Source organism: Enterobacter sp. E20, from assembly GCF_000801755.2.
In the GTDB taxonomy this organism is placed as follows: Bacteria; Pseudomonadota; Gammaproteobacteria; order Enterobacterales; family Enterobacteriaceae; genus Enterobacter; species Enterobacter asburiae_B.
In genome coordinates, this window is the sequence record NZ_CP012999.1 from 3,022,957 (window position 1) to 3,945,702 (window position 922,746).

General features: G+C 56.0%; 803 protein-coding genes, 22 tRNA genes, 3 rRNA genes, 2 other RNA genes, 15 pseudogenes, 1 riboswitch and 2 other annotated features (1 of these 848 only partly in view). Of the genes and pseudogenes, 321 read left to right on the forward strand and 524 right to left on the reverse strand.

The window, feature by feature from the left end:
- Positions 1-46 precede the first annotated feature (46 nt).
- Entirely contained in the window at positions 47-847 is an 801-nt protein-coding gene (locus tag NI40_RS14165; protein ID WP_039263784.1) for a mannosyl-3-phosphoglycerate phosphatase-related protein, read from the forward strand.
- Here NI40_RS14165 and dgcQ read toward each other — a convergent pair.
- The 3 genes from dgcQ to NI40_RS14180 form a co-directional block, all read right to left on the reverse strand.
- Entirely contained in the window at positions 844-2,532 is a 1,689-nt protein-coding gene (dgcQ, locus tag NI40_RS14170) for a cellulose biosynthesis regulator diguanylate cyclase DgcQ (RefSeq protein ID WP_039263785.1), read from the reverse strand. The two genes, NI40_RS14165 and dgcQ, sit on opposite strands and share 4 nt — an antisense overlap.
- Positions 2,533-2,605: 73 nt before the next feature.
- Positions 2,606-2,788 carry a YodC family protein gene (locus NI40_RS14175; RefSeq protein ID WP_023312315.1) on the reverse strand — a complete coding sequence of 61 codons (183 nt, stop codon included), beginning with the start codon at positions 2,786-2,788 and terminating at the stop codon, positions 2,606-2,608.
- A gap of 78 nt (positions 2,789-2,866) precedes the next feature.
- Positions 2,867-3,778: a DUF808 domain-containing protein gene (locus tag NI40_RS14180; RefSeq protein WP_032658668.1), complete on the reverse strand. Its 912-nt coding sequence runs from the start codon at positions 3,776-3,778 to the stop codon at positions 2,867-2,869.
- 178 nt (positions 3,779-3,956) lie between these two features.
- On the opposite strand from NI40_RS14180, the gene yedA reads away from it, so the two are divergent.
- The gene (gene yedA / locus NI40_RS14185) at positions 3,957-4,871 is read left to right on the forward strand and encodes a drug/metabolite exporter YedA (protein ID WP_039263786.1); all 915 of its coding nucleotides are present in this window, start codon (positions 3,957-3,959) and stop codon (positions 4,869-4,871) included.
- Here yedA and NI40_RS14190 read toward each other — a convergent pair.
- The 3 genes from NI40_RS14190 to NI40_RS14200 form a co-directional block, all read right to left on the reverse strand.
- Positions 4,843-5,334 carry a very short patch repair endonuclease gene (locus NI40_RS14190; protein WP_039263787.1) on the reverse strand — a complete coding sequence of 164 codons (492 nt, stop codon included), beginning with the start codon at positions 5,332-5,334 and terminating at the stop codon, positions 4,843-4,845. The two genes, yedA and NI40_RS14190, sit on opposite strands and share 29 nt — an antisense overlap.
- Positions 5,315-6,730 carry a DNA cytosine methyltransferase gene (locus NI40_RS14195; protein WP_039263788.1) on the reverse strand — a complete coding sequence of 472 codons (1,416 nt, stop codon included), beginning with the start codon at positions 6,728-6,730 and terminating at the stop codon, positions 5,315-5,317. Before NI40_RS14195 ends, NI40_RS14190 begins: the two co-directional genes overlap by 20 nt.
- Positions 6,731-6,791: 61 nt before the next feature.
- Positions 6,792-7,493: a phosphohydrolase gene (locus tag NI40_RS14200; protein ID WP_039263789.1), complete on the reverse strand. Its 702-nt coding sequence runs from the start codon at positions 7,491-7,493 to the stop codon at positions 6,792-6,794.
- A gap of 284 nt (positions 7,494-7,777) precedes the next feature.
- On the opposite strand from NI40_RS14200, the gene NI40_RS14205 reads away from it, so the two are divergent.
- Entirely contained in the window at positions 7,778-8,851 is a 1,074-nt protein-coding gene (locus NI40_RS14205) for a porin (protein WP_039263790.1), read from the forward strand.
- Between the two features lie 56 nt (positions 8,852-8,907).
- Here NI40_RS14205 and NI40_RS14210 read toward each other — a convergent pair whose 3' ends face one another.
- Entirely contained in the window at positions 8,908-9,771 is an 864-nt protein-coding gene (locus NI40_RS14210; RefSeq protein WP_033145912.1) for an N-acetylmuramic acid 6-phosphate etherase, read from the reverse strand.
- 164 nt (positions 9,772-9,935) lie between these two features.
- Here NI40_RS14210 and NI40_RS14215 point away from each other — a divergent pair, with 164 nt between their 5' ends.
- Complete coding sequence (locus NI40_RS14215) at positions 9,936-11,552, forward strand: sensor histidine kinase (RefSeq protein WP_039263791.1); 1,617 nt, start codon at positions 9,936-9,938, stop codon at positions 11,550-11,552.
- Positions 11,549-12,268 (forward strand): two-component system response regulator DcuR, encoded by a 720-nt coding sequence (gene dcuR / locus NI40_RS14220; protein WP_033145914.1) that lies wholly within the window; start codon positions 11,549-11,551, stop codon positions 12,266-12,268. Before NI40_RS14215 ends, dcuR begins: the two co-directional genes overlap by 4 nt.
- On the opposite strand, the gene NI40_RS14225 is transcribed toward dcuR, so the two are convergent.
- Positions 12,249-13,211 (reverse strand): FAD:protein FMN transferase, encoded by a 963-nt coding sequence (locus tag NI40_RS14225; RefSeq protein ID WP_039263792.1) that lies wholly within the window; start codon positions 13,209-13,211, stop codon positions 12,249-12,251. The two genes, dcuR and NI40_RS14225, sit on opposite strands and share 20 nt — an antisense overlap.
- A 94-nt stretch (positions 13,212-13,305) precedes the next feature.
- Positions 13,306-16,086 (reverse strand): flavocytochrome c, encoded by a 2,781-nt coding sequence (locus tag NI40_RS14230; protein ID WP_039263793.1) that lies wholly within the window; start codon positions 16,084-16,086, stop codon positions 13,306-13,308.
- Positions 16,087-16,690: 604 nt separating this feature from the next.
- On the opposite strand from NI40_RS14230, the gene NI40_RS14235 reads away from it, so the two are divergent.
- From NI40_RS14235 to NI40_RS14250, 4 genes are all read left to right on the forward strand, one after another.
- On the forward strand, positions 16,691-18,199 hold the full coding sequence (locus NI40_RS14235) for an anion permease (protein ID WP_192828553.1): 1,509 nt from the start codon (positions 16,691-16,693) through the stop codon (positions 18,197-18,199).
- A gap of 55 nt (positions 18,200-18,254) precedes the next feature.
- Positions 18,255-19,904, forward strand: coding sequence for a class I fumarate hydratase FumA (fumA, locus tag NI40_RS14240; RefSeq protein ID WP_039263795.1), 1,650 nt, complete (start codon positions 18,255-18,257; stop codon positions 19,902-19,904).
- A gap of 282 nt (positions 19,905-20,186) precedes the next feature.
- Positions 20,187-21,500, forward strand: coding sequence for an MFS transporter (locus tag NI40_RS14245; RefSeq protein WP_029741700.1), 1,314 nt, complete (start codon positions 20,187-20,189; stop codon positions 21,498-21,500).
- Positions 21,497-22,285 carry a substrate-binding domain-containing protein gene (locus NI40_RS14250; protein ID WP_039263796.1) on the forward strand — a complete coding sequence of 263 codons (789 nt, stop codon included), beginning with the start codon at positions 21,497-21,499 and terminating at the stop codon, positions 22,283-22,285. Before NI40_RS14245 ends, NI40_RS14250 begins: the two co-directional genes overlap by 4 nt.
- Here NI40_RS14250 and NI40_RS14255 read toward each other — a convergent pair.
- The 3 genes from NI40_RS14255 to NI40_RS23060 form a co-directional block, all read right to left on the reverse strand.
- Positions 22,260-23,159, reverse strand: coding sequence for a LysR family transcriptional regulator (locus tag NI40_RS14255; RefSeq protein WP_045142985.1), 900 nt, complete (start codon positions 23,157-23,159; stop codon positions 22,260-22,262). The genes NI40_RS14250 and NI40_RS14255 overlap by 26 nt on opposite strands.
- A gap of 92 nt (positions 23,160-23,251) precedes the next feature.
- Positions 23,252-24,781: a cryptochrome/photolyase family protein gene (locus NI40_RS14260; RefSeq protein WP_127353289.1), complete on the reverse strand. Its 1,530-nt coding sequence runs from the start codon at positions 24,779-24,781 to the stop codon at positions 23,252-23,254.
- Positions 24,778-24,924 carry a DUF2256 domain-containing protein gene (locus NI40_RS23060; RefSeq protein ID WP_071789391.1) on the reverse strand — a complete coding sequence of 49 codons (147 nt, stop codon included), beginning with the start codon at positions 24,922-24,924 and terminating at the stop codon, positions 24,778-24,780. Before NI40_RS23060 ends, NI40_RS14260 begins: the two co-directional genes overlap by 4 nt.
- A gap of 215 nt (positions 24,925-25,139) precedes the next feature.
- On the opposite strand from NI40_RS23060, the gene mtfA reads away from it, so the two are divergent.
- A complete protein-coding gene (gene mtfA / locus NI40_RS14265; protein WP_039263800.1) occupies positions 25,140-25,937 on the forward strand; it encodes a DgsA anti-repressor MtfA in 798 nt (265 codons plus the stop codon).
- Here the strand turns inward: mtfA and NI40_RS14270 are convergent.
- Positions 25,934-27,145: an MFS transporter gene (locus NI40_RS14270; protein ID WP_039263801.1), complete on the reverse strand. Its 1,212-nt coding sequence runs from the start codon at positions 27,143-27,145 to the stop codon at positions 25,934-25,936. The two genes, mtfA and NI40_RS14270, sit on opposite strands and share 4 nt — an antisense overlap.
- Positions 27,146-27,283: 138 nt before the next feature.
- On the opposite strand from NI40_RS14270, the gene NI40_RS14275 reads away from it, so the two are divergent.
- The 6 genes from NI40_RS14275 to NI40_RS14300 all read left to right on the forward strand — a co-directional run bounded on the left by NI40_RS14275 (position 27,284) and on the right by NI40_RS14300 (position 35,490).
- Positions 27,284-29,026 (forward strand): IucA/IucC family protein, encoded by a 1,743-nt coding sequence (locus NI40_RS14275; protein ID WP_039263802.1) that lies wholly within the window; start codon positions 27,284-27,286, stop codon positions 29,024-29,026.
- The gene (locus NI40_RS14280) at positions 29,026-29,973 is read left to right on the forward strand and encodes a GNAT family N-acetyltransferase (protein WP_039263803.1); all 948 of its coding nucleotides are present in this window, start codon (positions 29,026-29,028) and stop codon (positions 29,971-29,973) included. Before NI40_RS14275 ends, NI40_RS14280 begins: the two co-directional genes overlap by 1 nt.
- The gene (gene iucC, locus NI40_RS14285) at positions 29,970-31,712 is read left to right on the forward strand and encodes an IucA/IucC family protein (protein ID WP_039263804.1); all 1,743 of its coding nucleotides are present in this window, start codon (positions 29,970-29,972) and stop codon (positions 31,710-31,712) included. Before NI40_RS14280 ends, iucC begins: the two co-directional genes overlap by 4 nt.
- Positions 31,709-33,034 (forward strand): lysine N(6)-hydroxylase/L-ornithine N(5)-oxygenase family protein, encoded by a 1,326-nt coding sequence (locus tag NI40_RS14290; RefSeq protein WP_039263805.1) that lies wholly within the window; start codon positions 31,709-31,711, stop codon positions 33,032-33,034. Before iucC ends, NI40_RS14290 begins: the two co-directional genes overlap by 4 nt.
- 26 nt (positions 33,035-33,060) lie before the next feature.
- Positions 33,061-35,250, forward strand: a complete 2,190-nt coding sequence (locus tag NI40_RS14295; protein ID WP_045142987.1) for a TonB-dependent siderophore receptor — start codon at positions 33,061-33,063, stop codon at positions 35,248-35,250.
- A gap of 164 nt (positions 35,251-35,414) precedes the next feature.
- Positions 35,415-35,490: transfer RNA gene (locus NI40_RS14300), tRNA-Asn, on the forward strand.
- 189 nt (positions 35,491-35,679) lie between these two features.
- Here NI40_RS14300 and NI40_RS14305 read toward each other — a convergent pair.
- A complete protein-coding gene (locus tag NI40_RS14305; protein WP_045142988.1) occupies positions 35,680-36,069 on the reverse strand; it encodes a RidA family protein in 390 nt (129 codons plus the stop codon).
- Positions 36,070-36,210: 141 nt separating this feature from the next.
- Here NI40_RS14305 and NI40_RS14310 point away from each other — a divergent pair, with 141 nt between their 5' ends.
- Positions 36,211-37,131 carry a LysR family transcriptional regulator gene (locus NI40_RS14310; protein WP_039263806.1) on the forward strand — a complete coding sequence of 307 codons (921 nt, stop codon included), beginning with the start codon at positions 36,211-36,213 and terminating at the stop codon, positions 37,129-37,131.
- Positions 37,132-37,206: 75 nt separating this feature from the next.
- Here the strand turns inward: NI40_RS14310 and NI40_RS14315 are convergent, their stop codons facing one another.
- From NI40_RS14315 to NI40_RS14325, 3 genes are all read right to left on the reverse strand, one after another.
- Positions 37,207-37,509: an XRE family transcriptional regulator gene (locus tag NI40_RS14315; RefSeq protein ID WP_029741460.1), complete on the reverse strand. Its 303-nt coding sequence runs from the start codon at positions 37,507-37,509 to the stop codon at positions 37,207-37,209.
- Positions 37,510-37,513: 4 nt separating this feature from the next.
- Positions 37,514-37,867 (reverse strand): type II toxin-antitoxin system RelE/ParE family toxin, encoded by a 354-nt coding sequence (locus NI40_RS14320; RefSeq protein ID WP_039263808.1) that lies wholly within the window; start codon positions 37,865-37,867, stop codon positions 37,514-37,516.
- Positions 37,868-38,044: 177 nt separating this feature from the next.
- On the reverse strand, positions 38,045-38,938 hold the full coding sequence (locus NI40_RS14325) for a LysR substrate-binding domain-containing protein (RefSeq protein WP_039263809.1): 894 nt from the start codon (positions 38,936-38,938) through the stop codon (positions 38,045-38,047).
- Between the two features lie 173 nt (positions 38,939-39,111).
- Between NI40_RS14325 and NI40_RS14330 the strand changes: the two genes are divergently transcribed.
- Positions 39,112-39,717 (forward strand): glutathione S-transferase family protein, encoded by a 606-nt coding sequence (locus tag NI40_RS14330; RefSeq protein WP_039263842.1) that lies wholly within the window; start codon positions 39,112-39,114, stop codon positions 39,715-39,717.
- A 43-nt stretch (positions 39,718-39,760) separates the two neighbouring features.
- Here the strand turns inward: NI40_RS14330 and cbl are convergent, their stop codons facing one another.
- Complete coding sequence (gene cbl, locus NI40_RS14335) at positions 39,761-40,711, reverse strand: HTH-type transcriptional regulator Cbl (RefSeq protein WP_010432106.1); 951 nt, start codon at positions 40,709-40,711, stop codon at positions 39,761-39,763.
- Positions 40,712-40,807: 96 nt separating this feature from the next.
- Positions 40,808-41,725 (reverse strand): nitrogen assimilation transcriptional regulator NAC, encoded by a 918-nt coding sequence (gene nac / locus NI40_RS14340; RefSeq protein WP_033145933.1) that lies wholly within the window; start codon positions 41,723-41,725, stop codon positions 40,808-40,810.
- A gap of 319 nt (positions 41,726-42,044) precedes the next feature.
- Here nac and NI40_RS14345 point away from each other — a divergent pair.
- A tRNA-Asn gene (locus tag NI40_RS14345) sits at positions 42,045-42,120 on the forward strand.
- Positions 42,121-42,265: 145 nt separating this feature from the next.
- On the opposite strand, the gene ldtA is transcribed toward NI40_RS14345, so the two are convergent.
- The 3 genes from ldtA to NI40_RS14360 all read right to left on the reverse strand — a co-directional run bounded on the left by ldtA (position 42,266) and on the right by NI40_RS14360 (position 46,397).
- Positions 42,266-43,162, reverse strand: coding sequence for a L,D-transpeptidase (gene ldtA, locus NI40_RS14350; RefSeq protein ID WP_039263810.1), 897 nt, complete (start codon positions 43,160-43,162; stop codon positions 42,266-42,268).
- Positions 43,163-43,224: 62 nt separating this feature from the next.
- Complete coding sequence (locus NI40_RS14355) at positions 43,225-45,918, reverse strand: cation-transporting P-type ATPase (RefSeq protein ID WP_039263811.1); 2,694 nt, start codon at positions 45,916-45,918, stop codon at positions 43,225-43,227.
- Positions 45,919-45,965: 47 nt separating this feature from the next.
- Entirely contained in the window at positions 45,966-46,397 is a 432-nt protein-coding gene (locus NI40_RS14360) for a universal stress protein (protein WP_023312348.1), read from the reverse strand.
- A 396-nt stretch (positions 46,398-46,793) separates the two neighbouring features.
- On the opposite strand from NI40_RS14360, the gene NI40_RS14365 reads away from it, so the two are divergent.
- Genes NI40_RS14365 through NI40_RS14375 form a run of 3 tightly spaced genes read left to right on the forward strand, consistent with a single transcriptional unit; the run spans position 46,794 to position 51,903 of the window.
- Positions 46,794-47,879 (forward strand): efflux RND transporter periplasmic adaptor subunit, encoded by a 1,086-nt coding sequence (locus tag NI40_RS14365; protein WP_039263813.1) that lies wholly within the window; start codon positions 46,794-46,796, stop codon positions 47,877-47,879.
- Complete coding sequence (locus tag NI40_RS14370) at positions 47,879-50,941, forward strand: efflux RND transporter permease subunit (protein WP_039263814.1); 3,063 nt, start codon at positions 47,879-47,881, stop codon at positions 50,939-50,941. The genes NI40_RS14365 and NI40_RS14370 overlap by 1 nt, the downstream gene beginning before the upstream one ends.
- Positions 50,938-51,903, forward strand: a complete 966-nt coding sequence (locus NI40_RS14375; RefSeq protein ID WP_039263815.1) for an acyltransferase — start codon at positions 50,938-50,940, stop codon at positions 51,901-51,903. The genes NI40_RS14370 and NI40_RS14375 overlap by 4 nt, the downstream gene beginning before the upstream one ends.
- On the opposite strand, the gene pagP is transcribed toward NI40_RS14375, so the two are convergent.
- The gene (gene pagP, locus NI40_RS14380) at positions 51,900-52,475 is read right to left on the reverse strand and encodes a lipid IV(A) palmitoyltransferase PagP (RefSeq protein ID WP_033145939.1); all 576 of its coding nucleotides are present in this window, start codon (positions 52,473-52,475) and stop codon (positions 51,900-51,902) included. The two genes, NI40_RS14375 and pagP, sit on opposite strands and share 4 nt — an antisense overlap.
- A 255-nt stretch (positions 52,476-52,730) precedes the next feature.
- Here pagP and shiA point away from each other — a divergent pair, with 255 nt between their 5' ends.
- From shiA to NI40_RS14395, 3 genes are all read left to right on the forward strand, one after another.
- Positions 52,731-54,047 carry a shikimate transporter gene (gene shiA / locus NI40_RS14385; RefSeq protein WP_039263816.1) on the forward strand — a complete coding sequence of 439 codons (1,317 nt, stop codon included), beginning with the start codon at positions 52,731-52,733 and terminating at the stop codon, positions 54,045-54,047.
- A 73-nt stretch (positions 54,048-54,120) separates the two neighbouring features.
- On the forward strand, positions 54,121-55,575 hold the full coding sequence (locus tag NI40_RS14390; RefSeq protein ID WP_039263817.1) for an AMP nucleosidase: 1,455 nt from the start codon (positions 54,121-54,123) through the stop codon (positions 55,573-55,575).
- Between the two features lie 18 nt (positions 55,576-55,593).
- Positions 55,594-57,366: an aminopeptidase P family protein gene (locus NI40_RS14395; protein ID WP_039263818.1), complete on the forward strand. Its 1,773-nt coding sequence runs from the start codon at positions 55,594-55,596 to the stop codon at positions 57,364-57,366.
- A gap of 144 nt (positions 57,367-57,510) precedes the next feature.
- On the opposite strand, the gene NI40_RS14400 is transcribed toward NI40_RS14395, so the two are convergent.
- Positions 57,511-57,586: transfer RNA gene (locus NI40_RS14400), tRNA-Asn, on the reverse strand.
- A gap of 103 nt (positions 57,587-57,689) precedes the next feature.
- On the reverse strand, positions 57,690-59,144 hold the full coding sequence (gene emmdR / locus NI40_RS14405) for a multidrug efflux MATE transporter EmmdR (RefSeq protein ID WP_123244567.1): 1,455 nt from the start codon (positions 59,142-59,144) through the stop codon (positions 57,690-57,692).
- 161 nt (positions 59,145-59,305) lie between these two features.
- Here emmdR and NI40_RS14410 point away from each other — a divergent pair.
- Both NI40_RS14410 and NI40_RS14415 read left to right on the forward strand, forming a co-directional pair.
- A tRNA-Asn gene (locus NI40_RS14410) sits at positions 59,306-59,381 on the forward strand.
- A gap of 53 nt (positions 59,382-59,434) precedes the next feature.
- Positions 59,435-59,770 (forward strand): gamma-glutamylcyclotransferase family protein, encoded by a 336-nt coding sequence (locus NI40_RS14415; RefSeq protein ID WP_045142990.1) that lies wholly within the window; start codon positions 59,435-59,437, stop codon positions 59,768-59,770.
- Between the two features lie 47 nt (positions 59,771-59,817).
- On the opposite strand, the gene NI40_RS14420 is transcribed toward NI40_RS14415, so the two are convergent.
- The 4 genes from NI40_RS14420 to dacD form a co-directional block, all read right to left on the reverse strand.
- Positions 59,818-60,153 (reverse strand): DUF496 family protein, encoded by a 336-nt coding sequence (locus NI40_RS14420; protein ID WP_008499467.1) that lies wholly within the window; start codon positions 60,151-60,153, stop codon positions 59,818-59,820.
- Positions 60,154-60,311: 158 nt separating this feature from the next.
- A complete protein-coding gene (locus NI40_RS14425; RefSeq protein ID WP_039263821.1) occupies positions 60,312-61,370 on the reverse strand; it encodes an FUSC family protein in 1,059 nt (352 codons plus the stop codon).
- A 92-nt stretch (positions 61,371-61,462) separates the two neighbouring features.
- Complete coding sequence (gene sbmC / locus NI40_RS14430) at positions 61,463-61,936, reverse strand: DNA gyrase inhibitor SbmC (RefSeq protein WP_033145946.1); 474 nt, start codon at positions 61,934-61,936, stop codon at positions 61,463-61,465.
- Between the two features lie 119 nt (positions 61,937-62,055).
- Positions 62,056-63,222, reverse strand: a complete 1,167-nt coding sequence (gene dacD / locus NI40_RS14435; RefSeq protein ID WP_032658759.1) for a serine-type D-Ala-D-Ala carboxypeptidase DacD — start codon at positions 63,220-63,222, stop codon at positions 62,056-62,058.
- Positions 63,223-63,420: 198 nt separating this feature from the next.
- On the opposite strand from dacD, the gene sbcB reads away from it, so the two are divergent.
- Positions 63,421-64,857 (forward strand): exodeoxyribonuclease I, encoded by a 1,437-nt coding sequence (sbcB, locus tag NI40_RS14440; RefSeq protein ID WP_414453175.1) that lies wholly within the window; start codon positions 63,421-63,423, stop codon positions 64,855-64,857.
- A 118-nt stretch (positions 64,858-64,975) separates the two neighbouring features.
- On the opposite strand, the gene NI40_RS14445 is transcribed toward sbcB, so the two are convergent.
- From NI40_RS14445 to NI40_RS14455, 4 genes are all read right to left on the reverse strand, one after another.
- On the reverse strand, positions 64,976-66,334 hold the full coding sequence (locus NI40_RS14445) for an APC family permease (RefSeq protein WP_023336236.1): 1,359 nt from the start codon (positions 66,332-66,334) through the stop codon (positions 64,976-64,978).
- The gene (yoeI, locus tag NI40_RS23960) at positions 66,324-66,386 is read right to left on the reverse strand and encodes a membrane protein YoeI (protein WP_099458931.1); all 63 of its coding nucleotides are present in this window, start codon (positions 66,384-66,386) and stop codon (positions 66,324-66,326) included. Before yoeI ends, NI40_RS14445 begins: the two co-directional genes overlap by 11 nt.
- 219 nt (positions 66,387-66,605) lie before the next feature.
- Complete coding sequence (locus NI40_RS14450; RefSeq protein ID WP_039263823.1) at positions 66,606-67,535, reverse strand: LysR substrate-binding domain-containing protein; 930 nt, start codon at positions 67,533-67,535, stop codon at positions 66,606-66,608.
- Positions 67,536-67,576: 41 nt separating this feature from the next.
- Positions 67,577-68,401, reverse strand: a complete 825-nt coding sequence (locus tag NI40_RS14455) for an SDR family oxidoreductase (RefSeq protein ID WP_039263825.1) — start codon at positions 68,399-68,401, stop codon at positions 67,577-67,579.
- 175 nt (positions 68,402-68,576) lie between these two features.
- On the opposite strand from NI40_RS14455, the gene hisL reads away from it, so the two are divergent.
- The 9 genes from hisL to hisIE all read left to right on the forward strand — a co-directional run bounded on the left by hisL (position 68,577) and on the right by hisIE (position 75,793).
- The gene (gene hisL, locus NI40_RS23965; RefSeq protein ID WP_001364200.1) at positions 68,577-68,627 is read left to right on the forward strand and encodes a his operon leader peptide; all 51 of its coding nucleotides are present in this window, start codon (positions 68,577-68,579) and stop codon (positions 68,625-68,627) included.
- Positions 68,603-68,726: a sequence feature (His leader region), on the forward strand. (Overlaps the previous gene by 25 nt.)
- A gap of 45 nt (positions 68,727-68,771) precedes the next feature.
- Positions 68,772-69,671 (forward strand): ATP phosphoribosyltransferase, encoded by a 900-nt coding sequence (hisG, locus tag NI40_RS14460; RefSeq protein ID WP_028018500.1) that lies wholly within the window; start codon positions 68,772-68,774, stop codon positions 69,669-69,671.
- Between the two features lie 5 nt (positions 69,672-69,676).
- Entirely contained in the window at positions 69,677-70,981 is a 1,305-nt protein-coding gene (hisD, locus tag NI40_RS14465; RefSeq protein WP_039263844.1) for a histidinol dehydrogenase, read from the forward strand.
- The gene (gene hisC / locus NI40_RS14470; RefSeq protein ID WP_039263826.1) at positions 70,978-72,039 is read left to right on the forward strand and encodes a histidinol-phosphate transaminase; all 1,062 of its coding nucleotides are present in this window, start codon (positions 70,978-70,980) and stop codon (positions 72,037-72,039) included. The genes hisD and hisC overlap by 4 nt, the downstream gene beginning before the upstream one ends.
- A complete protein-coding gene (gene hisB / locus NI40_RS14475) occupies positions 72,036-73,103 on the forward strand; it encodes a bifunctional histidinol-phosphatase/imidazoleglycerol-phosphate dehydratase HisB (protein WP_032636078.1) in 1,068 nt (355 codons plus the stop codon). Before hisC ends, hisB begins: the two co-directional genes overlap by 4 nt.
- The gene (gene hisH, locus NI40_RS14480) at positions 73,103-73,693 is read left to right on the forward strand and encodes an imidazole glycerol phosphate synthase subunit HisH (protein ID WP_032636077.1); all 591 of its coding nucleotides are present in this window, start codon (positions 73,103-73,105) and stop codon (positions 73,691-73,693) included. Before hisB ends, hisH begins: the two co-directional genes overlap by 1 nt.
- Entirely contained in the window at positions 73,693-74,430 is a 738-nt protein-coding gene (gene hisA / locus NI40_RS14485; RefSeq protein WP_039263827.1) for a 1-(5-phosphoribosyl)-5-[(5-phosphoribosylamino)methylideneamino]imidazole-4-carboxamide isomerase, read from the forward strand. Before hisH ends, hisA begins: the two co-directional genes overlap by 1 nt.
- Positions 74,412-75,188, forward strand: a complete 777-nt coding sequence (hisF, locus tag NI40_RS14490) for an imidazole glycerol phosphate synthase subunit HisF (RefSeq protein WP_039263828.1) — start codon at positions 74,412-74,414, stop codon at positions 75,186-75,188. The genes hisA and hisF overlap by 19 nt, the downstream gene beginning before the upstream one ends.
- The gene (gene hisIE, locus NI40_RS14495; protein WP_039263829.1) at positions 75,182-75,793 is read left to right on the forward strand and encodes a bifunctional phosphoribosyl-AMP cyclohydrolase/phosphoribosyl-ATP diphosphatase HisIE; all 612 of its coding nucleotides are present in this window, start codon (positions 75,182-75,184) and stop codon (positions 75,791-75,793) included. Before hisF ends, hisIE begins: the two co-directional genes overlap by 7 nt.
- Before the next feature lie 40 nt (positions 75,794-75,833).
- Here hisIE and wzzB read toward each other — a convergent pair whose 3' ends face one another.
- Complete coding sequence (wzzB, locus tag NI40_RS14500; protein ID WP_039263846.1) at positions 75,834-76,814, reverse strand: LPS O-antigen chain length determinant protein WzzB; 981 nt, start codon at positions 76,812-76,814, stop codon at positions 75,834-75,836.
- A gap of 192 nt (positions 76,815-77,006) precedes the next feature.
- Here wzzB and NI40_RS14505 point away from each other — a divergent pair, with 192 nt between their 5' ends.
- On the forward strand, positions 77,007-78,011 hold the full coding sequence (locus tag NI40_RS14505) for an NAD-dependent epimerase (RefSeq protein WP_039263830.1): 1,005 nt from the start codon (positions 77,007-77,009) through the stop codon (positions 78,009-78,011).
- Between the two features lie 52 nt (positions 78,012-78,063).
- Here the strand turns inward: NI40_RS14505 and ugd are convergent, their stop codons facing one another.
- The 36 genes from ugd to NI40_RS14685 all read right to left on the reverse strand — a co-directional run bounded on the left by ugd (position 78,064) and on the right by NI40_RS14685 (position 118,372).
- The gene (ugd, locus tag NI40_RS14510; RefSeq protein ID WP_039263831.1) at positions 78,064-79,230 is read right to left on the reverse strand and encodes a UDP-glucose 6-dehydrogenase; all 1,167 of its coding nucleotides are present in this window, start codon (positions 79,228-79,230) and stop codon (positions 78,064-78,066) included.
- A 226-nt stretch (positions 79,231-79,456) separates the two neighbouring features.
- Positions 79,457-80,863: an NADP-dependent phosphogluconate dehydrogenase gene (gndA, locus tag NI40_RS14515; RefSeq protein ID WP_028013772.1), complete on the reverse strand. Its 1,407-nt coding sequence runs from the start codon at positions 80,861-80,863 to the stop codon at positions 79,457-79,459.
- Positions 80,864-81,030: 167 nt separating this feature from the next.
- Positions 81,031-82,401: a colanic acid biosynthesis phosphomannomutase CpsG gene (gene cpsG / locus NI40_RS14520; protein ID WP_055703382.1), complete on the reverse strand. Its 1,371-nt coding sequence runs from the start codon at positions 82,399-82,401 to the stop codon at positions 81,031-81,033.
- 18 nt (positions 82,402-82,419) lie between these two features.
- Positions 82,420-83,847: a mannose-1-phosphate guanyltransferase gene (gene cpsB, locus NI40_RS14525; RefSeq protein WP_039262644.1), complete on the reverse strand. Its 1,428-nt coding sequence runs from the start codon at positions 83,845-83,847 to the stop codon at positions 82,420-82,422.
- An 8-nt stretch (positions 83,848-83,855) separates the two neighbouring features.
- A complete protein-coding gene (locus NI40_RS14530; protein WP_039262630.1) occupies positions 83,856-84,965 on the reverse strand; it encodes a glycosyltransferase in 1,110 nt (369 codons plus the stop codon).
- A complete protein-coding gene (locus NI40_RS14535) occupies positions 84,966-86,021 on the reverse strand; it encodes a glycosyltransferase family 4 protein (protein ID WP_039262632.1) in 1,056 nt (351 codons plus the stop codon).
- The gene (locus NI40_RS14540) at positions 86,018-87,292 is read right to left on the reverse strand and encodes a hypothetical protein (protein ID WP_039262634.1); all 1,275 of its coding nucleotides are present in this window, start codon (positions 87,290-87,292) and stop codon (positions 86,018-86,020) included. Before NI40_RS14540 ends, NI40_RS14535 begins: the two co-directional genes overlap by 4 nt.
- Before the next feature lie 17 nt (positions 87,293-87,309).
- Positions 87,310-88,203 (reverse strand): glycosyltransferase family 2 protein, encoded by an 894-nt coding sequence (locus NI40_RS14545; protein ID WP_039262635.1) that lies wholly within the window; start codon positions 88,201-88,203, stop codon positions 87,310-87,312.
- Positions 88,204-88,221: 18 nt separating this feature from the next.
- Positions 88,222-89,679, reverse strand: coding sequence for an oligosaccharide flippase family protein (locus NI40_RS14550; RefSeq protein WP_039262636.1), 1,458 nt, complete (start codon positions 89,677-89,679; stop codon positions 88,222-88,224).
- A 2-nt stretch (positions 89,680-89,681) separates the two neighbouring features.
- The gene (locus tag NI40_RS14555) at positions 89,682-90,506 is read right to left on the reverse strand and encodes an NAD-dependent epimerase/dehydratase family protein (RefSeq protein ID WP_039262637.1); all 825 of its coding nucleotides are present in this window, start codon (positions 90,504-90,506) and stop codon (positions 89,682-89,684) included.
- Entirely contained in the window at positions 90,499-91,059 is a 561-nt protein-coding gene (rfbC, locus tag NI40_RS14560; RefSeq protein ID WP_039262638.1) for a dTDP-4-dehydrorhamnose 3,5-epimerase, read from the reverse strand. The genes NI40_RS14555 and rfbC overlap by 8 nt, the downstream gene beginning before the upstream one ends.
- Positions 91,060-91,085: 26 nt before the next feature.
- Complete coding sequence (rfbA, locus tag NI40_RS14565) at positions 91,086-91,961, reverse strand: glucose-1-phosphate thymidylyltransferase RfbA (RefSeq protein ID WP_039262639.1); 876 nt, start codon at positions 91,959-91,961, stop codon at positions 91,086-91,088.
- A 32-nt stretch (positions 91,962-91,993) separates the two neighbouring features.
- Positions 91,994-93,076 carry a dTDP-glucose 4,6-dehydratase gene (gene rfbB / locus NI40_RS14570; RefSeq protein WP_039262640.1) on the reverse strand — a complete coding sequence of 361 codons (1,083 nt, stop codon included), beginning with the start codon at positions 93,074-93,076 and terminating at the stop codon, positions 91,994-91,996.
- A 32-nt stretch (positions 93,077-93,108) separates the two neighbouring features.
- On the reverse strand, positions 93,109-93,693 hold the full coding sequence (locus NI40_RS14575; RefSeq protein ID WP_039262641.1) for an acyltransferase: 585 nt from the start codon (positions 93,691-93,693) through the stop codon (positions 93,109-93,111).
- Positions 93,693-94,286, reverse strand: a complete 594-nt coding sequence (locus NI40_RS14580) for a CatB-related O-acetyltransferase (protein WP_039262645.1) — start codon at positions 94,284-94,286, stop codon at positions 93,693-93,695. Before NI40_RS14580 ends, NI40_RS14575 begins: the two co-directional genes overlap by 1 nt.
- 319 nt (positions 94,287-94,605) lie before the next feature.
- Positions 94,606-95,499: a GalU regulator GalF gene (gene galF / locus NI40_RS14585; protein ID WP_039262642.1), complete on the reverse strand. Its 894-nt coding sequence runs from the start codon at positions 95,497-95,499 to the stop codon at positions 94,606-94,608.
- 176 nt (positions 95,500-95,675) lie between these two features.
- Positions 95,676-97,067, reverse strand: a complete 1,392-nt coding sequence (gene wcaM, locus NI40_RS14590; protein ID WP_033145970.1) for a colanic acid biosynthesis protein WcaM — start codon at positions 97,065-97,067, stop codon at positions 95,676-95,678.
- 12 nt (positions 97,068-97,079) lie between these two features.
- Positions 97,080-98,300, reverse strand: a complete 1,221-nt coding sequence (wcaL, locus tag NI40_RS14595) for a colanic acid biosynthesis glycosyltransferase WcaL (RefSeq protein ID WP_033145971.1) — start codon at positions 98,298-98,300, stop codon at positions 97,080-97,082.
- Positions 98,297-99,577 carry a colanic acid biosynthesis pyruvyl transferase WcaK gene (gene wcaK, locus NI40_RS14600; RefSeq protein ID WP_033145972.1) on the reverse strand — a complete coding sequence of 427 codons (1,281 nt, stop codon included), beginning with the start codon at positions 99,575-99,577 and terminating at the stop codon, positions 98,297-98,299. The genes wcaL and wcaK overlap by 4 nt, the downstream gene beginning before the upstream one ends.
- A gap of 17 nt (positions 99,578-99,594) precedes the next feature.
- Positions 99,595-101,073 (reverse strand): colanic acid undecaprenyl disphosphate flippase WzxC, encoded by a 1,479-nt coding sequence (gene wzxC / locus NI40_RS14605; protein ID WP_039262643.1) that lies wholly within the window; start codon positions 101,071-101,073, stop codon positions 99,595-99,597.
- Between the two features lies 1 nt (position 101,074).
- Positions 101,075-102,469 carry an undecaprenyl-phosphate glucose phosphotransferase gene (wcaJ, locus tag NI40_RS14610; RefSeq protein WP_033145973.1) on the reverse strand — a complete coding sequence of 465 codons (1,395 nt, stop codon included), beginning with the start codon at positions 102,467-102,469 and terminating at the stop codon, positions 101,075-101,077.
- Positions 102,470-102,515: 46 nt separating this feature from the next.
- Positions 102,516-103,886, reverse strand: coding sequence for a colanic acid biosynthesis phosphomannomutase CpsG (gene cpsG / locus NI40_RS14615; protein WP_023312395.1), 1,371 nt, complete (start codon positions 103,884-103,886; stop codon positions 102,516-102,518).
- Positions 103,887-103,997: 111 nt separating this feature from the next.
- Positions 103,998-105,434: a mannose-1-phosphate guanyltransferase gene (gene cpsB / locus NI40_RS14620; protein ID WP_039263099.1), complete on the reverse strand. Its 1,437-nt coding sequence runs from the start codon at positions 105,432-105,434 to the stop codon at positions 103,998-104,000.
- 3 nt (positions 105,435-105,437) lie between these two features.
- Positions 105,438-106,661: a colanic acid biosynthesis fucosyltransferase WcaI gene (gene wcaI, locus NI40_RS14625; protein WP_039263101.1), complete on the reverse strand. Its 1,224-nt coding sequence runs from the start codon at positions 106,659-106,661 to the stop codon at positions 105,438-105,440.
- The gene (locus NI40_RS14630; RefSeq protein ID WP_039263102.1) at positions 106,658-107,137 is read right to left on the reverse strand and encodes a GDP-mannose mannosyl hydrolase; all 480 of its coding nucleotides are present in this window, start codon (positions 107,135-107,137) and stop codon (positions 106,658-106,660) included. Before NI40_RS14630 ends, wcaI begins: the two co-directional genes overlap by 4 nt.
- A gap of 2 nt (positions 107,138-107,139) precedes the next feature.
- Positions 107,140-108,105 carry a GDP-L-fucose synthase gene (gene fcl, locus NI40_RS14635; RefSeq protein WP_013097874.1) on the reverse strand — a complete coding sequence of 322 codons (966 nt, stop codon included), beginning with the start codon at positions 108,103-108,105 and terminating at the stop codon, positions 107,140-107,142.
- Between the two features lie 2 nt (positions 108,106-108,107).
- Positions 108,108-109,229, reverse strand: coding sequence for a GDP-mannose 4,6-dehydratase (gene gmd / locus NI40_RS14640; protein WP_014884502.1), 1,122 nt, complete (start codon positions 109,227-109,229; stop codon positions 108,108-108,110).
- A 155-nt stretch (positions 109,230-109,384) separates the two neighbouring features.
- Positions 109,385-109,945: a colanic acid biosynthesis acetyltransferase WcaF gene (gene wcaF / locus NI40_RS14645; RefSeq protein ID WP_033145979.1), complete on the reverse strand. Its 561-nt coding sequence runs from the start codon at positions 109,943-109,945 to the stop codon at positions 109,385-109,387.
- A gap of 15 nt (positions 109,946-109,960) precedes the next feature.
- The gene (gene wcaE, locus NI40_RS14650) at positions 109,961-110,707 is read right to left on the reverse strand and encodes a colanic acid biosynthesis glycosyltransferase WcaE (protein WP_039263104.1); all 747 of its coding nucleotides are present in this window, start codon (positions 110,705-110,707) and stop codon (positions 109,961-109,963) included.
- Between the two features lie 16 nt (positions 110,708-110,723).
- Positions 110,724-111,944, reverse strand: a complete 1,221-nt coding sequence (gene wcaD, locus NI40_RS14655) for a colanic acid polymerase WcaD (RefSeq protein ID WP_039263105.1) — start codon at positions 111,942-111,944, stop codon at positions 110,724-110,726.
- The gene (wcaC, locus tag NI40_RS14660; RefSeq protein ID WP_039263106.1) at positions 111,919-113,136 is read right to left on the reverse strand and encodes a colanic acid biosynthesis glycosyltransferase WcaC; all 1,218 of its coding nucleotides are present in this window, start codon (positions 113,134-113,136) and stop codon (positions 111,919-111,921) included. Before wcaC ends, wcaD begins: the two co-directional genes overlap by 26 nt.
- Complete coding sequence (gene wcaB / locus NI40_RS14665) at positions 113,133-113,624, reverse strand: colanic acid biosynthesis acetyltransferase WcaB (RefSeq protein ID WP_032642828.1); 492 nt, start codon at positions 113,622-113,624, stop codon at positions 113,133-113,135. The genes wcaC and wcaB overlap by 4 nt, the downstream gene beginning before the upstream one ends.
- Positions 113,624-114,466: a colanic acid biosynthesis glycosyltransferase WcaA gene (gene wcaA / locus NI40_RS14670; protein ID WP_023312403.1), complete on the reverse strand. Its 843-nt coding sequence runs from the start codon at positions 114,464-114,466 to the stop codon at positions 113,624-113,626. The genes wcaB and wcaA overlap by 1 nt, the downstream gene beginning before the upstream one ends.
- 151 nt (positions 114,467-114,617) lie before the next feature.
- The gene (gene wzc, locus NI40_RS14675; RefSeq protein ID WP_039263107.1) at positions 114,618-116,780 is read right to left on the reverse strand and encodes a tyrosine-protein kinase Wzc; all 2,163 of its coding nucleotides are present in this window, start codon (positions 116,778-116,780) and stop codon (positions 114,618-114,620) included.
- A 2-nt stretch (positions 116,781-116,782) separates the two neighbouring features.
- Positions 116,783-117,226, reverse strand: coding sequence for a low molecular weight protein-tyrosine-phosphatase Wzb (wzb, locus tag NI40_RS14680; protein ID WP_023312405.1), 444 nt, complete (start codon positions 117,224-117,226; stop codon positions 116,783-116,785).
- Between the two features lie 6 nt (positions 117,227-117,232).
- A complete protein-coding gene (locus tag NI40_RS14685; protein ID WP_014170829.1) occupies positions 117,233-118,372 on the reverse strand; it encodes a polysaccharide export protein in 1,140 nt (379 codons plus the stop codon).
- A 692-nt stretch (positions 118,373-119,064) separates the two neighbouring features.
- On the opposite strand from NI40_RS14685, the gene NI40_RS14690 reads away from it, so the two are divergent.
- Complete coding sequence (locus NI40_RS14690) at positions 119,065-120,648, forward strand: TerC family protein (protein ID WP_039263108.1); 1,584 nt, start codon at positions 119,065-119,067, stop codon at positions 120,646-120,648.
- Positions 120,649-120,737: 89 nt separating this feature from the next.
- Here the strand turns inward: NI40_RS14690 and asmA are convergent, their stop codons facing one another.
- The 3 genes from asmA to udk all read right to left on the reverse strand — a co-directional run bounded on the left by asmA (position 120,738) and on the right by udk (position 123,925).
- Positions 120,738-122,588, reverse strand: a complete 1,851-nt coding sequence (asmA, locus tag NI40_RS14695) for an outer membrane assembly protein AsmA (protein ID WP_039263110.1) — start codon at positions 122,586-122,588, stop codon at positions 120,738-120,740.
- Between the two features lie 22 nt (positions 122,589-122,610).
- Positions 122,611-123,192, reverse strand: coding sequence for a dCTP deaminase (gene dcd / locus NI40_RS14700; protein ID WP_023312408.1), 582 nt, complete (start codon positions 123,190-123,192; stop codon positions 122,611-122,613).
- 91 nt (positions 123,193-123,283) lie between these two features.
- The gene (gene udk, locus NI40_RS14705; protein ID WP_033145985.1) at positions 123,284-123,925 is read right to left on the reverse strand and encodes a uridine kinase; all 642 of its coding nucleotides are present in this window, start codon (positions 123,923-123,925) and stop codon (positions 123,284-123,286) included.
- A gap of 343 nt (positions 123,926-124,268) precedes the next feature.
- Here udk and NI40_RS14710 point away from each other — a divergent pair, with 343 nt between their 5' ends.
- On the forward strand, positions 124,269-127,598 hold the full coding sequence (locus NI40_RS14710; protein WP_039263258.1) for a diguanylate cyclase: 3,330 nt from the start codon (positions 124,269-124,271) through the stop codon (positions 127,596-127,598).
- Here the strand turns inward: NI40_RS14710 and alkA are convergent.
- Positions 127,563-128,435 carry a DNA-3-methyladenine glycosylase 2 gene (gene alkA / locus NI40_RS14715; RefSeq protein WP_039263112.1) on the reverse strand — a complete coding sequence of 291 codons (873 nt, stop codon included), beginning with the start codon at positions 128,433-128,435 and terminating at the stop codon, positions 127,563-127,565. The two genes, NI40_RS14710 and alkA, sit on opposite strands and share 36 nt — an antisense overlap.
- Positions 128,436-128,565: 130 nt before the next feature.
- On the opposite strand from alkA, the gene yegD reads away from it, so the two are divergent.
- The 7 genes from yegD (at position 128,566) to baeR (ending at position 141,056) form a co-directional block, all read left to right on the forward strand.
- Positions 128,566-129,918 (forward strand): molecular chaperone, encoded by a 1,353-nt coding sequence (yegD, locus tag NI40_RS14720; RefSeq protein WP_039263113.1) that lies wholly within the window; start codon positions 128,566-128,568, stop codon positions 129,916-129,918.
- 200 nt (positions 129,919-130,118) lie between these two features.
- Positions 130,119-131,321, forward strand: a complete 1,203-nt coding sequence (locus tag NI40_RS14725; RefSeq protein WP_039263114.1) for an MdtA/MuxA family multidrug efflux RND transporter periplasmic adaptor subunit — start codon at positions 130,119-130,121, stop codon at positions 131,319-131,321.
- Positions 131,321-134,443: an MdtB/MuxB family multidrug efflux RND transporter permease subunit gene (locus tag NI40_RS14730; RefSeq protein WP_039263115.1), complete on the forward strand. Its 3,123-nt coding sequence runs from the start codon at positions 131,321-131,323 to the stop codon at positions 134,441-134,443. The genes NI40_RS14725 and NI40_RS14730 overlap by 1 nt, the downstream gene beginning before the upstream one ends.
- Positions 134,444-137,521, forward strand: coding sequence for a multidrug efflux RND transporter permease subunit MdtC (mdtC, locus tag NI40_RS14735; RefSeq protein ID WP_039263116.1), 3,078 nt, complete (start codon positions 134,444-134,446; stop codon positions 137,519-137,521).
- On the forward strand, positions 137,522-138,937 hold the full coding sequence (locus NI40_RS14740; RefSeq protein WP_039263117.1) for an MFS transporter: 1,416 nt from the start codon (positions 137,522-137,524) through the stop codon (positions 138,935-138,937).
- Complete coding sequence (gene baeS, locus NI40_RS14745) at positions 138,934-140,337, forward strand: two-component system sensor histidine kinase BaeS (protein WP_023312417.1); 1,404 nt, start codon at positions 138,934-138,936, stop codon at positions 140,335-140,337. Before NI40_RS14740 ends, baeS begins: the two co-directional genes overlap by 4 nt.
- Positions 140,334-141,056 (forward strand): two-component system response regulator BaeR, encoded by a 723-nt coding sequence (baeR, locus tag NI40_RS14750; RefSeq protein WP_032642850.1) that lies wholly within the window; start codon positions 140,334-140,336, stop codon positions 141,054-141,056. Before baeS ends, baeR begins: the two co-directional genes overlap by 4 nt.
- A gap of 95 nt (positions 141,057-141,151) precedes the next feature.
- On the opposite strand, the gene NI40_RS14755 is transcribed toward baeR, so the two are convergent.
- The gene (locus NI40_RS14755) at positions 141,152-144,277 is read right to left on the reverse strand and encodes a tetratricopeptide repeat protein (RefSeq protein WP_139152911.1); all 3,126 of its coding nucleotides are present in this window, start codon (positions 144,275-144,277) and stop codon (positions 141,152-141,154) included.
- Positions 144,278-144,910: 633 nt separating this feature from the next.
- On the opposite strand from NI40_RS14755, the gene trhP reads away from it, so the two are divergent.
- Positions 144,911-146,272, forward strand: a complete 1,362-nt coding sequence (trhP, locus tag NI40_RS14760; protein ID WP_023312421.1) for a prephenate-dependent tRNA uridine(34) hydroxylase TrhP — start codon at positions 144,911-144,913, stop codon at positions 146,270-146,272.
- 161 nt (positions 146,273-146,433) lie between these two features.
- Here trhP and NI40_RS14765 read toward each other — a convergent pair whose 3' ends face one another.
- The gene (locus NI40_RS14765; RefSeq protein ID WP_039263119.1) at positions 146,434-146,934 is read right to left on the reverse strand and encodes a DUF523 domain-containing protein; all 501 of its coding nucleotides are present in this window, start codon (positions 146,932-146,934) and stop codon (positions 146,434-146,436) included.
- A 141-nt stretch (positions 146,935-147,075) separates the two neighbouring features.
- On the opposite strand from NI40_RS14765, the gene yegS reads away from it, so the two are divergent.
- On the forward strand, positions 147,076-147,975 hold the full coding sequence (yegS, locus tag NI40_RS14770) for a lipid kinase YegS (protein ID WP_039263120.1): 900 nt from the start codon (positions 147,076-147,078) through the stop codon (positions 147,973-147,975).
- Positions 147,976-148,043: 68 nt separating this feature from the next.
- Here yegS and fbaB read toward each other — a convergent pair whose 3' ends face one another.
- Entirely contained in the window at positions 148,044-149,096 is a 1,053-nt protein-coding gene (gene fbaB / locus NI40_RS14775; protein ID WP_023312424.1) for a class I fructose-bisphosphate aldolase, read from the reverse strand.
- Positions 149,097-149,346: 250 nt separating this feature from the next.
- On the opposite strand from fbaB, the gene NI40_RS14780 reads away from it, so the two are divergent.
- The 3 genes from NI40_RS14780 to NI40_RS14790 are packed head-to-tail and all read left to right on the forward strand — an operon-like array spanning position 149,347 to position 152,575.
- Entirely contained in the window at positions 149,347-150,624 is a 1,278-nt protein-coding gene (locus NI40_RS14780) for a nucleoside permease (protein WP_039263121.1), read from the forward strand.
- Entirely contained in the window at positions 150,621-151,625 is a 1,005-nt protein-coding gene (locus tag NI40_RS14785) for an ADP-ribosylglycohydrolase family protein (protein WP_039263122.1), read from the forward strand. Before NI40_RS14780 ends, NI40_RS14785 begins: the two co-directional genes overlap by 4 nt.
- Positions 151,622-152,575, forward strand: a complete 954-nt coding sequence (locus NI40_RS14790) for a PfkB family carbohydrate kinase (protein ID WP_039263123.1) — start codon at positions 151,622-151,624, stop codon at positions 152,573-152,575. The genes NI40_RS14785 and NI40_RS14790 overlap by 4 nt, the downstream gene beginning before the upstream one ends.
- On the opposite strand, the gene NI40_RS14795 is transcribed toward NI40_RS14790, so the two are convergent.
- The 3 genes from NI40_RS14795 to thiM are packed head-to-tail and all read right to left on the reverse strand — an operon-like array spanning position 152,549 to position 154,905.
- Entirely contained in the window at positions 152,549-153,295 is a 747-nt protein-coding gene (locus NI40_RS14795) for a GntR family transcriptional regulator (protein ID WP_039263124.1), read from the reverse strand. The two genes, NI40_RS14790 and NI40_RS14795, sit on opposite strands and share 27 nt — an antisense overlap.
- 42 nt (positions 153,296-153,337) lie before the next feature.
- Positions 153,338-154,138, reverse strand: coding sequence for a bifunctional hydroxymethylpyrimidine kinase/phosphomethylpyrimidine kinase (thiD, locus tag NI40_RS14800; protein ID WP_039263125.1), 801 nt, complete (start codon positions 154,136-154,138; stop codon positions 153,338-153,340).
- Positions 154,135-154,905, reverse strand: a complete 771-nt coding sequence (gene thiM, locus NI40_RS14805) for a hydroxyethylthiazole kinase (protein ID WP_039263126.1) — start codon at positions 154,903-154,905, stop codon at positions 154,135-154,137. Before thiM ends, thiD begins: the two co-directional genes overlap by 4 nt.
- 35 nt (positions 154,906-154,940) lie before the next feature.
- Positions 154,941-155,037: riboswitch (TPP riboswitch) on the reverse strand.
- 391 nt (positions 155,038-155,428) lie between these two features.
- On the opposite strand from thiM, the gene NI40_RS14810 reads away from it, so the two are divergent.
- Positions 155,429-156,100 (forward strand): EAL domain-containing protein, encoded by a 672-nt coding sequence (locus tag NI40_RS14810; RefSeq protein WP_039263127.1) that lies wholly within the window; start codon positions 155,429-155,431, stop codon positions 156,098-156,100.
- 23 nt (positions 156,101-156,123) lie between these two features.
- Here the strand turns inward: NI40_RS14810 and NI40_RS14815 are convergent, their stop codons facing one another.
- The 8 genes from NI40_RS14815 to NI40_RS14855 all read right to left on the reverse strand — a co-directional run bounded on the left by NI40_RS14815 (position 156,124) and on the right by NI40_RS14855 (position 163,511).
- Positions 156,124-156,330, reverse strand: coding sequence for a hypothetical protein (locus tag NI40_RS14815; protein WP_039263128.1), 207 nt, complete (start codon positions 156,328-156,330; stop codon positions 156,124-156,126).
- A 65-nt stretch (positions 156,331-156,395) separates the two neighbouring features.
- Positions 156,396-157,436 carry a major capsid protein gene (locus tag NI40_RS14820; RefSeq protein ID WP_039263129.1) on the reverse strand — a complete coding sequence of 347 codons (1,041 nt, stop codon included), beginning with the start codon at positions 157,434-157,436 and terminating at the stop codon, positions 156,396-156,398.
- 22 nt (positions 157,437-157,458) lie between these two features.
- The gene (locus NI40_RS14825; protein ID WP_039263130.1) at positions 157,459-157,809 is read right to left on the reverse strand and encodes a hypothetical protein; all 351 of its coding nucleotides are present in this window, start codon (positions 157,807-157,809) and stop codon (positions 157,459-157,461) included.
- Between the two features lie 797 nt (positions 157,810-158,606).
- Positions 158,607-160,805, reverse strand: coding sequence for a tape measure protein (locus NI40_RS14835; protein ID WP_082454913.1), 2,199 nt, complete (start codon positions 160,803-160,805; stop codon positions 158,607-158,609).
- The gene (locus NI40_RS14840; protein WP_139152912.1) at positions 160,802-161,278 is read right to left on the reverse strand and encodes a hypothetical protein; all 477 of its coding nucleotides are present in this window, start codon (positions 161,276-161,278) and stop codon (positions 160,802-160,804) included. Before NI40_RS14840 ends, NI40_RS14835 begins: the two co-directional genes overlap by 4 nt.
- A 22-nt stretch (positions 161,279-161,300) precedes the next feature.
- Positions 161,301-161,822: a hypothetical protein gene (locus NI40_RS14845; RefSeq protein WP_039263132.1), complete on the reverse strand. Its 522-nt coding sequence runs from the start codon at positions 161,820-161,822 to the stop codon at positions 161,301-161,303.
- 14 nt (positions 161,823-161,836) lie between these two features.
- A complete protein-coding gene (locus NI40_RS23070) occupies positions 161,837-162,823 on the reverse strand; it encodes a DUF6945 domain-containing protein (RefSeq protein ID WP_071884852.1) in 987 nt (328 codons plus the stop codon).
- A gap of 241 nt (positions 162,824-163,064) precedes the next feature.
- The gene (locus NI40_RS14855; protein WP_039263133.1) at positions 163,065-163,511 is read right to left on the reverse strand and encodes a hypothetical protein; all 447 of its coding nucleotides are present in this window, start codon (positions 163,509-163,511) and stop codon (positions 163,065-163,067) included.
- 1,974 nt (positions 163,512-165,485) lie between these two features.
- On the opposite strand from NI40_RS14855, the gene NI40_RS14860 reads away from it, so the two are divergent.
- Positions 165,486-166,046 (forward strand): tyrosine-type recombinase/integrase, encoded by a 561-nt coding sequence (locus NI40_RS14860; protein WP_039263134.1) that lies wholly within the window; start codon positions 165,486-165,488, stop codon positions 166,044-166,046.
- 91 nt (positions 166,047-166,137) lie between these two features.
- Here the strand turns inward: NI40_RS14860 and NI40_RS23075 are convergent, their stop codons facing one another.
- The 3 genes from NI40_RS23075 to NI40_RS14870 form a co-directional block, all read right to left on the reverse strand.
- A complete protein-coding gene (locus NI40_RS23075) occupies positions 166,138-166,347 on the reverse strand; it encodes a hypothetical protein (protein WP_020882778.1) in 210 nt (69 codons plus the stop codon).
- 314 nt (positions 166,348-166,661) lie between these two features.
- Complete coding sequence (locus NI40_RS14865) at positions 166,662-167,195, reverse strand: hypothetical protein (protein ID WP_039263135.1); 534 nt, start codon at positions 167,193-167,195, stop codon at positions 166,662-166,664.
- Positions 167,196-167,296: 101 nt separating this feature from the next.
- Positions 167,297-168,652 (reverse strand): tyrosine-type recombinase/integrase, encoded by a 1,356-nt coding sequence (locus NI40_RS14870; RefSeq protein WP_039263136.1) that lies wholly within the window; start codon positions 168,650-168,652, stop codon positions 167,297-167,299.
- A gap of 795 nt (positions 168,653-169,447) precedes the next feature.
- Here NI40_RS14870 and NI40_RS24335 point away from each other — a divergent pair.
- From NI40_RS24335 to NI40_RS14895, 4 genes are all read left to right on the forward strand, one after another.
- The gene (locus NI40_RS24335; protein WP_236918785.1) at positions 169,448-170,323 is read left to right on the forward strand and encodes a YadA C-terminal domain-containing protein; all 876 of its coding nucleotides are present in this window, start codon (positions 169,448-169,450) and stop codon (positions 170,321-170,323) included.
- A gap of 210 nt (positions 170,324-170,533) precedes the next feature.
- Entirely contained in the window at positions 170,534-170,968 is a 435-nt protein-coding gene (locus NI40_RS14885; protein ID WP_045143152.1) for a hypothetical protein, read from the forward strand.
- 313 nt (positions 170,969-171,281) lie between these two features.
- Positions 171,282-172,658 (forward strand): diaminobutyrate--2-oxoglutarate transaminase, encoded by a 1,377-nt coding sequence (locus NI40_RS14890; protein WP_014884533.1) that lies wholly within the window; start codon positions 171,282-171,284, stop codon positions 172,656-172,658.
- A gap of 18 nt (positions 172,659-172,676) precedes the next feature.
- Positions 172,677-174,143: a pyridoxal phosphate-dependent decarboxylase family protein gene (locus tag NI40_RS14895; RefSeq protein WP_039263137.1), complete on the forward strand. Its 1,467-nt coding sequence runs from the start codon at positions 172,677-172,679 to the stop codon at positions 174,141-174,143.
- 36 nt (positions 174,144-174,179) lie between these two features.
- Here NI40_RS14895 and NI40_RS14900 read toward each other — a convergent pair whose 3' ends face one another.
- From NI40_RS14900 to NI40_RS14915, 4 genes are all read right to left on the reverse strand, one after another.
- Positions 174,180-174,695: a protein disulfide oxidoreductase gene (locus NI40_RS14900; RefSeq protein ID WP_039263138.1), complete on the reverse strand. Its 516-nt coding sequence runs from the start codon at positions 174,693-174,695 to the stop codon at positions 174,180-174,182.
- A 76-nt stretch (positions 174,696-174,771) separates the two neighbouring features.
- The gene (locus NI40_RS14905; RefSeq protein WP_039263139.1) at positions 174,772-176,952 is read right to left on the reverse strand and encodes a polysaccharide biosynthesis tyrosine autokinase; all 2,181 of its coding nucleotides are present in this window, start codon (positions 176,950-176,952) and stop codon (positions 174,772-174,774) included.
- Positions 176,952-177,401: an arsenate reductase/protein-tyrosine-phosphatase family protein gene (locus NI40_RS14910; protein ID WP_039263140.1), complete on the reverse strand. Its 450-nt coding sequence runs from the start codon at positions 177,399-177,401 to the stop codon at positions 176,952-176,954. The genes NI40_RS14905 and NI40_RS14910 overlap by 1 nt, the downstream gene beginning before the upstream one ends.
- The gene (locus NI40_RS14915; protein ID WP_039263141.1) at positions 177,401-178,540 is read right to left on the reverse strand and encodes a polysaccharide export protein; all 1,140 of its coding nucleotides are present in this window, start codon (positions 178,538-178,540) and stop codon (positions 177,401-177,403) included. The genes NI40_RS14910 and NI40_RS14915 overlap by 1 nt, the downstream gene beginning before the upstream one ends.
- Before the next feature lie 479 nt (positions 178,541-179,019).
- On the opposite strand from NI40_RS14915, the gene NI40_RS14920 reads away from it, so the two are divergent.
- Both NI40_RS14920 and NI40_RS14925 read left to right on the forward strand, forming a co-directional pair.
- A complete protein-coding gene (locus NI40_RS14920) occupies positions 179,020-179,352 on the forward strand; it encodes an RcnB family protein (protein WP_039263142.1) in 333 nt (110 codons plus the stop codon).
- A complete protein-coding gene (locus tag NI40_RS14925) occupies positions 179,303-179,782 on the forward strand; it encodes a GNAT family N-acetyltransferase (protein ID WP_033146561.1) in 480 nt (159 codons plus the stop codon). The genes NI40_RS14920 and NI40_RS14925 overlap by 50 nt, the downstream gene beginning before the upstream one ends.
- Before the next feature lie 93 nt (positions 179,783-179,875).
- On the opposite strand, the gene apbC is transcribed toward NI40_RS14925, so the two are convergent.
- The gene (apbC, locus tag NI40_RS14930) at positions 179,876-180,985 is read right to left on the reverse strand and encodes an iron-sulfur cluster carrier protein ApbC (RefSeq protein WP_029740176.1); all 1,110 of its coding nucleotides are present in this window, start codon (positions 180,983-180,985) and stop codon (positions 179,876-179,878) included.
- A gap of 137 nt (positions 180,986-181,122) precedes the next feature.
- Here apbC and metG point away from each other — a divergent pair, with 137 nt between their 5' ends.
- The gene (gene metG / locus NI40_RS14935) at positions 181,123-183,156 is read left to right on the forward strand and encodes a methionine--tRNA ligase (RefSeq protein ID WP_039263143.1); all 2,034 of its coding nucleotides are present in this window, start codon (positions 181,123-181,125) and stop codon (positions 183,154-183,156) included.
- 108 nt (positions 183,157-183,264) lie between these two features.
- On the opposite strand, the gene NI40_RS14940 is transcribed toward metG, so the two are convergent.
- From NI40_RS14940 to NI40_RS14950, 3 genes are read right to left on the reverse strand one after another with little or no spacing between them, the layout of a single operon-like run.
- Positions 183,265-183,735: a DUF1456 family protein gene (locus tag NI40_RS14940; protein WP_023312442.1), complete on the reverse strand. Its 471-nt coding sequence runs from the start codon at positions 183,733-183,735 to the stop codon at positions 183,265-183,267.
- A gap of 46 nt (positions 183,736-183,781) precedes the next feature.
- Positions 183,782-184,501 carry a two-component system response regulator BtsR gene (btsR, locus tag NI40_RS14945; RefSeq protein WP_023312443.1) on the reverse strand — a complete coding sequence of 240 codons (720 nt, stop codon included), beginning with the start codon at positions 184,499-184,501 and terminating at the stop codon, positions 183,782-183,784.
- Positions 184,495-186,180 (reverse strand): sensor histidine kinase, encoded by a 1,686-nt coding sequence (locus NI40_RS14950; protein ID WP_023312444.1) that lies wholly within the window; start codon positions 186,178-186,180, stop codon positions 184,495-184,497. Before NI40_RS14950 ends, btsR begins: the two co-directional genes overlap by 7 nt.
- A 217-nt stretch (positions 186,181-186,397) precedes the next feature.
- Here NI40_RS14950 and mlrA point away from each other — a divergent pair, with 217 nt between their 5' ends.
- Both mlrA and NI40_RS23675 read left to right on the forward strand, forming a co-directional pair.
- Positions 186,398-187,138: an HTH-type transcriptional regulator MlrA gene (gene mlrA / locus NI40_RS14955; RefSeq protein ID WP_029740179.1), complete on the forward strand. Its 741-nt coding sequence runs from the start codon at positions 186,398-186,400 to the stop codon at positions 187,136-187,138.
- Between the two features lie 69 nt (positions 187,139-187,207).
- Positions 187,208-187,321, forward strand: a complete 114-nt coding sequence (locus NI40_RS23675) for a protein YohO (protein ID WP_008500895.1) — start codon at positions 187,208-187,210, stop codon at positions 187,319-187,321.
- On the opposite strand, the gene NI40_RS14960 is transcribed toward NI40_RS23675, so the two are convergent.
- The 5 genes from NI40_RS14960 to bglX form a co-directional block, all read right to left on the reverse strand.
- Positions 187,296-188,033 (reverse strand): ABC transporter permease, encoded by a 738-nt coding sequence (locus NI40_RS14960; RefSeq protein WP_039263144.1) that lies wholly within the window; start codon positions 188,031-188,033, stop codon positions 187,296-187,298. The genes NI40_RS23675 and NI40_RS14960 overlap by 26 nt on opposite strands.
- Complete coding sequence (locus NI40_RS14965) at positions 188,017-188,967, reverse strand: ABC transporter ATP-binding protein (RefSeq protein WP_039263145.1); 951 nt, start codon at positions 188,965-188,967, stop codon at positions 188,017-188,019. Before NI40_RS14965 ends, NI40_RS14960 begins: the two co-directional genes overlap by 17 nt.
- Positions 188,960-190,117 (reverse strand): ABC transporter permease, encoded by a 1,158-nt coding sequence (locus NI40_RS14970; protein ID WP_039263146.1) that lies wholly within the window; start codon positions 190,115-190,117, stop codon positions 188,960-188,962. Before NI40_RS14970 ends, NI40_RS14965 begins: the two co-directional genes overlap by 8 nt.
- A 12-nt stretch (positions 190,118-190,129) precedes the next feature.
- The gene (gene osmF / locus NI40_RS14975) at positions 190,130-191,047 is read right to left on the reverse strand and encodes a glycine betaine ABC transporter substrate-binding protein OsmF (RefSeq protein ID WP_039263147.1); all 918 of its coding nucleotides are present in this window, start codon (positions 191,045-191,047) and stop codon (positions 190,130-190,132) included.
- A gap of 145 nt (positions 191,048-191,192) precedes the next feature.
- A complete protein-coding gene (gene bglX, locus NI40_RS14980; protein WP_039263148.1) occupies positions 191,193-193,490 on the reverse strand; it encodes a beta-glucosidase BglX in 2,298 nt (765 codons plus the stop codon).
- 189 nt (positions 193,491-193,679) lie between these two features.
- Between bglX and dld the strand changes: the two genes are divergently transcribed.
- Together dld and NI40_RS14990 are read left to right on the forward strand one after the other, a co-directional pair.
- A complete protein-coding gene (dld, locus tag NI40_RS14985) occupies positions 193,680-195,428 on the forward strand; it encodes a D-lactate dehydrogenase (protein ID WP_039263149.1) in 1,749 nt (582 codons plus the stop codon).
- 112 nt (positions 195,429-195,540) lie between these two features.
- A complete protein-coding gene (locus tag NI40_RS14990) occupies positions 195,541-196,095 on the forward strand; it encodes a GNAT family N-acetyltransferase (RefSeq protein WP_033146016.1) in 555 nt (184 codons plus the stop codon).
- A 94-nt stretch (positions 196,096-196,189) separates the two neighbouring features.
- Here NI40_RS14990 and pbpG read toward each other — a convergent pair whose 3' ends face one another.
- Together pbpG and NI40_RS15000 are read right to left on the reverse strand one after the other, a co-directional pair.
- Complete coding sequence (gene pbpG, locus NI40_RS14995; protein WP_039263150.1) at positions 196,190-197,113, reverse strand: D-alanyl-D-alanine endopeptidase; 924 nt, start codon at positions 197,111-197,113, stop codon at positions 196,190-196,192.
- Between the two features lie 167 nt (positions 197,114-197,280).
- Complete coding sequence (locus NI40_RS15000) at positions 197,281-197,868, reverse strand: Yip1 family protein (protein ID WP_039263152.1); 588 nt, start codon at positions 197,866-197,868, stop codon at positions 197,281-197,283.
- Between the two features lie 157 nt (positions 197,869-198,025).
- Here NI40_RS15000 and NI40_RS15005 point away from each other — a divergent pair, with 157 nt between their 5' ends.
- Positions 198,026-198,598, forward strand: a complete 573-nt coding sequence (locus NI40_RS15005; RefSeq protein ID WP_039263154.1) for a DedA family protein — start codon at positions 198,026-198,028, stop codon at positions 198,596-198,598.
- Between the two features lie 94 nt (positions 198,599-198,692).
- Here NI40_RS15005 and NI40_RS15010 read toward each other — a convergent pair whose 3' ends face one another.
- A complete protein-coding gene (locus NI40_RS15010; RefSeq protein WP_080338171.1) occupies positions 198,693-199,457 on the reverse strand; it encodes an SDR family oxidoreductase in 765 nt (254 codons plus the stop codon).
- Positions 199,458-199,507: 50 nt separating this feature from the next.
- On the reverse strand, positions 199,508-200,926 hold the full coding sequence (gene mdtQ / locus NI40_RS15015) for a multidrug resistance outer membrane protein MdtQ (RefSeq protein WP_052206754.1): 1,419 nt from the start codon (positions 200,924-200,926) through the stop codon (positions 199,508-199,510).
- A gap of 203 nt (positions 200,927-201,129) precedes the next feature.
- On the opposite strand from mdtQ, the gene yohP reads away from it, so the two are divergent.
- On the forward strand, positions 201,130-201,213 hold the full coding sequence (gene yohP, locus NI40_RS24510) for a small membrane protein YohP (RefSeq protein ID WP_015572324.1): 84 nt from the start codon (positions 201,130-201,132) through the stop codon (positions 201,211-201,213).
- Between the two features lie 39 nt (positions 201,214-201,252).
- On the opposite strand, the gene NI40_RS15020 is transcribed toward yohP, so the two are convergent.
- From NI40_RS15020 to NI40_RS15045, 6 genes and pseudogenes are all read right to left on the reverse strand, one after another.
- Complete coding sequence (locus tag NI40_RS15020) at positions 201,253-202,647, reverse strand: glycoside hydrolase family 1 protein (RefSeq protein WP_039263156.1); 1,395 nt, start codon at positions 202,645-202,647, stop codon at positions 201,253-201,255.
- A gap of 12 nt (positions 202,648-202,659) precedes the next feature.
- A pseudogene (gene bglF, locus NI40_RS15025) lies at positions 202,660-204,626 on the reverse strand (PTS beta-glucoside transporter subunit IIABC).
- 24 nt (positions 204,627-204,650) lie between these two features.
- Entirely contained in the window at positions 204,651-205,484 is an 834-nt protein-coding gene (licT, locus tag NI40_RS15030) for a BglG family transcription antiterminator LicT (protein ID WP_023616723.1), read from the reverse strand.
- Between the two features lie 155 nt (positions 205,485-205,639).
- Entirely contained in the window at positions 205,640-206,986 is a 1,347-nt protein-coding gene (locus NI40_RS15035; RefSeq protein ID WP_039263158.1) for a carbohydrate porin, read from the reverse strand.
- 302 nt (positions 206,987-207,288) lie between these two features.
- Positions 207,289-208,221 (reverse strand): tRNA dihydrouridine(16) synthase DusC, encoded by a 933-nt coding sequence (gene dusC, locus NI40_RS15040; RefSeq protein WP_032658946.1) that lies wholly within the window; start codon positions 208,219-208,221, stop codon positions 207,289-207,291.
- Positions 208,222-208,262: 41 nt separating this feature from the next.
- Positions 208,263-209,056 (reverse strand): annotated as a pseudogene (locus NI40_RS15045) (AraC family transcriptional regulator).
- Positions 209,057-209,115: 59 nt separating this feature from the next.
- Between NI40_RS15045 and NI40_RS15050 the strand changes: the two are divergent.
- The 6 genes from NI40_RS15050 (at position 209,116) to NI40_RS15075 (ending at position 214,468) form a co-directional block, all read left to right on the forward strand.
- A complete protein-coding gene (locus NI40_RS15050; RefSeq protein ID WP_039263159.1) occupies positions 209,116-209,826 on the forward strand; it encodes a type 1 glutamine amidotransferase in 711 nt (236 codons plus the stop codon).
- 184 nt (positions 209,827-210,010) lie between these two features.
- Positions 210,011-210,406: a CidA/LrgA family protein gene (locus tag NI40_RS15055; RefSeq protein WP_023312463.1), complete on the forward strand. Its 396-nt coding sequence runs from the start codon at positions 210,011-210,013 to the stop codon at positions 210,404-210,406.
- On the forward strand, positions 210,403-211,098 hold the full coding sequence (locus tag NI40_RS15060) for a CidB/LrgB family autolysis modulator (protein WP_029740398.1): 696 nt from the start codon (positions 210,403-210,405) through the stop codon (positions 211,096-211,098). The genes NI40_RS15055 and NI40_RS15060 overlap by 4 nt, the downstream gene beginning before the upstream one ends.
- 129 nt (positions 211,099-211,227) lie before the next feature.
- The gene (cdd, locus tag NI40_RS15065) at positions 211,228-212,112 is read left to right on the forward strand and encodes a cytidine deaminase (RefSeq protein ID WP_023312465.1); all 885 of its coding nucleotides are present in this window, start codon (positions 211,228-211,230) and stop codon (positions 212,110-212,112) included.
- Positions 212,113-212,238: 126 nt separating this feature from the next.
- Positions 212,239-212,955 (forward strand): outer membrane permeability protein SanA, encoded by a 717-nt coding sequence (gene sanA, locus NI40_RS15070; RefSeq protein ID WP_008500918.1) that lies wholly within the window; start codon positions 212,239-212,241, stop codon positions 212,953-212,955.
- Between the two features lie 124 nt (positions 212,956-213,079).
- A complete protein-coding gene (locus NI40_RS15075; RefSeq protein WP_039263160.1) occupies positions 213,080-214,468 on the forward strand; it encodes a glutamine synthetase family protein in 1,389 nt (462 codons plus the stop codon).
- Between the two features lie 49 nt (positions 214,469-214,517).
- On the opposite strand, the gene mglC is transcribed toward NI40_RS15075, so the two are convergent.
- From mglC to NI40_RS15110, 7 genes are all read right to left on the reverse strand, one after another.
- The gene (mglC, locus tag NI40_RS15080; protein ID WP_008500921.1) at positions 214,518-215,528 is read right to left on the reverse strand and encodes a galactose/methyl galactoside ABC transporter permease MglC; all 1,011 of its coding nucleotides are present in this window, start codon (positions 215,526-215,528) and stop codon (positions 214,518-214,520) included.
- Positions 215,529-215,543: 15 nt separating this feature from the next.
- Positions 215,544-217,064: a galactose/methyl galactoside ABC transporter ATP-binding protein MglA gene (gene mglA / locus NI40_RS15085; protein WP_023312467.1), complete on the reverse strand. Its 1,521-nt coding sequence runs from the start codon at positions 217,062-217,064 to the stop codon at positions 215,544-215,546.
- A 79-nt stretch (positions 217,065-217,143) separates the two neighbouring features.
- Positions 217,144-218,142, reverse strand: coding sequence for a galactose/glucose ABC transporter substrate-binding protein MglB (mglB, locus tag NI40_RS15090; protein WP_023312468.1), 999 nt, complete (start codon positions 218,140-218,142; stop codon positions 217,144-217,146).
- A gap of 295 nt (positions 218,143-218,437) precedes the next feature.
- A complete protein-coding gene (gene galS, locus NI40_RS15095; protein WP_029740403.1) occupies positions 218,438-219,460 on the reverse strand; it encodes an HTH-type transcriptional regulator GalS in 1,023 nt (340 codons plus the stop codon).
- Between the two features lie 155 nt (positions 219,461-219,615).
- Positions 219,616-220,773, reverse strand: a complete 1,158-nt coding sequence (yeiB, locus tag NI40_RS15100; RefSeq protein WP_039263161.1) for a DUF418 domain-containing protein YeiB — start codon at positions 220,771-220,773, stop codon at positions 219,616-219,618.
- 19 nt (positions 220,774-220,792) lie between these two features.
- The gene (gene folE, locus NI40_RS15105) at positions 220,793-221,461 is read right to left on the reverse strand and encodes a GTP cyclohydrolase I FolE (RefSeq protein WP_023312471.1); all 669 of its coding nucleotides are present in this window, start codon (positions 221,459-221,461) and stop codon (positions 220,793-220,795) included.
- A gap of 102 nt (positions 221,462-221,563) precedes the next feature.
- Positions 221,564-222,712, reverse strand: a complete 1,149-nt coding sequence (locus NI40_RS15110) for a YbfB/YjiJ family MFS transporter (RefSeq protein ID WP_039263162.1) — start codon at positions 222,710-222,712, stop codon at positions 221,564-221,566.
- Between the two features lie 138 nt (positions 222,713-222,850).
- On the opposite strand from NI40_RS15110, the gene fghA reads away from it, so the two are divergent.
- The gene (fghA, locus tag NI40_RS15115; RefSeq protein ID WP_039263163.1) at positions 222,851-223,678 is read left to right on the forward strand and encodes an S-formylglutathione hydrolase; all 828 of its coding nucleotides are present in this window, start codon (positions 222,851-222,853) and stop codon (positions 223,676-223,678) included.
- Positions 223,679-223,777: 99 nt separating this feature from the next.
- Here fghA and cirA read toward each other — a convergent pair whose 3' ends face one another.
- The 3 genes from cirA to yieE form a co-directional block, all read right to left on the reverse strand.
- Positions 223,778-225,748: a catecholate siderophore receptor CirA gene (gene cirA / locus NI40_RS15120; RefSeq protein ID WP_039263164.1), complete on the reverse strand. Its 1,971-nt coding sequence runs from the start codon at positions 225,746-225,748 to the stop codon at positions 223,778-223,780.
- 224 nt (positions 225,749-225,972) lie between these two features.
- Positions 225,973-227,442 carry an amino acid permease gene (locus NI40_RS15125; protein WP_023336352.1) on the reverse strand — a complete coding sequence of 490 codons (1,470 nt, stop codon included), beginning with the start codon at positions 227,440-227,442 and terminating at the stop codon, positions 225,973-225,975.
- A 180-nt stretch (positions 227,443-227,622) separates the two neighbouring features.
- A complete protein-coding gene (gene yieE / locus NI40_RS15130) occupies positions 227,623-228,489 on the reverse strand; it encodes a DNA-binding transcriptional regulator YeiE (RefSeq protein ID WP_023312476.1) in 867 nt (288 codons plus the stop codon).
- A gap of 97 nt (positions 228,490-228,586) precedes the next feature.
- On the opposite strand from yieE, the gene NI40_RS15135 reads away from it, so the two are divergent.
- On the forward strand, positions 228,587-229,633 hold the full coding sequence (locus NI40_RS15135; RefSeq protein WP_033146035.1) for a YeiH family protein: 1,047 nt from the start codon (positions 228,587-228,589) through the stop codon (positions 229,631-229,633).
- Between the two features lie 64 nt (positions 229,634-229,697).
- On the forward strand, positions 229,698-230,555 hold the full coding sequence (gene nfo, locus NI40_RS15140) for a deoxyribonuclease IV (protein WP_039263165.1): 858 nt from the start codon (positions 229,698-229,700) through the stop codon (positions 230,553-230,555).
- Between the two features lie 47 nt (positions 230,556-230,602).
- On the opposite strand, the gene fruA is transcribed toward nfo, so the two are convergent.
- Genes fruA through fruB form a run of 3 tightly spaced genes read right to left on the reverse strand, consistent with a single transcriptional unit; the run spans position 230,603 to position 234,373 of the window.
- Positions 230,603-232,288 (reverse strand): PTS fructose transporter subunit IIBC, encoded by a 1,686-nt coding sequence (fruA, locus tag NI40_RS15145; protein ID WP_039263166.1) that lies wholly within the window; start codon positions 232,286-232,288, stop codon positions 230,603-230,605.
- 16 nt (positions 232,289-232,304) lie between these two features.
- Positions 232,305-233,243, reverse strand: coding sequence for a 1-phosphofructokinase (gene fruK / locus NI40_RS15150; RefSeq protein WP_014170919.1), 939 nt, complete (start codon positions 233,241-233,243; stop codon positions 232,305-232,307).
- Positions 233,243-234,373 (reverse strand): fused PTS fructose transporter subunit IIA/HPr protein, encoded by a 1,131-nt coding sequence (gene fruB, locus NI40_RS15155; RefSeq protein WP_039263167.1) that lies wholly within the window; start codon positions 234,371-234,373, stop codon positions 233,243-233,245. Before fruB ends, fruK begins: the two co-directional genes overlap by 1 nt.
- A 361-nt stretch (positions 234,374-234,734) precedes the next feature.
- Here fruB and setB point away from each other — a divergent pair, with 361 nt between their 5' ends.
- Positions 234,735-235,916, forward strand: a complete 1,182-nt coding sequence (gene setB / locus NI40_RS15160) for a sugar efflux transporter SetB (protein WP_039263168.1) — start codon at positions 234,735-234,737, stop codon at positions 235,914-235,916.
- On the opposite strand, the gene NI40_RS15165 is transcribed toward setB, so the two are convergent.
- Positions 235,913-236,167, reverse strand: a complete 255-nt coding sequence (locus tag NI40_RS15165) for a YkgJ family cysteine cluster protein (RefSeq protein WP_023312483.1) — start codon at positions 236,165-236,167, stop codon at positions 235,913-235,915. The genes setB and NI40_RS15165 overlap by 4 nt on opposite strands.
- A 164-nt stretch (positions 236,168-236,331) precedes the next feature.
- Between NI40_RS15165 and yeiP the strand changes: the two genes are divergently transcribed.
- Positions 236,332-236,904 carry an elongation factor P-like protein YeiP gene (gene yeiP / locus NI40_RS15170; RefSeq protein ID WP_008500940.1) on the forward strand — a complete coding sequence of 191 codons (573 nt, stop codon included), beginning with the start codon at positions 236,332-236,334 and terminating at the stop codon, positions 236,902-236,904.
- Between the two features lie 116 nt (positions 236,905-237,020).
- Here the strand turns inward: yeiP and uxuA are convergent, their stop codons facing one another.
- Complete coding sequence (uxuA, locus tag NI40_RS15175; RefSeq protein ID WP_039263170.1) at positions 237,021-238,211, reverse strand: mannonate dehydratase; 1,191 nt, start codon at positions 238,209-238,211, stop codon at positions 237,021-237,023.
- 205 nt (positions 238,212-238,416) lie between these two features.
- On the opposite strand from uxuA, the gene NI40_RS15180 reads away from it, so the two are divergent.
- The 9 genes from NI40_RS15180 (at position 238,417) to yejF (ending at position 250,010) form a co-directional block, all read left to right on the forward strand.
- Positions 238,417-239,883: a mannitol dehydrogenase family protein gene (locus NI40_RS15180; protein ID WP_039263171.1), complete on the forward strand. Its 1,467-nt coding sequence runs from the start codon at positions 238,417-238,419 to the stop codon at positions 239,881-239,883.
- Positions 239,884-240,007: 124 nt separating this feature from the next.
- Complete coding sequence (locus NI40_RS15185; RefSeq protein WP_039263172.1) at positions 240,008-240,994, forward strand: CobW family GTP-binding protein; 987 nt, start codon at positions 240,008-240,010, stop codon at positions 240,992-240,994.
- 33 nt (positions 240,995-241,027) lie between these two features.
- A complete protein-coding gene (locus NI40_RS15190; RefSeq protein ID WP_176686751.1) occupies positions 241,028-241,741 on the forward strand; it encodes a phosphatase PAP2 family protein in 714 nt (237 codons plus the stop codon).
- 415 nt (positions 241,742-242,156) lie between these two features.
- Positions 242,157-242,726: a bifunctional murein DD-endopeptidase/murein LD-carboxypeptidase gene (mepS, locus tag NI40_RS15195; RefSeq protein ID WP_008500946.1), complete on the forward strand. Its 570-nt coding sequence runs from the start codon at positions 242,157-242,159 to the stop codon at positions 242,724-242,726.
- 127 nt (positions 242,727-242,853) lie between these two features.
- A complete protein-coding gene (locus tag NI40_RS15200; RefSeq protein ID WP_039263175.1) occupies positions 242,854-244,410 on the forward strand; it encodes a cyclic di-GMP phosphodiesterase in 1,557 nt (518 codons plus the stop codon).
- 74 nt (positions 244,411-244,484) lie between these two features.
- On the forward strand, positions 244,485-246,290 hold the full coding sequence (locus NI40_RS15205; RefSeq protein WP_039263176.1) for an extracellular solute-binding protein: 1,806 nt from the start codon (positions 244,485-244,487) through the stop codon (positions 246,288-246,290).
- Between the two features lie 9 nt (positions 246,291-246,299).
- Entirely contained in the window at positions 246,300-247,394 is a 1,095-nt protein-coding gene (locus tag NI40_RS15210; RefSeq protein WP_024908182.1) for a microcin C ABC transporter permease YejB, read from the forward strand.
- Positions 247,394-248,419 (forward strand): ABC transporter permease, encoded by a 1,026-nt coding sequence (locus tag NI40_RS15215; RefSeq protein ID WP_039263177.1) that lies wholly within the window; start codon positions 247,394-247,396, stop codon positions 248,417-248,419. Before NI40_RS15210 ends, NI40_RS15215 begins: the two co-directional genes overlap by 1 nt.
- Position 248,420: 1 nt before the next feature.
- Positions 248,421-250,010, forward strand: coding sequence for a microcin C ABC transporter ATP-binding protein YejF (gene yejF, locus NI40_RS15220; protein WP_039263178.1), 1,590 nt, complete (start codon positions 248,421-248,423; stop codon positions 250,008-250,010).
- A 3-nt stretch (positions 250,011-250,013) separates the two neighbouring features.
- Here yejF and NI40_RS15225 read toward each other — a convergent pair whose 3' ends face one another.
- From NI40_RS15225 to rsuA, 3 genes are all read right to left on the reverse strand, one after another.
- On the reverse strand, positions 250,014-250,358 hold the full coding sequence (locus tag NI40_RS15225; RefSeq protein ID WP_028013883.1) for a YejG family protein: 345 nt from the start codon (positions 250,356-250,358) through the stop codon (positions 250,014-250,016).
- Positions 250,359-250,637: 279 nt separating this feature from the next.
- Positions 250,638-251,834: a Bcr/CflA family multidrug efflux MFS transporter gene (locus NI40_RS15230; RefSeq protein ID WP_008500953.1), complete on the reverse strand. Its 1,197-nt coding sequence runs from the start codon at positions 251,832-251,834 to the stop codon at positions 250,638-250,640.
- A 15-nt stretch (positions 251,835-251,849) separates the two neighbouring features.
- The gene (rsuA, locus tag NI40_RS15235) at positions 251,850-252,557 is read right to left on the reverse strand and encodes a 16S rRNA pseudouridine(516) synthase RsuA (RefSeq protein WP_039263179.1); all 708 of its coding nucleotides are present in this window, start codon (positions 252,555-252,557) and stop codon (positions 251,850-251,852) included.
- Positions 252,558-252,709: 152 nt separating this feature from the next.
- Between rsuA and NI40_RS15240 the strand changes: the two genes are divergently transcribed.
- Together NI40_RS15240 and rplY are read left to right on the forward strand one after the other, a co-directional pair.
- Positions 252,710-254,470 (forward strand): DEAD/DEAH box helicase, encoded by a 1,761-nt coding sequence (locus tag NI40_RS15240; protein ID WP_039263180.1) that lies wholly within the window; start codon positions 252,710-252,712, stop codon positions 254,468-254,470.
- 125 nt (positions 254,471-254,595) lie between these two features.
- The gene (gene rplY / locus NI40_RS15245; RefSeq protein ID WP_023312497.1) at positions 254,596-254,880 is read left to right on the forward strand and encodes a 50S ribosomal protein L25; all 285 of its coding nucleotides are present in this window, start codon (positions 254,596-254,598) and stop codon (positions 254,878-254,880) included.
- A gap of 52 nt (positions 254,881-254,932) precedes the next feature.
- On the opposite strand, the gene yejK is transcribed toward rplY, so the two are convergent.
- Positions 254,933-255,940 (reverse strand): nucleoid-associated protein YejK, encoded by a 1,008-nt coding sequence (gene yejK / locus NI40_RS15250; RefSeq protein ID WP_008500957.1) that lies wholly within the window; start codon positions 255,938-255,940, stop codon positions 254,933-254,935.
- A 134-nt stretch (positions 255,941-256,074) separates the two neighbouring features.
- Here yejK and NI40_RS15255 point away from each other — a divergent pair, with 134 nt between their 5' ends.
- The 3 genes from NI40_RS15255 (at position 256,075) to NI40_RS15265 (ending at position 258,231) form a co-directional block, all read left to right on the forward strand.
- The gene (locus tag NI40_RS15255; RefSeq protein WP_008500958.1) at positions 256,075-256,302 is read left to right on the forward strand and encodes a YejL family protein; all 228 of its coding nucleotides are present in this window, start codon (positions 256,075-256,077) and stop codon (positions 256,300-256,302) included.
- A 19-nt stretch (positions 256,303-256,321) separates the two neighbouring features.
- A complete protein-coding gene (gene yejM / locus NI40_RS15260; protein ID WP_039263181.1) occupies positions 256,322-258,082 on the forward strand; it encodes an LPS biosynthesis-modulating metalloenzyme YejM in 1,761 nt (586 codons plus the stop codon).
- 72 nt (positions 258,083-258,154) lie between these two features.
- Positions 258,155-258,231, forward strand: a tRNA-Pro gene (locus NI40_RS15265).
- Between the two features lie 272 nt (positions 258,232-258,503).
- Here NI40_RS15265 and NI40_RS23975 read toward each other — a convergent pair.
- Genes NI40_RS23975 through NI40_RS15285 form a run of 3 tightly spaced genes read right to left on the reverse strand, consistent with a single transcriptional unit; the run spans position 258,504 to position 262,229 of the window.
- Positions 258,504-259,178, reverse strand: a complete 675-nt coding sequence (locus NI40_RS23975) for a hypothetical protein (RefSeq protein ID WP_139152913.1) — start codon at positions 259,176-259,178, stop codon at positions 258,504-258,506.
- A gap of 57 nt (positions 259,179-259,235) precedes the next feature.
- Positions 259,236-261,491, reverse strand: coding sequence for an autotransporter outer membrane beta-barrel domain-containing protein (locus NI40_RS15280; protein ID WP_082454915.1), 2,256 nt, complete (start codon positions 261,489-261,491; stop codon positions 259,236-259,238).
- Between the two features lie 60 nt (positions 261,492-261,551).
- The gene (locus NI40_RS15285; RefSeq protein ID WP_039263187.1) at positions 261,552-262,229 is read right to left on the reverse strand and encodes an EAL domain-containing protein; all 678 of its coding nucleotides are present in this window, start codon (positions 262,227-262,229) and stop codon (positions 261,552-261,554) included.
- 249 nt (positions 262,230-262,478) lie between these two features.
- On the opposite strand from NI40_RS15285, the gene NI40_RS15290 reads away from it, so the two are divergent.
- Positions 262,479-263,198 carry a winged helix-turn-helix domain-containing protein gene (locus tag NI40_RS15290; protein WP_052206758.1) on the forward strand — a complete coding sequence of 240 codons (720 nt, stop codon included), beginning with the start codon at positions 262,479-262,481 and terminating at the stop codon, positions 263,196-263,198.
- Positions 263,198-263,680, forward strand: coding sequence for a hypothetical protein (locus tag NI40_RS15295; protein WP_039263188.1), 483 nt, complete (start codon positions 263,198-263,200; stop codon positions 263,678-263,680). Before NI40_RS15290 ends, NI40_RS15295 begins: the two co-directional genes overlap by 1 nt.
- A gap of 148 nt (positions 263,681-263,828) precedes the next feature.
- Here NI40_RS15295 and NI40_RS23110 read toward each other — a convergent pair whose 3' ends face one another.
- The 6 genes and pseudogenes from NI40_RS23110 to NI40_RS24345 form a co-directional block, all read right to left on the reverse strand.
- A complete protein-coding gene (locus tag NI40_RS23110) occupies positions 263,829-265,094 on the reverse strand; it encodes a tail fiber domain-containing protein (RefSeq protein ID WP_039263189.1) in 1,266 nt (421 codons plus the stop codon).
- Between the two features lie 47 nt (positions 265,095-265,141).
- Positions 265,142-266,095 carry a DUF6453 family protein gene (locus NI40_RS15305; RefSeq protein WP_039263190.1) on the reverse strand — a complete coding sequence of 318 codons (954 nt, stop codon included), beginning with the start codon at positions 266,093-266,095 and terminating at the stop codon, positions 265,142-265,144.
- 2 nt (positions 266,096-266,097) lie between these two features.
- Positions 266,098-266,895, reverse strand: a pseudogene (locus NI40_RS24515) (phage tail tip fiber protein); the annotation flags it as partial.
- A pseudogene (locus tag NI40_RS15315) lies at positions 266,891-267,076 on the reverse strand (lysozyme); the annotation flags it as partial. The pseudogenes NI40_RS15315 and NI40_RS24515, both read right to left, overlap by 5 nt.
- A complete protein-coding gene (locus NI40_RS15320) occupies positions 267,076-267,378 on the reverse strand; it encodes a hypothetical protein (RefSeq protein WP_048338962.1) in 303 nt (100 codons plus the stop codon). The gene NI40_RS15320 and the pseudogene NI40_RS15315, both read right to left, overlap by 1 nt.
- Positions 267,379-267,881: 503 nt before the next feature.
- Positions 267,882-268,166 (reverse strand): annotated as a pseudogene (locus NI40_RS24345) (DUF968 domain-containing protein); the annotation flags it as partial.
- Positions 268,167-268,205: 39 nt separating this feature from the next.
- Here NI40_RS24345 and NI40_RS23120 point away from each other — a divergent pair.
- From NI40_RS23120 to NI40_RS15335, 3 genes and pseudogenes are all read left to right on the forward strand, one after another.
- A pseudogene (locus NI40_RS23120) lies at positions 268,206-268,325 on the forward strand (3'-5' exoribonuclease); the annotation flags it as partial.
- 44 nt (positions 268,326-268,369) lie between these two features.
- Positions 268,370-268,579 (forward strand): hypothetical protein, encoded by a 210-nt coding sequence (locus NI40_RS15330; RefSeq protein ID WP_001515618.1) that lies wholly within the window; start codon positions 268,370-268,372, stop codon positions 268,577-268,579.
- Between the two features lie 2 nt (positions 268,580-268,581).
- Complete coding sequence (locus tag NI40_RS15335; RefSeq protein WP_039263192.1) at positions 268,582-269,763, forward strand: phage integrase Arm DNA-binding domain-containing protein; 1,182 nt, start codon at positions 268,582-268,584, stop codon at positions 269,761-269,763.
- A 371-nt stretch (positions 269,764-270,134) separates the two neighbouring features.
- On the opposite strand, the gene NI40_RS15340 is transcribed toward NI40_RS15335, so the two are convergent.
- The 4 genes from NI40_RS15340 to NI40_RS15355 form a co-directional block, all read right to left on the reverse strand.
- Positions 270,135-270,662 carry an ImmA/IrrE family metallo-endopeptidase gene (locus tag NI40_RS15340; protein ID WP_039263193.1) on the reverse strand — a complete coding sequence of 176 codons (528 nt, stop codon included), beginning with the start codon at positions 270,660-270,662 and terminating at the stop codon, positions 270,135-270,137.
- Positions 270,663-270,676: 14 nt separating this feature from the next.
- The gene (locus NI40_RS15345) at positions 270,677-271,036 is read right to left on the reverse strand and encodes a helix-turn-helix domain-containing protein (RefSeq protein WP_039263194.1); all 360 of its coding nucleotides are present in this window, start codon (positions 271,034-271,036) and stop codon (positions 270,677-270,679) included.
- A 395-nt stretch (positions 271,037-271,431) separates the two neighbouring features.
- Entirely contained in the window at positions 271,432-272,619 is a 1,188-nt protein-coding gene (locus NI40_RS15350) for an MFS transporter (RefSeq protein ID WP_039263195.1), read from the reverse strand.
- 137 nt (positions 272,620-272,756) lie between these two features.
- Positions 272,757-273,017 carry a DUF2534 family protein gene (locus tag NI40_RS15355; RefSeq protein WP_008500962.1) on the reverse strand — a complete coding sequence of 87 codons (261 nt, stop codon included), beginning with the start codon at positions 273,015-273,017 and terminating at the stop codon, positions 272,757-272,759.
- 209 nt (positions 273,018-273,226) lie between these two features.
- On the opposite strand from NI40_RS15355, the gene eco reads away from it, so the two are divergent.
- On the forward strand, positions 273,227-273,730 hold the full coding sequence (gene eco, locus NI40_RS15360; RefSeq protein WP_039263196.1) for a serine protease inhibitor ecotin: 504 nt from the start codon (positions 273,227-273,229) through the stop codon (positions 273,728-273,730).
- A 134-nt stretch (positions 273,731-273,864) separates the two neighbouring features.
- Here eco and mqo read toward each other — a convergent pair whose 3' ends face one another.
- Positions 273,865-275,514, reverse strand: a complete 1,650-nt coding sequence (gene mqo, locus NI40_RS15365; RefSeq protein ID WP_032646585.1) for a malate dehydrogenase (quinone) — start codon at positions 275,512-275,514, stop codon at positions 273,865-273,867.
- A 187-nt stretch (positions 275,515-275,701) separates the two neighbouring features.
- Between mqo and NI40_RS15370 the strand changes: the two genes are divergently transcribed.
- Positions 275,702-276,991 (forward strand): SulP family inorganic anion transporter, encoded by a 1,290-nt coding sequence (locus NI40_RS15370; RefSeq protein ID WP_039263197.1) that lies wholly within the window; start codon positions 275,702-275,704, stop codon positions 276,989-276,991.
- On the opposite strand, the gene mgtE is transcribed toward NI40_RS15370, so the two are convergent.
- From mgtE to NI40_RS15400, 6 genes are all read right to left on the reverse strand, one after another.
- Positions 276,954-278,390 (reverse strand): magnesium transporter, encoded by a 1,437-nt coding sequence (mgtE, locus tag NI40_RS15375; RefSeq protein WP_021241530.1) that lies wholly within the window; start codon positions 278,388-278,390, stop codon positions 276,954-276,956. The genes NI40_RS15370 and mgtE overlap by 38 nt on opposite strands.
- Before the next feature lie 148 nt (positions 278,391-278,538).
- Positions 278,539-280,182 carry a multidrug ABC transporter permease/ATP-binding protein gene (locus NI40_RS15380; protein WP_039263271.1) on the reverse strand — a complete coding sequence of 548 codons (1,644 nt, stop codon included), beginning with the start codon at positions 280,180-280,182 and terminating at the stop codon, positions 278,539-278,541.
- Between the two features lie 69 nt (positions 280,183-280,251).
- The gene (alkB, locus tag NI40_RS15385) at positions 280,252-280,908 is read right to left on the reverse strand and encodes a DNA oxidative demethylase AlkB (protein WP_039263198.1); all 657 of its coding nucleotides are present in this window, start codon (positions 280,906-280,908) and stop codon (positions 280,252-280,254) included.
- Positions 280,908-281,966, reverse strand: coding sequence for a bifunctional DNA-binding transcriptional regulator/O6-methylguanine-DNA methyltransferase Ada (ada, locus tag NI40_RS15390; protein ID WP_039263199.1), 1,059 nt, complete (start codon positions 281,964-281,966; stop codon positions 280,908-280,910). The genes alkB and ada overlap by 1 nt, the downstream gene beginning before the upstream one ends.
- 72 nt (positions 281,967-282,038) lie before the next feature.
- A complete protein-coding gene (gene apbE, locus NI40_RS15395) occupies positions 282,039-283,094 on the reverse strand; it encodes an FAD:protein FMN transferase ApbE (RefSeq protein ID WP_033146056.1) in 1,056 nt (351 codons plus the stop codon).
- A gap of 114 nt (positions 283,095-283,208) precedes the next feature.
- A complete protein-coding gene (locus NI40_RS15400) occupies positions 283,209-284,321 on the reverse strand; it encodes a porin OmpC (protein WP_039263200.1) in 1,113 nt (370 codons plus the stop codon).
- Positions 284,322-285,064: 743 nt separating this feature from the next.
- On the opposite strand from NI40_RS15400, the gene rcsD reads away from it, so the two are divergent.
- Together rcsD and rcsB are read left to right on the forward strand one after the other, a co-directional pair.
- On the forward strand, positions 285,065-287,737 hold the full coding sequence (rcsD, locus tag NI40_RS15405; protein ID WP_039263201.1) for a phosphotransferase RcsD: 2,673 nt from the start codon (positions 285,065-285,067) through the stop codon (positions 287,735-287,737).
- Positions 287,738-287,753: 16 nt separating this feature from the next.
- On the forward strand, positions 287,754-288,404 hold the full coding sequence (gene rcsB, locus NI40_RS15410; RefSeq protein WP_003859405.1) for a response regulator transcription factor RcsB: 651 nt from the start codon (positions 287,754-287,756) through the stop codon (positions 288,402-288,404).
- Between the two features lie 90 nt (positions 288,405-288,494).
- Here the strand turns inward: rcsB and rcsC are convergent, their stop codons facing one another.
- Both rcsC and gyrA read right to left on the reverse strand, forming a co-directional pair.
- Complete coding sequence (gene rcsC, locus NI40_RS15415; protein ID WP_039263203.1) at positions 288,495-291,341, reverse strand: two-component system sensor histidine kinase RcsC; 2,847 nt, start codon at positions 291,339-291,341, stop codon at positions 288,495-288,497.
- A gap of 135 nt (positions 291,342-291,476) precedes the next feature.
- Positions 291,477-294,113 carry a DNA topoisomerase (ATP-hydrolyzing) subunit A gene (gene gyrA / locus NI40_RS15420; RefSeq protein ID WP_039263204.1) on the reverse strand — a complete coding sequence of 879 codons (2,637 nt, stop codon included), beginning with the start codon at positions 294,111-294,113 and terminating at the stop codon, positions 291,477-291,479.
- 146 nt (positions 294,114-294,259) lie between these two features.
- On the opposite strand from gyrA, the gene ubiG reads away from it, so the two are divergent.
- The 4 genes from ubiG to yfaE all read left to right on the forward strand — a co-directional run bounded on the left by ubiG (position 294,260) and on the right by yfaE (position 299,055).
- Positions 294,260-294,988 (forward strand): bifunctional 2-polyprenyl-6-hydroxyphenol methylase/3-demethylubiquinol 3-O-methyltransferase UbiG, encoded by a 729-nt coding sequence (gene ubiG, locus NI40_RS15425; protein WP_039263205.1) that lies wholly within the window; start codon positions 294,260-294,262, stop codon positions 294,986-294,988.
- 347 nt (positions 294,989-295,335) lie between these two features.
- A complete protein-coding gene (gene nrdA, locus NI40_RS15430) occupies positions 295,336-297,621 on the forward strand; it encodes a class 1a ribonucleoside-diphosphate reductase subunit alpha (protein ID WP_023312513.1) in 2,286 nt (761 codons plus the stop codon).
- 49 nt (positions 297,622-297,670) lie between these two features.
- Complete coding sequence (gene nrdB, locus NI40_RS15435) at positions 297,671-298,801, forward strand: class Ia ribonucleoside-diphosphate reductase subunit beta (protein WP_023312514.1); 1,131 nt, start codon at positions 297,671-297,673, stop codon at positions 298,799-298,801.
- Positions 298,801-299,055 (forward strand): class I ribonucleotide reductase maintenance protein YfaE, encoded by a 255-nt coding sequence (yfaE, locus tag NI40_RS15440; protein ID WP_023294104.1) that lies wholly within the window; start codon positions 298,801-298,803, stop codon positions 299,053-299,055. Before nrdB ends, yfaE begins: the two co-directional genes overlap by 1 nt.
- A gap of 105 nt (positions 299,056-299,160) precedes the next feature.
- On the opposite strand, the gene glpQ is transcribed toward yfaE, so the two are convergent.
- The gene (glpQ, locus tag NI40_RS15445; RefSeq protein WP_039263206.1) at positions 299,161-300,219 is read right to left on the reverse strand and encodes a glycerophosphodiester phosphodiesterase; all 1,059 of its coding nucleotides are present in this window, start codon (positions 300,217-300,219) and stop codon (positions 299,161-299,163) included.
- Between the two features lie 11 nt (positions 300,220-300,230).
- A complete protein-coding gene (glpT, locus tag NI40_RS15450; RefSeq protein WP_024908206.1) occupies positions 300,231-301,583 on the reverse strand; it encodes a glycerol-3-phosphate transporter in 1,353 nt (450 codons plus the stop codon).
- A 252-nt stretch (positions 301,584-301,835) separates the two neighbouring features.
- Between glpT and glpA the strand changes: the two genes are divergently transcribed.
- From glpA to glpC, 3 genes are read left to right on the forward strand one after another with little or no spacing between them, the layout of a single operon-like run.
- Positions 301,836-303,464 (forward strand): anaerobic glycerol-3-phosphate dehydrogenase subunit A, encoded by a 1,629-nt coding sequence (gene glpA, locus NI40_RS15455; RefSeq protein ID WP_039263207.1) that lies wholly within the window; start codon positions 301,836-301,838, stop codon positions 303,462-303,464.
- Positions 303,454-304,671, forward strand: a complete 1,218-nt coding sequence (gene glpB / locus NI40_RS15460; RefSeq protein WP_039263208.1) for a glycerol-3-phosphate dehydrogenase subunit GlpB — start codon at positions 303,454-303,456, stop codon at positions 304,669-304,671. The genes glpA and glpB overlap by 11 nt, the downstream gene beginning before the upstream one ends.
- On the forward strand, positions 304,668-305,858 hold the full coding sequence (gene glpC, locus NI40_RS15465) for an anaerobic glycerol-3-phosphate dehydrogenase subunit GlpC (protein ID WP_039263209.1): 1,191 nt from the start codon (positions 304,668-304,670) through the stop codon (positions 305,856-305,858). Before glpB ends, glpC begins: the two co-directional genes overlap by 4 nt.
- 33 nt (positions 305,859-305,891) lie before the next feature.
- On the opposite strand, the gene NI40_RS15470 is transcribed toward glpC, so the two are convergent.
- From NI40_RS15470 to NI40_RS15515, 10 genes are all read right to left on the reverse strand, one after another.
- Positions 305,892-307,091: a nicotinamide mononucleotide deamidase-related protein YfaY gene (locus NI40_RS15470; protein WP_039263211.1), complete on the reverse strand. Its 1,200-nt coding sequence runs from the start codon at positions 307,089-307,091 to the stop codon at positions 305,892-305,894.
- A gap of 93 nt (positions 307,092-307,184) precedes the next feature.
- A complete protein-coding gene (locus tag NI40_RS15475; RefSeq protein ID WP_039263212.1) occupies positions 307,185-307,724 on the reverse strand; it encodes a YfaZ family outer membrane protein in 540 nt (179 codons plus the stop codon).
- A gap of 124 nt (positions 307,725-307,848) precedes the next feature.
- Positions 307,849-309,210 (reverse strand): o-succinylbenzoate--CoA ligase, encoded by a 1,362-nt coding sequence (gene menE, locus NI40_RS15480; RefSeq protein WP_039263213.1) that lies wholly within the window; start codon positions 309,208-309,210, stop codon positions 307,849-307,851.
- On the reverse strand, positions 309,207-310,172 hold the full coding sequence (gene menC, locus NI40_RS15485) for an o-succinylbenzoate synthase (RefSeq protein ID WP_039263214.1): 966 nt from the start codon (positions 310,170-310,172) through the stop codon (positions 309,207-309,209). Before menC ends, menE begins: the two co-directional genes overlap by 4 nt.
- Entirely contained in the window at positions 310,172-311,029 is an 858-nt protein-coding gene (gene menB / locus NI40_RS15490; protein WP_023312524.1) for a 1,4-dihydroxy-2-naphthoyl-CoA synthase, read from the reverse strand. The genes menC and menB overlap by 1 nt, the downstream gene beginning before the upstream one ends.
- Complete coding sequence (gene menH / locus NI40_RS15495) at positions 311,026-311,802, reverse strand: 2-succinyl-6-hydroxy-2,4-cyclohexadiene-1-carboxylate synthase (RefSeq protein WP_039263215.1); 777 nt, start codon at positions 311,800-311,802, stop codon at positions 311,026-311,028. Before menH ends, menB begins: the two co-directional genes overlap by 4 nt.
- Positions 311,799-313,469, reverse strand: a complete 1,671-nt coding sequence (menD, locus tag NI40_RS15500; protein WP_039263216.1) for a 2-succinyl-5-enolpyruvyl-6-hydroxy-3-cyclohexene-1-carboxylic-acid synthase — start codon at positions 313,467-313,469, stop codon at positions 311,799-311,801. The genes menH and menD overlap by 4 nt, the downstream gene beginning before the upstream one ends.
- Before the next feature lie 88 nt (positions 313,470-313,557).
- Positions 313,558-314,853, reverse strand: a complete 1,296-nt coding sequence (gene menF / locus NI40_RS15505; protein ID WP_039263217.1) for an isochorismate synthase MenF — start codon at positions 314,851-314,853, stop codon at positions 313,558-313,560.
- A gap of 86 nt (positions 314,854-314,939) precedes the next feature.
- Positions 314,940-315,245 (reverse strand): stress response protein ElaB, encoded by a 306-nt coding sequence (gene elaB, locus NI40_RS15510; protein WP_008500219.1) that lies wholly within the window; start codon positions 315,243-315,245, stop codon positions 314,940-314,942.
- A gap of 53 nt (positions 315,246-315,298) precedes the next feature.
- Positions 315,299-315,760, reverse strand: a complete 462-nt coding sequence (locus tag NI40_RS15515; RefSeq protein WP_033146075.1) for a GNAT family N-acetyltransferase — start codon at positions 315,758-315,760, stop codon at positions 315,299-315,301.
- 71 nt (positions 315,761-315,831) lie between these two features.
- Between NI40_RS15515 and rbn the strand changes: the two genes are divergently transcribed.
- Both rbn and NI40_RS15525 read left to right on the forward strand, forming a co-directional pair.
- On the forward strand, positions 315,832-316,749 hold the full coding sequence (gene rbn / locus NI40_RS15520) for a ribonuclease BN (RefSeq protein ID WP_039263219.1): 918 nt from the start codon (positions 315,832-315,834) through the stop codon (positions 316,747-316,749).
- A gap of 64 nt (positions 316,750-316,813) precedes the next feature.
- The gene (locus NI40_RS15525; RefSeq protein ID WP_033146077.1) at positions 316,814-317,818 is read left to right on the forward strand and encodes a chemotaxis protein; all 1,005 of its coding nucleotides are present in this window, start codon (positions 316,814-316,816) and stop codon (positions 317,816-317,818) included.
- Positions 317,819-318,016: 198 nt separating this feature from the next.
- On the opposite strand, the gene nuoN is transcribed toward NI40_RS15525, so the two are convergent.
- The 14 genes from nuoN to lrhA all read right to left on the reverse strand — a co-directional run bounded on the left by nuoN (position 318,017) and on the right by lrhA (position 334,527).
- Positions 318,017-319,474: an NADH-quinone oxidoreductase subunit NuoN gene (nuoN, locus tag NI40_RS15530; protein WP_023312531.1), complete on the reverse strand. Its 1,458-nt coding sequence runs from the start codon at positions 319,472-319,474 to the stop codon at positions 318,017-318,019.
- A 6-nt stretch (positions 319,475-319,480) separates the two neighbouring features.
- Entirely contained in the window at positions 319,481-321,010 is a 1,530-nt protein-coding gene (gene nuoM / locus NI40_RS15535) for an NADH-quinone oxidoreductase subunit M (RefSeq protein WP_023312532.1), read from the reverse strand.
- A gap of 76 nt (positions 321,011-321,086) precedes the next feature.
- Positions 321,087-322,928, reverse strand: coding sequence for an NADH-quinone oxidoreductase subunit L (gene nuoL, locus NI40_RS15540; RefSeq protein ID WP_039263220.1), 1,842 nt, complete (start codon positions 322,926-322,928; stop codon positions 321,087-321,089).
- Positions 322,925-323,227 carry an NADH-quinone oxidoreductase subunit NuoK gene (gene nuoK / locus NI40_RS15545; RefSeq protein ID WP_003861496.1) on the reverse strand — a complete coding sequence of 101 codons (303 nt, stop codon included), beginning with the start codon at positions 323,225-323,227 and terminating at the stop codon, positions 322,925-322,927. Before nuoK ends, nuoL begins: the two co-directional genes overlap by 4 nt.
- A complete protein-coding gene (nuoJ, locus tag NI40_RS15550; protein WP_023312534.1) occupies positions 323,224-323,778 on the reverse strand; it encodes an NADH-quinone oxidoreductase subunit J in 555 nt (184 codons plus the stop codon). Before nuoJ ends, nuoK begins: the two co-directional genes overlap by 4 nt.
- Positions 323,779-323,788: 10 nt before the next feature.
- Positions 323,789-324,331: an NADH-quinone oxidoreductase subunit NuoI gene (gene nuoI / locus NI40_RS15555; protein ID WP_003861491.1), complete on the reverse strand. Its 543-nt coding sequence runs from the start codon at positions 324,329-324,331 to the stop codon at positions 323,789-323,791.
- 13 nt (positions 324,332-324,344) lie between these two features.
- Positions 324,345-325,322: an NADH-quinone oxidoreductase subunit NuoH gene (gene nuoH / locus NI40_RS15560; protein ID WP_008500211.1), complete on the reverse strand. Its 978-nt coding sequence runs from the start codon at positions 325,320-325,322 to the stop codon at positions 324,345-324,347.
- Entirely contained in the window at positions 325,319-328,042 is a 2,724-nt protein-coding gene (gene nuoG, locus NI40_RS15565) for an NADH-quinone oxidoreductase subunit NuoG (protein ID WP_039263221.1), read from the reverse strand. The genes nuoH and nuoG overlap by 4 nt, the downstream gene beginning before the upstream one ends.
- A 55-nt stretch (positions 328,043-328,097) precedes the next feature.
- Positions 328,098-329,435 carry an NADH-quinone oxidoreductase subunit NuoF gene (gene nuoF, locus NI40_RS15570; RefSeq protein ID WP_039263222.1) on the reverse strand — a complete coding sequence of 446 codons (1,338 nt, stop codon included), beginning with the start codon at positions 329,433-329,435 and terminating at the stop codon, positions 328,098-328,100.
- Entirely contained in the window at positions 329,432-329,932 is a 501-nt protein-coding gene (gene nuoE / locus NI40_RS15575) for an NADH-quinone oxidoreductase subunit NuoE (RefSeq protein WP_006176513.1), read from the reverse strand. The genes nuoF and nuoE overlap by 4 nt, the downstream gene beginning before the upstream one ends.
- A gap of 2 nt (positions 329,933-329,934) precedes the next feature.
- Entirely contained in the window at positions 329,935-331,737 is a 1,803-nt protein-coding gene (gene nuoC, locus NI40_RS15580) for an NADH-quinone oxidoreductase subunit C/D (protein ID WP_023312537.1), read from the reverse strand.
- An 89-nt stretch (positions 331,738-331,826) separates the two neighbouring features.
- A complete protein-coding gene (gene nuoB, locus NI40_RS15585; RefSeq protein ID WP_003861482.1) occupies positions 331,827-332,501 on the reverse strand; it encodes an NADH-quinone oxidoreductase subunit NuoB in 675 nt (224 codons plus the stop codon).
- A gap of 15 nt (positions 332,502-332,516) precedes the next feature.
- Positions 332,517-332,957 (reverse strand): NADH-quinone oxidoreductase subunit NuoA, encoded by a 441-nt coding sequence (gene nuoA / locus NI40_RS15590; RefSeq protein WP_014171000.1) that lies wholly within the window; start codon positions 332,955-332,957, stop codon positions 332,517-332,519.
- A gap of 631 nt (positions 332,958-333,588) precedes the next feature.
- Complete coding sequence (gene lrhA, locus NI40_RS15595) at positions 333,589-334,527, reverse strand: transcriptional regulator LrhA (RefSeq protein ID WP_029741933.1); 939 nt, start codon at positions 334,525-334,527, stop codon at positions 333,589-333,591.
- A gap of 937 nt (positions 334,528-335,464) precedes the next feature.
- Here lrhA and alaA point away from each other — a divergent pair.
- Positions 335,465-336,679, forward strand: coding sequence for an alanine transaminase AlaA (gene alaA, locus NI40_RS15600; protein ID WP_008500204.1), 1,215 nt, complete (start codon positions 335,465-335,467; stop codon positions 336,677-336,679).
- Positions 336,680-336,773: 94 nt separating this feature from the next.
- On the forward strand, positions 336,774-337,373 hold the full coding sequence (gene yfbR, locus NI40_RS15605) for a 5'-deoxynucleotidase (protein ID WP_023312539.1): 600 nt from the start codon (positions 336,774-336,776) through the stop codon (positions 337,371-337,373).
- An 81-nt stretch (positions 337,374-337,454) separates the two neighbouring features.
- Here yfbR and NI40_RS15610 read toward each other — a convergent pair whose 3' ends face one another.
- The 4 genes from NI40_RS15610 to yfbV form a co-directional block, all read right to left on the reverse strand.
- Positions 337,455-339,287 (reverse strand): SLC13 family permease, encoded by a 1,833-nt coding sequence (locus tag NI40_RS15610; RefSeq protein ID WP_039263223.1) that lies wholly within the window; start codon positions 339,285-339,287, stop codon positions 337,455-337,457.
- A 75-nt stretch (positions 339,288-339,362) separates the two neighbouring features.
- Entirely contained in the window at positions 339,363-340,022 is a 660-nt protein-coding gene (locus NI40_RS15615) for a sugar phosphatase (RefSeq protein ID WP_039263224.1), read from the reverse strand.
- Positions 340,023-340,033: 11 nt separating this feature from the next.
- Positions 340,034-340,528 carry a YfbU family protein gene (locus NI40_RS15620; protein WP_008502874.1) on the reverse strand — a complete coding sequence of 165 codons (495 nt, stop codon included), beginning with the start codon at positions 340,526-340,528 and terminating at the stop codon, positions 340,034-340,036.
- 92 nt (positions 340,529-340,620) lie between these two features.
- The gene (yfbV, locus tag NI40_RS15625; RefSeq protein ID WP_023312543.1) at positions 340,621-341,076 is read right to left on the reverse strand and encodes a terminus macrodomain insulation protein YfbV; all 456 of its coding nucleotides are present in this window, start codon (positions 341,074-341,076) and stop codon (positions 340,621-340,623) included.
- 337 nt (positions 341,077-341,413) lie between these two features.
- On the opposite strand from yfbV, the gene ackA reads away from it, so the two are divergent.
- Both ackA and pta read left to right on the forward strand, forming a co-directional pair.
- Positions 341,414-342,616: an acetate kinase gene (gene ackA / locus NI40_RS15630; RefSeq protein ID WP_033146081.1), complete on the forward strand. Its 1,203-nt coding sequence runs from the start codon at positions 341,414-341,416 to the stop codon at positions 342,614-342,616.
- Positions 342,617-342,692: 76 nt separating this feature from the next.
- A complete protein-coding gene (gene pta / locus NI40_RS15635; protein ID WP_039263225.1) occupies positions 342,693-344,834 on the forward strand; it encodes a phosphate acetyltransferase in 2,142 nt (713 codons plus the stop codon).
- Positions 344,835-344,908: 74 nt separating this feature from the next.
- Here pta and NI40_RS15640 read toward each other — a convergent pair whose 3' ends face one another.
- From NI40_RS15640 to NI40_RS15660, 5 genes are all read right to left on the reverse strand, one after another.
- A complete protein-coding gene (locus NI40_RS15640; RefSeq protein ID WP_023312546.1) occupies positions 344,909-345,862 on the reverse strand; it encodes a transketolase family protein in 954 nt (317 codons plus the stop codon).
- Positions 345,855-346,685: a transketolase gene (locus NI40_RS15645; RefSeq protein ID WP_033146083.1), complete on the reverse strand. Its 831-nt coding sequence runs from the start codon at positions 346,683-346,685 to the stop codon at positions 345,855-345,857. Before NI40_RS15645 ends, NI40_RS15640 begins: the two co-directional genes overlap by 8 nt.
- The gene (locus tag NI40_RS15650) at positions 346,682-348,073 is read right to left on the reverse strand and encodes a PTS ascorbate transporter subunit IIC (protein ID WP_039263226.1); all 1,392 of its coding nucleotides are present in this window, start codon (positions 348,071-348,073) and stop codon (positions 346,682-346,684) included. The genes NI40_RS15645 and NI40_RS15650 overlap by 4 nt, the downstream gene beginning before the upstream one ends.
- Positions 348,074-348,094: 21 nt before the next feature.
- The gene (locus NI40_RS15655) at positions 348,095-348,367 is read right to left on the reverse strand and encodes a PTS sugar transporter subunit IIB (RefSeq protein ID WP_003861447.1); all 273 of its coding nucleotides are present in this window, start codon (positions 348,365-348,367) and stop codon (positions 348,095-348,097) included.
- Positions 348,368-348,447: 80 nt separating this feature from the next.
- A complete protein-coding gene (locus NI40_RS15660; protein WP_039263227.1) occupies positions 348,448-348,891 on the reverse strand; it encodes a PTS sugar transporter subunit IIA in 444 nt (147 codons plus the stop codon).
- A 234-nt stretch (positions 348,892-349,125) separates the two neighbouring features.
- Between NI40_RS15660 and NI40_RS15665 the strand changes: the two genes are divergently transcribed.
- Positions 349,126-350,145 carry a LacI family DNA-binding transcriptional regulator gene (locus NI40_RS15665; protein WP_029741925.1) on the forward strand — a complete coding sequence of 340 codons (1,020 nt, stop codon included), beginning with the start codon at positions 349,126-349,128 and terminating at the stop codon, positions 350,143-350,145.
- Positions 350,146-350,148: 3 nt separating this feature from the next.
- Here NI40_RS15665 and yfcD read toward each other — a convergent pair whose 3' ends face one another.
- From yfcD to yfcF, 3 genes are read right to left on the reverse strand one after another with little or no spacing between them, the layout of a single operon-like run.
- On the reverse strand, positions 350,149-350,703 hold the full coding sequence (gene yfcD / locus NI40_RS15670) for an NUDIX hydrolase YfcD (protein WP_023312551.1): 555 nt from the start codon (positions 350,701-350,703) through the stop codon (positions 350,149-350,151).
- 55 nt (positions 350,704-350,758) lie between these two features.
- Positions 350,759-351,310: a phosphodiesterase gene (gene yfcE, locus NI40_RS15675; protein ID WP_039263228.1), complete on the reverse strand. Its 552-nt coding sequence runs from the start codon at positions 351,308-351,310 to the stop codon at positions 350,759-350,761.
- Positions 351,311-351,366: 56 nt separating this feature from the next.
- Positions 351,367-352,011: a glutathione transferase gene (gene yfcF, locus NI40_RS15680; RefSeq protein ID WP_032643441.1), complete on the reverse strand. Its 645-nt coding sequence runs from the start codon at positions 352,009-352,011 to the stop codon at positions 351,367-351,369.
- Between the two features lie 140 nt (positions 352,012-352,151).
- Here yfcF and yfcG point away from each other — a divergent pair, with 140 nt between their 5' ends.
- The 4 genes from yfcG to NI40_RS15700 all read left to right on the forward strand — a co-directional run bounded on the left by yfcG (position 352,152) and on the right by NI40_RS15700 (position 354,695).
- The gene (gene yfcG / locus NI40_RS15685) at positions 352,152-352,781 is read left to right on the forward strand and encodes a GSH-dependent disulfide bond oxidoreductase (RefSeq protein ID WP_039263230.1); all 630 of its coding nucleotides are present in this window, start codon (positions 352,152-352,154) and stop codon (positions 352,779-352,781) included.
- Positions 352,782-352,856: 75 nt separating this feature from the next.
- Positions 352,857-353,225 (forward strand): dihydroneopterin triphosphate 2'-epimerase, encoded by a 369-nt coding sequence (gene folX, locus NI40_RS15690; protein WP_023312555.1) that lies wholly within the window; start codon positions 352,857-352,859, stop codon positions 353,223-353,225.
- A gap of 13 nt (positions 353,226-353,238) precedes the next feature.
- Positions 353,239-354,132 (forward strand): TIGR01777 family oxidoreductase, encoded by an 894-nt coding sequence (locus NI40_RS15695; RefSeq protein ID WP_033146089.1) that lies wholly within the window; start codon positions 353,239-353,241, stop codon positions 354,130-354,132.
- A gap of 44 nt (positions 354,133-354,176) precedes the next feature.
- Positions 354,177-354,695, forward strand: a complete 519-nt coding sequence (locus tag NI40_RS15700) for a GNAT family N-acetyltransferase (protein ID WP_039263231.1) — start codon at positions 354,177-354,179, stop codon at positions 354,693-354,695.
- A gap of 161 nt (positions 354,696-354,856) precedes the next feature.
- Here the strand turns inward: NI40_RS15700 and hisP are convergent, their stop codons facing one another.
- From hisP to pdxB, 15 genes are all read right to left on the reverse strand, one after another.
- Complete coding sequence (gene hisP, locus NI40_RS15705; RefSeq protein WP_023312558.1) at positions 354,857-355,630, reverse strand: histidine ABC transporter ATP-binding protein HisP; 774 nt, start codon at positions 355,628-355,630, stop codon at positions 354,857-354,859.
- 8 nt (positions 355,631-355,638) lie between these two features.
- Entirely contained in the window at positions 355,639-356,355 is a 717-nt protein-coding gene (locus NI40_RS15710) for an ABC transporter permease (protein ID WP_008502590.1), read from the reverse strand.
- Entirely contained in the window at positions 356,352-357,038 is a 687-nt protein-coding gene (locus NI40_RS15715; protein ID WP_023336422.1) for a histidine ABC transporter permease HisQ, read from the reverse strand. The genes NI40_RS15710 and NI40_RS15715 overlap by 4 nt, the downstream gene beginning before the upstream one ends.
- A gap of 88 nt (positions 357,039-357,126) precedes the next feature.
- The gene (gene hisJ, locus NI40_RS15720; RefSeq protein WP_039263232.1) at positions 357,127-357,909 is read right to left on the reverse strand and encodes a histidine ABC transporter substrate-binding protein HisJ; all 783 of its coding nucleotides are present in this window, start codon (positions 357,907-357,909) and stop codon (positions 357,127-357,129) included.
- 226 nt (positions 357,910-358,135) lie between these two features.
- The gene (argT, locus tag NI40_RS15725; RefSeq protein ID WP_023312560.1) at positions 358,136-358,918 is read right to left on the reverse strand and encodes a lysine/arginine/ornithine ABC transporter substrate-binding protein ArgT; all 783 of its coding nucleotides are present in this window, start codon (positions 358,916-358,918) and stop codon (positions 358,136-358,138) included.
- A gap of 291 nt (positions 358,919-359,209) precedes the next feature.
- Complete coding sequence (locus tag NI40_RS15730) at positions 359,210-359,779, reverse strand: UbiX family flavin prenyltransferase (RefSeq protein ID WP_029740194.1); 570 nt, start codon at positions 359,777-359,779, stop codon at positions 359,210-359,212.
- Between the two features lie 89 nt (positions 359,780-359,868).
- On the reverse strand, positions 359,869-361,386 hold the full coding sequence (gene purF / locus NI40_RS15735) for an amidophosphoribosyltransferase (RefSeq protein WP_024908947.1): 1,518 nt from the start codon (positions 361,384-361,386) through the stop codon (positions 359,869-359,871).
- 33 nt (positions 361,387-361,419) lie between these two features.
- Positions 361,420-361,908, reverse strand: coding sequence for a colicin V production protein (gene cvpA / locus NI40_RS15740; protein ID WP_000262116.1), 489 nt, complete (start codon positions 361,906-361,908; stop codon positions 361,420-361,422).
- A 228-nt stretch (positions 361,909-362,136) separates the two neighbouring features.
- Positions 362,137-362,823, reverse strand: a complete 687-nt coding sequence (dedD, locus tag NI40_RS15745) for a cell division protein DedD (protein WP_039263233.1) — start codon at positions 362,821-362,823, stop codon at positions 362,137-362,139.
- Entirely contained in the window at positions 362,813-364,081 is a 1,269-nt protein-coding gene (gene folC, locus NI40_RS15750) for a bifunctional tetrahydrofolate synthase/dihydrofolate synthase (protein WP_039263234.1), read from the reverse strand. Before folC ends, dedD begins: the two co-directional genes overlap by 11 nt.
- A 70-nt stretch (positions 364,082-364,151) precedes the next feature.
- Positions 364,152-365,057 (reverse strand): acetyl-CoA carboxylase, carboxyltransferase subunit beta, encoded by a 906-nt coding sequence (gene accD, locus NI40_RS15755; protein WP_003861408.1) that lies wholly within the window; start codon positions 365,055-365,057, stop codon positions 364,152-364,154.
- A gap of 154 nt (positions 365,058-365,211) precedes the next feature.
- The gene (locus tag NI40_RS15760) at positions 365,212-365,871 is read right to left on the reverse strand and encodes a DedA family protein (protein WP_039263236.1); all 660 of its coding nucleotides are present in this window, start codon (positions 365,869-365,871) and stop codon (positions 365,212-365,214) included.
- Positions 365,872-365,899: 28 nt separating this feature from the next.
- Positions 365,900-366,712, reverse strand: a complete 813-nt coding sequence (gene truA, locus NI40_RS15765; RefSeq protein WP_023312566.1) for a tRNA pseudouridine(38-40) synthase TruA — start codon at positions 366,710-366,712, stop codon at positions 365,900-365,902.
- Positions 366,712-367,725, reverse strand: coding sequence for an aspartate-semialdehyde dehydrogenase (locus NI40_RS15770; RefSeq protein ID WP_039263237.1), 1,014 nt, complete (start codon positions 367,723-367,725; stop codon positions 366,712-366,714). The genes truA and NI40_RS15770 overlap by 1 nt, the downstream gene beginning before the upstream one ends.
- A 67-nt stretch (positions 367,726-367,792) precedes the next feature.
- Positions 367,793-368,929 (reverse strand): 4-phosphoerythronate dehydrogenase PdxB, encoded by a 1,137-nt coding sequence (gene pdxB, locus NI40_RS15775; protein WP_039263238.1) that lies wholly within the window; start codon positions 368,927-368,929, stop codon positions 367,793-367,795.
- Between the two features lie 113 nt (positions 368,930-369,042).
- Between pdxB and flk the strand changes: the two genes are divergently transcribed.
- Positions 369,043-370,047 (forward strand): flagella biosynthesis regulator Flk, encoded by a 1,005-nt coding sequence (gene flk, locus NI40_RS15780; RefSeq protein ID WP_029740201.1) that lies wholly within the window; start codon positions 369,043-369,045, stop codon positions 370,045-370,047.
- 90 nt (positions 370,048-370,137) lie between these two features.
- On the opposite strand, the gene NI40_RS15785 is transcribed toward flk, so the two are convergent.
- Both NI40_RS15785 and fabB read right to left on the reverse strand, forming a co-directional pair.
- A complete protein-coding gene (locus tag NI40_RS15785; protein WP_039263239.1) occupies positions 370,138-371,316 on the reverse strand; it encodes an MFS transporter in 1,179 nt (392 codons plus the stop codon).
- Positions 371,317-371,523: 207 nt separating this feature from the next.
- Positions 371,524-372,741 carry a beta-ketoacyl-ACP synthase I gene (gene fabB, locus NI40_RS15790; RefSeq protein ID WP_023336433.1) on the reverse strand — a complete coding sequence of 406 codons (1,218 nt, stop codon included), beginning with the start codon at positions 372,739-372,741 and terminating at the stop codon, positions 371,524-371,526.
- A gap of 158 nt (positions 372,742-372,899) precedes the next feature.
- On the opposite strand from fabB, the gene mnmC reads away from it, so the two are divergent.
- Positions 372,900-374,897, forward strand: a complete 1,998-nt coding sequence (gene mnmC / locus NI40_RS15795; protein WP_039263240.1) for a bifunctional tRNA (5-methylaminomethyl-2-thiouridine)(34)-methyltransferase MnmD/FAD-dependent 5-carboxymethylaminomethyl-2-thiouridine(34) oxidoreductase MnmC — start codon at positions 372,900-372,902, stop codon at positions 374,895-374,897.
- Between the two features lie 97 nt (positions 374,898-374,994).
- Here the strand turns inward: mnmC and NI40_RS15800 are convergent, their stop codons facing one another.
- From NI40_RS15800 to prmB, 6 genes are read right to left on the reverse strand one after another with little or no spacing between them, the layout of a single operon-like run.
- Positions 374,995-375,270, reverse strand: a complete 276-nt coding sequence (locus NI40_RS15800) for a YfcL family protein (RefSeq protein ID WP_033146100.1) — start codon at positions 375,268-375,270, stop codon at positions 374,995-374,997.
- 13 nt (positions 375,271-375,283) lie between these two features.
- A complete protein-coding gene (locus tag NI40_RS15805; RefSeq protein WP_039263241.1) occupies positions 375,284-375,829 on the reverse strand; it encodes an elongation factor P hydroxylase in 546 nt (181 codons plus the stop codon).
- A complete protein-coding gene (locus NI40_RS15810) occupies positions 375,829-376,638 on the reverse strand; it encodes a sulfite exporter TauE/SafE family protein (protein ID WP_038417370.1) in 810 nt (269 codons plus the stop codon). The genes NI40_RS15805 and NI40_RS15810 overlap by 1 nt, the downstream gene beginning before the upstream one ends.
- Positions 376,638-377,462: a penicillin-insensitive murein endopeptidase gene (gene mepA, locus NI40_RS15815; protein WP_039263242.1), complete on the reverse strand. Its 825-nt coding sequence runs from the start codon at positions 377,460-377,462 to the stop codon at positions 376,638-376,640. The genes NI40_RS15810 and mepA overlap by 1 nt, the downstream gene beginning before the upstream one ends.
- 2 nt (positions 377,463-377,464) lie before the next feature.
- Positions 377,465-378,550, reverse strand: a complete 1,086-nt coding sequence (gene aroC, locus NI40_RS15820) for a chorismate synthase (protein WP_039263243.1) — start codon at positions 378,548-378,550, stop codon at positions 377,465-377,467.
- 60 nt (positions 378,551-378,610) lie between these two features.
- Positions 378,611-379,543 (reverse strand): 50S ribosomal protein L3 N(5)-glutamine methyltransferase, encoded by a 933-nt coding sequence (gene prmB, locus NI40_RS15825; RefSeq protein ID WP_039263244.1) that lies wholly within the window; start codon positions 379,541-379,543, stop codon positions 378,611-378,613.
- A 145-nt stretch (positions 379,544-379,688) separates the two neighbouring features.
- Here prmB and smrB point away from each other — a divergent pair, with 145 nt between their 5' ends.
- On the forward strand, positions 379,689-380,240 hold the full coding sequence (gene smrB, locus NI40_RS15830) for an endonuclease SmrB (protein WP_033146105.1): 552 nt from the start codon (positions 379,689-379,691) through the stop codon (positions 380,238-380,240).
- Positions 380,241-380,286: 46 nt separating this feature from the next.
- Here smrB and sixA read toward each other — a convergent pair whose 3' ends face one another.
- From sixA to NI40_RS15850, 4 genes are all read right to left on the reverse strand, one after another.
- Entirely contained in the window at positions 380,287-380,772 is a 486-nt protein-coding gene (gene sixA, locus NI40_RS15835) for a phosphohistidine phosphatase SixA (protein ID WP_039263245.1), read from the reverse strand.
- Between the two features lie 209 nt (positions 380,773-380,981).
- Positions 380,982-383,129 (reverse strand): fatty acid oxidation complex subunit alpha FadJ, encoded by a 2,148-nt coding sequence (fadJ, locus tag NI40_RS15840; protein ID WP_039263247.1) that lies wholly within the window; start codon positions 383,127-383,129, stop codon positions 380,982-380,984.
- Positions 383,129-384,439 (reverse strand): acetyl-CoA C-acyltransferase FadI, encoded by a 1,311-nt coding sequence (fadI, locus tag NI40_RS15845; RefSeq protein WP_033146108.1) that lies wholly within the window; start codon positions 384,437-384,439, stop codon positions 383,129-383,131. The genes fadJ and fadI overlap by 1 nt, the downstream gene beginning before the upstream one ends.
- A gap of 238 nt (positions 384,440-384,677) precedes the next feature.
- Positions 384,678-384,962 carry a YfcZ/YiiS family protein gene (locus tag NI40_RS15850; RefSeq protein WP_024907659.1) on the reverse strand — a complete coding sequence of 95 codons (285 nt, stop codon included), beginning with the start codon at positions 384,960-384,962 and terminating at the stop codon, positions 384,678-384,680.
- Positions 384,963-385,334: 372 nt separating this feature from the next.
- Here NI40_RS15850 and fadL point away from each other — a divergent pair, with 372 nt between their 5' ends.
- A complete protein-coding gene (gene fadL / locus NI40_RS15855) occupies positions 385,335-386,657 on the forward strand; it encodes a long-chain fatty acid transporter FadL (protein ID WP_039263248.1) in 1,323 nt (440 codons plus the stop codon).
- Between the two features lie 44 nt (positions 386,658-386,701).
- On the opposite strand, the gene mlaA is transcribed toward fadL, so the two are convergent.
- On the reverse strand, positions 386,702-387,454 hold the full coding sequence (gene mlaA, locus NI40_RS15860; RefSeq protein ID WP_023312585.1) for a phospholipid-binding lipoprotein MlaA: 753 nt from the start codon (positions 387,452-387,454) through the stop codon (positions 386,702-386,704).
- 315 nt (positions 387,455-387,769) lie between these two features.
- On the opposite strand from mlaA, the gene NI40_RS15865 reads away from it, so the two are divergent.
- The 3 genes from NI40_RS15865 (at position 387,770) to NI40_RS15875 (ending at position 390,176) form a co-directional block, all read left to right on the forward strand.
- Positions 387,770-388,699 (forward strand): formate/nitrite transporter family protein, encoded by a 930-nt coding sequence (locus NI40_RS15865; RefSeq protein WP_039263249.1) that lies wholly within the window; start codon positions 387,770-387,772, stop codon positions 388,697-388,699.
- A gap of 75 nt (positions 388,700-388,774) precedes the next feature.
- A tRNA-Arg gene (locus tag NI40_RS15870) sits at positions 388,775-388,849 on the forward strand.
- Between the two features lie 160 nt (positions 388,850-389,009).
- The gene (locus NI40_RS15875; RefSeq protein WP_039263250.1) at positions 389,010-390,176 is read left to right on the forward strand and encodes a tyrosine-type recombinase/integrase; all 1,167 of its coding nucleotides are present in this window, start codon (positions 389,010-389,012) and stop codon (positions 390,174-390,176) included.
- On the opposite strand, the gene NI40_RS15880 is transcribed toward NI40_RS15875, so the two are convergent.
- The 13 genes and pseudogenes from NI40_RS15880 to NI40_RS24150 form a co-directional block, all read right to left on the reverse strand.
- On the reverse strand, positions 390,161-391,000 hold the full coding sequence (locus NI40_RS15880) for a DUF4435 domain-containing protein (protein WP_039263251.1): 840 nt from the start codon (positions 390,998-391,000) through the stop codon (positions 390,161-390,163). The genes NI40_RS15875 and NI40_RS15880 overlap by 16 nt on opposite strands.
- Entirely contained in the window at positions 390,993-392,390 is a 1,398-nt protein-coding gene (locus tag NI40_RS15885; protein ID WP_039263252.1) for an ATP-binding protein, read from the reverse strand. The genes NI40_RS15880 and NI40_RS15885 overlap by 8 nt, the downstream gene beginning before the upstream one ends.
- Positions 392,391-392,944: 554 nt before the next feature.
- Entirely contained in the window at positions 392,945-393,217 is a 273-nt protein-coding gene (locus NI40_RS23135) for an ogr/Delta-like zinc finger family protein (protein ID WP_039263253.1), read from the reverse strand.
- A 277-nt stretch (positions 393,218-393,494) separates the two neighbouring features.
- Complete coding sequence (locus NI40_RS15890; RefSeq protein ID WP_039263254.1) at positions 393,495-396,182, reverse strand: DUF927 domain-containing protein; 2,688 nt, start codon at positions 396,180-396,182, stop codon at positions 393,495-393,497.
- On the reverse strand, positions 396,179-396,589 hold the full coding sequence (locus NI40_RS15895) for a hypothetical protein (RefSeq protein ID WP_039263255.1): 411 nt from the start codon (positions 396,587-396,589) through the stop codon (positions 396,179-396,181). Before NI40_RS15895 ends, NI40_RS15890 begins: the two co-directional genes overlap by 4 nt.
- On the reverse strand, positions 396,579-396,818 hold the full coding sequence (locus tag NI40_RS15900) for a hypothetical protein (protein WP_052206762.1): 240 nt from the start codon (positions 396,816-396,818) through the stop codon (positions 396,579-396,581). The genes NI40_RS15895 and NI40_RS15900 overlap by 11 nt, the downstream gene beginning before the upstream one ends.
- Complete coding sequence (locus NI40_RS15905; protein WP_082454935.1) at positions 396,815-397,387, reverse strand: host cell division inhibitor Icd-like protein; 573 nt, start codon at positions 397,385-397,387, stop codon at positions 396,815-396,817. The genes NI40_RS15900 and NI40_RS15905 overlap by 4 nt, the downstream gene beginning before the upstream one ends.
- Before the next feature lie 108 nt (positions 397,388-397,495).
- On the reverse strand, positions 397,496-398,500 hold the full coding sequence (locus NI40_RS15910; protein WP_039263257.1) for a P2 family phage major capsid protein: 1,005 nt from the start codon (positions 398,498-398,500) through the stop codon (positions 397,496-397,498).
- Between the two features lie 14 nt (positions 398,501-398,514).
- Positions 398,515-399,378, reverse strand: coding sequence for a hypothetical protein (locus NI40_RS15915; RefSeq protein ID WP_039263274.1), 864 nt, complete (start codon positions 399,376-399,378; stop codon positions 398,515-398,517).
- Positions 399,379-399,389: 11 nt separating this feature from the next.
- Entirely contained in the window at positions 399,390-399,620 is a 231-nt protein-coding gene (locus NI40_RS23140; RefSeq protein ID WP_071884875.1) for a helix-turn-helix transcriptional regulator, read from the reverse strand.
- Between the two features lie 602 nt (positions 399,621-400,222).
- Positions 400,223-400,501: pseudogene (locus NI40_RS24400) on the reverse strand (VasL domain-containing protein); the annotation flags it as partial.
- Positions 400,500-400,829 (reverse strand): annotated as a pseudogene (gene tssB, locus NI40_RS24405) (type VI secretion system contractile sheath small subunit); the annotation flags it as partial. The pseudogenes NI40_RS24400 and tssB, both read right to left, overlap by 2 nt.
- 632 nt (positions 400,830-401,461) lie before the next feature.
- Positions 401,462-401,602 carry a hypothetical protein gene (locus tag NI40_RS24150; protein WP_162531704.1) on the reverse strand — a complete coding sequence of 47 codons (141 nt, stop codon included), beginning with the start codon at positions 401,600-401,602 and terminating at the stop codon, positions 401,462-401,464.
- Positions 401,603-401,614: 12 nt separating this feature from the next.
- On the opposite strand from NI40_RS24150, the gene lpxP reads away from it, so the two are divergent.
- Complete coding sequence (gene lpxP, locus NI40_RS15925; RefSeq protein WP_024907634.1) at positions 401,615-402,535, forward strand: kdo(2)-lipid IV(A) palmitoleoyltransferase; 921 nt, start codon at positions 401,615-401,617, stop codon at positions 402,533-402,535.
- A gap of 357 nt (positions 402,536-402,892) precedes the next feature.
- The gene (gene ypdK / locus NI40_RS23990) at positions 402,893-402,964 is read left to right on the forward strand and encodes a membrane protein YpdK (RefSeq protein ID WP_099458937.1); all 72 of its coding nucleotides are present in this window, start codon (positions 402,893-402,895) and stop codon (positions 402,962-402,964) included.
- Between the two features lie 52 nt (positions 402,965-403,016).
- Here ypdK and alaC read toward each other — a convergent pair whose 3' ends face one another.
- Together alaC and NI40_RS23995 are read right to left on the reverse strand one after the other, a co-directional pair.
- Positions 403,017-404,255, reverse strand: a complete 1,239-nt coding sequence (gene alaC, locus NI40_RS15930) for an alanine transaminase (protein ID WP_023308710.1) — start codon at positions 404,253-404,255, stop codon at positions 403,017-403,019.
- Between the two features lie 18 nt (positions 404,256-404,273).
- Positions 404,274-404,522 carry a hypothetical protein gene (locus NI40_RS23995; protein ID WP_127353318.1) on the reverse strand — a complete coding sequence of 83 codons (249 nt, stop codon included), beginning with the start codon at positions 404,520-404,522 and terminating at the stop codon, positions 404,274-404,276.
- A 119-nt stretch (positions 404,523-404,641) separates the two neighbouring features.
- Between NI40_RS23995 and NI40_RS15935 the strand changes: the two genes are divergently transcribed.
- A complete protein-coding gene (locus NI40_RS15935; RefSeq protein WP_039263687.1) occupies positions 404,642-406,348 on the forward strand; it encodes a sensor histidine kinase in 1,707 nt (568 codons plus the stop codon).
- 3 nt (positions 406,349-406,351) lie between these two features.
- Positions 406,352-407,083, forward strand: coding sequence for a LytR/AlgR family response regulator transcription factor (locus NI40_RS15940; protein WP_033146137.1), 732 nt, complete (start codon positions 406,352-406,354; stop codon positions 407,081-407,083).
- A gap of 35 nt (positions 407,084-407,118) precedes the next feature.
- Here NI40_RS15940 and glk read toward each other — a convergent pair whose 3' ends face one another.
- Positions 407,119-408,084, reverse strand: a complete 966-nt coding sequence (gene glk / locus NI40_RS15945) for a glucokinase (protein WP_039263688.1) — start codon at positions 408,082-408,084, stop codon at positions 407,119-407,121.
- A 205-nt stretch (positions 408,085-408,289) separates the two neighbouring features.
- Between glk and NI40_RS15950 the strand changes: the two genes are divergently transcribed.
- Positions 408,290-409,525, forward strand: a complete 1,236-nt coding sequence (locus NI40_RS15950) for an ion channel protein (RefSeq protein WP_039263689.1) — start codon at positions 408,290-408,292, stop codon at positions 409,523-409,525.
- Here the strand turns inward: NI40_RS15950 and ipdC are convergent, their stop codons facing one another.
- The gene (gene ipdC / locus NI40_RS15955) at positions 409,526-411,184 is read right to left on the reverse strand and encodes an indolepyruvate decarboxylase (protein ID WP_039263690.1); all 1,659 of its coding nucleotides are present in this window, start codon (positions 411,182-411,184) and stop codon (positions 409,526-409,528) included. It abuts the gene before it with no gap.
- A gap of 184 nt (positions 411,185-411,368) precedes the next feature.
- Here ipdC and mgrA point away from each other — a divergent pair, with 184 nt between their 5' ends.
- Entirely contained in the window at positions 411,369-412,367 is a 999-nt protein-coding gene (gene mgrA, locus NI40_RS15960; protein ID WP_039263691.1) for an L-glyceraldehyde 3-phosphate reductase, read from the forward strand.
- Positions 412,368-412,494: 127 nt separating this feature from the next.
- On the forward strand, positions 412,495-412,848 hold the full coding sequence (locus NI40_RS15965; RefSeq protein ID WP_023308717.1) for a DUF2502 domain-containing protein: 354 nt from the start codon (positions 412,495-412,497) through the stop codon (positions 412,846-412,848).
- A 32-nt stretch (positions 412,849-412,880) separates the two neighbouring features.
- Here the strand turns inward: NI40_RS15965 and NI40_RS15970 are convergent, their stop codons facing one another.
- Positions 412,881-414,119 carry an Nramp family divalent metal transporter gene (locus tag NI40_RS15970; protein WP_033146141.1) on the reverse strand — a complete coding sequence of 413 codons (1,239 nt, stop codon included), beginning with the start codon at positions 414,117-414,119 and terminating at the stop codon, positions 412,881-412,883.
- A 348-nt stretch (positions 414,120-414,467) separates the two neighbouring features.
- Between NI40_RS15970 and NI40_RS15975 the strand changes: the two genes are divergently transcribed.
- Positions 414,468-415,655 carry a NupC/NupG family nucleoside CNT transporter gene (locus NI40_RS15975; RefSeq protein WP_008501591.1) on the forward strand — a complete coding sequence of 396 codons (1,188 nt, stop codon included), beginning with the start codon at positions 414,468-414,470 and terminating at the stop codon, positions 415,653-415,655.
- A gap of 44 nt (positions 415,656-415,699) precedes the next feature.
- Here the strand turns inward: NI40_RS15975 and NI40_RS15980 are convergent, their stop codons facing one another.
- The 3 genes from NI40_RS15980 to NI40_RS15990 all read right to left on the reverse strand — a co-directional run bounded on the left by NI40_RS15980 (position 415,700) and on the right by NI40_RS15990 (position 418,298).
- Positions 415,700-417,892 carry a sensor domain-containing phosphodiesterase gene (locus NI40_RS15980; protein ID WP_039263692.1) on the reverse strand — a complete coding sequence of 731 codons (2,193 nt, stop codon included), beginning with the start codon at positions 417,890-417,892 and terminating at the stop codon, positions 415,700-415,702.
- A gap of 213 nt (positions 417,893-418,105) precedes the next feature.
- A tRNA-Ala gene (locus tag NI40_RS15985) sits at positions 418,106-418,181 on the reverse strand.
- A gap of 41 nt (positions 418,182-418,222) precedes the next feature.
- A tRNA-Ala gene (locus NI40_RS15990) sits at positions 418,223-418,298 on the reverse strand.
- A gap of 217 nt (positions 418,299-418,515) precedes the next feature.
- Here NI40_RS15990 and NI40_RS15995 point away from each other — a divergent pair.
- Together NI40_RS15995 and NI40_RS16000 are read left to right on the forward strand one after the other, a co-directional pair.
- On the forward strand, positions 418,516-418,878 hold the full coding sequence (locus NI40_RS15995) for a YfeC-like transcriptional regulator (RefSeq protein WP_039263693.1): 363 nt from the start codon (positions 418,516-418,518) through the stop codon (positions 418,876-418,878).
- 1 nt (position 418,879) lies between these two features.
- Positions 418,880-419,263, forward strand: coding sequence for a YfeC-like transcriptional regulator (locus NI40_RS16000; RefSeq protein ID WP_033146144.1), 384 nt, complete (start codon positions 418,880-418,882; stop codon positions 419,261-419,263).
- 52 nt (positions 419,264-419,315) lie between these two features.
- Here the strand turns inward: NI40_RS16000 and gltX are convergent, their stop codons facing one another.
- Positions 419,316-420,731, reverse strand: coding sequence for a glutamate--tRNA ligase (gene gltX, locus NI40_RS16005; RefSeq protein WP_029742100.1), 1,416 nt, complete (start codon positions 420,729-420,731; stop codon positions 419,316-419,318).
- Positions 420,732-420,989: 258 nt separating this feature from the next.
- Between gltX and NI40_RS16010 the strand changes: the two genes are divergently transcribed.
- The 5 genes from NI40_RS16010 to NI40_RS16030 all read left to right on the forward strand — a co-directional run bounded on the left by NI40_RS16010 (position 420,990) and on the right by NI40_RS16030 (position 421,894).
- A tRNA-Val gene (locus NI40_RS16010) sits at positions 420,990-421,065 on the forward strand.
- A gap of 41 nt (positions 421,066-421,106) precedes the next feature.
- Positions 421,107-421,182: transfer RNA gene (locus NI40_RS16015), tRNA-Val, on the forward strand.
- Positions 421,183-421,211: 29 nt separating this feature from the next.
- Positions 421,212-421,287 (forward strand) — tRNA-Val (locus NI40_RS16020).
- A 4-nt stretch (positions 421,288-421,291) separates the two neighbouring features.
- Positions 421,292-421,367 (forward strand) — tRNA-Lys (locus tag NI40_RS16025).
- 188 nt (positions 421,368-421,555) lie between these two features.
- Positions 421,556-421,894, forward strand: coding sequence for a FlxA-like family protein (locus tag NI40_RS16030; protein ID WP_039263694.1), 339 nt, complete (start codon positions 421,556-421,558; stop codon positions 421,892-421,894).
- Here the strand turns inward: NI40_RS16030 and NI40_RS16035 are convergent.
- Positions 421,891-422,826, reverse strand: coding sequence for a LysR family transcriptional regulator (locus NI40_RS16035; RefSeq protein ID WP_033146568.1), 936 nt, complete (start codon positions 422,824-422,826; stop codon positions 421,891-421,893). The two genes, NI40_RS16030 and NI40_RS16035, sit on opposite strands and share 4 nt — an antisense overlap.
- Before the next feature lie 89 nt (positions 422,827-422,915).
- Here NI40_RS16035 and NI40_RS16040 point away from each other — a divergent pair, with 89 nt between their 5' ends.
- Positions 422,916-423,911: a bile acid:sodium symporter family protein gene (locus NI40_RS16040; RefSeq protein ID WP_039263695.1), complete on the forward strand. Its 996-nt coding sequence runs from the start codon at positions 422,916-422,918 to the stop codon at positions 423,909-423,911.
- Here the strand turns inward: NI40_RS16040 and NI40_RS16045 are convergent.
- The 3 genes from NI40_RS16045 to zipA all read right to left on the reverse strand — a co-directional run bounded on the left by NI40_RS16045 (position 423,908) and on the right by zipA (position 427,193).
- Entirely contained in the window at positions 423,908-424,123 is a 216-nt protein-coding gene (locus NI40_RS16045; protein ID WP_003861328.1) for a DUF3820 family protein, read from the reverse strand. The two genes, NI40_RS16040 and NI40_RS16045, sit on opposite strands and share 4 nt — an antisense overlap.
- A 1-nt stretch (position 424,124) precedes the next feature.
- Positions 424,125-426,140 carry an NAD-dependent DNA ligase LigA gene (ligA, locus tag NI40_RS16050; RefSeq protein WP_039263696.1) on the reverse strand — a complete coding sequence of 672 codons (2,016 nt, stop codon included), beginning with the start codon at positions 426,138-426,140 and terminating at the stop codon, positions 424,125-424,127.
- Positions 426,141-426,209: 69 nt separating this feature from the next.
- Positions 426,210-427,193, reverse strand: a complete 984-nt coding sequence (gene zipA / locus NI40_RS16055; protein ID WP_039263697.1) for a cell division protein ZipA — start codon at positions 427,191-427,193, stop codon at positions 426,210-426,212.
- A gap of 230 nt (positions 427,194-427,423) precedes the next feature.
- On the opposite strand from zipA, the gene cysZ reads away from it, so the two are divergent.
- From cysZ to crr, 5 genes are all read left to right on the forward strand, one after another.
- Entirely contained in the window at positions 427,424-428,185 is a 762-nt protein-coding gene (gene cysZ, locus NI40_RS16060; RefSeq protein ID WP_039263698.1) for a sulfate transporter CysZ, read from the forward strand.
- Positions 428,186-428,348: 163 nt separating this feature from the next.
- Positions 428,349-429,320, forward strand: a complete 972-nt coding sequence (cysK, locus tag NI40_RS16065; protein ID WP_014884739.1) for a cysteine synthase A — start codon at positions 428,349-428,351, stop codon at positions 429,318-429,320.
- 317 nt (positions 429,321-429,637) lie between these two features.
- Complete coding sequence (ptsH, locus tag NI40_RS16070) at positions 429,638-429,895, forward strand: phosphocarrier protein Hpr (protein WP_000487600.1); 258 nt, start codon at positions 429,638-429,640, stop codon at positions 429,893-429,895.
- A gap of 44 nt (positions 429,896-429,939) precedes the next feature.
- Complete coding sequence (gene ptsI, locus NI40_RS16075; protein ID WP_023332954.1) at positions 429,940-431,667, forward strand: phosphoenolpyruvate-protein phosphotransferase PtsI; 1,728 nt, start codon at positions 429,940-429,942, stop codon at positions 431,665-431,667.
- A 40-nt stretch (positions 431,668-431,707) separates the two neighbouring features.
- The gene (gene crr / locus NI40_RS16080) at positions 431,708-432,217 is read left to right on the forward strand and encodes a PTS glucose transporter subunit IIA (protein ID WP_003861316.1); all 510 of its coding nucleotides are present in this window, start codon (positions 431,708-431,710) and stop codon (positions 432,215-432,217) included.
- 44 nt (positions 432,218-432,261) lie between these two features.
- Here the strand turns inward: crr and pdxK are convergent, their stop codons facing one another.
- The 10 genes from pdxK to NI40_RS16130 all read right to left on the reverse strand — a co-directional run bounded on the left by pdxK (position 432,262) and on the right by NI40_RS16130 (position 440,599).
- Entirely contained in the window at positions 432,262-433,098 is an 837-nt protein-coding gene (gene pdxK / locus NI40_RS16085) for a pyridoxine/pyridoxal/pyridoxamine kinase (protein ID WP_039263699.1), read from the reverse strand.
- Between the two features lie 5 nt (positions 433,099-433,103).
- Positions 433,104-434,015 (reverse strand): cysteine synthase CysM, encoded by a 912-nt coding sequence (gene cysM / locus NI40_RS16090; RefSeq protein WP_039263700.1) that lies wholly within the window; start codon positions 434,013-434,015, stop codon positions 433,104-433,106.
- 113 nt (positions 434,016-434,128) lie between these two features.
- Positions 434,129-435,223 (reverse strand): sulfate/thiosulfate ABC transporter ATP-binding protein CysA, encoded by a 1,095-nt coding sequence (cysA, locus tag NI40_RS16095; protein WP_008501607.1) that lies wholly within the window; start codon positions 435,221-435,223, stop codon positions 434,129-434,131.
- On the reverse strand, positions 435,213-436,088 hold the full coding sequence (gene cysW / locus NI40_RS16100) for a sulfate/thiosulfate ABC transporter permease CysW (RefSeq protein ID WP_023308733.1): 876 nt from the start codon (positions 436,086-436,088) through the stop codon (positions 435,213-435,215). Before cysW ends, cysA begins: the two co-directional genes overlap by 11 nt.
- Positions 436,088-436,921 (reverse strand): sulfate/thiosulfate ABC transporter permease CysT, encoded by an 834-nt coding sequence (gene cysT / locus NI40_RS16105; RefSeq protein ID WP_004123378.1) that lies wholly within the window; start codon positions 436,919-436,921, stop codon positions 436,088-436,090. The genes cysW and cysT overlap by 1 nt, the downstream gene beginning before the upstream one ends.
- The gene (locus NI40_RS16110) at positions 436,921-437,934 is read right to left on the reverse strand and encodes a sulfate ABC transporter substrate-binding protein (protein WP_023308734.1); all 1,014 of its coding nucleotides are present in this window, start codon (positions 437,932-437,934) and stop codon (positions 436,921-436,923) included. Before NI40_RS16110 ends, cysT begins: the two co-directional genes overlap by 1 nt.
- A 172-nt stretch (positions 437,935-438,106) precedes the next feature.
- Positions 438,107-439,006, reverse strand: a complete 900-nt coding sequence (locus NI40_RS16115; RefSeq protein ID WP_039263701.1) for a Dyp-type peroxidase — start codon at positions 439,004-439,006, stop codon at positions 438,107-438,109.
- A 92-nt stretch (positions 439,007-439,098) separates the two neighbouring features.
- Complete coding sequence (locus NI40_RS16120; protein ID WP_039263702.1) at positions 439,099-439,674, reverse strand: RpoE-regulated lipoprotein; 576 nt, start codon at positions 439,672-439,674, stop codon at positions 439,099-439,101.
- Positions 439,675-439,737: 63 nt separating this feature from the next.
- Complete coding sequence (locus NI40_RS16125; RefSeq protein WP_039263703.1) at positions 439,738-440,187, reverse strand: DUF2919 domain-containing protein; 450 nt, start codon at positions 440,185-440,187, stop codon at positions 439,738-439,740.
- Positions 440,174-440,599 carry a GNAT family acetyltransferase gene (locus NI40_RS16130; protein WP_023308738.1) on the reverse strand — a complete coding sequence of 142 codons (426 nt, stop codon included), beginning with the start codon at positions 440,597-440,599 and terminating at the stop codon, positions 440,174-440,176. Before NI40_RS16130 ends, NI40_RS16125 begins: the two co-directional genes overlap by 14 nt.
- Before the next feature lie 212 nt (positions 440,600-440,811).
- On the opposite strand from NI40_RS16130, the gene amiA reads away from it, so the two are divergent.
- Both amiA and hemF read left to right on the forward strand, forming a co-directional pair.
- Positions 440,812-441,687: an N-acetylmuramoyl-L-alanine amidase AmiA gene (gene amiA, locus NI40_RS16135; protein ID WP_023308739.1), complete on the forward strand. Its 876-nt coding sequence runs from the start codon at positions 440,812-440,814 to the stop codon at positions 441,685-441,687.
- On the forward strand, positions 441,687-442,586 hold the full coding sequence (hemF, locus tag NI40_RS16140) for an oxygen-dependent coproporphyrinogen oxidase (protein WP_039263704.1): 900 nt from the start codon (positions 441,687-441,689) through the stop codon (positions 442,584-442,586). Before amiA ends, hemF begins: the two co-directional genes overlap by 1 nt.
- Before the next feature lie 47 nt (positions 442,587-442,633).
- Here the strand turns inward: hemF and maeB are convergent, their stop codons facing one another.
- Complete coding sequence (maeB, locus tag NI40_RS16145) at positions 442,634-444,913, reverse strand: NADP-dependent oxaloacetate-decarboxylating malate dehydrogenase (RefSeq protein ID WP_023308741.1); 2,280 nt, start codon at positions 444,911-444,913, stop codon at positions 442,634-442,636.
- A gap of 289 nt (positions 444,914-445,202) precedes the next feature.
- Between maeB and tal the strand changes: the two genes are divergently transcribed.
- Together tal and tkt (NI40_RS16155) are read left to right on the forward strand one after the other, a co-directional pair.
- Complete coding sequence (gene tal / locus NI40_RS16150; protein ID WP_033146157.1) at positions 445,203-446,153, forward strand: transaldolase; 951 nt, start codon at positions 445,203-445,205, stop codon at positions 446,151-446,153.
- A gap of 19 nt (positions 446,154-446,172) precedes the next feature.
- Positions 446,173-448,161: a transketolase gene (gene tkt / locus NI40_RS16155; protein WP_039263705.1), complete on the forward strand. Its 1,989-nt coding sequence runs from the start codon at positions 446,173-446,175 to the stop codon at positions 448,159-448,161.
- 4 nt (positions 448,162-448,165) lie between these two features.
- Here tkt (NI40_RS16155) and NI40_RS16160 read toward each other — a convergent pair whose 3' ends face one another.
- The 3 genes from NI40_RS16160 to aegA form a co-directional block, all read right to left on the reverse strand.
- Positions 448,166-449,209 (reverse strand): DUF1176 domain-containing protein, encoded by a 1,044-nt coding sequence (locus tag NI40_RS16160; RefSeq protein ID WP_039263706.1) that lies wholly within the window; start codon positions 449,207-449,209, stop codon positions 448,166-448,168.
- A 101-nt stretch (positions 449,210-449,310) separates the two neighbouring features.
- Positions 449,311-449,904 (reverse strand): GDP-mannose pyrophosphatase NudK, encoded by a 594-nt coding sequence (gene nudK / locus NI40_RS16165; protein WP_033146160.1) that lies wholly within the window; start codon positions 449,902-449,904, stop codon positions 449,311-449,313.
- 66 nt (positions 449,905-449,970) lie between these two features.
- Positions 449,971-451,947 (reverse strand): formate-dependent uric acid utilization protein AegA, encoded by a 1,977-nt coding sequence (gene aegA, locus NI40_RS16170; protein ID WP_039263707.1) that lies wholly within the window; start codon positions 451,945-451,947, stop codon positions 449,971-449,973.
- 152 nt (positions 451,948-452,099) lie between these two features.
- Here aegA and narQ point away from each other — a divergent pair, with 152 nt between their 5' ends.
- Positions 452,100-453,794, forward strand: a complete 1,695-nt coding sequence (gene narQ, locus NI40_RS16175; protein WP_039263708.1) for a nitrate/nitrite two-component system sensor histidine kinase NarQ — start codon at positions 452,100-452,102, stop codon at positions 453,792-453,794.
- A 142-nt stretch (positions 453,795-453,936) separates the two neighbouring features.
- The gene (acrD, locus tag NI40_RS16180) at positions 453,937-457,050 is read left to right on the forward strand and encodes a multidrug efflux RND transporter permease AcrD (protein ID WP_033146163.1); all 3,114 of its coding nucleotides are present in this window, start codon (positions 453,937-453,939) and stop codon (positions 457,048-457,050) included.
- Between the two features lie 109 nt (positions 457,051-457,159).
- Here the strand turns inward: acrD and ypfM are convergent, their stop codons facing one another.
- A complete protein-coding gene (gene ypfM, locus NI40_RS24005; RefSeq protein WP_015572204.1) occupies positions 457,160-457,219 on the reverse strand; it encodes a protein YpfM in 60 nt (19 codons plus the stop codon).
- Positions 457,220-457,606: 387 nt separating this feature from the next.
- On the opposite strand from ypfM, the gene NI40_RS16185 reads away from it, so the two are divergent.
- Genes NI40_RS16185 through NI40_RS16195 form a run of 3 tightly spaced genes read left to right on the forward strand, consistent with a single transcriptional unit; the run spans position 457,607 to position 459,317 of the window.
- On the forward strand, positions 457,607-457,957 hold the full coding sequence (locus tag NI40_RS16185) for an ArsC family reductase (RefSeq protein ID WP_033146164.1): 351 nt from the start codon (positions 457,607-457,609) through the stop codon (positions 457,955-457,957).
- Positions 457,958-457,967: 10 nt separating this feature from the next.
- Positions 457,968-459,095: a succinyl-diaminopimelate desuccinylase gene (gene dapE, locus NI40_RS16190; RefSeq protein WP_039263709.1), complete on the forward strand. Its 1,128-nt coding sequence runs from the start codon at positions 457,968-457,970 to the stop codon at positions 459,093-459,095.
- A 24-nt stretch (positions 459,096-459,119) separates the two neighbouring features.
- Complete coding sequence (locus NI40_RS16195) at positions 459,120-459,317, forward strand: YpfN family protein (RefSeq protein WP_014171111.1); 198 nt, start codon at positions 459,120-459,122, stop codon at positions 459,315-459,317.
- A 38-nt stretch (positions 459,318-459,355) separates the two neighbouring features.
- On the opposite strand, the gene ypfH is transcribed toward NI40_RS16195, so the two are convergent.
- The 6 genes from ypfH to dapA all read right to left on the reverse strand — a co-directional run bounded on the left by ypfH (position 459,356) and on the right by dapA (position 465,813).
- Complete coding sequence (gene ypfH, locus NI40_RS16200; protein WP_039263710.1) at positions 459,356-460,051, reverse strand: esterase; 696 nt, start codon at positions 460,049-460,051, stop codon at positions 459,356-459,358.
- Between the two features lie 73 nt (positions 460,052-460,124).
- A complete protein-coding gene (locus NI40_RS16205) occupies positions 460,125-462,071 on the reverse strand; it encodes a tRNA(Met) cytidine acetyltransferase TmcA (protein WP_039263711.1) in 1,947 nt (648 codons plus the stop codon).
- Positions 462,071-462,940 (reverse strand): KPN_02809 family neutral zinc metallopeptidase, encoded by an 870-nt coding sequence (gene ypfJ, locus NI40_RS16210; RefSeq protein WP_039263712.1) that lies wholly within the window; start codon positions 462,938-462,940, stop codon positions 462,071-462,073. Before ypfJ ends, NI40_RS16205 begins: the two co-directional genes overlap by 1 nt.
- 120 nt (positions 462,941-463,060) lie before the next feature.
- Positions 463,061-463,774, reverse strand: coding sequence for a phosphoribosylaminoimidazolesuccinocarboxamide synthase (purC, locus tag NI40_RS16215; RefSeq protein WP_023332985.1), 714 nt, complete (start codon positions 463,772-463,774; stop codon positions 463,061-463,063).
- A 109-nt stretch (positions 463,775-463,883) separates the two neighbouring features.
- The gene (gene bamC, locus NI40_RS16220) at positions 463,884-464,918 is read right to left on the reverse strand and encodes an outer membrane protein assembly factor BamC (RefSeq protein WP_033146169.1); all 1,035 of its coding nucleotides are present in this window, start codon (positions 464,916-464,918) and stop codon (positions 463,884-463,886) included.
- A gap of 16 nt (positions 464,919-464,934) precedes the next feature.
- Positions 464,935-465,813 (reverse strand): 4-hydroxy-tetrahydrodipicolinate synthase, encoded by an 879-nt coding sequence (gene dapA, locus NI40_RS16225; protein WP_033146170.1) that lies wholly within the window; start codon positions 465,811-465,813, stop codon positions 464,935-464,937.
- Between the two features lie 145 nt (positions 465,814-465,958).
- Between dapA and NI40_RS16230 the strand changes: the two genes are divergently transcribed.
- Positions 465,959-466,528 (forward strand): glycine cleavage system transcriptional repressor, encoded by a 570-nt coding sequence (locus NI40_RS16230; RefSeq protein ID WP_039263713.1) that lies wholly within the window; start codon positions 465,959-465,961, stop codon positions 466,526-466,528.
- Positions 466,528-466,998: a thioredoxin-dependent thiol peroxidase gene (bcp, locus tag NI40_RS16235; RefSeq protein WP_032659360.1), complete on the forward strand. Its 471-nt coding sequence runs from the start codon at positions 466,528-466,530 to the stop codon at positions 466,996-466,998. Before NI40_RS16230 ends, bcp begins: the two co-directional genes overlap by 1 nt.
- A 96-nt stretch (positions 466,999-467,094) precedes the next feature.
- On the opposite strand, the gene NI40_RS16240 is transcribed toward bcp, so the two are convergent.
- Positions 467,095-468,159, reverse strand: coding sequence for an AI-2E family transporter (locus NI40_RS16240; RefSeq protein WP_033146172.1), 1,065 nt, complete (start codon positions 468,157-468,159; stop codon positions 467,095-467,097).
- A 221-nt stretch (positions 468,160-468,380) separates the two neighbouring features.
- Here NI40_RS16240 and bepA point away from each other — a divergent pair, with 221 nt between their 5' ends.
- Together bepA and arsC are read left to right on the forward strand one after the other, a co-directional pair.
- Entirely contained in the window at positions 468,381-469,844 is a 1,464-nt protein-coding gene (bepA, locus tag NI40_RS16245; RefSeq protein ID WP_039263714.1) for a beta-barrel assembly-enhancing protease, read from the forward strand.
- 18 nt (positions 469,845-469,862) lie between these two features.
- Entirely contained in the window at positions 469,863-470,219 is a 357-nt protein-coding gene (gene arsC, locus NI40_RS16250) for an arsenate reductase (glutaredoxin) (RefSeq protein WP_023308762.1), read from the forward strand.
- Here the strand turns inward: arsC and NI40_RS16255 are convergent.
- Complete coding sequence (locus tag NI40_RS16255; RefSeq protein ID WP_039263715.1) at positions 470,216-471,040, reverse strand: helix-turn-helix domain-containing protein; 825 nt, start codon at positions 471,038-471,040, stop codon at positions 470,216-470,218. The two genes, arsC and NI40_RS16255, sit on opposite strands and share 4 nt — an antisense overlap.
- A gap of 146 nt (positions 471,041-471,186) precedes the next feature.
- Here NI40_RS16255 and celB point away from each other — a divergent pair, with 146 nt between their 5' ends.
- Genes celB through NI40_RS16270 form a run of 3 tightly spaced genes read left to right on the forward strand, consistent with a single transcriptional unit; the run spans position 471,187 to position 474,887 of the window.
- Positions 471,187-472,506, forward strand: coding sequence for a PTS cellobiose transporter subunit IIC (celB, locus tag NI40_RS16260; protein ID WP_024907562.1), 1,320 nt, complete (start codon positions 471,187-471,189; stop codon positions 472,504-472,506).
- Positions 472,507-472,509: 3 nt separating this feature from the next.
- Positions 472,510-473,466: a N(4)-(beta-N-acetylglucosaminyl)-L-asparaginase gene (locus NI40_RS16265; protein ID WP_039263716.1), complete on the forward strand. Its 957-nt coding sequence runs from the start codon at positions 472,510-472,512 to the stop codon at positions 473,464-473,466.
- Positions 473,466-474,887 (forward strand): leucyl aminopeptidase family protein, encoded by a 1,422-nt coding sequence (locus NI40_RS16270; protein ID WP_039263717.1) that lies wholly within the window; start codon positions 473,466-473,468, stop codon positions 474,885-474,887. The genes NI40_RS16265 and NI40_RS16270 overlap by 1 nt, the downstream gene beginning before the upstream one ends.
- An 89-nt stretch (positions 474,888-474,976) precedes the next feature.
- Here the strand turns inward: NI40_RS16270 and NI40_RS16275 are convergent, their stop codons facing one another.
- The 4 genes from NI40_RS16275 to NI40_RS16290 all read right to left on the reverse strand — a co-directional run bounded on the left by NI40_RS16275 (position 474,977) and on the right by NI40_RS16290 (position 479,433).
- Positions 474,977-475,678 (reverse strand): DnaA inactivator Hda, encoded by a 702-nt coding sequence (locus tag NI40_RS16275; RefSeq protein WP_211438414.1) that lies wholly within the window; start codon positions 475,676-475,678, stop codon positions 474,977-474,979.
- Between the two features lie 96 nt (positions 475,679-475,774).
- Complete coding sequence (uraA, locus tag NI40_RS16280; RefSeq protein ID WP_029739962.1) at positions 475,775-477,064, reverse strand: uracil permease; 1,290 nt, start codon at positions 477,062-477,064, stop codon at positions 475,775-475,777.
- Positions 477,065-477,147: 83 nt separating this feature from the next.
- The gene (gene upp / locus NI40_RS16285) at positions 477,148-477,774 is read right to left on the reverse strand and encodes a uracil phosphoribosyltransferase (RefSeq protein WP_023308769.1); all 627 of its coding nucleotides are present in this window, start codon (positions 477,772-477,774) and stop codon (positions 477,148-477,150) included.
- A 228-nt stretch (positions 477,775-478,002) separates the two neighbouring features.
- Positions 478,003-479,433, reverse strand: coding sequence for a 6-phospho-beta-glucosidase (locus NI40_RS16290; protein ID WP_039263718.1), 1,431 nt, complete (start codon positions 479,431-479,433; stop codon positions 478,003-478,005).
- Between the two features lie 266 nt (positions 479,434-479,699).
- Between NI40_RS16290 and purM the strand changes: the two genes are divergently transcribed.
- The 4 genes from purM to ppx all read left to right on the forward strand — a co-directional run bounded on the left by purM (position 479,700) and on the right by ppx (position 485,185).
- Positions 479,700-480,737, forward strand: coding sequence for a phosphoribosylformylglycinamidine cyclo-ligase (gene purM, locus NI40_RS16295; protein ID WP_032643593.1), 1,038 nt, complete (start codon positions 479,700-479,702; stop codon positions 480,735-480,737).
- Positions 480,734-481,375 carry a phosphoribosylglycinamide formyltransferase gene (gene purN / locus NI40_RS16300; protein WP_023308771.1) on the forward strand — a complete coding sequence of 214 codons (642 nt, stop codon included), beginning with the start codon at positions 480,734-480,736 and terminating at the stop codon, positions 481,373-481,375. Before purM ends, purN begins: the two co-directional genes overlap by 4 nt.
- A 207-nt stretch (positions 481,376-481,582) precedes the next feature.
- Entirely contained in the window at positions 481,583-483,643 is a 2,061-nt protein-coding gene (ppk1, locus tag NI40_RS16305; protein ID WP_023332999.1) for a polyphosphate kinase 1, read from the forward strand.
- A gap of 3 nt (positions 483,644-483,646) precedes the next feature.
- A complete protein-coding gene (gene ppx, locus NI40_RS16310) occupies positions 483,647-485,185 on the forward strand; it encodes an exopolyphosphatase (RefSeq protein ID WP_023308773.1) in 1,539 nt (512 codons plus the stop codon).
- Between the two features lie 4 nt (positions 485,186-485,189).
- On the opposite strand, the gene NI40_RS16315 is transcribed toward ppx, so the two are convergent.
- The gene (locus NI40_RS16315; protein WP_039263720.1) at positions 485,190-487,430 is read right to left on the reverse strand and encodes an EAL domain-containing protein; all 2,241 of its coding nucleotides are present in this window, start codon (positions 487,428-487,430) and stop codon (positions 485,190-485,192) included.
- A gap of 352 nt (positions 487,431-487,782) precedes the next feature.
- On the opposite strand from NI40_RS16315, the gene NI40_RS16320 reads away from it, so the two are divergent.
- Positions 487,783-487,971, forward strand: coding sequence for a YfgG family protein (locus tag NI40_RS16320; RefSeq protein WP_052206777.1), 189 nt, complete (start codon positions 487,783-487,785; stop codon positions 487,969-487,971).
- On the opposite strand, the gene NI40_RS16325 is transcribed toward NI40_RS16320, so the two are convergent.
- A complete protein-coding gene (locus NI40_RS16325) occupies positions 487,968-488,858 on the reverse strand; it encodes a LysR family transcriptional regulator (protein ID WP_039263721.1) in 891 nt (296 codons plus the stop codon). The two genes, NI40_RS16320 and NI40_RS16325, sit on opposite strands and share 4 nt — an antisense overlap.
- 97 nt (positions 488,859-488,955) lie before the next feature.
- On the opposite strand from NI40_RS16325, the gene NI40_RS16330 reads away from it, so the two are divergent.
- From NI40_RS16330 to NI40_RS16340, 3 genes are read left to right on the forward strand one after another with little or no spacing between them, the layout of a single operon-like run.
- Positions 488,956-490,185, forward strand: coding sequence for an MFS transporter (locus tag NI40_RS16330; protein ID WP_039263722.1), 1,230 nt, complete (start codon positions 488,956-488,958; stop codon positions 490,183-490,185).
- Between the two features lie 50 nt (positions 490,186-490,235).
- Positions 490,236-490,703 carry a DUF6130 family protein gene (locus NI40_RS16335; RefSeq protein WP_039263723.1) on the forward strand — a complete coding sequence of 156 codons (468 nt, stop codon included), beginning with the start codon at positions 490,236-490,238 and terminating at the stop codon, positions 490,701-490,703.
- An 11-nt stretch (positions 490,704-490,714) separates the two neighbouring features.
- A complete protein-coding gene (locus NI40_RS16340) occupies positions 490,715-491,458 on the forward strand; it encodes an alpha/beta fold hydrolase (protein WP_039263724.1) in 744 nt (247 codons plus the stop codon).
- A gap of 10 nt (positions 491,459-491,468) precedes the next feature.
- Here the strand turns inward: NI40_RS16340 and NI40_RS16345 are convergent, their stop codons facing one another.
- Complete coding sequence (locus NI40_RS16345) at positions 491,469-491,912, reverse strand: winged helix-turn-helix transcriptional regulator (protein WP_023308780.1); 444 nt, start codon at positions 491,910-491,912, stop codon at positions 491,469-491,471.
- A gap of 115 nt (positions 491,913-492,027) precedes the next feature.
- Between NI40_RS16345 and NI40_RS16350 the strand changes: the two genes are divergently transcribed.
- The gene (locus tag NI40_RS16350; protein ID WP_039263725.1) at positions 492,028-493,242 is read left to right on the forward strand and encodes an MFS transporter; all 1,215 of its coding nucleotides are present in this window, start codon (positions 492,028-492,030) and stop codon (positions 493,240-493,242) included.
- On the opposite strand, the gene iolB is transcribed toward NI40_RS16350, so the two are convergent.
- From iolB to NI40_RS16400, 10 genes are all read right to left on the reverse strand, one after another.
- Positions 493,208-494,032, reverse strand: coding sequence for a 5-deoxy-glucuronate isomerase (gene iolB, locus NI40_RS16355; protein ID WP_039263726.1), 825 nt, complete (start codon positions 494,030-494,032; stop codon positions 493,208-493,210). The genes NI40_RS16350 and iolB overlap by 35 nt on opposite strands.
- A 9-nt stretch (positions 494,033-494,041) precedes the next feature.
- The gene (gene iolE / locus NI40_RS16360; protein ID WP_039263727.1) at positions 494,042-494,932 is read right to left on the reverse strand and encodes a myo-inosose-2 dehydratase; all 891 of its coding nucleotides are present in this window, start codon (positions 494,930-494,932) and stop codon (positions 494,042-494,044) included.
- A gap of 11 nt (positions 494,933-494,943) precedes the next feature.
- A complete protein-coding gene (locus NI40_RS16365; RefSeq protein WP_039263728.1) occupies positions 494,944-496,848 on the reverse strand; it encodes a bifunctional 5-dehydro-2-deoxygluconokinase/5-dehydro-2-deoxyphosphogluconate aldolase in 1,905 nt (634 codons plus the stop codon).
- Positions 496,849-496,860: 12 nt separating this feature from the next.
- A complete protein-coding gene (locus NI40_RS16370) occupies positions 496,861-497,994 on the reverse strand; it encodes a Gfo/Idh/MocA family protein (protein ID WP_039263729.1) in 1,134 nt (377 codons plus the stop codon).
- 8 nt (positions 497,995-498,002) lie between these two features.
- The gene (locus tag NI40_RS16375; protein ID WP_028014045.1) at positions 498,003-499,031 is read right to left on the reverse strand and encodes an ABC transporter permease; all 1,029 of its coding nucleotides are present in this window, start codon (positions 499,029-499,031) and stop codon (positions 498,003-498,005) included.
- 11 nt (positions 499,032-499,042) lie between these two features.
- Entirely contained in the window at positions 499,043-500,590 is a 1,548-nt protein-coding gene (locus NI40_RS16380) for a sugar ABC transporter ATP-binding protein (RefSeq protein ID WP_039263730.1), read from the reverse strand.
- Positions 500,591-500,638: 48 nt separating this feature from the next.
- Entirely contained in the window at positions 500,639-501,568 is a 930-nt protein-coding gene (locus NI40_RS16385; protein ID WP_033146190.1) for a substrate-binding domain-containing protein, read from the reverse strand.
- A 31-nt stretch (positions 501,569-501,599) separates the two neighbouring features.
- Positions 501,600-502,586, reverse strand: a complete 987-nt coding sequence (gene iolG, locus NI40_RS16390) for an inositol 2-dehydrogenase (protein WP_038417345.1) — start codon at positions 502,584-502,586, stop codon at positions 501,600-501,602.
- Between the two features lie 301 nt (positions 502,587-502,887).
- Positions 502,888-504,813 (reverse strand): 3D-(3,5/4)-trihydroxycyclohexane-1,2-dione acylhydrolase (decyclizing), encoded by a 1,926-nt coding sequence (gene iolD / locus NI40_RS16395; RefSeq protein WP_039263731.1) that lies wholly within the window; start codon positions 504,811-504,813, stop codon positions 502,888-502,890.
- A gap of 11 nt (positions 504,814-504,824) precedes the next feature.
- Positions 504,825-506,330 carry a CoA-acylating methylmalonate-semialdehyde dehydrogenase gene (locus tag NI40_RS16400; protein ID WP_033146193.1) on the reverse strand — a complete coding sequence of 502 codons (1,506 nt, stop codon included), beginning with the start codon at positions 506,328-506,330 and terminating at the stop codon, positions 504,825-504,827.
- 292 nt (positions 506,331-506,622) lie between these two features.
- Here NI40_RS16400 and NI40_RS16405 point away from each other — a divergent pair, with 292 nt between their 5' ends.
- Entirely contained in the window at positions 506,623-507,453 is an 831-nt protein-coding gene (locus NI40_RS16405) for a MurR/RpiR family transcriptional regulator (protein ID WP_008502123.1), read from the forward strand.
- Between the two features lie 58 nt (positions 507,454-507,511).
- On the opposite strand, the gene guaA is transcribed toward NI40_RS16405, so the two are convergent.
- Entirely contained in the window at positions 507,512-509,089 is a 1,578-nt protein-coding gene (gene guaA / locus NI40_RS16410; RefSeq protein WP_006811514.1) for a glutamine-hydrolyzing GMP synthase, read from the reverse strand.
- Between the two features lie 192 nt (positions 509,090-509,281).
- A complete protein-coding gene (gene guaB, locus NI40_RS16415) occupies positions 509,282-510,748 on the reverse strand; it encodes an IMP dehydrogenase (RefSeq protein ID WP_023333022.1) in 1,467 nt (488 codons plus the stop codon).
- 158 nt (positions 510,749-510,906) lie between these two features.
- Between guaB and xseA the strand changes: the two genes are divergently transcribed.
- From xseA to NI40_RS16430, 3 genes are read left to right on the forward strand one after another with little or no spacing between them, the layout of a single operon-like run.
- Positions 510,907-512,280, forward strand: a complete 1,374-nt coding sequence (gene xseA, locus NI40_RS16420; protein ID WP_039263732.1) for an exodeoxyribonuclease VII large subunit — start codon at positions 510,907-510,909, stop codon at positions 512,278-512,280.
- Between the two features lie 58 nt (positions 512,281-512,338).
- Positions 512,339-513,358: a M4 family metallopeptidase gene (locus NI40_RS16425; protein ID WP_039263733.1), complete on the forward strand. Its 1,020-nt coding sequence runs from the start codon at positions 512,339-512,341 to the stop codon at positions 513,356-513,358.
- Complete coding sequence (locus tag NI40_RS16430) at positions 513,359-513,709, forward strand: protealysin inhibitor emfourin (protein ID WP_039263734.1); 351 nt, start codon at positions 513,359-513,361, stop codon at positions 513,707-513,709.
- Here NI40_RS16430 and NI40_RS16435 read toward each other — a convergent pair.
- The 12 genes from NI40_RS16435 to NI40_RS16490 form a co-directional block, all read right to left on the reverse strand.
- Positions 513,706-513,927 carry a zinc ribbon domain-containing protein gene (locus NI40_RS16435; RefSeq protein ID WP_023308796.1) on the reverse strand — a complete coding sequence of 74 codons (222 nt, stop codon included), beginning with the start codon at positions 513,925-513,927 and terminating at the stop codon, positions 513,706-513,708. The genes NI40_RS16430 and NI40_RS16435 overlap by 4 nt on opposite strands.
- A 58-nt stretch (positions 513,928-513,985) precedes the next feature.
- Positions 513,986-515,527: a peptide MFS transporter gene (locus tag NI40_RS16440; RefSeq protein ID WP_023308797.1), complete on the reverse strand. Its 1,542-nt coding sequence runs from the start codon at positions 515,525-515,527 to the stop codon at positions 513,986-513,988.
- A gap of 300 nt (positions 515,528-515,827) precedes the next feature.
- Entirely contained in the window at positions 515,828-517,300 is a 1,473-nt protein-coding gene (gene der / locus NI40_RS16445; protein ID WP_023308811.1) for a ribosome biogenesis GTPase Der, read from the reverse strand.
- A 112-nt stretch (positions 517,301-517,412) separates the two neighbouring features.
- Positions 517,413-518,591 (reverse strand): outer membrane protein assembly factor BamB, encoded by a 1,179-nt coding sequence (bamB, locus tag NI40_RS16450; protein ID WP_039263735.1) that lies wholly within the window; start codon positions 518,589-518,591, stop codon positions 517,413-517,415.
- Positions 518,592-518,601: 10 nt separating this feature from the next.
- Positions 518,602-519,222: a YfgM family protein gene (locus tag NI40_RS16455; RefSeq protein WP_039263736.1), complete on the reverse strand. Its 621-nt coding sequence runs from the start codon at positions 519,220-519,222 to the stop codon at positions 518,602-518,604.
- Positions 519,223-519,235: 13 nt separating this feature from the next.
- A complete protein-coding gene (hisS, locus tag NI40_RS16460; RefSeq protein WP_032622984.1) occupies positions 519,236-520,510 on the reverse strand; it encodes a histidine--tRNA ligase in 1,275 nt (424 codons plus the stop codon).
- 80 nt (positions 520,511-520,590) lie between these two features.
- Positions 520,591-521,709 carry a flavodoxin-dependent (E)-4-hydroxy-3-methylbut-2-enyl-diphosphate synthase gene (ispG, locus tag NI40_RS16465; protein ID WP_023308814.1) on the reverse strand — a complete coding sequence of 373 codons (1,119 nt, stop codon included), beginning with the start codon at positions 521,707-521,709 and terminating at the stop codon, positions 520,591-520,593.
- Positions 521,710-521,735: 26 nt separating this feature from the next.
- Positions 521,736-522,749 carry a cytoskeleton protein RodZ gene (rodZ, locus tag NI40_RS16470; protein ID WP_039263737.1) on the reverse strand — a complete coding sequence of 338 codons (1,014 nt, stop codon included), beginning with the start codon at positions 522,747-522,749 and terminating at the stop codon, positions 521,736-521,738.
- Positions 522,750-523,042: 293 nt separating this feature from the next.
- Complete coding sequence (locus tag NI40_RS16475; protein ID WP_014171168.1) at positions 523,043-524,209, reverse strand: bifunctional tRNA (adenosine(37)-C2)-methyltransferase TrmG/ribosomal RNA large subunit methyltransferase RlmN; 1,167 nt, start codon at positions 524,207-524,209, stop codon at positions 523,043-523,045.
- Between the two features lie 169 nt (positions 524,210-524,378).
- Complete coding sequence (gene ndk / locus NI40_RS16480; RefSeq protein ID WP_003860625.1) at positions 524,379-524,810, reverse strand: nucleoside-diphosphate kinase; 432 nt, start codon at positions 524,808-524,810, stop codon at positions 524,379-524,381.
- Positions 524,811-524,966: 156 nt separating this feature from the next.
- Positions 524,967-527,291: a peptidoglycan glycosyltransferase PbpC gene (gene pbpC / locus NI40_RS16485; RefSeq protein ID WP_039263738.1), complete on the reverse strand. Its 2,325-nt coding sequence runs from the start codon at positions 527,289-527,291 to the stop codon at positions 524,967-524,969.
- Between the two features lies 1 nt (position 527,292).
- Positions 527,293-532,245 carry an alpha-2-macroglobulin family protein gene (locus NI40_RS16490; RefSeq protein ID WP_039263739.1) on the reverse strand — a complete coding sequence of 1,651 codons (4,953 nt, stop codon included), beginning with the start codon at positions 532,243-532,245 and terminating at the stop codon, positions 527,293-527,295.
- A 286-nt stretch (positions 532,246-532,531) separates the two neighbouring features.
- On the opposite strand from NI40_RS16490, the gene NI40_RS16495 reads away from it, so the two are divergent.
- The 4 genes from NI40_RS16495 to NI40_RS16510 all read left to right on the forward strand — a co-directional run bounded on the left by NI40_RS16495 (position 532,532) and on the right by NI40_RS16510 (position 537,165).
- Positions 532,532-534,076, forward strand: a complete 1,545-nt coding sequence (locus NI40_RS16495) for a PTS transporter subunit EIIC (RefSeq protein WP_033146216.1) — start codon at positions 532,532-532,534, stop codon at positions 534,074-534,076.
- A 12-nt stretch (positions 534,077-534,088) separates the two neighbouring features.
- A complete protein-coding gene (locus tag NI40_RS16500) occupies positions 534,089-535,456 on the forward strand; it encodes a 6-phospho-alpha-glucosidase (RefSeq protein WP_039263740.1) in 1,368 nt (455 codons plus the stop codon).
- Between the two features lie 90 nt (positions 535,457-535,546).
- A complete protein-coding gene (sseA, locus tag NI40_RS16505; RefSeq protein WP_039263741.1) occupies positions 535,547-536,395 on the forward strand; it encodes a 3-mercaptopyruvate sulfurtransferase in 849 nt (282 codons plus the stop codon).
- Complete coding sequence (locus NI40_RS16510) at positions 536,395-537,165, forward strand: MurR/RpiR family transcriptional regulator (RefSeq protein ID WP_039263742.1); 771 nt, start codon at positions 536,395-536,397, stop codon at positions 537,163-537,165. Before sseA ends, NI40_RS16510 begins: the two co-directional genes overlap by 1 nt.
- A 17-nt stretch (positions 537,166-537,182) precedes the next feature.
- On the opposite strand, the gene sseB is transcribed toward NI40_RS16510, so the two are convergent.
- The 11 genes from sseB to trmJ all read right to left on the reverse strand — a co-directional run bounded on the left by sseB (position 537,183) and on the right by trmJ (position 546,050).
- On the reverse strand, positions 537,183-537,959 hold the full coding sequence (gene sseB / locus NI40_RS16515; protein WP_023333036.1) for an enhanced serine sensitivity protein SseB: 777 nt from the start codon (positions 537,957-537,959) through the stop codon (positions 537,183-537,185).
- A 110-nt stretch (positions 537,960-538,069) separates the two neighbouring features.
- A complete protein-coding gene (gene pepB / locus NI40_RS16520; protein ID WP_039263743.1) occupies positions 538,070-539,356 on the reverse strand; it encodes an aminopeptidase PepB in 1,287 nt (428 codons plus the stop codon).
- 60 nt (positions 539,357-539,416) lie between these two features.
- Complete coding sequence (gene iscX / locus NI40_RS16525; RefSeq protein ID WP_003860650.1) at positions 539,417-539,617, reverse strand: Fe-S cluster assembly protein IscX; 201 nt, start codon at positions 539,615-539,617, stop codon at positions 539,417-539,419.
- 1 nt (position 539,618) lies between these two features.
- Positions 539,619-539,954, reverse strand: coding sequence for an ISC system 2Fe-2S type ferredoxin (gene fdx / locus NI40_RS16530; RefSeq protein ID WP_003860652.1), 336 nt, complete (start codon positions 539,952-539,954; stop codon positions 539,619-539,621).
- 1 nt (position 539,955) lies between these two features.
- Positions 539,956-541,806, reverse strand: coding sequence for a Fe-S protein assembly chaperone HscA (gene hscA, locus NI40_RS16535; RefSeq protein ID WP_039263744.1), 1,851 nt, complete (start codon positions 541,804-541,806; stop codon positions 539,956-539,958).
- Between the two features lie 14 nt (positions 541,807-541,820).
- Positions 541,821-542,336, reverse strand: a complete 516-nt coding sequence (hscB, locus tag NI40_RS16540; RefSeq protein ID WP_039263745.1) for a co-chaperone HscB — start codon at positions 542,334-542,336, stop codon at positions 541,821-541,823.
- Positions 542,337-542,537: 201 nt separating this feature from the next.
- Entirely contained in the window at positions 542,538-542,861 is a 324-nt protein-coding gene (gene iscA, locus NI40_RS16545; protein ID WP_003860659.1) for an iron-sulfur cluster assembly protein IscA, read from the reverse strand.
- A 13-nt stretch (positions 542,862-542,874) separates the two neighbouring features.
- The gene (iscU, locus tag NI40_RS16550; RefSeq protein WP_003860661.1) at positions 542,875-543,261 is read right to left on the reverse strand and encodes a Fe-S cluster assembly scaffold IscU; all 387 of its coding nucleotides are present in this window, start codon (positions 543,259-543,261) and stop codon (positions 542,875-542,877) included.
- A gap of 24 nt (positions 543,262-543,285) precedes the next feature.
- On the reverse strand, positions 543,286-544,500 hold the full coding sequence (gene iscS / locus NI40_RS16555; RefSeq protein WP_008502157.1) for a cysteine desulfurase: 1,215 nt from the start codon (positions 544,498-544,500) through the stop codon (positions 543,286-543,288).
- A gap of 117 nt (positions 544,501-544,617) precedes the next feature.
- The gene (iscR, locus tag NI40_RS16560) at positions 544,618-545,109 is read right to left on the reverse strand and encodes a Fe-S cluster assembly transcriptional regulator IscR (RefSeq protein WP_023308826.1); all 492 of its coding nucleotides are present in this window, start codon (positions 545,107-545,109) and stop codon (positions 544,618-544,620) included.
- A 215-nt stretch (positions 545,110-545,324) separates the two neighbouring features.
- Positions 545,325-546,050: a tRNA (cytosine(32)/uridine(32)-2'-O)-methyltransferase TrmJ gene (gene trmJ / locus NI40_RS16565; protein WP_033146224.1), complete on the reverse strand. Its 726-nt coding sequence runs from the start codon at positions 546,048-546,050 to the stop codon at positions 545,325-545,327.
- 131 nt (positions 546,051-546,181) lie between these two features.
- Between trmJ and suhB the strand changes: the two genes are divergently transcribed.
- Positions 546,182-546,985, forward strand: coding sequence for an inositol-1-monophosphatase (gene suhB / locus NI40_RS16570; protein WP_023308828.1), 804 nt, complete (start codon positions 546,182-546,184; stop codon positions 546,983-546,985).
- Between the two features lie 40 nt (positions 546,986-547,025).
- Here the strand turns inward: suhB and NI40_RS16575 are convergent, their stop codons facing one another.
- Positions 547,026-548,006 (reverse strand): nickel/cobalt transporter, encoded by a 981-nt coding sequence (locus tag NI40_RS16575; protein WP_039263746.1) that lies wholly within the window; start codon positions 548,004-548,006, stop codon positions 547,026-547,028.
- Positions 547,997-548,635: a DUF1007 family protein gene (locus tag NI40_RS16580; RefSeq protein ID WP_039263749.1), complete on the reverse strand. Its 639-nt coding sequence runs from the start codon at positions 548,633-548,635 to the stop codon at positions 547,997-547,999. The genes NI40_RS16575 and NI40_RS16580 overlap by 10 nt, the downstream gene beginning before the upstream one ends.
- Before the next feature lie 125 nt (positions 548,636-548,760).
- On the opposite strand from NI40_RS16580, the gene csiE reads away from it, so the two are divergent.
- Complete coding sequence (gene csiE / locus NI40_RS16585; RefSeq protein ID WP_033146227.1) at positions 548,761-550,038, forward strand: stationary phase inducible protein CsiE; 1,278 nt, start codon at positions 548,761-548,763, stop codon at positions 550,036-550,038.
- Here csiE and NI40_RS16590 read toward each other — a convergent pair.
- Complete coding sequence (locus tag NI40_RS16590; protein ID WP_039263750.1) at positions 550,033-551,178, reverse strand: 3-phenylpropionate MFS transporter; 1,146 nt, start codon at positions 551,176-551,178, stop codon at positions 550,033-550,035. The two genes, csiE and NI40_RS16590, sit on opposite strands and share 6 nt — an antisense overlap.
- A 173-nt stretch (positions 551,179-551,351) precedes the next feature.
- Between NI40_RS16590 and NI40_RS16595 the strand changes: the two genes are divergently transcribed.
- Entirely contained in the window at positions 551,352-551,774 is a 423-nt protein-coding gene (locus tag NI40_RS16595; RefSeq protein WP_039263751.1) for a DoxX family protein, read from the forward strand.
- A 54-nt stretch (positions 551,775-551,828) separates the two neighbouring features.
- Here NI40_RS16595 and glyA read toward each other — a convergent pair whose 3' ends face one another.
- Entirely contained in the window at positions 551,829-553,082 is a 1,254-nt protein-coding gene (gene glyA, locus NI40_RS16600) for a serine hydroxymethyltransferase (protein ID WP_008502165.1), read from the reverse strand.
- A gap of 304 nt (positions 553,083-553,386) precedes the next feature.
- Between glyA and hmpA the strand changes: the two genes are divergently transcribed.
- Positions 553,387-554,577 (forward strand): NO-inducible flavohemoprotein, encoded by a 1,191-nt coding sequence (gene hmpA / locus NI40_RS16605; protein ID WP_039263752.1) that lies wholly within the window; start codon positions 553,387-553,389, stop codon positions 554,575-554,577.
- Between the two features lie 79 nt (positions 554,578-554,656).
- Here the strand turns inward: hmpA and glnB are convergent, their stop codons facing one another.
- The 5 genes from glnB to purL all read right to left on the reverse strand — a co-directional run bounded on the left by glnB (position 554,657) and on the right by purL (position 562,970).
- Positions 554,657-554,995: a nitrogen regulatory protein P-II gene (gene glnB, locus NI40_RS16610; protein WP_003860685.1), complete on the reverse strand. Its 339-nt coding sequence runs from the start codon at positions 554,993-554,995 to the stop codon at positions 554,657-554,659.
- A gap of 65 nt (positions 554,996-555,060) precedes the next feature.
- Entirely contained in the window at positions 555,061-556,398 is a 1,338-nt protein-coding gene (gene glrR, locus NI40_RS16615; RefSeq protein ID WP_023308835.1) for a two-component system response regulator GlrR, read from the reverse strand.
- Positions 556,385-557,122, reverse strand: coding sequence for a two-component system QseEF-associated lipoprotein QseG (qseG, locus tag NI40_RS16620; protein ID WP_039263753.1), 738 nt, complete (start codon positions 557,120-557,122; stop codon positions 556,385-556,387). Before qseG ends, glrR begins: the two co-directional genes overlap by 14 nt.
- A 1-nt stretch (position 557,123) precedes the next feature.
- Positions 557,124-558,551: a two component system sensor histidine kinase QseE/GlrK gene (qseE, locus tag NI40_RS16625; protein WP_033146231.1), complete on the reverse strand. Its 1,428-nt coding sequence runs from the start codon at positions 558,549-558,551 to the stop codon at positions 557,124-557,126.
- Positions 558,552-559,082: 531 nt separating this feature from the next.
- Positions 559,083-562,970, reverse strand: coding sequence for a phosphoribosylformylglycinamidine synthase (purL, locus tag NI40_RS16630; protein ID WP_039263754.1), 3,888 nt, complete (start codon positions 562,968-562,970; stop codon positions 559,083-559,085).
- Between the two features lie 267 nt (positions 562,971-563,237).
- Between purL and mltF the strand changes: the two genes are divergently transcribed.
- Complete coding sequence (mltF, locus tag NI40_RS16635) at positions 563,238-564,788, forward strand: membrane-bound lytic murein transglycosylase MltF (protein ID WP_039263755.1); 1,551 nt, start codon at positions 563,238-563,240, stop codon at positions 564,786-564,788.
- Here the strand turns inward: mltF and tadA are convergent.
- Genes tadA through murQ form a run of 4 tightly spaced genes read right to left on the reverse strand, consistent with a single transcriptional unit; the run spans position 564,676 to position 568,145 of the window.
- A complete protein-coding gene (tadA, locus tag NI40_RS23170) occupies positions 564,676-565,215 on the reverse strand; it encodes a tRNA adenosine(34) deaminase TadA (protein ID WP_039263756.1) in 540 nt (179 codons plus the stop codon). The genes mltF and tadA overlap by 113 nt on opposite strands.
- 24 nt (positions 565,216-565,239) lie before the next feature.
- Positions 565,240-565,875, reverse strand: a complete 636-nt coding sequence (yfhb, locus tag NI40_RS16645) for a phosphatidylglycerophosphatase C (protein WP_039263757.1) — start codon at positions 565,873-565,875, stop codon at positions 565,240-565,242.
- Positions 565,876-565,878: 3 nt separating this feature from the next.
- On the reverse strand, positions 565,879-567,240 hold the full coding sequence (locus tag NI40_RS16650) for a PTS transporter subunit EIIC (RefSeq protein WP_039263758.1): 1,362 nt from the start codon (positions 567,238-567,240) through the stop codon (positions 565,879-565,881).
- Between the two features lie 11 nt (positions 567,241-567,251).
- Positions 567,252-568,145, reverse strand: coding sequence for an N-acetylmuramic acid 6-phosphate etherase (gene murQ / locus NI40_RS16655; protein WP_039263759.1), 894 nt, complete (start codon positions 568,143-568,145; stop codon positions 567,252-567,254).
- Between the two features lie 117 nt (positions 568,146-568,262).
- Here murQ and NI40_RS16660 point away from each other — a divergent pair, with 117 nt between their 5' ends.
- Both NI40_RS16660 and NI40_RS16665 read left to right on the forward strand, forming a co-directional pair.
- Positions 568,263-569,111 (forward strand): MurR/RpiR family transcriptional regulator, encoded by an 849-nt coding sequence (locus NI40_RS16660; protein WP_023333056.1) that lies wholly within the window; start codon positions 568,263-568,265, stop codon positions 569,109-569,111.
- A 46-nt stretch (positions 569,112-569,157) separates the two neighbouring features.
- On the forward strand, positions 569,158-569,418 hold the full coding sequence (locus NI40_RS16665; protein WP_008502177.1) for a YfhL family 4Fe-4S dicluster ferredoxin: 261 nt from the start codon (positions 569,158-569,160) through the stop codon (positions 569,416-569,418).
- Here NI40_RS16665 and acpS read toward each other — a convergent pair.
- The 12 genes from acpS to rseD all read right to left on the reverse strand — a co-directional run bounded on the left by acpS (position 569,415) and on the right by rseD (position 578,873).
- Complete coding sequence (gene acpS / locus NI40_RS16670) at positions 569,415-569,795, reverse strand: holo-ACP synthase (protein ID WP_023294331.1); 381 nt, start codon at positions 569,793-569,795, stop codon at positions 569,415-569,417. The genes NI40_RS16665 and acpS overlap by 4 nt on opposite strands.
- Positions 569,795-570,526 (reverse strand): pyridoxine 5'-phosphate synthase, encoded by a 732-nt coding sequence (gene pdxJ / locus NI40_RS16675; RefSeq protein ID WP_039263760.1) that lies wholly within the window; start codon positions 570,524-570,526, stop codon positions 569,795-569,797. The genes acpS and pdxJ overlap by 1 nt, the downstream gene beginning before the upstream one ends.
- A gap of 75 nt (positions 570,527-570,601) precedes the next feature.
- Complete coding sequence (gene recO, locus NI40_RS16680) at positions 570,602-571,309, reverse strand: DNA repair protein RecO (RefSeq protein WP_039263761.1); 708 nt, start codon at positions 571,307-571,309, stop codon at positions 570,602-570,604.
- A gap of 17 nt (positions 571,310-571,326) precedes the next feature.
- The gene (gene era, locus NI40_RS16685) at positions 571,327-572,232 is read right to left on the reverse strand and encodes a GTPase Era (RefSeq protein ID WP_006176722.1); all 906 of its coding nucleotides are present in this window, start codon (positions 572,230-572,232) and stop codon (positions 571,327-571,329) included.
- On the reverse strand, positions 572,229-572,909 hold the full coding sequence (gene rnc / locus NI40_RS16690; RefSeq protein ID WP_003860711.1) for a ribonuclease III: 681 nt from the start codon (positions 572,907-572,909) through the stop codon (positions 572,229-572,231). The genes era and rnc overlap by 4 nt, the downstream gene beginning before the upstream one ends.
- A gap of 222 nt (positions 572,910-573,131) precedes the next feature.
- Positions 573,132-574,106: a signal peptidase I gene (gene lepB / locus NI40_RS16695; RefSeq protein WP_023308848.1), complete on the reverse strand. Its 975-nt coding sequence runs from the start codon at positions 574,104-574,106 to the stop codon at positions 573,132-573,134.
- Between the two features lie 15 nt (positions 574,107-574,121).
- Complete coding sequence (gene lepA / locus NI40_RS16700) at positions 574,122-575,921, reverse strand: translation elongation factor 4 (RefSeq protein WP_032659499.1); 1,800 nt, start codon at positions 575,919-575,921, stop codon at positions 574,122-574,124.
- Positions 575,922-576,106: 185 nt separating this feature from the next.
- A complete protein-coding gene (rseC, locus tag NI40_RS16705; protein ID WP_023308850.1) occupies positions 576,107-576,583 on the reverse strand; it encodes a SoxR-reducing system protein RseC in 477 nt (158 codons plus the stop codon).
- Positions 576,580-577,533, reverse strand: a complete 954-nt coding sequence (rseB, locus tag NI40_RS16710; protein WP_033146239.1) for a sigma-E factor regulatory protein RseB — start codon at positions 577,531-577,533, stop codon at positions 576,580-576,582. Before rseB ends, rseC begins: the two co-directional genes overlap by 4 nt.
- Complete coding sequence (gene rseA / locus NI40_RS16715) at positions 577,533-578,183, reverse strand: anti-sigma-E factor RseA (protein WP_008502186.1); 651 nt, start codon at positions 578,181-578,183, stop codon at positions 577,533-577,535. The genes rseB and rseA overlap by 1 nt, the downstream gene beginning before the upstream one ends.
- A gap of 31 nt (positions 578,184-578,214) precedes the next feature.
- Positions 578,215-578,790: an RNA polymerase sigma factor RpoE gene (rpoE, locus tag NI40_RS16720; RefSeq protein WP_006176728.1), complete on the reverse strand. Its 576-nt coding sequence runs from the start codon at positions 578,788-578,790 to the stop codon at positions 578,215-578,217.
- A complete protein-coding gene (gene rseD, locus NI40_RS24520) occupies positions 578,787-578,873 on the reverse strand; it encodes a rpoE leader peptide RseD (protein WP_223862639.1) in 87 nt (28 codons plus the stop codon). The genes rpoE and rseD overlap by 4 nt, the downstream gene beginning before the upstream one ends.
- A 340-nt stretch (positions 578,874-579,213) precedes the next feature.
- Here rseD and nadB point away from each other — a divergent pair, with 340 nt between their 5' ends.
- The gene (nadB, locus tag NI40_RS16725) at positions 579,214-580,833 is read left to right on the forward strand and encodes an L-aspartate oxidase (RefSeq protein WP_039263762.1); all 1,620 of its coding nucleotides are present in this window, start codon (positions 579,214-579,216) and stop codon (positions 580,831-580,833) included.
- On the opposite strand, the gene trmN is transcribed toward nadB, so the two are convergent.
- Positions 580,818-581,555 carry a tRNA(1)(Val) (adenine(37)-N(6))-methyltransferase TrmN gene (gene trmN, locus NI40_RS16730; protein ID WP_023308853.1) on the reverse strand — a complete coding sequence of 246 codons (738 nt, stop codon included), beginning with the start codon at positions 581,553-581,555 and terminating at the stop codon, positions 580,818-580,820. The two genes, nadB and trmN, sit on opposite strands and share 16 nt — an antisense overlap.
- Before the next feature lie 132 nt (positions 581,556-581,687).
- Here trmN and srmB point away from each other — a divergent pair, with 132 nt between their 5' ends.
- Positions 581,688-583,016 carry an ATP-dependent RNA helicase SrmB gene (srmB, locus tag NI40_RS16735; RefSeq protein WP_023308854.1) on the forward strand — a complete coding sequence of 443 codons (1,329 nt, stop codon included), beginning with the start codon at positions 581,688-581,690 and terminating at the stop codon, positions 583,014-583,016.
- Positions 583,017-583,065: 49 nt separating this feature from the next.
- Here the strand turns inward: srmB and grcA are convergent, their stop codons facing one another.
- Entirely contained in the window at positions 583,066-583,449 is a 384-nt protein-coding gene (gene grcA, locus NI40_RS16740) for an autonomous glycyl radical cofactor GrcA (protein WP_029741127.1), read from the reverse strand.
- 314 nt (positions 583,450-583,763) lie between these two features.
- On the opposite strand from grcA, the gene ung reads away from it, so the two are divergent.
- Positions 583,764-584,453 (forward strand): uracil-DNA glycosylase, encoded by a 690-nt coding sequence (gene ung / locus NI40_RS16745; RefSeq protein ID WP_023308856.1) that lies wholly within the window; start codon positions 583,764-583,766, stop codon positions 584,451-584,453.
- A 48-nt stretch (positions 584,454-584,501) separates the two neighbouring features.
- Here the strand turns inward: ung and NI40_RS16750 are convergent, their stop codons facing one another.
- Positions 584,502-585,632, reverse strand: a complete 1,131-nt coding sequence (locus tag NI40_RS16750; RefSeq protein ID WP_029741125.1) for a tRNA/rRNA methyltransferase — start codon at positions 585,630-585,632, stop codon at positions 584,502-584,504.
- Between the two features lie 204 nt (positions 585,633-585,836).
- Between NI40_RS16750 and trxC the strand changes: the two genes are divergently transcribed.
- The 5 genes from trxC to NI40_RS16775 all read left to right on the forward strand — a co-directional run bounded on the left by trxC (position 585,837) and on the right by NI40_RS16775 (position 591,557).
- Complete coding sequence (gene trxC / locus NI40_RS16755; protein ID WP_023308858.1) at positions 585,837-586,256, forward strand: thioredoxin TrxC; 420 nt, start codon at positions 585,837-585,839, stop codon at positions 586,254-586,256.
- A gap of 69 nt (positions 586,257-586,325) precedes the next feature.
- Positions 586,326-587,024 carry a tRNA-uridine aminocarboxypropyltransferase gene (locus tag NI40_RS16760; RefSeq protein ID WP_039263763.1) on the forward strand — a complete coding sequence of 233 codons (699 nt, stop codon included), beginning with the start codon at positions 586,326-586,328 and terminating at the stop codon, positions 587,022-587,024.
- Positions 587,025-587,059: 35 nt separating this feature from the next.
- Entirely contained in the window at positions 587,060-589,723 is a 2,664-nt protein-coding gene (locus tag NI40_RS16765) for a bifunctional acetate--CoA ligase family protein/GNAT family N-acetyltransferase (RefSeq protein WP_039263764.1), read from the forward strand.
- Between the two features lie 110 nt (positions 589,724-589,833).
- Positions 589,834-591,189 (forward strand): CDP-diacylglycerol--serine O-phosphatidyltransferase, encoded by a 1,356-nt coding sequence (gene pssA / locus NI40_RS16770; RefSeq protein WP_023333068.1) that lies wholly within the window; start codon positions 589,834-589,836, stop codon positions 591,187-591,189.
- Between the two features lie 44 nt (positions 591,190-591,233).
- Positions 591,234-591,557 (forward strand): YfiM family lipoprotein, encoded by a 324-nt coding sequence (locus NI40_RS16775; protein ID WP_033146245.1) that lies wholly within the window; start codon positions 591,234-591,236, stop codon positions 591,555-591,557.
- On the opposite strand, the gene NI40_RS16780 is transcribed toward NI40_RS16775, so the two are convergent.
- From NI40_RS16780 to rluD, 8 genes are all read right to left on the reverse strand, one after another.
- The gene (locus NI40_RS16780) at positions 591,554-592,849 is read right to left on the reverse strand and encodes an MFS transporter (protein ID WP_029741120.1); all 1,296 of its coding nucleotides are present in this window, start codon (positions 592,847-592,849) and stop codon (positions 591,554-591,556) included. The two genes, NI40_RS16775 and NI40_RS16780, sit on opposite strands and share 4 nt — an antisense overlap.
- Positions 592,850-593,058: 209 nt before the next feature.
- Positions 593,059-593,174 (reverse strand): 5S ribosomal RNA (rrf, locus tag NI40_RS16785).
- 71 nt (positions 593,175-593,245) lie between these two features.
- Positions 593,246-596,150 (reverse strand): 23S ribosomal RNA (locus NI40_RS16790).
- A gap of 182 nt (positions 596,151-596,332) precedes the next feature.
- Positions 596,333-596,408, reverse strand: a tRNA-Glu gene (locus tag NI40_RS16795).
- Positions 596,409-596,492: 84 nt separating this feature from the next.
- Positions 596,493-598,034 (reverse strand): 16S ribosomal RNA (locus NI40_RS16800).
- The 16S, 23S and 5S rRNA genes sit together here with 1 tRNA gene alongside, the layout of an rRNA operon.
- Positions 598,035-598,462: 428 nt before the next feature.
- The gene (clpB, locus tag NI40_RS16810; protein ID WP_023308864.1) at positions 598,463-601,036 is read right to left on the reverse strand and encodes an ATP-dependent chaperone ClpB; all 2,574 of its coding nucleotides are present in this window, start codon (positions 601,034-601,036) and stop codon (positions 598,463-598,465) included.
- A gap of 129 nt (positions 601,037-601,165) precedes the next feature.
- Entirely contained in the window at positions 601,166-601,897 is a 732-nt protein-coding gene (gene yfiH / locus NI40_RS16815) for a purine nucleoside phosphorylase YfiH (RefSeq protein WP_039263469.1), read from the reverse strand.
- A complete protein-coding gene (rluD, locus tag NI40_RS16820; RefSeq protein WP_023308866.1) occupies positions 601,894-602,874 on the reverse strand; it encodes a 23S rRNA pseudouridine(1911/1915/1917) synthase RluD in 981 nt (326 codons plus the stop codon). The genes yfiH and rluD overlap by 4 nt, the downstream gene beginning before the upstream one ends.
- Before the next feature lie 131 nt (positions 602,875-603,005).
- On the opposite strand from rluD, the gene bamD reads away from it, so the two are divergent.
- The 4 genes from bamD (at position 603,006) to pheA (ending at position 605,780) form a co-directional block, all read left to right on the forward strand.
- Positions 603,006-603,743 carry an outer membrane protein assembly factor BamD gene (bamD, locus tag NI40_RS16825; RefSeq protein WP_023308867.1) on the forward strand — a complete coding sequence of 246 codons (738 nt, stop codon included), beginning with the start codon at positions 603,006-603,008 and terminating at the stop codon, positions 603,741-603,743.
- A gap of 268 nt (positions 603,744-604,011) precedes the next feature.
- The gene (gene raiA, locus NI40_RS16830; protein WP_003863162.1) at positions 604,012-604,353 is read left to right on the forward strand and encodes a ribosome-associated translation inhibitor RaiA; all 342 of its coding nucleotides are present in this window, start codon (positions 604,012-604,014) and stop codon (positions 604,351-604,353) included.
- A 110-nt stretch (positions 604,354-604,463) separates the two neighbouring features.
- Positions 604,464-604,589: a sequence feature (Phe leader region), on the forward strand.
- Complete coding sequence (pheL, locus tag NI40_RS24015) at positions 604,465-604,512, forward strand: pheA operon leader peptide PheL (RefSeq protein WP_100249759.1); 48 nt, start codon at positions 604,465-604,467, stop codon at positions 604,510-604,512. Its footprint overlaps the feature before it by 48 nt.
- Positions 604,590-604,619: 30 nt before the next feature.
- Positions 604,620-605,780: a bifunctional chorismate mutase/prephenate dehydratase gene (gene pheA, locus NI40_RS16835; protein ID WP_039263467.1), complete on the forward strand. Its 1,161-nt coding sequence runs from the start codon at positions 604,620-604,622 to the stop codon at positions 605,778-605,780.
- On the opposite strand, the gene NI40_RS16840 is transcribed toward pheA, so the two are convergent.
- From NI40_RS16840 to aroF, 3 genes are read right to left on the reverse strand one after another with little or no spacing between them, the layout of a single operon-like run.
- Positions 605,777-606,649, reverse strand: a complete 873-nt coding sequence (locus tag NI40_RS16840) for an SMP-30/gluconolactonase/LRE family protein (protein WP_039263466.1) — start codon at positions 606,647-606,649, stop codon at positions 605,777-605,779. The genes pheA and NI40_RS16840 overlap by 4 nt on opposite strands.
- 59 nt (positions 606,650-606,708) lie before the next feature.
- Entirely contained in the window at positions 606,709-607,830 is a 1,122-nt protein-coding gene (gene tyrA / locus NI40_RS16845) for a bifunctional chorismate mutase/prephenate dehydrogenase (protein ID WP_033146250.1), read from the reverse strand.
- Between the two features lie 10 nt (positions 607,831-607,840).
- Positions 607,841-608,911, reverse strand: coding sequence for a 3-deoxy-7-phosphoheptulonate synthase AroF (gene aroF, locus NI40_RS16850; RefSeq protein WP_039263464.1), 1,071 nt, complete (start codon positions 608,909-608,911; stop codon positions 607,841-607,843).
- 214 nt (positions 608,912-609,125) lie between these two features.
- Between aroF and NI40_RS16855 the strand changes: the two genes are divergently transcribed.
- From NI40_RS16855 to NI40_RS16870, 4 genes are all read left to right on the forward strand, one after another.
- Positions 609,126-609,500, forward strand: coding sequence for a DUF2799 domain-containing protein (locus NI40_RS16855; protein WP_039263463.1), 375 nt, complete (start codon positions 609,126-609,128; stop codon positions 609,498-609,500).
- A 152-nt stretch (positions 609,501-609,652) separates the two neighbouring features.
- Entirely contained in the window at positions 609,653-610,189 is a 537-nt protein-coding gene (locus tag NI40_RS16860; protein ID WP_033146572.1) for a YfiR family protein, read from the forward strand.
- Entirely contained in the window at positions 610,182-611,402 is a 1,221-nt protein-coding gene (gene dgcN, locus NI40_RS16865) for a diguanylate cyclase DgcN (protein ID WP_029741024.1), read from the forward strand. The genes NI40_RS16860 and dgcN overlap by 8 nt, the downstream gene beginning before the upstream one ends.
- Before the next feature lie 12 nt (positions 611,403-611,414).
- Complete coding sequence (locus NI40_RS16870) at positions 611,415-611,900, forward strand: OmpA family protein (protein ID WP_029741023.1); 486 nt, start codon at positions 611,415-611,417, stop codon at positions 611,898-611,900.
- Between the two features lie 2 nt (positions 611,901-611,902).
- Here the strand turns inward: NI40_RS16870 and NI40_RS16875 are convergent, their stop codons facing one another.
- The 7 genes from NI40_RS16875 to ffh form a co-directional block, all read right to left on the reverse strand.
- Positions 611,903-613,273, reverse strand: a complete 1,371-nt coding sequence (locus NI40_RS16875) for a PepSY-associated TM helix domain-containing protein (RefSeq protein WP_039263461.1) — start codon at positions 613,271-613,273, stop codon at positions 611,903-611,905.
- Between the two features lie 38 nt (positions 613,274-613,311).
- Positions 613,312-613,716: a DUF2946 domain-containing protein gene (locus NI40_RS16880; protein WP_039263460.1), complete on the reverse strand. Its 405-nt coding sequence runs from the start codon at positions 613,714-613,716 to the stop codon at positions 613,312-613,314.
- 132 nt (positions 613,717-613,848) lie between these two features.
- The gene (rplS, locus tag NI40_RS16885; RefSeq protein ID WP_002914145.1) at positions 613,849-614,196 is read right to left on the reverse strand and encodes a 50S ribosomal protein L19; all 348 of its coding nucleotides are present in this window, start codon (positions 614,194-614,196) and stop codon (positions 613,849-613,851) included.
- 43 nt (positions 614,197-614,239) lie between these two features.
- Positions 614,240-615,007, reverse strand: coding sequence for a tRNA (guanosine(37)-N1)-methyltransferase TrmD (gene trmD / locus NI40_RS16890; RefSeq protein ID WP_014832949.1), 768 nt, complete (start codon positions 615,005-615,007; stop codon positions 614,240-614,242).
- A gap of 31 nt (positions 615,008-615,038) precedes the next feature.
- Complete coding sequence (gene rimM / locus NI40_RS16895) at positions 615,039-615,578, reverse strand: ribosome maturation factor RimM (RefSeq protein WP_029741020.1); 540 nt, start codon at positions 615,576-615,578, stop codon at positions 615,039-615,041.
- Between the two features lie 15 nt (positions 615,579-615,593).
- Entirely contained in the window at positions 615,594-615,842 is a 249-nt protein-coding gene (gene rpsP / locus NI40_RS16900; protein ID WP_003863133.1) for a 30S ribosomal protein S16, read from the reverse strand.
- Positions 615,843-615,958: 116 nt separating this feature from the next.
- On the reverse strand, positions 615,959-617,320 hold the full coding sequence (gene ffh / locus NI40_RS16905) for a signal recognition particle protein (RefSeq protein ID WP_014884878.1): 1,362 nt from the start codon (positions 617,318-617,320) through the stop codon (positions 615,959-615,961).
- A gap of 166 nt (positions 617,321-617,486) precedes the next feature.
- Here ffh and NI40_RS16910 point away from each other — a divergent pair, with 166 nt between their 5' ends.
- On the forward strand, positions 617,487-618,278 hold the full coding sequence (locus NI40_RS16910) for a cytochrome C assembly family protein (RefSeq protein ID WP_014884879.1): 792 nt from the start codon (positions 617,487-617,489) through the stop codon (positions 618,276-618,278).
- A gap of 19 nt (positions 618,279-618,297) precedes the next feature.
- Positions 618,298-619,584 carry an HlyC/CorC family transporter gene (locus NI40_RS16915; RefSeq protein WP_039263458.1) on the forward strand — a complete coding sequence of 429 codons (1,287 nt, stop codon included), beginning with the start codon at positions 618,298-618,300 and terminating at the stop codon, positions 619,582-619,584.
- A gap of 51 nt (positions 619,585-619,635) precedes the next feature.
- Here NI40_RS16915 and grpE read toward each other — a convergent pair whose 3' ends face one another.
- The gene (gene grpE, locus NI40_RS16920) at positions 619,636-620,229 is read right to left on the reverse strand and encodes a nucleotide exchange factor GrpE (protein WP_023333122.1); all 594 of its coding nucleotides are present in this window, start codon (positions 620,227-620,229) and stop codon (positions 619,636-619,638) included.
- Positions 620,230-620,351: 122 nt separating this feature from the next.
- Here grpE and nadK point away from each other — a divergent pair, with 122 nt between their 5' ends.
- The 3 genes from nadK (at position 620,352) to bamE (ending at position 623,454) form a co-directional block, all read left to right on the forward strand.
- Positions 620,352-621,230 (forward strand): NAD(+) kinase, encoded by an 879-nt coding sequence (gene nadK, locus NI40_RS16925; RefSeq protein ID WP_008502500.1) that lies wholly within the window; start codon positions 620,352-620,354, stop codon positions 621,228-621,230.
- 85 nt (positions 621,231-621,315) lie between these two features.
- The gene (recN, locus tag NI40_RS16930) at positions 621,316-622,977 is read left to right on the forward strand and encodes a DNA repair protein RecN (protein WP_039263457.1); all 1,662 of its coding nucleotides are present in this window, start codon (positions 621,316-621,318) and stop codon (positions 622,975-622,977) included.
- Positions 622,978-623,115: 138 nt separating this feature from the next.
- Positions 623,116-623,454: an outer membrane protein assembly factor BamE gene (gene bamE, locus NI40_RS16935; protein WP_008502502.1), complete on the forward strand. Its 339-nt coding sequence runs from the start codon at positions 623,116-623,118 to the stop codon at positions 623,452-623,454.
- Between the two features lie 103 nt (positions 623,455-623,557).
- Here bamE and NI40_RS16940 read toward each other — a convergent pair whose 3' ends face one another.
- Positions 623,558-623,845: an RnfH family protein gene (locus NI40_RS16940; RefSeq protein ID WP_039263456.1), complete on the reverse strand. Its 288-nt coding sequence runs from the start codon at positions 623,843-623,845 to the stop codon at positions 623,558-623,560.
- The gene (locus tag NI40_RS16945; protein ID WP_024908332.1) at positions 623,835-624,272 is read right to left on the reverse strand and encodes a type II toxin-antitoxin system RatA family toxin; all 438 of its coding nucleotides are present in this window, start codon (positions 624,270-624,272) and stop codon (positions 623,835-623,837) included. Before NI40_RS16945 ends, NI40_RS16940 begins: the two co-directional genes overlap by 11 nt.
- Positions 624,273-624,428: 156 nt before the next feature.
- Here NI40_RS16945 and smpB point away from each other — a divergent pair, with 156 nt between their 5' ends.
- From smpB to NI40_RS16955, 3 genes are all read left to right on the forward strand, one after another.
- A complete protein-coding gene (gene smpB / locus NI40_RS16950) occupies positions 624,429-624,911 on the forward strand; it encodes an SsrA-binding protein SmpB (protein WP_008502505.1) in 483 nt (160 codons plus the stop codon).
- 89 nt (positions 624,912-625,000) lie between these two features.
- Positions 625,001-625,364: a transfer-messenger RNA gene (gene ssrA, locus NI40_RS23195) on the forward strand.
- An 87-nt stretch (positions 625,365-625,451) separates the two neighbouring features.
- Entirely contained in the window at positions 625,452-625,694 is a 243-nt protein-coding gene (locus NI40_RS16955) for a hypothetical protein (protein WP_039263488.1), read from the forward strand.
- Between the two features lie 226 nt (positions 625,695-625,920).
- On the opposite strand, the gene NI40_RS16960 is transcribed toward NI40_RS16955, so the two are convergent.
- From NI40_RS16960 to NI40_RS16965, 3 genes and pseudogenes are all read right to left on the reverse strand, one after another.
- The gene (locus NI40_RS16960; RefSeq protein WP_039263455.1) at positions 625,921-627,243 is read right to left on the reverse strand and encodes a hypothetical protein; all 1,323 of its coding nucleotides are present in this window, start codon (positions 627,241-627,243) and stop codon (positions 625,921-625,923) included.
- 12 nt (positions 627,244-627,255) lie between these two features.
- On the reverse strand, positions 627,256-628,113 hold the full coding sequence (locus tag NI40_RS23200) for a DNA-processing protein DprA (protein ID WP_071884855.1): 858 nt from the start codon (positions 628,111-628,113) through the stop codon (positions 627,256-627,258).
- A gap of 601 nt (positions 628,114-628,714) precedes the next feature.
- Positions 628,715-630,229, reverse strand: a pseudogene (locus NI40_RS16965) (hypothetical protein); the annotation flags it as partial.
- Here NI40_RS16965 and NI40_RS16970 point away from each other — a divergent pair.
- Positions 630,227-630,382: pseudogene (locus NI40_RS16970) on the forward strand (phage tail protein); the annotation flags it as partial. The pseudogenes NI40_RS16965 and NI40_RS16970 overlap by 3 nt on opposite strands.
- Positions 630,375-630,821: a phage virion morphogenesis protein gene (locus NI40_RS16975; RefSeq protein ID WP_039263453.1), complete on the forward strand. Its 447-nt coding sequence runs from the start codon at positions 630,375-630,377 to the stop codon at positions 630,819-630,821. The pseudogene NI40_RS16970 and the gene NI40_RS16975, both read left to right, overlap by 8 nt.
- 44 nt (positions 630,822-630,865) lie before the next feature.
- On the opposite strand, the gene NI40_RS16980 is transcribed toward NI40_RS16975, so the two are convergent.
- Entirely contained in the window at positions 630,866-631,699 is an 834-nt protein-coding gene (locus tag NI40_RS16980) for a DUF4435 domain-containing protein (protein ID WP_039263452.1), read from the reverse strand.
- On the reverse strand, positions 631,692-632,951 hold the full coding sequence (locus NI40_RS16985; protein WP_039263451.1) for an AAA family ATPase: 1,260 nt from the start codon (positions 632,949-632,951) through the stop codon (positions 631,692-631,694). The genes NI40_RS16980 and NI40_RS16985 overlap by 8 nt, the downstream gene beginning before the upstream one ends.
- A gap of 99 nt (positions 632,952-633,050) precedes the next feature.
- Here NI40_RS16985 and NI40_RS16990 point away from each other — a divergent pair, with 99 nt between their 5' ends.
- The 6 genes from NI40_RS16990 to NI40_RS17015 are packed head-to-tail and all read left to right on the forward strand — an operon-like array spanning position 633,051 to position 637,285.
- Positions 633,051-633,629: a phage baseplate assembly protein V gene (locus NI40_RS16990; RefSeq protein WP_014884896.1), complete on the forward strand. Its 579-nt coding sequence runs from the start codon at positions 633,051-633,053 to the stop codon at positions 633,627-633,629.
- A complete protein-coding gene (locus NI40_RS16995) occupies positions 633,626-633,985 on the forward strand; it encodes a GPW/gp25 family protein (RefSeq protein WP_029741006.1) in 360 nt (119 codons plus the stop codon). Before NI40_RS16990 ends, NI40_RS16995 begins: the two co-directional genes overlap by 4 nt.
- Positions 633,972-634,880, forward strand: coding sequence for a baseplate assembly protein (locus NI40_RS17000; protein ID WP_039263450.1), 909 nt, complete (start codon positions 633,972-633,974; stop codon positions 634,878-634,880). Before NI40_RS16995 ends, NI40_RS17000 begins: the two co-directional genes overlap by 14 nt.
- Positions 634,873-635,478 carry a phage tail protein I gene (locus tag NI40_RS17005; RefSeq protein WP_039263449.1) on the forward strand — a complete coding sequence of 202 codons (606 nt, stop codon included), beginning with the start codon at positions 634,873-634,875 and terminating at the stop codon, positions 635,476-635,478. The genes NI40_RS17000 and NI40_RS17005 overlap by 8 nt, the downstream gene beginning before the upstream one ends.
- On the forward strand, positions 635,475-636,686 hold the full coding sequence (locus NI40_RS17010; protein ID WP_039263448.1) for a phage tail protein: 1,212 nt from the start codon (positions 635,475-635,477) through the stop codon (positions 636,684-636,686). The genes NI40_RS17005 and NI40_RS17010 overlap by 4 nt, the downstream gene beginning before the upstream one ends.
- Positions 636,686-637,285: a tail fiber assembly protein gene (locus NI40_RS17015; protein ID WP_039263447.1), complete on the forward strand. Its 600-nt coding sequence runs from the start codon at positions 636,686-636,688 to the stop codon at positions 637,283-637,285. The genes NI40_RS17010 and NI40_RS17015 overlap by 1 nt, the downstream gene beginning before the upstream one ends.
- 56 nt (positions 637,286-637,341) lie before the next feature.
- Here the strand turns inward: NI40_RS17015 and NI40_RS17020 are convergent, their stop codons facing one another.
- On the reverse strand, positions 637,342-638,334 hold the full coding sequence (locus NI40_RS17020) for an acyltransferase family protein (RefSeq protein ID WP_045143146.1): 993 nt from the start codon (positions 638,332-638,334) through the stop codon (positions 637,342-637,344).
- Between the two features lie 291 nt (positions 638,335-638,625).
- On the opposite strand from NI40_RS17020, the pseudogene NI40_RS23210 reads away from it, so the two are divergent.
- Positions 638,626-638,979: pseudogene (locus NI40_RS23210) on the forward strand (phage tail protein); the annotation flags it as partial.
- Here the strand turns inward: NI40_RS23210 and NI40_RS17025 are convergent.
- Positions 638,977-640,332, reverse strand: a pseudogene (locus NI40_RS17025) (terminase large subunit domain-containing protein); the annotation flags it as partial. The pseudogenes NI40_RS23210 and NI40_RS17025 sit on opposite strands and share 3 nt — an antisense overlap.
- 172 nt (positions 640,333-640,504) lie before the next feature.
- Here NI40_RS17025 and NI40_RS17030 point away from each other — a divergent pair.
- From NI40_RS17030 to NI40_RS17055, 6 genes and pseudogenes are all read left to right on the forward strand, one after another.
- Positions 640,505-641,302, forward strand: a complete 798-nt coding sequence (locus NI40_RS17030; protein ID WP_039263446.1) for a GPO family capsid scaffolding protein — start codon at positions 640,505-640,507, stop codon at positions 641,300-641,302.
- A gap of 61 nt (positions 641,303-641,363) precedes the next feature.
- Positions 641,364-641,768, forward strand: a pseudogene (locus tag NI40_RS17035) (P2 family phage major capsid protein); the annotation flags it as partial.
- Positions 641,761-642,480: pseudogene (locus NI40_RS17040) on the forward strand (phage integrase); the annotation flags it as partial. The pseudogenes NI40_RS17035 and NI40_RS17040, both read left to right, overlap by 8 nt.
- A gap of 1 nt (position 642,481) precedes the next feature.
- Complete coding sequence (locus tag NI40_RS17045) at positions 642,482-643,669, forward strand: hypothetical protein (RefSeq protein ID WP_039263445.1); 1,188 nt, start codon at positions 642,482-642,484, stop codon at positions 643,667-643,669.
- A 563-nt stretch (positions 643,670-644,232) separates the two neighbouring features.
- Positions 644,233-644,589: a hypothetical protein gene (locus tag NI40_RS17050; RefSeq protein ID WP_029740047.1), complete on the forward strand. Its 357-nt coding sequence runs from the start codon at positions 644,233-644,235 to the stop codon at positions 644,587-644,589.
- A 173-nt stretch (positions 644,590-644,762) separates the two neighbouring features.
- Complete coding sequence (locus NI40_RS17055) at positions 644,763-645,320, forward strand: YceI family protein (protein WP_039263443.1); 558 nt, start codon at positions 644,763-644,765, stop codon at positions 645,318-645,320.
- On the opposite strand, the gene NI40_RS17060 is transcribed toward NI40_RS17055, so the two are convergent.
- Genes NI40_RS17060 through NI40_RS17070 form a run of 3 tightly spaced genes read right to left on the reverse strand, consistent with a single transcriptional unit; the run spans position 645,312 to position 647,165 of the window.
- Positions 645,312-646,103: an anti-sigma factor family protein gene (locus NI40_RS17060; protein ID WP_039263442.1), complete on the reverse strand. Its 792-nt coding sequence runs from the start codon at positions 646,101-646,103 to the stop codon at positions 645,312-645,314. The two genes, NI40_RS17055 and NI40_RS17060, sit on opposite strands and share 9 nt — an antisense overlap.
- Positions 646,100-646,630 (reverse strand): RNA polymerase sigma factor, encoded by a 531-nt coding sequence (locus NI40_RS17065; protein WP_080338169.1) that lies wholly within the window; start codon positions 646,628-646,630, stop codon positions 646,100-646,102. Before NI40_RS17065 ends, NI40_RS17060 begins: the two co-directional genes overlap by 4 nt.
- Before the next feature lie 7 nt (positions 646,631-646,637).
- On the reverse strand, positions 646,638-647,165 hold the full coding sequence (locus NI40_RS17070; protein WP_033146334.1) for a tetratricopeptide repeat protein: 528 nt from the start codon (positions 647,163-647,165) through the stop codon (positions 646,638-646,640).
- Positions 647,166-647,926: 761 nt separating this feature from the next.
- Here NI40_RS17070 and NI40_RS17075 point away from each other — a divergent pair.
- From NI40_RS17075 to nudI, 7 genes and pseudogenes are all read left to right on the forward strand, one after another.
- Positions 647,927-657,982, forward strand: a complete 10,056-nt coding sequence (locus NI40_RS17075) for a BapA/Bap/LapF family large adhesin (protein ID WP_039263439.1) — start codon at positions 647,927-647,929, stop codon at positions 657,980-657,982.
- Between the two features lie 81 nt (positions 657,983-658,063).
- Entirely contained in the window at positions 658,064-659,467 is a 1,404-nt protein-coding gene (locus NI40_RS17080; protein ID WP_039263438.1) for a TolC family outer membrane protein, read from the forward strand.
- Positions 659,464-661,662 carry a type I secretion system permease/ATPase gene (locus tag NI40_RS17085; protein ID WP_039263437.1) on the forward strand — a complete coding sequence of 733 codons (2,199 nt, stop codon included), beginning with the start codon at positions 659,464-659,466 and terminating at the stop codon, positions 661,660-661,662. The genes NI40_RS17080 and NI40_RS17085 overlap by 4 nt, the downstream gene beginning before the upstream one ends.
- A 10-nt stretch (positions 661,663-661,672) precedes the next feature.
- Positions 661,673-662,842 carry an HlyD family efflux transporter periplasmic adaptor subunit gene (locus NI40_RS17090; protein ID WP_086374946.1) on the forward strand — a complete coding sequence of 390 codons (1,170 nt, stop codon included), beginning with the start codon at positions 661,673-661,675 and terminating at the stop codon, positions 662,840-662,842.
- Positions 662,843-663,093: 251 nt separating this feature from the next.
- Positions 663,094-663,393, forward strand: a pseudogene (locus NI40_RS23215) (type II toxin-antitoxin system RelE/ParE family toxin).
- A gap of 10 nt (positions 663,394-663,403) precedes the next feature.
- Entirely contained in the window at positions 663,404-663,751 is a 348-nt protein-coding gene (locus tag NI40_RS17095; protein ID WP_033146339.1) for a HigA family addiction module antitoxin, read from the forward strand.
- 44 nt (positions 663,752-663,795) lie between these two features.
- Positions 663,796-664,221: a nucleoside triphosphatase NudI gene (gene nudI, locus NI40_RS17100; protein WP_039263436.1), complete on the forward strand. Its 426-nt coding sequence runs from the start codon at positions 663,796-663,798 to the stop codon at positions 664,219-664,221.
- Here nudI and NI40_RS17105 read toward each other — a convergent pair.
- The gene (locus tag NI40_RS17105) at positions 664,193-664,924 is read right to left on the reverse strand and encodes a helix-turn-helix domain-containing protein (protein WP_039263435.1); all 732 of its coding nucleotides are present in this window, start codon (positions 664,922-664,924) and stop codon (positions 664,193-664,195) included. The genes nudI and NI40_RS17105 overlap by 29 nt on opposite strands.
- Positions 664,925-665,021: 97 nt before the next feature.
- Between NI40_RS17105 and NI40_RS17110 the strand changes: the two genes are divergently transcribed.
- The gene (locus tag NI40_RS17110) at positions 665,022-665,441 is read left to right on the forward strand and encodes a nuclear transport factor 2 family protein (RefSeq protein WP_039263434.1); all 420 of its coding nucleotides are present in this window, start codon (positions 665,022-665,024) and stop codon (positions 665,439-665,441) included.
- Positions 665,442-665,443: 2 nt separating this feature from the next.
- On the opposite strand, the gene NI40_RS17115 is transcribed toward NI40_RS17110, so the two are convergent.
- From NI40_RS17115 to NI40_RS17125, 3 genes are all read right to left on the reverse strand, one after another.
- Positions 665,444-665,962 (reverse strand): DUF6622 family protein, encoded by a 519-nt coding sequence (locus tag NI40_RS17115; RefSeq protein ID WP_039263433.1) that lies wholly within the window; start codon positions 665,960-665,962, stop codon positions 665,444-665,446.
- A gap of 84 nt (positions 665,963-666,046) precedes the next feature.
- The gene (locus NI40_RS17120) at positions 666,047-667,228 is read right to left on the reverse strand and encodes an aminotransferase-like domain-containing protein (protein WP_039263432.1); all 1,182 of its coding nucleotides are present in this window, start codon (positions 667,226-667,228) and stop codon (positions 666,047-666,049) included.
- A 20-nt stretch (positions 667,229-667,248) separates the two neighbouring features.
- Positions 667,249-668,136 carry a LysR family transcriptional regulator gene (locus NI40_RS17125; RefSeq protein WP_039263431.1) on the reverse strand — a complete coding sequence of 296 codons (888 nt, stop codon included), beginning with the start codon at positions 668,134-668,136 and terminating at the stop codon, positions 667,249-667,251.
- Between the two features lie 97 nt (positions 668,137-668,233).
- On the opposite strand from NI40_RS17125, the gene NI40_RS17130 reads away from it, so the two are divergent.
- A complete protein-coding gene (locus NI40_RS17130; RefSeq protein ID WP_039263430.1) occupies positions 668,234-668,836 on the forward strand; it encodes a short chain dehydrogenase in 603 nt (200 codons plus the stop codon).
- Here NI40_RS17130 and NI40_RS17135 read toward each other — a convergent pair.
- The 7 genes from NI40_RS17135 to NI40_RS17165 all read right to left on the reverse strand — a co-directional run bounded on the left by NI40_RS17135 (position 668,830) and on the right by NI40_RS17165 (position 677,258).
- A complete protein-coding gene (locus NI40_RS17135) occupies positions 668,830-669,564 on the reverse strand; it encodes a class I SAM-dependent methyltransferase (protein WP_039263428.1) in 735 nt (244 codons plus the stop codon). The genes NI40_RS17130 and NI40_RS17135 overlap by 7 nt on opposite strands.
- Before the next feature lie 98 nt (positions 669,565-669,662).
- On the reverse strand, positions 669,663-671,042 hold the full coding sequence (locus NI40_RS17140) for an amidohydrolase family protein (protein ID WP_039263426.1): 1,380 nt from the start codon (positions 671,040-671,042) through the stop codon (positions 669,663-669,665).
- Position 671,043: 1 nt separating this feature from the next.
- A complete protein-coding gene (locus tag NI40_RS17145; protein ID WP_033146348.1) occupies positions 671,044-672,000 on the reverse strand; it encodes a carbamate kinase family protein in 957 nt (318 codons plus the stop codon).
- A complete protein-coding gene (locus tag NI40_RS17150; RefSeq protein ID WP_039263425.1) occupies positions 671,997-673,577 on the reverse strand; it encodes a hypothetical protein in 1,581 nt (526 codons plus the stop codon). Before NI40_RS17150 ends, NI40_RS17145 begins: the two co-directional genes overlap by 4 nt.
- 11 nt (positions 673,578-673,588) lie before the next feature.
- Positions 673,589-675,004 carry a DUF1116 domain-containing protein gene (locus tag NI40_RS17155; protein ID WP_039263423.1) on the reverse strand — a complete coding sequence of 472 codons (1,416 nt, stop codon included), beginning with the start codon at positions 675,002-675,004 and terminating at the stop codon, positions 673,589-673,591.
- Positions 675,004-676,545: an acyl-CoA synthetase FdrA gene (gene fdrA, locus NI40_RS17160; protein WP_039263422.1), complete on the reverse strand. Its 1,542-nt coding sequence runs from the start codon at positions 676,543-676,545 to the stop codon at positions 675,004-675,006. The genes NI40_RS17155 and fdrA overlap by 1 nt, the downstream gene beginning before the upstream one ends.
- A 107-nt stretch (positions 676,546-676,652) precedes the next feature.
- On the reverse strand, positions 676,653-677,258 hold the full coding sequence (locus NI40_RS17165; RefSeq protein WP_039263421.1) for an ankyrin repeat domain-containing protein: 606 nt from the start codon (positions 677,256-677,258) through the stop codon (positions 676,653-676,655).
- A gap of 320 nt (positions 677,259-677,578) precedes the next feature.
- Here NI40_RS17165 and NI40_RS17170 point away from each other — a divergent pair, with 320 nt between their 5' ends.
- Entirely contained in the window at positions 677,579-678,508 is a 930-nt protein-coding gene (locus NI40_RS17170) for a LysR substrate-binding domain-containing protein (protein WP_033146353.1), read from the forward strand.
- Here the strand turns inward: NI40_RS17170 and NI40_RS23220 are convergent.
- Positions 678,505-678,663 (reverse strand): YqaE/Pmp3 family membrane protein, encoded by a 159-nt coding sequence (locus NI40_RS23220; protein WP_039263420.1) that lies wholly within the window; start codon positions 678,661-678,663, stop codon positions 678,505-678,507. The two genes, NI40_RS17170 and NI40_RS23220, sit on opposite strands and share 4 nt — an antisense overlap.
- A gap of 179 nt (positions 678,664-678,842) precedes the next feature.
- Between NI40_RS23220 and NI40_RS17175 the strand changes: the two genes are divergently transcribed.
- The 3 genes from NI40_RS17175 to NI40_RS17185 all read left to right on the forward strand — a co-directional run bounded on the left by NI40_RS17175 (position 678,843) and on the right by NI40_RS17185 (position 679,932).
- Entirely contained in the window at positions 678,843-679,142 is a 300-nt protein-coding gene (locus tag NI40_RS17175) for an ArsR/SmtB family transcription factor (protein ID WP_029742056.1), read from the forward strand.
- A gap of 9 nt (positions 679,143-679,151) precedes the next feature.
- Positions 679,152-679,673: a rhodanese family protein gene (locus NI40_RS17180; protein ID WP_039263418.1), complete on the forward strand. Its 522-nt coding sequence runs from the start codon at positions 679,152-679,154 to the stop codon at positions 679,671-679,673.
- A 79-nt stretch (positions 679,674-679,752) separates the two neighbouring features.
- Positions 679,753-679,932 carry a hypothetical protein gene (locus tag NI40_RS17185; protein WP_023308920.1) on the forward strand — a complete coding sequence of 60 codons (180 nt, stop codon included), beginning with the start codon at positions 679,753-679,755 and terminating at the stop codon, positions 679,930-679,932.
- 38 nt (positions 679,933-679,970) lie between these two features.
- On the opposite strand, the gene stpA is transcribed toward NI40_RS17185, so the two are convergent.
- Positions 679,971-680,375, reverse strand: a complete 405-nt coding sequence (gene stpA, locus NI40_RS17190) for a DNA-binding protein StpA (protein ID WP_033146355.1) — start codon at positions 680,373-680,375, stop codon at positions 679,971-679,973.
- A 496-nt stretch (positions 680,376-680,871) separates the two neighbouring features.
- Here stpA and alaE point away from each other — a divergent pair, with 496 nt between their 5' ends.
- Positions 680,872-681,321, forward strand: coding sequence for an L-alanine exporter AlaE (gene alaE / locus NI40_RS17195; RefSeq protein WP_008502567.1), 450 nt, complete (start codon positions 680,872-680,874; stop codon positions 681,319-681,321).
- Positions 681,322-681,353: 32 nt separating this feature from the next.
- On the opposite strand, the gene NI40_RS17200 is transcribed toward alaE, so the two are convergent.
- Entirely contained in the window at positions 681,354-681,698 is a 345-nt protein-coding gene (locus NI40_RS17200; protein ID WP_023308923.1) for a DUF2002 family protein, read from the reverse strand.
- 160 nt (positions 681,699-681,858) lie between these two features.
- Between NI40_RS17200 and NI40_RS17205 the strand changes: the two genes are divergently transcribed.
- The 13 genes from NI40_RS17205 to leuA all read left to right on the forward strand — a co-directional run bounded on the left by NI40_RS17205 (position 681,859) and on the right by leuA (position 696,615).
- On the forward strand, positions 681,859-682,185 hold the full coding sequence (locus NI40_RS17205; RefSeq protein ID WP_023308924.1) for a DUF883 domain-containing protein: 327 nt from the start codon (positions 681,859-681,861) through the stop codon (positions 682,183-682,185).
- A gap of 243 nt (positions 682,186-682,428) precedes the next feature.
- Complete coding sequence (gene nrdH / locus NI40_RS17210; RefSeq protein WP_039263417.1) at positions 682,429-682,668, forward strand: glutaredoxin-like protein NrdH; 240 nt, start codon at positions 682,429-682,431, stop codon at positions 682,666-682,668.
- Positions 682,665-683,075: a class Ib ribonucleoside-diphosphate reductase assembly flavoprotein NrdI gene (nrdI, locus tag NI40_RS17215; RefSeq protein ID WP_021241965.1), complete on the forward strand. Its 411-nt coding sequence runs from the start codon at positions 682,665-682,667 to the stop codon at positions 683,073-683,075. Before nrdH ends, nrdI begins: the two co-directional genes overlap by 4 nt.
- Positions 683,048-685,192 (forward strand): class 1b ribonucleoside-diphosphate reductase subunit alpha, encoded by a 2,145-nt coding sequence (gene nrdE, locus NI40_RS17220; RefSeq protein ID WP_039263416.1) that lies wholly within the window; start codon positions 683,048-683,050, stop codon positions 685,190-685,192. Before nrdI ends, nrdE begins: the two co-directional genes overlap by 28 nt.
- Positions 685,193-685,201: 9 nt before the next feature.
- Positions 685,202-686,161 (forward strand): class 1b ribonucleoside-diphosphate reductase subunit beta, encoded by a 960-nt coding sequence (nrdF, locus tag NI40_RS17225; RefSeq protein ID WP_023333169.1) that lies wholly within the window; start codon positions 685,202-685,204, stop codon positions 686,159-686,161.
- 331 nt (positions 686,162-686,492) lie between these two features.
- The gene (gene proV / locus NI40_RS17230) at positions 686,493-687,704 is read left to right on the forward strand and encodes a glycine betaine/L-proline ABC transporter ATP-binding protein ProV (protein WP_039263415.1); all 1,212 of its coding nucleotides are present in this window, start codon (positions 686,493-686,495) and stop codon (positions 687,702-687,704) included.
- Entirely contained in the window at positions 687,688-688,752 is a 1,065-nt protein-coding gene (gene proW / locus NI40_RS17235) for a glycine betaine/L-proline ABC transporter permease ProW (protein WP_039263413.1), read from the forward strand. The genes proV and proW overlap by 17 nt, the downstream gene beginning before the upstream one ends.
- Positions 688,753-688,761: 9 nt before the next feature.
- Positions 688,762-689,757 (forward strand): glycine betaine/L-proline ABC transporter substrate-binding protein ProX, encoded by a 996-nt coding sequence (gene proX, locus NI40_RS17240; protein WP_039263412.1) that lies wholly within the window; start codon positions 688,762-688,764, stop codon positions 689,755-689,757.
- Between the two features lie 214 nt (positions 689,758-689,971).
- The gene (locus NI40_RS17245) at positions 689,972-691,156 is read left to right on the forward strand and encodes an MFS transporter (RefSeq protein ID WP_039263411.1); all 1,185 of its coding nucleotides are present in this window, start codon (positions 689,972-689,974) and stop codon (positions 691,154-691,156) included.
- 313 nt (positions 691,157-691,469) lie between these two features.
- On the forward strand, positions 691,470-692,000 hold the full coding sequence (gene mprA, locus NI40_RS17250; protein WP_023333174.1) for a transcriptional repressor MprA: 531 nt from the start codon (positions 691,470-691,472) through the stop codon (positions 691,998-692,000).
- A 126-nt stretch (positions 692,001-692,126) separates the two neighbouring features.
- Positions 692,127-693,299: a multidrug efflux MFS transporter periplasmic adaptor subunit EmrA gene (gene emrA / locus NI40_RS17255; RefSeq protein ID WP_039263409.1), complete on the forward strand. Its 1,173-nt coding sequence runs from the start codon at positions 692,127-692,129 to the stop codon at positions 693,297-693,299.
- 16 nt (positions 693,300-693,315) lie between these two features.
- Complete coding sequence (gene emrB, locus NI40_RS17260) at positions 693,316-694,863, forward strand: multidrug efflux MFS transporter permease subunit EmrB (RefSeq protein ID WP_023308935.1); 1,548 nt, start codon at positions 693,316-693,318, stop codon at positions 694,861-694,863.
- 96 nt (positions 694,864-694,959) lie between these two features.
- Positions 694,960-696,615 (forward strand): 2-isopropylmalate synthase, encoded by a 1,656-nt coding sequence (gene leuA / locus NI40_RS17265; RefSeq protein ID WP_039263408.1) that lies wholly within the window; start codon positions 694,960-694,962, stop codon positions 696,613-696,615.
- Here the strand turns inward: leuA and NI40_RS17270 are convergent.
- The 19 genes from NI40_RS17270 to mltB form a co-directional block, all read right to left on the reverse strand.
- Positions 696,602-697,366 carry an AraC family transcriptional regulator gene (locus NI40_RS17270; RefSeq protein WP_039263407.1) on the reverse strand — a complete coding sequence of 255 codons (765 nt, stop codon included), beginning with the start codon at positions 697,364-697,366 and terminating at the stop codon, positions 696,602-696,604. The two genes, leuA and NI40_RS17270, sit on opposite strands and share 14 nt — an antisense overlap.
- 55 nt (positions 697,367-697,421) lie before the next feature.
- Entirely contained in the window at positions 697,422-697,937 is a 516-nt protein-coding gene (luxS, locus tag NI40_RS17275) for an S-ribosylhomocysteine lyase (RefSeq protein WP_014884972.1), read from the reverse strand.
- 153 nt (positions 697,938-698,090) lie between these two features.
- The gene (gene gshA, locus NI40_RS17280; RefSeq protein WP_039263405.1) at positions 698,091-699,635 is read right to left on the reverse strand and encodes a glutamate--cysteine ligase; all 1,545 of its coding nucleotides are present in this window, start codon (positions 699,633-699,635) and stop codon (positions 698,091-698,093) included.
- A gap of 83 nt (positions 699,636-699,718) precedes the next feature.
- On the reverse strand, positions 699,719-700,147 hold the full coding sequence (locus tag NI40_RS17285; protein ID WP_008499541.1) for a YqaA family protein: 429 nt from the start codon (positions 700,145-700,147) through the stop codon (positions 699,719-699,721).
- Complete coding sequence (yqaB, locus tag NI40_RS17290) at positions 700,144-700,710, reverse strand: fructose-1-phosphate/6-phosphogluconate phosphatase (RefSeq protein WP_032648006.1); 567 nt, start codon at positions 700,708-700,710, stop codon at positions 700,144-700,146. Before yqaB ends, NI40_RS17285 begins: the two co-directional genes overlap by 4 nt.
- Positions 700,711-700,827: 117 nt before the next feature.
- Positions 700,828-700,904, reverse strand: a tRNA-Arg gene (locus NI40_RS17295).
- A gap of 28 nt (positions 700,905-700,932) precedes the next feature.
- A tRNA-Arg gene (locus tag NI40_RS17300) sits at positions 700,933-701,009 on the reverse strand.
- Between the two features lie 29 nt (positions 701,010-701,038).
- Positions 701,039-701,115, reverse strand: a tRNA-Arg gene (locus NI40_RS17305).
- 64 nt (positions 701,116-701,179) lie between these two features.
- Positions 701,180-701,256 (reverse strand) — tRNA-Arg (locus NI40_RS17310).
- A 4-nt stretch (positions 701,257-701,260) separates the two neighbouring features.
- Positions 701,261-701,353: transfer RNA gene (locus NI40_RS17315), tRNA-Ser, on the reverse strand.
- Positions 701,354-701,695: 342 nt separating this feature from the next.
- Positions 701,696-701,881 (reverse strand): carbon storage regulator CsrA, encoded by a 186-nt coding sequence (gene csrA / locus NI40_RS17320; RefSeq protein WP_000906486.1) that lies wholly within the window; start codon positions 701,879-701,881, stop codon positions 701,696-701,698.
- A gap of 241 nt (positions 701,882-702,122) precedes the next feature.
- Positions 702,123-704,750 carry an alanine--tRNA ligase gene (alaS, locus tag NI40_RS17325; protein ID WP_039263403.1) on the reverse strand — a complete coding sequence of 876 codons (2,628 nt, stop codon included), beginning with the start codon at positions 704,748-704,750 and terminating at the stop codon, positions 702,123-702,125.
- Positions 704,751-704,881: 131 nt separating this feature from the next.
- Positions 704,882-705,382 carry a recombination regulator RecX gene (recX, locus tag NI40_RS17330; RefSeq protein WP_033146366.1) on the reverse strand — a complete coding sequence of 167 codons (501 nt, stop codon included), beginning with the start codon at positions 705,380-705,382 and terminating at the stop codon, positions 704,882-704,884.
- A gap of 68 nt (positions 705,383-705,450) precedes the next feature.
- Positions 705,451-706,509, reverse strand: coding sequence for a recombinase RecA (recA, locus tag NI40_RS17335; protein WP_023308943.1), 1,059 nt, complete (start codon positions 706,507-706,509; stop codon positions 705,451-705,453).
- 89 nt (positions 706,510-706,598) lie between these two features.
- The gene (gene pncC, locus NI40_RS17340; protein ID WP_023308944.1) at positions 706,599-707,096 is read right to left on the reverse strand and encodes a nicotinamide-nucleotide amidase; all 498 of its coding nucleotides are present in this window, start codon (positions 707,094-707,096) and stop codon (positions 706,599-706,601) included.
- 129 nt (positions 707,097-707,225) lie between these two features.
- Positions 707,226-708,104: a metal ABC transporter substrate-binding protein gene (locus tag NI40_RS17345; RefSeq protein WP_039263401.1), complete on the reverse strand. Its 879-nt coding sequence runs from the start codon at positions 708,102-708,104 to the stop codon at positions 707,226-707,228.
- Between the two features lie 14 nt (positions 708,105-708,118).
- Positions 708,119-708,979: a metal ABC transporter permease gene (locus NI40_RS17350; RefSeq protein ID WP_039263400.1), complete on the reverse strand. Its 861-nt coding sequence runs from the start codon at positions 708,977-708,979 to the stop codon at positions 708,119-708,121.
- On the reverse strand, positions 708,976-709,629 hold the full coding sequence (locus NI40_RS17355) for a metal ABC transporter ATP-binding protein (protein WP_039263399.1): 654 nt from the start codon (positions 709,627-709,629) through the stop codon (positions 708,976-708,978). The genes NI40_RS17350 and NI40_RS17355 overlap by 4 nt, the downstream gene beginning before the upstream one ends.
- Before the next feature lie 269 nt (positions 709,630-709,898).
- Positions 709,899-710,999: a lytic murein transglycosylase B gene (mltB, locus tag NI40_RS17360; RefSeq protein WP_172620295.1), complete on the reverse strand. Its 1,101-nt coding sequence runs from the start codon at positions 710,997-710,999 to the stop codon at positions 709,899-709,901.
- A 252-nt stretch (positions 711,000-711,251) separates the two neighbouring features.
- Here mltB and srlA point away from each other — a divergent pair, with 252 nt between their 5' ends.
- From srlA to gutQ, 7 genes are all read left to right on the forward strand, one after another.
- Positions 711,252-711,815, forward strand: a complete 564-nt coding sequence (gene srlA / locus NI40_RS17365) for a PTS glucitol/sorbitol transporter subunit IIC (protein ID WP_023333189.1) — start codon at positions 711,252-711,254, stop codon at positions 711,813-711,815.
- Positions 711,812-712,771, forward strand: coding sequence for a PTS glucitol/sorbitol transporter subunit IIB (gene srlE, locus NI40_RS17370; RefSeq protein WP_023308950.1), 960 nt, complete (start codon positions 711,812-711,814; stop codon positions 712,769-712,771). The genes srlA and srlE overlap by 4 nt, the downstream gene beginning before the upstream one ends.
- Positions 712,772-712,783: 12 nt before the next feature.
- Complete coding sequence (srlB, locus tag NI40_RS17375; protein ID WP_023308951.1) at positions 712,784-713,146, forward strand: PTS glucitol/sorbitol transporter subunit IIA; 363 nt, start codon at positions 712,784-712,786, stop codon at positions 713,144-713,146.
- Positions 713,147-713,160: 14 nt separating this feature from the next.
- Positions 713,161-713,940: a sorbitol-6-phosphate dehydrogenase gene (srlD, locus tag NI40_RS17380; protein WP_023294411.1), complete on the forward strand. Its 780-nt coding sequence runs from the start codon at positions 713,161-713,163 to the stop codon at positions 713,938-713,940.
- A gap of 67 nt (positions 713,941-714,007) precedes the next feature.
- Complete coding sequence (gene gutM, locus NI40_RS17385) at positions 714,008-714,367, forward strand: transcriptional regulator GutM (protein WP_039263396.1); 360 nt, start codon at positions 714,008-714,010, stop codon at positions 714,365-714,367.
- A gap of 63 nt (positions 714,368-714,430) precedes the next feature.
- A complete protein-coding gene (gene srlR, locus NI40_RS17390; protein ID WP_021241949.1) occupies positions 714,431-715,204 on the forward strand; it encodes a glucitol operon DNA-binding transcriptional repressor SrlR in 774 nt (257 codons plus the stop codon).
- Positions 715,197-716,162 (forward strand): arabinose-5-phosphate isomerase GutQ, encoded by a 966-nt coding sequence (gene gutQ, locus NI40_RS17395; RefSeq protein WP_033146372.1) that lies wholly within the window; start codon positions 715,197-715,199, stop codon positions 716,160-716,162. Before srlR ends, gutQ begins: the two co-directional genes overlap by 8 nt.
- Here the strand turns inward: gutQ and norR are convergent.
- Entirely contained in the window at positions 716,159-717,673 is a 1,515-nt protein-coding gene (gene norR / locus NI40_RS17400; protein WP_039263395.1) for a nitric oxide reductase transcriptional regulator NorR, read from the reverse strand. The genes gutQ and norR overlap by 4 nt on opposite strands.
- Positions 717,674-717,859: 186 nt before the next feature.
- Here norR and norV point away from each other — a divergent pair, with 186 nt between their 5' ends.
- Complete coding sequence (norV, locus tag NI40_RS17405; protein WP_039263479.1) at positions 717,860-719,305, forward strand: anaerobic nitric oxide reductase flavorubredoxin; 1,446 nt, start codon at positions 717,860-717,862, stop codon at positions 719,303-719,305.
- Positions 719,302-720,435: an NADH:flavorubredoxin reductase NorW gene (norW, locus tag NI40_RS17410; protein ID WP_039263394.1), complete on the forward strand. Its 1,134-nt coding sequence runs from the start codon at positions 719,302-719,304 to the stop codon at positions 720,433-720,435. Before norV ends, norW begins: the two co-directional genes overlap by 4 nt.
- Positions 720,436-720,885: 450 nt before the next feature.
- On the opposite strand, the gene NI40_RS17415 is transcribed toward norW, so the two are convergent.
- The 4 genes from NI40_RS17415 to NI40_RS17430 all read right to left on the reverse strand — a co-directional run bounded on the left by NI40_RS17415 (position 720,886) and on the right by NI40_RS17430 (position 725,825).
- Positions 720,886-721,908, reverse strand: a complete 1,023-nt coding sequence (locus NI40_RS17415) for a HoxN/HupN/NixA family nickel/cobalt transporter (protein ID WP_039263393.1) — start codon at positions 721,906-721,908, stop codon at positions 720,886-720,888.
- A 1-nt stretch (position 721,909) separates the two neighbouring features.
- Complete coding sequence (gene hypF / locus NI40_RS17420) at positions 721,910-724,126, reverse strand: carbamoyltransferase HypF (protein WP_039263392.1); 2,217 nt, start codon at positions 724,124-724,126, stop codon at positions 721,910-721,912.
- A 5-nt stretch (positions 724,127-724,131) separates the two neighbouring features.
- Positions 724,132-724,677 (reverse strand): electron transport protein HydN, encoded by a 546-nt coding sequence (gene hydN, locus NI40_RS17425; protein ID WP_039263391.1) that lies wholly within the window; start codon positions 724,675-724,677, stop codon positions 724,132-724,134.
- 134 nt (positions 724,678-724,811) lie between these two features.
- Positions 724,812-725,825 carry a LacI family DNA-binding transcriptional regulator gene (locus NI40_RS17430; protein WP_039263389.1) on the reverse strand — a complete coding sequence of 338 codons (1,014 nt, stop codon included), beginning with the start codon at positions 725,823-725,825 and terminating at the stop codon, positions 724,812-724,814.
- A gap of 214 nt (positions 725,826-726,039) precedes the next feature.
- Here NI40_RS17430 and ascF point away from each other — a divergent pair, with 214 nt between their 5' ends.
- Complete coding sequence (gene ascF / locus NI40_RS17435; RefSeq protein WP_032660344.1) at positions 726,040-727,491, forward strand: PTS cellobiose/arbutin/salicin transporter subunit IIBC; 1,452 nt, start codon at positions 726,040-726,042, stop codon at positions 727,489-727,491.
- A gap of 18 nt (positions 727,492-727,509) precedes the next feature.
- On the forward strand, positions 727,510-728,934 hold the full coding sequence (locus tag NI40_RS17440) for a 6-phospho-beta-glucosidase (protein ID WP_039263388.1): 1,425 nt from the start codon (positions 727,510-727,512) through the stop codon (positions 728,932-728,934).
- 88 nt (positions 728,935-729,022) lie between these two features.
- Here NI40_RS17440 and hycI read toward each other — a convergent pair whose 3' ends face one another.
- From hycI to hycA, 9 genes are all read right to left on the reverse strand, one after another.
- Entirely contained in the window at positions 729,023-729,478 is a 456-nt protein-coding gene (gene hycI, locus NI40_RS17445; RefSeq protein WP_039263387.1) for a hydrogenase maturation peptidase HycI, read from the reverse strand.
- A complete protein-coding gene (locus NI40_RS17450) occupies positions 729,471-729,881 on the reverse strand; it encodes a formate hydrogenlyase maturation HycH family protein (protein ID WP_039263385.1) in 411 nt (136 codons plus the stop codon). Before NI40_RS17450 ends, hycI begins: the two co-directional genes overlap by 8 nt.
- Positions 729,878-730,645: an NADH-quinone oxidoreductase subunit B family protein gene (locus tag NI40_RS17455; RefSeq protein ID WP_033146382.1), complete on the reverse strand. Its 768-nt coding sequence runs from the start codon at positions 730,643-730,645 to the stop codon at positions 729,878-729,880. The genes NI40_RS17450 and NI40_RS17455 overlap by 4 nt, the downstream gene beginning before the upstream one ends.
- The gene (locus NI40_RS17460; RefSeq protein ID WP_039263384.1) at positions 730,645-731,187 is read right to left on the reverse strand and encodes a formate hydrogenlyase complex iron-sulfur subunit; all 543 of its coding nucleotides are present in this window, start codon (positions 731,185-731,187) and stop codon (positions 730,645-730,647) included. Before NI40_RS17460 ends, NI40_RS17455 begins: the two co-directional genes overlap by 1 nt.
- Positions 731,188-731,196: 9 nt before the next feature.
- On the reverse strand, positions 731,197-732,906 hold the full coding sequence (locus NI40_RS17465) for a hydrogenase large subunit (RefSeq protein WP_039263383.1): 1,710 nt from the start codon (positions 732,904-732,906) through the stop codon (positions 731,197-731,199).
- Between the two features lie 15 nt (positions 732,907-732,921).
- The gene (locus tag NI40_RS17470; RefSeq protein ID WP_039263381.1) at positions 732,922-733,845 is read right to left on the reverse strand and encodes a respiratory chain complex I subunit 1 family protein; all 924 of its coding nucleotides are present in this window, start codon (positions 733,843-733,845) and stop codon (positions 732,922-732,924) included.
- A 1-nt stretch (position 733,846) separates the two neighbouring features.
- Complete coding sequence (gene hycC / locus NI40_RS17475) at positions 733,847-735,661, reverse strand: formate hydrogenlyase subunit 3 (protein ID WP_039263380.1); 1,815 nt, start codon at positions 735,659-735,661, stop codon at positions 733,847-733,849.
- Positions 735,658-736,266 carry a 4Fe-4S dicluster domain-containing protein gene (locus NI40_RS17480; protein WP_023308971.1) on the reverse strand — a complete coding sequence of 203 codons (609 nt, stop codon included), beginning with the start codon at positions 736,264-736,266 and terminating at the stop codon, positions 735,658-735,660. The genes hycC and NI40_RS17480 overlap by 4 nt, the downstream gene beginning before the upstream one ends.
- A 70-nt stretch (positions 736,267-736,336) precedes the next feature.
- On the reverse strand, positions 736,337-736,801 hold the full coding sequence (gene hycA, locus NI40_RS17485; RefSeq protein ID WP_029739532.1) for a formate hydrogenlyase regulator HycA: 465 nt from the start codon (positions 736,799-736,801) through the stop codon (positions 736,337-736,339).
- A 211-nt stretch (positions 736,802-737,012) separates the two neighbouring features.
- Here hycA and hypA point away from each other — a divergent pair, with 211 nt between their 5' ends.
- The 10 genes from hypA to NI40_RS17535 all read left to right on the forward strand — a co-directional run bounded on the left by hypA (position 737,013) and on the right by NI40_RS17535 (position 746,945).
- A complete protein-coding gene (gene hypA / locus NI40_RS17490) occupies positions 737,013-737,363 on the forward strand; it encodes a hydrogenase maturation nickel metallochaperone HypA (protein ID WP_039263379.1) in 351 nt (116 codons plus the stop codon).
- Positions 737,364-737,366: 3 nt separating this feature from the next.
- A complete protein-coding gene (gene hypB / locus NI40_RS17495) occupies positions 737,367-738,230 on the forward strand; it encodes a hydrogenase nickel incorporation protein HypB (protein ID WP_039263378.1) in 864 nt (287 codons plus the stop codon).
- Positions 738,221-738,493: a HypC/HybG/HupF family hydrogenase formation chaperone gene (locus NI40_RS17500; protein ID WP_023308975.1), complete on the forward strand. Its 273-nt coding sequence runs from the start codon at positions 738,221-738,223 to the stop codon at positions 738,491-738,493. The genes hypB and NI40_RS17500 overlap by 10 nt, the downstream gene beginning before the upstream one ends.
- Before the next feature lie 2 nt (positions 738,494-738,495).
- A complete protein-coding gene (gene hypD / locus NI40_RS17505; protein ID WP_039263377.1) occupies positions 738,496-739,617 on the forward strand; it encodes a hydrogenase formation protein HypD in 1,122 nt (373 codons plus the stop codon).
- On the forward strand, positions 739,614-740,624 hold the full coding sequence (gene hypE / locus NI40_RS17510) for a hydrogenase expression/formation protein HypE (protein ID WP_039263375.1): 1,011 nt from the start codon (positions 739,614-739,616) through the stop codon (positions 740,622-740,624). The genes hypD and hypE overlap by 4 nt, the downstream gene beginning before the upstream one ends.
- Before the next feature lie 61 nt (positions 740,625-740,685).
- Positions 740,686-742,758, forward strand: a complete 2,073-nt coding sequence (gene flhA, locus NI40_RS17515) for a formate hydrogenlyase transcriptional activator FlhA (RefSeq protein ID WP_029739538.1) — start codon at positions 740,686-740,688, stop codon at positions 742,756-742,758.
- Positions 742,759-742,911: 153 nt separating this feature from the next.
- Positions 742,912-743,910, forward strand: a complete 999-nt coding sequence (locus NI40_RS17520; RefSeq protein ID WP_039263373.1) for an ABC transporter substrate-binding protein — start codon at positions 742,912-742,914, stop codon at positions 743,908-743,910.
- Positions 743,910-744,947: a FecCD family ABC transporter permease gene (locus tag NI40_RS17525; protein WP_033146393.1), complete on the forward strand. Its 1,038-nt coding sequence runs from the start codon at positions 743,910-743,912 to the stop codon at positions 744,945-744,947. Before NI40_RS17520 ends, NI40_RS17525 begins: the two co-directional genes overlap by 1 nt.
- Positions 744,947-745,708: an ABC transporter ATP-binding protein gene (locus NI40_RS17530; RefSeq protein ID WP_039263371.1), complete on the forward strand. Its 762-nt coding sequence runs from the start codon at positions 744,947-744,949 to the stop codon at positions 745,706-745,708. Before NI40_RS17525 ends, NI40_RS17530 begins: the two co-directional genes overlap by 1 nt.
- Before the next feature lie 16 nt (positions 745,709-745,724).
- Entirely contained in the window at positions 745,725-746,945 is a 1,221-nt protein-coding gene (locus NI40_RS17535) for an MDR family MFS transporter (protein WP_039263369.1), read from the forward strand.
- A 5-nt stretch (positions 746,946-746,950) separates the two neighbouring features.
- Here the strand turns inward: NI40_RS17535 and NI40_RS17540 are convergent, their stop codons facing one another.
- A complete protein-coding gene (locus tag NI40_RS17540) occupies positions 746,951-747,295 on the reverse strand; it encodes a nitrous oxide-stimulated promoter family protein (protein ID WP_029739543.1) in 345 nt (114 codons plus the stop codon).
- 174 nt (positions 747,296-747,469) lie between these two features.
- On the opposite strand from NI40_RS17540, the gene NI40_RS17545 reads away from it, so the two are divergent.
- The gene (locus NI40_RS17545) at positions 747,470-747,700 is read left to right on the forward strand and encodes a SymE family type I addiction module toxin (RefSeq protein ID WP_039263368.1); all 231 of its coding nucleotides are present in this window, start codon (positions 747,470-747,472) and stop codon (positions 747,698-747,700) included.
- A 113-nt stretch (positions 747,701-747,813) separates the two neighbouring features.
- The gene (gene mutS, locus NI40_RS17550; RefSeq protein ID WP_039263367.1) at positions 747,814-750,375 is read left to right on the forward strand and encodes a DNA mismatch repair protein MutS; all 2,562 of its coding nucleotides are present in this window, start codon (positions 747,814-747,816) and stop codon (positions 750,373-750,375) included.
- A gap of 93 nt (positions 750,376-750,468) precedes the next feature.
- Here the strand turns inward: mutS and NI40_RS17555 are convergent, their stop codons facing one another.
- The 3 genes from NI40_RS17555 to NI40_RS17565 are packed head-to-tail and all read right to left on the reverse strand — an operon-like array spanning position 750,469 to position 752,720.
- Positions 750,469-750,690: a non-oxidative hydroxyarylic acid decarboxylases subunit D gene (locus tag NI40_RS17555; RefSeq protein ID WP_033146398.1), complete on the reverse strand. Its 222-nt coding sequence runs from the start codon at positions 750,688-750,690 to the stop codon at positions 750,469-750,471.
- 10 nt (positions 750,691-750,700) lie between these two features.
- Positions 750,701-752,128, reverse strand: a complete 1,428-nt coding sequence (locus NI40_RS17560) for a non-oxidative hydroxyarylic acid decarboxylases subunit C (protein ID WP_039263365.1) — start codon at positions 752,126-752,128, stop codon at positions 750,701-750,703.
- On the reverse strand, positions 752,118-752,720 hold the full coding sequence (locus NI40_RS17565; RefSeq protein ID WP_039263363.1) for a non-oxidative hydroxyarylic acid decarboxylases subunit B: 603 nt from the start codon (positions 752,718-752,720) through the stop codon (positions 752,118-752,120). Before NI40_RS17565 ends, NI40_RS17560 begins: the two co-directional genes overlap by 11 nt.
- A 172-nt stretch (positions 752,721-752,892) precedes the next feature.
- Here NI40_RS17565 and NI40_RS17570 point away from each other — a divergent pair, with 172 nt between their 5' ends.
- Positions 752,893-753,300 (forward strand): MarR family winged helix-turn-helix transcriptional regulator, encoded by a 408-nt coding sequence (locus NI40_RS17570; RefSeq protein WP_039263362.1) that lies wholly within the window; start codon positions 752,893-752,895, stop codon positions 753,298-753,300.
- Here NI40_RS17570 and NI40_RS17575 read toward each other — a convergent pair.
- Positions 753,297-754,184 (reverse strand): LysR family transcriptional regulator, encoded by an 888-nt coding sequence (locus tag NI40_RS17575; protein WP_039263361.1) that lies wholly within the window; start codon positions 754,182-754,184, stop codon positions 753,297-753,299. The genes NI40_RS17570 and NI40_RS17575 overlap by 4 nt on opposite strands.
- 108 nt (positions 754,185-754,292) lie before the next feature.
- On the opposite strand from NI40_RS17575, the gene NI40_RS17580 reads away from it, so the two are divergent.
- Positions 754,293-755,495: an MFS transporter gene (locus NI40_RS17580; RefSeq protein WP_039263359.1), complete on the forward strand. Its 1,203-nt coding sequence runs from the start codon at positions 754,293-754,295 to the stop codon at positions 755,493-755,495.
- A complete protein-coding gene (locus NI40_RS17585) occupies positions 755,492-755,869 on the forward strand; it encodes a DUF4440 domain-containing protein (RefSeq protein ID WP_039263358.1) in 378 nt (125 codons plus the stop codon). The genes NI40_RS17580 and NI40_RS17585 overlap by 4 nt, the downstream gene beginning before the upstream one ends.
- A 52-nt stretch (positions 755,870-755,921) precedes the next feature.
- Here NI40_RS17585 and rpoS read toward each other — a convergent pair whose 3' ends face one another.
- From rpoS to cysG, 13 genes are all read right to left on the reverse strand, one after another.
- On the reverse strand, positions 755,922-756,914 hold the full coding sequence (rpoS, locus tag NI40_RS17590) for an RNA polymerase sigma factor RpoS (RefSeq protein WP_008499600.1): 993 nt from the start codon (positions 756,912-756,914) through the stop codon (positions 755,922-755,924).
- A 59-nt stretch (positions 756,915-756,973) separates the two neighbouring features.
- Complete coding sequence (gene nlpD / locus NI40_RS17595) at positions 756,974-758,098, reverse strand: murein hydrolase activator NlpD (RefSeq protein ID WP_033146405.1); 1,125 nt, start codon at positions 758,096-758,098, stop codon at positions 756,974-756,976.
- 116 nt (positions 758,099-758,214) lie between these two features.
- Entirely contained in the window at positions 758,215-758,841 is a 627-nt protein-coding gene (locus NI40_RS17600) for a protein-L-isoaspartate(D-aspartate) O-methyltransferase (protein WP_023333224.1), read from the reverse strand.
- On the reverse strand, positions 758,835-759,596 hold the full coding sequence (surE, locus tag NI40_RS17605; RefSeq protein WP_029741539.1) for a 5'/3'-nucleotidase SurE: 762 nt from the start codon (positions 759,594-759,596) through the stop codon (positions 758,835-758,837). Before surE ends, NI40_RS17600 begins: the two co-directional genes overlap by 7 nt.
- Entirely contained in the window at positions 759,577-760,626 is a 1,050-nt protein-coding gene (gene truD / locus NI40_RS17610; protein WP_033146407.1) for a tRNA pseudouridine(13) synthase TruD, read from the reverse strand. The genes surE and truD overlap by 20 nt, the downstream gene beginning before the upstream one ends.
- Positions 760,623-761,102 carry a 2-C-methyl-D-erythritol 2,4-cyclodiphosphate synthase gene (ispF, locus tag NI40_RS17615; RefSeq protein WP_008499607.1) on the reverse strand — a complete coding sequence of 160 codons (480 nt, stop codon included), beginning with the start codon at positions 761,100-761,102 and terminating at the stop codon, positions 760,623-760,625. The genes truD and ispF overlap by 4 nt, the downstream gene beginning before the upstream one ends.
- Positions 761,102-761,812, reverse strand: coding sequence for a 2-C-methyl-D-erythritol 4-phosphate cytidylyltransferase (gene ispD, locus NI40_RS17620; protein ID WP_039263357.1), 711 nt, complete (start codon positions 761,810-761,812; stop codon positions 761,102-761,104). The genes ispF and ispD overlap by 1 nt, the downstream gene beginning before the upstream one ends.
- Positions 761,813-761,831: 19 nt before the next feature.
- On the reverse strand, positions 761,832-762,143 hold the full coding sequence (gene ftsB / locus NI40_RS17625) for a cell division protein FtsB (protein WP_008499609.1): 312 nt from the start codon (positions 762,141-762,143) through the stop codon (positions 761,832-761,834).
- A 166-nt stretch (positions 762,144-762,309) separates the two neighbouring features.
- Positions 762,310-762,636 carry a DUF3561 family protein gene (locus NI40_RS17630; RefSeq protein WP_008499610.1) on the reverse strand — a complete coding sequence of 109 codons (327 nt, stop codon included), beginning with the start codon at positions 762,634-762,636 and terminating at the stop codon, positions 762,310-762,312.
- Positions 762,637-762,694: 58 nt separating this feature from the next.
- Entirely contained in the window at positions 762,695-763,300 is a 606-nt protein-coding gene (cysC, locus tag NI40_RS17635) for an adenylyl-sulfate kinase (RefSeq protein WP_010434543.1), read from the reverse strand.
- Complete coding sequence (gene cysN, locus NI40_RS17640) at positions 763,300-764,724, reverse strand: sulfate adenylyltransferase subunit CysN (RefSeq protein ID WP_023308996.1); 1,425 nt, start codon at positions 764,722-764,724, stop codon at positions 763,300-763,302. The genes cysC and cysN overlap by 1 nt, the downstream gene beginning before the upstream one ends.
- Before the next feature lie 9 nt (positions 764,725-764,733).
- Complete coding sequence (gene cysD, locus NI40_RS17645; RefSeq protein WP_010434549.1) at positions 764,734-765,642, reverse strand: sulfate adenylyltransferase subunit CysD; 909 nt, start codon at positions 765,640-765,642, stop codon at positions 764,734-764,736.
- Positions 765,643-765,651: 9 nt separating this feature from the next.
- Positions 765,652-767,010: a siroheme synthase CysG gene (cysG, locus tag NI40_RS17650; protein WP_039263355.1), complete on the reverse strand. Its 1,359-nt coding sequence runs from the start codon at positions 767,008-767,010 to the stop codon at positions 765,652-765,654.
- 237 nt (positions 767,011-767,247) lie between these two features.
- Between cysG and NI40_RS17655 the strand changes: the two genes are divergently transcribed.
- Positions 767,248-768,291 (forward strand): aminopeptidase, encoded by a 1,044-nt coding sequence (locus NI40_RS17655; protein ID WP_039263354.1) that lies wholly within the window; start codon positions 767,248-767,250, stop codon positions 768,289-768,291.
- Positions 768,292-768,362: 71 nt separating this feature from the next.
- Here NI40_RS17655 and cysH read toward each other — a convergent pair whose 3' ends face one another.
- Genes cysH through cysJ form a run of 3 tightly spaced genes read right to left on the reverse strand, consistent with a single transcriptional unit; the run spans position 768,363 to position 772,630 of the window.
- Positions 768,363-769,097 (reverse strand): phosphoadenosine phosphosulfate reductase, encoded by a 735-nt coding sequence (gene cysH / locus NI40_RS17660; RefSeq protein ID WP_039263353.1) that lies wholly within the window; start codon positions 769,095-769,097, stop codon positions 768,363-768,365.
- Positions 769,098-769,112: 15 nt separating this feature from the next.
- Complete coding sequence (cysI, locus tag NI40_RS17665; protein WP_039263352.1) at positions 769,113-770,825, reverse strand: assimilatory sulfite reductase (NADPH) hemoprotein subunit; 1,713 nt, start codon at positions 770,823-770,825, stop codon at positions 769,113-769,115.
- Complete coding sequence (gene cysJ, locus NI40_RS17670) at positions 770,825-772,630, reverse strand: NADPH-dependent assimilatory sulfite reductase flavoprotein subunit (RefSeq protein WP_045143034.1); 1,806 nt, start codon at positions 772,628-772,630, stop codon at positions 770,825-770,827. Before cysJ ends, cysI begins: the two co-directional genes overlap by 1 nt.
- Before the next feature lie 306 nt (positions 772,631-772,936).
- On the opposite strand from cysJ, the gene queD reads away from it, so the two are divergent.
- Entirely contained in the window at positions 772,937-773,299 is a 363-nt protein-coding gene (gene queD, locus NI40_RS17675) for a 6-carboxytetrahydropterin synthase QueD (protein ID WP_023309002.1), read from the forward strand.
- A gap of 28 nt (positions 773,300-773,327) precedes the next feature.
- Here the strand turns inward: queD and queE are convergent, their stop codons facing one another.
- From queE to NI40_RS17690, 3 genes are read right to left on the reverse strand one after another with little or no spacing between them, the layout of a single operon-like run.
- Positions 773,328-773,999, reverse strand: a complete 672-nt coding sequence (gene queE, locus NI40_RS17680; protein WP_023333236.1) for a 7-carboxy-7-deazaguanine synthase QueE — start codon at positions 773,997-773,999, stop codon at positions 773,328-773,330.
- A gap of 54 nt (positions 774,000-774,053) precedes the next feature.
- Positions 774,054-774,761: an N-acetylmannosamine-6-phosphate 2-epimerase gene (locus NI40_RS17685; RefSeq protein ID WP_039263351.1), complete on the reverse strand. Its 708-nt coding sequence runs from the start codon at positions 774,759-774,761 to the stop codon at positions 774,054-774,056.
- Entirely contained in the window at positions 774,761-776,320 is a 1,560-nt protein-coding gene (locus tag NI40_RS17690) for a PTS transporter subunit EIIC (protein WP_039263350.1), read from the reverse strand. Before NI40_RS17690 ends, NI40_RS17685 begins: the two co-directional genes overlap by 1 nt.
- A gap of 165 nt (positions 776,321-776,485) precedes the next feature.
- Between NI40_RS17690 and NI40_RS17695 the strand changes: the two genes are divergently transcribed.
- Together NI40_RS17695 and NI40_RS17700 are read left to right on the forward strand one after the other, a co-directional pair.
- Entirely contained in the window at positions 776,486-777,310 is an 825-nt protein-coding gene (locus NI40_RS17695) for a MurR/RpiR family transcriptional regulator (protein ID WP_039263349.1), read from the forward strand.
- Positions 777,311-777,668: 358 nt separating this feature from the next.
- The gene (locus NI40_RS17700) at positions 777,669-778,778 is read left to right on the forward strand and encodes an SDR family oxidoreductase (RefSeq protein ID WP_039263347.1); all 1,110 of its coding nucleotides are present in this window, start codon (positions 777,669-777,671) and stop codon (positions 778,776-778,778) included.
- A gap of 53 nt (positions 778,779-778,831) precedes the next feature.
- Here NI40_RS17700 and eno read toward each other — a convergent pair whose 3' ends face one another.
- The 5 genes from eno to rlmD all read right to left on the reverse strand — a co-directional run bounded on the left by eno (position 778,832) and on the right by rlmD (position 786,514).
- Positions 778,832-780,130, reverse strand: coding sequence for a phosphopyruvate hydratase (gene eno / locus NI40_RS17705; RefSeq protein ID WP_023309012.1), 1,299 nt, complete (start codon positions 780,128-780,130; stop codon positions 778,832-778,834).
- A gap of 82 nt (positions 780,131-780,212) precedes the next feature.
- The gene (pyrG, locus tag NI40_RS17710) at positions 780,213-781,850 is read right to left on the reverse strand and encodes a glutamine hydrolyzing CTP synthase (protein ID WP_023309013.1); all 1,638 of its coding nucleotides are present in this window, start codon (positions 781,848-781,850) and stop codon (positions 780,213-780,215) included.
- Positions 781,851-782,073: 223 nt separating this feature from the next.
- On the reverse strand, positions 782,074-782,865 hold the full coding sequence (gene mazG / locus NI40_RS17715) for a nucleoside triphosphate pyrophosphohydrolase (RefSeq protein ID WP_039263346.1): 792 nt from the start codon (positions 782,863-782,865) through the stop codon (positions 782,074-782,076).
- A 67-nt stretch (positions 782,866-782,932) separates the two neighbouring features.
- Positions 782,933-785,164, reverse strand: a complete 2,232-nt coding sequence (gene relA, locus NI40_RS17720; RefSeq protein WP_023309015.1) for a GTP diphosphokinase — start codon at positions 785,162-785,164, stop codon at positions 782,933-782,935.
- A 51-nt stretch (positions 785,165-785,215) separates the two neighbouring features.
- Positions 785,216-786,514, reverse strand: coding sequence for a 23S rRNA (uracil(1939)-C(5))-methyltransferase RlmD (rlmD, locus tag NI40_RS17725; protein ID WP_039263345.1), 1,299 nt, complete (start codon positions 786,512-786,514; stop codon positions 785,216-785,218).
- Between the two features lie 57 nt (positions 786,515-786,571).
- On the opposite strand from rlmD, the gene barA reads away from it, so the two are divergent.
- The gene (barA, locus tag NI40_RS17730) at positions 786,572-789,331 is read left to right on the forward strand and encodes a two-component sensor histidine kinase BarA (RefSeq protein WP_033146423.1); all 2,760 of its coding nucleotides are present in this window, start codon (positions 786,572-786,574) and stop codon (positions 789,329-789,331) included.
- Between the two features lie 95 nt (positions 789,332-789,426).
- Here the strand turns inward: barA and NI40_RS17735 are convergent, their stop codons facing one another.
- The 8 genes from NI40_RS17735 to syd all read right to left on the reverse strand — a co-directional run bounded on the left by NI40_RS17735 (position 789,427) and on the right by syd (position 797,740).
- Positions 789,427-790,566 (reverse strand): glycerate kinase, encoded by a 1,140-nt coding sequence (locus tag NI40_RS17735; RefSeq protein ID WP_039263344.1) that lies wholly within the window; start codon positions 790,564-790,566, stop codon positions 789,427-789,429.
- Positions 790,567-790,643: 77 nt separating this feature from the next.
- Positions 790,644-791,981, reverse strand: coding sequence for a glucarate dehydratase (gene gudD / locus NI40_RS17740; protein ID WP_039263343.1), 1,338 nt, complete (start codon positions 791,979-791,981; stop codon positions 790,644-790,646).
- 15 nt (positions 791,982-791,996) lie between these two features.
- Positions 791,997-793,337 carry an enolase C-terminal domain-like protein gene (locus NI40_RS17745; RefSeq protein ID WP_039263475.1) on the reverse strand — a complete coding sequence of 447 codons (1,341 nt, stop codon included), beginning with the start codon at positions 793,335-793,337 and terminating at the stop codon, positions 791,997-791,999.
- Entirely contained in the window at positions 793,337-794,692 is a 1,356-nt protein-coding gene (gudP, locus tag NI40_RS17750; RefSeq protein ID WP_023309021.1) for a galactarate/glucarate/glycerate transporter GudP, read from the reverse strand. Before gudP ends, NI40_RS17745 begins: the two co-directional genes overlap by 1 nt.
- A gap of 295 nt (positions 794,693-794,987) precedes the next feature.
- The gene (locus NI40_RS17755; RefSeq protein WP_029741558.1) at positions 794,988-795,437 is read right to left on the reverse strand and encodes a flavodoxin; all 450 of its coding nucleotides are present in this window, start codon (positions 795,435-795,437) and stop codon (positions 794,988-794,990) included.
- Positions 795,438-795,461: 24 nt separating this feature from the next.
- On the reverse strand, positions 795,462-796,238 hold the full coding sequence (gene truC / locus NI40_RS17760; RefSeq protein ID WP_023309023.1) for a tRNA pseudouridine(65) synthase TruC: 777 nt from the start codon (positions 796,236-796,238) through the stop codon (positions 795,462-795,464).
- Positions 796,235-796,564, reverse strand: coding sequence for a YqcC family protein (locus tag NI40_RS17765; RefSeq protein WP_023309024.1), 330 nt, complete (start codon positions 796,562-796,564; stop codon positions 796,235-796,237). The genes truC and NI40_RS17765 overlap by 4 nt, the downstream gene beginning before the upstream one ends.
- Before the next feature lie 630 nt (positions 796,565-797,194).
- Complete coding sequence (gene syd, locus NI40_RS17775; protein WP_039263342.1) at positions 797,195-797,740, reverse strand: SecY-interacting protein; 546 nt, start codon at positions 797,738-797,740, stop codon at positions 797,195-797,197.
- A 69-nt stretch (positions 797,741-797,809) separates the two neighbouring features.
- Between syd and queF the strand changes: the two genes are divergently transcribed.
- The 5 genes from queF (at position 797,810) to xni (ending at position 804,244) form a co-directional block, all read left to right on the forward strand.
- Positions 797,810-798,652 (forward strand): NADPH-dependent 7-cyano-7-deazaguanine reductase QueF, encoded by an 843-nt coding sequence (gene queF / locus NI40_RS17780; protein WP_039263341.1) that lies wholly within the window; start codon positions 797,810-797,812, stop codon positions 798,650-798,652.
- Positions 798,653-798,768: 116 nt separating this feature from the next.
- The gene (gene ppnN, locus NI40_RS17785; RefSeq protein ID WP_039263339.1) at positions 798,769-800,133 is read left to right on the forward strand and encodes a nucleotide 5'-monophosphate nucleosidase PpnN; all 1,365 of its coding nucleotides are present in this window, start codon (positions 798,769-798,771) and stop codon (positions 800,131-800,133) included.
- A gap of 514 nt (positions 800,134-800,647) precedes the next feature.
- Positions 800,648-801,943 (forward strand): HAAAP family serine/threonine permease, encoded by a 1,296-nt coding sequence (locus tag NI40_RS17790; protein WP_024909280.1) that lies wholly within the window; start codon positions 800,648-800,650, stop codon positions 801,941-801,943.
- Positions 801,944-802,008: 65 nt separating this feature from the next.
- Positions 802,009-803,376, forward strand: a complete 1,368-nt coding sequence (locus tag NI40_RS17795; RefSeq protein WP_033146431.1) for an L-serine ammonia-lyase — start codon at positions 802,009-802,011, stop codon at positions 803,374-803,376.
- A 112-nt stretch (positions 803,377-803,488) separates the two neighbouring features.
- Positions 803,489-804,244, forward strand: a complete 756-nt coding sequence (gene xni / locus NI40_RS17800; RefSeq protein WP_021241892.1) for a flap endonuclease Xni — start codon at positions 803,489-803,491, stop codon at positions 804,242-804,244.
- 54 nt (positions 804,245-804,298) lie between these two features.
- On the opposite strand, the gene rlmM is transcribed toward xni, so the two are convergent.
- From rlmM to NI40_RS17820, 4 genes are all read right to left on the reverse strand, one after another.
- A complete protein-coding gene (gene rlmM / locus NI40_RS17805) occupies positions 804,299-805,399 on the reverse strand; it encodes a 23S rRNA (cytidine(2498)-2'-O)-methyltransferase RlmM (protein WP_023309030.1) in 1,101 nt (366 codons plus the stop codon).
- On the reverse strand, positions 805,392-805,787 hold the full coding sequence (locus NI40_RS17810) for a DUF423 domain-containing protein (protein ID WP_023309031.1): 396 nt from the start codon (positions 805,785-805,787) through the stop codon (positions 805,392-805,394). Before NI40_RS17810 ends, rlmM begins: the two co-directional genes overlap by 8 nt.
- Positions 805,788-805,826: 39 nt before the next feature.
- Complete coding sequence (gcvA, locus tag NI40_RS17815) at positions 805,827-806,744, reverse strand: glycine cleavage system transcriptional regulator GcvA (protein WP_023309032.1); 918 nt, start codon at positions 806,742-806,744, stop codon at positions 805,827-805,829.
- A gap of 349 nt (positions 806,745-807,093) precedes the next feature.
- A complete protein-coding gene (locus NI40_RS17820; RefSeq protein WP_008499648.1) occupies positions 807,094-807,321 on the reverse strand; it encodes a YgdI/YgdR family lipoprotein in 228 nt (75 codons plus the stop codon).
- A 192-nt stretch (positions 807,322-807,513) separates the two neighbouring features.
- On the opposite strand from NI40_RS17820, the gene csdA reads away from it, so the two are divergent.
- Together csdA and csdE are read left to right on the forward strand one after the other, a co-directional pair.
- Positions 807,514-808,719, forward strand: coding sequence for a cysteine desulfurase CsdA (csdA, locus tag NI40_RS17825; protein ID WP_039263338.1), 1,206 nt, complete (start codon positions 807,514-807,516; stop codon positions 808,717-808,719).
- Positions 808,719-809,165 (forward strand): cysteine desulfurase sulfur acceptor subunit CsdE, encoded by a 447-nt coding sequence (gene csdE, locus NI40_RS17830; protein WP_039263337.1) that lies wholly within the window; start codon positions 808,719-808,721, stop codon positions 809,163-809,165. Before csdA ends, csdE begins: the two co-directional genes overlap by 1 nt.
- Here csdE and tcdA read toward each other — a convergent pair.
- Both tcdA and mltA read right to left on the reverse strand, forming a co-directional pair.
- Positions 809,156-809,962, reverse strand: a complete 807-nt coding sequence (gene tcdA / locus NI40_RS17835) for a tRNA cyclic N6-threonylcarbamoyladenosine(37) synthase TcdA (RefSeq protein ID WP_006811804.1) — start codon at positions 809,960-809,962, stop codon at positions 809,156-809,158. The genes csdE and tcdA overlap by 10 nt on opposite strands.
- Positions 809,963-810,037: 75 nt before the next feature.
- A complete protein-coding gene (gene mltA, locus NI40_RS17840; protein ID WP_033146436.1) occupies positions 810,038-811,135 on the reverse strand; it encodes a murein transglycosylase A in 1,098 nt (365 codons plus the stop codon).
- Between the two features lie 208 nt (positions 811,136-811,343).
- Here mltA and NI40_RS17845 point away from each other — a divergent pair.
- The 3 genes from NI40_RS17845 (at position 811,344) to NI40_RS17855 (ending at position 811,662) form a co-directional block, all read left to right on the forward strand.
- Positions 811,344-811,420 (forward strand) — tRNA-Met (locus NI40_RS17845).
- A gap of 44 nt (positions 811,421-811,464) precedes the next feature.
- Positions 811,465-811,541, forward strand: a tRNA-Met gene (locus NI40_RS17850).
- Positions 811,542-811,585: 44 nt separating this feature from the next.
- Positions 811,586-811,662, forward strand: a tRNA-Met gene (locus tag NI40_RS17855).
- 88 nt (positions 811,663-811,750) lie between these two features.
- Here the strand turns inward: NI40_RS17855 and amiC are convergent.
- On the reverse strand, positions 811,751-813,004 hold the full coding sequence (gene amiC, locus NI40_RS17860; RefSeq protein ID WP_029740496.1) for an N-acetylmuramoyl-L-alanine amidase AmiC: 1,254 nt from the start codon (positions 813,002-813,004) through the stop codon (positions 811,751-811,753).
- A gap of 227 nt (positions 813,005-813,231) precedes the next feature.
- Between amiC and argA the strand changes: the two genes are divergently transcribed.
- The gene (argA, locus tag NI40_RS17865; RefSeq protein ID WP_039263334.1) at positions 813,232-814,563 is read left to right on the forward strand and encodes an amino-acid N-acetyltransferase; all 1,332 of its coding nucleotides are present in this window, start codon (positions 813,232-813,234) and stop codon (positions 814,561-814,563) included.
- A gap of 54 nt (positions 814,564-814,617) precedes the next feature.
- On the opposite strand, the gene recD is transcribed toward argA, so the two are convergent.
- The 12 genes from recD to rppH all read right to left on the reverse strand — a co-directional run bounded on the left by recD (position 814,618) and on the right by rppH (position 832,934).
- Positions 814,618-816,438 carry an exodeoxyribonuclease V subunit alpha gene (gene recD, locus NI40_RS17870; RefSeq protein ID WP_039263333.1) on the reverse strand — a complete coding sequence of 607 codons (1,821 nt, stop codon included), beginning with the start codon at positions 816,436-816,438 and terminating at the stop codon, positions 814,618-814,620.
- The gene (gene recB / locus NI40_RS17875) at positions 816,435-819,977 is read right to left on the reverse strand and encodes an exodeoxyribonuclease V subunit beta (protein WP_039263332.1); all 3,543 of its coding nucleotides are present in this window, start codon (positions 819,975-819,977) and stop codon (positions 816,435-816,437) included. The genes recD and recB overlap by 4 nt, the downstream gene beginning before the upstream one ends.
- Positions 819,974-822,841: a pitrilysin gene (gene ptrA / locus NI40_RS17880; protein ID WP_039263331.1), complete on the reverse strand. Its 2,868-nt coding sequence runs from the start codon at positions 822,839-822,841 to the stop codon at positions 819,974-819,976. The genes recB and ptrA overlap by 4 nt, the downstream gene beginning before the upstream one ends.
- Before the next feature lie 140 nt (positions 822,842-822,981).
- On the reverse strand, positions 822,982-826,356 hold the full coding sequence (recC, locus tag NI40_RS17885; protein ID WP_039263329.1) for an exodeoxyribonuclease V subunit gamma: 3,375 nt from the start codon (positions 826,354-826,356) through the stop codon (positions 822,982-822,984).
- A 12-nt stretch (positions 826,357-826,368) separates the two neighbouring features.
- A complete protein-coding gene (locus tag NI40_RS17890; RefSeq protein WP_023309042.1) occupies positions 826,369-826,692 on the reverse strand; it encodes a prepilin-type N-terminal cleavage/methylation domain-containing protein in 324 nt (107 codons plus the stop codon).
- Positions 826,677-827,078 carry a DUF2509 family protein gene (locus NI40_RS17895; RefSeq protein WP_039263328.1) on the reverse strand — a complete coding sequence of 134 codons (402 nt, stop codon included), beginning with the start codon at positions 827,076-827,078 and terminating at the stop codon, positions 826,677-826,679. The genes NI40_RS17890 and NI40_RS17895 overlap by 16 nt, the downstream gene beginning before the upstream one ends.
- Complete coding sequence (locus tag NI40_RS17900) at positions 827,075-827,635, reverse strand: prepilin peptidase-dependent protein (protein ID WP_039263327.1); 561 nt, start codon at positions 827,633-827,635, stop codon at positions 827,075-827,077. The genes NI40_RS17895 and NI40_RS17900 overlap by 4 nt, the downstream gene beginning before the upstream one ends.
- Positions 827,626-828,090: a prepilin peptidase-dependent protein gene (locus tag NI40_RS17905; protein ID WP_039263474.1), complete on the reverse strand. Its 465-nt coding sequence runs from the start codon at positions 828,088-828,090 to the stop codon at positions 827,626-827,628. Before NI40_RS17905 ends, NI40_RS17900 begins: the two co-directional genes overlap by 10 nt.
- Before the next feature lie 184 nt (positions 828,091-828,274).
- Positions 828,275-829,069 carry a thymidylate synthase gene (thyA, locus tag NI40_RS17910; RefSeq protein WP_039263326.1) on the reverse strand — a complete coding sequence of 265 codons (795 nt, stop codon included), beginning with the start codon at positions 829,067-829,069 and terminating at the stop codon, positions 828,275-828,277.
- Positions 829,070-829,075: 6 nt separating this feature from the next.
- Positions 829,076-829,951, reverse strand: a complete 876-nt coding sequence (lgt, locus tag NI40_RS17915; RefSeq protein WP_023309046.1) for a prolipoprotein diacylglyceryl transferase — start codon at positions 829,949-829,951, stop codon at positions 829,076-829,078.
- A 193-nt stretch (positions 829,952-830,144) separates the two neighbouring features.
- Positions 830,145-832,391 (reverse strand): phosphoenolpyruvate--protein phosphotransferase, encoded by a 2,247-nt coding sequence (ptsP, locus tag NI40_RS17920; protein ID WP_023309047.1) that lies wholly within the window; start codon positions 832,389-832,391, stop codon positions 830,145-830,147.
- A gap of 12 nt (positions 832,392-832,403) precedes the next feature.
- Positions 832,404-832,934, reverse strand: coding sequence for an RNA pyrophosphohydrolase (rppH, locus tag NI40_RS17925; protein WP_013098553.1), 531 nt, complete (start codon positions 832,932-832,934; stop codon positions 832,404-832,406).
- 683 nt (positions 832,935-833,617) lie between these two features.
- Between rppH and mutH the strand changes: the two genes are divergently transcribed.
- From mutH to NI40_RS17940, 3 genes are all read left to right on the forward strand, one after another.
- Positions 833,618-834,310, forward strand: a complete 693-nt coding sequence (gene mutH, locus NI40_RS17930; RefSeq protein WP_039263325.1) for a DNA mismatch repair endonuclease MutH — start codon at positions 833,618-833,620, stop codon at positions 834,308-834,310.
- 128 nt (positions 834,311-834,438) lie between these two features.
- On the forward strand, positions 834,439-834,657 hold the full coding sequence (locus NI40_RS17935) for a YgdI/YgdR family lipoprotein (protein WP_008499668.1): 219 nt from the start codon (positions 834,439-834,441) through the stop codon (positions 834,655-834,657).
- 131 nt (positions 834,658-834,788) lie between these two features.
- Entirely contained in the window at positions 834,789-835,829 is a 1,041-nt protein-coding gene (locus tag NI40_RS17940; RefSeq protein ID WP_023309049.1) for an NADP(H)-dependent aldo-keto reductase, read from the forward strand.
- Positions 835,830-835,922: 93 nt separating this feature from the next.
- On the opposite strand, the gene lplT is transcribed toward NI40_RS17940, so the two are convergent.
- Both lplT and aas read right to left on the reverse strand, forming a co-directional pair.
- Positions 835,923-837,116 (reverse strand): lysophospholipid transporter LplT, encoded by a 1,194-nt coding sequence (lplT, locus tag NI40_RS17945; RefSeq protein ID WP_047060028.1) that lies wholly within the window; start codon positions 837,114-837,116, stop codon positions 835,923-835,925.
- On the reverse strand, positions 837,109-839,268 hold the full coding sequence (aas, locus tag NI40_RS17950; RefSeq protein ID WP_039263322.1) for a bifunctional acyl-ACP--phospholipid O-acyltransferase/long-chain-fatty-acid--ACP ligase: 2,160 nt from the start codon (positions 839,266-839,268) through the stop codon (positions 837,109-837,111). The genes lplT and aas overlap by 8 nt, the downstream gene beginning before the upstream one ends.
- A 624-nt stretch (positions 839,269-839,892) precedes the next feature.
- Between aas and galR the strand changes: the two genes are divergently transcribed.
- Positions 839,893-840,909 (forward strand): HTH-type transcriptional regulator GalR, encoded by a 1,017-nt coding sequence (gene galR / locus NI40_RS17955; RefSeq protein WP_023309052.1) that lies wholly within the window; start codon positions 839,893-839,895, stop codon positions 840,907-840,909.
- On the opposite strand, the gene NI40_RS17960 is transcribed toward galR, so the two are convergent.
- Positions 840,870-841,346 (reverse strand): GNAT family N-acetyltransferase, encoded by a 477-nt coding sequence (locus NI40_RS17960; protein WP_039263473.1) that lies wholly within the window; start codon positions 841,344-841,346, stop codon positions 840,870-840,872. The two genes, galR and NI40_RS17960, sit on opposite strands and share 40 nt — an antisense overlap.
- Positions 841,347-841,575: 229 nt before the next feature.
- On the opposite strand from NI40_RS17960, the gene NI40_RS17965 reads away from it, so the two are divergent.
- Entirely contained in the window at positions 841,576-842,613 is a 1,038-nt protein-coding gene (locus NI40_RS17965) for a LacI family DNA-binding transcriptional regulator (protein ID WP_033146449.1), read from the forward strand.
- Here NI40_RS17965 and lysA read toward each other — a convergent pair.
- Complete coding sequence (gene lysA / locus NI40_RS17970; protein WP_039263321.1) at positions 842,583-843,845, reverse strand: diaminopimelate decarboxylase; 1,263 nt, start codon at positions 843,843-843,845, stop codon at positions 842,583-842,585. The genes NI40_RS17965 and lysA overlap by 31 nt on opposite strands.
- A 121-nt stretch (positions 843,846-843,966) precedes the next feature.
- Between lysA and NI40_RS17975 the strand changes: the two genes are divergently transcribed.
- On the forward strand, positions 843,967-844,893 hold the full coding sequence (locus tag NI40_RS17975) for a LysR family transcriptional regulator (RefSeq protein WP_033146451.1): 927 nt from the start codon (positions 843,967-843,969) through the stop codon (positions 844,891-844,893).
- Here NI40_RS17975 and NI40_RS17980 read toward each other — a convergent pair.
- The 7 genes from NI40_RS17980 to NI40_RS18010 all read right to left on the reverse strand — a co-directional run bounded on the left by NI40_RS17980 (position 844,888) and on the right by NI40_RS18010 (position 852,776).
- The gene (locus NI40_RS17980) at positions 844,888-845,580 is read right to left on the reverse strand and encodes an aspartate/glutamate racemase (protein ID WP_039263320.1); all 693 of its coding nucleotides are present in this window, start codon (positions 845,578-845,580) and stop codon (positions 844,888-844,890) included. The two genes, NI40_RS17975 and NI40_RS17980, sit on opposite strands and share 6 nt — an antisense overlap.
- A gap of 88 nt (positions 845,581-845,668) precedes the next feature.
- Entirely contained in the window at positions 845,669-846,793 is a 1,125-nt protein-coding gene (gene wzz(fepE) / locus NI40_RS17985; protein WP_039263319.1) for an LPS O-antigen length regulator Wzz(fepE), read from the reverse strand.
- 218 nt (positions 846,794-847,011) lie between these two features.
- Positions 847,012-848,427, reverse strand: a complete 1,416-nt coding sequence (gene araE / locus NI40_RS17990; RefSeq protein WP_039263318.1) for an arabinose-proton symporter AraE — start codon at positions 848,425-848,427, stop codon at positions 847,012-847,014.
- Positions 848,428-848,740: 313 nt separating this feature from the next.
- Complete coding sequence (gene kduD, locus NI40_RS17995; protein WP_039263317.1) at positions 848,741-849,502, reverse strand: 2-dehydro-3-deoxy-D-gluconate 5-dehydrogenase KduD; 762 nt, start codon at positions 849,500-849,502, stop codon at positions 848,741-848,743.
- Between the two features lie 63 nt (positions 849,503-849,565).
- On the reverse strand, positions 849,566-850,402 hold the full coding sequence (gene kduI / locus NI40_RS18000; RefSeq protein WP_039263316.1) for a 5-dehydro-4-deoxy-D-glucuronate isomerase: 837 nt from the start codon (positions 850,400-850,402) through the stop codon (positions 849,566-849,568).
- Between the two features lie 235 nt (positions 850,403-850,637).
- The gene (locus NI40_RS18005; protein ID WP_039263314.1) at positions 850,638-851,816 is read right to left on the reverse strand and encodes an acetyl-CoA C-acetyltransferase; all 1,179 of its coding nucleotides are present in this window, start codon (positions 851,814-851,816) and stop codon (positions 850,638-850,640) included.
- Between the two features lie 93 nt (positions 851,817-851,909).
- Positions 851,910-852,776, reverse strand: coding sequence for a LysR family transcriptional regulator (locus NI40_RS18010; RefSeq protein WP_039263313.1), 867 nt, complete (start codon positions 852,774-852,776; stop codon positions 851,910-851,912).
- 105 nt (positions 852,777-852,881) lie between these two features.
- Here NI40_RS18010 and NI40_RS18015 point away from each other — a divergent pair, with 105 nt between their 5' ends.
- Positions 852,882-853,343 (forward strand): multidrug/biocide efflux PACE transporter, encoded by a 462-nt coding sequence (locus NI40_RS18015; RefSeq protein WP_039263312.1) that lies wholly within the window; start codon positions 852,882-852,884, stop codon positions 853,341-853,343.
- Between the two features lie 119 nt (positions 853,344-853,462).
- A complete protein-coding gene (locus NI40_RS18020; protein WP_039263311.1) occupies positions 853,463-854,692 on the forward strand; it encodes an amino acid permease in 1,230 nt (409 codons plus the stop codon).
- A gap of 37 nt (positions 854,693-854,729) precedes the next feature.
- Here NI40_RS18020 and NI40_RS18025 read toward each other — a convergent pair whose 3' ends face one another.
- Positions 854,730-855,200, reverse strand: coding sequence for an Lrp/AsnC family transcriptional regulator (locus NI40_RS18025; protein ID WP_023309067.1), 471 nt, complete (start codon positions 855,198-855,200; stop codon positions 854,730-854,732).
- A gap of 115 nt (positions 855,201-855,315) precedes the next feature.
- Here NI40_RS18025 and NI40_RS18030 point away from each other — a divergent pair, with 115 nt between their 5' ends.
- A complete protein-coding gene (locus tag NI40_RS18030; protein WP_039263308.1) occupies positions 855,316-855,927 on the forward strand; it encodes a LysE family translocator in 612 nt (203 codons plus the stop codon).
- 27 nt (positions 855,928-855,954) lie between these two features.
- Here NI40_RS18030 and NI40_RS18035 read toward each other — a convergent pair whose 3' ends face one another.
- Together NI40_RS18035 and yjdI are read right to left on the reverse strand one after the other, a co-directional pair.
- Entirely contained in the window at positions 855,955-856,227 is a 273-nt protein-coding gene (locus NI40_RS18035) for a GNAT family N-acetyltransferase (protein ID WP_008499687.1), read from the reverse strand.
- Positions 856,228-856,237: 10 nt separating this feature from the next.
- Positions 856,238-856,468 (reverse strand): 4Fe-4S mono-cluster protein YjdI, encoded by a 231-nt coding sequence (gene yjdI, locus NI40_RS18040; RefSeq protein WP_008499689.1) that lies wholly within the window; start codon positions 856,466-856,468, stop codon positions 856,238-856,240.
- A 176-nt stretch (positions 856,469-856,644) separates the two neighbouring features.
- Here yjdI and NI40_RS18045 point away from each other — a divergent pair, with 176 nt between their 5' ends.
- The 5 genes from NI40_RS18045 to NI40_RS18065 all read left to right on the forward strand — a co-directional run bounded on the left by NI40_RS18045 (position 856,645) and on the right by NI40_RS18065 (position 863,134).
- The gene (locus NI40_RS18045) at positions 856,645-858,285 is read left to right on the forward strand and encodes an ATP-binding protein (RefSeq protein ID WP_039263307.1); all 1,641 of its coding nucleotides are present in this window, start codon (positions 856,645-856,647) and stop codon (positions 858,283-858,285) included.
- Positions 858,269-858,964, forward strand: coding sequence for a response regulator (locus NI40_RS18050; protein WP_127353301.1), 696 nt, complete (start codon positions 858,269-858,271; stop codon positions 858,962-858,964). The genes NI40_RS18045 and NI40_RS18050 overlap by 17 nt, the downstream gene beginning before the upstream one ends.
- Positions 858,965-859,132: 168 nt before the next feature.
- Positions 859,133-860,221 (forward strand): ABC transporter substrate-binding protein, encoded by a 1,089-nt coding sequence (locus NI40_RS18055; protein WP_039263305.1) that lies wholly within the window; start codon positions 859,133-859,135, stop codon positions 860,219-860,221.
- A gap of 80 nt (positions 860,222-860,301) precedes the next feature.
- Complete coding sequence (locus tag NI40_RS18060; protein ID WP_023309073.1) at positions 860,302-862,071, forward strand: ABC transporter permease; 1,770 nt, start codon at positions 860,302-860,304, stop codon at positions 862,069-862,071.
- A complete protein-coding gene (locus NI40_RS18065) occupies positions 862,064-863,134 on the forward strand; it encodes an ABC transporter ATP-binding protein (protein ID WP_039263304.1) in 1,071 nt (356 codons plus the stop codon). The genes NI40_RS18060 and NI40_RS18065 overlap by 8 nt, the downstream gene beginning before the upstream one ends.
- A gap of 426 nt (positions 863,135-863,560) precedes the next feature.
- On the opposite strand, the gene NI40_RS18070 is transcribed toward NI40_RS18065, so the two are convergent.
- A complete protein-coding gene (locus tag NI40_RS18070) occupies positions 863,561-863,809 on the reverse strand; it encodes a hypothetical protein (RefSeq protein ID WP_045143038.1) in 249 nt (82 codons plus the stop codon).
- A gap of 2 nt (positions 863,810-863,811) precedes the next feature.
- Entirely contained in the window at positions 863,812-864,435 is a 624-nt protein-coding gene (locus NI40_RS24360) for a VENN motif pre-toxin domain-containing protein (protein ID WP_039263303.1), read from the reverse strand.
- Here NI40_RS24360 and NI40_RS24155 point away from each other — a divergent pair.
- Complete coding sequence (locus tag NI40_RS24155; RefSeq protein WP_039263302.1) at positions 864,424-864,624, forward strand: hypothetical protein; 201 nt, start codon at positions 864,424-864,426, stop codon at positions 864,622-864,624. The genes NI40_RS24360 and NI40_RS24155 overlap by 12 nt on opposite strands.
- Before the next feature lie 32 nt (positions 864,625-864,656).
- Here NI40_RS24155 and NI40_RS18085 read toward each other — a convergent pair whose 3' ends face one another.
- The 6 genes from NI40_RS18085 to actS form a co-directional block, all read right to left on the reverse strand.
- Entirely contained in the window at positions 864,657-864,980 is a 324-nt protein-coding gene (locus NI40_RS18085; protein WP_257721148.1) for a contact-dependent growth inhibition system immunity protein, read from the reverse strand.
- A gap of 250 nt (positions 864,981-865,230) precedes the next feature.
- On the reverse strand, positions 865,231-865,482 hold the full coding sequence (locus NI40_RS18090) for a MafI family immunity protein (RefSeq protein WP_039263471.1): 252 nt from the start codon (positions 865,480-865,482) through the stop codon (positions 865,231-865,233).
- 10 nt (positions 865,483-865,492) lie between these two features.
- Positions 865,493-878,764, reverse strand: a complete 13,272-nt coding sequence (locus NI40_RS18095) for a hemagglutinin repeat-containing protein (RefSeq protein WP_082454920.1) — start codon at positions 878,762-878,764, stop codon at positions 865,493-865,495.
- A gap of 14 nt (positions 878,765-878,778) precedes the next feature.
- Complete coding sequence (locus tag NI40_RS18100) at positions 878,779-880,443, reverse strand: ShlB/FhaC/HecB family hemolysin secretion/activation protein (RefSeq protein ID WP_055703385.1); 1,665 nt, start codon at positions 880,441-880,443, stop codon at positions 878,779-878,781.
- A gap of 424 nt (positions 880,444-880,867) precedes the next feature.
- Positions 880,868-880,941, reverse strand: a tRNA-Gly gene (locus tag NI40_RS18105).
- Between the two features lie 80 nt (positions 880,942-881,021).
- Positions 881,022-881,765 carry an amidase activator ActS gene (gene actS, locus NI40_RS18110; protein ID WP_039262983.1) on the reverse strand — a complete coding sequence of 248 codons (744 nt, stop codon included), beginning with the start codon at positions 881,763-881,765 and terminating at the stop codon, positions 881,022-881,024.
- 163 nt (positions 881,766-881,928) lie between these two features.
- On the opposite strand from actS, the gene idi reads away from it, so the two are divergent.
- Positions 881,929-882,471 (forward strand): isopentenyl-diphosphate Delta-isomerase, encoded by a 543-nt coding sequence (gene idi, locus NI40_RS18115; RefSeq protein ID WP_033146588.1) that lies wholly within the window; start codon positions 881,929-881,931, stop codon positions 882,469-882,471.
- 38 nt (positions 882,472-882,509) lie between these two features.
- On the opposite strand, the gene lysS is transcribed toward idi, so the two are convergent.
- The 5 genes from lysS to xerD all read right to left on the reverse strand — a co-directional run bounded on the left by lysS (position 882,510) and on the right by xerD (position 888,603).
- Complete coding sequence (lysS, locus tag NI40_RS18120; protein ID WP_023309094.1) at positions 882,510-884,027, reverse strand: lysine--tRNA ligase; 1,518 nt, start codon at positions 884,025-884,027, stop codon at positions 882,510-882,512.
- Positions 884,028-884,036: 9 nt separating this feature from the next.
- Positions 884,037-885,135 (reverse strand): peptide chain release factor 2 gene (prfB, locus tag NI40_RS18125; protein ID WP_096151315.1). Its coding sequence is split into 2 segments (ribosomal slippage): positions 884,037-885,059 and positions 885,061-885,135, totalling 1,098 coding nucleotides; the frame shifts between segments, so codons are not numbered across the junction.
- 90 nt (positions 885,136-885,225) lie between these two features.
- Entirely contained in the window at positions 885,226-886,959 is a 1,734-nt protein-coding gene (recJ, locus tag NI40_RS18130) for a single-stranded-DNA-specific exonuclease RecJ (protein ID WP_039262981.1), read from the reverse strand.
- 5 nt (positions 886,960-886,964) lie between these two features.
- On the reverse strand, positions 886,965-887,678 hold the full coding sequence (gene dsbC / locus NI40_RS18135; RefSeq protein WP_023309097.1) for a bifunctional protein-disulfide isomerase/oxidoreductase DsbC: 714 nt from the start codon (positions 887,676-887,678) through the stop codon (positions 886,965-886,967).
- Between the two features lie 28 nt (positions 887,679-887,706).
- Entirely contained in the window at positions 887,707-888,603 is an 897-nt protein-coding gene (gene xerD, locus NI40_RS18140; RefSeq protein WP_039262980.1) for a site-specific tyrosine recombinase XerD, read from the reverse strand.
- A gap of 101 nt (positions 888,604-888,704) precedes the next feature.
- Between xerD and fldB the strand changes: the two genes are divergently transcribed.
- Positions 888,705-889,226 (forward strand): flavodoxin FldB, encoded by a 522-nt coding sequence (gene fldB / locus NI40_RS18145; RefSeq protein WP_039262979.1) that lies wholly within the window; start codon positions 888,705-888,707, stop codon positions 889,224-889,226.
- A 6-nt stretch (positions 889,227-889,232) separates the two neighbouring features.
- Here fldB and NI40_RS18150 read toward each other — a convergent pair whose 3' ends face one another.
- Both NI40_RS18150 and sdhE read right to left on the reverse strand, forming a co-directional pair.
- Positions 889,233-889,643, reverse strand: a complete 411-nt coding sequence (locus NI40_RS18150) for a protein YgfX (RefSeq protein WP_021242050.1) — start codon at positions 889,641-889,643, stop codon at positions 889,233-889,235.
- Positions 889,624-889,890, reverse strand: coding sequence for an FAD assembly factor SdhE (sdhE, locus tag NI40_RS18155; RefSeq protein ID WP_010435322.1), 267 nt, complete (start codon positions 889,888-889,890; stop codon positions 889,624-889,626). The genes NI40_RS18150 and sdhE overlap by 20 nt, the downstream gene beginning before the upstream one ends.
- Before the next feature lie 294 nt (positions 889,891-890,184).
- On the opposite strand from sdhE, the gene ygfZ reads away from it, so the two are divergent.
- The gene (gene ygfZ, locus NI40_RS18160; RefSeq protein ID WP_039262978.1) at positions 890,185-891,165 is read left to right on the forward strand and encodes a tRNA-modifying protein YgfZ; all 981 of its coding nucleotides are present in this window, start codon (positions 890,185-890,187) and stop codon (positions 891,163-891,165) included.
- A 64-nt stretch (positions 891,166-891,229) separates the two neighbouring features.
- Here the strand turns inward: ygfZ and trhA are convergent, their stop codons facing one another.
- Both trhA and yqfB read right to left on the reverse strand, forming a co-directional pair.
- Entirely contained in the window at positions 891,230-891,889 is a 660-nt protein-coding gene (gene trhA, locus NI40_RS18165) for a PAQR family membrane homeostasis protein TrhA (protein WP_033146591.1), read from the reverse strand.
- Between the two features lie 165 nt (positions 891,890-892,054).
- Entirely contained in the window at positions 892,055-892,366 is a 312-nt protein-coding gene (gene yqfB / locus NI40_RS18170; RefSeq protein WP_033146592.1) for a N(4)-acetylcytidine aminohydrolase, read from the reverse strand.
- Between the two features lie 51 nt (positions 892,367-892,417).
- On the opposite strand from yqfB, the gene NI40_RS18175 reads away from it, so the two are divergent.
- A complete protein-coding gene (locus NI40_RS18175) occupies positions 892,418-893,149 on the forward strand; it encodes a MurR/RpiR family transcriptional regulator (protein WP_032660101.1) in 732 nt (243 codons plus the stop codon).
- A gap of 116 nt (positions 893,150-893,265) precedes the next feature.
- Positions 893,266-894,699: a 6-phospho-beta-glucosidase BglA gene (bglA, locus tag NI40_RS18180; RefSeq protein WP_033146593.1), complete on the forward strand. Its 1,434-nt coding sequence runs from the start codon at positions 893,266-893,268 to the stop codon at positions 894,697-894,699.
- A gap of 72 nt (positions 894,700-894,771) precedes the next feature.
- On the opposite strand, the gene NI40_RS18185 is transcribed toward bglA, so the two are convergent.
- From NI40_RS18185 to NI40_RS18220, 8 genes are all read right to left on the reverse strand, one after another.
- Positions 894,772-895,515, reverse strand: a complete 744-nt coding sequence (locus NI40_RS18185) for an SDR family oxidoreductase (RefSeq protein WP_032660097.1) — start codon at positions 895,513-895,515, stop codon at positions 894,772-894,774.
- A 69-nt stretch (positions 895,516-895,584) separates the two neighbouring features.
- The gene (gcvP, locus tag NI40_RS18190) at positions 895,585-898,458 is read right to left on the reverse strand and encodes an aminomethyl-transferring glycine dehydrogenase (RefSeq protein ID WP_039262977.1); all 2,874 of its coding nucleotides are present in this window, start codon (positions 898,456-898,458) and stop codon (positions 895,585-895,587) included.
- A 124-nt stretch (positions 898,459-898,582) separates the two neighbouring features.
- The gene (gcvH, locus tag NI40_RS18195; RefSeq protein ID WP_008499718.1) at positions 898,583-898,972 is read right to left on the reverse strand and encodes a glycine cleavage system protein GcvH; all 390 of its coding nucleotides are present in this window, start codon (positions 898,970-898,972) and stop codon (positions 898,583-898,585) included.
- 23 nt (positions 898,973-898,995) lie between these two features.
- Positions 898,996-900,090, reverse strand: coding sequence for a glycine cleavage system aminomethyltransferase GcvT (gcvT, locus tag NI40_RS18200; RefSeq protein ID WP_039262976.1), 1,095 nt, complete (start codon positions 900,088-900,090; stop codon positions 898,996-898,998).
- Positions 900,091-900,487: 397 nt separating this feature from the next.
- A complete protein-coding gene (gene ubiI / locus NI40_RS18205) occupies positions 900,488-901,690 on the reverse strand; it encodes an FAD-dependent 2-octaprenylphenol hydroxylase (protein WP_039262975.1) in 1,203 nt (400 codons plus the stop codon).
- A 12-nt stretch (positions 901,691-901,702) separates the two neighbouring features.
- Positions 901,703-902,881 carry a 2-octaprenyl-6-methoxyphenyl hydroxylase gene (gene ubiH / locus NI40_RS18210; RefSeq protein WP_039262974.1) on the reverse strand — a complete coding sequence of 393 codons (1,179 nt, stop codon included), beginning with the start codon at positions 902,879-902,881 and terminating at the stop codon, positions 901,703-901,705.
- Positions 902,878-904,191 carry a Xaa-Pro aminopeptidase gene (gene pepP / locus NI40_RS18215; RefSeq protein ID WP_127353279.1) on the reverse strand — a complete coding sequence of 438 codons (1,314 nt, stop codon included), beginning with the start codon at positions 904,189-904,191 and terminating at the stop codon, positions 902,878-902,880. The genes ubiH and pepP overlap by 4 nt, the downstream gene beginning before the upstream one ends.
- Before the next feature lie 31 nt (positions 904,192-904,222).
- Complete coding sequence (locus NI40_RS18220; RefSeq protein WP_023333316.1) at positions 904,223-904,801, reverse strand: YecA/YgfB family protein; 579 nt, start codon at positions 904,799-904,801, stop codon at positions 904,223-904,225.
- A gap of 168 nt (positions 904,802-904,969) precedes the next feature.
- Between NI40_RS18220 and zapA the strand changes: the two genes are divergently transcribed.
- The 3 genes from zapA (at position 904,970) to NI40_RS18230 (ending at position 906,145) form a co-directional block, all read left to right on the forward strand.
- Positions 904,970-905,299, forward strand: a complete 330-nt coding sequence (zapA, locus tag NI40_RS18225) for a cell division protein ZapA (protein ID WP_006811891.1) — start codon at positions 904,970-904,972, stop codon at positions 905,297-905,299.
- A gap of 41 nt (positions 905,300-905,340) precedes the next feature.
- Positions 905,341-905,524: non-coding RNA, 6S RNA (gene ssrS / locus NI40_RS23260), on the forward strand.
- 24 nt (positions 905,525-905,548) lie between these two features.
- Positions 905,549-906,145, forward strand: coding sequence for a 5-formyltetrahydrofolate cyclo-ligase (locus NI40_RS18230; RefSeq protein ID WP_032660084.1), 597 nt, complete (start codon positions 905,549-905,551; stop codon positions 906,143-906,145).
- 109 nt (positions 906,146-906,254) lie between these two features.
- Here the strand turns inward: NI40_RS18230 and serA are convergent, their stop codons facing one another.
- Together serA and rpiA are read right to left on the reverse strand one after the other, a co-directional pair.
- Positions 906,255-907,487: a phosphoglycerate dehydrogenase gene (gene serA, locus NI40_RS18235; protein ID WP_023333318.1), complete on the reverse strand. Its 1,233-nt coding sequence runs from the start codon at positions 907,485-907,487 to the stop codon at positions 906,255-906,257.
- A gap of 266 nt (positions 907,488-907,753) precedes the next feature.
- A complete protein-coding gene (gene rpiA / locus NI40_RS18240; RefSeq protein ID WP_014885151.1) occupies positions 907,754-908,413 on the reverse strand; it encodes a ribose-5-phosphate isomerase RpiA in 660 nt (219 codons plus the stop codon).
- 127 nt (positions 908,414-908,540) lie between these two features.
- Between rpiA and argP the strand changes: the two genes are divergently transcribed.
- Positions 908,541-909,434 (forward strand): DNA-binding transcriptional regulator ArgP, encoded by an 894-nt coding sequence (gene argP, locus NI40_RS18245; protein WP_008499727.1) that lies wholly within the window; start codon positions 908,541-908,543, stop codon positions 909,432-909,434.
- 48 nt (positions 909,435-909,482) lie between these two features.
- On the opposite strand, the gene NI40_RS18250 is transcribed toward argP, so the two are convergent.
- The 7 genes from NI40_RS18250 to tkt (NI40_RS18280) form a co-directional block, all read right to left on the reverse strand.
- Complete coding sequence (locus NI40_RS18250) at positions 909,483-910,223, reverse strand: oxidative stress defense protein (protein ID WP_039262972.1); 741 nt, start codon at positions 910,221-910,223, stop codon at positions 909,483-909,485.
- A gap of 91 nt (positions 910,224-910,314) precedes the next feature.
- Positions 910,315-910,950 (reverse strand): arginine exporter ArgO, encoded by a 636-nt coding sequence (gene argO / locus NI40_RS18255; RefSeq protein ID WP_039262971.1) that lies wholly within the window; start codon positions 910,948-910,950, stop codon positions 910,315-910,317.
- A gap of 143 nt (positions 910,951-911,093) precedes the next feature.
- Complete coding sequence (gene mscS, locus NI40_RS18260; protein ID WP_033146600.1) at positions 911,094-911,948, reverse strand: small-conductance mechanosensitive channel MscS; 855 nt, start codon at positions 911,946-911,948, stop codon at positions 911,094-911,096.
- A 186-nt stretch (positions 911,949-912,134) separates the two neighbouring features.
- The gene (fbaA, locus tag NI40_RS18265; RefSeq protein ID WP_029739216.1) at positions 912,135-913,214 is read right to left on the reverse strand and encodes a class II fructose-bisphosphate aldolase; all 1,080 of its coding nucleotides are present in this window, start codon (positions 913,212-913,214) and stop codon (positions 912,135-912,137) included.
- Between the two features lie 92 nt (positions 913,215-913,306).
- Positions 913,307-914,470, reverse strand: coding sequence for a phosphoglycerate kinase (pgk, locus tag NI40_RS18270; RefSeq protein WP_023333323.1), 1,164 nt, complete (start codon positions 914,468-914,470; stop codon positions 913,307-913,309).
- Positions 914,471-914,519: 49 nt separating this feature from the next.
- On the reverse strand, positions 914,520-915,539 hold the full coding sequence (epd, locus tag NI40_RS18275; RefSeq protein ID WP_039262970.1) for an erythrose-4-phosphate dehydrogenase: 1,020 nt from the start codon (positions 915,537-915,539) through the stop codon (positions 914,520-914,522).
- A 340-nt stretch (positions 915,540-915,879) separates the two neighbouring features.
- A complete protein-coding gene (gene tkt, locus NI40_RS18280; RefSeq protein ID WP_023309118.1) occupies positions 915,880-917,871 on the reverse strand; it encodes a transketolase in 1,992 nt (663 codons plus the stop codon).
- 272 nt (positions 917,872-918,143) lie between these two features.
- Between tkt (NI40_RS18280) and NI40_RS18285 the strand changes: the two genes are divergently transcribed.
- The gene (locus NI40_RS18285; RefSeq protein ID WP_021242066.1) at positions 918,144-918,902 is read left to right on the forward strand and encodes a M48 family metallopeptidase; all 759 of its coding nucleotides are present in this window, start codon (positions 918,144-918,146) and stop codon (positions 918,900-918,902) included.
- Between the two features lie 209 nt (positions 918,903-919,111).
- Positions 919,112-920,380 carry an OprD family outer membrane porin gene (locus NI40_RS18290; RefSeq protein WP_039262969.1) on the forward strand — a complete coding sequence of 423 codons (1,269 nt, stop codon included), beginning with the start codon at positions 919,112-919,114 and terminating at the stop codon, positions 920,378-920,380.
- Positions 920,381-920,433: 53 nt separating this feature from the next.
- On the opposite strand, the gene speB is transcribed toward NI40_RS18290, so the two are convergent.
- Positions 920,434-921,354 (reverse strand): agmatinase, encoded by a 921-nt coding sequence (gene speB, locus NI40_RS18295; RefSeq protein ID WP_014071686.1) that lies wholly within the window; start codon positions 921,352-921,354, stop codon positions 920,434-920,436.
- A 208-nt stretch (positions 921,355-921,562) separates the two neighbouring features.
- Positions 921,563-922,746: the 3' portion of a biosynthetic arginine decarboxylase gene (speA, locus tag NI40_RS18300; protein WP_023309121.1), read on the reverse strand. The gene runs 793 nt beyond the window's last position; the window shows 1,184 of its 1,977 coding nt (coding positions 794-1,977); the start codon falls outside the window, past its right edge; its stop codon occupies positions 921,563-921,565.

Consider the following 922,746-nt stretch of genomic DNA (forward strand, 5'->3'; position numbering starts at 1 on the left):
TTAGGAATTTTCTTAGAGCGAGACGCATCTGTTACCAGGAGTCGCTATGCCTTCACTGCGGGATACATTGCTGATTTTCTCTGACCTGGATGGTTCACTGCTGGATATTCACACCTATGAGTGGCAACCCGCCATGCCCTGGCTGGACAGGCTGCTGGATAATCAGGTTCCGGTCATTCTTTGCAGCAGCAAGACCGCGGCAGAGATGCTCGATCTCCAGCTGGATCTGGGGCTGGAAGGCTTGCCTTTTATTGCCGAGAACGGCGCGGTGATTCAGCCTGACGTGCGCTGGGATAAGGTTCAGCGCCAGATAAGGGGGCTGACGCACCGGGATATTCGCCCGCGAATCGAACAAATTCGCCTGCAGACGGGCTATAAATTCACCACCTTTGACGACGTGGATGAGCACGTTATCAGCGAGTGGACCGGACTGACGCGCTACCGTTCGGCGCTTGCCCGCAAGCATGAAGCGTCCGTCACGCTCATCTGGCGCGATACCGACGAGAAACTGGTCCAGTTTGAAGAGGAGCTGGCGAATGTCGGCCTGAAATGCCTGCAGGGCGCGCGCTTCTGGCATGTTCTGGACGCTCGCTGCGGCAAAGACGTTGCGGTGAACTGGCTGATTGAGCAATACCGCGAGCTGGAAGAGATTGAACCCACCACGCTGGGGCTCGGCGACGGTCCCAATGATGCGCCCCTGCTCGACAGTGTTGACTTCGCGGTGGTGATTAAGGGCATTAACCGCCAGGGCATCACGCTACGGGACGATAACCCTGCCCGGGTTTATCACACCCGGCAGCCCGGCCCGGCGGGCTGGCAGGAGGGGCTGGATCACTTCCTCTCCTAATCCCGCCAGACGACCCGGTTACGCCCGCTCTGTTTGGCCTGATACAGCCGGACGTCCGCCACGGACTGCAGCTGTTCAAACTCGTAGTTACCCGCTTCATCCGCGCTGCTGACCCCCAGCGACGCGCTGACGCGCAGGGTCGTGCTCTTCTTCACCAGGATCTCCTTACTGTTGATCCGGCAACGTATACGGTCCGCGACGCTTCTCGCCTCCTCCAGACCAATCCCCGGCAGGACGACGCAAAACTCTTCCCCGCCTACACGCCCTGCCACATCATTCTTGCGTAACGCGCTGGCAATCAGTCCTGCCGTGTGGGAGAGCACCTTATCCCCGGCCTGATGGCCGAAGCGGTCGTTGATATTTTTAAAATGGTCGAGATCGATCTGTATCACCGAGAACGGCAGCGACTGCTGGCGACAGGTTTCCGCCAGCAATTTTGCGCGGTCGAACAGCGCGCCGCGATTATTCAGGCGGGTAAGCGGGTCATGCCAGGCCTGCCACTGGAGCGAGTGCTGAAGCGTATACATGTTACTCACCATGCGGCGGATCACCAGCCACGAGATCAACAGCATGGCGGTAAAGAGCGCCCACATCAGCGCCAGCACGATACTGATGCTGCCGAAGTCGTCCTGTACCCCTTCGTGCAGGGTGTGGATCCGCAGAACAACGCCGTCGAAGTGATCGAGCCGCTCCCAGCTGACAAAACGGCTTCCGAGGCGGATCCCGCCGCCGGTGGCGTGCTCAATCGCCTGCGCAATCTGCGCCGTTTCGCGTTCGTCAAAATGATTAACCGCATTTCCCGTATGGGCAGAAGTGGCAATCATATTGAGCCGGGTATCGTACAGCTGATACTCCCCTTCCGTTCGGTCTTCGGTCGCATCGGCCAGCAGGCGCTGCATGGTGCCCAACGTAAAATCCATCGCCACGACGCCATACCAGTAATGATCGAAATAGATGGGAACGCTGGCGGTGATCATACGTTCATCATTGGTCCAGGAGGAGGGGGTGGAGATGAACCAGCGCACCGCGCGAGCGCGATTGTTCCGCTCTGACTGCTGGGTAAACCAGGACTGCGTGACAAGATGGTAATAGCGGGAGGTAATGTCGCCCGCCTGGTCCGGCGTATCGGTGGAAATGAAAAACCCGGCGCGGGAGACGTAGATCACGCGCGCTTCCGTTTGTGCTCTGGACGACGCCAGCCTGAGCAGATACCCCACTTCGAGCGTGGCAGAAATCTCGTGGCTGAGGCGTTCGGCGTCACGATTCAGAAATGTGGTTTTCTCGACGAAGGCATCCGAGACACCGTTAATGGGAAGGGTGCGTTTTTTATCAACGGCAAGCTGCCAGGTGGGGAGCATGCGGACTGAGCTAAAGCGTGACACCGCATTCTGGAGGACATCAAATGCCAGCGGCGTCTGGATCGCATCATGCATGCCCTGACGGAACAACAGCATCCTGTCGACGCTGTTCTGCAGCTGCCTGTCCAGCGAACTGGCGACCGTATCCAGATGATTACGCTGGCTGGAGATGTACGCTTCTTCCAGTACCACCACTTCACGCCAGGTCAGTAGAGTCGAAAATACCAGAACAACCAGGAAACAGAGATTAACAATCAACCCCGGATTGCTACGCTTATGCAGCCATTGCAAAAAAGATTGTCTTACAACAAAGGTATCGCGCTGCACACACACTCCCTGATCGCTGCCTTACACCCGGTACTGGAGATAAAAACGCCCGGCAAAGCCGGGCGTTATGTGATTAAGCCTTATCCCGCTGGTGCTGCCCGTCTCCCGGCTGAAGCTCATCTTCACGAAATGCTTCCCGCTTGATGCCATAGCCATCGTGCCACCGACATTCCACCATTCCGCTGGAATACCCGGTGACAATCATACGTGGACCGCCCTTCTTAGGCTTAACTTCATCACTGACCAAAAAGACCATACCTGCCTCCTGTATCAGGGTGAAACTGTTTCAATTTAGACGAGGAATGGTCTTTTTGCACCCCATAACGGGTAACAATTAGTGCGACGTGCCGCGAATTTTTTCAACCAGCTTCACCGCCGCGACCACGATAGCGCCAATGATGAAGCCCAGCACCAGATTCAGCAGCGTGGGCAGAATCGCCGCGACAACGGCCCCCTGCGCCGAGGAAAAATGTTCGATCGCATGGTGCAGCGGCGCGATACCGTGCACCACGATCCCGCCGCCCACGAGGAACATCGCCAGCGTGCCCACCACCGACAAACTCTTCATCAGCCACGGAGCCAGCACCAGCAGGCTTTTGCCGATGCCTCTTGCCACCGCGCTCGATTTCTCCTCCAGCCAGTAGCCGATATCATCCAGCTTGACGATCAGTCCCACCAGGCCGTAGACGCCGACGGTGACCAGAATGGCGATGCCGGAGAGGATCAGAACCTGATTCAGGAGCGGCGCGTCAGACACGATGCCCAGCGTAATGGCGACAATCTCTGCGGACAGGATAAAGTCGGTCCGAATAGCGCCTTTGACCTTATCGCGCTCGAAGGTTTTCGGATCCTGAGCGGCCAGCGCTTCAAGACGCTGCTGGCGCATCTCCGGCGTATCGCTCTGCTTGCGCGCGCTAAAGGAGTGCAGGACCTTCTCTACGCCCTCGAAGCAGAGAAACGCCCCGCCAATCATCAGCAGCGGCGTGATGGCCCAGGGAATAAACGCGCTGATCAGCAGCGCCAGCGGGACCAGAATCACCTTATTCAGGAAGGAGCCTTTTGCCACGCCCCACACCACCGGCAGTTCACGGTTAGCCCTTACCCCACTCACCTGTTGGGCGTTAAGCGATAAATCATCTCCCAGCACGCCTGCGGTTTTTTTCGCCGCCAGTTTCCCCATCACTGAAATGTCATCCAGTAAGGTCGCAATATCATCCAGCAATGTTAATAAGCTACTTCCTGCCAAAATCTTAATCCTTCATTTTTTGGTAATTAGGTGAATAGTATGGAGCAAAAGCGCAAACCCGGAAACACCCACCTCACGTCAACAAAAAATTCACATCAGCTACACAATTAAAGGGCTCGCCAGCGAGATAGTTTTCGCGTTTACTATCAGCGACCTTTTTATTTCGTCGTGAGGGATTATGCGTTTCCGGCAATTGCTACCGCTCATTGGGGCACTCTTTTCGCTGTATATCATCTGGGGCTCAACCTACTTTGTCATTCGCATCGGCGTGGAAAGCTGGCCGCCACTGATGATGGCGGGCGTCCGCTTTCTCTCGGCTGGCGTGCTGCTGCTGGCCTTCCTGCTGCTGCGCGGGCATAAGCTTCCCCCGCTGCGCCCGATGCTGAATGCCGCCCTGATCGGCCTGCTGCTGCTGGCGGTGGGGAATGGGTTTGTAACGATTGCCGAGCACCAGAACGTACCGTCCGGGATCGCCGCCGTGGTCGTTGCCACCGTACCGCTGTTTACACTCTGCTTTAGCCGTCTTTTCGGTATCCGCACCCGCAAGCTGGAATGGCTGGGGATTGGTATTGGCCTTGCCGGCATCATTCTGCTGAACAGCGGCGGTAACCTGAGCGGGAATCCGTGGGGCGCAATCATCATTCTGATTGGCTCGATGAGCTGGGCGTTTGGTTCCGTCTACGGTTCGCGTATCGAACTGCCGACCGGCATGATGGCGGGCGCGATTGAGATGCTCGCCGCCGGGATTGTACTGCTGCTCGCCTCCACGCTGACGGGAGAAAAGCTGACGACCCTGCCGCCGCTGTCGGGCTTTCTGGCGGTAGGCTACCTGGCGCTGTTTGGTTCCATCATCGCCATTAACGCCTATATGTTCCTGATCCGCAATGTCTCCCCGGCTGTCGCCACCAGCTATGCCTACGTCAACCCGGTCGTGGCCGTGCTGCTCGGGACGGGATTGGGGGGAGAAACGCTCTCTTCCGTTGAATGGCTGGCATTAGGAGTGATTGTTTTTGCCGTCGTGCTGGTCACCCTGGGCAAATATTTACTGCCCGCAAAACCGGTGGTCACGCCTTGCGAGGTGGAGAAACCGTAAGCAAGTGAATACCCTGCGTGTCGATCTGCGCGGTCTGGCCGCCGCCGCAGATCCACTCCTCCAGCCGCTCGGTCAGATCGGTATCGTTCAGTTTTAATCTGCCTCTCAGCGCACACTCCCAGACGATCAGCACCCGCCAGCCCTGCGCAATCAGCGCGGTGAGATCCCGTCTGTCGCGCTCGACGTTCTTGCCAATTTTATCCAGCCAGAAATCGGTGCGCGTCGCGGGGACTTTGAACAGGTAGCAGTCGTGGTGATGCCAGAAACAGCCGTGGGTAAAGATGATGCACTGCCAGGCGTCGATGACGAAATCCGGGCGACCCGCAAGCGCGGGATCCTGCACGCGGAAATCAAACCCCGCCTGCGTCAGCAGCCCGGCCAGGCGCTTTTCGATGGCGGTGTTACGCGTGCCGATGGCACGCATATTTTTGCTGCGCGTGGCCTTATCGTGAACATCCGTCATTGACGGCCTCACCCTGACGGAGTGCCACCGCCTGTCTGATGCGCGAGGCCAGCAGTTTTGCCACGGCCGCGAACGCGGGAACCACCACCGAATTACCAAACTGGCGGTACGCCTGGGTATCCGAAACCGGAATGCGGAAGCGGTAGCCCTGCGGGGTCTCAAATCCCATCAACCGGGCGCATTCCCGCGGCGTTAAGCGTCGCGGACGGTGACGCTGGTTGTGCGGATCGTCGAAATCTTTTTCACCGAGCGCCTTGTCCCAGCCTCTGTCGATCAGGATCTCTGCCCCATCCTTATAGTAGCGAGCGGACAACGTACGGGTCACGCTGTGCGGATCGTTGGGGTTTACCATCCCAAAACCGAAGCCGTTGCCCTTCGCCTGATGCTTCTTGGCATAGCGGTAGAGGTATTTCCACAGCACCGGGGTAAGGATAAATTTCGCGTCAACGACAGGTTCCAGCAGATCGGCAACGGTAGGACGACGCTCGGGATACAAAGACGGAATATCACGAAGGGTGAAATCCCCCTTGAGATTGAGATCGCGGCGGAAACCCACCAGCACGATACGTTCGCGATGCTGGGGCAGAAAATGTTTCCCATCAATGATTTTGGGATCGTCCGCGCCCATGTCCTGCGAGTCGGCCACGTCATAACCCAGCTCATCCAGGGTCTGCATAATAATGCGGAAGGTTTTTCCGCCGTCGTGGCTCTTTAGATTTTTGACGTTTTCCAGCACAAAGATGGCCGGGCGACGGGCGTCAATAATGCGCGCCACATCAAAAAACAGCGTTCCCTGGGTATCGCAGGCAAAGCCGTGGGCGCGTCCAAGGGCATTCTTTTTGGAGACACCGGCCAGCGAGAAGGGCTGACACGGGAAGCCGGCCAGCAGCACGTCATGCGCCGGGATCGTCTGGCGAATGTGCTCGGCGGCGTGTTCATCGCTCACGCCGCTTTTATGGCTCAGGGTGACATCGCGGATATCCGCGTTGAACTGGTGCTCGTGCGGATCGCAGTACCAGTTGGCCTTGTAGGTCCGGACGGCATGTTTGTTCCACTCGCTGGTAAACACACATTGTCCGCCGATAGCTTCAAAACCGTGCCGGATGCCGCCGATACCGGCGAACAGATCGATAAAGCGGAAGGCATAGTTCGGATGCGCGGCAGGAGGACGCGGAAGCAGGTTTTGCAGATAACGAAACTCGCCTTCACTCAGGCGACGCCCTGCGCGTTCGCTGGTCAGCAGACGCTTAAGGATCGCCGGGCTCCAGTGGCTCTCGCCGTGCGCCACCAGCAGATTGGCCAGCGTTTTAGCATCATAGATATCCAACAGCTGGCGCAGCAACGCCTGCACCGTTGCCGTTGATTTCTCAGCCTGCTCGGGCGCGGGCTCTGTCACTGATCGATTTTCCTGCATTCTTTTAACCGGAGAGTAAAGACTGGAAACAGATTACCACAGTTCAGTTGCGCAAACTGCGACGGAAGCGGCTCAACACCTGGCTATCCAGCCCGATGCAGTCGCCGTGTAATTCGGCACTGAGTTTCGCCATAAACTGGATCAGGAAATCGGCATTGTGACGTGCCAGCTCGCGGCCCATTTCCGTTTGCATTGTATCAGGCAATCGCAGCAGCTTGGTCTGAAAATGGTCGAGGGCAAACGCACGGTCATCAAGAATACGCGCATCGGCAAAGGGATCGTCTGCATCAAAAAGCGGCACGCCCAGCGCGCCCGAGACGGCAAAGACGCGCGCCAGGCCGATAGCGCCTAACGCTTCCAGCCGGTCTGCGTCCTGCACAATTTTGGCTTCCATGCTCTGTGGCGCAATCCCGGCGCTGAAGCTGTGCGCCTCAATCGCGTGCGCAACGGCGGCAATATGCTCAGGCGGAAAGTCCGGGAAGTCGCGGTGCAAAATATCCCCCGACTTGCGTGCTGCCAGCTGTGACGACCGGCTGCGTTCGGGATGGTTTTTCGGCAGGCTGACAATATCGTGGAAATAGCATGCGGTCAGGATCACCAGCGGTTCCACCGCCTGGTGATCCATGATTTTTTGCGCCGTCATCCAGACCCGACGAAAATGCGAAATATCATGTGCGGTATCGTCGGTGCTGTGGTTTTCCTCAAGCCAGCGCTCAAATCGCTGCTGCCACCGGGCAAGTTCCATCGTCATATCCTGATGTTTAAAAGAGAATCAATTATAACATAGCCGAATTAAATCAATTTAAAAATAGAACCACGAAATACTTAATAATAATTACACCATATAAATTCAATGAATTAATTCACCAGAAAAATAAAGAGATTAATAGAAATATTTAGCAATATTTCATAGGATTTAATTACATTTATTTTTGAAACTAAATAACACTTCCTGGAATAGTATCAAGCCTGTAATTGCGGAGGGTGATTACATATATTCATATAAATTATGTTTGAAGGGAATATATAATGAAAAGAAAAGTTCTGGCAATTGTGGTACCCGCGTTATTAATGGCAGGCGCAGCCAATGCGGCTGAAATGTACAACAAAAACGGCAACAAAGTTGATTTCTACGGCAAGATGGTAGGTGAACGCATCTGGTCGGACACTGACACAAGCAACAGTGAAAATGAAGATACTTCATATGCCCGTTTTGGTGTGAAAGGCGAAACACAGATCAATAACGAACTGACCGGTTACGGCCAGTTTGAATATAACATCGACGCCAGCACACCTGAAGGTGAGCAGGACGAAAGTACACGTCTGGCCTTCGCGGGTCTGAAATTCGCAGACTACGGCTCATTCGATTATGGCCGCAATTACGGCGTGGCTTATGACGGCGCGGCGTATACCGATATGCTGGTTGAATGGGGCGGAGACTCATGGGCTGCCACTGATAACTTTATGACACAGCGTACCAACGGCGTTGCGACTTACCGTAACACCGATTTCTTCGGCATGGTTGAAGGTCTTAACTTTGCTGTACAGTACCAGGGTAAAAACGATAACCGCAATGAATTCAAAGCGAATGGTGATGGTTACAGCATGTCTGTGAATTATAACATTGATGGCTTTGGTTTCGTTGGCGTGTATGGTAAATCCGACCGTACCGATGAGCAGACTGCTGACGGTTATGGCGATACAGCGGAAGTTTGGTCTCTGTCTGCAAAATATGATGCAAACAACGTTTATGCTGCGGTGATGTACGGTGAAACCCGTAATATGACTAAAGTTGGATACAATGCCTTCGCCAATAAAACCCAAAACGTGGAAGCCGTTGTTCAGTATCAATTCGACTTTGGTCTGCGTCCATCCCTGGGCTACGTATACTCACAGGGTAAAGACCTGTATGCCCGCAATGGTTATAAAGGCGTTGACGCTGACCGCGTAAATTATATTGAAGTGGGTACCTGGTACTACTTCAATAAAAATATGAACGTTTATACAGCCTATAAATTTAACCTGCTGGACGAAGAAGACGGTGCCATCACTGGCAACGCAACTGACGATCAGTTTGCTATGGGTATTGTTTACCAGTTCTAATCCCCAAAATAAAAAAGGCCGCAATTGCGGCCTTTTTTATTTCTTCACTATCTCTATTACGGCGCTTCCTGCAGCGCCACGCGGATAAACCCGTTATTCTGCGCCAGCAGCTCATGGGCTTTCCATGCATCCAGCCCTGTCAGCACCATCAACACCGCCGTTTTACAGTTATGGTTACAGCTCTCCAGCGCGGCTTTTGCCTCGGCCCGTGTGCATCCCCCTGCTTCCATCACAATGGCGATTTGCCGTTCAGCCCATTTGGTCGTGCTTGCCTCAAGATCCACGCGCAGGTTGCTGTAAACCCGTCCGGTTCGGACGGCCAGCCCGGTGGCAATCATCGAGAGGATCATTTTTTGCGCGATCCCCGCTTTGGTGTTGATATAGCCTGCGACGACGTCGGCCCCCAGCTCCGGAGCGATAACCATGCTCGCCAGCTGCGCGGCTTCGCTTTGCGCATCACCGGTAACAATAGCGACCGGTGAACCCAGCGACCACGCATGGCGCATTGCCCCCCAGACCCACGGCGTTTTTCCGCTGACGGTCACGGCCAGCATCATATCGTGTTCACCAAACTTGATGGCCTGCAGATCGGCAACGCCGCGCTCGTAGCTCCCTTCCCCTTCTTGTGCCGTAACGGCCATCACAGGGGTTTTGCCCGGCGCATATTCATCGGCAATCTGTTGCGCTACGCGCCCTGACGGCCCCGCGCCAACGACAATCAGGCGACCGCCGTGGCTGAGCGTCGCGGCGGCGTTGTCCACCACGCGGGCAATAATATTTAAACAGGGGGTAATCGCAGCAGAAATGAGTGCATCATCCTGGTGAATGACTTTCAGCATGTCCAGCGTGGACAATCTATCAATATTCATCGTGCTGGCGTGCCGTCTTTCCTTGACCGAACCGGTAAGCATAACGCTCATAAACAGCCTCCTTATTATGAGTACCCACACACTATAAAGTGTTTTATATAGATGACCTGCGAGGAGGGTCACGAAAAGAGGACCAAATCCACGCCTTTACATGGCTTTAAGAAAAGCGCGTCATCGGCGATAATTACCCCTTTCTTAATCATCGCGGAGTGTTGATGAGCGATTTGCAGCCTTTCCTTCCGACGCGCAAGCGCCCCATGAAGCTGAACACCCTGGTCACGCTGATGGTGTGCGCGATTATTGCCTCTGTGCTGCTGGTGGTCTTTGCGCTCTACTCCGTACAAATCACCCGGGCGACCCGCGATGATGTAAAAGATACGGCTCTGGGTATTGCCAGAACGCTGGCCAACAGCCCGGAGATCCAGCGCGGCCTGATGCAGGCACCGCAGGAGAATATTATTCAGCCCATCGCCCAGGCGGTGACGAAACGAAACGATCTGCTGTTCACCGTGGTCACCGATATGCGCGGGATCCGCTACTCTCACCCGAACGAGGCGCTGCTGGGGCTGCATTTTATCGGTGACGATTTAACTCCCGCGCTTGAAGGCAAAGAGAACGTATCGGTAAACCGGGGTGCGCTCGCCGAAGCGCTTCGCGTCTTCACCCCAGTCTACGACGGCCAGCACGAGCAGATCGGCGTGGTGGCGGTAGGTATCTCCCTGAAAAAGGTTGAAGAGCAGATCGCTCGCGGGCGGCTAAACGCCGTCTGGACCATTTTATTCAGTATTTTTATGAGCTCCATGGCGATTTGGGGTCTGGTGCGGGTACTGAAACGCATCCTGTTCGGGCTCGAACCTTACGAAATTTCCGCCTTGTTCGAACAGCGTCAGGCGATGCTGCAGTCGCTTCGCGAGGGGGTGCTGGCCGTCGATATTCACGGGCGCGTGACGATGATCAACCAGACCGCCAGAGAAATATTGCTTCTCCCTTCCGGCAAGCAGACCGAAAACGCCAGCGCCCCCCTGCTGGCCAGCCTGCGCGAAGTCTCAAAGACGGGCGTCGCGCGCCAGGATCAGGAGATCAGCTGTAACGGGCGTCTATTGCTGTGCAACATGGTGCCCGTTAAAAGTCAGGATCGGGTGATCGGCGCCATCACCACCTTCCGTGATAAAACGGAAATCAGCCAGCTGATGCAGCGTATTGATGGCATGGTTAACTACGTCGACGCCCTGCGCAGCCACACGCACGAGTTTATGAATAAACTGCACGTGATCCTGGGCCTGCTGCACATGAAGCGCTACGACAAGCTGGAAGAGTACATCATTCAGACGGCACATAATTACCAGACGGATATCGGCACGATACAGAGCAAGGTAAAATCCCCGGTGATTGCCGGGTTCCTGCTGGGTAAAATCAATCGGGCGAAAGAAGCGGGCGTAACCCTGACGCTGGCGGATGAATGCCAGATACCGGATACCGCGAGCGAAGAGCAGGTCGCGGTGCTGATCACCGTGCTGGGTAACCTCATTGAAAACGCGCTCGACGCGATGGAAGGACAGCAGGAAGGTGAGATCGGCCTGCTGCTGCATTATCAGAATGGCTGGCTCAGCTGCGAAGTCAGCGACGATGGCCCCGGCATTGAACCCGCTCAGCTGGAGGCTATTTTTACAAAGGGCTTCTCAACAAAAGGTGAAAACCGCGGCGTTGGGCTGTTCCTTGCTCGCCAGCAAATCCAGAACCTCGGCGGCGATATCACCGTCGAGTCTGAGCCAGGCGTATTTACCCAATTTTTTGTTCACATCCCCTGGGATAGCGAGAGGAATATCGCGTGATAAATGTATTAATTGTCGATGATGACGCCATGGTAGCCGACCTCAACCGTCTGTATGTCAACCGTGTTGATGGTTTTAGCTGCTGCGGCGTCGCCTCCACGCTAAACCAGGCCGAGGCCATCATTAATAACCCCGGGCAGCCTGTCGACCTGGTGCTGCTGGATGTCTATATGCAGCAGGATAACGGGCTGGATCTGCTGCCCGTTATTCGCGCATCCGGTCGCCCAATCGATGTGATTATGATCTCGTCGGCTGCCGACGCCGCCACGATCCAGACCTCCATCCACTACGGCGTGGTGGATTATCTGATCAAGCCGTTCCAGTTCCCACGCTTTGAAGAGGCGCTGAACGGCTGGAAGGCAAAGCATAGCCTGATGGGTTCGCACCAGTATTATGAGCAGGCCGACGTCGACCGGCTGATCCACGGCGGGGCGCCGGAACTGGCGGACAGTAAAAAGCTGCCGAAGGGGTTAACGCCGCAAACGCTGCGCACGATTTGCCAGTGGATTGACGCTCACCCGGAGACGGAATTTTCTACCGATGACCTGGCAAGCGCGGTCAATATCTCCCGCGTGTCCTGCCGCAAGTACCTGATTTGGCTCGCACAAATCAATATTCTGTTCACCAGCATTCACTACGGTGCCACCGGACGTCCGGTGTATCGCTACCGTCTCCAGCCGGAGCAGACCGGCCTGCTCAAGCAATACTGTCAGTAACGCGGTAGTCGTTATCCAGCAGGGTAAAGCGGAAGTGGTGTGCTGAAGAGAACACCACTTCTTTTGTTTTGGTCACAAAGATAGCTTCAATATCGGGGCGCGCGCGCAGGGCGGCGCAGCCTTTTTCGACGCCCATGCCGTACATCAGCGTGGTCCAGATATCGCCGTCGATGGAGTCCTTCGAAACAATCGTTACGCTGTCCAGCTCGTTGTCCAGCGGATACCCGGTGCGCGGATCGAGAATATGGTGATAGCGCCTGCCGTTTTGCTCAAAGTAGCGCTCGTACGTTCCCGACGTCACGACGGAGAGGTTCTCTACGGTCATCGTGCCGATCAGCGCATCACCGGCGAACGGTTTTTTCAGCCCCACGCTCCAGCCCCCTTCCGGCGAGCCTAACGTCTGAATGTTTCCGCCGAGGTTGATCAGCCCCAGCTCAGCGCCCTCTTTATGCAGGTAATCACGCACCCTGTCGGCGATATAGCCTTTGGCAATGGCCCCCAGATCGATCTCCATCCCCGCTCTGGTCAGAAACACGCTGCTGCTGGCCTCATCAAGAAGAACATCCTCAGGACGGGTTATCGCCAGCAGCGACGCGATTTCATCGGCAGGCGGAACGCTGTCCCCCTGAAAGCCAATTTTCCAGCGCTTCACCAGCGGACCTATCGCCAGGTTAAAGGCGCTGTCCCTGAACAGGCTTGCCGCTTTGGCACAGCGGATCAGCTCAAACACCGGCCGGCTGACGGTAACCGGATGCTGGCCAGCCGCATGGTTGATGTCCATCACCTGCGAGTGCGCGCGGTTAACGGTGAGCAGATCTTCGTACTGTTTGATCAGGCGAAACACGCGGGACGCGAGGGCTTCGTCGTGGGAGAAGAGTTTCAGGAGAATGGGTGAGCCCATCAGGACGGCGGAGTAGCTGTAAACGCGATGGCTATCAGGCATGGCTGTATTCCTCAGATGTAGCCCCGGCAGGCACCGCGCCGCCGGGGAAAATGCCGGATAGCGCTGGGCGTATCCGGCCTACAACACAGGGGTCTTACTGCTTTTTCGAACGCATAGCCGCCTGATGTCCTGCAAGCGTACCAAAAATAATGATATCTGCCACTGCGTTACCGCCGATACGGTTACCGCCGTGGATCCCGCCTACCACTTCACCGGCCGCAAACGCCCCTGGCAGCACGTTGTGGTTGCTGTCCAGCACGCAGGTTTCGGTGTTGATGGTCACGCCGCCCATGGTGTGGTGCACGCCCGGTGCAATCTGAATGGCGTAGAACGGCCCTTCGTTGATAGGCGCACGCAGCGCGGTGGTACGGCCAAAATCATCATCGTGCTGTTTTTCAACGAAGCCGTTGTAACGTTCCAGCGTCGCGAGAAAAGCGTGGTGATCCATACCCAGCGCCTCAGCCAGGGCTTTTGGCGAGCTGGCGCTGGTCACGAAACCTTTCGCGATGTACTCATCAGCGGCTTTGTTTTTGGCACGTACGTGCTCGTCAAATACGATGTATGCGTATTTCTCCGGCAGCGCGATGATTGACGCCGAGACTTTATCGCGGGTCGACATTTCGTTGTAGAAGCGCTCCCCTTTCTGATTGACCAGAATCGCCCCGCCGCCGCGAATGGATTCGGAAATCAGGTACGAGGTTTTCTGCTCTACGGTTGGGTGAATCTGAATTTCGCCCATATCCACGGTACCCGCCCCGATGCGCTCCAGCAGCGCGATGCCGCCGCCGGTTGCCCCTTTGTGGTTGGTGGTGACGAACCCTTCCAGATCAGGACGGTATTTCACCACCATCTGGCTGTTGGCGCTGAAGCCGCCGGTGGCGACAATCACGCTTTTGGTTGCCACGGTGACGGTTTCGTTCTCTTCGGTAGTCAGGCGTACGCCGGTCACTTCACCGTTCTCGAAGATGATGTCGCTGACGGAGGTATCCAGCATCACCTCGATGTTGCGTTTGTTGACGTTACGCACCAGGCCGCTGATGAGATAGCCGCCCACCGCTGAACCGTCTTTTGGACGGTGAGTACGGTCGATGCTCATCCCGCCGGTGGTGGTGATGTCGTTCAGCATGATGCCGCGCGTGGCCAGCCACTCAATTGCCTGCGGCGCGTTCTCGACGAAGCGGCGCAGCAGTTCCGGGTTGTTCTTGTTGCCGCCGCCTTTCAGGCTTTCCTGATAGAACAGCTCTTTGCTGTCCTGAATGCCCTTCACGCGCTGGAAGCGAGTTTCGGCGGCGTTCATACCGGCAGAGGCTTTAATGGTGTTCCCGCCGATGGTCGGCATTTTCTCGACAATCAGCACGCTCGCGCCTTCGTCGTGAGCCTGAATCGCCGCCGCCAGACCGGCGCCGCCGCTGCCGACAACGACCACGTCCACGCTGCGGGTTTCGTTCGGATCAACGCCCTCTTCCGCGGCCAGCGCTTTGCTGGATTTCAGCATCGCTTTAGAGACCGCTTTCTTCACCGCTTCACTCTGGCTGGTTGCGCCGGTGATGGCATCCACGTGCGGGGTATTGGCGTCCAGAATGCGGGTACGGATCTCTTCAAAGCTGGTTACAAACTCAACGTCTTCGCTCGGGCCGGAGGCCAGTTCGATGTCCGCAATGCGGTCGGTTTCCAGACTGACGTTAATCACCAGTTCGTTAGCGTCATCCTGCACCTTCTCAGCAAAGGTACCCGGTTTGAATTTGGATTCGCCCATGCTCATGTCGCGGATCATCGCTTCCACCAGCGAGAAGCGCCACAGCGGTTCAGGAATGCTGAGCTCTTCGCGTTTGGTGCTGTCCATAAACAGCTCCAGGCTTTCGCCGGCCGCGATGCGGTCGGTCCAGTCCGGATAAGCGATGGTGGCGCGGCCAACGGCAATCAGGTCGTAACCGTGGTCCAGCGCTTCATTCACATCGGAAGCATTCACCACGCCGCCCACGCCCATGACCGGAACCTGCGCCAGCGTTTCAGAACGCATGGCGCAGTATTTTTCGATAAGCGGAGTTGGGTCCTGGGTGTCGACAATGGAAGGACGCAGGGTTGCGCCGACGGAGAAGTGCAGATAGTCCACGCCGCGCGCCGCCAGTTTTTCCAGCAGGTACATGGTGTCGTCAAAGCGGATGCCCGGGACTTCCATCTCTTCAGGGGAGAAGCGGTAGCCAATAATAAACGCGTCGTCCGCGTACTGGCGCACCATTTTGTGGGTAATGTCCAGCACCGCCAGCGGGAACTTCGCGCGGTTATCGCGGCTGCCGCCCCACTCGTCGTCGCGCTGGTTTGAATTCGAGGAGTAGAACTGCTGAATCAGATAGGTGTTCGCCCCGTGGATTTCCACGCCGTCGAAACCGGCCTGGATGGCGCGGCGCACCGCCTCACCAAACTTGCCAATCATGCCTTCCACTTCTTCTGCGGTCAGGGCGACAGGCGTTGCGGCACCTTCACGCGGCGCGGCTACGGCGCTCGGGCCAACCGGGGTACGGCCACCAATCAGTTTTGGATCGACCATGCGGCCGCCGTGGTAGATCTGCAGCAGCGCCTTAGATCCTTTGGATTTGATGGCCTCCGCGATTTTCGCCAGCCCGGCAATTTTCTCGTCATTATCAATACCGATGGCACCCGGGAAGGCGAGACCGAGATCGTCGACGAAGCAACACTCCACAATGATGGTGCCAATGCTGCCGGAACGGGCCCGATAGTACTCCACCAGCTCGCTGGTGACTGTGCCGTCAAAATAGCCGGTACAGGTTGTCATAGGGGCCATTAACAAACGGTTTTTCAGTTCAGTGCCATTCGGTAATGTGAAGGGGCTAAGAATGCGTTCGTTAGTGCTCATAATAGAAACTCCAAACTTTTAAAAATTAAGAATTCGTTATCGGATTGATTTTTTATTTCGTCGTTATTTGCCGATGTCATGATATTAATATAATGATTTTTTTAGTTTCTAAAGTTATTACGTTAGTTAAAAAACTATTTAATCCCTGCGATAACACAAATAACACATTGGTGTTAGCGATTGTAATTCAGTCATTCACAATAATTTAAAAACCGTTAAAATATGAATGGTAAAACCAATTCACCTTAAGACACACAAAATCAATAAAAACAACATATTACAATCACACCAAAATCTATCTTGTTAAAAAAATGATAAAAAACACGCAAAAAACAGGCAATAACCACATACGCCAGAGTGGTTGTTAATAAAAGCATAAAAATAACGCTGCAATTCTATTTTTTTGATCGCGATCAATAGTTATGGCATTCAAAAGCGCAATATAAAAACATCATCATTTTTTAATTTAACGCACACTAAAACGCGTTAAATCGCTATTACTGAAAATACAGGAAAGCACCTTTAATAACTAAAAAAAGCAAAGAAACTTAAGAAAGTGCTTTTTCAGTGCGACCGAATTTTTGACAACTTAAGACGTGAAACTATGAATACAAAAACTGCTGTAACGCCCCCTGTGGCGAACCAGGCATCAAATGGAAACGCAAAACGATTGCTGATGATGACGCTACCCGTCATCGTCGCCGTACTGCTGCTGTTTGTTCCCGTTCCTGAAGGCTTGCCGCCTTACGCATGGCACTACTTCGCCATCTTTGTCGGCGTGATCGTCGGTCTGATCTTCGAACCGCTGCCGGGTGCGGTGATCGGCCTGACCGGCGTGGTTGCCATCGCCCTGTGCAGCCAGTGGGTGCTGTTCAGCCCCGATCAGCTGGCTGACCCGAAATTCAAGCTGGCGGGCGCCTCCTTTAAGTGGGCGGTGAGCGGGTTTGGTAACTCTACCGTCTGGCTGATTTTCGGTGCCTTTATGTTCGCCGCTGGCTATGACAAAACCCGCTTCGGCCGCCGTCTGGCGCTGATTCTGGTGAAGTACCTCGGCCGTCGCAGCCTGACGCTCGGTTACGCCATCACGTTTGCGGACCTGCTGCTGGCACCGTTCACCCCGTCCAACACCGCGCGCAGCGGCGGGACCATCTACCCGATTATCGCTAACCTGCCGCCGCTGTACGGTTCAAAACCTAATGACCCAAGCGCGCGTAAAATTGGTTCATACCTGATGTGGGTGGCGATCACCGCAACCTGTATCACCAGCTCAATGTTCCTCTCCGCCCTCGCGCCAAACCTGCTGGCCCTGGCGCTGGTGAAAAGTACGGTTGGGATTGATATCTCCTGGGGCACCTGGTTCCTCGCCTTCCTGCCGCTGGGTATCCTGCTGATTCTGACCATGCCGCTGCTGGCCTACTGGTTCTACCCACCTGAAGTCAAAGTGAATAACGAAGTGCCGCTGTGGGCGACCCGCGAGCTGGAAAAACTCGGCAAACTGTCCCGCAATGAAATTCTGCTGCTGGTGTTCGTATGCTGCGCGCTGCTGATGTGGATCTTCGCTGCCGCATGGATTGAGCCTGCCATGGCGGCCCTGCTCATCGTCGGTCTGATGCTGTGGACCGGCGTGCTGGAGTGGAACGATATCACCGGTAACAAGGCCGCATGGAACACCTTCGTCTGGTTCGCCACCCTGGTGGCACTGGCGGATGGCCTCTCCTCTACCGGCTTTATCAGCTGGTTAGGTAAAGAAGGCGGTCTGTTAATGAGCGGTATCTCTCCGGGCGTGGCGACCGTCGTCCTGCTGCTGGCGTTCTACCTGCTGCACTACCTGTTTGCCAGCACCACCGCGCACACCACGGCGCTGCTGCCAGCGATGCTGACCATCGCCTCCACCATCCCGGGCATGAATATGGAAGTGTTCGTTCTGCTGATGGTAACTTCGCTGGGCGTCATGGGGATCATCACCCCGTACGGTACTGGCCCAAGCCCGATTTACTACGGTAGCGGCTACCTGCCAACCAAAGACTACTGGCGCCTCGGCACCATCTTCGGTGCCATCTTCCTGGCGGCCCTGCTGCTGATTGGTTATCCGTGGATGTCCATGATGTTCTGATTCCTGACCGCCGGACTTCTCCTCCGGCGGTTTTATTTTTGTGGAGCAATACGCTATGTCAAATAAACCGTTTTTCTACCAGAACCCCTTCCCTCTTTCCCATGACGACACCGAATACTACCTGCTGACCAAAGAGCACGTCTCCGTTGCCGAATTCGACGGTCAGGAAGTGCTGAAAGTGGAGCCGGAAGCCCTGACCCTGCTGGCGCAGCAGGCCTTCCACGATGCCGCGTTTATGCTGCGTCCTTCCCACCAGAAGCAGGTTGCCGCCATTCTCAACGACCCGGAAGCCAGCCAGAACGACAAATACGTTGCCCTGCAGTTCCTGCGTAACTCTGAAATTGCCGCAAAAGGCGTGCTGCCAACCTGTCAGGATACCGGCACCGCGATCATCATGGGTAAAAAAGGCCAGCGCGTCTGGACCGGCGGCGGTGACGAAGCGGCGCTGAGCCAGGGCGTGTATAACACCTACATTGAAGATAACCTGCGCTACTCGCAGAATGCGGCGCTGGACATGTATAAAGAGGTAAATACCGGCACCAACCTGCCCGCGCAGATCGATCTCTACAGCGTGGACGGGGACGAATACAAATTCCTGTGCATGGCAAAAGGCGGCGGTTCTGCCAACAAAACCTACCTCTATCAGGAAACCAAAGCGCTGATCACCCCGGCGAAGCTGAAAAACTACCTGGTTGAGAAGATGCGCACCCTGGGCACTGCGGCCTGCCCGCCTTACCATATCGCGTTTGTGATAGGCGGTACGTCAGCGGAAGCCACGCTGAAAACCGTGAAGCTCGCTTCCACGCGCTACTACGACGCGCTGCCGACGGAAGGTAACGAACACGGCCAGGCGTTCCGCGACGTTCAGCTCGAACAGGAACTGCTCCAGGAAGCGCAGAACCTCGGCCTCGGCGCGCAGTTCGGCGGTAAATACTTCGCCCACGATATCCGCGTGATCCGCCTGCCGCGCCACGGCGCCTCCTGCCCAATCGGCATGGGTGTCTCCTGCTCCGCAGACCGCAACATTAAAGCGAAGATCAACCGCGACGGGATCTGGATTGAGAAGCTGGAACACAACCCCGGTCAGTATATTCCTGAATCACTGCGTCAGCAGGGTGAAGGCGACGTGGTGAGCATCAATCTGAACAAGCCGATGAATGAGATCCTGGCGCAGCTTTCCGCGCACCCGGTCTCTACCCGCCTGTCGCTGAACGGGACCATCATCGTGGCGCGCGATATTGCCCACGCGAAGCTGAAAGAGCTGCTCGACAACGGTGAAGAGCTGCCGCAGTACGTTAAAGACCATCCGATCTACTACGCAGGCCCGGCCAAAACGCCGGAAGGCTACGCCTCTGGCTCACTCGGCCCGACCACGGCGGGCCGTATGGACTCGTATGTGGACTTACTGCAATCCCACGGCGCGAGCATGATCATGCTGGCGAAAGGCAACCGCAGCCAGCAGGTGACCGACGCCTGCCATAAGCACGGCGGCTTCTACCTGGGCAGCATTGGCGGCCCGGCAGCGGTGCTGGCGCAAAACAGCATTAAGAGCCTGGAATGCGTCGCGTATCCGGAACTGGGAATGGAAGCCATCTGGAAAATTGAAGTCGAGAACTTCCCGGCGTTTATCCTGGTGGATGACAAAGGCAACGATTTCTTCCAGCAGATCCAGAACAAACAGTGCGCGGGTTGTTCACAGCGCTAAGTTGAGACAGGCCGGGTGGCGCAACGCTGCCCGGCAGTCGCAGACAGACATGCGCCTGCGTCATGTCACAAAACCGTGATATCAGCCACTTAGCAAAAAGTGGTGAATAAAAAATCAATCAATTGTTAAGTTATTGTTGTCATTAATTGTATTGATCCCGCGAAGGCTATTCATGCAAAACGTGCATCAGCCGATGCGGCATTTGCGCTTATCTATTTCCTCATCCTGATCCAGTTTTCAAAAACAGACGCGTAAAACGTCAACAATAAACTGGAGATAACCATGTTTTCCTCAACCTCACCTGCAACCGTACGCTCGAAAGCGGGCGCCATACTCCGCGTGACGTCCGGCAATTTTCTTGAGCAGTTCGATTTCTTTCTGTTCGGCTTCTATGCCACCTACATCGCCCACACGTTCTTCCCGGCGAGCAGTGAATTTGCGTCGCTGATGATGACCTTCGCCGTCTTCGGCGCGGGCTTTTTGATGCGTCCAATAGGCGCCATCGTGCTTGGCGCATATATCGACAAGGTAGGTCGCAGAAAGGGGCTGATCGTCACGCTTTCCATCATGGCGGCGGGGACGTTCCTGATTGTGCTTATCCCCTCTTATCAAAGCATCGGTCTGTGGGCGCCGCTGCTGGTGCTGACGGGCCGTCTGCTGCAGGGCTTCTCCGCCGGTGCGGAGCTTGGAGGCGTCTCGGTTTATCTGGCTGAAATCGCCACGCCGGGCCGCAAAGGGTTTTACACCAGCTGGCAGTCCGGCAGCCAGCAGGTCGCCATTATGGTCGCTGCGGCGATGGGCTTTGCCCTGAATGCCCTGATGGAGGAGAGCGCCATTCGCGAATGGGGCTGGCGCATCCCGTTCCTGTTCGGCTGCTTAATCGTGCCGTTTATCTTTTTCCTGCGCCGCAAGCTGGAGGAGACGGAAGAGTTCAGCGCGCGCCGCCAGCATCTGGAGATGCGTCAGGTCTTTAAAACGCTGCTAGGCAACTGGCAGGTGGTGGTCGCAGGCATGCTGATGGTGGCGATGACCACCACCGCGTTCTACCTGATCACCGTCTACGCCCCCACCTTTGGCAAAAAGGTGCTGATGCTCAGCGCCTCGGACAGCCTGCTGGTCACGCTCCTGGTGGCGATTTCTAACTTCATCTGGCTGCCGGTGGGCGGCGCGCTGTCGGATCGCTTCGGGCGCAAGCCGGTGCTGATTGCCATGGCCCTGCTGGCGCTGGCGACCAGCTACCCCGCCCTGACGCTGCTGGCGAGCGCGCCCAGCTTCTCCATGATGCTGAGCGTGCTGCTGTGGCTCTCCTTCCTTTACGGCCTGTACAACGGCGCGATGATCCCGGCCCTGACGGAGATTATGCCTGCTGAAGTGCGCGTGGCGGGGTTCTCTCTGGCTTACAGCCTGGCAACAGCGGTCTTTGGCGGCTTTACCCCGGTCATGTCCACCGCGCTGATTGAATACACCGGTGACAAAGCCTCGCCTGGCTACTGGATGAGTTTCGCTGCCGTGTGCGCCCTGCTGGCCACGCTCTACCTCTACCGCCGCCGCGCGGTATCGCTGCAAAACACCGTCAAGTCACAGGGGGCAGTATGAAACGCACCTATCGCTTTACCGCCAGCGCGCTGGTGCTGACGCTCCTGAGCGTTAATGCCTGTGCCCAGGACGTGAAGGTCATGATTTCAGGCGGCTTCAAGGCCGCCCTGGAAAAGCTGGCCCCGGACTATGAACGCCGGAGCGGGGATAAAATCGTGATTATCCCCGGCCCCTCAATGGGCGCTACGCCGCAGGCGATCCCAAACCGACTGGCGCGCGGCGAGAAAGCCGACGTGGTGATTATGGTGGGCGATGCGCTGGAGAAGCTCGAAAAAGTCGGCCAGACCCAGCCGGGTTCGCGAACCGAACTTGCGGACTCCCCCGTTGGCATGGTGGTGAAAAAAGGGGCGGATGTCCCTGATATCAGCAGCGAGTCGGCTTTGCGTAAAACGCTGCTGCAGGCCAGCTCCATCGCCTACTCTGACAGCGCCAGCGGCAGGTACGTCAGCCAGACGTTGTTCAAAAAAATGGGGATCGAAAAAGAAGTGGCGGGTAAAGCGACAATGGTCGAGCGTATCCCGGTCGCCTCAGAAGTGGCGAAAGGAAAATACGCCGTCGGTTTCCAGCAGGTCAGCGAGCTGCTGCCGGTTCAGGGCGTCACCTTTATCGGGAAAATCCCGGATAATCTGCAGTACATCACGCGCTTCGCGGGTGCGGTCACCCGTCACGCAGAACATCCCGCGGAGGGGAAAGCGCTGCTGACCTATCTCGCCTCACCGCCCTCCAGGGCCGTCATCCAGAAGACCGGGATGATCCCCGTTACGTCCGGCGATACTGCTCGGTGATCTGCTTTTCCAGTTCAGCCGCAATGTAGGACTGGATGCGCCCCCGGCGACGGATAAGCCCCACGGTGCGTTTCACTTCCGGCGCCACCAGCGGCAGATGCGTCAGCAGCGTGTGCTCTGACGTCGGCATCGACATGGCGGGAACGGCAGCAATGCCGATCCCCGCCTCTACCATACCGAGCATCGTGGTAACGTGGCGCGTTTCGCAGACGCTGGGGCGTTCGGGAACGATATCCCCCAGCATCCGATCGAGCAGGTTACGGTTACCTGACGTTTTATCGAGGGAGATATAATCCTGCTGGTAAAAGGCCTGCCACGTCAGGTGACTCTTCTGCGCCAGGGGGTGATCCTTCCGGCACGCCGCAACATAGACATCCTCCACCAGCGGGAAAAATTCGATGTCAGACGGCAGGTTTCCTGCGAAGCAGATACCAAAATCAGCCTGGCTTCGGGCCACGGCGTCAATCACATTCCCCGCGCTGCTGTCGATGAGCTTAATGCGAACCCGCGGATAGCGAGACTGAAAACGACGGATCACATCGGGCATAAAGTAACAGGCCGCGGACGGCACCGTGGCAACCGTGATCAGCCCCGTCCGCTCTTCGCTGACCTTATCGACATCCGCCAGCATTGACTCAACGTTGTCGAGCAGCTGCGCGGAGCGTTCAGCAAAGTTTTGCCCGTATAACGTTAAGGACACGCGGCGGGTGGTACGGTCAAACAGCCGGTTTCCCAGCGCGGCTTCCAGCTTTTCAATCCTGCGGCTCAGCGCCGACTGGGATAAGCAGATAGATTCAGCAGCGACACGGAAGTTACCGTATTCCACTAACGCTCTGAAAGCATAAAGATCGTTAAGGTCAAAATTCACGGGCATAGCGTCTGGATGTCCTGTCAGGGAATACGCAACAAAGTCAAAAATAATAGCGTCTTATTGACCCACCGCAACCGGCGCGGTGGTGAAATACATCAGAGCTCGTTGAGATGCAGGCGAATATACCCGGCGCGATCGGCAATGGCCTGCCGCTCCTCTTCCTTCATGTCCGCAAGCTGTTTAAAGACAATGCCCAGGCGGGGATTGTTACCCAGACGCGCCTGGTTGCGCGCAAAGAAATCCCAGTAAAGGGCATTGAAGGGGCACGCCAGCTCTCCGGTACGCTGGGTGTGCTGATACCGGCACCCCTGACAGTAATTACTCATCTTGTGAATGTACGACGCGCTCGAGACGTAGGGCTTACTGGCCAGCAATCCGCCATCGCCAAACTGGCTCATTCCGAGGGTATTGGGCAGCTCCACCCATTCAAAGGCATCAATATAGACCCCCAGATACCATTCATGAACCGCCTGCGGCGACAGGCCGCTGAGCAGGCTAAAGTTCCCGATGACCATCAGGCGCTGGATATGGTGGGCGTAAGCCTCGGTGAGCGACTGCCCAATCGCATGCGCCAGGCAGCGCATCTGCGTCCTGCCGGTCCAGAACCAGTCCGGCAGCGGGGCGTGCTGGTCTAAGGCATTCAGCTCCCGATAGCCCGGCATCTGCGACCAGTAGATCCCACGCACGTACTCCCGCCAGCCGAGAATTTGTCGGATAAACCCTTCAACGGCTGGCAGCGGCGCATGGCCCGAACGCCATGCCTGCTGGGCGGCAGCCACCACTTCCCGCGGATTAAGCATTTTGGTGTTCAGCGCGAACGAAATTAACGAGTGGAACAGAAAAGGCTCCTCAGCGTGCATCGCGTCCTGCCAGGCGCCGAACTGCGGGAGCACGTGAGCGATAAATTCATCCAGCCTGGCTTTGGCTTCCGAACGGTTGAGCGGCCAGCTAAAATTCCCGGCCTGCGGTTCACCGAAGGTGTTTACGCCGCAGCGCTGGATCTCCGCCCATAAGGCTGAATAATCGTGGCGCGGACGCGAGTCGTCCGGCGCGGGCGGCTCGCCGGACCAGCGCTTGCGATTTTCAGCATCATAATTCCATTTTCCCCCTTCCGGCTCGCCTTCTGAGGTTAACAGTACGCCGTGCTGACGACGCATTTCCCGGTAAAAGTACTCCATTCGCCAGCTTTTGCGCGTCGCAAAGAACGCGCTCACCTGTTCACGGGTGGTGAAGAAATGCTCGCTGCTGACGCAGGCCGTTTCGACGGACGCCGCTTTCGCCCACGCCTGCAGCTGCGTATCCAGGCGCCATTCGTCGGGCTCCTGCCATATCACCCTGTCGGCGCCGTAATGCGCGACAAGCGCGTTAAGATTGTCTTCCAGCGCGCCGCGGTTTGAGTTGTCAGAGAGCCGGACATACCTCACCCGATGCCCCTTCTCCTTTAACGCAGAGGCAAACGCGCGCATGGCCGCAAAAATGGCGATCACTTTCTGAGCGTGGTGAAGCACGTACGCGGTTTCGGCCCGCAGCTCCAGCATCACGTAAATGACATTCGGATTGCAGGCATCAAACCAGCTATGGTGCGGATTAAGCTGATCGCCCAGGATCAGGCGCAGTTCGGTCAACGGTGGCTCCTGCGACAGCGCTCGGAACAGTATTTGACCTCATCCCAGCATTTTGCCCACTTCTTGCGCCACGTCATGGGCCGCTGGCAGTGCGCGCACGCCCGGCTGGGCAGGTTCTGCTTGTTACCTTTGAAATCGCTCATCTTTTCAATACCGTACTGATTTCTTCACCAGACCGGTGGATGCAGGCTACGACAGACTTCACAAAATGAAGGTGATGCCCGTAAACCGCTACCCACCGCTACGTACGAATGATAGTTTATTCAGGCTGGAATTGTCGCAGTGAGCGATTTTCTGGCATCTTAACCGAACCTGACTTTCCCATTTTTGTTCAAGTGACGAGTTTGCGAGCAAAGCGATGATAAAGTGGCCCTGGAAAACGAATGAAGCTGGCCGGGATATGGCGCTGCCATGGAATGACGCGCTGACGATCCCTGTTCTGGCTAATCTTAAGCCGGATGAACAAGCGAAACTGGTTCAGCTGGCGGATCGTTTTTTACAGCAAAAACGCCTGGTTCCACTGCAGGGTTTCGAACTCGATCCCCTGAAAAACGCGCGCATCGCCCTGCTTTTCTGTCTGCCGGTGCTGGAATTGGGTATCGAGTGGCTGGACGGCTTCCACGAAGTGCTGATCTATCCGGCTCCCTTTATCGTCGATGACGAGTGGGAAGATGACATCGGGCTGGTGCACAACCAGCGCGTGGTGCAGTCCGGACAAAGCTGGCAGCAGGGGCCGATTATCCTGAACTGGCTCGACATTCAGGACTCGTTCGATGCGTCCGGTTTTAATCTGGTTATCCATGAAGTGGCGCATAAGCTGGATACCCGCAACGGCGATCGCGCCAGCGGAGTACCGCTGATCCCACTTCGCGAAGTGGCGGGCTGGGAGCACGATCTGCACGCGGCGATGGATAACATTCAGGATGAAATAGACCTGGTGGGCGAAAGCGCGGCCAGCATTGACGCCTATGCGGCAACCGACCCGGCCGAGTGCTTTGCGGTGCTCTCGGAGTATTTCTTCAGCGCGCCCGAGCTTTTCGCGCCCCGCTTCCCGGCGCTGTGGCAGCGTTTCTGTCAGTTTTATCAGCAGGATCCGCTCCAGCGTCTGCGGCAAAATGAGGAGTCTGGCGGCCATTCCTCCCGCCAGATCCATTAAGGCTTTTCGGAAGGGGTCCGCTCGGTTGACCGTACCCCTATGCTCAACGCTAAAAACAGCACTGCCATTCCCCATGCGGCCACCGTCAAAGACTGCTCGCCGTAAAAGCGCGTCACCACAGGCACCAGCAGCGCGCTGACGCCGTAGCCTAACGTGTGGCTGGTGGCGATAACGCCCGCGCCTTTCCCGGTGGTCAGCCTGTCGTTCAGCAGCAGCTGGTAGCCCGGCGTGGCCATCGCCGCCCCGAGTGAAGTGATAACAATCCCCACGTAGAACAGCGTTAAACCGGCGACAGTCATCAGCCCAAGCCCTGCGACCATTAACACCGCCGCGATGCAGAGCAACGTCACCGGGGTGAAATGCTGCGGGCGGACCACCAGAAACTGCGCCGCGAGCGTGGCCAGCGCGGCCAGGCTCAGCAGAAGCGCAACATGATGGCTGATCTCCCGGGCGTTGCCCTCCAGCAGAGGGCTAAGATGCGGTGACAGGCCAAGCTGCATCAGGCTGACCAGCGCCGCCAGCAGCAGCGCCAGAAGCAGGAACGGCAGCATGGAGGCCTGCAGGCGGGTCGCCTGGTGCGCTACCGGCGGCAGCGGCGGGTCTGCGGCTTCGCGAAGCACCAGCAGCAGCGCGATTAACGGCGCGATCGCCATCAGCCAGAGCGGCGCCACCGGGCTGACGCTGAGCATCAGCGCCGCCAGCGGCGGGCCGAGCAAACGTCCGCAGCTGAGGCCGGAGCTTATCGTCGCCAGCGCCGCCATTCTTTTCTCCAGCCCCGCACGCTGAATAGCCCACGTCTGGGCCGCAGGCACCAGCCCCGAGACCGTCAGTCCGTAAAGCAGACGTGAAAGAATCAGTCCCGCCAGTCCCCAGACGGTATCCAGCCTTCCGGCCGCCATCGCCCAGACCACCAGCGCCATGACGGCGAAACTGGCCAGATAGCCGCTCAGCGAGGCCACCATCACGGCCTTACATCCCCGCCGCTCGCTCTGGCGTCCCCACCAGGGCGAGGCCGGTAAAAAGAGCATGGATCCAAACATCAACAGCCCGGCCCAGACCGAAAGCGACAGCCCGGTCAGGGTCACCAGCTGCGGGAGCATCACCAGCAGGCCGTTTTGCCCGATACCTAATAAACCCGCACATAACGCCACGGGCCAGTTGGCTTTTGAGGTGACCTTTTCGGTCAATGTTTCTGAGTCAGCGCGCATGAGAATGTGAACATAGTGTCAATAAATGTGTGGAAATCATGAAGTTTATGAAAACAAATATTGCAAAAATGGTTGCGGCTGTAAACAGAATGAATATCATAACGAGAATTATTATCAATCATGGAATGAGGTACATCTATGCGTGCTCTGCCCCGCTCTGCCGGTACAGACGTTGCAGCCCAGTGTTTTTTGAACGCCCTGTTGCGCGAAACGAAGGACTGGCGCTATCTCCCCGCTACCGCTGCGGATGCGTTACCGAACATTCATATCCCGCTGTCCCAAACCCAGGCGCTTCGGGTTCCGGTACGCTATTTCTCTCCCACCCAGCATCATCAGTACCGTTTCCCGGCCACGCTTCTTCAGAGCAACAGTGATGACGGTGACGCCGTCACATTTGATCAACTGGTTGATTTAATTCTTGAAAAACCGTCAGTAAAAGGCTCGCTGGATGCCGATACGCTGGCGCGTTTTAAGCAGCGCGTTCTCGAAAGCCATGCCCACACCTGGCAGGCGATCGATCTGCGCCACGGCTGGGTAAACCTGCGCGATAAGCCGCTGACGTTTGCTGAAGCGGAACAGGCGCTGCTGGTCGGCCACGCGTTTCACCCGGCGCCGAAGTCGCACGAGCCGTTCAACGAAACAGAGGCGCGTCGCTATCTTCCTGATTTCGCCTCCCGCTTCCCGCTGCGCTGGTTTGCCGTTGAGAGCGCGCTCGTCGCCGGCGACAGCCTGAACGTCTCCCTGCGTGAGCGTCTGCTGCGCTTCGCGGCCCAGAGCGCGCCTGAACTGCTCGGCCACTTCACCGACACCCGCTGGCTGCTGCCGATGCATCCGTGGCAGGCCGACTATCTGCTGGAGCAGGACTGGTGCCAGCGTCTGGCGGAAAACGGTGCATTGCAGGACCTGGGCGAAGCGGGCGCGCAGTGGCTACCCACCAGCTCCTCCCGCTCGCTGTACAGCGAAACCAACAGCGACATGATTAAGTTCTCCCTCAGCGTGCGCCTGACCAACTCCGTGCGCACGCTGTCGGTCAAAGAAGTTAAGCGCGGAATGCGCCTGGCGCGCCTGGCGAAAACGGAACGCTGGCAAGAATTACAGGCCCGCTACCCGACCATGCGCGTGATGCAGGAGGACGGCTGGGCGGGGCTGCGTGACGAAAGCGGCGTTATTCAGGAAGAGAGCCTGATGGCCCTGCGCGTCAACCTGCTGTTCGATACGCCAGACACCCAGACCAACGTGCTGGTGAGCCTGACCCAGGCCGCGCCGGACGGCGGCGACAGCCTGCTGGCCTCCGCGGTGCGCCGTCTGAGCCAGCGTCTGGATTTACCCCTCGCCAGGGCCGCCCGCTGCTGGCTGGACGCCTACTGCGACCGCGTGTTGCTCCCGCTGTTCAGCGCCGAGGCGGACTACGGTCTGGTCCTGCTGGCGCACCAGCAAAATATCCTCGTTGAGATGCAGCAGGATTTCCCCGTCGGGCTGATCTACCGCGACTGCCAGGGCAGCGCCTGGACCGAAGGAGCCGACGCGTGGCTGAAAGAGGCGGGCGAAACGGAGGTGGAAAACCGCTTCGGTGAGAGCCAGCTGCTGCGCTACTTCCCTTATTACCTGCTGCTGAACTCTACCCTTGCCGTCACCGCCGCCCTCGCCGCCGCCGGTTTCGACAGCGAGGAGAACCTGATGTCCCGCGTGCGCGACGCGCTGACGGAACTGCGCCGCACGGCGAAGCAGACCCGCTGCCTCGACTACGTCCTCGACAGCCCGACATGGAACTGCAAAGGCAACTTCTTCTGCTACCTGCACGATCGCAATGAAAACACCATCGTCGATCCGGCGGTGATCTATTTCGACTTTAGCAACCCGTTTTACAAGGAGAAGGCGTAATGTCCATCGCGAATATCGTCCATTCCGGCTACGGCTTTCGCTGCACCGCAACGGATCGCGCGCTGCCGCTGACGTTGGGTCTCGACGGCAGCGCGGTGCTGGAGCGTCTGAATGGGATCCCGGACGGCTGGCTGGTCGAAGCACTCGATCAGCTGTTTGTTGCCGCACCCGCGCTGACCGGCATTACCCTGCCATGGGCAACCTGGCAGGATGAACCCCAGGCGCAGGCGCTGTTTAGCCTGGCCCACGGGGACTATCTGGCACGCGAAACCTTCTGGCAGCTGCCGCTGTGGCTGAAAGGCGAACGGCCGCAGGCCAGCGGCGGGATGCAGTTTGATGAGAGCCGTCAGCTGTACTTCCCGCTGCGTCCTCACCGCCCGCAGGGCGAAGTGTACCGTCGTTACGATCCGCAAATTAAGCGCACCCTGAGCTTCCGCGTGGCCGACGTGGCGCTGGACGGCGAGCGCTTTACGCGCTGGATGAACAACCCGCGCGTGAACGCCTTCTGGGAGATGGCGGGCCCGCAGGCCGAGCAGGAAAGCTACCTGCGCCGTCAGCTTGACTCGACGTACTGCTACCCGGTTATCGGCTGCTTCGACGACCAGCCGTTCGGCTATTTTGAGCTCTACTGGGCGCCAGAAGACCGCATTGGCCGCCACTACCGCTGGCAGCCGTTTGACCGCGGCCTGCACATGCTGGTGGGCGAAGAGAACTGGCGCGGCGCGCAGTACATCCGCAGCTGGCTGCGCGGCCTGAGCCACTATCTGTATCTCGATGAACCGCGCACCGCGCGCATCGTGGCTGAGCCGCGCTTCGACAACCAGCGCCTGTTCCGCCATCTGGCCTCCGCCGGTTTCGACACGGTGAAAGAGTTCGACTTCCCGCACAAGCGCTCGCGCCTCATCATGAGCCAGCGCCACCGCTTCTTCAGCGAGGTGGAACTGTGAACGCGCTCTGGCAGAAAGTGAACCGCGAGATGGTGGCGAAGATCCTCGCCGAGCTGGAGTACGAACGCACCCTGCGCGCTGAGCCGGTTTCGTCGAACGGCTGGCGCATCGCCATGGGCAACGAGTCCTGGCAGTTTCGCGCCACGCGCGGGATCTGGGGCTGGCTGCATATCGACCCGGACAGCCTGATCGCCGCCAGCGGCGATGCCGTGGAAGCGGAACGCGCGCTGCTGCAGCTGGCGAGAGTGCTGGAGATGAGCGACGCGCAAACGGCAGAGCATATGGAAGATCTCTACGCCACGCTGCGCGGCGACATGCAGCTGCTGCAGGCGCGTGAAGCGCTGGACGCGGACGCGCTGATCCACCTCGACCCGGACGAATTACAGTGTCTGATGAGCGGTCACCCGAAGTTTATTTTCAACAAAGGTCGCCGCGGCTGGGGCCTGGACGCGCTGCGTCAGTACGCGCCTGAGTATCGCGGACGTTTTCGCCTGCACTGGGTCGCCGTTCAGCGCGAGCATCTGGTCTGGAGCAGCGACGCCGATTGTGATATCAGCGCCCTTCTGGCCAGCGCCATGGACAACGCCGAGCGCGCCCGCTTCAACGACCGCTGGAACGCGCTCGGTCTCAACGACGGCTGGCTGCCGGTGCCGCTGCACCCGTGGCAGTGGCAGCAGAAGATCGCCATTCATTTCCTGGCGCAGCTGGCGCGCGGTGAGATGGTTGAGCTGGGCGAATTTGGCGACGAGTATCTGGCGCAGCAGTCCCTGCGCACGCTCACTAACGCCAGCCGTCGCGCGCCGTATGACATCAAGCTTCCGCTGACCATCTACAACACCTCCTGCTATCGCGGCATCCCGGGCAAGTACATTGCCGCCGGGCCGCTGGCTTCGCGCTGGCTGCAGCAGCAGTTCGCTACCGACGCCACGCTGATCCGCTCCGGTGCTCAGGTGCTTGGCGAACCCGCCGCCGGTTATCTGTCGCATCAGGGCTATGCCGCATTGCCGAAAGCGCCCTACCGCTATCAGGAGATGCTGGGGGTGATCTGGCGCGAGAACCCGTCCAGTTATTTAGAAGACGGTGAACAGGCGGTGCTGATGGCAGCGCTGATGGAAACCGATAACGCCGGGCGCCCGCTGATCGACGCGTGGATTAAACGCTCGGGGCTAAGCGCCGACGCGTGGCTTGAAAAGCTGTTCGAGGCAACGGTGATCCCGTTCTATCACCTGATCTGCCGCTACGGCGTGGCGCTGATCGCCCACGGCCAGAACGTGACGCTGGTGATTAAGGACTACGTCCCGCAGCGCATCCTGCTGAAAGATTTCCAGGGCGATATGCGCCTGGTGGATGAGGATTTCCCGCAGGCCCAGAGCCTGCCGGAGCAGGTGAAGGCCGTCACGGCGCGCCTGAGCGCGGATTACATTATTCACGACCTGCAAACCGGTAATTTTGTGACGGTGCTGCGCTTTATCTCGCGCCTCACGCTGCAATGCGGCGTGAGCGAAACGCGTTTCTACCAGCTTCTGGCCGGAGTTTTACGGGAGTATATGGCGGCGCACCCGGATCTGGCAGAGCGCTTCGCCAAATTCGATCTCTTCAAGCCGCAGATTATTCGCGTGATCCTCAACCCGGTCAAACTGACCTTCTCCGAACACGACGGCGGCAGCCGCATGCTGCCTAACTACGTCACCGACCTTGATAACCCTCTTTTTCTCGCCTCCCGGGAGTCAGCGCAATGAAAACCTTTGATTTCATCGGCATTGGTATTGGCCCGTTTAACCTCAGCATCGCCGCTCTGGCCGAAGGGCTGGACGGCTTTAGCTCGCTGTTCCTTGAGCGTAAACCGCACTTCTCCTGGCACCCGGGAATGATGGTGCCGGACTGCCACATGCAGACCAGCTTCCTGAAGGATCTGGTCAGCGCCGTGGAGCCAACCAACCGCCACAGCTTCCTGAACTACCTGGTGCAGCGCAAAAAGTTCTACCGCTTCCTGACTACCGAGCAGCGCACCGTCTCCCGCGAAGAGTTTGCGGACTACCTGTGCTGGGCGGCGGAAAACCTCACCAATCTCGCCTTCAGCCAGCAGGTACAGCAGGTGAGCTTTGATGAGAAAAGCGGCCTGTTTGAGGTAATGACCCAGCGCGACCGCTTCCTGGCGCGCCACGTCTGCGTGGGGATTGGCAAACAGATCAACCTGCCTGACTGCGTCACCGCGCAGGACGATACCTGCTTCCACGCCAGCGAGATGATGCTGCGCACGCCGGATCTCGCGGGCAAGCGCGTCACCGTCGTCGGCGGCGGCCAGAGCGGCGCCGACCTGTTTTTGAATATCTTCCGCGGCGAATGGGGCCAGCCGCTGAGCCTGAACTGGGTATCGCGCCGCAATAACTATAATGCGCTGGATGAAGCCGCCTTTGCCAACGAGTATTTCACGCCGGAGTACGTGGACAGCTTCTCCACGCTGGGTGAAGAGGCCCGTCGGCAGATGCTGCACGAGCAGAAGATGACGTCCGATGGGATCACCACCGAGTCCCTGCTGGCGATTTACCGCGCCATGTACCACCGCTTCGAAGTGCTGCGTGAAAAACCCTGGGCGCATCTCCTGCCGTCCCGCTCGGTGACGTCCCTGACGCGCCAGGAAAACGGCCATCGCCTGAGCATTCAGCATCACCTCGACGGCGGCCGCGAGCAGCTGGAGAGTGACGTGGTGATTTTCGCCACCGGCTACCGCGCCGTGCAGCCCGCGTTCCTCGCGCCGCTGTCTCACCGCCTGCATCTGGATACGGACGAAGCCTTCTGCATTAACAACGATTTCACCCTCGAATGGGACGGCCCGCAGAGCAACCGCCTGTTCGCCGTGAATGCCGGGATGCACCGTCTCGGCATTGCCGAACCCCAGCTCAGCCTGATGGCCTGGCGCGCGGCGCGAATTTTGAATCGCGCGCACGCCGACGAGCCGTTTGAGCTGGCTACCACACCCGGCGTTATCCACTGGCGCAGCACCACCAGCCCGGAGAACAGCCCGGTTTTTAAATCGTTAGCAAAAACCACCGAGTACTGACACACACAATCAGGATCAACATAACAATGAAACGTTCTCATCTTTGGGTTTTAAATCCTTGCTTGCTTGCAATGCTTTCTACCTCTGCGTGGGCGGAAGAACAAAAGGAAGAAAATATCGTGGTCTCCGCCAGCCGCGCGCACCGCAGCGTGGCGGAGATGGCGCAGACCACCTGGGTCATCGAGCGAGCTGAAATTGAGCAGCAGGTTCAGGGCGGGAAAGAGATTAAAGAAGTGCTGGCGCAGCTGATCCCAGGTATGGACGTCAGCAGCCAGGGCCGTACCAACTACGGCATGAACCTGCGCGGCCGCTCAATGATGGTGATGGTGGACGGCGTTCGCCTGAACTCGTCCCGCAGCGACAGCCGCCAGCTGGACTCTATCGATCCGTTCAACATTGACCGTATCGAAGTGATCTCCGGCGCCACCTCGCTCTACGGCGGCGGCAGCACCGGCGGCCTGGTGAACATCGTCACCAAAAAAGGCCAGCCGGATACCGAAGTGGAGTTCCAGACCGGGGCAAAGAGCGGGTTTAACAGCCACAACGATCGCGATGAGAACGTGTCGGCAGCCGTAAGCGGCGGCAACGACAACGCCTCCGGTCGTCTGTCGGTGTCGTATCAGCGCTACGGCGGCTGGTATGACGGCAAAGGCAACGAGGTGATTATCGATAACACCCAGACCGGCCTCCAGTATTCCGACCGTATTGATGTGATGGGCACAGGCACCATCAACATTGACGATCGTCAGCAGCTGCAGCTGACGACCCAGTACTACAAGAGCGAGTCCGACGGCAAGCATGGGCTGTATCTCGGGAAGAACTTCTCGGCGGTAACGGGCGATGCGACCGCGTACAACAAAGATAATCTCGATTCTGACCGCGTACCGGGCACCGAGCGCCATCTGATCAACCTGCAATACTCCAATACCGACTTCTGGGGCCAGGATCTGGTCGCGCAGATTTACTATCGCGACGAGAGCCTGACCTATTATCCGTTCCCGACCCTGACCAAAGGCGTGGTGAGCAGCATCGGCGCGTCCCAGCAGAAAACCGATTTTTACGGCGGCAAGCTGACGCTGAACAGCAAGCCGGTGGACGATTTAACGCTGACCTGGGGTGTGGATGCCGACCACGAAACCTTCGATGCCAACCAGCAGTTCTTCAATCTGAGCAAGGCCGCGGCGAGCGGCGGCATGGAGCTGGATAACGCCTACAACGTGGGCCGTTACCCGGGCTACAGCATCACCAACCTCGCCCCGTTCCTGCAGGCCAGCTACGACATTGACGCCATCACCCTGAGCGGCGGCGTGCGTTATCAGTACACCGAGAACAAGGTGGACGACTTTGTCGGTTATACCCAGCAGCAGGCCATCGCCACCGGGAAGGCCACCTCCGCCGACGCGGTGCCGGGCGGAAAAACCGATTACAACAACTTCCTGTTTAACGCCGGGATCCTCGGTCGCCTGACCGAACAGCAGCAGCTGTGGTTTAACTTCTCCCAGGGCTTCGAAATTCCGGACCTGGCGAAGTACTACGGCTCCGGCACCTATCAGCTCAGCAACGGTCACTATCGCCTGCTGAACAGCGTCAACGTGAACGACTCGACGCTGGACGGTATCAAGGTCAACGCTTATGAGCTGGGCTGGCGTTACACCGGCGATAACCTGCGCACGCAGGTCGCGGCGTATTACTCGCTCTCGGATAAAACCATCACCATCAACAAGACGGATATGACCATCAACCTGGAAGACGACAAGCGTCGTATCTACGGGGTGGAAGGTCAGGTGGACTATTTCTTCACCGACAGCGACTGGAGCACCGGTGCGAACTTTAACGCCATCAAGTCTGAAACGCGCGAAAACGGCAAATGGGAGAAGCTGACGGTTGACAGCGCCAGCCCGTCGAAAGCCAGCGCATGGGTCAACTGGGCGCCGGGCGACTGGACCCTGCGCGTGCAGAGCACGCAGACCTTTGACGTGTCAGACTCCGACGGCAAGAAGATCGATGGCTATAACACGGTCGACTTCCTGGGCAGCTACGCCCTGCCGGTGGGTAAGGTCAGCTTCAGCGTGGAAAACCTGCTGGACAAAGACTACACCACCGCCTGGGGCCAGCGCGCGCCGGGGCTGTATAGCCCAACCTACGGCGCACCGGGGCTGTATACCTATAAAGGCCGCGGACGTACGTTTGGTCTGAACTACTCCGTACTGTTCTGATCCTGCGCGCCGCCTGCGGGCGGCGCATTTTGCTGTGTAATTTCAACGCGAATTTGCTATAAAATCAGCGAGTTGCTGAAATTGTCGGCAAACAAACGAAAAGTGCGTTTTCACCCTTTGACAAGGCGTACCGAGGCCGCTACTATGCGCCTCGTTCACACGATTCCTCTGTAGTTCAGTCGGTAGAACGGCGGACTGTTAATCCGTATGTCACTGGTTCGAGTCCAGTCAGAGGAGCCAAATTTAAAAAGCCTGCTTTTAAAGCAGGCTTTTTGCTTTTCTGCGTCTCGACAATTTTCTGGTGGTGCTGCGCTTACCCGACCTACGGAACTGTATGCCCGGTCAGCGCAGCGCCACTGGCGCAGTAAACCGCTGCTTTCATCATTTTTCCTCTGTCTTATTTTCGACTAGCGGAAAGACCCGTAACGCTCAGGGCAGCCTGGCAATCACCTTAATCTCAAACTGGAATCCGTACAGCCACGTCACGCCGATCCCGGTCAACGTCGGGTAAGGCGCTTTCCCCCAATATTCTGGCAGGATACTCCAGATAGCGTCGAGGTTTGACTCGGGATCGACGACAAAGAGGGTAACGTCAACCACGTCACCGAACGTGCAGCCCGCAGCAGCGAGAACAGCATTAAGGTTTTCGAATGCCAGCCGGATCTGCGCGTTGAGATCCTCTTCAGGCGAACCATCCTCCCGGCTACCTACCTGTCCCGAAACAAACAGGAAGCCGTTAGATTTGATGGCGGGTGAATAGCGATTGCGCTCGTAGAGCGCCTGCCGACCGAAGGGAAAAACGGCTTCGCGTGTTGTCATATTTGTGCCTCTGTAAGGGGGCGAAACCCGCCCGGTGAACATAAAGACACTTTACAGGTGCCAACTCGGGCGGATAAACAAGCGACTTTGTCCATCATTGTTTGTAATATCCAAACAATCGGTGAAAAGAGAGAACAACGGATGGATCGTTTCGATGCGATGCGCGCCTTTGCTCGCGTGGTGGAGGCAGGCAGTTTCACCAAGGCTGCCCAAACGCTTCATATGAGCAAAACCACGGTGACGCAGCTTATTCAACAGCTGGAAGCGCGCCTGCGCGTCAAGCTGCTCCACCGCACCACCCGCAGGCTCGGTGTGACTCCTGATGGCGCGGTCTACTACGAGCGCGTCATCCGCCTGCTGGCGGACATGGAAGATGCTGAAAACAGCCTGTCCAGTGCGACGATGACGCCCCGGGGGCGACTACGGGTGGACGTGCCCACTCCTCTCGCCCGCCTGGTGCTGGTGCCCGCGCTACCGGCTTTTCACGCGCGCTACCCTGATATCCAGTTCGACATGGGCGTGAGTGACCGGGTGGTGGATCTGATCGGCGACAACGTGGATTGCGTCGTGCGCGGCGGTGAAATCAACGACCAGTCCCTGATCGCACGCCATGTCGGCGATTTGCAAATCGGTGTTTACGTCGCACCGAGCTATGTGGAACGCCTCGGCGCACCTGCGCATCCGCGAGAGCTGGAAAACACAGACCATCGCATAGTGGGATTCTTGTCCTCACGCACCGGCAAGGTTGATCCTCTGGTACTGCACGGTGAGAGCGAACATATTGAAATCACGGGAAGCTACGTGCTTGCAGTGGATGATGGCAATGCCTACCTCGAAGCCGGGCTCGCGGGATTAGGCGTGATTGCGCTACCCGTTTATATGGCGGCAGCACATCAGGCTTGTGGCTCCTTGATTCCGCTATTTGAAGACTGGCGTATTAACCCAATGCCCCTGTACCTGGCCTTTCCGCCGAACCGCCACGTTAACGCCAAACTGCGCGTTTTTATTGATTGGATCGCTGAAGTGATGCAGCAGCATGTCCCCACTTCTACAAATAAGTAACTGCATCTATTCGCTCATCACCGCCGAGTGACGGTCATGCTGGCGGTTTTGAAGCTGGCTTTTTGCTTTTCTGCCCTACAGCACAAACTCATAGTGCGAGCCATCCGGCAGCTCCACATCAAGCCGCAGCTTTCCGCCCGCAGCCTCAACGTAGCGCTTGAGAGAAGAGAGTTTCAAATCGCGCCCGGGCTTTTCCATTACCGCAACGGTAGGTTGCCTGATACCCAACGCCTGCGCCATTTCTACCTGCGTTTTTTGTACTTTCTCGCGTAACTCAGCAAGATGAATGTTGAGCAAAATATCCGTTGCTATCGCCTGAGCGCTGGCGACAACCTCCGGCTTTTCATCCGCTATAAGCTGCTCAAGGGTTCTTCCCATCGCGCTATTCCCTCTCTTTTAATCTATTCAGCCAGTGAGTGAATTCCCGGTCAGCAACGAGAAGCATCTCATCGTAGAATCGCCTTTCATTGCCGACCTTATTGCCCGCACAAAGCACGATACCCGTGCGGTTTGGATCAAAGGCGAAAAACGCCCGCAAGGGATCGCCCTTACTCTGAATACGTAGCTCTTTCATGTTGCTGTGACGAGAGCCTTTAAGCGTATCAGCGTAGGGTCTCGATAAACCCGGCCCCTTCTCTCGCAAAACCAGCAGTGCTGCAAGTACGCTGGCGCGTTCGGTATCGTCAAGCGAAGTGAACCAGCGATCAAACCTGTCCGTCGTGTTAATTGCCCACACAAAACCTCCCATTCAATATAGATCAAAAGCTATATACGTGCAAAGCTATAGCGATGATTATGCTGAGATGGAAAAGCAGAATCTTGTGGGGTTACGGGAATACTGAATGCGTGCCGGAGTAATTCTATGTCTCCCTTGTTGGATATTCATTTTGTTACGAGCAGAATCGGAAAAAGTTCAGCAGCCCAGCAACTGCCGCCAGGCCGCCACTTCCTCATCCAGCCACGCGGCAAAAAGAGCCACCTCGGGCTTCGTCTCCGTTGACTGCGCTTTCACCAGCCAGTAAGGCCAGGGATACGGCGCGGTAATTGAGGTTAGCTGGACCAGTTCCCCCCGGGTGATGGCATCCTGAACCAGAGAGCGACGCTCCAGCGCGATGCCTTTCCCGAGCCGAACGGCTTCGATAATTAAATTCGAGTCGTTAATGCATAAACCGCCAGGCACGATCTCTTTCTCCAGCCCCGCATTTACGCACCACGTTTTCCACGACTCCATGGAAAAAATAATATGACTTTTTGCAATCTCAGCCGGCGTAGCGGGCAGCACACCGTCGTTATAGCCGGGTGCGGCCACCACAATGAGTTCATCGGAAAAAAGGTAATGGCTTTCGCTCCCTTCCCAGTTTCCCTTCCCCATCCGTATCGCGATGTCTGTTCCTTCCTGCTGCAGGCTGGTGACCGTCAGGCTGGCCTGGATCCGAAGAGTGATAAGCGGATATTTCGCCCGAAAGCGTTCCAGACGCGGCAACAGCCAGTGGCATCCAAAAGACGGCACCATCGCCAGCGTCAGCTCCTGCTTTCTCGGCTTCACCTGTACAAGCCGGGTGGCATCTGCGATATGGTTCAACGCCTCGCGTACCTGTAAGGCATAGAGCCGCCCTTCTTCGTTAATCTGCACCCCGCGTCCCTGACGGATAAAGAGCTTTACGCCCACCATCTCCTCCAGCACTTTGATCTGCTGGCTGATTGCGGAATGGGTAACGTGGAGTTCTTTCGCCGCCAGCGTCACGCTGCCAAGACGGGCGACGGCTTCAAAGCTTCGCAAACTGGCAATGGGTGGAAAATCCGACATGAAAGCTCTCCCTTATCCGCGCTGGATGTATAACGGCAACTTGCCCACATGTCAGTAATACTAACCTTTACGGTAAGATACTGAAGATATTCGCCAGGAAGTTTGTATTGTACTGTCTGTTCATCCTCTTCAATGACGCGTTATTTCACAGAGACAGGAAAACGGCAACGATGATTAAGCTTATTGGCATGATGGATTCACCTTATGTACGGCGCGTGGCGATTTCCCTTGAACTTTATGGCGTTGAGTTTGAAAGTCAGCCGCTGTCGGTATTCAGCACCTTCGACGCGTTCTCCCGAATCAACCCCGCGGTAAAAGCGCCGACGCTGATTCTGGATAACGGAATACGTTTGATGGACTCGTCATTGATATTGAATTATTTCGAGACTCAGGCCGCACCCGGGCGGAGGCTTCTGCCCGTCGCGCCGGATGCGCTGGCAAACGATCTTCAGACGCTGGGCTTTATCCTCGCCGCCGCGGAGAAAGCCGTGCAAAATGTGTATGAGCACAACCAGCGCCCGGTGGAAAAGCAGCACGCTTTATGGGTCGAGCGCATTACCACCCAGCTGCTGGCGGCCTGCAGGGAATGGAATGCCTTGCTGAAGACGCGTCCGGCCTCCGCCGTTCCCGATCAGGTTGCCGTCACGAGCACGGTTGTCTGGACGTTTATTCAGTCGATGATCCCGCACATCGTTAACGCAGCGGATTTTAGGGGGATTCAGGCGGTTGCCGAATCATTTGAATCACAGGCGGTCTTTAAAAAATATCCGTTCAGCTAAGCGATGAGCCCGGTCAGCGCAGCGCTACCGGGCAAATCAGCACCTAAATCTGATAATCAATCGCCACTTCTTCCGGCTCCATCACCTGACGTTTAATCTCATCTACCGACAGCCCGGCGTTGCAGAGCTCGATAAAGCGCCACACATAGTTGCGCTGCAGTTGCCCGCGCTTCAGGCCAAGCCATACGGTATTGGCGTCGAACAGATGACGCGTATCAAGACGCACCAGGTTCCCGTCCTCGCGTTCTCCGCTGGACTGTTCCGCCACCAGGCCAATGCCCAGACCCAGCTCGACGTAGGTTTTGATCACGTCAGAATCCTGCGCGCTCAGCACCACGTCCGGCGTTAGCCCTTTGCGGTTGAAGGCTTCATCAATGCGCGAACGTCCGGTGATCCCCTGGCGGTAGGTGATCAGCGGCCATTTCGCAATGTCTTCCAGCGTCAGAGGGGAAACCTGATTCAGCGGATGATCGACCGGGAGTAACAGGCTGTGGTACCAGCGGAACCAGGGAAAGGCCACCAGCAGCGGGTCGTTGCTCAGGCGTTCGCTGGCAATGCCGATATCCGCCCCACCGTTTTGCAGCAGCACTTCAATTTCCTGCGGCGTGCCCTGGATGAGCTCCAGACGGACGTCGGGGAAAAGTTCGCGGAACGCTTTAATCACCGGCGGCAGGCTGTAGCGCGCCTGGGTGTGGGTGGTGGCAATGGTGAGTACGCCCGAGGCGTCATTGGTAAAGAGATCCGCCAGACGACGCACGTTGCTGGCCTCGTTGAGGATCCGCTCAGCGATGGTGAGCAAAGCCTTACCCGGCTCCGTCATGCCGAGCAGCCGCTTGCCGCGACGGATAAAGATCTCTATGCCCAGCTCCTCTTCCAGCTCGCGGATGTGGCGGCTGACGCCGGACTGAGAGGTATAAAGCATATTGGCGACCTCGGTCAGGTTGTAGTCCCGCCTGGCCGCCTCACGGATAATTTTAAGTTGCTGGAAATTCACGGTTCACTCCGGCGCATCTGACATAGCTCTATTGTTAGAGTCAGCCGCGCTGCAGAACAAATAATAAAAACCAGCATCTTATGCTTTTATGGAATATCAGCTCACGAGCTGGAGTTCACGGTTCTCAAGCGACGGCTTGCTGACCAGCGACATCAAAATCTCTTTTACCGCCTGCGCCTGCGGCGTCAGCGAACCGCGTGCAGACATGTTCAGCGACAGCGGCAGGCTCATCGAAGGCGTGGTGATGCGCGCCATCCAGCCGTTTGCCGCGCTGCACAGCGAGCGGGCTGCGGATTCCGGCAGAACCGTCACCCCCATTCCGCTGGCAATGGCCGCGGTGAGCGTGGAGATTGAGTCAATTTCACCGATGATTTTGGCCGTCAGGCGGCGCAGGGAGAACGCTTCGTCCACGCGCACGCGCACGGCGCTGTAGTCGCGCGGCAGATAAAGGTTCATCTCTGCCACGGCGGTAAGGTCTACGCTCTGGCCCGGACAGTCACGGGTGCCCACGAGGTAGAGATCTTCTTTCAGCAGCGGCTGGCTGGTGATGCCGGCGACCGGGGAGCGATCGTAAAGGACCGCCATATCCAGCTGGCCGTTGAGCAGTTTGTCATTCAGCACGGAGCCGCTGTTTTCGTGCAGGTACACCAGCACTTCTGGCAGCTCGGCGCGGACGGCCTGCAGCAGCGGCATGGTAATAGAGGACGCGGCCGTTCCCGGCGCCAGGCCGATAGACACGTGCCCGCTCAGGGTCTGTCCCACGTTATTCACCGCCAGCTGCGCCTGTTCACACTGGCGGAGGATGGTGCGCGCATGGGTATACAGGATTTTGCCTGCTTCCGTTGGCGTGACGCCGCGTTTGGTGCGGATCAACAGCTGCTGATCCATCTCGCCTTCCAGAGTAGCCACCTGCTGGCTCAGCGCAGGCTGCGCGATATGCAGCACTTCTGCCGCTTGAGTCAGGCTGCCGATATCGACGATTTTTACGAAGTATTTCAGTCGTCTTAAGTTCATTTTGCCCCCTGTTCGAAATGCTGTGCCGGAACCGGCTGTCGTTGTTGAACAGGATTTGCAATATGAATGCCACTTTTACCAGGCGGTCTAAATTGTTCGCTAAGCGCCTGAAAATAAGGAAACCTAATCATGGAGGGGGGTTTTATTACCGAAACAGCAGTTTATGATCTGCCCCATTAGGGGTATGCCCGCACCATGACGGTGCATTCCGCTGCCAAAAACATCACTTTGCCGATTTTGTCAGCAAACGATCAAAAGGCGTTGATCCACCCTTTGACAAGGCGAACGCAGGTCGATAATATTCGCCCGTTCACACGATTCCTCTGTAGTTCAGTCGGTAGAACGGCGGACTGTTAATCCGTATGTCACTGGTTCGAGTCCAGTCAGAGGAGCCAAATTTGAAAAGCCTGCTTTTAAAGCAGGCTTTTTGCTTTTCTGCGCAAGGTAAATGCAAAACGGCAACCGGGTTGCCGTTTTTAGTGTTTGCACCCTCTCCCGTGGGAGAGGGCTGGGGTGAGGGCACCAGCCCGCGCTATCCCTTCACATGCCAATCTTAACCGGCATTCCCGACCGCCGTTCCAGTTCAGCGCCCGCGCCCTCGTTTATCAGCTGCGTCCGCTGCGCGGCTGAAATAGGCAGAGGCACTTTCCGGGTTGACTCAAATTCCGCGCGGTTACGTGATAATGGCTCGTGAACCTCCACCCAGCGGCTGCCGTCCGGCTCCGTGGTCATTTTTACGGGCCGATCGATAAGCTGCACGCGGGTTCCCACGGGAACGTTATCGAAAAGATACTTGATGTCGTTATTACGCAGACGAATACAGCCCTGACTTACCCGCAGCCCGATGCCGAAATTCGAGTTTGTGCCGTGAATGGCATACAGCCTGCCGATATAAATCGCATACAGCCCCATCGGGTTATCCGGCCCGGCGGGCACGAATGCCGGCAGCGTTTTCCCTTCTGCCGCATAGGCGCGACGCGTATTCGGCGTTGGAGACCAGGTTGGCCCCTCCTGCTTACGCTCAACGGCCGTCACCCAGTTACGCGGGGTTTCGCGCCCGGCCTGACCGATGCCGATGGGCAGCACTTCAACGGTGTTACCGCCTGGCGGGTAATAGTAAAGGCGCATTTCTGCCGCATTCACGATAATGCCCTCGCGGACGGTGTCAGGCAAAATCAGCTGCTGAGGGATCACCAGCCGGGTGCCGGATTTGGGCAAAAAAGGATCCACGCCCGGGTTTGCTTCCAGCATATTGCTTAGCCCCTGCCCGTATCGTGCGGCAAAGGCTTCCAGAGGCAGCGTGTTGCCTTCTGGAACGGTGATGATAATCGGGTTTCCCACCAGACGACTGCCTTCCGGCGGAAGCGTATAGGTTACGGCAAACGCACCGGGAACGGCGGCGCACAGCGTAAGGACGAACCAGGTAAGTCGAATCATAGTTTCCTGTGCTCAAAAAAAGAGAAAGCCCGGGCTCGGGCAGGCTTTCTCAGTTTACGCTATTACGCCTCGGTTTTGCGCCACCTGCGCGTCAGCACTTTCTCCGCCTCGACAATAAGGAACATCACAAAACCAATCAGGAAGGTGATGACCCAGTAGCGGAACGGCAGCGCTTCGGTGCCAAAGAGCATCTGCATGAACGGTGCGTAAATGATAAGAAGCTGTAGCGCCAGCAGTACGCCGCTCACGATCCAAATACCTTTGTTCGCCAGCAGGCCTTTGCTCAGCGAGAAGCCGTCATTAACGCGGCAGTTGAGCATGTAGAACCACTGCGCAGTGACCAGGGTTTGCAGCAGCACGGTGCGGATAAATTCTGCCGAGTAGCCGCGCGGCTGTAGCCAGGCTTCCAGCACGAAGGCGCTGATGGCAATCATCAGACCGACAAACACCACGCGCCAGATGGCATAGCCGTCCATCACATGGAGATTCGCCTTGCGCGGTGGCCGGTTCATGATGTCCTTCTCACCCGCCTCAAACGCCAGGCCAAACGATAGCGTTGCCGACGTCGCCATGTTCATCCACAGGATCAGGACCGGCGTCAGCGGGATCAGGTTCCCCGCCAGCAGCGCGATGATGATCAGCAGAGCCTGCGCGATGTTGCTGGGGATAACGAACAGAATGGTCTTTTTCAGGTTGTCGTAAACCCGACGCCCCTCGTGCACCGCGCTGGCAATAGTGGCAAAGTTGTCATCCGTTAGCACCATGTCGGCGGCTTCCTTGGTCACTTCCGTCCCCTTAATCCCCATGGCGATACCCACATCCGCCCGCTTGAGCGCTGGGGCATCATTTACGCCATCCCCGGTCATGCCCACGACTTCCTGTTTACTTTGCAGGGCCTGCACAAGGCGGAATTTATCCTCCGGGCTGGTTCGGGCGAAAATATCGTACTGCTGCGCGGCGTCGCTCAGCTGACGATCGTCCATCGCCTCCAGCTCACGTCCGGTGATAGCGCTTGCGGCGTTACCAATCCCCAACATTTGCCCAATGCTCATTGCCGTTTGCGGGTGGTCGCCGGTGATCATTTTCACGCGGATCCCGGCCTGCAGACAGTCAGCAATGGCGGTAATCGCCTCCGGACGCGGCGGATCCATCATTCCAGCAATACCCAGCAGGATCACGCCGTCATGCAGGTCCGGATGATCCAGCTCGCGTTGTCCCTCGTGGGCAGGTTTCCAGGCCGCAGCCACCATGCGCAGCCCTTCACGGGCATACTCTTCAATCTTCCCTTCCCAATAAGGCTGATCGAACGGCTGCAGTCCGTCATTCGTCTGCTGGTACTGGCAGAGGCGGAACAGGACGTCCGGCGCGCCGGTGATTAAAATCACCTCTTCATCGCCCAGCCGGTACAGGGTGGACATGTATTTATACTGTGAATCAAACGGGATTTTACTGCGCATTTCGGTGTCGACCGGTGGGAGCGGGATTTTCGCCGCCAGCACCTTCAGCGCGCCCTCGGTTGGGCCCCCGGTGATTTTCCACAGCCCCTGCTCGTCTTTGATCAGCTGGCTGTCATTACAGAGATCAATGGTGCGCAGGTAGCGTTCCAGCAGGGAACCCTGCGTCACGCTGACGGGCGTCGGGTCATCTACGGGGTGAATACTCCCCACCGGTTCGTAGCTGTCGCCCTCTACGCGATAGGTCGTGTCAGCGGTAATCACCGCTTTGACCGTCATTTCATTCATCGTCAGGGTGCCGGTTTTATCCGAGCAGATGACCGTCATCGCCCCCAGCGTTTCCACCGTAGGCAGCTTGCGAATGATGGCCTTGCGACGCGCCATGGCCTGTACGCCGAGCGAAAGGATGATGGAAATGATGGCCGGCAGGCCTTCCGGCACGGCGGCAACGGCGAGGCTAATAAGCGACAGCACCAGTTCAGAAACCGGCATATCCCGGAACAGGAGGCTAAAGACAAACAGCGCCACCATCATCACCAGGATAGTGATGAAGATGGTCTTACCGAGCTTATCCATCTGCACCATCAGCGGCGTGCGGTGTTTTTCAATGTCGGACATCATCTGATTGATGTGGCCCAGCTCGGTCTCGCCCCCGGTTGCCACCACCACGCCTTTACCGCCGCCGGAGCTAACGGTAGTGCCTGAGTAGAGCAGATTATACCGGTCACCTAAAGGCAGTTCCCCGCTTAACGCATCGCTGTTTTTCTCAACAACGGTGGATTCGCCGGTCAGGATGGCCTCCTCCACGCGAAGGTTATGCGCTTCAATCACGCGCAGGTCCGCAGGGATACGATCCCCGGCGCGGATCACCACGATATCTCCCGGGACCAGCGCCGTGGTGGGGATCGTTTCGTGATTCCCCTGTCGTACCACCACGGCTTCGCTGGAGAGCATATTGCGAATGCTCTGCAGCGATTTTTCAGCATTGCTCTCCTGGATATGGCCAATCAGCGCGTTAATGATGGCAACCCCAAGGATCACAAACATGTCTACCCAGTGGCCCATAAAGAGCTTAAGCAACGCGGCCACCAGCAGAACGTAAATCAATACGTCGTTAAAATGCGCCAGGAAGCGCAGCCAGGCGGGTTTGCCCTTTTTTTGCGGTAACGCATTCTCACCGTGCTGCTGAAGCCGGGCTGATGCCTCTGTGCCGCTAAGGCCTTCCAGGGTGGAGTGGATATTCGACAGGGTTTCGTCAACGGTTTGTTGATAATACGGACGTTCAGGTTTTCCTGTTTTCATCGTTCCTTCCTCAGGTTCTATTCAGAAATCACCTTGCTTCTCTGTAATTAACGAATAACGAAAACAGGAACATGTGCGTAACGAACAATACTTGCCGCCTCCGATCCTAACAAATGGGTTTGAATATTTGGATTTCGCGAGCCGACAATAATCGCGCCGACGGTAAGTTCATCCGCCAGCTTAATAACCTCATCACGAACATTCCCGCTACGGACGTGGAGATGAACACGCTCTTCTGGCAGATTTACTTTTTTGACCAGGTCAGACAGCTTTTCTTTTGAATTATTAATCATATATTCATCCATCTTGCGCGCATCTGAAATAAAACCACGCGTCAGTTCGGCTGAAAATTTGGGCATGACGTGCAGCAAATGAATGTCACCCGATGCGCTTTGCGCCAGAAACTGTGCATGCTGCAACGCTTTATCCGCAAGGCTTGTCTCGTAGACATCCACCGGAACGAGAATGTTTTTATACATATCGAGCATCCTTTTTATAACCAACACGAGAGTGAATGAAGAAAAAAAACGCATTAAATGCAGGGGGTTGCCCTTAATGCCAGTTACGGTAAAAAAAGATGATTAACATTAAACGTAGCACAGGAATATCAGGTTTAGCGCTTCCCCACTGATAATGGTTATTTAACATTTATCTTTTCGCCGACTATGCTCATAGTCAGCTACCGCTTCCGGCTCATGGAGGAATGTATGTATGGTTTAAGCCTGATCCGTCTGGGTATGTTTATTGCGCTTGCCATTATCGCCAGCACGGCGATTGGTTTATTTACCTATATGGTCGTCACTGTTCTGGCAGAATAGTGTCACCCCTGTCCAGGTTATGGAATAAATAAAACAGTTATTTATTAGGGGAATACAGTGAACCGCTACCTCTCTCTTTTACCGTTCGTTTTGTTAACGCTCACGGCGTGCGACCCGAAACCGAAGCAAGACTCTCCCCTTCCCAGGATGGTAAAAGTGGCGGAGGTGACGGTTCCCGGTCACGCCCAGCAGCGCGTTTTCCCCGCCCGCATTGAATCGGGCGATGCCACAGACCTTTCCTTCAAGCGCGCAGGTCAAATTGAAGCGCTCGATGTGCGTCAGGGCGCAGCCATCAAGCAGGGGCAACAGCTTGCCAGGCTGAACGCCCGTGAAGCCCAGCAGCGGGTTAACGACAGACAAACGGCGGCGACGCTGGCCCAGAGGCAGTTCGATCGCTTCCAGACGCTGGCGGGCCGGCAGGCGATTTCGAAAGCGGAAATGGACGTGCAGCGTGCGAACCGCGATTCGGCGAATGCGGCGCTGCAGATTGCCCGGGAAGAGCTGAATCAGATGACGCTCGTCGCCCCCTTCAGCGGGACGGTGGCCAGCGTACATGTCCGAAACCATCAGGTGGTGTCCCCCGGTCAGCCCATTGCCACGTTAACCCGCACCGACCTGCTTGACGTGGTGTTCAGCATCCCTGAAAACCTGTTTAAGACCTTTGATATCCGCAACGCGCAGTATCGGCCCGTGGTGAGAATTAACGCCATTCCGGATCGGGAATTTACCGCCGTCTACAAAGAGCATTCGGGCAGCAGCGACAGCAATACCCTGACCTGGCAGGTGATACTCACCATGCCGCGGCCAGATGATTTTCCCGCCGTCGGTGGCGTAAGCGGTACGGTGACCATCAATTTAACCAATCTCCCGGCGGGCGCGAGCGCTCAGGCGCTGGTCGTACCGGTTGAGGCAGTCTTTAACCCGGACAACAGCCCGCGCAATGAGCCGCACGTATGGGTCGTAACGGGCGAAGGCGACGCGCTCCATCTTGAAGACCGCAAGGTCAGCGTGGGACAAGTGAGTACTGAAGGCGTGGTGATCACCAGCGGGCTTAAGGCGGGCGAACGCGTGGTGGCCGCGGGCGTTGGGGAGCTCCATGCTAACCAGCCGGTGCGTATCTGGACGCGTGAACGGGGCCTGTAATGGATATCTCTCGTCAATTTATTAATAACCCTGTTCGCGTCTGGCTAACGATCCTGCTGCTGGGCATCGGGGGGATTTTTGCCCTGTTGAATATCGGCAGGCTGGAAGATCCCGCTTTTACCATCAAAACCGCAGTGGTGGTCACCCACTACCCCGGCGCATCCGCTCAGCAGGTTGAAGAAGAGGTGACGCTTCCGCTGGAGAATGCCCTTCAACAGCTGCCTTATCTGGATAACGTCAGCTCTATCTCGTCAAACGGTCTGTCGCAAATCACCGTTAACATCGCGTCACGCTATCACTCGAACGAGCTGCCGCAGATTTGGGATGAACTGCGCCGCCGCGTGGGCGATGCCTCGCGTCAGTTCCCGCCCGGCGTCGTCACGCCCTTTGTAAATGACGATTTCGGCGACGTGTTCGGCTTCTTCTTCGCCATTTCCGGGAATGAATTCAGCAACCCTGAACTGGTGAGATACGCGGAGCAGCTTCGCCGCGAGTTAATTCTGGTCCCCGGGGTTGCGAAGGTCGCCATCGGTGGGGCGATTAGCCAGCAGGTCAACATTGATATCTCCCTGAGCAAAATGGCCGCGCGCGGCATTACGCTGAACCAGCTTTCCGCCCTGCTCAGCAGACTTAACGTTGTTTCCAGCGCAGGAGAAATCACCTCCGGCACCGAATCCATTCGCCTGCACCCGACCGGCGAGTTCGGGAATCTTGATGAACTGGCGGATCTCATCATCACGCCTTCCGGCACCGGGGCGGCGACGCGTCTGCGGGATATCGCCACGCTGTCGCGCGGGCTGAACGAATCGCCAGCCAGTATCTACCATGCCAACGGCAAAAAAGCCGTCACCATGGGCGTCTCGTTTATTCCCGGGGTGAACGTGATCGACGTGGGCCACGCGCTGGAGGCGAAGCTAAACCAGATGTCGGCGGAAAAACCGGCAGGCATACGGATAGACCTGTTTTACGATCAGGCCGCTGAAGTGGGCCATTCCGTTAACGGTTTTATTATTAACTTCCTGATGGCGCTGGCGATTGTCATCGGCGTGCTGCTGATCTTTATGGGCGTACGCAGCGGGATCATCATTGCGGTTTCTCTCGCCCTTAACGTGCTGGGCACGCTGCTGATTATGTATCTGTGTGGCATTGAGCTACAGCGCATCTCGCTTGGGGCGCTGATTATCGCCCTCAGCATGCTGGTGGATAACGCCATCGTGATTGTCGAAGGGGTATTGATTGCCCGACAGCAGGGCTCCCCGCTGCTAACCGCCATAAACTACATCATCCGCCGCTCCGCCCTGCCGCTGCTGGGGGCGACGGTGATTGCCATCCTGGCGTTTGCCCCTATCGGGCTGTCGCAGGATTCCACCGGGGAATATTGTAAATCTCTGTTCCAGGTGCTGCTGATTTCCCTGATGCTGAGCTGGTTTTCGGCGCTCACCCTCACCCCGGTGCTGATTAAGTGGTGGTTGTTTAAAAACGACAGCGCGCCGGACAACGCTGACGAGTCAGATCCTTATGACAAACGTCTCTACCGCGCCTACCAGCGCCTGCTTAACACGCTGCTGAGCCATAAGGCACCGACGCTCATTGTGATGGCTGCGCTGCTGGCAGCGTCTGTCTGGGGCTTCGGCGCCGTACGGCAAAACTTTTTCCCGTCGTCTAATACGCCCATTTTCTTTGTCGACCTGTGGTTACCCTACGGTACCGATATCAAGTGGACTGAGAAAATGACCGGCGATATCGAAAAAACCATTAACGGCCAGCCTGGCGTGGAGACCACCGTCTCAACCATTGGTCAGGGAAGTATGCGCTTTATTCTGACCTACAGCGGACAGCGCCAGTACAGCAACTATGCGCAGATCATGGTGCGCATGGACGACCAGCGCAACATCTCCGCCCTGACGCGCCACGTGGACGAGTACATCGCGCGAAACTATCCGCAGGTCAACGCCAGCACCAAACGCGTGATGTTTGGCCCCTCCGGCGATAGCGCCATTGAGGTGCGCATTAAAGGCCCCGACCCTGACCGGCTGCGCCTGATTGCCAGCCAGGTAGACGATATCCTCACGCGCGACCCGGCCACGGGCAGCGTCAGGAACGACTGGCAAAACCGCAGCAAGGTGATCCGCCCACAGTACGTTGCCGCCCTTGGCCGCGAGCTTGGCGTAGATAAGCAGGACGTTGATAACGCGCTGGAGATGAACTTCTCCGGCAGCCGGGCGGGGCTGTACCGGGAAGGCAGTGACCTGCTTCCGGTCGTGGTGCGCCCGCCTGAGAGCGAACGGCTGGACGCCAGTCACCTGAACAACGTGCTGGTCTGGAGCCAGACGCGGCAGCAGTATATCCCGCTGAGTAACGTCGTCAGCCGCTTCTCGCTGGAGTGGGAAGATCCGCTGATCCTTCGACGCGACCGCTCGCGGGTGCTGACGGTTCAGACGGACCCGGACCCGCTGAGCCAGCAAACCTCCGGGGATATTCTCGCCCGGGTGAAGCCGCAAGTAGATGCCCTTCCCCTGCCACACGGCTACAGCATCGAGTGGGGGGGCGACGCGGAAAACTCCAGCGAAGCGCAGCAGGGGCTATTCACTACGCTACCTCTCGGGTATCTGGTGATGTTTGTCATTACGGTGCTGATGTTCAGCTCGGTAAAAAATGCGGTCGCTATCTGGCTGACCGTACCGCTGGCGCTGATTGGCGTGACGCCGGGATTTTTACTTACCGGCATTCCCTTTGGCTTTATGGCGCTGATTGGTCTGCTGAGCCTGAGCGGAATGCTCATCCGCAACGGCATCGTGCTGGTGGAAGAGATCGAACAGCAGAAAACGCAACAGGATCAGCACAGCGCGATCGTGTACGCCGCGACCTCGCGTCTGCGCCCCATCCTGCTCACCGCGTTCACGACCGTACTTGGCCTGGCTCCGCTGCTGCTGGACGTTTTCTTCCAGAGCATGGCCGTTGTGATTATGTTTGGACTGGGGTTTGCTACAATCCTGACGCTGCTGGTACTCCCCGTGATCTATGCGTGTTTCCATCGTAAGGACGAAGCCAAACAACAATGAATGCGACAGGGCTGAACATTATCAAGACGCTGGGCTGTATGACGGCGGTGACCTTCTTTACCATCTACAACACCTGGGATCATTATGATTATGACTATCACTGGATCCTGGGGTTTTTAACCTTTATTTCGACCATCGCCACACCGCTGTTTTTTGTCGTTGCGGGCTATCTCGACGGACAATCACGGCACGGCACCCGCTGGCAGCTCGGTAAAATTAAAAGTCTGGTGATTGTTTTTCTGTTCTGGATAACGATCTACTACCTGTGGGAGCCCTATCAGCGCGGGTATTTAATCCAGCCCTGGTTCGTGTTTGCGTTTGTGGTGATTTACACCTTCCACCCGGTGGTGGAGTGGCTCAGCCAGCGGCGAAGGCTGTTCTGCGGCGCGATCGCTGCCCTGCTGCTCTTTTCCTACGGATACGATCTGCTGTCAGCGCTCTATCCTGGAACGCACGTCCTTTCTCTTTCACCGCAGTATCGGCTGTGGACATGGCTGCTGTTTTATCTGACGGGGCAACTCTTTTGCGACCCGAAAATTGCCGAGTGGATTAGCCGCAAAAATGTCGTCAGGGCGGCGGTTGTCGCCATCCCGTTTATCTACCTCTTCACCTGGTTTTACGAGCGCCACTTCTTCTTCGCGCTGTTCAAGGCGGACAGAAACGCCTTTATTCTCACCGGCTCGCAGATTTACATTTTGATCATCGCGCTGGTGATTGCGGCGAACGGCGTGCGCTTTCGCCGCAATGCTGAATTTAAGGAGTCCATTCTGGCCGCCATCAGCAAAACGATGACCGGCGTGTATATTGTGCACTACTCGGTGTTTCATCTGCTGACGGCGCTGATACCGGTGAGCTCTCTCGGTATGAAGCTGGCGTTGATTGTGCTCACCTTCGTCACCTCAGTTCTGTTCTCCATGCTGGTATTGTCTAACGCCGTGGCAAAAAAGGTGATCACCCTTTAGAAGCCTAAGCGCAGCCAGGCAAAGAGCACGTTGCCGTTGTTATAGGTTCCGGGAATATAGGTGAACTGGACGGTAACGCGCTTATACCCGGCGGAAAACAGCGGGAAGATAAACGGTAGCGGGACATAGTTTGCAAAATCATCTCGCGCCGTGATGCCCGCCGCGGCACCGAGCCCAAGACGGAAATCTTTGGCATCATCCAGATACCAGCCCTTCTCCCAGCCATAGCCCATCGCGGGCTGCCATTCGTTGTGCGAATCCTTGAACATCATTGCGAACAGCGCGCTCCAGTTGCCCTCTTCGTTATAGCGGGAAACGCCCAGCCCGCCGCCCCACGGCATTTCATTGTAATTGTCGGTTTTTTCTTTGTCGTACATAAAGCGAGCGTGCCAGCTCAGAAACGGCAGGTACAGGTCGTAACGTTGGGGCTCTTCCCAGGTTTGCGAAATATCATCCGTCAGCGCATTCCACCAGCCGCTGATACGCTGTTCACCATAGACGTTGGGCTCCGCATGAAGCGGTGCGACAAATAAAAACAGGACCATCCAGAATGCCGAAAAGGTGCGTTGCATCGTTATTCCCTCAGCTTAACTTACGCAGCGGTCACTATTACTGTAAACCATTCAGCCTTTAACGGAGCCAGAAGACACAATTATCTCGCTGCAGGCGGGGATGAAATTTATTTATTCAGCACCATCCGGAAAGATAAAAACGTTTTCTCAGGCGTTCTGTCGCGGTAGTCTCATAGGTTCCGTTTATATGACGGCCGCTATGTGAGTGACCTTTTCTTATACCAATAATTAAAAATCAGTACGGACAGGACAACTATGGACTCCACCCTCATCTCCGATCGTCCCAACGAGGAGACACCTTCGCTCAATCGTGCCCGCCGCGCAGCTTTAGGCAGCTTCGCGGGTGCCGTCGTCGACTGGTATGATTTTCTGCTTTACGGCATCACTGCCGCCCTGGTGTTTAACCGCGAGTTTTTTCCCCAGGTCAGCCCTGCGATGGGCACGCTTGCCGCGTTTGCCACTTTCGGCGTCGGCTTTCTGTTTCGCCCGCTGGGCGGTGTGATCTTCGGCCACTTCGGCGACCGCCTGGGCCGCAAGCGCATGCTGATGCTCACCGTCTGGATGATGGGGATCGCCACCGCGCTGATTGGTATTCTCCCTTCGTTTTCCACCATTGGCTGGTGGGCACCGGTACTGCTGGTCACCCTGCGCGCCATCCAGGGCTTCGCCGTAGGCGGCGAATGGGGCGGTGCGGCGCTGCTGTCCGTAGAGAGCGCGCCGAAAAATAAGAAAGCGTTTTACAGCAGCGGCGTACAGGTCGGGTACGGCGTGGGCCTTCTGCTTTCCACCGGGCTGGTATCGCTAATCAGCCAGCTCACCACCGACGAGCAGTTCCTGAGCTGGGGCTGGCGCATTCCGTTCATCTTCAGCATCGTGCTGGTCATCGCCGCGCTGTGGATCCGCAACGGGATGGAGGAGTCGGCTGAGTTTGAAAAACAACAGCTGGAAAAACCGCTCGCCAAAAAGCGTCTGCCTGTGATGGAAGCGCTGATTCAGCACCCTGGCGCTTTTCTGAAAATTATCGCCCTGCGCCTGTGCGAACTGCTGACGATGTATATCGTCACCGCGTTTGCGCTGAACTACTCGACGCAAAACCTTGGTCTGCCGCGCGAGCTGTTCCTGAATATTGGCCTGCTGGTCGGCGGGATCAGCTGTCTGACTATCCCCTGCTTCGCCTGGCTGGCGGACAGGTTTGGCCGCCGTCGCGTTTACATCACCGGGGCGCTGATTGGCACCCTCAGCGCCTGGCCGTTCTTTATGGCGCTCGAGGCGCAGTCGATCTTCTGGATTGTCTTCTTCGCCATCATGCTCGCCAACATCGCTCACGATATGGTGGTCTGCGTGCAGCAGCCGATGTTCACCGAACTGTTTGGCGCAAGCTACCGCTACAGCGGCGCGGGCGTGGGCTATCAGGTCGCAAGCGTGGTCGGTGGCGGATTTACGCCGTTTATTGCCGCCGCGCTGGTGACCTTCTCCGGCGGCAACTGGCACAGCGTGGCGATTTATCTGCTGGCCGGCTGCCTGCTGTCGGCGGCGACGGCGCTGCTGATGAAAGAGACGAGCCACGGCTGATCTCCCTTTTGTTTCACAGGCGTGTGACATACTATCGGGTAGAGTCGCACACCTGTGGAACAAGGAGACAGAGATGAATAATAAGGGCTCCAGCCTGACCCCGGCTCAGGCGCTGGAAAAACTCGACGCGCTGTACGAACAGTCCGTCAACGCGCTGCGCGGCGCCATCAGCGAATATATCGAAACAGGGAAACTTCCCGACCAAAAGGCCAGAACCGAGGGCCTTTTTGTTTATCCATCGCTCTCTGTGACCTGGGACGGCAGCGCCAGCAGTAATCCCAAAACCCGCGCCTACGCGCGCTTTACCCACTCCGGCTGCTACAGCACCACCGTCACCCGCCCCGCGCTGTTCCGACCGTATCTTGAAGAACAACTCACGCTGTTGAACCAGGATTACGGCGCGCACATTGCCGTTGAGCCCTCGCAGCATGAGATCCCGTATCCGTACGTGATTGACGGTTCGGCGTTAACCCTTGACCGCTCCATGAGCGCGGGGCTGACCCGCCACTTCCCGACGACGGAACTTTCCCAGATTGGCGATGAGACGGCCGACGGGATTTATCACCCGGCAGAATTTTCTCCCCTGTCGCATTTTGATGCCCGCCGGGTCGATTTCTCTCTGGCGCGCCTGCGCCACTACACCGGTACGCCAGTCGAACATTTCCAGCCGTTCGTGCTATTTACCAACTACACCCGCTACGTTGATGAGTTTGTCCGCTGGGGCTGCAGCCAGATCCTCGACCCGGAGAGCCCGTATATCGCGCTGTCCTGCGCGGGCGGGATCTGGATCACCGCTGAAACCGAAGCGCCCGAGCAGGCCATTTCCGACCTGGCGTGGAAAAAGCACCAGATGCCCGCCTGGCACCTGATCACCGCCGACGGCCAGGGCATCACGCTGATTAACATCGGCGTTGGCCCGTCAAATGCCAAGACCATCTGCGACCATCTGGCGGTACTGCGCCCGGACGTGTGGCTGATGATTGGCCACTGCGGCGGCCTGCGCGAAAGCCAGCTGATTGGCGACTACGTGCTGGCCCACGCCTATCTGCGCGATGACCACGTGCTTGATGCGGTGCTGCCGCCGGATATCCCAATCCCGAGCATCGCCGAAGTACAGCGCGCGCTGTATGACGCCACCAAAGAGGTCAGCGGCATGCCGGGCGAAGAGGTTAAACAGCGCCTGCGCACCGGTACGGTCGTCACAACGGATGACCGCAACTGGGAGCTGCGCTACTCCGCCTCCGCGCTGCGGTTCAACCTGAGCCGCGCGGTGGCGATCGATATGGAGAGCGCCACCATTGCCGCGCAGGGGTATCGCTTCCGCGTTCCTTACGGCACGCTGCTGTGCGTCTCCGACAAGCCGCTGCACGGTGAAATTAAGCTGCCGGGCCAGGCCAACCGTTTCTACGAAGGGGCTATCTCTGAGCATCTGCAGATTGGTATTCGTGCGATTGATTTACTTCGCGCGGAGGGCGACAAGCTGCATTCGCGCAAGCTGCGCACCTTCAACGAGCCGCCATTCCGCTAATCACGATAAGGAAAAACAATGTCCAGCACATCACCGCTCTCTGCCCTGCGCCACTGGCTTGAGGCCAGCCATCTCGACGGGATGATCGTCCCGCGGGCGGATGCCTGGCAGAGCGAATACTGCGCGCCTTACGACGAAAAGCTGGCCTGGCTGACGGGCTTTGACGGTTCGGCCGGCGTGGCGCTGGTGCTGAAAAACAAAGCGCTGCTGTTCGTCGACGGGCGCTATCAGGTTCAGGCGCGCGTTCAGGTCAATATGGATGAGGTTGAGATCCACCACCTGCACAACGAGCCGCTGGCAGAATGGCTGGCAGAAAACGTTGAGGCAGGAACGCGCATCGGTTTTGACGCGCTGCTGATGACCAACGCGGAGTTTGAGCAACTGTCAGCCACGCCGTGCGAGCTGGTGCCGCTGAAGGTCTCGCCGTTTGACACGCTATGGACCGATCGCCCAGCCGCACCGGCGGGGCTTATCCGTGAGATGCCGGTTGAACACAGCGGCGAACGCAGCGCGGACAAACGTCAGCGCGTCGCCGCCGTGCTGGCCGCAAACAATGCCGATTATCTCGCCGTCACCCTGCCGGATAACATCGCCTGGCTGTTAAACGTCCGTGGTGCGGATATCCCTTACAGTCCGGTACCGCTCTCCTTTGCCCTTCTTGGTCGTGACGGTCACGTTGAGTGGTTTGTTAATGACAATAAGCTCAGCGCCCTGCCTGACGGTGTGCGCAATGCGTTCACCATTGCGCCGCAGGATACCTTTATTGAACGCTGTCAGCAGATTGCCGTAGGCAAACGGGTGATGATTGATGCCGATTCCGCGCCGGTGGCCCTGCGCTTCGCCATTGAGCCACGGGGAGAAATTGTCTGGCGGACCGATCCCATCACCCTGATGAAAGCGACTAAAAACCCGGTCGAGCTGGCAGGCTATCGCGAGTGCCATCACCGGGACGGGGCCGCGTGGGTCAACTTCCTCGCCTGGCTGAGCCGCGAAGTGCCGCGGCGCGAGGCGGCAGGACAACCGCTCACCGAGCTGGACGCGCAGGCGCAGCAGCTTGCGTTCCGTCAACAGCAGCCCGGGTTCATCGAGCAGAGTTTTGAAACCATCTCCGCCTCTTCGAGCAATGCGGCGATGTGCCACTATCATTCGAGCGAGGCCAGCAATAAGCCCATCGGCCATGACCATTTTTACCTGAACGATTCCGGCGGCCAGTATGTTAACGGCACCACCGACGCCACGCGCACGCTGGCGTGGGGTAACGTCGATCCGCAGCAACGCCTGCATTACACTGCCGTGCTGAGAGGCTTCCTGTCGCTCATTACCCTGCAGTTCCCTTCCGGGACTCAGGGGCATCAGCTGGATGCGTTTGCGCGTCGCCCGCTGTGGGAGATGGGGCTGGATTACGATCACGGCACGGGACACGGCGTGGGGCACCAGCTGCTGATCCACGAGAACCCGCATCGCATCGCCAAAAAGGTTAACCCGTGGCCGCTGGTGGCGGGCAATATCATGACTATCGAGCCAGGCTACTATCTGGGCGATAGCCACGGTATTCGTATTGAAAACCAGGTGGAGATTGTGGAGAGCCATCCGGGTTTCTGCAAATTTGCCTCGCTGACGCTGATCCCGATCGACTTAAGTCAGGTTGAGCTGCATCTGCTGAGCGAGCAGGAAAAGCAGTGGCTGGATGCGTATCACCGGCAGGTTCGCGAGGTGCTTTCACCTCTGGTGAATAGCGATGCGCGTGAGTGGCTGGTTGAGGCGACGGCGCCGATTGGTTTGGGTCGATAGTGCATTGTGCGGGCTGGTGCCCTCACCCCAGCCCTCTCCAGCGGGAGAGGGTGCACACACTAAAAACGGCAACAAGGTTGCCGTTTTGCATTTACCTTGCGCAGAAAAGCAAAAAGCCTGCTTTAAAAGCAGGCTTTTTAAATTTGGCTCCTCTGACTGGACTCGAACCAGTGACATACGGATTAACAGTCCGCCGTTCTACCGACTGAACTACAGAGGAATCGTGTGAACGGGGCGCATATTATCGATGCTCCCCCATGATGTCAAAGGCAGAATGCACATTTCCGATCGTTTGCCGAATTATTCTCCACTTCGCGCAATTGTCAGGCATTTTTTCGCGGATATTTCCACAGCCAGCGTCCGCTGACCATCCGCCAGTAGAACAGCGCACCCCGCACGGCCCAGTCGAGGAACATCCCCAGCCAGACGCCGACCACACCCCATCCAAGCATCACCCCGAGCGTATACCCCGCGACAACGCGACATCCCCACATGCCGAGCATCGATACCCACATCGCAAAGCGGGCATCGCGCGCCCCTTTCAGCCCGGCGGGTAATACCCATGAGGCCGCCCAGATGGGCATAAAGGCCGCGTTGAGCCAGATGAGGATCTTTACGACCTCTTTAACGTCGTCTTCGTGGGTATAGAACGAGGCCATCAGCCCGGCAAACGGCGCGGTTCCCCAGGCGATCAGCGTCAGCCCAATGGTTGACAGCCAGAACACGTGCCGCAGCTGCCGCTCCGCCTGGCCTATCTGCCCTTTCCCGAGCCGTTTACCCGTAATAATGGTGGATGCTGAACCCAGCGCGTTACCCGGCAGGTTAATCAGCGAGGCAATAGAGAAGGCGATAAAGTTACCGGCGATAACGTCGGTCCCCATCCCGGCGACAAACATCTGCGTGAGCAGCTTCCCGCCGTTGAACAATACCGATTCAATGCTCGCGGGAATGCCGATGCCCATCACTTCCCAGATAATGGCGAAATTAAAGGGGCGGAAATAGCTTTTTAGCGTCAGACGCAGCGAGGGGGTGATCCCCGCCATCAGCACCCCGATGATGGCTGCCGCACCGATATAGCGTGAAATGGTTAACCCCAGTCCGGCACCGACGAACCCCAGCCCCTCCCACGAGAACACGCCGTAGATCAGCACGCTGCTGATAATGATATTCAGGATATTCATCCCGCCGTTGATCAGCAGCGGAATTTTGGTGTTGCCCGCCCCGCGCAGCGCACCGCTGCCAATCAGCGCAATGGCCGCCGCCGGATAGCTTAAGACGGTCATTTCCAGGTAGGTCAGCGCCAGGTCTTTAACCTCGTTAGTGGCCTCCCCGGCGACAAAATCGATAATCTCTTTACCGAAATAGTGGATCACCGCCGCCAGAACGATCGAAAAAATGGTCATGATCATCAGCGACTGGCGGGCCGCCTCGCGTGCACGTTTGGGATCAAGCTTGCCGAGGCTAAAGGCCACCACCACCGTCGTCCCGAGATCTATGGCGGCAAAGAACGAGATTACCACCATGTTAAAGCTGTCCGCCAGCCCAACCCCAGCCATCGCCTCTTTTCCCAGCCAGCTCACCAGGAAGGTGCTCAAAACCCCCATCAGCAGAACGCAGGTATTTTCCAGGAAGATAGGCACGGCAAGGGGGGTGATTTCACGCCAGAACAGGACACGATAGCTTTTACGTTTTGCATACCATGGCGTGCGCGTTATCGCCTGGCGTAAGGAGGCAGTGACGTTCAAAATGGACCTTAGCGAGAAAAGTTGAAACTCCATTTCAAATGATGGGGGACAAATGCTAATCCTGCAAAGTATTTTCCAGAAAAAGATGTGTGGATTTACAACAAACTGACGACAGAATCAGCAATCAGTCGATTTTCCCTAAGATCAGGTTTGACAAAAGTTTTTTCGCCGCTAAGATAAGCCTCCACAACGATTCCTCTGTAGTTCAGTCGGTAGAACGGCGGACTGTTAATCCGTATGTCACTGGTTCGAGTCCAGTCAGAGGAGCCAAATTTAAAAAGCCTGCTTTTAAAGCAGGCTTTTTGCTTTGCGGATGAGGGAAAATGAACGCTCTGTTTGTCTACGGCACGCTGCGCCCGGGCCACGCTAATGCGCATATTCTTGAAGACATCGGCGGCGAATGGCTGGCCGGTTCCGTATCCGGCACGTTTTACGAACGCGGCTGGGGCGCCGCGGCGGACTTCCCGGGAATTGTGCTCCACCCTGACGGCCCCCGCGTCGAAGGCTATCTGTTTATCTCGGATAACCTTGCCGCACACTGGCAAATGCTGGACGAATTTGAAGACGGCTACGATCGGGTTGAGGTCACGGTGACCACCCTTGAAGGCAAGCAGGTTCAGGCCTGGATTTATCAGCTACAGCCGCGTTCTGAATCATAAAAAAAGGCTCTCTGTCACCAGAGAGCCTTTTTCATTATTCGCTGCGATTACTCGCTTTTTGCTTCGCCGTTTTTGATTTCGCCCATCACTTTCAGCTTTTTAGAGATGTCACGACGCTCTTTGGACAGCTCAGCGTTTTTGATGATGTAGTCATCAACGCGGTCTTCATAGTCGCTTTTCATGCTGGCAATGATGCCCTGAATAGCTTCAACGCTCATACCTGGCTTGATGTAGTCGCTCAGGTTGTCGAGGAGCAGAACACGTTTCTGGTTGTCACGGATCTTCTTCTCAACGTCCTGGATTTCACGCTGCAGCTTGTTTTTGCGGCGGAACAGGCGGACGAATTCCAGAACATCCTGGAACGAAGGCTTGGTAGTTTCCATTTTTACACCCCTGATAATGTGAGATTCGGATTCGTTAAGGCAACCGTTGTAACAATAACCTTACTGACAGCGGCTGCGAATGACAATGAGTATATCGTTTAAAGCTATCATAACCCCAATTGCTGCTGAATCGAAGCAGCAGCCGTCACATACGCCTTTTATTTGCGCAGCGCCCGGCAAATAAGGTGCGATAACAGCTCAAGCTGACGCGCCAGTTCCATGCTCAGCCAGACGTAGCCATGAATAGGCGTTTCCGCAACGTTATCGCTCTGGCGTTCATTGATTAACTGCTTCAGCTCCGCAACGATCTCATTCAGCCGCTCGCTGTTGGCCAGTATCGGCTGCGGGTTCCCTTCATAGAGCGCATGGGCAATGGTCAACAGCGTTTGCTGCGTCATCTGCTGGGTCTCTTTGAGAGTCTGCGCGTTAAGCATCAACAGATGGCTGGGACGCGAGGCCCAGTGGGCGTTGATTTGCAGTTCAAGCATGCAGACCAGATTGCGGCTTACCGTTTGGATGGCTTCGAAAATCGATTTCTGAATACGGGTTTCTTTGCTGGCGGGCGCGATCAGGCCGCGCATTTTGACCACGTCGTTGAGGATCGTTTGCAGATGCTTTTCCAGCCGGGGACGCTCGACCAGATTCGGGGAAAAACCGGCCTGATAGACGCGGTTAAAGGCGGTGACGTAGTTCGCCATCTGAATACGCCAGTGCAGAAAAGCGCGCTGCGGCCAGATGCCGGTGAAGAGCATGGCCAGCAGTGATCCCAGGATGACATCCCCGCTTCGCCACAGCGCGGTGGTCATATCCCCGGCGGGCGCACCGACAACCACCGCGAGAGTAATCCCAATCAGCAAGGCCTGATACGGTCTTTTGCCCAACGCCAGCCAGCCGCACAGGAACATGGCGGCCCCGCACCATGCCAGCATCACGGGAAATGAGATGAGTTCCAGCTTCAGGGCAATAAGCCCAAGGGCCGAACCTAAAACCGTCCCGCCAATTCGCTCAAAGGCGCGCGGAACAACGTTCCCCCAAAACGAGATGGGCCCCATCACCACCACCAGGGTGATCAGCGGCCACGTCCCTTCCGGAACATCAAGCAAACGGACCAGTACAAACGTCAATACGAACGCCAGCGCGATGCGACACCCGTGCACCACGCGGTAATGTTTGTACAACCGAATTTCAAAAGGGGTTAATGATTTGTCGGGACGCACACCCGCTCTCCAGCTACACGGCAAATCACAATTGTACTGTGTTTTCAGCCGGGCGGATCGCTCCCGGCTGAAAAACCCTTCATTTAGCAGGCCTAAGCCGTTTTATGCTCTACCGCGATATACATTTCGATATCCCAGTAGCCGTCTGCATTGCCGTCATTGAGATAGCGTTCGAAGCAGGGTTTAAGTGCCATCTGGTACTTATTGTCCTGCAGCAGAGAGTTGAAGAACTGATACCACGGCGTGGCGAAGTCGTAGTTTTCCACGCGCGCCGTCGCCACGGCATAATCCCCGGCCGCGATTTCCGTCATCATGACGCCTTCGCTGTTTTCCGGGATAACGAAATCGTCCGGCACCGTAACGGCCGTATCGCAGCGCAGTTTTTCTGCCGGGACCTCATCGGGGTTATCGTAGTAGACCGCAACCCACTCCAGCGGCTCAATGTGGCGCCCGTCCACCCACATCACCAGCTGTTCAAAGCCCTGTTTTACCGTTTGTTCCCACGGTCCGACCAAATGAAAACCGGCAATCTTACGTTTCTGTTGCTGCTTGATGCTGTAGTCCATGCTGCCTCCATTTATTACTGTATATTTATACACTATAAAGCTGGATTACTATTATCGGCAAACGAGGAGTGTTTATTATGTGAGCAGACTCGCAACCCTGCCAGTCTGCCCATCAGCGGTTAAAGCGTGTGGTGGAGATAATCGCTCATGCGAGAGAACAGTCCGCCCTTATCAACGGCTTCCAGCGTCACCAGCGGCCAGTGCGCCACCACCTTGTCACGGTCATAGAGCTGGATCTCCCCGACCCGCTGATGCGCAGCAATCGGCGCTTCCAGCTCTTTTTTATCCAGCACGTATTTGGCTTTGATGTTCGGCACTTCCGCTTTCGGCAAGGCCAGCCAGAAGTCCTGGTCGGTGCCCAGTTTCACCTGCTCCTTATCGCCGTACCAGATACGCTCTGTCCCCACTTTTTTACCGCTATGCAGGATTTGCACCGTATCGAAGTTCTGCTGCCCCCAGTGCAGCAGTTTCCGGGCCTGGTCCTCACGGCCTTTCGGGCTGTCCGCCCCCATCACCACCGCGATTAAACGGCGCTGCCCGTCAACGGCGGACGCAATCAGGTTAAAGCCCGCTCCCGAGGTATGCCCCGTTTTAAGCCCGTCCACGTTCATGGTTTTATCCCACAGCAGGCCGTTACGGTTTTGCTGGGTGATCCCGTTCCAGGTCAGGCTCTTTTCGCTGTACATATGGTAAAACTCAGGCTCGCCGTGAATGATGGCCCGGGAGAGTACGGCCAGGTCATAGGCCGAGCTGTGCTGGCCCGGCGCGTCCAGCCCGTGGACGGTTTCAAAGTGCGTATCGCGCAGGTTCAGCTTCTGCACGTAGTCGTTCATCATCTTCACAAACTGCGGCTGACCGCCCGCCACGTGATCTGCCAGCGCCACGCAGGCGTCGTTGCCAGAATCGACAATCAGACCGCGGCTTAAATCACGCACGGAGACGCGATCGCCCTCTTTCAGGAACATCAGCGATGAGCCGTCAAAAACCGGGTTGCCTTTTGCCCACGCGTCACGCCCGACGGTGACAATGTCGTCCGGCGTAATGCGATGGCTATCAATGGCCCGATCAACCACATACCCCGTCATCAGCTTGGTCAGGCTCGCCGGATTACGTTGTTGATGTTCGTTGCCCGCCGTTAAGATCTGACCAGTCGTGTAGTCCATCAGCACCCAGGAGCCAGCCTGAATGGCCGGAGGCTGCGGCGAAAAATCCAGTGGTTCGGCCGCAAAAGCAGATGAGACACTCGAAGCGAGTAAAGAAACAGCAATAAACAGACGGCGTTTCAACGGTATATCCTCAGGTCATTAAAAATCGATGACCTTTTTACGGGAGTTCTGATGTCGTTACCTGGCTTAATTGCAAAAAAATGTGACAGAGCACAGATTTTTCTCTGAAGCTGGCGCGCAAATTTGCTCGACAGCGGTGCTTTTTATTCGGTCTGAACCGCACGATCGTTTACCATAGTGACGTCATTTTTTAACAGGATGGTATTACTGGTGTCTGACTCTGCCGCTCGCCCGACTTTTTTATTCCATGACTACGAAACCTTTGGCACGCACCCGGCGCTGGACCGACCGGCGCAGTTTGCCGCCATCCGTACCGACGACGAATTCAACATTATTGGCGAGCCTGAGGTCTTTTACTGCAAACCGGCTGATGACTACCTGCCGCAGCCCGGGGCGGTCATGGTCACCGGGATCACGCCTCAGGAAGCGCGCGAGAAAGGCGTTAACGAGGCAGAATTCGCCCGACGCATCCACGATCTGTTTACCGTCCCCAATACCTGCGTGGTCGGTTACAACAACATCCGCTTCGATGACGAAGTAACGCGCAACATCTTCTATCGCAACTTCTACGATCCCTATGCCTGGAGCTGGCAGAACCGCAATTCACGCTGGGATTTGCTCGACATCATGCGCGCCTGTTATGCCCTGCGTCCTGAGGGCATTAACTGGCCGGAAAACGAGGAAGGGCTGACCAGCTTCCGGCTGGAACACCTGACGCGCGCCAACGGCATCGAGCACAGCAATGCCCACGACGCGATGGCGGACGTCTATGCCACCATTGCCATGGCGAAGCTGGTGAAAAACGCGCAGCCCCGGCTGTTTGAGTATCTGCTGAGCCACCGCAGCAAGCAGAAGCTCATGACCCTTATCGACGTACCGCAGATGAAACCCCTGGTGCATATTTCCGGCATGTTTGGTGCCTGGCGCGGTAATACCAGCTGGGTCGCCCCGCTGGCCTGGCATCCGGACAACCGTAATGCGGTCATCATGGTGGATTTAGCTGGCGATATTTCGCCGCTGCTTGAGCTCGACAGCGATACCCTGCGCGAACGGCTTTACACCCCGAAAAATGAACTCGGCGATCTGCCCGCGGTGCCGGTCAAACTGGTGCATATCAATAAATGTCCGGTACTCGCGCAGGCGAATACGCTGCGCCCGGAAGATGCGGACAGACTGGGCATTAACCGTCAGCGCTGCCTCGATAACCTGAAAGTGCTGCGCGATAACCCGCAGGTGCGCGAGAAAGTAGTTGCTATCTTTGCCGAGGCGGAGCCGTTCGTGCCGTCTGAAAACGTGGATGCCCAGCTCTACAACGGCTTCTTCAGCGATGCCGACCGCGCGGCGATGAATATCGTTCAGCAAACCGAGCCGCGTAACTTACCGGCGCTGGATATTACTTTCGCCGATAAACGCATCGAAAAGCTGATGTTTAACTACCGCGCACGTAATTTCCCCGGCACGCTGGACGAGGCAGAGCAGGATCGCTGGCTGCAGCATCGTCGCAATGTCTTTACCCCTGAGTTCCTTAATAGCTATGCCCAGGAGCTGGAAATGCTTTATGGCCAGTATGAAGGGAATGCTGAGAAACAGGCGCTGTTGAAATCCCTGTTCCAGTACGCTCAAGAGATTGTCTGAGCGAGGGGTATAAAAAAAGCCGGAGGCGATGTCTCCGGCTTTTTTTTGCCCGCTGGCACAGGCCAACGGGTGTGTCGTTTTGTAGGCCGGGCAAGCGCTAGCGCCACCCGGCGAGTCATTACGCGACGTCTTCGTACTGAGGAACCGGGTTACGGAAGCTCTTCGTGACGCAGGCCAGGTAAACCAAACCGATAGCACCCCAGATCAGACCCAGAACCATAGAGCTCTCTTCCAGGTTAATCCACAGCGCGCCCACGGTCAGGGCACCACATACTGGAAGCACCAGATAGTTGAAGTGGTCTTTCAGCGTTTTGTTGCGCTTCTCACGGATCCAGAACTGTGAGATCACGGAGAGGTTAACGAAGGTAAACGCCACCAGCGCACCGAAGTTAATCAGCGCGGTCGCCGTCACCAGGTCGAATTTAATCGCCAGCAGGGCAATAGCGCCAACCAGCAGCACGTTCCACGCCGGAGTACGCCATTTCGGATGAACGTAGCCGAAGAAACGGGTCGGGAATACGCCGTCACGGCCCATCACGTACATCAGACGAGAAACGCCTGCGTGTGCCGCCATGCCGGACGCCAGTACGGTCACGCTGGAGAAGATCAGCACGCCCCACTGGAAGGTCTTACCCGCTACATACAGCATGATTTCAGGCTGTGACGCATCTGGATCTTTAAAGCGAGAGATGTCCGGGAAGTACAGCTGCAGGAAGTAGGAAGCTCCGATAAAGATCAGGCCGCCAATCAGCGCTGTCAGGAAAATCGCTTTCGGGATCACGCGCTCAGCATCTTTGGTCTCTTCGGACAGAGAAGAGATACCGTCAAAGCCCAGGAACGAGAAGCACAGAATCGTCGCACCGGTAATCATCGGCACAACGTGCGCACCTTCAGACCAGAATGGACGCGTGCTGGTCAGCGTACCTGCACCTTCACCGTGAGAAACACCGTAGATGATCAGGCCAACGATAACCGCCACAATACCCATCTGCAGTATAACAATCAGGGTGTTGAAGTTCGCCACGGTCTTGATGCTGCGCAGGTTAGAGATGGTCATAAAGGCCACCAGCGCGACAACGAAGATCCACGATGGAACAGAAGGCACCAGCGCTTCGAAGTAAATTTTTGCCAGCAGAATATTGATCATCGGCATGAACAGATAGTCCAGCAGAGATGACCAGCCCACCATGAAGCCAACCGCCGGGCTGATGGATTTTTGGGCATAGGTATAGGCAGAGCCTGCAGACGGGAAACGGCGAACCAGTTTACCGTAGCTCAGCGCAGTAAAGAGAATGGCGACCAGCGCAAAGGCGTACGCCGTTGCCACATGACCGTCTGTGAGGCCTGATACGATACCGAATGTATCGAACAGCGTCATCGGTTGCATATAGGCAAGGCCCATCATAACAACCGGAATCAACGTAAGCGTTTTACGTAATTCCACGCGAGAGGTGTTTGGAGTTGCGTTATGCGACATAGTTATTCTCCTTTACGGTGATAACCGCCACGTAAGCGAAAAATTGCCCCATTTCTTTCTTCCTCAGCGACAACAACTGTCGGATTTTAGTAAATATCTATCCGGTACGAAGCCCGGCCTCTTGGTTTTTAGTTTCGTTTCGTACATGCAAAAAAAAATAACCGACGCCTTTTATATCGTCGATTATTCATTTGGTTGCAGCGGCCGCATTTTGCCCCACATCGGATACAAAAGGCAATACTTTGCAAAGCATGGGACAATTTTCTTTTTACTAACTGGCTGATTTCTGGACGTCGGGCTGAGAGTAAACGGCGGCGATAGCACTATTTGCTAAAATCTCGTCTCGCCACCAGGCGCTGGCCAGCCCGGCAGTTTGTTCATTCCAGCCTACCCACACCGATTCATTACTGCTTTGAGCAAGTACCTGTTTTTCAACAAGCGCGCCGCTGTCAATAAACCGCTGCGCCAGATAGCGCGGTAAATAGCCGCAGCCCAGGCCGCTTATTTGCAGTTCCAGCTTGGTTTTAAAGTCGAAAACGGTAATGGCCTCCTGCTCATCAAGCAGCTGCGAGGAGACCGAGCATTCCGGACGAGAGCTGTCCCCGACCACGATGGCGCGATAGCCTTTAATCACGCGACGGTTAAGCGGCTCGGGTTCCTGAGCCAGGGGATGATGAGGCGCTATGGCAAATACCTGCTCGAGCACGCCCAGCCGGGCAAAACCAAAATCACTCAGCTGGGGAGGCTCATGGAGTGCACCGACAAAGATATCCGCCCTGCCCTGCGTTAAGGCATCCCAGGAGCCACCCAGCACGCCGTTGATAAAGATAAGCCGGGTCACGCTGTGGTGTTGATAGAAGGCTTCAATCAGCGGCGTCAGGAGAGAAAACGGAAAAGTATCATCTACGCCAATAACCAGCTCGTTTTCCCAACCCTGATGAAGTTTTACGGCCTGTTTTTCGAGTTCACGAACGGTATGGAGGACTTCACGGCCTTTGTCCAGCAGCATCTGTCCGGTACGGGTGAAACGTGCGCGGTGCCCGGTGCGATCGAGGATCTGGATATTGAGATCGCTTTCCAGTTTTTGAACGGTATAGCTCAACGCAGATGGGGTTTTGTAGAGCTTTGCTGACGCAGCGGCAAAGCTCCCCTCTTTTTCAAGGGCATCCAGAATAATAAGAACATCCAGCAGCGGTTTCATGCTCGCCCCCTTCTGGTGCGCGATCGTCTCCGCTGCGGGTCTTATTCCATGGGCATCACCAGCGGATCGGGATACTGATACTCAAACCCCAGCTCATGACAAATGCGATTGCCATCAACAACTTTGCCTTTGCTGTCATCCTTTGCCTCACCAAAAACCGGCGGAGCCAGGCCCAGCTGACGTGCCATCAGCGGGTAAAACGTGCTGCGTGCCGGATGAGAAGGTGCACATATATTATAGATGTGTCCACCTTTCGGAGCCTGTAAGAGTAGCTCAATCGCAGCAACAACATCGTCAAGATGCACAAGATTGACGACATGCTGGCCGTCTGGCGCAGACTTACCGGCAAAAAAGCGTCCCGGATGGCGGCCTGGACCCACCAGCCCCGCCAGACGGACAATATCGACCTGCGTGCCGGGAAGATTATGCAGCCAGTCTTCCAGCTCTTTCAGAACCTGACCGCTCGCCGTCACGGGACGGCGCTCGGAACTCTCTTTCACCACGCCCTCAACTTCGCCATACACCGACGTCGAGCTGGTAAAAATGATGCGCGGAACATGGTGCGCCAGCGCGCTGTCGACGATCTCCTGCATCGCCTGCAGATAAAACGACTCGCCCGGGCCACTGCGCCGCGCGGGGAGCGTGATCACCAGCGCATCGACGTTCATCAGCGTGTCCAGATCGTCAGCATCACACACCAGCTCCGGTTCAAGGCGCAGCTCAACTCCATCAATACCGCACATGCGCGCTGCCTCTACCCCATCCGCCGTGGTTTTGCTCCCGGTCACCTGCCAGCCTTTCGCGGCTAATGACATCGCCAGCGGCATTCCCAGCCATCCTAAACCGACAATCGCGACCTTTTTCATGCGAATTCTCCTGACTCTCACTCGTCTTTTATAAGGCTACGCCAGCCCGGCAGAACACACAATTCATAGCATCAATATGAAATGAATTAATGATCAAAAAAAGCCCTTGCAATATGTCGTACAACTGGTTTAGGTTAAAAGACATCAAATGAATAAGCATTCATCGAGAATTTATATGACACGCGTTCAATTTAAACACCACCATCATCACCATCATCCTGACTAGTCTTTCAGGCGATGTGTGCTGGAAGACGTTTGGATCTTCCAGTGGTGCATGAACGCATGAAAAAGCCCCCGGAAGATCTTCTTCCGGGGGCTTTTTTTTGGACCAAATTCAGGCAGGTTAAAACAGGTTAACGAGGAATAAAGAATGTTAGATAACTCACGCTTACGCATAGCTATTCAAAAATCAGGCCGTTTGAGCGATGACTCACGCGAACTGCTGGCCCGCTGCGGGATTAAAATTAACCTGCACACCCAGCGCCTGATTGCTCTGGCTGAAAACATGCCCATCGACATTCTGCGCGTGCGTGATGACGATATTCCCGGCCTGGTCATGGATGGCGTCGTTGACCTCGGCATTATCGGGGAAAACGTGCTGGAAGAAGAGCTGCTGACCCGCCGCGCGCAGGGTGAAGATCCGCGTTACTTCACCCTCCGTCGTCTGGACTTCGGCGGCTGCCGCCTGTCCCTAGCTACGCCGGTTGACGAAGCGTGGGACGGCCCGGCCGCGCTGAACGGCAAACGTATCGCCACCTCTTACCCTCACCTGTTAAAGCGTTATCTCGACCAGAAAGGCGTGCAGTTTAAATCCTGTCTGCTGAACGGCTCCGTTGAAGTGGCGCCGCGTGCGGGTCTGGCGGACGCCATCTGTGACCTCGTCTCTACCGGCGCGACGCTGGAAGCCAACGGTCTGCGCGAAGTAGAAGTGATCTACCGCTCTAAAGCGTGCCTGATTCAGCGCGACGGCGACATGGCCGACGCCAAGCAGCAGCTGATCGACAAGCTGCTGACCCGCATTCAGGGCGTGATTCAGGCGCGTGAGTCCAAATACATCATGATGCACGCCCCAACCGAGCGTCTGGATGAAGTGATTGCCCTGCTGCCGGGCGCTGAGCGTCCAACCATCCTGCCGCTGGCGGGCGATCAGCAGCGCGTGGCGATGCACATGGTGAGCAGCGAAACCCTGTTCTGGGAAACCATGGAAAAACTGAAGGCGCTGGGCGCAAGCTCCATCCTGGTGCTGCCTATTGAGAAGATGATGGAGTAATGGCCATGAGCTTTAACACAATCATCGACTGGAATACCTGTAGCGACGCAGAGCAGCGCGAGCTGCTGATGCGCCCGGCGATTTCCGCCTCTGAGAGCATCTCACGCACCGTGGCGGAGATCCTGGATAACGTCAAAGCCCGTGGCGATGACGCGCTGCGTGAATACAGCGCGAAGTTTGACAAGACGGAAGTCGGCGCATTACGGGTTACCGAGCAGGAAATCATTGATGCCAGCAATCGTCTGGGTGACGACATCAAGCAGGCGATGGCCGTCGCGGTGAAAAACATTGATACCTTTCACACCGCGCAAAAGCTGCAGACCGTGGATGTCGAAACCCTGCCCGGCGTGCGTTGCCAGCAGGTCACGCGCCCGGTTGCATCCGTTGGCCTCTATATCCCCGGCGGCTCTGCCCCGCTTTTCTCCACCGTACTGATGCTGGCGACACCCGCGCGCATTGCCGGGTGTCAGAAAGTGGTGCTGTGCTCACCGCCACCGATTGCCGACGAGATCCTCTATGCGGCGAAGCTCTGCGGCGTGCAGGCGGTCTATAAAGTGGGCGGCGCGCAGGCGATTTCGGCCCTGGCGTTCGGCACGGAATCCATTCCTAAGGTCGACAAAATTTTTGGCCCGGGCAATGCATACGTGACCGAAGCCAAGCGTCAGGTCAGCCAGCGTCTGGACGGCGCGGCCATCGATATGCCTGCCGGTCCATCTGAGGTGCTGGTGATTGCCGACAGCGGCGCAACGCCGGACTTCGTCGCCTCCGACCTGCTTTCTCAGGCGGAACACGGCCCGGACTCGCAGGTCATCCTGCTGACGCCGGATGCCGATATGGCGAAACGCGTGGGCGAAGCCGTTGAGCGCCAGCTTGCCGACCTGCCCCGCGCCGACACGGCACGCCAGGCGCTAGCGGCCAGCCGCCTGATTGTGGCGCGCGACCTGGACCAGTGTATTGCCATCTCCAACCAGTACGGCCCGGAGCACCTGATCATTCAGACCCGCAACGCGCGCGATCTGGTTGACAGCATTACCAGCGCGGGCTCGGTGTTCCTCGGCGACTGGTCACCGGAGTCCGCGGGCGATTACGCCTCCGGCACCAACCACGTGCTGCCCACGTATGGCTACACCTCAACCTGTTCGAGCCTGGGCCTGGCGGATTTCCAGAAACGCATGACCGTGCAGGAGCTCTCCCGCGAAGGGTTTGCGTCACTGGCGTCTACTATTGAAACCCTGGCTGCCGCCGAGCGGCTGACCGCCCACAAAAATGCCGTTACGCTGCGCGTTGCAGCCCTGAAGGAGCAAGCATGAACATTGAAGAGTTAGCCCGCGAAAATGTCCGTCGCCTGACGCCTTACCAGTCGGCGCGTCGTCTGGGCGGTAAAGGGGATGTCTGGCTGAACGCCAACGAATTCCCGACGGCGGTGCAGTTTGAACTGTCGCAGCAAACGCTGAACCGCTATCCGGAATGTCAGCCGAAAGCGGTGATTGAAAACTACGCGCAGTACGCGGGCGTGAAGCCGGAGCAGGTGCTGGTCAGCCGCGGCGCGGATGAGGGCATTGAACTGCTGATCCGCGCCTTCTGCGAGCCGGGCAAAGATGCGGTGATGTACTGCCAGCCTACCTACGGCATGTACAGCGTCAGCGCGGAAACCTTCGGCGTAGCGTGTCGCAACGTGCAGGCGCTGGAGAACTGGCAGCTGGATCTTCAGGGGATCGCCGACAATCTCGATGGTGTAAAAGTGGTATTTGTCTGTAGCCCGAACAACCCGACCGGACAGATTATCAACCCGCAGGATATCCGCACTTTGCTGGAAATGACGCGCGGTAAAGCGCTGGTGGTTGCCGACGAAGCCTACATCGAGTTCTGCCCACAGGCGACGCTGGCAGGCTGGCTGGAAGAGTATCCGCACCTGGTGGTGCTGCGTACGCTGTCGAAAGCCTATGCCCTTGCGGGTCTGCGCTGCGGATTCACCCTGGCAAATAAAGAGGTCATCGACCTGCTGCTGAAAGTGATCGCCCCGTACCCGCTCTCAACGCCGGTTGCCGATATTGCGGCACAGGCGCTGACGCCACAGGGGATCAACGCGATGCGCGAGCGCGTGGCGCAAATCCTGGAGGAACGTCAATATCTGGTGACCGCCCTGAAGGATATCCCTTGCGTCGAGCAGGTATTCGACTCGGAAACTAACTACATCCTGGTGCGCTTCACCGCATCGAGTGCCGTATTTAAATCTTTATGGGATCAGGGCATTATCTTACGAGACCAGAATAAACAACCTTCTCTGAGCGGCTGCCTGCGCATTACCGTAGGCACCCGTGCAGAGAGCCAGCGCGTGATTGACGCCCTGAAAGCGGAGAAAGTATGACCCAGAAGATCCTTTTCATCGATCGTGACGGCACCCTTATTTCGGAGCCACCAGCCGATTTTCAGGTCGACCGATTCGACAAGCTGGCTTTTGAACCGGACGTGATCCCGGTGCTGCTTAAGCTGCAAAAAGCAGGCTTTAAGCTGGTGATGATCACCAACCAGGATGGTCTGGGTACCGACAGCTTCCCGCAGGCGGACTTTGACGGCCCGCATAATCTGATGATGCAGGTGCTAACCTCTCAGGGCGTGGTATTTGATGAAGTGCTGATTTGCCCGCACATGCCGGCCGACGAGTGCGACTGCCGTAAGCCAAAGGTGAAGCTGGTAGAGCGCTACCTGGCTGAAGATGCGCTGGATAAAACCAACAGCTATGTCATCGGCGATCGCATCACCGATATTACTCTGGCGGAAAATATGGGCATCGCGGGGCTGCGCTACGACCGCAACAACCTGAACTGGGCGAAGATTGGCGAGCAGCTCACAAAACGCGACCGCTATTCCCACGTAGAGCGCAACACCAAAGAGACGCAGATTGATGTGAAGGTCTGGCTGGACCGTGAAGGCGGCAGCAAGATCCACACCGGCGTCGGTTTCTTCGATCACATGCTGGACCAGATTGCCACCCACGGCGGTTTCCGCATGGAAATTACGGTAAAAGGCGATCTCTACATAGACGATCACCACACCGTGGAAGATACCGGCCTGGCGCTGGGTGAAGCCCTGAAGCTGGCGCTCGGCGACAAGCGCGGCATTAACCGTTTCGGCTTTGTCCTGCCGATGGACGAGTGTCTGGCGCGCTGCGCGATGGACATCTCCGGCCGTCCGCACCTGGAATACAAAGCTGATTTCACCTACCAGCGCGTGGGCGATCTGAGCACCGAAATGGTGGAGCACTTCTTCCGCTCCTTGTCCTACACCATGGGCCTGACGCTGCACCTGAAGACCAAGGGCAAGAACGACCACCACCGCGTGGAGAGTCTCTTTAAAGCCTTTGGCCGTACCCTGCGCCAGGCAATTCGCGTGGAAGGTGACGCCCTACCTTCATCGAAAGGAGTGCTGTAATGAACGTGGTCATTCTGGATACCGGATGCGCCAACCTGAACTCCGTGAAATCGGCCATTGCGCGCCACGGCTATGAGCCGGTGGTAAGCCGTGACCCGGACGTGGTGCTGCGCGCCGACAAACTCTTTTTACCGGGCGTGGGCACCGCGCAGGCGGCGATGGATCAGATTCGCGAACGCGAGCTGGTCGACCTGATCAAAGCCTGTACCCAGCCGGTGCTGGGCATTTGTCTGGGCATGCAGATCCTGGGCCGCCGCAGCGAAGAGAGCAACGGCGTTGACCTGCTGGGCATTATTGATGAAGACGTGCCGAAAATGACCGATCGCGGCCTGCCTCTGCCGCATATGGGCTGGAACCGCGTCTACGCCAAAGCGGGCGACCGGCTGTTTCGCGGCATCGAAGACGGCGCGTATTTTTACTTCGTGCACAGCTACGCCATGCCGGTGAACGTGAATACGATCGCCCAGTGCACCTACGGCGAGGCGTTTACGGCGGCCGTACAGAAAGATAATTTCTTCGGCGTGCAGTTTCACCCGGAGCGCTCTGGCGCCGCTGGCGCGCAGCTGCTGAAAAACTTCCTGGAGATGTGATGATTATTCCCGCGTTAGATTTAATTGACGGTACGGTTGTCCGTCTGCATCAGGGCGATTACGGCCAGCAGCGCGACTACGGAAACGACCCGCTGCCGCGTCTGCAGGATTATGCCGCCCAGGGTGCGCAGGTACTGCACCTGGTGGATTTGACGGGCGCGAAAGATCCGGCGAAACGCCAGATCCCGCTGCTAAAACAACTTGTTGCGGGCGTTGATGTGCCCGTCCAGGTCGGCGGCGGCGTGCGTACGGAAGATGACGTCGCGGCGCTGCTGGACGCTGGCGTGGCCCGCGTGGTGGTGGGCTCAACCGCCGTGAAAGATCCTGAGACCGTGAAAGGCTGGTTCCGCCGCTTTGGCGCCGATGCTCTGGTGCTGGCGCTGGACGTGCGTATTGACGAACAGGGTAATAAGCAGGTTGCCGTGAGCGGCTGGCAGGAAAACTCCGGCGTGACGCTGGAAGAATTGGTCGATATCTATCTCCCCGTTGGCCTGAAGCACGTGTTGTGTACGGACATCTCCCGCGACGGAACGCTGGCGGGCTCTAACGTCTCGCTGTATGAAGAGGTCTGCGCACGCTATCCGCATGTGGCGTTCCAGTCTTCGGGCGGTATCGGTGATATCAGCGACGTGGCCGCGCTGCGCGGTACCGGTGTGAAGGGCGTGATTGTGGGCCGGGCCCTGCTGGAAGGTAAATTTACTGTGACGGAGGCGATTCAATGCTGGCAAAACGGATAATCCCCTGCCTGGACGTACGCGATGGTCAGGTCGTGAAAGGCGTGCAGTTCCGCAACCACGAGATCATTGGCGACATCGTTCCGCTGGCAAAACGCTATGCCGATGAAGGCGCCGACGAGCTGGTCTTTTACGACATCACCGCCTCCAGCGATGGCCGCGTGGTCGATAAAAGCTGGGTGGCACGCGTGGCGGAAGTGATCGACATTCCGTTTTGCGTGGCGGGCGGTATTAAATCCGCTGACGACGCCGCCAAAATTCTCTCGTTTGGCGCCGACAAGATTTCGATTAACTCCCCTGCCCTGGCCGACCCGGAGCTGATCACCCGCCTCGCCGATCGTTTTGGGGTGCAGTGTATTGTGGTTGGGATCGACACCTGGTATGACGCCGCAACGGGTAAGTACCACGTGAACCAGTACACCGGAGATGAAAGCCGCACGCGCGTGACGCAGTGGGAAACGCTCGACTGGGTGCAGGAAGTGCAGAAGCGTGGCGCGGGCGAAATTGTCCTCAACATGATGAACCAGGACGGCGTGCGTAACGGGTATGACCTCGAGCAGCTGAAAAAAGTCCGTGCGGTCTGCCACGTTCCGCTGATCGCCTCCGGCGGCGCGGGCACCATGGAACACTTTCTCGAAGCCTTCCGCGATACGAACGTGGACGGCGCGCTGGCCGCGTCCGTGTTCCACAAACAGATTATTAATATTGGTGAGTTAAAAACGTACCTGGCCGACCAGGGCGTGGAGATCAGGGTATGTTAACAGAGCAACAACAGGCGCAGCTGGACTGGGAAAAAACGGACGGGTTACTGCCGGTGGTTGTCCAGCATGCCGTCTCAGGCGAAGTGTTGATGCTAGGGTATATGAACCAGGACGCGCTGGCGAAAACAATCGACAGCGGCAAAGTGACCTTCTACTCGCGTACGAAACAGCGCCTGTGGACCAAAGGCGAGACCTCGGGTCATTTCCTGAATGCAGTGAGCATAACGCCTGACTGCGATAACGACACCCTGCTGGTGCTGGCAAACCCAATCGGCCCAACCTGCCATAAGGGCACCAGCAGCTGCTTTGGCGAGGCGAGCCACCAGTGGTTGTTCCTGTATCAACTGGAACAGCTGCTGGCAGAGCGTAAAACGGCGGATCCCGAGAGTTCCTATACCGCGAAACTGTACGCCAGCGGAACCAAGCGTATCGCACAGAAGGTAGGAGAAGAAGGCGTTGAGACGGCGCTGGCCGCAACCGTGCATGACCGCGAGGAACTGACGAATGAAGCGTCTGATTTGATGTATCACCTGCTGGTGCTACTGCAGGATCAGGAGCTGGATTTGACGGCGGTGATTGAGAATCTTCGCAAACGTCACAAATAAAAAAACCGGGGAATATCCCCGGTTTTTTTTAATCTGCAAATCAGACTTTTGGTTTGTAGTTGCGCAATGCGTTGCGGCCAAGCACAAAACCGGAACCAAGCAACCCGCCCAGCAGTACGGCAAGAATAAGAGTAATTGCTTTTTTCGGGCTGTCACGACGCACAGGGAGTTCCGGCTTCATGACATAACGGTAAACGTGGATCGTGTCTGGGTTAACGCTCAGATTCTGGATGTCCAGCAGATTTCGCCTGGTCTGGTAATAAGCTCTGGGAAAGACCAACGGGAGAGAAGCTTCGTTGTCAATCATTGATCTCAGCCCCTCACTTCCCAGCAAGAACATCGTTTCCTGAGTCACCTCCTGGGTTTGCTGGAGGCGCGGCGAGGTAATTTTCGCTGCTTCAGCGTTCTTGAGTGCCTCAGCAATCTGTTTGATACGCAGATCTTTCTGTTCCTGAGCGACCTTCTCCTGGTTTTGCAGGGAATCATTCAGGGTCTTTATCTGCGCTTTGATGTTGTCATTAAGGTCAGCGGCCAGTTCTTTAGCCGTTTGCTCATCTACCTGCTGGATGAACTGTGCCAATTGCTTTTGCGCAGCTTCTGCAGATGTACTGGTATACGATACTATTAATGGGAGCGGCTGCTCTTTAACCGTGGGCTCGATCGTCAGTTTTTCAGGCACTGCCTGGTTATCAAGCGCCTGCGACAACGCCGAGAATGAGGAGCTAAAACGACCGATAGCGCGCGTTTGGTTGTCAAGCATTGTAGGTGCTGCGGTACCATAAAGGATGTTCAATGCATTAGAATAACTGGCAATCTGGGCCGCATCTGGTTGCGTAATAATCGCACTTGAGGTCCATTTTTCCTTTGCGACAGAGAGATATCCAATTGCCAGGGCGATACAAACAACAACAAAGGTGGCTATCACCCACTTCCCACGCCACAGCTGCAGCATTAAATCAAGTAAATCAATTTGCTCCGGGTCATTGCCTCGGCTGACCTGGCTATTGTTATTTTGCGTCATACAATCCCTAACTGATAAAAAAAGGGCAAACATAATTTTGTTTGTATAGTTTATCCATTACTGGCGATTTTTCTATAAGAATCCGATGAGTAATATCGGAAAGATGGGTTATGTAACTTACACCCTTCGCGCTATCATAGACGCCATGTGATGCGTTACGGCATCTATAGAATAGGGTTTATGAGGGAAGCTATGAAATTTTTAGTCACGGGCGCTGCAGGTTTTATCGGTGCGAATGTCAGTAAACGCCTCCTTGAGGCGGGTCATCAGGTTGTTGGTATCGATAACCTCAATGAATACTACGATGTCAACCTGAAGCTGGCACGCCTGGAACTGTTAAAATCTGAGCGTTTCACCTTTCACAAGCTGGAATTAGCCGACCGGGAAGGTATGGCCACGCTTTTCGCGGCTGAGAAGTTTGATCGTGTTATTCATCTTGCCGCCCAGGCGGGTGTACGCTACTCCCTGGAAAACCCGCACGCGTATGCTGATGCCAACCTTATCGGCCATCTCAACGTGCTGGAAGGCTGCCGCCATAATAACGTGCAGCATCTGCTTTATGCCTCGTCCAGCTCCGTATACGGCCTCAACCGCAAGATGCCCTTCTCCACTGACGATTCCGTGGATCACCCGGTCTCACTCTATGCCGCGACCAAAAAAGCCAATGAGCTGATGTCGCACACCTATTCGCATCTGTACAACTTGCCGACCACCGGCCTGCGCTTCTTCACCGTGTACGGTCCGTGGGGACGCCCGGACATGGCGTTGTTTAAGTTTACTAAGGCGATCATTGAGGGCAAAAGCATCGATGTCTATAACTACGGTAAAATGAAGCGCGACTTCACGTACATTGATGACATCGCTGAAGCAATTATTCGTCTGCAGGATGTTATTCCTCAGTCAGATACAAACTGGAGCGTTGAGACCGGCTCCCCGGCAACCAGCTCAGCGCCTTACCGGGTCTACAACATCGGTAACAGCTCGCCAGTCGAACTGATGGATTACATTACCGCGCTGGAAGACGCGCTGGGTAAAAAAGCAGAGAAAAACATGCTGCCTCTCCAGCCAGGCGATGTTCTGGAAACCAGTGCCGATACCCAGGCGCTTTATGAGGTGATCGGATTTAAACCGCAAACCTCGGTTAAAGATGGGGTGAAGAACTTCGTCGGCTGGTACCGCGATTTCTACAAGGTTTGAAAATAAAAAACCCGGCAATTCAGCCGGGTTTTTTACAAAATAACGCAGAGAATCAGTCGCTACCAAACAGATCGCGGGTATAAACCTTATCCGCCACGTCAGCCAGCTCTTCCGCCATGCGGTTTGAAATGATGACATCGGCTTCTTTCTTAAAGGCATCCAGATCGCGGATCACCCGGGAATTGAAGAACTGATCGTCCGGCATGGCAGGCTCATAGATTACAACCTCAACCCCTTTCGCCTTAATGCGCTTCATGATCCCCTGAATGGAAGAGGCGCGGAAATTATCGGAGCCACTCTTCATGATCAGACGGTATACGCCGACCACTTTCGGTTGACGCGCAAGGATGGAATCGGAGATGAAATCTTTACGTGTACGGTTAGCGTCAACAATCGCCGAAATGAGGTTGTTCGGCACAGCCTGATAATTTGCCAGCAATTGTTTAGTATCTTTTGGCAGGCAATAGCCGCCGTAGCCAAATGACGGGTTGTTGTAGTGGTTGCCAATACGCGGGTCGAGACACACACCTTCAATAATCTGGCGGGTATTCAGGCCAAGACTCTCTGCATAGCTGTCCAGCTCATTGAAATAAGCTACCCGCATTGCCAGGTAGGTATTCGCGAAGAGCTTAATCGCCTCAGCTTCGGTGGAGTCGGTGAACAGCACCTGAATATCTTTCTTCACTGCGCCTTCCTGAAGCAGCGCAGCAAAGCGTTCAGCGCGCTCTGAACGTTCGCCAATGACGATACGCGAAGGATGCAGGTTATCGTAAAGCGCTCTCCCCTCACGCAGGAATTCAGGCGAGAAGAAGATATTATCAATACCGAACTTTTCTTTAATAGATTTGGTAAACCCAACAGGAATGGTCGATTTAATGACCATCACCGCATCAGGGTTGATCGCGATAACGTCTTTGATCACCGCTTCTACCGTTGAGGTATTGAAATAGTTGGTTTTAGGATCGTAGTCAGTAGGCGTCGCAATGATGACGTAATCCGCATTGCGGTATGCATCTTCTTTATCTGTCGTGGCGCGGAAATTCAGCGATTTATTGCTGAGATAGTCCTGGATTTCTTTATCCACAATCGGCGATTTTTTCTGATTGAGCATATCCACTTTGGCCTGCACGATATCCAGCGCAACCACTTCATGATTCTGGGCAATCAGAATGCCGTTAGAAAGACCGACATACCCTGTTCCGGAGATTGTTATTTTCATTCGCTAATGACTTCTGTGAGTTAACTGTACTGATGGCCGCCAGACCATCGCGATAAACATAACTGTTGGGCTTTGTACCTCCTGGCAAACTGAACTGTCAAGGCAAACCAGGAGTAATCACTACGAGCGGGGCGAGATTCAGACTACTTCGAATAACAGGCGACACTTTTTGCATAAAAAAACCCGGAGACATGCTCCGGGTTTTGATTACAGCGAGTAAGTTAACTTATTCCATCCATTCGGTATGGAACACGCCTTCTTTATCGGTACGTTTGTAAGTATGCGCACCGAAGTAGTCACGCTGTGCCTGAATCAGGTTAGCTGGCAGCACAGCAGCACGGTAGCTGTCATAGTAGGCTACTGCAGCAGAGAAGGTCGGAACCGGGATACCGTTCTGGACAGCGTAGGCAACCACGTCACGCAGCGCCTGCTGATATTCATCCGCAATTTTCTTGAAGTACGGTGCCAGCAGCAGGTTGGCGATACCGGCGTTTTCAGCATAGGCATCGGTGATTTTCTGCAGGAACTGCGCACGAATGATGCAACCCGCGCGGAAGATCTTCGCGATTTCACCGTAGTTCAGATCCCAGTTGTTCTCGTCTGACGCTGCACGCAGCTGAGAGAAGCCCTGCGCGTAAGAAACGATTTTACCCAGGTACAGTGCACGGCGCACTTTTTCAACGAATTCGGCTTTATCACCCGCTGGTTTAGCCTGCGGACCAGACAGCACTTTAGATGCCGCGACGCGCTGCTCCTTCAGGGAAGAGATGTAACGCGCGAAGACGGATTCGGTGATCAGAGACAGCGGTTCGCCCAAATCCAGAGAGCTCTGGCTGGTCCATTTACCGGTACCTTTGTTCGCAGCTTCATCCAGAATCACATCAACCAGGTATTTACCCTCTTCATCTTTCTTCGTGAAGATATCTTTGGTGATGTCGATCAGATAACTGTTCAGCTCGCCTTTGTTCCACTCGGTGAAAGTTTCCGCGAGTTCTTCATTGGAAAGGTTCAGACCGCCTTTCAGCAGGGAATAAGCCTCAGCAATCAGCTGCATGTCGCCGTATTCGATGCCGTTGTGCACCATTTTGACATAGTGACCAGCACCGTCCGGACCGATGTAGGTCACACACGGCTCGCCATCTTCGGCAACGGCAGCGATTTTAGTCAGAATAGGAGCAACCAGTTCGTATGCTTCTTTCTGGCCACCAGGCATGATGGATGGGCCCTTCAGTGCGCCCTCTTCACCACCAGATACACCGGTACCGATGAAGTTAAAGCCTTCAGCAGACAGCTCACGGTTACGACGAATGGTGTCCTGGAAGAAGGTGTTACCGCCATCAATGATGATGTCACCTTTTTCAAGGTAAGGCTTCAGGGAGTCGATAGCTGCATCGGTACCTGCGCCTGCTTTCACCATTAACAGGATACGACGAGGCGTTTCCAGAGACTCAACGAACTCTTTCACCGTATAGAAAGGAACCAGTTTCTTGCCTGGGTTCTCGGCAATCACTTCTTCGGTCTTATCACGGGAGCGGTTGAAAACGGAGACGGTATAACCACGGCTTTCGATGTTGAGCGCCAGGTTGCGCCCCATCACTGCCATACCGACAACGCCGATCTGTTGCTTGGACATTACATACTCCTGTCAGGTGTGGTCACCACGGCTTATGCGCGGCTTGAAATGTGGTTGAGATGTTAACTCAGTATTAGGTGACATGAATAGCTTTTGCTGATCTATGTCACACTGATTGCACAATCCAGGTACAGTCAAGCCGCCAGAAATACGCCGGCGGCAGACCCTCACTTCCTGAGCAAAGCCAGAATTTCTTGCGTTTTCTCTTCCATCAGCGCCGTGTCAGCACGGGACTCCACGTTCAGGCGCACCACCGGCTCGGTGTTGGACGAGCGCAGGTTGAAGCGCCACTGCGGGAACGCCATGCTGATGCCGTCCGTACGGTCAATTTCCAGCGCGTGGATCGCAAAGTGCTGCTCCACGCGGGCAATGGCCTCGGCCGGCTGCGCCAGCTTGCTGTTGATCTCCCCGCTCGCCGGGAACGCCGCCATGCGGTCGCGCACCAGCTCGCCCAGCGTCTGCCCCTTCAGGCACAGCAGCTCGGTCACCAGCAGCCACGGGATCATCCCGCTGTCGCAGTAGGCAAAATCACGGAAGTAGTGGTGGGCGCTCATCTCGCCGCCGTAGATGGCGTCTTCTTCGCGCATACGCTCTTTGATGAAGGCGTGGCCGGTTTTGGACATCACCGGCGTGCCGCCCGCCGCGGAGACCACGTCGACGGTGTTCCAGGAAAGGCGCGGGTCATGGATGATTTTCGCGCCCGGGTTTTTCTCAAGGAACGCTTCCGCCAGCAGGCCGACAATGTAGTAGCCCTCAATGAACTGCCCTTTCTCGTCGAACAGGAAGCAGCGGTCGAAGTCACCGTCAAAGGCGATGCCCATGTCCGCGCCGTGCTCAATCACCGCGTTGCGGGTGTCGTCGCGGCACTCCGGCAGCAGCGGGTTAGGAATACCGTTCGGGAAGTTGCCGTCCGGGGTGTTGTGTACCTTGACGAAGGTCACCGGCACGTTCAGCGCCTTAAAGCGGGCTTCCAGCGCGTCTACCACCGGGCCGGCCGCGCCGTTACCGGAGTTGATGACCAGCTTCAGCGGCTTGAGGTTCGCTACGTTGATGTAGCCCAGCAGGTGGTCGATGTACTCTTTCTGCAGGTTGATTTTTTTGTAGCTGCCGCGCTTCGCGTCGTTTACCGGCGGGAAGTCGTTGGCTTCCGCCAGGCGCTGCACGTCACGCAGGCCGGTGTCGCCGCTGATAGGACGGGCGCCCTTGCGCACCAGCTTCATCCCGTTGTAGTCCATCGGGTTGTGGCTGGCCGTCACTTCGATACCGCCGTCCACGCCCAGGTGGAAGGTGGCAAAGTAAATCTCCTCGGTCCCGGAAAGGCCGATATCCAGCACGTCCACGCCCGCGTCCTGCAGCCCTTTCGCCAGGGCCAGCTTGAGGGATTCACTGGTCAGACGCACGTCGCCGCCCAGCACGATGGTCTGCGGTTTTAAATATTCGCCGTACGCGCGGCCAATGCGCCACGCGATGTCTTCATTCAGCTCTTCGCCCAGCTTGCCGCGAATATCGTAGGCTTTAAAACAGGTTAATTTTTCCATGATAATTTTACCGTAATCTCAAACACGACCATACCTGTCAGCAAAACGTACAATATCATCCTCTCCAAGATAAGAGCCTGAGCGAACCTCAATCAATTCCAAAGGGATCTTTCCAGGGTTCTCCAGACAGTGCGTTGCTCCAACAGGAATATAAATAGACTCATTTTCACCGAGGAGTTTGGTTTGCTCGTTAATTGTAACTTGTGCAGTTCCTGCGACGACTATCCAATGCTCAGCACGATGGTGATGCATCTGAAGAGAGATACCTTCGCCCGGCTTTACGGTCAATCGCTTAACTTGATAGCGGCTTCCCGTATCAATCGAGTCATATTTACCCCAGGGACGATAAACTTCGCGGTGAGTATGATGTTCATGACGGCCGTCTGCTTTTATCGATTCGACAATTTTCTTCACATCCTGAACGGCGTTACGATCGGCAATCAATACAGCATCCTTGGTCTGCACAACGACCAAATCTTTCACCCCAACAGTAGTCAATAGCCCGGATTCAGAATACAGGAAACTATTTTCGGTATTATAGGACAAGACGTCACCTGTAACGACGTTACCCTCTGGAGTCTTATGGCTAATATCCCAAAGCGAAGACCATGAGCCGACATCACTCCAGCCAGCATCCATTGGCACAACAACAGCATCTGAAGTCTGTTCCATCACAGCATAATCAATCGACTCATCAGGACAAGCTCTGAAAGCTTCCTCGTCAACGCGAATAAAGTTAAGGTCAGGATCAATAGAGCTCATGGCCTTTTCGCACGCCTTAAGAATATCCGGACGATATTTTTTCAGTTCCTCAAGATAGCGATCGGCGCGGAACAGAAACATCCCGCTATTCCAGTAGTATTCACCGCAGGCAACATAGGCTTCCGCCGTTTCAAGATTAGGTTTCTCAACAAATTGCGCGACCTCAAATGCATCTGCATGCTCAACATCAACGCATGGCACACCTCGACAAATGTAACCATAGCCAGTCTCTGGTTTATGCGGGACGATGCCAAAGGTCACAAGCTTTCCATTTTCAGCATAAGGTAGCGCCTTACGAACTGAATTACGGAAAGCTTCTTCATCCTGTATGACGTGATCGGCGGCCAGAACCAGCATGAGCGCATTGCCCTCGTGCTGGGTACGAACTGCAGCAAGTGCAGCCAACGCTATCGCCGGAGCAGTATTACGACCAACCGGTTCGAGGATGATATTCTCAGTGAGTTTATTCATCTGGCGCAGTTGCTCGGCAACGATAAAGCGGTGCTGTTCGTTACAAATGACGACGGGACTTTCGCATTCAATGCCCTGTAATCGGTTAATTGTCGCTTGTAACATTGTCAGTTCACCTTCCAGACAGAGAAATTGTTTTGGATAGAGAACACGAGAAAGCGGCCATAAACGACTACCGGAGCCCCCGGCCATAACAACAGGAAATAATGACATGATTGAACTCACTTTAATGATGAATATAAATTAATTATATTCTTAACCATCAACTCTTTAGTAAACATAGTATCAAATCTGGCTTTCGCGCCTTTACTATATGTCTCACTGCTTTGAATAACAGAAACAATTCCTTTAGCAAGTGCTTTAGCATCATTCGGCTCAACAACGATGCCAGTCTCGTTATGCTGATTAACCCAGGCCACACCACTTCGTGGAATATTTGTCGACACAAGCGGTCTGGAGAAACTCATAGCTTCTAACTGAACCACACCAAAAGCTTCAGATTCATGAATAGATGGCAGACAAAAAACGTCACATGCTTTATAATAAGAAGCCAAATCCGAATAATTGATACTACCAAGAAGAATTACTTTATCTGACAATCCATCATTAGCAATTTTTTGCATTAATGAATCAATCAATGGGCCAGTACCGCCAATAAGAACAATGTAATCTTCAGGAAGTTCTTTCGCAGCATCAATCAGGTATTCCATACCCTTATAATAAACAAGACGCCCCAAAGAAAAAATTATCTTTTTATTTTGATAACGTTGCTTGATACTTTTTTCAAGCTCCTCATTCAATGGCATAACACGGGTATCAACCCCAATTGGGATACAAACAATTTTATCCTGATAAGGCTGTAAAGTTGGAGAAGACTGCCCATACACAGGGCTAGTAACGATAATTCTGGTACACTTATCTAAAATCCATTTTTGTAGCGGAGCAAAAAGCATCAATAATTTTTTTTGCTTAACAATATCGCTGTGCCAATGGAGAACTATCTTACCTTTGGGCGGGAATAAAAAGAGTGCCAAAACAGCCAGTGGATTTGGAAGATGGACATGGATAACATCATAATTATTTCTTATTGCTCTCCATCGGGATATTAAGGAAAATGATAGCGGTGTCGAAAAAAGCTGTGCAAACAATTTCTGACGGTAAACTTTATAACGGAGTTTGTCGTCATTCTTTCTTTCTCCAATTGGATCAACACAGAGTACATCAACAGGTTGGTCATTACTTTTTGCGATACCTTCACTTATATCGAATGCTACCTGTTCGATTCCACCATGTACTGGAGGGTAAAATTTGCTAAACTGTAAAACCTTCATTCAAATATTCCTTTGAGAGATCACATCCATAAGTTTCGATGCAACATCACGTACGTCAAATTTTTCTAACCTATGATATCCATTGCGAATCAATACAGGACTGAGCTCATCATAATTTTCAATCAATTCACGTAACTTAGAACTAAAATCTAATGAGTCCTCTGGATTAAAATAATATGCCGCATCGCCACAAACTTCAGGGATACTTGCGCGGTCAGAAGCCATTACAGGACAACCGCGTTGCATTGCTTCCAGAGGAGGAAGTCCGAAACCTTCATATAATGACGGATAGACAAAAATAGAAGCATCTCTGTATTTTAACTCTAAATCGTCATCTGATAGATATCCACAGAATACAATGTTCTCATGCTGTGAAAACGTCACTTTTGAGAAAGCTGTCCCTAACCCTCCCACCACGATGAGTTTATAATCTTCGATTTTTGAATTCAGAAAAGCATTAATAACAAACTCGATATTTTTTCTCGGCTCTAAGGTACCAACCAATAAAATCTCTTTATGCTTAACCGCTTCGCTTGCAATATGATTCTTGAGGTTAATAGATGTATCTACGGAGTTTGGCAATACAGTGATCTTATCTGGATCAACCGCCAGATATTTCTCTATCTCTGATTTTGAAAAGTCACTAACCGTAAAGATACCTCTCGCAATTTTCGACTGAATGGCATAGTTAACCTTGTATACAGCACGGTATAAGAAACGAAACCACTTTGGATATGCGTACAATGACATATCATGGATAGTAAAGTAACAGTTCTTGTAAAACGCTGGTGATAACCCAGTGAAGCAGAGCAGTAACGGGCTACCGACGCTTCTTAGATAACGAGGTAATTCGATTTGTTCCCAGAAGTGACCGTTACGATTTCCTATTTGAAGGATATTAAATTCCTTCCTCCATTTCTCATCAATGAGGTCCGTTTTCGGTGTCAAAAAACAGATATCGGGAACGTGTTTAACGAGTTCCCGACATAGTACCAATGCATATTGCTGTACACCAGTTTTACGTTGAGTCAAAAATCTCGCATTAATATAGATCATTTATTACTCGGCATTCTATAGATGTAACACTGAAACATAAAGAAGGAATAAAAAAGAATAAATCTAAAAGGTAATGTAAAAAGCATCGAAGCAACAATATACATTAGAATGATAAAGTGATTCTTATTTGCTTTAAGTCTGGCTGACAACAAACATATACCCAGGACAAATATGAGCAAGCCCGGCAGGCCGAAACTTAAAATAATAAAACTTAAGACATCTTTTGGTGCAAAACTTTCATAGGCACTGGGATCCGACGAGGATAAATAAGATCTCATCTCATTACAGTTTACGTCCAAACCAGAAAGAGCCTGACAATAGTCATGTATAAAAGGTGATAGCGTACTCTTGAAACCATATACTCCACTGCCAAGTGGATAATCACTAAGATGCCATATGCTGACAATAGGGAAACCCAGACGAGTTACATACGTCATCGTTGCAGAATTTGACAAATTAGCTGCAATGAGTGCAAAAAGGTCATAATAGATGAATGCAAGACTGACAAAAAGAACAATAAAAGATAACGGGATGAGTTGGTATGTATAATTATAAAAGCCCTTCACCTTGAAAAAATAGACTAGCCCAAGGAGTACTGGAATTATCAGGAATGAAAATTTAGCACCTGAAATATAGGTGGTAATGGCAAACATACACGCAAGGATTAGTCTGTACTTTTGATTAGACAACATCACCATCAAGAACATTAGGCCATAAAAATAGCCATTTAAACTTGGCTCTGCAAAAGTGCCTGCAAATCGAAAGTTTTCATCATATAACCAAGCCCCACCTAATACTTTAACATGAAAACCAAACTTCGCCATGATGTAAAGTATCAGCGCCACGCCAAGAAATAAACTTGATATTTTGACACTAAAACGATATATATTAAAGTTACTTTCAAGTTCTTTGGCATAACTAAATATAACAAACCATAAGAGCATATTTAGTAAAAGTGCGAAGGTTTTATCATATTCAGCACCATGATAGAATGCACCAAGCACAGCACCTAAGAGAAGGATAAAGGCAGAAAAGAGTATCTTTGCAAGGTTAAGACTGCGAATCCTGAAAAGTAGGAGCAATACGATTACAAGGATGATCTTCAGGCCAAAATCAGCAATACTTGAAAGGCCTTTCATCAAACCAATCTGAGAAAAGTCAACACCACTAAAAAGCGAATTAATTAATAACAGCCCAACAAGTGATTTGACAATAAAAGTTGTAGATAAATTATAGTTATTGACAAGTGTGCTACTGGAAATTTCGCTCACCTTAACCTCTTAGTCATTTATTTTTTTAACATTAGTCCGTCGATAATCCCCCTGACAAAAGCCTTATAAACTTTATATGGCGTTTTGCGACAAAGTGGATAGACCAACCGGGTAACAATGGTAAAGAAAACGCTAACAATATAATAAGGAGCTTCAATATTTTTTCTGGCGAAAAATATACGGTTCCTTGTCAAATAATATGCACCAAATAGACTTAACCCCCCCCCAGTAGAAGTACTAACCTTATGAAACACTAGAGGTTCATTAATAATTCTAACTCGGCTGCCAGCTATGTTTGCACGATAGAGAAAATCAGTATCATCGTAATAAGCAAAGTAACGAGCATCCATCATACCTATAGTGGCAAACATCGAAGCATGTACAAGTAAAAAACATGTTGGTGCATAATCGCACTCTTCTGGAATATTAGCGTAAATTTCATCGTAGTCGGCTCCCTCAAAAAGATGAGGGGCAATAGCTTTTTTCTTATTAAAAAAAGCGCCTGCGTACCAGACTTTTTTTTCTGGATAACTGAATATTACAGGTGAAACAAGTTTGTATTGTCCCTCCTCAGCAACACTCATCATTTTGCTGAGGGTATCTTCCTGTTCAAAAAGTAGGTCGTTATTAGTGAGTAATATATACTCACACCCATCCTTTAAAGCTTCTTCAATGCCTTGGTTGTTGGCCTGCGCAACCCCAACATTGTTTCCGTCATTATTAATATAGGTATACTCTATGTCTTTCCTCAAGAGAATTTCTTGCGTTAAGTTAAAAGAATCCTGATTTGTACTGTTATCCACAATATAAAGATGCTTGTTCTGATATTTTTGTTTTTCAACACTCGAATAAAAGTCAGGCAGCACACCTGGAGAATTGAACAAAACAGTAACGAGTCCAACTTTTTTCACACTTTCACCTAAGCAATATTAGTATTGATTTAACAGATTCTTGATGCTTTTTACTTGTTTTATTATGAAGACAGTAAATACAACTATAAAAGCTACCTGGATGCCATAAATAACACAATGGATAGTTACCGACTGAGTCATCACCAGACTGACCAGGCAGATGGCTATCATCACAGGTATTACCAGAAACGAGACAAATATCAGCTTTGACTTATACTCAGCTTCAGCCCGATACTTGCATGCGTAAACCGCCATGATTAATACGCCTGAAATAAACGTCGAATAGGCAATTCCAATCGCGCCATAGATACGAACAAAGAAAATCGACAACGCAAAGTTCAATAGTCCTTCGAGCACCGGCAGCCAGGCGATTGATAATTGTTTGCCGTAGGCGACTAACATAAGCCCGTAGGGCGCTGCAATCATTCGGATAAGATAAGCCGCAAGCAGCAAAGAAAACATTACGTGCAGGTTCGTCGCTTGCTGATAGCCCAACCAGACGCCAAGGATATGCACAGAAGCAAACCAGGCAATAAAGACACCGATAAAGACAATCATCGAGAAAATGAAGATAAGTTTGTTAACCAAAAGTTCAACATGCTGGTTACTCCCGTGATTGTGCATCCTTATCATAGGTTGAATTATAGGATTAATCATGGCTCCCAAAATTCCCACCCCAGCATTAACAAGCGTCATTAATACGGCAAAACCAGCTAGTTCCTGAAATGAGTATTTACCGACGGTAAAGGTGCCTATACCGGAAATTAAGAACTGGGCTATATTCCATACTAAGAGCCCACTGAAAAAGACAACTATTGTTTGAAATAAATTCTTATCCAACGATAACTTTGTTCTTTGCGATGTATTTTTTAATTTATATAAAATATAAAATGCAATTTGATTAAAACTGTTTATTGCAAAATAAACCCATGCAATAACATCGAGACCATGGTGAACAAGCAACAGAATCGACGTACCCAGAATCACTTTAAAAAATATATTTATGCCAGCGGTAATATCATTGCGTTCTATACCAGTAAAATAACCAACAAAGGGTGAGAATACGTTATTAATGACAAATGAACTGCCAATTAATATAAGAATTAGTTTAGCATTAGCGTTGGTTTCTGAAACTTCAGGGAAAAATGAGAAAAAGAATTTTGCTAAAATAAATATTCCGCCCAAACATACCATGTTGAGCAGTAACGCAAAAAGCAATGACTGATGCATTGCCTTTTGAAGTTTCTGTGGGTTACTTAAATGAAGGGCGACAAAACGCCCTACCGTAACCTGAAGACCAATTCCAAAAATTCCGATCAAAACCCCGACCTGAAGTGTAAGGGACCAAATCGAAAAATCTACCTTTGAAAGATTGTGTAGTAAAACTGGAGAGATAACTATCCCAAGTATTACATTTGAGAAGCCATTTATTATGTTAGATAAAGAGTTTTTAAGTAACCGCTTAAAACCACTCATATTTATCTCGCCAGTTCTTCTTTATAACTAGCTATCATAATTTTCAAATCATCAAGCACATGTTGTGGTTTATAATCCGGAATTTCAGTAGATAACTTATTTATGCTGGTTACGGGGAACTCTTCACGAGGAAAATTACCGTCATGCCAGTTAACTTTACAAGCCGTCTCTTTTTCAATGACATCAGCGATTTGCTTAGCTGTTACGTTAAATCCAGATGCGACATTGTATATTTCTTTATTAGTGTTTTGGTTTTCAGCCAACCACACACATGCTTTAGCGACATCATTGACCGAAACATAGTCCTTAGCATATTCAGGCGCAACAAACATGTTGATTTCACCATTATTAATGGCATGACGAATAATGGACGGCAGGAATAATGTACTATTGAGCGCTAAACCATAGACATTGCTAGGTCGAACTACAGTAACATCACGTTCGCTCTTAAGGCACAATTCTTCTGCTACCAGTTTGGTCAGATTAAACAGCTTCCTGTTATCATCCGCAGTTACTACCAGATCGTCAGTTTCATTCGCGCTATGATGGTTCATATAAACTCGAGTTGAGGATATATATACCAGCTTTTCAAACTGTGCATCCTGCAGTAACTTTGCCAACAAAACCGTATTTGCTTCCAGCACAGAAAAATAGCTTTTGGCACAATCACCATTACCAGCACAATAAATGACTTTGCCCAACTCACCATTGAGAGAATTGCAGCTGTTGCGATCAGGAACAACGACATCATGCCCTTGCTCTTTAAGCAATGTAACGATATGTGAACCAATGAAACCGTTACCCCCAATAACTGTATACTTAGCCATTTGTCCAGCCTTTAAGAATCTGTTCTTTGATACTTGCAAGTGAAGGTAAAATACAATCTTTAGCAGAAACTACAGGATTAGAAACTGGCCATTCTATACCCAGATCTGGATCGTTCCAGATAAGACCACCTTCATCGGTTGGATCATAATAATCTGTGCATTTGTACTGGAAACTAGCAGTATCACTTAATACGCAGAAACCATGAGCGAAACCAGGAGGAATATAAAACTGAAGAAAATTATCTTCGGATAGAATGACTGAATGATGCTGACCAAATGTTGGTGATTCTGGGCGGAGATCAACGGCCACATCAAAAACAGAACCCTGGGTTACTGAGACTAACTTACCCTGAGGCTTTGTTTTCTGAAAATGAAGCCCGCGCAGAACATTTTTCGTCGATTTAGAACGATTATCCTGAACAAAGTCCAGACCAAATCCTAATTCCTGGTAACGTTTTTTCTGATATACTTCGAAGAAATAGCCACGTTCGTCACCAAAAACTTTAGGTTCAATAATTACAGCATCTTTTAAAGGCGTTTCAATAATTTTCATACTTTTTACTACTTTATGTTGGATTTTCAGTCTTTAGCTAAATGCTGCAAATATTTGCCATAGTCATTTTTATTGAGTTCTTTGGCTAATTTTGCTAACTGTTTCTTATCAATGAAACCTTTGCGATAAGCAATCTCTTCCGGGCAAGAAACTTTGAGACCTTGACGTGATTCGATCGTCTGAATAAAGTTACCTGCCTCAATTAGACTCTCATGCGTTCCTGTATCAAGCCAGGCATATCCACGCCCCATAATAGCAACTGAGAGCGAATTTTTTTCCAGGTAGAGTCGGTTAATATCAGTGATCTCTAATTCACCACGCGCTGACGGTTTCAGCTGTTTAGCCATCTCAATGACGTCATTATCATAAAAATAGAGACCAGTCACAGCGTAATTACTTTTTGGCTTCAGTGGTTTCTCTTCTAAAGAAAGCGCTTTGCCATTCTCATCGAAATCTACCACGCCATAACGTTCAGGGTCTTTCACATGATAGGCAAAGACTGTAGCTCCTTTTTCCTGATTCATTGCCATTTCAAGTTCTTTTGGCAAATCGTGACCATAGAAAACATTGTCTCCAAGGACTAAAGCACAAGAATCGTTACCGATAAACTCTTCACCAATGATAAATGCCTGAGCAAGACCATCAGGACTTTCCTGGACTTTATATTCAATGTTCAGTCCCCATTTTTTACCGTTACCCAGTAATTGCTCAAAGCGCGGGGTATCCTGAGGTGTGCTGATGATGAGAATATCCCGAATACCCGCAAGCATCAGCGTGCTTAACGGATAATAAATCATCGGCTTATCATAGATTGGCAGCAGCTGTTTACTAACCGCCATCGTCACAGGGTAAAGGCGAGTACCTGAACCACCGGCTAAAATAATTCCTTTTCTTTTTGACATGTTCAATGCTTCTTATGACGGGGTTGAAAAGATTAGCGTTGCTCGTAATTTTTATTGATCCAGTCCTGATAGGCACCACTCATAATATTTTGGACCCAATCCTGGTTATCAAGATACCAATGAATCGTTTTCTTAATACCAGATTCAAAGGTCTCTTGAGGTTTCCAGCCGAGTTCCAGAGTGATTTTACTGGCATCGATTGCATAGCGTCGATCGTGGCCTGGGCGATCGGCAACATAAGTGATTTGTTCGCTATACGAGGTATTCTTCGGCTTTATTTCGTCAAGAATATTGCAGATGGTCTGTACTACTTCAATATTCTTTTTCTCATTATAACCGCCGATATTGTAGGTTTCACCTACGATACCTTCCGTAATAACGGTATAGAGTGCACGGGCATGATCCTCAACGTACAACCAGTCACGGATCTGATCACCTTTGCCATAAATAGGCAACGGTTTACCTTGTAATGCATTGAGAATTACTAACGGGATTAGCTTTTCTGGGAAATGGTAAGGTCCATAATTGTTTGAACAGTTAGTCACAATAGTTGGGAAATTATAAGTCCGATGCCACGCGCGTACTAAATGATCGCTTGATGCTTTAGAGGCAGAGTACGGGCTGCTTGGAGCATAGGCGGTATGCTCAGTAAACAATGGAAGACTTTTGTTATTATCCCATTCATCAGGATGAGGTAGGTCCCCATACACTTCATCGGTTGAAATATGATGGAAACGAAATCCCTGTTTCTTTTCTCCTTCCAGGTTTTGCCAGTATTTTCTGGCTGCTTCAAGCAAGACGTAGGTTCCAACAATATTCGTTTCAATAAACGCGGCCGGACCGGTGATTGAACGGTCAACGTGACTTTCTGCTGCCAGATGCATTACTGCATCAGGTTTATGAGTTGAAAAAATTGCGTCTAATACCTGTGCATCGCAAATATCAGCATGAACGAAAGCATAACGATCGCTGTTTTCAATATCTTTTAAAGATTGAAGGTTACCTGCATAGGTTAACTTATCAACATTTACCACAGAATCAGTTGTTGAATTAATAATATAACGCGCTAATGCCGAACCGATGAATCCGGCAGCACCAGTAACTAATATTTTCATTTTTCATCTCAAATAAGTAAAAATGGATTGCATTAAGAAACACTGATCCATTCATTTCGTTCGAAACAGTATTTTTTGATAACTTTTGCAGGTACACCGGCACAAACAGAATAATCGGGGATATCTTTCGTAACTACAGAATTTGCTGCGATCACACTATTTTTACCAATGCAAGCACCTATGATGGAGACATTTTCCCCTATCCAAGCACCTTCTTTAATAACCACATCCCCTTTGAATATTACAGGTTGTTGGCTTACTGGAATATGAATATTTTTGTATTCATGAAGATTATCTGATATATATACCTTATCGGCGATAAGAACATTTTTTTCGATAATTACACGGCGCACACTTACGATATGTAAAAAGCGACCGATATAAACGTTATCACCTATATTTAGAATCGGATTATGGTTATCAATTTTTAATGCCAATGCCCACAACCCCGGTTGGATTACCACTCTATCTCCAACCTCTATATATCTCACCCCTTGCAATATATCAGGCTTAAAAATACCGCTTTTGATTCCGAATTTTTTAAAGGAAATACGAAAAATTAATGAAGAAAAAAGAGTGGCTATTTTACGCCTGACCTTGAACATCAATTCGTACATTATAATCCCTTTTTAAAATTTGAGGAAAATTCTACAAGGGTATCTACATCAAACTCCCACCAGGAACATTTTATGTTATGCCTGTCCCTAATAAATTTCGCAGGAACACCACCTACAATTGTATAAGGTTGTACATCTTTGGTAACAACCGACCCTGCCCCAATGACGGCTCCATCGCCAATAGTCACACCATCCATTACGATGGCATTAACGCCGATCCAAACATCATTGCCTATGATGATTTTCTCGGATTCAGTAATAGACTCAATCACTTTTTTACTAACTCTGTGATTTTTCAATCTATAAGGGAAGCATGTATTTTCAGAGTAAAATATTGGATGTGTAGAAAATAAATCAACTGGATGTTTTCCAAGACCTATTTTGACACCTTCTGCAATCGAACAAAATTTACCGATCTGACAATTGTTGACAGAGGCAGTACCTGCGAAATACGTATAATCACCAACTATAGAATTAGTTATATTTGCACGACGAAATAAGACAGTGTAACGACCGAATTGTGTAGACCGATTTTTTCTTTTATAAAAATATGATAACAATTTTATTTTCATTCTCGATAAAGCTTGCTTCATATAGTGACCTACACTGTTTAATATCAATTTAGTTTGGAAAATCAACGCTACCGCCCCTGGCTCAACAGCTACCAGTTCACTGAAACCATGGGCAAATTGTTCAAAATCTATCTTTCTTACACATTGAGTATGAAAGATTTAATCTGATATTGTGGTCCTAATTGCACATCAAAACAAGAAAAAAACCACAGTTTAACTTAATGGCGTTTCTTAGCATCAGCACGTGACCCGCTGATTTTTAAATAAAAAACGGCAGAGAGCGATGAGAATGTATCATTTGCTCTTCTGCCGCCATTGTGTTTGTCTAATAACTAAACAGCTACTCAGCTAACAGTTGCTCGATTTTCTTACGGAACTCCGCCCCTTCCTTCAGGTTACGCAGTCCATAGTTCACGAACGCCTGCATATACCCCATTTTCTTACCGCAGTCATAGCTGTCGCCGGTCATCAGCATCGCGTCAACGGACTGTTTTTTCGCCAGTTCGGCAATCGCGTCGGTCAGCTGAATACGGTCCCAGGCGCCTGGCTCGGTTTTTTCCAGCTCTGCCCAGATATCGGCATTCAGAACGTAACGGCCAACCGCCATCAGGTCCGAATCCAGCGTCTGTGGCTGATCCGGTTTTTCGATGAACTCAACGATGCGGCTCACCTGCCCTTCCGTTTCCAGCGGTTCTTTAGTCTGGATAACGGAGTACTCGGAGAGATCGCCCTTCATGCGTTTCGCCAGCACCTGGCTACGGCCGGTTTCATTGAAACGCGCCACCATTGCCGCCAGGTTGTAACGCAGCGGATCGGCAGAAGCGGTATCGATGATGATGTCCGGAAGAACAACAATGAATGGGTTATCACCCACAACCGGACGGGCACACAGAATAGAGTGGCCCAGGCCCAGCGGCTGCGCCTGACGCACGTTCATGATGGTCACGCCCGGCGGGCAAATAGACTGCACTTCCGCCAGCAGCTGGCGTTTGACGCGCTGCTCAAGCAACGCTTCGAGTTCGTAAGAGGTGTCGAAGTGGTTTTCTACCGCATTCTTGGAGGAGTGCGTAACCAGGACGATTTCTTTGATCCCTGCAGCAACAATCTCATCGACAATGTACTGAATCATTGGCTTGTCGACGATCGGCAGCATCTCTTTAGGAATGGCTTTTGTGGCTGGCAGCATATGCATGCCCAGGCCTGCTACCGGAATGACTGCTTTCAAATTAATCATTATTTCTTCCACCTTAAAATGGTTGACGAATTATAGCTCTTAAACCTGTTTTCGCCAGCATGATTTGCCGTAATCCTTGGGCAATGTTACGCCTTAGCATCACAAATTTCTGTAGTTGTAATCTGATTAGATCGCGCTTTTATGCCAGGAATAGTCTCAAAACTGATGATTGTCGATTATCTGTGCGGAAGCGCAAAGTTAAGCCTTTCCACATTCACCACCTGCTGGTCGACCCGGTCAATATCGACCGAGCTTTGCCCCTTCTCATTCACTGCTTTTATGTTCGCCAGCGACAGCAACGTCTCGTCTTTCGCCATGAATTTACCCCGCACATCCTTACGCAGGTCGAAGTTAATCTTCAGGGCGGGCCCCACAGCGGCTTCCTGCATCACATTGATATTGCGTAAAAAAAGATGTTGCGGCTTGTTGTGCAGCTCAAGCGTTGCACGCTGCATTTCCACGTTGGTTATCGCCACAAACGAGGTGGCGTTACCGGATGAAATCTGTATTCCGCGCAATTTATACGCAAGCTGACGATTATCGAGATGAATATTGTTGAGCTTGAAGTTCTGCGGGATGGACAAATAATCGCCTTTTATCACCCCATAGCCGATTAACATTCCCGCACTGTTCACCATATCGACATTATCAATAATGAAATTATCACAGCCATAGATGGCCACCGTGGCGTTGTCTATACCCGCCTTTTTACTGAAATCGGGGGTAATATTTTTGGCCTTGATATTGCGAATAACAAAATGTTTACCGTTTTCAACGTGCACCAGCTGGCGACAGTTGCTGCCGGTGATGTTTGCCACCACGAAGTTCTTGACGGTTTGCTTCTCCGGATAGTCATTATCGTAGGTGCTGCCGGCGAGACCAATACCGATGCCCCAGTTGATCTTGCCGTTGGTGCAGTTGATGTTGTCGATGACATGGTCAGAGATCAGGATATTGCGATCGTTGATGGCGACGTTCCACTCGATCGCATCCCCCTGGAGATGGCTAAATTTGCTGTTGGTGATGCGGGCTCCGTCCACCTGGTTGTGGAAACCCTGGCGCAGGATGGCGTAGTTGGCCTGGCTTACGCTGATGTTATCAATCAGCAAATTGCGCATTACGCTCGGTTTCTTGCCGCCGATGTAGATCTGCGTCACCGGGCCAAAACCGCTCATGGCCAGCCCTTTGATAACGCAGTCAGATCCGCGAACGTCGAGAGTGATGTTCTCCGTGCGGCCAGCACCTTCGCCTATCACTTTGCTGCCTTCCTGCAAAACAAAGCGGCCGCGCCCGTTGCCGGTTAACGCCCCGCGGATCAGCAAGGTTTTACCGTCGGGAATGAAAATACCGGTATTGATGTTTTCGCAGGTGAGCCCGGCCGGGACCACGACGGTGTCGCCGTCATTAAACGCCTGCTTAAAGGCGGCGATCCAGTCGTTGTTATTGTACTGATGAACAGAGACCGTTCTGCCGCTTGCCGCCCGCGCGATGCGTGACGACAGCAGCGGCGTGGCCGCCAGAACGGAGAGAGAAGAGACAAAGGTGCGTCGGGTAATCTTTTTCAGCATACATCCTCGGCGTTACAACGTTTGCAGCAGGCTCGCTAACTGGCGGTTAATCACCTGCTGGTTAAAATCGGTTTCCACTTTTTGTCGGGCGTTCTGGAGCACGGGCTCCAGCGCCTGCTGGTCAATATCGCTGAAGGCTGCTAATCGGTCCGCAAGGGCCATCGCGTTATTCTCCGGCACCAGCCAGCCGGAGTGGTCAGACTTAATCAGCTCCGGGATCCCGCTGTGCAGGGTTGATACCACCGGAATACCTACGGCCATCGCCTCCATCAGCGCCACCGGAATGCCTTCCATATCGCCATCGGCGCCCGTTACGGAAGGCAGCAGAAAGACATCCGCCTCGTCGAGCATGGCCTTGACCTCGTGGCTCGGCTTGAAGCCCGGCATCTCTACGACATCTTCCAGCTGATACTGTTCGATAAGCGTGCGCAGACGTCGCTCCCACGGCCCAATGCCGAGAATGCGATAGTGGAAATCCACCCCGCGCGCTTTCAGCTGGCGGCAGGCTTCAATGGCCACATGGAGGCCTTTCTTCTCGGTCAGGCGAGCAACGGAGATGATCTGCAGCGGTTTTCCCGGCACCTTGACAGGACGGCGAGTGAAGCGCGTTAAGTCCACGCCCATACGCGAAACGGCAATTTTCTCTCCCGGGCAGCCCATGTTTTTCAGGCGTCCGGCCCACAGGTCGCTGATAGGCAGCATCATGTCGCCGCGCCTGAACAGCTGCTGATACTCCGGCGTGTAGTGGTTCAGCACTTCGCGGCTGGAGATATCGATACCGTGGAAGATGGTCGCAATTTTGCCGTCAATCACGCCCAGTTCGCGCAGCTTCGCGGCGGTGACGCCCGCGGGGCCAAAGTGGGCGATAAACACGTCGGCACGATACGGCTGCGCGGTTTGCCCGCAGATGGCCGACAGGATCAGATTGCGGGATTCGGAACCATAGCGGGAAACATTCAGCGCCCGCCACGTCGACGCGCGGTGGATCCCGCGCAAGGTCTGGCTGGCCCGGTGGCGCAGCTTGCTCAGCCTCCCGGACGGCTCATCCTGCAGCCAGCGGGTTTTCGCCTCCAGCCCATACTGGGTATACGCCGCATGGGTATTTTTAGTATCGCCCTTTTGCAGGGCGATAATCTCCACGTCATATCCCATATCGATAAACGCGGTGATTTGGTTTAGGACAAACGTTTCAGACGACAGCGGAAATTTCAGTAAGAAGAAACCAACCTTCATTTCCCCTCCCGTACGCGGTCAAGTACCGATTTCACCATCCCAATGCCCTTCTCGCGCTCGGCTTTCACCGCCACCGCCAGGCGTTCATTGATCGCAGGCAGCTGGCCGAGCGTGTCGCCCACCATCGCACCGAGCGAACCATCGAGCAGATGACGGATATCCACGGCCATTTCCGGCATACCGAGCTGCTGCATGATGCCTGCTGATTTGTGTTCGTAGTTGATGGCAATGGCCGGCGTGCCAAAGTTCATGGAGATAATGGCGGAGTGCAGGCGCGTGCCGACGGTCAGGTCGCAGGCGGAGAGCAGCTTGCCCATCTCCAGATCGTTCAGTTCGTCCATCACCACGTGATAGCGGGACGGATCGTTCACCAGGCTGCGCAGGTTCAGCGCCACCATACGGTCGTCTTTGTTGTAGCTGTCGATGCCGGTGCAGGTTGAGAGCGCCAGCACCTGGTACCCGCTGTCCAGCACGCGGTTCACCACGTCGGCGAAGGCTTTCTCATACGCCGCCTGGGTCGTACCTAAACGCTTATCGAAGGGCGCCAGCTCGCGCAGGGTAATCGCGACGGTTTTCTGTTTCGCCGCCACGTCGAGCCAGTGCTGCACCGCGTAGCTCGGCTGGAAGCTGTCGTCCTGGTGATCCACCAGCCACGCGGTGTCCACGCCGTGCTCAACTTTTGAGGTGTCAATTTCGCTGCGCTTCATCATGTCGAGGCTGACCGACTCGCGCAGGATCAGCGCGTCGCAGTGGCCGAACACGTAGTTTGCAAGCTGGTTAAACTGCGGATCCTGGAATGGCCCGACGCTGTGGCCAATCATAAACAGCGGCTTTTTCGCCATAAAGGTGCAAAGCGCATGCTCAAACTGCGGCACGCCGTAGAGATCGACGAAGAACGAACCGCCGACCTGGATAATGGCGTCGTAGCCGGACAGCAGACGGACAAAATCGGTAAAGCCCTGCGCGATAGCAATATTGCGCAGCTTGCCGGTATCGGTCACGCGGGAAAGCAGCACCTGGTGCTGGTAGCGACGACGCAGCACTTTCTTCACCCGACCCATCACGCCCGCGGCGTTGTTATGCTGTTTCATCTGGCTGTAGAGCGGGTCGCCCATCACCGGGCGGTTCAGTAACCAGGATGAGCTGACCGGATAACGGCTCATCACGTCCACTTCGGTCTCAGGCTTAAGGGTGTTAATTGCATCCAGTAAACCGCGCAGGATGGCGCTGTCGCCACGGTTGCCGCAGGTATGGTTGCCAAGAATTAATAATTTCATAATGGCCTCTTAAATAACTAGCCTGCGCGAAGCAGCGTTTTCATTTTTTCGTTACGGCAAAACTGGCGCTTCATCTCCACCACCAGCGCATTGCGTGACAGCACAATCATCACGCCAAATGCCAGCGCGCCCGCGGCAACCTGTACCGCCAGCAGCGCGGCCAGCGGCAGGTGACCGCTGAGGATGATGCCCAGGCCGTAGCTCACCGCCAGGGTCGGCAACGAGAGATAGAACGGCAGCCACAGGCTCAGGATGTACTGACGGTAGCTGGAGCCCAGCACCGGCTTGATCATGATGAAGTAGCTCAGAACGGTATTGATTATCTGCACCAGCAGGAAGCCCAGCGTGACGCCGATGGCGCCCGCCATATGCCCGCCGACGATAATCGCCGGAATAAACAGGAAAGTTTTGAACACGTTGAACTTAAAGCTAATGTCGACGCGCGCTTTTGCCATCAGCAGGGAACCAATCGGATTCCCCACGGAGCGCAGAAGCCCCACCACGCACAGCAGCTGCAGGATCGGGATGATGCCGTTCCACTTCTCGCCAAACACCAGCGGCACGAAGTTGCTGGAAACCACCATCAGCCCAAGCAGCACCGGGAAGTTGATGATCCCCACCACGGAAAGCAGCTTGTAGAAGTTAACGCGCAGCTTCTCGGTGTCGTCCTGAATCTTGGCGAACGCCGGGAACAGGACGCGGGTGATGATCGGGTTCAGCTTCATCGGCGGCACCACCGCGACGTTGTAGGCCAGGTTGTAGCCCCCCGCCACGCTCGCGCCAAGAATACGCGCCAGCACCAGCGTCGACAGGTTGGTATTCACATAGTTGATGATGCTGTCCGCCGTCAGCCACGCGCCAAAGCGCAGGTTGGACGAAACGGACGCGAGAGAGAAATGCAGTCCGGGACGGTAAATCTTGCGGCCAAAGTAGCCGAACAGCAGCGTGCGCACGGCTGAGTTAACCAGGTATCCGAGGATAGCGGTCATCGCCAGCGGCCAGAAATGGGCGCTCACCACGGTGAAGGTAAAGCCCGCCAGCACCGCGCTGGTCTCGATCATGCCGATCTTGTTGAACTCCAGCTCTTTCTGCATCAGCGCGCGGAACTGCTGCCCGTGCGGGATCACCACGAAAGCAAACGACAGCGTGCGCATCAGCGGAGCCAGATCCGGGTTGTGCAGCACGCTGGCGATGGTGTCGCTCAGCAGGAACACCAGCACGAACACGAAAATTCCCAGCCCCACGTTCAGCCAGTAGAGCGTAGTCAGCTCAAGATGGCTGATCTCTTTGCGCTGGATAATCGAGTTGGCGATACCAAAATCAGACAGCGTATCGGCCAGCGCGATAATCACCAGCGAGACGGTCAGCAGGCCGAACTGGTGATTATCAATAATGCGCGCCAGCACGGTCATCTGCACCAGACCGAGGCCAATGATGACGATGGTCGCCATCGCTGACCACTTCGCCCCGCTGATGGTTTTTTCACGTAAGCTCATCTTAGTACGCCGCTTTGTTCACGAAACCTTTGAAGATGGTCAGAAAAACAATCTTGATATCGAACCAGATACTCCATTCACGGATGTACTCCAGATCGAATTCGATACGTTTTTCCATTTTTTCCAGCGTGTCGGTTTCGCCGCGCCAGCCGTTGATCTGCGCCCAGCCGGTAATGCCCGGCTTCACCTTATGGCGCAGCATGTAGCCTTCAATCAGCGAGCGGTACTGCTCGTTGTGCGCCACCGCGTGGGGACGCGGGCCAACAATCGACATGCCGCCGGTGAAGACGTTGATAAACTGCGGCAGTTCATCCAGCGAGGTGCGGCGCAGGAAGTTCCCCACGCGGGTGACGCGCGGATCGTTCTGCGTTGCCTGGGTCACCACCTTGTCGTTTTCCATCACCTTCATGGAGCGGAATTTCCACACCATAATCGGCTTACCGTCCATACCGTAGCGGGTCTGGCGGAAGATAACCGGGCCGGGAGAGCTCAGCTTCACCGCGAGGGCAATGCAGCACAGCACCGGGGAGATGAGCAGTAAAATCAGCGAAGAGAGCACGATATCTTCCGCGCGCTTCAGCACGCGGTTAATGCCCGACAGCGGGGTGTCGTACAGCGGTACGACCGGCACGCCGTTCACTTCTTCAATGCGTGAATGGAGGATGTTGAAGGTAAAGACGTCCGGGATCAGGATCACCGAACAGGTGGTGTCCGCCAGCTCGCGCATCAGTTGTTTAATGCGGGATTCGTCTCTCATCTGCATGGCGATGTAGACGTTGTGAATTTTACCGGCTTTCGCGTCTTCAATAAGCTGTTCGTAATTGCCCGCCCAGTCCGACGGCACGCCGCCCGGCTTCGCGTCGTGGTAAATCCCGACCACTTCAAACCCTAACCACGGCTCTTTGCGGAAGCTGTCGAGCAGAACCTTACCAACCGGCAGATCGCCCGCTACCGCAACGAAGCGACGATTATAACCGCGGTTACGCAGCCAGCCCGCGCCGAAACGGATCAGGGAACGGCACACCACCATGCCGACGCTGGTGATCAAATACCAGCAGAGATAGGTGACGAGGCGATTATCAAAATCATGGCTGAAGGCCACCAGGCCTGCGCTGAAGATCAGGCTCAGGGTCCAGTTCTGCAGCAACAGCATCAGTTCGGTGGTCATTTTCACGCCGCGCCACGAGCGGTAGAAATCGGTCATCCCGCCGATCATCTGAAACACGACCAGCGCAATGAGTGCCATCAGCAGATGCATATATAAGAACGGCAGCCCGCCGATCCGACACACCGCCCACAATCCACCGACCATGATGGTGATATCAGAAAAACGCTGCACCATAGAGATTAACGATGCATTCGTTCTCGCTCGTTCGCGTTTTTTTAGATTCGTCATCGTTGTTCCTGTATTCGGTTCCCCCTCCCGCAGGGAGGGGCAATTGTTACTGATTCAACAGCGCCAGAATGTCCTTCGTTCGGGCTTCCATCAGCGCCGTGTCAGCACGGGACTCCACGTTCAGGCGCACCACCGGCTCGGTGTTGGACGAGCGCAGGTTGAAGCGCCACTGCGGGAACGCCATGCTGATCCCGTCCGTACGGTCAATTTCCAGCGCGTGGATCGCAAAGTGCTGCTCCACGCGGGCAATGGCCTCGGCCGGCTGCGCCAGCTTGCTGTTGATCTCCCCGCTCGCCGGGAACGCCGCCATGCGGTCGCGCACCAGCTCGCCCAGCGTCTGCCCCTTCAGGCACAGCAGCTCGGTCACCAGCAGCCACGGGATCATCCCGCTGTCGCAGTAGGCAAAATCACGGAAGTAGTGGTGGGCGCTCATCTCGCCGCCGTAGATGGCGTCTTCTTCGCGCATACGCTCTTTGATGAAGGCGTGGCCGGTTTTGGACATCACCGGCGTGCCGCCCGCCGCGGAGACCACGTCGACGGTGTTCCAGGAAAGGCGCGGGTCATGGATGATTTTCGCGCCCGGGTTTTTCTCAAGGAACGCTTCCGCCAGCAGGCCGACAATGTAGTAGCCCTCAATGAACTGCCCTTTCTCGTCGAACAGGAAGCAGCGGTCGAAGTCACCGTCAAAGGCGATGCCCATGTCCGCGCCGTGCTCAATCACCGCGTTGCGGGTGTCGTCGCGGCACTCCGGCAGCAGCGGGTTAGGAATACCGTTCGGGAAGTTGCCGTCCGGGGTGTTGTGTACCTTGACGAAGGTCACCGGCACGTTCAGCGCCTTAAAGCGGGCTTCCAGCGCGTCTACCACCGGGCCGGCCGCGCCGTTACCGGAGTTGATGACCAGCTTCAGCGGCTTGAGGTTCGCTACGTTGATGTAGCCCAGCAGGTGGTCGATGTACTCTTTCTGCAGGTTGATTTTTTTGTAGCTGCCGCGCTTCGCGTCGTTTACCGGCGGGAAGTCGTTGGCTTCCGCCAGGCGCTGCACGTCACGCAGGCCGGTGTCGCCGCTGATAGGACGGGCGCCCTTGCGCACCAGCTTCATCCCGTTGTAGTCCATCGGGTTGTGGCTGGCCGTCACTTCGATACCGCCGTCCACGCCCAGGTGGAAGGTGGCAAAGTAAATCTCCTCGGTCCCGGAAAGGCCGATATCCAGCACGTCCACGCCCGCGTCCTGCAGCCCTTTCGCCAGGGCCAGCTTGAGGGATTCACTGGTCAGACGCACGTCGCCGCCCAGCACGATGGTCTGCGGTTTTAAATATTCGCCGTACGCGCGGCCAATGCGCCACGCGATATCTTCATTCAGCTCTTCGCCCAGCTTGCCGCGAATATCGTAGGCTTTAAAACAGGTTAATTTTTCCATGATGACCCCTTTTTCAGGCAACAGTCGGCCCTGACCACGTAATGGCCAAATTGATTTTTTTGTCATTCGCAGGCCCGGTAAGCGCAGCGCCACCGGGCATAATGCAGAGTGCTATACCCGCCCGTAGCGGTCCTGGAAGCGCACGATATCGTCCTCTTCCAGATACGAGCCGGAGCGCACCTCAATTAAGTCGAGAGGAATTTTCCCCGGGTTCTCCAGGCAGTGCGTCGCCCCCAGCGGAATATAAATGGACTCGTTTTCACCCAGCAGTTTGACTTCACCGTCGATGGTGACTTTAGCGGTACCCGCAACCACCACCCAGTGCTCGGCGCGGTGATGGTGCATCTGCACCGACAGCCCCTCGCCCGGCTTCACGGTGATGCGTTTCACCTGGTAGCGGTCACCGGAGTCAATGGAGTCATATTTCCCCCACGGACGGTAGACTTCGCGGTGAATATGGTGCTCGTGACGGCCATCGGCCTTGATCTGCTCCACCACTTTTTTAACGTCCTGCACGGCGTTACGGTCGGCAATCAGCACGGCGTCCTTGGTCTGGACAACCACCAGATCCTTCACCCCGACCGTGGTCACCAGGCCGGATTCGGCGTAGACGTAGCTGTTTTCCGTTTTGTGGCTAATAACATCGCCGTGGTGGACGTTACCCTCCGGGGTATGGGCGCTGATCTCCCACAGGGAGGACCAGGAGCCGACATCGCTCCAGCCCGCATCCATCGGTACCACGACGGCGTCCGCCGTACGTTCCATCACCGCATAGTCAATGGACTCTTCCGGGCAGGCGAGGAACGACTCTTCATCCACGCGGATGAAGTCGAGATCCGGGTCCACCACCGCCATCGCTTTCTCGCAGGCGTCAAGAATATCCGGGCGGTATTTGCGCAGCTCTTCCAGATAGCGTCCGGCGCGGAACAGGAACATCCCGCTGTTCCAGTAATACTCACCGCTGGCGACATACGCCTGCGCGGTTTCCAGATTCGGTTTTTCAACAAACTGCGCCACGTCAAACGCCACGCTGTCGCCTTCACCCGGCGTCACGCTGCCGCGACGAATATAGCCATAGCCGGTTTCCGGCAGATCCGGCACGATGCCGAAGGTCACCAGCTTGCCGCTCTCGGCGTAAGGGATCGCCGCACGCACCGCGTCGCGGAACGCGTCTTCCTGCTGGATAACGTGGTCTGCCGCCAGGACCAGCATCAGCGGGTCACAGTCAGGGCTGCTGCGTTTTGCCGCCAGCGCCGCCAGGGCGATCGCGGGCGCGGTATTGCGTCCGGCAGGCTCCAGGATGATGTTTTCGGTGAGCTTATTCAGCTGGCGCAGCTGCTCGGCAACAATAAAGCGGTGCTGTTCGTTACAAATCACCACCGGGCTTTCACACTCCACGCCGTGCAGACGGTTTACCGTCGTCTGCAGCATGGTGAGATCCCCTTTCAGGCAGAGGAACTGTTTTGGATAGAGCACGCGGGACAGCGGCCACAACCGGCTACCAGAGCCACCAGCCATCACAACCGGATACAAAGTGGTTTGACTCATGATTTATCCCCGTATATCTGCAATAAATTGGCTCAGCACGTTCTCTTTCTCGAGCGTGCGTTCGGCATATTCACGTGCCACCGTGTTCACTTTTGGCATGGCAAGTGCCTTCTCAATTCCGGTTACCAGCGCCGGGACCGATTCCGGCTCCACGCACACGGCAATACCCGGATAGCTGTCGCACAGCTGGCCTAATTCTGTTTCGGCTTCTGCCGTGATCACCGCGTTACCGCCCACTGCCAGAATGTTGGTCAGCTTGGACGGCAGCACCGCGTCCGCGGCGCCGCGTTTTTGGACCACCAGATGGCAGTCGCCCATCTTCAGCAGCGCAGGCAATGCCTCGTAAGACTGAAGCGGGAAAAATTTCACGTTGGTCAGGCCGCGTTCCCCGGCCATTTTTTCCAGCCGCGCCTTTCCACCGCCCTGCCCGACAATCACAAACGTCCACGGATGTTCACTCAGCAGCTGGGCCGCTTCAATCACGCTTTCCAGCCCCTGCTTTTCGCCGATGTTGCCTGAGTAAAGAATGATTTTTTGATCTTCAGGCAAACCGAGCTGCGCGCGCAGGGCCTGAGCGTCTTGCTCAGTTACATCGCGAAAACGCGCCACTTCGGACCAGTTCGGGAAGAAGATCACCTTCTCTGCCGGAACGCCCTTTTCCTGCGCCTTGTTCATCATCGAGCGCGAGATAGTCGAGACGTAATCCACGTTGTGCAGGCCGCTGCGCTCAAACGCGCTGGCGAGCTTCGCCACCTTGCCGCCCTTGCTTTTGCCTGCCATCCCCAGGCCCAGCATGGCGTCAACTTCATAATCCTGAATGTGCAGCAGGGTGCGCGCGCCGGAGAGTTTGCCCAGCAGGCGCATGCCCGGCGTGCAAAACAGCGTCGGCACCACGCCGATGATGCAATCCGGCTTCCAGCGACGCTGCGCCATCAGCGGGAAGAAACTGCTCAGGGCAAAGCTGCCCAGATGAATTAACCGCTTCAGCGTCGAGGGCTGCTTAGGCACATACAGCGGGCAGCGCCAGACGGTCGCTGCACCCTCTTCGCGACGGTAGCGCCAGCTTGAGTAGCGCTCCCCGACTTTCCACTCCGGGTAGTACGGCGGCGCGGTGATGACCCGCACGTCATGTCCCTGGCTCGCCATCCACTCGACCATCTCGCCGGTGTATTTCCCGATGCCGGTTAATTCCGGCGAGTAGTTGATTCCGTATACGAGGATCTTCATATGCCCGGCACCTCGGCCTGACGTTCAGCCAGGAAATAGGCACGACTGTTGTCATGCACATTGTCGCTGGCAAGCAGCGCCTCTGGCGTCTGCCAGCGGTAGTCGTCATGCTGAGAATCAGGCAGACGCAGGTCTGCCTCACTCACCTTCAGGCGGAATCCCAGCACGATGTAGTGCGTGGTGAACCCGGTGCCTGAAAAGTTATCGTCATAGAAGTGCTGCCAGACCCCGTAAAACTGGCCCGCTGCCATCGGCAGCTGCAGGCCCAGTTCCGCCAGAGTGAGACGCTCAAACGCATCGCTGAGCCGCTCATCCTTCTGCACGCGCCCGCCGGGCACGAACCAGAAGCCCTGTGCAGGACGGTTGGTTCGTTTCCCCAGCAAGAACTCGCCGCGTTCGTTCTCCACGATCAAATCAATTGAGATGAGCGGAGTCGAACGCACTACCGTGGCAAAATCTTCCTGACTTAAAAACATCGTTACCCCCGGAAGCGGTGCTGGTTTTCCAGGAACCACTGGTAGGTACTGGCCAGCCCCTGCTCCAGTGACACCTCGTGATACCACCCCAGCTGATGCAGACGGGTCACGTCCAGCAGCTTGCGCGGCGTGCCGTCCGGTTTCGTCGCGTCAAACACCACGCGGCCTTTGTAGCCCACCACCTGCGCGATGGTTTGCGCCAGCTCGCGAATGGTGCAGTCCACGCCGGTACCGACGTTGATGTGCGACAGCATCGGCTCGGTGTTCTCCTGCCACACCTCGCGATCCAGCTCCATCACGTGAATGCTGGCGGCAGCCATGTCGTCCACGTGCAGGAATTCACGCATCGGCGTACCGCTGCCCCACACCACCACGTCCGGCGCGTTCTCGGCGGTCGCCTCGTGGAAGCGGCGCAGCAGCGCCGGGATCACGTGCGAGTTGCTCGGGTGGAAGTTGTCGTGCGGTCCGTACAGGTTGGTCGGCATCACCGAACGATAGTCGCGGTTGTACTGACGGTTGTAGGACTCGCACAGCTTGATCCCGGCAATCTTGGCAATCGCGTACGGCTCGTTGGTTGCTTCAAGCGTGCCCTGCAGCAGTTCGCTTTCGGCGATCGGCTGTTTCGCCATTTTCGGGTAAATACAGGACGATCCGAGGAACAGCAGCTTATTCACGTTGTGCAGATGCGCCGCGTGAATGATGTTGCTCTCGATCATCATGTTTTCGTAGATGAAATCCGCCGGGTAGGTGTTGTTAGCGACAATGCCGCCCACCTTCGCCGCCGCCAGATACACCTGGTCAATGCGTTCGTTAGCAAAGAAGTCCTGTACCGCGCGGCTGTCGAGCAGGTTCAGCTCGTCGCGCGTGCGGACAACCACTTCCACGTCACCGCGCTGCTCCAGCTGGCGAACAATCGCGGAACCCACCATTCCGCGATGACCGGCGACAAAAATACGTTGTTTTGTCATTCTCAGGACTCCAGCGCGATGGCAACCTCGTAGCCATGAGACTTGAGCAGGGAGTGTTTTTTCGCTGCTTCAAGATCTTTAGCTACCATCTCGGAAACCATTTCCTGCAGGGTGATTTCTGGTTTCCAGCCCAGCTTCTCGTGCGCTTTGGTTGGGTCGCCCAGCAGGGTTTCCACTTCAGCAGGACGGAAGTAGCGCGGGTCAACCTGGACAATCACGTCGCCTGGCTTCACGCCCGGAGCGTCGTGGCCGGTCACGGAAACCACGATACCTTTCTCTTCCACGCCGGTACCTTCGAAGCGCAGCTTGATGCCCAGCTGTGCCGCGGCCATTTCAACGAACTGACGTACGGAGTACTGCACGCCGGTTGCAATCACGAAGTCTTCTGGCTGTTCCTGCTGCAGCATCATCCACTGCATTTTCACGTAGTCTTTGGCATGGCCCCAGTCACGCAGGGAATCCATGTTGCCGAGGTGCAGGCAAGACTCCAGACCCTGCGCGATGTTGGCGATAGCGCGGGTGATTTTGCGGGTCACGAAGGTTTCGCCGCGACGCGGAGATTCGTGGTTGAACAGGATGCCGTTACAGGCGTACATGCCGTAGGATTCACGGTAGTTCACGGTGATCCAGTAGGCGTACAGTTTTGCTACCGCATACGGAGAGCGCGGGTAGAACGGCGTGGTCTCTTTCTGTGGGATTTCCTGCACCAGGCCGTACAGCTCGGAGGTGGATGCCTGGTAGAAGCGAGTTTTCTTCTCAAGGCCGAGGAAGCGGATTGCTTCCAGCAGACGCAGCGTACCCATGGCATCAACGTCGGCGGTGTATTCCGGGGATTCGAAGGAGACCGCTACGTGGCTCATCGCGCCCAGGTTGTAGACTTCATCCGGCTGTACTTCCTGCAGGATACGGGTCAGGTTGGAGGTATCGGTCAGGTCGCCGTAGTGCAGATGGAATTTCGGGTTCGCCGCGTGAGGATCCTGATAAATATGATCCACACGTTCGGTGTTGAAAGAAGATGCACGACGTTTAATACCGTGTACTTCATACCCTTTTTCCAGCAGGAACTCTGCCAGGTAAGAACCATCCTGCCCGGTAACGCCGGTGATGAGAGCGACTTTAGACATGTTTTATTCCTCTACTTATGAATTTAATCAGAGCCGTTAAGTAGGCTATCTTTTTTGTCATTTTGAACGTGGGCTGTGCTCGAAATCCTCACGTACCTAAGTACGTTCCGGTTTCTCCGCGCAGTCCGCGTTCAAACTGCCTGCAACGATTACGCCTACTTAACAAGGCTCTTCGTTTCAACGCGTTCGCGTATCACCACTGCGGGGTTGCCACGGCAAATTTTATTTGCCGGTAGCGATTTAAAAACGCTGCTGCGGGCACCGACTACCGTGCCATCGCCAACAGAAACACCCGGTGCAACAAAAACATCCGTTGCCAGCCAGCATTTTTCGCCAATCACAACAGGCGAAGCGGTAATATCAAAATGCTGACTCATAAAATCGTGGCTGCCGGTGCACAAATAACATTTCTGTGAAACCACCGAATTTGCGCCAATCGTAATTTCGCCCAGGGTATATAACACCGCGTCATCCCCAACCCATGCGTAATCCCCAAGCGTTAATTTCCACGGATAGGTAATTTTCACAGAAGGTCGGATGACTACGTTTTTTCCGATTTTTGCGCCAAACAGGCGCAATAAAAAAGCTCGCCAGCGGTACATTATTTGCGGCGACCAGGCAAATAACGTTGCCTGAACGGCCCACCACAGCTGTACCTTAATACCGTTCCCGCCCCGAAAACCTTTCGGCACGGAGAAACCTTTTAAATCCTGCATTGCGTTTCCTTATATTCAGGCTTTGTTATATAAGGTTTTCGTTTTGCCTGTGGTACGCAGGCGTAATAAATAGGACAATTCCGCCCAGAACCCCGGCACGCGTAATATTTTACGCTGCACGTTTTTGGCATCCTGGCACAATTCCAGATTATTAGACGTTGACACGCCGCCCATGGAGAATTCAGACACCAGCCCTTTAATTCGACGGAACGGGTAACCTGATTTATACAGGCTGGCTGCCAGCGCATAATCGGAAGACACTTTATACTGCAAATCGTAAGGCTGTTTTTTCAGACCTTTTACCGGGAAGAAAATGGCCTGATGGCTGGCCGGCAGGCTGTGGTAGATATACCAGCCTGGCTTCGCGCTGCGGCACACTTTATGTCCGTCGCCAAAATCGAGCAGCGCATCGCCAATATACATGGCGTCCTCTTTCTGGCGAGCCAGCTGACGGGCAAACAGCGCCACGTCATCATGGAAAATGTCGCCCGAGTTCAGGAAGATGGCATAACGGCCTTGCGCCATGTTGATGCCTTTATTCATCGCATCGTAGATGCCTTTATCTTTCTCGCTGATGTAGCGTAAGTTGAACTCACCGTTGAGTTTTTCCAGAAACTCCGCCGTGCCATCGTTCGAGCCGCCGTCGACCACAATCCACTCAAAGGTGAGGCTTGGATCGCGCGCCAGGTTGCGCAGCGAGCGCCAGGTTTTTACCACCCCTTCGTAATTACGAAAAGCGACAGTAATGACGCTAAGAAACATAAATCACCTCATTTCGTCATACGTTCGTAATATTAAGCGCCTTGCGCAGAATAAACGGACAGACAATCAAGAAAGCATATTCCGGGCTAAATATTGACCCGGTAAAAAACAGCGACACCGGAGTAAACAGATAAAGCTGAACGCGAAAGTTCTGGTTATCACCAAACGCGTTAATCATCATTTTGAAAACTTTAAACAGATACCACAGGGTCAACAGTACGGCGAACCACGAAAAATAAATAATTAACAGATACAGACCATTGTCTATGGTTTTACCGACATCCGCACCGTTAAAGATTCCGAATGATGCAACATATTCGTAAAGTGAGCCGAATCTTACTACCCCATCAATATGGGTTAAGGAATAACCCACCATCACCAGTGGCCCAATGATGCGATAATAGGATGAAGACCCTTCCGTTCCCAAATCTCCCAGACGTTCTGAGATGTACGGGAAGGCAAATATCACGCCTACCATAAATACCGTCAGGGAGATAATCGCCAGCGGCAGTTTTTTCTTAATCGCATCTTTGTTCAGGTACTGGAACGCCCACTCCAGCAGGTAAAACAGGATAAATGTCATTACCCCTGAGAACGATCCAGACAGAACAATTCCTGCAAGAATCATAGCATCGGTCTTAGGCGTTTTGATACCAAACTGTTTGATGCTGAGCCAAATTGAGATTAACGCCAGAGCGAAAAACGCCGGTTCAAAATAGAGGGCTGTAGTACGCTTCCCGCCAAACTTGATGAAGTTCAATACATAGCTGTTACTGTAAATGAGATATTTCGAAATTATCTCCATCAGGCTGCTGCCGCCGGTGAGAATAATTTGCGACATCTCCAGTGCGGCAAGCATAACAATTAACGCAACGGCAATATAAAAGAACCTAAGGATTTTCCGATAATTGTGCGGAGAAATAGTTTTAAACCGAATACTCCAGACCATACCGATAATAATGACAATATAAACAAACAGCATGGTCGAGGTGACGTATTTACTGGCATCCAGCGACTGGCCAAAGATGTAGTTAAACAGCGTCAGGCCCGTGCCCAGCCCTAAGGCAATCATCAGCTTCTTGAGGTTGATTTTATCGACATACAGCAGAAGCAGAACGGGCAGGAAGGTTACGATGGTTATCGGGAAGCTTTCGCCGAGCTGGGCAATTTTGACGTTGACCAGCAGGTAGATCAGCGGCAGCAGCAGATAACTACAGATTCTGATAGAACGAGACATATTCCTCCAGCATCTGTTGTCCACTGTAGGCCTTGCGGCTGCGGTTGCGGAACGATTCCAGGTCAGTGCCAAAAACGATCTCAGCAATCTGCGCCTTCGGCAGCTGTACCAGCGGCAGGACCTCCTGCTCCGTGAAGGTTTTCCCGCCGGACTTTTCCAGCACTTCGCGCGCCGCATCGCTGTGGGTGGCGATCACCGGCACGCCGATAGAGAGCGCTTCGCAGAGGATCAGCGGGTAGTTATCCACGCGGGAGCTGAACACCAGCGCGTCCATTTCATTCAGCGCGCTCATCAGCTTGCGCTTGTCGGTCTCAAACCCGTGGTTCACCACGTTGGCCCCTTCGAACGGCGAAAACTTGCCGAAGGTGTGAAGCTCTATCTTGTCACCCAGCGCCATCATGTCGCGCACCAGCTGCTGGTTGGTTTTACCGTCGTAACGCAGGTCATGCGCAACGATAGCGATTTTCGGTTTGCCCGCGGTTTCCGCCACCGGGGTTAGCTCGGCAAGAATGGCTTCCGTCGCCACGTCGATGCCGTTGTTGATAATCTGACAGCGCCCTGCCCCGTACAGGCTGTTGAAGGCATCGGCCACGTGCTGGCTCGGGGAGATAAACGTACAGCCGAGCGAGAGCATGTCGCGGAACAGCTGACGCTTTCCGGCCACCAGCTGATGCGCGCGATCCACCTTCACCGGCGGGTAGTTGCTTAACGTCGGGCACTTCTGGCAGTTATCTTTCCAGCCTTCGCAGCCGTCGGTAAACGCGCAGCGTCCGGTCACGCTCCAGTGATCGTGCAGCGTCCACACAAAGCGGGTGTCCGGCTTGTGGGCCTGCACCTTCTGGCAAAACGCCACTACCTCTTCCAGATTCAGCCAGTAGCTGTGCAGAACGTGAAAATGCAGCACAACCGGGCCCGCGGTGCGGGTAACCGTGCGATAAAGATTGTTCAGGTTGCCAAACAGATCGCGGTTAAACAGACGGAACAGCGCAATGTTGGCCATCGAGGTCAGACGCGGCGTGTGCTTGTGCACCTGCGGGAAGTTATCGTGGCTGACGCTTTTCTTGCCGCCTTTGCCGTAGCCGTAAATAAACCGAGACTGAAGTCCTTTTTGCAGCGCGCGCTGGTGCAGATCTAGGGCCACGCCTGCCGCTCCGCCTTCTGCGAGGCGTACGTTAAATTGCAGAATGTTCATTTAATCACCTTCACGCGGGCTTTTTCTCCCACCACCAGCGCGTTATCCGGAATGCTGTCCAGCACCACGCTGCCAGCACCAATCGTGACGTTATTACCAATCGTAATGTCACCGACGATCACCACGTTCGCCCCCAGCTCGACGTTATTGCCGATGACCGGGCAGGCCAGGCTGTCAGGCCCGCGGTTGCCAATGGTGACCGCATGACGAATGGTGAAATCATCGCCGGCGACCACAAACTTGTTGATCACCACCGCATAGCCGTGATGGATGGTAAAGCGGCGGCCAATGGTCGCAGCGGCCTGAATTTCATAGCCAAAAAAGCATTCGGTGATGATGCGGTACAGCACCAGCACGGGCGCCGCCCAGATATTGTTCAGCACGTTTTTCTTACGCCACACCGAGCAAAAATGCGCGATGCGGTACGCCAGAACCATGCAGCACGGACGCAGGCTCCAGCTGTTAGCGCGGCAATCTTCCAGAAACATTATTTCCCCCGAAGTCCATCAGCCAGGCGCTTGCCGTTACGCACGGACAGCAGCGTCAGCAGCGTGCGCCAGTTCATGCGCTTATTGCGGATCTGATAGAGGGTAAAGAGCTGATATTTACGGCTGGCACGGTCAAACTTGTCCTTGTGCTTGCGGTAAAAATGGAAGTAGCCGGAGAACTTCTTCGGCGAGGAGGTGATTTGCATCTCCCCGTGGTTGATGTGCAGGATCTGGGTGGCCTCTTCCACTTTCCACGGCTCGCCGTATTCCACCACCATGCGCAGGAAGATATCGTAATCCTGCGCGGCCTTGAGTTCGGTATCGAACAGGCACTCTTTGAAGCGCCACGCCCAGGTGAAGACCTGGTTACCAATAATGTTGCGCTTGTAGAACAGGCGGCGAGAGTACGGCGATTTCGGGTACAGCGGCAGACTCGCGGGCTGCGAGTAAACCTCGCCCTGACAGACATAGTCGTTGGCATACAGGAAAGCGTGCGTGACCAGCTGTTCTTTATGCGACAGGAAGATAGACAGGCGGTTCGGCGTCCATTCGTCATCGTCGTCGATCCCGGTCAGATACTGCCCTTTGGCCTGCATAATCGCCTGATTACGCACCGCGCACGCGCCGGAGTTAATGGCGTTATGCGTATAGACCACCCGCGGGTCGTTGAGGTCAGTCACAAACTTTTGCAGCTGTTCATACGAGGAAGAGCAGTCATCAACGATGATCAGCTCCCAGTTATCGTAATCCTGTCGCAGGACGGATTTGATTGCGCGGATCGCCAGCTGCTGACGATTCCATGTCGGCATATAGATTGAAACTAAAGGGCGTTGTGTGGTCATCTTTTCCCCTCACCCCGGCCCTCTCCCCAAAGGGGAGAGGGTGAAAGGCAGCCAGTGGTTATCATTACGTTCGTCCCCCAAATCCCGCACCGAACAGTCCCCTCTCCCCTTTGGGGAGAGGGTTAGGGTGAGGGGTGTGGGGTGTGTTTTGTTATTTACTGTCAGATTTATATTCGTACTCGTAATAGCCGTAATCCTGGTACCCGGTCGCGCGGCGGAAGATGGAGTTCAGGATCACCCCTTTCACCTCAATGCCGTTCTGCTCGAAGCGGCTCAGGCTGGTTTCCACCTCTTTCAGGGTGTTCACCGCGTAACGCGCCACCATCAGCGTGGTGCCCGCGTGGCGGCCAACAACGGCCGCGTCGGTCACGGCCAGAATTGGCGGCGTATCGATCAGCACCAGGTCGTAATTTTTGCTCGCCCACTCCACCAGCTCGGTAAAGCGTTCGCTCATCAGCAGCTCGGACGGGTTAGGCGGCACCTGACCGCGTGGGATCAGGTCAAATTTCGGCACCGTTGTAGGTTTCGCGCTCTGGCTGATTTCACCTTTGCCGAGCAGGATTTCCGACAGACCGTTCACGTTGTTGGTGCCCAGCAGCTCGTGGGTGTAGCCCTTACGCATATCGCAGTCGATCAGCAGCACGCGCTTGTTGGTCTGGCTGACCACCGCCGCCAGGTTGGCGCAGACGAAGGTTTTACCGATTGACGGACTCACGCCGGTTAACATCATGACGTTGTTTTTGGCCTGCATCATGGCGAAGTGCAGACTGGTACGCAGGCTACGGATCGCTTCGATGGCGAGGTCGGTCGGGTTACCCACCGCCAGAAGCTGGCTCTGTTTGTAACGCTTGACGCCCTTGATGGTTTTGACGCTGTCGCGGGATTTTTGCCACTCGGACAGCGGAATGCTGGCATAGACGTTGATACCGCTCTCTTCCAGCACCTGCGGGCTTTCGATACCGCGGTTGAACAGCGAACGCAGCAGCACGCCCACGATGGAGAGCATCAGGCCGAGAATAATGCTGCCGAGAATAATCAGCGCTTTCTTCGGCTTCAGCACGCCAGGCTGGGTAATGGCCGGGTCGACGATGCGCACGTCACCGACGGTACTGGCTTCGGTGATTTTCAGCTCCTGCTGCTTGTTCAGCAGCTGCATGTAAACCTGCTGTCCGGACTCCACGTCGCGGGTCAGACGCACGATCTCCTGCTGCGTTTTCGGCATCGCGGTCACGCGGTCATTGAGCTTCGCCTTCTCCTCTTCCAGGGTACGGCGTTTCTCCAGCAGCGTGCGGTAGGCCGGGTGACGTTTGGTATAAAGCTTGGAAATCTCCGCCTCTTTGAAGGTCAGCTCGTTGAGCTGCGCATCAATGTTGACCATCGAATCGAGGACCGATTTCGCCTCCAGCGGCAGGTCAACGGAGTCTTTATCCTGACGATAGGCGTTCAGCTTGTTCTCGGCATCATCCAGATGGGCGCGCACTTCCGGGAGCTGTTTAGCGAGGAAGGCCAGGCTTTTCGCCGCTTCCGCCGACTTACGCTCAACGTTCTGCTCAAGGTAGTTGCGGGTAATGCTGTTCAGGATGTCGCGGATTTGATCCTTATCTTCACCGGTAAAGGTCATGCTCAGCACGCCGGTGTCCTTACCGTTTTCGGTGACGGTCAGGTTGTTTTGCAGATTGTTGATCATCCCCAGGGTGGAGAATTTGGTGACGGTGAATTCGCCGCCCTCCTGGGCGTTAATCGCGCTGACCATCATGCTGACGCCGTCTTTGGTCAGCATCTGCCCCACTTCACCGCGGGCGCTAAAGCCTGCGTCGCTGGTTAGCTGGTACTGTTTCGGGCCAAGCACCGTCAGGGTAAACGTCTGATCGCCTGCCCCTTTCGGCAGCACGAAGTCAGTGACTTTCACCGTGTCGTTGTTGCGCCCCATCAGACGATCCCAGCCGGCACCAAAGAGTGGGAAGGTATTTTTGGTGACGGAGATATCGAGCCCGAGGTCGTGAACCGTTTTACCCAGCACCAGGCGTGACTGGATGAGCTGAATTTCGGCGTCGGATGCCGGCGGCTTGTTCGCCAGCGCGGAACCAATGTCCTGCACCAGCGAGTTGCCGGTATTCTGCTCGATCTGCACCAGCGCATCGGCGCTGTAGATAGGGGTGGCGAACAGCGTATAGACGACGGCCGCCGCGGCGAACACGGCGGTAATGCCCAGCACCCACCACTTTGCCTCTACAACAGTGCCGACCAGGCGCCCAATATCAATTTCATCACTGCCCGAAGTCGGGGCGGCAGAAGGTCTTGTTTTTTCTGTCATTGTTATCCCTGCTGAACTTTCAGTGCCTGCGCCCACTGTTGGGCAGACTGGTCAAGTAAGGTGTAAACCGCCTCAAAGGCCTCATGGCTTTTGCGATACGGATCGGGGATTTCACGTTCATTGTCCCAGTGACCAAACAGCATCACCTTGCCGCGCATCTCCGGAGCGATATCGCACAGCGCATGAATATGGCGTTTTTCCATCGTCAGGATCAGGTCATACTCCCGGCACATGCGGCCAGTGACCTGGCGGGCCACGTGGCCGTCGAGAGAGAGGTGATGATCCCGCGCCACGCTCGTTGCGCGCTCATCGGCACCTTTACCGACCAGTGCACCCAGCCCTGCCGAATCAACGGTCAGTTCGGGCTGGTAGTGTTTCAACAACCGTTCAGCCGTAGGGGAACGGCAAATGTTCCCCACGCATACCACCAGAATTTTGTTAAACATCGCGGATTACCAGGTATGAATGTCGCGCGCCGTATCCGTCATGTAGCGAACGCCACTGATGGTTGGCAGCAACTGGTTGATCAGACGGTTCCAGCGGGCAACCGGCGCGGTGGTGACATACACCACATCATATGGCTGGAGACGGAACTCCGTTGCCATCACCAGAGAGGTCGCATCGGACATATCCAGCTGGTAGATGTTGGCAATCTTGCCTTTCGCACTGCCCTCACCTTTCAGCGGACGAATAACGAAGATACCGGTCGCGTTAGAGGTCGTCAGATCGATACCCTCAGCATTGCCCAGCGCTTCGGTCAGCGTCATACCGCTGAAGTCCATTTTGAGGGTGCTCTGTTTCTTCACTTCACCCATCACGAAGACTTTCAGATCGTCATTGCGCGGCACGTAGAGAATGTCGCCCGGATAGAGCAGGCGGTTCTGGGTCAGATCGCCGTTTTGCATCAGCGCCTGCAGCGAAATACGCTGCTCCTTCCCGTTGTGGGTGAGCACCACGTTGCGCCAGTCGGCGCCGTCGGTTAACCCGCCCGCGGCGTTGATGGCATCCAGGACGGTCAGAGGAACGTTGGTGATGGCCTGCTGGCCGGATTTGTTCACCTGGCCGGAGATATAGGCTTTTTGCGAGCGGAATGCGGCGATATTAACGTCCACCTGCGGATCGGCGATGTACTGCGCTAAGCGGCCGGTAATATCACTACGGATCTCGGCAAGCGTTTTGCCTGCAACATGGACTTTACCAATGTAGGGATAGAACATAGTGCCATCTGACTGCACCCAGTTACCGGTATCGCTTGAGCTACGGTACTGGCCCGCTGGCGTGGTCAGTTCAGGGTGGTCCCAGACGGTCACGTTGATCACGTCACCCGGCCCCACGCGGTACTGGTAGGACGCAATTTCCTGGTCCAGCGACATATTCGGCTGGGCAACATTCGGACGTGGACGTAATTGTTCGACCAGACGAGGCGTAAGTGGATAAACATTCACCATTTTGTCGAGATCAAAATCGGCATCCTGTTGCTTGATCACATCCTTACCCATTGTTGACATATTGCTGCCGGGAAAGACCGTGCAACCACTCATCAAGGTCACAGACACCAATAATGGCATCAATTTCATTTTGGATTTCATCATTGATTATTTATCACTTTGGCAGAGTAATTATCCTGTGCAATTTAAATAAGCTCGAGTCGTATTGGGTTTCAGCATGCAGTTAATCAAATAGAAATATAACTGGCATCAGTCCTAAAAAAAGCTTATTCATCCATTGGCTATTGACAGAATAATCGAGGCTGATTCACACGCTTTCAGGCACGCTACCGCCCTTGGCTTTCAGTTACCAATCCACTGACTAAACAATGTGTTATGGATAGACACCCTCTTGAGCAAGGTCTTCTGGAAATATATCAGTCGCTTGAGAAACCCGACGGATAATGAATAACCATCCCTGAAGACCGAACATTAATAGCAACACCGAGATTTAACATTTGATGCTGGGAGAATTGTTGCAGCTAACCTAATAGCAGGCAAGGAGACAACTGTCCTAATATCGGTTTTTAAGATTAATATTAAGAGCAAATTTTTGACCTTTTAGGAATTTCTTTATATTGACAAAATGAGAGTAAAAATCATCACCTGCGATATATCCTAAAATGCATTCCTTGTAATTAAATATACGTATTTCGCTTATTTACACCCTATTGAGAATGCTCTCTTTTTTACCCGTCGTATTAAGAGAAATCTCAGCCCGGCATTGCAATTTCCCCCAGCTTTATCCATGATCGAAGTGTGACATTCGTCATATAACAGAAGGTATTGCTATTACTATGGAATGGATTGCCGATCCCTCAATCTGGGCCGGGCTGATTACGCTGGTCGTCATCGAGCTGGTGCTCGGGATTGATAATCTGGTCTTTATCGCCATCCTCGCTGAAAAACTGCCCCCTTCCCAGCGCGACCGCGCGCGCGTGACGGGTCTGCTGCTGGCGATGGTGATGCGTTTACTGCTGCTGGCCTCTATCTCCTGGCTGGTAACGCTCACTCAGCCTCTGTTCTCCATTCACGGCCTGAGTTTCAGCGCCCGCGATCTGATCATGCTCTTCGGCGGGTTGTTCCTGCTGTTCAAAGCCACGGTGGAGCTCAACGAGCGGCTGGAGGGCAAAGACAGCGAGAATCCAACCCAGCGCCGCGGAGCGAAATTCTGGCCGGTAGTGGCGCAAATCGTGGTGCTGGATGCGGTCTTCTCCCTCGACTCGGTGATCACCGCCGTCGGGATGGTCGACCACCTTGCGGTGATGATGGCCGCGGTGATCATTGCCATCACGCTGATGGTGATGGCCAGCAAGGCGCTGACCCGCTTTGTGAACAGTCACCCGACTATCGTGATCCTCTGCCTGAGCTTCCTGCTGATGATTGGCTTTAGCCTGGTGGCCGACGGTTTTGGCTTCCATATTCCGAAAGGCTACCTGTACGCCGCCATCGGCTTCTCCGTCATGATTGAAGCGCTCAACCAGCTGGCGATATTTAACCGCCGCCGCTTCCTGTCCGCGAATCAGACCCTGCGTCAGCGCACAGCCGACACGGTTATGCGCCTGCTAAGCGGTAAGAAAGAGGATGCGGAGCTGGATGCCGAATCCTCCGCCATGCTGGCCGATCGCAGCGACGGGCCGATCTTCGACCCGCAGGAACGACGGATGATCGAGCGGGTGCTTAATCTGAATCAGCGGACGGTCAGCAGCATCATGACCTCGCGGCACGACATTGAGCATATCGACCTGACGGCACCAGAAGAGCACATTCGCGCCCTGCTGGATAAAAACCAGCACACCCGCGTGGTGGTGACCGGCGGTGAAGAGGAAGAGGAGCTGCTGGGCGTGGTGCACGTTATTGACCTGCTCCAGCAGCAGCTTCACGGCGAGGCGCTCAACCTGCGCGTTCTGGTGCGCCAGCCGCTGGTCTTCCCTGAGGGGCTACCGCTGCTTTCCGCCCTTGAGCAATTCCGTAACGCGCGCACGCACTTTGCCTTTGTGGTGGATGAGTTTGGTTCGGTGGAAGGGCTGGTCACGCTCAGCGACGTCATGGAAACCATTGCCGGTAATCTGCCTAACGAGGTGGATGAGATTGACGCCCGCCATGACATTCAGAAAAACGCAGACGGGTCGTGGACGGCTAACGGCCACATGCCGCTGGAAGACCTGGTGCAATACGTGCCGCTGCCGCTGGATGAAAAACGGGAATATCACACCATTGCCGGCCTGCTGATGGAGTATTTGCAGCGTATCCCGCAGCCGGGAGAAGAGGTTCAGGTGGGCGACTATCTGCTCAAAACGCTGCAGATTGAAAACCATCGCGTGCAAAAGGTTCAGCTCATTCCGCTGCGGGATGAGGAAGAGCTGGATTTTGAGGTGTAAAAAAGCCCGGTGGCGCTGCGCTTACCGGGCCTACGGTACAGGCTTTTGTAGGCCGGGTAAGGCGAAGCCGCCACCCGGCGCAACGGACATCAAAGCTTATCCAGCAGCTTCTTCACGTCCTTACCGTCCTGTGAATCTTTATTACGATCCGCCCAGCCGCTAAGCCGACGTTTCGCTTCATCCTGCAGATGCTTGCGCAGGATCTGATCCACCTGCAGGCTGTAATTCAGGGCCTGCCATTTGCCGTATACGGTCAGCGGGACCGGCGTCTCTTTCAGGAAGTCGATGAGCTTGCTTTCACCCTGCCAGCCGGAAAGTACCCGCACGTTAAAGCGCGTATCCGCCGTCTCTTTCACCAGATCCAGCTTACCTTCACCGGTCATTGATAACAGTGAAGAGGCGCCCTGCATCCCATCGAGAGTGAGTTGTCCGTTGTCCAGCGTCAGGTCCGTGGTGAAGCTGTCGAGGCGCGTGGCACTGTCGTAGTTATCCTGGGCTTTTACATCGCTGCTGCGCTCAACCGCCTGCTGCACCAGCTGCTGGAAGTTAAGCCCTTCCATACGGGAATTCTTCAGATCTAGATGCGCCTGCCCCTGCCACTCGCGGCGGAAAGCATCGGCATCAATTTTCGTGCCTGAGAAGTCACCCGCGAGCGTCAACTGCCCCGTCAGGGATATCGGATAGTTGAACGCGTTCAGGATGGTGCCTATCTCAACGTTGTCGAGACGCGGCTGGAATTCGGCGCTGGCAACGTCTTTACGGACATCCAGCGTGCCGGGCAGCGAGAGGTTTCCTGCGCCCATCTTCCCGCTCAGTTCGGAGATCACCAGCAAACCGTTATGGTTAAACATCTGGCTGCTCACGTCGGTAAAATCAATGCCGCGCCAGCGCAGGCTATTGGCTTTCAGCAGAATATCCGCCGTGAATCCGCGCAGCGCGTTATAGTCAGGCTGATCGAGATTAGACGAGATAACCGGACGTGATGCCGGTGCCTGGCTTTGCCCCGTCTGGGTGGCATCGTTGTCCGTGGCGCTGGCCGGCAGAGGCGGCAGCAGGTTTTCCAGATTGAGCTTGTCAAACTGCAGATTCAGCACCCACTTCGGCTTCTCTTCGAGCGTGACGCTCGCCTGCCCCTTCAGGCTACTGTCATTTGCCTGCAGGTTGAGATTATCCAGCTCGAGCTGCTTTTGCTCTTCGCGCCACACGGCCTGCAGCGTTCCCTGCCCGGTTATTCCCTGGGAGGGGAGATCGGCACCCGTCAGCTGCCAGTTCAGCTGCTGGATGTCGGCCGTGAGCTGATGCGGGTAGTCCGAGGCGTTCACATTAGCATTCAGCGACAGGGTCAAATCGCGCTGATCGCGGTTCACGCGCCCGCTAAATTCCAGCGACGCAAGATGGTGAGCATCCTGTTCCATCTGCAGGTTAATGTTGCGAATGGTCACCTGCTCCTGGTGCTCATGCTGGAAAACCAACACGCTGTCGGCAACTTTCAGCTTGCCGATATCAAAGGACCAGCCGGTATCGGACGGTTCATCGGGCAGAGTATTTTCGCGCGGCGCAACCGGCGCACTGGCATCACGCACGGCTTCGGTTTGCGGGGTGAGCTGAATCACCGCGCCTTTCAGCATCACCTGCTTAACCTGCAGCTGGTGGGAAATGAGCGGGATCAGCGCCACATCGAGGCGCATGTTGTCTGCGGACACCAGCGGCTGGGACGCCCCCGGTGCCGTGAGCGACATGCGGCCAGAGAGAATGCTGAGCTGCGGCCAGACGTGCCAGCGCAGCGGCCCGTCAAGCTTCAGTTGATAACCACTGCGCGCCTCGACCTGCCGCACCATGTAAGCGCGGAAATCGTTGGGGTTAACCAGCAGAACCAACGCCGAAAGGCCAGCCACCAGCACCACCAGCAAAATCATCAGCGTCGTCAGAACTCTTCTCATGGCATCCTCAATGGACTAACGATCAGTCTTTATCAATACGGCTGGCAACCGCGCCCTGCTGGTCGCGATATTTTGCGTCCTGCCGACGGTTATAAGGACGATCTGCCGGGCCTGACAGCGGTTCAAAGCTCAACGCGCCGATCATCATGCCCGGACGCAGCGCCAGCGGCAATTTACCGGCATTGAAGAATTCCAGCACGATACGCCCCGACCAGCCTGGATCGATACGGTGCGCGGTCACGTGAACCATCAGCCCCAGTCGCGCCAGCGAAGAACGACCATCAAGCCAGCCGACCAGGTCCGGAGGTAAGGTGACGGATTCAAACGTCACCGCCAGGGCCAGTTCACCCGGATGCAGATAAAAAGCTTCGCCTTCATCGATTACGATTTCGTCACTCATCACGCGATCGAGCGCGGCGCTGACTTCGTCCTTCGGCCCGCTGAGGTCAATGAACGGCGCAGTGTGGCCACTAAAGGTGCGGAATTTATTCCCCAGGCGGACATCAACGGTCACGCCATTGATACGCTCAACGGGTGGACGTGGGGTAATAGACAAACGGCCTTCATCCAGCCAGGCTTCTATATCGCGATCGCAAAGACGCATGCCACTTTCTCCTTTCATGCATCGTACCCTGAGGCGGTAAGCGCTCAGGGTAAAACCAGGTTATCTCTGAACGGTACACAATTCACGCGGCTTATTCAAAAAACTGACTGATTTTCGCTTTTAAGATATCAATAGCAATGCGGTTTTTACCCCCGCGCGGCACGATGATATCGGCGTATTGTTTGGATGGCTCAATAAACTGCAGGAACATCGGGCGGACCGTTTTCTGATATTGCGCCATGACGGAGTCCATCGAACGGCCGCGTTCATTCACGTCACGCTTGATGCGGCGCATCAGGCAGATATCCAGCGGGGTATCGACGAAAATCGAGAAGTTCATGGATTCACGCAGGCGGGCGTCGGTCAGCAACAGGATGCCTTCAAGGATAATGACCTTTTTCGGCTCGATGCGGATGGTTTCCCGGGTGCGGGTGTGTTCTACGTAACTGTAAACGGGCAGTTCAATGGCCTGGCCGCTCTTAAGCGCTTCTAAATGCTGGAACAGCAAGCTGTGATCCATTGCATTTGGGTGGTCATAGTTGGTTTTGACGCGTTCTTCCATCGACAGATGGGATTGATCTTTGTAATAGCTGTCTTCGGGAATGACGCCGATATGCTCATCACCTACTTGTTCACGCAGTTCGCGATAAAGCGTACTGGCAATTAGACTTTTACCTGAAGCCGATGCGCCGGCGATGCCTATAATGACGCATTGATGAGACTTATCAGTCATAAATTTAGCGACCTGATTAACCTGGATGTTAAGGAAGGACGACGCCGGAGCGTCAAACGCGGCAATTATAGGGATTTCACGGGCGTGATACCAGTCGAAAGCACAGGTTCTGCGAGACTGGCCGAAAAGTGACATCTTATTCCCTGAGTGAAATTTAAATGAGCGTTTTTTCAGCGTTTAACCGTTTTTTTTCACGGAGCCTCTATTTAATAAGTCTGTGGTGTCAAATTCTGAGCGGTCACCATATGAATTGTAAATTGTTTGTACTAGCATAAACCAAATTATCAAATTCACGCGTTCGGACATCTTCCCTGACGGCATGGCGTCTCTGGATAAAGCGGTAATGAATAAACAATACCAGCGGGTTTTGGTTACCACCCCACATCCTTTAATACGACTTGTCTGTCTGGGCCTGGTCACCTTTATCTTTACCTTATTTTCCCTGGAGCTTACCCGGTTCGGCACCCTGCTGGCCCCGCTCTGGTTCCCCACCGCCATTATGATGGTGGCGTTTTACCGCCATGCAGGAAAAATGTGGCCGGGAATCGCCCTGGCCTGTTCGTTCGGCAATATTCTGGCCACCTGGATGCTCTTTTCGTGGGGATCGATAAGCCTCACCTATACCTCGATTAACGTGGTTGAAGCCTTTACCGGCGCGCTATTGCTGCGCAAATTGCTCCCGTGGTACAACCCGCTGCAGAATCTGAATGACTGGATCCGCGTGGCCATCGGCAGCGCGGTGATCCCGCCGCTGGTGGGCGGCTTGCTGGTATCCCTGCTGGCTCCCGGCCCTGAACCCCTGCGTAATTTCTTCGTCTGGGTGCTGTCCGAAGCCATTGGCGCGCTGGCGGTGGTACCGTTGGGTCTGTTGTTTAAACCGCATTATCTGCTGCGCCACCGTGACCCGAGACTGCTGCTGGAAACCCTGACCACGCTGGCCGTAACGCTGGCCCTCAGCTGGGCAGCCATCACCTGGCTGCCGTGGCCTTTCACCTGCGTTATCGTTTTGCTTATGTGGAGCGCCGTGCGCTTGCCGCGAATGGAAGCGTTCCTGGTGTTTCTGGTCACCGTGATGGTTGTGTCGCTGATGATTGCCCGAAATCCTGTGGCGCTGACAACCCAGCACGTCGGGGCGATGCTGAACGCCCCCTGGCTGCCGTTCCTGATGCTGCTCCTGCCTGCCAACGTGATGACCATGGTGATGTATGCCTTCCGCGCCGAGCGCAAACACATCACCGAAAGCGAGGAGCGTTTCCGCAATGCGATGGAGTATTCCGCCATCGGTATGGCGCTGGTCAGCATTGAGGGCAAATGGCTGCAGGCTAACAAGGCGCTGTGCAATTTCCTCGGTTACAGCCAGACGGAGCTCCAGTCGCTGACCTTCCAGCAGCTCACCTGGCCGGAAGATCTGCACACCGACCTGGAACAGCTCGAACAGCTGGTCAACGGCGACATCAATACCTATACCCTTGAGAAGCGCTATTACACTCGCGACGGGGAAGTGGTCTGGGCACTCCTTGCCGTCTCCGTCGTGCGCCATGCCGACGGCTCGCCGCTCTATTTTATCGCCCAGATTGAAGACATTAACGACCTGAAGCAGACCGAGTGGGTCAACAAACGCCTGATGGAGCGCATTACGCTGGCTAACGAAGCGGGCGGCATCGGCATCTGGGAGTGGGATCTGGAGCCAGACATTATCAGCTGGGACAAGCGGATGTTTGAGCTGTATGAAATCCCGCCGCACATCAAGCCTACCTGGCAGCTCTGGCATGACACGATGCTGCCGGAAGATCGTGCCCACGCTGAGCAGGTGCTGCGGGACTCGCTGATTTCCCGTCTGCCGTTTAAGCTGGAATTCCGCATCCGCGTGAAGGAAGGCGTGCGCCACATTCGCTCCCTGGCGAACCGGGTGCTCAATAAGCAGGGTGAAGTCGAACGGCTGCTCGGGATCAACATGGACATGACCGAGGTGAAGCAGCTCAACGAGGCCCTCTTCCAGGAAAAAGAGCGTCTGCACATCACCCTCGATTCTATCGGTGAAGCGGTGCTGTGTACCGATATCAACATGAACGTCACCTTCATGAACCCGGTGGCCGAGAAAATGAGCGGCTGGCTGCAGACCGAGGCTATTGGCCAGCCGATCCTGAAGGTGTTGCACATCACCTTTGGTGAAAAAGGGCCGCTGATGGAGAATATTCACAGCGGCGATATGTCCCGTTCCGATATCGATCAGGACGTGGTGCTGAACTGCCGTACCGGCGGTAATTTTGATATTCACTACAGCATTACGCCGCTCAGCACGCTGGACGGGCAGAATATTGGCTCGGTTATCGTGATTCAGGACGTGACCGAGTCGCGCAAAATGCTGCGTCAGCTGAGCTACAGCGCCTCCCACGATGCCCTGACCCATCTGGCAAACCGGGTCAGCTTCGAAAATCATCTTAAACGCCTCCTGCAGACCGTTCGCGAAACGCGCCAGCGTCATGCTCTGGTCTTTATCGATCTCGATCGCTTCAAAGCCGTCAACGATACGGCAGGCCATGCGGCGGGGGATGCCCTGCTGCGGGAGCTCTCCTCCCTGATGTTGACCATGCTCCGCTCCAGCGACGTGCTGGCGCGACTGGGCGGAGATGAGTTCGGGTTACTGCTGCCGGACTGCAATATTGAAAGCGCGCGCTATATCGCCGGGCGCCTGATCCACACGATCAATGACTATCACTTTATGTGGGAAGGCCGCCTGCACCGGATCGGCGCCAGCGCAGGCATCACGCTGATTGATGAAAATAACCATCAGGCGTCGGAGGTGATGTCGCAGGCCGATATAGCCTGTTATGCCTCGAAAAACAGCGGGCGCGGCATGGTGACGGTTTACGAACCCCAGCAGGAGCGGGATCACAACACGCGCAGCATGATGTCGCTTGATGAACAGTGGCACATGATTAAAGACAATCACCTGATGATGATTGCCCGTAGCGTCGCCTCCCCGCGCATCCCGGAAAGCAGTAATTTCTGGCTGCTCTCGTTACGCCTGTGGACCAGCCAGGGCGAAGTCCAGGAAGAGCATGCCTTCCGCTCGGGTCTGGCCGAGCCTGAGCTTTTGCACGCCCTCGACAGACGTATTTTTAATGAGTTTTTCCGCGCCTCTGCCGCACAGGTCGCCAGTAAAGGCATGGGGGTAGCGCTGCCGCTTTCTGAGGCCGGTTTAGCCAGCGTAACGCTGGTCGATGAGCTTCTCGACCTGCTGGATAAAAGCCCGATGCCGGGTCGTCTCCTGCATCTGGTTATCTCTGCCGACGTGGTGTGCAGCCCGGATAAAAACCTGCAGCGGAGTCTGCAAAAGCTTCGCCAGGCGGGTTGCCGCGTGATCTTCAGCCAGGTGGGCCGCGACATGAACGTCTTCACCCACCTGACCGCCAATATGGCCGACTATCTGATGCTGGACGCAGAGGTGGTAAGCAACGTGTATGGCAACCTGATGGATGAGATGATGGTGACCATTGTTCAGGGCCACGCCCAGCGTCTGGGGATGAAAACCATCGCGGGCCCGTGCAATCAGCCCATCATGATGGATACGCTCTCCGGCATCGGCATTGATTTCATCTATGGCGACACCATCGCCGAGCCGCAGCCGCTGGATCTACTGCTCAACACCAGCTATTTCGCCATCAACTGACGGCGTCCAGCCGTCGGTATACCAGATGTGCAGCAGCGCGTAAGAGCGCCACGGCTGCCAGCGTTCGGCATAACGCCGAATCTGCGCGGGCGTCATCCCGGCAAAGCGTTGCTTAATCAGATAATCATCAGGCAGAAAGACATCTTTCGCCTGCCAGCCGCGCAGGGCCAGGTAGTTTGCCGTCCAGCGCCCTATCCCCGGCCGCTGCTGTAGCGCCTTCATCCCGGCCTCAATATTCTCGGGTGGGAAAAGCGGAAACGTCCCGTCGATGACCGACTGCGCCAGGTGAATTAACGACTCCGCGCGTTTTACCGGCATGCCCAACGCTTTCATCGCCAGCGGGTCCGCTGCCGCCAGCGCGTCCGGCGTGGGGAAACAGAGATACCCCGGACAATCCGCGATCGGCTCACCGCACAGCGCCACCACGCGCGACGTCAGTTTCGCCGCCATCGCCACGCTCACCAGCTGCCCGAGGATCGCCCGGACGCCCTGCTCGTACGCGTCCATCGCCCCCGGCAAACGCAAGCCTGGCCGGGCAGCACCGAGATCGCCCAGCGTATCCGCGATGTGCTGCGGGTTGCAGGCGAGATCGAACAGGCGCTCGATGCGTTCAAGGCACGTCTGCGCAACCGGAACTAATCCCGGACTGAGCGTCACGGTCAGCGTATGGGTGGCGATATCCGGCGTTACGCGAAATATCCCCTGATGCCCTTCGCAGGCAAAACTGCGCTCGTAGTAGTCGTGGGTGACGGTTTCAATGCCCGTCACCGCACGCGCGCCGAGAAAGCCAAACATCCACTGCCAGTCGTAAGGGGGTTGCCAGTTCAGGGTGTACATCGTCTCTCCTTTTGGGTTCTCCACAGCATAAACGGAAAGGTCCTGTTTCGCCTTGCTTTCATATTCCTGTTGTCGCCATGCGGACATTTCGTTAAAGTCTCGCCCCTTCTCACTGGCATGGGGATTAATCGTGTTTATTGGATTCGACTACGGTACGGCAAACTGCTCGGTTGCGATTATGCAAAACGGGCAGCCACAGCTTCTGAAAATGGAAAAAGAGAGCACGCTGCTGCCGTCAATGCTCTGCGCGCCGACGCGTGAAGCGGTAAGCGAATGGCTGTTCCGCCACCATCAGGTTCCGGCCACGGCGGCGGAGACCCAGGCGCTGCTGCGCCGGGCGGTCAGCTTTAACCGTGAGGAAGACATCGACGTTACGCCGTCCAGCGTGCAGTTCGGCCTCTCTTCGCTCGGGCACTATATTGAAGATCCTGAAGAGGTTTACTTCGTTAAGTCGCCAAAATCCTTCCTCGGCGCCAGCGGACTGAAGCCGCAGCAGGTGGCGATGTTCGAAGACCTGGTGTGCGCGATGATGCTGCATATTCGCACTCAGGCGCAGACGCAGGTCTCCGATGCGATTACCCAGGCGGTCATTGGCCGCCCGATCAACTTCCAGGGGCTGGGCGGCGATGAGGCTAACCAGCAGGCGCAGGGGATCCTTGAACGCGCGGCGCACCGGGCAGGCTTCCGCGACGTGGTGTTCCAGTACGAGCCGGTTGCCGCGGGGCTGGATTTTGAAGCCACGCTGGCGGAAGAGAAGCGCGTATTAGTCGTGGATATCGGCGGGGGCACAACGGACTGCTCGCTGCTGCTGATGGGGCCGCAGTGGCATAACCGTCGCGACCGTGAAAATAGCCTGCTGGGGCACAGCGGCTGCCGCGTAGGCGGTAACGATCTCGATATCGCGCTGGCATTCAAAAGCCTGATGCCGCTGCTCGGCATGGGCGGGCAAACCGAAAAAGGCATCGCCCTGCCGATCCTGCCGTGGTGGAACGCGATTGCCATCAACGATGTGCCTGCGCAAAGTGATTTTTACAGCACCGCGAACGGCCGCTTCCTGAACGATCTGGTGCGCGACGCGCAGGACGCCGAAAAAGTCGCCCTGCTGTATAAAGTGTGGCGTCAGCGCCTGAGCTATCGCGTGGTGCGGACTGCCGAAGAGAGCAAAATTGCCCTTTCCGACCGCGCTGAGCATGCGGTCTCCTTGCCGTTTATCTGCGACGAACTGACCACCGCGATTTCGCAGGACGGGCTGGAGGCGGCGCTCGCGCAGCCGCTGCAGCGTATTCTGGAGCAGGTGCAGCTGGCGCTGGAGAACGGCAAAGAGAAGCCGGACGTGATTTACCTGACCGGGGGTAGCGCCCGTTCGCCGCTGATCAAGAAAGCGCTGGCGGAACAGCTGCCGGGCATTCCGATTGCCGGTGGGGATGACTTTGGCTCCGTTACCGCTGGTCTGGCGCGCTGGGCGCAGGTGATGTTTAGCTAGCGTTGTTGCGGTGCGGTCTGGTGCCCTCTCCCACAGGGAGAGGGAGAAAACACCAAAAACGGCAACGGATGTTGCCGTTTTGCGTTTACCTCCATTCAGACCATTCCTGACAGTCTTCCATATTTCCTCCATTTTTCCGCTGTGTTAGCTGACTAAACTAGTATCATTCCCCGAAGTCTTCAGGATGAGAACGTACAACGATGAAAGGCAGTAACAAATCCCGCTGGGCAATCGCCGCTGGCATCATTGTGGTGGTCCTTGCCGCCGCCTGGTACTGGCACAGTCAATCCGCGAACTCCGCCGCCCCCGCTGGTGCCAGTAGTCAGGCGCAGCGCCCGGCAGGCGGAGGGCGTCACGGCATGCGCGGCGGCGCGCTGGCGCCGGTACAGGCGGCGACGGCAGTGAATAAAGCCGTTCCTCGCTATCTAACGGGCCTTGGGACCATTACCGCCGCCAACACCGTGACGGTGCGCAGCCGCGTCGACGGTCAGCTGATGGCCATTCACTTCCAGGAAGGTCAGCAGGTCAAAGCGGGCGATCTGCTGGCGGAAATCGACCCGAGCCAGTTTAAGGTCGCCCTCGCCCAGGCGCAGGGGCAGCTCGCGAAGGACAAAGCCACGCTCGCCAACGCTCGCCGCGATTTGGCCCGCTACCAGCAGCTGGTGAAAACCAACCTCGTGTCTCGTCAGGAGCTGGACACCCAGCAGTCGCTGGTCAGCGAAACGCAGGGTACCATCAAAGCCGACGAGGCCGCCGTGGCCAGCGCACAGCTGCAGCTGGACTGGAGCCGCATCACCGCGCCGATTGACGGGCGCGTGGGCCTGAAGCAGGTCGATATCGGCAACCAGATCTCCAGCGGCGACACCACGGGCATCGTGGTGATCACCCAGACTCACCCGATTGATTTAGTCTTTACCCTGCCGGAAAGCGAAATTGCGACCGTGGTGCAGGCGCAAAAATCCGGAAAGGGGCTGGTGGTGGAAGCCTGGGACCGCAGCAACAGGCAGAAGCTGAGCGAAGGTTCCCTGCTCAGTCTGGATAACCAGATCGACACCACCACCGGCACCATCAAGCTGAAGGCGCGCTTTAACAATCAGGACGATGCCCTCTTCCCGAACCAGTTCGTCAACGCGCGCATGCTGGTCGCCACCGAAGAGAACGCGGTGGTGATCCCTACCGCTGCGCTGCAGATGGGTAACGAAGGTAACTTCGTCTGGGTACTTAACAGCGACAATAAGGTCAGCAAGCACCTGGTGAAAACCGGTATCCAGGACAGCCAGACGGTGGTCATCGCCGCCGGCCTTTCCGCAGGCGACCGCGTGGTCACCGACGGCATTGACCGTCTGACCGAAGGGGCCAAAGTGGAAGTGGTTGAACCTGCGAAACAGGGAGCGAAATCCTGATGCAGGTGATGCCTCCAGGCTCTACAGGCGGGCCGTCACGCCTGTTTATCCTCCGTCCTGTCGCCACCACGCTGCTGATGGTAGCGATCCTGCTCGCCGGGATTATCGGCTATCGCTTCCTGCCCGTGTCGGCGCTGCCGGAGGTGGATTACCCAACGATTCAGGTTGTCACACTCTATCCCGGCGCCAGCCCGGACGTGGTGACGTCCGCCATTACCGCGCCGCTGGAGCGCCAGTTCGGCCAGATGTCCGGACTAAAACAGATGTCCTCCCAGAGTTCCGGCGGGGCATCCGTCGTGACGCTGCAGTTCCAGCTGACGCTGTCGCTGGACGTCGCCGAGCAGGAGGTGCAGGCCGCCATCAACGCCGCCACCAACCTGCTGCCGTCCGACCTGCCTAACCCGCCGGTCTACAGCAAGGTGAACCCGGCGGATCCGCCGATCATGACGCTGGCCGTCACCTCCTCCGCCATGCCGATGACCCAGGTCGAAGACATGGTCGAAACGCGCGTGGCGCAGAAAATTTCTCAGGTCTCCGGCGTCGGCCTCGTCACGCTGGCGGGCGGCCAGCGCCCCGCCGTGCGCGTGAAGCTTAACGCGCAGGCGATTGCCGCGCTGGGGCTGACCAGCGAAACCATCCGCACCGCCATCAGCAGCGCCAACGTTAACTCGGCAAAAGGCTCGCTGGACGGTCCCACCCGCGCCGTGACGCTCTCTGCCAACGATCAGATGCAATCCGCCGATGAATACCGTCAGCTGATTATTGCTTACCAGAACGGCGCCCCGGTGCGTCTGGGCGACGTGGCGACCGTGGAGCAAGGTGCCGAAAACAGCTGGCTCGGCGCCTGGGCCAACAGGCAGCAGGCGATCGTGATGAACGTGCAGCGCCAGCCGGGCGCTAACATCATCGAAACCGCCGACAGCATCCGCACCATGCTGCCGCAGCTGATCGAAAGCCTGCCGAAGTCGGTCAGCGTGAAGGTGCTTTCCGACCGTACCACCAACATTCGCGCGTCGGTCACCGACACCCAGTTTGAGCTGAGGCTGGCGATTGCGCTGGTGGTCATGATCATCTATCTGTTCCTGCGTAACGTTCCGGCCACCATTATTCCCGCCGTCGCCGTGCCGCTCTCGCTGGTCGGGACCTTTGCGGTGATGGTGTTCCTCGATTTTTCGATTAACAACCTGACGCTGATGGCGCTCACCATCGCCACCGGGTTCGTGGTGGATGACGCCATCGTCGTTATCGAGAACATTTCGCGCTATATCGAGAAAGGCGAAAAGCCGCTGGCGGCCGCGCTGAAGGGCGCAGGCGAAATCGGCTTTACCATTATCTCGCTGACCTTCTCGCTGATTGCGGTGCTGATCCCGCTGCTGTTTATGGGCGATATCGTCGGGCGTCTGTTCCGCGAGTTTGCCGTGACGCTGGCGGTCGCCATTTTGATCTCCGCCGTGGTGTCGCTGACCCTGACTCCGATGATGTGCGCCCGTATGCTGAGCCACGAGTCCCTGCGCAAGCAAAACCGATTCTCGCGCGCCTCCGAGCGCATGTTCGAGCGGATTATTGCCGCCTACGGTCGCGTGCTGGCGAAAGTTCTGAACCATCCGTGGGCCACGCTCGGCGTGGCGCTGGGAACCCTGGCGCTCAGCGTGATGCTGTGGATTTTCATTCCGAAAGGCTTCTTCCCGATCCAGGACAACGGCATTATTCAGGGCACGCTGCAGGCTCCCCAGTCGGTCTCCTTCGCCAGTATGGCCCAGCGCCAGCAGCAGGTGTCTGAAATCATCATGAAGGATCCGGCGGTCGAGAGCCTGACCTCCTACGTGGGCGTCGACGGCACCAACCCGTCGCTCAACAGCGCGCGTCTGCAGATCAACCTCAAGCCGCTGGATGAACGCGACGATCGCGTCAACGCCGTCATTGAGCGTCTGCAAAACGCCGTGGCGCGGGTGCCGGGCGTTGAGCTTTACCTGCAGCCGATTCAGGATTTGACCATTGATACCCAGGTCAGCCGCACGCAGTACCAGTTCACGCTGCAGGCCACCTCGCTGGACGCGCTCAGCACCTGGGTGCCGCAGCTGGTGAATAAGCTTAACACCCTGCCGCAGCTCGCCGACGTCAGCAGCGACTGGCAGGACAAAGGGCTGGCGGCGTACGTGAACGTCAACCGCGATACCGCCAGCCGTCTGGGCATTACCATGTCGGACGTGGACAACGCGCTGTACAACGCCTTTGGTCAGCGCCTGATCTCCACCATCTACACCCAGGCGAACCAGTATCGCGTGGTGCTGGAGCACAACACTGAGAACACGCCCGGACTGGCGGGGCTGGACTCGGTGCGCCTGACCAGCAAAGACGGCGGCATTGTGCCGCTGAGCGCTATCGCCACGGTGGAAGAACGCTATACCCCGCTGTCGATTAACCATCTGGATCAGTTCCCGTCCACCACCATCTCCTTCAACGTGCCGGACAATTATTCTCTCGGCGAAGCGGTGGAGGCCATTCAGGCTGCTGAAAAAGAGCTCAGCTTCCCGTCCGATATTCAGACCCAGTTCCAGGGCAGCACGCTGGCGTTTCAGGCCGCGCTGGGTAACACCATCTGGCTTATCGTCGCGGCGGTCGTGGCGATGTACATCGTGCTCGGCGTGCTGTACGAAAGCTTTATCCACCCGATCACCATCCTCTCTACCCTGCCAACGGCGGGCGTGGGGGCGCTGCTGGCACTGATGCTGGCGGGCAGCGAGCTGGACGTCATTGCCATCATCGGCATTATCTTGCTTATCGGGATCGTGAAGAAGAACGCCATCATGATGATCGACTTTGCCCTGGCCGCCGAGCGCGAGCAGGGCATGTCGCCGCGCGACGCCATCTTCCAGGCCTGTCTGCTGCGTTTCCGTCCGATCCTGATGACCACGCTGGCCGCCCTGCTGGGCGCGCTGCCGCTGATGCTCAGCACCGGCGTTGGCGCGGAGCTGCGCCGTCCGCTGGGTATCGGCATGGTCGGCGGTCTGCTGGTGAGCCAGGTGCTCACGCTCTTCACCACGCCGGTTATCTACCTGCTGTTTGACCGCCTGGCGCTGTGGACCAAAAGCCGCTTCCCGAAACGTGAAGAGGAGGCATAAGTGAAGTTTTTCGCCCTCTTCATTTATCGCCCGGTGGCGACGATTTTAATCTCGCTCGCCATTACCCTCTGCGGCGTGCTGGGCTTCCGGCTGCTGCCGGTAGCGCCGCTGCCGCAGGTGGATTTCCCGGTGATCATGGTCAGCGCCTCGCTGCCGGGCGCGTCACCGGAGACCATGGCCTCGTCGGTTGCCACGCCGCTGGAGCGCTCGCTCGGGCGGATTGCGGGGGTCAACGAGATGACCTCCAGCAGCTCGCTGGGCAGCACGCGCATCATTCTGGAGTTCAGCTTCGACCGGGATATTAACGGTGCGGCGCGCGACGTGCAGGCGGCCATCAACGCCGCGCAAAGCCTGCTGCCGAGCGGGATGCCGAGCCGCCCAACCTACCGCAAGGCCAACCCGTCCGATGCGCCGATCATGATCCTGACGCTGACCTCGGACACGTATTCTCAGGGGCAGCTTTACGACTTTGCGTCTACCCAGCTGGCGCAGACAATCTCACAAATTAACGGCGTCGGTGACGTGAGCGTCGGCGGGAGCTCTCTGCCCGCCGTGCGCGTGGGCCTAAACCCGCAGGCGCTGTTCAACCAGGGCGTGTCGCTGGATGACGTGCGCTCCGCCATCAGCACGGCCAACGTCCGCAAGCCGCAAGGGGCGATTGAGGACGGTAGCCACCGCTGGCAGATCCACACTAACGACGAGCTGAAAACCGCCGCGGAATATCAGCCGCTCATTATTCACTACAACAACGGCGCGGCGGTGCGCTTAAGCGACGTTGCCAGCGTCACCGACTCGGTGCAGGACGTGCGCAACGCCGGGATGACCAATGCGAAACCGGCCATTCTGCTGATGATCCGCAAGCTGCCGGAAGCGAACATTATTGAGACGGTGAACAGCATTCGCGCCCGCCTTCCGGACCTGCAGGAGACCATCCCGGCAGCAATCGATTTGCAAATTGCCCAGGATCGCTCCCCGACCATTCGCGCCTCGCTTGAAGAGGTGGAGCAAACGCTGATTATCTCCGTCGCCCTGGTGATCCTGGTGGTCTTCCTGTTCCTGCGATCCGGTCGCGCGACGCTTATTCCGGCAGTGGCCGTGCCGGTCTCGCTGATCGGTACCTTTGCCGCCATGTACCTGTGCGGGTTTAGCCTCAACAACCTGTCGCTGATGGCCCTGACGATAGCGACGGGCTTCGTGGTAGATGACGCCATCGTGGTGCTGGAAAACATTTCCCGCCACCTGGAAGCGGGCGTGAAGCCGCTGCAGGCTGCGCTGCAGGGCACGCGCGAGGTGGGCTTTACGGTGCTCTCCATGAGCCTGTCGCTGGTGGCGGTATTCCTGCCTCTGCTGCTGATGGGCGGGCTACCGGGCCGGCTGCTGCGCGAGTTCGCCGTCACCCTCTCCGTCGCCATCGGCATTTCGCTGGCGATCTCCTTAACGCTGACGCCGATGATGTGCGGCTGGATGCTCAAGCGCAGCAAACCCCATTCGCAGCCGCGCCGTAAAGGCTTTGGTCGCTTCCTGATGGCCATGCAGGAAGGCTACGGCAAATCGCTGAAGTGGGTGCTGAACCATACCCGGCTGGTCGGCCTGGTGCTTATCGCCACCATTGGGCTGAACGTCTGGATGTACATCACCATCCCGAAAACCTTCTTCCCGGAGCAGGACACCGGCGTGCTGATGGGGGGGATTCAGGCGGACCAGAGCATTTCGTTCCAGGCGATGCGCGGCAAGCTGCAGGACTTTATGAAGATCATTCGGGAAGACAAAGCCGTGGATAACGTCACCGGCTTTACCGGCGGGTCACGCGTTAACAGCGGGATGATGTTTATTACCCTGAAACCGCGCGGCGAGCGCAACGAAACCGCCCAGCAGGTGATTGACCGTCTGCGGGTGAAGCTCGCCAAAGAGCCGGGGGCAAACCTGTTTTTGATGGCCGTTCAGGATATCCGCGTCGGCGGCCGTCAGGCGAACGCCAGCTATCAGTACACGTTGCTCTCGGACGATTTAGCCGCCCTGCGTGAGTGGGAGCCGAAGATCCGCAAGGCGCTGGCCGCCCTGCCGGAGCTGGCGGACGTCAACTCCGATCAGCAGGACAACGGCGCCGAGATGGCCCTGACCTACGACCGCGAAACCATGTCGCGTCTGGGCATTAACGTTGAAGCCGCCAACAGCCTGCTGAACAACGCCTTCGGCCAGCGCGAGATCTCCACCATCTACCAGCCGATGAACCAGTACAAGGTGGTGATGGAGGTTGATCCGCGCTACACCCAGGACATCAGCGCCCTGGACAAAATGTTTGTGATTAACAACGACGGCAAGGCGATTCCGCTCTCCTACTTTGCCAGCTGGCAGCCTGCCAACGCGCCGCTGTCGGTGAACCATCAGGGCCTTTCGGCGGCGTCGACCATCTCCTTTAACCTGCCCGCCGGTTCGTCGCTTTCAGAAGCCAGCGACGCAATCAACCGCGCGATGACGCAGCTTGGCGTGCCGTCCACCGTGCGCGGCAGCTTTGCCGGCACCGCGCAGGTGTTCCAGGAGACGATGAACTCGCAGGTGATTTTGATTCTGGCCGCCATCGCCACGGTCTATATTGTGCTGGGCGTGCTGTACGAGAGCTACGTTCACCCGCTGACCATTCTCTCGACGCTGCCGTCGGCGGGCGTTGGGGCGCTGCTGGCGCTGGAGCTGTTCGGCGCGCCGTTCAGCCTGATCGCGCTCATCGGGATCATGCTGTTGATCGGCATCGTGAAGAAAAACGCGATCATGATGGTGGATTTCGCCCTGGACGCCCAGCGCAACGGCAATCTGTCGCCGGAAGAGGCCATCTTCCAGGCCTGCCTGCTGCGTTTTCGTCCGATCATGATGACCACCCTGGCGGCGCTGTTTGGCGCACTGCCGCTGGTTATCTCGGGCGGAGACGGCTCAGAGCTGCGCCAGCCGCTGGGGATCACCATTGTCGGCGGCCTGGTCATGAGCCAGCTGCTGACGCTGTACACCACGCCGGTGGTCTATCTGTTCTTCGACCGCCTGCGGCTGCGCTTTTCGCGTAAAAACAGAACCACGGTGACCGAGTAAATGACCGATCTCCCCGCTAACGTTCGCTGGCAGCTATGGATAGTCGCTTTCGGCTTCTTTATGCAGTCGCTGGATACGACCATCGTCAACACCGCCCTCCCCTCAATGGCGAAAAGCCTGGGGGAGAGCCCGCTGCATATGCATATGGTGATTGTCTCCTACGTGCTGACGGTAGCCGTCATGCTGCCAGCCAGCGGCTGGCTGGCAGACAAAGTGGGCGTGCGGAATATCTTCTTTACCGCCATCGTGCTGTTTACCACCGGCTCGCTGTTTTGCGCCCAGGCCAGCACCCTCGACCAGCTGGTGATGGCACGCGTGCTGCAGGGCGTCGGCGGGGCGATGATGGTGCCCGTCGGGCGGCTAACGGTGATGAAGATCGTGCCGCGCGAGCAGTACATGGCGGCGATGACCTTTGTGACGTTACCTGGTCAGGTGGGGCCGCTGCTGGGCCCGGCGCTCGGCGGCATTCTGGTGGAGTACGCCTCCTGGCACTGGATCTTCTTAATCAATCTTCCTGTTGGCATCATCGGCGCCATCGCCACCCTGACGCTGATGCCGAACTACAAAATGCAGACCCGGCGCTTTGATTTCTTCGGCTTTATCCTGCTGGCGGCGGGCATGGCCACGCTTACCCTGGCGCTCGACGGGCAAAAAGGGCTGGGCATTTCGCCCCTGACGCTTGGGCTCCTGATCGCGCTCGGCGTTACCGCCATACTGTGGTATCTGCGGCATGCCAGAGGTAACGATAAGGCGCTGTTCAGCCTTAGCTTGTTTAAAAACCCCACCTATCGCCTTGGCCTGTTCGGCAGCTTCGCCGGGCGCGTCGGCAGCGGCATGCTGCCGTTTATGACGCCCGTTTTCCTGCAAATCGGAATGGGATTTTCGCCGTTCCACGCGGGCCTGATGATGATCCCGATGGTGCTCGGCAGCATGGGAATGAAGCGCATCGTGGTGCAGGTGGTTAACCGCTTTGGCTACCGTCACGTGCTGGTGACCGCCACGCTGGGGCTGGCGCTGGTGAGCCTGCTGTTTATGGCCGTGGCGCTGATGGGCTGGTACTACGTTCTGCCGCTGGTGCTGTTCTGCCAGGGGATCGTCAACTCCATGCGCTTCTCGTCGATGAATACCCTGACGCTGAAGGATCTGCCGGACGATCTGGCGAGCAGCGGCAATAGCCTGCTGTCGATGATCATGCAGCTCTCGATGAGCGTCGGGGTGACCATCGCGGGTTTACTGCTCGGCATGTACGGCCAGCACCATCTCAGCGTCGACACGCCGGTGGCGCATCAGGTCTTTTTGTATACCTATTTAAGCATGGCGGTCATCATCGCCCTGCCCGCTTTCATCTTCGCCAGAGTGCCGGATGATACCAGCAAGAACGTCGTGATTAGGCGCGGCAAAAGGAGTGGCTCATGAAATTCTGGCGTCCGGGCATTACCGGCAAGCTCTTCGTGGCGATATTTGCCACCTGTATCGTCCTGCTGATCACCATGCACTGGGCGGTGCGGATCAGCTTCGAGCGCGGTTTTATTGATTACATCAAGCATGGCAATGAACAGCGTTTACAGGGCTTAAGCGATGCGCTGAGTGAACAGTACGCCCAGCACGGCAACTGGCGTTTTCTGCGCAATAACGACCGCTTTATTTTCCAGATCCTGCGCTCGCTGGAGCACGATACCGGTGACGATCGCCCGGGGCCGGGCATGCCGCCGCACGGCTGGCGCACCCAGTTCTGGGTGATTGACCAGGACATGCGCACGCTGGTGGGTCCGCGCGCGCCGATACCGCCGGACGGCACCCGTCGGGCGATCAAAGTCAACAACGCGACGGTCGGCTGGGTTATCGCCTCGCCGGTGGAGCGCCTGACGCGCAACACCGACATCAACTTTGACCGCCAGCAGCGCCGGACAAGCTGGCTGATTGTCGCCCTCTCCACCCTGCTCGCCGCGCTCGCCACCTTCCCGCTGGCGCGCGGTCTGCTCGCCCCGGTGAAAAGACTGGTGGAAGGCACGCACAAGCTGGCCGCCGGGGATTTTACCACCCGCGTCGATACCCGCAGCCAGGACGAACTGGGCAAGCTGGCGCAGGATTTTAACCAGCTTGCCAGCACGCTGGAGAAGAACCAGCAGATGCGCCGCGACTTTATGGCCGATATCTCCCACGAGCTGCGCACGCCGCTGGCGGTGCTGCGCGGCGAGCTGGAGGCCATCCAGGACGGCGTGCGCCAGTTTACGCCTGAATCGGTGGCCTCTCTGCAGGCGGAGGTGGGCACGCTCACCAAGCTGGTGGACGATCTCCACCAGCTCTCCATGTCCGACGAAGGCGCGCTGGCCTACCAGAAAGCGCCGGTGGACGTGATTAACATTCTGGAAGTGATCAGCGGCGCCTTCCGCGAGCGCTTTGCCAGCCGCAACCTGAAAATCGACCTCTCCCTGCCGGACAGCGCGGTGGTGTTTGGCGACAAGGACCGGCTGATGCAGCTGTTCAATAACCTGCTGGAAAACAGCCTGCGCTACACCGACAGCGGCGGCGGGCTGCACATCTCCGGCAGGCAGGAAAACGGGCGCTTTGCCCTCACCTTCGCGGACTCCGCCCCCGGCGTGCAGGACGCGCAGCTGGAAAAACTGTTTGAACGTTTCTACCGTACCGAAGGCTCCCGTAACCGCGCCAGCGGCGGTTCCGGACTGGGGCTGGCGATTTGCGTTAACATCGTCGAGGCGCATAATGGCACGATCCGCGCCGCCCATTCGCCTTTTGGCGGGGTTAGCATTACAGTAGAGTTACCTCTGGAACGGGATTTATCGAGAGAAGTATGACCGAGTTACCGATTGACGAAAACACGCCGCGCATTTTGATTGTGGAAGACGAGCCGAAGCTTGGGCAGCTGCTGATCGACTATTTACGTGCGGCCAGCTACGCTCCATCGCTGATCAGCCACGGCGACCAGGTGCTGCCATACGTGCGTCAGACCCCGCCGGATCTGATCCTGCTGGATTTAATGCTGCCGGGCGTTGACGGACTGACCCTGTGCCGGGAAATTCGTCGCTTCTCCGACGTGCCGATCGTCATGGTCACCGCCAAAATTGAAGAGATTGACCGCCTGCTGGGGCTCGAAATTGGCGCGGACGATTACATCTGCAAGCCCTACAGCCCGCGTGAAGTGGTCGCCCGCGTGAAAACCATTCTGCGCCGCTGCAGGCCGCAGCGCGAGCTTCAGGTGCTCGATGCCGAAAGCCCGCTGATTGTCGACGAAAGCCGCTTCCAGGCGAGCTGGCGCAGCAAGCTGCTGGACCTGACGCCTGCGGAGTTCCGCCTGCTGAAAACCCTCTCCCACGAGCCGGGAAAAGTCTTTTCCCGCGAACAGCTGCTGAACCACCTTTATGACGATTACCGCGTCGTGACCGACCGCACCATCGACAGCCACATCAAAAACCTGCGCCGCAAGCTGGAGGCGCTGGACGCCGAGCAGTCGTTTATCCGCGCGGTGTACGGCGTGGGGTATCGCTGGGAAGCGGATGCGTGCAGGATTGCGTAAATTTAGCAATTCTTCAAATGCCACTAATAACTTAAGTATTATTCGCCTTATTAGAATATGCCAGATAGAATATTCTGGCATATTCTAAAAACTAATCAATCTTCAAATAATTCAATTCTTGCCTTCATTTTTGCAAGGACTGCATTCATTTTTTCGCCATCTGTAAATTTCCATTTACTTAGATATTCTTTATATAAGCTAATCATTTTAGCTGTCTCACCTTTTTCGGACATCAGTCCCCCCAAAGCTAGCACCATATCGTAAATAATCACCCTCAACTCAGAGTCTTCCAAATCAGAAAAGGCAGCAATTCCTCTTGTGTAGAAATTTATAGCCTCATCACTTTTCTTAAGCCTTTCATAAAATTTCCCGATATTTCTATAAGCTTTTGCAACTTCATACTGAACAGGAAATGGCTCTTCGTTACTGATTGAATCAATTAATCTCCTGTAAGTGGCGATTTCCTCCTCTAAATTACCCAATCTACGAAACAACGTAGCCAAGCCGTTGTAACTTTTAGCGACTTCTGTTTGGATATTAATATTCTTAGAAGAACTGAACGATATAATCAATTCCCTGTATGCTTTAATAGCATTTTCAGTATCATTTATTTTCCCATAGGTTATAGCTAATCCTCTAGAGGCTGATACAAGCTCCTCTTGAACTTTTTCATTTTCCACCATTTTAAATAAAGCAATAAATTCTTTGTATATGTTTATTTTTTCATGATGTTTATTAAGCAAGCCATACGTTATTCCTATACCTCTATACGCCATAGCAACTTGAGTCTGTATACTCTGATCTCTGGAACTTTTAAAGGTATTTATTAAAACTTTGTAACACGCAATTTTTTCTTCTTCTCGATTAATCTTTCCGTACACCAACCCTAAGTTTCTATATGCTCGCGCCACCTCAATTTTAATTTCCAAACAAGAAGACGCTCCTAATTTATCAATGAGTGTCTGATAACTATTAATTTCATTTTCATAGTCATTATTGCGACCATAGGCAACTCCCATATTACAATGTGCCATTGCGACTTGAGTTTGCACCTCTTCAACACTTGAGTTGCTAAATTTATAAATTAATGTTTGATAAGATGATATCTCATCATTTGATAAATGCAAATTTCTAAATGTCAAACCTATATTTCTATAGGCTTTTGCAATTTGAATCTGTAAAAAAGCATCTTCATTACTTTCATATACCCGAATAAGTTCTTTATAAGCTTTTATTTCTTCATCATGTTTTTCTAGGGATTGATAAGCTCTAGCTTTATTAAAATAAGCCATTGAAACCTGACGTCTTATTATATCCTCATCAAACTGACCATAGCACTCAATCAACTTATTATAAATATCAATTTCATCATCAGTTCTTCCCAGCATTCCGTATGTTATACCCAAATTGCAATGGGCCATAGCGACTTGTTCTAGAATAGAAATATTTGTGCTATCTTTAAAATGCTCGAATAATTTCATGTAACTCGCAATTTCACCTACAGAATTAGCCAACTTTCTGTAGGAAAGTCCCATGTTACGGTATGCCATTGCAACCTGAACTTGTACTTTCTCATTGCTTGATGTTTTATATGCATCAATTAACTTTTGATAAGAAATAATTTCATCTTCAAATTTAGAAATATTTCTGTATGCGACCCCCATATTTCTATATGCGATGGCAACTTGTGGCTGAATCGCTAAATGCGGCTTATCATAAAATAACTCAATCAATATTTTATAAACAGCTATTTCATCCTCTATCTTATTTAACTTTCCGTAACTCAATCCCATTGAAAGATAAGCCAATGAACAATAATATAAAAGAGAATTATTTTCTGTATTTTTATATTTTAAAGTAATGAATCGATAACATTCCAACTCATCTTCAATTTTCCCTAATTCCCCATATAGCTTACCCATTTTATAATATGCAATCACTACCTGTACAAGCAGGGCTTCACAATCAGCATTACTGAACTTTTCAATTACATTTTTATATGAGCCAAGAGCTTCATGATAGTTTTTTATTTTTCTGTACATATCGCCCATATGCCGATATGCCATACTCAATTGAATCTGCATTGAAATATTATCTGTATCATCGAATTGTTCAGTGAGCAATCTATTAGCAATAATAGACTCACCAAAATCATCTAATCGTTCGTAAGCCAATGCCAAACATCTATATAGCATTGATACAATTAGATCATTGCCAAACGCCTTTACTGTCTTAATTAGCTCTTTATAATCATATATTACACTATTCAACAAACTTTCTTTATTATAAGGAACATCCAGATGCATGCAAGCCCGATTAACTTCTTCAGAAACCATTTGATTTCTAGAATCATTACATAACCCCAAGACTTTATTATACATTGCCTCTTCATCTAATTTCATATTCAGATGACTATATATTAGCCCCATGTTACGAAAAATAATAGCGAGTAATACGTTTTTACTATTTTCTTCGAACTGCTCGCAAAAACCTATTAAGTTTTGATAATTAACTATCACAGGATGATATCCTATTTTATTATCTTCAGACTCTCCATCAATTCCTACTTCAATTCCAGTAGAAATAACCATATTATTGGCCATCACTAATGTATCATTTTGAAAGTTTATATCTGAATCTAACTCATAACTATCATTAATATTCTTATCTTCATTTGAAGAACTTATTGTATCGTTCCCATCTGCGCTTTCGTCCATCTTGACACTAGATTCTGATGGTGACTTAACTTTATTTTTTCCATCCGTTACATAATCAACATCTGTTATTGAAACTTCTTCTGTTCCAAACATTTTCTTATCTGTATGTTCAGCCGAAAAAACGCTTTGCTCATCAATAAGCGTCTCATATTTTATTGAAAGTCTAAGAAGGAATTGTTTTTTTGCCTCATCAAGTAAAAAAAGTTCATTTTCTTTAATCCATTTATCTACTGCATCTTTATGTATTGACTTTGTTCTACTCCAAATAAACTGAAAAGAGGCTAAAGAAAGAACTGCCAATATTAAGGGGATAAACCATGTCAAAAAACTATAAACTGTCATAACATTGGTAGAGTAAGAATCTATTCTGGATATACTTTCTTTTAATCCACTTAACGACGAGTCTAAATTATTTATTTTTGACCCAAGATCAGAATTTATTTTATTATAATACTCATTGTTATATCTTAACTCTGCCTTTAAATTAATAACATCTGAAGACAAATCAGGATTGCCGTTCTCTGACTTAGCCTCAAGACAACTACAAAAAAAAACACAAAAATAATAAAACAAGAACTTTCATCATTTATGCACCCTTATATAATAAAGAAACACTATAAAATTTCATGCCACTCCCTGACAGGTGGATGATACTGTTTTTTAAATAACCACATTGTATTTAGAGCATCCAGTTTATCACTTGAAAAATATATTTATTTAACTCTTATACAACATTATATATTCGTTTGTAAAACAAACACATTAATCTCATAGTTAATAAATCCCCAACTAATCTAATCGTACACCCTCTACTTTATATTCAACAGCATAATTAGCTCGTTTGTTAAGTAAACCACCAGTAATTGGTTCAGTATTCCGTAGCATTCTTTCAACCTAAAATGTTAATTTGATTAACCTATACAATTCGTTAAAATAGCACTGTATTGAGTCACATTAAAAGCAAAAAATATACACCTTAGAATAAATCTGCAAATTTTTTATTTAGCTAATTAAAAACCTAGCGCTTTACCTCCCTGCCCCGCAGCGCTACAATGCCCGCCCTTAAAGTGGGGGATCTCCCCTTACCGCTGCACCTGGTGCACGCGGATCTGACCTGTCATCAGAACGAGAACAAACATGTTTAAACCGGAACTCCTTTCCCCGGCGGGAACGCTGCAAAATATGCGTTACGCTTTCGCCTATGGTGCCGACGCCGTTTATGCGGGCCAGCCGCGCTACTCGCTGCGCGTGCGTAACAACGAATTCAACCACGAGAACCTGCAACTCGGCATCAACGAAGCGCATGCCCTGGGCAAGAAATTCTACGTGGTCGTGAACATTGCGCCGCACAACGCCAAGCTGAAAACGTTTATCCGTGACCTGAAGCCCGTTGTGGATATGGGGCCGGACGCGCTGATCATGTCGGACCCGGGTTTAATCATGCTGGTTCGGGAGAACTTCCCGGAGATGGATATTCACCTATCCGTACAGGCAAACGCCGTCAACTGGGCGACGGTGAAGTTCTGGAAGCAGATGGGGCTGACCCGCGTTATTCTTTCTCGCGAGCTGTCTCTGGAAGAGATCGAAGAGATCCGCACCCAGGTGCCGGATATGGAAATCGAAATCTTCGTTCACGGCGCGCTGTGCATGGCCTACTCCGGCCGCTGCCTGCTCTCCGGCTATATCAACAAGCGCGACCCGAACCAGGGCACCTGCACCAACGCCTGCCGCTGGGAATATAACGTCCAGGAAGGCAAAGAGGATGACGTCGGTAATATCGTGCACAAGCACGAGCCTATTCCGGTGACCAACGTTGAGCCGACGCTGGGCATCGGCGCGCCAACCGACAGCGTGTTTATGATTGAAGAAGCCAAACGTCCGGGCGAGTACATGACCGCCTTTGAGGACGAACACGGCACCTACATCATGAACTCGAAAGATCTGCGCGCTATCGCCCACGTCGAACGTCTGACCCAGATGGGCGTGCACTCTCTGAAGATCGAAGGCCGCACCAAATCCTATTACTACTGCGCGCGTACCGCACAGGTGTACCGCAAAGCCATCGACGACGCGGCGGCAGGTAAACCGTTCGATACCAGCCTGCTGGAAACCCTGGAAGGCCTGGCGCACCGCGGCTATACCGAGGGCTTCCTGCGTCGTCATACTCACGATGACTACCAGAACTACGAGCACGGCTACTCCGTTTCCGAGCGCCAGCAGTTTGTCGGTGACTTTACCGGCGAGCGCAAAGGCGCGCTGGCGGCCGTCGCGGTGAAAAACAAATTCACCAAAGGCGACAGCCTGGAGCTGATGACCCCGCAGGGCAACATGAACTTTACGCTGGAGCATCTGGAAAACGGCAAAGGCGAGGCGATTGACGTGGCGCCGGGCGACGGGCATACCGTCTGGCTGCCGGTTCCGGAAGAGGTGGAGCTGAAGTTTGCGCTGCTGATGCGTAACTTCAACGGTGAAAGCACCCGAAACCCACACGGCAAATAGTTAATCAGGGAAATTTTTTCGCGCTGGGATAATTCTTAGAATCGGATCACATACCGCTTCGTTCAATACGGGTATTATCCCCCCGCTGAAAAACATAACCCATAAATGCTAGCTGTACCAGGAACCACCTCCTTAGCCTGCGTAATCTCCCTTACGCGGGCTTATTTTTTGCCTTCTCTCTCCTCAACCCAGGCAATAAGCTCGTCGATTTGCCCCTCAGAGAATACGGCTATCCCATGCTCTGCGAGCAACGATGCAGCCACACCCCTCCCCGCTTTATGGATCCCGCGAAAAGATCCGTCATAAATAAACTGACTGCCGCACGTGGGGCTGCCATCGGTTAATAGCGCTGCGCTACACCCCGACTCCTGAGCAGCGCGTAGCGCGAGCCAGGCTGCAAGCTGATACTGCTCAGTCACATCCTGCCCTGTATTTTCAGTAATTCTGGCTTGCCCGTGCATTACGTCTTTGCCATCAGCGGACATAATCTCTGCCGGAGGACGAGGGACAGGCATCCCGGCCGCAAGTTCAGGGCAGTGGATAACCAGACGTTGTTCCTGCTGCCAGCGAGCGAGCAGCTCGTTCATTCGCGCTTTTTCACTTCCGTTATGACGAACCTTAAAGCCCATAAGGCACGCGCTTACCAAAATTTTATTCATCATCACTTTCCTGTGATTACGTTACTACCATCGCTGGAGTGTAACGCGCTTTCGGGCATATTTTGTTCCTTTCATCCTGTTCTTACCCGCTTTTTACCTCTCTGCTATACACTCTTACTAACGCTAAAAAAGGGAGCAGCGCGGATGGCAACCTATCCAGACAGTTTATTGATTCTCAATGGCAAAAGCGCGGGCAACGATCTGTTGCGTCAGGCAATTCAGGGTTTGCGCGATGACGGCGCGCGCATTCACGTCAGGGTGACGTGGGAAAAAGGCGACGCGGCACGCTATATCAATGAAGCCCTCGGGCTTGGCGTCAGCACCATCATTTCCGGCGGCGGCGATGGCACCATCAATGAGATTGCGTCAGCGCTTATCGACCTGTCCCCGGCAAACCGGCCGGTGATGGGTATTTTACCGCTCGGCACCGCCAATGATTTTGCCACCAGCGCAGGGATCCCGGAGGAGCTGGAGAAAGCGCTCCAGCTGGCGATCCTCGGCAAGGCCACCGCTGTGGATATTGCGCAGGTGAATGATAAAACCTGCTTTATCAATATGGCGACGGGCGGGTTTGGCACGCGCATCACCAGCGAAACGCCGGAAAAGCTGAAAGCGGCGCTGGGCGGCGTGTCGTACCTGATCCACGGCCTGATGCGCATGGACACCCTCAAGCCTGACCGCTGCGAAATTCGCGGCGAGGATTTTCAGTGGCAGGGTGATGCGCTGGTAATTGGGATTGGCAACGGGCGTCAGGCGGGCGGCGGACAGCAGCTCTGCCCGGAGGCGCTGATTAATGACGGTCAGCTCCAGCTGCGTATTTTCACGGGCGACGGCCTGCTGCCCGCGCTGTTTACCACGCTGACGCAGCCGGAAGAGAGTCCGAATATCATCGCCGGGAAATCGGCGTGGTTTGAAGTGAATGCGCCGCACGGGATGACCTTTAACCTCGACGGAGAGCCGCTGAGCGGAACGCAGTTTCGCATTGAGGTGTTGCCCGGCGCGCTGCAGTGCCGGCTACCGCCGGACTGCGTGCTTTTGCGCTGATGTATCACACGGTGAGCAATGATGCCCTCACCCAACCCTCTCCCACCGGGGAGAGGGAGATGGAGCCGTCAGGCAATCGTGACTTTGCTGTCCAGATAGACGTCCTGAACCGCATTGATCAGCTTCACGCCGTCGGCCATCGATTTCTTAAACGCCTTGCGGCCAAGGATCAGGCCCATGCCGCCCGCGCGTTTGTTGATCACCGCCGTACGCACCGCGTCTGACAGGTCGGTATCACCGCCCGCCGCGCCGCCGGAGTTGATCAGCCCCGCACGGCCCATGTAGCAGTTCGCCAGCTGGTAGCGCACCAGGTCGATCGGGTTATCGCTGGTCAGCTTGCTGTAGACGCGATCGTCGGTGTAGCCAAAGTTCACCGCTTTGTAGCCGCCGTTATTCTCGGCCATTTTCTGCTTCACGATATCCGCGCCGATGGTCGCCGCCAGGTGGTTCGCCTGCCCGGTCAGGTCGGCAGACACGTGGTAATCCACGCCGTCTTTCTTGAACGCGTTGTTGCGCAGATATGCCCACAGTACGGTGACCATGCCCAGCTCGTGCGCGCGCTCAAACGCCGCGGAGATCTCTTCAATCTGACGACGGGACTGTTCGGAGCCGAAGTAAATCGTCGCCCCTACCGCCACCGCGCCCATGTTGAATGCCTGCTCGACGCTGGCGTAGAGGGTCTGGTCATATTCGGTTGGATAGCTAAGGGTTTCGTTGTGGTTCAGCTTCACAAGGAACGGAATGCGGTGGGCATAGCGGCGCGAAACCGAGGCCAGCACGCCGTAGGTAGAGGCCACGCAGTTACAGCCCGCTTCAATCGCCAGCTCAACAATGTTCTTCGGATCGAAGTAGAGCGGGTTCGCCGCAAAAGAGGCGCCCGCAGAGTGCTCTACGCCCTGGTCCACCGGTAGAATAGAGAGATACCCGGTGCCGCCGAGCCGCCCGGTGTTGTAAAGCGTCTGCATATTTCGCAGGACCGCAGGCGGACGGTTATTATCGATCATCACGCGGTCAACGTAGTCATGACCAGGCAGATACAGCTGGTCGGCTGGAATGGTCATACAACGATGCTGTAAAAGGCTGTCGGCGTCTTTGCCAAGCAACTGCGCAATATCAGTCATGTGATACTCCCGTAAGTCCGACGTCGTGTCGGTGTGTGTTTATCCAGTCCCATCTTTTATGGGCAGACTAAGCCTGGTACCGACTTAACAGATTTTCCACTCTTTGCTTTTTTTTTCAGCACAATCTGCTGGCTCGATTCGTGTACAACAAAACTGTTACATTGATCAAACAATCGCCACAAAGGTATTTAAAAGGTATTATTGAGTGGTATGTTAAAGGCGTACCCTCTCTGACATGCAGGATTAAAAAATGAAAACGAAAGTCCAACTGTCATTCATGATGTTTGTTGAATGGTTTATCTGGGGCGCGTGGTTTGTGCCGCTGTGGCTGTGGCTGAGCAAAAGCGGTTTTACCGCCGGGGAAATCGGCTGGTCTTACGCCTGTACCGCCATTGCCGCGATCCTCTCGCCGATTCTGGTCGGCTCGCTGACGGACCGCTTCTTCGCCGCGCAGAAAGTGCTGTCAGTGCTGATGTTCGCCGGAGCCATTCTGATGTACTTCGCCGCGCAGCAAACCCAGTTCAGCACCTTCTTCCCGCTGCTGCTGGTTTACTCCCTGACCTATATGCCGACCATCGCGCTGACCAACAGTATCGCCTTTGCCAACGTGGACGACGTTGAGGCCGATTTCCCGCGCATCCGCGTGATGGGTACCATCGGCTGGATCGCCTCCGGGCTGGCGTGCGGTTTCCTGCCGCAGATGCTGGGCTACAGCGATATTTCCGACACCAACATCCCGCTGCTGATGACGGCAGCCAGCTCCGCCCTGCTCGGCGTGTTTGCCCTGTTCCTGCCGAATACGCCGCCGAAAAGTACCGGCAAGCTGGATTTCAAAGTGATGCTCGGGCTGGACGCGTTAATCCTGCTGCGCGACAGAAACTTCCTGGTGTTCTTCTTCTGCTCGTTCCTGTTCGCCATGCCGCTGGCCTTCTATTACATCTTCGCCAACGGCTATCTCACCGAAGTGGGGATGAAAAACGCCACCGGCTGGATGACGCTCGGCCAGTTCTCCGAAATCTTCTTTATGCTCGCCCTGCCGTTCTTTACCAAACGCTTTGGTATTAAGAAGGTCTTACTGCTGGGCCTGATTACCGCCGCCATCCGCTACGGGTTCTTTGTTTACGGCGGAGCGGAACAGTACTTCACCTACGCCCTGCTGTTCCTCGGCATTCTGCTGCACGGCGTGAGCTACGACTTCTATTACGTCACCGCGTACATCTACGTGGACAAAAAAGCGCCGGTGCACATGCGCACCGCCGCGCAGGGCCTGATTACGCTGTGCTGTCAGGGCTTTGGTAGCCTGCTGGGTTACCGCCTGGGCGGCGTGATGATGGAAAAAATGTTCGCATACAAAGAGCCGGTGAATGGGCTGACCTTCAACTGGGCCGGAATGTGGACGTTTGGTGCAATCATGATTGCCGTGATTGCCGTGCTGTTTATGCTGTTTTTCCGCGAATCGGATAAAGAGATCGCCGCAATTGAGGTGGTTGATGGCGATGCCGCGCTGACACAAGGGGAAGTTAAATGAAACAAGAACGTGTTCTCGGTGCTCTTTACGGGCAGGCGTTAGGGGATGCGATGGGCATGCCGTCGGAGCTGTGGCCGAGAAAGCGCGTCAAAGCGCACTTCGGCTGGATCGACCGCTTTTTACCCGGTCCGGCAGAGAATAATGCGGCCTGCTATTTCAAACAGGCAGAGTTCACCGACGATACCTCAATGGCGCTGTGCCTGGCGGACGCGCTCATCGAGTGCGACGGGGAGATTAACGCAGACGTTATCGGCAAGCATATTCTGCGCTGGGCGCTCGATTTCGACGCGTTTAATAAGAACGTGCTCGGCCCGACTTCCAAAATCGCGCTTAACGCGATTCGCGACGGCAAGCCGGTTAGCGAACTGGACAACAACGGCGTGACTAACGGGGCAGCGATGCGCGCCTCCCCGCTGGGCTGCCTGCTTCCGGCCACGCGTCTGGAACACTTTGTTGAGCAGGTGGCGCTGGCCTCCAGCCCGACCCATAAATCCGACCTCGCCATTGCCGGCGCGGTGGTGATTGCCTGGGCGGTTTCCCGCGCTATCGACGGCGAAAGCTGGCAGAACATCGTCGATGCGCTGCCGGGTATCGCCCGCTATGCGCAGGAGGCGAAAAGCACCACCTTCAGCGCATCGCTGGCGGCACGTATTGAGCTGGCGCTTAAGACCGTGCGGGAAGCCAACGGGGTTGAGTCCGCCAGCGAGCAGGTGTACCAGCTCGTGGGGGCCGGAACCAGCACCATTGAGTCCGTTCCGGCGGCCATTGCGATGGTCGAACTGGCGGGAACCGACCCGAACCGCTGCGCGGTTTTATGCGCCAATCTGGGCGGCGATACCGACACCATTGGCGCGATGGCGACGGCCATCTGCGGCGCGCTCCACGGCGTGCAGGCGATTGACCCGGCGCTCAAAGCCGAGCTCGACGCCGTTAACCGGCTCGATTTCGGCCACTATTGCGCGAAACTGCTGCACTACCGGGAGCAAAGGGAGGGCGTATGAATTCGTTTGCCCAACGTCTCGACACCCTGCACGCCGCGCGGCCGGTAACGGTGCTGGGCGCGGCGGTGATTGACGTCATCGCCGACGCCTACGCCCTGCCCTGGCGCGGGTGCGATATCGAGCTCAAACAGCAGGGCGTGAATATCGGCGGCTGCGCGCTGAACATTGCCATCGCCCTGAAACGGCTCGGCATTGCGTCGCAAAACGCCCTGCCCGTCGGCCACGGCGTCTGGGCGGATATTATCCGCAACGCCATGGCGAAGCAGGATCTGCACAGCGCCATTGAGGCCGAAACCGGCGACAACGGCTGGTGCCTGGCGCTGGTGGAGCCAGACGGCGAGCGCACCTTTATGTCCTTTAGCGGCGTGGAGAACCAGTGGCAGCAGCGCTGGCTTGAAGTGCTTAACATCCCGTCGAACAGCCTGGTCTATTTATCCGGCTATCAGCTGGCCTCGCCGTGCGGCGAGCTGCTGACTCGCTGGCTGGAGGGATTACAGGACGTGACGGCCTTTATCGATTTCGGCCCCCGCATCGCGGATATTCCCGACGCTCTGATGGCGCGGATTATGGCCTGCAGGCCGATCGTGTCGCTTAATCGTCAGGAAGCAGAGATCGCAGCCGAACGACTGGGCGTAGCGGCTGACAACCTGGGGGCGGAGTGGCAGCAGCGCTTCGGCGCCGCGCTGATTGTGCGTCATGATAAAGACGGTGCCGCGTGGTATGACGGCGACGATGCGGGCGTTGTTCCGGCGTTCCCGGCGACGGTTGTGGACACCATTGGCGCTGGCGACAGCCACGCGGGCGGCACGCTTGCCGGGCTGGCGGCGGGATGGTCACTGGCAGACGCCGTTCTGCTGGGGAATGCCGTGGCGTCCTGGGTGGTCAGCCACCGCGGCGGGGACTGCGCCCCGACTCGCGACGAATTATTCCTCGCACACAAAGACGTATAGATCGCTGCGGCAGTAGCTGATGCTGTACTCAATCGGCCGGTGCTGTTGGTCAAGCGCAACCTGCTTGATCACCAGCACCGGTATTTTTTCGTCCATCTTAATGTGCGCCTGAAACTCGCTGTCCGGCATGCGGGCGCTAACCCGTGAACGGGTGCGCTGCGGGAAAATATTCTGACTGCGGAAGTAGTCATACAGCGAAATGCCAATCGCATCCGGATCGGGAATGAGCCCGACCGGCACCCAGGACTCTTCAATCGACACAGCATCGTCATCCACATAGCGAATGCGCTTGAGCAAAAAGACCTCGCTTTCCGGAGGAATCGACAGGTGGTTTGCGACCTCTTCCGGGCACTTCACCACCCGCTTGTTGACCCACAGCGTATTAGGCTTTTGGCCGCGCAGCACCACCTGCTGGGAAAAGCCGCGCGCCTCTTTCAGCGAATATTCAAAGATATTGTTGATTTGCGTGCCATAGCCACGGGAGCGCGTCACCACGCCCTCTTCCTCCAGCGCCTGCATCGCCTTTCGCACGGTGATGCGCGACACCCCGGTTAACTGGCTCAGATCGCGCTCGCCGGGCAAAATATTCCCGTGCTCCAGCACCCCGCTGCGCACCGCGTTTTTTACCGTTTCGGCAAATTTCAGGTACAGCGGCGTGTTGTCAGGCGCGGCGATCCGTTCATTCAGTTGAGCGATTAACCGGGTATGCGCTTGTTCCATCTCTGTTTTCTCAGGCGTGGTGTTTCCTGCCAGTATACTGGGTTACCACCATGCATGAAAATGATGAACCGGCCCAATACCGTGACCCACTTCCAGAGTATCGGCTTTTGCCAGCGCCGCCGAGAGCCAGGTTTTCGCTTCGCGCACCGTATCGGCCCAGCCTTCATGCCGCGGGCGCAGCGCCGCCAGCGCGGCGGAGAGCGTGCAGCCCGTGCCGTGGGTGTTTTTGGTCTGCACGCGCGGCGCGGTAAAGCGTACTTCGCCGTCGCGGGTAAAGAGCCAGTCCGGGCTTTCAGCGTCATCCAGATGACCGCCCTTCATCAGCACCGCCCCGCAGCCCATCGCCAGCAGCGCGTTTCCCTGCGCTTTCATCTCGCGTTCAGTTTGCGCATGCGATGTGCCTAACAGCGCGGCGGCCTCCGGCAGATTGGGCGTGATAAGCGCCACCTGCGGCAGTAGCTTTGTACGCAGCGTCTCCACGGCGGAGGTGGAGAGCAGCGGGTCGCCGCTTTTTGCCAGCATGACGGTATCCAGCACCACGTTTTGCACCTGATAGCGTTTAAGCCGCTCGGCCACCGCCTCCACAATGTCCGTCTCGGCCAGCATGCCGATCTTGGTGGTATCGATGCGCACATCGCTGAATACTGAATCCAGCTGCGCGGCAACAAAATCCGGCTCAATACGGTAGACCGACTGCACGCCGCGCGTGTTTTGCGCCACCAGCGCGGTAATGACCGAGCAGCCGTACGCGCCAAGGGCCGAGAAGGTTTTGAGATCGGCCTGGATACCCGCGCCGCCGCTGGGATCGGTGCCGGCAATGGTCAGGGCGTTAATCCGCTTCATGCCTGTTCCTCCAGCGTATAGAGCGCATCCAGGAACGCGCTGGCAAAACTGCCTGGCCCGCGTGACTGCGCAACGGCCACCGTTCCGGCCCGCTTCATCCATCCGCAGGCGGCAGCGACGTTATCCATCCGTTCGCCCGGCAGCGAACAGCTCGCCGCCACAACGGCAGAAAGCGCGCATCCGGTTCCCACTACGCGCGTCATCAACGGATCGCCGCCCGTTATCGTGCGTGTGCGTTGTCCGTCGGTGATGTAATCCACCTCGCCGGTGACGACCACAACGGCATTGGTCTGGCGAGCCAGCGCCTGTGCGGCGGGCACCGCGCTGGCTGCGGTATCGGTCGTATCGACGCCGCGCCCGCCCGCGCTCATTCCGGCAAGGGCCAGAATCTCGGAGGCATTGCCGCGAATGGCGGCCGGTTTCAGAGCAAGGATTTGATGGCAAAAACGGGTGCGTAACGTCAGGGCACCCGCGGCAACCGGGTCCAGCGTCCAGGGCTTGCCTGCCGCCACCGCGCTTTCAATTGCCCGGCGCATCGACTGGGCGCGCGGCGAGGTCAGCGTGCCAACATTAATCAGCAGCGCATCGGCAATCGCGGCAAACTGTTCAGCCTCTTCGGCCTCAATCACCATCGCGGGTGAGGCGCCAAGCGCCAGCAAAACGTTGGCGGTAAAGGTCTGTACGACATCGTTGGTCATACAGTGGGTCAGCGGAGAACGGGTTCGGAAGTGGTGTAAAACGTGTAAATCGAGCAGGTCAGGCTGCATGGGTTCGCTCCTGCCTTGCGTGAAGAAGCGATGACCGGGAAGGCATCTGACTTCCCTACGCTGGCATTATCCAGATCAGGTAATACGGGTATTTCTCAGCCCATCAGTGATGGGGCACCCCGAGTCAAATAAATCAAAATCAAAAGCTTGCGATTAACGTCCCGTTAATCCCTGTTCTGGATCATGCCAGCGGAAAGCCAAAGACTCAACCATAAAAAATGCTCTGTGTCCCAGTTTGTGTCCCACGTTGTGTCCCACATTCAAACGACAAAAAGGCCGGGTTTCCCCAGCCTCGTTTAGTTGTGATCTTTCGTCGTTTTCGAACCCGTAGATATGAATGTGATGAAAAAGACCTGCTCTTGTTTCTCAACACAAGATTAATCTTAAAAATAAATTATCATTACATTTCAAAAAGATACACTTATCGTTTTTATCGATCATTATTTGATTATTGATCGTTATTATTGATCAATAATTTTTAAAGGTGCATTATCAGGTAGTTATCACTCAACTGGAACGTAACATGCACTCTGAATTCATTGCTGAACCCATCATGAACCTTGAAGGTAAGCTGTTAGGAGTCGAACTTCTTACGCGGTTTGTCTCAGAGTCCAAACGCCCCCTTCACCCAGCGTTTGTCATTTCAGGATTGGATTTCGATCAGAAACGCCTTTTTCTCTACAAACAGTTTGGGGTCATAGCCAGTAAGCAGGACTGGTTCGAGCATCACGGGTTGTTCTGCTCGCTCAATGTTGACTACGATATGGCGACACTCTTAAGGCATGACGGTTTGTTACAACTAACCGTCAGTTCCATGCCATTTATCAAACTTGAAGTTTCAGAAGATTTTCCTGGTCTTGAACAAGGGCTTAAAAGCCCGATTCTGAAATCATTATGTCAGGGTGTTAACTCCCTGTGGCTGGATGATCTGGGAGCCGGAAATGCAAATGTTGCCAGCCTGCTTGAGGGTTACTTCGAAGTGGCGAAGATTGACCGTCATTTCTTTAATGAACAAATTGATAAACCCACATTTCCTCTATTGATAAAAAATATAAAGCGGTACTGCGATAAGATAGTGGTGGAAGGCGTAGAAAGCAGACAGTATCTCGACCTTCTACAGGAGGTTGGTATTTGGGGAGTTCAAGGATACCTTTTCAAATCGGTCCCGTTTCACAAAGTTGAAAAATTGTTATAAAAAAGCCGGGATTAACCCGGCTCTTATGCTTTCAGTTTTTTCTTTCGCTGCTGCTCAAAGTGAGCTAATGCTGACTCCCAGCCGTAATCGTTCACGCGCTGTAGAAATGTGCTACGGGGAACATTGAAGTATCTAGCAATGGCTGACAGGTTCAGCCATTTATCGGATTGGTTATCCAGACTCATTGCCAGAAGTGGCAGGCCTTTCGAATTGAACAGTTTCATGTGCATATGTAAATCTCCTTTCCTTTGCCTCGCCTGGCAGCGGGAGCAATGCGCTCCCACAAACCGCTTTTTTATGCCGTTGGTAGCAGTGTCAGCTTACAAACCAGATCCGGCCTGAAGTTGTATGCCAGAAGGCTACTTTCTGAGTACAGGTTGCGGTTTCGAAGTTCATCAAACGCACGGTAGGCATACCAATCTTCAATATCACCAGAAGCGGAGATCTCCAGATGGCGGGCGCACGGACCAACGAAACGTCCCATTGGCAGACTTTGGTCAACCGGAGCGTTGCCAAAGACCGGAACAAGGAAAGCCTCGTTTGACTTGATACCACTGAATACTGAATCGCTGACTTCAATCAGACGTACAGAACCCAACATAAAGGAACTGAAGCCCGGCAGAACGTCAGACGGGAACAGCACATCAGAACCAACCAGACCATTTCCGTAAACTAATAGCTCCCGGATTTGTGGGTGATAGCGCACAGCACGGTAGGCATCAGAGCCACACAGCAGAACCCAGCCACGAAGGTATTGAGTCAGACCACCCATCAGTGCTTTTGTGGCACTGACCTGATCGTCAATATCGCGCATCGGATCATCACCAACATCCTGATGAAGGTCAGCGGTTCGCTGGTTCAGTCCAAACTCTACAGCCCAGTCGATCTCACTCTGCTGTGTACCAAATGCATCAACCTTGTTGAAGATCAGCGTCTGCCAATAGGCGTATTCGCGGGAGCGTTCAAACTTGGCACGCATCTGAATAAACTTATTGGCCTCAATCTCATCAAGAGACTGCTCAATAGTGCTGCCCGGCTTACGGTAACCTTTCAGATCGGCTGAAGTTACGCGATCCGTCACACCGCGCCATACAAGCTCGTATAAATACGATCCAGCGGTCGGCTTCTCGATAGTCCCCCACTCCGAACTGAAACGCATCAACGGCGCATCCACACCAATAGATGCCTCTTGGATACGATCCACACTAACTTTGTGGGAATCCGCGATCTGACGGTCTGCAAATACATTGAGGTGGGTCAGTAGTAAATTACTCTGCGGAACCTGAGTGCGAAACACCTTGCTGTAGTCAACATAATCAAATGATTTAATAGCCATTTTGAAGTCCTTTTCTTGTTAGTTATTCTGCGATGACAACATCGTCAGAGGTCAGGCGAATGTTTCCGTTAGCGGTCAATGCTGCTAGTGCTGCATTTGTTGCTGAACCCATTACGGCGCGGATTGCTTCTGGGTACACATAAATCAGGCGGTCAGCCACGATGACAGGAACATCAGAACCTGCCTCAGCGCAGGAGAGGCACAGAAGCGCATCAGTCCCAGAGGTGTAAAGCGTTCCGGTAGAGGTCACCACGGAACCTGGTTCCACAGCCTGTGCGAGTGTCGCGAATACAATCGCTCTGCGGTCAAAATTGGCCGTTGCAGAATTCTTCACCACGTTGTTATACGTTTTTGGATAATCTTCCAGTTTCACAGTCTTGAATCTCCATTCAGGTCATCGCCAATGATGGCGTTATTATTTCTCTGGCAAATTTGCCATTGAGGGGCGAAAAGAAAGCCGCTATCAGCGACTTTCTTCACTTCATGTTCCATGCAGAAAAAGAGCCGGAGGCAGGAAAGCGCCTGCCCCGGTTGGTAGATCATCGGATAGATGAATTTCACCCGTTTACGGGTTAGCAACATGCGTTGCTAATCGCTTCACGATGGTGTTTTCTGATGGAGAGATTTGGAAAGCGTGATCGGTGGGTCACGCTTCAGGAATGAGGGAGCACAGCAGCGGGAGACCTCATATCTTCGCTGCCGCACTCAATGCCAGTTTTCGTCTGGCAAGACGGCCTTCCGAGGATGAAAGGCTTTGGCAAATCCCCGATCCAAGGTCGGAGAAAATTCTTCTACACCCGAAAACGGGTTAGCTATCGGTGCGGAGCACTTTACCAAGGGTAAACACCTTCGGTGCAGTGGCCTGCTGGCTAATCGCTCTGCGATGCTTTTCTGATACAGCCAGCGGCAATGGCCTAACCTTACCGTGAGAGGGTGCGGATATTGGCTGTATGAGAAAAGGCCCGCACGGTGTTCACACAGGCACTTTAAGTAAGGAGAAAGAATGACAACGGCTTTTGTACGCACATACAATTTAAATCATCACCCTATGCAATTATTTTAACACGAATGATTATCATTTGCAACAACAAAAACAATAACATGCCGAATTTAACGGCCCTCTCTCTCGTGTGGGCCAATTTGCTGCGTCATTTTTGACGGAACGATAATTTACTGGGTAACTCCCAAGATAAGATTGGTATTTCTCCTATCCTGCTCTTGTACTTCGGCCTTAATTGCATCGCTGAATTTGCTATCGTCAATGCTGAGTTTAACCTCGTTGGTCACAGTCAGATCGGCCTTGCCTTGAACACTTAACGGCTTGCCAAGGTTCATGCCATGAGCAAGATTATCAATGCCCGGTAGTTGTGCCATGCCTGCGGTAGCTGGCTGCATTCCAGGTAAGGTGTTCATCCCCGCAAACGCATTGGTGAAACCCTGCGCATGGTCTGTAAAGAAGTTTTTGATGTCAGTCCACATGGTAGGTCTGTCATTATTCGCCTGCACCCTCTTCATAAAGGCATCAGGATCAGCCTGAATTTCATCGAGACGATTATTGAGGCTTACACCAGCCATGATTGCAGGAAGACCGATTGAGAAGCCGCCACCTCTCCCGCCTTTGGATGGTTTGCCATCTTTCCCCGGTTTGGTGTTGTCTGTTCCAGGTGTTGCAATACCACCAAGAGAGCCGATCCCGGCAAGCGTACCAAGCAGACCTTTCAACGGATTCGCGAAGCTGACAAGCCACCTCAACGCGCCAGCTAACTTGAAGATCGCCCCAGTGAAGATCGCAATTCCTGCCGCATATGCTGCTGTATTGCCGAATCCCTCGAATGTCTTGGACAATTGAGGAGCATACTTTTTGATCAGTGCTTCAATGAGAATGAAGCTGTTATAGACCGTGTAACCAGCATCAGTGAAACCTTTAATCACGTTGCCTGCAATGGCTCCCAGCGTCTTAAATGCATCCTGGTTGCTGTCAATTGCATCTGTCAGACCGTTAAACGTATCGGTAAGCTGACTGCCGAAGCCCGATTCAAAGAAATTCTTCTGTGCAAGCTGCATCGTTGTGCGCAAGCGCATCATAGCAACACGGTTAGATTTCAGTGACTTCTCGAAAGCTCCGCCCTTCTGTGCTGCCGCTTTGAACTCATCACCAACAAGGGGAAGAATATCCTTCGCCAGCAGTTCACCATTTTTCATCATTGCCATGAGGTCTTTTTCGGTAAGGTCTGTCCGGCCTTTTAGCTTATTCAATGCTTTGACGAAGATCCCAACTGCGTTTGGTAAAGCGTCCCCGAGCTGCCCCTTCAACTCTTCAGCCTGCACCGTGCCTTTAGCGTACATCTGATTAAGCGCGAGCAAGGCGCGGCTCTGCTCCTCACCAGTGGCCCCTAATACGGTTCCGTACTGGCTGACACCTTCAAACAGGTTTTTGATTTGGCTGTCGCTCGCCTTTCCTGCGGCACTGGCGTAGAACTTAACGTAGTCTTTCGATGTCTGTTGCAGGTCAAGACCAAGGGAAAGAGCCTGTTTCTGGAGATACGCCATTTCCTGAGTGGCTTTCTTACTGTCGCCTGTCACCGCCTGGAGACCAGAGGCCATTGATTCGAAGTCTTGCCCGGTCTGCATGATGGTTTTGCCGATCCCAATAGTGGCCCCAATGGTGATCGCTGTGCCAGCATGATCAAGAAGGGATGTATCAAGGCCCGTCACTTTAGCTTTAACTGGGAGCGTTATCGGCTTTTTGATTAACCCGCCCTGCTGTCTCAGCCCGTGCTGTAGCTTGCTCACCCTGGCGTTGTACTCTCCAAGTGCCATTGAACCAGCATGATATTGTTTCGTTAATTGAGCGAAGTCGCTGATTGCTTGCGCTCGCTGGCGTGGTGTCAGGTTGTAACCGTTGGTGGCAGTGCTAAAGCGAATACCTTTGGTGCGGATCTGCTGAGTGCGTTTCTCTAGGTCGGCCTGTTCACGCTGTGCTCTGATTGCCTTACTGAGACCACGGACACTTTTAGGAACCAGACCGCCCGCTGCTGGGTTACGTGCTGCAATCGCAGCCATACGTTGGGCATGGCGCTGTTCGTTGGTCGCCATACGTGCATTGATAGCACTTTGTTTCTGAGCCTCAGCGATTAACCGCTGATTGAGCTTCAATCTCTGCGTTTCTGCTCGCGCCTGCTGTAACTGGGTCTTGCCGTTGGCTTGTTGTAGCTTTCGTGTCGCCTGGTCGAAAGATTTTCCCGCTGACTCCGCATATTTTTTCAGGCTCTTGATTTTGTTGCGGGCGCGGTTAAAGGAGTTTTGATCGACCTGCCAGGAGACTGTATTAATCAGGCTGGAGACGATCTTATTTGTACCGGACATCATTCCCCCTGATTGATAACGTAACCCAGACGATCAAGCGCGGCGCGTTGTTCAGGTGTTAGCTCATCAAGGCTTGCCTTCATCATGAGGCTGACCGGACGCAGATTAGCGCTATAACCTTGGGCCTGGTGGCACAGGGCGATCCCTTTTTCCTTTATGGTTTTTGCTTTCGGGACTGACTTGCTGGCTGTTGCAGTCGAAGCGGTCAGATATCCCTCGATAGCATCAGCCAGAACCTGATCGGCGCTTTTATTCAGACCTCCGCTCTCCGGTTCGGCAGCGGCCTGCATTGCGGCGAGAATATCGGCGCGGATGTCGTTTACGTTTTTCATTTTTTGGTGTCTCCAAAGTAGGATTTTTGTCGCAAGGCGATGACGGGCAACGTCACTGCTTCGCAGCAAGAGGATCAGCCCATCACGGGCGCAGCGATACGCCAGCCAGACCACGGGCAGGTAAAAGATGTAATCAAGGTTCAAGGGTTCCCGATGTGGGGTTGAGTCAATAATGCAGGCGTGGTGAACGTCGCTGTGGGTTCTTCTGTTTTCTGGCGACCGTTTCACGATAGGCCACAAACAACGGATCATGCTGATCCGGCATTCGAGATGCCATTTCCTTTTCGGTTATTCCTTCACGCTTAAGCAGCGTTACCACAGTGAATAGAGGCAGTTGAAGGTCAGCACAGATTTTTGCCAGCATTGCGCCGGATTCGTAGTACATTCGGGCCATTCGCTTAGTGGCATACTGACTGGTATTGCTTATCTTGCGACAGCGAGGATTCCACGAGTTATCGTAAAGGCCTTTTACCAGGTCATACGGCAAGCGTAGGAGCAGCGCCGTTTTGCCTGGGGTGTAACCATGCACGAGCATTTTTTTAGCAGTCTCGATCAGCGAAGAATCACGAGAGCGGGATTTGTAAAAACGGGACAAATCGGGGGGTTCAGCACCGGAGGTGTTTACCTCTGGTAAAGTGCTTCGCACCGTAAGGGTTTCAGCCGTCAGGCTGTTAGTGGTATCACACAATTATTCCTCCAGTATCAAAATTGTTCATCGTCGTTCCAGTCAGGTTCTTTTGGGGTGCCCTCATAGAGGGTATACCCATTAGCTTTTTGTTTTGCTGGTTCTGGTGCAGGTACATCATCAGGCCGCATATGCTCTCCAGGCTCCCCTATATTGGTTTTACCTGTCAGCTTCCACACAAGTTTGATCTCATCCTGCCAGGTTGAAGCGCCTTGTGATTGCGCCCAGCGTCTGGCTTCTGACACCAACCTACCATTATCAAACGGGCTTTCAATCCATGGCATTTTGACGATATTTTTCCCAGTCACCCCATCATCACTGGAAACATCATCGCAGCTATCACCAGCAGGCTGTGAAACGCCAGATTGCTGTTCAGGATCATCCGTGGCAGATGAAGAGGCCACACCATCAGCCCGTTGCACGGGTTTACTCTCTGAGTAAATCGCCGTGGGCGACACACCAGGGGATTGCTGTTCGTGCTCTTGCTGCTGTACGCCATCTTCTCTCTCCTCGATTTTTGGCTGTGCTGCTTTTTTCGTCTTTTTAGTTTTCAAACCACTGACACGAACATGATCGTAAGACGGCTGACCGTTCGGCAATTCCTGATAGATGAATTCCAGGTTGTGGGCGATATCGATAAGCTGTTTAACAAAATATTCACAAGCGTGACCTGACTTCTTCGCCTTGGGCGTTTTCCAGTCAATAAGACCCAGCGCCTTAAGATCCTTCTTCACTTTCTTGAAGGTTGATTTAGAAACATCATTCTTGATAGCAAGGTTTTCATCTGAATCGTAGAAGTGACCAGTTGACCTACCAGCCGCAATGTTTTTCGGATTCGTCAGACCACGAAACTGATCTTCCAGATAGGCATAAATTATTCTGTGGTCGTTCGTTACTCTGATCACTTCACCTGTACTTTTTACGGCCATTGTACGAGCGTCCAAGCGCTTAGGAATAATGCGTGATGGTTCCTTGATAACGTTAGTTTCTACTGTCTCGGTCATTGTTCTCTCCTTCAATGGGATTCTTCATGTTGGTTCGGATGCGTTCAGCCTCGGCATCCACGAGTCTGCTAATGAACGTTGCTACAGGTATCCCAGTTCGGCGGCATTCCTGCATAATTGCGTCCATCGTTGAATTACTGAATGTCAGTTTCATCCAATTGCCCTCCTCGTTTTGGGTACAAAAGAAACCTCTCCAGTGGTCACCAAGAAGGCGAACCGGATCAAGTTTTGTTCAGTGTTGTTAGACTGCGGTTGCGGTCGGGAAGTCACCCGCACAGGTGTAACCGTAAGATTCCAAGCGCTCTACACCATCAGTGGCGACCAACAGCATAATTACCTGCTCTGGTGCCAGGTCCAGATTGAGGTTTTCACGGTATAGAGTGCGGTAGCCTTGGAGCACTGGTGCCAGGATTTCAGTCAGGCTGTGACCCTCGGCGTATTTCTCGCTTAGCGGCTTAAGCACCGTTTTAAACGCTCGCGCCTGCTTCGCCTTCTTCCGTTCCTGTCTCAGAATTTGCAAGCAGACGGCGACCTGTGGGAAGCGAGCATGTACAGCATCCGCGCCACCATTTCTACTAATGAAGGCCCATAATGCGGACTTGGTGTATTTGCCGTTCAGGATGAGATCAGCGATCTGCTCGCCTGTCATAGTGGTCAGGTCGAGACGTTGGGATTTTGGTTTATTCATTGGGTTCTCCGTTTCTGTTGAAAGAATTATTCGCGGAGGTTCTATTTGTAACCCATTTTGTATTGCCGTGAGATTGACAAGAGATGTCGTGATGACGGCAAAATTATTCGAGGATTCGTAGGTAAATCATCACCCTACTAGGATCTATTGTATCAGATCACTCTGAAAATAGCAATCATTATCATTTATGTTTTTATAATACATAATAATCATTATCACATTATCAGCAAAAGAAATCTTTGCCAATAGGGCTAAATCGCTCTGTAACGCATTCTGCGGGGACTCGTCGTTATAGCAGTACCATCGTGTTACCCACACCATTTAAACGCCGTAGAGAGGCGCTGAGGAAGTCAGTTAGACAACCCGCGCCGCCCCGGAGTGAACCGGACAGATGCGAGGCAGTCCTCTACGCCGTGCTCCGATCCACATTGACTGACGCGCCTTGCGGCTTGTCTCCCACACAGTGCATCGTTACACGCTGTTGCCGCAGGCTGTCGGGTTACCCGAGTCGCAGAGCGTAGCGAGGGGTTAACGAGGGTTAGAAGGTCACGAGATGACGGGTCTGTTCACGTCATCGAATAGAGCTTCTTACCACCAGATATGTGTAAACGGGCCAAGCCTGTCCACCAACTGGCAACACCAACCAGTTAAACGCAGGTTTAACCCTGCCTTTGAACTTGGTGGTTTAAAGATCTTATTAAAGATTAGGATCTTATCGTAGAGATTTATTTATTTTCTTCTTGGTGGTCGTCTGACGACCTTATAAATCCCATTCTACGGTTGTCTGACGACCTTAGAAAATGGTTATTAGGTTGTCTGACGACCTTAAAAACCGTGCTGGTAGCACCGGGTGAGAATTTTCCAAGTCATCCACGCGACCAACTTCTAGTTTGATGCGTCCGCGTCATGCTCCAATGGCACAACCAACAGCAATACCTGAGGCGGTCCAGACACCTGATCCGCTTCGAGAATTGATCATCTCCCTCCCCCGCTTTCATCTGAAAGTACCGACCATTCTCCGCGCTGGCTGAAGATTGGCAACCCTATACTGGTTTTCTGTCAAAATTTGGTGGATGATCTTTACCATTGGCTATCCTGTAAACAAAATAGATTAAATGCACCTCAAATAGCCTATAATCCGTAGTTAATCATGCTAAAGCGGTCGCTAAACGTACAAATCACAAGTCTGTACCTATGGGCGTTATGGTGTGTTGCATGCAGCGAAGCCAGTAATGGTGCGGCCTAGGCAAATCCGCCAATTGAATGGGTGCTAAACACAACCACCTTTCTGAACCATTTCTCCATAAAAAATAAAACATCACACACAAAACCAAAACAGAACCCCTCTGGAGGCTCCTCTATCGCGCTATGGGAAGTCGTGGATCATGGTGTTGTCAGTTCACGATTGTGTGGAGATAACGCCGCTACGGGATTCTGGTTGAGCGTAGGAGGGATTGGTGGGTTGGCTGTTTACATTGTTGTGGGAAATGGTACGAAGTAGTGGCGGCCTGGCTCGGTGAATATAACCTGTTGGTGGCTGACGTAGTGGCCTGCTGGCAGGTATTAGAACTCACCTCTAACTTACACAATGTACATGTGTAATTTAGCAAGCTATTGATTCTTATGGATTGTGTTGTGGATGAACATCTAAGGGGTTGTCTTATGCAGAATTTATGCAGAATCAGGCAAGGATTATTCACTGGCAGAGCCAGCATGTGTGGTGTGCAAAGGACTACCCTTCGATATTTTAAAATGATGGTTCATTTTTATTGAACCGCTGGAGAGACTGTCCAGCAGTTCCCCATGTGAGACCGGATATTTTCCGACAATGATATCTGAAGAGTGGCCCCCACTTTCGTTTTCCCACCGCGCGGGAGTGGGTGAAATAACATCTAAAAAACCCTTTACAATAATCATATTATGATCAATATTTGCTTTGTAACTTACTTAATGAGATGGCAATGGGGGAATTGTATGAAGAAGGTCGAACCAGTCAGAGACAAAGAGAAGATCGCAGAGGTTGAAAGACTGCTGCGTCAGAATAACAGCAGCGCTATCTACGGTGATTTGTGGGTGTTCCTGAATCAGACAGCGGCGCGGATTGGTGACGCTCTCAAGTTGCGGTATGCCGACTTTAACCATATCGAAGGGAACGTGTTGAACCATAAGGAACAGAAGACAGGGAAAACCCGCTCGATCATGCTGACTGCCAAAGCGCTTGAACTGGTAGCTCAACGCCGTGCAGATAATCCCGGCCATGTATACTTGTTCGAAGTGGACAGCAATCGGGCCAAGGGTAAGCCGATCAGCCGAGTGACGGTCTCAGCCAAATTCAAAGAAGCCGGGGATATGCTCAATCTTCACATCGCGGCGCACAGCCCACGCAAGAACCTTGGTTATCACGCTATAAAACGTGGGGTCAGTCTACCGACGCTCACGAAGCTGTACGGGCATTCATCGCAGGCGGTCACGCTGGCGTATTGTGGGATCATGGATAAGGATGTCGAAGACGTGTTCCAGACTATAGATTATTGAGTGAAAATAATACTGAGTTGAATTATGTTGTGGTTAATTAATGCAAAATGAAGGCAGGAATAAGTTCCCACCTTCACAATAAGTAGTTGTATTATTCAAGTCGAGATTTATTTTTATTGACATATGGATGGAATTCGCCATGAGTCAGTCTTGCTTTTCCAAGAGATGACTTGAGCTCTGTCCCCATAGTTCTTAAGGTACTTCTATTGGAAGCAGTCTCTCTTTTATTTACTTTCTTAGCGTGATAGTTCATTTCATGATCTTCAGAAAAATTCACATACTCATGATCACTGATCGCCATTGCTTAGCTCCTCGCTAGTCCAATTAGACAGAAACAGAACTTCTATAAGAAACATCTTAAACATACTGTAACAACGTTTAAAAGTATGCAATTGCAATAGTTATTAATGCACGCTATAAACTTATTTGATCGCAAAAATGTGAGCTTACGCAAATTTCACTGCGTCTCTTATCCTTTCCTTTTATTCCCTCTCCTGCGGATGATGCTCATGCTGCAACCATCGTTGAAACGAGCTTCCTCGTAATGCCAACAGCTTTATCAATGATTCCTACTGCGGCGGTTTTGCTAGCTAACATTCCAGACATATTGTTTCCTTAAACTAAAATTCGATTCAGTACTGCTTCAGAAGCAGTTTTACCGTAACTGATTAAATCCATCGGCCCAGCGTAATGCACATTAGGAGGAAAGCTTCGGTACATGTATTTATGCGCCATTGCCGCTGCTGCAATCGCGGTATCAAACTCAGGTGTAGAACCGTTCGAAAAATGTTCTGCGTTAAAATGCGCAATTACATTACTTCTGAACTCAGTCATTTTCTTCCAATAAGCATGAAATTCGGTTGGCGTCGTTCGCAGCTCATCGAATAAAACCTTTCGAAAACCGGCGTGATCATCAACTACACACTTCCAGTGAGTTCCCTCAGCATCAGAGCCAAAAACTTTGCACCAATGTATCGCCGCATCACCAATCAAGGCATTACAAACGCCTCTGAAAGGGAATAAATCACCAGTACCACGATCCAAGTGTTCTAAAACGTCAGCCAGAGCGAAAAAAGTGTGAATGGACCGTGAAAAAATCGTTAAACACATCATGCTGTTTTCAATAGCTTTTGCCCTTGCAATATCCATCCCTTCAGATCCCTTACCCTTTTGCGCATTTTATAGATCATACATTGTAAGCCCGCAGGTGATAAGACTATAAGCAAGGCTTTACTTCTCCAAATTTTAAATCAGACCCATTCTAAACCATCAATCACATAACAAACCGTAGAAAGCGGGAAGGTGTGCAAATAGCGTCTAGTAATACCTGAGCCGCTCTTCTCATGACCTACCACCTGTTGCAGGTGCGCCAGGTTACCAACCCAGCCAGCTAAACAGGTTGAAATCATGGTATGCCGGAAACTGTGAACTAGCCGCCGCTGCCCATAATCATCAAGGTACGGAATACCAAGCTGATCACGGACATCAGCCAAGACCTTGCCGATTTTCGGCATGTTTTTACCCGACACTGGCGAGAAGATTTTATCTTTCCACTGACGATTAACGAAATCGAGGAAACCCCACTCGATCAGTTTGGGATGTATTGCCACCTGCCTTGTAGCGTTCTCGGTTTTCCCCTGCCCTCCTTCCGCGATCAGGAGATAGTGCCGCTGGCTATCTTCATCAAATTTGATCTGTGATTTCTCCAGCTTGGCGATCTCCCCTCTTCTGGCTCCCGTATACGCCAACAACAGAGTGATCCACTTCTGCCAGCCATCAGGTTGCTTGAGCGCCCACCCTACAAACTTTCTCATTTCTGCTGCACTGTAAGCTCCAAACCTCGCTTTCGACGGTGCGGCGACAACTCCATCAGTCGGAGACTTCTCCAGAATATCTTTATTGTCAGTCAGGAAGGTTTTGAACAACGATTTGTAAATCTTTAAATGCTTGTGGATAGACTCAGCGCCAACCAAATCTTCAGGTGGCACATCATCACACTCGATCAATTGCTGAACCGTCATTGACCGATAAGGCTGCACTACACGCTTAGGCAAGTTTTCAACAACTTCCATCACCTGCTTGATGTCCTGCTTGGTTATCGTCATTACATCTGTTGATGCACCAAGGACAATGAACATGACTTCCATAAAGCGCTCATTGGCTTGAGAGATAGCCTTCGTCCAGTTTTGGGCTTTCTCCTCTTTATACATATTCCACGCGCCAGCCAGTGTTAACACGTGTTCTGGTTGTGCTTCAGTTTGTTCTTCCTCATCTACCGAAGGAGAGACAACCTCGCGGTCTTCATGAACAACTATCGGCTGAATATTGCGCCGCGCATCATTCAGAAATTGGTGCGCCAGCCATTGTTCATTCTGCTGCTTCAGACTATTGCCATACTCAGAAAGACGCTTACCGAAGTGCTCCGGTTGGATGGCTCCACGTTGAACCAGAGGAATTACAGGAGAAGCAAAAGACATGAGCAACTGCGCCTGGGTGTGGCTGTCAGTCTCTAACGACTTACGGAAAAACTTATTATCAGGCAGGCGAAAACGAACGTAATAAACCCCGTTACGTTTAATGGTGTGGCGTATGGTCTGGTGTCCCATTTCGTGAGCCTCGATGTGATCGGCTAAACAAAACGGTTCGAAAATCGCAGATAACTCTTTGATTTTATCCTGAATAATCGCCAGGACTACGCTGGCATTATCCAGATCAGGTAATACGGGTATTTCTCAGCCTTCAACGAAGAAGGGCACCCCGAGTCAAAATACTTTTAAAACATTGAGTTATGAAACTCATTAACGTTATGTAGTGTAACCGCGGCCCCAGGCCAGGCGCAAGGAGTTTCGATTTATCACGCCGTTGTCACCGCGGAAATCTCCCGGCGCTCTTTCCCGTCATTTGCCAACATTTATTACGCTTTAGTTAATTCTGGTTCAGTAATTGTTAATACGTTATTGAAAAACTTTATTACGTACTTTTGCTGAGACTATTATTTTTATTTTTTATTACGTGCTCATTCCGCTTTTATAAGATAGATAAACTTCTTTCGCATGAAAGAATAAGAAAGTATTAATTTATTTAACTCTATTAAACATTTGTACTTTCATCAATAGCTTAACGCTTCCCTTTATTTATTGAACAATCCATAAGTTAATGTATACATTAAATAAACCTCCTCGATACAGCACCCTGCCCTTTCATTTATTCATATCATTTATGATTTAGATCAAAATCATCAATTTGGGTTTAATCGATAGTTTATTCACGCCACTAAAAAAGGTCCGGGCATTGAATATTCTGTTTTGACATACGGAAACACAGATATCCACATGCCACTAAAGCCAAAACTGTTCTGATTAATTTTGTTTTTTAATACGTTAATGATGTGAGTCCTTCGAATGAAAATTTTCAATAAATCTGTTATTTCTGTTTTTATATTTGGGTTGGTCGCCGGTAGCGCCATGAATATTACCAACGCTGCTGCTGCCGTTTGGGATGACGCATCAATCACAGATATTGTGAATGACCATCAAGACCAAATTACGCAAAACAGGGTCGATAGCATTGCTCGCGATCTCTCAACTGAAAATCGCTTAACGCAGGTGGATAGCGACCTTCAATCCACTAAATTAGGTGTTTTGGTTATTGAGCAAGCCACAAATGACGCTTACCAAAAAGCCTTGCTTGCTGGTGCGCTTGCAGATACCGCCAATCAAAAAAGCGATGCGGCTTTACAGGGCGTTATGACGAACGGCACAGAAATTATCGATATGGAAAACGTTAACAAAGTGCAAGATAACCGTCTTGACAGCCTGGAAAATGCCCCTAAACCCACTAACGGCGTAGATGGCAAAGATGGCGTGACGACCACCGTGACGCACATGCAGGTAGACGCAGCAACACAAACTAAAGTGGCTAATAATACCCAGGCAGTTACCGCCACCGCACAGGATCTGCTGGCAACGAAACAGACGTTACAGGCAATGAATAACAATACCAACCTGCAATTTAAATCACTGCACGATGAAGTAGATAATAATAAGAAGCAAGCTAATGCCGGTATTTCAGGTGCCATGGCGATGGCTGGATTACCGCAGGTACAAACGAATCAGCATGTTATGTTCTCTGCTGGCGGAGCCACATACAATAGTGAAAGCGCCCTTGCCGTTGGGGCATCCGTTAACTTTAGTTCACATGTGATCGCGAAAGTGAGCTTCTCTGATGATACCGCCAATAATATGGGAGCGTCAGTTGGCGTCGGAATGGGCTTTTAACGATATAAAACTTAAGCATTATTAACCGGCGCCATTAAGTTAATAACCCCCTTGCCTCCGGCAAGAATAGCGATGACAGAAAAAACATGCTCAGACATATCATTATTTCAGCGACCCTGTATCTGATGCTCATTGGAGTCGGTATTTGGATCGGCATGATGTACGTCTCTTATTATCTGTGCGTTTTATAAGGTGAACAAAAGTTTAGACATGAAAACTCAATTAATATGGATTGCACTGATGTTGACGGTAGCGACAACACCGGCTCATGCGATTAACGCGCACTATCGTGCTCAATTAGAACGTTCAGGATGCACTGAGATGAACGCGAATGACGGCTCTTGTGATATCCACAAAACAAAAGCCCAAAATGCGGCGCAGCACGCAACAGCTGCGGTCCACGACCCTTTGCGTGAAGCCACTTTCACATCGGATGCGGTTAACGCCACGATTTCAAATGGCTTTTTTAACGCCACTATTAACGGCAAAAAGGCCACCGTGAAACGTCTGAATGCTCATTTCTATGAGATTCACGGTAATGGTTTTGTTATATCGCTAAGCATTGATGAGAACGGCATTACGGCGGCGTCCTGGAATAAGACGACAGGGCGTAACCACGGCATTTTGCAGGTGTCGCAGAAATAAAGCGAACAAGGAGGCAGTCTGCCTCCTTTTCGGTCAGCGAATGGCACGATTTGTCACACTCTTTTTTATGAATTTACAGTCAGGGCAGAACACACGTAACAGTCTGTTTTTCTTTACCATAAAGTGCAATTTTCTTTCTTAAAAACGGGATATCCTCTCCCCTGAGCGCCATGTCACAAAACAGTAAACAAATTAACCATTGAGCCCCGTGGCAAAAGGCTCTATATTGGCGGCGTTTTTTTCAGGCCCCCATCTGTTTTTTAACTTTTTATTCAATCGTGGCTCATAACGAAGCGGCGGTTGTAGGAGTGATATGATGACGGATAAAGTCCGTATTGACACCGTAGATGCCCACAAAAGCAACGAAACCTATCTGGCCCGTCAGGCCGAGTTTGAATCTAACGTCAGGAGTTATCCGCGCAAACTGCCTTTAGCCATTACTAAAGCAGAAGGCGTGTGGATCACCGATGCAGATAATAAAGAATACCTTGACTGTTTAGCAGGCGCGGGGACCCTTGCGCTTGGCCATAACCATCCTGATGTGCTGAAAAGCATCCAAAATGTCATTACCAGCGGCTTGCCGTTACATACCCTGGATCTGACTACGCCTCTGAAAGACGCGTTTTCTGAATACCTGCTCTCTCTGCTGCCTGGTCAGGGCAAAGAGTACTGCCTGCAGTTCACCGGTCCATCCGGTGCTGACGCCGTTGAAGCGGCGCTGAAGCTGGCGAAAAAAGTGACCGGTCGTAGCGGTATCATCAGCTTCTCTGGTGGTTACCACGGTATGACCCACGGCGCGCTGTCCGTGACCGGCAACCTGTCTCCGAAAGAAGCGGTTGACGGTATGATGCCAGAAGTGCAGTTCATGCCTTACCCGCACGAGTACCGTTGCCCGCTGGGTATCGGTGGTGAAGCGGGCGTGAAAGCGCTGACGTACTACTTCGATAACCTGATCAACGACGTTGAAAGCGGCGTGCGTAAACCTGCTGCGGTGATTCTGGAAGCCGTTCAGGGCGAAGGCGGCGTGAACCCGGCTCCGGCTGAGTGGCTGCAGCGCATCCGTAAAGTGACTCAGGAACACGGCATTCTGCTGATCCTCGACGAAGTTCAGGCTGGCTTTGCCCGTACCGGTAAATTCTTCGCCTTCGAACACGCGGGCATTGAGCCAGACATTATCGTGATGTCTAAAGCCGTAGGTGGCGGTCTGCCGCTGGCCGTGCTCGGTATCAAAAAGCAGTTCGACGCATGGGCGCCAGGCCACCACACCGGTACCTTCCGCGGTAACCAGCTGGCGATGGCAACCGGTCTGACGACGCTGAAAATCCTGAAAGATCAGAACATCGCGGGCAAAGTTGCCGCTCAGGGCGAATGGCTGAAAGGCCAGCTGAAAGAGATGGCGAAACGCTATCCTGTTATCGGCCACGTGCGCGGTCTGGGCATGATGATCGGTATTGAGATCGTTAAGCCACACGAAGCCGCTGACCACATGGGCTGCTTCCCGGGCGACGGCGAGCTGTCTGCTCTGATTCAGAAGAAGTGCTTCGAAGCCGGTCTGATTCTGGAGCGCGGTGGCCGTAACGGTATCGTTCTGCGTCTGCTGCCGTCTCTGCTGATCAGCGACGAAGAGCTGAAAATCTTCCTGGATAAATTTGAGCAGGCACTGCTTGCTGCGGGCGTTCGCCCGGCGTAACCGGAGTTATTGATTACGATGTCTGATTCAAACCCAATTTTGTTCTCCTCTGCGCAAAGCATTGAAGCTTACCAGCAGGCGATTGAACAAAGCACTCAGGCTGTGATGCAGTGGCTGAAACAGCCTGAGATGTACCAGGGCAAAACGGTCGCAGAGCTGCGCGACCGTATTAAGCTGGATTTCAACCCGAAAGGGCTGGGCAACGAAGCGGCGATTGAACGCGCCGTGGAGTTCTTCCTGAAAGACAGCTTGTCCGTTCATCACCCGCAGTGTGTGGCGCACCTGCACTGCCCAAGCCTGGTGGTAAGCCAGGCGGCGGAAGTGCTGATCAACGCCACTAACCAGAGTATGGACTCCTGGGATCAAAGCCCGTCCGCAACCATTATCGAGATCAAGCTGATCGAGTGGCTGCGTACCCGCGTGGGTTATCAGGCCGGCGACGCCGGTGTCTTCACCAGCGGCGGCACCCAGAGCAACCTGATGGGCCTGATGCTGGCTCGCGATGCGTTCTTTGCGCGTCAGGGTCACTCCGTTCAGCAGGACGGCCTGGTCGGCGATTTGCGCAAAATTCGCGTACTGTGCTCTGAAAACGCACACTTCTCCGTGCAGAAAAACATGGCGCTGATGGGTCTGGGCTACCAGTCCGTCGTGCAGGTGAAAACGGACGAATTCTCCCGCATGGATCTGACCGCTCTGGCGGCGAAAATCGAACAGTGCAACGCGAACGGCGAACAGATTCTGGCGATCGTCGCAACGGCAGGTACCACCGATGCCGGTGCTATCGACCCGCTGCATGCGATTGCAGAGCTGGCCGCGAAGCAGAACATCTGGGTACATGTTGATGCGGCCTGGGGCGGCGCGCTGCTGATGTCTGAGCAGTATCGTCACTACCTGGACGGCATCGAGCTGGTGGATTCCGTCACCCTGGACTTCCACAAGCAGTTCTTCCAGACCATCAGCTGCGGCGCGTTCCTGCTGAAAGAAGCGCGCCACTATGAGCTGATGCGCTATCAGGCGGCCTACCTGAACTCTGAGTTCGACGAAGAAGCGGGTGTGCCTAACCTGGTGTCCAAATCTCTGCAGACCACCCGTCGTTTTGACGCGCTGAAGCTGTGGATGAGCCTGGAAGCGCTGGGTCAGGAGCAATACGCGGCGATCATCGACCACGGCGTGACCCTGGCGCAGCAGGTTGCGGCCTACGTGAAAGAGCAGCCTGCTCTGGAACTGGTTATGCAGCCCCAGCTGGCAAGCGTTCTGTTCCGCTTCCGCGGACAGGTGCAGATGGATGACGCGGGCATCGCCCTGCTGAACCAGAAAATTGGTGATGCGCTGCTGGAATCCGGCCGTGCGAACGTTGGTGTGACCGAGCACAACGGCGTCACCTGCCTGAAGCTGACGCTGCTGAACCCAACCGTGACGCTGGAAGATATTAAAATCCTGCTGTCTCTGGTTGAGCGCACCGCGCAGGAAGTTCTGGCTAAGTAATACAACACCCCTCTTCCGCCGGGAGAGGGGTTATTTTTATACGCCTGCCCACCACATCCTTAATTTTAATCCCCAGTAACTCGTCCAGCCCGTCGTGGTACTGACCACATTACCCTTCGACACAATGACCAGCGTCGGCGTGACGCTCACCTGCCACTGCTGCGACAACGCACCGTTTTCATCGTTGATCACCGGCATTTTCAGCTGTTTCTTTTCAACCCAGCGCGCAAGCTTTGCGTTATCGCCGGAACGCATGGCAATACTCACCACGTTCCCGCCTTCTTCTGCCAGCTGATTAACGGAAGGCGTCGTGTAACGGCATATGCTGCACCAGGTGGCCCAGACGTAAATCAGCAGCGGCCGTTCCTGGCTCAGCGCCGCGATATCGTGAATATTGCCGTCGATGCTCTGCATCGGTGTTCCACTAAAACTGGCGGGGAGTGTCGGTTTTCGATACCGATCAACACCCCACACTACGGCCAGCGTCAGCAGAACGAGTATGATCCCTTCCCGCGCCCAGCGGCGCAGTCGACTGATTTTGCGGTTATCCATTGTGACCTCATGTTTCAACGAAGGTCATCTTAACGGGCAATACGCCATCACGCTGTAAAGAAGTGTCGCGCCAGGTTTACTCCTGGGTATAACCGTAGTCGTAATGGCTATATCCCGAGTTGTAATAGAGCGCAGCCGATTTCACGATATCATTGAGGATCGCGCCATTCACCTGCACACCCATTTGCTGCATACGCTTCAGGCAGTTCTCGATCTCCTTGACGCTGGTTTTACCAAAGCGGGCGACAAGAAGCGTGGTAGCCGCTGCTCTGGCTATCAGCAAGGCATCCGTTACGGCAAGCACGGGTGGGGTGTCGACAATCACGATGTCATACAGTTTGTCTATCTGCGATATTACGGCCTGGAAGCGTTCACTCATGAGCAGCTCAACGGGATGTGAAGGTTGGGGTCCGCAGGTCAATACATCAAAACCGCCTTTCTCGGCGCGTTGAACCGCCTCCTGCCACTCAACGGCTCCTCCGAGTACGCAGGATAATCCCCGATGATTGCTCAGTTGGAAAACATTGTGGACATATCCCTTGCGCATATCCGCATCAATAAACAGCACTCGCTGTCCGGCCTGAGCGGCAATCGACGCCAGTGAAGTACTGACCAGCGTCTTTCCGCAGTCCTGCGTGGGACCAGACACCACGACGATCCGGTTTGTGGCATCCATCATGGTAAAATGCAGACTGGTGCGCAGCCCGCGCAGCGCCTCGACAAATATATCTGCCGGACGGTCAATGGGCAAAAAAGGAACGTTTGATGTCCTGTGCTTCCATCGGGAAGCAAACAGGGTTTTCCTGCGCAGGTGCGTTTTTTTCCAGAGCCACACCGAGCGCGGAAGCGTCGCCAGAAGCGGTATCCCCTGCACTTCCAGTTGTTCAGGCGAGGTAATGCCCCGATTAAAGGCTGAGCGCACTAAAACCATGCCGGCAGAGAGCATCAACCCCATCAGCATACCCAGTACGATAATTAGCGCTTTGTGCGGTTTGATCGGATCTGGCTTCGTAACGGCCGGGTCAATAATCCGCACGTTCCCGATAGCGCTGGAGCGCGAGATACTCAGTTCTTGCTGACGCGTCAGCAGCTGCAGATATATGGTACGCCCGGATTCAACGTCACGACTCAGGCGTAAGATTTCCTGCTGCGTGGAAGGCATGGATGAAACGCGATTGTTCAGGCGCGCGCGCTCCCGCTCAAGCGTTTGTTTCTTCTCCCGCAAGGCACGGTAGGTGGGATGGTCTTTTTTGAAAAGCTGGGAAACTTCTGCTTCGCGAAACGTCAGCTCGTTAAGCTGGTTTTCCACGTTAACCACCTGATCAAGCACTGACTTAGCCTCCAGAGATAAGTCGACTGAATCGCGTTGCTCTCTGTAGGCATTGAGTCTCGCTTCGGCTTCATCCAGCTCCCGGCTGATCTTAGGTAATTGCTCCTGTAAGAACGTGAGGCTGCGGGAATCTTTCGCTTCCTGGCGCGCAATATTCTGGCTGAGGTAATTTTCAGCAATGGCATTAAGTATCGTGGCGATCCTGGCGGGGTCTTCACCCGTTAACATTAAGGAGATCATACCGCTCTGTTTCGCCGACTCCACAACCGTAAGCCTGTTCTGAATGACATTGATCGCGTCAAGCCTTGTGACGGTTTCGAGGGTAAACTGGGTGCCAGGTTCCGCGCTGAGGGATGTCACCAGAAGCGACATTCCGTCTTTAACCAGCATTTCCCCCACGATGCCGTCTGCTTCAAGCGTTTTTCCCTCAAGACGATATCGACCTTTCTCCCGTACGGTGAGTAAAAGCGTTTGTGGCTGCCCTTTCAGAAGGGGAATAGTCAGCGCGCCAATCGTTATTTCAGCGGATTTACGTCCCCGCACGTGTTCCCATAAAGACCCGATGACCGGGAACAGACGCCGCTTGACGTTGTACGTCAACCCTAACTGATCGACGGTCTCCCCCAGGATCATCCGTGATTTAAGGAGTAAAAGTTCCGGCGCGACATCGGGTGAGAGATCGGACCCGAACGGGTTCAGGTTCTTGATTAGCGAGTTATTCTGCTTCTCTTCAACCTGTAACAGCGCATCAGCCTGATAAACTGGCGTGGCGCTGAACGCATATATCCCTGCACATACCGTGAGCAAGAGCGTGACACACGCGATCGTCACCCGGTGATCAAACATCTCAGCAAACAACTGAAGAAGATCGATTTCATTATTCTGCGGTGTCGCAGCACTATATTTGTCTGATTTAGAAGACGACATTACGGCTTCATTCCTTGTTGACTCAAACGACGAGCCCATTCCTGACTGGCTTTCCCCAATTGCTCGAAAACATATTCATAGACTTCGCGACTTTTGTGATACGGGTCGGGAATGTGCCTTGTTTCAAGCCATTGTCCAAAGAGCAGTGATTTCCCCCGGTTCTCCGGGCCCATTGTGGCAATGAAACGGAGGTGTTCCGGCTCCATTACCAGAATCAAATCGGATTTTTGCAACAGGCTGCGCGTCACCTTGCGGGCAACATGCCCTTCCAGCGAAACGCCATGACGCCAGGCGACAGACTGCGCAGCCGCATCCGCCGGGCGGCCTTCAAGTCCAAAAATACCTGCCGAGGTTACCTGCTTGCCGGGTAATTGCTGACGCAACAGCCGCTCACCAATCGGTGAACGGCAAATATTGCCGGTACAGACTACTAAGATTGACTGAAACATTACTGTGGCCACGATCTGATGTAACGAACGGTTTCGGTCAGGTCATGGACGCCACTGATGGTAGGCACAAGCTGGGTGATCACGCGATTCCAGCGTGATAGCGGTGCCGTGGTGACGTAGACAATGTCATACGGTTCCAGCTGGAATTCCGTACCCAACACCATTGCTGACGCATCTTCGGCATTCAGTTGATAGATATTGGCAATTTTGTCCGTGTCGCCTTTTTTCGTTACCTGCCTGATAATAAAAATGCCGGTTGCATCGGCCATATTTTGGTTAAGCCCCCCGGCATTGCCCAGGGCTTCGGCCAGCGTCATGCCGCTACGATCCATCTTAAGCGTACTCTGCTTGACGACTTCGCCCATCACGAACACTTTCAGCGCGTCGTTTCGGGGAATAAACAGGATATCGCCCGGATAAAGCAGCTTATTTTGTGTCAAATCGCCATGCTGCATCAGTGCATAAAGCGAAAGGCGGGAGTCCTGGCCATCATGCGTCAGCACGACGTTACGCCAGTCGGCATCCGCAGAAAGACCGCCAGCGGCGTTAACTGCATCCATCACCGTCAGCGGAATATTGGTTATGGGTTGCTGGCCTGATTTTTCGACCTCTCCGGTGACATACGCTTTTTGGGAACGGAAGGCGGCAATGCTGACGTCCACCTGCGGGCTCTCAATGACTTTATCCAGTCGAGATGTAATCTCTTCACGTACCTGTGAAACCGTTTTTCCCGCCACCCGCAGCTTACCGACGTAGGGATAAAAGAGCGTACCATCGGCGTTGACCCAGTTGCCGGCATCGCTCGCACTACGATATTGTCCTGCGGGCGTTGTTAATTCAGGGTGATCCCAGACGGTGACCGTCAGGATGTCGCCTGTACCAATACGGTATTCCCAGTTTTTGATCTGCTCATCCAGATTAGGATTTGCCTGAGATTTCGATACGGTTGGACGCAGCTTTTCAATCAACCCCGGCGTTAGTGGAAAAATTTCCACGTGCTTATCAAGCTGATAATTAACATCTTCCGCAGTATTGACTTTTTTCCCGTACACGCTCAAGTTCTGTCCGGGGGAAAATACACATCCCGTTAACTGACTAATGGTGAGAAATAACAGCGAAAATGCAGTTGTACTTTTCATTTATATAACTATTTCTTTTTAACGTTGCGCTTATCGTAAAGCTTGCAAATGAACTCAACATAAGCTCATGAAATTTAATTATTTATTCAACTTCGGCATGTAATTTTGGCATGATAAAACGCAAGCCACCTGGCCTCTAAAAAAACAACGATTGATCTTGTAAAAAAGGTAGTAAGCGCGCTTCGCCCGAAGACAATATTAAATGCCCTTCAGTGGGAAAGCATTCGTATTACAGTCCAATTTTGACGTAAAAAGTTATTTTCAGGTTTGAGTATCGAAATAATAAATATTAAAAATATAAAGCACAGGCAATATTCACCATAATGATAAGCATCATCCAGTTTGACTACACAAAACCGTCCACTTTTGTTACATTTTTTCTCAAACATACCCTGCGTTGATACTTAAAATGGACTGTCTGCTCCGCTTTGCACGACCTGCAGACGAAAAGTATCTGTAACGATATCACTGGAGAAAAAATGGCTAAGCGTAAATTGCTGCTTCTGGGTGTATTACTGTCTCTGGCGGGATCTGCATTAGCTGCCCCGCAAACGGCCGCTGCGCCATCCGGCATCAAGGCCTATGAAGAACAAGAGTTCATCGCTGACTTTACGAAATTCAAGATTGGCGACACGGCGCCGGCGCAGTATCAAACGCCGGAGTACACCATCAAACAGTACCAGCTGCGTAACCTGCCGGCTCCGGATGCCGGAACCCACTGGACCTATATGGGTGAGAACTACGTGCTGATCGGCGATGCTGATGGCAAGATCTACAAAGCCTACAATGGAGATATTTTCTATCACCGCTAACGCAATTCTGATTCGCCCCTGGCAGGAAAGCGACCGTCCTTTCCTGCGCACGCTCTACCTCCACGCCCGGCGTGAAGCCTGGCCATGGCTGGACAGCGCGGACTGGCAGCTTGAAGACTTTGACGCGGCAACCTGCGACGAAGTGATTTGGGTTGCTGTTCAGAACGGTCATCGCCTGGGTTTTGCCTCCGTCTGGACGAACGATAATTTCCTGCACAACCTGTTTGTCGATCCGCAGTATCAGAGCCTGGGCGTCGGGCATGAGTTGCTTGAACACGTACAGAAGACGTTTACCAGTACGGGTTCACTTAAGTGCCTGGTGAAGAATGCGCGGGCTATTGCGTTTTACCAGCGACACGGCTGGCACATAGAGGCGACGGGTAATTCTCCGGACGGAGAGTATTATTTGATGCACTATCGGTTGAGTTAAAGTCGGGTGGCGGCTTCGCCTTACCCGACCTACGTGATGGTGCCATTTGTAGGCCGGGTAAGCGAAGCCACCCGGCAATTAGGAGCTGAGGAATTACACCGCGCGGAACGCGATTTCCCCTGGAATGATTTCACCCTGCCAGTAGAGCTGCGCCGCAACGCGTCCCGCCAGCTGGCGATACATTTCCGCAAATTCGCTGTCCGGACGGCTGACCACCGTTGGCTTTCCGCTGTCCAGATCTTCACGCAGGGTAATGTGCAGCGGCATCTGTCCCAGCAGCTGGGTGTGATACTTCGCGGCCAGTTTTTCTGCGCCACCCGTACCGAAGATAGGTTCGTGGTGACCGCAGTTGCTGCAGATGTGCATGCTCATGTTCTCGACGATACCGAGCACCGGCACTTCCACCTTCTCGAACATCACGATGCCTTTTTTGGCGTCGATCAGCGCGATATCCTGCGGCGTAGTCACGACGACCGCCCCCGTGACCGGAATGTTCTGCGCCAGCGTCAGCTGAATGTCACCGGTGCCCGGCGGCATGTCCAGCACCAGATAATCCAGATCAGGCCACATCGTCTCCTGCAGCATCTGCAGCAGCGCCTTGCTGGCCATCGGGCCGCGCCAGACCATGGCGTTATCGTCAGTCACCAGGTAACCGATGGAGTTGGTCGCCAGACCGTGCGCCATAATTGGCGCCATGTGGGTCCCGTCCGGCGAGGTGGGGCGCTGGTTTTCCGCGCCCAGCATGTTAGGAATAGACGGACCGTAGATATCCGCATCCAGAATACCGACCTTTGCCCCTTCCGCTGCCAGCGCGAGCGCCAGGTTAACGGCGGTAGAAGATTTCCCTACCCCGCCCTTGCCCGAGCTGACGGCAATGATATTTTTCACGCCGTTCACGCCAGGCTGGTTTTTCACGCGCTTCAGCGTGGCGATGCTGTGGCTCAGCTTCCAGTCGATCGCCTTCGCACCGGTAATACGCAGCAGCTCAGAGCTGGTCTGCTCTTTCAGCGCGTCAAAGGCGCTGGTCCAGACGAACGGCATCTGCAGCTCAATGTGCAGGGTATCGTCCAGCCAGGCAACGTGGTGTAACGCTTTCAGCGTAGTGAGATTGTGCTTCAGGGTTGGATGCTGAAAGTTAGCCAGCGTCCCGGCGACCATTGCTCGTAAGGCTTCCGGTGATTTGGCCTGGGATTGAGAACTCATCCCGACTCCTTTGTTCTTGTGAATAAGACCTTAGATGAACAAGTTTACCTGAAAGGCCGTGGTTTGTGCTTACTTAATAATGCCCCTTTTGGTAATATCGAAAACCCTTTTCACAGTTAAAAGAAGTAATGCCTACTATGACTCAAGTCGCGAAGAAAATTCTGGTAACGTGCGCACTGCCGTACGCCAACGGCTCAATCCACCTCGGCCACATGCTGGAGCATATCCAGGCTGATGTCTGGGTCCGTTACCAGCGAATGCGCGGCCACGAGGTTAACTTCATCTGTGCGGACGATGCTCACGGCACGCCGATCATGCTGAAAGCGCAGCAGCTGGGGATCTCCCCGGAGCAGATGATTGCCGAAATGAGTCAGGAGCATCAGACTGATTTTGCTGGCTTTGACATCAGCTATGACAACTATCACTCCACGCACGGCGACGAAAACCGCGAGCTGTCGGAGCTGATCTACACCCGTCTGAAAGAGAACGGTTTTATCAAAAACCGCACCATCTCTCAGCTGTACGATCCGGAAAAAGGCATGTTCCTGCCGGACCGTTTCGTCAAAGGCACCTGCCCGAAATGTAAATCCCCGGACCAGTACGGCGATAACTGCGAAGTGTGCGGCGCGACCTACAGCCCGACCGAGCTTATCGAGCCGAAATCCGTGGTATCCGGCGCCACGCCAGTCATGCGTGACTCCGAGCACTTCTTCTTCGACCTGCCGTCCTTCAGCGAAATGCTGCAGGCGTGGACCCGCAGCGGCGCGCTGCAGGAGCAAGTGGCGAACAAAATGCAGGAGTGGTTCGAATCCGGCCTGCAGCAGTGGGATATCTCCCGCGATGCGCCGTACTTCGGCTTTGAAATCCCGAACGCGCCGGGCAAATATTTCTACGTCTGGCTGGACGCGCCAATCGGCTACATGGGCTCCTTCAAAAACCTGTGCGACAAGCGTGGCGACACCGTCAGCTTCGACGAATACTGGAAGAAAGATTCCACGGCCGAGCTGTATCACTTCATCGGTAAAGACATCGTTTATTTCCACAGCCTGTTCTGGCCGGCGATGCTGGAAGGCAGCAACTTCCGCAAACCAACCAACCTGTTCGTACACGGCTACGTGACGGTGAACGGCGCGAAGATGTCCAAGTCTCGCGGAACGTTCATTAAGGCCAGCACCTGGCTGAACCACTTCGACGCGGACAGCCTGCGCTACTACTACACCGCGAAGCTCTCTTCCCGCATCGACGATATCGACCTGAACCTGGAAGATTTCGTGCAGCGCGTGAACGCGGACATCGTCAACAAGGTGGTGAACCTGGCCTCCCGTAACGCGGGCTTTATCGCCAAGCGTTTTGACGGCGTGATGGCGGCTGAACTGGCTGACCCTGCCCTGTACAAAACCTTTACCGACGCGGCAGCCACCATTGGCGACGCCTGGGAAACCCGTGAGTTCGGTAAAGCCGTGCGCGAAATCATGGCACTGGCCGACCTGGCGAACCGCTATGTGGACGAACAGGCACCGTGGGTTGTCGCGAAACAGGAAGGTCGTGATGCCGATCTGCAGGCCATCTGCTCCATGGGCATCAACCTGTTCCGCGTGCTGATGACGTACCTGAAGCCGGTTCTGCCGCAGCTGGCAGCCCGCGCTGAAGCGTTCCTGAACACCGAACTGACCTGGGATGCCATGGCGCAGCCGCTGCTCGGCCACAAGGTGAACACCTTCAAGGCGCTGTACAACCGCATCGAGATGAAGCAGGTTGAAGCCCTGGTGGAAGCGTCTAAAGAAGAGGTTAAAGCGGCTGCGGCACCGGTGACCGGCCCGCTGGCAGACGATCCGATTCAGGAAACCATTACCTTTGACGATTTCGCCAAAGTCGACCTGCGCGTGGCGCTGATCGAAAACGCGGAATTCGTGGAAGGTTCTGACAAGCTGCTGCGCCTGACGCTGGATCTGGGCGGCGAGAAGCGTAACGTCTTCTCCGGCATCCGTTCAGCCTACCCGGACCCGCAGGTGCTGATCGGTCGTCAGACCGTGATGGTGGCGAACCTGGCGCCGCGCAAAATGCGCTTCGGCATCTCTGAAGGGATGGTGATGGCCGCAGGCCCTGGCGGGAAAGATATCTTCCTGTTAAGCCCTGATGAAGGCGCGAAGCCTGGCCAGCAGGTGAAATAACAAAAAAGCCGGAGATAATCTCCGGCTTTTTTTTGTCCGGCGGCGCTACGCTTGCACGGCCCTACGGGTTTTGTAGGCCGGGTAAGGCGAAGCCGCCACCCGGCTAAATCACGCCTTCGGGTGATGCACCCGGTGGGTCAGCCCGCGCAGGAAATTACGCAGAAACTGATCGCCGCACTCGCGGTAGTTTTTATGATCCGGCGCGCGCATCATGGCGGTCACTTCCGGCACGGATACGCGGTATTTTTGCTCGGTCATGATCGCCACAATATCGTCCGTTTTCAGCGAGAACGCGATGCGCAGCTTTTTCAGCACCGTGTTGTTGTTCACGCGACGCTCCAGCGCCAGCTCCGGCGCGGCCGGATCCTTGCCACGCTTATCGTAAATCAGGCCGTTCAGGAAACCCGACAGAATAATGTCCGGACAGCGAACGAAGCCCTCTTCGTCTTCTTTGGTCATCCAGGTATCGAAACCGGCAGACGTGGATTCCATGTCCGACAGCGCAAGAATGCGCACCATGTCGTTGTTGTTTGCTTTCAGGGTGTAGCGCAGGCTACGAAGAATGTCGTTACTTAGCATAGAGCCTTCGAATGTCGATGATGCAATGGCGCGCAGTGTACCAGTTTTACAGGCCAATCGCCTCTTTCAAACTCTTGAGATAGCGACGGCTGACGGGTACCGTTTGCCCGGCACGCAGCACCAGCTCGGCCTGGCCGTTATCTTCCAGGCGAATCTCCTTCAGGTGCGCCATGTTCACCAGATACTGGCGATGGCAGCGGATCAGCGGCGTGCGGCTCTCCAGCGTGCGCAGGGTCAGCTCGGTAAACCCTTCGTTCCCTTCCGCGCTGGTGACAAACACGCCGCTCAGGCGGCTGCTGACAAACGCCACATCATCCATCTGCAGAAGATAAATCCGGCTGTGCCCGGTGCAGGGGATAAACTTCAGCGGCTGCTGGTTTTCCGGCAGCAGCGTGACGTCCTGTACGGTTCGCTCCTGGCGTAAACGGGTGAGCGTTTTTTCCAGACGCTTTTCTTCGATCGGCTTGAGCAAATAGTCAAACGCGTGCTCCTCAAAGGCCTTAACGGCATATTCGTCGAACGCCGTCAGAAACACTATATAGGGGCGATGCGCCGGATCGAGCATGCCGACCATCTCCAGCCCGCTGATGCGGGGCATTTGAATGTCGAGGAACAGCACGTCCGGGCGCAGCTTGTGCACCGCGCCGATGGCCTCAATGGCGTTCGCGCACTCCCCCACAATCTCAATGTCAGGCTGCTCCTGCAGCAGAACGCGCAGGTTTTCTCGTGCCAGCGGCTCGTCATCCACGATCAGCACTCTTAACATGCGTTTTCCTCCAGCGGCAGTCGTACGGTAATACGGGTAAATCGGTCTGGCTCACAGGCGACGGTAATGCCGCAGTCGTCGCCAAAATGGGCGCGCAGGCGTTTATCCACCAGGCTCATCCCTAAACCGCCGGAGGCGGAAGGCTGATAAAGCCCGGCATTATCTTCAATATCCAGCACCAGATGGTGGTTGAAACGGCTGGCGGCAATGGTTATCTCCCCCGTTCCCAGAAGCTGTGACGTGCCGTGTTTAATGGCGTTTTCGACAATAGGCTGCAGGGTAAAGGCCGGGAGATGCTGATACGCCAGCTCGTCCGGAACGGAGAGCGACACCTGCAGGCGCGACTGGAAACGCGCCTGCTCGATCTGCAGATAGGCATTCACGTGCTCAATCTCATCGGCGAGGGTCACGATCTCAGACGGCCGTTTCAGGTTCTTACGGAAAAAGGTCGACAGAAACTGCACCAGCTGCGCGGCCTGATCGCTGTCGCGGCGGATCACCGCTTTGAGCGTGTTGAGGGCATTAAACAGGAAATGCGGGTTGACCTGAGCATGCAGCAGCTTAATTTCAGACTGCGTCAGCAGGGCTTTCTGCCGCTCATACTGCCCGGCGAGGATTTGCGCGGACAGCAGCTGGGCTATCCCCTCCCCCAGCGTGCGGTTGATGGAGCTGAACAGACGGTTTTTGGCCTCATACAGCTTGATGGTCCCCATCACCCGCTGATTTTCCCCGCGCAGCGGAATCACCAGCGTGGAGCCCAACTTGCACTGCGGATGCAGCGAACAGCGGTAAGGCACTTCGTTACCGTCGGCATACACCACCTCACCGGTTTCAATGGCGCGCAGCGTATAGGCTGAGGAGATCGGTTTACCCGGCAGATGGTGATCGTCCCCGGTGCCGGTAAAGGCCAGCAGCCGCTCGCGGTCGGTTATGGCCACCGCGCCGATATCCAGCTCCTTGTAGAGCACCTGCGCGACCTTCATGCTGTTCTCTTCGTTAAACCCCTGGCGCAGGATCCCTTCGGTCGAGGCGGCGACCTTCAGCGCCGTGGCGGAAAACGCCGAGGTGTACTTCTCAAACATGGCGCGCTTGTCGAGCAGAATGCGCATAAACAGCGCCGCACCCACGGTGTTGGTGACCATCATCGGAGCGGCAATACTGCTGACCAGGTGCAGCGCATCTTCAAACGGACGGGCAATGAGCAGAATGATCGCCATCTGCGCCACTTCGGCCACAAAGGTAATGGCACCGGCGGTAAGCGGGCTAAAGACTTTATCCGGGCGGCCGCGTTTGATCATGTAGCTGTGCACCAGGCCGCCGAGCAGCCCTTCCACGATCGTTGAGATCATACAGCTGAGCGCCGTCATTCCGCCCATGGAATAGCGATGCAGACCCCCGGTTAAGCCGACAAGCCCACCGACGACGGGACCGCCCAGCAGCCCGCCCATCACCGCGCCGATAGCGCGCGTGTTGGCAATAGAGTCTTCGATATGGAGACCAAAATAGGTCCCCATAATGCAGAAAATAGAGAAGGTAACGTAGCAGAGCAGCTTATGCGGCAGACGTACGGTGACCTGCATCAGCGGGATAAACAGGCGCGTTTTGCTCATCAGCCAGGCAATGACAAGAAACACGCACATCTGCTGAAGCAACAGCAGCACCAGATTAAACTCGTACATACTCAAAACCGCACACGCTAAAAACGCGTAACATACACTGATGCGGGTTTACTTTCTTTGAAGCATCCCAAAAAAGCGCAAAATCGTGTCCGTTATCACACCTTTTTCTGAATATCGCGCATGCTTCGCATTGTTTGTTCAAAAATCAATCAATCCTTCCTGGTTCGCCAAAGTGGGTCTACAGTTAAGCTGGGAACGCGTAAGCCAGGGGGCGAATATGGCGCTTTACACGATAGGTGAAGTGGCACTCCTTTGTGATATCAATCCCGTTACCCTACGGGCGTGGCAGCGACGGTATGGATTGCTTAAACCGCAGAGGACCGACGGTGGGCATCGCCTTTTCAATGAGGCCGATATCGACCGCATCCGCGAAATTAAAAGCTGGATCGACAACGGAGTGCAGGTCGGCAAAGTGAAGTCCCTGCTGAGCCATGATGACCCGGACACGCAACATCTCTGGCGCGAACAACAGGAAACCCTGCTGCGGCTTCTGCAGGCGGGGAATCTTCAGCGCCTGCGCGCGTGGATAAAAGAGCAGGGCCGCGACTATCCGGCACAGACGCTGATCTCCCATCTTTTCATTCCGCTCCGTCGACGTCTGCAATGCCAGCAGTCCACCCTGCAGGCGCTGCTCAGCATACTCGACGGGGTGCTGATCAACTATATTGCCGTCTGCCTTGCCTCAGCGAAGAACAAGGCCGGAAAAGATGCGCTGGTGGTCGGCTGGAACGTGCACGATACCACCCGCCTGTGGCTGGAAGCGTGGATTGCGACCCAGAAGGGCTGGCGCGTGGATGTCCTGGCGCACTCGCTGGCGCAGCTTAAGCCCGAGTTTTTCGACGGTCAGACCCTGCTGGTCTGGTGTGGAGAAGTGCCGTCCGCCACGCAGCAACAGCTGCTGACGGAATGGCGAGAGAATGGTTACCCGGTTTATTCCCTTGGCCCGGATGAGCCATAACGGCATTTAATGGTTCATTAACAGCTGCGCTTCACCGTATAATTGTTCCGTTAACAACAGGAGCACATGATGAAGGCAACCAAACTGGCCATTATTACCCTTTTTGTCCTGATGGCCGTGAGCGGTATCGGCGGCGTGATGCTGGCAGGATACTCGTTTATTGTTCGCGGCGGTGTCGGCTGAGGTACAGCGCCAGCCGCTCAAAAAGGCGATCGACGACGATTGCCGCCAGCGCGACCAGCACCGCCCCCTGCACGATATAAGCCGTATTAAACCCGCTCAGGCCGATAATTATCGGCGTTCCCAGCGTATTGGCACCGACCGTTGACGCAATGGTCGCCGTCCCGATGTTAATAATCACCGACGTGCGGATCCCGGCAATGATAACCGGCGCCGCAAGCGGCAGTTCAACCTTGCGCAGCCGCTGGCCGCGACTCATCCCCATCCCTTCTGCCACGCTCAGCACTGACGCCGGTACCGCCGCGAGGCCCGCCAGCGTGCCCTGCAGCACCGGCAATACGCCGTATAAAATCAGCGCAATAATGGCGGGTTGCTGACCAAAGCCCATCACCGGAACCGCTATCGCCAGCACCGCCACCGGGGGAAACGTCTGGCCAATCGCCGCTATCGTCTCCACCAGCGGACGAAATTCTTTGCCCGCAGGCCGCGTGACCGCGATGCCTGCCCCAACCCCCAATACAACCGCGATGGCGCTTGAGAGCGCCACCAGCCAGAGATGCGCCAGGGCGAGATTAATAAAGCTCTCCTGCTGATAAACCGGCCGCGGCAGCCCCGGGAAAAGAGCGTTAAACAGCGCCGCGCTGTGGGGCATCAGAAACAGTAAGGCGACAAAGAGCGTTACCAGCCAGAGGAGCGGATCACGCAGTGCCTTCACGCGTCACCTCCCCGGCCAGCAGATCGCGAAAATGTAAGGTTCCGCACGGCGTACCGCGCGAGTCCGAGACGGGCAATACCTCGCACTGGCGCGCGACAAACGCCGAGAGAGCATCCCGCAGGCTCATCTGCGCCTGCAGCGGTTCGCCGCTCACCGGTACCTCCTCCCGACGCATATAGTCGCTGACCGTCCGCAGGGAGAGCAGCCTCACGCCCAGCTCGCTGCGGCCAAAAAACTCGCGCACAAAGTCGTTCTTCGGCCATGTTAATAGCTCAAGCGGCGAGCCCTGCTGCACCACTTCGCCATGATCCATCAGCACCAGATGGTCGGCCAGGCGCAGGGCTTCATCAATATCGTGCGTCACGAGAACGATCGTGCGTCCGAGAATGCGGTGAATGCGGGTCATCTCCGCCTGCAGCGCCCCGCGCGTGACCGGATCCAGCGCGCCGAAGGGTTCATCCATCAGCAGTACCTGCGGGTTAGCCGCCAGCGCGCGCGCCACGCCCACGCGCTGCTGCTGGCCTCCGGAAAGCTGGTGCGGATAGCGGTCGCGCAGCGCGGGCTCCAGCCCCAGGAGCGACATGAGTTCATCCACCCGGTCAGCGATTTTTGCCCGCGACCATTTCTCCAGCTGCAGCACGGTGGCGATGTTCTGCGCCACCGTCCAGTGCGGAAACAGGCCGATAGACTGAATGGCATAGCCCATACGGCGGCGCAGCTCCAGCACCGGCAGGCTGCGGATCTCTTCCCCGGCAAAGCGGATCAGCCCGCTGTCGTGCTCAACCAGGCGGTTGATCATCTTCAGGGTGGTGGATTTTCCCGAGCCCGAGGTGCCAATCAGCACGGAAAACGCCCCCTCGGCAAAGTTCAGGTTCAGATGGCTCGCCGCCGGGCGACCGGCAAAGGTTTTACTGACATCATGAAATTCAATCATTGGCTCTTCTCCTGAGCAGCGCGAGCCATAAGGCAAACAGCGCGTCGACGACAACCGCCAGCGCAATCGTGGGCACCACGCCCAGTAACACCAGATCGAGGGCACTGCTGAGCAGCCCCTGGAACACCAGCGCGCCAAAGCCGCCCGCGCCAATCAGGGCCGCAATCACCGCCATGCCGACGGTTTGTACCGCCACCACCCGCAGGCTGCGCAGCAGCAGGGGCAGCGCCAGCGGCAGCTGAATTTTCCAGAAACACTGCCGCGCGCTCATCCCCATCGCATGGGCGCTTTCAAGCACATCCGGCGCGACCTGACCCAGCCCCGCGACAACGCCGCGCACCAGCGGCAGCAGCGCATACAGCACCAGCGCAATAAGCGCGGGCGTTAACCCCGTTCCGGCTATGCCGAGCGTACCCAGTACGGGAAATGACTTCACCAGCCCCGCCAGCGGGGCAATCAGCAGGCCAAACAGCGCGACGGAAGGTATGGTCTGGATCACGTTGAGCACGGCAAAGACCCCACCCTGGCGTGAAGGATGACGATAGCACCACATGCCGAGCGGTATCCCGATCAGCAGAGCCGGGATCAGCGTGCCAAAAAGGATCGTCAGGTGTTGCGCCGAGGCATCATCAAACACCTCCTGACGGTTGGCGTACTCTTTCAGCAGCGAGAGATTGTTCAGCTCACCGCTGAACAGCAGGAACAAGGGAATGCACCATATCTGCGCGTTGAGCACCCAGCGCCAGACGGCGCTGGAGATGAGTCGACGAATGGCGTCGCTGCTGGCCAGCAGACACAGCGCCAGCCACAGCCAGAGCCCGCTGCCCACCGTGGTTCTCGCCAGCGGACTTTCCGCTGAGGCCATATGCGTCGCCGCCTGCCCGGCCCCCCAGAACAGGATGATAAACAGCCCTTCAGCGAGGAGCAGCGTCAGCCACTGCGCCGTGCGGCCTTGCCAGAGCGATAGCGCAACCCACGCGCCCAGCGCCGCCGCCAGCCACCACGGCGTGAACGCCCACACTTCCCAGAGATAGCGCCCTTCCCCTGACATCAGGCGGTTAGGGGCGACATTCACAAACGGCAGCGCGATCGCCGCGATGGCCACGCAGGCCAGCAGCAGCAGTACGCGGTTATGACATTTTATTGGCACAGCCCTTTCCCGTTACTTCACAAGCCCTTGTTGTTTCAGGAAGTCGGCGGCCACTTTTTTGGCATCCAGCCCCTCGACGGCAATGCTGGCGTTCAGCTGCTGCAGCGTTTTTTCATCCAGTTTTTCGAAGACCGGTTTGAGCCATTCTGCAATATCCGGATAGGCTTTCAGCACCGCCTCGCGCACGACCGGGGTCGGAGCGTAAATCGGCTGTACGCCTTTTGGATCGGTCAGGGTTTGCAGGCCGAGCGCCGCCACCGGGCCGTCGGTGCCGTAGGCCATTGCCGCGTTAACGCCAGAGGTTTGCTGCGCCGCCGCCTTGATGGTTACCGCCGTATCCCCGCCCGCCAGCGAGAGCAGCTGCTCCTGGTCGAGCTTGAAGTCGTAGGCTTTTTCGAACGCCGGGAGCGCGTCAGGACGCTCGATAAACTCCGCGGACGCTGCCAGCTTAAAGTCGCCCTTCTCTTTCAGATAGCGGCTGAGATCCGCCAGAGACGTCAGCTTACCTTTCTCCGCCACGTCCTTGCGCACGGCGATAGTCCAGGTGTTGTTGGCCGGAGCAGGCGTCAGCCAGACCAGCTTGTTCTGTTCCGCGTCGAGTTTTTTGACTTTCTCATACCCGGCTTTGGCGTTTTTCCATGCCGGATCGTTTTCATCTTTGAAGAAGAATGCCCCGTTGCCGGTGTATTCCGGATAGATATCCAGCTCGCCGGAGGTGATCGCCCCGCGCACGACGGGCGTGGTGCCCAGCTGAACTTTATTGACGGTTTTCACGCCGTGGCTTTCCAGCACCTGCAAAATAATATTGCCGAGCAGCGCGCCTTCGGTATCGATCTTTGAGCCCACTTTTACCGGCTCCGCCGCCTGTAACGGCAGGCTTAGCGCCGCCAGCAGCACCGTAGAACCCAACATCCCCTTTGCAATCGTCATTCCGCTATCCTCATTTTTTTATCGCCTTTTTCAGAGGCTTGAGAGAAAAGCGTAGCTTAAAACAGCGGATTTACCCGGCAAAATGCCTTTTTAGCATAAGGTAAGACGCATCCCCCGGAAGTCGGGGGATGCAAAGGGAGGAAGGTTACAGCAGCTCGAACTCGCCTTTATTCACGCGGGCGGAATCCTCCCCGATAAAGACGTTAAACTTGCCCGGTTCCGCATCGTATTTCATCTGCTGGTTCCAGAACTTCAGCGCCTCCACGTCAATCGGGAAGCTGATGGTTTGGGTTTCGCCAGGCTTCAGGTTGACCTTCTCGAAGCCGCGCAACTGTTTCACCGGACGGCTCATCGAGGCGGTGACATCCTGAACGTACATCTGAATCACCGTTGCCCCTTCGCGCTTGCCGGTGTTGGTCACCTCGACGCTGGCGGTAACTTTGCCGTCACGCTTCAGGGTCGGCGCCGACATTTTCACGTCAGAAACCTTGAAGCTGGTGTAGCTCAGACCGTAACCAAACGGATACAGCGGGCCGTTAGCTTCGTCGAAGTAACGGGACGTGTACTTGTTCGGCTTGTCGGCGTTATACGGGCGACCGGTGTTCAGGTGGCTGTAGTAGACCGGGATCTGCCCAACGGAGCGCGGGAAGGACATCGGCAGCTTGCCCGACGGGTTGTAATCACCAAACAGCACGTCGGCGATGGCGTTACCGCCTTCGGTACCAGCGAACCAGGTTTCCAGAATGGCGTCAGCCTGCTGGTCCTCTTTCACCAGCGCCAGCGGACGACCGTTCATCAGTACCAGCACCAGCGGCTTGCCGGTGGCTTTCAGGGCGGCGATCAGATCGCGCTGGCTCTGCGGAATGGTGATGTCGGTACGGCTGGAGGCCTCGTGCGCCATACCCTGCGCTTCGCCCACGACCGCGACAACCACGTCAGACTGTTTCGCGGTATTCACCGCCTCGTCGATCATCTCCTTCGGCGTGCGCGGATCGACCTTCACCGCTTCCTCGTACTGGTTGAGGAAGGTGACGATGTCTTTATCGTTGGTGACGTTCGCCCCTTTGGCGTACACCACTTTCGCGTTATCACCCACGGCACTCTTAATCCCGGTCAGCACGGTCACGGACTGGTCGGCCACGCCTGCGGCAGACCAGCTGCCCATCACGTCGCGCTTGCTGTCGGCCAGCGGGCCCACCACGGCAATGGTGCCGGATTTTTTCAGCGGCAGCGTGTCGAGGCGGTTTTTCAGCAGCACCAGGCTTTCGCGCGCCACGTCACGCGCTTCTTTGCGGTGCAGGCGGCTTTCGGCATTGGTATCTGCCGGGTCTGAATCCTTCGGCCCAAGATGACTGTACGGATCGTTAAACAGACCCATGTCGTATTTCACGTTCAGCACGTGGCGCGCGGCATCGTCCAGCTCCGCCATCGTGACCTTGCCGCTCTTCACCAGCCCCGGCAGGTATTTGCTGTAGTACTCGTCGCTCATGCTCATGTTGATGCCCGACTTGAGCGCCACGCGCACCGCGTCTTCCGGATCGGAGGCGGTACCGTGTTTAATCAGCTCTTTAATCGCGCCGTGGTCGGAAACGGTGATGCCTTTAAAACCCCACTGGTCGCGCAGCACGTCTTTCAGCAGCCAGGAGTCAGAGGTCGCAGGCGTGCCGTTCAGCGAGTTCAGCGCCACCATCACCGCGCCGCTGCCCGCATCCAGCCCTGCCTTGTACGGCGGCATGTAGTCGTTGAACAGGCGCTGCGGGCTCATGTCGACGGTGTTGTACTCTTTCCCGCCTTCAACCGCGCCATAGGCCGCGAAGTGTTTGACGCTGGTCATCACCGAGTAGCGATCCGCCGGGCTTTTGCCCTGCATCGCTTCCACCATGGTTTTCCCCATCGTGGAGGTTAAATAGGTGTCTTCACCAAAGCCTTCCGAACCGCGGCCCCAGCGCGGATCGCGCGAGACGTCCACCATTGGCGCCCAGGTCATGTTCAGGCCGTCGTCCGCCGCTTCATAAGCCGACACGCGCCCGACGGTTTTCACCGCGTCAAGGTTAAAGGAGGAGGCTAAACCGAGGCTAATCGGGAAAACGGTACGCTGGCCGTGCACCACGTCATAGGCAAAGAACAGCGGAATTTTCAGGCGGCTGAGATCCATCACCTGATCCTGCATCTTACGGATATCCTGGCGGGTGACGGTATTAAAGATGGCCCCTACCTGCCCGTCTTTGATCATCTCGCGAATGGCCTCTTTCGGATTATCCGGACCGACGCTGATAAGACGCAGCTGGCCGATTTTCTCATCAACCGTCATTTTCTTGAGCAATTCCGTGACAAACGCGTCCCGTGCTTCAGGCGTGAGCGGGTGATTACCAAACAAATCCTCTGCCAGCGCAGGTTGCAGCGCCAGGCTGACGGCGACACCTACAGAACATAGCCATTTCATGTCGTTTTACTCTCTCATCAATAACCGCCGGACGATCTCGGCCATACCGTGCGAAAAGCGCAGTGTGCCACAAACCCTCGAAACGTTGCAGGGTTATTCTCTGATTTTTCTCGTGAATACTCGACCGCTTAACAGTTAATCGCGCTATGCTTTACAGCGAGAAATTTGCCCCACCACAAGGAGTGGAAGATGACTTCTGTTCGAACAAACGATAACACGACTTTTATTAACGAACTGTCGCGCCTGGTTGGCTCCTCTCACCTGCTTACCGACCCGGCCAAAACCGCCCGCTACCGCAAAGGTTTCCGCTCCGGTCAGGGCGAGGCGCTGGCGGTGGTCTTCCCCGGCACGCTGCTGGAGCTGTGGCGCGTGCTGAGCGCATGCGTCGCCGCCGACAAGATTATTTTAATGCAGGCCGCCAATACCGGCCTGACCGAAGGCTCCACGCCGAACGGCAACGATTACGATCGCGACATCGTGATTATCAGCACCCTGCGCCTCGACAAACTGCACCTGCTGGATAAAGGCGAGCAGGTGCTCGCGTTCCCCGGCACGACGCTCTACGCCCTGGAAAAAGCGCTTAAGCCGCTGGGTCGTGAGCCGCACTCGGTGATTGGCTCGTCCTGCATTGGCGCCTCGGTGGTCGGTGGGATCTGCAACAACTCCGGCGGTTCCCTGGTACAGCGCGGCCCGGCCTACACCGAGATGTCGCTGTTTGCCCGTATTGATGAAAACGGCAAGCTGACGCTGGTGAACCATCTGGGTATCGATCTCGGCGCGACGCCGGAACAGATCCTCAGCAAGCTCGACGACGATCGCGTGAAGGACGAAGACGTGCAGCACGACGGTCGTCATGCGCACGATCACGACTACGTGACCCGCGTGCGGGATATCGACGCCGATACGCCGGCGCGCTACAACGCCGACCCGGACCGCCTGTTTGAATCCTCCGGCTGCGCCGGGAAGCTCGCCGTGTTTGCCGTACGTCTGGATACCTTCCCGGCGGAGAAAAAGCAGCAGGTGTTTTACATTGGTACCAATCAGCCTGAGGTTCTGACCGAAATTCGTCGTCATATTCTGGGCGAATTCACCCATCTGCCGGTGGCGGGCGAGTACATGCACCGGGACATTTACGACATCGCCGAGCGTTACGGCAAAGATACGTTCCTGATGATCGACAAGCTCGGCACCGACAAAATGCCGTTCTTCTTCACCATGAAGGGACGCACCGACGCGATGCTGGAGAAAGTGTCGCTGTTCAAACCCCACTTCACCGACCGCTTTATGCAGAAGCTGGGCAACGTTTTCCCGGCGCACTTACCGGAGCGAATGAAAACCTGGCGCGATAAGTACGAGCACCACCTGCTGCTGAAAATGGCCGGGGACGGAATTGCCGAAGCGCAGTCCTGGCTGACCGAATTCTTCAAAACCGCCGAAGGGGATTTCTTTGCCTGTACGCCTGAAGAGGGCAGCAAAGCGTTCCTGCACCGTTTTGCCGCCGCAGGCGCCGCCATCCGTTATCAGGCGGTGCATGCCGAAGAGGTGGAAGATATTCTGGCGCTGGATATCGCCCTGCGACGTAACGACACCGAGTGGTTTGAGCACCTCCCGCCGGAAATCGACAGCAAACTGGTGCATAAGCTCTATTACGGCCACTTTATGTGTTATGTCTTCCATCAGGATTACATCGTCAAAAAAGGGGTCGATGCGCACGAACTGAAGGAGCAGATGCTCGCCCTGCTGCGTGAACGCGGCGCACAATATCCTGCGGAACATAACGTCGGGCATCTTTATAAAGCCCCTGACGCACTTAAGCAGTTTTATCGCGAGAATGACCCTACAAACAGCATGAATCCCGGCATTGGTAAAACAACGCGGAAGAAATACTGGAAAGAGAGCGCGGACGCGGAGCAGCGCGTAACGCAAGCGTCTGATTAATTCCTATAGCCAAATTTGAGAGATTGTTTAGCGCGCCTTAATCGTAATAGAGTAACCGTCTGACGCCGGAGGAACGATTCTCCGGCTTTCTATAACGAGGAGCAGGCACATCATGTCGGCTGTTGATGTTTTATCCGAGACCGAACTGGAAGTGCGCGATGCCCTTCCCGATGATGTGCATGCCATCGCCGCCATCTATGCATGGCATGTGCTGCACGGGCGCGCGTCATTTGAAGAAGTCCCCCCTACCATCGACGAAATGCGTCAGCGTATGAAAAGCGTGGCTGAGAGCGGTTTACCGTGGCTTATCGCGCTGTATCGCGGCATCGTGGTGGGCTACTGCTACGCCACGCCTTACCGCCCGCGACACGCCTACCGCTATACCCTGGAAGAGTCGATTTACGTGGATGCCAGCATAACCGGGCGCGGTTTTGGCTCGGCATTAATGGATGCGCTGATCGCCCGCTGCGAGCAAGGCCCGTGGCGGCAGATGATTGCCGTTGTGGGCGATGGCAACAATAATGCCGGCTCGCTGCGGCTGCATAAAAAGCACGGCTTCGAGATTGTCGGTCAGCTGCGCAGCGTGGGGTATAAGAAAGGCGACTGGCGGGATACGGTGATTATGCAGCGCTCGCTCAACGATGGGGACTGGACGCTGCCGGAATAAACGCAAAACGGTAACCTGAGTTACCGTTTTTAGTTTTTTATCCCTCTCCCTGTGGGAGAGGGGCGGGGTGAGGGCATCAGCGCGCACAAACGACTCAGTCGCTCTGCGCCGTCGCCATCTGTTCCGCTTTCTGCTTTTTATACGTCAATGCTGCGGCCGGAACGGGCTGCACTTTCCCGGTTTCAATCCAGGTACGCAGGCGGCTTGCGTCCGCGAAGTGGGTATATTTGCCGAAGGCATCCATCACCACCAGCGCCACCGGCTTACCGTTGAATACGGTGCGCATCACCAGACAGTGTCCTGCCGCGTTGGTAAAGCCGGTTTTGGTTAACTGAATATTCCAGTTATCGCGGTATACCAGATGGTTAGTGTTGCGGAACGGCAGCGTATAGGCCGGGTTCGCAAAGGTCGCCATCTCTTCACGGGTGGTGCTGAGCTGACCAATCAGCGGATACTGTTTGCTGGCAATCAGCAGTTTCGTCAGATCGCGGGCCGTGGAGACGTTATTGATCGACAGACCCGTCGGTTCAACATAATGCGTATTGGTCATCCCCAGCGCTTTGGCTTTCGCGTTCATCGCGCGGATAAAGGCGTCATAGCCGCCCGGATAGTGGTGCGCCAGGCTCGCCGCCGCACGGTTTTCAGACGACATCAGCGCCAGCAGCAGCATATTTTTACGGCTGATTTCACTGTTCAGACGCACGCGGGAGTAGATCCCCTTCATCTCCGGCGTGTGGCTGATATCCACTTTCAATTTTTCGTCCAGCGGCAGATGTGCATCAAGCACCACCATCGCGGTCATTAATTTGGTAATCGAGGCGATCGGGCGCACCAGGTCCGGATGGCTGGCGTAGATCACCTTATTGGTGTTGAGATCGACAATCATCGCGCTGCCGGACGCAATTTGCGGCTGAGCAGCAGCGGCGGTCACCGCGGGCGTTTTAGCGACGGCCGGCACGGCAGCGGACGCGCCCAGCAGCAGCGCCAGGCTAAGTAAAGAGACTCGGAATTTCAGCATGGTGAGACTTCTGATAATTATTCACGCACGTCATGACGTACACCGCCTGTATCAACGGATAAACACAGGCTGGCTTCGGCATCATAGCGGTCACCGGGCGTTGTCGCCAGCGGATAATCGTGAACAGATGCTGCATTGCTGGCATTTACGCCAGCAATGCAGTGAACTCAGAAGAGACGGTATCCGTAACCCCAAAGAATAACCGTCAGCGCCAGTAGCGCCTCCAGCACCAGCACCCCGATGGCGAGTGTTGAACTGGAAAAACTCAGGCCTTCTTCTTTATTGATATTCAGGAAGGTTGGAACCCCCAGATACAGCAGATACCCGGTGTAAAAGAGGGCAATGGTACCGATCAGCGCGCACAGCCAGACCAGTGGATAAAGCGCCACAATACCGCTTAAGAACAGCGGGGTCGCGACATATCCGGCAAAGACCATACAGTGCGCCAGCGATGGACGTTGCGGGTAGTTACGCGCCATCCAGTGAATGACGCGGCCCATTACCGCCACACCCGCCAGCATCAGACCATAAAAAACGATGGCCAGATAGAGCCCGGTAAACCAGGAAAGCTGAACCACGGTGCCATCACCGAAGTTCCAGCCGATTTGTGTTGTTCCAATAAAAGCGCATAGTACCGGCACCGCAGCCATTAGCAGCACGTGGTGCGTGTAATGATGCGAGACCGTTTCGTTCTCACTTTTAATGACATGCATCTCACGATCGGGATGGGAGAAAAGTCCCCAGACATGGTTCATAGCGCCCCCTTGTTGTCGGCCCGTCAGCGATACCTTAAGTATAATGCAGGCTTTAGATTATTTTCTGTACAGTGGGAAATTTCCGTTGATTTCCCCGCTGTTGATTCATGGGGTATATGATTAAACGAGGTACGCTGAGGGAGATAACATTTACGTAATGGATATTAACGCACTTATTGAACAATATGGATATGCCGCGCTGGTCGTCGGTAGCGTGGCAGAAGGTGAAACCATCACGCTGTTAGGCGGCGTCGCCGCGCATCAGGGTTTGCTGAAATTCCCGCTGGTCGTCGCAGCGGTCGCGCTCGGCGGAATGATTGGCGATCAGCTGCTCTACTTTCTCGGGCTGCGCTTCGGGCCAACGCTGCTTAAGCGTTTCGCAAAGCATCAGAAGAAAATCCGCCGCGCTCAACGGCTCATTCAACGTCATCCCTATCTGTTCGTCATCGGCACGCGCTTTATGTATGGCTTTCGCATTATCGGGCCGATACTGATTGGCGCCAGCCATCTGCCGCCAAAAATTTTCTTGCCGCTCAATGTTCTTGGTGCGATAGCCTGGGCGCTGATCTTTACGACGCTCGGCTACGTCGGGGGCGAAGTGATTGGCCCGTGGCTGCATAATCTCGACCAGCACCTGAAGCACTGGGCGTGGTTGATTCTGGTGGTTGCGGCGGTGATCGGGGTCAGGCTGTGGCTGAAGCACCGGGATAAGACGCGGGATGAGGAGTGAGTGCGGTCTCCTCCCCTCACCCCGGCCCTCTCCCAAAGGGAGAGGGTGTTTTTAGTTCCCTCTCCCTTTGGGAGAGGGTTAGGGTGAGGGAAAACTACCCCTCCGGCTTAAACTGCGGGTTCGCCAGCATAAAGCCCCCGTCGACAATAAACGATTGCCCCGTCGTGTAGCTGGCGTCGCTGTCGCACAGCCATGCCACCAGGCTGGCAATCTCTTTGGTGTGGCCCGGTCTTGCCAGCGGGATTTCCGGCATTGAGCCTTCCTTCACTTCGCTGTCGTCCATGTCGTTCATCGGTGTGGCAATGGCGCCCGGCGCGACGGCGTTCACCAGAATGTTGTGCTTAACCAGTTCCATCGCCATGGATTTGGTTAACCCGCCGAGCGCGTGTTTTGCCGCCGTGTAGGCGCTGGCCTCCGGCAGCGGCGTGTGCTCGTGCACCGAGGTGATATTCACAATCCGCCCTCCTTTCCCCTGCTTCACCATCTGCCGGGCGGCAATCTGCGAACAGAGAAACGCGCCGTCCACGTCGACGGTGAAAATAGTCCGCCAGTCGTCAAACGGCATCTCAAGGAACGGCGCTTTGGTCATCGCTCCGGCATTGTTAACCAGCACGTCCAGCCGACCAAAACGCGCAATCAGCGTTTCAATAGCCTTTGCGCCTTCCGGCAGCGCGCTTAAATCAAGATGGATAGCCTCTGCGCGCTGCCCCTGCGCTTCAACTTCGCGGCAGGTTTCCAGCGCCCCTTTTTCATCCGAGTGCCAGGTGACGCCAATATCAAACCCGCGCTCTGCGAGCATCAGCGCCGTGGTTTTACCAATCCCGGAATCCGATGCGGTCACTATCGCTACTCTGGTCATACTCACCTCCTGAAAAACTGCAAAGAGGTAAGTATAGATAATGACCATTTTTAGCCATGATGATAGCCGCCGCCCAGCGCCGACGTCAGCTGCAGCGTGGCGTCGACATACTGGCCTTTCAGCAACAATCCGGCGAGGTCTTCCCTGAGGGCCGGGATCCTGGCTTCACTGACCCGCGAGCCCGCAACAATCCCCGCGCTGAAACGCGCCTGCGCCAGCGCCACAACCCGCGCCGCATCTTTTTCGACCTGCTGCTGATGGCGGTTCTTCGCCGTCAGCGTTTCGACTTCGCTGGCCGTGCGCGCCACCTGATTGACCGCTTCGACCACAGCTTTGTTGTAGTTCGCGACCGAGAGATTGTTCTGCGCCTGGGCGATATCCAGGCTGGCGTTCAGCCTGCCGCTGTCGAAGATCGGCAGCGTCAGCCCGGCGGTCACGCCCATCTGCTGCGCTGAAGCGCGAAACAGATCGCTCAGATGGAGGGCATCCTGCTGTAAGAACGCCATCAGGTTCACGTCAGGATAGAAAGCCGCTCTGGCGGCCTCCACCTCGCTCATGGAGGCTTCGATATACCAGTGCGCCTCCTGAAGATCCGGACGGCGTGCCAGCAGTTCATAACCGAGCGTCGGCGGTAGCGCGGCGTCAACCGTCGGCAGCGCATGCCGCGTAAGCGTTACGGAGGAAGAATTCGTCAGCGCGACCAGACGCGCCTCAACGGCTTTCATCTTCCCGTTGACTTCTGCCAGCTGTTCTTCGGTTTTGTTGGCGTCGATATCGGTTTCCACCCCTTCAACGGAGGAGGTGATCCCGTGCTGATACAGTTCGCGATCGGCGCCGATTATGTTGTCCTGCTCATGTTTGATCTGCGCGAGAACCTCCCCCGCGGCGGCCTGAGTTTGCCACTCCCAGTAGAGCCGCGCCACGCTGCTGGCCAGCAGCTGGCGGGTCTGCTCCAGCTCCGCTTTTTGCGCATTCACTTTGCCAATCCGGGCCTCGACCCGGGCGCGATTTTTTCCCCACAGATCGAGCTCCCAGCCTGCGGTCAGCCCAAAGGTGCCGTTGGTGTACCACGGCCCGGTAGTGCCTGCAGCCGGGTCGGTAAGGGCGAAAGGCCCCATCAGCCCTTCGGCGGACATTTTCTGGCGTTCCGCATCGGCGGAAAAATCAATCTGCGGACCGTCAGCGGCCATTGCGGCTTTGGCCTGGGCTTCGGCAAGCGTAATGCGCTGACGGGCAATCTGCATATCCGGCGCATCGCTCAACGCTTTCGCAATCAGCCCGTTAAGCTGGGGATCGTTATACGCTTTCCACCACTCATTCTTCGGCCAGTCCTGATGATTCAGAACCGTATTCACCGACGCCGCAGCGGTTTGCGTTTTAAGGGGAGACACCGTGGCATGTTCAGGCGCACAGGCTGCCAGAATAAAAGCGAAGGGTGCACTCAGAGATAAAATAAGAGAACGTTTCATGACGCCATACACTCAAAAAATAAAGGCGCACGTTACGCTCGATATCGTTCATTTTTTTAGTAACGCGTGGCAATCCGCAAATTGTCATACATTTTAATACCCGGAAATTTATTCCCGAAGAGAATGATTAAATTCAATGCATTCACGCCAAATATAAATACGCTGCTACACTTATTCAGGACATACATGAGCGGGAGAAAGGAATGAAAATATTACTGTGGGTTATTTTAATTATATTTCTGATAGGGCTCTTAGTGGTTACCGGCGTATTCAAGATGATTTTCTGATCTATTTGCCCGGCTCAGAGCCGGGCAACGTCATTAATATCAGGCTTTCAGCGAAGCCCCTTTCGTGGCAATCACCTCTTTATACCAGTAGAAACTTTTCTTACGGCTGCGCGCCAGCGTGCCGTTACCGCTGTCATCGCGATCGACGTAAATAAAGCCGTAGCGCTTGGAGAGTTCAGCTTTAGACGCGCTCACCAGGTCGATTGGCCCCCAGCTGGTATACCCCATCACCTCAACGCCGTCGTCAATGGCTTCACGCACCTGCACCAGGTGGTCGTTAAGGTAGCTGATGCGATAGTCATCCTGCACCACGCCGTTCGTATCCGGTTTATCTTTCGCCCCGAGGCCATTTTCCACGATAAACAACGGCTTTTGATAGCGATCCCAGAGCACGTTTAACAGGGTACGCAGGCCGATGGGGTCAATCTGCCAGCCCCATTCGGAACTCGCCAGATGCGGGTTTGGCACCATGCTCAGGATATTGCCGCGCGCCTGCTGGTTGAGGGCCTCATCCGCGGTAACGCAGCCCGTCATGTAGTAGCTGAACGAGATAAAATCGACGGTCGATTTCAGCGCCTCGCGGTCGTCATCCGTTACCTCAAGCTGAATACCATTGTCGCGGAAGAAGCGCTGCATATACCCCGGATAGGCGCCACGGCACTGCACGTCGCCAAAGAATTGCCACGTGCGGTTTTCCTGCAGCGTCTCCAGAACATCTTCCGGCTTGCAGGTCAGCGGATACATCAGGCCGCCCAGCAGCATGTTGCCGATTCTGGCATCCGGGATAATCTCGTGGCAGGCCTTCACGGCCAGCGCGCTGGCCACCAGCTGGTGGTGGATCGCCTGGTACACCTCCCCTTTGCTGCTGGTTTCCGGCAGGCCCACGCCGGTCATCGGTGCGTGCAGAGACATATTGATCTCGTTGAAGGTCAGCCAGAGCTTCACCTTCTCCTTGTAGCGCGCAAACACGGTACGGGCGTAGCGCTCGAAGAACCCAATGGTCTGGCGGCTCCCCCACCCGCCGTACTGCTTCACCAGCCCCCACGGCATTTCGTAATGCGAGAGCGTCACCAGCGGGGTAATGTTGTGCGCGGCCAGCTCGTCAAACAGCCGGTCGTAAAACGCCAGCCCCGCCTCGTTAGGCTGCTGCTCGTCGCCGTTCGGAAAAATGCGGGTCCAGGCAATGGAGACGCGCAGGCAGCTAAAGCCCATCTCAGCGAAGAGTTTGATGTCTTCCGGGTAGCGGTGATAGAAGTCGATGGCGACGTCCTTGATGCCGCTGTCGCCCGCCACGCGCTCAACCACCGGGCCGAAGACACCCTGCGGCTGAACGTCCGAGGTGGATAGCCCTTTCCCCTCCTCCAGATACGCGCCTTCTACCTGATTCGCGGCAACCGCGCCGCCCCATAAAAAATCGTCCGGGAAAGTTTTCATCACGTTCTCCTGTTATTGATGGCTTACGCTGAGTAACGGCGCACCGGCGCTGACGGACGTTGCCGCCACGGTCACCACATCGCGATACTCATCGCTGTTACTGATAATGATCGGGGTCGCCAGGTCGTATCCGGCATCGATAATCGCCTGTCGGTCAAACTCCAGCAGCAGATCGCCGGGCTGCACCCTGTCGCCCACCTTCACGTGGGCGGTAAACGGCCTGCCGTCGAGCTTCACGGTGTCGATCCCCACGTGAATCAACACTTCAATCCCGCTGTTGCTGAGCAGGCCGATGGCGTGTTTGGTCTGAAACAGCGAGGCCACCACGCCAGCAAACGGGGCCACCACTTTGTTATCCGAGGGAATAATGGCGGCGCCGCTGCCCAGCAGGCCGCTGGCAAACGTGGTATCCGGCACCTGGTCGAGCGCCAGAACGGTCCCGGTCATCGGGGATAAGACATCGTTTTCCCCTGCCGTAACCGCAGCTTCCGCCGCTGCGCGTCCCGGCATACCTGCCACCAGCGTCAGGCCACAGCTCAGCACCAGCGCTACCGCGGTGCCGATCACGCCGCCCCACAGCGTGGCGTTTACCCCACCCGGCGGAATCATCTGGGCGATGGTAAAGATATTGGCGAAGCCGAAGGAGTAAACGTGGGTATCGCTGAAGCCGACAATCGCGCCGCCGATAGCCCCCGCCACGCAGCCAAAGATGAATGGACGACGCAGCGGCAGGTTTACGCCATACACAGCGGGTTCGGTGATACCGAAAATCCCTGCCGTAACGGACGACCCGGCCAGCATTTTCTGACGGGCATCGCGGGTACGCAGGAAGATCCCCAGCGCCGCCCCCACCTGGCCAAACACCGCGGGCAATAGCATTGGCAGCATGGAGTCATGCCCCAGCACCGCCAGGTTGTTAATCATCAGCGGCACCAGCCCCCAGTGCAGGCCAAAAATAACGCAGACCTGCCACAGCGCGCCCATCGCCGCGCCCGCCAGCCACGGTGCCAGAACGTAAATGCTCTGATAGCCGTTCGCCAGCATCTGGCTCAGCCAGGTCGCCAGCGGCCCGATAACGAGGAAAGTCAGCGGCACGGTCACGCCCAGACAGATCAGCGGCGCGAAGAAGTTTTTCATCGAGGATGGCAGCAGCCTGGTGCTCTGCTTTTCCAGCCAGCAGCTGACCCACGCGGCGAGAATAATCGGGATCACCGACGAGCTGTAGTTAAACCAGGTGACAGGAATGCCCAAAAAAGCGTCCGATACCGCGCCCGGCTGCTGGCTGGCGTTAAACGCTGCAATCATCATCGGATGGGTGAGCGCCCCGCCGATGACCATGGTAATAAACGGGTTGCCGCCGAATTTTTTCCCGGCGGTATAGCCCAGCACCAGCGGGAAGAAGAAGAACAGCGCGTCGCTGGCGGCGAACCAGATTTTATAGGTGCCGCTCTCGGTGCTGAGCCAGCCGCACACCACCGCCAGCGCCAGCAGCCCTTTCAGAATACCGGACGCGGCCAGAATGCCGATAAACGGGGTAAAGATCCCGGAGACGATGTCAATCAGGCGGCCCAGCAGATTACCCTTTTCGCCCCTCTCTTCCACGACGGGCGCGTCATCGGTAAGGCTTGCCTCATTGCGCACCGCCTGCCAGACGTCGTGGACGTGGTTGCCAATCACTACCTGAAACTGGCCGCCGCTTTCGACCACCATGATGACGCCCGGGTTTTTCTTCAGCCCTTCCGCATCCGCCCGTTGATTCTCTTTTAGTTTGAAGCGAAGCCGGGTCGCGCAGTGCACAAGACTGACGATGTTCTCTTTTCCGCCAACGTGGCCGAGAATATCCTTCGCTAAAGCCTGGTATTCCATCTCGATTTCCTTACATCCGATGCCTGCAGGCACCTGTTGACTGAGTACAAAAAATAAAAAAACCCGAGAACGTCCTTCTGACGAAGGCCGCGCTCAGGTTTTGCCTGCGTGATGCAGTAACAATCCTGTTTTGAGGCTTAACGCCCCTCTTTTCTCACCCGCTCGATATGAATGGCGAGGAACATAATTTCTTCGGTCGTCAGCTCGCGCTGATAGCTTTTGTTCAGGTGCTGGGCGATTTTCTCGGCGCATTTCCACGCTTTCGCGTAGTTGTCTTTTACTGCCGTATGCAGCGAGACATCGTCATCTTCCACCACGGTGCGGGTCAGCATCCGCTGGGCAAAAAACTTCAGGTGCGTGACAAAACGCTGATAGCTGAGCGACTCTTCATCGTACTCAAGCTGCAGCTGATACTTCACCAGCTGCAGGATCTCCTGCATCACCCGCGTCACGTGCATCACTTCCGGCATTTCGCTGTTCAGCTGCGCGGTGACCAGATGCAGCGCGATAAACCCGGCCTCATCCTCTTCCAGCTCGACGTTCAGGCGTCTGGCAATAATGGCCCGCGCCTCCTGCCCTAATTCGAACTCCTTCGGATACAGCCGTTTAATATCCCACAGCAGCACGTTTTTGATGGCCAGCCCGTTCTTCTGCCGCTCAATCGCAAAGTAGCAGTGGTCGGTGAGGGTGATATACAAACTCTCCTGCAGCTTGCCCAGCCGCTGCGCCGCCAGCCCGATGATACGGTCGCAGGTGGTCATCACCTCCAGCGGAATTTGACTCAGCAGCTCTCCGAGTCGACGCACCAGTTCATCGCTTTGTAACGCAAACACCTTTTCAACCAACGCGGTATCCAGCGCTTCGCCGACGCGCTTCTGAAAGGCCAGCCCACGGCCCATCACCACCTGTTCGCGCCCGCGCTCATCCTGAACAACCACCACGTTATTATTGAGTATCTTGGCGATTTTCATCTGAACCCCAGAAACAAAAAAACCTGACCTCCGGCAGATGCCAGAAAATCAGGTTTTGCCTGCCTAAGCAGTAACAATCCAGTTCTGGCACTCTATCAGTTTCATTCATAGCCTCAATGCATCACGCGTCAGAAACGTGACGCGGATCGAACTTGCTAGAACGTCACGACAGTTTTCAGCTCGGTAACCCAGGCATCCTGGGTGCGACTGACCCCGCCGGGATGGTGCCAGTACTGAATGCCCGGCTGCAGTTCAAGCCACGGCACGGGACGAAAACGGTAGTAAAACTCACCGTTCAGGGAGTGGCCTGGCTCCGGGTGATACGCCGGATCGTTATAGTCCGACACGCCGCTCAGGCTGTTCATATAGCGCTGGTTGCGGGCGTACTGGCTGCTCATATCAATCCAGGTTAGCCCGAAGCCAATCCAGTCTTCCGGCCGCGCGTCAAACAGCCCGCGGTAGCGCAGCGAGGCGGCGTAAACCTGGTGCATGTAGTTGGTACTCTGATCCGCAAGGCTCATGCTGAAAGAGGTGCTCAACCCGCGATTCGGGTCATCCTGATGCTGCGTAAGCTGCTGGTTCAGCCCGGCGTACATGAACCAGGTCCGGCTGTGGGTATCAAAGCCGTTCGGGTCCGTCGCGCCCGCACCGCCGGATTTGCCGCGATAGAGATCGGTTTGCGGCGCGTTGGTAAAAACCACGCCCAGGTTGTACGCCCCCGGCAGGCCGTTAATCAGCGGACGCGCTTCGATTTCAACCGGCAGTAAGACCCCTTTGCTGCCCTTCGTCGACCAGCTCCACGCGTGGCTGCGGCTGGAGGCCTCGGGATTTTGCTCCATCACGCCACCTTTTAAGGTCAGCGTCGGCGTTAATTTATACGCAAGCGTGGTGCCCCAGGTGTGAACGTTCCAGTTGTTCCACGTCAGCGAGTTGGCTGACTTCCCGCCGCACTGCGACAGGAGCTGGAAATCACAGGGGATGATTTGATCGAAGGTCTGTACCTTGTTCATCATCCCGATGCGCCAGGTCAGACGCCGGTCGTCAAAGCTGCGGGCAAAGGTCAGCCAGCCCAGACGGGTAATCGACTGCCCGCCCCAGCTCTCCTGGGTCAGGTCGTTAAAGTTAACGCGCGGGTCCTGCACGCGTTTGGTGGTGAGGTCGTCATTGTGGTTACGGTTGACGATGTTCCCTTCGATACGCGCATCCGGGATACCGGTCCAGCGCTCCAGTTCCTGGCTGAAGGTCAGCGCAAACTGGTCGATATAGGCCACGTGGGAGTCGTGGTTATATCCGCCACCGCCGTTCCAGCCAATTTCATTCAGATATCCGAGGTTCCAGGTAAAACCGTTATCGTTGAGGATTTTACGTATGCCGAGCATTTCGCCCAGAACAGGCTCCGGCGAAGCTTCAAAACCTAATACCGTTCCGTTCCAGTCCTGCGCCACCGACAGCGGGGATATCGCTAATAAGGCGAGTGCATAAAGTTTATTTTTATATGCCATGATAACAACCTGTGATTGAGTATTTTGTGCGTAACCGGCCGCAGGAAATTTTTCTATTTCCTGTCGATATTTCATTTTTTTAAAATCAGTAAAAAGCGCTAAGCCAAATTTCTCTCCTGCGTAAACGAGAGGCAAAAAAAAACCTAAGCGCTCCACAGCGAAAATGCTGTGAAACGCTTAGGTTTTGCCTGTTAACCAGTAACAATCCTGCGTTGAAAACAATGGCACCTTAACACCGTCGCGCCACGTTGAAAACCAGAACGGTTTTCTGATTTAAAAAAGTGTGAGCAATTTAACGCTTATTATTTTGACTGAATCACCCGGGCAATATCAGATGAAGTCTGCAATGTACGAATTTCCTGAAATAATCCCAGCGCTTCATCGTACTCTTTGCGTAAATAGCTCAGCCACTGTTTAATTCGCGCGACGTGATACAAACCGGTGTCGCCCTGCTTTTCCAGTCGGCTGTATTTTTGCAGCAGCGTGACGACGTCTGCCCACGGCATTCGCGGCTCGTTATATTTCACCACCCGGCTAAGGTTGGGCACATTCAGGGCACCGCGACCGATCATCACCGCATCGCAGCCGGTGGCCTTCAGACAGGCCTGCGCGCTCTCGTAGTCCCAGATTTCACCGTTGGCGATGACCGGAATGGTGAGGCGCTTGCGGATCTCGCCGATCGCCTGCCAGTTAATGCGTTCGGCTTTGTAGCCATCATCTTTGGTGCGGCCATGCACCACCAGCTCGGTGGCCCCGGCCTGCTGCACCGCATCGGCGATTTCAAACTGCCGCGCGTCGCTGTCCCACCCCAGGCGCACCTTCACCGTCACCGGCAAATGCGAAGGCACGGCCTCACGCATGGCTTTCGCGCCGCGGTAAATCAGCTCAGGATCTTTCAACAAGGTCGCCCCGCCGCCGCTGCCGTTGACCAGCTTCGACGGGCAGCCGCAGTTGAGATCCACCCCGTAAGAGCCCAGCTCAACCGCGCGGGCGGCGTTTTCCGCCAGCCATTCGGGGTACTGGCCGAGCAGCTGAATACGCACCAGCGTGCCGGAAGAGGTCCGGCTCTGGTTGTGCAGCTCGGGGCACAGGCGGAAGAAGGATTTTACCGGCAACAGCATATCGACCACGCGCAGAAACTCCGTCACGCAGAGATCGTAATCGTTCACCTCGGTCAGAAGCTCACGCACGAGGGAGTCGAGCACGCCTTCCATTGGGGCCAGTAAAACACGCATAGCAGTACCTGTGAAAAAAGACGCGCTATAGTAGCCGCTCTCTATATCGCTGGGAAGCGCTTCTGTTCAGGGAGAAAGTCAGCCGGCGTTGCCCCCACAATGGCGCGAAACGCCGCCGCAAATGCCGCCTGCCCGGAAAACCCCAGCATCCAGGCCACCTGTTTAACCGGGTATCCGTTGGCGAGCAGGTCCAGCGAGGCACAAATCCTTGCTCGCTGTCGCCAGGCCCGGAAGCTAAAGCCGGTATCATTAATAAACGCGCGTGAGAAGGTGCGTTCAGACATCGCGGCCTGTTCCGCCAGCCTGTCCATCGAAACGTCCCAGAGATTGCTGGCAATGATGTCACAGGCAACGCGATGTAAGCGCTCATCCACGGGCATCGGTAATTCCGCCGAAATCTGCTGCGCCTCGCTGAGGATTTCGAGCAGCAAAACGGCCATGCTGCGCTGGCTGGCCGGTATTGCGCACTGAACAGCCCGGCAATCAGCTCTTTGAACAGCGCTGTCGCCATAATCACGTGAACCTCTTCTTTCCGTTTAAAAGATCCGCATTGCGATATCAGCGCGGGGCTAAACCAGACCGCGCGGAGCTCCGTTGCGGATAACACGCTGTAGGTGTGTTCCTGAAAGGGAGGGATCCACAGCGCGCGCTGTGGCGGTATGACCCAACGCTTATTGCCGGTTTCGACCAGCATCACCCCTTTGATGGCAAACAAAAGCTGCCCCTGTGGATGCCGGTGAGGGGGATCCACTTCGCCGCGCGTATAGCTAATTGCCCCTCGGGACCATCCGATGGCATCGTCGTGAATTGGCGTTTTATCGATAACGGTTGGCATTTTACATTCCTCCCTTCCTCTTATGATGCTGCTTGTACACGTAACCGGAGAGAGACGCAATGCACATTCATTTTATCATTCATGAACATTTCGAAGCGCCAGGCGCATATGAAATCTGGGGGAAAAATCGCGGCTGTAGTATGAGCTACTCCAGAGTTTATCAGGGCGATCCGTTACCCGAGGATCTGCAGAGCACAGACTTGCTTATCATCATGGGAGGCCCGCAGTCACCTGCCACCACGCTTCAGGAGTGCCCCTGGTTTGACGCGCAGGCGGAAATACGGCTCATCGGCCGCGCAATAGAGGCAGGTAAAACGGTGATTGGCGTTTGTCTGGGCTCGCAGCTTATCGGTGAAGCGCTGGGCGCAGCGTTTTGCCATAGCCCGGAAAAAGAGATCGGCAAATTTCCCGTCAGGCTCACAGATGCAGGCAAGGCGAACCCGCTGTTTGAGGATTTTGGCCACGAGCTGAACGTCGGACACTGGCATAACGACATGCCAGGGTTGACGCCGCAGGCTAAAGTGCTGGCTTACAGCGAGGGCTGCCCCCGTCAGATCGTGCAATATGGCGAACGGGTTTACGGTTTTCAGTGTCATATGGAACTGACGCCGGAGGTGGTTGAGCTGCTGATTGAACATTCGCAGAACGATCTCCGCCGCGCGGCTGAATTTCGTTTTGTCGAAACGGCGGAAAAATTACGCTCGCATGATTATCGCGAAATGAATCAGGTGCTGTTTTCTTTTCTGGATAAACTGACCGCCTCGCGCTGATGCATTCTCTGGCTCGTCACTTCGCCACCGCACGCCCTTTCCTCTAAACTGTAGCCTGCCCCTGTGCGGTGATACCAGACGTTCCATTCTGGAATGTCTGGTATGCTCAAATTTCATGATGTGATCCGTGGCACATTTTTGGGTTTAATTGTATGATGAATGCGTTTCAGCAAGGACTATCACCATGAGCAAATCATTGAACATTATCTGGCAATATCTGCGCGCATTCGTCCTGATTTACGCCTGCCTGTACGCCGGGATTTTCATCGCGTCGCTGCTGCCGATCGTCATTCCCGGCAGCATTATCGGTATGCTGATCCTCTTTGTTTTGCTGGCGCTGCAAATCCTGCCCGCAAAATGGGTCAATCCCGGCTGCTTCGTCCTTATTCGCTATATGGCGCTGCTTTTCGTGCCTATCGGCGTCGGGGTCATGCAGTATTTTGATTTGCTCAAGGCCCAGTTCGGCCCGATTGTGGTCTCCTGCGCGGTCAGTACGCTGGTGGTTTTCCTTGTGGTGAGCTGGAGTTCGCATCTGGTGCATGGCGAACGTAACGTGGTCGGGGAGAAAACAAAAAAATGATGGCCAATATCTGGTGGTCGCTGCCGTTAACCCTGGCGGTGTTCTTCGCCGCGCGCAAGCTTGCCGCACGCTTCAAAATGCCATTGCTGAACCCGCTACTGGTGGCGATGGTGGTAATTATTCCGTTCCTGCTTCTCACCGGCATTCCCTACGAACGCTACTTTGCCGGCAGCAAAATTTTAAACGACCTGCTGCAGCCTGCCGTTGTGGCGCTCGCCTTTCCTTTATACGAGCAGCTCCATCAGATCCGCGCCCGCTGGAAATCCATCATTACCATCTGTTTTGTGGGCAGCCTGGTGGCGATGATCACCGGCACGTCGGTAGCGCTGTTGATGGGGGCCTCTCCGCAGATTGCGGCATCGATCCTGCCTAAATCGGTGACCACGCCTATCGCGATGGCGGTCGGCGGCAGCCTCGGCGGGATCCCGGCCATCAGCGCGATGTGCGTCATTTTCGTCGGTATTCTCGGCGCGGTGTTTGGTCACACCCTGCTGAACGGGATGCGTATTCACACTAAAGCGGCACGGGGGCTGTCGATGGGAACAGCTTCCCACGCCCTGGGCACTGCCCGCTGTGCGGAGCTGGATTATCAGGAAGGGGCGTTTAGCTCGCTGGCGCTGGTGATCTGCGGGATTATCACCTCCCTGCTGGCCCCGTTCATTTTCCCGCTGATTCTGGCGGTAATGGGCTAAAATTTGCGATGCGTCGCGCAAATTTCATTTTGATTTCATAAGTTGCATACATAATGAGAAGTGGATCACATATAAAGCCCTGACGGCTCCGTAAACTACCGATCCATTAACCTTTATGAGGCAAACGCCATGCACCCACGTTTTCAAGCTGCTTTCGCCCAGCTTGCAGAGAATTTGCAGTCAGCCCTGGCTCCCGTTCTGGCAGATGCACACTTCCCCGCCCTGCTGACCGCGGAGCAGGTCACGATGCTGAAACAGGCAACGGGACTGGACGAAGACGCGCTGGCTTTCGCACTGCTTCCCCTGGCTGCCGCCTGCGCGCGGGCCGATCTCTCCCATTTTAACGTCGGGGCCATTGCGCGCGGCGTCAGCGGAACCTGGTACTTCGGCGGCAACATGGAGTTCCTGGGCGCGACCATGCAGCAAACGGTTCACGCCGAGCAGAGCGCCATCAGCCACGCCTGGCTACGCGGTGAAAAAGCCCTGAGCGCCATTACCGTTAACTACACCCCCTGCGGCCACTGCCGTCAGTTTATGAACGAGCTGAACAGCGGGCTGCAGCTGCGCATCAACCTGCCGGGTCGCGCGCCGCACACGCTGGGAGATTATCTGCCTGACGCGTTTGGCCCTAAAGATCTGGAGATCAAAACGCTGCTGATGGACGATCAGGACCACGGTTATGCCCTGTCCGGCGATGACCTGAGCCAGGCGGCCATTCGCGCGGCCAACAAAAGCCACACGCCGTACAGCAAGTCTCCGAGCGGCGTGGCGCTGCAGTGCCGCGATGGCCGGATCTTTAGCGGCAGCTACGCGGAAAACGCCGCGTTTAACCCAACCCTGCCACCGCTGCAGGGCGCGCTTAATCTGCTGAGCCTGAACGGCTATGACTATCCGGACATTCAGCGCGCTATTCTGGCAGAAATTGCCGATGCGCCGCTGATTCAGTGGGATGCGACCGCCGCGACGCTTAAAGCGCTGGGCTGCACGACGATTGACCGCGTACTGCTTGCGTAATCCTTCCGGCGGGCAGAAATGCCCGCCAGTTTGCTGAAAAACCCCTCAGTTGAGTCGCTGTTTCTTGCGCTAACCAGGCGGGTAAAGTAGCCTGAGTTAAATTTCATCCACGAACGAGCCATCTCCATGTTAAAGCGCGTTTTTTACAGCCTGTCTGTCCTGGTCGGCATACTGCTGTTGATCGTGCTGGGTCTCGACCGCTGGATGAGCTGGAAAACCGCCCCCTACATCTTTGATGACCTGCAGGACCTGCCCTATCGTCAGGTTGGCGTGGTCCTCGGCACCGCCAAGTATTACCGCACCGGCGTGATTAACCAGTATTACCGTTACCGCATTCAGGGCGCGCTGAACGCCTACAACAGCGGCAAGGTGAACTACCTGCTGCTGAGCGGCGATAACGCGCTGCAAAGCTACAATGAACCGGTGACGATGCGTAAGGACCTGATTGCCGCGGGCGTGGACCCTGCCGATATCGTGCTCGACTACGCCGGATTCCGCACCCTGGACTCCATCGTGCGCACGCGTAAAGTCTTCGACACCAACGACTTCATCATCATCACCCAGCGCTTCCACTGCGAGCGCGCGCTGTTTATCGCGCTGCATATGGGCATTCAGGCGCAGTGTTACGCGGTGCCGTCGCCAAAAGATATGCTGAGCGTGCGCGTGCGCGAGTTCGGCGCGCGTTTTGGCGCCCTGGCCGATCTGTATATCTTCAAACGCGAACCGCGCTTTTTAGGCCCGCTGGTGCCGATTCCGGCGATGCACGAAGTGCCGGAAGACGCGCAGGGTTACCCGGCCGTCACGCCCGAGCAGCTGCTGGATATGCAGAAAAAGGAGAAATAACAGGGCCGCCTTTATACTTTCTTTACGCCGGGCCTGACGCTTTTTATCCCCCCTTTACGTCGGCTCTTTTAAGCTGAGTTCACTGCCGCTACGGCTTCATTGAAGAATGACTATGAACTCAATAATGAATGCGTTTTTCCTCAAAAGTCTCCGCCCGTATTTTAACTTTCCCGGTTTATCACTTCCTGGCGCACTCAATTCCGGTCTCTGGCTTGATGAAAAAATTGACGCCCTGCAGCACAACATTTCAGTGGAAGTGGCAGATTATCTGGAACGCTACCCGCAGACGAAACATGTAGACGTTTACCTGAACGATATCAACGGCACGATGCGCGGCAAGCGTCTGTCGGTGGAGAGCATGCTGAGCCTGGAAAAAGGCTGTTATTTTCCCCTTTCGGTCTACTCGATGGATCAGAAAGGAAAAATCGCCGCCCCGCTGCATGATGAGCCGGATCGACTCTGCGTTCCTGTCGCCGGCTCCTTGCGCCCCTGCCCGCAAGATCCGCAGCACAACGCGCAGATCCTGCTGACGATGAAAGACAGCGACGACACCCCCTGCCCGCTTGAGCCGCGCGTGATACTGCAGAACGTGCTGGCCCGCTTCCACCAGCACGGCCTCTTCCCGGTGATTGCCCCGGAAATCGAGTTCTATCTGACGGGACATGACAATCGGGATCCGCAAAATCAGGGCTGTTTTCATATGGATACTACGACGGCCCATGCGGCACTGTTTGACGAGCTGGAACAGCTGGCGCACCTGCAGCGCATCCCGCTGTCCGGGATCGTGGCGGAAGCCGAGTCCGGTCAGTACGAATTAAACCTGAAGCACAGCCATCGCGTCGTTGAGGTCTGCGATAACGTGCTGGCGCTTCGTCGTCTGACCCGTTACGTTGCCGAAAAGCACGGCCTGCAGGCCAACTTTATGGCGAAGCCTTTCAGCCAGCTGTCCGGCAGCGGTTTGCACTTCCATTTCAGCCTGAACAATCGTCACGGCGAAAACGTTTTTGCTTCCCCGGTGAACGCGCTTAACAGCATGATGCGTTTGTGCATCGCGGGGCAGCTGGCGCTGATGCCCGCCTCCGTCGCCATTCTTGCGCCGGGCGTTAACGCGTTTCGTCGCCTGCGTAAAAACCTGACGGAGCCCGTATTTAACTCCTGGGGCTATAACACCCGCTCCGCCGCTTTGCGTATTCCCTGCTCGGATGACCACAACCGTCGCATCGAATACCGGCTGGCCGGGGCTGATGCCAATCCGTATCTGGTGGCAGCCACTATCCTGACCGGCATGCTGTACGGGCTGGAAAACATCGACGAGGAGGAGTTGCCCGAACCGCAGCACGATCGTCCCGAGCTGCCGCTGTTTCAGCAGGAGGCGATTGAGACCTTTGCCCGCTGTCAGTACCTCACCGACAGCCTGGGCAACGCTTTTTCCGAACAGTGGGTCGCCTGCAAGCTCTCTGAACTCGACTGGTTTGAGCGCATCGTGACCCGAGAGGAGTCGCATCTGGCGTAGGGCATAAAAAAGCCCGCTCGATGAGCGGGCCGGATAACGCGAGGAGCAATTACTTCTTACGCGCGTACTTCAGTGAATCCAGCGCAACCGCGAAGATAATGATGGCGCCTTTGATGATGTACTGCCAGTACGGGTTCACGCCGATATAGGTCAAGCCGTAGTTGATGACGGTGAAGATAATCACACCGGTCACCACGCCCAGTACCGTACCCACGCCGCCGCTGAAGGAGACGCCGCCCACCACGCAGGCTGCGATCGCATCCAGCTCGTACATGAAGCCGAGGTTGTTGGTTGCAGAGCCGATACGGCCCGCTTCCAGCATCCCGCCGAAGGCGTAGAACACGCCGGACAGGGCATAAATGATGAGCAGGTTCAGGGCAACGTTCACGCCGGACACTTTCGCCGCTTCCGGGTTACCGCCGATAGCGAAGATGTTTTTACCAAAGCGCGTTTTGTTCCACAGGATCCAGACGAAGGCCACCGCAATCAGCGCATAGAAGGTGATATACGACAGGCGGAAGCTGCCCAGCGCGATGAACCCTTGCGTAAAGGTCGAGAAGCCGCTGTCAAAACCCGAGATGGGGGAAGCACCGACAAAGTCGTAGTACAGGGAGTTGATACCGTAAACGATGATCATCGTACCCAGCGTGGTGATAAACGGCGTCACGTTCAGGTAGGCGATGATAATACCGTTGATCAGACCAATCACCGCACCGATGGCGCAGACAATCAGGATCACCACGAAAATCGGCATGGTGGCCATTTCCGGGAAGACCTTGTTGGCGTTTTCCATCGACTGCAGCAGGGTTGCCGCGATAACCGCCGCCAGACCCACCTGGCGACCGGCAGAAAGGTCCGTCCCCTGGGTTACGATCAGACCCGCCACGCCCAGCGCAATAATAATACGCACGGAGGACTGGGTCAGAATGTTACTCAGGTTCAGCAGGCTTAAGAACGTAGGGTCCTGGAAAATGATGATAGCCAGCAGTACTAAAAGAACAACGTAAATACCGCCTTCTTTCAGGTAAGTGAGAAAACTTTTTTTATTTAACGCACTCATGAGGAGCCCCTGATCTTAAAGGTGCAAAGACGCAAGACGCAAAATTTCGTTTTGCGTTGTCGTTTTGGTGTCAACAATACCGGCAACGAGACCATTGCTCATAACCAGAATACGATCCGTGATCCCTAACAATTCCGGCATTTCGGAAGAAATAATAATGATCCCTTTATTCTTTTTCGCCAGCTCGGCAATCAGCTGATAAATTTCAAACTTCGCGCCGACGTCAATACCGCGGGTCGGTTCATCCAGCATCAGAATTTCTGGCTGGGTTAATAACCAACGTCCGATAATGACTTTCTGCTGGTTACCGCCTGACAGCGAACCAATTTGGGTGCGGTGTCCTGGCGTTTTCACGCGCATGGAGTCAATAACCCATTGGGTATCGCTCTTCATGCGGGAGTTATCCAGCAGCCCGACTTTGTTTTTGTAATTGCGAATGTTAGAAATTAACGAGTTAAAGTTAATATCCAGATAGGCATAAATACCGGTCGAACGACGCTCTTCCGTCACCAGCGCAAAACCATTATTAATGGCTTCGTTGGCGTTGTGGTTGTTAATTTTCTTACCGTGCAGCGTAATTGTGCCTTCGGCTTTCTCACGGATACCGAACAGGGTTTCCACGATATCGGTACGTTTTGCCCCGACCAGACCGGCAATCCCCAGGATTTCGCCCTTGTGCAGGTCGAAGGAGACGTCGCGAATAGACGGCTGACGTAACGAGGTCAGATTGCGCACTTCCAGGATCACTTCGCCCGGCTTGTTTTCTTTGTCCGGGAAGCGCTGGTTAAGGGAACGGCCGACCATCATGGCGATGATCTTGTCCATGTCCAGCCCTTCCAGCGGCTGCGTGGCAATCCACTGACCGTCGCGCAGAATGGTAATCTCATCGCACAGCTGGAAGATCTCTTCCATTTTGTGGGAGATATACACAATGCCGCAGCCACGATCTTTTAGCTTACGAATAATGGTAAAAAGGTGATTAACCTCTTTTTCCGTTAATGACGATGTCGGTTCGTCCATGATGACGATTTTCGCATCATAGGAGAACGCTTTGGCGATTTCGATCATCTGCATCTGGGAGACGGATAATGTTCCCACGCGGGCGCGCGGATCGATATCAATATCCAGCTCATCAAAAATCGCTTTGGTGTCGCGATACATTTTGTCCTGATCGACAAAGACACCCTTGGTTGGATAACGCCCCAACCACATGTTATCCATGACTGAACGCTGCAGCACCAGGTTTAATTCCTGGTGAACCATCGAGATACCGTTTTCCAGTGCTTCTTTCGCTGAATGGAAATCGATCTCTTTCCCCTGAAAAAGAATGCTGCCAGAATCTTTTTGATAGATCCCAAAAAGACATTTTAATAATGTTGATTTACCCGCACCGTTCTCCCCCATCAGGGCATGAATAGAGTGAGGACGAACTTTCAAATTAACATTATCGAGTGCCTTAACGCCGGGAAATGACTTGTTGATACCGCTCATTTCCAACAAGTATTCACCGGATGACTGAGTATTTGTGCTGACCATAATTATACCTTGTTGGCCTCGCATATCGCGTTATAAAAGGGCGCAACGAATTGCGCCCAGTGGAGACAGTACCGCTAACTTATTTACCGATAAACTCAGCCAGGTTGGACTGGTCTACGCCCACGTAAGGTACGCGAACGATTTTGTTTTCAATTTTCCAGCTGGTGCCATCTGCCGCGCCTTTGCCATCGGCCAGGTTTTTCGCCAGATCGAAGGTGGCTTTCGCCTGGTTGTTGGCATCGTTCAGAACGGTACCGGCCATCGCACCGGATTTAACCAGCGCCAGCGCTTCTGGCAGTGCATCTACGCCGAACACAGGAATGGAGGATTTGTTGTGTGCTTTCAGCGCTTCTACCGCACCCATTGCCATCGCATCGTTGTTCGCGATAACCACTTCGATTTTGTTCGCGTTAGGGCCGGACAGCCACGCGTCCATCTTATCTTTCGCCTGAGCGGTATCCCACATCGCGGTATCTAACGCCAGCTGCTGGGTTTTCAGACCCTTGTCGTTCAGCTCTTTGATAACGTAGGTGGTACGGGCTTCAGCATCCGGGTGGCCGGGTTCGCCTTTCAGCAGCACGAACTGAATCTGACCGTCTTTGTTCAGGTCCCAGTTCGGGTTCGCCGCCCAGTGTTTCGCGATCAGATCGCCCTGAATAATACCGGACTCTTTGGAGTCGGTACCGACGTAATACGCTTTGTCGTAGCTATCCAGCGCTTTACGGGAAGGTTCTTTGTTGAAGAAGACGATTGGCACGTTCTGGCCGCGCGCTTTTTCAATAACCGTGCCTGCTGCAGCCGGGTCAACCAGGTTGATGGCCAGGGCTTTCACGCCTTTCGCCAGCAGAACGTCGATCTGGTCGTTCTGTTTGGACTGGTCGTTCTGGGAGTCGTTCATCAGCAGCTGAACGTCTGGCGCTGCTTTCGCATCTTTCTCAATCGCTTTACGTACAACAGACATGAAGTTGTCGTCGTATTTATAGATGGTCACACCAATACGGGTATCCGCAGCGTGCGCTGCTGCACCAAAAAGCATGCTTGCCATTACGGCAGACAGGGTCAACACCTTCTTATTCATGGTATCTCCGGTTTTTTTTATGCAGGGTAGTTCTTGTGAATAACGATCGGCGGGCAGGTGTTAATAAAACGTTACTGACAGCCGAAGTTCACTTATAAAATTTCTATCTTCCGTGTTCGGTAACGCTCCAGAAATGCGTTTTATTCGTTGTTTGCGGCACATTGGCTATAGTGAAAGTGAATAATCACCGTTACATAGCGTTTCAGCCCCTAAAACGCTGACATCATAGTCAGCGCCTTGTTAAGATACTGTGAATTTACTCACAGATTGAAAACGGTTACATCACCTCAAGTAATCAGTTAGTGATCGGAACCACAATTTGCCGGGCCGCGACGGAGTGCCGACGCACTAAAGTCGGCATGAAACAGTGCGTTGCGCCCGGATCCAGCAGCCCTGCCGCCCCCTGTAACGCCAGCTCAGTCGCCAGTTTCGCCATAGAGGCAATGGGGTAACGCACCGTTGTCAGCTGCGGGTCGGTGTAACGGGCAATCGGGATATCATCAAAACCAATGAGTGATAAATGCTGTGGCACCGCAATGCCGTTATCTTTCAGCGCCGTCAGGGCGCCTGCCGCCATGCTGTCGTTATAGGCAAACACCGCAGTAAGCTGCAGGTTGCGGCCCAGCAGCTCCACCATCGCCGCCTCACCGCCCTGCATGTCCGGTGTACCTGTGCCTGTCCAGCTTTCTGACGGCGTAATGCCGTGCTCTTTCAGGGCGTTTTGCCACCCCTCGCGCCGCAGGTCGTCATCTTCAATATGATGGCTGGAGGCCAGATAGCCGATCCGCTGATGCCCGTTGTTGATGAGCATTTTCGTCGCCATCATGGCGCCGCTGACGTTATCCAGCCCGACGCAGCGATGGGCATAGCCGGGGACGATGCGGTTGATCAACACCATGCCCGGGATCTGATCCATAAAGCCGGTTAGCTCTTCATCGCTCAAGGCTTTTGAATGGACAATCAAGGCGTTACAGCGCTGGCGGATCAGCACTTCGATGGCATGGCGTTCCTTTTCCGCCTCATGATAGCTATTGCCGATCAGGACATATTTCTGATGCTGCTGGGCGACCACGTCGACCGCTTTGACCAGCGCGCCGAAAAAGGCATCCGATACATCCATCACCACCACGCCGATGGTGTCGCTGACCTGCGTCGCAAGCGCCTGGGCATTGGCATTTGGCCGGTACCCGAGCTGGGTCACGGCTTTCATTACGGTTTCACGGGTTTCAGGGCTGACTAGCGCGCTATTGTTCAGCACGCGTGAGACGGTAGCCACAGAAACGCCCGCCTGACGGGCGACGTCACGAATGGTGATCATATTCACCATCCTTCAAAGGATTGCAGCAACTCACAGACACCCCCTGTGTTTAGCAAGGTGGCTATTTTGGCAGCGAGAGAAAGGGGACTACGTGAAGAAGCTCACACTCATGAAAACGCTTACATCCGTTTTGTTAATGATTGTGATCCAGATCGTTATCTGGATGTGTTCCTCAATGATACCCCTGAAGCATGTGAGGTTAACTGACGCCACACCCACTCCAGCGGTCCCTGGCGGAAATAGCGTAGCCAAAGAACAGAAAACGCCAGGTTAATCACCCAGACCGGAATAACAAACGCCAGCAGCGTGAGGCGGTCGAATTTCATAAACAGGCCAAAGCGATAGAAAAGCGTGGTGCATATCAGCGTTTGTAGCAGGTAATTGCTCAACGCCATGCGGCCCACGCAGGCGATAGCGCTGACGATCCACAGGCGGGAAAGCGTTGGCCAGTAGCCATAGATCAGCGCCGCGTAGCCGATGGTCTGGAACGGCGCGCTCAGTTCGCGCGGCACCTGGAGCAGGAACGCGCACCAGCGGTAATCCCAGTGGATATGCCACTGCGTGATTATCGCCGGGAGGTTAATCAGCACGCCGATCAGCACCAGTCCGACACCCGTTCGCCGATAGTGACGCAGGCTGAACTCCCCTTTCAGCCAGCCGGTGCGCATCAGTGACGCGCCCATCAGCATCATGCCCGCCAGCTGCCAGCCGTATTGCGCGCCCAGCGCAAGGAGGTTATCCCCCAGCATATCCGCGCGGTTGCTTATCGCTTCCGTACCGCCCTTCAGCTTCCAGTACTGTTCGTACTGCAGGTTAGCGGCATCCGGTATCCAGGAACGGTTCGTCGCCTCGCCGGAGATCATCCCCAGCAGCAGCAGGACCCCAAGCCCCATGACATAGAGCATCACGCCGGTGTTAAACAGGCTTTTTACGCTGTGCGCATCGCGAATCAGACGCCAGCAGATCAGCCCGACTAGTCCATACGCGAGAAGAATATCGCCGTCCCAAAAGAACAGCCCGTGGATAAAGCCGAGGAGAACCAGCAGCGTCAGGCGCGACTGGATCCAGCGCGTACCGCGTTTGAGGAGGAGTTGCAGACCTGCACCAAACAGCAGGGCAAACAGCGTGAGGAATTTAACCTGCGCGAAGAGATCGAGGACAGCCCAGGTCCAGGCATCACTGCGCGTGATGTCGCCATACCAGGCAGGATTGAGATAAGCCGCCTTCGGCAGGCCGAAGGCGCTGATATTAAGCAGCAGGATACCGAGAATGGCGACGCCGCGAACAAAATCGAGCGTGACGTTTCGCTCCATGGTTCCTGCCCTGTAAGACTTAGTTGTGGTGACGTACGGCGCGCAGGAACTCCTGGCGGGTATTCTGGCTCGATTTAAACAGGCCGCCCAGCGACGTGGTGGTCGTTGCACTGGTCGCATCACGCACGCCGCGCGCCTTCACGCAGTAGTGAACCGCGTCGATAGAGACGGCCACGTTATTGGTGCCCAGCAGCGTTTGCAGCGCGGTCAGGATCTGCTGAGTCAGACGCTCCTGCACCTGCGGACGCTGAGCAAAGAACTGCACGATGCGGTTGATCTTCGACAGGCCAATCACCGTATCTTTTGGGATATACGCCACGGTCGCTTTACCGTCGATGGTCACGAAGTGGTGTTCGCAGGTGCTGGTCAGCGTGATATCGCGTACCGTCACCATCTCGTCCACTTTCATCTTGTTTTCAATGACGGTGATTTTCGGGAAGTTGGCGTAATCCAGCCCGGAGAAAATTTCGTCGACGTACATTTTCGCGATGCGGTGCGGCGTCTCCATCAGACTGTCGTCACTCAGATCGAGATTCAGCAGCTCCATGATCTCGGTCATATGACCGGCAATCAGACGCTTGCGGGTTTCATTGTCCAAATCCTGTACGGGCGGACGCAGTGGCGTTTCAAGACCGCGCGCAACCAGGGCTTCGTGGACCAGGGCAGCTTCTTTACTGAGTGATGACATTTTGTTCTCCTGCAGGTGTGGCGTCTTTTGCCCTCGTTGTGGCAAAAGTATGCGCTCATTGTGCGTGAGGCGGCGCACATAATCCAGTATTCACGACGATAATTATTGCAATTGCTGTTGCCTTTCAGCGTGACGATTCCAGACCAGCGCTCCGCCGACGAACAGCGCAACGCCCGCCAGCCCCAGCGCGGGCTCCAGCCGGTGGGTAAGCCAGGTTGATAACGCCGAGGTCATCGGGCCAATCAATTGACCAATCGCATACCCGGTGGTGAGCAGGCCTGCCATATAACGCGTATGGTTTGGCGCCAGCTCGCGGCCGTATAAAAGAGAGAGCTGCACGGCACACAAAAAACCGCCGCCCACCAGCAGCCCGCCCGTCAGCAAACCGCCAATCCCCGGCAGCAGCCAGGCCGCCAGCACGCCAGCCCCCTGTAACCACAGCACGATAGCCAGCCTGCGGTTCGCCGTTGAGGTGTGGCGTAAAAGAATACTGAGCGCAATGCCCACCACGGCGGCGATACCAAAAATCGGCCAGACAAACTGGGCGAACAGGCTGCCGGGAAAACGCACCGCAGCCATTTGCGACAGGAATGTCGCCGGGAGGATATAGCCAAACCCGGCCAGGCTGTAGCTCCAGACCAGGCGCTTTAAATCCGCCGTCAGCACCAGCGGCTCCGGCGCGGTGCCGGGGCGATGGAGCTGCCCGGATCGCGGCAGGTAGCGCGCCACCAGCGCAATCAGCACCAGCGCCAGCACGCCGTAGATTTGCCATGCCGCCCCGGCCGAAAGGGATTTCGCCTGGATATAGACGGCGAGCAGCCCGCTCAGGGCAATGCCCGCCCCTGGCCCGGCAAACACGGCGGCGCTCAGGCCCGGTTTACCCAGCTGCCCCAGCCGTTCGTTGGTCCAGGCGGCAATGAGTACCATCGACCAGCCGCTCATGCAGCCAATCACGAAGCGCAGCAGGCCGTGCACGACGGCGTTATCCGCCGCCGCGGAGAGCAGCGTCAGCGCAACCGCGCCGGTGATGCCAAGCCAGAGGCGCGTTTCCACAAAGCGGTGCGCGCGCATGGCATCCCATGCGCCCACCAGATAGCCCAGATAATTCATCGCCGCCACCAGACCCGCGCTGGTCAGCGTAAGCTGCCCGGCAGCAATCATGAGCGGCACCTGAGGCGTAAAGGCAAAGCGCCCTATCCCCATCGCCACCACCAGAACGACAAATCCACTGAGCGCAATACGCAGCGCCATGACCGCTCCAATTGTTAAAGAAAAGTAAATTTATGATGCAGCATCTCGCCGTCTGGCGAAAGTGAAAGTTACTCACAGGTCAATGAAAAGGCTGTATTATGGTTTTTATGAATACGCATTCTCATTAAGGAGCCCTGCATGGAACTGCTCGAAGAGCACCGTTGTTTTGAAGGTCGACAGCAGCGCTGGCGGCATGACTCCACCGTCCTGAACTGTGCGATGACGTTCAGCATTTTCCTGCCGCCGACGGAAAATCCGCCGGTTCTGTTCTGGCTTTCAGGCCTGACATGCAACGACGAAAACTTCACCACCAAAGCGGGCGCGCAGCGACTTGCCGCCGAGCTGGGTATTGCGCTGGTGATGCCTGATACCAGCCCGCGTGGTGATGATGTAGCCGACGATGCAGGATACGACCTGGGTAAAGGCGCCGGGTTTTATCTCAATGCGACCGAGCAGCCGTGGGCAGGCCACTACCGCATGTATGACTACATTCGCGACGAGCTGCCCGCGCTGATTCAGTCCGGGTTTGCGGTAAGCGACCGCTGCGCCATCAGCGGACACTCCATGGGCGGACACGGGGCGCTGATCATGGCGCTAAAAAATCCGGAAAAATACGTCAGCGTGTCGGCATTTTCGCCAATTGTGAACCCAACGCAGGTGCCGTGGGGTCAAAAAGCCTTCACGAACTATCTGGGTGAAGATGAAACAAAATGGCAGGAATGGGACAGCTGCGCGCTGATGCTGGCCAGCAGCTCGGCAAATGCGATCCCGATGCTTATCGATCAGGGCGATGCGGATCAGTTCCTCGCCGGACAGCTACAGCCTGCGGTGCTGGCAGAAGCGGCCCGCCAGAAGGACTGGCCGCTGACGCTGCGCATCCAGCCGGGGTATGACCACAGCTATTTCTTCATCGCGTCCTTTATTGAGGATCATCTCCGCTTTCATGCGGAGCATTTGTTCGCGTAAGTGCGGATGATTGCCGGGTGGCGGCTTCGCCTTACCCGGCCTACGTTCGCGGATTTTGTAGGCCCGGTAAGCGAAGCGCCACCGGGCATAGAGGTTACATCAGAACTTATAATCCACACCGACAAAGTAGCGACGGCCGTCTTCCGTATAGCTGTAATCGTCACGGCTCAGATCTTTATCCAGCAGGTTCTGCACGCCCGCGCGCAGCTTCACGCTTTTCGTCGCCTGCCACGCGGCGCCGGTATTCCAGATGACATAGCCACCCGGCGTTGCTGCACTGCTGGTCAGCGCGCGTTTCTCACCGGTGTAGTTGCCCTGAACGTAGAACGACCAGTCCTGCGTTGCCTTCCAGTCAACGGTACCGTTGGCGGTGTGGAACGGCAGATCGGACAACGGCTTGTTGCCGCCGTTGCTGATATCGCGACCATCGTTGTAGGTGTAGTTCAGGGTCAGTTTCCAGTCGTCCGCCAGCGGGAGTTTCAGCTCGGTCTCCACCCCGCGGATGCGCGCCTTGTTAACGTTGTAGTAGCGGAAAATCGGCTCACCGTCCGCATTCAGGCCAACGTAGTTAGGGTAACCCTGGGCCTGTTTTGCATTGGCCGTACGGCTGATGCTGATGCGGTCATCCACGTTATTCTGGAAGGTGGTAACGCTGGCCTGCACGCCCTCTAACCAGCCCTCTTCCCCGCTGTAGTACAGACCGAATTCGAAGCTTTCGCTGGTTTCCGGTTTCAGATCCGGGTTACCGACAATCTCACAGGCACCGCGGCACGAGCCGGTGACCCAGTCCGGGCTCAGCTGGAGCAGTGACGGCGCTTTAAACGCGGTAGCCCAGCCCCCTTTCACCGTTACGGTATCGGTCGCGTTGTAAACCAGATAGGCTCGCGGGCTCCAGTGGTCACCGTAGGTATCATGGTCATCCATACGGATGCCGGTGGTCAGCGCCAGAGGTTCAAAGATACGCCACTCATCTTCAAGGAACAGGGCATACTGGCTTGTCGAGGTACTGCTGCTGGAACCGCCCGTCAGGTTGACCGGATCTTTCAGCTTATCGTGACGCCATTCCCCGCCGAAGGTCAGCAGCTGGTTGATTTCACCCAGGGGCAGCACGTATTTTCCGTCCACCGCGTTGCTCTCGGAGGTGATCGGATTGCTGTTGCCCGGGTTTTTGTTATCCACCTTTTCGCCGTAAACCTTCAGCTCGCTGTTGCCGACGCCCCAACGGCCGTTGTGGCTGAGAGAGTAGTTCTGACGTTCAAGGCGGTTTTTGTCGAGGGAATCCGAGTCGCGATCCTGACGGTCGAAGCCGTAGCCCGCCGTAAAGTCGTGGTTTTCAGACGGTGTCCAGGCGAACTCCACATTCGCATCGCGGCTGGTGAAGCCCTCAATGCGCGGCGTTTCACCGCTCGCCGTGGTGGAGGATTTCTGCTGACCGTCTTTCTCACGCTTCGCGAGGCTACCGTAGGCTTTCAGCCCCAGCAGGCCGTCCACCAGCGGACCGCTGGTATAGAACTGACCGTTGTAAGTGTCTCCACGGTCGCGGTGCTCCTGAATCGTGGAATCGGCGCTCAGGGTGCCCGTCCATTTCTGGCCGATTTTTTTGGTGATAATGTTCACCACGCCGCCCAGCGCATCGGAACCGTACAGAGAAGACATCGGTCCGCGCACCACTTCGATTCGTTCGATGGCGTCAACCGGCACCCAGTTGAGGTCGAAATCATTATGGCGGAATACCGCGTTACGCGAGTTAACGCGCTTGCCGTCGATCAGGATCAGTGTGTAACTGCTGTCCAGTCCACGAATACTTACCCCTTTACGGTTGTCCCCTTCGCTCGTGAGCTGAACGCCCGGCACTTCCCGTAACACATCTTTCAGATTCTGAACGGGTTTGCGCTGCAAATCTTCCTGGGTAATCACGCTGATGCTTGCCGGGGCGTCTTTCAGGTTTTGCTCGGTCGCGGAGGCCGTTACAACCATTGTGTCGCCGGATTCCGCTGCGATAACAGGCAGGGCCAGGGACATTGCGGACGCACAAAGTCCTCCCCTGACGAAGGGATTCAACCTAAACATTCCATATCTCCATGAGGTAAATACAACTAAATCAAATCATCATTGCTCACAGCGTCTTCCCTGCCGCCCACATCTACGGTGGGTCGGTGATACGCTTATTTTTGATAACGATAAAGCAAACGATAATTATTATCAATTAAATTGTTAAGAAATATATCTTTGTATCAGAATGCAGGAATAAAAAAACCCGCTCGATTGAGCGGGTTAAAAGAGAGGAACTGCGGTTATTGTTTAAATCGTTCCGGGAATTCCATTTCACTGTAGCGAACGAATTTTGTTCCTTTCGTCAGCTTGTAGCCAAACCAGATAACGAGGAACAGCGGAATACCAATGTAGGTCGCCGTCACGGCGCCCCAGTCAATGGTGTCCGCCAGGAACGCTTCATAGTTCTGTCCCAGCGTAATGATCAGGCACAGAATGAAGGCGAAAATAGGACCCAGTGGGAAGAAGCCGGAGCGATACGGCAGCGAGTTAATATCGTGACCCTGCTTGACGAAGCCACGGCGGAAACGGTAGTGGCTAATAGCAATCCCCAGCCAGGCAATAAAGCCCGTCATCCCGGACGTGTTAAGCAGCCAGAGGTACACCGTCTGGTTGCCAAACATGGAGGTCAGGAAGCACAGACCGGCAATCACCGTTGTGGCGTAAAGCGCGTTACGCGGTACACCGCCACGGGACAGCTTCGCGAAGATACGCGGCGCCTTACCGTCGCATGCCAGCGTGTAGAGCATACGGGTGGACGCGTACATCCCGGAGTTACCGGCTGAAAGCACAGCGGTCAGGATAACGGCGTTCATCACTGCCGCAGCTGAAAGCAGACCGGCGTGCTGGAAGACCAGCGTGAACGGGCTGACGCTAATGTCTTTTACGTCATTACGCAGCAGGCTTGGATCGGTGTACGGGATGATCAGGCTGATAATCAGGATCGCGAACACATAGAACAGCAGGATACGCCAGAAGACCTGACGGACCGCACGCGGAATATTTTTCTCCGGGTTCTCTGACTCACCGGCGGCGATACCAATCAGCTCGGTACCCTGGAACGAGAAGCCGACAATCATCGCCACGCCAATCATCGCCGAAAGGCCACCGGCAAACGGCGCATCACCTATCGCCCAGTTACTCCAGCCCGCAGGTTCTGCGCCTTTGAAAATACCAACGATCATCGCCACACCGACGACGATAAAGATGATGACGGTTGCCACTTTGATCAAAGAGAACCAGTATTCCGCTTCGCCGAAACCGCGCACGGAGATGTAGTTCAGCAGGAAGATGACGGCGAGGAACAGGGCGCTCCAGATCCAGCCCGGCGTATCCGGGAACCACCAGTTCATCACCAGCTGTGCGGCGACAAGGTCAACGGCGATAGTGACCGCCCAGTTGTACCAGTAGTTCCAGCCCAGCGCGAAGCCGAAGCCTTCTTCAACGTATTTTTGACCGTAGGTCGAGAACGAACCGGATACCGGCATGTACGCGGCCAGTTCGCCGAGACTGGTCATCAGGAAGTACACCATCAGGCCAATCAGGATATAAGAGAAGAGTGCCCCACCCGGGCCGGCTGCCGAAATCGTTGCGCCAGAGGCAACGAAAAGACCTGTACCGATTGAGCCGCCAATGGCGATCATCGTCAGGTGACGCGCCTTGAGTTCACGACGTAGCGTGGGCGCTTCTGTGGTTTTAATTTCTGAAACCATATGAAAATGCTGTCCATTCAATAAATGAGGCGCGATTGTAGCAGACGATCCGCGTTCCTTCCGGCAGAAATACTCAGTTATAAGAGAGCTTCATGACTCGGCCAGGATTATAAGTAAAGCATAAAAATGTGGGGTGACAGGCGCGCGTAGCCCCGGTAAGCGAAGCGCCACCGGGGAACGTTAAATGGCGCAGTAGCGCAGAAAACGCTGCAGAGAGCTGGAAAGGTGTTTCTGACGATGATGGATGCACCATAGCGTGCGCACCAGTTTCGGCAACGGAACCGGGATTTCAACCAGCGACCCCGTCTCAAGCTGTTCGGCAATGACGCGCCGGGAAAGACAGCTGATCCCCAGGCCATGACGCACCGCGTGCTTGATAGCCTCAGAGTTCCCAAGCTCCATCCCTAACTGGAAATGCGGCAGATGGGAAAGCAGCAGATAATCGACAATTTCACGCGTGCCGGAGCCCTGCTCGCGCAGGATCCACTGCGCCTGCGCCAGGCGCTCCAGCGTCACCTCGCCCTGCAATAACGACGAGGCCGGGGACGCAAACACCACCAGCTCATCCTCCAGCCAGGGCTCGGCAATGATATCGACGTTATGGCAGGGTCCTTCGATGAGGCCGATATCCACGCGGAAATCGATCACCGCGTTGATAACGTCCTGGCTGTTACCCACGCTCATCTCCAGCGGCAGGGTCGGGAAATCCCGGCGGTAGCGGGCAATCACTTCCGGCAGAATGTAGTTCCCAATGGTGCTGCTGGCGTAGACGCGGATCGCGCCGTTGTCTTCGCGGAACAGCTGTTCGATTTCGATAGCCTGCTCCAGCAGCGCCAGCGCGCGTGGATAAAGAAGACGGCCGTGCTCGTTGACTACCAGTCGCTTCCCTACCCGGTCGAACAGCTGCACGCCCAGCTGTCCTTCAAGATCGGTCAACGCCGCGCTGACCGCAGACTGCGAGAGCGCCAGCATTTGTGACGCCTGGGTCGTCGAGCCGCTTTTCAGCACCTCGGCAAACACTTCCAGCTGACGCAATGTAATGTGCATAGTTGCTTACCACTTATATAGATTGATTATAAGTATATAATCAATTTTATTTTTAAGCCAGAGCGCCGTAACCTTTAGCCAGACAAAGGAGAAGGTTATGTCAGAAATCACCTTACAACATCATCGTACAGTGTGGCACTTCGTGCCGGGCCTCGCGCTTAGCGCAGCAGTGACCGCCGTAGCATTATGGGGCGGCAGCATCCCGGCTATCGCAGGCGCAGGTTTCAGCGCGTTGACGCTGGCCATTTTGCTGGGCATGGTCGTGGGAAACACCGTTTACCCGCATATCTGGAAATCCTGCGACGGCGGCGTGATCTTTGCCAAACAGCACCTGCTGCGTCTCGGGATCATCCTTTACGGCTTCCGTCTCACCTTTTCGCAGATTGCGGACGTGGGCGTGAGCGGAATTGCCATCGACGTCCTGACCCTGACCAGCACCTTTTTGCTGGCCTGCTTTATCGGCCAGAAAGTCTTTGGCCTGGACAAGCAAACCAGCTGGCTGATCGGTGCCGGGAGCAGTATCTGCGGGGCCGCAGCGGTGCTGGCAACAGAGCCCGTCGTTAAAGCCGAAGCCAGCAAGGTGACCGTGGCGGTGGCGACGGTGGTGATCTTCGGTACGCTGGCGATCTTCCTCTACCCGGCAATGTATCCGCTGGTGGCCCACTGGTTTAGCCCGGAAACCTACGGCATCTATATCGGTTCGACCATGCACGAGGTGGCCCAGGTAGTTGCGGCAGGACATGCCATTAACCCGGAAGCTGAAAACGCGGCGGTGATTGCCAAAATGCTGCGCGTAATGATGCTGGCGCCGTTCCTGATTTTCCTCGCGGCGCGGGTTAAGCAGCTGGCACCGGCAGGCGGCAGCGAGAAAAGCAAAATCACCATTCCGTGGTTTGCGATCCTGTTCATCGTGGTGGCGATTTTCAACTCCTTCCACCTGCTGCCGAAAGCGGTGGTGGATATGCTGGTGACGCTGGATACCGTGCTGCTGGCGATGGCCATGGCGGCGCTGGGGGTGACCACACACGTCAGCGCGTTGAAAAAAGCCGGTGCCAAACCGCTGCTGATGGCGCTGGTGCTCTTCATCTGGCTGATTGTCGGGGGCGGAGCGATTAACCTCGCGGTCCATAGCCTGATGGCATAAACCATCTCGTCCTTCTCCTGCTAACCCGCTATCATAAGCGTTTCGGGTTAGCAGGAGTTTTTTTATGAAATATGTTGGAGCGCACGTCAGCGCTGCAGGTGGCCTTGCGAATGCCGCCATTCGCGCCGCCGAAATCGAGGCGACCGCTTTCGCCCTGTTCACCAAAAACCAGCGCCAGTGGCGCGCCGCGCCGCTCACCGCTGAGGTGATTGATGATTTCAAAGCCGCCTGTGAAAAGTATCACTACGGGCCAGGCCAGATCCTTCCCCACGACAGCTACCTGATCAACCTCGGGCACCCGGTTGAAGAGGCGCTGGAAAAATCCCGCGAGGCGTTTCTTGATGAAGTACAGCGCTGCGAACAGCTGGGGCTGACGCTGCTGAACTTCCATCCGGGAAGCCATCTGATGCAAATCGATGAAGATGCCTGCCTGGCGCGCATTGCCGAATCCATCAACATCACGCTGGACAAGACCAAAGGCGTCACCGCGGTAATAGAGAATACCGCCGGTCAGGGCAGCAACCTCGGCTTTAGGTTTGAACATCTGGCGGCGATCATCGACGGCGTGGAGGATAAATCCCGCGTTGGCGTGTGCATTGATACCTGCCACGCGTTTGCCGCCGGCTATGACCTGCGTACAACCGAGGCAACGAAAAACACGTTCGATGAGTTCGAGCGCATTGTTGGCTTTAAGTACCTGCGCGGAATGCACTTAAACGATGCGAAAAGCGCCTTTGGCAGCCGCGTTGACCGCCACCACAGCCTGGGCGAAGGCAACATTGGCCACGATGCGTTCCGCTTCATTATGCAGGACGCCCGCTTCGACGGTATTCCGATGGTGCTGGAAACCATTAATCCGGACATCTGGGCAGAAGAGATTGCCTGGCTGAAGGCACAGCAAACCGCTGAACAGGCGGCATAAAAAAAGCCGGGTGCATAATGCAACCCGGCTTTTTTGTGGTTTATCGCTTACGCTGCTTTCGCCACGACTTCCGCTTCCGGACGTTTCAGCACCGCGTATGACAGACCCGCCACCAGCGTACCGGCAACGATGGCCAGCAGATAGCCCAGCACCGGGGTAATGGCGCCAGGGATCAGCAGTACGAACAGACCGCCGTGTGGTGCCATCAGCTTCGCGCCAATCGCCATGGAGATCGCCCCGGTCACTGCACCACCCGCGATACAGCACGGCAGTACACGCATTGGGTCACGGGCCGCGAACGGAATGGCACCTTCGGTAATGAAGCACAGACCCAGTACCAGCGCGGCTTTACCGCCTTCCTGCTGCGCTTTATCGAACTTACGACGGGCAATAATCGTCGCCAGGCCGAGCGCCAGAGGAGGCACCATACCTGCCGCCATGATCGCTGCCATCGGTGCGTAGGTCTGGGTACTCAGCAGGCCAACACCAAAGGCGTACGCCGCTTTGTTCACCGGACCACCCATGTCGGTACACATCATGCCGCCGAGAATTGCGCCCAGCAGAACCGCATTCGCGGTGCCCATGGTTTGCAGCCAGTGGGTCAGACCCGCCAGGATGCCCGCAACCGGCTTACCAATCAGGTAAATCATCGCCAGGCCGACCACCAGGCTGGAAATCAGCGGGATGATCAGAATCGGTTTCAGCGCTTCCATACTCTGCGGCAGCTTGAGCTTCGAGCTGATGAGCTTCGCGACGTAACCGGCCAGGAAGCCCGCGATAATCCCGCCGATAAAGCCAGAACCGGTGCTCACGGCCAGCATACCGCCGATAAGACCCGGCGTCAGGCCAGGACGGTCAGCGATGGAGAAGGCAATAAAGCCTGCCAGAACGGGAACCATCAGTGCGAACGCGGAACCGCCGCCAATCTGCATTAACGCAGCGGCCAGCGTGCCTTGCTCTTTAAACGCGGTAATACCAAATGCGAACGAGAGGGCGATACACAGACCACCCGCAACCACCATCGGCAGCATGTAAGACACACCGGTCAACAGATGGCGATAGGCGCCTGCAGACTCTTTCTTACCTTCCGTCGCGGTTTGACGCGCGCCGGTTGCCTGATACGGCTTCGCTTCCACCAGCGCTTTATCAAACTCCTGCGCGGTCTTTTTCAGCGCCAGGCCGGTAGACGTGCGGTACATTGGCTTACCGGCAAATTTCGCCAGGTCCACTTCGATATCCGCCGCCACAATCACCAGATCGGCCTCAGCCACTTCTTCAGGGGTGATAGCGTTGCCGGCACCGACGGAGCCGCGCGTTTCAACTTTAATCCACCAGCCGCGTTTTTTCGCTTCGGTTTCGATGGCCTCAGCCGCCATGAAGGTGTGAGCCACGCCCGTCGGGCAGGCCGTCACCGCAACAACGCGTTTCGGACCCGTGGCCGCAGCCGGTGCCGTCGCGACAGGCACGCTGTAGACAGACGCGTGCCCTTTCGCTTCGCTCAGGAACAGTTCCGGATGTGCCACCGCGCGATTAATATCGCCCAGCCACACTTTTTTGCCGTTCAGCGCACTGTCAGCCGGGATGTTGTCGCCCAGGACAATGACCAGTTCGGCATCGCCCGGGTTATCAATGATCTCGAGATGTGCTTTGTTCGCCGCCGCTCCCAGCAAGGTCTTCGCCATATAGGCGCGAGCCTGTCCGAGACCGGAGTCAATGATCAGCAGCGTTTTCATTATTCCTCTCCTGCTGTTAGTTAAAAGGTTTTAAGTCAACGCGCGCCATCATCGCGGCTAACTGGGTACGATCGGTAATACCGACATTGCTCTGGCTTACGGCCAGGGCAGCAACGGCAGTGGCAAGACGTAAAGTATGTTCACTGGATTCACGCATCAGCAGACCATAAATCAGGCCGCCAACCATTGAATCCCCTGCGCCAACGGTGCTGACAACGTCAACCGACGGCGGTTTGGCGATCCATTCGCCAGAAGCGTTAACCCACAACGCTCCTTCTGCACCAAGCGAGATAACCACGTGAGCGATACCCTGCTCGCGCAGCGCATGGGCAGCGTCAATCACATCTTTTAATTCCGGCAGCTTACGACCCGCCCAGATCTCCAGCTCGCGGCGATTCGGCTTCACCAGCCACGGCGAGGCTTTCAGACCGGCAACCAGCGCGTCGCGGCTGCTGTCAAAAATAATGCACGGGCACTGGCTGCGCAGGCGCGTCATCCAGTCGGTAAACGCTTCAGGGCTCACGCCGGACGGCAGGCTGCCGCTGACGCAGACCATGTCAAACTGACCAAGCCAGGTCAGAGAGTCGTTAACAAAACGCTCCCAGTCAGACGGCGTCACTTCGAAGCCAGAGAAGTTCAGATCGGTCACTTCACCGTCTTTCTCCGTCAGCTTGACGTTGATTCGGGTGCGGCCCTGAACAACCTGAAAACGGTTGGCAATGCCCAGCTCGCTGAACAGCTGCTGGAAACCATCCTGGTTATCTTTACCGAGGAATCCACCCACGGTGACGTCGATACCGAGATCCTTGAGCACTTTCGCGACGTTAATCCCTTTGCCCGCAGCATGCAGGCCAGTGGTACGCACGAGGTTGACTTCGCCGCGCTCAATTTCCGGGCAAAATCCTACCAGGTCATAAGCCGGGTTCAGCGTAATAGTCGCAACACGTCTGCTCATTATGCGCCCTCCCCCAGACCTGCCGCGATGGCGTCGCCAATCGCTTTCAGCGCCTGTTCAGCATCAGCACCCTGCGCGGTGAAACGCAGACGGTGGCCTTTCTTCACGCCCAGCGCGACCACTTTCATCAGACTACGGCCGTTGGCCGGTTTGCCCGTGCCATCAAGATTCGCCACGGTGATCTCACTCTCGAATTGTTTAATGGTATTCACCAGCATGGTGCCCGGACGGGCATGCAGGCCGTGCTCGTTGCGTACCACGAACTCCGCGGTCTGCACGTCTTCGGTCGGCGCATCATCGCTGGTCAGCAGTGCCAGCACGGTCGAGGCATCAGCGTTCAGCAGTTTTTCAGCTTTGTTGTTCAGCAGCAGATCGCCAAGACGCTTCAGCACGGAAACCGGCTGCTCATCGTTCATTGCCACGGTCACCAGCATGGCCGCGCGCTCGCCTTCTACGTCAAACGCATTGGCCGCGCGGCTCACGGCGATAGCGCTGCGCAGGTTGCCTTCAGCACTGTCATTCAGCCAGATACCCTGACCCAGATTCAACGGCTTATCGTTAATCACGCGCGTCACAAACGTGGCATCCGCCGCGCCGGCTTCTTTCAGACGACCCGCGTTCAGCGCCTGCAGCGTCACCAGATCGGAGGCAACCACGTCCAGCGTCAGCGTTTCGTTATCCAGCTTCAGCGCTTCGCTCTGTTTTTCGCCCATCAGCAGGGCGCGCAGCTCTTCAGCTGTGGTCGCGGACTTCAGCTGTTCAGCCACATCGTCATCGCTCAGGACATGCGTCAGCTGACGCAGCAGGCCTAAGTGTTCGTCGCTGCTGGCCGCGATACCGATAGCCACATACGCCACCTGACCGTCGCCCCAGAGCACGCCCTGCGGGAACTGATAAACCTTAACGCCGGTTTTCAGCACCTGATCGCGGGTGTCGGTTGTGCCGTGCGGAATGGCAATGCCATTGCCGAGGAAGGTTGAGGTCTGCTGCTCGCGGGCCAGCATGCCGTTTACATAGCCGTCCGCGACGTTACCCGCCTGCACAAGCGCAGCGGCAACCTGGCGAATAGCCTCTTCTTTATCCCCGGCCTGAGCGCCCGGGTGGATATCCTGAACAGATAACTGGAACATGGTTCTCCACTCCTGCTGAACTTGAATCGTTTCAGCTTTAATGAGAAAAAATGCGCTAGCCTGCTCCGTTTGTTAAAACAAGATAGCGCTGAAACGTTTCAAAAAGTCTTGCGCTTTCTGCAATATCTTGCAAGTAAACTCGTATTTGCGATATCAGAATTTAGAGATACAGCACATTTCTTCTTCGTTCAGCTGAATTTTGCTGAAGTTCAGCAAGACAGTTTCAGCTAAGGTCAGCCGGGTGGGACGGAAGTTGAAATGCCATTTTGATTTTTCGTGGCATCATTGACCGCACCCACTGTTTATTTTTTAGCTGACGGCGTAAACTCCGCCCCTCTCTGCTACTCGCTAATTATAAAACATGCATAACACCCCTGCGGCCGTCTCGCCGAAGCCCTTTGATTTGACCTCAGCGGCATTCCTGGTTGTTGCCTTCTTCACGGGCATTGCCGGTGCGTTACAGACGCCAACATTGAGCCTATTTCTGACAAATGAGGTTCACGTCCGTCCGGCAATGGTCGGCTTCTTTTTTACCGGAAGCGCCATCATCGGCATCCTGGTCAGCCAGTTTCTGGCGGGACGCTCCGACAGAAAAGGCGATCGCAAAAGCCTGATCGTTTTCTGCTGTCTGCTCGGGGTCATGGCCTGCGTTCTGTTCGCCTGGAACCGCAACTATTTCATTCTGCTCTTCGTCGGGGTATTCCTGAGCAGCTTTGGCTCAACGGCGAACCCTCAGATGTTCGCCCTTGCCCGCGAACACGCCGACCATACCGGACGTGAAGCGGTGATGTTCAGCTCTGTCCTGCGTGCTCAGGTGTCGCTGGCATGGGTGATTGGCCCGCCTCTGGCTTATGCGCTGGCGATGGGTTTTGGCTTTACGGTAATGTACCTGAGCGCGGCCGTCGCGTTTGTGGTGTGCGGCGCGCTGGTGTGGTTCTTCCTGCCGTCCATGCGCAAAGAGCCGAAAGTGGCAACGGGCGTGCTGGAAGCGCCGCGCCGTAACCGCCGCGATGCCCTGCTCCTGTTTGTTATCTGCACGCTGATGTGGGGCACCAACAGCCTGTATATCATCAATATGCCGCTGTTTATTATTGATGAACTGCACCTGTCGGAGAAGCTGGCGGGCATCATGATGGGCACCGCGGCCGGGCTTGAGATCCCGACGATGCTCATTGCGGGCTATTACGCAAAGCGCTTCGGAAAGCGTTTTTTAATGCGCATCGCCGCCATCGCCGGTCTGCTGTTTTATATCGGTATGCTGACGGTACATACGCCGGGGCTGATGCTGGCTTTACAGCTGCTGAACGCCATCTATATTGGCATTCTCGCCGGGATAGGGATGCTCTATTTCCAGGATCTGATGCCGGGCCAGGCAGGCTCTGCCACCACCCTTTATACTAATACCACCCGCGTGGGCTGGATTATCGCGGGCTCAATGGCCGGTGTCGTTGCAGAAATCTGGAACTATCACACGGTGTTCTGGATTGCGCTGGTGATGTGCACGCTGACGATCGGCTGTCTGGCGAGGATTAAAGACGTTTAGGGCGCGGTGAGCGCTTCCAGCTCAAGAAGGTACGTCATCGCCTGCCCTCGCGTGCTGCCACACATTTCGGCAGTGGGCTGAAGCCCGGAGCAGACTTTCGGGCGCAGCGGTGAGCCAAAGATCATGCACAGGTTCGTTTCCGAGAGCTGAACGCAGCGGGTATTGGCAGGCTTGCCCTCCGGCATTCCTGGAATGGGGCTTGAAATGGACGGTGCAGTACAGCACGCGCCACAATCGGGACGACAATCCATAAATGCTCTCTTTCGCTGACGATCGCCCGCGCAGTCGGGCATCGCGCGCACAGTAACACCTTTTGCGTATTGATAGCAAAAGCCACGAATTCCTCTTGCCTGAAAGGCCGCGCGCGAGTAATTTGGCGCGATATTTTTTACCTCCCGTAAACAGGATTACTGCAATGCCAAGAGCGAACGAAATTAAGAAAGGTATGGTGCTGAATTACAACGGCAAACTGCTGATTGTGAAAGATATCGACATTCAGGCACCCAGCGCCCGTGGTGCAGCAACGCTGTATAAAATGCGTTTCGCCGATGTGCGTACCGGCCTGAAGGTGGAAGAGCGCTTTAAAGGTGACGATATCGTCGATACCGTGACCCTGACCCGTCGCTACGTTGATTTCTCCTACATCGACGGCAACGAATACGTGTTCATGGACAAAGAAGATTACACCCCGTACATCTTTACCAAAGATCAGATTGAAGAAGAGCTGCTGTTCATCCCTGAAGGCGGCATGCCTGACATGCAGGTTCTGACCTGGGACGGCGTGCTGCTGGCGCTGGAGCTGCCTCAGACCGTCGATCTGGAAATCGTGGAAACCGCACCCGGCATCAAAGGCGCATCCGCAAGTGCGCGCAACAAACCGGCTACCCTGACCACCGGCCTGGTTGTGCAGGTGCCGGAATACCTCTCCGCTGGCGAGAAAATCCGCATCCATATCGAAGAAAAACGCTATATGGGTCGCGCTGACTGATTGCGGCGTTTGTCGGGTGGCGGCTTCGCCTTACCTGACCTGCAAAAACACAAAAACCGGCTCTCAGGCCGGTTTTTTGTAGGCCCGGTAAGCGTAGCGCCACCGGGCAACAGAGCTTACAGAAGCTCCGGATACTTCGTCATCTTCAGCGCCAGCTCGACGCCGCGCACTTCCGCCATCCCTTTAAGACGGCCAATCGCCGAATAGCCCGGGTTGGTTTTCTTACGCAGATCGTCCAGCATCTGGTGGCCGTGATCCGGACGGAACGGGATAGGACGCACATCGCCCGCCTGCTTGCGACGCGCCTCTTCCGCAAGAATGGCGTCTACCACCGCTACCATATTCACATCGCCGCCCAGGTGCGCCGCCTCGTGGAAGGTTTTTGGGTTCTCTTCGCGGCAGGTCGCACGCAAGTGCGTAAAGTGAATGCGATCGCCAAAGGTTTCAATCATCCGCACCAGGTCGTTATCCGCACGCACGCCGTAGGAGCCGGTACACATGGTGAAGCCGTTATAGATGCTGTTTACCGTATCCTTCAGCCACTGCATATCTTCAATAGTGGAAACAATGCGCGGCAGGCCGAGGATAGGACGCGGTGGATCGTCCGGGTGCACCGCCAGACGCACACCAGCTTCTTCAGCAACCGGCACGATAGCGCGCAGGAAGTACGCCATGTTTTCACGCAGCTGCTGCTTATCAATATCGCCATATTCCGCCAGGCGCGCGCGGAACTGATCCAGGGTATACCCCTCTTCCGCGCCCGGCAGGCCCGCAATGATATTACGGGTCAGCTTTTCGATGTCTGCATCACTGGCGGCGTTAAACCACGCAAGCGCCTGCTGCTGCTCTTCCGCGGTGTAATCCGCTTCGGCGCCAGGGCGTTTCAGAATGTGCAGCTCAAACGCCGCGAAGGCGATCTGGTCGAAACGCAGGGCTTTCGAGCCGTCCGGCATCTGATATTCAAGGTCGGTACGCGTCCAGTCGAGGATAGGCATGAAGTTATAGCAAACCGTATCAATGCCGCAGGCCGCCAGGTTGCGAATGCTCTGCTGATAGTTAGCAATCCAGGTCTGGTACTCCCCGGAATGGGTTTTGATGTCTTCGTGAACCGGGATGCTCTCTACCACAGACCAGGTTAACCCCTTCTCCGCCAGCAGCGCCTGACGCTGTTGAATTTCTTCAACCGGCCATACCTGACCGTTTGGAATATGATGCAGCGCCGTGACGACACCCGTTGCGCCTGCCTGGCGCACATCATCAAGAGAAACCGGATCGTTCGGCCCGTACCAACGCCAGGTTTGTTCCATTGCCTCACCCTCTTAAGTTGTTATACCAATATGCGTTACTGCAATGACGACTACCATACATGTTTACCGTTAAGGGTCAACATACCGCCACACATTGATTGATCAAACTCACAGAACGGGGATATTTACGGCTCACCAATTTTATTTGCTGTCATATAACTTTACACTGGCATTGTTAATTAATGGTTAATCAGGTGTGTATCTCATGAAGACAATTGCCTCCACCGCCCTTCCTGCCCAGGTTCAGCAGCCGCGCTACGATCGTCAGCAACTGCGCTCCCGCATCGTCCATTTTGGCTTTGGCGCGTTTCACCGTGCGCATCAGGCTTTGTTAACAAATCGGGTGCTGAACGAAAAAGGCGGCGACTGGGGTATTTGTGAGATTAGCCTTTTCAGCGGCGACGTGCTGATGAGCCAGCTGCGCGCGCAGGATCACCTGTTCACCGTGCTGGAGAAAGGGGCAGAAGGCAATGAGGCGATTATCGTCGGTGCCGTCCATGAATGCCTTAACGCAAAGCTGGACTCTCTGCCCGCCATTATTGAGAAATTTTGCGAGCCTCAGGTCGCGATTGTGTCGCTCACCATCACGGAGAAAGGCTATTGCATCGATCCCGCGACCGGGAAACTCGATCTGCACAACGCCCGGATAATCCATGACCTTGAAAACCCCTCAGAGCCGCATTCCGCACCCGGGATCCTGGTCGAAGCGCTTCACCGCCGCCGCGAGCGCGGCTTGCCTGCGTTTACCGTACTCTCCTGCGACAATATCCCTGATAACGGGCACGTGGTGAAAAACGCGGTGCTGGGCATGGCGCAAAAGCGTTCCGCGGCGCTGTCTGAATGGATTGACAGCCACGTGAGCTTCCCGGGGACGATGGTCGACAGAATTGTTCCCGCCGCGACGGACGCCTCGCTGGCGGAAATCACCGACGCGCTCGGCGTTGAAGATCCGTGCGCCATCAGCTGCGAGCCGTTTATTCAGTGGGTGGTGGAAGATAATTTTGTTGCCGGCCGTCCGGAATGGGAAGTCGCGGGCGTTCAGATGGTGCAGGATGTTCTGCCCTGGGAGCAGATGAAATTGCGCATGCTCAACGGCAGCCACTCTTTCCTGGCATATCTGGGGTACCTCGCGGGCTATGCCCATATTAATGAATGCATGGAGGACGCTGCGTTCCGCGAAGCCGCCCGTCGGCTGATGCTGGACGAGCAGGCGCCCACATTACGCATTAAGGATGTCGACCTCACCGCCTACGCCGATAGCCTGCTCGAGCGCTTTGCCAACCCGGCACTTCAGCATCGGACCTGGCAAATCGCGATGGACGGCAGCCAGAAGCTTCCGCAAAGAATGCTGGACGGGATCCGCGTTCATCTCGAGCGAAAAACACCGTGGTCGCTGCTGGCTCTGGGCGTGGCCGGCTGGATACGCTACGTCAGCGGTACCGACGACCGTGGCAACGCGATTGATGTTCGCGATCCCCTCAGCGATAAAATTCGCACCATGGTCAATGCCAGCAGCGACGCCGGTCGCGTTAACGCCCTGCTGGGGCTGAGCGAGGTCTTTGGTCACGATCTCGCGCAAAACAGCGCGTTTGTGGAGACTGTCAGCCGGGCATACCAGCGCATCACCCGCCACGGCGCGCGTCAGGCTGTTATCGAGACGTTAAATATTTAACGATTATTGCGCTTAACGCGAACGGATGAAGCCTCCGTTCGCCCTCCCCCTTCTCACCGGTCACGTTTTTCGCCAGGATAGAGAGATTAGTGTTATAGCATCACAATCCTCATCTGGAGCGCACGTGACCAAAACCAACCTCATCACCGGTTTTCTCGGCAGCGGTAAAACCACCTCAATTCTCCACCTGCTGGCGAATAAAGATCCTGCCGAGAAATGGGCCGTGCTGGTCAATGAATTTGGCGAGGTAGGCATTGACGGCGCGTTACTGTCATCCAGCGGCGCGATGATTAAAGAGATCCCCGGCGGGTGCATGTGCTGCGTCAATGGCCTGCCGATGCAGGTCGGGCTCAATACGCTGCTGCGTCAGGGCAACCCCGACCGCCTGCTGATTGAGCCCACCGGGCTGGGCCATCCGAAGCAGATCCTCGATTTACTGACTGCCCCGGTTTACGAGCCGTGGATCGACCTGCGCGCCACCCTGTGCCTGCTCGATCCGCGTCAGCTTCTGGATGACAAAGTGGTGGCCAATGAGAACTTCCGCGATCAGCTCGCCTCGGCTGACGTTATTGTCGCGAATAAAGCAGATCGCGCCACGGCTGAAAGCCAGGCCGCGCTGGACGCGTGGTGGCAACATTTCGGCGGCAACCGCACGCGGGTGCAGACCACCCAGGGGAATATTGATAGCGCCCTGCTTGACCTTCCTCGTCTGAACCTCACCGAGCTGCCTGCCAGCGCGGATCATTCGCACAGTCATCCGGTTAAGCAGGGTTTAGCCGCTCTCAGCCTGCCGGAACATCAGCGCTGGCGTCGTAACCTGAACAGCGGCCAGGGATATCAGGCCTGCGGATGGATATTTGATGCTGAAACCGTTTTCGACACCATCGGGATCCTGGAGTGGGCCCGACTTGCTCCCGTCGATCGCGTGAAAGGGATCATGCGCACCCCAGACGGGCTGGTGCGGATCAACCGTCAGGGCGAGGATTTCTTTATTGAAACGCAGAATGTGGCGCCGCCTGACAGCCGAATAGAGTTAATTAGTGCGGTTAACGCCGACTGGAATGCGCTCCAGTCCAGCCTGTTGAGGATTCGTTTAAGTTCGGGCGGCTAACGTTGCCCCAGTTTTCACTCTATGCAGAACGTTATGACAACTCGATTTCCCCTGATATTACTGCTTAATGTCGCCGGTCTGGCGCTTTTCTTCTCCTGGTATATCCCGGCGGATCATGGTTTCTGGTTCCCGCTGGATTCTGCCATTTTTCACTTCTTCAACCAGGAGCTGGTGAAGAGCAACGCGTTCCTGTGGCTGGTGGCAATTACCAACAACCGCGCCTTCGACGGCTTCTCGCTGCTGGCCATGGGCTGCCTGATGCTCTCTTTCTGGCTGAAAGAGGATAAAGCCGGGCGTCGGCGTATTCTCATTATCGGTCTGGTGATGCTGCTGTTTGCCGTTGTCATTAACCAGCTGGCAACTGCGATTATTCCGGTTAAGCGTTCAAGCCCAACGCTATTCTTCATCGATATTTATCGCGTCAGCGAACTGCTGCATATTCCAACAAAAGATGCGTCGAAGGACAGTTTCCCCGGCGATCATGGTATGATGCTGCTTATTTTTTCCGCAATTATGCTTCGCTATTTCGGCAGAAAAGCCTTTGCCATAGCCCTGATTATTTTTGTGGTTTTTGCCTTCCCGCGCGTAATGATTGGCGCTCACTGGTTTACCGATATTGCCGTCGGTTCGCTCTCCGTGGCGCTGATTGCGCTGCCGTGGTGTTTGATGACCCCACTGAGCGACAGGATAATAGCGCTGTTCGATCGCTATCTTCCCGGAAGAGCGCAACAACAATTAAACAAATAACTAACCTAAATTAACGTGAGCTATCAGGGATCGACATGATCCCTGATAGCGTTCTCGCCGCGATCTTTCCCCACTGTCATATTCTCGTCATCATATTCATGATAAAAATGAAGCAATTGCATACTGGCGCAGCGGATCCGTCGCTATTTTGAGCAATTCTATGTTTTTACTTTCTGTATCACATTTTCTTATAAAAAAAAGGCTTTTTTTTCTCGCAATACCCCAGGCAATCGGTTAATCTCGAACTCGTTTTGCCCCATAGAGATAATTATTTCACTGGCGAATAATTTTGTGCGCTGTGCCACAAATGTGACCAGAAAGAATTGTCTCAATGTGAACAGATAATTAGTCTCGTCACGTTTGGCATTTTTATAACGATATTTGTCGTTAAGGACTTCAAGGGATAATAAACAAAATGGTCAAATCTCAACCGTTTCTGAGATATATCTTACGGGGGATCCCGGCGATAGCAGTCGCGGTACTGTTATCTGCATGTAGTACATCGAACACCGCAAAGAATATGCATCCTGAGACGCGTGTTGTGGGAATGGAAGATTCCTCGTCACTGCAAGCCTCTCAGGATGAATTTGAAAATATGGTACGTAATCTGGACGTGAAGTCCCGCATTATGGACCAGTATGCTGACTGGAAAGGCGTGCGCTATCGCCTTGGCGGCAGCACAAAAACAGGTATTGATTGTTCCGGTTTTGTACAGCGTACGTTCCGTGAGCAATTTGGGTTAGATCTTCCGCGTTCAACCTATGAACAGCAGGAGATGGGCAAGTCGATTTCACGTACCAAACTGCGCACCGGTGATTTAGTCCTGTTCCGTGCCGGTTCTACAGGTCGACATGTTGGCATCTACATTGGTAATGACCAGTTTGTACATGCCTCCACCAGCAGCGGTGTGACCATTTCCAGCATGAATGAACCGTACTGGAAGAAGCGCTACAACGAAGCACGCCGCGTACTGACCCGCAGTTAATATGACTATCGTATCGTTGGTTATCCCTTGGCTGGCGATATGATGAAAAAAAGCACTGCTTCGGCAGTGTTTTTTTTTGCCCGTTACACTGAATACATCCAGCGGCATTTCAGGAATCACGACGTCTATGTTCACCCGCTATTTCTCCAGCAATCGCAAAATACTGATCCTCAGCATCATCACAGGCCTGATCGCCGCCCTGCTCCTGGGTTCGTTGCAATTTTTCTGGAGCTACCACAAGCGGGAAGTCAAATTCGACACCCTGATCCACGATGTGAGCATCTATATGGAGAGCTACTTCGATGAGTTAAAAAATTCTATCGATGTGCTCCAGCCGCTCACGTTAAACAACTGCCACGACGTCAATCAGGAACTTACCTCGCGCGCTGCCTTTAGCGTTAACGTTCGCGCATTCCTGCTGGTCAGAGACAAAATGGCGTTCTGCTCTTCTGCCACCGGGCCGATGAATGTTCCTATGGAGGAGCTAATCCCCGAGCTGCACATCGACAAACAGATTGATATGGCGTTACTTCCCGGCACCCCCATGTTGCCCAACAAGCCCGCGATTGCCATCTGGTACCGTAACCCGCTAGTGAAGGACGGCGGCGTGTTTACCTCGGTGAACCTCAATCTGACGCCTTACCTGCTCTACACCGCGCGCCAGGACGAATTTGCCGGCATTGCCATCATTATTGGCGACCATGCGCTGTCAACGCGCTCCAGCACGCTGGTCCTTGCGCATGATCTACATGAAACGCCCGCCCGAACCGCGACGCTGAAAGACGTTCCCCTGACCATCAACCTGTATGCTGACGCATGGACCAGCGATGAAATTCTCTACGCCCTGTTCTTCGGGCTGGTGTGCGGCATTTGTGCCGGATCGCTCAACTACTATATCCTCAGCATTCGCCTCAACCCGGGTAAAGAGATTTTAAGCGCGATTAAGCGCGGTCAGTTTTACGTGGTTTATCAGCCCGTCGTCGATGCTAAATCGCTCCAGATGACCGGGCTTGAAGTGCTGATGCGCTGGAAACACCCGACGATGGGGGAAATTCCGCCGGACGCGTTTATCAATTTTGCCGAAGCGCAGAAGCTGATTGTCCCGCTGACGCTGCATCTCTTCGACCTTATCATTCACGATGCCCCCGTGTTACAAACCCTGTTACCTCCGGGGGCAAAGGTGGGCATCAACATTGCGCCGGGGCATCTGCATGCGGAAAGCTTCAAAGACGATATGCGCACCTTCAAAGCGCTACTGCCGCAGGATTACTTCCAGATCGTGCTGGAAATTACCGAGCGCGACATGCTCAATCATCGGGAAGCCAATAGCCTTTTCGAATGGCTGCACAACGAAGGGTTTGAGATAGCTATTGATGATTTTGGCACCGGCCACAGCGCGCTGATTTATCTTGAGCATTTCACCATGGACTACCTCAAGATTGACCGCGGCTTTGTTAATGCGATTGGCACTGAGACCGTGACGTCGCCGGTGCTGGATGCCGTCCTGACGCTGGCAAGACGACTGAATATGTCGACCGTCGCCGAAGGGGTGGAAACGCCGGAACAGGCCGCCTGGCTGCGCGAACACGGCGTTAATTTCCTGCAGGGATACTGGATTAGCCGCCCGATGCCGCTGGCGCAGTTCCGCGAATGGCGGCCTGATATTTCGCCCGAGGGTGATTAATTTCACATTGCCCGTGACGTCACTTATTATTCAGCTTAACCGAGCCGGTCTGTAAAAGAGGGAGCCGCCGCGAGATGCTTATGCGCTTCATGTTGCTGATGTTGGCACTAACGAGCCTGTCCAGCCAGGCGCAGGCCATCAAAGAAAATATCGCCTTCGCGGTGATTGGCGAGCCGAAATATGCGGTCAATTTTACGCACTTCGATTACGTTAACCCTGCCGCGCCGAAGGGCGGAAAGGTCACGCTTTCCGCCACGGGAACATTCGACAACTTCAACCGCTTCGCCCTGCGCGGCGTGGCGGCCGCGCGAACGGAATCGCTTTACGATACGCTCTTCGTCACCTCGGATGATGAGCCCGGCAGCTATTATCCGCTGATTGCCGAGAACGTGCGTTACGCCGATAACTTCGCCTGGGCGGAAATTTCGCTGAATCCGCGAGCACGTTTTCACGACGGTACGCCGGTGAAGGCCAGCGACGTCGCGTTCACCTTCCATAAATTCATGACCGAAGGCGTCCCCCAGTTCCGCATCGTGTATAAAGGGGCTTCCGTCAGAGCCATCGCGCCGCTCACCGTGCGCATCGAGCTGAGCGAACCGAACAAAGAGAACATGCTCAGCCTGTTCTCGCTGCCGGTGATGCCGGAATCGTTCTGGAAAAATCATAAGCTAAGCGACCCGCTTTCCACGCCGCCGCTGGCAGGCGGCCCATACCGCATCACCGACTGGCGCATGGGGCAATATGTCGTTTACTCTCGTGTGAAAGACTACTGGGCGGCAGACCTGCCGGTAAACCGCGGGCGCTGGAATTTCGACACCCTTCGCTATGATTACTACCTCGACGATAACGTGGCGTTTGAAGCGTTCAAAGCCGGCGCTTTCGATTTACGCGTCGAGAGCAGCGCCAAAAACTGGGCGACCCGCTATATCGGCAAAAATTTCGCCAAAGGCTATATCGTCAAAGACGAGCACAAAAATGAGTCTGCCCAGGACACCCGCTGGCTGGCGTTTAATATTCAGCGTCCGGTATTTAATGACCGCCGGGTGCGCGAAGCCATTTCCCTGGCCTTTGATTTTGAGTGGATGAACAAAGCGCTGTTTTACGGGGCTTACAGCCGTGCGAATAGCTATTTCCAGAACACCGAATACGCCGCGCGCGATTACCCGAAAGCCGACGAGCTGGCTCTGCTGGCGCCGCTGAAAGCGGAGCTGCCGCCGCAGGTGTTCACCACCGTGTTTCAGCCGCCCGCGTCGAACGGTGACGGTTACGACCGCGACAACCTGCTGAAAGCCAGCAAACTGCTGGATGACGCGGGCTGGCACCTGAAAAATCAAAAGCGTGTGGATGCCAAAACGGGTAAGCCTCTCAGCTTTGAGCTGCTGCTCTCGTCCGGGGGCAACGATCAGTGGGTACTGCCGTTTAAGCACAACCTTGAGCGGCTGGGCGTGACCATGAACATTCGCCAGGTCGATAACGCGCAGATCACCAGCCGCATGCGCAGCCGTGATTACGACATGATGCAGCGCCTGTGGCCCGCGCAGCCGTGGCCCAGCTCCGACCTGCAAATCTCCTGGGCCTCCAGCTACATTGACTCCTCATACAATGCGCCAGGTGTAAAAAGCCCGGCGATTGACGCGCTGATTGCGAAAATAGTGGCGGCGCAGGGGGATAAAGAAAAGCTCCTGCCGCTCGGGCGCGCCCTCGACAGGGTCCTGACCTGGAACTACTACATGCTGCCGATGTGGTATATGGGCGAAGATCGCCTTGCGCGCTGGGACAAGTTCTCCGTGCCTGCCGTGCGCCCTGTCTACTCCCTGGGCTTTGATACCTGGTGGTATGACGTTAACAAAGCCGCCAGACTTCCCGCTGAGCGGCGATAAGGAATCATCATGGGTGCCTATCTTCTCCGTCGTCTCCTGCTGGTCATCCCCACCCTGTGGGCCATCATCACGATTAACTTTTTTATCGTGCAAATCGCCCCTGGCGGCCCGGTCGATCAGGCAATTGCCGCCATTGAATTTGGCAACAGCGGCGGCATGCCCGGCGGCGGCGGTGAAGGGATGGGCGCGAGCCATGCGCGAACCGGCGTAGGGAATATCAGCGAAAGCCATTATCGCGGCGGACGCGGGCTGGATCCGGAGGTGATCGCCGAGATCACCCACCGCTACGGCTTTGACAAACCGATTCACGAGCGCTATTTCAAGATGCTCTGGGATTACATCCGCTTTGATTTTGGCGACAGCCTGTTTCGCAGTGCGTCAGTGTTAACGTTGATCAAGCAAAGCCTGCCGGTTTCGATAACGCTGGGGCTGTGGGGAACGCTGATTATCTATCTGGTCTCTATACCGCTTGGGATCCGCAAAGCGGTGTATAACGGCAGCCGGTTTGATATCTGGAGCAGCACGTTCATCATTATCGGCTACGCCATACCGGCGTTTCTGTTTGCCGTCCTGCTGATTGTCTTTTTTGCCGGGGGAAGCTATTTCGACCTCTTCCCGCTGCGGGGGCTGGTCTCCGCCGATTTCAGCTCCCTGCCGTGGTATCAGAAAATCACCGACTATCTCTGGCATATCACGCTGCCGGTGCTGGCCACGGTCATTGGCGGGTTTGCGGCCCTGACCATGTTGACCAAAAACGCCTTTCTCGATGAAATTCGTAAGCAGTACGTTGTCACGGCCCGCGCCAAGGGCGTGAGCGAGAAGCAGATCATGTGGAAACACGTGTTCCGCAACGCCATGCTGCTGGTGATCGCCGGATTTCCGGCCACGTTCATCGGCATGTTTTTTACCGGCTCGCTGCTGATAGAGGTGATGTTCTCGCTCAACGGCCTGGGGCTGCTGGGCTATGAAGCTACCGTATCGCGCGATTATCCGGTGATGTTTGGCACACTCTATATTTTCACCCTGATTGGCCTGCTGCTGAATATCATCAGTGATATCAGCTATACGCTGGTCGATCCCCGAATCGATTTTGAGGGCCGCTGATGCCGCGTTTAAGCCCCATCAACCAGGCCCGCTGGGCCCGCTTTCGCCACAATCGCCGCGGCTACTGGTCGCTGTGGATTTTTGCCGTGCTGTTTGCCTTAAGCATGTGTTCGGAGCTGATCGCCAACGACAAGCCGCTGCTGGTGCATTTTAACGACCGCTGGTACGTGCCGGTTATCGCCAACTACAGCGAAAGCGACTTCGGCGGCCCGTTTGCAACACCGGCGGAGTATCAGGATCCGTGGCTTCGCCAGCAGATTGAGCAGCACGGCTGGGCGCTCTGGGCGCCGGTACGCTTTGGCGCAAACAGCATTAACTTCGCCACCACGACGCCCTTCCCTTCCCCGCCCTCCGCGCAAAACTGGCTGGGAACGGATGCTAACGGCGGGGACGTGCTGGCGCGCATCCTGTATGGCACGCGAATTTCTCTTCTCTTTGGGCTGATGCTGACGATCTTCTCAAGCGTAATGGGAGTCGTGGCGGGCGCCGTTCAGGGCTACTACGGCGGGAAAATCGACCTGTGGGGCCAGCGGATTATTGAAGTCTGGTCAGGCATGCCAACGCTGTTTCTGATCATCCTGCTTTCCAGCGTGGTGCAGCCCGGCTTCTGGTGGCTGTTAGGCATCACCGTCCTGTTCGGCTGGATGGCGCTGGTGGGCGTGGTGCGCGCGGAGTTCCTGCGCACCCGCAATTTCGACTATATTCGCGCCGCGCAGGCGCTTGGCGTGAGCGATCGGGGGATCATCTTCCGCCACATGCTGCCCAACGCGGTCGTGGCAACGCTCACTTTCCTGCCGTTTATTCTGTGCAGCTCCATCACCACCCTCACCTCGCTGGATTTTCTTGGTTTCGGGCTACCGCTGGGTTCCCCGTCGCTCGGCGAACTGCTGCTGCAGGGCAAAAACAACCTGCAGGCGCCGTGGTTAGGCATCGCCGCCTTTCTTTCCGTGGCCGTGCTGCTGTCGCTGCTGATTTTTATTGGCGAAGCCGTGCGCGATGCCTTCGATCCGAACAAGGCGGTATAAAATGACCCAGCCTCTTCTCAGTATTGATAACCTGTCGATTGCTTTTTCTAAGCAGGACGAGACGCGCACCGTGGTCACCGACCTGTCGCTGCAAATCCAGCCCGGGGAAACGCTGGCCTTGGTGGGCGAGTCGGGTTCAGGCAAGAGCGTTTCGGCACTCTCCATCCTGCGCCTGTTGCCGTCCCCACCGGTGAGCTACCCGCAAGGGGATATTCTGTTTCACGGCAGCTCGCTGCTGCATGCCGACGAACATACCCTGCGCGGCATACGCGGCAACAAAATCGCGATGATCTTCCAGGAGCCGATGGTTTCCCTCAACCCGCTGCACAGCCTCGAGAAACAGCTCTATGAAGTGCTCTCCCTGCACCGGGGGATGCGCAAAGAGGCCGCGCGGGGAGAAATTCTGGACTGTCTGGAACGAACGGGCATACGCAATGCGGCCAAACGGCTGAATGATTTTCCGCACCAGCTCTCCGGCGGCGAACGACAGCGCGTGATGATCGCTATGGCCCTGCTCACGCGACCCGAGCTGTTGATTGCCGACGAGCCCACAACGGCGCTGGACGTGACGGTACAGGCGCAAATACTGACGCTGCTGCGGGAACTGCGTGACGAGCTGAACATGAGCCTGCTTTTTATCACGCACAACCTGAGCATTGTGAGAAAGCTGGCCGACAGCGTCGCGGTGATGCAAAACGGACGATGCGTTGAACAGAATAGCGCGTCCACGCTGCTGAGCGCGCCGCAGCACCCCTATACGCAGCGTTTGCTCGACAGCGAACCCTCCGGCGACCCGGTTCCGCTCGCGGCTGACAGCACACCGCTGCTGCGCGTTGAGGATTTGTCCGTCTCGTTCCCGATCCGCAAAGGTATTCTGCGGCGCATCGTCGACCAGAATCCGGTGCTGAAAAACATCCGCTTCTCGCTGCGCCCGGGAGAATCCCTGGGGCTGGTGGGCGAATCCGGTTCGGGCAAAAGCACCACCGGTCTGGCGCTGCTGCGCTTAATTGCCTCGCAGGGCGAGATCTTCTTTGACGATATGCCGCTGCACCGCTGGAACCGCCGCCAGATGCTGGCCGTGCGGCCCCGCATGCAGGTGGTGTTTCAGGATCCCAACTCCTCGCTTAACCCGCGGCTCAGCGTGTTACAGATTATCGAGGAGGGTCTGCGCGTGCATCAGCCCGGCCTGAGCGCTCAGCAGCGAGAGCAGGAAGTTATGCGGGTGATGGCCGAAGTGGGCTTAGATGCCGGGACCCGCCACCGCTATCCGGCTGAATTCTCCGGCGGGCAGCGCCAGCGTATCGCCATTGCCCGCGCGCTGATCCTGAAGCCGGAGCTGATTATTCTGGATGAACCAACGTCGTCGCTGGACAGAACCGTTCAGGCGCAGATCCTGGCGCTGCTGAAAGGGCTTCAGGAAAAACACCGGCTGGCCTATATCTTTATCAGCCACGATCTACAGGTGGTGCGGGCGCTATGCCATCAGGTGATTGTGTTGCGACAGGGAGAAGTGGTCGAGCAGGGAGAGTGCCAGCGCGTATTTAGCGCGCCAACGCAGCGCTACACGCGCCAGCTGTTGTCGGCAGACTAGCGGTCAGAAGGGGTACTGGCCGGAGAAAGGCTCCGCGATGGCAACGCCAAAATTCTTCAGACGGCAGGTGGCGGCAAACTCGTCCTGGCTCTTCACGAACAGGCACGGCTCACCTTCACACTCCAGCACGGAGCTGTCCACTTCGATATCCGTCAGGGCCTGACTGAGACGCTCCATCACCCGCCATGCATTTTCGTCGCTCGGGCTCAGCAGCTTGAGTGCCACCAGGCAGTTTTCACAGCCCGCGACGCTTTGCGGAATCGGTTCAACTTTCGAACCTGCAAAACCCGCCGACCAGCGATAGCTCTGGGGCAAGCGATGGACAATGGAGAGTTGTAATGTATTCACGTTCGTTCCCCGGAAGCAAAATTTACTTCACAATTTATTTACATTTATAGTAACACATCATCGCCAGCCTGCACTATTCAGCGCTTTTTTATCGATATCCAGGCTCGCGTCGGCGCTATATGTACCCGTTTCTGCGATCTAACTCAACCTTTTTGAATACAATGATGTGACTTTTTACACAAATAGATTTTACATAAAATAAACAAACACGGAATAAACGAACGGGGGTTTGGTTGATATGCATCAACAAAAAAGGCCCTGTCGGGCCTTCTCTGTATTTTAGTGGGCCGCTTTTCGCGGTCGACTGGCGTAAAGATAGAAGAGTATCGAGCTGGTTGCGCAAAAAGCCATCGCCCACAGCATGGGCCATGCCGTCGTAAAGGTAGCCATTGAAAGCAACGCTCCAACGATAGCACCGATGCCGAAGCGGAACGTCCCCGCCAGGGAAGAGGCGGTGCCCGCCATATGCGGAAACTCATCCAGGATCACCGCCATCGCATTAGATGACACCATCGACACGCAGCCGACAAAGGCCGCCACGCCGACCACCAGCGCCCAGAAGCCCACGCCCAGAAACGCGCTCACCACCAGCCAGATAGCCATCACAAACTGGATCCACAGCCCTGCGCGGAACATGTTCAGCGCCCCCACCCGCCGGACAAAACGGCTGTTGATGATGGTCATGATGAACAGGAAGACGATGTTAAGCGCGAAATAGTAGCCGAAGTGCTGCGGCGAAACGTGGTTCAGCTCGATGTAGACAAACGGTCCGGCGCTCAGGAAGGAGAACATCCCGGCGAAGCTGAACCCGCTTGCCAGCATATAGCTGAGCACGCGCTTGTGGCGAAACAGCGAGGCAAAGTTGCCGATTGTGGTTCGGATGTGGAATTTCTGACGGCGCTCGACGGGAAGCGTTTCATCAATAAAGAAGAAGATCATCGCCGAGGCCAGCAGCGCGGCCAGGGCCAGGATCCAGAAAATCACGTGCCAGCTAAACCACACCAGCACCGCGCCACCGGCCATCGGGGCCACCAGCGGCGCAATCGTCGTCACCAGCATCACGAACGACATCATGCGGGAGAACTCTTCTTTCGGGTAAATATCGCGCATCAGGGCGTTAATCACCACGCTTGCCGCTGCCGCCGCCAGACCGTGGAAGAAGCGCATGATAATCAGATGGTCGATGGTCTGCGCCAGCGCACAGGCCACCGCTGCGGCCGCAAAGACCAGCGTCCCGCCCAGAATAACGGGCTTGCGTCCAAGGCTGTCCGCCATCGGGCCATAAAACAGCTGGCCGAGGGCAAAGCCGAGAATATAAGTGCTGAGCGTCATCTGCGCGCTGCCCGCCGGAACGCCAAACTGCGCGGAAATGACCGGCAGCGCGGGCAGGTACATATCAATAGACAGCGGCATCAGCATGGCCAGCAGGCCAAGGATGAAGACGATTTTGAATGACGAGTGTGGCCTGGTGGTCACAGAGCTCTCCTGAAATTAGTGCGAAGGCAGACCGACGCTGGCGATCTCTTCTTCCGTTAACGGGCGATATTCGCCTGGCGCCAGGTCGGGATCGAGTTCGATCGCACCAATCCGCTCACGATGCAGGCCAATAACGTGGTTCCCCACCGCGGCAAACATACGTTTCACCTGATGGTAACGCCCTTCGCTGATGGTCAGACGGACTTCCGTCGGCGTGATCACCTCAAGCACGGCGGGTTTGGTCAGATCTTTTTCATTATGCAGCTGAACGCCTTTCGTGAATTGCTCTGCCGTGTCATCCGACACCGGCGACTCCAGCGTGACCAGATAGGTTTTCTCGCAGTGGTGACGCGGGGAAGTAATGCGATGCGACCACTGCCCGTCGTCGGTCATCAGCACCAGACCCGTGGTGTCGATGTCGAGGCGGCCTGCGGCGTGCAGCTTGTGCGCCACCGGTTCGTCGAGGAAATAGAGCACCGTCGGGTGATCGGGATCGTCCGTTGAGCAGACGTAGCCTTCCGGCTTATTGAGCATGAAGTAGCGCGGACCGTGCTGCTGGGTCAGCGGATTGCCGTCATACTCCACCTGATGGTCAGGTTGCAGTTTGAACGCGCTGTCTCTCACAATGTCGCCATCCACGGTAACGCGGCTGGCGCGAATTTCGCGCCCGGCAATAGCGCGGCTTACGCCGAGTTGCTGAGCGATAAACTTATCAAGTCGCATGAAATCTTTTTAGCCTTAATGGTGCTGGAAGTCGGACAACAGGTCCGAAAAAAGAAGCAGTCTGGAACGGTTCAGTATAATGGTCTGGTTGCGCCACTCAAGGGAAAAAGTTTCGTGGCATACTATGTGCGGAATAACGAAACCGAGACCCCATGACTTTTACACTTCGTCCCTATCAGCAGGAAGCCGTTGACGCCACCCTCGCCTGGTTCCGTAAACATCGCGAGCCGGCGGCGATTGTGCTCCCGACCGGCGCAGGCAAAAGCCTCGTCATCGCAGAGCTGGCGCGTCTGGCCCGTGGTCGCGTGCTGGTGCTGGCGCACGTTAAAGAGCTCGTCGCGCAAAACCATGCCAAGTATTGTGCGCTTGGGCTGGAAGCCGATATTTTCGCCGCCGGGCTGAAGCGCAAAGAGAGCCACGGCAAAGTAGTCTTCGGCAGCGTGCAGTCGGTGGCGCGCAATCTGGACCTGTTTAGCAGCGAATTTTCGCTGCTGATTGTCGACGAGTGCCACCGCATCAGCGATGACGGCGACAGCCAGTATCAGCAAATTCTGGCTCACCTGAAAGCGGTGAACCCTCACCTGCGCCTGCTGGGCCTGACGGCGACACCGTTTCGCCTGGGGAAAGGCTGGATCTATCGCTACCATTATCACGGCATGGTGCGCGGCGATGACAAGGCCCTGTTTAGCGACTGCATTTACGAACTTCCGCTGCGCTACATGATTAAACATGGCTACCTGACGCCGCCTGAACGGCTGGATATGCCGGTGGTGCAGTACGATTTCAGCCGTCTGCAGGCGCAGAGCAACGGCTTATTCAGCGAAGCGGATCTCAACCAGGAGCTGAAAAAGCAAAAGCGTATTACGCCGCATATAATCAGCCAGATTGAGGAGTTCGCCGCGACGCGCAAGGGGGTGATGATCTTTGCCGCCACCGTTGAGCACGCGCGCGAAATTACCGGGTTACTGCCCGCCGGCGACGCGGCGTTAATCACCGGCGAAACGCCTGGTCCGGAGCGCGACGGCCTGATTGACGCCTTTAAAGCACAGCGGTTCCGCTATCTGGTAAACGTGTCGGTATTGACCACCGGCTTTGACGCCCCGCACGTCGACCTGATCGCCATTTTGCGCCCGACCGAATCGGTCAGTCTGTATCAACAGATTGTTGGCCGCGGCCTGCGCCTGGCCCCGGGGAAAACCGACTGCCTGATTCTGGATTATGCCGGTAACCCGCACGATCTCTATACGCCTGAGGTCGGCGCGCCAAAAGGGAAAAGCGACAACGTGCCCGTGCAGGTCTTTTGCCCTGCCTGCGGGTTTGCCAACACCTTCTGGGGAAAAACCACCGCCGACGGTACGCTGCTCGAACACTTTGGCCGCCGCTGTCAGGGCTGGTTTGAAGATGATGACGGGCATCGCGAGCAGTGCGATTTCCGCTTCCGGTTCAAAAACTGCCCGCAGTGCAACGCCGAAAACGATATTGCCGCCCGCCGCTGCCGGGAATGCGACACGGTGCTGGTTGACCCGGACGACATGCTGAAAGCGGCGCTAAAGCTGAAAGATGCCCTGGTGCTGCGCTGTTCCGGCATGGCACTGCAGCCCGGCGCCGATGAAAAAGGCGAGTGGCTGAAAATCACCTATTACGACGAAGACGGGGCGGACGTCAGCGAGCGCTTCCGCGTCCAGACGCCTGCCCAGCGAATGGCCTTCGAACAGCTGTTTATCCGCCCGCATACCCGCACGCCGGGCGTGCCCCTGCGCTGGATAACCGTAGCAGATATCGTGCGTCAGCAGGTGTTATTGCGCCATCCGGATTTTGTCGTCGCCCGTAAGAAAGGCCAGTTCTGGCAGGTGCGCGAGAAGCTCTTTGACTACGAAGGTCGCTTCCGTCGCGCCAACGAATTGCGCGGTTAGCGGGACTTTTCATTGATGTGAGGGGCATTTGAGTATAAAATGCCGCCCGCTTCACATCCGTGAGGCAGAACACTCACCTGCTGCTGGGTCGCCTGTAGTAGGGTTTTAAATACAGAGAGAAATCAATGTTCACTATCGAAGCAGAAGTACGTAACGTGCAGGGTAAGGGTGCGAGCCGCCGCCTGCGTAACGCTAACAAGTTCCCGGCTATCGTTTACGGTGGCGAAGCTGCTCCAGTTGCAATCGAACTGGATCACGACAAACTGTGGAACCTGCAGACCAAAGCTGAATTCTACAGCGAAGTTCTGACCATCGTTGTTGGCGGTAAAGAAGAAAAAGTGAAAGTTCAGGCTGTTCAGCGTCACGCGTTCAAGCCAAAACTGACTCACATCGACTTCGTTCGCGCGTAATCGCAAACTCGTCGAAAAAAAACCCCGCTTCTGCGGGGTTTTTTTATGGCTGTTATTTCCCACCCGAGGTGCGGCGCTGAAGCTGATCGCGCAGGTTCGGCGGCGTACCTTTAATGGTCAGCGTATCGGTGGCCGGATCCCAGAAGATGCGTTCACCCAGCAACATCGCGTCAAAGTTGATGGTTAACCCACCGCCGCTGCCGGCAAACTTGGTTAACTGACGCAGCGTACTGCGATCTGCCGGGAAGCTCTCTTCAAGCTCATAGCCTTTCTCCGCGGTGAATTCCTGGAAGCTGACTTCGCTGACGCCCGCCAGCTCTTTTGACAGGGACTCCAGCTCGATCTCCTCCCCTGCCTGCAGCTGTTCGTTGCAGTAGCTGTAAACCTGCTGGCGCACGGTCTGGCGCTCAGATTTATCGAGCTGCGCTTCAGCCGTGAAGTCGTCAACCGCCTGGAGCAGCCCTTTGTTCTGCGCTTTGGCGTTAAGACCTTCGCTGGCACCGAGGAAATCCATAAAGAAATCCGCCACTTTGCGGCCCACGCGCCCCTTCAGGAAAGTCAGGTAGCGGGTCGACTCCGGGTTGGTTTCCCACTCGGTCAAATCAATACGCGCCACGATATCCGCATGGTTGATATCCAGATAATGCGTTGAGCTGATATCCAGCTGCTCGTTGACGCGCATGCTGCTTAAGTTATTCAGCACGGTAACCAGCAGATACTCGACCGCCAGGTAGCGATAGTGGCAGAACAGCACGATCCCGCCGTCGGCGAACGGATATTTCGCCAGCTCGTCGCGCAGACGCCCGGTGGCGGCGCGGCTAAACGCCAGGAAATCCTCTTCGCCCTGACGCTGCAGGCGCAGGCTATCGGCCAGTTCACTCTCTTCGCTGAACAGGCCATAGGCTTTATTTTTGGCGCTGTAGACGCGATGCAGCTCTGCCATCATCTCCACCACGGTCGCCGTGGGTTCCAGTAACGAATCGCGCAGCACCACTTCAAGGGTTTGCTCATCGCGCTTGATAAGCTGGTGCAAGGCAATCTGGTTGATTTCCAGACTCATGATAAACTCTCCTTTTAGACCGGGCGGTATTCAACCACCACCAGGACATGTGTGCAACAACAGATAAAAAAGGGGAAAAAAAGCTGTTGCTACGGTAATATGTTGCCCTTTCATCAACAAACTGATTTTGATTTATGCCACAACATTCCCGCTACAGTGATGAACACGTTGAACAACTGCTCAGTGAGCTGGTCAACGTACTGGAAAAACATAAAACGCCGACCGATCTCTCCCTGATGGTTTTGGGAAATATGGTCACCAACCTGATTAACACCAGCGTTGCTCCGGCTCAGCGTCAGGCGATCGCAAAATCGTTCGCCCAGGCTTTACAGTCGTCCGTCAGCAACGACCCGGCCCATTAAGGGATACGAACAACAGTTTATGGTGACGAATCGTCAGCGCTACCGTGAAAAAGTCTCCCAGATGGTCAGCTGGGGGCACTGGTTTGCCCTGTTCAACATTCTGCTGGCGACGGTCATTGGCTGCCGTTATCTGTTTGTCGCAGACTGGCCAACAACGCTAACCGGGCGTATCTACTCCTGGATAAGCGTTGTCGGTCACTTTAGCTTTTTGGTTTTCGCCACCTATCTGCTGATCCTGTTCCCCTTGACGTTTATCGTCATGTCGCAGCGTCTGATGCGGTTCTTGTCCGCCATCCTTGCGACGGTGGGGATGACGCTGCTGCTTATCGACAGTGAAGTGTTCACCCGCTTCCACCTGCACCTCAACCCCATCGTCTGGGAACTGGTGATTAACCCCGACCAGAACGAAACGGCCCGTGACTGGCAGCTGATGTTTATCAGCGTCCCGGTGATCCTGCTGATTGAGATGCTGTTCGCCACCTGGAGCTGGCAAAAGCTCCGCAGTCTGACCCGGCGACGCCATTATGCGAAGCCCGTCGCCGCGCTCTTTTTCGTCTCCTTTATCAGTTCGCACATCATGTATATCTGGGCGGATGCGAACTTCTATCGCCCTATTACCATGCAGCGCGCGAACCTGCCGCTCTCGTACCCGATGACGGCCCGTCGCTTCCTCGAGAAACACGGTCTGCTTGATGCGCAAGAGTACCAGCGCCGTCTTATCGAGCAGGGCAACCCGGAAGCCGTCAGCGTTCAGTATCCTCTGAGCGACCTAAACTACCGCGATATGGGGCGCGGGCAAAACGTCCTGCTGATCACCGTCGATGGCCTGAACTATTCCCGTTTCGAGAAGCAGATGCCTGCGCTGGCCGCTTTCGCGAGTCAGAACGTCTCGTTTACTCAGCATATGAGCTCCGGTAACACAACCGATGCGGGCATCTTTGGCCTCTTCTATGGCATTTCAGCCGGCTACATGGACGGCGTCCTGTCTACCCGCACGCCTGCGGCGCTGATCACCGGGCTGAATCAGCAAGGCTATCAGTTAGGGTTGTTCTCCTCCGATGGCTTTAACAGCCCGCTTTACCGTCAGGCGCTGCTGTCCGATTTCTCACTGCCGACGGCGCAAAATCAGTCCGACGCGCAGACCGCCGGCCAGTGGATAAACTGGCTGCAGCGCTACGCCCAGGAAGATAACCGCTGGTTCTCATGGGTTGCCTTTAACGGCACAACGCTTGCCAACAGCAATAAGAGTGACTTTGCGCGCCGCTACGGTCGCGCGGCTGGCGATGTTGATGCGCAGATAGGCCGCGTGCTTGACGCGCTTCGCGAGTCGGGCAAGCTGGACAATACCGTGGTGATCGTGACCGCGGGCCATGGCATCCCGCTAGGTGAAGAGACGAAGAGTATGAGCTGGTCTCGCCCGAATCTGCAGGTTCCGCTGGTGATCCACTGGCCTGGCACCCCGGCGCAGCGCATCAATATGCTCACCGAGCATAAAGATGTGATGACCACCCTGATGCAACGCCTGCTGCACGTCAGCACGCCAGCAAACGAGTATTCGCAGGGGCAGGATCTCTTCAGCGCCGCGCGCCGCCACAGCTGGGTGACGGCGGCGGGGAATAATACGCTGGTAGTCACCACGCCGAAGCTGACGCTGGTGCTGAACAGCAATGGGAATTATCAGACGTATAATCTGCAGGGCGAACGGTTGAAAGACCAGAAACCGCAGCTGAGCCTGCTGCTTCAGGTCCTGACGGATGAGAAGCGCTTCATCGCTAACTGATTAATAATAAACCAGTTAGCGACAGATTCCCTTGCATTCAAAACGGAATCGAGTAGTATTCTTTTTATGCGTCGGCACGTAGCGCAGCCTGGTAGCGCACCGTCATGGGGTGTCGGGGGTCGGAGGTTCAAATCCTCTCGTGCCGACCAAAAATACATTGAAAACCAGCCTTTTATGGCTGGTTTTTTTATTGGTAATTTTCTTGTGGGGAAAGATTGGGGAATAACTGGGGAATAACTACCGATAATTACGCCTCTCTTACTCATCGAAATAATCGCCTCGAATCCGTTTGAAAGACTTAACCAGCACGCGCTACTTTTCTCCCTACCCTATACTTTCAATCTGACCGAAGGTTTCTATGTGCGGACGTTTTGCAAAAGCCCAAACCCGTGAAGAGTATCTGGCATTGTCGGTCCCTCTTTTAAATATCCATCTTCTGAATACGCCCTGATACGGATCTGCTTACACCCCATGGTTCTTTAAAATGATGTATCGCCAAATCATCAGGTTCCATTCCTATATTACGTTCACGGCGCAGCGATACACGCAGCTGATCATCAATTCTGGCGCGGACATAATCGGGATGAAATTCCTGGCGAAAGAACTGGTGTGCTTGCAGGCCACTCCGCAGAAAGAGCTTTTTGGTCAGCCTGTCTACACGCTGGTACAATAGTTTACAAGAGATCCCAATAAGTCGCGCAGCTCCTTGCATTGAATCCCGCATCAGCAGACTGTACACGGTCGTTTTGTCCTGATGGGAGTAATCGCTCATGCTACGGTGTTTCTGTAGCACTTCCGTTGCACTATGGTAACTGACGCCAGGACAGTGACGGAGCGTCTCATAGTAATGGAGCAGAGGGGCATGGTTATCAACCGAAATCAGGGTTCTCAGGATCCGGGAATGCATCCCGCGGTCGCCAATAAAAATAAACCGTTCCACATCATTGTTTCGCCTGATGCACTGCAGTATCTCCTGCAAAGAATGAAAGGAACTTAGATCAATGATGCAGGTATGCTGCGCTAGCTGGATATGAGCAAACAATACCTCAACGGCAACACGCAGATAATGATTACGGGTTTCAATACGATAGGTCACGTTTATGTTCCATCACACCAGGAAGAGGCACGCAGGCCTCTTCCTGTTCACGGGGGATTAGAAGCTGAAGCGAATACCGGCCATGCCTTGCATCGGTTCATCCACATAACCGCTCTGGCGGTAGTTCAGTTCGCCGTATAGCGTCACATCTTTAGCAGGGCTCACGGTGATACCCGCACCGTACTTACCGGCGGTGCCGTTCTGGTTATTCCTGAAGCGGTTCACTTCGTTAATCACCACTTCATTCGAACGCACCAGCTCCTGCTCGATGCTGACACTCAGGTACGGGCGGAACGTGGTGCTGCCCATCGAGAAATCGGTGGCCACGCGGGTTCCGGCTTCAGCGGTCAGGGAGCGGGCTTTCCCGGTTTTGGCAGTCATGCCGTTACTGAGCTTCACACTCGCGTCATTGATGGTGGTCCCGGTCATGCGTGCAAATGGTTCCACGCTCAGGCTGTCCATCGGCGTAAAGGTGTATCCGGCTTCCAGCGCTGTACTTAGGGCGTACTGATGCCATTTGCCGCTGGTCATGTCGCCGTTAGTCATGCTGGCACTGAGCTTGCTCTCCAGACGATTGGCCTTCAGCGTACCATCAAGGTAGAAGCCGCTATTATCATACCAGGTGGCGTACGCACCGAGGCCATAGCTGTCCACGGTGCTGGTACCACCGCGGGCATGCCTGACGTTGTTACCGGTCAGGGAGACGAAGCCTCCGGTGACCAGGATGCCGCGGTCAAACCCGGTGACGATGTCACCCCCGAGTTCCATGCCGTTCTGGTACATCTTATAGGCAGCCCCGTTGCTGGTTTCTGCTGCGCTTTTCTTGCCCAGATAGTGACCCCAGATGCTGCCTTCACCGTGCTTAACTTCGCCGCTGCGTCCTTGGCGATATGCACGCAGGCCCTCCATTTCGCCGCGCATAATGTTGAGACCTGCATTGGCCATGCTTAGGACAGCATCCGTTGAAGGCGTCACTGCCAGCGAGCCGCCAACATTACCACCGTCTCCACCATTGCCGTTGTCTCCACCATTGCCGTTGTCTCCACCACTGCCGTTGTCTCCACCGTTGCCGTTGTCGCCACCGTCACCGCCTCCGTTTTCGTCGGTCATCGCGCCGAGATACCATACGTTCCCCGTCATAGCGTCTTTTCCGGCTTCTTGCTTCAGCACGTACATATAAGTCCCGCCGTCCACCGCTCGCGAGCTTTCACCACTTGCCGTTTGCAGGGTAAAATCAATGTTGCCACCCTGATCATTAATCAGGTTAAGCGTGAGATTGGTGTGATCAGTAATTTCCTTACCAGAGTCTGCTAACACCAACCCGAAACTGCCATTGCCCTTTTCAATGGTGACAAAGTTTGCCGCTCTATCCGCAAGTGAAGTATTAAGCTTAAAAAGCCCTGTACCGTTGAGTTCACCAATATCCAGCTTGGAATAACCCAATGCTGCTGCATCATGAAATCTAACCGTACCGTCATTCATGGTCAGTTTGTCAACTCGAGCCGAATTAGAGATGTCGTTATCCATCGGAACCCAAACGGTCAGTTCACTGTTATTCAGGTTAACATCCGTTGCATTCGATCCCATTCGCATCAACATGTAACCAAAACCGCTTCTAGTGTCGATAGAGGTTTTTCCCGCAGCCTGACCGCCTGTGTTGAGTACAAAAACACCGTCATTAACTTCGGTATCAACAGCTATGCCCCCGTTCAAAACTTGCATATGGCCGCTTGCGATTTCATTTCGGATTGCGACCCCATAGACGTAACTATTGCCACCGTTAACAACGGTATCTATCACCATTCCGCCAGCATCGACATTCTGGTTGCCGCCCTCATTGATGACTGTGTTTCGCGCAATGCCACCAAGCTGAATGGACTGTGCGCCACCGTTGATTGTCGTATTGTTTGCACTACCTCCCGATTTAACAATCTGGCTTGCTTCCCCTTTTTTCTCTAACGTGGTGTTCTGCGCAATACCGCCGTCATCAATAGACTGCTGCCCAGAGATAATTTGTGTGTTATTAGCTACGCCAGATACTTTTTGTTGACCATTAAAATTCACAGACGTATTTTCAGAAACACCTCCTGCATTTACAATTTCGGTTCCTCCCTCAACTTGAGTACTCTGAGAGTTCCCGCCATCGAGAATATTTAAAGTACCGTCTTTTTTTACAGTTATATTTTTAACTACTTCCCCATCATTTACATCGAGGATATTACCTGGTGCTACTTCCGTAGCCTGAACCAGCGGAGTAAAAGCAAGTGTTGAAGCAATCAATAAAGAAAGCGGATTCATTTTACAATGAAGCATTTATATTACCTTTTCAGTTCAAATTAATGTGCCACAGTCAATGGCGATAGAGTGTAAAAGTTAAACAGCAATCAGATTTTCTTTTTTCCAGAAATAACCTTGTGCGATATCCGCACCTGACTGGATGCATTTAATTAATTGATTTTCAGACTCGATACCTTCAATCAGGACTGGAAAGTTTCCCATTACCAATTTCACAACCTTGATAATACTGCTTAAATAAGGTGCGTTAACTTCACCCTTATCTATTTTGATACCATCGATTTTTCCCTGATACACAGGCAAGCTAACCAAATCATCAGCGGAAAAATCATCTATCCACACTTCCACACCCGAAAAACGCAAGCGGTCAATATTTTTAAAAAAGAAATATTGTTCTTTATCATTAAGACATTTCAGCGCAGAAGCATCGGCCACTTCAAGAGACACATGCGAATACGCCGCGATGTCCTCAATATCAAAATGATTAAGTGCGATAAAACCCGCCACAGTCAGATTATAAAAACAGGTGGCGTTGACTTTTGCACTGACACGATTTATCTGCTGGCGTAACAACGTAATCTGCTGACGGCCTGTCAGCCGTGAAAACCACTGTTCCGAATTCAAACCTTCGCGCAACTGGCTAAGGACTTCATAGCCAATAACGTGACTGGCCGCTAAATCAATTAATGGCTCGAGGCGGTAGTGTTTAATATCGGGGTACGGCTTCGTCCCGGTGTTACTGATGATGTTATTCATATCTGTGCCCTTTTCCTTTAACGGTCCGGTGCGACAGAATGCCGCCCGTTCTGATGGGCTCAGTATTCAGATAATTCCATGCCTTAACAATATTATAATTCGCTGACATGCTTTTTTATAGCCAACAACACTAAATTATAACTAAAATGCAGAGCTATATTCCAAATAAAGGTATTGGAATGACCTTGCCGTACAGTTGTGGTTTGAAAGGTCTATCATGTAGCAATGCTCGGCATAAGGAGATGAGCAATGCTGTATACCCTTGATGACAAGGTGATCTACGATCCTGTGAACGCCTATCTGCGTCGTCACGATGAAAAGGTGGTTGACGCCACGCACCTGACGGCTATTGCCAATAAAATTTTGCACCATCTGGTGATGCATCATGGTGAACTGGTAACACGGGAAACGCTGTTTGATGAGGTGTGGGAAAAGGCGGGAATTGCCTCTTCGTCCAATACCCTGAATCAGTACATCAGCCTGCTGCGGAAAACTCTAGCCGGATATCTTGACCGTCAGGATATTATTGTCACTGTCCCGCGAGCCGGATATTACCTGAGTAAAGAAATCAGTATTTCAGCGCATACGCATCAGCAACAGCGGTTTTCGCATCTGCCAAAATATATTGCAGCGACAGTTGCCCTAGGGGTTATTGTTGCGGGTTCTTTTTTATATACCACCCAACCGGAGAAAATTGCCCCCCGAAAGATTGGTGAGATTAAAGGCTGTCCGGTTTATGATATTTCTGGAGTGAAAAGCGATGTTGCCGATGCCTCCAGTTTTGCGGTGGCAAAAGAAGCCCTCGAAAAAAATAATCAAATCTGCACGCAAACCACCGCGTTTTATATGTTTGCCCAGGAAGCTCTGCACTTACATAAACCGGCGAGAGTGATGTTCAGTCGCTGTATTGAATGGGATGATTCCCGGGATACCTGCCAGAATATTTATTATTACGACTGGATACGCTGATGAATAAAAGACACCGTTTTCTCTATAGTACCACTGCTGTACTCCTGGTGATATTTATCACGATCGGGTACTGGGTTTCCCGGCATAATCTCAGTTTTACCTGTTCGTCTTCAACCGTATCCTTTTACGGCAATAATGGAAATGCTCCTTTTCTGAATTTCACTCAGACGCTGACCTTCAACTACCTGGGAAAAGCCGCCGTCTTCGTCGCAGGTGAGTTACACACTCCAGAGGGAGTAACCTATAGGATAAACCGCAGTGTCTTTTACGACTATGTACATCTCGGTGGCAGTAATTATCACCTGCAGGTTACCGATTCGATTTTAGCCGGAAATGACGATGTGCCGGGCAGTCTGGCGAAAACGGAGCTAGCGCCACTGCAACAGGGGGCAAGCAGGATCGTCGGCATACGTCAGTTGCCGAGCGGAGACATGGTTGTGGCTAATAACGTAGGCCCGTTTCTGATCTGCGCGGTGCATTAAATTGAGGAGACTGAGATTGGCTTCACCGTTTCGTTTCTAAGTTTCTATGCAGCTTCGAATTATGAGTTTTGTAAATTTTATAGCAGTGACCCTTTATGAGCAGATTTATGCCGCCGCCCTTTCTTTCATACGATGGGCGGCAGTTTCTTCAGCTTCCGGACTGAAGCGCTTCCACTTCCAGGGTTAACTCTTCAATTTTATCCATTAATGCGAGAATGGCCTCATGATGAAGCGCCGCGGAAACACCCGTTGTATCGACTGAAAGGACATCCTTAACCTCGGTACCATCCTCCATCGTCATCGCCTGCCCAAAGTGGTTTACTGCTTCAGGGAAAACTTCCTGGACTTCCTGAGCAATAAAACCAAAACCAGTTACGCCAGAATCAAGACGGCGCCAGGAATATCCTCTGAGCTTCTTCATTGCTTCCAGTGGTTCAGGAATAACAACAACATCGTCCTTAATTCTCCGATCCGAATTGTTTACCCACGTACCAGTAGCCTGGCCATTTGCGTTGAAATTCCAGAGCGCAAATGGAGAGGAATTATCAGCGCGTAAAGCAATCTGAACCGATTGAATAGAAGCTCCGCCGGTTCGTAAAGCCCCAATAGTCCACTCCCCAGTCCACCATCCACCGCGCAGGAAGTTTACCCAGTCGCCAGCACCAGGGTTGGTGTTCGATACGTTTGTAACAACGATTGCATTATTGATTGATCCACCATTGTAAACGCCTGCTTTAACTGTAAAGCCAGCAGCACCTGGTACAGACAAACCGCTATTTAGAGTTCCTCCTGTTTTTCCGTCCACAGTATTCAGGCGTGCGTCATCGCCAGCGGCTACCGTTCCCGCAACTGTTCCAACGTCCCTGGTGGCGCTGTTTCCTAAACTGAGGTTTTGGCGAGCACCTGAAGCAGTGCTCGAACCGGTACCACCCTGTGTTACAGACAGCGCTGTCGTTAGTCCATTGAGAGAGGTGATGTCACTGTTTGCACCTTTTGCCGCCTTGCCTGAAAGTGATGTGGTAATGCTATTCCAAGCTGGGACCGTCCATGTTGTTCCATCCGGCAGAATTACCGGTACATCTCCTGTTCCAGTAAAAATGCGTTGCCAGTTCTGTTTGTCGTAATTCAGTCCACGCAGCGCTTCAGCACTTTGCGCCACCAGCGCGGCAGTTACCATATTCAGCGCCACGCGGGGGACGGCTGACCAGGCCGCGCCGGATTGCGTTGGCCCGGTAAAGTTGCTGACCAGCGTCAACTGGGTATTACCCTCTACCGATTTAACCGGAAACGTATACGGAACACCGCCCACAGTAGAGACAATGAAGTCACCTGCGGCAAGTTCTGTTGCGAATGAAGTTCCGGAACCGCTAACAATAGCGGACCCGTTTGTCAGGGTGATGGTTCCTGCTGACATAGTGGACTCCTGAATTCTGATAATAAAAAACCCGCCGGAGCGGGTTGTTAGTAAATTGCATCAATAATGGGGATAGAGAGGCTTGTCAGCCGTCGGCCCACCACACTGTACTGCGATGTCCATGAAGCGGCATTTCTTCCCCTCCCCGCGCGCACCAGATTGCCGCTGCGGATCAGTCCAGCCCATTTCAGGTAGTCCCAGCCGTTGTAGACCTCACTGTTATAGCCGTAGCGGCCAAGCAGTATCATGCGATCGCCGATGTCGGTATTCCCCCACGATGGAGCGTAGGTCTGGTTCCGGTACACAAACGGTCTTCGCGTGGTGGAGAACACGCAGACTCCACCCTTAATGATATTCAGGCCTCTTCCCGGGGTCGGGCTTACGCCGCTGGCAAAAATAGCGATCTGCATGGTAACGGTCGCATCCTGATCGAGACCTGCATGATCGACTGTCGCAATAATATTCGCGCCGTCGAATTCGATGGTGACGTTATCAGCACTCCATTTTGCAAACACCATATAGCGGTCGCGTGAGATAGTTGTCGTCGGTGTAGCCCAGCTCCCGGTGAAAGTGACGGTACCGCGCCAGACACAGTAGCCCGACATCGTGGCATCAGTGATCGAGAGGAAATCCGTGCTATCCTGAATCAGCAACCCCCTACCGGACGATGCCGGGAGGATTTGCCAGATAGACGCGTCAAAGGTTTTTGCACGCCCCCAGTTATCGCTCCACCAGGTATTTATGGTGATGGTGTTACCTGATACGGTAAATCCATCCAGCATGCCGATCGTGGGAATGAGGTTTGTACCCCTGTTAAGTTTGTAAACGGTATTACGCGGGATAACGACGATCTGGCTGCCATCCACGCGCTGATTAATCGTGTACTGGTTAACATCCCATGCTTCGCTGACGTTCTGGCAAAACGAAGGGCAGCGAAGCCCGGCAGTTATTTCCATTACCGGGCCGCCGTCCGCATAGGTAATACGTAAACCCTTTGGCATAGTTACCACTCTCCAAGAACAATCAGGTTACCGCCTCCGAGATCAATTTTTACGCCCTTCCCGTCAATGGTGACGCCATTACCATTCCCGGTGAACGCGAAATTACCGCTCGAAGCATACAGCGCACCGTGCAGCTCGCAGTTTCCTGATTTATCAATGTTCCACCCAGCACCGCCGGGACCAGCAACATAGTTTGATGAGCGGATGTAATTACCTATCTTCGCATTAGTAATAGTGCCGTCCTGGATAAATGCATCGCTGATAAATACTTGCCCATTCACCACCGCGAACGGAGAATACTGGGTGATCGAGAAGGTGCCATTATCGTTATCGGTTACGCTGACAACGCGGTACTGCTGCGCGTAGAGCTCGTCAGATTCCACCACCCAAACAGCTTCGGCCTGAGGCGTCTCACTGTATGCCGTGGTGACTGTGACTGATTCACCGTTCACGGCCTGAATGGTCCTGCTCTGCGATGCCCCGGAAGGTAAGTTGAGAATAAGGCGATCACCTGCTGCCGCATCTGCCACGCGGTCAAGTTTGATAACGCGACCGTTAACGGCGCTGATACGGCCACCCATAACCTTTCCTGAAAGCAACTCGTCTGCCACGGCGATGATGTAGCCCGGCTGCGGAATGTTTCCGTCCAGACCGACATCAAACGAAACAACGCGATCCTTGTTGTTGGTGAGGATACCCCAGCGGCCTTTTCGGTTTGCTTCAGACTGCCTGGTACAGCCGATGGCTGTCATTTCCAGTTGATTGAAACCGTACCGCGCCACCAGCGCCTGCTCAAATAACAGGCCTGCCGTTAACCGTGGTAGCTCCCCGGCAAATCGTCCAGATGCCGCTGCCATCTTTGTACGCCGTGAGGCTGTTACCCTCTTTCTCATTCAGAAACTGATCGAGAATGACGGATGCCGGCGCACCAGCCAGTACCAGCCCCAGAACAGCAGCACTCAATTTTGCTCTGGCTCTCATCACTCACCTTCCTTTTGTAATGCCTCAACGACCACGCTTGCAGCTGCAGGACGTTCGTGAAGAGGTTTGTCACCAACGCCTTTCAGGTAGTCATTGACCATTTTTGTTCTCTTCTCATCCTCTTTACGCCTGCGGTGTGCATCAACACGCCCGTTGATGTAGGAGGCAAGCGAGATAAGTAAACCGGCAGCGCCAAAGAACATGAACACCAGATCCTGAGTGGTAAATCCAATGGCAGAAGCCAGAGCGGCTACCCACGCGAAGAACTGCGTGAAGATGTTCCCTGAATCATTCATTTTCATGGTCTCTCACCTCGCTAAGTGCGGGTGCTATTTCTAGAAATAAAAAAGGCCGCCAAACGGCAGCCTCGTGATGATTGAAACATGCTGGAGCTTCCTTCTCCTGAGAAGTGCAATAAATTAAGTTATCCTTAAGAAGAGTTATTTAAATCTTTAAAATAATTAACTATTCACATAGTTTTTAGATGTTATCATTTGCGTTAGGTTAACAACTTATCCTCAATAGGGATACAAGACATATAAGCGGGTAGCACTGGCATTATTATTGCGGAGAAGATTGATGTCGTTCTCCGCACTTTTTAATACTCAGAGCTAGCTATCAAATGTCCACCAACCGCTAGATTAGTGCCATAAGGGCGATCAGACATCTAGCCCCCCTCTTATTGCGGCCAACGCATTCAGAAAAATTGAGCGGAGAGAAAAAAATGCTCACTTTTTAGTCCCCGGCAAATTGTCTCACCTCACTTACCGTCTGGTTGAAACGTTCCTCTTCCAGTTCTACGCCGATACTGGCATTCCTTCACGTTACGTTCTAACCAGGATTCCAATGCGGTCAAACCGCCTGCTGCACGGATAACTCTCTCGTCGGTGAAGAATTCCTCGAGGGACTTATCTTCTGCCAGCGGCTGCCTGGCATCAGGGACGAGCCCCGACGGAAGCCCAGCCATACTTTTTGGCTGAGGCTCCACCAGCACACGCCCCTGTTGAAACAAAGACATCAGTTCGCTACCCGGCTTTAAAATCACAAGCCCCAGGCGCGGTACAGTCTCGGCTGTAAACAGTCCTCTCACGCGGCATGCCCCTTAGCGATGTGAGCCGTCCACAGACCGCCGATCCACTCGATGCCTTTGGGTGTAAAGCGTGCCTGGCTAGCTGATGCGCGCCACCAGGCAAAATATGTCTCAGCAATTTGGCAGAAAATTATCCCTGCCACCAGCACCAACGAGTAAACCACACAGCCCGGGTGCAGCCGGGCTTTATGGAGAAGGAAACCATGGCAAAGCTAATGAAAGCGAGTCTCTGGAGTAAACGCGAATTTACCAAAGACTCCATTCCTGACAACCGTACAATAAAACGTTGGGTCGAAAACGGATTACTCATGGGAAGGATTGTAGATGGTTCAGTTTTTGTCTATGAAACCGAAAAATGGGGAGTTGACTCAATTGTTAATCAGGCGGTACGTCAGTTAATAATTGAGGGTTGACCATGGCAGCAAGGCCACGAAAAAAAGAATACCGCCACCTCCCTGATTATCTTTTTTTTGATAAAGATCGTGGCGTGTATAAGTTCACGCTTATTACTGGGAAAAAGAAAACTCTCGGTTCGGATCGAGTAATGGCTATCGCCATTGCCCGAGAATATAACCTGAGGATGCGCCCTGAAAATACACCTTCGATAGATTCATTAATTCGGGAATCGGGAGGGCTGAATGGTGAAGCCCACCCGTTTTCTGAACATGTTGATCGCATTATGGAGAGAGCGATCAAAGATGAGCAGCCGTCTAAAAGCACACTTGACGATTGGAATAATGATGCCATCAGGGTTAAAGAATTTTTTAATAACATACCCGCATGCGATATTGAGCTTGAGCACGTAAATGCCTACATACGAAATTACCATTCTGAATCGTCGGCCAATGTTCAGAACCGAAAAGTTAGCTTCCTGAAAAAGCTATTCTCTTATGCTGTTGATGAATCGCTAATGATGGATAACCCTGCAACACGGAAAAAAATGCGGCGTGTCGATAAAAAGGTCCGCCGGCGACTTACTTTGGAACAGTTCCTGGCCATACATGCAGCTGCTGAACCTTGGCTGAAGACTGCAATGGACCTTGCCATACAAACTACGCAAGCGCGCCTGGAAGTTTCCCGGATCCGGTACTCGATCAAGGAACCTCAAGAAGGGGTTTGCGGCTGTGTATGGTTCGATCAGGAGGAGGCTGGCATATTCGGAACGCTTTACATTCATCGGCAAAAAGTGCAGCACAAAGAGGCTTCACACGTCGCTATTCCGATCGGTCGAGCCCTGAAAGAGATCATCGACAACAGCAGAGACAATGTGGCCAGTCCTTATGTTGTTCACCGGCTTCTGGAAAAGAGAAGCAATCCGATAAGCAAGGAAGTTAACCACCCAACACAGGTGGCCCCTGATTATTTGAGCAGGGCATTTTCAGAGCTGCGGGACCGGATAGGTGTAGCGGCAGAGTTACCTATCAAAGAAAGACCAACCTTTCACGAGATTAGAGCGCTGGCAGCTCATATTTTCGAAAAACAAGGCATCGATCCGCAGGCGAGAATGGCCCATAGTGATGCAAAATCGACAAAAATCTATACCCAAAACCATGTTGAATGGGTAGAAGTACCCCATGCAGAAATAAAAATGGCATAGAAAAAGGCACCTAAGGGTGCCTTGAATAAAGACTTAAATAAGGCACCCGCAGGTGCCTTGTGTGGTCACTCTTAGCAACGAACTAAGAACGCCCACGCCTCATACCCATAATCATGAGCATCAAGGACTTTGGCGGATTTTCCACGTACCTTGCGGTAGCGGCAGAAAACCCAACGGAACCCTTTTGGTGCCGCTTTTGAAACGATTGATTTCAAACCCATTCATAAAACACCTCCTTACCGAGAGAGATTTTTCCTTGAACCTACTCTCCCGAAGTGTTATGTTCGGGCTGCTTATAGAGAAGTTCACGGTGCGATGCCTCTTGGTATCATCGCCTAGTTAAACCCTGATGGTTGCCGCCGTCAGGGTTTTTACTTTTTTAACAGTTGTTTTTGATAATCCGCAGCGTGTGCAGACACTCCACACGCCTTTGCGATTTCCTCTACAGACATACCCCGCAATAATGGTGCATGACTGTAGGGAACGAGTAACTCTCCACTAAAGCATTTAGCTTGCCATTCGCTGCTTTCAAAAGCTCTAATTTCCACTCCTGGAGCCGCTCTGGCAAAAGCAATATTCTTATGCATTAGCAGATGACCAATTTCATGAGCAACAGTCATACGATCACGACCGTTTCCAGCATGGGCACCCTCATAGACATCCTCACGAAGAATGATTAACGAGTCCTGAGGCATAGTAAGACCATGTGTTCCCCCCATCTCCTTTTCCGTAGCTGTTTCAAAAGAAAAGTTAGGTAAGATCTGCGGTAGCGCGAACTCCAGCATTTCTATTACGGGAAAATACAAATCATGTATCTTCAGCATCGAGCGTAAGTTGTTGGTTAAACCACGCACCGCGTTGCGGCTTAAAGGTGGCACTCGATAATCTTGTCCGCTCAAACAGAGCCTCCTACTTATTGTTTTTTCGTTAACAATTCACGTAGACGTTTAAACTCATCATCGCTCAGTTCATCAAAGTTGCGTGCAAATGCCATCGCTACTTCCCGAGCATTTTGATTCTTACCCGACAGATTAATCTCAACAGATTGTTGAGAATCACGTGCTGCTTTTGTTAAATCGTCACCTGCATGAACACCTTCATTACTGAAATAGCTAATGATGCTTTTCAGCACAGGATCAGTAACAGCGCGTTTTCCTGTTTCAATTGCTGAGAGGTAAGACGAGGTCACGCCCATAGCATCAGCCATGCTTTTCAGCGTGACACCGACGTCTATACGTAATTTCCTAACTTTCTTACCAAACGGCGTTAACATATTTTGGCCTCTCTAATGTGCGTAAGAGTCACATACAACTCGACTCTGAGACTAAGATAACAACTCCCAGATGAGAAATCAACAGATTTTTGTTAACTTCACGAGCGTACTTTAGTTAATCAAGATTTACTCATGATAGTTCATTTTCTTCTATGTTGTTTGTCAACGAATGCGAATAGTATTGGGGAAAAACTCCCCATAACTCATTGATGTATATAGTGCGGATTTTGCAAAATATGCACTGTTTGCATATACAGTCAAACATGCCGTAGCACCAGTATTTACAAGGGTTGCAGCGGCTTTAACGCAGTGACATGGGGTGTCGGGGGTCGGAGGTTCAAATCCTCTCGTGCCGACCAAAAACATATTGAAAACCAGCCTGATGGCTGGTTTTTTTATTTCGCCTCGTCCGGCGTTTTGCGCAGATACACAAGCGTAGTCAGACAAATCACCGCTCCGGCATAAAACGTATATTCCGCGCCAAACGTTTCCCATATCGCGCCGGCTCCCACGCTGGCGATTAATAATCCCACGCCGCTGACCAGACTAAAAATACCGAAAGCCGTACCGCGCAGATCGGGCGGTGCGGTTTTAGCGATCATTGCCGCCAGTAGTCCCTGGGTCATACCCATATGTATTCCCCAAAGCGCGACGCCTAAAATGACCCCCATCCAGTGGCTGCTCAGCGCCAGAACAATATCTGCACCAATCAGCACCATTAGCCCCCACTGCAGAAGCCGGGTGTGGCTCATGCCATCAGAAAGTTTGCCAAAAGGGTATGCGGAAAGGGAATAGAGTACGTTCATGACCACCATCACCAGCGGAATAAGGGCCAGAGGAACGCCTGACTGCTGCGCACGAAGGACGAGAAAAGCCTCGCTAAACCGGGCAAGCGTGAACACTGCACCAAGGCCAATCACCCACCAGCACGCTTTACCCAGCCGCCTTAAATTCTCTCGTTTAATGGGGTTTGTGCGTTTATGTTCGAGGGGAGTTTTCGGCTCCTGAAGGCCAAAATAGAGCAAGGCAACTGAAAGCAGACCGGGGATAAGGGCTATCCAGAAAACAGTGCGAAAGTCGTTGTCCAGCAACAGCATTAAGCTTACGGCCAGTAATGGGCCAAGAAATGCGCCTGTGGTATCCATTGACTGACGCAGACCATATGCCGCACCACGCATTTCCGGCGGCGTGACGTCTGCAACCAGCGCATCCCGCGGTGCGCCCCGTATCCCCTTCCCCGTACGATCTATCAGACGTGCGCCTAAAACCATCCCGGAAGAGGACGCTAATGCGAAAAGGGGTTTGCTTAACGCCCCCAGGCCATACCCTAGCAGGGCCAGCCCCTTACGTTGACCCAGGTAGTCGCTTATCGCCCCCGAAAAGACCTTAATAAAAAGCGCAGTGGCCTCCGCCAGCCCTTCAATCAGGCCGATAAACAGCACGCTCGTACCGAGGGTGGTCATCATAAAAAGTGGCAGCAGGCTGTGAATACTCTCTGACGAGATATCCATCAACATACTGACGCCTCCCACAACCCAGACGCCTTTGGGGATCTGGCTGAGCACTGGAAATCTGGAACGCATCTACCGCTCCTGCTTTAAAAACAGTTGCCTGAATGCTTACAGGATAGGATATCGCGGATTAAAAAAACCTGAGGAGAGTGGGATGAGACCATAAAAAAGCCATCCGGCAGGATGGCTTAGTTATCGCAGGTCGACGCTTAATGCTTCTCACGTCCGCCCAGGAAGAAGATGCCCAGCGGGATGGCCAGCAGAACGGTGAACACCAGGCTGTAGACGAAGATCATCGCCGACTGCAGGACATACATGCTGGTTGTCCAGGCAGAGAGGGGGATATTGTACTGTTCGATAACGCCAACAATGGTTGCCCGCCCCACGCACGCGGCGGCAATCATAAATACGACCAGCAGCGCCAGGAGGAACTTGCGGCCTTCAGGCGTTTTCAGTTTTGCACGAACCATCTCTCTTCCCTTTTACAGATGAATAACAATATATAGGGTCTAAAATAACACGAACTGGCACCTGACTCCACACCAGCATAAACAACCACTAAACAGGTAAATTAAAAGCTCATAACGCTACTCATAATGAAAATGTAAGTAAATAACACCGGTCATTCATCGTTGTTATGTTAACCTGCGCAGGATCGTTTTGACATAAAGGAATGACAATGAAAAACGCACCTAAATTTGCCATCGCCCTCATCGCCGCCGCGTGCATCAGCAGCAGCGCTTTCGCCAGCGAAACCCCAAAACAGCAGCCGCTGGAAAAAGTGGCTCCGTACCCGCAGGCGGACAAAGGGATGAAGCGTCAGGTGATTCAGCTGCCGGTTCAGCAGGATGAAGCGAACTTCAAAGTGGAACTGTTAATTGGCAAGACGCTCGAAGTGGACTGCAACCAGCACCGTCTGGGCGGTCAGCTGGAAAGCAAAACTCTGGAAGGCTGGGGTTACGACTATTACGTCTTTGACAAAGTGACCTCTCCGGTCTCCACCATGATGGCCTGCCCGGACGGCAAGAAAGAGAAGAAATTTGTAACGGCCTATCTGGGCGACAACAGTCTGTTGCGCTACAACAGCAAGCTGCCGATCGTGGTCTATACGCCTGAAAACGTGGAAGTGAAGTATCGCATCTGGAAGGCTGATGAGAACATCGGACAAGCCGTAGTACGTTAAAAATAAGTCGGGTGGCGGCTTCGCCTTACCCGACCCGGAAAGGGTGCGCTCTGGTGCCCTCACCCCCCCCTCTCCCACCGGGAGAGGGAGAAAACACTAAAAACGGTAACGGATGTTACCGTTTTGCTTTTACCTTACAGCGCGATATCCGCAACCGGTTTGTTTTCCGGCTGAGGCTTCAGCTCCGCTTTTGGCGCCGCATCCGCAGCCTGTGGCTTGATGTACTGCAGCTGCAGTACGCGGCTGGTGTATTCCAGCTCCTGCTCCGTCGCGCTCACGTTGCCGTTCAGCTTCGTGCCGTAGGATGGAATAATGGTTTTCAGTTTCGCCTGCCATTCCGGGCTGGCGACTTTATCTTTAAACACTTTTTCCATCAGGTGCAGCATGATTGGCGCAGCGGTAGACGCGCCCGGCGACGCACCCAGCAGCGCGGCGATGGTGCCATCCTTATCGCTTACCACTTCGGTACCCAGACGCAGCACGCCGCCCTCTTTCGGATCGCGCTTGATGATCTGTACGCGCTGACCCGCCTGCCACAGACGCCAGTCTTCTTTCTTCGCCTGCGGATAGTACTCTTTCAGCGCCTCGAAACGGTCGTCGTCAGAGAGCATCACCTGGCTAATCAGGTATTTCACCAGGTCGAAGTTATCCAGACCCACGTCCATCATCGGCTTGACGTTAGAGGTGGTCGTGGCGCTGAGCAGATCCCACAGGGAGCCATTTTTCAGGAACTTCGTGGAGAAGGTCGCGAACGGCCCAAACAGCACCACGCGTTTGCCGTCAAGCATACGGGTGTCGATGTGCGGAACAGACATCGGCGGTGCGCCAACGGAAGCCTGGCCGTACACTTTTGCCAGATGACGATTCACCACTTCCGGGTTATCGGACACCAGGAACTGGCCGCCCACCGGGAAGCCCGCGTAGTCGTCAGCTTCCGGAATACCGGACTCCTGCAGCAGCTTCAGCGCCGCGCCGCCCGCACCGATAAAGACAAACTTCGCCTTGATGACGTGCTCGGCTTCGTTGTTTTTCAGATCGGCGACGGTCACGCTCCAGCTGTTATCCGCGTTGCGCTTGAAACCGCGCACTTCGGTGCTGAGCTGCAGGTTGAAGTTCTCTTTTTTCTTCAGAGACGTCACCAGCTGACGGGTAATTTCACCGTAGTTAACGTCGGTACCAATTTCGGTACGGGTCGCCGCCACTTTCTGGTTCGGGTCACGACCTTCCATGACCAGCGGAGCCCACTCTTTAATCTGCGCGTGGTCTTCAGAGTATTTCATCCCGCGGAACAGCGTGCTCTGCTGCAGAGCGGCGTAGCGCGCGCGCAGGAAGTTAACGTTCTGCTCACCCCACACAAAGCTCATGTGCGGCACGGTGTTGATGAAGGAGTGCGGGTCGTGCATCACGCCGCTGTTGACCTGATGAGACCAGAACTGGCGAGAAACCTGGAATGCTTCGTTGATCTCTACCGCCTTCTCGATACTAATGGAACCGTCCTTTTTCTGCGGCGTATAGTTCAGTTCCATGAGTGCCGAATGGCCGGTACCGGCGTTATTCCATCCGTTCGAACTCTCCTGCGCCACGCCATCAAGGCGCTCGACCATGGTCATAGACCAGTCCGGCTGCAGTTCTTGCAGATAGGTTCCCAGCGTGGCGCTCATGATACCGCCACCAATTAAAAGGACGTCCGTTTCCTGCTCTTTTGGTGCGTCAGCTTTCGCCGCCATGGAGACGGTGTTAAGCCCCACGGCCAGAGAAAAGAGCATGGCAGTCATTTTTTTCATAATTTATGCCTTAGTGTAAAAGTGCTTGATGCGTGGAAATTGCAGGTGAAAAAAGCTGCGGGGGCACGGTAACAACTTTTAAATATTGTTTAAAGGTTACGAAATTATTGTAATTGTGAAATTTAATGATGGATTGTTTGTGAGGAATTATCGATGCGTCTGGTAAAGCGCGGTTTTACTGGATAGTATGTTGCGTTTTGCGATCGCGCGCACGGAAGCCTGCCCTAACCAGCGAACTGTTATGTCCCTACTCCATTCTGCTGTATCCCCCGAAGACCGCGTAGCCAACGTGCTGCGTTCCCCAAAGCGGCTGACGCGTGAAACGCTGGCTGGCGTGATTACCGCCCTGGCGCTGATCCCCGAGGTTATCTCATTTTCGGTTGTGGCGGGCGTTGACCCGAAGGTCAGCCTGATCGCCTCCGTGGTGCTGTGTCTTGCTATGTCTGTACTCGGTGGTCGCCCGGCGATGGTCACGGCAGCGGCCGGGTCCGTGGCGCTGGTCATTGGCCCGATGGTGCATCAGCACGGCGTACAGTACATTCTTCCCGCCGTGCTGATGGCGGGCGTAATTCAGATTCTGTTTGGCGTGCTGGGCATGGCAAGACTGATGCGCTTTATACCCCAGTCGGTCATGACCGGATTTGTTAACGCCCTGGGCATTTTGATCTTCTTCGCTCAGGTGCCGCATTTCTGGAGCCGAAGCCCGCTGATTGTGGGCCTGTTCGTCCTGACGCTGCTGATTGTGCTGTGGGTGCCGCGCTATATCAAAAGCATCCCTTCCCCGCTGATTGCGATTGTTGTGCTTACCTTGTTCACCGTTTCAACCGGTCAAACCCTGCCGACCGTGGGCGATGAAGGCTCCATGAGCGGCGGTTTGCCGGGTCTTACCGAGCTGCTGGTCCCGCTCAATGTGCAGACGCTGAGCATTATCTGGCCGTGCGCGCTGAGCATCGCGTTTGTCGGCCTGCTGGAATCCCTGCTGACGGCAAAGCTGGTGGATGAGCTGACCTCGACACCGTCAGGTAAACGCCGCGAAAGCATTGGACTAGGCGTCGGCAATATTCTGGCCGGATTTTATGGCGGGATTGCAGGCTGCGCGATGATCGGACAAACCATCGTCAACGTGGAGATGGGGAAAGGTCGAAGCCGCATTTCAACCTTTGCGGCGGGCATTGTGCTGCTGATTCTGGTGACGGCGCTCAGCGACGTGATGGCCAACATCCCGATGGCGGTGCTGGCGGGTATTATGGCGATTGTCGCCGTCAAAACCTTCAGCTGGCACAGCCTTCAGCCAGCCACGGTGAAAACGGCCCCGATAGCAGAAACGGTCGTCATGCTGGTCACCGTTGCCGCCACGGTATCAACCGGCAATCTGGCGATTGGCGTGCTGGGCGGGATTATCGTCATGGCACTCCTCCCCGCCCGCATTAAGCGTCGGCTTAAAGCAGAAAAATCGTCGCCAGCCCAAGAAAAATAAAGAAACCGCCGGTATCAGTGATGGCGGTGATCATCACGCTCGACCCCACCGCGGGGTCGCGCCCCAGTTTGGTCATCGTCAGCGGGATAATGACCCCCATCATTGATGCCACCAGCAGGTTCAGCACCATCGCCAGCATCATCACGCCGCCCAGGGCCATATCGTCGTACAGCCACCAGGTGATGCCGCCCATAATCCCGCCCCACACCAGGCCGTTGATCAGCGCCACGCCCATCTCCCTGAAGATCAGAAAGGCGAAGTTGCCGGGCTGAATATTTTCCAGCGCCAGGGCGCGAACGATCATGGTGATGGTCTGGTTTCCGGTGTTGCCGCCAATTCCGGCCACAATCGGCATCAGCGAGGCCAGCGCCACCAGCTGCGAAATCGTGTGTTCAAACCCGTCAATCACCCGGGAGGCGATAAACGCGGTACACAGGTTAATGGCCAGCCACGCCCAGCGCGTTTTCACCGCCTTGCCGACGGAGGCATGGACGTCATCTTCGGCGCTGATCCCCCCGAGCGCGCGAAGGTCGTTGTCGGTTTCTTCGTAGACCACATCAACGATCTCATCGATGGTCAGACGCCCCATCAGTTTGCCGACTGAATCCACGACGGCGGCACTCACCAGGTCGTCACGCTCGAAGGTACGCGCCGCTTTTTCCGCGTCGTCCTCCGGGGAGAAGACCATCGGCTCGTTTTCCATCACCTCGCTCACCTTCCGCTGGGTGCTGTTGAGCAGGATGGTTTTCAGCTCAAGTTCGCCAAGCAGGGTTTTATCCCGGGAGGTGACAAACAGTTTATCGGTGTTGTCCGGCATTTTGCCCAGGCGACGCAGGTAGCGCTGCACGGTACCGAGCGTCACGTCCGGGCGCACCGTGATAACGCCGAACTCCATGATCGCGCCGACGCTGTTTTTCTCGTAGTGCATCACCTGACGCACGCGCGCGCGTTCATCGGCAGGCAGCGACGCCAGCAGGCGGCCGGTCAGGTTTCGCGGCAGATGCTGAACGAGGTAAATCTGCTCGTCGATATCCAGGGTTTGCAGAGCGTCGAGAATATCCCGGTCGCTCATCTCGTCGATCAGGTCGTCCCAGACGTTTTCGGAGGCCTCAAGCAGCACCTGCCCGCGCTCGTGATCCTGCACCAGACGCCACAGGGCGTGGCGTTCTTCCGAGGGAAGCGCTTCAAGGGTATCCGCCAGATCCGGCGGGGGTAAATGAGCAACCAGCGCACCTACCTCAGCAATATCGTCGGCCAGGGTGCCGACATCATATTGCTCAGCCAGGGTGAGTTTGCCTAAAAGCGTAGAAGTGACCGCTTTATCGGTCGTGAGAAGCCAGATGAGTCGCGCGCGCTCCTGGTCACGCTGTCTGGCGCTGTTTTTCTTTAATACCGACATCAATCATAAATCCATTAAATGAGTTGGGGTTAAGCATAGCGCGGGGATATGTAAATAAGAATAAACAACGCGGCGGGATGGAGAAAAAAGCGGCATCGCGGCCACGATTTATCCCCTCTCCCAGTGGGAGAGGGCCAGGGTAAGGGCATCAGGCCGTGCGCGCTACCGCGTCACGCGATGCCGCATCGCGCTCTTCACCGGTCAGCTCGCTCAGCTTGCCGTCACGCATCTCCAGCAGGCGGTCAGCATGAATGAAGTAGTGATCGTCGTGGCTGATGGCGAAAATGGTTTTGCCCATCTCCTGCATCAGCGGCAGCAGCACCTGATAAAACTCGCGGCGGAAATGCGGGTCCTGATCCGCAGCCCACTCGTCCAGCAGGATGATGTCACGCTCTTCCGCCAGCGCCAGCAGCAGCGCCACGCGCTTTTTCTGCCCTTTGGAAAGCTTCAGGTTGAGGATCTTCCCGTCCTGTAACTCCAGCTTGTGCGACATCTGCAGCTGCGCCAGCCATTTTTCCACCAGCGCAGGATTGGCCGGTTGCCCTTCCGGCCCCAGCAGCCGATCGAACAGCCAGACGTCGGTGAACACCGCCGAGAAAAGCTTGCGGTAATCCTCGGGCTTCTCCGCGCTCAGCGCCCTGCCATCCAGCAAAATCTCGCCCGACTGCGGCTGATAGAGTCCAGTCAGCAACATCGCCAGCGTAGATTTACCGCTGCCGTTGCCGCCGATGAGGAACAGCAGTTCACCGCGGCGGATCGTCAGGTTGACCGGCCCCACGGAGAAGGCGCTGTCCTGATAGCGGAACGTGACGTTACGCAGCTCCAGCGTCTGCCAGTTAGGGAAGGCCTGCGGGCGCGGGAATTCGGCTTTAAACGGCGCGAGATCGAATTTTTTGAGCTTATTAAAGGCCACCTGCGCACTCAGCAGGGTGGGCAGCGCACCGACCGCCGAGAGCAGCGGCGTGCGTAAAAACAGCAGCGTCAGCGAGTAGGTTGCCGCGACGTTGGTGTCCGCCCAGCCCAGGCCGTTCGCCATCCAGAATACCAGGCCAATGGCACCCAGCATCATGATGTTTGACCAGTTCACCGCGCTCAGGTGGAAGGTGTCGGCGCGAATAATATGATGACGGTATTCGCGCGCGTCCGGGATATAGAGATGATTAAAGATATGCTCGGCGCGTTCGCGGTTCAGGGTGAGCTCTTTGCGCCCTTCCAGCACCGTCTGGTAATCGTTGTAGAGCTTATCTTCGGTTTCGCGCAGCACCGCCATGTGTTTATAGACGCGCGACACCAGCATAAAGCCGCCCCAGATGGTAATGGCAATCCACAGGGCGGTCACCGCCAGCATTTTGCTGGAGAGCCAGGCGAGATAGGCAGCCGAGCCAAAGGTCAGAACGATCCCCTGCACCAGCTCCGGCAGCCGAACGAACGCGATGGTGATGGCGCGCACGTCGCTGGTCAGCCCCGCCAGCAGGGATGCGCTGCCGAGCTGCTCAACGCGCTCAACCTGAGTGTCCAGGATCCGCTTGATAAACTCACTGCGCAAACGGAAAACGAAATGGTGCCCGAGCGTGGTCAGCGCCAGCTGGGAACCGAGCGTAACAGCCATCAACAGGAGCAGCAGGCCGAGAAACTCCGGCAGAACGGAGAGCGAGGTATCGACCATTTCAATCAACCGCACGTTAATAAACGCGATCAGGCCAATACCCAGCGCGGCGCTGGCGAGGCTTAACGCCATTACTGCAATGAAGGGCCAGCGATACTGACGCCAGACGAGGAGAAGTAGTTGCATGCAGGCAATCCGGACAATAAAAATCAGCCAGCAGTGTAAACTGCCCTGCGTGTACATCAAGAATAATTCTTATTTTAGTTTACCGTGCCCCGCCTGACGGAAGGTCAGGTTATAACGGTACTCGCCCGTGAGCGGGTGAACCCCGGGTTTCAGCGGCTGAATGCCGTGATAATACAGCCGCGACTCTCTGCCCCACACCACCACATCGCCATGTTCCAGCATGATGCGCTTGAGCGGGTCGTTGCGGCGTAATCCCCCAAACTGGAAGACGGCAGGCAAACCTAACGATACCGAGACGATAGGCGCGCGCAGATCGGGTTCATCCTTGTCCTGATGCAGCGAGAGCTTCGCGCCAACGGCGTAGCGGTTGATCAGGCAGGCATCCGGCCGGAAGTCAGGATACTGCGCTGCTACGGCGGCCTCGTGGCAGAGAGCCTGAAAAACCGCAGGCATCGGGGGCCACGGCTGGCCGGTAGCGGGATCGTTCGGGGCATACAGATAGCCCCGCTCGTTCGTCGCCCAGCCCAGATCCCCGCAGTTGGCCATGGCCACCGACATGGTGTAGCCGCCCGGCGTCACCATATGGCGAAACGGCGAAACCGCCGTCACCTCGTCGATACCGGCCAGCAGCGCCGCCGCACGGGAGAGCGCAAAGCGGCGCAGGATCACAGCCCCCGGCGCAAGCGGTTCCTGCCAGGGTTCAGCATCCGCAAAAAGATCGAGCATTATCCCTCCTGGCGTTTCGCCTCACGTTTCAGTAATAGCGCTTTTCGCGCCGTCCCCCAACGGTAACCCGACAGCGCGCCGTCGTTACGAACCACGCGATGACAGGGGATCACAATCGCCAGCGTGTTTGCCGCACAGGCTCCGGCAACGGCGCGTACCGCACTGGGCTGGCCAATCGCCTGCGCCACCTGCTGGTAACTTGCCGTTTCGCCGCAGGGAATGTTGCGAAGGGCCTGCCAGACGCGCTGCTGGAACGCGGTTCCGCGAATATCCAGCGGCAGCGCAAGCGGTACGTCGCGATTATCAATACTGGCAATCACCTGCTGGACCCGCTGCGCGAAATCCTCTTCCATCGGCGCATGTGCTGCTTTTGGAAATTGCGCGGCAAGCTCTTCGGCTAATTCTTCATTGCTGTCACCCAGCAGGATCGCGCAGATCCCCCGCTCGCTTTCTGCCACCAGACAGCGTCCTAACGAACAGTCGCTGATGGCATAACGCACCGCCACCTCCCCTTTGCGGTACTGCTTCGCCGTCATGCCCAGCGCATCGTTGGCTTTACGATAATAGCTGCTGCTGTCGGGAAAACCCGCCGCCAGCACGGCGTCGGTAATTTTGTCACCCTGTGCAAGCGCGGTGCGCAGGCGCTGGCCTCGCGCCGCCTGCTGCCAGGCTTTTGGCGTCATGCCGGTCACGGACTTAAACAGACGGTGGAAATGGAAAGGACTCATGGCGACCTGCTGCGCCAGCCCCTCCAGGGTTAGCGTGGGATCCTGCTCCAGAAGACGACAGGCGTGTTCCACTTTTGCCAGCTTCTGCTCCTGCGGATCGCGTTTGTCCGGCATGCAGCGCTTGCACGGGCGAAACCCTGCCTGAACGGCGTGGTGGGCATCGGGATAAAAGCGGACGTTTTTACGCAGCGCGTGGCGGGCGCGGCATGACGGGCGGCAGAAAATTCCCGTCGTCTGCACGGCGAAGACAAACCGCTCGTCAGCGCGCGGATCGCGGGCCAGCACGGCCTGCCAGCGATCCTCATCGGTAATAAAGGTCGGGTTTCTCATTATCGGCTCCTCATGTAAGCATACATAGAGCGTGCCTGAGCGCCAGTGATAAAAAACCCGCAACCTTGCTTTTTAATTTTTGTCGTGCACCAGGAAACTCTTGAACTGCGGCGAGCTCCAGGTTTTGAACCCGTCGCCCTCTTTGGTGATCATATAAACCGCCAGTCCTTCCTGGCGAACCACCTCTTTGGCTTTTTCCGGGCCGAGAACCATTAATCCGGTATCCCAGGCATCCGCTTCCAGCGCAGTGGGGGCAATGACCGTCACCGAGACCAGATTATGCGTGATGGGACGGCCGGTCTGCGGATCGATAACATGCGAAATACGCTTCCCGTCAAGCTCGTAATAGTTACGGTAGCTTCCGGAAGTACTGATGCCGTGACCGTTGATATCCACTATCGCCTGCACGGCATTTTGCCGATCGGTCGGTTTTTGAATCGCTACGCGCCACGGCTTATCGCTGGCGTTCATCCCCCGGCTGACTAACGCGCCGCCCACGGAGACCAGATAACGGGAAATGCCTTCCTGGGCCATCAGCGCAGCAAGATGATCCGCCGCATAGCCTTCCCCAACCGTCGACAGATCGACAAACAGATCGGGGATATCTTTTTGCAGGTACTGTTGCCCGTACTGATTGATCACCGTCAGATGCTGCAGCCCTGTCCGGGCGCGGGCGTCATCAATGGCCGCCTGTTCAGGCGTGGTCATCGGCTGTTTGTTAGGGCCAAATCCCCAGAGGTTCACCAGAGGTCCGACGGTCACATCCATCGCCCCGTTGGTTTTGTAACCCACGCGTATGGATTCGGTCACGATATCGGCCATCGCTTCGCTCACCGGCCACAGGGAGGTACTGGTGGAGAGATTAAAGCGCATCAGCGCCGAATCATTTTTATAGGTTGAGAGCAGCTGATCGTCGGCATCCAGCTGAGACTGGATTTTGCCGCGAAGTTCATCTGTGCGCGTTTTATCGAGGTTCATCACGCTGACGCGCCAGAAGGTGCCCATCGTTTTGCCTTCGAGCACCGTCGCGGCGGGTGCGTCGGTTTTCGCCACGGGAGTGGGATCGTTACACGCGGTCAGGAAAAAAAGCATAGCCAGAAAGCTGGCGCGTAAAAAAGTCATGTCCATTCATTATTATCCTCATGCCAGGGCGGCAAGAGTACACCAAAACGGGTGAGTTGTGAGAATCCGGGAAGCACAAAAAAGGGGCCATCAGGCCCCTTACGTCACACGGTGAAGCGATTAGAACTGGTAAACCAGGCCCAGCGCGACGATATCGTCAGTACCGATACCCGCCTGACGGGTGAATTCATTTTCATCAACCAGGTTGATTTTGTAATCCACGTAGGTGGACATGTTTTTGTTGAAGTAGTAAGTCGCACCAACATCAACATATTTCAGCAGATCCTGATCGCCGTAACCTTCGATGTCTTTCCCTTTAGACTGCAGGTAAGCCACGGATGGACGCAGGCCGAAGTCGAACTGGTACTGAGCAACCACTTCGAAGTTCTGCGCTTTGTTAGCGAAGCCGTAAGCGGTAGTCGGGCTGCTGCCGTTAGAGGTACCGAAACGGGTTGCGTTGTAGGTCTGGGAGTACTGCGCTGCCAGATAGATGTTGTTGGCATCGTATTTCAGGCCACCAGAATAGACTTCTGCGTTATCGCCATGACCGTAAACGCTTGCGCCGTTCTGATCGGCGGTACGTTTGGAGGAGGACATTGCGCCGCCCACGCTGAAACCTTCGCCCAGGTTATAGGTCACGGATGCACCGTAGCCGTCGCCGTTCTGTTTCAGCAGGCTACGGCCACCTACGTTTTCACCGCTTACGCTGCCGTTTTTACCCTGATACTGCAGGGCAAAGTTCAGACCATCCACCAGACCGAAGAAGTCCTGGTTACGGTAGGTCGCTACGCCGTTAGCACGGGACTGCAGGAAGTTGTCTGCGCCGTAGGTATCGCCGCCAAATTCTGGCAGAACGTCAGTCCAGGAGGTTACGTCGTAGATTACGCCGTAGTTACGACCGTAATCGAAAGAACCCGCGTCACCGAATTTCAGACCCGCGAACGCCACACGCGTCCAGGCATCGTTTTCGCTTTCGGAGGTGTTGCCCTGGATCTGGTATTCCCACTGGCCGTAACCGGTCAGCTGCTCGTTAACCTGAGTTTCGCCTTTGAAGCCAAGACGCATGTAGGTCTGGTCGCCGTCGGCACCCTTGTCGTCAGAGAAATAGTGCAGACCATCGACTTTGCCGTACAGATCTAATTTGTTGCCATCTTTGTTATAAATTTCGGCCGCATTTGCTGCGCCTGCCACCAGGAGTGCTGGTACCAGGAGGGACAGTACTTTAACTTTCATTTTATTAACCCTCTGTTATATGCCTTATAATTGCCACTGCTTACTGGTTAACCCTCATTAACCAGTCGGCAATTTCATTCTCCTCAAAATTACAGAATAATCCAATGCGAATATGATACGAAAACTTTGAAGATGTTTCATTTATCTATCAACATGTTTCAAAATGTAAATATCAAGGAACTTTTACAAAGCACAAATAGCTTAGAAAATTAGCACTTATAATCAAACGAAAAAATCACCCCATAAACATCAGTAAGTTACAATAAAATCCGTTACAGCACTGAATGACAAAACAAGATCGCAGCTAATCTCTAAAATAACTCTCGCTATCATCATTAACTTTATTTATTACCGTCATTCAGTTTTGAATGTCTGTTTATCCCTAATTGAACCGGATGCTTCGCATTCGGTTTTTTTTTACCTTTCTTTACGTAACTTCTCTTTTTTTGTGCTACCGCACCGTAATTGTAACGACTATTAACTAAATTCTCTTCGGGTATTCTTCGAAGTCCATAAATTGGTACAAGACTTAATTTCTTGTTAATTCGTGCTATTTATTGACGGCGTGGGTCGATTATTTGTACGCGCATGGCGCGTTTGTACATGTTTTCTGCACTCCCTGCCGCCGATATTGTCCGGAGAAAAAGTCGCCTCTTCCCGGACAGTCGCGCTGGAAATTCAGTTATTACCCTTTATACTGCCCTATCGCCACAGAGCACGACCATAACGGGTTAAAGATATCAATGAGTCAGACTGAAACTACCGCCCCGAGCAAATTCTCCCTTCTCCCCGGGAGCATCACCCGTTTCTTTCTTCTTTTGATCGTTGTGCTGTTAGTCACCATGGGGGTGATGGTACAAAGCGCGGTTAACGCCTGGCTGAAGGATAAGAGCTATCAGGTCGTTGATATCACTCATGCCGTGCACAAGCGCATAGACACCTGGCGCTACGCCACCTGGCAGATTTACGACAATATCGCGGCTGCCCCGACCTCCTCATCCGGGGATGGACTTCAGGAGACGCGGCTTAAGCAGGATGTCTATTATCTCGAAAAACCGCAGCGTAAGACCGAGGCTCTTATTTTCGGTTCTCACGACAGCGCGACGCTTGAGATGACGCAGCGTATTTCGACCTATCTGGATACCCTCTGGGGTGCCGAAACGGTACCGTGGTCGATGTATTATCTGAACGGTCAGGATAACAGCATGATCCTGATCTCAACGCTGCCGTTAAAAGATCTCTCGTCCGGCTTTAAAGAGACAACCGTGGGCAGCATCGTCGATTCCCGCCGGGCAGAGATGCTGCAGCAGGCGAACGCCCTTGATGAACGTGAGAGTTTCTCTTCCCTGCGTCGTCTGGCCTGGCAAAACGGCCATTATTTTACCCTGCGTACCACGTTCAACCAGCCCGGACATCTGGCGACGGTAGTGGCCTTCGATTTACCGATTAATGATTTAATCCCGCCGGACATGCCGCTCGACAGCTTCCGCCTGGAGCCAGACACCAGCACCCAGAACATGCGTGCGGCGTCTGACAAAGAGGCCGCAGAGAGCGTATCGATCTCCTTTAACGGCTCGAAAATCGAAATTGCCTCATCGCTGAACTCGACCGGTATGCGCCTGGTGTGGCAGGTACCGTTTGGCACGCTGTTGCTCGACACCCTGCAAAATATCCTGCTGCCTCTGCTGCTGAATATCGGTCTGCTGGCGCTGGCCCTGTTTGGCTACAGCACCTTCCGTTTCCAGACGGGTCGTCAGAGCGACGCCTCTGCGGTTCCGGCCGGCACCAGCAATGAGCTGCGCGTATTGCGTGCACTGAATGAAGAGATTGTTTCCGTGCTGCCGCTTGGGGTCCTGGTTCACGATCAGGAGGCGAATCGTACGGTGATGAGCAACAAAATTGCCGACCATCTGCTGCCGCATCTTAACCTGCAGAACATCACCACCATGGCGGATCAACACCAGGGGGTGATTCAGGCCACCATCAACAATGAACTGTACGAGATCCGTCAGTTCCGCAGCCAGGTGGCTCCCCGCACGCAAATCTTCATTATTCGCGACCAGGATCGCGAAGTGCTGGTCAATAAGAAGCTCAAGCAGGCGCAAAGGCTGTATGAGAAAAACCAGCAGGGGCGCGCCGCATTTATGCAGAACATTGGCGATGCCTTCAAGCAGCCGTTAAAAACGCTGGCGACCCAGGCGGCGGCGTTAAACACCTCTGAAAGCCACCAGCTTGCCTGCCAGGCCGATTCGCTGGTCAGAATGGTTGATGAGATCCAGCTGGCGAACATGCTGGAGAATGATTTCTGGAAGGGAACGCCAGCCCTCTTCTCCATTCAGGATCTGATCGATGAAGTGGTGCCTGAAGTACTGCCCGTCATCAAGCGCAAAGGGCTGCAGCTGCTGATCAATAACAATCTCCCTGCGAATGACGAACGCCACGGCGATCGCGAAGCGCTGCGCCGCATTCTGCTGATGATTATTCAGTATGCCGTGACCACCACGCAGATCGGCAAAATCACCCTTGAAGTCAGCACCGAGGAGTCGGCAGAAGACCGTCTGACGTTCCGCATCCTGGACACCGGGGAAGGCGTCACAACGAGTGAAATTGATAATCTGCACTTCCCGTTCCTGAATGACACGCAGAGCGATCGCTACGGCAAGGCCAATGCCCTGACCTTCTGGCTGTGCGATCAGCTGGCGCGTAAGCTCGGCGGCCACCTGAATATCAAAGCTCGTGAATCCCTCGGCACCCGCTATTCTCTGCACGTGAAAATGGCGGCCAATCCGCAGGAAGAAGATGAGGAACGTCTGCTGGATGACGTCGTGGTGATGGTCGACGTGACCTCGAACGAGATCCGCAATATTGTCGTTCGTCAGTTAGAAAACTGGGGAGCGGCCTGCATCACGCCGGATGAAAGACTTGCAAGTCAAGAATTTGATCTGTTTTTAACTGATAATCCGTCTAATCTTACTGCCTCCGGCTTGCTTTTAAGCGATGATGAGTCAGGCGTGCGGAAAATCGGCCCTGGCCAGCTGCGCGTCAACTTTAATATAAGCAATGCGATGCAGGAAGCTGTACTACAACTAATAGAAGAGCAGCTGGCGCAGGAAGAGATAACGGAGTCACCGTTAGGCGGCAATGAAAATGCCGAGCTTCACGCCAGCGGATACTATTCACTCTTTGTTGATACAGTACCAGATGATGTTAAGCGGTTGTATACTGAGTCCGCTGCGAATGATTTTGCAGCGCTGGCACAGACAGCACACCGGCTTAAAGGGGTGTTTGCCATGCTTAATCTGGTTCCCGGCAAGCAGTTATGTGAAACGCTGGAACATCTAATTCGTGAGAAAGATGCCTCTGGCATTGAAAAATACATCAGCGACATTGACGCCTACGTCAAAAGCTTGCTGTAGCAAGGTAGCCTTATACATGAACAATATGAACGTAATTATTGCCGATGACCATCCGATTGTACTGTTCGGTATTCGCAAATCACTTGAACAGATCGAGTGGGTGAATGTAGTCGGTGAATTTGAAGACTCTACAGCACTGATCAATAACCTCCCAAAGCTTGATGCACACGTGCTCATTACCGATCTCTCCATGCCTGGAGACAAATACGGTGATGGGATCACGCTCATCAAATACATTAAGCGTCACTTCCCGGATATCTCGATCATTGTTCTGACCATGAACAACAACCCGGCGATCCTGAGCGCGGTGTTGGATCTGGACATCGAAGGGATTGTGCTGAAACAGGGCGCCCCGACCGATCTGCCAAAAGCGCTCGCTGCGCTGCAGAAAGGCAAGAAGTTCACGCCTGAGAGCGTCTCTCGTCTGCTGGAAAAAATCAGCGCGGGTGGCTACGGTGACAAACGCCTGTCCCCGAAAGAGAGTGAAGTTCTGCGCCTGTTCGCAGAAGGTTTCCTGGTAACCGAGATTGCCAAGAAGCTGAACCGCAGCATTAAAACCATCAGCAGCCAGAAGAAATCAGCGATGATGAAGCTGGGCGTGGACAACGATATTGCTCTGCTGAACTATCTCTCCTCCGTTACGCTGAGCGCAACGGACAAGGATTGATCCCGGACGGGTGTGCGGCCTGATGCCCTCACCCCGTCCCTCTCCCACGGGGAGAGGGTGAAAAAACGAAAAGGCCCTTACGGGCCTTTTTTATATTCTGGTTTTTCTCACGCGATCCGCGTAAATCGACAACGTCTGCTTCAGCACGTCCAGCGTCACCGGTTTCGACAGACAGCTGTCCATGCCTGACTCCAGACAACGCTGTTTCTCTTCCGCCAGCGCGTTCGCCGTTACGCCCACCACCGGCAGCGTCAGGCCAAGCTGTCGGATGCGCTGCGTCAGACGGTAGCCGTCCATGTTTGGCATGTTGACGTCGCTAAGCACGATATCAATATGATTTTTACTCAGCACATTCAGCGCATCCACACCGTCATTGGCGGTTTTGCACTGGTAGCCCAGCGATCCAAGCTGGTCAGCCAGCAGGCGGCGGTTAATCGGATGGTCATCCACCACCAGAATCATCATATCGTCATTCACCGACGCCAGAGACTCCGGTGACGGCAATCCGCCCGCGCCGTCGCGCTCTTCCAGCTCCACTTTGTAGATGCGCGCCAGCAGGCTCAACAGCTCGTGCGGCGTTGCAACACTGTGTACCCATTCCCCTGGTGCACGCTCGACAGGAATGCCGATGTGGCGACGGCAGAAGAGCACCGACCCTCTCCCCTGCCACGGCTGCTCCGGCATCTCGTCGGCAATCAGCACATCGTCCACATCCGGTGTTTGACCTTCATAGAGACACACCCTCACGCCGCTGTGGGCAAGCAGCGCCGTCAGGTAGTCATTCAGCGAGGCGTTATGCACCGCCAGCCAGCAGCGCTTGTCGCTCAGCCCGTCCACCGTCGCTTTTGCCGGATACTGCGCCGAATAGAGCGGAATACGGATGGTGAACTGGCTGCCCATGCCGGGCTCGGTATCCACAGAGATATCGCCGTCCATCATGCTGACGAGCTTCTCACAAATCGCCAGCCCCAGTCCGGTGCCCTGGAAGTTACGCTGCACGCCGGTCCCGACCTGGAAGAACGGGTCGAACAGGCGGACCACTTCCTTCGCCGGGATGCCGACGCCCGTGTCGCGCACGCGAATGCTCAGGTAATCCCCCGCCCGGCAAACGTGCAACACGATACAGCCAACGTCGGTGAATTTGATGGCGTTGCTGAGCAGGTTTGATATGACCTGCTGCAGGCGCATCGGATCGCCGTGCAGCGTCAGCGGCACGTCAGGTTCAATAAAGCAGTAGAGCCCCAGCTGTTTACGCACCACCAGCGGCAGATAGTTGGCGCTGATGTGGTTCATGACCTCGCGCGGCGAGAACTCCCGCGGTTCGATTTTCAGCTGCTCAGACTCAATTTTAGAGAAGTCGAGAATATCACTGATGATTTTCAGCAGCAGGCTGGAGGAGTTGTTCATTGCCGTCACCAGCCTGTCGACCCCTTTCGGCAGCTCTTTGGTCTGCAGCAGGTCGAGGTTACCGATGATCCCGTACAGCGGCGTTCGCAGCTCGTGGCTGACGGTGGCAAGGAACATGGATTTCGACTGGCTGGCCTGCTCCGCGGCCTGCGCCATCTCCTGCAACGACTCTTCCATCTTCACGCGCGCGGAGACATCCACCAGCACGCAAATCGCCACGTTTTCATTGCGATAGCGGGAATGCACAAAGCTGATCTGCAGGTTGGTGTGCGTGCTGGTGAGCACGTCGACAAAGTTAACCTGCTGACCGCAGATAATTTGCGTCAGCCTCTGGCGGTCTTCGTGCGTCAGCATGTTCAGGTAGTTATGCGCCAGCTCGTTACTCAGGATGTTGGTTCCGTCCTGGGTACGCAGAATACAGATCCCCACCGGCGCCGACGCGACAATCTTCCGGTTAAACTGCTCGTGTTCCTCCAGCCGCTGGGCGTCGCTTTCGGCCGGAATAAAGATTTTCCGCTCATACATGCGCGCCAGGGTAAACAGCGCCCCGCCCGCGATCAGGTTCAGCAGAATCGCATTCATGATGAGAATACGTATCCGCTCAAGCACCATATCTACCGGCAGCGAATAGACAATACTCAGCGACGAAGGCGGCAGGCTCTTTTTCAGCACCAGCTCGCGGAAGCCCGAGGTATAGCCAAACCACGACCGCTCCTGCATCCAGTGCGGTTCAACGTTTAACCGGTTATCCGGCCCGGCGAGTGAGATCAGCTGATGACCGTTTTCATCCAGAATGGTCACCCCCATAGGCAGGCTGCCCGGAGTGAAAAAGTTTTCCATACGAATGGTCTGCTCAATCCCCAGCAGCGCCTGCAGGCGATTGCCCAGATACACCGGCGTCAGGGCGTAGAAATAGCCCACGCCCGGGCGCGGGCCCTGGCTAACCCAGAAGATGTTATTCCCGCGCTCGTCCTGCGGCGCATTGCGGTATTTCACAATACGTTCATGCAGGCTTTTCAGCGCATCGTCACGCTCAACGGGCACGTCGCGCAGGCCAAAGTCAGCCATGCAGAGATTTTCACTGCCAATCAGGAATACGCGGTTCAGGTCATAGGCGGCGGAGAAATTGTCGCGCCAGTAGCGCATAAACCAGGCAAGGGATTCCAGCGACCCGCGCCAGGTATTGCTCATGGTGGAGCAATCGGAGTCCGGGAACAGCGGCTGGAAGTCCGGGACTTCGGTTTTGTCGTTACGCCCGCGAAGCGCAAGGATGCCGTTTTCCGCCGTCAGACGATTTTCGGCAATATACTTCAGCTCCTTCATCACGTCAGACGTTCGCTGGATGTAGCGCTGGGCCTGGTCGGAGCTTAAGTTAAACTCCTGGCGGATCTCCGCTTCTTTCTGGTGTAGCGCGTTAACGATGTAAAACACCGAGAACAAGGCCACCAGCAGCCAAAGCAAGAGCGCCAGCGCCCGAAACAGATAGCGAGAAACTTTCAGCGTAGTACGAAAGGAGACGAGGTATTTCAAGGGGGCGAGGCTCCGCCGTCGGGGTCAAAAGAATGTGGTTAAGGTAGCGGTAAACGCGCCAGGTCGCAACGTTGACTTATCTGCTTGTGCAAAAGAAAAGGGCCGGAATCCGGCCCTTTTTTGCATCAGGAGACATTACTCGTCAGCGTCATCCGCTACGTCATCGTCGGTGTCGGCTTCCGGCGCGATATCATCATCGCCTTCCGCAACGCTACCGTCGATGGAATCGAGCTCTTCGTCATCCACCGGCTCAGCAACGCGCTGCAGACCCACCACGTTTTCATCTTCCGCTGTACGGATGAGGATCACGCCCTGGGTGTTACGCCCAACCACGCTGATCTCAGAGACGCGGGTACGCACCAGCGTACCGGCATCGGTGATCATCATGATCTGATCGGCATCGTCTACCTGCACCGCGCCCACAACGGAACCGTTGCGCTCGGTCACTTTGATAGAGATAACGCCCTGCGTGCCGCGAGACTTGGTTGGGTATTCCCCTTCCGCCGTACGTTTACCGTAACCATTCTGCGTCACGGTCAGGATAGCCCCTTCACCGCGCGGAATAATCAGAGAAACAACGCTGTCTTCGCCAGCCAGTTTGATACCACGAACGCCCGTAGCGGTACGACCCATTGCACGAACGGCGTTCTCTTTAAAGCGCACCACTTTACCGGCCGCAGAGAACAGCATCACTTCATCAGAACCGGAGGTCAGATCCACACCGATCAGCTCGTCGCCTTCGTTCAGGTTCACCGCGATGATCCCGGCGGAACGTGGGCGGCTGAACTCGGTCAGCGCGGTTTTCTTCACGGTACCGCTGGCGGTCGCCATAAAGACGTTCACGCCCTCTTCGTACTCGCGTACCGGCAGGATGGCGGTGATACGTTCATTCGCTTCCAGCGGCAGCAGGTTAACGATTGGACGACCACGCGCGCCACGGCTCGCTTCCGGCAGCTGATAGACTTTCATCCAGTACAGACGACCGCGGCTGGAGAAGCAGAGGATCGTGTCATGGGTGTTCGCCACCAGCAGGCGGTCAATAAAGTCTTCTTCTTTAATGCGTGCCGCAGATTTACCTTTACCGCCACGACGCTGTGCTTCGTAGTCGGTCAGCGGCTGATACTTCACATAGCCCTGGTGAGACAGGGTGACCACCACGTCTTCGCGGTTGATCAGGTCTTCAATGTTGATATCAGAGCTGTTCGCGGTGATTTCGGTGCGGCGCGCATCGCCGAACTGATCGCGGACCAGCTCCAGCTCTTCACGGATCACTTCCATCAGACGCTCTGCGCTGCCCAGGATATGCAGCAGTTCAGCAATCTGTTCCAGCAGCTCTTTGTATTCGTCGAGCAGTTTCTCGTGCTCAAGGCCGGTCAGTTTCTGCAGACGCAGATCCAGAATCGCCTGAGCCTGCTGTTCAGTCAGGTAATACTGACCGTCACGCACGCCGAACTCAGGTTCCAGCCACTCAGGACGCGCTGCGTCATCGCCCGCACGTTCCAGCATCGCGGCGACGTTACCCAGATCCCACGGACGGGAAATCAGGGCGGCTTTCGCCTCCGCCGGGGTTGGCGCACGACGGATCAGTTCGATGATCGGGTCGATGTTGGCCAGCGCAACCGCCAGCGCTTCAAGGATGTGCGCACGGTCGCGGGCTTTGCGCAGTTCGAAGATGGTACGACGGGTCACCACTTCACGGCGGTGACGCACGAACGCGCTCAGGATCTCTTTAAGGTTCATGATCTTCGGCTGACCATGGTGCAGCGCAACCATGTTGATACCGAAGGAAACCTGAAGCTGAGTCTGGGAGTACAGGTTGTTCAGCACAACCTCACCCACCGCGTCGCGTTTGATCTCAATCACGATGCGCATACCGTCTTTGTCAGACTCGTCACGCAGCGCGCTGATGCCTTCAACGCGTTTTTCTTTTACCAGCTCGGCGATTTTTTCAATCAGACGCGCTTTGTTCACCTGATACGGGATCTCGTGAACAATGATGGTTTCACGGCCGGTTTTAGCGTCCGCTTCCACTTCGGCGCGGGCACGGATGTAAATCTTGCCGCGGCCGGTGCGGTACGCTTCTTCAATACCGCGACGACCGTTGATAATCGCCGCCGTTGGGAAGTCCGGACCCGGGATGTGTTCCATCAGCCCTTCAATGCTGATGTCTTCATCGTCGATATAGGCCAGGCAGCCGTTGATCACTTCGGTGATATTGTGCGGCGGAATGTTGGTTGCCATACCGACCGCGATACCGGACGAACCGTTAACCAGCAGGTTCGGGATCTTGGTTGGCATCACATCTGGGATGCGCTCGGTGCCGTCGTAGTTATCGACGAAATCAACGGTCTCTTTTTCCAGGTCGGCCATCAGCTCATGAGCGATTTTCGACATACGGATTTCCGTATAACGCATCGCCGCAGCGGAGTCGCCGTCGACTGAACCAAAGTTACCCTGACCATCTACCAGCATGTAACGCAAGGAGAATGGCTGCGCCATACGAACGATGGTGTCATAAACGGCGGTATCACCATGCGGGTGATATTTACCGATGACGTCACCGACGACGCGGGCAGATTTTTTATAGGCTTTATTCCAGTCATTGCCCAATACGTTCATGGCGTATAGTACGCGACGGTGTACCGGCTTAAGGCCATCGCGGACGTCCGGCAGCGCACGGCCAACAATGACCGACATCGCATAGTCCAGATAGGAGCTCTTCAGCTCTTCCTCGATGTTAACCGGTGTAATTTCTCTCGCAAGGTCGCTCATCTAACCGCTATCCCTCTACTGTATCCCGGATTCAAAGGTCGCAAATTATAACACAGCCGAGGTGATTGAGGTAAACCTATACGCTTTATTCACGGGGATTGCCTGATATACTCCTTTGTCTTGCTAAATAAGGAGTAAAAGCGCCCATGAATGCCGAAAAATCCCCGGTGGCTCACAACGTTGACCACGAAGAGATTGCCAAATTTGAAGCGGTGGCGTCCCGCTGGTGGGATCTCGAAGGTGAGTTCAAACCGCTGCATCGCATTAACCCGCTGCGTCTGGGCTATATCGCGGAGCGTTCCGGCGGTCTGTTCGGTAAGAAAGTGCTCGACGTCGGCTGCGGCGGCGGCATCCTGGCTGAGAGCATGGCGCGCGAAGGGGCGAATGTTACGGGCCTGGATATGGGCTTTGAACCGCTCCAGGTGGCCCGCCTTCACGCGCTGGAGTCCGGCATACAGGTGGAATACGTGCAGGAAACCGTGGAAGAGCACGCGGCAAAACACGCCCATCAGTACGATGTGGTGACCTGCATGGAGATGCTGGAGCACGTTCCCGATCCGCAGTCGGTGGTGCACGCCTGTGCAAAACTGGTGAAACCGGGCGGCCAGGTCTTCTTCTCAACCATCAACCGTAACGGTAAAGCCTGGCTGATGGCCGTTGTCGGCGCGGAGTATGTGCTGCGCATGGTGCCGAAAGGGACGCACGACGTGAAGAAATTCATCAAGCCTGCGGAGTTGTTAAGCTGGGTTGACCAGACGTGGCTCAAAGAGCAGCACATCACCGGCCTGCACTACAATCCGTTGACCGATAAATTCAAGCTTGCACCGGGCGTAGATGTTAACTATATGTTGCATACCACCGCCAAAAACGACTAACGTCATTCGTTATTCTTATAAAGATTGCGCGACATCATGTTGCGCAATTCTGACCTCCCGTTGAAGAAATCAGCACTCGATCAAATTTTGAATTTTTTTTCTTAATTATTGACATGTCTTCCAGGCCTTACGGTACGAGGACTTAGCCTTTTTTACTCTTTCACAACCTCAATTTAACGCCAAAATCAACCCTTGTGCTGAAAAGATTCGATACTAGAATACTCACCATATAGCGTTTTTCTTATCGCAAACCCCCTACATGTAGTATTTATCCACAGAGTTAGTCACAAGGCGGATCTGTGGATAAACGGGGGATATTTTTTATTTCACGGACAGGTAAAACCCACATGAATCAGAGTCTGCTGGTGACAAAGCGCGACGGTACTACCGAGCGTATCAATCTGGACAAAATCCATCGAGTTCTCGACTGGGCAGCAGAAGGACTGAACAACGTATCTATCTCCCAGGTTGAACTGCGTTCCCACATTCAGTTCTACGACGGCATCAAAACGTCTGATATCCACGAAACAATCATTAAAGCAGCGGCAGACCTCATCTCCCGCGAAGCACCGGATTATCAGTACCTCGCTGCACGTCTGGCGATTTTCCACCTGCGTAAAAAAGCCTACGGCCAGTTTGAGCCGCCGAAGCTTTACGATCACGTGGTGAAAATGGTTGAGCTGGGCAAATACGACACGCATCTGCTGGAAGACTATACGGAAGAAGAGTTCGAGCAGATGAACGGGTTTATCGATCACTGGCGCGACATGAACTTCTCCTACGCGGCGGTGAAGCAGCTCGAAGGCAAATACCTGGTTCAGAACCGTGTAACCGGTGAGATCTACGAAAGCGCCCAGTTCCTCTATATTCTGGTGGCCGCCTGCCTGTTCTCTAACTACCCGCGTGACACCCGTCTGGAATACGTGAAGCGTTTCTACGATGCGGTATCCACGTTCAAAATTTCTCTGCCAACGCCAATCATGTCTGGCGTGCGTACCCCAACCCGTCAGTTCAGCTCCTGCGTACTGATCGAGTGTGGTGACAGCCTGGATTCCATCAACGCCACCTCCAGCGCGATCGTGAAATACGTCTCCCAGCGTGCCGGTATCGGCATCAACGCCGGTCGCATCCGTGCGCTGGGCAGCCCGATTCGCGGCGGTGAAGCGTTCCACACCGGCTGTATCCCGTTCTATAAACACTTCCAGACGGCAGTAAAATCCTGCTCTCAGGGCGGCGTGCGCGGCGGTGCTGCGACCCTGTTCTACCCGATGTGGCACCTGGAAGTGGAAAGCCTGCTGGTTCTGAAAAACAACCGCGGCGTGGAAGGCAACCGCGTGCGCCATATGGACTACGGCGTGCAGATCAACAAGCTGATGTACACCCGTCTGCTGAAAGGCGAAGACATCACCCTGTTCAGCCCGTCCGACGTTCCGGGCCTGTATGACGCGTTCTTTGCCGATCAGGACGAGTTCGAGCGTCTGTACACCAAATACGAAAAAGACGACAGCATCCGCAAGCAGCGCGTGAAGGCGGTAGACCTGTTCTCCCTGATGATGCAGGAACGTGCCTCTACCGGCCGTATCTACATCCAGAACGTGGACCACTGCAACACCCACAGCCCGTTTGATCCAGTAGTTGCGCCAGTGCGCCAGTCTAACCTGTGCCTGGAGATCGCCCTGCCGACCAAACCGCTGGAAGACGTGAACGACGAAAACGGCGAAATCGCGCTGTGTACGCTTTCCGCGTTCAACCTGGGCGCAATTAAGAGCCTGGACGAGCTGGAAGAGCTGGCGGTGCTGGCGGTTCGCGCGCTCGACGCCCTGCTGGACTACCAGGATTACCCAATCCCGGCCGCTAAACGCGGTGCAATGGGCCGCCGTACCCTGGGTATCGGCGTGATCAACTTCGCCTACTGGCTGGCGAAAAACGGCAAGCGTTACTCCGACGGCAGCGCTAACAACCTGACGCACCAGACGTTCGAAGCGATTCAGTACTACCTGATGAAAGCCTCTAACGAGCTGGCGAAAGAGCAAGGCGCGTGCCCGTGGTTCAACGAAACCACCTACGCGAAAGGCATTCTGCCAATCGACACCTACAAGAAAGACCTGGATGCGATCGTCAGCGAACCGCTGCACCTCGACTGGGAAGGTCTGCGCGAGTCCATCAAGACCCATGGCCTGCGTAACTCAACGCTCTCTGCCCTGATGCCGTCCGAGACCTCTTCACAGATCTCTAACGCCACCAACGGTATTGAACCGCCGCGCGGCCACGTCAGCATCAAAGCGTCGAAAGACGGCGTGCTGCGTCAGGTGGTACCGGATTACGAAACGCTGGGTAATAACTACGAGCTGCTGTGGGAAATGCCGAACAACGACGGCTACCTGCAGCTGGTGGGTATCATGCAGAAGTTTATCGACCAGTCGATCTCTGCCAATACCAACTATGACCCGACGCGCTTCCCGTCCGGCAAGGTACCGATGCAGCAGCTGCTGAAAGACCTGCTCACCGCCTACAAATTTGGCGTGAAAACGCTGTACTATCACAACACCCGTGACGGTGCGGAAGACGCGCAGGACGACATGGTACCGTCAATTCAGGACGATGGCTGCGAAAGCGGCGCATGTAAGATCTAATGAAGGGCGGGGATATCCCCGCCTTTATTTCGTAAGACAGGACACACTCATGGCATATACCACCTTTTCACAGACGAAAAACGACCAGCTCAAAGAGCCGATGTTCTTCGGCCAGCCGGTCAACGTGGCACGCTACGATCAGCAAAAATATGACATCTTCGAAAAGCTGATTGAAAAGCAACTCTCCTTCTTCTGGCGCCCGGAAGAAGTGGACGTCTCCCGCGACCGTATTGACTACCAGTCGCTGCCGGATCACGAAAAACATATCTTCATCAGCAACCTGAAGTACCAGACGCTGCTGGACTCCATTCAGGGTCGTAGCCCGAACGTGGCGCTGCTGCCGCTGATCTCCATTCCTGAGCTGGAAACCTGGGTGGAAACCTGGGCGTTCTCCGAGACGATCCACTCCCGCTCTTACACCCACATCATCCGCAACATCGTGAACGATCCGGCGGTGGTGTTTGACGATATCGTCACCAACGAGCAGATCCAGAAGCGCGCGGAAGGCATTGCCCATTACTACGACGAGCTGATCGAGATGACCAGCTACTGGCATCTGCTGGGCGAAGGCACCCACAACGTGAACGGTAAAACCATCACCGTTAACCTGCGCGCGCTGAAAAAACAGCTGTACCTGTGCCTGATGAGCGTTAACGCGCTGGAAGCGATCCGCTTCTACGTGAGCTTTGCCTGCTCCTTCGCCTTTGCCGAGCGCAAGCTGATGGAAGGCAACGCCAAAATCATTCGTCTGATCGCCCGCGATGAAGCCCTGCACCTGACCGGTACCCAGCACATGCTGAACCTGCTGCGCAGCGGGACGGACGATCCGGAGATGGCGGAAATTGCCGAAGAGTGCAAGCAGGAGTGCTACGACCTGTTCGTGCTGGCGGCTCAGCAGGAGAAAGAGTGGGCAGACTACCTGTTCCGCGACGGCTCCATGATTGGCCTGAACAAAGACATCCTGTGCCAGTACGTTGAGTACATCACCAACATCCGCATGCAGGCTGTCGGTCTTGACCTGCCGTTCCAGACGCGCTCTAACCCGATTCCGTGGATCAATACCTGGCTGGTGTCCGATAACGTGCAGGTTGCGCCGCAGGAAGTGGAAGTCAGCTCTTATCTGGTCGGTCAGATTGATTCTGAAGTCAACACCGACGACCTGAGCAACTTCCAGCTCTGATGTCACGCGTCACGCTACGTCTTTCCGGCACTGAGGTGCTGTGTCGGGAGGAGCACCCTTCTCTGCTGGTGGCGCTTGAGGCGCATCAGGTAGAAGTAGAGTACCAGTGTCGTTCCGGCTACTGCGGTTCCTGCCGCTGCCGCCTGGTCGCCGGCCAGGTGGACTGGCTGACCGAGCCGCTGGCCTTTATCAACGAAGGGGAAATTTTGCCCTGCTGCTGCCGGGCAAAAGGCGATATAGAGATAGAGATGTGATGTTGTCCGTATCCCCTCTCCCGGTGGGAGAGGGTTAGGGTGAGGGTATCAGGCCGCAGAGCCTGATTGTCGGGTGGCGGCTTCGCCTTACCCGACCTGCCAAACCTACTTCCGGTGAATGAATTCGACCGCTTTATCCGGGAAATCCGTAAACAGTCCGTCCACGCCCGCCTGGTTATACAACACCTCATAAAGCTGATTCACGTCCGTGGCATACGGCGGCAGCTGGTCTGCACGCACGGTATACGGATGCACCTGCATCCTGCTGGCGTGCGCCTCTTTCACCATCGCCGTCAGCTTCACGTGGCCCGGCGTTGAGCCTTCCGCCACCAGCATGTGGTAATCCGGCCCGATACCGTCGGCGTACTGCGCAATCTGCTTCATCGCGCCCGGCTTAAACATCCAGTCGTAGCTGTAGTTCACCCACTTGCCGTCCGGCTGCTTCTCCTGTGTTTCATTCCAGTCGGTATAGGCAATCAGCTGAACCAGATTGAGGTTCATCCCCATCTTCGGCTCCAGCTCGGTTTTGATGCGCTTCAGCTCGGCGGCGTCAAAACACTGCAGGTAAACTTTGTCCTTCTTGCTGGTGTAGCCGTACTGTTTCAGCACCTCCAGCGTCTTCGCGGCAATGTCTTTGCCTTCCTGATGGTGGAACCACGGCGCTTTGATCTCCGGGTAGATGCCGATATTTTTACCGGTTGAGTGGTTCAGACCCTGAACAAACTCAATCTCTTCCTGGAAGGTATGGATCCGGAAGTCAGATTTGCCCATCGGGAAACGTCCCGGATAGACCTGCACCTTCTTGCCGTTTTCAATCTCAAAGCCTTCGGTAAACTTCAGGGAACGGATCTCCGCCAGGGTGAAATCAATGGCGTAGTAGCGGCCATCTTTGCGCGCGCGGTCCGGGAAACGCTCCGCCACGTCCGTCACGCGGTCAAGATAGTGGTCATGCAGGACGACCAGCTGGTCGTCCTTCGTCATAACCAGATCCTGCTCCAGATAATCCGCGCCCTGGGCATAGGCCATCGCTTTCGCCGGGAGCGTATGCTCCGGCAGATAGCCGCTGGCGCCGCGGTGGGCAATAACGATTTTATCCGCCGCCAGCGCGGAGCCTGTCATCAGGCCCGCCAGCAGCAGGCCGGTTGTTACGTAAGATGATTTCATCGCAATGCTCCTTATTGACGACGCGCCAGCACTTCCGCGTGGTGACGTTTCTCACCGATCATGACCACAATGAGCAGCAGTACCGCCAGCACGCTGCCGCCGATCATCACCATAAAGCCGCCGTCCCAGCCGAAGAAGTCAACGGTGTAGCCCACGATGGCGCTCGCCGCGACCGAACCGCCCAGGTAGCCGAACAGACCGGTAAAGCCTGCCGCCGTGCCTGCCGCTTTTTTCGGCGCCAGCTCCAGCGCGTGCAGACCGATCAGCATCACCGGACCGTAAATCAGGAAGCCGATGACGATCATGCAGGCCATGTCTACTGATGGGTTGCCCGGCGGGTTGAGCCAGTAAACGACGGTCGCGATGGTGACCAGGGTCATAAAGAACACGCCCGTCGCGCCGCGGTTGCCTTTAAACACCTTGTCCGACATCCAGCCGCAAAGCAGCGTGCCCGGGATCCCGGCATATTCATACAGGAAATAGGCCCAGGACGATTTATCCAGCGCGAAGTGCTTCACCTCTTTCAGGTAGGTCGGGGACCAGTCCAGAATGCCGTAGCGCAGCAGATAAACGAACACGTTCGCCACCGCGATGTACCACAGCAGCTTGTTCGGCAGGACGTACTTCATGAAGATCTGTTTTGCGGTCAGCTCTTCTTCGTGCTCCTTGCTGTAATCATCCGGATAGTCGTTTTTGTACTCTTCAATCGGCGGCAGGCCGCAGGACTGCGGCGTATCGCGCATCAGCGCGAAGGCGAAAATCGCCACGACGATGGCGCCAAAGGCAGGCATATAGAGCGCAGCGTGCCAGTCGTTGAACCAGGCCATCCCCAGCAGGAACAGCAGCGGCGGAATACCGCCACCGACGTTATGCGCGCAGTTCCACACCGACACGATGCCGCCGCGTTCCTTCTGCGACCACCAGTGCACCATGGTACGTCCGCACGGCGGCCACCCCATCCCCTGGAACCAGCCGCAGAGGAACAGCAGCACGAACATAATCGCAATACTGGACGTCGCCCACGGCACAAAGCCCATGAACAGCATGACCGCGGCCGCCAGGATCAGGCCGGCGGGCAGGAATACGCGCGGATTCGAGCGATCCGACACGGAACCCATGATGAATTTGGAAAAACCGTAGGCAATTGAGATCCCCGAGAGCGCGAACCCCAGATCGCCGCGGGAGAAGCCCTGCTCCACCAGATACGGCATGGCGAGCGCGAAGTTTTTACGTACAAGGTAGTACGCCGCGTACCCGAAGAAGATCCCCAGGAAAATTTGCCAGCGCAGACGGCGGTATAGCGGATCAATTTCTGCCTCTGGCAGACGCGCCCTGTGCGGCGCAGGTTTGAAGATACTGAGCATAACAGCCTCCGTGGCCTTGAATTGAATGGGCAGGTGGCTCGCACCTGAATTCCAGAGGCGGGGATGTTAAGAAATCACGGTGATTGTTACTGTGAATCAACGCACAGATTGTTACAGAAATATGACAGAATGCGCAAAAAAGCGCATGAAATCACGTTCCACTTTCGAATTTCGCGCGTTTATGTTCGAAATCAAACAAACCACACTATTGATATGGCTAAATGATAAAAAAACGAACATAGAGGGTAAACAATGACCATTCACGATCCTCGCTACAGCGATGTGATAATCATTGGCGGTGGCGCAACCGGCGCCGGGATCGCACGCGACTGCGCCCTTCGCGGCTTAAGCGTCACGCTGCTGGAGCGCCACGACATCGCAACGGGCGCAACCGGGCGTAACCATGGCCTGCTGCACAGCGGCGCGCGGTATGCGGTTACCGACGGTGAATCCGCACGCGAATGTATTGCTGAAAACCAGATCCTCAAGCGTATCGCCCGCCACTGCATTGAGCCGACCGACGGCCTCTTTATTACTCTTCCCGAAGATGACCTCGCCTTTCAGGACAACTTTATTACCGCCTGCACTGCGGCGGGCATTCAGGCTGAGGCCATGGACCCGGCGCTGGCGCGGCGGCTGGAACCGTCGGTTAACCCGGCGCTTATCGGCGCGGTGAAAGTGCCTGACGGCACCGTTGACCCCTTCCGCCTGACCGCCGCCAATATGCTGGACGCCCGCGAGCATGGCGCGAACATTCTGACCGGGCACGAAGTGACCGGGCTTATCCGTGAAGGTCATCGTATCTGCGGCGTGCGGATCCTTGATACGCAATATAACGAACACAGCGAGCTGTATGCCGCCGTGGTGGTTAACGCGGCGGGGATCTGGGGGCAGCGCATCGCGGAATACGCGGACCTGTCGGTGCGCATGTTCCCGGCGAAAGGCTCGCTGCTGATCCTCGACCACCGCATCAATAACCATGTGATCAACCGCTGCCGCAAACCGTCCGATGCCGATATCCTCGTCCCGGGCGACACCATTTCGTTAATCGGTACCACCTCAACCCACGTCGACTACAGCGAGATTGACTACAACCGCGTGACCGCCGAAGAGGTCGACATCCTGCTGCGCGAAGGGGAAAAACTGGCCCCGGTGATGGCGCAGACGCGTATTCTGCGCGCCTACGCGGGCGTGCGTCCGCTGGTTGCCAGCGACAACGACCCGAGCGGACGTAACGTCAGCCGGGGCATCGTACTGCTCGATCACGCCGAGCGCGACGGCATGGACGGGTTTATCACTATCACCGGCGGCAAGCTGATGACCTACCGCCTGATGGCCGAGTGGGCGACCGATGCCGTCTGCCGCAAGCTGGGCAATACCGAACAGTGCGTGACGGCAGAACACCCCCTGCCCGGCTCGCGTCAGTCCACCGAAAAAACGCTGCAAAAAATCATCTCCCTGCCCGCGCCGCTGCGCGGATCCGCTATTTACCGCCACGGCGACAGAACGCCGCAGTGGCTCGGTGAAGGACGCCTGAGCCGCAGCCTGGTGTGCGAGTGTGAAGCCGTCACCGCCGGTGAGGTGCAGTACGCGGTGGAGAGCCTGACGGTCACAAGCCTGCTCGATCTTCGTCGCCGCACCCGCGTGGGAATGGGTACCTGTCAGGGCGAGCTGTGCGCCTGTCGTGCCGCCGGGCTGCTGCAGCGTTTTCATACCACCACCGCCACCCAGTCGCTCGATCAGCTCAGCGCGTTTTTAAACGAGCGCTGGAAAGGCATTCAGCCTGTCGCCTGGGGCGATGCCCTGCGCGAAAGCGAATTTACCCGCTGGGTCTACCAGGGGCTTTGCGGTCTTGAGAAGGAGCAACGCGATGAAATTTGATACCGTAATCGTCGGCGGCGGGCTGGCAGGCCTGCTCTGCGGCATCAAGCTCACGAAGCAGGGGCTGCGCTGCGCCATTATCACCCGGGGCCAGAGCGCCCTGCACTTCTCGTCGGGCTCGCTGGATCTGGTGGACGAAGCGTACCGCGATAAGCTGCCGCCGGAGCACCCGTATCACCTGATTGGCGCCCAGCATATTGACCGCTTTGCGCTGGAAACCGAAGCGCTGCTGGCGGACTGCGGCGCGCGTCTGAAGGGAAGCGCCCGGTTCAATCACCAGCGCGTCACGCCGCTCGGCACCCTGCGCTCTGCCTGGCTCAGCCCGGAAGAAGTGCCCGTTGCTCCCTTCAACGCCGCGCGCGTGCGGGTCGTGGGCATTAGCGGCTTTCTGGATTTTCAGCCCCATCTCGCGGCAGCGTCGCTCTGTCGCCAGGGCGTCAATGCCGAAACGGCAGAGATAGAGCTGCCTGAGCTTGATGTCCTGCGCGACAACCCGAGCGAATTTCGCGCGGTGAATATCGCCCGTTTTCTGGATAACGAGGACAAATGGCCGCTGCTGTATGACGCACTCAGACCGCTCAGCGACAGCTGTGACGCCCTGCTGATGCCCGCCTGCTTTGGTTTACGCGACAACCGGCTCTGGCGCTGGCTCTCGGATCGTCTGCCCTGCTCGCTCGGCCTGCTGCCAACTCTGCCCCCTTCCGTCCCAGGCATTCGCCTGCATACCCAGCTCCAGCGCCAGTTTGTCGCGCAGGGCGGCGTGTGGATGGCGGGTGATGAGGTGAAAAAAATCACCCTGACCGACGGCGCGGTGAGCGAAATCTGGACGCGCAACCACGACGATATTCCGCTTCGCGCGCGCTTTACGGTGCTGGCAAGCGGCAGCTTCTTCAGCAACGGGCTGCTGAGCAGCCGGGAGGGCATCCGGGAAGCCATTATGGGGCTGGATGTTCGCCAGCGTGCCTCCCGCGCGGACTGGTATCAAAGTGATTTCTTCTCGCCGCAGCCCTGGCAGCAGTTCGGCGTGATTGTCGATAACCAGCTACATCCGCAACTTTCAGGTAAGCCCGTCAGTAATCTTTTTGCCATCGGCTCGCTGCTGGGCGGGTACGATCCGATTGCCCAGGGATGCGGTGGCGGGGTCTGCGCCGTCACGGCGCTGTATGTGGCAGAGCAGATTAGCCAGCGCACGGAGGCTGAACAATGAACGACACCCGTTTTGAAAGCTGCATTAAATGCACGGTGTGTACCACCGTCTGCCCGGTGAGCGGCGTGAACCCACGCTATCCCGGACCAAAGCAGGCCGGGCCGGACGGCGAGCGTCTGCGGCTGAAGGACGGCAAGCTGTACGACGAGGCGCTGAAATACTGCATTAACTGCAAACGCTGCGAAGTCGCCTGCCCGTCGGATGTGAAAATCGGCGATATCATCCAGCGCGCCCGGGCGCGCTACAGCACGCAAAAGCCGACGCTGCGGGACGCTATTCTGAGCCATACCGATCTGATGGGCAGCGTCTCGACGCCGTTTGCCCCGCTGGTGAATGCCGCGACCTCCCTCAAACCGGTGCGTCAGCTGCTGGATGCCACGCTGAAGATAGACCATCACCGCAGCCTGCCGAAATATTCTCACGGCACCTTCCGCCGCTGGTACAAATCCGTCGCGGCGGAGCAGGCGCAGTACGCCGACCAGGTGGCTTTTTTCCACGGCTGCTATGTGAACTACAACCACCCGCAGCTGGGCAAAGATCTGCTGAAGGTGATGAACGCCATGGGAACGGGCGTTCAGCTGCTGAACAAAGAGAAGTGCTGCGGCGTACCGCTGATCGCCAACGGGTTTACCGATAAAGCGCGCAGGCAGGCTCAGAGCAATGTCACGTCACTGCGCGAAGCGATTGTCGATAAAGGTATTCCGGTGCTGGCGACCTCGTCCACCTGTACCTTCACCCTGCGCGATGAGTACCCGCATCTGCTGGACGTGGATAATACCGGCCTGCGCGAGCACATCGAGCTGGCGACACGCTTCCTGTGGCGCAAGCTCGATAGCGGGCAGACGTTGCCGCTGGGGAAATTGCCCCTGAAAGTGGTGTATCACACGCCGTGTCATATGGAGAAAATGGGCTGGTCGCTCTATACGCTTGAGCTGCTGCGGTTAATTCCGGGCCTGGAGCTGACGGTGCTGGATTCGCGCTGCTGCGGGATTGCGGGAACCTACGGCTTTAAGCGTGAAAACTACGAAACGTCACAGGCGATTGGCGCCCCGCTGTTCCGCCAGATTGAAGAGAGCGGCGCGGATATCGTGGTAACGGACTGCGAAACCTGCAAGTGGCAGATTGAGATGTCCACCAGCAAGCGCTGCGAACATCCAGTCACCCTGCTGGCGAAGGCGCTGGGCTAAACATGGCCGGGGCGAAACGCCCCGGCACAGGTTTTACTCGATGAACAGCGACTCGACAACGTTAATCCAGCCGTGCTCGCTGGCAACCTCTTTGCCATTCAGCCAGCGGCGCAGCATGTTCAGCGCCATCATGGCGCAAACCTCCTGACGCACCGACAGGCTGTGGCGGGTGATGCTCATTTTTACCCGCAGGGCCCAGGTGCCTTTCGGCGTCGCCAGCGCGAAGTTAAGGTGTTCCTCGTCCAGCCCCCCGACAAACAGCGCCAGACCGGCAAAATGCTTCACCCTTCTCTCGGAAGCCCAGCGGGCGGTTTGCGCCAGGGTCTCCTGCTGGAACGGCACCACTTCGCTGGCCAGCAGCGGCGCGTTGACGCGCGACAGCTGCAGCGCCAGCAGGCCACCGGTGAACTGCTCGCTTAAGGTCACGCTCAGCTGACGCGACTGCAGATGCGTCGCAATCTGCGCGGGCAGCCCTTCCGTCCCTTCAAAGATCAGGCTTTCGCCCGCCACGCGCTGCACCTCGGGCCACAGGGCCAGCATCGCCTCTTTCTGTTCGGCCGGACCTGTCAGCTTGAGCTCAATGATCGGCATGGAAGAGCGGTAGCCCATGGAGACGCCCGGCGGCAGCGGGAGAGGGTCAAGGCTCTGGGCCAGATCGCTTTCCGAGCGGCCAAAGGTGGTCAGACGCAGGCACAGCGGCGGTTCAGGCAGGGTAAAACGATCGCGAAGGCGCGGCAGGATCTGCTGCTCGACCATCACTTTAAATTCTGAGGGCACGCCCGGCGTGAAGAACATCAGGCAGCGGTTCAGCTGCATGGCAAACCCGCACGCGGTACCCACCGGGTTATCGACCAGCTCGGCGCTGGCGGGAATTTCAGCCTGTTTGCGGTTGCTGGGGGCCATGACGCGGCCACGTTCAGAGAAAAAGCGCTCCATCTGCGAAAGCCACGCCTCGTGCAGCACCAGCCCTTCGCCTTTTGCGGTCGCGGCGGCCAGCGCGCTGAGATCGTCACCGGTGGGGCCGAGTCCGCCATTCACAATCAGCACGTCACAGTGTTCGCTGCGCTCGCGCAGAATAGCGACCAGCGACTCAAGATTGTCGCCCACCGTATTGCGGCGCGTTAACGGCAATCCTTGCTCAAAGAAAAGATCGGCAAGCCAGGCAGCATTGGTATCAATAATTTGTCCATGCAGCACTTCGTCGCCGGTGGATAACATCTCCACGTTAATCATTATGTTCTCCCGCTTATTTGGTCAAAACACTATAGCGCAAACGCGGGGTGGAGAAGAGAGAAACTGGCGCGACAGAACGCCGCGCCGGAGTGATTAGAAGCCTGCGCTGACGCCCACGTACGGGCCGTCGGCCAGCGCGTTGTCGCGGTTGCCGTCTTTGCCGGCCAGGTTCAAATAGCGATAGCCCGCTTCGATGGTAATCGGACGCATGATGGTCCAGCGCGCGCCGGCGTTGGCCTCTTCATAGCTTTCGATACCGCTTGAGAGGGAGTCCGGCGAATAGTAGTACTCACCAAACAGGCCGAAGCTATCGCCAATTTTCCACTGCAGGCCGCCGCCCACTGCCGCCGCGTACCCTTCGTCACCGTCATTTGGGTTGGTGTAGATACCTTTACCGCCGACGGTGGCCAGGAACGGGCCAAGAGGAACGTTCAGACCCAGGCCGAGGCTCGCCGCGTCGCCGTCGTCATCGTTATGCGTCCAGCCGCCGGTCATCGCCAGACCGGAAGTCTCGGTACCCATGCCAAAGCCCAGGTGGGTATAATCCTGACCCGCCGAGCCGTTAATGCTGATGGCGTTAGCCGCCGCAGATATAACCATCAGGCCGAAGCCCACGAATGCCACTTTTTTCATTGTCGTGATCCCACACAATTATTATAAAGAAGTCCCAAAACCGCGAGATTTTAACCGGAGTCTCCCGGGGATCAAGCACTCTGCGTGCGGCAGGTCAGTAGATTGTAATTATTTGAAACGGCTATTATCCCTTCAGCGAGGCGTTCACCCACTGCTGCAACGCGCGGCGCGAGACTTTAATGCCGCCATTTTTGAGTTCGGTCGGCAACAGCAGCCAGCGGACGGGTTGTTCAAAACGCGCCACCTTATCCCTGACCCAGTCAGGTAAACAGGTGATATCAGTTCCCGGCTCGCACTCCACCACCGCCACCGGACGCTGTCCAAACTCGGCGTCGTCCAGCGGGACGATAAACACCTGGTTAATCTGCGGATGGCGGGCGATAACGCGCTCAAGGCTCTCCGGCTGGATCCCTTCTCCGCCGCTAAAAAAGAGGTTATCCATGCGGCCCAGGATCGTCAGGCGGCCGTCATGCCATTCACCGCGATCGCGGGTAGCGAACCATCCCTGCGCGTTGGTCAGCGGAACCAATTCGCCGTCCCGCCAGTAGCCTGAGGCCATACTCTCTGCCCGGATCCAGACCTCACCGTCAACCACCTGCACCTCTCTGCCCGGCAGCGCATAGCCTACGTCCGGCTCGCCGTCCGCCGCTTTCGCGCAGACGGTAGAGGCAAACTCGGTCAGGCCGTAGCCGCAGAAGGTGCGAATCCCCTGCTCGCGCGCCTGCTGCGTCAATTCCACAGGGATGGCGGCTCCGCCCAGCAGCACCGCTTTCAGTGCAACAGGCTGGTGGGTGTTAAGCAGACGCCAGAGCTGGGTCGGCACCAGCGAAGCGTGCGTACAGCCGCGCAAAGCCTGCGCCAGCGGCTGTTTCTCGCGCACGGTTAACCGCGCGCCGGCCTGCAGCCAGCGCCATAAAATCCCCTGGCCGGAAACGTGAAACAGCGGCAGCGAAAGCAGCCAGTCGTCGTCTTCGCCGTAGGGCATCAGCGCCAGCACGCCGCGCGCGCTGGCGAGATGGGCGTCGCAGGTATGCACCGCTGCTTTCGGTAGCCCGGTAGAGCCGGAGGTCAGCGTCATCGACGCCAGCCGCGCCGGCTGCCACGCAACGCGATATTCCCCCGCGCGCTCGCGCATGCTCAGGGCTGGAAGACCGTCGCAGGTACCGTCCAGCACCAGCGCAAAGCGCAGCGTCATCTGCGGGAGCAACACGTCCAGCAGCGGGCGAGGCAACTGCGGATTAACGGGAAGAATACGCGCCCCGCACTGGAGCAACGCCAGCCACGCCAGCAGGGTTTGCGGATGATTATGGGCCAGCAGCAGCACGCCGTTGCCCTCCTCGACGCCCTGCAGGTGAAACTCTGCCGCAAGGCGGTCGACGCGGGCGCACAGCTGTTGCCAGCTGAGCACCTCGTCGTTCAGCCTGAGGGCTGGTTTATCAGCAAACTGCGCGCGCCAGTGCCGCCACGGCCAGTCGGTATAACTCATAACAACGGCTCCAGCGCCGCGACGTTGAGGCACGGCAGCGCGCTGTCCGGCCACCTGCGGATAAGCTGAGCCTGCATCAGGTTCAGCGTGTCGAGGCCAGGGATCGTATCCGGCGTTAGCCAGGCGGCAATGCGCGCCAGCTGGGTCAGCCCAAGGCTGGACTCAATCGACGAGCTGATGACCGCCGTCAGCCCTGAGGCATGCGCTGCCGCGACCTGCTCTCGCACCTTCGCCAGGCTGCCGGTCAGCGTTGGTTTAATCACTACCGCGCTGACGCCGGGCTCGGCGACAAATTCAAAATCGTCCTCGCGCAGGCTTTCATCCCAGGCGATGGCAATCCCCGTTTCGCGGGCGAACGCGCGCGAATCGTCGCGGGTTTTGCACGGCTCTTCGAGGAAGGCAATGCGGCTGCGGTACGCCGGGTTGACGTACTTTGCAAACTGCTGCGCCTTGAGCGGCGTCCAGGCGCGGTTAGCGTCCAGACGCAAATGGAGATCGGGGATCGCCTCCAGCAGCAGGTTGGCGACCATGCCGTCGCGCACCGCTTCGTAAAGACCGACTTTAATTTTCGCCACTTTCTCGCCCGGCATGGCGGAGAGCAGCGCGAACAGCTCGTCAGGGTCGCCCGTACAGAGCGGTGCCGCGCGGTAGTTAGCCTCTTCAGGCAGGCTGCCGTCGAGCTCCGCCAGGGCGCAGCTGATGCCAAAAGCCGCGGAAGGCACGTCCGGCAACGCCGGATCCGCGCCCTCACGCCACGCGTCTGCCCACGCCAGCAATACAGACTGCGCGTCATCCAGCGACTCCAGGCTAAAGCCCGGCAGCGGCGAAATCTCGCCCCAGCCTTCCCGCTCGTCCTGCTGCAGATGCACGAAGAAGCCGTCACGGGTTTTTAACCGCCGTTCACGCAGCACTACGCCCGCGTCCATCGGTATCTGCCAGCGGTAAACCTGCGCGCGACGCATTACGGGTTCCGTTTGTATTTGCTGAAGTCCGGCTGGCGTTTTTCGTTAAACGCGTTGCGCCCTTCCTGACCCTCTTCGGTCATGTAGAACAGCATGGTGGCGTTGCCCGCCAGCTCCTGCAGACCCGCCTGACCGTCACAGTCGGCGTTGAGAGCGGCCTTCAGGCAGCGCAGCGCCATCGGGCTGTTTTGCAGCATTTCGCGGCACCAGCGAACGGTCTCTTTTTCGAGATCGGCAATCGGTACCACGGTATTCACCAGGCCCATATCCAGCGCTTCCTGGGCGTTGTACTGACGGCACAGGAACCAGATTTCGCGGGCTTTTTTCTGCCCGACGATGCGCGCCATGTACGAGGCGCCCCAGCCGCCGTCGAAGGATCCCACTTTCGGACCGGTCTGGCCGAAGATGGCATTTTCTGCGGCGATGGTCAGATCGCACATCATGTGCAGCACGTGACCGCCGCCGATGGAGTAGCCCGCCACCATCGCCACTACCGGTTTTGGACAGGTGCGGATCTGACGCTGGAAATCGAGGACGTTCAGGTGGTGGGTACCCGCATCGTCCTGGTATCCGCCGTAGTCGCCGCGCACTTTCTGATCGCCGCCGGAGCAGAACGCTTTATCGCCTTCGCCGGTCAGGACAATCACGCCGATATTGTCGTCGTACCGCGCATCCGCCAGGGCCTGAATCATCTCTTTCACGGTCAGCGGACGGAAGGCGTTACGCACCTGCGGACGGTTGATGGTGATTTTGGCAATGCCGTCGGTGGATTTGTGGTAGCGAATGTCGGTGTAGCCTTCGGAGCAGTCCTGCCATTCAACCGGGGCGTAAAGCATGTTTTCATCAGGGTAAATCATAGAGTGTCCTTTATTCGATAACGCAGTATCTGAGCCAGACTCGCGATAACCGCATCGGGGTTTTCCCGGTGGGCGTTGTGTCCGGCGTCTGGAATGGCATGGCGAACGGCGTTCACTTCCGCGGCAAGGGCCGAGAACTTCTCATCCCGCTCGCCATAGAGATAGTCAAAAGAGAAATGGCGTGCGCTAAGCGCGGCACGCAAATCCGGCTGCACGGCCAGCGATGTCGCCTCAAGCATCATCGCCAGCGTCTCGCCGTTGTTCTGGCTGCGCAGGGTAATCAGCGCCTCGCGCTGGGCGTCCGTAAGGGAGGCGAACACGGGCTGTTGGTACCAGTCAGCGAACACCTTATCCAGCGGTTCGGTGCGAAAACGCGTTGCCCAGCGGCGGTCGGACGCCAGCCGCGCACTTCGCGCATCGGCATCCTGCAGGCCCGGGTGTCCACCTTCAACAATCACCCCGAGCAGCCCCTTCGGCTGCTGGCAGGCATGAAACATCGCAATGCGGCCGCCGAGGGAATACCCGATGAGCCAGAATTTAAGTATGTTGTAACTAAGAAGGGTCCGGGTGAGCAACGTGCTCATCTCGTCAAACCCCGTCACGCCCAGATTTCGGGATCCACCGTGACCCGGCAAATCCAGATACAGCCGGGGATAATCGCTGAGCCCTTCACCGACCCTCTGCCACTCGCGGCGGTCGCCTGAAAAACCGTGCAAAAAAACCAGCCAGGGATAGCCTGGTTTGCCAGCCTGCTGCACGCCAGAGAGGATCACAGGTGGCTCACCTGCGCCAGCAGGCTTTGCAGGGCCTGCGCACCGTCAGCCTCGTTCACCACCAGCTCAATCAGCGTTGCGCCCGGCTGTTTCCAGGCGCTGCTTAACGCCGCGTCCAGCTGTTCCCAGCTTTTCGGGCGATGGTATTTCAGGCTAAACATCGCCGCGGCGTGTTCGAACTGCACGTTCTGCGGCATCAGATAGAAGCGCTCGCGCTCGCTCTGAGGCGTTGGCAACAGGGAGAAAATCTGCCCGCCGTTGTTGTTGACCACAATCAGCACAAACGGGGCAGACGCCTGACGCAGCAGCGCCAGCGCGTTGAGATCGTAGAGCGCGGAGAGATCGCCCACGATCGCCAGCGTCGATTTCGCGCTGGCGCGCTGCACGCCCGCCGCCGTGGAGATCAGCCCGTCGATGCCGCTGGCACCGCGGTTGCTGTACACCGGGTAGCCCGCGGGCAGCTTCGAAAACGCGTCAATCAGCCGCACGACCAGGCTGTTGCCGACAAACAGCTGCCCCTGTTCAGGCAGGTACTGGCGAATGCGGTGCGCCAGCCCGGCCTCGCTAAACGCTTCACAGTGCGCTTTGGTCAGTTCCCACGCCTGACGCGAAAGGTCCGGGATAACTATCGCCCAGGGCTTGCGTTTCTCAGCCGGATGAAGCGTCAGCCAGGCGTCGATACTGCTGACCAGACGACGGCCGCGGTGGTGCGCCGGGTCAAGCCGCCCTTCCAGCGAATCCACCAGCCAGTACTCTTCCGGCGTGCAGGTGGCCTGCCACTGCAGTAACCGTTTGCCGGTCAAACTCGATCCAAGCTGGACCACAATCTGCGCCTGCGCCAGTTCGGTGACCGCTTTCGCATTACCCAGCCAGAGGTCGGCGCACGGCAGCGGCTGACCGGTCTGGGAAAGCACGTCGCCAATCAGCGGCCAGCCGAGGGTTTGCGCCCATTCGGCGACCAGCTTGCCTTCGGCGGCGCTCATGCGCCCGGCAATCACCACGCCGCGCTTCTGCCGCCAGAAGAACCAGTCGCGCTGTTTCGCGCTCTCAAGATGCGTCTGCTCGCGCAGCCACGGTTTTTCACTCTGCCACCAGTCGCCGAGGGACTGCTGCCAGTCAAGACCGGTGTCGTCCAGCTCGCCGTACAGCGGCTCGGCAAACGGGCAGTTGATATGCAGCGCCCCGCTGCGCAACGTCTCCATGGCGTGATCGACAGTGGAGACCAGCCAGCTTGCCGGAATATCCTGGGTGGGACGCGGTAACGAAATCGTCTGCGAAGGATGCGAAGAAAAGAGCCCCGGCTGGCGAATGGCCTGATTGGCGCCGCAGTCGATAAGCTCAGGGGGACGATCGGCCGTCAGTAAGATCAGTCTTTCACCCGTTAACCCGGCTTCAATCAGGGCCGGATAGAGGTTCGCCACGGCGGTACCGGAGGTGACGATCACCGCCACAGGTTCTTTGCTGACTTTCGCCAGACCCAGCGCCAGATGGCCGAGGCCGCGTTCATCAAAGTGGGTGTGGTGAATCAACGCCCGGTTTTCTGCGGCCGCCAGCGTCAGCGGCGTTGAGCGAGAACCCGGTGCAATACACACGTGCCTCACGCCATGGCGCGTCAGGGCTTCAAGGATCACCGCCGCCCAGCGTCGGTTAAAAGAACTTACTGACATGAGATTGTCCGGTATCAAGAATGCGACACAGTATAAATAATAGAAAAAATTGGAATTTTGATATAAATCGGGATTGCGCGAATCTGTATTAATCCCTTAGGAGCAGAGAGCGCAATCCGGCGGCTTTGTTTTCAATCTCCTGCCACTCCTGCTCCGGGTCAGACCCGCTGACAATACCGGCACCGGCGTAGAGCCGCAGGGAGTCTTCCTGAACGCGCGCGGAGCGCAGCGCCACGCAGAACTCACTCTGTTCGGGGGATAAGTACCCGGCCGAACCGGCGTACCACTCGCGGTTAAAGGGTTCAACCTTCTGGATAAACTCACGCGCGGGCTGTCGGGGTAATCCGGCAACGGCCGCGGTCGGCTGCAACATGAGCAGGCACTGCTCGTCGTCGGCCTGTTTGAGCTCGGTCCAGATACAGCGGCGCAAATGCTGCACCTTACGCAGGCGTACCACCTGGGGAGGGAGTACCTCAAGCGTCCGCGTAGAGCGCTGAAGACGCTGGCAGATATCTTCCACCACCAGCATATTTTCGCGCTGGTTTTTATCATCGTTCAGCAGCCACTCGCCGAGACGCTGCGCCTGGCTATCATCGGTATGGCTGGCGACGGTGCCAGCGAGCGCTTCCGTGCGCAGCAGCTTGCCGCGCCGCCGCCAGAGACGCTCGGGCGTAGAGCCGAGAAACGCGTTGCTGGCGTCGAATACCATGCAGAAATGATAGCAATGTAAATTCAGGGCGCGGCTGGCGGCCATCAGCGCGACAGGGTTAACGCGCTGCGTGAACTGCAGATCGGTTGCCCTGGCGAGCACCACTTTTTCAAACTCACCGCGCGCGATGGTCTCCGTCGCTCTGCGGATAAGTTTCAGCCATTCGGCCTGCTGCGGCTGATGGGTTTCGTGCTCAACCTGCACGGAGAGCGGACGGATAGATTTGGCAGGACGAAGCCGCTGTAAAAAATCCTGCGCGACGCGGGCATCCTCCACAAGCGAGCGGTCGCTCCAGAGCTGCAGGCGCAGCGTGGCGTTGCCGGCGGTACGTCGCCAGAGCAGTCGCGGTAAAAAGAGGCTCCCCTGTTCGGGATTAAAGGCGTTCAGGCCGCAGATGCGAGTATCTTGCGCCACATTTTGCTCGCGCAAAAACTGCGAGGCTAATGCCAGAGAGGAAAATTGGTTGACCGCCCCCAGCGCGGCCAGCTCTTCATCGCCGTTACGCTGCTGCCAGTAAAACTGCGGATAACACTGCTGCTCGCCCAGCCAGGCGAGGGGATCGAAGGCGTCGTTTAACGGGAAAGAGACGTCGAAATGACGTATGCCGGGTGCTGCGGGTAACGCTTGCGATAGCTGGGTACGCAGTTGCTCCAGCGCGAGGAAAATCGAATTCACGCGAACCTCTCCCTGTTAAAACCTCGTATTATACGGGGTACTGACCATAAATAGCAGTACCCACGTATAGGGAGTGGTTAAGCGGCTTAACGACGGGCTAACAGCAGCCCCAGCACCAGCCCTACGGCAGCACCCACCCCAATACCCTGCCACGGTTTTTCATGCACGTAATCATCGGCACGATACACCGCTTTTTTGGCACGGTAGTAGTAAGTATCTGACGCATGGCTGACGCGGTTTTTCACTTCATGCAGCGCCTGCTCGGCACGGGCTTTTAGCTCAATATATTTCTGATCGGCAGGGTCGCCCGAAGAACGTAACACCTCTTCCAGCGTTTCGCTCAACAAGGCCAGGTCGTCGTCGATACGGGTATCCCAGGATTGAAATGACATATTTTTCTCCATGTTAGTACACCAGTCCGCTAACTATAGCCAACGAGATGCCATTACGCCTGTTTCACTTCTCGCGCCATGCCGACGTGCGGAATGCCATCTTCATCGTATACCTCCGTCACTGGCGCAAAGCCAAAGTGCCCGTAAAAGGATTGAAGATGCGCCTGCGCGCCGAGGTATAACGCCTTGTCCGGCCACTGTTTCCGGCACGCCTCCAGCGTTTTTTCCATCAGCTGATAGCCCAGTTTTTCCCCTCGCGCTTTGCCGCTAATGATGACGCGGCCAATGACGACGGGCTCAAAATCGTCTTCGCTTTTCAGAATCCTCGCATACGCCACCAGCTCGTTATCCCGCCAGCCGAGGATATGGCGGTTCTCACCGACAAGGTCATCACCATCGATGTCCTGATACGGGCAGGTCTGTTCCACAACAAACACTTCACAGCGCAGCTTCAGCAGGGCGTAAAGTGAATGAACGGTGAGGTCGCTATGATGTAAATCTTGCCACTGGATCATGTCAGTCTCCTTCCTGGGGTTCATCACGTTATACTAAACCCCTCCCCGTTCGGCAAAGGGCTGATTGCGTTATGGAACTGATTTTTCTGGGTACGTCCGCTGGCGTGCCAACCCGCTCACGAAACGTGACGGCGATCCTGCTGGATCTTAAGCATCCCACCCGCGGCGGGCTGTGGCTGTTTGACTGCGGTGAAGGGACGCAGCATCAGCTGTTACACACCGCTTACCACCCCGGCAAGCTGGATAAAATTTTTATCACCCATCTGCATGGCGACCACCTGTTTGGCCTTCCCGGCCTGCTGTGCAGCCGCTCGATGGCCGGTAACGCCAACCCGCTGACGATTTACGGGCCAGCGGGTATTCGTGAATTTGTCGAAACTACGCTGCGCCTGAGCGGGTCATGGACCGATTACCCGCTCGAGGTCGTTGAGATTGCCGAAGGCCTGGTTTTTGATGACGGGGATTATCGGGTTACCGCTCAACCGCTCAATCATCCTGTCGAGTGCTATGGCTACCGTATTGATGCGCATGACAAACCCGGCGCGCTGGATGCCGCCGCGCTGATGGCCGACGGCGTAAAACCCGGGCCGCTGTTCCAGCGTCTGAAGCAAGGAGAGACCGTCACGCTGGAGGACGGACGCGTCATTAACGGCCAGGATTATCTCGCCGCACCGCAGCCCGGCAAAAAACTGGCGATTTTTGGCGATACGGCCCCGTGCCCGGCGGCGCTCACGCTGGCTCAGGGCGTGGACGTCATGGTGCATGAAGCGACGCTTGAAACGGCGATGGAAGAGAAAGCCAACAGCCGGGGCCATAGCTCCACGCGTCAGGCGGCACAGCTTGCCCGCGACGCGGGCGTCGGGCGGCTCATCGTCACCCACGTCAGCTCGCGCTACGACGCGCGGGGCTGCGAAAAGCTGCTGGCAGAGTGTCACGCGCTGTTCCCGGAATGTGAGCTGGCCGAAGATTTCGCTCAGGTTAGCGTTTAGTCCTTCATTTTTCCCTCAGGATGCCGATAACGATTAAAAGGTCAGCATTTCTCTCGAGGGTAGAATGGATAATTTCCAGAAAGATATTGATGACAGGGCGAATCTGACCCTGTCGAACCGTTTTGAACTGTTGCTGTTCCGTCTTGGCACCTCTCTGAACGAAAATAAATCCGAGCTGTTTGGCATTAACGTCTTTAAGCTGCGTGAAATTGTGCCGATGCCGGAGTTCACGAAACCCGCCGGGATGAAGTCACCGCTGATGGGAATGGTGAATATTCGCGATCAGGTGATCCCGGTGATTGACCTGGCCGCCGTCGCGGGCTGTAAGCCCACCACCGGGCTGAACATCCTGCTGATCACCGAATATGCGCGCAGCGTGCAGGCGTTTGCCGTGGAATCGGTTGAGAACATCATGCGTCTGGACTGGAAGCAGGTGCATGCGGCGGAAACCGCCGTCAGCGGTCGCTACATCACCAGCATCGCGTGTCTTGACGAGAAGACCGATACCAACGATCTGGCGATGGTGCTGGACGTTGAGCAGATCCTGTATGACATCACCCCGGCCAATCACGATCTGCACGCCACGAACCTGAAGACCACCAAATTCCATATCAAACCGGGCGCTGTCGCCATCGTCGCGGAAGACTCCAAGGTGGCGCGCTCGATGCTGGAGAAAGGTCTGCAGGCGATGGAGATCCCCGCGCAGCTGCATATCACCGGCAAAGACGCGTGGGAGAAAATTGGCGTGCTGGCCGCACAGGCGCAGGCTGAAGGAGTTCCCATCACCGATAAGATCGCTCTGGTGCTGACCGACCTCGAAATGCCGGAGATGGACGGTTTTACGCTGACGCGCAAAATCAAAACCGACCCGATATTGAAGGACATTCCGGTGGTGATCCACTCTTCCCTGTCCGGCAACGCCAACGAAGACCATATTCGCAAGGTGAAGGCGGACGGGTATGTGGCGAAGTTTGAGCTGAACGAGCTGTCGTCGGTGATTGAGGAAGTGCTGGACCGCTCGATGAAGAAGATTGACGGGCCGTTGATTAGCCGCAAGCAGCTGGCTTAGTCGGGTGGCGCTACGCTTACCCGACCTACAAAACCCGTAGGCCCTGCAAGCGTAGCGCCGCTGGGCAAACCATAAAAAAACCCGCCGAGGCGGGTTTTTTCGTTACGTGCGGGCTGGTGCCCTCACCCCGTCCCTCTCCCACCGGGAGAGGGCGCAAACATTAAAAAAGGCAACTTTCGTTGCCTTTTTGCTTTCACCTTACATCAGCGGCATCGCTCGCTGCACGATATCAATCAGCGGCTGCGGATAGATACCGAAGATCAGCACCAGCAGTGCGGAGATAAGCACGACGATACCACCGGCGCTGTACTGCCAGTTGGTTGGGGCATCACGGTTGAGCTGCTGAGGCGCGCTCAGGTACAGGCTCACGGCCACGCGCAGGTAGTAGTAGAGGCCAATCGCGGAGCCGATAACCACGCCCGCGGTCAGCCACCACAGGTGCGCCTGCACACCGACGGCCAGCACGTAGAACTTACCGATAAAGCCAAGCGTCATCGGGATACCTGCCAGAGAGAGCATCATCACGGTCATTACCGCGGACAGGATCGGACGGTGCCAGAACAGACCACGGTAGGAGAACAGTGAATCGGCATCCGGGCCACGGTACGGGCTGGACATCAGGCTCACCACGCCGAAGGCGCCGAGACTGCTGAACAGGTAACCGGCCAGATACACGCCCACAGTTTCCATCGACATCTCGCCGCTCTGCAGCGCAATCAGCGCCACCATCAGGTAGCCCAGATGAGAGATAGACGAGTAGCCCAGCAGACGCTTGATGTTGGTCTGGCTCAGCGCCATCAGGTTACCGAAGATGATGGAGACGAACGCGATAATGCCCAGCACCACGCGAACCGCTTCGCTGTCACCAACCGGCGCGTACAGGAACAGACGCATGACCACACCGAAGATAGCGATCTTGCTCGCCGTCGCCAGGAAGGTCGACACCGGAGCCGGAGCGCCCTGGTATACGTCTGGCGTCCACAGGTGGAACGGCACCAGAGAGAGTTTGAAGCCGAGGCCAACGATCATCATGCCCAGACCCGCCAGCAGCAGCGGCTCATGCAGCATGCCGTCACCGAGGCTCTTGCCGAGCGCCATGAAAGAGAGGTTACCGGACTGTGCGTACAGCAGCGCAATACCAAACAGCAGGAACGAGGATGCCGCAGCAGACAGAATGGTGTACTTGATGCTTGCTTCCAGGGAGCGCTTCTGACGGAAGGCGTAACCAATCAGGCCGAACAGCGGTAAAGAGATCAGCTCAATACCAAGGAACAGCGCGGCCAGGTGGTTCGCATTCGCCAGCAGAATGCCGCCCAGCGCGGCAATCAGAACCAGCAGGTAAAACTCTTCTTTGTTGTCGTTGTAGCCTTCGAGCCACGGGTACGCAAAGGTACAGGTTGCCAGGCTCGCCAGCAGCACCAGACCGGTATACAGCATGGCGTAACCGTCAACGCGCATTAGCGGGGTGACGTCCATCGCCCCACCCTGGCCAACAAACCAGAGAGAAACTAACGCGGCGTTCAGGCCGATGACCGACAGCGTGGCATTCAGGAAGTGATTGCGTCGCCACGCAATGGAGAGCATCACAACCACCACCGTCAATCCGACGATCAGCAGCGGTAGCAGCGCGATCAGTTGTTGTGGAGTTATTGTCATGGCGAATTACGGCCTTGTAGTAGAAGCAGAATTAACAAACCACTGCTGGATGTTGCCCATCGCGCTATGCGAGGTATCCAGAATCGGCTGCGGGAAGAAGCCCAGCAGCACCAGCAGTACGACCAGCAGCAGGATGATGAACAGCTCACGCAGCGACATCCCCGGCAGTTCTTGTGCAGCAATTTCGCTCTTCGCTTTACCGAAGTAAGCGCGGTGCAGCATCGCCAGCGAGTACACGGAAGCGAACACCAGACCAAAGGTGGAGATCACGGTAATCACCGGTACCACTTTGAAGCTGCCGAACAGAATCATAAATTCGCCGACGAAGTTACCGGTACCCGGCATCCCCAGGGTAGCCACCGCGAAGAACATGGACAGCGCTGGCAGCCATTTAATTTTGCTCCACAGGCCGCCCATCATACGCATGTCGCGGGTATGCAGACGTTCGTACAGCTGACCGCACAGGATGAAGAGGCCGGCTGCGGACAGACCGTGCGCAATCATCTGGATCACCGCGCCCTGGTACGCCAGCTGGCTACCGGTGTAGATAGCAATAAGCACGAAGCCCATGTGGGAAACGGAGGTGTAGGCAATCAGACGCTTGATGTCGTACTGCGTGAAGGCCATCCAGGCACCGTAGAAGATACCGATCACACCCAGCCACATGGCAATAGGTGCGAACTCTGCGGAGGCATTCGGGAACAGCGGCAGTGCGAAACGCAGCAGACCGTAGGCCGCCGTTTTCAGCAAGATGCCCGCCAGGTCAACGGAACCCGCCGTTGGTGCCTGAGAGTGCGCGTCTGGCAGCCAGCCGTGCAGCGGAACGACCGGCATTTTCACCGCGAACGCGATGAAGAAGCCCAGCATCAGCAGGTATTCAACGCCGTGGGACATTGGCGTTTTCAGCAGATCTTCGTAGTTGAAGGTCCAGGTTCCGGTCGCGTTGTGGTGAACAAACACCAGCGCCAGAATGGCAATCAACATCACCAGACCACTCGCCTGGGTATAGATGAAGAACTTGGTTGCCGCCGTGATACGCGTTTTACCGTCGGACGCCTTGTGGCCCCACAGCGCGATCAGGAAGTACATCGGCACCAGCATCATCTCCCAGAAGAAGAAGAACAGGAACATGTCGATGGCAAGGAACACGCCGATCACGCCGCCCAGGATCCACATCAGGTTCAGGTGGAAGAAGCCCTGGTATTTTTCGATTTCTCGCCAGGAGCAAAGTACCGCCAGAACGCCGAGCAGACCGGTCAGCACCACCATCAGCAGCGACAGACCGTCAATCGCCAGGTGGATCGTAATGCCGAAACGCGGGATCCACGGCAGGATGAACTCAGACTGCCACTGCGGAATGCCCGCAGACTGGGTCAGTGAGTAACCGCCCTGCAACCACAGTTGCAGGCCAAGCGCGAGCGTCAATCCCATGGTGATCAGCGCGATCCAGCGCGGCATCTTCACGCCAAAGCGTTCAGTCTGCCAGCACAGGAAGCCGCCGATGAAGGGAATTAATATTAGCCAGGGTAGTAACATGGCGATTTACATTCCTTTTTAAGGCCCCCAGCAGGGGCCTGATTTTCAACGAATTCGAATAAAATTCACTTAACGATCAACGCAACACCATCAGCAGCGCCAGCACGACAACCGCACCGATGCTCATGGACGCCACATACCAGCGCAGGTAACCGTTCTCGCTGTACAGCAGGCCTTTACCTGCAAAGCGGGAAAGGATCGCCGGGATATTCATCAGGCTGTTCAGTGGGTCGCGCTTCAGCAGCCACGCAATGCCCAGGAACGGCTTAACGAAGATCATATCGTACAGCCAGTCGAAGCCCCACGCGTTGTACCACCAGGTGCCCAGCAGACGGCCCGGCGCACTGTTGGCAACGGCAGTCACCAGCGTACGTTTGCCCAGCCACAGCCATGCTGCGATCAGGATGCCCGCGATAGCGACCACACCGGAGGTGATTTCAAGCGTCAGAACGCGACCGTGCTCAAGCTCGGTGGTGTCTGGCAGTACGCCCTGCAGCGGTGGCACAATCATCGCGCCAACGAAGGTGGACAGTACCAGCAGCACAATCAGCGGCAGGTGGTGGGTAATTCCCTTCCCTGCGTGAGCGTGAATTTGTTCTTTACCGTGGAATACGATGAAAATCATACGGAAGGTATACAGGGAGGTCATGAACGCACCGACCAGACCCGCAACCATCAGATTGATATGACCATTCGCCATGGCACCCGCAAGGATTTCGTCCTTACTGAAGAAGCCCGCGGTGAGCATCGGCAGTGCCGCCAGCGCCGCGCCGCCTACCAGGAAGCAGATATAAACCAGCGGGATGGACTTACGCAGTCCGCCCATCTTGAAGATATTCTGCTCGTGGTGGCAGGCCAGGATCACGGAACCGGATGAGAGGAACAGCAGCGCTTTAAAGAACGCGTGCGTCATCAGGTGGAAAATGGCTGCGTCCCACGCCTGAACGCCCAGCGCCAGGAACATGTAACCAATCTGGCTCATGGTGGAGTACGCGAGAACGCGTTTGATGTCGGTCTGCACCAGCGCGGCAAAGCCTGCCAGCACCAGCGTGACCGCACCAACGATACCCACCAGATGCAGAATTTCCGGAGTCATCAGGAACAGGCCATGGGTACGCGCAATCAGGTAGACGCCCGCAGTTACCATGGTCGCGGCGTGGATCAGCGCGGAGACAGGGGTTGGACCCGCCATCGCGTCGGCCAGCCATGTCTGCAACGGCAGCTGCGCGGATTTACCCACGGCGCCACCCAGCAGCATCAGCGTTGCCCACCACAGCATGTTGTTGCCTGCAGCGAAGTGCGCTGGCGCCAGTTCCACCATTTCGCGGAAGTTCAGCGTGCCCAGCTCGTTGTAAAGAATGAACAGCGCGAAAGCGAGGAAGACGTCACCCACGCGGGTCACGACGAACGCTTTCATGGCCGCTGCGCCATTCTTCGGATCGGTGTAGTAGAAACCGATCAGCAGGTAAGAACACAGACCTACGCCTTCCCAGCCCAGATACATCAGCAGCAGGTTATCGGCCAGCACCAGAACCACCATGCTGGCGATAAACAGGTTGGTGTAGGCGAAGAAGCGGGAGTAACCCTCTTCACCGCGCATATACCAGGAGGCGAACATGTGGATCAGGAAGCCGACGCCGGTGACCACGGAGAGCATGGTCAGCGAGAGGCCGTCCAGCACCAGGTTGAAGCCGATGTTGAAATCACCGACCGACATCCAGGTCCACAGCGGCACGCTGAAAGGCTGACGCCCGTTGTTAAAGAAGTCGATACCCGCATACGCCGTTACCAGCGCAGCCAGACCGATGGAGCCAATGCCCACGGTCGCAGACAGATTCTCAGACCAGCGGCCGCGAGAAAACGCCAGCAGCACGAAGCCAATCAGCGGAAAAATAATGGTTAAGGCAAGCATGTTCATCCACGCAACTCACTTACTGAATCGATGTTCAGGTTCTGGCGGCGACGATGGAGCTGCAGCAACAGCGCCAGGCCAATACTCGCTTCGGCAGCCGCGAGGCTGATGGCGAGAATGTACATCACCTGACCATCGGTCTGGCCCCAGTAGCTTCCGGCGACCACGAAGGCCAGCGCGGAGGCGTTAATCATGATTTCCAGACCGATCAGCATAAACAGCAGATTGCGGCGGATAACCAGACCGGTCAGACCCAGAACGAATAAAATCGCAGCGAGGATCAGTCCATGTGTTAAGGGGATCATGCGCGCTCCTCCGTTTTTCTTTTCGCGCGGTCGTCAGTGCGGTTGCTCAGCACCTCGCCAGCACGCTCTTCGCGGCCAACGTGGAAAGCAACAACCAGACCTGCCAGCAGCAGCATTGAGGCCAGTTCAACCGCCAGAACGTATGGGCCAAAGAGGGTAATACCGACCTCTTTAGCGCCGATCGGCGTGCCGTCGATGCCCTGATCGTTGACGCCCAGAATGGCGTAAACAATCACCGCCAGCATGATGGCCGACAAAATTGCCGGACCAATCCATACCTGCGGTTTTAACCACTGACGTTCCTGCTCAATCTCAGAGCCGCCCAGGTTCAGCATCATCACCACAAACACGAACAGCACCATGATGGCCCCGGCGTAGACGATGATTTCCAGCGCACCGGCGAAGTGCGCGCCCAGTGCGAAGAACACCCCGGAAATGGCCAGCAGCGAGATGATTAAGTACAGCAGCGCATGCACCGGATTGGTGTGCGTAATTACTCGCAGCGTAGCCAGGATGGCGATAAGGCCACAGATATAAAAAGCGAATTCCATTGCCCTCTCCTTACGGTAACAGGCTCTTGACGTCGATAGGCTTAGCTTCGTTCTCTGCTTCGCCCTTATCTTTGCCGTCGATTGCCATACCCGCCATCCGGTAGAAGTTATATTCCGGGTATTTGCCCGGACCGGAAATCAGCAGATCCTCTTTCTCGTACACCAGGTCCTGACGCTTGTACTCACCCAGCTCGAAGTCTGGAGTCAGCTGAATCGCCGTGGTTGGGCACGCTTCTTCACACAGACCGCAGAAGATGCAGCGTGAGAAGTTGATGCGGAAGAACTCAGGGTACCAGCGGCCGTCTACCGTCTCTGCTTTCTGCAGAGAGATACAGCCGACCGGACACGCTACCGCACACAGGTTACAGGCAACGCAGCGCTCGGAACCGTCCGGGTCGCGCGTCAGCACGATACGGCCACGGTAGCGCGGCGGCAGATATACCGGCTCTTCCGGGTACATCCGGGTTTCGCGTTTGGCAAACGCGTGCAGGCCGATCATCCAGATACTGCGTACCTGGGTACCGAAGCCTACCAGTAATTCTTTTAAGGTCATGGTCTATAGCCCCTTATGGCTGCTGCCAGAGAATGACAGCCGCCGTTACCAACAAGTTGACGAGCGTCAGCGGCAGGCACACTTTCCAGCCGAAGGACATTACCTGGTCATAACGCGGACGCGGTAACGCTGCGCGAATCAAAATGAACATCATCATGAAGAACGCGGTTTTCAGCGCGAACCAGATGAACGGCGGTAAGAACGGGCCATGCCAGCCACCGAAGAACAGCGTTACCATCAACGCGGAAATGGTGACGATACCGATGTACTCGCCCACGAAGAACAGACCGAATTTCATACCGGAATATTCGATGTGGTAACCGTCGGCCAGTTCCTGTTCGGCTTCTGGCTGGTCAAACGGGTGACGGTGACACACGGCCACGCCCGCGATAGCAAAGGTAATAAACCCAAAGAACTGCGGGATAACGTTCCAGATGTCGGCCTGGTTATTGACGATGTCGGTCATGTTGAATGAACCAGCCTGCGCCACCACGCCCATCAGGGAGAGCCCCAGGAACACTTCGTAGCTCAGCGTCTGCGCGGAAGCACGCATCGCACCCAGCAGCGAGTATTTGTTGTTACTGGACCAGCCTGCGAACAGCACCGCGTACACCGCGAGGCCTGCCATCATCAGGAAGAACAGAATGCCGATGTTCAGGTCAGCAACCACCCAGGTCGGGCTGACCGGAACGATAGCAAACGCCAGCAGCAGCGAGGTGAAGGCGATCATCGGTGCCAGAGTAAAGATCACGCGGTCAGAGAAGCGCGGGATCCAGTCCTCTTTAAAGAACATCTTGATCATGTCCGCGACCAGCTGGAGTGAACCACCCCAGCCCACGCGGTTCGGTCCGTAACGGTTCTGGAACAGACCGAGCAGACGACGTTCACCAAAGCTCATGAACGCGCCGCAGGTGACCACCACCAGCAGGATAACAATCGCTTTCAGAATGCTCAGCAGGATGTCGATAAGATCCGGCGTTAACCAACTCATGCTTTTGCCTCCTGCAGATTATCAAGACGCGCACCCGCCAGAACCGGCGCGATGCCAGGCATACCCATCGGCAGACCCACCTGCCCTGCTGTCAGACCTTCGGAGATAATCAGCGGCAGGCTGATTGTCTGGCCGTCATAGCTAAAGGCGATGTTCGCGCCCGCGTTTACGCCAAGCTTCGCGGCATCCGCCGGGTTGAGCTTGATGTAAGGCTGCGGCATACGGGTCTGGAAGACAGGCGAACGCTGAGACAGCTCGTCGCTACCGAACAGATGGTAGTACGGCGCGATACGCCAGCTGCCATCCTGCGCCTGGAAGCTCGCCGGTACGGAGGTGAAGAAGTCCAGACCGGTTTCGGAGGCTTCAATCAGACGCACGCCCGGATCGCCGTGACGCAGGGAGCCACCCACTTCAGCCTGGAACTTGTTCCATGCCTGCGGGGAGTTCCAGCCCGGCGCCCATGCGAATGGGATTTGCGAACGCGGCGCAGACGGCTGGTTGTTCCCTTCCATTGAGAAGGCGAACATGGTGTCTTTATCCTGCGGCTGGCGCGGTTCGTGCACGCTGATATTGGCGCGCATCGCGGTACGGCCGCTGTAACGGTGCGGTTCACGCGCCAGTTTCTGGCCGCGAATGCGGAAGCTGGCTTCAGGTGCGGCATCTTTAATGCCTGCCAGCTGAGGCAGTTTCTCCACTACCGCGTCGATAACGTGGTCGAGCTGCGTCCAGTCCACTTCACGGCTCTGCACGGTGCTGTGCAGGGAGTGCAGCCAGCGCCAGCTTTCCAGCATTACGGTGTTGCTGTCGTAGTACGCCGGATCGTAAACCTGGAAGAAACGCTGTGCGCGACCTTCGTTGTTGATAACGGTACCGTCGCTTTCTGCGAAGCTTGCCGCAGAGAGCACCAGGTGCGCTTTGTCCATGATCGCGGTGCGCTGATGGTCAATGACCATTACCAGCGGCGCTTTGGAGAGCGCGGCGTCAACGCGAGCGGCAGAGGCGTGGCGATGCAGATCGTTTTCCAGCACCACAACGGCGTCAGCGGCACCGGACTCCAGTTCGCTTAACGCTGCTTCCAGCGAGCCGCCGCCGATCATGCCCAGACCGATGCTGTTTACCGCACGGGCAATCATGGTCACACCGACATCAGCACCGCGGCCTTTCAGGGCTTTGGCAACGTTGGCTGCCGCCTGAATGATCTCCGCGCTGCCGGCGTTGGTACCGGAAATAATCAGCGGTTTCTTCGCACCTGCCAGGGCCTGAACAATCACGTCAACCTTGTTCTGCAGGTCACGATCCAGTTCAACGGCCGGCGAGCTGCTGTCCAGCGCGTGGGCAATGGCAAAGCCGAGGCGCGCCTGATCTTCAACCGGCGCGCAGTAGGTCCACGCGGCGATATCGTCCAGACGGGTGTTGTCAACGTTGGTCACAAACAGAGGATGCTTCGCGCGCTGGCCGATGTTGAGGATCGCCGCAATCTGCCAGTCAGCCACTTTCTGCGCCGCTGCCATTTCACGTGCTTTACCCTTCACCGCCTGACGAACCGCCAGAGCCGCACGTGCGCCCGTCTGCGTCAGGTCTTCACCCAGCACCAGGACCGCATCATAAGATTCGATTTCGCGCAGCGCAGGGGTATGAATACCGCCTTCACGCAGCACTTTCAGTACCAGCTGCAGACGTTCCTGCTCGCCCTGAGCGATACCGGTATAGAAGTTTTCCGCTCCAACCAGCTCGCGCAGCGCGAAGTTGCTTTCGATGCTGGCGCGCGGGGAGCCGATACCGATCACTTTCTTCGACTGGCGCAGAATATCTGCCGCGCCCTGCATCGCCTGTTCAGCGTTCAGGGTAATGAAGTCGTCGCCACGGCGCTGAACCGGCTGACGCGGACGGTCTTTCAGGTTCACATAGCCATAGCCGAAACGACCGCGGTCGCAGAGGAAGTAGTGGTTAACGGTGCCGTTGTAACGGTTTTCGATACGACGCAGCTCGCCGTAACGCTCACCCGGGCTGGTGTTACAGCCGAGGGAACACTGCTGGCAGATGCTTGGCGCAAACTGCATGTCCCATTTACGGTTGTAACGCTCGGAGTGGGTTTTATCGGTGAATACGCCGGTCGGGCAGATTTCTACCAGGTTACCGGAGAATTCGCTTTCCAGCGTACCGTCTTCCGGACGACCGAAGTAGACGTTATCGTGCGCGCCATACACGCCCAGATCCTGACCGTCTGCATAGTCTTTGTAGTAACGCACGCAGCGGTAGCAGGCGATGCAGCGGTTCATTTCGTGAGAGATGAACGGCCCCAGATCCTGGTTACGGTGGGTACGCTTGGTAAAGCGATAGCGACGGAAGCTGTGGCCGGTCATCACGGTCATATCCTGAAGGTGGCAGTTACCGCCCTCTTCACAAACCGGACAGTCGTGCGGGTGGTTGGTCATCAACCATTCCACAACGCTTTCGCGGAACTGTTTGGCTTCTTCGTCATCAATCGAAATAAAAGTGCCTTCGGTGGCTGGCGTCATACAGGACATCACCAGGCGACCACGCGTGTCTTCCGCGTTTTGATATTGCTTCACCGCACACTGGCGGCAAGCACCGACGCTGCCCAGCGCCGGATGCCAGCAAAAGTACGGAATATCGAGGCCAAGAGACAGACAAGCTTCCAGCAGGTTGTCCGCCCCGTTGACTTCGTATTCTTTGCCGTCTACATGAATCGTAGCCATTAGCATGCTTCCAGTTGGCTCGGTCGAAACCGAGCGTTAATCAAAATTCTTGTCGTTACCAGCGCGCTTTAAGCAGGTTCGGCTGAATCCCACTAATCGCATGGGTATTGCTGAACGGCTGCTTGATGCCTGCTTCGAACTCGTCGCGGAAATATTTGATCGCGCTCTGCAGAGGTTCGACGGCACCCGGTGCGTGGGCACAGAAGGTTTTACCCGGGCCTAAGAATCGACACAGTTGCTCAAGCGTCTCGATATCCCCAGGCTGGCCTTCGCCACGTTCGATTGCGCGCAGGATCTTCACGCTCCACGGCAGACCATCACGGCACGGTGTACACCAGCCGCAGGACTCGCGGGCGAAGAACTCTTCCAGGTTACGCACCAGCGAGACCATGCCGATCTCGTGGTCGACGGCCATCGCCAGCGCCGTACCCAGACGGCTGCCTGCTTTACCAATGCTTTCGAATTCCATTGGCAGGTCAAGGTGGGCTTCGGTCAGGAAGTCTGTCCCTGCCCCACCCGGCTGCCAGGCTTTGAATTTCAGGCCATCGCGCATGCCGCCAGCGTAGTCTTCAAGAATTTCACGTGCGGTGGTACCGAACGGCAGTTCCCAGACGCCAGGATTTTTAACGCGACCAGAAAAGCCCATCAGCTTGGTACCGGCATCTTTGCTTGAGGAGATGCCCTGATACCACTCCACGCCGTTGGCGAGGATAGCCGGAACGTTACACAGGGTTTCAACGTTGTTTACGCAGGTCGGTTTACCCCATACGCCGGAGCTTGCCGGGAACGGTGGCTTGGAACGCGGGTTCGCGCGGCGGCCTTCCAGGGAGTTAATCAGCGCGGTTTCTTCACCGCAGATATAACGCCCTGCGCCGGTGTGCACGAACAGTTCAAAGTCAAAGCCGGTACCCAGGATGTTTTTACCCAGCAGGCCCGCTTCGGTGGCTTCGGCAATCGCGCGACGCAGGTTTTCCGCCGCTTCAATGTACTCACCGCGCAGGAAGATGTAGCCACGGTACGCTTTCAGCGCAAACGCGGAGATCAGCATGCCTTCCACCAGCAGGTGCGGCAGCTGTTCCATCAGCAGGCGGTCTTTGTAGGTGCCCGGCTCCATTTCATCGGCGTTACACAGCAGGTAACGGATGTTCATGGATTCGTCTTTCGGCATCAGGCTCCACTTCAGACCGGTGGAGAAGCCCGCACCGCCGCGCCCTTTCAGGCCGGAGTCTTTCACCGCATTAACGATGTCGTCCGGCGCCATGCCGCCAAGGGCTTTACGCGCGCCGGCATAGCCGTTTTTGCTCTGGTATTCGTCGAGCCATACCGGCTGTTTGTCATCGCGCAGACGCCAGGTCAGCGGATGCGTCTCAGCAGTACGAATTACAGTTTTCATTTGTACTGCTCCAGCAGGTCAGGAATCGCTTCCGGCGTCAGATGGCTGTGAGTGTCCTCATCAATCATCATGGTCGGCCCCTTGTCGCAGTTACCCAGGCAGCAGGTTGGCAGCAGGGTAAAGCGTCCATCGAACGTGGTCTGGCCCGGCTTGATATTGAGCTTTTTCTCAATCGCAGCCTGAATGCCCTGATAACCGGTGATGTGGCAGACAACGCTGTCACAGTAGCGGATCACATGGCGGCCTACCGGCTGACGGAAGATCTGGCTGTAGAACGTGGCTACGCCCTCTACGTCACTTGCCGGAATACCCAGCACTTTCGCGATCTCATAGATCGCCCCATCCGGCACCCAACCACGCTGTTTCTGTACGATTTTCAGCGCTTCAATGGACGCCGCACGCGGGTCTTCGTAGTGGTGCATCTCGTGCTCAATCGCGGCACGTTCTGCTTCACTCAGCTCAAAAGCCTCGGTTTGTGGTTGTTGATTCTCGTGCATAATTAGCGGTCCACATCTGACATAACAAAATCGATACTACCCAGATACACAATCAGGTCGGAGACCAGACTGCCGCGGATGGCGGACGGGATCTGCTGCAGGTGCGCAAAGCTCGGCGTACGCACGCGGGTACGGTAGCTCATGGTGCTGCCGTCACTGGTCAGGTAGTAACTGTTAATACCCTTGGTCGCTTCAATCATCTGGAAGGATTCTTGCGCCGGCATGACCGGACCCCAGGAAACCTGCAGGAAGTGGGTGATCAGGGTTTCGATATGTTGCAGCGTGCGCTCTTTCGGTGGCGGCGTCGTCAGCGGGTGATCCGCCTTGAACGGGCCTTCCGGCATGTTGTTGAGGCACTGCTCAAGGATGCGCAGACTCTGGCGCAGCTCTTCCACTTTCAGCATCACGCGGGTGTAGCAGTCGGAAACGCCGCCGCCCACCGGGACTTCAAAGTCGAAGTTCTCGTAGCCAGAGTAAGGACGGGCTTTACGCACGTCGAAATCAATACCGGTCGCACGCAGACCTGCACCTGTCGTACCCCACTCCAGCGCTTCTTTCGCGCCGTAGGCAGCAACGCCCTGGGAACGGCCTTTCAGGATGGTGTTACGCAGCGCGGCTTTCTCGTATGACGCCAGACGTTTTGGCATCCAGTCGAGGAACTCACGCAGCAGACGGTCCCAGCCGCGCGGCAGATCGTGTGCCACGCCGCCGATACGGAACCAGGCAGGGTGCATACGGAAACCGGTAATCGCTTCCACCAGATCGTAGATTTTCTGACGGTCGGTAAAGGCGAAGAAGACCGGGGTCATCGCGCCGACGTCCTGAATGAACGTGGAAATGTACAGCAGGTGGCTGTTGATACGGAACAGTTCTGACAGCATAACGCGAATCACGTTAACGCGATCCGGCGTAACGATACCCGCTAGTTTCTCAACGGCCAGCACGTATGGCATTTCGTTGACGCAGCCGCCGAGGTACTCGATACGGTCGGTATACGGAATGTAGCTGTGCCAGGACTGACGCTCGCCCATCTTTTCAGCGCCACGGTGGTGGTAGCCGATGTCCGGAACGCAGTCGACAATCTCTTCGCCATCAAGCTGAAGAATAATACGGAATGCACCGTGCGCAGACGGGTGGTTTGGACCGAGGTTGAGGAACATGAAGTCCTCGTTGTCGGTACCGCGCTTCATGCCCCAGTCTTCCGGCTTGAAGGTCAGCGCTTCCATCTCCAGATCCTGCTTGGCTTTGGTCAGCTCAAACGGATCGAATTCGGTTGCACGCGCAGGGTAGTCTTTACGCAGCGGGTGGCCGGTCCAGGTCTGCGGCATCATGATGCGCGTCAGATGCGGGTGGCCGTCGAAGGTCATGCCGAACATTTCCCAGGTTTCACGCTCATACCAGTTCGCGTTCGGGAAAAGTTTGGTGATCGTCGGCAGATGCATGTCGTTTTCAGACAATGCCACCTTGAGCATGATATCCGTATTACGGTCTATTGAGATCAGGTGGTAGAAAACGGAAAAATCCGCAGCAGGGAGACCCTGGCGGTGGGTACGCAGACGTTCATCCATGCCGTGTAAGTCAAACAGCATGACGTACGGTTTTGGCAATTTCTTGAGGAAATCGACAACTTCCAGCAATTGCTCACGCTTCACCCAAACAACGGGTACCCCGGTGCGGGTAGCCTGAACAGTAAAGGCATCCGGCCCAAAACGGTTGCGCAGTTCGCCAATGACTGGGTCATCCAGATGATCCCGGGTCTGCCAGGCGGCTTCTTGCGCGGTTAAGTCGGTCATATTGTTCACCATTGCAAATGGTCCGTGGTGACTGTTGAGCCTGGCTTCGCGCTATTTGAGTAGTGATATGCGAAGGTGTTCTCCAGGCCTACAGGCGCAAATTAAATTTCGTCAGGCGTACGCAGATTGGTGACGGCAATACGTTCACCACGTTTACGCTCGCGCTCAGACTGCATGTTCGCGCGATACACACCCTGATCGCCAACAACCCACGACAGTGGGCGACGTTCTTTACCAATAGATTCCTGCAGCAGCATCAGCGCCTGCATGTAGGCTTCCGGACGTGGCGGACAACCCGGGATGTACACATCCACTGGGATAAATTTATCTACGCCCTGCACGACGGAATAAATGTCGTACATACCGCCAGAGTTTGCACATGCGCCCATGGAGATAACCCATTTTGGCTCCAGCATCTGGTCATAAAGACGCTGAATAACAGGTGCCATCTTGGTAAAGCACGTACCGGCTACCACCATCAGGTCAGCCTGACGCGGGGAAGCACGGAGTACCTCGGCCCCAAAACGCGCAACGTCATGCACCGCAGTGAATGACGTCACCATTTCAACGTAGCAGCAAGAAAGGCCAAAGTTGTAAGGCCAGATGGAGTTCTTACGACCCCAGTTGACCATATCGTGCATGGCATGTTCGAGTTTGCCCATGTACACGCTTTTATTGACTTCTTGCTCCAGGGGGTCGGTTACGATCTCCTGTTTTTGCAGGGGGTAACGGTCATTCTCACCGTTAGGATCTATGCGGGTGAGCGTATAATCCATCTTATTGCCTCGCTGTTACTGCTGACGATTAGAGATACTGTTTTCCGGGTTGATGTGTTCACGACGTGAACGCGCAGGCGTCCAGTCAAGCGCGCCAATACGCACCAGATAAACCAGACCGGCCAGTAGCACTAAAATGAAAATTGCGGCCTCGACAAAGCCCACCCAACCACTTTCGCGGATGGACGTTGACCATGCGAAAAGGTAAAGCGCTTCCACGTCGAAGATGACGAAGAACATGGCTACCAGATAGAACTTGGCAGACAGGCGTAAGCGAGCGGAACCTACTGAATCAATACCTGATTCGAAAGGTGTGTTTTTGTGCCTTGCACGGGCGCGACCGCCCAGGAACCAGCCGCCGACTAACATCAGGCAGCACAGGCCAATGGCTACAATAAGAAAGATTGCGAATGCCCAGTGATGAGCGATGACTTCTGTGGATGTTGACATACTCATTGCTTACTCATCAAAAGTGATACCAACGACACTGCTCTTGCTGGCAGATGGGCATCACATCGATTCATGGGGAGGAACAAATAACCTTACACTAACTGTCAGAAATGAGACGTAGACAGCAAAATGATGGGGTTTTTTACTCCTTTCTATAACCTATTGTCAACTTTAACAAAGGTTTCTTCACATTAAATTACATCGAGCGATTCTCATTAACATTTGGTGCCCTTTAACCCTGGTGGGTGCATGACTTTCCGTCAAATGTATGTTGTTGAATCGTGTCCGTTTCGGAAGTAAAAAAAATAACCCTCCTATTTTGACAGGATTTGCCAACGATTCCTCCCCCCAAATAGGAGTATTTTCTTGATCTGCGACACGCTTTTGTTAATTCAACATGGAAAACGGCAACATATTTCCTGTTTTTTTAACATGAGAGGGATAGGGGCGAAGTTAGAACGGAAAACGGACAAGTTTTAAGCAAAAGTATTCAGCTTATTGATAAATAAGAGAGTATCCTGAAAACCCTTGCGCCATAAGCGGGTATTGTTGCGTAAAAAAAGCCACTCCATGTGAAAATCACACGAGTGGCTGTTTTTTACACTTACATTTTGTTACCAGAATATTGAGCTATCGATCACTCAAAATCCCCTTCGACGATCAGGGAGTCATCCCCCCCTTCGGAGGTAACGCGCTCGAACTGCCACGGGTTATGGTAGTTTTCCATCGCCTCGAACACCACTTTGGCCAACTCATTATGGCTGGACGAATTGTGGCAGAGCAGATACTCCGTATCCGGCAGCGCAGGAAGACCGTCGGATTTCCCCAGGACGCGCAGATCGGGGCTCATCATCTCTACCGGACGGGCCGTTACGCCCAGACCGGCCTTCACGGCGGCTCGAACCGCTGGCAGCGTGGAAGCCACATACGCCAGACGCCACGGAATGTTGGCCTCATTCAGCGCCGTGAGCACCATATCGCGGAACGGGCTCGGGTCATCCAGCAAGACCAGCGGAACCGGCTCCCCTTTTTGCAGCACGTACTCGGCTGCGCAATACCAGTGCGTAGGTGATGTGCGCAGCGTCAGGCAATCAAACTGCCCGGGACGATGCGTCGTCACCACAAGGTCGACTTTATGCTCATTTAACATCTCAACCATAAAGGCATTACGTTTTACGCTAACGTCCAGCGCAAGCTTCGGATAAACCGAACTAATACGGTTGAGAAGAAACGGCAATATAGTATCCGCTGACTCATCAGATGCGCCTAACGTTAACACCCCTTGAAGGTTGCTAAACATTAATGACATACATGCTTCATCATTAAAGCGAAGAATTTTCCTGGCATAACCCAGTAGCTGAATACCGTGTTCCGTTAAGAGCTTATTACGCCCGTGACGTGCAAAAAGCTCTTTACCAACCAGTTGCTCCAGCCGCTGCATTTGCTGGCTAACGGCGGACTGAGTTCGGCAAACGGCGGCAGCAGCTGCTGCAAAAGTGTTGAGATCGGCGACCGCAACAAACGTTCTCAGCAGATCGAGGTCGAGATTCATTATCGGACGATTTGCATTTATCATATCTATTCACTTTCAGGTTGCTCGTGCGGAGCTGCCCGGGTTGAAGCTGTGTGTAACAGTTAAGCAATTCCCTCTGAAGGTTTTCCCTCGCATCCCGGCCCGGCAGACTGCCTGACAGATAGTTATTGTGCTGCTTTATATCAACAGTCAGAAAGCACGTTTCATGACGTTATTTTTATTCTCTTAAACGTTCAGGATATTTAGATGTTCGCAGGTTTATGTAAATTACATTAAAGGTATAACACCTTTTCTGCCATCTTTATCGCAGCGCTGTCAACGTAGCAGGAGATGTGCGACACATTCCAGCCAGAGATAACTCCAACAATAACAATCAATTAATTCGAAAAGTCAGTGCCAGATATACAAAATTTTTGCATCTGTCCTCTGCTTTCCTGAAAGACATCTTAACCCAAATCCACTTTATTTATAAGTCTTATTGCAATATTGAGGATTAAAGAAGAATGTTAAGCTTCTAAACTAATTTTATTAAAATTAACTAAAGTTGCATTTTATAGGTTAATAATAAATAAATTTTAATTTAGATTAAGACCATTCATTAATGGCACTTAACATTAATTTCACATGAGTAACTTTTAGCCACATTATGCTTTTACAGGAACATGTATCAAGCATTCAGGTTTTACGAAAAGTCACGCCGGGTGATTGCTACCGTTGTCAGGTTCACCACTTATTTTTACCAGCACAATATACAGAATTCTGACAAATGAATAGCACATTTAACCTATCATCGTGCCATGCGCACAACTTTAAGACAGTAAAAAAGCTAACGCACAGCGAAAAAGATTTATCAAAATTTTGCTCCCGGCACAAAATCTTCTACTGCACACCCTTCAAAACGAAGCGAGGGGGGAGTACATTATTCCGTGCTGACTTCCACGGCAGGGAGCGGCAATAATAGCGAAAAGGTTAAAGGTTCATGTCCCCTATCGAAAAATCCAGCAAGCTAGATAACGTCTGTTATGACATCCGCGGCCCGGTTCTGAAAGAGGCAAAACGCCTTGAAGAGGAAGGCAACAAGGTTCTGAAACTCAACATTGGTAACCCTGCGCCATTTGGTTTTGAAGCGCCGGATGAAATTCTGGTTGATGTGATCCGCAACCTTCCAACTGCACAAGGCTATTGCGATTCAAAAGGACTTTACTCCGCACGTAAAGCCATCATGCAGCACTACCAGGCGCGCGGTATGCGTGACGTGACCGTTGAAGATATCTATATCGGCAACGGCGTTTCCGAACTGATCGTGCAGGCGATGCAGGCGCTGCTGAACAGCGGGGACGAAATGCTGGTGCCCGCGCCGGACTATCCGCTGTGGACGGCTGCCGTATCACTGTCGAGCGGGAAAGCCGTGCACTATCTGTGCGACGAGTCCTCCGACTGGTTCCCGGACCTCGATGATATTCGCGCAAAAATCACGCCCCGCACGCGCGGCATCGTGATCATTAACCCGAACAACCCGACGGGTGCAGTGTACTCAAAAGAGCTGCTGATGGAGATCGTCGAGCTCGCCCGCCAGCACAACCTGATCATCTTTGCCGACGAAATCTACGACAAGATCCTGTACGACGCGGCACAGCACCACTCAATCGCTGCGCTGGCACCGGATCTGCTGACCGTCACCTTTAACGGCCTGTCTAAAACCTACCGCGTGGCCGGTTTCCGTCAGGGCTGGATGGTACTGAACGGCCCGAAAAAGCACGCCAAAGGCTATATCGAAGGGCTGGAGATGCTGGCCTCGATGCGTTTATGCGCGAACGTGCCGGCGCAGCACGCAATCCAGACGGCGCTGGGTGGTTATCAGAGCATTAGCGAGTTCATCGTTCCCGGTGGTCGCCTGTATGAACAGCGCAACCGCGCGTGGGAGCTGATCAACGATATCCCGGGCGTTTCCTGCGTGAAGCCGAATGGCGCGCTGTATATGTTCCCGAAAATTGACGCGAAGCGCTTCAATATTCATGACGACCAGAAAATGGTGCTGGATTTCCTGCTTCAGGAAAAAGTGCTGCTGGTTCAGGGTACGGCGTTTAACTGGCCGTGGCCGGATCACGTGCGTATCGTGACGCTGCCGCGCGAAGATGACCTCGAAATGGCCATCAGCCGCTTCGGGCGCTTCCTCTCCGGATACCATCAGTAATCTTAAAATCAGGCTACTTCGGTAGCCTGATTTGCATCTTCCCTCCCCTCCCCGCACAATGAACGCCTGTCGCAGTGAAGACAAAAGGTAACCTATGAGTCAGAGTCATTTCTTCGCCCACCTCTCCCGCCTGAAACTCATCAACCGCTGGCCGCTGATGCGCAACGTGCGCACAGAGAACGTGTCAGAGCACAGTCTGCAGGTTGCCATGGTTGCCCATGCGCTGGCCGCCATTAAAAACCGCAAATTCAACGGCCAGGTCAATCCAGAGCGCATCGCCCTGCTGGCGATGTACCACGATGCGTCAGAAGTGCTGACCGGCGACCTGCCCACGCCGGTGAAATATTTCAACTCGCAAATTGCGCAGGAATATAAGGCCATCGAGAAAATTGCCCAGCAGAAGCTGATTGACATGGTGCCGGATGAGTTGCGCGACATTTTTGAGCCGCTCATCGATGAGCATCAGTACACGGAAGATGAAAAGTCGCTGGTCAAGCAGGCCGACGCGCTCTGCGCCTATCTGAAGTGTCTGGAAGAGCTGTCCGCGGGGAATAACGAATTTTTACTGGCGAAAACGCGTCTGGAAAAAACGCTGGAATCCCGCCGCAGCGAAGAGATGGACTATTTTATGCAGGTGTTTGTGCCAAGCTTCCATCTGTCGCTGGATGAGATTAGCCAGGATTCACCGTTGTAATCTGTTTGCCCAGCGGTGCTGCGCTTGCGGGGCCTGCGGGTTACAGGCCGGGTAAGGCGCAGCCGCCACCCGGCAAAATTATCAGAACGGGAACAGGACCGGTATCAACACCACGCACACTACCATTACCAGCACGGTGAACGGCACGCCCAGCTTCACGAAATCACTGAACTTATAATTCCCGGGCCCCAGCACCAGCGTATTCACCGGTGAAGAGACCGGCGTCATAAATGCCGCGGAGGCCGCCATTGCGACCATCATCGCAAAGGGATACGGCGACACGCCCATGGATTTGGCCATCGCCAGCGCAATCGGCGCCATCAGTACCGCCGTCGCGGTATTCGAGATAAACAGACCGATGGTGGCGCACATGATGAACAGACAGACCAGCATCATGTACGGCCCATACCCGCCGCCAACGTCCATTAAGCCTTTAACAATCAGATCCACCCCGCCGGTTTTTTGCAGCGCCAGCGCGAAGGGCATCATCCCGACAATGAGGATAATGCTCGGCCAGTGAATGGCTTTATACGCGCTTTCGGCGTCAATGCAGCGGAATTTGCCCATCAACAGGCAGGCGATAATTGCCGCGACCGGATTGGGGATTTCATCGGTCAGCATCAGCGCCACCATCAGCACCAGACAAAAAATCGCGTGGGGCGCCTGGCTGTGCGCCGGGGAGGCGTCGCTCTCCTCGACAGGCATGTTGAGCACCACAAAATCGCGCCCTTTTTGCCCTAGCTGGCTAATCAGCTTCCAGTTACCGACAACGAGGAAGATATCGCCCAGCAGGATCGGCTCATCCACCACCGCCCCTTCCAGCGCTACGCCATCGCGCTTCAGCCCCACGACATTCAGGCCATAGCGGGTTCGGAACCCCATTTCCCGCACGGTTTTGCCCAGCAGTTCCGATTCCGGGATCAGCGATACTTCGGCCATGCCGACATCCAGTGCCTGATCGGAGAAATACTCCCCGCGCAGCACCATCGGTTCCAGCAGCTGTTCGCTGCAAAACTCGCGCAGATCCACGTCCGCGGTGGACATATCAATCAGCAGGACATCCCGCGCGCGGAATTCCGACACCCCGTTGACGTTGACAATAACCCGGCGAAAACGACGCCAGCGCTCTACGCCGATCACGTTCGCGCCATAGCGCTCACGCAGCTTCAGGTCGTCAAGACGCTGTCCCACCATCGGCGAGCCGGGGCGAATAGCCAGACGGCGCGCGCGCCCGGTGAGACGGTACTCTTTAATCAGATCGCGGAAGGTGCGTCGCTTCCACCCTTCTTTATTTTTGTCCTGTTTTTCACCTTTCAGGGCAAACCGGGTCAGCAGCATGTAGACCACGCCCAACACCAGAATGACCAGCCCAAGCGGGGTGACGCTGAAAAAACTGAAGCCCTGGAATCCTTCCCGGATAAGCTCGCTGTTGACGACCAGGTTCGGCGGCGTTGCCACCAGCGTCATCATGCCGCTGATCAAACCGGCAAAACTCAGGGGCATCATCAGGCGCGACGGCGAGATCTGCATCCGCATGGAGACGCTCAGCACCACCGGGATAAAGATGGCGACAACGCCCGTTGAGCTCATAAACGCTCCCAGCCCGGCGACGGTCACCATCAGGTAGATCAGCATTTTGGTTTCGCTGCTGCCCGCCACCTTCACCAGCCACGACCCCATGATGGTCGCCACGCCGGTACGCACCAGCCCATCACCAATAATAAACAGGGCGGCAATCAGGATAACGTTGGGATCGCTAAACCCGGAAAACGCTTCCGGTAGCGTGAGCGTTCCGCTCAGCACAAACGCGACGATGACAAACAAGGCGACAGCGTCCATGCGTACCTTGCCCGTTGCAAAAAGAAGGATGGCGATTAAAAGCAGGCTCAGGACCCAAATCAGTTCACCGTTCACAACATGTCCTTGTCAGTGGGAGATGAGGAATTTTGCCATAAAAAAGCCCCAGCAATGTGGGGCTATATCATGTGATTACTTTTTTAGCGAGACGGTTACAACCCCGTCAGAGGCTTTCGAAACAGCCAGCGCCGTCAGTGAATCCAGCACAAAGTCTGCCTCCTCCAGCCGGGGGGATCCCGCCGGAACATTCACCGCGATAACGTGGCTTCCGGCGTTCAGCCCGGCCAGTACGCCAGCGGCCGCGTCTTCCACCACCACGCACTCTTCAGGCTCGAGGCCCAGCAGTTCAGCGCCCAGTAAAAACGCGTCGGGCTCCGGTTTACCGCGCTTTACGCGCTCCGCCGTGATAAACACTTCTGGCGTCGGCAGACCTGCCGCCTTGTGACGGGCGTGGGCGACGGGAATGGAGCCTGAGGTAACGATAGCCCATGGGATCTGCGCCTCGTTCAGATGCTCAAGCAGCTCGCGCGCGCCCGGTAACGCGGTAATGCCGTCCGTATCCGTGGCTTCAATATGTTCCAGATATTTGAACTCCGCCTGAATTTCGTCCTCAGAGCGTCCGGCCAGGAAGTGCCGTAGCGAGGTGATGGCCTGTTTGCCATGGATAAAATTCAGCACGTCCTGATGCTCTATGCCATGTCTGTCAGCCCAATGGCACCAGGAACGCTCCACAACCGGCAGCGAATCCACCAGCGTACCGTCCAGATCAAACAGAAAACCTCTACACTGCACACGCACCTCCGTCAGGCATTAATGATTTGTTGAATTTCGTTGCTGCTTAAATGGTACTGACGCGGGCAGGCGTGCCACGCGCTTAGCATTCGCTGATATTTATCCCACATAGGGGTCTGCGCGTTGAAGCCGTGGGTGCCCGCGTCAAAGTGGGTATAGCGCCCTTCTGTATTCACCATAAAGCGAACATAGCTCAGATAACGCGCTTCCGTTGCGGCATCAAAGCCTAAGAAGGTCACGCGGCGCTCGTCGATGGACTGCTGATCTTTGAGATTCGTCCAGGACACGTGCAGGGCGTGATACATCTCCATAATGTCGATCACGATGCGACAGGTTTCTTCTTTCAGCTCGCCAAACTCGCGGTCCAGTTCGCGCATTTGCAAACCAAAACCGCGTTCAACGATGGTTTGCAGGCGGCTGTAGCGCGCAGCGTTATCGGGATCAAGCATAGTCATCATCTTGTACTGGTTGGACAAAATCAGACGTTGAGCATGGGTCATTTCCATCTTTCGACTCCTGTAGCGCATTGCACTTTAAAAAAAAGACACGGTAACTGATTGTTACTGTGCCTTCTTTTCGTCGTCGTTTCGATGATCAATCACAAATCATCGAGGAATGTTTTATCCAGTTGCTTAAAAGCGCGCTTTAACGTGTCCGCCAGCGCCTGGTAGTCCGGCTTGCCTTCGACCGGGGCGAGCGCCTGTCCGGCCTCCTCCAGTTTTCCGCGCACTTCATAAAACCAGTGTAAAATAGAAGGGGGAAGCGGAGTGATGGACCGTTTACCTAACCACCACAGGCCCTGCATCGGCAGGCTTAAGGCGAAGAGCGCCGTCGCGACTGCAGGACCAAGCTGCCCGCCCAACGCAATCTGCCAGCACAGCGTAAAAACAGCGACAGGCGGCATAAAGCGAATCGCATAGCGCGTGGCGCGAATGGTGCGATTCTCAATGAACATCGGCGCAAGGCGCTTTTCCATCGGCCACGTCTTTGCGTAATGCTGTCCCCGACGAAACAGACTAAAGAAATTTACGGACGGGTTCTCTGGTGTCGACATGGCTGTACCTCAACTTCACATATAAAAATTAAAATTTTCGTGCAAAACCACAACAAGCTATGACAACGTTCAAAATATTTTGTCATCTCTACCCCGTATCGGGTATCCTGTGCCAGCCTGATAGGGCCTTAGACGAGAATCATTAACTCGTCAAATTATTGCATATTATGCCATTGGCTGAAAATTGTGCAAAATGGCATAAAATCATAGTTATTTCTTCCATCATGCCACAATGTTCGTTTGGCATGATGTTAATCATAAATGTCTGAGTCCTCATGCGTTACGCTGTTAGACTCACTGACGTTTTTTTAGCCACGTATCAATAATAGGTACTTCCATGTCGAGTAAGTTAGTACTGGTTCTGAACTGCGGTAGCTCCTCACTGAAATTCGCCATCATCGATGCGCTCAACGGTGACGAATACCTCTCTGGTTTGGCCGAATGTTTCCATCTGCCTGAAGCACGTATCAAGTGGAAGATGGACGGCAGCAAACAAGAAGCGGCTTTAGGTGCAGGCGCCGCTCACAGTGAAGCGCTGAACTTTATCGTTAACACTATTCTGGCACAAAAACCAGAACTGTCTGCTCAGCTGACTGCGATTGGTCACCGTATCGTCCACGGCGGCGAAAAATACACCAGCTCCGTCGTGATCGACGAATCTGTGATCCAGGGCATCAAGGACTCTGCGTCCTTCGCACCGCTGCACAACCCGGCTCACCTGATCGGTATCGCTGAAGCGCTGAAATCCTTCCCGAATCTGAAAGACAAAAACGTGGCCGTATTCGACACCGCGTTCCATCAGACCATGCCGGAAGAGTCTTACCTCTATGCCCTGCCATACAGCCTGTACAAAGAACACGGCGTACGTCGCTACGGCGCGCACGGCACCAGCCACTTCTATGTAACTCAGGAAGCCGCAAAAGTTCTGAACAAGCCGGTTGAAGAACTGAACATCATCACCTGCCACCTGGGCAACGGTGGTTCTGTTTCTGCTATCCGCAACGGTAAATGTGTTGATACCTCCATGGGTCTGACCCCGCTGGAAGGTCTGGTGATGGGTACCCGTTCCGGTGACATCGACCCGGCGATCATCTTCCACCTGCACGACACCCTGGGCATGAGCGTTGACCAGATCAACAAAATGCTGACCAAAGAGTCTGGCCTGCTGGGTCTGACCGAAGTCACCAGCGACTGCCGTTACGTTGAAGACAACTACGCAGAGAAAGAAGACGCTAAACGTGCAATGGACGTTTACTGCCACCGTCTGGCGAAGTACATCGGCTCTTACACTGCGCTGATGGACGGCCGTCTGGACGCGGTTATCTTCACCGGTGGTATCGGTGAGAACGCGGCAATGGTTCGTGAACTGTCCCTGGGCAAACTGGGCGTTCTGGGCTTCGACGTTGATCACGAGCGTAACCTGGCTGCCCGCTTCGGCAAGTCTGGCTTCATCAACAAAGAAGGCACCCGCCCTGCTCTCGTTATCCCAACTAACGAAGAACTGGTCATTGCGCAAGACGCGCACCGCCTGACTGCCTGATTCCACACCGCCAGCAATGCTGGCGGTGCTGTTTTGTAACCCGCCCAATTGCGGCGGTAACGAAAGAGGATAAACCGTGTCCCGTACTATTATGCTGATCCCTACCGGAACCAGCGTCGGCCTGACCAGCGTCAGCCTTGGCGTTATCCGTGCTATGGAACGCAAAGGCGTTCGTCTGAGCGTCTTTAAGCCAATCGCCCAGCCACGTGCTGGTGGCGATGCGCCAGACCAGACCACCACTATCGTTCGCAAGAACTCCAATCTGCCAGCGGCTGAACCGCTGAAGATGAGCCACGTTGAGTCTCTGCTGTCCAGCAACCAGAAAGACGTGCTGATGGAAGAGATCATCGCTAACTACCATGCTAACGCGCAAGACGCGGAAGTGGTGCTGGTTGAAGGCCTGGTCCCGACGCGCAAACACCAGTTTGCTCAGTCTCTTAACTTTGAAATCGCGAAAACCCTGAACGCAGAGATCGTTTTCGTGATGTCTCAGGGCACCGACACCCCAGAGCAGCTGAACGAGCGTATCGAACTGACGCGCAGCAGCTTCGGCGGCGCGAAAAATACCAACATCACCGGCGTGATCGTGAACAAGCTGAACGCACCGGTGGATGAGCAGGGACGTACTCGCCCTGACCTGTCCGAGATTTTCGACGACTCTTCCAAAGCGAAAGTCATCAAAGTTGACCCGGCTAAGCTGCAGGAATCCAGCCCTCTGCCAGTACTGGGCGCGGTGCCATGGAGCTTCGATCTGATTGCAACCCGTGCAATCGATATGGCGCATCACCTGAACGCTACCATCGTTAACGAAGGCGACATCAACACCCGCCGCGTGAAGTCCGTGACCTTCTGTGCGCGCAGCATTCCGCACATGCTGGAACACTTCCGCGCAGGTTCCCTGCTGGTAACCTCCGCAGACCGTCCTGACGTACTGGTTGCCGCCTGCCTGGCCGCGATGAACGGCGTGGAAATCGGTGCGATCCTGCTGACCGGTGCCTACGAGATGGACCCACGCGTCAGCAAGCTGTGCGAACGCGCGTTTGCGACCGGCCTGCCGGTCTTCATGGTGAATACCAACACCTGGCAGACCTCCCTGAGCCTGCAGAGCTTCAACCTGGAAGTGCCGGTTGATGACCACGAGCGTATCGAGAAAGTTCAGGAATACGTAGCGGGCTACATCAACGCAGACTGGATCGAATCCCTGACTGCGACCTCCGAGCGCAGCCGCCGCCTGTCTCCTCCAGCATTCCGTTATCAGCTGACCGAGCTGGCGCGTAAAGCGGGCAAACGCGTTGTTCTGCCAGAAGGCGACGAACCACGTACCGTTAAAGCGGCTGCTATCTGTGCAGAGCGCGGCATCGCGACCTGTGTGCTGCTGGGTAACCCGGATGAGATCACCCGCGTTGCGGCGTCTCAGGGCGTTGAGCTGGGCGCTGGCATCGAAATCGTTGACCCTGAAGTGGTTCGCGAAAGCTACGTTGCCCGTCTGGTTGAGCTGCGTAAGAGCAAGGGTATGACCGAAGCCGTTGCGCGCGAACAGCTGGAAGACAACGTGGTGCTGGGCACGCTGATGCTTGAGCAGGACGAAGTTGACGGTCTGGTTTCCGGTGCGGTTCACACCACGGCGAACACCATCCGTCCACCGCTGCAGCTGATCAAAACTGCACCGGGCAGCTCTCTGGTTTCTTCCGTGTTCTTCATGCTGCTGCCTGAACAGGTTTACGTTTACGGCGACTGCGCGATCAACCCGGATCCAACCGCAGAGCAGCTGGCAGAAATCGCTATCCAGTCCGCGGACTCCGCGATTGCCTTCGGTATCGAACCGCGCGTAGCGATGCTCTCCTACTCCACCGGTACCTCTGGTGCTGGTAGCGACGTAGAGAAAGTGCGTGAAGCGACCCGTCTGGCGCAGGAAAAACGTCCTGACCTGATGATCGACGGCCCGCTGCAGTACGACGCCGCCGTAATGGCCGACGTTGCGAAATCCAAAGCGCCGAACTCGCCGGTTGCAGGTCGCGCTACCGTGTTCATCTTCCCGGATCTGAACACCGGTAACACCACCTATAAAGCGGTGCAGCGTTCAGCAGACCTGATCTCCATCGGGCCAATGCTGCAGGGCATGCGCAAACCTGTGAACGACCTGTCTCGTGGCGCGCTGGTTGACGATATCGTCTACACCATCGCTCTGACCGCGATCCAGTCTTCGCAGCAGCAGTAATGTTAAAAAGCCCGGTGGCGCTAGCGCTTACCGGGCAACAAAAAGGCGACCACTTAACGGGTCGCCTTTTTTATTTACAGCAGCTCTCGCGCCGCCGATACAATGTCATGTGCCGTCAGGCCATACTCCTTCTGCAGGAAATCCTGCGTCCCCACCTGGCCGTAACGCTCCTTGACGCCCACCCGCCGCATCGGTACCGGGCAGGTTTCCACCAGGACTTCCGCCACCGCCGATCCCAGCCCGTTGTGAATGCTGTGGTTTTCACAGGTGACGATGCGACCGGTTTTCTCGGCATAGTTTTTCACCAGCATCCGGTCGATGGGCTTCAGGGTAAACATGTCGATGACCGCCGCGCTGACCCCCTCCTGCTCAAGCTGGCGCGCCGCTTCCAGCGCTTCCGCCACCATGATGCCGTTGGCAATCAGAGTTATATCGGTTCCTTCGCGCAGCACGTTGCCTTTGCCAATAGTGAAGGTTGAGCCCGGGGCATATACGCTCGGCGCCTGCTTACGGATGGTGCGTACCCAGTAGAAGCCTTCGAGGTCGATAAGCTGGCGCAGCACGTCCTCAAACATCACCGCGTCGGTCACCTCCAGCACCACCGAATGCGCCAGACCGCGTACGATGCCCATATCCTCAAACGACATATGCGTTCCGCCGTTGTGGCAGGCCGTCACGCCCGCATCCGAGGCAATCACCTTCACGTTGTTGCGCTGATAGTCCAGGGACATAAACAGCTGGTCGAAGCAGCGACGGCTGGCAAACGCGGTGAAGGTATGAACGAACGGTTTACGCCCGGTAAGCGACAGCCCCGCTGCGGTGCCGATGACGTTGGCCTCCATAATGCCGCAGTTAATCACGTGCTGCGGATAATCGCGCGCCACGCCGTCCATCGCCATCGAGCTCATCAGATCCGCTTCCAGGGCGATAATCTCGCTTCCCGCCTCAATCTGCTTTGCCACAAAGCCCGCGTAGACCTTACGCATCTCAACGGCGTCTTTCTCTCCTGCCGGTGCAACCTTAATCATGTGAAGCCTCCAGTTGGCGAATCGTCTCGTTGAGGGCCGCTTTGCTCTCCGCGGTCAACCGCAGGTGGTGCGAGTTGCTGAGCTGTTCCAGGTACGGCACCCCCTGCCCTTTGATGCTGTCGAGGATGACGACTATCGGACGCGCGTCGGCAGCCGGGACCCGCGACGTCACCGCCAGCAGTCCCGGGATGTCGTCGCCCTTCACCGTCGCCACGTCAAAGCCAAAGGCGCGGAATTTCCCCTCCAGGTCGAACGCGCTGATAATTTCGTCCAGCTCGCCGTCGAGCTGCTGTTTGTTCCAGTCCACGAACACCGTCAGGTTGTTAAGGCGATGATGAGCGATAAACTGGAAGGCTTCCCAGCACTGCCCCTCGTTCAGCTCGCCGTCACCGACGATGCAGAAGACGCGGTTCGGTCGCCCCGCCAGCCTGTGCGAGAGCGCCATACCGCCGGCAATCGAGATCCCCTGCCCCAGCGAACCGGTGGTGGCGTCCACGCCACGCGTTTTCAGACGGTCCGGGTGGCTTGGCAGGCGCGTGCCGTTCTGGTTCAGGGTGCTCAGCTCTTCCACCGGGAAGTAGCCCTTGATCGCCAGCGTGCTGTAGAGCGCCGGGCCCGCATGGCCTTTCGACAGAACAAAATAGTCTCGCTCCGGCCAGTCCGGATCCGCCGGGTCGATTTTCATCACCGCGCCGTACAGCACGGCCAGGGTTTCAACCACCGACATACTGCCGCCATAGTGTCCAAAGCCCAGCTGCGTCAGGGATTTCAGCGTCTCAAGACGGATCTGACGCGCGAGTTCGGTTATCTCTTTCTCATTCATGATTTGGCTCCGGTGTTTTCCTGCGCGTTACCGCCCGCAGGTTTGTTTTTCGCGAAGACGTTGTACGCCACCAGCAGCGCGAACAACGCCACAACCAGTCCGGTGATGGCAAGCGGCGACAGGAAGCGCGCCAGGTTGCCGAGGACAATTCCGACCGCGCCGAAGTCGGCGTCCGAGAAGGTAGTGTTGGCAAAGCCAATGGCGCCCAGCACCGGCAGCAGCAGAACCGGCAGGAAGGTGATCAGCAGGCCGTTAGCAAAGGCGCCAATCATTGCCCCGCGGCGTCCGCCGGTGGCGTTACCGAACACGCCCGCCGTTGCGCCGGTGAAGAAGTGCGGCACGACGCCCGGGAGGATCAGCACCCAGCTAAACTGACCGCAGATGAACAACCCTACAATCCCGCCGAGGAAGCTGAACAGGAAGCCAATCAGCACCGCGTTTGGCGCATACGGATACACCACCGGGCAGTCCAGCGCAGGACGCGCGTTCGGCACCAGCTTTTCCGAGAAGCCGGTAAAGGCCGGAACGATTTCCGCCAGAATCAGGCGTACGCCCTGCAGGATGATGAACACGCCCGCCGCAAAGGTGATCGCCATGATGATGGCGTAGACCAGGTAGTTCTGACCGCCGCTGAAGGTGGCCTCCACGAACTCACGACCGGCGCTCACCGCCATGATCAGGTAGATAATCATCATGGTCAGGGAGATGGAGATCGAGCTGTCGCGCAGGAAGCTCAGGTTCTTCGGCAGGTTCATCTCTTCGGTTGAGCGGGAGCCTTTGCCAACCTTGCTGCCAATCCAGCCGGACAGCACGTAGCCCAGCGTGCCAAAGTGGCCGAAGGCAATCTCATCGTTGCCGGTAATACGCTTCATGTAGCGCTGGGCAATCGCCGGGAAGAAGGCCATGATCAGGCCGAGGATCAGCGAGCCGGTAAAGACCAGCCCCACGCCCTCAAAGCCCGCTACCGTCAGGATCACGCCAATCATGCACGCCATATAAAACGTGTGGTGCCCGGTCAGGAAGATGTACTTCAGGCGGGTAAAGCGCGCGACGATAATATTCGCCACCATGCCGAAGGCCATAATAAGCGCGGTCGCCGCACCGTATTTTTCCAGCGCGATTGACACAATCGCTTCATTGTTTGGAATAATGCCCTGAATCGTAAAGGCGTGCTCAAACATACCGCCCAAAGGATTTAATGACCCCACCAGCACCGTGGCGCCGCCGCCCAGCACAATAAAGCCGAGAATGGTTTTAATTGTTCCTTTCACCACGTCGGAAAACGTTTTTTTCTGCGCAACCAGACCAATAAGCGCAATTAAGCCGACCAGCACCGAAGGGACTTTTAAAATATCAACAACGAAATTCAGCGTTTCAAGGATAAACATATCCACCTCGCCTTATCAGGGTTATTGTCTTTCGAACCAGGCGCGCAGCTGCGCTTCAAGTTCGTTGATGTCGATGATGTTGTTAATCACCACCAGCTGGCTTTCCGGCACGCTGGCGCTGGCCGCAATGTCTTTTGCCATCACGAACAGATCGGCCGCGCCCGGCGTGGCCGAGGAGAGATCGGAATGTTCAACCTCAGCCTCAATCTCCAGTTTTTTAAGTACCTTTTTAATATTCATTTCGACCATAAAACTGCTGCCCAGGCCGGAGCCGCAAATAGCCATGATTTTCATTGTTGTCCCCTTATTTTGAGTAGAGCACGCCCCATCACGCTGTCGCGTAATGTTGTGAATAATCGGATTAAAGAATTAAATCAGAAGCGGTCAATAATCGTTTTAATTTCCTCCAGGGTATTCGCCTGATGCAGTTTCTCCATATCCTCGTCGCTGGAAAATAATTCTGCGAGTGCGGATATCATTTCGATATGGCTATGTTTATCCGGTGCCGCGAGCATAATAATCACATCGACAGGGTCAAACTCACCGGCACCAAACGAGACGCCCTGTTTTAGTTTTAATAAAGACAACCCCAGTCCTTTGGCGCCTTCCTCCGGCCGCGCATGCGGCATCGCCAGCCCTGGTGCCAGCACATAATAGGGTCCTAACGTGTGGTGCTGCTGGATGATGGCAGTGACATATTCAGGCTCAATCACCTGCATATCCAGAAGCGGCGTCGCGCACAGCTCCAGCGCCTGCGGCCAGTTTTCCACGCTATCCTGCAGCGTGATGGTTGTATCATATATCCATTTTTTGAGCACTTTTCACTCCCGCTACACGCTAAAGATGAGCAAACTTTATTCAACACATCGCTGAATGACTGCGATCGCGATCACAAAGATAGCGCTACCAATCGTTAACATGCAGAAATGTGATAGCGCTATCAAATTGCAATCACGGCGCTAAATCACAGCAAAAAAAGGGATTTAAGGCGTATACTGCCTGTCACGTGAAGCGAAGGAAATGAAGAACGCGTCTGGTCAGCAGGAAGGTGTATGTCTCTAACCCGAAAACGGCGCAGTACCGGTAAAGTGACACTCGCCGATGTCGCACAGCTTGCCGGTGTGGGCACGATGACCGTGTCCCGTGCACTCCGCACGCCCGAACAGGTTTCCGATAAACTACGTGAAAAAATTGAAGCTGCCGTGCAGGAGCTGGGTTATATGCCTAATCTTGCCGCCAGCGCGCTGGCCTCGGCGTCGTCATGGACGATAGCCATGGTGGTGCCTAATCTCTCCGAAGCCGGCTGCTCGGAGATGTTCGCCGGGCTACAGCAGGTGCTACAGCCTGCGGGGTATCAGATCATGCTGGCTGAATCCCAGCATCGCCTGGAGCAGGAGGAGAAATTGCTGGAGACGCTGCTGGCATCGAATATTGCCGCCGCAATCCTGCTCAGCGTTGAACATACCGATACCGTTCGCCACTGGCTGAAAAATGCCTCTATTCCGGTGATGGAAATGGGTGCCATGCGCGCCGACCCGATTGATATGAATATCGGGATTGATAACGTAGCGGCCATGTATGAACTCACGGAAATGGTGATTAAACGCGGCTACCAAAATATTGGCCTGCTGTGCGCCAACCAGGAGCAGTGGATTTTCCAGCAGCATCTGCAGGGCTGGTACAAAGCCATGCTTCGCCACCATATGTCGCCGAACCGGGTTATTAACGCGGCGATGCCGCCGAGCTTCTCGACCGGCGCGGCACAGCTGCCAGAATTCCTGCTGGCGTGGCCGGAGCTGGATGCGCTGGTATGCGTCTCTGACGAGCTGGCCTGCGGCGCGCTGTACGAGTGCCAGCGCAGGCGAATCAAGGTGCCGGACGATCTGGCGGTGGTAGGCTTTGGCGATAGCGACGTGAGCCGCGTCTGTCAGCCGCCGCTGACGACGATGGCGGTGCCGCATCGTAAGATTGGAATTGAAGCCGGGAAAGCGCTACTGGAGCGTCTGAATGACGGGGACTGGCGCGATCAAAAGCCCATCGCGTCCAGTCTGTGTCTGAGAGAGAGTTGCTGACGCTTACTCAGCTTCTTCCTCTTTCTCTGATTTGGTCGATTCGTTTTTGGCGTTGCGGGTCATCCACAGCGCCAGCGCTTTTAACGAATCCGGCGTGAACTCGTCGCAGCGCGCGGTGATCTCTTCCGGCGTCATCCAGCTGACTTCACTCACCTCTTCTTCCTGCAGAGCGAACGGGCCGTGGGAGACGCAGCTAAACAGCCCGCCCCAGACGCGGCAGTTTTCGTCTTCGAAATAGAACTGACCGTGCTCGGCAAACGGCACACCGGCGATGCCTAACTCTTCTTCTGCTTCGCGACGTGCGGAATCCAGCAGCACTTCATCTGCCTGGACAACCCCACCTGCGGTGGCATCCAGCATACCCGGGAGAAAATCTTTGGTGTCCGTGCGGCGCTGGACCAGAATTTTGCCCATCCCGTCGTGCACAACGATGTACGTTGCGCGGTGGCGCAGACGCTCCGCACGCATTTGTTCGCGGCTGGCCTGCGCGATCACTTCATTCTCTTCGCTGACAATGTCAACCCACTCTGTACTTGCCAAATGACTCTGCTCCACCATCGGGAAACCTTCTCTTCTAAGCGCTCTTTCGGCGCGTTTGCAGTTGAGGTGTAACTTACGGATTAATCGCTACCTGCGCAATAACTTGCTGATCATTAAGTGCGATAACGCTCAGGGTATTTCCATCCAGCATGCCATAGCTCGCAGGATAACCGCCTTTCGGTATGCTGACCGAACCCGGATTGAAGTGATAAATCTCACCGCGCTTTTCAGCAACCGGAATATGAGTATGACCGTAAACCAGGACATCGCCAGCCGCGAGCGCCGGGAGATTATCCGGGCTAAAAAGATGCCCGTGCGTCAGGAACAGGCGGCTTTGTTCCAGCAGCACCTGTTGCCATGGCGCGGTAAGGGGAAAATGCAGCAGCATCTGGTCCACTTCGCTGTCGCAGTTGCCGCGAACGGCAATGATGCGCGAGGCGTACGGGTTGAGCTTTTCCGCGACCTGCGCCGGAGCGTAGCCCTCCGGCAGCGCGTTGCGCGGGCCGTGGTTGAGGACATCCCCCAGAATAATCAGCCACTGCGCGCCGCTTTGTGCAAACAGGGAGAGGACACGCTCGATAGCGGGCAGCGATCCATGGATATCCGACGCAAACATCAGTTTCATCAGTCACTCCTCGGGAAAACAGACTGCCCCCATCATACCTGAAGCGTCAGGGCTTATCAGCCCGCGCGCTTAGCCGAGAGTGCCACATAGCGCTGCACGGAGGCGCGCTGCCACTGAAACGCGGCATAATCAACCAGCAGCTGCGGCACCTCATCGCCGTTGAGGATCAGGCGGTTTAGCATCAACGCCAGATCGGCGTCGGCGATGCACCACTCGCCGAACAGGTTCGGGTTGCCGTGTGCGAGCAGCGAGGTGGCGGTTTCAATCAGTTTTTGCGCGCTTTCACGGCCTTCTGCGCTGAGCGCTGGCTTTTTGACCCCGGCAAACACGACGTCCGTTGAGCGTTCCACGCGAATTGGCACCAGATCGCTCCGCAGCCACGCCTGGATCTGCCGCGCCCGCGCGCGTTTTTGCAGATCGTGAGGATAGATGCGCTCCCACTCAGGCGGCGCGAACCGATCTTCCAGATATTCATCGATCGCCGACGATTCGCTCAGGGCAAAACCGTCGATCTCCAGCACCGGCACGCGTCGGGTCAGGTCGTAGCCCTGCCACTGCGGTTTGAGATGTTCACCGCCGTCAAGATCGACGGTCTTCAGCGTAAAAGTGAGCCCTTTTTCGGCCAGCGCAACGTATACGCTCATAACATAGGGAGAAAAGAAATTCGCATCGGACCACAACGTGATGACGGGCTGGTTCATAACATCCTCATAGGCTGATCGGTTTTTACTCAACATATAATCTCTTTGCCTCGCTGTCACTTGATGAAAACTCACGATTTACAACAACCACCTATACTCATTTGTCATGGCACCACTATTCGCATGGACAGGAGTTGAGAATGATCGACCTTTATTACGCCCCTACCCCAAACGGCCATAAGATCACCCTCTTTCTTGAAGAAGCCGAGCTGGATTACAGGATCATTCGCGTGGATATCAGCAAAGGCGAACAGTTCAGCCCTCTCTTTCTGGCTATCTCGCCGAATAATAAAATCCCGGCCATTATTGATAACCAGCCGGCGGACGGGGGCAGGCCGCTGAGCCTGTTTGAATCCGGTGAAATTTTGCTCTACCTGGCGGAGAAAACCGGCAAACTGCTGAGCGGCGAACTGCGCGAGCGTCACCATACCCTGCAATGGCTCTTCTGGCAGGCGAGCGGGCTGGGGCCCATGCTGGGGCAAAATCATCATTTTACCGCTTACGCCCCGCAGCCCATTCCCTACGCGATCGAACGCTATCAGGTTGAGACTCAACGGCTCTATGACGTTCTGAACCGTCGGCTGGAGAAAACGCCGTGGCTCGGGGGCGATCATTACAGTATTGCCGACATCGCCTGCTGGCCGTGGGTGAATACGCATGAAAAACACCGAATTGACCTGGCCTCTTACCCGGCGGTGAACAACTGGTTTGAGCGCATCCGAACCCGCCCGGCCACCGAGCGAGCGATGCAAAAAATCCAGCAGATTTAACCCGCTATGAGGCTGGGTGCCTGCGAGCCTCTCATGTATGATGAGCAGGAAATACTGACACGGAGAAGACCTGCAATGTCACAGCCAGACGCTATTATTCGCATAAAAAATTTACGCTTGCGCACCTTCATCGGCATCAAAGAGGAAGAGATCGCCAACCGTCAGGATATTGTCATTAACGTGGTAATTCACTATCCCGCAGACAAAGCGCGGGCCAGCGAAGACATCAACGACGCGCTGAACTACCGCACAATTACCAAAAACATCATTCAGTACGTGGAGAATAACCGCTTCTCTCTGCTGGAAAAATTAACTCAGGATGTGCTCGATATCGCACGCGAACATCACTGGGTCACTTATGCTGAAGTTGAGATCGATAAACTTCACGCCCTGCGCTACGCCGATTCCGTCTCCATGACGCTAAGCTGGCGACGCCAGGCGTAATCCTGGAGGTTGTATGAAGATTTTGCTGACCGGCGGCACGGGCCTTATTGGTCGTCACCTCATTGCGCGTCTGCAGGCCTTGCATCACGACATTACCGTGGTCACGCGCAGCCCGGAGAAAGCGCGCCAGGTGCTGGGGGCGGGTATCGATATCTGGAAAAATCTGGCCGAGCAGCAAAATCTGGACGGCTTCGACGCCGTCATTAACCTCGCGGGGGAACCCATCGCCGATAAGCGCTGGACGGAAGAGCAAAAACAGCTGTTATGCAGCAGCCGGTGGAACATCACCGAAAAGCTGGTCGAGCTGATCCGCAATAGCCACACGCCGCCTTCGGTGCTGATTTCGGGTTCAGCCGTGGGCTATTACGGCGATCTCGGCGAGGTGGTGGTGACCGAGGAAGAGCCGCCGCATAACGAGTTTACCCATAAGCTCTGCGCCCAGTGGGAGCGTATCGCCTGCGCGGCGCAGAGCGATCGTACCCGCGTCTGCCTGCTGCGGACCGGCGTCGTGCTTGCGCCGAAGGGCGGCATTCTGGCGAAGATGCTTCCCCCTTTCCGGCTTGGACTCGGTGGGCCGATCGGTAATGGCCGTCAGTATCTGGCCTGGATCCATATCGACGATATGGTCAACGGTATTCTCTGGCTGCTGGATAACGATCTGCGCGGGCCGTTTAACATGGTTGCGCCGTATCCGGTGCGTAACGAACAGTTCGCCCACGCGCTGGGTCATGCCCTGCACCGCCCGGCGATTTTGCGCGTGCCTGCCACGGTCATTCGCCTGATGATGGGTGAAGCGTCCGTGCTTGTACTAGGCGGACAGCGGGCGCTGCCAAAACGGCTGGAAGCGGCCGGCTTTGCGTTCCGCTGGTATGAATTAGAAGAGGCGCTGGGGGATGTGGTGCGGTGAATATGTTACAGTGACAGGCCATGTTCCGAAGAAATGGCGTAACAATGGCAACCATCACCACACCCCGGCTTCACCTCACTCCTTTCGAACCCACTGACTGGGCCTTCTTCCGTTCGCTGCGTGAAGATCGCAGCATCATGCGCTACATGGCCGCCATCGCGCCGGAAAAAGAGACCCGACGCACGTTTGCCGCACGCCTGATGGCGGAGCATGTCTTTGTGATCCGCTCTCTGGAGGACGATACGCCGCTGGGCGATATCGGCCTGCAAATCAGCCCTGAGAATCGTGAAGAGGCCGATATTGGCTATACGGTTGTGCCTGCCGCGCAGGGAAAAGGGATTGCCAGCGAGGCGCTGCGCGCGGTGTGTGATTACGCGTTTAACCAGACCAGCGTGAAAGCGATTAACGCGTACGTGCTGGCAGATAACGGCGGTTCGGTGCGGGTGCTGGAGAAAGCCGGGTTTGTGCGCACGCAGGTGCTGGAAAAGGCGTATGAAATTGACGGCGTGCGCTATGACGACTGGGTGTATCGGCTGGAGTATGCCGGCCGGCATCGGAATTAGTTGGCCCGGTAAGCGAAGCGCTACCGGGCGATTGGCTGCACTGCGGGCTGATGCCCTCACCCCAACCCTCTCCCACAGGGAGAGGGAGAACACCCAGTCCGTAGGCCCGGTAAGCGAAGCGTCACCGCGCGATTGGGCTGCACTCCGGGCTGATGCCCTCTTTACTTCAGAGATCCTTTCAGGAACTGCTGCAGGCGCGGGCTTTGCGGGTTCGCCAGCACCTCGTCCGGGTGGCCCTGCTCTTCAATTTTCCCCTGATGCAGGAAGATAACGTGGTTCGAGACGTTACGGGCGAAGCCCATCTCGTGCGTCACCACCACCATCGTTTTGCCCTCTTCGGCCAGCTTCTGCATGATGCGCAGCACTTCGCCAACGAGTTCAGGGTCCAGCGCGGAAGTCGGTTCGTCGAACAGCAGCACCTCGGGCTCCATCGCCAGCGCGCGCGCGATGGAGACGCGCTGCTGCTGACCGCCGGAGAGATGCACCGGGTATTTCATCTGCTGGCGCTCGTCGATACCCACTTTCGCCAGGTATTTCACCGCGCGCTCGCGGGCTTCCTGCTTGCTCAGGCCCAGCACCTGAATCGGTGCTTCCATCACGTTCTCCAGCACCGTCATGTGGCTCCAGAGGTTGAAGTGCTGGAACACCATCGTCAGGCGCGTACGCAGCAGTCGCAGCTGGTGCTTATCCGCGACCTTCAGCTGGCCGTCTTTATCACGGACCAGGTTAATATTCTGCCCGCTCACCACAATCGAGCCTTCGCTCGGTTTTTCGAGGAAGTTAATGCAGCGCAGGAAGGTACTTTTACCCGAGCCGGATGAGCCGATAATACTGATCACGTCGCCCGCATTCGCCTGCAGCGACACCCCTTTCAGCACTTCATGTTCGCCGTAGCGTTTGTGCAAATCAATAACGTTTAATTTGTTCTCAGCCATCATCTTTCTCAGTGCGTCGAAGAAGGTTTTATATGCTGCAACCAGCGTTTTTCAGCCTTACGGAACAGGCTAATCAGAACATAAGAGATAATTAAATAGAGCACCGCCGCAATGCCAAACGCGGTAAACGGCTGATAGGTCGCGGAGTTAATATCGCGCGCGATTTTGAGCAGATCCGGCACCGTCGCGGTAAAGGCGAGCGCGGTGGAGTGCAGCATCAAAATCACTTCGTTACTGTACGCCGGTAACGCGATACGCAGTGCCGACGGCAGAATAATGCAGCGATAAAGCTTCACCGAGGAAAAGCCGTACGCGCGCGCCGCTTCAATCTCACCGTAAGGGACAGAGCGAATTGCCCCGGCGAAAATCTCGGTGGTGTAGGCGCAGGTGTTGAGCGTCAACGCCAGCACCGTACAGTTCAGACCGCTGCGGAAGAACGCATTCAGCATCTCAGTGCCTTTTACGATCTCAAGCGTATACATCCCCGAATAGAACACCAGCAGCTGCACGTACAGCGGCGTACCGCGAAACACGTAGGTAAACAGCCAGATCGGGAACTGGATAAATTTATTGTTCGACACGCGGCCAATAGCAAGAAACACCGCCAGAATGCCGCCCATCACCACGGAGGAGATCAGCAGCCAGAGCGTAATCGCCACGCCGGTAAAGCGGTAGCCATCCGTCCACAGCAGCGATTTCCAGTATTCCTGAATAATCTCAATCACAGGTCAGCCCTCTTCACACCCACGGAGTAGCGACGCTCGAGCAGAAGCAGCACACCATTGGAGGCGGTCGTAAAGACCAGATAAATCACGCCGCAGACCACCGCAAAGTAGAACGGCTCCCAGGTGCTCTTGCCCGCCAGCTGAGTCGCTTTCACGACGTCTTCCAGACCGAGCAGCGAGACCAGCGCTGTCGCTTTGAGGATAACCTGCCAGTTGTTGCCGATACCCGGCAGCGCATAGCGCATCATGGCCGGGAACATAATCCGACGAAACGTTTGTGAAGAGGTAAAACCAAATGCGGTTGCCGCCTCAATGTGTCCTTTCGGCACGGCCATGTAGGCACCGCGGAAGGTTTCGGTGAAGTAGGCACCGTAGATAAAACCGAGGGTAATAATACCGGCCACCATCGGGTCGATATCAATTTGTCCCATACCCATCGCGTCCGTTACGCTGTTCAACGCAATCTGCAGACCGTAAAAGATAAGCAGCATCAGCACCAGATCGGGAACGCCGCGAATAAGCGTGGTGTAGCCTTCAAAAATAAGCGCCAGCGGTTTGTTAGCCGAAAGCTTCGCCCCTGCGCCCGCCAGACCTATCAGCACCGCCAGCACCACGGAGCTGATAGCCAGCTCAAGGGTGACAAGCGCGCCCTGTAAAATAACGCCAGAAAATCCGTACAGCATACCGCGAGCCCTGTCGTATCGTGAGTGGTGGAACCGTGTCTTTTCCCCTCCCGCATCGGGAGGGGCCGCACGTTATTTGACGGGGCGATTAGCCGCCGTAAACATTAAAATCAAAGTACTTTTTCGCCAGCTTGTCGTAGGTGCCGTCAGCGCGCATTTCAGCAAACGCTTTGTTCAGCGCCTCACGCAGCTCGTTGTCTTCTTTGCGCAGGCCCATGCCGGTACCCACACCAAACAACTTCACGTCCTTAATAGACGGGCCGCCAAACTTGTAATCTTTACCCACCGGCGTTTTCAGGAAGCCTTCGCTTGCCGCGACTTCATCCTGGAATGCCGCATCAATTCGGCCTGCCGTCAGGTCAGCGTAGATATTTTCCTGGCCCTGATAGGAGACGATTTCAATCCCCTTCGGCGCCCAATGTTCGTTGCCGTAGGTTTCCTGCGTGGTGCCCTGCAGCACGCCGACGCGTTTGCCTTTCAGGGACTCCAGCGTTGGCTGAATGTCAGAAGCTTTAGCCACCACCAGACGAGAATCGGCCGCGTAGAGTTTGTCGGAGAAGGCAATCTCCTGCTGGCGTTTTTCGGTGATGGAGAGAGAGGACATGATTACGTCGATTTTTTTCGCTTTCAGGGACGGGATCAGCGCATCCAGCGGGTTCTCAACGTAGGTACACTGTGCTTTGATGCGTTTGCACAGCTCATTGGCCAGATCGATGTCAAAACCGACCAGTTCACCCTTTGAATTCTTCGATTCGAACGGCGCATAGGTTGGATCGGTACCAATCCGAATTTTCTGCGGAATGGCTGCGAATGCCGCGGTGGCGCTGGAAAAGGCCAGCACCAGAGATAGTGACAACACGAGTTTTTTCATATTTGTCCTCAACAAACTGTCTTCATACGGGATTTTTACGACGACGGGGTGGTGCTAATGTGCCATTAATCCCCTCTTTCAGGCAAAGACTAATGCCCTTCAGTCGGGAATTTTTGCATTATAAATGCGTAAGTATGCACAAAGCGATCCAATACGGTGCAATAAATGCACCGCATTGGGTCAACCGCTCCCGCAACGCACCTTTGCGGTGCGTTAGCGTCAGGCATTATTCACCGTATACGTTGAAGTCGAAGTATTTCTTCGCCAGTTTGTCGTAAGTACCGTCTTTACGCAGCTCTGCAAAGGCTTTGTCAAAGGCGGCTTTCAGCTCGGTATCATCCTTACGCAGGCCAATACCGGTGCCGTCACCAAAGTATTTTTTGTCTTTTACCGACGGGCCCGCAAACGCATAGTCTTTACCCGCAGGCTGTTTCAGGAAGCCTTCGCTCGCGGCGACTTCATCCTGGAATGCCGCATCCAGACGGCCTGCGGCCAGGTCAGAGTAAATAAGATCCTGGTTCTGGTAAGCTACCACGTCTACGCCCTTCTCACGCCAGGTCGCATTGGCATAACCTTCCTGCGTCGAACCCTGAAGCACGCCAACATGCTTGCCTTTCAGCGAGTCGATGGTGGGCTTAATCGGGGAGCCTTTTGGCGCAATCAGGCGAGAATCCGCGGCGTAGAGCTTGTCAGAGAAGGCAATCTCCTGCTGGCGTTTTTCGGTGATGGAGAGAGAAGAGATAATGGCGTCGATTTTCTTGGCTTTCAGCGACGGGATTAACGCGTCAAAGTCGCTGCCCACCCATGTGCATTTCACCGCAATGCGTTTGCACATTTCATTTCCCAGATCGATATCAAACCCCACGAAATCGCCTTTCGCATCCTTGGAAGAGAATGGCGCGTAGGTTGCGTCTGTACCGATACGAACCGTCTGTGGAAGCGCTGCGTAGCTACCTGCTGCCGCACTTAACCCCACGAGCAAAGACAGAGCCAGAACCGTCTTCTTCATACATTTACCCTCAAGTACCGTGATTTTATTATGTATTGCGTTGTGTGTTGTGTTGCAGGCTTCATCTTGCAGGTCTTATGCCACATTGCCGTCTGGTCAAAACTTCGACGTTAAATATGTTAATAAAACGTTGCGATATTGCCTTAATGGTGAAAGATAGCAGGTCTGCCGAACGAACCGGAAAGAGAAAAAGGGAAAAAACGAATTAAATGTCGAGGATATGATCGCCGTTGCATAATTGCCCTGAAACAGGGCAACGTCTCTTTTCATGCACTCTGTTTGTGCACAGATTCAGGCCCCTTGCCAGCGGGTGAAGAGATCTTCGGGCAGGTCGATGTCAAACTGATCCAGCACGCGGTTGACGGTCTGATTAATCACGTCGTCCAGCGAGGTCGGGCGATGATAAAACGCCGGAACCGGCGGCATGATGATGGCCCCAAGCTCGGCGGCCTGGGTCATTAAACGCAGATGGCCGAGATGCAGCGGCGTTTCCCGCACGCAGAGCACCAGAGGACGACGCTCCTTCAGCACCACATCCGCCGCGCGCGTCACCAGGGTGTCGGTATAGCTGTTCACAATGCCGGAGAGCGTTTTAATTGAACAGGGCAGGATAACCATGCCGGCCGTTTTAAACGAGCCTGAGGAGATGCTGGCGGCGATATCACGGGCATCGTGAACCACGTCCGCCAGTGCCTGAACATCGCGCAGGGAGAGATCGGTTTCCAGAGAGAGGGTCTGCCGCGCCGCCTGGCTCATCACCAGATGGGTCTCGACTTCCGCCACGTTACGCAGAACCTGTAACAGACGTACGCCGTAAATCGCGCCGCTGGCGCCGCTGAGCCCAACAATGAGTCGTTTCATGATTTTCGCCCTTACTGATTTCAGGGCAGACTGTGCAGGATTTTGCGGGGAGTTGCAAGTGAGGGCATTCGCCCTCACCTGCCGGAGCATCAACCTTCGTTGTGCATCTCTAAGCTTTCAAGATCGTTCTGCATCTGAACGGCTTTCGCATCGTCGTTGCGCAGCGAATCAAGATAGTCGAGATACTGCTGGTCAACGTCTTTGGTCACGTAAATACCGTTGAACACGGAACATTCAAACTGCTGGATTTCCGGGTTCTCGGCGCGCACCGCGTCGATGAGATCGTTTAGATCCTGGAAAATCAGGCCGTCGGCACCGATGATCTGGCGAATTTCATCCACTTCACGCCCGTGAGCGATCAGCTCGTTGGCGGTTGGCATATCGATGCCGTACACGTTCGGGAAGCGAATCTCCGGCGCAGCAGAGGCCAGGTAGACTTTCTTCGCACCCGCTTCGCGCGCCATCTCGATAATCTGCTCAGAGGTGGTGCCGCGAACGATGGAGTCATCCACCAGCAGAACGTTCTTGTCGCGGAATTCCGCGCGGTTGGCGTTCAGCTTGCGGCGCACGGACTTACGGCGCAGGTGCTGGCCCGGCATGATAAAGGTGCGGCCAACGTAGCGGTTCTTCACGAAGCCCTGACGGTATGGCTTGTCCAGGATGCGGGCGATCTCCAGCGCGATATCGCAGGAGGTTTCCGGAATAGGAATAACCACGTCGATGTCGAGATCGTCCCACTCGCGGGCAATCTTCTCGCCCAGCTTGGTGCCCATGTTGACGCGCGCGCTGTAGACGGAAATCTTGTCGATGAAGGAATCCGGGCGGGCGAAGTAAACGTATTCAAACAGGCACGGGTTGCTGACCGGGTTATCGGCACACTGGCGGGTAAACAGCTGGCCCTTCTCGGTGATATAGACCGCTTCGCCCGGCGCAACGTCACGCAGGAACTCAAAGCCCAGGGTATCCAGCGCCACGCTCTCAGAGGCAACCATATATTCGGTACGGCCATCGCCAAGGTCGCGCTTGCCGAGCACCAGGGGACGAATGCCGTTTGGATCGCGGAAGGCCACCATGCCGTGTCCGATAATCATCGCCACGCAGGCGTACGCGCCGCGGATCTGGCGGTTGGTCGCGGCAATCGCAGCAAAGATGTTGTCTGCTTCCAGCGGATAGTGACGGAAGTTATCCAGCTCGCTGGCGAACACATTGAGCAGGATTTCAGAATCAGAGGTGGTGTTAATGTGGCGACGTTTCTCTTCGAACAGCTTTTTACGCAGCTCATGCGCGTTGGTCAGGTTGCCGTTATGAGCAAGGGTGATGCCATACGGTGAGTTGACGTAGAAAGGCTGTGCCTCGGAGGCGCTGGAACTGCCAGCAGTAGGATAACGAACGTGACCGATCCCCATATTACCTTGCAGACGCTGCATATGGCGGGCTTCAAACACATCGTTTACCAGGCCATTCGCCTTGCGTAAACGGAAGCAGTTGTTTGCATCAATGGTGATGATACCCGCAGCATCCTGCCCACGGTGCTGAAGCACCGTTAACGCGTCATAAATCGACTGGTTTACCGGCATGAAACCGGCGATACCGACAATACCGCACATTCGTCTTTTCCTCGTTAAGCCACATCTCAGGGTTTATGCCCTGGGCAAAAAACTCGACGAGCTTTGCAGATAGTCAAAGAACCATCTGATGATGAAGCTGAACTCTGGAATGAGCTGCGATTTCTGCCAGTCTTCGCTTTTGGAGAACCCGGTGAAGGTATCCAGGAAGAACAGGATCGCGGCTACAATCAGCACGCCTCGTAACGCCCCGAAACAGATCCCGAGCACCCTGTCCGTTCCTGACAGACCGGTTTTCTCGACCAGCTGACCTATCACGTAATTCACGATAGCGCCGACAATCAGCGTTGCGATAAACAGCACCGCGATGGCAATTCCGTTTCGGACCAGTTCATCTTCAAAGCCCGTGAACCAGACAGACAGGTAAGTGTAGTAATGACTGGCAACAAAGAAAGCACAACCCCAGGTTACCAGCGATAACGCTTCACGAACAAAGCCACGGATCAGGCTAACCAGACAGGAAAAACCAATCACCGCAATGATGGCGTAATCAATCCAGACCATATGTGTCCCACGATTTAACGCCCTGTCATCCAGTTCGGGGCGAATTCTAACAGAAAAAGAAAACGTTTGCGTAGGGATTTCCTTCCCGCGCGTAAATAAAAAAGGCGCTGAAAAAATGTTCAACGCCACGGTCCATTTGACGTCTCTGTGGACGTCTGCTCCCCCTCACCCCGGCCCTCTCCCTCAAGGGAGAGGGAGCAAACCACTCCGAGGTTGGGTAAGATCTTATCAGTTCGCGCTGTAGCCCATCACCACGCCGCTCAGGCCGGAGATCTGCTTCAGCTCGCCGAGCGAACCTTTAAGCTTATCTTTGGACGCTTCTGGCCCCACGAGGATACGGGTAATTTTACCCTGCACCGGCGTGGAAGGTGAAGTGTAAACACGATATCCCGCACTGCGCAGTTTGCTCACGACCTCGTTAACTTTGTCGGCGTTTTTCAGCGCGCCGAGCTGCACAACGTACGCTTTTCCGGTCGGTGCCGCGTCTTGTTTTGCCGGCGGTGGGGTTTCTGATGCGGCAGCCAGCTGCTCTGCGGCTTTATCGCGCTGCGGTTTCGGCTGCGGCTTCTCAACCGGCTTCGGTTTTTCAACGGGTTTAGGCTGCTCTACCGGCACCGGATCGATATCGCTGCTGCTCGCTGCCGCCAGACGAGACGGATCGAGCGACGGGGCGGCGGCATCGCCTGCGCGCACCTCTTCCGCCGCGCCTTCCGGCGGCTGAGCAGGCAGCGCCTGCGTCGCCGCTGGCAGCATATCCGGCTCATCACGGTCACCCGGTTTCGGCACCAGCGGAATAGCGGCAAACTCGTCCTGATAATGCTTTTTCTGCCCGTCGAGCAGACCCGGGAGAATAATCACCCCGAGCGCGACCAGCACAATGGTTCCTGTTAAACGGTTCTGAAACTTACTCGCCACCGGTTCTCCCCGCGTCCATCACTTCCATGACATGTGCCACCGTGTGGAATGAACCACACACCAGCACGGTATCTTCTGGTTTAGCATCCGCCATCGCGGCATGCCAGGCCTGAGCCACGCTACTATAGATTGCGCCTTTGCCGAGATGTTCCATCAACTGCTCAGCCGTCGCGCCGCGCGGCCCCTCCAGAGGAGCACAATACCAGCTATCGACCACAGTCTCCATGCAGGCCAGCGTCCCGCCGATATCTTTATCATGAAGCATACCGATAACCGCCAGCACGCGCCCGGTTTTTGGTAACGATTTGAGACGTCCCGCGAGATACGCCGCCGCATGCGGGTTATGCGCCACGTCCAGAATCAGGCGCGGTGACTCGCTGACAATCTGGAAGCGCCCGGGCAGAATTGCGCTCTGAATGCCGTCGCGAATTGCCTGCTCGCTGACCGCTAATCCGCTGGCGCGCAGTGCCGCCAGCGCGGTGGCCGCGTTCGGCTGCGGCACCTGCGGCAGCGGCAGGTTATCCAGCGCGCCCTGGGCATCGCTGAAGCGCCAGCCGTTATCCTGAACCTCATACTGCCAGTCAACGCCGCGGCGCAGCAGACGCGCGCCCTTCTCATTTGCCACGTCAGCAATGGTGTGCGGCATGTCCGGCTCGCCGACCACGGCGGGTTTATTCGCCCGGAAAATACCGGCCTTCTCGCGGCCAATGCTTTCACGATCCGGTCCCAGCCAGTCGATATGGTCCAGCGCGATGCTGGTGACCACCGCCACGTCCGCACTCACCATATTGGTGGCATCAAGACGTCCGCCGAGGCCGACCTCAAGGATCACGACATCCAGCTGCGCCTGTTTGAACAGCCACAGCGCCGACAGGGTACCGTATTCAAAATAGGTTAATGAGATCTCACCGCGTGCGGCTTCAATTTCCGCGAACGACGCCGTATGCGCCGATTCCGGCAGCTCGCTGTTCTGCACGCGAACGCGCTCGGTGTAGCGGACCAGGTGTGGAGAGCTGTACACGCCAACTTTGTAACCTGCGGCCATCAGGACAGATTCCAGCGTGCGGCAGGTAGTGCCTTTACCGTTGGTGCCCGCGACGGTGAACACGAAAGGTGCCGGTTTGAGCACATCAAGACGCGCGGCGACCTGGCTTACGCGCTCAAGCCCCATATCGATGGTTTTACTGTGCAGGTTTTCCAGATAAGAAAGCCACGCGGCCAGGGGCGACGTGGCTTGGGGAATGCTTTTATTTTCCATAATGCCCGGTTGTCATTAACAGATTAGAAAGCAAAAGGGCAGCGCCAACCGGCCCTGCCCTTTTCAGTTATCAGGCCTCGGGTTCCTGATCCGGTACCACCACGCCTTCGCGCGGCTCATCCGGGTTCGGCGCTGGCAGATTCATCAGCTTCGCCAGAATGCTCGCCAGCTTCAGGCGCATTTCCGGACGGCGGACGATCATATCGATAGCGCCTTTCTCAATGAGGAACTCACTGCGCTGGAAGCCCGGCGGCAGTTTTTCACGAACGGTTTGCTCGATAACGCGAGGACCCGCAAAGCCGATCAGCGCTTTTGGCTCAGCGATGTTCAGGTCGCCCAGCATCGCGAAGCTCGCAGAGACGCCGCCCATGGTTGGGTCGGTCAGCACGGAGATGTACGGAAGACCGCGCTCCTGCATTTTCGCCAGCGCAGCAGAGGTTTTCGCCATCTGCATCAGCGACATCAGCGCTTCCTGCATACGTGCACCACCGGAGGCTGAGAAGCAGATCAGCGGACAGTTGTCTTCCAGCGCCTGCTCAACGGCACGCACGAAGCGCGCACCGACCACGGAGCCCATTGAGCCGCCCATAAAGGAGAACTCAAAGGCAGCGGCGACAACCGGCATCTCATGCAGGGTGCCTTTCATGACGATCAGCGCGTCTTTCTCGCCGGTCTCTTTCTGTGCAGAGGCCAGACGATCTTTATATTTTTTGGAATCGCGGAACTTCAGCACGTCTTTTGGCTCAAGTTCGCTACCCAGCTCTACCAGAGAGCCTTCGTCCAGCAGGCTATGCAGGCGGTTGCGCGCCGACATACGCATATGGTGGTCACACTTCGGACACACCTCAAGGTTGCGCTCCAGCTCTGCGCGATACAGAACCTGACCGCAGCTATCACACTTCGTCCATACCCCTTCAGGAATGCTCGCTTTGCGCGTTGGGGTAATGTTGCTTTTAATTCGTTCAATCCAGCTCATTGATAACCTTTCTGCCTGAACCTGGTCGTATGCCAGTTTTGCTATAAGAGGCGAATAATGCCATTTTTGCCTCCAACAGACCATGAATGTTGCACATTAAAACATAACAGCCCGAAACTTTGGATAAAAAAGTGGTCGAACCGCCAGCGTGCATTTACTTCGCTTGTTTTGCCGCCGCACGTTTGTGACGAATGATTTCGATAACGCCAGGCAGTACGGAAAGCACAATAATCGCTACAATCAGTAACTTAAGGTTTTCCTGCACCACCGGGAGATCGCCAAACAGATAGCCTGCGTAGGTAAACAGCAGTACCCACAGCAGCGCGCCAACCACGTTGTATGCCGCAAAATGACGATAGGACATATGCCCCATTCCCGCCACAAACGGTGCAAATGTGCGCACAATAGGCACAAAACGCGCAAGGATAATGGTTTTCCCGCCATGGCGTTCATAAAACGCATGGGTTTTATCTAAATAGCTGCGACGGAAAATTTTCGAATCAGGATTGCTGAAAAGCCGCTCACCGAACACCCGTCCAATCGTATAGTTGACCGCATCACCGACAATGGCGGCAATCACCATCAGCACAACCATAAGATGCACGTTCAGATCGTTAGTGGGTAACGCCGATAGCGCCCCGGCAACGAACAGCAGTGAATCCCCTGGCAGGAATGGGGTAACGACCAGACCGGTTTCACAAAACAGAATGAGGAACAGAATGGCGTAAACCCAGACGCCATACTGCGCGACCAGCTCTGCCAGGTGAACATCAATATGCAGAATGAAATCAATCAGAAAACGTATTACGTCCATATTGTCTAAGCCCTAATTGCACCTTTGTTTAGTCCGCTAAAAACAGCGGGCCCATTGGCGGTTTCGGCAGGTCAAATCGATCCGGATAGTCTACTGAGACCAGATACAATCCTTCCGCTTTCGCCGTGGCTGCCGCAAGCGTTCTGTCCTTCGCTGCCAGCAGGTCTGCAATCCAGCTCTCCGGCTGGTGTCCGGCACCCACTTCCATCAGGCTGCCCACAATATTCCTAACCATATGATGTACAAAGGCATTGGCTTTAATATCCACCACCACATACGCGCCAAAACGGCTGACGTTTATGTGCATGACGTTGCGCCACGGCGTGCGGGACTGACACTGCACCGCACGAAACGACGTAAAGTCATTTTCACCAATCAGACACTGCGCCGCGCGATGCATACGTTCCGCATCAAGCGGTTCATAAAAATGCGTCACGCCCTGGCTTAACACCGCCGGACGCAGGCGCTGGTTGTAGATGACATAACGGTAGCGACGCGCCGTGGCGCTGAAGCGCGCGTGAAAATCATCCGGCACAGCTTTTACCCAACGCACCGCAATGTCACCAGGCAAATTCGCATTTACACCCAGCGTCCAGGCGGCATCCTTACGCACGGCGGTGGTTTCAAAGTGCACCACCTGCCCCGTGCCGTGAACTCCCGCGTCCGTACGTCCCGCGCACAGGACGTTAATCGGCTCGTTTGCCACCTGAGAGAGCGCTTTCTCCAGCTTCTCCTGGACGCTGCGCACCTCGTTCTGACGCTGCCAGCCATAATATTTACTGCCGTCGTACTCAATTCCGAGCGCAATTCTATGGACCGGCTTTTGTTCCACGTCTGACATCAGTACAGGTACTCCTGCACCAGTTTTTCAGCGATTTTGACCGCCATCAGCGCGCCGCCGAAGCGAACGTTATCGGCAACGGACCAGAACTGAACCTGTTCCGGCATGCCGTAATCGTTACGCACGCAGCCAACGGAAAGATGCGCGCTGCCGGTGGCATCGCCAACCTGGGTCGGGAACTCGCTCTCTTCGGAGAGCACGATGTCTTCACCGCGGCCAAACGCGTCGCGCGCCTCTTCTGCCGCCAGCGGACGCAGGGCTTCAAAGCCAACCATCTGCGCGTGGCCGTAGAAGACCGGAGACTGCACGACGTTCGCGGAAATCATCAGGCCATCGTCCTGCAGAATTTTACGCACTTCATCGACGATACGGCGCTCTTCGCGCACGGAGCCCTCGCGGTCCGGCAGCAGCGGCAGCATGTTGAACGCCAGCTGGCGCCCAAAGAAATCGTCTTCGTCAATCGGGATACCGTTCAGCAGCTTCGCGCTCTGCCCGGCCAGCGCGTCAACGGCCTTTTTGCCGTTCGCGGACGCGGACAGCAGGCTGGTGACGGTAATGCGCGACAGGCCACCGTCGTCGATCAGCGGTTTCAGGGCGGTCAGCAGCTGGCTGGTGAGGCTGTTCGGGACCGCAATGACGTTACGGTTGCGGTAGTCAGCCAGCACAAACGGGTTCACGTCCGGCACCACCAGCGGCACATCCGGCTCCATTGAGAACAGACCGCTCAGGTCGATCACCAGGCAGCCTGCGTTAGTCGCCTCTTCAACGTACGCAGCCGTCGCTTCAGCGCCCGCGGCGAAAAACGCCAGCTGCGCCTGCGTCCAGTCGAACGCGGCCGCGTCCTGGACCATGACGGATTTACCGTTAAAACGCAGATGCTCACCTGCGCTGTCGGTACGGGCCAGCGCATAGATATCGCCCACCGGGAACTGACGCTCAGCAAGGGTTTCGAGCAGGGCTTCGCCCACGGCACCCGTGGCACCTAAAATGGCAATGTTCCAGCCTTCAGACATGGTGGTTTACTCCAGAAATAAAAAAGCGTCCCTGTCGGAGTATCCGACAGGGAGCATTAAGAAGACATTAATGCGCCGGGTGATGAACGGCGTTAAATCCCAGCTTATGCAGCAGCGTCGCCGACGGGGCGTCGTCGCATATTACATACAGGGAAGACCACTCGCGGCGCTCAACGTAGTTCTTGCGCAGCTTATCAAATTCACCCGGGATCCCCGCCACTTTACGCAGCAGCGCATCATCGCGGCGCACATCATACACCAAATGCACCAGCCTTTTCAGCGTTGCCTGATCGAGCGGACCGTGCAGGGTAATGCGGCCAAATTCAGGCGCGGGGAGTAAGGTATCCAGCGCCACCTGCTGCGGATGGCCGATAAAAGCGCTGTAGGCTTCGAAGACCTGCGTCGTGCCGCGCGCTTTCCCCTCGAGGGTATAACCGGCGATATGCGCCGTGCCCACGTCTACCTTGTTAAGCAGCTCAACGTTGAGATCCGGCTCCGGCTCCCAGACGTCCAGCACCACGCTGAGGTCTTGTCCTTCGTTCAGGCATGTCAGCAGCGCGGCGTTATCTACCACCGGACCACGGCAGGCATTTATCAGAATAGTGCCAGCCTTCAGACGACGGATCAGCGCCTCGTCAGCAAGATGCAGCGACTTATACGGCCCCTCTTTAAACAGCGGCGTGTGGAACGTCAGCACGTCACACTGTTCAACCAGCTCATCCAGCGAGCGGAAATCCTCGTCATCGCCGTTATCTTTACGCGGCGGATCGCACAGCAGCGTGCGGATCCCTAACGCTTCAAGGCGCTTTTGCAGGCGCCCGCCGACGTTACCCACGCCGACAATCCCCACGGTGCGGTCCTTCAGCGCAAACCCGTCGCGCTCGGCCAGCATCAGCAGGGAGGAGAAAACGTATTCCACAACGGCAATGGCGTTACAGCCCGGCGCGGCGGAAAAACCGATTCCGGCCTGCTTCAGCCATTTATCATCCACATGATCGGTCCCTGCCGTTGCGGTTCCGACAAACTTAATCGCTTTACCGGCGAGCAACGCCTCATTTACTTTAGTCACCGAGCGCACCATCAGCGCGTCTGCGTCATCCAGTTCGTTGACCGGGATCGGGCGACCAGGGACAGCCTTAACGTTACCCAGGCGGCTAAACAGCTCACGGGCGTAAGGCATATTTTCATCAACGAGGATTTTCACGTCTGAGTACCTGTTTGAGAGGAAGAAAACCTGCCAAGTGTGCCATAATCTCGCCGCCAGGCATATATGTATGCCTGGTTTACGCTGAGTTTTGACTTTAAGGATTTTTGACGATGCAGCCCATTTCAGGTACGCCGCCACGCCCTCCGGGTGAAGGCCCCGTCACGCCAAACGTTGCCGGTGAACAACCGCTATCCACGCAACAGCGCACCGTGCTGGAGCGACTGATCACGCGCCTGATTGCGCTGACTTCACAGCAAAACGCGGAAGTCTGGGCCGGGGTAAAGCATGATTTAGGCGTGAGGAACGACGCACCGCTGCAGTCGCGCCATTTCCCTGCTGCCGAGCAAAACCTGAACCAGCGTATCAATACCGCGCAGCAGAACCACACCACGCGCCAGATTGTTGCTCAGCTGACGGAGCTGCTGGGTCAGGGCAATAACCGGCAGGCGGTGAGCGATTTTATTCGCCAGCAGTATGGTCAGACCGCGCTGGGCCAGCTGACGCCCGACCAGCTCAAAACCGTGCTGACCCTGCTGCAGAACAACGAGCTGTCTATTCCGCAGCCTCAGGTGCGCCCGGCGACCGAGCGTCCGCTGCTGCCAGCCGAGCACAACACGCTCAAGCAGATGGTGACGAAGCTGGCTGCGGCCACCGGCGAACCGACGAAGCTTATCTGGCAATCCATGCTGGAGCTGTCCGGCGTGAAGGCGGGTGAGTTAATACCGGCCAAACAGTTTACGCATCTGGTGACCTGGCTCCAGGCGCGCCAGACGCTCAGCACCCAGAATGCCCCTACCCTGCATACCGTCCAGGCGGCACTGAAGCAGCCGCTTGAGCCGCACGAGTTTGAAGTCATCCGGGATTACGCCCAGCAAAACTGGCAGGCCACGCCGCAAACGGTTCTGACCACCGCGCAGGTGCAGGATCTGCTCAATCAAATCTTCGTTCGCCGCGCCGAGCGCGAAGGCGGCGTGCCGGAGGTGAGAAACATTCAGCCGATCTACAGCCCGCTGTTTGCGCCGGTCGTCGAGACGTTCAGAACGCTCTCTGCGCGTCCGGGGTTGATGTTTATTGCGCTACTGATTGCGCTGGCGATTTTCTGGCTGGTTGCCTGATATTTTGCCCGGTGGCGCTGCGCTTACCGGGCCTAAAGCGGCTCGAACCGTAGGCCGGGTAAGGCACAGCCGCCACCCGGCAATAACGGCTCAAGTCCTGCGAAACGCCACCAGCGTCACCACGATCCCCACCACTGCGGAAACCGCACCGGCCAGAAAGACGGACGGATAACCAAACGAGGTGGCTAACACCCCGGCCAGCGGTCCGGTTACCCCGTATGAGATATCCTGAAAGGCCGCATAGCCGCCCAGCGCCGTACCGCGCACCTGCGGGGCCACGCGCTTCACCACTTCAACGCCCAGCGCCGGGAAGATCAGTGAACAGCCGCAGCCGGTCAGCGCCGCGCCAAGCAGCGCAACGGATGCAACGGGTGCATTCCACAGCAGCAGCAGACCGATGGTTTCAATCACCAGCGACGCCACCGCCACCTTCACGCCGCCAAAGCGATCCGGCATCCAGCCGAAAAGCACGCGCATCAGCACAAACGCGCCGCCAAACGCGGTGAGCGTAAAACCGGCCATCGCCCAGCCGCGGCTCATAAAATAGAGCGAGACGAAGGTACCAATCACCGCAAAACCCACGCCCTGCAGCGCCAGGCCAAGACCCGGCTGCCAGATTTGGCCGACCACGCTCCACAGGGAAGGACGCTCGCCTTTGTGCGCGGGCACCTTACGCACCGAGCCGTTAAACGCCCACGCCAGCAGGGGTAAAACCATGGTGGTGGCAGCCAGCGCCGCAAATCCAAACTGGCTATTGATCAGCAGCCCAAGCGGTGCGCCTGCGGCCAGCGCGCCATAGATGGCCATACCGTTCCAGGACATCACCTTGCCGGAGCGTGCCGGCCCCACCAGACCCATTCCCCAGGTCAGGGTGCCGGTCAGCAGCTGGCTTTCACCAAAGCCCAGGATTAAGCGGCCCAGCACCAGCAGCGCAAACTTATACGCGGCGTCTACCGGCAGGAGAGAAGCCAGCAGCCATGCGCCGCCCGCCAGCCCACAGGCAAACATCCCCTGTAGCGCCGAGCGTTTTGCACCGTGCTGATCCGCCAGCCGTCCGGCGTAACCGCGGGTCAATACCGTGGCTAAAAACTGAATGCCCACGGCAATGCCGACCATGGTGTTGCCATAGCCCAGCTCCTGATGAACGAACAGCGGGATCACCGGCAGCGGCAGGCCGACGGTCATATAGGTTAGAAATACCGCGAAAGCGATACGGAACAGCGAGACGTTCGCTGAAGGGGTTGTTTCTGTTTGAGTTACTGCAGTCATGCTTTACTCCGAAATGAAGAGTAAGGCGGGGAAATGCCACGCCCCCTCTACCTGATTATCAGGATTAAGGTGCGTTGGTTGACGTTAAACGCTTACGCATTATCGTGAGGATAATGTTGAGGGGTGAAGTTTGCCTGTGAGATCAGCCGCTTGTCAATGCATAAAAAAGGGAGCCTTATGGCTCCCTTCCGGAATCAAACGTAAAACTTATGCTTTCAGCTTACGCATAACCAGCGTGGCGTTGGTGCCACCGAAGCCGAAGCTGTTTGACATGACGGTGGTCAGCGTCGCTTCCGTTGGTTTGGTCACGATGTTCAGGCCAGCAGCCTGCTCGTCCATCTCATCGATGTTGATGCTTGGCGCGATAAAGCCGTTTTCCAGCATCAGCAGAGAGTAGATCGCTTCCTGCACGCCAGCCGCCCCCAGAGAGTGACCGGTCATGGCTTTGGTCGCGGAGATTGCCGGGCTGTTGTCGCCGAAGACTTCACGGATCGCACCCAGCTCTTTCACGTCGCCTACCGGAGTAGAGGTACCGTGGGAGTTCAGGTAGTCGATTGGGGTGTCAACGCCGTGCATCGCCATCTTCATGCAGCGCACAGCGCCTTCGCCGGATGGCGCAACCATGTCGGCGCCGTCAGACGTTGCACCGTAGCCCACGATTTCAGCGTAGATGTGCGCGCCACGTGCCAGGGCATGCTCCAGCTCTTCAACCACAACCATACCGCCGCCGCCAGCGATAACGAAACCGTCACGGTGCGCATCATAGGTACGGGAGGCTTTATCCGGGGTTTCATTGTACTTGGTGGACAGTGCGCCCATCGCGTCGAATTCACAGGCCATTTCCCAGCCCAGCTCTTCGCCGCCGCCAGCAAATACGATGTCCTGTTTACCCAGCTGGATCTGCTCAACAGCATTACCGATGCAGTGCGCGGAAGTCGCACACGCGGAGCTGATGGAGTAGTTCACACCGTGGATTTTGAATGGGGTCGCCAGGCACGCGGAAACCGCAGAACCCATAGCTTTGGTGACCACGTACGGACCTACAGCTTTCAGACCACGCGGGCTACGCATTGCGTCAGCGCCGAATACCTGCGCTTTTGATGAGCCGCCGGAACCGGCGATCAGACCCACGCGCGGGTTGTTCTGATAAACCTCTTCACTCAGGCCGGAATCTTTGATCGCTTCCTGCATGGAGAGATAAGCATAAATAGAGGCATCGTTCATGAAACGAACCACTTTGCGGTCAATCAAACCGGTGGTGTCCAGTTTGACGTTACCCCATACGTGGCTACGCATACCTGAATCTTTAAACTCTTCAGAGAAAGTGATCCCGGAGCGTCCTTCACGCAGAGATGCCAGGACTTCCTGCTGGTTATTACCGATGCTGGAAACAATGCCCAGGCCAGTAATCACTGCACGTTTCATTCAATACCTCTGTAAGTCGCACTATAGTAAGTTTCGAGTCGCACAATAGCGTACACTTGTACGCCGAACAAGTCCGATCAGACATTTTCTGCGGAAATTTGCACCGATGGACTCACATCGTTAAGATCGTGCCACTGCCTGTCAGACGAGTAACTTACGTGAAACAAAACGCTATACAACCCGCCAACCTCGAATTCAACGCTGAGGGTACACCTGTTTCCCGAGATTTTGATGACGTCTATTTTTCTAATGATAACGGACTCGAAGAAACTCGCTATGTTTTCCTCGACGGAAACCAGCTCAGCACCCGCTTCCCGGAGCATCCGCGGAGCCAGTTTGTTGTAGCGGAAAGCGGATTCGGTACCGGGCTCAATTTTCTGACCCTCTGGCAGGCGTTTGACCAGTTTCACGCTGCCCACCCTGAGGCTACGCTACAAAGATTACATTTCATCAGTTTCGAAAAATTCCCGCTCACCGCGCACGATCTGCGGCTCGCTCATCAGCGCTGGCCAGAGCTTGCAGCCTGGGCGGAGCAGCTTCAGGCGCAGTGGCCACCCCACATTGGCGGCTGCCACCGTCTGATTCTGGACGGCGGACGCGTGACGCTGGATTTATGGCTTGGCGATATCAATGACCTGACCGATACGCTCGATGATTCGATGAATCAGACGGTGGATGCGTGGTTCCTTGACGGCTTTGCCCCCGCCAAAAACCCGGACATGTGGAGCCAGCATCTGTTTAGCGCGATGGCGCGGCTGGCGCGCCCGGGCGCAACGCTTGCCACCTTCACCTCGGCAGGCTTTGTCCGCCGCGGGCTGCAGGAGGCGGGCTTTACCATGCAGAAAACCAAAGGTTTTGGCCGCAAGCGCGACATGCTGGTCGGCAGAATGGAGCAGACGCTGGACATCCCCGCAAGTGCCCCCTGGTTTGCACGCGGCGCCAGCGCATCCCGTGAGGTGGCGATAGTCGGCGGGGGGATCGCCAGCGCTCTGCTGTCTCTCGCGCTTCTCCACCGCGGCTGGCAGGTCACGCTCTACTGTGCCGACGACGCGCCAGCAAGCGGGGCATCCGGCAACCGTCAGGGTGCGCTCTATCCGCTTTTAAGCGCGCACGACCCGGCCCTGTTCCGGTTTTTCCCGGCGGCGTTTACCTTCGCTCGTCGCCTGTACGACGCCCTGCCGGTGGCGTTCGAGCATGACTGGTGCGGCGTGACGCAGCTCGGCTGGGATGAAAAGAGCCAGCAAAAAATCACGCAGATGCTGTCGCTGGGTCTGCCTGACGAGATTGCCCGTGCGGTAAGTGCGCAAGAGGTGGCAGACACCGCTGGCGTGGAAACCGGGTGTGGGGGCATTCAGTATCCGCTCGGCGGCTGGCTGTGCCCGGCTGAACTGACCGCGGCGGTCATTGCCCTGGCGCAGTCGCGCGGGCTGACGGCGCATTATGCTCACAAAGTTGAATCGTTGAGCCGGACAGAACGCTGGAATCTGCGTTTTGCTGATGGCAAAGAGGCGAGCCATGCCAGCGTTGTGCTGGCAAACGGACATAACATCAGCCAGTTTATCCAGACAGAGACGTTGCCGGTTTATCCGGTCGGCGGCCAGGTAAGCCATATTCCTTCCGCGCCCGAACTGAGCAAACTGCGTCAGGTGCTGTGCTATGACGGCTATCTGACGCCGCAAAATCCGTCTAACGGCCACCACTGCATCGGGGCCAGCTATCATCGTGGCGAAACGGATATGCGATACAGCGACGCGGATCAGGCCCAGAACCGCCAGCGCCTGATTGACTGTTTCCCGGATGCGGCGTGGGCGAGAGAGGTTGACGTCAGCGAGGGTGACGCGCGCTGCGGCGTGCGCTGCGCCACCCGCGATCATCTGCCGATGGCGGGAAATGTGCCGGACTACGACGCGACGCTTGAGGCCTATCAGGATCTTGCTGATAACCGGGATAACGCGGTAAGCGCGCCGGTTTATCCGGAGCTGTTTATGCTGGGTGGATTAGGATCTCGCGGGCTCTGTTCCGCACCGCTACTGGCAGAAGTGTTAGCCGCACAAATGAGCGGCGAGCCGATGCCGCTGGACAGGGTTACGCTTGCAGGGCTGAATCCGAATCGATTGTGGGTACGGAAACTGCTGAAGGGGAAGAAGGTCAAGTAGGGTGCGGTCTGGTGCCCTCACCCTAACCCTCTCCCACAGGGAGAGGGGATATTCACAGGCCCGGTAAGCGCAGCGCCACCGGGTGAAATACGATGACTTAGCGTTTAGCCTGCTGGAACAAAGTGTCCCACATGCCTAACACCAGAGACTGGTCGCGCGGCGAGAGCTCCCCGGCCAGAATGGCTTTTTCCAGGCTGCGAGTGACTTCAGCGTGAACGGCGTCGGCAGAGTGATCGTCCCCCGCTTCCAGCTCGGCTACCGCGAGCGTCAGGTGACCACGCAGATAACCGCTGGCGAACAGCTCATCATCACTGGCGTGTTCCACCATGTCATCAATTAACGCCAGAATGCGTGATTCAAATTCTGCGATCATCTTCTTTCCTCTGTTAAAGATCTTCCGGCCAAGGGAAGCATTCCGCCGTGATAACCGGCGTGTGGTAATAATTCTGTAAGGCCTCGATCAGGCGTGCCGGACGTTCCGGGATGCCTTTCTCAAGATATTCCATCACCTGCGCGTGAACGCGGCGCTGGAAGACGATACGGTCTGGCTCGAAGTCGCCTTCGAGGTTGTCACAGCTGACGTTGAACGGGAAACCCGCCGCGACGCAGAATAGCCATTCCAGCGCCTGCGGCTTCACTTCCACATCTTCAAACTGGCCCTGAGTGGCGGCATCACGTCCGTCCGGGCAGTACCAGTAACCGAAGTCCACCAGCTCGCGCCGCGCTTTACCCGCAATGCACCAGTGCGAAATCTCGTGCAAGCCGCTGGCATAAAAGCCGTGGGCAAAGACGATGCGGTTATACGGAACCTCCGCATCAGCAGGAAGATAGATCGGTTCGTCGTCGCCTTTAATCAGACGGGTATTAAAATCGTCGGCAAAACAGCCGTCGAAAATCTCAATCAGCTGTTCGTATCTATGCGTACTGTTCATTAGTGCATCCCCAACCAGGTGAGGATCTCCTGTCCATGGCTGTCATAAAGAAGTTTGGCGCTCATTACGGCCGAGACGATGACGATCATCGGGCGAATAAGTTTTTGTCCTTTGCTTAATACCAGACGCGAGCCCGCGCGCGCGCCCAGGAACTGCCCTGCCATCATCACAAATCCGGTTGCCCAGATAACCTTGCCGCCGATGATAAACAGCAGCAGGCCGCCGACGTTTGAGGTCGCGTTGAGCACTTTGGCATGGGCGGTGGATTTGGCGAGGTTAAACCCGGCCAGCGTCACGAACGCCAGCGCATAAAATGAACCCGCCCCCGGCCCGAAGAAACCGTCGTAAAAACCCACGCTGCCCCCGGCAATCAGGGCAAACGGCAGGCCGTACAGGCGACGCTGGCGGTCTTCTTCACCGAGCTTTGGCATCAGCAGGAAGTAAAGCCCGATGCAGATGACCAGAATCGGCAGGATCTGGCGCAAAATATCGGACTGCACGTGCTGAACCAGCAGCGCGCCCGACGTGGAGCCGATAAAGGTCATCAGGATATTGAGCTTCTGATCGGCAAGGCTCACCACCTTGCGGCGGATAAAATAGAGCGACGCCGAGAGCGAACCGCCGCAGGCCTGCAGCTTGTTGGTGGCAAGCGCCTGCGCCGGGCTCATGCCCGCCGCCAGCAGCGCGGGCACGGTTAACAACCCGCCGCCGCCCGCGAGCGCGTCGATAAAACCGGCCAGCATGGCCACAAAGAACAGCACCACCAGCAGCAGCGGCGACACCATAAACAGATCGACGAAATTATCCATTAAAGTACATGCTCATCCAGTAGCGCCTGGCAGGAAGGCGGCAACGGAGGCGGTGTCTTCTTCTCAGGCTTAGAGGTTCCAGGTTTTGCCGGCTCAAACCAGCTTTGCAGTTCCGCACCGCAGCCATCGCCTGGCGGAGGTAGCGGCTGATCTTCACATTCCAGGCTATTCGCTGGGCAGCGCAGACGAACGTGCATATGCGCACGATGCTGGAACCACGGGCGCACTTTGCGCAGCCAGTCGCGATCGGTTCCGGCGTCCAGGCAGAGCTGCTGCTTGATTGCCGGGTTGACGAAAATACGCGTGACGTCGTTATCTTCCGCGGCCAGCTTGATCATGCTGGATACGTCCCGCGTCCACAGGGACGGCACAACGCGCTTACCGTCGCTCGCCACCAGATCCAGCGCCTGCGGTTTCAGCAGCTGGGCGGAGGTCCAGCGCGTTTTCGGCAGCTGCAGGAAGATATCGACATCCAGTCCGGTCTGGTGGCTGGCGTGTCCACCGTTAAAGCGACCGCCGGCAGGCATCCCCATATCGCCAATCAGCATCGTGCCCAGCCCAAGGTTATGCACCTGGTTTCCCAGACGCTGGATGAACAGCACCAGATCCGGGTGGCCGAAATAACGTCGCTGATCGGTGCGCATCACCTGATAGGTATCAGACTGGAGAGGAAGCTCCTGGGCACCGACGATACAGCCGTTGGAAAAGGCGCCAATGGACTGCGCGCTCCCCGCCACCGGGTGGGTGATTTTTTGCCATGGCGTCGCGGCCAGACTGGCTCCACTGGCAAGCAGCGCCAGCAGAGCAATTGCGTTTTTTTTCATGTTTACCAGCGTGGAATGGTGGTCGTCACATCCGCATTCTGCGCGCGCTGGCGCAGGAAGTGATCCATCAGCACGATCGCCAGCATCGCTTCTGCGATCGGCACCGCGCGGATCCCCACGCACGGATCGTGACGTCCTTTGGTGATCATCTCAACTTCTTCGCCATCGCGGTTAATCGTGTGGCCCGGCACGGTGATGCTGGAAGTTGGCTTCAGCGCGATGTTGGCAACAATCTGCTGCCCGCTGCTGATACCGCCCAGGATGCCGCCCGCATGGTTGCTCTGGAAGCCCGCTTTCGTAATCTCATCGCGGTTCTGGCTGCCGCGAAGCTGAACCACGTCAAAGCCGTCGCCAATCTCAACGCCCTTCACTGCGTTGATGCTCATCAGCGCATGGGCAATGTCGGCGTCGAGACGGTCGAATACCGGCTCGCCCCAGCCAGCCGGGACACCGTCAGCTACCACGGTCACTTTCGCGCCAATGGAGTCGCCCTCTTTTTTCAGGCCACGCATCAGTTCGTCCAGCGCCTCAAGCTTGTCGGCATCGGCGCAGAAGAACGGGTTTTGTTCAACCTGATCCCAGTCTTTGATCGCCAGCGGAATGTCGCCCATCTGGGTCAGACAGCCGCGGATAGCGATGCCAAATTTCTGCTGCAGGTATTTCTTAGCAATCGCCCCTGCCGCCACGCGCATCGCGGTTTCACGCGCGGAAGAACGTCCGCCGCCGCGATAGTCGCGGAAGCCGTATTTTTGTTCGTAGGTGTAGTCGGCGTGGCCCGGACGGAAGACGTCTTTAATGGCGCCGTAGTCCTGGGAGCGCTGATCGGTGTTTTCGATCAGCAGGCCAATGCTGGTCCCGGTAGTGCGCCCTTCAAAGACGCCGGAGAGAATTTTGACCTGGTCCGGCTCGCGACGCTGCGTGGTGTAGCGAGAGGTGCCCGGGCGACGACGGTCGAGGTCGTGCTGTAATTCGGCTTCGGTCAGTTCGATGCCTGGCGGTACGCCATCAACGATACAGCCCAGCGCCAGCCCGTGTGATTCCCCAAAGGTGGTCACGCGGAATACCTGTCCAATACTGTTTCCTGCCATCACGGCTCCGATGTTGTAGTTTGTGTTTGAGCGATGTGAAACGGGCCGAAGCCCGCTGGATTAATCTTTATAGATGCTGAAGTATTCGCGCGCGTCGAGCAGCTGCGCTTTGGTCAGCATAAAGACGCCGTCACCACCGTTGTCGAACTCAAGCCAGGTGAACGGCACATCCGGGTACTGCTCTATCAGATGTACCATGCTGTTGCCCACTTCACAAATCAGAACGCCGTCGTCGGTCAGGTAATCCGGCGCGCAGGCCAGAATGCGGCGGGTCAGCTTCAGGCCATCAGAGCCTGACGCCAGACCCAGCTCCGGCTCGTGACGGTATTCGTTCGGCAGATCGGACATGTCTTCCGCATCGACGTACGGCGGGTTTGTGACGATCAGATCGTACTGCAGCGTCGGCAGATCGCGGAACAGGTCAGAGCGAATTGGCGTAACGTGATGGATGAGCCCATGCTCTTCGATGTTGTGCTCGGTCACGGCCAGCGCGTCGGTGGAGATATCTACCGCGTCCACTTCCGCTTCCGGGAAGGCGTACGCGCAGGCGATGGCGATGCAGCCGCTGCCGGTACACATATCGAGAATGTGCTGCGGCTGATGGCCAATCAGGCCGTCAAAGTGGTTGTTGATCAGCTCGCCAATCGGCGAGCGCGGCACCAGCACGCGTTCATCAACATAGAACTCGTGGCCGCAGAACCAGGCTTTGTTGGTCAGGTAGGCGACCGGAATGCGCTCGTTCACGCGGCGGATCACGCGCTCAACGATGCGGTGTTTTTCGCTGGAAGTCAGGCGCGCGGTGCGCATGTCTTCCGGAATATCCAGCGGCAGGTAGAGAGACGGCAGCACCAGCTGCACGGCTTCATCCCACGGGTTATCGGTACCGTGACCGTACCAGATATTAGCGGCGCTGAAGCGGCTAACCGACCAGCGCAACATGTCCTGTATGGTATGCAGCTCGTTTACTGCTTCATCGACAAATATTTTATCCACTCTTTCCTCCAGGGCATGCTCGCATAATTTTCGGCGGCTAGTTTGCCATGAAGACGGCGATAAATCAGCAATGACGCGTCTCGCTTGAGGTTAAAAAATGCATTTAGTCGGGTACACTGTCGGAAATACGAGATGAGAATGACGAATGAAAAAGAAAACATCGCTCAGCGAGGAGGATCAGGCGCTCTTCCGTCAGCTGATGACCGGGACGCGTAAAATCACGCAGGACACCATCGTCCATCGCCCGCTGCGTAAAAAAATCAGCGAAGTACCGGTCAAGCGTCTTCTGCAGGAGCAGGCCGATAACAGCCACTATTTTTCAGATGAATTTCAGCCGCTGCTCAACACGCAAGGGGCTGTGAAGTACGTACGCGAAGACGTCAGCCATTTTGAGCTGAAAAAATTACGCCGCGGGGATTATTCGCCGGAGCTGTTTCTCGATCTGCACGGTTTAACGCAGATGCAGGCGAAACAAGAGCTGGGGGCGTTGATCGCCGCCTGTCGCCGTGAACATGTTTTTTGCGCCTGCGTGATGCACGGCCACGGTAAACATATCCTCAAGCAACAAACGCCGCTGTGGCTGGCTCAGCACCCACACGTAATGGCTTTTCATCAGGCACCGAAAGAGTACGGCGGAGATGCCGCGTTGCTGGTGTTGATTGAAGTGGAAGAGTGGCAGCCGCCAGAGTTGCCCTGACAGAATGGCGGGAAGCACATTGCGCCCCGCCATATCGCACGTCACGTCAGATAGCTTTTGCCATCTTCAGGTTGCACGGACTCATTTGCCAGTTGAAGACACCTTTGCCCGTTTCGTCGAGAGAAACATTGGCAATGGCGGATGTCGTGAACATCGGCGGGGTCTCGCCCGGGCACAGCTCAGAAACCAGATAGCCAACCAGTGGCAGGTGGGAAATGACCAGCGCGGAAGCGACACCTTCATTGCACAGCGCCTGAAGATAAGCGCTGACAAGGCCTACATCGCCACACGGGGTGAGTTCAGGCAGAACATCCACACTGGTCGGCAGGTTCATACACTCCCCTACCACATCCAGCGTCTGTTCTGCACGCAGGAACGGACTCACCAGAACGCGTTCGATGTTCACTTTTTGACCGTTAAGCCAGGTCGCCATCAGACGAGATTCGTCGCAGCCACAGACGGTCAAAGGACGTACTGAGTCACTGGCGGCATCGAGTGCCGCGTCGCCGTGACGCATGATAAAAACTTGCATATTGCACCGCTTTTGTTAACCAGAATCACCGGCGTTAACTACCCGCGATAAATGCTAAGAGGTAGAAAACCCGATGGCCGGGCATTGTGCCTGATCCATTCGGTGAATGAAACGCTGTTTTTTACCTCAATGGCGTAAGTATAGTCAATCTCTGTTTACAAAATCGCCAGAACAGGTCCATTCACTTCAGGATTTACCCTTCTTTGACCTCAGCTTACGAGGACAGTTTCCCTTGCAGGCCAAAATGTCTGGCCGCGTTCCGCCATCTGCAATAATTGGTCACACGGTGTAAACCGTGGACCATATTGCGAAGCCAGACGTTGCAGGATAGCAACCACTTCACCCGCGCCGAGCGTATCCATGTAACGGAACGGGCCGCCAAGGAACGGCGGGAAACCAATGCCAAATACCGCGCCGATGTCGCCATCGCGTGCACTCTTGATCACCTGCTCATCAAAGCAGCGCGCCGCTTCATTGAGCATCATCATCACGCAGCGCTCAGCGCACTGAACGGCGGACAGTTTTCCCTGACCTGTGGTCGAAATGAGTCCATATACCGAAGGGTCGACCTGTTTCCTGCTTTTACGCCCTTTCGCGCCGTAAAGATAGAAACCGCGTTCATTTTTTCTGCCTTTGCGATCGTCCTTCAAAATCGCAGAAACAATGTTTGCAGGTGGGCTAAAACGATCGCCATATGCAGCTTCCAGCACTGGTATAATTTTAGTGCCGGTGTCTATTCCCACCTCATCCAAAAGTTGGATTGGGCCAACGGGGAAACCAAACTTTACCAGCGCCTCGTCGACGTGCTCAATCTTCTCCCCTTCCGTCAGCAACCGCATTGCTTCATTAATGTAAGGAGCCAGAATGCGGTTGACGTAGAAGCCAGCTTTGTCCGCTACCACAATCGGGGTTTTGCCCTGTTTTTTCGCCAGCTTCACCACGGTGGCAACAGTTTGCGGACTGGTAGTCGCGTGCGGAATAACTTCCACCAGCGGCATTTTTTCGACCGGGCTAAAGAAATGCAGCCCAATCACCTGCTCCGGGCGCGCGGCTTTCCCTGCGATATCGCCAATCGGTAATGACGACGTATTGGAGGCAAAAATGGTATGCGGGGCGCAATGTTGCTCAACGTCTGCCACCATCTGCTGCTTAAGCGCCAGATCTTCAAACACGGCTTCAATCACCAGATCGCGGTGCGCAAAACCGCTGTAATCCGTCGTACCGGAGATCATCGCCAGGGTTTTGTCGCGCTCGCTTGCCTTGATATGGCGGCGCTTGACCTTTTGATCAAGGTTCTGCCAGCTGTACTGTAGCGCGTGATTGATCCCCTTAGGATTAATGTCTTTGATTCGTACAGGCAATTTGCCTTTGCTGGCGGTAACAAAAGAGATTCCGCCACCCATGAGCCCCCCACCCAGTACGCCAATCGCACGCAGCGGCGCAGGCTGCGCCTCGCTGCCCGGATCTTTTTTCACGTCCGTGCTGGCGAAGAAGATGCTGCGCAGCGCCTGCGACTGCGGCGTCATCGCCAGTTCGCCAAAGGCTTTGGCCTCCGCGGCATAGCCGCTGCTGCTTCCCTGCGACAGCCCGGTCTCGATCACTTCGAGGATCCGCTTTGCCGCCGGGTAATTGCCTTTGGTTTTTTGTTCGGTCTTTTTGCCCACCATGTTGAACAGGAGCGTTCTTCCCAGCGGGCCGGCCAGCACGCGCTCACGTACCGGCAGAGGACGTTTTGCCTGACGCCCTTTCAGCGCAAGCTCAACGGCGGCTTCCAGCAAAATGGACTGCGGCACGACGTCATCGACCAGACCGGCTTTCATCGCTTGACGGGCACGCAGCTGTTTACCGGTTAAGATCATCTCCAGCGCCGTGCTTACGCCCACCAGGCGCGGCAGTCGTTGCGTTCCGCCGGAGCCAGGCAGCAGGCCCAGCTGCACTTCCGGCAGACCCAGAATCGTTTTCGCATCGTCGGTGCAAATCCGGCTGTGACAGGCCAGCGCCAGCTCAAGCCCACCACCCAGGCAGGCACCGTGGATCGCGGCAATGACCGGGATCGGCAGACCGTTGATCTCCGCCATGACCTGCTGGCCCTGACGCGCCAGCTCTTCGGCTTCCAGAGCGCTTTGCGCCCGGGCGATCATGTTGATATCCGCGCCGGCGATAAAGTTATCCGGCTTGGCAGAGATAAAGACCAGACCACGAATCGCTTTGTTGTCGCGGATCTGCTTTAGCATCGCGCGCACCTGAACACCAAATTCGGCCTTCAGGGTATTCATCTTTTCATCAGGCACATCGATCGTGATAACGGCCACGTTATCGAGGCGAACCGTCAGATTAAATGCAGATGGCATATCCATTATTCAGCCTCCAGAACCATTGCTGCGCCAAGGCCACCCGCCGCACAGGCGGTAACGAGGCCAAACCCGCCGCCACGGCGACGGAGTTCATGTAATGTTTGCGTGATCATCCTCGCCCCTGTGGCGGCAAATGGATGACCGTAGGCGATAGAGCCGCCCAGCACGTTGAATTTACTCTGATCCACTTCGCCCGTGGCATGGGCGCGGCCCAGCACATCGCGCGCGAAACGCTCGCTTGCCAGCAGCTGTACGTTTGCCAGGGTTTGCGCGGCAAACGCTTCGTGCATATCAATCAGGGTTAAATCAGCCAGCGTCAGCCCCGCGCGCTCCAGCGCCAGCGGCGTGGACCACGCCGGACCTAACAGCATGTCCTGCCAGACATCAATGGCGGTGAAGGCATAGCTGCGTAAATAGCCCAGGGGAGTGATGCCCAGCTCCTTCGCGCGGGATTCGGTCATCAGGATCACGGCGGCGGCGCCATCCGTCAGCGGCGTACTGTTCGCCGCCGTCACCGAGCCGTGTTTGCGGTCAAACGCCGGGCGCAGTTTGGCGTAATCCGCCAGCGTTGAGGTGCCGCGAATATTGTTATCTTCCACAAGCGGTTCACGGTAGGGGGGAATATAGGCGGTCATGACCTCGTCGGTTAGCTTGCCTTCCGACCAGGCTTTTGCCGCAAGCTGATGCGAGCGATGCGCCAGGGCATCCTGTTGTTCACGCGTAATGCCGTACGTTTTTGCCATCTGCTCGGCGGTATCGCCCATGCGCAGGCCGGTGGAGTATTCCGCGACGGCAGGTGGTACAGGCATGAGGTCGCGCAGGCGTAAACGCGAGAAGAGTTTGAGTTTCTGACCCGTCGTGCGGGCTTTATTGGCATCCACCAGGATGCGAGCCAGCTTTTTACTGACCCCAATTGGCAGCACCGAAGAGGAGTCCGCTCCACCCGCAATCCCGGCGCGAATAGTGCCCGCCATCAGGCTTTCAGCGACGTTAGCCACAGCCTGGAAGCTGGTTGCGCAGGCGCGGCTGACGCTGTAGGCATCGGTATGCACGTTCATCCCGGTACCGAGGACGATTTCACGCGCAATATTGGGGGCTTCAGGCATCTGCACGACCTGACCGAATACCAGCTGTTCGATGACCTCAGGCGGAATTTCGCTGCGAGCCAGCATCTCCCCCACTACCATTTTCCCCAGGTCGACGGCCGGTATGCCATGAAACGCCGTTGCCTGACGCGCAAATGGCGTGCGCAATCCACTGACTATGGCAATGCGATCGCCCTGACGGGTAATAAGCGGTAATGCCTGACTCATAACACTCCCCTGTAAAAAATTTTCGCAAACATAAAGTGGTCTGACCTGATAATAGTCTTAACCATTTTTTTACATTCAGCCAATCGGGGAAACGAAAAAGTGCGAGCTAAAACACAGAGAAAAAAAAGAAAATGCCCCCAAGGAAAAAGCAAAACGGTAACCCATAGGTTACCGTTTTTAGTGTTTGCACCCTCTCCCGTGGGAGAGGGCTGGGGGGAAGGGCATCAGGCCGCAGAGATTAACGCAGGCCCAGCTGGAAAATCAGCGTTTCTGCTTCACAGGCAAAGACAAAGTCGATGTCCAGCTTCACGCCGCCTTCCACTTCGGTAAAGGTAGACTTGATTTCACACGGATCGGATTCAACGTCACGCGCACGCTTGCTCAGCGCAGTCAGGGTCTCTTCCGCTTCGGCACGGTTGGTGAATACACGGCTGTAAGAGGCGGTGCAATCGGTGTTGTCCATGATGGTCCCAACATCCATACAGCAGCAAACCGGGGTTTCATCAGCACTGCATTTACTCATAGCTCAATTTCCTCTGTATTCGCGCAGCGCGCGAGATAGACACGATGCTGATATTTTACGCCCCGGAGCGGGCGCTCTCCAGCCGTTAATGGCGCAAAATCGGATAAGTGACCAATATCACACTAAAAAATGATCTAAAACAAAAACCACCCTTTTGGGTGAGTCGCGATGGTCACAATTTTGCCAACCAGATCTCGTTTCACGAAACATGTTTGAAAATATTAATAAACAAACTTGCAACATTCCGGCTGGTCAGACCTATACTCTGGCCACTGGTCTGATTTGTCTGTCATACCTCAGACCCTACACTTCGCGCTCCTGTTACGGTATGTAACAATTATTGAATAAAAATAACTCAATGAGGTTATGGTCATGAGCCAGAAAACCCTGTTCAACAAGACTGCGCTGGCAGTCGCAGTGGCACTCGTCTCCACTTCCGCCTGGTCAGCGGGCTTTCAGTTAAACGAATTTTCTTCCTCTGGCCTTGGCCGTGCGTATTCCGGGGAAGGCGCTATCGCTGATGATGCGGGTAACGCGAGTCGTAACCCCGCGTTGATCATGATGTTCGATCGTCCGACTTTCTCTGCCGGTGCAATTTTTGTCGATCCAGGTGTTGATATCTCGGGCCGTTCTCCGACAGGTGCCGATCTGAAATCGGATAACATTGCCCCAACGGCATGGGTTCCAAACATGCACTTCGTGGCGCCGATTAACGACCAGTTCGGCTGGGGCGCATCCGTAACCTCTAACTACGGTTTAGCAACCGAGTTCAATAACGACTATGCAGCTGGGGCGTTTGGCGGTAAAACCGACCTGGAAACTCTGAACCTGAACCTGAGCGGTGCTTACCGTCTGGATAATCACTGGAGTTTCGGTGTTGGCTTTGACGCTGTGTATGCTAAAGCGAAGATCGAACGTTACGCGGGCGACCTGGGCAAAGTCGTCGCTGGCTCAGGCGCACTTCCACCAGCCCTGGCACAGCGTGTGGCTGGTATCCCAGCAGATACTCAGATCGCTTATCTGAAGGGCGATGAGTGGGGCTTTGGCTGGAACGCCGGTATCCTTTATGAACTCGATAAAAACAACCGTTACGGCTTTACCTACCGTTCAGAAGTAAAAATCGATTTTGATGGAGATTACAAAAGCAGCCTCCCTTCTGCTTATAACCAGATCCTCGGCAACTTCGGTCTGCCAATGGGAACCAATGGCCAAACCACTGGCGGCTCTCTGAGCCTGCACTTACCAGAAATGTGGGAATTGTCAGGTTATAACAAAGTGGCGCCACAGTGGGCAGTTCACTATAGTCTGACCTACACCAGCTGGAGCCAGTTCCAGGAGCTGAAGGCGACCAATAGCAAAGGCGACACGCTCTTCTATAAAGATGAGAGCTTCCGTGATGCTTACCGCATCGCGCTGGGGACAACCTACTATATGGATGACAACTGGACATTCCGCACCGGTATTGCCTTCGATGATAGTCCGGTACCAGCAGACAAACGCTCTATCTCGATTCCGGATCAGGACCGCTTCTGGCTGAGCGCTGGTGCGACCTATGCATTCAACAAGGATGCTTCTATTGATGCGGGCATATCTTATATGCACGGTCAAAAAGTTAACTTCAAGGAAGGTCCGTATGAGTTCTCTTCCGAAGGTAAAGCCTGGCTGTACGGCATGAACTTCAACTACGCGTTCTAATCGCGCTGGAATCAAAAAAGGTGAGCATTGCTCACCTTTTTTATTTACTCCGAATCGATATCTTTTAGTTCGTTTTCGATCGCCTTCGCGTTTGGATTCTCTTCCGGCTTCAGCTTGCCGCCGTTGGCAATAAAGTCATGATTCTGGAAGTACGCTTCACGCACCATAATGTACGGGTCAGAAGACTGGCGCAGCAGACCATCAGAGTCGAGCAGTTGCGCGCGTGTTTCAATCCCTTCCACCGTCCATTTACCCACCGACAGCGGCCAGGTCAGCCACGACAGGACCGGATACAGCGTATCCACCATATCGCCGCCATCATCACGGAGGGTGAAGCTACCGTAGAACGGTAAATGCACGTACGGACCATACCCGACGCCATAGTGTCCCATCGTGCTGCCGAAACGGTGCGGCTGTTCACGCTGCAGTTTCTGGTTAGCCATACCTGCAACATCAATAAAGCCACCCATACCCAGAATGGAGTTCAGGAAGAAGCGGGTAAAGTGGACCATCCCCTGATACGGGTCGCCCTGCAGGAAGTAGTTCACCATTACCGCAGGCTCTTCGAGGTTGCTGGTAAAGTTACTTAACCCGTTACGCGCAGGTTGTGGAACATAATCGCGCCATGCTACTGCCACCGGACGAACCACATACGGGTCCAGTACGTTGTAGTTGAAGCTATACATTGAGCGGTTAAATCCTTCGAGAGGATCGGAGCGTCCCGTTTGCTCACCGGAGCTGGCGCAGCCCACAAGCATCGTCGCGCCAAGCGCAAGCGCCGACAGCCGAAGTTTCATAAATATCTCCCTGTTCAGTATGGCTATCGTTGATTGCCATCCGTAACGGAGCCGTTGACGCTCCGTCTGTAAACGTGCAAGCGATTGTAACAGCACGTTTACCGATGTCTATGAGCACAATTACGGGCAGTAACCACCGTGACTCTGATCTCAGCATAGCCTGGCTTTTGGAATTCGTTTCGCTGGCAATTTTATAATGACTTTGAAAGAGATGTATCACCTTTGTTGTCATTGCCGCCAATTTAAGAGCATCCCCACAGGCATCCCGATAAAAGCCGCTACGCTTAACAGAAAGATCAACCTCCGGGAGCAGATATGAAAGATGTAGGCGAAGAAAAAATTGGCCAGAGTACTGAGGAGCTTGAAATTGAAAGCGAGGAGAAAGCGCGCGGCGAGAAGATAGAAATTGATGAAGATCGCCTCCCCTCCCGCGCAATGGCTATCCACGAGCATATACGCCAGGATGGTGAAAAAGAGATGGAGCGCGACGCGATGGCCCTCTTCTGGTCAGCCATCGCTGCCGGGCTATCAATGGGCGCATCTCTGCTTGCAAAAGGGATATTTCATGTGCAGCTGGAAGGCGTACCCGGTGGATTTTTACTGGAAAACCTCGGCTATACCTTCGGCTTTATTATTGTCATCATGGCCCGCCAGCAGCTGTTTACCGAAAACACGGTGACCGCCGTTCTGCCGGTGATGCAAAACCCCACACTTGGTAATTTCGGTTTATTGATGCGGCTCTGGAGCGTGGTTCTGCTGGGTAATATCATCGGCACGGGCATCGCGGCATGGGCGTTTGAATATATGCCGATCTTTGATGAACCCACCCGGGATGCGTTTGTGAAAATCGGCATGGACGTAATGAAAAACACGCCGGTCGAGATGTTCTCAAACGCCATCATCTCTGGCTGGATTATCGCCACAATGGTCTGGATGTTTCCTTCAGCGGGAAGCGCCAAAATTGTGGTGATCATATTGATGACCTGGCTGATTGCGCTGGCGGACACCACGCATATTGTGGTCGGTACCGTTGAAATCCTGTATCTGGTCTTTAACGGTACGCTTCACTGGAGCGATTTCTTCTGGCCGTTTGCCCTTCCGACGCTGGCAGGAAACATTTGCGGCGGAACGTTTATCTTCGCGCTTTTAAGCCATGCCCAAATTCGTAACGACATGTCGAACAAACGCAAAGCTGAGCTTAAGGCACGGGAAAATGATGATAAATCGACAAAAAAATCGACCTGAATGGTGACTCTTTGAGCAGTCAGGCGGCGATGTGCTTAACGCAAAGTGTAAATAAGGCTATACTCGTGCCGCCTCGTCCCCTTAGTTAAATGGATATAACGAGCCCCTCCTAAGGGCTAGTTGCAGGTTCGATTCCTGCAGGGGACACCATGATTACATCTCAGCAAGTCTAATAACTTCCATAACTCACTGATTTAAATCCTAATCACTAATCTTGTTCGTCCAGTAAAGTGCCATTATTTCTGATAGAATCTATACATCTTTGCGTATAAGATTGTGTATAACTGAGTTCGATCTTTTTTCTATACACATGCTGCTATCTGACATTCAAATAAAACGAGCAAAACCAAAGGATAAGCCCTATACGTTGAACGATGGCATGGGGTTGTCACTTCTTATCGACACATCAGGCAGTAAAGGTTGGCGTTATCGCTACCGCTTTGCAGGCAAGCCGAAGATGATTTCCTTTGGCGTGTACGGTGATGTATCGCTTGCACAGGCGCGTGCTAAACGTGACGAAGCTCGTTCGATGTTGGCCAAAGGGGTCAACCCCAGTGAAGCCAGAAAGGCAGAAAAAATTGCGTTACAGTTTGCTCATGCTAACAGCTTTGAATCTGTAGCGAGGGAATGGCACGCATCCAAAACGGCAACCTGGTCTAAGGGCTACGCAAATGAAGTTCTTAACTGCATGGAAAAGGATATTTTCCCGTTCATCGGCCAACGTCCAATCGAACAAATCGAACCTTTGGAGCTGCTCACCGTTCTGCAAAAGATCGAAAAAAGAGGTGCGCTTGAGCAAACCAGCAAAATACGTCGCCGCTGCGGTGAAGTTCTAAGATATGCAGTCGCTACCGGGCGAGCAAAGTACAACTTTGCCCCTGATTTGGCGATCGCACTTAGCAAACCTAAAACTCAACACTTCCCGTTTCTGACTGAAAGCGAGTTGCCTGAATTCGTCAATGCTCTGGACAGCTATAAAGGTAGTTTAGTAACCAAATACGCCACGCAGCTGTTAATGCTAACTGGCGTACGAACGATTGAACTACGTGCAGCGGAATGGGTTGAGTTTGATTTCGATAATGCTTTATGGGAGATCCCCAAAGAACGGATGAAGAAACGTCGCCCTCACCTAGTTCCGATGCCTATTCAAGCAATAAGTATCTTGAAAAAGCTGCAAGAAATAACAGGAAAATATAACCTTGTTTTTCCAGGACGAAACGACGTTAGAAAACCAATGAGCGAAGCCAGTATCAACAAAGTAATAAAGCTACTTGGCTATCATGGCCGTTTAACCGGTCACGGCTTTAGACATACCATGAGCACTATTTTGCATGAACATGGTTTTGAGAGTGCTTGGATAGAATTGCAACTTGCGCATGTTGATAGGAACTCTATTCGAGGTACTTACAATCATGCGCAATACTTAACCCAAAGAAAGTCAATGCTTCAATGGTATGCAGATCATCTTAACCTCTGAATAAGCAGTTCTATGTCATCAATAAAAGCAAGTAGCATACGTTGCAACGCCTCGGCATCTTGAAAACTCTTCATACCTTTATACTCTTTCACAGCACTAGACATTAGCTCTACAAAATCATGTCCTCTTATACATAATCTAGGATCACAATCTAATTTACCTAACCATTCATTAAAAGATCGAATGAATTCGCCATTTCTAGACTTTAATCCAAATGAAATAAGATTCTTATTAATATAACTAACATAGTCAAATATCAAACTATCACTTGGTGACGATAGCGATTTTCTTATATCACACCAATTACCATTTATCCCTAAAGATCGGTCTGTAAGTTTGATACTATAAAGTTGTTTCAAAACATTTAAAAAAGACACATAAAACTGCGGCCAATTTTTAATCTTGCTATTAGAAATATCAACTAAAATTACTTTTATTAATTGCTCTGAAAAAAAATACATCTCAAGAGAACTATAATCAGTCCAGACAAGTTGGGGGATATCTTCAATTGCGTCAAACCAATGATCCAAGTCTTTATCCACTAAACATTTATAATTATCGCATTGCAATTCTTCAAGCTCTTTCGCCAACGCAATTACTCTTTGTTTATTCCCTTCTGTTAGCCCATACTTTTCAAGTATTTCATATGGGATGTCAACACTATCAATTTCATATGAAACGATATTTTTCTCTAATTTTTTTTCGCACCAAGAATTTAATGCAAGCTTATCAAAATCGCCCTCAACATAGATATCACGCAGTGAAGGCTCAACAAAATATCGAGTTTTAATATCTTCAATAGATCTTCTTGGTAAATCAGCCATTTTGATTTTCCAGTTTAGCAACTCTTTTACGATGTTGAGAAATTATCTCCAAAGAATGCGAAGCAAAAATAAACTGAATGTTTGCTTCATTTGTAATATCAAGTAACGAGTTAATTATTATTCGTTGCCATTTTATATTTAGTGATATCTCAGGCTCATCAATCATGAATATACTAGGAGTATCCCTAGCAACTAAAACATAGCAAAACAGTAATAGCAACTGCTGTTCACCAGAGGATAACTGAGCAGGTGTCAGTTCATCTCCAAATTTATTAACAATCAGAAACCCTTGGCTTAACTTAAATTGAATCTCTTTATCAGTTAACAACTCATTAATCGTTGAAATAAATTTATCTAATATTTTATAAATAGAACGAACACCAGCTAAACGCCCATCTAAACTTTCAATATATGGTTTTAAAAGTTCGGCTGAAAGTGCTTTTTGTGATGAGGAATCTGTAGAAAGGACATATTGAAACTCAGTCATATCTAAAAAAGATGTTAATTCGTATTTTGCTAGTTCAAATGTTTCTTTCCCAATAGAAATTAAATTATTTTTAAGGCTATCAATATCAGCATCGACTATTAGTGTGCTCCCTTGATTTGTGCTTGAGCCAAGCTGTTTCAAAATCCTTACATATGTGGAGTGTACATTATCAGTCCCAATATTCGTACCCTGAACGGCTTTACGCGCAATCCATTTAGTTGCAGCACTCATAGCCTGACTTAATGCAATCTCTCTTGACCTTAAAACTAAGTCCTGGATTCGCTTTGGCGTTCCCATCTTAACAGCTCGCCTCAGCTCTACTTCATCATCAGGATCACTGATAGTGTCCCCATCTAACCTTCTATCAGCATCCAAGATAAAGGTAATTGGTGTAATTGATTTCAAAGTTTCAATATATAAACGTTGACTAGTGACTTTCCTTAAAGGATCTTTATTTTGATGTCTTTTGTTTTCAATTATAATATTTTCATACGGCCCACCTTCACGAACATACACAACTTCATCATCTATTACGAGTCTTCTTACCTCATTCTGACCAGGACTTCTAACCCATCTAGCAATTATGTTTCCTTTATGAGATATCTCCATTGTCAGGGAAGCATTCTCAGTGTTAAAACTTTCATGCTTAGCAGTTAATGTGTGTCCAGAAGTTAACTCAATTTTTAGAAGATCAAACTTGATACTTGAAAGTGCAGTTCTATGCCCATTTTGATTTGAGGGGGAAAGCATATGGAAAGCTAACCGAAGCAATGTACTTTTACCCACCCCGTTATCACCATATAAAATTACGGCACTGTTATTTAACTTTTCCTCATCCAAGTTATAAGTATATAACCCAAACAACTTTTCGATATGTATAGATTTAATCAGATACTGATTCATATTCTTCCTTGTTTATTCTTTGAATAACTTTACCATCTATAAGGTGATACATAATCACCCCTCTCAAATTATTTTAAGAAGCGAAGATTTAACTTAATTTCTTAATCTCATGCATATGATTCATGATGCTCCCAGCCAAACAGACGAGGTGAATTCATCAACAAAGATACTCAAAACAACAAAAAAAGTAAAACTACCAAAATCGCACTACACCGCACCCGCCTGCGGTTTTCAGATCGCAAAAATTTTTCAGTTGGGATTTTTTACAAATGATAGCGCCAGACCGCGCTACAACTGGGGATTTACAGCGAGCAGGAAACTGAAAAGAGTGAAAAGAATTTCAGCTTTTTTCAGTTTAGCTTCACTCCAACATCGTAACCACTATAATTAAGCTATTGATATTAAAGACATATAAAATTTTAGGTGAGATTTTTCATGATAACTGACGGCACACCTAAAATTTAACAATCTGATTATTATAGATATTTTTCCTTAAGCAGCTGAAATTTAATGAACCGAAGCCGGGAAAATTTTAGTGACTCCCGGCGTGCCGTTCACTGGTTCTCTTTGGCTGCCAACAGGAGTTCTAACGCTTTTTGTCGCTCGTCCGGTGGCAGGGCATCCATTAGCTCTTTAATCCGTCCCTGGCCGCTCAAAGCGCTGGGACTAATCGTGTGTGAGAAGGAAACGTTCATCACAAACGTATGCCCACACTCTACGTTAGAGCAATAACAGTACACATCTGATAATTTGGGGTGCTTTCGGTTTGTTTTCCTCACCGTTGCCGCAGACATACACTCCGGGCAGTAAATTTTCATCACTCGCATAGCTAAACCTCTGTTGCCTGCCAGAAGAAGGGATTTTGGTTCCTTTCCTCTTGTTCTGAACGTGTAACACTGGTAACACGTGTAACATCTTTGATTTAATTGAAATTAATCTGTTACCAGTGACCTAAATAAAGAGGTAACGCGTGGTAACACACTGATTTTTGTTACCACTGTTACCAGTGGCTATTTCTGACTGGTAACAGTGGCAAGCCTTGCCGTCACTGCCTGTTACCTCTGTTACCAGTGTTACCTCATAAAAATAAGACTCACGCGATTACTATTCGGGATCAGTGCTACCCAATACTTGCGTATTAAACTGGTACACACGCTTAAGCCCTATTTCTGGAAGGCGAACGCTGTTTTGCGTTCTCCCATCCTCCCCGGCTTTCAGCCAGCCCGCCTCAACACACAATCTGGCCACCTTTCGTGAATCGAACCCTTTACAAATTTCTTTCCAGCCAGATGGCAATACGTAGAAGGTCACAGTGGATTCTGTCACGTTGTCGCCCTTGTCCACTTTCCTGAACCCCATCATCGACAGTGGGCGGTTCCTGTCGTCGTGCCAGTCAGCAAAGCGGCTGAACTGGTTACGTGTCATATAATCCCTGACCTGCTCCAGTGCGGTTTTATCCTCCTGGTTCGCGGTATGCCCACGATCAGCCATCCATGAGGCAAGACAACACTCAGCAGCCCTGAACGCCTCACCTTCAGGCCATCCGGTTATCCCGGCTTGTGTGGCAAGTTCCCCAGCCATAGCAACCAGCGCAAAACGGGTAACGGCGCGCCCAACCTGATTTCCTGCATCCGCTGGGGTCAACCTGCGGGTGTAGTCCTTCAGCAGCGCTTTCGCCTGGCTGGTCAGTTCCTGGAGATCGGCTGTCAGACAATGCAGCCAGTCGCGGAAGGGTGAGCCATGATAATGAATAACGGCGTGTTCCAGATGCTCCGCCAGCGCTTTACCACCACTAAAGCCGTGCAACTCCTCAAATACTCCATGCTTGCCTGAATCACTCGGGATCTGGATCATGCGTACTTCAACCCCGGCGTAGGTTCGCTCTCCGGCACTGGCGGCGTGCTCGACCAGTGACAGCTCCCCCGTGGAAAGAAACAACAAATTCCAGCGGTTTGTTTCCCGTACCGAACCATCAGTTCGGGCACGGGCTTTGCCCTGGCCGTTCGCCAGCATGTAGGCAATATTCCCCGCCTCTCTGCCATCCACCTCGCGGATTTCATCAAGCATCAGTGTGGCATCATTGCGGCGGCTGGCCGTTCCTTCCAGCGCGTTCCCGGTAGCACGCCATGTATGCCAGAAATCCGTACCACCGCACACCGAAGCAGCCACTTTCATGGTCGTGGTTTTACCGTCTGTAGATTCACCTTTCAGGTGATAACCGCCGCCACCTATGCCAACCAGCTTCAGAAGCGGCGCGGCGAATGCCAGGCTTACGGCAAAGGCCAGTCGGGCATTATTGACGCAATAGCGACCTATATTTTCCCGCCATTCTTCCGTGGTGCCCGTAACACGAAAATCACGCCCCTGAACGCTGGAAGTCTGGAGAATGACAGACTGTGACTCTCTGCCGATCACTTCATCCTGAAGAACATAAACGCCGCCATGCCAGCCTGTTTTATTCACGCAGGTCACTTTTCTGTCGGGCTTGCACAGGGAGATGTATTCCATCAGGTGCGCTCTGGCCATCCCGTTGATATTGATATAAGAAAGCCCATTGACCAGCAGTACGCGCCGCAGTTCCTCCCCGCTACCACCCAGCATTTCCATCGGCATTGCCCATTTTCGGCTAATGCCGTTGGTGTCCTCCCATTCCAGCAGACGGCCATAATTACTGCCGTCAGCATCGCTGGTGATAGCAGTCACACGCAGTGGACTGCAAATCTTGATATTGCGGATCTCAGTGTCACCATCTGATTTGTTCACCAGCTTGTCATACCACAAATATTCTTTCGTGAGCCTGAACCCCTGCGGTAATCTGGTTTGCCCTTTTCCGTGCAACGTCATTTCCTCCCGGAAGGCTTCACGCGCCCTTTCCTTCCCGGTTTCCTGGCGATAATCATCCCAGTCGGCTTTATGACGTACCGGAGGCAGAGTTACCCAACCATCTACGGCTTTCGCCGCTTTTTCAGCCCATACCCGGCCAGTGTTCTCTTTCCCGTCAACAAGATCGTTATCTCCAGCCAGGATAATCCGGGTGTCAGGCCATCGAATGCGGATTTGCTCAGCAACCTTTACCAAATTTGTGGCCGCAATAGCTGCAACGATCCAACCTTCAGCCAGGAGGCTGACCGTCAACGCAGTGGCATATCCTTCAGTGATAATGACCTGTTCCGGAGCATCAGACGGAACATCAGCCACGGCAATAAAAGCACCTGACAGCTGACTGCCGGGTAAAAGACTTTTATCACCATCGGAGTTAATAAGCTGACCGCCTGTAACATTCCCGGTGATGTCAGTTAAAGGCAGCAGCAGCGACCCGGCTGGAAAAGACATCCCCGCCAGATTGATGGCGGCAGTAAGAAGCGGTAAAGAGTAACCCTGTAATCCCTTTTCGGTCAGATAGGCTGATTCACCGTTTTGAGACAGCTTTTTAAGTTTCTGATAGCGGTCTGCCCCGGTCTCTTTTCCCCCCGTCTTTTTCCTGGCTGGCATAGCGGGTTTATCCTGTACTTCAGGCAATGCCAGTACCTCAGAGACCATTCCCGCGACCTCCTTCACTGAGCGCCCAGTCACCAGACGGACTAAATCAAGGCCATCGCCATTGCCGCACTGATTACAGAACCATGTTCCGCGCCCTTCTTTGTCATCAAGACGAAAGCGATCTTTTCCGCCGCAGGCCGGACAGGCACCGTGGCGTCGGGCGGAAGGAACCTTAATCCCTAACGAGGATAGGATGTGTGGCCAGCGCCCGTTTGCTGCCCCCGAAACCGCAGATACAGACTGAACTTTCATAACAGTACCTCCCCGACTCCCGCAGTGGTAATGCTGAAACCAGGAGGTACTTCTCCATCTGGCGCACCGAAAACGATGTCCCGGTACACTTCACGTAGCTCAGAAACACCAAATGCGGAAAGACGGATATTTTCAGCCATGTAACCAGGTGACAGCATTCGCTCCAGAACGTCACACGCCAGACGATGCCCCTCTTCATGGCCGAATTCGTTAATCCAGGGCGCTTCAATGTGATAAAGAATATTCATGGCTACACGATCAGGTGTCAGCTCGATACGCTCGCCATCCTCGATATACACAGCTTCCCCATTAATCCGCAGCATCAGGGAGATATAGGCGTCAGCAATGCAGGAGCGCAGAAATGCCGCCCGAAATTCTGTTGAGTTGATCCCGATATTAGCGTGCATCGCTTTCTCCTTTCATGGTGCTGGTTTCCTTCACTACGCCTTCCAGCTGTTCTGCAATACATGCCATTAGCGCTGCGGCACCTTCAGCAGAAATCGTTTTTGTTCCGCTCATTACAGGCATTGAAAGAATTTCGGCAAGAAACTCGCTGGCCTGAGCTACTCGTAAAAGACGGCTTTCGCCCGCTTCAGACAAGGTGCAACCATGTTTAGTGATAGGTAAATGGCTCATGCGTTCACCTCCCCGAAATTGTTCATCGGAATACGTGCGGCGAAACTCAGTACAAAATCAGCAGCGAGTTTCATGCGGGCAGCACGCTCGCATGTTGCAACAGTACGCACAGCGAATGGTCGCGCGGCACAGTCAGAACGGCGAACAGCGAGAAATACAAAGGTAAATTGGGGGTGAGACAAAGCAGGGATCGTAGCCATGGCGGCAATCTCCGTTAGATAGCGGGTAACGCTACCACCGGAGTTCCTACGCTCATGGGTGGTAGCCCAGACGGGGGTAGGAATACCGGCTCTAACGGATACCGGCCAGCCCGAAAGCTGCCCCGCCTGGACTACCATAATTTGGATGATGTGGCGTAAATAACGAATAGATACGGTTAACCACCACACCATAAAATAAGGGTGAGTCAAAGCTACGACACAAAAAAACACGCCTGGCGCGTGTTGTGTCGCCGTTAGATTACTCGGGTTCCTACGCCCGGTTGCCGATTTTGCGGCAACGCTGTGAATATAGCCCGAGCAATTAGCATGGCGCAAGAATTTTATAACCGAATCTTGTGTGTTGAACATAAAGATAAACCTAGGCATTCTTAAACCTCAGACCGAAGTTTCGGTTTTTCATTATCCTGTTGCTGTGCATAAGACCCGCTTTTAGCGAGTCTTTTTGTTTCTATAGTCTCAGTCAGAAAAAGTCACCGCACTCTCATCAACAGCCGCATAAAGCTCCGGTTCACCCAGCGCATACCCTTCATTACGAAGATAAGAATTAACGTATTCACTTTTCTCATCATCAAACTCAGCCCGGAATGATCGGGTTCGGGACTGGGTATAGATGTGCAGATTATCCAGCGTAGTGACCGCAAGACGTTTTCCCGGCATGAACGGCGGGATAAAAGCAAACCGTCCAGCAACCGAACTGACTGCCATTTGTGCAGCATCCACATCAGCCGGGCGATCAGCTGCGTTGAAGAGCTTAAGACGCTGTTTAGCAGCAAGCTCGGCACCCACGAGAACCACCAGACGCGGATCTTCCCGATAAGGCTCTGCAATCAACTCAGTGATGAGGTGATTAGCGAGCAGATCGAGGTTTTTCCATTCCCCGGTATCTCCAAGGGTTAGAGGGGTGCTTAGAACCTGCTGACCATCTCGATAGTCTTTTGCCAGCGCATGCCAACCGATATTTACATCCTCACCTTTTTTATTGATCTCAGGATCAGTCGTATCGGCAATAGACTCGCCATTAAAACCAACCCGCAACATATCAAGTGCATAAGCCTGACTAAAAAACGCACTGACCGATTTATCAAATTCGCCCTGAGCACCTGTATGATAAATATGTGACATATCTAAATAGCTGATTCGTGCACACGTGTCAGTTTCGGACAGAAAAAATTCAGTGCCATTTATCGCTAACATCTTACTGAATCTGCCACCATGAACTCGTCCTGTATGTAACTCGCTGGCTCCAATATTAATGGCATTACCTGAAACAGCATTAACGTCACGCAAAGTGATATTATTGATTAACCAACCAGACTCAAGAATTGAGCTTCGCAAAATATTTTCCGTTGGTTTACTTAATGCAAATCTTCTGTTTGAAGATTCCTGGTAATTTGTACCAGATACGAATTTACTATGATAACGGCGTGCAGCGTCCGGCCTTTCGGCTTTGAATGCGTACATGATTTATCCTTTTATTATTTACGAAATATTTTTTTCTTGTGTTCAGAGAGCTGATTAAATTTCACAGCATGTTCTGCATACTCTCGATCGCTTACTACGGAGCGAAGTATGGCATTTTCAGCGCGGTAGTACTCCCGATAGGCCATAGTTCGACTTATCCCACCTCTTTCCAGTTCGTAACGGTCATTTGGGTATGCACAACATTTAAGAATGTGCTCAACAGCATTATCCAGTGCGCATAGAGCATCCAAGATAAATCTCACATCCCGAACTAAAGTCGCATCGTTTAAAACGTTAATAAACTCATCGGGAGAAGTTAACGGTCTGGAAAACGAGTTAATATATTTTTTACTAACGTTCCCCCCGATATGTTCAGCCTCTTCAAGTAACAAACTTCCGAATCCTCTGAAGAGACTTACCCGCGTTTGCTGCTCTTTCTGCCGTAAAAATGCAGAATGGTACTGTCGTTCATAAGCATCACGCGCCCCTTTCACGGCATTTTTGTTTTTTACTTCAGAAACTGTTCTGGAGTTAACATTCAACCCTGCATTTTTTAATGCGTACTCGGCAGTTTTAACCTCTCTTTGTCGGAAGGATAACTCTTCTTCTTCACGGTGACATAGCACCTCAAATCGGCTCAATAGGAGATTAGTTTCTTCGGTAGTCGCCTCTGTATCAGGGATCATTAGACCAGTTAAAGAACATAGTTTCTGTCCTTTAATGCGAAGTTTATTCAAAAAATAAATCTCAACGATTCTTGCGATACATGCAGCATCACTATATCCATCTTTGAATATACTTACATGATATGCTTCTAATAGTGATGTGCTTTCATTCTTGATTGAGAGTATTTTATTAGCATTCCTTGGGTTAATCATTTTAATACCTCTTATGAGCAATTATCTTTCCTGTTCTGAATATTTTTCTCTATCCAATCATTAATCTCGGCTTCGACCCATGCTACAGATCGAGCACCGATAGACACCTGTCTAGGAAAGTCTTTGCTTTTCATTTTTAAATAAATAGTTGACTTTGGAAGCCCCGTTAAATCAATTACATCCGACATCCGTAAAAGTCTTAATTTTTTATAGGATGGTTCACTGTTAAGCATAAAACTCATAATTACCCCACTCATTAATTACTATTTCTTCTTTATTGGTCTCGATTGGATATTTATATACTTACACAGATGAATTTATTCGTAAAGTTAGCCCCATGACAATTCATTCAAAATTATTGAATAATAATAAGTGGTGAATAATATTGAGGAGTACTGAATGTTAACGAGCGACAACCATTGAAAACGGTTGTTAACTACTGACAATCATCAAATTTGACGAATGAATTTGTAACATTTTGTAAAGTGGAGGCTGGAGGCTGGAGGCTGGAGGCTGGAGGCTGGAGGCTGGAGGCTGGAGGCTGGAGGCTGGAGGCTGGAGGCTGGAGGCTGGAGGCTGGAGGCTGGAGGCTGGAGGCTGGAGGCTGGAGGCTGGAGGCTGGAGGCTGGAGGCTGGAGGCTGGAGGCTGGAGGCGTTGCAGAATGCCTCCATCTCGGATGAAAACACAAGCATTTATTGATGTGTATAATTAGGTGTATAACTTTATAGAAGATAAATTAAATTAATAATATATTTCAACAACATACACACCAGGTTCTATTTATGCAGGGGACATTTTACCCTCCCGCTTTTTTCAGCACATTCGTCTGTCTACCGCCAGAGTTCACTGAGCAGAAGAATCCTGTTTTATTTGAGCGTAACGCGTTGCCAGCTGTTTAAGACGCAACTCCAGTTGAGTCTTTTCTGCTTCAGGAAGCGCATCTCCTGCTGGATGCTGTGACAGGCGCCTGAGTTGTTCTTCAGCCGGTATCGTCTGGTTAAATGACTGTATAGTCGAAAAAACTACCGATTTAAGCTCGCTTACCGTGATGTATTTTCCTTTTTGCTCGTCCAGACTACTCAGCCGATGACTCAGTTGCTGAAGCGTCATCATTCCCTGATATCTGAGCAGCAACCTGCTCTGGCGTGAAATCTTTCATGCTCTGGAAAGTCAGCTGAACATTTTCCTCACTACCATCATCAGAGAGCGTATTTTTAACGGTTAGATTAAGTTTTGGGGAGTATTCAGAAAGAACACTGTCGAAATTATTTTTCGTGATGTTAACTTTCTCACGCTCAGATATTTGAGCAGACTCTTGTCCATTACTGAAATCACCCGCAACCAGTAATTTAAGCGGTAATTCCATTTTCTTGCTTGCCCCGCCCGTATGCAGGTCAAGCTTCAGGTTAATACGTGCCTTAGGCACCTCATTCTGAAAACTGTCAGCCATCTCATCATCCCTCTGTGTTTTTGCTACGCCAACTTCACGGTATCGTTCTTGATGCGCAATATTAGAATAATGATCGATGCAAAATCAAATACACAGATCATTTATCCGCAATGAGAAATTTCTTAAGAATTTTCCACTATTATATTATTACGGATTATCCATTCAGCTCAGGGAAAGACACTGCTTTTTTCACGCAAAGCGAATATTTGTACCGTAAGAAGGATCGCAGCCAGAGAGATGCTAATAAAACCATCTTGTTTTGATTTGTATCACAACATGATATTAAAAAAAGATGGAGGAACGGCAACAGGTTATTGCAAGCAGATAAATGACAGAGGTTAATGAATGAAGAAGAGTGACGAATTGATTGATGACATGAATAATAAATAAGAATTTTCATAAAGAAAATTCTTATTTATTATTCGAAGGAAAATAAAATGTAGATGCGGGTCCGAAAATAAACACTGCTGCTCTTTTGTCGGCCCACTCCTCCTTGCGCAAAGACTTCAGTTCTCCCCTCAGGCATGAAAGCTGCTCTCCCTTCTGGAGTTTATACAGTGTAAAATCAAACACCTCCCGGATCGCCGCTTTTTTAATCAAAAACGAGTAATAGCACATATCGTATAACGGTGCTACATTACGCCGCCCGCCCAAATCAGCAGTGGCCAGGCAACGCCGCCGTAAAGTTCGGTAAAGCCTGCAACCATCACCTTGAAGAACGGTCTTATCGGCACGTCGTATCGCAAACTCTGCGCTACCTTTACAGGCTTCACATAGGTTCTACTATTTTGTCTCAATCCAAATTTCAACGTGCGTTTTTACACCCGCGTTACTGGTTTACATGGTTTGGCCTTGGCGTACTCTGGTTGCTGGTTCAACTTCCGTACCCTGTCCTGCGCTTGCTGGGGTCAAAACTGGGCAGCGCTTCCCGCGTTTTCCTGAAACGTCGCGAATCCATCGCGCGTAAAAATATTGAGCTTTGTTTTCCGCAGTACAATGCAGAGGAGCGTGAGAAACTCATCGCTGAAAACTTCAAGTCTATCGGCATGGCGCTGCTTGAAACCGGCATGGCATGGTTCTGGCCAGATGAACGTGTCCGCAAATGGTTTGACGTGGAAGGCCTGGATAACCTTAAACGCGCGCAGATGCAAAAACGCGGCGTGATGGTCGTCGGCGTTCACTTTATGTCGCTGGAGCTGGGCGGCCGCGTGATGGGGCTTTGCCAGCCAATGATGGCAACCTACAGACCGCACAACAGTGCGCTTATGGAATGGGTGCAGACGCGAGGCCGTATGCGTTCCAATAAGGCGATGATCAGCCGTAATAACCTGCGCGGTATGGTCGGTGCTCTCAAGAAAGGAGAGGCCGTCTGGTTTGCCCCCGATCAGGATTATGGACGTAAAGGCAGCAGCTTTGCGCCTTTCTTTGCGGTGAAAGACGTTGCGACGACTAACGGCACCTTTGTCATTTCACGTCTGTCTGGTGCCTCCATGCTGACCGTGACGATGGTGAGAAAAGCAGATAAGTCAGGCTACCGCCTGCACATCTCCCCGGAAATGGCTAACTATCCGGAAAACGAGTGCGAAGCGGCCGCGTTTATCAATAAAGTCATCGAAACTGAAATCATGCGCGCGCCAGAGCAATATCTGTGGATGCATCGTCGTTTCAAAACCCGCCCTCTTGGCGAAGCCTCGCTCTATATTTAGCCCTTCATGAAGGTTAGTTTCGCTAAGAAACTAACCTTTTCAATCACCTGTCTTCCCGCTGAGTAATTGTCTTTCAATGCGTCGCCCAAAGTGAATTTATTGCGAAGTGAAATCAAACTGTCGCCGTTCCACGACACTCGTAAGTAACGGAAATTATTTAAAAAAATCCCTCTTGTCACCCCTCATTTTTAAGCGTACATTAGCGCCGTCTGGCAACAGGAAAGCACAGAATTCTGAGCTGGAGTTAACGGCATAACGGGAAAATTCTCATTTCCGTTTTGACCGGATTTCAGTTCTCTATAATCAGGTGGACTCTGTTTTTAAATGCGTACCACAAGATACGCGGAGCGATGAAACGTGAAATATTTCTTTATGGGCATTTCGGTGATTGTTTTAGTCTGGGCCGGAACCTTTGCCCTGATGATCTAGTGAAGAACATGCAGTCAAAAAAACAGGAGCCATCGGCTCCTGTTTTTTTATGTCATGACGACGCGGGATGTTCAGCGACGCTCTTTGAGGTCAGAAGGCCGTCGGCCCGGAACATACTCTTGATACCCCTCACCGCCTGACGAATACGGTCACTGTTTTCAATCAGGGCAAATCGCACATGGGTGTCGCCATAATCACCGAATCCAATGCCAGGCGAGACACACACCTTTGCATCCTGAAGCAGCTTTTTAGCAAACTCCAGCGATCCCATCGCCGCATAGGGCTCCGGAATTTTTGCCCAGACGTACATAGACGCCTTCGGCATTTCCACCATCCAGCCCGCTTCATGCAACCCTTTTACCAGCACGTCGCGGCGGCGCTTATACTGGGCGGCAATCTCGTGGACGCACTGCTGGTCGCCTTCCAGGGCAGCGATAGCGGCGACCTGCAGCGGCGTGAAGGTACCGTAGTCGTGGTAACTCTTAATGCGCGCCAGGGCACTCACCAGCGTTTTGTTACCCACCATAAAGCCAATACGCCAGCCCGCCATGTTGTAGCTTTTCGACAGGGTGAAGAACTCTACCGCCACATCACGCGCGCCCGGGACCTGCATAATCGACGGGGCTTTCCAGCCGTCATAGACGATATCTGCATAGGCTAAATCGTGAACCACCAGCACGTCATAACGCTTGGCCAGGGCTACTACTTTCTCGAAGAAATCGAGTTCCACGCACTGCGCCGTTGGGTTCGACGGGAAACCGAGGATCATCATCTTAGGTTTCGGATAGCTTTCGCGAATCGCACGTTCCAGTTCGTTAAAGAAATCGACACCTTCCACCAGGGGCACAGAACGGACCTGCGCACCGGCAATCACCGCGCCGTAGATATGGATCGGGTAGCTTGGATTAGGCACCAGCACCGTGTCGCCATGATCCAGCGTGGCCAGCATCAGGTGTGCCAGCCCCTCTTTCGAGCCGATGGTGACAATAGCTTCACTTTCCGGATCGATATCAACCTGATAGCGATCCTGATACCAGCGCGAGATCGCGCGACGTAACCTGGGAATACCGCGAGAGGTCGAGTAGCCGTGCGTATCCGGGCGCTGGGCAACCGTGCAGAGCTTTTCAACGATATGCGGTGGCGTTGGGCCGTCAGGGTTACCCATGCTGAAATCGATAATATCTTCGCCGCGCCGACGCGCAGCCATTTTCAGTTCAGCAGTGATATTGAAAACATAAGGGGGGAGACGATCGATACGCGTAAAACGGCGTTCAGGACTGAATTCAGCCATAGATTCCTCAGATTAACGTTAGCGCCCGGACCGTCCGAGCGACGCTGCCACCGATGTGGCATGTTTAGAAAATAACCTGAAAAAAATCATGCTGTCGAGAGGGAAATGAAAAAAAAGCGCTCGACTAAAAACCGGAACCCGGCTGCGCCTAAAAGCGGAAGCCCCTGTTTCGGGATCGGTTGTCTGATAGCTGTTATTTAACAGGATGATATCAAACCAGTAACCTGACGATGCGCCGTTCAGAAAAAAACAGGACGCCTCGGTCATCGCCAGATAATCCCCTTTCAAAATTATGGTTTTTCCTCATTTGATAAACCTGACGGATAGCTGGTCAATACGCGCCAGGTTTTTTATCATGGTCCTTTCCCGTTTTCCCAGGTCTACTCGTGCACGAAATATTCACTATGCTGCTGGCGGTTTTTGACCGTGCGGCATTAATGCTGATTTGCCTGTTCTTCCTCATTCGCATTCGCCTGTTTCGCGAGCTGCTGCACAAATCAGCCCACTCGCCAAAAGAGCTGCTGGCCGTTACCGCCATCTTTTCGCTGTTCGCCCTGTTCAGCACCTGGTCCGGCGTGCCGGTAGAGGGTTCGCTGGTTAACGTGCGCATTATCGCCGTCATGTCCGGCGGAATTTTGTTTGGTCCGTGGGTGGGCGTCATCACCGGCCTGATTGCCGGGACGCACCGCTATCTGATTGATATCGGTGGCGTAACGGCGGTGCCGTGCTTTATCACCAGCATTATCGCCGGGGTGCTTTCCGGCTGGATCAGCCGCAAAATCCCGAAAAAACAGCGCTGGCGCGCCGGGATCGTCGCAGGCATGGTGTGCGAAACGCTGACCATGATCCTGGTCGTCGTCTGGGCTCCCACCACCGAGCTGGGGCTGGATATCGTCTCGAAAATCGGTATTCCGATGATCCTGGGCAGCGTGTGCATCGGTTTTATCGTGCTGCTGGTGCAAAGCGTTGAAGGGGAAAAAGAGGCCAGCGCCGCCCGTCAGGCCAAGCTGGCGCTGGATATCGCCAACAAAACGCTGCCGCTTTTCCGCCACGTTAACGCGGAATCGTTGCGTCAGGTCTGCGAGATCATTCGCCATGACATCCACGCTGACGCCGTCGCCATCACCAATATTGATCACGTGCTGGCCTACGTTGGCGTCGGGGAGCACAACTATCGCGACAACGATGACACCATAAGCCCGACCACCAGACAGGCGATTAACTACGGTAAAATCATTATTAAAAATAATGATGAAGCCCACCGAACGCCGGAAATCCACTCGATGCTGGTCATCCCGCTGTGGGAGAAAGGCGTCGTGACGGGCACCCTGAAAATTTATTACTGCCACGCGCATCAGATCACCTCGACGCTGCAGGAGATGGCCATCGGCCTGTCGCAGATAATCTCCACCCAGCTTGAGGTTTCGCGGGCGGAACAGCTGCGCGAGATGGCAAATAAGGCGGAACTGCGCGCGCTGCAGAGTAAAATCAATCCCCATTTCCTGTTTAACGCGCTGAACGCTATCTCCTCGTCCATTCGCCTTAATCCGGACACCGCGCGCCAGCTGATTTTTAACCTGTCGCGCTATCTGCGCTACAACATCGAACTGAAAGATGACGAGCAGATCGACATCAAAAAAGAGCTGTATCAGATCAAGGACTACATCGCGATTGAGCAGGCCCGCTTTGGCGACAAGCTCACGGTCATTTACGATATTGATGAAGAGGTCAACTGCGTGATCCCGAGCCTGCTTATCCAGCCGCTGGTCGAAAACGCGATTGTTCACGGTATTCAGCCCTGTAAAGGCAAAGGCGTCGTCACCATCAGCGTCACCGAAAGCGGCAACCGGGTGCGGATTGCCGTGCGCGATACCGGCCACGGGATTGATCCAAAAGTCATTGAGCGCGTGGAGTCTAACGAGATGCCGGGGAATAAAATCGGTCTGCTGAACGTGCACCACCGGGTCAAGCTGCTTTACGGCGACGGGCTGCATATTCAACGTCTTGAGCCGGGCACCGAAATTGCTTTTTACGTCCCGAATGAGCGCTCGCGCGCGCATACGACGACATCACTGTTGCCCCAGGTGGAGTAACCCATGAAAGTTATCATCGTAGAAGATGAATTCCTGGCTCAGCAGGAGCTCACCTGGCTTATCAAAACCCACAGCCAGATGGAGATTGTGGGCACGTTTGATGATGGTCTGGACGTACTGAAATTTTTGCAGCATAACCGGGTCGATGCGATTTTCCTGGATATCAATATCCCGTCGCTGGATGGCGTATTGCTGGCGCAAAACATCAATCAGTTTGCCCATAAGCCGTTTATCGTTTTCGTTACCGCCTGGAAAGAGCACGCCGTAGAGGCCTTCGAGCTGGAGGCGTTTGACTATATTCTTAAGCCTTATCAGGAGTCGCGGATTGTCAGCATGCTGCAAAAGCTGGAGGCCGCCTGGCAGCAGCAGACCGCTCCCGCTAGCGCCACCCCAACGGTACGCGAAAACGACACCATTAATCTGGTCAAAGACGAGCGCATCATCGTGACGCCGGTCAACGATATCTATTACGCCGAAGCGCACGAAAAGATGACGTTTGTCTATACGCGGCGGGAATCGTACGTGATGGCGATGAACATTACCGAATTCTGCAGCAAGCTCCCGGCTGCCCACTTTTTCCGCTGCCACCGGTCGTTTTGCGTGAATTTAAATAAGATCCGCGAGATCGAACCGTGGTTTAACAACACCTACATTTTGCGTCTGAAGGATCTGGATTTTCAGGTGCCGGTAAGCCGCAGCAAGGTAAAAGAGTTTCGTCAGCTGATGCACCTGTAAAGAAAACGCCCTCTCCCGCGGGAGAGGGCTCTGCATCAGAGGATTTGACCGAGAACCTGACGCAGATGGGCCCCGGAACCCAGCAGTCCCGGGTTATCATGCACGATCAGATAAACCGGAATGTCCTGCACGTAGCTTCTGAAACGCCCTTTATCTTCAAACCCCCCGCGGAAGCCCGAGGCTTTAAAGAAGTCGAGGAAGCGCGGTACGATCCCGCCCGCGATATAGACCCCACCGAAGGTGCCCAGCGTCAGCGCCAGGTTGCCGCCGAAACGTCCCATGATCACGCAGAACAGCGACAGGGCACGACGGCAGTCAATGCAGCTGTCCGCCAGCGCGCGTTCGGTGACGTCTTTCGGCTGCAGGTTTTCCGGCAGACGCCCGTCTGATTTCACAATCGCCCGATACAGGTTCACCAGCCCCGGACCTGAAAGGACGCGCTCGGCGGAGACATGGCCGATCTCAGCGCGTAACTCTTCGAGGATAATGCCCTCTTCTTCGCTGTTTGGCGCAAAGTCTACGTGGCCGCCTTCACCCGGCAGGCTCACCCAGCGCTGAGCAACATGCACCAGATGCGACACGCCGAGGCCTGTACCGGCCCCGTAAACCGCAATCGGCTTGCCTTCGACCGGTTCAGCGCCGCCAAACTGGATCAGATGCTCTGGCTTCAGCATTGGGATCGCCATGGACACCGCGGTAAAGTCATTGATGATTTCAAGATGGGAAAAACCGAGGTTTTTTTTCATCTCGGCGATAGAGAATGCCCAGGTATGGTTGGTCATTGCGACCCAGTCGCCGGTTATCGGGCAGGCAATCGCGATGCAGCCGTCTTCAACGCTCACCTGATGCTCTTCCAGATAGGCGCGGACAACGGCCTCAAGGCTTGGATAATCCAGCCCGGAATAGGTTTTCGCCCGGGAAATCTCACCGCTACTAACATCGCACAATGCGAGGCGCGCATTCGTGCCGCCCACATCACCTACCAAAGCATACTTTGTCATTCTTCTACTGCTCCGCTAAAGTCAAAATAAATCTTTGGGACACTGTAAATTCAAGGCGTGATAACAACAACGGCCATAAGGTGAATGCCCATGGATTATCGATCTTCGTCACAGAATAACTTTACCGTTTCAGCACCTTTTGCACTATTGCCATAAAGCTTAATGTGCAAAGTAACGTAATACCGTTTTGTACAAGGAAATCATCATGCTCCACCCGCGAGCCAGAACCATGCTGTTGCTGGCAATTCCGACGCTAATTATTGGCGTGGCCTCAAGTCTGGTGCTCATTGTCGTGATGAAAGTCGCGTCGGTGCTGCAAGCCATGTTGTGGACAGCGCTTCCGACAAAACTGGGGGTCAATGCTGATTCCCCTGCCTGGATCGTTGTGATGCTGACGTTAACCGGTATTGCGGTAGGCCTGGTGATCCGTTTCAGTCCCGGCCATGCCGGCCCCGATCCGGCGCAGGAACCGCTGATTGGCGCCCCGGTTCCCCCTTCGGCACTGCCCGGGCTGCTCATTGCATTGATTATCGGTCTGGCCGGCGGCGTCAGCCTGGGGCCGGAGCATCCGATTATGGCGGTGAATATTGGCCTGGCGGTTTTCCTCGGTTCACGCATTTTGCCCCGCGTCGGCGCGCTGGACTGGACCATCCTCGCCTCCGCAGGCACCATCGGGGCACTTTTCGGCACGCCCGTCGCTGCCGCACTGATCTTTTCTCAGACGCTCAGCGGCAATAACGACGTCCCGCTGTGGGATAAGCTGTTTGCTCCGCTGATGGCAGCAGCCGCCGGCGCGCTGACGACCAGCCTGTTTTTCCATCCCCACTTCTCACTCTCTCTCCCCCACTACGGCCAGATGCAGATAGCCGATATTTTCAGCGGCGCCATCGTCGTCGCGATCGCCATCGCGCTGGGAATGGTAGCGGTATGGTGTCTTCCTCGCCTGCACCGGCTGATGCATAAACTCAAACACCCGGTGTTAGTTCTGGGGGCTGGTGGTTTGATCCTCGGTATTTTAGGGGCAATCGGCGGAACGGTGACGTTGTTCAAAGGTCTGGATGAGATGCAGCAGCTGGCCTTCAGCCAGGTGTTTAGCGTCTCCGACTATCTGCTGTTTGCCGTGATTAAGCTGGCCGCACTGGTGGTGGCTGCAGCCTGCGGTTTTCGCGGTGGACGCATCTTCCCGGTGGTCTTTGTCGGTGTAGCGCTGGGGCTGATGTTGCACGAACACGTCGATGCGGTGCCTGCGGCCATTACCGTCTCCTGCTCTATTCTGGGGCTGGTTCTGGTGGTCACGCGCGACGCCTGGCTCAGCCTGTTTATGGCGGCGGTAGTGGTACCCGATTCGACGCTTTTCCCCCTGCTCTGTATCGTGATGTTGCCCGCCTGGCTCCTGCTGGCGGGCAAACCGATGATGATGGCCTGGCGAAACGACAAGTAATCAGGCGCTATTGCGCGCTTCCAGCGCTTTAGTAATCGCCCCCAGCAGCGGCGGGATATCGGCTTTCGGCAGCATCACCTCAATTAGCGAGAGCCGCTCGTGGTGCGCCACTTTCTCAAGGACATCCGCCAGCTGCTCCGCTTCACTGACCCGCCAGCACTGGGCCTGAGGATCAAGGCTCAGGGCCTGCGGGATTTGCGTCCAGTTCCATAGCGCAATGTCGTTATATCGCTGTTCCGGCCCGTGAATCGCTCTTTCCACCGTGTACCCTTCGTTGTTAAGGACCAGAATAATCGGGTGTTGTTTATCCCGCAGCATCGAGCCAAGCTCCTGGATGGTGAGCTGCGCCGCGCCATCCCCCGTCAGCACAATCACGCGCCGGTTTGGGCAGGCGGTTTGCGCGCCAAACGCTGCGGCCAGGGTGTAGCCGATCGATCCCCACAGCGGCTGGACGATAAAATTCACATCAGCCGGCAGACGAAGGTCGATCGCGCCGAAGGCCGAGGTGCCCTGATCCGCAAGGATGATGTCTCCAGGGCGGATAAACGTCTGCAACGTTTTCCAGAAATTCTCCTGCGTCAGCGAGCCATCCGGCTGCGGATATTCCATCGTACTTTGAGACGACGGTACCGGCGCATCGTGCACGTGCTGTTTACACAGCTCTACCAGCGTTTCGATTGCCTGAAGCATGGGGATGCCGGTAAACCAGACGTCACCGACGCGTGAGGCATGAGGCTGAACTTCAATTGTTTGTGACGGGGTTAGCTGATGCGTGAAGCCGGCGGTCAGGGTATCGGTAAATCGCGTCCCGATGCACAGCACCGTGTCTGCCCCTTCAATCGCCTCTTTTACCGCACCGGCGCTCGCCGAACCGCTGTAGGTGCCGTAAAAACCGGCGTGACGCTCGTCAAATATGCCTTTACCCATCAGCATGGTGGCGTGTGCCATCGGCACGTCCTTGACCCATTTCTGTAGGGCATGCTTCAGGCCATGGCGCAGGACAAGGAAATCGGCCAGCAGCGCAGTACGCTTGCTCATGGCCAGCCTGTTCTCAGCGGCATCCCGGAACGCTTTCAGGCAGGCGCTATCGGCATGCGCGTGTTTGAGAGTGAGAGCGTTTACAGGAGGCGTGGCGGCTTTTTTTGCCACATCCGCAGGCAGCATCAGATAGCCGGGACGACGCTCCCGGAGCATGGTAGTTAATACCCGGTCAATCTCGTAACAGGCGTTTTGTTCGGTCAGGATCGCCTGTGCAACGGTGATCGGTTCGCTCATATGGTAAAAATGACGAAACTCACCGTCGCCCAGCGTATGGTGCAGCAGCTCTCCTCTTTGCTGTGACGCCGTACCCGGCGCGCCCACAATATGCAGTACCGGAACGTGCTCAGCGTAACTGCCCGCAATGCCGTTCATGGCGCTTAATTCTCCTACACCAAATGTCGTCAGCAGCGCGGCAAAGCCCTTACATCGGGCGTATCCGTCCGCGGCATAGGAGGCGTTTAACTCGTTGGCACAGCCCACCCAACAGATATCCGGGCTGTCTATCACATGGTCGAGAAACTGCAGGTTATAGTCGCCCGGCACGCCAAACAGATGATCGGCTCCACAATCTGTAAGACGGTCCAGCAGGTAATCGGCGACGCAGTATGGGGTACGCATGAACAGGTATCCTTCTAATGTTGACCTCACCTTGAGTATTAAATAAGCGTGATGACTGTCCAGAATTGGCGATAAGAAGAGCATGGAAAGAATGCTTTACAAAAAAGGCTGCGCTATGCTGCTTTTTTTCGCGTTAATGTAAACGCATACACTGATTTTTTCTTCAGCGCCAGAGGTCATGAGAATGGGTTATCAGCCGGACAAAAATCGTTATCGGACAATGGAATATCGTCGCTGCGGGCAAAGCGGACTCAGGTTGCCCGCCATCTCGCTTGGGCTGTGGCATAACTTTGGCGACACCACGCTTATCGAAAACAGCCGTCAACTTTTACAGCGCGCGTTCGATCTGGGCATTACGCATTTCGACCTTGCCAACAACTATGGCCCGCCGCCGGGATCGGCCGAACGTAATTTCGGCCGTATTTTGCAGGAGGATTTCCTGCCCTGGCGCGACGAGCTGATCGTCTCTACCAAAGCAGGTTATACCATGTGGGATGGCCCTTACGGCGACTGGGGGTCACGCAAATATCTGCTGGCAAGCCTCGATCAGAGCCTGAAGCGCATGGGGCTGGAGTATGTGGATATCTTCTATCATCACCGTCCTGACCCACAAACGCCGCTGCTGGAAACCATGAAAGCGCTTGACCATGCGGTGCGCCAGGGAAAAGCCCTGTATGTCGGGTTATCCAACTACCCTGCAGAACTGGCCCGCAAGGCGATTGATATCCTTGACGATCTCGGTACGCCCTGCCTGATCCACCAGCCGAAATACTCCCTTTTTGAGCGTGCGCCGGAAGAGGGACTGCTAAACGTGCTGCAGGAAAAAGGGGTCGGCTGCATTCCCTTCTCACCGCTGGCCGGTGGACAACTGACCAACCGCTATCTCAACGGCATTCCGGCAGACTCACGCGCGGCAAGCGGCAGTCAGTTCCTGAACCCTGACCAGATCACCGAAGAGAAGCTGGAGAAGGTAAGAAAGCTGAACGCCATGGCGGAAGAGCGCGGTCAGAAGCTGTCCCAGATGGCGCTGGCCTGGGTATTACGCCATGAGAACGTGACGTCAGTGCTGATTGGGGCAAGTAAAACGGCCCAGATTGATGATGCCGTGGGGATGCTGGAAAACCGCCATTTCTCTGCGGAAGAACTTGTCCGTATTGACACGATTCTGAACAGCTCAAAATAGAATCACTTTTAGCAAAAAGTGCTCTCGCTCAGGAATTCGGAGTTGAGGCGATGAAACGAGGCTTTACCAACTCGTAATATTGCGTTAACAGGCCCCACAAGGGCCCCGATCGTGAAGGAGAAAGAGTATGTTCAGGTCACTGATTCTTGCAGCGGTATTACTGGCTTCAGCCCCGCTGATCGCCAATGCGGGCGAAATCACCCTGTTGCCATCAGTAAAATTACAAATTGGCGATCGTGACGACTACGGCAGATACTGGGACGGTGGCTACTGGCGCGACCGTGACTACTGGAACCGTCACTATGAGTGGCGCGGAGACCGCTGGTGGAAACATGATAACGGCAGGCACCGCGGCTGGTATAAAGACAACGCGTATGAGCGCGGCTACCGTGAAGGCTGGAACGATCGTGACGACCGTCGCGGCGGCTGGGATCGCGGCGGGAAAGGACGCGGCCACGGTCATGGCCACGGTCACCATTAATGCAAAAAGGAGCCTCCCGGCTCCTTTTTCTTTTAGAGCCCCAATGCTGTGCCAATAAGCAGCCACAGGTTCAGTGCCACTACCACCACCACGATTGCCCACCCGGTCCGTTTCACCAGCGTTGAGTTAACCAGTTCGCCCATCAGGGTTTTGTTGCTGGTAAAGATCAGCAGCGGCACCAGCGCCAGCGCGATACCAAAGCTCAGCAGCACCTGGCTCATGACCAGAATTCTCGTAGGATCAAGCCCCATCAGGATCACGATAAATGACGGTAGCATGGTGACGGAGCGACGAACCCACAGCGGAATATGGAAGCGGACAAATCCCTGCATCACCACCTGACCTGCCAGCGTGCCCACCACCGTAGAAGAGAGACCGGCAGCCACCAGGCTGAGACCAAATATCGTGGCGGCAGCATGGCTCAGTAAGGGCTCCAGCGTGAGATAGGCCTGGTCGAGATCGGCAATACCGGTGTGGCCGTTAAAGTGGAAAGCGGCGGCTGCGGTAGCCATCATCGCCAGATTGACAAACCCCGCGATGGTCATGGCAATCGCCACGTCCCATTTGGTGGCGGAGTAACGCTCTTTGCGCGTCCCACCGTGGAGATGCTGGGTCAGCGAGGAGTGCAGGTAAATCACATGCGGCATGATGGTCGCCCCCAATACCCCGGCGGCCAGGAACACCGCTTCCGAGGTTGGCAGGCTTGGTATTGCCATACCTTTACCGAGCTGCACCAGATTCGGCTGTGAGAAAATCAGCTCGACGATATAGGCCGCCGCAACAAACAGCAGCAGACCGCCGATAACCTTCTCCAGCGGCTTTTGACCCCGACGCTGCAGCATCAGGATCAGGAAAGTGGCAATCCCGGTCAGTACCGCCCCCTGCAACAGCGACACGCCCAGAATCAGCTTAAAGCCGATCGCTGCACCGATAAATTCAGCGAGGTCAGTGGCCATGGCGATAATTTCCGCCTGGACCCAATAGAGCCAGACGGCCGGACGCGGATAATGGTCGCGAATTTGCTCCGCCAGGTTTTTACCCGTGGCAATCCCCAGCTTTGCTGAGAGCATCTGAATCAGCATCGCCATCAGGTTAGCCCAGACGACCACCCACAGCAGCTTATAGCCGAAGCTGGCCCCGGCCTGAATATTGGTCGCAAAGTTACCTGGATCGATATAGCCAATGGCAGCAATGAACGCAGGTCCCATTAATGCGAACCGCAACTTGCGCGCGGCTCTGCCACTGCTACCCTCTACGCGACTGTTTGTCATTTCTGCCTCTGAAATATAGCCTTTGCTATGTTTAATGCTATCAAAATGAGAATGATTATCAAGATCATTTGTGATGTTTACAGTGATTTCTCTGATAGCTTTGAACGATAGACGGGCGGGTAAGTGGGGCGATCTAACAGAAACTAAAATCGCGCGCGCTTTTGTGAAGACTAGCACACAAACTTAACTTTTCACTCATTTACCTAACATAACAAAAATGTATTGTGGATCACTATTTTTGAGACTCGTCACAGGATGTAACTATAGTGTGTCCTCGATCTCGTTTTCTTTTCGCTTGTTACATAGAATGTGCACGAAAATTAAACCTGCCTCATATTTGGAGCAAATATGGACCGCGTCCTTCATTTTGTCCTGGCACTTGTTGTCGTTACTGCACTTGCATTGCTGGTCAGCACAGACCGCAAAAAAATTCGTATCCGTTATGTTGTCCAGCTGCTGGTCATTGAAGTTTTACTTGCGTGGTTCTTCCTGAACTCCAATGTAGGCCTCGGCTTCGTGAAAGGCTTCTCCGAAATGTTCGAAAAACTGCTCGGATTCGCCAATGAAGGGACCAACTTTGTCTTCGGTAAAATGAACGACGAAGGTCTGGCGTTCTTCTTCCTGAAGGTTCTCTGCCCTATCGTCTTCATCTCCGCGCTGATCGGTATCCTGCAGCACATCCGCGTTCTGCCGTTCGTTATTCGTGGAATTGGTTTCCTGTTATCCAAAGTGAACGGCATGGGCAAGCTGGAATCCTTCAACGCCGTCAGTTCCCTGATCCTCGGTCAGTCTGAGAACTTCATCGCGTATAAAGATATTCTCGGCAAAATGTCCCGCAACCGCATGTACACCATGGCGGCAACCGCAATGTCTACCGTTTCCATGTCTATTGTGGGCGCGTATATGACCATGCTGGAGCCAAAGTATGTTGTTGCGGCGCTGGTTCTGAACATGTTCAGCACCTTTATCGTTCTGTCGCTGATCAACCCGTACCGCGTTGACGCAAGCGAAGAGAACATTCAGATGTCAAACCTGCACGAAGGCCAGAGCTTCTTCGAAATGCTGGGTGAGTACATTCTGGCGGGCTTCAAAGTGGCGATTATCGTTGCCGCCATGCTGATCGGCTTCATTGCGCTGATTTCTGCGCTGAACGCCCTGTTCGCCGCGGTGCTGGGTATCTCCTTCCAGGGTATTCTGGGCTACATCTTCTACCCGGTTGCCTGGGTGATGGGTGTGCCGGCTCACGAAGCGCTGCAGGTGGGCAGTATCATGGCAACCAAACTGGTTTCTAACGAATTCGTTGCGATGATGGATCTGCAGAAAATTGCGAGCACGCTTTCTCCGCGCGCGGAAGGCATTCTGTCCGTGTTCCTGGTCTCCTTCGCGAACTTCTCGTCCATCGGGATTATCGCCGGCGCGATTAAAGGTCTGAACGAAGAACAGGGCAACGTGGTTTCTCGCTTTGGCCTGAAGCTGGTTTACGGCTCTACGCTGGTGAGCGTCCTGTCTGCTTCTATCGCGGCACTGGTACTCTAACGTTTAGCGTTAAACAAAAACCGGGAGCCTGGCTCCCGGTTTTTTTATGCCCGCAATTCTTCCAGCGGTTTGGGTTTGCCTATCAGGTAGCCCTGCAGGTAATCCACGCCGAAGCGAAGCAGCATCTCGCGCTGCGCCGGTGTTTCGACGTATTCCGCTACGACGCACAGCGATTTCGTCTTCGCCAGATTACACATCGACTGCACGATCATCGCATCCATATCATCGGTACAAATGTCTTTAATAAAGCAGCCGTCAATTTTAATGATGTCTGCCTGCAGGCGTCTGAGGCGCTCGTAGTTGGCGTAGCCGGTACCAAAATCATCTATAGCAATCCGGAAACCGTAATCCCGCAGTTGCTGAATATTGTGGATGCTGCTGCCTGAATTTGAGAAGGCCTGCTCTTCGGTAATCTCAATCACGACGGACTGAGGCGCAACGCCGTAGCGTTCAAAGAGCGCACAAATCTCGGACGCCACCTCTTTTTGCATCAGCGTAAGCGGCATCAGATTAACGGAGAAACGAGCGCCAGCCTGCGTTGAAGGGTGATCGCGCAGCCACAGCAGTAATTTATCCATGACGCACATATCAAACCGGTGGCTAAGGTTGAACTGGGCAATCAACGGAATAAAGCGGTCAGGAGTGAAGATCTCGCCCTCGCTCTCCATACGCGCCAGAATTTCGTAGTAGCCGCTCCCGTCCGCCTTCTGGATCGGTTGCGCGTACAAATGGAACTGTCCCGCCTCCAGGGCATGCTTAATTCGCGCCAGCATCAGGACTCGCTCTGTCGTTTGCCCTGATGCCGCCTCGAGGCTATTCGTGAGCGCAAGCACGTTGTTTGCTGCTCCGCAGGATTGCTCGGCCAGCCAGCTCAGCTGCCCCAGCGTGTGGTGCAGTTTTTCGCCGTTTTCGACCATTCCCCAGGACGCACCGAATTCAATATCCAGCCCGGTGTTGTTCCAGAAAATCTTACGGCTGTTCAGCCGATCAACCATATGCTGGAGGCGCTCAGCGGTTCCCGGGCCCAGTAGTACCAGCACAAGCTCGCTTCCGGGGAGCTGGAAGAGCGTCTCATCTTTTTGCAGGAGAGGCTGCAGCGACGTGGCGATCGTACGTTTGCAATGGACCCGCATCAGGATCCCATAATGGCGGCTCAAAAATTCCAGGTTATCCATACGCAGAATGCTCACTTTTGCATCCGGGTGAATCTCAAGATAATCCTCCAGCGCACGAATATTGGGCAATCCGGTCAGCGGATCGGTGAGCGCCCTGCCCTGCCAGCCCCGCTTAAGCCACTCGCTGCGCTGGTAAATACGCGACATGTAAAGCAGGCAGATCGCGAACGAGATAAGCACGGACAGAATAAAAGAGAGCGAATGGCCCGATTCCACCCCGTTAAGGAAGTTGTAGTTGTAGGTCAACAGCAGCAGCGCAGATACAGCCCACAGCAGAGAAATCAACGCATAGGTCAGTCGGCTTATCGCTAAGGTAAAAAGAATAAAAATCAGCGGCATCAAATAGCCCGCAATGACGGGAGATTCAAAAGGACCACATAAAATGACGAGAATGAAACTTAATAGCACCAGCCAGGCAAAAATATATAATGAATTCTTGTGAAAAAACACGGGCTTCACGCTTCGTCGCCAGAAACTTATTGCATAACGGGGATTAATTATCATTCTTAACGGGTAATAGAACATCATGGTAAAAATCAATGCCGCGCATATCAGGCTTTGTATATCCACAACGTTATAAATTACCGTCCCTTCGCCGAAAAAGGTCGAAATTGTCACCGGAAAATCAAACAAATAGCCCGCCAAATACATCGACAGCTTAATCCCTATTGGCACCATAAAACCGAGCCAGAATATCCGTAATCCGATGTGCTTGTTAGGGATGGAGTAGCGCCAACGCTTACCCAGCATGATGCGCAGAAGGCCGCACGCCGCGAACAACGCAAAGGTCTGACAGAACAGTAATACTGAATATTGTAGCGGTGCTAAATTTACATAGAATAAATTAGTGACAGTAAAACCTAACAAAATGGGAAGAATAGCCCTGCGCCCAAATAGCAGAATTACCGCCAGCATTACGCTTAAAGGTAACCATGCTAAATAAACGTCGTGACCATTAACAATTGCGCGGGGAGAGAGATAACGGGAGACAGGTACCGCAATCAGGCATAAAGCCAGAGCAATCATAAATATCTTTACATTATTGTAAGTTTTTCTATTCATTAACCAGGGCGTTATTTTCCGAGAGAATTATTGACCGGATGGATAATATGTTTATTAATTGCGCGAATCAAGTTCAAGTCTATTTTTAGACTGGTTTATTGATGTCGATTGTGGTGAGGTACGGGAATACCTTCTTTTTGATAACAAAATACGGTGGCGGGTGTTACAAACACATAAAAAAAACCCTCGTCTTTTGACGAGGGTTTACAATTTTGGTGGAGCTAAGCGGGATCGAACCGCTGACCTCTTGCATGCCATGCAAGCGCTCTCCCAGCTGAGCTATAGCCCCACATGTGACTTTACTGACCGCACTCTGTTGGGTTCAGAGTTTGGTGGAGCTAAGCGGGATCGAACCGCTGACCTCTTGCATGCCATGCAAGCGCTCTCCCAGCTGAGCTATAGCCCCATCGTAAAGCTGTCATGTTGACGGGCGGCATAATATGAATTCCACCGCGGAGTGTCAACGGCAAAATCAATCCCAGCAATTCAATCGCCGAAAATTCATGCAAATGAATCACTTTGCGAGCCTGCTCGCAGTCAGGAGTTAAGCCTGTCACGTTTTCACGTAAAACGGTGCTATAAAATGAGCCGTTAATTAACCCTACTGATATTCAGGAAATTGTATGATCAAGGAACGAATGACGCCAGAAGAGTTAGCCCTCCTCACTGGCTATAGCCGCCAGACCATCAATAAATGGGTACGCAAAGAGGGTTGGATTACATCACCAAAACCAGGCGTCCAGGGCGGGAAAGCTCGCCTGGTACATGTGAACGAAAAAGTCCGTGACTTTATCCGCAGCGCACGTCGGGCAAGTGAAACGCCCGAACTGCCAGAAGGCGTCAGTCATGATAGTTCGCTCCACACGCTGCTCCTGACGCTGGCCAATGAAATGACGCCGGAAGAGCAGAAGCAGATGACATCGCTGTTAATGCGGGAAGGGATTACCGGCTTGTTGCAACGTTTAGGGATTCGCGATCAGAACTGATATGAAAAAATTACGCAGCAAAATGACCACGGAAGAGCTGGCGGAGAGTTTGGGCGTTGCCAGACAAACGGTTAATCGCTGGATACGCCAGCAGGGATGGAAAACCGAAGGCCTCAACGGCGTGAAGGGTGGTCGCGCGCGGCTCATTCATATTGATGCGCGCGTGAAGGAACATATTATGAGCCTTCCGGCGATCCGTAACCGTCAGGCGGTTTACCATCTCGCTGAGGTCACCGCTTCATACAGTGAACCCTCTTCAAACCTGTCTCCGGGCATTATTGAGACGCTGGAGAGTATGACTCAGCCAGAGCAGAGGCGTCTGGACGCCTTATTGAAACGCGAAGGCATACACGGCTTTCTGACGCGGCTCGGTCTCACGGAATAAAAGGCATAAAAAAAACGGCAGGGTAACCTGCCGTTTTTTATCTGAGGCCTAATTACTGCTGATTTTCACGTTCAGCGATAAAGTCCAGCGCCTTGTTAATACGCGCCACGCTGCGTGACTTGCCGATGGCGTGAACCGTCACATCCAGCGCAGGAGACTGACCCGCCCCGGTCACCGCAACGCGCAGTGGCATGCCGACTTTACCCATACCGACTTCCAGCTCGTCTGCTGTCGCCTGAATGGCGTGATGCACATTCTCAGCGGTCCACTCGGTAAGGGCCGCCAGCTTGTCGCGCACCACTTCCAGCGGCTGACGCGCAACCGGACGGAGGTGTTTCTTCGCGGCGTCCGCGTCGAACTCATCAAACTCTTCATAGAAGTAGCGGCAGCTTTCGGCAATCTCTTTCAGCGTTTTGCAGCGCTCGCCGAGGAGTTTCACCAGGTCCGCCAGCTCAGGGCCAGTGCGGGTATCAATCTTTGCCTGCTCAATATGCCACTGCAGATACGTCGCCACATATTCTGGCTGCATGGTGTTGATGTAGTGATGGTTCAGCCACAGGAGCTTGTCGGTATTAAAGGCGCTCGCTGATTTGCTTACAGAGCTCAGAGAGAATAGTTCGATCATCTCTTCGCGACTGAAGATCTCCTGGTCACCGTGAGCCCAGCCCAGACGCACCAGATAGTTCAGCAGTGCTTCCGGCAGATAACCGTCGTCGCGATACTGCATAACGCTTACCGCCCCGTGACGTTTAGACAGTTTTTTCCCGTCATCGCCGTTGATCATGGAGACGTGCGCATAAACTGGCACAGGGGCGTTCAGCGCCTTCAGGATGTTGATCTGACGTGGCGTATTGTTGATATGGTCTTCACCACGGACAACGTGGGTAATTTCCATATCCCAGTCGTCAACCACAACGCAGAAGTTGTAGGTTGGAGAACCGTCGGTACGACGGATGATCAGATCGTCCAGCTCCTGGTTGCTGAATTCAATTGGGCCACGGATCTGGTCGTCAAAGATCACCGATCCCTCTTGCGGGTTAGCAAAACGCACCACGCAAGGCTCATCTGCAGCATGCTCGCTATGGTCGTGGCGGCAGCGGCCGTCATAACGCGGCTTTTCACCGTTCGCCATCTGCGCTTCACGCAGTTCATCCAGACGCTCTTTAGAGCAGTAGCACTTATACGCCGTGCCCGCGACCAGCATCTCATCAATGACAGCGTTATAGCGGTCAAAGCGTTTGGTCTGGAAGTAAGGACCTTCATCCCATTCCAGATTCAGCCAGTTCATCCCATCCATAATGGCTTCAATTGCTTCCGGCGTGGAGCGCTCAAGATCGGTGTCTTCAATACGCAGCACGAACTCACCTTTGTTGTGGCGTGCGAAAAGCCAGGAATAGAGAGCGGTACGTGCACCACCGACGTGCAGATAGCCTGTCGGGCTCGGCGCGAAGCGAGTTTTGATTTTCATGAAATGGCCTTACGTTATAAAGATGCCGGCAATCGGCAAATCCTGGGGAAAAAACGATGGGCAATATTCTATCACTGTGGGGGGATTCCTCAATGTTGATCCCTTTATCGTGACCGAGTTTGCGATTTTTGTTTAGAAATCATGCGTCATTGCCCGTTTCGCGATCGTTTTGTTTAATTTTACGACGAACGAATAAAAACTTTAGAAAATGCGTTGACTCATTTTCAACTCTCCCTATAATGCGACTCCACACAGCGGGGGTGATTAGCTCAGTTGGTAGAGCATCTCCTTTACACGGAGGGGGTCGGCGGTTCGAGCCCGTCATCACCCACCATCTACTTCGGTAGGCCCGTAGTGTAGATAAGAATTGAGATTGGGCGATTAGCTCAGTTGGTAGAGCATCTCCTTTACACGGAGGGGGTCGGCGGTTCGAGCCCGTCATCGCCCACCATTCTCACCTTATCGCAGCAGTTCCGAAATGGGCGATTAGCTCAGTTGGTAGAGCATCTCCTTTACACGGAGGGGGTCGGCGGTTCGAGCCCGTCATCGCCCACCATTTCGGGTCGTTAGCTCAGTTGGTAGAGCAGTTGACTTTTAATCAATTGGTCGCAGGTTCGAATCCTGCACGACCCACCAATGTAGAAAGGCGCCCTAAAGGCGCCTTTTTGCTATCTGCAGTTTGTCTACTTCCGCCTTCCAGTACACTTTCACCGCATCATCAATACTGATTGTGTATCGATGTAACTCCCTGCCAGATATGGCAGTTTTGCTCAAGCTAATCCCGTTAGTGCCGATACCTCTGTTTTATAACGCGAGGAAAAAGTATGACGACCATTCAGGCTTCAACCCAACAGATTCAAACCAGCGGCGCGAGTGGAACTTCCAGCAGCAACGATATCGCTACGCAAATCACCCGCATTCTCGACAAGATCAAAAAGCTGACTCAGCAGTTAAAAGAGCTGGCAAACAGCCCCATCAGCACCGATGAGAAGAAGAAGCAGCAGGAACTTATTCAGACCCAGCTCAAAGTGCTGCAGGCACAGCTCGCCGCGCTGCAGCGCCAGCAGGCCGAAGAAGCCCAGAAGAAGCAGGATCAAAAGCTGGGCAAAGTGGAAGGTGTGAATAACCCTTCAGACAATAATCAGATTGATATCTACATCTAATCTTCTGATGCGTTAAACAGTGGGTCGCGTATGCGGGCTTCGGTTAATCGTTGTGCCTGGATACGCACCACTTCCCAGATAGCCTGCGCCGCCCCCGAGAGTGAGCGATTTTTTCGCCGCACCAGCATCAGCTTTCGCTCAACAACGGGCGTTAATCGCTTGACGGCCAGCCGGCTTCCCTGCGGCAGGGGAAGCGCCAGGGCGGGCAACACGCTGATGCCAATGCCGGCTTCTACCATGGGAAAAAGCGTCGCCGGGTGACCAATCTCCTGCACGATCGTTGCCTTTACGCCCTGATTCACCAGCGCGGAATCAATCAGCGGACGGCTGCCCGAGGCATAATCCTGTAAAACCAGGTTCGCGCCCGTCAGGGACTGCCAGCTGACTTCCGGCAACGTAGCCAGCGGGTCGTCGTCACGGCAGAGCAACAAAAAGGGCTCGGAAAGTACGCTTTCGCACGCCAGATCGCTCGCCTGGCCGGGATCGATAACAATACCAAAATCCACATCACCCTGACGGATGCTCTCCAGCACCCACTGCTGCGGCCTGTCATGCAGGACAAAATCAATGTCCGGGTAGCGATGACTTCCCTCGGCAATACACTGCGGTATAAGGTGCGCAGAGATCGTCTGACTGGCCGCGACGCGCACGGTCCCCGAAAGCTGCTGCCCCAGCCTCCCCACGTCTCTGAGCGTGCTGTTCAGCTCATCCAGCAATCGTTCAAGACGCAGGGCGAGCTGCTGCCCCGCTTCGGTCAGAACCACTTCACGGGTTGTGCGGTCAAGCAACTTCACCCCGGTCTGATTCTCAAGCTCTTTCACGCTGTGGCTGACCGCCGACTGGCTCAGGCCAATCATCTCCCCTGCCCGGCTAAAGCTGCGGGCGTGAGCGACGGTGACGAAAATACGAAGCTGGCGTAAGGAGTAATTCATCTGTTTCATTCATGAATGGATGCAATAAATCAATTTTATTTCTCAAATGGAAAAAAGCACAATAGCGACATCTGTTTTCAGGAGTCATTATGAAACTATTTCGTATTGTTGATCCGTTTACGCTCACCCTGGTGGTTACCGTTTTACTGGCCTCGTTCTTCCCCGCCCGCGGGGGCTTCGTCCCGTTTTTTGAAGGGCTGACGACGGCCGCCATCGCACTGCTGTTCTTTATGCACGGCGCAAAGCTCTCGCGCGAAGCGATTATTGCCGGCGGTAGCCACTGGCGGCTGCATCTCTGGGTGATGTGCAGCACGTTCATTCTGTTCCCAATCCTCGGAGTGCTGTTTGCCTGGTGGGCGCCGGTTAACGTCGACCCGGCGCTTTACACCGGTTTCCTGTATCTCTGTATTCTGCCGGCTACCGTACAGTCCGCCATTGCCTTTACCTCTCTCGCCGGAGGGAACGTTGCGGCCGCGGTCTGCTCGGCATCGGCATCCAGCCTGTTAGGGATTTTCGTTTCCCCGCTGCTGGTGGGCCTGCTGATGAACATGCACGGCGCGGAAGGCAATCTCGAGCAGGTTGGAAAAATTTGCCTGCAGCTGCTGCTGCCGTTTGTCCTGGGGCATCTATCCCGTCCATGGACCGGGGCGTTCGTGACGAAGCACAAGAAATGGATCTCAAAAACCGACCAGTCGTCGATTCTGCTGGTGGTCTATTCCGCCTTCAGCGAAGCGGTTGTGAACGGGATCTGGCATAAGGTGGGCGCAGGCTCGCTGCTGTTTATCGTGGTGGTCAGCCTCGTTCTGCTGGCGATTGTGATTGCGGTAAACGTCTTTGTGGCACGCAGGTGCGGCTTCAGCAAAGCGGATGAAATCACCATTGTCTTCTGCGGTTCCAAAAAGAGCCTGGCAAACGGTATCCCGATGGCCAATATTCTGTTCCCGACCTCGGTGATTGGGATGATGGTGCTGCCGCTGATGATTTTCCACCAGATCCAGCTGATGGTATGCGCGGTGCTGGCGCGTCGCTACAAGCGCCAGACCGAAAAGCTGACGCAGGAAGAGACCCGCGCCGCGAAGGCTTAAGGACGTTTCAGGGGCTGAACCAGCTGGGTCAGCCCCTCGGTTTTGATCAGTAACGTGATAGCCATCAGCTCGCCCAGTCGCCCTGCCGGGAATTCATCCTTACGGGCAAACCACAGCAGATACTCCTCCGGCAAATCAATCAGCCTGCGGCCCTTGTATTTACCGAACGGCATCTCCGTATTGGCTATTTCAACGAGCTGTTCTTTCTCCACGTTACTCTCCTAACAGACGCATCATTTCCGCTTCGTCGATAACCTCAATGCCGAGCTCCTGGGCTTTCGCCAGCTTAGAGCCCGCCGCTTCCCCGGCGATCACCAGGTCGGTTTTCTTCGACACGCTGCCCGCCACTTTGGCCCCCAGCGCCACCAGGCGCGCTTTCGCATCGTCGCGTGAAAGCTGACTCAGGCTGCCGGTCAGGACTACCGTTTTACCGGCGAACGGGCTGTCGATCTCTTCGGCGTTAACCACTACCGGCGCGGGCCACCTGATGCCCTCTTCCAGCAGCTTGCCGATGACTTCACGGTTGCTCTCTTCGGCGAAGAAGTTAAAGACGTGCGTGGCGACCACAATGCCAACGTCAGGGACTTTCTGCAGCTCGTCGATGCTTGCCTTTTCCAGCGCCTCCAGCGTACCAAAGTACGCCGCCAGGCCCGCTGCCGTCGCCTCACCCACTTCACGAATGCCCAGCGCGTACAGGAAGCGGGCAAAGGTCGTCTCTTTGGCGGCTTCCAGCGCGTTAACCACATTCTGGGCTGACTTTGGCCCCATGCGATCCAGACCGGTCAGTTTACCTGCCGTCAGCCTGAAGAGATCCGCTGGCGTATGGACATACTCTTTCTCAACCAGCTGATCGATAATCTTGTCGCCCATGCCGTCGACGTCCATCGCCCGACGAGAGACGAAGTGCTTCAGCGATTCTTTACGCTGCGCACCACAGATTAAGCCCCCAGTACAGCGCGCCACCGCTTCACCTTCCACACGCTCAACGTCGGAGCCGCACACCGGGCAGTGGGTCGGGAAGACGATCTCGCGCGTATCGGCAGGACGTTCCGACTCCACGACGTTAACCACCTGCGGGATAACGTCGCCCGCGCGGCGAATCACCACTTTGTCACCAATGCGCAGGCCGAGGCGTTCGATTTCATCGGCGTTATGCAGCGTGGCGTTACTCACCAGCACGCCCGCAACCTGCACGGGCTCCAGACGGGCGACCGGGGTAATCGCCCCCGTACGACCGACCTGGAACTCCACGTCGCGAACGACGGTCATCTGCTCCTGAGCAGGGAACTTAAACGCCACCGCCCAGCGCGGCGCGCGCGCCACAAAGCCCAGCTGCTCCTGCAGCGCCAGTGAATTCACCTTGATGACGACGCCATCAATATCAAAACCGAGCGTCGGACGGTCCTCTTCCACCTTGTGGTAGAACGCCAGCACCGCTTCCGGCGAGTCGCAGAGCTGAACGCGGTTGCTCACCGGCAGGCCCCACGCTTTAAACTGCAGCAGGCGTCCGAGGTGCGTATCCGGCAGCTCGCCGCCCTCCAGAATACCGACGCCGTAGCAGAAGAAAGTAAGCGGTCGCTTCGCGGTAATACGCGGGTCAAGCTGGCGCAGAGAGCCTGCCGCCGCATTACGCGGGTTAGCAAACACCTTCCCGCCGGTGCGACGCGCCTCGTCGTTAATTTTCTCGAAGCCCGCCTGGGGCAGGAACACCTCGCCGCGCACTTCCAGACGCGCGGGAATGTTGTCACCCTGCAGCTTCAGCGGGATCGCGCGGATGGTACGCACGTTGGTGGTGATGTCTTCGCCCGTCGTACCGTCGCCACGCGTTGCGGCACGCACCAGCACGCCGTTTTCATAGAGAAGACTGACCGCCAGGCCATCCAGCTTGAGCTCGCAGCACCAGGTGAGGGAGTCGCTGCTTTTCAGGCGATCCTGCACGCGCTTGTTAAACGCGAGGAAGCTCTCTTCATCGAAGACGTTATCCAGCGACAGCATCGGCACCTCATGGCGCACCTGGCTGAAAGCGCCTAGCGGCTCAGCGCCGACGCGCTGGGTAGGGGAATCCGGCGTGATAAGCTCCGGATGCTGCGCCTCTAATTCGCGCAGCTCGCGCATCAGGCGGTCATATTCGGCATCCGGGACTTCCGGCGCGTCCATAACATGATAGAGGTATTCATGATGGCGAAGCGTGGTTCGCAGTTCAGTGAGTTGTTGTTCGATTGAGTCCATATCGCACCATCAATGAGAAAAAACCCCCGACAGGCGGGGGTTGAGGAGGAGTTGAAGTAAACGCGACGATTACGCGTTAGCTTCCTTAACTTCGCGGATGCGGTCCTGATACTCGCGCAGCTTCTGCGGGGTCATCATTCGACGCTGATCGTCGAGCACCACGCCGCCGACTTCGTCAGCGATGTGCTGAGCGGACTGCAGCATCAGCTTAAAGTTTTGCAGTTCGTCGCCGTAAGAAGGCACCTGCATAAAGATAGTGACGCCCGGGGTCACGAAATCACCGGTCATTTCCGGATCAAAGGTGCCAGGGTTAACCATGTTGGCCAGGCTGAACAGCGCCGGACCGCTACCGTCAGGGCTCAGATGGCGATGGAAAATGTTCATATCGCCAAACTTGAATCCTGCCTGTTGAATACTGTTGAGCAGCACGTCACCGTTAAGATGGCTGCCGTGATGCGCGGCCACGTTCATGATGATCACCGCTTCTTTACGCTGCGGTTTTTCAACAACCGGCTCTGGTTCTACAACGGGCTCAGGCTCAACGTGTGGAGCCGGAGCAGGCTGAGACGCAGGCTGTACGTGAACAGGCTGCTGCGGTTGTTGTACCGGCTGAGCAGGCTGTTGCTGCACGGGCTGCTGCACCGGTTGCTGTTGAACCGGCTGTGGCGCAGCAGGCTGCTGATAGACAGGCTGTTGCGGCGGCTGGCGCACCGGTTCTTCCACAGGCTGCGGCGCTGGCTGGCGCGGCTGTGCAGAAGCATACGGCGGTTGATACTGGTGCTGCGAAGGACGAGGCGCTTCATGCTCCCCATGGCCTGCGCCGGGCGCAGTATTGACCCGATGAACACGAACTTCACCCACGCCTTCGTCATCGCTGCCGTCGATGTCATCTTCACTGTCATCGTCGTCACGACTGGACTTCATGCGCTTCAGTGGGCGATCGCGAAACATCGAGGAACGCTCTTTACGGCTGGTCCAGAAACCATGTACCAGTAAAGCGATTATGGCGATCGCGCCAACAATGATTAATATCAGACGCAAATCCTGCATCATTATATTCTCTGTTGTTCTAACACCTTGCCACCACGGCAAACATTTACTCACTAAGAGTATTTGCCGTTTACGTCAAGTGCAAGTGTGTGCAGAGCATTCACAGCATAAAGATGAAGGAAATCGTGCTTTTTGCTGGTTTTTCGAACATTTCCGAACTGGTCATTGCTCCGTAAGTGGATAATATAGGCGGGCAATTCCACTGGTTGTGTAAAAAGGAGTACAGCCTGGCTATGGTTTCAACATCTTCTTCTCCCCCGCGCAGCGGCGTCTGGTATTTTTCTCAGGGCTGGAAACTGGTCTCCCTGCCGGGGATTCGACGCTTCGTGATTCTGCCGCTGTTGATCAACATTATTCTGATGGGCGGCGCGTTCTGGTGGCTATTCACAAAGCTGGAGAGCTGGATCCCATCGCTGATGAGTTACGTGCCGGACTGGCTGCAGTGGCTTAACTACCTGCTCTGGCCGGTGGCGGTGATCTCCGTGCTGCTGGTGTTTGGATACTTCTTTTCGACGATTGCCAACTGGATAGCCGCACCGTTCAACGGTCTGCTGGCGGAACAGCTGGAAGCGCGGCTTACTGGTGCGACGCCACCGGACACGGGCGTGCTGGGGATCATGAAAGACCTGCCACGCATCATGAAGCGCGAGTGGCAGAAGTTTGCCTGGTACCTGCCCCGCGCGGTCGTGCTGCTTATCCTCTATTTTGTGCCAGGCATTGGCCAGACGGTGGCGCCGGTGCTGTGGTTCCTGTTCAGCGCCTGGATGCTGGCCATCCAGTACTGCGACTATCCGTTCGATAACCACAAGGTGCCGTTTAAAGAGATGCGCACCGCCCTGCGCAGCCAGAAGGTCGCCAACATGCAGTTTGGCGCGCTGACCAGCCTGTTCACCATGATTCCCTTCCTGAATCTGTTCATCATGCCCGTCGCCGTCTGCGGCGCGACGGCGATGTGGGTCGACTGCTACCGTGCTAAGCACGCGTTATGGAAATAATGCAAAAATGTGTAAAGCAGGGGTGGCTTATGCCGCCCCTTATTCCATGCTGATCCCCATTATTTCCTTGCAGTATATAGATATGCGAATTCCTTACTTCCCCCTACCTGCTCAACAGGTATGCTGGGTCGGTATCCCAATTTCATACAGTTAAGGACAGGCCATGAGTAAGATTTATGAAGACAACTCGCTGACTATCGGTCATACGCCCCTGGTTCGACTGAACCGTATCGGTAATGGACGCATTCTGGCGAAGGTCGAATCACGTAACCCGAGCTTCAGCGTAAAATGCCGTATCGGTGCAAACATGATTTGGGATGCTGAAAAACGTGGCGTACTGAAGCCTGGCGTTGAGCTGGTGGAACCGACCAGCGGTAACACCGGTATCGCTCTGGCCTATGTGGCTGCCGCGCGTGGCTACAAGCTGACGCTGACCATGCCAGAAACCATGAGCATTGAGCGTCGTAAGCTGCTCAAAGCGCTGGGCGCGAACCTGGTGCTGACCGAAGGCGCGAAGGGCATGAAGGGCGCCATTCAGAAAGCTGAAGAGATTGTGGCCAGCGATCCGGCGAAATATCTGCTGCTGCAGCAGTTCAGCAACCCGGCTAACCCGGAAATTCACGAGAAGACCACCGGTCCGGAAATCTGGGAAGATACCGACGGCCAGGTTGACGTCTTTATCTCCGGCGTAGGTACCGGCGGTACGCTGACCGGCGTGTCACGCTATATTAAAGGCACAAAGGGTAAAAAAGACCTGATCACCGTTGCCGTTGAGCCAACTGACTCACCGGTTATCACCCAGGCACTGGCGGGTGAAGAGCTTAAGCCAGGCCCGCATAAAATTCAGGGTATTGGCGCAGGCTTCATTCCGGGCAACCTGGATCTGAAGCTGATCGATAAAGTGGTGACTATCACTAACGAAGAAGCCATTTCTACCGCGCGTCGCCTGATGGATGAAGAAGGCATTCTGGCGGGTATCTCTTCCGGTGCAGCCGTTGCGGCAGCGCTCAAGCTTCAGGAAGATGAAGCCTTTACCAACAAGAATATTGTGGTTATCCTTCCTTCTTCGGGCGAGCGTTACTTGAGCACCGCACTGTTTGCCGATCTGTTTACCGAAAAAGAGCTGCAACAGTAGTGCCAGCATGTTAATAACGCGTAAAAAAGCACCTTTTCAGGTGCTTTTTTGTGGCCTGCTTCAAACTTTTGCCCCTCCTGGCATTGCTTCACCCCGTTTGGTCTGGTATTTAAACCAGCAATTATTTTGATGCGTGAAATTAATCGGTGAATGAAATAGCCTTGCTGAATCGATTTTATGATTTGGTTCAAGTCTTGCTTTCGCTGCATAATGTTTAATGACGATCGAAACGTCAGCGCTAACAATACAGGCTAAAGTTCAGTCGCCAGGCTAGACTTTAGTTCCACAACACTAAACCTATAAGTTGGGGAAATACAATGTTCCAGCAAGAAGTTACCATTACCGCTCCGAACGGTCTGCACACCCGCCCTGCTGCTCAGTTTGTTAAAGAAGCAAAAGGCTTCACTTCTGAAATCACTGTGACTTCCAACGGCAAAAGCGCGAGCGCAAAAAGCCTGTTCAAACTGCAGACTCTGGGCCTGACTCAGGGCACCGTTGTCACCATCTCTGCAGAAGGTGAAGACGAGCAGAAAGCAGTTGAGCATCTGGTAAAACTGATGGCTGAGCTCGAGTAAGTTTCCGGGTTCTTTTAAATATCAGTCACAAGTAAGGTAGGGTTATGATTTCAGGCATTTTAGCATCCCCGGGTATCGCTTTCGGCAAAGCACTGCTGCTGAAAGAAGACGAGATCGTCATCGACCGGAAAAAAATTTCTGCCGACAAGGTTGATCAGGAAGTTGAACGTTTTCTGAGCGGTCGTGCCAAGGCATCTGCGCAACTGGAAGCAATCAAAACTAAAGCTGGCGAAACTTTCGGTGAAGAAAAAGAAGCCATCTTCGAAGGGCACATCATGCTGCTCGAAGATGAGGAGCTGGAGCAGGAAATCATAGCCCTGATTAAAGATAAAGGCATGACGGCCGACGCGGCTGCGCATGAAGTTATCGAAGGTCAGGCAACTGCCCTGGAAGAACTGGATGATGAATACCTGAAAGAACGTGCGGCTGACGTACGTGACATCGGTAAGCGCCTGCTGCGCAACATCCTGGGTCTGGCCATTATCGACCTGAGCGCGATTCAGGATGAAGTTATCCTGGTTGCCGCTGACCTCACCCCGTCTGAAACTGCACAGCTGAACCTGAAAAAGGTCCTCGGTTTCATCACCGACGCGGGTGGCCGTACCTCTCACACCTCTATCATGGCGCGCTCTCTGGAACTGCCTGCCATCGTGGGTACCGGTAGCGTCACCTCTCAGGTGAAAAACGGCGACTATCTGATTCTGGATGCCGTAAACAATCTGGTTTACGTCAACCCAACCAATGAAGAGATCGATAAACTGCGCGCGGTTCAGGAGCAGGTTGCGACTGAAAAAGCTGAACTCGCTAAGCTGAAAGACCTGCCAGCCATCACCCTGGACGGCCATCAGGTAGAAGTGTGCGCAAACATCGGTACCGTCCGCGACGTTGATGGCGCTGAGCGCAACGGTGCGGAAGGCGTAGGTCTCTATCGTACAGAATTCCTGTTCATGGACCGCGACGCGCTGCCAACGGAAGAAGAGCAGTTTGCTGCCTATAAAGCCGTGGCTGAAGCGTGTGGTTCTCAGGCGGTTATCGTCCGTACCATGGACATCGGCGGCGACAAAGAGCTGCCGTACATGAACTTCCCGAAAGAAGAGAACCCGTTCCTGGGCTGGCGTGCAATCCGTATCGCGATGGATCGTAAAGAGATCCTGCGTGACCAGGTTCGCGCGATCCTGCGTGCCTCTGCTTTCGGTAAACTGCGCATCATGTTCCCGATGATCATCTCTGTTGAAGAAGTGCGTGCACTGAAGAAAGAGATCGAAATCTACAAACAGGAACTGCGCGACGAAGGTAAAGCGTTTGACGAGTCAATCGAGATCGGCGTAATGGTGGAAACACCTGCGGCGGCGACCATTGCGCGTCATTTAGCCAAAGAAGTTGATTTCTTTAGTATCGGCACCAATGATTTAACGCAGTACACCCTGGCAGTTGACCGTGGTAATGATATGATTTCACATCTCTACCAGCCAATGTCACCGTCCGTACTGAACTTGATCAAGCAAGTTATTGATGCTTCTCATGCAGAAGGTAAATGGACTGGCATGTGTGGTGAGCTTGCAGGCGACGAACGTGCTACACTTCTGTTGCTGGGTATGGGTCTGGACGAATTCTCTATGAGCGCCATTTCCATCCCGCGCATTAAGAAGATTATCCGTAACACGAACTTCGAAGATGCGAAGGTGTTAGCAGAGCAGGCTCTTGCTCAACCGACAACGGACGAGTTAATGACGCTGGTTAACAAGTTCATTGAAGAAAAAACAATCTGCTAATCCACGAGATGCGGCCCAAATTACTGCTTAGGAGAAGATCATGGGTTTGTTCGATAAACTGAAATCTCTGGTTTCTGATGATAAGAAAGACTCCGGAACTATTGAGATTGTTGCTCCGCTCTCCGGCGAGATCGTCAACATCGAAGACGTGCCGGATGTAGTGTTTGCTGAGAAAATCGTTGGTGATGGCATTGCTATCAAACCAACTGGCAACAAAATGGTTGCTCCAGTTGACGGCACCATCGGTAAAATTTTTGAAACCAACCATGCGTTCTCTATCGAATCTGATAGCGGTATCGAACTGTTCGTTCACTTCGGTATCGACACCGTTGAACTGAAAGGCGAAGGCTTCAAACGTATCGCGGAAGAAGGCCAGCGTGTTAAAGTTGGCGACCCGGTAATTGAATTCGATCTGCCACTGCTGGAAGAAAAAGCCAAGTCTACCCTGACGCCGGTTGTTATCTCCAACATGGACGAAATCAAAGAACTGATCAAACTGTCTGGCAGCGTCACCGTGGGTGAAACCCCGGTTATCCGCATCAAGAAGTAATTCTTGCCGCACAGAAAAATGGCACCTTCGGGCGCCATTTTTGTTTATGCCGGTAGGATAAGCTCGTCGTAGCCCTTCGACTGGGTATAGAGCATCACGTCAGTCACCCGATCGCCCGCCATGCGAATGGCGTCGGCAACGGTTTTCCCCTCAACAATTCCGCTCACCAGCTCTGAACAGAACAGGTCGCCCGTCCCTTTCAGATCGGTTTCTACGCGCGGATGCGCGCTGACGGTCACGCCTTCATTCGTCACCAACACTACGTGGATGTTTTCCGGGTCATCGGCCACCGGCGCGCTGGTGATCGCCACCCATTTCAGGCTATCGGAGAGCAGTCCCTGCGCCGCCGAGATGGCGCTTTCCGGCGTACGGCACGGTTTGCCGCTTAACACTTCCAGCTCATAGACGTTTGGTGTGATCCCCTGCGCCAGCGGCAGCAGGTGCTCCCGATACGCCTGCGGGATCTCGGGCTTGACGTACATACCGCTGTCGATATCTCCGATAACCGGGTCGACCAGCACCAGCAGGTCAGGATGCTGCGCTTTGACCGCCTTCAGCCATTGAGCCAGCAGGACGATCTGGCTGGCGCTGCCCATATAGCCGGTGGTGACCGCTTTAAGCTCGCGCAGGATCTCGCGTTCTTCCAGTGCCTTAAGATAGCCGCTGAACCACTCGTCGGGGATCACCCCACCATAAAACGTATCGTAATGCGGCGTGTTGCTAAACAGAACCGTCGGCACGGCGGTGACGTTCAGCCTGTGGGTACGAATATTCGGTACCGCAATGCTGTTCCCCACGCTGCCGTAAACCACCTGCGACTGCACTGCGACAATGTCGGTTTGCTGCGCCCGGGTGTTATCCCGGAATAGAATCATCTCCATGACGCTTAAATCCCCGCCCCCTGCGAATAACTCTCTTCACCAAAGACGCCGGTAGACAGATAGCGATCGCCGCGATCGCAAATAATCGCCACTACTACCGCCCCCGGGTTTGCCTGCGCCACCCGAATCGCCCCCGCTACCGCGCCGCCCGAGCTGACGCCGCAGAAGATACCTTCGCGCACGGCCAGCTCACGCATGGTATTTTCCGCCTCGCGCTGGTGAAGATCCAGCACCTGGTCCACCAGCTGCGCATTAAAGATGCCGGGCATATACTCCGCCGGCCAGCGGCGAATACCCGGAATGCTGCTCCCCTCTTCCGGCTGGAGGCCAACGATGGTGACGGCTTTTTCCTGCTCGCGCAGAAAACGCGATACCCCGGTAATGGTGCCTGTGGTGCCCATGCTGGAGACAAAATGGGTGATACGCCCGTCGGTTTGCTGCCAGATTTCCGGGCCGGTGGTGGTGTAGTGCGCGTACGGGTTGTCCGGGTTGTTGAACTGATCCAGCAGTTTACCTTCACCGCGCCCGGCCATCTCCAGCGCTAAGTCGCGTGCGCCTTCCATTCCCTGCTCTTTGGTCACCAGAATCAGCTCGGCCCCGTAGGCACGCATCGCGGCGCGGCGCTCCTGGCTCATGTTGTCCGGCATCAGCAGCTTCATGCGGTAGCCTTTCAGCGCGGCGATCATCGCCAGGGCGATACCGGTGTTGCCGCTGGTGGCCTCTATCAGCACGTCGCCTGGCTTAATTTCTCCGCGTTTTTCGGCCTGGACAATCATCGACAGCGCCGCGCGGTCTTTCACCGAGCCCGCCGGGTTATTGCCTTCGAGTTTGACCCAGATTTCGCTGCCGTTGTCCGGACCCGTGCGCTGAAGCTTGACCAAAGGAGTGTTGCCGATGGTGTGTTCTAATGTATTCATGATCGCTGTCCAATAAAAAGCCCGGTGGCGCTTCGCTTACCGGGCCTACAGACGTCATATTGTAGGCCGGGTAAGCGCAGCGCCACCCGGCAAAACTACGTAATCCTAACCTATCAGGCTGACTCCGCCAGAGCAATATCCTCGCGCGTCTCGATGCGCTCCTTCCCGTGATAAATACGGGCGTGCTGCAAACCAACAAACAGGCGCTCCCCCCGGTGCGGCGGCACGTCGTCGCGCATGACCACGGTCAGCGGCTCGGTATACCAGCCCAGCGGCTGTACCACCAATTGGGTGTAGTGACCTTTAGGGCTAGCTTCCAGCACCTGCACCGGCAGCGGTGAATCCAGGCTGGTTCGGCGGCTCACGTCCACTTCCCACGGACGCAGGAACAGATCGACCGGCCCCTGATGCGCGGAGGTATAGCCCAGCGGCCAGCGATGCGCGCCAACGTGGAACTGTCCGCCGCGAATAGTGCCCTGCAGACGGTTTACCTCGCCCATAAACTCCAGCACGAAGCGGGTCGCCGGTTCACGCCAGAGCTGCTCCGGCTCGTCAACCTGCTCAATGTTGCCCTGGCTCATGACCACCACGCGATCCGCAACTTCCATCGCCTCTTCCTGATCGTGGGTCACGAAGACGCTGGTGAATTTCAGCTCTTCATGGAGCTGACGCAGCCAGCGGCGCAGCTCTTTACGCACCTGCGCATCCAGCGCGCCGAAGGGTTCATCCAGCAGCAGAATTTGAGGCTCAACGGCCAGCGCGCGCGCCAGCGCCACGCGCTGTTTCTGCCCGCCGGACAGCTGGGCCGGGAAACGATCCGCCAGGTGAGCCAGCTGCACCATCTCCAGCAGTTTGGTCACTTTCGCCTTAATAGTTGCCGCATCCGGACGTTCGCGACGCGGCAGCACGGTCAGGCCAAACGCGATGTTGTCGAACACGGTCATGTGGCGGAACAGCGCGTAGTGCTGGAACACAAAGCCTACTTTACGATCGCGGGCGTGCAGACGGCTCACGTCGGTGCCGTGAAAGCGGATGTGCCCGCTGGTCTGATGCTCAAGCCCGGCGATAATACGCAGCAGCGTGGTTTTGCCCGAGCCGGACGGCCCCAGCAGCGCCACCATTTGTCCGGAAGGGATATCCAGCGAGATATCATTCAGCACCTGGGTGCGACCAAAAGACTTCTTAATATTGGCAATCTCAATGCTCATGATTTCCCTCCTGATGCTGACGTTTTTCCTGATTTTCTAAACGCCACTGCACCACACTCTTCAAAAACAGGGTCAAGATGGCCATCAGCGTCAGCAACGCTGCGGCAGTAAACGAGCCGATGGTGTTGTAGTCCTGCTGCAGCAGCTCAATCTGGAGCGGCAGCGACAGGGTTTCACCCCGGATGGAGCCGGAGACGACGGAAACGGCACCGAACTCACCAATCGCGCGGGCGTTGGTCAGCACCACGCCGTAAAGCAGCGCCCAGCGGATATTCGGCAGCGTCACGCGACGGAACATCTGCCAGCCGGAAGCGCCCAGCAGCACCGCCGCTTCGTCTTCGTTGCTCCCCTGGCTTAACATCACCGGCACCAGCTCACGCACCACAAACGGACAGGTCACGAAGATGGTGACCAGCACCATGCCCGGCCAGGCGAACATGATCTGCAGGTTATGCTCGTCCAGCCAGCCGCCCAACGGACCGTTGGAGCCGTAAAAGAGCAGGTACACCAGACCCGCCACCACCGGCGATACGGCGAAAGGAATGTCCAGCAGGGTCAGCAGCAGCTGACGTCCCGGGAAGTTAAAGCGGGTTACCAGCCAGGCCAGCAGGGTCCCGAACACGAGGTTCACCGGCACGGTGATCAGCGCAATCAGCACGGTCAGCCAGATGGCATGCAGCATATCCGGGTTCGCCAGGTTTTCCAGCGCGGGCATCAGGCCCTTGCTGAACGCCTGAACGAAGATATAAACCGTCGGCACGACGAGAATGAGGGCGGAAACCAGCACGCCCGCCCCAATCAGAAACCATTTACCCCAGTTGATGCGGGGTGCATCGTATCGCTTCAATTGCGTAACTTCCGCCATCAGTGACCTACCACACGTCGACCAAAGCGACTTTGCAGAGTGTTAATCGAGTACAGCAGCAGCAGCGAGGCCGCCAGGATCACCGAGGCAATCGCGCTCGCCGCCGGATAATCAAACTCCTGCAAACGGATGAAAATCATCAGCGAGGTGACTTCTGTTTTCCAGGCGATGTTCCCGGCGATAAAAATCACCGCGCCGAACTCACCGAGGCTGCGGGTAAACGACAGCGCGACGCCCGCCATCAGCGCCGGAGAGAGCTCCGGCAGAACCACCTTGCGGAAGCTCTGCCAGCGCGTGGCGCCCAGCGTTTCCGCCGCTTCTTCGTATTCCGGCCCCAACTCTTCCAGCACCGGCTGCACGGTACGGACCACAAACGGGATGCTGGTAAAGGCCATCGCCACCGCGATACCGAGCCAGGTGTAGGTCACTTTGATGTCGAATTTCGCCAGCCACTCGCCGTACAGCCCGTTCACGGAGAAGAGCGACGCGAGGGTTAAGCCTGCCACCGCCGTCGGCAGCGCAAACGGCAGATCCATCAGGGCGTCAAGCAGCGTGCGGCCCGGGAAGCGATAGCGGGTTAAGATCCACGCCATCAGCAGGCCAAACACGCCGTTAAAAATGGAGGCGACAAACGCCGACAGCAGCGTCACCTTGTAGGCCGCCACCACCTGCGGGTTGGTGACCACGTCCCAGTACTGCGCCCAGCTCATCTGAGCAAGCTGCATCACCAGCGCGCTGAGCGGCAACAGCAGGATCAGGCAGACGAACAGCAGGCTGGTCCCGAGGCTTAAGGTAAAGCCCGGCAGCACGCGTTTTGTCGAAACTGCAAACATTACTTATGCCCCGCCGCCAGCAGTTTGTCTAACTCACCGCCGCTGGCAAAATGCGTTTTCATCACATCAGGCCAGGAGCCGAAATGATCTTCCACGCGGAACAAATCGGTCTGCGGGAACTTATCTTTCAGTTTGTTCATTACGTCCGGGTTATTCACGCGGTAGTAGTAATCGGTAATGATGGTCTGCGCCTGCGGGCTGTACAGGTAGTTGAGATAGGCTTTTGCCGCTTTCTCGGTACCGTTCGCCTGCACGTTTTTATCCACCCACGCCACCGGGAACTCGGCCAGGATGTTGGTTTTCGGGATAACGACCTCGAAGCCCTGCGCTTCGTACTGTTTGCGGATGTTATTCACTTCCGATTCAAAGCTGATCAGCACGTCGCCGAGACCGCGCTCCGCGAAGGTCGTGGTCGCCCCGCGGCCGCCGGTATCAAACACTTCGACGTTTTTCAGGAACTGGGTCATGAACTGCTCGGTTTTGGCTTTATCGTTACCGTCAGCCTTGTCCGCCGCGCCCCACGCGGCTAAATAGGTATAACGCGCGTTACCGGAAGTTTTTGGATTCGGGAAAATCAGCTTCACGTCGGAACGCACCAGGTCGCTCCAGTCGTGGATATTCTTCGGGTTGCCCTTACGCACCAGGAAGCCCATGGTGGAATAGAACGGGGAGCTGTTGTTCGGCAGTCGGCTCTGCCAGTCTGCCGGGATCAGCTTGCCTTTGTCGTGCAGGATCTGCACGTCAGTCACCTGGTTGTAGGTCACCACATCCGCTTTCAGGCCCTGCAAAATCGCCAGCGCCTGCTTGGACGACCCGGCGTGGGACTGCTTGATGGTCAGCTTGTCGCCGTTATTGTCTTTCGCCCACTGCTGTTCAAACGGTGGATTAAGGGCGGCAAACAGCTCGCGGGAGACGTCATACGAACTGTTTAACAGTTCAGTCGCCTGCGCCTGTGCCACCAGCAGTAAACCTGCCAGCGCCAGAGTTCCTTTTTTCAGTACAGTAACGGCCATTGCGCACCCTTATAAATGTGATGACTATCTTATAGTCATAATATTTATAACGGGGATGAAAGGAGTAACGGTTTTATATACCGTTTGGTGATTTAGAAGCAGAAAAGGGAATAAGGGGGAGGCCTGATGCCCTCACCCCGGCCCTCTCCCACAGGGAGAGGGAGAAAGGACATTACAGCGCCAGCAGACGCTCAACGGACGGCGCAAAGTAGTAGCCGCCGGTCACCGGTTTGGTGAAGCGCAACATGGCGTCGCGCTTGCCGTCGGTATCACCGAACATGCTCAGCAGCTGCTGCTCAATGTTATACAGGCGCGCGCAGTACGCGCAGAAGTAGAGGCCGTGCGTGCCGCTTGCCGTGCCGTACGGCAGGCTCTGGCGAACAATCTTCAGCCCTTTACCGTCTTCTTTCAGGTCAACGCGGGTCAGATGAGAGGTCACAGGACGGTCGTCGCCGTCGATCTCTTCGTTGGCTTCTTTAGTGCGGCCAATCATCATCTCCTGGTCGTGCACGCTCATGCGGTTAAGCTGCTTGAGGTTGTGCTCCCAGCGCTGCACGAACACGTAGCTGCCGCCCGCGTCCACGCCGTCTTTGATTACCGCGACTTCACGACGCGTCTCTTCGCCTGCCGGGTTTTCGGTCCCGTCGACGAATCCGCTTAGATCGCGCTCTTCCACCCAGCGGAAGCCGTGAACCTCTTCCTGCACCTCAATGCTGTCGCCAAAGGCCGCTACTGCCGCCTGGGCAACGGAGAAGTTCACGTCGTGACGCAGGGAGAGAATGTGGATAAGCACGTCGTACTGGGTTGCCGGAGCCAGACCTTTGCCGTAAGGGATGAAGTCTTTTAGCTCTTCCGCCCCTTCGCCACCGCTCAGCTGACGCCAGACGTTATTGCCAAAGGCAACAACGGCGCCGAGGTGCGCTTCCGGGAATTTGGCCTGGAAGGTGGCCAGCTTATCAACAAACGCTTTACTGGCCGCACGCAGGGCATCCACGTCCCCTTTGACATTGGCTTCAATCCAAATCGCCGCGCGGCAATGTTCTGGCAAAATGCCACTCTGAACCTGAGACATCGCTCCTCCTGAAATAAAGATGCCACGTCAGCGTGGCATTGATGGCGGCTATTATACCCGGATTTCAGCGAGGCGGTTTGTTCAGGCGCAAATTACTGCTTCCAGAGTATTTTGCTCACTTTCCAGCTCCTGAGCGTGTCGTCAGACGGCATCAGACCTTCCGGGCCGCTCCAGGTTCCGGTGAAGACATAGCTGATGTGCTGGCTGCCTTCAGCCTTACATTCCACCGCGACCTTGTCGTCAGACGGCAGGCTGGTGCAGTTGCCAAAGGCCTGCTTATAAAGGTCGCTGAACGCCGTCCCCACCTTCACACCGCTCGCCGTCGGAATATCTTCATCCATCACGGCAATTCGGTTTACCGTGCCTTTGTCACCGTTGATCACCAGCGCCAGCTTGTCGCCCTTCAGCGCTTCGTAATAGCGAACAATATTGCCATTCTCCGCTTTCATGCCGCTACGCAGGCGGTAATCGCCGCTGAGCGCATCCTGAATAGCGTCCTGATCCAGCGCCGTCGCGGCGGTAATTTTCCCCACGCCCTGCTCGGTGACTTCCGTTGATGAGCCAAACCAGTTCCACGGATACGCGGCGGACCAGTTAATGGAGGAGAGCGTCGAACAGCCGGTCAACGCCAGCGGGAGAGCGCATAAAAGTAAACGCAGCGATTTCATTGAAACGTCCTTTCTTGTTAAATCAACGCTTGTTGGAGTGCGACATCGGCAAAAAGTGCCGGATTAATCATCCTGATGCGCAAAACAGGCGCGAAGACGCGGATTGGTCAGCAGCCACAGCAGCGCCACAATATCGGCAACCACCAGCGCAACGCCGGTGCCCGTCAGCGGTTCACCGTACCACCAGAGTACCGGCTGCCAGAAGAGCAGCGCAACCTGGGCGAGGATCAGCAGCCAGCGAAGCGCGCGCCAGAAACGTGGGATCGCATGCCGTCGTCCGCTGCACAAAAAAGCGACCACCGCCGGTACGCCCGGCAGCAAGCCGAGCCAGAAGGCGTCGTGATCGGGATAAAAGAGATTCAGCAGCGTGTCACCCTGCCCGCGCGACGCGGCGGCCATCACAAACAGCACCCAGGTTCGGGCCTGGAGCAGCAGAACGCACCAGAATAAAAAGGGCAGCCTGACGCGGCCCTGCGCGTCATAGTCTGCCGGATGGATCTCAGTACTCTTCATCTTCGATCAGACGCTTTCCTAAACTCAGCACGTCGGAATGCTCGTAGCCCAGACGCTCATACATGCCCAGCACCACGTCGTTATCTTCCCGTACCATGATCTGGATTTTCGGGCAGCCGCGGGCGATCAGCTTCTTCTCGAGCCGGTTCAGCAGCGCATTGGCAATGCCGCGGCCACGGTATTCCGGGTGGACGCCCAGATAATAGGCCGAGCCGCGGTGGCCGTCATAACCGCCCATGACCGTCCCCACAACCTCGCCATTGACTTCCGCGACCAGAAACAGACTGACGTCGTGATTCACCTTACGTTCGATATCCATTTCCGGATCGTTCCACGGACGCAGCAGATCGCAGCGCTCCCAAAGGGTGATCACCTCTTCGAAATCTTCCTGGCGAAAAACGCGTATCTCCATGGTATTAACCGCCTTTTCGGGTTTAAAAACAGTGATTATGGCGCGAAGCTCGCCTTTCGCCAATAACCGGGGAAAATCTCGCCAAAATTTGGCATAATGTCACTTTGTCACGTATTGAAATGAAAAGTAAAACAATTCTCAACATGGACTGTCGTAACGGGAAACACGATACGATATAACACCAGGACCCCATTTTTTAGTATTCAGGCCGCATGAGCACATTCAAACCATTAAAAGCACTCACATCGCGTCGTCAGGTTCTCAAAGCGGGGCTGGCGGCCTTAACGTTAACGGGCATCGCAAAGCAGGCTCAGGCGAAAGACGAGAGCACGCTCAAAACCAGTAACGGACACAGCAAACCGAAAACCAAAAAGCCGGGCGCGAAGCGTCTGGTAATGCTCGACCCGGGCCACGGCGGTATTGATACCGGCGCCATCGGCAAAAACGGGTCAAAAGAAAAACACGTCGTGCTGGCAATTGCAAAAAATGTGCGCGCAATTTTACGCAGCAACGGCATTGACGCCCGTCTGACGCGCTCTGGCGACACCTTTATTCCGCTGTATGACCGCGTTGAGATCGCCCACCAGCACGGTGCGGATCTGTTTATGTCGATTCACGCCGACGGCTTTACCAACCCTTCTGCGGCAGGCGCCTCGGTGTTTGCACTCTCTAACCGTGGTGCCAGTAGCGCCATGGCAAAATACCTCTCCGACCGCGAAAACCGGGCGGATGAAGTCGCCGGGAAAAAAGCCACCGACAAAGATCATCTGCTACAGCAGGTGCTGTTCGACCTCGTGCAGACGGATACGATTAAAAACAGCCTGACGCTCGGCTCGCATATTCTGAAGAAGATTAAGCCAGTGCATCGTCTGCACAGTAAAGGCACCGAGCAGGCGGCATTCGTGGTGCTGAAGTCGCCGTCCATCCCGTCCGTGCTGGTGGAAACGTCCTTTATTACCAACCCGGAAGAAGAGCGGCTCCTCGGCACCACGGCGTTTCGTCAGAAGATCGCCAACGCTATCGCCTCCGGCATTATCAGTTACTTCAACTGGTTCGATAACCAAAAAGCGCACTCCAGGAAACGTTGATGAAACCCGATGCTCAACTGGTCAAAACCTTCCTGCTGCAGCTGCAGGATGAGATCTGCCAGAAACTGGCTGCCGCAGACGGCGGTGAATTTCAGGAAGATAACTGGCAGCGCGAGGCCGGAGGCGGCGGGCGCAGCCGCGTGCTGCGAAACGGCGGCATCTTCGAACAGGCAGGCGTGAATTTTTCCCACGTTCACGGCGACGCCATGCCCGCATCTGCGACGGCGCATCGTCCTGAACTGGCGGGCCGTAGCTTCGAGGCGATGGGCGTTTCGCTGGTAGTGCACCCGCACAACCCGTTCGTGCCGACGAGCCACGCCAACGTGCGCTTTTTCATTGCGGAAAAACCAGGCGCCGACCCGGTCTGGTGGTTCGGCGGCGGTTTCGATTTAACGCCATACTACGGCTTCGAAGAAGATGCCGTGCACTGGCACACCACCGCGCGGGATCTTTGCCTACCGTTTGGCGAAGACGTCTACCCGAAATTTAAAAAGTGGTGCGATGACTACTTTTACCTGAAGCACCGCGACGAGCAGCGCGGCATCGGCGGGCTGTTCTTTGATGATCTCAACGCGCCTGATTTTGATACCGCGTTCAGCTTTATGCGCGCGGTAGGCGAAGGCTATACCGACGCCTATCTGCCGATTGTCGAGCGCCGTAAAAATACCGACTACGGCGTGCGCGAGCGCGAGTTCCAGCTTTACCGCCGCGGGCGCTACGTGGAGTTCAACCTGGTGTGGGATCGCGGGACGCTGTTCGGCCTGCAGACCGGCGGGCGCACGGAGTCGATTCTGATGTCGATGCCGCCGCTGGTACGCTGGGAGTACTGCTACGAGCCAAAAGAAGGCAGCCCGGAGGCTGCCTTGCGTGAGTTTATTCAGGTTCGGGACTGGGTGTAGCCCTTATCCCCTCTCCCTTTGGGAGAGGGTTAGGGTGAGGGTAAAAATTACAGCGGCTGCGTCTGCGCCTCAACCACCGCCAGCGCCACCATGTTCACGATACGACGCACAGAGGCAATCGGCGTTAACACGTGCACCGGTTTCGCCACGCCCATCAGTACCGGCCCTACGGTCACCCCTTCAGAGCTGGAGACGCGCAGCAGGTTGTAGCTGATACGCGCCGCTTCCACGTTAGGCATAATCAGTATGTTGGCCGATCCCTTCAGCGGGCTGTCCGGCATACGTTCGTTACGGATGCTCTCCACCAGCGCGGCGTCGCCGTGCATCTCCCCGTCAATCATCAGCTCCGGCGCACGCTCGCGCACCAGCTCCAGCGTCTGGCGCATTTTGCACGCCGCCGCTGATTTAGACGAACCAAAGTTAGAGTGCGACAGCAGCGCCACCTTCGGCTCGATGCCAAAGCGACGGACGGTCTCGGCGGCCATCACGGTGATCTCCGCCAGCTCGTCCGGGGTCGGATCGTCGTTAACGTAGGTATCGGCAATAAAGGTGTTGCCGCTCGGCAGCAGCAGCGCGTTCATCGCCCCGGCGGTATGGACGCCGTCGCGATAGCCGAAGATCTCCTGCACCACGCTAAAGTGCTCGTGGTAGTCGCCGATGGTGCCGCAGATCAGCGCGTCCGCCTCGCCGCGATGCACCATGATCGCGCCGATCACCGTCGTGTTGCTGATGACCGCTTTCTGAGCCTGCTCCTGGGTGATCCCCCGGCGCTTCATGATCGCGTAGTATTCGCTCCAGTACTCTTTGAAGCGCGGATCGGATTCGTTGTTAACGATCTCGAAGTCGACGCCCGGCTTAATCTGCAGGCCCAGCTTCTGGATACGCATTTCAATCACGCTCGGACGACCAATCAGGATCGGTTTCGCCAGGCCTAAGGTGATCAGCTCCTGGGTGGCGTGCAGCACGCGCGCCTCTTCCCCTTCCGCCAGCACCACGCGCTTCGCGTCGGCGCGGGCCTGAGAGAAGATCGGCTTCATGAACAGGTTCGTTTTATAGACAAACTCGGTGAGCTTATCGACGTAAGCGTCGAAATCGTGAATCGGACGCGTCGCTACGCCGGAGTCCATCGCCGCTTTGGCCACCGCAGGGGCAATTTTAACAATCAGACGCGGGTCGAACGGTTTCGGAATGATGTAGTCCGGGCCGAAGCTCAGATCCTGATCGCCGTACGCAGACGCGACCACTTCGCTCTGCTCGGCGTGGGCAAGCTCCGCGATGGCGTGAACGGCGGCAAGCTTCATCTCTTCGTTGATCGCCGTTGCGCCGACGTCCAGCGCACCGCGGAAGATGAACGGGAAGCAGAGCACGTTGTTGACCTGGTTCGGGTAGTCCGAACGGCCGGTACAGATGATGGCGTCTTCGCGCACCGCTTTCGCCAGCGGCGGCAGGATTTCCGGTTCCGGGTTCGCCAGGGCCAGGATCATTGGCGCACGCGCCATCTTCTTCACCATCTCCTGGGTCAACACTTTCGGACCGGAGCAGCCGAGGAAGATATCCGCGCCGTCAATCACGTCGTCCAGGGTGCGTTTACCGTCGTCGTCGACCGCGTACGCCGCTTTGGTTTCAGCCATGTTCGGCTCGCGGTCTTTATAGATAACGCCCTTGGAGTCGCAGACCACAATGTTGTGTTTCTGCATACCCAGCGCCACCAGCAGGTTCATACAGGCGATGGCCGCGGCGCCTGCGCCAGAGACCACCATGCGCACGTCGGAGAGATTTTTCTCTACCACGCGCAGGCCGTTGAGAATCGCGGCGGTGCTGATAATCGCGGTTCCGTGCTGGTCATCATGGAACACGGGAATGTTCATACGCTCGCGCAGCTTCTGCTCGATATAGAAACATTCCGGCGCTTTGATGTCTTCCAGGTTAATCCCGCCGAAGGTCGGCTCCAGCGCGGCCACCACGTTGATGAATTTGTCAGGATCGAGTTCGTCCACCTCGATATCGAACACGTCGATACCGGCGAATTTCTTGAACAGTACCCCCTTCCCTTCCATCACCGGCTTACCGGCCAGCGCGCCGATGTTGCCCAGCCCCAGCACCGCCGTGCCGTTAGAGATCACGGCGACAAGGTTGCCGCGCGCGGTATATTTGTAGGCCGCCAGCGGGTCTTTTTCGATTTCCAGACACGGGGCTGCGACGCCCGGCGAATAGGCCAGCGCCAGATCGCGCTGGGTTGCCAGCGGCTTGGTTGGGGAGACCTGGATTTTGCCCGGGACAGGGAACTCGTGAAAATCGAGGGCACTCTGTTTCAACTGCTCATCCATCTTATTTTTCCTTTCACGTATCGGTCAAAAGGGTGACGTAAGCGATCCTGATGCACACCCTGGTGTGCCGCCTAGTATCGCCTCAGGCCGCCTCCTAAACTTTGAAGGCAGCCAAACTCTCACCATCACACATTAAAAATTGTTATCAATTTATAACAGCCATGTTACCCGTCTCAAAAGCAATGCCTCCCCCGTCTGCTATGCTTTTTTGTTAAGTCCATCATGATTTTTCCAGAAGTGTGAACTAACGCACTCATCTAACTCTTTTATTTCCAAGGAGTAATTATTTATGAACCAGCTAGACGGCATCAAAAAATTCACCACCGTGGTTGCAGACAGCGGCGATATCGAGTCGATTCGCCACTATCAGCCGGAGGACGCGACCACTAACCCTTCGCTACTGCTCAAAGCTGCAGGGCTTGCCCATTTTAGCCATCTGATTGATGACGCCATTGCCTACGGTAAACAGCGCGGGAAAACGCAGGAGCAGCAGGTCGCCGAAGCCAGCGACAAGCTGGCGGTTAATTTTGGTGCGGAAATTCTTAAAAGCATCCCGGGCCGCGTCTCGACCGAAGTCGACGCCCGCCTCTCGTTCGATAAAGAAAAGAGCATTAATAAGGCGCGTCGCCTGGTGGAACTGTACGAGGAGCAGGGGATCGATAAATCACGCATTCTGATCAAGCTGGCGTCCACCTGGGAAGGCATCCGAGCGGCTGAGGTGTTGGAAAAAGAGGGCATCCACTGCAACCTGACCCTACTGTTCTCGTTTGCCCAGGCGCGCGCCTGCGCTGAAGCGGGCGTGTTCCTCGTCTCGCCGTTTGTCGGGCGCATCTACGACTGGTATCAGGCGAAACAGCCGATGGATCCGTACGTGGTGGATGAGGATCCGGGCGTGAAATCGGTCCGTAATATCTACGACTACTACAAACAGCACCGCTATGAAACCATCGTGATGGGGGCCAGCTTCCGCCGTACCGAGCAGATCCTCGCCCTGGCAGGCTGCGACCGTCTGACCATCTCCCCTAACCTGCTCCAGGAGCTACAGGACAAAGAAGAAACGGTGATCCGCAAGCTGGTGCCGACCTCCACCGTTCTGCCAAAACCGAAAGCCATGACCGAAGCGGAGTTCCGCTGGGAGCACAATCAGGACGCCATGGCCGTGGAAAAACTGGCGGACGGCATCCGCCAGTTCGCCGTCGACCAGCGCAAACTTGAAGACCTTCTCGCCGCCAAACTTTAACCTTGCCACGGAGTGAACTATGTCCCGTAAAGAGCTAGCCAATGCCATTCGCGCCCTCAGCATGGATGCCGTGCAAAAAGCCAATTCCGGCCACCCCGGCGCGCCGATGGGCATGGCTGATATTGCCGAAGTGCTGTGGAACGACTTTCTGAAGCACAACCCCAATGACCCCACCTGGTACGATCGCGACCGCTTTATTCTCTCCAACGGTCACGCCTCAATGCTGCTCTACAGCCTGCTGCACCTTTCCGGCTACGATCTGCCGCTTGAGGAGCTGAAAAACTTCCGCCAGCTGCACTCCAAAACGCCGGGGCACCCGGAAATTGGCTATACCCCGGGGGTGGAAACGACGACCGGACCACTCGGTCAGGGGCTGGCCAATGCGGTCGGGCTGGCGATTGCCGAACGCACGCTGGCGGCACAGTTTAACCAGCCGGACCACGAGATTGTCGACCACTACACCTACGTGTTTATGGGCGACGGCTGCCTGATGGAGGGGATTTCACATGAGGTCTGCTCCCTGGCGGGCACGCTGGGGCTCGGCAAACTGATTGGCTTCTACGATCACAACGGCATCTCCATCGACGGGGAGACCGAAGGCTGGTTTACCGACGACACGGCAAAACGCTTTGAAGCCTATCACTGGCACGTGGTGCACGAGATCGATGGCCATGACCCTGAAGCGGTGAAAAAAGCGATTCAGGAAGCGCAGAGCGTGAAGGACAAACCGTCCCTGATTATCTGCCGCACGGTCATCGGCTTCGGCTCACCGAACAAGGCGGGCAAAGAGGAGGCGCACGGCGCGGCGCTGGGCGAGGAGGAAGTCGCGCTGACCCGGCAGAAGCTGGGGTGGAAACATCCACCGTTTGAGATCCCGAAAGAGATCTACAGAGCCTGGGATGCCCGTGAGGCGGGTGAAAAGGCCCAGCAGTCCTGGAACGAGAAGTTCACCGCCTACAAAAAAGCGCACCCGGATCTCGCCGCCGAGTTTTCCCGCCGCATGAGCGGCGGTCTGCCGGAGGACTGGGACGACAGAACCCAGGCGCTGTTTGAAAACCTGCAGTCCAACCCGGCGAAAATCGCCACCCGCAAGGCGTCGCAAAATACCCTGAACGCAATCGGCCCTCTCCTGCCCGAACTGCTCGGCGGCTCGGCGGATCTGGCGCCCAGCAACCTGACCATCTGGTCGGGCTCAAAATCGCTGAAAGAGGACATCGCCGGGAACTACATCCACTACGGCGTGCGCGAGTTTGGGATGACCGCCATTGCCAACGGCATCGCCCATCACGGCGGGTTTGTGCCGTACACCGCCACCTTCCTGATGTTCGTCGAGTACGCCCGTAACGCGGCGCGCATGGCGGCCTTAATGAAGGCGCGGCAGATTATGGTCTATACCCATGACTCCATCGGACTCGGGGAAGACGGGCCTACGCACCAGGCGGTTGAACAGCTGGCAAGCCTGCGCCTGACGCCGAACTTCAGCACCTGGCGTCCGTGCGATCAGGTCGAAGCGGCGGTGGGCTGGAAGCTGGCGGTAGAACGCCACAATGGCCCAACGGCACTGATTCTGTCACGCCAGAATCTGGCGCAGATTGAGCGAACCCCGGAGCAGGTGAAAAATATCGCCCGCGGCGGCTACATCCTGAAGGACAGCGGCGGCAAGCCGGACGTGATCCTGATTGCGACCGGCTCCGAGGTGGAAATCACGGTGAAAGCGGCGGAGAAACTGACTGCCGAAGGTCACGCGGTGCGCGTGGTGTCCCTGCCCTCAACGGATATTTTTGACGCCCAGGACGAGGCGTACCGGGAATCGGTCCTGCCGTCCAACGTCGCGGCTCGCGTAGCGGTGGAAGCCGGTATTGCCGACTACTGGTACAAGTATGTCGGGCTCAAAGGGGCGATTGTCGGCATGTGGGGTTACGGCGAATCCGCCCCTGCCGATAAGCTGTTCCCGTACTTCGGCTTTACCGTTGAGAACGTGGTGGAGAAGGCGCTGAGCGTACTGTAGTGTTTTACCGCGTGATCCACAGCGTGGGCCAGGCATCTGACCCGTTCCAGTTGTCGCAGCTGGGCTCCTCGGCGTAGCGAACCAGGCGGAAGCGCTGGCCGTCAAAACGCCAGCGCGTCTGGATCCCGCAATCGCCCAAACCGCGCCCCAGCGCGAGCGTTGTCAGCTCGCGCGTCTTTTCATCAAAGCTCGCGTTCATCAACTCCATTTCGCTCCCGTCGCCTGACGGCGTAAACGGCAGACGCAGCCTGACGCTGCGCGCGGTGAACGGTTTTTTACGCGATACCAGCCACGCCAGATCGACCGTGTTATAGGCCCCCGCCTCGCAGCTGACGATCAGCAACGCTTTGTCATCGGTTAACGCGGTGACGCGCACTTCCCGGCGGTTAGGATCCAGCGAGCACTGGCTGGTGTTCATCCGCCCGGTGCCATAATCCAGCAGGTCGTTCAGTTCGGCGTGGGAGAGCGGCGTCGGGGTCGGGTTGACGACCGCCACCTTTTTAAGGGCAGGAGCAGGCGGAACGCTTAACGGCGGATCGTCACCTTTCTTGATCCACGCGGTTTCGCTGCCGACGCGCTTTTGCTGCGCATCAATGAACAGCAGCGCGGCTTTCAGACCGCTCAGCGAAATAACCTGCTTGCCGTCGCGCAGGGTCAGGGCCTTCCCTTCCTGGATGTTTTTCAGAAAGGCGGTGATGGTAGCCGCATCGTCCGTTTTAAGATGCCAGGGCGTGAGCTGCCAGCGCTGTTTGTCCAGCTTCAGGGGAACGTTATCCAGCAGCAGCCGGGGGGCAATCTCTGGCTCTTTTACCGAGGGCGTATCAAGGCCGCCGAGATCGATACGCAGCGTGGCGTCCGTTTTCGCCCCGGCGCTACGGGTGAGCGTCATGACCAGACCACGGTGTTCACCCGTGTTGCGTGCGAGGCAAAAATTCTGGTTGTTGCAGGTTACCTGCCAGTCGGAGAAGGCTTGCTGGGCAGGTGCAGCCCGCACCTGCGGCGCGAGGAGCACACAAAACAGGTAAAACAAAAAGACGCTGTAGCGCATGAATGACACAATCCCGGAACGAAAACGCTTAACTGGGCAGTATCTTCGTGTTCCCGCCGGGGTTGCTCAATCGGATTTATCAGATATACCCGAAAAACAGGCTATATCCGTTCGAAAGTGGTGTTCATCAGCCCGGTTGTCTGTAAATACTGCAGTAATATCACCGCTTTACCATCCCTGATTTCGCCTGAACGCACCATCTCCACCGCCCGGGCAAAAGGAAGCTCCAGCACTTCGATATCTTCATCCTCCACGCCACCGCCGCGGTGAGTGCGCTGCGCGTCGCTGTATTCCGCAATGAAGAAATGCACAATTTCCGTTACGCCGCCCGGCGACATAAACAGCTCGAAGACCTTTTTGACCTCGCCCACTTCGAAGCCGGTCTCTTCCACGGCCTCTTTGCGGATACAAACTTCCGGCTCATCATCATCGAGCAGGCCCGCGCAGGTTTCAATCAGACGTCCGTCAGGGTTGCCATTAACCCATGTCGCCACCCTGAACTGACGGATCAGCACCACGCTCTGCTTTTCACGGTTATAGAGCAGAATGGTTGCCCCGTTGCCGCGGTCGTAGACCTCGCGCTTGTGGCGGATCACCTCACCGTTGTTACGCGTAAGATCATAGGTGATGTTACGCAGGACAAAGTAGTTTTCAGAGAGAATTTTGTCTTTGATAACGTCAATTTTCAGGGTCATACGGGCTCCACAACACAATGAGTCGTCCTATACTACGCCGTGAATCCCGCTTTGTCGCCCGCCGGTTTAATGATGTTTTGGGGCGTTAACCCCAAGCCAGTCGAGTATCCCCTGCGCCGCATGACGTCCTTCCGCCATGGCGGTCACCACAAGATCCGCACCGCGAACCGCATCGCCCCCGGCGAAGATCTGTGGGTTAGTCGTCTGGTAACGGTAGCGGCTCTCGACCGAAGCAACGATCCGCCCCCGGTCATCCGTTTCGACACCCTGCGCCTGCAGCCACGGCATCGCGTGCGGGTTAAAACCAAACGCCATGATGACCGCATCAGCCGCCATCACGAACTCGCTGCCCGCTACCGGAACCGGTCGACGCCGTCCCTGCGCGTCCGGTTCACCGAGCTCGGTACGCAGCATCCGGATACCGCTGACCTTACCGTTCGGATCCAGCGTCAGCTCAACCGGCTGGACGTTAAATTCAAACGCCGCGCCCTCTTCTCGGGCGTTCTTCACCTCTTTCTTCGAGCCAGGCATATTGGCCTCATCCCGACGATAGGCGCAGGTCACCTTTGCCGCGCCGTGGCGTAACGCGGTACGGACGCAGTCCATCGCGGTATCGCCCCCGCCAAGCACCACCACGTTTAAGCCCTGGGTATCGATAAATGGTTCGCTGGCCGTCGACTCCAGCCCCATAACATGGCGCGTGTTACCTACAAGGAAAGGCAGCGCATCATAGACCCCAGGCGCGTCCTCGTGCGGGATACCCGCCTTCATCGAGCGGTAGGTTCCCACGCCAATAAACAGGGCGTCGTACTCGTGCTTTAACTGCGACATCGACACGTCCTGGCCCACCTCGCAGTTCAGCTCGAAGCGGATCCCCATCGCGGTAAATATCTCTCTGCGCCGCGCGAGCAGCGATTTGTCCAGCTTGAATGCCGGGATGCCAAAGGTCAGCAATCCGCCAATTTCCGGATGCCGGTCATAGACAGTCACACTCGCGCCGCTGCGCGCCAGCACGTCGGCGCACGCCAGCCCGGCGGGCCCCGCGCCGACGATCGCGACACGTTTACCTGTCGGCGTGACGGCGGACATATCTGGCCGCCAGCCCATCGCCAGCGCCCGATCGGAGATATAGCGCTCAATGTTACCGATGGTCACGGATCCCGCCTCTTCACGTATTGTGCAGGCACCCTCGCATAATCGGTCCTGCGGACAGACGCGGCCGGTAATTTCAGGTAAACAGTTGGTCTGATGTGAAAGCTCGACCGCGCCGGCGATATCCCCCGCGTTGAGGCGCTCGATCCACTGCGGGATGTGGTTATGCAGCGGGCAGGTCCATTCGCAAATGCTGTGCTCTCCGCATTTCAGGCAGCGCGACGCCTCGCGGGCGGCCTGCTCGTCCCGGAACGGCAGGTAAATTTCGTTAAAATGGCCCACGCGTTCTGCGGCAGCCAGCTTGTCGGGCTCGCCGCGTGGCGGGGTTGTTTGCATCTGATGCAGTTTGGTTCGCGAAGCGTCCTCTCTGACGGCTTCCGCATGCCAGGGCTGCGCTTCCAGGCAGGCCGTGCGCTGGCGGCGCGATTTCGCCAGAGTATCAAGGACAGCAGGCGTCGCCAGTGAGAGGACATCTGCCGGGCAATTTTCGATACAGGCCGGGCCGTGTAGCCGCGTCAGACAGAGATCGCATTTATTCGCCGAGGCCTTCACGCCGCCGCTGTCGAGCGGGGTGACGATAATCTCCATCGTGCCAAACGGGCAGGCCACCACGCAGGCCTTACAGCCGATGCATTTTTGTTGATTCACCTGTACGCTGTCATCGCATTTGCTGATGGCGCCGTTCGGACAGCTTTGCGCGCAGGGCGCATTTTCACAGTGATGGCAGGTGACGGGACTACTCTTCTCGCCGGCTCGCAGGACCGTAATGCGGGGATGAAAATGGCGCTCGCTCAGGACGTGCTGCTCATCGTTGTGCGCCATCACGCAGGCCACTTCGCAGGCGCGACACCCGATGCACTGCTGGCTGTTAGCCATAATAAAACGATTCATAACCACACCTGTTTTTGGTTCAATAACCTTATTCTTTGTATGAGTATGGTATTTACGCATCACGGCGCGATCGGGCAATGTTCAAATGCCCGGAATGCCGAATTATTTACAGTGAACCTGTAGCAGATCAATTTTATTCAGAGAGCCGTTCTGTGACCGTCAAACGACCCGTTTCCGGAAGCCTTGCCTGGGCTTTCTTTTCGATAATTGCCTTATCGGTGCTGACCAGCACCGTCGCGCTGCTGACGCTAGCCAGCAGCCAGCGTGACGCCGAAGCCATTAATATCGCGGGTTCGCTGCGCATGCAGAGCTATCGTCTGGGCTACGAGATGCAGCGCAACAGCCCTGCCCTTGCCGCGCATCGCGACAGCTGGCAACGGACGCTGAGCGCGCCTGCCCTGCAGAAGCTGAACCGCTGGTACGTCCCGGACAATGTTAAAGCGCGCTACCAGCAGCTGCACGTGGCCTGGCTGGAGATGGATGCGCGCATCGCCCGCGGCGACAGCGCGTGGTATCAAACCCACATTGAGGATTTTGTCGGCCGTATTGATGCCTTTGTGCTCGCCCTTCAGCACTACACCGAACATAAAATCCAGACGGTGACCCTGCTCTCGCTGGCGGGCGCTCTCGGGATCCTGCTCCTGACGCTGTTTACCCTGCGACGCATCCGTCGCCAGGTGGTGTTGCCGCTTAACAATCTGGTGGCGGCCAGCGAACGGGTTGAGCGTGGCGAATTTACAACCCCGGCGCCGGATACCGCCCTGCCGAACGAGCTGGGCCAACTCTCCCGCGCCTTCAACCACATGTCCGCCGAGCTGGCTACGCTTTACCGTTCGCTCGAAGCCTCGGTCGCGGAAAAGACGCGGCATTTGCATGAAGCCCACCAGCAGCTCGACATGCTGTTCAAATGCTCGCAGGCGCTGAATACCGGCCAGATAGACAGCCACTGCTTTCGGCATATCCTGCAGATTGTCCATGACTATACGCAGATGAATTATCTCGAACTGCGCACCAGCGACGACTGGCGGCTGTCTGAAGGGACGGAGTCACATGGTATTCCTCTGCAGCACCTGCCGGTACTGATGCAGGACACCCTTTACGGCGAGCTGCGCTGGCAAAGCGAGACGGACAGCGTTCCCCTTCCGCTGATGAGAAGCGTGGCGACCATGCTCGGGCGCGGGCTGTACTTTAACCAGGCGCAAAAACATTACCAGCAGCTGCTGCTGATGGAAGAGCGCGCCACCATTGCACGCGAGCTGCACGATTCGCTGGCGCAGGTGCTATCGTATCTGCGCATTCAGCTTGCGCTGCTCAAACGCGCCGTGCCCGAGGAAAATACCCCGGCGCAGACCATCATCACCGACTTCTCCCGCGAGCTGAACAATGCCTGGCAGCAGCTGCGCGAGCTGCTTACCACCTTCCGCCTGACGCTGAACCACGCGAACTTACCCGCGGCGCTGCAGGAGTCCCTCGACGTCCTGCAGAGCCAGACGCAGGCGAAGCTGCATCTCGACTGCCGCCTCTCCTCGCTGGCGCTGGACGCGCAAAAGCAGGTGCATTTGCTGCAGATCGTGCGTGAGGCCGTGCTGAACGCCATTAAGCACGCGCAGGCCAGCGAGATCACCGTCAGCTGCGTGACCGCCGTGGACGGTACGCACAGCGTCAGCATTCGTGACAACGGCATCGGGATTGGCGAAGCCAGCGAGCCGCCGGGCCATTACGGCCTGAACATTATGCGCGAACGCGCGCAACGGCTCGGCGGGATGCTGCACTTCTCGCAGCCGCAAAACGGCGGCACGCTGGTCAGCGTGACGTTCCCGGCGCCCGCGCCATTAACGGGTAAATAACGGTAAAGGAGGACGCGCGGGAAAAAGCGCATGATAATTTACATTATCTCCTTTATTTCTCCACGTTTGGCCTGGGCCTTACCGCTAAAGTTATGCGGGCAATAAACAATAATGACGTGCAGCAAAACGAGGTCACTCTTTCATGGCGAATTTTTTCATCGATCGCCCCATTTTTGCCTGGGTGCTTGCCATCCTGTTGTGTCTGACAGGTGTCCTGGCGATTACTTCACTTCCTGTTGAGCAATACCCCGATCTGGCGCCGCCTAACGTGCGCGTAACGGCAAACTACCCCGGCGCTTCCGCACAAACGCTGGAAAACACCGTGACGCAGGTTATCGAGCAGAACATGACGGGTCTGGATAACCTGATGTACATGTCCTCACAAAGTAGCGCCACGGGCCAGGCGACGGTTACCCTGAGCTTTAAGGCGGGCACGGACCCGGACGAAGCGGTGCAGCAGGTGCAAAACCAGCTGCAGTCGGCCATGCGCAAGCTGCCCCAGGCGGTGCAGAATCAGGGCGTGACCGTGCGTAAAACCGGTGATACCAACATTTTGACCATCGCGTTTGTCTCGACAGATGGCTCGATGGATAAACAGGACATTGCGGACTACGTCGCCAGTAATATTCAGGATCCCATCAGCCGTATCAACGGCGTCGGGGATATCGACGCCTATGGCTCACAATACTCTATGCGCATCTGGCTCGACCCCAACAAGCTGAACAGCGTCCAGATGACGGCAACCGACGTGACGAATGCCATCAAGGCCCAGAACGCCCAGATTGCGGTGGGGCAGCTGGGGGGAACGCCGTCCGTCGATAAGCAGGCCCTGAACGCCACCATCAATTCGCAATCCCTGCTGCAGACGCCGGACCAGTTCCGCAACATCACCCTGCGCGTGAATCAGGATGGGTCGGAAGTGCGTCTGGGCGATGTCGCCACGGTGGAAATGGGGGCGGAAAAATACGACTACCTGAGCCGCTTTAACGGCAATCAGGCCTCCGGTCTGGGGATAAAGCTTGCGTCCGGCGCAAACGAAATGGCCACGGCAAAACTGGTGTTAGACCGTCTGGACGAACTTTCACAGTATTTTCCGCACGGGCTGGAGTACAAAGTCGCCTACGAAACCACCTCCTTCGTTAAAGCGTCGATCGAGGACGTGGTGAAGACCCTGCTGGAAGCCATCGCGCTGGTATTCCTGGTGATGTACCTGTTCCTGCAAAACTTCCGCGCGACGCTGATCCCAACCATTGCCGTCCCCGTGGTGCTGCTGGGGACCTTTGCGGTGCTTTACGCGTTCGGGTACAGCATTAACACCCTGACGATGTTTGCGATGGTGCTGGCGATTGGCCTTCTGGTGGATGATGCCATCGTGGTGGTTGAAAATGTCGAGCGCATCATGAGCGAAGAAGGACTCTCGCCGCGCCAGGCGACGCGCAAATCCATGGGGCAAATTCAGGGGGCGCTGGTCGGTATCGCGATGGTGCTGTCGGCCGTCTTTATCCCGATGGCCTTCTTTGGCGGCACAACAGGGGCGATTTACCGTCAGTTCTCAATAACCATCGTCTCGGCGATGGTGCTCTCCGTGCTGGTGGCGCTGATCCTCACCCCCGCGCTGTGCGCCACCATTCTAAAACCGCTGCACAAAGGGGAGCAGCACGGGCAAAAAGGGTTCTTCGGCTGGTTTAACCGGATGTTCAACCGCAATGCCGCGCGGTATGAATCTGCCGTCGGTGGCGTGCTCCATCGCAGCCTGCGCTGGATGATGATTTACGTTGTGCTGCTGGGCGGCATGGTCTGGCTGTTTATGCATCTCCCCACCTCTTTTCTGCCGATGGAAGACCGCGGCATGTTCACCACCTCGGTGCAGCTCCCGAGCGGCGCAACGCAGCAGCAGACGCTGAAAGTGGTCCAGAAAGTGGAGCAGTACTTCTTCACCAAAGAGAAAGATAACGTTGTGTCGGTCTTCTCCACCGTGGGCTCTGGCCCGGGCGGAAACGGGCAGAACGTCGCCCGCATGTTCGTCCGCCTGAAGGACTGGGACGAGCGCGATACCCGAACGGGAACGTCATTTGCCATTATTGAACGCGCAACCAAAGCCTTTGCGCATATTAAAGAGGCGCGCGTCTTCGCCAGCAGCCCGCCGGCGATAAGCGGTCTGGGCAGTTCCGCCGGGTTTGATATGGAGCTGCAGGATCACGCCGGCGCGGGCCACACGGCGCTGATGGCGGCACGCGATAAGCTGCTAGCGCTGGCGGGCAACGATCCTGGCCTGACCCGCGTCCGCCATAACGGTCTTGACGACAGCCCGCAGCTCCAGGTGGATATCGATCAGCGTAAGGCGCAGGCGCTGGGCGTGTCGATCAACGATATCAACGATACCCTGCAGACGGCGTGGGGCTCGAGCTATGTGAATGACTTTATGGATCGCGGCCGCGTGAAAAAAGTGTATGTCCAGTCCGCCGCGCCGTTCCGCATGCTGCCGGATGATATAAACCGCTGGTTTGTCAGGAATAACGCTGGCGGCATGGTGCCGTTCTCCGCGTTTGCCACCTCGCACTGGGAGAGCGGTTCGCCGCGTCTGGAGCGCTATAACGGCTACTCTGCGGTTGAAATCGTCGGGGAAGCTGCGCCGGGCGTCAGTACCGGTACCGCTATGGATACCATGGAAAAACTGGTCCAGCAGCTGCCCGCCGGTTTTGGTCTGGAGTGGACGGCCATGTCCTACCAGGAGCGACTCTCCGGGGCACAGGCTCCCGCACTTTACGCGCTCTCTCTGCTGGTGGTCTTCCTCTGCCTAGCCGCACTGTATGAAAGCTGGTCAGTCCCGTTCTCCGTCATGCTGGTCGTGCCGCTTGGGGTTATCGGTGCGCTGCTGGCGACCTGGATGCGCGGCCTCGAGAACGATGTTTACTTCCAGGTGGGTCTGCTCACCGTGATTGGGCTATCGGCGAAAAACGCCATTCTGATCGTTGAATTTGCCAACGAGATGAATGCCAAAGGCCACGAGCTGATGGCCGCCACGCTGCACGCCTGCCGTCAGCGCTTACGCCCGATCCTGATGACGTCGCTGGCGTTTGTCTTTGGCGTACTGCCGATGGCAACCAGTACGGGTGCAGGCTCCAGCAGCCAGCATGCCGTCGGGACGGGAGTGATGGGCGGCATGATTTCGGCAACCATCCTGGCCATTTACTTCGTGCCGTTGTTCTTTGTGCTGGTGCGTCGTCGCTTCCCGCTAAAGGAACGGGCTGAGTAAGTGATTGAAATAAAAAAAGGCGGTTTTATCGGCCGCCTTTTTATTGTGTGATTAATTCACACTATGGTTATTTTACTTATTTTAGTGCTCTTGCAATTCTTACTGAATGTCATTTACGAAGCATGCCTTCGATAAAATCTTTCCAGTTCCCCAGTTCACGTTCAATCATAACAACCTCTCTTATTATTATGCGCATTCTACAAAAACGGACCATCATTGTGAAGACTATTTAACCAATTGCTGTGATTGTACCCCACGTCCTGCGGGGATTTATGATAAATATGAACGGAGAGGTCTCAATTTTTTGTGACGGCTAGCAATATTTTGAAATAACCCTCCGAACGGGTGAGTTTTATTTTACCCGCTGAGTTTATTCGAAATTTAAACTTTATGGACATCTATGCTTAAAGGGTGAAAGAATATTCAGCGTACAGATGTGAGTTGAATTAAGAAGAAGCGTAAATCCAGACGATTCCTGAATGTGTTATATTCCACTTAAGGATATATCTTCGAATTTACTGAACATTTAATCATCATTAGGTCAAAAGGATTCACCATGGTTGTGATGTACGGCATTAAAAATTGCGACACCATCAAAAAAGCCCGTCGCTGGCTGGAAGCAAACGGCGTGGAGTACCGTTTCCACGATTACCGAGCCGATGGGCTTGATGCAGAATTTCTGCATAGCGCGATCGGCGAGCTGGGGTGGGAAGCCCTGCTGAACACCCGCGGCACCACCTGGCGTAAGCTGGACGAATCTCTGCGCGCCAGCATCAACAACGCCGACAGCGCGGCAAAACTGATGCTCGACATGCCGGCAATTATCAAACGCCCATTGCTCTGCGCGCCAGGGCAGCCTATGCTGCTGGGTTTCAGTGAAACCCTTTATTCCGACTTTTTTCGTTGAGGTGTAGTTTATGTCATGCCCGGTCATTGAGCTGACTCAGCAGCTTATTCGCCGTCCTTCCCTTAGCCCGGACGACGCAGGTTGTCAGGCACTTATGATTGAGCGCCTGCGTGCCATCGGTTTTACCGTTGAACGCATGGATTTTGGCGATACCCAGAACTTCTGGGCGTGGCGCGGACAGGGCGAAACGCTGGCCTTTGCCGGGCATACTGACGTCGTTCCCGCCGGTGACGCGGATCGCTGGATCAACCCGCCGTTTGAACCGACCATCCGCGACGGCATGCTGTTTGGTCGCGGCGCGGCAGACATGAAAGGCTCCCTGGCGGCGATGGTCGTGGCGGCAGAGCGATTTGTGGCTCAGCATCCAAACCACAAAAACCGTCTGGCGTTTTTAATCACCTCCGACGAAGAAGCCAGCGCCCATAACGGCACCGTGAAGGTTGTTGAAGCGCTGATGGCGCGTAACGAGCGTCTCGACTACTGCCTGGTCGGTGAGCCGTCCAGTACCGAAGTGGTGGGTGATGTTGTCAAAAATGGGCGCCGCGGCTCGCTGACCTGTAACCTGACCATTCACGGCGTTCAGGGGCACGTTGCATACCCGCATCTGGCCGATAACCCGGTCCATCGCGCTGCGCCGATGCTGAGCGAGCTGGTGGGCATCGAGTGGGATAAAGGCAACGAATTCTTCCCGCCAACCAGCATGCAGATCGCGAACGTCAAGGCCGGGACCGGCAGCAACAACGTGATCCCGGGCGATTACTTCGTCCAGTTCAACTTCCGCTTCAGCACCGAACTGACCGATGAGATGATCAAGGCGCGTGTTATCGCGCTGCTGGAAAAATATCACCTGCGCTACACCGTGGAGTGGTGGCTTTCCGGCCAGCCGTTCCTGACGCAGCGCGGTAAGCTGGTGGATGCGGTGGTGAACGCCATCGAGCACTATAATGAAATTAAGCCACAGCTGCTGACAACGGGTGGCACCTCAGACGGGCGCTTTATCGCCCGTATGGGTGCCCAGGTTGTCGAACTGGGTCCAGTGAACGCAACCATTCATAAAATCAATGAGTGTGTCAATGCGGCAGATTTGCAACTGCTGGCCCGTATGTATCAACGTATTATGGAGCAACTCGTCGCCTGACGAACGCTCTGAGAGGAATAGCGAATGGATTGGCTTTCAAAGTACTGGTGGATTCTGGTGTTAGTTTTTCTGGTCGGCGTACTGCTGAACGTGATTAAAGATCTTAAGCGCGTTGACCATAAAAAATTTCTCGCCAACAAACCGGATCTTCCCCCGCACCGTGATTTTAACGACAAGTGGGACGATGACGACGACTGGCCGAAGAAGGACCAGAAGAAATAATCGTTAAGTTTCCCCTCTCCCCGGGAGAGGGGGAAACCTCACATAAACTCTACAATATCATCGTTATCCGGCTTGCCGCCGCTGAGCGCTTCATCAAAGTAGTGCTTCGGTACGGTATAGCGCAAACGATCGAGCGCGAACTGCATGCTACGGTCGTCAATCGCGTGGCCCAGCTCGTCAACGATATCCAGCGTCACGTCCCCACCTTCGCGAATCAGCGCTTCCTGAGCGGCAACCGCATGCGATAGCTCAATCACCCGGTCTTCACCACCGTGGATCAGGTGGATCGTGGTCTGCGTGGTCGCGCTTGTCGGTAACGTCGCAAAACGGCCGTTAAACGCAATGACGCGTGACGCCAGACCCGGCTGCGCTTTTACGCTTTCCAGCGACATGATTGACCCCTGCGAGAAGCCAATCAGCGCGGTCGCGTCAGCACCTACGCCGCTCTGCTGCTGCCAGTAGCGGACGATGTCGATAAAGGTCGGCATGATGGCGTCGATGCGAGCCTGACGATTCTCTTCCGTCACGCCCTGAACAGAGAACCACTGGCGCCCGTTCGGACCACATGGCTCTACGCCACCGATGCTGACAATTAATGCCTCCGGAAAAACGGGCGCAAACCAGCTGCCAATCTGACCCATATTGACGGCATTATCGCCAACGCCATGAAACAGAAGCAGTAACTGTTTAGCCGGTTTGTCAGGGCTTTGAACAACAAAATGGTCGTGTTTCATGGTGGTCTCCTTAATAGATGACCTGGATTCTACGCCTCCGGACGTGAATGACCATGCCACTTTACTGAAGAAGTCATTGAAAAAATTGCCATTGCAAAATATCTTCTTTCAGCTGCTGGCAGCGCGGATAGTCAAGACTTTCAATCGCTTGCGCGGTTTCATTCCGCAACGTTGCCAGCAAGGCTTTTCGCCCGACGTCTTCCGTTTTTCCGTCCATTTTCCCACGCAGGGCCGGAAGCGGCATGTCCACGGTTAACAACAGCCGCGTCAGTGCGGCAACCGAGGTTGAAAACGCCCGATGCGCAAAAGCAAACCCCGCCAGCTCCAGCCAGTCGTCATTATTAAGGGTAGCTTCCCAGCCGTCTTCCACGGGGATCTTTTCACCGTTCCAGGCCGATAACACCCGCGCATCGCGCTTCAGACGCTGCTGCGCCTGCTCGCACAGCTGACGCCCGGCCTCGCTCTGGGGCAGCAACGCCATGGCGGTGTAGCAGCCGCTGCTGGCTTCACGATGGCTGCCCATCCGCACCAGCACAAACCCACATTGCTGCCAGAAATGCCACAGCCCATCGGTATAGCCAAAGCTCACCGACAGATAATCTTCGCCGCTGGCGCCGCGAACGAGCGCCTGGCCAATCCCTTCCCGCTGACGGTGAGGATGTACGGCAATGCGGGTGACCCGTCGTCCTCTGAGCGTCGCCGCCAGCGGAGAGCCGCCGTGCGCCGCCAGAGACTGCGCCACCAGGTTACCGCGCGGACGCCGGTATCCTGCCCATACGGCGCGGCTAAGCTCAGGGGAGAGCCCGCCCTCCTCAACCAGCCAGAGCGCCCCGGCGATATCCGGGTCCGTTTCGGCAACGGCAAACTGCTGCCCGGGCGCGTCCATCATGCGGCGTAAATCGAGCGGCGAGGTGCGATAATGCGCCGCGCAGAGAAGCTCGTATACGCTCGCTGCAAGCGCCGGGCGGCTTTCCCATGCCGTCGGCGTCAGGGACGTTAAACGCACCTCCCCTTCCGGGCGTCGGTCAATCAGCGTATCGTCAAACAGCAGCGCGCTGGCAACAACCCGCTCAAGCGGGCAGCCCGCAGCCCAGCGTACCGGTGTAGATAAGCTGTAGCGCTGCAGCCCGGCAAACCGACCGCAGAATTTAAGCAAGAATCCCCGGCCCGTCCCCTCATATCCCTGCACCGTGGTGGTCAACAGCACGCGAGGGAAACGGACTGCTAACTTTTCCAGCAGCGGACCGGGGATCGCAGCGGCTTCATCGACAATGAGCCAGTCAGCCTGGCGTGAAGAGGCAAGCAGCGCGTCCGGGGCCATAAAATGAAAACGCTCTCCGGCAAAGCGGGCGATGATATCCGTCGCCCCCTTCGACGGCGCGGTAACCACGGCGCTGCCCGCAATGCGGTTCAGCAGCATGCCCGCCAGGGCTGATTTTCCGCGCCCGCGCGCGGCGGTGACGGCCACGATGCCACCCGACATCCCCTGCAGCACATCCAGGATCTCAGCCTGCTCGCGCTGCGGGGCGCCGCTGGCAGGCTGCCAGTCTGGCGCGTCGGGTAAAGGCGGAAGGGATAACGCGCGGCCCTGAAGCCAGACAATCGCGTCGGGATCGGCGGCAATCGTCCGGCAGAAATGGTGGACAAAATGCGGCGTGGCTATCGCTTCGGCGCTGTCGCTCCAGCGCAGTGAATCGCTGTCAGGCAACCCGGGCCACGCATCGAGCGGCGGAACCCGCAGCACCAGAAGGCTTCCGGCGCTCAGCGTTCCGCTCAGGGCGGCAAATGCGGCGACATCAAACCCGGCGCTGGCGTCAAAAACGGCGTGCCGGTACTCGCGTCCCAGCAGGCCGCCGATGGCTTTTGAAGGGTGTTCGTCAAGCCTTACCCAGTCTCCGGGCAAGGCGTCACGCAGGGTCAGCGCCTGGGTTAACGTCCACTGCGCCTCACCGCTGAGCACCACCAGCCGACGATGGCCGGTGCGCTCAAGCTCTCTTATCAGCTGTTCAAACTCCAGCATTACATCGTTTTGCCGAAGGTATTACACTGCGCCGGATCGCCGCTGTCGAAGCCGCGTTTGAACCAGCTATAGCGCTGCTGTGAAGTACCGTGAGTGAAGCTGTCCGGCACGACGCGCCCCTGGCTCTGCTGCTGAAGGCGGTCATCACCAATAGCCTGAGCGGCATTTAACGCCTCCTCAAGATCGCCGGATTCCAGCACGCCCTGCTGCTGCATGCTGTGGCCCCAGACGCCCGCGAAGCAGTCCGCCTGCAGCTCCATTTTAACGGAAAGGCGGTTCACTTCAGCCTGAGACGCATTTTGCTGGAGCTGGCGCACTTTGGGCTCAATTCCCAGCAGTTTTTGCACGTGATGGCCGACTTCATGCGCAATCACGTAGCCCTGGGCAAAATCACCGTCAGCGCCAAGCTTGCGTTTCATGTCATCGTAAAAAGAGAGATCGATATAGACGGTGCCGTCTGCCGGGCAGTAGAACGGCCCCATCACAGATTGCCCGGTACCGCATCCGGTGCGGGTTGCCCCCCGGTACATCACCAGCTTCGGCTGCTGGTAGGTACGCCCCATCTTCTCAAACAGCTGACCCCAGGTGTCTTCTGTTGTGGCGAGAATAACGGAGGTAAATTTGGCCGCTTCATCTTCATTCGGGCTGATGGAGCGCTGAGAATGCTCCTGCTGCTGCAGCGGCTGACCGGTCATCAACCCGGTAAGGTCAACGCCGTAGTAACCCGCGACTAAAACCACAATCAGCAGGATGATACCGCCCTTGCCGCTGGGTAACCGGAAGCCGGGCCCACCCATTGAAGGACCGCCGCCGCCATCACTGCGTCTGTCTTCTACATTGTCACTTTCACGACGCCCTTGCCAGCGCATAACCACCTCGAACTATTCCATTTATAATAGCTATGATCGTAGGCGGTTAACGGCAAGATTACCATAGGAAACAAAGGTAAGACGCCAAAGGATGGGAACATCCTTTGGCAAGTGAGGGAGTTAGTCGAGCTTAACGCCTAAACGGTGAGCAACCGCTTCGTATGCTTCAATCAGGCCACCCAGGCTCTGACGGAAACGGTCTTTGTCCATTTTATCCAGGGTTTCTTTATCCCACAGGCGGCTACCGTCTGGTGAGAACTCATCGCCCAGCACCACTTCGCCTTTGAACAGACCAAACTCCAGCTTGAAGTCGACGAGGATCAGGCCCGCGTCATCAAACAGTTTTTTCAGCACGTCGTTGGCTTTGTAGGTCAGCTCCTGCATACGCGCCAGGTTCTCTTTGCTCACCCAGCCGAAGGTTTCGCAGTAGGATTCGTTGACCATCGGGTCGTGCATGGCATCGTTTTTCAGGAACAGGTCGAACAGCGGTGGATTCAGTTCGATACCTTCTTCAATGCCCAGACGCTTCACCAGGGAGCCCGCCGCACGGTTACGAATAACGCACTCAACCGGAACCATATCCAGTTTCTTCACCAGACATTCCGTATCGGACAGCAACGCTTCCATCTGGGTCGGGATGCCCGCTTCGGCCAGTTTGGTCATAATGAAGTGGTTGAACTTGTTGTTCACCATGCCTTTACGATCGAACTGCTCAATGCGTGCGCCATCCCCTGCTGACGTATCATTGCGGAACTCGAGCACCAACAGATCCGGGTTTTCCGTGCTGTATACGGTCTTCGCTTTGCCACGATACAACTCAGCTTGCTTCTGCATCTTCATTACTCCTGGTGTGATGATTTGTGTTCAAAACTGGGGATATTATGCCACGCACACGTTTGCGTAGCACTAAAATAAAAAGGGCTGGATTCACCAGCCCTCGTATTTATTTGCTGAATGCTGCCTGGAAGACAGCGACCAGCGCATCGTTCTGCGACTGGGTCAGCGTATGACCTTTTGGATCGATAAACTGCAGACTGCTGCGGTTATCAAGGTCGCCTACCTGAATCTTGTAGTCACCGGAGGCAAGCTGAGGATCTTTCGCGCCCAGTTCCTGCCATGCGCTGTCGGAGAGCGGCTTATACGTTGCCGTCATGCTGCCGGTTGAACGCGTGCTGTCGGTCACTTTCATGCCCACTTTTTCCAGCGTCGCTGGCAGACGCTGCCAGGTCTGGTTAAACGGTGCACGCACCACCAGCATTGGCAGGCCGGTATCATCCGCACCGCTTTGCACATCGAAGGTCGCGCCGTTGCGGCTCTGCGCGGCGTTGGCGGCATCGGTAGCGGTCTTATCCAGACCTGCGGCAATCACGTTCAGCATTTCGGTGCTGTAACGCTGCAGGGACGCGGCATCCGCAACCGGTTTACCCGCCTGCTCCAGGTTCAACAGCTTAACGTTAACCGCCTGCTGGTAACCCTGTGGTTTAACGGAGACTTGATAACGACCGCGGTACTGCTGGTCTTCATCCAGACGGTTCCATTCGATCCAGTCGGTGGTTAACGTCTGGCTGGCGTCATCGCGTTTATCGATGGTGTAGTTCTTCGACTGAATGACGCTGACAACCTGCGGCCACAGCGTGCTACCGCGCGCGCTCTCAACCATCAGAGACGCCGTATCACCGGTGAACTGGGTACGCGCCCCGCTGACCAGCGCCAGAGGCTGTGCTGGCGGACGAATATCAAGCGCTTTACCGACCAGGCCGCTGCCGTTGGTCACGGGAATATTATAATCGCCGTTCTGAATCGGCAGGATCATACCAGCCGGTGCGTGAAGTTCAGCAAGCGGGGTCGCATCCAGATAGGATTCATCACCGCTCACCTGGCGCTTGTAGCGCGAATCTGAACTACAGGCAGCGAGCAGCATAACAAGCGAAACACTCGCAACCTTCGCCAGGCGCGACTTCTGTACTGAATAAGCCATCAAATCTCCCTAAACTCTACAGCAAACCGGCATGCTTCAGCGCCGCCCTGACGATGTCACGACCGTGGTCGGTAATCGGTGTCATTGGCAGACGCAGCGTATCGGTTGCTACAAGCCCCAACTCCTTACATGCCCATTTCACTGGGATCGGATTGGGTTCGACAAATAATTTATTGTGCAGCGGCATCAGACGCTGATTAATGACGCGCGCTTCATCAAAGTGACCGGCTGCGGCCAGTTTGCACATTTCAGCCATATCGCGCGCCGCAACGTTTGACGTTACGGAGATCACGCCATGACCACCGAGCTGCATAAAGTCCAGCGCGGTCGCATCATCACCACTCAACAGGATAAAGTCGTCTGAAACCAGCTCTTTGATCTGATGAACGCGGCTTAAGTTCCCTGTCGCCTCTTTAATACCGATAATATTTTTTACTTCCGAGAGACGACCAACGGTTTCCGGCAGCATATCGCAACCGGTACGGGACGGCACATTATACAGAATTTGTGGCAAGTCAGTATGTTCAGCGATGGCTTTGAAGTGCTGGAACAAACCTTCCTGAGTAGGACGGTTGTAATAAGGGGTCACCGTCAGACAGCCCACGATGCCGCTGTCGTTAAAACGCTTGGTCAGGCTGATAGCTTCTGCGGTTGCATTAGCACCTGTCCCCGCGATGACCGGAATACGTCCGTCCGCCAGTTCCAGGGTCAGCATCACCACATCGCCGTGCTCGTCGTGGCTCAGCGTTGCGGATTCACCGGTAGTCCCTACCGAAACGATCGCCGAGGTTCCGTTGGCGACATGGTAATCAATGAGCTTCTTCATGCTTGACCGGCAGACATTACCTTTTTCATCCATCGGTGTAACAAGCGCGACAATACTTCCCGTGAACATGAGCCATCCTCTGTGCGAACAAGAGCCTCAATGTTACGTTTGGAACTGTAATAAAAGCAAGCGACCTGAGGCTCGCAGGCGGTTGTATGCATGTTTTTTTTATGCTTTCCTTAGGAAGACTTAACCATGCAAAGGAAGAACAGGTTTGACAACCTCATCACAACATTACCTGGTTATCACTGCGCTGGGTGCCGACAGGCCGGGTATCGTGAACACCATCACCCGTCACGTAAGCAGCTGCGGCTGTAATATCGAAGACAGCCGTCTGGCGATGCTTGGCGAAGAGTTCACATTTATTATGTTGCTTTCCGGGACATGGAACGCCATTACGTTGATTGAATCGACCCTGCCGCTGAAGGGGGCCGAACTGGATTTGCTGATTGTCATGAAGCGCACCACCGCGCGTCCGCGTCCGGCACTGCCTTCTACCGTCTGGGTACAGGTTGAAGTGCCTGATTCACCCCATCTGATTGAGCGTTTCACCGCGCTTTTTGACAATCATCAGATGAATATTGCCGAACTGGTTTCCCGTACGCAGACAAGCGATGAACAGGGTCTTCCGGTGCTGTTTATTCAAATTACCGCGCACAGCCCTGCCTCACAGGATGCGTCAAATATCGAGCAAGCGTTCAAAGCCCTCTGTACAGAATTAAACGCGCAGGGCAGTATAAGCGTCGTCAATTATTCGCAGCACGAACAGGATGGAGTTGAGTAATGAACCCACTGAAAGCCGGTGACATCGCACCGAAATTTAGCTTACCGGATCAAGACGGCGAGCAAGTAAATTTGACCGACTTCCAGGGACAGCGTGTTCTGGTCTATTTCTACCCGAAAGCCATGACCCCCGGCTGCACCGTACAGGCCTGCGGCTTACGCGACAACATGGACGAGTTGAAAAAAGTCGGTGTGGAAGTGCTGGGTATCAGCACGGATAAACCAGAAAAGCTGTCACGATTTGCTGAAAAAGAGCTGCTGAACTTCACGCTGCTTTCTGATGAAGATCATCAGGTGTGCGAGCAGTTCGGCGTCTGGGGCGAGAAGACGTTTATGGGTAAAACCTACGACGGCATTCACCGCATTAGCTTCCTGATTGACGCTGACGGTAAAGTCGAACATGTGTTTGACGACTTCAAAACCAGCAACCACCACGACGTGGTGTTGAACTGGCTGAAAGCAAGCGCCTGATAAACAGCAAAACGGCAACCCAGGTTGCCGTTTTTAATGTTTTCCCCCTCTCCCCGTGGGAGAGGGTCGGAGTGAGGGCATCAGGCCGCACAAAGACTACTTCTCTTCCACCGCCGGCACATCCGGCCACGCGTGGACCACGGCCTTAATCAGCGTCGCCAGCGGAATCGCAAAGAACACGCCCCAGAATCCCCACAGCCCGCCGAAAATCACCACGGATAAGATAATCACCAGCGGATGCAGGTTCACCGCTTCGGAGAACAGCACCGGTACCAGCAGGTTACCGTCCAGGCCCTGAATAATCAGGTACACCGCAAAGCAGCTCCAGAACTCTGTCCCCAGCCCAAACTGGAACAGCGCGACCCCAACAACCGGAATGGTCACCACAAACGCGCCGATATACGGAATCAGGACCGACAGCCCCACCAGCACCGCCAGCAGCAGCGAGTAGTTCAGGCCGAAAATCAGGAAGCCAATCCAGGTGGCTACCCCCACGACAATCATCTCCAGCACCTTGCCGCGAATGTAGTTTGTGATCTGCTGGTTCATCTCTTCCCAGACCTGCCCTGCCAGCCCGCGGTTGCGCGGCAGAATACGGCGCACGGCGTTGAGCATTTGATCTTTATCTTTCACCAGGAAGAAGACCATCAGCGGCACGAGCACAAGGTAAACCGCCAGCGTCAGCAGTCCGACCAGCGAGGCCAGAGAGTACTTCACCACCGAATCGCCCATCGTCATGATGCGGGCGCGCATATTTTCGGCCATCGCGTCAATAATCCCGGCATCCATCAGGGCCGGGTAACGGCGCGGCAGCGTGGCGGCAAAATCAGACAGCTTGTTCAACATGCCGGGCATGTCGCGGATCAGGTTAATTCCCTGCTGCCAGGCGACCGGCATCACCACAAAGGCCATTAGCAGCAGGATGCCGACAAACAGCACCAGCACGATGCTGGTCGCCCAGCGGCGGGAACAGCCGATGTGTTCCAGGCGCGCCGTCGGCCACTCCAGCAGGTATGCCAGCACAATCGCAACCAGCAGTGGCGCGAGCAGGCCGCTGAAGAAGAACAGAATACCGAACCCGGCAACCAGAATAACCAACAAAGCAATGGCTTCCGGGTCGCTGAACCGACGCCGGTACCACTGCATTAACATTTCGAGCATACAACCCTTCCCTGAATCGAATGGCGGGAGTGAGACGGTGAATTGTATCTAACTGTCACAAAAAAGACTTTCGCTTTTTGTATCCCGATCGGAATCCGCAAAAGCCTGATGAATGGGATTTTCTTCATGCTGTAACACGGCTACACTCGCAGAGCAGCAGAGATGAACGTTATGCCGGTTCATCGGTCAAATTAGCACATCCAACATACAGGACAGTGGTTATGTTCAGGCAGTTGAGAAAAACACTGGTTGCAACACTGATTGCCGCGGTGACGGTCGGTCAGGTGTTGCCCGCTTTTGCTGACTCGTCCGATTCATTGCCGGACATGGGCACCACAGCAGGAAGCACGCTCTCTATTGGGCAAGAGATGCAAATGGGGGATTACTATGTTCGCCAACTGCGCGGTAGCGCCCCGCTGATCAACGATCCTTTGCTGGTACAGTACATTAACGGGCTGGGGATGCGTCTGGTTTCGCACGCCGACTCGGTAAAAACGCCCTTCCATTTCTATTTAATCAATAATGACGAAATCAACGCCTTCGCCTTCTTTGGCGGAAACGTGGTGCTGCATTCGGCGTTATTCCGTTATTCCGACAACGAAAGCCAGCTGGCCTCGGTAATGGCGCACGAAATTTCGCACGTCACCCAGCGTCACCTGGCGCGCGCCATGGAAGACCAGAAACGTAACGCCCCGCTGACCTGGGTGGGCGCGCTGGGCTCTATTCTGCTGGCGATGGCCAGCCCGCAGGCCGGGATGGCGGCCCTGACCGGTACGCTGGCTGGAACGCGCCAGGGAATGATCAGCTTTACCCAGCAAAATGAACAGGAAGCGGACCGCATCGGGATTCAGGTGCTGCAGCGTTCGGGCTTTGACCCGCAGGCCATGCCGAGCTTCCTCGAAAAACTGCTCGATCAGGCGCGTTACTCTTCCCGTCCGCCGGAAATCCTGCTGACGCACCCGTTACCCGAAAGCCGCCTGTCGGACGCGCGTAACCGTGCTAACCAGATGCGTCCGGTGGTGGTCCAGTCTTCGCAGGATTTCTACATGGCGAAGGTGAGAACGCTGGGGATGTACAATTCCGGGCGTAACCAGCTCACCAGCGATCTGCTGGATACCCTGGTGAAAGGCAACGTGCGTGAGAAAAACGCCGCGCAGTATGGTCAGGCGCTCCAGGCGATGGAAGCCAGCAAATACGACGAGGCGCGCAAAGCGCTGCAACCGCTTCTGGCTGCCGACCCTAACAACCCGTGGTACCTCGATCTGTCGACGGATATCGATCTGGGCCAGAAGAAAACGGCCGATGCGATCAACCGTCTGAAAGGGGCGAAAGACGTCCGTACCAACCCGGTGCTGCAGCTTAACCTGGCGAACGCTTACTTACAGGGCGGTCAGCCTGGCGAAGCGGCGACCATTCTGAACCGCTATACCTTTAACAATAAAGACGATCAAAACGGCTGGGATCTGCTCGCTCAGGCGGAAGCCCAGCTCGGCAACCGCGATCAGGAGCTGGCGGCGCGTGCCGAAGGTTTTGCCCTGGTGGGCCGCCTCGATCAGGCGATTTCCACGCTCAGCAGCGCCAGCGCGCAGGTCAAACTCGGCAGCCTCCAGCAGGCCCGTTACGACGCGCGTATCGATCAGCTGCGCGGCCTGCAGCAGCGCTTTAAGCCGTACGAGAAGATGTAATAAAGGAGAATTCACGTCATGACAGACGCCGTAAAAATTTATCACAACCCTCGCTGCTCCAAGAGCCGCGATACCCTGAGCCTGCTGAAGTCTAACGGCGTTGAGCCGGAAGTCGTGCTGTACCTCGACACCCCACCTGACGCGCAAACCCTCCGCCAGCTGCTGCACATGCTGGGAATGGGCAGTGCAAGAGAGCTGATGCGTCAGAAAGAAGATCTGTATAAGTCGCTTAACCTGGATGACAGCCGTCTCACCGAGGCTGAGCTGATCCAGGCGATGGTTGAAAATCCAAAGCTGATTGAGCGCCCGATAGTGGTGGCGAACGGCCAGGCGCGCATTGGACGCCCGCCGGAAGACGTGCTCGAGATCCTCTAGTCCTTATGCCGCAGCGCTTCCAGAAAGGCCTGCGGCGTTCTCTCTCCCAGCTTTTTCTGCGCTTTTCCCCGGTTGTAAAATTCGCACAGCTGGATCAACAGCTCGCCTGCCGATTCACTGTTCAGACGTGGGATGATTTCACATAGCGGTAGATCAACCTGAACGGCGCGGTATTGCTGTGGATGCGCCGTTACGGTGGTATTACGCTCCTCAAGCTTCACCTCGAAACCAAAAGTCTCAACAGATTGAATATCAGCCGGACAGGCTGCCAGCGCGTCGTTCGCCCAGTGGGCCAGCAGCTGCGGAGAAATGCCCGCGTACAGCCGGGCGTAGCACCAGCCGCTCACGGGTTCACGCGCCCACAGCAGATGCTGTTCCCCGCCATCGTCCATATGCAGCGACAGAGGCTGATGATGTAACAGGAGTTTTTGCGGCACGATACCTGCCTTCAGCGCCTTTTTTCCCTGCAACGTCGCGCCCTTCTGCTTTATCGAAGCCGGTTTGAGGTAGCGGTTCAGGGTCGCGCGGGACACGGCGATCCCGAGTCCGCTATTGACCATCTGCAGCAGGTCGTCCAGCGGGGCGCCAGTGATATCCCGCAGGGCATTGACCAGCGCAACCTGCTCCTGTCTCAATGCTTTGTGTATCATTTTTGGCGTCGTGTGATTATCCGAAACCTGCTCGCGGTTGCGCCAGCGCCTGACGGTAGTGACCGAAATACCCAGCTCGGTAGCCAGCTCCCTGTCGCTTTTATCTGACTGCTGTAGATAGCGACGGATGCGCGGCGTCGTGGTGGCATTAGCATGCAGTTTAATTTCCATCGCAGGATCCTCGGAACCAATCTTATGAGATTTATACTACACCAGCGATTGCTTTGTGACCGATTTCACCTTTCGCTCGCCGCGCTTCACTGATAATCCTAAGACATAACACAAACAACACCCCTCAATCTTGTACGGAGTTCACAATGAACAATGTTCTGGGATTTCTTGAAGCAAAACTTATGCCGCTGGCGGCCAAAACGGCCCAGCAGCGTCATCTCGGGGCCATTCGCGGCGCCTACGTGTCATTCATGCCGTTTATCATCGTCGGCTCTATTCTGCTGGTGATCTCGTCGTTCCCGAATCAAGCCTATCAGCAGTTTATGTCTCAGGCCTTTGGTGAGAGCTGGAGCGCCATTATTGAAATCCCGTTCAACGCGGTCTTCTCCACCATGTCGCTGTTCATCAGCTTCCTGGTTGCCTTCCGCCTGGCGGAACACTACGGTGAAGACCGCATCTCCTGCGGTATCCTGGCGCTGGTCGCCTTTCTCATCCTGACGCCCTTTATCAAAGTGGCGGAAAACGGCGGTATTACCGTCATTCCGGTGGAGTGGATTGGCAGCAAAGGGCTGTTCGTGGCGATGATCGGTTCCCTGCTGTGGACGGAGCTGTTCTGCTGGCTCAAGCGCAAAAAACTGGTGATCAAAATGCCGGACGGCGTGCCTCCGGCGGTGCAGGAGTCGTTCGCCGCGCTGATCCCGGCCCTGCTGGTGATGATTCTGGTGCTGGGTATCCGCATCGTGTTTGAAAACACCCACTACAACACCATCCACCAGTTTATTTACGAAGTGGTTGCCACGCCGGTGCGCCACTACGGCACCTCTTACTTTGGCGCGCTGATGACGGTGTTCAGCATCACCATTCTGTGGTCAGTGGGCATTAACTCCGGCTCGATGATCAACGGCATCATTCGCCCGCTGTGGATGGAGAACCAGACCGACAACATCGCCGCGATTCAGGCAGGCACGACGCCGCCTCACATTATCACCGAACAGTTTTTTGACATGATCTGGATGGGCGGCGCGGGGGCCACGCTGTCGCTGGTGATTGCGATGCTGATTTTCGCCCGCAGCAAAAACATGCGTGAAGTGGCGCGCCTCGGCGCCGGGGCATCGGTGTTTAACATCAACGAACCGATCCTGTTTGGCCTGCCGGTGATCATGAACCCGATCATGCTCATCCCGTTCAACCTAGTGCCGCTGGTGCTGGTCACCGTGCAGTATGCGGCGATGAAGATTGGCGCGGTTGCCGTCACCACCGGGGTGTTTATTCCCTGGACGCTGCCGCCGGTTATCAGCGGCTTTATCGTTACCGGACACCTGAGCGGCAGCGTCATGCAGCTTATCAACCTGCTGATTGGCGCCATGCTGTACCTGCCTTTTATGCGTATCGTGGACAAACAGTACCGCGCGGCGGAAATGGCCACCGTTACGCAAACCGACACCACCCTTGCAAAACAGGAGTAAAGCATGTGGGGAATTATCGCGACCTGGAGAATGGCGCTTGAAGGCGTTACGGAGTCTGCGTCTGCGCTGGCTGCGGGTAAACCGGTCTCTGCAGCGGTTGTGGATGCCGTCGCCGCCGTCGAAGACTTTCCGTTTTATAAATCCGTCGGCTACGGCGGGCTGCCCACCGAAAATGGCGAAGTGGAGCTGGACGCCGCCTACATGGACGGCGATACGCTGGCGTTTGGTGCCGTGGGCAACCTGGTGGATATCGCCAATCCGGTGCGGGTGGCGCATGCGTTAAGCCGCCAGCGCTACAACAGCCTGCTGGTCGGCCAGGGTGCGCGGGAATGGGCGCTGAGCCAGGGCTTTGCCGACAAAACTATGCTCACTGACCGCGCCATGCAGCACTACCGCAAACGCTGCCGCGAAACGCTGGATAAGGGCTTAAGCCCTTACGACGGGCATGACACCGTCGGCATTATCGGCCTTGATAAACAAGGGTCAATGAGCGTCGCCACCTCCACCAGCGGCCTGTTCATGAAAAAACGCGGTCGACTCGGGGATTCGCCCATTATTGGTTCCGGCTTTTACTGCGACAGTGAAACCGGCGCGGCCACCGCAACGGGCGTCGGTGAAGATCTGATGAAAGGCTGCACCAGCTACGAAATCGTCCGCCGCATGGCGCAGGGTATGACGCCGCAGCAGGCGGCGGATTCGGTGGTGTTCGAGCTGGAAGACAAGCTGATGTCGCGCTTTGGCCGCGCGGGCGATCTTTCCGTGGTGTGCATGAACAACAGGGGCGAATTCGGGGCCGCCACCAACATCAAAACCTTCTCGTTTGTGGTGGCGACGGCTCGCCAGCCCCTCACCGTTTTTCGTACCGAACGCCTGCGGGAGAAAACGCATTATTACGCCGTAGACGATGAATGGATGCAGGCCTACGCCGCGCGGATCCGCGCGCCGATTGAGGAGTCATGATGATTACGTATCAGTTTATCACCGCGCTTTCTGACGCGGCTCCGCAAAGCCATTTGATTGCGTCCGCCTCCTGTACGCATTTGCCCGAAACGGCGCTTGTCGCGGAAATGCGCGAGTCTGCCAGCATCGCTGACACCCGCTTTGGCTGCGCCCCGTTTGCCCGGATCACTCTGCTGCCGGATGCCCTCTGGCAGGATAGCCTGACCGAAGGATTGCTGACGGCGCTGCGCCCGCTGCTGGCCTCGCCCGTCAGCCCCGAGCTGATACTGGACGTTACCGATATCAACGATGTGGTGCTGGCGCAGGTGCTGCGTTTTCTCTTTAATCAGGCGCACAGGCTGAGCGACCTGAAGCTGAAGAAAACGGATGAATCGGCGGTGCGCCTTACGCACATCACCGCCCTCTGCCTGCCGGAACAGCAGGCAAAACTGGAGGGTGTCTTCCGCCAGCAGCAGGCTATCGCCCGCGGCATGGTCGCGGCGCGACGTCTGGCGGATATACCGTCCGACCGATGCACGCCGCAGTTTGTGGTGGAAGAGGCGCAAAGGCTCTGTGCCGCCTTCCCCGCCCTGCGCTGCGACGTGCTGAACGAAAAGGCTATTGCTGAGCAGGGTCTGGGGCTACTGCACGCCGTTGGCAAAGGGGCGACCTGTCCGCCGCGCCTGCTGGCGATCCATTATGACGGCGTCAACGACGGCCCGGTGCGCTGCTATGTGGGAAAAGGTATTACCTTCGATACCGGCGGCCTGTGGCTGAAGGAAGGCGCGGGCATGTACACCATGAAATACGACATGTGCGGTGCGGCTAACGTGCTGGGCCTGATGCAGACCGTGGCAGAGCTGGCGCTGCCCGTACGCATCATGGGCGTGCTGGCGCTGGCGGAAAACGCCATCGGCCCGGACGCCATGCAGCCCGGAACGGTGGCGACGGCCTGCAACGGCACCACGGTTGAAATCAACAACACCGATGCCGAAGGCCGGCTGGTGCTGGCGGACGCCATCGCCTGGGCCAGCCTTCGTCATCCGCAGGCGCGCTATATTATTGATATGGCGACCTTAACCGGTGCGGTCGTGAAGGCGCTGGGGTATGAGCTGAGCGGGCTGATGACGCAGGATGAACCGCTGCGTGCGGCGCTGACGCTGGCAGGTAAGCAGAGTGGCGATGAAGTGTGGTCCCTGCCGCTGGATGCGCGGCTGAAAAAACAGACCGATAGCGCCATTGCCGATCTGTGCAACACGCCGACCAACAATGCGGCAATCAGTGCGTCGGCGGCGTGGCTGCTGCACCACTTTTGCCCGCCGACCATTCCGTGGGCGCATCTGGATATCAGCGGTACGGCGCTGTGGCGAGAGAGCGGAAGGAGCGTGGCATCAGGAAGACCGATCCCGATGCTGGTGGAACACCTGATGGGAGATCTTTAGCCGGGTGGCGGCTACGCCTTACCCGGCCTACAAAGGGCGGCAGGTTTTCGTAGGCCCGGTAAGGCGCAGCCGCCACCGGGCGAACAAACTCAAAGCTTGAGAATATCTTTCACAAACGGAATGGTCAGCTTGCGCTGGGCGGTAATGGAGGCGCGATCGAGCTGATCGAGCGTGTCAAACAGCGTGCGCATTTCGCGATCCAGTCGTTTAAGCAGGAAACGCCCCACGTCCTCCGGCAGCTCAAACCCGCGCTGCTTTGCGCGCAGCTGTAACGCCTGAAGCTTATCTTCATCCGACAGCGGCTGGAGCTTGTAGATTTGCCCCCAGTCCAGACGAGACGCCAGATCCGGCAGCCCCAGATTGAGCTGTCTCGGCGGACGATCGCCGGTGATCAGCAGCCGGGTTTTGCCCGACTCCAGAATGCGGTTGTAGAGGTTAAAGATCGCCATTTCCCACGGCTCGTCCCCCGCCACGCATTCGATATTATCGATGCAGACCAGCGAGAGATGTTCCATTCCCTCCAGCACCTCAGGTACGAACCAGGTACGTTTATCCAGCGGCACGTAGCCTACCGCATCACCGCGCGCCGAAAGCTCCGCGCAGGCGGCATGCAGCAGATGGCTGCGCCCCGCGCCTTCGCGTGACCAGATATAGATGTATCCGCTGTGATCCTGGCGCAGCACGTTTTGCAGTGCAGCCAGTAAAGAGGGGTTATCACCCGGCCAGAAACTCGCGAAAGTTTCGTCGTCAGGGAGATAGAGTGGCAGAGAGAGCTGTGCCGGTCCGTTCAGAAATACCTCAACCAGAGATCCTACGTAAAATCGGAATGGAGTTTAACACGGAACCTGCAAGGAGAGAACCGGGCGATCCCTCGCCCGACTTTTCGATCAATGTGGTGCTTTTTCGCTGTCGTCCGCGTCGAGAATTTCTTCTTCCGGGCGGATGACCGAGATCAGCTTGAAGATCAGGCTCAGGCCCACGCCGACGATGGTCGCCAGCGCCATGCCCTTCAGCTCGGCCGCACCAATGTGCACCTTCGCGCCGCTCACGCCGATGATCAGGATAACGGAGGTCAGGATCAGGTTTTGCGCCTTGCTGTAATCCACTTTGGATTCAATCAGCACGCGAATACCGGAGGCGCCGATCACGCCGTACAGCAGCAGAGAAACGCCGCCCATTACCGGCACCGGAATGATCTGAATCGCTGCCGCAAGTTTACCGACGCAGGAGAGCAGAATGGCGATAATCGCCGCGCCGCCGATAACCCAGGTACTGTAGACGCGGGTAATCGCCATCACGCCGATGTTCTCACCGTAAGTGGTGTTTGGCGTCGAGCCGAAGAAACCGGAGATGATGGTGGAGAAACCGTTCGCAAACATGGAACGGTGCAGACCCGGGTCGCGGATTAAATCGCGCTTAACGATGTTCGCCGTCACCACCAGGTGGCCGACGTGCTCCGCAATCACCACCAGCGCCGCAGGCAGAATGGTGAAAATAGCAAACCATTCAAAGCGCGGCGTATAGAAGGTTGGCAGCGCAAACCAGTGGGCCTGAGCGATCGGGGTGGTGTCCACCACGCCCATCGCGAAGGAGAGCGCATAGCCCGCCAGCACGCCGATCAGGATCGGGATAATCGCCATGAAGCCGCGGAACAGCACGGAGCCAAACACCGTCACGCCCAGCGTTACCAGCGAGATGATAATGGTTTTGGAATCCGGTGACTGGCCGTCAGCAGGCAGCAGGCCGGCCATATTCGCCGCGACGCCCGCCAGCTCAAGACCGATGACGGCAACGATGGCGCCCATCGCCGCAGGGGGGAACATCACGTCCAGCCAGCCGGTACCGGCTTTCTTCACAATGAAGGACACCACGCAGAACAGGACGCCACACATGATAAAGCCGCCCAGCGCGACTTCATAACCCAGCGGCAGCAGCAGCAACACCGGCGAGATAAAGGCAAAGCTCGACCCGAGATACGCCGGGATTTTGCCTTTACAGATAAAGAGGTACAGCAGCGTACCGATGCCATTGAACAGCAGCACGGTGGCCGGGTTAATGTGGAACAGGATTGGCACCAGCACGGTTGCGCCAAACATGGCGAACAGGTGCTGCAAACTAAGCGGGATAGTCTGTAAAAGCGGCGGTCTTTCACTCACCCCGATAGCACGGCGCGTCATAGTGTTTTCCTCTGTGTAGTATTGTTGGTGTTTTATTCAAAAAAAAGCCGACTATCAAAGTCGGCTTATTTATCGTTATTCGATTATTTCGTACCAAAGATCTTATCGCCGGCATCGCCGAGCCCCGGGATGATGTACCCGTGCTCGTTCAGCCCCTGGTCGATAGAGGCGGTATACAGCTCAACGTCCGGGTGCGCTTTTTCCAGCGCCGCGATCCCTTCCGGAGCGGCAACCAATACCAGCACCTTAATGCTGTTACAGCCCGCGTTTTTCAGCAGGTCGATGGTGGCGATCATAGAACCACCGGTCGCGAGCATTGGGTCAACCACCAGCGCCATACGCTCGTCGATGTTAGAGACCAGCTTCTGGAAGTAAGGAACCGGCTCAAGGGTTTCTTCGTTACGGTAGATACCCACCACGCTGATACGCGCGCTTGGCACGTGCTCCAGCACGCCTTCCATCATGCCGAGACCGGCACGCAGGATTGGCACCACGGTAATTTTCTTACCTTTGATCTGCTCAACCTGCACCGGGCCGTTCCAGCCTTCGATGGTGACTTTTTCTGTTTCCAGATCAGAGGTCGCTTCGTAAGTCAGCAGGCTGCCGACTTCAGATGCCAGTTCGCGAAAACGCTTCGTGCTGATGTCATGCTCACGCATCAGGCCCAACTTGTGTTTAACGAGTGGGTGTTTCACTTCCACAATCTTCATTCTCTTTCTCCTCTGAGGTGGCGTCCGCAAAAAAAATCGCGGGATTATACCGCTTTTTTCGGATTAGGCCATACCCATGTTGCTTGACGTATATCAAGCAAAGTGATTTAGAGACAACAAAACCGGAGGCGAGACTCCGGCTTGGGCGCGGGGTTCTGCCCGGTGGCGCTGCGCTTACGCGGGCCTACGTGTAGTGTAGGTCGGGTAAGCGTTAGCGCCACCCGACAATTACAGGTTCTCGCCGTTGCTCGCAATCACCTGCTTATACCAGTCGAACGATTTTTTCTTACTGCGGTTCAGCGTGCCGTTTCCTTCATTGTCTTTATCCACAAAGATAAAGCCGTAGCGTTTTTTCATTTCGCCCGTGCCGGCAGACACCAGGTCGATGCAGCCCCACGGGGTGTAGCCCATCAGATCCACGCCATCTTCCACCACCGCTTTTTTCATCTCGCGGATATGGGCGGCCAGATAATCAATACGGTACTGGTCGTTCACCGTGCCGTCGCTCTCCTGCACGTCGATCGCGCCAAAGCCGTTCTCAACGATAAACAGCGGCAGCTGGTAGTGATCCCAGAACCAGTTCAGGGAGTAACGCAGCCCGACCGGGTCAATCTGCCAGCCCCAGTCGGATTTCTGCACGTACGGGTTAGAGACCAGGCTCTTGCTTTCGTCGTAATCCAGCTGCGGGTTGTCCGCCGTCGCCTTGGTGGCGAAGGACATGTAGTAGCTGAAGCCGATGTAATCGACGCAGCCCTGCTTCAGCGCGGCTTTATCCTCTTCGGTGATATCCAGCGCGAAGCCGCGACGTTCGAAGTAGTTGAGCAGGTGCTGCGGGTACTTCCCGCGAACGTGCACGTCGGTGAACCAGTAGCGGCGGTGCATGGCGTTCATCGCCATCATCATATCGTCCGGCGCACAGGTCAGCGGGTAGATAGGACACATGGCAATCATGCAGCCGATCTGCAGCGACGGGTTAATCTCGCGCCCCGCCTTCACCGCCAGGGCGCTGGCCACGAGCTCGTAGTGCGCCGCCTGGAACATCACCGGTTCACGGTCTTCACCCGGCGCGTACTTCAGCCCGGAGTTCGTGAACGGCGCAAAGTCTTCGTGGAAGTTAGCCTGGTTGTTGATCTCGTTGAAGGTCATCCAGTACTTCACCTTATGCTGGTAGCGCTGGAACACCACTTTTGCAAAACGAACGAAGAAGTCGATCAGCTTACGGTTGCGCCAGCCGCCGTATTCCGTAACCAGATGGAAAGGCATCTCGAAGTGAGACAGGGTGATAACCGGTTCGATGCCGTACTTCAGGCATTCGTCGAACAGATCGTCATAGAATTTCAGGCCAGCCTCGTTAGGCTCAAGCTCGTCGCCTTTCGGGAAGATCCGCGTCCAGGCAATAGAGGTGCGGAAGCATTTGAACCCCATCTCGGCAAAGAGTCTGATGTCTTCTTTATAGCGGTGGTAGAAATCGATGGCTTCATGGTTAGGATAATTTTTCCCCTCCAGCACGCCGTTGGTGATTTCACGCGGCACGCCGTGCGCCCCCGCGGTCATCACATCTGCGACGCTCACGCCCTTGCCGCCCTCTTTCCAGCCGCCTTCCAGCTGGTGCGCCGCAACGGCCCCGCCCCACAGAAAATCTGCTTTAAATCCCGACATTCGCTTTCCCTCATTCTGCGTTATTTTCTGCAAAAACAATTACAGAAACCGGTTTCAGTTCGATGATGTGCAAAGGGAATAATCGTTGCAAGCAGTTCTAAGAAACCGGTTTCATTTTCGTGAACAGAGTCAAGTTTGGCTGCATTCACGAGGTACACAGAAAAAAAGATCCCCACGTCCAGAATAGGCTCGCAAACGTTTGCCTGGACTGTTAGAATTGCGCCGATTTTTCTTACTAGCTATGCAATCGCGTGGGGATTTAAGCCGTGACCAACAAAACTTCTCTCAGCTACAAAGATGCCGGTGTTGATATTGACGCAGGTAATGCGCTGGTTGACCGAATCAAAGGTGTGGTGAAAAAAACCCGCCGCCCGGAAGTGATGGGTGGTCTGGGTGGATTCGGCGCACTGTGCGCGCTGCCGCAAAAATATCGTGAACCTGTTCTGGTCTCGGGTACTGACGGTGTAGGCACTAAACTGCGCCTGGCGATGGATTTAAAACGTCACGACACGATCGGTATCGATCTGGTCGCGATGTGCGTGAATGACCTGGTGGTACAGGGCGCAGAGCCGCTGTTCTTCCTCGATTACTACGCGACCGGCAAACTGGACGTGGATACCGCAGCCAGCGTGATTAGCGGTATCGCCGAAGGCTGCCTGCAGTCCGGCTGTGCGCTGGTCGGTGGTGAAACCGCAGAAATGCCGGGCATGTATCACGGCGAAGATTATGACGTCGCGGGCTTCTGCGTCGGCGTAGTAGAAAAATCAGAAATTATCGACGGCAGCAAAGTGGCCGATGGCGATGTGCTGATCGCGCTGGCCTCCAGCGGCCCGCACTCCAACGGCTACTCCCTGGTGCGTAAAATCCTCGAAGTGAGCGGCTGTGACCCGCTGACCACCGAGCTGGACGGTAAACCGCTGGCTGACCATCTGCTGGCGCCGACCCGCATCTACGTGAAAAACGTGCTTGAGCTTATCGAGAACGTCGACGTTCACGCTATCGCTCACCTGACCGGCGGCGGCTTCTGGGAAAACATCCCGCGCGTCCTGCCGGACAACACCCAGGCGGTGATCGACGAATCCTCATGGCAGTGGCCAGCCGTGTTTAACTGGCTGCAGACCGCAGGCAACGTGAGCTCTCACGAAATGTACCGCACCTTTAACTGCGGCGTGGGCATGGTTATCGCCCTGCCGGCAAGCGAAGCGGATAAAGCGGTTAAACTGCTGACTGAAAAAGGTGAAAACGCGTGGAAAATCGGTACGATTAAAGCTTCCGATTCCGAACAGCGTGTGGTCATTGAATGAAAAACATCGTGGTGCTCATTTCCGGCAACGGAAGCAATTTGCAGGCCATCATAGACGCCTGCAAGCAGAAGAAAATCAATGGCACCATTCGGGCAGTTTTCAGCAACAAGGCCGACGCGTTCGGCCTTGAGCGCGCGCGGGAAGCGAACATTCCCGCGCACGCGCTGGAAGCCAGCCAGTTCGCCGGGCGTGAAGCCTTTGACCGCGAGCTGGTGCATGAGATTGATGCCTACGCGCCGGACGTGGTCGTGCTGGCGGGCTATATGCGTATTCTGAGCCCGGCCTTCGTCGAACACTTCGCTGGTCGTCTGCTGAATATCCACCCTTCCCTGCTGCCGAAATATCCCGGCCTGCACACCCATCGCCAGGTTCTGGAAAACGGCGATGAGGAGCACGGCACCTCCGTGCATTTCGTTACCGACGAGCTGGACGGCGGTCCGGTGATCCTGCAGGCCAAAGTTCCGGTCTTTGACGGCGACAGCGAAGAAGACGTGACGGAACGCGTGCAGACCCAGGAACACGCCATTTACCCGCTGGTGGTCAGCTGGTTTGTCGACGGGCGTCTCGAGATGCGCGACGGCGCAGCCTGGCTGGACGGCGTGAAGTTACCCCCGCAGGGTTATGCGGCCGAAGAGTAGTTTGTTACGTCGGGTGGCGCTGCTGCGCTTACCCGACCTGTACATTGCATTACCCGATATTCCCTTCTCCAACCTTCTAAAATCCCCAACAAAAAAAATAACTGTCATACTTTTCTGGCACTGTTGGACATATCGTGGAAATGCTCGCCATAATAAGGACGAGACGGATTTACCACGTCCTGTGATTGAACTGGAGTGTGAGCTGTAATGGGTCAGGAAAAGTTATATATCGAGAAAGAGCTAAGCTGGTTAGCATTTAACGAACGTGTACTCCAGGAAGCGGCAGACAAAAGTAACCCGCTGATCGAGCGCATGCGTTTTTTGGGCATTTATTCCAACAACCTGGATGAGTTCTACAAGGTTCGCTTTGCCGAGCTGAAAAGACGCATCATCATCAGCGAAGAACAGGGCTTAAACTCGCACTCGCGGCATCTGCTGGGCAAAATCCAGTCCCGCGTGCTGAAAGCCGATCAGGAATTTGACGGCCTGTATAACGAACTGCTGCTGGAGATGGCGCGCAATCAAATCTTCCTGATTAACGAACGCCAGCTTTCCGTTAACCAACAAAACTGGCTGCGCCACTACTTCAAACACTATCTGCGCCAGCACATTACCCCGATTCTGATCAACCGCGAAACCGATCTGGTTCAGTTCCTGAAGGATGATTACACCTACCTGGCGGTGGAAATTATTCGCGGTGATTCCATCCGTTACGCGCTGCTGGAGATCCCGTCCGACAAGGTGCCGCGCTTTGTGAACCTGCCGCCGGAAACCCCGCGCAGACGCAAGCCGATGATCCTGCTGGACAACATCCTGCGCTACTGCCTGGACGACATCTTCAAAGGCTTCTTCGATTACGATGCGTTAAACGCCTACTCGATGAAGATGACCCGTGACGCCGAATATGACCTGGTGCACGAGATGGAAGCCAGCCTGATGGAGCTGATGTCTTCCAGCCTGAAACAGCGCCTGACGGCCGAGCCGGTCCGTTTTGTCTATCAGCGCGATATGCCGGACGCCATGGTGGAGATGCTGCGCGAGAAACTGACCATTTCGCGCTATGACTCCATCGTGCCGGGCGGTCGTTACCACAACTTTAAAGACTTTATTGGCTTCCCGAACGTCGGCAAAGCCAATCTGGTGAACAAGCCGCTGCCGCGCCTGCGCCATCTGTGGTTCGATAAATTCCGCAACGGATTCGACGCCATTCGCGAACGCGACGTGCTGCTTTACTATCCGTATCACACGTTTGAGCACGTGCTCGAACTGCTGCGTCAGGCCTCGTTCGATCCGAGCGTGCTGGCGATCAAAATCAACATCTACCGCGTGGCAAAAGATTCCCGCATCATCGACGCGATGATCCATGCGGCGCACAACGCCAAAAAGGTCACCGTGGTGGTTGAGCTGCAGGCGCGCTTCGACGAAGAGGCCAACATTCACTGGGCGCGCCGTCTGACGGAAGCCGGTGTGCACGTCATCTTCTCCGCGCCGGGGCTGAAAATTCACGCCAAGCTGTTCCTCATCTCCCGCAAAGAGGGCGACGATGTGGTGCGTTATGCCCACATCGGTACCGGGAACTTTAACGAGAAAACGGCGCGAATTTATACCGACTACTCGCTCTTAACCGCCGACGCCCGCATCACTAACGAAGTGCGCCGGGTCTTTAACTTTATCGAAAACCCGTACCGTCCGGTGAGCTTTGACTATCTGCTGGTCTCGCCACAGAACTCGCGCCGCCTGCTGTACGATATGATCGATAAAGAGATCGCCAATGCCCAGAAAGGGCTGTCGTCCGGCATCACGCTGAAGCTTAACAACCTGGTCGACAAAGGGCTGGTGGACAGGCTTTATGCAGCGTCCAGCTCCGGCGTGCCGGTTAACCTGCTGATCCGCGGCATGTGCTCGCTGATCCCGGAACTGGAAGGCATCAGCGACAATATTCGTGTGATCAGCATTGTTGACCGTTACCTGGAACACGATCGGATCTATATTTTTGATAATGCGGGTGATAAACAGGTCTATCTCTCTTCGGCAGACTGGATGACGCGCAATATTGACTACCGTATTGAAGTCGCGGCACCGCTGCTGGATCCGCGTCTGAAGCAGCAGATCCTCGACATCATCGAGATTCTGTTCAGCGATACCGTGAAAGCACGCTATATCGACAAAGAACTCAGTAACCGCTATGTACCGCGCGGCAACCGCCGCAAAGTGCGGTCGCAACTGGCGATTTACGACTATATCAAATCACTCGAGCAACCCGATTAACCTATGCCGATAAATGATAAGACCCCACGCCCGCAGGAATTCGCCGCGGTCGACCTTGGCTCTAACAGTTTCCACATGGTCATCGCCCGTGAGGTGGATGGCGCGCTGCAGATAATCGGTCGTCTGAAGCAGCGCGTACACCTGGCGGATGGTCTTGATGAACGCAGCATGCTCAGCGAAGAGGCGATGGAGCGCGGGTTAAACTGCCTGTCGCTGTTTGCTGAACGCCTGCAGGGCTTCTCGCCTTCCAGCGTGTGCATCGTGGGCACTCACACCCTGCGCCAGGCCCTGAACGCCCCGGAGTTCCTCAAGCGGGCCGAAAAAGTGATCCCCTACCCGATTGAGATCATCTCCGGTAACGAGGAAGCGCGTCTGATTTTCATGGGCGTTGAGCACACCCAGCCGGAAAAAGGGCGCAAGCTGGTTATCGATATCGGCGGTGGCTCAACGGAGCTGGTGATCGGCGAAGATTTTGAGCCGCGCCTGGTGGAAAGCCGCCGTATGGGCTGCGTCAGCTTCGCACAGATGTATTTCCCGGGCGGCACCATCACCCGCGAGAACTTCCAGCGCGCGCGTATGGCGGCTGTCCAGAAGCTGGAAAACCTGGCCTGGCAGTACCGTATTCAGGGCTGGAACGTGGCGCTGGGCGCGTCGGGCACCATCAAGGCGGCGCATGAAGTGCTGCTGGCGATGGGTGAAAAAGACGGGTTTATTACGCCCGAACGCCTGACGTTGCTGACCGAAGAAGTGCTGAAGCATAAAAGTTTTGACGCCTTAAGCCTGCCGGGTCTTTCCGACGAGCGTAAAGCGGTATTCGTGCCGGGGCTGGCTATTCTCTGCGGCGTGTTTGATGCCCTCGCCATAAAAGAGCTGCGCCTGTCGGACGGCGCGCTGCGTGAAGGCGTGCTGTATGAGATGGAAGGCCGCTTCCGCCATCAGGATATTCGCAGCCGCACCGCGCAAAGTCTCGCCAATCAGTACAACATCGACCGTGAACAGGCGAAGCGCGTGCTGGACACCACGGTGCAGATGTACGAACAGTGGCAGGAGCAGAATCCGAAGCTCGCGCACCCGCAGCTTGCCGCGCTGTTGAAATGGGCCGCGATGCTGCACGAGGTGGGGCTGAACATCAACCACAGCGGGATGCACCGCCATTCGGCCTACATTCTGCAAAACAGCGATCTGCCTGGCTTCAACCAGGAGCAGCAAACCATGATGGCGACCCTGGTGCGTTATCACCGCAAGGCCATCAAGCTCGACGACCTGCCGCGCTTTACGCTGTTCAAGAAAAAACAGTTCCTGCCGCTTATTCAGCTGCTGCGTCTGGGCGTGCTGCTCAATAACCAGCGTCAGGCCACCACCACGCCGCCTACGCTGAAGCTTAAAACCGACGACCACCACTGGACGCTGAGCTTCCCGCACGACTGGTTCAGCCAGAACGCGCTGGTCCTGCTGGACCTGGAAAAAGAGCAGCAGTACTGGGAAGCGGTCACCGGCTGGCTGCTCAAAATTGAAGAAGAGAGCGCCGACGTCGCCGCGTAACGGCTCAGGCGTCCGCGGTGGACGCCTCTGCTTCCAGCAGTGACTCAAGCGGTGCCGGTCTGCCAATCAGATAACCCTGCACATAATCGATGCCTAGCGCGTGAACCGCGCTACGTATCTCTTCGCTTTCGACATACTCCGCTACCACCAGCATCTTTTTCATGCGCGCCAGATGGCAGATAGACGCCACAATCTGATAATCCAGGCTGTTGTTGACGATATTGCGAATAAAGCTGCCGTCAATCTTGAGAATATCCGCGTCCACGCTTTTCAGCCGCGCATAGCTCGCATAGCCGGTGCCAAAATCATCAATTGCAATACGTACCCCCATTTTCTGCAGCTGCCGGAGGATGTGTAGCGCCTGCTCCGCATTGCAAAAGGTGCTGCACTCAGTCACTTCAAAGATCAGCTGCCACGGCTCAATGGCGTATTTCGCCAGCAGGCGACTCACCTCAAGCGGAAACTGCACCCGACACACGGTCGACGGGGCAAGATTAATGGCAAAGCGCTGGCCGGGCAGTCTTTCGCGATGCGCGGCCAGGAAACGCAGGGTGTGCTCGAGCACCCACAAATCTACCCGCGAAGAGAGACCAAACTCCTGCGCGACGGGCAGGAACTGGTCGGGGGAGATCAATAGCCCGTTTATATCCGGCATTCGGAGCAGGACTTCGTGATAGCAATCGCCACGCATGCCGCGAACGGGTTGAACCAGCAGGGTGAATTCGTCGTTATCAAGCGCCTTTTGCAGGCGGCTCATCATCGCGACTTTATCCTTCAGGCTGCGCTGCAAATGGACGGCCCCACGCTGCTGAAGGTTTTCCGGATGGTTGGAGGAGAGCGACAGGTCGGCAACCACGCCCAGTTCGCCAAGCACCAGATAAAGATGGTTAACCGGGGACCGGACATAGCAATAGCTCACGCCCACCTGCGGCTGCAGCGGCATGCCGTCCCAGACAAAGCGGAACTGCTTGATGTGCTCGTCCAGGGCTTCAATCCGCTGCTGGTGCGATTCCGCGTTAAGCCGTACCGCCAGGTCATACCCGGTCAGGTGATACACCAGCTCATTGGGCTGGAGAATGCCATTCACCCACTGCGCCAGCTGCTGTTTGTACTGAATGCGCAGCAACACGCCGTAATTTCGGCCCAGAATTTCCAGCTCCGGAATGCGCAGCAGGCAGAGCGCCGACCACGGGTTTTTCGCCAGATCGCGCGACAGCGCCCGCAGGTTAGGCATATGGACGATCGGGTCGAGCAGCGCCAGCCTGCGGGAGCGTTTGTTCGACGCGCGCTGCCGGGTCGCCAGCATCGACATATAAATCACCACGAAGGAGAAGACCAGGTAACTGGAAGAGGTGATCGCCAGCTGAATGTCATACCCCGGGTTCACCGGGATATAGCGGTAAAAATAGTGAATAGACACCAGCAGTATCGGCGTCCAGATAAGCGAAATTAGCTTATAGCCAAAACGCATCGCGCCCCAGAGCATCACCGGCATCAGCAGGGAAAGGGTGTAGTTGGTGGTGAAAATGGAGCTGTTCTCATTCATCGGAAGCAGCAGCAGCGAAAGCAGCCCGCCAAGCGCGATAGCCCACACCAGCAACTCAACGACCGTCACCTTTTTGTCTATCTCGGAACGGATCTGCGAGAGAAGGCTTTTGATATAGCGCGGATGACGAAGCAGGCGGATCAGCAGATAGCTCAGCGGCACGCCCGTCAGGCCGCTGACCAGCAGCGTCTGATAGTTGATGAGCGTGCGAATATTGAGGGGGTTTAATCCCGCAAGGCTCTGGCGGCTCTCATACACGCCTAAATACACCGCAAACTGAAACAGCACCAGAAACAGCGTCGCGGGGCAGAACGCCTGCCAGAAGATGCGCTGCGCCATCAGCCGCACGTCGCCGTACGCGGTCATATTCCGTCTGGGCGCAAACACCCGGTAGCCACCCCAGCTGAGCACTAAAGGGACGACAAAATGGAGGATCCCCGCGACGGTTTCAAACATCCCGACCGACGGGTAATAGCGGATAAACAGCGACAATACGATCCCGGGCAGCGCTTCCAGGCCAAAGAACATCATCAGCGAAAGCAAAAATGAGAGGGGTAAATAATAGAGTGCCGCAATGCCGTCGCCCAGCTGCGTGAACGTATTCGCAATGCTCAGCACGGGAAGTAAAACCACAGGCAAAATAAGCGGCAATGCCCACCAGCGGTTTTCATTTTTTTTCAGGAAAGCGAGAATGTTCATAGATGCCCGGTTAAACCCCTTTCGCTCCAGAGGGAAAATAAAGACAGGCATCCAACCTGACGTACGCGCCGCCCGGCAAGGTGAGGGGCGAACTGTATGGAGGAAGGATTTTAAATATCAGGGCCGGGAAGCCGTTGACTTAAATCAAACTACTTTACGCAAATAACTTTTCGCGGCGTTTTTTTGAAATTATTTTCTTCATATTATCAATATGGTAAATGCATTAATTAATTTCAATAACATTAATCAATGTAAACATTGACGGTTATTTACACACAGCAGAATTGACCCCGCCTTCCCGCTGTGCCTTAATATCCTCGTCGCCCAAAAGGGCTTATCCAGGAAAAACAGAGTGAGTCAGGTCACGCGTATGCGCAAACGACATCAATTTAATACCCGAATGACCCGCATCATACTGCTCATCAGCTTCCTGTTTTTCTTTGGCCGCTTCGTTTACTCTTCAATTGGCGCCTGGTACCACCATCAGGACAAAATCCAGTCGCAGCAATCCAGCCTGACCGTCGACACCGCTGACCGCTAAACAGCCGTAGGATGTTGCACGAGCCGAATAATGGCCGCGATCCCTTTGCTGAGGATTTTATCCTGCCGCATTACCACCGCCAGCTGCCGCTGCAGCATGGGCGTAAGCGACATCACGCATAGCCCTTCGCGATCGGCATCCTGTTGGACCGCCATTCGCGGCACAATACTGTAGCCCAGCCCCGCGCGAACCATGCGTTTGATCGCTTCGATGCTGCCAAGCTGCATCACCGGTGCGATCGCTAGTCCATTAGCCGCAAACCAGCCATCGATCAGCGCCCGGGTACCGCTGCCTGATTCAAAGGCAATCAGCGGCTGAGCGTGCAGCGCCTCCGGGGTAAAATCCCTGAAAGCATCCTGCTGCTCCCGCGACGCGATAAAAACAAACTCTTCGTCCATTACCGGCATGACGTCCAGCGCTCTGCCGCTCACCGGCAGCGTCACCAGCCCCATATCGAGCCGGTTCTCTTCGATGGCCCTGACGATGTCGAGGGTGTTGCCCGTCGTCACCCCCACGCTCAGAAGCGGATAGTCCTGGCGCAGCTTCTCCAGCAGCGGCGGCAGAAGATGGATGCAGGCCGTTGCCCCCGTGCCAAGCGTAATGGTGCCGCTCACATCGTGGCTGAATGCGCTCACGGACCGGATGGCGTCATCCACCGCCTGCTGAATACGCTCCCCGTGCGCCAGCAACGCCTGCCCGGCAGCCGTAGCCTTAATCCCCCGCCCGGTACGCTCCACCAGCCGCGTTTGCAGAAACTGCTCCAGCTGACGTATTTGCAGGCTGACGGCAGGCTGGGAAATACCCAGCGCATCCGCTGCCGCTGAAAAGCTGCCGCGCTGGATCACCAGACGGAAGGTGGCGAGATAGCCCAGATTAAGCGTTGTCATTCAAAGTTTCTCTTATACCGCGCATAAGGTTGCTGCCCTGCCAGCACAATAGCGCGCGAGTTATGCTCAGGACAACTGCATAACGGAATGAAAAACAATGGAAACACCCGCCCTGCCACGCCGCCTCGCCCTCGCGGCGGGATGTAATCAGCTTATCAACTGGGGGATCTCGTTTTATATGCCCGGCACCTTTGCGCTGGCGATTTCAGCCGACCGGGGATGGTCATCACCGCAGATTTACCTCGGCCTGACGCTGGCGATGCTGGTGATGGCGGCGGTTTCCCCGTTTGTCGCCCGCCTGCTGGCACGCTTTGGCGGTCAGAAGGTGGTGATGAGCGGCACGTTGCTGATCGCCGCAAGCTGCGCAGGGATGGCCTATACCCAGACGCTTTTTGGCTGGTACTGCGCCTGGCTGATCGGCGGCGTAGGGATGCGCCTGTCGCTGTACGACGCGCTGTTCGCCGCGCTGGTGAACCTCTACGGGCAGCAGGCGCGAAGAACAATCTCACGCGTCACGCTGGCGGGCGGGCTGGCCTCCGCCGTTTTCTGGCCGCTGGGCGATGCTCTGCTTCAGGTCATGAGCTGGCAGGAGGCGCTGCGCGTCTACGCGCTCTTCGGCCTGCTGAGCGCGATGCTGATTCGAACGCTTCCCCGGCAGCGGCTGACGGTGACGACAAAGGTCACCGCGCCGCCGCTGAACAACGAGCGGCGTAACGCCTGGCTTTATGCCGCCTTCATTGCCCTCATCACCCTTGTCTCTAACGGCACCTCCACCCATCTGCCGGAGTTTATTGCCCACTTCGGCCTGCCGGTCGCCATCAGCATGCTGTGGGGAGTCGGCCAGACGGGCGCCCGCTCGCTGGAAGTGCTGGCGGGTGCCCGCTTAACCCCCTTCAAACTGACGCTTTTTACCGCGCTCGCCATGCCGCTCTGCTTTCTTCTGGGGATGAGCAGCGCCCTGTTTGCGTGGTGTGCGGCCGGGTTTGTGCTGGGCTACGGCGCCATCAACGGGCTGGTCACCATCGTAAAAGCCACCCTGCCGCTGGAGCTGTTTAGCCCCGAAAGCTATGCCCGCCGCACCGGCATGCTGCTTATCCCCGGCCAGCTGATGGCGGCAGCCTCACCGTTTGCCTATGCGTGGCTGAATAAAACGCTGGGGATCGCAGGTGCAATGTGGGTATCAACGGGATTGACGCTGGTGATTGCCGGGCTGGCGATAGCGATTGTGCGTCGTCCAGGCAGGCAAACTGTATCGCACTGTATCCAGAGCGCCACGCTGACAAACGGGTACAAAACGCCGCCTCCGGCAAATATCTCCGATACATAAAAATGGTTTTCTTTCCCTGTCGTCATTCACAACCGATAAGGAGAGAACCCATGATTCGTCGCTATGCACTTTTCCCCCTGCTAGTCCTGGCTTCTGTAGCCCATGCCCGGACCACGCCGCTGGACAACCTGAGCGCAGAGGACGTTAACGGCCCCGCCGCCGTTGCGCCGCTGGCGCAGCCGCAGCCGCCCGCAAAGCTGATAGTCGATCCCCCGCTTGCCGGGCCGCTGAGCAAAGGCGCGGTGTTTATCCAGTACCGTGCCGAAAACCTGCGCATCGAGCCGGTATTCGGCCCCGAGGCGCTCAAGGTCACCCCGCGCATCGGTCACATTCACGTGGTGGTGGATGACGCGCCGTGGCACTGGGCTGACGCCAGCGGAGAGCCGGTGATCCTCGTGGGGCTACCCGCCGGTAAACACAAGGTGACGATTATTCTGGCCGACCCGACGCACAAGCCGCTCGACCACAAAACCGTTGAATTCACCGTCCCGCCACACGCGACGGTCCACCACTTTTAAGGAGTCTGAAGATGAAAGCACTGTCTGTAGTGACGGCAGGCCTGCTGGCGGTTTCCGCCAGCGCCTTTGCGCAGAGTAAAACCAGCGTCGTGCTGGTGCACGGCGCGTTTGCCGACGGCAGCAGCTGGAATAAGGTGATTACCCTGTTGCAGAAGCAGCACGCCGAGGTCATTGCCGTCCAGCTCCCGCTCACGTCGCTTAAGGATGACGTTGCGGCCACGCGGCGGGCCATCGCCCGCGCCGAGGGTGAGGTGGTGCTGGTGGGCCACTCCTGGGGAGGTACCGTGATTAGCGAGGCGGGCAACGATGCGCGGGTAAAATCGCTGGTGTACGTGGCGGCGTTCGCGCCGGATTCCGGCCAGTCGACGGCGGATCTGGCAGGAAGCTATCCTGCCCCGCCGGGCAGCGCGGGCATTGCTAAAACGGCGGACGGCTATTTATACCTGCCGACAGAAGCCGTCAGAAAGGACTTCGCGCCTGACGTGAAGCCAGACATTCAAAACACCATTGCAGCCACGCAGGGGCCAATTAAGGCCGAGGCGTTTGGTGAAAAGGTCGCCCACGCGGCGTGGCATGATAAACCGAGCTGGTATGTGGTCAGCAAGAATGACCGAATGATCAACCCCGATCTTGAACGGGCGATGGCGAAGACGATCCATGCGAAAACCGCCGAGGTGGCGGCAAGCCACGTGTCGATGGTGAGCCAGCCGCAGATCGTCGCCCGGACGATTGAGCAGGCGATAAGCGGTAATTAACCGGAGTGACTCATTCGATCTTCTGCACTTCCGTATCCACCGGCAGCAGCGCAGTGCCGTCATGCGCTGCTGGCGCCATAAAGGGAACCGGCCTGCCCGTCCGCCTGTCGACCAGCAGCGAGTGACGCTCGCCCTGCGCAAACAGATTTTGCTCTCCCCACTGACGCAGCGCCACGATCACTGGGAAAAGACGTTCGCCTTTGTCGGTCAGAACATATTCCTGATAAGCCGTGCCGTCCGATGCTCCCTGTAACGTCAGGATTTCCGCCTCAACCAGCTTGCGAAGCCGGTCAGAAAGGATGTTGCGCGCCACCCCAAGGCTGCGCTGAAAATCCCCGAAGCGCGTCATGCCGTCAAACGCATTACGCACAATAAGAAGCGACCAGCGATCCCCGAGCAGGTCAACGCTGCGGGCAACGGGACAATATTCCTCTTTTACCGTATTTCGGGACATCACCTGTTTTCCTCGCAAAGGCCACCCCATAACTGGTTGCATTTTAAAACTGCATAGCCTAGCATTCAACCAGTTTCTTTTTGAAACCAGGTTATCACAGGCGAGGATTTTGAATATGTCACTGACGTCAGCCCTTCCTTCAGCCGACATGCCGCGCAGCATGGTCTGGCTGTTCGCCACCGCCAGCGGCCTAAGCGTGGCAAACGTCTATTACGCCCAGCCTTTGCTTGACGCGCTGGCGAACGATTTCGGCATCAGCCATGCGGCCGTGGGGGGCGTGGTGACCGCGACACAAATTGGCTGCGCGCTGGCTCTTTTGCTCGTCGTTCCTCTGGGTGACAAAGTGGATCGTCGACGACTCATGGCAGTACAGCTGATTGCTCTGGTGGTGGCGCTGGTTTCCGTCAGCATGGCACAGTCCTCTTCAGCGCTGCTGATCGGTATGCTTGCGACCGGTATGTTGGGCACGGCCATGACGCAGGGGCTGATCGCCTACGCCGCCAGCGCCGCGTCGCCCCATGAACAAGGACGCGTTGTCGGTGCGGCACAGGGCGGCGTGTTCACAGGTTTGCTGCTCGCTCGCGTCTTTGCCGGTGGCATCAGCGATATCGCGGGCTGGCGCGGGGTTTATCTTTGCGCTGCCGCGCTGATGCTCATGATTGCGTTACCTCTGTGGTGGCGACTCCCCGCCCTGCCAGCCGTCACTGCCACGATGAGCTATCCGCGCCTGATTGGTTCAATGCTCACGCTGCTGCGGCAGGAAAAAGTGCTGCAGATACGCGGCGTGCTGGCGCTGCTGATGTTTGCGTCGTTCAATATTTTCTGGAGCGCGCTGGTGCTGCCGCTGAGCGCACCGCCGTTTAACTTTTCGCATACAGCGATTGGCGCGTTTGGACTGGCTGGCGCGGTGGGCGCGCTGGCTGCTGGCCGGGCAGGACGCTGGGCCGATCGGGGATATGCCCAACGCACCAGCGCCGCGGCGCTGAGTATCTTACTGTTAGCCTGGTGGCCCTTGTCGCTGATGGACCGTTCACTCGGGATCTTGCTTATCGGCATCATACTGCTCGACTTGGGCGGTCAGGCGCTGCACGTCACTAATCAGAGCATGATTTTCCGCACCCGTCCCGAGGCGCACAGCCGGCTGGTCGGGCTTTACATGCTGTTTTATGCCGTCGGCAGCGGGCTCGGCGCGCTCGGCACAACGATGACGTATGCCTGTGCCGGCTGGCCGGGCGTCTGCCTGCTTGGCGCCTCGGTCAGCCTGCTGGCGCTGGTGTTCTGGTGGCTAACCCGCGCTAGCCACCGCTGTCCGCGGGATAATCCCGATTAATCCACGCGTGGTCCTCTTCCCAGGTGAACATCCATTTGCGCACCGGGCCGGCCATCACGTTGAGGTAGTAGCTGTCATACCCGGCCATCGTCGCGACCGGGTGGTAGCCCTTCGGCACCATCACCACGTCACGGTTATAGACCGCCATACACTCATCCAGCGTTCTGTCATCGGTGTAGACGCGCTGCATGCAGAACCCCTGCTCCGGGTTGAGGCGATGGTAGTAGGTCTCCTCCAGATAGGTCTCCTGCGGCGGGTTATCCGTGTCGTGCTTGTGGCTCGGGTACGAACTGGTGCAGCCTTCACTGGTCCACACCTCCACCACCAGCAGGCTGTCGGCGGGCCTGTCTTCCGGCAAAATGTTATGCACGTAGCGCTGGTTATGACCTTTGCCGCGCGCTTCACCGTCGATATCCTGCGGCGCAATCAGCCGCGTCGGATACGTGCCTTTGCCCGGCGCGGCGCAGACCGCCAGCTCCAGCGTCGTCAGCGCCTTCACCTGCACCGATTCCTGCGGGGCGACGTACACCGCCCACGGCTTAATGCGCTCGAAGGGGCTCATCCGCTCGCCGATATCGTTAAACTGCGCGGAAGGCGTGCTGATGGAGGCCCGCCCGGCGACCAGCACCAGGCAGCGCTCTTCGCTGACGGCGGGCAGCGTCAGCGTCTGCCCCTCCTGCAGCTCATACGCCTCAAAGCCGACGTAGCCCCACCCTGCGCCTTCCGGTGTAACACACTGGGTGCGCCCCTCCGCGTTCGGCTGTTGCCAGCGTGATAACAGACGTGACATGTTCCCTCCTCAAATCAGTCCGGCGTCGCGCGCCAGGCGGCTCAGGTTGTTATACCCCAGACGGGCGTAGGTCAGCGGATGGGCAATCGCCGGATCCTGCTCGGCCTCGACCACCAGCCAGCCGTGATAATCCTGCGCCTTCAGCAGCCGCATAATCGGTGGGTAATCGACGCAGCCGTCGCCCGGCACGGTAAACACGCCGCTCAGCACCGCATCGAGGAAGCTGGTTTTGCGGTTTTTGACGTCCGCCAGCACGTCGGCGCGCACGTCTTTGCAGTGAACGTGATTGATGCGCGACGCCCAGCGCTGCGCCACCGCCAGCGGATCGGCCCCGGCAAAGGTGAGATGGCCGGTATCCAGCAGCAGTCCGACCGCCTCCCCGGTGTGAGTCATCAGGTTGTCCACGTCTTCGGAAGACTCAATCACCGTGCCCATATGGTGATGGTAGGCAATCTGCACGCCCTGCTGCTGCGTATAGCGGGCAAATTCGGTGAGCTTCTCGCCGTACTCCTTCCAGCGCTCCTGCGGGAAGCGCGGGCGCAGATGCACCGGGGTCTGCTGCTCGCCGTGAATGCAGCCGCTCACTTCCGCAAACACCAGCACCTTCGCCCCCAGCTCGCGCAGCAGCGTCAGGTGCGGCTGCACGGCGGCGATCTCCTCCTCCACGCTGCGCTCCAGCAGGCGGCCGGAGTACCAGCCGGAGACCAGCTGCAGGTCGTGACGCTGCAGGATGGGGCCAAGCAGGCGCGCTTCGCGCGGGAATTTATTGCCCAGTTCGAAGCCGGCAAAACCGGCCTCTTTCCCTTCGCTCAGACAGGTTTCCAGCGAGGTTTCCGCGCCGAGAGAAGGCAGATCGTCGTTCGTCCACGTCAGCGGGTTAATGCCTAATTGCACACTCATTGTCGTCTCCATTATGCGTGTCCGCGCTCGCGCCACCAGGCGATAAGCTGCAGGTAGTTGTCCCGGATGCGCGCCACCAGCTGCGCATCGTCAATATCGTGCTTCAGCCACGCGCGGGAGGCATCGCCAAACAGCGTGCGCCCCACGGCGAAGCCTTTCACTACCGTCTGCCCCGCTGCGGCTTTGAAGTCGGCGCGCAGCTGTTCCGCCGGAGCGTCCAGGCCGAGGATCACCACCCCGCGGCAGTGCGGGTCCCGGCGTTCGATAATCTCGCTCAGCGCCGTCCAGCCGTCGGCGGAGAGCGGCGGCAGCTTCCACCAGTCCGGGTAAATGCCGAGGTTGTAGAAGCGGGAGATGGCGCGCAGGTAGAGCTCGTCGCTGCGCGGCATGGTCGCAGGCAGGATCACCTCAAGCAGCAGCTCGTGCCCGGAACGGCAGCAGGCGTGGTACACCTCGGCGATTTTCTGCTCCTGCTCCAGGCGCAGGCCGTGGGCATCTTCCGGGTGGAAAAAGACCAGGCACTTCACCACGTGCTCCTGCGGCCAGCTGATAAGCTGGGTGCCGATGTTGCCGTGCTCCATCTCCAGCGGCCGGGAACCCGGCAGCTCGATGGGACGACCAATCCACCACCCTTCCCCGGTGATCGCGTTCAGCGCGTCCTGACCAAAGGTGCCGTCGCACAGAAGGCCGGCTTTGCCCTCCAGCCCGGCGCGGCTCGCCGCCTCGCGGCTGGCCTGCAGGATCAGCTGCTTCAGCGCCGGAATGCGCTTAAGCGACGCGCCGCACTGCATCGCCATATCCTCAAGCTGGCTGCGGTGGTCGAAGGCCATCACGCACAGCTCCGGCCATTCGCGGCGGCGAGTGGTCATCCGGTGGAGATGGTTAAGACGCGGGTCGAGATCCGGGCGCGGCACGTTCGCGGCGCGGGAAAGATAGTCATCCAGCTCGATTTTGCTCGGCATCGCCGGGGCGCAGCCGTGGCGCGAAACCACCAGCGCGCCGCAGGCGTTGGCGTAGCGGCACGCCTGCTCCCAGCCTTCGTCGTTCAGGTAGCCGCGCAGCAGGCCGGACATAAACGCGTCCCCCGCCCCGAGGACGTTCAGCACCTCCACGCGCACGCCGGTCACCGTCAGGCCTTCGTCCAGCCGGGGCGGAATGGCGTCGGTATAGACCGAGCAGCCGAGCGCGCCGCGCTTGCAGACCAGCGCTGCGTCACTGACGGCACGCACCTGTCCCAGCGCCTGTAGGGTATCCGTGCTGCCGCCCGCAATGTGAAACTCCTCTTCGGTGCCGACAATGACGTTGAAGAGGTGCAGCACCTCCTGCAGCTCGCGGGTGACCTTCTCGGCGGCGATAAAACGCGTTTCGCCGTCGCCTAAGGAGGTTAGCCCCCACAGCACCGGACGATAGTCGATGTCCAGCACCGTGCGCACGCCGTGACGGCGGGCATAGCCCAGCGCCGTCAGCACCGCCTCGCGGGTCTGCGGATGAGAAAGGTGAGTCCCGGTGATGGCAAGACAACGTGCGGAGGCAATGTAGCTTTCGTCCACATCGCTGGCGGTAATCGCCATATCCGCGCAGTTATCGCGATAAAAAATCAGAGGAAAGGTGTCCCGGTCTTTAATGCCGAGGAGCACCAGCGCCGTAAGTCGTTGTTTATCGGTAATCAGATGGCTGGTATCGCAGCCCACCTGGTTGAGCTCTTCCCGCAGGAAGCGGCCCATATGTTCATCGCCGACGCGCGCCAGCATCGACGAGCGTAAACCCTGGCGCGCGGTGCCGTACGCCACGTTACCCGACGACCCGCCGAGGTATTTGGCGAAGCTCGACGCGTCCTCCAGACGGGCACCAATCTGCTGACTGTAGAGGTCTACCGCCACGCGGCCCATGCATATCACATCAAACTGCTTTTCCACGTTGATACCTCATCAGACAATGTCGTTCACGTTCAGCCAGCGGCCTTCCCGGTGCGAGAGCGCAATCGCGTCCAGCACGCGCGACACCTTCCAGCCCTCTTCGAAGTCCGGCCACATCGGCGCGTCGGCGGCAATCCCGTCCACCAGGTCGCGCACCTCCACCGTTTTTTGATCGTTAAAGCCAATCCCGTGTCCCGCGCCCATGCAGAACGCGGCGTAGTCCGGGTGCGCCGGGCCGACGAGCAGCGTGCGGAACCCCTGGCGGTTCACAGGATCGTCATGCAGATAGAGCTTCAGCTCGGCCATGCGCTCCTGGGTGAAGCTGATGGCGCCTTTCGTTCCGGTGATGACGTACGAGAGCCCCATCTTGCGTCCGCAGGCAACGCGGGAGGTTTCAATCACGCCCTGCGCCCCGCCCGCGAAACGCACCATCGCGTGGGCCTGATCCTCGTTTTCAACGGCAATCATCTCAGACGATCCGGCCTTCGCCGGGCGCTCCGGGACCACGATCTTCAGGTCGCCGCAGACCTGCTCGATATCCCCCACCAGGTACTGAGCCATGTTGACGATGTGCGCCGCGAGGTCGCCCAGCGCCCCCAGCCCGGCGGTCTCTTTGAAGCAGTGCCAGTGAATGGGCGAGAGCGGGTCGGCCATATAGTCTTCGTTGTGGGTGCCGTAGAAGTGGATCACCTCGCCAATCTCGCCGCGCGCGATAATCTCCTTCGCCAGCTGCGCCGTCGGGTTCTTCATGTAGTTGAACCCCACCAGCGTTTTCACCCCGGCCCGCTTCGCGGCGTCGACCATCTCGCGCGCGTCGTGGGCGTTAAGCGCCAGCGGCTTCTCCGAGTAGACGTGCTTGCCGTGGCGGATCGCCTCCAGCGTCATCTCCTTATGCAGATGGTTGGGGGAACAAATATCCACCACGTCAATGGCCGGGTCGGCCACCAGCGCCCGCCAGTCCCCGGTGGAGCGGTTGAAGCCAAACGCCTGCGCGCGCGCTGCCGCCAACTCCCGCGTGACTTCCGCCACCATCTCGCGCACCAGCCTGCCGCGCAGGTTGAAGACCGTCGGGGCCTGGGCATAGGCGATAGCGTGCGCCTTGCCGATATACCCGGTGCCAATTAATCCAATACGAACCTCTTTCATCGTGATCCTCACAGTGCGCCGCGACGGCTTTTGGCATAGGTATCAAACGCCACCGCCAGAACGATAATTAATCCGGTGATAATCTGCTGGTAGTAGGCCGAGACGTTCATCAGCACCAGGCCGTTAATCAGAATGCCCATAATGATGGAGCCGATAATGGTCCCGCCGATGCGCCCGTAGCCGCCCATCAGCGAGGTGCCGCCGATCACCACCGAGGCGATGACGCGCAGCTCAAAGGAGATCCCGGCGACCGCCTCGGCGCTCCCCAGACGCGCGCTCAGGATGAAGCCCGCCAGCCCCGCCAGACAGCCGATCAGCACGTAGACGCTGACCAGCACGCGCTTGACGTTCACCCCCGCCAGGCGCGCCGCCTCCGGGTTGCCGCCGATGGCGTACACGAAGCGGCCCCAGCGGGTTTTATGCAGCGCCAGATAGCCGCCGACGGCGACGATGGCGAAGATCCAGATCGGAATAGAGATGCCGAGCAGCTCCCCGCGCCCCCACCAGCGGTAGCCGGGGTCAAAACCGGCAATCGGCGCGCCGTCGTTAATCACCAGCGTCAGGCCGCGCCAGATGGTCATCCCGCCGAGGGTGACGATGAACGGCGGCAGGCGCAGGCGGGTGACGCCCAGACCGTGCAGGAAGCCAATCGCCGTGCCCATGGCCAGACAGATCCCCAGCCCAATCAGCCAGCTCATGCCGCCCCACGCGTTCGGGTCAACGGTGGTGAAGTTGTCGCCCTTGATCACGTACGCCGCGGTCATGGCGCACACCGCCAGAATGGAGCCGACGGAGAGGTCGATCCCGGCGGTGAGAATGACGAAGGTCATCCCCACGGCCATGATCCCGTAGATGGAGACTTCGGTCAGGATGTTGAAAATATTGCGTTCAGAGAAAAAGTTGCTGTTCTGCGACTGGAAGAAGATCAGCAGCAGGATCATGAAAATCAGCACCCCGAAGCGCTCGAAGAAGGCGATGGGATCGATGCGTCCGGCGCGTTTGACCGGGGCCTGCGTTTTAGAAATCATCTGCGTCATGAGAAACTCCGTTATGCCGCGTTCAGGGCGTTGTGGTTGATGGCCATCATCGTCATCAGCCGTTCTTCGTTAGCGTCATCACCGTGGATTTCCCCGGTCACCCGGCCTTCGCTGAGGGTGATGATCCGGTCAGACACCGCCATCACTTCAGGCAGATCGGAGGAGATCACAATCACCGCCACGCCCTTTTTCGCCATGTCAAACAACACCTGGTGCACTTCCGATTTGGTCCCCACGTCGATGCCGCGCGTCGGCTCATCGACGATCAGCACCCGCGGGTTGAGCGCCATGCAGCGCGCGAGGATCACCTTTTGCTGGTTGCCGCCGGAGAGCTTGCGCACCTCCTGCGCGCTGTTGACCATTTTGATCTGCAGCGCCTTGCGGTAGGACTCAATCAGATCGTCCTCTTTGCGGGTGTTCACGAACCAGCGCCACTGCAGCAGCGAGGAGAGACAGGAGAGCGACAGGTTGTCGCGAATCGACAGCCCCAGCACCGCCCCCTCTTTTTTGCGATCTTCCGGCACCAGCGCCACGCCCTGATCGAGGGCATACAGCGGGTCGCGCGGCTGGTACGGCACGCCGTCCAGCTCAAAGCTCCCGGAGGTAAACGCATCTGCGCCAAACAGGCAGCGGGCCACTTCGGTACGTCCCGCGCCCACCAGCCCGGCAATGCCTAAGACTTCCCCGGCGTGGACGTGGAAGCTGATGTCGTGCAGGGCGATGCCGTGCGGATCCAGCGGCGGCTTTTCGCGGCTCAGCCCCTTCACCGCCAGGCGGACGGGTTTGTCTTCATGATGCGTTTCGCTGGCGGGACGACGGTTAAAGGCTACGTCGCGCCCGACCATCAGGCGGATCAGCTGTTCGACGTTGGTCTCCGCCACCGCGCCGGTGCCGGTAAAGCGGCCGTCCTGGAAAACGGTGAAGCGATCGCAGAGCTGGAAAACTTCGTGCAAACGGTGGGTAACATAAATAATGCTCACGCCGCGGTTTTTAAGCTCCCGAACCACGCGGTGCAGGCTTTCCACCTCGCTGTCGCTCAGCGCGGCGGAAGGTTCGTCCATAATGATTAACCGGGCGTTGAGGGTCAGCGCCCGGGCGATCTCCACCATCTGCTGCTGGGCGACGCTCAGGCGGGCGACAGGCGTGGTCGGCGCAACGTTCAGCTGGAGGTAATCGAGAATGACCTGCGCCTCCAGGTTAACCGCCCTTTCGTCGACGATCAGGTTACGCCTGCGCGGCTCGCGCCCGAGAAACATGTTTTCCGCGACGGTCATGTTGGGCAGCAGGTTGAATTCCTGATAGATGGTGATAATGCCCTTGTTCTGGCGCGCCACCGGGGAGTCGTCCACCGGCAGCGTTTCGCCGTTGAACCAGATATCCCCGCGCGTTTGCGGCTGCGCGCCCGCGAGCGCCTTCAGCAGCGTGGATTTTCCCGCCCCGTTTTCCCCCAGCAGGGCGTGAATTTCGCCGCTGCCGACGGTCAGCTGAGCGCTGCTCAGCGCCCAGACGCCGGAAAAGCTTTTTGCCAGGTCGGTCACTTTCAGTAAGGGTTGCGACATCAGTCTGCTCCTCCTCATGATGAGCCGCCAGAGGCGGCTCGGGACATATTAGTTACCGGCCTCACCGATACGCTCGGCCTGCTGCAGGTTCTCTTTGGTGATCAGCGTCGGCGGGTAGTCGGCGCCGGTGATGGCTTTCTTCTCGCGCACGTTGGCCACCAGCTGGCTCATCGCCGTCTGCACCGCAAAGCCCGGACGCTGATCCGCCGTTACCGCCAGCCAGCCGTCGCGCACGCGGGCCAGCGCTTCCGGCACCGCATCAAACCCGGTCACGAGGATTTCGCCCGGCTTCACGCCCTGGCTCTGCAGCGCTTCAATCGCCCCCAGCGCCATATCGTCGTTGGCGGAGAGGATCACCTGCGGACGTTTCGGCAGCGAAGGCAGCACGCTTTCAACGATGCGCATCCCTTCAGAACGCATCCAGTTGCCGGTCTGATCGGCGACGATCTTGTACTTATCCCCGCCCGCCTTCAGGCTGTCGCGGATCCCTTTGGTGCGTTCAATGTTGGAAGAGGAGCCCGGCTGACCGGTGAGGAGAATGATGTCCGCGCCGTCGGGGAATTTGGTTTTAACGAAGTCGCCAACCGCCTGGCCGCCCTTGTAGTTGTTGGCGCCAAAGTGCGGCACTTTCTTCTGGCTGTCGACGGAGCGGTCAAGAGTGACGATCGGCAGCTTCGCATCCTGAATTTCATCCACCGCGCTGGAGACCGCGTTGACGTCGTTCGGGGAGACGATAAAGCCCTGTGCCCCGCGGGTGATGGCGTTTTCCAGGTCAGCCACCTGCTTCGGCGAGCTGCCCTGCCCGTCCAGCACCTGAAGCTTCACGCCCATCTCTTTTGCGGCTTTCACCGCAGTGCGCTGCATGTGAACTTCAAACGGCATGGCCAGGTTTGGCGTACTGAAAACGATTTGCTCGTTTTCGGCGAGGGCGGCCCCGGACGTCATGGCGATGAGGGCGGCTACGATCAGTTTTTTCATTATTATGTCTCTCTGTGTAGGGTTGTTGTGTTTAGAGGACGATCTCGCGCTGGCTGCGCAGTGATTCCAGCGCTTTATCCGCAAGGTACAGCGCACGTTCACCATCATCGCCGCTGCAGTCAGGCACCGCTTCGCCGCGCAGGACCGCAACAAAGTGTTCCCATTCCGCGGCGTAAGCGGATTTGTAGCGCTGCAGGAAGAAGTGTTCCGGCAGCGCGCTGGTGCAGCCCTGTTTGCCGTAGTGCTGCACCTGGTTTTCCAGAATGTTGCCCGCGCACAGCAGCCCTTCGGAGCCGTGCAGCTCCAGGCGCTGGTCGTAGCCGTAAGATGAACGGCGGCTGTTGACAATGGTCGCCATCGCGCCGGAGGCATATTTCAGAACGATAAACGCGGTATCGATATCCCCCGCCTCGCCAATCGCCGGATCCACCAGGTTGCTGCCCTGGGCATACACCGACACCGGCTCTTCGCCCATGATGAAGCGGGCCATGTCAAAGTCATGAATGGTCATATCGCGGAACATGCCGCCGGAGACGCGCACGTACTCAGCAGGCGGCGGAGAAGGATCGCGGGAGATGATGAGCAGCGATTCCGGTTTGCCGATGCGCCCGGCCTGCGCGTCGGTTTTCACGCGGCGAAACTGCGGGTCAAAGCGGCGGTTAAAGCCAATGAACAGCGGCACGTCGTACTCTTTGACCACCTTCAGGCAGTCGCGCACGCGGGCGAGGTCAAGGTGTACCGGCTTTTCGCAGAAGATGGCCTTGCCGTGGCGGGCGGCCATTTCAATCAGATCCGCGTGGGTATCGGTGGCGGAGGCGATCAGCACGGCGTGAACGTTAGGGTCGGTCATCGCCTCGTTCAGGCTCTGCTGACGGGCCTGATACTGCGCGGCGAGACGGGTGGCAAATTCCTGATTCGGGTCAACCACGGACCAGAGCGTGGTCGCGCCGTGGCTGGCGATGTTAGCTGCATGTACCTGGCCGATTCGGCCAGCGCCCAGTAAAGCAATGTTAAACATAACGGCTCCCGGTGTTGGTGAATGCTGTGAACTAACGACTCTATAAATAAAACATTTATTTCATTTTTATAAATAGTGAAAATTATGTTTTTGAGTGCGGGTTAACACTTTTGAGATGAATGAGATAAATTTTGTTATCAATCTCACAACATAGATGAACGTGCGGCAACTCCCCTCACCCCGGCCCTCTCCCCAATGGGGCGAGGGAGAAAAGCGCGCACCAAACTATCCCCTCTCCCCTTTGGGGAGAGGGTTAGGGTGAGGGGAAAATGAAATGAAAATTTCGTTACGAAGAGAAAACTCAATACTGGCGGGCTTTTTTCACCTGCGCCTGGGTTTGCTCAGCGGCCTCACGCACGGCAGACGACGCCGCCACCTGCGCATCACCGGTTCGCCACCAGGAGGCGTAATCGTGGGTCATGGTCTTCGGCAGCACCTTGATGTCCAGCAGCGTCGGGCCCGGATGCGCCCGCGACGCCTCCAGCGCCGCCAGCAGGCTTTGCTCATCGTTCACCCGCCACGCGCGGCAGCCGTAGCTCTCCGCGTTTTGCGCAAAGTCGACCTTCACCAGCGGCCCGTCGAGACGCCCGGTTTCCGGGTTGCGGTGGCGGTTTTCGGTGCCAAAGCTGCCCATGCCGTGCCCCATCTGCAGGTTATTAATGCAGCCGAAGCTGGCGTTATCAAACAGCAGAACGGTGACCTTAATGCCCTCCTGAACGGCGGTTTGCAGCTCGGAGTGCAGCATCATGTAGGAGCCATCCCCCACCATGGCGTACACCGGCAGTTCGGGTCTGGCGAGCTTCGCGCCGAGAGCTGCCGCAATCTCGTAGCCCATGCAGGAGTAGCCGTACTCCAGGTGATAGCTGTCCGGCGTTTTGACCTGCCAGAGGCGCTGTAAATCCCCCGGCAGCGAACCGGCCGCGCCCACCACGATGGCGTTATCTTCAACATGCTGGTTGATCAGCCCCAGCACCCGCGTCTGGGTCAGGCGGGTGTTAAGCGCCTCGCCGTATTCCGCCAGCTGCGCATCCAGGTGCCCCGCCACTTCGGGCGCGTCGTCAGGACGCCACTGGCGATCCCACAGGCGGCGGCACTCGTCGCGCCAGGCGGACTTCGCCTGAGCGATCGCCTCTCCCCAGCCGCTGCGGTAATCCCCGAGCGCGTGGGTCAAGGCCTGGAGCCCGGTTTGGGCATCGGCAATCAGCGCGGTGGCGTCCAGCTTCAGGGCGTCAAACTCAGCCACGTTCAGCAGCAGAAACTCAACGTCCGGGTGGGAAAAGAGCGCCTTGGAGCCGGTGGTAAAATCGGTAAGGCGCGTGCCGACGCCAATCACTAAATCGGCCTGCGGCGCGAGCTGGTTGGCGGCCATTCCGCCCGTCACCCCTATGCCGCCCAGGTTAAGTGGGTGGTCACTTACCAGCGCTCCCTTTCCGGCCTGGGTTTCGGCAAACGGCAGCCGCAGCGTTTCGACAAATTCGCGAAACGCCTCATGCGCGCCGGAATAGCGCACGCCGCCGCCGCATACCACCAGCGGACGACGCTTGCGGGCGATCAGCGCCCGCGCCCGCGCCAGACGCTGCGGATCGGGCGGACGGCGTTCGATGTGATGCACGCGACGCGCGAAGAAGCTCTGCGGGTAGTCCCAGGCCTCTCCCTGCACGTCCTGCGGCAGGCAGATGGTCACCGCGCCGGTATTGGCGGGGTCAGTAAGCGTTCGCATCGCGCTTAGCATGGCGCTCATCAGCTGCTCGGGGCGGTTGATGCGGTCCCAGTAGCGGGAGACCGGACGGAAGCAGTCGTTGGTGCTGATGCTGAGATCGTGATACTGCTCGATCTGCTGCAGTACCGGGTCCGGCTGGCGGCTGGCATAGATATCGCCCGGCAGCAGCAGGAGCGGGATGCGGTTCGCCGTGGCGGTGGCCGCCGCCGTGACCATATTGGCGGCGCCCGGCCCGACGGAGGAGGTGACGGCAAAAATGCGCTGACGGCGGTGCTGTTTGGCGAATCCCGTCGCCATATGGGCGATACCCTGCTCGTTGCAGCCCTGCATCACCTGCAGATGGCCCGGGTCCTGCTCCAGCGCCTGGCCGATACCGAGCACGTTGCCGTGCCCAAAGATGGTCGCCACGCCCTCCACGAAGGGCGTTTCGTCACCGTCCACGCTGACGTACTGTTGATTAAGGAACCGGACCAGCGCCTGGGCCATGGTCATACGTTCGGTTTGCATAAAACCTCCTGTCAGCCCAGCGTCGGCATGGAGAACGCAGCGCCTGTCTCCTGCTGCATTTCCGGCCAGCGCGCGGTGATGGTTTTCATTCGGGTGTAGAAGCGCACGCCGTCGCTGCCGTGAACGTTGAGCGCGCCAAAGATGGAACGCTTCCAGCCGCCGAAGCTGTGGAATGCCATCGGCACCGGGATCGGCACGTTGACGCCCACCATGCCCGCCTGCACCTCTTCGCAGAAGCGGCGCGCGCAGCCGCCGTCGCGGGTGAAGATCGCTGAACCATTACCATATTCATGGCGGTTAATCAGATCCACCGCGCTGGCGTAATCTGCTACGCGCACCACAGAAAGCACCGGGCCAAAAATCTCTTCTTTATAGATGGTCATCTCCGGGGTGACGTTATCGAACAGCGTCGGCCCGACGAAGTAGCCCTGCTCGTGGCCCTTCACGCTGAAGCCGCGACCGTCCACGCGCAGTTGTGCTCCCTGCACTTCCCCGCTGTCGATATAGCCCAGCACCTTGCTTCGGTGCGCGGAGGAGATGAGCGGCCCCATTTCGTTTTCCGGCGACTGGTCCAGGCCCGGCCCGACGCGCAGCGCGGCAATCTGTTTCTCCAGCCGGGCGCAGAGGTCATCGGCGGTTTTATCCCCCACCGCCAGCACCACCGAGAGCGCCATACAGCGTTCGCCCGCCGCGCCGTAGGCCGCGCCCATGATGGCGTTGGTCGCCATCTCCATGTCGGCGTCCGGCATCAGGATGCAGTGGTTTTTCGCGCCGCCCAGCGCCTGGCAGCGCTTTCCGTGGGCGGACGCGGTCTGGTAAATGTATTCCGCAATCGGCGTGGAGCCGACAAAGCTCACCGCCTGCACGCGCGGGTCGGTCAGGAGCACGTCAACGGACTCTTTATCGCCCTGAACCACGTTGAAGACGCCGTCCGGCAGGCCAGCCTCTTTCAGCAGCTGCGCCAGCGCGAGCGCCAGAGAAGGATCTTTTTCCGACGGCTTCAGCACGAAGGTGTTGCCGGTCGCCAGCGCAATCGGGAACATCCACATCGGCACCATCGCCGGGAAGTTAAACGGCGTGATCCCGGCGCAGACGCCGAGCGGCTGCATCAGCGAGTGGCTGTCGACGCCGGTACCGACGTTCGCAGAATGTTCACCCTTTTGCAGATGCGGGATACCGCAGGCAAACTCCACCACTTCCAGGCCGCGGGTCAGTTCGCCCACCGCATCGGAGAAGACCTTGCCGTGCTCTTCGCTGATGATGCGGGCCAGGCGCTCCATGTTCTCTTCCAGCAGCGCCTTGAAGCGGAACATCACGCGCGCGCGCTTAAGCGGAGCATGGCGCGCCCACGCCGGAAACGCCTGCTGCGCGGCGGCAATCGCCTGCTCCGTTTCCTGCGCCGTACTCATCACCACCTGGCGGATCTGCTCGCCGGTGGCCGGGTTGAAGATCGCCTGAACGCGCTGGCCTGAACCGGTGACACATTCGCCGTGAATAAAATTCGCTACCGTCTCCATCCTTAACCTCTCGCTGTTGATACGTGACTGTTACCTGAACACTGTGTACTGAACACTATATATGAAACAAATATTCCATTTTAAGTTGAAATAAAATAAATGATGATTATTGTGATCAAGGATGGATTTTTATGCTAATAGCCAACAACACTGACGCCGCGTACGCTATTAAGGGATTTCGGGCGAGGAAATGACTGAAGTTTCTGTTTCATTTTTGCTGCCAGATGGATGGCCGACATTTAAAAGACGCGGTTTTGCGTTTAGAATCATAAGACTGTATTTGGGGGATAAGATGACGACAGCAACCAGCCTGAACGAACTGCAGCAGCAAATCCGCGATCGCTACGATAGCCTCAGCAAGAGGCTGCAGCAGGTCTCCCGCTACGTGCTGGACAACACCAACAGCGTGGCCTTTGATACGGTTGCCGTCATTGCCGAGCGCGCCGACGTGCCGCCCTCGACGCTGATCCGCTTTGCCAACGCCTTTGACTTCACCGGCTTCAACGAAATGAAACAGCTGTTTCGCATGAACCTGGTAGAAGAGACCGCCAGCTACAGCGACCGCGCCCGACTGTTCCGCGAGATGGAGAGCGAGGCCGTGCCGGAAACGCCGCTCGATATCCTGCAGGAGTTTGCCCGCTCGAACGCGCAGGCGCTCCAGCAGCTGGCCGCCCGCGCCGAACCGGAAATGCTGGAGCGCGCGGTACAGCTGCTGGCCGACGCCGACACCATCTACATTGCCGGACTGCGCCGCTCCTTCAGCGTCGCGGCCTACCTCACCTACGCCCTGAGCCATCTGGAGTGCCGCCCTATCCTGCTCGACGGCATGGGCGGGATGCTGCGCGAGCAGATTAGCCGCATTAAGGCGCGCGACATCGTGGTGTCGATCAGCTTCTCGCCGTACGCGGAAGAGACGGTGATGGTCAGCGAAACCGCCGCCAGCGTCGGCGCGCGGCAGATTGTGATTACGGACAGCCAGATCAGCCCGCTGGCGACGTTCAGCGATCTCTGCTTTGTGGTGAAAGAGGCGCAGGTGGATGCGTTCCGGTCTCAGTCGGCAACGCTGTGCCTGGTGCAGTCGCTGGTGGTGGCGCTGGCGTATCGGTTGGGAGAGGGGAAGTAAGGCAATAAAAAAACCCCCTGCACAGGCAGAGGGGTTTTGGTGTTAATTCAGCGGGGAATTATTCCCACTCAATCGTAGCCGGTGGCTTACCGCTGATGTCATACACCACGCGGGAAATACCGTTCACTTCGTTGATGATGCGGTTAGACACACGGCCCAGGAAGTCATACGGCAGGTGCGCCCAGTGCGCGGTCATGAAGTCGATGGTTTCCACCGCACGCAGGGAAACAACCCAGTCGTACTTACGGCCATCGCCCATTACGCCGACGGAGCGAACCGGCAGGAACACGGTGAACGCCTGACTCACTTTGTTGTACAGGTCAGCTTTGTGCAGCTCTTCGATGAAGATCGCGTCCGCGCGACGCAGCAGGTCGCAGTACTCTTTCTTCACTTCACCCAGCACGCGCACGCCCAGACCTGGACCCGGGAACGGGTGACGGTAGAGCATGTCGTACGGCAGACCCAGTTCCAGACCGATCTTGCGCACTTCGTCTTTGAACAGCTCGCGCAGCGGTTCAACCAGGCCCATCTTCATCTCTTTCGGCAGGCCGCCCACGTTGTGGTGAGATTTGATGACGTGTGCTTTACCGGTTGCGGAGGCCGCGGACTCGATCACGTCAGGGTAGATGGTGCCCTGCGCCAGCCACTTCACGTCTTCCAGCTTCAGCGCCTCTTCGTCGAACACTTCCACGAACACGCGGCCGATGATCTTACGTTTGGCTTCCGGATCGTTCTCGCCTTTCAGCGCGTCCAGGAAGCGCTGCTCGCCTTCCACGTGAACGATGTTCAGACCGAAGTGGTCGCCGAACATGTCCATGACCTGCTGGGCTTCGTTCAGACGCAGCAGACCGTTGTCCACGAAGACGCAGGTCAGGTTTTTGCCGATGGCGCGGTGCAGCAGCATCGCGGTCACGGAGGAGTCCACGCCGCCGGAGAGGCCGAGGATCACTTTGTCATCGCCAACCTGCTGGCGGATACGCTCAACGGCGTCGTCGATGATTTTTGCCGGAGTCCACAGGGCTTCACACTGGCAGATGTCACGCACGAAGCGCTCCAGCATGCGCATACCCTGACGGGTGTGGGTCACTTCCGGGTGGAACTGCACGCCGTAGAAGCGTTTTTCTTCGTTCGCCATGATGGCAAACGGACAGCTTTCGGTACTGGCAACGGTCACGAAGTCAGACGGGATGGCGGTGACTTTGTCGCCGTGGCTCATCCACACGTCCAGCAGCGGTTTGCCGTCTGCGGTCAGGGAGTCTTCGATACCGCGCACCAGCGCGCTGTCGGTGACGACTTCTACCTGTGCGTAGCCAAACTCGCGCTCGTTAGAGCCTTCTACGTGGCCGCCCAGCTGCATTGCCATGGTCTGCATACCGTAGCAAACGCCGAATACCGGCACGCCAGCTTCGAACACGTACTGCGGCGCGCGCGGGCTGTTCTCTTCGGTGGTACTTTCCGGGCCGCCGGACAGGATGATGCCGCTTGGATTGAATTCGCGAATCTGTGCTTCCGTGACATCCCACGCCCACAGCTCACAGTAAACGCCCAGTTCACGTACGCGACGCGCCACCAGCTGAGTGTACTGAGAACCGAAGTCCAGGATGAGAATGCGATGTTTATGAATGTTTTCCGTCATTGACGCTAATTCCGAGGCAAGAGAAACAAAAACAGAGCGCCCGATTTACTCGTCGTCTTTCAGGCTGCAGGTGCGTTGGCTGCGTCCATTCGCCCCGGTCACATAGTTAACTATGCTCCCGGGGTCTCATGGACTTGCCGCCTTCCTGCAACCCGAAATCCATAGAGTAACTGGATCGGGCGCGGAAACTTATCAGGAGCCCAGACGGTAGTTCGGGGACTCTTTGGTGATCGTCACGTCGTGAACGTGGCTCTCCTGGATACCCGCACCGCTGATGCGTACAAATTCCGCTTTAGTACGCAGCAGGTCAATGGTACCACAGCCGGTCAGACCCATACAGGAGCGCAGGCCGCCCATCTGCTGGTGAATGATCTCCTTCAGACGGCCTTTATAGGCAACGCGACCTTCGATACCTTCCGGTACCAGTTTGTCAGCGGCGTTATCGGTCTGGAAGTAACGGTCAGAGGAGCCTTTGGACATCGCGCCCAGGGAGCCCATACCGCGGTAAGATTTGTAAGAACGGCCCTGGTAGAGTTCGATTTCACCCGGGGATTCTTCGGTACCGGCCAGCATGGAGCCTACCATTACGGCAGCTGCGCCCGCGGCGATCGCTTTGGCGATGTCGCCTGAGAAGCGGATACCGCCGTCAGCGATAACCGGAATACCTGTGCCTTCCAGCGCTTCAACCGCGTCAGACACGGCGGTGATCTGCGGAACGCCCACGCCGGTCACGATACGTGTGGTACAGATAGAGCCAGGGCCGATACCCACTTTCACCGCGCTGCAGCCAGCGTCAGCCAGCGCGCGAGCGCCTGCGCCAGTGGCCACGTTACCGCCGATGATCTGCAGATCAGGGTATTTGGCACGGGTGTCGCGAATACGTTGCAGAACGCCTTCGGAGTGGCCGTGAGAGGAGTCAATCAGCAGGACGTCAACGCCCGCAGCGACCAGCGCGTCAACGCGCTCTTCGTTACCAGCGCCCGCGCCAACCGCAGCGCCGACGCGCAGACGGCCATGCTCGTCTTTACAGGCGTTAGGCTTACGTTCTGCTTTCTGGAAATCTTTAACGGTGATCATGCCGCGCAGGTGGAAGCTGCTGTCAACAACCAGCGCTTTTTCAACGCGTTTTTCGTGCATTTTTGCCAGCACCACGTCGCGGGTTTCACCTTCGCGAACGGTGACCAGACGCTCTTTTGGCGTCATGTACACGCTGACAGGCTGGTTCAGGTCAGTCACGAAACGCACGTCACGACCGGTGATGATGCCAACCAGTTCGTTCTCTTCGGTCACAACCGGGTAACCGGCGAAGCCGTTACGTTCGGTCAGGGCTTTCACTTCGTGCAGCGTGGTGGTTGGCAGAACGGTCTGTGGGTCAGACACGATGCCGGATTCATGTTTCTTCACGCGGCGAACTTCTTCCGCCTGACGTTCGATAGACATGTTTTTGTGAATAAAGCCAATGCCACCTTCCTGTGCCAGGGCGATAGCCAGGCGCGCTTCAGTCACGGTGTCCATTGCCGCAGAGAGCATAGGAATGTTCAGGCGAATGGTTTTCGTCAACTGCGTGCTGAGATCGGCAGTATTCGGCAGAACAGTGGAGTGAGCGGGAACGAGGAGGACGTCGTCAAACGTCAGTGCTTCTTTAGCGATACGTAGCATGGGCAATATCTCTGACCTGGGTGGTTAAATATTGCCGTGGCATTATACAGAGCGTAACCGATTGCATCTACACTTTTTTATAAAAAAGCTTGCGATTGCCTCTCAGCAGGTTACTATCGACTGAATAACTTGCTGATTTAGAATTTGATCCCGCTCACATGTTATCCTCTCAATCCCCCTCAATTTATACCGTCAGCCGCCTGAATCAGACGGTGCGTTTGCTGCTTGAGCAGGAAATGGGGCAGGTCTGGATCAGCGGTGAGATCTCTAACTTCACGCAGCCGTCCTCCGGTCACTGGTACTTTACCTTAAAAGACGACACCGCCCAGGTGCGCTGCGCGATGTTCCGCAACAGCAACCGTCGCGTGACGTTTCGTCCACAGCACGGCCAGCAGGTTCTGGTTCGCGCCAATATCACCCTGTATGAGCCGCGCGGCGATTATCAGATCATCGTCGAGAGCATGCAGCCTGCGGGCGAAGGCCTGCTGCAGCAGAAGTATGAACAGCTAAAAGCCAGGCTCTCTGCCGAAGGGCTGTTCGACCAGCAGTACAAAAAACCGCTGCCCTCCCCCGCCCACTGCGTTGGGGTCATCACCTCGAAAACCGGTGCGGCACTGCACGATATTTTGCACGTGCTGAAGCGTCGCGATCCTTCCCTTCCCGTCATCATCTACCCGACCGCCGTTCAGGGTGACGATGCGCCGGGCCAGATAGTTCGCGCCATTGAGCTGGCGAACGCGCGTCAGGAGTGCGACGTATTAATCGTCGGGCGCGGCGGCGGCTCGCTGGAGGACTTGTGGAGCTTTAACGACGAGCGCGTGGCGCGGGCAATCTTTGCAAGCCTTATCCCCGTGGTGAGCGCCGTCGGCCACGAAACTGACGTAACGATAGCCGATTTTGTCGCGGATCTGCGCGCGCCTACGCCGTCCGCGGCGGCGGAAGTGGTCAGCCGGAACCAGCTGGAGCTGCTGCGTCAGATTCAGAACGGCCAGCAGCGTCTTGAGATGGCGATGGACTACTTCCTTGCCAACCGTACCCGCCGCTTTACCCAGCTTCATCATCGTCTTCAGCAGCAGCACCCGCAGCTGCGTCTGGCGCGTCAGCAGACCGTGCTGGAGCGCCTGCGTCAGCGCATGAGCTTTGCGGTGGACGCGCAGCTCAAGCGCGCGGTATCGCGCCAGCAGCGCGTAACCCAGCGCCTGAATCAGCAGAACCCGCAGCCGAAAATTTATCGCGCGCAAACGCGGATCCAGCAGCTGGAGTATCGTCTGGCGGAAACTGTCCGGGCGCGCCTGAGCACCACCCGCGAACGTTTTGGCAATGCGGTGACCCATCTTGAAGCGGTCAGCCCCCTCTCCACGCTGGCGCGCGGCTATAGCGTGACGACGGCGACGGACGGCAAAGTGCTGAAGCAGACCAAACAGGTGAATACCGGCGATGTGCTGACGACGCGTCTTTCAGACGGCTGGGTAGAAAGCGAAGTGAAATCAATTAAACCGGTGAAAAAGACGCGTCAGCGTAAAACCGGATAATTCCTCGCCGGTTACTTACTATACTGCTGCTATTCCCTTTTTTAATAAGGAGAGCAGCATGCCCCATCTTCATAGCGTTATTCCCCCTTATATTCTTCGTCGTATTATCGAAAGCGGTTCCGAGCCGCAGCAGCGCTGTGCCCGTCAGACCTTAACCCACGTCCAGACGCTGATGGCCCACATGCCCGGCAAACCCGCCGCGCCGCACGTGAATAAAGCCGGGCAGCTGGAGCGCGATATTTACGACGCGAAGCATACCCAGGAGCTGCCGGGTACCCAGGTGCGTTACGAAGGCCAGCCATCGAACGGCGATGTGGCGGTGGATGAAGCCTACGATTATTTAGGTATTACCCATGATTTCTTCTGGAAAGAATATCAGCGCGATTCGCTCGATAATAAAGGGCTTATTTTGACCGGCACCGTTCACTATGGCCGGGAATATCAGAACGCCTTCTGGAACGGTCAGCAGATGGTATTTGGCGACGGCGACGGGGAAATATTTAACCGCTTTACCATCGCCATCGACGTGGTGGCGCACGAGCTGAGCCACGGTGTGACCGAGACCGAAGCCGGGCTTATCTATTTTGAGCAGTCGGGCGCGCTGAACGAGTCTTTGTCGGACGTGTTTGGCTCGCTGGTCAAACAGTACCATCTGAAGCAAACCGCCGATAAAGCAGACTGGCTCATTGGTGAAGGGCTGCTGGCGAAAGGGATCAACGGCAAAGGGCTGCGCTCAATGTCTGAACCCGGCACCGCCTATGACGATCCCCTGCTCGGCAAAGACCCGCAGCCTGCGCACATGAAAGATTTCATTAAAACGCGCGAGGATAACGGCGGCGTGCACCTGAACTCCGGCATCCCCAACCGGGCATTTTATCTGGCCGCGACGGCGATCGGCGGCTACGCCTGGGAAAAAGCGGGTTATGCCTGGTACGACACGGTTTGCGATCGCAAACTGGCGCAGGATGCGGATTTTGAGGCCTTCGCAAAGCTGACGATCGCGCACGGAGAGAAACGCTCCGGCAGCGACGCTGGAGCGGCCATTAAACAAGCCTGGGAACAGGTGGGAGTGTTGTAAATGCAGGTTCCGGAACTGACTGATGACGCCGTGGTTGAGCTGGCCCGGGAAGGCGGCGTCGCTTTTATTCCCAAGCTGAGTGGACAGCGCACCATCGCGCTCTCCTCGCTCAATGAGGCCCAGCGCCAGCGCCTGGTGAGCATCCTGGAGCAGGCTTTTCCACGCGGTCAGCCGCCCGGGCAAGCTTCTTCACCCGGCAGCGGCGACCAGCGCTATTTCCGCATCCAGATTGTCTGGACCGGGCAAAATCAGGCGCACTACGCCGATATCATCGTGCTGGTGCCCGAGCAGGAAGCGCCCGAGTCGCTGGTCGAGCTGTGGCAGAAAGGCGAAGGCTGCGTCTGCGATTAACCTTCGGCCCGAACAAACTCCACGCGTTTTTTAGAGATAAGACCGTGGCCGTTCTGGCAGAAATAGTCCACCGCACCGCAGGCTTTTAATACCTGGAGTGGCTGATGGCACTCCGGGCAACGGGCTTCAAGTGCAATATCTTTATTACAGCTGTCGCAGTGCGCTACCCCGTTCTGGGGCTCCAGCGGTGCCTGGCATTCCGGGCAGGTAATCGACATATTCTCTCCTGTTGGGTTTTACCGGGGCAGGATAACTGCCCCAGTAGGCTGAACATTATCAGGCTTCAGCTGCAGGTTTAGTCTGCGCATTTTCCAGCATGCGGCGCACCGGAACAATAAGGACGATCAGTACCGCGGCACAGATCAGCAGCGCGATGGAGCAGCGCGCGAAGAGATCCGGCAGCATATCCAGCTGATCGGCCTTCACGTGGCCGCCAATCAGGCCCGCCGCCAGGTTACCCAGCGCGCTGGCGCAGAACCACAGCCCCATCATCTGGCCGCGCATTCTTTCCGGCGCAAGCAGCGTCATGGTCGCCAGGCCAATCGGACTCAGGCACAGTTCGCCGAGCGTAAGCATCAGGATGCTGCCCACCAGCCAGAACGGCGACACGCCCGCTCCACCGCTGCTCAGCACGTTCTGTGCCGCCAGCATCATCAGGCCAAAGCCTGCCGCCGCGCACAAAATACCAATAACGAACTTGGTGATGCTGCTCGGGCGAATGTTTTTGCTCGCGAGCTTCGGCCATGCCCAGCTAAACACCGGTGCCAGCAGGATGATGAACAGGGCGTTGATTGACTGGAACCACACCGCCGGGATTTCAAAATCACCAATCATGCGGTTAGTGTAATCGTTGGCAAACAGGTTGAACGAGGTTGGCTTCTGCTCAAACGCGGACCAGAAGAACGCCGCTGAAATCAGCAGAATAAAGCAGACCAACAGCCTGGCGCGCTCTTTACGGTTCAGCCCCGCAAAGACAAACAGATAAATAAAGTAGAGGGCAACGGACGCCGCAATCACGTAGACCAGCACGCTGGCTACCGCGACCGGGTTAATCACAATCACGCCCTGCGCAATCAGCGTCACGATCGTTGCCACGCCTGCCGCCAGCGCCAGCAGCCAAACGCCCACGCCGTTACGCTTCACCACCGGGCTGTTCCAGGTAGAGTCGAGGCCGACTTCGCCGTCATAGCGTTTCATTGCCGGAACGGCAAACACGCGGAAGATAATCAGCGCCACCAGCATCCCGATGCCGCCAATACCAAAGCCCCAGTGCCAGCCGTGAGTTTTAATCAGCCAGCCGGAAATCAGCGGCGCGATGAACGAGCCCATGTTGATGCCCATATAGAACAGCGAGAAACCGCCGTCACGACGCGCGTCGCCTTTTTTATACAGGGTGCCGACCATCACCGAGATACAGGTCTTAAACAGCCCGGAGCCAAGCACGATGAACATCAGGCCGATAAAGAACAGGTTGTTCCCCATCACCGCTGAGAGCGCGATCGACAGGTGTCCGAGCGCAATCAGAATTGAACCGTACCAGACGGCTCTCTGCTGACCGAGCCAGTTATCCGCCAGCCAACCGCCCGGCAGCGCGGCCAGGTACATGGTACCGGCAAAGATACCGACAATCGCCGAGGCGTTTTCACGCGCCAGGCCCATTCCACCGTCATAGACGGTGGCGGCCATAAACAGGATCAGTAACGGACGAATGCCGTAAAATGAGAAACGCTCCCACATCTCGGTGAAGAACAGGGAACCGAGCGGATACGGATGGCCGAAGAACGTTCGGCTCTCTTTTTGATTAACAGTGGATTGCATAATTCTCCCGAAAGGTATGTCGTCGTGCTTGTAAACACCAGCAGGTACGCCGGCCAGTTACGTATCTGGCCGATTTTTTACATGCGGCGAAAAGTTAGTTAACCATTTGATAACCAGGCGCTAGTTTTGTCTAGTACCGGACCCTGGACTTTAAGATGAAAATTCGACGATTGTCTACTTTCTTAGATTTAAACTTGGTTAAAAGTGAATAGTGATTGACTTCACACAGAGAAAACCGGCGGTATGATTGGACAAAAAAAAGCCCGCGATAAACGCGGGCTTTCGTGAAGCAGGTAAAGCTTATTTGCTTTTCTTAATGTGCTTAATCAAGCGTTTACGCTTACGCATCTGGTTTGGCGTCAGGGTGTTGCGCTTGTTGGCAAACGGGTTTTCCCCTTCCTTGAACTGGATACGGATAGGCGTGCCCATTACGTCCAGCGATTTACGGAAGTAGTTCATCAGATAGCGCTTGTAGGAATCCGGCAGGTCTTTCACCTGGTTGCCGTGAATTACTACGATTGGCGGGTTATAACCACCGGCGTGGGCATATTTCAGCTTCACGCGACGGCCGCGCACCAGCGGCGGCTGATGGTCTTCTGCAGCCATATTCATGATGCGCGTCAGCATCGCGGTGCTCTGACGACGGGTGGAGCTGTCGTACGCTTCACGCACGGATTCGAACAGGTTACCCACACCGCTGCCGTGCAGCGCAGAGATAAAGTGCACGCGGGCGAAGTCGATAAAGCCCAGACGGAAGTCGAGAGTCTCTTTCACCTGCTCGCGCACTTCATTGCTCAGCCCATCCCACTTGTTGACCACGATAACCAGTGAGCGCCCACTATTGAGGATAAAGCCGAGCAGAGAGAGGTCCTGATCGGAGATTCCTTCGCGTGCGTCGATGACCAGCAGCACTACGTTGGCATCTTCGATCGCCTGCAGGGTTTTGATAACGGAGAATTTTTCCACCACATCGGTGATTTTCCCGCGCTTACGCACCCCGGCGGTGTCGATGAGGACATACTCACGCTCATCGCGCTGCATAGGAATGTAGATACTGTCACGGGTGGTGCCCGGCATGTCGTAAACGACCACGCGCTCTTCACCCAGAATACGGTTAGTAAGCGTAGACTTACCTACGTTTGGACGACCCACGATGGCCAGCTTGATCGGCAGATCCTGCGGGTTGAAGTCGTCTTCAGGCTCTTCTTCGCCCTCTTCTCCGTCTTCAAACTGCGCCCAGTATTCAGCGTCTTCGTCTACTTCTTCCGGCGGGTTTACTTCGTCAACCCACGGCAGCAGAACGGTTTCCAGCAGGCTGGTGACGCCACGGCCATGCGATGCCGCAATCGGGTAGATTTCACCCAGACCCAGAGACCAGAAATCCGCGACGGCCTGATCGGCATCGATGCCGTCAGTTTTGTTCGCCACCAGGAAGGTCGGCTTTTCGCGTGAACGCAGGTGTTTGGCAATAGCGGAGTCCGCCGGCATCAGGCCAGCGCGCGCATCCACCATAAACAGCACCACATCCGCCTCTTCAATCGCCAGCAGCGACTGTTCCGCCATGCGGGTTTCAACGCCGTCTTCTGTGCCGTCAATACCACCGGTATCAATACAGATGAACTCGCGTCCTTCCACCTCTGCACGACCGTACTTACGGTCACGCGTCAGCCCCGGGAAATCCGCAACCAGCGCATCACGGGTGCGTGTTAAACGGTTAAAAAGAGTGGATTTTCCAACGTTAGGGCGCCCGACAAGCGCGACCACAGGTACCATGTTTGAAGCCTCATAAAATTCAAAATAACGTCGCTTTCGCGGCGTTTTTAAAAATGTCAAAACGGCTCCTGAGTGAACAGGAGCCGTTTAGTATACTACAACCGCCGGGTAATTAACGCGTGATCGCGTACAGCGTGCCGTCTTTTGCCTGAATCAGCAGTTTGCCGTCGGCCACAACCGGATCGGTCAGGAAACCAGAACTGTCGACTTTCTGCTGTGCAACAAAGCGGCCGTTATCCGGATCGATCCAGTGCATATACCCTTCGCTATCGCCAACCACCAGGCTACCGTTGTACAGCGCAGGCGAGGTCAGCAGACGGTGCAGCAGATCGCTTTGCGTCCACAGCGTCACGCCGCCTTCGGTGCTCAGCGCCAGCAGACGGTCGTTCTGATCGACCATATAGATGCGGTTGCCCTCAACGATGAAATCGTTCACAGAGCCCAGCTCACGTTTCCACATGATCTGGCCGCTGCGCAGATCCAGCGCGGTCAGGTTGCCGTTATAGGCCAGCGCGTAAACCACACCGTTAACGATGACCGGCGTTGTGTCTACGTCGCTCAGGCGGTCGATTTCCGTTGAGCCAGTAGCCTGAGAGATACGCTGCTGCCAGATCATCTGACCCTGCTGCATCAGCACGGCGCTCACGCGACCGTTGTCACCGCCCACAATGGCAGCACCAAATGCGGTAGCCGGTGCTGATTCGCCGCGCAGAGAGAGCGCAGGCATATCCAGGTTAACGGTCCATTTCACCAGACCGTCAGCTTCGTTCAGCGCCTGCAGCTGGCCGTTGCTGGTATGAATCAGCACCAGGCCGTCGCTCACCACCGGGCGAGACAGGGATTCACCCGCTACGGTTGTTTGCCAGGCAATAGAACCGTCGCTGCTGTTCAGCGCATAAACCTGCGCTTTTTCGCTGCCCACGTAAACATGGCCACCGGCAACGGTCAGACCGCCAGAGAGCAGTGCAGGTTTACGGGAGAACCAGCCGTCTTTTTCCGCCAGGTTAACGGACCATACTTCTTTCCCGTCATCGGCGTTCACCGCTTTCACGGTACCTTTGCGGTCAGCGGCATAGACAACGCTGTCTGCATACGCAGGATGAAGGTTGGAATAGAAATCACCAATCCCATTGCCCACGGAGACATCCCACGCGGTGGATGGGGTAAACTGGTTTTCAACCGTCGGCAGTGGGGACATTTTCACAACGTCTTCTTCGCCACTGAACAGTGAACAACCACTCAATAACGTAACAGAAAGCAGTCCTGGCAGAAGTAATTTACGCAATTGCATCGGGTCCCTCTCAGACGGACAAATTATTTATTTTCATCTGCATCATTTCGCTCAGCGCAGGTGAAGCATTGCTCTCTACGCCAGCTTGCCACGCTTTACGCGCGCCCGCTTTGTCACCTTTGCTCAGCAGTGCTTCACCGCGCAGATCGGCAACGATGGCAGCAAAACCTTCGCCTTTGATGGTATCGAGCGTTTTCAGCGCATCGTCAGCTTTTTTCTGCTGAACCTGAATACGTGCCAGGCGCAGATTGATCACCGCTTTCAGGTTCTCATCGCTTGCCGCAGCAAGGCTCTGCGAGAGCTGTGCAGCGGCTTTATCCAGTTCGTTCTTATCAACGTACTGCTGAGCCACTTCCAGCGCAGCCAGTGCACCGTAGGTGTTTTTGTTGTCAGCCGCAAATTTTTCTGCCGCCGTCAGCGTTTGCGGCTGATCGGCACGAATTGCGCTCACGGTATTTTCATAGGACAGAGACGCGCCGCGCGCGGAATCCGCCTGATGATTGTTCCAGTAACGCCAGCCCACCAGCGCACCGATACCTAAAACAACCCCAACAACCAGCGCTTTGCCGTTTTCAACAAAGAAGCGCTTAATCGCGTCGACCTGATCGTGTTCGTTCTCGTAAATTTCCACGCAGTCCTTCTCCTTAGCCCAATAGAGTGCGCAAGTGCGCCGCAACGCCGTCCTGCGTTACCGTTGTCTGCTCACCAGAGCGCAGGTCCTTCACCACCACTTCGCCGTTAGCCACTTCGGACTCGCCCAGCACCAGTGCAATACTTGCGCCCCACTTATCGGCACGAGCAAACTGTTTTTTAAAGTTGCCGCCGCCATGGTTGGTCATCAGCTTAACGCCCGGCAGCGCATCGCGCACGCGTTCGGCAAGCTGCATCGCCGCAGACTGCGTTTCCGCGCCTGAAGCCACCAGGTATATATCGACAACGGAATCTGCTTTAAATTCCGGATTAACTGCCTGAACCAGCAAAACAAGTCGCTCAAGGCCCATCGCGAAGCCAACAGCAGGGGCTGCGCGACCGCCAAGCTGCTCAACCAGACCGTCATAACGGCCGCCCGCGCACACGGTGCCCTGAGAACCGAGGCTGGTGGTCACCCACTCAAACACGGTGCGGTTGTAGTAGTCCAGACCGCGCACCAGGCGCTGATTCACGGTATAGGCGATGCCTGCCGCTTCAAGCAGCTTGCACAGGCCCGCGAAGTGTTCGCGAGATTCTTCATCCAGGTAGTCACCCAGCGCAGGCGCATCGTTCAGCAGTGCCTGAACATCCGCGTTTTTGGAATCCAGAACGCGCAGCGGGTTGCTGTACATGCGACGTTTGCAGTCTTCGTCCAGCTTCTCTTTATGCTGTTCCAGGAACGCCACCAGCGCATCGCGGTAGTTAGCGCGTGCTTCCAGAGAACCGATAGAGTTCAGCTCAAGAGAAACGTGATCGGCGATACCGAGGGCGCGCCACCAGCGGGCGGTCAGCATAATCAGTTCAGCGTCGATGTCCGGGCCCTGCAGGCCAAAGACTTCCACACCCAGCTGATTGAACTGACGATAACGACCTTTCTGAGGACGTTCGTGGCGGAACATCGGGCCGATATACCACAGGCGCTGCTCCTGATTGTACAGAAGACCATGTTCGATGCCGGCGCGTACGCAGCCCGCCGTACCTTCCGGACGCAGGGTCAGGCTGTCGCCGTTGCGGTCCTCAAAGGTGTACATCTCTTTTTCAACCACGTCGGTGACTTCACCGATCGCGCGTTTGAATAACGGGGTCTGCTCTACAATCGGCAAACGGATTTCGCTGTAACCGTAGCTGCCGAGCACCTGCTTCAGTGTGCCTTCAATGCGCTGCCAGATGGCGGTTTCGCCAGGCAGATAATCGTTCATGCCGCGGATGGCTTGAATGTTTTTTGCCACGTTTATTCTCTTTCTATATACAAAAAAAACCCAAAGAATGGGTTCAATCATACATGGGAAGCGGCACGCTTCCCATCACGTTATTTTTCAACCTGCTGAACGCTGATACGCTGTGTTTCGTCCATCATGGCGGCTTTGGCGCGGATGCGGGCTTCAAGCTGGTCGATCATGTCGCTATTATCCAGACGATCTTTACGAACGCCATCTTCATAGAGACCACTTTTCTTGTTACCGCCGGTTACGCCCAGGGTTGACACCAGTGCTTCACCCGGACCGTTTACCACGCAGCCGATGATGGAGACGTCCATCGGGGTGATAATGTCTTCCAGACGCTGCTCCAGGGCATTCACCGTCCCGATCACATCAAACTCCTGACGCGAGCAGGTTGGGCAGGCAATGAAGTTGATCCCACGCGCGCGAATGCGCAGCGACTTCAGGATATCGAAACCGACTTTGATCTCTTCGACCGGATCGGCCGCCAGCGAGACGCGCAGGGTGTCACCGATCCCTTCAGAGAGCAGCAGCCCCAGACCGATCGCAGATTTTACAGAGCCGCTGCGCAGGCCGCCCGCTTCGGTTATCCCGAGGTGCAGAGGCTGGTCGATCTGTTTTGCCAGCAGACGATAAGACTCCACCGCCAGGAACACGTCGGACGCTTTTACGCTGACTTTGAACTGATCGAAGTTAAGACGATCGAGATGATCGACATGACGCATCGCGGATTCGAGCAGCGCCTGTGGCGTCGGCTCGCCGTATTTTTCCTGCAGGTCTTTTTCCAGGGAACCGGCGTTAACGCCGATACGGATAGGAATATTTTTATCGCGGGCGCAGTCCACGACCATGCGGATACGCTCTTCGTTACCGATGTTGCCCGGGTTAATGCGCAGGCAATCGACGCCGTATTCGGCCACTTTCAGTGCGATGCGGTAGTCGAAGTGGATATCAGCCACCAGCGGAACGCTGACCTGCTGTTTGATCAGTTTGAACGCCTCAGCGGCATCCATGGTTGGGACGGAAACGCGAACAATGTCCGCGCCTACACGTTCTAATGCTTTGATTTGATTGACCGTCGCTTCCACATCAGTAGTGCGCGTATTGGTCATCGACTGAACGGCGATAGGTGCCCCATCGCCGATTGGCACATTCCCAACGTAAATCCGTTTCGATTTTCTACGTTGAATCGGAGCCTGGTTATGCATGAAAAATCTCCCGCGTTGCCCGTCTGTTACTGTGCTGCTGATTGTTCGGCATTAACGGTAAGACGTGCAACCTGGTTAGTTCTGATAAAGCGGCTCAGGTCGACAGGTTTTCCTTGATACTGGATCTGTACCGCTGCTGGAGCGCCGATTTTAAGTTTATAGGGAGCCTGGCCGGTTAGGTTTAACGTGCCATCTTTACGCTGCAGGCCGCTGAACAGTTTTTTACCTGTCGCGTCAGTCACTTCCAGCCAGCAGTCGGCGCTGAAGTTCATCACCAGCGCGTTGGGATCGGCTGCTGTTGCCGTCCCCGCCGGGCTGGTTGGCAGAGACGCTGCGCTATTGTCTGCAGGCTGAGTAGCCGCAGACGCGTTCGCCGCAGTATCAACATTCGCCTGAGAAGGGGCAACAACCGCGTTTTGATCCTGAGCCTGCGGCGCAGCGGTGTTAGCCGTTGCTGCCGGAGCCTGTGCTGCATCGGTCGCCGACGCGTCTGGCGCTGCGGTCTGTGGCTCGCTGGAGGACGCTGCACCGTCGGTATTCAGCGGCACGTTCTGGGCATTCTCACTTCCGGCCTGGTTGAGTTCAGCAGAGGATTGATCGGCCATGGTGGTGATCTCTTCCTGCTGGGCTTTGTGGTTTTGCCACCACCATGCGCCCGTCAGGCCAATCACCACAAACAGCACCAGCCAGGTAAAGCTCATCAGCCAGCCATCGCGTTTTTTACGACGTTTCCCAAGGGAGAAGGTCTGCATCGGCGCAACTTTTGCTGCACGGACCGGTGCCTGCTTCTCCATCATTGGCAGTAATTCATTTTCGGGGATATGGACCAGTTTTGCGTAAGAGCGGATATAACCGCGCAAGAACGTTGAAGCCAGATCGGCAGGCGCCTTATCTTCTTCAATATCGCGAACCGTGGAAACCTTCAGGCACAAGCGTTCCGCAACGGCTTGCTGGCTGAGTCCGAGTTGTTCACGGGCGTTGCGAAGACGAACGCCAGTGGAGAGTGCTTCATGTTGGTCGTGAGTGGCTTCAGTATTCATTCGCTACAACTACTGGTACGTGAAAAATAAGGGTTCAGGTGCCGGTGAGTCACAATGCCACCCGCACCGCGAAACTTCTGGTCAGTTAACCTTGAACAGAGAGTATAAGACTGTCAGCCCGGAGATGACAGTACAGCCCTGCCCGTACGGCTAAACTGTTGTTACGTCGTTACATACTGCCCGAAAGTCGGATGAAACGCACCGTAATTATTGTTCAGTCATCACGAATCTGACTGATTATTCAGTAAGACCAGGCTTCACGGCGCAGATAATGCGCCGTGAGTGCATAATAATCAAACAGCTTTAACCGCGATCGTCTCACCCTGCATGCGTTTACGCAGGGTACGTTTGGTACGGTCAATAACATCACCAGCCAGCTGTCCGCATGCTGCATCAATGTCATCACCACGGGTTTTACGCACGATAGTGGTGAAACCATACTCCATCAGCACCTTGGAGAAACGGTCGATACGGCTGTTCGAGCTACGGCCATACGGCGCCCCCGGGAACGGGTTCCATGGGATCAGGTTGATTTTGCATGGCGTATCTTTCAACAGTTCAGCCAGCTGATGCGCATGTTCGGTACCGTCGTTGACGTGGTCAAGCATCACGTACTCGATGGTGACGCGGCCCTGGTTGGCGTTGGATTTCTCCAGATAGCGACGCACCGCAGCGAGGAAGGTTTCGATATTGTACTTTTTGTTGATCGGCACAATTTCGTCACGAATTTCGTCGTTTGGTGCATGCAGGGAGATCGCCAGCGCAACGTCAATCATATCGCCCAGCTTGTCCAGCGCAGGCACAACGCCTGAGGTAGACAGCGTTACGCGACGCTTAGACAGACCAAAACCGAAGTCATCCAGCATGATTTCCATCGCCGGAACGACGTTGGTCAGGTTCAGCAGCGGCTCACCCATCCCCATCATCACCACGTTGGTGATAGGACGCGTACCGGTTACTTTTGCCGCACCCACGATTTTCGCGGCACGCCAGACCTGGCCGATAATTTCTGACACCCGCAGGTTACGGTTAAAGCCTTGCTGCGCGGTTGAGCAGAATTTGCACTCCAGCGCACAGCCTACCTGAGAGGAGACACACAGCGTGGCGCGGTCTTCTTCCGGGATGTAGACGGTCTCAACGCGCTGATCGCCTACCGCAATCGCCCATTTGATGGTGCCATCTGCGGAGCGCTGCTCTTCCACGACTTCCGGTGCGCGGATTTCCGCCACTTCCTTGAGCTTGTTGCGCAGGACCTTGTTGATGTCAGTCATGTCATCAAAATTGTCGCTGCAGTAATGGTACATCCACTTCATGACCTGATCGGCACGAAACGGCTTTTCGCCCATCTCTTTAAAGAACTCGCGCATCTGCTGACGGTTCAGATCCAGCAGGTTGATTTTTCCATTTTTATTGGGAACCGCAGGAATGGCGACTTCGGAGGTATTCACTAATTCAGACATAATATTTTCCGGCCTCGTTGTTACACGTTATGGCCCATGGAGGGTTGAATAGAAACGCCCCGGAAAGCAGTCTGCTCGTCCGGGGCGTTGCATTGTACAAAGTCTGGCGCAGGGATGCCACGTCTGGACGCGGCATTTACGAAAATAATGTGTAAACGAAACCGTTAAATTAACGGGTGCGTGGACACACTTCGCCTTCTGCGAAGAAGAAAGCGATTTCGCGTGCAGCAGATTCAACAGAGTCAGAACCGTGGGTGCCGTTCTCGGTGAAGCTGTCCGCATAGTCAGCGCGCAGAGTACCTGCCAGCGCGTTGTCCGGGTTGGTTGCGCCCAGCAGGTCACGGTGACGCTGTACTGCGTTTTCGCCTTCCAGCACGGATACCACGATTGGACCGGAGGTCATGAACTCAACCAGGCCGTCAAAGAATGGGCGACCTTCGTGCTCAGCGTAGAAACCGCGAGCCTGCTCAACGGTCAGGTGCAGCATTTTGGTGCCAACAATTTTGAACCCTGCAGATTCAAAGCGAGCGAAGATGCTGCCAATAACGTTTTTTGCCACCGCGTTTGGTTTGATGATGGAAAAAGTACGTTCAATAGCCATGATAACCTCTGTCAATGTTCTGTTGTTTTGCATACCTGAGTATGGTGTGGCGCGGATTATAATGAGCAATAGCGCCATTGCCTATGGATTCAGGTAACATTTTTTTAAAATAAGACGAGTTTTAGCAACAGCTCACATCAGAAAGCTGTTTTCAGATCACTGCAGCGTAAAATTCACCGTCGCGACCTGCCCGGTCTCATCCATAACGAGTAACTGATAATCGCCCGATTTATCAAGCTGTAATGTGTAAACTCTTCCCTTCACATTCAGCGGTTCACCGTTCAAAAACCACCAGCGCTCGCCGCTATTGCCGGTCGCCTGAAGCGGCAGCGAAACGCGGGATTCCCCCGGCAGACGTTTGATGACGGCCCCTTCTCGCACGCCTGTCAGGATGAGTGGCGCAGGTGCGTCCTGCGACAGCGGAGGACAGGTGGTTGATGAAGGAGGGACCCGTACCGCGCGACGCTCGGTCGCCGGCAGCCAAGGCTCCAGCGGCAGCGGCCAGACATCCAGTACTTTTTCAGTTGCATCAGGGCAATCTGCCGCCACGCGTTTACCCGTTTTATCCAGCCAGACCGGGAAGCGAATGCCGCGTATCCCTTCCTGTTCGGGCAATAGCAGCGTGGGCGGTTCACTCCCTTCCAGCAGCCAGGTCGACAGGCGACGCCGACAGTTTTCGCTCCCTTCCGGCAGCGACTGGCCGCCCGGCCAGCAGATCACGCCCCGCCCGACGCTCTCCGGACGCGGGTCGCGCGGCAGGCGGGCTTCGTCTACCGTTGAGCGTGACTGAAGCAGGTTATTGACCTGATTTAACAGTGGAACTGCGCTGGCGAAACCAAACTGCCCCGCTACGGGCGTGCCGTCCGGTCGTCCTGTCCAGATGCCAATCACGTAGCGGGCATTAAGACCAATGGCCCATGCATCACGGTAGCCGTAGCTGGTGCCGGTTTTCCACGCCAGCGGCGCGATCTGCGGTAATGCATTATCCGGCAGCGGCTGCGCCTCGTTCGCCAGAATACGGCGAATAATCCACGCCGAGCCTTGCGACAGCAGCGGACGTTCAATGAGCGGATCGCCCGGCTGTAACCGCAGCCTCCCCGCCTTACCGTGTCGGGCAAACGCGCTGTAGGCCGCGGCGATATCGCCCAGCCGGGCGCCTGCCCCGCCGAGGATCAGGGACAGATTCGGCTGCGCCCCCGCAGGCAGGATCAGCGGCAAGCCTGCGTTGCTCAGCATCCCGGCAAAACGTTTTGGCCCGTAGGCTTCCAGTACCTGTACCGCAGGCAGGTTGAGGGAGCGCACCAGCGCTTCACTCATGCTAACCGGTCCGTGGAACCCACTGTCAAAATTCCCGGGGCGATAATCACCGGTTTTTCTGGGAACGTCCTGGAGCAGCGAGGCAGGATGGATCAGGCCATCGTCCAGCGCCATACCGTAAATAAAGGGCTTTAAGACCGATCCCGGGGATCGGATCGCATTGACCATATCCACGTGGCTGAAACGCGTGTCATCGTTAATATCCACCGAGCCGACCCAGCCGCGCACTTTCATATCGGTATGATCCACGACGATCATCGCCAGCGAGCTGCGTGCCGGCAGGCGAGATTTCCAGTTCATCGCCAGCTCTTCCAGCTGCCGCTGCAGTCCGGCATCCAGCGTGGTGACAATTTTTGCGTCGCGACTTTTGCCGAGCATCATGCGCGCAAAGAGCGGCGCCAGCTGCGGCATCTGTCGGGGCGCCAGCCATACCGATTCTTCCCGTGATTCTTTAACCTGCTTCGCGGACCAGACGCCCTGCGTGACCATGCGGTCGAGCACTTTGTTGCGCGCCGCCTCGGCCCGTTCAGGCCAGCGGTCCGGACGCAAGCGGCTGGGTGCCTGAGGCAGTACCGCCAGCAGCGCCGCTTCGGAATAGCTGAGCTGCGACGGCGGTTTGCCGAGATAGGTCCAGCTTGCCGCCCCGACGCCCTGCAGCGTGCCGCCAAAGGGGGCACGGTTGAGATAGAGCGTCAGGATGTCTCGTTTAGAGAGGTGCCACTCCAGCTGCATCGCCCGCCAGAGCTGACGAACTTTGCCGCCAAAGGTGCGCGGATGCGGGTCCAGCAGGCGTGCCACCTGCATGGTGAGCGTGCTTCCGCCAGAGACGACTTTGCCAGAACTGAGATCCTGCCAGGCAGCGCGCAGGACAGAGAGCGGGTTTACGCCTGGGTGATCCCAGAACCAGCGATCTTCATACTGGATCAGCGCCTCAAGGTAGCGGGGAGAGACCTCTTCAATGGTAACCGGGTAGCGCCAGATCCCGTCGCTATCGGCAAAACGCCAGAGCGGCGTGCCCTTCTCATCTACCACCACCCGGGCGGGATTAACCTCTTTCAGAGGCAACGGCCACAGGCGGTCGGCGGCGACAATCAGCCCCCATAAAACGAGAAGCGCTCCCGCCAGCCATAGCCAGCGGGAGCGTGTCAGACGTGCCATTTGCATATTACGGGACAACAATCAGCGGGCCGCTGGCCGCCCCCGTAGCCCGCCACTGCGGAACGTACATAGACTCCACCATCGGGACCGGCACCTGATAAGTTCCCGGCGTCACGGCACGGGCCAGATAGACCAGCGTGACCGGCTGACCTTCGTTTACCGGCACGGCAGCCACAAAGCGGTCGTCGCGGAATTCCATATGCTGAATGTCCGCCTGCTGCATCTGGCTGAGCAGGTTCTGTATCTCACTGCCGCTGTCCTGCAGGCTGGCGCTGCTGCTCGCCAGGTTCTGGTTTTCCAGCTCCAGACCCGCAGGGAGCAGATCCACCACCAGCGCATCCGGCACGTTCTGGCTGGCTTTAACGTCCAGCCACACCAGCACCAGCTCACCGCTCTTCAGGGAAGAGAGCGATTTACTGCTGCCGTCGGTTGCCAGGATATGACGTTCAACCTGCAGCACGTTCGAGCTTGGCTGAGGGGCATATTCCGGATAACCGGTGCTGTCCAGGCGTACCCACAGCGGTGTTGTACCGGTGTTAGTCACCTGCAGCGCGCCAAGCTGGTCGCCGCTCACGTTTTGCACCAGTGACTTATCGCCGCCTGATGCGGTCTCAGACAGAGACGTTTTCGCCTGCCACGTACCAGACAGGGTTTGCAGCGAGCGTCCGGCCAGGAACAGCGCATTGCTCTCCTGCGTTGACAGCCAGCGCTGGCTGAAGGCCTGTTCAGACAGGGCATTCAGCAGCGTATTTTGCGCATCCGGCAGCAGCTTGTACTCCTCCAGAAGAGAGAGCATCAGCGCGTTATCGCGAAGCTGGCTGCCGTAATCGGCCATCCAGTTTTTGCTGTCGTTACGCGGGGTTTTGAGCGCCAGATCCAGCGCCTGCTGGCTGCGCGGCGCATCGCCCATCAGTTTGAGCGCCATGCCCAGCTGCATCAGCGGCAGCCCGGAAGCCGCCTGCCCGTGGCGATCCCAGATTTCACGCAGCGCGCCCAGCGGCGCTTTTTGCTGACGTGCCAGCACCAGCGCGGCATAGGCCTGCACGGCAAATTTGCTGGCCTGAGTATCATCGCTGTAGCGAATGGACATCATGCCCGGATCCTGCAGGTAGCGCAGCAGGCGGTTATTGGCGTTATTCACTGCATCGGCAGGTACGCTGTAACCCTGCTCGCCCGCGCGCACCAGGAAGTCGGTCACGTAGGCCGTCAGCCAGTACTCTTCCGGACCGTTTTTATCCCAGAGCGCAAAACCACCGTCTTCACGCTGCATCTGCAGCAGGCGAGAGATGCCAATATCAATCGCTGCACGGCGCTTGTCATCGGTGTCGCCCTTGATGCCAAGTGCAGTCAGCTGCGCCGCGTTGGTGTAGAGCGACGGGAACAGGCCACTGGTGGTCTGTTCCAGGCAGCCATACGGATACGCCTGCAGTTCGCGAATATAGCGCGCCAGGTTAAGCGGTGGTTTGCCGCTCAGCAGCAGTTGTCCCTGCAGGGTAGCAGGAGAGAAACCGTTACTGTGCTGCGCCGGTGCGGTCCAGGACTCGCCGGGATTCAGCATGGCACCGGTATTCACCGTCTGCGCCGGGAATGCCGGCCGCACGCCGATTTTCCAGCTCTTCTGCTGCGGTGCGAAAGTCTCGCCCGGAAGCTGCAGGCCGGTCACCTGAGCGGTCACCTCACCGTCACCATAACCCTCCAGCGCGCGCACCGGAATAAACAGGGTACTACGCGCGCCAGGAGACAACTGAACCGGCTGCGGCTGCCCGCCTTCCAGCGACAGTTTTCCTGTTGCGGTCAGGGCGACGTTAAGCGTTTGCTGCTTGTCCGTCAGGTTGGTGAGATCCAGCGTCAGCCGTGAGGTGTCCCCGCTTGCCAGGAAGCGCGGCGTGTTAAGCTCGGTAATGACCGGCGCAGCCACCACAACCTTGCTTTCGCTGCTGCCAAAATCGTCTTCCGTCCAGGCCTGCGCCATCAGACGCAGCTCGCCGTTGAAATCACCAATCGGCAGCGTAATCGTGCCTTCTCCGTTGGCATCCAGCGTAACCGGCTGTGCCTGCTGGGCAATAATGGTGACGTGGTTCACCGGCGGCTTACCGCCGCGCTTCAGCTCATCACCGTCACCACCAAAGCGCAGCGCGGCCAGGCGGCCCTGCCCTTCGATGACCTGGCCGTAGATATCGTAGATATCCGCGCCGTAGCGCTTCTGACCGAAGAAAGCCTGCCACGGATCGGGCGTAACGTAATCGGTGATGTTCAGCACGCCGCTGTCAACCGTCGAGACCAGGACGTTCACTTTCTGCGGAACCGCACCCTCTTTCACGCTGGCTTTCACCTTCACAGAAAGCGTCTGGTTTGGACGCATTTTCTGCGGGTTATCGAGCGCAATGTTCAGACGGCGATTTTCATCGCCCATCGGCAGATGCAGCAGGCCGACCGCGCGTTTCGGCGTGGCGGATTTGGATTTATCCCCAGGACGGACCACCAGCGTACTCAGGTAGAGATCGTGACGCTTCCAGGCTTTGTCGACCGGGATAGCGAGATCGAGCCCGTTTGCCGGTACGTCGATCTCTTTCCACCACAGCGGCCCTTCGCTGGACTCAATCATCGCATAGCCCTTACCTGCTGACGGCGCTGCAATGTGCAGGTTAATAGTATCGCCTGGCTGATAGGCTGGCTTATCCAGTTTCAGCGTCACGCGGTCAGGACGTGCAGCCCCGGTGCCGTCGCTGTTATCCTGCCAGCTGTAACCTGCCCAGAAGCGCACGCTGCTGACCATCTCATCAGGCGCTTTAACTTCCAGACGGTATGAGCCCCACTCCACCGGGAAGGTGACTTTACCCGTCTCGTCGGCCTTGAGAGTCAGCTCCTGCTCGCCTTCAACCAGATCTTTCTGATCGAACTGAGACTGCCAGCCCTCGCTCTCAGACCAGTTCCAGAAGTAGTCGCGGCGCTCACGGATCAGGCGTACCTGTAAACCGGAAACCGCCTTTTTCGCTCCGCTGGCATCGGCATAAACGATGTCGAAGCTGGCGTTGCCGTTCTCGTCAACAATCGGCTGGTTGACGGTGGTATCGGTGCGGTAGTCGTAAACGGCTTTACTGGCGAACTGAGGGCGGATACCCGGCAGCTCAGCCGCTGGCCAGATGGCCTGCTCAGCGCGACGCGTCACCGGACGACCGCCCGACTCCAGCAGGCTGGCCTGCAGGATCAGCTGCAGCGGAGAGTGCACTTCTTTCCACTGGCTTTCGGTAGAAACCTGCCCACGCCCCTGCTCATCAAGCGTAAGCTGCACTTCATCCAGACTGCGGCTCAGGTTCTCCTCAGCGATATCGCCAAACTGGAAGCCCGGCAGCGCAGCCACCGCGTCACGCAGCGGACGCAGGAAAAGCTGGCCCTGCAGAGAATTACCGTTGGCCGGTGCGCCATACAGGTAATAGCCCACCACGTTAAAGTCCACGTTATCCTGCGGTGAAACCGGCGTTTTTTGTCCGCTCAGGTTGAGCGCCATACGCTCGGGCATGAAGTCTTCGACGTGGAAGTCCCACAGGCGCTGCAGGTTATCGCCCGTGTTGGCACGGATATGCCACATACCGGTCTGCGCTCCGCTGTCCAGCGGATAGTTAAAGCGATAGAGCCCATTCTCTGGCTTGACGACAATCGTACGCGCGACCTGTCCATCCGGGCGCAGCACGTCAAGCTTCACGGGCTGATCCGGAAGCGGCTTACCGTCACTGTCGCGCAGTAAGCCGTTGAGGATCACCGTTTCACCCGGACGATAGAGATCGCGCGGGCCAAACATAAAGAATTGCTTGCTGTAGCCGGGGCGACCGGCAATATCGAACTCCGCCAGATCCAGCGCCGGAAGCTTGAGGTCAAGCAGCGTGGTCTGGCCGTCTTTGCTCGCCAGAATAAGCGCGGCTTCTTTGTCCGTTTCAAGCTTCGCATGACCATCGGCATCGCTCTTCTCCTCGGCGAGAGTCTGGCCTTTATCGTTCAGCAGCGTGACGGTCACGCCGGACTGCGCCGCACCGTTTTCCAGACTCTGAGTGAAAATATCCAGGCGGTTATGGTAACGGTGAGCGGACAGGCCAATATCGCTTAGGGTAAAGAGCGTTGCGGCGTTGCTGTAGTTGTAGTGTCCAGCCTGGTTCATGACCGCGATATAAACGCCAGACTGCTGGAGCGGTTTAATATCCTTCAGGGGCAACAGCAATTTTTCGCGCGTGTTGCGCGCCGGATTAAGATCGAATCGACCGGTGTAAACCAGCTCCGCCATCTTCAGCAGGTTATCGGATTCCCAGTTGGTCAGCGAGTTACGGTACTCCCACTGGCTGACAAGGGAGGCCAGCGATTCCGGCTTCACGCGGTAAAAGTTGACATCAACATTGTTGACGTTGAGCGCCATCACCGGCAGACCTTCCACCACTTTGCCCGGCAGCAGCGAGCCGCGGCTGGCAAAACCAACGGTGGGTTCAATGTCCCGGGTGGTCAGGGCTTTTTCATAATCAATGCCGAACGTCGCCTTGTTCAGCGCCTGCAGGTCACGTTCAACGGTGACGACCAGGTTGCGGTTAGGCTCCAGATGACGCAGGCGAAGCTCTTTCAGGTTAGGCGCAAGTTCCCACGCCCCGTCAACCTTGCCGCTTTTCTTGTCCACGACATGCACCGTTTTGGCGAAATCCTGATCGGGATTCAGCGGAACAGAAAAGGTCAGCACCAGCGTGGCGGCACCGTCGAGCTGAACTTCTGAGGTATCCAGCAACGTCAGCGCTTTTCCCTGAGTCTGGGCAGCCAGTTTAGCCAGCGTTTCAGCATTGGGCTTTTCTGCAGCTTTCGGTGTGGATGCGGTGGATGCCGCGGGAGCCGCAGCCTGAGTTTTATCGTCGCTGTTATCACAGCCGACAAGCGTAAACGTGGTGAGCAGCGCAAGAGAGAGCGCGGCTAAGCGAAACGGTTTCATCCTTTGTCCCTGGCCCATGGAGCCTGTTGGTCGTCGTCCGGATAAGTATTATCCGCAAGTTTCATTAATTCAAAAAGGCCAATTTTAAAATCTGGAAAGCGCCTCGCAGAACGGCATCACGCCGCTACGCCGTGATGGAACCGCGATCACAGCACATAACGTCACATGTTACCTTTCAAGTCATTTGTTTTTAAAACAATAAGATAGCTGGCTAAGCTCGCCCGAAGGCTGCTAGTTTTATGACCATGACGCACCCCGAGTGCGCGGTTCAAAAAGAGAGAAAGCCATGAAACGAGCCGTGAACGCCCTACAAAATTTCGGAAAATCATTGTACGGACCGGTACTTATCTTACCGATCGTCGGTCTGTTTATCGCCTTTGGTAACGTGCTGGGTAACGGTAATCTCGCTGAATACCTGCCGTTTCTGGGCCATCCGCTGATTCAGCACCTTGGTCAGCTTATCGCGAAATCTGCCGTGTCGGTGCTGGTCAACCTGGCGCTGGTGTTTGCCGTCGGGATCCCGATTGGTCTGGCGACACGTGATAAAGGCTATGCCGCGCTGATTGGTCTGGTGACCTTCGTTGTGTTCATCAATGCCATGAACGTCACGCTACAGCTGCAGGGCGCGCTGGCGCCAGCGGCCCAGATGAAAGCGGCCGGGCAGACCATGGTACTGGGCGTGCAGGTGCTGGAGATGGGCGTTTTTGCCGGGATCCTGACCGGGGCGCTCTCCGGATATCTGTACAACAAATACTCCAGCGTACAGTTTAACGGCGCGATGGCGATTTACTCCGGCCACTGTTTTGTCGCCATCGTCATGCTCCCCGTCTCCATGCTGCTCGGCGTGGTGATGAGTGAGCTGTGGCCGTATGCCCAGCACGGCATTAGCGCCCTGGCGCTGGCCATCAAAGGCTCCGGGCCGTTGGGCGTGGCAATCTACGGTTTCCTGGAACGTATTCTGGTCCCCACCGGCCTGCACCATCTGGTTTATACCCCGTTCCTCTATACCGAGCTGGGCGGCACGCAGGAGGTGTGCGGCGCAACCTATCAGGGCGCACGCAATATCTATTTCGCCGAGATGGCCTGCCCGGACGTGAAGCAGCTCAGCAGCACCGTGGTGTGGGACGCGCGCGGCATCAGCAAGATGTTCGGCCTGCCTGCCGCAGCCCTGGCGATGTATATGACCGCAAAGCCGGAGCGTAAAGCCATTGCGAAAGCCATTCTGATCCCAGCGGCGCTGACCTCGCTGCTGGTCGGCGTGACCGAGCCGATTGAGTTCTCCTTCCTGTTCGTCGCTCCGCTGCTCTTCGTGGTGCACGCGGTGCTGACCGGCATCGGCATGATGCTGTTCTCGCTGCTGGGCGTTCACGCCATCGGCGCCAACGGAATTATCGACTTCATCCTGTACAACCTGCCGCTCGGCACGGAGAAGTCCAACTGGCCGATGTACATCGTGGTCGGGCTGATCATGTTCGCCCTCTACTTCGTGGTGTTCCGCTTCCTGATCCTGCGCTTCAACATGAAAACGCCGGGCCGTGAGGATGACGATCGGGAGACGCGCCTCTACAGCAAGCAGGAGTACCAGGCGAAGGGCAATAACGACGGGCTGGGCGAATCCATCGTGACGGGTCTGGGCGGCAGGGAAAACATTGAGGTGGTGGACAACTGCTACACCCGCTTACGCGTCACGGTGAAGGACGTCGCCATTATCGACGAGCCGCGGCTCAAGGCGACCGGCGCGAAAGGGATTATCAAACAAGGTAACAACGTTCAGGTGGTCTACGGGCTGCACGTCAAAAAAATGCGAGAAGCCGTTGAGACGTTTCTCTGAAAGGAGCTAAAGATGTTTACACCCCCATTTATTCTGTCGATTGCCGGCGGCGGTAGCACCTACACGCCGGGCATTGTGAAAAGCCTGATGGTGCGCCTGCAGGATTTCCCGCTGGCCGAAATTCGCCTTTATGACATCGACGAGGCGCGTCAGAACACCATTGCGCCCGTCGTCGAGAAGGTCATTCGCGACCACAGCCAGAGCATCAAATTTACCGTCACCAGTGACCCGGAAGTGGCCTTCAGCGGCGCGCATTTCGTCTTCGCCCAGATGCGCGTCGGCCAGTACAAGATGCGCGAACAGGATGAGAAGATCCCGCTGCGCCACGGCGTGGTCGGCCAGGAAACGTGCGGACCCGGCGGCCTGGCATACGGACTGCGCACGATCCTGCCGATGGTGGAGCTTATCGATCTGGTGGATCGCTACGCGCACGAAAAAGCCTGGATCGTGAACTACTCCAACCCGGCGGCGATTGTCGCGGAGGGCGTGCGCCGGCTGCGGCCAAATGCGCGGGTGCTGAACATCTGCGATATGCCTGTCGCCGCGATGCGCAATATGGGGGCGATTCTGGGTGTCGATCGCCGCAGGCTGGAGGTGGACTACTTCGGACTGAACCACTTCGGCTGGTTTACCCGCGTGCTGGTGGACGGCGAAGACAAGCTTCCCGAGCTGCGTAAACATATCGCGAAGTTTGGCCTGCTGACGGAAGATGCGGCTAAAACCGATCCGCAGCATTCCGATCCTTCGTGGGTAAAAACCTGGCGCAACATTAAGCCGATCATGGACCACTTCCCGGAGTATCTGCCGAACCCGTATCTGCAGTACTACCTGATGCCGAACCAGATCGTCGAGCATCAGAACCCGGACTATACCCGCGCCAATGAAGTGATGGACGGGCGCGAGAAAAAGCTGTTCGCCGCTGCCGAAGAATACAAGCGCACCGGGATCCTGCCGGACGCCTTCCACGTGGGCGTGCACGGCGAGTTTATCGTCGATGTCGCCCGCTCGCTGGCCTTTAACCTGCGGAGCCGCCATCTGGTGATGGTGGAAAACCGCGGGGCGATTACCAACCTGCCTTACGATGCCGTGGTGGAAGTGCCCGCTTATATCACCTCCGAAGGCCCGGAACCGATTCGCGTCGGTCAGGTGCCGCTGTTCCATCAGACCCTTTTGCAACAGCAGCTCGCCTCTGAACAGCTGCTGGTAGAGGCGACAATCGAAGGGAGCTATGAGAAAGCCCTGCAGGCGTTCACCCTCAACCGCACCGTGCCGACCATGGAACACGCGAAAGCGATTCTGGATGAGATGATCGAGGCCAACCGCCACTACTGGCCTGCGCTGCAAAAAGCCTGGCAGGACGGCGAAACGGTGAAAAAATAGGGGCTTGCTCGCGAGTTGAACGTGGTTTGCTTGTCGGTGTCAGAAAAAACACCGACAATCCTTTTTTACGGAAAAGAATGGAGGCAACCCATGTCCACCTCATATTTTGTCGCCGCCGACTGGCTGATTGAGCACGGTGACGATCCGGAAGTTCAGATTATTGACGCGCGTATGGCCCCGGCCGGGCAGGAACACCTTCGCGATATGGTCGCGGAATACCGTGCCGGACATCTTCCTGGCGCGGTATTTTTTGATATCGAAGCCCTCTCCGATCGCAACTCTCCCCTGCCGCACATGCTGCCGCGCCCGGAAGCGTTTTCTGTGGCGATGCGCGAGCTGGGCGTCAGCAAAGACAAACACCTTGTTGTCTATGATGAAGGTAACCTCTTCTCCGCCCCGCGCGCATGGTGGATGCTGAAGAACTTCGGCGTGGAAAAAGTCTCTATTCTGGCGGGCGGGCTGGCGGGCTGGAAGCGCGACGAGCTGCCGCTCCAGCAGGGTGACGTGACGCTGCCGGAAGGCGAGTTCGACGCCACGTTCGACGCGCACGTGGTGAAACGCCTGACCGACGTGCTGGTCGTGAGCCATGAAAAAACGGCGCAAATCGTCGATGCCCGTCCTGCTCCGCGCTTCAATGCCGAAGCGGATGAACCGCGTCCGGGGCTGAAGCGCGGACATATTCCGGGGGCGCTGAACGTGCCGTGGGGCGATCTGGTGTTTGAGGGCGAGCTGAAAACCACCGACGAGCTGCGCGCCATTTTTGACCGTGCAGGCGTGGATTTACATCGTCCGATTATTGCCAGCTGCGGCTCCGGCGTCACGGCCTGCGTGGCGATCCTGGCGCTCGCCACGCTCGGCGCGAACGACGTCACGCTTTACGACGGCGCCTGGAGCGAATGGGGTGCGCGAGACGATCTGCCTGTCGAACCCGCGAAATAATGGATAACCGCCTGGCTACGCTGTTAACGCGCGGGGCGTCGCTGACCCGCGCGGAGTATCGCGTCCTCGCCCACCTCACGGAGCACCCGCTGCTGGTGGGCAACATCACGGTACGCGAGCTGGCGCAGGCGACGTTTGTTTCTACCGCCACCATCATGCGGCTCTGTCAGAAGCTGGGGTTCAGCGGCTTTAGCGAGTTTATCTGGCACTGCAAGCAGCTGCTCTCCGACACGCCGCATATTGCCGCTCAGGGGCAGTCGCTTCCTGAACTCCCGGTGCTGTTTAATCAGTTTATCGCCAACTATCAGCACACCTTCCAGTGGGTCACGCAGGAGAAGCGCCAGCAGTTTGCCGACCTGCTGCGCCAGAAAGAGAGCTTCTTTCTCTACGGGGCCGGGTTTTCCTATCTGTTTGCGGAGTACCTGACCAAGAAGCTGCAGGTGCTGGGCAAAACGGCGTTTATCTCCGGGCCAGGGGACAGCCGGAATATTTTCCTCAGCAACGCCTCACGCTATCAGGTGTTTATTGCCGTCTCGCGCAGCGGTGAAACCGAGCAGGTGTTGGATAAAGCGCGGATTGCCAAAAACGTCGGTATGACGATCGTCGCGTTTACCCGCGCCTCGGCCAATACGCTGGCGGGGATGGCGGACGTGCATTTTGCCCTCTATGACGAAGCGGTACACTTCGCCGCCGAAGCCGCGGGGGTGACGTCGTTTGAGTCGAATCTGGTGCTGCTGATGGATTTACTGCTGCTGGAAGCAACGGGGTGATATTCACCCCGCCGTAATCAGATGATGCGGTTGGTTTTGAGATCGCGCAGGAAGCCGCCCCAGCGACGCTCGTAGAACGGGGTGATGTGCTCGGTAATAAAGTGGCTGATGCCCTTCTCGCCGTTCTTCACCTGGCAGATATCAATCGGCTCATCGCCCGGCAGCGTGTCGGTCGCCACGCTTCCCGCGGCCTGAATGATATCGTCGATATCGCCGTCCGCCTCAATACCAATCAGCAGAACCGGATGCTCGTCCGCACGCTCTTTAATGGAGCAGAGAAACGCGCGTCTAACCGGTTTCAGGGTTTTGAACAGCGTCGTGAGGGAATCAATCATCTGCGCGGGCGGCTCGGCTACTTCAGACAGCAGCAGCGTTTCGCCCCCTTCCAGCACTTCCTGGGTGCTGAGCGGGTTGCCCTCTTCACCTATCAGATGGCTGATTTCACGCGGGGTAAACTCTTTCCCGGTCGGCAGCTTCGCGTTAAGGAACAGCGTCTGGCCAAGCGTCATTTCGAACAGGGTACGCACCGGCATCACTACGAACGCCTGTTCGTCTTCTACCGCTTCCTGCAGGGCTTCCAGCGAGGTAAAGAACGGGATCACCGACGTGCCGTCGTCTTTCTCCCAGTGCAGCAGATCCAGCGCGCTGTCTTCGACAACCTGCTCACCTTCCGCCGCGGTGCCCGGCACCCAGACGGTGGATTCCAGCAGCGTGCGGAAAAATGCCGGACGGTGGGCGGGCTCTGTCGCCGCCTGCTCCAGCAGGGTTTCTAATTCGTTTTTGGTTTCGGACATAACAATTCCAGATGATGCATTTCCCCTCACCCCAGGCCTCTCCCTCAAGGGAGAGGGAGCAAACCATCCCCTCTCCCCTTGGGAGAGGGTTAGGGTGAGGGCAATAAAGATTACTCAGCCGTCAGCAGGTTCGCCACGGTACGCACGCCCAGACCGGTCGCGCCAGCGGACCACTGCTCAACCGCCGCTTTACGGTAGGTTGCGGAGCAGTCGATGTGCAGCCAGCCTTCGTGGTAGTTCTCAACGAAGTGGGACAGGAAGCCTGCCGCCGTGCTTGCACCCGCCGGGTACGCCGCGCTCGCGGTGTTGTTCAGCTCAGCAAAGTTGGACGGCAGCTGGCTGCGGTGGAACTCGGCCAGCGGCAGACGCCAGAACGGTTCGTTTTCCGCAGCGGCGCTTGCCAGGAGGCGAGCGACAAGCTTGTCGTCAAAGCTGAACAGCGCGTGGTAGTCGTTACCCAGCGCCGTTTTCGCCGCGCCGGTCAGGGTTGCCATGTCGATAATCAGCTCCGGCTTCTGGGCGGAGGCGTCGATCAGGCCATCGGCCAGCACCAGGCGGCCTTCGGCGTCGGTGTTCATCACTTCGACGTTTTTGCCGTTGCGATAGCGAATGATGTCGCCCAGCTTAAAGGCGTTACCGCTCACCATGTTGTCCGCGCAGCACAGATACAGCTTCACGCGCTTGTTCAGACCGCGGGTAATGGCGAACGCCAGCGCGCCGGTGATGGTTGCCGCGCCGCCCATGTCGGACTTCATGGAGTCCATGAACGCGCTCTGCTTCAGGCTGTAGCCGCCGGTGTCGAAGGTGATGCCTTTCCCGACCAGGCAGGCAAAGACCGGCGCCGCTTTATCGCCGGTTGGGTTGTAATCCAGCGCCAGCAGGACCGGAGGGCGCTCAGAACCACGGCCCACGGTGTGGATGCCCATGTAATTCTGCTCGCGCAGGTCTTCACCTTTGGTAATGCGGTAGGACATTTTCTCGCCCGCCACGCCGCACAGCAGGTCAACCGCGCGCTGCGCCAGCTGCTCAGGACCAAGCTCTTCCGCCGGGGCGTTGATGGTGTCGCGCACCCAGTCGATGATTTGCAGGCGGCTTTCCAGCTCTTTCTGACCGGCTTCGTCGAGGTTAGCCCACTCGATTTTGCGGGTGCCTTTCGGCCCTTTGTAGCCTGCCCAGAATGCCCAACTGCGGTCGGTGTCCCAGCCTTCGCCTTCCAGGGACACATGCTTAATGCCCAGGCCGTCAATTTTACGCGCGGCGCGCTGGATCAGGCCCAAATCATCTTTGCCCGTCAGGTGCAGGGTAATGCCGTCGTTATTAATGCTGTAGGTGGCTTTCTCGCCCCAGCGCGCGTCAGCAGGCTGATTCGAGAGCGTAATCTTCATCGCTTCGGTCATTTTATTTTTCCTTATTAGCAACTAGCAAACGGGCCGCCTGAAGGCAGCCCGTTATGTTATTTATTCTGCTTCATCTAACCAGACTAACAGAATCGCCTCCAGAATTTTTTCATTGGATGCGTTTGGATCGTCGTCGAAATCCTCTAAATCGCAGATCCACTGGTGCATGTCGGTGAATCGTACGGTCTTCGGATCGAGATCCGGGTTCGCGTCGTAGAGCGCTTCGCCGATTTCACGGCTGTCTGTCCACTTAAGTCCCATATCAATGCTCGCGTGCGTGGTTGATGGTGTAGCGTGGGAATTCCACGACCAGATCTTCATCGGTCACCGCGGCCTGGCAGCTCAGGCGGCTGTCAGGCTCCAGACCCCATGCTTTATCCAGCATGTCGTCTTCGTCTTCGGTGCTCTCGGCGAGAGAGTCGAAACCTTCACGCACGATGCAGTGGCAGGTAGTGCAGGCACAGGATTTTTCACAGGCGTGTTCCACTTCGATACCTGCACGCAGGGCAACATCGAGAATGGTTTCACCGGTCTTCGCTTCCAGAACCGCGCCATCCGGACAGAGGTCCGCATGAGGCAAAATAACAATCTTTGGCATATTAAACCTCGTCCACGGACTGGCCTTTCAGCGCGACGCGGACAGATTTGTCCATGCGGCGAGCAGCAAAGTCCTGGGTTTGTTTATCAACGTTTTTAATGGCTTCTTCTATTGCGTCAGCGTTATTGCCTTCTGCTACTGCGCTTAAATGCGCGGCAGCGTCGTCAATCACCTGGCGCTCAGCGGCGCTTAACAGCGCGGCATCGGCAGCGAGCGCGCCGTTCAGGCTCTCCAGCACGCGGGCGGCTTCAACTTTTTGTTCAGCCAGCATACGCGCCTTCACATCCTGCTCGGCGTAGCTCATTGAGTCCTGAATCATGGAGGCGATTTCGCCATCGGTCAGGCCGTAGGACGGCTTCACCTGAATGGACGATTCCACGCCGGTCGATTTTTCCATCGCCGTGACGCTCAGCAGGCCGTCCGCATCCACCTGGAAGGTGACGCGAATATGCGCCCCGCCCGCAGGCAGCGCCGGGATACCGCGCAGCGCAAAGCGCGCCAGAGAGCGGCAGTCCTGCACCAGCTCGCGCTCGCCCTGCATCACGTGGATGGACATCGCGGTCTGGCCGTCTTTGAAGGTGGTGAACTCCTGCGCGCGCGCCACCGGAATGGTGGTATTACGCGGGATCACTTTCTCTACCAGGCCGCCCATGGTTTCTAACCCGAGCGACAGCGGGATGACGTCCAGCAGCAGCATTTCGCTGTCCGGCTTGTTGCCGACCAGAATATCGGCCTGGATTGCGGCGCCCACGGCAACCACTTTGTCCGGGTCGATGGAGGTCAGCGGCGTGCGGCCAAAGAATTCGCCCACGCGCTCGCGCACCAGCGGCACGCGAGTCGAACCGCCCACCATGACCACTTCCAGCACCTCGTTAGCCTCAACGCCCGCATCTTTCAGTGCGCGACGGCAGGCCAGCAGGGTGCGTTTCACCAGCGGGGCAATCAGATCGCTGAACTGGTCGCGGGCGATCTCACCCTGCCAGCCCGCAACGTTTACGCTAACCGTCTGCGCATCGCTCAGGGCGATTTTGGCGTCGATAGCCGCATCCAGCAGTTCACGCTGCACGCGCGCATCGCTGCGATCGCTGATGCCCGCCTGCTCGCGAATGTAATCCGCCAGCAGATGGTCGAAGTCATCGCCGCCCAGCGCGGAATCCCCGCCGGTCGCCAGCACTTCAAACACCCCGCGGCTTAAGCGCAGGATCGAGATATCAAAGGTACCGCCACCGAGATCGTAAACCGCGATCACCCCTTCCTGACCGGAGTCGAGGCCGTAGGCAATCGCCGCCGCCGTCGGTTCGTTCAGCAGGCGCAGCACGTGCAGGCCTGCCAGACGCGCGGCGTCTTTGGTGCCCTGACGCTGTGCATCGTCAAAATAGGCCGGAACGGTGATGACTACGCCGTCCAGATCGCCGCCAAGCGTCGCCGTCGCGCGCGCCGCCAGCGCTTTAAGGATGTCGGAGGAAACGCGAATCGGGTTCAGCAGACCGGCCGCGGTCGCAATCATCGGCAGGCCGTTTTCACTGGCCTGCAGCTGATAAGGCAGATGCGGATAGCGGGTCTGAATATCGGCCAGAGAGCGGCCCATCATGCGCTTTACGGAGCTGATGGTGTTGGCCGGATCGCGCGCGGCGTTGGCGCGGGCGTCATAGCCGACCGCGTGACCCTGCTGCTGGTAGTGGACCACGGAAGGCAGCAGATGGCGGCCCTGCTCGTCAGCCAGCGTTTCCGCCTGGCCGCTGCGCACGGTCGCCACGAGGGAATTGGTGGTGCCCAGATCGATACCCACCGCCAGACGACGCTGGTGCGGTGCGGCACTTAAGCCAGGCTCACTAATTTGTAATAAGGCCATAATTGCTTCCGAAATTAAAAATCGAGCAGCTTTTCTTCGAGTTGTTCAGCACTGCTTCGCAGTTTATCGAGAAAACGGAGTTTGCGCACAGTGTCCGCCGCCACGTCCCAGGTCTCGTTGTTCAGTTGCTCCACCATCTGCTGATGGCGGGTATCGAACATGCCCTTCACGCGCGTGATGAAGCTTTCCAGACGCGCTTCGTCTTTGGCCTGTTCAATCTCATCCAGCTCTTCGCGAAGCTCCAGCTGTTCCATCAGAAACGCGGTGTCGCGCACGGTATGCTGTTCGCTCGCCAGATCGAAACCGTGGAGCGAGAGCAGATATTCTGCACGCGCCAGCGGATGGCGCAGCGTCTGCCAGGCCTGGTTGATGGTCGCAGATTGGGAAACCGCAGCCAATTGCTCAGACTGAGTACCACTCGCGAATTTATCCGGGTGATACTGACGCTGAAGATCCTGAAAACGGATCGTCAGCGCCTGGAGATCAATCGGGTATTGAGCGGGTAGTCCGAAGAGAGTGAAGTAATCCATAACAATCTCAGGGGTAGCCTATTAGAACAAACCCCACGCGCAGCGGGTAAGCCACGGTGGGGTTATACCTTCTTACTTCGCGCTGCAGATGCGTTGTCTGCGCTCGTTCACCCCAGTCACTTACTTATGTAAGCTCCCGGGGATTCACTCGCTTGCCGCCTTTCTGCAACGCGAATTAATCGGTATAACAGCGGAACGCGGTTAAACGTGGAAGCTTTCGCCGCAACCACACTCGTCTTTGACGTTCGGGTTCGTGAACTTGAACCCTTCGTTCAGGCCTTCTTTGACGAAGTCCAGCTGAGTGCCGTTGAGGAATTGCAGGCTTTTGCCATCGACCACCACCTTCACGCCCTTGTCTTCAAACACGGTGTCGTCAGACGCCGGCTCGTCAACAAACTCCAGTACGTAAGCCATACCAGAACAGCCGGAGGTACGTACGCCCAGTCGCAGGCCAAAGCCTTTACCACGGTTCGCCAGAAAAGAGCTTACTCGCGCGGCAGCGCTGTCGCTAAGGGTAATCGACATACTCAAACCTCAATTATTTTGCTTCACGTTTGCTTTTGTAATCCGCAATGGCGGCTTTGATCGCGTCTTCTGCCAGAATTGAACAGTGAATTTTCACCGGTGGCAGTTCGAGTTCTTCAGCAATATCCGTGTTCTTGATTGCCTGTGCTTCGTCCAGAGACTTGCCCTTCACCCATTCGGTGACCAGGGAGCTGGACGCGATAGCAGAACCGCAGCCGTAGGTCTTGAAGCGCGCGTCTTCAATGATACCTTCATTGTTGACTTTAATCTGCAACTTCATCACGTCGCCACACGCCGGTGCGCCAACCATGCCGCTACCGACAGATTCGTCGCTGTTGTCAAAAGAGCCAACGTTGCGCGGGTTCTCGTAATGATCGATGACTTTTTCGCTGTATGCCATGATTGAATTCTCCTTATGTACCGATTAGTGATGTGACCATTCAATGCTGTTCAGATCCACGCCCTGCTTGAACATTTCCCACAGTGGAGAAAGGTCGCGCAGACGGCCGATGGAGTTGCGAACCAGCTTGATGGTGTAGTCAATCTCTTCTTCGGTAGTGAAACGACCTAAAGAGAAACGGATAGAGCTGTGCGCCAGCTCGTCGGTCATGCCCAGCGCGCGCAGCACGTAGGATGGCTCCAGGCTTGCAGACGTACAGGCAGAACCGGAAGAAACGGCCAGGTCTTTCAGCGCCATGATCAGCGATTCGCCTTCAACATAGTTGAAGCTGACGTTGAGGATGTTCGGAGCGCCCTGCTCGAGATCGCCGTTCAGATACACTTCTTCCATATCTTTCACGCCGTCCCACAGACGGTTACGCAGCGTGCGCAGGCGCGCCATCTCGGTTTCCATCTCTTCTTTTGCAATGCGGTACGCTTCGCCCATGCCCACGATCTGGTGAACAGGCAGCGTGCCGGAACGCATGCCGCGCTCGTGGCCGCCGCCGTGCATCTGTGCTTCGATGCGGATACGCGGTTTACGACGAACGTACAGCGCGCCGATCCCTTTCGGGCCATAAATTTTGTGGCCGGAGAAGGACATCAGGTCCACTTTCAGCTGGCTCAGATCGATAGGCAGTTTGCCCACGCTCTGGGTCGCGTCAACGTGATAGATGATACCGCGCGCGCGGCACATTTCGCCGATGGTCGCGATGTCCTGAACGACGCCGATTTCGTTGTTAACGTGCATGATGGAAACCAGAATGGTGTCATCACGCATGGCCGCTTCGAGCTCTTTCAGGTCGATGATCCCGTTGCTCTGTGGCGCCAGGTAAGTCACTTCGTAACCTTCACGCTCCAGCTGGCGGCAGGTATCCAGCACGGCTTTGTGTTCGGTTTTACTGGTGATGATGTGCTTGCCTTTTTTCTGATAAAAGTTGGCTGCACCTTTGATCGCCAGGTTGTCGGATTCGGTCGCACCGGAGGTGAAAACAATCTCACGCGGGTCGGCACCCACCAGGTCGGCAATCTGATTACGGGCGATATCAACCGCCTCTTCAGCATGCCAGCCAAAACGGTGTGAACGGGAAGCTGGGTTACCAAAGTTTCCGTCCAGGGTCAGACACTGCATCATTTTCTCGGCAACACGCGGGTCCACCGGCGTGGTTGCGGAGTAATCGAGATAAATCGGTAATTTCATTGCTCTTTAAACTCCGTACATCGCTTCAATGCAAGGAATCAGGCAACCGGCTGGATGTACGACCGAGTACGCGGGGCGTGACCGCCCCGGCCTGATTCTGAAATCTTTATCGTTTTATTACGCGCGCAGTTTGACGTCGATAGCGTCCTGCGCGCGGGTGCTGCGTTGGGAATCCTGACCATGCTGACGACCAGAGACATCCAGAACTTCCTGGTTATTGACCAGTTCACCCAGGGTGATGTTGTTCAGGAAGCCGGTGAGACGGTCGCTCAGATCGCGCCACAGCGCGTGGGTCAGGCACTTATCGCCGCCCTGGCAGCCGCCTTTACCCTGGCAACGGGTCGCGTCAACGGATTCGTCAACTGCGCTAATCACTTCACCAACTGCAATACTGCCCGCGTCTTTACCCAGCAGATAACCGCCGCCTGGGCCACGAACGCTGGAAACCAGTCCATTTTTACGCAGTCTGGAGAACAGCTGTTCCAGGTAAGAGAGGGAGATCCCTTGTCGTTCAGAAATATCAGCCAACGGAACCGGGCCCGCTTCGGAGTTGAGCGCAACGTCCAGCATCGCGGTCACGGCATAACGCCCTTTAGATGTCAGTCTCATGTCTTACTTAACCTCAAACTCGCCCCTGCCCGGGGTTTTTTATTGTAAAATGGGGGTATTGCATAGCAGGGCCAAGTCTGACATTCCTGACTAAAATGGTCAACTATTTACTTGACTGTTTTAGTCAGGTATTTAACGTTCCGTGCCTTCAAAATCCCGGTGCGGCCTGATGCCCTCACCCCAGCCCTCTCCCACGGGGAGAGGGGAAATCGACACTACTCTTTATTCTTCTGCTCAATCGACGCCAGAATCCCGCGCAGGATGTTAAGCTCCTGGCTTTCCGGGCGCGCGCGGGTAAACATGCGGCGCAGCTTGTTCATCACCTGGCCCGGGTGGCCTTCACGAATAAAGCCGGTTGAGAGCAGCGTCTGCTCCAGGTGACCGTAGAAGCGCTCAAGGTCGTCCACCAGCGGGTAGGCCGTTTCTTCTTTAGGCTCTACCTGTTTCTCCTGCGTCGCCAGCCACGCCATACGCACCTCATAGGCGATAACCTGCACCGCCATCGCCAGGTTCAGCGAGCTGTATTCCGGGTTAGCCGCGATGGCGACGTGATAATGGCACTTCTGCAGCTCGTCGTTGGTCAGGCCAACGCGCTCGCGGCCAAACACCAGCGCAACCGGAGCCTGTTCCGCTTCTGAGACGCTTTTCAGGCCACATTCGCGCGGGTCCAGCATCGGCCACGGCAGCGTGCGTGAACGTGCGCTGGTGCCAACAACGAGGCTGCAGCCGGCCAGCGCTTCGTCAAGGGTATCGACGATCTGGGCGTTGCCGATCACGTCGCTGGCACCGGCCGCCAGGGCGATAGCCTGCGAGTCAGGTTTCACCAGCGGGTTAACCAGCCACAGGTTCGTTAAGCCCATGGTTTTCATAGCGCGGGCAACGGAGCCCATGTTGCCGGTGTGCGATGTTTCGACCAGCACGATTCGAATGTTTTGCAGCATAAGTTTTAATGTCTGAATTCAGCGTCTGAAGAATATTCCGGCATATTATCATAAACGGGAGACATAATCCGATCCCACTGCTATACTCTGCGCCGATTTTCCTGTTCTTTAACATCCAGTGAGAGAGACCGATGCATCCGATGCTGACCATCGCCGTGCGCGCAGCGCGCAAGGCGGGTAATGTAATTGCCAAACACTACGAAACGCCAGACTCCGTAGAAACCAGCCAGAAAGGCAGCAATGATTTCGTGACTAACGTCGATAAAGCCGCAGAAGCGATTATTATCGAAACGATCCGCAAATCTTACCCGCAGCACACCATCATCACCGAAGAAAGCGGTGAACATGAAGGTACCGATCAGGATGTTCAATGGGTTATCGATCCACTGGATGGCACCACCAACTTCGTCAAACGCCTGCCACACTTCTCTGTGTCTATCGCAGTACGCATTAAAGGCCGTACTGAAGTCGCCGTTGTTTACGATCCAATGCGTAACGAACTGTTCACCGCTACCCGCGGTCAGGGCGCACAGCTGAACGGCTACCGTCTGCGCTGCAGCAACGCACGCGATCTGGACGGCACCATCCTGGCGACCGGTTTCCCGTTCAAGGCGAAACAGCACGCGACCACCTATATGAATATCCTGGGCAAACTGTTTACCGAATGCGCGGACTTCCGCCGCACCGGTTCTGCCGCGCTGGATCTGGCCTACGTGGCGACCGGCCGCGTTGACGGTTACTTCGAGCTGTCGCTGAAGCCGTGGGACTTTGCTGCGGGCGAGCTGATCGCACGTGAAGCAGGCGCCATCGTGTGTGATTTCACCGGCGGCCATAACTATATGTCTACCGGCAACGTCGTTGCAGGTAACCCACGCGTTGTTAAAGCCATGCTGGCCAACATGCGTGATGAACTGAGCGATGCGCTGAAGCGTTAATCCCGGTCATTCCCTCTCCCCGTGGGAGAGGGAATCCCAACTAAAACGGCCGCAATCCTCTTCCCACCGGCATCGCGCTCATCCACATCGTCACCGCCGCAACCAGCAGAATCACCCCGCCCGCCAGCGCAAGCGTTGTCCACCCTACCTGCCGCCACAGCACCGGTGTTTTATTGCCGCTGAGTCTGACCGCAAGCTGACGGAAGCTGTGAACCAGCAGCGCTAAAGACGAAATGGTGAGAGACGTCCCTGCCGCCATCGCCAGCGCGGAAAGCATTCCCCAGCCAAACACGCCTATCACCTTGCTGAACAGCAGCACCATGATTGCCCCCGAACACGGGCGCATGCCCATCGAGAGAATAATCATCAGCCGCGCGCGCCAGTCGTCGCCGTTCTGCAATTGTTCCTGCGTGGGCAAATGCTGATGCCCGCAGCCGCAGTTTTCATCATGAACGTGAGGCGGCGTAAAGGTTTTGAATTTCGGTTTTTGCAGCAGCACGCGCAGCTTTTTCAGCGCCCGCCAGCAGAGGATCAGCCCCAGCACGCCCACCAGCGCGTAGCTCCCCTTCTCCAGCCAGAAACTGCTCATGTGCAGCTGGCGCGCGGGAAGCTGCAACAGCGAAAGCACAACCACGACGAGCGCAATCGCCACGCTGCCCTGAAGCAGCGAGGAGGCCAGCGTCAGCCCGATACTCGATTTCAGCTTCGACGGATGGGTGGCGAGCCAGGTCGTTATCACGATTTTGCCGTGACCCGGCCCCAGCGCGTGCAGTACGCCATAGATAAAGCTGAACGCCAGCAGGGAACCACCCGCTTTGGTCGGGTTCTCCGCCACCGCCTTCAGCAGACCGCTCATCTGCTGGTTGACCTCACGCTGCCAGACGATGCTTTTCATCATGACCTGCGGCCAGGCCTGCCACAGCCAGAGTGAACCGCAAACGGCCAGCAGGAGAAAAAGCGCCAGCGGCCAGAGGTGCAGCCAGCGGCGCGGTTTCCGAACCGGAGAGGAGATCACTGACATTGTAACGTCACCTCCTGCGCGAACTGTTTACCCAACTCCATGTCCTCAGGCGGTGCATCCTCCTTATCAAGCGAGACCGCAAAGTTCAGCGTCTCTTCGCTGGGTTTCGGGGTGTGAACGCCAATTTTGCAGCTTTTTTGCAGAGCGTCCGGCAGCCGTACGTCGCCGTCTTTGTCATAGCGCATATCGACATAGTAGGTAGGATCAAAAGTGGAAAAACGGTACGTTTGCCCCGCCAGCGGCTGCGGATGCGCCAGCGGGAGCACAAACGTCAGCACCGCCTGATGCCCGTCACGCGTCATCCCGTATTCCGTTGGCCGGTTCAGAAATTTGACCTTTTGCCCGTTGTGCCAGAATTCCGTGAAGTAGTGCTGGCCGAGCACGTTGGCCATCACTTCCGCCGCCAGCTTTTTCCAGATTTCATCGCCGGGCTTCGCGTTTCCCGCATCATAGAGCAGATCGGCCGAGGTGATTTCATCCATCGTCCAGCGCATCTTCAGGCCGCTCAGCTGCGTGCCGTCGGTAACCAGCTCGGTCTGGAGGTCAATAAAACTGTGAGGGTGTGCGCTGGCGGTGAAGCTGATAACCGCCAAAAATAACGCCATCGCACTTTGTTTAACTGTTTGCATCAATTCCTCACGTCAAAAATTCTGTGATGTCCCCCAGCAATCCTGAGTGAAAGGCCTGCCGGCGCGCTTTTCAGCGCTCATCCTTTAGCTATTCTTATCAAACATTCACACTGGATACCCGACAGATGATGACGACGCTTGAAATTCCATCTGTGCTTTCCAGTTCGCAGCGCCGCTGCCAGGTGCTTTTGATGCTATACCTGCCCGATGCTGCCGTCACCGCAGAGAGCATAATCGCTGCCAACGGGGTGGACGACGCGATGGCACGGCAAGATATAGCCGAGACGCGCGATGAAATCCAGCGCTATCACCGGCTGGACATCGTCACGCACCACGACGGCAGCTACCGGATTGAAGGCACAGCCCTGAATCAGCGTTTATGCCTGCTGCACTGGCTGCGCCGGGCGCTGCGGCTTTGCCCGCAGTTTGTCTCACACCAGTTTACCCCCGCATTAAAAACCGCGCTTAAACAACACGGCATTGCGCGACCGCTGTACGACGATGCGAACCTGCGGGCGCTGATCGGCTTCTGCTCCCGCAAGCTCCAGCGCCAGTTTGAATGTCGCGACGTCCAGTTTTTACAGCTCTATCTGCAATACTGTCTTATTCAGCACCAGCTCGGGAATACGCCACAGTTTTCTCACGTTCAGCGCAGCTGGACCCAGTCGAGAGGGGAGTATTTTACGGCCCAGGAGATCGTGCGTCACTGGAGACGTCGCGTGCCGCAGGGAGCGCACGGGGATGAACAGCTGTTTCTGGCCCTGCTGTTTATGATGCTCCGCACGCCCGATCCGGTGCTCGATAAACACCAGCAGGATCAGCGCTTGCGCCGGGCCATCGTGCGCATGGTCGCCCGTTTTCGCTCGCAGACCGGGATGAACTTCAGCGATGAGCAAGGGCTGACCGATCAGCTGTATATCCATCTTGCTCAGGCGCTGGACCGCTCGCTGTTTGAAATTGGCATCGACAATAGCCTGCCGGAGGAGATCCACCGTCTCTATCCCCGGCTGTTACGCACCACAAAGGAAGCGCTGTTTGAGCTGGAAGCGGAGTTTGGGCTGCGTTTTTCTGATGAAGAGATGAGTCTTGTCGCGGTGATTTTCGGCGCCTGGCTGATGCAGGAGACCGATCTGCACGAAAAACAGGTGATCCTGCTGACGGGAGACGATAAAGCCAGCGAGGATCTGATTGAACAGCAGCTTCGCGAGCTGACGCTGCTGCCGCTCAATATTCGCTATCTGACGCTGCAGGCTTTCCAGAAAGAGGGGGCACCGCGCGAGGCTGCGCTGGTTATCACCCCCTACCCTACCGTCCTGCCGCTGTTCTCGCCGCCGCTGATACATGCCGTTGAAACATTGAACGCGCAGCAGCAAGAACATATTCGCGCCATGCTGGAATCATAGCGGCGCGCGAGCGGCCACTTTCGGGCGAACAACGATGGCGGGTAAGGCGACCAGCGCCATCACCCAGAAAACCCCATGCCCCAGGTGCTGGTAGAGGAACCCCGCAAAGACCGTCATGATCGCGATACTGCCCCCCATCGCGACCGCCGAGTAGACGGCCTGCAGGCGAATAACGTCTCCGCCCTCGCGCGCTGCGATATAGCGCATGGCCGCCAGATGGCACACGGTAAAGGTGCCGCAGTGGAGAATTTGCGCCACTATCAGCCACGGCAGATCGGTCGTCCAGCCCATAATCCCCCAGCGCGCCACGCCGCACACGGCGGAAAGCAGCAGGAGGTCTCGCGCGCCAAAGCGACGGAACAGCTTCTTGCTCAGGGCAAAGATAATGACTTCGGCCACTACCCCCAGCGACCACAGATAGCCCACTGCGGAAGCAGAATATCCCGCCCCCTGCCAGTAGATGGCGCTGAAGCCATAGTACGCCGCATGCGCCCCCTGAAGCAGACAGACACACGCCAGAAAACGCCAGCTTTGTGCCACCAGGCTCCGCCAGGCGGGCCAGCCTGCGCTCTCCTGATGGCGGCTTTCCCCTTGCGGCATCACCGACGGACGCAGCAGCATACCCAGCAGCATAGAGGCAATACCGATACTCAGCAGGGCGAGAATGGCGCGGTAATCGTAAAGGCTGACCAGTTTGCCCACCAGCGCGGAACCAATCACAAAGGCAATTGAGCCCCACAGGCGCACGCGGCCGTAGTCCATGGTGATCTGCTTTTGCCAGGTGTTCGCCAGGGCATCCGTCAGCGGTACCAGCGGTGAGAAGAACAGGTTAAAGCCGACCATCACCACCATCAGCCAGGCAAACTGGTGGCTGACCCAGAAGCAGGCAACAAAGACCAGCGTCAGCAGAGCAAGAATGCGCACGGCCTTGATTAGTAAGGAGGGATCGCTGACGCGCGGGGCAATCAGCAGGCTGCCGAGGAAACGCGCCACCAGCCCGGCCCCCAGCAGGACACCGATAGTCTCAGGAGTCAGGCCGATACCCTTGAGCCAGACGCTCCAGAAGGGCAGAAAAATACCGTAGCTAAAGAAATAGGTGAAATAACTGAGCGCCAGCCAGCGCGTGGAATGCAAGACCATGAATCCCTCCCGAAATCGAGGCCATAGTCTGGCGAGAATATAAAAATTAAGCAAGTAGATAGCCTGCTATAAATTAACGAAAAATTAACATCTTGTGCAGTCGTCTGGCTTATGGCAGGGAATGAAAATATGTATTACGTTTAAATTACTCCACTTGCAGAGGTTTTTCTGCCATGAACTCACTACGTTATTTCGATTTCGGTCAGTCACGTCACCTGCTGCTGCTGATTGGCCGCATCGCACTTGTCGTGCTGTTTATCATCTTTGGTTATCCAAAACTGACGGGGTTTAGCGGCACCGTACAATATATGACCTCGCTGGGTACGCCGATGCCCATGCTGGCGGCCATTATTGCGGTGGTGATGGAAGTCCCTGCTGCCATTCTGATCGTGCTGGGCTTTTTCACCCGCCCGCTCGCGGTACTGTTTGTATTCTATACGCTGGGCACGGCGATTATCGGTCACCATTACTGGGATATGACTGGTGATGCGGTCGTACCGAATATGATTAATTTCTATAAGAACATCAGTATTGCTGGCGCCTTTATTTTACTGGCCATTGTTGGTCCGGGGGCTATTTCCCTCGACCGGCGTTAAGCCAAAAAAAAAGGCCGCAAGCGCGGCCTTTTTTATTTCTGCAAAGCAGAGGAATTACGCGTATACCGGGAAGCGTGCGCAGATATCCAGAACTTTACCTTTGACGCGCTCGATAACCGCTTCGTCATTGATGTTGTCCAGAACGTCACACATCCAGCCAGCCAGCTCTTTCACTTCCGCTTCTTTGAAGCCGCGGCGAGTCACGGCCGGAGAACCGATACGGATACCGGAGGTCACGAACGGGCTCTTCGGATCGTTTGGCACGCTGTTTTTGTTCACGGTGATGTTGGCGCGGCCCAGGGCTGCGTCAGCTTCTTTACCGGTCAGGTTCTTATCAACCAGATCCAGCAGGAACAGGTGGTTTTCAGTACCGCCGGAGACCACTTTGTAGCCACGGTTCAGGAACACTTCCACCATCGCTTTGGCGTTCTTAGCAACCTGCTGCTGATAAACCTTGAATTCTGGCTCCATCGCTTCTTTCAGCGCAACGGCTTTAGCCGCGATAACGTGCATCAGCGGGCCGCCCTGCGCGCTTGGGAATACAGCGGAGTTCAGTTTTTTGTACAGCTCTTCGTCACCGCCTTTCGCCAGGATCAGGCCACCGCGTGGACCCGCCAGGGTTTTGTGGGTGGTGGTGGTCACAACGTGAGCGTGTGGAACCGGGTTCGGGTAAACGCCAGCGGCAATCAGACCCGCAACGTGCGCCATGTCGACGAACAGGTAAGCACCAATGCTGTCTGCGATTTCACGCATTTTTGCCCAGTCAACGATACCGGAGTAAGCAGAGAAGCCACCGATGATCATCTTCGGTTTGTGCTCTTTAGCCTGCTTCGCCATGTCTTCGTAGTCAATTTTACCGGACTCATCAATACCGTAAGGGATGATGTTGTACAGTTTGCCGGAGAAGTTAACCGGGGAGCCGTGAGTCAGGTGGCCGCCCTGCGCCAGGTTCATACCCAGAACGGTATCGCCCGGCTGCAGCAGCGCGGTATAGACCGCGAAGTTAGCCTGAGAGCCAGAGTGTGGCTGCACGTTCGCGTAGTCAGCGCCAAAGAGTTCTTTCGCACGGTCGATAGCCAGCTGCTCAACGATATCCACGTACTCGCAACCGCCGTAGTAGCGTTTGCCCGGGTAACCTTCAGCATATTTGTTAGTCAGCTGAGAACCCTGCGCCTGCATGACGCGCGGGCTGGTGTAGTTTTCGGAGGCGATCAGTTCGATGTGCTCTTCCTGACGTACTTTTTCCTGCTCCATAGCCTGCCACAGTTCGGCATCATAATCGGCAATGTTCATTTCACGCTTTAACATCCGCATCTCCTGACTCAGCTAACAAGTAAATTTTGGCCTGAAAAGGCAGTCCTGTTGGACGACGGGCAACAGTATAACTGATTAGTTCTGTGATAACAGGTCTTGACAAACGATTTTACGCAAACGTTTTCCTGCGCGCCACGCAAGGGTTTGAGGAATAAAGCTCTCGCCCTTTCCAGCGGATTTCTTTTCAGGTTTGTGATGCATATTTTTCATCTTGCAAAGAACCATTTACAACACAGGGGTATTTTTTATAAGATGCATTTAAAATACATCATTAAAGTCACATCAGAAGGATGCGCCCATGCTCGACGCTCAAACCATCGCTACCGTTAAAGCCACCATCCCCCTGCTGGTGGAAACCGGCCCTAAACTCACCGCCCATTTCTACGATCGCATGTTCACGCACAACCCGGAGCTCAAAGAAATTTTCAACATGAGCAACCAGCGTAACGGCGATCAGCGCGAAGCGCTTTTCAACGCAATCGCGGCCTACGCCAGCAATATTGAAAACCTGGCGGCACTGCTGCCCGCGGTGGAAAAAATCGCGCAGAAGCACACCAGCTTCCAGATCCAGCCCGAGCAGTACAACATTGTGGGTGGCCACCTGCTGGCAACGCTGGGCGAGATGTTCAGCCCGGGCCAGGAGGTGCTGGACGCGTGGGGTAAAGCCTACGGCGTGCTGGCAAACGTGTTTATCAACCGCGAAGCGCAGATCTACAGCGAAAACGCCAGCAAGAACGGCGGCTGGGAAGGCACGCGCGCCTTCCGCATCGTCGAGAAAACGCCGCGCAGCGCGCTGATTACCAGCTTTGAATTTGAGCCGGTGGACGGACAGCCGGTTGCCGATTACCAGCCGGGCCAGTATCTGGGCGTGTGGCTGAAGCCTGAAGGTTTCCCGCATCAGGAGATCCGCCAGTATTCTCTTACCCGCAAGCAAAACGGCAAAGGCTATCGCATTGCGGTGAAGCGTGAGGACGGCGGTCAGGTCTCCAACTGGCTCCACAACGAAGCTAACGTGGGCGACGTGATCCATCTGGCCGCGCCGGCGGGCGATTTCTTCATGGCCGTAGAAGCGAATACCCCGGTTACGCTGATCTCTGCGGGCGTCGGCCAAACGCCAATGCTGGCGATGCTCGATACGCTGGCGAAAGCAAACCACGGCGCGCAGGTCAACTGGTTCCACGCTGCGGAAAACGGCGACGTGCACGCCTTTGCGGATGAAGTGAAAACGCTCGGGGCGTCCCTGCCGCGCTTCACCGCGCACACCTGGTATCGCCTGCCGACGGATAAAGACCGCGCGGCCGCACGGTTTGACACTGAAGGCCTGATGAATTTAAGCCAGATGGAAGGGGCGTTTAGCGCGCCGGACATGCAGTTCTACGTCTGCGGGCCGGTGGCGTTTATGCAGTATGCCGCGAAGCAGCTGGTGGAGCTGGGCGTGAACAAAGACAACATTCACTACGAATGTTTCGGGCCGCATAAGGTGCTGTAATGAAAAAGCCCCTCGTTCGAGGGGCTTTTTTTTCGCCGGGTGGTTGCACCTTACCCGGCCTACAAAACCGTTGGCATTGTTAAATCGCGGCGTCGTCTTCTTCGCCGGTACGGATACGGATCACGCGCGCCACGTCAAAGACGAAGATTTTACCGTCACCGATTTTGCCCGTCTGCGCCGTGCGGATAATGGTATCCACGCAGGTATCGACGATATCGTCGCTGACCACGATTTCAATTTTTACTTTCGGCAGAAAGTCGACCATGTACTCTGCGCCACGGTAAAGCTCGGTGTGACCCTTCTGACGACCAAAACCTTTCACTTCCGTCACGGTCATCCCGGTGATGCCGACTTCCGCCAGCGCTTCACGCACGTCATCCAGTTTGAAAGGTTTAATAATCGCATCAATCTTTTTCATGGTGGGTCCTTAAACTCTTGCCTGTAAGCTGCCTCGTAATCGATTGCTCACAGTACCATACGGCATTACTCTTTAAAATCGTTTGCTTCCAGCTCGTGGCGCGACAGCAGCTTGTAGAACTCGGTGCGGTTGCGTCCGGCCATGCGCGCCGCGTGGGTCACGTTGCCTTTGGTTATCTGCAATAGCTTGCGCAGATAGTTCAGCTCGAACTGATTCCGCGCTTCCGCAAACGTCGGCAGGGCCGTGTTTTCCCCTTCCAGCGCCTGCTCCACCAGCGCATCGCTGATCACCGGTGAGGAGGTCAGCGCCACGCACTGCTCAATCACGTTCACCAGCTGGCGCACGTTACCCGGCCAGCCTGCGGCCATCAGCCGCTTCATCGCGTCGGTGGAAAACGCGCGCACGAACGGTTTATGGCGATCGGCCGCCTGGCGCAAAAGATGGTTCGCCAGCAGCGGTATGTCTTCCGCACGCTCCGCCAGCGCCGGGATCTTCAGATTCACCACGTTTAGACGGTAGTAGAGATCTTCGCGAAACTCGTTGCGCGCCATCACTTTTGGCAAGTCGCGGTGGGTGGCGGAAATAATGCGCACATTAATATCGATATCGCGGTTGCTGCCCAGCGGGCGAACTTTTCGCTCCTGCAACACGCGGAGCAGTTTGACCTGCAGCGGTGCGGGCATGTCGCCAATCTCGTCCAGGAACAGGGTGCCGCCTTCCGCGGCCTGGAACAGTCCTTCCCGGCTGCTCACCGCGCCGGTGAATGCGCCGCGGGCGTGACCAAACAGTTCAGATTCGAGCAGCTGTTCCGGAAGCGCGCCGCAGTTAATGGCGATAAAGGCATTTTTACTGCGCGGGCTGGCGTTATGGATCGCCTGGGCCAGGATCTCTTTTCCGGTTCCGCTCTGGCCGTTGATGAGCACGCTGACGTCGGACTGCGCCACCATCCGGGCCTGTTCAAGCAGACGCAGCATAATGGGGCTGCGGGTGACGATGGACTCCCGCCACGCTTCATCCCCCGCCGGGGCGGCATGTTCCAGCGCGCTGTCGATAGCCTTATACAGCGCGTCTTTGTCCACCGGCTTGGTCAGGAAGCTGAAGACCCCCTGCTGCGTCGCGGCAACCGCATCCGGGATCGACCCGTGCGCCGTCAGGATAATCACGGGCATACCCGGCTGCTGCTTCTGGATCTCCGCGAACAGCTGCAGGCCATCCATTTCGTCCATCCGCAGGTCGCTTATCACCAGATCGATTTTCTCGCGGCTGAGGATCTTCAGCCCCTCCAGCCCGCTTTCAGCGGTCACGACGCTGTAGCCTTCACTCACCAGACGCATCCCCAGCAGCTTTAACAGCCCGGGATCGTCATCCACCAGTAAAAGATGGGCAGGTTTACGGCTCGTCATGCTTCACATCCTCTTGTTTCGGCGTATCGCTGTCCGGTGCAGCGGATGAGCTCCCCGGCTGATATTTACGCGACGAGAGCTGCCTTTCGATATCCGTCAGGTTCTCCAGCTTACGCGTCGTGGTATCCAGCTGCGTACGTAAATGTTGCTGCTGTTGACGCAGCGTATCAAGCTCGCTGTCGGTTGACTGCTGTAGCTTGCTGTAGCGGGAGCGCTCTTCAGACAGCTGAAGCTGTAATGTCTGACCATCGCGCCAGAGCTGGTATACCGGGCGTACCTGCACGGGAAGATTGACTACAAACGTGTCCAGTCGGGTCACATTGACGCGGCGTTCAACGGGGGTGATTTTCGCATCTGCGAGTAAAATCCCACGCTTGAAAGCGTCCTGCCAGGTGTCGTCATCCAGCATCGCCGCCTTCGAGCGGGCGTCTACCGGCGCCAGACGCTGGGCGCAATCTATCCCACGCAGCCAGAACAGCGGGTTGCTTTCAACGTCATGTCCTGACAGGTTCCAGATGTCGTCACAGCGGGTTGAGAGGAAGTCAGCCAGCTGGTTATCGGGCCATTTATCTTCCTGTTTACCGCTAATGGCACTTTGTGGCGCATGAGAAACACACCCAGCCAGAAATAAACAGGGCAGGCTCAGGCGAAGCGTTTTGCTGGAAAACACCGCACTTACGGCGCGGAAAAAGACGTGTGACATACTCACCAGACATAGATTCATTTTATTGATTTTTCCGGCTCACGGGCAGTTCGATACGGAAGCAAACATCTGAACGTTCGTCCGCGGCAATGTTTAGCTCACCCTGCATGCGTCGAATGCAGTCCCGGGCGATGCTCAAGCCCAGACCACTTCCTTTAACCGCGCCTTTCCGCTGATGACTTCCCTGGAAAAAGGGTTCGAAGATCATGGTTTTTTCGTCATCGGGGATCGGGGTGCCGGTGTTTGCGACGTCAATAAAGACCCGTGAACCATTCGTATTACTTCGGATATAAATGTTACCGGATTCAGTACCATAGTGCACCGCATTGGAGTAAAGATTATCCAGAACGCTCATCAGCAGCATGGGTTCAGCCAGGCACGCAGGCGCATTCAGCTCAACGCCGGTATGCATCATTTTAGCTCTTGCTGGCAAGCTGTGGGCGGAGATCACCATATCCACCAGCGGCTCAATTTCAACGTTTTCCAGTACGACCGCCCCGTCAGCCAGCTTGCGGTTGTAATCCAGCAGTTGCTCAATCAGCTTTTGCAGATTGCGGCTGCTGTTATCCAGGATCTCAACAATTTCTTTCTGCTCTGGCGTAAGGGGCCCGGCCACTTCGTCCGCCAGCAGCTCCGTTCCTTCACGCATGCTGGCCAGCGGCGTTTTAAGCTCATGAGAGATATGGCGCAGGAACTGATGGCGCTGTGATTCGAGCCACGCCAGGCGCTCGGACAGCCAGATAATGCGCTGGCCTACGGATCGCAGCTCGCGCGGGCCTTTAAAAGCGACCGTATCCCCGAGCGATTTCCCCTCCCCCAGGCGGTTGATCATACGCTGGATACCCTTTACCGGGCCGATGATCATGCGGGTAAAGAGCAGTACCAGCCCGAGGCTCACCAGGAACAGCACCAGCGCCTGCCAGCCGAAAAACTGGCCACGCTCGGCAATCTCCTGCTGGAGCTGCTGGCCGCGAGAGAAAATCACCGCGCGCGTAGACTGCACCATCTCGGTGTTGGCACTGGCAAAAGCTTCGAGGCGCGCGGCAGCAACGGCATCCGGGCCGCTATTGCTGCACTGCAGCTGCGCGAGATCGTTTAAATCCTGACGTAATGCCTGATAGAGCTTGTCATCAGGTAGGACCCCCGCGTGAGCGTCCAGCATTTCGCTGTAGCGTTTACGCTGGCTCTGATAAACCTTTTCCAGCGTCCGATCGTCAAGCACGCAATACTGACGATAGCTACGCTCCATCTCCAGCGCGGCGTTGGTCATCGCTTCACTGCGTCTGGCGTCGATGAGCGTCGTGCGGTTGGTCAAAGCCGCCTGCGCGCTCAGCGCGTTCAGGCTTTGCCACGCCTGCCAGGCAAGGATCAGCAGCGGCAGCAGGATCAGCAGGAACGCCATCATGACGAGCTGCCGCAGGGAGCGGGGGAAAACGGGCCAGCGTTTCAACGCATTACTCTCTTAATGGGGATTTACGCAGAGCGTAACTGAGTCTGCCCTTCAGATACAACAAAGCCGGGTAAAAACCCGGCTTTGTCATGGAATGAGGCGGTGCCTAACTCGACGTTTCGCCCTGGCCTGATAAAGCATCGCTATGATCAGTAGTTGGACGGCAGGCACCTTTTTGTGCGTCATTCGAAGTTTATGTAGCGCGTCCCGAAGGGGCTGACATAAGAAGGTGAATGAGCCACTGGTTAATATTATGCAACACCCGTGCCAGAATGCAAAACAAAATATTAACACGCTGAAATATATGAATTTTACTCGTTTATCACGTTAATTATCGGTTGAATGATTTTCAGGCTAAGTGTCGCTATTCAGCAACACCTTAAGGGGAACCTTACCTGACATATATAAATCAAAGAGTTAAGTGTCTCCATTTGGAGACAGTCATATTGCGGGTCTGTCGCGTAATTGCGACACAAATAAAAAAGCCCGGTCAAGCTCGCGCTTACCGGGCCTACAGGTACTGCCTAAAACTTAACCCAGCTGCTTACGCGCGTTGCGGAAGATACGCATCCACGGGCTGTCCTCGCCCCAGTTTTCCGGGTGCCAGGAGTTGCTCACGGTACGGAACACGCGTTCCGGGTGCGGCATCATGATGGTCGCGCGACCGCTTTCGCTGGTCACTGCCGTAATACCGTTGGCGGAGCCGTTCGGGTTAGCCGGATAGGTTTCCGTCACCTTGCCGAAGTTATCGACAAAGCGCAGCGCTACCAGGCCTTTGCTCTCCAGCTGAGCCAGATGCGCAGCGTCGCGCACTTCTACCTGACCTTCGCCGTGGGAAACGGCGATTGGCATCTGTGAACCGACCATCCCCTGCAGCAGCAGAGACGGGCTTTGGGTCACTTCCACCAGGCTGAAGCGCGCCTCGAAGCGGTCAGACTGGTTGCGCACAAAGCGCGGCCAGGCTTCGCTGCCCGGGATCAGCTCGCGCAGGTTAGACATCATCTGGCAGCCGTTACACACGCCCAGCGCCAGGGTCTGCGGACGGTGGAAGAAGGTTTCGAACTCGTCGCGCACGCGGCTGTTGAACAGGATGGACTTCGCCCAGCCTTCGCCCGCGCCCAGCACGTCGCCGTAGGAGAAGCCGCCGCACGCCACCAGCGCCTGGAAATCTTCCAGACCGGTACGCCCGGCCAGCAGGTCGCTCATGTGGACGTCGATAGCGTCAAAGCCCGCGCGGTGGAAGGCGGCCGCCATCTCAACGTGGGAGTTGACGCCCTGCTCGCGCAGCACGGCCACTTTTGGACGCGCACCCGTCGCTATGTACGGCGCGGCGATGTCTTCGTTGATGTCGAAGGAGAGCTTCACGTTCAGGCCTGGATCCTGGTCATTCGCTTTCGCGTTATGCTCCTGATCGGCACATTCCGGGTTGTCACGCAGGCGCTGCATCTGCCAGGTGGTTTCTGCCCACCACATGCGCAGCGTGGTGCGGCTTTCGCTGAACACGGCGTGACCGTCTGCTTCAATGACGAAGCGGTCGCCCTGAACGGCTTTGCCCAGATAGTGCACGCAGTATGCCAGACCATGCTTCGCCAGAATCGCTTCAACCGCGTCGCGATCTGCCGCACGCACCTGAATCACGGCGCCCAGCTCTTCGTTGAACAGCGCCGCCAGACGGTCTTCGCCCAGCGTCGCAATGTTCGCTTCCACGCCGCAGTGGCCGGTGAAGGCCATCTCTGCCAGGGTCACCAGCAGGCCACCGTCGGAACGGTCGTGGTAGGCCAGCAGCTTACGCTGCGCCACCAGCGCCTGAATCGCGTCGTAGAAGCCTTTCAGCTGCGCCACGTCACGCACGTCGGCTGGCTTATCGCCGAGCTGGCGGTAAACCTGCGCCAGCGCGGTAGCACCCAGCGCGTTGTGGCCTTTGCCCAGGTCAATCAGCAGCAGGGCATTGTCTTCTGTCGCAAGCTGCGGCGTAACGGTGTGACGCACGTCTTCCACGCGGGCAAACGCGGTGATCACCAGCGACAGCGGAGAGGTCATCTCGCGCTGCTCGTTGCCTTCCTGCCAGCGGGTTTTCATCGACATGGAGTCTTTGCCCACCGGAATGGTCAGGCCGAGGGCAGGACACAGCTCCTCGCCCACCGCTTTCACGGCTTCATACAGGCCAGCATCTTCGCCAGGGTGGCCGGCAGCGGCCATCCAGTTGGCGGAGAGCTTGATACGTTTGATATCGCCAATCTGCGTCGCGGCGATGTTGGTCAGCGCTTCACCGACCGCCAGACGGGCAGAAGCCGCGAAGTCCAGCAGCGCCACCGGGGTGCGTTCGCCGAGAGCCATCGCTTCGCCGTAGTAGCTGTCGAGGCTCGCGGTGGTCACGGCGCAGTTCGCGACCGGGATCTGCCACGGGCCGACCATCTGATCGCGCGATACCATACCGGTCACGGTGCGGTCGCCGATGGTCACCAGGAAGGTTTTCTCTGCCACAGCAGGCAGGTGCAGCACGCGGTTTACCGCTTCTGCCACGGTGATGCCCTGGCGATCCAGCGCTTTGCCCGCCGCTTTACGGGTGGTTACGTCGCGGGTCATCTTCGGCGTTTTACCGAGCAGCACGTCGAGCGGCAGATCGATTGGCTGGTTGTCAAAGTGGGTGTCGCTTAAGGAAAGGTGCTGCTCTTCGGTCGCTTCACCGATGACGGCATACGGCGCGCGCTCGCGGCGGCACAGCTCGTCAAACAGCGGCAGCTGGTCGGCAGCAACCGCCAGCACGTAGCGCTCCTGGGATTCGTTACACCAGATTTCCAGCGGGCTCATGCCCGGCTCATCGCTCAGGATGTCGCGCAGGTTGAAGCGCCCGCCGCGGCCACCGTCGCTCACCAGCTCCGGCATGGCGTTGGACAGGCCGCCCGCGCCCACGTCGTGGATGAAGAGGATCGGGTTGGCGTCGCCCAGCTGCCAGCAGCGGTCGATCACTTCCTGGCAGCGGCGCTCCATCTCAGGGTTGTCGCGCTGCACGGAGGCGAAATCGAGATCCGCATCAGACTGGCCGGAGGCCATCGAAGAGGCCGCGCCGCCGCCCAGACCGATGTTCATCGCCGGGCCGCCCAGTACGATCAGCTTCGCGCCGACGACGATCTCGCCTTTCTGCACGTGATCGGCACGGATGTTGCCGATCCCGCCCGCCAGCATGATGGGTTTGTGGTAGCCGCGCAGCTCTTCGCCGTTGTGGCTGTCCACTTTCTCTTCATAGGTGCGGAAGTAACCGTTAAGCGCCGGACGACCAAATTCGTTGTTAAACGCCGCGCCGCCCAGCGGGCCTTCGGTCATGATATCCAGGGCGGTCACGATGCGCTCTGGCTTGCCGAAATCTTCTTCCCACGGCTGTTCAAAGCCCGGGATACGCAGGTTAGAGACGGAGAAACCGACCAGACCCGCTTTAGGTTTAGCGCCACGACCGGTCGCACCTTCGTCACGGATTTCGCCGCCGGAGCCGGTCGCCGCGCCCGGCCACGGGGAGATCGCCGTCGGGTGGTTGTGGGTTTCCACTTTCATCAGGATATGCGCGGGCTCCTGATGGAAGTCATAGCGCCCTGCTTCGCGATCGGCGAAGAAGCGGCCCACCTCGGAACCTTCCATTACCGCGGCGTTGTCTTTATAGGCAGACAGCACGTGGTCAGGGGTTTGCTCCATGGTGTTTTTGATCATTTTGAACAGCGACTTCGGCTGCTGTTCGCCGTCAATAATCCAGTCGGCGTTGAAAATCTTGTGGCGGCAGTGCTCAGAGTTAGCCTGCGCGAACATGTAAAGTTCGATGTCGTTCGGGTTACGGTTGAGCTTAACAAACGCATCCTGCAGGTAGTCGATTTCGTCTTCTGCCAGCGCCAGGCCGAGACGCAGGTTGGCGTCAATCAGCGCCTGACGGCCCTGCCCCAGCAGGTCTACGCTCTGTACCGGCGCAGGCTGATGGTGAGAGAAAAGCTTCTGCGCGTCATCGAGAGAGGCAAATACGCTCTCCATCATGCGATCGTGCAGTTCAGCCGCAACCGCCTGCCACTGCGCGTCGCTAAGGGTAGAGGCTTCCACGTAGTACGCCACGCCGCGTTCCAGACGGTTAATCTGGTTCAGGCCACAGTTGTGGGCGATATCGGTGGCTTTGGAAGACCAGGGGGAGATGGTGCCCGGACGAGGCGTAGCAAGGATCAGTTTGCCGGTTGGCGTATGGCTGTTCAGGCTTGGACCATACTTGAGCAGGCGTTCCAGCTGTACGCGCTCCTCTGCATTCAGGGGGGCATTCAGGTCAGCAAAATGGACATACTCAGCGTAAATATTGCTTACCGGAAGGTCGGCCGCCTGAAAACGTGCCAGCAGTTTAGTGATACGGAAGGCAGACAGTGCAGGCGAACCACGCAGAATTTCCATCATAAGTCTCTCGTCTTCGAAGCGCCGGGGCGCTTACAGTGTGCGCAAGGGGGGAAAACGGGCGTCATTATAGAGAATCCTGAGCGCCGACGAAACCGTTTGCGTCGAAATAAAATTTGCACAGAGATTTAACAATAGATGTGACCTGTCTCTCTAATTGGTTGCCAAGTGGCGCAAGTTTACGCAAAATGCCGCTCATTCAATGGCAAACCTTATGATTAACATGGCTACAGCAGACTGAGGCAACCGGCGTCGCAGAGAATTAACTAATTGAAAAAATTAAAGATTAATTATCTGCTCATCGGCATTGTAACGTTGCTGCTGGCAGTGGCCCTCTGGCCTTCCATCCCCTGGTTCGGCAAAGCCGAAAACCGTATCGCCGCCATTCAGGAGCGGGGGGAATTGCGCGTCAGTACCCTCAACTCGCCGCTGATTTACAGCGACGTCAACGGCAAAATCATTGGCCTGGATTATGAACTGGCACAACAGTTCGCCGATTATCTTGGCGTGAAGCTTAAAATCACCGTCCGCCAGAATATCAACCAGCTGTTTGACGACCTCGATAACGACGATGCCGATATGCTCGCCGCCGGGCTGGTGTATAACAGCGAGCGCAGCAAGAACTACCAGCCAGGCCCGACCTACTACTCCGTTTCGCAGCAGCTGGTTTACCGCGTCGGGAGCCTGCGCCCGCGCTCGCTGTCCACGATTAACGATCGGCAGCTGACGATTGCGCCCGGCCACGTGGTGATTGACGATCTGCGGGAGCTCAAGGAGAAGAAATATCCCGACCTGAGCTGGACGGTGGATCCAAAACTCGGCACGACGGAGCTGCTGGAGCAGGTAAAAGATCAGAAGGTGCCGTACACCATCGCCGATTCGGTCGCGATCAGCCTGTTCCAGCGGGTGCATCCTGAAATCGCCGTGGCGCTGGACGTCACCGACGAGCAGCCCGTGACCTGGTTTAGCCAGCTTGATGACGACCAGACCTTCTCTGCCGCGATGCTTGATTTCTTCAACACCATCAATGAAGACGGTACCCTGGCGCGTCTGGAGGAGAAGTACCTCGGGCACGGCGATGACTTTGACTACGTTGACACCCGCAGCTTCCTGCGCGCGGTAGACAGCGTCCTGCCGGACCTGCAGCCGCTGTTCGAAAAATACGCCCAGGAGATTGACTGGAAACTGCTGGCGGCTATTTCGTATCAGGAATCCCACTGGGATACCCAGGCCACGTCGCCCACGGGCGTACGCGGTTTGATGATGTTAACCAAAAATACCGCGCTGAGCCTGGGCGTCAATGACCGTACCGACGCCGAACAGAGCATCAGCGGCGGCGCGCGCTACCTGCAGGATATGATGGCCAAAGTACCGGAAACGGTGCCGGAAGAAGAGCGGATCTGGTTTGCGCTGGCGGCCTACAATATGGGCTACGCGCATATGCTTGATGCGCGAGCGTTGACGGCAAAAACGAAAGGTAACCCGGACAGCTGGTCAGACGTTAAGCAGCGCCTGCCGCTGCTGAGCCAGAAGCCATGGTATAACAAGCTGACATACGGCTACGCGCGGGGACATGAAGCCTACGCCTACGTGGAAAATATCCGTAAATATCAGATTAGCCTGGTCGGGTATCTGCTGGAGAAAGAGAAAGAGGCGACGGAGGCCAAACAGCTGGCTCAAAGTTACCCGGTCGTGGCGCCGGACGAGCTTAATCGCCCAACAGCTTCAGTTCTGCCTTTTGCTGCTTTTTCTGCTGACGGCGCATTCGAAAGAAATCGCTTAATAGCCCCGAACACTCTGGTGCAAGCACCCCACCGATAGTCTTCACCTGGTGGTTCATACCCGGGTGACCCAGCACGTCCATCAGCGAACCGGCCGCACCGGTTTTTTCATCCCGCGCGCCAAAGACCAGAGTCCCGATCCGGCTGTGCACCATCGCGCCGGAGCACATCACGCACGGCTCCAGCGTCACATACAGCGTGGTATCAAGCAGGCGATAGTTTTGCAGCACCAGACCACCCTGGCGAAGCGCCATAATTTCGGCATGCGCAGTAGGATCGTGGCGGCCTATAGGACGGTTCCACCCTTCGCCAATCACCTGGTTGTTATGAACCAGCACCGCGCCCACGGGCACTTCGCCCTCGTCCCAGGCGCGTTGAGCCAGCGTCAGCGCGTGGCGCATCCAGTATTCATGATTGTGTTCAGGGTTGGACAAAGGCTGATACTCCAGTCGAAAAGCGGGCGGCATTATACACGCCCATTATGGATAAGCCTATTCGAGTTGCTGAAGTTCGCCTGATGGCGTGACGCGCCAGCGGTGCTGGCAAAAATAGAGCAGCGGGTTGTCCTGCTTGCTGTCGCTGTAGCCGCTGTACAGGCGCAGCGGCGTACCGATGCGTTTCTCCAGCTGGACCACTTTTTCATGCCCCAGGCAGCGCAGGGTCAGCACCCAGCCGCCGTAACCGCGGGCAATTTGCGTGGCGATAAGATTCACGCGCGGAAGCCAGGGGGTATCAAAGTAGACCTGCTCCACCAGCGTCTGCGGGGAGCCGGTAATGAGCCAGATGTCGGCATCATTCGCGTCGAGGTAGCTGGTCAGGCGCGCCTGCACCACCGGAAAGGCGGCGACGTGGCCGCGAAACCAGTGCGCAAAATCCTTTTCGAGCTGCTTGAGCCGAGCTTCGCTGTGCCCAAAGGTACATCCCCACAGCAGCAAACTCATCGGCCACCGCGCCGCACGGCCTTTCACCAGCAGCGCGATCCCGATAACCGGTAAGAGCGGCAGCACGAGCAGCGCATTCAAAGGCTGACGCCGCAGCAGGTACCGCATAAACGTACCAAACATATCTTGCTGATGCAGCGTTCCATCCAGGTCGAAAAAGACAACGCGACGCGCGTGATTTGCCAAACCTTACTCCTCTGGGTCGTTGAAACCTAACAGCCAGGTAAACAGGAACCCGGCGATCACCGCTACTAAATAGCCTAACAGATAGAGCATCACTTTTCCGGTCACGATGGTTAATGCCAGCGGTAAACCGGAAAGACCAAAGGTGATCACGGTGGCGACTTTCCAGTAGCTGATCAGCGCCCCGCCTACCGCGCCCCCCAGACAGGCGGCGAGAAAAGGTTTACCCAGCGGCAGCGTAACGCCGAAAATCAGCGGCTCGCCAATGCCGAGCAGTCCGACCGGGAGCGCGCCTTTAATCATTTTTTTCAGCCGTGCGTTGCGGGTTTTCATCAGTACGGCAATCGCCGCGCCGACCTGCCCCACGCCCGCCATCGACAGGATAGGCAGCAGCGCGTTATAGCCGTGCGCCTGCACCAGCTCGACGTGGATCGGCACCAGCCCCTGATGTAGCCCCGTCAGCACCAGCGGCAGGAAAGTACCTGACAGCACCGCTCCCACCAGCAGGCCGCCGCGGTCAATAGCCAGAGACGCACCGTGAGCGATGGCTTCAGAGATCCATCCGCCTAGCGGCTGGAGGGCCACAATCGCTACGCTACCGGTAATCAGCGTGGTCAACAGCGGGTTGAGAATCAGCTCGATCGAGCCAGGCAGAACCGCGCGCAGCCTTTTCTCGATCCAGCACATCAGGATGACCACCAGGAGCACGGCGATCACCCCGCCGCGCCCGGGCTGGAGCGCCTCGCCAAACAGCGTTATCTGCGCCAGCTGCGGGCTGGACAAGATGCCCGCCATTACCCCGCCCATCGCCAGCGATCCGCCAAACACCTTCGCGGTATTCACCCCGACCAGAATGTTCATGATGGCGAAAACAGCGCTGCCGAAGATCCCAAGGATCCCCAGCAGATTCGGATACTGCGTGGCGAAATCCCCCACGATATCCGGTCGCTTGAGGATATTGATGATCCCGGTGATCAGGCCGGAGGCAATAAACGCCGGGATCAGCGGAATAAAGACGTTTGCCAGCTGACGCAGCGCATCGCTCATGGGGGCTTTGTATTTGGCCTTCGCCTGCGCCCTGGTGCGTTCCGCATCGTCAATCGACGCGCTCGCGCTAACGCCCATCAGTGCGCGCATGGCATCAACAACCTGCGCCGCTTTCCCCGGCCCGACGATCAGCTGATGCTGCTGCCCCTGTTTCACGTAGCCGCTGACGCCGGACAGCTGCTTCAGGCGCGGCACGTCGAGCTGGTCGTCGTTATGCACCTCGACGCGCACGCGCGTCATGCAGTTTTCGAGACGCTGAATATTTTTTTCCCCACCGATTCCCTGCAGGATATCGCTGGCGAGCGCTGCTGTTTTGTCCATAGACGCCTCTGTTAGTTTTCTAATGCCGCCCGTAAGAAGCCGCTATGCGCATCGAGTTTGGCTCTCGCGGCCGCCGCATCCAGCCCGCTCAGGATCATCAGAATGGCCGGTTTAACATCGTGATCGGTCTGCTTGAGTACCGCTTCTGCCTCTTCACGGCCTGCGCCTGTCGCCTCCATCACCATGCGGCAGGCTCTGTCCATCAGCTTGACGTTGGTGGCCTGCATATCCACCATCAGGTTCTGATACACCTTGCCGAACTTCACCATCGCGCCGGTGGAGATCATATTGAGTACCAGCTTTTGCGCGGTCCCGGATTTCAGGCGCGTGGAGCCGGTGAGCGCTTCCGGCCCAACAACCGGAGAGATAGCAATAGCAGCCACCTGCGCAATCGGGGAGCCAGGGTTACAGGAGATGGCGACCGTCGTGCAGCCCGTCCGGTTGGCGTATTCCAGCCCGCCAATGACGTACGGGGTGCGCCCGGATGCCGCCAGCCCGACCACCAGATCCTTCGCGGTCAGATTCAGATCCTTCAGGTCATCCTCGCCCAGCTGTTTATTATCTTCCGCTCCCTCAACGGCTTTCAGCAGCGCGCCGGGTCCACCGGCAATCAGCCCAACGACCAGACCGTGCGGCACCCCAAAAGTGGGCGGACATTCTGACGCATCCAGAACCCCAAGACGCCCGCTGGTGCCCGCCCCCATGTAGATAATGCGACCGCCGGCCTTGAGGGCTTCCGCCGCCGCATCGACAGCTTTCGCCACCTCGGGTAATGTCCCTTTCACAGCCTGCGCGACCAGCGTATCCTGTTGATTAAAGCGGTTAACCAGCTCCAGGGTGGAGAGCGCATCCAGATCCATGGTTTGCGGGTTACGCGTTTCAGAAACAAGTGAGCCAAGATTCATTTTTGTACCTCAAGAATTTTTAATTCATAATAATCACACTATAATGGAATATAAAATTCATTCAGGCGAGCAAAATTCGTATTTGCGCAGATAATCACATTTTCGCCAGGAGACCCTATGAACTGTTTAATTCGCATTCGCCAGCGCTATGCAGGCTTTGCCCAAAGCGACAAGAAGCTGGCGGATTTTCTGCTTTCTCAACCCGATCGCGCGCGCCATCTCAGCTCGCAGCAGCTGGCGAGTGAAGCCGGCGTGAGCCAGTCCAGCGTGGTGAAGTTTGCCCAGAAGATTGGCTTTAAGGGGTTCCCCGCCCTCAAGCTGGCGATCAGCGAAGCGCTGGTGAGCAACCCCAACCCGCAGTCCATGCCGGTGCATAATCAGATCCGCGGCGATGACCCGATGCGGCTGGTTGGCGAAAAGCTGATCAAAGAGAACGTGGCGGCCATGCACGCGACGCTCGATGTGAACACCGAAGAGAAGCTGCTGGAGAGCGTGGCGATGCTGCGCGGCGCGCGGCGAATCATCCTGACCGGTATCGGCGCGTCCGGACTTGTGGCGCGTAACTTTGGCTGGAAGCTGACGAAAATTGGGCTTAACGCCATCGTCGAGCAGGATATGCACGCCCTGCTGGCAACCGTACAGGCAATGGATCCTGACGATCTGCTGCTGGCCATCTCCTACTCCGGCGAGCGCCGGGAAATCAACATGGCAACTGATGAAGCGCTGCGCGTCGGCGGTAAAATTCTGGCGATCACCGGTTTTACGCCGAATGCCCTGCAGCAGCGGGCAACGCGCTGTTTATATACCATTGCCGAGGAACAGGCCACACGCAGCGCGGCTATCTCGTCCACCAGCGCGCAAATGATGCTGACGGACCTGCTGTTTATGGCACTGGTGCAGCAGGATCTGGAGCGCGCGCCCGAGCGCATTCGTCACAGCGAAGAACTGGTAAAGAAACTGGTTTGACGCGTATAATGCCCGCCCGGTTTGTGTTGTTTCTGAGAATTTCCTGATGGCGCTGTTAATTACCAAAAAATGCATTAATTGCGATATGTGCGAGCCCGAATGCCCGAACCAGGCGATTTCGATGGGCGACAGCATCTATGAGATTAACAGCGACCGCTGCACGGAATGCATCGGCCACTATGAAACGCCGACCTGCCAGAAGGTGTGCCCGATCCCGAATACCATCCTGAAGGATCCGGCCCACGTCGAGAGCGAAGAGCAGCTATGGGATAAGTTTGTCCTGATGCACCACGCGGACAAACTTTAACTTTCGATGATCACCGTCGCGCTGGCATAGTGACGTTCATCCGCGATCGTCACGTGCATATGATTCACCCCCAGCTTTTCCGCCAGCTTTTGCGCTTCCCCCCACAGACGCAGGCTCGGTTTGCCCAGCTCATCGTTAAACACTTCGAACTGATTAAACGCCAGGCCGTTACGAATGCCGGTCCCGAAGGCTTTGGCCGCCGCCTCTTTTACCGCAAAGCGCTTTGCCAGAAAACGCACCGGCTGCTGATGCGCTTCCCAGATGGCCCACTCGTTATCGCTCAGCACGCGTCTTGCGAGGCGATCGCCGCTACGGGCGATCACCGCTTCAATGCGGGCTATTTCAACGATATCGGTGCCTAAGCCCAGAATGGCCATTACTGACGCGCTTCCTGCATCAGGCGTTTCATCTCAGAGACCGCCTCTTTCAGACCGCTCATCACCGCACGGCCAATGATGGCGTGGCCGATGTTCAGCTCGTGCATTTCCGGCAGGGCGGCAATGGCCTTCACGTTGTGGTAGGTCAGGCCGTGACCGGCGTTAACCTTCAGTCCCAGGCTTGAGGCGTACGTGGCCGCTTTGGCAATACGCTCCAGCTCTTTGGCCTGTTCGGCATCGTTTTTGGCATCGGCATAGCAGCCGGTGTGGATTTCGATATACGGTGCGCCCACCTCGGCCGCCGCTTTAATCTGGGCGAAATCGGCGTCGATAAACAGAGAAACCAGGATACCGGCATCCGCCAGGCGCTTGCAGGCATCGCGCATTTTGTCGAGCTGACCGGCCACGTCCAGACCGCCTTCGGTGGTTACTTCCTGACGTTTTTCCGGCACCAGGCAGCAGAAGTGCGGCCGGGTCTCGCAGGCAATCGCCAGCATCTCTTCGGTGACCGCCATCTCCAGATTCATACGGGTGTCCAGCGTCTGGCGCAGAATGCGCACGTCGCGGTCAGTAATGTGGCGACGGTCTTCACGCAGGTGAACGGTAATGCCGTCGGCGCCAGCCTGTTCAGCGATAAACGCCGCCTGAACCGGATCGGGATACGCCGTACCGCGCGCATTACGCAGCGTGGCGATGTGGTCGATGTTGACGCCTAACAGTAATTCAGCCATGACAATCCTCGGTATTTTGGTTCATTTCTCTTCCCCCTCTCCCTCCGGGAGAGGGCTGGGGTGAGGGGTAAAACGTTAACGTTTCGGCACAAATTGCCTGAATAATTCGCGGCTCTTTAAGGGCTTGCCGCCAAGATACGGCTTGAGGGCAATCCGGGTAAAGCGTTTTGCTGCGCGCAGGGTGTCCAGATCGGGAAACTCGCGCTCATACAGCGCCCGGAGCTGGCGCCCGGTAAAGGTGCTGTTGTCTATCACGATACTGGCAATAAAGCCTTTTTCTTCGCGGTAGCGGTAGGTCATGGTGTCTTCTATCTCATCACCGCTGCCCGCGCAGTGCAGAAAATCTACGCCGTATCCGAGGTGGCCCAGCAGCGCCAGTTCAAAACGACGCAATGCGGGTTCGGGCGTGCCGGTTGCGCCAGCCAGCGACTGGATACAGTGCAGATAATCGAAGAAAAGTTCAGAGAAGCGGGTCTCATGTTCAAGAACGCGTGAGATGAGTTCGTTGACATACAGACCGCTGTAGAGCGTGATGCCGGAAAGAGGAAGCGCCAGGGAGACGGCTTCGGCACTGCGCAGGGTTTTCACTTCCCCTCGCCCACCGAAGCGTACCAGCAGCGGCGTGAAAGGCTGTAGGGCACCTTTCAGGTTAGAACGTTTGGAACGTGCGCCTTTCGCAACAAGGCGCACGCGGCCCGACTCTTCCGTGAAGACGTCCAGCATGAGGCTGGTTTCGCTCCAGGGACGACTATGCAGGACAAAGGCGCGCTGCCATCCATCCATATGCTCGTCGTCTTAAGTTACTGGTCTTCGCCGTAACCGAGGCTGCGCAGAGCACGCTCATCATCGGCCCAGCCAGATTTCACTTTCACCCACAGTTCGAGGTGAACCGGCGCTTCGAACATCTCCATCATGTCCTTACGGGCTTCGATACCGATGGTTTTGATCTTGGCCCCTTTGTTGCCGATAACCATCTTCTTCTGCCCTTCGCGCTCTACGAGGATCAGGCCGTTGATATCGTAGCCACCGCGCTCGTTGGTCTGGAAACGCTCGATCTCCACCGTTACGGAGTAAGGCAGTTCAGCACCCAGGAAACGCATCAGCTTTTCACGGATGATTTCAGACGCCATAAAGCGCTGAGAGCGATCGGTGATGTAGTCTTCCGGGAAGTGATGAATCGCTTCCGGCAGATGCTTCCGCACGATGCCCGCGATGGTATCAACGTTCAGCCCGGTCTCAGCAGACAGCGGAACGATGTCGAGGAAGTTCATCTGGCTACCGAGCCACTGCAGATGCGGCAGCAGGTCGGCCTTTTCCTGCACGTTATCAACTTTGTTGACCGCGAGGATGACCGGCGTTTTGCCGTCACGCAGCTTGTTCAGCACCATCTCGTCGTCCGGCGTCCAGCGGGTGCCTTCCACAACGAAAATCACCAGCTCTACGTCGCCGATCGAGCTGCTCGCCGCCTTGTTCATCAGGCGGTTGATGGCACGCTTCTCTTCCATGTGCAGGCCGGGGGTATCGACGTAGATCGCCTGATACGCGCCTTCAGTATGGATGCCGACGATGCGGTGACGCGTGGTCTGCGCCTTACGCGAGGTGATTGAAATCTTCTGCCCAAGCAGGTTATTCAGCAGGGTGGATTTGCCAACGTTCGGACGTCCGACGATGGCAATAAATCCGCAATAGGTTTTCTCTTCGCTCATTCCAGCTCCAGCATTTTTAACGCCTGTTCGGCGGCAGCCTGTTCAGCCTTACGACGGCTTGAACCTGTGCCCACCACCGGTTCACTCAGGCCACTGACCTGGCAATGGATGGTAAATTCCTGATCGTGCGCTTCGCCACGCACCTGCACCACCAGATAAGACGGCAGCGGCAGATGACGACCCTGCAGATATTCCTGCAGACGCGTTTTCGGATCTTTTTGTTTATCGCCCGGACTAATTTCGTCCAGACGGGTCTGATACCAGTTCAGGATCAGCTTTTCTACGGTCTGGATATCGCTGTCCAGGAACACACCACCAATTAATGCTTCGACCGTATCGGCAAGAATAGATTCACGACGGAAGCCGCCGCTTTTCAGTTCACCCGGTCCAAGACGCAGACATTCGCCCAGCTCAAATTCGCGAGCGATTTCCGCAAGGGTATTACCCCGAACCAGCGTGGCACGCATGCGGCTCATATCACCCTCGTCCACACGCGGGAAACGATGATAAAGCGCATTCGCAATCACGAAACTTAAAATAGAGTCGCCTAAAAACTCGAGACGCTCATTATGTTTGCTGCTGGCACTGCGGTGGGTTAATGCCTGTTGCAACAACTCCTGATGATGAAAAGTGTAGCCCAGCTTCCGTTGAAGCCGATTAATTACGATGGGGTTCATGCGATACCAATAAATGAATGCGTCAAAAATGCAGCACACGAAACCGACCTGAGAAAACCAACGCGGTTTCGTGTGCCGTGGCACCCTTGCAGGGCCAACCTTAAACTTCGGGGGAATATTCTATACACAACGACAGGGGATGTCGTTAGTTCGAAGAGATTTATCGTGGAAATAATTCACGTAGCCGCTAATTAAAGCGGCTACGCGTTCATTTATTGAGAATTAATGGATTCCGCCGATACGATTCAGGCGTACACCGGTCGGCCATTCGCCTTCCTGCTTCTCAAAACTCATCCAGATGGCTGTGGCTTTGCCGACCAGATTCGCTTCCGGCACAAAGCCCCAGTAACGGCTGTCCGCAGAGTTATCGCGGTTGTCACCCATCATGAAGTAATGTCCTGGCGGTACAATCCAGCTCGCCAGCTGCTGGCCAGGCTGGCGATAGTACATACCCAGCTGATCCTGCGCGATTGGCACGGTGAGGATTCGGTGCGTCACATCGCCCAGCGTCTCTTTGCGCTCAACCAGACGGATGCCGTCCTCCTTGGTTTCACCTTTCGGTACCTGGAAGAACCCGCTGGTCGCTTCGCCACCGTTACGACGGGCAAAGGTCTGCACAAAGTCACTTGGCTCAACGTTTGAGTAAGTGATTGGCAGCGCGTTTTCACAGGCGGTACCGGAGCTGCAGCCAGGCTGAACGGTGACTTCTTTCGCAACCGGATCGTAAGTAACTTTATCACCCGGCAGACCTACCGCGCGCTTGATGTAGTCCAGGCGCGGATCTTCCGGATATTTAAACACCACGATGTCGCCACGTTTCGGATGACCGGTTTCGATCAGCGTTTTCTGGTAGATAGGATCTTTAATGCCGTAGGCAAACTTCTCTACCAGAATAAAATCACCAATCAGCAGCGTTGGCATCATTGAACCTGATGGGATTTGGAACGGCTCGTAAATAAACGAACGTACCACCAGCACAATCGCCAGCACCGGAAATACCGAGGCGCCCGTTTCCAGCCAGCCCGGTTTCGGGCCGACTTTCTTCAGGGTTTTCGCGTCAATCCCATCTCCAGTGGCTGCCTGAGCGGCAGCCTGACGTTCACGACGTTTTGGGGCGAAGATAAACTTATCCAGACACCACAGCAGACCTGTTACCAGGGTAGCAATGACCAGGATCAGGGCAAACATGTTCGCCATGCCAACTCCTTAGGGTTATTTGCCGTCTTTACCAACATGAAGGATGGCAAGGAATGCTTCCTGCGGCAGCTCGACGTTACCGACCTGCTTCATACGCTTCTTACCTTCTTTCTGCTTCTGCAGCAGTTTTTTCTTACGGCTGACGTCACCGCCATAGCACTTCGCCAGAACGTTTTTACGCAGCTGTTTCACGGTTGAACGCGCGATAATGTGGTTGCCAATCGCCGCCTGAATCGCGATATCGAACTGCTGACGCGGGATCAGATCTTTCATCTTCTCAACCAGCTCGCGGCCGCGGTACGGCGCATTGTCGTTGTGGGTGATCAGCGCCAGCGCATCCACGCGCTCGCCGTTAATCAGCACGTCCACACGAACCATGTTGGAGGCCTGGAAGCGTTTGAAGTTGTAATCCAGTGACGCATAGCCACGGGAGGTCGACTTCAGACGGTCGAAGAAGTCGAGTACCACTTCCGCCATCGGGATCTCATAGGTCAGTGCCACCTGGTTACCGTGGTAAACCATGTTGGTCTGCACGCCACGCTTCTCAATACACAGCGTAATGACGTTCCCCAGGAATTCCTGCGGCAGCAGCATGTGACACTCTGCGATAGGCTCACGCAGCTCCTGAATGTTGTTCAGCGGCGGCAGCTTGGACGGGCTATCGACGTAGATCACTTCTTTCGAGGTGGTTTCAACTTCATAGACTACGGTCGGCGCCGTGGTGATCAGATCCAGATCGTATTCACGCTCCAGACGTTCCTGAATGATCTCCATGTGCAGCAGACCGAGGAAGCCACAGCGGAAGCCGAAGCCCAGCGCCGTTGAACTTTCTGGCTCGTAGAACAGGGAAGCATCGTTCAGGCTCAGTTTACCGAGCGCGTCACGGAAGTTTTCGTAGTCGTCAGAGCTGACCGGGAACAGACCCGCGTAAACCTGCGGTTTCACCTTTTTAAAGCCTGGCAGCGCTTTATCTGCCGGGTTACGTGCACCGGTCAGGGTATCGCCCACCGGCGCGCCGAGGATGTCTTTAATGGCGCAGACCAGCCAGCCTACCTCGCCGCATCTCAGCTCGGTACGGTCAACCTGTTTTGGCGTAAAGATGCCCAGACGGTCTGCGTTGTAGACCTGTCCGGTACTCATTACCTTAATTTTGTCGCCTTTACGCATGGTGCCGTTTTTAATGCGCACCAACGAGACAACGCCCAGGTAGTTATCGAACCAGGAGTCGATAATCAGCGCCTGCAGCGGGCCATCCGGATCGCCTTCCGGGGCCGGAATGTCACGTACCAGGCGTTCCAGCACGTCGGTCACGCCCACACCGGTTTTCGCGGAGCAGCGCACGGCATCGGTCGCGTCAATGCCGACAATATCTTCAATCTCTTCCGCTACGCGTTCAGGGTCGGCGGCTGGCAGGTCGATCTTGTTCAGAACCGGCACAACTTCGAGATCCATTTCCATCGCGGTGTAGCAGTTTGCCAGGGTCTGGGCTTCAACGCCCTGCCCGGCATCCACCACCAGCAGCGCGCCTTCACAGGCCGCGAGCGAGCGTGAAACCTCATAGGAGAAGTCAACGTGGCCTGGGGTATCGATAAAGTTCAGTTGATAGGTTTCACCATCAGCCGCTTTGTAATCAAGCGTAACGCTCTGCGCTTTGATGGTGATACCGCGTTCGCGTTCCAGGTCCATGGAGTCCAGAACCTGGGCTTCCATTTCACGATCAGACAGGCCACCGCAAATCTGGATAATACGGTCAGACAGCGTCGACTTACCGTGGTCAATGTGAGCAATGATCGAAAAGTTACGTATGTTCTTCATATAGTTAAATAATTATGCCTTACGAATTCCTGGAGGCCGCTGTTCTTAGCCTGACGTTTTTCAGTGCGAAAACGCAGCATTCTACACTACATCCTCGCTACCTGGAAATGCACTTAGAAGCAGGTATAGCGTGAAGAAAGGCCGTTTTCTGTTTTAGGGTGTAAAAAATGATAAAGCCCGATGGATCACCGGGCCTCAGAAGAGAGCGTTTCAACACGAAGCTGGTCTGGTGCCAGCCCAACGCTGAGAATGACAGGCTGCCACTCCTCGCGCGCGGCGAGCGTCGGAGAGAGACCTTTGGCAAGCCAGAATCCCCCCACGCCACCCAATGCGGCACCGCACATAGCGGCCACATCGGTACCAAACAGCATCTGAAACAGGCCGCCCATGATAAACAGGCCGACCAGCGGAGAGAGATACACCAGCATAGCGGAGCTGAGCAGGCTGCCTTCCGCGATGCCCAGTTCCACCTTCTGCCCCGCCATCAGCGGCTGCTCACTTGGCACAGAAATCGTGTGCGATGTTTGTGGCCCAAGCTTATTCAACACGCGGCTGCCGCAGCCGGCGCGGGATGCGCAGCTATTACATGAGGCTTTAACATCGCAGCTCACCAGCGCAATGCCGTTTTGCCAGGAGACAACCGTCGCCCACTCTTTGATCATTGTGCAGCCCTGAATTTAATGCTGTCGGAGATGCGCTTCGCCGTCTGCGGAGGGAGTTCTCCCACAATGGTGATCTCTGCGTTATCGCGTACCGTTGTACTCACCGTACGGCGCCCGGTACGCAGCATTTGTTCAGCGCTGTTTGCCGTTGCGCGATTAATATTCACCGAGAAGCTGAACAAACCATCCGAATAGAGGCGCGATTCTACCGGCGTTTCAATCGTTGGCAGCTGACGACGGCTGCTGGACACTTCGCTAAACCCTTGCGGGATCCAGGCAGGTACCCAGTTGAAATTAACGGAATCCCCGGCAGGAACAGAAAGCAGCGGTGGCAGGCTGGCCTTAGCCAGATTCTGCATGCTGTTGCCAACCTGATTGTTCACGCTGAAGGAGATAACCCGGAACTGTTCCAGCGTTTCACCGTCACGGTCGAGCAGGTCAACACGCATGGGGAGTTTGGTTTCGGCATCAATCCAGACGATATAGCTGTAGCGCGTTCCGTCCCGGGCAACAACGCGAATTACCTCGCACAGTCTGTCCGCGATGCGGGTACGCCCTACCGAAATAAAATCGTAGTAAGGGGCAAGCCGTTTGAAGTCGGTGTAAATGAGTGACGGCAGGGAATCAACGATATAGTCGCCATTCAGCGTGAAAGGCTCCAGGCCTGGCTCGAAATAGCTGATTTCATTACCACGCTGGACCACTTCCCGACGCGGGCCATCCATCTGTAAAAGCTGGGCGAGCGGCTGCTTATCAAGACGGGCATGACGATAGCGTAACGACTCGACGCCCTGCTTATTGATGCTGATAAATGCCAACTCATAATTGAGTGACTGGCTGGCCAGATTCATTTGCTGCAACAACGCCCCGGATGAAACATCAGCCGAGGCGTTGGCAGAGAAGAACAGGCTACCCGCCATCAGAGACATGGCGAACCAAAGTTGCTTCATTACTGCGATTGCGTTCCTAAAGTTTGGTTTCCGGGCACCTGCACAGCAGCTTGCTGTGTCTGCGCCTGCTCAAACTGAAGCTGTTCGGAGTGCAGACGACGCTGCAACTCGTAATCCTGCAACATCGCATTAATGCGACGGCGCTGCTCCTGAACCTGCTGTTGCTGACCGCCGCTGGCGGATGCATCAGCCGGTACGCCCAGGCTTACCGGGCTGGCTTTGCCCATCATCGGCAGTGTGTTAAACACTGGCGCTTCTGGCTGCTGATTAGTTTCAGACTGAGTATTATAGTGCTGGACGCCAACAATAACTGCAAGCGATACGCATGCAGCCACACCCATTTGGGTAAGCTGGCTGGCCCACGGACGCACCTTTTGCCAGAACGGCATTTTCTGCCACTGGTGAGGCGCGGGTTGAGCTTCAGGAATCAGCGGAGTGGTCTGATGAACAGGCTCATTCTCGATCGCCGCCATGACGCGGGCTGAGATATCGAAATGGAGAACCTCGCCGGTGTCACCGCGAAGGGTGTCACGGATGAGATGGTAACTCTCCCAGGTCTCTTGCATTTCGGGTGAATGAGACAGCTCGTTGAGCAGCTCGCTATCCACCGTTTCACCATCCATTAAAGCGGAAAGTTTTTCTTTCTGCATGCCTAATACCTTTTCCAGTATCCCGCTATCGTCAACGCCTGATAAGCGGTTGAACTTTATTATCAATAGCTTCTCGCGCACGGAAAATTCGTGAACGTACCGTGCCGACCGGACAATCCATGATAGCGGCTATCTCTTCATAGCTCAGACCATCCAGCTCCCGTAACGTAATTGCCATACGTAAATCTTCCGGGAGCGACTCGATCGTGCGAAAAACGATTTGTCTCAGTTCTTCTGACAACATTAAGTTCTCAGGGTTCGAAATTTCTTTCAATGCGCCGCCACTTTCGAAGTTTTCGGCGTCGATTGCGTCCACATCACTTGAAGGCGGACGACGGCCCTGAGCGACCAGATAATTCTTTGCCGTATTGACCGCAATACGGTACAGCCAGGTATAAAAAGCACTATCTCCCCGGAAAGAATCCAGCGCGCGATAGGCCTTAATAAAAGACTCTTGCACCACATCAGGCACATCGCCTGACGGTACATAGCGGGAAACCAGGCTCGCCACCTTATGCTGGTAGCGGACCACCAGTAGGTTAAAGGCTTTCTGATCTCCCTTCTGGACCCGTTCAACCAGGACCTGGTCCGTTAACTGCTCGCTCATCCGAGGTAATGTCTCCCCAAACCTAAATTCCACGCGTTATCGAAACGCCACTCTAAAAATACCGCACTTTGAGCAAGCACCATTTAGAGTGTCTGATCTTCAATAAGTTCCGTAACGCCTTTGTTTTTGTTCATCGCGCCGCAGACCGTTTATTTTCTCTCATTATAAGTCTGTTCACGATACGCACCACTTTATGACAAGAAACATCTTTTTCCCGCCAGAAGAGTAACGCAACACAGGCTTTATTTCACCACAAAATCTGACGCTAACGATCTGCTTCGCAAAATAATTTCACTCATTTACCCTCCGTTTACCTCCGCTTACGCGTTTAGCCATTGCGACAGCCTCTAAAAAAATACGTGCGATATATCGCATTCAGGTGCTATTCTGACCCAACACTGTTTAGTAAATTAAACAACAATCATGAACACAACACCTGAACTCCATTGTGATGTACTGATCATCGGCAGCGGCGCTGCCGGTCTCTCTCTGGCGCTGCGCCTGGCCGAGCATCAAAACGTTATCGTTCTGAGTAAAGGACCGATAAGTGAAGGTTCCACGTTTTATGCCCAGGGCGGCATTGCCGCCGTGTTTGATGAGACAGACAGCATTGCGTCTCACGTCGAAGATACGCTCATTGCCGGGGCCGGGATCGTGGATGCACACGCCGCAGAGTTTGTCGCCAGCAATGCCCGTCACTGCGTTCAGTGGCTCATCGACCAGGGCGTCTTGTTCGATACTCAGGTTCAACCCAACGGTGAAGAGAGCTACCACCTGACTCGCGAAGGCGGCCATAGCCACCGCCGCATCCTGCACGCAGCGGATGCCACCGGAAAAGAAGTGGAAACCACGCTGGTCAGTAAAGCGCTGAACCATCCTAATATTCGGGTTCTCGAGCGAAGCAATGCCGTTGACCTGATTATCTCTGACAAGATTGGCCTGCCCGGCACGCGTCGCGTGGTGGGCGCCTGGGTCTGGAACCGAAATAAAGAGAAGGTGGAGACCTGCCGGGCGAAGGCAGTGGTGCTGGCTACGGGCGGTGCCTCCAAGGTGTATCAGTACACCACGAACCCTGACATTGCCTCCGGAGACGGAATCGCTATGGCCTGGCGCGCTGGCTGCCGGGTGGCGAACCTCGAGTTTAATCAGTTTCACCCAACAGCCCTGTTCCATCCCCAGGCGCGCAACTTCCTGCTGACGGAAGCCCTGCGCGGTGAAGGCGCGTATCTGAAACGCCCTGATGGCTCCCGCTTTATGCCCGACTTTGACGCCCGGGGTGAACTGGCCCCACGTGACATCGTTGCCCGCGCCATCGATCATGAAATGAAGCGCCTTGGCGTAGACTGCATGTATCTCGATATCAGCCATAAGCCAGCAGAGTTCATTCGCCAGCATTTCCCGATGATTTATGAAAAGCTGCTCAATCTTGGCATTGATTTAACACGCGACCCGGTGCCCATCGTGCCAGCGGCCCACTATACCTGCGGTGGCGTAATGGTTGACGATCATGGACGTACTGACGTAGACGGTCTGTATGCTATCGGTGAGGTCAGCTATACCGGACTTCACGGCGCGAACCGTATGGCCTCTAACTCGCTGCTTGAGTGTCTGGTGTACGGCTGGTCGGCGGCGGAAGACATCACGAAGCGCATGCCTTACGCCCGCGAGACAGAGCACCTGCCAGCCTGGGATGAAAGCCGCGTGGATAATCCGGACGAGCTGGTTGTGATCCAGCACAACTGGCATGAGCTACGGCTGTTTATGTGGGACTACGTAGGGATTGTGCGCACCACGAAACGCCTGGAACGCGCCTTGCGCCGCATCACCATGCTGCAGCAGGAAATTGATGAGTATTATGCTAATTTCCGCGTATCCAATAATCTGCTGGAGCTGCGTAATCTGGTGCAGGTTGCCGAGCTGATTGTTCGCTGCGCGATGATGCGTAAAGAGAGCCGTGGGCTGCACTATACCCTGGACTACCCGGCTCAGCTTGCTGAATCCGGCCCGTCGATACTCGCCCCGCAGGTTTACATAAACAGATAAAATGCCTGGGTCAGAGCCGTGTAATCTTCGGAATAACGCTGGTCTGGCCCACGGATCACCATCCGGTCATTAAAGCATTCACCCTCTTTTGGCGAGAGCGCCAGCAGCACGCGGTGCGGCAGTCGTCCTTCCGTATCCGAAATATCGGTACGCAGACGTAACGTCCAGCCGATCTCCTGCGCGATACCGATGAACGTGTTGCCGGTACTCTCTGGCAGGACCACACAGAAAAAACCCTCTTCAGAGATGAGTTCTGCCGCACTGGTGAGCAGCGCTTTATGATCGAGGGAGCCGGTATAACGCGCCTGTTCACGCTCGGGTGTCCCGCACTCAACGCCAGGTTCATAGTAGGGAGGGTTGCTGACAATCAGATCGTAACGCGCGGTTTGTTCAGGCGCCCAGGCGAGCACGTCTGCGCATTCCACCTTCATTCGGGCTGCCCAGGGGGATTCGGCCATATTGTCACTCGCCTGCTCTGCGGCCTGCGCGTCCAGTTCGACGGCATCAATGATGACATGTTCTTCCGTACGCTGCGCCAGCATCAGCGCCACCAGCCCGCTGCCGGTACCGATATCAAGAATACGCTTAACACCTGCGACAGGCGCCCACGCTCCCAGTAAAATACCGTCTGTACCGACCTTCATGGCACAGCGATCGTGCGCGACAAAAAATTGTTTAAACGTAAAACCATCGCGGCGCAGCTGCGCTTTGAGTTGAGACATGTCAGGGCAACCTTCTAAGTGAAACTGGAGTAGCATAGGGGAAAGCGAAGTGGCCGAAAAGCGATATCCATACAAACAGATGAAGATTACAGCCGTAACGTCTATAATCAGCGCCCCACACAGAGGTAGAACATGACTGTAACGACTTTTTCCGAACTTGAACTCGATGAAAGCCTGCTCAATGCACTTGAGAGCAAAGGCTTTACACGCCCGACCGCCATTCAGGCAGCGGCCATTCCGCCTGCGCTTGAGGGCCGCGATGTGCTCGGTTCTGCGCCAACCGGCACGGGGAAGACAGCAGCCTATTTGCTGCCTGTGTTGCAGCATCTGCTCGACTTTCCGCGTAAAAAATCTGGCCCGCCGCGTATTTTGATCCTGACGCCTACGCGCGAACTGGCAATGCAGGTTGCCGATCACGCGCGTGAACTTGCGGCAAATACTCATCTGGATATCGCCACCATCACCGGCGGCGTTGCGTACATGAACCACGCCGAAGTGTTCAGCGAAAACCAGGACATCGTCGTTGCGACGACGGGCCGCCTGCTGCAGTACATTAAAGAAGAGAACTTCGACTGCCGCGCGGTTGAAACGCTGATCCTCGACGAAGCCGACCGCATGCTGGACATGGGCTTCGCACAGGATATCGAGCACATTGCAGGGGAAACGCGCTGGCGTAACCAGACGATGCTGTTCTCTGCCACCCTCGAAGGGGAAGCGATCAAAGACTTCGCAGAGCGTCTGCTGGAAGATCCGGTGGAAGTCTCGGCGACGCCGTCCACCCGTGAGCGTAAGAAGATCCACCAGTGGTACTACCGCGCGGATAACCTTGAGCACAAGGTCGAATTGCTGAAACACCTGCTGAAGCAGGAAGATGCTCTGCGCACCATCGTGTTTGTGCGTAAGCGCGAGCGCGTGCACGAGCTGGCTGAGATGCTGCGTAACGCCGGGATCAACAACTGCTATCTTGAAGGCGAGATGGCGCAGATCAAGCGTACCGAAGGGATTAAGCGTCTGACCGATGGTCGCGTTAACGTGCTGGTTGCGACTGACGTTGCCGCACGCGGGATCGACATCCCGGACGTCAGCCACGTCATTAACTTCGATATGCCGCGCAGCGGAGATACCTACCTGCACCGCATTGGCCGTACCGGCCGCGCGGGCCGCAAAGGGATTGCGATTTCACTGGTCGAAGCGCATGACTACCTGCTGCTGCAGAAAATTGGCCGCTATGTTGATGAGCCGCTGAAAGCGCGCGTTATTGACGAACTCCGCCCGACCACGCGTGCGCCGAGTGAAAAGATGACGGGTAAACCGTCCAAGAAAGCGCTCGCAAAACGTGCTGAGAGAAAAGAGAAAGAAAAAGAGAAACCGCGCGTGAAGCAGCGCCACCGCGATACCAAAAACATTGGTAAGCGCCGTAAGCCAAGCTCTGCCGCACCAGAGACGAAAACTGAAGAGTAAAAAAAGCCGGGGAAATCCCCGGCTTTTTTATTCCCCCCTGCTGAAGCCGTTACAGGCTTTCAGTAAAGGTACGGGCGATAACGTCGCGCTGCTGTTCTGGAGTCAGTGAGTTAAAGCGAACCGCATAGCCGGACACGCGGATAGTCAGCTGTGGGTATTTTTCTGGATGCTCAACGGCATCCATCAGCGTTTCGCGGCGCAGCACGTTAACGTTCAGGTGCTGGCCCCCTTCCACGCGCACTTCCGGCTGCACTTCCATAGGAACTTCACGGTATTCGATTTCGCCCAATTTGTTTACCGGTACGATTTCATCTTCAGCAAAACCCGCTTTCGCAACGACGCAGCGCGCTTCGTTCTTCTCGCTGTCCAGCAGCCAGAAAGAATTGAGCAGATCGTCATTTGCAGCTTTAGTAATCTGGATACCTGTAATCATGTGTTGCCTCCCTTAGGCTACAGTAACTCGTGTCGGCCTCTCGCGGCCAATTGGTAAAACCATTGTTTCTTGTGTGTATATATAACATTCACACCCCGGCGATTTATTGATTTAAATCAACAAAAACACCAACCACATAAAGAGTGTGGTTTGAATTTATTGTTTTAGATCAATTTAACAACCTTACCAATTCAACTTACCCTGTATCTTTTCAAAATAAATTTAGCCACTTGGCACGTATTTCAGCGCGTAATTTTGCTCACCGGGGTGAAACAGGTAAGCTAGTCAGAGATTGAGATTCGCAGGAGAGCGAGATGACGACACCTTTAACCTGGCATGACGTGCTGGCAGAAGAAAAGCAGCAGCCTTATTTTATCAATACGCTCAGCACCGTTGCCGCTGAGCGTCAGTCCGGACAGACGATTTACCCGCCGCAGAAAGACGTGTTTAACGCCTTTCGCTACACCGAACTGAGCGATGTGAAAGTGGTCATTCTGGGCCAGGATCCCTATCATGGCCCCGGGCAGGCGCATGGGCTGGCGTTTTCCGTTCGTCCGGGCGTGGCTATCCCCCCTTCTCTGCTCAACATGTATAAAGAGCTTGAAGCAACCGTGCCCGGTTTTACCCGGCCAAACCACGGTTACCTGGAAAGCTGGGCGCGCCAGGGCGTGCTGTTGCTGAATACGGTGCTTACCGTACGGGCGGGTCAGGCGCACTCGCACGCCAGTCTGGGCTGGGAGACGTTTACCGATAAAGTCATCAGCCTTATCAACGAGCATCGTGAAGGGGTGGTGTTTTTACTCTGGGGTTCTCACGCGCAGAAGAAAGGGGCGATTATCGATCGTCAGCGTCATCACGTGCTCAAGGCACCGCACCCGTCACCGCTGTCTGCACATCGCGGTTTCTTTGGCAGTAATCATTTTGTTCTGGCGAATGAATGGCTGGAAAAACGTGGCGAAAAGCCGATTGACTGGATGCCTGTATTACCGGCAGAGAGCGAGTAGTTTGAGTTTGTATGCCCGGCTCACCGGGCATACAAAAAGCATAATGGCTTATGCCTTGTTCTGACGCCACCATTCGGCCAGCAGTACGCCGGTCGCAACGGATACGTTCAGACTTTCCACATTGCCTGTTCCGTCGATAGAGACGCTCAGATCCGCACTGGAGAGCGCCGCGTCAGACAGACCATCACGTTCCTGACCTAATACCAGCACCATTTTGCGCGGCAACGTCGCTTTAAACAGCGGCGTACCGGCATGGCTTGAGGTGGTCACGATGGAATAACCCGCTTTACGGAACTGCTCGAGTGCGTCCAGAACGCTGTCGCCGGTGATCGGCTGTACGTGCTCGGCTCCGCCTTCCGCAGTACGGATCGCGGCACCGGATTCCAGCAGCGCGGCATCCTGCAACAGCACGCCTTTCACGCCAAAGTGCGCGCAGCTACGCATCATTGCGCCCAGGTTGTGCGGGTTGCCCACATCTTCCAGGGCCAGCACGCAGTCATCGGCATCCGCCTGGCTGACCCACTGCTGCACGGTCGTGCCGTTACGCTTTTTGATCAGGAAGCAGACGCCGCCGTGGTGTTCAGTGCCGGACGCTTTGGTCAGCTCGGCATCATCAACCACGTGGTAGGCTTTACGGTTCGCGGCCATCCAGCGCAGCGCTTCTTTGAAGCGCGGGGTCACGCTCTGGATAAACCAGGCGCGGACGATACACTCAGGACGGCTCAGGAACAGCGCCTGGCAGGCGTTCTCGCCATACACGCGGGTCTCTTCCGCACGCTGACGGCGCAGCACTTCCGGGTCGATAAAGCTTTTACCGCTGATACCGCCGTGATCGGCTTTTTCCGGCGTCTCATCGCCAGGGGCGCGAGAAACGGTGCGCCAAGGTGAGGCGTTATCACGTGAGAAGTCATCACGCGGACGATCGTCGCGTGGACGGTCACTGCGTGGGCGGTCGGAACGCGGACGGTCATCGCGTTTGCGATCGTCACGTTTGCGGTCATCACCGCGGTTATTTCTGTCATCGCGGGCGGGGCGACGGCCACCGTCTGCACGAGAAGACGCCGGACGCCCGCCACCTTTTCCGGTACGCGGATTTTGGGTGCGTTTATCAGAGTCATCATCACTGCGGACATACATCACTTTGACCTTGCCGCTTTTGTTTTTCATTTCGTCGTTCATGCTTTTCTCCACCAGCGCTGCGCGAAGCGCGCAGATTACCCGATGTGCCAGCGCATAGCCATAATTTCGTACAAAAGCCTGTGACTATTGTTCTCATTGAATAAAACGCATTGTTGTTTCAAACAGGCTCATTGATAATATGTAACATATTAGAAACATTATCGGCGTTGTGCCGCTGTCCCATGGCTCTATCAGAGGTTAGTTATGAATACCGTATGTGCCAACTGTCAGGCTCTTAATCGCATTCCGGACGATCGGATGGAAGATGGTGCGAAATGCGGACGTTGTGGCCATGAATTATTTGATGGCGATGTCATTAACGCGACGGGTGCTACGCTGGACAAACTCCTCAAGGACGATCTTCCTGTCGTGATCGATTTCTGGGCGCCATGGTGCGGCCCTTGCCGTAGCTTCGCGCCGATTTTCGAAGATGTGGCCGAAGAGCGCAGCGGAAAAATGCGGTTCGTTAAGGTCAATACCGAAGCCGAACCCGAACTGAGCGCACGTTTTCGTATTCGCAGCATCCCGACCATTATGATTTTCAAAAATGGCGAAGTGATCGATATGCTCAACGGTGCGGTTCCAAAAGCACCTTTTGAAAGCTGGTTAAACGAGTCGCTGTAACATTCACGGGGCACGTCTTGTGCCCCGCTCCCGCCTCTGCGAAAATAGCGTTTTTCCTGCATTTCGCCCATGACTGATAACGCCGTTCTTAAATTACGCGCCGAACGCCTTGCGCGCGCCACCCGACCGTTCCTCGCACGAGGCAACCGTATTCGCCGCTGTCAGCGCTGCCTGCTGCCGCTGAAGGTTTGTCTGTGCGAGACGCTGGCACCGAGTACGGCACAGAGCCGTTTTTGTCTGGTCATGTTCGATACCGAGCCGATGAAACCCAGCAATACGGGGCGTCTTATCGCCGATATTCTGCCGGATACCGCCGCGTTTCAGTGGTCCCGTACAGAGCCGCCTCAGGCCCTGCTCGATTTAGTGGCCAGCCCCGACTACCAGCCGATGGTCGTCTTCCCCGCGTCATATGCAGGTGTGGATCGCCAGGTGCTTTCAGCGCCGCCATCCGGTAAACCACCGCTGTTTATCATGCTGGACGGTACCTGGACCGAAGCGCGAAAAATGTTTCGCAAAAGCCCGTATCTCGACGCGCTGCCGGTGATTTCTGTCGATCTTTCCCGCGTCTCCGCCTACCGCCTGCGTGAAGCGCATGCTGACGGGCAATACTGCACCGCCGAAGTGGCGATTGCGCTTCTGGATTTAGCGGGAGATACCGCTGCGGCTGGTGCCCTGGGCAACCATTTCTCATGCTTCCGGGAGCGCTATCTGGCGGGAAAAACCGTTCATAAGGGCAGCGTCACAGCGCCCGAGCCAGAAAGCGTTTAAAATCATCAGGTCGCTTGCATTCACAGGAGGCCTGCATGAGCCAGCGAGGGTTAGAAGCGCTACTTCGTCCTAAATCCATTGCCGTTATCGGCGCATCAATGAAACCGGATCGTGCTGGCTATCTGATGATGCGCAATCTGCTGGCCGGGGGATTTAACGGCCCCGTCATGCCCGTCACGCCGTCTTATAAGGCCGTTCAGGGGGTACTTGCATGGCCTGATGTACAAAGCTTGCCTTTCGTGCCGGATCTTGCCGTACTCTGTACAAACGCGAAGCGCAACCCGGAACTGCTGGAATCACTCGGCAAGAAAGGGTGTAAAACCTGCATTATTCTTTCGTCTCCGCCTGAACAGAAAGCCGAGCTTCTGGCCTGCGCCAGCCGCTATCAAATGCGCATTCTTGGGCCAAACAGTCTGGGCCTGCTCGCCCCCTGGCAGGGGCTGAATGCCAGTTTCTCCCCGGTCCCGATCCGCAAAGGCAAACTGGCGTTTATCTCGCAGTCGGCTGCGGTATCGAACACCATCCTCGACTGGGCGCAGCAGCGTGAAATGGGATTCTCCTACTTCATTGCCCTGGGCGACAGCCTGGATATCGACGTTGATGAGCTGCTGGATTTTCTGGCGCGTGACGGCAAAACCAGCGCGATCCTGCTTTATCTTGAGCACCTCAGCGACGCGCGTCGTTTTGTCTCGGCTGCGCGAAGCGCTTCGCGTAATAAGCCGATCCTGGTGATCAAAAGCGGACGCAGCCCTGCGGCACAGCATCTGCTGCATTCTCATTCCGGCATGGATCCCGCCTGGGACGCCGCCATTCAGCGCGCGGGGTTGCTGCGGGTACAGGATACGCACGAGCTTTTTTCCGCCGTTGAGACGTTAAGCCATATGCGCCCGTTGCGCGGTGAGAAGCTAATGATTGTCAGTAACGGTGCGGCCCCTGCCGCGCTCGCGCTGGACGAGCTGTGGCGGCGCTTCGGCAAGCTGGCAACGCTGAGTGAAGAGACGCTGCAGCGCCTGAAAGAAGCGCTTCCGACCAGCGTGACGCCCGGCAATCCGCTTGATTTGCGCGATGACGCCAGCAGCGACCGCTACATCAGAGCGATCTCCATTTTGCTGGATAGCCAGGATTTCGACGCGCTGATGATTATCCACTCCCCCAGCGCGGTCGCGCCGGGCAGCGAAAGCGCGCGCGCGCTCATTGACGCCGTGCGCAACCATCCGCGAGGTAAATACGTTACCCTGCTCACCAACTGGTGCGGTGAGTTTTCCTCTCAGGAGGCGCGGCGCTTGTTCAGCGAGGCCGGGCTGCCAACCTACCGCACGCCGGAAGGCACCATCACCGCGTTTATGCATATGGTGGAATATCGCCGCAACCAGAAACAGCTGCGTGAAACGCCGGCTTTGCCGGGGAATCTGACGGCGAACACCGTCGACGTTCACCGGCTGTTGCAGCAGGCCATTGAAGAAGGCGCGACCTCGCTTGATACGCATGAGGTCCAGCCCATTCTGGGCAGCTACGGGATGCAAACCCTGCCGACCTGGATCGCCAGCGACAGCGCTGAGGCCGTGCATATTGCCGAACAGATTGGCTATCCGGTGGCCCTGAAGCTGCGTTCCCCGGATATCCCGCATAAGTCTGATGTTCAAGGGGTTATGTTATACCTGCGTACGGCGACTGAGGTGCAGCAGGCAGCTGATGCCATTTTTGATCGGGTCAAAATGGCCTGGCCGCAGGCAAGGATCCACGGATTGCTGGTGCAAAGCATGGCAAACCGCGCAGGGGCTCAGGAATTACGGGTGGTGGTCGAACACGATCCCGTCTTCGGCCCGCTCATCATGCTGGGAGAGGGTGGCGTTGAGTGGCGTCCGGAGGAGCAGGCCGTGGTGGCGTTACCGCCGCTGAACATGAACCTGGCGCGTTATCTGATCATCCAGGCGATTAAAAGTAAAAAGATCCGTGGCCGGAGTGCGCTGCGCCCGCTTGATATAGCCGGGTTAAGTCAGTTCCTGGTGCAGGTGTCTAACCTGATTGTGGATTGTGCCGAAATCCAGCGGCTGGACATTCATCCGCTGCTCGCCTCGGGCAATGAGTTTACGGCGCTGGACGTGACCCTGGATATCGCGCCATTCGAAGGAGACAGAGAGAGCCGTCTGGCGATCCGCCCGTATCCCCTGCAGCTGGAAGAGTGGGTTGAGATGAAGAATGGAGAACGCGCCTTGTTCCGCCCTATTCTGCCGGAAGATGAGCCCCAGCTGCGGGCCTTTATCTCTCAGGTCACGAAAGAGGATCTTTATTATCGCTATTTTAGCGAAATCAACGAATTTACCCACGATGATTTAGCCAATATGACCCAGATCGACTACGATCGAGAAATGGCGTTTGTTGCCGTTCGTCGCTCCGATAAGGGGGATGAGATCCTCGGCGTCACGCGTGCTATTTCTGACCCGGATAACGTCGATGCGGAGTTTGCGGTGCTGGTGCGCTCCGATCTTAAAGGCCTGGGTCTGGGCAGACGGCTGCTGGAAAAACTTATCAGTTATACGCGAGATCACGGATTGTTACGCCTCAATGGCATTACTATGCCTAACAATCGCGGTATGGTGACCCTGGCGCGAAAACTTGGGTTTGACGTTGATATTCAGCTGGACGAAGGTATTGTGGCCTTGTCCCTCAGTCTGACATCAGCAGACAAACGCGAGTAAGCTACTGGAAATGTTACCCACTTTGGACGGGACTGGTGGTATCATTGTCCGCTTATGTTGTTTGCATGGTACAGACAACCCTTCAATGAACAGAGAAGAAACGCACTGTGATGTTGTCAAAATTTAAGCGTAATAAACATCAACAACACCTTGCTCAACTACCGAAGATTTCTCAGTCAGTTGATGATGTAGAGTTCTTTTACGCTCCCGCTCATTTTCGGGAGACGCTTCTGGAAAAGATTGCCAGCGCCACGCGACGCATTTGCATTGTAGCGCTCTATCTTGAACAGGATGAAGGCGGGCGCGCGATCCTGAACGCGCTCTATGAAGCCAAACGTCAGCGTCCGGAACTTGATGTTCGCGTGCTGGTAGACTGGCATCGCGCTCAGCGTGGCCGTATTGGCGCTGCCGCCTCAAACACCAATGCTGACTGGTATTGCCGCACGGCGCAGGAAAATCCTGGCGTTGATGTGCCTGTTTATGGCGTCCCGGTTAATACCCGTGAAGCGCTCGGCGTCCTTCATTTCAAGGGATTCATCATTGATGACAGCGTGCTTTACAGCGGCGCAAGTCTGAATGATGTTTACCTTCATCAGCTCGATAAATATCGCTACGACCGCTATCATCTGATCCGTAATCCGCAGATGGCCGATATCATGTTTAACTGGGTTGATAAAAATCTGGTCCATGGCCGCGGTGTTAATCGCCTTGACGATCCTGAGCGTCCTAAAAGCCCGGAAATCAAAAACGATGTTCGCGCCTTCCGCCAGGAGCTGCGTGATGCGGTCTATCATTTCCAGGGTGATGCGAACAACGAAGAGTTATCCGTTACCCCGCTGGTAGGGCTCGGTAAATCAAGCCTGCTGAACAAAACGATATTCCATCTGATGCCGTGCGCGGAGCAGAAACTCACCATCTGTACGCCGTACTTCAACCTTCCTGCCGTGCTGGTGCGTAATATCATTCAGCTGCTGCGCGACGGTAAAAAAGTGGAAATCATCGTTGGTGATAAAACCGCAAACGACTTTTTCATTCCTGAAGATCAGCCGTTCAAAATCATCGGTGCGCTGCCTTATCTCTATGAGATCAACCTGCGCCGTTTCCTGAGCCGTTTACAGTATTACGTAAACACTGACCAGCTGGTTGTGCGTCTCTGGAAAGATGAGGACAACACTTACCATCTGAAAGGAATGTGGGTCGACGATGAGTGGATGCTGCTGACCGGTAATAACCTGAACCCACGCGCGTGGCGACTGGATCTGGAAAACGCTATCCTAATCCATGACCCGCAGCACGAGTTAGCCGCAAAACGTGAACGTGAGCTGGAGCTGATTCGCACGCATACCACTGTGGTTAATCATTACCGCGAACTGCAGAGCATTGCCGATTATCCGGTAAAAGTCCGCAAGCTTATCCGCCGCTTACGTCGTATCCGTATCGACCGACTTATCAGCCGTATTCTGTAATGTCCAGGCCCTGCCACCCGCAGGGCTTTTTTATGGAGCCGTTGATGCGTATTCCTCTGTTACTTAGCGTCCTCTTTCTGACTGGCTGTAGCCATATGGCCAACGATAACTGGTCCGGACAGGATAAAGCCCAGCATTTCCTCGCTTCCGCAATGTTGTCAGCAGCAGGCAATGAATATGCGCAGCATCAGGGATACAGCCGGGATCGTAGCGCGGCGATAGGGTTGATGTTCTCAGTCAGTCTTGGAGCATCAAAAGAACTGTGGGATAGCCGCCCCGCAGGGAGCGGCTGGAGCTGGAAAGATTTCGCCTGGGATGTCGCCGGCGCAACGACCGGCTATGCCGTGTGGCAGATGGCGCGCTATTAAAGTCGAATGCCTTTCCCTTTGCGATGCAACATCAGGGAAACAATAAAGGCCAGTGCGCCCATTATCGTTACGTACCAGAAGAATGTCGTTTCACTTCCCCATGATTTAAGCGACAACGCAACGTACTCCGCCGATCCGCCAAACAACGCATTAGCTACCGCATAAGAGAGCCCTACCCCTAAAGCACGTACCTGCGCCGGGAACATTTCAGCTTTCAGTATTCCGCTGATAGAGGTATAGAAACTGACAATCACCATCGCCAGCATCACCAGCGCAAACGCCGCATACGGCGAAGTCACATGCTGAAGGGCCGACAGAATAGGTACTGTACATAATGCCGACAGGCCGCCGAAAATCAGCATCGACGTACGTCGACCGATTTTATCCGAGAGCGCACCGATAATGGGTTGTATGAGCATAAAGACAAACAGCGCCACGGTCATGACTACGCTGGCGACGTTTGCGTGCATGCCGGTGGTGTTCACCAGGTACTTCTGCATGTAGGTGGTGAACGTGTAAAAACTGAGAGAGCCGCCAGCAGTAAAGCCCAGCACCATGAGGAAAGCTTTGCGGTTACGCCATAACCCTTTGAATGTTCCCGCCTCCTTCAGCGTTCTGACTTCCTTCTGAGAGGTTTCATCTAACTGACGGCGTAGCCAAAGTGCGACCACCGCCAGTACTGCGCCCATCGCGAAAGGAATTCGCCATCCCCAGGCGTGAAGTTGTTCATCCGTCAGAATTTGCTGCAGGATCACAACCACAAGAATGGCCAGCAGTTGACCACCAATCAGCGTGACGTACTGGAATGAGGCGTAAAAACCTTTACGGCCTTCCAGGGCAATCTCACTCATGTAGGTCGCACTGGTACCGTATTCACCGCCCACCGATAATCCCTGGAATAAGCGGGCCAGTAATAGTAGCGCCGGTGCCCAGGTACCAATCGATTCATATCCCGGTAAGCAGGCGATCACCAGAGAACCAAAGCACATCATGCACACCGAGATCAGCATAGAAGCCTTACGGCCGCGACGATCCGCAATGCGGCCAAACAGCCAGCCCCCGATGGGCCGCATTAAAAACCCTGCGGCAAATACCCCCGCCGTTTGTAGCAGCTGCGTTGTGGTGTTGCCGGATGGGAAGAAAATATGTGCGAAGTAGAGTGAACAGAATGAGTAGACGTAAAAGTCGAACCATTCAACCAGATTCCCTGAAGAGGCGCTGACGATTGCCCATACCCTTCTTCGGGTATCACTGTTAGCCAGCGTCCCGTTTGATGTAATGCTTTCTGTCATTGTGATTATGCTCCTGCCATAAACAGCGGCGTATTGAGCCAAGAGACTCAATTACCTCGTAAATGAAATGTTATAATTTTGTTATAAATAACATTGCGACAAGGATCACACATTCCATTAGCAGGATAAGGGATTAAGAGAAAGGCCAGAAAGGGTAAGCACAAAGCAAAAAACCCCGCACCTTACGGTACGGGGTTCTTCTAATTGATGCCTGGCAGTTCCCTACTCTCACATGGGGAGACCCCACACTACCATCGGCGCTACGGCGTTTCACTTCTGAGTTCGGCATGGGGTCAGGTGGGACCACCGCGCTAAAGCCGCCAGGCAAATTCTGTTAATCTGTATCAGAGCTGAAAATCGTGTCTGTCTCATCCGCCGAAACAGCTTCGGCGTTGTAAGGTTAAGCCTCACGGTTCATTAGTATCGGTTAGCTCAACGCATCGCTGCGCTTACACACCCGACCTATCAACGTCGTAGTCTTCAACGTTCCTTCAGGACCCTTAAAGGGTCAGGGAGAACTCATCTCGGGGCAAGTTTCGTGCTTAGATGCTTTCAGCACTTATCTTTTCCGCATTTAGCTACCGGGCAGTGCCATTGGCATGACAACCCGAACACCAGTGATGCGTCCACTCCGGTCCTCTCGTACTAGGAGCAGCCCCCCTCAATTCTCCAGCGCCCACGGCAGATAGGGACCGAACTGTCTCACGACGTTCTAAACCCAGCTCGCGTACCACTTTAAATGGCGAACAGCCATACCCTTGGGACCTACTTCAGCCCCAGGATGTGATGAGCCGACATCGAGGTGCCAAACACCGCCGTCGATATGAACTCTTGGGCGGTATCAGCCTGTTATCCCCGGAGTACCTTTTATCCGTTGAGCGATGGCCCTTCCATTCAGAACCACCGGATCACTATGACCTGCTTTCGCACCTGCTCGAGCCGTCACTCTCGCAGTCAAGCTAGCTTATGCCATTGCACTAACCTCCTGATGTCCGACCAGGATTAGCTAACCTTCGTGCTCCTCCGTTACTCTTTGGGAGGAGACCGCCCCAGTCAAACTACCCACCAGACACTGTCCGCAACCCGGATTACGGGTCTACGTTAGAACACCAGCCATTAAAGGGTGGTATTTCAAGGTCGGCTCCACGCAGACTGGCGTCCACGCTTCAAAGCCTCCCACCTATCCTACACATCAAGGACCAGTGTTCAGTGTCAAGCTATAGTAAAGGTTCACGGGGTCTTTCCGTCTTGCCGCGGGTACACTGCATCTTCACAGCGAGTTCAATTTCACTGAGTCTCGGGTGGAGACAGCCTGGCCATCATTACGCCATTCGTGCAGGTCGGAACTTACCCGACAAGGAATTTCGCTACCTTAGGACCGTTATAGTTACGGCCGCCGTTTACCGGGGCTTCGATCAAGAGCTTCGCGTTGCCGCTAACCCCATCAATTAACCTTCCGGCACCGGGCAGGCGTCACACCGTATACGTCCACTTTCGTGTTTGCACAGTGCTGTGTTTTTAATAAACAGTTGCAGCCAGCTGGTATCTTCGACTGATTTCAGCTCCACCCGCAGGGGCTTCACCTACATATCAGCGTGCCTTCTCCCGAAGTTACGGCACCATTTTGCCTAGTTCCTTCACCCGAGTTCTCTCAAGCGCCTTGGTATTCTCTACCTGACCACCTGTGTCGGTTTGGGGTACGATTTGATGTTACCTGATGCTTAGAGGCTTTTCCTGGAAGCAGGGCATTTGTTACTTCAGCACCGTAGTGCCTCGTCATCACACCTCAGCGTTAAAAGGTACCGGATTTACCTGGAACCTCCGCCTACATGCTTAAACCGGGACAACCGTCGCCCGGCTAACATAGCCTTCTCCGTCCCCCCTTCGCAGTAACACCAAGTACAGGAATATTAACCTGTTTCCCATCGACTACGCCTTTCGGCCTCGCCTTAGGGGTCGACTCACCCTGCCCCGATTAACGTTGGACAGGAACCCTTGGTCTTCCGGCGAGCGGGCTTTTCACCCGCTTTATCGTTACTTATGTCAGCATTCGCACTTCTGATACCTCCAGCACCCCTCACAGGACACCTTCAACGGCTTACAGAACGCTCCCCTACCCAACAACGCCTAAGCGTCGCTGCCGCAGCTTCGGTGCATGGTTTAGCCCCGTTACATCTTCCGCGCAGGCCGACTCGACCAGTGAGCTATTACGCTTTCTTTAAATGATGGCTGCTTCTAAGCCAACATCCTGGCTGTCTGTGCCTTCCCACATCGTTTCCCACTTAACCATGACTTTGGGACCTTAGCTGGCGGTCTGGGTTGTTTCCCTCTTCACGACGGACGTTAGCACCCGCCGTGTGTCTCCCGTGATAACATTCTTCGGTATTCGTAGTTTGCATCGGGTTGGTAAGCCGGGATGGCCCCCTAGCCGAAACAGTGCTCTACCCCCGAAGATGAGTTCACGAGGCGCTACCTAAATAGCTTTCGGGGAGAACCAGCTATCTCCCGGTTTGATTGGCCTTTCACCCCCAGCCACAAGTCATCCGCTAATTTTTCAACATTAGTCGGTTCGGTCCTCCAGTTAGTGTTACCCAACCTTCAACCTGCCCATGGCTAGATCACCGGGTTTCGGGTCTATACCCTGCAACTTAACGCCCAGTTAAGACTCGGTTTCCCTTCGGCTCCCCTATACGGTTAACCTTGCTACAGAATATAAGTCGCTGACCCATTATACAAAAGGTACGCAGTCACACCACGAAGGTGCTCCCACTGCTTGTACGTACACGGTTTCAGGTTCTTTTTCACTCCCCTCGCCGGGGTTCTTTTCGCCTTTCCCTCACGGTACTGGTTCACTATCGGTCAGTCAGGAGTATTTAGCCTTGGAGGATGGTCCCCCCATATTCAGACAGGATACCACGTGTCCCGCCCTACTCTTCGAGTTCACAACCTGTGCATTTTCGTGTACGGGACTGTCACCCTGTACCGTGCGACTTTCCAGACGCTTCCACTAACACACAAGCTGATTCAGACTCTGGGCTGCTCCCCGTTCGCTCGCCGCTACTGGGGGAATCTCGGTTGATTTCTTTTCCTCGGGGTACTTAGATGTTTCAGTTCCCCCGGTTCGCCTCGTTAACCTATGTATTCAGTTAACGATAGTGCAACGAATTGCACTGGGTTTCCCCATTCGGACATCGCCGGGTCAAAGGTTCATATCACCTCGCCGGCGCTTTTCGCAGATTAGCACGTCCTTCATCGCCTCTGACTGCCAGGGCATCCACCGTGTACGCTTAGTCGCTTAACCTCACAACCCGAAGATGTTTCACTTCTGATTGCGAAAATTTGAGAGACTCGAACACACATAACATGTGTGTCGTTTCAATTTTCAGCTTGATCCAGATTTTTAAAGAGCAAATATCTCAAACGTCACCCGAAGATGAGTTTTGAGATATGACGGCAGGTGACTTTCACTCACGAACCAGCAAGTGGCGTCCCCTAGGGGATTCGAACCCCTGTTACCGCCGTGAAAGGGCGGTGTCCTGGGCCTCTAGACGAAGGGGACGTGAAGTCTCAATCGCAAGACGCCTTGCTATTTACTTTTCATCAGACAATCTGTGTGAGCACTGCAAAGGCAGGTTCTTTAAGGTAAGGAGGTGATCCAACCGCAGGTTCCCCTACGGTTACCTTGTTACGACTTCACCCCAGTCATGAATCACAAAGTGGTAAGCGCCCTCCCGAAGGTTAAGCTACCTACTTCTTTTGCAACCCACTCCCATGGTGTGACGGGCGGTGTGTACAAGGCCCGGGAACGTATTCACCGTAGCATTCTGATCTACGATTACTAGCGATTCCGACTTCATGGAGTCGAGTTGCAGACTCCAATCCGGACTACGACGCACTTTATGAGGTCCGCTTGCTCTCGCGAGGTCGCTTCTCTTTGTATGCGCCATTGTAGCACGTGTGTAGCCCTACTCGTAAGGGCCATGATGACTTGACGTCATCCCCACCTTCCTCCAGTTTATCACTGGCAGTCTCCTTTGAGTTCCCGGCCTAACCGCTGGCAACAAAGGATAAGGGTTGCGCTCGTTGCGGGACTTAACCCAACATTTCACAACACGAGCTGACGACAGCCATGCAGCACCTGTCTCAGAGTTCCCGAAGGCACCAATCCATCTCTGGAAAGTTCTCTGGATGTCAAGAGTAGGTAAGGTTCTTCGCGTTGCATCGAATTAAACCACATGCTCCACCGCTTGTGCGGGCCCCCGTCAATTCATTTGAGTTTTAACCTTGCGGCCGTACTCCCCAGGCGGTCGACTTAACGCGTTAGCTCCGGAAGCCACGCCTCAAGGGCACAACCTCCAAGTCGACATCGTTTACGGCGTGGACTACCAGGGTATCTAATCCTGTTTGCTCCCCACGCTTTCGCACCTGAGCGTCAGTCTTTGTCCAGGGGGCCGCCTTCGCCACCGGTATTCCTCCAGATCTCTACGCATTTCACCGCTACACCTGGAATTCTACCCCCCTCTACAAGACTCTAGCCTGCCAGTTTCGAATGCAGTTCCCAGGTTGAGCCCGGGGATTTCACATCCGACTTGACAGACCGCCTGCGTGCGCTTTACGCCCAGTAATTCCGATTAACGCTTGCACCCTCCGTATTACCGCGGCTGCTGGCACGGAGTTAGCCGGTGCTTCTTCTGCGGGTAACGTCAATCGACAAGGTTATTAACCTTATCGCCTTCCTCCCCGCTGAAAGTACTTTACAACCCGAAGGCCTTCTTCATACACGCGGCATGGCTGCATCAGGCTTGCGCCCATTGTGCAATATTCCCCACTGCTGCCTCCCGTAGGAGTCTGGACCGTGTCTCAGTTCCAGTGTGGCTGGTCATCCTCTCAGACCAGCTAGGGATCGTCGCCTAGGTGAGCCGTTACCCCACCTACTAGCTAATCCCATCTGGGCACATCTGATGGCAAGAGGCCCGAAGGTCCCCCTCTTTGGTCTTGCGACGTTATGCGGTATTAGCTACCGTTTCCAGTAGTTATCCCCCTCCATCAGGCAGTTTCCCAGACATTACTCACCCGTCCGCCGCTCGCCGGCAAAGTAGCAAGCTACTTTCCGCTGCCGCTCGACTTGCATGTGTTAGGCCTGCCGCCAGCGTTCAATCTGAGCCATGATCAAACTCTTCAATTTAAGTTTGATGCTCGTGAATTAAACTTCGTAATGAATTACGTATGTTCACTCAGAGACTTGGTATTCATTTTTCGTCTTGCGACGTTAAGAATCCATGTCACTTTGAGTGCCCACACAGATTGTCTGATAAATTGTTAAAGAGCAGTGCCGCTTCGCTTTTCGCAGCGGCGCGGGGTGTGCATATTACGCTTTCCCGCTTCAGAGTCAAGTGATTAATTTCGCTATTCTCTGCTGACCCGGCGGCGTGTGTGCCGTTGTTCCGTGTCAGTGGAGGCGCATTATAGGGAGTAATTCCGAAGCTGCAAGGATAAAGTGACATTTATTTACTAACCGCTCACTTTCCAGGCAAATCTTACTCCAGACCTCAATTTTCGCCTGGTTTTTAAACAAAAACGAGCCGCAAGCGGCTCGTTTTTGCGTTTTGTGACTTACTGCACTGCCACAATACGATCGTCGTTGGCTTCCAGACGAATAACTTTGCCCGGAATCAACTCTCCGGAGAGGATCTGCTGCGCCAGCGGGTTTTCGATCTGCTGCTGGATAGCACGTTTCAATGGACGCGCACCGTACACTGGATCGTAACCATTCTCGCTCAGCAGCTTCAGGGCCTCGTCGGAGATGTGAATTTCATATCCACGCTCTTCCAGACGTTTGTACAGACGCTGCAGCTGGATCTGCGCAATCGACGCAATGTGTTTCTCACCCAGAGGATGGAATACTACCACTTCATCAATACGGTTGATGAACTCCGGACGGAAGTTATGGCTCACGACACCGAGCACCAGATCCTTCATATGGCTATAGTCCAGTTCACCGAAACGTTCCTGAATCAAATCGGAACCCAGGTTCGAAGTCATGATGACAACCGTATTACGGAAGTCGACCGTTCTCCCCTGTCCGTCGGTCAGACGGCCATCATCCAGCACCTGAAGCAGGATGTTGAACACATCAGGATGCGCTTTTTCCACCTCATCCAGCAGGATGACGGAATAAGGGCGACGGCGAACGGCTTCCGTCAGATATCCCCCTTCTTCATAACCAACGTATCCCGGAGGCGCGCCGACCAGACGTGAGACGGAGTGTTTCTCCATAAACTCGGACATGTCGATACGTACCATCGCATCGTCGCTGTCGAACATAAAGTTAGCCAGCGCTTTACACAGCTCGGTTTTACCGACGCCCGTCGGCCCCAGGAACAGGAACGAACCAATCGGACGGTTTGGGTCGGACAGTCCTGCACGACTACGACGAATAGCGTTCGAAACCGCTTCAACCGCTTCGTTCTGGCCAATCACCCGATTGTGTAGATCTTGCTCCATGCGCAGCAGTTTTTCACGCTCGCCTTCCAGCATGCGCGCCACCGGAATACCGGTCCAGCGAGCAAGCACTTCCGCGATTTCCGCATCCGTTACTTTATTACGTAACAGACGCATCGTTTTCCCTTCTGACTGCGTCGCTATCTCAAGCTGTTTTTCCAGTTCAGGAATTTTGCCGTACTGCAGTTCAGACATCCGCGCCAGATCGCCGACACGGCGAGCCTGCTCAATGGCAATTTTGGCCTGTTCGAGTTCAGCTTTAATGGTCTGAGTGCCGGAAAGGGATGCTTTCTCGGCTTTCCACTCTTCTTCCAGCTCAGAATACTGGCGCTCTTTATCGTCCAGTTCTTCATTGAGCATATCCAGGCGTTTCTTACTGGCTTCATCAGACTCTTTCTTCAGCGCCTGCTGTTCCAGCTTGAGCTGAATGATTCGTCGGTCGAGCCTGTCCAGCTCTTCCGGTTTCGAGTCAATCTGCATACGAATGCTCGAAGCCGCTTCATCAATAAGGTCGATCGCTTTATCCGGTAGCTGACGGTCAGCAATATAACGATGCGAAAGCGTCGCTGCCGCAACGATAGCCGGGTCAGTGATCTGCACGTGGTGGTGCAGTTCATAGCGCTCCTTCAAACCACGCAGGATCGCGATGGTATCTTCAACGCTTGGCTCAGCAACAAACACTTTCTGGAAACGACGTTCCAGAGCAGCATCTTTCTCAATGTACTGACGGTACTCGTCGAGCGTGGTGGCACCGACGCAGTGAAGTTCACCGCGCGCCAGCGCAGGTTTCAGCATGTTCCCGGCATCCATCGCGCCGTCCGCTTTACCCGCACCGACCATAGTGTGCAGTTCGTCGATAAACAGGATAACGTTCCCTTCCTGCTTCGCCAGGTCGTTAAGCACGCCTTTCAGACGCTCCTCAAACTCACCGCGGTATTTCGCACCGGCCACCAGCGCGCCCATATCCAGCGCCAGTACGCGGCGGCCTTTCAGGCCTTCCGGCACTTCGCCGTTGACGATACGCTGCGCCAGCCCTTCAACGATGGCGGTTTTACCGACACCCGGTTCACCAATCAGCACCGGGTTGTTCTTGGTACGACGCTGCAGTACCTGAATCGTACGGCGAATTTCTTCATCACGGCCGATAACCGGGTCAAGTTTGCCCTGTTCAGCACGCTCGGTCAGATCGACCGTAAATTTCTTCAAAGCCTGACGTTGGTCTTCGGCTCCCTGATCGTTCACGCTTTCACCTCCGCGCATTTTCTCAATCGCCTGAGTCACATTGGCGGTGGTCGCACCGGCAGATTTCAGCAGGTCGGTCAAGGTACCGCGTGATTCAAGCGCCGCCAGAACAAACAGCTCTGACGAAATAAAGTTGTCCCCACGTTTTTGCGCCAGCTTGTCGCAAAGGTTAAGCACGCGCACCAGATCCTGCGACGGCTGAACGTCGCCGCCGGTACCTTCTACCTGCGGTAAACGGCTCAGCGCCTGATCGATGGCGGTGCGTAACTGGCCAGCATTAATGCCAGCGGACGTTAATAAAGGACGTACCGATCCCCCTTCCTGATTCAGCAAGGCGCTCATTAAATGAAGAGGTTCGATAAACTGGTTGTCGTGCCCCAGTGCGAGGGACTGGGCATCGGCGAGAGCAAGCTGGAATTTATTAGTAAGACGATCCAGACGCATAACTCCTCCCATAACAGGTCAAATTTGCTACTGGAGATTAAATGAGGTCATCCCTCAATTATTCAAGGTTAATGACCTGAATTATGTGAAAAGAAAACGGCACGTACCGGATCGTCTTGATTCTTTAGGTTATATCAGCCAAATGAAACTTGCCATACGCCCCGTGGTCTTGTCGCGACGATAGGAGAAAAAATCACCCTTTTCGGTGAATGTGCAGCGATCGCCGCCGAAGATCTGCATCACGCCAACGTTATTCAGACGCTGACGGGCGAGCTGGTAAATATCGGCCAGATATTTATCCCCCGAAGGCAGGAAGGCTTCAACCGCTTGCGGATCTTTTTCCATAAAGGCTTCGCGAACCTCTGGCCCCACTTCGAAAGCGCGAGGACCAATGGCCGGGCCAAGCCAGGCCATAATATTGGCTGGCTCATCGCTAAAGCAGGCGACAGTTTCTTCGAGCACGCCTTCACACAGACCACGCCAGCCCGCGTGTGCTGCAGCCACCTCGGTACCTGCACGGTTACAGAACAGAACCGGCAGACAATCGGCGGTCATCACGGCACAAACGGTTCCCGGAGTATTACTGTAAGAGGCATCAGCGCGTTTAGAAGCATAGGGTTCTCCCGTCAACTTCAGCACTGCGTTACCATGAACCTGTTCCAGCCAGACCGGTTTCGACGGCAAGTTCCCCGCAGCAAACAGACGTCGGCGGTTCTCTTCAACATGTTCCAGGTTGTCGCCACAGTGCGCACCGAGGTTCAAAGACTCCCACGCGCCCTGGCTAACACCGCCAATACGGGTTGAACTGCAGGCGGCCACGCCTGCAGGCAATGGCCACTCCGGGACAATCAGTTTGGTCATAACCAGTCCACTTGATCCTTATGTTCTTCGAAATCAGCACGCATGGCGTCAATAAGGTCCACCATATCCTGCGGGATAGGCGCATGCCATTCCATCTGAATACCGGTGATAGGGTGGTAAAGACGCAGCATAGTCGCGTGCAGCGCCTGGCGATCGAATTTACGCAATACGCTGATAAACTCATCCGATGCGCCTTTAGGTGGACGCGGACGACCACCGTATACCTGATCCCCGACCAGCGGATGGGTAATGTGGGCCATATGCACGCGGATCTGGTGAGTACGTCCGGTTTCCAGACGCAGACGCAGGCGCGTATGAATACGGAAGTGCTCCATAATGCGATAGTGCGTCACCGCCGGTTTACCCATCGGATGCACCGACATATGGGTACGTTTGGTTGGGTGACGGCTGATTGGCTCTTCCACCGTTCCGCCAGAGGTCATATGCCCAATGGCTACCGCTTCATACTCGCGGGTGATTTCGCGCAGCTGCAGCGATTCCACCAGACGGGTTTGAGCAGGAACGGTCTTCGCTACCACCATCAAACCGGTGGTGTCTTTATCCAGACGGTGCACGATGCCCGCGCGCGGGACATCCGCGATCGGCGGATAATAATGGAGAAGTGCGTTAAGTACCGTACCGTCAGGGTTCCCCGCGCCCGGATGAACAACCAGGTCGCGCGGCTTGTTGATCACCAGAATATCATCATCTTCATAGACGATGTCCAGTGGGATATCCTGCGGCTCGAAGCGGATTTCCTCTTCGATTTCAGCATTGATGGCGACAGCTTCCCCACCTAACACTTTCTCTTTTGGTTTGTCCCAGATCTTGCCGTTTACCAGCACGCGCTGGTCAAGGATCCATTCTTTTATGCGTGAACGCGAATAATCAGGGAACAATTCGGCCAAAGCCTGATCTAAGCGTTGACCGAGCTGATTTTCGGAGACTGTTGCGGTGAGTTCTACTCGTTGTGCCATAAACTGCTTCTTCGTTTAACGTTGGGTTTTACGGCTTTGCCGTTTAATATAGTGTGCTATTGTAGCTGGTCTTAATCGGGAGCAGGAACAGAGTTTCTCCCGGACAAACATTTGAGGAAAGTCAAAACGTCATGACGCGCATGAAATATCTGGTGGCAGCGGCCACGTTGAGCCTGGCTTTGGTGGGCTGCTCCGGTTCAAATGAACAGGTCCCTGACAATCCGCCGAATGAAATCTATGCGACTGCACAACAAAAGTTGCAGGACGGTAACTGGAAACAGGCGATAACGCAACTGGAAGCGTTGGATAATCGCTATCCATTTGGTCCATATTCGCAGCAGGTACAGTTAGATCTCATCTACGCATACTATAAAAATGCCGACCTGCCGCTGGCTCAGGCAACTATCGATCGTTTCATGCGTCTGAACCCGACTCATCCTAACATCGACTATGTGATGTACATGCGCGGCCTCACCAACATGGCGCTGGACGACAGTGCGCTGCAGGGCTTCTTCGGCGTGGATCGTTCAGACCGTGACCCGCAGCATGCGCGTGATGCCTTCAATGACTTCTCCAAGCTGGTCCGCGGCTATCCGAACAGTCAGTACGTGACTGACGCCACCAAACGTCTGGTGTTCCTGAAAGATCGTCTGGCGAAATATGAATACTCCGTAGCGGAATACTATACCCGTCGTGGCGCATGGGTCGCCGTGGTTAACCGCGTAGAAGGTATGCTGCGTGATTATCCGGATACTCAGGCAACGCGCGACGGCCTGAAGCTGATGGAAAATGCTTACCGTCAGATGCAGATGACCGCTCAGGCTGAAAAAGTGGCGAAAATCATCGCCGCGAACAGCAGCAACACCTGATATTGCCTCAATGCAAAACGGCAGCCCGAAGGCTGCCGTTTTTTTATTCATTTTAGCGCGTCGCTGAAGCGCTTAAGCCTCAACACATCCAGTCAACTATGGCCCCAATTTTTGCCTTCGACAAGGTAAATCTCACCTCTTCCTGCCCTGCCTCACAAAAAAGATTCCCTGACAAAAACCGACAAAATAACGTGATCTAAATCACACATTTTGACATTAGGTCGGGTATGCTGGAATTACCAAGACGGAAAGACAAGAGGTAAAATTTATGACAATGAACATTACCAGTAAACAAATGGAAATTACTCCGGCAATCCGCCAGCACGTCGCAGACCGTCTCGCCAAACTGGATAAATGGCAAACTCATTTGATTAATCCACATATCATCCTGTCCAAGGAGCCGCAGGGTTTCATCGCTGACGCAACTATCAATACTCCAAACGGCCATCTGGTCGCCAGCGCAAAACACGAGGATATGTACACAGCAATTAACGATTTGATCAACAAGCTGGAACGGCAGCTCAATAAAGTGCAACACAAAGGTGAAGCCCGTCGCGCCGCAACATCGGTGAAAGACGCCAGCTTCGCGGAAGAAGTTGAAGAAGAGTAATCCTTTAAATTGAGTGTACCGCCAACGCGCCTTCGGGCGCGTTTTTTGTTTTTTATTGACAGGGTGAAAACAGTACGGGTACTTTAACGGTATCAATCACAGGATGACTTTATGAAACTTACGCCGTTCTTCTTCGCATTCTTTTTTACCTTCCCCTGAACGGGAGGCGTTTCGTCGTGTGATAAAGAATGCGAAGACGAACAACAAGGCCTCCCACACCGGGGGGCCTTTTTTATTGATAACGATAAAATGAGACAGGCAACACTATGACACCGGAAAACCCGTTACTGGATCTGCGAGTAAAAATCAGCGCGCTGGATGAGAAACTGCTGGCGCTGCTGGCCGAACGCCGCGCCCTTGCCGTTGAAGTGGGCAAAGCCAAGCTGGACTCCCATCGCCCGGTACGCGATATCGACCGCGAGCGCGATCTGCTGGAACGTCTCATTCAGCTCGGCAAATCGCATCACCTCGATGCCCACTACATTACCCGGTTGTTCCAGCTCATCATCGAAGACTCCGTTCTCACTCAGCAAGCGCTGCTCCAGCAGCATCTGAACAAAACCAATCCACACTCTGCGCGTATCGCCTTCCTCGGTCCGAAGGGATCTTATTCTCACCTGGCCGCACGTCAGTATGCCGCACGCCATTTCGAAGAATTTATTGAGAGTGGCTGCGCTAAGTTTGCCGACATTTTTAATCAGGTTGAGACCGGCCAGGCGGATTACGCCGTCGTACCTATTGAGAACACCAGCTCCGGCGCCATCAACGACGTCTACGATTTGCTGCAACACACCAGCCTGTCGCTGGTTGGCGAGCTGACGATCCCTATCGATCACTGCGTGCTGGTCTCTGGCTCAACGGACCTGAGCAAGATCGAAACGGTTTACAGTCATCCACAGCCGTTCCAGCAGTGCAGCCAGTTCCTGAACCGCTATCCGAGCTGGAAAATTGAGTACACCGAAAGCACCTCGGCGGCGATGGAAAAAGTGGCGCAGGCTAACTCCCCAACCGTCGCCGCGCTCGGCAGCGAAGCAGGCGGGGCGCTGTATGGCCTGCAGGTGCTGGAACGCAACCTGGCGAACCAGACGCAAAATATCACCCGCTTCGTGGTGCTGGCCCGCAAGGCGATCAATGTGTCAGACCAGGTGCCGGCCAAAACCACGCTGCTGATGGCGACCGGCCAACAGGCCGGGGCGCTGGTTGAAGCCCTGCTGGTGCTGCGTAACCACAACCTGATCATGACCAGGCTGGAATCACGCCCAATCCACGGTAACCCGTGGGAAGAGATGTTCTACCTCGATATCCAGGCCAACCTGGAATCTGCTTCCATGCAGAAGGCCCTGCGCGAACTGGGCGAGATCACGCGTTCCATGAAGGTGCTGGGCTGCTATCCGAGCGAAAACGTGGTCCCGGTTGACCCGGCTTAACGTTCGATAAACCGGCTTTTCTTCATCCCTGCCACGTTCACCGGCAGGGTGAAGATGGCGCCGGAGAGCGGATACTTCGCCACCTCGTCCGCATCCATATTTTCCCGCGTGGTGGTAATAAACAGTGTTTTCATGTCATCGCCGCCAAAGCAGACCATCGTCGGGCAACGCACCGGCATGCGGTATTCTTCCAGCTGCTCCCCTTGCGGAGAAAAACGCGCAATACGCCAGCCGTCAAACAGCGCGCTCCAGTAGCAGCCTTCCACATCCATGGCAGCGCCGTCCGGTATCCCTTCGCCCTCTTTAAACTGACGAAACACCTCGCGCCTGCCGGGTTCGCCCTTCTCATCAAGCGGCGTTCGGTAAATAACGCCGTTTGGCGTATCTGAAGTAAACATCCATTGATTATCAGGGCTAAACGCTAAGCCGTTGTGCCCGTGAATATCGCACTGGATCACTTTCGGCGTCAGGTCGTTGTCGATGCGCATCAGCAGGGCACCGTTGTAATCTCCCGGCCCCCAAAACGTGCCCGCGTAGAATCGTCCCAGAGAATCGGTGCCGCCGTCGTTAAAGCGTGCGAGCTGCGGGTTAGAGGGGTTATCGCACACCTTGCGGCGCAGCAGGCCGTGTTTATCGGTCAGCCAGATACCCGTTCGCATCGCAACGATAAAACCACCCTGCTCGCGCAGCGCGAAACAGCCCACCTCCTCATGGAAAGAGAGTACGGTGTGTTCTTCCGTCGGCAGATGGTAGCGGTGGATCTCCCCTTCCAGAATATCGGCCCAGTAGAGCGCATGCTCTTCTGCGCTCCACGTCGGGCATTCAGGCAGATGCCCGGTGTAATTCAGCAGCAGTTGCGGTTCAGCCATGACAGTTCCCCAAAATAAAAAAGCCAGCATTGCTGGCTTTCAGTATATACATCATCGCATTACTGGCGACTGTCATTTGCCTGGCGCAACAGCGTCCGGCTCTCACTCTGGAAACGCTGTGCGTAATCGCCAAACCAGTGCTCGACCTTGCGGAAGCTGTCGATAAACGCCTGCTTGTCTCCGTGCTCCAGCAGCGTAATGGCTTCACCAAAGCGCTGATAGTAGCGCTTGATGAGCGCCAGATTGTTCTCGGAGGACATAATAATGTCCGCGTAAAGCTGCGGATCCTGAGCAAACAGGCGCCCGACCATCGCCAGCTCCAGACGATAGATAGGCGAAGAGAGCGCCAGAAGCTGTTCAAGCTGCACGTTCTCTTCCGCCAGATGCAGACCGTAGGCAAACGTCGCAAAGTGGCGCAGCGCCTGAATGAACGCCATGTTCTGATCGTGCTCGACCGCGCTGATGCGGTGCAATCGCGCGCCCCATACCTGAATCTGTTCCAGGAACCACTGATAGGCTTCCGGCTGACGACCGTCGCAGTAAACCACCACCTGCTTAGCCAGGCTGCCGCTGTCCGGGCCAAACATCGGGTGCAGACCCAGCACCGGGCCCGTATGCGCAGCCAGCATCGCCTGCAGCGGACCATTTTTGACGGAGGCCAAATCCACCAGGATGCAATCTTTCGGTAAAGCAGGAAGCTTCCCGATGATCTGCTCCGTCACGTGGATCGGCACGCTGACGATAACCATCCCGGCATCTTTCATGAGTTCCGGAGCATGCGCCCAGTCCTCTTTTTCCAGAATGCGCACCTGATAGCCCGAAAGCGTCAGCATTTTTTCAAACAGACGCCCCATCTGTCCTGCCCCGCCGACAATCACCACCGGCCTCAGGGACGGACAGAGGGTTTTGAAGCCCTTGTCGTTTTCGCTGGAATAGGATTCCCGCATCACGCGACGCAGAACATCTTCAATTAAATCCGGCGAAACGCCCAGCGCCTGGGCCTCTTTGCGACGAGAAGCCAGCATTGAGGCTTCGCGCTCCGGGACGTAAATTGGCAGGCCGTATTTGCTTTTCACCTCACCGACTTCGGCAACCAGCGCCATGCGGCGCGCCAGCAGGTCCAGCAGCGCCTTATCCACTTCATCAATTTGATCGCGCAGTGCGGTCAATTCAGCAACCATAACTAACCTCTTAAGCCAGACGCGTCGCCAGCTGGCCTTTCAAATCTTTGTGGATCTCACGCAGCAGCGCATCGGTGGTTTCCCAGCTGATGCAGGCATCCGTCACGGAGACGCCGTGCTTCATTGCACTGCGTGGTTGTTCAGATGATTGATTGCCTTCATGAATATTGCTCTCAATCATCAGACCGATAATCGAACGGTTGCCATCTTTGATCTGTGCGACCACGGATTCCGCAACCGCAGGCTGGCGACGGTAATCTTTATTTGAATTACCATGACTGCAATCTACCATCAGTGCCGGGCGCAGTCCCGCCTGCTCCATCTCTTTTTCACACTGCGCCACGTCCGCCGGGCTGTAGTTAGGTGCTTTCCCGCCGCGCAGGATCACATGGCCGTCCGGGTTACCCTGCGTTTGCAGGAGGCAGACCTGGCCCGCCTGGTTGATACCAACGAAACGGTGCGGCATCGCAGCAGCGCGCATGGCGTTGATCGCCGTCGCCAGGCTGCCATCGGTACCGTTTTTAAAGCCAACCGGCATTGACAGGCCAGACGCCATCTCGCGGTGGGTTTGCGATTCCGTGGTACGCGCGCCAATCGCCGACCAGCTGAACAGATCGCCCAGGTACTGCGGGCTGTTCGGGTCCAGCGCTTCGGTTGCCAGCGGCAGCCCCATGCTGACCAGCTCCACCAGCAGGCGACGCGCAATCTTCAGGCCTACTTCCACATCAAACGAGCCATCCATGTGCGGATCGTTAATCAACCCTTTCCAGCCGACGGTCGTACGTGGCTTCTCAAAATAGACGCGCATCACCAGATAGAGGCTATCGCTGACCTCCTCCGCTAACGCTTTAAATCGACGAGCATATTCAATGGCGGTTTCAGGATCGTGAATGGAGCAAGGACCGCATACCACCAGCAGGCGCGGATCGCGGCCGGCGATAATGTCAGAAATGGTCTGGCGAGAGTGCTCGATCTGAGCCTCCTGCGCGACGCTCAGCGGAAATTCCGCTTTCAGTTGATCAGGAGTGATTAACACCTGTTCGTCAGTGATATGTACGTTGTTCAGCGCGTCTTTTTGCATGATGGCGATCCTGTAAAGCTCGTTTGCGATAGTTGTATTCCTCAATGAGGTGAAACCACGATACCATAAAAAGTAAACATTTCAATCCAAAATACGTACACATTACTTTACAGATGCCAATTTATTGCAAAAATCAGCCGATAAAAACGTAAACTTTAAATTACAGACAGGTTTTCTTTAGCCAGGCTATGCTGAAGAAAAAAGGAGAATGGCTATGCGTTCAATTGCTCTCGCGCTGTTGTCGCTGTTTTTAACGGGCTGTCAGATCAATCCTTACACCTTCCAGCCCGACTGGACCAGCCCATCCTGGTTTGATGCAGGTAAAGAAGACGCCATGAATGGCCTGCCGGTTAAAGATAACCAGACCCTGGCCAATAGCTTTAACGACACACACGTTGATCGTAGTGAATATCTTCGCGGCTATGCTGATGGTCAGAAGAAAGTCTGCGAAGAAGGGTTTATTCACGCCTGGGGATTAGCAGGCAAATCTTTCCCTGCCAGTTGCGATACAGCCGAAAACGCGGCAAAACTGCGTGCGTCATGGCAGCAAGGGATGGATGAAAGTATGCGCTCCAGCAGACTGAATTAATCTATTTTTATCCACCGGAAAATAAACAACTGTAGGATTTAGCTTAGGTCGGCCTCATGCTATTTCTGACATAATGACGGCCCTGATAAACAATGGTATTCTGCCCGCAACTCTTAAGGACATCTATTTCCAGAGCGATGTGGCGGATTCTGGTGAGAAATTTATTCTTGATCTCTTTTTTCCGACTCACTCTGGTGATAATGCTGTTCCTTATGGTGGGCCCTGCGGCGGCAGGCACGCTTACGGAAACGGATAAATCGGTACGCTCGATTGTCTCAGGCATTGTGAGCTATACGCGATGGCCGTCACTTTCCGGTCAGCCTAAACTCTGCGTCTACGCCACTTCGCACTATACGCACGCCCTCAGCGGCGATGAGGGGCATAGCGAGTTACCTTATACTCCCGTTATTGTACGTAACGATCAGGAAGCCCTGGCCGCGACGTGCGATGCGATCTATTTCGGGTCTGAATCACCGGCGAAACAACTTGAATTAATAAGTCAATATCAGGGCAGAGCGTTGCTATTAATCTCAGAGCAAAATCCGGAATGTGTAATTGGCAGTGCCTTTTGCCTGATAATCGATCGCGGCCAGGTACGGTTCGCCGTCAATCTGGATGCATTGACGCGCAGTGGCGTAAGAGTCAATCCGGATGTATTAATGCTTGCACGGAATAAGCAGCATGGATAAAGATTTCACTTCAACGCCACGTCCGACGTTTAAAAGAACGTTGAGGCGAAACAGCATGATAAGCGTCATCATCACGATGACGTTAATATGGCTGCTGCTCTGTTTTGCTTCCGTCGTGACGTTAAAACAATACGCGCAAAAGAATCTCGAATTAACCGGCGCAACAATGAGCCACAGCCTGGAAGCCTCGCTGGTGTTCAACGACTCGCTAGCGGCCAACGAAACGCTGGCTGCGCTGGGCAAACAGGGGCAGTTTGCCGTGGCCGAGGTTATTAACGCGCATAAAAAGCGGTTTGCCTACTGGTCATGGAACCCGGAGGACAACAACGACACGCTGGGCGCACTGGTCAGCCGCTGGCTTTTCCCCGTACCGGTTGCGCAGCCCATCATGCATAACGGCGCAACGATCGGCGAAATTCGCCTGACCGCGCGTGACAGCCTGATCGGCCATTTCATCTGGATGTCGTTTGCCGTTCTGACCGGCTGCATTCTCTTTGCAACCGTCGTCGCGCTCACTATTACCCAGTCTTTGCACCATGGGATGGTCACGGCCCTGCAAAACATCACTGACGTCGTGCATGACGTTCGTACTAATCGCAACTTCTCCCGCCGAGTGAAAGACGGCCGTATCGAAGAGTTTCACCAGTTTGGTGAGGACTTCAACAGCCTTCTGGATGAGATGGAGGAGTGGCAACTGAAGCTTCAGGCGAAAAACGCCCAGCTGCTGCGTACCGCCATGCACGACCCGCTCACCGGTCTTGCCAACCGCGCGGCGTTTCGTAACAGCATTGCGGCCTTAATGAACGACCCTTCTGCCAAAACGAACTCGGCCCTGCTCTTCCTCGACGGTGATAATTTTAAGTTTATTAACGACACCTGGGGACATGCGGCAGGAGACTGCGTGCTGATAGAAGTCGCCAGCAGGATGATGGAGTTTGGCGACAAACGTCACCAGGCATACCGCCTTGGCGGTGACGAATTTGCCATGGTGCTGTACGGCGTACACTCTGAGCTCGAGGTTCAACACATTTGTGCTGCGCTATCGCAGCAGTTTATCCGTCCGTTTGATCTTCATAACGGACAAAAAGCATCGATGTCACTCAGCATTGGCTTTGCTCTGGCGTGGGAAAATGCTTCCGTGGAAGCATTACTGGAGAGGGCTGACCGCAACATGTATCAGGTGAAAAACCAGCGTACGAAAACAACAAGTTAGAAAGGATACACTATGTTAAAACGTTACTTCGCGCCGATAGTTCTGGCCTCACTGGTTCTGGCAGGCTGTCAGTCGCCCCCGGAAGGCAAATTCACTCCTGAGCAAATTTCGGCGATGAAGTCTTACGGTTTTAACGAACTGAACGGTGACTGGTCGCTTGGCATGTCGGACACCATCCTGTTTGATAAAAATGACGCCAGACTGCGTCCGGAAAGTGAAACGCAGATCCAGTCCATGGCCTCTCGCCTGGCGGAAACCGGCCTGAACCACGCGCGAATGGACGGTCACACGGATAACTACGGTGAAGAAAGCTACAACGAAGCGCTGTCGTTAAAACGCGCCAATGCCGTGGCCGATGCCTGGGCGAAGGGGGCAAATATCCCGCGCAGCAATCTCACCACGCGGGGGTTAGGTCAAAAATACCCGGTTGCGAGCAACAGCACTCCGCAAGGGCGCGCTGAAAACCGCCGCGTAGCAGTGGTGATCAGCACGCCATAGGGTTATTTAGCGGATGATTCGGCGAGCGTCACCCTGGTTGCCGCTCGCCAGCGCAGCCAGTCCACCAGAACAAACAGCGCCAGACTCACGCCCATGACCGGCAAGGCCAGCCCCAGCAGTATGCTGATTATCACCGTAATCCCTCTTCCCCACCCTGACAGCGTCAGCCAGCTTTGACAAAGCGTCTGCACCGGATCCACGGCCGACTGTGCCGGACGACGCATCCACCACATCCGGTAACCCCAGACGATGAGCACGCACAGGGCGAGGCCAAACACCACCAGCAGCAGCTGATTCACCAGCCCGAATAAGATCCCCATATGGAAATCCACGCCCCAACGGGTCAGTTTTGCCATTAACGGGAAATCCTCGAAACGGGTTCTGTCCAGAACCTGCATCGTAGAAGGATCAACCGCAACGGCGTCCACCTGGGTCGGCCAGCTGCGATCGATTTCCGTCACGGTCCAGGCGCTATCCGCCGTTTTCGCCGGGCGGATCTCCAGCCTGTTGGCATCAATCCCCGCGTTACGGGCCGCGCTTAATACTCCGTCAAACTGCGTCAGATCCATCGCCATTTCCGGCATCATCATGCCGCCGTGATGGCCCCGGTGTTCGGCATGCTCATCCACGATCTCCTGTTGACCGGAAAGCGTCGTGTTCACCTGCGGGGTAAGCCAGTTCATCTCTGCCCGCAGCTTATCAACGTTCCCGCCTGCCCACTGGGACCAGGTCAGGCCGGTTGCGGAGAACAACAGCATTCCACCCAGCAGACTCCAGCCCAGCGTCACGTGCATCCGACGACGATTCTGGAAGCGATTATTGATCCGCCGTTTGGGCCGGGTATAAAACCACAGGGCAACACCACCCAGCGCGGCAACCCACATCCAGGAGGCCGCAAGCTCGCTGTAGAGTCGCCCCACGTCGCCCAGCATCAGAGAGGTATGCAGATAATCAATGGTCTGACGCAGCGGTAAAATCCCGCTGGTGCCGTATACCGTCATATCTCCCAGCACCGCCAGGCTTACTGGATCAATAAAAATAGCCCGATTCTCCGATGGCCTAAGCGTCGGGTCAGCAAACATCACGCGGGTAGTTTCGCCTTCAGCCAGCCCCGGACGCACGGCGTGCAAATGCACATCTGAGCCAACGGTTTTTTCCGCCACGGCGATTTGCGCCGCCAGCGGCTGCGGCACGCCCAAGGAATCCGTGTGGAGCGCGTGCCGGTAAAGCGCATTCTCCAGCTGCGGGGTCGCCACATACAGCGTACCGGTCAGCGCGGCAAAGAAGATAAACGGACCAACAAAAAGCCCGACGTAGAAATGGAGGCGACGCAGCAGGTTTCCCCATGCCGCGCGCGGAGTGCAGGTAGTCATACTTTTCCTTTTTAAGGCAAAAAGTTATCGATTTAGTTTTAAAGGGAAAAAGCAGACTGCCGCGGCGGCGCGCGGGTATCAGGGTAAAGCCAGGGGAAAAAGTGCCAGTGGCTGACCGCCTCGCGCGGCGGCTTAATGCGAAGCCTCTGTAATACCGCGCTGAGCAGGACGATCAGCGCCAGCATCACGCCAGGGACATGCGCTAACAGCACGCAGTAGCCGCACGCTTCCGCATGGTCGACAGGCATCGTATGCGGCATATCGCCCTGATGCTCGTCCATCGACATCATGCTCATGTCATGATGCATGCCCGGCATGGCGCTCATGGGATCTTTCAGCAAGGAGACGGAGATAAGCGGCGCCACCACGATCAGCAGGATCGCAAACAGCGCGGTCAAGGCCGCTGCGCGTTTCCGGTCAGGCTGATGCAGTACGTTATCCACGTCCCCTCCATTCAAGAGGCAAGCATTGTAAATGATTTATGACAAAAGGGTTAACGCGAGAGGTGCGCAGGGATAAAAAAAGGGCCAGCCTTTCGGCCAGCCCTTTCTAACAGGATGTCGCTTAAGCGAATCTTAGTTCAGACGCTCTTTAATACGAGCAGACTTACCAGTACGCTCACGCAGGTAGTACAGTTTAGCTTTACGTACAGCACCACGACGTTTAACAGCAATGCTGTCAACTACCGGAGAGTGAGTCTGGAAGACACGCTCAACGCCTTCGCCGTTGGAAATTTTACGAACAGTGAATGCAGAGTGCAGACCGCGGTTACGAATAGCGATAACCACGCCCTCGAATGCCTGCAGACGTTTTTTGGAACCTTCAACAACCCATACTTTCACTTCCACGGTGTCACCTGGACGGAAGGAAGGTACGTCCTGCTTCATCTGCTCTTGTTCAAGTTGCTTAATAATGTTGCTCATAATTTAATCTCTTATCCTGGGTAAACTGATATTCGGGAGCGTATTACGCATTCCCATCATGTTCATGCTGCTGGTGCGCGTGTTCTGTTTTGAACTCGGCCAGCAACTTTGCTTGCTCTTCAGTCAGAGCCAGGTTTTCCAGAAGTTCAGGTCTTCTAAGCCAGGTTCGGCCCAGCGACTGCTTCAAACGCCAGCGACGTATCTCGGCATGGTTTCCAGACAGTAACACTGCCGGTACTTCCATCCCTTCTAACACTTCAGGACGAGTATAGTGTGGACAGTCCAGCAACCCATCGGCAAAGGAATCTTCCGTTGCCGAAGCTTCATGGCCCAGAACTCCCGGAATGAACCGGGCGACGGAGTCAATCAGCGTCATTGCGGGTAACTCACCACCGCTGAGAACGTAATCGCCGATAGACCATTCTTCGTCAATCTCGGTTTGAATTACGCGCTCATCTATCCCTTCGTAGCGCCCACAGACCAGAATCAGCTTTTGATTCGTCGCCAGTTCGCTCACGCCCGCTTGATCAAGCTTGCGTCCCTGAGGTGACAGATAAATCACCTTTGCGCCTTCACCTGCCGCGGCTTTTGCTGTGTGAATGGCGTCCCGTAAGGGTTGCACCATCATTAGCATCCCCGGTCCGCCGCCGTAAGGACGATCGTCCACGGTACGGTGCCGGTCATGAGTAAAGTCACGAGGACTCCAGCTCTGGATGCTCAGCAGGCCATTCTTTACTGCCCGGCCAGTTACCCCGTAATCGGTAATCGCGCGGAACATTTCAGGAAACAGGCTAATTATGCCAATCCACATAGCGCCGTCTTTTACCGTTTATCCGGAGAATTTAAAAACCAGGATCCCAATCTACTTCAATGGTTTGAGTAGTGAGATCGACTTTCTTGATAACCTGTCCATCGAGGAACGGAACCAACCGCTCCTTGATGCCAAATGCATCTTTCAGGTTTGCCTTAATGACGAGAACGTCATTTGACCCGGTTTCCATCATATCGATGACTTTCCCCAGGCTGTAGCCTTCGGTAGTGACTACCTGGCAACCCATAAGGTCTTTCCAGTAGTAGTCGCCCTCTTCCAGCTGTGGCAACTGCGACGAATCCACGACAATTTCACAATTAGTCAGCGCATTCGCGGCATCACGATCGTCAACGCCTTTCAGCTTGATGATGATGTCCTGATTGTGGTGACGCCAGCTTTCCAGCTCGACCTCTTCCCACTTACCGCCTTTCTGGATAAACCAGGGCTGGTAATCAAAAATGCTATCAGCGTCTTCAGTGGAGGAAAACACTCTGAGCCAACCACGGATACCGTAGCAAGAACCCATTTTTCCCAATACGATCGGTTCAACAGGTGCTTTATTGCTCATCATGACCACCGTGACAGATTAAGCTGCTTTGTTTGCTGCTTTGATCAGCGTAGCAACGCGATCGGAAACAGTAGCGCCCTGGCCAACCCAGTGAGCGATACGATCCAGATCCAGACGAGTTTCTTCTTCTGCGCCAGCGGCCAGTGGGTTGAAGAAACCAACGCGCTCGATGAAGCGACCGTTGCGTGCATTACGGCTGTCAGTCACAACAACCTGGTAGAACGGACGCTTTTTAGCGCCGTGACGAGCTAAACGAATAGTTACCATAACATCCTCTTGTGTGAATAAAACAACCGGGCCCCATCGAGGAACGGAGCCCGGGTGTCATATTAAAAGCCCGAAAATTTTACTCATTTTCGGGCAAAAAGCAATCTCAAAAGCGATTAACGCCCTGGAAAACCGGGTGGCATCATGCCTTTCATGCCGCGCATCATCTTCGCCATGCCGCCTTTCTTCATTTTCTTCATCATGCGCTGCATGTCGTCGAACTGTTTAAGAAGACGGTTAACGTCCTGCACCTGCATGCCGCAACCGGCTGCGATACGGCGTTTACGGGAACCTTTGATGATATCCGGGTTAGCGCGCTCTTTGAGGGTCATCGAGTTGATGATCGCCTCCATACGCACCAGCACCTTGTCATCCATCTGCGCTTTCACGTTGTCAGGGATCTGGCCCATGCCCGGCAGTTTGCCCATCAGGCTGGCCATGCCGCCCATGTTTTTCATCTGACGCAGCTGCTCAAGGAAATCGGTGAGATCGAAACCGTCGCCTTTTTTCAGCTTGCTGGCCAGCTTCTCGGCCTGCGCGCGGTCAACCTTGCTCTCGATATCTTCGATCAGCGACAGCACGTCGCCCATGCCGAGGATACGGGAGGCAATACGATCCGGGTGGAACGGCTCGAGCGCTTCAGTTTTCTCGCCCACGCCGAGGAATTTAATCGGCTTACCGGTGATGTGACGAATGGAGAGCGCCGCACCGCCGCGGGCGTCACCGTCTACTTTGGTCAGCACTACGCCAGTTAACGGCAGCGCTTCGTTAAACGCTTTCGCGGTATTCGCCGCATCCTGACCGGTCATGGCGTCGACAACGAACAGGGTCTCTACCGGGTTGATAGAGGCATGCACCTGCTTGATCTCGTCCATCATCGCTTCGTCAACGTGCAGACGACCGGCGGTATCCACCAGCAGCACGTCGTAGAATTTCAGCTTCGCTTCTTTCAGCGCCGCGTTAACGATATCGACAGGCTTCTGCGCCACGTCGGACGGGAAGAAATCTACGCCGACCTGCTCGGCCAGGGTTTCCAGCTGTTTGATCGCCGCGGGGCGATAGACGTCCGCAGAGACCACCAGCACTTTCTTCTTGTGCTTTTCACGCAGGAATTTACCCAGCTTGCCGACGCTGGTCGTTTTACCCGCACCCTGCAGGCCCGCCATCAGCACCACGGCCGGCGGCTGAGCCGCCAGGTTAAGCACCTGGTTCTCTTCGCCCATCGCCGAAACCAGTTCATTACGAACGATTTTGACGAATTCCTGGCCCGGGGTCAGGCTCTTGTTAACTTCATGACCAACCGCTTTCTCTTTTACGCGGTTGATAAAATCACGAACAACCGGCAACGCGACGTCTGCTTCCAGCAGCGCCATGCGCACTTCGCGCAGCGTTTCCTTGATGTTCTCTTCAGTAAGGCGTCCGCGGCCGCTGATGTTGCGCAGCGTGCGCGACAAACGATCGGTTAAATTATCAAACATTGTCTCTCGCCTGAGTAGAAACGTTGGGCCGCCATGGGCGACACATACACAGAATTTTGCCGGAGTATAACATGAAGGCGCCTTTGTTGTTATGCAACGGTTGGAGCAGGCGTCACGTAACGTTATACTGCTTCTCTTTCTTATTAAGACAACTGTCGATGCCTATATGCCTGTTTTCGCACTGATCGCCCTTGTTGCCTACTCTGTCAGCCTCGCGCTGATCGTTCCCGGACTGCTGCAAAAAAACAGCGGCTGGCGGCGCATGGCTATTCTTTCCGCGGTGATCGCACTGATCAGCCACGCGTTTGCGCTGGAATCACGCATCATTCCCGGCGACGGCAGCGTGCAAAACCTGAGCGTCCTCAACGTCGGCTCGCTGGTCAGCCTGATGATCTGTACGGTAATGACCATCGTCGCGTCTAAAAATCGCGGCTGGCTGCTGCTGCCGATTGTCTATACCTTCGCGCTGATCAATCTGGCCCTCGCCACCTTTATGCCTAATGAATTCATTACGCATCTGGAGGCGACGCCGGGGATGCTGGTGCATATCGGCCTGTCGCTCTTTGCCTACGCGACGCTGATCATCGCCGCGCTTTACGCCATGCAGCTCGCCTGGATTGACTATCAGCTGAAAAACAAAAAGCTGGCGTTTAACCATGAAATGCCGCCGCTGATGGTCATTGAGCGTAAGATGTTCCACATCACCCAGGTGGGCGTGGTGCTGCTGACGCTGACGCTCTGCACGGGCCTGTTTTACATGAAGAACCTGTTCAGCGTGGAGAATATCGATAAAGCAGTGCTCTCCATCATCGCGTGGTTTGTCTATATTGTCCTGTTATGGGGCCATTATCATGAAGGCTGGCGCGGTCGTCGCGTGGTCTGGTTCAACGTCGCGGGTGCGGGCATTCTCACCCTTGCCTATTTTGGCAGCCGCTTCATACAGCAATTTGCTGGCTAAGTAACAAAAGGAGTTCCCCCTGGAACACATCTCTACCACCACGCTGATCGTTATCCTGATCGTCATGGTGGTCATCTCCGCCTATTTCTCCGGCTCGGAAACCGGCATGATGACCTTAAACCGCTACCGGTTACGTCATCGTGCTAAACAGGGTAACCGTGCCGCCCGTCGCGTTGAAAAACTGCTCCGCAAGCCGGATCGCCTGATAAGCCTGGTGCTCATCGGCAACAACCTTGTCAACATTCTGGCCTCAGCCCTCGGCACTATTGTCGGGATGCGCCTGTACGGCAACGCCGGGGTGGCGATTGCCACCGGCGTGCTGACGTTCGTTGTGCTGGTGTTTGCCGAAGTGCTGCCGAAAACCATCGCCGCGCTTTACCCTGAGAAAGTCGCCTACCCGAGCAGCTTCCTGCTGGCACCGCTGCTGATCCTGATGATGCCCCTGGTCTGGCTGCTGAACATGGTGACGCGCGTACTGATGCGGATGGTGGGAATCAAAGCCGATGTCACCATCAGCAGCGCGCTCAGCAAAGAGGAGCTGCGCACCATCGTGAATGAATCCCGCTCGCAGATCTCCCGGCGCAATCAGGACATGCTCCTGTCAGTGCTGGATCTGGAAAAGGTGAGCGTCAACGACATCATGGTGCCGCGTAACGAAATCGTCGGTATCGACATCAATGACGACTGGAAAGCCATCGTTCGCCAGCTGACGCACTCCCCGCACGGGCGCATTGTGCTCTATCGCGACTCGCTGGATGACGCCATCAGCATGCTGCGCGTACGCGAAGCCTACCGTCTGATGACCGAGAAAAAAGAGTTCACCAAAGAGGTAATGCTGCGCGCCGCCGACGAGATTTACTACGTGCCGGAAGGTACGCCGCTCAGCACGCAGCTGGTGAAATTCCAGCGCAACAAGAAAAAAGTCGGCCTGGTGGTCAATGAGTACGGCGACATTCAGGGACTGGTGACGGTCGAAGATATTCTGGAAGAGATTGTCGGGGACTTTACCACGTCAATGTCACCTTCCCTCGCGGAAGAGGTCACCCCGCAAAACGACGGCTCGGTGCTGATTGACGGTAGCGCGAACATTCGCGAACTCAACAAAGCCTTTAACTGGCATTTACCGGAAGATGAGGCTCGTACCATTAACGGGATGATTCTGGAAGCGCTGGAAGAGATCCCGGCGGCGGGCACGCGGGTGCGCATTGAGCAGTACGATATTGATATCCTGGACGTGCAGGACAATATGATTAAGCAGGTGAAAGTCCTGCCCGTAAAACCCCTGCGCGAAAGTATCGCTGAGTAAGGCTGTAGGCCGGGTAAGGCGAAACCGCCACCCGGCACTACGAATGGCAAATTACGCTTTCGCTTTCGCCACGGTCACCATCGCAGCGCGAATGGTACGGCCGTTCAGGGTGTAACCTTTCTGCATCACGCCCAGCACTTTACCGGCTTCGACCTCTTCGGACTCCACCATTGCAATCGCCTGGTGAACGTTTGGATCCAGCGGTACGTTGGTATCGGCAATCACTTCCACGCCAAACTTACGCACCACGTCGAGCATGGATTTCAGCGTCAGTTCAATACCTTCGATCATCGCCGCGTTGTCCGGATTCGCTTTGTCAGCCACTTCCAGCGCGCGATCGAGGCTATCGATTACCGGCAGCAGTTCGTTGACGAATTTCTCCAGCGCAAATTTATGCGCCTTCTCAACGTCCTGCTCGGTACGACGACGCAGGTTTTCCATTTCCGCCTTGATGCGCAGAACACCATCGCGTTCGCGATTCTGTGCTTCTACCAGCTGGGCTTCCAGATTCGCAATTTTTTCATCGCGCGGGTCCACCTGCTCAGCAGATGCGTCTGGCTCTACAGCCTCAACTTCATCGTGCTGTTCCGTGATAATTTCTTCAGGGGCTTGCCCCTCAGGCGTTTTCTGTTCTTTACTACTCATGAATTTCTCCGCGTTTTTCTGCATTCATCTCGCTAACTTCGCTTATTATGGGGATCAGTTTCCGGGATTCAAGGGAACAAGACAGATTGTCATCATTCATCAGGCACAAGGACCTCCAGAAAATGAATAATCATTTCAGGTGTATTGGGATCGTCGGGCATCCGCGTCACCCTACCGCACTAACGACACATGAAATGTTGTATCGCTGGTTGTGTAGCAAAGGCTATGAAGTGATGGTCGAGCAGCAGATTGCGCAGGAGCTTCAGCTGAAGAGCGTCAAAACCGGCACGCTGGCGGAAATTGGTCAACAGGCCGATCTCGCCGTGGTGGTGGGCGGCGACGGCAACATGCTCGGCGCGGCCCGCACGCTGGCGCGCTATGACATTAAGGTCATCGGCATCAACCGTGGCAATCTCGGCTTTTTAACCGACCTCGACCCGGACAATGCGCAGCAGCAGCTGGCTGACGTGCTGGAAGGGCACTATATCAGCGAAAAACGCTTTTTACTGGAAGCGCAGGTGTGCCAGCAGGACTGTCAGAAGCGCATCAGCACCGCGATTAACGAGGTGGTTCTTCACCCCGGAAAAGTGGCGCACATGATTGAATTCGAAGTTTATATCGACGAAATCTTTGCTTTTTCCCAGCGTTCCGACGGGCTGATTATCTCCACTCCGACCGGCTCAACCGCCTACTCGCTTTCTGCCGGCGGCCCGATCCTGACGCCCTCGCTGGATGCCATTACCCTGGTGCCGATGTTCCCGCACACGCTCTCCGCCCGCCCGCTGGTTATCAACGGTGACAGCACGATACGTCTGCGCTTCTCGCACCGCCGTAACGACCTGGAGATCAGCTGCGACAGCCAGATAGCGCTGCCGATCCAGGAAGGTGAAGATGTCCTTATTCGTCGGTGTGATTACCATCTGAATCTGATTCACCCGAAAGATTACAGCTATTTCAACACATTAAGCTCGAAGCTTGGCTGGTCAAAAAAATTGTTCTGATTTTGCATCCAGTACTTTACTGTATAAAAAACCAGTTTATACTGTATGAAAACACAGTTATGGTTTTTCATACAGGAAAACAATTATGCTGGCACAACTGACCATCAGCAACTTTGCCATTGTTCGTGAGCTTGAGATCGATTTCCACAGCGGCATGACGGCGATCACCGGGGAAACCGGTGCAGGTAAATCCATTGCCATTGATGCCCTCGGCTTGTGCCTTGGTGGCCGCGCAGAGGGCGACATGGTGCGCATGGGCGCAAACCGTGCCGACCTGTGCGCCCGTTTCTCCCTGAAAGACACCCCTGCCGCCCAGCGCTGGCTGGAACAGAACCAGCTTGAAGATGGACGTGAGTGTTTACTTCGCCGCGTGATCAGCAGCGACGGTCGTTCACGTGGCTTTATCAACGGCACGGCGGTCCCGCTCTCCCAGCTTCGCGAACTCGGCCAGCTGCTTATCCAGATCCACGGTCAGCACGCGCACCAGCAACTCGTCAAACCTGAACAGCAGAAAGCGCTGCTCGATGGCTATGCGGGTGAGTACGCGCTTACTCAGCTTATGGCGGAGCACTATCGCCAGTGGCATCAGAGCTGCCGTGAACTTGCCCAGCACCAGCAGCAAAGCCAGGAGCGCGCAGCACGTGCGGAGCTGCTGGCGTACCAGCTTAAAGAGCTCAACGAATTCAACCCGCAGCCGGGTGAGTTTGAGCAAATCGACGAAGAGTACAAACGTCTGGCGAACAGCGGCCACCTGCTCTCAACCAGCCAGAATGCGCTCAACCTGCTGGCGGACGGCGAAGACGTGAACCTGCAAAGCCAGCTGTATAACGTCCGCCAGCTCATTACCGAACTGGTTGGCATGGACAGCAAGCTTTCTGGCGTCCTGGATATGCTGGAAGAAGCGGCCATTCAGATCTCCGAAGCCAGTGACGAACTGCGCCACTACTGTGAACGTCTGGATCTCGACCCGAACCGTCTGTTTGAGCTGGAGCAGCGCATTTCCCGTCAAATTTCACTGGCGCGCAAGCACCACGTCACGCCAGAAGAGCTGCCAGGATTCTATCAGTCTCTGCTGGAAGAACAGCAGCAGCTTGACGATCAGGCTGACTCGCAGGAAACCCTCTCTCTCGCGGTGAACCTGCACCATGAACAGGCGCTGGCGACAGCGCAAAAGCTGCATGAAATCCGTCAGCATTACGCCCAGGAGTTAAGCCAGCACATCACCGACAGCATGCACACGCTGGCGATGCCGCACGGCGTCTTCACCATTGATGTCCGCTTTGAAGAAAACCACCTGACGGCAGAAGGTGCGGACCGCATCGAGTTCCGCGTCACTACCAACCCGGGGCAGCCGCTGCAGGCTATCTCCAAAGTGGCCTCCGGCGGTGAACTTTCGCGTATTGCGCTGGCGATTCAGGTGATTACCGCGCGTAAAATGGAAACCCCGGCGCTGATTTTCGATGAAGTGGATGTCGGCATCAGCGGCCCAACGGCGGCGGTGGTGGGCAAACTGCTGCGCCAGCTAGGCGAATCAACGCAGGTGATGTGTGTCACCCACCTGCCGCAGGTCGCGGGCTGTGGTCATCATCACTTTATTGTCAGCAAAGAAACCGACGGTGAAATGACCGAAACGCACATGAAGCCGCTGGATAAACGTGCGCGTCTGCAGGAGCTTGCTCGCCTGCTCGGCGGCAGCGAAGTCACCCGCAATACGCTCGCGAACGCGAAAGAACTGCTGGCGGCATAAACTTTTTCGGGATCTCAGGGTCATACAGAACAACAAAAACGCCGCCAGACCGGTTTCAAAGTGGGACAAGGTCTATTATCATCGGCATATTACATATGAGCCGCGTTCTGCTCGGGCCCGAAAAGGAATCAAATCACTATGCGTTGTAAAATGCTGACCGCTGCCGCAGCGGTTCTTCTGATGTTGACCGCAGGCTGTTCCACTCTGGAGAAAGTGGTTTACCGTCCTGACATCAACCAGGGGAACTACCTTACCCCTAACGATGTGTCCAAAATCCGTGTGGGGATGACACAACAGCAGGTCGCTTATGCACTGGGAACCCCGATGATGTCCGATCCATTCGGCACTAACACCTGGTTCTATGTATTCCGTCAGAAGCCGGGCCACGAAGATGCGACCCAGCAGACCCTGACGCTGACCTTCAGCAGCGCCGGTGTGTTGACCAACATCGACAACAAGCCTGCCCTGACCAAATAATCAGAAGTCAGAAATGCAAAAAGGTGCTCATTGAGCACCTTTTTTGTTTTTCTTTTATCCCCTCGCCCCTTTGGGGAGAGGGTCAGGGTGAGGGGAAAACACGCTACTTACCCGCTTTCTCCGCACGCTGACGTCGCAGTTCTTTCGGGTCAGCAATCAGCGGACGATAAATCTCCACCCGGTCGCCCTCTTTCACCACATCACCCAGCTTCACCGGACGGCTATAAATCCCGACCTTATTTTTCGCCAGGTCGATATCGCTGCGAAGTTCGAGGATGCCGGACGCGCGGATAGCCGCCTCAACGGTTGCCCCCTCTTCCAGCGTCACGCGCTGCAGATACTGCTTCTCCGGCAGCGCATACACCACTTCTACAGCAATCTTATGCGACACTGTAAACCTCTTTGGCGCGGGTGGTGAACGCCTGAACCATATTCGAAGCCAGCTCTTTAAAAATGCGGCCAAACGCCAGCTCAATCAGCTTATTGGTAAATTCAAAGTCCAGCTGGAACTCGATGCGACAGGCGTCAGCGCTCAGCGGCGTAAACTTCCAGCCCCCCATAAGGGTTTTAAACGGACCATCCACCAGATGCATCAAAATACTCTGATTGCTGGTCAGCGTATTGCGGGTGGTGAACGTCTTGCTGATCCCCGCTTTGGAGACATCCACCGCCGCAGTCATCTGCGTCGGGCCGGACTCCAGAACGCGGCTTCCGGTGCACCCCGGAATAAATTCTGGATAAGACTGAACGTCGTTCACTAACTGATACATTTGTTCCGCGCTGTAAGGCACAAGCGCAGTACGGCTAATCTGAGGCATAGCATTTCCCATGGTCACACAACGGACAAATAATAACATTTATCACCTGTTAAAAAAACGCTAAGCCTCATCTCGTGCTAAGATAGCGCGTTAGACCTCACAGGACGCAATGAGGTGACTTTTTGAAATCAGATTACCGACGGCTTTACGACACTTATGACGAAGAAAAAAGCACATAAACCAGGCTCGGCGACCATTGCGCTCAACAAGCGTGCTCGCCACGAGTATTTCATTGAAGAAGAATTCGAAGCTGGCCTTGCGTTGCAGGGCTGGGAAGTAAAATCGCTGCGCGCCGGGAAAGCCAACATCGGCGACAGCTACGTGATCCTGAAAGATGGCGAAGCCTTCCTGTTCGGCGCGAACTTTACGCCGCTGACCGTCGCCTCCTCGCACTACGTGTGTGACCCAACGCGCACCCGCAAGCTGCTGCTGAACAAGCGTGAGCTGGAATCCCTCTACGGACGCATCAACCGTGAAGGTTTCACCGTGGTAGCCCTGTCGCTGTACTGGAAAAACGCATGGTGTAAAGTGAAAGTTGGCGTCGCAAAAGGTAAAAAACAGCACGACAAACGTACTGACCTGAAAGAGCGCGAGTGGCAACTTGATAAAGCGCGCATCATGAAAAACGCAGGACGTTGATTCTGCACACTTATTGTACTATTCAATAAGTTAGCGTTCCGGGCTGGTATCCAGGAAGTGAAATCTGGTATACTTAGTTCAACACTATTGGGGCTGATTCTGGATTCGACGGGATTTGCGAAACCCAAGGTGCATGCCGAGGGGCGGTTTGCCTCGTTAAAAGCCGCAAAAAAATAGTCGCAAACGACGAAAACTACGCTTTAGCAGCTTAATAACCTGCTCTGAGCCCTCTCTCCCTAGCTTCCGCTCTTAAGACGGGGATCAAAGAGAGGTCAAACCCAAAAGAGATCGCGTGGAAGCCCTGCCTGGGGTTGAAGCGTTAAAACTAATCAGGCTAGTTCGTTAGTGGCGTGTCTGTCCGCAGCTGGCGTGCGAATGTAAAGACAAACTAAGCATGTAGTACCGAGGATGTAGAAATTTCGGACGCGGGTTCAACTCCCGCCAGCTCCACCAATTAAAACAAGGGGTTACGTGAAAGCGTAACCCCTTTTTTTTGTCCATGTCCACTTTACGTCCACCAAGCTTAAGGATGAAATGCAGATGGCCACAAAATACCAAACCGAACTGGCTCTAAAAGCGTTGCTCACTGAACTGCATCGCACAGGCCAAGACCTATACACGTTCGTTGACGAAGCGATTTTGCAAATGCATAAAGAAAAACTATTCGTAAAAGAAGATACGATTAGAGAAAGAGGTGGGGCGGAGGACGCACTCTTTGCATGTGTTGAGGCGCTTGCTGGAAGTCGACCTTACGTGAAACCCGGAGACATCGAAGATTTCTAATCTTCGCTAAACCCATCTACTTAGCCGTAAATGGGTTTTTTGTTGCCTGGAATTTAAAACATTAAAAATCAACAACATATGTAAAACATCAATCACCAACGGCGACGAAATGGCGACAGAGTCATTGTGTTTGGTTGAGGAGAATAAGCAGCCTCCTCGACCGAATGAGTCCATTCGACAAAGCGTGAGAGTGGGCAACATGACATAATGCCTGTAGGATAGTTACTCACGATCCAGCAATTTCAGATGCGCTAAATAGCCTCAACAGTTCGGAGACATCTGCACCTGGACGTGTTGTTCGAGCAAAGGCGTATCCGTAAAAAGGAATCTCATTTTTAAAAATTCCAACTTCGGTTAGTAGTGTTGCAACAGCATTCATTTGAGTTCCAGAGGTAACTATATCATCTAAAATTATTACAGCCGTTCCATCATTTTTTTTGATTTTCTTATAAGTACCTAATGTCTCCAGATGGGGCCTAACCTCTCTCCTTCCATTTGACATATGAGCTGGAGGCGTTGGCAAAAAGCGTTCAACGATGTAAAAATGTTCAAGAATAAAGTTTATCTCACCCTTTTTCCGCGCAAAATAAGCATACTTTGACCACCATTCAGCCAAAATTAGCATCGGAAATGATTTATTACATTCCATCGGAACTGAGGGTGGTGTAGGAACCAAATATATTTTCCCAGTTAGCTTCTCTTTTTTCGCCCATTTTACAAACTCCTGGAATGATACCCACATCAATGCTTTAAAAGCTTTTCCATATCCGATTGTTTTATTTCGATTGTAAAATGCAACTCTTTCACTATTTTCTATTTGGCTTTGAGTTAATTCTTTTGCAACTTTAATTGATCTCTTTACTTCAAACCAAACTTTTTTTCGTTCTTCTACGTCATCCCAGTCATCTGAATTTGGCCAATATTCAAAGGCATGCCCTATATTTTCTGATGGTATTGTTGTTAAATCGCATTCATCAGGATCGACGGTATCATAATTTCTTTTAAAATCATGTTGCTGGAAAACCAACTGTCCATTTAGATAGTCATCAACAGCAGATTTCAATTCATCCAGATTTGTACATATAGCACTTGGCTTTGTCCAGCGATTATAATATTCACAGGATTTTTTGCTCAATCGTCCAAGCAAGATAGAGGGGAAAGCTCTTAAATGAGCAAAATATATATCTTTGGGACTATCACCAACCACCAAAATATCTTGATATGAAGTAAAGATAATATTATCATCAACTGTAGGTTTATGTTGACTACAATAAATATTGTCTCGACTTACTTTGACACCACCTTTATCAAGAATAGCAAAACAATAAGCCGAGGGAGAGTCAGAGAATATAAAGACAGCAATCCCACTATTTATCAGTTTATTGATGTATTCCACAACGCCCTGATGCCTTTCTCGCACTTCAATCTCATCGCGTTCAATAAGACCAGGAATGGTTTCTCGTCCAATTTCGGTTCGGAGGTATGGTTTAAATTCTTCTGTAGCAAAGATTGTATCATCTAAGTCAAAGATTATAGCTCTTGAATTCATGGTAAATTCCCTTTATCTATCCTTAACAACTTTAATCGAGTTTTTATACTTATGAACCCACTGATATTCTGGTTCATGAATATTATTTTCTAACGCATAAACAGTTTTGTTTTGTTCAACACATGTTCTTATCGCATATTGAGTTCCACTTTTATCTCCAGCTCTTGCTACCACAACACCTTCTCTTGAAAGGCTAACTGTTGTGAGATTTCTGTTCGCAAAATATGAGCCTTGAGAAAGTATACCAACCGGATATTCACTCAAAACGAGATGATCTTTCGCAATCAATTCTTGAAGGTTTTTGTTTTCAGCTGGATAGGCAATATTGATAGGGTTACCTAAAACCGCTATCGTTTTTGCTCCAAGTTTTATTGCTGTTTGATGGCCAAGCGTATCCGAACCTTTTGCAAGTCCGCTGACAATAACCTGAAAACCGGCGTTTACAAGCCGTTCCAAGGCATTTAAACCTTGCGTAATATGTTCAGGATTATCAAGATTCCTTGTACCAACAAAAGAAATGCTTCGAGGTAATTTCAAAATATTAATATCACCTCGATAATACAAAACAGGTGGAGCACCATAAATATCTTGAAGCAAATCTGGATAATTATCGTCTAAACAATTAATCACTCCAAAATTTACTTTCAAATTTGAAAATATCTTATCAAGCTTAGAAACTATATCCGAATCGGGTGGTATCATTGAAAAGTGATAATCATATAGCTTTTGTATACTCCCAAAATTTAATAATAAACTTTTTAACTCGGCATTGGATTTTTTGGAACCTACTCCTATTTTTTTGGCTAGAATCAATGCTGCGTGTTGCCAAGCTTCACTTTGTGCAACAGTAAGTGTAAGAGAGCTATCCATGTTTGTTCCTATCAGTCACACGTTGTCTTTCCTCCACATTATAAGATAATGAATCAATTTGAAATCCAGTTTGTTTATACATTTCAGTTTCCGGTAGCTCTTCAAAGCCATACGGAGCTGCGAGAAGGGGGTTTCTAAAAACGCTTCACAGAGGCTAAAAAATATAAAAGACAATAATATCAACACCTTAAACCCATGACATTGATACCAAACACTATAGTAAACTGAAAAACACTGAAATTCTTTTCAATGTTTTCAGTTTCGGTTTTCCGCAAAGCCGCCAGCACTGGCACGGTCTGACGGTCTGGTTTGAAGAAAAATAAAACTGAAAAATTTTTATGATCCAAAAACCGCAGGCGGGTGCGGTGTAGTGCGATTTTTGTCTGCGAAAGATTTTTTTTGCCATGCTGTGACGCGCCAGCGCCCTGCTGAGGATACGATCTACTTTAAGGATGGCGCTGACTGCCTGAAAGGCTGGAACACGCCAGAGCGCTACTGATTGCGCGTGGCAAAGTCTGTTTGTGAGGATAGAGAAGAGACGCCCTGCGGGGGATGAAGGGCATAAAAAAACCCGCTTGCGCGGGCTCAGGTCTTAAACGGCTTATTTGCCAATCACCGGGGAGTATTTGCCGTTCAGCGTGTCCGCTTTAGCTCCGGTGCTCCGGATGGCTCCCGCGTTGGTTGGTGCTCCTGTATTGCTGTGCGTGTGGTCGGCCGTTTGATCTGCCAGCTCTTTTACCACGTCCAGCGTGTCCAGCATCAGCTGTGCCACGTTGATGGTGCCAGAGCCAATCCACACTACCGGGGCAATAATCTGCTGCTGAACGGCCGCCACGCTTTTACGTATCAGCCCAATTTTCTCAATCAGGTCTTTACCCGTGGCGACTGTCTTGCTCCCGGCTATGTCCGTTTCATCATTGCCGCCGATACTCGCAACGCGGTTATTCACTGCCTGGCTGTAATCACCCGTACATACCTGCTGAATGGCTCCGGCCATCAGTGTGGACGTGCCCAGCACCGTAACTGTATCCGTGGCCTTAATGGTAGTTTCCCGGCTGACCAGCTCCCGCTGTTCAGTATCGGCCTTAACCATCCGCGCCATAGATGTTTCACTGATAGTCTGGTCTGTCTGCCTCACCCAGTCGCCCGCCTGGGTGACGCGCTGCGACACTTCCGCACGCTGCTGTTGCAGCTGCTCACCAGGCTGGATATCCGGTAAGCTGGTTCCCTCCGGCACGGTCTGCCGCACAAAGGGCTTATCCGGCCTTCCGCCAGTAAAAGCAATTTCAACCAGCGTCCCTTCAGGGGGAAACTGGAACATCCCGGAATCGTTACCCGCCATAGGAACCGGCAGAGGCACAGCTGAGTAAACAGGCGTGTCTTTATCCGGATTGCCGTCCGCGTCTAACAGCTGCACATCAACCGCATAACGAGGACGGAACGGATCGGAGAAATTGCCGCTTTTCACCGCTTCAACGGGATTCATGACGCGGGCGAATTTTGGTAAGTGCATCCCGGAAGCCAGCTCCGGATAATGGCTTTCAATCTGGCGCTGCACGGGCGTTTTCTGGAGAGCCTGACCCGTTGAGCGGTTGCGCGGTGTCCATGTCACAGACATCGTGTCATTTTGCAGGTGGACTTTTGTCACCCTCTCCCCGTTCAGATCCACGCCGGGGCGCAGGCTCTGCACCAGGGGAAGCGTCATGGAGTTCCCGCCAGCCGCCCCCTGGTTAAATTCATGGGGGATCTCAATCGGGCGATCAGCAAACAGGGCTTTTTCCGCGCCGCCTACATATACCCCGCCGTCCGGCAGCTGGTACCAGACGTAATCCGTAACGCCAAAAGCTTTACCCAGATTATCCAGCAACTGATAACCCGTACCGCTATGGGTGAAGTGTGGGATCGGACGGTCTGAATACTCTGCATCCGGTACACTGATTGTCAGCCCGCTATGCTCCGTCAACCAGCTGGCTACATCGCGCAGCGTAGGATGCTGGAATGAGCATGGCCACAGACGTTCAAACACACCGACCAGCTCACGAACAAACAACCGCTGGAAACCATTTTCAGCAGGTTGCGAGCGCTCCACATACCCGGTGAACCAGCGCAACACCAGATCGGTATTCTGCGCAACGACGTGTGTGATATCAGCCTGAACCTGCAGCTGACGGAGCGCGTGCTGGTCAGCACCGACGGCGGTATCTCAACGGTTGAGGTAGAGCCGGAACCCGACGAGCCAGAAGAAATGTGGACGGTGAAACGTGGATGATCTGCACAAAGTGGATGAGTGGCTGGCAGCCCTGCTGGCAAATCTGGAGCCTGCTGCCCGTCAGCGCATGATGCGCGAACTGGCGCAGGAGCTGCGCCGCAATCAACAGCAGAATATCAGGCTGCAGCGCAACCCTGACGGCAGCGGATACGAGCCGCGAAAGGTCACGGCCCGGACTAAAAAGGGGCGCATCAAGCGGCAGATGTTCTCGAAACTGCGCACGGCGAAATACCTGAAAACTGCAGCCAGCGCGGACTCAGCCAGCGTGCAGTTTGAGGGGAAGGTTCAGCGTATTGCGCGGGTGCATCATTACGGCTTAAGGGAGCGTGTAAGTCTCAAGGGACCGCTTGTACGTTTTTCTGAACGTCGTTTATTAGGTATTAATGAAGAGGTTTACCAATTAACAAAAGACGCCATTTTTGTGCGCTTAAAAAATTAGTGTTACAACCCTCTATTTTCACCTATATAGCACGTTCCGAAACTTTAAATCTGCAAAGTATTTATTTTTTCTCGATAATGATTAAAATCGTTATGTGCCTCTGTAAAGTTTGATTCAAATGAGTTCATTAAGTTTGAATACAATGACTCATAAGATAATGATATATTTTTTCCGCTCTTTTCTGCCATGGTGCTAACCAATCTATGTATGGCTGAAAACAGAAAGTGTCCTCTGATCCATCGACTGTAATCAATCTGTTGGGGGAGTGCTGCATCTATTTCTTCTAGATTGATTGCGCCTAGTTTGACAAGTGTAGATTCACTATATGATTTTATTTTATGCTCGCAGATTGCATTTGATTTTTTGGATTTCATAAATCTATCAGCGTTATCGCCAATGACCGGAATGCCTTTGTTGTAAATGAAGTTATAGATGTCTAACTTGATTAACGGTTCCATTTTTGAATAAAAATCGTCCCGCCATGAAATGATATTTATTTCACTCATTGTTTTTTGAGATAACTTCCCTAAGGTTTTAATTGCTTTGTACACCCCATTTTCATTAATGAATGTATTTTCAATTGAGTGGCCAGGTGTTTTAATTATTCTTCGGTCGAGCATTTGATTACTGAAAGTAGTAAAGTCCGCATCACAAGCAATTATTATGTTGAGATCTTCGTTTATAATTCGCTCAATATATTTTTTTAATTCCTCACACCCGCCAACATCCTGAATTTCGACTTTGAGATCGCTTACTTTATCAAAAACTGTTTCCCAGAAACAGATATCATCCGGGCCCTCAACATAGACCATGACCTCTGCTTGGTAAAATAAATTCATGATATTTTCTGCATCTGCAGAATAATGGAAATCAACCATGGACCAACTTCTCCATGTCAAAAATTGCATCTCTATACTTTGATGCTACTTCGGGTGAATGTGTTGCGGCAATTATTTGAGCGTTAGGGTTAAGTCGCTTGATCGCGGGAATTATTTTTCTTTGCCATGCAATATGCAATGAAAGCTCAGGTTCATCCGTGAGATAAATGAAGGGTTTGTTTTGCTGAAGTAGTGTTTCAATAAAGAGGATTAAAAGTTGCTTTTCTCCAGATGATAAGTTCTTGTGACTGATTGGTCCATGACCATTTTGCAAAATTAACTCGCCGGAGATGAAAGAGAATTTTTTGTCCGTAATGAATTCATGCAAGGTATCAGTAAAAAGATTTATTGGAGCAAAGATTCCTTTTATTTCTTCTTCTGATTTTAATGACATTTTAATTATTCGTTGTGTTTTTCTTAAAGCTTCGAATGATCTATAGTCGACATTAATTACTTCATTGTTATTTTTTTCGGCTAGCTTTATTTCATTAACGGTTTGATCAATGGCCTCAACATGAAAATTTATTTTTCTTCTTACGTCACTGTCAAATGCTCCAAGTTGGGAGTATGCGGTCGTTAAACTTCTACGTTCCGATTCTTTGTCAAAGTTCAAATTAAAAGATTCATCGACGATATCTTCCTTGCTATACAAAATGGAGGCTAGAACTTCCTTTTGTAGGTTGGCTGAAACATCGCGTGCTCTTTGCGATAATGACAATTGATATTTAGTAAGATTCGACAATAGTTGGTCTAACCTAAAATCAATAGGGTTGATGAATTTTGAACCATAATTATCTCGAACTTCTAGATCTTCACCACTTCTTAATCTATAAACAGAAAGAGATGCTAATGATACTAATTTATCAAGTTCAATTTTTAGGTTTTCTGCATCCTCCTGATATTTTCTTCTTATATAGAGAGGGATTCGTCTGTCATCAATCGCTCTTATGACGAATTTTTTGCGAGAAAGAGTATATTCAAATGTCGGCAGGGGTTTGTCTGGATCAAATTTTCTAACTATTTTTATAGTTTTGTTTTTATTTCCGTCTTTAACTTTTATTGTGACATTGTCAAAGCTATTTTCACCAATTGATTCCAGTTCTAAGGCTAAAACTGAATGCAATATGTTCATGAATGTCGTTTTGCCAGTTCCATTACGACCAATGATTATGTTTACATCTTCATTAAATGAACATGAAGCACTTAATCTTCCCCAAAAACCTTCAATTTTAACACTGGCTAGTCTAAACATAATGTTCCTTCATAGGTTGGTTAGGTTGGTCTCTTTGTATCATAACTGGCACAAAACTAAAGAGTTTTGAAACTCATTTTTTGGCTTGATGATTGTGAGATGAATGCACAACTCACAGAAATCATGCGCCTTATCACCAACCTGATCCGCACCGGCACCGTGACCGAAGTGGACCGGGAAAACTGGCTGTGCCGGGTGAAGGTAGGCGAGCTTGAAACCAACTGGATTAACTGGCTGACCCTGCGCGCAGGCGGTGCCCGTACATGGTGGTGTCCGTCACCGGATGAGCAGGTGGTGGTCCTGAGTATGGGCGGCAATCTGGAAACCGCTTTTGCCTTACCTGCGATCTATTCAAACCAGTTCGCGCCGCCGTCGGACTCCGTGGACGGATGCGTAACGGAATACCCGGACGGCGGCTGGTTTGAGTATGAACCCGCCACCGGGCGCTGGCACGTCCGAGGCATCAAATCCATGGTGATCGAGGCGGCAGATAACATAACCCTGAAAACGGGGGAGTTTGTGGTGGAAGCAAGCAACACGCGCATAAACAGCGAGGTGGTGATCAATGGTGGCGTCACCCAGGGCGGCGGTGCCATGAGTTCTAACGGGATCGTAGTCGATAAACACGGTCATACCGGCGTTAAGTCCGGCGGAGATACATCTGGAGGTCCTGTATGACGCTGTATATCGGTATGAATCAGGACAATGGCAAAGCCATTTCTGATGCGGATCATTTGCGGCAGTCGGTCAGGGATATTCTGCTGACTCCCCAGGGAAGCCGTATAGCCCGCCGGGAATATGGTTCCCTGCTGTCAGCATTGATTGACCAGCCCCAGAACCCGGCGCTGCGCCTGCAGATTATGGCGGCTGTTTACGTATCGCTGAGTCGCTGGGAGCCTCGGCTTACGCTGGATTCCATCACCATCAACAGCAGCTTTGACGGCTCCATGGTGGTTGAGCTAACCGGGAAGCGCAATAACGGCGCGCCTGTTTCTCTTTCGGTATCAACAGGAGCAGACAATGGCAGTCATTGACCTTTCCCAGCTCCCCGCGCCGCAAATCGTTGACGTGCCAGATTTTGAATCCCTGCTGGCTGAGCGTAAGGCCGCCTTTGTGGCTCTGTATCCGGCAGATGAACAGGACGCGGTGCGGCGCACGCTTGAGCTGGAATCTGAACCCATCACCAAACAACTGCAGGAAAACACGTACCGGGAAATCCTGCTGCGCCAGCGTATCAACGAGGCGGCGCAGGCGGTCATGGTGGCTTATGCCATGGGCGGCGATCTCGATCAGATGGCGGCCAACTACAACGTGAAGCGGCTGACGGTTACACCTGCCGATAACGACGCGGTGCCGCCGGTCGCAGCGGTAATGGAAAGTGACGAGGCGCTGCGCCTGCGTGTTCCAGCTGCATTTGAGGGGCTGTCCGTTGCGGGACCAACGGCGGCTTATGAGTTTCACGCTAAAAGCACGGACGGGCGAGTCGCTGACGCCAGCGCAACCAGCCCGGCACCGGCGGAGGTGGTGCTTACCGTACTGAGCCGTGAGGGCGACGGAACGGCAGCGGCGGACCTGCTGGCGGTGGTTGAACAGGCGCTTAACAGTGAGAACGTGAGGCCGGTTGCTGACCGTCTGACGGTGCGCAGCGCTGAAATTATTCCGTACAGCGTGGATGCAACGATCTTTCTTTACCCGGGGCCAGAAGCTGAGCCGGTGATGGAGGCGGCAAAGGCCAGCCTGCAGAAATATATCGCCAGCCAGACGAGGCTGGGGCGCGATATTCGCCGCAGTGCTATTTATGCCGCGCTGCACGTTGAGGGTGTGCAGCGTGTTGAGCTGGCCTCGCCGCTCGCTGATGTGGTGCTGGATAAGACACAAGCCGCTTCATGTACGGAATGGAGCGTAACAAACGGGGGAACGGATGAATAGTCTGCTTCCTCCGGGTTCATCGCCGCTTGAGCGCCGTCTTGCTCAGACCTGCAGCGGCATTTCCGATCTGCAGGTGCCACTGCGGGATTTATGGAACCCGGCAACATGCCCGGTCAAGTTTCTGCCGTATCTGGCGTGGGCCTTTTCGGTTGATCGCTGGGACGAAGGATGGGCGGAGAGCGTGAAGCGCCGCGTGGTGCAGGATGCGTTCTATATCCATCAGCACAAGGGCACAACCAGCGCTGTGCGGCGTGTGGTGGAGCCGTTCGGCTTTCTGATCCGCATCATTGAATGGTGGCAGACCGGTGAGGCGCCGGGCACGTTTCGCCTGGATATTGGGGTGCAGGACCAGGGCATAACAGAGGAAACCTATCTGGAGCTGGAGCGCCTGATTGGTGACGCCAAACCCTGCAGTCGGCATTTGATAGGCATGTCCATAAATCTGCAGACGAGCGGGCCATGTTTTGTGGGGGCTGCCACTTATAGCGGCGAAGAAATCACGATTTACCCGTATATCAACGAAACCATCATTTCCGGTGGTTCTGCCTACGAGGGCGGCGCCGTCCATGTTATTGACACAATGAGAGTGAATCCATGAGCGCAAAATTTTATACCCTGCTGACGGATATCGGCGCGGCGAAACTGGCAAATGCCGCCGCGCTCGGTGTTCCGCTGAAAATTACACAGATGGCGGTGGGTGATGGCGGCGGCGTGCTGCCAACGCCAAACGCACAACAGACAAAGCTGGTCGGTGAAAAACGCCGTGCAGCTCTGAATATGCTGTATATCGATCCGCAGAACAGCAGCCAGGTGATCGCTGAGCAGGTGATACCCGAAACAGAGGGCGGTTGGTGGATTCGTGAAGTTGGGCTGTTTGATGAAACCGGGGCGCTGATTGCTGTCGGAAACTGCCCGGAGAGCTACAAGCCGCAGCTGGCAGAGGGCAGCGGCCGCACGCAGACAGTGCGCATGGTGTTAATTACCAACAGCACCGATAACATTACGCTGAAAATTGATCCTTCCGTGGTGCTCGCTACCCGTAAATACGTGGATAATAAGGTACTGGAGCTTAAGGTGTATGTGGATGAGCTGATGGCGGCACATCTTGCGGCAGCTGATCCGCATTCACAATATGCACTTAAAGCCAGCCCGACGTTCACCGGAACCCCAAAAGCCCCGACGGCGGCAGCTGGTAACAATTCCACTCAGCTTGCCAATACTGCTTTTGTGCAGGCCACTATGGCTAATGCCCTAGCGAACAAGCAGCCTCTGGATGACACACTGACAGCCTTGTCAGGAAAATCTATTGCGGCCATTCTCGAATACCTCGGTTTAGGGGAAGGTTCTGCATTGCCTGTCGGTATACCCATTCCATGGCCTTCTGCTACACCTCCAGCGGGGTGGCTCAAATGCAATGGCGCTACGTTTATTGCTGATCTATATCCTACGCTTGCGCTTGCCTATCCTGCCCTTAAATTGCCAGATTTGCGCGGTGAGTTTATACGTGGTTGGGATGATGGGCGTGGGGTAGATGTTGGCAGGGGAATGCTATCAGCTCAGCTTGATGCTCTACAGAAAATGACAGGTACTGCAAGCAATGGAGCTGCGACAGGCTTTATAAATAACAGCACTTCTATTGTTACTGGTGTATTTAAGCGAGGGGTAACAACGTATGGAAATACAACCGCACAGGATCCAAATTACCAAGGGGTAGATTTATTATTCGACACATCTCTGGTTGCCCGATCATCAACTGAAACCAGACCCCGTAACGTTGCATTCAATTACATTGTGAGGGCTGCGTAATGGCTCAGGCTATTTTGAACAAAGATAAAGTTGCCAGTTCGGCAGGTAATGTTACGGTATATAACTACGATGGCGAGACGCGAGAATATATTTCTTCTGCGGTCGAGTATTTGGCTGTTGGGGTTGGTATTCCGGCTAACTCATGCATTGATCTGCCTTTCGAAAATAAAGAAGGCTTTGCAATTTGTCGAACTAAGGACTTTTCTGGATGGGAGTATCTTGCTGATCATCGCGGTGAAACTGTTTACAGTATCGAAACAGGTGAGGCTTTGGTAATTACGGCGCCAGGCGATTACCCAAGAGGGACCACTACGCTGCCACCTTTTACTCCATTTGATAAATGGAATGGTAGTGAATGGCTCACGGATAGCGCTGCGAAGCATTCGTCAGAGGTGTTAGCCGCAGAACAGCAGAAAGCTGCCTTATTGAATGAAGCCAGGGCAGAGATAAGCATTTGGCAGACTGAATTACAGCTAGGAATTATAAGCGATCAAGATAAAGTCAACTTGATAAAATGGCTAAACTACATTAAAGAGTTGCAGGCGGTAGACCCAACTGTCGTACCAGATATAGACTGGCCTGAGAAGCCTCAAGATTAAAAAGAAAATCAAACCCGGTAAGTTGGAAGTAGAACAAATTACCGGGTTTTTAATGTTCATTTTGCTAGATTCTCACCCTTGCAAATTAGTGAAACTGCTTTATCAAAAATGGTTGTTAACAGTCCATTGATTGCTCTCAATGAAAGCATGTAACAGACTATGCAACATGCTAGTATTTGTGTTGCTAATAATATACTTTGCGGGGTGTTGTTTAGTAAGAATGCAGAAAGCTCTCTGATGAACAATCCATGCACTAGATATATAGATAAACTATACCCGCCAAGGCGTGATAAAAATGATAGTGATGGATGTAGATAAAATATCGATGCTATCAATGAAGCAACACCTAAATAGCTCAAGAGCCTGTAGCCTAAAAAGTGATAATTGTTAAGTTCTAAGGAATTAAAACCACTAGAGCCATACAAAAAAGGAATTGGGGCGTTTTTGGCAACGAATGCAAGGCATGCGAAGGCGCTTATAAGAGTAATGAACGTAATGCGCGTGGATGGTTTTTTAATATGCAGTGAATGCTTGAATGCTAAACAGCCCATGATATAGAAAGGTAGGAAAGTAAATGTGCGCATCGCAGAAAATGATAAACCATTGAAGTTTAAATATTGGAAAAGCAAAGAGATTGCAATCGCAATGATAAGAGGGTGCTGAGTTGATAAAATAAATGGGGAAATTATTTTCCAGAATAATAAGCTAAGCAAATACCACATTAACCAATATGGTGCTGCAAGATAAAAATATCCAGAGAAGTTTCCATTTTTTAAGAGGTTTACAACTTCATAAAGTACATTGAATATTACCAAAGGGAGAATTACACCATTGATTAACTTTTCAATATTTATATCCTTGCTGCCCTTCGATAAAAAACCGGAAATAAATGCAAACAGAGGCATGTGAAAAGTATATATAAAGCTATATATATACTTGAAATATTCGTTGTTTAAATTTGACTCCAGCATATGACCAAAAACAACTAAAAAAATCAACATACCCTTAATGGTATCAATCGATTGTCTATCTTGAGAGGTAAGGAGCATATTCAATTACCAAAAAAACCATCCAGACTATAACATATCATTATTACTCAATTAGTTGCTACTAATGCTTGATTAAGGAGCAAGGGCGAGTATCAGCGAAGCTGAAAAGGCGTGCATATCAATTATATCCTTTTTGTCCGTACAAGAGCTGGAAGCTCATCTTCTGCCGACTGACAAACTTCATATACTCGCGGGCGTATTGTGTGATTTAGGGAACAATGCCGCGTAGCTGTCTGCGCGGCCTATTCACTTCACCATAGGGCGAAACCTAAACACCGGAGGGTTCGCCGTATGGCTCAGGATTATCATCACGGTGTGCGCGTCGTTGAGATCAACGATGGCACCCGCACTATTTCAACAGTAAGCACGGCAATTGTCGGTATGGTCTGTACCGGCGATGATGCAGATGCGTCCGTGTTCCCTCTCAATAAGCCGGTCCTGCTTACCGACGTGCTGACGGCCAGCGGTAAAGCAGGGGAGTCCGGCACGCTTGCCCGTTCGCTGGATGCAATTGCCGACCAGGCTAAACCAGTGACCGTCGTTGTGCGTGTTGCGCAGGGTGAAACAGAAGCGGAGACAACCTCCAACATTATCGGCGGCGTGACAGCTGACGGTAAAAAAACGGGCATGAAAGCGCTGTTAGCGGAAGTTCATGCCCTTCCAGTAAATCACCTTCAGCACGCGGAATTTTTCAACGGCGAACATCGGCGGGGCGACAATCACGAAACACGACAAATCGCCGCTTCGTGCCGGGTCAAAGCCGCCCCAGACTGGCCTGTCTCCAAACGGCCGTTTTGCATCCGGGTTATGATCCTGCCAGGTGTCCACCTCCACGCCGCACGCTTCCAGGTCGGAAAAGCTGAAAACGGAATCTTTGCTGTCCACGAACACGCACATATAAAGCATGTCGAATGTGGCGGTGTTGTAGCGGTTTCGCAGCTTCTCGATGTTGGCCAGGTTGAAGCCGCCCGCAATGGCATCCTCCATCGTGATGATGTAGCGCCACTGGCCATCCGGGCAGAGCCGGCCGCCGTTCCGCATTTCATCAAACAGCGGAAATTTAATGGCCGCGCGTTTCTTGCTGCCCTGTTTCCACTCTTCACCCGTCCAGAACGGGTACGCCTGGTGTGTTTTGGCCGATGGCGTGGAAAAGTAGGTGGTACGCCATTTGTCATGGGTGGCCATCGCGCTGGCCACCTCGTTCAGTTTTGCGAAGTTGGGAACCCAGAAATATTCATCACAGTAAAGATGGCCACTGTATGACTGGGCGGTGTTTTTGTTGGTAGACAGGAATCGCAGCTCTGCGCCGTTGCTTAAGCGGATCGGGTTCCCGGTCAGCGTGATACCAAAATACTGCTCCGCAATGTTGACGATGTAAGACCGGAACACTTCCGCCTGGGCTTTAGACGCGGACAGGAAGATTTGTGGATCGCCCGTCATTACCGCATTTTCGAACGCCTCAAACGCAAAGTACCAGGTTGCACCGATCTGGCGGCTTTTCAGGATGTTCCTGACCAGCTGGCCGATGTTGCGGCGCAGGTGTTTCTGATATTCGAAAAGATGCTCATCCGCCCAGGTGTCAAAATCATCCTGAGTCAGTGACGAAATATCGTTTTTCTTGTACATGCGTTTGCTGCGGGGTTCGTCCTCGCTTTCCCCTCGTGCAGCTGCTTGCCGTTCCCCCTGGCTGCTGGCCAGCTTTTCTTTATGCTTATTGCTCTGGGCACGCAGCTTTGTGGCGTGCGCAATAAGCAAATCCATTTCTTTTAAATCCAGATCCGTTTTATTGTCACGCCCGGCTAACAGCTGGTAACGGCGTTCAATTGCCTCCTCTGTGCTTTCGAAACTGAGCAGGTCAGCCCATTTATATTTTTCCGCCCAGTAGTAAACGATCCGCGCATTCGGCAGATTTAATTCTGATGCAATTTCTTTTGGCGTGTAGCGGCGCAGGTAAAGAGCGCGGACAACGCCTTTTAATTCGTCTGAGTATTTAGCCATAGATTTAATTATGCCGTGGTGCTGATGAAAAAACGGCGGGGTTAATTCGGGGCTGTTCGGTAATGGCTTATAACCGAACTGTTCAGAATAAAGCGTAATGCAGGGATGTGTTTAATTAGCAATAATCAAATCCACAGCAAGGGAAACAGTTAATCGACAGAGGGGGAAATATGTGTCGCATTTAAAAACTGGCTGGCTGTGTGTTGCTACTGAAGGCGATACGGTTGATGGACGTGTGCTGGAACGGCAATGGATTATCGACATGGGGGAAACCTATGACCCAAACCATTACGCAGCCTTACTATGGCCAGAACACGAGCGCTACGCCGGAAACTTTGGAGAAGTGCTGGAAGCGATGTGGCAAGACGGTGATGACGGGCTGGCGCGGCTGTATGTCAGCCTGTGCCCGAATAAGCGCCTGATTTATGCAAACGACGAAGGCCAGTTGCTTTATTTCTCTGTAGAGCCGGAGCTGAACTGGCGCGGAGGGGATCGTACATATCTGAAGGGGCTGGCTGTTACTGACAACCCGGCAAGTGTAGGAACTACACGGCTGCGCTTTAGTCGGCGCAAATTAAACAAACAGGGATATTACAGTTGTGTGATTTCCCGAAACGGTAAAATTACACAGGAAGGAAATATGAAAGGCTGGCAAAAATATTTTGGCTTGAAACCAAAGTTTGAAGAGCAAGACCCGCAGGATAACCCGCCAGCGGATGATGATAAATTACAGGCACTGGCCAGTGCGGTAAACGATCTGGAAGCGCGTGTGGGGGCAATTGAAACTCAGCTTAATTCCGTGCAGGACGATGTTGACACTATTTCTGAAGTAGTGGACACGGAAGAATTTGCCGCTATTCGTGACAATGCAAAAGAGATTGTTACCCGCTTCAATGATTTGGGCAATAAAGGCGGTCAACGCAACCAGCGTCAGGTGCCGTCCAAACCAGGTAAATTCAATTTCCTGTAATTTGCATAAAAGCAAAAAAGTAAAAACAAGTTAAATAATCGCGTAAAGGCGAGGGAGTTTTATGCACCTTAATAACCGTGGGCGGGATTTACTGGATAAATATACGGCTGGAATGGCGCAGCAGTTCGGCGCACGTGATACCAGTCGCTATTTTTCCCTGAATGACCCGCAGGAAAATGCGCTGCGTCTGGCGCTGCTGGAGTCGGTAGAGTTCCTGGACATGCTCACATGCCTGGACGTTGACCAGCTGAGTGGCCAGGTGATCTCTGTTGGTTCATCTGTTCTTCACACCGGGCGTAGTGAGAACGGCCGTTTTGTCCGTCAGGTAGGCGTTGACGGTAATGATTATTCGCTGGTTGAAACGGACAGCTGTGCGGCGTTGCGCTGGGATTTGCTTTCCGTCTGGGCTAATGCTGGCAAAGACGAAAACGAGTTTTACAACCTGGTTCAGGCTTTCACTAACCGCCGGTGACTTTACGAAATATCGTGAAGCACGGTTGAAAGGTGAGGTACGTAACGAAGAAGGCGCGCTAATGTCGCCAGTAAAACCACGCACGGTAAACCTTGAACAGCGTAACTTATCATCAGTTTTTGGCACTCTGAAAAAGCTGGGCCACTGGTCAGCCCCTAACCCACTAGCTGGGCTTCCAACATTCAAAATCGCAGAGGGTGAATTGGCGTTCCTGGCCTCGGACGAAATTAAACGCCTGCTTGATGCCTGCGCTGATTCTCAAAGCCCTAGCCTATTGATGATCGCAAAGGTATGCCTGGCTACCGGCGCGCGGTGGAGTGAAGCCGAAAATCTTCAAGGCCATCAGTTATCAAAATACCGGATCACCTATACCAAAACTAAAGGCAAGAAAAACCGAACTGTACCGATATCTCAGGAGCTGTATGACGAACTCCCCAAAAACAGAGGGAAGCTATTCACACCATGCAGAAAAGCCTTTGAGCGTGCAGTAAAGCGGGCTGGTATCGATCTGCCAGAGGGGCAATGTACCCACGTTTTGCGTCACACGTTTGCTAGCCATTTCATGATGAATGGTGGAAACATATTAATTCTTAAAGAAATTTTGGGGCACGCCGATATTAAGATGACTATGATTTACGCTCATTTTTCTCCAGAGCATCTCGAAGATGCCGTAGCTAAAAACCCTTTAACTACTTTAGGTATATAAAATGACTGCACAAAAGACAAATAACGAAACAATAACTGAATTATTGGAAAAACTATTCTCTGATGATTATTTGAACCCACCATTCGAATTAAAGAAAGATATAGTTCACGATTTCAATGATCGTTGTAATAAATACATTGAAATGATTAAAAAGTACGCCGCCAGCAACAATACAAAATTTCGCATAGATATAGCTTTGGAGCGAATCAATTCGCTAAAAGATGATATTGAAAAATGTTTGAAGCATTTTTTATCTGGCGATGTGAAATCGGCTTATGAGCAGTTTGATGAAACACTGAAGAATGAAAAAGTAAATTCACACATTCAGTATATATCAATACCACTAAAATCGATATGTAATGAAAAACAACCATTGTACCGTGTAAGAAAATCAGACATACCATTAGATAAAAGGAATGAGATCTTTCATATTCCTTTTTCAAAACGGCATCTAGTTAGTGCACAAAGATATTCTATCGCGGGTCTTCCTTGTTTATACCTTGGAACTTCACTATATGTTTGCTGGCAAGAAATGAATAAACCAGACTTTGACAAACTTTATATATCTTCATTTACAACGGAAGATGAAAAATCAAGAGTACTAAATTTTGCACCTAGTTTACTGAACGAAGTATATGAATATGACGAATCACCCACTTCACTAACACAAAAAAAAGGCTCATATCTTCTACTATGGCCATTAATTATCGCATGTAGTTTCATAAAGAAAAACTCCACCTCTCATTTTACGCAGGAATATATAATCCCAAATTTATTAATGCAATGGATTAGTCAACGAATTCAATCTTCAATTGTCGGAATCTCATATTTCTCAACAAGAATGAAAAAAACAAAAGACTCACGACTCTCTATAAATGTAGTATTCCCCCCAAAATCCACTTACAAGCAAACATCAGAAAACGATTATAGTCCCAAACTATCTTCTTTGTTTGATTTTACGCCTCCAGTTTCTTGGCAAGTGTTAAAAACATTAGACTATCAAATTGACGGTAGCAAAACTGATGCTCAACTTGAAGCGATGGAGCATCTCAAATTCAGGGAGAAACGATTTGGAATTACTGATATTGACGAAGATCTTGTGAAACTTTATCCGCTTACTGATTTTTACAAGCTGGAAGTGTGTCTAGATAAAATATTCGATTATGACAAAATCGATGCAACAGCATGACGATAGGTGGCGACATTTTGGCGGCAGTACATTAAAAACGCCTAAAACTGACAAACACGACGCAAGACTAACATACTGTTTTAAAACGTAAAGCATTGTTATTATTGTAGTTGAAATACTATGTAGAAATTTCGGACGCGGGTTCAACTCCCGCCAGCCCCAAAATTCTCCATCGGCGATCACCAGAGTCGACTGATGAAGTCCTGAAAGCCCTGCGGGCTTTTTTGTGCCCCATTCTCACAGTTCCTTCCATCCCTTTGACAGACATCATCCCCCTTCCCCCTTCTCCTGTGCAAAATTACCCACACCACCAAGCGCTACGGAATAGCCGCTCAACCCGGAAGGAACCCCACCATGTACAGACCCATAACCGTTATTATCTTCATTCTCCTGACCCTCGCCGCCCTTGCTGAAATAGGCTTTTTATCCTTTGGATAATCCTCAGGCGAAATATCCCTCAGCAGGGCACATTGATCTCATTACAGTTTTTTCCTAAAGCCATCCCGTTTCGCCTGTGCCATGCTGAATCACGCTCATAACCGATAACGTTAAATGAGGATATTATGAAAAAAACAATTATCGCATTATCTGCCGTTCTGCTGGCTTCCCCAGTATTTGCTGCGACCACACATGCAACTGACGATACCGTCGCTGCGGCGAACGCAAACGCCAACGAGGCGAAGCAAAAACTGCACGAAGAGCAGAACAAAGGTGAAGAGCTGAAGCTGAAACAGAAGCATGCTGCGGAGGGTAAAAGCGAAAGCCTGGGCAGCAAGGTCAGCGAAGATTCCCAGAAAGCCTGGCATAAAACTAAACAAGGCACCGAGAAAGGGTGGGATGCCACCAAAGAAGGCGCTGAGAAAGGCTGGAACAAAACCAAAGAAGGTGCCAGCGAGCTGGAAAAGAAAGTCACTGAGTAACCCCTTCGAAAGGCCGCGCAAGCGGCCTTTTTTATTCCCCGCAGCTCTGCGTTCTCAAGGCTACACTTGTCACCAGGCCCGGTTATCGCGCTCCGGTTGAAATAACGTCAACAAAGCCGAATAGATCCCGGGGGTGACGCGTTTACTCCCTGCCCCCCTAAAGAGATCCTGAGATGCTTCGACGCCTGGTGATAGTGCTTGTTTTGATTTGTCCGTGGGCGACGGCTGCCCCGAAGAGCTACATAATTGACGCCAATAACACCGCCATTCGGCTGTCGTGGCATGCCTTCGGCGGCATCCTCTCCTGGGCGACGTTCAGCGGCGTGACGGGCGCCGTGACGCTCAACCCGGAAAACGACGTCGACGACCATATTCACGTCACTATTCCCGTAGCGACTCTCGTAGCCTCAAACAAGCTGCTCACCTGGCAGCTGAAAAGCGATATGTTTTTTGAATCCGAGCGCTACCCGACGATCGAGTTCATCAGCTCTCGCGTGGTCGCCCAGGGCGACGGGCGGTTCAGGGTGTTCGGCACGCTGACCGTACGAAACATCGCCCGCCCGGTGATCCTGGAGGCTGTCGTGAAAGACCCGCAAGCGCAGGCCCTCACGCTGGATGCCACGACGGCGATCTCGCGCGCGGCCTACGGGATGGATAAGTTTGCGCTGGTCGTGGACGATCGTATTGCCATCGCTATTGCCATTCAGACGAACGACGTGCCGTCATCCTGAGATGAGGCGCTGTAGCTGCTCCGCGTTTCCCCGCAGGTGAGACGGCGGGTTGCGGCCAATCAGGACGAACTGGTAGCCCGCCTCCTGCCACCACGCCAAGTTCATGCCGTGCCGCTGCTCCTGGCGCAGAGAGGCCATAGTCTTCTCATCTACAGGAGAGACACAGAGCGCCATCGGGCCGTAGTCGGCGTTGATCCAGGCAATCTGCGCGATCGAGGTGGTTTCATAGCGCAGCATTCGCACCATTTTCAGCTCTGCCCCCTGCAGGACAAGCTGCGACATGTGCAGCTTGATGCCGATGTCCTGCGCGGCTCGTTCCAGCCCGCGCTGCAGGACCGGCGTTGCGCTGTCCATATCCAGCAGCGTCTCAACGCTGTACAGGGACATATATTGCGCTTCGAGGTCGCGAATATGGGCGTTCTCATCCGCTGGCGCGGAAGCGGGCCGCAGCAGGTAGCCCAGCCCGGATCCGACCATCAAAAAACTGACCGACGCGGCGATCAGCGCCCGCCTGCTGACGCCAGCCGGCGTGGAGGATTGTGGATCGGGAAGGGCCTCCAGACGCGCCTGCATTGTCTCCAGAGGTGCCTCATCCAGCAGGGGGGCAAACGCCCCGGCGAAATCCTGGCTGCTTTTCATCAGTTCGTTGGTTCGCCCGGAGAGGCGTTCGTCACTTTTCAACTGTTCTTCAAATTGCTGCGCGTCGACGCGGCACATCTCGCCATCTATCCATGCCACGATAGCGTCGTCGTTATAGGGCGGTGCAAAACGGTGCGAGTTCAAGAGCGTTTCTCCTTTGCCGGAGGCAATGCGTCAGCGGACCTGGCAAGCCGAGCCCGCGCCGTCGCCAGCCGACTCATCACGGTACCGACAGGCACCGCCAGCGTGACCGCCGCCTCGTGGTAGGTAAAGCCTTCGACATAAACCAAAAATACCGCGTTGCGCTGGGCTTCAGGCAGCGCGTTAACGCGCTGCATCACCTTCAGATAATGCAGACGCGTCTCATCCTGTTCGCGGGTATCCGGCGCCAGAAGCTCGTCGCTGGCCACAAATCCCTGCCCCTGACGCACGTATCGGGCCCGAAGCTCAGAGATCCAGATGGAGTGAAGTATCGCGAACAGCCACCTGTCGATGCGCGTGCCCGGCGTATACTGGCTGCTCCTTTCAAGCGCACGCACGCAGGTGGACTGAACCAGCTCTTCGGCGATATCCCTGTTTCGCGACAGCACCAGCCCATAGCGCCAGAGGCGCGGCAGGTGTGCGGCTAACTGTTGACGAACCTCACTGGTAGCGATGTGTTTTCCCTCCACGAGAAAATCAGGATTCCGGATGCCCGTTGATGGCGGCCTGCAGGTCACGGTACTCCTCGCAGGACTGGCCACAAATACCGGCAATCACCTTCAGCTGTTCTTTCGCGAGGTCAGGACGTCCTTTTACCATCCACGCTTCACCGAGGTATTCCCGGGCTTTGGCATAATCCGGTGCGATAGCCAGCGCGCGCTGGTAGTAACCAATCCCTTCGTCCGTGCGGCCAAGCTTGCGCGTGGCGAACCCGCGATAGTTCCACGCTTCAGCCGTATTGCCATTTTTCAGCGAATCAAGCAGGTTCAGCGCCGCCTGGTACTCGCCTTTCTTCGCGAGATGGTACGCATAGTTGGTTTTGTCCTGGTCGCTGAGGCTGCTGCTTTTGTCCGGCACGCATTTCTGGGTGGCGCTGTCATACACCTGTCCGGAAGGACAATCGGGCGTTTTGCTCTCGGTACTATTATTGCCCATTGCCAGCGCCAAGGGGGACAGCAGGGAAAAAATCAGCACCGGGATCAAACGAAACGAGATCGTGTTCATATAAAGCTCCAGGGTAAGAAGGAAGTGACGTCAGTAAACGCCCGACTGACGATTTTTATTCATTCTCCCCGTGAATTTTTTGCTGTCGCAAAATCATGCTGACGTCGAAGCACCAATGGAAATAAATCAGGTTATTTTACCCTTTACTTAACGCTATTATTTTCGCGTGATAGCAGAGTTTTAAGCCTGCATAAGAATATATTTTATTGTGTGAGTGACATAATATATCTTATATCAAAAACGTTACCCTAACTTAAATGCATATTAAGCGCACTTAAACAATAACGTTTTATATTATATTAAAAATGTCCCCTACCAATTATCATACTGCGTAAATCATATTCAGAATCAACGTCACAGGTTAAAACTAAAATGATATAAAACAAAAGGTTGAGCCAAGTAAATTATTAACCACCCCAATACATTAATGCCCTCTTCATTGTTTTGGCACTTATTTACGAAAGCTTAATTTGCACAACCTTCGTTTTCTGTCTATATCATTTTTATATTCTAAAAAATAATTCCTCTATTAATTACAGGGTTTTACACGATACAAAACACCCATAAAAATTGTTCACTTTTATAAGTCATTAGATTCGCTCTGATGTTGCCACTCTGAATTCTGGCGGGCATCGTGCGCGCTAAAAACAACGGTCAGTGCTGCGTAATAACAGCGACTGCGCCGGGGGCGCCCTTTACCTTCTGCAGAGATGGCTCGTCTTGCTCGCCGTTCATGACACATCTGCTGGAGTAATGCCTAAATGAGCCAAATCTCTGTTATATCGAAACTTACTGGCGTGGAAACGACCACGGAAGGCACACAGGTTACCCTGAGCCATTCCTCTATCGTTGAGCTTAATGTCGAGCAAGCGAGCGTCTCCCACTTCGCGCGAAACGGTAACGATCTGCTGGTTACGCTGCACTCCGGCGAGGTGATCACCCTTAAAAACTTCTACGTCACGGACGCGCAGGGCGTGAGCCAGCTGGTACTGCAGGACAGCAACGGCGCATTATGGTGGATTGAAGATCCGACCGGAGCCGCCACGTACGAATCCATCGCGTCTACGGACGTGCTGCTTGCGGCCTCCGGGAGCGACGCCGGTGGTGCCGCCATCTGGCCATGGGCACTGGGCGGCATTGCCGCAGCGGGCGGCATCGCGGCGGCGGCAAGCACCGGCGGCGGTGATAGTGGCGGCAGTAACAATTCGGCCAATGCGGATACGACAGCGCCGAACGCGCCTTCCGGCCTTAAGTTCTCTTCAGATGGCAAAACCGTCACCGGTACCGCAGAACCCGGCAGTACCATCACGCTGAAAGACGCGAACGGCAACGTCATTGGCACAGGAAAAACGGGCAGCGACGGCAGCTTTACCGTCTCTCTCGGCACACCGTTGACTAACGGCGAGCAGGTGACCGCCACCGCCACGGATAACGCCGGGAATACCAGCCCGGGCACAACGCTCAACGCGCCGGACACCACCGCGCCCGATGCGCCAGCAATCACCAGCGTAACGGACGATATTGCCCCGCAGACGGGGGCAGTCAGCAACGGCGGCAGCACCAACGATCAGCGTCCGCAGCTTACCGGCACCGGCGAGGCGGGCTCGACCGTGACGATTTATGACGGCGGAGTCGCCATTGGTACGGCGGTCGTCGCCAGCAACGGCACCTGGACCTTTACCCCGTCGGTTGACCTGAGCGAAAGCACTCACCAGATTACCGTGCGGGCAACCGACGCCGCCGGCAACACCGGGCCAGCCTCGCCGGTGTTTACCCTGACGGTGGATCTTACTCCGCCGGACGCGCCGAGCGCGATTGTGCTGACCGACGATACGGGCCTTATCAAGGGAACCATCACGTCTGTCGCGCCAACCGATGCTTCACTGCCGATCCTCGCGGGAACCGGCGAGCCCGGCGGAACCATCACCATCTACGATAACGGCGTGGTGGTTGGCACAACGACGGTATTGCCCAACGGCACCTGGAGCGTCACGCCGAACGGCCCGCTCCCGGACGGGACACACTCCATAACCGTCACTGAAACCGATGCCGCCGGAAACCTGAGCGCGACCTCAGAGCCCGTCATCTTCACCGTGGACACCACGCCGCCGTCTGCCCCGGGTAATCTCGTGGTGTCGAATGATGGCGGCACCATCAGCGGCATCGCGGAAGCTGGCAGCACGGTGACCATCCGTGAAGGTAATGTCACCCTTGGCACTGTTGTTGCCGACAGCGAAGGGAACTTTAGCCTGACGCTGACCCCGCCGAAGCTCAACGGCGAAATCCTGACCGCTGACGCCACCGACGCGGCGGGCAACACGGGGCCCGCAACCTCCGCGGCGTCACCGGATATTACCCCACCGCAGACGCCAATTATCGTGTCGGTGATGGATGACGTGCAGGCCACCACCGGCCCCGTGGGCCAGAACGGCCTCACCAACGACCGGGCCCCGACCGTGAACGGGACGGGCGAAGCGGGCTCGACCATCACGATTTATAACGGCAGCGATGTCCTCGGTACGACGGTTGTTCCCTCCTCCGGCCTGTGGAGCTTTACGCCGCCCGCACCGCTGACCGATGGCACCTGGGTGCTGACCGCGAAGGCGACGGATCCCGCCGGTAACCCGAGCGGGTTATCAGACCCGTGGACAATTAACGTCGACGGCACGGCACCCGGCGCCCCGGTGATTTCACAAGTTGTGGACGATGTTCCCGGTCGCACCGGCTCGCTCGACATTTATGAGACCACTAACGACGCCACCCCGACGCTCAGCGGTACCGCCGAAGCAAACGCGACGGTCACCGTGCGCGTGGACGGTGTTGCTATTGGTACGACCGTCGCCAATGGTCTTGGCGTATGGATCTTTACGCCTTCCTCGCCTATCGCCGAGGGCCCGCACGCCCTGACCGCCGTCGCGACCGATGCGGCAGGTAACACCAGCGGCGTCTCCAACACCTGGACTCTGACGATTGACAGCGTCGCGCCTGCCGCCCCGGTCATTACCCAGGTGCTGGATGATGTGCCGGAACGCCTCGGCGCGCTCAACCCCAACGACAGCACCAACGACACCACGCCGACGCTCAACGGTACGGCTGAACCTGGCTCAAGCGTCACCATCCGCCTGGATGGCACCGATCTTTTCACGGTCCTGGTCGACGACAACGGCACGTGGACCTATACCCTCACCACGCCTCTTGGCAGCGGGCCTCATACCTTTACCGTTGTCGCCACCGATGCGGCGGGTAACACCAGCCTGCCGTCAGGCGGCTTTACCCTGACCGTCGATACCACGCCACCAGCGGCGGCAACCATCGCCACCGTGACCGATGACGTCGGCGGCGTTCAGGGCACGCTCATCAGCGGCGATACCACGGATGACACCACACCGCTGCTGCAGGGCATCGCCCCGGCTGATGCGGCGATCACCGTCTATGACGGCGCCACCCTGCTCGGCACCGCCACCCTCGACGGCAGCGGGGGCTGGAGCTTTACGCCCGTTACCCCGCTCACCGACGGCCCGCATTCGCTGACGGTTCACGCCACGGATGCCGCAGGCAATACCACCATCTCCAGCCCGTTTGTATTGACGGTGGATACCGTCGCGCCTGCCACGCCGGACGTCCCGGCCATCACCGTCAATCCTGACGGAACAACAACAACGCTGAACCCGGGCGAAACCACCCGCGACACCACGCCAACCCTGAGCGGTACCGGCACGGCGGGCGATACCGTGACGATCTACAACAACGGCGCCAAAATCGGCGACGCTGTCGTGGACAGTACCGGCAGCTGGTCGTGGACGCCATCACCCCCACTGTCCGGCGGTACCTATGACATCACCCTGACCGTCACCAACGTGGACGGCACGGGCAACGAAAGCGCCCCGTCGCAGCCGGTAACCATCACCATTGATACCGAAGCGCCGGCTACGCCTGCGGCACCGACCGTCACCGACAGCGTCACCCAGATCACCGGCCCCGTACCCGATGGCGGAACCACCAACGATCCGCGCCCGGTCCTGAGCGGCACCGGCACGCCGAACGACGTCATCAACATCACTGACACCGTCAACGGCATATCGACCGTCGTGGGCACCGTCACGGTAGACAGCAGCGGCAACTGGAGCTGGCGCCCTGGCAGCGACATTGCCGAGGGCAGCCACGCCTATACCGCCACCGCCACCGATGAAGCGGGCAACGTCTCTGATCCGTCGCCAGCGATTACGATCGTCGTGGATACGCTGGCGCCGGATACGCCGGTGATTAGTGCAGTGGGCGGTGAGCCGAACGGTGGCTACATCACGGATACCACACCGACAGTGGGCGGAACCGGCGTTAACGGTGAGACGGTGATCGTCTACAACAACGGCGTCGAAGTGGGCCGTGTCGTGGTGGCTAACGGGGAATGGAACCTGACGCTTCCAACGCAAACGGACGGTCCGCTCAACATTACCGTGGCGGGCGTGGACGCAGCGGGCAACCTCAGCGCGCCGAGTTCGGTCTTTACCGTTACCCTCGATACCATTGCGCCTGAGATCCCCGTCATTAGCGCCGTAGCTGACAGCCAGCTGTCTAATAACGTGCTCTACACGAAGGACGGCACGCCAACCCTTACCGGGACCGGTGAACCCGGTACCACCGTTATCGTTTCCGTAGACGGCACGCCATCTACGGTGCTGGTGACGGTCCAGCCGGGCGGCACCTGGAACTGGACTGCCGACACGACGCTGCCGGATGGCCCGCATACCTTCACCGTCTCTTCCAGCGATCCAGCGGGTAACTCCTCCGGTGATTCAGCACCGCTGAGCGTGACGGTAGACACCGTCGCCCCGGCAGATCCGGGCAACATGCTGCTGGCTGATGAAGGAACACCGCTGACCGGTACCGGTGAAGTGGGAAGCATCATTACCGTGACAAACGGTTCCACGGTCATTGGTACCGGCGTTGTCGGCAGCGACGGCAACTTCTCCATTGCGCTGAGCCCGGCGCAGCTGGATCCGACCACGCTGACCGTGACCGCTACGGATGCCGCAGGGAATGCCAGCGCGGGCGTGCCTTTTGTCGTCGTCGATTCACCGCTCGACCTGCCGCAGGTGCCCGTCATCACGGCGATCGTCGATGACGCGGATCCGATCACTGGCGATGTGAAAGGCAAAACCACTAATGACACCACGCCAACGCTTACCGGTACGGCCGAAGCGGGCAGCCTGATAACCATCTATCAGGACGGTAGCGCGACGCCACTGACGACGGTGACCGCCGACGGCAGCGGCAACTGGAGCTATACGCCAGCCGCGCTTGGCGAAGGGCTGCACACCTTTGAGGTGACGGCGACCCTCAACGGCCAGACCAGCGGCCGCTCTCCGGCGGCCAGCGTCACCGTCGACCTCACCGCACCGGGCACGCCAGCTATCGGCGCGGTGATTGACGACGTCGGTCCGGGCACCGGACCGCTGACCAGCGGCCAGACCACCAACGACAACCAGCCGACCCTCACCGGCACCGGCGCGGTGGGCGATACCATCTCCATCTACAACAACGGCGTGCTGCTGGGGACCGCGGAGGTCGGCAATACGGGCACCTGGAGCTACACCACGCCCGTCCTGACTGAAGGCAACCATATCCTGACCATCCGCGAGACCGATCCGGCGGGGAATCAGAGCGGTCCTTCGGCGGGCTTCACCGTCGTGGTGGACTCCGTTTCCGCCACGCCGGTCATCACCAACGTCACGGATAACGTCGGTAACGCTGCCACCACGGTGGTCAGCGGCACCGAGACGAACGATGCCACGCCAACCCTTTCGGGGACAGCGGACGCAAACAGCGTGGTGACCATTTTCGACGGCGGTACCCAGATTGCCGTGGTAACGGCTGACGGCACCGGCGCGTGGACGTTTACTCCTGACACCGCGATCGGCGAAGGCTCGCACAGCTTCACCGTCCGGGCGACCGATCCGCTGGGCAACGTCAGCGCGGTCTCAGCTCCCTGGAGCGTGGTGGTTGACCTGACGGCACCGACGGTTCCGACGCTGGATAATGTGAGCGACAACGTCCCTGGCGGCGTCCAGGGTAACCTCACCAGCGGCCAGGTGACCAACGACAGCACCCCGACCATCAGCGGCACCGGGCAGGCGGGCAGCACGATTCACATCATGAATAACGGCACGCAGATTGGCACGACGATCGTTGACGGCAGCGGGAACTGGTCCTTTACGCCGACCGCGCCGCTGGGCGACGGCAGCTACTCCCTGCGCGCGTATGCAACGGATGCGGCAGGCAATGCCTCGGCGAACTCGTCGGTCTTTGCCTTTACCGTTGATACCGCAGCCCCCGGCGTACCGGTGGTGACCAGCGTGATTGACGATGTCGGTCCGATCACCGGGACGCTCACGTCGGGTAACAGCACCAACGACGCGCGTCCAACCTTCAACGGTACGGGCGAGGTGGGTTCTACCGTGCACGTGATCGTTGATGGCAACGAAATTGGCACTGCGGTGGTGAATGCCCAGGGCAGCTGGACCTTCACCCCGGGTACCGATCTGGGCGAAGGTCCACACGCCATCACCTTCAACGCCACCGACGTGGCTGGCAATACCGGCAGCACGACGACACCGTTTAACCTGACGGTGGATACGGGCGTGCCGTCGGCGCCGGTCATTTCGACCGCGGGTGACAACGCGGGCAGCATTCAAACTCCGCTCTCTTCCGGGCAGAGCACCGACGACACCACGCCGACGCTAAACGGCACCGCGACCGCCAACGCCACGGTCACCGTGTATGAGAACGGGCAGCCGGTCGGCACCGTTCAGGCGGACGGTACTGGCGCATGGAGCTTTACGCCGTCAACGCCGCTGACCAACGGCAGCCATACCTGGACCGCCACGGTCACCGATGCAGCGGGCAACGTCAGCCTGAACTCGCCGGACTTTACCCTGATTGTGGATACCACCGCACCGAACGCGCCGGTTATCAGCCAGGCGATAGACGACGTGGGCACCATCACCGGCCCGCTTACGTCCGGACAAACAACCGACGATACGGTACCGCGCCTTGTCGGAACCAGCGAACCGTTTGCCACCGTGAAGATCTATGAGGGAACTACCCTTGTCGGAACGGGCACCGCGGATGGCAACGGAAGCTGGAGTATCTTGCTCAACACCACGCTGACCGCGGGCGCGCACAGCTTCACCGCGCAGGCGACGGATGCGGCAGGCAACACCAGCGTGTCGTCCACCAGCTTTAGCCTCACCGTCGACACCACGCCGCCTGCGCTGCCGGTGCTGACCAGCATTCTGGATGACGTGGGCAATGCGGCGACGCCGGTGGCGAACGGCGGGTTCACCAACGACGCGCAGCCAACCCTCAGCGGTACGGCGGAAGCCGGGTCGACGGTGAAAATCTTCGATAACGGCGTACAAATCGGCAGCGTGACGGCGACCGGCGGGGCGTGGAGCTTTACGCCATCCCCGGCGCTGGGCAACGGTCCGCACAATTTGACCTTTACCGCCACCGATGCGGTGGGCAATGCCAGCGCGCCGACCGCCGGGTACGTGATTAACGTCGATACCCTCGCGCCGGGCGCACCGACCATCATTTCAGTGATTGATGACGTCGGCAGCGTCACCGGCCCGGTGACCGGTACGAATCCGACCAACGACACGCGCCCAACGCTGAGCGGAACCGCCGAAGCGAATGCCACGGTGCGGATCTACGATGGCATTACGCTGGTGGGCACGGTGACCGCCGACGGCAGCGGCAACTGGACCCTGCCGCAAACCACCACGCTGGCGCAAGGCACGCATAACTTCACCGCCACGGCCACCGATGCGGCGGGCAACACCAGCGTGGCGTCAGCCGTGACGACGATTATCGTCGATACGACCGCTCCAACGGCGCCGACCGGGACCTTCAACGCCGACGGTAGCGTCCTGACCGGGACTGCGGAAGCAGGCAGCACCGTCGCGATCCGCCTTGCGGACGGCTCGACGGTGACCGCCATTGCGGGCAGCAACGGCACCTACACCTACACCTTCATTAACAAACAGACCGAAGGCCAGACGCTGCAGATCACCGCCACCGACGCCGCGGGCAACACCTCGCTGCCGGGCTCCGCCCTTGCGCCGGTGGTGCCGCTCTCCGCCAGCAATAACGTCGAAGAGCTGAACCTCAGCACCACGGCAACCGTGACCAACAGCCAGTACAGCGATTACGGCTTCCTGCTGGTCGGCGCCGTCGGCAACGTCCTGACGCTGCTGGGCAATGATACGGCTCAGGTCAACTTCACGGTGGGCAGCGGCGGCAGCGCGGATATCGTGGTGAACGCCAACGCCACGGGTGCGGTGCTCTCTCTGCTCAACACCCTTGAGCTGGTGGTTCAGCATTACGTCAACGGCGCCTGGACCACCGTGGTGGATACCGGCCAACCGCAGTTTGCCGATCTCCTGACCCTCGGTGCAACCGGCGTATCGCTGAACCTGACCGGGCTGGCCGACGGCAACTATCGCGTGCTCAGCTACAACACCAACCTGCTGGCAACCGGCTCCTACACCAGCCTCGACGTGGCGGTGAAAGAGACCGGTCCGGGTACGGTCACGGGCGATACCAGCCTCAACGGCAACGTGATCCTCGATACGGACCCGACAGCCGGCAGCGACAACGCGCCGGCCGGAACCACCGTTTCCGCAGTCACTAACGCCCAGGGCGTCACCACCAGCGTGAACGCCGACGGCACGGTGATCCAGGGCAAATACGGTACGCTGACCATCAACCGCGACGGCAGCTACACCTACAACCTGACCGACACCAGCGCCGCGGTCGTTGGCCGGACGGAGAACTTCACCTACACCATCACCCATAACGGCGTCAGCGCGTCGGCGCAGCTGGTGTTGTCTCTGGGTGCCGGTACGGTAATCAACGGCATTGTGGCGGTGGACGATACGGCCTCGCTGACCTTTGATACCACCGTGAGCGAGATTAATAACGGCGCCTCGTCTCAGAACGGTTTTACCCTGGTGGGCATTAATCTCGGCAGCACGCTGGGGCTTAACCTGCTGGACGACATGACCAACCCGATTATCTACAACGTGGAGGAAGGCACGACCCGCACCATGACCATCCAGGCCTCCGTGGGCGGCGTGGCGCTGGCGTCGGTATTCGATCTGTACGTCTATAAGTTCAACAACGCCACCCAGACCTTCGAGCAGGTTCGCGTCGAGTCGGGCTGGCTGCGCGCTCCGCTGTTGGGGGGCTCGTCATCCCAGCTTACGCTGAATCTGCCGGCCGGGGAGTACCTGTTCTTACTCAATACCGCATCGGGGATCGCCGTCCTGACGGGCTACACGCTGAGCGTCCTGCAGGATCATGTCTACAGCGTGGCGAGTATCAGCGAAACCACCACGGGCGACGTGCTGACGAATGACCCAGTTCCTCCAGGCACGTTGGTCACCGAAGTGAACGGCGTGGCGGTCAACAGCAGTGGAACCACCACCATTCAGGGGGAATACGGCACGCTGACCATCAATTCGTCCGGACAGTACACCTACACCCTGAGAAGCGGCGTGGGGGCGGACCATATCAGCACGCCGGATACCTTCGTCTACACCGTTACCGCGCCTGACGGCTCGAAGGATACGGCATCGCTCAACATCACCCCAACCCCCCGGGCGATGGATGCGGTGAACGATGTCAGCGCCACGATGGACCTCACCTCGGTGCACCACACGTCGGCATACTCGGATACGACCGTGGGCACCGCCAGCTGGACGACGGCCCTGCTCTCGTCAACCCAGGGCTCCGGCAGCGGAACCTTCGTGGTCGACGCGAACACCGCGCTGCACAACGTGTCGCTCCACTTTAACGTGGCCTCGCTGCTGGCGCTGGGCGGGCTGACGGTAAACTGGTCCATCAGCGACGGCTCGGGCGTGATACGCAGCGGCTCCTTCAGCGGCGGCTCACTGCTGGGCGGCAGTATCGACATCCCGCTCACCGGGCTGGATCTGAACGCCGGGACCTATACGCTGAACTTTACCGGTAGCGTACCGGGGCTGAGCGTGGGGAACATTACCATTACGCCAAGCGTGAACGGCACCACCTACTCGCTGAGTGATTTCGACGTCACCGGCAGCCACACCGTCAACGGCAATATCTTTGACGGTACCGATTCTGGCGGCGTGCTGGATCAGCTCCACTCGGTGGATACCCGTCTTAGCGTGACCGGGTACAACGGCGTGACCACCACGCTGGATCCGTATACCGGCAGCGCAACGGTGAACATCATCGGCCATTACGGCGTCCTGGCGATCGGCGCTGACGGCCATTACACCTATACCCTCAACAGCGGGGTATCGCTCTCATCCATGACGTCGAAGGAGACCTTCAACTACACCCTGACCGACGCTACCGGGAGAACGGACAGCGCCACGCTGACCATCAATATGGCGCCGCAGTTCATCAGTTCGGAACATAACGACGCCATCACCGGTACGGCCTACGGCGATACGCTGATTTACCAGGTGCTGAACAGTACGGTGGGGAATGCTACGGCAGGTAACGTCAGCAGCACCGCGGGGGATCACTGGACCGGCTTTTCGCTGGCGCAGGGGGACAAAATCGACATCGGCGATCTGCTGGTGGGCTGGAACGGTAGCGCCGCGACGCTGGGGAATTATCTCCATGTCACTAATAGTAATGGCAATACCGTGATCTCCATCGACCGTGACGGTGCGGGAGGCACCTACACTAATACCACGCTCGTTACGCTTGATGGCGTTCAGACCACCTACGACGAGCTTGTTAACCAGCAACACATCATTACCTGATAGCACCTGCAAGAGATGACCCGGGCGCACAGCGCCCGGGCATAAATAATAAAGACATACTCTTTTTAATAGGGACATGACATGGGAATGAAGATGCCTCACTGGTGGCTCTCGTGCTGCCTGATATCTGTGCCCGCTCTTTGCGCGAACCCGGCGGCAATCATCAATACCGGACAGCTTCGCGAAACGCAGGAACTCCCCTCGCTCAATGGCCGCGTCGCACCTGCGGCTGGCAAAGCCGCCCCCGGTTCGCTGCAGCTTGGCGATGCCGTCAACCGCGCCGTCACCTGGCATCCGGCCATCAGCGAAGCCGTGGGGAAACTCTACCAGCAGAGCGAAGAGGTGGACGTCGCTAAATCAAAATACTATCCGCAGATTAATGCCGGCGTGGACAACGGTTATTCCCATGACGGCGACCAGAACGGCTTTACCCCGTCGCTGGTGCTTTCTCTGTCACAAATGCTCTACGACTTTGGCAAAGTGGACAGCCAGGTGCGGGCCGAGAGCGCGGGCGTTGCCCAGCAGCAGGCCAACGTGCTGGTGAGTATCGACACCATCGCCCACGATACCGCCATCGCCATGGTGCAGGTGCAAACCTGGCAGCAGATGGTCGAGACCGCTAAAGAGCAGCTCGACGCCCTCTCCTCCATTGGCACGCTGACCCGCCAGCGTAACGACGAAGGGGCCACGTCGCTCTCTGACGTGGTGCAGACCGATGCCCGTATCGAAGGCGCCCGCGCCCAGCTGATGCAGTACCAGGCCAGCCTGGACAGCGCCCGCGCCACGCTGATGAGCTTTCTCGGCTGGAACAGCCTGAACGCAATCAGCAATGACTTTCCGCAAAAGCTGGGCCGGAGCTGCGACATTGCCGAGCCGGATGACCGTCTGGTGCCCGCGGTGCTTGCCGCCTGGGCGCAGGCTAACGTCGCCCAGGCTAACCTCGACTACGCCGACGCGCAGATGACGCCAACCGTCTCGCTGGAGCCGGAGGTGCGTCACTACATGAACGATCGCTACGCGGGGAGCGAAACCCGCGATCGCACCCAGTATTCCGCATGGGTGAAAGTGCAGATGCCGCTCTACCAGGGCGGCGGCCTCACCGCCCGGCGTAACGCTGCCGGACACGCGGTGGAGGCGGCGCAGTCCACCGTTCAGCGCACGCGCCTTGATGTCCGCCAGAAACTGCTGGAAGCCCGCAGCCAGGTGATGAGCCTGCAAAGCACGCTGCAAATCCAGGGTCGCCAGGAAGCCCTCAGCGCCCGCACCCGCGAACTGTACCAGCAGCAGTATCTCGATCTCGGCTCGCGCCCGCTGCTCGACGTGCTCAACGCCGAGCAGGAGGTCTACCAGGCGCGCTTCACCCAGCAGCAGACCCTCGGTCAGCTGCACCAGCTGCAGCTCAACTGCCTGTATAACACCGGGCAGCTGCGTCATGCGTTCGATCTTGATAACCGCACCATCCAGACCGTGGAGATCCAGCCATGAAGCAACGCGAAATCCCGCAGGGCGAAACGATGACGGATGAGGCGCTGGCGCAGTGGGCGCAGGCCTTTGGCTTTGTCGCCACGCGCTACCGCGTGGCCTGCTCTCCCGGCGCGCTGATCGCAGGCGCGCCGTGGCTGAAAGGCAAACCAATGGTTCCCGCCCTCACCCAGCTGGCCCGCGAAGCGGGGCTGTCGTTTCAGCTCCTTACCGACGATCGGCAGGCGATCAACAGCTGGCGTCTGCCGGTGGTAGTGGCGATGCATGACGGCAGGATCGGCGTGATCGAGCATTTCGACGGGGACGATACGCTGGAGGTCAGCTTTTTCGACGATGACACCTACACCAACCGGCTGTCGATGACGGCGATACTGCCCGCTATCCGCCACGTCATTGCCCTGCGTCCACTCGCCGCGCTGAAGGACAGCCGCGTGGATGCCTATATCTCAAAATACCGCCCGGACTGGCTCTACCGGCTGGTGATGCGCGACCTGCGCCCCTACAGCTGGGTCATGCTGGCCGCCCTCTTTATCAACGTGCTGTCGCTCTCCGGGATCGTCTTTTCCATGCAGGTGTACGACCGGGTGATCCCCGCGCAGTCCTACCCGACGCTTTACGTCCTGACCATCGGGGTGCTGATTGCCACCCTGTTTGGCTTTGTGCTGCGCGTGGCGCGCGGGCACATTATGGATCTGCTGGGCAAGCGCTCGGACATGCGCGTTTCGGATCGCGTCTTCGGCCACGCGCTGCGGCTGCGCAACAGCGCGATCCCCCGCTCCACCGGCAGCTTTATCTCTCAGCTGCGCGAGCTGGAGCAGATCCGTGAGATGGTCACCTCGTCCACCATTTCGACCATTGTCGACCTGCCGTTCTTTCTCCTGTTCGTGGTGGTGCTGGCGATCATCGCCCCGCAGCTGGCGTGGATCGCCCCGGTCGCGGCGGTGATCATGGTCCTGCCCGGCCTGCTGCTGCAAAAGAAGCTGGCGGAGCTGGCAAAGCAGTCGGCCCATGAATCGACCCTGCGCAACGCGGTGCTGGTGGAGAGCGTGCAGGGGCTGGAGGACATCAAGCTGATGCAGGCGGAAAACCGCTTTTTGCAGCAGTGGAACAGCTATATCCAGATCACCGCGGAATCCGGCCTGCGCACCCGCGAGCTGACGCAGAACCTGATCAGCTGGGGGATGACCATTCAGAGCCTGGTCTACGCCGGGGTGATTGTGGTCGGCGCCCCGATGGTGATCGACGGCACCCTCACCACCGGTTCGGTGGTCGCCGCGTCGATGCTGGCCTCCCGCATGATCGCCCCGATGGCGACGCTGTGCGGCGTGCTGGCGCGCTGGCAGCAGGTCAAAGCGGCAAAAGAGGGGCTGGACAGCATCATGCAGCTTCCCACCGAAAATCAGCGCGAGGAGACGCCGATCCGCCAGGACGTGCTGCGCGGTCATTACCTCTTCGAGCAGGCGCAGTTCCGCTATCAGCCGGACGATCCGCGCATGGCGCTGCGCATTAACCGGCTGGAGATCATGCCGGGAGAAAAAGTGGCGATCCTCGGGCGCAACGGCGCGGGCAAATCGACCCTGCTGCAGGCCATGGCGGGCGGAATGGATCTGGCGGCCGGCGAGCTGCGGCTTGATAACTTCAGCCTGCCGCATCTCGACGTCGCCGACGTCCGGCGCAACGTCGGCTTTATGACCCAGAACGCCCGTCTGTTTTACGGCACCCTGCGCGAAAACATCACCCTCGGCATGCCGCGCGCCACCGACGAAGAGATTTTCGAGGCGCTGGAGCTGACCGGCGCGGCAGGCTTCGTGCAGAAGCTGCCCAAGGGGCTGGACTACCCGATCATGGAAAACGGCGTGGGATTATCCGGCGGGCAACGCCAGTCGATTCTGCTGGCGCGGATGCTGCTGCGCGATCCGAATATTGTGCTGATGGATGAACCCACCGCCTCGCTGGACGAGCACACCGAGCGGGAATTCATCCAGCGTCTTGGCGACTGGCTCGGGCATCGCACCCTGATTGTCGCCACGCATCGCGTACCGGTGCTGGAACTGGTGGAGCGCGTCGTGGTGTTGAAAGAGGGGATGCTGGTGATGGACGCGCCAAAAGCCCAGGCGCTGAACAACAGCCGTATGCAGCAGCAACAGCAGCAGGCAGCAACCGGACGGGAGTGGAAAAATGAAAATCAGTCAGCGTGACGTGGCGGCAATGGACGATCTGGATAACGCCCTCGACTCCGAAAGCGGCTACACCGGCGCGCGTCGGATCGTGATCTTCTCGCTGCTGATGTTTGTGGTGCTGGGCGTCTGGGCGTGGTTTGGCGTGCTGGATGAGGTATCAACCGGCTCGGGTAAAGTGATCCCCAGCTCGCGCGAGCAGGTCTTACAGTCTCTCGACGGCGGGATCCTCACCGAGCTGAACGTCCACGAGGGCGATCAGGTGCAGGCCGGGCAGGTGCTGGCGCGGCTCGATCCGACGCGTTCCGAATCGAACGTCGGCGAAAGCGCGGCGCGCTACCGGGCTTCACTGGCCTCCAGCGCCCGCCTGTACGCCGAGGTGAACGATCTCCCGCTGAAGTTCCCCCCTTCGCTGGCAAAGTGGCCGGATCTGATTGCTGACGAAACGCGGCTCTACAACTCCCGCCGCGCGCAGCTGGAGGATACCCAGCGGGAGCTGCGCGCCGCGTTAGATCTCGCCAATAAGGAGCTGGCGATCACCCAGCGGCTGGTGAAAACCGGTGCCGCCAGCCACGTGGAGGTGCTGCGCCTGCAGCGGCAAAAAAGCGATCTGGAGCTGAAGCTCACCGACGTACGCTCGCAGTATTACGTTCAGGCGCGCGAGGCGTTATCCAAGGCCAACGCCGAGGTGGATATGGTTTCGGCGATCCTCAAAGGCCGCCAGGATTCCGTCACCCGTCTGACGGTAAAATCCCCGGTGCGCGGGATCGTGAAAAACATCAAGGTCACCACCATCGGCGGCGTGATCCCGCCCAACGGCGAGCTGATGGAGATTGTGCCGGTGGACGATCACCTGCTGATCGAAACCCGCCTGTCGCCGCGCGATATCGCCTTTATCCACCCGAACCAGGAGGCGCTGGTTAAAATCACTGCCTACGATTACGCCATTTACGGCGGCCTGCACGGGGTCGTCGAAACAATCTCTCCGGACACCATCCAGGACGAGGCCAAGCCGGAAGTGTTCTATTACCGGGTGTTTATCCGCACCAGCCAGGATTACCTGGTGAATAAGGCCGGCAGGCACTTCTCGATTGTGCCGGGGATGATTGCGACGGTGGACATTAAGACCGGCGAGAAAACGGTGCTGGATTATCTGATCAAGCCGTTTAACCGGGCGAAAGAGGCGCTGAGGGAGCGATAGTCAATCGCCGGGTGGCGGCTCCTCCTTACCCGGCCTACATACCCGGAGGCCCTTGCAAGCGCAGCGCCGCCGGGTATTTAACCGCACGTCAGAACTGGAACCTACCTCGAAATATTAATCTTTAGTCATGCATCCCACTTCCCTTCAGCCATCGCCAAGGTAATATTAACCGCAGACAAAAACGCACTTGCGCACTGTGCAGGAGTGCATTACTATTCAATCAGCTTCAAGGACTGGAGCTCAGCACCATTATGATTAGTTATTTTCGGGATCAATAGCTTGAGGATTTTTTTCTTTACGGCAGATCGAGCAATGTTATTCCTGCAAATCTGGAAACAGCGCTTGCGAGAAAGCTCGATATCATCAGGGCAGCAACCTCGCACAGGGATTTGCGATCGCCACCGGGCAATATGTATGAAGCATTGAATCCTCCGCTGAAGGGATATTCCTCAATCCGGGTAAACAGGCAATACAGGCTCGTATTTCGCTGGACAGAGGGTAAAGCAGAAGATCTCTACCTCTCTCCACACAAGTACACGCAACACAAGTGAGGCATCACCTATGACACTTCAACAGGCACTCCGCAAACCCACCACGCCGGGCGACGTGTTGCAGTATGAGTATCTTGAACCGCTCAATCTGAAAATCAGCGATCTGGCGGAGATGCTCAATGTTCACCGCAACACCATCAGCGCGCTGGTCAATAACAATCGCAAGCTGACTGCCGATATGGCGATCAAACTGGCAAAAGCCTTTGATACCACGATTGAATTTTGGCTTAACTTACAGCTGAACGTCGATATCTGGGAAGCGCAATCCAACCCCAGGACGCAGGAGGAGCTAAGCCGTATAAAGACCGTTGCGGACGTCATGGCTAAGCGAAAATCTGGCCAGCCGGATGTAGCCTGATTCGGTAAACACTTCACCTATCAATACTTTTTCAGGAAGAAATCATGCGCCAACGAACCATTGTCTGCCCCATCATCCAGAATGACGGTGCCTACCTCCTGTGTAAAATGGCCGACGATCGCGGCGTGTTCCCCGGCCAGTGGGCTCTCTCCGGCGGTGGAATGGAACCGGGCGAAACCATGGAACAGGCGTTGCGCCGTGAGATCCGCGAAGAGCTGGGCGAAGCGCTGGAGATTGTCTCGGTTACGCCATGGGCTTTTCGCGATGACATTAGGGTGAAAACCTACGCCGATGGCACCAGAGAGGAGATTTACATGATCTATCTGATCTTCGACTGCATCAGCGCCAACCGGGAAGTCACGTTTAATGAAGAGTTTCAGGAGATCGCCTGGGTTAATCCGGAGTCGCTAAAAGAGCTGGATCTCAACGCAGCCACGCGCATTACCTTCGCCCAAAAGGGCCTTCTTTAATCACCCACTGCCCCGGCGTTTTACCTGCCCATGCTCTGAAAACCTCAATAAATGCGCTGACGCTGCTGTAGCCGCAGGACAGCGCAATCCACCCTACCGGCTTCCCCGCCGCCAGCCACTCCATTGCCCGCATGACGCGAGCCAGCTGCCGCCAGTTAACAAAGTTCATTCCGGTCTGGGCGCTAAACCGACGGTTGAACGTACGCACGCTCATCCCAGCATGAATAGCATGGCTCTCGACCGTCTGGTTATCATCGACAAACTGCAGCAAATGGCTGACCACGTTCTTCAGACGCGGATCCGTCGGCACGGGCAGAGAAAAGCGAGCCTGGGGCGTCAGGGCAAGCTCATCCAGCAGCAAAGCAAGCTTTCGCGGATCGTACTCGCTCTCTGCATCGCATAAACGGGAAAACAGTGCATGGGTGAGATCGTCGGGCTCGAACAGCGCGGGCGCATCGGGAAGCATTGCGCACACGGCGGGGTCAAGAAAGATAGCGCAGCCTTCTACCGCACTTTCGGAAAAAGCGGCGTGCTGCCGATCCGGAGGGATCCAGCCGATGTGTTTTGCCGGTACGACCGATCGCGCCTGCTGCGTCTCAATGACCAGCAGCCCCGTTGCAATGCGCCACAGCTGGCCGGTGCGATGACTGTGCCGGGGCGTTCGGTACCCGCCGGGATGAAGGAGCGTTTCAACACTGACCATATCATTTTGACCGAAAATCGTTATTCTTCGGCGTATTAGAGAAACTGCGACTTCTGCTGTCAAGGATAATGGTGATTCAACCACATAAGGAGCCCGCATGAGCATTATCACGTCCCTGATAGCCCACACCGACAACGCCGCGCAGCGCGAAAAGATGGCCTGCCTGTTAACCCGCTTATTCAACGGCGATATCGATCCGGCAGAGGTATTTACGCCCGATTACCAGCAGTTTACGGACGGTCACGCGCTTGACTACCGGGGTTTTGTCCAGCATCTGAGCCACGTCAGCTCACAGATCCGCGCAATCGCCTTTACCGTGGTGGAGATAGCCTGCCATGACGAACTTCTGGCTGACCGGCATATCGTGACGGTCACGTATCCTGATGGTCGTCAGGCAGAGATCGAGGTTTACCTGTTTGCCGCGCTGCGTGAAGGGAAAATCTGGCGGATCCATGAAGTCACGCGAGCACTCAGCGGCGATGCTGCAGATCGCACGCTGGCACACGCGACAGAATAACCTTACTCCGCCGGGCGCGGTGCGGCACTGTTATAGACCCCAACGTAACGCGCAAATTTCCCGAGAAACACGCCGGCAAACACGCCGCCGGAGACGATCGCCAGCGCGCTCATGGCGGGCTGCTGCATCGTCTGGGGAGAGACCGCGCTCATCACGCCCAGCACATACTTCACGCCGAACGCCAGCATCATAAAGGGCAGCGCGGTGTAGTCTGCCTGGCGGTAGAGGGTGCGCGGCGCATCTGCGCGGGTGATAACCGCCTGCTTAATCAGGAAATACCCCAGCGCGGCCCCGGCGAGGATCCCCGCCGTCCACAATGCGACAGTCCCGGGCGTCAGCGTGCGGTAGATCACCAGATCGTAGATATCCCAGATTAGAAATATTGCCGGAATGATGGCAAGCCTCTCCAGCGTAACGGTGGCGGGCCTGCGGGCTTTAATGCCGCGAGAGATAAGGAAGATAAACAGCACCCACACCCAGGCGGGCGTGTGCGTAACGACACCGAACAGAAATTCAAACATGGAGATCTCCATGGACGATCGCGGCCCGTGCCGCCTGAACGCGTATTGCGCATAACGGCAGGAAAACCATTATGCGCAGGTCTTTTACAGCGATTTTTTCAGGCGTTGAACCGCTTCCTTCAGCTCTTCATCCGTTGGCGTGACAAACGACATACGCAGCGTTGAATGGTCTGGCTCATTGCAGTAGAAAAATTCGCCCGGCACAAATACTACGCCGTTACTTAACGTTTTTTCCAGCCAGCGGGTGGTATTACTACCATTTTTCATATTCGCCCACAGGAACATGCCGCCCTTCGGCTTGTGGAACGACATCACATCGCCCAGCTCGGCCTCCAGCTCGGTTGCGAACGTCTGGTATTTCTGGCGATAGGCTTCGCGGATCGTTTTAATCTGATCGGGCAGACGACCGGTTTTCAGGTATTCATACGTCATCAGCTGCGACAGCGTGCTGGTGTGCAGGTCGGTGGTTTGCTTAAGGTTTACTACTGCGCGCTTCAGCCATTTCGGCACCAGCACCCAGCCCACGCGGGTCCCCGGCGCGAGAATTTTGGAGAAAGTCGAGGTATACACCACGTTCTCTTCGTTGCCGATATCTTTAGCATGGGCAATTAACGGGCGGAAAACTTCATCGGTATAATTAATTTCGCTGTACGGATCGTCTTCAATAATGACGAAATCATAGCGCTTCGATAATTCCACCAGCTGTTTGCGACGCGCCTCAGAAAGGGTTACCCCGCCAGGGTTGCCAAACGTCGGAACAATATAGACCGCTTTGATGGTTTTATTTGCCGCCAGCGCTTCAAGCTCGTCGACCTTCATGCCGTCGCCGTCGGTGCCAACGGATTCAAAATTCGCCTGCGCCAGGCCAAATACCTGCAGCGCAGCAAGATAGGTTGGACGCTCAACCACAACGGTATCGCCCGGGTTAATTAATGCACGCGCCAGCACGTCGAGGGACTGCTGTGAACCGGAGGTCACGACCACATCATCCGCCTTGCAGCGGATCCCGCGCCCTTCACAGATGCGCTGAATTTCTTCCCGCAGCCCCGGTACGCCTTCGGTCAGACCGTACTGAAAGGCCTCACCAAAATGCTGTGATAATACGGCATCAGCGGCAATTTTCAGCCCTTCGTGATCGAACAAGGCCGGGTTAGGAATCCCCCCACCCAGCGAAATGACGCCGGCCATTTTGCTATGTTTTAATAATTCACGGATGGCAGATGATTGCAGGCCCTGCGCGCTGCTGGCGAGTTTATTCACAGACATTCTTTGCATACCTTCTTTTTTTATAGTGTGCCCAATCTTAGCAGAATATGGGCGATAAATTCCGTTAGCTTAGGGAGAGGTCGTAAATCCTGACGCCACAGCAAATGCACGGGTCTCGGCGCCGGAATATACGCCTCCAGCACCCGCACCAGCCTGCCGCTTTCCAGATCTTCCGCCACCAGCACTTCCGGCTGCAGCAGCAGTCCCGCCCCGGCTCTTGCGGCCATCCGCAGCCCGTAGCCGTCGTTGCATCTTAAGACCGCGTCCCGCTTCCAGCGCACCTCGCCCTCGACGCCCGGCAGCCGCCACTCGTTGCGTGCGGTCCACACGCTGTGGGATAAGCAGAGATGATCCACCAGATCGGCAGGGGTTTGCGGCGTACCGTAGCGCGCAAGATAGTCCGGCGCGGCGCAGATCACCATCCGGTAAGGGCAGAGGTATTTCGCCACCAGATCGTCGTTGTGAATGTCGCCAATGCGAATGGCCAGATCGATACCCTCCTCCACCAGATCCACCATCCGGTTGGTGAGATCCAGCTCGATGCGCACTTCCGGGTAGCGTTGTAAAAAAGAGGCCGTAAGCGGCGCGATCGCGCTGCCGCCAAACGAGGTGGGTGCGGTCACGCGCAGGGTGCCGGACGGCACGGCGCGCAGGCGTTCCACGGCGCTTTCGGCGATCGCGACCTGCTCCAGCACCCGCTTCGCCTCGTCGAAATAGACCCGCCCGGCGTCGGTCAGGCTCTGGCGCCGCGTGTTACGCTCCAGCAGGCGGGTACCGAGCTGTGATTCCAGCAGCGCAACGTATTTCCCCACCATTACCGCCGACATCTCCAGCCGTGCCGCCGCACCGGTAAAACTGCCGCTTTCCACCACCGCAATAAAGGTCTCCATGCTGCGAAGCTTATCCATATTCCAAACCTCTGGTTAGCAATCTTCTAACTTTAGCCCAGTTTATCTGCATTTTTATTTATTAAAGAATGGAGGCTCACAACATAAGGAGTCGGCTATGAAAATCGTGATTATTGGTGCCAGCGGTACGGTCGGTCGTGCGGTAACGGAAGAGCTGAGTCGTCGCCACGAGGTCATCCGCGTTGGCCGCACGCAGGGCGACGAGCAGGTGGATATCACCTCGCAGGCGAGCGTCCAGGCGCTGTTTGAGAAAATCGGCCTGGTGGACGCGATTGTCTCCGCCAGCGGGGGTCTTTACTTTGGCCCGCTCGCGACCATGAAGGACAGCGACTTCAACCAGGGCCTGCAGGACAAGCTGCTCGGGCAGGTGCGCCTGGCGTTGACCGGCCAGCACTATCTGAACGAAGGCGGCTCTATTACGCTGATAAGCGGCATCGTGGCGCACGAGCCGATTGCCCAGGGCGTGAATGCCACCACGGTGAATGCGGCGCTGGAAGGGTTTGTCCGCGCCGCAGCCTGCGAGCTGCCGCGCGGGATCCGCATCAACCTGATTAGCCCGACGGTACTCACCGAATCCGTCGAAACCTACGACGGCTTCTTCCCGGGCTTTGAGAGCGTTCCCGCCGCGACCGTGGCGCAGGCCTATCGCCGCAGCGTGGAAGGCGTGCAGAGCGGGCGGGTGTATAGGGTGGGTTACTGAGCCTTACGGGCGGCGATCAGCACCAGCATCGGGCGCTCAGCCTCTTCGGCCAGCGCGGGCCAGGCGTCAATCTGCGCCTGCGCTGGCCCCCACTCGTTGACGTCGCTTATCGTTAATCCGGCCCCGATCAGCGCGTTAAGCGTGGTGCCGAGCGTGCGGTGGTATTTAACCACCCCGTCCGCCAGCCAGTTGCTGACGCGTTTGCCTTCATCCTGATAATGGTTCACGCCCCAGAACCGCTCGCCGTTATCGTCGGTCAGCCAGCCCTGACGGGTGGCGCAGGTGTAGATCGGGTGCTCCATTGAGAACACCAGGCTGCCGCCTGGCTTGAGCGCGCGCTGAACCCTGGCAAATAACGTATCCAGTTCCGGCAGGTAGTGCAGCGCCAGCGAGCTGTAGACCAGATCGAGGCTATTCTCGTTAAGCTTAAGAGATTCCAGATCGCTACGCTGATAGTGAATCTGTGGGTCAGCGGTAAGCTCCGCCGCGCGGGCGAGCATCTTTTCTGAGATATCGACCCCCGTGACGTCAGCAGCGCCCAGCTCGCGGGCCGCGCGGCAGAACCAGCCGTAGCCGCAGCCGAGATCGACAACCGATTTGCCGGTTAAATCCGGCAGCATACTTTTTAGCGCGGGCCACTCCGGCGCGCCGTCCAGACCCTGCACCGAGCGTGGAAGCCGGGCGTAGCCTTCAAAAAACGCCGGATTGTCGTAGATATTTTGTGCCATGGCAGATCCCTCTTTAAGAATGTGCCTCCCAGTATAAAGCATTGCCTGCGGCCTGATGCCTTCATCCCCTCTCCTACAGGGAGAGGGAGAAATGCACGTCAACCCACCGAGCCCCAGACAAGGTTGCCCTTATGGAACGTCGCGGTGCGCGGTGAAATGCGCGCCACGGCCTCGGCGGAGCAGGAAGCATCCACCAGCACAAAGCTGGCGTCGTCCTGCGCTTTCGGCCACACGCGCTCGCCTTTGTCGTTCAGCGGCAGCACGTCGCCGGTGGCAATACCGAGCGCGCGGGAGAGCGTCTGCTCGTTCGGGCGGATGTAGAGCTGAGCGTAAAGATTCGCTTTCTCCAGCATGTCCCCCAGACCGTACGGCGACCAGTGATCGATCACGCTGTCGGTCCCCGTCATTACGAACACGCCCTTCTCGCGCAGCTGCTTCAGCGGCATATGCAGGGTGCCAATCGGCACGGTGGAGGCGATGGTCACCCGCTGCGCCGCCATGCGGGTGGCGATCTCATCCACCTGCTGCTCGTTGAGCGTCGCCAGCGCGAAGGCGTGGCTGATGGTCAGCTTGCCCTTCAGCTCCGGCGTTTTCTCCACCGTCTCCACCATATAGTTCACCGCCGCCACGCCCGCCGGGCTGGTTTCATGCAGGTGGATATCCACCCCTTTGTCGTAGTCCAGCGCAATCTGGAACATGGTGTCGAGGGATTTCTCCATCGCGCCGTCGACGTTGGTTGGATCCAGCCCGCCCACGTAGTGCGCTCCGGCCTGCATCGCCTCGCGCATCAGCTTTTCGGAGTTTGACAGCAGCAGCCCGTGCTGCGGGAAAGCGACGATTTCGCAGTCAAAGCCGGGCTTACGGCGCGATAAAACCGCCTGCAGGTTTTCCAGATTCTTCAGGCCGGAGGTCGGCTCGATATTGCAGTGGCTGCGGGCGATGGTGGAGCCTTTCGACTGGATCAGATCGATCAGCTTTTCCGCGCGCTCCTGGGTGTAGGGCTGTAGCTCCGGCAGCAGCTTCTGCTCAAGGCGGATCATGTCCTGAATCGTCGTGCCCGCGGGGCGGTTCAGGGAGCGCCACGGACCGCCGTAAAAGGTTTTATCCAGGTGAATGTGCATGTCGCGCATCGCCGGGAGCATCAGCTTGCCGCCTGCGTCATAGTGCGGCAGCGTGGCGTCGGCGTGGCGCTTGTTATCGCGCAGGGCGACGATCTTCCCGTCTTTAATCTCCAGCGTTTTCAGCTCGGTGCGGGTGCTCGTCGCCACGCCGCCGTCGACGTTAAACCCGGCTTCGAGCAGCACGTTGTCCAGATAGTAATGTTTCGCGGTGATGCTCATCGGTTTGCCCGTCTCGCAGGTTGGCTTCGCGGAGTCAGCAGCATACGCGACGGATCCGGTGGCGCCAAACAGCGCGCAGGCGGTGACCATTTTGCCGCTGTGGCTGATAAATTCGCGGCGGCTTTTGTTTTCACTCATCTTATCTTCCTTCATTAACAATATGGGTGCCGGTTTCCCCGCGCAGCGCCGCGGGCAGGCTGTCCGGCGAGGTGATAATCACGCGCCTGCCGCCGTGGTGTAAAAATTCCAGCGAGGCGACGATTTTGGGGAGCATGCTGCCCGCCGGGAAGTGGCCCTCATCCCTGTAGCGCGTCATCTGCGCCACGCTGACGGTGTCCAGCGCCTGCTGGTTCGGCTTGCCGAAGTTGATGCACACCTTCTCCACGCCGGTGGTGATCGCCAGCACGTCGGCACCGATCTCGCGTGCCAGCAGCGCGGTAGAGAGATCTTTATCAATCACCGCATCGACGCTCTGGTAGTCGCCCTGCTCGCTGCGAATCACGGGTATTCCGCCGCCGCCCGCGCCGATCACCACAAAGCCTTTTTGCGTCAGCGTTTTGATGGCGTCGGCCTCAACGATGCGCAGCGGCTGCGGTGAGGCCACCACGCGACGGTAGCCACGGCCTGAATCCTCGACAAAATGCCAGTCCGGGTGTGCCTGCTGCAGCTCGTCGCGCTGCGCCTCGGTGAAGAACGCACCGATAGGTTTGGTAGGGTGAGTAAAGCCCGGATCGTTTTTATCCACCTCCACCTGCGTGACGACCGTGACCGCTTTTTGCTCCCCGCGCGCGGCCAGGCGGTTGTTGAGCGCCTGCTGGATCAGGTAGCCAATCCCGCCCTGGGTGTCCGCCACGCAGTTTGCCAGCGGGGTTAGCGGCAGCCCTTCCCGCTCGTGGGCGATTTCGGCGCGGCGCAGATCCAGCCCCACCTGGGGGCCGTTGCCGTGGGTGAGCACGATGTCATAGTCGGATGCCAGCATTTCCAGCACCGACTCTGCCACCGCTTTCACCGCCTGCGCCTGGTGTTCAATCGACTGGCTGGCGTTGTCTTTGATAATGCTGTTGCCGCCGATGGCGACGACCATAAGCTCTTTCATTTTGTGTCCTTTAGAAGGTGCGTTCTGGTGCCCTCACCCCGGCCCTCTCCCACAGGGAGAGGGGGAGTAACAGAGAAATCCAGCACATGCTTCACCACAAACATGCCGCCCATCATCAGATACGCGGTGACGAACATCAGCGAACTGCCCTCGGCAAAGCCCACCACCGGGGCATGGATCACGCCAAACAGCGCCAGCAGCGCCCCGACGGCGGCCGCAACGGCTCCCCGCAGCGGCTTGTTGATGATGGCGAAAATGGCGATACAGCCCCACAGCATGCTGGCGAGCGGCGCGCCGTTGCCGAGATGCACCAGGCCTTCGTAGTAAATTCCTTTGCTGTGCAGCACGTCGGTGCCGATCTTCGCCGCGCTGGTGCCCGCCGCCCCCATCACGCTGTTCATCATCGTCAGCGCCCAGTTGGCGATCCACGGGAATAGGCAGATGAAGATCACCGGCACCTCCACTTTGGGCGTTTCCCTTACCACCTGGTTGGCGGTAACAACACCGATAAACACCAGAATCGGCACGATGGCGGTCATCGGAATGATGGCGAGCATAAACGCCCCCAGCCCGAACAGCGGCACGATGAACATAGTCACGCCGGAGGCCAGCGTATAGCCGATGCTCGCGCCCATCGCTTTCCAGCCAGGGTGGCCAACGTAGACCGTCACCGGGAACGGGTTCCCCATCAGGCAGCCGAGCATCGACGCCAGACCGTTCGCCAGCATCACCTTACGCGTCGGGTACGCATCTCCCGCCGCGTGGGCGCTTTCGATGTTCTCCAGGTCAAAGATGTAGTTCGCCAGCCCCAGCGGCACGGCAGAGGCCAGATACGGCAGCGCGTGCGGCAGGCCCTGCATGAAGCTGTCCACGTGCACTTCCGGCGGGTTAAAGCCGAAGGATGACATGGACGCTTTAATCGCTTCCGGGCTTTGCAGGCCGGAGATCCACGCCAGTGCCGTACCGGCAATCAACAGCAGCAGACCGGTCGGGATACGGGCGAAAATCGGCTTTTTACCGAACCAGTTGATGAAGATCAGCAGCAGCACGATGAACGACACGGTCGGCGCTTCGAACGCCTGCAGCATCGGGTTCATCGCCAGCAGCAGCAGGCCCAAACCGGAGAGGCACGACAGCAGCACGGTGCGCGGGATCATCTTGCGGATGGTTTCACCGAGGAACGAACCGCCCGCGAGGATCATCGCCTCCACGAAGCACCACACCAGGCCAATCTGGATCGCGAAGTCCGCATCGCCGGTCTGCTGATAAACCGGCATCAGCACCAGGAAAGTCACGGTAAAAATCGACGGCGCGCTCGGGCCGGACGGCAGCGCGGTCACGTCCGTACGCCCGGTGGCGCGCGCCATCTGCATGCCGAACCAGGCGTAGCAAATACTCGCGACCAGCACCGCCAGCCCGAAGGCCGGCGCGATGCGTCCATAAACAATCTCCTTCGGGATGCCGACGACAAAAATGAGCAGCCCCATCATGGTCAGCAAATTGGTCAGGTTATTGGTCATCAACCCGAAATACGCCGCCCAGTCACCTCTTTTCCACTCCAGCTTCATGTTTTTCATGGATGCATGCCTTATAAAAAGTAGCGATCGCGGAAGGTCAACAGCGCCTTTTCAAAACAGCTAAACGGCGGGTGAACGATGCCCGCCCCAATCATGCCGATGCCCGCGTCTTTGTGGGCAATGGCGGTGTTAATCACCGGCAGAATGCCGCTGCCCGCGACTTTGGTGATGTCGATGGCGGTTGGGATGCCCATAAACGAGAGCAGCGGAATGGTGACGTTCGGGTTTTCGCCGAGGGTGATTTCGCGCATCTGGCGGGAAAAGTCGATGGCTTCCTCCACCGTGCCGCCCACCAGCGCAACGATTGCCGGGGCCGTCGCCATCGCAAAGCCGCCAATGCCGTAGGTTTCGGTGATGGCGCTGTCGCCGATGTCCAGCCCGGAGTCTTCCGGCTTATAGCCCGCGAACATCGGGCCAATTACCTGCTGCGCCGGGCCGGTGAACCACTGCCCCGGCAGGCCGGAAACGCGCAGGCCGAACTCGTATCCGTTACGCGCCATGGTGGTGACGATGGTGCTGTACTCAATGCCGTGCGCGGCGTCCAGCGCGGCCTTACACATCGCCATCCACGTCGGGCCGGAGAAGTAGTCGCTGCTGGCGACAAACTCGAACACCTCGCGCTGCTGCTCCACCGGATAGCGCGCCTGAATCAGCCCCGGCGTCAGCGCCTGGATCAACAGCGTGGTGCCCGCGTTGTTGCGGTTGTGGCACTCGTCGCCCATGTGCAGCGCCTGGGCCAGCATCAGGCGCAGGTCGATTTCGCCGACGATCTTCATCGCGTCGCGCAGCATCGGGCCGAGCACGTCGCGCATCCAGTTCAGGCGGTCGATCACGCTCTGGTCGTTGGCCCCCATGCGCAGGATCTTCGCCATCTGCTCGCTGAGGTTGGTGAACGCGCGGTTGCCGTAGGTTTTGTTCTCCACGATGTGCATAAACATCGACGCGGAGGTGACGCCCGCCATCGAGCCCACGCAGTCGTGCTCGTGGCACGGCGAGAAGGTAATTTCTCCGGAGGCAGCGAGCCTTGCCGCATCGTCCAGATCTTTCGCCAGCCCTTCAAACACCAGCGCCCCGGTGACCGCCCCCTTCATCGCCCCGCACATGTTCTCCCAGGCGACAGGCGGACCGGCGTGCAGAATGGTGGTGCGGGTCATGCCCGGCACAACGTTAATGGCCTGGTCATAGCCCACCAGCACCGGATGAGACTGAATAATGCGCTCAAGGGCGATTTGGTTAGCGGCGGCGATTTTCTCCGCCAGCGGTTTTTCCGCCAGTTGGTCGAGCGCTTCAACGACCTGCATATTGCCCCGTCCCGGCGGCGTCCAGTCGAGCTGGGTGACGGGAACGTGCTGTTTTTTGAGATCGTCGCTGAACATCGCAATGCCGACGTTAATCACGTTCAGCGGCTGGTTGAATAAGGTCGTCATTATGCTTTCTCCCCTTTGCAGACAAATTCGCGTGCCAGTAATCCGGTGTTGGTGCTGCTGCTGGCCCAGATGACGCCTGCGTCGGTCAGCAGCTGGCACTGCTGCGCCAGCGACTGCGGATCCTGGTCGGTGCCGAGCACGTAGCCGAGAATTTCCAGCGGACGGTTATCGGCCTTCGCGATGGCCTGCGCCTCTTTAATGGCGTCGATCATTACGCCGACCGGATCCTCGTGCGCGCCGAAGCCCAGCACGAAGTCCATCACAATTACCCCGACTTCCGGGTCGCGGGCTTCCTGCAGCAGGCGGCTGATGCGATTGGTCGGGTCGATCATCGGGTGCGGCTTGCCGTTAGTGAAATCGTCGTCGCCAAAGTCGAGGAAGGTATGGGCTTTACTGACGCTTATGTCGCTCAGGCGCTTAGCCGGATCCGGCTGGATGTTGCTGTAGACGTCGTCGAATTTCGCAAGCGCCGCGAACATCGCCTCGTCGCACAGGGTGCCGCCGCAGAACAGGCCGCGAATGTACTTCTGCTGCGGGGTCATGCGGGCGCGCACCTCTTCAATCAAAGGCCAGTTGAGCGGATGCAGATCGAGGGACTCTTTATTGATGCCGGTGAGCAGGACCGCCTTCAGGGCCGCCTCTTTGGTGCCGCGCGCAAACTGCAGGCCGTCTTCATCGGCGGGCGGTTCGCTGCGGCCGAGGAAGCAAACAACCACCGGCTTGCGGCAGGCGCGCGCGCGGGCCAGCACTTTTTCCGCTACGGCTGGCGCTGGCGGCTTGGAGATCAGCGCGATAACCAGGGTGTCCTCGTCGGCTTCCAGCATGTCGATGGCGTCGAGCATCATCAGGCCGCCAATTTTCTCGCTGAGATCGCGCCCGCCGGTACCAATCAGCTGCGACACGCCGCCGCCGAATTCGTGAATGCGCACGCTCAGCTCCTGGCTGCCGGTGCCGGATGCGCCTACGATGCCAATCGGTCCGCGGCGCACCGCGTTGGCGAAGCACAATCCCGCGCCGTTGATGATGGCGGTGCCGCAGTCCGGCCCCATCATCAGCATCCCTTTCTTATGCGCCAGCTGCTTCAGGGCCAGCTCGTCGTCGAGCGACACGTTATCGGAAAACAGCATCACGTTAAGATCGTTTTCCAGCGCCTGGCGCGCTTCGCGGGCGGCGAAGGTGCCGTTGACGGAAATCACCGCGAGGTTGCTCTCCGGCCGATGGGTTTTGGCGCTGGCAATCGTGGCGTAGCGCGCTTCATGGGTGCCGCCGCTCTCTTTACGCGTGAACAGCGCTTCGATGGCCGCCAGCGTTTCATCCTTCGCCGCGTCGCCTTTAATTACGATCATCAGGTCGCCGTTTTTGGCTTCCGCTAATTCCGGCGTTAATAGCCCGAGGTTTTTTAATACGCCTTTGTTCATTTCCGTCGCCATCGCGACAAACGCCTGCTCGACGCCCGGTAATTTATTGGCCTTGGTGGAAACGGACATTAATGAGACGGAGTCAAAATATGTGTTCTTTTTTATGACGATTTTTGTGGGCATTATTTTCTCCTGAACGCGGATAAAAGGGGGCCGCCGTCGTGCAAAATGCACGTCGGTAAAAATGCTTTTTAAATTAACGGCCAGCCGGACGCGGCTGACCGAATGCGTTATGCGCCCGCCGCCAGCAGCAGGTCAGCTATTGCATCGAAGCCTTTTTCCCGCGCCAGCTCGAGCGGAGTTTTACCGTATTTATCGGTCATGTGCGGGTTCGCGCCGTGATCCAGCAGCAGCTTCACGATCTCCTGCTGCTTCGCGCCGCCGTCGTTGAGCACGATCGCTTCCAGCAGCGGCGTCCAGCCAACAAAGTTGGTGTGGTTGACGTTGATATCCGTTTTTTCCAGCAGCTCGCGCACGATCTCCACGTGCCCCTTTTCACTGGCAGGGGTAATGCCCACGCCGCCAAAGCGCGTCAGGCGGTCGAGATCGGGATTTGCAGGAAGGACAAGGCGCAGCAGGGTGATATCGTTGGTCAGGCAGCTAATCAGGAAAGGGTTAAAGCAGGTCTGATCCTGTTTATCAATGTCCGCCCCGGCGGCAATTAATAACGCCACGCAGTCATAATGTTTTTTCAGGCTGGCAATAATAACGGCGGTTCTTTTCTGTCGATTGGTGGCGTTAATATCCACGCCTTTCTCCAGACAGGCTTTTAGCGCATCGCTATTGCCCTCTTCTGCCGCCAGCAGAAATTCAGTAACGAGTTCGTTCGCAGACATATTCAGACTCCCGATGTTTTTATTTCTGTTGACCTGAGAATAGCAACAGCCTGGTGATAAAAGAATCCGCTTAAAAATGATTCATCGACAGTCAATTCATTGTTGAGGTAAATTCAACAAACCGGTCAAAACGTGCGTCTGTGCAACCTTTTTCTTATGTTTCTCCGCTTTTTAGCGCTTCTGGCTGCATTATGCTTATGCCTGACGAAGCCTTACTGCGTGCGGCTTTCGACAAAGAGTCAGAACTGTGATCGGCTTCAAATGCGTTGTAACGACGCTGTTAAAATATGTTCAAAACTGATGGCTGAAGGGAGTGAGATATGAATTCCATCTTTACCGAGGAAAACCTGCTGGCCTTTACTACCGCCGCACGCTTCGGCAGCTTCAGCAAAGCCGCCGCCGAACTGGGCGTGACGACCTCTGCCATCAGTTACACCATTAAGCGCATGGAGACCGGGCTGGACGTGGTGCTGTTTGTCCGCAGCACGCGCAGCATCGAGCTGACCGAGTCCGGTTTTTACTTTTACCGTAAGGCCACCGACCTGCTTAATGACTTTCACGCCATCAAGCGCGGGATTGACACCATTTCTCAGGGTATTGAGGCGCGGGTGCGCATCTGTATCAACCAGCTTTTGTATACCCCACGCCACACGGCGCGGCTGCTGCAGGTGCTAAAAAAGCAGTTTCCCACCTGTCAGATCACCGTGACCACCGAGGTCTACAACGGCGTCTGGGACTCCATTATCAACAACCAGGCCAACATCGCGATTGGCGCGCCGGACACGCTGCTGGACGGTGGCGGGATTGATTACACCGAGATCGGCGCCATTCGCTGGGTGTTTGCCATCGCGCCGGAACACCCGCTGGCGTTCACCCCGGAGCCAATAGCGGAAAGCCAGCTGCGCCTGTATCCCAACATCATGGTGGAAGATACCGCGCACACCATTAACAAAAAGGTCGGCTGGCTGCTGCACGGGCAGGAGGCGATTCTGGTGCCGGACTTTAACACCAAATGTCAGTGTCAGATCCTGGGCGAAGGGATTGGCTTTTTGCCGGAATACATGGTCCGCGAGGCGGTAGACGCGGGGCTGCTGGTCACCCGACGGATTAACAACCCGCGTCAGGACTCGCGCATGCTACTCGCCACGCAGCATGCCGCAACCGGCCAGGTCACGCGGTGGATCAAGCAGCAGTTTGGTCCAGCGGGGGTACTGACCGATATCTATAGCGATTTACTGTGGCGCGCCTAACTTTTGCTCTGTACCCAAAACGCGTGAATGAGGCCGGGGAAGTAGCCCAGCAGCGTCAGAAGAACGTTGATAATAAACGCCCAGCCAAACCCTTTACCCAACAGCACGCCCAGCGGCGGTATGAGGATCGTAAAAACAATACGCCAAAATCCCATATAAACACTCCGTTCAATCTAATCCATTGAAAATAATAAAGAGAACGCTGTAAGCATAGCCAGTTTATTCGTCTGTACCAGTTCCGGGCCTCGCGTTTACCCTCTTTTACGCTTTTGACGCTGGTTTAATGCATCGGATTAGTTTAGCATTCACTTAATTAAGCAAACCCTAAACTATTATGACCGAACTAGAACAGCTTCAGGCCAGCGCCGGGCAGGCCGCCACACTTTTAAAAGCGATGAGCAACCCGCGTCGGCTGCTGATCCTCTGCACCCTGTGCGGAGCGCCCGGCACCAGCGCGGGGGAGCTTGCGCGAGCCACGGGGCTAAGTCCTTCCGCCACGTCGCAGCATCTGGCGCGCATGCGTGAGGAAGGGCTTATCGACAGCACCCGCGACGCGCAGCGCATTCTCTATTCCATTAAAAACGATGCGGTACATCAGCTTATCAGCACCCTGAAAACCCTTTATTGTCCGTAAGGAGCCGCCATGTCACTTCCTCTTCTTTCACCGCGCCAGGCCAATGCCCGCGTCGCTGAAGGCGCAAAACTGATTGATATTCGTGATGCCGACGAGTATGCCCGCGAGCATATTCCCGCCGCGCGGTCCGTGCCGCTGGATACCTTACCCGGCGCACTTAACGCGCTGGCGGGCGATACGGTGATTTTTCACTGCCAGTCCGGCGCCCGGACGTCGGGGAATGCCGAGCGCCTTGCTCAGGCCGCCGCGCCCGCAGAGGCATTTGTGGTCGAGGGGGGGATTCAGGGCTGGAAGCAGGCGGGGCTGCCAACCGTTGAAGACAAATCCCAGCCGCTGCCGCTGATGCGTCAGGTGCAAATTGCCGCCGGGCTGTTGATACTCTGCGGCGTGGTGCTGGGCTATAGCGTCTCCAGCGGCTTTTTCCTGCTCAGCGGTTTTGTCGGAGCCGGGCTGCTGTTCGCCGGTGTGACGGGCTTTTGCGGCATGGCGCGACTGCTCAAGGTGATGCCATGGAACCGGCGTACCTCATAAGCAGTAATCGGTGAAATACGCTGTACCCGGCGTCATACGTGGGCTAAGGTGAAGATCGCTAAAACGATGAGGAGGTAATATGTTTTCTGTCGGTGATTATGTGCAACCGCGTAAAGGCGGCCCGAAACTGAAAGTGCTCGAAGTGAACGGTGACAGCATTGTGGCGGTCCAGGCCAGCAATGAGCAAGGCGAGAAATATACGCTGAAAGCCGCCGACGTGGCGCCTTATACCGAAGAAGGCGATTTCGGCGTCTGCTGAACAGTCAGCCGGGCGGCGTGTTCCGCCCGGCTCATCCGTTAGATCAGAAAATCATCCAGTGATTTACCGTCTGCCAGCGCGCTGGCGATAGGCTTCGGCGTACGGCCCTGGCCGGTCCACGTTTTCTCTTCGCCGTTCTGGTCAATAAAGCGATATTTTGCTTCACGCGGCTTACGCTTTTTCGCTGGCTTACCCGCCTGCGCCAGTTCAGAACCCAGCAGGTCAGTCGGGGAAATACCATCGGCTTTCATCCGCTCCAGCAGAGCATTAATTTTTTCCTGCTGCTCAGCACGCTGCTGCTCTAATTCCGTCAGCTCGCTGCGTTTCTCTTCAGTAACGACCCTGACCTTTTCCAGCATTTCCTCAAGAACGTCCAGGGATAATTCACGCGCCATGGCGCGCAGGGTTCGGATATTATTAAGATTCTGTAACGTCAAAGACATATTATTTGAAAACCTTTTCTTTGGGGGATAAATAGATAAATCGCCGACAGAATAATTCATTTGAGTTGAAATATCTACCCAAGGGTCCGTACGGGCATCAGCGTTAATATATTTAGAACTCGCTGTTAATAATAGCGCAAGGCGCTGACAGGACACCGGTGAATCCAATCACCACATTAATATAAATAGCTAAATTTAATCCAAACCACAGCATACTCCACCGCTATCAGGTGGGGATTCCTGCTTCTCGCCACCAACAAAATCAAGTATTTGATTTTAAAATAAAAACTATCAAACGAGACAGATTATAACGATCGGAACAAAAAACGAACAACTTTAGAGAATTTTGTGGACAAAAGACGCTTAAATAAAAATTAATCACTAGTTGTTAGTTCAAACGCAGAGATATACGCTATACACATCAAACAAACCAACCTAAAGCACTAACCGCCGAAGGAAAATCGTTTCTTTTGTGTTCTTCTCAAGGAGTTCAGACATGTTCTCGCCGCAATCTCGCCTGCGCCACGCGGTGGCGGATACTTTCGCGATGGTTGTTTACTGTTCCGTCGTGAACATGCTGATCGAAATATTCCTCTCCGGAATGTCCTTCGAGCAGTCGCTTTCTTCTCGTCTGGTGGCGATCCCGGTCAATATTATTATTGCATGGCCTTACGGTTTATACCGCGATGCGGTAATGCGTTTCGCGCGTCGTATCAGCCCTGCAGGCTGGGTGAAAAACCTGGCGGACGTTCTGGCGTATGTGACGTTCCAGTCGCCGGTTTACGTAGCCATTCTCCTGACAGTCGGTGCAGACTGGCACCAGATCGCTGCGGCGGTCAGTTCGAATATTGTTATTTCGATGTTGATGGGAGCCGTTTACGGCTATTTCCTCGACTACTGTCGCCGCCTGTTTAAGGTCAGCCAGTACAGCCAGGCAAAAGCGTGATGTGAAGCGACTGGCGCACGCCAGTCGCGGATTTACTGTACGTCGCCAAACAGTCCCTTCAAAAATCGCTCCAGCGCCATACGCGAGCTGAAACCGTGCGGAATACCATAATGCTCATGCCGTTCACCGCCTAAATAGAGCGGAAATTGCTGATAATGATCGCAGGTTTTAATATCCGAGGCAGGCTCAGCAAATGACAGACTTCTGTCTTTCAGCGTCGGGTGAATAATGAGAGCGGTACGTCCCATTCTTGCTTCGCGATTAACATAAACATAATTCTCGCCGCGGCGATATCCATACGCTTTTGGCGTCACCTCATCCATGGTGAATCCCTCTTTTTCAAGAACGCGTGCCACCTCGTCAGGTCGTAAATACATATCTTTTCCTCGTTATCTTTTCCTGCCCGGCAACCTTACAGTATTCAGCAATAGCAGGGCTTTCAGAATAGTCCATAAACTGCCGGATAACGCGTGATGCGCTTCAGATATTAAATTTCTGAACTAAACTGAACGGGAACACAAAATTACGGAGGATCGTATGTTTAACAGACCGAACCGAAACGATATTAACGACGACGCTCAGGATATTCGTAATGATGTCAGCCAATTAGCGGACACGCTGGAAGAGGTGCTGAAGTCCTGGGGAAGTGACGCGAAGGACGAAGCGGATGCCGCAAAGCGTAAGGCTCAGTCTCTGCTCCGTGAAACCCGCGCCCGTATGAACGGACGTTCACGCGCCACGCAGGCTGCCTGCGACATGGCAAGCTGTGCTACGACCTTCGTGCGTGAAAAACCGCTATGTACTCTGGGAACCGTCGCGGCGGTCGGCATCTTCGTCGGTGCCCTGCTCAGCCTGCGTAAATAATCCCGCGTATTCTGCCCCGGTAGCCTCAGGCGCCGGGGCATTTTTATGCCCGTTAGCCTGAAAAACCCGTACAGCCTGCCCTGCCCCGCTGTGCTCATCACAGGGGCGATATCAATCTAAATTTCCCATATCTTGTATGGTTGAAACTTAAGACAACTACATCTAGTATTCCTTTTAGCAAGACATACACAACCCGACGCGATGATTCGCGCCGTACCCTCATTTTAAATGGAAATACGAATCATGAGCATTATTATTTACACTCGTAACAATTGTGTTCAGTGCCACGCGACCAAACGGGCAATGGAAAGCCGCGGCGTGGCGTTTGAAATGGTGAATGTTGACCAGGTCCCCGAGGCCGCAGATACCCTGCGCAAGCAGGGTTTTCGGCAGCTTCCTGTGGTGGTCGCCGGGGAAACAAGCTGGTCTGGCTTCCGCCCGGACATGATTAACCGCCTGAGCGCTCAGGCCGCCCGGGCATGAGTGGGCTGGTTTTCTTCTCCAGCAGCTCGGAAAACACGCTCCGCTTTATTGAGCGCGTCGGGCTGCCTGCGGTGCGCATTCCGCTGAACGAGCGGGAGCGGATCCGGGTAGAGGAACCTTACATTCTGGTGGTGCCCAGCTATGGCGGAGGCGGTACGGCAGGAGCCGTGCCTCGCCAGGTGATCCGCTTTCTGAACGATCCTCATAACCGCGGGCTAATCCGCGGCGTGATCGCGGCGGGGAATCGCAATTTCGGCGATGCCTTTGGCCGCGCCGGGGATGTCATTTCTCAAAAATGCGGCGTGCCGTATCTCTATCGTTTTGAGCTGATGGGGACACAGCAGGACGTCGAAAACGTGCGTAAAGGAGTGAACGAATTTTGGCAACGACAACCGCAGAACGGGTGATTCAGGCGACACCGGATTACCACGCATTAAACGCCCTGCTTAACCTCTACGATCGGGAGGGGCGCATTCAGTTCGATAAAGATCGTGAGGCGGTGGACGCCTTTTTTGCCGCCCACGTGCGGCCCAACAGCGTGACGTTTGCAAGCCAGAATGAACGTCTCGACTATCTGGTTAACGAGGGCTACTACGACGCGCGCATGCTCACCCGCTACGACCGCGCCTTTGTGGTGAAGCTGTTTGAGCGCGCCCACGCCAGCGGCTTTCGTTTCCAGACCTTCCTCGGCGCGTGGAAGTATTACACCAGCTACACCCTGAAAACCTTTGACGGTAAACGCTACTTAGAGAGCTTTGAAGATCGCGTGGCGATGGTGGCGCTGACCCTGGCGCAGGGTGATGAAGCGCTGGCGGAGCAGCTCGCCGACGAGATCCTTTCCGGACGCTTCCAGCCCGCCACGCCGACCTTCCTCAACTGCGGCAAAGCCCAGCGCGGCGAGCTGGTCTCCTGCTTCCTGCTGCGTATCGAAGACAATATGGAGTCGATTGGCCGAGCGGTGAACTCGGCGCTGCAGCTTTCCAAACGCGGCGGCGGCGTGGCGTTTCTGCTCTCTAACCTGCGTGAAGCGGGCGCGCCGATCAAGCGCATCGAAAACCAGTCCTCCGGCGTGATCCCGGTGATGAAGATGCTGGAAGATGCCTTCTCCTATGCCAACCAGCTTGGCGCGCGTCAGGGCGCGGGCGCGGTTTACCTGCACGCGCACCACCCGGACATTCTGCGTTTTCTCGATACCAAACGCGAAAACGCCGACGAAAAAATTCGCATCAAAACCCTGTCGCTCGGCGTGGTGATCCCGGACATCACCTTTAAGCTGGCCAAAGAGAATGCCGAGATGGCGCTCTTCTCGCCGTACGACATCGAGCGTATTTACGGCAAAGCGTTTGGCGACGTGGCCATCAGCGAACTTTATGACGAACTGGTGGCCGACGATCGTATCCGCAAAAAAACCATCAACGCCCGCGATTTCTTTCAGCGGCTGGCGGAGATCCAGTTTGAGTCCGGCTATCCGTACATCATGTATGAGGATACGGTGAACCGCGCGAACCCGATTGCCGGGCGTATCAACATGAGCAACCTGTGCTCGGAGATTTTGCAGGTCAACAGCGCGTCAGCCTACGACGAGAACCTGGACTACGCGGACATCGGCAAGGATATCTCCTGCAACCTCGGGTCGCTGAATATTGCCCACACCATGGATTCCCCCGACTTTGGCCGCACGGTGGAGACCGCCATTCGCGGGCTGACGGCGGTATCGGACATGAGCCACATCCGCAGCGTGCCGTCTATTGAAGCAGGCAACGCCGCGTCGCACGCCATCGGTCTGGGGCAGATGAACCTGCACGGCTATCTGGCGCGGGAAGGCATCGCCTACGGCAGCCCGGAAGGGCTGGATTTCACCAACCTCTATTTCTACACCATTACCTGGCACGCGCTGCACACCTCGATGATGCTGGCGCGCGAGCGCAGCCAGCGGTTCGCGAGCTTTGAGCAGTCCCGCTACGCCAGCGGGGAATATTTCAGCCAGTACCTCGAAGGCGACTGGCAGCCGAAAACCGAAAAAGTACGCGAACTCTTTGCCCGCGCGGGGATTACCCTGCCGACGCGCGAGATGTGGCAGCAGCTGCGAGACGAGGTGATGCACTACGGCATTTATAACCAGAACCTGCAGGCCGTCCCGCCGACCGGATCGATTTCCTACATCAACCACGCCACGTCGAGCATTCACCCGATCGTCTCGAAAATTGAAATTCGTAAGGAAGGCAAAACCGGGCGCGTTTACTACCCTGCCCCGTTTATGAACAATGAGAACCTGGCGCTGTATCAGGACGCGTATGAGATCGGCCCGGAGAAAATCATCGATACCTACGCCGAAGCGACAAAACATGTGGACCAGGGGCTGTCGCTGACGCTGTTCTTCCCGGACACCGCCACCACGCGGGATATCAACAGAGCGCAAATCTACGCCTGGAAGAAAGGCATCAAAACGCTCTACTACATTCGCCTGCGCCAGCTTGCGCTGGAAGGCACCGAAATCGAAGGCTGCGTGTCCTGCGCGCTGTAAGGAGAAAGGATGAAACTGTCACGCGTGAGTGCCGTTAACTGGAACAAAATCCAGGACGATAAAGACCTGGAGGTATGGAACCGCCTGACCAGCAACTTCTGGCTGCCGGAAAAGGTTCCGCTCTCCAACGATATTCCGGCCTGGCAAACGCTCGGCCACGCCGAACAGCAGCTGACGATCCGCGTTTTTACCGGCCTGACGCTGCTGGACACCATTCAGAATACCGTTGGTGCACCCGCGCTGATGAGCGACGCGCTCACGCCGCACGAAGAGGCGGTGATGTCGAATATCAGCTTTATGGAGGCGGTGCATGCCCGCTCCTACAGCTCGATTTTCTCGACCCTTTGCCAGACCAAAGACGTGGACGCAGCCTACGCCTGGAGTGAAGAGAGCGAGTCACTACAGAGAAAGGCGGAGCTGGTTCTGGAATATTACCGCGCCGACGAGCCGCTGAAGAAAAAGATCGCCAGCGTGTTCCTGGAATCTTTCCTCTTCTATTCCGGCTTCTGGCTGCCCATGTACTGGTCGAGCCGGGGCAAGCTCACCAACACCGCCGATTTGATTCGGCTCATCATTCGCGATGAAGCGGTGCACGGGTATTACATTGGCTATAAGTATCAGAAAGGGCTGGAGAAAGTCAGCGAGGCGAAGCGCGAGGAGCTTAAAGGCTTTGCTCTCGATTTGCTGATGGATCTGTACGACAACGAGCTGAGCTATACGGAGGAACTCTACGCCGGCACAGGCTGGGAGGACGACGTGAAGGCCTTCCTCTGCTACAACGCCAACAAGGCGCTGATGAACCTGGGCTACGACGCGCTGTTCCCGCCGGAGATGGCGGAGGTGAACCCGGCGATTCTGGCCGCGCTATCGCCCAATGCCGACGAAAACCACGATTTCTTCTCGGGATCTGGCTCATCGTATGTGATGGGCAAAGCGGTGGAAACCGAGGATGAAGACTGGGATTTTTGATGAACGCTAACGTTCGTTAATTTAATATAAACCCAACAATTCCCTCTCTAATATTTACAAAACAACTACACTGTAATTTCCACGTCATATTCGCCTGAATGATTCCGGTTCAGGCGAAATTTCCCGATGCAGCAGCAAAAAATTGAGAAAAATTCAAACCGCCCTCAGCCCTTTATTCATGGGAAATTCAGCCGTTTCGCTTACTTCAAAATTCCGCCCTTAGCCCGACTCAGGGTTGTCTCAGATTCTCAGTATGTTAGGGTTATGCCCGTTAACAATTTACCATGGTAATCATATCGGCATAAACAAATAACAGGACACTCTCTATTGCATGGCAATTAAATTAGAAGTGAAAAATCTTTATAAAGTATTTGGCGAGCACCCGCAGCGCGCATTCAAATATATTGAGAAAGGCCTTACGAAAGAGCAAATTCTGGAAAAAACCGGGCTATCGCTTGGCGTTAAAGACGCCAGTCTGGCCATTGAAGAAGGCGAGATTTTTGTCATCATGGGATTATCCGGTTCGGGTAAATCCACTATGGTTCGCCTTCTCAATCGCCTGATTGAACCCACCCGCGGGCAGGTGCTGATTGACGGCGTGGATATCGCCAGAATATCAGACGCAGAGCTTCGCGAGGTGCGCAGAAAGAAGATCGCAATGGTGTTCCAGTCATTCGCGCTAATGCCGCACATGACGGTGCTGGATAATACCGCTTTCGGCATGGAATTAGCCGGCACGCCGGCTCAGGAACGTCAGGAAAAAGCCCTTGATGCGCTGCGTCAGGTCGGGCTGGAAAATTATGCGCATGCGTACCCGGATGAACTTTCCGGCGGTATGCGTCAGCGCGTGGGATTAGCCCGTGCATTAGCCATTAATCCAGACATATTATTAATGGATGAAGCCTTCTCCGCCCTCGATCCGTTAATTCGCACCGAGATGCAGGATGAGCTGGTAAAATTACAGGCTAAACATCAGCGAACGATTGTCTTTATTTCCCACGATCTGGATGAAGCCATGCGTATTGGCGACCGCATTGCCATTATGCAAAACGGTGAAGTGGTGCAGGTCGGCACGCCGGATGAAATTCTCAATAATCCGGCGAACGATTATGTCCGCACCTTCTTCCGCGGCGTGGATATTAGCCAGGTCTTTAGCGCCAAAGATATTGCTCGTCGAACGCCAAACGGCATTATCCGTAAAACGCCAGGCTTCGGCCCGCGCTCGGCGCTGAAGCTGCTGCAGGATGAAGACCGTGAATACGGTTATCTGGTTGAACGCGGCAATAAATTTGTTGGCATTGTCTCCATCGACTCCCTGAAAACGGCTCTCACTGAGAACCAGGGAATCGATACGGCGTTAATTGACGCTCCGCTTGCCGTGGACGCCGAAACGCCGCTCAGCGAGTTGCTTTCTCACGTGGGCCAGGCGCCGTGCGCCGTGCCGGTCGTGGGTGAGGAACAACAGTACGTCGGCATCATCTCAAAAAGGATGCTGCTGCAGGCTTTAGATCGCGAGGGGGCAAACAATGACCGATCAATCTAACCCGTGGGGCGCCACTGAGGCAGCGGACAGCGCTGCACAATCCACCGACGCGTGGGGTTCCACGCCCGCTCCTGCCGATGGCGGCGGCGCGGCAGACTGGCTGAACAGCGCACCCGCGCCTGCGCCAGAACATTTCAACATCATGGATCCGTTCCATAAAACGCTGATCCCGCTGGACAGCTGGGTCACAGAGGGGATCGACTGGGTGGTCACGCACTTCCGTCCGGTCTTCCAGGGGATCCGCGTCCCGGTGGATTACATCCTGAACGGCTTCCAGCAGCTGATGCTGGGCATGCCGGCGCCGGTGGCGATTATCCTGTTCTCCCTGATCGCCTGGCAGTTCGGTAGCGCGGGCATGGGGGTCGCCACGCTGATCTCTCTGATCGCTATCGGCGCGATTGGCGCGTGGTCGCAGGCGATGATCACCCTGGCGCTGGTGCTGACCGCTCTGCTCTTTTGCATTGTCATCGGCCTGCCGATGGGGATCTGGCTGGCGCGCAGCCCGCGAGCGGCGAAGATAATTCGTCCCCTGCTGGATGCGATGCAGACCACCCCGGCGTTCGTCTATCTGGTGCCTATCGTGATGCTGTTCGGCATCGGCAACGTGCCGGGGGTGGTAGTGACCATTATCTTCGCCCTGCCGCCGATTATTCGTCTGACCATTCTGGGGATTAACCAGGTGCCTGCGGACCTGATCGAAGCGTCACGCTCGTTCGGCGCCAGTCCGCGCCAGATGCTGTTTAAGGTTCAGCTTCCGCTGGCTATGCCGACCATCATGGCGGGCGTTAACCAGACGCTGATGCTGGCCCTGTCGATGGTGGTCATTGCCTCGATGATCGCCGTTGGCGGACTGGGTCAGATGGTGCTGCGCGGCATTGGCCGTCTCGATATGGGGCTGGCGACCGTCGGCGGCGTCGGCATTGTGATCCTCGCCATTATCCTTGACCGCCTGACTCAGGCCGTCGGTCGTGATTCACGCAGTCGCGGCAACCGTCGCTGGTATACCACCGGCCCTGTAGGGTTACTGACCCGTCCATTTACAAAATAAGGAACAACGATGCGACATAACGTACTTTTTGCCACAGCGTTTGCCACCCTTGTCTCCACCAGCGCGTTTGCGGCTGACCTGCCTGGCAAAGGCATTACCGTACAGCCGGTGCAGAGCACCATTTCGGAAGAGAGCTTCCAGACCCTGATCGTCAGCCGCGCGCTGGAGAAGCTGGGCTACACGGTTAACACGCCGAGCGAAGTAGATTACAACGTGGGCTACACCTCGATTGCCTCCGGTGACGCCACCTTTACCGCCGTCAATTGGCAGCCGCTGCACGACGACATGTATGCCGCCGCCGGCGGTGACAAGAAGTTCTATCGCGAAGGGACCTTCGTGACGGGTGCGGCGCAGGGGTATCTGATTGACAAGAAAACTGCGGACCAGTACCACATCACCAACATTGAACAGCTGAAAGATCCGAAGATCGCCAAACTGTTCGACACCAACGGTGACGGCAAGGCCGACATGATGGGCTGCTCGCCGGGGTGGGGCTGTGAAGCGGTGATTAACCACCAGAACAAAGCATTCGATCTGGCGAAAACGGTCGACGTGAGCCACGGCAACTATTCAGCGATGATGGCCGACACCATTGCCCGCTTCAAAGAGGGTAAACCGGTGATCTACTACACCTGGACGCCGTACTGGGTAAGCGACGTGCTGAAGCCGGGCAAAGACGTGGTGTGGCTGCAGGTGCCGTTCTCCTCCCTGCCGGGCGAGCAGAAAGATATCGACACCAAGCTGCCGAACGGCATGAACTACGGCTTCCCGGTGAATACCATGCACATCGTGGCTAATAAAGCCTGGGCGGAGAAAAACCCGGCGGCGGCGAAGCTGTTCTCGGTGATGAAGCTGCCGCTGGCGGACATCAATGCCCAGAACGCGATGATGCATGCGGGCAAATCGTCTGAAGCGGATGTGAAAGGCCACGTCGACGGCTGGATCAAAGCCCACCAGCAGCAATTTGACGGCTGGGTGAAAGAGGCGCTTGCTGCGCAGAAGTAAAAACAAAACCCTACCCCTCACCCTAACCCTCTCCCAGAGGGAGAGGGGACGATGACCTCCCTCTCCCCTTGGGAGAGGGCCGGGGTGAGGGGATCAAACCGCACAATCCCCCTAAACCGCACAATACATCACCCAACAATCCCCCAATATTCACAATCATTAGCTATTATGGTTTCCGGAAAAATAATCACTCAACTAACGATTCCTGAAACTAATGACAAAAACAGCTCAAGGGCTTAGCCCCGCACTCATCCTTTTAATGTCCGTGGCAACGGGTCTGGCGGTCGCCAGCAACTATTACGCACAACCCCTTCTCGACACCATCGCCCGCGCGTTCAATCTCTCCGCCAGCTCCGCAGGCTTTATCGTTACCGCTGCACAGCTGGGCTATGCCGCCGGGCTGCTGTTCCTGGTGCCGCTCGGCGATATGTTTGAACGCCGAATGCTGATCGTCTCCATGACCCTGCTGGCCGCCGGTGGGATGCTGATCACCGCCAGCAGCCAGTCGCTGACGATGATGATCGTCGGAACCGCGCTTACCGGGCTGTTCTCCGTGGTGGCGCAAATCCTGGTCCCGCTCGCCGCGACCCTCGCCTCTCCGGAAAAACGCGGCAAGGTGGTGGGCACCATCATGAGCGGCCTGCTGCTGGGGATTTTGCTGGCGCGTACCGTTGCCGGGCTGCTGGCAAGCCTCGGCGGCTGGCGCACCGTATACTGGGTGGCGAGCGTGCTGATGGTCGTCATGGCGCTGGCGCTGTGGCGCGGGCTGCCAAAGGTGAAGCAGGAAAACCACCTGAACTATCCTCAGCTGCTGGCCTCCGTTTTCAGCCTGTTTACGCAGGACAAGCTTCTGCGCACCCGCGCCCTGCTGGGCTGTTTCACCTTCGCTAACTTCAGCATTCTCTGGACGTCAATGGCGTTTCTGCTGGCCGCGCCGCCGTTCAATTATTCCGAAGGGGTGATTGGCCTGTTCGGCCTGGCCGGTGCCGCAGGCGCGCTGGGCGCACGCCCCGCTGGCGGGCTGGCCGACAAGGGCAAATCCCACCTGACCACCTCCGCAGGGCTGGTTTTACTTCTGCTCTCCTGGGCGGCGATCTGGTACGGACACATCTCGGTGCTGGCGCTGATCGTCGGTATCCTGGTGCTCGATCTCACCGTTCAGGGCGTTCACATCACCAATCAGACCGTCATCTATCGCGTGAAGCCAGAGGCGCGTAACCGCCTGACGGCCGGATACATGACCAGCTACTTCATCGGCGGCGCAGCGGGTTCGCTTATTTCAGCGTCGGCGTGGCAGCATGCGGGCTGGTCGGGGGTATGCGCGATCGGGGCCATCGTCGCCACCCTCAACCTGCTAGTATGGTGGCGCGGTTATCACCGTCAGGATGCAATTAACTAACATTTACATTGAGTTGGCCTCTTAGGGTGTTAAGAGGCCCTTCACTCTGTTAATGTAAACGTAATCATTTATCCCAGAAATTTTAATGTGGGTGACATATTTACAATCGGCATGAATAGTTCAGACCCCCGTCCTCACATCCTCTCTTCAGCGGGTTCACACCCAACGCTTTCTGTGCTCACCGGGTCACGGACTTACCCGGCGCTTTCTGATGGTGACATAAGTTTGGCGGATATAACCGCACAAATAATTCATTTACATTATTTGTCACTATCGTTACTATATCGGCTGTAATTAATGAGGTTATGCCCAAATGGATAGTTCGTTTACGCCCATTGAACAAATGCTTAAATTCCGCGCCAGTCGCCATGAGGACTTTCCGTATCAGGAAATCCTGCTGACTCGCCTGTGCATGCACATGCAGGGTAAGCTACTGGAAAACCGTAATAAAATGCTGAAAGCTCAAGGGATTAACGAGACGTTGTTTATGGCGTTGATTACGCTGGAGTCTCAGGAAAATCACAGCATTCAGCCTTCCGAACTGAGCTGCGCGCTGGGCTCCTCCCGTACCAATGCGACCCGTATTGCCGATGAACTCGAAAAGCGCGGCTGGATTGAGCGCCGTGAAAGCGACAACGATCGCCGCTGCCTGCATCTGCAACTGACCGATAAAGGTCACCAGTTCCTGCGCGAGGTGCTGCCACCTCAGCACAATTGCCTGCACAAACTCTGGTCTGTACTCAGCACCGCCGAGCGCGACCAGCTTGAGCACATCACTCGCAAGCTGCTCACCCGTCTGGACCAGATGGATGAAGACGGCGCCGTTCTTGAGGCGCTGCGCTAACGCGACGACACGCTCACCATTCCAGATTCATAAGAAAACCGACAGGCCAGCACGTCACAGTGCTGGCCTTTCTGACAACAGGTCGGCTCAGCCGATGTGAAAATAAGAAGATCGTGGAGAACAACAATGAGCGCAAATGCGGAGAGCACTACCCCGCAGCAACCGGCCAACAAGAAAGGCAAACGTAAGAGCGCCCTTCTTCTGTTGACCTTGCTCTTTATCATTATTGCCGTGGCATATGGGATCTATTGGTTTTTAGTACTGCGTCATGCTGAAGAGACTGACGACGCGTACGTGGCAGGGAACCAGGTACAAATTATGGCGCAGGTGTCGGGCAGCGTGACGAAAGTCTGGGCTGACAATACCGACTTTGTGCAAAAAGGCGATGTGTTGGTGACCCTCGATCCAACCGACGCCCAGCAGGCGTTTGAAAAAGCACAGACCACGCTGGCCTCCAGCGTCCGTCAGACCCGCCAGCTGATGATCAACAGCAAACAGCTGCAGGCCAACATCGACGTGCAGAAAACGGCGCTAGCGCAGGCGCAGAGCGATCTGAACCGCCGCGTACCGCTCGGCAGCGCCAACCTGATTGGCCGTGAAGAGCTGCAGCACGCCCGCGACGCCGTTGCCAGCGCTCAGGCACAGCTGGATGTGGCGATTCAACAGTACAACGCCAACCAGGCGATGGTGCTGGGCACCAGTCTGGAAAACCAGCCTGCCGTACAGCAGTCGGCGACCGAAGTGCGCAACGCGTGGCTTGCCCTGCAGCGTACCAAAATCGTCAGCCCGATGACCGGCTATGTCTCCCGTCGTTCCGTCCAGCCAGGGGCGCAGATTAGCCCAACCACGCCGCTGATGGCGGTCGTGCCGGCAGACAATCTGTGGGTAGACGCCAACTTTAAAGAGACGCAGCTTGCCCATATGCGTATCGGCCAGAGCGCGACGGTTGTCAGCGACATCTATGGCGATGACGTGAAGTACACCGGTAAAGTGGTCGGCCTGGACATGGGGACCGGCAGCGCCTTCTCCCTGCTGCCTGCGCAAAACGCCACCGGTAACTGGATCAAAGTGGTTCAGCGTCTGCCCGTGCGTATTGAGCTGGATGCCAAACAGCTTGCGGATCACCCGCTGCGTATCGGCCTCTCTACGCTGGTAACGGTCGACACCGCCAACCGCGACGGTCAGATCCTGGCAAGCCAGGTGCGCAGCAGCCCGGCTTATGAAAGTAACGCCCGTGAAATTAGCCTCGATCCGGTCAACAAGCTGATCGATGACATCGTGAAGGCAAACGCCGGTTAATCCGAAGGTGAGCGTTATGCAACAGCAAAAGCCGCAAAAACCGCTGGAAGGCGCGCAGCTGGTCATTATGACCATCGCGCTGTCGCTGGCGACATTCATGCAGGTGCTGGACTCCACCATCGCAAACGTGGCGATCCCGACCATCGCCGGTAACCTTGGCTCGTCGCTGAGCCAGGGGACCTGGGTCATTACCTCGTTTGGGGTGGCAAACGCCATCTCCATTCCGATTACCGGCTGGCTGGCAAAGCGCGTCGGTGAAGTGAAGCTGTTCCTCTGGTCAACGGTATTGTTCGTTCTTGCCTCCTGGGCGTGCGGCATGTCCAGCAGCCTGACGATGCTGATTTTCTTCCGCGTCATTCAGGGGATTGTCGCCGGGCCGCTGATCCCGCTGTCGCAGAGCTTACTGCTGAACAACTACCCGCCAGCCAAACGCTCGATTGCGCTGGCGCTGTGGTCAATGACCGTGATTGTCGCGCCGATTTGCGGGCCTATCTTAGGCGGCTATATCAGCGACAACTATCACTGGGGCTGGATCTTCTTCATCAACGTACCGATTGGCGCCCTCGTGGTAATGCTGACGCTCCAGTCGCTGCGCGGCAGAGAAACCCGGACGGAACAGCGGCGTATCGACGCCATTGGTCTGGCACTGCTGGTTGTCGGCATCGGTAGCCTGCAGGTCATGCTCGACCAGGGCAAAGAGCTGGACTGGTTCAACTCCAGGGAGATCATCATCCTGACGATTGTCGCGGTGGTGTCGCTGAGCTTCCTGATTGTCTGGGAGCTGACGGACGATAACCCGATAGTCGACCTGTCGCTGTTTAAATCGCGAAACTTCACCATAGGCTGTCTGTGTATCAGCCTCGCCTACATGCTCTACTTCGGCGCGATTGTACTGCTGCCGCAGCTGTTGCAGGAGGTATACGGCTACACCGCAACCTGGGCAGGTTTAGCCTCGGCGCCGGTTGGATTGATTCCGGTTCTGCTGTCGCCGATTATTGGCCGCTTCGCCCACAAGCTCGACATGCGCCGGCTGGTGACGTTCAGCTTTATCATGTACGCCGTGTGCTTCTACTGGCGCGCGTATACGTTCGAACCGGGAATGGACTTTGGCGCGTCCGCGTGGCCGCAGTTTATTCAGGGCTTTGCCGTGGCGTGTTTCTTTATGCCACTGACCACCATCACGCTTTCCGGTTTACCGCCTGAGCGCATGGCGGCCGCATCGAGCCTGTCGAACTTTACGCGAACGCTGGCGGGCTCGATAGGTACGTCGATCACCACCACCCTGTGGACGAACCGTGAATCGATGCACCATGCCCAGCTGACCGAAGCGGTGAACCCGTTCAACCCGAACTCCCGGGAGATGTACAACCAGCTGCAGGGAATGGGTATGACGGAGCAGCAGGCGTCAGGGTGGATTGCCCAGCAGATCACCAACCAGGGTCTGATTATCTCGGCCAACGAGATTTTCTGGATATCGGCGGGGATCTTTATCGTCCTGCTGGGGCTAGTGTGGTTTGCTAAACCACCGTTTGGCGCCGGTAGCGGCGGCGGTGGTGCGCACTAATTCGCGTTGTCCAGAACGCGACAGCGATTGTCAGTGTCGATAAAGCAGCGCTCCTGAAATCCATTCACGATAGTGAAAAGACAACAGGAGCGCATCATGCTGAACACACCCGCCGACAAGTACCAACCCTATCCGACCCTTTCCCTGCCCGACCGCCGCTGGCCGGAGCAACGCATTACCCGCGCGCCGCGCTGGCTCTCAACCGACTTACGCGACGGCAACCAGGCCCTTGCCGAGCCGATGGACAGCACCCGCAAGCTGCAGTTCTGGGATCTGCTGCTGGGCTGCGGATTCAAAGAAATTGAGGTGGCTTTCCCATCCGCCTCGCAGACCGACTTCAACTTCGTTCGCCAGCTGATTGAAGAGAACCGCATCCCGGATGACGTCACGATTCAGGTATTAACCCAGGCGCGGGAAGATCTCATCCATCGCACTTTCGAATCCCTGCGCGGTGCGAAACAGGCCACCGTCCATCTGTATAACGCCACCGCCCCGCTGTTCCGCCGCCTGGTGTTCGGCATGGAGAAAGCGCAAATCGTTGAGCTGGCGACGCGCTCCACGCGGCTAATTCGTCAGCTGTGTGAAGAGAACCCGGACACTCGCTGGCAGTATGAGTATTCCCCGGAGACCTTCTGCTTTACCGAGCCGGAGTTTGCGCTGGAGATTTGTGAAGCCGTGGCGGAGATGTGGCAGCCGTGCGACGAACGGCCCATGGTGATCAACTTACCCGCAACCGTCGAAGTGAGCACGCCGAACGTCTATGCCGACCAGATCGAGTATTTCTGTCGCCACTTCAGCCGCCGCCGGGATGTCTGCATCAGCGTGCATCCGCATAACGACCGCGGTACCGGCGTCGCCAGCGCCGAGCTGGCCGTGATGGCGGGGGCAGACCGCGTGGAGGGCTGTCTGTTTGGTAACGGCGAGCGCACGGGCAACGTCTGCCTGGTGACGCTGGCGATGAACCTCTACAGCCAGGGCGTCAGCCCGAATCTCGACTTTAGCGATATGAACCGGATCGTGGAAGTGGTGGAAGCCTGCAACCAGCTGCCGGTGCATCCGCGCCACCCGTGGGCCGGACGGCTGGCCTATACCGCCTTCTCCGGCTCGCACCAGGACGCGATCAAAAAAGGCTTTGATGCCCGCAGGCCTGGCGATCGCTGGGAGATGCCGTATCTGCCCGTCGATCCGCAGGATATCGGCTGCACCTACGAAGCGGTGATCCGCGTAAACAGCCAGTCAGGGAAAAGCGGCAGCGCGTGGCTCATCGAACAGAATCATGGCCTGAAATTACCCCGCACCCTGCAGCAGGATTTCAGCCAGCACGTGCAGCAGGAAACCGATCGCCACGGAAAAGAGATGACGCAAAATGCGCTGTGGCAGCTTTTCCGCACCCGCTACGGCCTGGTAGCTTCGCCGCAGTTTGCGCTGCAATCCTACCGCAGCGACAGCCAGCAGGACGGCCAGCTGCGTTTGACGGCAAGCATCGCTACGCAGGGGGGAACGCGTCAGCTGGAAGGTCAGGGTAACGGTCTGCTCTCCGCCGCCGCTCACGGCTTAAGCCGCTGGGTCAACGCCCCGTTCGTGATTAAGGATTATCACGAGCATACGTTAGGCGAACGCAGCGACAGCCGCTCGGTGGCCTACATCCGCTGCCTGTTCCAGGACGGCAGCAGCCGCTGGGGCGTGGGCATCGACAGCGACGTGGCGCGCGCGTCGCTTCAGGCGCTCTTAAACGCCGTCAGTCGTTCTTAAAGTAATCGCTGGGTGAGATGCCCATCACCCGGCGGAACATCGCCGTAAAGGCGCTGTGGCTGCCGTAACCCAGATCCAGCGCCACGCGCAGCACCGGCTGGCCCTGCGCCAGCCGCACTAAGGCTTCCAGCAGGCGCGCCCTTCTCAACCATTCGCCGTAGCTTAATCCCGTCTGCTGCTGAAAATGGCGGTTCAGGGTGCGTTCGCTCATGTTCATCATGCTCGCGGCCTGCGCGCTGCTCCAGCTCTCCCCCGCGTTTTGCCGGATTTGCAAACACAGGTGATGTAACGCCTCGCTTTCCGGCTCCGGCAGATGAAACGGCAGCACCGGCATGGTGCGGATTTCATCAAGAATGAGTTCATAGACGCGTTCATCCCGGCTGCCGGGCGAGTACGATTCAGGTAAAGCAAGAGAGACGAGGATCAGCTCGCGCAAAAGCGGCGCGATCTGCACGATCTGACAGGTGGCCGGGAGATCGGCCCGCGCCAGCGGATCGATAAACAGCGTTCGCGCCGCCACGTTGCCGGTGATGCGAAGCGAGTGGCGGGTCCCTGCCGGTAGCCAGACGCCGCGACCGGGAGGAACAACCCAACAGCCCGAAGCCGTATCGACCCGTACCACGCCGCTCAGGGTGTGCAACAGCTGCGCGCAGTCGTGCTCATGCCACGGCTCGCTGTCACCATGAACGTAATCATGGGCAAACGGAACGAGGGGACGATGGGTAAAGGAGAATGTTGAGGTTGTGGTCATGGGGTTAAACCACCCTCACCCCTACCCTCTCCCGGAGGGAGAGGGAAAAGGTGCACTAGATGTGCAGTTCCTGCAGTTTTTCTTTTGGCAGGGCCAGCTCTTCGTTGCTGTTCACGCGAACATCACGCTCGATGATGTGACGCGCGATGTCCTGCGCTTCTTCCAGAGAGTGCATCTGGTAAGTACCGCACTGGTAAACGTTCAGCTCAGGGATCTGGTTCTGCTCTTTCACCTTCAGCACGTCTTCCATCGCCGCTTTCCACGCATCAGCGACGCGTTTCTCTTCCGGCTGGCCAATCAGGCTCATGTAGAAACCGGTACGGCAGCCCATCGGAGAGATGTCGATGATCTCAACGCCGTTGCCGTTCAGATGGTCACGCATGAAACCGGCGAACAGGTGTTCCAGGGTATGAATGCCTTTCTCTGGCATCACTTCTTTATTTGGCACGCAGAAACGCAGATCGAAGACGGTGATCGTGTCGCCGTGCGGGGTGTGCATGGTCTTCGCCACGCGTACTGCAGGTGCTTCCATACGGGTATGGTCGACAGTAAAGCTATCTAATAACGGCATACGTCACCTCCGACAGTGATTTTTTTTAAAATAAACTGAACTCTTCTACAGAATGCACGTCTGACTATATGAAAGACGCGCATTTGTTATCATCATCCCTGAATTCAGAGATGTATATTTTGGCCACAGCGATGTGGCCTTTTTCTTTTCTGCTTAAGACTGCTTCGCCAGAAACGCCTCAAACGACTCGGTATCCGCCGCTTCAACCTCTTTCTGACGCACCACGGACGCATCGCGTTCCGCGACAAAATCCGCTTCGCTCAGCACTTCTAACGGCTCCTGCATCAGCATCTCGCGGTACTCCGCTGAGAGTGAACGCCCGGTGCCGCCAATGCCCTGATCGATCATAGAACGCAGAATACGCGCTGAGAACGTCAGTTCCGGATTATCAAAACATTCCATCAGCTGATCGCAGATCTGTTGATACGCGTCGCCGCCGTCGATGCTGTCCATTGTGCGTGCAACACGCTTCAGGTCGCGGAACAGATCTTTGCCGACTTTTGTCAGCGGGAACTGTGCCGTTTCGCAGCCAATACCCAGCGTCAGGCCCGGCTTACGCCCTTCCAGAATCACGCGATTCCAGTTTGTACGGGTACAAAGCAGTTCGTCTGAACTCATTTCCGGCGCATCCGCCAGCACGCACCAGACCATAAACAGATCCAGGAAGCGAATCTGCTGCTCATCAACGCCAATCGGTGAGAACGGGTTGATATCCAGCGAACGCACTTCAATGTATTCAATCCCGCCGCGCTGCAGCGCATCCGACGGGGTTTCACCGCTGCGCGTTACGCGCTTAGGACGAATAGGCGCATACAGCTCGTTTTCAATCTGCAGCACATTGCTGTTGATTTGCAGGCGCTTGCCGTCTTTTTCGAGGCCGATTTTCTCGTACTCTTCCGACGGGGTTTTGATCGCCCGCTTCAATCCTGCCACATATTCGTGCAATTCGTTAAACGTAATACCGAGATTGCTTTGCGATTTATTGGTATAACCGAGATCGCTCAGGCGCAGAGAGGTGGCGTACGGGAGATAGTACATTCCGCACTCGGTCTTCTCGAACGGCAGCGTGGTCGGTTTCCCCTGCAGGAACGAAGAACAGATCGCCGGGGAGGCACCAAACAGATACGGGATCACCCAGCCGAAACGGTAATAGTTGCGGATCAGGCGGAAGTAGCCTTCAGAGATCGCGTCTTTATCCGTTTCACCGCATTTCGCCTGCCAGAACGCCATTGGCAGCGAGAAGTTGTAATGCACGCCCGAGATCGTCTGCATCAACGCGCCGTAGCGGTTTTTCAGCCCTTCGCGATAGAGCGTTTTCAGCCGGCCGATATTTGACGTGCCGTACTGCGCCAGCTCAATCTCCTGGCCCTGCTCGATATAGCACGGCATGCTGAGGGGCCACATACGTTCGTCGCCCATGTTGCGCGCGGTGTAGCGATGGATATCGCGCATGATCGTCAGCATATGATCAATATCACCCTCTACTGGCGTGATGAACTCCAGCAGTGCCTCAGCGAAATCGGTTGTGATCCATTTATGTGTCAGCGCCGAGCCTAACGCCTTCGGGTGACCCGTCGTCGCTAAGCTACCGTCCGCGTTAACGCGCAGCGTTTCACGCTCAAGACCACGCTGAATACCCTTCAATGCCTGAGGGTGGTTTTCCAGCCAGGCCAGCGCCTGAGATACGTCCGGGATCAAATTGACCTCCCGCCTGTCAAAGTAATGTTACTCAGCATAATTGTAATGGTTGACGATTGAAGGTCGCGTATTCATTCCACCAATTAGTGCCACCACGTCATACCCTGTAGTGTTGCCCACGCCACGAGAACATAGCGCAACGCCTTGCCAAGGCACAAAAAAAAGAGCACCGGTCCCCAGGAGATGCGCATCCATCCCGCCAGCAGACACAGTAAATCGCCTATTACAGGCATCCAGCTTAATAACAGCGTGGCAGCGCCATAGCGTTTTAGCCAGCCGACTGCCTTTTCCTGCCAGCGCGATTTTTCGCGCAGCGGAAAGAAACGCCCAAGAATAACGTTAGTCAGCCCTCCAAGGCTATTACCCATTGTTGCTATTAATACAAGCAGCCAGGGCTGACTCACGCCGGACAACAGCATCGCCACCAGCACCACTTCCGAATTTCCCGGTAACAGCGTGGCGCTTAAAAAACTGCTGGCGAATAATGAGGCAAGTGACAGCGCGTCACTCACAGTAAGCGCACATCCACCGCATCCATTCCGGCATCACGCGCGGCCTGAATGCCGAAATCGGCGTCTTCAAACACGACACATTTTGCCGCCGGGACGCCCATTAATTCTGCGCAAAGCAGGAAGGTGTCCGGTGCGGGCTTGTGATGTTTAACATGATCGGCGGCGACCACGGCAGAAAAATAGTGGCGCAGGCCAAGATGGTTGAGCAAAGCTTCTGCAATCGCGCTTTCGCTCCCGGTTCCTACAGACATCGGGCGGCGCCCGTGCCACTCTTTTACCACATCAATCAGCGGCAGAGGGCGTACGGTATCTAAAAGCATGGCTTTTACCGCATCGGTTTTTTCGCGCGCGAGCAGGTGCGGGTCGAGATCGGCCTGATTCAGTTCAATCACGGCCTGCGCAATACGCCAGGTGGGAGATCCGTTGAGGGCAATCATCGCCTGAAGATCGAAACGCATGCCGTAGCGGCCCAGGACGTCAGTCCAGGCTTGACGATGCGTGGGTTCGGTATCCAGGAGAGTGCCGTCCATATCGAAGATCAAACCGTCATACTGTGCGTACATCGTGCTCTCGCTAAACGATTAACAAAGCATTACTTTATCGTAAATGGTGATTTTTGTCGCTGACTGAGAGTGTGATTGCTGACGGAACGTCGAAGGAATAAACAAAGAAGGAGAAGATGGTGCATCCGGGAGGATTCGAACCTCCGACCGCTCGGTTCGTAGCCGAGTACTCTATCCAGCTGAGCTACGGATGCATCAGGGAACTACTTTCAGAAATAATAATGGTGCATCCGGGAGGATTCGAACCTCCGACCGCTCGGTTCGTAGCCGAGTACTCTATCCAGCTGAGCTACGGATGCATCAGGGTACTGCTTTCAGAAATAGTAAATGGTGCATCCGGGAGGATTCGAACCTCCGACCGCTCGGTTCGTAGCCGAGTACTCTATCCAGCTGAGCTACGGATGCATCGGGATTTACTACTGTACTGCTCGATATTCATATCACTTCTAAAGCAATATGAAGTAATAGATGGTGCATCCGGGAGGATTCGAACCTCCGACCGCTCGGTTCGTAGCCGAGTACTCTATCCAGCTGAGCTACGGATGCAAAATGGCGGTGAGGCGGGGATTCGAACCCCGGATGCAGCTTTTGACCGCATACTCCCTTAGCAGGGGAGCGCCTTCAGCCTCTCGGCCACCTCACCACACAACGCCTCTTTCAAGTGCTTCGAGTTACTCGTTAAGAGCTTCTCGTCGCTGCGTGGCGCATATATTACTTTCTGGGACTTATAAGTCAAACAATTTTCCAAAAGCTTTTATCGTTTGCACAAATCACACGCAATTCGCATGTAAAAGCCGCAAAGAGGGTGTTTTATAAGCGGATTTTGCAGGCATCTTCACAGAAAACCTTTGCAGAAATGGCGGCGTAGGGGCGAGTTTGGGGTAATAGAGTGGTTAAAAAGAGAGCGTTTGAAATTAAACGGTAACGTTGAGCAGGAAAAATGACAGGAGGGTTGCGTCTCGCCCGACAGCGAGACGCGACAATATCAGTAACTGGACTGCTGGGATTTTTCAGCCTGGATACGCTGGTAGATCTCTTCACGGTGGACAGATACTTCTTTAGGAGCGTTAACACCAATACGTACCTGGTTACCCTTTACCCCTAAAACTGTCACGGTGACCTCATCCCCAATCATGAGGGTCTCACCAACTCGACGAGTCAGAATCAGCATTCTTTGCTCCTTGAAAGATTAAAAGAGTCGGGTCTCTTGTATCCCGGCATTATCCATCATATAACGCCAAAAAGTAAGCGATGACAAACACGTAAAGTGTAAGCAGTCACGGCATCACATTCTGTTAAACGTAAGTTTAGCCGATATACACAAACTCAACCTGACTTTATCGTTATCGATAGCACAGTGAACAAGACGCCATAACGTTACCGCTATGGCGTCTGCTTGTGCTTTGTAGTTATTACAGTTTCGCGCTTACCCAGCTTTCAACGCTGGCCAAAGCTTGCGGAAGTGCCGCCGCATCCGTACCACCGGCTTGCGCCATGTCCGGACGACCGCCACCCTTGCCGCCCACCTGCTGAGCGACCATACCAATCAGTTCCCCTGCTTTAACGCGGTCGGTCACATCCTTAGAGACGCCCGCAATCAGAGAAACCTTACCTTCTGCCACTGTCGCCAGCACGATAACGGTAGAACCAAGCTGGTTCTTGAGATCGTCGACCATAGTACGCAGCATCTTAGGCTCAACGCCCGCCAGATCGCTGACCAGCAGTTTGACGCCCTTAATGTCTACAGCCTTGCTGGAGAGGTTTGCACTCTCCTGCGCCGCAGCCTGCTCTTTCAGCTGCTGCAGCTCTTTTTCCAGCTGACGCGTGCGATCCAGCGCAACGCGCACTTTCTCGCCCAGGTTCTGGCTATCGCCTTTCAGCAGCTGCGCGATGTCGTGCAGCTGATCGCTCTGCGCATGCAGGCTGGCAATCGCACCTTCACCGGTCACCGCTTCAATACGACGCACGCCTGCCGCCGTACCCGACTCGGAAACAATGCGGAACAGGCCGATGTCACCGGTGCGCGATGCGTGCGTACCGCCGCACAGCTCGGTAGAGAAGTCGCCCATGCTCAGCACGCGAACGCGGTCGTCATATTTCTCACCAAACAGCGCCATCGCACCTTTTTTCTTGGCGTCCTCGAGCTCCATGATGTGGGTCTCGATTGGCAGGTTACGACGGATCTGCACGTTCACCAGATCTTCCACCGCGCGGATCTCAGACGGTTTCATCGCTTCAAAATGCGAGAAGTCGAAACGCAGCACTTTGTCGTTAACCAGAGAACCTTTCTGTGCAACGTGGGTACCGAGTACGTCGCGCAGGGCAGCGTGCATCAGGTGGGTTGCAGAGTGGTTCAGACGAATGCGCGCGCGGCGAGCTTCATCCACGTTAGCCTGTACGCCCTCGCCCACTTTCAGAGAACCGGAAACCAGTTTGCCCTGGTGACCAATCGCCTGACCGTATTTCTGGGTGTCGCTGACGCTAAAGCTAAAGCCGTTGCCTTTCAGTTCGCCCTTATCGCCAACCTGACCGCCGGATTCCGCGTAGAACGGCGTTTTGTCCAGAATGACAACCGCATCCTGACCCGCGCTGATGCTGTCCACGGCTTTACCGTCAACAAACAGAGCGGTGACTTTGCCGGTCAGTTCCAGCGCGTCATAACCTTTGAATTCCGATGCACTATCAACGCGAATCATCGCGTTGTAGTCCGCACCGAAACCGCTGGACTCACGCGCACGACGACGCTGCTCTTCCATCGCGGCTTCGAAGCCCGCTTCGTCAACTTTGATGTTGCGCTCGCGGCAAACGTCCGCCGTCAGGTCAACCGGGAAGCCGTAGGTGTCGTACAGGCGGAAAGCGGTTTCGCCATCCAGCGTGTCGCCCTTAAGTTTCGCCAGCTCTTCGTCCAGCAGCGCCAGGCCGCGCTCAAGTGTACGCGCAAACTGCTCTTCTTCGGTTTTCAGAACCTGCTCTACCTGCGCCTGCTGGCGTTTCAGCTCATCACCGGCAGCACCCATCACGCCAATCAGTGGCCCAACGAGTTTATAGAAGAAGGTGTCCTTCGCGCCCAGCATGTTGCCGTGACGGATGGCACGACGAATGATACGACGCAGCACGTAGCCACGGTTTTCATTCGACGGGATAACGCCGTCGGCAATCAGGAACGCACAGGAACGAATGTGGTCCGCGATAACGCGCAGCGATTTGTTGTTCAGATCGGTCGCGCCGGTAACGTTCGCAACGGCTTTGATCAGAGTGCTGAACAGGTCAATTTCGTAGTTGGAGTTAACGTGCTGCAGAACCGCGGCAATACGCTCCAGACCCATACCGGTATCGACGGAAGGCTTCGGCAGCGGCTCCATCGTACCGTCGGCCTGACGGTTGAACTGCATGAACACGATGTTCCAGATCTCAATGTAGCGATCGCCGTCTTCTTCCGGGCTGCCTGGAGGGCCACCCCAGATGTGGTCGCCGTGATCGTAGAAGATCTCGGTGCACGGACCGCAAGGGCCGGTATCACCCATCTGCCAGAAGTTGTCAGACGCGTATGGCGCGCCTTTGTTATCACCGATGCGAATAATACGCTCGCGCGGGATCCCGACTTCTTTTTCCCAGATTTCGTAGGCTTCGTCATCGGTTTCATAGACGGTAACCCACAGACGCTCTTTCGGCAGGTTGAACCAGTTTTCACCGGTCAGTAGTTCCCACGCATATTGAATGGCATCGTGTTTGAAGTAGTCGCCGAAGCTGAAGTTACCCAGCATTTCGAAGAAGGTATGGTGACGCGCGGTGTAACCGACGTTTTCCAGGTCGTTGTGTTTACCGCCCGCACGCACGCAACGCTGTGAGGTTGTGGCGCGGGAATAATTACGCTTGTCGAGACCAAGGAACACATCCTTGAACTGGTTCATCCCGGCGTTGGTAAACAGCAGAGTCGGATCGTTGTTCGGTACCAGGGAGCTGCTGGCAACAACCTGGTGTCCCTTACTATGGAAAAAATCGAGAAACGCCTGACGGATCTCAGCGGTGCTCTTGCTCATAATTATCCTGAAATCAAGCTAACGAAATGTCGTAGCCAGCCTGTACCGGTAAACCGTTGGACAGACCAGCTACTGGAAAAAGTGGGAATAAGATAAGTTTTCTTTAGTGGGAAGTAAAATCCCGCATGCGTTCAATCGGCAAAATTACGCCAGATATCCTGAATATCTTCCATGAGAAAGCCGCGGTAGAGCAAAAAGCGCTGGATTTTAACTTTTTCTGAAAACTCACGCGGCAGCGGTTCGCCGTATTTACGAATCGCCTGTTCTCTGGCCAGCTCGCACCAGTCAGTATCACATTCGCGCATCGCTTTTTCGATGGACTCCCTGGCCACCCCTTTCTGGTTCAGTTCCTGCCGGATGCGCGCGGGCCCATATCCTTTACGGCCGCGGCTGGCGAGAAACCGTGAGGCAAAGCGCTCGTCATCGAGATAACGATGCTCATAGCACCAGGCAATCACGCGGTCATAATCTTCCGCGGTGGCATCAATCTCTTCCGGCCCGTTTTTACTCATCACCGGAGCCGACAGTTTTCGCCGCAGCTCCTGTTCACTGTGGTCACGAACGGCCAGGATGCGCACCGCGCGGTCCAGTAAGCGCGCATACGCGGGTCTACGTGTTGTCGGTTCACTCATAAAAAACCTGCTGATTCAGAAATGCAAAAAGGGCCGCATCAGCAGCCCTTCATTTTTAAACGAAACAATTAAAAGTCTTCGTTAGTTTCTTCAGCATCCGCGGCATCGACCACGAAATCAGGTTTGGAGTCCTGGTTGTTCAGCAGAAGCTCACGTACCTTCTTCTCAATCTCTTTCGCTGCAGCCGGGTTCTCTTTCAGCCAGGAGATCGCGTTCGCTTTACCCTGACCAATCTTGTCACCGTTATAGCTGTACCAGGCGCCCGCTTTTTCAATCAGCTTCTCTTTCACGCCCAGGTCAACCAGCTCGCCGAGGAAGTTGATCCCTTCGCCGTAGAGGATCTGGAACTCAGCCTGTTTGAACGGCGCGGCGATTTTGTTCTTCACAACCTTCACGCGGGTTTCGCTACCGACTACGTTTTCGCCCTCTTTCACCGCGCCGATACGGCGGATATCCAGACGGACAGAGGCGTAGAATTTCAGTGCGTTACCACCGGTAGTGGTTTCCGGGTTACCGAACATCACACCAATTTTCATACGGATCTGGTTGATGAAGATCAGCAGCGTGTTGGACTGCTTCAGGTTACCCGCCAGCTTACGCATCGCCTGGCTCATCATACGTGCCGCGAGGCCCATATGCGAGTCACCGATTTCACCTTCGATTTCGGCTTTTGGCGTCAGTGCGGCAACGGAGTCGACCACGATAACGTCAACGGCACCAGAACGCGCCAGCGCGTCACAAATTTCCAGCGCCTGCTCACCGGTGTCCGGCTGAGAACACAGCAGGTTGTCGATATCCACACCCAGCTTGCGGGCATAAACAGGGTCCAGCGCGTGCTCGGCATCGATAAACGCACAGGTTTTACCTTCGCGCTGTGCCGCGGCGATCACCTGCAGCGTCAGGGTGGTTTTACCGGAGGACTCTGGCCCGTAGATTTCTACGATACGGCCCATAGGCAGACCGCCAGCGCCCAGCGCGATATCCAGAGAAAGCGAACCGGTGGAGATGGTTTCCACATCCATGGAACGGTCTTCACCCAGGCGCATGATGGAGCCTTTACCGAATTGCTTTTCGATCTGGCCCAGTGCTGCCGCCAACGCTTTCTGTTTGTTTTCGTCGATAGCCATTATTACTCCTGTCATGCCGGGAGAAGCGACTGTGCTTCACCGTGGATTTCTGTTCTGTTGGTGCAATTATACTGTATGGTCATACAGTATCAAGTGTTTTGTAGAAATTGTTGCCAGAGCGTTTTTAACGCATAAACGGTTGCCTGACGACGTACGCTTTCACGATCGCCGCTGAAGCACTCCCGGCGGGTGATCCCTTCCCCTTTGGAGGTGGCGAACCCAAACCAGACGGTGCCGACAGGCTTCACGTCGCTGCCGCCGTCCGGGCCCGCAATACCGCTAATGGAAATCGCGTAGTCTGCCCGCGCCTCTTTGAGCGCGCCAATGGCCATCTCGATCACCACCGGTTCGCTGACCGCGCCATGCTGTTCAAGCGTGGATTCACGCACGCCAATCATCTGAGCTTTAGCTTCGTTACTGTAGGTCACAAAACCGCGTTCAAACCAGGCGGAACTGCCGGCAATATCGGTAATCGCTTTCGCCACCCAGCCGCCGGTGCAGGATTCCGCGGTGGTGATTGTCGCGCCACGCTGCTTCAGCGCAAGGCCAACGATCTCGCTAAGCTGCATCAATTCATGGTCAGTCATTCTCGCTCCAGGCATCAGAAAAACGTGCTGCACAAGATAGCACTTTCTCGTCAGATGTGGGGATGGACTTCAGGTTTTACGAGGGGGCTTCAGAAAAAAGCCGGTACGGACGCACCGGCGGTGGAAAGGTTATTTCATGCTGTCAGCGAGGGTGTTCACATTGTGGCGAAACGCCTTAACGTAGGTGTCTGCCACCCCACCTTTTGCCGACAGCGCTTCGGGGTAAAGCTCACCCCCGGGCTGTGCGCCCGTCGCCGACGCAATCTGTTTCACCAGACGCGGATCGAGCTGATTCTCCATGAACCAGGTTTTCACGCCGTCGGCTTTAATCTGATTGATAATCTCGGCGACCTGCGCCGCGCTGGCTTCGCTCTCAGACGACAGCCCCTGCGGCGCCATAAACGTCGCGCCGTAAGCGCGGCTGAAATAGCCGAACGCGTCATGGCTGGTCAGCACGTTACGCTTCGCCGGCGGGATCTGACTAAAGCGCGTTTTGGCCCAGTTATCCAGTTGTGTCAGCTGCGCGATATACGGCTTACCGGTAGCCTCGAGCGCCGCTTTATCTTGCGGATCGGCTTTCACCAGCCCGTTCAGAATATTTTGCGCATACAGCGCCCCGTTCGCCGCGCTGTTCCACGCGTGCGGATCGGTCACAGTCTTTCCATCTTCCTCAAGCGTGTGGGTTTTCACCCCTGTTGAGGCGACAACCAGTTGCCCTTTGAACCCGGAGGCTTTCACCAGACGATCAAGCCAGCCTTCCAGCCCCAGGCCGTTCACCACCACCACATCAGCCTTGCTCAGGGCCGCGCTGTCTTTCGGCGACGGTTCGAAGGTATGCGGATCGCCGTCCGGCCCGACCAGCGTCGTCACGTTCACATGGTCGCCGCCCACCTCCTGCGTGATATCCCCCAGTATCGAAAAGCTGGTCACCACATTCAGCGTTTTCGCCATCACGCCGTGCGACATCATCCCCAGCGCGAGCGCCACTACAAATCCTGTACGTTTCATCGTTTCCCCTTGCGTTAAAAATACGCCCGCAGGCTGCCAGCGAGCCTGCTTCGCGTACCCAGTAAAATGGAAATAAAGAACAGCGCGCTGGCGGTGAGCACGATGGACGGCCCGGCCGGTAGGCTCATCGCCCAGGAGAGGCTCAGCCCCAGCCATGCGCAGAAGATACCGCTGATACCCGCCATCAGGAGTAAGGCAGGTAACGTGCGCACCCAGCAGCGGGCTGCCACGGCCGGAAGCATCATCAGCCCAACGGCCATCAGCGTGCCGAGCACCTGAAAACCGGCCACCAGGTTAAGCACCAGCAGCGCCAGAAACAGTCCGTGCAGCAGGCCAGGCAGCCAGCGGGCGTTCACCTGCAGCCAGGCGGTATCAAACGCTTCTGTCACCAGCCCGCGATAAAACAGCGCCAGCGTGATAAGGGTGAACATGCAAACGCCCGTGACAAACAGCGCGGCGTCGTTGTCCACGGCGAGGATGGAGCCAAACAGCAGATGCAGCAGATCGACATTCGACCCGCGCAGCGACACCAGCGTGACCCCCAGCGCCAGCGAGCCAAGATAAAACCCGGCAAAGCTGGCATCTTCTTTCAGGGGCGTGCGTCGACTGACCAGACCGGCCAGCAGCGCCACGGTAATTCCCGCGATAAAACCGCCAATACTCATCGCCAGCAGCGACATACCGCTGAGCAAATACCCCACGGCGACACCCGGCAAAATGGCGTGAGAAAGGGCATCGCCCATCAGGCTCATCCGACGCAGCTGAAGAAACACGCCGAGCGCGGTGGTGCTGACGGAGAGCGCCAGGCAAACCACCAGCGCGCGACGCATAAAGCCGTACTCAATAAACGGCTGAAAAAAGAGATGCCAGATCATGCCACCCTCACCCGCTCGGTTTTCCACTGGGGAACGTCAGCATCCAGCCGCAGCGTCTGCGGGAAATGGCGCGACACGCGCTCGCTGTCGTGCAGTACCGCGAGCAGCGTTTGCCCCTTCATATACATCTCCAGCATCAGGTCCATCAGCACGCTGCAGGTGGCTTCATCGACTCCGGTAAAGGGTTCATCCAGCATCACCAGCGGCGCCTGCTGCACCAGGACGCGGGCAAAGAGCATGCGCTGAAACTGACCGCCGGAGAGTTCATCGATGGTGGATAACGCCATGGACTCAAGCCCGACGCGCTCAAGCGCGCTGGCAATGCGCAACCGCGTTTCGCGACGAAACCCGGAAAAAAGCGACATGCCCGGCCAGCAGCCCATGCTTACCACGTCCTGTACGGTCAGCGGAAACTGCGCCTCCAGCGCGTGACGCTGTGCCAGCCAGCCGATTACCGGCGGCTTCCCCTGCCAGCGGAAGCCGCCGCTGACGGGAGGAATAAATCCCGCCAGCGTTTTCAGCAGCGTGGATTTCCCGCAGCCGTTAGCGCCGATAATGGCGGTCATGCTGCCGCGCTCAATCGTGCCCGAGAGGGGCCGCGTAACGGGCTGGCGTTCATATCCCGCGACCAGTTCATTCATCACAATCATGGCAATGCCACCGCCCAGCGCACGGCCAGCCCGATAAAGGCAACAAGCACCAGCGCCAGCAAAAGCCGAACCAGAGCAGACAGAGAAAAAAGGGACGTTGACATTCTGACACCACATTAAATGTTATAACATAACAATAATGAAAGGCGGTGAAGATGTAAATGGCGGGTTTGAAAAGGGAGTGTGGCGAAATGTTTCTGCAGGAAATAGGTGCGCGCGGGTGCCCTCACCCCAGCCCTCTCCCACAGGGAGAGGGGGAATAAGATGACTTACTGACTAAACGGTGACGCCGCCGGCACGCGGGCCTGCGATACCGCCAGCCCCAGCTGCCATACGGCCATCGCATAGTGAGTGCTGTGGTTATAGCGGGTGATGGCGTAGAAGTTCGGCATGCCGTACCAGTACTGATAGCCCGTCCCGACATCCAGACGCAACAGACTTACCTGATCGACATTGCCCAACGGCTGGGTCGGTGTTAAGCCCGCCGCCGTCAGCTGCGCAACGCTGTATTTGGTTTTGAAGCCGTTTTCCAGCCCCGGCGCCTGACCGTTCGCCTGCACCGCCACCTGGCCGCCTGGCGTCCAGCCGTGCGCTTTGAAGTAGTTCGCCACGCTGCCGATGGCATCTACCGGATCCCACAGGTTGATATGACCATCCCCGTTAAAGTCGACGGCATATTGCTTATAGGAGGACGGCATAAACTGGCCGTAGCCCATCGCGCCGGCAAACGACCCTTTCAGATCGAGCGGATCGTCCTGCTCGCTGCGCGCCATCAGCAGGAAGGTTTCCAGCTCGGAAGAGAAATACTCCGCGCGGCGCGGATAGTTAAAGGAGAGCGTCGCCAGCGCGTCCAGGATGCGGGTTTTACCCATCACGCGGCCCCATCGGGTTTCCACGCCGATAATCCCGACGATGATTTCCGGCGGTACGCCGTACACCTGCCACGCGCGGTTGAGCGCATCTTCATACTGATTCCAGAACACCACGCCGTTTTGCACGTTGTCCGGGGTAATAAACTGTTTGCGGTAGCGCAGCCACGCGCCGTTCGGCCCGCTCGGCACCTGGGCGGTTGGAGCCTGCCTGTCCATCAGGCGCAGCACGTAGTCCAGTCGCTTGGCCTGAGACAAAATTTCGTGCAGCTGCTGTCTGTCAAAGCCGTGCTTGCTCACCATTTTATCGATGAACTGCTCGGCCGCCGGGTTATTCGCGAAGTCGCCGCCCATCTGCATCATATTGTGCTGCGGCTCCAGCAGGAATCCTCCGGAAGGCGCGCCCGCCGTTTGCTGAACGGCTTCGGTCTTAGGTTTGCTACTACAGGCAGACAGCAGAATAAGCGCAGGCAACAGCGCTGCATAACGACGCTTGAACATGAGACATCCATTTAACGGGTTCGATAAGAACCCAGTATGGTAAAGCATCCGCAACACCTCAAGGAAGCGGTACACGCCTCCCCCACGCAAATCCGCCCTTTTTTCCACCGAAAATCATTGACCCCATCAATAAACTTTCAAAATAATCCATTTTTCTTTCATTGTGAGATCTAACTAACACTTTAAAACCTTTCAAAGTGATTATTATTAACCCCGCAACACAAAAACAAAAAAGCCTCACAGGAGAGAAGAATGATAGAAACCATCACCCACGGCGCCGAGTGGTTCATCGGGCTGTTTCAGAAAGGCGGAGAAGTGTTCACCGGCATGGTGACCGGGATCCTGCCCCTGCTGATCAGCCTGCTGGTGATCATGAACGCGCTGATTAACTTTATCGGCCAGCAGCGCATCGAACGCTTCGCCCAGCGCTGTGCCGGTAATCCGCTGTCCCGCTACCTGGTACTGCCGTTCATCGGCACCTTCGTGTTCTGCAACCCGATGACCTTAAGCCTCGGCCGCTTCATGCCGGAAAAGTACAAGCCGAGCTACTACGCCGCCGCCTCCTACAGCTGCCATTCCATGAACGGCCTGTTCCCGCACATTAACCCCGGCGAGCTGTTTGTCTATCTCGGGATCGCCAGCGGTCTTACCACGCTTGGCCTGCCGCTCGGCCCGCTGGCGGTGAGCTATCTGCTGGTCGGCCTGGTCACCAACTTCTTCCGCGGCTGGGTGACCGACCTCACCACCGCCATTTTTGAGAAAAAAATGGGCATCCAGCTTGAACAGAAAGTTCATCTTTCAGGAGCCACAGCATGAACCGGATCCGCATTGAGAAAGGCACGGGCGGCTGGGGCGGCCCGCTGGAGTTCGACGCCACCGAAGGCAAAAAGATCGTCTACATCACCGCAGGCACGCGCCCGGCGATCGTCGACAGGCTGCGCGAGCTGACCGGCTGGGAAGCGGTCGACGGCTTCAAGGAGGGCGAGCCGCCGGAAGCGGAAATCGGCGTGGCGGTGATCGACTGCGGCGGCACGCTGCGCTGCGGTATCTATCCGAAGCGCCGCATTCCGACAGTGAATATTCACTCCACCGGAAAATCCGGCCCGCTGGCGCAGTACATCCTTGAGGACATTTATGTCTCAGGCGTGAAGGAGGACAACATCACTCTGGTGAATGGCACTGCCGCGCCGCAAAAAGCGGCCCCGCGCGAGTACGACACCAGCAAGAAAATCACCGAGCAGAGCGACGGCCTGCTGGCGAAGGTCGGGATGGGCATGGGGTCCGCCGTGGCGGTGCTGTTCCAGTCAGGGCGCGACACCATCGACACGGTGCTGAAAACCATACTGCCGTTTATGGCATTCGTTTCGGCGCTGATCGGCATCATCATGGCGTCCGGCCTGGGCGACTGGATTGCCCACGGCCTCGCCCCGCTCGCCAGCCACCCGCTCGGGCTGGTGACGCTGGCGCTGATCTGCTCCTTCCCGCTGCTGTCGCCGTTCCTCGGCCCGGGCGCGGTGATTGCCCAGGTCATCGGCGTGCTGATTGGCGTGCAGATTGGTCTGGGGAACATTCCCCCGCACCTCGCCCTGCCCGCCCTGTTCGCCATTAACGCCCAGGCGGCGTGCGATTTCATCCCCGTAGGGCTGTCGCTGGCGGAAGCACGCCAGGACACCGTGCGCGTGGGCGTGCCGTCCGTGCTGGTGAGCCGCTTCCTGACGGGCGCGCCGACGGTGCTGATTGCCTGGTTTGTCTCCGGCTTTATTTATCAATAAGAGGTTCCTGCGATGACCGTGATTTACCAGACCACCATTACCCGCATCGGCCAGAGCGCGGCTGACGCGCTGAGCGACCAGATGCTGATCACCTTCCGCGAAGGCGCCCCGGCGGATATCGAAGAGTTTTGCTTTATCCACTGTCACGGCGAGCTGAAGGGCGAGCTGAAGGCCGGGAGCCAGCTGGAGCTGGGCGAGGCGCGCTATGCCGTGACCGCCGTCGGCGACGTGGCCGAGCAAAACCTGCGCGAGCTGGGCCACATCACCCTGCGTTTCGACGGCCAGCCGCAGGCCGAATATCCCGGCACGGTTCACGTGGCGGGCCCGGTTCCGCAGGCTGTCACCCCAGGCTGCACGTTAAAATTTGTTGCGTAATTAAGGAGAAACACATGAGTCAGGTTGCCGTTGTCATTGGTGGAGGACAAACCTTAGGCGAGTTCCTCTGCCGTGGGCTTGCCGCAGAGGGCTACCGCGTGGCGGTAGTGGACATTCAGAGTGAAAAAGCCGCCCGGGTGGCGGACACCATTAACACCGAGTTTGGTGAAGGGATGGCGTACGGGTTTGGCGCCGACGCCACCAGCGAGCAGAGCGTGATGGCGCTGGCCCGCGGCGTGGACGAGATTTTTGGGCGTACCGACCTGCTGGTCTACAGCGCGGGGATTGCGAAAGCGGCCTTTATCAGCGATTTCGAACTGGGGGATTTTGACCGTTCGCTACAGGTGAATCTGGTGGGCTATTTCCTCTGCGCCCGCGAGTTTTCCCGTCTGATGATCCGCGACGGCATTCAGGGGCGCATCATTCAGATCAACTCCAAATCGGGGAAAGTGGGCAGCAAGCATAACTCCGGCTACAGCGCGGCGAAGTTTGGCGGCGTGGGGCTGACGCAGTCTCTGGCGCTGGATCTGGCCGAGTACGGCATTACCGTGCACTCGCTGATGCTGGGCAACCTGCTGAAATCGCCGATGTTCCAGTCCCTGCTGCCGCAGTACGCCACCAAGCTCGGCATCAAGGCTGAGGAAGTGGAGCAGTACTACATCGATAAAGTGCCGCTGAAGCGCGGGTGCGATTATCAGGACGTGCTGAACATGCTGCTGTTTTACGCCAGCCCGAAAGCCTCGTACTGCACCGGGCAGTCGATTAACGTCACCGGCGGGCAGGTGATGTTCTGATCGAGCGGGCTGATGCCCTCACCCTTACCCTCTCCCACCGGGAGAGGGAACAAAACAAGGAGCCGATATGGTCACCGCACTCATCACCGTCGCCGCCCTCGCCTGGATTTTCCAGATGGCGTTTGGCGGCTGGCAGATCCACCAGTTTAACCGCGCGTTTGACGCGCTGTGTCAGAAAGGTCGCGTCGGGGTCGGGCGTTCCGGCGGACGCTTCAAACCGCGCGTGGTCGTCGCCGTTGCGCTGGATGAAAACAATCACGTCTGCGATTCCCTCATCATGCGCGGCATGACCGTCTTTGCCCGACCGGTGAAAATCCAGGCAATCAACGGCATTTCGCTGCAGGAATTACGGCCTGATGTGATCTTTCCCCATGATCCACTCTGTCAGAATGCACTATCATTAGCGCTTAATCTGAAACATGGATAATTTCGTTGTGAAAGCTATAGACTTGCGAAATTATCATTTCGCAACCTAAGGAACGAAGCGCCTATGAAACCTCGTCAGCGGCAGGCGGCCATTCTCGAGCATCTGCAAAAGCAGGGAAAATGCTCGGTAGAGGATCTGGCCCACTACTTTGACACCACCGGCACGACAATACGCAAGGACCTGGTATTGCTCGAAAACTCTGGCGCCGTCATTCGAACCTACGGCGGCGTGGTGCTCAATAAGGACGAAGCGGACCCGCCTATCGACCACAAAACGCTGATTAATACCCACCAGAAAGCGCTGATTGCCGAAGCCGCCGTCAAATTTATCCACGATGGCGATTCCATCATTCTGGATGCAGGCAGCACCGTCCTGCAGATGATCCCGCTGCTCAGCCGCTTTAACAACATCACGGTGATGACCAACAGCCTGCACATCGTCAACGCCCTGTCGGAGTTCGACAGCGAGCAGACCATCCTGATGCCCGGCGGCACCTTCCGCAAAAAATCGGCGTCGTTTCACGGCCAGCTTGCGGAGAATGCCTTCGACCACTTCAGCTTTGATAAACTCTTTATGGGCACCGACGGCATCGACCTGAACGCCGGTGTTACGACGTTCAACGAGGTGTTCAGCGTCAGTAAAGCGATGTGCAACGCCGCGCGGGAAGTGATTTTGATGGCAGACTCGTCGAAGTTTGGCCGCAAAAGCCCCAACATTGTCTGTAGCCTTGAAAGCGTTGATAAGCTGATTACCGACGCGGGTATCGACCCGGCGTTCAGGAAAGCGCTGGAAGAGAAAGGAATCGACGTGATCGTAACCGGAGAGAGAGATGAGTGATTTTCTGTTAGAAACGGGCCGCCAGACGCTGATGCTGGAACTGCAGGAAGCCAGCCGCCTGCCCGAACGTCTGGGCGAGGATTTCGTCCGCGCGGCCAACACCATTATCCACTGCGAAGGCAAAGTGATCGTGGCGGGCATCGGTAAATCCGGCCATATCGGCAAAAAGATTGCCGCGACGCTCGCCAGCACCGGCACCCCGGCGTTCTTCGTGCATCCGGCAGAGGCGCTGCACGGCGATCTGGGGATGATTGAAAGCCGCGACGTGATGCTGTTTATCTCCTACTCCGGTTCGGCCAAAGAGCTGGATCTGATTATTCCGCGCCTGCAGGAAAAATCGGTCGCCCTGCTGGCGATGACCGGGAAATCCCGCTCGCCGCTGGCGCTGGCCGCCAAAGCGACGCTGGATATTTCCGTTGAGCGTGAAGCCTGTCCGATGCACCTCGCCCCGACCTCCAGCACCGTTAACACCCTGATGATGGGCGACGCGCTGGCAATGGCGGTAATGCAGGCGCGCGGCTTTAACGAAGAAGATTTCGCCCGTTCGCATCCGGCGGGCGCGCTCGGCGCACGCCTGCTCAACAAGGTTCACCACCTGATGCGCACCGACGATGCCATTCCGCAGGTCAAGCTCGATACCAGCGTCATGGACGCGATGCTGGAGCTCAGCCGCACCGGCCTTGGGCTGGTTGCGGTGTGCGATGACGGCGGGAGCGTTAAGGGCGTGTTCACTGACGGCGACCTGCGCCGCTGGCTGGTGGGCGGCGGCAGGCTGGAAACCAAAGTGTCGGACGCCATGACCAAAGGCGGGCTGACGCTGAACGCCGAGAGCCGCGCCATTGAAGCCAAAGAGGTGCTGATGAAGCGCAAAATTACCGCCGCACCGGTGGTGGATGACGCCGGCAGGCTGTGCGGCGCCATCAACCTGCAGGATTTCTATCAGGCCGGGATTATCTAACCCTTCAGTCCCAGACGCTTCGCCAGCCTGTGCAGGTTGGCGACGTCCATCTCCAGCGCCCGCGCGCACGCCGCCCAGCTGCGGTTATTCTGCTCCAGCGCGCGGGTAATCATCTGACGCTGAAATATCTCCGTGGCTTCACGCAGATTTTCATTCGCTATCTCGGGTACTGCCTGGGCGATAGCCGGTACGGTTTCATCCTGCAGCGCAAAATGCCGCGCGTGGAGCACCACTTCATCACCCGAACGCGTCGCCCGCGCCAGCACCACCGCGCGGTGAATCGCATGCTCCAGCTCGCGCACGTTGCCCGGCCAGCCGTAGCTCAGCAGATGCGACCTCGCACCCGGGCTCAGCACCACGCGGGAAAGCCCCATCCTGAGACGGCACTGCTCGCAGAAAAAGCCCGCCAGCAGCACCACGTCGTCACCGCGCTCGCGCAGCGGCGGCACGGTAAGCGGGAACACGCTCAGGCGATGGAACAGGTCGGCGCGGAACTGCCCTGCCAGTACCGCTTCACGCAGGTCACGGTTGGTGGCCGCCAGCACGCGAACGTCCACTCTGTGGCTGCGGTCATCCCCCACGCGCTGGATGTCGCCGTACTGCAGCACGCGCAGCAGCTTGGCCTGCAGCGACAGGGTGAGCTCGCCGATTTCATCCAGAAACAGCGTGCCGTTATCGGCCATTTCGAACTTGCCGCTGCGGTTGCTGATGGCTCCGGTAAACGCCCCTTTTACGTGACCAAACAGCTCGCTTTCCGCCACGCTTTCCGGCAGCGCGGCGCAGTTGAGGTACACCAGCGGGTTCACCGCGCGCGGCGACGCTTCGTGAATGGACTTCGCCACCAGCTCCTTGCCGGTGCCGGTTTCCCCGAAGATCAGCACGTTCAAATCTGAGGCGGCGACAATCTCAATCTCTTTTTTGAGCTGCGCCATGCCCGGAGAGAGGCCGATCATCTCCGTGTGCGTCACCTGCTCAAACGCCGCCGGGCTGCCGGGAAGAATGTTCTGGCTCTCCAGCTGTTCAATCAGCAGGGCATTGTTCAGCGCCCCGGCGGCCAGGGCGGCAATCAGGCGCAGCTCTTCGTCGCTAAAGGTGTCGAACTGGTCCGGCGACAGGCCGTCAAGGGTCAGTGCGCCAATCAGGTTTTGTCCGGCAAACAGCGGCAGGCCGATACAGGCGTGCACCTTCAGGCTCTCCTGTCCGGGAATAAGCCCGTCGTACGGGTCGGGCAAGTCGCTGTCCGCCGGGAAACGCACCACGTCACCCGCGCGGGCGATAGTTTCCAGACGCGGATGGCCCTCAAGGGTAAAACGCCGCCCGAGCACGTCCTTCGCCAGCCCGTCGATAGCCAGCGGAATAAACTGCCGCCCCTCGTAGCGCAGCAGCGCGGACGCATCGCACTCAAGCACGTGGCGCAGCGTGGAGATCAGCCGCTGAAAGCGGTCCTGATGGCCGATACCGGTCTGCAGCTCAATGGCGATCTTCGCCAGCACGTCTACGGAAAAGCTCATAGTGACCTCGCTGTCATTTTGACAATGCATGTTGTCATATTGACACTAATTTTGATAGTCATAATGACTACCCATTACGGATCATAAAAATATTAATTAAGTAAAATCAATAAATTAAAAACTGGCACGCAACTTGATATAGGCAAAACATCTTATTTGAAAATGCTGTATTACGTAGAGGTTGCTATGTCTATTCTGGTTAAAAATAACATTCATTGGGTGGGTCAACGTGACTGGGAAGTGCGCGATTTCCACGGGACGGAATACAAAACGCTGCGCGGCAGTAGCTACAACAGCTATCTCATCCGCGAAGGTAAAAACGTGCTGATCGATACCGTCGATCACAAGTTCAGCCGCGAGTTCGTGCAGAACCTGCGCTGTGAAATCGACCTGGACGCCATCGACTACATCATCATCAACCACGCGGAAGAAGATCACGCCGGTGCGCTGACCGAGCTGATGTCCTACATTCCGAACACGCCGATCTACTGCACCACTAACGCCATCGACTCGATCAACGGCCACCACCACCATCCGGAGTGGAACTTCCACACCGTGAAAACCGGTGACGCGCTGGATATCGGCAACGGCAAGCAGCTGATCTTCGTGGAAACCCCGATGCTGCACTGGCCGGACAGCATGATGACCTACATGACCGGCGACGCGGTGCTGTTCAGCAACGACGCCTTCGGCCAGCACTACTGCGACGAGCGCCTGTTCAACGACGAAGTGGACCAGACCGAGCTGTTCGAGCAGTGCCAGCGCTACTACGCCAACATCCTGACGCCGTTCAGCCGCCTGGTGACGCCGAAAATCACCGAGATCCTCGGCTTTAACCTGCCGGTGGATATGATTGCCACCTCCCACGGCGTGGTGTGGCGTGAAAATCCCACCCAGATTGTGGAGCTCTACCTGAAATGGGCGGCGGACTATCAGGAAGACCGCATCACTATTTTCTACGACACCATGTCCAACAACACCCGCATGATGGCGGACGCGATTGCCCAGGGCATCAACGAAGTGGACCCCAACGTGGCGGTGAAAATCTTCAACGTGGCGCGCAGCGATAAGAATGAGGTTTTGACCAACGTGTTCCGCTCTAAGGGCGTGCTGGTGGGCACCTCCACCATGAACAACGTGATGATGCCGAAAATTGCCGGTCTGGTAGAAGAGATGACCGGCCTGCGTTTTCGCAACAAGCGCGCCAGCGCCTTTGGCTCCCACGGCTGGAGCGGCGGCGCGGTAGACCGTCTCTCCACCCGTTTACAGGATGCGGGCTTTGAAATGTCCCTCAGCCTGAAGGCGAAATGGCGTCCGGATATCGACGCCCTGGAGATCTGCCGCCAGCACGGCCGCGACATTGCCCGCCAGTGGGCGCTCGCACCGCTTCCGCAAGCTGCCGAACCGACCGCACAGCAGGAAACCTGCGCCTGCGCCGCCGCGGCAGCCGCCGATCCCGGACCGCGCATGCAGTGCAGCGTCTGCCAGTGGATTTACGACCCGGCGCTGGGCGAGCCGCTGCAGGACGTTGCGCCAGGTACACCCTGGAGTGACGTGCCGGACAATTTCCTCTGCCCGGAATGTTCCCTCGGGAAAGACGTCTTTGACGAACTGGGTACGGAGGCAAAATGAGCAACGGGATCGTCATCATCGGCTCGGGCTTTGCCGCCCGCCAGCTGGTGAAAAATATCCGCAAGCAGGACGCCAGCGTGCCGCTGACGGTGATCGCCGCCGACAGCATGGACGAGTACAACAAGCCCGATCTGAGCCACGTCATTAGCCAGAATCAGCGCGCCGGGGACCTCACCCGCCAGACGGCGGGGGAGTTCGCGGAACAGTTTAACCTGCGTCTGTTTCCCTACACCTGGGTCACCGACATCGACGCCGCCGCCCACGTGGTAAAAGCAAAAGAGAAAACCTGGCAGTACGACAAACTGGTGCTGGCCACGGGTGCCTCTGCGTTTGTGCCGCCGATTGAGGGCCGCGAGCTGACGATCACCCTCAACAGCCAGCAGGAGTATCAGGCCAGCGAAACGGCGCTTCGCGACGCGCAGCGGGTAATGATTGTTGGTGGCGGGCTGATAGGCACCGAGCTGGCGATGGATTTCTGCCGGGCGGGTAAATCCGTGACTCTGGTCGACCATGCGGCGAGCATTCTGTCGTCGCTGATGCCGGCAGAAGTAAGCAGTCGCTTACAGCATCGCCTGACCGACATGGGGGTGCATCTGCTGTTGAAATCGCAGCTGCAAAGCCTGAGCAAAACCGAAGGCGGCATTCGTGCCACGCTCGACCGCAGCCGCAGCGTTGAGGTGGATGTCGTGGTTGCCGCGACGGGCCTGCGGCCGGAAACCGCGCTGGCGCATCGCGCAGGCGCCGAAATACAGCGTGGCGTGAAGGTAAATAGCTACCTGCAAACCACGCAACCTGATATTTACGCGTTAGGTGACTGCGCTGAAATTAACGGTCATGTGCTGCCATTTTTACAGCCAATTCAATTAAGCGCGATGTATCTGGCGAAAAACCTGCTCGGCGGCAGCGCGCCGCTGAAATTACCCGCCATGCTGATTAAAGTCAAAACGCCGGAATTACCGCTGCATCTTGCCGGTGAAACGCAGCGTCAGGATCTGAACTGGCAAATTACCCTCGAACCGCAGGGAATGGTCGCGCGCGGCGCGGATAACGAGGGTCAGATTCGCGCTTTTGTGGTTAGTGAAGACCGGATGAAGGAGGCTTTCGCTCTGCTGAAACTGTTACCTGCTTAACCCTCGTTTTGCCGGGTAGCGCTTCGTTTACCCGGCCAACAGCAAGTCTACGCTGTCTTAATCTTTGGATTTTATTATTCACCGCCCCGATATTCCGGGGCTTTTTTTTACGTATTCTATTCATCAAATAAATGCAAAGTAGATATATCATCGCTATCAATCCCTTATTTATTATTTTCGTAAATACTTTAATCTGAAACAGATTAAAAACATCATCCAGCTTTATTATTGTCAGCCGACTCAGTCTGAAAAGACATCATCAGCAGGAGGCGAATCATGGCGAATTTTTATAAATAACTCAATTATCTTTCTCGTTATTTCACACAAGCGAAGAATGCGGAATATATTTATTCCGCAAAAGTTCTACATTTTCAGCATCTTTTTTATCGGTATGCCGCTATGCGCCAGCCATTGAGGAAGTCGCGGAGGTTGCGCCGTGCAGGAGCCGGTTCAGGAACGTACCACCAGCGCGTCGTAGCCACGCCAGCGGTAGTTGACCATGGAGATCAGCCAGCAGGCGACAAACAGCCCAACCACCACAAACCCGGCGTTGCCCAGATTGTCGTTTACCGTGCCAATCAGATCCCACACGCCGCCGCTGAGGGCAAATTTGTCCATCAGCAGACCCAGCGCTTCCAGCCCGCCGATAAACAGCGCCACCACCACGGAGGTGCCGGTGATGGTCATGTTGTAGTAGAGCTTGCGCTGCGGCTTGTTGAACGCCCAACCGTAGGCACCGACCATCAACAGGTTATCGAGAGTATCCACCAGCGCCATGCCGCTGGCGAAGAGCGCCGGGAAGACCATGATTGACCACACCGACATCCCGCTTGACGCGCTGGCGGCAGAGATCCCCAGCACGCCAATCTCGGTGGCCGTGTCAAAGCCGAGGCCAAACAGGAAACCGACCAGGTACATCTGCCAGCTTTTATTCACCAGGCGGAAGGTTTTGCCAAACAGCCAGTTCATGACGCCGCCCTGGGCAGGGAGCGTGATGTCGCCCTGCACTGGCCTGCCCTGTTTCAGCGCCTGAAAACTGCGCCAGACGCCGCGCAGGATCACCATGTTCACCAGCGCCATCGCCAGCAGGAAGGTGGCGGAAACGGCGGTGCCAATCAGGCTGCCGGTTTCGTGGAACCATTCCATGTTTTTCTGAAACGCCGTCGAGGTCGCGGCGATAGCAATAGAGGCCAGCACCACGATGGTGGAGTGCCCCAGCGAGAACCACGCCCCCACGCCGGAAGGACGTTTGCCCTGCTGCATCATCTTACGCGTCACGGTATCAATCGCCGCGATGTGGTCAGCGTCCACCGCGTGACGCAGCCCGTAGCACCACGCCAGCAGGCTGGCGGCCATCAGCGCCGTGCTGCCGCTAAAAGCGTGCCATGCCCATCCCCAGGCCAGCAGGTTTGCCATTACCAGAGCCAGCAGCAGAAGCGCGGCGCGAGGTTCATTGCGTAAGAGTCGTAACATTTTAAGTCCTTTGTGAACATGACCGGGCAGCGGCGATCGCCGCCTGCCCGAAGGAGATCGCTCCGTCACCTGCGGGCAGGCGCGAAGGAAAAAGAAGCATAAAGTCAGATAGATAATGACGCAGCCGCGCGCGCAGCAGACGGTTGTGTAGCACGCCGCCGCTGAGACAGATTGTCGACAGCGACAGGCGTCGGGCATGGCGTGCGGCGAGTTGCGCCAGCCCTTTTGCCAGCGCGTCGTGAAACGCCCACGCGCGCTCGCAGGATTCCGCCTGCCAGCTCATCCACTGCTGCCAGAACTGCGCGAGGTTATCCACGTCCAGCGTCACCGGATGGTCGACGCCCGCGCACTGCGAGGCCAGCGCTTCCAGCCGGCAGGCCGCTTCACCTTCCCAGGATTGGGTTTCAATACCCAGCGCGCAGGCGACCGCATCAAACAGACGACCACAGGACGAGGCCTGCGGCGCGTTGATGCAGCGCCGGATCGCCGTTGCCAGCAGCGGCCAGTTTTCACGCTGAACCGCGCGCGTTTCCGGGTACTGCTGCCAGTCAGGGACAAACGCCAGGCAGTGGGCGAGTAAATTACGCCACGGCTGCCGCGCCGCCAGATCGCCCCCCGGCAGCGCAACGGCAGGCAGCCCGCCCAGACGCTCGCACGCGAGATAGTTCACCCGCAGGCACTCCCCGCCCCACAGCGCGCCGTTCTCGCCCATGCCGATCCCGTCCAGCGTCAGGGCAATCGCGTCTCCGCCGTCGAGCGGCCAGCCGTTCTCCGCCAGGCACGCCGCCGCGTGGGCGTGATGGTGCAGCACGGTTTCGACCGGCAGCTCCTGCGCCTGCGCCCATCGTTGTGTGTGATAGCCCGGATGGGCGTCACACACCACGCGATCCGGCTGAAAGGCGTAAATTTTCTGCATCAGCGATAGCGCACCGCGCCACTGCGCTTCGACACCCTCGTCGCCGAGATCGCCAAAATGCTGGCTCAGCACCGCCTGGCTGCCACGCACCAGGCAGAAGGTGTTTTTCATCTCCGCGCCGGTGCATAGCATGGCGGGGATATTCTCAAAACCCGCAGGCAGCGTAACGGCATCGGGCACAAAACCGCGCGCGCGGCGAAGCATCGCGCCGTCGCGATCCATCACCGAATCGTCCATCCGCTGCAGGATATCGCGGTTGTGCAGCAGGAAGCCGTCCGCGACGTCGCCGAGCTCATCCAGCGCCTGCTGGTTGGTCATGGCAGGCGGTCTGCCGCTGAGGTTGCCGGAAGTCATCACCAGCGGGCGCTGGCAGTCCATCATCAGCAGGTGTTGCAGCGGATTAGCGGGAAGCATGATGCCAATACAATCGAGCCCGGGTGCAATCCCTTCGGGAAATCCGGGAAGCGAGGCTTTTGGGGTCAGCACAATCGGCGCTGCGGAGGAGCGCAACAGCGTCTGGATCGCCTCCGGCACGCCGTCCGCATTCGGGATCATCACCGCCAGCGGCTTCGCGGGACGCTGCTTGCGTGCCCGAAGCGTCGCGACCGCCTGCGGATTACGCGCGTCGCAGACGAGATGAAAACCGCCCAGCCCTTTGACCGCGACTATGCCGCCGCTTTTCAGCATCGCCACCGCCGCGCTCAGCGCAGCCTCACGGGAAACGGTGATGTCGCCCGCACGCCATTCCAGCGCTGGCCCGCAGTCCGGGCAGGCTACCGGCTGGGCGTGAAAACGTCTGTCAGCCGGGTTACGGTATTCCGTCTCACACGGCACGCAGAGGGGAAATGCGGCCATTGACGTGGCCGGACGGTCATAGGGCATCGCGCTGATAATGGTAAACCGCGGTCCGCAGTGGGTGCAGTTGATAAACGGATAGCGATATCGGCGCTCGCCGGGGTCGCGCATTTCAGCCAGGCACGCCGGACAGGTCGCGGCGTCGGGGACGATCTGGGTGTCCATCGCCCCGCCCGCGCTGTGGCGGATGGTAAAGTCCTCCGGCACCTGCGCCCAGGTAAACGGCTGCGTTTCAACGTGGTCAATGCGTGCCAGCGGTGGGCAGTCCTGATGCAGCCTCGCGGTAAAGGCCCCCCCATTACCCGCGAGGCGCACCAGCACGCCCTCTCCATCATTGCAGACGTCACCGGTCAACTGAAGCGCCTGCGCCAGCTGCCAGACGAAGGGACGAAACCCCACGCCCTGCACTTTACCGCGCACGCGCAGCTGTACGCCGTTACTGCACATACGGTTCAGAACAGCAGCGATGACGACGTGTCGAATGCCGCACGACGGCGCTTTTCGGCGCTCATCTGCTCAAGCTTCTCGCGATCCACGCAGACCAGCGCATGCGTCGGGCAGGCTTCCATGCAGGCCGGACCGGCGTCGCGGTGATAGCAAAGATCGCATTTGTTGGCTTCGGCTTTCTCCGCACGTACGCTCAGACCCATGCCGCTGTTGCGTACCACCGGACGAACAACCACCTCCATCGCGCCGTACGGGCAGGCGACCACGCAGGTTTTGCAGCCAATGCAGCGCTCCTGCATGACGTGCACAAAGCCTTTCTCGCGTTTAATCGCCCCGTTCGGGCAGACGTTCGCGCACGGTGCGTCTTCGCACTGGCGACAGATGGCGGCGGTGGAAATATTCACGCCTTTGATGACGTGGATGCGCGGCAGGAAGGTGTCAGGGGTGAGCGACGCGCAGTCCTGCTCCGCCTGATGGGAAACCACGCACGCCACTTCACAGGTACGGCAACCAATACACTTACTGGCATCGGCCATAATAAAACGGTTCATCTGCTTCTCCAGCATTACAGTTATGCGCGGAGATATTCATAAACCGTGCCAATAATTAACCTGTTGATTTTAGATGAATTTAAAAATCACAATGGTGCTGTCATCGTCACTTATGACGATGACAGCTGTCGACATCAGCGGTGCGGGCCGTCAATAACGGAGTCGCGCAGGACAAGCTCGCCGGAGAAGGTCTGCTGATACTTAAACTCACCGCCGTCGAGCATGAAGATCAGGCGGCTGATGGTCTCTTTGATCATCTCCGTCACCGGAATACGCACGCTGGAGAGCGACGGCACGATGTAAGGCGCGATGGCCACGTCGTCGAAACCGATCACCGACACCGCGTCCGGTGCGGCCACGCCGCTGTCGTGGAGCTGCTTCATGGCGCCGATCGCCATGTCGTCATTACTCGCCACCAGCGCCGTAAACCGTTCACCGCGCGCAAGCAGTTCGGCAACCGCCGCCGCGCCACTGGCGGGGTTCCACTTCCCCTGCGCAATCAGCCCCTCGCGCAGCGGAATACCGTGCTGCGCCAGCGCGTCCCGGTAGCCGGAGAGACGCTCAACCCCGGTGGGGGAATCCAGCGAGCCGGTGATAAACGCGATCTCCCGGTGCCCTTTCGCAATCAGCTGTGACACCGCCTCCTGGCTGGAGGCTTTATGATCTGACCAGACGCAGTGGCTGCTGTTTTTCCGCAGACGGCGGTTGAGCACCATAATCGGCTGCTCGCACTTCTCGACGATCTCATCCATCTCTTCCACGCTCAGGAAGCGCGGATAGATGATCACCGCGTCGCAGCGCATATCGAGCAGGTACTGGATCGCCTCGCGCTCTTCATCCGCGCTGTGCTTGCCGTCCGCGAGGATCAGCTGCCGCCCCTTTTCTTCCGTCATGCGCGCGGCGTGAAACAGCAGTTCGCTAAAGTAGACGCCGTGATAGAGGGTGTTCGTCACCACCAGTCCCAGCGTCTGGGTACGTTTGGTTGCCAGGTTTCGCGCCAGCAAATTCGGGCGATAGCCGCTCTCTTCAATGGCCTGAAACACCCGGTCTTTGGTCTCCTGGCTGACGTAGCCATTTCCCGACAGCACCCGGGACACCGTGGCTTTCGAAACGCCTGCCCGCTTCGCCACTTCAAGCATCGTGGTCATAGTGTTATTCCGTCTGAATCTGATGGAGCGCAGTGTACTGCACTGCAAAAAAATTGTCGCAGCGGTGAAATCACGCTTTCGATACCTCATTGCGATCTTCATCACGAAACGAAAAAATGGTCAAAAAGCGATCTTGTTTCATTCACAGAAACTCATGATGATTATGTGGAACCGGTTTCCTACATGTCTCACAACAATAACAGGATCACATCCGATGGCCAAAAATTACGCTGCGCTGGCGAACGACGTTATCAGCGCGCTGGGCGGCAAAGAGAACATCGTCGCCGTAACCCACTGCATGACGCGTCTGCGTTTCGTACTGAAAGACGAAAGCCTGACCGACGCTGCGCGACTGAAAAGCATCAGCGGCGTGCTCGGCGTGGTACGCAACGACAACCAGTGCCAGGTCATTATTGGCAACACGGTTTCACAGGCGTACCGCGAAGTGGTGAGCCTGCTGCCCACGGACCTGCAGCCCGCAGTGCCGGAAGGTCCGCAGAAGATGACCTTACGCCGCATTGGCGCCGGGATCCTCGACGCGCTGATCGGCACCATGTCCCCGCTGATCCCGGCGATCATCGGCGGCTCGATGGTCAAGCTGCTGGCGATGATCCTCGAGATGACCGGCGTGCTGCCAAAAGGCGCGCCGACGCTCACAATTCTGACCGTCATCGGCGACGGCGCCTTCTTCTTCCTGCCGCTGATGGTGGCGGCCTCGGCGGCGGTGAAGTTCAAAACCAACATGTCGCTGGCCATCGCCATTGCCGGCGTGCTGGTGCACCCTAGCTTTATCGAGCTGATGGCGAAAGCCGCGCAGGGCGAGCACGTTGAGTTCGCCTTTATTCCGGTGACGGCGGTTAAATACACCTACACCGTCATCCCGGCGCTGGTGATGACCTGGTGCCTGTCATACATCGAACGCTGGGTGGATCGCATTACCCCGGCGGTGACGAAAAACTTCCTCAAGCCGATGCTTATCGTGCTGATTGCCGCCCCGCTCGCCATCGTGCTGATTGGCCCGCTGGGGATCTGGATCGGTAGCGCCATCTCCGCGCTGGTCTACACCATTCACGGCTACCTGGGCTGGCTCTCCGTCGCCATCATGGGCGCGCTCTGGCCGCTGCTGGTGATGACCGGGATGCACCGCGTGTTTACGCCGACCATCATTCAGACCATTGCCGAAACGGGCAAGGAAGGGATGGTGATGCCGTCGGAAATCGGCGCCAACCTGTCGCTCGGCGGCTCGTCGCTGGCGGTGGCGTGGAAAACCAAAAACCCGGAGCTGCGCCAGACGGCGCTGGCGGCAGCGGCCTCCGCCATTATGGCGGGGATCTCTGAACCGGCCCTGTACGGCGTGGCGGTGCGTCTGAAACGTCCGCTGATTGCGAGCCTGATAAGCGGTTTTATCTGCGGGGCGGTCGCCGGCATGGCCGGTCTTGCCAGCCACTCGATGGCGGCACCGGGGCTGTTCACCAGCGTGCAGTTCTTTGACCCGGCGAACCCGATGACCATCGTCTGGGTGTTCGGCGTGATGGGGCTGGCAGTGGTGCTGTCGTTTGTTCTGACCCTGCTTTTAGGGTTTGAGGATATCCCGGTCGAAGATGAGGCTGAAAAAGCGCGCGCCCTGCAGACCGCACCGGTACAGAACAACGCAGCAAAAGCATAAATTGAAAGCGAGGTAAGAATGTCTGTTTTTCCACAAGGATTTTTATGGGGCGGCGCGCTTGCCGCCAACCAGAGTGAAGGTGCTTACCGTGAAGGCGGCAAAGGACTGACGACGGTCGATATGATCCCCCACGGCGCGAATCGCCTGGCGGTGAAGATCGGTAAGGAAAAGCGTTTTTCGCTGCGTGACGACGAGTACTACCCGAGCCACGAAGCGATTGATTTTTACCATCGCTATAAAGAAGACATTGCCCTGATGGCGGAGATGGGCTTTACGGTGTTCCGCACCTCCATCGCCTGGAGCCGCCTCTACCCGAACGGCGACGAACCGCTGCCGAACAAAGAAGGCGTTGCCTTCTATCGCGCGGTGTTCGAGGAGTGCAAAAAGTACAACATCGAGCCGCTGGTAACGCTCTGCCACTTCGACGTGCCGATGCACCTGGTGACGGAATACGGCTCCTGGCGCAACCGTAAGATGGTCGATTTCTTTGCCCGCTACGCCCGCACCTGCTTTGAAGAATTTAACGGGCTGGTGAAATACTGGCTGACCTTCAACGAAATCAACATCATGCTGCACAGCCCGTTCTCCGGCGCGGGGCTGGTGTTTGAGGAAGGCGAAAACGAAGACCAGGTGAAATACCAGGCCGCGCACCACGAGCTGGTGGCAAGCGCGCTGGCGACCAAAATCGCCCACGAGGTGAACCCGGAAAACCAGGTCGGCTGCATGCTGGCGGGCGGAAATTTCTACCCCTACTCCTGCAAGCCGGAAGACGTGTGGATGGCGCTGGAGAAAGACCGCGAGAACCTGTTCTTTATCGACGTGCAGGCGCGCGGCAGCTATCCGGCCTACTCCGCCCGCGTGTTCCGCGAAAAAGGCGTGGTGATTGTGAAAGATCCCGGCGACGACGAGCTGTTAAAAAACACCGTCGACTTTGTCTCGTTCAGCTATTACGCCTCGCGCTGCGCGTCGGCGGATATGAACGCGGGCAACACCAGCGCGGCGAACATCGTGAAGTCCCTGCGTAACCCGCATATTCAGGTGAGCGAATGGGGCTGGGGCATCGACCCGCTCGGCCTGCGCATCACCATGAACATGATGTACGACCGCTACCAGAAGCCGCTGTTCCTGGTGGAAAACGGCCTCGGGGCGAAGGACGTTATTGATGAAAACGGCGAGATCAACGACGACTACCGCATCAGCTACCTGCGCGAGCACATCCGCGCGATGGGCGACGCGATTGAGGACGGCGTGCCGCTGATGGGCTACACCACCTGGGGCTGCATCGACCTGGTGGCCGCCTCAACGGGCGAGATGAGCAAGCGCTACGGTTTTGTGTACGTTGACCGCGACGACGCCGGAAACGGCACGCTGGACCGCAAGCGCAAGAAATCGTTCTGGTGGTATAAGAAGGTGATTGCGAGTAACGGGGGGGATCTGGAGTAGCCTGTTGCCCTCACCCCGGCCCTCTCCCACAGGGAGAGGGAGATGGGTTTGGTAGGCCGGGTAAGGCGAAGCCGCCACCCGGCACTGCTCAGAGCTGAGAAAAACCACCATCCCCAACCCACTCCGCAAGCCGTGAATAGACCCGTTCCACCGCCTCCTTCACCGGCGGCGTCATCGGGTAATAAAACCCAACGATGTCCGGCTGAATCCCCAAAAACAGCACCTCGCCCACGTCGTCTTTAATCTGATCGACCAGGTAGTTCAGCGGCATATTGTGGGTGGTCATCATAAACATCTCGGCGATGTCGTCCGGATCAATCAGGCGGATCTCGCCGGGGTTGAGCCCCATATCGGTGGCATCGACGATTAACAGCTTCTCCGGGCGCAGCTCGCGGATGGCGACCACGTCGTTTTCCGGCGCGCTGCCGCCGTCAATTACCACCCAATTGCCCTGCGGATTCGCGGCGCACATCTCTGCCAGCAGCGGGCCCGCGCCGTCGTCGCCCATCATGCTGTTGCCGACACACAGTAAAACGTCAGTCACGTAATCTCCTCACCATCAGGTAGATGGCGCTCTCCTGATGAATATCGTGCAGCATGCTAAGCAGCGTTTTGCTCCACGCCTGTTGCTCGGGGGTTTGCCTGGCGAGCGCCGCGTCAAAGGCGTTGGCGAGCATCGCAATGTGGTTGGCGTCGATGACGATCTCGCCGTACTTTGGCACGCCCTCCATCTTGCGCCGCGCCGTACTGCCCTCCTCCAGCGTGGCGATCCACGCCAGGTACTCGGGCCACGGGCAGCTCAGCGCCGCCTCCAGGCAGTCAATCACCCCGAGGTGATGCCCAATCGCCAGGCTGTAATAGACCACCTGCTGCGCCGCGTCGGGCGTGGCATCGTTCTCATCAATAAACTTACGGCTCAGCTGGCTGAACACCACCGTTTCACTCATCGGATACGCGCCTCATCCACGATGCTGTTCAGGTTTGCCACGATCTCATTGAGACGCGGATCGTTTTCCGCCTCCAGCCAGCGCGCTACCTGATGGTCGCCCTGGCTCAGCAGGCGCAGATAATCGTCGGCAATCTGGCGGCCATAGCGGTAGCCCGCCAGCCTGCGCGCCGTGCGGTCAATCTTCACCCGCAGCGGCTGTACCATGTCCGGGTGCAGGATGGCCGCAGGCCGGTTGTCCAGCTCGCCCGGCTCGCGCGCGTGGATTTTCTGCTCCAGCAGGCCGAGCGCCATGGCAAAGCCGTACAGCGTCGCGGCAGGCGTTGGCGGACAGCCCGGAATGTAGACGTCCACCGGCACGATTTTGTCGGTCCCGCCCCAGACGCAGTAGAGGTCGTGGAAGATGCCGCCGCTGTTGCCGCAGGCCCCGTACGAGATGCAGATTTTCGGGTCCGGCGCGGACTGCCAGGCGCGCAGCGCGGGCGAGCGCATGGCGCGGGTGACGGCTCCGGTAAACAGCAGGATGTCCGCATGACGCGGGGACGGCACCACTTTGATGCCGAAGCGCTCGGCGTCAAACAGCGGCGACAGCGTAGCGAAGATCTCAATCTCGCAGCCGTTGCAGCCGCCGCAGTCCACGCGGTAGACGTAGGCCGAGCGTTTGATTTTTTTCAGCAGCGACGCCTTCATGCTGGCGATGGACTCCTCCACCGTCATCGGCACCGGAATGCCGTTAGCGTCGCGCGGGCCGAGTAAATTTTCCATCAGCTGGCCTCTCTCATATGGCGGGTGATATCAATGCGGTCGGACGGCAGGAGACACTTCTGACGCTTGCACTCCGGGCAGGTTTCAAAGCTTTCGCGGTAATGCTCCGCGCGGGCGTCACCGTTGTGCTGCAGCAGCGCGATGGCGTAGTCGATCTCTTTTTGCACGGCGAACGGGCCCTGGCAGACGCGGCAGCTGCACAGGTCAAAGCGCGACTGCTGCAGAAAATCCTCTTTCTTCCACACCGCCAGCTCGAATTCCTGCGACAGGCGAATGGCGACCGTCGGGCAGACCTCCTCGCAGCGGCCGCAGAAGATGCAGCGCCCGAGGTTAAACTGCCAGGCCAGCTCGCCGGTTTTGAGATCCGTTTCTACCGTTAAGGCGTTCGACGGGCAGGCGTTGACGCAGGCCGCGCAGCCGATGCACTGCTGCGGGTTGTGCTCCGGCTTGCCGCGAAAATTTTTATCCACCGGCATCGGCTCCAGCGGATAGCTGCTGGTCTGCGTGCCCGTTTTGATTACTTTTTTGATAAAGGTAAACATGGCGAGTCCTTATTTCAGCGGCGAGTTTTTACGCTCGATGCTGTAGCGCTCAAGCTCTTTGTACGGCACCACCTGGCTTTTCTTCTTGCGCACGTCCACCACGGTCATGCGGTCGGTGCAGGAGTAGCACGGGTCCAGACTGCCGATGATCAGCGGCGCGTCGGAAACCGTGTTGCCGCGCAGCATATAGCGCAGGGTTGGCCAGTTGGCGTAGGTGGCCGCGCGGCAGCGCCAGCGGTAAAGCTTCTGGTTGTCGCCGGTCATGCTCCAGTGGATGTCGTCCCCGCGCGGCGCTTCGGCAAAGCCGAGGGCAAAGCGGTTCGGAATGTAGGTGAAGCCTTCCACCATCAGCGGGCCGCCCGGCAGGTTATCGAGGCCGAAGTCGATCATGTTCAGGGCGGTAAACACCTCGTTGATGCGCACCTTGAGGCGCGAAATGACGTCGCAGCCCTGCTCGCTGTGCACGGTCATCGGCAGCAGGCCGTAGCCGACGAACGGGTGATCGGCACGCGTGTCGCGGGCGTGGCCGCTGGCGCGCACCATCGGGCCGACGTTGCTGAAGTCGCGGGCGATCTCCGGGTCAAGGCGGCCGATGCCGACGGTGCGCTGCTCGATGTTTGGCGTGCTGAGCAGCATGTCCACCAGCTCCTGCACGTCGCGGCGCATCTGCTGCGCCAGCTGGCGGGTCTGGATCATGTCGTCCTTCAGCAGGTCGCGGCGGATCCCGCCGATCAGGTTCAGGCCATAGGTTTTACGCGCCCCGGTGAGGATCTCCGCCATCTTCATTGACGCTTCACGCACGCGGAAGAACTGCATAAACCCGGAGTCAAAGCCGACGAAGTGGCAGGCCAGGCCGAGGTTCAGCAGGTGCGAGTGCAGACGCTCCACCTCCAGCAGAATGGCGCGGATCATCTGCGCGCGCTCCGGCACCACGATCCCCATGCCGTTCTCCACCGAGGTGGTGTAGGCGGTGCTGTGGGCGAAGCCGCAGATGCCGCACACGCGGTCAGAGAGGAACGTTACTTCGTTGTAGCCCATGCGGGTTTCCGCCAGCTTTTCCATGCCGCGGTGGACGTAGAACAGGCGGTAGTCGGCGTCGATGATGTTTTCGCCGTCGACGAACAGGCGGAAGTGGCCCGGTTCGTCTGAGGTGACGTGCAGCGGGCCGATCGGCACCACGTTGTTCTTATTGCTGCCCAGCTCGTTGATGAATTCGTAGGTTTCGCTGTCAGTGGTCGGCGCCGGGCGCTGGCGGTAGTCCATGCTGTCTTTGCGCAGCGGATAGAGTTCGTCCGGCCAGTCGTCCGGCAGCACCAGGCGGCGCTCGTCCGGCAGGCCGACCGGCACCAGGCCGTACATGTCGCGCACTTCGCGCTCGCCCCAGACGGCGGCGGGCACGCGCGGCGTGACGGACGGGTATTCCGGCTTAGCCGGGTCGACTTCGACGCGCACGGTGAGCCAGCACTTTTCGCCCTGCTCCATCGACATCACGTAGTACACCGCATAGTTGCCGCACAGCTGGCGCTCGTCGTTGCCGAACAGCACCGACAGCCAGCCGCCCTGCTGGTAGTACAGAAACTCGACCACTTCCGGCAGATAGTTCACCTTAATGGTGACGGTTACCTGGTCTTTGGTTTGCCAGGACTCCTCCAGCACCACGCCGGGGAAAGCCTGATGCAACGCGGCGAGATACTGCTGACCTTTCTTTTCTTCAGACATAAATACTCTCTTTAATCACGCCACCAGCAAGGAGACGAACGCTAAAAATGCAAAACCAAAACCGGCCCAGGTGATGCGCGACGTTTCCACAAAACGCAGGCGCGCCATGCTGTTTTCAAACAGAGCAATCACCAGCACGCCGATCAGCAGCTTGAGGGCGGCAACCACCACGGCCAGCACCAGACCGCCTGCGGAGAAGTGCGTCATCTGCCCCCACGGGAAGAAGACGCCGACAAACATCTGCAGCACCACCAGCTGTTTGAGGCTGATGCCCCACTTCAGCACCGCGAATCCATAGCCGCTGTATTCGGTAAGCGGCCCCTCCTGCAGCTCCTGCTCGGCTTCCGCGAGGTCAAACGGCAGTTTGCCCATCTCAATAAACGTGGCGAACGCGCAGGCGCACAGCGCCAGCACCAGCGGGATCGAGCGCGCCACCGGCCAGTGGTAAACGGTGTGGGTGATAAAGCTGATGTGGGTAGAGCCCGCGACCTGCGCGGCGACCCACAGCCCCAGCAGCAGGATCGGCTCCACCAGCACGCCGAGCATTGCCTCGCGGCTGGCACCGATGCCGGTAAACGGGCTCCCGGTGTCCAGGCCCGCAATCGCAAAGAAGAAGCGGGCGATGGCAAAGAGGTAGATAAGCGTGATCAGATCGCCAAGCACGGGCAGCGGCGACGCCACCGTCACCACCGGCAGCGCGGTGGCGATGGTCAGCATCACGCCCACCATCACAAACGGCGTCAGGCGGAAGACCCAGCCTGCGGCGTCCGGCGCGACGCTCTGACGGGAGAGCAGTTTAAAGAGATCGCGGTATTCCTGAAGCACCCCAGGCCCGCGACGGTTATGCATTCGGGCGCGCGCCACGCGCGTGATGCCCGACAGCAGCGGCGCAGCGGCGAACAGCACCAGCGCCTGAAGAATTGCCAGTAACAGACTCATGTCAGGCTCCTCGTGAAATCACAATGACCACCAGCACCGCCAGCTCGATGACCGCCAGACGGTGGAACAGCGCGGGTGCGGCGGCGCTCTGCCAGCCGGGTACCCAGCCTACCGGGTTCAGCCAGTGGCGCAGCTTCAGCACGGCGGCGAAGTTCTCCTTCACCGGCATGGCGAAACCGTGGGCGGTGATGACCATCGACTGTTCGTGTTCGTAGCCGCAGGCCCACGCCGCACCGCGCGAGCGGGAGGCGAGCCGGTCGCGTTTGAAGAACAGCATCAGGACGAGCGGCAGCAGCGGTGCGCCAATCAGCAGCAGCGCGATCATGGGCTGAGAGACGGTGGTATTCGCCACGGTCAGCGGCAGAGGAATAGCGTTGCCCAGCAGCGGCAGCAGCCACGGCGCGGCGACGCCGCCCGCGATGCAGCACAGCGCCAGCGCGACCACGCTCACCCCCATCAACAACGGTGCGCAGCAGGCGTTTTCCGCTTCGCGGGTGCGCGGCGCGCCGAGGAAGGTCACGCCGTAGACTTTCGCCATACACATCACCGCCAGCGCCCCGGTAATCGCCAGACCGACCGCCAGCAGCGGGCCGAGCAGGCGTGCGATAAATACGTCGCTCTGGCCGAGCGCGAAGAAGGACTGGTAGATCACCCACTCCCCGGCAAAGCCGTTCAGCGGCGGCAGCGCGGCCATTGCCATCAGCCCGACCAGCATGGCGAGTGAAATCACCGGCATCTTTTTGCCAATCCCGCCCAGCTTTTCGATATCCCGATGACCGGTGCGGAACCAGACGCTGCCCGCGCCGAGGAACAGGGTGCTTTTAAACAGGCTGTGGTTGACGAGGTGATACAGACCGCCGATAAACCCGGCGGCAATCAGCGCCGGATGATTGAGCGCCAGCCCGGTCACGCCCGCGCCAATGCCGAGCAGGATGATGCCGATATTTTCCAGCGTGTGGTACGCCAGCAGGCGCTGGATGTTGTGCTCCATCAGCGCGTACAGGCCGCCGACGAACGCGGTGATCATTCCCGCAATCAGCAGCACGACGCCCCACCACAGCGGCGGCTGTCCGCCGGTCAGCGTAATCGCCAGAATCCCGAACAGACCCACTTTCATCACCACCGCAGAAAACAGCGCGGCGGCGGGCGCGGAGGCATTCGCATGCGCCTGCGGCACCCAGCCGTGCAGCGGGATAATCCCGGCGAGCAGGCCAAAGCCGAGCACGCCCAGCAGCCAGACGTCATTCCCCAGCGGATGCCCGTTGAGCGCAGCGAAGTCCAGCGTGCCGAAGCGGTGCCACACCAGCCAGCAGGCCAGCGCCAGCAGCAGCGTCCCGAGGCGTCCCAGCGCAAACCACAGCTTGCCGGAGGTGCTGCAGCCGGTCAGGAACACGCCGCACAGCGCCATGATTTCCGCCATCACCACCAGCGCGCCGAGGTTGCTGGCAATAACGGTGCAGACCGCCGCCGCCATCAGCAGGTTAACCAGCAGGTCGTTAGCCCTGGCGTGCGGATGGCGGTGCCAGTCGATATTGAACAGGCTGATAAACAGCCCGCACAGGCCAAACGTCACCAGCCAGATGGCGTTCAGCGGCGTGATCGCAACCGAGTGGCGAATCAGCGGCATCACGGCCTCTGAGGACTGGCCGCCGAGCAGGACATCGCCGCCTGCCGCCAGCGTCATCAGGCTAGCAACCGCCCCGCCGATCCCGGCGATCGCGCCGCTCAGAGTTTTATGGAATGAGAAGATCAGCGCCAGAACAGCGGCGGCAGCAAAACAGGCTACCGCGCTGGTAATCATCATCGCCGCGTTCATTTCGCCCCCTCGTTAAGCGCCTGTAGCAGAGAAAGGTCGCCAAAATCACTGTTGATGGTCAGCTCGCGTTTACGCTTGCTGGTACGGGCGATGTCGCGAATGTTAACCAGAATCAACGCCTTAGTCGGGCAGGTTCGCACGCAGGCCGGGCCCTGCTCATCGAAGCTGCACAGGTCGCATTTCACCGCAACGGCACGGATGCCGGGCACCCAGTCCAGCAGCGTACTTACGCGTGCCGGAGCCGGTGGCGCGGGCGGGGCTTTTGGCGAGTTGGCGTTCGCCGGAATATGCAGCGGACGGCTGCCGGAAAATTCAATCGCGCCGAACGGGCAGGCAATGCCGCACAGCTTGCAGCTTACGCACAGGCTTTCGTTCAGCTGGACAGCTCCATCAACGCGGGTGATGGCATTCACAGGGCAGACACCCGCGCAGGGGGCGTCTTCACAGTGATGGCAGAGCTGCGGGGCAGACTCTTTTTCATTACGCATGACGTGCAGGCGCGGCATGGACTGCAGCCCATGCAGGCGATGCGTTTCCGAGCACGCCGCCTCACAGGTTCGACAGCCAATACAGACCGTCGAGTCAGCAATTACAAAACGGTTCACCGGGTTATCCTCTGGTGATAGTCATTTTTGACGAAAAACTGTCTTGTCGACACTTCTCGACACGCAGGAGTCAGGCCACGTTCGCTGAGGCGTTTCCGTCCATCAGCTGCTTCAGGTTGACCGGGAGATCGTGCTCAACGGCGGCGTACAGACCGTTATAGACCGGCGCGATTTTTTCCAGATAGTGCTCCAGCACCTGCTGGCGATCGCGGTTGCTGACGTGGCCATCCACCATGCCATCGGCCATCAGCTGCGCCTTCGCAATACACTGTTTTTCGCCGTCTTTTGTCTCGAGGTGGTACTCAATGGTGTGGCTGTTGAAGTTGTCCGCCAGGGTAACGTTGATGGTGAAATGGCCGAACAGGACGAAGCGCATGTCGCCCTGCGCCGCGCAGCTCATCGCGTGGTGAAGACGCGCTTTCGAGAGGGTGATGCCCTGAACCAGAGAGTTGCAGTAGAGGTGCCACTGGTCCTGCAGCTGCTGATGACGCTGCGCGATGTAATCCGCTTTTTCGCTGATTTCCCAAATAGTCATAGAAGGTATCCGGTTAATGGAGATAGCGGCTGTTAAGCAGATTCCATGCCAGTTTTTATCTTGATGATTTTAAATAGATTTAATTACAAAACCGCTGTCAACGCCGCGGTGTCGACGTGTCATTTCGACAGCGTTGACATCGTCACGCCTTAACAAAAATCAAGCTGGCACCGTTATTGCATTCAATGGCGCAATTCATTGAGGAGGCGTCATGCACGAAATCACCCTCTGCCAGCGGGCCCTGGAGCTTATCGAACAGCAGGCAGTGCAAAACCACGCGAAGCGCATCACCGGCGTCTGGCTGAAGGTCGGGGCGTTTTCCTGCGTCGAGCCCAGCGCCCTGCATTTCTGTTTTGAGCTGGTTTGTCGCGGCACGCTGGCGGAAGGCTGCGAGCTCCATATTGAAGAGCAGCAGGCGGAGTGCTGGTGCGAGCAGTGCCAGCAGTACGTCACCCTGCTGTCATCAAAGGTTCAGCGCTGTCCGCAGTGTCAGAGCACCGGTCTTCGCATCGTGGCGGACGACGGCATGCAGATCCAACGCCTCGAAATCGAGAAGGAGTAAATTATGTGTAGCACCTGCGGTTGCGCCGAAGGCAACCTGTATATAGAAGGGGATGAACACCGTCCCCATTCCGCGTTTCGCTCCGCGCCCTTTTCGCCTGCCCCGCGGCCAGCTGCGGCTTTAACCGGTATCACCTTCGCCCCGCAGCGCTCCGCTGCGGGCGATCTGCACTACGGCCACGGCGAAGCGGGTACCCACGCGCCGGGCATCAGCCAGCGCCAGATGCTGGAGGTGGAAATCAACGTGCTGGACAAAAATAACCAGATCGCCGCCCGCAACCGCGCGCGCTTTGCCGCCCGCAAACAGCTGGTGCTGAACCTGGTCTCCAGCCCCGGCTCCGGCAAAACCACGCTGTTAACGGAAACGCTCAAACGCCTGAACGGGCGCGTCTCCTGCGCGGTGATTGAAGGCGACCAGCAAACCGTTAACGACGCGGCGCGCATTCGCGAAACCGGCACCCCGGCGATTCAGGTCAATACCGGCAAAGGCTGCCACCTGGATGCGCAGATGATTGCCGACGCCGCCCCGCGTCTGCCGCTGGCGGATAACGGCATTCTGTTTATTGAAAACGTCGGCAATCTGGTCTGCCCGGCGAGCTTCGATCTGGGCGAACGCCACAAGGTGGCGGTGCTTTCGGTGACCGAAGGCGAAGACAAGCCGCTGAAGTACCCGCATATGTTTGCCGCCGCGTCCATCATGCTGCTGAACAAGGTCGACCTGCTGCCGTACCTGAATTTCGACGTGGATAAGTGCCTGTCCTGCGCCCGGGAAGTGAATCCCGAGATTGAGATCCTGCTGGTATCCGCCACGCGCGGCGACGGCATGGACGCCTGGCTGAACTGGCTGGAGAGTGAACGATGTGCATAGGCGTACCGGGACAAATCCATTCCATTGACGGGAACCAGGCCAAAGTGGAGGTCTGCGGCATCCTGCGCGACGTGGACCTGACGCTGGTGGGCAGCAGCGATGAAACGGGCGCATCGCGTCTCGGCCAGTGGGTGCTCGTCCACGTGGGGTTTGCCATGAGCGTGATTAACGAAGCGGAAGCCCGCGACACGCTGGATGCCCTGCAAAACATGTTCGACGTGGAGCCGGACGTGGGCGCGCTGCTGTACGGCGAGGAGCGTTAGCCATGCGTTACGTTGATGAATACCGCGCGCCGGAGCAGGTGCTGCAGCTTATCGGGCACCTGAAAACGCGCGCGGCGCTGCTGGACTACACCAAAGAGAGACCGCTGCGGATCATGGAGGTGTGTGGCGGACACACGCACGCCATCTTCAAATTTGGCCTCGACCAGCTGCTGCCGGAGAACATCGAGTTTATACACGGCCCCGGCTGCCCGGTGTGCGTGCTGCCGATGGGGCGCATCGACAGCTGTATCGAAATTGCCAGCCAGCCCGACGTCATTTTCTGCACCTTTGGCGACGCGATGCGGGTGCCGGGGAAAAACGGCTCGCTGCTGCAGGCGAAAGCGCGCGGGGCCGACATCCGGATCGTCTATTCGCCGATGGATGCCCTGACGCTGGCGGAGGACAACCCCGCGCGCAAGGTGGTGTTTTTTGGTCTGGGGTTTGAAACCACCATGCCCGCCACCGCCATCACGCTGCAGCAGGCGAAAGCGCGCGGCGTCGGGAATTTTTTCTTCTTCTGCCAGCACATTACGCTCATTCCCACGCTGCGCAGCCTGCTGGAGGAGCCGGGAAACGGCATTGACGCCTTTCTGGCACCGGGGCATGTCAGCATGGTAATTGGCACAGACGCCTACGGTTTTATCGCTGAACAGTACAATCGTCCGTTAGTGGTCGCTGGTTTCGAACCACTTGATCTACTGCAAGGTGTCACCATGCTGGTTGAGCAGAAAATAGCGGCCCTGAGTACCGTGGAAAACCAGTACCGCCGCGTGGTGCCGGATGCGGGAAATGAGCGGGCGCAGCAGGCGATAGCCGACGTGTTCAGCGTTGAGGGCGACAGCGAGTGGCGTGGTCTGGGGCTGATTGCCGAATCCGGCGTGCGCCTGACGCCAGCCTATCGCGCGTTCGACGCCGAAGCGCATTTCCGCCCGCAGCCGCAGCAGGTTTGCGACGATCCCCGGGCCCGCTGCGGCGACGTGCTCACCGGTAAATGCAAACCGCATCAATGCCCGTTATTTGGCAATACCTGTAACCCGCAAACGGCGTTTGGCGCGCTGATGGTCTCCTCCGAAGGGGCGTGTGCCGCGTGGTATCAGTATCGCAACCAGGAGAGTGAAGCATGAATACGGTTGAAATGGCGCACGGCAGCGGCGGACAGGCGATGCAGCAGCTGATTAACCGGCTGTTTATGGAATCCTTCAACAACCCCTGGCTCGCCGAACAGGAAGACCAGGCGCGCATTGACCTCGCGACCCTCACCTCGCAGGGCGACAGGCTGGCGTTCTCCACCGACAGTTACGTGATTGACCCGCTGTTCTTCCCCGGCGGCGATATCGGCAAGCTCGCCGTCTGCGGCACGGCCAACGACGTGGCGGTCAGCGGCGCCATTCCGCGCTACCTCTCCTGCGGGTTTATCCTCGAAGAGGGGTTACCGATGGAGACGCTCACGGCAGTGGTCAGCAGCATGGCGCAGACCGCGCGCGAGGCGGGGATAGCTATCGTCACCGGCGATACCAAAGTGGTGCAGCGCGGCGCGGCCGACAAGCTGTTTATCAATACCGCCGGCATGGGGGCGATCCCCGCCGATATTCACTGGGGCGCGCAGCGGCTTAGCGTGGGCGACGTGCTGATCGTGACCGGAACGCTGGGCTGCCACGGGGCGACCATCCTAAACCTGCGCGAAGGTCTGGGGCTGGATGGCGAACTGCGCAGCGACTGCGCGGTGCTCACCCCGCTGATCCAGACGCTGAGGGGTATTCCCGGCGTGAAAGCCCTGCGGGACGCGACGCGAGGCGGCGTGAACGCCGTGGTCCACGAATTTGCAGCAAGCTGCGGGTACGGGATTGAACTCACCGAGCGCAGCCTGCCCGTTAAGCCTGCCGTTCGCGGCCTTTGCGAACTGCTGGGCCTTGACCCGCTTAACTTCGCCAACGAAGGCAAACTGGTGATTGGCGTTGAACGCGCGGCCGCGGAAGCCGTTCTTGAACAGCTGCGGGCTCATCCGTCAGGAAAAGAGGCGGCGATGATTGGTGAAGTGGTTGAGCGCAAAGGGGTGCGCCTGGCCGGGCTGTATGGCGTTAAACGGACGCTGGATCTGCCGCACGCGGAACCCTTACCCCGTATTTGCTAGAACCGCGCCAAAAGCGGTCAGCACTGAATCTCTTTTTTGCCAGTTTCTATTGGAAAGCAATATGCCGTATACACCGATGAGCGATCTTGGACAGCAGGGCCTGTTTGACATCACGCGCACACTTTTACAGCAGCCCGATCTCGGCGCGCTGAGCGATGCCCTGACGCGGCTGGTCAGGCAATCGGCGCTGGCGGACAGCGCCGCGATTGTGCTCTGGCATAGCGGAACGCAGCGCGCGAGCTACTACTCGACGCGCGATAATGGCAAAACGTTTGAATACGAAGACGAAACGTATCTTGCGCACGGCCCGGTGCGCCGCATACTCTCCCGGCCTGAAGTGCTGCACTGCAACTTTGCGGAGTTCCGCCAGGCGTGGCCGAAGCTGGCGGAAAGCGACCTCTATCAGCCTTTCGGGCATTACTGCATGCTGCCGCTGGCGGCTGAGGGCCAGATTTTTGGCGGCTGCGAGTTTATCCGCACGACCGACCAGCCCTGGAGCGAGGCGGAATACGAGCGCCTGCACACCTTTACCCAGATTGTGGCCGTCGTCGCGGAGCAGATCCAAAGCCGCGTCACCAATAACGTCGATTACGACCTGCTGAGCCGCGAGCGCGACAACTTCCGCATTCTGGTCGCCATCACCAACGCCGTGCTCTCCCGCCTGGACATGGACGAGCTGGTCAGCGAAGTCTCGAAAGAGATCCACCACTATTTCAAAATCGACGCCATCAGCATTGCGCTGCGCGGCCATCGCAAGGGCAAGCTGAACATCTACTCCACGCACTATCTCGATGAAGCCAACCCGGCGCACGAGCAGAGCGAGGTGGACGAAGCGGGCACCCTTTCCGAGCGGGTCTTCAAAAGCAAAGAGATCCTCCTGCTCAACCTGAACGAGCAGGACCCGGTCGCGCCGTACGAGCGGATGCTGTTTAACACCTGGGGCAATAAAATTCAGACCCTTTGTCTGCTGCCGCTGATGTCTGGCAACACCATGCTGGGCGTGCTAAAGCTGGCGCAGTGCGAGGAGGGCGTGTTTACCACCGCCAACCTGAAGCTGCTGCGCCAGATTGCCGAGCGTATTTCCATCGCGCTGGATAACGCCCTCGCCTATCAGGAAATTCATCGCCTGAAAGAGCGGCTGGTGGATGAGAACCTGGCCCTGACCGAACAGCTCAACAACGTGGACAGCGAGTTTGGTGAAATCATCGGGCGCAGCGACGCCATGTACAGCGTGCTTAAGCAGGTTGAAATGGTGGCGCAAAGCGACAGCACGGTGCTGATTCTGGGCGAAACCGGCACGGGCAAAGAGCTGATAGCCCGCGCCATCCACAACCTGAGCAACCGCAACAGCCGACGGATGGTGAAGATGAACTGCGCCGCGATGCCTGCGGGACTGCTGGAAAGCGATCTGTTCGGCCACGAGCGCGGTGCATTCACCGGGGCCAGCAGCCAGCGGCTGGGCCGTTTTGAGCTGGCGGACAAAAGCTCGCTGTTCCTCGACGAAGTGGGTGATATGCCGCTGGAGCTACAGCCGAAACTGCTGCGCGTCCTGCAGGAGCAGGAGTTTGAGCGCCTGGGCAGCAACAAGCTTATCCAGACCGACGTGCGGCTGATTGCCGCCACCAACCGTGACCTAAAAAAAATGGTCGCCGACCGCGAGTTTCGCAGCGATCTTTACTATCGTCTGAACGTCTTCCCGATCTTCCTGCCGCCGCTGCGCGAGCGCCCGGAAGATATCCCCCTGCTGGTCAAAGCCTTTACCGCGAAGATCGCGCGCCGGATGGGGCGCAACATCGACAGTATTCCTGCCGAGACGTTGCGCACTCTTTCATCGATGGAATGGCCCGGCAACGTGCGCGAGCTGGAAAACGTCATCGAACGCGCGGTGCTGCTGACGCGCGGTAACGTGCTGCAACTCTCCCTGCCTGAGGTTACGCTTCCTGACGTGACCGCGCCCGCCGCCGAGACAGCGAAAGAGGGAGAAGATGAATATCAGCTCATTATGCGCGTGCTGAAAGAGACCAACGGCGTGGTCGCCGGGCCAAAAGGTGCCGCCCAGCGACTGGGGTTAAAACGCACCACCCTTCTGTCACGCATGAAGCGTCTCGGGATTGATAAAGAGAGCCTCATTTAAGACCTTATTCCGGCGGTGTTTTTCTGACACCGCCTTTTGTTCCCCTGCGCAATTGTCCCTCATTGACACAAAATCGTTTCCTCTGTATAAAATTCCGCCTTAATAATGAGTTTCATTTGCATCAATAATAATTTTAATGAAGGGTAGCGTTTCATGAAAAAGGTCATCTGCGCGTTAGGCCTGGCGATTGCGTCGGTCGGTTCTGCTCTGGCAACCACCTATCCCCTGACGATTGAAAACTGTGGCTACAAAGAGACATTCACCAAAGCACCGGAACGCGTCGTGGCCCTGGGCCAGAACACCGTCGAAATTTTGCTCCTGCTGGGCCTGGAAGATAAGGTGAAGGCCAGCGCCTTCTGGCCGACCAAAGTGCTGCCGCAGCTGGCGGAACAGAATGCAAAAATCAAAACCCTGACGGTCGAAATCCCGACCCTTGAATCCGTTCTTGCGCAAAATCCTGACTTTGTCCCCGCGCAGTCCCCGCTGCTGCTGGGGCCTGAAAGTAAGGTCGCAAAACGCGAAGACCTGATGACCCTGGGCGTGAACAGCTACGTGTCGCCGGGCATGTGTGCAACAAAAAAAGCCACCGGCGATATGTACGGCAGCCGCCAGAAGCTGTGGGATATGACGTATCTCTATAAAGAGATTGAGGATTTCGCCAAAATCTTTAACGTTGAAGACCGCGGTCAGGCCGTCATTGCCGATTTCAAAAAACGCGAGGCCGACCTGCGTAAGGAATTCGGCAAGAGTAAAAAAGACCTTTCGTTTGTCTTCTGGTTCTCCAGTTCATCCCCTTCTGCAGACGCCTACGTCGGCGGTAAAAATAGCCCCTCCGGGTTTATCGCCAGCCTGATGGGCGGCCATAACGCCATTACGTCCGAGACCGAATGGCCAACCGTGGGTTGGGAAAGCATTATTGCCGCCAATCCGGATGTCATCGTGGTGTCCAGCCTGGACCGCAACCGCTGGGCGCTGGATAACGCGGAAGAAAAAATCAAATTCCTGAAGAGCGATCCGGCGGTCAGCCAGCTGGACGCGGTGAAAAAAGGCCATATCGTGGTGATGGACGGCCAGGCGATGAACCCGACGATCCGTACGATTTACGGGGCTGAGCAGGTCGGCGAACAGCTCAGAAAGCTGGGGCTGAACTGATGACAACCGCCGTTCTTCAGGCCCGGCAGAGCCTGGTTCTGACGACCTCGGGTTTGCTCGCCCTGGTACTGTTATCTCTGACGATCGCGCTGAGCGTCAGCGTCGGCGAGTTGTCCATCCCGCTGGATAAGGTGTTTTACGCCATCAGCAATAAAATGGGGCTCACAGAGGTTCCGCTCACCCGCATCTATGAGAGCGTGATCTGGGACTTTCGCCTGAGCCGCGCGCTGGTGGCGGCCTGCTGCGGCGCGGGGCTGGCCATCTGCGGTGCCGTATTGCAGAGCCTCCTGAAGAACGCCCTGGCGGAACCTTACGTGCTCGGCGTGTCGGCAGGTGCCTCAACCGGGGCGGTGTCGGTCGTCGTTTTGGGGATTGGCACCGGTGCGGTGTCGCTCTCTGCGGGCGCGTTTGCCGGGGCGTTCGCCGCCTTTGCGTTTGTCGCGTTTCTGACGAACGGCGCGCGCGGGGGAAATGAACGTACCATTCTGGCTGGCGTTGCCGCCTCACAGCTGTTCAACGCCATTACTGCCTACACCATCAGCACCTCCGCCAGCGCCCAGCAGGCGCGCGACGTGATGTTCTGGCTGCTGGGCAGCTTCAGCGGCGTTCGCTGGCCGGAATTCCAGCTGGCGCTGGTGGTGGTGCTGACTGGATTAGCCGTTTGCCTCTACTATTCCCGGGCGCTGGATGCCTTCACGTTCGGTGATGACGCCGCCGCCTCTTTAGGTATTGCCGTCCCGTGGGTGCGCCTGACGCTCTTTACCACTACCGCGCTGATTACCGCGACGATTGTCAGCATGGCGGGCTCAATCGGCTTTGTCGGGCTGGTGGTCCCGCACGTGATGCGTTTCCTGTTCGGGCCGCTGCACCGCACGCTGCTGATTGCCAGCGCGCTGGCAGGGGCGATCCTGATGGTGCTGGCAGACATTGCCTCGCGCATGCTGATTGCGCCGCAAAGCCTGCCCGTCGGCGTGGTCACCGCGCTGGTTGGCGTGCCTTTCTTTGCCGTGATTATCTACCGTTCAAGGAATAAGTGATGAGTATCTGCGCTGAAAATATTACCTGGAAGGTCGGCAAAAAGGTCATCGTTAACGACGTCTCGCTGAAGGTTTCCCGGGGCGAAACGGTAGGGCTGCTTGGCCCTAACGGCTGCGGTAAATCGTCTCTTTTACGGATCCTCGCCGGGCTTCGTCGCCCGAATGCTGGCTGCGTTACCCTGGACGGGCAGGACATCTCCCGCATCGCCAAAAAGCAGCTGGCGCGCCGGGTCGCCTTCGTCGAGCAGCACGGCATGACGGACGCCAACATGCGCGTGCGCGACGTGGTGAAACTCGGGCGTATTCCGCACCACTCCGCTTTTTCCAACTGGAGCAACCACGATGACGAAACCGTCACCGCCGCCCTGGAGCGCGTGGATATGCTGGATAAAAGCGATCAGGGCTGGCTGAGCCTCTCCGGCGGAGAGCGCCAGCGGGTGCATATTGCCCGCGCCCTGGCTCAGACCCCAACGGAAATCCTGCTGGACGAGCCGACCAACCACCTCGACATTCATCATCAGATGCAGCTGATGCAGTTGATCAGCGAATTACCGGTCACCAGCATTGTCGCTATCCACGATCTCAACCACGCCTCGATGTTCTGCGACTCGCTGATTGTGATGCAGAAAGGGCAAATTGTGGCGACGGGGACACCGCAGGACATCTTATCCGAGTCATTGTTGTGGGATGTCTTCCGGGTCAAAACCAAAATCGAGATCTCGCCGTTCCATGGCAAAAAGCACATCCACTTTATCGTTTAGGGGCGAGTGAACGACGATGCCCCTTCGCCCTGCCGCCACGCTCTGGCCGCCCGTCTTACTGGGTAGCCAGTTTGTTTTCAACATTGGCTTTTACGCCGTCGTTCCCTTCCTGGCGATATTCCTGCGCGACGACATGCTGCTCTCCGGCGGACTGATCGGGCTGATCCTGGGCCTGCGTACCTTCTCGCAACAGGGGATGTTTATCGTTGGCGGTGCGCTCTCGGACCGGTTTGGCGCGAAAGTGATTATCCTGAGCGGCTGTATTGTTCGTGTTTCAGGCTATCTGCTGCTGGCCTTCGGGGAATCCCTGTGGCCGATTATTCTGGGCGCGTGTCTGACGGGCGTTGGCGGCGCGTTATTTTCTCCCTCGATTGAGGCACTGCTGGCAAAAGCAGGCACGCACAGCGAGGCAAATGGCAAACGCAGCCGCGCGGAGTGGTTTGCGCTCTTTGCCGTCTGCGGAGAGCTCGGCGCGGTACTGGGCCCGGTTGCTGGCGCCCTGCTCACCGGCCTCGGCTTTCGTCAGGTGGCGCTGGCGGGGGCAGGCGTCTTTGTTATTGCGCTAGTGGTGCTCTACTTTTGCCTGCCTGCTGCTGGCCACCGTTCACAGACGCTGAAAATACAGCCCTGGTGGACAACGTTCCGTCAGCCGCGCTTTGTCGCCTTTATCATTGCCTACAGTTCATGGTTGTTAAGCTATAACCAGCTTTATCTGGCGCTGCCGGTGGAGATCCAGCGTTCTGGCGGTAACGAAAAAGATCTCGGCCCGCTTTTTATGCTGGCCTCCGTTTTGATCATCACCTTACAGCTGCCGCTGGCGCGCTTCGCCCGTCGCGTGGGCGCGGTGAGAATTCTGCCGGTGGGATTTTTGCTGCTGTCAGCCGCCTTTGCGAGCGTGGCGACGTTCGCCCCGATGACGCCGCAGGAAGGCTGGCTGCGCTTACTGCCTTCTGTCTGTTTTGTGACGCTGTTGACGCTGGGGCAAATGCTGCTGGTGCCATCGGCTAAAGATCTGATCCCTCGGTTTGCGGAGAAATCCACGCTTGGCGCGCACTACGGCGCACTCGCCACCGCCGGAGGCATAGCGGTACTGGCGGGAAACCTGGTGTTTGGCAGCCTGCTGGACCGCGCGCTGGTGCCCTCAACGCAGGCGATGTATCCCTGGCTACTGCTGGCCCTCTTCCCGCTCTGCAGCGCGCTGGCCCTGAAGGTGATTTGCCGCCCGCTGAGACGCTGAACCGATCACTTTTTCGGACGGTATTTCTCCGGCAGTTCCGGCACGGGACGACGGTCATCCATCAGATGACGAACGGTAAGAATAGGATGACGCCATAACATACGCGGGCCTGCCCAGCGCATAACCTGCTTCATCTCTTCACGTCTGGCAGGCTGGTAGCAGTGTACGGGGCACTGCTTGCAGGCCGGCTTTTCCTCACCGAAAACGCATTTATCCAGGCGCTTATCGGCATACGCGTTGAGCGCCTGATAGTGCCCTTCCTCCTGAGATGCCTGCGGACACTGCTTTTCATACAACGCGATCATTTTCGCGATGGTCTCTTTTTCTCGAGAGATGCGTTTACCGGACATAGCGGATTACCGAATAATAAAGTGCATCGATAATACACCTTTCAACGCTGGATTTCAGCGGTTGCATTTCGTTTCCTGAAGGCTGATTCCAGTTTTAGCCCTGCACCGGCGAACAATCACTGGTATTTTATACAGCATCAGAAATGACCTTTGTCCATGTTGTCTGGAGACCCTATGCAAGAGCTCACGATCGGCAAACCCTATCGCCATTTGAAAGTGGGATATTTTAGAAAGCGCCATGAAGACCGCAATACAAAGATACCGAAGCGCTACAGCGTACATGCGGCGCTGAGCTTAAAAGGTGACTGGCTTGAAAAGGCGGGGTTTACGACCCATTCCCGAGTCAGGGTGGGCGTGGAGCATGGAAAAATTGTCATCGAATTAATGCCGGAAGATGCCTCGTAAAGCCACGACATTTTTCTGCGCCGGACCTTTTTTTCATGCGACAATAGAAGGAACAAACGGCCTTTGAGCCCATCAAAACGGTTTATTTTCAAAGAAATGGACATCATAACTCCATGAGCACAATCGACAATTTCGACGCACATACGCCGATGATGCAGCAGTATCTGAAGCTGAAAGCACAGCATCCGGAAATCCTGCTGTTTTACCGTATGGGCGATTTTTACGAGCTGTTTTATGACGATGCTAAGCGTGCATCGCAGCTGCTCGACATCTCGCTGACCAAACGTGGCGCATCGGCAGGCGAGCCCATTCCTATGGCAGGTATCCCGCACCACGCGGTAGAAAACTACCTGGCGAAGCTGGTGAATCAGGGCGAGTCCGTTGCCATCTGCGAACAGATCGGCGATCCGGCGACCTCAAAAGGCCCGGTGGAACGCAAAGTCGTGCGCATCGTCACGCCTGGCACCATCAGTGATGAAGCCCTGTTGCAGGAGCGCCAGGATAACCTGCTGGCAGCGCTGTGGCAGGACGGCAAAGGGTTTGGCTACGCGACGCTGGATATTAGCTCCGGACGTTTTCGCCTGAGTGAACCGGCTGACCGTGAAACGATGGCCGCCGAACTGCAGCGCACCAACCCGGCAGAATTGCTCTATGCCGAAGATTTCGCCGAAATGGCGCTGATTGAAGGTCGTCGCGGGTTGCGCCGTCGTCCGCTGTGGGAATTCGAAATTGATACCGCGCGCCAGCAGCTGAATCTGCAGTTTGGCACCCGCGATCTGATTGGCTTTGGCGTTGAAAACGCACCGCGCGGGCTGTGTGCGGCCGGTTGTCTCCTGCAGTACGTGAAAGATACCCAGCGCACCGCCCTGCCGCATATCCGCTCTATCACCATGGAGCGCCAGCAGGACAGCATCATCATGGATGCCGCCACGCGCCGTAACCTGGAGATCACGCAGAACCTGGCGGGTGGCGTAGAAAATACGCTCGCGTCGGTCCTCGACAGTACGGTAACGCCAATGGGCAGCCGCATGCTGAAACGCTGGCTGCATATGCCGATCCGCGATACCGAGACGCTGGTTTGCCGTCAGCAGACGATTGCCGCGCTGCAGGATCGCTATACCGAGCTGCAGCCGGTTCTGCGCCAGGTGGGCGATCTGGAGCGTATCCTTGCGCGTCTGGCACTGCGAACAGCACGACCACGCGATCTCGCGCGGATGCGTCATGCTTTCCAGCAGCTGCCGGAACTGCGCGCGCAGCTGAGTGACGTTGACAGCGCGCCGGTACAGAAACTCCGCGAAACCATGGGCGAATTTACCGAGCTTCGCGAACTCCTGGAGCGCGCTATTATCGATGCGCCTCCGGTTCTGGTGCGTGATGGCGGCGTGATTGCCCCAGGCTACAACGAGGAGCTGGACGAATGGCGCGCGCTGGCCGACGGTGCGACGGACTACCTCGATAAGCTGGAAATCCGCGAGCGCGAGCGTCTTGGGCTCGACACCCTGAAAGTGGGGTATAACGCGGTACACGGTTACTACATTCAGATTAGCCGCGGGCAGAGCCACCTGGCGCCGATTCACTACGTGCGTCGCCAGACGTTGAAAAACGCCGAACGCTATATCATTCCTGAACTGAAAGAGTACGAAGACAAAGTCCTCACCTCGAAAGGCAAGGCGCTGGCCCTGGAAAAACAGCTGTATGAAGAGCTGTTCGACATGCTGATGCCGCACCTGGGCGACCTGCAGCAAAGCGCCAGCGCGCTGGCGGAGCTGGACGTGCTGGTCAATCTGGCAGAACGCGCTGAAACGCTGAACTACACCTGCCCAACCTTTACCGACAAGCCCGGCATTCGCATAACCGAAGGCCGTCACCCGGTGGTAGAACAGGTGCTGAACGAACCGTTCATCGCCAACCCGCTGAGCCTGTCACCGCAGAGAAGAATGTTGATCATTACCGGTCCGAACATGGGCGGTAAGAGTACCTATATGCGTCAGACGGCGCTGATTGCGCTGCTTGCGTATATCGGCAGCTACGTCCCGGCGCAAAACGTGGAGATTGGCCCCATCGACCGTATCTTTACCCGCGTCGGGGCAGCGGACGATCTGGCGAGCGGTCGCTCAACCTTCATGGTCGAGATGACCGAAACGGCAAACATTCTGCATAACGCGACGGAGCACAGCCTGGTGCTGATGGACGAAGTCGGGCGCGGAACGTCAACCTATGACGGTCTGTCGCTGGCATGGGCCTGTGCGGAAAGCCTTGCGAATAAAATCAAGGCCATGACGCTGTTTGCCACCCACTATTTCGAACTGACGCAGCTGCCGGAGAAAATGGAAGGGGTTGCGAACGTTCATCTGGATGCGCTGGAGCACGGCGATACCATTGCCTTCATGCACACGGTACAGGATGGCGCGGCGAGCAAGAGCTATGGCCTGGCCGTCGCGGCGCTGGCTGGTGTGCCGAAAGAGGTGATCAAGCGCGCGCGTCAGAAACTGCGTGAGCTGGAAAGCCTGTCACCGAATGCGGCAGCGACGCAGATTGATGGTACGCAGATGTCGCTGTTGGTGCCTGCGGAAGAGACGTCGCCTGCGGTGGAAGCGCTGGAAAACCTCGACCCGGATTCACTGACGCCGCGTCAGGCGCTGGAGTGGATTTACAGGTTGAAGAGTCTGGTTTAGTTTTCTGCGGTCTGTTTTGTCGGGTGGCGGCTTCGCCATACCCGACCTACAAACCCTGTATGCCCGGTAAGCGCTGCGCCACCGGGCTTTTTTTTACAGCAGCGGCGGGATCGTCGGCACCTGTGGTGCCTCGTCAATATCCTTCTGCGTCATGCGGAACGCTTCCGGGTAATGCTCGCGGCTGGTACGGCGCAGCGGTTCAGTATTACGCCAGGTATACAAACAATGCTGGCACTGGTAAACGGTCCAGACCCCTTTTACCGGCGACGTCGCCATCACTTCAATATGCTCATCGGCACAACGTGGACAAATCATCTTTTCCTCCTTATTGACGTGTTGCCAGCATCGCGGTCAGTTTTTCAGCCCAGGCTTTGGTTTCAGGCAGATCCTGTACCGGCTGGCTGTAGTGACCCCGGGTGTCCGGCGCGACAGGCGTGGTGGCATCGATAATCAGTTTGTCGGTAATGCCCGCCGGGCTGGAGCCAGGATCGAGTTCAAGGACCGACATGTTCGGCAGCTGCACCAGATCCCCTGCCGGGTTCACTTTCGACGACAGCGCCCACATCACCTGCGGAAGGTTGAACGGATCGACATCCTCATCCACCATAATTACCATCTTCACGTAGCCCAGACCGTGCGGCGTGGTCATGGCGCGTAAACCGACCGCGCGGGCAAAACCGCCGTAGCGTTTTTTGGTGGAGATAATCGCCAGCAGACCATGGGTGTACATCGCGTTCACCGCCTGCACTTCCGGGAATTCCGCTTTCAGCTGCTGGTAGAGCGGCACGCAGGTGGCCGGTCCCATCAGATAGTCAATCTCGGTCCACGGCATGCCGAGGTAGAGCGACTCAAAAATCGGTTTGGTGCGGTAAGAAACTTTGTCGATACGGACAACCGTCATGTTACGGCCACCGGAATAGTGTCCGGTAAACTCGCCGAATGGCCCCTCGATTTCACGCTTGCGGCCTTCAATCACCCCTTCCAGGATCACTTCAGAACCCCAGGGCACATCGAAGCCGGTCAGCGGCGCGGTGGCAATCGGGTACGGGCTTTCACGCAGCGCGCCGGCCATTTCATACTCGGACTGATCGTATTTCAGCGGCGTGGCGCCCATCAGGGTGATGATCGGGTCGTTGCCCAGCGTAATCGCAATCGGCAGGTCTTCACCGCGCTCTTCCGCCTTGTGCAGATGCAGGGCGATATCGTGCATCGGAACAGGCTGCAGGCCGAGCTTGCGCTTGCCCTTCACTTCCATGCGGTAGATCCCGACGTTCTGCTTGCCGAAGTTGCCCGGGTCGAGCGGATCGCGCGAGACAACGCACGCTTTATCGAGATAAAAACCGCCGTCACCGTCGTTCAGACGAAACAGCGGCAGGATATCGAACAGGTTAATATCTTCACCGTCCACCGTATTCTGCGCCCAGGCCGGGTTGGCGCGACGCTCCGGCGTGACGGGGAATTTATCCCAGCGGCGGATAAATTCGTCGATCTGTTTTTTTACCGGGGTGTTCGCAGGCAGCCCCATCGAAATGGCGTGGTTCTGCCAGGAGCCGATGGTGTTCATCACCACGCGGGCATCGGTAAAGCCACGAATGTTGTCGAACCACAGCGCGGGCGCGCCGTCGCCAATGCGGCCGGTCGCGTTGGCTGCCGCCGCAAGATCGGGCTCGGCGTTAACCTCTTCCTCAATTTTCAGCAGCTGCCCTTGCTCATCGAGCGCCTGCAGGAAGCTTCTCAAATCATCAAATGCCATCTTTATTCTCCTGTGAAAAATGTTTCGCCTCCCGCAGCCCGTTCCAGCGGCGCGCCTTTTTATGCTCCAGCCCGAACTGATCGAGCACGCGGGTCACGATGTGCTGGGTAATGTCATCTGCGGTTTGTGGGTGGTTGTAATACGCAGGCATGGGCGGCACCATCGCCACGCCCATGCGGGAAAGTGCGAGCATGTTCTCAAGATGAATGGTGCTGAGCGGCGTTTCACGCGGAACCAGCACCAGCTTGCGCCCCTCTTTTAGCACCACGTCAGCCGCGCGTCCCACCAGCCCTTCGGCGTAGCCCGCGCGGATCCCCGCGAGCGTTTTCATGCTGCAGGGAATGACGATCATGCCGTCGGTGCGAAACGAGCCTGAGGAGATGGTGGCGGCCTGGTCTGCCGGACTGTGGACAACGTCAGCCAGGGCAGCAACGTCGTGCACGGTGTAGGGCGTTTCAAGCTCAATGGTGGTTTTTGCCCACTTAGACATCACCAGATGCGTCTCCACCTCCGGCATTTCCCGTAACGCCTGCAGCAGCGCCACGCCCAGCGGTGCGCCCGTTGCTCCCGTCATTCCTACTATCAATCTCATTCATCACCTCAATATTTTGTTCGTGTACGAACATTATAAATAAGCTACTCCAGGATCGTTTACCTGACAAGATCGTTCGCATACGATCACACGAATGGCTAAAAGATGCCGCGTTAAAATTGAGAGCAATAGCGGCTATCATAGGGGAGAGATTTTTTCCGTCGGAGTGTTCATGGAACTAAGTCAAGAGGCGTTCCACCTGTTACGTCAGCTTTTTCAACAGCATACCGCGCAGTGGCAACATGCCTTACCGGAACTGACCAAGCCACAGTATGCGGTTATGCGCTCTATTGCCGAGCATCCGGGTATTGAACAGGTGGCGTTGACCGAAGTGGCGGTCAGCACGAAAGCGACCCTGGCGGAGATGCTCAGCCGCATGGAGGCGCGCGGGCTGGTGAAACGCGAGCACGATCCGGCCGATAAGCGCCGCCGGTTTGTCTTCCTGACGCCAGAAGGTGAAGCCCTGCTTGCGGGCTGTAAACCGGTTGGCAACGAGGTGGATGAGGCGTTTTTAGGACGTCTTAACAAGGCCGAGCGGGAGCAGTTCTCTGCGCTCATCAAAAAGATGATGCACGATTAATTCACGCTGGTGCGCATAAAATCGATAAACGTGCGCACCTTCGCCGACACGTGCCGGGCATCGGGATAAACCGCATAGATGCCCTGCTGCGCAAAGGTATATCCCGGTAAAACCGGGACCAGTCTTCCCGCATCAAGCGCATCGCGCGCCAGCCATTCCGGCAGTAACGCCACGCCTCCGCCCGCGAGTGCAAAGGCCATAAGAGCCTGCGAGCTGTCGGCAAACAGGCGCGGCGCTTTTTTTATCTCCAGCGTTTCGGGTGCACCGCTGGCATCCTTCACCTGCCAGCGCAGCGGCGAGGCCAGGCGCTCGTGAATAATCCAGTCGGCGTTGGCAAGGTGCGCAAGCGTTTCGATCGGATGGTTAACGAGCCACCCGGGCGTCGCAACGGGGAGAATCGAGAAGTGCGAAATCAGCGCGGCGTGGTTGCGCGAATCGGCAAGCGTTCCCAGCCGGATAGCTACGTCAAAGCGCTCCGAGATAAGGTCGGCGTGCAGGGACGACGAAACGTGCCGCACGCGAAGATCCGGGTGCTGCTGGCTAAACCTGGCCAGCAGCGGCACCACCACCTGTGAGCCATACTCGGGCGTCGTCGTGATCCGCAGTTCGCCAGTAAGCCCCGCATGATTCGCGCGGACATCATCCTGCAGCCGTTCCGCATCCTTCAGAAGCGCCACGCTGCGTTGATGAAAGAGTGCGCCCGCCTCGGTTAACGTCAGGCGGCGGGTCGAGCGCAGCAGCAGCGTAACGCCCAGCTCATCTTCAAGCTGGCGAATATTGAAGCTGACCACGGCTTTTGTCAGCCCCATTGCCTCGGCTGCGGCCGTGAAACTGCCGGTATCGGCCACCGCGACAAACATCTGAGCCCGCTGCAGGTTAATCATCATCACGCCCTTTACTGTCAAAATATTTTTGACAGTATATCGCGCTTTGTCAGGTTTATCCGTTCTTCCCGGATCGATACGATACGCCACCTCACCGGAGGATCCACCATGACGTATCGCAGCAAAGTCGCCGCTGTTTATCTGCTGGGCTTTTTTCTTGATTTGATCAACATGTTCATTGCCAGCGTCGCCTTCCCGGCAATGGCTCAGGCCTTTAACACCACGCCTTCAGCCCTTGCCTGGGTCAGTAACGGGTACATTGCCGGCCTGACGCTGGTGATCCCGTTTAGCAGCGTGCTCACGCGCCGCATCGGGCCAAAGCGCGTCATCCTGCTCTCGCTTTTTCTGTTCAGCGCAGCCTCCGCAGCGGCGGGCCTGTCTGCAACGCTTGAAAGCCTGATCGCCTGGCGTGTGATCCAGGGCGTGGGAGGGGGCTTACTGATCCCCGTCGGACAGGCGCTGACCTGGCAACAGTTTAAGCCTCACGAGCGTGCCCGACTCTCCTCGGCGGTGATGTTGGTCGCGTTGCTTGCCCCGGCCTGCTCTCCTGCTATCGGAGGACTGCTGGTGCAGACGCTCAGCTGGCGATGGATATTTTTCGCCACGCTACCGGTCGCTGTCGTGACCTTTGTTTTGGCCTGCCTGTGGCTTAAACACGAAATGCCCGCGATGAAAGCGGCCAGACTGCTAAACCTGTCGTTGCTCGCGGACCCGCTTTTGCGTTTTTCCATGCTTGTTTATATCTGCGTACCCGGCATGTTTATTGGGGTGAACGTCACGGGCATGTTTTATCTTCAGCACGTGGCGAACATGAGCCCAGCCGCAACGGGGATGCTCATGCTGCCGTGGTCCGTGGCATCGTTTATCGCCATCACGGCAACGGGACGCTATTTTAACCGTATCGGCCCCCGACCGCTGATCGTCATCGGTTGCCTGCTGCAGGCGACGGGTATTCTGCTTTTGATTAACGTCAGTTCGGCGACGCTGCTGCCTGCCGTTGCGTTTACCCTGATGGGCGCGGGGGGAAGCCTGTGCAGCAGTACGGCTCAAAGCAGCGCTTTTCTGACGACGCGCCGGGAAGAGATGCCGGATGCCAGCGCGCTGTGGAATCTTAATCGGCAGCTGAGCTTTTTTGCCGGTGCCCTGCTGCTGGCGCAGACGCTGAACCTGGCGCAGGTCTGGCTGCCACCGCTCGCGGCCTGGCACGGAATGTTTATTTTTGCCGCAAGCATGACCTTGCTGCCTGTACCGTACGTTTTTCGTCTTAACAATACGCAGGTGCTCACCCAGCTGCGACAGGAGAATTCATGACGCCTTTCGAACACGACATTATCGACCTCCACATTGCGCTTGAAAACTGGTTAGGCAAAGGTGAAGGAGATCCCGACGCCCTGCTCGCCCGCTTCAGCCCGGATTTTCTGATGATCCCGCCGGGCGGCGTTCAGATCGACTATATCGGTCTTGCCAGTTTTCTGGAAAACCAGCGCGGAAGCCGTCCAGGACTGAAGATCGTCATTGACGAATTGTCCACGATCCAGCGCTGGGATCGTGGCGCGGTGCTCCACTACCGGGAGACGCAAACCCGGCCGGACCTGCCCGTCAACGTGCGCTGGTCAACCGCGGTGCTCAATCAGGAAGGCGATCGGATAGTGTGGCGTCTGCTGCACGAAACGGCTAAGCCGTAGCGCAAAAGAAAAAGGCCCGTCTCACGACGGGCCTTTTTTGACGAAAGGTTGCTTATTCGCGGAACAGCGCTTCGATATTCAGACCTTGCCCCTGCAGGATTTCACGCAGGCGGCGCAGACCTTCAACCTGAATCTGACGAACACGTTCACGGGTCAGGCCAATTTCGCGGCCGACGTCTTCCAGTGTCGCAGCTTCATACCCCAGTAAACCGAAACGACGTGCCAGCACTTCACGCTGTTTGGCGTTCAGTTCGAACAGCCATTTGACGATGCTCTGCTTCATGTCATCGTCCTGCGTGGTGTCTTCCGGACCGTTGTCTTTTTCATCGGCCAGGATGTCCAGCAGCGCTTTTTCGGAGTCGCCACCCAGCGGGGTGTCAACGGAGGTAATGCGCTCGTTGAGACGCAGCATACGGCTTACGTCATCAACCGGTTTATCGAGTTGCTCAGCAATCTCTTCTGCGCTTGGCTCGTGGTCCAGTTTATGGGACAACTCGCGTGCGGTACGCAGATAAACGTTCAACTCTTTGACGATGTGAATCGGCAGGCGGATCGTACGGGTCTGGTTCATAATAGCCCGTTCGATGGTCTGGCGAATCCACCAGGTCGCGTAGGTTGAGAAACGGAACCCGCGTTCCGGGTCAAACTTCTCAACTGCGCGGATGAGACCTAAGTTGCCCTCTTCAATCAGATCCAGCAGAGCCAGACCACGATTGCCGTAACGGCGGGCAATTTTCACGACCAGTCGCAGGTTACTTTCAATCATGCGACGACGCGAGGCTACATCACCACGCAAAGCACGACGTGCGAAATAGACTTCTTCTTCGGCCGTTAGCAGTGGGGAGTAACCAATCTCCCCAAGGTAAAGCTGAGTCGCGTCCAGTACACGCTGTGTGGCACCCTGCGATAACAGCTCTTCTTCAGCCAAATCGTTATCACTGGGTTCCTCTTCTACTAAGGCTTTTTCGTCAAAAGCCTCTACTCCGTTCTCATCAAATTCCGCGTCTTCATTTAAATCATGAACTTTCAGCGTATTCTGACTCATAAGGTGGCTCCTACCCGTGATCCCTGAACGAGACACCCTGGCTGGCATGCCCCGTCAAATTATCGCTGCGGCAAATACTGCAGCGGGTTTACGGATTTCCCCTTGTAACGAATTTCAAAATGCAAGCGTGTAGAACTGGTTCCGGTGCTACCCATGGTAGCGATTTTTTGCCCCGCCTTAACTTCTTGTTGTTCCCGGACCAGCATTGTGTCGTTATGGGCGTAGGCACTCAGGTAATCATCGTTATGTTTGATGATAATAAGATTACCGTAACCGCGCAGAGCGTTACCGGCATACACAACGCGCCCGTCTGCGGTCGCGATGATAGCCTGTCCTTTACTCCCTGCGATATCGATCCCTTTATTTCCCCCCTCGGAGGAAGAGAAGTTCTCGATAACCTTGCCGTCAGTTGGCCAGCGCCATGCAGAGATTGGCGAACTGGAGGTCATACTGCTGGCAGTCGGTTCAGTAGAGCTAACCACAGGTGCCGTCACCGGTGCTGTGACAACAGTCGCAGTCCCTTTATTATTCGGCAACATTTTGTTAGCAGTCTGATCACCTGAATCCTCAGAATACGTAATTACAGGTTGTGAAGCAACCACCGTGGTGGATTTTTGTGCAGGCTTAACGCTGTTATTTTGAGCCGTCACATCGGCCGCTGAAACGGTGTTGCCAGGCGTAAGCGGCGTGCCCGTCGCGTTGCCAACCTGGAGCGTTTGCCCCACTTCCAGACCGTATGGGGCCTGGACGTTATTGCGCTGCGCGAGGTCACGGAAATCGTTCCCGGTGATCCACGCAATGTAGAACAGCGTATCCCCGCGTTTTACGGTATAGGTGCTGCCACCGGTATAGCTGCCTTTCGGAATGTTCCCATACTGACGGTTATAGACTATGCGGCCATTCTGGGTCTGAACAGGCTGTTCCACTGGCTGAATCTGCGTAGGCTGCGTCATTGGACGCTGAACCGGCTGGATTGGCGGATTTTGTTGCGCCGTAGAGGTGCCCATTTTAGGCGGAGGTGTGATCAACATTCCGCCGGACGTGTTACCCGAGCCGCTGTTTCCGCCGACAGAACTGACGGGCGCAGGCGCGTTGTTAGAACTTGTACAGCCTGCCAGCCAGAGCGAAACCAGTGATAATGCCGCAACACGGCTGATGGTGAATTTAGGGCTTCCCGCGCTCATTTATCCCCCAGGAATGTGTTAACTACCAGTGACTTAAAATTTACCGTGATGGCACGAATCTTTCGCGCCACACCATACGCTGAATTTGCCTTAATAACCCTGGATAATTCCGAGTCTCAGGCCAACTCCCCCTTTACCAGAGGCACAAAGCGCACGGCTTCCACGGTGTCGATAATAAACTCGCCGCCGCGCCGACGAACGCGCTTCAAAAGCTGCTGCTCGTCCCCGACGGGCAGAACAAGAATGCCCCCCTCATCCAGCTGCGACAACAGGGCCGCAGGAATTTCAGGCGGGGCCGCCGTCACGATGATCGCGTCAAACGGCGCGCGCGCCTTCCAACCCTGCCATCCATCACCGTGTCGTGTCGAAACATTATGTAAATCAAGTTGTTTCAGGCGACGACGTGCCTGCCACTGTAAACCTTTAATCCGTTCAACGGAGCATACATGATGAACCAGATGCGCCAGGATCGCGGTCTGATACCCCGACCCGGTGCCAATCTCAAGCACGCGGGAGTCAGGCGTCAGCTCCAGCAGCTCCGTCATGCGCGCCACCATGTAAGGCTGCGAAATCGTCTGGCCCTGTCCGATGGGCAGCGCCACGTTTTCCCACGCTTTGTGTTCAAACGCCTCATCTACAAATTTCTCACGCGGAACCTGAGCAAGCGCTTCAAGCACGTGCTCGTCGCGGATCCCCTGCGCGCGGAGTTGTTCCAGAAGAGTTTGTACACGTTTGTTTACCATTGCGCGTTCACTCCTGCGCGTTCCAGCCAGCCCGATACCACATCATGCGCGCTATACGCGGTTAAATCTACGTGCAGCGGGGTAACCGAAACATAGCCTTCATCCACGGCGGCAAAGTCGGTATCCGGACCCGCATCGCACTTATCGCCGGGAGGGCCAATCCAGTAAAGCGTGTTGCCGCGAGGATCCTGCTGCGGGATCACCTGATCGGCAGGATGTCGGCTTCCGCAACGGGTGACGCGAATGCCTTTAATTTCATCGAGAGGAAGATCCGGCACGTTGATGTTGAGGATGCGCCCGGTACGCAACGGCTCGCGGCCGAGCGCCCGCAGGATCGAACAGGTCACCGCGGCGGCGGTGTCGTAGTGCGTGTGGCCGTTCAACGAGACCGCCAGCGCCGGGAACCCCAGATGGCGCCCTTCCATTGCGGCCGCCACGGTGCCGGAGTAAATCACGTCATCGCCGAGGTTAGGACCGGCGTTAATGCCGGAAACAACGATATCCGGACGCGGCCGCATCAGCGCGTTCACGCCCAGAAAAACGCAGTCGGTTGGCGTGCCCATCTGCACGGCAATATCGCCATTTTCAAAGGTAAAGGTGCGAAGCGACGACTCCAGCGTCAGAGAGTTAGACGCTCCACTGCGGTTACGATCGGGCGCCACGACCTGCACGTCCGCGAATTCGCGGAGGTGTTTCGCCAGGGTCTGAATGCCTGGCGCGTGGATACCGTCATCGTTACTCAGCAATATTCGCATAATCACCCGAGGTGTTGATAAGTTCCCTGACAACACTGGTGGCAAAGCTACCTGCCGGTAGCCAGAAGCGTAACTCGACGGTCACGTCATCCCACCAGTTCCAGCTTAACTGCTGCGGATAGAGCAGCATCGCGCGGCGTGCCGCTTCGACTTTTTCCCGCACCAGCAAGGATTGCAATTCTGGCGCATCCGCTACGGCTAACTGCTCGGCAGCCAGCGCGTCGCCCTGCGTTCCCCAGTCGCCCGTACCGGGCAGCGCGGCGGTAATCATCAGCGCTTTTGCGTCCACGCGCGACTGCACATCGGCCATTTCTTCAGCCGTTGCCACAAACCAGCTTCCGCGTCCCGCTAATTGTAGCGCATCGCCAACAACAACTTGATTCGCGTCCGGTTTTTTCAGCCTTTCGCTCACAATCTGATTAAACAACGCGCTGCGGGCCGCCGACAACCAAAAACTGCGTTTATTCCTGTCGCGCACCGGGGCATCGCTTTGCGCCCAGCGCAGCGCACCCTGCAGGTTGCTGCCGCCAATGCCAAAGCGCTGCGCGCCAAAGTAGTTCGGTACACCGCGTTCACTGATCGCGTTCAGACGTTTTTCAACGTCTTCGCGGTGAGACACTTCACGCAGCACCAGCGTAAAGTCGTTCCCCTTCAACGCCCCCAGACGCAGTTTGCGCTTGTGGCGGGCGAACTCCAGTACCTTACAGCCTTCAAGCTCAAATTTGCTTAAATCAGGCATCGTATTGCCGGGAACGCGCGCGCAGAGCCACTGTTCCGTGACGGCGTGTTTATCTTTCTGTCCGGCAAAGCTCACTTCGCGGGCATGGATTTTGAGGAATTTTGCCAGCGCGTCGGCCACAAAGCGGGTATTGCAGCCATTTTTCAGAATACGCACCAGGATATGTTCGCCTTCGCCATCCGGCTCAAAGCCCAGATCCTCCACCACGAGGAAATCTTCCGGGCTGGCTTTCAGCACCCCGTTCCCCTGCGGTTTACCGTGCAGGTATGTCAGGTTGTCGAAGTCTGTCATTTGCTCGCCTTCACCAGCAGCGCCACGGCTTCACAGGCAATCCCTTCGCCACGCCCGGTAAAGCCCAGCTTCTCGGTCGTCGTCGCTTTGACGTTCACGTCGTCCATATGGCAGCCCAGATCTTCTGCAATAAACACGCGCATCTGCGGAATATGCGGCAGCATTTTCGGGGCCTGGGCAATAATCGTCACGTCGACGTTGCCGAGGGTGTAGCCTTTCGCCTGAATGCGGCGCCACGCTTCGCGCAGCAGTTCGCGGCTGTCCGCGCCTTTAAATGCCGGGTCGGTGTCCGGGAACAGCTTGCCGATATCGCCCAGCGCGGCAGCGCCCAACAGCGCGTCGGTCAGCGCATGCAGTGCCACGTCGCCATCAGAATGCGCCAGCAGTCCTTTTTCATAGGGAATGCGCACGCCGCCAATGATAATTGGGCCTTCTCCGCCAAAGGCGTGTACATCAAAACCGTGTCCAATTCGCATTATGCCTTCTCCTGATGGGTCGAACGGGTAAGATAAAATTCCGCAAGCTGTAAATCTTCCGGACGCGTCACTTTAATATTATCAGCGCGTCCTTCAACAAGCTCAGGGTGGAAACCGCAATACTCCAGCGCGGAGGCTTCGTCCGTGATGGTCGCGCCTTCTTTAAGCGCTCGCGTTAGGCAGTCGTGGAGTAATTCGCGGGGGAAAAATTGTGGCGTCAGCGCGTGCCATAAATCGACGCGATCGACGGTGTGGGCGATAGCCTGTTTGCCCGGCTCGGCGCGCTTCATGGTGTCGCGCACCGGTGCGGCCAGAATCCCGCCAACCTTGCTTGTTTCGCTCAGCGCCAGCAGGCGCGCAAGATCGTCCTGATGCAGGCACGGACGCGCCGCGTCATGTACCAGCACCCACGGCGCGTTTCCGGCGGCCTGAATGCCCGCCAGCACGGAATCGGCGCGTTCGGCGCCACCGTCAACGACGGTAATGTGTGGATGATTTGCCAGCGGCAGCTGCGCGAAGCGCGCATCGCCAGGACTGATAGCGATGATCACACGCGTCACCCGCGGGTGCGCCAGCAGCGCGGCCACGGCGTGCTCGAGGATCGTTTTATCGCCAATAGAGAGGTACTGCTTGGGACATTCTGTCTGCATGCGCCGGCCAAAACCTGCGGCCGGCACCACGGCGCATACGTCCGAAAAAGTTACTGCCATGTCGTAATCCTGGGCCTGATTATCGATTGTTTTGTGCTGAGCCCTGATTGCGTTTAGACGCATCCGGAACCAGACGATAAAAGGTTTCGCCCGGCTTAGTCATACTGAGTTCATTGCGTGCGCGTTCCTCAATCGCCTCTTGCCCGCCATTGAGGTCATCAATTTCAGCAAAAAGTTGATCGTTTCGCGCCTTAAGTTTGGCGTTTGTTGCCTGCTGAGCCGCGACGTCATCGCTCACCCGGCTATAGTCGTGCAGTCCGTTCTTACCGAACCACAGCGAATATTGCAGCCAGATTAGCAAAGCCAGCAACAGCAGCGTTAGTTTACCCATCCTGCCCCCTGAAAAACGGCATCATCATCCCAAGACTTCCCCAGAGCACTACGCCGGGGTAACAGAGATGCCGCAACATCGCGGGCAAATGTACCACATTTTTTCCGCAGAATCGTCCTGCTCAATATCGTTACACAGTTGGTTACGGTTTGAATTATGGCTGAAGTTAGCCCATGAGCCACAAAAATAACAGACCAAACATGAGAACCACCGTCACAATCGTGACCACGGTGCTGTACAGGAGCTTACCGTTGAGCAGCGAGTGCAGCGCAATGCCGACGACAACCGCCACGGGCATCAACGCGAGAAAGAAAGGCCAGGTGTAGAGAAAGAAGAACAGCGTGTTGCCGCCGTAGATGAGAAACGGAATGCCAAGCGCCAGCAGCCATGAGACGAAGCCAATGATGGCCCCAGGAAATGACCAGGTCGTTTCGTCGTCGGTCGCTAGCGGCTCCGACCCGGTGGTGGTGATGTAATGTTCACTGTTGCGCATAGCTAATCCTGTGACCGTGACTCATCGTTCGGGAAGACAGCTCCCGAACGATACCGCCTCAGGATCTGATAATATCGTCCCGTCTGAGCAGGTCTAATAATTGGCTTACTAAATTTGTTACCAATTGTTGACCTTCCAGGTGAATTTCAGGCGATTCAGGCGCTTCGTATACCGCGTCAATTCCGGTGAAGTTGCGCAGTTCTCCGGCACGCGCTTTCTTGTACAGCCCTTTCGGGTCGCGCGCTTCGCAAATCTCCAGCGGCGTATCGACAAACACCTCGATAAAGCGATCCTGGCCCACGCGTTCGCGCACCATCTGGCGCTCGGCGCGGTGCGGAGAGATAAACGCGGTCAGCACCACCAGCCCGGCGTCAGCCATCAGGCTGGCGACTTCGCCCACCCGGCGGATGTTCTCTTTGCGGTCATCGTCGCTAAACCCTAAATCGCTGCACAGGCCGTGACGCACGTTGTCGCCATCCAGCAGGTACGTGCTTACGCCCTGCTGATGCAACGCCTCTTCCAGCGCGCCGGCCACCGTCGATTTGCCCGAGCCGGACAGCCCGGTAAACCACAGCACAACCCCACGGTGACCGTGGAGCTGTTCGCGCTGGGCGACGGTGACCGGATGAGGATGCCAGACGACGTTCTCATCATGGGCGGCCATTACTTGCCTCCCAGCAGATCGCGTGCGCCCCAGTGCGGGAAGTGTTTACGCACCAGCGCGTTCAGTTCCAGCTCGAAGGCGCTGAATTCAGACGTCGCGGCAGCCTGTTTAATCGGTTCGCGCACCATACCGGCCCCGACGGTAACGTTGGTCAGCCTGTCGATAAAGATAAGACCTCCCGTGACCGGGTTCTGCTGATACGGATCCAGCACCAGCGGTTCGTCGAAGGTCAGATCGACCAGACCAATGCCGTTCAGCGGCAGCTCGGTGACGTCACGCTGGGTCAGGTTGTTGATATCCACCTGGAACTGAATACCGTCCACGCGGGCGCGGGTTTTCTTGCCGGCAATTTTGATGTCATAGCTCTGGCCAGCGGTCAGCGGCTGTTCGGCCATCCACACCACGTCCACGGAAGCCCCCTGCACTGCCGCCAGCGTTTCCTGCGCGTCGACCAGCAGGTCGCCCCGGCTGATATCAATTTCGTCTTTCAGCACCAGCGTTACGGCTTCACCGGCGCCCGCTTCCTGCAGGTCACCGTCGAAGGTGACGATACGGGCGATAGTCGATTCCACGCCGGATGGCAGCACCTTGACGCGCTGACCTACCTTTACGGAGCCTGACGCGAGAGTGCCTGAGAAACCGCGGAAATCGAGGTTCGGACGGTTCACGTACTGCACCGGGAAGCGCATCGGCTGGGTATCGACCACGCGCTGAATTTCAACGGTTTCCAGCACTTCCAGCAGCGTCGGACCGCTGTACCACGGCATGTTCGCGCTCTGGGAAGCGACGTTATCCCCTTCCAGCGCCGAGAGCGGCACAAAGCGAATATCCAGGTTGCCCGGCAGCTGTTCGGCAAAGGTCAGGTAGCTCTGGCGGATCTCCTCGAACTTCTCTTCGCTGAAGTTGACCAGATCCATCTTGTTGACCGCCACCACCAGGTGTTTGATCCCCAGCAGCGTCGAGATAAAGCTGTGACGACGGGTCTGATCCAGCACGCCTTTACGCGCGTCCATCAGCAGGATCGCCAGGTCGCAGGTAGACGCGCCGGTCGCCATGTTGCGGGTGTACTGCTCGTGCCCCGGGGTATCGGCGATAATAAATTTGCGCTTCTCGGTAGAGAAGTAGCGGTAGGCCACATCGATGGTGATGCCCTGCTCGCGCTCCGCCTGCAGGCCGTCCACCAGCAGCGCCAGGTCGAGTTTTTCACCCTGGGTGCCGTGACGCTTACTGTCGTTATGCAGGGAAGAGAGCTGATCTTCGTAAATCTGGCGCGTATCGTGCAGCAGGCGGCCAATCAGGGTACTTTTCCCGTCATCCACGCTGCCGCAGGTCAGAAAACGCAGCAGGCTTTTGTGTTGTTGCGCGTGCAGATACGCTTCCACGCCGCCTTCGTTGGCAATTTGTTGAGCAATAGTGGTGTTCATGGCGGCTCCTTAGAAATAACCCTGACGTTTCTTCAGCTCCATGGAGCCTGCCTGGTCGCGGTCAATCACGCGCCCCTGTCGCTCGCTGGTGGTGGACACCAGCATCTCTTCGATGATCTCCGGCAGCGTCTGCGCGCTGGATTCCACCGCCCCGGTCAGCGGCCAGCAGCCGAGGGTACGGAAGCGCACCATCTGTTGTTTGATCACTTCGCCCGGCTGCAGGTCGATACGATCGTCGTCGATCATCATCAGCATGCCGTCGCGCTCCAGCACCGGGCGCTCGGCGGCCAGATACAGCGGAACGATTTCGATGTTTTCCAGATAGATGTACTGCCAGATATCCAGCTCGGTCCAGTTGGAGAGCGGGAAGACGCGAATGCTTTCGCCTTTGTTAATCTGACCGTTGTAGTTGTGCCACAGCTCCGGACGCTGGTTTTTCGGATCCCAGCGGTGGAAGCGGTCGCGGAAGGAGTAGATACGCTCTTTGGCGCGGGATTTCTCCTCGTCACGGCGCGCGCCGCCGAAGGCCGCGTCAAAACCGTATTTGTTCAGCGCCTGCTTCAGCCCTTCGGTTTTCATGATATCGGTGTGCTTGGCGCTGCCGTGCACGAACGGGTTGATGCCCATCGCCACCCCTTCCGGGTTTTTATGCACCAGCAGCTCGCAGCCGTAGGCTTTCGCGGTACGGTCGCGGAACTCGTACATTTCGCGGAATTTCCAGCCGGTATCCACGTGCAGCAGCGGGAACGGCAGCGTGCCCGGATAAAACGCTTTACGCGCCAGATGCAGCATGACGCTGGAATCTTTACCGATGGAGTACATCATCACCGGGTTAGAAAACTCGGCGGCCACTTCGCGGATGATATGGATACTTTCCGCTTCGAGCTGCCGCAGGTGTGTAAGACGTTTTTGGTCCATAACCGTTCCTTAAGCCAAATTTACGACAGAAGAACCAAAGCCTTCTGTATCGGTTGTATGTTGGAACCAGGCGAGCGTGCTGTGCAGCTGCACCACTTCACCCACCACGATCAGGGCGGGCATCGGGGCGTCTTTCGCCAGGGTTGCAAGATGTTCCAGCGTGCCCGTCGCAACGTGCTGATCGACGCGCGTGCCGCGAGAAATGACGGCAACGGGCGTCGTCGCCTCGCGACCGTGCTGAATAAGCTGTTCGCTGATGTCCGCGGCCTTCATCGTGCCCATGTATATCGCCAGCGTCTGGCGGCTCTGGGCGAGATGCGACCAGTCGAACGGCGTGCTGTCGGCCTTGTAGTGGCCGGTCACAAAGGTCACGCTCTGGGCGTAATCGCGGTGGGTCAACGGGATACCGGCGTAGGCCGTTACCGCAGAGGCCGCCGTGATGCCGGGCACCACCTGAAACGGTATGCCCGCTTCGGCTGCCGCCTGCAGCTCTTCGCCGCCGCGGCCGAAGATAAACGGGTCTCCCCCTTTCAGGCGCACCACGGTTTTACCCGCTTTGGCGGCGTCAACCAGCATCTGGTTGGTGTCGTGCTGCGGCACCGAGTGCTCGCCAGCCCGTTTGCCGACGCAGATTTGCTCCGCGTCGCGACGGATCAGCTCGCGCACGCCGTCGGTGACCAGATGGTCGTAGAACACCACGTCAGCGTCCTGCAGCACCTGCAGACCGCGCAGCGTCAGAAGCCCGGCATCGCCCGGCCCTGCGCCCACCAGAATGATCTCCCCGCCCGTACTGCCGGGGTTATCCAGTTCGTCCTCGAGAATTTTCTGCGCTGCCGTCTCATTACCGGCATGCATCAGGCTGGCAAAGCGGCCGCGAAACACGCGTTCCCAGAAGCGACGGCGTTCCGTTACGCTGGTCAGGCGCGTTTTCAGGTGGTTGCGCCAGTAGCTGGCTTTTTCCGCCATGCGCCCGAGGCTGGTCGGCAGCAGCGCTTCGATTTTTTCACGCAGCACGCGCGCCAGCACCGGTGCGGTACCGCCGGAGGAGATCGCCACCAGCAGCGGCGAACGGTCAACGATCGACGGGAAGATAAACGAGCATAACGGCTGGTCGTCCACCACGTTCACCAGGCGGTAACGGGCCTGAGCGGCGTCGGAAATCCGCCGGTTCAGGTCGCGATCTTCGGTCGCCGCAATTACCAGCACGACGCTGTCGATTTGTGATTCGTCAAAATCCGCTTCTGCCACTACCCGCACCTGCGCCCCTGCGCGTTGCAGAAACGCGATTTTGCGATCGGCAATTTCACCCGTGCCAACAACCAGCACAGGCTTCTCTTTTATCGCGGCAAATAAGGGCAGATAGTCCACAAGCAACAACTCACTAACAACGAGGAATAAAGGGACTATAGGGGGCGGCTTAGACCGAATGAAATTACGAATTGGAATGAGTAGTTACTCAATGGAATAACGCCGTGAAAAAGCTAATACCAAAAAGTGCTTAACACGCGAAATTTCGGGCATTTAAGAGCAATTCAAATTGTGTATGGACGATCACAGTTTCATACTAGGCGGGTTATTATTTTGCTCAGTTTTTAAGGACTCACTATGTTTTCCGCAACGCGCCACCGTATTGCTGCCCTGGCGTTCGGCGTTTGCTTTATTCTTCCTGCCCAGGCAAAAAACCAACCTTATGGTGAAATCGCCACTATGCAGGCGCGGCATATTGCCACCGTCTTCCCTGGCCGCATGACCGGCTCGCCTGCGGAGATGCTCTCCGCGGACTATCTTCGCCAGCAGTTTGCCGGGATGGGCTACCAGAGCGATATCCGGTCGTTTCACAGCCGCTACGTCTATACCTCACGAAATAAAACGAAAAACTGGCATAACGTGACCGGCAGTACGGTTATCGCGGCGCATGAAGGTCGCGCTGCTGAACAGATTATTATCATGGCGCACCTTGATACCTACGCTCCGATGAGCGATGCAGATACGGATAACAACCTCGGCGGGCTGACGCTGCAGGGCATGGACGACAACGCGGCGGGCCTGGGCGTGATGCTCGAGCTGGCCGAGCGGATGAAAGATATTCCAACCCAGTATGGCATTCGTTTCGTGGCTACCAGCGGTGAAGAAGAGGGCAAACTCGGCGCTGAGAATCTCCTTAAACGCATGAGCGCTGAGGAGAAGAAAAATACGCTGCTGGTGATCAACCTCGATAACCTGATCGTCGGCGATAAGCTTTATTTCAACAGCGGGCAGAGTACGCCGGGACCCGTGCGGAAACTGACGCGCGACCGGGCGCTGGCGATTGCCCGCAGCCATGGCGTTTTTGCCACGACCAATCCGGGCGGGAATCCTGCGTTCCCACGCGGAACAGGCTGCTGCAACGACGGGGAAGTCTTCGATAAGGCGGGCATTCCGGTGCTGTACGTGGAAGCGACAAACTGGGCATTGGGCAAGAAAGATGGCTATCAGCAACGCGCTAAATCGAAAGCCTTCCCGGACGGGACAAGCTGGCACAACGTGATGCTGGATAATCAGCAGCACATTGACAGCGCGCTGCCGCAGCGGATTGAGCACCGCAGTCGTGATGTGGTGAAGGTCATGCTGCCGCTGGTGAAGGAGCTGGCGAAAGCGGGGAAAGCCTGAGGTCGTTAAGCATAGGGCGGCCTGATGCCCTCACCCAAACCCTCTCCCACAGGGAGAGGGAGGATAAAGGATCACCCTTCGTGCAGCCCGCACTCGCGCTTCAGCCCAAAGAATCGCGTCTCTTCTTCCGCCATTCCCGGTTCCCATTTGCGCGTGGTGTGGGTGTCGCCCACCGACAGATAGCCCTGGTCCCACAGCGGATGGTACTTCAGCCCGTGTTTTTGCAGATACTGATACACCGTACGGTTATCCCAGTCGATAATCGGCAGCACTTTAAATACCCCGCGCTGGACCGCCAGCACCGGTAAGGTTGCACGGCTGCCGGACTGCTCGCGGCGCAGCCCCGCAAACCACGTCTGCGCATTGAGCTCTTTCAGCGCCCGGTTCATCGGCTCGACTTTGTTGATCTCATTGTATTTCTCAATGCCCTCAACGCCCTGCTCCCACAGCTTACCGTAGCGCGCCTCTTGCCAGGCCGCGCTTTCCGTCGCACGGTACACTTTGAGGTTCAGCTTGAGCTTGTCCGTCAGCTCGTCAATAAACTGGTAGGTTTCAGGAAACAGGTAGCCGGTATCGGTGAGGATCACCGGAATGTCCGGACGGATCTGATTCACCAGATGCAGGCTGACCGCCGCCTGAATACCAAAGCTCGACGAGAGCACATAGTCTCCCGGCAGGTTTTCCAGCGCCCACGCCACGCGCCCTTCGGCGTCCAGCTTTTCAAGGTGGGCATTGGTTTCTGCCAGCGCCAGAATGCGTTCGACTTTAGGCAGATCGTTAAGGACGTTTAGATCGAGTACGGACATAATTACCTCTCGTGGTTACTCCCAGAAATCCCTTGCGGGATCGAGCACCGGGCGAATGATGCCCGCACGCACCGTAAAGTCGCCGAAGCCTTCACCCGCTTCGCGCTCTTTCGCCCAGCGCCCGACAAGCTCGTCGATGGAATCAAGGATTTCCGGCTCGGTAATGTTCTCGCGGAACATACGCGGAATGCGCGTGCCGATACGGTTACCGCCCAGGTGCAGGTTATAGCGCCCCGGCGCTTTCCCCACCAGACCCAGTTCGGCCAGCATCGCGCGGCCGCAGCCGTTCGGGCAGCCGGTGACGCGCATAACAATATGCTCGTCCGGAATACCGTGTTTTTCCAGAATCGCCTCCACTTTGTCAGTGAATGACGGCAGGAAACGTTCCGCTTCGGCCATCGCCAGCGGACAGGTCGGGAACGACACGCAGGCCATGGAGTTTTCACGCTGCGGCTTAACCGCATCCATCAACCCATGATCGCGCGCCAGCTTCTCGATCTTCGCCTTCTGGCTTTCCGGCACGCCGGCAATAATGAGATTCTGGTTAGCGGTAATACGGAACTCGCCTTTATGGACCTTAGCAATTTCCAGCAGACCAGTTTTAAGCGGACGGCCCGGATAATCCAGAATACGGCCGTTTTCGATAAACAACGTCAGGTGCCATTTATTATCGATACCTTTCACCCAGCCAATGCGATCGCCGCGACCGGTGAATTCGTAAGGGCGGATCGGCTCAAATTTGATGCCCGCACGACGCTCCACTTCCTCTTTGAACGTCTCAACGCCCACGCGCTCCAGGGTGTATTTGGTTTTCGCGTTTTTACGGTCGGTACGGTTGCCCCAGTCGCGCTGCGTGGTCACTACCGCTTCCGCCACGGCCAGCGTGTGCTCCAGCGGCAGGAAGCCGAACTCGCTCGCGGTGCGGGCGTAGGTTTTCTTATTACCGTGTTCAATGGACAGGCCGCCGCCCACCAGCAGGTTAAAGCCAATCAGCTTGCCGTTTTCGGCAATCGCCACGAAGTTCATGTCGTTGGCGTGCAGATCGATATCGTTCTGCGGTGGGATCACGACCGTGGTTTTAAACTTACGCGGCAGATAGGTCTGGCCAAGGATCGGTTCTTCGTCCGTGGTCGCGACTTTTTCCTGATCGAGCCAAATCTCCGCATAGGCGCGGGTGCGCGGCAGCAGGTGCTCAGAGATCTTCTTCGCCCACTCATACGCTTCGGCGTGCAGCTGGGACTCATACGGGTTCGAGGTGCAAAGCACGTTACGGTTCATGTCGTTGGCGGTCGCCAGCGCGTCCAGCCCGACCGAGTGCAGCATCTGATGCACCGGCTTGACGTTCTTCTTCAGAATGCCGTGGAACTGGAATGTCTGACGGTTGGTCAGGCGGATGCTGCCATAAATCGTGTTTTCACCGGCAAACTTGTCGATGGCCTGCCACTGTTTGGTGGTGATCACCCCGCCCGGCAGACGGCAGCGCAGCAGCATCGCATGACGCGGCTCCAGCTTCTGTTCGGCACGCTCGGCGCGGATGTCGCGATCGTCCTGCTGGTACATGCCGTGGAAGCGGATCAGCAGGAAGTTGTCGCCTTTGAAGCCGCCGGTGAGACCGTCATTCAGATCTTCAGCAATGGTGCCGCGCAGATAGTTGCTTTCCAGCTTCATGCGCTCGGCGTCTGTCAGTTTACCTTCGACCACCAGTGGCCCTGGATGTTTTTCGCTCATTAGTAGACATCTCGCTGATAACGGCGCTCAACGCGCAGCTCACTTAAAAATTCATCCGCCGTTTCGGCATCCATACCGCCGAATTCGGCAATCACTTCCAGCAGTGCCTGCTCAACGTCTTTCGCCATGCGATTGGCGTCGCCGCAGACATAAATGTGGGCGCCGTCATTGATCCAGCGCCACAGCTCTGCGCCCTGTTCGCGCAGTTTGTCTTGTACGTATACTTTTTCTTTCTGGTCGCGGGACCAGGCCAGATCGATGCGGGTCAGTACGCCTTCTTTCACATAGCGCTGCCACTCAACCTGGTAGAGGAAATCCTCGGTAAAGTGCGGGTTGCCGAAGAACAGCCAGTTTTTACCCGGCGCTTCATCTGCCGCGCGCTGCTGCATGAAGGCGCGGAACGGCGCAATGCCGGTGCCTGGGCCAATCATGATGACCGGCGTTTCCGGGTTCGCCGGCAGGCGGAAGTTGTCGTTGTGCTCGATAAAGACGCGCACTTCGCCCTCTTCTTCCACGCGATCCGCCAGGAAGCTTGATGCCCCACCCGCACGGGCGCGGCCTTCGATGTCGTAGCGCACCACGCCGACGGTAATATGCACTTCACTCTCCACTTCGGCCTGCGAAGAGGCGATGGAGTACAGGCGCGGCGTCAGCGGTCGCAGCAGGCCGATCAGCGCATCCGCATCCAGCTGAGCCGGAGAGAAACGCACCATATCGACAATTGGCGTCGTCGCGGCGTAATGCTGCAGCTTCGCTTTGTCGCCCACCAGCGGCAGCAGGGATTCGCTGCGCGTTAAGGTGGCATAATTTTCGACGATATTCGGGGTGTTCACCGTCAGCTCGAAATGCCACTGCAGCGCCTCTGCAAGCGGCTGGATTTTGCCGTCAACGGTGACGGGCTCGTCACCCTTCAGCCACAGCAGCTCAACCAGCTCTTTCACCAGCGCCGGATCGTTCTGATACCAGATACCCAGCGCGTCGCCCGGCTGATAGCGCAGGCCAGAGTCGCCGAGATCGATCTCGATATGGCGCACGTCTTTTTCCGAATCGCGGCCGGTGATTTTCTGGTTCACCGACAGGCTCGCCGTCAGCGGCGCCTCTTTGGTGTACGGGCTGGTGTGGATGTCGTTGACGGCACCCGTCGCGGTGAACGCGGCCTGCGCCGACGTCTCTTTCGGCACGCGCGCTTTCAGCACCTCAACGATGCGCGCACGCCATTCGGCGGCGGCGGTCTGGTATTCAACATCCGCGTCAACGCGGTCCAGCAGGCGCTCCGCGCCCAGCTCCGCCAGCCTGCTGTCGAAGTCTTTACCGGACTGGCAGAAGAATTCATACGAGGTATCGCCAAGGCCAAATACGGCAAACGCCGTGGCATCCAGCTTCGGCGCTTTTTTCGAGAACAGGAACTTATGCAGGGCCACCGCTTCTTCAGCAGGCTCACCTTCGCCCTGGGTAGAGGCGACCACCACCAGCAGTTTTTCTGACGCGATTTGCTTAAATTTATAATCGCCGGCGTTGACCAGTTTCACGTTCAGCTTGGCGGCCAGCAGGTCGTCACGCAGCGCTTCGGCCACGCGGCGCGCATTGCCCGTCTGCGAGGCGGAAATCAGGGTAATGGCCGGAATTTCAACGGCGGTTGCCGGTGCACCCGCCACAGCGCCAGGCTGCTGATTGAGCATTCCCCAGAAATAACCGGAGACCCAGGCAAGCTGAGTGGGAGAAAAATCAGAGGTGGCAGCCTGAAGGCGCGCCAGTTGCTCCGGGTTCAGGGGAAGCAAATTTGAAGGTGGGGCCTGTGTTGTCATGCGTCGTTATGTTCCAGTAGCCAAGCGGACTTTAAGCGAATAAATCCAAACTGAAGATAAGGTTAACGGCGAGGATAATAACAATTAAAGAAGGGATGGAAATAATAAATAACCAAATGGACTAACCTGTTTTAGTTGTCATACTTAGCGATAAAACCGATTAATTAACCCTCTGAAAATTATCGATAAAAGCATCAAAAAACGCCTGTTAACGAGACGCCAGGCTTCAGAGCCGTTTTAGTTAATGCTAAAAATTGTGCTTTCCGGTACTATGCGGCGGTTTTTTCCGCATTACTGAGAGCGATCATGTCCACCACACTGTTTAAAGATTTCACCTTCGAAGCCGCCCACCACCTTCCGCATGTCCCTGAAGGGCATAAATGCGGCCGTCTGCACGGGCATTCGTTCATGGTGCGTCTTGAGATCACCGGTGAAGTTGATCCGCATACCGGTTGGATCATGGATTTTGCCGAACTGAAGGCGGCGTTTAAGCCGACCTACGATCGTCTGGATCATTACTACCTGAATGATATCCCGGGCCTTGAAAACCCGACCAGCGAAGTGCTGGCGAAATGGATTTGGGATCAGATGAAGCCGCTGGTACCGCTGCTGAGCGCGGTGATGATTAAAGAGACCTGTACCGCCGGCTGTATCTATCGCGGGGAGTAAAAAAAGCCCGGCTAAACCGGGCTTTTTTTTAGGCAATATTCAGGTACTTGTGCGTCTGCATCGACAGGCGCCAGTTGCGCGCAATACAGGTTTCAATGCACAGGCGCGTCGCGTCGTCTTTCTGGCTGATCGGCTGTAGCGCAATGACGCGCTGCTTTTCATCCGTCAGCGTTGCCAGCAGTTCATCCAGCGCTTCGATATCACGCACGCGCCCAACCGGGTGCTTAATCTCATCCGCGCGTTCCAGCGCCTGAGACAGCACGTCATACCCGCCGCGCATATTCACTTTTGGCGATACCGTCACCCAGGTGGTGTGCGAACAGCGCACTTCATGGGTGCCGCTGGTTTCAATCTGGCAGCTGTAGCCGTTCTTTTCGAGCAGCTCGGTCAGCGGCGTCAGATCGTGGATGCAGGGTTCACCGCCGGTGATCACCACGTGGCGCGCCGTCCAGCCCTGACGACCAATAATGGCCAGCAGATCTTCTGAACTGCCCGCGCCCCACTTATCGCTCTCTTTGGTTTTCGCCAGAATGCTAAACAGCGACACTTCCCGATCTGCGAGCTTATCCCACGTATGTTTGGTATCACACCAGGCACAGCCAACCGGGCATCCCTGTAAACGAATGAAAATAGCGGGAACGCCGGTAAAGTAACCCTCGCCTTGCAGGGTCTGGAACATCTCGTTAATCGGGTACTGCATAGTCATCTCAGTAAAGGGGATAAACGATAAGTATCGCAGATCCCCGCAGGATGGTCATGCTCCATCGGTGCTTTGCGCGCCAATCGCCGCCATAAAACGCTCGGTAATTTGCTGTGGACGGGTGATCGCGCCGCCGACGACGACCGTATGCGCGCCCAGCGCCAGGCATCTGGCCGCGCGTTCAGGCGTATCCACGTTGCCTTCGGCAACCACGGGAACCGTCACGGCAGCCAGCACGGCCTTCAGGAACGCGCAGTCGCTCTCCGGAAGCGAATGCCCCGCCGTTTCCGCCGTATAGCCGTAAAGCGTGGTGCCGACACAGTCAAAGCCAAGCGCCTGCGCCGTCACTGCCTCTTCGACCGTGGAAATATCGGCCATCAGCAGTACTGAGGGGTAGCGCGAGCGAATGCGCGTGACCAGCGTTTCCAGGGATTCTCCACCGGGACGCTCCCGCGCCGTCGCATCAAGCGCAATGATTTCCGGAGAGACGGCCATGAGCTCATCCACCTCTTTCATCGTGGCGGTGATAAACACCTCGCTTTCCGGGTAATCCCGTTTGATGATGCCGATAACAGGCAAAGAGACCTGCTGCTTAATGGCCTCGATATCCACCACGCTGTTGGCACGAATGGCAGCGGCTCCGCCCTGTGCCGCCGCCAGCGCCATGCGCGACATAATAAACGGGCTATGCAGCGGTTCATTTTCCAGCGCCTGACAGGAGACGACCAGTTTTCCCTTCAGGTTATCCAGTACAGTTTTCATTACGATAAGATCTCTTCCACTTCGTTTTTGATAATCGTGACGTGCGGGCCATAAATGACCTGAACCCCGTTACCGCGCACGATAACGCCGCGCGCGCCGGTGGCTTTCAGCGCCGCGTCATTCACTTTGCTGCCGTCCTTCACCGTGACGCGAAGACGCGTGGCGCAGCAGTCCACCTCTTCCAGATTCTCTTTTCCGCCTAATCCCGCGATCACCGCAACGGCGCGCTCGCTCTGCGAGAAGGTCACTTCACTGGCCATTGCCTCCTTTTCCCGACCCGGCGTGGCAAAATCGAAACGGTTAATCAGATAGCGGAAGGTGAAGTAGTAAAGGAAGAACCACGGCACGCCCACCAGAGGAACGAACATCCAGTTAGTTTTGGCCTCTCCCTGCAAAATGCCGAACAGCACGAAGTCGATAAAACCGCCGGAGAAGGTTTGCCCGATGGTGATATGCAGCATGTGCGCGAGCATGAACGCCAGCCCGTCAAACAGCGCATGAATGACGTAAAGCACCGGCGCAATAAACAGGAATGAGAACTCGATAGGCTCGGTAATTCCGGTCAGGAACGAGGTTAACGCCGCAGAGAGCAGCAGCCCGGCAACGCGCTTTTTATTCTCCGGTTTTGCCGTGTGGTACATCGCCAGACACGCGCCGAGCAGGCCAAACATCATCGTAATAAAGCGCCCGGACATGAAGCGCGACGTGCCCTCATAGAAATGCTGCGTGTTCGGGTCGGCCAGCTGGGCGAAGAAGATCCGCTGTGTGCCCTCAACGAGGTGACCGTTGACAATCTCGCTGCCCCCGAGCGCGGTGGTCCAGAACGGCAGATAGAAGATGTGGTGCAAACCAAACGGGCCCAGCATGCGTAAAATGAAGCCGTACAGCAGGGTGCCCAGATAGCCGGTGGCATCCACCAGCCCGCCGAGACCAAAAATCAGCTTCTGGAAATGCGGCCAGACCACGGTCATGAGCGCGCCGACGAGTATCGCCGCCAGCGAGCTGATGATGGGAACAAAGCGCGAGCCGCCAAAGAACCCGAGGAACTGCGGAAGCGCAATTTTATTAAACCGATGATGGAGCGTGCAGGTCACCAGACCAATCACCACGCCGCCAAACACGCCGGTTTCCAGCGTCTGGATCCCCAGCGTCATGCCCTGCCCTACAGCACCCGGATTCTCATGCGCCAGTTTGCCGGTGAGGATCAGCAGCGCGTTGATGGTGGCATTCATCACCAGAAACGCGAGTAGCGCCGCCAGCCCAGCCGTACCCTTATCGCTTTTTGCCAACCCGACGGCTACCCCAACCGCAAACAGCACCGAGAGGTTCGCAAACACGATTGAACCGGCGCTGCTCATGATAGTGAAAATGGCCTGCAGCCAGCCCACATCTAAAAACGGATAAGCCGCCAGCGTATTGGGATTCGATAACGCGCCGCCTATCCCCAGCAGCAGGCCCGCCGCGGGCAGCACGGCGATAGGCAACATAAAGGATTTACCAAAGCGCTGCGCTTTTTCAAACCATCCCCCCGAAGAAGCACCACTGAACATTTGCATCATTTTTTCATCTCCCCGTTAAACGATGAAAATTTTTACCACATAAATAAGTATCAGTGAAAATTATCATCAAAAACCAGGAAGCCGATCATACTTTTTCAAAATGACTGGCATCTTTCCCCTCCTTTCCGCCACACTAGTCGCAGCGAAACACATTAAGGACGTGGCATGTCGGACCATGAAAATCTGCTGCTGAAGCTCCGCCAGGAGGCTTCCGGGTACAGCCCAACGCAACAAAAACTCGGTGAGTTTGTCCTCAGCGATCCTGCCCGGGTGCTCTACCTGACGATCACTGAACTGGCGCGCGAGAGCCACACCAGCGAAGCCAGCGTCACGCGCCTTTGCCGGACGCTGGGCTGCAAGGGCTATAACGAATTTAAAATGGCGCTTGCGCTGGATATTCAGCAGGGCCAGCCCGCGCGTCAGGCGGGGGATGAGATTGATAACGTCGTGGATGAGTCGGTGCAGGCTTTGCAGGATACCGCCAGACTCCTCGACCGCACGCTGCTTGAAAAAGCGGCGCTGGCGCTGCATCAGGCGCAATCCGTGCAGATTTATGGCGTCGCGGCCAGCGCGATCCTCGGCGAGTATCTGCATTACAAGCTGCTGCGGCTGGGCAAACCCGCACAGCTGTTTAGCGATATGCACCGTGCGGCCATGAATGCGACAACGCTTTCGAAAGATACGCTGGTTGTGGCCATCTCCAGTTCGGGTTCAACGCGGGATTTACTCCACGTGGTGAAGCTTGCCCGCAAGCGCGGCGTTAAGGTTCTGGCACTCAGCAATACGCCCCGCAGCCCGCTGGCCTCTCTGAGCGACATCCAGCTGGTTGCCGCCAAACCAGAAGGCCCTCTAAGTGCAGGCGCGCTCAATGCGAAGGTTGGAGTCATGCTGCTGGTCGAGCTGCTGACCACGTCCATGATTGCGCTGGATGGCCATTACGGCGACGTTAGCCAGCAAACAGCCAGCGCCACGCTTCCCCTTTTGCTCTGAAAATCATTCGCAGGCTAAATAAATCGGCCTGCGACTTATGTTGTCTGATTTAAGTTAAGTGGTATTTAAAACATTTATTCGATAAATGTTTGGTGTAACAAATTATTATATTTATTACATTTTGAATTACGTTCACCATTCGGTACAGACTTCATAAAAACATTTAAATTCAATTAGTTAAAATTTAAATTTTAATAGAGTGAATTTTTACCCTTGCGATACTGTCCAATATATCCACCTGATTTCCTTTCCTTAAAATAAGCTTAAGACGCCATTGATTTCGGCGTTTTATTATTTAAATGCCGTTTACTTTTGCACGCCTACAATCCGCCTCATCAATCATAATGAGACGGTATTAATGAAGATGTTATTGATTACAGGCGTGACCGGATTTCTGGGCGGTGCAGTTCTTGAAAAAATCCTGACCAGCGATCAATCCGTAAAACTTCTTTTGCTTGCGCGCGCCAGCGATCCGCAGAGCGGGCTGGAGCGCGTGCTGGAGAACATGCGCAAGTTCAACGTTCCCGAGGACAAGCTGGCCTCCCTGAAGGTGGATAATATCCTGATTGGCGACCTCAGCCAGCCTGAAGCCTTTCTCAACGATCCCCGTCTGGATCGGGTCACGCACGTGGTTAACTGTGCGGCCGTGGCCTCATTTGGTAATAACCCGCTGATCTGGAAGGTCAACGTTGAAGGTACGCTCGCGCTGGCGCGCCGTATGGAGCAGGTTACAGGACTGCAGCGTTTCCTCCACGTCGGCACCGCAATGTCATGCACGCCGGAGCAAGATTCACTGGTCGCCGAAAGCGCTGAATTCAGAGAGAATGCTGAACACCTGGTGGAATACACGTTTTCGAAGTCAACCATCGAACAGCTGATGCGCCAGGAGTGCCCTAACCTGCCGCTGCTCATCGCCCGTCCGTCCATCGTTGTCGGCCATACCCGTCACGGCTGCACGCCGTCGAGCAGCATTTTCTGGGTCTTTAGCATGGGCCTGATGCTGCAGAAGTTTATGTGCTCAATGGAAGATCGGATTGACGTTGTTCCGGTGGATTATTGCGCCGACGCGATGTTAATGCTGCTCAACAGCAACGCTCGTCCGGGAGAAGTGGTACACATTTCTGCGGGAGAAGAGAACAGCGTTCGCTTTGCGGATATCGATCAGGCAATGGCGCAGGCGCTGGAGAAAGCCCCCGTCGGGGATAAATATGCGCAGGTCAGCTACGAAACGCTGGTCAGAATGCGCCGCGAGCTGAAACATATTTTTGGCCCGTGCAACGAACGTCTGATGCTGAAAGCCATGCGTTTGTACGGTGCGTTTGCCACGCTTAACGTGCGCTTCAGCAACGATAAGCTGCTGAGCATGGGAATGCCGAAGCCGCCCCGGTTTACGGATTACATCGCCCGCTGCGTGCAAACCACCCAGGGGCTGACCATTCCGGAGCAAATGGCGGTCGATTTTAAATAGCCAAAAAAAATGCCAGTCATTCGACTGGCATTTTCATTTTAAGGCTTAAGCAATTATGCCTGGCCTTTGATCTCTTTCAGACCGTTGTATGGTGCTTTTTCGCCCAGCGCTTCTTCGATACGAATCAGCTGGTTGTATTTAGCAACACGGTCAGAACGGCTCATAGAACCGGTTTTGATCTGGCCTGCAGCGGTACCCACAGCCAGGTCGGCAATGGTAGCGTCTTCAGTTTCGCCAGAACGGTGAGAGATAACAGCGGTGTAGCCAGCGTCTTTCGCCATTTTGATCGCAGCCAGAGTTTCGGTCAGAGAACCGATCTGGTTGAATTTGATCAGGATGGAGTTAACGATGCCTTTCTCGATGCCTTCTTTCAGGATCTTGGTGTTGGTTACGAACAGGTCGTCACCAACCAGCTGGATTTTGTCGCCCAGTACTTTAGTCTGGTATGCGAAGCCAGCCCAGTCAGACTCGTCCAGACCGTCTTCGATAGACACGATTGGGTACTGTTTGGTCAGGTCTTCCAGGAAGTGAGTGAACTCTTCGGAGGTGAACGCTTTGTTGCCTTCGCCAGCCAGAACGTATTTACCGTCTTTGTAGAATTCAGATGCTGCACAGTCCATCGCCAGGGTGATGTCTTTGCCCAGCTCGTAGCCAGCAGCTTTAACTGCTTCTGCGATTACGGCCAGCGCTTCTGCGTTAGAACCCAGGTTTGGCGCATAGCCACCTTCGTCACCAACAGCAGTGTTCATACCTTTAGCTTTCAGAACTTTAGCCAGGTTGTGGAACACTTCAGAACCCATACGTACCGCTTCTTTCAGGGATTTCGCGCCAACTGGCTGAATCATGAATTCCTGAATATCAACGTTGTTGTCTGCGTGCTCACCACCGTTGATGATGTTCATCATTGGTACAGGCATGGAGTATTTGCCTGGGGTGCCGTTCAGTTCAGCGATGTGCTCGAACAGTGGCATACCTTTAGCAGCTGCAGCCGCTTTGGCGTTCGCCAGGGAAACTGCCAGGATTGCGTTCGCACCGAAGTTAGATTTGTTTTCAGTACCGTCCAGATCGATCATGATCTTGTCGATGCCAGCCTGGTCTTTGGCGTCTTTGCCAAGGATTGCCTGAGCAATCGGACCGTTTACAGCGCCAACCGCTTTCAGTACGCCTTTGCCCAGGAAGCGGGATTTGTCGCCATCGCGCAGTTCCAGCGCTTCGCGAGAACCAGTAGAAGCACCTGATGGAGCAGCAGCCATACCAACGAAACCACCTTCCAGGTGAACTTCGGCTTCAACGGTCGGGTTACCACGGGAGTCGATGATTTCACGACCGATGACTTTAACGATTTTGGACATTAGATTTTCCTCAGTACAAGTTAAACTAAAACTCCAGACAAACAACGCGTACCAAAGGTACGCGTTGCCGTTCTAACTTTTTTTACTTCGCCTGACGCTTCTGGTAGTCGCTGGCGGCCTTCACGAAGCCTGCAAACAGCGGATGCCCGTCACGTGGCGTTGAAGTAAATTCCGGGTGGAACTGGCAGGCGACAAACCACGGATGGTTTGGCACTTCAATGATCTCGACTAACTGATCATCCCCGGAGCGGCCCGCAACACGCAGGCCCGCGGCTTCAATAGGTTTCAACAACATGTTGTTGACTTCATAGCGGTGACGATGGCGCTCGGTGATGACCGGCTCGCCGTACAGCTTGCGAACCACGCTATCGTCAGACAGCTGGCAGGCCTGTGCGCCAAGACGCATGGTGCCACCCAGATCGCTCTTCTCGGTACGGACTTCGACGTTACCTTCTTCGTCACGCCATTCAGTGATAAGCGCCACAACAGGGTACTTACAGTCTGGCACAAATTCCGTAGAGTTCGCGTTTTCCATTCCCGCTACGTTGCGCGCAAATTCGATCAGCGCAACCTGCATACCCAGACAGATGCCGAGGTATGGAATATTGTTTTCACGCGCATAGCGCGCGGTGGCGATCTTGCCTTCTACACCACGGTAGCCGAAGCCGCCAGGAATGAGGATAGCATCCAGATCTTTCAGGATTTCAACGCCACGCGTTTCAACATCCTGCGAATCAATCAGCTTGATGTTCACGGAAACACGGTTCTTCAGACCACCGTGTTTCAGCGCTTCGATCACTGACTTATAGGCATCCGGCAGTTCAATGTACTTGCCGACCATACCGATAGTCACTTCGCCTGCCGGGTTGGCTTCTTCATAAATAACCTGTTCCCATTCAGACAGGTTCGCTTCCGGACAGTTCAAGCTGAATCGTTTACAAATATAATCGTCCAAGCCCTGAGATTTCAACAGGCCCGGGATTTTATAAATGGAATCGACATCTTTCATTGAAATAACGGCTTTTTCAGGCACGTTACAGAACAATGCAATTTTCGCACGTTCGTTCGCCGGAACCGCGCGATCGGAGCGGCAAACCAGGATATCTGGCTGAATACCAATGGAGAGCAGCTCTTTCACAGAGTGCTGAGTCGGCTTGGTTTTCACTTCACCAGCGGCGGCCATGTACGGCACCAGAGTCAGGTGCATGAACAGCGCGTGCTCACGGCCGATATCTACCGCCAGCTGACGAATCGCTTCCAGGAATGGCAGGGATTCGATATCACCCACGGTACCGCCGATTTCAACCAGCACCACGTCGTGGCCTTCGCCACCCGCAACAATGCGTTCTTTGATTGCGTTAGTGATGTGCGGGATAACCTGAACGGTTGCACCCAGATAGTCACCACGGCGCTCTTTACGCAGAACGTCGGAGTAGATGCGGCCAGTCGTGAAGTTATTACGACGGGTCATTTTGGTGCGGATGAAACGCTCGTAGTGGCCAAGATCCAGATCGGTTTCAGCGCCGTCTTCAGTAACGAACACTTCCCCGTGTTGGATTGGGCTCATGGTGCCTGGATCGACGTTGATGTACGGATCCAGTTTCATCATGGTCACATTGAGGCCACGGGCTTCAAGAATGGCTGCGAGGGAGGCTGCGGCAATGCCTTTACCCAGAGAGGATACGACCCCGCCGGTCACAAAAATATAGTTCGTTGTCATGCTGAACCTGAGAAGTTAGGGTGAAACGATGGAATAACCAGGACGGGAAAGTAGTATACCCGAACACGGCGAGCGCCACAAACTTTCATTCTCCGTCTCCATTCCAGGCCATGACAAACATAAGGAGTGAGAAAATAGCCCCTTTTGGGTAAATGTTTTTGACGCAAATCAAGCGCTTGTCATTTAAAAAATCACACAAATTGCGCTTGATCGCAAAATCTCGTTAGAGATCAGATTCCTGGCGCTTTACTTCCTGCCAGACTTCTTCCATTGCCTCGAGGTCAATTCCGCTCATTTCCAGGCCTCGCGAGGCGACAATCCGCTCAACTTCGCGAAAGCGTCGTTCGAATTTTAGGTTGGCTTTTTGCAGGGCGGTTTCCGCTTTCACACCCAGGTGGCGAGAAAGGTTGACGGTTGCAAACAGCAGGTCGCCCATCTCTTCCTCAAGCTTTGCTTCATCCACCACCGCCTGCTGCGCTTCGTGCATGACTTCGTCAATCTCTTCGTGCACTTTATCCAGCACCGGGCCGAGGGAGGTCCAGTCAAAACCGACGGCGGAGCAGCGTTTCTGGATTTTATGCGCGCGCATCAGCGCGGGCAGGCTCAGCGGAATATCATCCAGCGCCGAGTGCTGGGATTTTTCCGCCCGCTCGGCGCTTTTGATCTGCTCCCAGCGGGCCAGCACCTCAGCGCTGTTCTCTGCGGTGGCATCGCCGAAGATATGGGGATGACGGCGCTCAAGCTTGTCGCTGATGGCAGCGCAGATATCGTCAAAGTTAAAGCGCCCCTCTTCCTGCGCCATTTGCGCATAGAACACCACCTGGAACAGCAGATCGCCCAGCTCGCCGCGCAGGTCGTCAAAATCTTCGCGGGAAATGGCGTCCAGCACCTCGTAGGTTTCTTCGAGGGTATAAGGCGCAATGGTGGCGAAAGTCTGCTCTTTGTCCCACGGGCAGCCGTTTTCCGGGTCGCGCAGGCGTTTCATGATGCCGAGCAGGCGGTCGATTTGAGTCATAGTGTTTTCCATTAAAAAAACAAGCCGGGTGGCGGCAAAGCCTTACCCGGCCTACAGAAGAGTGTGTTTAACCGCCGTGCAGACGACGCGCGTCAATCACATCCGGCACCTGGTTCAGTTTGCCAAGCACGCGGCCCAGCACCTGCAGGTTGTAGATTTCGATGGTCATATCGATGGTGGCAAGCTGCTCGCGGGTATCGCTGCGGCTGGCGACGCCCAGCACGTTGACCTTCTCGTTGGCGAGAATGGTCGTGATGTCGCGCAGCAGGCCGCTGCGGTCGTTGGCAGTGACGCGCACCACCAGCGAGTAGCCGGCAGAATAGCTCTCACCCCAGACCGCTTCCACGATGCGCTCCGGCGCATGCGACTGCAGCTCGGCAAGCTGGTCGCAGTCGGAACGGTGAATCGAAATCCCGCGTCCCTGAGTGATAAAGCCGACGATATCGTCGCCCGGAATAGGCTGGCAGCAGCGGGCAATGTGGTGCATCAGGTTACCTACGCCCTCGACCACCACGCGGCCGTTGTCTTTGCTGCGCTGCTGCGGCGCATAGGTTTTCTGCTGCAGCTGCTTCAGCGCCGCCGCGTCCTGCTCTGCCGCGCTTGGCTTATTGAACTGCGCCTGCAGGAAGTTCACCATCTGATTCAGACGGATATCACCGCCGCCAATGGCCGCTAGCAGCTCGTCAAGCTCGTTGAAGTTGTAGCGCGGCAGCAGGAATTTCTCCGCCTCTTTCAGGCTTATCCCGATATGCTCCAGCTCGTCGTCCAGGATCTGGCGACCGGCAAGGATGTTCTTGTCACGATCCTGTTTACGGAACCAGGCGTGAATTTTCGAGCGCCCGCGGCTGGTGGTGACGTAGCCCAGGTTAGGGTTAAGCCAGTCACGGCTCGGGTTGGGCTGCTTCTGGGTAATGATTTCAATCTGGTCACCCATCTGCAGTTGATAGGTGAACGGTACGATACGTCCGCCAATTTTCGCCCCGATGCAGCGGTGCCCCACATCGCTGTGGATGTGGTAAGCAAAATCGAGCGGCGTAGAGCCCGCCGGCAGGTCGACAACGTCCCCTTTTGGGGTAAAGACGTAGACGCGATCGTCAAAGACCTGGCTGCGCACTTCGTCGAGCATCTCGCCGGAGTCTGCCATCTCTTCCTGCCACGCAATCAGCTTGCGCAGCCAGGCAATGCGGTCTTCGTGGCCAGAACGCGCTCCGCCGGAGGTGCCTTCTTTGTATTTCCAGTGCGCGGCCACGCCCAGCTCGGCGTCTTCGTGCATCTGTTTGGTGCGGATCTGAATCTCGACCGTTTTGCCGCCAGGGCCAAGCACAACGGTATGGATAGACTGATAGCCGTTCGGTTTGGGGTTGGCGACATAGTCATCAAACTCATCGGGCAGATGACGGAAGTGAGTGTGTACTATCCCCAGCGCGGCGTAGCAGTCCTGCAGACGCTCCGCCACGATACGCACGGCGCGCACGTCAAACAGCTCGTCAAACGCGAGGTGTTTCTTCTGCATTTTGCGCCAGATGCTGTAGATATGCTTAGGCCGGCCGTAGACTTCGGCGCGCACGTTCTCTTCTTTCATCGCCTGGCGCAGCCCGCCGACAAATTCCTCGATATAGTGCTCGCGGTCGATACGGCGCTCATGAAGGAGTTTGGCAATACGTTTATATTCCGCCGGGTGCAGATAGCGGAAGCAGTAATCTTCCAGCTCCCATTTCAGCTGACCAATCCCTAAGCGGTTCGCCAGCGGCGCGTAGATATTTGTACACTCTTTGGCCGCCAGCACGCGCTCGTCTTCCGGCGCATCCTTCACTTCACGCAGGTGGGCAATACGCTCGGCAAGCTTGATGACCACGCAGCGGAAATCATCCACCATGGCCAGCAGCATCCGGCGAACGTTATCGACCTGCTCAGAGGAGACGGAATCGGTGTGCGCGGCCTTCAGCTGGCGAATGGCTGCCATATCGCGCACGCCGTGGATCAGCGCGACGACGGATTTCCCGACGCTGTCGCGCAGCACGTCTTCGCTGACCACGTCCGCATCCGCGAGGGGGAAGAGAAGCGCGGCCTGCAGCGTTTCAATATCCATGTTCAGCATGGATAAGATTTCCACCATCTCCACGCCGCGCCACAGGAGAAGATCGGCGTCGGGATGCCCCTGCGTGGTGCGCAGACAATAGGCCCAGGTTTCGGTTAAGCGTTCACACGACTGCTGGCTGGAAATTCCCAGACTTGCGATCCATTTTTGTGGGTCAAATTCCCCAGCTTTATTGAGATGTGCACTTCTTACCGCAACCATTGTCCTCTCCTTTAGGGACCTGGGCCTGTCGAAGTCGACAAGCCAAACAAATTAGATGTGCTCGAACAACACCATCGATTCCAGATGACCAGTGTGCGGGAACATGTCCAGCATTGCCAGACGCTGAATCTGGTAACCCGCGCGGATTAATGCCTCACTGTCCCGGGCAAGCGTTGCCGGATTACAGGAAACATAGACCACACGCTTTGGCGCGAGTTTAATAATATGTGCCATCACACCCGGGGCACCGGCACGCGCCGGGTCGAGCAAAATTTTATCAAAGCCCTGTTTTGCCCACGGCTGTTGGGTGACATCTTCTTCAAGATTTTGATGAAAGAATGTCACATTTTGCAAGCCGTTCTGCTGCGCGTTCTCCTGCCCTTTAGCCACCAGCGCCTCAACGCCTTCCACGCCGACGACGCTGGCCGCTTTTCGCGCCAGCGGCAGCGTGAAGTTGCCCATTCCGCAGAACAGATCGAGCACCCGATCGCTTTTCTGAACATCCAGCCACGTCAGCGCTTTCTCAACCATCTGCTGGTTTACGCCATCATTCACCTGAATGAAATCCCGCGGGCTGAACGTTAAGCGTAGCCCGTTTGACGCATACCAGGGCGCCTCACCGGTAACCTGCTCAAGTATCTCGCTTTGTGGTGCAAGGAAAAGCGCCAGGTCGTGGGAATGCGAAAAGCGTTCCAGTTTTTCGCGATCTTTTTTCGACAACGGCGCGGTATGGCGCAGGACCATCAGCGGTCCATTGTTGGCCATGACCAGTTCGACATGCCCGAGGTGGCGAACGCCGTCCAGCCCGGAGAGACAGGTGCGCACATCCGGAAGCAATGCCTCAAGATGGGGCACCAAAATGGGGCACTGCTGCACATCGACAATGTCACTGGAACCGGCCTTGCGAAACCCCATCTCAAGACGAGCCGTTTTTGGCTGATAGCTGAGGCTCAGGCGCGCGCGTCGCCGATAGCCCCAGGGCACATCGGCGAGAATTTCGTTAACGTCATGTTTAAGCTGACGCGCCAGCGCGCGGCTTTTGCTTTTTTGCTGTAATTCTGTGCTCGCATGCTGTTGCTGGCAGCCCCCGCAAACGCCAAAATGTGGGCAGCGGGGCTTCACGCGCTCCGGGCTATCGTTGAGGCGACGCTTAACCTGTCCGCGCGCGAACTGGCGTTTATCTTCCGTCAGCGTAATTTCTGCTCGTTCTGTCGGCAGTAAACCTGTTATAAACAGAGCCTTACCGTTGTGACGTGCCACTCCCTGACCAAACGGATCGAGGTCCGTGGCTTCAACAGTAATGATTTGACGCGTCGTCACGCGTCGCTTTGCAGAGTAGAATTGCGCCATCGCCGAGATTTTTCTCACATAAACATAATTATCTTAATTGTCCCATAACGGAACGCCATGACCAACTACAGCCTGCGCGCGCGCATGATGATTTTGATCCTCGCCCCCACCGTTCTCATCGGTTTGCTGCTGAGTATCTTCTTTGTTGTGCACCGCTATAACGATTTGCAGCGACAGCTTGAGGATGCAGGCGCCAGCATTATCGAACCGCTTGCCGTTTCCAGCGAGTACGGCATGAACCTGCAAAACCGCGAATCCATTGGCCAGTTAATCAGCGTGCTCCACCGCCGTCACTCGGACATCGTACGCGCCATTTCCGTTTACGACGAACATAACCGCCTGTTTGTCACCTCGAATTTTCATCTCGATCCGGCGGCCCTGAAGATCCCGGACGGTACACCATTCCCGCGCCACCTCACCGTCTTGCGGCGCGGCGATATCATGATCCTGCGCACGCCGATCGTGTCGGAAAGCTATTCCCCCGATGAGTCAGCGCAATCCGACGCCAAATCCAGCAACAATATGCTGGGATATGTGGCGCTGGAGCTGGATCTCAAGTCGGTCCGGCTACAACAGTACAAAGAAATTTTTATCTCTGGCGTGATGATGCTGTTCTGCATTGGCATTGCGCTGATCTTCGGCTGGCGCCTGATGCGCGACGTGACGGGCCCCATCCGCAACATGGTTAATACGGTTGACCGCATCCGCCGGGGACAGCTCGACAGCCGGGTGGAAGGGTTTATGCTGGGCGAGCTGGACATGCTGAAGAACGGCATCAACTCAATGGCCATGTCGCTGGCGGCGTATCACGAAGAGATGCAGCACAACGTTGACCAGGCGACGTCCGACCTGCGCGAAACGCTGGAGCAGATGGAGATCCAGAACGTTGAGCTGGATCTGGCGAAAAAGCGCGCCCAGGAAGCGGCACGTATTAAATCGGAATTCCTGGCCAATATGTCGCACGAGCTGCGTACGCCGCTCAATGGCGTGATCGGCTTTACCCGCCTGACGCTGAAAAGCGAGCTCAACCCGACTCAGCGCGATCACCTGCACACCATTGAACGCTCGGCCAACAACCTGCTGGCGATCATCAACGACGTGCTGGACTTCTCCAAGCTGGAAGCGGGCAAGCTGATCCTGGAAAGCATTCCGTTCCCGCTGCGCAGTACGCTCGATGAGGTGGTGACGCTGCTCGCGCACTCGTCGCACGACAAGGGCCTTGAGCTGACGCTCAACATTAAAAACGACGTGCCGGATAACGTCATTGGCGATCCGCTGCGCCTGCAGCAGGTCATTACCAACCTTGTCGGGAATGCGATTAAATTCACCGAAAGCGGTAACATCGACATTCTGGTAGAAAAACGCTCCATCAGCAGCAATAAGGTGCAGATTGAAGTCCAGATCCGCGATACCGGCATCGGTATTCCTGAGCGGGATCAGTCGCGTCTGTTCCAGGCGTTCCGTCAGGCGGACGCCAGTATCTCCCGCCGTCATGGCGGTACCGGCCTGGGGCTGGTGATCACGCAGCGCCTGGTGAACGAGATGGGCGGCGATATCTCTTTCCACAGCCAGCCGAATCGCGGTTCAACCTTCTGGTTCCACATTAATCTGGACCTCAACCCGAACGTGCTAACCGATGGCCCGGTGACGGACTGCCTGAAAGGCAAGCGTCTGGCCTACGTCGAACCTAACGCGGCGGCAGCGCAGTGTGCGCTCGATATTTTAAGCACCACGCCGCTGGAGGTGGTCTACAGCCCAACCTTCTCAGCGCTTGCCGTTGAGCATTACGATATTCTGCTGATGGGGATCCCGGTCACCTTCACCGGCGAACTGACCATGCAGCAGGAGCGGCTGGCGAAAGCCGCGTCAATGACCGACTATCTGCTGCTGGCGCTACCCTGCCACGCCCAGATTAATGCGGAGGAGTTGAAAAACGACGGAGCCGCCGCGTGTCTGCTGAAGCCGCTCACCTCGACCCGCCTCCTGCCCGCGCTCACGGAGTATTGCCGTCTTAGCCAGCATGCTCTCCCTCTGATTGACGACGAGCAAAAATTGCCGATGAGCGTGATGGCGGTGGATGATAATCAGGCCAACCTGAAGCTGATTGGCGCATTGCTTGAGGACCAGGTTCAGCACGTTGAGCTGTGCACCAGCGGCGCGCAGGCGGTTGAACAGGCGAAGCAGATGCAGTTCGATTTAATCCTGATGGATATTCAGATGCCGGGCATGGATGGCATTCGGGCCTGCGAGCTGATCCACCAGCTGCCGCACCAGCAGCAAACCCCGGTCATTGCGGTCACCGCGCACGCGATGGCCGGTCAGAAAGAGAAGCTGCTGAGCGCCGGAATGAATGACTATCTGGCGAAGCCCATCGATGAAGAGAAACTTCATAACCTGCTGTTACGCTATAAGCCGGGTCACATTGGCGGGACGTACACGGTTTCCAGCGAGCCGGTTGAAATCAGCGTTAACCAGAACGCCACCTTTGACTGGCAGCTCGCGCTGCGCCAGGCGGCTGGTAAACCCGATTTAGCCCGCGAAATGCTGCAAATGCTGGTCGCGTTTCTGCCGGAAATTCGCAATAAGGTGGAAGAGCAGCTGGTGGGTGAAAACCCGGAAGATCTGCTGGAAGCGATCCACAAGCTGCACGGCAGCTGCGGGTACAGCGGCGTGCCGCGGCTGAAAAACCTCTGCCAGCTGCTGGAGCAGCAGCTGCGTGCCGGCACGCCGGAATCGGAGCTTGAACCGGAGTTCCTGGAGCTGCTGGATGAGATGGATAACGTAACGCGCGAAGCGACGAAGTTGCTGGGAAGCTGAGATAAAAGCCCGGTGGCGCTACGCTTACCGGGCCTATGATTGCGGGTGCGGCCTGATGCCCTCACCCCGCCCCTCTCCCTCAGGGAGAGGGATAACTACATTCCCTGCCCCACTTTCAGCACCGCCGCGATATTCCTGGCGGCCATCCTGACGTTCTCGCTGGCATTTTCCAGCGCATCCTCCAGCGAGCAGATGGTGTAGATCACGCTAAACACCGCATCAATGCCGTGATCGTGTACCACGCCAACGTCCGACGTCAGGCTGCCTGCAATGCCGATGACGGGTTTGTTAAAGCGTTTCGCCACTTTCGCCACGCCCACCGGGACTTTGCCGTGGATCGTCTGGCTGTCGATGCGGCCTTCTCCCGTGATCACCAGATCCGCATCGGCCACATGGTCGGCCAGGTGTAGCGCATCGGTCACGATCTCAATGCCCTGGCGCAGCTGCGCGCCGCAAAAGGCGTACAGCGCGGCCCCCATGCCACCCGCCGCGCCGCCGCCAGCCAGATTTAGCACATCGATATCCAGATCCCGGGCAATGACTCTCGCATACTGCGCCAGCGCGTTGTCCAGGGTGACGATCATCTCGGGAGTGGCCCCCTTTTGCGGGCCAAATACGGCTGACGCGCCATCCTTTCCGGTGAGCGGATTCGTCACATCACAGGCGACCTCTATCCGGCACTCCGCCAGACGTCTGTCCAGCCCGCTCAGGTCGATACGCGCAAGTTTTCCCAGCTCGCCCCCGCCCTGCCCAAGGGGCTGCCCGCTGTCGTCCAGCAGCTTTGCCCCCAGCGCCTGCACCATCCCTGCTCCGCCGTCATTGGTGGCGCTGCCGCCAATGCCGATGATGATATGCTTAACGCCCGCGTCCAGCGCGTGACGAATAAGTTCGCCCGTGCCCCACGAGGTGGTTTTCAGGGGATTACGCTGCGAAGGAACGACCAGCTCCAGGCCGCTTGCCGCCGCCATTTCAATAAAGGCACTTTGCTCGTCACCGGATAAGCCATAAAATCCTTCCACGCGCTCACCCAGCGGGCCGGTCACCGGAACATGCACAATGCGTCCCTGCGTTGCCGCGATCATCGCCTCAACCGTCCCTTCGCCACCGTCCGCGACCGGCAGTTTGACGTAAACCGCCTCGGGAAAGATCTCGCGAAAACCACGTTCTATCGCTGTCGCAACCTCAAGCGCACTCAAACTTTCCTTATACGAGTCCGGTGCGATAACAATTTTCATAAGCCATCCTTACGCATAGTCGTTACGTTAAGCATACACCACGTAAAAGACCGCTTGTGGGAGCGGTCCCAATGCGTTTATCGTACCATGCACGGGCGTTTATTGTCGAATGTCCAGTCGGGGATCAGATACTGCATCGCCATGGCGTCGTCACGGGCGCCCAGACCGTGTTTTTGATACAGCTCATGGGCTTTCATGACCTGGTCCATATCCAGCTCAACCCCCAGCCCCGGCGTGGAAGGCACCTGCACCATGCCACCTTTGATCTCAAACGGCTGCTTAGTCAGACGCTGATTACCTTCCTGCCAGATCCAGTGCGTGTCGATAGCGGTAATCGTGCCCGGCGCGGCGGCGGCAACGTGCGTGAACATCGCCAGCGACACATCGAAGTGGTTGTTGGAGTGCGAGCCCCAGGTCAGGCCAAACTCGTGGCACATTTGCGCCACGCGCACCGACCCCTGCATCGTCCAGAAGTGCGGGTCCGCCAGCGGAATATCGACGGACTGCAATGACAGGGTGTGTCCCATCTGACGCCAGTCGGTGGCAATCATATTGGTCGCGGTCTGCAGCCCCGTGGCGCGACGGAATTCCGCCATGACTTCACGGCCCGAGAAGCCCTGTTCAGCCCCACACGGATCTTCCGCATACGCCAGCACGCCTTTCAGCTGCTTGCCAATTTTGATCGCTTCATCTAGCGACCACGCGCCGTTCGGATCCAGCGTCACGCGCGCCTGCGGGAAACGTTTTGCCAGCGCGGTAACGGCTTCCGCCTCTTCCTCACCGGCCAGCACGCCGCCCTTCAGTTTGAAATCATTGAAGCCATATTTTTCGTATGCGGCTTCCGCCAGGCGCACCACCGCATCCGGGGTCATCGCCTCGTCGTGGCGAAGTCGGTACCAGTCGCATTGTTCATCCGGCTGGCTCTGATAAGGCAATGGCGTCAGCCTGCGGTCGCCGACAAAGAACAGATAGCCCAGCATTTCCACTTCGCTGCGCTGCTGCCCCTCGCCCAACAGCGACGCAACGTTAACGCCCAGATGCTGACCCAGCAGATCCAGCATCGCGGATTCAATCCCGGTCACCACGTGAATGGTGGTGCGCAGGTCGAAAGTCTGCAGGCCACGCCCTCCGGCATCGCGATCGGCAAAGGTATTGCGCACGGTGTTGAGGACATTTTTGTACTCGCCCAGCGTTTTGCCCACCACCAGCGGAATGGCATCTTCAAGCGTCTGGCGGATCTTCTCCCCGCCCGGAATTTCGCCCACGCCCGTATGGCCGGAATTGTCTTTGATAATGACAATATTGCGGGTAAAGAATGGCGCATGCGCGCCGCTCAGGTTCATCAGCATGCTGTCATGGCCCGCAACCGGAATGATTTGCATGGAAGTGACGACAGGGGTCGTAAAAGTACTCATCGTGTAATCCTTTTATCAGTGACGTCCAAAAACAGGGCGCTTACGGTCAAATGTCCAGCCGGGGATCAGGTACTGCATCGGGCCCGCGTCGTTACGCGCGCCGCCCGGTAGCTTTTTATACGCCTCATGGGCTTTATGGATCTGATCCCAGTCAATCTCCACGCCCAGGCCCGGCGCATCCGGTACGGCAATCTTGCCGTTGATGATTTCCAGCGGATTTTTCGTCAGGCGGGCTTCCCCTTCCTGCCAAATCCAGTGGGTATCGATGGCGGTCGGGTTACCCGGCGCCGCCGCGCCAACGTGGGTAAACATCGCCAGCGAAATATCAAAGTGGTTGTTCGAGTGACAGCCCCAGGTCAGCCCCCAGTCATCGCACAGCTGCGCCACGCGCACTGCACCTGAAAGCGTCCAGAAGTGAGGGTCCGCCAGCGGAATGTCGACGGCGTTCAGCATCACCGCATGACCCATTTCACGCCAGTTGGTGGCGATCATATTGGTCGCGACAGGCAGCCCGGTGGCGCGACGAAACTCGGCCATGACTTCACGGCCCGAGAAGCCTTGCTCCGCACCGCAGGGGTCTTCCGCATAGGTCAGGACATCCCCCAGCCCCTTGCACAGGCTAATTGCTTCATCCAGCAGCCAGGCGCCGTTGGGATCGACGGTGATCCGCGCATCCGCAAAGCGTTTTTTCAGCGCCCGGGCCGTATCAATCTCCTGCTCGCCGGGCAGCACGCCGCCCTTCAGCTTGAAATCCTTAAAGCCGTAGCGATCCTGCGCCGCCTCGGCCAGACGCACTACCGCGTCGCTGGAGAACGCTTCCTGGTGGCGCAGGCGATACCAGTCGTGATCGCCCGTGGATCGAGCCAGATAGGGGAGATCGGTCTTATTGCGATCGCCAACGTAGAACAGATAGCCCAGCACGGTGACCGCATCACGCTGTTTGCCGGGTCCCAGCAGCTCGCAAACCGGAACATTGAGCGCCTTACCCAGTAAATCGAGCAGGGCGGCTTCCAGCGCGGCGACCGCGTTGACCCGCAGTTCGAACGTCCAGGCCCCTTTACCGAACGTATCAAAGTCTGCCGACTGATTGCCCTTATGCACCCGCTGAACCACCTTGTTCAGACGGGCGACCTCCTGGCCCACCACCTGCGGAATGGCATCGACCAGCGTCTGGTAAATCACCTCTCCGCCCGGGGCTTCGCCCACGCCGGTATTCCCTGCGCTGTCTTTCAGCACGACGATATTACGGGTAAACCAGGCGTTATGCGCCCCGCCGATATTGAGCAGCATGCTGTCCTGCCCGGCCACCGGAATAACCTTCATCTCCGTAACGATTGGGCTCGATTGCGTTGTCATCATCCACGCTCCGCAACAGGTTTAAGTTCGACGCGTTTGATATCCCCAACCAGCACCAGGTAACTCAGCACCGCCACCAGCGCATGCACACCTACGTAGATTAGCGCACCGTTGAAAGAGCCGGTGGTGCCGACGATGTAGCCGATAGCGATGGGCGTAACAATCCCGGAGATGTTGCCGAACATGTTGAACAGACCGCCGCTCAGGCCGCTGATCTCTTTCGGCGCCGTATCCGCCATCACCGCCCAGCCCAGCGCGCCAATGCCTTTGCCGAAGAAGGCCATCGCCATAAAGCCGATAATCATCCATTCGGCGTTGACGTAGTTACAGAACACCATGGTCATGGAGAGCAGCATGCCGAGCACAATCGGGGTTTTACGCGCAATGTTCAGCGAGCCGGTACGGCGCATCAGCCAGTCGGAAATCACTCCGCCGAGCACGCCGCCGACGAAGCCGCAAATTGCCGGGACCGACGCGACAAATCCCGCTTTCAGAATCGACATGCCACGTGCCTGCACCAGGTATACCGGGAACCAGGTGATGAAGAAGTAGGTTAAGGCGTTAATACAGTACTGGCCCAGATAGATGCCGATCATCATGCGCGAGCCGACGAGCTGCTTGATCTGCGCCCATTTCTGGCTGAACGGGACTTTTGCTTTTGCGGATTTCTGATCCATATTGATCAGCGCGCCGCCTTCCGCGATGTACTCCAGCTCTTTTTTGTTCACGCCTGGATGCTGGTTGGGTTCGTGGATCACTTTCAGCCAGACGAAGCTGATGACGATCCCAAGCCCGCCCATGAAGAAGAATACGTGCGACCAGCCCACCTCATGCGTCAGCCAGCCCATGATTGGCGCGAAGATCACCGTCGCGAAGTACTGTGCGGAGTTGAAAATCGCCACCGCCGTTCCCCTCTCCTGCGCCGGGAACCAGGCAGCGACAATGCGGCTGTTCCCCGGGAAGGAAGGTGCTTCCGCTAAGCCTACCAGGAAACGCAGCGTGAAGAGCGCCACGATAATGCCGAAGCCGCTGAAGATATCGACGAACCCCTGCAACAGGGTAAACATTGACCAGATAAAGATGGACCAGAAATAGACGCGTTTAGATCCAAAACGGTCCAGCAGCCAGCCGCCAGGAATTTGACCGATGACGTAGGCCCATGAGAATGCGGAGAAAACGTAACCCATGCCCACCGGATCAAGGCCGATATCTTTTGCCATTTCCGAACCGGCAATCGACAGCGTGGCGCGGTCACCATAGTTAAAGGATGTGACGATAAACAGCATCACCACTATCCAGTAGCGGGCATTGGTGCGCTTTTCAGCGCTGCTCGCTGCGTGGCTTAATGTACTCATTGTTGCACTCCTGAAACATAGCTTTCGCCTGGTTCATTCTGTACAGCACCGGTAGGGTAATCAGAATGAGATTGGTGTTTTGTCGTTTTGGTACGGCCTGACGCCGTTTTATAGTGACCGGAAAAGTATATGAAGGAGTGCCTCATCACCTCACCGTGCAGAAACACAGTATTAAAAGGCGTATGAGAGGTTGTTTATGGCATAAGCCCAGGGGAGTGGAAGGTGGTTCACGGAATTGGCGTTTGGCGCGGGGGGTATCGCCGGGTGGCGGCTACGCCTTACCCGGCCTGGATAACTATTTAAGGAGAGTTGCCCAGTGCTCGACCCATGGGTTCGATTCGCTTTCGGGTTCAGGATGCTCCCCGGCATCAATCAGCAGCATCTCGCCGACGCGCTGGGCGCTCTGCTCCTGAAGGAGCGCATCGAACTGCTTGCCGCCGCCGCAGAAGTTGGCGTAAGAGCTGTCGCCCAGGGCAATGATGCCGTAGTGCACGTCCGGCTGATAGCCAAGCTGGTCTTTAATGCCCTGAAACAGCGGCACGATGCTGTCCGGCAGATCGCCCTGCCCGGTGGTGGAGGTCACCACCAGAATGTATTTATCTTTATACTTTTCCCAGTCTGCCAGTTCCGGGTCTTCATAGACCGTGGCTTTATGGCCCTGGCTGGCGAGTATTGCCTCAGCCTCTTCCGCTACCAGCAGCGAGTTGCCGTACATTGTGCCGACAAAAATGCCTACTTCAGCCATGATATTTTCCCATAATGAATGCGTTTACCGTTCATCCTGAACGTTGCCCGATACAAACTCAACCCTTTCATTTTCGGGGAGTTGTCCCAGCCAGCCAAACTGTGACAGCGCCTGCATCCAGACGTCGTCCAGCCCCGCACGGATGGTCAGCGGCTCGCCGGTAAACGGGTGCGTCAGGCTCAGCTCGCTGGCGTGCAGCATCAGACGATGGCAGCCAAAGTGTTCGGCCGCACTGCGGTTCTGGCGCAAATCACCGTGTTTGCTGTCGCCAATAATCGGGTGGCGCAGGTGCGCAAGATGGCGTCGCAGCTGGTGCTTACGCCCGGTTTTAGGCAAAAGCTCAACCAGGCTGTAGCGTGTGGTCGGGAATTTGCTGGTTGCAACCGGCATTTCGGTCGTCGCCATGCCGCGATAATCCGTTACTGCGGGCTGCGGACCTTTGTCATCGCGGGCAAATTTATCGGCGATTTTGTCCAGTTCCTCCACCAGCGGATAGTCCAGCGTGGCGGCTTCCGTCAGCCAGCCGCGCACGATCGCGTGGTAGCGCTTTTGCATCTGATGCTGTTCAAACTGCTGTGACAGCAGACGCCCCGCCTCGCTGGAAAGCCCCATTAGCAGCACGCCGGAGGTCGGCCTGTCGAGGCGATGGGCGGTAAAAACATGCTGACCAATCTGGTCGCGAACGGTCTGCATCACCACCACTTTCTCATCGCGATCGAGCCAGCTGCGGTGTACCAGCCAGCCTGACGGTTTATTCACCGCCACCAGCCACTCGTCCTGATAGAGGATCTCAAGCGTCATGCATCTTCACCGGCAAACAGGGCATCCAGTTTTTCCAGTTCGACCAGCATCACGTCGCGCGCCGGGTGTGTCGCCTCGAGCGCCATTTCATAGTAGGGAGAGACCGCAAACGCCTGCGGAAGCGGGTGACCGCCCTCAAGCAGGGCGTGCATGCGCGGAATTAACACCCACTGCAGCCATTCAAACGGGGCCAGCGTATCCAGGCAGAAGGGCTGAGTGCTCGCGAACGCTTCTGGCTGCGGCGCGGTCTCCTGCCACAGCTGATGTTGGCGCAAAAGGGCTTCGATGGCGTGCAACTGAGCACGAACGCTATCGTGTTGCGTCATAGTAACCTCAACTGAAAAAGTGAACGGCGCGCAGCATAGCATTGCGGAAGGCAGAAATAAAAAAAGGGAGCACTGTAAAAACAGTGCTCCCGGTTCGTTTCGCAGCATTCCAGCTACAATTCGTGCTCCCTGCTCATCCGTGACAACTTTTCCTGACGCCCGAAGGCCTGGTCATCCGTAAGCCGATGCATCCTGCACACATCCTCCTGACGTGTTTGTCTCATCCTGAAACGTCCTGGCCTTCCTGACCCACCGACCATCCTGACCGGCTCTCGTTCTCCTTCCTGGAGGTGTCCCTTACGCATCCTGCGCTATCCACTTCGCTTCATCCTGAAGCCTTCCTGAAGCGCCATCCTGACGAGTCCTGTGTAAGAAACGCCATCATCCTGATGTTCGTTTCTCGTGTCGGCGTCCTGTCGACAGAAATAGAATCCGCTATTCCGCTTCGTCTTACAACCCACCCTTTCTGGGTTGTAAGCCGTAAGAAATCCCTAAAAACAATACGATGAACAAGTAATTCGTTGAAAAATAGAGGGATATTAATCTGAATTAAATGAGGTAATACTGAATCTTCAGCGATCTCTCACAAACGTTGTAAGAGATCTCTCACACGCGCTATAGCATCAAGGATTACAGAAGTGGCTCAAGTCGAGTGAGGAAATCCGCAAGAGAGGGGGCGAGAGTCTCGCGATTGCGGGTGCCGATAGTCTCTTTAACCACTTCACCTGACAGATTACAGACGGAGATAACGTCCAGTTCGCTGTCCAGCGTGGCAATAAAGAGCGTCGGAGAAAGCTTCAGGCGTTTTTGCGTGACCAGGTGACCAATCAGGTTTTCCTGAACACGCTGCAGATCGTCTTCGCTCCAGGTCTGCAACAGCGTCAGCGTGATATCAGCAAAGCGCGCAGGCATATCCCCTGCGAACTGCGTGGTATAAAATGCTTGAACCGCTGGTTGTACCACAATGTCCATTGCCCGCTCAACCGCATTTACATTTTGCTCGCCGTCGAAAGGTTTTGGTTGCCAGATAACGTAATCGTCGACTGAAGAGATAATGCACGGCGAAGGTACGCCATACAAATCAGCACTTTGCGGCCATGTCTGGTCCTTTTCATGCCATGCGTCGCAATAGCGGGTCGTGAAGCTAGTGAGGGCATTTGCAGTTTCGATGTCCACCGATTTCTCTCTTCTTGTCAGACAGGATAAACTCAGGCCATAAGTGTACCTGTAAAGTGGCTATGAAACATGTCTTACGAAAATCATCAGGCGTTAACCGGCTTAACGCTGGGGAAATCGACCGATTACCGCGATACCTACGATGCAAGCCTGCTGCAGGGCGTGCCGCGCAGCCTGAACCGCGATCCTCTGGGCCTGCATGCGGATGCCTTGCCGTTTGTCGGCGGTGACATCTGGACGCTGTACGAACTCTCGTGGCTTAACGCGCGCGGTCTGCCGCAGGTGGCGGTGGGCCACGTTGAGCTGGATTACGCCAGCGTTAATCTCGTGGAATCCAAAAGCTTTAAGCTCTATCTCAACAGTTTTAACCAGACAAAATTCAGCAGCTGGGACGACGTTCAGCACACCCTGGAACGTGATTTAAGCGCCTGCGCGCAGGGAAAGGTGAGCGTTTCACTGTATCGCCTGCACGAGCTGGAAGGGCAGCCGGTCGCCCATTTTAACGGGACCTGCATCGACGATCAGGATATCGAGGTGGAGAATTATGAATTCAGCGCCGATTACCTTGAAAACGCGGCGAGCGGAAAGGTGGTCGAAGAGACGCTGGTCAGCCACCTGCTGAAATCCAACTGCCTGATCACCCACCAGCCGGACTGGGGTTCGGTGCAGATCCAGTACCGCGGCCCGAAAATTGACCGGGAAAAGTTGCTGCGCTACCTGGTGTCGTTCCGCCATCACAACGAATTTCACGAGCAGTGCGTGGAGCGTATCTTTAGCGATATTCAGCGTTTCTGCCAGCCAGAAAAACTGAGCGTTTACGCGCGCTACACCCGCCGTGGCGGTCTGGACATCAACCCGTGGCGCACCAACACCGATTTTGTGCCAGCAACGGGACGGCTGGTGCGTCAGTAATATAAATATTTTCACAATATGCGCGGTATCTTCCGCGCTTTAGGTTGTGAAACGCCACGCGCCAGGGCTATTGTAATCAACAGGGAAAGACGATAATCGTCCCGTAAGGAGCTCACTTGATTACACATATTAGCCCGCTTGGCTCAATGGATATGTTGTCGCAGCTGGAAGTGGACATGCTTAAGCGCACGGCCAGCAGCGATCTTTATCAACTGTTTCGTAACTGTTCACTTGCCGTACTGAACTCCGGAAGCCTGACAGATAACAGTAAAGAACTGCTGTCCCGCTTCGAAAGCTTTGATATCAACGTGCTGCGCCGCGAGCGTGGCGTGAAGCTTGAAGTCATCAACCCGCCGGAAGAGGCCTTTGTCGACGGGCGCATCATTCGTTCACTTCAGGCTAACCTGTTTGCCGTGCTGCGTGACATCCTGTTTGTTAACGGGCAGATCCACAACGCAGGCCGTTTCCAGCATCTCGACCTGGAAAGCTCGGTCCATATTACCAACCTGGTGTTCTCCATTTTGCGTAACGCCCGTGCCCTGCACGTTGGCGAAGCGCCGAACATGGTCGTCTGCTGGGGCGGCCACTCCATTAACGAAACCGAATACCTTTATGCGCGTCGGGTGGGCACCCAGCTCGGCCTGCGCGAGCTGAATATCTGTACCGGCTGCGGTCCGGGTGCGATGGAAGCGCCAATGAAAGGTGCCGCAGTGGGACACGCGCAACAGCGTTACAAAGAGGGACGGTTTATCGGCATGACCGAGCCGTCAATCATTGCCGCTGAGCCGCCTAACCCGCTGGTTAACGAGCTGATTATCATGCCGGATATCGAGAAACGTCTTGAAGCGTTTGTCCGTATCGCCCACGGCATTATCATCTTCCCGGGCGGCGTGGGGACAGCGGAAGAGCTGCTCTATCTGCTGGGTATTCTGATGAATCCGGCCAATAAAGATCAGGTTCTGCCGCTGATCCTGACCGGGCCAAAAGAGAGCGCCGACTACTTCCGCGTGCTGGACGAGTTTATCGTGCACACGCTGGGCGAATCCGCGCGTCGTCACTATCGCATCATCATTGACGATGCCGCAGAAGTGGCGCGCCAGATGAAAAAAGCGATGCCGCTGGTTAAAGAAAACCGTCGCGATACCGGCGATGCGTACAGCTTTAACTGGTCAATCCGTATCGCGCCGGACCTGCAGATCCCGTTCGAGCCAACGCACGAAAATATGGCGAACCTGAAACTCTATCCGGACCAGCCGGTGGAAGTCATGGCTGCCGATCTGCGTCGTGCCTTCTCCGGGATTGTGGCGGGCAACGTGAAAGAGATGGGCATCCGCGCCATTGAACAGTACGGTCCGTACAAGATCCACGGCGACCCGGAGATGATGCGCCGCATGGACGACATGCTGCAGGGCTTTGTCGCTCAGCACCGCATGAAGCTTCCGGGCTCAGCCTATATTCCTTGCTACGAAATCTGCACATAACGCTCAACTGCATCTGATCAAAGCCGGGTCGCCCTGTTGCGCGTCCCGGCTTTTTTATTAACGAGGTAATTCATACGCATCACTTATGTCTTTTACAAACTATGCGCAAACGCAAACGATTACCTGGTTTTTTCAACCGTAAATTATCAGTCTTAATCCAAATTACCTGCCAGAAAATACTAAAAACCCATTTCTTTACAGCTAAAGACACCTATATCACGGGCCAGTCTTTCAGCTCACATGTCGTTGGTGGTAGCCTTCGCGCCCGTAAATTCTCTTTGACGTTTTTTTAACAGATAAATGGTCTAAAGATGCCCACATCATAAGTGGATTATTGCATTTGGGATCAGGATCACTGATAGATTCATAACTAGAATGTATCTTTCCGCCCGCCAATAGTTACGGGCGAAAATTATTAAAAAACCGTCACTGAACGAATTTCATATTACCGTCAGGCACTTTTTCATCGGATTTGACTAAAAACCTGACAATTTGCTTCCTCCAGGAGATACAGATGGAAACCACTCAAACCAGCACCGTTGCTTCGATTGAATCCCGAAGTGGTTGGCGCAAAACGGATACCATGTGGATGCTTGGCCTTTACGGCACAGCAATCGGCGCTGGTGTACTGTTCCTTCCTATCAACGCAGGCGTCGGCGGTCTGATCCCGCTGATCATCATGGCTATCATTGCTTTCCCGATGACCTTCTTCGCACACCGCGGTCTGACCCGCTTCGTGCTGTCCGGTAAAAACCCGGGCGAGGACATCACTGAAGTTGTTGAAGAGCATTTCGGCGTTGGCGCAGGTAAACTGATTACCCTGCTCTACTTCTTCGCGATTTACCCTATTCTGCTGGTCTACAGCGTGGCGATCACCAACACCGTTGAAAGCTTCATGATGCACCAGCTGCACATGACGCCGCCGCCGCGTGCGATTCTGTCGCTGATCCTGATCGTGGGCATGATGACCATCGTTCGCTTCGGTGAGCAGATGATTGTGAAAGCAATGAGCGTACTGGTCTTCCCGTTCGTTATTGCTCTGATGGTGCTGGCTTGCTACCTGATCCCACAGTGGAACGGTGCAGCGCTGGAAACCCTGTCCCTGAGCAGCGCATCGGCAACCGGTAACGGCCTGCTGATGACCCTCTGGCTGGCGATTCCGGTAATGGTGTTCTCCTTCAACCACTCCCCAATCATCTCTTCTTTCGCTGTGGCGAAACGTGAAGAGTACGGTAATGGCGCAGAGAAGAAGTGCTCCAGCATCCTGGCGCGCGCTCACATCATGATGGTACTGACCGTAATGTTCTTCGTCTTCAGCTGCGTACTGAGCCTCTCCCCGGCGGATCTGGCGGCAGCGAAAGAGCAGAACATCTCTATTCTGTCTTACCTGGCGAACCACTTTAACGCACCGGTCATTGCGTGGATGGCACCAATCATCGCGATTATCGCCATCACCAAATCCTTCCTGGGCCACTACCTCGGCGCGCGTGAAGGCTTCAACGGTATGGTGATTAAATCTCTGCGCGGTAAAGGCAAGAGCATTGAAATCAACAAGCTGAACAAAATCACTGCGCTGTTCATGCTGCTCACCACCTGGGCGGTAGCAACGCTGAACCCAAGCATCCTGGGCATGATTGAAACCCTGGGCGGCCCGGTCATCGCGATGATTCTGTTCCTGATGCCGATGTACGCGATTCAGAAAGTCCCTGCTATGCGCAAGTACAGCGGTCATGTGAGCAACGTGTTTGTGGTTATCATGGGTCTTATCGCAATCTCTGCGATCTTCTACTCCCTGTACACCATGTTCTGATTATCACCCGCGCCGTCTTCGGACGGCGCACTCCTCCCTCTCTGACTGAAAGCAATGGACGCATCATGATTAGCGTATTCGATATCTTCAAAATCGGTATTGGTCCTTCCAGCTCTCACACCGTCGGACCAATGAAAGCCGGTAAGCAGTTCACGGATGACTTGATTGCACGCGGCATCTTGCATGACATTACCCGCGTGGTTGTCGATGTATACGGCTCGCTTTCCCTGACCGGGAAAGGCCACCATACCGATATCGCCATTATCATGGGCCTGGCGGGAAACCTGCCGGACACCGTTGATATTGATGCGATCCCTGGCTTCATCCAGGATGTGAACACCCACGGTCGCCTGCTGCTGGCGAACGGTGAGCATGAGGTTGAATTCCCGGTTGACCACTGCATGAATTTCCATGCGGACAACCTGTCGCTGCACGAAAACGGCATGCGCATTACCGCGCTGGCCGGCGACAAAGCGGTATACAGCCAGACGTATTACTCTATCGGCGGCGGTTTTATCGTCGACGAAGACCACTTTGGTCAAACCAATACCTCTTCTGTCGAAGTGCCGTATCCGTACAAAACGGCGGCGGATCTTCAGCGTCACTGCCAGGAGACGGGCCTTTCCCTCTCCGGCCTGATGATGAAAAACGAACTGGCACTTCACAGTAAAGAAGAGCTCGAACAGCACTTCACTAACGTCTGGGAAGTGATGCGCGGCGGTATTGAGCGCGGGATCACCACCGAGGGCGTTCTGCCGGGCAAGCTTCGCGTGCCGCGTCGCGCTGCTGCGCTGCGCCGTATGCTGGTGAGCACCGACAAAACGACAACGGACCCGATGGCCGTTGTAGACTGGATCAACATGTTCGCCCTGGCGGTAAACGAAGAGAACGCCGCTGGGGGCCGCGTGGTCACCGCGCCGACCAACGGCGCCTGCGGTATCGTTCCGGCGGTGCTGGCGTACTACGACAAGTTTATCCGTGAAGTGAACGCGAATTCGCTGGCGCGCTACCTGCTGGTCGCCAGTGCGATTGGTTCGCTGTATAAGATGAACGCGTCCATTTCCGGTGCGGAAGTGGGCTGTCAGGGTGAAGTCGGCGTGGCGTGCTCCATGGCGGCAGCGGGTCTGGCCGAACTGCTGGGTGCAAGCCCGACACAGGTGTGCATTGCTGCGGAAATCGGCATGGAACATAACCTTGGGCTGACCTGTGACCCGGTTGCCGGACAGGTACAGGTACCGTGCATCGAACGTAACGCGATTGCCTCCGTGAAGGCGGTGAACGCGGCACGTATGGCGCTGCGCCGCACCAGCGAACCGCGCGTCTGTCTCGATAAGGTTATCGAAACCATGTACGAAACCGGTAAAGATATGAACGCCAAATACCGCGAAACCTCTCGCGGCGGCCTGGCGATGAAGATCGTGACCTGCGATTAAGCCCCTCAGGAAGCCTCGTTTTGCGAGGCTTCTTCCTGTTTTCCCCACCATTCATAGTTTCACGCTGCTGACAGTGTTACCCTTCACGCATGAGATAGAAGGGAGATTATCTGTGGCCGTTCATTTACTTATCGTCGATGCTCTTAACCTGATCCGCCGTATCCATGCGGTACAGGGGACGCCTTGTAAAGACACCTGCCTGCACGCGCTGGAGCAGCTTATCCGCCACAGTGAGCCCACCCATGCGGTCGCGGTATTTGATGACGAAGCCCGCAACACGGGCTGGCGTCACCAGCGTCTGCCCGACTACAAAGCCGGACGCGCCCCGATGCCGGACGATCTTCACGCTGAATTGCCCATGCTGCGCGCTGCATTTGAACAGCGTGGCGTCCCCTGCTGGGGTGCACAGGGAAATGAAGCCGACGATCTCGCGGCCACTCTGGCCGTAAAGGTGGCAAGCGCCGGACATCAGGCCACTATCGTTTCAACTGACAAAGGCTACTGCCAGCTGCTCTCGCCGACTATCCGCATTCGCGACTATTTTCAAAAACGCTGGCTGGACGCGCCGTTTATTGCCAGCGAGTTCGGCGTCTCGCCTGAGCAACTGCCGGATTACTGGGGGCTGGCAGGCATCAGTAGCTCTAAGGTTCCGGGTGTCGCCGGTATTGGACCGAAGAGCGCCGCGCAGCTGCTGACGGATTTTCAGAGTCTGGAAGGGATTTACGCCCGTCTGGATGAGGTGCCAGAAAAGTGGCGCAAGAAGCTGGAGGCGCATAAAGAGATGGCGTTTATCTGCCGGGAAATCGCAACGCTACAGACGGATTTACAGCTGGACGGGAATTTACAGCAGTTGAGATTAGAGCGTTAACGCTTTTCTGTAGGCCCGGTAAGCGTAGCGCCACCGGGCAAAACAAAGCACGTACTATCGCTCGTCGCGACGTCCGCCAACCGCAGCCCACCAGCGACGAATATGCACCGTCACCTCTTCACGGTCGTGATACAGCTGACGCGCCTGGATCTCCACGTTAATACCGTGCTCGTCCATCTGCTCCTGAATGTAGGCCAGGTTCTGCGATACTTCCTCATAGCGCTTTTTCATCGGCAGCTTGAGGTTGAAAATGGTCTCACGACACCAGCCGTTCACCAGCCAGGAGGCCATCAGCGCGGCGACTTTTGCCGGCTTCTCAACCATATCGCACACCATCCACGAGATGTTGTTACGGTTCGGGCGATAGCGGAAACCGTCTTCCCGCAGCCAGGTAACCTGCCCGGTGTCCATCAGGCTTTGCGCCATTGGACCGTTATCAACGGACGATACCCACATATTGCGTTTCACCAGCTGATAGGTCCAGCCGCCCGGGCACGCGCCAAGGTCGACGGCGTACATGCCGTTTGCCAGACGTTCATCCCACTCATCCGCCGGGATAAAGACGTGGAACGCCTCTTCCAGCTTGAGCGTGGAACGGCTTGGTGCATCGGACGGGAAGCGCAAACGCGGAATGCCCATAAAGAAGGGAGAGTTGTTGGTGGTGTACGAATAGCCTGTATAGCAGCAGCCTGGTGCGATAAAGAAGATATGCACCACCGGACGCTTCGGCGTTTCGTAGTTCGTCAGCACGCCTGCATCACGCAGCGCCGCACGCAGCGGCACGGTGAACTTACGGCAGAACTTCATCAGCTCTTTACTTTCGTTGGTATCCGCCACTTCAACGCGCAGATCGCCGCCCTTCTCCACCACGCCCTGCAGCATGCCGACAATTGGCGTGATGCGGTCTTCCGGCGGAAGATCCTTCAGCAGCTCACCCGCGACAAACATCTGGCGAGCAAAGATCAGCGAGCTGAACGGCAGCTCGCGCGCCAGCTTGTCTGCGTCTTCAGGCTGATAGCACTCGAATACCACATAGCCCGCGTTTTCTTTTACGCGGGCAAAGCCGAAGACTTCGCGCTTCGCCGCTTTATCGGTAATTTCCGCGGCGCACTCTTTCTCAAACCCCGGGCGACAATATAAAACAACCTTATTCATGAACAACGCCCTTGCGTTTCAGACGGATAGCTCCGATAAACATTAATACCCAACCCGCCAGGAAGCTGAAGCCGCCGACAGGTGTAACGAACGCCCACAGGCGCAAATGTGAGAGCGCAAGGCAGTACAAGCTACCGCTGAACAACACGGTACCCAGCGCCATAAACACGCTGCTCCAGTAAAACCAGATACTGATACGACGCTGCATCGCCACCGCCAGCCCAAAAATAGCCAGCGTGTGGAACGCCTGATATTCAAGGCCGGTCTGGATCCAGCCCATCTCTACTGCGCCTAAAGACTTGCTTAATACATGTGCGCCAAAGGCGCCCAGTGCAACAAAAATAAAGCCACTCACCGCGGCAAAAATCAGCATGAATCGGCTGGTCATGTTTAAGTCCTGAGTTGATGCGTGCCCGGCACACAAACGTTATTGCTCATACCTGAAGCGGAATTTTTCTTGCTCGGTTGCCGCTTTCGCCAGTATCCACTGCCGGAAGGCGGCTATTTTACCCAGTTCTGCCTGACTGTCATGACAAACCAGATAAAACGCATTCTTGCTGACCAGTACATCATTAAAAGGGCAAACCAGGCGGCCTGCCTCAATTTCGGACTGCGCCATGACGTTGTTCGCCAACGCCACGCCTTGCCCGTGAATGGCAGCCTGTAACACCATCGCACTGTGGCTAAAAATGGGTCCCTGCTGCACGTTAATATGTGTAAGACCTAATTGACGGGTATAAGTTTGCCAGTCGCGGCGAGAGGCATCATGCAAAAGCGTATGCTGAGCCAGGTCAGCGGGTGACTTCAGCGCCTTCTCACCTGTTAACAGCAGGGGAGAACAGACCGGCAGGAGATATTCTGCGTATAATTTTTCAACGCGCAAGCCCGGCCAGTTACCGCGACCATAAAAAATGGCGACATCTACGTCATCGGCCAGCTTGTCCTCCTGACGATCTACCGCCTGGATTCGAACGTCGATCCCCGGATAAGCTGAGTTAAAGCTTGAGAGTCTTGGCACCAGCCAATGAATGGCAAAACTGGGCAATAAACTGACGGTCAGAGCACCTTTTGCACTGCGAGCCTGCAGCTTACGCGTGGCTTCCGTGAGCTGGGAAAAAATCTCTTTAATATCCTGAAAATAGCTCTGCCCCTCTTCAGTCAACAGCAACGAACGGTTGCGTCGACGAAACAGCTTAAGGCCCAGAAAATCCTCCAGAGACTTGATTTGGTGACTTACTGCGGCCTGTGTCACAAAAAGCTCATCTGCTGCGCGGGTAAAGCTCAGATGACGTGCTGCTGCATCAAAAACTCGTAATGCATTAAGAGGTGGCAATCGCTTTGACATGGTTATCTGGCTTAGATGTTAACGGGATTTAACAAACAGGAAACAATGTTTAACCTATTAGTTTTTTTTATCTGAGCCATTATAATTTGTCCGTTGAGGAACTACCAGCAAATACCTATAGTGGCGGCACTTCCTGAGCCGGAACGAAGAGCTTTTTTCGGAATGCGTGTTCTGAAGGGCTTTTGGCTTACGGTTGTGATGTTGTGTTGTTGTGTTTGCAATTGGTCTGCGATTCAGACCACGGTAGCAACGCTACCAATTTTTCACTTCCTGTACATTTACCCTGTCTGTCCATAGTGATTAATGTAGCACCGCCAATTTGCGGTGCTTTTTTTTCGCCTGCGATCTGTTAATGCTCGATCTCTTTCATCTCTTTCACGTCCGTGCGGTTGATCTGCTGCTTGTTCCCGTTAGCATCTTTGTACGAAATCATCCCGGTATCATTATCGGTAGTCGGTTTCCCTTCCGAAACGATAGAACGACCATCGTTGGTGTGCATCACGTAGTTGTTACCGGAACAGGCGCTCAGGGCAAAAGTAAACGCACAGGCAGAAATGATTGCAGCTGTCTTATTCATGATTATTCTCCTTTAGCAATTAATGCTATTCAAACCTCGATTTATAACAGGCTAAAACATCCGCCTAACACTATTTAGCATAACCTGCTTTTTTGAGGCCGTAAGGATAAGCAGACAATTCTGATAGATATCAACCTCCTTGCCCTGCCGCTGAAATTGCGCGACGATCGCTATATTGAAATGAGGAATCCCATGAACGCTTTCAGTCCTGCGCAGTTCCGCGCACAGTTTCCGGCCCTGGCCGATGCCGGTATTTACCTGGATAGCGCCGCCACCGCCCTTAAGCCACAGGCGGTGATTGAGGCCACGCAGCAGTTCTACAGCCTGAGCGCCGGGAACGTGCATCGCAGCCAGTTTGCCGAAGCGCAGCGATTAACCGCGCGCTATGAAGCCGCACGCGATCAGGTCGCTCGCCTGATCAATGCCGAGAGCGGGAAAAACATCGTCTGGACGCGCGGCACGACCGAAGCCATCAATATGGTGGCCCAGTGCTACGCGCGCCCGCTGCTTCAGCCGGGCGATGAGATCGTCGTCAGCGAGGCGGAACATCACGCCAACCTGGTGCCATGGCTGATGGTGGCAGAGCAAACGGGTGCACGCGTGGTGAAGCTTCCACTGGGTGCAGACCTTCTGCCCGATGTGGCCCGTCTCCCCGAGCTGATTACATCCCGCAGCCGCATTCTGGCGCTCGGACAGATGTCGAACGTCACGGGAGGTTGCCCGGACCTGGCTCAGGCTATTCGCATTGCCCATGCCAGCGGGATGGTGGTGATGGTCGACGGCGCTCAGGGCGTGGTGCACTTCCCCGCTGATGTGCAGGCGCTTGATATCGATTTCTATGCCTTCTCAGGACATAAGCTCTACGGGCCAACCGGTATTGGGGCGTTGTACGGCAAGCCTGAACTGCTGGCAAAAATGACGCCGTGGCTCGGTGGCGGCAAAATGATCACCGAAGTGTCGTTCGATGGCTTCAAAACTCAGGATGTTCCCTATCGTCTGGAAGCGGGTACGCCGAACGTGGCGGGGGTGATTGGCTTAAGCGCGGCGCTGGAGTGGCTGGCAGAAACAGACATCGTTCAGGCTGAAAGCTGGAGCCGGGGGCTGGCGACGCTGGCAGAGGAAGAGCTCAAAAAGCGCCCGGGCTTCCGCTCGTTCCGCGTTCAGGACTCAAGCCTGCTCGCCTTTGATTTCGCGGGCGTTCACCATAGCGACATGGTGACGCTGCTCGCCGGATACGGCATTGCCCTACGTGCCGGACAGCACTGCGCCCAGCCGCTGCTGGCGGCGCTCGGCGTTAACGGTACGCTGCGCGCCTCGTTTGCGCCGTATAATACCCAAAGCGATGTCGACGCGCTGGTTGCCGCCGTTGACCGCGCCCTTGAAATACTGGTGGATTAATGACTAGCGCTGCTTTAGCCGGACATCCGTTTGGCACCGTCATCACAGAAGAGACCTTAAAACAGACCTTCGCCCCGCTCCAGCAGTGGGAAGATAAATATCGACAGCTGATCCTGCTGGGTAAACAGCTCCCGGCCCTTTCAGACGATCTTAAAGCGCTGGCGAAAGAGATCGCAGGCTGTGAAAACCGCGTCTGGCTGGGCGTGAGCGTCTCCGGCGAGAAGCTGCACTTCTTCGGCGACAGCGAAGGCCGCATCGTCCGGGGCCTGCTGGCCGTATTGCTGACCGCTGTGGAAGGGAAAAGCGCGGCGGAATTGCTGGCACATTCGCCGCTGGCGTTATTTGATGAGCTGGGGCTGCGCGCGCAGCTCAGCGCCTCGCGCGGTCAGGGGTTGATCGCGCTGAGCGACGCGGTACTGGATGCCGCACGTCAGGCTCAGGCCTGACGTTCCGCCTTCGCCATCATTTTCTTGAGGGCGTGAGACACCGCCACAAAGCCGAAGGAGGCGGTCACCATGGTGGCCGCACCAAACCCGGAGGCGCAATCCATTCGTTTTGGCCCTTCCGCCGTGCTTTTCATCGCGCAGACTGAGCCATCCGCCTGCGGGTAGACCAGCGCTTCGGTCGAGAACACGCAGTCGACGCCGAGCTTGCCTTTGCTGTTCTTCACCACGTTAAAATCGCTCTTCAGACGCTCTCGCAGCTTGGCCGCCAGCGGATCCTGGATCGTTTTCGCCAGGTCGGCCACCTGGATCTGCGTCGGATCGATTTGCCCGCCCGCACCGCCCGTCGTGACCAGCGGCACCTTGTAGCGACGGCAGTATGCGATCAGCGCCGCTTTTGGCCGCACGCTGTCGATGGCGTCAATCACATAGCTATAGCCTTTGCTCATGTACTCCGCGACGTTATCTGCCGTCACAAAGTCGTCGATCACCGTCACGCGGCACTCCGGGTTGATCAAACGGATACGCTCCGCCATGACCTCAGACTTCGCCAGTCCGACGTTATCGCGCAGGGCGTGGATTTGACGGTTGGTGTTGGTGACGCAAACGTCATCCATGTCAATCAGCGTGATTGCGCCAATACCGGTTCTCGCCAGCGCTTCTGCCGCCCACGACCCCACACCACCAATGCCCACGACGCAGACGTGCGCATCCGCAAACAGCTGCAGGGCTTTTTCACCATATAAACGTGCCGTCCCGCCAAAACGCTGGCGCCAGGCGTCGCTGATTACCACAGACATAAAACCTCAGATGTAAAAAGGGTGAGGTTTTCCTCACCCTGAACAGTAATCCGTATTGCGCTCAGAATACCACAATCAGCCGCTGAATACGTTTCCAGCTCCCGGAGCTGCCTTCAGTACCCACACGCGTCCGTAGTGGTTATACCAGCCCGCGCGATGGCCTGCGTCAGGGCCAATGCCCTGATAGATGTCAAAGTGCTGGCCTTTTATTGCCCCGCCAACGTCCAGCGCCACCATCAGACGCAGCTCATACTGGCCGTTGAACTTGCCGTTATTGTCCAGCAGAGGAACCTCAGCCAGCAGCGTGGTGCCTGCAGGAATAATCGAACGATCCGATGCTACCGACGCGCGGCCAATCAGGGGAACTGCACTCGCCCCTTTCACCGGCGCGAAGTTTTGCGGTTTGAAGAAGACGAACGACGGGTTCTGCTCCAGCAGCTCGCGCACCTCGGCTTCGCTGTGTTTCTCGCCCCACTCGCGGATCGCCTGCATCGACATATCTTCTTTCTTCACTTCACCGCGGTCGATCAGCACTTTACCGATGCTGCGATAGGCGTGGCCGTTTTTACCGGAATAGCTGAAGAAGTTAAGCGGCGACCCGTCGCCAAAATCAATGTAGCCGCTGCCCTGAACGTCCATGATGAAGTTATCCATCAGGGAGTTGCTGTAGGCCAGAACGTAGTTTTCGCTCAGCGCACCGGCGTAGATCTCAGCGCGAGACGGCAGACGACCGCGTTTTGGCGGCATACGATAGATAGGATACTGGAACTCGCCCTGACGGGAGTGTCGTGCCTGGATAACCGGGGTGTAGTAACCGGTAAACTGGACGTTGCCGTAGTTATCGGCCCCTTCCATCTGCCAGGCGTCGATACCAAACTGGCGCATGTTGCGCGTATCGCCGCCTGCTTTAAGCCAGTCCTGGACCGCGTTATACACGCTACTCTGGGCGCCATACAGACGCGGCGACGCGTTGCGGATCTGGTAGACCTGCTCGGAGAAATCACCGGCATTAATCGGTGCGCCGACGGCATCAGGCTGATTAACTAAAGAGAAAGGCTGGGATAACTTCCCGTCTTTATACTGTTGACCGCGATCGGTCGGTTTGGAAGAACAGGCCGCAAGAATCGCTACCATTGCGCCCGCCATCAGATACTTCGCCCAACGTCCTTTCATTATATCTCGTCTTTAAGTTGCCCATTTCCGCGTGATGAAGATAACAAACCGCCAGGGCTAATGAAATGCGATCGCATGCCCTTTGGCAAATTTTGCGCAAAAAATAGTCCGAACAGAGCCATGTCGTTCAATTTGCATACAAAATCATGATTTATGTGAAAAAGGGGTTGCATCACAAACCTATCCGAGTATAGTGCGCATCCACGGACGCGGGGTGGAGCAGCCTGGTAGCTCGTCGGGCTCATAACCCGAAGGTCGTCGGTTCAAATCCGGCCCCCGCAACCAATTAAAATTTGATGAAGTATCTTCTACGACTGTAGAAAGACGGACGCGGGGTGGAGCAGCCTGGTAGCTCGTCGGGCTCATAACCCGAAGGTCGTCGGTTCAAATCCGGCCCCCGCAACCAATCAAATTTGAAGAAGTAAGTTTCTACACGAGTAGAAAGACGGACGCGGGGTGGAGCAGCCTGGTAGCTCGTCGGGCTCATAACCCGAAGGTCGTCGGTTCAAATCCGGCCCCCGCAACCAACACTTCTGAAAACAATAAACACCCTCAAGGGTGTTTTTTTGTATCTGTCGTTTGTGAATTTGCCGGGCGTTTACCCGGCTGAAAGCATTATCCGCGTCGCGCCAGCGTCGCCCCGTCAGAGAAATACGCCCGTATCCCCGCCAGAATCGACTCCGCAACCTCCTGCTGGAATTTTGCCGTCTTGAGCTTACGCTCCTCTTCGACGTTACTGATAAACGCGGTTTCGACCAGGATGGACGGGATATCCGGTGCCTTGAGTACCGCAAACCCGGCCTGTTCAACGCTGTTTTTATGCAGCTTATTGATGTTGCCCAGCTTGCCCAGCACCGCTTTACCAAACTTCAGGCTGTCGTTAATGGTCAGCGACTGCACCATATCGAACATAGTATGGTCGACGTAGCGGTCGCCGCTTTTGCTCACGCCACCAATCAGGTCAGAGGCGTTCTGGCTGTCTGCCAGGAATCTTGCTGCGGTACTGGTCGCGCCTTTGGTTGAGAGCGCAAACACCGACGAGCCGCTTGGCTGGCGGCTGGTAAAGGCATCCGCATGGATCGACACGAACAAATCGGCGCGCTGCTTCTGCGCTTTCGCCACCCGGACCTTCAGCGGAATAAAGATATCTTCATTGCGCGTCATATAGGCGCGCATATTGCCTTCTTTATCAATCAACGCCTTCAGGCGGCGGGCAATTTGCAGCACCACGTCTTTTTCACGCGTGCGGTATTTACCCACCGCGCCGGAGTCTTCGCCGCCGTGGCCGGGATCGAGCATGATCACAATCGGACGATCCCGCCCTGCTTTTCCGGGCTGCGGGCCACTTTGCGCAGGCGGCACCTGACGCTGAAGATCGCCCTTGTTGTAGTCCTCCAGCAGAGCGAGAAGTGGATCCTGGATATCCGTTGCGTTGGCCGGGTAGAGATCCATCACCAGACGCTCTTTAAAGGTCGCGACGGGCGCCAGGGCGAACAGCTGCGGCTTAACGTTCTGTTTAAGCTCAAACACCATGCGCACGGTTTGCGGATCAAACTGCCCGACGCGAGCCGATTTAATAAACGGATCGTCGCCGCGGATCTGCGCCGCCATCCCTTTCAGCACGGAGTTGAGGTTAACGCCTTCGAGATCCACCACCACGCGTTCCGGGTTGCTGAGGGCAAATTGCTTATATTTCAGCACGCGATTGGATTCAACCGTCACGCGCGTATAGGTCGACGACGGCCAGACGCGCACCGCCACCACCTGACTCGTGGCGGCAAGACCGACCTGACTGACGCTAAGCAACCACATTGCCCCGGCCCCTTTTAACAAACGGCGGCGGCTTATTGCTGAATTGGATCCCGACATGCTTCTCCCGAGCAAGAACACTGACTGATATACAAAATGTCCAAATTGACCGAAAACTTTAACGAATGACGCATAAACTGTCATCTATAAAAGGGTAAACAATCATACGCTAACGCACGGATTACTTACCAATTTCTATGGGTCGCAGAAAATTTGCGCTTGCACACGCGACCACAATCGAATAAAAATACAGAAATTACGAATAAACATTCATTAAGGGTTGTGCCATGGTGAAGGAACGTAGAACCGAACTGGTCCAGGGATTCCGCCATTCTGTTCCCTATATCAACGCCCATCGGGGAAAAACGTTTGTCATCATGCTTGGTGGCGAAGCCATTGAGCATGAAAATTTTTCCAGCATCGTCAATGACATTGGCCTGCTGCACAGCCTCGGGATCCGCCTGGTGGTGGTGTATGGCGCGCGTCCGCAGATCGACGCCAACCTGGCCGCTCACCACCACGAGCCGATTTACCATAAACATACCCGCGTCACCGATGCCAAAACCCTGGAGCTGGTGAAACAGGCGGCGGGTCTGCTGCAGCTGGATATTACCGCGCGTCTCTCCATGAGCCTGAACAATACGCCGCTGCAAGGCGCGCATATCAACGTCGTGAGCGGCAACTTTATCATTGCCCAGCCGCTCGGCGTGGACGATGGCGTGGATTACTGCCACAGCGGCCGTATTCGTCGTATTGATGAAGAAGCTATTCACCGCCAGCTGGACAGCGGTGCCATCGTGCTGATGGGCCCGGTCGCCGTTTCCGTGACTGGCGAAAGCTTTAACCTGACGTCCGAAGAGATCGCCACGCAGCTGGCGATCAAGCTGAAGGCGGAAAAAATGATTGGGTTCTGCTCCTCCCAGGGCGTCGTGGACGGTGAAGGAACAATCGTACCGGAACTCTTCCCGAATGAAGCCCAGGCCCGCGTGGAAGCGCTGGAAGCCGAAGGCGATTACCACTCCGGCACCGTCCGCTTCCTGCGTGGCGCCGTGAAGGCCTGCCGCAGCGGCGTGCGCCGCAGCCACCTGATCAGCTATCAGGAAGACGGGGCCCTGCTGCAGGAGCTGTTCTCCCGCGACGGTATTGGTACACAGATTGTGATGGAGAGTGCGGAGCAGATCCGCCGCGCCACCATCAATGACATCGGCGGCATTCTGGAGCTGATCCGCCCGCTGGAACAGCAGGGCATTCTGGTACGCCGCTCACGCGAACAGCTGGAGATGGAGATCGATAAATTCACCATTATTCAGCGCGATAACCTGACCATTGCCTGCGCCGCGCTCTATCCGTTCCCGGAAGAGAAGATCGGTGAAATGGCCTGCGTGGCGGTGCATCCTGATTACCGTAGCTCTTCACGCGGCGAAATGCTGCTTGAACGCGTGGCGGCGCAGGCGCGCCAGATGGGGCTGAGCAAACTGTTCGTCCTGACGACGCGCAGCATTCACTGGTTCCAGGAGCGCGGATTCACGCCGGTGGATATCGATTCTCTGCCGGAAACGAAGAAAGAGATGTACAACTATCAGCGTCGTTCAAAAGTGCTGATGGCTGACCTGGGATAATACAACGCTTGCCGGGTCGCGCTGCGCGTACCCGGCCTGCATGTCTGGCGTTGTTCAGAGTGACTCAAATATCGCGCCCAGTCCGCTTCGGCGTTCCGTTCGGGTGGCGATCGCCTGCACCAGCACCCGTTCATCGGCATACAGCGACAGACGCTGACGCGCGCGCGTAATGGCGGTATAGATCAGCTCGCGGGTAACGACGGGTGAAAGCTGCGTGGGCAGGATCAGCGCCGCATGGTTAAACTCGGAGCCCTGGGATTTATGCACCGTCATCGCCCAGGCGGTTTCATGCTCGGGCAAACGACTGGGCTGGAAGGACTTCACGCTCCCGTCCGGCATCTGGAACCAGACGCGCAGGCCCTGACCGCAGTCGAGCGCAATCCCGATATCCCCGTTAAACAATCCCAGCGCGCTGTCGTTGCGGGAGATCATCACCGGTCGCCCTTCATACCAGCGCGAGTGCGGGGTACGGTTAATTTTGCGTTTTTGCGCCAGCAGCTGTTCCAGCCTGTCGTTCAGACCCCGGACGCCAAAGGGGCCTTCCCTCAGCGCACAGAGCAGCTGGTATTCGCCAAACGCGGCAATGACCTGCTCCGGTGTACTTTGCTGTTGTACGCCCGTCAGAAAGTGCTGGTACCCCTGCAGGGCATCGTCCAGCATCGCCTGATACTCTTCCCCGTTTTGCAGCGATTTTTTCTCAATATCCGTAAAGGTACCGTCAAATACCGCTGTGGTGGTGCGCCGGTCGCCCCGGTTCACCGCCGCCGCAAGCTGGCCGATGCCGGAGTCGCTGCCGAAACGGTAGCTTTTTTGCAGCAGACACAGGCTGTCGCGCAGCGCCCCTGCAAGCGAATGGTTTTCAGACGTGAGCGAACATCCGGTGAGACGGGCTAACTCCTGCGCGCGTTCCGCGGTATATCCCAGGCTGGCATAGGTGCAGATATCCCCCAATACGGCCCCGGCCTCAACGGAGGCAAGCTGGTCGCGATCGCCGAGGAAAATGACGCGCGCGTGAGGCGGGAGCGCATCGATCAAACGCGACATCATCGTCAGGTCAATCATCGACGCTTCATCCACGACCAGCACGTCAAGGTGCAGTGGGTTACCGGCATGATAGCGCAGACGCTGGCTACCCGGCTGTGCGCCAAGCAAACGGTGCAGCGTGCTCGCTTCATTGGGGAAAAGCGCAAGCTGCTCCCCGGTTAGCGGCAGTTTTTGCAGCGCGCCGCCTAACGACTCCGTCAGACGTGCCGCCGCTTTACCGGTGGGGGCCGCCAGGCGAATACGGCACTTTTTCTCACCCGATAGCTGAATCAGCGCGGCAAGCAGTTTTGCCACAGTGGTCGTTTTCCCGGTGCCCGGGCCGCCAGAAATCACCGAGATCCGTCGCGTTAAGGCCACGGCTGCCGCCACTTTTTGCCAGTCTGTCGCGTCGTCAGAGGTAAACAGCGTATCCAGCGTTTGCCGGAGCTGCGCTTCATCGCAGGGAAGCGGGGCGTTGGTCTCGCTGAAGAAGCGCGCTACCGTCAGTTCGTTACGCCACAGCCGGTTAAGATACAAACGCTCGCCGACAAGGATCATCGGCGTCCCGGTATCGGCTCCGCTCACGGCAGGCGAGCCGAGTAATATCCCCTGCCAGTCCACTTCGTCACCCAGCAGCGCGAAACACGCCTGTAAAGCCGGAGGCATTTTCTCATCCACCGCCAGACGCGACAGCGGCAGACATACGTGCCCTTCCCCCGCGTCTTTGCTCAGAATGGCTGCGGCCAGCATGACGGCAGGCTCCTCGCCTGCCACCATCATGGCGAACTGCACATCCAGGTGACGCAGTAACCGTTGTTCAACCGCGTCCAGCAGTAGCGCCTGCATCGTCATGCTACCTCCTCCGTGCTTGCAGCAAACAGGTTATCCATTTTTTCAATCAGTTCCGCAGCCGGACGCGTGCAAAAGACGCCGGAACGCGGGTCGTTAGCATCCACTCCGCGCAGGAACAGGTAAATGACGCCGCCAAAATGATCTTCGTAGCGGTAATCGGCCATGCGATGGCGCAGGTAACGGTGCAGCGCAAGGGTGTAAAGCTGGTACTGCAGATCGTAGCGATGCATTTGCATGGCAGAGGCCATCGCGTCCTGGGTGTAGGCTTCGCTGCTTTCACCCAGCCAGTTCGATTTGTAGTCCAGCAGGTAGTAGCGCCCTTCGTGGCGGAAAACCAGGTCGATAAAGCCTTTGAGCATCCCCTGCACCTGGCGGAAGTTCAGCGGCGGGCACCCGGCGGATAACGGATCGTACTCGCGGATCAGCGCATCAAGCGCCTCGGCCCTGAGCGGGCTGGCGATGGGGAGATAAAACTCCATCTCCACCTGCTTGTCTTTGGCGGTCAACTGGTTCAGCGAGATCCCCTGCGTCGTGAGCGGCGCGTGCAGTACCGCGCGGATCCAGTCGGTGAGAACCGGCTGCCACTGCGCGTCGTAGCCGCCACTCTGTAACATTTTCAGCACCCATTCTTCGGAAACCGGCTGGGTAAAATCCAGCTCTTCAAACAGGCTGTGCAAAAACGTGCCCGGCGAGGCGCCGCGCGGGAACTGGTGCGGCGTGAGCACCGGCTCAGCGGGTACGCTACCGGCTCCTGCGGCGTCCACGTCCAGTTTTGGCATCAGATCCTGCGCAATACTCTGCCCGTGCTGCTGTAAACCGGAGTAGCTGGTGACGCGCCAGTCGTCGGCAATGGTACGTACAACCTGGCGGGCATGGAGCGCTGACTCACGCAGCTCCGGCATCTGCCAGCGGCTGTTGTCGGGCTGCGACGGAATATGCAGGGCAACATGCTCCGTGCAAAGCGATTCGATGCACTGGCGCAGGCCCGCCGCGTCTTTGGGTTCGCCGTGCTGAATAAGCCGCCCCAGCGCGCTCAGATGAAAATCACTCTCCCCGCTCTTTTCGCCACGGCGACGGAACAGAGGCGCAACGCCCAGGCTGCAGTGCCAGACCGAACGGGTCAGCGCCACGTAAAGCAGGCGCAGGTCTTCCGCCAGACGCTCGGCTTCGGCCAGCTCAACGCTGGACTCCGCGTTGCTGAGATCGAGCACCGCCTCAAAAGACTCGCGATCGTGGTAAAAGGCCTGATCCTGCACGCGATAATTGGCGATAAACGGCAGCCAGACCAGCGGATATTCCAGGCCTTTCGACTTGTGAATGGTGACGATCTGCACCAGATATTTATCACTCTCTAGTCGCATCTGCTGGCTGGACGAATTACTGTTCGGATCGGCAATCTGCTGCGCCAGCCAGCGTACCAGAGCGTGTTCGCTCTCCAGCTGCGTACCGGCTTCCTGCAGCAGTTCGCTGATATGTAAAATATCGGTCAAACGGCGCTCGCCGCCTGCTGTCGCCAGCATATTCTCCGCAATGTGGCGCTGCGCCATGAGCTCGCGCACCATCGCCATGACTCCACGCTTCTGCCATTTTTCGCGGTAGCGAACAAACTCTTCTACGACAGAATCCCACGCGGCTTCGTCATTGTTCAGCGCATCAATATCCCGCGCGTTCAGCCCGAGCATCGCGCTCGCTAATGCGCTACGCAGCGTGCTTTCCCGCTCCGGAGCCAGCACGGCCTGCAGCAGCCATAGCATCTCCTGCGCTTCCAGCGTTTCAAAGACGCTATCGCGGTTCGAGAGATAGACGGAGGGAATATTCAGTAACGTCAGAGCGTCGCGGATGAGCGCGGCCTCCTGACGGCTGCGCACCAGCACCGTGATATCGGATGCCTTTACCGGGGTTGGTTTATCCCCCTTCCACAGCAGCGCTTTACCGTGCGCGCCCGCACTGAGCCAGTCGCGGATTTGCGCGGCACAGTGCTGGGCCATGGCATTTTGATAGTCGGCAACGCCGCAGCCTTCCCCGTCCAGCAGCCAGAAGTTCATGGCAGGCTGCGTCTCGCCGTTGAACTCGAAGCGCAACGAGGCATTTTTCTCGGCGAACTTTACCGGCTGAAACGGGATCTCCCGGAACATAAACGCCGTATCCATGCGGCTGAAGAGCGCGTTGACGCTTTCCACCATGCCGGGAGAGGAGCGCCAGTTAGTATCAAGCGTGTAGTGCGCGTCAACTTCGCTACGGGCTTTCATGTAGGTGAAAATATCCGCACCGCGGAAGGCGTAGATGGCCTGTTTCGGATCGCCGATTAACAACAGCGCGGTGCCGGGCTGCTGGCGCCAGATACGGCGGAAAATGCGGTATTGCTGAGGGTCGGTATCCTGAAATTCGTCAATCATCGCCACCGGGAAGCGGGTGCGGATCGCGGCGGCAAGCGCTTCGCCATTTTCACTGCACAGCGCCGCATCGAGGCGGCTCAGCATGTCGTCAAACCCCAGCTCACCCCGGCGGCGTTTCTCACGCGCGACGGCGTCGCGAATTTCCGTCATGGCGCGGGTAATCATCAGATCGTTGAGCGTTAAGGGCTCAGCCAGCAGGGTTTCAATCGCCACAAACAGAGGATGCTCAGGCACAATGCCGTCGGCTTTGGTCCGCTCAGCCAGGAAACGTTGGGAGAATTTCTCCAGCGCATCCGGGAGCTGGTAGCCTCGCGTCTCCTCCTGCGCCCAGGCGCTGATCTTGTCGATCCATTTCCCCTGATTGCCACGGTTAAACTTGCGTCGGTCAATCCCGGAATTTTCGATGATTGCGTCAATCTCGCCAACGGACTCAATCCATTTTTGCTTGATGTCGGCAATTCTCGCGATGATTTTTTCATGGCGTGAGGCCAGGGTTTCATCCGCAGGCGGCGGGGATTTGATGACCGGTGCTTCACCCTGCAGATAACGATCGATAGCGCGCAGCAGCGCCTCCGGGCCCTTCCACAGCGCATGTACCGCTTCGGCGATATCGCGCTGTAACGGGTAGCAGTGGCGACGCCAGAAATCCGCGCAGGCCTGATAGCGAAGCACGGATTCATCTTCAATGAGCTGCTGTTCAAATAGCATTCCGGATTCAAACGCATTCAGGCTCAGCATACGCTGGCAAAAACCGTGAATGGTAAAGACGGACGCTTCATCCATCTGCCGTTCAGCGAGCAATAGCCACTGGGCTGCCTGTTGCTTATCGGCAATTTCTTCCAGAAGGCTCGCGTAGAGAGGGTTATCCGTGCTCTGACGCAGACAGGCGATGCGCAGCTCGTGGATATTGCTGCGAATACGGCCCCGCAGCTCAGCGGTGGCAGCCTCGGTGAAGGTCACCACCAGCAGTTCCTCCACGCTCAAAGGACGTGGAAAAGCGGCGTTGCCGCCAAGCCCCAGCAGCAGACGCAGGTACAGCGCGGCAATGGTGAAGGTTTTTCCCGTTCCCGCTGAGGCTTCAATCAATCGTTCACCCTGCAGAGGTAAACGTAAGGGATCAAGGGACTCAGCGGTATCGGTCATTCTTTCTTACTCCAGGGCATAGATTGCTGCAGCGCGCTGACGCTCTTCCAGACTTTCCAGCCTTTCGGGTTCACGTACTCCGTTTTCCCGTTCTGGCTACCGGAAACCTGAGACAGGATGGTGATTCCCTGCGGCTTAATGACCGCCTGATGGAAGAAGTCGGCAACCTTCTGCGGCGTCAGCTGTTTTATCTCGGCCACTACTTTATCACGCGAATCAAATTTCAGATTACCGCGATCGAAATCTTTGCTCAGCTGCGAGGCTTCTTCACCCAGCGTCTGCGGCGGCTGCATCACCTGTGCGATGACGGCCTGCTGGATTTGCGCAAACTCTTCCGGCTTCATGGCGCGGAGTTTTGCTTCCACCTGTGGGAAGAAGGCCTGGTAACGCTTCCAGAGATACGCCGGCTGTTTATCGCTGCTTTGCAGCAGGAAACCCAGTCCCCACTGTCGGCCTACGTTCATGGAGAAGGCAAACACCGCGTAGCCAAGCTGCTCCTCAGTGCGTAACTGGTTATAGAACCACGGCTGAATAATTTGCCCCAGTACGGCACTCTGCGCTGAGCTGGCGAATTCATCATAGCCCGTTGGCACAAATACCGCGGCCAGCGCGGAATCCGTGCTGTTACCCGCCTTTTCAAAAATCACATTCTGTTTTTTCTCAACCAGCACGTCCTGGTTGCGGCACCACTCGTCGCCTTTCGAACCGAGCTGAGTGCGTACATTCTCTGCCAGGGTTTTGGCCTGATCCTCACTCATGTTGCCGACGATCAGGAACTCCGGACGCGTGTTGGTTTTCAGCGCATCACGGTAAACCAGCACGTCTTTTAAGGTGATCGAAGGCAACAGCGCGCGGCGATCCTCTCGCTGGAAATAAGGAACTTGCGACAGCATTTGCGCCGGCATAAGCGCCATATCGTAAGCTTTGCCCTTCTCCGCAGAATCCATCATCTGCGCATACCACGATTTAGCCTGTTCAAGCTGCTCTTCCGTCGGCGTATAGCTGAAATAGCCCTCCAGCAGTGCCTGGAACAGCTGAGGCAAACGCTGGGTATAGCCGTTTGCATTGAGCATCAAACCGTTGTTGGCGTTGGTGGAGAAGCTGATCCCGCCCACGGCCGCCTGGTTGCTGAGCTGATCGAGCGCAATCCCGGCGAGATAGTCATTGAGCGCGAACATCACCTGATTTTTGGCGCTGTTCATCGCTTTCGGGTTACGCAGCACCACGCTGACATCGGCCTTTGGCTCGCTTGCGAAGTAGCGGCTGGGCGTATACACCACCCGCAGCGTCGGCTCATCAACGATGAGCGCCGGGTGCGGATAATCTTTTGTCGTTTTGGTCAGCGAGAAGTCATCCGGAATATAGGGGTTCAGCTCCGGCAGCTTCAACGCAACCTCTCCGGCCTTCTTCTGCCAGTCGGCGAAGGTCTGCGCGCTGATTTTATCCACCTGATAGGGGGCATCGACAAAATACGCCGTCTTGTTATGCGGTTCGTTCGGGCTGATGTACCAGATGCGGGCATTCTCCGGCGTCATCATCGCCAGGCGGCCTTTTACCGCATCGGCATCATAGCGGTCGGCAATATTGACCGCGTCGAGGGTGTGCTCCACCGGCACGCGGATCATGGTATCCGCCAGCCACTCAACGTAATCCATATCGCGGGTAATGGACGGGTAACGGAAATCGAGATCCAGCACGTGGGCGAGCTCATCAAAGTAGCGCTTATCGACGCCTTTCTCACGCAGTAAAGAGAGGTAGCTGAAGATCGCCGCCACCACTTCGTCACGGTTTGCCAGGCCCTTGTCGGTCAGGGTGGCGGAGATCGCCAGCACGCCGCTATTGCCGTTCACAACCGGATCGGAGTCGGCGCGAATACCTTCCACCAGCCCCTGTTTTTGCAGCCAGTCAGAAAGCGTACCCGGGCTACGGTTACCTATCAGATAGGTCACCAGCTCATCGGTTTTACTGCGAAACTGTGCGGTGTTGTTATCGATGCGGAATTCCACGCGCAGCACTTTGCGCGGCAGCGCAGGCACGTAGTGGATCACGATGCCCTTTTGCGCATCCGTGACCACCGGTACGTCTATCTGCGGCAGGTCGATATTTTTATTCGGCACCCGGCCAAACGTTTTAGCCGCCATGCCTGCCAGTTCTGGCAACGGTTTATTGCTGTAGATGACCGCTTTCATCAGGTTGGCGGAGTAGTATTTATCGCGAAACGCGTGCAGGGCATCAAGCACCGGGCTGTTCGGTTTGTCGCTTAACGTCTCAAGGTTACCGCCGGAGAAGCGCGAACCCGGGTGCGCAGGGTTGATGGTTTCGGCGCTGACCTGGGCCATGCGCATACCGTCTCGCGTGCGGGCAAGGGTCAACTCAGCATTGACGGCATTGCGTTCACGGTCGGCATATTTTTTATCCAGCAGGGGGGCGGCGATGGAATCAGCAAGGCGATCGACCGCGCCTTCCAGCGCATCATTTTCGACTTCAAGATAAAAGGCCGTGCGGTACGGTGCCGTACTGGCATTGTGGCTCCCGCCATGCATTTTCAAAAATTCGGACAGGCTATCCGGCTGCGGGTATTTTTTTGACCCCATCAGCGTCATATGTTCCAGATAATGTGCAAGCCCAGGATGCGCGTCAGGATCTTCCAGCGATCCAACCGGCACCACTAATGCCGAGAGGGACTTCACCGCCTGCGGATCGGAAACCAGCAGCACGGTCATGCCGTTATCAAGACGAATAGCCTGATATTGACGGGTATCTTTTTCGCTTTTACGAATAGTTTCCTGAACGGGTTGCCAACCGGAGTCTGCCTGAGTGACAGGTACCCAGAGGGCGAAAAACAAAACAAACGCTTTAAACAAGGTGCTACCTCTTTATCACGGCTACATCATTAATACATTGCGTGCTGGACACGCCAACATCTCTTTATTGGGTACATCAGTCCGTGATAAGAAGTGCATCATAATTGAACACCCCACACTGCGCAATTTTTATACAGCGCTCAGGACTGATTAAATTTAAACAACGGCAGCAGGTAGCGCTGCGCCTCTTCCGTGATGGCCTCAAAGTACTCTGGCTCAAGCGTTCGCCATAAGCGCTGATACCAGACATCTTCACCTTCGCCCCGTACCATCATGTTACCTTCGTAGGCCTGCATAAATTTACTGCGCGCTTTCTGCAGTGACGCCTCATCCGTTAACATCGCATCATTCTGTGCGTCATAACAGGCTTTTATCCAGGCCCCGCCACTTTCCGGCAACAGCAGGAGCGGTTTGTTCATTCCCTGACGGTAGCCCTCAATGTACAAAGACAGATACCGTAACGCCTGCTCAGACTCCATCGGCGGGAAGCGCCATTCGCCCTCTTTGCGCACGAAAATCCGACTTTCACCTTTATGACCATCCGCACTGTAGACAAGATGTTCCAGCCAGAGTTGCAAACCCTGTGAAACGCTCAGCATAGAAGGCCGCCAGCGCAGCAGCCCGTCCGGCTGAACCTGGGTTAACCAGCCCGTGAGCTGTACACCATTGCAGTTGAGATCGATTTCAATACTTTTCCCTGGCTGTCGGCACGCTCTTACGCGCTCTGCCAGGGCGGTCATCTCCTGACACTGCGCCTCCCACACAATTTCTCCGAACGCCCCATAGGGCAGCTGTCCTGCAGCACGGTAGCGGCGGTAAAGTTTGTCCGCATCTTCCTCTTCAACCAGCGCATTCAACAGCTGCAGGTTTAACTGGTAGCGCTCCAGCCCTTCCAGCGTAAAAGGCTCTGCATCAGGAATTTCACTCTCTTCAGAACGGAAGTTGACCTGCAATCGCTGCTGGAAGAAGGCGCGCACCGGATGCGCCCAAAACCGCTGAAGCTGTTCGAAGGTCAGGGTGTCGACAGGGCGCGGGTCAAGCTCCTGAATGAAATCGGTATGCGCACTCCCCTCCTTTTTCGCCGCCGGCAGCCACTCCTGCGCATAGCTCTGGCGCTCGCTGGGCGTGTAGTTCACCGGGTCAAACGGCATGCGGCTGTGGAAACAGGTGATATGGGCTTTCACCCTCTTCTCGCTTTCATCGCAGTTGCGATCTTCATCCCCCGGCAGATAGTGACTCTGGCCGATATAGTCCACCAGCTCCTGCACCAGTACGGAGGGAAAACGCTCGCTGTTGTCCTGAATGGAACGGCCGATATAGCTGATATAGAGCTTACTCTGGGCGGAAATGAGCGCCTCAAGGAAGAGGTAGCGGTCATCATCGCGGCGGCTACGGTCACCCCGCTTGGGATCTGCGCTCATCAAATCGAACCCCAGCGGCGCCAGCGCGCGCGGATAAACGCCGTCGTTCATGCCAAGCAGACAGACCACTTTAAACGGGATAGAACGCATTGGCATCAGGGTGCAGATATTGATGGGGCCTGCCAGGAAACGCTGGCTGATTCGCTCCTGGTCAAGCCGCTGCGTTAGCTCATCCCTCAACAGCGACAGTGGGATTGCATCCTGATAATGGGAATTCACGCCTTCATCGACGATCGCCTGCCACTGCGTTTCAATCAGTGCCATTGCCGCTTCGGTGTCACTGTCTGGCAGGAAGAAATCATTAAGCAATGCCCTGCAAACCGGGAGCCACGCTTCAAGCGGACGCGGCTGCATCAGCTCGTGTCGCCAGCGGTTAAGCTGCATCAGGAGTGATGCTAAATGCCCCACCAGTTCAGCAATTAACCCGCTGGACTCATCGTAAGGCAGCACCTCATTCCACTCGCCCTGGCTGCTCTCCATGGCGTAGCCCAGCAGCATACGCGTCAGGCCAAAACGCCACGTGTGCTGCCCGGTTGGAGGAAGTTCGAACTCCTGAACGTTATCGTCATCGATCCCCCAACGAACGCCAGATTCGTTCACCCACTGGCGAAGGTAGCGCAGCCCCTCTTCATTGATGTTGAAGCGTGCAGCCAGCACGGGAACATCCAGTAACGCCAGGACATCTTCGGAGATAAAGCGGCTATCCGGCAGTGAAAGCAGAGTGATAAAGGCCTGCAGTGCCGGATGCGACTGACGGGCACGACGGTCAGAGATAGCGTAAGGCAGATATCGCTCGCCCGTCGCACTGCCAAAAACGGCCTGGATGAAGGGACTGTAGCTGTCGATATCCGCCACCATCACCACAATATCGCGTGGCGTCAGTTCGGGATCGTCCTGCAGCATCGCCAGCAGCTGGTCGTGAAGCACTTCGACCTCACGCTGAGGGCTATGGCAAACATGGATCGTGATGCTGCGATCGTCAGCATCCAGCTTGCGCTTGCTGTCGCTGCGTTCGAATTCTTTCGCCGTCACGCCCATCACGGCACGGTTTTCCAGATCGAGGATATCCAGCTGAATATGATGCAGCAGGCTATCCGGGGCAATATCGACAAAGGCATCCACGTCACCTTCGCCTGATGAGGTGATGTCTGAAAGCATGTGAATGTAGTCACGCCCCAGCTTCCCCCACGAGGCAAGCAGTGGATTGGGCAGGTTCTGGATACCGTCTTCATCAAAAAGCTGCCCGGCAGTCGAGCCGTCTTTAAACAGCGGGACGGAACGTTCTTCAAAAAGGCGCTTTCGTTGGCGAGTCACCAGCCGCGCAAGCCAACGTTCGTCGAGGATATCCCCCCAATACTGTCGGCAAGGGTTGGTGAACAAAATATGAATATCAATATGTTTACCCAGCGCGTTCAACGCCTTCAGATAAACAGGCGGTAATGCGGATATCCCGCAGATAAAAACGCGTGACGGCAGTCGGGCCGGGCGCTCCGACGCATTCTCGAGTATGGAGATAAACCGATCGTACAGGTTGGCACGGTGCCACTTAGGCTGCCCAAGTTTCTCCGTATGCTCTACCAGCGCTTTCCACAGCGGTGCCTGCCATATTTGCGCCTCCGGTAGCCCTTCAACCAACTCGCCCGCTTCCCAACGAATTAACCAGTCAGAACGGTAAACAAGGTATTGATCGTAGAGATCGGCGGTGCGCGACGCCAGTTGGAACAGCTTGCGCTTATCGGTATCGTCATTGAGGTAGTGGCGCAGCATGGCGAATTCATCGTGCTGCAGCATTTCCGGCAGCAGCGCCATGAGCTTCCAGCTCATGCCTTGCTTGTTGAAGGCGCTCTGCTCCGGGATGTCCGGCAACACGCGCACAAACATCTCCCAGATAAAGCTCGCGGGCAGCGGGAAATCAATATTTGCGGCTATGCCAAATTTACGGGAAAGCGACATTTGCAGCCACTGTGCCATACCGGTGCTCTGCACCAGCACCATTTCAGGCTCAAAAGGATCGTCAAGCCGCTCGCGCTCAACGATAAATTCCATCAGCGCTTCCAGCACATCCAGACGATTTGAGTGGTAGACCCTTAACATAGACGCTCCCGACTACTGGCTAACCGGGCAATGCAGGCGCGTTATCTCACCGCGCCGCCCCAGAGGAGAAATAAGTGTGACCGTGATGCTGACACATCCTGCGTGCGTTGTCTGCCCCCGACTGGCCTGCCAGCCTGCCGGGAGAACATTTGTTGAGAGCTGAGACTGATTCCAGGCATGGTGCCAGAGCTGTCGATACTGGTTAAACAGGGTAAACCGAGCCGCCAACGCCCGATGATAACCGGACAAAGCCGTCACGACGATCACCAGCAGCATCATCGCCAGCAGTACCTCAACCATGCTAAACCCTTTTTCTCTGTTCACGGCAGCTGGCATAACGCGCTCTCCTTAAGGGGACAAAAATCACTCCAGCCGTGAGGCGAAAAGCGAACGTTCCCGTCGACAATCTCTCCTGAGCGCCAGAGCAGCAGGTCGCTGTCTCCGGCAATCAGCAGCACACGCGCCCCACTCAGCTGGCGCAAACACGCTCGCCACGCAGGAGTCTTCTTGCACTGAACCTGTGGCTCTGACGACCAGCTCTGAACTCGTCCCCACTCAAGCGCGGACTGCACCGTCGCCTGCTGCTGAAGCGAACGGCTCTCACCGCCGACGAGCGCGCTAAACGTTGTGAGCTGCTGATTGAGACCGGTGAGGATCAGGGTACCGAGCACCAGTAAAAGCAGAACCATCGCCAGCGAAGACATGCCGCGTTGACGATTCACAGGTTGTACCCCGTGACCGTATACAACGCCTGCCAGGGCTCCCCCTTCTCGCCTTTACGAATCGCCGCCAGTTCGATATTCACCTCTGGCGCAAAACCGGCATGTTCCACTGTCCTCACCACAAAATGCGCGATAGTAAGCCTGTCCGGGTCCGTGAGCTTTTCCCATCCTTTTCCTTCACATGAAGTCGCTCCACGCTGGGTTTCCAGCGCGCCAGACTCCAGACGAAAACCGGTGCTGTCATTTTCTGATGCGCTGTTATCCCAGCTGCCGTTACTGTTGGCATCCCACCGCACAATGACGCAACTTCCTTGCCTGGCTGTCACCAGCGCCTGTCCCAGACAGTTTCCCGCGCAGTACCCCGCACGCTGGAGCTGTTTGCCCAGGGCGAACAGGTGGTGCCAGACCTCTTCCTCCAGTTGTCTCTGGCCGGATTGCGCTAAGACCGCCCGCTGCAAGCCGGGTAAAAAACGCGATGCGCTTATCAGCAGGAGGCTGCTAATCGCCGTGGCAATCAGAACTTCGGTCAGTGAGAAACCTCGCTGCTTCATCGACATGAACCTCCCGCAGAGACCTTACACATCCTGATGCGTCCTCCATTTGAGACAATAATCAGCCATTCTCCTGCGCGGCTTTGAACGCGTATCCGCCCAGCCCAAGCCGTATCCTTTAATCCATAGAACGCGAGCGACGGCGTTACCTCGCCGATCGCGACCTCAGGCCAGAGTGGTATCAGCACAAAGGGATTGCCCTTCTCACAGCCTTGCGCGGCAGAGCTCAGCAGACAATCCATGTCTCCCACCCGCTGATGGGTAATGTGATGGTCGCGGTTGTAGCGGTTGGCATGATTGCGCAGAAACAGCAGGTAATCTCGTACCTGACTGGCGGTTTGCCACAGCCGCTGCTGCCGCTGCCAGCTGTCCCAGCCGTACAGACCCGAGGCGCTGAGGATAACGACAAGCGAAATCGCGACCAGCGTTTCGATAAGCGTAAAACCGTTCTCTTTTTTCATATCGGGAGTGTGGCGAAGCGCGGTGAACATGACGAGCGACGGATCCTCGTTTTACGAGGCGTTATCCGGAGAATCAGGAGTGTTGCAGCGCGTTGCACGCTTTCTGGATAGCGCTTAGGGAAACGGGATAAAGCCGAAAAAAAACCGGCGCTAAACAGCACCGGTTGTGTCACGCTTTATCGCATCAGATAGCGACGGGCGCTTTGATGCCCGGATGCGGGTCATAACCCTCAATCTCGAAATCATCAAAGCGATAGTCGAAGATTGATGCCGGTTTGCGTTTGATAATCAGCTTCGGCAGCGCACGCGGTTCGCGGGTCAGCTGGAGATGCGTCTGTTCCATATGGTTGCTGTAAAGATGGGTGTCACCACCGGTCCAGACAAAATCGCCCACTTCCAGATCGCACTGCTGCGCCATCATGTGGACCAACAGCGCATAGCTGGCAATGTTAAACGGCAGGCCGAGGAACACGTCACAGGAGCGCTGATAGAGCTGGCAGGAGAGCTTGCCGTCAGCGACATAGAACTGGAAGAACGCGTGGCAAGGTGCCAGCGCCATTTTATCCAGTTCGCCGACGTTCCAGGCGGAAACGATGATTCGGCGCGAGTCCGGATCGTTTTTCAGCTGGTTCATCACGGTGGTGATCTGGTCAATATGGCGGCCATCAGGCGTTGGCCAGGCGCGCCACTGATTGCCGTAAACCGGGCCCAGGTTGCCATTTTCATCTGCCCATTCGTCCCAGATTGAGACGTTATTTTCGTGCAGATACGCAACGTTGGTATCGCCTTGCAGGAACCAGAGCAGTTCATGAATGATCGAGCGCAGATGGCAGCGCTTTGTCGTCACCAGTGGGAAGCCTTCTTGCAGGTTGAAGCGCATCTGGTGGCCAAAAATGGAGAGCGTACCGGTGCCGGTGCGGTCGTTTTTCGGCGTGCCCTCGTCGAGCACTTTTTTCATCAATTCAAGATACTGTTTCATGGTTCCTCAGGAAATTTGTTGCTGTGGACGACGACGATACGCCCAAATCATCATAATGGCACCCGCGACAATCATCGGAATGGAGAGGATCTGCCCCATGCTGATGTACTGTACCCATTCGCCGGTAAACTGTGCGTCTGGCTGACGGAAGAACTCGACGATAATACGGAATGCGCCGTAGCCAATCAGGAACAGGCCGGAGACAGCGCCCATCGGACGCGGTTTGCGGATAAACAGGTTGAGGATGATAAACAGCACCACGCCTTCCAGCGCCAGCTCATAAAGCTGAGACATATGGCGCGGCAGAACGCCGTAGGTATCGAAAATGGACTGCCACTCCGGGTGTGATGGCAGCAACGCGATATCTTCTGCGCGAGAGCCCGGGAAGAGCATCGTGTACGGCACGCTCGGGTCGACGCGGCCCCACAGCTCACCGTTGATAAAGTTACCCAGACGGCCAGCGCCCAGCCCAAACGGGATCAGCGGTGCGATAAAATCTGAAACCTGGAAGAAGTTGCGTTTGGTGCGTTTGGCAAAAATCACCATCACCAGGATCACCCCAATCAGGCCGCCGTGGAAGGACATGCCGCCGTCCCACACGCGGAACAGATAGAGCGGATCGTTCAGGAATACCGGGAAGTTATAGAACAGCACATACCCAATACGGCCACCGAGGAACACGCCGAGGAAGCCCGCATAGAGCAGGTTTTCAACTTCGTTTTTCGTCCAGCCGCTGCCCGGACGACTGGCGCGACGGCCAGCGAGCCACATGGCAAAAATGAAGCCCACCAGGTACATCAGACCGTACCAGTGAAGCGAAACAGGTCCTACTGAGAAAATGACCGGATCAAATTCCGGAAAATGCAGATAACCACTGTTCATCTGTCACCACAAGATGTTGTTATTCCGCTGAAAGTGGACAGCGGTAGAAATGCGATTCTGCCGTAAGCAGAGGCTCCAAAGTTGCGAATCATAGCACAAGGCGGGCGCGGAGGATGCGCCAGAGATGTAAAAGATGTGTATAGGGTTTTATGCGCGCCGGAGCCCTCTCCCGGAGGGAGAGGCAGAAAGATGATTAGCGGCCGCCGCGGATCAGGCCGCCCATACCGCGCCGTTCCATAAACGCCGCGACCTGATGACGAACCTCAGCGGCCAGCTGCGCGTCAAGGCTGCGTTCAGCCAGCTCGCGGGCATCGTTGATGTCGATATGCCGCAGCAGGTACTTCACGCGGGCGACAGCGCGACCGTTCATCGACAGATGGCGGTATCCCAGACCAATCAGGATCGCAACGCACATTGAATCCCCGGCCATTTCACCGCACAGGCGTAAATCAATGCCGTACTGTTCCGCTTCACGGGCAATCATCGCTAACGCGCGAATGATCGCCGGATGCAGGCTGTCGTAGATACTGGCGACGCGGGTATTGTTACGGTCAACGGCCAGAATATATTGCGTCAGGTCGTTCGTGCCGACAGAGATAAAATCAACACGGTTTGCCAGCTGCGGCAGCATAAAGACCATAGACGGCACTTCAAGCATCACCCCGATCCGCGGTTTCGGGATCGCATAGCCGATCATCTCTTCCACTTCACGGCCTGCACGCTCGATCAGCCGCCGGGACTCGTCGATCTCATCAATGCTGGTGACCATCGGGAGTAAGATGCTGAGATTGCCCGTCGCCGCGTTGGCGCGCAGCATCGCACGCACCTGGATCAGGAAGATCTCCGGCTGATCGAGCGTAATGCGGATCCCACGCCAGCCCAGGCACGGGTTTTCTTCGCTGATCGGCATATAGGGCAGCTGTTTATCCGCGCCGACATCCAGGGTTCGCAGGGTGACAGGTTTGTCGTTAAACATCTGCAGCATCCCCTGATACTGCGCCACCTGCTCCTCTTCGGAGGGGAAACCGCTCTGTAGCATGAACGGGATTTCAGTACGGTACAGGCCAATACCGTCGATGCGGCTGCCAAGCTTTTCTTCATGCTCAGGGCTTAAACCGGCATTGAGCATGACTTTGATCCGCTCACCGCTCTTAAGCTGTGCGGGCAGGTTAACGTCATCTTCCGCCAGCTTGCTTAATTCATTCTCTTCGCTGATAAGACGCTGGTATTCCTGGAGCAGAACCGGCTCAGGATCGACCAGCAGCTCACCACGATAGCCGTCCACTACCAGCGTACGGCGATGCAGTACCGACGGCTGGATATCCGCGCCCATAACGGTTGGAATACCCAGCGCACGCACCATAATGGCGGCATGCGAGTTGGCGGCGCCATCACGCACCACCACACCGGCCAGCCTGTCCTGAGGCAGTTCAGCCAGCGTCGTTGCCGAGAGCTCATCGGCGACCAGAACAAACCGTTTTGGCCAGGCATTCGGCCCCTGAATGGTGTCATCGAGATGAAACAGCAGACGCTGTCCCAGGGCACGGAGATCGCCAGCCCGCTCTTTCAGGTAACCGTCGGTCAGTGCCGCAAATTGGTCGGCAAATTTTTCGATGACCTTCTTAACCGCCCACTCTGCGACCGAGCCTTTATCCACTTCCGCAAAAAGCTCACGACGCAGACGCGCGTCGGAGAGCAGGTGCGAATAGAGGTCGAAGATGGCCGCCGTCTCTTTCTGTGCGCCTGCGGCAAAGCGCTTGCTGTAACGACGAAATTCATTCGCCGCCTCTTCCAGCGCGGCGGTAAGACGCTCTCGCTCAAGCGCTTCATCAAGCGTAGAGGCTTCGTAAACCTGCTCCATCAGCGGCAGCGTGGCGTCCATCCAGCCTTCCGCAATCGCTACGCCTGGCGATGCCGGAAGGGCACGAATGCGCGTATGGCGATACTGACCAAAGAGCGCGGCAAGCTGGGACTGGGAGAGGATCGCCGCCATCTGCGTGGCCAGCGTGACGAGGAAAGACTCTTCGCTTTCATCGTACTGACGTAGCTCGCGCTGCTGGACAACCAGCACGCCGAGCAGCTGGCGACGCTGGATAATCGGCACGCCAAGGAAAGCGCGGAAGCGCTCTTCTTTTACGGAAGGGATGTATTTAAAGCTGGGGTGTTTTTGCGCGTCAGCAAGGTTGATGGGTTCAGCCAGCCGCCCAACCAGGCCCACGATACCTTCATCAAATGCAAGCGTGACGGTGCGTCCACGTGGTTTTTTCAAACCACGGGTCGCCATCAGGTAATAGCAGCGCCGATCGTGGTCGGCCAGATACACCGAACAGACCTCGGTCTCCATCGCAAGACAGATGTCAGTGACCAGAATATTCAGCGCCTCGTTCAGACGCGGAGCACTGGCCACCTTCTCGACTATTTCTCGCAAGCGGGTGAGCATGATTTGCGTAGCTTAACCTCTTTTACGTCGCCAGGCAGGTGCGCTCTGCGGCTTAGGCGGGATCTCCTGAAGCTGCATTACCACACTTGCAAACTCTTTCATCACCCTACGGTAAACATCGCGTTTAAATGACACGACCTGACGAACAGGATACCAATAGCTCACCCAGCGCCAGCCATCGAACTCCGGCGTACTGCTGGTTTGCATATTGATGTCTGAATCGTTGCCCACCAACTGCAACAGAAACCACTTCTGTTTCTGGCCGATACAAACCGGCTTTGTGTCCCAACGCACCAAACGTTTCGGTAACTTGTAACGCAACCAGTTGCGGGTCGAAGCCAGGATGCGAACATCTTTTCGGCTTAAACCGACCTCTTCAAAAAGCTCCCGGTACATCGCTTGTTCTGGGGACTCTCCCGGATTGATCCCGCCTTGAGGGAACTGCCAGGAGTGCTGACCATATCGCCGGGCCCACATTACCTGGCCCTGACGATTACAAATTACTATTCCTACGTTCGGGCGGTAGCCATCGTCATCAATCACCGGACTACCCCAAACTAAACCTTATATATGAATGATTGTTTCACACTACAGGGAGGCGGTAAACCACTCTCTTACAGGGCTGCAACCTAATAACATTTGAATAACTCACAAATAAGTGCTGAGTTATAAACAGATGAGCGGTGGTGAAGGGAATTTTATTCACCTTTTCTGTGGATATAGTTGTGAAGAAGTGTCTGATTACCGATGAACAACCTCAAACGATGCAGTCTCCCCTTTTTCACCTTAATTAGATAATGCAATTATTTTCAAATAGTTAAATGTATTTCCATGAGCACAAAACAGAATATCGTGACGATCGTCACATCAGGGATCGTCATGCTGATGAAAGATCGAACAGCGTCGCTTTTATCCACAGATTGTGCCAATAAGTTAGTCACAATTTGTTTGAAAATTCGATTTTCATCGCACGTCAAGGCTGTAAATTGAAACAGTAGTCAGGGTTATGCCCAGTTATCCCATTTTTCTGTGGATAACATGGTGTAAGATCCTGTTCATTGTCAGTGACCAGATTTGAACAACCGGTTTTCTGAGTCTGGCAAAACGATTTAAAACCAATAAAAAAACCTATAAATCATAGACATGGAATATTGGTACAGAAATAGTTAAACTCTATCCACAGGGGACAATTTCTTAGTTTATTTTTTAATCAAAAGGTTACCTTCATGCATCCGCTTACACCCTTGCTCTCACCGCCATCCAGCGAAGGTCAGTTGCTACAGCAGGCACGGCGTCTTGCAGGCTTTTCTCTTGGCGAGCTGGCGGCAATGGCAGGGCTTCAGATCCCGAAGGATCTGAAACGGGATAAAGGCTGGATCGGCATGCTGCTTGAGCTGTGGCTGGGCGCCAGCGCAGGGAGCAAACCCGAGCAGGATTTTGCAGCGCTTGGCGTGGAGTTAAAAACCATCCCTATAGACAGCCAGGGCAAGCCCCTTGAGACCACCTTCGTCTGCGTTGCGCCATTAACCGGCAACACCGGCGTAACGTGGGAAACCAGCCACGTTCGCCACAAGCTGAAGCGCGTGTTGTGGGTACCGGTCGAAGGTGAACGTCAGATCCCCCTGGCTGAGCGTCGCGTTGGCGCGCCGCTGCTCTGGAGCCCGAACGACGATGAGGAGCAACAGCTGCGTCTGGACTGGGAGGAGCTGATGGACATGATTGTGCTTGGGCAGGTAGAGCGCATCACCGCCCGACACGGAGAAGTTTTACAGTTGCGCCCGAAAGCGGCCAACAGCAAAGCACTTACCGAGGCAATCGGCGCGAAGGGTGAGCCGATACTGACGTTGCCGCGCGGTTTTTATCTCAAAAAGAATTTCACCGGCGCGCTCCTTGCCCGTCTTTTCCTGTTAAAAACATAGTTTTTTACTTATTTTGCGAGCTCTCAAACATAATCGACTGCTTTTTAAGATTTTACCGCTTCCTCAAGTCGCCATATCGGGTTAATACTAGATTATGATTTGATACGCGCCAGATGAGGACGATAACGATGAAAAAATGGGCAGTGTTAGTTTCAGCAGTCGGTTTAGCGTTTGCCGTATCGGGCTGTAGCAGCGATTACGTCATGGCGACAAAAGATGGTCGAATGATCCTGACCGACGGCAAACCCGAAGTCGACGATGATACCGGTCTGGTCAGCTACCGCGACCAGGAAGGCAATAAAATGCAGATCAATCGCGACGAAGTATCACAAATTATCGAGCGATAAACAGATAAAGGTCAGTAGCTTGCTGGCCTTTTTGATTTTTTTCTTCCCCTTTTGCTTCCCCTCTGCCATGTTTATATTCCTTTGTCGGGCACGCCCTGACGCGGTCTATAAGTCTACTGAGGAAGCCGGCTATGCATTATCACCGTATCCCCCACAGCGCTCTGGAAATAAGCCAACTGGGGTTGGGCACGATGACATTTGGTGAACAAAACAGCGAAGCCGATGCCCATGCACAACTCGATTACGCCGTCAGCCAGGGGATTAACCTGATTGATGTCGCAGAGATGTACCCTGTTCCGCCACGTCCGGAAACGCAGGGACTTACCGAAACCTACGTCGGTAACTGGCTGGCAAAACGCGGCAACCGTGAAAAGCTGGTGATTGCATCAAAAGTCAGTGGCCCCGCGCGCAACAACGATACCGGGATCCGCCCGAATCAGATCCTCGATCGCAAAAATATCCGCGCCGCACTGGACGCCAGCCTGAAGCGCCTGCAAACCGACTATCTCGACCTGTATCAGGTGCACTGGCCGCAGCGTCCAACCAACTGCTTTGGTAAGCTCGGCTACAGCTGGAATGAGAGCGCCCCCGCCGTAACGCTGCTGGAAACGCTGGAAGCGCTGACCGAGTGCCAGCGCGCGGGAAAAATCCGCTACATTGGCGTCTCTAACGAAACGGCCTTTGGCGTAATGCGCTATCTGCACCTTGCAGATAAACACGATCTGCCGCGTATCGTCACCATCCAGAACCCGTACAGCCTGCTTAACCGTAGCTATGAGGTGGGTCTGGCCGAAGTGACGCAATATGAAGAAGTAGAACTGCTCGCCTATTCCTGTCTCGGCTTTGGCACGCTGACGGGGAAATACCTGAACGGCGCGAAACCGGCCGGGGCGCGAAATACCCTCTTTAGCCGCTTTACCCGCTACAGCGGCGAGCAGACGCAGAAGGCCGTTGCCGCCTATGTGGATATCGCAAAGCGTCACGGTCTTGACCCTGCCCAGATGGCGCTGGCCTTCGTGCGCCGTCAGCCGTTTGTTGCCAGCACCCTGCTGGGCGCGACCACGATGGAACAGCTGAAAACCAATATTGAGAGTTTCCACCTGAACCTGAGTGAAGAGGTGTTAGCGGAGATTGAAGCGGTGCATCAGGTTTATACGTATCCTGCGCCGTAATAAAAGCAAAACGGCAACGCACGTTGCCGTTTTTAGGGTTTGCTCCCTCTCCCTGTAGGAGAGGGCCGGAGTGAGGGCATCAGGCCGCACTTATCAGCGCCGACGTTGCCAGATCCACAATCCCGCAATCGCCAGCGCAAAAAGCCCGCCAAACCCGACGCCAATCCCCACCACCGGCACACCGACTTTTACCGCCAGCGAGTAGAGCCCCAGCATTAGCAGCATCGCCAGGTTTTCACCCAGGTTTTGTACCGCGATGGCGTTCCCCGCCCCGACGGTCTGCTTGCCACGTTCCTGCAGCAACGCGTTCAGCGGTACCACGAAGAAACCGCCCAGAATACCAATCAGAATGAGGAGGACATACGCAGGCAATAACGCATGTTGCAGCGAGAAAATCAGCACCACAACGCCAATCAGGATCCCTGCGGGCATGCAGCGTGCTACGGTCTCGAGCGTCACCAGCTTCGCCGCCGCGCCTGCCCCCACCACAATGCCGATGGCCACCATCGCGTTAAGATAGGTCGGCGTCGCGTTGTCGGTAATCCCCAGAGCTACCGGCACCCACAGCACCAGCAGGAAGCGCAGCGTGACGCCCGCGCCCCAGAACATGCTGGTTCCCATCAGGGAAAAACGCGTTTCTCCGTTACGCCACAGCACGCGACAGGCGGTAAAGAAACTGCCGGTCATTGGTTTAAAGCGCCAGGATTGCCCCGGGCGAGCCACCGGCAGTTTGGGAATAAACAGGTTCGCCACAACCGCCCCGCCATACACCACCGCGCAGATGCCCAGTGCCGCCAGGACATGCCAGTCGGCCAGTACGCCGCCCGCGACGGATCCGAGCAGGATTGCGGCAATGGTTGACGACTCCATCAGGCCGTTGGCTTTCACCAGCTTATCGCCCGTGGTCAGCTCTCCGAGAATGCCATACTTCGCCGGAGAGTAGGCGGCAGCGCCGATGCCCACCAGCGTGTAGCCAATAAACGGGTTGAAGCCAAAGCAAATGCTGGCGGCACCCAGCAGCTTGAGGCCGTTGGCAAACATCATCACCCGGCCTTTCGGGAAACTGTCCGCCACCTGCCCGACGAACGGAGCAAAGATAATGTAAGCGCCCACAAACACCATCTGCAGGATCGGCTGGCTCCAGTCGGGGTAAAACTCGGCCTTCAGCAGCGCCAGCGTGGCAAACAGCAGCGCGTTATCACCGAACGCAGAGAGAAACTGTGCGGCGATAACGGCCATCATGCCTTTCGATCTGAGCGATGTGTTAGTGTGTACTGACTCACGCATTTTGCTGTTCCGCCTCTTCAACCATGCCTTTCAGGGTCACGAAATCGGGCTTCCCGCTACCCAGCACCGGGAGCTGCTTCAGGTAGCGAATATCGCGCGGCACTGCCAGTTCAGGAATACCGTGTTCACGCGCATAGCTCAGTAACCTGTCGCGCTTAAGCTCAGCGTCGGTTGTAAACAGCACCAGCGCCTCGCCTTTGCTGGCATCGCTCTTCACTACCGTCGCATGCATCTTATCCGCGGACACGGCCGTCGCCAGTTGCTCAACCATTTCCAGCGAGACCATTTCACCGGCGATTTTGGCGAAGCGCTTCGCGCGTCCCTGAATCTGTACAAAGCCTTGTTCATCAAAACGGACAATATCACCGGTGTCGTACCAGCCGGTTTCAACCTCGCCGTTGACGTTTTCAGCCGTCGGCACCTCAAGCACGCCTGGGTTTTCCACGCGCAGATAACCGTTCATCACGTTTGGCCCTTTCAGCTGCAGACGGCCACCGTCTTCAATGCCCGGCACGGCCAGCAGACGCGCGTCCATCCCCGGCAGAATTCGGCCCACCGTACCCGGCTTCGCCGCCATCGGTACGTTAATCGAGACCACAGGAGCACACTCGGTAACGCCATAGCCTTCGAGAATGCGCAGGCCAAACTTGTCCTGCCAGATCTGACGCGTGCTCTCCTGCAGTTTTTCCGCACCGGCCACCACATACCGCACGCGATAGAAATCGTACGGATTAGCAAAACGCGCATAGTTGCCGAGGAACGTTGATGTGCCGAACAGGACGGTGCAGTTACGGTCATACACCAGCTCCGGCACAATCCGGTAATGCAGCGGGCTTGGATAAAGGAACACTTCTGCGCCGGTCAGCAGCGGCGTAAACAGCCCCACCGTCAGGCCAAAGGAGTGGAACAGCGGCAGCGCCGACATAAAACGGTCATTCGCGGTAAAGTCGGCAATGCTTTTGATCTGCTCAACGTTCGCCAGAATGCTCTTGTGGCTGTGGACGACGCCTTTCGGGTTGCCCTCCGAACCCGACGTGAAGAGGATAATCGCGTCATCTTCCGGCTGCTGTTTGACCTGCGCCAGACGCGGCATCAGCAGGTGAGCAAAAATCCACAGCTTGTCGCCGGTGGTGACGTCCGCTTTCAAATCTTCCAGGAAGACCCAGCGCACCTGGGTGAGCTGCTCGGGAAGATGCCAGAGCTTGCCTTTGTCCAGGAACTGACGGGAAGTAAAGACGGTATTAATCTGGGCAGCGGTGATGGCGCTGGTCAGTCCTTTCAACCCCGCCGTGTAGTTCATCATTGCCGGGATGCGCCCCCGGGAAACCGCACCAAAAATCACCGCCGCGCTGATGCCCGCGTTAGGCAGCATCAGGCCAATCTTTTCCCCCTTTTTGCTGTACTTCTCAAGAATGCGGCCCACAAACAGGGTCTTGGTCAGCAGCTTGCGATAGGTATCCGGGGTAAAGTTGATATCTTCGATGCAGTTTTTCTTCGCGCCATAGCGGTGCTGCGCGGAAAGCAGAGACTCGTACAGCGTTTCGCGCGGGCGCACGGCCATGCGCGCTTCCATCATAATCTGATGCAGCATTTCCCCGGCGATTTTACGGCGATCGCGAGCACGCGGCGCTTCCGGCATCGGTAACGACGTGGGCGGCAGAATATGCAGCGTGATTTTTGGGAACAGACGCTGCTTCACCAGCCCCTTCAGGCGGCTGAAATAGGTCAACTCTGCGCCTTCAATGCGCAGCGGCACCACGGTCGCTTTTGATTTCGCGGCAACAAACCCCGCCCCGTCGTAGATTTTCATCAGCGAACCGGTCACTGAAATACGCCCTTCCGGGAAAATAACCACCGGACGCCCCTGCTCAACCAGACGCACCAGATGCTTAATCATCATCGGCTTTGTCGGGTCGAGCGGCACAAAATCAATCAGCGGCGTGAGCCAGCGCATGTACCACTGCTGGCTGATAGAGGTATAGACCGCAAACACCGGGCGCACGGGTAAAAATAGCGCCAGCAGAATGCCGTCTATAAAGGAAACATGATTTGGTGTGATAAGAACGCGTTCACCGCGAAGCGCCTGGGCATCGCCAGTGACGCGGATGCGAAAAAGAATACGGAACAGTGTACGGAAGAACCCAAATAGCATCTCAACTCCCTTTGCCGGCCAGTGTGGAGGGTTGATAGTAAATGGTGGCAGATTACACGAGAAGTGATACGGGAGCGACAGCAAAAGTGGAGGCGAAAAAAAACCTGCGCATCCGCGCAGGTTGGTGCAAGAGATGAGTACGAAACCGTACTAAGAATTCTCACCAATCAATACCTCTGGGATCTTGATTGTGGCCGTTCGTCCTGCGCTTCGCCAGCAGGAAAACGCAAGGGAATGAGCCGAAGTGCAACCAGGTGTGAATATTCTCTGTTGCTGTTACAGATTGAACTATCAGGCAAAAAAAAACCTGCGTAAAAACGCAGGTTGGTGTAAAGCGTGTTAATCAACCGGAGTTGATTCCACCTATCAATACCTCTGGGACTTTGACTGTATCAACCTCTTTGACCACCTCGCCATTGGCCAATCGCAACAGCCTGACGCAAAGTGTAACCAAAGGTTCAGATTGACATTCTTCAGACACGACTGCGCGTGTAACGATTACACTACCAGGGTTGTCCTGCGTCACGTTTGTGGAGCGCGGAAATCCGCTCCCCTTGAATGCGCACCGCTTTTCCGCAACACTATTTGGTGTGTAAACGCTTACCCCCAATAAGAAGGTAATGAATGGCGACAATAAAGGATGTGGCCCGTCTGGCAGGTGTGTCTGTGGCAACCGTCTCTCGCGTGATTAACGACTCCCCAAAAGCCAGTGACGCATCGCGCCAGGCGGTACAAACCGCCATGGAATCCCTGAATTATCATCCCAATGCTAATGCCCGCGCGCTCGCCCAGCAGTCCACCGAAACCATTGGGCTGGTAGTGGGTGATGTTTCCGACCCCTTTTTCGGCGCCATGGTGAAAGCGGTTGAACAGGTCTCTTATCAGACGGGCAATTTTTTGCTGATCGGCAACGGCTATCATAATGAGCAAAAAGAACGCCAGGCCATCGAGCAGCTGATCCGCCACCGCTGCGCGGCGCTGGTGGTTCACGCCAAAATGATCCCGGATGCCGAACTGATTCACCTGATGAAGCAGATGCCTGGAATGGTGATCATTAACCGCATTATTCCCGGGTTTGAAAAACGCTGTGTGGCCCTCGACGACCGCTACGGTGCCTGGCTTGCGACCCGTCATCTGATTCAACAGGGCCATACCCGGATTGGCTATCTCTGTTCCAATCACCCGATTTCTGATGCGGAAGACCGCCTGCAGGGCTACTACGACGCTCTGCGCGAAAACGGCCTGCCGTGTAATGACCGTCTGGTGGCCTACGGTGAACCGGATGAGAGCGGCGGTGAACAGGCCATGACCGAGCTGCTCGGTCGCGGACGAAATTTCACGGCGGTTGCCAGCTATAACGACTCGATGGCCGCAGGGGCAATGGGGGTGCTGAATGACAACGGGATTGAGGTACCGGCAGAAATTTCGCTGATTGGCTTCGATGACGTGCTGGTCTCTCGTTACGTGCGCCCGCGTCTGACCACCGTACGCTACCCGATAATCACCATGGCAACGCAGGCCGCCGAGCTGGCGCTAGCGCTGGCTGAACAGCGCCAGCCGCCGGATATTACGCATCTGTTTAGCCCGACGCTGGTTCGCCGTCACTCCGTTGCGTCACCTGCGGAAGCGCAGAGCGAATAGCGATAGAGGTGAACCCGCGTGTTGGGGTATTCCAGCCCATCACCGATATACTGCCAGCCGTAACGTTCGTAGAAATCGCGGCAGGCAGACCAGAGGTGCAGTTCTTCATATCCCGCCTGCGCGGCCCGGGTAATAACGTGCTGCTGTAGCTTTCCTGCCAGCCCCTTGCCTCGCGCCGCGTCGTCAACGTAGAGCGCCGCCAGCCACGGAAAGAGATCCTGACGGGTGATCAAATCGCAGCGCCAGAGCCCTACCGTACCAACAAGCTGTTCGTCTTCTACGGCGATAAAGGTCAGCGGTAATGCTCCCGGCGTCTGGCTGTGCTCAATAATGCTGTGGAAAAATTCCCGAGAAAGCCCTTCGCCAAAGGCCTGCCAGAGCCAGTCGGTGACCTGCTCCGCATAGTGCGGTGCCTGGTAAAGCGGGAGGATGGCTATGTTTTTCACGTTTCACCTGCGTTTTCTCATGTATTTGCTGGCCTGTCGCCCCAGCTCGGTTCGGCGATTATTTTACCAGAGTCAGACTATTTAGTTTTACTTCACGCAGGCCAGACGAATCGTGACCAAAAAGCGTGATCGTGGCAGAAGTTTTGCGCTTCCCGCATCGCTTATACGCCGTGAGGTCTGTGTTAAACTGCAAATCATTACGTGGAAGCAGGAATGTAGAATGGCAACAATGCTGGATGTCTCACTGCGTGCGGGCGTGTCGAAGGCTACCGTCTCGCGCGTGCTGAACGGCACAGGTCAGGTTAAAGAGAGTACGCGTCAGCAGGTCTTTGCTGCGATGGAAGAGCTGGGATATCGCCCGAACTTCCTCGCGCGTTCGCTGGCTAACCAGACCAGCAACAGCATTGGCCTGGTCGTCTCGACCTTCGACGGCTTTTACTTTGGTCGTCTTCTCCAGCAGGCGTCGCGGCAGACGGAAACTCACGGGAAACAGCTGATCGTCACCGACGGTCACGACGCGCCGGAACAGGAAGAACAGGCGGTGCAGATGCTGGCCGATCGCCAGTGCGATGCCATCGTGCTTTACACGCGCTACATGAGCGAAAAAGCGATCGTCAAACTGATGAACACCGTAAAAACGCCGCTGGTGGTCATTAACCGTGAAGTAAGCCAGGCGCCGGATCGCTGCGTGTTTTTCGAACAGCAGGATGCCGCATTTAAGGCCGTGGATTACCTGATCGCCCAGGGCCATCGGGAGATCGCCTGTATCACCGTTCCGATCCACACCCCCACGGGTAAAGCGCGGCTGATGGGCTACCGTAAGGCGCTGGAAAAGCACGGCATTCGTCTGGACGAGCGTCGGATAAAGTACGGCGATGCGGGAATGACGCGGGGATACGAGCTGTGCAAGGAGTTGATTGCCGACGGAGTGCCGTTTAGCGCCCTGTTTGCCTGTAACGACGATATGGCCCTTGGTGCATCCAAAGCGTTACACCAGGCGGGGCTTAAAATTCCGCAGGATATTTCACTGTTCGGCTTTGACGATGCCCCAAGCGCGAAATGGCTGGAGCCCGCGCTCTCATCGGTTTATCTGCCCATCGACAATATGATTGTCACGGCCATCGATCAGGCGATCCGGCTGGCAAAAAACCAGCCGGTCGATGCTATCCCGCCGTTTACCGGCACGCTGGTGTTACGCGATTCGGTCACAACGGGGCCGTACTTTCATCAGATGAGTTCTAAAGCCAGCAGTTCCTGAATGGTCTGGCGACGACGGATCAGCCGTGCCTTGCCGTTATCAAACAGCACTTCCGGCAGCAGCGGGCGGCTGTTGTAGTTAGATGACATCGACGCCCCGTAGGCACCGGTATCATGCAGCACAAGATAATCACCCGGTTTGACCTCTGGCAGCGCGCGAGTCTCCACTTTGCCGCCTTCCTGCTGGGTAAACACGTCACCCGATTCGCACAGCGGGCCCGCAACGACCGTCTCAACGCGCGGCGCCTGCGTTAAATCACGGCCGTCGGCAGCCAGGGCGGTAATGTGGTGATAGCTGCCGTACATGGACGGACGCATCAGATCGTTAAAGCCTGCATCAATCAAGACGAAGTGGCGAGACCCCATCTCTTTGACGCTGCGCACCTGCGAAACCAGCACGCCGGCTTCCGCCACCAGGAAACGACCCGGCTCAATTTCCAGCTTCACCGCGTGACCAAGATGCGCGGCGATTTGGTCGCGCGCGGCGCTCCACAGACCGTAATAGTGATCGGTATCGATCGCCTCTTCGCCTTCGCGATAGGGAATGGAGAGGCCGCCACCGGCTGAGATCGCCTCCAGATCCTGACCGAAGTCGACAACCTGGTGCACCATCGCACCGCACACCTGCTCCAGGTGGCCGTAATCGACGCCAGAGCCAATGTGCATATGAATCCCCACCAGCTTCAGGCCATAGCGCTGTAATACCTCCAGCGCGGCAGGCATATCGGCATACCAGATCCCGTGCTTGCTGTTTTCACCGCCGGTATTGGTTTTTTGGCTGTGACCATGACCAAAGCCTGGATTCACGCGCAGCCAGACGCGATGGCCGGGAGAAACCTGACCCAGCTGCTCCAGCATATCTACAGAACCGGCATTCACCGGGATCTGCAGTTCGTGGACGCGCGCAAGCGTCGCATCGTCGATCACATCGGCGGTGAAGACGATCGCGTCGCCGTCGGCTTTCGGATCGAATCCGGCCGCCAGCGCGCGCTCGATTTCGCCAAGCGAAACGGAGTCGACCTTCACGCCCTGCTCACGCATCAGGCGCAGAATATGAATATTGGAGCACGCCTTTTGGGCAAAACGCACCACGTCAAACTGATGCAGGGCGGCGATCTTCTCGCGAACGATCTGCGCGTCGTAGACCCACACCGGGCAGCCAAACTCGGCAGGCAGGCGCAGCAGGTTATCGGCGTTCAAATCGGTCTCAGTCTGGTTCAGCGGGCGTGGCATGGTCTTCTCCGGGTAAATGCGTTTTGAAGATTACGCCACAGCGCGAAGAGAATAAAAAATATCGTTTTATCGCGAGTCTATGCAAAAATGATATGGATAGTTATCTGCTTTCAGGTGCCCTATGCCCGCCGTCAATTTACGCCACATCGAGATTTTTCACGCCGTGATGACCACCGGCAATCTCACCGAAGCCGCACAGATGCTGCATACCTCACAGCCGACGGTGAGCCGCGAGCTGGCGCGCTTCGAGAAAGTGCTGGGGCTGAAGCTGTTCGAGCGTACCCGGGGCAGGCTTCACCCGACGGTGCAGGGGTTGCGCCTGTTCGAGGAAGTCCAGCGCTCCTGGTACGGACTGGACAGAATAGTGAGTGCAGCGGAAAGCCTGCGCGAGTTTCGCCAGGGCGAGCTGTCGATCGTCTGTCTGCCCGTCTTTTCGCAATCCTTTTTGCCGATGCTGCTGCAGCCCTTTCTGGCCCGATACCCGGAGGTCAGCCTCACTATCGTTCCTCAGGAATCCCCCCTGCTTGAAGAGTGGCTTTCGGCCCAGCGCCATGATTTAGGCTTAACCGAAACCCTTTCCACGCCAGCGGGAACGGCACGCACGGAGCTGATCTCGTTAGATGAAGTGTGCGTTCTGCCCGCCGGACATCGGCTTGCCGGTAAGGCGGTGCTCACACCGGAGGATTTCCACGGGGAAAACTACATTAGCCTTTCGCAGACAGACAGTTACAGACAGCTGCTGGATACGCTGTTTGCCGAGCATCAGGTCAAACGGCGAATGGTGGTGGAAACGCACAGCGCGGCTTCGATTTGCGCGATGGTGCGGGCGGGCGTCGGCGTCGCGGTGGTGAATCCGCTCACGGCGCTGGATTATGCCGGAAGCGGGATCGTCATCCGCCGCTTTAGCGTGTCCGTCCCGTTCACCGTGAGCCTGATCCGCCCGCTGCACCGTCCGGCTTCCGCGCTGGTGGACGCTTTCACCGAACACTTAATGGAGCACGCGCGTCAGGTGGCGCTTCGTTTACCTGACCTGCAAAACCCGTTATGACAGCATAAACGCCACGGCATCTGCCGCGTGAATGGCGGTGGTATCGAATACCGGGATGGGGCTTCGCTCGGCCGGCACCAGCAGGCCAATCTCGGTGCAGCCGAAGATCACCCCTTCCGCCCCCTGCTGCGCCAGCGTTTCAATCACGCTGACGTAATACGCCCGGGAAGATTCGCTGAAGGTGCCGAGGCAGAGCTCGTCAAAGATAATCTGATTGATGCGCGCCCGATCGTCTTCATCCGGGATAAGGCTCTCGATCCCAAATTCACTGTGCAAACGCCCGCGATAAAAATCCTGTTCCATGGTGTAGCGTGTGCCCAAAAGCGCTACGCGGCGCATACCGGATGCGGCAATCGCACGACCGGTCGCGTCCGCGATATGCAAAAACGGCAGCGAGCAGCGGTCCTCAATATGCGACGCCACTTTGTGCATGGTATTGGTACAAAGCACGATACCCTCGGCGCCGGCACGCTCCAGTCCCAGCGCCGCCTGGGCCAGGATCTCTCCGGCTTTATCCCACTCCCCGCTCGACTGGCAGGCTTCGATTTCATGGAAATCAACGCTGTGCAGCAGCAGGCTTGCGGAGTGCAGACCACCCAGACGCTGCTTTACCCCTTCATTAATCAGGCGGTAATAAGGGATTGTCGATTCCCAGCTCATTCCACCTAACAGGCCGATCGTTTTCATCATCCCTCCTTTTCTTTGTTTCTTTTTTAACACAACCGAAGTACATAAAAAAAGGCGCTGTATTCAGCGCCTTTTTAAACTGCAGAGCTTATTTCGCCACCGGCTCTGGCGGCGAAGTACGGGTGAGCATCGCCTCGCGCAGTAAAACGCTACCGCAGGCAAACATCCCCCCCAGAAGCGCCGCCAGAACAACAATCAGAGCCTTGCCCGGGCCATCCTTTTTCACCGGCATGGAGGGAGAAAGCTGGTACCTGAATGGCTCAAGTTTAACATCGGCGAAGGAGAGCTTTTTCAGCTGTGCGAGGTAGTATTCCCTGTTCTGGAAATCCGCATTCAGCTCGGTTACGTCCTTCAAATTTTTTTCAATCTGCAGCTTTTGCGCGATACCGTCAGCACCGAGCGCAACGGAGTAATCCGGGTCATCTTTTACGGCCTGCCCGTTGCTGTAAACCGGCCTCTTGATGCCTGCGGCATTTGCCACTTCCAGCGAATAATTCAGTCGCTGCAGGTTGGTATTGTGAATATTGGTCAGACGAACTCGATCCAGTTCCAGCTGCTGCTCAACGACGTTCGTTTTTAGGGCGATCAGGTTGCGGATATTCTGCACCGTCTCTTTTTCTACAATAGCCGCGATATAATCAATGTACCCCGCCAGGACGGCTTGCGCATCGTCAGCTGTCGGTGCAGTGAAGCTCAATGTCCAGGAAACATAAGGCGTTTTATCCGCCTCTTTTCCCTGAGCGTTATTCACCGCTTTCATTCGATCTGAAATGTTGACTATCGCGCGATGCAGCTCAAGCGGATCCACCGTGGTGCCTTGCAGCTTCGATGTTACGTAAGGAGAGGTTGTCATATACTCTTCGAGCAATGACTGTGACTGGAACTTTTTAATAAACAGGTTAAAAGTTTGCGGACGGGTGATCTTCACGTCCACATCAAGCACCTGTAACGCCACCATCATCTGGCGCAGTGGGTTCCACTGCAGCTGTTCTGCCGGGGTGATCACCGCTTTACTGGTCCATTTCTGCGGCAGTAAAAATGAAACGGCCAGCCCCACCAGCGCGAAAGTAAAGATAATGGCGGCGATACGTTTTTTCGCCGCCAGAAGGACCTCAAACAATCCCAGAAGATCTATCTCTTTTGCGCTTACAGCCGGGGCGGCAAAACGGGGAAAGTCGAGGTCCGTGCTTTTTCTTAAATCCATTTCTGACATAGTGATTCTTCTTTTTCCGGCTGCAACGCGTCTTTGCTCAATTGATAGCGGTGGCCCGACAATTCAACAATCTAAGAAAAATCCTAATGCCAGTTCCCTCTCTGTGTCTACTCCCTACCAGAGTTAGTAGTGATCTTAGTCACATTATTATTGTGGCTAAGCCACCTTTTTCTTTTCCAGTTACGGCATAGAGTGAAGCCTTCGAACAGGCAAAACAATCACACGCCGATGTTCCGCAGTTTCTCTCCTGCCATCAGCTTGCGCTCGATATGTTCCAGCGTCACGCCTTTGGTTTCCGGGATCAGCCAGAACGTAACGCCAATAAACGCTACGTTCAGCACCGTATAGAGCCAGAAGGTTCCGGCAGCGCCAATCGCGTCCAGCAGCGTCAGGAACGTCGCGCCGATGATCATGTTCGACACCCAGTTGGTGGTCGTGGAACAGGTGATGCCAAAGTCACGGCATTTGAGCGGCTGAATTTCGGAGCACAGGATCCACACCACCGGCGCGGCGCTCATCGCGTAACCTGCGATACACATCATGGTCATACCGACAGAAAGCCAGGAAAGCCCGCTTGAGGCCGTGCCGTTATCAAACTGCATCAGGCAGTAGCCCAGGATCAGCGTACCGAGCGCCATCACGCTGAAGCCAATTTTCAGCGCCGGTTTACGCCCGGCTTTGTCCACGGTGAATACCGCAATAAAGGTGGCGAACATGAAGGTCAGCCCGACCACCAGAGTCGCAATCATCTGCTGTTCCGTAGTGGTAAACCCGGCCATTTTGAAAATGCGCGGCGCGTAATACATGATGATGTTCATGCCGGTGAACTGCTGCATTGCCTGCAGCAACATGCCGAGGAAGACCGCGCGGCGCACGTTGCGGTTGCTCTTAAACAACGCCCAGCCGCCCTGCTTTAGCTTCAGGCTTTCGCGGATTTCGTTCAGCTCTTCGCGCGCTTTTTCCGAGGTATCGCGCAGCATGCGCAGAACCTCTTCCGCCTCCACGTGACGCCCTTTTTGCGCCAGCCAGCGCGGGCTGTTTGGCAGGAAAATCACCAGGACGATCAGCACCAGCGCCGGTAAGGCCAGCACGCCCAGCATCGCGCGCCAGTTGCCGCTGTAGCTGAAGTAGGTGTCAGACAGGAACGCCAGCACAATACCCAGCGTGACCATCAGCTGATACATGCTGATCATCTTGCCGCGCACGTTTTCGCTCGCCATTTCGGAGAGATAAAGCGGCGCGGTGTAGGAGGCAATCCCCACCGCCACGCCCAGCAGCACGCGGGAGAGCAGGAGGATTTCAACGTTAGCGGCAAACGCCGAGCCAATGGAGCCGGCAACGAACAGAATCGCCCCGACCATCAGGCTGTATTTGCGCCCCAGGCGGAACGACAGCCAGCCGTTGAACAGCGCGCCGATGGCCGCGCCGAGCATCATGCTGCTCACCACCCACTCCTGCAGGCGACTGCTGAGGGTAAAGTGATCGGTAATAAACGGTAGTGCGCCGGCAATGACGCCGATATCCAGTCCAAATAACAGGCCCGCCACGGCGGCGGCAATGGAGACAAACTGGTTCATGCGGCGAGTATCACGCAGCGCAGCGGGCATTAGGGTAGAGTCATTTATCGATGTCATATTTTTCCTGCCTCAACAGCAAAATTCGTTAACTGAAATTACGAGAAAGCGAAGAAAAGTGTCAGGCAGGAAATCGCGAAGTTATGGATTATTCCGCTACGGCATACGGTTCTGTGATGGACATTACAATTTCAACTCGTGGCGAATAATCACGTATTTTTACTAATCAGTTAATATTTAAGCAATAAAAGTGTGATTGCCGTCATTTGTGATTTTTTAGTATGGATTTTTCATCTTTATCGATATGGACTAAGCCAATTATTGCGCAAAAAAAACCTCCGCCCACAGGCAGAGGTTCTTAATACAGGTGGAATTAACGCGCCAGCCAGCCGCCGTCTACAGCCACGGTGTAACCGTTGATGTAATCCGAGGCGGAGGAGGCCAGGAAGACAATCGGCCCCATCAGATCGCTCGGCAGACCCCAGCGTCCCGCAGGGATACGCTCGAGGATCGCCGCGCTGCGCTCTTCGTCAGCACGCAGCTGCTGCGTGTTGTTGGTCGCCATGTAGCCCGGCGCAATCGCATTCACGTTGATGTTATGTTTCGCCCATTCGTTTGCCAGCAGGCGGGTCACGCCCATCACGGCGCTTTTGGACGCGGTGTAAGACGGCACGCGGATGCCGCCCTGGAACGAGAGCATAGAGGCAATATTGATGATTTTGCCGCCTTGCCCCTGTGCAATAAAATGCTTCGCCGCCGCCTGGGACATGAAAAATACGCTCTTGATGTTCAAATTCATCACGTCATCCCAGTCGCGCTCGCTGAAGCCGATCGCGTCTTCGCGGCGGATCAGCCCGGCGTTGTTCACCAGAATGTCGATATGACCGAATTCAGCCACCGCGCGGTCCAGCAGTTCAGGAATGGCATCGATTTTACGCAGGTCAGCGGTCAGGCTCAGGAAACGGCGGCCCAGGGCCGTCACGCGTTCGATGGTCTCAGTCGGTTCAACGATATTAATTCCGACGATATCGCAGCCCGCTTCCGCCAGGCCTAACGCCATTCCCTGACCCAGCCCGGTGTCACACCCGGAAACCACAGCCACTTTCCCCTGCAGAGAGAATGCATCCAAAATCATGTTTATTCCTTACTCTTTCAGAGCCTGTCACTCACAGGCAGGTTTATGCTTCACCGCCCGCGACTAGCGCAGATCGCTGACCGCAACGTGGTCCATATCATCAAAGACCTGGTTTTCCCCCACCATTCCCCAGATAAAGGTGTAGGCTTTCGTCCCTACGCCAGAGTGAATGGACCAGCTCGGTGAAATCACCGCCTGCTCGTTGTGCATCACGATATGGCGCGTTTCCTGCGGCTGTCCCATCATGTGGAATACGCAGGCGTCCTCATCCATATTGAAGTAGAAGTAGACTTCCATGCGGCGCTCGTGGGTATGGCACGGCATGGTGTTCCACAGGTTGCCCGGTGCCAGCTCGGTCAATCCCATGCTGAGCTGGCAGGTCTCCAGCACGTCCGGCACGAAGTATTTATTGATGGTGCGGCGGTTGCTGGTGAGGTTGTCACCCAGCGTCACGGGTGCGACGTCTGCGGTGGTCACTTTTTTGGTTGGGTAGGTGGAGTGAGCCGGCGCGCAGTTGTAGTAAAACTTCGCAGGCCTGCTGCCGTCGATGCTGGCAAAGACCACGTCTTTCGCCCCTTTACCCACGTACAGCGCCTCGCGATGGCCAATCTCATAGCATTTTCCGTCTACGGTGATGGTGCCCGGCCCGCCGATGTTAATCACCCCCAGCTCGCGACGCTCGAGGAAGTAGCTCACGCCCAGCTGTTTACCGACCTCACCGCCCACGGAGACACTTTTCGTGACGGGCAGAATCCCGCCCACAATGATGCGGTCGATATGGCTGTAAACCATGGTGTACCTGTCGGCCTCGAATACCTGCTCGACTAAAAATGCATTGCGCAGCCCCTGAGTATCCAGCGTTTTGGCGTGCGCACTGTGGATGCTTTCTCTGACGTCCACGGTAACCTCCAGATGTGGTCATGCCCGAAGGCGGAAATAAACGAAACAGCGTTCCGTTTTTCATAATGAGCACATACTATCGGCATAAAGCGGGCTTTTCAATTATATTTAAAACAATGTTTCATTTTTATTTTTGTTTATAGCGAAAATGATGTTCGGATCACAATTAAGCCGCCGGGAGAAAAAAAACGCGAAAAAAAACCTCCCGGAGGAGGTCATTTTTAATGAGAAGAGGTTAGCGTTCGATAGCCAGCGCCACCCCTTGCCCGCCGCCTATACAGAGTGTGGCAATCCCTTTGCGGGCATTGCGCTTTTTCATTTCGTGGACCAGCGAAACCAGGATCCGGCAGCCGGACGCACCGATAGGATGGCCCAGCGCGATCGCGCCACCGTTAACGTTGACCCGCAGAGGATCCCACTCCAGCATTTTTCCGACGGAGATCGCCTGCGCGGCATAGGCTTCGTTCACCTCGATCAGATCCACATCCGAAAGCTGCCACCCCGCGCGCTCCAGGCAGCGGCGTGTCGCGTAGACCGGTGCGATCCCCATTAACGCAGGATCAACCCCTACGCTGGCGAACGCCTTAATGCGGGCCAGGACGGGAAGATCGAGTTCAAGGGCTTTGCTTTCGCTCATCATCATAACGGCAGCAGCGCCGTCGTTAATGGAAGAGGCATTTCCCGCCGTCACCGAGCCCTGCATTTCAAACGCGGGATTCAGCCTCGCCAGGCCTTCAGCGCTGGCGTCGGTGCGCGGCTGTTCATCGGTATCCACGAGGATACGCTCGCCGCTCTGACGCTGCGTGCTGACCGGGACAATCTCGTCGCGAAAGCGACCGGAATCAATCGCCGCACGCGCTTTTTGCTGCGAGCTTAGCGCATAGGCATCCTGCACCTCACGGCTGATGCCGTACTCGCGCGCCAGGTTTTCCGCCGTCACGCCCATATGATAGTCATTGAACGCATCCCAAAGCCCGTCATGCACCAGGCTGTCGAGCAGCTGACTGTTGCCAAGCTGTGCGCCGGTCCGGCTGTCGGTCAACACGTGCGGCGCGCGGCTCATATTCTCCTGCCCGCCCGCGATGATCACGTCCGCTTCACCACACTGAATGGCTTGCGTCGCGAGATGCAGCGCTTTTAATCCTGAACCACAGACGTCGTTGATGGTGATGGCCGAAACGGTATTGGGCAGCCCGCCCTTCAGCGCCGCCTGACGCGCAGGGTTTTGCCCGGCACCGGCCGTGAGGACCTGTCCCAGGATCACCTCATCAACTTCATATGCTGCGATCCCGCTGCGTTCCACCAGCGCTTTTACCACCACGCTGCCCAGGTCAACCGCCGAGTGACGCGCGAGCGCTCCCTGAAAACAGCCGATAGCTGTACGCAACGCACCCACTATTACGACATCTTTCATCACGACCTCTGTGTTAAATGACATGACGATAGTAGAGGATTGTTACTGGCAATTATCTTAATTGTTTAAAAATAGTGAGTTTAATCACAAGGATCAGCGCGCATCCTGCAGATACTGCCGCAGCCAGCTGCCGGCAACGCCGGGAGGGGATCGTTTATTCCACAGCAGATCGATGCCGATCGCCCGCGGCCAGCCGGGAACATTGAGCTGTACCAGGGATTTCGCGGCGGCAAATTCATCCACCAGCGCGCACGGCAGCACGCACCAGCCAAATCCCTGTACCGCCATACTCAAGAGTAACAGGTAATTCGGTGCTGACCAGACGGGCCCGCGCGCGATCTCAGCCTCGCGCTCAAGATAGGTGCTGAGCCGCAGCTCTCGCCAGCCGTGCAGCTCGTCATGCTGAACGTCATGTTGTCCGGCCAGCGGATGCGCGATCGCGACGTAGATCGCCATGCGGGTCTGCATCGGCAGGCGGGTGACGCCAATATCCGTAGGGTAACTGTCGCGCGCTTCCGTCAGGCCAATCTGCGCTCGCTCCTTTTGCAGCAGATCGATCACATCCTCTTCCTCGCCAATCAGACATTCGAATTCCGTATGGGGAAAACGCGCGTCAAACTGTTTCATCATCTCTTCCAGCACGTCCGGGTTGAGGGTATCGGAAAGGACAAACGTCAGACGCGCCTCCGTTTGCGCCGTTAGCGATACCGCCAGCTCATCCAGCCGCGTGCTGGCGGCGAGAATAGCCTGCACGTAGCCCAGCACCTGTTCTCCCTGGACCGTTAACACCGGCTGGCGTGCCGAGCGGTCAAACAGCTCGAAACCGAGATCGGCTTCAAGATTGGCAATCGACGTGCTGATCGTCGACTGGCTTTTACGCAGCCGGCGTGCGGCAGCGGAAAAAGAGCCCGCCGCAACGGTCTCGACAAACGCCTTAAGGGCTTCGGGTGAATAGCGCATAACCTATCTACTTTAGCGATGGATACCATCTTTAATATATCAGCTTTAGCGATGAAAATAGGCTGCATCAACGCCCATACCGGCGAATTAATGAGGTCTATGACTATGCAACATCAGGATGCACTCCAACGTAAACTGCCGGAGCGGATCTTTCATGCTGTCTGTTTCGAAGGGATTGCTACGGCGATCCTCGCCCCTACGGCGGCGTGGCTGATGCAGCGTTCCGTGGTGGAGATGGGTGGGTTGACCATTATTCTGGCCACCACCGCCATGCTGTGGAACATTCTTTATAACTTCGGCTTCGACCGTTTCTGGCCGGTTCAGCGCGTCAAACGTACTGCGAAAGTGCGCGCGCTGCATGCGCTGGGGTTCGAATGCGGGTTTATCGTGATTGGCGTGTCGATTGTCGCCGCCGTGCTGGGCGTTACGCTGCTTCAGGCATTCACGCTTGAAATAGGTTTCTTCCTGTTCTTCCTGCCGTACACCATGTTCTATAACTGGGCATACGATAGCCTGCGCGAGAAATTTCTTAAGCGTCGCCAGCAACGGCGCGCCCTGGCAGGCTAAACCGCCTCTGGCCGGACGCCCGTTCCGGCCAAACTCCGTCGAAGCAACTGCGCTCTCCGTGCATAACTATGGTAAATTGCACGCCATTCCGATGGTTTGATAGTTGATACGTTGCTCTAATGTCGAAAATTTGGTCAAAAGATGAGACTCTCTGGAGTTTCGCTCTCTATGGCACGGCCGTGGGCGCAGGAACGCTGTTCTTGCCCATTCAGCTGGGCTCCGCAGGCGCTATCGTCCTGTTTATTACCGCCCTCGTGGCCTACCCCTTAACCTACTGGCCGCACCGGGCGCTGGCGCAATTTATCCTGTCGTCGAAAACAAAAGGCAACGAAGGGATCACCGGCGCCGTCTCGCACTATTACGGCAGGAAGATTGGCAACCTGATCACCACGCTCTATTTCATCGCCTTCTTTGTGGTGGTACAGATTTATGCGGTGGCCATCACCAACTCGCTCACGGAGCAGCTGGCGAAACACCTGACGGTGGATACCGCCGTTCGCGTGCTGGTCAGCCTGGGGGTGGTGCTGGTTCTGAATCTGATCTTCCTGATGGGGCGCCATATCACGATAAAAGTGATGGGCTTCCTGGTGTTTCCGCTGATTGCCTATTTCCTGTTTGTCTCGCTCTATCTGACCGGAAGCTGGCAACCCTCGCTGTTGACCAGCCAGATGGCCGTCGATCGCCATACGCTGCATCAGGTATGGATTTCGATTCCGGTGATGGTGTTTGCTTTCAGCCATACCCCGATTATCTCAACGTTTGCCGTTGACCGTCGCGAGAAATTTGCCGACGGTGCTATGGATAAATGCAAGAAAATCATGAAGGTGGCATACCTGATCATCTGCCTGAGCGTGCTGTTTTTTGTCTTCAGCTGTCTGCTCTCAATTCCGCCGTCGTACATTGTGACCGCCAAAGAGCAAGGGGTAACGATCCTGTCCGCGCTGTCGATGATGCCTTCTTCTCCGGCGTGGCTGGGCATTTCCGGGATTATCGTGGCGATTATTGCGATGTCGAAATCGTTCCTCGGCACCTATTTTGGGGTGATTGAAGGGGCGACGGAGATCGTGAAGTCGTCGCTCAATCAGGTGGGCGTGAAAAAGAGCCGCGCCTTTAACCGCGCGATTTCCATTATGGGGGTGTCGTTAATCACCTTTGCCGTCTGCTGCATTAACCCGAACGCCATTTCGATGATTTACGCCATCAGCGGCCCGCTTATCGCCATGATCTTGTTTATCATGCCGACGCTGTCGACGTATCTGATCCCCTCCCTGAAACAGTACCGCTCCATTGGCAACCTGCTGACGCTGATCGTCGGCGTGCTGTGCGTGTCGGTGATGTTTGTCGGCTAAACGCCCTGCATGCCCGGCGTTCTGCCGGGCATGCCTCTCAGTCTCGCCCTGCTGATTCCAGCGGAAAAGGTCTGTCCTGCACGACCGTTTTCATCACAAGCGTAGAGCGAAGGTGCTGCACGCCGGGCATGGCGGAGAGCTTCTCGTCGTAGAGTTTCTGGAAAGCGGACAGGTCGCGGGTCACGACGTGCATCAGATAATCGGGATCGCCAAACAGACGCTGTGCCAGCACGATCTGCGGGATTTCCTCCACCGCCGCTTCAAACGCGCTAACCGCCTTTCTGTCACCCTCCTTCAGCGTCGCAAACACTATCGCCAGGAAGTTGAACCCCATTTTGGCGGGGTCGAGGCTGGCACGGTATCCCGTTATGGCCCCGCTTTGCTCCAGCGCCCGCACGCGACGATGGCACGGCGAGAGGCTCAGATTCACTCTTTCCGCCAGCTCGGTCAGGGATAAACGGCCATCAGACTGTAGCTCAGCAAGAATTTTTCGATCGATGCTATCCATGTGGAAGATTTTCTCATTTTCACGGTGTTATGAGCATAACATTGAAAGCCTATTTCGCAGGGTTAGCGATATTCTTTTTCTCAACGTTTGACGCACTGCGGGAGTTTTCAGAACGATGGAAATGAGTATTGTGGCCGGCTTTTGGGTGGTTTCTTTTCTGCTCATCATGACGCCGGGCGCCGACTGGGCCTACGCCATTAGCGCCGGGATTAACGGGCGACGCGTGGTACCGGCGGTGATGGGGTTAATGTCCGGGCATCTGTTAGCTACGCTGATTGTGGTGGCTGGCGTGGGCGTAGTGATTGCTCAGCATCCGCTGGCGTTAACCGGGCTGACCGTTGCGGGGGCCGTGTATCTCCTCTGGCTTGGCATCGGGCTGTTGCGTCACCCGGCCGCACCGGAAAAGGCCACCCACCATGCGGGAAACTGGAGACAGTGGGCGGTGAAAGGGCTCTGCATTAGCGGCCTTAACCCGAAAGTCTTTTTGCTTTTCCTGGCGCTGCTTCCGCAGTTTACCGACCCGACCGGAAGCTGGTCGCTAGCGATGCAGATGTCCGCGCTTGGTGTGATGCACCTTATCACCTGTACGCTGGTCTATCTGCTGGTGGGGTATGGTTCGAAAGCGGTACTGGCGACCCGGCCACAGGCGGCGCGTAGGGTGAGCATGGCGTCAGGAGGGATAATGGTGCTGATCGCGATGGTATTGCTGTTTGAGCAGGTAAGATAAAAAAACACCGGCCATCGCCGGTGTTATTTACGCCCGAATATCGTCATATTCCCGCGTTTTATCAAACTCATGCTTCGCGAACGGGCACAGCGGGATAATTTTACGGTTCTCACCGCGCATCTTCTCCACCACTTTCGCCACCAGCTGTTTACCGACGCCCTGCCCTTTCAGGCTTTCATCCACATCGGTGTGCTCGATAATGCTCAGGTGCTCGCCGGTCGGTACAAAGACAATCTCCGCGACCTGGTTGCCGTTCGCATCATTGACGTAAAACTTGTTATGGCCTTCCAGAATATCCATGGTTCCTCGCTTATTTTTGGCGATACTTCAGCGCACCGCTCGGGCAGGTATCAATCACGCGTACAACCGTTTCAACGTCCACTTCATCGGGAATGATCCACGGCTTACGTTTCAGATTAAACAGCTTTGCGCTCCCACGCACGCAGTTACCTGAGTGTTTGCAGATCCCGGTATTGAAGTAAACGTCAATTTTCTCGCCGGTATAGGCCCGGTAACCCGCATCCAGTAGTTCTTTATCCATGACATTGCCTCTGTAATTATTATCGTGCTGAATGAAGCATAGCCTTACGGGATCCTGATGGCTATAACGCCGAAAACGAAAAGCCAGGTCACAACTCTTTTCTCGCCAGATTGCGTCCGCTATTGGCCCATGTCAGGCTCGGCAAATGTCACTTTTACATAACTTCCGCAGGTTGAATGAAACGCAGACTCTCTTTTCAGGTAAAGCTGTTTTTAGCGCTGGTGTGCTTCTCCTGCCTGCTGTTAGTTCTGCTGGGAACAATCCTTTTCCATTTTATTGACCGACAGCTCCATCACGATCTCGGCCAGCGCGCCCGGGTTCAGGCCAGCCAGATCGCGCTGATGCCGGGTCTGGCGGCAATGGTAGCGGCCAGAGATATTCCGGGAATAGCCCGGTTAATTCAGCCGCTGCGCGCCGAAAGCGATGCCAGCTACATTGTGATTGGCGATACCGAGGAACAGCACCTTTATCATTCGGAATCCCCGGAGCGTATTAATTTACCGATGATCGGCGGGGATAATGCAGAAGTGTTAAAGGGCAAAACCATTATTTCCGTGCGTCAGGGCGGAATTGGCGTGTCGCTACGCAGCAAAGCCCCCATCTTCAACGCGCAGCATCAGGTGATTGGCATTGTCTCGGTCGGCTATCTGACGTCATATATTGCCAATATTAACGCCCGCATTCTCTGGCAGTCCGGGCTATACGGCGCAGCGCTTCTGCTGCTGCTGTTTATTTTCTCCTGGCTGTTTACCCGCAATTTAAAAAAACAGATGTTCCGGCTGGAGCCGAAAGATATCGCTCAGCTGGTTTTGCAGCAGCGCGCGCTATTAGAAGCCATGTACGAAGGGGTATTTGCCGTTAATGGCGAGAAGCAGCTGATTTTAATTAACCGCGCGGCACGAGAAATGCTGGATATTCGGCAAAATGAGAAAGAACTTATCGGTAAACCGCTGGAAGACATTCTGCAGACGGCGCCGGGCTTTTTATCCCAGCGCTACGCCTCGGTGAGCAGCGGGAGCCACGACCAGATTGCGGTGCTGAACCAGCGCGAGGTGATCGTCAACCGGGTAGCCATTGAGGTCGAACCGGGCGTTGAAAGCGGTTGGGTATACAGCTTTCGCGACAAAAATGACATCAACACGCTCAGCAGCCAGCTCAGTCAGATCAAACGCTATGCGGATAACCTGCGCATTATGCGCCACGAACAGCTGAACTGGACCGCCACTCTGGTCGGGCTACTGCAGATGAAACATTATGACGAGGCGATCCGTTACATTCAGGTGCAGTCAGAAGGCGCGCAGCGCGTGCTGGACTTTGTCTCAGCCCATTTTGTCTCCCCGGCGCTGTGCGGGCTGCTGCTCGGAAAATACGTCAGCGCGCGCGAAAAAGGCATCGAGCTGCTGTTTGACCCCGCCTGCCAGCTCACCCGGATGCCTGCCGCGCTGAGTGAAACGGAGCTGATGTCCATTATTGGTAACCTGCTGGACAACGCCGTGGAGGCGACACTCTACGCGCCGGTCCACGCGCCGGTAGAACTCTACATTTCTGACCGTAACCAGGAGCTACTGATCGAGGTGGCTGACCGGGGCTGCGGGGTGGACGATGCGTTGAAGCCGCACATTTTCCGCCAGGGATTCAGCAGCAAGCCGGACAGCGAAAACGACATTGTGGGTACCGAGCACGGTATTGGCCTGTTCCTGGTGGCAGGATATATCGACAAGGCCGGCGGCAGCATTGAGATTGCCGACAACACGCCGCAGGGCACTATTTTTTCTGTGTTTATTCCGAATGGGCGACAGCATGACTCGACCACTTGACGTTGTGATAGTTGAAGATGAGCCGCACCTGGCGGAGCTGCATCGCGAGTATATCGAGCAGAATTTCCATCTGCGCGTGGTGGGCATCGCCGCGTCGATTGAGCAGGCATGCAGCCTGATTCGTCAGTACCAGCCGCGACTTATCCTGCTGGACAACTATCTCCCGGACGGTAAAGGCGTGGAGTTAATTGATAATCCGCTACTGAAAAGCTACGAATGCTCGGTGATTTTCATCACCGCCGCCAGCGATATGCAGACCTGCAGCCACGCCATGCGCAGCGGCGCGTTTGACTACCTGATTAAGCCCGTCTTTTTCCAGCGCCTGCACGCCTCGCTGGAGCGGTTTATGCGTTTTATCCACACCGTGCAGCAGGTGAAGGTGGTCGATCAGCATGCGCTGGATCGCCTGTTTAATCTTCCCGCTGCGGAAGCCTCCATTACGCCGTCGACGAAGGGCATTGAACCCCAAACGCTGGAACGGATTAAAAACCTGTTTGCCGAGCATCCCGACACCGCGATGTCGGTTGAAGAGGTGGTGGAAAACGTGGGGATCAGCAAAACCACGGGGCGTCGCTACCTTGAATACTGCGTGGAGAGCGGGTTAATCAGCGTCGAAATGCTGTATGGCAATATTGGTCATCCGCGAAGGTTATACCGCAAAGCGCCCGATAAACCGTAATCCAGAACCGTTCACAGGCTAACGTTCGCGGATTTTATGGTGTTAATTGCTGAAACGACGGCGACAATCACACTTCGGAATCATTGCCCGCTTCACCCTCTTGTGGGTGGAGCCCGATACGCTATGTTGACAATTAGTTCCTCAAATGTAACTAAAAGGTTAACTATAATGTCGAACACGTTCCGAATTTCTCTGCTTACCGCTACTGTACTGTTCTCTGCTTCTGCACTCTCTGCCCTGCCGCAGGGCTATCCTGCTGAGTATCTAAAAGTTGTTGATGCCGCAACGAAAGAGGGCAAGGTTGTTATTTACTCCACCACCGACATCAAGGCCGCCGGACCGCTGATCCAGGGCTTCGAAAAAACCTACCCGGGCATTAAAGTCGAATACAACGACATGAACAGCACCGAGCTGTACAACCGCTTCATCAGCGAACAGGCCTCCGGTGGCGTGAGCGGCGACGTGGTCTGGAGCTCCTCTATGGACACCGGCCTGAAGCTCGCCACCGACTACGCCATGGAGTATAAATCGCCGGAGCAAAGCCAGCTGCCGAAATGGGCGGTCTGGAAGGATAAGGCTTATGGTACTACCTATGAGCCGGTGGTCTTTATCTACAACAAGCGCCTGATCCCGGCTGGCGACGTGCCGGATTCTCACGCCGCGCTGGCGAAACTGATTGCCAGCCAGACGGACAAATTCAAGGGCAAAGTCACCACCTACGACATCGAAAAATCGGGTCTGGGCTTTATGCTCTCGGTTCAGGATCACAACGCCGATCCTAATTACTTCAAAACCCTGGCCGACGTCGCCAAAGGTGGCTTATCGGTGCAGTCGTCTACCGGCACCATGATGGAGCGCGTCTCCTCCGGTGAAAACCTGATCGGATTCAACATCCTCGGTTCCTACGCGGAAGCGCGCGCGAAGAACGATCCTTCGCTCGGCATTTCCTATCCAAAAGATTACACCCTGGTGCTGTCTCGCGTGTCGTTCATCAGCCAGCAATCGCAAAACAGCAACGCCGCGAAGCTGTGGCTGGACTATGTGCTGTCTGAACAAGGGCAAAACATTCTGGCCAATCAGGCAGACATTCCCTCCATTCGTAACGATATCGAAGGGAAAAATGATATCGACGGCCTGACCAAAATCCTCGGCAACGCGCTGAAGCCAATTCCGGTTGATGAAACGCTGCTGGAATACCTGCAGCCGAAAAAACGCCTGGAGTACATCAAAGAGTGGCGTACCGCCGCCGGTAAATAAGCGTCTGAGCGCGGCGCAGGCCGCCGCGCTCCCTTATCGACTGAGTTCGTTTTTCTGGGCCGCAACACCAGGGATACCCCATGAATACATTACGCAGAAAGTGGCAAAGCCTGCCGCGAGGCATCGTCGTGCTGATAACCGCCCTGGTTATCTACACCCCGCTGTCGTTTATCGTGATACAGAGCTTCCTGTCCGCCCCGTTCTTTTCGCCGTCAAAAGAGTGGAGCTTTGAATCATTTGAATTTATTTTCACCGACCCTGATTTTTATAAGGCCCTGAAAAGCGGCTTTATTCTTGCTTTCGGGCTGGTCTTTATCTCCATTCCGCTGGGCGGCGTGCTGGCGTTTCTGATGGTGCGTACCGACCTGCCCGGCCGCCGGCTGATTGAGCCGCTGATCCTGGTCCCGATCTTCGTTTCACCGATGGTGCTGGGCTTTGGCTACGTGGTGGCCGCCGGTCCGGTGGGCTTTCTCTCCCAGTGGGCTCAGGCGCTGATTGGTTTTGTGCCGTGGAATATCTACGACATGTCGAGCATTGTGGTCATCGCCGGCCTGACGCACGTCCCGCACGCCTATCTGTATATCTCGTCAGCGCTGCGCAGTGTGGGCTCCGATGTGGAAGAAGCCGCGCGCACCGCGGGCGCGTCGCCCTGGCAGGTGATGACCTCCGTCAGCCTGCCGATGGTGCGCCCGTCCATTCTGTACGCTACCGTGCTGCTGTTCTTCCTCGGGCTGGAAGTGTTCGGCCTGATGCTGGTCCTCGGCGACCCGGAAGGCAACATGGTGCTGGCGACCTATCTCTATAAGCTGACGAACAAGATGGGCACCCCATCCTATAACCTGATGGCGGCGGTTGCCGTGGTGCTGATCTGCATCACCATCCCGCTGGTGATGCTCCAGCGTCGCCTGATGCGCACCGCCAACCGCTTCGTCACCATGAAGGGCAAGGCTTCGCAGGCCCGCGCGCTGCCGCTGGGTAAATGGCGCTGGGTGGCTGGCGGAGTGATTGCCTTCTGGCTCACCGTCACCATCGGCGTTCCGCTGCTCGGCGTGGTATTGCGCGCGTTTATCTCCAACTGGGGCGTGGGCGTTTCGCTGTGGGACGAGCTTTCTCTGAACACCTTCCGCACCATCTGGGCGCAGCCCAACCTGCTGCGCGCCATCGTCAACTCCATGGCGATTGGCGTGATTGGCGGCGCGCTGGCCGTGGTGTGCTACCTGTTTGTCGGCATTGCCATGCACCGCAAGCCGGACAACACCACGCGTTTTCTGGACTACAGCGTGCTGGTGCCGCGCGCCGTGCCTGGCCTGCTGGCGGGTCTGGCGTTCCTGTGGGTGTTCCTGTTCCTGCCGATGTGGCTGGATAACTCGCTGAAATCCGGCTGGCTTTCCGGGTTCGCCTGGACCGACTGGATGCGTGAAAACGTCATCGTCTGGCTGCGTTCGCTGCGCAGCACCATTTTCAGCGTCTGGCTGGCCTATACCGTGGTGTGGATGGCTTACGGGCTGAGGCTTATCTCTTCCACGCTGCTGCAGGTAGGGCCAGAGCTTGAGGAAGCGGCGCGCAGCACCGGGGCGACGCGCGGGCAGATCACCCGCCACGTCACCATCCCGCTCTCCCGCTACGGTCTTATCGGTTCGTGGCTGCTGATGTTCTTGATCTTTGAGCGCGAATATTCAACGGGTGTGTACCTGCTTTCACCCGGCACGGAGACCATCGGCTCGATGCTAGTTTCCCTCTGGGCCGCGGGTGCCATCGATATCGTGGCGGCGCTCTCTTTCATTAACATCCTGCTGGTCGTGGTAGGTCTGGGCATTGCCCTTCGTTTCGGAGTGAAAATACATGATTGAATTAGCGGTTGACGATCTGCACTTAACCTACGGCGACAATCCTGTTTTAAAAGGTGTCTCCATGAACCTGAAGCGCGGCGAAGTGGTCTCCCTGTTAGGCCCCTCCGGCAGCGGTAAAACCACCCTGCTGCGTGCCGTCGCGGGTCTGGAAAAACCGACGCAGGGGTCGATTGTCATTGGCAATAATAAAGTTTACGACGGCACGCCGCGCAGCGAGATCCCGGCGGAAGAGCGTAACCTTGGGCTGGTGTTCCAGTCCTATGCCCTGTGGCCGCACAAGACCGTGTTTGAGAACGTGGCCTATCCGCTCAAGCTGCGCAAAGTCCCGGCCAAAGAGATCCAGCAGCGCGTGCAGGACGTGCTGGACCAGCTTGGTCTGGGCCATCTTGGCAAACGTCACCCGCACCAGCTCTCCGGCGGACAGCAGCAGCGCGTGGCGATTGGCCGGGCGCTGGTGTACAACCCGCCGGTGATTTTGCTGGACGAACCGCTCTCTAACCTCGACGCCAAGCTGCGCGAAGAGGCCCGCGTGTTCCTGCGCGAACTGATTATCAAGCTCGGGTTATCCGCGCTGATGGTGACGCACGACCAGAACGAAGCGATGTCGATTTCCGACCGCATCCTGCTGCTTAACAACGGCAAAATTGAGCAACAGGGCACGCCGCAGGAGATGTACGGCTCGCCGAAAACGCTTTTTACCGCCGAGTTTATGGGCAGCAACAACCGCCTGCACGGCAAAGTCACCGAAGTGCGCGACGGCAAAGCGCGTATCGAAGGAAAAGGTTGGGTGCTGTGGGGCCAGGCCGGTGAAGGGGTGCAGAGCGGTGAAGAAGCGACGGCGGTGATCCGCGTCGAGCGCGTGGCGGTGGTCGAGGGGCCTGGGGAAAATCAGCTTGAGCTGCCGCTGCTCACCAGCATGTATCTCGGCGACCGCTGGGAGTACCTGTTCCGCACGGTGGGAGATGATTTTGTGATCCGCGCGTATGGGCATGAGGTTCGGGATCCGCAGCACTGCCATCTTTCGTTGCCTGAGAAGCATGTTTGGGTGTTCCCGAAAGGGTGAATGGGAGAGAAAAGGCTGCGGGATGCAGCCTTTTTTGCTTTGACAATCCTGCGTAGAGCAGATGCTGCCAGCGCACCCATACCTTCCACTGCGAGCTGACTCCCGTCCAGAGCCTGATTTGCCATCTCCCCAATAGCTGACCAGGCTTCAGTTTTCATCAGGTTTTTTAGGGTATTTGCAACGCCCTGATGCTTACCTTCCAGGACGTTTAGAGCTTTATTGCAGTAACTGTCACCTATCGCCAGGCTGTCAGAGCCAATGCCCCATCAGCAGCATAGTCTGCGGAGCCTATTGAAAAATCTCCGGTATCAGAAAGGGTATCGATGATAGCGTTAGTCGTTGCAGGTAATGGACCTTCACCCACCTTGTCTCTTTTTCCTGACCGATAAAAGTAAGATCCCGGATTGGCGGCCGGGAGCTCTAATATCATGATTCCAATAATCGCAACCAATCATTAAAATCATCAATACCATACAAGTAATTTCGATCTGAGGAAGGAAGATCGACAGCACCTAAGCTTTGAATCACTTTCCAGGCAACTTGATCGGTGATTCTAATATCATCCGCATCAATAATTGAAAAAGCCCATTGAGCAACGTAGGTTCTGTCTACCACACCCACTTTCAACTTATTAATTACGCTAGAAATTTCGTAACGCGTTGGAAGTTCGTTCATATTTATCTCCTTCCTTGATAATTCCCATCAGCATCATAAATATGGTGGTTCTTATCATTAGTAACGGGTTTCGGAGCCACACTACGAATATTGCCAGCATGATCAAGTGTTTCATACCAAGTTCGGGTTTGACCTGTTTTTGGATCCCACTCTCTTACCAGTCGAGCTCCAGCCATTTCTCCAGTTGTTCTGGAAGGCGTCATATCACCATAAAAGCGATAATTTCCATTCTCCAGTTCCTTAACCCCAGCTTGCCCATATTTCTCAGCCTGTCGATAGTATTCTTTTAGCTTCGCTCCTTCCAGGGAACTAACTGCACGCCCCCCATCTTTTGCTATTCCACCGCCACCTTTCAGCAACTCTCCGTCTGCATCCTCAATTCCAATTTTCAGCATTGGATTAATATCGAAGATATTTGGTTTGTCCTTACTCAGCGAGTTATTCTCAACCTCCACCTTCGCCGTTTCTGACGCCATCGCCGCCATGGAGACACTGCCATCCGTCACCGCAGCGCCTGCCAGCCCACCCGCGATACTCACGAGGCTACTGACCAGCCGTTTCTCCTCTGCTGTCAGGTCACTGGATTTTTTATCTCCATACAGCGCGCTAACCAGATGGTCCGTCATCGCCGAGGCCGTAATGGCTCCAATGGCACCAGCCTTCAGGCCATCCGCAGTGCTCCCGCCACTCAGCTGCGTCAGCGCCGCCGCCACAATACCGTGCAGCGCGGCACGGGCTGTCAGGTCTTTCTGCTCCTTGACAAGGGTCGCCAGCTTCGCGCCCAGCGCCGCATTGCGGGTAAACTTAACGGCTGATTAAGCGATCCAGGCACAGTGGCCGGGATTCGTTATATGATTATTTGATTTATTCTTAATATATCTTTTCTTAACTTATTGTTAACGCTTGAATGTGCTAGCTGGTTTATGAGCTTCCTTATTTGGATAAGAGTACTTTTCTGATCTTTTAGATCTTCTCCTTTTATCGTTGATAAGGCAGCAATTAGTTCGCCATCGTAATATTCACCCGCCAACGGATTTTCAGTCAGAACTTCCAACACTTTCGGTATCAACTGATCAATACATAATTTTTGTCGAATAGCGCGACAAAGATCTTCCACTTTTAATCGCCTTGATGGCTGGTAAACAATTCTCGGCTCTAGAACTGGGATCACTAGAAGAATTTACCTAAAGTAGAATCGCCTGTCTAATCGGAAATTAACGTCTAAATTCTTACAGGAAACGTAGATCCTGCTCAGTAAATTATCCATACTTTTGCATTTGACTTCTTAGCGCGTCTGTATCGCTGCATAAAGTTAGTTACATCCGCTTTCTTGCGGCACGAAATCTTTCCTTTGCGCATTTCTAACTCTTTTTAAAAATGCTCCTGACGTTGGTGTTGGGAGCATTTGTACGTTTTAGCGGTTATTTTTCTGGATTTATATATGTATACCTACTATCAATTTCCAGACCAAGATCAGTAGCTATTTTAAGCACTTGCGTGTACTCATCTTTACTGATCACAACATCATGATCAGCAATATGATCACATAGCGTTTCGAATGCTAATACATTCTCTGAAAACCCAAGATAACCAAGGGCAAAGTCAACTAACGAAGGTTCCAGACGATCTTTTAATCCTTCACCAAATTCTCTAATTTCGTCATTAATATCCATTTCACCCACACTATTTTTTAATAGGCTTTAAAGTTGCAGGAGTCGGATTACTATCCGGGAACGCTGTTACAATTTTCCCACTAGCGGGCTCGTATACCACACGAACTCTGACACCATCTCGTTCTTCCCAAGCAACCCACCTTGCCGGCCTTCCTGCGTTTGTATACGCCCCACCAGTTCCGGTCTGAGCAAACCATTGAGTATCGGGGGAGGTAGCAATGTCTCCCACAGTATGGACAACCTTATCTGCTGACCAACTTTGAGGAAAGACTGTTTTTCCTGGATTTCCAGGATATAGATGTCCCCCTTGCGTAGGGCTATCCCCATATAAAATATGTTGTTTCGCTTCTGGTGAAAGGATATCAACGTATTTCTGGTTTGAAGGTGATAGTCCAAGATCTGAACTTTTCGCAATAGACAAAAAGGCTTTAGCAGCTACGTACTGCACCAGCTTGGCTTCACTCGTAGGTACACCACTCGCCAGGATTTCTGCTGCCCGTTGTGGCGTCATTTCTCCGTCAGCCGTCAATGCACTGACCGGGACCCCAAAAAACTCTGCCCATGCTGTCAGCAATCCTTTAACGGCATCCTGCCCTTCAGGTATTTGACCCTGCGAGTTTTTAACCAGCGCCGCCGTAAGTTCATCCGGCGAAGCGCCATTCTGGATCATACTGGCCGCAAGTGACTGTTGAGATAAGCCAATATCATTCAGTCCCTTAGGCAGACTCAGAGAGTTATTCTCAACCTCCACCTTCGCCGTTTCCGACGCCATCGCCGCCATGGAGACGCTGCCATCCGTCACCGCAGCGCCTGCCAGCCCACCCGCGATACTCACCAGGCTACTGACCAGCCGTTTCTCCTCTGGCGTCAGGTCACTGGATTTTTTATCTCCATACAGCGCACTGACCAGATGGTCGGTCATCGCCGAGGCCGTAATGGCTCCAATGGCACCAGCCTTCAGGCCATCCGTACTGCTCCCGCCACTCAGCTGCGTCAGCGCCGCCGCCACAATACCGTGCAGCGCGGCACGGGCTGTCGGGTCTTTCTGCTCCTTGACCAGGGTCGCCAGCAGCGGGGCCGCCCCCGCTGCCGCGCCTGCCTTCAGGTTACCGCCAAGCGCACCTGCCAGTAATCCCGCCGCTGCGCTGCCCTTCGTCCAGAAGGCACTCCCCGGACCGTACTCGGTATTCTGATATCCGGGCTGCGTCTTCAGGAACGCTTCCTGCTCCTGCGGCGTATCGCCCTGCAGTTTTCCTTCTGACGCCAGCTTCGCGCCCAGCGCCGCATTGGATTCCCGCGCTTTCTGCTCCGCATACTTGCCGTAAGCATCCAGCGCAGAGGTAGCCAGGGCCGCGCCTTCGCTCTGGACCGCCAGGTTATCCCTGACCTTCTGCACATCACCGTTCACGTCCACGCCATGGTGGGCGTCAGCCGTATCACGGCTCAGGTCAGCAATATCCTGTTTCTGTCCCGCCGGGTTGCGAATGACAATGCTACCGCCACTCACCGCTGATGAGGTCGTGCCGGTGTGGCTCTCTTCTGCCTGGCCCGTACCGATGGCCGGTGCCAGGTTGCGGTTTTCACCGTTTCCGCTGCCGCCCGCGCTGCCGGAAAGCGCCACCGTATAGCCGTTGCCGCTGGTCTGGCTCTCGTTGTGGAGATTACTGAAACCCAGCGTACCCGTGTCGAGGCTATTTTTATCTGCAGACGCCGTGGATGCAATCACCGCGCCGTCAAGCTGGGTATGATTTCCGGTGGTGACAGCAAAGCCGCCCTTGCCTGCGAATATCCCGCTCTGTTCAGCGACGCTCTTACCATTCTGGGTGATATTCTCACCCGATGCACTGACGCTACCGGAAGACGCACCATAACACAGCGGCGGTATGCACAGGCTGAGGGACGCGCCTGACGAAGACTGCTTGCTGTCATAACTGGCCGTATCCTGCACGCTGCTGATGGTGAGATCGCGCCCGGTGTTGACCACCACACGGTTACCTTCCAGCTCCGCACCTTTCAGGGTGGTGTCGCGTCCGCTGTTCACCGTAAGCTGTTCATCAGCATAGACAACGCTGTTCGTATTGCGCTGCGACTGGCTGTTTTCCTTGCCCTTATGCTGTGACGCTCCCAGCTCCACCGAGATGCCGTTTTGCGCACCAATCAGGCTCACACCGACACCGACGCTGAACTGGCTGCCGCTGTTTTTACTCTCAGAGTGGGTTGTGTTCTGGGAGGCAGACAGCAGAATATCCCGCCCCGCATCCAGCGCCACGTGTTTACCCGCGATCTGTACCCCCATACCGGCAATGTCATTTCCGGCACGAACAGAGACATTCTCGCCGGCATTAATGGTGGTGCCCTGCGTGTCGGTACTGTGGTAACGACTGTCCTGAGATGACGTCCCCGCCGTTAAAGACACTTTAGCCTTGATGAGCGACGAGTCCGACATAGCGCCCTGCGCCGCGGTTGCCGCCGACTGGCCTGTTCTGATGGCGGTCAGCCGTGGATCATCGCCGTTTTCTGCGCTGCGGGCAGCCGTCTCTGCGGCTTTAGCAGCCTCAACAGCCCAGCCGCCAGCAGATGCCGTCACACCATACTGGGCGCTGCTGCTGTGGTTTTCACCGTCGCGGGTATCCCGGCTCACCCCCATGAGGACATTTTCGCCACTGAGTGAGACCGATTTACCGGCACGGATATCCGTACCTGACAGGGAGAGATCGTTACCGGCCTGCGCGACAACGTTACCGTTTTTGCTGCTTAGCTGGCTGCGCAATCCGTTTTCGAGGCTGCTATCTTCCCGACTGCTGTTTTTTTCATGGCGGTAGCCTGCCGTGGCGCTGTAACCATCGCCTCCCAGAGTCCCCAGCAATTTGCTGCTGCCGCTGCTCTCACTGCGCGATGTATCGCGTCCGGCAGAAACGGAGATATCTCCATTTGTGGCTGACAGCAGAAGATCGTCCGTGGCGGTCATCAGGCTGCCGTTGATATTCACGCTGCCGTCACGACTGTTAACGTAAATATCTGAGCCCTGAATGACCGACGCGTTTTGTGTGGTTCGGGTGCCGCTACTGTTGCTCTCCGCCTTGCTCATCCCGCCCGGCAGGAGCTGATTGCCGTGGGAACCCCCACCCGAGATGGCGCGAATAGCACTTCCGGCGCTCAGGGCGCTCGAAAGATTCCAGCCGCTATTTTTAGTGCTGCTGCCGTATTTCTCGCTGTCTGTGGAGGTGGTGATATCAACGTCACGTTTCGCATCGAGGATCACCGTTTCACCGGCCTTAGCCTGGCTTCCGGCAATCAGGATATTGCCGCTGTTGCTGCCTCCCTGTTTACCGGTGGCAGTCATCTGGATATTGCCTGCGGCGGCAAGATGGCTGCCGCTGTTAAACTCGCCCTCGTAGTGCGACTCTGAGGAAGAGCGGGTGCTTCCTGCGGAAATGGCCATCATCTGGCCTGGTCCGTCAAGCGCGAGCGCACCGCCTTCCGCCCCCAGCCCCTTCACTTTATCGACGGTGCTATTACCACTGTTGCCCTTACCGCGCACGATATCGCGCACGTTACGCACAGTGTCTTCAAATGGCGCTTTCACACTGACGGTGACGCCAGACGATTTGGACTCCTGCTTCATGGACTCAGTGGTCGTATCCCGTCCAGGAAGGATGGCGATGCTGTCGCCAGTGATATCGATATGGCCGGTTTTGCGGGAGGAATCATCCTTCGCTCTTCCGGCAACCACATCTGCCGCACTCAACTGGACGTCATTTCCGGCGCTGATGATGACATTGCCGCCAGCAGTGCCCACCGTGCTGCGGGCATCGCTCTGCGTTGTATTTGCCCCCTGTCGGGTGCTTTTTGAAGACTGCGACCCGATGGTGATACCCAATCCCGACCCGCTGGAGAAAACGCCGGATTTCTTCGTCTTCTTCATGTCGTAGTACGTGTCGGTGTTGGTTGCTGCCTCCACGGTCAGATCATTTCCAGCCTTCAGGGCCACATCGCGCTCAGCGGCAACTGATGAGCCCTGTACCGTCAGGTTGTTACCAGCCCGGAGAGCAACGTTGTCGCCGGAAAGCTGCGTACCTTTCTCACGCGTATGCGTCTCTTCGTGGATGGTGTGAGTGGTTTTCTTGCTGAGGAACCCACCGGACGTCTTTTTCTCCTCCCGGTACGCATAGTCACTTTCCGTCGCAGTGGAAAGGGTGATATCCCGCCCGGCGGCCACGGCTGTATCGCCTGCGGCATAGACATCTGCAGCCTGTGCCGTTACATCCCGTCCGGCGATAACAGTCACATTCCCGCCCGCAGTGATGTCGGTTCCCGACTGGCGAACCGACTCGTTAATCACTTTTTTACGGCCTGATTTATAGCTGTCGCCCTGCGTGGTCTCTTCCGCAGCCAGATTCACGTCGCGACCCGCCTGCAGCCCGACGCTTTTCTCCGCCGCCAGCGCGGCGGCCCGGGCGTTGATATCCTGCCCGGCCTTCAGGACCAGGTTATCGCCTGCGGAAATCGTGGTGCGGTCGAGCCCGGTGCTGTGGGACTCGCTTTTCCCTTTACGGCTGCTTTCGCTGGTCTGTGCCGCGTTCAGGTTCAGATCGTTGCCCGCGCTCAGCCCCGCGCTGCCGCCCGCCTTCAGGTCGCTGGCGGTCACGTCAAGGTTGTGCCCGGCATTCACCAGCAGGTTGCCGCCCGCGGTGACGTTACTTCCCTGATACGTGACGGAGGAACGGCTGGTTTTCTCCCGGCTGGAGCTGAATGCGTCGTTGATCTGATTCGCGTTGACGGCAATATCGCCCCACGCGTTCAGCAGCATATCCCCGCCGGAGGCCAGGTTCGCCCCGGTGACGGTGATGTTTTTACCCGCCTCAAGCGACAGGCCATCCTGCGCGGTAATGGACGCCGTGTTGCCCAGCAGGGTGTCCTTCAGGCCGATGTTGCCGTACTTCCCGCCGGCGTTGATATCAATCTGCTCAACCTGCGTCAGGTTGTTGATGCTGCCGTCCAGGCTCTCCAGCGCGACCGTTTTGCCGCTGATGGTGGAGCTGATGTTATTGATATCGCCGATGGCGCTCAGGTTCAGGTCGCCGCCCGCTTTCATCAGGCCGTTGCTGAGGTTGCTGATGCTGTTCTGGCTGTCGAGCGTCAGGCTGTTTTTCGCCAGCAGCGTGCTGCCGCCGTTGGTGATGCTGCCGCCCTTCAGGGTGACGTTGTTGCCCGCGATCACGCTGCCGTTGTTGACGGTGACGTCCTTCGGCGACAGGTAAAGCTTCGGCACCATCACCGTTTCGCCGTTGACGGTGGCTTTCTCCCACCACAGCAGGCTGTGGTCGAGCGCGGCAATCTGATCGGCGGTCAGCGAGACGCCAAACTGCAGGCCCAGCGACTGCTGCGCCGCCGCGGCGTTGTCCATCAGATAGCGCATCTGATCCAGATCGGAGCCGATGCCGTTCAGGTAGCGGTTACCGGTCTGGTTGAGCACCACGTTGGAGACATAGCGGGTATCGAACGCCGCATCGCCGAGGAAGCGGTAGTCGTAGTCCGGGTTCAGGTTGAGGCGGCCAAGCATATAGGACGAGCCGAGGAACTGCTTCTCGTCGGTAAACGCCAGCCGCGTCTCCTGCGGCGCCGTGGACGACGGTTTGACCCCGAGCATTGCGTTCAGGTCGGCAAACAGGGCGGGATCAAGCTGTCCGAGACCGTTCAGTTTCGGGTTGATGCCGATCAGGTACGGGCTTTTCGGGTTGTCGGAGAAGACAAAATAGCCGTTGTTGCCCGACGGCAGCGGGTAAGCGCTGGTATCGACGCGCTGGCCCTGATAATGCCCGACGGCGCCGCCCTGCGCGGTTCGGAGATCGGCGGTGGTGACCCCGGCGTTCGCCAGTGCGCCCAGCTGGCCGAGGTTCGCATCGCCTTTCTGCGTGGTGGCAACGTTGCTGAGAGGCGTGCCGGACGCGCCGCCGTTTTCCAGCGCGCCGCCGCCGTTAAGCTGCTGCAGCGCCCCCTGAAGCCGATCGTTCCACTGCGGCGAGGTCACCGCCACGCTGCCGGCAGCGTTCAGCCCCTGTTTTTGCACACCGCTGCCGATGGTCTGGTTGCTGAGGGTGTTCAGCGACGGGGTGGAGATAACGTTACTGACGCCGCCCGCGTTAGCGGTGGTATTAGTGTTGCTGATGTTGCTGGTGAAGTTTGCGGTGACGTTGCCGCCCGCCTGGATGACGGCGCGGTATGCCGTGTATACAACGCTTTCTGTTGTTCTCCCTGTAAGCTTAAAGCCAGCAATTTCCTTATTTTTAGGTTTCAAGGTATATTTATAATCTTCAACCTTTTGAAGATCGTCAGGAATTACACCTTTATAAGTGTAGATTAAATAATCTGTTGAAACGGAGTTCTCCCAAGATTGGTTTGATAAACTATTCCCTGAAAGATAAATATTATTATTTGCCAGAAGAAGACTGGCGTTATTCGTTAAGTTTCCGGCATTGATAGTTAAGTTTTTCGCTGAACTTATACGGGCCTGCCCACCATTGGCATCCACTTGACTCGTGGTTTGTTTTATAGCGAACTTTTGTTCCACGGTGGAGGCAAATGGAACATATCCCGCAGATGCTGGCTTAGTATAATAACAGCCTGAGCCATTGTTGCCTGCTGCCGAACAACGCTGCTCCTCAGGGTAATAAGCAATACCATAACTACCGTCAGGTAATTTATCTATCGGAACGGTTATTAGCGAATCACCTAATCCCGTTATAGTTTGAGATTTATCTACCGTGGAGATATTTGTCTTTAAACCATCTCTCACATTCAAAAATTGTGCCGTTCTGATCCCAATATCCCCACCCTGCGTCTCAATATTCCCCGACGTGTTCACCACCTGGCTGTTCGCATTCCCCGCCGCATCCCGCTGCATCCACAGGTTGTTCCCCGCCATGATGTCGCCGCGCCGGTTGGTGATGCTGTCAGCAAACAGCGCCAGGTTATTCGCCGCGTACAGCAGCGCGGTGTTGACGATGGACCCCGGCGCGCTCAGGGTCAGCGAGCCGCGCGTGCCGGTGAAGCCGTCGACGGTAATGTTGCTCCGGCTGGCGACGGTGATGTCGCCCCCGCCCTGCACCGTGCCCGCGGCATTGAGCGCCACGCTGCTGCCGGAGAGCGTGCTGGTGCCGCCGCCGGTGGTGATTTGTCCGTTGTTGCTGAGCTGCCCGCCCGCGCTGAGGTTAACCGCCTGCCCCTGCAGCACGCTGCGGTTATCGATGTCGCCGCCGCTGCTGATGGTCAGGGTCCGGCCTGCCGCCACGGCGGTCCGGCTGGTAAACGCGTTCGTCAGCTGCAGCGTTAAGTCCCCCAGGGAGACCAGCTGGCCGGTCAGGTCCAGCCCCCGGCTCTGCAGCCACAGGTTGCCGCCGCTCAGCAGCCTGCCGCCCGCGCTCTGGGTCACCTGGTCCGCGCCAATATTCAGCTGCGCGTTGCCGAGCAGCGTGCCGCTGTTGTTCAGCTGGCTGTAGTTAACCGTCAGCTGTCCCGCCTGGGTGGTGCCCTGGCTGGCAAAGGTGGTGCCGGTCAGCGTGGCCCGGTCGGCCACCCACGTGCCGCCGTTAGTGGCGTTTGCCGCATTGAGTATCAGGTCGGTGGCCTGCAGCCAGCCGGTACCGGTGAACTGCGGCGTGCCGAGCGTCAGGCGCGCGCCGGAAAGCAGCCTGCCGTCGTTACGCGCCTGCGAGGAGGCGGTCACGCGCGTCTCGCCGCCGCCCTGAATCAGGCCGTAGTTAAACAGCGCGGGCGTGGTCAGCGTCAGGCCATCGCGGCTGACGATTTCGCCCCCGCTGCTGTTGGTCAGCGTGCCGCTGAGGGCCAGCGTCGCGCCGTTATCGCCCTGCAGACGTCCGCCGTTGGTGAGCGCCCCGGTGGTGATGCCGAGCGTGCTCCCCTGCATTTTGCCGTCGCTGGTGACGGAGGCCGCCGTGACGTTCAGCGCCCCGCCGGAGAGCAGGGTCCCGGTCGACTGCTGGCTGACCGCGCCGGTCTGGCTGAGGGTCAGGCCATTCACCCCGCTGATGGCGCCGCTGTTGCTGAGCGTGCCGCCGGTCAGCGTCAGGTTTTTCGCCGCCCACTGCCCCTGGTTCACCAGCGTCGCGGCCTGCAGCGTGGCGCTGCCCAGCGCGGTAATCTTACTGCCCGTGGTTCCGGTGAGCGTGTCGGCCAGCGTCATCTGCAGCCCGTCGGCGCTCTGCACCGTGCCGCTGTTGCTGAGCGACTGCGCGTTAAGCAGGATGTTCTGCGCCTGCCAGCTGCCGGCGTTGGTCACCGCCCCGGAGGCAATGGTCAGCGCGCCCTGAGTGAGAAGCCTGCCGCCTGCACCGTTAATCAGCGCCTGCTGCGGCGCGGCCATCGCCATGCGCGCCATCAGCCGCTGCTGCCCCTGAACGGTCAGGCTCTGCAGGCCGGTCAGGGTGCCCTGGTTGTTAATGCTGTCCTGGCGCAGCGCGAGGGTGTTCCCCTGCACGGTGCCGCTGTTTTTAAGGATGCTGCCGCCGAGCGTCACGTCCCCCTCGCTGAGGAGCTGCCCGCGGTTATCCAGCGTCTGCGCGGTGATATCCGCCCGCCCCTGGCTCATCAGCGAGCCGGACGAGGTCAGCGTGCCGCCGGTTGCGGCCGTCAGCGCCCCCTGGCTGAGCAGGGACCCGCCGTGCGTCCAGTCGCCGGTGGCGCGGATGTCCGCGCCGCTCCCCTGCAGCGTGCCCTGCGTAACCAGCTGGCCTGCGTCCAGCGTCAGCATGCCGCCGGAGAGGGTGCGCGAGGCCGCGCCCGTGGTCAGCGCGGTGCCGGTGAGCGCCAGGCCGTTCGTTCCCTGCATCAGCCCGTCGTTGTTCATCTCGCGGGCGGTCAGGGAGAGCGTGCCGCCGGTGATGCGCCCCGGGTTCACCAGGGTGTCCGCGGTGAAGGCGGTTGCGCCGCCGCTCTGCAGCAGCCCGGTATTGGTTAACGCCCCGCCGAGCGTGCCGCTGAGCCCCGCCAGCCCGTTCACCGTGCCGCTGCTGGTCAGGGTGGTGCCGGTCATGTCCAGCGTCGCGCCCTGCAGCGTGCCGGCGTTCGTCAGCTGCCCGCCCGTCAGCGTGAAGCCGCCGCCGGAGAGCCATTTGCCGTTCAGCGCGTTGATAAAGCGGTCAGCGGCGGCGTTAACCGCGCTGCTGCCCTGCATCAGGCCGCTGTTGCGCAGCTCCGTCGCGCCTGCGGTCAGCGTTCTGCCCGCCACCGTGCCGCTGCTGGTCAGCGTCGTCGCGTGAAGCGCGGCATCGCCGGTGGCCACGATGTTCCCGGTATTGCTCAGGGCGTTGCCCAGCCCCAAATCCAGGTCCTGCGCCTGAATATCGCCCTGGTTGGTCAGGTCGCTGCCCCTGAGGATGAGCCCGCCGTTCACCAGCAGCAGACCGGCGTTATCGAGCGTGTCCAGGGACAGATTCAGGCCGCTTCCGCTCACCAGCTGCCCGGTGGCGCCGTTGCTCAGCGCGCGGGTGGTCAGCGCCAGCGTGTCGTTGCCCTGCAGCATGCCGGTGTTGGTCAGCTGCGCGGCGTTCACCGTCAGCGCTTTCCCCGCCAGCCGGCCGTCGTTAAACAGCTGCGCCGCCGTCAGCGTGAACAGGTTCTGGCTGAGCAGGGCGCCCGTGTTGTCCAGCCTGCCGGTCGCGGCAAGCGTCAGGGCGTCCAGCGCCTGAACGCTGCCCTGGTTATTCAGGCCTGCGGCGTCCAGCGTGGCGCTGCGCCCCTGCAGGCTGCCCGCGTTGCTGAGCGTGTGTCCGCTCAGGGTGAGGGTCTCACCGCCCGTCACCTGCCCCTGAGTCTGGTTCGCGAAGGTGTTGCCGGACCAGGCCAGCGTGCTGCTGCCCTGAAGCAGGCCGCTGTTCTGCAGGTCGCCCCGCAGGGTCAGCACTTTCGCCAGCAGCTGGCCCCGGTTATCGGTATTGCCGGCCTGAACGTCCAGCGCCTGCTGGCTGAGCACCTTACCGCTGTTGGTCAGCGCGCCGGTCACCGCCGCCGTCACGCCCGCTTCCCCCAGCGCGTTACCGGTGTTCATCCACTCGCCGGTGGCCAGGTTCAGGGTGTTGCCCTGCATGAGCCCGGCGTTGTTCAGGGTGGAGTGGTGCAGGCCGAGCGCGCCACCGGAGAGCAGCATGCCCGCCTGCAGGTTGCTGAGCTGTGCCCCCGTCGCCGTCAGCGAGCGGGTTCCCTGCAGCGTGCCGCCGTTGGTCACCGACGCGCTGTTGAACTGCGCGTCGGTACCGGCCATCAGCCCGCTGTTGGTCAGGCTGGCGGCGGTCAGCGTCAGGCCGTCCCGGGCAATCACCCGGCCGCCCGCCTCGTTGCTGACCTGACGGGTCAGGTTCAGCAGCAGCGCGGTGGCGCTGAGCTCGCCGCTGCTGGTAAGGGTGTCGCCGTTAAGCGTCAGCGTTCCGCCGCTGCGCAGCGCGCCGCGGTTAGTAATGTCTGCCACGCCGAGCGTCAGGGCCGCGTCCCCCTCGACGGTACCCTGGTTCTCCAGGCTGTCCGCCGTGATGTGCAGGTCGCCGGCGGCAATACTGCCCGCGTTAACCAGAGTAGTGCCGTTCAGGGTGAGCCGGTCGTCCGCCAGCAGGCGTCCGCTGCTGGTCAGGCTGAGGTAGTCGCTGCTCAGGCTGACGCCGTTGATTTCACCCTGGTTGGTCAGCGTGTCGCCTTTAATGCGCAGCGTGCCGTCGGTGGTGATAAGCCCGCCGTTGGTCAGCACCGGAACGTTCAGCGTTAAATCCTGCGCGCTGTAAACCGACCCGCCCGCGAGGTTCGCGAGTGAACCGGTCTTCAGGCCGAGCAGGGTGGTCCCCTGCAGCAGCCCGCCGTTCTCCACCGAGGCTGCGTCCAGGGAGAGGGTACCGGCAATCAGCGAGCCGCTGCTGGTGATGCGCCCGGGGGCCGTCAGGGTCATGCGGTCCGCTTTTGCGGCGCCGGACTGGAGGATGTTCTGTCCGCTGAGAGTAATGGCGCCGGCGGTGAGTTCGCCGCCGCTGGTCAGGTCGCCGGTCGCGTTAAAGCTCAGCGCGTCACCGGTGGATTTCCCGGCGTGCGCAATCGTGCCCGCCGTCACCGACAGGGCGCCTTTCGCCGCCTGGGTGCCGTTCAGCGCGGCGCTCTGCGCCTGCAGGGTGAGCCCCTGCCCGCTCTGCAGGTGCGCGTCCCGGCCGGTGGTCAGGTCGCCGGCGCTGACGGTGACCGCCCCCGCCGCGTCCGTCTGCCCGTTCAGGCTGGCGCTGCGGGTCGCGGTAATCTGTATATTGCCCTGGCTGGTCGTGCGGGACGCCTGACCGCTGGTCAGGGTGCCGGCCTGCGCCGTCAGCGCCGTCGCGCCGGACAGGGTGCCGTTCTGCTCAAGCACGCCTGCGGTCACGTTCATCGCGCCGTCAGCCAGCAGGCTGCCGTCGTTACGCAGGGCCTGCTGCGCCGTGACGTCCGCATTGCCCTTCGCGCTCAGCGTGCCCCGCTGCGCCAGGGTTCCGGCGCTTAACGCCAGGCTGCCGGCGCTCTGCAGGGTGCCGCTGTTGGTCACCGTCTGTCCCTTCAGGGTGACGTCGCTGCCCTGCGCCGTGCCGCCGTTCGTCAGCTCTCCGGCGTTCACGTCCAGACGGCCTTTCGCCGCCAGCAGGCCGCTGCTGGACACCCTGTCGCCGGAGAGCGCAATGTCGCGCCCCGCATTCACCTGCCCCTGGTTACTGACGGTGCTGCCCGTCAGGCGGATATCGGCCGCGGCATCGGCCCGGCTCTGGCCGTCCAGCACCAGCTGCCCGCCGCTCAGCGCCAGGCTCTCTCCTGCCGAGACCGCACTGCCCGTGGATGACAGCGTGCCGCCGCTGCTGAGCGTCGCGCGGGTATCGCTTCCGCTGCGGGTATTCGTCAGGGTGATATCCTTCCCGGCCGCCACGCTGAGCGCGCCCCTGCCGGTGACGCTGCCGCCGCGCTGCGTCAGGCTGCCGCCGGTGGACAGCGTGGTGTCGGCCTGGCCCGTCAGCGTTGCATCCGAAAGTGCCATCCCCTGCCCGCCCGCGACGGTCAGCGCCCCGCCCTGTGCCGACACGCCGCCGCCGTTGACGGTAAGGGTGTCCTGACTGTTCAGCGTCGCCGCGCCGCGGGAGATAAGGGAGGTATTGCTGAGCGTCATCGCCTGCCCGCTGCTGACCGCCAGCGCGCCCGCGCTGTTTGTCCCGCCGCCCGTCATCTGCACTTTCCCCGCAGCGGAAAGGCGCATGTCGCCCTGGCTGGCGAGCGTGCTGTTACTGAGCTCCACATCCTGCGAGCTGGCCACGTTCAGCGCGCCCCCTGCCTGATGGCTGCCGCTGAGGGCCACTCCCGCGCCCTTCGCGCTAATCGAGCCGCTGGCGAGGCTGTTCCTGACCGTCAGTTTCCCGCCCGCATCCAGCTGAATGTCGCCCTGGCGCGCGGTGAGGTTGCCGAGGTTCACCCCGACGCCCGCCTCGCTGGAGACCAGGCGGATACGGTTCGCATACATCCCGCCGAGCGCGCCGGTATCCACCGCCACCACGGGCGCGGCGCCCTCGCCGGCAATTGGCCTGACGCTGCCGTCGGCACCCACGCGGTTCGCCCCTGCGGTCACCGTCAGGTCGTTCGCGTGGATCGCGGCGTTCACCTCCGTTGCGCGCGCAATAATCGACAGCGCGTCGCTCTTGCTGGCGTCCAGCCCCTGGCCTTCAACCGTGATGGCCCCTTTCGTCACCTCCAGCGCCAGCAGGTTACCGCTGGCGTCAAACTGCGGCTTGCCGGTGGTCAGGGTGACGTTCGGGGTGTTGATAAATCCGCACCCGTTACAGGTAATGCCGTAGGGGTTGGCCACCATGACGTTTGCCGCCTTACCGGCGACTTCCGTGTAGCCCTGCAGCTGCGAGCGGCTGGCGCCCGTGACTTCGTTGATGATGCCTTTCGCTTCCCGCCCGGCCTGCAGGTTGGGGTTGTTCTGGATAAGCCCGCCCAGCTGGGTCCGGGTTAAACGGTCCGTGCCGTTATTGAGGATAAGCCCCTCGCTGCCGACGTTATATTCACCGAACTGGTTATGCGAAATGCCCGCCCCGTTGGGCGTGGCGATATTGACGACCGGCACCCCGTTCCCCGCCCGGTCGACCGTGGTCTGCCCGGCCGGCGTGAGCGCCGCCGCGACGGCGGGTGCCACCGGCTGCCAGACCATCAGGCCGCAGACAATCCAGCTGATCAGACGCTGCGAGAAACGAACGGGTGGGTGACGGGTATCCATAGTCGTAGAGTCTCTTAAAGCATGAAGGCAATGCGCCAGTTAACGCTCACATGATCCGGGCCGAGCCAGTCGGGGTAGCGCAGGGGCGTGCCGACCGAAATCTGGCTGCTGTACCCGCGTCCTGCGCTGCTCAGCCCCACCGAACCGCCCCACAGCGTGCCGGAGGCAAAGCGGTCCTGACGGTCTTTTTCCAGCCAGCCGCCGTCAACGGCGACCGTTGCGCTTACCGCGCCAATCACCGGGAGGGTGAAGAGGGAATACCCCAGCTCGTTACGCCAGTAGCCGCCGTTGTCCCCGGACAGGTACTGCTCTTTAAAACCGCGTACGGAGCTTTCGCCGCCGAGCGTCAGGCGCTCGGCGCCGTACAGCCGGTCGGGCGACCACTGGCCGTAGGCGCTGGTCAGCCACCACGCGTTACGGGCAACAGGACGCTGGAAGCTGGCGTTCAGGCTCCATTTACGGAATTCCGCCCGCGGCATATCCCCGGATTTATTTTCGTCGGTTTCGGCATTGAACCACGGCATGCCGTGGCTCCAGGTCGGGTTGAAGGTCGCCACGCCGCCCAGCATTTTTTGCGTGTGGGTAATCCCCAGGACCAGGCTGGAGAGGTTGCGCGTGCTGCTCTTAAGCGGCGCGTCGTTCAGCCAGTTGCGGCTGGAGCGCTGAACCACGCCCGCCGCAATGCCGGTTTTGACATTCCCGTTGCGGAAAACCACCCAGGACGCGTTAAGGCGGTGGGTTTTCGTATCGCCCGTGGAGAGCCAGTTGAAGCCCTGGTTACTGATGGTGGTCCGGTAGTTACTCCAGGCGTAGCTGTAGTCCAGCAGGCCGTAGCCAGACGGCACGCTGACGCCCGCCTGGAAATTCTGCGCATCGTACGCGCTGGCAAAATCGCTGCTGCGCCCGCCGCTGACAAACCATCTATCCGCCAGCCCCAGCATATTATTGGCGGTGAGCACGCCGCTCAGCTGGTTTTCACCGGTGCTCTTCTGCCCGCTATTATCCAGGCTCACGGATGCACTTAACGGAAATTCCGGCTTGCCCGTGAGATTAACGATGGAATATCCGGCCTGCGTTCCCGGCAGAATTTCAATCTGCACCGGCTCTGAACGCAAACGGTTAATTTGCTCCATCCCCTGTTCGATGTCGCGTAAATTAAGGATGCCGCCTGTCCGTCCCGGAAACGCCATTTTCAGCATGCGCGGCGTTTCGCCTTCCAGACGGATCGCTTCCAGCCGTCCTTCCAGCACCACAATATTCAGCTGACCGCCGGAGAGATCCTGCTCGGTAAGAAAAGCGCGGCTGGTGATATATCCCCGGCTGATATACCAGTCAGAAATACGGGCGAGAAGCTCCGTTATTTTCGCCATATCCAGACACCGGCCCTGCCACGGCGCGACAAGGGCCTGCCGGGTTTTCGGGGAAATGAGGGTCGTGCCGGAAAGGGTAATGGTATCAATGGTGAAGCAGGGCCCGGCGCCAGCTGCAGGCAGAGGCCTGTCATGTGCGGGGCGAGGGATACTCCGCTCCAGCTCTTCACGCTGTTGCTGGTTCTTTAATAACAGTTCCTCCTGCTGCTGACGCACGGTGTCCCGGTCAGCAGGAGTAAGGGGGGCTGCATGGTTCAGAGAGCAAAAAAATAACGAGCAAAAAAAGACGGCTTTGCTGTAATAGCGCATATAAAGGATAATATTTTTTTGGTTTTCTTAATTATGCCAGCTCTGGCGCAATAGAGAATAGTCTCAAAAAGAGGGCTACTATAATTGGTAGTAGTATTTGCGTTAAGTCTAAAAAAAATAAAAAGCCGTGATAAAGAAGAGTGTAATTTCTGAAAGTTTTATTATTCGATCATGGTTCCTTCTTTCACAAAATATTAACTAACCTTCCCAATAATGAGATGTAAACGTCAGCGAGTAGTGCTGATTAAATTACCCGTTACACTCATCGTGCTGCAAACTCTGATGGAGTCTGATATTTCAGTGCTGAATATCGGGGCTCGCGCGATAACGTCTTTGAAGTTATCAATCAACAGCATGACGATATCTGTATGGGAAAGCGTGGACAGGATAAAAACAGGCGAAGGAAGATAACATCAGGAAAAGCTGGAGCGGGCGAAGGGAATCGAACCCTCGTATAGAGCTTGGGAAGCTCTCGTTCTACCATTGAACTACGCCCGCTTTGAGGTGCGTATGGCATTATAGACCTTACGCACCTTCATACAAGCCTCTTAACAACTAACCGGCGATAAAATAATCACTTAGCACTTCGGTTTGCTGCCGGGCGCAGGCAGATAACGCTGCGGGTCGATGGCCGTCGCCTTATAGCGAATCTGGAAATGCAGCTTCACCGCATCCGTACCGGTGCTGCCCATGGTGGCAATCTTCTGCCCGGCTTTGACGTTCTGACCGTTGTTGACCAGCATAGTATCGTTGTGCGCATAGGCCGTGATGTAGTCTTCGCCATGCTTAATCATGATCAGGTTACCGTAGCCGCGCAGCTGGTTACCCACGTACACCACCTTCCCTGCCCCGGAGGCATAAACCGGCGTACCGCGCGCAGCGGCGATATCAATACCCTTGTTGCCACCTTCAGAAAGTGAGTAAGGGGCGACCACTTTACCGCTGGCAGGCCAAATCCAGCAGCGCTGTCCAACCGGCGGCCATGACGATTGCGGCACCTGATAGGACGGCGTCACTTTGGCGGTTTTGCCTTTCGAAGAGGATTTTTTGCCCGAGGACGATCCGCCGCTAACCTTCAGCTGCTGCCCCACCTCGATGGTGTAGGGCGGAGAGAGGTTATTCAGCCGCGCCAGATCCTTCACGCTGGTTCCCGTTGCGCGCGAAATCCGGTATAGCGTATCCCCGCGCTTAACGGTATAGACCGAACCGGAATAGCTGCCCATATCCGAAGATTTGCTCCCTGAACAGCCCGCCAGCAATAGCGTCAGCGTCAGGCAAAAAATGGCGGTGATGGGATTTCTCGTCAGGCTTCCTGCAAACAAAACAGATCCTCGGTCAGCGTGAATGGCGCACTATGATAACAGCCAAAACGAATATGGGTCATGCCCTTTTCCGCTCTACGCGCCAAACCGTTCGTATAAGAATGCAGTATAATGTCCCGGCTGATGGTGCTGAACCACTCGGCATTTTGGCACTGGAGCATCAATGAGTATTCAAGAACACGTTATTTTGGTAAACGACCAGGGAATGGTGATTGGCACTCAGGAAAAATATGCCGCGCACACCTTACATACCCCGCTGCATCTGGCTTTCTCCTCCTGGCTTTTTAACGCAAACGGCGAATGTCTGATCACCCGGCGCGCCTTAACCAAAAAAGCCTGGCCCGGCGTCTGGACCAATTCCGTCTGCGGCCATCCGCAGTCCGGCGAAGAGACGATACAGGCGATAATCCGCCGCTGCCGCTTTGAAGTGGGCGCTGAGCTAACCGATATCACCGCCGTCGCCCCTGAATTTCGCTATCGGGAAACCGACCCGTCGGGGATTGTGGAAAACGAAATTTGCCCGGTATTCGCGGCCCGCATCACCAATGACGTGACGATAAACGAAGATGAAGTGATGGACTATCAGTGGGTGGAGCTGGACGCGTTATTCCGCGCGCTGGACGCGACGCCCTGGGCCTTTAGCCCGTGGATGGTCATGGAAGCGACAACCGCCCGCGAAAAACTCAAAGCCTTCGCGGCGCAATAAAAAAGCCCCTTTCGGGGCTTTTTTTACATCTTAACGCCTTATTTCACCGGGCGCATCGCCGGGAACAGGATCACGTCGCGGATGGTGTGGCTGTTGGTGAACAGCATGACCATACGGTCGATACCAATCCCAAGGCCCGCCGTTGGTGGCAGACCGTGCTCCAGCGCGGTCACGTAGTCTTCGTCGAAGAACATCGCTTCGTCGTCGCCTGCCGCTTTCGCGTCAACCTGATCCTGGAAGCGCTGAGCCTGGTCTTCCGCATCGTTCAGCTCGCTAAAGCCGTTGCCGATTTCACGGCCGCCGATGAAGAATTCGAAGCGATCGGTGATTTCCGGGTTCTCGTCATTACGACGCGCCAGCGGAGAGACTTCAGCCGGGTATTCGGTGATGAAGGTCGGCTGAATCAGGTGCGCTTCGGCCACTTCTTCGAAGATCTCGGTCACGATACGGCCCAGACCCCAGCTCTTCTCAACCTTGATACCGATGCTTTCGGCGATCGCTTTCGCAGAATCGAAGTTATCGAGGTCCGCCATGTTGGTTTCCGGACGGTATTTCTTGATCGCTTCGCGCATGGTCAGTTTTTCGAACGGCTTGCCGAAGTCGAAGACTTCTTCACCGTAAGGAACCTGCGTGGTGCCCAGAATGTCCTGCGCCAGGGTGCGGAACAGGGATTCGGTCAGCTCGATCAGATCTTTGTAATCCGCATACGCCATATAGAGTTCCATCATGGTGAACTCTGGGTTATGACGAACGGAGATACCTTCGTTACGGAAGTTACGGTTGATTTCGAACACGCGGTCGAAACCACCGACCACCAGACGCTTCAGGTACAGTTCCGGCGCGATGCGCAGGTACATGTCCAAGTCCAGGGCGTTGTGATGGGTGATGAACGGACGCGCAGACGCGCCGCCAGGGATCACCTGCATCATTGGGGTTTCCACTTCCATAAAGTCGCGGTTGACCATGAACTGGCGGATACCGGCCATGATCTGGGAGCGAATTTTGAAGGTCTTACGGGATTCATCGTTAGAGATGAGATCCAGGTAGCGCTGACGATAGCGCGCTTCCTGATCCTGCAGGCCGTGGAATTTGTCCGGCAGCGGGCGCAGGGCTTTGGTCAGCAGACGCAGCTCGGTGCAGTGGATAGACAGTTCACCGGTTTTGGTTTTGAACAGTTTACCTTTCGCGCCCAGGATATCGCCCAGGTCCCACTTTTTGAACTGCTCGTTGTAGATGCCTTCCGGCAGGTCGTCACGGGAAACGTACAGCTGAATACGGCCGCCAACGTCCTGCAAGGTCACGAAGGAAGCTTTACCCATGATACGACGGGTCATCATGCGGCCAGCAACGGCCACTTCAACGTTCAGCGCTTCCAGCTCTTCGTTCTCTTTAGCGTCGAAGTCAGCGTGCAGTTGGTCTGAGGTATGGTCACGACGAAAATCGTTCGGGAACGGCACGCCCTGCTCGCGCAGCGCTGCCAGCTTCTCGCGGCGGGTTTTCAGTTCGTTGTTAAGATCGACTACCGCGTCAGCGCCCTGTGCTTGTTGTTCAGACATGTTGGTTCCTCATAACCCTGCTTTCAAACTTGCTTCGATAAATTGGTCCAGGCTGCCGTCCAGCACCGCCTGCGTGTTGCGGGTTTCAACCCCGGTACGCAGGTCTTTGATGCGGGAGTCATCAAGGACGTAAGAACGGATCTGGCTGCCCCAACCGATGTCGGACTTGTTGTCTTCCATCGCCTGTTTCTCAGCATTTTTCTTCTGCATCTCCAGCTCATAAAGCTTCGCTTTCATCTGCTTCATGGCCTGGTCTTTGTTCTTATGCTGGGAACGGTCGTTCTGGCACTGTGTTACCAGCCCGGTTGGAATGTGGGTAATACGCACCGCTGATTCCGTACGGTTAACGTGCTGACCACCCGCGCCGGATGCGCGATAAACGTCGATACGCAGGTCCGCCGGGTTAATTTCGATATCAATATCTTCATCAACTTCTGGATAAACAAACGCGGAGCTGAAGGAGGTATGACGACGGCCACCGGAGTCGAACGGGCTCTTACGCACCAGGCGGTGAACGCCGGTTTCGGTACGCAGCCAGCCGTAGGCGTAATCGCCAATGATTTTGATGGTGACGGATTTCAGACCCGCAACTTCACCTTCAGACTCTTCGATAATTTCGGTTTTGAAGCCGCGCGCTTCTGCCCAACGCAGGTACATACGCGTCAGCATGCTGGCCCAGTCCTGCGCTTCGGTGCCGCCAGAACCTGCCTGAATATCGAGATAGCAGTCAGCGCTGTCGTATTCGCCGGAGAACATACGGCGGAACTCAAGCTGCGCCAGCTTCTCTTCCAGCACGTCGAGTTCTGCCACGGCTTCGTTAAAGGTTTCTTCGTCGTCGGCTTCGACGGCCAGCTCCAGCAAACCGGAAACATCTTCCAGCCCCTGAGCCATTTGATCCAGCGTATCTACGATAGCTTCGAGAGAGGAACGCTCTTTACCCAGCGCCTGTGCGCGTTCAGGTTCGTTCCAGACGTCCGGCTGTTCCAGCTCGGCATTTACTTCTTCAAGACGCTCTTTCTTGGCATCGTAGTCAAAGATACCCCCTAAGAACGTCAGAGCGCTCCGTGAGGTCCTGAATACGGTTTTTTACCGGATTAATTTCAAACATGGTCTGTTTTCTTTTATGGACTTGTCAAAATGCGGTGATAAGAGCGGGATTGTACCGAATCCACGCCCTTTTTTATAGAGATTACTGCCGCTAAATTGGCCAGATATTGTCGATGATGATCTGCAGGGTGCGGTTACCGCGAAACTCGTTGATGTCCAGTTTGTACGCCAGCTCGACCTCGCGCACGCCGTTGTCCGGCCATACCGCCGTGTCAACGTTGAAGGCAATGCCGTCCAGCAGCGGTCCACCGCCCACGGGCTCGACCATCACTTTCAGATGACGTTCGCCGACGATGCGCTGCTGCAGCAGACGGAAACGCCCGTCGAACAGCGGTTCCGGGAACATCTGCCCCCACGGACCGGCATCGCGGAGCATTTGCGCAACGTCCATCGTCATTTCAAGCGGTGAGAGCTCGCCATCGGACACCACTTCCCCCTGCAGCAGGGCCGGATCAATCCAGTCGGTGACCAGTTCACCAAACAGCCGCTGAAACTCGTCGAACTTCGCCTCTTCCAGCGACAGGCCCGCCGCCATCGCATGGCCGCCAAACTTGATCATCAGACCCGGATACAGCGTATCGAGACGCTCCAGCGCATCGCGCATGTGCAAACCCTGAATCGAACGGCCTGAGCCTTTCAGCGTGCCGTCGCCTGCGGGGGCGAACGCGATCACCGGGCGGTGGAAACGCTCTTTAATGCGCGACGCCAGAATGCCGACCACGCCCTGGTGCCACTCGGGATGGTACATCGCCAGGCCGCCCGGCAGCGTATCGCCGCTGCGTTCAAGCTTTTCGCACAGGGTCAGCGCTTCGGCCTGCATCCCCTGCTCAATCTCTTTACGGGTCTGGTTCAGCGCGTCCAGCTCGTTGGCCAGCACGCGCGCTTCACCGATGTTATCGCACAGCAGCAGCGCCACGCCGACGGACATATCGTCCAGCCTTCCTGCTGCGTTAAGACGCGGGCCGAGGGCAAAGCCCAGGTCGCTGGCCGCCAGCTTGAGCGGATCGCGGTTGGCGATCTCCAGCAACGCCTTGATCCCCGGACGGCACTTGCCCGCCCGAATGCGGCTTAGGCCCTGCCAGGTCAAAATGCGGTTATTGGTATCGAGCGGTACCACATCCGCGACGGTGCCCAGCGCCACCAGATCGAGATATTCGGCCAGGTTCGGTACGGCAATACCGCGAGAGTCGAACCAGCCCTTATCGCGCAGCAGGGTCCGTAACGCCAGCATCAGATAAAACGCCACGCCCACGCCTGCGAGGGATTTCGACGGGAAATCGCAGTCGCGCAGGTTGGGGTTAATAATCGCTTCCGCATCCGGCAGCGTTTCGCCCGGCAGGTGGTGATCGGTGACCAGCACCGGGATCCCCAACGCGTGAGCATGATCGACGCCCGCATGGGAGGAGATCCCGTTATCGACGGTCATGATCATCTGTGCACCACGGGCGTGGGCCTGATCGACCACTTCCGGGCTGAGGCCGTAGCCGTCTTCAAAACGGTTCGGTACCAGATAGGTGACGTTATCGCAGCCCAGCGCGCGCAGGCTGAGCACGCTCAGCGCGGTGCTGGTTGCGCCGTCGGCGTCGAAATCGCCTACCACCACAATCCGCGTTCCCTCTCGAAGCGCGTTGTAGAGCATTTCGGTGGCTTTTTCGATACCGCTCAGCTGCTGCCAGGGCAGCATCCCTTTCACGCTGCGTTCAAGATCCTCAGCGCGACGCACGCCGCGGCTGGCGTAGAGACGCTTAAGCAGCGCCGGGAGATCGTCCGGTAAATCAACGGGTTCAACCGCCTCGCGGCGGCGCAATTTTATCGGGGCTTTCACGCGGATTATTTACCACCAAACTGTTTCTGGTGCGCGTCGAGGAACTCTTTCATCTCTTTTGGTCCCTGATAGCCTGGAACAACATAGCCGTTGCTCAGGACAATCGCTGGCGTACCGCTCACGCCAAACTGCACGCCGAGCGCATAGTGGTTAGCAATATCAATGTCGCAGGAGGCTGGCTTAACGCCTTTGCCGTTCATGGCGTCGTCAAACGCTTTGTTGCGGTCTTTCGCACACCAGATCGCCTTCATGTCCTGCTCTGGCTGGCTCTGCACGCCCGCGCGCGGGAAGGCCAGGTAACGCACGGTAATGCCCAGCGCGTTATAGTCTTTCATCTCTTCATGCAGCTTGTGGCAGTAGCCGCAGGTGATGTCGGTGAAAACGGTAATAACGTGTTTTTCCTGCGCCGCTTTATAGACGATCATCTCTTTTTCAAGCGCGTTCAGGTTTTTCATCAGCAGCTGGTTGGTGACGTTCACCGGCTGCGCGCCGCTCACGTCGTACATTGGCCCCTGAATAATGTGTTTGCCGTCTTCGGTGACGTAAAGCACGCCGCTGTTGGTCAGTACCGTTTTCATGCCAGCAACCGGTGCAGGCTGAATATCGCTGCCGGTGACGCCAAGCTTAGCCAGCGACTGTTTGATGGCGGCATCGTCCGCATGGGCGAAACCGGTAAATGAGGCTGCCAGCAGGGTGAACAGCGCGAAAGTCTTTTTCATAAGTGATCCTGTTACAATTCGTCGGCACTCACGCACGAGGGTGGTGCTGTTGGTGTAGCTGCCGCAGGCGTTCCGTCGCGACATGGGTATAAATTTGCGTCGTGGAAAGATCGCTGTGGCCCAGCAGCATCTGCACCACGCGTAAATCAGCGCCGTGGTTTAACAGATGCGTCGCGAAGGCGTGACGCAATACGTGCGGCGAAAGCTTTTCACTGTCGATACCCGCCAGTGTGGCGTAATGCTTGATGCGATGCCAGAACGTTTGCCGCGTCATCTGCTGGGCGCGCTGGCTCGGAAACAGGATGTCGATAGACGTACCATTGAGCAGCCACGGACGACCATGCTCCAGGTACGTTTCCAGCCAGTAAACCGCCTCTTCACCCAGCGGAACCAGCCTTTCCTTGTTGCCTTTACCAATGACGCGCACCACGCCCTGACGCAGGCTGATGTCGCTCATCGTCAGACCAACCAGTTCCGAAACGCGCAAGCCGGTAGCATACAATAGCTCAAGCATGGCTTTATCGCGTAACTCCAGCGGCAGGTCAACAGACGGTGACTGTAATAATCTCTCAACCTGTGCTTCGCTGAGATCTTTCGGCAGCCGCTGCGGAAGCTTAGGAGATGCCAGCAGCGCGCTGGGATCGTCTTCGCGAATCTTCTCACGGTAGAGGTGCTGGAACAGCCGACGCATGGCGCTAAGCAAACGCGCGGAACTGGTGGCTTTGTAGCCCCCCGCTATACGTTCGCCAAGCAGCGCCTGCAGGTCGTCACGCTGCGCGCTCGCAAGGGATAACCCCCGGTGCGCAAGCCACTCCACCAGCATGGTGAGATCGCGACGGTAGGCGCTGAGGGTATTCTCGGCAAGATTTTTCTCCAGCCACAGCGCGTCGAGAAACTGTTCGATCAGTGCGAGATCCTTTTCCACATCAGCCCCTTTGATTTTGCAGTCAGGCCATTATGCCTGATTGCGACCGGTTTCTGGTACACTACGCGCAAAGTCAAAGCAAGTATTGAGATAGTTACGCGATGAATATTGGTCTGTTCTATGGTTCCAGCACCTGCTACACCGAAATGGCGGCAGAGAAAATTCGCGACATCATTGGCCCGGAACTGGTGACGTTGCATAACCTGAAAGATGACGCGGTCGCGCTGATGGAACAGTACGATGTACTGATTCTTGGCATCCCAACCTGGGATTTTGGTGAGATACAGGAAGACTGGGAAGCCATCTGGGATCAACTCGATTCGGTCAATCTCGACGGCAAAATCATTGCCATGTACGGCATGGGGGATCAGCTGGGCTACGGGGAATGGTTCCTGGACGCGCTCGGCATGCTGCATGACAAGCTGGCGCCGAGAGGGGTGTCGTTTATCGGCTACTGGCCAACCGAAGGTTACGAGTTCACCAGTAAAAAACCGATTATTGCCGACGGCGAACTGTTTGTTGGACTCGCGCTGGATGAAACCAACCAGTACGATCTCAGCGATGAGCGCCTGCAAAGCTGGTGCGAGCAGATTCTGGGCGAAATGGCTGAAAAGTTTAGCTAACGCGCATTACCCCTGCGTCGTCTGTTGCAACAGCATCCGGCGCAGGTCCCGCCACTCGGCAGCATCCATACTGTCAGCCGCCAGCCACAGATGCTGGCAACGCCCGCCGTCCACCTTGCGTAACCGTAACATCATGCCGCAGTTGAGCATCCAGGGCATACCGAGAATATCCCACTCTTTACCCTGCCAGCGCAGGCGGGAATCCATCAGTAATTTAATCTCTCCCTGACGGGCATTAATGCGACGCTGGCTGCGTACGCTGTCAAAAACGACAAACGACAGTAACAGCAGCCACAGCGGCGTATAGCTCAGCGGCCACGGCATCAGCAAAACAAAGGCCGCAACCAGGCCGTGGAGCAATAAAGACATCCACTGCGAGCGCCACGAGACGCGAAGATCAGATTGCCACAGGACCACGTTCCCGATTCCGTGTTTGAATTAATTGCACCATCCGTTGCAACTCGGTGTCGGCGGGTTTGCCGTGGTTCATCAGCCAGTTGAATAAATCCGGATCGTCAGACTCAAGCAGGCGAACAAACAGACGCTTATCATCATCGCTTAAGCTGTCATACTCATATTCGAAGAAAGGCATGATGGAAATATCAAGTTCACGCATGCCGCGACGGCACGCCCAGTGAATACGGGCCTTGTTGTTAATATCCATGTTCAGTTTCCTGCATTACGTTTGGCACAGTCGGCACCCCGTTCAGTGTTCTTTATTTCTCTACGGGGACACCAGCTAGTGTAACGTGTTTTTGACCGTTTCATTACTGGAATATTGCGATCGCCGAGCAGGCTTCCAGAATAATCCCTACAAAGACAGCGGATTACATTATTTTGCGTAGCGCTACGCATAACTGGTTTAGGGCACAAATGGTCTGTTGAAAGCGCTTGCATTGCCTGCAGGCTCTTTTACCATTAGGCATTATCAAAGCGTTAAGCAATTCAGGATATCGTTATGGCATTTACACCATTTTCTCCTCGCCAGCCCGCCGCCTCTGCGCGTCTGCCGCTGACGCTTATTTCTCTTGATGACTGGGCGCTGGCAACGCTCACCGGTGCCGACGCCGAAAAATATCTGCAGGGCCAGGTGACCGCCGACGTCAGCCAGATGACCGAACACCAGCACCTGCTGGCAGCGCATTGCGATCCAAAAGGCAAAATGTGGAGCAACCTGCGACTCTTCCGCCGTCAGGACGGCTTTGCCTTTATTGAGCGCCGCAGCCTGCAAGAGGCCCAGCTCAAAGAGCTGAAGAAGTACGCGGTCTTCTCCAAAGTCACTATCGCCCCGGACGACGAACATGTCCTGCTGGGAGTGGCCGGTTTTCAGGCGCGTGCGGCGCTGAAAAATCTCTTCAGCGAACTGCCGGATGCAGAAAAGCAGGTGGTCAGCGAAGGCGCGACCTCCATCCTGTGGTTTGAACACCCGGCGGAGCGTTTCCTGTTAGTCACGGATGCGGCAACGGCCGAACGCGTGACCGAAGCACTGCGCGGCGAAGCGCAGCTAAACAATAGTCAGCAGTGGCTGGCGCTGAACATCGAAGCGGGTCTGCCGGTGATTGACGCCGCAAACAGCGCGCAGTTTATTCCTCAGGCAACGAACCTACAGGCGCTGGGGGGTATCAGCTTTAAAAAGGGCTGTTATACCGGCCAGGAGATGGTGGCGCGTGCAAAATTCCGCGGAGCTAACAAACGAGCGCTCTGGACGCTGGCGGGCCATGCCAGCCGTGTACCTGAAGCGGGTGAAGACTTAGAGCTGAAGATGGGTGATAACTGGCGCCGCACCGGCACCGTGTTAGCCGCCGTACAGCTCGATGATGGACGTCTTTTGGTACAGGCCGTCATGAACAACGATATGGAAGCCGACAGCGTGTTCCGCGTGCGTGACGATGCGAACACGCTGAGCATCGCGCCGTTGCCATATTCGTTAGAAGAGTAATCGTATCCAGTTGCCCTCCCTCTCCCTGTGGGAGAGGGCCGGTGGCCCCGCACGATGGAAAAAACTACACCTGCCCCACGTACAAATAGATCGCCAAAAAGTGGCATACGCTGCCGCCCAGCACAAAGCCGTGCCAGATGGCATGGTTGTACGGGATGCGCTTGCAGACGTAGAAAATCACGCCGAGCGAGTACACCACGCCACCTAAGGCCAGAAGCGTCACGCCCCCTACCGACAGTTTAATCGCCAGTTGATACACCACAATCAGCGACAGCCAGCCCATTGTCAGATAGGTGACCAGTGACAGCACCTTAAACCGGTGCGCGATGGTCAGCTTAAACAGGATCCCCAGCAGTGCCAGGCTCCAGATAACAATCATCAGGCCACGCGACAGCGGTGAGTTGAGCCCCACCAGCAAAAACGGTGTGTAAGTGCCTGCAATCAGAAGATAGATAGCGCAGTGGTCAAATTTCTTGAGCCACATCTTGGCCCGCTGATGCGGGATCGCGTGATACAGCGTCGACGCCAGGAACAGCAGGATCATACTCCCGCCATACAGGCTGTAGCTGGTAATGGCCATCGCGCTGGCATTGGCGTCCACCGCCTGCACCAGCAATAACACTAAACCGACAATCCCAAACACCAGGCCAATGCCGTGGCTGATGCTGTTGGCTACTTCCTCAGCCAGCGAATATCCCTGTGCGATTAATGGTCTGCTCACCATACAAAACTCCGGGAAAACAAAAGATGATTATTCATCGCATAACTATGCTAACTGAGAATGATTCCAGTGAACACCTGTTAGCTAAAATAAAGTTAAACATAACGTTTCTAAATTACAATCAGACAGTTACACTTTAATTTCAGCGAACGTGCGTTTCGATTTTAATTATAAACATTTAAAATCAATCACATAAAACTGGTTCTGCCTGGGGTAGATCTCTGCGATCACGCTTTTCAATGCATCCAGGGTCATGTTCTCCTGTTCAGCATGTTTTTGCGTCAATGTATCGAACGTAACGGTTGACGTTCCTGTTACTTCGATGGTGCAAAAATAACCATCATCCTCATAACGCCCCACCCGCAGGATATCGCCGGTTTTGAAATGGGATTCACTTTTATCCCGGATAGTGATGGTTTTACGCCCGGCCAGAATGTCGTCCTGAAAGCGCTGAAAAAAAGTGATGTCGTTTGGCTGCATGTTATTATTCCCTGAAGAAAAGTCTGATGAGTGAGTGTAGCCATTGTGAGCATGTTCTCCCATTCCGCCATTGCCAGTCTCAATAACCTGGAGATGATGGTCTACAACTATGTCATAAAAAATCGTGACAAAGTGATGTACATGACCATCCGCGAGCTGGCGGATGCGGCAGACGTCTCAACCACCACTATCCTGCGCTTTTGCCGCAAGCTTAACTGCGAAGGGTATTCTGAATTTCGGGTACGCTTTAAGCTTTATCTTGAACAGAACGAGCCCCAGCAGGCGAATTTCGGTGCCAGCGAAATTATCAGCTTTTTTAAAAGCGTGAATAATGAAGAGTTCGATGCGTTATTAGATAAGGCGGTTGATATTATTTTATCGTCAGAGCGAATTATATTTGTCGGTGCCGGAACATCGGGTTCGCTGGCAAAATATGGCGCACGCTTCTTTTCTAATATCGGGAAATTCAGTAATCATATTGATGATCCTTATTTCCCGGTCACCAATGATATGGCGAAAAATGCGCTGGCGATTGTGCTTTCCGTCTCGGGCGAGACCGAGGAGATCCTGCGCTTCGCCAGCCAGTTCAGCCTGCATCACTGCAAGGTGCTCTCGATAACCAGCCACGAGCACTCGCGTCTCGCAAAACTGGCGGACTTTAATCTCTCCTGGCACGTTCCTCAGACGCGTATTGCAGGCGTCTACGACATTACCACGCAAATTCCCGTCATTTATATTCTGGAATCTCTCGGACGTAAACTGGCGAAGAAACTCACAGAATAAAACACCCTGTTTTTTTGATGTAACAAATCACATTTACTGTGAATTGTTATATCGTGACATTCAATTTCGCTTTGCTAGACTCGATGCCAATAAGCCATTTATTGAGAAGAGCAGCGATGAAAAAATTAACCTTACCAAAAGATTTTTTATGGGGCGGCGCGGTTGCCGCTCACCAGGTTGAAGGCGGCTGGAACAAAGGCGGCAAAGGGCCAAGCATTTGTGACGTATTGACCGGCGGCGCGCACGGCGTCCCGCGCGAAATCACCCAGGAAGTAGTGCCGGGTAAATACTATCCAAACCACGAGGCCATCGACTTCCACGGCCACTATAAAGAAGACATCAAGCTGTTTGCCGAGATGGGTTTCAAGTGCTTCCGCACCTCTATCGCCTGGACGCGCATCTTCCCGAAAGGTGACGAAACGCAGCCAAACGAAGAGGGGCTGAAGTTCTACGACGACATGTTCGACGAGCTGCTGAAATACAACATCGAACCGGTGATCACCCTCTCCCACTTCGAAATGCCACTGCACCTGGTGCAGGAGTACGGAAGCTGGACCAACCGTAAAGTGGTCGATTTCTTTGTGCGCTTCGCGGAAGTGGTTTTTGAGCGCTACAAAAACAAGGTCAAATACTGGATGACCTTCAACGAAATCAATAACCAGCGTAACTGGCGCGCGCCGCTGTTCGGTTACTGCTGCTCGGGCGTGGTCTATACCGAACATGACAATCCGGAAGAGACCATGTACCAGGTCCTACACCACCAGTTTGTGGCCAGCGCACTGGCGGTGAAAGCCGCGCGCCGCATCAACCCTGAGATGAAGGTCGGCTGCATGCTGGCGATGGTGGCGCTCTATCCGTTCTCCTGCAAACCGGAAGACGTGATGTTCGCCCAGGAATCCATGCGCGAGCGCTATGTCTTTACCGACGTCCAGCTGCGTGGTTACTACCCGTCCTACGTGCTGAACGAGTGGGAGCGACGCGGCTTCTCCATCAAAATGGAGGCAGGCGACGAGCAGATCCTGCGTGAAGGTACCTGCGACTACTTAGGTTTCAGCTACTACATGACCAACGCGGTGAAAGCGGAAGGCGGGACCGGCGATGCGATTTCCGGTTTCGAAGGCAGCGTGCCAAACCCGCACGTGAAAGCGTCCGACTGGGGCTGGCAGATCGATCCGGTAGGCCTGCGCTATTCCCTGTGCGAACTGTACGAGCGTTATCAGAAACCGCTGTTTATCGTGGAAAACGGGTTCGGCGCCTACGATAAGGTGGAAGAAGACGGCAGCATCAACGACGACTACCGCATCGACTACCTGCGTGCCCACGTGGAAGAGATGATCAAAGCCGTGACGCACGACGGCGTGGATCTGATGGGCTATACGCCATGGGGCTGCATCGACTGCGTGTCGTTCACCACCGGCCAGTACAGCAAGCGCTACGGCTTTATCTACGTGAACAAGCACGACGACGGCACGGGCGACATGTCGCGTTCCCGCAAGAAGAGCTTTAACTGGTATAAGGAAGTGATTGCCAGCAACGGCGAGAAACTTTAACGCCGTAACGCCGGGCGGCGCTACGCTTGCACCGGCCTACGATTGATCCCCTCTCCCCTTTGGGAGAGGGGTTTACTTCCCGCCCGCCAACTCAATAAAACTGCCCGTTACGTACGACGCCTTCTCGCTCAGCAGCCAGACAATCGCCTGCGCCACCTCTTCCGGCTGGCCGCCGCGCTGCATCGGCAGCAACGATTTCACGCGATCCACTCGCCCCGGCTCTCCGCCGGACGCATGAATATCGGTATAAATTAGACCCGGACGCACGCAGTTGACGCGAATGCCCTGCGCCGCCACTTCCAGCGATAGCCCGGTTGTCAGCGAATCGACCGCCCCCTTCGACGCGGCATAATCCACATATTCACCCGGCGCGCCCAGGCGCGACGCGGCGGAAGAGACGTTCACTATCGCCCCGCCCTTGCCGCCATGCCTGAAGGACATGCGTTTTACCGCTTCCCGGCAGCAGAGAAAGTAGCCCGTGACGTTGGTCGCCAGGACGCGGTTAATGCGCTCAGCGGAGAGGTTCTCGATAGTGGATTGCTCAAACAGAATGCCCGCATTATTGACCAGCGCACGAAGCGGCTCGCCTTCACGATCGAGGCTGTCAAACATCGCCAGCACCTGGGCTTCATCACTGATATCCGCGCGGACGGCAAAGGCTTTACCGCCCGCTTCAACGATCTGGTTGATCACGTCCGTCGCGGCTTTAATGTTGTGGTGATAGTTCACCGCCACGGTGTAGCCTTCGCGCGCCAGCTGCAGCGCGGTGGCTTTCCCAATGCCCCGGCTGGCGCCGGTGACCAGTGCTATTGCCATTTTCTTCTCCCAATAAAAAGCCGGGTGGCGGCTTCGCCTTACCCGGCCTTTATGACTACACCAATAATATTACTGGTATTCGCTCATCGGCACGCAGGAGCAGAACAGGTTACGGTCGCCGTACACGTCATCAAGACGCTTCACGGTCGGCCAGTATTTGTTTGCCACGCCTGCAGGGAAGACGGCCAGCTCGCGGGAATAACCGTGGTTCCACTCTGCCACCATTTCGTGCTGGGTGTGCGGGGCGTTAACCAGCGGGTTATCTTCCAGCGTCCACTCGCCGTCCTGCACGCGATCGATCTCCATGCGGATGGCCAGCATCGCGTCGATAAAGCGGTCCAGCTCGGCTTTGCTTTCAGATTCCGTTGGCTCCACCATCAGCGTACCCGCTACCGGGAACGACATGGTTGGCGCGTGGAAGCCGTAGTCAATCAAGCGCTTGGCGATATCCAGCTCGCTGATGCCCGTTGCTTCTTTCAGAGGACGAATATCCAGGATGCACTCGTGCGCCACGCGACCGTCGCGGCCGGTATAGAGCACCGGGAAGGCAGACTTCAGGCGAGTCGCAATATAGTTGGCGTTCAGGATCGCCACCTGGCTCGCCTGCTTCAGCCCTTCCGCGCCCATCATGCGGATGTACATCCAGCTGATTGGCAGGATAGAGGCGCTACCGAACGGTGCCGCAGAGACCGCGCCCTGACGGGTCAGCATGCCTTCAATCTGCACCACGCTGTGGCCCGGTACAAACGGTGCCAGGTGCGCTTTCACGCCGATTGGGCCCATGCCCGGGCCGCCACCGCCGTGCGGGATGCAGAAGGTTTTGTGCAGGTTCAGGTGCGACACGTCCGCGCCGATAAAGCCCGGAGAGGTAATGCCCACCTGAGCGTTCATGTTCGCGCCGTCGAGGTAAACCTGACCGCCGTACTGGTGCACCACTTCGCACACTTCACGGATGGTCTCTTCGTAAACGCCGTGGGTAGACGGGTAGGTCACCATGATGCAGGAGAGCTTGTCGCCCGCCTGCTCGGCTTTCGCGCGCAGGTCGACCAGATCGATGTTGCCGTTCTTATCGCACGCCACCACCACCACTTCCATGCCCGCCATCTGCGCAGAAGCCGGGTTGGTACCGTGGGCGGAGCTTGGGATCAGGCAGATATCGCGGTGACCTTCGTTGCGGCTTTCGTGATAGTGACGGATCGCCAGCAGGCCCGCGTATTCGCCCTGCGCGCCGGAGTTCGGCTGCATGCAGAGCGCGTCATAACCGGTCAGTTTCACCAGCCAGTCGGAAAGCTGGTTGATCATCATATGATAACCTTCCGCCTGCTCTGGCGGGCAGAACGGGTGCAGCTCGGAGAATTCAGGCCAGGTGATCGGGATCATCTCCGCCGCGGCGTTCAGCTTCATGGTGCAGGAGCCCAGCGGGATCATCGCCTGGTTCAGCGCCAGATCCTTGCGCTCCAGAGAGTGCATATAGCGCATCATCTCGGTTTCACTGTGATAGCGATTAAAGACCGGATGCGTCAGGATCGCATCGTTACGCAGCATGCTTTCCTGAATGGAGCGGCTGTCGAGCGCGACCTCTTTGTCGAGCGCGTCAATATCCAGACCGTGCGCGTCACCCAGCAACACGCTGAACAGGTTCAGGATATCGTCGCGGGAGGTGCTTTCATCCAGCGTAATGCCGACGGCGTTGTGGATGTCGCTGCGCAGGTTGATCTCTGCTGCATTCGCGCGCGCCAGCACGGCCGCTTTGTCCGCCACTTCCACACACAGGGTGTCGAAGTAGTGAGCGTGGCGCAGCTTAAGGCCTTTCTGCTGCAGACCGCAGGCCAGAATATCGGCCAGGCGGTGAATGCGGCTGGCAATGCGCTTCAGACCAGCCGGGCCGTGGAACACGGCGTAGAGGCTGGCGATGTTTGCCAGCAGCACCTGGGAGGTACAGATGTTGGAGTTCGCTTTCTCGCGGCGGATGTGCTGCTCGCGGGTCTGCATCGCCATGCGCAGCGCGGTGTTACCGGCAGCATCTTTTGAGACGCCGATAATACGGCCTGGCATAGAGCGTTTGAATTCATCTTTCGCGCCGAAGAACGCCGCGTGCGGGCCGCCGTAGCCCATCGGCACGCCGAAGCGTTGCGCTGAACCGAAAACGATATCCGCGCCCTGTTTACCCGGTGCCGTCAGCAGTACCAGCGCCATAAAATCGGCGGCAACGCTGACAACCACTTTGCGGGATTTCAGCTCGGCAATCAGCGCGCCGTAGTCGTGTACTTCACCGGTGGTGCCTACCTGCTGCAGCAGCACGCCGAAAACGTCCTGGTGATCCAGCACTTTGTCAGCGTCGTCTACGATCACGTCAAAGCCGAAGGTTTCCGCGCGGGTGCGCACCACGTCCAGCGTCTGGGGATGCACGTCCGCCGCGACGAAGAAGCGGTTGGCATTTTTCAGCTTGCTCACGCGTTTTGCCATCGCCATTGCTTCGGCGGCGGCGGTCGCTTCATCCAGCAGCGAGGCGGAGGCGATATCCATACCGGTCAGATCCAGCGTCACCTGCTGGAAGTTCAGCAGCGCTTCCAGACGGCCCTGAGAGACTTCCGGCTGATACGGGGTGTAAGCGGTGTACCAGCCCGGGTTTTCCAGCATGTTGCGCAGGATAACCGGCGGTAACTGCACGTTGGTGTAGCCCATGCCAATGTAAGACTTATAGCGCTTGTTCAGGCCTGCGATAGCCTTTAGCTCCGCCAGCGCGGCGAATTCCGTGGTGGCTTCCCCCACCTGAGGCGGCGTGGCAAGCTGGATGTCTTTTGGCACAATCTGGCCGATCAGTGCGTTTAATGAATCCGCGCCAACTGTCTTCAGCATCTCCTGCTGTTGCTGAGCATCCGGCCCAATGTGACGTTCAATGAAGGCGCCACGGTTTTCAAGCTGGCTTAAAGTCTGTGTCATGAGCGATGGTTCCTGAAACGTGCAGTGAATTTAAGTTCCCTCTCCCTCTGGGAGAGGGTTAGGGTGAGGGGAAGATGGGCACCCTCGCCCCTGCCCTCTCCCGAAAGGAGAGGGGGATAAACGATTACTCGTCTTCTAACAGTGCTTCGTACGCGGTCGCATCCAGCAGCGCGGCAACCTGAGATTCGTCGCTGGCTTTGATCTTGAAGATCCAGCCGCCTTCATAAGGCTCGCTGTTCACCAGCTCTGGCGAATCGCTCAGCGCGTCGTTGACGGCAACGATTTCACCGCTTACAGGAGCGTAGATATCAGAAGCCGCTTTTACGGACTCCGCCACGGCGCAGTCGTCGCCCGCGCTAACGGTCGTGCCCACGTCAGGCAGGTCAACAAACACCATGTCGCCCAGCAGCTCTTGCGCGTGCTCGGTGATCCCTACGGTGTAAGTGCCGTCCGCCTCTTTGCGCAGCCACTCGTGTTCTTTGCTGTATTTCAGTTCTGCTGGCACATTGCTCATTGAAGTTCTCCTGATAAAAATGATTAGGCGACCGGCTTACCGGCGCGAACAAAAATCGGTTTGGTCACGTTGACCGGCATTTCGCGGTTGCGGATTTGCACCACCGCCGTTTCGCCAATGCCCGCCGGCACGCGTGCCAGTGCAATACTGTAGCCCAGCGTCGGGGAGAAGGTACCGCTGGTGATCACGCCTTCGCGAGGATTGCCGTCGGCATCGGTAAAGCGCACCGGCAGTTCACCGCGCAGCACGCCCTTCTCGGTCATCACCAGACCCACCAGCTGTTCAGTGCCCTTCTCACGCTGCATCTCCAGCGCTTCACGGCCAATAAAGTCACGGTCAGCCGGTTCCCATGCGATGGTCCAGCTCATGTTGGCGGCCAGCGGAGAAACGCCTTCATCCATCTCCTGACCGTAGAGGTTCATCCCCGCTTCCAGACGCAGCGTATCGCGCGCGCCCAGACCCGCAGGCTTCACGCCCGCTTCCACCAGCGCGCGCCAGAAATCAGCGGCCTTCTCGTTCGGCATCGCAATTTCGTAGCCCGCTTCACCGGTGTAGCCGGTGGTGGCGATAAACAGATCGCCCGCCTGCACGCCGAAGAACGGCTTCATGCCTTCGGTTGCTTTGCGCTGCTCGTCGTTAAACAGAGATGCGGCTTTCGCCTGCGCGTTCGGCCCCTGCACGGCGATCAGCGACAGATCGTCACGGACGGTGATGTCGATGGCATAAGGTTCGGCGTGTTGGGTGATCCAGGAGAGGTCTTTTTCGCGGGTGGCGGAGTTGACAACGAGGCGGAAGAAATCTTCAGTGAAGTAATAGACGATAAGGTCATCAATCACGCCGCCCGAGGCGTTCAGCATGCCGGTATAGAGCGCTTTACCCGGCGTTTTCAGTTTGGCGACGTCGTTTGCCAGCAGATAACGCAAAAACTCCCGGGTGCGGCTACCGCGCAGATCGACAATCGTCATGTGGGACACGTCGAACATACCGGCATCGGTGCGCACCGCGTGGTGCTCATCAATCTGCGAGCCGTAGTGCAGCGGCATCATCCAGCCATGGAAGTCCACCATGCGGGCGCCGCATAACACGTGTTGTTCGTACAAAGGAGTCTGTTGAGCCATCTTGTCCTCGTTGAAAAATTCACCGTGAAACCCGGTATCGGCCCCGTCACCTGGCGCCGACGCAAACGTTCTCTTTTACCCGAACTTACCACCGAAACCAGCGGTTAACCATAAGGTAAAACGGGTCATCACATTAGCTTATGACCAAAAAACGCTAAAAAGCCTACAGAGTTATTCACTGGAAAAATGCGATTAACCCCGCACAAAATTAACAATGATCTAACAGGATTTAGCACATGGTGATATTTCGTGCGGAAAAACGGGCCGAATTTCCGTAACATAAAATCCCGTAGATTAGATTTTCTAATGCGAAAAATGACGTGAAATTAGAATATTTCAAACGAGGGAATTTCCCCGGCGCAGAGGCCGGGAAAATAAAGTGTGACGGGGATCGAGATTAGCGTAACCAGTCGGGAAGATCGTTAAGACCCATCGCCTGGCGAAGAAGTTGAGGTTTGACGCCAGGAAGCGTATCGGCCAGTTTAAGACCAATATCGCGCAGCAGTTTTTTCGCCGGATTTGCGCCGGCAAACAGCTCGCGGAAGCCCTGCATGCCCGCCAACATCATCGCCGCACTGTGCTTGCGGCTGCGCTCGTAGCGACGCAGGTAAAGATGCTGACCGATATCTTTGCCTTCGCGATGCAGGCGACGCAGTTCCTCAACCAGCTCCGCCGCGTCCATAAAGCCAAGGTTGACGCCCTGCCCTGCCAGCGGATGAATGGTATGCGCCGCATCCCCCACCAGCGCCAGACGATGCGCCGCAAACTGACGCGCGTAGCGGCCGGTTAACGGGAACACCTGCCGCTCGCTTTCAAGGGTGCACAAGCCAAGGCGGTTATCAAACGCCATGCACAGCGCCTGGTTAAAGGCATCCGGCGTCGCCTCCTGCATCAGCTGGGCTTTTTCAGGCACCAGGGACCAGACAATCGAGCACAGGTGCGGATCGGCAAGCGGCAGGAACGCCAGAATGCCGTCGTTGTGGAAAATCTGCCGCGCCACGCCGCCGTGCGGCTCCTCGGTACGGATCGTCGCAACCAGAGCGTGATGACGATAGTCCCAGAAGGTCAGCGGAATATCGGCTTTATTTCGCAGCCAGGAGTTCGCACCGTCAGCACCGACCACCAGACGCGCGGTCAGCATGTCGCCGCTCTGTAAGGTGATAAACGCCTCGTTTTCACCCCACGCCACCTGCTGGATCTGCGCAGGCGCAATCAGCGTCACGTCGCTGCACTGCTGCGCTTTCTGCCACAGCGCGTGGTGGATCACCGCGTTTTCGACGATATGACCCAGATGGCTGTAACCCATGCTTTCATCATCAAAAGCAATATGACCAAAGCTGTCTTTATCCCACACTTCCATGCCGTGATAGCAGCTGGCGCGCTGCGCCACAATATCTGCCCAGACGCCAAGGTGCGTCAGCAATTTCTCGCTGGCGGCATTGATCGCCGAGACGCGGAGTTCCGGCGGAGCATCTGGCGCAACGGGCTGAGGCTGCTTTTGCTCCAGCACCGCCACGCGCAGGCCGCTGCCCTGTAAACCACAGGCCAGAGCCAGTCCGACCATACCGCCGCCAACGATGGCGACATCAACATTTTGCACGGTGATAACTCCTTAACGCGCGACCCAACCAAGAGTCCGCTGCGCCAGCACGTCACGTGCCGGAATGAATAATTCCATCGCCATTAGCCCGAGGTTGCGACCCGCAACCAGCGGCGCCCAGCGATTGGCAAAGAGATGGACTAAGCCGTCGGTGACGCCAATCGTCGCCTCTTTATCCGCCTGGCGGCGCTTCTGGTAATGGCTGAGCACCGGGTATGCGCCACAGTCTTTTTGTTCGCCCCACGCCTGCGAAAGGGTTTCCGCCAGGCTCATAACATCCCGCAGGCCAAGGTTGAACCCCTGCCCCGCGATGGGGTGCAGCGTCTGAGCGGCATTACCGACAAGCGCCAGACGATGCGAGATGGACTGAGAGGCAGTAGTCAGCGAAAGCGGGTAAACCGCCCGCTGTCCAGCATGGGTAATACGCCCCAGCCGCCAGCCAAAGGCTTTCTGCAGCTCGGTACAAAAACGTTCGTCTGACCAGGCTTTAACCTCTTCAGCCTTATCCTGCGGATGACACCAGACAAGCGAACAGCGCCCGTCCGACATCGGCAGCATCGCCAGCGGGCCATGCTGCGTAAAGCGTTCAAACGCCCTGCCGTGGTGTTCAGCTGCGGTAGAGACGTTCGCAATGACCGCAACCTGCCCGTAAGGCTGCTGACGCCACTCCACGCCGCACTGGGCGCCGAGCGATGAGCGCGAGCCGTCCGCGGCGACCAGAAGCTGGCCTTCAAGCACGGTGCCGTTTTCCAGCGTTACGCTGACCGACGCCTCACTGCGGCTCACGCTGGCCACGCGCGCCGGGCAATGCAGCGTGACGCCCGGCGCATCCTGGAGCAGACGAAACAGACGCAATCCGACGTCGTGCAGCTCGACAACCTGACCCAGCGCGTCAATGCGGTAATCCTGCGCGTCCAGCGTGACAAAGCCAGCATGGCCGCGATCGCTTACGTGAACGGTTTTAATTGCCGTCGCGCAATCAGCGATGGCCTGCCAGATGCCAATACGGGACAGCTGCTGGCAGGTACCCTGCGCCAGGGCAATAGCGCGGGAATCAAAACCGGGATGATTTTTTGCCTGCGGCGCGACGGCTTCCACCAGGTGCACCGGAAGCTGCCCCTTCGTCAAATGCGAAATGGCCAGCGCCAGCGTGGCCCCGGTCATGCCGCCGCCAACGATAATCACGCTCATGCACGTGCCGCTGCCATCAGCGCCTCGATATCGTCAGCGTTTTTCACGACGCTCGCGGTCAGGTTTTCGTTACCGGTTTCGGTGATCACGATGTCGTCTTCGATGCGAATGCCAATCCCGCGGTACTCTTCAGGCACGTCGGCATCCGGTGCGATATACAGGCCTGGCTCCACGGTTAACACCATGCCCGGCTCCAGCACGCGCGAACGGTCGGTGCCGTACGCGCCAACGTCATGCACATCCAGCCCCAGCCAGTGGCTCAGGCCGTGCATGAAATACGGTCGATGCGCATTTTCAGCGATCAGGATATCGACCTCCCCTTTCAGGATCCCGAGCCTGACCAGACCGGTAATCATGATGCGCACCACTTCGCCGGTCACTTCCTGCATGGAGGTACCGGGACGATACAGCCTGAGCGCCGTCTCAAGCGACTCGAGAACGATGTCGTAAATGGCGCGCTGTGCCGGTGAGAATTTACCGTTCACCGGGAAAGTACGGGTGATGTCCCCCGCGTAGCCCTGGTATTCGCAACCGGCGTCAATCAGGACCAGATCGCCGTCGCGCAGCGCGCTTTCGTTTTCGGTGTAGTGCAGAATGCAGCCGTTTTCTCCGCCGCCAACAATGGTGTTGTAAGAGGGATAACGCGCGCCGTGGCGGTTAAATTCGTGATGTATTTCGCCTTCCAGCTGGTATTCGAACATCCCGGGACGGCACTTTTCCATGGCGCGGGTGTGCGCCAGGGCGCTTATTTCGCCCGCACGACGCATCAAATTCAGCTCTTCTTCAGACTTGAACAGGCGCATCTCATGCACCACCGGACGCCAGTCCGTCAGCGTGGCGGGTGCGGACAGGTTCTGCCGCGCGCCTTTGCGCAGCTTATCCAGCGCGGTGAAAACAATCTCATCGGCGTACGCATATTCGCCCTGCGCGTGATAGAGCACGTCGAGGCCGTTAAGCAGCTGATAGAGCTGCTGGTTGATTTCGCTAAACGCCAGCGCGCGGTCAACGCCCAGCTTCGCCGGTGCAGCCTCCTGGCCTAAGCGGCGGCCAAACCAGATTTCGGCCGTCAGATCGCGCACGCGGTTGAAAATCACGCTGTGGTTGTGGGTGTCATTGCTCTTAATCAGCACCAGCACCGCTTCCGGCTCGTTAAAGCCGGTGAAGTACCAGAAATCGCTGCTCTGGCGATAGGGATATTCGCTGTCGGCGCTGCGGGTGACCTCAGGCGCAGCAAAAATCAGCGCGGCGCTGCCCGGCTGCATTGTTGCCAGCAGCGCCTGACGGCGGCGCGAATACTCTTGACTCGAGATAACCATGACACCCTCCTGTGCGTTATTTTTCTTAATGTAAGGTTGGCTTGCGGACTTCCGGCGCGGTCGGCTGAGAGCGCGTGAAGTTATCGTGGCACAGCAGTGCCGCCACGCGCACGTACTCGATAATCTCTTCAAGAGACATTTCCAGCTCTTCCTGGTCTTCGTCTTCATCGTAGCCGAGCTGGGCGATGTTTCGCAGGTCGTCAATCGCTTCACCCGCTTCGCCGGTCACTTTATCCAGTTTAGGCTGCGTCACGCCCAGCCCCAGCAGATAGTGGTTTACCCAGCCGGCCAGCGCATCGGCGCGATCGAACACGCTGACGTCGTCGCCTTCAGGCAGATAAAGCTGAAAAAGGAAGCCATCGTCTTCCAGCGAATCGCTGGTTGCTGCGTGCATTTTACGCAGCGCTTCCGCCAGCTCGTGACCAAACGCCAGCCCTTCATTCGTGAGGTCGTGGATCAGCGGCTGCCATGAGCTGTCGCTGTTTCCGCCGCACAGCATGCCACTGATCAGACCGTGCATTTCGGCAGGGGTTAAACCGATTCCCTGCTGGTTCAGTAACTGGTTTAAATCCTTGTAACCAGGCATTTCGTTCTGTATAGACATGAGCATTCGTCATCAAAGGGGGGAAGTTTCATGATATGCTACCACTTTGGACCCTGGTGATACCAGAAAAGGGCTTGTATCTTCACATCAGGGTAGCTATAGTGTCGCCCCTTCGCAGCCCCCGGGGCAGTAAGCGAAGGCAGCGCAGTCAATCAGCAGGAAGGTGGCATGTCTGCACAACCCGTCGATCTCCAGATTTTTGGCCGTTCACTGCGAGTGAATTGTCCGCCTGAACAAAGGGATGCTTTGAATCAGGCAGCGGACGATTTGAATCAGCGGTTGCAAGATCTAAAAGAACGCACTAGAGTCACAAATACTGAGCAGCTGGTTTTCATCGCCGCGTTGAACATCAGCTATGAACTGACTCAGGAAAAAGCGAAGACCCGCGACTACGCGGCAAGCATGGAGCAGCGCATTAAAATGCTCCAGCAGACCATAGAACAGGCATTGCTTGATCAAGGTCGCAATCCCGAAAGACCGGGGCCAAAGTTTGAATAACACTTCTCAGTTGACTATGGTAGAGTAACTGTGAAGACAAAATTTCTCTGAGATGTTCGCAAGCGGGCCAGTCCCCTGAGCCGATATTTCATACCACAAGAATGTGGCGCTCCATGGTTGGTGAGCATGCTCGGTCCGTCCGAGAAGCCTTAAAACCATGACGACACATTCACCTTGAACCAAGGGTTCAAGGGTTACAGCCTGCGGCGGCATCTCGGAGATTCCCTCTCTTTTCTTCTACCGACTACCATGACCCAATTCCCTGAAGTTTCTGCTTCACGCCAGGACATCCGTCAGTTAATTCGTCAGCGCCGCCGTGCGTTAACCGCCGATCAGCAAGCGCATTTTGCCCAGCAGGCCGCCGCCCGTATGATGGCGTATCCCCCTGTCGTGATGGCGCACACCGTTGCGCTCTTTTTGTCATTTGATGGAGAGCTGGATACCCAACCGCTGATAGAGCAGCTCTGGCGCGCCGGGAAGAAGGTCTATCTGCCGGTGCTGCACCCGTTCAGCGAAGGTAACTTGCTGTTTCTGCACTATCACCCCCACAGCGAGCTGGTGGTGAATCGCCTGAAAATCACCGAGCCGAAACTCGACGTGCGCGACGTGCTCCCGCTGTCACAGCTGGATGTGCTGATTACGCCGCTGGTGGCGTTTGATGAACAGGGCCAGCGTTTAGGGATGGGCGGCGGTTTTTACGACCGGACGCTGCAAAACTGGCAGCAGTACGGGTTGCAGCCGGTGGGTTATGCGCATGATTGTCAGGGCGTGGAGGCGTTGCCGGTGGAGAAGTGGGATGTGCCGTTGCCGGCGGTAGTGACGCCATCAAAGTTATGGGAGTGGTGAAACAGGCGTGCGGCCTGATGCCCTCACCCCAGCCCTCTCCCACAGGGAGAGGGAGACAATATAAAAAAACGGTAACAACAGTTACCGTTATGCATTCACCTCGCCGCTATCAGTACAGCAGACGCGCGCGAATCGTCCCCTGAATCGCCTTCATGCTCTGCAGCGCTTTTTCGGCAACATCGTCATCCGCTTCGATATCAATAACCACGTAGCCCATCTGCGAGTTCGTTTGCAGATACTGCGCGGCAATATTGACGCCCTGCTCGGCAAAGATCTGGTTGATCGCGGTCAGCACGCCCGGACGGTTCTCGTGGATGTGCAGCAGACGACGACCACCGTGCAGCGGCAGAGACACTTCCGGGAAGTTCACGGCAGAGAGCGTAGAACCGTTGTCGGAATATTTGCTCAGCTTACCCGCTACTTCCAGGCCGATATTCTCCTGCGCTTCCTGGGTAGAACCGCCGATGTGTGGCGTCAGGATCACGTTGTCGAACTCGCACAGCGGAGAGGTAAACGGATCGCTGTTGGTCGCTGGCTCCGTCGGGAAGACGTCGATGGCCGCGCCCGCCAGATGCTTACGCTTCAGCGCATCCGCCAGGGCCGGGATATCGACAACCGTGCCGCGCGCGGCGTTGATCAGCAGTGAGCCCGGCTTCATCAGCGCCAGCTCTTCCGCGCCCATCATGTTTTTAGTAGACGCATTTTCCGGCACGTGTAGGCTCACCACGTCGCTCATGTTCAGCAGGTCAGAAAGGTGTTGAACCTGGGTCGCATTGCCCAGCGGCAGCTTGCTTTCGATATCGTAGAAAAACACGTGCATACCCAGGGATTCCGCCAGAATACCGAGCTGCGTACCGATGTGGCCGTAGCCGATAATCCCCAGCTTTTTACCACGCGCTTCGAAAGAGCCGGACGCCAGCTTGTTCCACACGCCGCGGTGCGCCTTGGCGTTCGCTTCAGGAATGCCGCGCAGCAGCAGCAGCAGTTCGCCAATCACCAGCTCCGCCACGGAACGGGTGTTGGAGAACGGGGCGTTGAAGACGGGAATACCGCGTTTGGCGGCAGCATTCAGGTCAACCTGGTTGGTACCGATGCAGAAGCAGCCGATAGCCACCAGCTTTTCCGCCGCGGCAATAACCTCTTCAGTCAGGTGAGTACGGGATCGCAGGCCAATGAAGTGGGCATCACGGATGGACGCTTTCAGCTCTTCGGTATCGAGCGCGCCTTTGTGAAATTCGATGTTGGTGTAACCTGCCGCACGAAGGCTATCGATTGCTTTTTGATGCACGCCCTCGACCAGCAGGAATTTAATCTTGTCTTTCTCCAGTGATACCTTTGCCATTTACCCGACCCTGTTTTTGTCTGAACTGATGTTGTGCTGGATATGAATCCGCTGTAGCCAACATATCAAAAAAAACTATTGCAGCAATATGAACGTTTGCGTCGGCACTCTGAAGAAAAGTCATACAGAGCAAAATGTCAGAGGAAAATGCTATGGAAATTTACAAACGCGGCAGGATCGGCAAAAGAGGCGTAAAAACGTGACACAAGTCACCGAATTTAGCTTTTCAAAAATTTTTTAGCGGGGGGAGGACTCCCCCCGTCAGATCATTTTACGATGGTTTTCACGCCGTCAGCGGTGCCGATCAGCGCCACATCCGCGCCACGGTTGGCGAATAGCCCTACGGTCACTACGCCTGGGATAGCGTTGATGGCATTTTCCAGCGCAATCGCGTCAAGAATTTCCAGACCGTGAACGTCGAGGATCACGTTACCGTTATCGGTGACTACGCCCTGACGGTATTCCGGACGACCGCCCAGCTTCACCAGCTGACGGGCAACCGCGCTACGCGCCATTGGGATCACTTCGACCGGCAGTGGGAAATTACCCAGAATGTCGACCTGCTTGGAGGCATCCGCGATGCAGATGAACTTGTCCGCAACGGAGGCGATGATCTTCTCGCGCGTCAGCGCCGCGCCGCCGCCTTTGATCATCTGCATGTGGCCGTTGATTTCATCCGCACCATCAACGTAAATCCCCAGACGATCCACTTCGTTGAGATCGAAAACGGTAATGCCGAGGCTTTTCAGCTTTTCCGTGGAAGCATCAGAGCTGGAAACCGCGCCCTCGATTTGCCCCTTCATCGTGCCCAGCGCATCGATAAAGTGTGCCGCGGTTGATCCCGTACCGACACCAACAATGGTACCCGGCTGCACGTACTGGAGAGCGGCCCATCCTACTGCTTTTTTCAGTTCATCCTGCGTCATGATCGTTTTGCCTGTGGTGTGAAAACTCAGGGCGCATTATAGAACACGTCGAATGGAATTCGTCTGCCACGAAGGGAAAATTGTGTCATAGTGCAGAATAAGCAAAATTAAGGAGCCAGCCAGAGCAATGAAACGTCCGGACTACAGAACACTACAGGCACTTGATGCAGTTATTCGTGAACGCGGTTTTGAGCGCGCGGCGCAAAAGCTTTGCATCACCCAGTCCGCCGTATCACAGCGTATCAAACAGCTTGAAAACATGTTCGGCCAGCCGCTGCTGGTGCGTACCGTGCCGCCACGTCCAACCGAGCAAGGGCAAAAGCTTCTCGCCCTGCTGCGCCAGGTTGAACTGCTGGAAGACGAGTGGCTGGGTGACGAACAAACGGGCTCTACGCCGCTGCTGCTCTCTCTGGCGGTCAACGCCGACAGTCTGGCAACCTGGCTACTGCCGGCCCTTGCGCCGGTATTAGCGGATTCCCCTATCCGTCTGAATTTACAGGTTGAAGATGAAACCCGTACCCAGGAGCGCCTGCGTCGCGGTGAAGTGGTTGGGGCGGTCAGTATTCAGCCTCAGGCGCTGCCAAGCTGTCTTGTCGATCAGCTGGGCGCGCTGGACTACCTGTTTGTGGGTTCAAAAGCCTTTGCCGAGCGCTACTTCCCGAACGGCGTCACCCGCGCCGCGCTGCTGAAAGCCCCTGCCGTGGCGTTCGACCATCTGGACGATATGCATCAGGCGTTCCTGCAGCAAAACTTCGATCTGCCGCCGGGCAGCGTGCCGTGCCATATCGTCAACTCGTCTGAAGCCTTTGTGCAGCTTGCGCGTCAGGGCACCACCTGCTGCATGATCCCGCATCTGCAGATTGAGAAAGAGTTGAAAAGCGGTGAGCTGATTGACCTGACGCCGGGGCTGTATCAGCGCCGGATGCTCTACTGGCACCGGTTTGCGCCAGAAAGCCGCATGATGCGCAACGTCACCGACGCGCTGCTGGCGTACGGGCACAAGGTGTTGAGACAGGATTAATCGCTTGAATTCCCTCTCCCTGCGGGAGAGGGTTAGGGTGAGGGCAACTTACTGCGCCTTAGCCGCCTCAGTTTGCTGAGTTTGGGTTGGCTCCAGCTGGAACACCACATCCACCTGATCGTCAAACTGAATGGTTGGCTGCTCGTATGTTTCCTGAGCAGACACCGGAGCTGCCTCAGCCTTCATCATCCGCACCATCGGGCTTGGCTGGTAGTTAGAGACGTGGTAACGCACGCTGTAAACCGGGCCGAGCTTGCTCTTAAAGCCAGAAGCCAGCTGTTCTGCCTGATGAATGGCATCATCAATCGCCGCTTTACGCGCTTCGTCTTTGTATTTCTCCGGTTGCGCAACGCCCAGCGACACGGAACGAATTTCGTTCAGACCCGCCTTCAGCGCGCCATCCAGCAGCGAGTTAAGCTTATCCAGCTGACGCACGGTCACTTCGACGGTACGCACGGCACGGTAGCCTTTCAGGATGCTTTTACCATTCTGGTAGTCATAATCGGGTTGAGTACGCAGGTTCGCGGAGTTGATATCTTTTTTACCGACACCGTTCTGCTCGAGGAAAGAGAGATATTGCGCAACACGATCGTCAGCCTGCTTCTTGGCAGATGCCGCATCTTTCGCAGACACATTGACTTCAATTGCCAGCGTTGCGACATCGGGTACCGCGTCCACGCTTGCGGTGCCTGAAGTGACGATGTGCGGGCCATCCGGCAGTTCACTTGCCTGCACCGACACCGCACCAAAACTTACTAATGCCGCCAGGGCCATCACCTTAAACTTCACTGTTATTCCTCCATGTTGCGAAGAGTGCCCATTAACAGGGCGCATGCCAGCAAGCTTAGCGGGTCTTGTTCAGTTGTCCATAAGACAAGGATTAGTTGAACAATTCCTGAACGTGGTGAATCCCCTCTTTTGCCAGCTGAAAAGCAATAAACCACATCACCAGCCCCACCAGCGTATTAATGATGCGCTGGGCTTTGGCCGTACGCAGACGAGGAGCCAGCCATGCGGCCAGAATGGCGAGACCGAAGAACCAGAGGAAAGAGGCGCTAACCGTGCCCAGCGCAAACCAGCGTTTCGGCTCAACGTCCAGCTGACCGCCCAGGCTGCCCAGCACCACGAAGGTGTCCAGATAAACATGCGGATTAAGCCAGGTGACCGCCAGCATGGTGACGATAATCTTCCAGCGGCCCTGCTTCATGACTTCCGCGCTTGCCAGTTCGAGGTTGCTGCTCATCGCGGTTTTCAGTGCACCAAAACCGTACCAGAGCAGAAATGCCACGCCACCCCAGGTGACCAGCGCCAGCAGCCAGGGAGACTGCATGAGCAATGCGCTGCCGCCAAAAATTCCGCCACAGATCAGCAGTAAATCGCTTACCGCGCACAGCAGGGCAATCATCAGATGATACTGGCGGCGAATGCCCTGGTTCATCACAAACGCATTTTGCGGGCCAAGGGGAAGGATCATGGCCGCACCTAAGGCAAGCCCTTGAAAATAAAAAGATAACATGACGAAATTCTCACAGTGTTGTGCTGAAAGGAGACTATACTGCGCGAATTACATTAGAGGAAATTGATAATATTAATTGGGGATTAGCAGTGCTTATAAAAATAAAGCCCGGTGGCGCTAGCGCTTACCGGGCCTGCGAGAAGTTATTCGGCTTCTTTGACTTTTTTGACGTTTACGTCCATCTGAGGGTACGGGAAGCTGATGCCGTTGGCATCGAAGTCGCGCTTAATGCGCTCCAGCACGTCCCAGTACACGTTTTGCAGATCGCTGCTTTTGCTCCAGATACGCACCACGAAGTTAATGGAGGAAGCGCCCAGCTCGTTCAGGCGAACCGTCTGCTCTTTGTCTTTCAGAATGCGATCGTCTGAAGCAATGATGTTGCTAATTAGCGACTTCACCTGATCGATGTCGGAGTCGTACGCCACGCTGATAATCAGTTCGTTACGACGCACCGGTTCACGGGAAAAGTTAATGATGTTGCCCGCGATGATTTTCCCGTTCGGCACGACCACGATGCGGCCATCGACGGTACGCATGGTCGTTGAGAAAATCTGCACCTGCAGCACGGTTCCGGCAATGCCGCCAAGGTCAACGTATTCGCCGGAGCGGAACGGACGGAAGGTGACCAGCAGAACGCCTGCCGCCAGGTTTGACAGCGAGCCCTGCAGCGCCAGACCAATAGCCAGACCGGCGGCACCGAGAACGGCAATGACGGAGGCAGTCTGCACGCCCACACGGCCCAGCGCCGCAATCAGCGTAAAGGCGATAATGCCGTAGCGCACCAGCGCGGAGAGGAAGTCAGCCACCGTGGCGTCAATATTACGGGCCAGCATTACGCGGTTAACCGTGTTCGATACAATGCGCGCCACGATCATCCCGACGATGATGATGGCAATCGCCGCGACGATGTTCACGGCATAGCTCAGCAGCAGCGCCTGGTTGCGCACCAGCCAGTTACCGGCATTATTGATGCTGTCTACAACATCGAGTTGTTCCATTTATTCTTCCTTTTGTTAAACCAAAACACAAAATCCATCCCCCATGGAGACAGGCAGGTCCGTAAAGGGTAAACAAAAAGCGCCGGGTTTGCCAAACAGATCACAAAAACCGGCCTGGCAGAGTATTGAAAAAGCATAAAAAAAGGCCCGCATTTGCGGGCCTTGGGATGCTGTTAGCAGCTCAAATTACAGAACGTCTACCGCGTTCAGCTCTTTGAATGCCTGCTCCAGACGAGTAATCATTGAAGTCTGGGCAGCGCGCAGCCATACGCGTGGATCGTAGTATTTCTTGTTCGGCTGGTCTTCGCCTTTCGGGTTGCCCAGCTGACCCTGCAGGTAAGCTTCGTTGGTTTTGTAGTACTGCAGAATACCGTCCCATGTTGCCCACTGGGTGTCGGTATCGATGTTCATTTTCACTACGCCGTAGCTTACGGAGTCTTTGATTTCCTGAGCAGAAGAACCGGAACCGCCGTGGAAGACGAAGTTCAGGCTGTTGTGCGGCAGGTTGTGTTTCTTGGAAACGTATTCCTGAGAATCACGCAGGATAGTCGGGGTCAGAACCACGTTACCTGGTTTGTAAACGCCGTGTACGTTACCGAAGGACGCTGCGATGGTGAAGCGTGGGCTGATTTTGCTCAGCTCGGTGTAAGCGTAATCAACGTCTTCTGGCTGGGTGTACAGTGCAGAAGCGTCCATGTGGCTGTTGTCCACGCCGTCTTCTTCACCACCGGTGCAACCCAGTTCGATTTCCAGAGTCATGCCCATTTTGGCCATGCGCGCCAGATATTTGGAGCAGATTTCGATGTTTTCGTGCAGTGACTCTTCAGACAGGTCGATCATGTGAGAAGAGAACAGTGGCTTACCGGTAGCCGCGAAGTGTTTTTCACCCGCGTCCAGCAGACCGTCGATCCACGGCAGCAGTTTCTTCGCGCAGTGGTCAGTGTGCAGGATAACTGGAACACCGTAGTGCTCAGCCATCTGGTGTACGTGGTGCGCACCAGAGATAGCGCCCAGGATTGCAGCACCCTGAGGAATGTCAGTTTTCACGCCTTTACCTGCGATGAACGCAGCGCCGCCGTTAGAGAACTGAACGATAACTGGCGCTTTAACTTTAGCGGCAGTTTCCAGTACGGCGTTGATGGAGTCGGTACCCACGCAGTTAACTGCTGGCAGAGCGAAGTTGTTTTCTTTAGCTACCTGGAACACTTTCTGTACGTCATCACCAGTGATAACGCCAGGTTTTACGAAATCAAAAATTTTAGACATGTTGCTTAGTCCTGTATCTTCGGCCGTTAGAAAAGGTGCGAGCTCTTAAAAGCGCGCTGAAAATTGGGCAGGTTTCCCTGCCCTTGAATGGCTTACTTCTTAGCGCGCTCTTCGAGCATTGCTACTGCTGGCAGTACTTTGCCTTCCACGAATTCGAGGAATGCGCCGCCACCAGTGGAGATGTAGGAGATCTTGTCAGCGATACCGAACAGGTCGATTGCCGCCAGGGTGTCACCACCGCCTGCGATAGAAAACGCTTCGCTGTCTGCGATAGCGTTAGCAACGATTTCAGTACCTTTGCGGAAGTTCGGGAATTCGAACACGCCAACAGGACCGTTCCACAGGATAGTTTTTGCGTTTTTGAGGATTTCAGCCAGTTTCTGTGCAGAAACGTCGCCCAGGTCCAGAATCTGCTCTTCATCTTTGATGTCGTTTACAGATTTCAGGGTCGCGGTTGCGGTTTCGGAGAACTCGGTCGCTACGCGAACGTCAGTTGGAACCGGGATATCGCAGGTGCTCAGCAGGCGTTTGGCTTCGTCAACCAGGTCTGCTTCGTACAGGGATTTGCCCACGTTGTGGCCCTGAGCGGCAACGAAGGTGTTCGCGATACCACCGCCAACGATCAGCTGGTCAGCGATTTTAGACAGGGAATCCAGAACGGTCAGTTTGGTAGAAACTTTAGAACCACCAACGATAGCCACCATTGGACGAGCAGGTTCTTTCAGTGCTTTACCCAGCGCTTCCAGTTCGTCAGCCAGCAGAGGACCGGCACACGCTACGTCTGCGAATTTACCGATACCGTGGGTTGACGCCTGAGCACGGTGAGCCGTACCGAATGCATCCATCACGAACACGTCGCACAGTGCAGCGTATTTTTTGGACAGAGTTTCGTCGTCTTTCTTTTCGCCTTTGTTAAAGCGAACGTTTTCCAGAACAACCAGTTCACCGGCTGCAACTTCAACGCCGTCCAGGTAATCTTTAACCAGGCGAACCGGGTTGGACAGTTTGTCTTTCAGGTAATTAACCACTGGCAGCAGAGAGAACTCTTCGTTGTACTCGCCTTCAGTTGGACGACCCAGGTGGGAGGTGACCATCACTTTCGCGCCCTGCTTCAGAGCCAGTTCGATGGTTGGCAGAGATGCACGGATACGCGCGTCGCTGGTCACTTTGCCATCTTTAACCGGTACGTTCAGATCGGCACGGATGAAAACGCGTTTACCAGCCAGATCCAGATCGGTCATCTTAATTACAGACATGGTGAATCCTCTCGTTGATTCTTAAAGTTTTGCAGACGCACAATGCGTCTTACCTGAAACCTTGAGCGGCCATTGCTAACGTGGTGTCGAGCATTCGGTTAGCAAAGCCCCATTCGTTATCACACCAGACCAGCGTCTTGATAAGGTGTGCGCCACTGACTCTCGTTTGCGTGCCATCGACGATGGCGCTGTGCGGGTCGTGGTTAAAATCTACTGAGACCAACGGTAATTCCGTATAGTCAACTATACCATGAAATGCCCCCTGTGCCGCTTTTTGCAGCAACAGGTTGACTTCACAGGCTTTTACCGGTTTTTTCACCGTCACGCTAAGGTCGATTGCGGTGACGTTAATCGTCGGGACACGTACGGCAATCGCTTCAAATCGGTCATTAAACTGCGGAAAAATTCGGGTGATCCCTGCCGCCAGTTTCGTGTCCACCGGAATGATTGACTGGCTCGCTGCGCGAGTGCGTCGCAAATCCGGATGGTAGGCGTCGATAACCTGCTGATCGTGCATGGCGGAATGAATCGTGGTCACGGTACCGGATTCAATGCCATACGCATCGTCTAACAGTTTGATGACCGGAATAATGCAGTTAGTGGTACAGGAGGCGTTGGAAACAATGCGGTGTTCGGCCTGCAGCTCATGCTGGTTGACGCCAAACACGACGGTCGCGTCGAGGTCGTTACTGCCGGGATGAGAAAACAGGACTTTTTTCGCGCCTGCAGCAAGATGCGCTTCGCCATGTTCGCGGTTGCCGTACACGCCGGTACAGTCAAGCACCACATCCACACCCAGTTCACGCCAGGGTAGCCCGGAGATGCTGTTCTCATGCAGCACGCGAATAGCGTCGTCACCCACAAACAGCTGTTCTCTTTCCTGGCGTACATCCCAGGCAAAGCGTCCGTGGCTGGTGTCATATTTCAACAAATGCGCCATGCCCGTAGCATCCGCCAGTTCATTGATTGCCACCACGGTTATTTCCGCCCGACGTCCGGATTCATATAAAGCACGAACCACGTTACGTCCGATGCGACCGAAGCCATTAATCGCTACGCGTACGGTCATAGATCTCCTGCAAAGCAATCCCTGAGTTTGAGGTGGCTGAAAGAGTAATCCAGCTACGCCCGAAGGGGAATCCTTGCTGTCACAAACTGCGATTGATTGGTCAATTGTCGAACATTTAATCGACTGAAACGCTTCAGCAAGAATAAGCGAATCGGGGAATAAAAGGAATGTCTGTCCAGATGAATAAGCGCGCTATATGACTTGCGTCACATTTTAGGTGGAATAATGGCGGCAAGGTAAAAGCAAAACGGTAACCGAGAGGTTACCGTTTTTTAGTGTTTGCACCCTCTCCCGTGGGAGAGGGCTCGGGTGAGGACATCAGCCCGCACCGTACAAACGATTACAGCAGTTCTTTCGCTTTCGCGACAACGTTCTCAACGGTGAAGCCGAATTCTTCGAACAGCTGTTCTGCAGGAGCAGATTCACCGAAGGTGGTCATACCGACGATAGCGCCGTTCAGGCCCACGTATTTGAACCAGTAGTCTGCGATACCCGCTTCCACTGCCACACGCGCGGAAACCGCTTTAGGCAGGACGGATTCGCGGTAAGCAGCATCTTGTTTGTCGAACGCATCGGTAGACGGCATGGAAACCACGCGCGCTTTCACGCCTTCGGCAGTCAGTTTTTCCCACGCTGCAACAGCCAGTTCAACTTCCGAACCGGTGGCGATGAAGATCAGCTCTGGCTGGCCCGCGCAATCTTTCAGCACGTAACCACCGCGAGCGATGTTCGCCAGCTGCTCAGGCGTACGCTCCTGCTGTGCCAGGTTCTGACGGGAGAGGATCAGCGCGGTTGGACCGTCCTGACGCTCAACGCCGTATTTCCACGCCACCGCGGATTCCACCTGGTCACATGGACGCCATGTGCTCATGTTCGGGGTCACGCGCAGGGAAGCCACCTGCTCTACCGGCTGGTGAGTTGGGCCATCTTCGCCCAGACCGATGGAGTCGTGGGTGTAGACCATTACCTGACGCTGTTTCATCAGCGCGGCCATACGCACGGCGTTACGTGCATATTCGACAAACATCAGGAAGGTAGAGGTGTATGGCAGGAAACCACCGTGCAGGGAAATACCGTTGGCAATCGCGGTCATACCGAATTCACGTACACCGTAATGGATGTAGTTACCGGCAGTATCTTCGTTGATTGGCTTAGAACCAGACCACAGGGTCAGGTTAGATGGTGCCAGGTCAGCGGAGCCGCCCAGGAATTCTGGAAGCCATGGGCCGAACGCTTCAATCGCATTCTGAGACGCTTTACGGCTCGCGATTTTAGACGGGTTCGCCTGCAGCTTAGCGATAAATTCGTTCGCTTTCGCGTCGAAGTCAGACGGCATTTCACCTTTCATACGACGGGTGAATTCAGCCGCTTCCTGCGGGAACGCTTTCGCATAGGCAGCGAATTTCTCGTTCCAGGCCGCTTCTTTCGCCTGGCCTACTTCTTTTGCATCCCACTGAGCGTAGATCTCAGACGGGATTTCGAATGCAGGGTGTTTCCAGCCCAGCGCTTCGCGGGTCAGTGCGATTTCCGCGTCGCCCAGCGGTGCGCCGTGGGAGTCGTGAGTACCCGCCTTGTTCGGCGAACCGAAACCGATGATGGTTTTGCACATCAGCAGGGACGGTTTGTCCGTCACCGCGCGCGCTTCTTCCACTGCACGTTTAATCGAGTCAGCATCGTGACCATCAACGCCACGCACTACGTGCCAGCCGTAGGCTTCGAAACGTGCTGCGGTGTCGTCGGTGAACCAGCCTTCGACGTGACCGTCGATGGAGATACCGTTGTCGTCATAGAACGCAACCAGTTTGCCCAGCTTCAGGGTACCTGCCAAGGAGCACACTTCGTGAGAAATGCCTTCCATCATGCAGCCGTCGCCCATGAACGCGTAGGTGAAGTGGTCTACGATGTCGTGACCAGGACGGTTGAACTGCGCCGCCAGCGTCTTCTCGGCAATCGCCATACCCACAGCGTTAGCAATACCCTGCCCCAGCGGGCCGGTGGTGGTTTCTACGCCAGCGGTGTAACCCACTTCCGGGTGACCTGGAGTTTTAGAGTGCAGCTGACGGAAGTTTTTCAGCTCTTCGATAGGCAGATCGTAGCCGGTGAGGTGCAGCAGGCTATAGATCAGCATAGAGCCGTGGCCGTTGGACAGCACGAAGCGGTCGCGGTCAGCCCATGACGGGTTCTGCGGGTTGTGGTTCAGGAAATCACGCCACAGGACTTCGGCGATATCAGCCATACCCATAGGAGCCCCTGGGTGGCCGGATTTGGCTTTCTGTACTGCGTCCATGCTCAGCGCACGAATAGCATTAGCAAGCTCTTTACGTGAGGACATTTTAACTCCAGATCGGACTGTTAAAGGCCATGCCCTTGACGACAGCGCGTTTTGGGCTACGCCGGAAAAAAGTGCCAACAATGTAACCCAAGCCGCAAGTCATGTACATGGAGCATTCTTTTGCTTGTTAAGAAATCTCTGGATCATGCTCGCATGTTGCGCAATCTGCTCGCCCGGCCCTGCAGATATTCCTTATACTTAGCACGACACCGGCTTCGCTGACGGTGCCCTTTTCGGATTTTATTCAGTTTAACGAGTACGGAAGCAACCTCATGAAAATGCGTGCAATAGTGCTGGCCCTGGGTACAACGCTCCTGCTGAGCGGCTGTCAGAATATGGATTCTAACGGTCTGATGACGTCAGGCGCAGAGGCCTTTCAGGCCTATTCCCTGAGCGATGCGCAGGTGAAAGCGCTGAGCGACCAGGCCTGTAAAGATATGGACGGAAAAGCCACGCTTGCGCCGGCTAACAGTACCTACACGCAGCGTCTGAATAAGATTGCTTCCGCGCTGGGCGACAACATCAACGGCCAGCCGGTGAACTACAAGGTGTACATGGCGAAAGACGTGAACGCCTTCGCGATGGCGAACGGCTGTATCCGCGTCTATAGCGGGCTGATGGACATGATGACCGACAACGAAGTGGAAGCGGTCATCGGCCACGAAATGGGCCACGTTGCCCTGGGCCACGTGAAGAAAGGGATGCAGGTTGCCCTGGGCACCAATGCCATCCGCGCAGCGGCGGCCTCTGCGGGCGGTATCGTTGGCAGCCTGTCGCAGTCACAGCTTGGGGACGTGGGTGAAAAGCTGGTTAACTCTCAGTTCTCACAGCGTCAGGAGTCCGAGGCGGATGACTACTCCTACGATCTGTTGCGCAAACGCGGCATTAATCCATCAGGCTTAGCCACCAGCTTCGAAAAACTGGCCAAGCTGGAAGCCGGACGCCAAAGCTCCATGTTTGACGATCACCCGGCCTCAGAAGAACGCGCACAGCATATTCGCGACCGTATGGCCGCAGACGGAATTAAATAATTTCAGAAGGAGGCAATTTTGCCTCCTTTTTATTTCGCATGAATTGTTAACTTAACAGCACGTATCGGTAACCCCCTGAAAGCCCCGCCAAATCTGCCTTATCACCTTGAAATGTCTGGTCACATAATTATTGCAAAGGTCACTTTTTCCGGTAATTATCACCCCCGCAGTTATTCAAATTACTATATCCAGACAGAGACGTTCCCTCCGTGAAAAAAGAATTATCATTAATTGCTTTAAGCTTATTTGCTGCATTACCTGCCGCTGCAAGCCAGCAATCCGACAGCCAGGGTTTTATTGACGACAGCCATCTGGATCTGTTTTTACGCAATGCGTATATCAGCCGCGACTACCATCAGGGCCAGCAGGACAAAGCCGAGTGGGGTCAGGGGATCATCGCCACGTTTGCATCCGGCTATACCGAAGGGCTGGTGGGCTTTGGCGTGGACGGTATTGCTCAATACGGCGTGCGCCTGGACGGCGGCCGTGGCAAAAGCGGCGCAGGCGGCATCGACTTCTTTAAACAGGAAGATGATGGCCGGGCAAAATCCGATCTGGCAAAGTTTGGCGCAACCGCCAAAATGCGCATCTCGAATACCGTACTGAGCTACGGAAATCAGCGCCCTGAGCTGCCCATCGTGAATGCCGACAGCTCCCGCCTGCTGTTTGAAAGCTACACCGGCACCATGCTGACCTCAAAAGAGATCGACGGTCTGGAAATCAACGCCGGTTACTTCACCGACGAGCAGCGTAAAAGCGATGACCGCCACGACAGCGGACTGAAGAGCCTCTCCTTCGGCGGTGCGAGCTATCAGTTTAACGACCAGTTCAGCGGCGCGCTGTACGCCTCTCATAATGAAGAGGTGATGAACAAGCAGTACCTGGGCATGAACTTCAAACAGCCGTTCAGCACCGGGCAGCAGCTGGTGCTCGACTTCAACGGCTATAACTCCCGTCTGGATCAGGGCTACGCGGACAGCCTCGACACGGGCCGCAGCAACACCATCTGGAGCCTGGCGGCGAGCTACATCTGGGACATTCACACGTTCAAAGTGGCGTACCAGCAGAGCAGCGGCAGCACCGGCTACAACTACGGCGGCTATCGCGACAAGGGCGGCGTGGGTGACGGCGGAAACACCATCTGGCTGGCGAACTCCTACTGGTCTGATTTTAACGGCGAAGACGAACGTTCCTGGCAGGCATCCTACGGTCTGGACTTTGGCGGCCTTGGCTTACCGGGCCTGAGCTGGACCACTGCCTACGTGCGTGGGGATAATATTAAAACCTCTGAAACCAGCAACGGCAAAGAGCACGAGTGGTTTAACCAGATCCAGTACCAGGTGCAGGATGGTCCGGCGAAGGATCTGAAGCTTAAACTGCGCTACTCCGTACTGCGCGTCTCCGGCAACGCCAGCGAGTACAACGTGGGCGGGGACGAGATCCGCGCTTACGTGGAATACCCGTTTAACGTGTTCTGAAGGCAATAAAAAAACCTCTCAATAGAGAGGTTTTTTATCACGCAAGGTGAGGCTTATTCGCCTTTTTTGGCTGCCTGAATGTAGAGCATTTCCAGCGCCAGAGTCGCTGCGGCCAGCGCGGTGATCTCGGACTGGTCGTACGCAGGCGCCACTTCCACCACGTCCATCCCGACAATGTTCAGATCCTTCAGGCCGCGCACCAGCTTGATGGCACGATCTGAGGTCAAGCCGCCGATGACCGGCGTACCGGTGCCCGGAGCAAATGCCGGATCCAGACAGTCGATGTCGAAGGTCAGATACACGGGCATATCACCCACGATCTGCTTCACCTGAGCGATGATGTCGTCCACGCCGCGATCGTTAACCTGGCCCGCATCCAGCACGGTGAAACCGTTGTCTTTGTCGAACTCGGTGCGAATGCCGATCTGCACGGAGTGGTTCGGGTCGATCAGACCTTCGTTCGGCGCGGTGAAGAACATGGTGCCGTGGTCAAACTCGCAGCCGTTCGCGTAGGTGTCGGTATGTGCATCGAAGTGCACCAGCGCCATTTTACCGAAGTGCTTCGCATGGGCGCGCAGCAGCGGCAGGGTCACGAAGTGGTCGCCGCCGAACGAGAGCATGCGCTTACCGGCAGCCAGCAGCTTCTCGGCGTGCGCCTGCAGCTTCTCGCTCATCTCACGCGCGTCGCCGAAGGCGTACACCAGGTCACCGCAGTCCACCACGTTCAGGCGCTCGCGCATGTCGAAGTTCCATGGGAAGCGGTTATGCTCCCAGGCCAGGTTAGTGGAAACCTGACGAATCGCAGCCGGGCCGTGACGACCACCCGCGCGGCCAGATGTTGCCATATCGAACGGCACGCCGGTGATCACCCAGTCAGCGTCGCTGTCGTACGGCTGGAAGTTCATCGGAAGGCGTAAAAAACCAAACGCGTTAGATACCAGAGAGTTATCGTACTGATGACCTAAAGTGCTCATGTCCTGACCTCTTTTAAAGTCGATACATTAAAAACAGATGAAAAAAAATCCCCTCCGCGTCGTTAAACCCGACGAGGAAGGGATTGATTCGTAAATCGCTTATTGGGGCGAATTATCGCCGGTAATGCATACGGGTTCAAGTGAGTATAGGGCATTGTGCGGTCTGATGCCCTCACCCCGCCCTCTCCCTGCGGGAGAGGGCGTTTTCCTACTCGTCTTCCAGGTAGGTGTACCCGTACAGACCCGCTTCAAACTCTTCCAGGAACTGCTGCTGTAGCGCATCGTCCAGACCGGTGTTTTTCACCTGGTCGCGGAACTGAGTGAGCAGTTTTTTCGGATCCAGCTGAACGTATTCCAGCATGTCCGCCACGGTGTCCCCTTCATCGGACAGCTCGATTTCCACGTTGCCGTCAGGGAACACGAACACGTCCACCGCTTCGGTATCACCGAACAGGTTGTGCATGTTGCCGAGGATCTCCTGATACGCGCCGACCATAAAGAAGCCCAGCATCGGCGGGTTCTCCGGGTCGTATTCCGGCATTGGCATCGTCGTTGCGATACCGTCGCCGTCGACGTAGTGGTCGATGGCACCGTCGGAATCACAGGTGATGTCCAGCAGCACCGCACGACGTTCCGGCGCGTGGTTCAGCCCTTCCAGCGGCAGAACCGGGAACAGCTGGTCGATACCCCAGGCATCCGGCATCGACTGGAACAGCGAGAAGTTGACGTAAATCTTGTCCGCCATACGCTCCTGCAGCTCGTCGATAATCGGACGGTGCGCGCGGTTGCTCGGGTCGAGCTGTTTCTGCACTTCATGGCACATGTTCAGGTAGAGCTGCTCCGCCCACGCGCGCTCCTGCAGGCTGAAGGTGCCTGAAGAATAACCCACGTGAATATCATGCAGGTCCATCTGGCTGTCGTGCAGCCATTCGCGCAGGGAACGACGCGTGCCCGGCTCGTGCATTTCCTGCCAGGTTTCCCACATGCTTTGCAGGGAACGCGGAGCATCGTCTGCCGGAGGCGTCGCTTCGCTGATTTCGCTACGCTCAACGCCGATGATGTTAGAGACCAGCACCGTATGGTGCGCGGTCACCGCGCGACCGGATTCGGTGATCACCGTCGGGTGCGGCAGGCCGTTCTCTTCACAGGCATCGCCGATCGCCCAGATGATGTTGTTCGCGTATTCGTTCAGGCCGTAGTTTACAGAGCAGTCAGACTGCGAGCGGGTCCCTTCGTAGTCCACGCCGAGGCCGCCGCCCACGTCGAAGCACTGAATATTTACGCCAAGCTTGTGCAGCTCAACGTAGAAACGCGCTGACTCACGCACGCCGGTGGCGATGTCGCGAATATTGGCCATCTGCGAGCCGAGGTGGAAGTGCAGCAGCTGAATGC

Coding starts and splice junctions, on each gene's coding strand:
- NI40_RS14165 (WP_039263784.1), top strand. CDS start 47: ATGCCTTCACTGCGGGATACATTGCTGATTTTCTCTGACCTGGATGGT.
- NI40_RS14175 (WP_023312315.1), bottom strand. CDS start 2,788: ATGGTCTTTTTGGTCAGTGATGAAGTTAAGCCTAAGAAGGGCGGTCCA.
- yedA (WP_039263786.1), top strand. CDS start 3,957: ATGCGTTTCCGGCAATTGCTACCGCTCATTGGGGCACTCTTTTCGCTG.
- NI40_RS14190 (WP_039263787.1), bottom strand. CDS start 5,334: ATGACGGATGTTCACGATAAGGCCACGCGCAGCAAAAATATGCGTGCC.
- NI40_RS14200 (WP_039263789.1), bottom strand. CDS start 7,493: ATGGAACTTGCCCGGTGGCAGCAGCGATTTGAGCGCTGGCTTGAGGAA.
- NI40_RS14205 (WP_039263790.1), top strand. CDS start 7,778: ATGAAAAGAAAAGTTCTGGCAATTGTGGTACCCGCGTTATTAATGGCA.
- NI40_RS14210 (WP_033145912.1), bottom strand. CDS start 9,771: ATGAGCGTTATGCTTACCGGTTCGGTCAAGGAAAGACGGCACGCCAGC.
- NI40_RS14215 (WP_039263791.1), top strand. CDS start 9,936: ATGAGCGATTTGCAGCCTTTCCTTCCGACGCGCAAGCGCCCCATGAAG.
- NI40_RS14225 (WP_039263792.1), bottom strand. CDS start 13,211: ATGCCTGATAGCCATCGCGTTTACAGCTACTCCGCCGTCCTGATGGGC.
- NI40_RS14230 (WP_039263793.1), bottom strand. CDS start 16,086: ATGAGCACTAACGAACGCATTCTTAGCCCCTTCACATTACCGAATGGC.
- NI40_RS14235 (WP_192828553.1), top strand. CDS start 16,691: ATGAATACAAAAACTGCTGTAACGCCCCCTGTGGCGAACCAGGCATCA.
- fumA (WP_039263795.1), top strand. CDS start 18,255: ATGTCAAATAAACCGTTTTTCTACCAGAACCCCTTCCCTCTTTCCCAT.
- NI40_RS14245 (WP_029741700.1), top strand. CDS start 20,187: ATGTTTTCCTCAACCTCACCTGCAACCGTACGCTCGAAAGCGGGCGCC.
- NI40_RS14250 (WP_039263796.1), top strand. CDS start 21,497: ATGAAACGCACCTATCGCTTTACCGCCAGCGCGCTGGTGCTGACGCTC.
- NI40_RS14255 (WP_045142985.1), bottom strand. CDS start 23,159: ATGCCCGTGAATTTTGACCTTAACGATCTTTATGCTTTCAGAGCGTTA.
- NI40_RS23060 (WP_071789391.1), bottom strand. CDS start 24,924: ATGAGCGATTTCAAAGGTAACAAGCAGAACCTGCCCAGCCGGGCGTGC.
- mtfA (WP_039263800.1), top strand. CDS start 25,140: ATGATAAAGTGGCCCTGGAAAACGAATGAAGCTGGCCGGGATATGGCG.
- NI40_RS14270 (WP_039263801.1), bottom strand. CDS start 27,145: ATGCGCGCTGACTCAGAAACATTGACCGAAAAGGTCACCTCAAAAGCC.
- NI40_RS14275 (WP_039263802.1), top strand. CDS start 27,284: ATGCGTGCTCTGCCCCGCTCTGCCGGTACAGACGTTGCAGCCCAGTGT.
- NI40_RS14280 (WP_039263803.1), top strand. CDS start 29,026: ATGTCCATCGCGAATATCGTCCATTCCGGCTACGGCTTTCGCTGCACC.
- NI40_RS14290 (WP_039263805.1), top strand. CDS start 31,709: ATGAAAACCTTTGATTTCATCGGCATTGGTATTGGCCCGTTTAACCTC.
- NI40_RS14295 (WP_045142987.1), top strand. CDS start 33,061: ATGAAACGTTCTCATCTTTGGGTTTTAAATCCTTGCTTGCTTGCAATG.
- NI40_RS14305 (WP_045142988.1), bottom strand. CDS start 36,069: ATGACAACACGCGAAGCCGTTTTTCCCTTCGGTCGGCAGGCGCTCTAC.
- NI40_RS14310 (WP_039263806.1), top strand. CDS start 36,211: ATGGATCGTTTCGATGCGATGCGCGCCTTTGCTCGCGTGGTGGAGGCA.
- NI40_RS14315 (WP_029741460.1), bottom strand. CDS start 37,509: ATGGGAAGAACCCTTGAGCAGCTTATAGCGGATGAAAAGCCGGAGGTT.
- NI40_RS14325 (WP_039263809.1), bottom strand. CDS start 38,938: ATGTCGGATTTTCCACCCATTGCCAGTTTGCGAAGCTTTGAAGCCGTC.
- nac (WP_033145933.1), bottom strand. CDS start 41,725: ATGAACTTAAGACGACTGAAATACTTCGTAAAAATCGTCGATATCGGC.
- ldtA (WP_039263810.1), bottom strand. CDS start 43,162: ATGATTCGACTTACCTGGTTCGTCCTTACGCTGTGCGCCGCCGTTCCC.
- NI40_RS14355 (WP_039263811.1), bottom strand. CDS start 45,918: ATGAAAACAGGAAAACCTGAACGTCCGTATTATCAACAAACCGTTGAC.
- NI40_RS14360 (WP_023312348.1), bottom strand. CDS start 46,397: ATGTATAAAAACATTCTCGTTCCGGTGGATGTCTACGAGACAAGCCTT.
- NI40_RS14370 (WP_039263814.1), top strand. CDS start 47,879: ATGGATATCTCTCGTCAATTTATTAATAACCCTGTTCGCGTCTGGCTA.
- NI40_RS14375 (WP_039263815.1), top strand. CDS start 50,938: ATGAATGCGACAGGGCTGAACATTATCAAGACGCTGGGCTGTATGACG.
- pagP (WP_033145939.1), bottom strand. CDS start 52,475: ATGCAACGCACCTTTTCGGCATTCTGGATGGTCCTGTTTTTATTTGTC.
- shiA (WP_039263816.1), top strand. CDS start 52,731: ATGGACTCCACCCTCATCTCCGATCGTCCCAACGAGGAGACACCTTCG.
- NI40_RS14390 (WP_039263817.1), top strand. CDS start 54,121: ATGAATAATAAGGGCTCCAGCCTGACCCCGGCTCAGGCGCTGGAAAAA.
- NI40_RS14395 (WP_039263818.1), top strand. CDS start 55,594: ATGTCCAGCACATCACCGCTCTCTGCCCTGCGCCACTGGCTTGAGGCC.
- emmdR (WP_123244567.1), bottom strand. CDS start 59,144: ATGGAGTTTCAACTTTTCTCGCTAAGGTCCATTTTGAACGTCACTGCC.
- NI40_RS14415 (WP_045142990.1), top strand. CDS start 59,435: ATGAACGCTCTGTTTGTCTACGGCACGCTGCGCCCGGGCCACGCTAAT.
- NI40_RS14420 (WP_008499467.1), bottom strand. CDS start 60,153: ATGGAAACTACCAAGCCTTCGTTCCAGGATGTTCTGGAATTCGTCCGC.
- sbmC (WP_033145946.1), bottom strand. CDS start 61,936: ATGGACTACAGCATCAAGCAGCAACAGAAACGTAAGATTGCCGGTTTT.
- sbcB (WP_414453175.1), top strand. CDS start 63,421: ATGGTATTACTGGTGTCTGACTCTGCCGCTCGCCCGACTTTTTTATTC.
- NI40_RS14445 (WP_023336236.1), bottom strand. CDS start 66,334: ATGTCGCATAACGCAACTCCAAACACCTCTCGCGTGGAATTACGTAAA.
- NI40_RS14450 (WP_039263823.1), bottom strand. CDS start 67,535: ATGAAACCGCTGCTGGATGTTCTTATTATTCTGGATGCCCTTGAAAAA.
- NI40_RS14455 (WP_039263825.1), bottom strand. CDS start 68,401: ATGAAAAAGGTCGCGATTGTCGGTTTAGGATGGCTGGGAATGCCGCTG.
- hisG (WP_028018500.1), top strand. CDS start 68,772: ATGTTAGATAACTCACGCTTACGCATAGCTATTCAAAAATCAGGCCGT.
- hisD (WP_039263844.1), top strand. CDS start 69,677: ATGAGCTTTAACACAATCATCGACTGGAATACCTGTAGCGACGCAGAG.
- hisC (WP_039263826.1), top strand. CDS start 70,978: ATGAACATTGAAGAGTTAGCCCGCGAAAATGTCCGTCGCCTGACGCCT.
- hisB (WP_032636078.1), top strand. CDS start 72,036: ATGACCCAGAAGATCCTTTTCATCGATCGTGACGGCACCCTTATTTCG.
- hisH (WP_032636077.1), top strand. CDS start 73,103: ATGAACGTGGTCATTCTGGATACCGGATGCGCCAACCTGAACTCCGTG.
- hisA (WP_039263827.1), top strand. CDS start 73,693: ATGATTATTCCCGCGTTAGATTTAATTGACGGTACGGTTGTCCGTCTG.
- hisF (WP_039263828.1), top strand. CDS start 74,412: ATGCTGGCAAAACGGATAATCCCCTGCCTGGACGTACGCGATGGTCAG.
- hisIE (WP_039263829.1), top strand. CDS start 75,182: ATGTTAACAGAGCAACAACAGGCGCAGCTGGACTGGGAAAAAACGGAC.
- wzzB (WP_039263846.1), bottom strand. CDS start 76,814: ATGACGCAAAATAACAATAGCCAGGTCAGCCGAGGCAATGACCCGGAG.
- NI40_RS14505 (WP_039263830.1), top strand. CDS start 77,007: ATGAAATTTTTAGTCACGGGCGCTGCAGGTTTTATCGGTGCGAATGTC.
- ugd (WP_039263831.1), bottom strand. CDS start 79,230: ATGAAAATAACAATCTCCGGAACAGGGTATGTCGGTCTTTCTAACGGC.
- gndA (WP_028013772.1), bottom strand. CDS start 80,863: ATGTCCAAGCAACAGATCGGCGTTGTCGGTATGGCAGTGATGGGGCGC.
- cpsG (WP_055703382.1), bottom strand. CDS start 82,401: ATGGAAAAATTAACCTGTTTTAAAGCCTACGATATTCGCGGCAAGCTG.
- cpsB (WP_039262644.1), bottom strand. CDS start 83,847: ATGTCATTATTTCCTGTTGTTATGGCCGGGGGCTCCGGTAGTCGTTTA.
- NI40_RS14530 (WP_039262630.1), bottom strand. CDS start 84,965: ATGAAGGTTTTACAGTTTAGCAAATTTTACCCTCCAGTACATGGTGGA.
- NI40_RS14535 (WP_039262632.1), bottom strand. CDS start 86,021: ATGATCTATATTAATGCGAGATTTTTGACTCAACGTAAAACTGGTGTA.
- NI40_RS14550 (WP_039262636.1), bottom strand. CDS start 89,679: ATGAGTGGTTTTAAGCGGTTACTTAAAAACTCTTTATCTAACATAATA.
- NI40_RS14555 (WP_039262637.1), bottom strand. CDS start 90,506: ATGGCTAAGTATACAGTTATTGGGGGTAACGGTTTCATTGGTTCACAT.
- rfbC (WP_039262638.1), bottom strand. CDS start 91,059: ATGAAAATTATTGAAACGCCTTTAAAAGATGCTGTAATTATTGAACCT.
- rfbA (WP_039262639.1), bottom strand. CDS start 91,961: ATGTCAAAAAGAAAAGGAATTATTTTAGCCGGTGGTTCAGGTACTCGC.
- rfbB (WP_039262640.1), bottom strand. CDS start 93,076: ATGAAAATATTAGTTACTGGTGCTGCCGGATTCATCGGTTCGGCATTA.
- NI40_RS14575 (WP_039262641.1), bottom strand. CDS start 93,693: ATGTACGAATTGATGTTCAAGGTCAGGCGTAAAATAGCCACTCTTTTT.
- NI40_RS14580 (WP_039262645.1), bottom strand. CDS start 94,286: ATGAAGCAAGCTTTATCGAGAATGAAAATAAAATTGTTATCATATTTT.
- galF (WP_039262642.1), bottom strand. CDS start 95,499: ATGATTAATTTGAAAGCAGTCATTCCGGTAGCAGGCCTGGGCATGCAT.
- wcaM (WP_033145970.1), bottom strand. CDS start 97,067: ATGCTGAAAAAGATTACCCGACGCACCTTTGTCTCTTCTCTCTCCGTT.
- wcaL (WP_033145971.1), bottom strand. CDS start 98,300: ATGAAGGTTGGTTTCTTCTTACTGAAATTTCCGCTGTCGTCTGAAACG.
- wcaK (WP_033145972.1), bottom strand. CDS start 99,577: ATGAAATTATTAATTCTTGGCAACCATACCTGCGGCAACCGTGGCGAC.
- wzxC (WP_039262643.1), bottom strand. CDS start 101,073: ATGAGCTTACGTGAAAAAACCATCAGCGGGGCGAAGTGGTCAGCGATG.
- wcaJ (WP_033145973.1), bottom strand. CDS start 102,469: ATGACGAATCTAAAAAAACGCGAACGAGCGAGAACGAATGCATCGTTA.
- cpsG (WP_023312395.1), bottom strand. CDS start 103,886: ATGGAAAAATTAACCTGTTTTAAAGCCTACGATATTCGCGGCAAGCTG.
- cpsB (WP_039263099.1), bottom strand. CDS start 105,434: ATGAGTCAAACCACTTTGTATCCGGTTGTGATGGCTGGTGGCTCTGGT.
- wcaI (WP_039263101.1), bottom strand. CDS start 106,661: ATGAAGATCCTCGTATACGGAATCAACTACTCGCCGGAATTAACCGGC.
- NI40_RS14630 (WP_039263102.1), bottom strand. CDS start 107,137: ATGTTTTTAAGTCAGGAAGATTTTGCCACGGTAGTGCGTTCGACTCCG.
- fcl (WP_013097874.1), bottom strand. CDS start 108,105: ATGACAAAACAACGTATTTTTGTCGCCGGTCATCGCGGAATGGTGGGT.
- gmd (WP_014884502.1), bottom strand. CDS start 109,229: ATGTCTAAAGTCGCTCTCATCACCGGCGTTACCGGGCAGGATGGTTCT.
- wcaF (WP_033145979.1), bottom strand. CDS start 109,945: ATGCAGGATTTAAAAGGTTTCTCCGTGCCGAAAGGTTTTCGGGGCGGG.
- wcaE (WP_039263104.1), bottom strand. CDS start 110,707: ATGTTTCTTAGCGTCATTACTGTCGCTTTTCGTAATTACGAAGGGGTG.
- wcaD (WP_039263105.1), bottom strand. CDS start 111,944: ATGTCTCGTTCTATCAGAATCTGTAGTTATCTGCTGCTGCCGCTGATC.
- wcaC (WP_039263106.1), bottom strand. CDS start 113,136: ATGAACATTCTGCAATTTAACGTACGCCTCGCAGAAGGCGGAGCGGCA.
- wcaB (WP_032642828.1), bottom strand. CDS start 113,624: ATGTTTCTGGAAGATTGCCGCGCTAACAGCTGGAGCCTGCGTCCGTGC.
- wcaA (WP_023312403.1), bottom strand. CDS start 114,466: ATGACCACACAACGCCCTTTAGTTTCAATCTATATGCCGACATGGAAT.
- wzc (WP_039263107.1), bottom strand. CDS start 116,780: ATGACAGAAAAAACAAGACCTTCTGCCGCCCCGACTTCGGGCAGTGAT.
- wzb (WP_023312405.1), bottom strand. CDS start 117,226: ATGTTTAACAAAATTCTGGTGGTATGCGTGGGGAACATTTGCCGTTCC.
- NI40_RS14685 (WP_014170829.1), bottom strand. CDS start 118,372: ATGATGAAATCCAAAATGAAATTGATGCCATTATTGGTGTCTGTGACC.
- NI40_RS14690 (WP_039263108.1), top strand. CDS start 119,065: ATGGAATGGATTGCCGATCCCTCAATCTGGGCCGGGCTGATTACGCTG.
- asmA (WP_039263110.1), bottom strand. CDS start 122,588: ATGAGAAGAGTTCTGACGACGCTGATGATTTTGCTGGTGGTGCTGGTG.
- dcd (WP_023312408.1), bottom strand. CDS start 123,192: ATGCGTCTTTGCGATCGCGATATAGAAGCCTGGCTGGATGAAGGCCGT.
- udk (WP_033145985.1), bottom strand. CDS start 123,925: ATGACTGATAAGTCTCATCAATGCGTCATTATAGGCATCGCCGGCGCA.
- NI40_RS14710 (WP_039263258.1), top strand. CDS start 124,269: ATGAATAAACAATACCAGCGGGTTTTGGTTACCACCCCACATCCTTTA.
- alkA (WP_039263112.1), bottom strand. CDS start 128,435: ATGTACACCCTGAACTGGCAACCCCCTTACGACTGGCAGTGGATGTTT.
- NI40_RS14725 (WP_039263114.1), top strand. CDS start 130,119: ATGAAAGGCAGTAACAAATCCCGCTGGGCAATCGCCGCTGGCATCATT.
- NI40_RS14730 (WP_039263115.1), top strand. CDS start 131,321: ATGCAGGTGATGCCTCCAGGCTCTACAGGCGGGCCGTCACGCCTGTTT.
- NI40_RS14740 (WP_039263117.1), top strand. CDS start 137,522: ATGACCGATCTCCCCGCTAACGTTCGCTGGCAGCTATGGATAGTCGCT.
- baeS (WP_023312417.1), top strand. CDS start 138,934: ATGAAATTCTGGCGTCCGGGCATTACCGGCAAGCTCTTCGTGGCGATA.
- baeR (WP_032642850.1), top strand. CDS start 140,334: ATGACCGAGTTACCGATTGACGAAAACACGCCGCGCATTTTGATTGTG.
- trhP (WP_023312421.1), top strand. CDS start 144,911: ATGTTTAAACCGGAACTCCTTTCCCCGGCGGGAACGCTGCAAAATATG.
- NI40_RS14765 (WP_039263119.1), bottom strand. CDS start 146,934: ATGATGAATAAAATTTTGGTAAGCGCGTGCCTTATGGGCTTTAAGGTT.
- yegS (WP_039263120.1), top strand. CDS start 147,076: ATGGCAACCTATCCAGACAGTTTATTGATTCTCAATGGCAAAAGCGCG.
- fbaB (WP_023312424.1), bottom strand. CDS start 149,096: ATGACTGATATTGCGCAGTTGCTTGGCAAAGACGCCGACAGCCTTTTA.
- NI40_RS14780 (WP_039263121.1), top strand. CDS start 149,347: ATGAAAACGAAAGTCCAACTGTCATTCATGATGTTTGTTGAATGGTTT.
- NI40_RS14785 (WP_039263122.1), top strand. CDS start 150,621: ATGAAACAAGAACGTGTTCTCGGTGCTCTTTACGGGCAGGCGTTAGGG.
- NI40_RS14790 (WP_039263123.1), top strand. CDS start 151,622: ATGAATTCGTTTGCCCAACGTCTCGACACCCTGCACGCCGCGCGGCCG.
- NI40_RS14795 (WP_039263124.1), bottom strand. CDS start 153,295: ATGGAACAAGCGCATACCCGGTTAATCGCTCAACTGAATGAACGGATC.
- thiD (WP_039263125.1), bottom strand. CDS start 154,138: ATGAAGCGGATTAACGCCCTGACCATTGCCGGCACCGATCCCAGCGGC.
- thiM (WP_039263126.1), bottom strand. CDS start 154,905: ATGCAGCCTGACCTGCTCGATTTACACGTTTTACACCACTTCCGAACC.
- NI40_RS14810 (WP_039263127.1), top strand. CDS start 155,429: ATGCACTCTGAATTCATTGCTGAACCCATCATGAACCTTGAAGGTAAG.
- NI40_RS14815 (WP_039263128.1), bottom strand. CDS start 156,330: ATGCACATGAAACTGTTCAATTCGAAAGGCCTGCCACTTCTGGCAATG.
- NI40_RS14820 (WP_039263129.1), bottom strand. CDS start 157,436: ATGGCTATTAAATCATTTGATTATGTTGACTACAGCAAGGTGTTTCGC.
- NI40_RS14835 (WP_082454913.1), bottom strand. CDS start 160,805: ATGATGTCCGGTACAAATAAGATCGTCTCCAGCCTGATTAATACAGTC.
- NI40_RS23070 (WP_071884852.1), bottom strand. CDS start 162,823: ATGACCGAGACAGTAGAAACTAACGTTATCAAGGAACCATCACGCATT.
- NI40_RS14855 (WP_039263133.1), bottom strand. CDS start 163,511: ATGAATAAACCAAAATCCCAACGTCTCGACCTGACCACTATGACAGGC.
- NI40_RS14860 (WP_039263134.1), top strand. CDS start 165,486: ATGAAGAAGGTCGAACCAGTCAGAGACAAAGAGAAGATCGCAGAGGTT.
- NI40_RS23075 (WP_020882778.1), bottom strand. CDS start 166,347: ATGGCGATCAGTGATCATGAGTATGTGAATTTTTCTGAAGATCATGAA.
- NI40_RS14865 (WP_039263135.1), bottom strand. CDS start 167,195: ATGGATATTGCAAGGGCAAAAGCTATTGAAAACAGCATGATGTGTTTA.
- NI40_RS14870 (WP_039263136.1), bottom strand. CDS start 168,652: ATGGGACACCAGACCATACGCCACACCATTAAACGTAACGGGGTTTAT.
- NI40_RS24335 (WP_236918785.1), top strand. CDS start 169,448: ATGAAAATTTTCAATAAATCTGTTATTTCTGTTTTTATATTTGGGTTG.
- NI40_RS14885 (WP_045143152.1), top strand. CDS start 170,534: ATGAAAACTCAATTAATATGGATTGCACTGATGTTGACGGTAGCGACA.
- NI40_RS14890 (WP_014884533.1), top strand. CDS start 171,282: ATGATGACGGATAAAGTCCGTATTGACACCGTAGATGCCCACAAAAGC.
- NI40_RS14895 (WP_039263137.1), top strand. CDS start 172,677: ATGTCTGATTCAAACCCAATTTTGTTCTCCTCTGCGCAAAGCATTGAA.
- NI40_RS14900 (WP_039263138.1), bottom strand. CDS start 174,695: ATGGATAACCGCAAAATCAGTCGACTGCGCCGCTGGGCGCGGGAAGGG.
- NI40_RS14905 (WP_039263139.1), bottom strand. CDS start 176,952: ATGTCGTCTTCTAAATCAGACAAATATAGTGCTGCGACACCGCAGAAT.
- NI40_RS14910 (WP_039263140.1), bottom strand. CDS start 177,401: ATGTTTCAGTCAATCTTAGTAGTCTGTACCGGCAATATTTGCCGTTCA.
- NI40_RS14915 (WP_039263141.1), bottom strand. CDS start 178,540: ATGAAAAGTACAACTGCATTTTCGCTGTTATTTCTCACCATTAGTCAG.
- NI40_RS14920 (WP_039263142.1), top strand. CDS start 179,020: ATGGCTAAGCGTAAATTGCTGCTTCTGGGTGTATTACTGTCTCTGGCG.
- NI40_RS14925 (WP_033146561.1), top strand. CDS start 179,303: ATGGCAAGATCTACAAAGCCTACAATGGAGATATTTTCTATCACCGCT.
- apbC (WP_029740176.1), bottom strand. CDS start 180,985: ATGAGTTCTCAATCCCAGGCCAAATCACCGGAAGCCTTACGAGCAATG.
- metG (WP_039263143.1), top strand. CDS start 181,123: ATGACTCAAGTCGCGAAGAAAATTCTGGTAACGTGCGCACTGCCGTAC.
- NI40_RS14940 (WP_023312442.1), bottom strand. CDS start 183,735: ATGCTAAGTAACGACATTCTTCGTAGCCTGCGCTACACCCTGAAAGCA.
- btsR (WP_023312443.1), bottom strand. CDS start 184,501: ATGTTAAGAGTGCTGATCGTGGATGACGAGCCGCTGGCACGAGAAAAC.
- NI40_RS14950 (WP_023312444.1), bottom strand. CDS start 186,180: ATGTACGAGTTTAATCTGGTGCTGCTGTTGCTTCAGCAGATGTGCGTG.
- mlrA (WP_029740179.1), top strand. CDS start 186,398: ATGGCGCTTTACACGATAGGTGAAGTGGCACTCCTTTGTGATATCAAT.
- NI40_RS23675 (WP_008500895.1), top strand. CDS start 187,208: ATGAAGGCAACCAAACTGGCCATTATTACCCTTTTTGTCCTGATGGCC.
- NI40_RS14965 (WP_039263145.1), bottom strand. CDS start 188,967: ATGATTGAATTTCATGATGTCAGTAAAACCTTTGCCGGTCGCCCGGCG.
- osmF (WP_039263147.1), bottom strand. CDS start 191,047: ATGACGATTGCAAAGGGGATGTTGGGTTCTACGGTGCTGCTGGCGGCG.
- bglX (WP_039263148.1), bottom strand. CDS start 193,490: ATGAAATGGCTATGTTCTGTAGGTGTCGCCGTCAGCCTGGCGCTGCAA.
- dld (WP_039263149.1), top strand. CDS start 193,680: ATGACTTCTGTTCGAACAAACGATAACACGACTTTTATTAACGAACTG.
- NI40_RS14990 (WP_033146016.1), top strand. CDS start 195,541: ATGTCGGCTGTTGATGTTTTATCCGAGACCGAACTGGAAGTGCGCGAT.
- pbpG (WP_039263150.1), bottom strand. CDS start 197,113: ATGCTGAAATTCCGAGTCTCTTTACTTAGCCTGGCGCTGCTGCTGGGC.
- NI40_RS15000 (WP_039263152.1), bottom strand. CDS start 197,868: ATGAACCATGTCTGGGGACTTTTCTCCCATCCCGATCGTGAGATGCAT.
- NI40_RS15005 (WP_039263154.1), top strand. CDS start 198,026: ATGGATATTAACGCACTTATTGAACAATATGGATATGCCGCGCTGGTC.
- NI40_RS15010 (WP_080338171.1), bottom strand. CDS start 199,457: ATGACCAGAGTAGCGATAGTGACCGCATCGGATTCCGGGATTGGTAAA.
- mdtQ (WP_052206754.1), bottom strand. CDS start 200,926: ATGAAACGTTCTCTTATTTTATCTCTGAGTGCACCCTTCGCTTTTATT.
- yohP (WP_015572324.1), top strand. CDS start 201,130: ATGAAAATATTACTGTGGGTTATTTTAATTATATTTCTGATAGGGCTC.
- NI40_RS15020 (WP_039263156.1), bottom strand. CDS start 202,647: ATGAAAACTTTCCCGGACGATTTTTTATGGGGCGGCGCGGTTGCCGCG.
- licT (WP_023616723.1), bottom strand. CDS start 205,484: ATGAAAATCGCCAAGATACTCAATAATAACGTGGTGGTTGTTCAGGAT.
- NI40_RS15035 (WP_039263158.1), bottom strand. CDS start 206,986: ATGGCATATAAAAATAAACTTTATGCACTCGCCTTATTAGCGATATCC.
- dusC (WP_032658946.1), bottom strand. CDS start 208,221: ATGCGTGTTTTACTGGCCCCAATGGAAGGCGTGCTCGACTCCCTCGTG.
- NI40_RS15050 (WP_039263159.1), top strand. CDS start 209,116: ATGCACATTCATTTTATCATTCATGAACATTTCGAAGCGCCAGGCGCA.
- NI40_RS15055 (WP_023312463.1), top strand. CDS start 210,011: ATGAGCAAATCATTGAACATTATCTGGCAATATCTGCGCGCATTCGTC.
- NI40_RS15060 (WP_029740398.1), top strand. CDS start 210,403: ATGATGGCCAATATCTGGTGGTCGCTGCCGTTAACCCTGGCGGTGTTC.
- cdd (WP_023312465.1), top strand. CDS start 211,228: ATGCACCCACGTTTTCAAGCTGCTTTCGCCCAGCTTGCAGAGAATTTG.
- sanA (WP_008500918.1), top strand. CDS start 212,239: ATGTTAAAGCGCGTTTTTTACAGCCTGTCTGTCCTGGTCGGCATACTG.
- NI40_RS15075 (WP_039263160.1), top strand. CDS start 213,080: ATGAATGCGTTTTTCCTCAAAAGTCTCCGCCCGTATTTTAACTTTCCC.
- mglC (WP_008500921.1), bottom strand. CDS start 215,528: ATGAGTGCGTTAAATAAAAAAAGTTTTCTCACTTACCTGAAAGAAGGC.
- mglA (WP_023312467.1), bottom strand. CDS start 217,064: ATGGTCAGCACAAATACTCAGTCATCCGGTGAATACTTGTTGGAAATG.
- mglB (WP_023312468.1), bottom strand. CDS start 218,142: ATGAATAAGAAGGTGTTGACCCTGTCTGCCGTAATGGCAAGCATGCTT.
- galS (WP_029740403.1), bottom strand. CDS start 219,460: ATGATCACCATTCGTGACGTCGCCCGTCAGGCGGGCGTTTCTGTGGCT.
- yeiB (WP_039263161.1), bottom strand. CDS start 220,773: ATGGAGCGAAACGTCACGCTCGATTTTGTTCGCGGCGTCGCCATTCTC.
- folE (WP_023312471.1), bottom strand. CDS start 221,461: ATGTCATCACTCAGTAAAGAAGCTGCCCTGGTCCACGAAGCCCTGGTT.
- NI40_RS15110 (WP_039263162.1), bottom strand. CDS start 222,712: ATGGCGCTGCGTATTGCGCTCAGTGGATTTGTCGTTCTGGTGGTGGCG.
- fghA (WP_039263163.1), top strand. CDS start 222,851: ATGGAACTGCTCGAAGAGCACCGTTGTTTTGAAGGTCGACAGCAGCGC.
- cirA (WP_039263164.1), bottom strand. CDS start 225,748: ATGTTTAGGTTGAATCCCTTCGTCAGGGGAGGACTTTGTGCGTCCGCA.
- NI40_RS15125 (WP_023336352.1), bottom strand. CDS start 227,442: ATGGTTTCAGAAATTAAAACCACAGAAGCGCCCACGCTACGTCGTGAA.
- yieE (WP_023312476.1), bottom strand. CDS start 228,489: ATGCACATTACATTGCGTCAGCTGGAAGTGTTTGCCGAGGTGCTGAAA.
- NI40_RS15135 (WP_033146035.1), top strand. CDS start 228,587: ATGTCAGAAATCACCTTACAACATCATCGTACAGTGTGGCACTTCGTG.
- nfo (WP_039263165.1), top strand. CDS start 229,698: ATGAAATATGTTGGAGCGCACGTCAGCGCTGCAGGTGGCCTTGCGAAT.
- fruA (WP_039263166.1), bottom strand. CDS start 232,288: ATGAAAACGCTGCTGATCATTGACTCCGGTCTCGGACAGGCTCGCGCC.
- fruK (WP_014170919.1), bottom strand. CDS start 233,243: ATGAGCAGACGTGTTGCGACTATTACGCTGAACCCGGCTTATGACCTG.
- fruB (WP_039263167.1), bottom strand. CDS start 234,373: ATGTTCCAGTTATCTGTTCAGGATATCCACCCGGGCGCTCAGGCCGGG.
- setB (WP_039263168.1), top strand. CDS start 234,735: ATGCATAACACCCCTGCGGCCGTCTCGCCGAAGCCCTTTGATTTGACC.
- NI40_RS15165 (WP_023312483.1), bottom strand. CDS start 236,167: ATGGATTGTCGTCCCGATTGTGGCGCGTGCTGTACTGCACCGTCCATT.
- yeiP (WP_008500940.1), top strand. CDS start 236,332: ATGCCAAGAGCGAACGAAATTAAGAAAGGTATGGTGCTGAATTACAAC.
- uxuA (WP_039263170.1), bottom strand. CDS start 238,211: ATGGAACAAACCTGGCGTTGGTACGGGCCGAACGATCCGGTTTCTCTT.
- NI40_RS15180 (WP_039263171.1), top strand. CDS start 238,417: ATGAAGACAATTGCCTCCACCGCCCTTCCTGCCCAGGTTCAGCAGCCG.
- NI40_RS15190 (WP_176686751.1), top strand. CDS start 241,028: ATGACAACTCGATTTCCCCTGATATTACTGCTTAATGTCGCCGGTCTG.
- mepS (WP_008500946.1), top strand. CDS start 242,157: ATGGTCAAATCTCAACCGTTTCTGAGATATATCTTACGGGGGATCCCG.
- NI40_RS15200 (WP_039263175.1), top strand. CDS start 242,854: ATGTTCACCCGCTATTTCTCCAGCAATCGCAAAATACTGATCCTCAGC.
- NI40_RS15205 (WP_039263176.1), top strand. CDS start 244,485: ATGCTTATGCGCTTCATGTTGCTGATGTTGGCACTAACGAGCCTGTCC.
- NI40_RS15210 (WP_024908182.1), top strand. CDS start 246,300: ATGGGTGCCTATCTTCTCCGTCGTCTCCTGCTGGTCATCCCCACCCTG.
- NI40_RS15215 (WP_039263177.1), top strand. CDS start 247,394: ATGCCGCGTTTAAGCCCCATCAACCAGGCCCGCTGGGCCCGCTTTCGC.
- yejF (WP_039263178.1), top strand. CDS start 248,421: ATGACCCAGCCTCTTCTCAGTATTGATAACCTGTCGATTGCTTTTTCT.
- rsuA (WP_039263179.1), bottom strand. CDS start 252,557: ATGCGACTTGATAAGTTTATCGCTCAGCAACTCGGCGTAAGCCGCGCT.
- NI40_RS15240 (WP_039263180.1), top strand. CDS start 252,710: ATGACTTTTACACTTCGTCCCTATCAGCAGGAAGCCGTTGACGCCACC.
- rplY (WP_023312497.1), top strand. CDS start 254,596: ATGTTCACTATCGAAGCAGAAGTACGTAACGTGCAGGGTAAGGGTGCG.
- yejK (WP_008500957.1), bottom strand. CDS start 255,940: ATGAGTCTGGAAATCAACCAGATTGCCTTGCACCAGCTTATCAAGCGC.
- NI40_RS15255 (WP_008500958.1), top strand. CDS start 256,075: ATGCCACAACATTCCCGCTACAGTGATGAACACGTTGAACAACTGCTC.
- yejM (WP_039263181.1), top strand. CDS start 256,322: ATGGTGACGAATCGTCAGCGCTACCGTGAAAAAGTCTCCCAGATGGTC.
- NI40_RS15280 (WP_082454915.1), bottom strand. CDS start 261,491: ATGCTTCATTGTAAAATGAATCCGCTTTCTTTATTGATTGCTTCAACA.
- NI40_RS15285 (WP_039263187.1), bottom strand. CDS start 262,229: ATGAATAACATCATCAGTAACACCGGGACGAAGCCGTACCCCGATATT.
- NI40_RS15290 (WP_052206758.1), top strand. CDS start 262,479: ATGCTGTATACCCTTGATGACAAGGTGATCTACGATCCTGTGAACGCC.
- NI40_RS15295 (WP_039263188.1), top strand. CDS start 263,198: ATGAATAAAAGACACCGTTTTCTCTATAGTACCACTGCTGTACTCCTG.
- NI40_RS23110 (WP_039263189.1), bottom strand. CDS start 265,094: ATGTCAGCAGGAACCATCACCCTGACAAACGGGTCCGCTATTGTTAGC.
- NI40_RS15305 (WP_039263190.1), bottom strand. CDS start 266,095: ATGCCAAAGGGTTTACGTATTACCTATGCGGACGGCGGCCCGGTAATG.
- NI40_RS15320 (WP_048338962.1), bottom strand. CDS start 267,378: ATGAAAATGAATGATTCAGGGAACATCTTCACGCAGTTCTTCGCGTGG.
- NI40_RS15330 (WP_001515618.1), top strand. CDS start 268,370: ATGGCAAAGCTAATGAAAGCGAGTCTCTGGAGTAAACGCGAATTTACC.
- NI40_RS15335 (WP_039263192.1), top strand. CDS start 268,582: ATGGCAGCAAGGCCACGAAAAAAAGAATACCGCCACCTCCCTGATTAT.
- NI40_RS15345 (WP_039263194.1), bottom strand. CDS start 271,036: ATGTTAACGCCGTTTGGTAAGAAAGTTAGGAAATTACGTATAGACGTC.
- NI40_RS15350 (WP_039263195.1), bottom strand. CDS start 272,619: ATGCGTTCCAGATTTCCAGTGCTCAGCCAGATCCCCAAAGGCGTCTGG.
- NI40_RS15355 (WP_008500962.1), bottom strand. CDS start 273,017: ATGGTTCGTGCAAAACTGAAAACGCCTGAAGGCCGCAAGTTCCTCCTG.
- eco (WP_039263196.1), top strand. CDS start 273,227: ATGAAAAACGCACCTAAATTTGCCATCGCCCTCATCGCCGCCGCGTGC.
- mqo (WP_032646585.1), bottom strand. CDS start 275,514: ATGAAAAAAATGACTGCCATGCTCTTTTCTCTGGCCGTGGGGCTTAAC.
- NI40_RS15370 (WP_039263197.1), top strand. CDS start 275,702: ATGTTGCGTTTTGCGATCGCGCGCACGGAAGCCTGCCCTAACCAGCGA.
- mgtE (WP_021241530.1), bottom strand. CDS start 278,390: ATGTCGGTATTAAAGAAAAACAGCGCCAGACAGCGTGACCAGGAGCGC.
- NI40_RS15380 (WP_039263271.1), bottom strand. CDS start 280,182: ATGCAACTACTTCTCCTCGTCTGGCGTCAGTATCGCTGGCCCTTCATT.
- alkB (WP_039263198.1), bottom strand. CDS start 280,908: ATGCTCGATCTTTTTGCGGATGCTGAACCCTGGCAGGAACCGCTTGCG.
- ada (WP_039263199.1), bottom strand. CDS start 281,966: ATGAGAAACCCGACCTTTATTACCGATGAGGATCGCTGGCAGGCCGTG.
- apbE (WP_033146056.1), bottom strand. CDS start 283,094: ATGGACATGACTTTTTTACGCGCCAGCTTTCTGGCTATGCTTTTTTTC.
- NI40_RS15400 (WP_039263200.1), bottom strand. CDS start 284,321: ATGAAAGTTAAAGTACTGTCCCTCCTGGTACCAGCACTCCTGGTGGCA.
- rcsD (WP_039263201.1), top strand. CDS start 285,065: ATGAGTCAGACTGAAACTACCGCCCCGAGCAAATTCTCCCTTCTCCCC.
- rcsB (WP_003859405.1), top strand. CDS start 287,754: ATGAACAATATGAACGTAATTATTGCCGATGACCATCCGATTGTACTG.
- gyrA (WP_039263204.1), bottom strand. CDS start 294,113: ATGAGCGACCTTGCGAGAGAAATTACACCGGTTAACATCGAGGAAGAG.
- ubiG (WP_039263205.1), top strand. CDS start 294,260: ATGAATGCCGAAAAATCCCCGGTGGCTCACAACGTTGACCACGAAGAG.
- nrdA (WP_023312513.1), top strand. CDS start 295,336: ATGAATCAGAGTCTGCTGGTGACAAAGCGCGACGGTACTACCGAGCGT.
- nrdB (WP_023312514.1), top strand. CDS start 297,671: ATGGCATATACCACCTTTTCACAGACGAAAAACGACCAGCTCAAAGAG.
- yfaE (WP_023294104.1), top strand. CDS start 298,801: ATGTCACGCGTCACGCTACGTCTTTCCGGCACTGAGGTGCTGTGTCGG.
- glpQ (WP_039263206.1), bottom strand. CDS start 300,219: ATGAAATCATCTTACGTAACAACCGGCCTGCTGCTGGCGGGCCTGATG.
- glpT (WP_024908206.1), bottom strand. CDS start 301,583: ATGCTCAGTATCTTCAAACCTGCGCCGCACAGGGCGCGTCTGCCAGAG.
- glpA (WP_039263207.1), top strand. CDS start 301,836: ATGACCATTCACGATCCTCGCTACAGCGATGTGATAATCATTGGCGGT.
- glpB (WP_039263208.1), top strand. CDS start 303,454: ATGAAATTTGATACCGTAATCGTCGGCGGCGGGCTGGCAGGCCTGCTC.
- glpC (WP_039263209.1), top strand. CDS start 304,668: ATGAACGACACCCGTTTTGAAAGCTGCATTAAATGCACGGTGTGTACC.
- NI40_RS15470 (WP_039263211.1), bottom strand. CDS start 307,091: ATGATTAACGTGGAGATGTTATCCACCGGCGACGAAGTGCTGCATGGA.
- NI40_RS15475 (WP_039263212.1), bottom strand. CDS start 307,724: ATGAAAAAAGTGGCATTCGTGGGCTTCGGCCTGATGGTTATATCTGCG.
- menE (WP_039263213.1), bottom strand. CDS start 309,210: ATGAGTTATACCGACTGGCCGTGGCGGCACTGGCGCGCGCAGTTTGCT.
- menC (WP_039263214.1), bottom strand. CDS start 310,172: ATGCGTCGCGCGCAGGTTTACCGCTGGCAGATACCGATGGACGCGGGC.
- menB (WP_023312524.1), bottom strand. CDS start 311,029: ATGATTTACCCTGATGAAAACATGCTTTACGCCCCGGTTGAATGGCAG.
- menD (WP_039263216.1), bottom strand. CDS start 313,469: ATGTCAGTAAGTTCTTTTAACCGACGCTGGGCGGCGGTGATCCTTGAA.
- elaB (WP_008500219.1), bottom strand. CDS start 315,245: ATGTCATTTCAATCCTGGGATACCCGTATCGACGACGACCTGGCCTTG.
- NI40_RS15515 (WP_033146075.1), bottom strand. CDS start 315,760: ATGATCCAGTGGCAAGATTTACATCATAGCGACCTCACCGTTCATTCA.
- rbn (WP_039263219.1), top strand. CDS start 315,832: ATGGAACTGATTTTTCTGGGTACGTCCGCTGGCGTGCCAACCCGCTCA.
- NI40_RS15525 (WP_033146077.1), top strand. CDS start 316,814: ATGGATAATTTCCAGAAAGATATTGATGACAGGGCGAATCTGACCCTG.
- nuoN (WP_023312531.1), bottom strand. CDS start 319,474: ATGACAATAACTCCACAACAACTGATCGCGCTGCTACCGCTGCTGATC.
- nuoM (WP_023312532.1), bottom strand. CDS start 321,010: ATGTTACTACCCTGGCTAATATTAATTCCCTTCATCGGCGGCTTCCTG.
- nuoL (WP_039263220.1), bottom strand. CDS start 322,928: ATGAACATGCTTGCCTTAACCATTATTTTTCCGCTGATTGGCTTCGTG.
- nuoK (WP_003861496.1), bottom strand. CDS start 323,227: ATGATCCCCTTAACACATGGACTGATCCTCGCTGCGATTTTATTCGTT.
- nuoJ (WP_023312534.1), bottom strand. CDS start 323,778: ATGGAATTCGCTTTTTATATCTGTGGCCTTATCGCCATCCTGGCTACG.
- nuoI (WP_003861491.1), bottom strand. CDS start 324,331: ATGACCTTAAAAGAATTACTGGTAGGCTTCGGTACCCAGGTACGCAGT.
- nuoH (WP_008500211.1), bottom strand. CDS start 325,322: ATGAGTTGGTTAACGCCGGATCTTATCGACATCCTGCTGAGCATTCTG.
- nuoG (WP_039263221.1), bottom strand. CDS start 328,042: ATGGCTACGATTCATGTAGACGGCAAAGAATACGAAGTCAACGGGGCG.
- nuoF (WP_039263222.1), bottom strand. CDS start 329,435: ATGAAAACTGTAATTCGTACTGCTGAGACGCATCCGCTGACCTGGCGT.
- nuoE (WP_006176513.1), bottom strand. CDS start 329,932: ATGCACGAGAATCAACAACCACAAACCGAGGCTTTTGAGCTGAGTGAA.
- nuoC (WP_023312537.1), bottom strand. CDS start 331,737: ATGGTGAACAATATGACCGACTTAACCGCGCAAGAAGCCGCCTGGCAG.
- nuoB (WP_003861482.1), bottom strand. CDS start 332,501: ATGGATTATACGCTCACCCGCATAGATCCTAACGGTGAGAATGACCGT.
- nuoA (WP_014171000.1), bottom strand. CDS start 332,957: ATGAGTATGTCAACATCCACAGAAGTCATCGCTCATCACTGGGCATTC.
- lrhA (WP_029741933.1), bottom strand. CDS start 334,527: ATGATAAATGCAAATCGTCCGATAATGAATCTCGACCTCGATCTGCTG.
- alaA (WP_008500204.1), top strand. CDS start 335,465: ATGTCCCCTATCGAAAAATCCAGCAAGCTAGATAACGTCTGTTATGAC.
- yfbR (WP_023312539.1), top strand. CDS start 336,774: ATGAGTCAGAGTCATTTCTTCGCCCACCTCTCCCGCCTGAAACTCATC.
- NI40_RS15620 (WP_008502874.1), bottom strand. CDS start 340,528: ATGGAAATGACCCATGCTCAACGTCTGATTTTGTCCAACCAGTACAAG.
- yfbV (WP_023312543.1), bottom strand. CDS start 341,076: ATGTCGACACCAGAGAACCCGTCCGTAAATTTCTTTAGTCTGTTTCGT.
- ackA (WP_033146081.1), top strand. CDS start 341,414: ATGTCGAGTAAGTTAGTACTGGTTCTGAACTGCGGTAGCTCCTCACTG.
- NI40_RS15640 (WP_023312546.1), bottom strand. CDS start 345,862: ATGATTAAGGTTGCACCGGCAGGAGAGAAAGACGCCGTTGAGATGCGT.
- NI40_RS15645 (WP_033146083.1), bottom strand. CDS start 346,685: ATGAATGAGAAAGAGATAACCGAACTCGCGCGTCAGATCCGTCTTGAG.
- NI40_RS15650 (WP_039263226.1), bottom strand. CDS start 348,073: ATGTTTATCCTTGAAACGCTGAATTTCGTTGTTGATATTTTAAAAGTC.
- NI40_RS15655 (WP_003861447.1), bottom strand. CDS start 348,367: ATGAAAATCATGGCTATTTGCGGCTCCGGCCTGGGCAGCAGTTTTATG.
- NI40_RS15665 (WP_029741925.1), top strand. CDS start 349,126: ATGTCTCTAACCCGAAAACGGCGCAGTACCGGTAAAGTGACACTCGCC.
- yfcD (WP_023312551.1), bottom strand. CDS start 350,703: ATGGTGGAGCAGAGTCATTTGGCAAGTACAGAGTGGGTTGACATTGTC.
- yfcE (WP_039263228.1), bottom strand. CDS start 351,310: ATGAAACTGATGTTTGCGTCGGATATCCATGGATCGCTGCCCGCTATC.
- yfcF (WP_032643441.1), bottom strand. CDS start 352,011: ATGAACCAGCCCGTCATCACGTTGTGGTCCGATGCGAATTTCTTTTCT.
- yfcG (WP_039263230.1), top strand. CDS start 352,152: ATGATCGACCTTTATTACGCCCCTACCCCAAACGGCCATAAGATCACC.
- folX (WP_023312555.1), top strand. CDS start 352,857: ATGTCACAGCCAGACGCTATTATTCGCATAAAAAATTTACGCTTGCGC.
- NI40_RS15695 (WP_033146089.1), top strand. CDS start 353,239: ATGAAGATTTTGCTGACCGGCGGCACGGGCCTTATTGGTCGTCACCTC.
- NI40_RS15700 (WP_039263231.1), top strand. CDS start 354,177: ATGGCAACCATCACCACACCCCGGCTTCACCTCACTCCTTTCGAACCC.
- hisP (WP_023312558.1), bottom strand. CDS start 355,630: ATGGCTGAGAACAAATTAAACGTTATTGATTTGCACAAACGCTACGGC.
- NI40_RS15715 (WP_023336422.1), bottom strand. CDS start 357,038: ATGCTGTACGGATTTTCTGGCGTTATTTTACAGGGCGCGCTTGTCACC.
- hisJ (WP_039263232.1), bottom strand. CDS start 357,909: ATGAAAAAACTCGTGTTGTCACTATCTCTGGTGCTGGCCTTTTCCAGC.
- argT (WP_023312560.1), bottom strand. CDS start 358,918: ATGAAGAAGACGGTTCTGGCTCTGTCTTTGCTCGTGGGGTTAAGTGCG.
- NI40_RS15730 (WP_029740194.1), bottom strand. CDS start 359,779: ATGAAACGACTCATTGTTGGGCTCAGCGGCGCCAGCGGCGCGATTTAC.
- purF (WP_024908947.1), bottom strand. CDS start 361,386: ATGTGCGGTATTGTCGGTATCGCCGGTTTCATGCCGGTAAACCAGTCG.
- cvpA (WP_000262116.1), bottom strand. CDS start 361,908: ATGGTCTGGATTGATTACGCCATCATTGCGGTGATTGGTTTTTCCTGT.
- folC (WP_039263234.1), bottom strand. CDS start 364,081: ATGGAAAATAAAAGCATTCCCCAAGCCACGTCGCCCCTGGCCGCGTGG.
- accD (WP_003861408.1), bottom strand. CDS start 365,057: ATGAGCTGGATTGAACGAATTAAAAGCAACATTACCCCAACGCGCAAA.
- NI40_RS15760 (WP_039263236.1), bottom strand. CDS start 365,871: ATGGACGTAATACGTTTTCTGATTGATTTCATTCTGCATATTGATGTT.
- truA (WP_023312566.1), bottom strand. CDS start 366,712: ATGTCAGACGTGGAACAAAAGCCGGTCCATAGAATTGCGCTCGGAATT.
- NI40_RS15770 (WP_039263237.1), bottom strand. CDS start 367,725: ATGTCTGAAGGCTGGAACATTGCCATTTTAGGTGCCACGGGTGCCGTG.
- flk (WP_029740201.1), top strand. CDS start 369,043: ATGCAGCCCATTTCAGGTACGCCGCCACGCCCTCCGGGTGAAGGCCCC.
- NI40_RS15785 (WP_039263239.1), bottom strand. CDS start 371,316: ATGACTGCAGTAACTCAAACAGAAACAACCCCTTCAGCGAACGTCTCG.
- fabB (WP_023336433.1), bottom strand. CDS start 372,741: ATGAAACGTGCAGTGATTACTGGCCTGGGCATTGTTTCCAGCATCGGT.
- NI40_RS15800 (WP_033146100.1), bottom strand. CDS start 375,270: ATGATCGCAGAATTTGAATCACGCATTCTGGCGTTAATTGATGACATG.
- NI40_RS15805 (WP_039263241.1), bottom strand. CDS start 375,829: ATGAACAGTACGCATAGATACGAACAGCTGATTGAGATTTTCGACGGC.
- NI40_RS15810 (WP_038417370.1), bottom strand. CDS start 376,638: ATGGATAATTTCGTCGATCTGTTTATGGTGTCGCCGCTGCTGCTGGTG.
- mepA (WP_039263242.1), bottom strand. CDS start 377,462: ATGAAAAAAAACGCAATTGCTCTGCTGGCGCTGCTTGCCAGTGGAGCC.
- aroC (WP_039263243.1), bottom strand. CDS start 378,550: ATGGCAGGAAACAGTATTGGACAGGTATTCCGCGTGACCACCTTTGGG.
- smrB (WP_033146105.1), top strand. CDS start 379,689: ATGAAAAAGAAAACATCGCTCAGCGAGGAGGATCAGGCGCTCTTCCGT.
- sixA (WP_039263245.1), bottom strand. CDS start 380,772: ATGCAAGTTTTTATCATGCGTCACGGCGACGCGGCACTCGATGCCGCC.
- fadJ (WP_039263247.1), bottom strand. CDS start 383,129: ATGGATATGCCATCTGCATTTAATCTGACGGTTCGCCTCGATAACGTG.
- fadI (WP_033146108.1), bottom strand. CDS start 384,439: ATGAGTCAGGCATTACCGCTTATTACCCGTCAGGGCGATCGCATTGCC.
- NI40_RS15850 (WP_024907659.1), bottom strand. CDS start 384,962: ATGAGTAAATGCAGTGCTGATGAAACCCCGGTTTGCTGCTGTATGGAT.
- fadL (WP_039263248.1), top strand. CDS start 385,335: ATGAGCCAGAAAACCCTGTTCAACAAGACTGCGCTGGCAGTCGCAGTG.
- mlaA (WP_023312585.1), bottom strand. CDS start 387,454: ATGAAACTTCGGCTGTCGGCGCTTGCGCTTGGCGCGACGATGCTTGTG.
- NI40_RS15865 (WP_039263249.1), top strand. CDS start 387,770: ATGAAAGATGTAGGCGAAGAAAAAATTGGCCAGAGTACTGAGGAGCTT.
- NI40_RS15875 (WP_039263250.1), top strand. CDS start 389,010: ATGCTGCTATCTGACATTCAAATAAAACGAGCAAAACCAAAGGATAAG.
- NI40_RS15880 (WP_039263251.1), bottom strand. CDS start 391,000: ATGGCTGATTTACCAAGAAGATCTATTGAAGATATTAAAACTCGATAT.
- NI40_RS15885 (WP_039263252.1), bottom strand. CDS start 392,390: ATGAATCAGTATCTGATTAAATCTATACATATCGAAAAGTTGTTTGGG.
- NI40_RS23135 (WP_039263253.1), bottom strand. CDS start 393,217: ATGCGAGTGATGAAAATTTACTGCCCGGAGTGTATGTCTGCGGCAACG.
- NI40_RS15890 (WP_039263254.1), bottom strand. CDS start 396,182: ATGAAAGTTCAGTCTGTATCTGCGGTTTCGGGGGCAGCAAACGGGCGC.
- NI40_RS15895 (WP_039263255.1), bottom strand. CDS start 396,589: ATGCACGCTAATATCGGGATCAACTCAACAGAATTTCGGGCGGCATTT.
- NI40_RS15900 (WP_052206762.1), bottom strand. CDS start 396,818: ATGAGCCATTTACCTATCACTAAACATGGTTGCACCTTGTCTGAAGCG.
- NI40_RS15905 (WP_082454935.1), bottom strand. CDS start 397,387: ATGTTCAACACACAAGATTCGGTTATAAAATTCTTGCGCCATGCTAAT.
- NI40_RS15910 (WP_039263257.1), bottom strand. CDS start 398,500: ATGTACGCATTCAAAGCCGAAAGGCCGGACGCTGCACGCCGTTATCAT.
- NI40_RS15915 (WP_039263274.1), bottom strand. CDS start 399,378: ATGATTAACCCAAGGAATGCTAATAAAATACTCTCAATCAAGAATGAA.
- NI40_RS23140 (WP_071884875.1), bottom strand. CDS start 399,620: ATGAGTTTTATGCTTAACAGTGAACCATCCTATAAAAAATTAAGACTT.
- alaC (WP_023308710.1), bottom strand. CDS start 404,255: ATGGCTGAATTCAGTCCTGAACGCCGTTTTACGCGTATCGATCGTCTC.
- NI40_RS23995 (WP_127353318.1), bottom strand. CDS start 404,522: ATGACCGAGGCGTCCTGTTTTTTTCTGAACGGCGCATCGTCAGGTTAC.
- NI40_RS15940 (WP_033146137.1), top strand. CDS start 406,352: ATGAAAGTTATCATCGTAGAAGATGAATTCCTGGCTCAGCAGGAGCTC.
- glk (WP_039263688.1), bottom strand. CDS start 408,084: ATGACAAAGTATGCTTTGGTAGGTGATGTGGGCGGCACGAATGCGCGC.
- NI40_RS15950 (WP_039263689.1), top strand. CDS start 408,290: ATGCTCCACCCGCGAGCCAGAACCATGCTGTTGCTGGCAATTCCGACG.
- ipdC (WP_039263690.1), bottom strand. CDS start 411,184: ATGCGTACCCCATACTGCGTCGCCGATTACCTGCTGGACCGTCTTACA.
- mgrA (WP_039263691.1), top strand. CDS start 411,369: ATGGGTTATCAGCCGGACAAAAATCGTTATCGGACAATGGAATATCGT.
- NI40_RS15965 (WP_023308717.1), top strand. CDS start 412,495: ATGTTCAGGTCACTGATTCTTGCAGCGGTATTACTGGCTTCAGCCCCG.
- NI40_RS15970 (WP_033146141.1), bottom strand. CDS start 414,119: ATGACAAACAGTCGCGTAGAGGGTAGCAGTGGCAGAGCCGCGCGCAAG.
- NI40_RS15975 (WP_008501591.1), top strand. CDS start 414,468: ATGGACCGCGTCCTTCATTTTGTCCTGGCACTTGTTGTCGTTACTGCA.
- NI40_RS15980 (WP_039263692.1), bottom strand. CDS start 417,892: ATGAATAGAAAAACTTACAATAATGTAAAGATATTTATGATTGCTCTG.
- NI40_RS15995 (WP_039263693.1), top strand. CDS start 418,516: ATGATCAAGGAACGAATGACGCCAGAAGAGTTAGCCCTCCTCACTGGC.
- NI40_RS16000 (WP_033146144.1), top strand. CDS start 418,880: ATGAAAAAATTACGCAGCAAAATGACCACGGAAGAGCTGGCGGAGAGT.
- gltX (WP_029742100.1), bottom strand. CDS start 420,731: ATGAAAATCAAAACTCGCTTCGCGCCGAGCCCGACAGGCTATCTGCAC.
- NI40_RS16030 (WP_039263694.1), top strand. CDS start 421,556: ATGACGACCATTCAGGCTTCAACCCAACAGATTCAAACCAGCGGCGCG.
- NI40_RS16035 (WP_033146568.1), bottom strand. CDS start 422,826: ATGAATTACTCCTTACGCCAGCTTCGTATTTTCGTCACCGTCGCTCAC.
- NI40_RS16040 (WP_039263695.1), top strand. CDS start 422,916: ATGAAACTATTTCGTATTGTTGATCCGTTTACGCTCACCCTGGTGGTT.
- ligA (WP_039263696.1), bottom strand. CDS start 426,140: ATGGACTCAATCGAACAACAACTCACTGAACTGCGAACCACGCTTCGC.
- zipA (WP_039263697.1), bottom strand. CDS start 427,193: ATGATGCAGGATTTGCGTCTGATATTAATCATTGTTGGCGCGATCGCC.
- cysZ (WP_039263698.1), top strand. CDS start 427,424: ATGGTTTCAACATCTTCTTCTCCCCCGCGCAGCGGCGTCTGGTATTTT.
- cysK (WP_014884739.1), top strand. CDS start 428,349: ATGAGTAAGATTTATGAAGACAACTCGCTGACTATCGGTCATACGCCC.
- ptsH (WP_000487600.1), top strand. CDS start 429,638: ATGTTCCAGCAAGAAGTTACCATTACCGCTCCGAACGGTCTGCACACC.
- ptsI (WP_023332954.1), top strand. CDS start 429,940: ATGATTTCAGGCATTTTAGCATCCCCGGGTATCGCTTTCGGCAAAGCA.
- crr (WP_003861316.1), top strand. CDS start 431,708: ATGGGTTTGTTCGATAAACTGAAATCTCTGGTTTCTGATGATAAGAAA.
- pdxK (WP_039263699.1), bottom strand. CDS start 433,098: ATGGAGATGATTCTATTCCGGGATAACACCCGGGCGCAGCAAACCGAC.
- cysM (WP_039263700.1), bottom strand. CDS start 434,015: ATGAATACATTAGAACACACCATCGGCAACACTCCTTTGGTCAAGCTT.
- cysA (WP_008501607.1), bottom strand. CDS start 435,223: ATGAGCATTGAGATTGCCAATATTAAGAAGTCTTTTGGTCGCACCCAG.
- cysW (WP_023308733.1), bottom strand. CDS start 436,088: ATGGCGGAAGTTACGCAATTGAAGCGATACGATGCACCCCGCATCAAC.
- cysT (WP_004123378.1), bottom strand. CDS start 436,921: ATGTTTGCAGTTTCGACAAAACGCGTGCTGCCGGGCTTTACCTTAAGC.
- NI40_RS16110 (WP_023308734.1), bottom strand. CDS start 437,934: ATGGCCGTTACTGTACTGAAAAAAGGAACTCTGGCGCTGGCAGGTTTA.
- NI40_RS16115 (WP_039263701.1), bottom strand. CDS start 439,006: ATGTCTCAGGTTCAGAGTGGCATTTTGCCAGAACATTGCCGCGCGGCG.
- NI40_RS16120 (WP_039263702.1), bottom strand. CDS start 439,674: ATGAAATCGCTGCGTTTACTTTTATGCGCTCTCCCGCTGGCGTTGACC.
- NI40_RS16125 (WP_039263703.1), bottom strand. CDS start 440,187: ATGAAGAGTACTGAGATCCATCCGGCAGACTATGACGCGCAGGGCCGC.
- NI40_RS16130 (WP_023308738.1), bottom strand. CDS start 440,599: ATGGAGATACGCGTTTTTCGCCAGGAAGATTTCGAAGAGGTGATCACC.
- amiA (WP_023308739.1), top strand. CDS start 440,812: ATGAGCACATTCAAACCATTAAAAGCACTCACATCGCGTCGTCAGGTT.
- hemF (WP_039263704.1), top strand. CDS start 441,687: ATGAAACCCGATGCTCAACTGGTCAAAACCTTCCTGCTGCAGCTGCAG.
- maeB (WP_023308741.1), bottom strand. CDS start 444,913: ATGGATGAGCAGTTGAAACAGAGTGCCCTCGATTTTCACGAGTTCCCT.
- tal (WP_033146157.1), top strand. CDS start 445,203: ATGAACCAGCTAGACGGCATCAAAAAATTCACCACCGTGGTTGCAGAC.
- tkt (WP_039263705.1), top strand. CDS start 446,173: ATGTCCCGTAAAGAGCTAGCCAATGCCATTCGCGCCCTCAGCATGGAT.
- NI40_RS16160 (WP_039263706.1), bottom strand. CDS start 449,209: ATGCGCTACAGCGTCTTTTTGTTTTACCTGTTTTGTGTGCTCCTCGCG.
- nudK (WP_033146160.1), bottom strand. CDS start 449,904: ATGACCCTGAAAATTGACGTTATCAAAGACAAAATTCTCTCTGAAAAC.
- aegA (WP_039263707.1), bottom strand. CDS start 451,947: ATGAATCGTTTTATTATGGCTAACAGCCAGCAGTGCATCGGGTGTCGC.
- acrD (WP_033146163.1), top strand. CDS start 453,937: ATGGCGAATTTTTTCATCGATCGCCCCATTTTTGCCTGGGTGCTTGCC.
- NI40_RS16185 (WP_033146164.1), top strand. CDS start 457,607: ATGGTTGTGATGTACGGCATTAAAAATTGCGACACCATCAAAAAAGCC.
- dapE (WP_039263709.1), top strand. CDS start 457,968: ATGTCATGCCCGGTCATTGAGCTGACTCAGCAGCTTATTCGCCGTCCT.
- NI40_RS16195 (WP_014171111.1), top strand. CDS start 459,120: ATGGATTGGCTTTCAAAGTACTGGTGGATTCTGGTGTTAGTTTTTCTG.
- ypfH (WP_039263710.1), bottom strand. CDS start 460,051: ATGAAACACGACCATTTTGTTGTTCAAAGCCCTGACAAACCGGCTAAA.
- NI40_RS16205 (WP_039263711.1), bottom strand. CDS start 462,071: ATGCTGGAGTTTGAACAGCTGATAAGAGAGCTTGAGCGCACCGGCCAT.
- ypfJ (WP_039263712.1), bottom strand. CDS start 462,940: ATGCGCTGGCAAGGGCGTCGTGAAAGTGACAATGTAGAAGACAGACGC.
- purC (WP_023332985.1), bottom strand. CDS start 463,774: ATGCAGAAGCAAGCTGAGTTGTATCGTGGCAAAGCGAAGACCGTATAC.
- bamC (WP_033146169.1), bottom strand. CDS start 464,918: ATGGCTTATTCAGTACAGAAGTCGCGCCTGGCGAAGGTTGCGAGTGTT.
- dapA (WP_033146170.1), bottom strand. CDS start 465,813: ATGTTCACGGGAAGTATTGTCGCGCTTGTTACACCGATGGATGAAAAA.
- bcp (WP_032659360.1), top strand. CDS start 466,528: ATGAACCCACTGAAAGCCGGTGACATCGCACCGAAATTTAGCTTACCG.
- NI40_RS16240 (WP_033146172.1), bottom strand. CDS start 468,159: ATGCTCGAAATGTTAATGCAGTGGTACCGGCGTCGGTTCAGCGACCCG.
- bepA (WP_039263714.1), top strand. CDS start 468,381: ATGTTCAGGCAGTTGAGAAAAACACTGGTTGCAACACTGATTGCCGCG.
- arsC (WP_023308762.1), top strand. CDS start 469,863: ATGACAGACGCCGTAAAAATTTATCACAACCCTCGCTGCTCCAAGAGC.
- NI40_RS16255 (WP_039263715.1), bottom strand. CDS start 471,040: ATGGAAATTAAACTGCATGCTAATGCCACCACGACGCCGCGCATCCGT.
- celB (WP_024907562.1), top strand. CDS start 471,187: ATGAACAATGTTCTGGGATTTCTTGAAGCAAAACTTATGCCGCTGGCG.
- NI40_RS16265 (WP_039263716.1), top strand. CDS start 472,510: ATGTGGGGAATTATCGCGACCTGGAGAATGGCGCTTGAAGGCGTTACG.
- NI40_RS16270 (WP_039263717.1), top strand. CDS start 473,466: ATGATTACGTATCAGTTTATCACCGCGCTTTCTGACGCGGCTCCGCAA.
- uraA (WP_029739962.1), bottom strand. CDS start 477,064: ATGACGCGCCGTGCTATCGGGGTGAGTGAAAGACCGCCGCTTTTACAG.
- upp (WP_023308769.1), bottom strand. CDS start 477,774: ATGAAGATTGTGGAAGTGAAACACCCACTCGTTAAACACAAGTTGGGC.
- NI40_RS16290 (WP_039263718.1), bottom strand. CDS start 479,433: ATGTCGGGATTTAAAGCAGATTTTCTGTGGGGCGGGGCCGTTGCGGCG.
- purN (WP_023308771.1), top strand. CDS start 480,734: ATGAAAAACATCGTGGTGCTCATTTCCGGCAACGGAAGCAATTTGCAG.
- ppk1 (WP_023332999.1), top strand. CDS start 481,583: ATGGGTCAGGAAAAGTTATATATCGAGAAAGAGCTAAGCTGGTTAGCA.
- ppx (WP_023308773.1), top strand. CDS start 483,647: ATGCCGATAAATGATAAGACCCCACGCCCGCAGGAATTCGCCGCGGTC.
- NI40_RS16315 (WP_039263720.1), bottom strand. CDS start 487,430: ATGAACATTCTCGCTTTCCTGAAAAAAAATGAAAACCGCTGGTGGGCA.
- NI40_RS16325 (WP_039263721.1), bottom strand. CDS start 488,858: ATGACAACGCTTAATCTGGGCTATCTCGCCACCTTCCGTCTGGTGATC.
- NI40_RS16330 (WP_039263722.1), top strand. CDS start 488,956: ATGGAAACACCCGCCCTGCCACGCCGCCTCGCCCTCGCGGCGGGATGT.
- NI40_RS16335 (WP_039263723.1), top strand. CDS start 490,236: ATGATTCGTCGCTATGCACTTTTCCCCCTGCTAGTCCTGGCTTCTGTA.
- NI40_RS16340 (WP_039263724.1), top strand. CDS start 490,715: ATGAAAGCACTGTCTGTAGTGACGGCAGGCCTGCTGGCGGTTTCCGCC.
- NI40_RS16345 (WP_023308780.1), bottom strand. CDS start 491,912: ATGTCCCGAAATACGGTAAAAGAGGAATATTGTCCCGTTGCCCGCAGC.
- NI40_RS16350 (WP_039263725.1), top strand. CDS start 492,028: ATGTCACTGACGTCAGCCCTTCCTTCAGCCGACATGCCGCGCAGCATG.
- iolB (WP_039263726.1), bottom strand. CDS start 494,032: ATGTCACGTCTGTTATCACGCTGGCAACAGCCGAACGCGGAGGGGCGC.
- iolE (WP_039263727.1), bottom strand. CDS start 494,932: ATGAGTGTGCAATTAGGCATTAACCCGCTGACGTGGACGAACGACGAT.
- NI40_RS16370 (WP_039263729.1), bottom strand. CDS start 497,994: ATGAAAGAGGTTCGTATTGGATTAATTGGCACCGGGTATATCGGCAAG.
- NI40_RS16375 (WP_028014045.1), bottom strand. CDS start 499,031: ATGACGCAGATGATTTCTAAAACGCAGGCCCCGGTCAAACGCGCCGGA.
- NI40_RS16380 (WP_039263730.1), bottom strand. CDS start 500,590: ATGTCGCAACCCTTACTGAAAGTGACCGACCTGGCAAAAAGCTTTTCC.
- NI40_RS16385 (WP_033146190.1), bottom strand. CDS start 501,568: ATGAAAAAACTGATCGTAGCCGCCCTCATCGCCATGACGTCCGGGGCC.
- iolG (WP_038417345.1), bottom strand. CDS start 502,586: ATGTTTAACATTGCTTTACTGGGCGCTGGCCGAATCGGCCAGGTACAT.
- iolD (WP_039263731.1), bottom strand. CDS start 504,813: ATGCAAACCGAACGTATGACCATGGCCCAGGCGCTGGTCCGGTTCCTT.
- NI40_RS16400 (WP_033146193.1), bottom strand. CDS start 506,330: ATGGAGACGGTAGCGAATTTTATTCACGGCGAATGTGTCACCGGTTCA.
- NI40_RS16405 (WP_008502123.1), top strand. CDS start 506,623: ATGACGACAGCAACCAGCCTGAACGAACTGCAGCAGCAAATCCGCGAT.
- guaA (WP_006811514.1), bottom strand. CDS start 509,089: ATGACGGAAAACATTCATAAACATCGCATTCTCATCCTGGACTTCGGT.
- guaB (WP_023333022.1), bottom strand. CDS start 510,748: ATGCTACGTATCGCTAAAGAAGCACTGACGTTTGACGACGTCCTCCTC.
- xseA (WP_039263732.1), top strand. CDS start 510,907: ATGTTATCCTCTCAATCCCCCTCAATTTATACCGTCAGCCGCCTGAAT.
- NI40_RS16425 (WP_039263733.1), top strand. CDS start 512,339: ATGCCCCATCTTCATAGCGTTATTCCCCCTTATATTCTTCGTCGTATT.
- NI40_RS16430 (WP_039263734.1), top strand. CDS start 513,359: ATGCAGGTTCCGGAACTGACTGATGACGCCGTGGTTGAGCTGGCCCGG.
- NI40_RS16435 (WP_023308796.1), bottom strand. CDS start 513,927: ATGTCGATTACCTGCCCGGAATGCCAGGCACCGCTGGAGCCCCAGAAC.
- NI40_RS16440 (WP_023308797.1), bottom strand. CDS start 515,527: ATGCAATCCACTGTTAATCAAAAAGAGAGCCGAACGTTCTTCGGCCAT.
- der (WP_023308811.1), bottom strand. CDS start 517,300: ATGGTACCTGTGGTCGCGCTTGTCGGGCGCCCTAACGTTGGAAAATCC.
- bamB (WP_039263735.1), bottom strand. CDS start 518,591: ATGCAATTGCGTAAATTACTTCTGCCAGGACTGCTTTCTGTTACGTTA.
- ispG (WP_023308814.1), bottom strand. CDS start 521,709: ATGCATAACCAGGCTCCGATTCAACGTAGAAAATCGAAACGGATTTAC.
- rodZ (WP_039263737.1), bottom strand. CDS start 522,749: ATGAATACTGAAGCCACTCACGACCAACATGAAGCACTCTCCACTGGC.
- NI40_RS16475 (WP_014171168.1), bottom strand. CDS start 524,209: ATGTCTGAATTAGTGAATACCTCCGAAGTCGCCATTCCTGCGGTTCCC.
- ndk (WP_003860625.1), bottom strand. CDS start 524,810: ATGGCTATTGAACGTACTTTTTCCATCATCAAACCAAACGCGGTGGCA.
- pbpC (WP_039263738.1), bottom strand. CDS start 527,291: ATGCAAATGGCACGTCTGACACGCTCCCGCTGGCTATGGCTGGCGGGA.
- NI40_RS16490 (WP_039263739.1), bottom strand. CDS start 532,245: ATGAAACCGTTTCGCTTAGCCGCGCTCTCTCTTGCGCTGCTCACCACG.
- NI40_RS16495 (WP_033146216.1), top strand. CDS start 532,532: ATGAAACGAGCCGTGAACGCCCTACAAAATTTCGGAAAATCATTGTAC.
- NI40_RS16500 (WP_039263740.1), top strand. CDS start 534,089: ATGTTTACACCCCCATTTATTCTGTCGATTGCCGGCGGCGGTAGCACC.
- sseA (WP_039263741.1), top strand. CDS start 535,547: ATGTCCACCTCATATTTTGTCGCCGCCGACTGGCTGATTGAGCACGGT.
- NI40_RS16510 (WP_039263742.1), top strand. CDS start 536,395: ATGGATAACCGCCTGGCTACGCTGTTAACGCGCGGGGCGTCGCTGACC.
- sseB (WP_023333036.1), bottom strand. CDS start 537,959: ATGTCCGAAACCAAAAACGAATTAGAAACCCTGCTGGAGCAGGCGGCG.
- pepB (WP_039263743.1), bottom strand. CDS start 539,356: ATGACCGAAGCGATGAAGATTACGCTCTCGAATCAGCCTGCTGACGCG.
- iscX (WP_003860650.1), bottom strand. CDS start 539,617: ATGGGACTTAAGTGGACAGACAGCCGTGAAATCGGCGAAGCGCTCTAC.
- fdx (WP_003860652.1), bottom strand. CDS start 539,954: ATGCCAAAGATTGTTATTTTGCCTCATGCGGACCTCTGTCCGGATGGC.
- hscA (WP_039263744.1), bottom strand. CDS start 541,806: ATGGCCTTATTACAAATTAGTGAGCCTGGCTTAAGTGCCGCACCGCAC.
- hscB (WP_039263745.1), bottom strand. CDS start 542,336: ATGGATTACTTCACTCTCTTCGGACTACCCGCTCAATACCCGATTGAT.
- iscA (WP_003860659.1), bottom strand. CDS start 542,861: ATGTCGATTACCCTTAGCGACAGCGCTGCCGCGCGAGTAAGCTCTTTT.
- iscU (WP_003860661.1), bottom strand. CDS start 543,261: ATGGCATACAGCGAAAAAGTCATCGATCATTACGAGAACCCGCGCAAC.
- iscS (WP_008502157.1), bottom strand. CDS start 544,500: ATGAAATTACCGATTTATCTCGATTACTCCGCAACCACGCCGGTGGAC.
- iscR (WP_023308826.1), bottom strand. CDS start 545,109: ATGAGACTGACATCTAAAGGGCGTTATGCCGTGACCGCGATGCTGGAC.
- trmJ (WP_033146224.1), bottom strand. CDS start 546,050: ATGCTGCAAAACATTCGAATCGTGCTGGTCGAAACATCGCACACCGGC.
- suhB (WP_023308828.1), top strand. CDS start 546,182: ATGCATCCGATGCTGACCATCGCCGTGCGCGCAGCGCGCAAGGCGGGT.
- NI40_RS16575 (WP_039263746.1), bottom strand. CDS start 548,006: ATGTCAGTGATCTCCTCTCCGGTTCGGAAACCGCGCCGCTGGCTGCAC.
- NI40_RS16580 (WP_039263749.1), bottom strand. CDS start 548,635: ATGCAAACAGTTAAACAAAGTGCGATGGCGTTATTTTTGGCGGTTATC.
- csiE (WP_033146227.1), top strand. CDS start 548,761: ATGATGACGACGCTTGAAATTCCATCTGTGCTTTCCAGTTCGCAGCGC.
- NI40_RS16590 (WP_039263750.1), bottom strand. CDS start 551,178: ATGGTCTTGCATTCCACGCGCTGGCTGGCGCTCAGTTATTTCACCTAT.
- NI40_RS16595 (WP_039263751.1), top strand. CDS start 551,352: ATGAACTCACTACGTTATTTCGATTTCGGTCAGTCACGTCACCTGCTG.
- glyA (WP_008502165.1), bottom strand. CDS start 553,082: ATGTTAAAGCGTGAAATGAACATTGCCGATTATGATGCCGAACTGTGG.
- hmpA (WP_039263752.1), top strand. CDS start 553,387: ATGCTCGACGCTCAAACCATCGCTACCGTTAAAGCCACCATCCCCCTG.
- glnB (WP_003860685.1), bottom strand. CDS start 554,995: ATGAAAAAGATTGATGCGATTATTAAACCTTTCAAACTGGATGACGTG.
- glrR (WP_023308835.1), bottom strand. CDS start 556,398: ATGACGAGCCGTAAACCTGCCCATCTTTTACTGGTGGATGACGATCCC.
- qseG (WP_039263753.1), bottom strand. CDS start 557,122: ATGAATCTATGTCTGGTGAGTATGTCACACGTCTTTTTCCGCGCCGTA.
- purL (WP_039263754.1), bottom strand. CDS start 562,970: ATGATGGAAATTCTGCGTGGTTCGCCTGCACTGTCTGCCTTCCGTATC.
- tadA (WP_039263756.1), bottom strand. CDS start 565,215: ATGCCGCCCGCTTTTCGACTGGAGTATCAGCCTTTGTCCAACCCTGAA.
- NI40_RS16650 (WP_039263758.1), bottom strand. CDS start 567,240: ATGGACAAAACAGCAGCGCTCGCCAGCGATATCCTGCAGGGAATCGGT.
- murQ (WP_039263759.1), bottom strand. CDS start 568,145: ATGAATCTTGGCTCACTTGTTTCTGAAACGCGTAACCCGCAAACCATG.
- NI40_RS16660 (WP_023333056.1), top strand. CDS start 568,263: ATGAACTGTTTAATTCGCATTCGCCAGCGCTATGCAGGCTTTGCCCAA.
- NI40_RS16665 (WP_008502177.1), top strand. CDS start 569,158: ATGGCGCTGTTAATTACCAAAAAATGCATTAATTGCGATATGTGCGAG.
- acpS (WP_023294331.1), bottom strand. CDS start 569,795: ATGGCCATTCTGGGCTTAGGCACCGATATCGTTGAAATAGCCCGCATT.
- pdxJ (WP_039263760.1), bottom strand. CDS start 570,526: ATGGCTGAATTACTGTTAGGCGTCAACATCGACCACATCGCCACGCTG.
- recO (WP_039263761.1), bottom strand. CDS start 571,309: ATGGATGGATGGCAGCGCGCCTTTGTCCTGCATAGTCGTCCCTGGAGC.
- era (WP_006176722.1), bottom strand. CDS start 572,232: ATGAGCGAAGAGAAAACCTATTGCGGATTTATTGCCATCGTCGGACGT.
- rnc (WP_003860711.1), bottom strand. CDS start 572,909: ATGAACCCCATCGTAATTAATCGGCTTCAACGGAAGCTGGGCTACACT.
- lepB (WP_023308848.1), bottom strand. CDS start 574,106: ATGGCGAACATGTTTGCCCTGATCCTGGTCATTGCTACCCTGGTAACA.
- lepA (WP_032659499.1), bottom strand. CDS start 575,921: ATGAAGAACATACGTAACTTTTCGATCATTGCTCACATTGACCACGGT.
- rseC (WP_023308850.1), bottom strand. CDS start 576,583: ATGATCAAAGAGTGGGCGACGGTTGTCTCCTGGCAAAACGGCATTGCG.
- rseB (WP_033146239.1), bottom strand. CDS start 577,533: ATGAAGCAACTTTGGTTCGCCATGTCTCTGATGGCGGGTAGCCTGTTC.
- rseA (WP_008502186.1), bottom strand. CDS start 578,183: ATGCAGAAAGAAAAACTTTCCGCTTTAATGGATGGTGAAACGGTGGAT.
- rpoE (WP_006176728.1), bottom strand. CDS start 578,790: ATGAGCGAGCAGTTAACGGACCAGGTCCTGGTTGAACGGGTCCAGAAG.
- rseD (WP_223862639.1), bottom strand. CDS start 578,873: ATGGTGCTTGCTCAAAGTGCGGTATTTTTAGAGTGGCGTTTCGATAAC.
- nadB (WP_039263762.1), top strand. CDS start 579,214: ATGAACACAACACCTGAACTCCATTGTGATGTACTGATCATCGGCAGC.
- trmN (WP_023308853.1), bottom strand. CDS start 581,555: ATGTCTCAACTCAAAGCGCAGCTGCGCCGCGATGGTTTTACGTTTAAA.
- srmB (WP_023308854.1), top strand. CDS start 581,688: ATGACTGTAACGACTTTTTCCGAACTTGAACTCGATGAAAGCCTGCTC.
- grcA (WP_029741127.1), bottom strand. CDS start 583,449: ATGATTACAGGTATCCAGATTACTAAAGCTGCAAATGACGATCTGCTC.
- ung (WP_023308856.1), top strand. CDS start 583,764: ATGACGACACCTTTAACCTGGCATGACGTGCTGGCAGAAGAAAAGCAG.
- NI40_RS16750 (WP_029741125.1), bottom strand. CDS start 585,632: ATGAACGACGAAATGAAAAACAAAAGCGGCAAGGTCAAAGTGATGTAT.
- trxC (WP_023308858.1), top strand. CDS start 585,837: ATGAATACCGTATGTGCCAACTGTCAGGCTCTTAATCGCATTCCGGAC.
- NI40_RS16760 (WP_039263763.1), top strand. CDS start 586,326: ATGACTGATAACGCCGTTCTTAAATTACGCGCCGAACGCCTTGCGCGC.
- NI40_RS16765 (WP_039263764.1), top strand. CDS start 587,060: ATGAGCCAGCGAGGGTTAGAAGCGCTACTTCGTCCTAAATCCATTGCC.
- pssA (WP_023333068.1), top strand. CDS start 589,834: ATGTTGTCAAAATTTAAGCGTAATAAACATCAACAACACCTTGCTCAA.
- NI40_RS16775 (WP_033146245.1), top strand. CDS start 591,234: ATGCGTATTCCTCTGTTACTTAGCGTCCTCTTTCTGACTGGCTGTAGC.
- NI40_RS16780 (WP_029741120.1), bottom strand. CDS start 592,849: ATGACAGAAAGCATTACATCAAACGGGACGCTGGCTAACAGTGATACC.
- clpB (WP_023308864.1), bottom strand. CDS start 601,036: ATGCGTCTGGATCGTCTTACTAATAAATTCCAGCTTGCTCTCGCCGAT.
- yfiH (WP_039263469.1), bottom strand. CDS start 601,897: ATGACCAAACTGATTGTCCCGGAGTGGCCATTGCCTGCAGGCGTGGCC.
- rluD (WP_023308866.1), bottom strand. CDS start 602,874: ATGGCACAACGAGTAGAACTCACCGCAACAGTCTCCGAAAATCAGCTC.
- bamD (WP_023308867.1), top strand. CDS start 603,006: ATGACGCGCATGAAATATCTGGTGGCAGCGGCCACGTTGAGCCTGGCT.
- raiA (WP_003863162.1), top strand. CDS start 604,012: ATGACAATGAACATTACCAGTAAACAAATGGAAATTACTCCGGCAATC.
- pheA (WP_039263467.1), top strand. CDS start 604,620: ATGACACCGGAAAACCCGTTACTGGATCTGCGAGTAAAAATCAGCGCG.
- NI40_RS16840 (WP_039263466.1), bottom strand. CDS start 606,649: ATGGCTGAACCGCAACTGCTGCTGAATTACACCGGGCATCTGCCTGAA.
- tyrA (WP_033146250.1), bottom strand. CDS start 607,830: ATGGTTGCTGAATTGACCGCACTGCGCGATCAAATTGATGAAGTGGAT.
- aroF (WP_039263464.1), bottom strand. CDS start 608,911: ATGCAAAAAGACGCGCTGAACAACGTACATATCACTGACGAACAGGTG.
- NI40_RS16855 (WP_039263463.1), top strand. CDS start 609,126: ATGCGTTCAATTGCTCTCGCGCTGTTGTCGCTGTTTTTAACGGGCTGT.
- dgcN (WP_029741024.1), top strand. CDS start 610,182: ATGGATAAAGATTTCACTTCAACGCCACGTCCGACGTTTAAAAGAACG.
- NI40_RS16870 (WP_029741023.1), top strand. CDS start 611,415: ATGTTAAAACGTTACTTCGCGCCGATAGTTCTGGCCTCACTGGTTCTG.
- NI40_RS16875 (WP_039263461.1), bottom strand. CDS start 613,273: ATGACTACCTGCACTCCGCGCGCGGCATGGGGAAACCTGCTGCGTCGC.
- rplS (WP_002914145.1), bottom strand. CDS start 614,196: ATGAGCAACATTATTAAGCAACTTGAACAAGAGCAGATGAAGCAGGAC.
- trmD (WP_014832949.1), bottom strand. CDS start 615,007: ATGTGGATTGGCATAATTAGCCTGTTTCCTGAAATGTTCCGCGCGATT.
- rimM (WP_029741020.1), bottom strand. CDS start 615,578: ATGATGAGCAATAAAGCACCTGTTGAACCGATCGTATTGGGAAAAATG.
- rpsP (WP_003863133.1), bottom strand. CDS start 615,842: ATGGTAACTATTCGTTTAGCTCGTCACGGCGCTAAAAAGCGTCCGTTC.
- ffh (WP_014884878.1), bottom strand. CDS start 617,320: ATGTTTGATAATTTAACCGATCGTTTGTCGCGCACGCTGCGCAACATC.
- NI40_RS16910 (WP_014884879.1), top strand. CDS start 617,487: ATGCCTGTTTTCGCACTGATCGCCCTTGTTGCCTACTCTGTCAGCCTC.
- grpE (WP_023333122.1), bottom strand. CDS start 620,229: ATGAGTAGTAAAGAACAGAAAACGCCTGAGGGGCAAGCCCCTGAAGAA.
- nadK (WP_008502500.1), top strand. CDS start 620,352: ATGAATAATCATTTCAGGTGTATTGGGATCGTCGGGCATCCGCGTCAC.
- recN (WP_039263457.1), top strand. CDS start 621,316: ATGCTGGCACAACTGACCATCAGCAACTTTGCCATTGTTCGTGAGCTT.
- bamE (WP_008502502.1), top strand. CDS start 623,116: ATGCGTTGTAAAATGCTGACCGCTGCCGCAGCGGTTCTTCTGATGTTG.
- NI40_RS16945 (WP_024908332.1), bottom strand. CDS start 624,272: ATGCCTCAGATTAGCCGTACTGCGCTTGTGCCTTACAGCGCGGAACAA.
- smpB (WP_008502505.1), top strand. CDS start 624,429: ATGACGAAGAAAAAAGCACATAAACCAGGCTCGGCGACCATTGCGCTC.
- NI40_RS16955 (WP_039263488.1), top strand. CDS start 625,452: ATGGCCACAAAATACCAAACCGAACTGGCTCTAAAAGCGTTGCTCACT.
- NI40_RS16960 (WP_039263455.1), bottom strand. CDS start 627,243: ATGAATTCAAGAGCTATAATCTTTGACTTAGATGATACAATCTTTGCT.
- NI40_RS23200 (WP_071884855.1), bottom strand. CDS start 628,113: ATGGATAGCTCTCTTACACTTACTGTTGCACAAAGTGAAGCTTGGCAA.
- NI40_RS16980 (WP_039263452.1), bottom strand. CDS start 631,699: ATGGTTGATTTCCATTATTCTGCAGATGCAGAAAATATCATGAATTTA.
- NI40_RS16985 (WP_039263451.1), bottom strand. CDS start 632,951: ATGTTTAGACTAGCCAGTGTTAAAATTGAAGGTTTTTGGGGAAGATTA.
- NI40_RS16990 (WP_014884896.1), top strand. CDS start 633,051: ATGAATGCACAACTCACAGAAATCATGCGCCTTATCACCAACCTGATC.
- NI40_RS16995 (WP_029741006.1), top strand. CDS start 633,626: ATGACGCTGTATATCGGTATGAATCAGGACAATGGCAAAGCCATTTCT.
- NI40_RS17000 (WP_039263450.1), top strand. CDS start 633,972: ATGGCAGTCATTGACCTTTCCCAGCTCCCCGCGCCGCAAATCGTTGAC.
- NI40_RS17005 (WP_039263449.1), top strand. CDS start 634,873: ATGAATAGTCTGCTTCCTCCGGGTTCATCGCCGCTTGAGCGCCGTCTT.
- NI40_RS17010 (WP_039263448.1), top strand. CDS start 635,475: ATGAGCGCAAAATTTTATACCCTGCTGACGGATATCGGCGCGGCGAAA.
- NI40_RS17015 (WP_039263447.1), top strand. CDS start 636,686: ATGGCTCAGGCTATTTTGAACAAAGATAAAGTTGCCAGTTCGGCAGGT.
- NI40_RS17020 (WP_045143146.1), bottom strand. CDS start 638,334: ATGCTCCTTACCTCTCAAGATAGACAATCGATTGATACCATTAAGGGT.
- NI40_RS17045 (WP_039263445.1), top strand. CDS start 642,482: ATGACTGCACAAAAGACAAATAACGAAACAATAACTGAATTATTGGAA.
- NI40_RS17050 (WP_029740047.1), top strand. CDS start 644,233: ATGAAAAAAACAATTATCGCATTATCTGCCGTTCTGCTGGCTTCCCCA.
- NI40_RS17055 (WP_039263443.1), top strand. CDS start 644,763: ATGCTTCGACGCCTGGTGATAGTGCTTGTTTTGATTTGTCCGTGGGCG.
- NI40_RS17070 (WP_033146334.1), bottom strand. CDS start 647,165: ATGAACACGATCTCGTTTCGTTTGATCCCGGTGCTGATTTTTTCCCTG.
- NI40_RS17075 (WP_039263439.1), top strand. CDS start 647,927: ATGAGCCAAATCTCTGTTATATCGAAACTTACTGGCGTGGAAACGACC.
- NI40_RS17080 (WP_039263438.1), top strand. CDS start 658,064: ATGGGAATGAAGATGCCTCACTGGTGGCTCTCGTGCTGCCTGATATCT.
- NI40_RS17085 (WP_039263437.1), top strand. CDS start 659,464: ATGAAGCAACGCGAAATCCCGCAGGGCGAAACGATGACGGATGAGGCG.
- NI40_RS17090 (WP_086374946.1), top strand. CDS start 661,673: ATGGACGATCTGGATAACGCCCTCGACTCCGAAAGCGGCTACACCGGC.
- NI40_RS17095 (WP_033146339.1), top strand. CDS start 663,404: ATGACACTTCAACAGGCACTCCGCAAACCCACCACGCCGGGCGACGTG.
- nudI (WP_039263436.1), top strand. CDS start 663,796: ATGCGCCAACGAACCATTGTCTGCCCCATCATCCAGAATGACGGTGCC.
- NI40_RS17105 (WP_039263435.1), bottom strand. CDS start 664,924: ATGGTCAGTGTTGAAACGCTCCTTCATCCCGGCGGGTACCGAACGCCC.
- NI40_RS17110 (WP_039263434.1), top strand. CDS start 665,022: ATGAGCATTATCACGTCCCTGATAGCCCACACCGACAACGCCGCGCAG.
- NI40_RS17115 (WP_039263433.1), bottom strand. CDS start 665,962: ATGTTTGAATTTCTGTTCGGTGTCGTTACGCACACGCCCGCCTGGGTG.
- NI40_RS17120 (WP_039263432.1), bottom strand. CDS start 667,228: ATGTCTGTGAATAAACTCGCCAGCAGCGCGCAGGGCCTGCAATCATCT.
- NI40_RS17125 (WP_039263431.1), bottom strand. CDS start 668,136: ATGGATAAGCTTCGCAGCATGGAGACCTTTATTGCGGTGGTGGAAAGC.
- NI40_RS17130 (WP_039263430.1), top strand. CDS start 668,234: ATGAAAATCGTGATTATTGGTGCCAGCGGTACGGTCGGTCGTGCGGTA.
- NI40_RS17135 (WP_039263428.1), bottom strand. CDS start 669,564: ATGGCACAAAATATCTACGACAATCCGGCGTTTTTTGAAGGCTACGCC.
- NI40_RS17140 (WP_039263426.1), bottom strand. CDS start 671,042: ATGAGTGAAAACAAAAGCCGCCGCGAATTTATCAGCCACAGCGGCAAA.
- NI40_RS17145 (WP_033146348.1), bottom strand. CDS start 672,000: ATGAAAGAGCTTATGGTCGTCGCCATCGGCGGCAACAGCATTATCAAA.
- NI40_RS17150 (WP_039263425.1), bottom strand. CDS start 673,577: ATGAAAAACATGAAGCTGGAGTGGAAAAGAGGTGACTGGGCGGCGTAT.
- NI40_RS17155 (WP_039263423.1), bottom strand. CDS start 675,004: ATGACGACCTTATTCAACCAGCCGCTGAACGTGATTAACGTCGGCATT.
- fdrA (WP_039263422.1), bottom strand. CDS start 676,545: ATGCCCACAAAAATCGTCATAAAAAAGAACACATATTTTGACTCCGTC.
- NI40_RS17165 (WP_039263421.1), bottom strand. CDS start 677,258: ATGTCTGCGAACGAACTCGTTACTGAATTTCTGCTGGCGGCAGAAGAG.
- NI40_RS17170 (WP_033146353.1), top strand. CDS start 677,579: ATGAATTCCATCTTTACCGAGGAAAACCTGCTGGCCTTTACTACCGCC.
- NI40_RS23220 (WP_039263420.1), bottom strand. CDS start 678,663: ATGGGATTTTGGCGTATTGTTTTTACGATCCTCATACCGCCGCTGGGC.
- NI40_RS17175 (WP_029742056.1), top strand. CDS start 678,843: ATGACCGAACTAGAACAGCTTCAGGCCAGCGCCGGGCAGGCCGCCACA.
- NI40_RS17180 (WP_039263418.1), top strand. CDS start 679,152: ATGTCACTTCCTCTTCTTTCACCGCGCCAGGCCAATGCCCGCGTCGCT.
- NI40_RS17185 (WP_023308920.1), top strand. CDS start 679,753: ATGTTTTCTGTCGGTGATTATGTGCAACCGCGTAAAGGCGGCCCGAAA.
- stpA (WP_033146355.1), bottom strand. CDS start 680,375: ATGTCTTTGACGTTACAGAATCTTAATAATATCCGAACCCTGCGCGCC.
- alaE (WP_008502567.1), top strand. CDS start 680,872: ATGTTCTCGCCGCAATCTCGCCTGCGCCACGCGGTGGCGGATACTTTC.
- NI40_RS17200 (WP_023308923.1), bottom strand. CDS start 681,698: ATGTATTTACGACCTGACGAGGTGGCACGCGTTCTTGAAAAAGAGGGA.
- NI40_RS17205 (WP_023308924.1), top strand. CDS start 681,859: ATGTTTAACAGACCGAACCGAAACGATATTAACGACGACGCTCAGGAT.
- nrdH (WP_039263417.1), top strand. CDS start 682,429: ATGAGCATTATTATTTACACTCGTAACAATTGTGTTCAGTGCCACGCG.
- nrdI (WP_021241965.1), top strand. CDS start 682,665: ATGAGTGGGCTGGTTTTCTTCTCCAGCAGCTCGGAAAACACGCTCCGC.
- nrdF (WP_023333169.1), top strand. CDS start 685,202: ATGAAACTGTCACGCGTGAGTGCCGTTAACTGGAACAAAATCCAGGAC.
- proV (WP_039263415.1), top strand. CDS start 686,493: ATGGCAATTAAATTAGAAGTGAAAAATCTTTATAAAGTATTTGGCGAG.
- proW (WP_039263413.1), top strand. CDS start 687,688: ATGACCGATCAATCTAACCCGTGGGGCGCCACTGAGGCAGCGGACAGC.
- proX (WP_039263412.1), top strand. CDS start 688,762: ATGCGACATAACGTACTTTTTGCCACAGCGTTTGCCACCCTTGTCTCC.
- NI40_RS17245 (WP_039263411.1), top strand. CDS start 689,972: ATGACAAAAACAGCTCAAGGGCTTAGCCCCGCACTCATCCTTTTAATG.
- mprA (WP_023333174.1), top strand. CDS start 691,470: ATGGATAGTTCGTTTACGCCCATTGAACAAATGCTTAAATTCCGCGCC.
- emrA (WP_039263409.1), top strand. CDS start 692,127: ATGAGCGCAAATGCGGAGAGCACTACCCCGCAGCAACCGGCCAACAAG.
- emrB (WP_023308935.1), top strand. CDS start 693,316: ATGCAACAGCAAAAGCCGCAAAAACCGCTGGAAGGCGCGCAGCTGGTC.
- leuA (WP_039263408.1), top strand. CDS start 694,960: ATGCTGAACACACCCGCCGACAAGTACCAACCCTATCCGACCCTTTCC.
- NI40_RS17270 (WP_039263407.1), bottom strand. CDS start 697,366: ATGACCACAACCTCAACATTCTCCTTTACCCATCGTCCCCTCGTTCCG.
- luxS (WP_014884972.1), bottom strand. CDS start 697,937: ATGCCGTTATTAGATAGCTTTACTGTCGACCATACCCGTATGGAAGCA.
- yqaB (WP_032648006.1), bottom strand. CDS start 700,710: ATGTACGCACAGTATGACGGTTTGATCTTCGATATGGACGGCACTCTC.
- csrA (WP_000906486.1), bottom strand. CDS start 701,881: ATGCTGATTCTGACTCGTCGAGTTGGTGAGACCCTCATGATTGGGGAT.
- alaS (WP_039263403.1), bottom strand. CDS start 704,750: ATGAGCAAGAGCACCGCTGAGATCCGTCAGGCGTTTCTCGATTTTTTC.
- recX (WP_033146366.1), bottom strand. CDS start 705,382: ATGAGTGAACCGACAACACGTAGACCCGCGTATGCGCGCTTACTGGAC.
- recA (WP_023308943.1), bottom strand. CDS start 706,509: ATGGCTATCGACGAAAACAAACAGAAAGCGTTGGCGGCAGCACTGGGC.
- pncC (WP_023308944.1), bottom strand. CDS start 707,096: ATGACTGACCATGAATTGATGCAGCTTAGCGAGATCGTTGGCCTTGCG.
- NI40_RS17345 (WP_039263401.1), bottom strand. CDS start 708,104: ATGAAACGTACAGGATTTGTAGTGGCGCTCGCGCTGGGGATGATGTCG.
- NI40_RS17350 (WP_039263400.1), bottom strand. CDS start 708,979: ATGATCTGGCATCTCTTTTTTCAGCCGTTTATTGAGTACGGCTTTATG.
- NI40_RS17355 (WP_039263399.1), bottom strand. CDS start 709,629: ATGATTGTGATGAATGAACTGGTCGCGGGATATGAACGCCAGCCCGTT.
- mltB (WP_172620295.1), bottom strand. CDS start 710,999: ATGTTCAAGCGTCGTTATGCAGCGCTGTTGCCTGCGCTTATTCTGCTG.
- srlA (WP_023333189.1), top strand. CDS start 711,252: ATGATAGAAACCATCACCCACGGCGCCGAGTGGTTCATCGGGCTGTTT.
- srlE (WP_023308950.1), top strand. CDS start 711,812: ATGAACCGGATCCGCATTGAGAAAGGCACGGGCGGCTGGGGCGGCCCG.
- srlB (WP_023308951.1), top strand. CDS start 712,784: ATGACCGTGATTTACCAGACCACCATTACCCGCATCGGCCAGAGCGCG.
- srlD (WP_023294411.1), top strand. CDS start 713,161: ATGAGTCAGGTTGCCGTTGTCATTGGTGGAGGACAAACCTTAGGCGAG.
- gutM (WP_039263396.1), top strand. CDS start 714,008: ATGGTCACCGCACTCATCACCGTCGCCGCCCTCGCCTGGATTTTCCAG.
- srlR (WP_021241949.1), top strand. CDS start 714,431: ATGAAACCTCGTCAGCGGCAGGCGGCCATTCTCGAGCATCTGCAAAAG.
- gutQ (WP_033146372.1), top strand. CDS start 715,197: ATGAGTGATTTTCTGTTAGAAACGGGCCGCCAGACGCTGATGCTGGAA.
- norR (WP_039263395.1), bottom strand. CDS start 717,673: ATGAGCTTTTCCGTAGACGTGCTGGCGAAGATCGCCATTGAGCTGCAG.
- norV (WP_039263479.1), top strand. CDS start 717,860: ATGTCTATTCTGGTTAAAAATAACATTCATTGGGTGGGTCAACGTGAC.
- norW (WP_039263394.1), top strand. CDS start 719,302: ATGAGCAACGGGATCGTCATCATCGGCTCGGGCTTTGCCGCCCGCCAG.
- NI40_RS17415 (WP_039263393.1), bottom strand. CDS start 721,908: ATGTTACGACTCTTACGCAATGAACCTCGCGCCGCGCTTCTGCTGCTG.
- hypF (WP_039263392.1), bottom strand. CDS start 724,126: ATGTGCAGTAACGGCGTACAGCTGCGCGTGCGCGGTAAAGTGCAGGGC.
- hydN (WP_039263391.1), bottom strand. CDS start 724,677: ATGAACCGTTTTATTATGGCCGATGCCAGTAAGTGTATTGGTTGCCGT.
- NI40_RS17430 (WP_039263389.1), bottom strand. CDS start 725,825: ATGACCACGATGCTTGAAGTGGCGAAGCGGGCAGGCGTTTCGAAAGCC.
- ascF (WP_032660344.1), top strand. CDS start 726,040: ATGGCCAAAAATTACGCTGCGCTGGCGAACGACGTTATCAGCGCGCTG.
- NI40_RS17440 (WP_039263388.1), top strand. CDS start 727,510: ATGTCTGTTTTTCCACAAGGATTTTTATGGGGCGGCGCGCTTGCCGCC.
- NI40_RS17450 (WP_039263385.1), bottom strand. CDS start 729,881: ATGAGTGAAACGGTGGTGTTCAGCCAGCTGAGCCGTAAGTTTATTGAT.
- NI40_RS17455 (WP_033146382.1), bottom strand. CDS start 730,645: ATGGAAAATTTACTCGGCCCGCGCGACGCTAACGGCATTCCGGTGCCG.
- NI40_RS17460 (WP_039263384.1), bottom strand. CDS start 731,187: ATGTTTACCTTTATCAAAAAAGTAATCAAAACGGGCACGCAGACCAGC.
- NI40_RS17465 (WP_039263383.1), bottom strand. CDS start 732,906: ATGTCTGAAGAAAAGAAAGGTCAGCAGTATCTCGCCGCGTTGCATCAG.
- NI40_RS17470 (WP_039263381.1), bottom strand. CDS start 733,845: ATGAGTCTGTTACTGGCAATTCTTCAGGCGCTGGTGCTGTTCGCCGCT.
- hycC (WP_039263380.1), bottom strand. CDS start 735,661: ATGAACGCGGCGATGATGATTACCAGCGCGGTAGCCTGTTTTGCTGCC.
- hycA (WP_029739532.1), bottom strand. CDS start 736,801: ATGACTATTTGGGAAATCAGCGAAAAAGCGGATTACATCGCGCAGCGT.
- hypA (WP_039263379.1), top strand. CDS start 737,013: ATGCACGAAATCACCCTCTGCCAGCGGGCCCTGGAGCTTATCGAACAG.
- hypB (WP_039263378.1), top strand. CDS start 737,367: ATGTGTAGCACCTGCGGTTGCGCCGAAGGCAACCTGTATATAGAAGGG.
- NI40_RS17500 (WP_023308975.1), top strand. CDS start 738,221: ATGTGCATAGGCGTACCGGGACAAATCCATTCCATTGACGGGAACCAG.
- hypD (WP_039263377.1), top strand. CDS start 738,496: ATGCGTTACGTTGATGAATACCGCGCGCCGGAGCAGGTGCTGCAGCTT.
- hypE (WP_039263375.1), top strand. CDS start 739,614: ATGAATACGGTTGAAATGGCGCACGGCAGCGGCGGACAGGCGATGCAG.
- flhA (WP_029739538.1), top strand. CDS start 740,686: ATGCCGTATACACCGATGAGCGATCTTGGACAGCAGGGCCTGTTTGAC.
- NI40_RS17520 (WP_039263373.1), top strand. CDS start 742,912: ATGAAAAAGGTCATCTGCGCGTTAGGCCTGGCGATTGCGTCGGTCGGT.
- NI40_RS17525 (WP_033146393.1), top strand. CDS start 743,910: ATGACAACCGCCGTTCTTCAGGCCCGGCAGAGCCTGGTTCTGACGACC.
- NI40_RS17530 (WP_039263371.1), top strand. CDS start 744,947: ATGAGTATCTGCGCTGAAAATATTACCTGGAAGGTCGGCAAAAAGGTC.
- NI40_RS17535 (WP_039263369.1), top strand. CDS start 745,725: ATGCCCCTTCGCCCTGCCGCCACGCTCTGGCCGCCCGTCTTACTGGGT.
- NI40_RS17540 (WP_029739543.1), bottom strand. CDS start 747,295: ATGTCCGGTAAACGCATCTCTCGAGAAAAAGAGACCATCGCGAAAATG.
- NI40_RS17545 (WP_039263368.1), top strand. CDS start 747,470: ATGCAAGAGCTCACGATCGGCAAACCCTATCGCCATTTGAAAGTGGGA.
- mutS (WP_039263367.1), top strand. CDS start 747,814: ATGAGCACAATCGACAATTTCGACGCACATACGCCGATGATGCAGCAG.
- NI40_RS17555 (WP_033146398.1), bottom strand. CDS start 750,690: ATGATTTGTCCACGTTGTGCCGATGAGCATATTGAAGTGATGGCGACG.
- NI40_RS17560 (WP_039263365.1), bottom strand. CDS start 752,128: ATGGCATTTGATGATTTGAGAAGCTTCCTGCAGGCGCTCGATGAGCAA.
- NI40_RS17565 (WP_039263363.1), bottom strand. CDS start 752,720: ATGAGATTGATAGTAGGAATGACGGGAGCAACGGGCGCACCGCTGGGC.
- NI40_RS17570 (WP_039263362.1), top strand. CDS start 752,893: ATGGAACTAAGTCAAGAGGCGTTCCACCTGTTACGTCAGCTTTTTCAA.
- NI40_RS17575 (WP_039263361.1), bottom strand. CDS start 754,184: ATGATTAACCTGCAGCGGGCTCAGATGTTTGTCGCGGTGGCCGATACC.
- NI40_RS17580 (WP_039263359.1), top strand. CDS start 754,293: ATGACGTATCGCAGCAAAGTCGCCGCTGTTTATCTGCTGGGCTTTTTT.
- NI40_RS17585 (WP_039263358.1), top strand. CDS start 755,492: ATGACGCCTTTCGAACACGACATTATCGACCTCCACATTGCGCTTGAA.
- rpoS (WP_008499600.1), bottom strand. CDS start 756,914: ATGAGTCAGAATACGCTGAAAGTTCATGATTTAAATGAAGACGCGGAA.
- nlpD (WP_033146405.1), bottom strand. CDS start 758,098: ATGAGCGCGGGAAGCCCTAAATTCACCATCAGCCGTGTTGCGGCATTA.
- NI40_RS17600 (WP_023333224.1), bottom strand. CDS start 758,841: ATGGTAAACAAACGTGTACAAACTCTTCTGGAACAACTCCGCGCGCAG.
- surE (WP_029741539.1), bottom strand. CDS start 759,596: ATGCGAATATTGCTGAGTAACGATGACGGTATCCACGCGCCAGGCATT.
- truD (WP_033146407.1), bottom strand. CDS start 760,626: ATGACAGACTTCGACAACCTGACATACCTGCACGGTAAACCGCAGGGG.
- ispF (WP_008499607.1), bottom strand. CDS start 761,102: ATGCGAATTGGACACGGTTTTGATGTACACGCCTTTGGCGGAGAAGGC.
- ispD (WP_039263357.1), bottom strand. CDS start 761,812: ATGGCAGTAACTTTTTCGGACGTATGCGCCGTGGTGCCGGCCGCAGGT.
- ftsB (WP_008499609.1), bottom strand. CDS start 762,143: ATGGGTAAACTAACGCTGCTGTTGCTGGCTTTGCTAATCTGGCTGCAA.
- NI40_RS17630 (WP_008499610.1), bottom strand. CDS start 762,636: ATGCGCAACAGTGAACATTACATCACCACCACCGGGTCGGAGCCGCTA.
- cysC (WP_010434543.1), bottom strand. CDS start 763,300: ATGGCCGCCCATGATGAGAACGTCGTCTGGCATCCTCATCCGGTCACC.
- cysN (WP_023308996.1), bottom strand. CDS start 764,724: ATGAACACCACTATTGCTCAACAAATTGCCAACGAAGGCGGCGTGGAA.
- cysD (WP_010434549.1), bottom strand. CDS start 765,642: ATGGACCAAAAACGTCTTACACACCTGCGGCAGCTCGAAGCGGAAAGT.
- NI40_RS17655 (WP_039263354.1), top strand. CDS start 767,248: ATGTTTTCCGCAACGCGCCACCGTATTGCTGCCCTGGCGTTCGGCGTT.
- cysH (WP_039263353.1), bottom strand. CDS start 769,097: ATGTCCGTACTCGATCTAAACGTCCTTAACGATCTGCCTAAAGTCGAA.
- cysI (WP_039263352.1), bottom strand. CDS start 770,825: ATGAGCGAAAAACATCCAGGGCCACTGGTGGTCGAAGGTAAACTGACA.
- cysJ (WP_045143034.1), bottom strand. CDS start 772,630: ATGACAACACAGGCCCCACCTTCAAATTTGCTTCCCCTGAACCCGGAG.
- queD (WP_023309002.1), top strand. CDS start 772,937: ATGTCCACCACACTGTTTAAAGATTTCACCTTCGAAGCCGCCCACCAC.
- queE (WP_023333236.1), bottom strand. CDS start 773,999: ATGCAGTACCCGATTAACGAGATGTTCCAGACCCTGCAAGGCGAGGGT.
- NI40_RS17685 (WP_039263351.1), bottom strand. CDS start 774,761: ATGAAAACTGTACTGGATAACCTGAAGGGAAAACTGGTCGTCTCCTGT.
- NI40_RS17690 (WP_039263350.1), bottom strand. CDS start 776,320: ATGATGCAAATGTTCAGTGGTGCTTCTTCGGGGGGATGGTTTGAAAAA.
- NI40_RS17695 (WP_039263349.1), top strand. CDS start 776,486: ATGTCGGACCATGAAAATCTGCTGCTGAAGCTCCGCCAGGAGGCTTCC.
- NI40_RS17700 (WP_039263347.1), top strand. CDS start 777,669: ATGAAGATGTTATTGATTACAGGCGTGACCGGATTTCTGGGCGGTGCA.
- eno (WP_023309012.1), bottom strand. CDS start 780,130: ATGTCCAAAATCGTTAAAGTCATCGGTCGTGAAATCATCGACTCCCGT.
- pyrG (WP_023309013.1), bottom strand. CDS start 781,850: ATGACAACGAACTATATTTTTGTGACCGGCGGGGTCGTATCCTCTCTG.
- mazG (WP_039263346.1), bottom strand. CDS start 782,865: ATGACTCAAATCGACCGCCTGCTCGGCATCATGAAACGCCTGCGCGAC.
- relA (WP_023309015.1), bottom strand. CDS start 785,164: ATGGTTGCGGTAAGAAGTGCACATCTCAATAAAGCTGGGGAATTTGAC.
- rlmD (WP_039263345.1), bottom strand. CDS start 786,514: ATGGCGCAATTCTACTCTGCAAAGCGACGCGTGACGACGCGTCAAATC.
- barA (WP_033146423.1), top strand. CDS start 786,572: ATGACCAACTACAGCCTGCGCGCGCGCATGATGATTTTGATCCTCGCC.
- NI40_RS17735 (WP_039263344.1), bottom strand. CDS start 790,566: ATGAAAATTGTTATCGCACCGGACTCGTATAAGGAAAGTTTGAGTGCG.
- gudD (WP_039263343.1), bottom strand. CDS start 791,981: ATGAGTACTTTTACGACCCCTGTCGTCACTTCCATGCAAATCATTCCG.
- NI40_RS17745 (WP_039263475.1), bottom strand. CDS start 793,337: ATGACAACGCAATCGAGCCCAATCGTTACGGAGATGAAGGTTATTCCG.
- gudP (WP_023309021.1), bottom strand. CDS start 794,692: ATGAGTACATTAAGCCACGCAGCGAGCAGCGCTGAAAAGCGCACCAAT.
- NI40_RS17755 (WP_029741558.1), bottom strand. CDS start 795,437: ATGGCTGAAGTAGGCATTTTTGTCGGCACAATGTACGGCAACTCGCTG.
- truC (WP_023309023.1), bottom strand. CDS start 796,238: ATGACGCTTGAGATCCTCTATCAGGACGAGTGGCTGGTGGCGGTGAAT.
- NI40_RS17765 (WP_023309024.1), bottom strand. CDS start 796,564: ATGACGCAACACGATAGCGTTCGTGCTCAGTTGCACGCCATCGAAGCC.
- queF (WP_039263341.1), top strand. CDS start 797,810: ATGTCTTACGAAAATCATCAGGCGTTAACCGGCTTAACGCTGGGGAAA.
- NI40_RS17790 (WP_024909280.1), top strand. CDS start 800,648: ATGGAAACCACTCAAACCAGCACCGTTGCTTCGATTGAATCCCGAAGT.
- NI40_RS17795 (WP_033146431.1), top strand. CDS start 802,009: ATGATTAGCGTATTCGATATCTTCAAAATCGGTATTGGTCCTTCCAGC.
- rlmM (WP_023309030.1), bottom strand. CDS start 805,399: ATGAATAAGGTTGTTTTATATTGTCGCCCGGGGTTTGAGAAAGAGTGC.
- NI40_RS17810 (WP_023309031.1), bottom strand. CDS start 805,787: ATGACCAGCCGATTCATGCTGATTTTTGCCGCGGTGAGTGGCTTTATT.
- gcvA (WP_023309032.1), bottom strand. CDS start 806,744: ATGTCAAAGCGATTGCCACCTCTTAATGCATTACGAGTTTTTGATGCA.
- NI40_RS17820 (WP_008499648.1), bottom strand. CDS start 807,321: ATGAATAAGACAGCTGCAATCATTTCTGCCTGTGCGTTTACTTTTGCC.
- csdA (WP_039263338.1), top strand. CDS start 807,514: ATGAACGCTTTCAGTCCTGCGCAGTTCCGCGCACAGTTTCCGGCCCTG.
- csdE (WP_039263337.1), top strand. CDS start 808,719: ATGACTAGCGCTGCTTTAGCCGGACATCCGTTTGGCACCGTCATCACA.
- tcdA (WP_006811804.1), bottom strand. CDS start 809,962: ATGTCTGTGGTAATCAGCGACGCCTGGCGCCAGCGTTTTGGCGGGACG.
- mltA (WP_033146436.1), bottom strand. CDS start 811,135: ATGAAAGGACGTTGGGCGAAGTATCTGATGGCGGGCGCAATGGTAGCG.
- amiC (WP_029740496.1), bottom strand. CDS start 813,004: ATGTCGGGATCCAATTCAGCAATAAGCCGCCGCCGTTTGTTAAAAGGG.
- argA (WP_039263334.1), top strand. CDS start 813,232: ATGGTGAAGGAACGTAGAACCGAACTGGTCCAGGGATTCCGCCATTCT.
- recD (WP_039263333.1), bottom strand. CDS start 816,438: ATGACGATGCAGGCGCTACTGCTGGACGCGGTTGAACAACGGTTACTG.
- recB (WP_039263332.1), bottom strand. CDS start 819,977: ATGACCGATACCGCTGAGTCCCTTGATCCCTTACGTTTACCTCTGCAG.
- recC (WP_039263329.1), bottom strand. CDS start 826,356: ATGTTAAGGGTCTACCACTCAAATCGTCTGGATGTGCTGGAAGCGCTG.
- NI40_RS17890 (WP_023309042.1), bottom strand. CDS start 826,692: ATGCCAGCTGCCGTGAACAGAGAAAAAGGGTTTAGCATGGTTGAGGTA.
- NI40_RS17900 (WP_039263327.1), bottom strand. CDS start 827,635: ATGTCGATGAAGCAGCGAGGTTTCTCACTGACCGAAGTTCTGATTGCC.
- NI40_RS17905 (WP_039263474.1), bottom strand. CDS start 828,090: ATGAAAAAAGAGAACGGTTTTACGCTTATCGAAACGCTGGTCGCGATT.
- thyA (WP_039263326.1), bottom strand. CDS start 829,069: ATGAAACAGTATCTTGAATTGATGAAAAAAGTGCTCGACGAGGGCACG.
- lgt (WP_023309046.1), bottom strand. CDS start 829,951: ATGAACAGTGGTTATCTGCATTTTCCGGAATTTGATCCGGTCATTTTC.
- ptsP (WP_023309047.1), bottom strand. CDS start 832,391: ATGCTCACCCGCTTGCGAGAAATAGTCGAGAAGGTGGCCAGTGCTCCG.
- mutH (WP_039263325.1), top strand. CDS start 833,618: ATGCATCCGCTTACACCCTTGCTCTCACCGCCATCCAGCGAAGGTCAG.
- NI40_RS17935 (WP_008499668.1), top strand. CDS start 834,439: ATGAAAAAATGGGCAGTGTTAGTTTCAGCAGTCGGTTTAGCGTTTGCC.
- NI40_RS17940 (WP_023309049.1), top strand. CDS start 834,789: ATGCATTATCACCGTATCCCCCACAGCGCTCTGGAAATAAGCCAACTG.
- lplT (WP_047060028.1), bottom strand. CDS start 837,116: ATGCGTGAGTCAGTACACACTAACACATCGCTCAGATCGAAAGGCATG.
- aas (WP_039263322.1), bottom strand. CDS start 839,268: ATGCTATTTGGGTTCTTCCGTACACTGTTCCGTATTCTTTTTCGCATC.
- galR (WP_023309052.1), top strand. CDS start 839,893: ATGGCGACAATAAAGGATGTGGCCCGTCTGGCAGGTGTGTCTGTGGCA.
- NI40_RS17965 (WP_033146449.1), top strand. CDS start 841,576: ATGGCAACAATGCTGGATGTCTCACTGCGTGCGGGCGTGTCGAAGGCT.
- lysA (WP_039263321.1), bottom strand. CDS start 843,845: ATGCCACGCCCGCTGAACCAGACTGAGACCGATTTGAACGCCGATAAC.
- NI40_RS17975 (WP_033146451.1), top strand. CDS start 843,967: ATGCCCGCCGTCAATTTACGCCACATCGAGATTTTTCACGCCGTGATG.
- NI40_RS17980 (WP_039263320.1), bottom strand. CDS start 845,580: ATGAAAACGATCGGCCTGTTAGGTGGAATGAGCTGGGAATCGACAATC.
- araE (WP_039263318.1), bottom strand. CDS start 848,427: ATGACATCGATAAATGACTCTACCCTAATGCCCGCTGCGCTGCGTGAT.
- kduD (WP_039263317.1), bottom strand. CDS start 849,502: ATGATTTTGGATGCATTCTCTCTGCAGGGGAAAGTGGCTGTGGTTTCC.
- NI40_RS18005 (WP_039263314.1), bottom strand. CDS start 851,816: ATGAAAGATGTCGTAATAGTGGGTGCGTTGCGTACAGCTATCGGCTGT.
- NI40_RS18010 (WP_039263313.1), bottom strand. CDS start 852,776: ATGCGCTATTCACCCGAAGCCCTTAAGGCGTTTGTCGAGACCGTTGCG.
- NI40_RS18015 (WP_039263312.1), top strand. CDS start 852,882: ATGCAACATCAGGATGCACTCCAACGTAAACTGCCGGAGCGGATCTTT.
- NI40_RS18020 (WP_039263311.1), top strand. CDS start 853,463: ATGTCGAAAATTTGGTCAAAAGATGAGACTCTCTGGAGTTTCGCTCTC.
- NI40_RS18025 (WP_023309067.1), bottom strand. CDS start 855,200: ATGGATAGCATCGATCGAAAAATTCTTGCTGAGCTACAGTCTGATGGC.
- NI40_RS18030 (WP_039263308.1), top strand. CDS start 855,316: ATGGAAATGAGTATTGTGGCCGGCTTTTGGGTGGTTTCTTTTCTGCTC.
- NI40_RS18035 (WP_008499687.1), bottom strand. CDS start 856,227: ATGGATATTCTGGAAGGCCATAACAAGTTTTACGTCAATGATGCGAAC.
- yjdI (WP_008499689.1), bottom strand. CDS start 856,468: ATGGATAAAGAACTACTGGATGCGGGTTACCGGGCCTATACCGGCGAG.
- NI40_RS18045 (WP_039263307.1), top strand. CDS start 856,645: ATGAAACGCAGACTCTCTTTTCAGGTAAAGCTGTTTTTAGCGCTGGTG.
- NI40_RS18050 (WP_127353301.1), top strand. CDS start 858,269: ATGACTCGACCACTTGACGTTGTGATAGTTGAAGATGAGCCGCACCTG.
- NI40_RS18055 (WP_039263305.1), top strand. CDS start 859,133: ATGTCGAACACGTTCCGAATTTCTCTGCTTACCGCTACTGTACTGTTC.
- NI40_RS18060 (WP_023309073.1), top strand. CDS start 860,302: ATGAATACATTACGCAGAAAGTGGCAAAGCCTGCCGCGAGGCATCGTC.
- NI40_RS18065 (WP_039263304.1), top strand. CDS start 862,064: ATGATTGAATTAGCGGTTGACGATCTGCACTTAACCTACGGCGACAAT.
- NI40_RS18070 (WP_045143038.1), bottom strand. CDS start 863,809: ATGAACGAACTTCCAACGCGTTACGAAATTTCTAGCGTAATTAATAAG.
- NI40_RS24155 (WP_039263302.1), top strand. CDS start 864,424: ATGGTCCGTCATCGCCGAGGCCGTAATGGCTCCAATGGCACCAGCCTT.
- NI40_RS24360 (WP_039263303.1), bottom strand. CDS start 864,435: ATGACGGACCATCTGGTTAGCGCGCTGTATGGAGATAAAAAATCCAGT.
- NI40_RS18090 (WP_039263471.1), bottom strand. CDS start 865,482: ATGGATATTAATGACGAAATTAGAGAATTTGGTGAAGGATTAAAAGAT.
- NI40_RS18095 (WP_082454920.1), bottom strand. CDS start 878,764: ATGGATACCCGTCACCCACCCGTTCGTTTCTCGCAGCGTCTGATCAGC.
- NI40_RS18100 (WP_055703385.1), bottom strand. CDS start 880,443: ATGCGCTATTACAGCAAAGCCGTCTTTTTTTGCTCGTTATTTTTTTGC.
- idi (WP_033146588.1), top strand. CDS start 881,929: ATGAGTATTCAAGAACACGTTATTTTGGTAAACGACCAGGGAATGGTG.
- lysS (WP_023309094.1), bottom strand. CDS start 884,027: ATGTCTGAACAACAAGCACAGGGCGCTGACGCGGTAGTCGATCTTAAC.
- dsbC (WP_023309097.1), bottom strand. CDS start 887,678: ATGAAAAAGACTTTCGCGCTGTTCACCCTGCTGGCAGCCTCATTTACC.
- fldB (WP_039262979.1), top strand. CDS start 888,705: ATGAATATTGGTCTGTTCTATGGTTCCAGCACCTGCTACACCGAAATG.
- sdhE (WP_010435322.1), bottom strand. CDS start 889,890: ATGGATATTAACAACAAGGCCCGTATTCACTGGGCGTGCCGTCGCGGC.
- ygfZ (WP_039262978.1), top strand. CDS start 890,185: ATGGCATTTACACCATTTTCTCCTCGCCAGCCCGCCGCCTCTGCGCGT.
- trhA (WP_033146591.1), bottom strand. CDS start 891,889: ATGGTGAGCAGACCATTAATCGCACAGGGATATTCGCTGGCTGAGGAA.
- yqfB (WP_033146592.1), bottom strand. CDS start 892,366: ATGCAGCCAAACGACATCACTTTTTTTCAGCGCTTTCAGGACGACATT.
- NI40_RS18175 (WP_032660101.1), top strand. CDS start 892,418: ATGTTCTCCCATTCCGCCATTGCCAGTCTCAATAACCTGGAGATGATG.
- bglA (WP_033146593.1), top strand. CDS start 893,266: ATGAAAAAATTAACCTTACCAAAAGATTTTTTATGGGGCGGCGCGGTT.
- NI40_RS18185 (WP_032660097.1), bottom strand. CDS start 895,515: ATGGCAATAGCACTGGTCACCGGCGCCAGCCGGGGCATTGGGAAAGCC.
- gcvP (WP_039262977.1), bottom strand. CDS start 898,458: ATGACACAGACTTTAAGCCAGCTTGAAAACCGTGGCGCCTTCATTGAA.
- gcvH (WP_008499718.1), bottom strand. CDS start 898,972: ATGAGCAATGTGCCAGCAGAACTGAAATACAGCAAAGAACACGAGTGG.
- gcvT (WP_039262976.1), bottom strand. CDS start 900,090: ATGGCTCAACAGACTCCTTTGTACGAACAACACGTGTTATGCGGCGCC.
- ubiH (WP_039262974.1), bottom strand. CDS start 902,881: ATGAGCGTGATTATCGTTGGCGGCGGCATGACCGGGGCCACGCTGGCG.
- NI40_RS18220 (WP_023333316.1), bottom strand. CDS start 904,801: ATGTCTATACAGAACGAAATGCCTGGTTACAAGGATTTAAACCAGTTA.
- zapA (WP_006811891.1), top strand. CDS start 904,970: ATGTCTGCACAACCCGTCGATCTCCAGATTTTTGGCCGTTCACTGCGA.
- NI40_RS18230 (WP_032660084.1), top strand. CDS start 905,549: ATGACCCAATTCCCTGAAGTTTCTGCTTCACGCCAGGACATCCGTCAG.
- serA (WP_023333318.1), bottom strand. CDS start 907,487: ATGGCAAAGGTATCACTGGAGAAAGACAAGATTAAATTCCTGCTGGTC.
- rpiA (WP_014885151.1), bottom strand. CDS start 908,413: ATGACGCAGGATGAACTGAAAAAAGCAGTAGGATGGGCCGCTCTCCAG.
- argP (WP_008499727.1), top strand. CDS start 908,541: ATGAAACGTCCGGACTACAGAACACTACAGGCACTTGATGCAGTTATT.
- argO (WP_039262971.1), bottom strand. CDS start 910,950: ATGTTATCTTTTTATTTTCAAGGGCTTGCCTTAGGTGCGGCCATGATC.
- mscS (WP_033146600.1), bottom strand. CDS start 911,948: ATGGAACAACTCGATGTTGTAGACAGCATCAATAATGCCGGTAACTGG.
- fbaA (WP_029739216.1), bottom strand. CDS start 913,214: ATGTCTAAAATTTTTGATTTCGTAAAACCTGGCGTTATCACTGGTGAT.
- pgk (WP_023333323.1), bottom strand. CDS start 914,470: ATGTCTGTAATTAAGATGACCGATCTGGATCTGGCTGGTAAACGCGTT.
- epd (WP_039262970.1), bottom strand. CDS start 915,539: ATGACCGTACGCGTAGCGATTAATGGCTTCGGTCGCATCGGACGTAAC.
- tkt (WP_023309118.1), bottom strand. CDS start 917,871: ATGTCCTCACGTAAAGAGCTTGCTAATGCTATTCGTGCGCTGAGCATG.
- NI40_RS18285 (WP_021242066.1), top strand. CDS start 918,144: ATGAAAATGCGTGCAATAGTGCTGGCCCTGGGTACAACGCTCCTGCTG.
- speB (WP_014071686.1), bottom strand. CDS start 921,354: ATGAGCACTTTAGGTCATCAGTACGATAACTCTCTGGTATCTAACGCG.